Below are 669,403 nucleotides of genomic sequence, written 5' to 3' on the forward strand. Positions count from 1 at the left end.
AATAAAATTTGGCACCCCCCTACCTCTGTCTTCAAAATCCACAGCCTTATCAAAAGCAAGATCTATAACAGATTTAAGAGTCATAGATTCAGCATCAATTTCTCTTACCACTCCATTTGCCTCCGGTGAAATAAACTGTGTAAGAAAAACACGCTTTCCATCAGAAGTCACAGCAATTCCTCTCGGGCTTCTTCCTACCTCGGTAATTTGAATAATATTACGTTCTATTGCATCAAGTTTTACAAGTTGCCCTGAACTCTGTAATGTTACATAGCAATAGTTCTTCATAGGGTCAAAACAAATTCCATATGGGCGTGAAGCATATGGAAGTTCAATTGTTTGAAGCTTTTGTCCGGAAGCTGAAATTACAGAAATTGTAGCGTCATCTTCATTGGCTACCCAAACGTTGCCAAGACGATCCAAAGCAAGAGTTCTTGGATTTTTGCCTGATGGAACTTCATTAATCAGTTGGTAATCGGAAGCATCGATGCATGACACTGAATGGTTGTCGGCATTGACAGCCCATACTATATCACGCGTCGTATCAATGCAGATAGTGGATGAATGAGAGGGAGCATCTTTGGGTAAGACCTTGTACACCGTTTGTGTAACATAAAGAGGAATGTCTGTCCCTTGTATACGAGCAAACACCTGATACACTCCTGGCTCCATAAACTTAAAGGTTGTTGTGAGCCCCCGTTTATATCTGCCTAAACCATTTCCGTCTCCAAAATCCCATGCAACAAAAGGGTCTGATCCTTCAGGAGCAGAAATAGTGAATGTAACACTAGTACCAACTTCAATTGGTTTGTTTTGGATAAGAGAATATTGCTCAGTTTCAGGTACAACACCTATCCGGCTAATGATTATAAATAGTATAACAGAGATTATATATCGCATAGCAATCAGTTCTTATAAAGATTAAGCTTATGAAACAGGAGATTTAGTCCAGCATCACTTTTATACAAAAGGAAATTATAAACAGATACAAGTTATTCCTTTACAATCTTTCTGATGACTACTCCATTTCTGTTTTCCACAGTGAGAATATAAATTCCTGGCTTAAGTTCTTTTCCAATAGCATGGCTTTGGCTTCCATTACCGCTTTCCAGTTCAAAACCCCTTATATCTGCAATGCGATAAAAGAAGCCTCCTTCTGTCAAGACCATCGTACCATTGTCCATAAAAGGATTTGGATAAATGACTATATCGCTGTTATTATTCTCAGTCACCCCCGTAATTACACCATTAAACTGCAGATAATTAAGATTCATATAGCTGGCATCAAAGGCAAGCCTCATGACATGTTTTCCCTCATTGAGACTAATACCATTTAATGTAATCGTTTCCCAGCTCTGCCAGCCTCCTGTATTAGGTATGGCTATCGGACCTGTAACATCCTTTCCATCAAATTCAATGTGAAACACCTTGCCATCTCCGTCTGCAGCGATTCTAAGGTCCAGATTATACACACCTGTCGATACCACATTCACAGTATATTCCAGCCATTCACCCTGAAGGATATAGCTTATGTTATACTCTCCTTCTGTGCCTCCTGCAGTTTCAATATCAACCTCGTCAATTCTTAAGCTTGCTCCCCCTTCATTTCCATTAGCATTCGCTTCATGATAAGCAATTCCTTCGCCGCCAAAATCATACTCTTCTGCTTCAATGCGACCAGGTATCATATGTGCTGATTGATTAAAAGGGGTTTGATTCGGCCTAAGTCTTGCCCCACCCCAGGAAGCGTGATCCATACCATTATCCCCATCTGGGGCAACCTGTAGCGTAAGAAGATTTCCACCAACGACACTTACATCAATATTTTTAGTAGCGGAAGAACCATTCATTAATCCACTGGTGTATATTTGTTTTCCGTCAAGTAGCACTGTAAATATTACCGATCCAGAGTTCCCTACTTCATCATCCAAGCCTATATCAGATAAGAACCGCTCATACTTTCCATCTAGTTTGTAAGTGATAGTACTTTGGGCATGCACTCCCAGGCCCCTTGAATATTCAATACCATTCAAGGCAATCGCATTACCATCATTAACACCGTCTTCTCCGTTGCTTTGATCCTTTTCAGCAGGCCCCCAGCCGTTCGACGAGGAAGTCCAATTCAGATTGGTTATATAGAAAGATGGCATTCCCTTGATTACAGAAGATGCTACACCCTCCCCGAAGTTATTTGTACCTGTAACAGTATAGTAGTATGCTTTATCATTTTCAACCTTAGTATCTGAATAGAAAAGTTGACTCGTTGTACCAATCGTTTGAAAAGGACCTGAAGGTGACGTACTTCTTTTTACTATATAGTTAGACGCATTAGGAGTGCGATTCCAATTCAGAGTAATTTTCTTTTCATCTTCAAAAATCCATGGTAATCCTGCACTTCCGGGAGGAAAATTACCTGTAGAACCTGTAGAGAAGTAAGAAGTAAATGTTTTGCTTACAGAATTTCCTGCATAGTCTTTAATACCCCCAGCAGGAATCACAACCTCATAGGTTGTATTCGGCAAAAGAGGTTGATCAGGTGAAAAATTTACCATAGAAAACTGATGACTATATTTTCCTGATAGTGCTGCACCACCCAAGGGCCTTACGATAAAAGTATTTTTGTTTACTGATTCCAGAATGATATTATCAGTAAAGGTTACACCGATTCGTGATGTCAGTGCCCGGTTTACATCATTGGATTTTGGAACTATCATATTAACTTCAGGAGCTTTTGTATCCGGTTCCCTTTGGTGAACCCAGAATCCGCTGCTGGAGCCGTGATCATTACCAACAAAAATAAGGTTACCAAAAGGTGTTACCTGACCATGATCTGAATCCCCATTGATACCTAAAGATCCTCTTCCCACAATTTTTAATTGTGCTGGATTTGATGCATCTATTTTTACAACTTCTGACTGGCAGCCCTGAAAGATAAATTGATCCTGAGCAGAATTATACAATTGTTCTCCGCTGTTGCCGATATTTAAAGTAGTTATTTTCTTAATATTCACCGGATCACTTATATCATAAGTTCCGAATATGGCATTGTTTGAATTTCCTCGAGCAGAAATTACAAGTCTGTTCCCATTTACCATTGAAGCATACATATTTTCAGTATTGCTATAGCTGTTCAACAATTTCGGATCCCGCGGATTACTTATATCATAAATGGTAAACCCTCGTCCAAAATCATGCGCTGATGTGTAAAGAAGATTTCCAATGGCAAATATAGGCCCTACCTGTCTTGGAGTATTAATATGCTTTACCAATACAGGATTATTTATATCCGTAGCATCAACTACATCAAAACCTTTGCTGCCATTAGCAATGAAAATATATGGAGCTTGCCAGAATAATTGCCAGCAAGAGCCATAATCATCATGAGCATAGCCGTCCATGATATGTCTTTTGATTTGCTTAGGATTTTTAGGATCACTAAAATCCCAAATTTGAAAACCGTACCCATCCTGAAAAAGCATGTATTTGTCGTGCTGGGGCATAGCATGTTGCTCACGAAAATTAACTGTACGGGAATCATAAGTACGAGAAACCAGAACCGGTTTTCTTGGATTCGATACATCCCAGACAAGAATTCCTCCGGGTGGTTTCCCACTATCCGGATGAAATGTGGTGATCATATATCCATTGTGCATTGTGGCCATTGTTGACCCCATATGATTTATCTCTGTATACTTCCAAATGCTTTTGTATAGTTCATCTGATGTATAGCTGAGATTTCCCAGTCCAGGCCCTACCTGTGCTGAAAGCAATCCGGGCAATAGTAACAGGATATTCAGCAACAAAACACTCCTATTTTTCATCTTAATAGAGTTTAAAAGTCGTTCTTGAATTATATTAAATACTTATTAAAGTCTCACTATCTTACCTATAAAACACTCTTGCTTATTCTTAGACAATTCAGATAAGCTCCAGTATTCATGCAGAATCCAAAGATTACATATCCTTTGATAACATTATTTAGATGAGATTAGTGAAGTGTACCTGGCCTTAAAAATTGGCCTGGTAAAATACCAGGCCAATAGTAAGAGACAGAAGGTTAGGTATTATGAACAAAATTTAATTTTACTGCTTCACAATTTTATGCACAGTGACTGCATTGTTGTTTTCAACCATAAGGAAGTAAATACCATCTTTTAAATTTTTTCCAACCTTATGGCCACGTCTTCCATTTCCTGATTCGACAATGATGCCGCTTATATCGGTAATTCTATATTGAAAATCTCCAGCATTATTGATCTGTATACCTGTATCTGCAAATGGATTTGGGAATACTGCAATAATTGAAGATTCATCCTCTATAATACCCGTAATAATATCTTTGAACTCTACATAGTTCAGATTCATATAATCTGTATCAAAGGCTATACGCATGATGTGTTCTCCTTGGATGAGGCTTATATCATTCAGAGTCACTGTCTGCCATGTTTGCCATCCTCCTGTATTGGGCAAATTTACAGGGCCGGTGACATCAACACCATCCATTTCAATATGGAAGGTTTTCCCCTCACCTTCGGCCGCTATCCTTACCTCCAGATCATATTTACCTGATGCAGCTACAACTACTGAATACTCCAGCCATTCTCCCTTTAAGGTATAACCTACATTAAAAGCCCCCTCATTATCCTGAGTTGTTTCAATATCCACTTCATCATTTCTGAATGTGGCTTTTCCTTCATTACCGTTTGTATTAGCTTCATGATATGCCAGCCCTTCTCCCCCGAGGTCATATTCTTCAGCTTCAATTCTGCCTGGAATCAGATGAGCTGCCTTGAATGGTTCTTGTTTCAGCTCTTTAGTTAAGGTAAAGGTCACATAGTTCATGTTTACGAAATCGGTAACCCCTATAGTAACCCTCATGATTTTTTTACCGGCTGTAAGATTGATACCTTTCACCTTTACAGTTTGCCAGGTTTGCCAGCCCGTTGTATTTGGTATAGCTATATTCCCGGCTATGTTCGTTCCATCCATAGCTACAGATACAGTACGTCCATCACCATTGGCTGCTACTCTTAAATCAAGATCATATGTTCCTGCAGTTTTAACATCCACGCTATATTCAAGCCATTCTCCGGATGTAGCCCAGCCTATATTATAACCTGCCCCGGCATCAGTGCAGCTTTCAATATCTACATCTTCATCTGTGCGGAAATTGACAATTGGAGTTACCTGGCTTCCGGGAGTGCTGTCGGCATAGGCAAAACCATTGCCGCCGACATCAAAATGCTCAAGTTGTATCGTTCCTGGAATAACATGCCATGAACCATTATATGGCCCCTGTGGTAGGTTTACTTTGATAGTTACTTTTGCTTCCACCACATTACCCTGATTATCTGTAGCAATTACTTTTATATCATGAGTCCCCACAGAAGCTCCAGTCCAGATGAAACTATAAGGAGCTGAATTATCGCTATTCAGCAAAACAGATCCATCATAAAATTTAACATCAGCAATAGTACCGTCTTCATCTACAGCAGTTGCAGATAGGGTTATCTGGTCAGCGGTAGTAAATATCTGCCCTTCTGTCGGTGAGGTTATTGCAAGACTTATTTTTCCGTTATTTGTGCAGCCCTCAGCAGGACACATAGGGTAACCTACTTTTGGTCGGCCATTCATATAACTTTTTAACCAGGTTCCAGCTGCTCTGTCTTGGCCGTTTTCTAAAGTGAATCCGGTACCTGTAACCCAAGTCCTGTTTAATACATGTCCCCACCAGGTAACCCCTTTAACTGCGGGGTGCTCCCAATACTCAGGAAAATGATTCTGGAAGCTTGATAGTTGCTGTTGCTCATTGTTATTGTTATCATTTCCTCCTGCCATATCAAGTTCAGTAACATACACAGGAATGCCTCCTCGGGCCATCCTGCTACAATCCTGAGTAATACGCCCATCTGGCTGAGGATCCACACTAAACCAATGTGCCTGAGTTCCAAATCCATCAATAATACCTCTATCTCTCAATGCAGCAACCAATTTCAACATTTCGTCAATAGAAGTATTGCTTCCTTCAAGACCATAATCATTCAAGACCAGTTTGGTATTTGGAAAAATTCTCCTCGCTTCAGTAAACAACCATATTTGCCAGCCAAAATCATCTATGGCTGTATTGGTTTTACCACTGAATTTATCTCGCATTTGCTGGTTAGGTTGCTGATGATTAAATAACTGCTCATTTAAAACATCAATCTGATCTATGTACTTGAAGCGCGCAGCTATCCCTTCCATATATTCTACCAACTCCGCTCTGGCATCTGTGGTACTTAGTGAAAATAACCAATTTGGATACTGTGCTCCCCACATGGCAGCATGCCAGCGAAACATAATCTTTCTGTCATTGGCAGCTTTATAGGCAGCATCTGCTCCACCCCAGTTCATAACATCCCTGGTACCTTCAACAGATCCCCACTTACATGCATTCTCAGCACTAACACCATTGAAGTATTGATTCCAACTGCCTAAAAGCTGATTCTGATGCAAGCCAGCCATGTATTTCCCTTTACAAGCAGCCAGCCCTTGAGACGGAAAATTTCCATTGCCAACAGTAATCAATACACCTGCTGAAGTGAAGGCTACACCTTTGTTATTCGTAGCCTTTGCCGTGATCCGATACTCGCCAGCCGGAACACACCCCCACACAAATCTGTATGTGTTATTTGTATGAGTACTTGTTTCTCCCAGTTTAGTATTTCCATTAAAAAATTCCACTTTCGAAACCGTCCCATTATTGGCGGTTTTTCCAATATCCGTAGCATATACATGTATTTCCACATCGGTGCCAGTTTTAAAATAGGCATTGCTGAATGGCATAGTAACTACTGCAGATGGCGGATAAGTCTGACCAAAGGAATTATATATAGTAAAAAGGAAAATAAAACCTATGAGTCGAAAAATCATTCTTGCTTTGTTCATAATAAGATTTTTTTTTAGCTCTTTCTTATTGTTTCAGTATCTTCATGACAGAAACAGTATTGACATTTACTCCTCCCTACAATCATCAAGAGATTTTAGTAAACAGATTTAAGAAAAAAATTATGGCAAAAAGAAATGAGTATTACTACGCTCAAAAAACGACCAAAACATATTGGCTCATTTATCTCACCGACTAAAGGCTTTCTAAATTTTTATTGTCTTACTATTTTATGAACAAACACGCCTTTATTATTCTCTATTATCAGAAAATACATTCCTGAATTCAGATCAGAACCAACGATCTTACTATCCGAGCCTTCACCAGATTCTACTTCAGATCCGCTTAGATCGGTTATTCTATAATTGAAATTATCAGCTTTATGAATTTGAAGGCCACTACTGCTAAATGGATTCGGAAAAACCTCTAAGTTTGCAACAGCATTTGTCTTAACTCCTGTGATCACATCTCGGAACTCAACATAGTTCAGATTCATATAGCTTGCATCAAAGGCTATCCTCATTATATGTTCACCTGCAGTCAGACTGATATCATTCACTGTAACTGTTTTCCATGTTTGCCAACCTGCTGTATTTGCCACATTGATTGGGCCGGTAACATCTTTGCCATCCATTTCAATATGAAACACTTTTCCATCTCCATCTGCAGCTACCCTTACATCAAGATCATATGAACCTGTTCCAGATACATTAACTGAATATTCCAGCCATTCGTCTTTAAGAATATAGCTTAAGTTGTAAGAGCCTTCCAAATCCTTTGTTGCTTCTATATCCACTTCATCGTTCCTTAAAGTCGCCCCGCCTTCATTACCATTTGTGTTGGCCTCATGATAAGCCAAACCTTCTCCTCCAAGATCATATTCTTCAGCCTCTATACGACCAGGGATTTGATGGGCAGTCTGATTGTAAGCAGATTGTACACCTTCAATAGTTATTGTTACAGGTGAGGAGGTAGTACTTAGTCCTTTATCATCTGTCGCTACAGCCGTTAGTGTATGAACTCCGGAAGTCATACCTGACCATGCATAATTATATGGTGCGCTATTGTCAGTGCTGAGCAATGTTGTTCCGTCATAAAATCTAACATTGGCAATGCTACCATCAGAGTCTGTGGCAGTGGCGGTTAATGTGATTGTTTGCAATGTAGTTCCGCTGGATGGACCTACAAGAGATACCACTGGAGCTTTATTTGTCTCCAATGCTGTAAATGTTAAATAGTTCAGGTTGATGTAATCCTGAGAACCTATCGTAATGCGCATTACATAGGTACCGGCTGTCAGACTGATATTATTTACTGACACTGTTTGCCAGGTTTGCCAGCCTCCTGTGTTTGGCATGGCTATATTATTAGCAATAGTAGTATTACCCATTGCAACTGTTACAGTACGATCATCGCCATCGCAGGCAGCTCTGAAATCAAGTTTATATAATCCTGTAGTTGTTACATTTACAGTATATTCCAGCCATTCACCTGCTGTGGCATAACCTAAATTATACCCTCCTCCTGCATCTGTGCAAACTTCTATATCCACATCTTCATCTGTTCTGAAATTTACTACAGGTGTTACAGCACTGCCTGGGCTATCATCTGAATAGGCAATACCATTGCCTCCCAAATCATATTCCTCCAATTGAATTGTCCCTGGTATAACCTGTGCTGTTCCTTTATAAGGACTTTGTACCCCTTGAATTAAAATCGTAATTGGTGAAGAAACTGTACTAATACCTGTATTGTCTGTAGCTTTTGCTGTAATTGTGTGTGTTCCGGCTTTTGCACCTGTCCAGGTAAAGTTGTATGGTGCACTGTTATCGGTTCCCAATAAAGCGGAACCATCGTAAAATTCAACACTGGAAACAGTTCCGTCTGCATCTGCTGCTGTTGCAGCGAGAGTAATGGTTTCCAACGTTGTAAAACTACTATTGCCAGCTGGAGAAGTAATGCTCACGGTGGGTGGTGTACCTACTATATTGAGAAATTTAATAGTATTTACAAAAAAAGAATTTGCTCCACCGACCCATCTCAAATATACATCATGTTGCCCTGATGCATTAAATGAGCCAGTCAAGTTTTTCCATGTATCAGTCCCTCCTGTACTAGAAATGGGAATTGTAGCAACTTTTTTTCCATCTCCGCCTATATTATCAAGCCATATTTCCAAACTGGCATTTCCGCTTGCTGAAGCTACATTTACCTCAATACCGCTGGCAGTGGTATTACCACCTCCCAAATCCACTCCAGCCATCATTAGCCAGTCGCCCGAAGTACTATTGGTAACTGTCCGACCCGGCGTTTTATTCGAATAAGTTACACCATACCAGTTGTTTCTTCCTTCTACTTTAATTGGAGTAAAGCCATATCTATAGCTGTACATGTCAAAATCTGCAGTAGTATTTGAGGCATATAATCCTACCGATGTACCTACCCATTCATTATAATTTTCTTGTGACTTGTCAAGACCAGACACATCTTTAGTGCCTATTTGTGACCAATTGATCCCATCCGCACTGTAATAGCCAGTAAGGATATGAGCCGCACGCTCAACCCTAAGCCATACTATATTACCGATTGTATTATTTACTTCGACAGTAGTAGTTCCGGTGAACTGCATTCCTATCTTCTTCCCTCCATTGTAGCCAGAATATAATGTGAAATAAACAGCATCCTTACCATTCATCAGCCTGAGGCCCGCTTGCTGTCCATTAGTTGTAGCATTAAGTTCAACCTTAGTTGTCAATGAATAATACTTTCCTTTGTCCTTCTGTAATATATGAGTGGTACCACTACCCGCTTTCAATCTCATATAACCAGGCTTTTCAGTTAGGCTGAACTTGCCGAAATTTGCCTTATTGAAAACATGCCAGTCCTGCTTAAGAGTGGTTGATTCAAAATAGTCAGCCTTTCCGAAATCGTAAATATAACCGGCTGAATTTGCCAGATTCGGACCTAAAACCGGGTTTGTGCTAACAGGCTCTCCTTTAGGAACTCCGTTTGCGTCCCAATTAACCCTGTGCAGATGACTTTGACGACCCTGACCTTCCCATCCCCCATTATCATAGGCATGAGAAAGACACCACCAGGAGCCGTCGGACAACATCACCGGATTGGTTACGTGGTTAGGCCCGGTGAAACCACCAGGGCTTGAAGCATTAGCCCAGAAGTTACCATGTCTCGTCCAATCTGATTCTACATTGGAAAGTTTTGCAGAACTCAATACATATTGCCCTCCTGTAACATTTCCGGCAACAAACATATAATAACGGCCGTTGCGTTTGCACATTACAGGGCCTTCTGCCCAACTATACTGATTGTTTGCATTAATCCAATTCATATTCCATGCTTGTCCAGAAGGCTGTCCATCCATTCCCAATTTTTGAAGGCCATTGTTGGCTTGTCCGTTTTTTAAAAGCATATATGGTGTTCCGTCACTATCTACAAATACGGAGTTGTCATATCCATACACACCAGTGTTGGTATTGACCTTCACTGGAGCTGACCAAGGGCCAGCGGGATTGGTAGCAGTACAGAAATATTGTCCACCTCCTGCATTGTTGGAGAAGTAGACCCAGAATTTGTTATTAAAAAAAACTATCGAACCCTGCCATGTCCCAGCCTGCGTAGCATCGTTATTGGGTATAGAGGAAGAGGTAGGTATAACCCTTGAGATTACCTTCCAATGAAGCAGGTCTGTAGAATGAAGTATAGGCAGATAAGGAGCAAAATGAAAATTGGAACCAGTTGTGTAAAAATCATTTCCTTGCTTCCAGATAGTCTGATCGGGATGATCACCTGGTAAGATAGGATTTACATATGATTGTATACCATTTGGTCCAGGAGCATTGGAAATCTGAGCTGATACTTCTATAAGAAAAAGAAGCATAGCTCCAAGACCAAAAAATATATTTCGCTTAATCTGATACATATTCATTTTAATTTTCGTATTGATTACTTAAAGAAAACGTTTAACTGATATTAAAAAGAAACACCTCACGTGCCACTTTATACACTGATGAAAAAACATAAATTGACTAACAACATGCTTATTTGATCCACTCCTTTAACTCATCTTGTTCTTTATTCATTTCAACGGCCACATCAATATTTTTAACGAGTTATAGCTCGCAAAATCTGACCGCTGGCGGCCGGCACCTGATCATGCATTAAATGAAATTATAATAGGTATTTATCTTTTAGTTATAAAACCGTTCGTTAAGAAATATATCATTTCAAAAGTATATTGACATACTTATGATTTGACTAGCTGACATACTATTACATCAGCCAAACTTAAAATTGCACACCTACAAAATGGGGATTCAAATAGTAAACACTTATAGTAAAAAATTATAAAAAATATAATTGGCAATTAATTAAAATTGATTTTAAGGTATAATGAGATCAGACTAGCGGCATGAAGAGCTAAAGAAAATAAATCGGAAAAATATTTGTTTATTTCCTCAGATGTAAAAGTGGGAAACAAAGCGCCCTCATAAGATGAATAGCAAATATATACCACAACAGTTGGCAAAATATTTCCAACCAATTGAATATCCTGGATAAAACAGCTTTTAAATTATGAAATAATAGCAGGAGAAAATCAGGATAATTAATTTAGGGATTAAAATTGACATAAAACATTTCAGGCTCAAAGCCTCCATGGATATCATGTCTGTATTTAAAAAATTTTATGTACCGAATGTAAGATACGAAATCTTAATATTTTTGTAGGATCTTGCCGTCTTCTCCTCATAACAAGATGTCTTCTTAAAAAGGACTTTAGCTTTTTTAACTTCATAATAATTTTTAGTCTTTTAAAAACTTCCGTATAAAAATTCTTTTATTTCCTAATTTAGTTTAATAATGAAAATCAGCTTGGAATGAATAATTTATCAACACAATTTGTTGAACATTATTTAATAAAGCTTTCGAAGAGTTATAAACCTAAGCAAAAGGCTTCATTAAATGATATGGATTAAAGACGATTAACTACAATGATAAAGTCAAAAAGTAAACATGTTTTGGGATTCACTCTTCAAAATTGCCCAAATAAGTTTCGGTGTAATATCAGTTGACTGCCTCAAAGCTTCTATTATTAGTTCTGTCAAAGCTCCAGCAAACATTACATTATAAGTCTAAGAATGGCTTACTGCATAATTTGTATAAATGAACCACCATACTGTTCGTTAAATAGCTTGAACCCTTCAGCACTTCGAGACATTATTATAACTCCATTAATTTTATCTTTATATAATTTGGGGGAGGATAAATAACATTCAGTTATTTTCCCTGCTATAGTATTAATAAAAAAGAAGCCCATGTTCGATATGTGTCATGCAACATAGTAGTCGCAGATCCATCTTTGCTATTGAAAAGTGTATTTATAAGCTGAATAATCATTCCATATTGGAAAGTTGTGAATATCCTGAGAGCACCGAACTTGAACAAAATAAAGCAATCTATCTTTCTCCCAATCCGGAATCAAAAAATATTAGGTTGCAATTCTCGTCCAAGAAGAGCATGCTCTTTTCTTCATTTAAACTTGCCTTATATTCCTAAATCCAGCTGCCTAAGGAATACAAGACTATACTTCTCTTTTAAACTCCAAACTGTCTCAGATGGTGATCACTATGTTTATATGCATGGTAACCTATTTGTTCTTTGGTCATCTTGCCGAAGAAAGGATGAATAAAACTATTGTCAGGAAAATTATATGATTCATACATTTGTATCAGAGAAATCCACCTGGACTTTTCTTTTGCAATATCACCAGACGTGTCCCTTACCATCAATTCTGGAATAGTAGGATTGTTAGGCCTCATGGGCTTACCTTTCATTTCATTTTTCAGAAAAAACCTACCTAGCAAAAGACCTGTAAAAGGTCGTTTATATCTCCTATTAAATAATACCATTTCTTCCCAAAGCGCACAATGTTTCAGCATCTGATAAACATTCATTTTACCCCACTTAGCTTTATTATTATGGCCTAGAGAATTGATCCTTTGAATCAATTCCTCTCTTGTTGCTTTTTCAAATACAGATTTCAAAGCTTTCAGTTTAGTTGAGAAAGTGAAAACCAATTGCCTGAATCATCAACAAACAAGGCTTCAAAGCCATAGAATTCCTTGGTGGGCGCCTTTTTAAAAACAACACCTTTAGATTTCAGCTCTTCATAGGTAGCAAGCAGATCTTTGCATGTAAAGACTCCGGCACCAAACGTACCTTTTTTCACAAGGTCAGTCATTATTTTAACTGTTTCCTTGTTAAATGTACTTCCTTCTACAACGGGGAATAGCGTAAGTTCAAGTTCAGGTTGTTCGGGAGGACAAACAGTAAGCCATCTCATACCTGGCCCCATGGGTACGTCTGTGTGCACTTTAAACCCAAGTTTATTTACATAAAAATCATATGCGCTATCCTGATCCAGGACATAAATGCAGACATGTGTCAATTTTGTAATCATAGAGTTTATATTTTTTAGAAACCGTATGTTACAAATATGAGCAATAGCTTACAAAGACTCTTCTTCAAAATTGCTTTTTTTTGACCAACCATGGGTCTCTGCAAAGCAGTTAGGGATAAAACATAGAGGGTTTGTTGAGATTTCCGAATTTCGAAGAATTTGTTGCTGTTTGAATGCAGCAGGGGTTACACCTACAATCTTTTTAAAAAGTCCGGTAAAGGTGCTCACACTGTCAAAGCCGACTATAGAGCAAGCCTCAGAGATCGATATTTCTTTTGCTAATAGCAGCCTGGCATTGTCTATCCTGACCTTTGTTAAATACTGATGAGGAGTTTTACCATAAATACTTTTAAACAGTCTTATAAAATGAAATTTTGAAAAATATGCTTCGTCCGATATGTCATTAAGGTCAATATTATTAGCATAATGATTAACTATATAGAGCTTCGCCTGAACGATCCTTTTGTATAAATACATTTTCGGATATTGATCTTTTTTCATTTCCTGTTATTTTCAAAATCTTCGCAAAGAATTATATCAATATAAATAATACATCCGATAATGCAAAGCTCTTGTTCAGGAACAAACGATTGACGCATTTTCACCTTGTTAGGATACTATGCGGATGCTAAGATCTGAAGGATAAATAAAAAACCCTCCATAACTTATAAGTCAGGAGGGCTGTAACTAATAAGGAAAATCTGACAACGTATTGTTCAGGTGTCTCCTATACTCCTTTTATTTGACCAACGTGGATACTGTAAGGTTATGAACGGCCAGAACATTTCCACCATATGCATAATCTTTTCCCTCAAGTTTTATATCATAAGCAGTATTTGGTTCCAGATCTGCGATTTTATATGTAATTGGATCATTAATAAGATTCTGATAGGGGCCAATCTCTCTAGCGCTTTCTCCTTTTTTTGTAATATAAATTGTATACCAGGAAACACCGCTTACTGGTTTCCAACTTAGAGTAATAGCCTCTGCTGTGGAGCTTGAGGTAACTTGTATGTCTTTAGCAATTATAGGATCAGGTGAATCATCCTTCACACAAGAAACCAATGAAAAAGTAAAAACAAGCGCTACAATAAAAAACTTTAATGAATTTAACATAAAAATTATATGGTTTAGTTTTTCCGGGCAAGCCGCAACTCCGGAGTTTTTTTTATAGAGAACCTCAGGCTTGAACTGAAAATAATCAGCAAAGTTCTCTTATATCCTTAAGAAAAATAAATACTAAGTTTAAATCAAATTATTGAAAACCCATTTTTCAATCAAGAGGTATTTTACTCTTGCTCAATACCAAATAACAGAGTCAAGCTCTTCGTAAATTGATTCAAACCTTTCCTTCTTTTATAATTAGGCGCAGTTAACATCTGTTTGTTACAATAAATTTCAAATTAAATTTAACTTACAAGCTATCTGAAAGACAGGAAGTAAAAGCTAGAAAGTAGCAAAAAAATAAAGGAAGGGTTATCTAAATAACTTTATCAAATAGAAATCTGACAATTCATTTATTTACACTATAGGAATACTTATTAATTTCTTGTTTTATTTCTAAGAGGCCATAGATATCCGCCCTCAAAAAACCTGAAGTTGGAGCATCCATATCTTTAATCAGAAACAGAATGGAGCATATAACTATACAAATTAAAAGTGCGAATCGAATATTTTTATCCGATGAAAATCCATGGCAATATCCTTGGGCGAAAATGGTACACATAGAAACAATAACCAGTAGAATTATAATTATTCTGGGAAGGTGATTTTGAAAAGATGATGATATATTTCCACTAACATCAATCATTTCATTCAGTGCAAGAATAGTAACATTTGTATTTAAAGATGGTGCCGACTTTCCGATAATAGCGGTTATAGACCAGATTTTCACCTGTAGCCTTCTTGATTCTGAATTTATTTTTATCCTGTCTTCGTCGGTATTTCCATCCTTATAAAATTTTAATCTTGCATCTATATATTCCAATAGCAGATTTCTAACATCATTCTTAATCGTATCAGGAAGCAGTCCTGCCCTGAAAAATGCAGTTCCAATACTCATAGATTCTTTTATAATCAATTGTCTTCTATATTCAAATCGTGTGGAAGAAAGGGAAAATGAGAACGCAAGCATGACACCCAATATACCAGTAAGTCCGACATGAATATTAGAAATAAGAGATAGATGCTTATCCCCTTTTTTCCCAATCATTTTGCCACCCAACCAAAATCCATAATAATATGAAACTAACAATAACGCTAATACAGCCAGAATGAGCAGCAATTCTTTTAAGTAGGTGTATTCGAATGTCATCATAACGCATTTACTATTTGCACTGCCGAAAAGGTTGGATATAAAAAACTTACTCAGGATAATTCAAATCAAGTAAAGACAAACATAATTAGAAACAAAAAGTTAATTCCTGACAGATTGTAGGAATGAGATCAATCTAAATCATAATTAAATGAAGATCAAGAATTTGAATATCCTGCAAATCATTTAAGATTGCCTTTATAAAAAACAAGGCCTTTGTTTTTAAAGAAATATTTTGATTCTGTTTCTAAAAATATTTTAACCTTGCCACATAGCACTATTTTCGTTATAGTCGCCGCATTCATGCTAGCTTTATGTCTTCCAGGAAAGCTTTTGTCATTTTCTGACGAACGTATTGTTACTGATTCCATCAGAAATGATACTTCTACTCAGGTTACACAAGCTGAGAATTGGGGCTCAATAGATCCTGGACAAGGGTTTCTATTAGGAAGAACTAAAATGGGCTCAATAAGTGTAAGCGCATATGTCCTGGCTCGTTATATAAATCAATTGCCAGCCAAGCAAAGTTTTACGGACCATCTGGGAGTAACCCGCCAAATAGACCCAAGACAAGATATCCAGTTGCACCGAATATTGTTAACTTTTATTGGCAATATTTATCTTCCTAAGTTCGGCTATAATGTCACAGTATGGACAGTAAATTCCACAACACAAGTGGCTGTTGTCGGAACTCTGAATTATTCCTTTCATAAGTCTTTTAACTTATTTGCTGGTATAGTCGGTAACTCAGGTACACGGTCTCTGTTAGGCTCACACCCTTATTGGCTTGCGCCAGACAGGGTCATGGCCGACGAATTTTTCCGACCAGGATTTACCAGTGGGATATGGGCTACTGGTGAGTTATTGCCTAAGTTTTACTATAAAGCAATGCTTGGAAATAATCTGAGCCAACTAGGTATCAATGCAGTACAACTGACACGTCATCTAGTACCCAGTGCAAGTATATGGTGGATGCCTACAACTGGTGAATTTGGCCCAAGAGGTGGATTTGGTGACTTTGAAAGGCATGAAAAGCTAGCGACGAGGTTTGGGTCTTGCTACACACACGCAAGAGAAAACAGGTTTAACGATATCAGTGAACGTTCTCCTGATAATACACAAATTCGAAATTCGGATGGTCTCTTGTTGTTTGAAAAAGGATCACTTGCAACTGATGTTACCGTAATTGATGCCACTTATAATTTATGGACAGTTGATGCCGGAATAAAATATAAAGGCTTGTTCATCCAATCTGAATATTACTTTAGAACCTTGCAGAATTTTAATGCAGACGGCCCATTACCACTTGACTTTACTTTTGATCATGGTTTTTATATACAAGCAGCTGCGTTTCCAATATCTAAGAAACTTGAAGTATATGGGGCAACATCGCAGATATTCGGGCAATTCAGAAATAGTCATGAGTTTCTTATCGGATCCAATTATTACCCTGCCAATACCAGGAATCTAAGAATCAACGGACAGTTGATAAAAGTTTACAGGAGCCCTACAGGAAGTACATTCGGATATTATTTGGCTGGTCAGACAGGCTATATTTTATCAATAGCCGCTTCTGTTTTATTTTAATCTAAAACCATGTAAATAATACAAGGCTGCCCTAAAGTAAACCTCACAGGACACCTAACAATCAAACTAGTAGCTTCAAAAAATATATAAAAATCGATTAAAAAAATATAATTGATTATATAATTACCTCTACACAAACTTCATCACCTGATTTTAATTGTAATTTCACCTCCATCCGGAACAGCATTAAACATCAGCTCCCCTGATGTTATTTTAAAATTCAGTCTTTTACCATTCTGATAAATACATAAAACATTGGTAATATTCGCCGGCATTTTCACCTTAGTTGTAAGTGGCTGAAAATACAGGCGGTCCGGAAGCTGGTCACTAAGGTTAAGCTTCCAGGTATTACCTTTAGTAAAAGGGGCAGAAGTTTCTATAAGCTTAGCTGTCTTCTTTTCTCGGTGGTATTGAATTGCCTGAGCAAAGGTACATATCCAAACATCGTTCTTTCTTGACAACAAAGTATCAAGCTGCTTTCCTAAGTCATTCTGATGTATCTTTGCATAAGAGTTGTCAGTAATTGTATTACTATAAATACTGTGATACAAATAAGTTAATAGCCCGCCTCCTTTTATGATATTTTCCAGTTGAGAATTGAACTGAGCAATAGAAATTGTATTATCCATCCCGTAGGTTAGAATCTTGTAATAATCATCTTCCACAAGAGCAAAATTATAAGTATAATTTCCGGATGATAGCTGCACTCCTCTGGATGCTATGTGACCACTATTACGGACCGAATCCAGTACTTCTTGATCATATCTTCCAAAAGGATAGGCAAAAGTTAATACCTTACCTCCTTTAAGTTTTTCCCCAAAATAGTTTTTGCTGTCTCTGATTTCATCCTTCTTCTGATCTTCTGACAATTTTGTAAGATCAGGATGGCTTTTAGTATGGTTGGCAATTTCATTCCCATCTTCATAGGCATTTCTGACTATGTTCCAATCAGGCGTACCCAAAACATTGGTAATAAAAAAAGTCCCATTGATTTTTCTTTTCTTCAATTCTGGAATCACAATAGCAGGATGGCCGGGAGACCAATCATCAAAAGTGAGGACAACAGCAGCTCTTTTATCATCAAACCAGTTAGATATGAAATATTCGAAGTTTGAATCATGGCCATTATAAAGAAAATACTCAAAAGCCGGAGCTTCTGAGTATTTATTATCAATCATCAAATTTCCTGCCATAGAAAGATTTGAATTGAGACTTTTCTGTGCTTCTACATTATAAAAAGATATTAACAAACAAATGAACAGCAGCCTTTCCAACAAACGTTCCATATGATTCTGAATAGGGTTATTATAGTTTAATCAATGGTTTTACTATAACCTGATCTCCTCCTGCAACCTTGATAAGATATGACCCGGAAGGTAATTCAGAAAGTTGGATTTCCTGTTGTCCGCTATCCATATAGAATGTCTTCATTACAGAACCTCTGATATCCATTACGGTTACCTGATATTTTCCTGGCTTCACATTGCTGATCCAGAAAGAACCGTTTGTAGGGTTCGGAAAGAGATCAATTGACGGAGCAATATTCCCAGTAGGACCATCAACACTTGTAACCTCTTTCAGATCCACAAATTTGGAAAGCAAGCGAATATAACTAATCTGATACCCATTGCTGTTCTCTGTCACAGCCCAGGAATTTAATGGCCAATTCGAATTGAAATCTTTATAAGACTTTTGCTTCGGCTGACCTTTCGGAGGTGTAACAGACTCTGAAGTACATATAGCGTTATTTTGTGAACTACCACAAGTACCAGTAGCGCAGCATCCATCCAAGTCATATCCAGGGTTTGGACCACCTGTCAAAAAGCCGGGAGCAGGACCATAAGTAGAAGTTCCTACTCTATCCCACTTCGCGCTTTTGTCTGTGAACCAAGTGTGATAAAATTCATTAACCCCCTTTTCAGCACCATAATTGTACATATTGGAAAGGTAAACCATACTGAGAGGATTAACTCCGTGAATATAATGTACATATCCTAAAGCAGCTTCTCTTGCACTTGTATTTTTAGTAGCGTCGACATTATAACTAATCACATTATGGAACATAGTTCCTTGCATAGATTTGATGTTGTTGCTACCCCAGGTATAATCTTTCAGGTGTGCTCGATAAGGATCGATTTTAGAGTTGAATGCTTTAAAGTTATCATCACTGTTTGTCATGCTACCTTTATAAGCATTGAGTATCTTTGTTTTGCTTGCGCTCGTTGCTCCCGGAAGAGAAGTATAATAAAGTAATACATCCTGTAATTCCGATTCAAAAGGATAGGCGAATGACCATTGTATAAGGTGTGCATTTTGATAATTTGCATCCACATATGTCTTATACTGCTCTTCACCAGTAGCAGCATATAAGAAAATGGCCGCTTTTAGCCTTCCCATAGGTAGATCGTAATCACTCCCTTGCTCCTGCTGTCCTGCACCAATACCGGAAGATCCGTTTGCTGCATCATTGTTTCTCCACATCACAGCTGGATTTGCAGCAGACCAGTTCCATGCCATTTTAGCTCTTTTAATCAAAGTATCAGCATAGTTGTTCATGTTAAGAGAACGATAAACTTTAGATGCAATAGCTAAGGCTCCTGCCACGCTTTGTGCAGAGGAAGTATTAATACCACCGTAATAAGTAGTACCTGTAGCACTAGAAGGAGGACTAGAATGCGAAAGTGAAGCAATGCTGATTACTGAACCATCTGCTTGTTGCATGCGAAGCAAATGATCAATACCCCACTTAGCTTCATCCAGTAGATCCGGAACGCCATTACCTGATTCCGGCAAATTGTAATTATCAGCCCAAGCATCCGGCTTTTCAAGGTAAGCCAGCATCATCTGTACTACATAGCTGGAAGTCCAGTTTGTATATTTATTGTAATCACCGGCATCATACCAACCACCAAATACATCTTTTGCTTTTGCAGCATTCGCCTTATCATTATATGCTCTTGCAGTTTTGTCTTGCATATGACTTGCCCCGTCTGCCCAACCTGCTCCTGCATATTTTGCTTCTTTCGCAAAACCCGCACGCTGATAGAAGAAGGTACGAACTGCATGTTTCAAGACATCATTATAAATGGCTGCACTAATCTGAAAAGGATACGAACGGACATTATTGGTAACATCCAGGATATAATATTCACCCGGGGTGTTTACATACGAAAAGTCGAACCACCAAGCTTTGTCTCCGGAAGAAGCATCTACAGTACCTGCAGACCATAATTGAAGAGGACCAGAATACACTTGCTCTCCTGCTGAATTGACAACAGCATACAAAGTTCCCGGAGTAAAAGATTCCGTGCCATCAAAACCTATCTCCGGATTCCTGATAACAGCTATTTTAACTTCATCGGGAAGATATCCGAACTGATCTGCCACAATATATTTAGATACAGATTGGGCAGAAGAATCCTGCCACCCGGATAAAAGAAATAAATAAAGAGATAGAAATAGTGTAGAATAAAATTTAACCATAGTTAATTTAGTTTTTTTGTTACTACTGTGAAAAGGATCAATAAGTAAGCACTTGCCCCTAAAAGAATCCAAAATTTCCTCAATAATGCACAATTCAATAAATATTCGTACGATGTGGGTGTAAATTGGGATGGTATTTTGAAGGATTTTATTCAGGAATAAAATTCAATATAACCATTACTATTCATCCCATTTATAAGCGCATATCGAACAGAACAATTTGGAAATATTGAATCAAAGGAAGAAACTAGAATTTAACTAAAAGGAAAGTTAACTATGAATTGCTTTGGAAGGGGTATTTTGAAGGATATTGGCAGTTCACTAACAAATAATAAAATCTGATTATCAATTAATTAAACTGACTTTTTGGTTATTTAGTTCTCAATTGAAATTTTTGCATTGGAATTAAACAGTATAAGAAAGTCATTTTGAATGAATGAATGAATATTCTTGAATTAAGGAAATCAATTTATTCTGAGCCACACCAAGCAACTTTTCGAAACGGAAAGTTACAGCAATAATAATAACAAATACCGTTTCCCAATATGGTTTATTCCTGATTTGGGCATGCTGCAAATCTATAAAATTAATTCCATTTTTGGCCTTCGTAACTTTTTAGTCAATACTATAAACGTTTAATAAAAAAGAGCGCTAAAGAGCGCTCTTTAAAATTCTCGTGACAAAACGAGCAAGGTAAGGTTACATTAAGGAATGAGACAGTTTCATTTAAATTAAATCAATATTTCACAAACTTGAATATCTTATTCTCGACTTTAGCAAAGTATATGCCCGGAATTAAATCACTTCCAAATTCAAGCTCTGATACGTTTTTGAATTTTTCTAATGTCTTGCCCTCTATATTAGTAATTTCAACATCGGCATTTTTATTCAATCGTATGTAAAAACTGCTGCTACTTGGATTAGGATAGATTGAAACGTATGTCGCTTCTTTAATGTCTTCAATGGCAGTGACCAGACATTCTCCTTTTCCTACTCCTGAACTCACATATCCTATCTGATCAATATTAGCTAAGCCATCCGCAGTGTTTGAAACTAATTCCACTATATTGTTGCCTGAGTTTAATTGCAGCGAAACGTCAATAGTTTTATAAGTTGTGAATGCACCTGTTGATGGGAAACTTTGAATGGCAACCTGAGAAACTCCATTTACCAAAACATTAGCTGTACGATCATTTGCCCCACCGCTCGCATATCTAAAAGAGAGCACCACGCTTGCGGAAGAGTTTGCATTAACGTTAAATACGATTCTTGAACCAATTGAATTCGGAACATTTATAAAGCCTGTGCCTTTGAAGCCAGCATTGTTATTGTCAACTGTTCCATCATACAAACATGCATCCGTTTCGGCTTCACCTGCATCTGAGCAAGGCATTCTCCCGGTTGTACCATTAACGCAGCGATCACAGTTATCTAATGTCGCTGCCCCATTTGCTACATTATTGCAATCAAGACAGGAGCTTTCTGTTTTACCACATCCACAATTTCCAGGATTGGTTTTATTGGAATCAGAAGCACATAAATCTGAATTATCAGCTACATAACCATTTGGTTGTGCACATGCTGTAAGCCTCGTATTTGGATCTCCTTTACCATCTTTGTCAATATCCGCATACCAATTGGTTGTTGCTGCAGAAACAGTGGTTACTACCGGAGTCGAAGTTGCTACGCATTTATTTGCATCTGTCACTGTAAGCGTATAAGAACCTGCTGTGCTTGCAAGATATGTAGAGGAAGTCCCAACGTTGGCTGAGCCATTTTTCCATTGGTAAGAAAGGCCATTACCCGCAATGGCATTTAGTGATACAGAAGAGCCCTGACAGAAAGACAATGAACCGGTATAAGAGATTGTAGCATCAGGCAAAGCATTCACAGTTACAACGATTGCAGAACGACTGCTTTCACAGCCACTTATTATTTGTGAAACATAATATGTCGTTTTTCCATTGTTGGAAGTATTCGGAGTCGGAGGCATAAAAGATGCTGTGCCTCCGGTGGCACTTGTTCCATACCAGACCAAATTACCATCTGTACTTGCCGCAGCAGTTAATACACTTGCAGGTGATCCCTGGCAATAACCCACGTTTGTTACAGCTGGAGCAGTAATACCTGAACATGCAGTAGCTATATTCGGCTTAGGAATACTTGTAACACCATCCCCCAAAAAGAAGCTTGGATGCGGAGGTTGATTATACCCTGTATTCTGCCATGCTATTGCAGTGCGGTATTGAGCGTCGTGCAATAGAGTTCTGAATTTATAGTTGGTAGGAATAACTGTAGTAAATAAATACAATGCAGTATTATCACTTGCTCTCATAAGAATCTCTTCGCGCCAATCACCAAGTATATCACCGCTCAAACAAGGATTTTTCTTTGATCCATTGTTGGAGGATACTGGCGCCAAGCTACCCAGAACTACTATTCTTCCCTGATCATAGTTGTCAATACGGGTATCATCAAGCATTTCTCTTAATAAATCTCCATTCCACCACACCAGGAAATTACAAGTGGCACCAGATCCGCCAGAAGTAGGCTGATTGCCTACAAAATTCCCTTTGACATCCATCAGCTGCCCTGATATACCTCCGCCAATCACCCATGCTTCGGAACCAGGCCATTTGGCTGAGATATCTGCACAAACTCCTCTACCGGGACCTTCATCGCTTCCTGCCACACTAGCCTTTTTCCATAGAATCTTTTTGTCCTTAGCGCTATACATGTATGCGCCGGCATCGCCAACAGGTTCCTGAATATTGAACACTTCAATGCCTGGAAGGGAGGGATCCAGATCACCTACATGTAAGGCATCACCATGACCTTTCTGAGTGGAATAATATCCCGTTCCATTGTCATCTATAATCGCAGCCCCTGATATCACTTCCTGTTTGCCATCACCATCCACATCTGCAATGCTCAAAGAATGGTCTCCCTGACTAAAATATTCATTGGATGAGTTGAAGCCTGAATCGAACTTCCAACGGTTTGTCAAATTCTTCCCATCCCAATCCCATGCTGCTACAGCCAAACGCGTATAATAGCCACGACAGAAAATACCACTCGGTTTTACTCCATCGAGATAGGCCACTCCCGCACGGAAACGATCTACACGATTGCCATATCCATCGCCCCAATCCGCGACGGTACCTCTGGCAGGCCAATAATTGGCGGTAGCCATAGCTGCTCCCGTTTCACCATTAAAAACAGTAAAGTATTCCGGGCCACTTAATACATATCCTCCTGAATTTCTATAATCAGTTGTTGTGCCAATACGAACTCCTTTTCCGTCTATAGTTCCATCGGCAGTACGTGTCATCATTTCCGCTTTTCCATCCCCGTCAAAATCAAAGACCATAAAGTCCATATAATGCGCTCCGGAACGAATATTTATTCCAAAATTAATACGCCACATGCGGGTTCCGTTCATCTTATAGGCATCGACATATGTATTACCTGTATACCCAGAATTAGAATTATCCTTTGAATTGGAAGGGTCCCATTTCAATATGATTTCATAATCACCATCCCCATCCAAATCAGCTACGCTGGCATCATTGGCAATATATGTATAAGCCACTCCGTCCGGTGTCGTGCCTCCAGCAGGTGCGGTGATAGGAATCTTAAGAAATTGAGCTCCCCAGACAGTGACTGTTGCAGAAGCTGCCTGTTCTATTCCATCCGCTATAGCTTTTATATAATATGTAGCGGAGGCAGCAGCACCATTATCTGTATAATTGCACACTGTCAAAGGTGTTGTATTCACTTTAGTACCATTTCTATAAAGGTTAAAGGTTACATTGTCCCCTTCAGTTCCAAGCCATCTCCAACTGATAAAGTTATTATTGCCACTTCTTGCGGCCACTAATCCCCTCGACAATTTTTCCATCTTGTATTGGCTAAAGGAATTTGTGTGAATTCCGATAAGGAATATCAACACTAGAATTTTTTGTAAAACGTTCTGATTCATAGTAGCAATCCAAAAGTTAAAATTTCACATTCAGATAGTTCATATCCTTTCCATTATAAAAAACCAAAGACTGATCCTCTTCTTTGATTTTTGAAATATTTACTATATTCTTTTGTTCAGCAGAAAAATCAAAGAGCAAAGTATTTCTGATACTCATTTCCGAAATTTGACCAACTTTAAACTGGCCGGTGACCAACCCTTCCATTATCACTATCGGCTCGTCAGCATTAGAAAAGTCAATCCGGACACCAGTACATTTCAATGCTGTCGGTGCTGAATTAATTTTTATACTTAAATTTTCAGATAGGTATCTAATCAATGCACTTTTTTGCTCCTGATTTAAAGTTTCTGTTTCAAGAGGGAATGCTTTTTTGACATGCAGACTCATTCCGGAGGAAAGATCGTTTGCAAACATCCTGACATTAAAGTGTAATTCTTCTCCTTGCTTTGAAATATTGGTCTTGGACATTTTCAAATTATGATTGACAAAGCCACTACAAAGCCATATTAGTAAACAGAGGGTTACACACTTTAATATATTCTTAGCAATCCATTTCATTATTAAAGACATTTAAACATTATAAAATTGAACCTCCATATTTCAGGTATATCCCCTACAATCGAACTTCAAAAAGGTATACAAAAAAGCGTGAGTATATTTTTTATATACTTACGCTTTGAATTTCACTTTACTTATTAACTCGTTATTAATCCTTTACAACCTTTAACCATTTAGTAAATCCATTAGAAGAAACCTTAAGGAGATACATACCTTTAGATAAATTTTCGCCAAACTCTACTTCATCACTAGCCTGTCCCTTTAAACACAATTTCCCTAGTTGATCCATTAGTTCATATTCAAAAAAGCCGTATAGTTGGAGTTTTATATTTGAAGCAAATGGATTTGGGAAGACATTTATAAAATTTATTTCTTTCTGGTCATTCAAGGAAGTAATCACGCATGAGCCTTCAGCAACTCCTTTGGAAAATTGCAGACGGTCGATATTTGCCAGTCCATCAGAAGTAACAGAAGAAATTATCAAATCATTGTGACCTAGTTTCAGATTCAGATTCACACTTACAATCCCCCATGATGTCCAGTCTTCAGTTGTTGACAAAAACAAAGTATCGATTCTGACCCCGTTTAAGGTAATGATACCATCTCTTGGAGCAATGCCCCCATTCGAATAGCGGAATGTAATAGTTGCTATCTGATTTTTATCGCTGTCAATAACATAAGACGCGGAAGCTCCGGCAGCGTTAGTGGTATTTACATATCCTTCACCTAAAAATCCTTCGTTTTTACTTTCGAATAAACCATCCACTGTGCAGGCACTTTCTCCTTCCATAAATTTATCGCAAGCTTTAAATGTGCTCTTCCCTCCAACACAAACACCGCAGTTGTCGAGATAAGCTGAACCATTGACATCACCATTACAGTCTTTCACACAGGCTACTTTTCCAGTATTGCCTCCTACGCATATACCGCAACCGTCAATATATGCTTGTCCCCCCACTGTGCCATTGCAATCTGAAGTACAAGAACCATCTTTTACAGTTGTTGTACTGAACACAAACTGGTCTATGTTAGGAGCTCCATCAGCAGTTGTGGAGCTTACCTCAAACTTGTTCACTCCTTGAACAAGAGTTACATTTACATTTTCAATTTTCCAGTTAGACCACGCTCCAGTTGGAGCACCGATAGCAGTCGTTTGCTTGACCTCATTTACCAGTACATCCACACTTCGGGCAGTGGTTCCTGCATTAGCATATCTGATACCAATCTTTGTTGTCTGAGCTTTTTCTGAATTGACATACCATGTACCTGTTGAACCTATTGCATTATCCAGATTCAGGTATCCATCCTCTTCAAAACCTGCATTCTTTGCTTCAAGTACTCCGGCAGCAGAACAAAACTTTTCTGCTTGCATTGCTCCTGAGCAAGCTGTCAAACTGGTATTACCTCCCACGCATACACCGCATGCATCCAGGTAAGCTGTGCCATTATTCACTCCGTTACAATCCAACTTGCATGCTTCTTTACCTGTAGTACCTCCCACACATATGCCACATTCATCCAGGTAAGCAGTGCCATTGGCAGTTCCGTTACAATCTTTTTGAACGGTATTATCTTTTTCCACCAATACGTTTACAGTGAAGGTAAAGGCCGTTCCATCAGAGCCAGTTACTGTGAATTTGAAAGAAGCCATTCCAAAAAATCCTGGCTGAGGAATAAAGCGGGCTGTTTTACCATCTGCTAAAACGCTTACAGTGCCGTTTACTTCACTACTTGTCAAGTAAGCAGGTGAAACTTTCTCAAACCCTGCAGTATATTTAGTCAAATCAAAATCCAAAGTTTTACCTTGTATCACATGCGCTTTGATATCTCCAAGCCAGTTGATATATTTTTCAATATTGGCATAACCGTCAGCACCTTTTGCCATCGCGTCATTACCAATTTGATTTAAGCCAAAAGTCTTTTCCCAGAAATCAGGCATTCCATCACCGTCAGTATCTGTGGGCTTAGTACCTGTAACAATAGTCCCGTAACCATTATTACCCAGACCTGTTTGAGTTTGCGAAGTATAAAAGCCACTATTAGGTCCTGCCGTACCTGCTCCCGTACCAGTGGTTCCTTTACCGAGGGTACGTATCTGAGACATCACCAAACGATCCATCTCATCATATGGAAAAGTCCCGGCAACGGAACTGGTATATCGAAAAGCTGTTGCTGCTGAGTAAGTAGGAATGTTTTTAGTCTCGGCAGACCATGCCGCAGTCAACACAGTACCAGTTCCTTGATACCAATAAGGAGTTGTAGTAGAGCCATTTAGTATCCCATCTTTATTACTATCCTTCAAGTTGCCGGAATAATAAATACTTTGATTTTTGTCAATTTGATACCAGGGAAAATTAGATCCGGAACCAGGACCTGAAACAAAATAATTATTTATAATATCGTGTTTAAATTTGGTGCTTGTATGAGTCGTATAACCCGCATCGCAGTTGTACAATACATTATTGATAAAAATATCATTGACCTTATCAAGAGGGTTTCTGTTGTGTGAGTTTGCAAAAATGTTGTAAGCCCAGGTCCAGTTGGCATTTGGTGATTCAATATGGGCACCAAATTGTTGATAGGTTGGGTTAGCAATCAAGCAGTTCTGAAATGTGACATTATTTACCGGAGTTACTGAAGAATTGGTACTTACTCCACCGATGTTGTTCCAGGGAGCAAACTCAATAGTACAATGGTCAATGATCACATCATGTGCATCTACCAGGTTTAAACCAACATCTTCATTTGAAGCAACCTCATTTCCAGGCCTTATACGCAAATGACGAATGATAATATTTGATTGTTTACCGAAAGATAATTTTCCTCCTCTCAAAGCTATCCCTTCTCCAGGAGCGGTTTGTCCGGCAATGGTAATATTACCTTTCGCGGAAACCGCAGATTTTAACTGAATGTATCCACTGACATCAAACACTACTATCCTATTGGGCGCACTGACAGCGTCCCGAAAGGATCCCGCCCCCGCATCGTTCAGATTCGTGACGTGATAAACTGTTCCTCCTCTGCCACCTGTTACATTTTTTCCGAAACCTACAGCCCCGGGAAATGCAAGTATCTGGGCTAAACCAGCTTGGCTTGACAAAAGCCAACAAAAGATAATTGAGAAAATTATTCGTGATTTTATCATATGCTTATTTGATAAATGATAATATCCCCAGGCATTAAAAATGACTTTGGGATTTATTTTCAAGAGAAATACACTGAGCAAAACCTAGAAGTAACATTTTTACAGAAAAAATTATGAGACAACTGATCACTCTGTTATAATAGTCAACCTTTTCATTGGCCCTTTCCTCAGGAATTGGCCATACTGTAGAGACGCCATGCCTGGCGTCTCAAAAACTTTGATAATGAGCTACAATGAAAATATTGCTGACAATTAGGTTTATCGATTGAATTTCTGTTAAAATAAAATGTAGAACTTGTGGATAGTGAGACGCCAGCATGGCGTCTCTACATGAAAAAAAATGAGACTGACTCAAAACTGAGCCAGCCTCTTATATAGAAAACAAAGGTTAATTGAGAACTCTTAATATTTCAAGAACTTATATACCTTATTCCGGATTTTAGCAAAGTATACACCTGGACTTAATTCTTCTCCGAACTCTACTTCTGACGCATCTTTGAAACTATCGAAGATTCTACCCTCCGCATTAGTAATTTCAATGTCTGCAGGTCTATTCAATCTGATATTTAACTTGCTAGCACTTGGATTTGGGAAAATTGACACAGAATAAACTTTAGTCTGATCATCTAATCCAGTAATAACGCAATCTCCCTTCCCCAGACCTTCACTCACATAACCAATTTGATCGATATTAGCTAATCCGTCTCCCGTTGTCGATGCTAATGTGACAATGTTAATACCTGCTTCAAGATTGAGACTTACGTCTAGTGTTTTGTAAGTTATAAACGCCCCTGTAGCGGGGAAACTAAGCTGACCGATTAAAGTAGTGCCATTCACATTAACCGTAGCTTTACGGTCCGAAGTACCACCACTTGCATATCTGAAACTTAAAGTCTTTAAACCTACTGATTCGGAATTTATATAGAAGGTTATTTGCGAGCCTATTGCATTAGGCACATTGATAAATCCGATACCTTTAAAGCCTGTATTATTGTTATCTACAGTACCATCAAAAGAACAGGCATCAATTTCTGCTTCACCTGCTGATGTACAAGCTGTTTTGCCAGTCTTTCCGCCAACGCAACGATCACAGTTATCTACGATCGCCGTTCCGTTCATTGTTTTATTGCAATCACATGAATTGATAGTTACAGATACTGTAGAAGCAGTAGAAGCAACCCCACCACTGCTTGTAGAGATGGCTTTCAAAGTTTTAGAACCTGTTGAAGTCGGCAACCATAATACCGAATATGGACTTTCAGCATCGGAAGCAATAAGGGTAGAGCCATCATAAAAGTCTACTTTTGATATAGTTCCGCTTGAAACTGACGCTGTAGCTGTAATTGTTACAGAATCTGACTGACAATAACTCTTACCAGATGCAGGTCCTGTTAAATCTATAGTAGGTGCAGGTGTTGAACAAGTGCCGTCAACATATACTCCAACCTTTCTGGTCATTGTACTTCCTGCATTATCTTTTACTGATAGGTTAAAAGAAGCAAAGCCACAAGTAGCAGGTTTAAAGGTAGCAGTTGATCCAGAAATAGTAACTGTACCATTTACAACAGACGAAACAGAGTATGCTGGGCTTGTCTTGGAATAGCCCATGAACATGTTTGTAAGATTAATAGGCTGAGTAGCTGTATTGGCAATTATATAATGATATTCTGCCATCCAGTTAAGATAGTCTTCCAGATTGGTAAAGCCATCTTTATCAGGATCCCCATTAGATTCGCTGAAATCGCCTTTAGTTGAATTCGGATTAAATCCTTTACCCTTCTCCCAGAAATCAGGCATACCATCACCATCAGTATCCCAGTTAGAAGCTCTTGTTGTTGTAGGATAGCTTTCATATCCTCCTACATCACTTTCCTTGTCAGGGAACCCTGGCTTTCCGGTTACACTACCTTTGTACTTATAAGTCCCGTTCAAAGTCTCATTAACAATTCTTATATCATGTTCATCAAATACAGGCTGAGTATGTCCTACATCTGACAACACACTTTTATAAGCATCAATAGCACTTTGAGTAGTTACATAAGATGAAAAAAAAGGAGCATTGACATATCCTTCATATTTTTTAGAATCATCATTTGAGTAGGTTTCTCTTCTTCCTTTAGATTGAGTTGATTCATCAAAATAGCCAGGCATCACATTTCCGGTAAAATATCCACGTTGTGTTCCTAGCCCAGTTCCTTCGTGGTCCATAGACATGGCTACAAAAATTTTACTTCCTGCCCCCGGTTTATAGTAGTTTCCAACGAAGTTTACTTCCATAGCCCCACCATCAGTGGTACGTCCACCCCAGTTGTAGACAACGTTATTCGTAATATCAAGCCTTCCTGCATAATAAGCATTTCCATCAAGCCCTCCTCCCATACTCCAGTTACGGCCATAGTTATGTGCCAATAGATTATGATGGAAGCTTCCTACATCTCCACCGATTGTACCAGCATATCCGTGCTCGGTACCTGGAGGATAATTCTGGTGGTTTGCTGCATTCAGAGCTTCAGAAATCAAGGTACGTTGTAACGTAATGTTTTTAGCACCGCGAGAACTGAATGATTCATCTATAGTCCAGCTTATTGAACAATGATCAAGGATACTATGATTAGCACCTGTTAAACCCATTCCGTCAAAGGTCGGACCAGCGCCAAGTCTTACCTTCATAAACCGGCCAATGACATCATTTCCTGTAAAACCAAAAGGAGCCTTTCTGATACAGATACCTTTGCCAGGTGCTGTTTGTCCTGCTACTGTAACATACGGATCGCTCAGCACAAGACGAGATTCCAGAACAATCATTCCACCTACATCAAACACAATAGTTCTTGGACCTGTTTCATTCTCTACTGCATATCTTAAACTTCCTGGATTGTTATCATCTTTCAGATTGGTAACATGCACTACTTTACCCCCTCTACCACCAATTGCAAAGCGTCCATACCCTTCCGCACCAGGGAACGCCAGCTGTCTTGGTCGAAATACCCAGACATTACCCTTGATAACAGTTCCTGAACTATTCACTTCGTCAACTCTCCAGTAATAAGTGTTCATACTATACAAACCTGTTACATTATAACTGGATCCAGTCTGCTGGCCTTTATAACAAGCCGAGCTGGTAGTTCCGGTTTCAACACAAGTTTTATCAGTGCCGAAATAAACACGATGAGCTGTTGCACTGGAACCTGCCGTCCATTTCAATGTTGCAGAACCTGTTCCAGCGTCAACGTGCCTTTCCCCATCTGCAGGAACAGGGCTCTTAGCCTGATCTTTTACATTAGGAGTATTCAGTTCAAAACCATTTATATAAACGTTTTTCATAGAAGCAGAAGAAGATGTTTCTGCTTTATATAGCAATACAACATTTTTTCCTGCGGTTGCATTAAAAGTAACATATGAACTTGCCACGGTATTTATTGACACAGCTCTGTTTGAAGGATTAAGATTGTTGATTGTCAATGTTCCGTTTACATAAACATCAATCGGGGCGAATGAATTTGATGCAGGATCAGCAAATGAATTATGATAAAGCAACATTGAATGTGTTCCTGTTGAAAGGCCGCTTATAGTAAGCTCAATCTCTGCTCCAGCATTTCCGCCATCCACAACTACACCATCACAAATAAGACGTGCATAGTTTGGCGTCTGTACACCTACTTTATACCAGTCAGCACGCAAAGCAGTACCGTTCATTCCTGTCTTTTTAAATGTAAATGTAACCCCGCTGATGGCTTTGGAAATACTTACAGCATTGTCAGGAACCCAGGCCACATAATTCGGGTCATTGACTTCTGCATCAGATCGACCACTCATGTTCAGGTCGACTTTGACAACCGGAGTTTGAGCCAACAGAAGGTGTACGCAACTGGAAGCCAGAATAATTAAGAATAAAAATTTTCTCATAATTAATGGATTAAAAGGATATTCTTATTTCTGCATTAATATTTAAATCCTTGTTTAAGCAGAATACCCAGTCCCAAAATCAGAAGTAACATTTTTTATAAAAAAAATCGCTGACCGAAAAAAATAGTCATTAATCTTCTCCATTCTATCAGTGTATCAAAGCATTTAAAATATTGAAAAGGAGGAAAGAAAACTTATTTAATATAAAAGACCTACTCAAAATGAGATAACCAAGTTTTATATTAAATCAATAAAATCCAATCTTTATATATAGGAAATTATTTACTCTTTTACATCAATTATTCTCCATGAGCTGAAATTCATTTCTTAACCATGACTTAACAAAAAGATAAATAACAAAGACCCACTGATCAAGGGTTTTATTAATATATAGCGTTAAGATATGAGGACATTTAGCAACCAAGAAAAAAGGATACTTAGAAAGATCATAAGCCTTAACAAAAGAGGAGCCAAAATAATCTCTCTTATTCCTTTTTCAGAAAACCTACTGAACCTACGTTCACAACTTTATGTCATAAAAGGAAAAGATACTTCTCATTTATCAAAAGAAGAATTTTATCCTTTCTGCAAAATTGAAATATACGGTAAGGCAGCCGATGTATACAAAGATTACTTTGCATTAACTCAAAGATTATTATACGTTACCGAGTTTATTGATTACCTTCTGAAAGAAAAATATTTAGTAGTAAGGGAGCCGAATATACTTTCAAGCTTTTACTTTAACAAAATTGAATACCTATCAAAAGAATTAAATGGCGAAGATTCAGGAGCAGTAAAAATAGATTTGAAGATTACATCAGAGATCAAAACATTTCTGGAAAAATGTAGCTATTACTATACCCCAACTAATGCTTTAATCCAACTGATTAAAAATAATTTCAGAACAGGAAATGGAAATAATCTATGGATCAGCAAAATCTCTCTTGGTTCCTTGTTTGACTATTTATTGTTCATATCTTCGGACTGGGGCAATTATACATATCAGCGGACAAGTCACAGGGCAGTAAATGTAAGACCTCACAAAAGCATTTATCATACCAATGAAAGTTCAATACATAATACAGATCTTGTTTATATGTCAATGCTTGAAGATTGAGTTGCATTGATCATTTACATTTTCAACAAATATTAAAGAAAAAAAATAACCCCGAAACACTTCAGGGTTATTTAAATTTACGAATTAAAATAAACAGGTGTATAATTATAATATGGCTGATTTATTTCTCTACAACCATATACTTGTTGGCCACAGAAAATTTACTGCTTTACAATTTTACGAATTGAATGACCTTCGTTGCTTTCAATATAGAGGAGATAAACTCCACGAGTAAGTAAAGATCCTACATCTTGTTTTTCCTGTCCGCTACCCTCTTCAACCAGGAATCCGCTTATATCAGTTATCCTATAAGAAAAAGAACCTTTCTGTTTAATATGTAAAACTTCATTAGCAAATGGATTAGGATACACTTCCAAAGCGCCTCCAGTGCTAGATTCCACACCAGTAATCACTGCTTGTTTAAATTCAACATAATTCAGATTTAAATAGCTGACATCAAAAGCAATTCTCATTACATGTTCACCAGCTGTAAGATTGACTCCCTGAACGCTTGCAGTCTGCCATATCTGCCAGCCACCTGTGCTCGGAACAGTAATTGGGCCGCTTATATTTCTTCCGTCCATTTCGATGTGAAAAGACTTACCGGCTCCATCTGCTGCTACACGCACATCAAGATTGTACACTCCGGTATACAGAACATTTACAGTATATTCCAACCATTCCCCTTGAAGAACATAACCTAAATTATAAGCTCCATCTGTATCCTTGGTTACCTCAATATCAACATCATCATTTCTCAATGCGGCTCCACCTTCATTGCCATTTGCGTTTGCTTCATGATAACTAACTCCTTCTCCACCATTATCATATTCTTCAGCCTCGATTTTGCCAGGTATTGGATGAGCAACTCCATTATATGGACTACGAGGTAAGTTGACTTTAACCAAGACCACAGCCGATGTTGTTTTATTCCCATTGTTGTCAGTCGCCACAGCAGTAATGGAATATGTACCTGCTACAACATTCGCCCAGGAATAAGCATATGGAAATGAAGCATCTTCTCCTAATTTGGTTGCTCCATTGTAAAACTCCACTTTTGAAATTGTCCCGTCAGGGTCAGAAGCATTAGCGGTTATACTTATAATAGCAGGAGACGTGAATGTTGTATTATTATTTGGCGTAGTAATGCTCACAATAGGAAATCCCGCCGGTGCTTTTCCTACAAAAGATGTCATACTTTGCGCGTCAAGAGTTATTTGAAAAGAACCATCCGGGTCATTGATATTCGCTTCTTTCTGAAGATTCTTTGAGCCAGAAGTTACATACTTTTCCCACGTTTGTACTTTGGTACCTGGAATTGAGAGGGTAATAGTTTTCGAAGAAGTACTTCTGTTTAAAGCCACAACTACAACATCATCCCCTTTTTTATAAGCAGATACATATACATCGGTGGTTGGATTTTTGGTAGCATCAACTCTGTAATAACCTGGACGTACAAACTTAGAGTAATGAGTCATCATATAACCCCGTTTACTAATATTGCCATCCTCCTTCATTGGACTATACTGTCTCCTGATATACCACCAAACGTATGCTTGGAATTCAGCATCAGCCATTGCGCTGTGAATATGAAAACCGGTTTCCAATGCCTCCGGCCAGCGGTCTGCAGATTGGGCTTCACTATTTGGATGATAAACCTCAGTCATCCAAAGTTCTTTGCCTGCACCTTTCTGTTTGAAAAGAGGATAAGTAAAATTACTGTATTGTGTCCCATAAAGGTGAGTTCCCAGGATGTCCATGTTTGCAAGCGCCTGTGGATCATTCAAAATAGGGTCAGACATATTTTTCAGATAAGAAAATGATTCAGGTGAAATCACTCTGCAGTTAATAGAGCCTGCATTTTCTTTCATAAAGCGAAGCATCTCCTGAGGAGTCCACCATGTCCAGTCGTGAGCATAATCAGGTTCATTCTGAACAGAAATTGCAAACAACTCAACACCATTATCCTTCATGTACTTTACAAAATCATTTAAGTGTTTTGCATATTCATCATACATATCATACTTCAGACGTTTGGCATCTGTCTGAGTTCCGCGAGTAAATGTTTCCACCATATTGCTTGGAGGATTCCAAGGTGAAGCAAAAACTATAGCTCCAAGTTCAATAGCTCTTTTGGCAGTGGGTAATTCTCTGGACCATTCGCTTGGTTTGTCTGATACCCAGATACGAAGAACACTCATTCCCATTTGTCCTGCTCCATTTCCAAATGCAGTTTCTCTTTGTGTGGCGGTTAAATCTCCTGCCCATACAGGATGGTTGATACCACCAAAGCCTCGAATGTACTGCTTTTGAGAAGTCAAGGTAACAGTTGCAGTCTGCGCAAACGCACTGAGACTAAGAAACAGAATTAAAACTGATGCTATTACTTTCTTTTTCATGATTACGAAATCCTCTATAATTCTTTACTGATAATAGATCGATAATATTCCAATTCACTTTTTATACTAGAAGGTTGGAGAAATATACCTTTTCTATATTATTAGCTTGCTTGGCTTTTAAATTTCTTTTCTACAAAAAAAGGTTTGTGATTGTAAACATCTTTTAAAAAGTATAATAAAAAAACTTTATGGTATAAGGTATTTGATTAACACATTAATAGCCTTGTACTCAAGCGGGCGCTTGAGCACTAATAGGTATATGCGAACTGTTGAATCAGCCGTGCAATTCTTATCTTGTTATTGTAACAGTCCCATCATCTACACTTCCATCAGAATATTCGATTGTAAAAAAATACAAGCCGACTCCCAGATCCTGTCCCATATTACTTTCTCCAGACCATTCTGAAGGTTGATAACTCTGAACCCTGGACTGATAAAATACTTTACCACTTTTCTCTATTAATACAAAACTCACAGGATCTTTATCTCTATCATAAGGAACAGACCATGCACGGTCATATTCAGGATTAAAAATATAAGCCTTTGAAGTCTTACATATCTGATCTGTAATCACTACATTCTGCGTACTTTCTACAATACAATTTCTGGCATCTTTTATCTTAAGTTTATATGTTCCGGACGAAAGGCGATCAAAATGAGATAATGATTGCTCCTCATTTAACATAAAAGTATAAGGCTGCTTTCCACCTTTAACAGTTTCAGGATATAGCCGAACTTCCCCAGTCTCCTTTCCTTTACAGTTGGGCGTTACAGTAAATTTAACATCACCTTTAAAATCCAGGCAAGGATCTACGGGAGTCAAAACAGGACTATTGTTTTTTTTCTGTTCTTCATTAACTACAGAATCTTTAAATGTCAGTCCAGTCTGTGGAATCATCTGTGGCCCATTATCTGTAATTGATTCAGAAGCAGGCAAGACTTGAGATATAATTAATTTTTCCTCGGAACGACCGCTTATTCTTTCTGCCTTTTTATCAGACTTTAATAAAGGAGCAGCTTCTGTCTCATCTGGCTGTTTATTATTTACAGATTGATCATGCTTGTAAGACTTATGCACAACAGGAGAACTACTATCTTTGGAGTTTAAATAATAATAATAACCAAATACACCACTACCAAGAGTAATTAACAATGCCAGTGCATAAATATTCCAATTAGGTTTGGACTTATATAAGTCCTTACGCATCTGTTCTTTTAATTTTAACGCTTCCTGTGCAACGACCAATTCCTCTGCAAGCACAGAAAGATTCAGAGCCTTTTGTAATTGCTCATTTGAAGCCAGTTCTTCCTCAAAAGAAGCTCTTTCCTCAACGCTCATTTTGCCTCTACTATAGAGTTCTACCTTTTCTAATATTTCACTACCTGAGCTCATTCTTCAAAAAATTAATCATTGTACCATCATTCTCTACAAGCTCCATGAGCTTCTGCTTACACCTGTAATGTGTACTCTTAGCCACTGTTTCACCAGCAAAACTCATTTTTTGAGCAACTTCTTTCATGCTCAGATTATCGTATATCACATATTTGAGTATCTGTTTGCATTTATCTCCAACTTTACTCATAAACTGCTCTATCAACTCTTCCTTTTCCTTTGTAATGATCACAGCCAGATGGCTTTCTTCCATAGGAGGCATCTGCATTTTTGAAATATCTAATTGCTTATTTCTCTTTTTAATTCTATTGATCCATAAGTTCCTGGAAACAAAATATAGAAAGCCATTTATATCTTTTCCCTGTTCAAATTTGCCTAATCTTACCGTAGTAAAAAGTGATACTACTGCATCCTGAAAAATATCTTTTGCTTCATCTTCATCTCCATTATTAAGACAGATATATTTCATTATCTGAGGCAAGGCTGATTGATATAAATGGTTAAGGACTCTTGTATTATGACCATTTAGAATGGCCTCAATAATTTCCTGATTTTTGTCCTTTTTTAACATATTCTTCCTACAAACAAAGAGTTCAAAAAGTAAACACAATTGTCAAATTGTAAAAAACCAACAATTATACATTCATTTTCAGGAAGATATCATTCCCTGGTGATATAGTAATGAAGGTTTAACTCATACTGGTTTGCAACAGGGTATACGTTGGATTGAGGTACGAGGTATGTCAGAGAGAAGTCAAAATAATTTTTGTAAAGCTTTATTTTATAAAGGTCAAGAATCAGACCTGAGCCGTTGTCAGTATAATGAAAAGCGCTGACACCTACAGTATTGGACAAAACAAAACCACCCTGAAGAATATAGGAGGATGAAATTCCAAGGATCCAGTTACATCGGGCAGCGCCACGAATCTGAGTTTTAGGTCCCAGGTCGAAAAACTTTTCTCCATACAGGTTTACATATCTGTTGATGAGAAAGCTATAACTAATTGGAGTAACAGTTGGGTTGTTAAAATCATTGAGAGAAGCACCCAAACGGAAAGTTGGAGAATACAATGTAGTGCTCATATGGGCTGCCCAGGTAAATGAAGATCCTGAAGCACCGGAAGAAGACGCATCAAAATTATAGTTGATCATATGCAATGCTACACCTCCGGCTAAGAATAAATTTTCTTTTAAAGGAATATGGACAGCATACCGCAATATCGCTCTTACCTTGTTAAAATATTCTCCTTCCCGATCATTATATATTCCCACTCCGAGTATATGCTTCTTATTTACAGCAACTTCTGTTTCATTCTGGTTCTTGCCCAAATTAACATTTGCATCAGCATAATATGTCCTTATCACTGAATATCTGCCAAAATAAGATCTGTAAACAAAATTTGACTGAAAGTCATTGTCTAGACAAACATGAGAAGGTGCATGTAATTGAATATTCATCGGAAAGTGCATAAAGGACTCTGAAAAATTGCTTTGTGCAAAAGCATTCAAAGAGCAGAAGCATATGGAAGCCAGCAAAAAAAGTCCCTTTGTGTACATTTTAAACACAGACCAAAGTCGTGATTTTAGTTTTATTTTTCCGAAATTTCAAAAATACATTTACTTTTTTATTTTTCGTTTGTAGAGTAAATAATTAAGGAAAATAAAATTTCCAAAAAAAAAATCTTCTTTACGAAGATTTTATATTTACATGTTTATGTCGCCAAAGGTTGTTAAACAACCAGAAAAGCAAGAAAAAATTATGGTTAGGCCCTTCATTTTAATAGTTATATTTTCGTGTCTTTGCTTGATTGCTCAGTCACAAACAGGCCCGGCGGGAGTAGGCATGAATGATGGCAGTTCATCACTAAAATTATGGCTGGATGGGGGGAATGGAACGTTTTCTGATACTTTAGCAAAAAAAAATTCCAAGCCTGGAGAAAAGGTTTTATTCTGGAAAGATCTCAGTGGCAGCAATAACCATGTGATGTCTGGAAGTGATTCAACCAATCCGAAATTATCAACCTCTAATCCACTTTTGAATAATCAGAGTGGCATTCGTTTTTTTAGAAATGATGGCAAAGGAAACAAAAGAAACTTCCTTGTATCTAAATCATTTTCCAAAACCAATGATATCACGATATACTGTATCTTTCATGCATTGACCAAAGCAGGGGGAAATAATATAAGCCCTGTCAAGGCCATAAACTATGATACTAGTATGTGGTATTTCGGAGCGGGCCTTGTTGATGGAGGAGCAAACGGATTTACAAACGACATAAGCCTTGCATTCTGCGACACAAGCATAGCAGCAGGTACTGGTGACTCTACTTCTTCTACTGATTATTGTGTTAAAGCACCGGCATCTCTAAACAAAACATATTTTGCAGTATTACAAAAAGAAGCATGGACTGGGAAACTAAGAATTGGACATAATACCAATACTGATTCTGTTTATCAGGCAGGCACACAACCGATAAATGTTCCATCAAGATATTATATAGGCTCAACCTCCAATGCAAAGGCAAATACTGAACCGTCATTCTTTGATGGCTACATTGCTTGTGTACTGGTGTATAATAAAATACTTAGCAGTGCCGAAAAAATAATACTAGAGAATTACCTCTCAGCAAAATATAACATTCCACTTAAAGATAATGACATTTACCAATTTGATGATCCTAATTCCGGCAACTTCGATTTTGAATTGATAGGAATAGGAAAAGCAAATGATGGTACGTCCCAACTTTCAGCAAGAGGTGATGGTATGGTAGAGCTGCTCAATATTTCAGAATTGAGCAAAGGTGAATTTATGTTTATTGCTCATAATGGAAAAACTTTAGCTTCGGCAAATGGCAATTTACCTACAGGTGTTCAATTCAGAATGGAGCGCGAATGGATATGTTCTAAAACAGGTAAATCATCAAAGGTTGACCTTATTATAGATCCTAAAAATATTTCATCAATCAACTTCAAAGATATAAGACTTATAATAGATACAGACAACGACGGTTCTTTTGCGATGGAAAAAATCGGAGAAGGTGTGATCGAAGTATCAGAGGTAACTCGTGACGGACGCTATGTCTTCAGAGGGGTTGAACTCAAGCATGGAAATCATTTCACATTGGGAAAAGTTAACACTGATTCAATAAGCAATAATGAAGATTACTTTTCTCCTAATGGTGACGGGGTCTCAGATATGTATTATATACCATATGCTGGTAAAGCCAACATCTACGATAGAAATGGGAAACACATCAAAACCCTGACAACACCCGCTTTCTGGGACGGAACCAATGACAGAGGTGAATTATTAACGCCAGGATTATATTTTTTAAATGTTAATGAAGATGTTCAAAAAACTGTGACATTGATCAGATGATACTATTAGCTTTAATTAAGATTTTATCCTGCTATGGTTATTGATAAACTTTACTATTCCATCCACTATTATTGATTTGCTGACGTTTATTGAGGATTCCCACACATGAGCATTGTTATTTAATTTTTTTTCCTAATCAATTTTTTGGTCCATAAAAAAAATGAGCTGTCCTATCAAGACAGCCTTTCTATTTATCTGATTAAAAACCTAAAGCTATTGCTTTTTATAACGGCATATTAAAACCTATTTCTTAATAATCTCAACATCCTGCACTTTCATTCCGGGCCCCGTATATTCCAGCTTATTCAATGTTTGATCATTCAACGGTTCTTGAAAATAAACATCAAGCGTCCTAAGGTCATAATGTAGCTTTGTCTTGATCGCCCCTTTTCCATCTACCTTAAAATATTTTTTATTAGCATACGGAGCGTAAGTGTTACCGCGGAAAGTGACTTGTAAATGCTTATCATCAATCTGCTTTACTTCCTGAATTTGTCCCTTCCCTTCAGAACTAGTTTCCTGCGTTTCAGTTGTCATTACAGGAGCTGCTTCCTTGGAGAGACTTAAGATGAGTTTACCATTTTTGAACTTTATATTATCACTGGTAAAATCTACTTTATTACCATCAAAGGTATGTGACGCGGCAGACCATCTTTCCGTATTCCAGAAATTGAAGTCGTCCGTCCACTTCAGTTTAAAGGTATTATCTTTCTTATACTCATAATATTTAACATAGTCGTATTGCACATCCCTTGGCAATATAGAATCATTCCACGGGCCCGTCCAGTCATAAAACTCGGAAATCCATAAATTCATCATTATTTTCTGAGGCTTATCCATCCTGGCAATATGCTCTCCAGTCTGTCTGTGCACTTCCTGACCATCTACGCTCCAAGCGATATATTCAGGAGTCCAGTCAAAAGTATAAGTGTGAAATTCTTCATGAGGGTTAAAGGCCAGTACCTGCCTGTGTTCATGCATTTTATGCCGGCCTTCTATCACATTAAACTGTGCTTCATTGTTGTATCGTCCAAGTATTTCTATATCTATTTCGTTCCAGTTGGTAACAAAATCAGGACTATCATAAAAAGTGAAAAGAGAACTGACTATACCACTTCCAGCTGCAGATTTCATGCTTACTTCGAAGCGACCATATAAATAGGATTCATTGGTCCTTAATTCTGCTCCTTTATAATCTTTTGCTTTTATTAAAATTGGAGTAAATAGTAAAAGAAGAAATACTGATAGAACTATTTTTTTCATCGATTACACGTTTGGATATTTTCCCTTACACTGATTAAGGAGAAATGGTTACCTATAAATGGGAATAGCCTGTAACATTTACAGGCTGTTTGCATAAATTTATGAATTTTATCTGAGAAAATCTTAAGCAGAAACAAACTCCTTGGCTTTTCTAAGGAAACCAGATCTTGTTTTTACTTTCTGTATAGATTTGGCGAAACTGTCGTAATTAACTACAAATTTAATCCAATTATAGAAATCATTTTTTTCTTTATTTACATGGTAGAGAAAGGTTTCCTCACTCATTTCTTTCAAGCCTCTATAAAGCTCTTCTATACTGGTGAATACCTTTCCATCATTGGAATAAAAGAATTTGTCAGGTGTCAGTTGTTGTAAAGACATTTCTATTAAAGAGTTATGATTCGTTAATACATATAAAATGATTTTAGCAACGACATAGTTCCCTTCACTTTAGGTCCTAGGGAGAAATAAAAAAATTGCCTTTGTTCTTACAGACAAAAACTATAGGCGTATTAATCCTTCTGAATAAATAGTTTCCCCAATCCGCCTTACGAAATCTCATGTGATTTAAAAGTTGAAATTGCTAAAAAGTGCCCTGGGAGATTTTATTTCAAAGTTTCCCAACAAAGGAACATAACTCTTCAGCAGCCAATACGATGTAACGAAATAAAAAAAGGGATCATCAGCAACGCTGAATGACCCCTAAAAAAAACAACAACTTAAAAAAACAACTATTTATTGAAGCTTCACAAGTTTTAAAACTTCAATACTTCCGGCAACATACTCAATTGTCATAAGATATGTACCGCCTTTCAGGTCAAACCCAACATTGCTTGTCTGATCCGCAGGTATCTCATTCAATACTTCTACTTCTGCACCATAAATATTTGTAATCCTTAACTGCTTTATGGCCATATTAGAAGTAATCTTAAACGACTCATTCGATGGATTCGGAACGATTCCAGTAAAGACTTTATAGCCTCCTGAGAACACACCTGTAGTAACACTCACACTCAGCTTTATAGGGCTTGAAGTTGTTACCCCACCATTGCTATCCGTCACTTTTATCAATACTTCATGATTACCCGGGCTGGCATTCTTATATTCAAATACGTATGGTGAAGATGATGATGAACCCACCAGTTTACCATCCAGATAATACTCTACCTTGGTAATCGTACCGTCAGGATCCTCTGCTTTTACATCGTAGGTGACGACATCGCCAATGATATTTTCATTAGACACAGGAGCGTTAATTGTGATTACAGAAGGTTGATTAGGGTTAACTGTAACAGCAGTAGGAGTAGAAGTCGCTTTGCATCCTGCGTCATTAGAGACTTCTACTGAATAACTTCCGGATGAAGTTGCAGTATAGGAAGCATTTGTTCCTACCTGAATATTATCTTTAAACCACTTATAACTTAAGCCTGTGCCTGAATTAGCGTTCAGCACTACACTATTTCCTTCCACGACTGTTGTTGACCCAACAGCTGATATTGATGCAAGAGGTAATGACTTTACCGTCACTGCAATAAGAGCTCTGGGGCTTTCACATCCATTTACAGTCTGAGACACATAATAATTTGTTGTTCCCGTTACACCGGTGACAGGAACAGGAGCAGTCCCAACTCCCGTTCCGTTTGAAGATCCGGCATACCACTTTAAAGCTGCGCCATTTGCTATAAGTGCTATTGCACTGGCGTTCTGGCAATATAATACTGGAGATGTTACACTTGGCAATGAAGGTGTTGCATTCACCTTAACTTCAATAGCATCTGAAGTAGCTGACTGACCGCTTGCAGTAATTGTTACTGTATAGCTTCCTGATTGTGTAGCTGTATATGAAGCAGATGTCGCTGTGTTAATTGCTTCACCATCTTTTTTCCAAAGATAAGTATAGTCTGTTCCAGTATTTGCATTCAACACCACAGAAGATCCTTCACAAACTGTGCTGCTTCCGGAAGCTGTAACTTCTGCCACTAATTGAAAATTACCTTCGCTTACTTCCACCTTATCGATTACAACACATGTAGAATTTTTACCTATATAAAATTTCAGTTTGGCAATGTCATCCGTTGTAGTGGCATTAAACTCGTATGAGTACAATTGAGATGTGGTTGTCAGATCAACAGTTTTACTGAAATATGTAGTATAAGGATCGGCGTCATGTTGTATACTTACAGTCATAGTCCTTGCAGCATCAGCTTTAGCTATAAAGCTCACTTTATAATTTTTCCCTTCAATTAAAGGAGTTGCTTGTCTCACCTGAACATGCCATTCTTCTGTACCAGGAGTAGCAGGACATATCTTCAATGAATTGGTTCCGGACATATTTCCATTCGTAATAACATTCATCGTACCACTAGCGCTGCTGTTATTCTGAATTTCCCAACCACTAGTACTCTGATCAAACTCTCCATTGGTAATTAGTTGAGTCCTAGGATTTCCAACAGTTATTGATATTTCAGCAGAAGTGACTTTATTTCCGGAATTATCAGTAGCTACGGCAGTGATTTTATAGTTACCCTCTGCAACACTGCTCCAGTCATAGGAATAAGGGCTTGTAGCATCCTCTCCCAACTTGGTGGAGCCGTTAAAAAACTCAACTTTGGTAATGTTTCCGTCTTTATCACTTGCTGTCGCCGTTAGTGCAATATTTGCTCCTACTTTAAAAGTAGCATTGTTGGCAGGACCTGTTAGTTCGACTTTGGGCAATTCACCGTTACTAGTACATGCTCCTGTTGCACAAGCCGGATAACCAACGCTTGTTTTACCGGAAACATAATTCTTAAGCCATGTAAAAGCAGGCTTTTCAGTTCCTGAGCTGCTCATGAGGCCTGTTCCCGTTTTCCAGGTTGCACCACTGATATATCCCCAAATGGTGATACCTGCGACCGCAGGGTGATCCCAGTATACAGGGAAGTGCGTTTTATAACTAGTTTCCTGTTGAGTATTATTACTTTCAGATTCAACACCACCATTTAAATCAAGCTCTGTTACAAAAACAGGCACACCACCGGTTGCCATCAAATCTACTGCTGACTTTAACTGAGTTGCACTTGTCTGATCTACATTAAAACAATGCGCCTGCGTTCCGAAACCATCTATCAGACCTCTGTCGCGAAGAGCTTTCGCCAACCCTAACATACTGTTAATTGCAGAGGTATTGTTTTCAAGGCCATAATCATTAAGAATCAGCTTTGTATTTGGGAATAAGGCACGTGCCTGAGTAAATACCCAAATCTGCCAGTCATAACCTGTGCTTCCTGTTCCTCCTAGTAAATTTGCAAAGATGGGGTTATCTGCCTGATGACCGGATAATTGTTCATTGATCACATCTACCTGATCTGATAGCGGGAATCTTTGAGCAACAGCAGTCATGTATTCAAGAGCTTCTTCTCTGGCTTCAGTAGTGGAAGTTATATTTTTAAACCATGCAGGATACTGGCTTGCCCACATCAATGCATGATAACGGAACATCATGTTATTATTCTTAGCATGGTTGTAACATACATCCGCTCCATTCCAGTTAAACTGATCGCGGGTTCCTTCTACAGGGCCCCATTTACAGTTGTTCTCAGCTGTTACACCATTCCAATAATTATTATAGTTAACTTGTGGAGCACCGGGTATAATATTAGCCAGGTACTTGCCTTTGCAGGCACTCATTCCCCTTTGTGTAACATTGGCAGTACCTACGGTAATTACCACACCTACTGAAGTAAATGTAACGCCTTTGCTATTTGTAGCTTTTGCTTTAATAGTATAAGTACCCGCGGGAACACATCCCCAGACATACTTATAAGTATAGTTGGTATGAGTAGTAGCTTCTCCTAAAAGTGTGGTACCATTATAAAATTCAACTTTTGTAACCGTTCCATTATTAGCAGATTTACCGATATCTGTAGAATAAACGTGGATCTCCACATCAGTACCTGCCTTAAAATAAGCATTGCTATGAGGCATTGTGATGGAACATGATGGAGGATAGTTTAGCGTTTGCCCCTGAAGAAACGTAAAGATCCCCTGCAGGAAGATAAGAATAAGTAAACCTTTTCCCTTCATATAAGATTTATTTCAAGTTGAGTATTGAACGAAGCATTTGTAATTCCATTTAAGACAATCAATTATTGCAATTACTCTATGCTGAAAGAAAAGACAAAAATTCTGAATGTATTTTATGGAACTGATACATCTACACTGCAATCAAAAAAAGGTAAACTGAAAAGGTTTTATCTTATCAAAAAATTATCCTATTCTTATTAGTAGTAGTCTGAAGTAAATACCTAATAATGAAAAGATGGTATAAAAAAAAGAGGTGTAGGTTTTAACGAACAACCGTTATATTGGTAAGTTTCTTATTGTCTATTGTTATAACATAATATCCGGTTGTTACCATCTCACCTCCGGAACCAGTGCCATCCCAAGTTGCAGGAGCAAGGAACTCTCGGATGACATTTCCATTCATATCGAGTATTCTCGCAACCCCTGGTTTATCGATAAAATATGAACTTTGTTGCCCTCCTTCAAGTGGAGATATTACCGGATCGCAATCAGATGCTCTGTAAATGGTAAGCTGGGTATCGAGTAATATCCTGCAACCCCTCTGATCTTTCAGACGGAGCATGTAATTACCAGCAGGAATATTTGTAAAAATACCAGAAGCACTCTGAATTGTATCGCTTGTCCCGGCAATATTCAAAGAGTATGTAATAGGTGGTTGTGAGCCTTCTGTTGATACTTCAACTTTAAAGCCCGTACCTTCTTTGCAGTCCTGACTTAAAATTTTATATCCATATGAATTTATGTCCATACAGGAATTGTCAACATTAATTCTCCATGTTCTGTGCTGAAGAGTTAATGATGGTAATGCTGGGTTGGTAATTTCTGCCCTATAGTTACCGGCATCTGAAGGTTTTGCTTTGCTGATATTAAATCCAGACAAAGTCTCAGAACCTATCAAATTATTATTCTTATACCATGCATATTGATTACCACTTATCCCTGCATCTTCTTGCACAGAAAAATTTATTGGCTCAAGAAGCCTAACTGTCCTTTCCACATTTTCACCAATAGAATCCTGAGGAGCATAATCAAAATTCGATAATCCTGTTAATTGAGTTAGTGGTAACAGATCTTCGAATGTCAATTTGTTATTAATAACAGATAGCTTTCTCAAAGATGTTTTATTAGAAAAGTTTGGAAGGGAGGTCAGCAAATTGTCCTCTGCATACAGTTCTTCAAGAGTAGTATTGTTGTTTAAATTGGAAAGATCTGTAATTTGATTTCCCCAGCAATAAATAATCTTCAAGCCTGGTAACTTTTCAACACCATTAAGATCCTTAAGTCTATTACGATCACAATGCAACTCATTCAATTTAGGATTCTTCGAAAAATCCGGAAGACTGTCAAACCTGTTCACTCCAAACTGAAGATTTTCAAGTGCTGTAAGATATTGAAGACCTGAAATCCACGAGAGCTGATTTCCTGACAGAAAAAGTTTCTGAAGTTTTGTAGCTCCCGGCATTTCCGGGAAAGATGTAAGATTGTTATAAAACAGCTGAATCTGTAATATGTTGGTATTATTTACTACAAAATTGGCATTGGTCAATTGATTGTAGTTCAGGAACAGATATTGCAGATTGGTGATCGCTGAAAGGTTTGGTACTGTCTTTATCTTATTCATGGAAGCATCAATCTTAAACACAGATTTAAAATTCTCTATGCCTGTAAGATCAGAGATGTTCGCATTGGTAATAATCAGATCAAAGAAGAAATTATTTGCAGCGGGAATATTCAGCTTGTCTCCTGTCATCACACCAGGATACCTAGACAACAATACATTCCGAAAATTAGTATCAGGCAGAGTAAAAGTCTGACAATAGGCTTTATTCTCTGAAAGTATCAGAGTCAAAGTTATGCCTATTAGCTTTAAAAGATTTTTAAAAATTCTGCTCATTACCTGATCACCGTTATCTGACCATTCTCCTTTTTACCATTGGTATATTCAACGACATAAACATAAAACCCAGTTTCTACCATTGAACCGGCATTACTAATACCAGACCATTCGTAGATTCCTGACAATAAGGAAGATTTAAATATTAATTGTCCGGCTTGGTTATATATGCTAAGATAATAACTATTCCTGTCATTCCCATTAAACGCCCATGTCTCTCCTTGAGTAGGCGAGAAAGAAACACCCGTAGGCTGACAATTTTTTTCTAACAGCTTAACGTTCCATTTACCCAGGCAACCATTAACGTCAGTAATCTTGAGCGTGTAATTACCTGAATATAAGTGATCCAGATCTGAAGGATCAACTTTCTGACTTCCGGAATAAAGATCTATTCTATAAGGTTCTTCTCCTCCCTGAATCAGGTTTTCATCAATTTCGATCTTTCCGTCATTTCTTGCCTGGCAAGCTTCTGATATAGTCCATCTTGCTTTAATCACTGCTTTTGCACAAGGATCAGCATTTAATTCAGACTTATCAGATATAGTTGAAACAGGCTCTTTAACTTCCTTGTTGGTCTCATTAATGGTGGTAGGTTGATAAGGTAATACGAAAGTATCCGCGGAAACTCTGCTTAATGACTCTGCATTATCTTGTATTTCAACACCATTATCATCATTGATATTTTTTGAAGATTTCTTTGGATTGGTAACTCTAGATGCCGATTGATCTTGTTCAAATGCAGTAGCATTGTTCTCCGCCTCAGTCAGTTTCAGAGAAGGGATATTGTCAGTATTAACCAATTCCTGATTATCATTTTTTGACAATCCAGAACTCTCTTTATCATTGTCTTTCAGCAGAAAATAACCTCCCGCAATAGATAACAAACCAGCAATCAATATTACACTAATGGTTCTATTAAAACCTTTACTGCTGCTACCTTTATCAATATTGGCAATATCTGAAGACATCTGATTCCGAAGCTCGTGGTATGCATTCACAGATATCAGTTCATTTACTTCACTCTGAAAAGCAACATCTTCGGCAAGACCCGGATCATCAGAGAGATTTTTGGTAAAATCTTCAAGCTCTTCCCCGGCAAGTTCCCCACGCAGATAGCGATCTATCAAATGATATTTTTCCTGTTCAGTGCTCAATTTCTAAGAAGATTTTCCAGTAACTTATTTCCTTTAATCAAATTTATAAGTGATTGCTTGCATCGATAATGGCTGGCCTTTGCCACTTGCTCATTATTATACCCCAGCTTTTCACTTATCTCTTTCATAGACAACCCTTCATGATTGTAATAATGAAGGAGCTCTCTGCATTTTTCATTTAACTGTCCGAACAACTTACTGACAGCCGCAGATCGCTCTTTTGTAATGAGATCAGAGAGAGAATCTTTCCCTGATTCTGCGACTTCAAAGACAGTCATATCTTCATAATTCGAAATCCGTTTCTCATCCCGCAACTTATTCAGCCAAAGGTTTTTTGCGACGGTATAAACAAATGCATCAATCGCATGTCTTTCATCAAACTTACCTTTTCTGACCTGATTAAACAAGATAATTACAGAATCCTGAAATATGTCACTTGCCTGATCCATGTTTCCTCCATGTGTAAGAATATAATGCCTTACTTTCCGTAAGGTAGTTTCATACAAATAGGATAACACCTGACTGTTTTTGCCAGACTTTATACTTGCTAATATTTCTGGGTCCTTGTTCAAGATTCGATTGGTATTACACTATCAAAAAAGAAAAGTAAACTTTACTTTGCCGCTTTTTTTCCAGACGACTAACCCTGATTTTAAGTTACACGTTATCAACGGAAAAATGGAAAAGTGTATTTCCTTGCAAAACTTAAAATTTTAGAAGAGGCAAAAAAAATTGATTTATTTTCCTTTATTTTAGGAGTTTTTCGGGACTAAATATTAAGTAAAATCTCCCTTCCTCTATAAATTAGATAAAAAATGCAAACTCCAAGACTCATTAGTCTGCTTCTGATTTTGCTTTCTTTATTACCCGGACAGGCTAAATCCCAGTCCGCGGGAGGATCTTTTCTGACATTTGATCAGTTCTTTCAAAACTACGCAATGTTTAATCCTGCAAGTGAAGACACTTCTGGAAAGTTTAATCTAAGAATAGGGAATAGTGCACTTTACGGTTTATTTGAGGGAGTTAACAGAAGATATCTTGATCTTGATTTTAAACCAGGAAACAGGAAGTCACTTTCGTACAGTAAAATCGGCGCCCTTGTTCAGACGAATAATGACGGTCCATTCATAAAGAGAAGCAGATACTACGGAAGATATTCGAGAACTATAGCGATTGGAAGAGAACATTATATTTCACTGGGACTTGCACTTGGTGCAGTATCTCTTACACTTAACGGATCTCAGTCTGTTGGAGGAGGTACTTCTACTGCTTTCGATGGATATGCTGGTATGTGGTATCATTGGAGAAAATTAAAACTGGGCGCTTCAGTAGAGCAATTCACTCAATCTGTCTTAACCCCCATACAACAGAACTTTAAGCTGGAACCTGTGCTAAACCTCAATGGTATATACAATTTTGATATCAGCCCACAAGTATCAATGTATAATCACCTCTATTTCCGCAAAGAATCCGGAAACCCCGGATCGTTGGAATATGCCCCTGTATTATTGATGGCAGAAGTAATTGAAGCAGGAGCCAATTTCAAATTCAAACGTGGTATTGCAATCTTACTTGGTATTAATGCTCATACTTTAGACTATGGCACCATTAGTTTTATGGGATCTTTTCTGATAGGCACCAGGCAACTTTCAACTTCAGCTGATAATAAATTTGAAATTACTGCAAGGTATTCCTTTTAATAGGTAATTACTCTTTTATAGAATTCTTGTACCCTATTTTTAGAATTAAGGTCCATTAATTCCTACCAAAAAGTGAAATCGAAAAAAAATTTTAAAAAAATGAAAAAAAATTTTGGCCTTAAAATTTCAGACAGTTTATAAATAAGCGCCTGCCCTATCAGGGTTTTCCCCTATTCAATTGTCGTTTTTTCAAAAATCACATTCGTTTTAGAACACCCCCCCTTAAAAATACAAGCAATCTGACAGCTCGTTTTGAATACTGGCTATAATGACAATTTTCAACATAAATAAATATCCCCTTAGGGTAAAATCAGAGCAAAAAACACCTACGTATGATCATTTCAGTGGGTCATTTTAGAAGAAAAGCACCTCCTTTTTGTAAAAAGCTCCTTTAATTTCAGCCAATTTAGAAGATTTTAAAACTTTTAAGCATTTTAAAATCAATAACTTATTGTTCAATTTTACGGTATTAGAACTGATTACTCTTATTAAAAAGAAAAAATCTGAATCTTATGAGAACGACTAACACAGATATAAAAAAGACAATTGGCACATACTTACAGTATTTCGCTCTTGTCGCGTTCACATTATTCTCTATTTATTTTTCCTTTTCATATTACCGCTTATACCATATGGATTCTCAGGAATTGAATGAGTTGACCGGTAAAGTAGAAGCTGTTCGCATGAAGGAAGCAAAAGGCAAACAAGGAAAGCCTGAAGTATGGATCACCATGGCAGAAACTGGACAATTCAGAGTAGCTTACGGAAACAACAAAACCATGAAGGAGGTAAGCAACCTGATTAAAAAAGATGATGCAATTACTATCTATCTGAAAAAAGCACAAAACGCCTTTATTGATTTAGGTAATGATAATGATGTGCTTCAACTTGTAAAAAACGGAGTTATTATCTATTCATTAGATATACCTCAGAAAAATTTTCAGAAATACTTCCTGTTTTCAGCCATTATGAGCATCCTGCTACCAATAGGCTGTTTGTTTTACTGGGCAAAATCAAGAAGCAACATGATGGCAACGCTTCATTCTCCTTCTATCCAATAATTGACATAAGTCTCGGGAACAGATACAAAACAAAAAATTAAGGTCCTTCAATTCATATGAGTTGAAGGACCTTAATTTTTTAAGACTACAATTTATATTAATTTACATAAATACTTATACCATTAAGACAATTACAAACGAGCAGTGATAAAATTAAGCGATTTTCAAAAAGGGACTTTGCATTAGGTATTCACCTAATGTAAACTTTAATGAAAAGGAAAAAACAACTTATAGATGCGTTTGGATTGACTGATTGTTGGGAACAGATTGACTTTCCTCCCAAAACTTCCAACATTCAAATATCCAGAATCATTTATGGGAAGAAGGAATGTTCTTTCTGCTTTCCTCATGGCTGGGAAACTTCAAATTCTACAATCAAGAACAGACAAAGAAATTGGAAAAAATTCAGACACTGTCAATGGAAAGAAAAATAAACAGTATAAAAGCAAAATCTTTCTTTTCAAGTCACAAAAGCTCCTGAGAAATCAGGAGCTTTTACTTTACTTGCAGTTAGAATCATTCACCAAGGTAAAAATCAATATAAATTATACAATCATTTATAACTGATTAAATAATTCCAACATATTTGAAACTGCATTTGCAGAATGTAATGAATCTGTTTGCTCAAGGGTAATCCTTGCTACATCTGCAAACCTTAAAAGCATTTGGCGTTCATAAGCAGCTATAGCACTTTGTACATCCGGAAATTCAGAACTTAATAAACAGTTACATAATTCCACTGCATCAAGCATTGCCATATTTACGCCCTCTCCTGCATAAGGTGGCATCAAATGAGCCGCATCACCAAGCATTGTGAGGTTAGAGAGCGAAGTCCAGCTTTGATCTAAAGGCATGCAATATTGCGGCCTTGGAATAAAATGAGATTCTGCTTTTTCAAATAACTCAAGCCATTTGGAATCCCATCCTTTAAACTCATTTGTAAACCATGCTTTAACCTGAGCTTTATTACTAAAATCAATTTTGCTAGCCTTATACCAACTTTCACTAGTCTTACAGCCTGTATAAAACGTTATGCTCCCATCACCTTTTGAACTAACTATTAAACTCTTTTCATCTCCAAAAGCAAACACCTTACCTCCATTGACAAGTTTAAAAATGTCCGGAGCTTCGGTTTCAGCATGATAAACTGCACCTTCTACAATGGTTACACCAGAATAAAATGGTTTTAGAGGAGTAATAAAAGGCCTGATCTTTGAATTCGCTCCATCTGCAGCAACAACGATATCAGCCATGGCAGACAAACCATTCTGGAATTCAAGTTTCCATGAACCCTCCACTTCAACCATAGTTTTAAAATGACTATCCCATACAACAGTATCTGTTTTCAAAGAATCCAACAAAATTTTTCTCAAAGGTCCTCGATCAATTTCTGGTCTGAAATATTCATCCCCAAAAGCTTCTATGTGTCCTTGTTCATCATGCTGATCATAAAGGATTGCTGCATGCTTATCAGTAATCCTTATTTTGTCAGCACCTGGCCTATAGTTAATTTTAAAATCCTCCATAAGTCCAGCTTCTCTGATAGCCTTCAAGCCTGACTCTTCGTGTAAATCAAGAGTTGCTCCCTGAACACGGGCATCTTTATTGAGATCACGTTCATAAACTTTAACGTCAGCACCATTCATTTGGAGAAGTCTTGCCAATGTCAATCCACCAGGCCCTCCGCCAACAATGGCAATTCTTTTGTTCTTAATTTTTTCCATGGGTTATTTATTTTTAGTAATTCAATGAAAATCAAACAGGCTTAAATTCTACTAATTCGATAGTCGTGTTTCATGAAGAAGAATTGTGAAATCATGACTTTTAACTTTAGCTTATAACTTAATACCTTTAATTACTGCATCACAGCACTCTAAAATCACTTTTTCAGTTATGATCTGCTTGGGCCTCTCTTTATATTCAAAATATTCATTGATAAGATCCAGAAGTGGGGAAAACAATAGAGCTCTATGAACTTCAATAGGAAAATTTTTAATTACGCCAGCTTTTGAATTTCTTTTCAAAAAGAGATGAACTGGTGCAAAGAATTGTCCTTCTTTAATATTTTTCTCTTTGAAAGCCTTATTGAGTAAAGGTGAAGATTTCCCATACTGCATTAACACATAAGATTGCCTGTTGCTTTTAAAATACTTAAATGTATTCAACCACATCTTTTTTACGCCAGTCTCAAAATCCATTGTTTCTTCAAACCCTTCCAACACAGCTTCTTCATAAGCCCCTAAAACTTCATCAATGAAGAGTTTAATTAACAGATCTTCTTTGTTTTCATATTTAATATAAATAGTCCGTGGAGAGATGTTCGCTTCTTTTGCTAATTTCTGCATACTCAAATTTTCCAAGCCCTCTTCTGCTATTATCTTCAAAGCTATAGTACGAATAGCCTCCTCTTTTTCAAGATCTTTTGGTCTCATTTTTTAAAATAGATTAACACAGAACCAATATAAGGATTTTTTAAGTAAGTAAACGTTTGTTTACTTAAAAAAGTTTTAACAGAAATAAATTGGGACAAAAAAAGGTTTGCCGAACAGCAAACCTTTTAACTAGAAATAATTACCTGGGAAGACTAAAACTATTCAATTACAATTCTCTGCCTAATAACAACTTTATCCATGGGAATAAGGATCGAATAAACACCTTGCTTATAACCAGATAAGTCAAGCATTTTCCCCCTTACACTCTCCTTTGTCTTTACTCCCATTGCTGATACAATTGTCACATCTGTCAATCCTTCAGGGTTTTCAATAAACATTAATCCGTTAGATGGATTTGGAAAAATATTAACTCCTGATCTCTTGTCCACATAATCCACACTTGTAGGTGAGCAAACCTCTTCATCAATAATTAAATCCTCTGACCAAAGTGAGCGATTAATACAGCCTTCATATCTAACATTTACTCTATAAAAACCTCCAGCAGCTATTGGTATCCGAGAATCCTTAGCAGAATAATTTCCAATTATATCTGCACCATTGATTAACTCTATTGAAATAATATTTGACTTTCCATTAAAATTTTTAGAAATATCCCCCACAGGAATTTCAAGTTCTATAAAATCTTCCGTACCTCTACATATAGCTGTTTTCTGAAACGACAATACCGGCTTTTCCAGAACAGGTAACATTTCAAATGATCTTTTTAACATACAATTTTCAGCAGTTAAAAAAGTCAATTGATACACCCCTACCTCATCCAGAGAGAACTGACTTCCACTTACTATTTCCTTAGCACCGCCAGGGTATTCCAGATATATCAGCCCACTTAGTAAATTATAAGGACCGACTTTATTAGAAATATGAAAAGTCCCGCTTAAATTTTCGCAAAAAGAAAAAGTATTCCCCTCATTAAAAGTTGCACGAACAGGAAGAAAGAAAATGCTATCCGGACAATTAACAGGTGGGACCGTCAAATCCTGATTACTGATGAACAAATATGAGATCTCTGCATTTGAAAGAGCTCCTTCATATATTGTCAGATGGTCAATTTCACCTTTAAACCCTTTTCCAATAATTACTTTATCCGAAGAAGGAAGCTGAGATGGAATATATTTACCGGACCCTCTTAGCTTATTACCTCTGTATATGAATATAGAATCGTTCCTTTTAACTACAACCAAATGATGCCAGTTGTAATATCCATATCCTTTATTAAATAACTTACCAGAAGAATTATAAGCATTTAACTTCCAATCCTCATCAACAACTCCGGAAACGGTAGGAGTATTATTTTCTTCAAGAGAAATCGACAGATCAAACTTGCTTAAGAGTAATTCCGAATCATTCAGCTTATCCGTTCCTCCTTGATACCAAATACTAATGCTGAACTCATCATCATTCTTAAGATGCTCGGGACTCCCATAACTCAAATTACTTATAACAGTACCAGTAAACCTTCCAGCCTGTTGGGTAATTGAGCTTCGAAATCTCCCATAACCTGTTAAAACATTACCAATTGTAGGTTCAAGATTGTATGAACTAAGATCATTATAGTTATCATTAAAATTCACATTGAACTTAACATTATTATCGACCTGGGACATTCCTGAAATACTCAGGAATAAAAAACCTGCGATGCAGGATATAATCTTTTTCATATGATGGTGGATTAAAAAATTAAAATGAATCTACACCAAAGAATCAAAACCTTAGAAGCAATATAATGGATAAGCATCCAAACCACATGAAAGTGGCGATCCACTTTACAAATGACTATTTGAATTAATGACATTTAAAACCACTTCTGTACTTAATTTCTCAAATAGTGAAGTTACTGAAACTTCCTATTTGACAGAAAGAATATCTTCCCTTAACAAAAAAACAACCATAATACAATCTAAAAATCACCAGATTCCTAATTTCATTTCTTAACATTACCTCAATTATAACCTGCAACAAACAATCAAACTTTATGAAAAAAACGCTTACGCTTTTCTACTGACTTAATTTCTTTAAATAAACCTTAAAGCTAGAACCTTTACCAAGTTTGCTTTCCACCTCTATTCTGCCACCTGCATTATCAACAATTCTCTTTACAATATAAAGGCCGATTCCAGTCCCTTCCACATGATCATGAAATCGTTTAAACATGGAAAACATTTTAGTTCTATTTTCTTCAGAAATACCCAAGCCATTGTCAGTAAATGTTATCAAAATAAAATCATCGTTTTCAGTTGTTGAGATCTCAATAATTGATTTTCGCTTTGGGTCTGCATATTTAATTCCATTGGAAATGAAATTATAAAAAATACTCCGCAGATTTTTTCTTGAGAATTTTATTTCTTCCACATCTAATGAACTCTTTATTTCTGCACCATTCTTCTCTATCTGATCTTTAATTCCAAGTTTAACTTCTTCAATAATCTCGGAAAATTTAATTATTTCCTGATCATCTGTGGAGCTTCCCTTCTGGACTTTAATGATTTCTGTCAGATCTCTTATAGTACTTTTAAATGTAGAAAAAGAAGCATCAATCATGGACTTTATCGCTATTAAATCATCACTTAACTCAATCTCACTTAAAAATGCGGTAAAAAGGCCTTCAAGGTTTATCACAGGAGCCTTTAAATCATGGGAAGCTGTATAAATAAAATTATCCAGATCGTTGTTTATTTTAATAAGCTCAATATTAGTTTCCGCAAGTGCAGATTCAGCCTTCTTCTGATTATCAATATCCGTATTAGTGCCAATCCATCTGATAATTTTACCATCATCATTTTTTACAGGATATACACGAGTTAAAAACCATCTATAATCGCCAGTCGAACTTCTTAAAGGATAAGTTAATTCCCAGGAGTCCCCTTTCTTTAAAGATTCATCAATAAACTGAATAACTCTGTTAATGTGGTCTGGGTGGTGAACCTTTTTCCATCCCCAACCTTCCATTTCTTCAAAAGTAGTTCCAGTATAATTATACCATCTTTCGTTATACCAGTATGTCCAGCCTGTAGGATCCGTCATCCAGGCAAGGTTTTGGATATTATTTGCAAAAGTACGGAAGTGTTCTTCACTCTGAAGAAGTATCCTTTCATGTCGTTTACGTTCTGTTACATCACTTGCAGCACCAAACCATTCGAGAATCTCTCCTTTATTATTAATAATAGGAATTGCGCGTGAAAAGGCCCATCCGACCGATCCATCAGCTCTTACTACGTGATGTTCCAATTGGAAAACTCTTTTCTCTTTCACCGCATTCTCTATTTCTTGCACTACAATTTTCTGATCCTCCAATGGAATATATTTTTCCATCCAGTCATGAATAGGAACTCCGGTATCCAGAAGAAAATTCCGGCCGTCCATATAAATCATCGTCTCCCACTTTGGGCTCATTCGGTAAATAACTTCCGACGAAGCCATCACTAAAGCTTTCAAGTGCTCTTCACTTTCTCTTAATGCTTCCTCTGCATTCTTCCTATCAGTAATATCAACCACGACACCAGTTAATCTCCAAGGTCTTCCCTCTTCATCAAACAAACATTCACCCCTCCCTATAACCCAATTAACTTTTCCATCCTTCAGTTTAATTCTGTACTCTAGGGAAAATTTTTCTCCGGTATCTAATGTTTTATATATATGTTTTTTAAGTTTTTCAATATCATCAGGATGAATACATTTCAAATATTCTTCCATAGGTCTTCCCTTTTCACTTTCATCAGAATTTACGGAGAATAAAGAATTAAATTTTTTATCCGCAAAAATCAGATTTGGTTGAATATGCCAGTCATATGTACCTACCAGTTCAGAAGCTCTCATGGCAAAACTAAGTCGTTCTTCGCTTTGCATCCTTTTTATTATATCCATATGCCATTCTGTAACAATACCGGCTGTACGAGAAAGAAGATCAACCATCTCCTTATCATTAATATCAGGGATATTTTTCTCTGAGTAATAAAGAACAAAGACGCCAAGCAAGCTACCCTTCGACGACCAGATAGGTGCAGACCAGCACGCTCTAAGGTTATTTGACATTGCAATATCTTTGAATTCATTCCATAAAGGATCTTTTTCAATATCGTAAACCATCACGTCCTTTCCAGAAATTGCTGTTGCTCCAAAAGGGTTGCCCGAGTTTATCTGAATCTTATCAATAGTCTCAATATAATTTTTCGAAAGACTTGGTGCAGCTGCATGCAGTAAGCGTTTGCCATCATTTTCAAGCAAGAGTATGGATGCGAAAAGTTTATTATTTGATTGCTCTTCTGCTGTTAATGCAATGGTTTCAAGAACTGCAGTATGGGATTCACCGTTCACAGCCTTTTCAAGCGCAAGCTTTTGGCCTTGCAGAATAGATTGAATTCTCTTTCTATCAGTAATATCTTCAATCACTGCAACAAAATTCAATGGATTGTCCTGTTGATCCTTTAAGATCGCAACACTGGTCAGTGCCCAGACTACTGTTTTATCCTTTCTGATATATCTTTTTTCAAACACATACGACGATAATTGTCCACCCTTCAGATTATTCATTAACTCATAACTCTTCTTTTTATCATCCTGGTGAGTTATATCAGCTACAGAAAGTGTTACCAATTCATCCTCTGTGTATCCAAACATCTTTGATGCTGATTTATTCGCCTTCAAAAAGAAACCATTCAGATCTGTAATTATTACAGCAACAGCAGCTCCTTCAAAAGTGGTCCTGAAAAGCTCTTCACTCTTAAAATAAATGTTTTTTACACGGTCTACTTCTTCCAATGTATTTAAACATTTTAGTTCAGCTTGTTGAGCTCTTATACTTGTAATAAGCAATTCAAGTTTGCCAGCAACCAACTCCAAGTAATTGCGGTAATTAATATCAAAATTCAGTCTGGGATTAATCCCTGAAATGAAAAATCCTGATAGGTATTCTTTTCCATATTTAAAAATAGGCATCACAACAACCTTTTCGATGAGCTGATCTGATCTGTTATAAATGGACCAGTAATTGTTGGCAAAATCATCTATAATTAAACTTTTATTATCCTTTAATATCTTATTAAGGGGCAATTGTTTATTCATGGAAGGATCTTCTAGCCGGATGATTAAAGGGGCAGCAGAGTGAGGAAGGTTTTTTGACTTACCCAGAAGACTAGCAAACTCTTCTTCCTCATCAATCAAGTAAATAAGTGCAAATGGAATATCTATTTCATTCTTCTCAATAATGCTAAAGATTTCTTTACTGACACTTTCTATAGTCATAGCCTGGGCATTAACCCCTGCAATATTTTTCAAAGTCAGAATACGCCTATCCTCCAGTACCCTTTTACTTCCTTCAAAACAAGTACAAAAAACGCCACTGATATTACCATCATTATCATGTGCAGGACTGCAGGAGAAAGTCCAATAGGTCTCTTCATATATTCCATCCCTTTTAAGAGGCAACATGAGATTTTCCGTATAAAAAGTCTTTCCTTCATTTAAAATTTCTTCGATAAAAGATTGTAGTTCAGCCCAGATTTCCCTCCAAATCGAAGTGACTGGAGCCCCTAAGGCCTCCGGATGTTTATCTCCTAATGCCTGGATAAAGGGATCATTGTATATCAGATAAAGATCCTTTGACCACCATAAAGACATCGGAAGTGCTGAATGTAAAAGAAGCTTTGTCAGGGTCTTTAAACTTTGAGGCCATTTGTCAGGATCACCTAATGGATGGGTGCTCCAACTAAATTCCCGCATTAACTCCCCCATTAATCCTCCCTCGCTAAGGAAGTCCTGCTGATTGACACTATTTTCTCTTCCCTTATTTCTCATTCCGGTTAATGTTGTAGCCTTACATATCTGGCCGAACCTCAAGCCACTCAGTTTCAATTAAAAGTACAGATCCTTAACCAGCTATTATATTATTTGTTAAAGGGCATTTATTATCCTGTTAAGAAAACAAAAATCTTTTGTTTCAAAAAAACTAAATTTAAACTTGCTCCTATTTAATCAACCAAAGTAAAATACCAAAGTCCTGAAGTAATTGAAGTAGACATAAAAACGGAACCTGTTTTAAAATTCTTTGATTCTATTAAATTTGAAAAAAAGAAATACCCTGAGATGCAAAAATCAGTTTTAGACTTGTCTCAAATTAAACGCGCACAGTTTAATGTACAGAAATATTCAGCTTCTGGTCAGAAAATATTACCTTATAGCCGCAGGGACTACTATAAAATATGGATTATACCAAGTGAAGGCCATCTCCATTATGCAAACAAAACTATCCATATCGACAGACCTGCAATAGTTTTTTCTAATCCTCTTGTTCCTTATTCATTTGAAAGTGCCGGCCCATGGGGAACAGGATATATGTGCATTTTCACTGATGAGTTTTTTAAAAACGGAGGCCGTCAGGATATCCTGCAATTACCTCCTTTTAAAGTGGGACAAAATACCGTCTTTTTTCCTACTGAGTCACAACTACCACATATCCATGAACTTTATGAAAAGATGCTGGAAGAAATCAATTCCGAATATCAGCATAAATATGATATACTCCGGAACTATGTGAGCTTATTGATTTATGAGGTACTTAAGATGCAGCCTGTTACCTCTAGTATAAAACAACATGACGCAACGACCCGAATCGCAGGATTATTTATGGATTTACTCGAAAGACAGTTTCCTATTGATTCCCCTGAGAGAATTCTTAAATTAAGAAAACCTGCAGACTATGCATTTCATTTATCTATTCATGTAAACCATCTTAATCATGCGATCAGCACGGTAACAGGCAAATCTACCACAACTCATATAACAGAACGTATCATTAATGAAGCAGAAGCTTTGTTGCTAAATACAGACTGGAGTGTGGCTGATATTTCCTATTGTCTTGGATTTGCTTACCCTACCTATTTTAATAATTTCTTTAAAAAAAACGCCGGAAGAACTCCCCTTTCGCTTAGAAAATAATTCTTTGATTTTTATAATTTTTACTTTGATTCTCGTTAGGCACACTTTGCAAATGCCTCTACATTTGTAATATAAATTTTAAACCTAGCTAAAATCATGAAGTACAATTTATTAGGCAATACAGGGCTTAAGGTATCTGAATTGTGCCTGGGCACTATGACATTTGGTGGTAAAGGATTCTGGACAGCTATCGGTTCTCTTGAACAAGATGCTGTTGACAAACTTATCGGAAGGTCTGTTGATGCAGGTATCAATTTTATTGACACTGCCAATGTATATTCTGAAGGCTTGTCAGAAACAATGACAGGAAAGGCGATTCGTAATCTTGGCCTTAATCGTGATGACCTTATTATTGCTACGAAAGTAAGAGGTAAAATGAGTGATAAACCTAATGGTGTCGGACTGAGCAGAAAGCACATCATCCAAGAAGCTGAAAATAGTCTGAAGCGTTTGAATATAGACTACATAGACCTTTATCAGATACATGGTTATGACCCCTTAACCCCTATTGAAGAAATCATAGACACATTAGATACACTGGTAAAAAGCGGAAAGGTACGCTACATTGGCTGTAGCAATCATGCAGCATGGCAAATAATGAAAGCTGCAGCCTATTCCAACTATCACAGGCTTGCAAAATTTATTTCTTTACAGGCATATTACACAATTGCCGGCAGAGATCTGGAACGTGAAATTATACCTGTATTGAAAGATCAGCATATGGGGCTTATGGTATGGAGCCCTTTAGCAGGAGGACTGCTCAGTGGCAAGTACACAAGGAATGGAGAAAATTCGGAAGGAGGAAGAAGAGTAAATTTTGACTTTCCACCGGTAAATAAAGACCGTGCATTTGATGTAGTAGATACATTAAGCACAATGGCCAAAGAAAAAGAAACATCTGTGGCTCGACTTGCATTAGCATGGTTACTTCATCAGCCTTCTGTAAGCACCGTAATCATTGGCGCAAATAAACCGGAACAACTGGATGACAATCTGAAAGCAATCGAAGTAAAATTCACTGAAGAAGAGCTTCAAAAGCTCGACGAAGTCAGCAAGCTTCCTCTTGAATATCCTGGATGGATGATTGAAAGACAAGGAATAGACAGAAAAAATTAATAAACGAACATTCAACCATAAGAAATAATACAAAAGCCAGAAGAGACTTCTGGCTTTATTTTTTAAAGACATAAGAGGAGTAAATGTTTTAGCTGAGATCTAACCTATACTAAAGGACAGGCTACATTTTATGATGATCAGCAGAGAATTTACAATTATAAAAAAACTAATAATCTAGCTTTTCACCTTTTCATTATCCTTCTGTAACATTTTATTTTTTTTGCGCCCTACCACTGAGTGAAGTATTATTTATAAAAAGCAACAAAAATTCGTCTCCACTTACTATCATTCTTAGCACATTTAAATCTATTCTATATGAAACACATCTATTCCAAAACAATGCTATTGCTTTGCATTGCATTTTCCACAAGTCTTAAGCTCTCTGCCCAGCAGCGAGGGAATACTGAACAACTTGGCAGGGCAAAAGATTTTATTGAAAAATTAAAACAAAATCAGACTGCTCAAAAGAATGTCAGAAGCGGAGACCAATCATTTCCATTGGGTAATGATGGAAAACTCAATGCCAACCTTAAAACCTTCCAAGATGATGATGAAGTAACAATTTATACCGGAGGGATAGTTGGAGTCAAATTATCTAATGTTGTGATAGAAATTAAGGAAGGAAAAGTTTCAGGGACAATCATTAACACTGAAAAAAAAACAGCATTCCGATATAGTACCAACCAAAATGACGAAGTAATTCTGAAGGAAGAAGACATTGACAAAGTAATATGTGTTGATTTTAAAAAAGCACGAGCGAACAAAAACAAAAGAGCATTGAGTGCTACATCCAGTGTCCCTGCAGATATCACCAAACTACATAGCAACATCAATGCTCCAACAACGGTCTATCTGGATTTTGATGGAGAATATGTTGTTTGTCCTGACTGGAATCAAGGAAATCCTATTGATGCAATGCCGTCAAACCTGAGCCCGGAGGACATCTATACGATATGGAGCATTGTTGCAGAAGATTTTTCCCCATTCAATGTAGACATAACAACAGACAGAGCCTATTACGACTCCAAACCTTTTGGGGTAAAACATATGAATATTTTTACTCCCACAACTACAGCCTCTCCGGAAGATGGTGGTGTTGCTCAATTAAACTCATTTACCAGAAATTACTTCTGCCCATCCTGGTCATTCAACCTTACTGTTAAAGCAGCGGGCGAAACAGCCTCTCACGAAATTGGTCATACTCTTGGCCTCGCACATGATGGACTTTTAAGTCCCAAATATGATTATTACTGGGGCCAGGGAATATGGGCACCAATTATGGGAGCCGCTTTTGATAAGGCAGTATCACAATGGTCGAGGGGACAATACACCAGTGCCAGTAACCTTCAGGATGATTTATCTATTATAGCCAGACCGCTGAATAAGATGGGATACAAAATGGATGATTTTGGTAATAACATTTATAATGCATATACCCTCAGATATATCTCAACTGCCGGAGGGAATATAGGGGTTATTGATCAAAAAGGAATCATCGCCCAAAATAATGATACCGACATGTTTAAATTTACAACCAATGGAGGGAGCATTTATTTAAATATTAAAGCCGCATCGCCCCAATATGGCATTCCTGTGGCAAACCTGGATATAAGTGTAGAACTTCTTAATTCCTCCGGAACTCTTATATCAGGAGCTAATCAGCCCACAGGCATGGATGCTCTGATTAATGGAACCTTACCCGCAGGGACGTATTATCTCAAAATTGAAGGAACAGGTAATGGAAATCCATATGCCGATGGTTATTCAGATTACGGATCTATAGGAACATACAATATTACAGGTACAATATATGGGGCAGTACTATACCAATTGCTTGCAGATATAAGATATCCCATAGAGGGAAGCGAATTGATAAGTCCTGCCTCAATAAATATAAAGCCGGATTTATCTTCACCCACTCCAGTGATAAAAGTAGAATATTTTGACAATGGAGTTAAAATAGGTGAAAGCGTCACAACAAGCAGCAGCCATAACCTAACCTTTGTCCCAGCCGAGGGAGCTCATAGCATATATGTAAAAGCATACAATTCAGGAGGGCAGGTAACAACTTCTCCAACTGTTAACTTTAAAGTTTATCCAAAACTAACACCAGTTGCTGACAATGGGAATAAACAGTCTGACCTTATCTATGAATATCACGAAGCCACATATACTGCTCTTCCAAACTTCAATACAATCATCCCTTTGTATAAAGGAACAAGTTATGGAATAGATCTTACAGATTTACCTACCAGGGCTGATAATTTTGCAATTCGTTTTACAGGATATATATATGTTTATTACGACATGTTATATAAGTTTTCCCTTACTTCAGATGATGGCTCAAAATTGTATCTGGGAAGCAAACTTCTGATTAACAATGATGGAAACCACGCGGCAAAAGAAGTAACAGCGAAAGTCGCACTTAGTCCGGGACTTTATCCTATAACCGTTGAATATTATGAGGCTACTGCCAGCCAAACCCTTACACTTAAAGCATTTAACGATTACGATGGCCAGGAAGCATATATGGAATTTTATCATGATGATATCATTCCGAAATTGGGTCCCCCTGTTGCAAATAAAATGGTTTCTGGAGTAAAATATGAATATAATGAAGGCTCATATAATCAGCTTCCGGATTTTAACCTGTTATCATTTAAAAGTACCGGACCAATACAAGATTTTAATCTCGGCATCCCGGGAAGAACTTTAGATAATTTTGCGGTAAGATATACTGCCATCATTAACCTGCCATACACAGGAGAATATAAATTCTTTACAAATTCTGACGACGGATCAAAATTATATATAGATGATATCCTCGTTGTTTCAAACGATGGCACTCATGCGCCAGTTGAAAGAAACGGAAGTATATGGCTATGGAGAGGTAAACATAAAATACGAGTTGAATATTTTGAAAAAACTTCCAGTGGTGAAACCCTTACCGTTTCATATTCAGGACCTGGGGTCTACAAACAGGTTATCCCGACAACAGTCCTAAGCAGAATGCCTGTTACAGGTGAACAAGTAGCCTATTTTAATGAATTACCAATTGTTCCCGGAGGAATCATTCTTGCAGAAAATTATGACCAGGGAGGAGAAGGTTACGCATATCACGATAGTACAGCCGGAAATCAATTTAACCTATTTAGAAATGATGGAGTAGACGTCAATATAAATCCATTGACGTCCAATGATTATCTCGTAAGCGGAATACAAGACAGGGAATGGATCGAATATACAGTTAATGCATATAAAAGCGGACCTGTAAATATCAATGTTATTTGCTCATCTGGAAATGGAACAAGTAAAATCCATTTTGAAAGAAATGGTGTTGCCATTACTCCAACAATAAATATTCCGGCTATAACCAACGGTCAGCCTTGGCAGACAGTTACTATACCTAATATTAACTTCAATGCAGGAGAACAGATAATCAGAATTTTCTTTGACAAAGGAGGTTTTAAGTTAGATTACATACAAACCCAGGATGCAACAGCTACCAGAGCTGATAACTCAGAGTCTACAGGGGAAACAAGAAACATCCAGGCGATTGCTTATCCAAACCCCTTTGATGATCAACTGAATATAGACCTGACAGGTTTTGAAAATGTGAAAGAATTAAAGATATTTTCTATCAATGGTACTGAGATCTGGAAAACTTCTAATGGAGAATTAAAGTCAAATCTCTATACTTTCAGAGAAGCACTTCCATCAGGAATGTATGTCTTAGAAATTATATCTGACAATAAAGTTTCTCATTCGACTATCATCAAAAAATAATTTTTAATATTAATTGAAAGAAGGCTGTTATTGAAGAGTCAGCCTTCTTTTCTTCTTGCCATCAATTGCTCCCTCTCTTCTTTACCATAATAATAAAACAAATGAAACAGCAATACATAAAATCAATTTTCTTTTTCCTCTCTTTGCTGACTGGAAGTCTTTCTCTGAAAGCACAAGACGTAGGAGCTGAAAATATCAATAATATCAATGACTTTCTCAAAAGCTTGAGAGCACATAGCAATCAATCAAAGCTAAGAAAGAGTCCAGAACCATTTAAACTTAACAATGAAGGTTCATTAACTTCCAATCTGAAAGCTTTTGGTAATAACGCAAACCTTGAAATTTATTCCGGAAAGGTTTTAGGAGAAGAACATTCAAATGTAGTATTGGAAGTAAATAACAACAAGGTAACCGGCACAATCATTTTATCAGATAAAAAAACAGCCTACAAATATAGAACTGATGATGCAGGCTCCGTCATTCTGGAAAAAACTCCTATTAATAAAATCATTTGTGTAAGTTCTTCAAAAGCTCCTGTTCACAAATCTAAGCGAGCAACAGCAGTATCAACTCCCAGTACTATTTTCCACAGTAATATCAACGCTCCCGCTACCATTTACCTGGATTTTGATGGAGAATATGTTGTAAGCCCATCCTGGAATGGAGGACAACCTATTAATGCCTTACCTTCCGGTCTCACTGCGGATGACATTAAAGTGGTCATGAATATTGTTGCAGAAGATTATGCTCCCTTCAATGTAGATGTTACGAATGACCGAGCCTATTATGACTCCAAACCTTTTGGAGCAAAACATATGAATATCATCACTCCTACAAGAGTTGATAACGATGGCTCCGGAGGCGTTGCCAGGATAGGATCATTTACTTGGAAATTTTTCTGTCCTTCATGGACATATCATCTCACTCCCAAAGGTGCTGCTGAAGCAGCCACCCACGAGGTAGGTCACACCTTGGGACTTGAACATGACGGTGGTTCAAACCCTATTAGCGGCGCATATGTAGAACACTTTCCCGGGCATAATAATTGGGGTCCGATAATGGGAGGTGCCCTGACCAAAGACATTGTCCAATTCTCAAAAGGGGAATACCTATCTGCTAATAACATCCAGGATGATCTAAAAACCATCAGTCATCCTGGAAACAATATGGGATATAAACCCGATGATTATGGAAATACTACAGTTACAGCCAATGCTTTAAGAGCAACCAGAGCACTGGGCCAATATACAGTTAATCAAAAAGGGATGATTACCAAAAGCACAGATGTTGATGTTCTAAAATTTACAACAGACGGGGGAATATTGTCTTTAACCATATCAACAACCGCCCCCCTTTCTGGATATCCGATTGCCAACCTTGACATAAAGGCAGACCTGCTCAATTCAGCAGGAACAGTCATAGCCACATCAAATCCGCCCGGTATGAATGCATCCCTAGATATAGAACTAACGCCCGGAACATATTATCTGAGAATAGATGGTGTAGGCTCAGGAAATCCGCTGACTGATGGCTACTCCGATTACGGATCAATAGGCAATTACCTGATAAGAGGCATTGTCCCTCCTATTAGCCAAAATCCGTTCATTGCAAATATTGCGTATCCTGAAAACGGAACAACGATTTTAGACAAGGATGTAGTAACAATAACAACAGACATATACTCTGCATCAGCTGTTTCATTAGTGGAATACTTTGAAAACAACATTAAGATCGGACAGTCAAATGGAAGTAATGGAAGTCATTCACTTTCTATTTCAACATTCTCTGATGGTCAGCATACCATTTACATAAGAGCAACTAATTTAAATGGACAAGTTGTTAATTCCGCATATACAACTTTTTACTATTACAAAAAGCTTATCGCGGAACAGGATACTCTAAACAAAAAAAAATATATTCTTTATGATTATTATGAAGGAAACTATACTGTGTTACCCAACTTTAATAATTTAACTCCTGTTTTCAGTGGCATTACTTATAGCGGCCCAGACCTGAGTATCATACCTTCCCGAGCGGATAATTTTGCAGTAAAATTTACCGGATATATAAAAATTAATGGTCCTTCTTTATATAAATTCACTCTTTTATCTGATGATGGGTCAAGATTATTTATAGGGAGTAAACTTGTCATAGACAATGACGGACATTCCGGTTTGAGATCGGTCTATGAGAAAGTTTCTCTTGAAAGCGGGTACTACCCTATTGTTGTCGAATATATTGAGGCAACAGGATCTCAAGGACTTAACCTCAAGATAACAGATGATTATAGCAATAATGAAATATATCCTGAATATTATCATAAGGATATAGTACTAGCTCCTGAGATATTCAAAGACAACAAACTTCTGTCAGGAGCTAAATATGAATATCATGAAGGAAGTTATGATATGCTCCCTGCAAATTTCAATAATCTTTCATATAAAAGCACAGGCATTATTTCTAACTTTGGTCTGGGAATATATAATAGAGCATCAGATAATTTTGCAGTAAGATTTTCTTCTTATATAGAATTTCCGCTTTCAGGACAATACAAATTCTTTACAAGTTCTGATGATGGAACTAAACTATACGTGGATGGAAATCTTGTTGTCATAAATGACGGAACACATGGAACAATTGAGAAAACAGGTAATATTTGGCTGGAAGACGGGAAACATTATATAACAGTAGAATATTTTGAAAAAACAGGTGGGGAAAGCCTCTCTGTCTCTTATTCAGGACCTGGAATTTATAAACAGGTGATCCCAACCAGCGAGCTACTCAGAGACCCAGTGAACGGAGAACAAGTATCCTGGTCACCTTATCCTGTTCTGATACCCAGTTATATAGAAGCAGAAGCTTATGACCAGGGTGGTGAAGGTCTTGCTTATCACGACCTAACGTCTGGAAATCAGTTCAATACATTTAGAAACGATGGCGTCGATGTGCAGGAAATATATACATATGAAAGATGGGTAGACGGAATTCAGGATAATGAATGGCTGAAATATTCTGTAACTTCTACTATCACAGGGTATGTAAACATTGAGCTTAAATGTTCTTCAAGTAATGGTAACGGGAAACTGCATTTCGAAAAGGGCAATACATCAATTACCCCTATAGTAAACATCCCAGTTATAGCAAGCACAGCAACCCAAATAGTAACCATTAATAATGTTTACTTGACACAAGGTGAACAAGTGCTTAAACTATACTTTGATAAAGGTGGATTCAGGATTGATAATATCTATTTCAAAGCAATCACACCTACCAGGGCAAACTTAACCCCTTCCACTCTGGCTGCAGCTTCAAAGTCAACTGTTTTAGCTTTTCCTAATCCGTTCGAGAGCGAAATAAACTTTGACCTGAGCAACTACAAAACGGTTCAGAAAATAACCATGACAAATTTGAACGGCGTTATTGTTTGGACAGCTTCTGAGGACGAATTGAACAAAAATCTATTTATTTTTAATAAGGAAGTACCTGCGGGAATTTATGTGGTAGAAATACTTGCAGACAATACAATTGACCATTTTACAATCCTAAAAAAATAAATTTTAAATTTTTCAAGAGCCCGTCAATTTGTGAAGGGCTCTTGAATATATATTAATAAGGTTCGTATACAACTGTAGTACCGTCATAATAAGGTTCATAACGAGTTCCATTGCAATCTGCTCCTGCTACACATCCTGGAGGAAGTGCTGCCACCGTTCCTGCATTGTATCTCCTATTCACCCTTCTTGAAGTTCTTCTTGATGTTCTCCTTGCGACACGTCTGCTTGTCCCGAACTGTGCATAGACTTCATCTGCTACTAATGAGGCAACAAAGAATAACATGATTGCCAGGCAATATTTTCTTATAAATGACATATGATTTACCGGATAGATTTAGCTTCTTCAGAAATATTATTTTTAATAAAATTTATTTTCTTAGCCCCTTTAGGAGCTTTAAAAGTAAATAAATCACTACTTAATTTGGGACTAGTATTCCATTCATTTATTTCGATGCTGTAATCCGGTGATTGCTCTATTTTTTTGGAAGTAATAACATACTTTCTCGGAAGAGGCGCTGGACTATCTTCAACCCAAATCTGCCAGTCTGTTTCATTTCCTTTAAAAGCAAGGTGATGACATTCTTTACCACCTGCCCAACCTTTGCCAACATATATTCCTGAAATCACATCCTCCATTAATCCTTTCTGAAGATTAGTATAGAACAAATCAGCACCGGGTGTTTCAATATTAAGGGCATCCCTACCAAAATCTATGGCTTTATCTATATTATCAGGAGCATCTGCCTGAGCATAGTATTTCAGCTTTTTACCAAATACAGTAATCTGCTTGCCATCATAAAAATACTCCATATCAGCTACATCTCCCTTGCGCTCTACTTTTATCTTATTCGGCCTTTTAACAAATGTCGAACTTGTATTATTCATTTGAATCTTCTGATCTGTAGAGTCGTCAATGTATTCAAAATAGCCATTAGACTTGCATGAAAATTCACTGAGGTTATTCATGTAATCGCTCATTGATTTTAAAATCCTTTCAGCATCCTTATTCACTACACCTTTTGAAGGAGATCTCTTTTCACTTTTATGCGCTACAGGACGATTAGGCTCTCGCACATAAGCCATTAATCCTCCGACACTGATTGCTGACAGGACCAAAAGAAGCAAAGTCCATCTCACCTTATTGGATACACTTTTTGGGTTAAAAGCCATAAAGATTTTTTTTAAAACTTCTCTAATTGATATGACCGACAAAAAGAAGATTACAAATTCAAGGAGTAGTCTCTTCTGTCATCAAATAAACAGAGCATAATAAGAATTTGTTTTTGAGGGAAAAATAGTAATTAAAAGGTCCCTTAGTGCGAATAATAACAAAGGGATAATAAAGTAGAAGGTGGTAAAAATTTTATTTCTGTTTAGGCTGTTGTAATAATAATTTTTTATCCCTAAGGGCAGGATTGATTTCTAAATTTTTCAAAATATTTACAGCTTTTCCATGTCCCATTTCTTTTGCCTGAATAATTAATTGTATAGCAAGTTCATACGAACTGTTCTCTGTAAGAAGCTTTACCCCATACTCAAATATACTTTCTCTTGTTACAGGATGATAAGTCACAAAACCTGTTCTTATATCCACAGCATAATAATCCTCCGCCACCTTTTTTCTTTTATAAGACTGAATGGGATTAATATGATAAACAAAGACAATATTAGTATCATGCCATTTAACTCTATCAAATGCTCTGAAATAATAGTTACCGATTAAAAAAGAATTTACATTTCCATTATTATCCGTCACGTCTAAAAAAACTTTTCTCTCATCATAATTTTCTGAAAGATAGCCACGCATTTGTCCTGTATGTTTTCTATCAGGACTTACCTTTTTACTTTCAAAATAATTATTAAAAATAATACCATCATTAATAATCTTTTCTTCAATCAGATTAAACTCATCAAAAGAATACTTGTAAATATCACAACAGTGATTTATTCCTTTTGAAAGGATCTTTAACAAAGTCAGTTTAGCTTCATAATTATTCTTTGCGCTTAGAAAGCTATCTTCAAGATAAATGTAATAATCTCTACATAGTCCGAGCTCTTCCGTTGTATTATCTAATGCTTTATCCGGAGTTAAATAAATTTTAAATCGCCAGATATTGCTACCAATTTCCATCTTAGATGGAAGATAAAAATTATAAATTTCCTCTATAAGCCAACAATATTTTGAAATAGCCTTTTCCTCATCAGATAGCTCATCTTTCCTATTGGATTTTTGTATTCCAAACATTACATCTTTTAAATACTTAGCCATGGCAAATGAGATTCTCCTTAAGAGCTTATCTTTCAACATTCAATATAATGAAAAATACTGAAGAGCTTAGCCATTTGATTCTATCTACAGCCATAAAAGCAAAAGCCTTCAATTATGAAGGCCTTTGTTAAATTTTTCATAACACATCTACTCTTTCTTTTCCTTCGGCTTATCAGATTTTGTCTGACTCTTAGCTTGCTTTTCACTATCACGCTGAGTAAAAGCTTTGGACTTTTTCTGATCGTCTTGTTCAACTGGCTTAGCCTCTTCGGTAAACCTTACCTCATTGGCAGCAGCCATTTTCTCCAATGCCTGATCTATCGTAAAGCTTGCAGCCTTCTGCCTTGGTGGAAATTCCTTAAACGTATTGGCAAATTCCAAAGCTATCGATTGCGCAGCATATATCAGATATGCATGGTGAATGAACCAGTCATAGTATGTATTCGAAGTTATATCTGCTCGCTCAAAAGGGTCTGTACGCAAATTATACAGCTTAGGCAACCTTAATGGTGTAAATGGCTCGCCCCAGATCCTTAACGTACCAGGAGCCCTTTGTTCCATGAATACCATTTTCCAGTTATCATAACGCAGAGCAACCAGATTTCCATCATCATCGAAATAGATAAATCCTTTACGCGGACTTCTTTCTTCCTCTCCTGTCAAATAAGGAAGTAGATTATATCCGTCTATGTGAACTTTAAATTTTTTATCTCCTGCAGTATGCCCCTTCTTCAACTTTTCAACAATATCAGGCTCTCCAGCCATAGCAAGGAAAGTAGGCAACCAGTCGTGATGCTGAACAATTTCGTTAGAAACGGCTCCGGCCTTTATTTTTCCAGGCCATCTAATAAGCTGAGGCACACGGAATGCACCTTCCCAGTTTGTATCTTTTTCACTTCTGAAAGGTGTCATGGCGCCATCTGGCCATGAATTCATGTGAGGTCCGTTATCTGTACTGTACACAACAACCGTATCCTCAGTAATACCTAACTCATCCAGATAATCCAGTAGCTGTCCCACATTTTTATCATGGTCAATCATTGTATCATGATATCTGGATTGCCATCTTCCGGCCTGACCAACACTTTCAGGCTTAGTATGAGTATAAAGGTGCATATGGGTTGTATTCATCCACACGAAAAACGGAGTATCTGCGTCAGTCTGCTTCTTTATAAACTTCTTCGCCGCATCTACGAATTCATCATCACAGGTTTCCATTCTCTTTGTATTAAGCGGACCTGTGTCTTCGATCTTTTGCTTTCCAACTCTACCCCATCTTGGTTGTTCTGTAGGGTCATCAACATCAGTAGCCCAAGAATGGATTACACCACGTGGACCAAACTGCTTCCTGAAATTTGGAAAATCTTCTTCCGGCGGGTAATCATCCATTTCTGGCTCTTCTTCAGCATTTAAGTGATAAAGGTTACCAAAGAATTCATCGAACCCATGAACAGTCGGAAGATACTTATTCAAGTCTCCCAGGTGGTTCTTACCAAATTGACCAGTTGCATATCCAAGAGGTTTAAGCAATTCTGCAATCGTCGGATCTTCTTTTTGAAGACCAATTGAAGAAGCTGGAATCCCAACCTTGGTTAAACCTGTACGGTATCCGCTTTGTCCTGTAATAAAGGACGCCCTGCCCGCTGTACAACTCTGCTCCCCATAAGAGTCTGTAAACTTCAGACCTTCATCTGCCAATCTATCTATATTTGGCGTACGGTATCCCATCAACCCGTCTGAATAACAGCTTAGGTTTGTAATACCGATATCATCTCCCCAGATGACTAATATATTGGGCTTTTTATTTGCCATAGTATCTCAATCTCTTTTATCAATCCTTCCAAACACTCACAACTATGAGCTTACTATAAGTTTAAACCCGGACAAATTTGGCATTGTTAAATTCCAAAGGGAACATTCCCTATTGCTTATTAGTCACTTTCCATCGTGCTCTTTAATCACTCAAAACACCATTCTTTAATTCTTTTAATTTCTTTAAATAATCAGTCTGATCAGAGATATCACTTTTTCAAAAATATTTTTTTTATCAAAAAAATAATTAAACCATGATTCAACAAACTGTTATAAGGAGAAAATTAGAAAATTAATATAACTAATTGTATATAAATAGAATGAATTCCAAAATGCCTTAAAACAACTATTGCATTATTTTTTACAGGCAATACAACTTATTTAAATATATTTTGGTATATAGCTGGCATTCAGAATTTTATTTAAATCATTTTTAAAACCTAAAACAAATCCTATGAAAAAGATTACCATTATCACTTTCCTATGGATAGGAATGTATTTAAATTTATTTTCTCAGCCAATTTTCCTGAAGGAACTTCCTGAATCCAGCAAGTCTTTCTTTGAAGGCAATGGGAACCTATATTTCTTTGCTGGAGATTCTTTATGGAAATCTGATGGAACGGCTGCCGGAACCGCCTTTGTGAAAAAAATTGGTGAGACACCAGTAAGTTATCCCAGAAACAGCAATGCTCTAACAATTAATGGTGCCAATATATTTTTCACTCAAGACTCTCCTTCCACAATAGGAGTCTGGAGAACCGGAGGCACCAATGCAACGACAGTAAAAATCCGGTCTTTCAATTCTATTTCACCCATTACTTCTTATCAGAACAACCTTTACTTTGCAGCAGATGATGGAATTATTGGAGGTGAGCTTTGGAAACTCAACTCCTCATTTAACTTTTCTTTAGTAAAGGATATCAATCCCGGCAGTGCAAATTCATTAAATGCCAGTCTAAGCTATAATGATAATATCAACATCCAACACTCTGTCATATCTGAAAATATACTCTATTTTACAGCCTCCAATGCAACTACAGGAGTGGATGTTTGGAAAACCAATGGTACTGCTGCTGGCACTACTATAGTTAAAGACTTCCCAAACCCTTCCTATTTATTGAATGAGTTAAATGGTACAGTCTACATTGCTACCAACTATGTTGAATCTTTAGAATGGGATTTTAATGTCTCAGAACTCTGGAAATCGAATGGGACTGCTGCAGGAACAACTCTGGTGAAAAAAATCAGTATAGATGGATATTCATTTGGTTTATCAGGAGGTTTCATCTTAAAAAATCAACTCGCTTTTTTCCATCCAACTGAATATAGCACAGATTTGTATATCACAGACGGGACTGAAGCAGGGACAAAATTTATAAAAGATTATTCACCCAACTGGCGAGGTGGAGTGCTTTATTCATTCGTGATAAATGACGCTTTACTCCTGACAGAAGGGTATGATTATTTCGTTTCCTGGATAAGCAGAACAGATGGAACGCCTGATGGGTCTACAAGACTTGTTAACTATAACAATGCGTTTAGTGATGGAAATGAAGAATTTATAAAGGTAAAAGAACGACTCCTTTATATAGATGCAAATGAGTCTTATCCAGATTCACGATCTGAAGAATTTAATCAATTATATGAGACCTCCGGATATCCTGGAGCAGGGTCTGTAAGAAGAACAAAGGATATTTATCCTAATGGAAATTCTTATCCTAACTCAAAAAATCTCACAGAAGTAAACGGAACATTATACTTTACAACGCAGGCTTCCGGATCTGAAACTCCATCAGGGAAATTCAAGTTATGGGTTTATAATCCTGATAAACCGAACGCTAATGTTCCTTACTTTACACTTGTAAATGCTGATACAGATAAGGATATCGGTCTCATCAGAGAAGGAGACACATTATTCAAACCTGCAGGTAGCAATATAAATATAAGATACAACCCAGCTTCAAGTATAGGCAGTGTAGTTCTAAAAGTGAATGACGTTCCAAGAAGAACAGAAAACTCAGCACCATATGCACTTGCCGGAGATAATAATGGAGACTATTCTGCATGGACTACAGCATCAGGTCAGTATAAAATAACGGGAGTTACTTATACTGGAAACGGTGGCAAAGGACCACAGGGGACTTCTACATCTGTGAATTTCCTCCTTAAAGAATTTATTCCTAATGTCGCACCTATAGTAGATGCGGGACCAGACCAGACATTCTCCTATCCTGCAGGAATTGTAAAAATAACCGGAACCTGGACAGATCCTAATGAAGGTGCACCACATAGATACTGGCAATTGCGTACTGACTCACCTTGCGATCCTATATATTGCCCTAATAGATTTAGAAGTAATAGAGACACACTGGTTTTAGAGAATTTCATACCAGGAGAATACATATTCCGATACATAGCAACCGACCAGTCAGACCTTTCTGATTATGATGAAGTTAAGATAACCATTACAGGACAAGCTGTAATAAACTTTTCACTTGTAAATGCCGACGATGACCAGGAGGTCGTATACGGACTGTATGATGGAAGAATTTTTGACCTCGCCTATTTACCTTATAATATTAATTTCAAGGCCAATGTAGCTCCCGCTTCTATTGGAAGTGTAAAGTTTGTTTATGACGGCATTGTGAGAAATGAAAACATTGCTCCGTATGCTTATTTTGGCGACAATAATGGCGATTACAATCCCGGAACTCTGACTTTAGGAAATCATACATTAAGCGCGTGGCCTTATACCGGCAGCAATGCTACCGGAACTCAAGGACATGGACTTACCTATAACTTCACAGTTATAAACTCAGCAGCAAGATTGGGAGAAACAGAAAGTGTGAAGCTAACAGCCTATCCTAACCCATCATCAGATAAAATCTATATTTCAATACCGGAATCCGACGATGAGACTCTTTCGGTTGCAATATATAACAGCCAGGGTTCTTTGGTTTCAAACCTCTTTGAAGGAACATATCAGAAGATAGAAATGGTATGGAATGTAGCAGATCTTCCTGATGGAATATATTTTTGCAAAATGAATACTTCCTCTGGAACCAAGGTGGAGAAGCTTGTTGTAAAAAGATAAATTTCATTTAATGTATAAAGTAATAGGTTGCTATATAGGGACCTATTACTTTAACTTTATCAACAGGTTTTCTGCGTGAGTTGCTTTTAAAGAAAAGTATCCGAACAGACAGCAATCACTTATATCATCTTAAGACAAAAAGAAGACTGGATTATAATAAAGGGGATTCTGAATTTTATACAATCTCTGCGTGATCCAAGATCTAAACATTAAATTCTTTGTCGAGAATCAACAGATCCCAGTTCATCACCTTACTCTTATTAACTTTTTTGAGTACCTGCATCCTGGCAAGTATCCTGCTTTTAAAATTCTGACAAGTGATACTCTGCAGTTCAAGCATCCGGGAAAGCTCGGCAGCTGGAATATCAGTACGTGTCTGAGACACAAGATAAAGCATATAGAAAGCCTTCTGAAGAGAGAACTTGGTTCTGTGAAATATTGTATTTGCTGTCAGGGATTCATTGTAATTACATTTAGCGCATCTGATATCAAACTTTGCTTTACCTTTGATCGGCCTTGTGTTACCGCACATTTTACAGCAAAATCCGCTTTTTTCTTTAAGATCCAACAGATAACGCATACAAGACAAATCATCAGGATATGCCTTTTTGAATGACTCAAAATCTACATGGGTGTTCATTACCACAGTTTGAGCAAATGCACTTAGATGTTTCTGAAGCTTATTATTAGCAAGGTCTAGAGCAATATTCATTTTTTGATTTTCTTCAGCCCGCCTTTCCAGCTCCACTTTTGCTTTATTTAATTCAACTGTCCTTTCCTTGACCCTTTCTTCAAGTTCCCTGTTTACCTTTTCCCTTAGTAGATCATTTTGTTCAAGTTGAAGGATGAGATTAGCCTGCACTGCATTCCTTTCTGCATAAAGCTGTCGAACCTTTTCTGCAATACAAATAGATAAAAACATAAGCTGAAAAATAACCCCGGCATTAATAGAATATACAGAAAAAATATTGGAAGGGATAAGTGTGATGCCCTCCAGCAAGCAGATTACACCGGTAAAATTCAATATGGAAAAGCCCACAACAAACCACTTTGCAGAATTATTTCCTGCCCTGTATATGTGAATTCCATAATAAAATACTATCTGATAGCAAATCAGGTCTACCAGAAACATATACTCCAAAGGCGGGAAAATCAGCTGAATTAAAAAACATAAAATGCGGAAATAAATAAGTATACGAAACAATCTATAGACGTTTGAGGCATTCTTTTTCAATTCAAAAAAATCTATAAAAAATTTCAGCATTGAAACTGTACATATGAAAAGGCTTACAAAAGGTAGATAAACATTGAAACCTGGGTGATTATACCAAATGTACTGAAAACCTATTCCACTTCTCGTTAGAAAAAATATAAGTACAGCAAGGGCATAACTTACATAATATAAATAATAAGCACTTCTGAGAATTATAAAATATAATATGTTGTAAAAAATCATGAGCATCAGCAAGCCATAAAAAATGCCAAACATGATGTACTCATTCAAACCATATTTTATAAATCTGGCGTAAGACTTAATTATCGGCTCCATTAGATTCAGGCTTTCCGATCTGAATCTCATAAATACGGTTACTGATGTATCACTTCTAAAGGTAATGGGAAAACTTACATTTTTATGCCCTATCTGCCTTGAAGAAAATACCGTATTGAAACCCGCTTTAACTTCCTTATAAACACCACTAGTATCAGGATAAAAAAATGATATTTCATCAATATCAAAGTCGAACATCTCAATGAGGAATCCTTTTTCATTGGATGTGCCGTTGATGATATTAAATTTCAGCCAATAGGCTGAGCTGGTCCTCATGTTTAATAAGTCCTGCGCTGTACTTGTTTTAAAGCTCTTTCCATCTTCAGCAATTTTTAAAACATCTGAAATGGTAAATTTTGCAGACTTATCCTCCCAATAATCAACATAAGATCTTGTTACAGACCACTCTTCTGTGTCATCAGTCAATAAAATAGGGGTGGATGCATAAATCCCCGTGATATGAAATATACACAGGAGAATTACTGAAGAAATCCTACCACAGTATGACTCAATAAATGTAACGGACTTTTCCGCGACTACTCTCGCAAAATTCAAATTAATATTGTGAACCACCTTTTATTAAAAAATCTCGTAAACCATACAGTCAAATCTGTTCTGCATGATGAGAAATCTGAAACAACAAATATTCTCAAAATTATTAGAAACTTTCTGATATGCCTTTGGCGGTTTCAAAAGCATCATATCAGCATCCTAATTTTAACTATTACTCAATTAAAAACAGCGAACTTACCGCCTCAAAAAAACTAATTTTTTCCCTTTCTAATTGTACAGCTAAATAAGCTCAAATCATCCAATATTCAAAATCGACGATAAAAATAATGCCTTAGTTTATAAAGATAATTGGGCTACAAGTTTTAACAAAGGGTCTTTCTTTCTTACTGATACCGGAATTGAAGCTCCATTTTCCATAATCAGATATCCTCCATCACTTTTAATGTACTTACTTATAAAGTTTATATTTATAAGGTAAGATTTATGAATCCTGTAAAACAGATCTTCAGAGAGCTTGTCAGCAAATACCTTTACGTTCTTGGAGACTACCAGCTTTTTACCATCCTGGAGATAAATATTTGAATATGCGCCGTCTGCCTCTATGTAACATATATTTTTAACCTTTAAAAATATACATTCCTGCTTATCCATAACGACAATTTTTTGTTCAGCAGGCTGGCTATTCTGATCAATGGTTGATTTGTCAAGAATCAGATCTGAATACATTAAATCATTGAAATCTACATTTTTCATAAAAAATCCCTCAGGTTTTAAAATAAGTACCACAAAGTAAAAGAGTGATCTTCTCTCAATGAAAAAATTAGCATTAAAACCCAGTAGTTTAACCCGAATTTGACATTAAAATTTCCTTAAAAAATTATAGTTAACAGACGCAAAAATTATCTAAAAACCACTAAAATCTGCACGATACTATGTTTAATAATTATTTAAAAGACGTGCAAAAAAAAAGCTTTTCAGAAATTAAAAAAACAAGCACATATACTTGAGTCAAATTAATCGGGGAAACCTATGAAAAAAAATACAAAACATTACAAATCAAGCAAATACGCCAAAAATGCTCTTTTTCTCTCAAAAACATTAATTTCATATCCACTTGACTCAACTTTATTTGATTGAGGAAAGGTACTTTACCGCCTTAATACCCGGCATAAAAAAATAAGCTCCCCCAATCACCTTTGTAAATGCAGGCACATCCTTAATTCTTTCTCTTACTGGTTCTGCCTGAATTGTAAAAGTACCTGTTTCCGATCTACACCTTCCCAACGGGTTTCCTGAAATGGGATCGGGGTCATTATAAAGTCCCTGAAATTTAGAGCTATTGATCCATGTATCCTGAATAAATTCAAATTGGCGGCTGATACTAGTATTAAAACAAATAAAATGCAGTCCTCTATCTTTTGCAAGTTCAGGATGAGCAGCAATTTCTGCGGGATCAAATGATTCTATAAATGTACCATAAGGCCTTCCTCTTCTTAGTATTTTATGCCTTTTATTAATAAGGTCTGATTCTTCGGGAGTTGGCCCTTTGGAATTTCTAGGATTTGACCTTCTCACATGCGAACCAAAAGGACATTTCAAACCATCTCTGTCAGAGTGATGGAATTCAAACGAATTGTCCCGACCTAAATCCGGATTGTCTCGCTCCGGACATTTTACCAAAGGTGCTCCGCTAGGCCAGCGTCCCATCATTTTGGAAGCAAGTCTGACTCTTTTCTCCTCTTCACTGCCATCAACATTAGTAGCATCATCCATAAATTTCCAAAATTTCAGAACATCCTGACTGATTTGTCTGAAAACCATATAACTTCCATTCTTTCCAAAATCATAATTATTGCTGCCATCCTGCAGAAGCGGCAATAATTCACATGGATTTTCATTGCCTGTTACCCATGGACTATCTGGCAATTTTAAATATTCATTTTGGTAGCCCAATATAAATTCTCCAGGTTCAACCATAAATTTGGGGTCGGCCTGCTTGTTAAAACCTTTGATCAAAGGCTGAGATATACCATCATGAAATCCAAAATGCTCCTTCCTTTTCTTAAGAGTGGACAAGTTGCTATCAAGTCTTTGAATTAGTTTAAGACCATCCATTTTTGAAATTTGAATTGCACAATCATCTTCAAGATTTTTTTCCAGAGAATAATAAAGCATAAGAAGTATGTGCACCTCTTCATTTGCCGGTCCACCCCATTGCCACTTTGTTGTATCACTTCCTCCCAGGTCTCCTAGCACCCTTTTGCGGTGATCGGCTGTCATCCCTTCTTTGAACTCTCTGGCAAACGAATTAAGAGAGGCCTCGTCCATACCAAGCTTTTTAATTCCGGCATAGGTAAAGGCTATATGCATAGCCCTTTCTGAGGGCTTTGATATGCCATCTGTAATATCCTCTGAAATGATACGAAGCCATTGCCTAGCCTTAACAGCATCTGAGATATTCAGAAGCAGAAAACAAGATGCGGGAAGCTCACTATGCCCCCTGACAATAAGTCCTTGTATATCTTTAAATTCTATATTGCTGGTCATATCTTTAAAAACGTTTAAGCCATTCTTTGATTTGTTTGTCAGACATCTTTTCTGTCAAGCCTTCTCTTATAGCACTATTATTATTTATATTCTGAACAGAAAGTAGCTTATAAGCACTATACCAAACCTGAGTGGGAATTTGATGTGCACGAGTCCATGTTTTAAATTTTTGCTCATCTGTTGCGCCTTCAAACATCAGGAACTTGGTTTTGGGAAAATCCATGGTATTACTCCAAACACCTGTAAGGCCAACTGCTGCTTTATCGACAAAGTCACCCAGATAATTTTCCCAGCTGCCATCAAAATTACTAAAGAACAATAGCCGACGACCGTTGTCAATAATAACCCAACGAGCAAAGTGAATGGAAGGAATACTTCCGAGCTCACCTTTATTAAATTTGTATATTGCCAGCAAGTTTATAGTGGACAAAACAAATTTCAAAGTGATCAGCCTGAACCAGCCTGGCTTAATGTCTACGAGGTGGGTAAGCTGATTCTGTACAATCTTGTCTTCTTCTTTTACAAGTTTAAGAATCTTCTCTTCTTCCAGTACATTCTTTTCGGACGAATCTCTTCTTTCTTTAATTCTGATGGGTATTATTGCAATTAATGCTGCCGCAATTGCCACTGGTGTTAAAGTTAGTATGCAAAGGATCTTCGAAATATGAAACCATACCGTCCATTTAAAAGTCGGATTTTCATTATTATTTAACCACGAATATTTTTTTTCACTCCTGATGTATTCGACAATTCTAGTCCTTAATGTATTTGCATTTATAGTTTTATCAGACTTAATTTCCCTATCAATATAATCCGCGATGTCTTCTCTTAGCTGTGCCTCTCTCAGAATTCGTGCTACAGAGCGGTAAGGAGTTCCTTTATAGAAAGCTGCACATGAAATCTTTCTTTTTTTAAAAAATGCAGTTAGATTCTCCCCTTTTTCAAAGCCCTCGCAATGTTGATAAATTTCCTCAAGTCCTGCTCCTGCTGTTTGTACTAACTCCTCTATGTGCTTGTTTAAAGGCTTATCATAATTGGTAGAAAGCACAAGTGCAGGGGCGATTGTCTCACCTTTCAGATCTTTTGCCTCCTCCAGAATAACAAACCGAGCGAAATGTATGGTTGAAATTTTCTTAAAGGGAACGATAGGATTCGTTTCTATATCATTTGGTGGTGTGTGGATTTCGTAGAGCTTTGACCTCAACTGCTCTATCATTCCAGGCTTAATTCTGGCATAAACCGTAAGTGCCCCGTGGGTAACCATTTTCAGTTTGTTAAATTAATTTCAGGAAGTTATTAAGAATTGTACTTGGAAGTCCTCTTGTTGCTCTGTATTAAGCATTTTCACAACAGGTTCTTTTTTCAGAGAATTGGCGCAATAAAGAAGTTTTTTCCTAAAAATCAAATACTAACATTATTCATTTTCAGAGATTTCGATAATTGCATGTATAAACTACCACATACAACATAGATTCAGCCATGTTTTCTAGAATGAGGATACACGAAAAAATGAGAGATTATAATTAAACTACTTTCCTTATGTGGTTCATTAAACATAGTCCTCAAAAGAAATCAGCTTACCGTTATTCAACATAATAAACAACGATAAGCTGATAGCTGTCATACAAACAGAATGATGATTATAACTTCTTCAACAAAATCCTCGACTTACTGAACTGTACTGCCGCATTTAAAAAACTAACCATGTATTGCCAGTCTGCAGCAGAACAATGATTTTTTGTATAATATTTAGAAGTTTTGATAACCAATTTATTTTGCTCTATCCTTGCAGAAGAGATGAATCCTCCATAAATATTGGAAACATTCATATTAAGATTATCTATTCCCTCGACACTGTATCCTTCAGGAATAACAATTGTAACTTCCGCATTAAATGTTCTGGCAAAGCCCATATGTATATCTCTATCCCTTTGAATTTGCTCATCTGAAAGTTCTGTTTGCTTTTCTATAAATTTCCCGACTTCAAGAATAAAATTCTTACCAGCCTTTTTGGTGCCATTGTCAATTACAAACTCGTCTGAGTACTTGGTATCTGGCTTGTCTTCCCACATTCCAACAGATGTGATTATAAGATTTTTATATCCTGAAATTTTTGTTTCCAACTCTGATTCTATATCGTCCTCTACCCTTCGTTCCCGTTCATAATTTTCCTGAACCGCCTGCTGTTCGGACTTTTCTCTGAGGTAAGAATATTCATTCACCAGATTCTTAATTTCAGAATAGCTGAAGTTCTGATATTGTGGTTTATCATATTCCTTCAGATAATCATGATTTGTAAAAATCAGATATTGGTGGTACGCTTTATTATTACCCTTTGCAGAAACTTCCCTTTTCACATTAATTTTAGAAAGGTCTGAGGAGTCAAAAGAAAGATTATAACGAGAATGTGTCAAATTACTTTCTTTGCCGGAAACAGGTATCTCCTCACTGAACCTCGCTGCAGCATTATTCTTTGGGTATCCTGAAAGCACTGCTTCCATGCCTTCAAACAAATATGGAAACTCACCTGGAATAGAAAATGGTGTGGGCCGAGAAAGATAGTATCCGGAGTCTTTTCCTATCTTAAGCAGCAAATCGCAACTGCTCATATTTACGAGATCACAGAAAGGTCCATAGTTCCGTGATGGCACAATCATGATATCATGCTCAATATTGTATTTTTTCAAATACTTATTGAGAAGGAAGAAAAACCTCTCTGACACATAATGATTATCCAGAGGGTTTCCCTGATCAATGTTAAAATATGCTTTCTGAAATATCGGACTCCTGAGCAGATAATATATCTCTTTCACGACCTCCTCCTTGCTTTTACCCTCTCCTACGTTTTGGTTCACATAATCTTCAATATACCGGATATCCTGATTATTGTAATCAAAGTTTTGTAAAGCTTCTCGAGCCACCAGGGCTTCGTCTATATGACCAATTGTTTTAGCTTTGCTGATCTTGTACCTGACTTCTGCTGAGGTCCTGTGTGGAAAATCCCACAAGACTTCAGGAGCCCTGCCGCGCATAGTGTCTGTAAGTGTATAAATATTGCTTTTACCTTGTTTTGTCTTTATAAATTCAGGAGCACCTCTGAAGGACTTACTGCTAAAATTTATCTGTCGTGGAACAACAAATTTGATTTGCTTATTTACAACAGGATATTTTTCCTCCAGGAGATCGCTTTCTGTAATATTAGGCACTTCTGACTCCTTTGATTGAATAGCTATGAAAAAATCAATAATATCTCCCTGATCCAGATCAGGAACAGCCATTTTGGAATCCTTTTCACTCCCGACATCTGTTTTCACGGCAGACGACAGGTCTATAATCTTTTCACTCCCGTCGGGCTTCACGATCTTAACCGCCACCAAGGAATAGGCATTGGTCTTACCAATAAGATTGGTTTTAATTCTATTCTGATTAAATGTAAGTTCTGAATATTCTCTTACCGATGCTTTATCCTGAAGTAGCACCCGGTAGTGTATAACTATATTTTCTGTAAAGCTTTTCTTCACTCCTGCAAAACTTCCGAGATAATCAATGCGTGTTGCGAGAATCACAGCGGATTCATTCTTCCATCGATCAGGGGCTTTCATCTGTCTGAACTCAGGACCTGCATTGTTCCAATATATTTGCTTTAGTTTAGTTTCAAGATCCTTTTGACCAAAAGACAATTGCAAAACTCCCATGCATACAAACAACAAAATCCCCCTTTTCATAATATTAGCGCTTCAAAATAATTTGACTATCATAGTGCTGAGTTAATTTCCTTATTGCTTCATTCCACTGAATAAAAGAATCTTTTGAGATGATCCCATTTTCAATGCTTATTCGCTTCTTATATAATATTCTGTTTTGGTCTTTGACATAAACAGCGTGAACAGAAAATTCTTTATGATCTATCTGCAATTTCTCAGGAAGAAATATTACAGAATCGCCATCTTTGAGCTCCAGCTCAACCTCAAGTACTTTATGAATCTTTTCACCAAAGTCAATATCAGATTGCCTCTCTTCATCTACAATCCAGCTTTTAAAGTCTTTGGATATGTCAATATCAACGTACAATTCATTATTAAAAGAACTAATCGCACCTCTGCACTCAAGGTCTGTATTGATCTCAAAGGGTCCTACCCTATGGTTCAGATCTGACAATCGAATATTATTGACTTTCATGTTTTTATTCTCGTCAATAAGGCAATGCTTAACCAACCTATCCTTGGTATCTCCTGAAGAGAAGTGATAGCCACATAAAAAATTTCTCTTTTTTTCTCCTTGCAAAATATACTTGTATGAGCCAACAAGCATGTCGCTTTTCATTGAAAGCTTTGCTTGTCTTAATTCCAGCTCGTTCTCTTTAGATACCTCCGGTATTTTTTCAAGAATATAATTATCACCGTCTTCTATAAGAATCTGGCGACCTTGTATTCTTTCGGCAATAAAGCCAAGAGGCAAATATTTTTCAGTTGCATCAAGAAAGTATTTTTTTCCATCCAATATTACCGTACAAATCATATGATTGTCCACAGCCAGCGAAGGAATTGAGTAATCGTACCTGATCCGTTTTGTCCCTATCCATGATAGCCTTGCATCATAGCCTGCATATCGAAGCATTTCCTTAGTCAGATTAGCCATTCCCTTACAATCGCCATACTTCTTTTGAAAGACCGAATGCGCATTATCTGGTTTAAAACCGGCAAGTCCATTTTCAAATGCTATATATCTGATGTTATCCTGAACCCAGTAAAATACAGTACTGATCTTTTCATCATCCGTGACCTTACCTTTAAGTATATTGTTCACCAGTGGAGCAAATGTTTCAGGTTGCACTGAGAGCTGACGTGTCAGGCTTCTATACCAGCCATATAGGTCATGCAAATTTGAAAGTATATTTACCCTTTCACCTTCACTTTGGAAAGATTTGACAAGTATAAGAAGATGAGGATAAATAAATTGCACACTTCTGCCCAGTCTCACATTCTCCATAGCAGATATATTACTGATAGAATATTCTACTATTCTGAATTTTCCTTGAAGCGTCTCATGCTTATCTACTGTAAATTTTTCAAAGTTGAATTCACGTATATCTACATCTATGTCAGAAGGAATTTTTAATACAATTTTTTTATTTACTATGGGATACTTATCGTGGAAATAAACAGAAGTCAGATATTTTGAATCATTATAGACCTTGTCAATATGCGTTTTCCAAACTTCACCGGCCTCCTGAAGCTTTAGTTTATGAGTACAAAATTTATTGTCATCAAAAAAATATTCCGAATTCGTGTAATTGCCGCATACTTTATCTGAATTAAAAGATTTTTGATTCAGACTACTTTCGCATGAGAATTCTTTTATATCTGAATTGCTGTCATAAAATTCTACTTCATTGATAAAGGTATTGTACCTGAGAGAGAGTAATTTTTGCTCCCTATCTTCTCTCACTATTACTTTATTTTCCGCTAGATCAAATTCAAATTTTGATTCGGAATTAATAATAACAGCTTCGCTTTCTTTATACTTATGCTGGTATAATGTGACCAGTTCATTTAATTGCTGACCGAATAAAACGGAAGGGAAGAGCCAAAGGAAAAAGAACAATTTCTTTTCAACAAATAGATGCAAACTCCAGCCTGTATACATAACCTTGATACCCAAATATACATAGATAACAAGTCTTTGGCGGTTAGGTTATTTTTAATTTCTATTCAGGAAAATATTGAGGGATCAAAATAAATATCCAATTATGATGACATTGTATGTCTGATAAAAGAACAAATCAGTGGGATTCCAGTGTACAAATTGAAACTAAAAATAAATAAGGTTACCTAATTGGGAATTTGCAAGTAACCTTAAAGTAAAATTTATCTCATTGAGATTGACAAATCATTTTTAGCAATAAGGTCATGAGCCTCAACAGTAAGTATGCTGTGTTGGTAATGCAATTGGTGCATCGCCTTCTTGATAATATCAATGCCTTCTTTTAAGTTACCCGTTTTATATTTTAAAAGCCCTGAAAGGCACATCATTGATGGATCATTTGGCTGAACTGAAGTTGCCTTGCTTAAATAGTAAGCTGCATCTTCGTATTCTCCCAATTTGTAAAAAATAAGCGAAAGAACTTTATTTAAATCAACGTTTTCAGGCCTTATGTTTTTGGCTCTCTCAGCATATATAAGAGCAAGGTCAAAATCTTCAAGGATTTCGCTATATAGGCGAGCTCTTTCAAGGTCATAATTACAACCAGCCTTTTCCCCCTCTTCTATTGAATTTACAATATCCTGAACCTCTTTTCTCGCATCATTTATTCTGCCAGTCTTTTTATAGATCAAAGCAATATCCTGTTTGAATACCATTAAAGAGTTCGATTTATATGCTGCTTCCAACATAGCCACAGCTCCCTCATAATCTTTATTTGCAGCTTTAATCCTGGCAATACCTGCTTTTGCAAAAGGATATCCGCCGCTTTCAGAGAGTATGTTGTTATATATTTCTTCTGCCTTTACAAAGTCCGATTCCTTTTCATACAAAGTGCCTAACTTATATTGAGCGCTCCAGATCAAATCCTTATTAGTATTTCCTGAATCCAAACCTTTCTTTAATTCATTTTTAGCTTTAGTCAGATCCCCTTTTATTTCATCCAAGATTGCAATACGTGTAAGCACTTTTAGGTTAAAACCGAAAGCATTCAGTTGATCAGCTATCTTTTGTGCATTTGCATAGTCTCCAATTCCGATAAAGGCATCAAAGCTTATTTCACTTAGCTGGAGGCTTTTATGGCCCTCCTCCGCAAGTTCATTACAGATCTCTATTGCCTGCTCAAATTGATTTAAAGACAATAAAAGAGATGCTTTATTTAATCGAGCTTCAATCCTTATAGCGTCACCTTCAGCTGCATTATCAATAATATAATTTAATAGATCCAGCACGGCTGAATAATAATAAAAATGCTTTCCTGAGATACTACCTTCATTTGCATAAATATTAGCCAGTACAAGTCTTGAATTATTGTCTTCTGAATTTTTTCTTATTCTTGAATGAAGCTCATCAACTTGCTTTTTAATTTGCTTCCATTCATTCACATCTGAATCTGCAACTGGACGGTCCAACAAGGAAGGTATCTTTTCAATTCTTAAGCTTTTATATGCCAAAGCTCCCACTGCACCAAATATTATAACAACAACCGGAATAATAATTTTTTTCATAACAATCAAAAGTCCGAACCGACTAAAATAAGGCTTACTTTTTTTACTTTAAATACTCAGAAATTACTTATTTCTTCTGAGGCATTCACTAACCCCTTATTTCTTCAATTTATATTACCTCTTCTTAATGCAATTTTATTTCGCGGCCCAAAATTAAATAAGTTATTGATACCATAAAGCTTAATTGCAATTTCCTTTTCAACCTCTGCTAAGCACTATTGTTATAATTATAAAAAAATTACCTTTTTTTCTTTAAGAAAGTCAAAAAAGCAATTTTTGTTGCTACTTATTTTAAATGAGCTCGAACTAAAGTGTGATGTAGAAGAGATAAATAAGTTAAAATAAAATCAAAACCTTAGGGAACAATTCTTTAAATTTATACCTTATTAATTTTCGATGAAGAATTTAAATGGTATACAGTCGCTGAGTGTTGTGGGAATAATTTTCAGCATATTTGTTCAGGTGACACTATTTTTTATAGATAAAAACATTCCTGATATCTGGGCGCTATACCCTTCATGGGCTTTAGTATTCTTTATAGGATATTTAGTAAAAAGATTCGGAAAAAATGAAGACCATGTTCACTAACATGGTCTTTCTGTATTATGCTCTGCCCCGTTTAAAAAGGCTTCAAGATTAGGATCTCCATAAACGCCAAAGGCATCTGTGATTGTTCCCATCTTTCCGTCATTTGTTTCTATAACATACAATATAGCCATGTCATCAGGGTTGGTAATTCCTTCAAAACGTGAAATATCAACAATCTTTACCTGCTGCTGATCATAAGGTTTATTATCCGCTAAATCCACCAATTGATCATCCACAAATTGAAAATCAACAGTATAACCTTTTTGACTCAACTTTTCCAGCTTCTCCACCATAGGAGTCCTGTAATTGGGCATTTCTGGGTCTTTTTCCTTAAATCTCCTACTCATATCTTCTTCCTTTATATAGGTCCCTTATATAGCAAACAGGAGTCCCTTCGGAAAAGTTGTGCTTAGAGTTTGGATATTCCTACTATCAAATGAACTTAAATTGAATAATTAAATTTATATGGATCTTCGAATAAAAACTGATAAGACAATTCACTAATAAGCTTATCTGGGTTAATGATCTTATAGGGGTTAAGTTCTAAAGGATCTGCAAAATGAGGCTTTTCATAATTGTATGCTTCCGACAGAAAAGTGTAAAAATCTTTTTTCAAGGGATGTTTCGGAGCGCAAGCATTTAATATAATATTCCATTTCTGCTGTCTTATTATTTCGAATATAATCTGTACAGCATCATCTCTGTGTATTAAATTTACTGGCTCATTACCAAATGGCAGATCTTTTTTCCCAGCAAAATATTTAATCAATATACGATCATATCCTGTGAGGCCTCCAAATCTTACGACTGTAGAAGGTCTTCCGGAATTCCGGAATATTTTCTCCGCTTTATATAACAATGGATAATCACTATCTTCAATTGTTCTCACTGCCTCTTCTCCAAGTTCTGTATTAAGACTTTTATATATGGAAGTGGAGGAAGTATAAATGAGCTTAGTTTCAGGAGATGTGTTACTTACAAGAAAATCAAGAGAATCAAGATATTTCTGCTCAGATTGCTTTTTCTGAGAAGGTGGCAATGTTACAACAAGGACATCTGCATCAAATATATCTTTATCGGCCCTGAAATCCTCAAAAAGATTAACAAGAAAAGCTTTGATTCCCAGCCTGGTAAGTTGATCCATTTTCAACTCAGACGTTGTTGTTCCCTTTACTGCAAAGCCCTTCTCAATAAATAACATTGCAAGAGGTAATCCAAGCCAACCGCAACCTACGATACTTACTTTATTCATTAAACCTAAATTTCCCTAAATATAATAGGATTAATTAGCTCAACTGCAAATGATAATATCTTCTTTGCACTCTACAGGAATGGTAGTGGTTTTGTAAGGAGAAGCTTTACGCTTCTTCTTCCCGATTTCAACAGCTGATTTTAAAGTATTCTTCAGTGGCTCAGGAGAGTGGAGAACCGATAAAGAAAGTGCAAAAACCAATAAAATAATAAATGGCAGAATCATATTGATTCTGCCTTTGTCAGGACCTTTCATTGCAATGATATTTATCAATTAATCTATAGAATAAGAACAATTGTAGATTTTTAAGGGTTTCATTTTTAGTAGTCCCTTTGCCGGCAAAACGATAAAGGACATTATTACACTGAGTATAGCTTTATGTATATAGATCTCATTTCAGCGATTGAGGATGCCCAGCCTGCATTTTTTTTTATTCCGGACATTTCGGGATTTACCAAATTTATTAAAAGCACCAAAATCGAAAAAAGTAAGGAATACATCCATCAACTGTTAGAAGTAATAATTGACTCCAACATATTAAATTTTAAAACAGCTGAAATTCTGGGTGATGCTGTAATGTTTTATAAAACAGGAGATCCTCCAGGTTTTGATATGCTTGAATCTCAAGTAAAGAAGACTTTTCTGGACTTTCACCTTGCAATACAGGACATAAGAGAGAAGAGCAATATAGAACCTAAGGAGCTTTCCAATCTTACTATTAAAATTATAGTGCACTATGGATGCATCACAACGACTGAGATTAAAGGTATGTTGAAACTTGTTGGTCCGGACGTGATACTTGCACACCGTATATTGAAGAACAATGTTAAAGAGAAGGAATATCTGTTAATGACGGACCAGTATCTGTTCACTCAAAATGAACACCTCATTAAAAACAATTTTACATGGTCTAAGCTTAGAAGTGGCTCCAAAAGCTATGACTATATAGGCAAAGTGCATTATAAATTTTTAAGTCTCAGCCCACTTAAAGAAGAAATTGATACTAAGAAAACTTTAAATGATATTGCTTTATAGGATGATTGCCTATTTTCAGGTATATCAATATACTTACGAAAACCAATACAGTCACAATCAGGCCAACCATAAAAAATGTATAACTATATCTTAAAAGCCTGTATTTCTTTTGCAACACTAGTCCCAGGTAATATAAATCATTGATCATATTTGAATACAAGAGTACATCTTCTTTCATCACTTCCATAATAGATACTTCAAACTCAGGGAGACTAAGGTGAGTGAAGTTCCCAAAGAAGAGCAGATTATGTTTATCATTCCTTGGATCACCTTTTTCAAACCTATTTGTTACCTTTGGTTTGGCTGACTGTATAGCAAATATCACACTTCCCAGACTTGTTGCGATAAGAGTAATTGCGGGAAAAATCAAAGCCGGATTTTCTTTAAGGCTGGTGCCAAAAAAGGAAAACTTAGCACCTACCACAGTAAGCATCAGGGAAATAATTATAGTATTGATACTAATCATCATATTGGCCTTATTATCTGCAATAGAGCTAAGGTTTATGTGATTCCTGTAAACACTTCTAAACATTGTCTCAATGCCACGCTTAGGCACATTGGGCTTTTTCTCTTTTACCTTTTTCTTTTCTTCCTTTTGCAGGTAAGCTTCTACCTTTTTCTTTTGCTCTACTATATTTAATAATCGTTGAGCTCCATAAAGCTCTTCTGCTTCTCTGGTATAGTAGGAAATAGAAGAAAGGAACTTAAGCTGGTTTTTATCCCACTCCAGATCAGAACAATTGCTCATTCCAAAATTTTCCCATTCCAACTTCAATAACTCTGCCTTATTAATAAACTGCTTATCCCCAGTATGAGAAAGATCTGCGTCACATAATAACTTTTCAAGCTTCTCTGTTGGAGCTTCTGATCTTGATGTAGCTTTTATACAACTGAGAACTTTAGCAATTTTATCCTTGTCAAAATCAGCCTTCAAAAGGAATTCTTCCGCAATACGCATACTTTCAGCCTCATGGTTTTTATACCCGTTTATAAAGCCTGTATCATGAAACCAGGCCGCCACTTCAAGAATCTCCAACTCATCTGAATTAAGATCTGCAAGCTTTCCAAGATCAATGCAGGATTTAACTATTTCACTTGTATGATGAAAGTTATGATACAAATATTGAGGAGATAGCTTATCCCTTAACAGATTAAAAACATAAGGGACAACTTCTCCTAATATTTTAGTAGTATGTGCCATCTAAAAAAACACTTAAAGTAAAATAGAGTTAATGAAATAACCGGATATTGCTGATAAGTGTTTACATATCCTTGCCAGATTAAAATCTTTAGTTCTTTCAGATAAAACTGACCAAAACTTTCCGTATTCAAACATGAAGTTTTTTTTAGCGATAAATGTTTTTATTCTTTCAATACTGAATGTTTCCTGTATAGATTTACCCTACTACAAAAAAGAAGTAAGAAACTGGAAAACAGTTCGTCCTGATAGTACGCAACCCGTATTTTCAGTTTATCTTATTGGTGATGCCGGAAGCCCGTCCCTTACTGTCCAGGAACCTACTTTAAAACTTCTCGAACAAAGAATTCACGGCGATACTAACAGCGCCGTTATTTTTTTAGGAGACAATATTTATTTTGACGGTATGCCAGATTCCTCAGCCAGCTCCCGAGAAAAACAGGAAGCCAAACTTATAGAACAACTTAAAATTTTTGAGGATTATAAAGGCCAGGTATATCTGGTTTCCGGCAACCATGATTGGGATTATATGAAGGCCGGAGGACTTAAGGCAATTAAAAGGCAGGAAGTTTTTGTAGAAAATTACTTAAAGAGAGGCAATTCATTTGTTCCCGACAATGCATGTCCAGGCCCTTTCACTGCAAAGATTCACCCTCAGATAGCTTTTGCAGCTGTAGATTCTCAATGGTGGCTTCATAAATATGTTAAACCATACGGAGTATGCGGTGATTGCGAAGCAGAAGATGAAGACGATATGATCCTGCAACTCAAGGACTTTCTTGACAATAATAAAAACAGACATAAACTTGTGGTAGCCCATCATCCACTATATAGTAATGGGAACCATGGTGGGTATTATACCTTTCTGGATTATATATTTCCCTTAAGAATCATAAGAAAAAATCTCTATGTTCCACTTCCAGGTATTGGAGCCATTTATCCTTTATCCAGAAAATTTGGTGGTGTTGACCAGGACATTTCACACTATAGATACCAATATTTCAAAACCCGAATTACTTCAGTAATCGGAGAGTATGATAACCTAGTGTACTCCGCAGGCCATGACCATAATCTTCAGCTTCATATAGAAGGAAAAATCAATCATGTAGTAAGCGGAGCAGGAAGCAGACTGAATCCTGTATCAGGAGGAGGCAGTGCCTTGTATACACAACGTGCCAAAGGATTTGCCAGAATCAACTACTATAATTCAGGACAAGCTTGGATTGAATACTGGATACCTGAAGGAGACGGATCAACTGGCATTATAAAATTCAGACATAAGCTGTATGAGAAAAAGACTGGTGCATTAGAGTTGTTTTGTTCTTTATCCGGAAAAAACTATAAAGACTCTTCCGTTACCATGGCAGCATCCAAACAATATAAGACTTCGAAATTTCACCAGTTTTTATTTGGAAACCACTATAGAAAAGATTGGACTCAGCCTATCACCATCCCCTATGTAAATCTCAGCACTGATGAAGGGGGCTTGATTCCATATGGTATAGGCGGTGGTAAACAATCCAAATCACTTAAATTAAAAAACCTTGATGGAAAGAAGTTTGTATTAAGGTCCATCAATAAAAACCCTTCAAAAGCAATTCCTGCAACATTCAAAAATACTATTGTACAAGATCTTGCACAGGATCAAATCTCTGCACAACACCCATATGGCTGCCTTGTGGCTGCAAAGATAGCTGAAGCTGTGGGTGTATATCATACCAACCCTAGGATAGTATACATTCCCAACGATAGCTGCCTTGGACCATACCGTGAAGAATTTAAAGGCACCTTGTCATTTCTGGAAGAAGATGCCAATGATGACCATTCCAATGTCGCAAGTCTGGGCTATGCAAAAAATATTGTCGGTACAGATAAGGTGTTTGAAGAAATTGAAGAAGACAATGACAACATAGTAGATCAAAGATTTTTTCTGAAAACAAGGCTTATTGATATGCTTATGGGAGACTGGGATAGACATGAGCGGCAGTTCCGGTGGACAGCTATTCCTACTGAAAAAGGAAAGATTTACAGAGTAATCCCTGAAGACCGTGATCAGGTGTTTTATAAATTTGACGGTGTGCTCCCCTCTATTATCAGCAGAAAATGGTTAATAAGAAATCTTCAAACTTTTGATTACAAATACGGAGACATTGTTGGCCTTAACCTTAGCGCCAAAAATATCGACAGAAGATTCTTAAGTACCCTAACTGAAAAAGACTGGATAGCGATTGCTGACAGCATCAGCGACGAGTTATCTGATAAAGAAATAGATGAAGCCGTTAAAGCACTTCCTGATTCTATATACCCAATACATGGTCCTGAAATTACAGCAAAGTTGAAAAGCAGAAGAAATCTGCTACGCGAAGCAGCTCTTAAATATTATCGAGAGCTGAACCAATATGTTGACGTCTTTGGGAGTGATAAAGATGAGCATTTCTCTGTAGAAAGAATAGATGATTCACAAACTAAGGTTACTATCAACAAAATCAATAAAGAAGGAGAAGTATCAAGGAAATTATATGAGCGTACTTTTAAATCAGATGTAACTAGAGAGATAAGATTATACGGACTTGGCGGGGAAGATAAATTCCTCCTCAACGGTGAGGTTGACAAGGGTATTAAAGTCAGAATAATAGGAGGTAAAGACCAAGATACAATCCTTGATTTATCAAAGGTTAATAGCTGTGGAAACCGCACCTTTATCTATGATACCAACTATGATACTTTTATACAAAAAGGAAAAAGTACGAGCATACAAACTTCATTCAAAGAAAGCGTGAACTTTCCGGGTCTTGATGAATTCAGGTACAAATATCTTGGACCACAGGCAACCCTGTATTACAATCCTGATGATGGATTTTATATAGGCGCAGGTGTACTATATCAGACATATAAATTTCGAAGCATACCATATGGAGCTAGTCACAAGCTGATGGTTAACGTTGCAACCACCACCCGCTCCAGGAAAATAGAATACACGGGTGAGATAAAAAACATTATAAAAAAATATGATTTGTACATTCATGCATTATCATATGCACCGGCATTTGTATTTAACTTCTTCGGATACGGCAATGAGACTCCAGGAAAAATTGCAGGAATTGATTTCTATAGAGTACGATTGCTGCATACCATGATCAACCCTGCTTTATCCAAAAACATTACAAGCTATTTTAAAATAAATCTTGGACCACTTTACGAATACTACAGAGTAGAAGACAACACTGGAACATTACTCTCTGAAACGCTTGGAGAAACGAATCCTGAGATATACAACGGACAGCAGTTCCTTGGACTAAGGACTTCATTTATACTAGGAACAAGAGATAATATTTACAATCCTACAAGAGGTATATTACTGACAACTGAAGCCAACATTAGCAGAAGGCTTACATTTAGCAAAGGATACTACAGGCATTTTAAAAGTGAATTTGTAGTATATATTACTCCTAACCTACCTAAACAACTAACGCTGGCAATGCGTATTGGCGGTGCTGCTACCGGAGGAGATTTTGAATTTTATCAGGGTAATAGTATTGGCCTGACTCAAAACGTAAGAGGTTACAGAAAAACAAGATTCATTGGAGATGATTCTTTCTATCAGAATGTGGAAATAAGGGGAGAGCTCTTCAACTTTAATGCATACATATTTCCTGCGAAATTCGGGTTAATGGCTTTATTGGATAATGGCCGAGTATATGTACGTGGAGAAAAATCAAGAGAATGGCATACATCCTATGGGCCGGGAGTGTGGATGTCAATTTATGACAGATTTGTGATGAATGCTACTTATGCTTTTTCAGAAGAAGATCAATTATTTAATTTCAGGCTGGGATTCTTTTATTAAAAAATATAATACAAAAAAATTATTCACTACAATAGGATTTCCAATCCTGCAAAACCTTTAATATCTTCTCCTCTGTAAGCGGTTTGGTAAGAAATTCACGAACCTTAAATTTTTCAATTTGCCTAATATCATTCTCATTAGAAGAAGTGGAAAGCATAATGATGTTGATGTTTTCCTTATTAGGCAGATTTAAGGTATTAAACTCTTTTAGAAACTCAATCCCATCCATCACTGGCATTTTAATATCCAGAAAAATCAAGTGGGAACAGTTTTTAAAGTTCTTGCAAAACTTATGGACATGCTCCAGCCCTTCATAGCCATTTGTGGCTGTGGTTATGTTACTGGCTACGTTTAATTTTTTCAGAAGACGTTGATTTATGAAGTTTGTGATATTATCATCGTCTATCAAAAGTACGTTTTCAATTTTATTATTCATGCATACTGGAAGTTTATGCTTTTAAACCCCAAAGACTGCTTAAAGTAATTTATTAACAAATAAATGCGAAAAATGTTTATAACTTTAACAAATAATATACCCTTTCAAAATATTGCTTTGATTTACAATTTATTTTGAGTTAATGCAAATCATTTCTTTACAATTTGTAAAACTCAAAATCACCACCTACTTTACAATGACAAGTCTTTCAGAAAAAGATTTACCTTCGCTTTCATATTTTAATAAATAGATTCCTGCTCGAATATCCCTAATTTGAACCCTGGTAGACTTATTATCAGGCTCTGCATTAATTTCTTTTACAACGTCTCCTTGCATAGTTAATATCGTAACAATGCCATTACCATTTATTGCAAAAGATTCTCACTGGGTAGCTAATGGTGTAATAGAAGTTTTCCAGATTCACTCATATTAATCTCCGCCGCCGCAAGAACTGTCACTGTCAGAGCTGCTGCAGGAACTTCCGCTATCAGAGCCACCATAGAAACTGCCCAAGCTTGACCAATCAATGATAATGCATTATCTCCGGTCCAGCCATTATCTTCGAAGGCATTTCTTTCATAAACAAACGCAGGACAGAGCAAGGCCGATCCAATCATAAAATACTTCCAGTCCCAATCCTCAGTATTTATGTGTGAAGAAGTCTTCTTCTCTATTTATTTTTTAAAAATCATTTTTACTATGTAAAATTTTATAAGATAATACTTGTATGATATTCAATTAGTTTACCTGCCCATTATTTCCCTTATCGACAAAATCGTCCCATTCGACTTACCTTATGTATCTTTTGATACAAAGATCCAAAATTCCTTCCCTTACCTTTCTAAAACCGCCGATCATAAAACAATCCCAAACTCAATTCATTATGAAAAAAATTCTACTGGCCTTTGTGCTAACAGGAACGGCCTATCTCTCTATGGCCCAAGCACCAGAAGATCCTGAAAAATTCAAAGTAAAGTTTAAATCAGGAGATTATATTCCTGAAAAACAAGTTAATCTCTCTCCTATGAAAAGAAAGAGCTCAACGAGAAGCCGTTATGTATTAATTCAATTCAATAGTTTGCCATCAAAGGCTGATCATGAAAGAATAAAAAATGCCGGCATAGAGTTATTGGAGTACATTCCCAACAATGCATTTTGGGCATATATCCCTTCAATGCTGCAAGAAAGTACACTCTTAACTCTGAATATAAGAGCTATCGAAGCAATAAAAGCTGAACATAAAATTGATCCCGTGTTAAATAACAAAGTCCCGGTTCATGCAGAAAAAATTGTTGGTAATGCAGACCTTATGATCACATATTTTAAGTCAGACTTATCGCTGTCTGTTAAAGCTGATCTTATAAAATCAGGGGCCAAAATTCTTTCTGAGTATCCTTTCCAAAACTTATTAGAAATTAGGATCGGAAAAAGCCAGATTCCTGTAATTGCACAGATTGAAGGTATTTCTTCCATTGCTCCAATTACCCCGGAACCCCAGCCGGACAACTTTACCGAAACAAATACCATACGCGCAAATGTATTAAGGTCTGGAGTTATATCATCCAGGAATCTGAAAGGTGAAGGTATCACTGTAGCAGTTGGAGATATTTTTACAGGAAGTATTCATGCCGATATGCAAAACAGAGTTGAACTAATAGGGACGCAAACAGGATCTCATGGAGATCATACTTCGGGCACTATTGCCGGCGCTGGAAATATTAATCCTTTATACACCGGTGTTGCGCCAAAGACAAATCTCATCCTTACAAACATGGAAGATGATGTATATAATGCTTCCACATACTACACTAATGACAATGTAAAAATCACAAGCAATTCATACGGCTATTATGAACACGGCGAATACAACTATGACAGTCGTACTGTTGATATTCAGCTCAGCAGCACAGGCTATTCAGATTTATTGCATGTTTTTTCCGCGGGTAATTTTGGCCCTTCTTTCAAAACAGCCAGAGGAGGATTCCAGGCTGCGAAAAACTCACTTGTTGTAGGAAATATAGATGGAAAATATAACCTCAATGCTACATCAAGTATAGGTCCAGTAGCAGACGGAAGAATAAAACCGGAAGTCGTAGCTGTTGGTACCAGTGTATATTCACTTTCCAAAGAAAATCAATATGCTTCAATGTCTGGCACGAGTATGTCTACTCCTGCAGTTTCAGGAGCCTCTGCCCTTTTATATGAACGTTATAAACAACTGAATGCTAATTCCAATCCGTCCTCATCTCTCATAAAAGCCTTACTTTGCAATTCTGCTGATGACCTTGGCAATCCAGGCCCGGATTATAAATTTGGATTTGGGGTCATCAATCTTAAAAGAGCAATTGAAGACCTTGAAGGCACTAAATACTTTCAGGCAACAGTGAATGCAGGTGATAGCACAACACATACATTAACCGTTCCTTCAGGTTCCTCAAAATTAAAAGTTTTATTATACTGGCAAGACCTGCCGGCATCTGTTAGCTCTTCTGTATCTCTGGTGAATAATCTTAATCTTAGAGTTAAAAACGGATCAAATGTTTTCCTGCCATGGATACTTAATTCCACAACAGGACAAGAAGATAACATTGCAACAAGGGGAATCGACAACTATAACAATATTGAGCAAGTAACAATTGATAACCCATCGGGGACATTTAATTTTACAGTAAACGGGAATTTGCTGGCTTCGGGAACACAAAGTTATGTGGTCGTTTATGAAATCATTCAGCCTGCATTAACTGTCACTTATCCATACTCGGGAGAATCATTTACCCCAGGAGAAGCTGTAACTTTAAGATGGGATGAATCAGCACCAGGCCCTTTTAATTTAGATTATTCCATCAATGGTGGTTCTACCTGGACCAATATTGCAGGCAATATACCCGGAGGACAAAGGTACTATGATTGGACCATTCCTAATGTAACATCAGCAGGATTTAAAGTACGTATTTCAAACGGAACAATCACCGGTACCAGCGAAGGCTCTTCTTATATTATTGGTGTTCCGAAAAACCTGATTGTCAACACTCCTTCACCAAACCAGAAACAAATTTCTTGGCAAGCTGTAACAGGTGCAACGTCATATGATGTATATCGGTTAAAACCTACAGACAATGAAATTCAGCTAATCGCAAATACTACAACAATCAATTATACTTTTCAGAATACAACTTCTGAAAATGAATGGTACAGCGTAAGAGCTAAAAATACTGACGGAGCTATAGGAAGGAGAGCGCCTGCAATGAAATCCTCCAAATACAGGATACCTGAGAATCCAGCAAATGCTGTTGCTGGGGTAAGTTATAAATATTATGAAGGAGTATGGACGAGTATCCCTGATTTCAGCACTCTTACACCTGTTAAAACAGGTACCTTTTCTTATCTTGATCACTATCAGATCAGGAACAGAGATGATAATTATGGCATCAGGTATAATGGTTACATTAATATTCCAGCAGATGGGATTTATACAGTCCACATTCAGGGAAGAACAACCGGAAAACTGTCAATAGGAAATGATATTACAATTCAGAATTCCTATAGTATTGATGGTGATAATTCAAGTAGTGCAAACATAGCTTTAAAAGCAGGAAAACATGCATTTACAGCAGACATGTTTGATCATGATGATTTAAATGAGTTCTTCATATTTCTGATAGCAGGTCCTGGCCTCCCACTCAGATCCATTACTCCTGAAGATTTGTATACTGTTTCAGGATCTGCACCAATAGTAAGTATCACTTCTCCGCTGAACAATAGCACCTCAAGTACTTCCTCTGTAACAATTAACGTTGCTGCAAGTGACAGTGATGGTTCGATTTCAAAGGTGGAATTTTATGAAGGTTCAGATAAAATCGGAGAAGATTTAAACTCTCCATTCAGCTTTGCTTTCACAAATCTCAACTCCGGCACCTATCAACTCAGAGCAAAAGCTTATGACAACACAGGCTTAACCTCTATCTCAACTCCTGTAACAATTACTGTAAACACCTCTAATACCCCACCGACAGTCAGTATAACATCTCCTTTAACAGGAGCTCATTTTACTGCACCAGCCTCAATTAATATTTTTACCAGTGTCACTGATCAGGAGGGACCTATATCAAAAGTTGAATTCTATCAAGGATCAGTTAAATTAGGAGAAGATGCATTCTACCCGGGATTTGACTGGAGCTGGACTAATGTTCCTGCAGGAACATATAAACTAACTGCAAAAGCTTTTGATAGTGGAGGATTAACAAAAGTTTCAGATACTATAACGGTTATTGTTGATCCGGCGTCTAACGCTGCACCTGTTGTAAGCTTAACTGCTCCTGCTAATAATGCAACATTTACAGCGCCTGCAAGCATAACAATAACTGCGAATGCTAGTGATTCAGATGGCAGTATTTCAAAAGTGGAATTCTACCAAGGCACGACTAAATTAGGTGAAGTTCTTACTGCTCCATATAGCTATTCCTGGTCGAATGTTGCTGCGGGAACTTACTCTATTACGGCAAAAGCATTTGATAATGCAAACGCAAGCACTACGTCATCAGCTGTCTCTATAACAGTTAATGCCGCACCTACAGCAGATCTTATTGGTCCCGATTGTTCAACATCCGGACAAACATTTGTGCTTGAAGTAAACCCTTCCTTACGTGCAGGAGCTATTACTTATAACTGGTGGTCCAATACTTCGGTGCAAAGCATTACTCCGGTATCCGGTCAGCCATATAAGGCGACAGTTTTATTGACATCATCCTTTACTGGAGGGCAGCTTTGTGCTGGTATAAATTACAACGGAGAACCATATTATCGACAGTTATGCAAAACCATCAGTGTTTGTTCTTCTCCAAGGATGGGAACGCATGAGTCTTCTTCTGCGACAGTAATTTCGCCCAATCCATCTGACTTTAGTTTTTCAATTAAAGCTGATAAAGTAATATCTTCTATGTCTCTATTTAACAATCTTGGACAAGAAGTTTATTCTCATAATAATATAGGTGAAATTGATGTGAAAGATTTTGGGAAAGACTTATTTCATGGTGTTTATATTCTATTTGTGAATTATGCGGATGGAAGTAAGGAAACAATTAAGCTGGTGAAAACAAAATAGTGAAATAAAAAAAGAAGCTCGTTTACCGGGCTTCTTTTTTATCTTATGATGATATTCGTTTCTTTATAAATGGGAAAATAATGAATGACAAACAAAGGAATGTCCCTTTAGCATAAAGGTTATTTCTCCGCAATGTTTTTCACAATTTCCAATGCTTTTGGAAAAGTCTTATTGAAATAATCCTGATACTGATTGGTTACATCAACTTCCACATTAAGTTCAGTTATACCATTATTCTCAGAAAGAAAATAACTTTCCTTTGCACCTTCCCAATCCTCACTTTCTTTAGTTTTAATCTCTTCCTTGCCCTTTAAAACAATACCCAGATGCCTGAAGGTCATTTGAGTGTTAGGTTTCTTTACTTCTATAACACTAAACATACCATCTCCTTCTTCAGTCAGAAATTTTATCTTACTCCCTTCTTTCCAGTCGCTTTCCGCATAAGAACCAGGACTAAAAGCGCTAGTCCATTGACGGTATGAAGCATCAGACCAAAGTGCATCCCACACTTTATCTTGCGATGCGTTAATCCGCACCGAAAATTTTAGTAATGTCAACGTAACCATAGGAATATGTCTTTATTTATAAAACAAATTTTGATTTCAAGCTGGTTTCATAACCTTCATATTATTTACTTTTATCGAAACTTACCATCCAATTAGTTCCGAATTTGTCCTCGCACATACCAAAATAAGATCCCCAAAATGTATCTGCTAAAGGCATTACTACCTTTCCTCCATCAGATAGCGAATTAAAAACTTTATCAGCAGCAGATTTTGAATCCGCACTGAAGCTCAAGGTAATATTACTTCCAAATATCACCTGTCCATATTCAGGATTTGAATCGCAGCCCATAAGTACATTGTCTTTATTAATCGGCAGAGATACATGCATAATTCGGTCCCCAAACTTTGCATCAATTTTAAATTCCTCAGAAGGAGGCATATCTTTATATTTTTGAACAGCGGTAAACTCTCCGCCAAATACGGATTTATAAAAGTTAAATGCTTCCAGGCAATTACCGTTGAAAGTTAAATAAGGGTTGATTTGTGACATTTTTGTTAGATGTTAAGAGTTATACACTTATACAAAATAATCGTTCATAAGTTAAAAACAGGAGGTAAAAAACGACAATATAGAAGGGCTTTTCAGGCATTTCCTTTCTCACCAACTCATTCAATTCATATTAAAACAAAGGGGGCTATTCTTATTCAGAATAGCCCCCCTTTGTTTTAATGTTTATGAAGATTACATATGCAACGCTCTGTTCTCTGTTGCTGCAAGACATGCCTCTTTAAATGCTTCCGTATAAGTAGGGTGCGCATGTGACATTCTTGATACATCTTCTGCAGACGCTCTGAACTCCATCGCCACCACAGCCTCTGCTATCATATCAGCAGCTCTCGGACCTATAATATGAACTCCAAGAATCTCATCAGTTCCTTTATCTGCAAGCACTTTTACAAACCCGTCCAGATCCATACTTGCTCTCGCTCTTCCTAAAGCTTTGAATGGAAATGATCCTGTTTTATATGCTCTTCCTTGTTCCTTTAATTGCTCTTCAGTAAAACCAACAGCTGCAACTTCAGGCCAGGTATAAACCACTCCTGGAATGAGATTGTAATTGATGTGTGGTTTTTGGCCAGCCATGTACTCAGCTACGAATACTCCTTCTTCTTCAGCCTTATGAGCAAGCATTGCCCCACGAACTACGTCACCTATTGCATAAATTCCAGGAACAGAAGTTTCCAAGTGATCATTTACAGCGATTCTTCCTCTTTCATCCAGCTTTACCCCAGCTTTCTCAAGGCCCAAACCTTCTGTATAAGGTCTTCTTCCCACAGATACAAGGCAATAATCCCCTTTGAATTCAACTGAATTTCCAAGCTTATCATCTGCCTTTACAGATACTTCTTTTCCTTTTACAGTTGCGCCTGTAACTTTATGATTGAAGTAAAATTCAAAGCCTAGTCCCTTCAATACCTTTTGCAACTCTCTTCCAAGAGCTTTATCCATTGTCGGAATAATTGAATCGAGGTATTCTATAACCGTAATCTTTGTACCAAGTCTGGCATATACAGAACCAAGCTCAAGACCGATTACACCTCCTCCTATCACAATCATATGTTTAGGAATTTCAGTAAGGTTAAGCGCCTCAGTAGAAGTGATAATTCTTTGCTTATCGATAGCTATTGAAGGCAATGAAGACGGTTTTGAACCTGTGGCAATGATTGTCTTCTTGGTTGTAATGGTTTTATTTCCATCAGCACCTGCTATCTGAATTGTATTTTTATCCAGGAAAGAACCAAGTCCGGTGAATACATCAATTTTATTTTTCTTCATCAAAAAGTTGATCCCATCTACCGTCTTGCTAACGACATCTCCTTTTCTCTGAATCATCTGCTTAATATTAGCCTTCAGATCTTTTAACTCAATACCATGTGACTTAAAAGCATGAGCAGCATTATGATAATGCTCCGAAGAATCAAGTAATGCTTTTGATGGTATACAACCCACGTTAAGACAAGTACCTCCTAACGAAGTATATTTCTCAACCAGAGCTGTTTTCATTCCTAACTGGGCACATCTGATGGCAGCAACATAACCGCCAGGACCCGAACCAATAACTACAACATCATATGTCATATGATCAGAAATTTAAAAAGTTAAAATTGTGAAATATTTATTCAAAATATCTGACAAACTGCCTCAAGCTCCTTCGCTCAATGTTGGCATTTTCGTCTTTTGCAAAACTTATAATTTCTCCGTCTCTGGCATCTATAACAACATGCAGGTAATAAATATTCCCCTCATATGCTTCCATTCCTCCTCCTGCAGTTCCTTCAAAGCTTTTACCCCTTCCCAGTACATCAGTGTAGGGTATAACAGCTGTATATGCTGCCGTACTGTCTGATGTCCTTATTTTTCCTGTAACGTCTGCAAAATCCGTCAAACGATACTTCTGAGTGTATTCTTCAGAAACATATGCAAATGTTTTGAAAAAACGTTTAAGCTGAAGAGTGTCAATGTTTAGTGTCCTATCCTTCAGAGTCTGCGCCTTTGATGCAATGGATCTGAAATACTCTTTATCAGAAAATCCTGGTTCCAGTTTTTTATAAGCAAACAGCTTAGAAATTTGCTGAACTGCGATTATAAAATCTCCTTCAATAGGCGCTGATACAGCTGTCCGGAATTTATAAAACGGCTTCTCAAAATTTTCTGATAATGCCAAATCAAAATAACCATGTTCTTTGGCATTCCATAATACAGATCTGGGATCTACGTCAGGACTGAGTTTTTCAAGAAGAGCGTTTTTCTGATTTCTAAGAGAAGAAAATTCGAGGGTAAAATATTCTGTATTTTTTGCAGCGTATAATTTTCTTACCTGGGACAGATCCATGAATTCTATTGATATCGAATCCCAGTATTCCGGGACAATGGACTTCAGCAAATCATTACTTCTTTTTCCCCAGGCAAAAGTAGTATCTGCAAGCACTACAATCAGTTTTCTTTCTTTGATTTTCTTAGCATCACTCAACTTGATGTCAAAGATCTGAGCATGGCTTTGTGATGATGCAAAAATCAGAGAAAGAAAAACTAAAAGCAGTCTGAAATAATACATATATACCTTATATACCTAATAATAATCTTGAAGGATCTTCAAGTAATTGTTTTACTCTTACAAGGAAACCTACAGATTCTCTTCCGTCAATAATTCTGTGATCGTAAGAAAGTGCTACATACATAATCGGACGAATAACAACTTGTCCACCCACAGCAACGGGCCTTTCAACTATATTGTGCATTCCAAGAATCGCAGACTGAGGAGCATTGATAATTGGAGTAGAAAGCATAGAACCAAAGATACCACCGTTTGTGATAGTGAAGGTACCACCTGTCATCTCATCAATAGTAAGTTTATTGTCTCTGGCACGAAGAGCAAGTCTTACAACTTCTTTCTCAACCTGATCAAAAGACATTGTCTCTGCATTACGAATCACAGGGACAACAAGTCCTTTAGGTGCTGAAACTGCAATTGACACATCACAGAAGTCGTTATAAACAATTTCTTCACCATCAATAAAAGCATTAACAGCAGGATATTCACGAAGAGCCAGGCAGCAAGCTTTCGTAAAGAAAGACATAAAGCCTAAGCCAACCTGATATTTATCTTTGAATTGATCTTTATACTTCGCTCTCAGATCCATGATCGGCTTCATATCTACTTCGTTGAAAGTAGTAAGCATCGCCGTTTCATTTTTAACAGAAACTAATCTTCTTGACACAGTCTTTCTCAGACTTGTCATTTTTTCTCTTCTCTGGCTTCTTGCACCACCTTGAACTGCTGGTTTTGCAACTTCTGCTGGTTTTGCAGCCGGAGTGCTTTCCTTTTTCACTGCTTCAGCATTTAAAGCATCTTCTTTAGTAATTCTTCCGTCTTTGCCAGTCCCTGCAACTGCTGTTGGCGTAATACCTTTTTCAGCAAGAATTTTACCAGCTGCTGGAGAAGTATGACCTTTAGCATAGTCAGTATTTCCTGTTACTGGAGCAGCAGCAGTTTTTGCTCCTGATTTGGCAACTGCTCCTGATATCTTACAGATAGCAGCACCGATTGGAAGAACAGCGCCTTCCTGAGCGATAATTTCCAATGTTCCGGAAGCTTCAGCCGTAAGCTCAAATGTAGCTTTGTCTGATTCTAATTCACAAAGAACTTCTTCAGCGGCAACTGCTTCACCGTTCTTTTTGAACCAACGCGCAAGTGTTACTTCTGAGATAGACTCCCCAACTGTTGGAACCTTCATTTCAATTACAGAGCTTCCTGAAGTTTGAGCTGGAGCTTCTTCTTTGGCTGCCTCTTTTGGTTTAGCTTCACTCTTGCCACTTGGCTCGATTTCGCAAAGAAGTCCACCGATTACAACAGTTTCTCCTTCTTTCGCTTTGATACGAAGGATACCAGCTGTTTCTGCATTTAATTCAAATGTTGCTTTGTCAGACTCAAGTTCACAAAGAAGTTCATCTGCATTAACAAAATCCCCGTCTTTCTTATTCCATCTTGCAACTGTTACTTCTGATATAGATTCCCCGACTACCGGGACTTTTATTTCTAAAGCCATTCTCTTTATTATTTAGTGAAAAAGGTTATTAATTCAATTATTATGCAAATGCTTGTTGTACAAGATCTTTTTGTGACTCATTATGAGCTTTCAGGTATCCTACCGCAGGAGAAGCAGCCTCATCTCTGGCAACTACATCAATATCAGCTTTCTTATAAAGATTTCTCAATATATACTCCCATGCTCCCATGTTTACAGGCTCTTCCTGAACCCAAACTACTTTAGCGCCTTTGTACTTGTTAAGGATAGTGTTCAACTGATCCTGAGCAAGAGGGTATAATTGTTCAAGTCTCACGATAGCAACATCACTTCTCTTATTGTTTACCTTCTCATCAAGTAGATCATAATATACTTTTCCAGAGCACAATAAAACTTTTTTCACTTTTTTAGGATCTGCCTCTTTGTCGTCAATGATCTCTCTGAATTTGCCACTCATGAACTCGTTCATTGGAGATACCACTGATGGATTTCTTAAAAGCGACTTAGGAGACATAACAATTAATGGCTTTCTGAAAGGCCAGGTCACTTGCCTTCTCAATGCGTGGAAGAAGTTTGAAGGCTCGGTGATGTTTGCAACAATAATGTTATAATCAGCACCTAACTCTATAAATCTTTCTAATCTTGCACTTGAGTGCTCCGGACCTTGTCCTTCATAACCATGAGGCAATAACATCACAACTCCGTTTTGTCTTTGCCACTTGGTCTCAGAACTTGAAATAAACTGGTCAATCATTACCTGTGCTCCGTTAGCAAAGTCACCGAATTGTGCTTCCCAGATTACAAGGGCATTAGGATTGGCCATTGCATAACCATATTCAAAACCAAGAACAGCGTTTTCAGACAACAATGAGTTGTATATCCTGAAGCTCTTCTGATTATCTGCTATATTATTAAGAGTGAAGTAAGGCTCGTTTGTTTCTGCGTCTTTTAACACAGCATGTCTGTGAGAGAATGTACCTCTTTGAACGTCCTGTCCGCTTATTCTTACTATTTTTCTATCAAGAAGAAGTGAGCCATAAGCAAGTAGCTCTGCACTTGCCCAGTTCAATACTTTTGTTTCAAAGAATTGCTCTTTTCTCTCTTTCAGAAGTTTTTCAATTTGCTTCAATGGCTTGAAACCATCAGGAATAGTTGAAAGCGCATTACCTACCTTATCGATAGTTTCTTGAGAGATGAAAGTATCCGGAGATTGTTCAAAATCAGCAGGAGTAGAACGTCTTAGTTCCTGCCATTCCTTTTCCATTTTCTGGAATGTATATGGAAGAGCTTTTTGCTTTACCTGGTTAAGGCGATCCTGAAGCATTTCTCTGAACTCCTTATCCATATTTTTTGCAAGCTGAGCATCAACATCACCTTTTTCAATAAGCTTCTTGTTGTATACTTCTCTTGGATTAGGATGTCTTGCAATAATATTATAGAGAGAGGGCTGCGTAAATTTAGGCTCATCACTTTCATTGTGGCCGTGTCTTCTGTAACACACCATATCAATAAAGATATCTCTCTGGAATTTTTGTCTGTACTCCGCAGCAACTTTCATACAGAATACAACAGCTTCCGGATCATCACCATTTACGTGTAAAACTGGAGCATCAATGATTTTCGCTACATCTGTACAATAGATACTAGAACGTGCATCATCAAAGTCAGTAGTAAAACCTACCTGGTTATTGATTACAAAATGTATAGTACCTCCAACATTATATCCTGGAAGTTTAGACATCTGAGCGATCTCATAAACGATTCCCTGACCTGCAACAGCAGCATCACCGTGAATCAATACAGGAAGGATTTTCCTATAATCATATTTGTATAATCTGTCTGCTTTTGCTCTTACATATCCAAGAACCACAGGATCTACAGCCTCAAGGTGGGAAGGATTGGGAGCCAGTTTCAGGTAAACTTTCTTATTGTTTACTGTAGTTACCTCACTGGAATATCCCATGTGATACTTCACATCACCATCTCCCATTGTAAGATCAGGAACTGCAGTACCTTCAAATTCATTGAAGATATGCTCATAGGTTTTGTTCATCACATTGGCAAGGACGTTTAGCCTTCCTCTGTGTGCCATACCAATCACAACTTCTTCTACTCCATGCTCAGCACCTTTACTGATCAGAACATCTAGTGCAGGAATTGTTGTTTCTCCTCCTTCAAGGGAGAATCTTTTCTGACCTATATATTTTGTATGAAGGAAGTTTTCAAATACTACTGCTTCATTCAGTTTATATAGGATTCTTTTTTTCTCATCAAGACTAAGCTGAAAGTTAAGAGACTCTTTTTCAACTTTATCTTTAATCCACTCTCTGATTTCAGGCTCTCTTATATAGGAATACTCAAATCCGATAGGACCTTCATAGATATACTTTAAAGTCTCTACAATTTTACGCAAAGTAGCTCCAGCCATACCCAACTGCTCACCTGCCTGAAAAGAGGTATCCAGATCAGCATCCGATAGACCAAAATCTTTAAGATCAAGCAAAGCACTTCTGTCTTTTCTCTCTCTAACAGGATTTGTTTTAGATTTTAAATGAGCTCTGCTTCTGTAAGAATGAATTAGCTGGCTAACCTTAATTTCTTTTAAAACTGAATCTGAAGAAACTGATGTTGCGCCTTTTGCCGCGTGGCCATTAGTTTTACCACCGTTTTCTCCATATTTCTGAGTTGAAAAATCAAAACCTTCGAAAAATTTCTGCCAGCTATAATCTACTGACTCTGGGTTTTCTTTGTAGCTTTTGTAAAGTTCATCCAGGTAATCTGTGTGAGCATTACTGATATATGAATATTTTTCCATTTAAATTATAATTATTAAAGCAAATATGCAATTTATATTTTAATCCACATAACCGTACATTCGAATATTCAAATGCACCTAAAAATCAAAATATTAACCTTTCACGTAGTCTTCTAAATATTCAAATTTTTCAGTAAGCTTGCCTGCCTTTGTTATAGTTGCCTTCTCAATTGTCCGATCTTTGTCTTCACCAAGAAGATTGGGCAATACATTCTCAATCAACTGTCTTCCAAAGTCTTTACTCGCATCCCTCGCAAGTTCCCCCGGGAGATTATCGATTGCCATCACAGTTAAATTGTCATGGTTTGAAAATGCTAATTCAAGCTCCCCCGTAAATGGATTGTAGTCATAAACAGGATCATTTATAGTCGATGGACGTTTGGTGCAAGGTATGGAACCATCTATATCACAGGTAATATCTGCAATAATTTTTATATTAAAATCATCCCTCAACATATCTTCTTTTGTAAATAGCGCAGGGGCTTTAGGGTTCCAATAGGCTCCCGCGACAAGAAGATCCGTAACTTTCTCATATTTATAAAAAGTGGAATAAAATCTTTCAGGATGGGTATAAAATTCTTCCCCAGACCATGGTTCGCCATTTCTTTTTTTATGATAGTCTGAAGATCTGAGCTGACAATAAACAGGATGAGGAAAATTTTTCGTCAGAAAATCGGACGAAGAAACTTTGGCAATTTTAAGCTCTTCCAAAATTTCAATCGCTCCGTTACTTACTCTCCCTCCACCTGTCAAAGCTATTTTAATTGGAGGCAAGTTTACTTTTTTGAGTTCTTGTTTTAACTCTGCATAATCATAACAGGCATAAGCTCTTTTCAAGTCATATAAACTGTACCTCTGACCATAGGTATAAAAAGCGTTATAAGTACCGACAATTCCTGCATACCTGCCAAAAGCAATTATTCTATTACCATTTTTATCAGTTAGTACCTCATAATCAATAAGCCTGATCCGCTTCTCAATGATCGTTTGTAATAATTTCTTATTATGAGGCTGTTTCTTTATAGTATGCGAGAAAAAGAAATATGTTTTATCGTGAAGCAAAAGTGGGATAGGCACTTCCTTCACCCCAAAAAGTATATGACAGCACGATAAATCTTCCTGAAGTGGAAACCCAAGAGCCTCATACTCGGAATCTTTTACACATCTTTCCGGGCTAGGCTGAATGAAAAATTTTACAAAAGGATATTTTTCACTTATTGCCCTGCATTGCTCTGGCAATAAGGGAACTCTTCTATCGGTTGGTATTCTGCCTTCTCTTAGAATTCCTATATTTATCGTTTTCATGCTTAAAATTTATATTTCCAAATCCTCATACGGACAAATTTTCCCTTGCTGTTTCCTAAACAGGTCTAAATATCTTAATTTGCAAGGAAATTAGAATCTGAATTCTCTCAATATTTTATGTACAACAACAAAAAAGTCGTGGTAGTGCTGCCGGCATATAATGCGGAACTTACATTAAAGAAAACTTTTGATGAGATACCTTTTGATATTGTGGATGAAGTTATTCTTGTAGATGACGCAAGTAAAGACCAGACTGCAAAAGTAGCCAGAGAAATAGGGATAAAACACGTGGTAGTTCATACTCAGAATAAGGGTTACGGTGGAAATCAAAAAACCTGCTACGATTCGGCCTTGAAACTTGGCGCTGACATTGTGATAATGCTACATCCTGACTATCAGTACACACCAAAGCTCATTCATGCTATGACAAGCATTATCGGTAACGATTTGTATCAGGTGGTCCTAGGCAGCAGAATTCTTGGGAAAGGTGCTCTTAAAGGAGGAATGCCAATGTATAAATATATTGCCAATAGATTCCTTACCTTGTCTCAGAATTTACTGATCAATCAGAAACTAAGTGAGTACCACACAGGATACAGAGCATTTTCGAAAACAGCACTCGAAGCTATTGCTTACCACAAAAACTCGGACGACTTTGTTTTTGACAATCAAATGCTTTCTCAAATTTTTATGGCAGGCTTTGAAATTGCAGAAGTAACCTGTCCAACAAAATACTTTGAGGAAGCGTCTTCAATCAATTTTAAAAGAAGCTCTATCTATGGATTAGGAGTATTGAAAGTTTCCCTGACTCACTTCTTCCATAAATTGGGAATTATAAAATCTCCCATATATTCAAAGTAAAGAACATTATTTGGGTAAACGGCGATAAAATAAAAAGCCGTTTTCCCCTCCTATTTTTTCTACTCCTGGAGTTTTTTCCAGATCTGCTTCACGTCCAACTTTAGTAATAAAATAAGCTGGCTTGTCTATATTGCCCGTTAATAAAGTATTCAAATCAACCGGTTTACCATTGTTATACCCTGGTTTTCTTTGGGAATAGAAATACTGAGCATAGCTCTTATATCCTACTACTTCGACATACACATCCTTTCCTTGCAGACTTTCAAAAAATTCAATAGCCGCTGCCTGAGAGTACTTTTCAACTTTAGGTACTATCAATGCCATGGCCAATTCTATCACAACCATGGTTGAACAACAGATCAGTATTGCGGCACTGGTAACTTTATTCCTTGTAATTAGTACAAGCGCCACAATTACTGCTATCAGATAAAAGACTCCGGCAAGAGATTCAAGTCCGGACCAATGAACAACAGCATCCATGTTAGCTCTGGCAAAGCGATCAGGAAATAATTTATCCAGAGGTAATTTATCCTTATACTTATAAAACAAGGGTAGCAGAATCAAAGCCAGGCTTACAGTAATACCAATGACACCAAAACTTATATTAAAATACTTTTTCAAGCGTAGCTTTTTAGTATCTATTTTATACAGCGCATAAGCAGCTAAGAAAGTAATAGGGAAATAACAAAAAGAAGAATAGTGTACTATTTTGGTCTTTACTATGGAAAACAAAATCAATACAACTAAAAGAGAAATGGTTATCCATAACTTCAAATCCTTTTGCCTGTGCGTATCAGTATAAACTTTACCAAATGACTTATAGACAAATAAAGACGCAGGGAAACAACCTAACAACAGTATTATAAAATGGTAGTAAAAAGGACCACCATGACCAGCATCCTGAGTTTTGAACAAACGAATCTGGTAGACTATAAACTCCTCGAGAAACCATAAACCATTTTTAGCTATTTCCAAACCAAACCAGAGGAAAGCAACCAGTCCAGCAGTGAAGAAAAACACAGCAATTTCCGTGAACTTGAAAACTCCAAGCTTTCTCCTCACTACCATAAAGGATATCGAAGCCAGAAGTGCTATCAGCATTGCTACCGGACCTTTGGTTAATACACCCAGTCCGATAAAAATTCCAGCTAATAAAATTTCCACACTCCTTTTTCTTGACTTCTGATAATCTTCGGAAGCTACTAAGCTGAGAAAGTAAATTCCCAGAAATATGCAGAGGTTAAATAATGGATCAATAATTCCTGACTTAAAATAAAAATGCGGCAAAAACGATCCTGCATAAAACATTACCCAGAATAAGCCAAATTTTAAATCGAACTCTTTTGATCCGATTTTGAAAATTGCCAGGAGTGTGATAATTCCAATGATGGCATTTGGAAAACGCGCTGCAAATTCATTGAACCCAAACAAATGCATACTTGCTGCCTGCAACCAGAAGAATAAGGGAGGTTTTTCCCAAAAGGGCTGGTAGTTAATCTGAACGCGAAAATAATCACCGCTCGTGATCATTTCCCTAGAAGACTCTGCAAAGTTTATTTCATCCCAATCAAATAAATGTACACTTCCAAGAAATGGTAAAAATAAAACTGCCCCTGCCAGAGCAATTATAAAGTAATAGGGCAGATAACGCAGATACATAGATCTAGGAGTTTAGCTTATAGATAGGTTTATTGGCAAAAGGCTTATTTTTAAGATTGCTGTGGTTTTCAAAATAATAAATAACTAAAGCAGAGATTAATACACCAATAGCAGCGCCAAAGTACGTATCAATAAAGAAATGCTGCATCATATAAATCCTTGAAAGCGTTACCATAAATGCCATGATAAAACAAAATACCTGGATGAATTTATTCTTAGCAAAATAAGCTAATACCATGAATAAGGTAAACGCTCCGGATGAGTGGCCGGAAGGAAAGCTATGCAGAGAATATATTTCTATATTTTCTATATAATATAAATCAGGAACATCCTTCAGATAAGCTTTTGGCCTTAATACATCACTGAAAATCGTACGCTTTAGGCTTTGAACGATAATAGTACTGACTATTAATGAAATACTAGCAACTATTCCAAAATAAATTTTCCTAAAGAAAAGAATTATAATAATGCAGACTGGAAGAATTCCCTCACCGAACATCGTTATTATCTGAAAGAATTCGTCAAGGAATGGGGTATGAAACTGATTTACGAAAATCTCGATAGGCCCTTTAAAAAAAAGAAATAAGAGAACAGCTCCTGTTATTAAATACAGTAGAAACAGGAAAAAGAAATATCCCGTATTTTTCAATACGTTTAACAAAGCGCTGCTCTCAAGATAAAAAGTAAACTAATTTATTCTATATAATGAATGATTACTCCTCATCACTTTCCTCTTCTTCTAAACCATCTTCCTCTGTAATAGGATGACCTTTCTTTAAATCTTCCCTTCCTCTGAGTTTTTTATCATCAACATTCTTATCAAGGAAGTCATTAACCTTATCCAGATCAAAACTGGAAACAATTTCTCCAAACGTATTTACTCTGATGTCAAAACCATCAAGTTCTTTATTCACTTTTGGTTTTTCCCTTTTAGCTGCTTTTCTTTTAGCCATAGCTTTAAGCTTTTACATGTTCGCTGAGAACCTGCAAAGCTGAATCTATACGACTAACTGTCTCTTTAGCTCCTAATACTTCTATAATCTGCATCAGGTCAGGACCGGAACCCGCTCCTGTAATAGCTAATCTTAGTGCCTGTAGCATTTTGCCAATCTTGACTCCGTTTTTCTCAAGTACCTGGTTGAGCAAATCTTTTGCACGATCAGCACTTACTTCAGACTCTTTTTTCAGTTCGTCCTTAAACTCAACAATGATGTTCACAGCCTCGTTGGTCCACTTAGAATTAACAACTGCCGTGTCATAATGTTCAGGCTTGCTGAAGAAGAAACGACCCTCTTCCCAGAAGTCTTTAGGGAAGGTTACACGCTCTTTTAACAACTCAATAATCTTAGAAATTTTGGAAGCGTCAAACTTTATTCCCTTTGCATTTAATTGTTCTGTAAGATAGCCAGACAATTCATCAGAAGTTTTTGCCTTAAGATATTGTTGATTGAACCATTTCGCTTTATTGATATCGAATTTGGTTCCAGACTTACCGATTCTTTCCGGGCTAAAAGCCTGTATCAATTCATCCATGGTAAACAACTCCTGTTGCGTACCAGGGTTCCAGCCTAATAAAGCAAGAAAATTAACTACTGCCTCTGGTAAATAACCTTCCTCTCTGAAACCTATAATTTTTTCAGTTTTCCCATCTTCAGGATTTGCAAACTCCCAGTTTAGAGGGAATATTGGAAAACCATGTTTTTCTGCATCTCTTTTGCTAAGCTTTCCATTACCATCTGGTTTTAACAAAAGTGGAAGGTGTGCAAACTGTGGCATAGTTGCCTCCCAGCCAAGGAACTTATATAAAAGCACGTGAATTGGGGCGCTTGGCAACCATTCTTCACCACGAATTACATGGGTAATACCCATTAAATGGTCGTCTACGATATTGGCCAAGTGGTAAGTAGGCATGCCATCCGACTTCATAAGAACCTTATCATCAAGAGAAGATGAGTGGACCATTACCCAGCCCCTGATCATGTCATTAAGACGAACTTCCTCTTTTCTGGGAACTTTTAAACGAATAACATAAGGATCTCCGGAAGCCAATCTCTTCTTCACCTCATCTTCAGGAAGAGTCAGCGAATTTTTCATTGTGGCTCTGGTAATGGCATTATACTGAGGAGAAGCAACTTTCGCTGCTTTCAACCTTTCACGCATAGCATCCAGCTCTTCCGACGTATCAAATGCGTAGTATGCATTGCCTTCTTCCACAAGCTTCAACGCATACTGCATGTACATAGCCTTTCTTTCCGACTGACGATATGGTCCATTAGGGCCTCCCTCTCTGATACCTTCATCAAGCTTGATTCCAATCCAATCCAATGCCTGCAGAATATACTCTTCTGCACCCGGCACAAAGCGATTTTGGTCAGTATCTTCTATTCTGAGCAACATTTTCCCATTATTCTTTTTAGCAAAAAGATAATTGTATAATGCTGTTCTGACACCACCAATATGCAGTGCTCCGGTTGGGCTTGGAGCAAATCTCACCCTGACTTCTCTTTCCATAATCCTATATCGTCTTCGGTACTATTTTAACAAGTAAATTAAATTTAAGATTTCTCTTACTATTCTGCTACAGCAATGCAGGAAATCTCAACATTAGCATCTTTTGGCAATCGGCTCACTTCAACAGTTTCTCTTGCCGGAGGCTCTGAAGTAAAATATTCTCCGTAAACCTGGTTAACAGCTACGAAATTATTCAAATCCTTTACGAAGATGGTGCTTTTAACAACGTTGGAGTAATTCAGTCCTGCAGCCTTTAAAATTTCACCAAGATTTTTCATTACTCTGTGAGTTTCTTCCTGAATAGACTTATTATCCATTGATCCTGTTTCAGGTATCAAAGCAATTTGTCCGGAAATGTACAAGGTGTTGCCGGCTTTAACTGCCTGGCTGTAAGGGCCTATCGGGGCAGGCGCTGATTGACTGTTGATTATTATTTTAGCCATAATTTCTGAATTAGGGCCTAAAAATAGCTTAAAAAAGTTTTTTATCCGAAATAATGAACCTTTTGATATAAAAAAAGGGAACTATTTATGTTCCCTTTTCTAAATATTTTTATTCTACAGTTACCGATTTCGCGAGGTTTCTTGGCTGATCCACATTACAACCTCTCATTACTGCAATATGATAGGATAAAAGTTGTAACGGAACTACAGATACGATAGGCATCAAAAACTCATGTGTTCCAGGAACTTCAATCACAAAATCTGCCATAGCCTCAATTTGCTTATCCCCTTCTGTTACAATAGCTATTACTTTACCTTTTCTCGCCCGAACCTCCTGAATATTGCTTACAATTTTTTCATAAGTCTGATCTTTTGTAGCAATAACCATCACAGGCATTTCTTCATCAATTAGCGCAATAGGGCCATGTTTCATTTCTGCAGCGGGATATCCTTCTGCATGAATATATGAAATTTCCTTCAGCTTAAGCGCCCCTTCCAATGCAACAGGGAAATTAGCCCCTCTTCCAAGATAAAGGAAGTTACTTGCATCTTTAAATATTGATGAGATGTATTTGATCTGATCGTTAGTCTTCAGTGCCTTTTCAACTTTTGCTGGAAGATTCTCCAAATCAACCAAAAGCTGACGAAACAGACTCTCTTTGATAGTACCTCTTCTATGGCCAACAATAATAGCCATCATTGTAAGCACTGTAACCTGAGCTGTAAATGCTTTTGTACTGGCAACACCGATTTCAGGACCAGCATGCAAATATGCTCCTTCATGAGAAGCTCTCGCAATTGAAGAACCCACCACATTACAAACTCCAAATATAATTGCACCTTTAGACTTGGCAAGTTCAATAGCTGCAAGAGTATCAGCAGTTTCTCCACTTTGAGAAATTGCAATTACAACATCCCCTTCTTTTATGATAGGATTGCGATATCTGAATTCGGATGCATATTCTACTTCTACAGGTATGCGTGCAAATTCTTCGAAAATATACTCAGCGACCAGTCCTGCATGCCATGAAGTTCCGCATCCAAGAATGATAATTCTGTCTGCATTAACTAGTTTATTGAGATACTGTCTTATTCCCCCCAAGGCTAAGTGACCTTGTTCAGAAATCACTCTACCTCTCAAACAGTCTTTGATAGACTTAGGCTGCTCGAATATTTCCTTAAGCATAAAATGCTCATAACCGCCTTTTTCAATCTGGTCCAGTTCAAGATCAAGTCTATGAATATAAGGAGTCGTCTGAACATCCTCAATAGTCTTTATGTTTAAACGACCATCTTTAATTACAGCAATTTCAAGATCATTAAGATAAACAACCTCATTAGTATATTCAATGATAGGAGATGCATCAGAAGCAATAAAGAATTCCCCTTGTCCGAGACCAATAACCAAAGGACTACCTTTTCTTGCTGCTATCAATTGATTCGGATCATCTTTTGAAATAATGACGATTGCATAGGCACCAACTACTTTGGTAAGAGCAAGCCTCACTGCCTCTTCAAGAGAACACTGATTATTATCTCTGATGTCTTCAATAAAATGGATAAAAACCTCTGAATCTGTTTCACTCAAAAACACATGGCCTCTTTGTTCAAGATCCTTTTTAAGTGATGCATAATTTTCAATGATGCCATTATGAATGATGGCAAGATCTTTTTTGGAAGAAAAGTGAGGGTGGGCGTTCACATCATTAGGAACCCCGTGAGTTGCCCAGCGAGTGTGTCCTATACCTATATTACTATCAATTATTTGGTCCTTAAGGTATTCTTCAAGCTCGCTTACTTTACCTTTTTTCTTATAAACATTTAAATCTCCGTTTAAAAGAGCAATACCTGCGCTATCATAGCCTCTATATTCAAGTCTTTTAAGACCCTTTATTAAAATCGGAGAAGCTTCTTTATTTCCAACGTAAGCAACAATTCCACACATCTTAATTCAATGGGGTTTAAATTAACAGATCGATTTTTACTCTAACTTAATTTTACTTTACGATCGTATAATATATGTTCAATTTTATTCTGTCGGCCTCTACTGAAGTATCGTTTTTCAAAACAGATCTATCAAGGCTATAAAAATTTAGTGGTCCATTTTCAACTGAGTAATCACTATATTTTAAAATAGTCTCTGTAGCACCTACCAAAAATGGCCTCAATACTATTTTCTTATCTGCTACAGCCTGCAAATATGATCCTATAGAAAACTTGTAAAGATTATTCGTATAATCATAATTTGCAGTACTAGGATTTTCTGTTCCAAACAGGTAATACCCATTTGCCTGAACGGCAGCAGAAGCATTGTTAATCTTTAACATCTTACCGTTTTCTCCTGTCTGGTATAAATTTATTCGATTAACCGGATAACCAAATTTATAATTCTGATCAGCCTTTATTACAATTTCTGCTTTATTAATAATAATTTGTTCTCCATCCTTCATTTCTTTCAGGAAATTTTCAAGTCCGGGGAAAGAAAGCTTTGTCATGACACCTGTACCAGCCTGGACATATGACAAGTTTCCCGTAATCTCTGTTCCATAACTTTGATTACCTAATCCTGCCAAAGGAGTTCCTGACCTGTCGGCTTCAATAGTATAAAATTTCGGATTATTATAGCTTAAATTTAATGTTACTGAAGAGTAGGTTTTATCATTATGATAATAAATCTTCATTCCACTACCTGAAAACAAATAAAATCTCCTGACTACAGCGTCTTTATTTTCCGCAACCAGGGCAACTCCTTTGCAGTACACTAACAAAGCAGAGTCTGAAGTAATTCCATTTGCTATTATTCCTTTAGCAAAATCTTCATTTGTAAGCTTAACAGAAATGGATGCAGGCACTGTTTGGTTAGCCGGGAAGTTAAATGTTGCTAGTTTTTTACTTACATCATATGGAATTTCAGGAGAAGTCGCTTTATATACTATACCAGTGTCTAAACTTCCGGTCAATTGGTAAACGGAAATAGACTGATCTACCTGATTGGCAGGAAGAGTATCTCCGTAATAGCCAGCGGGCAGCAAAGTAAATACAGCGCTATCTAAAACAGGATTGTCTCCAAAACTGAAACTTCCTTTAATATTATATTTCAGCTGTCCAAAAGTTTTGCTAGTAATCCTCCCAAAAACCGGATCTTTTGATTGTCCGACCAGACCATATACATTAGTCAATACAGAATTCGATAAAATATTCAAAGTAACTATTCTAGAAGTAACTATTGAATCATTGACTAAAACCGTGCTGGTCTGAGCCTTTAATGAATCAGTAAAACTTAAGTCTGTCTGTATATCAGGAGGCTGTAAGCTATTTCCTATCCTTGATGGTTCTTTTTTACAGGAAAAAATAACAAGGGCTGCCAGCAGAAACAGCAGCCCTGATTTTTTAGTTAATAAGTTCATTATAAAAATTATAGTAGCTTTCAAAATTGTCGTCTTCCTCCAAAACATTAATTTTCTTCTCTTTTTCGAAGCTGTCAAAAAGTTTATTCAGGCTTTCGCTATAAGACTCTTCAGCCTTTAAAACTGCGTCAGCATATTCGATTCCCATTTTTACAAAACCTTCGAAATCAGCAGATTTCAAATGGGAGAGCATTTTATCCTCAATATCGAGCATTTTAACTTTTTCCAGCAGATCTTTATCAAACTTATAATTGAACGAATTATTATAAATTGTAAATACAGATTTTGTAGCCTTAAATACCGGATCTTGTTTGTATCTTGTTTTGAGGTAAAGAGGAATTAAACTTGTCATCCAATCATTACAGTGGATGATGTCAGGAGACCAGCCAAGTTTTTTTACAGTTTCGAGAACGCCTTTACAAAAGAAAATAGCTCTTTCGTCATTATCAGGGTAGAATTTATTTTCTTTATCAACGAAGACATGTTTTCTTTGGAAATAATCTTCATTATCAATAAAATAAACTTGAAGTTTTGCATTAGGGATTGAGGCAACTTTGATGATTAGAGGCTTCTCCTCATCGCCGACTGCGATGTTGATTCCGGATAACCTTACAACCTCATGCAATCTGTTTTTACGTTCATTAATTACTCCAAATCTAGGAATTAAAATCCTAATTTCCATCCCCTTTTCCTGCATTGCTTGTGGCAGCTTCCTAACAAAATCCGCTACCTCAGTTACCTGTAAGAATGGATTTATTTCGGCTGCAACATAAAGAATTCGAAGTCTAGACATATTTTGCGAGAGATTTGGTTAAAATCAAACTAAATAGTTTACGGGCCCACGAAATTACAAAATTTTTTCTCAATTTTCAAGGAATTTATAGTATTAACTGCTTATTTTGCCCAATTTTATTTTGTTTATATCGAGATATGGAAATAATTAAGGAACCATCTGAACTAATTAAATACATTAAAAGAAGAAAACCGGAATTTAAAAGTATCGGTTTCGTCCCTACCATGGGCGCACTTCACCAAGGACATATTTCCCTTATAGAATGCTCCAAGAAAGAAAATGATTTTTCCATTTGCAGCATTTTTGTAAATCCAATCCAGTTTAATAACGCACAAGACTTCATTTTATATCCAAAAAATCAGGAAGAAGATTTTAAAATGTTAGAAAATGCAGGATGTGATCTTGTATTTATGCCTTCTGCCGAGACAATGTACACTGAAGAACCAAGGATAAAAATTGACTTCGGTTCTCTGGAACTGGTTATGGAAGGAAAATTCAGACCAGGGCACTTCAATGGAGTTGCCATAGTTGTGGCTAAATTATTTCATATTGTTCAGCCAGATGTCAGTTACTTCGGTCAGAAAGATTTGCAACAATATCTAATAATAAAGCAAATGGTAAAGGATCTCAGTTTCCCAATAGAGTTGAGATCTTGCCCGGTTATTAGGGAAAAAGACGGGTTGGCAATGTCTTCAAGAAATCAACGTCTTACTCCAAAAGGCAGGCCAATAGCAGCAAAGCTAAACGAGTCTCTTCTATTAGCCGCCAAATTACTGGAAAACTCTACTGTTGAAAACACCAAGGCCAAAATCCGAGATTTTTATAAAAATATAAAAGAGATAAAACTCGAATATTTCGAAATTACTGATAGTGAAACTTTAATGCCCATAAAGGATGTTAAAGAGCACAAAGGAATTGCGATATGTGTCGCTGCCTACCTTGACGGAGTTCGCCTTATTGACAACATCTTAATTTAAGTTTACAATCAAATTATCAATACCTTCTTTTTAGCGAAATGCAAATTCAAGTATTAAAATCAAAAATTCATAGAGTAAAGGTTACGCAGGCAGAACTACATTATGTAGGATCTATTACCATAGATGAAGATCTGATGAATGCCGCTAATATTATTGAAAATGAAAAAGTTCAGATTGTAAATATCAATAATGGTGAGCGCTTTGAAACATATGTAATAACGGGCCCGAGAGGAAGTGGAGTGATCTGTCTTAACGGTCCCGCAGCCAGAAGAGTGCAGGTCGGCGATATTATAATCGTAATTTCTTATGCCGGCATGGATTTCGAAGACGCTAAAATCTGGAAGCCTACCGTTATATTTCCGGACCAGAACAATAAACTTATTTAATTTTCATGTCTCCACTTGTTAAAAATATAATTAAGTACAGTTTTACACTGGCTATAGCTGTTGCACTTGTTTTCTATGTGCTTAGCACAGTCAATGTTGCTGAAATGATAGACAAAGTTAAACAAGCAAGGCTTTCCTGGGTAATTCTTGGTGTCTCCATTAATCTTCTTAGTCACCTTTCAAGAGCCAGAAGATGGAATCTTCTAATGGAACCAATGGGATATAAGCCAAAAACACATAGAACCTTTGTGGCTGTTATGGTTGGATATTTCGCCAACCTCTTTCTTCCAAGAATGGGGGAAATTTCCAGATGCGCGGTATTAAACAGAACGGATAATGTGCCTATTGACAAAGCGTTCGGCACGGTGGTAGCAGAGAGAGCTTTTGACTTCATTTGCCTTATCGTTCTTATCGGCCTATCTCTGATACTTGAATTTAACAGGTTAACTACATTTTTTTCGGAAAAGGTATTTAATAAAACAACCCCTACAGCTGAGGCAAGTCTTATCTCCAATCCTTTACTCTGGGGAAGCGCTATTTTGGGGCTTTGCGTCTTTATGTTTGTAATTTTTCGAGAAAAAATTAAAAATCTTAGTATTTATAAGAAAATACTGTCATTTATTAAAGGAGTACTGGAAGGTGTTTTCAGTGTAAGGAAGTTAAAAAGAAAAAATGAATTCATTTTTCATACAATCTTTATATGGGTATGCTATTATTTTATGACATACCTGGTATTCTTTTCCCTTGATGCCACCTCCTCTCTTAGTCCAGCTGCCGGTTTAGTATTATTAGTCGTAGGAGGACTAGGCATGTCAGCTCCTGTTCAGGGCGGTTTTGGAGCTTTCCATGAATTTGTAAGCTCCGCACTCGAGGGATTTTATCATTTAAGCAAATTAGACGGATTAGCATTCGCAGTTGTAATACACACCTCCCAGACTTTAGCTGTAATTATAGTAGGAGGAGCTGCCGTAATAATTACACTTTTCCTATCAAGAAAAACACAAATTGATGACCTCAGATAAAATTCAAACCTGGGATAGCATTATTCCGGAAGTAAAATCATGGAAAGAACGTGGGGAAAAAGTAGTTTTTACCAATGGCTGCTTTGACATCCTTCACCTTGGCCATGCCGATTATCTGGAAAAATCCAGGTCACTTGGAGACAGACTCATTGTTGGAGTAAATACAGATGCTTCCGTAAAAAAATTAAAAGGTCCGGAAAGGCCTGTAAATCCGGAATATGCCAGAGCTCGCATACTTGCTGCATTGCAATTTGTAGATGCTGTCATTTTGTTCGACGAAGACACTCCTTTTGAACTAATAAGTCATGTAATTCCTGACATTTTGGTCAAAGGAGATGATTATAAAATTGAGAATATTGTTGGTGCGGATATTGTTATGAAACACGGAGGTGAAGTAAAAACCATCAGTTTAGTTGATGGCTTTTCTACCACCGGTATTATTGGAAAGATCAAAACTCATAACAAGTAAAAAAATCCGTAATCTACGATGTTATATGTTATTGCTATTGTCACTATGCTGGCAAGTTGGCTGGTAAGTGCGCGTCTTAAAAGTAAATTCAATCAATATTCCCAAATACCCTTGCAGTCAGGCGTTAGCGGTCAGGAGGCTGCCCAGCAAATGCTTAGGGGAAATGGAATATATGATGTAAAAGTTATCTCTGTAGAAGGAGAATTAACTGACCATTATAACCCATCTGATAAAACTGTAAACCTTAGTCATGATGTATATTATGGGAGAAATGCCGCTGCTGTAGCAGTTGCCACCCATGAATGCGGACATGCTGTTCAGCACGCTACTGCTTACAGTATGCTGAAACTAAGATCAACTCTGGTTCCTGTTCAAAATGTAAGTGCAAGAATTCTGAACATTATCATGTTGGTTCTTGTGGTCGGCGGAGTCTTGGCTCAGGGGATAGGAGTACTTCCATATGTCTTGTTGATTATTATCGGATGTAACCTCGTTCTAACACTTTTTGCGCTAATAACTCTTCCTGTAGAATTTGATGCAAGTAGAAGAGCATTAGCCTGGACAGAAAAATCCGGAATAGTTACCACCAGAGAGCATGAAATGGCGAAAGACGCACTATGGTGGGCCGCCATGACTTATGTAGTTGCTGCTGCAGGGGCAATGGCACAGCTCCTGTATTTCCTTAGCATCTTTATGGGCGGCAGAAGAAACGATTAAACAGAAGGCAAATCAATAAAACTCTTAAAAGCGATTCATTAATGAATCGCTTTTATTTTTTATTCAAAGTTTAATCCAATTCATTTAAATTCCGTTATTTAACCGGGATGAATCGTTAAAAAATTACATCATTGTTAATCAATTCATTAGAATTTATTATTAAAATAGTTGATTACAATGATTAACAGATTTTTCAATGGATAATAATCATTTTGAGTTTATCGAAACTTACACCTTAACAAGATAAAGTATGGATTTTCAGTTGACCGAAGAGCAAAAAGCAGTACAGCAAGCAGCAAGGGATTTTGCCCAGACAGAACTTTTACCTGGCGTAATTGAACGAGACGAACATCAGAAATTTCCTGCGGAACAGATAAAAAAACTGGCGGAATTGGGCTTTATGGGTATGATGGTAGATCCAAAATACGGAGGAAGTGGGATGGATGCAATTTCTTATGTGCTGGCAATGGAAGAAATATCGAAAATCGATGCCTCTGTTTCAGTATGTATGTCAGTAAATAACTCATTGGTTTGCTGGGGATTGGAAAAATTCGGAACCGAAGCGCAAAAACAGAAGTACCTTGTTCCACTTGCCAAAGGAGAAATCATAGGAGCATTTTGTCTTTCAGAGCCCGAAGCAGGATCAGATGCTACATCTCAAAGGACCACAGCAGAAGATAAGGGTGATTATTATCTTTTGAACGGAACTAAAAACTGGATAACTAATGGGAGCTCTGCATCTGTTTACCTCGTCATAGCTCAGACAGACAGAGAAAAAGGTCACAAGGGAATCAACGCATTGATTGTAGAAAAAGGAATGCCGGGGTTTGAAGTTGGAAAAAAAGAAAACAAACTGGGAATCAGAGGATCAGACACACATTCCCTGATGTTTAATAACGTAAAAGTACCAAAAGAGAACAGGATAGGTGAAAATGGATTTGGCTTTAATTTCGCGATGAAAACCCTTAACGGAGGTAGAATTGGAATTGCATCTCAGGCATTGGGAATTGCATCAGGAGCATTGGAATTTTCCCTGAAATATTCACAGGAAAGAAAATCATTCGGAAAAGAAATATTTCAACACCAGGCAATTCAATTTAAACTTGCTGAAATGGCTACCAAGATAGATGCGGCAAGATTACTTTGCTTCAAAGCTGCTTATTTGAAAGATCAGGGCCAGGATTATACAAAGGCTGCAGCAATGGCCAAACTTTATGCATCCGAAGTTGCAATGTATACAACAGTAGAGGCCGTCCAGATTCATGGAGGATATGGTTTTGTAAAAGAATTTCATGTTGAACGACTTATGAGAGATGCAAAAATCACTCAGATATATGAGGGTACCTCAGAAATTCAGAAAATTGTAATATCCAGAGATTTATTAAAAAATTAATATTTTAACTATAATTTTTAATTTTTCAATATTGATAAAATATTATTCAACATTAATTATTGATAAAATTATTTGATATTCTTTTTTTTATATATTAGATTTGTACAAATTTGAAAAAATAAGGAATTATATTTTTTTCATATTTTTTTACAAATAAAAACAGGAATCAGGTAATGGAAGATTATAACAAAATCATCGAATCCCTGGGTGTTCGATTTATAAAATCGAAGAATATTAAAATTCTTCAATCTCTTACAGTAGAAAACTTCTATGATGTAGGCAATACTATTTACCTGCTTCATAAAGGAGAAATTTCTTTTGGAGAAGAGAAACAAAAAGTCAACGAGGGTGACCTTCTATTTATACCTGGAGGCCGACTAACTTCTGTAACCTACGGAAAGTTCAACCCGATGAAGTTGACTAATGAAGATTTGCTGAACAACAGGGATAAATTCTTCAGTTCATTAACTGACAAAAATATTATTGGACAAGATGAAGATTCTTTCAGCTATATTACTTTTGAAGCTAAGGTATTCGATTCTGTTAACTTTTTTGCCTCCCTTGATATTCCTGCATTTATCATCAGCAATCAACCGAAACTTGCTGAATATATCATTGAGACTATAAAAGAGGATCTTTCTAATAACCCAGGGAAAGAAAGAGTTATAAAGCTAAATACTGAACGTGTTGTAGTTGAAATTATCAGATACATCCTTGAGAAAAGATTGTTTGTTGAGCAGCTCGCAACCAATAGCACCTATTTCAAAGATCCTCGTCTTATCGATATTTTTGCATTCATTAAAAAACATCTTGGAGGAGACCTTTCTAATAAAGTTCTGGCTAACGTGGCTAACGTTTCCGAAGACTATGTAGGACAATACTTCAAAATGCTTACAGGGATCAATCCTCAGGATTATATAGAATATCAGAGAATGGAGATGGCAGTAAACCTGCTAAGAACTTCTAAAAAGAGCATTCGTGAAATAGGAAGAGAAGTAGGATACAAAGACACCGCTTATTTTTGCAGAAGGTTTAAAATGATGTTTGGAATTCCAGCAGGAAAAATGAGAAGGAGAGAGTCTCTCATGAACATATAAAAAATAAAAAAGTCGCTTGTTAACAAGCGACTTTTTTATTTTAACCCTATTGTTGTTCCAATGATTTTTTTGCCTGCAAGCTATTTATTTCTCTTTTCTTAGCAGCTATTTTACCCAACAATCCAGGATTCTTTTCGATTGCATTACCTACAACTATTACATCAGCTCCAGATTTCATTATATTAAAGGCAGTTTCAGCATCCCTAATACCTCCTCCCACAATGACAGGAAGACTAACATTTTGAACAACTTGTTCCACCATTTCTTCACTTATTGATCTCAGAGCTCCGCTGCCACCTTCAAGATAAATCAACTTTAAACCCAACATCTCCCCTGCGATCGCAGTACAAGAAGCTATTTCCGGTTTATCATAGGGGATTGGAGTTGTGTTACTGATATAAGAAACTGTCGTCGGCTTACCACAATCTATGAGCATATATCCTGCCGATATCACCTCCAAGCCAGACCTTTTAAGTAAAGGAGCCGCCACCACATGCTGACCAATAAGGTACTCAGGATTTCTTCCTGAAATAAGGCTTAACAACAAAATGGCATCCGCATTAGGGTAAATCTGAAGATTACTACCAGGGAATATTATAACAGGTATTGAACTTTGATTTTTTATAATACTAATGGTCCTCTCCATATCCCCATTAGTCATAAGACTTCCACCAATGAAAAAATAATCTACACCATCCTCCTCTGCTGATCTGACAATACTGAGACATTGCTCATCTCCGATCTTGTCTGGATCCAAAAGAACTGCAAACGATTTTAATCCCTTTTTTTTCTTTTCGATTAGGTCTTGATACAAAAAAGTCATTTTTTAATTTCTATACCTTTAAGATAAGCGTTTAGCTTCTCTTTTACGATGGACATGAGAAATAGAGTTATCTGATCTTTAATCATCCTTACAATATCAGATTCTCTTCTAGGCTCTCTGAGTACCACTTCGGTAACTCCATTTCCAGACTGCCTTACAACTTTTGGCTTCTTGGATGAAAAAATACCTCTGGTAACAAGATATGCGACAGCAAATGCGCCTCCAACCAGCAGAAGCCCCATACCGATTTTTTTTGCGTCTGTAGTCATAGAAGAAATTTTCTTGTCCATTTCTTCCTTATGAAAATCAGTTTCCTTAAGCAAAATCTCCCTTTGCCTATGGACATCCTCTAAAATATATTGTGGACTCTTCATGGATTATTTTTTGGTGAGAATATGTAACAATAAATCCCGGATTTTCCGGTGTAAAAAACCTTTAGTAATATTTGATGCCAGTATTATTACCACAAGAAAAAAGAATACAGTCATGACCACATAGCCCATGTAAGTGCTATCCAGCAAATGATTCAAATAACTTCCCAGTGCGAGACTAAAGAACAATAGCATCATTAAAAACATAAATGCAAGCAAAAAAAGAATTGATAGAGAAGCAACTATGTTAGATGCTTTTTCCATCATTTCCAGCTTAAAAAGCTGTATACGTTTATCAACGTATCCTTTTATATTATCAAATAATCCGTCCAACTTGAGAAACTTTAAAAAGGCATTTTCCATGAAATTGACAAAAATATCCGTTAGTAAGTTAATAACTTTTTATTAAACCTTATGTTAAAAAAAGGAATCAACAATTTATAACGGAAGCATACCAGGAAGCGCATTTAGTCTGTTCTTTCCATTTATTACAAAATTCAAACTTACACCGTACGTCGGAGTAACAAGATTTAGTCTGTCGTTTGGTCCAGCATTCATAGTAGGATAGTATTCCGTATCTCTTAATGCAAATAGTCCTACGTAAATACCTTTAAAAGCTTCAATGTAAGCATCTACCCTTAAAATAGTTTTATTGATAAACCTTTTTTTATAGATAGAATACTCATCCCCTCCTAACTCTTTAATTTTAAAAGCCCTGTAAGAGACCATAACTCCTAGTTGCCGGCTTTTTACTTTGAATCCCTTATGAAGTCCTCCAAACAAAGACAATATACCTAAATCATTTAAGTTGGTGCTCAAATGCTTCTTATATTCTAAAGATGCTTGTTTGAGAAAATCCAGACTTTTTATCTTACCCTGATGAACTAAATTAAATTCAGTATAAGACAGACCATTCACCTCTTTTTTGGCTAATTTTTGGCTTAAACCTCCTGACCACTTATCAGAAATCTGGAATTGAACTCCGAGGCGAGCATCTACATAATTTAAATTATTGAAGGGCGAAAAGTCTCTGATATAAAAACCGTCCTGATAGGCAAAATTACTTTCTAAATAAACAAAAGTACCTGATTCAAAATACCAATTCCCGGAAATTGTACTCTTGTATGTCTCTGGCGTATACAGCTTTAAAACCCCATCACTCTGCGCTGCTACTTTTGAGAAGATAAAAATGAAAAAAATAATTACTTGATATCGCATATTCAAAGATAAAACAAAAGACCCTCATTTTTATTGTGACAAAAATGAGGGTCTTAAAATTTATTTTGGAAAAATTAATTAGAGTCAGAGTCGCTGTCTGAATCTGAATCAGAAATCTTCAGAGATTTTCTCTTATGCCTTAACACTTTGGCCTTTACATAGAATATAATTTCCTCAGCAATATTCGTCACATAATCCCCAACTCTTTCCATTTTCCTGATTATTGTAAGAAAATAAATTGCCTGCAAAATCTTATCAGGATCTGTCTGATTTTTTAGATAATCAGTCATAATCTGATTTGCGCTCAGATTTATCTCATCCATGCGCTCATCTTTGGTAAATAAAGTTCTTGCAAGTTTGGTATTGTCTGTTTCAAAAGACTCACTTAGTATAGACAGCATTTCAAGTGCAGTATCTGTCATCTCTTTGAATCTGATCTTTTCTATAAGATCCGCATCATAAGAATTTTCGCACTTGATAACATATTGAGCAATTCCTTTGGCATTATCACCTATTCTCTCAAGATCCGAAACCATTTTAAGAGATGCCACGACAAATCTTAAATCTATTGCAACAGGATTAAACAGAGCCAGAATGTGTTCTCCTTTAGCATCTATTTTAAGCTCACTACCATTTACCCGCTTCTCGTTTTTGATTACTTCTTTGGCAAGATCTTTATCAAAACTATAAAAAGATGAAATAGCCTTGTCCAGCTGACCTCTCACAAGATAGGTCATATCTATAAGTTCGCTTTTTAATTCGCCGAGTTCGGTTTCTAATAGATTCATTGTTGCTCTTTTGGGTGTATATAACGTTAAAAATTAATTTTTGATTAACCGAAACGTCCAGTTATGTAATTCTGAGTTCTTTCTTTTTTAGGATTTGTAAACAGGGTTCTGGTATCATCATACTCTATAAGGTCGCCCATATAGAAGAACGCAGTTTTGTCACTGGTTCTCGATGCCTGTTGCATATTGTGAGTTACTATTAATATGGTATAGTTAGCCTTCAAACTGTAAATCAATTCCTCTATTTTTATTGAAGAAATCGGATCAAGTGCAGAAGCAGGTTCATCCATCAACAGCACTGAAGGTTCTACAGCAAGTGCTCTTGCAATACAAAGTCTCTGCTGCTGACCACCTGAAAGTGCCAAGGCAGATTTTTTTAGTTTATCTTTTACCTCATCCCAAAGTGCAGCGCCTCTTAATGAGGACTCAACTTTCTCATCAATAAGTGCTTGGTCCTTAACTCCATTAACTCTGAGGCCATAAGCAACATTTTCGAAAATAGACTTAGGGAATGGATTAGGCTTTTGAAACACCATACCTACGGTCTTTCTCAACTCATTCACATTGATTTTAGGGTGATAAATATCAACTCCTTCAATCATTATCTCCCCTTCTACACGGGCATTCTCAATCAGGTCGTTCATCCTGTTGAAACATCTGAGGAACGTGGACTTTCCGCATCCGGAAGGCCCGATCAACGCAGTCACGGTGTTCTTCTTGATAGAAAGAGTAACCCCTTTCAAAACATGGTCAGAACCGTAATAAACGTGGACGTTCTTGGCTTCAATTTTCATGATTTATATTCCAAAGAAATTCTTTCAAACAATAATTTTACCACTTTACTTTTTTCTGCCATTTATGTCTGATATAAACGGCAATTCCATTCATAATGAATGTTATACTTAATAAAATGATAATGGCTGCAGCTGCATTTTCAGAAAATTCTTTCTGTGGTCTGCTGACCCAGTTAAATATCTGTATTGGCAACACAGTAAATGAGTCCATGACACTTTCGGGAACGAAAGGTACAAAGGTCAACGCTCCAATTACAATTAGCGGAGCGGTTTCTCCAATTGCTCTTGAAAGAGAAAGGATCACACCAGTGAATATTCCTGAAACTGCTGCCGGTAATACCTGATACCAGATGGTTTGCCATTTTGAAGCTCCCAAAGCATAAGAACCTTCCCTGATTGAATAAGGAACTGCTTTTAATGCTTCTCTTGTTGACACAATTATAATTGGCAGAATCAACAAAGATAAAGTCAGTGCCCCAGTCAGAACGCTTTCTCCCAGCTTCAAGGCACGGGCAAAAAGCTCTAAACCAAGTAAACCATAGATAATAGATGGCACCCCGGCAAGGTTTGCTATATTGATTTCTATAATATTTGAAAGTCTGCTTCTCTTATTATACTCTTCCAGATACAGTCCTGCAGATATTCCAATAGGAAATGCTATCACCGCGGTAAGAACCATGATCCAAAGTGTACCTACCCAAGCCGTAAATATACCTGCTTTTGCAGCCCTTCTGCTGGGAAGCCCCATGATAAAATCCCAATCAAGGCGGCTAAGTCCTCTGTATAAAACATCACCTAACAATAACATTAGCACTACAACACCAAGGAGCGTGCAGCAAAGGCCAAAATACTTGAATACCTGATCCTGGTATTCATATACTCTTGTATTGCTGAAATACTTAAGCCTCTTCTTAATCTTACCTTTTCCCTTTTTGCCCATTGCCTATCTATGATGTTTCTGAAATTTTTTCTTAAGCCAAAAGCTGATATTATTTAAAATAAGTGTGACCACGAATAAGGTCATACCGACAGCAAAAATTGTCCTATATTCAACACTGTCATGTGGCACATCACCCAAACTAACCTGAACGATATAAGTAGTCATGGTCTCGATAGGAACTGTTGGATCCAAAGTAAGACGAGGTTGCTGACCTGCAGCAATAGCCACAATCATCGTTTCTCCGATTGCTCTGGAAACTGCTAATATAATGGATACCGAGATACCTGAAAATGCTGAAGGAACTATAACCTTCCAGGATGTTTGAAACTTAGTAGCTCCGAGCGCAAATGATCCTTCTCTTAGTGATTTTGGTACTGCAAATAGTGCATCTTCGCTCAATGAAGAAACCAGAGGCAAAATCATTATTCCCATCACAATACCGGGAGATAAAGCATTAAAACCTGCCAGTGAGGGAATTATCTTCTGAAACATTGGAGTTACAAATACCAGAGCAAAGTATCCATACACTACAGTAGGAACTGCGGCAAGAATCTCCAACATAGGTTTTACAAGATTCCTGACTGTTTTGTGGGAATATTCACTTAGATAAACAGCTATTGTTAGTCCCAGAGGAACTGCTACAATAGTCGCAATAAACGTGGTGAGCAAAGTGCCTGTCAATAGTGGCAAAATCCCGAACCTTTTATTGCTGAAAAGTGGAGTCCACTCTGTGTCTGTTAAAAACTCAATCAGACTAACTTCTTTGAAAAACCCAATGGTTTCAAAAATTAAAACTCCTATAATACCGACAGTCGTGAATATTGTCAGCAGACTGCAGGCCAACAGGAGTTTTTCAATAATTGTTTCTCTAAGTTTCATTATAATAATTAAGAAGTTCTGATTATTTCAGAACTTCTTCAAGTTTTACTCCAACTGTTGATTCCTTATTTAAGAATACGGAACCTGCCTTTTTCTCTTTGAATCTCTTCTTCACCAATTCATATACTGCTTTACTCAAAGGAATATATTTTGCATCCGGCACCAATACTTCGGCATTATCAATATAAAAGTTTACAAAGCTATCCAAAGATGGGTTTGCCTCTGCTGACTTTTTATTTACATATATAAATAAAGGTCTTGATAAAGGTTGATAAGTTCCGTTCTTTACGGTCTCATCAGACGCAAGCACAGGACCTTTTCCATTCTCATCTTTCTTATCATCAATAGAAATCAGCTTTAGCTTGTCTTTATTTTCTGTAAAATAAGCCAAACCGAAATATCCCAATGCAAATTTATCTGTTGAAATCCCCTGAACAAGAACATTGTCATCTTCACTAGCAGTATAATCTCCTCTGCTTGCCTTGGATTTCCCAACTATTGCTTCAGTGAAATAGTCAAATGTACCTGACTCGTGACCTGCTCCGAAAAGGTGAATTTCTTCATTCGGCCAGCTAGGTCTGATTTGATTCCATTTTACTATTTTGCCTTGTGCCTCAGGCTCCCAGATTTTCTTCAGCTCTTCAACTGTAAGATAATCTACCCAAGTATTCTGAGGATTAACCACTACTGCCAATCCATCATAAGCTATTGGTAATTCTATGTATTCAATTTTAGCTGCTGCACTGACACTGTCTTCAGATTTTTTAATTGGTCTTGAAGCTTCTGCAATATCAATTTCCGAACGTACAAATTTCTTAAAACCTCCACCGGTTCCTGATACTCCGATTGTTACTTTAACATCAGGATTTTCAACCCTGTATTCTTCTGCTGTAGCTTCCGTAATAGGATAAACTGTGCTTGATCCGTCGATCTCAACAGTACCGGAAAGCTTTGATTCCCCCTTTTCTTCAGGACCTTTTTTAGGACCACATCCAAAAAAAGATGTAGCAAATACCGAAAATATAACGGCCCCACTAAAAATGACTTTTTTCATAATTGATAGCAAATTAGACAATTTTAAATATTCGAATGTTAAGAAATTGTTAAGCTTTTTAAATCTCCAAGTACCAAAAAATTATTTCCTGACAATAAAGTCTTTAGAAATGAGATGTGGATAACTTGAGCGGTTTTGTTAGTAGTTAAACTGTAATTGAAGTCTCAAAAGGTTTCCTTTTTGATGATTGACCGGCTTTTTAGAATCTTCAAATCTGCGGTCAGACATCATATAAGCTGCCGTAAATTCCAAAGCTGAATTAATCTGGTATTCCAATCCGAACTCAAGTTCTTTAACTATATAACTTCTTGCATCCTGTTCAATTTTCTTTCCCCCGTTATAATATTGAGCTCTCACATACGGTATAAAAGTCATTTTCTTAACCTTTTGCAAGAACATCACCTGAGCATATCCTCCGTCAAGAGGTTTTCTTTGTACTGAAAAGACTCCATTATTATTTGTAAATCTTGGCCCCATTCCCCAGTTGTACTCCATTTGAAAACCTATAGGCTGTGGATAAACAACCAAAAATCCATCGATTCTCTGCTCCTGAATATTTGTTGGCGATAGTACATCGGCATTTTTAATTTCCTTTGTATTAAAATATCCGGTAAAACCACTTACACCTGCTTCAATATATTGACCAGACTTAAGCTGAAAAGGATAGGACGCCCTGGCTACTACATGCTGAGCATTACCATAATCCAATCTGTTTGTAGTTTGACCATTAAAGATTCCGAAACCTAATACTCCATAATCTCCTGATCCTTTTAAACCCGAAGAAACAAGATGTTTATATCTTTCTCTGATTTTTGGAGGGGTAAAGTATAATAATACTGCCATATCCCGCTCATTGTACATACCGCTGTTGATCGCATCTGAACGATCCAGCGCTATCCTGTTCTGGCTTGACTGGATATTATCAAACCCATATGGAATTTTACTCAGCCCAATTCTGGTTCTTAATGATTTGGAATCGTTAAGATATATGTCACCATAAAGATCTCTAAGCTGAACGAAACCCATTCCCGTTACAGAAGATGCTGGTCCGCTTATTAAGGCATTCGTTGCAAGGTCAGTCTGAATGTACATGTAAACTCTTGGATGGACGTCTCCAAATAAAGTAAGACGTGCTCTTCTAAAAAACAATCCTCCACCATCTCCTATAGATCTGTCACATTGATCACACTTTAGCTGACCGTTAGTCTCCAGCAATCTATTATAACGAATTTGAGTATATCCTCTTAATGAAAGTGTTTCATACCATTTCTTCTTGACTTCCTTTACTTCTACAGGCTTTTCCTGTTTGTATGCAGATGAATCAGATGCGTTCTGAGCAAATAAAACAAATGGGGCAAATAACAAAATAAAAAAAAGGGCACTTAACTTCTTGTTCATAATTTTATGGTGGCTAATTAAATCGAAACAAATTTTGAAATAAAAATTGACCTTAACCACCCTCTAAAACAGTGTTAACCCAAGCTTAACACTGGCATTACAATTACATAATACACATTTAACAATTTCTTAACATTGGATTTTTCCACATTGAATTTCAATCAATTACTATCTGACAAAAAATCTCTATACCAAAGGCCAGATTCCTTAATAGTCCGTTCTTGAGTATCAAAGTCGACATGCACTATTCCAAATCTGGGATAAAAACCTTCCGCCCACTCAAAATTATCTGTCAGTGTCCAGATAAAATAACCTTCGACGTTTACTCCTTCATTCTTTGCTCTCAGCACTTGTCTGATATTATCCTGTATAAATTGAAGTCGCTGAGAATCCAGAACCTTACCATCAAATACAACATCATTAAACGCAGCCCCATTTTCCGTCACCATTAGCTTTTTAATATTTGGATAAGCCTGAAATTTTTTAAGCACGTGATAAATAGCTTCAGGATAAACCTCCCATTTCATTAATGTATGTGGGACCTTTCTCTCTTTAGCTCCAACAATACTTGCCTGCAGATAAGGAGTCCACCAGGAGTATTTAACAATTTCCCGTGTATAATTCTGTATACCGATGAAATCAAAATCAAATGGCATATTACTTTCGTCATCAGCCTTTATATACTTTTCTACATTCAGCAAAGGCTTTCGCAGTTCCTGCGGATAGCCGAGGCCAAGAATTGGCTCTATATATAGACGATTCAATAAAGCATCTACACGGACTGCAGCTTTAACATCTTTATCCCTTTCAGACATTGGTTCTATATGAGAACATGAAAATGTTGTACCAATCTCTGCATCCTTAACAAACTCTCTCAATCTCCTTCCTCCTTCACCCATCGCCAGAGTAGCATGGTGCATAGCCGGAATAAAGTTTTTCATTCCCCTTTTGCCAGGAGCATGAATGCCAAGGAAATAACCAGCACCGGTAAATACCATTGGCTCATTCAATACCATCCACTTTTTAACTCTATCACCAAAATGCTTTGCACATAATTCAGCATAATCGCCAAACCAATACAAAATATCTCTGTTAGTCCATCCACCCATCAATTCCAGTTCATGAGGAAGATCCCAATGGTATAAAGTCACCCAAGGTTCTATTCCTTGAGTCAGGCAGCAGTCAATTAATCTATCATAGTAGTCAATTCCTTTTCTGTTCACATAAAAATGCCCTGAAGGAAGGATCCTTGGCCACGATAATGAAAATCTGAAATTGGGTATATTTAATAACTTCAACAGGTTTACATCCTGATTGTAGCGATTGTAAAAGTCACAGGCTGTGTTTCCTGTATGTTCATTAAGGACATTACCGCTTTTATTGGTAAAGATATCCCATATAGAATGGCCCTTTCCTTCTGCATCGTGAGCACCTTCTATCTGATATGCAGAAACAGCAACACCCCAACGGAATTCTTCCCCGAAATCTCTTCTTTCCAAACCTTATCCTGCAGTTCTATTTTAAACAAATGGCATTTTCCAATACCTTATCAATAATACTTTCTGTAATATCAGGATACTCGACCTTGATTCCACGCTGCTTGCCCACCCAATGACCAATAGTATCAAGGTGCTTTTTCTTTAAAGATTTTATAACCGGAATTCCCATAGACATGAGAGCAGCAGCATTGTAGTGCTGTTCATACTGATTTTTCATAGGAATGACCATCAGTTTCTTCCCAAGGTAAAGGGCTTCTGCAGGGGTTTCAAAGCCAGCTCCACAAAGCACTCCTTCTGATGAAGCCATACTTTTAATGAATGCCTCATTATTGATAGGCTTAATGTTCAGGTTTTTTTCTTTCCAAGGCTTTCTGGAATGCTTGGAAAAAACCTCCCATTTAACATCTTTTACCTTGGAAAGCACTTTGATCAAACGTTCTTCATTGTAAGCAGGAAGATATACTGTATAATGACCTTTACTACATGGTTCAATTTCTCTTACTTCTTTTCTTATAACAGGCGTAAATATATTTTCATCAAAAGCTTCAAAATGAAATCCATAATGATGAGTGGCAGGGGCATATCTTTTAAGAATAAAACTCCCCAGATGATCTGTATGGCTTGGTTTAGGCACCTTTGGCGAAAGGACCGCTGACTGATGACTTAAAGCGATACATGGCTTCCTCTTCAGATGACATGCCCAGGCGCTCACAGGTTCAAAGTCATTGATCACTACATCATATTTTTCGATTGGAATTTCTCTTAGTTCAGAGAAAAACTTTTTACTGTTATTTTTTAAATATGTATTGATAAGATCAACTCCGCCTGACTTTCCGAAAATAAAACTCAAGCCCTGAAACTTATATTTAACCGGATAAGGAAGAGATACATCAGCCTGAATACCGCTTACCAGTATGTCCAACTCACCTCTGCTTTGTAATATAGGAATAATGTCACGGGCGCGGCTCAAATGGCCGTTCCCGGTTCCTTGAATAGCATATAATATTCTCATACAGGTAATAAAAATCGCCTTTTCATTTTGCTGCCTTTCAGAGCAAAATAAAGGATAGTAACGCGGTACTGTAATACAACAGACTGAAGTCTCCTGTATAATTTAAATAGTGTTTTCATACGTTTAAATTTTAACCGGTTATTGTTCTTTTTCTGATTTCAATTTCTTCTTTCAAATGAATGATATCCATATCAAATAAGTCCGTTACTTCTTCCTCCTCGTCTTCTGGAATATCTTCAGCAGAGCTATAATCTGAATAATAAACTATGTTCCAGTTGCCATCAAAATCTTCTACCAGCGCACTTAGGCTTTCTACCCAGTCTCCTGAGTTCATATAGATCGTCCCGTTAATATTCTTAATAGCAGGCTGATGTATATGACCGCATATAATGCCATCACATTTCTTGATTTTAGCAAGGCAGATGATTTCATTTTCAAATTCTGATATATAAGAAACTGCTTTCTTTACCTTACTTTTAACCGCCTGAGATAAGGAGTAGTAAGGTAAGCCTCTTTTCATACGATAGTTGTTATAGCGCTGGTTGAGCCATAAAAGGAAGGTATAACCGATGTCGCCAAGCTTGGCAATCCATTTGAGATTAGTAGTTACCGAATCAAAAACATCACCGTGCACAACATAAAACTTTTTATCTCCGGAAGTAATGATGTAATCCTTTTGAACAGAGATGTTGCCAAACCGGAAAGGAATAATGGTGTCAAGAAAGTCGTCATGATTTCCCCTCAGGTATATGACTTTTGTATCATATTTTTCAATTACCCTTAGTATTCTTTTAAAGAATTTGGTGTGATGCTTCTTCCATGCTCCGAACTTTTTTAGTTGCCATCCATCAATAATATCACCATTGAGGATGAGTTCGTCACAGGAATTATGTTTTAGAAAAGAGGTTATCTCTTTTGCCTTGGAGCCCGAAGTACCAAGGTGTATATCCGAAATTACGATGGTTCTGTAATGCATAACCACTGTTGTTTATTTGAATAACAATAAGGACCCGGGAAAGCAGGTTAAGAAAAGGTTAACAAATCATTAAGTTTGCAGGCAAGTTATTCACTGCTTTCAAATTTATATCCGATTCCTTTGATTGTATTAATGTAGTTTTCTCCAATCTTCTCTCTTATCTTTCTAATATGAACATCTATAGTTCTGGAAACTACAAAGATGTCATCTCCCCAGATTTTCTTGAGCAGATCATCTCTGTTAAAAACTTTATTTGGATGAGAACACAAAAAGAAAAGTAGTTCAAACTCCTTTTTAGTTAGTGCAACCTTCTCATTGTTCTTCAAAACGGTATAACTTTCTTTATTGATTGTTATGTCTTTGAATGAAACAATATTCCCGCTTTTTTCTTCTATTAATCCTCTTCTGAAAATTGCTGATATCCTGCTTAATAAAGCTCTAGGCTTAATAGGCTTTGTAATAAAATCGTTACCACCGACCTCGAATGCTGCTACTTCTGAATACTCTTCCGAGCGGGCTGTTAAAAAAATAATATGCGTATTTTCTGTACCCTCCATGGCTCTGATTTGCCTGCACGTTTCAATGCCATCAATTGTTGGCATCATTATATCCAATAAGATCAGATCTGGAGCAAAAGATTTGATACAATTTATCGCATCTTTACCATCACAGGCAGACTTGGTCAGGTAACCTTCTTTCCTGAGGTTGTAATCCAATATTTCGACAATGGATGGTTCATCATCTACTATAAGTATCCTGTATTTTTTGCTTGCGTTCATGCCCGTTTCTGAATGGCATGTAAAAGTAAATACGGGATGTTCCCTTAATATTACTGAAGTATTAAGGAATTGTTAACTATCTCTTTTCTTCTAATTTTGAAACATTTAGTCCAATATTGTTTATCACCGCAACAACATAACCCTTGCAAAATATTTCTTATTGGAAGTCAAAACCTGAACATAATATTCTCCTGATGCAAGGCTTAATTCTTCAAGATTAAGCCTGATAGACTTTCCGCACAATAGAGCCATATTCTTTCGAAAAATGATCCTGTTTCTTTCATCATATATAGCTACAGTAACAATTCCATTCAAATATCCTTTAAATCTGATCTGAACTTTATCTGCAGTTGGATTTGGAATTGCAACCATATCAGCAGCAATGCTGCTTTCTTCAACGAATACAGGATCTTCTTCAATTTGAAATATTTCAATAGCATTTACCTGAGGATTTCCTTTTCTCCTAAAGAAATTAATGTTTAAAGTCTTGTCGTTCACGTCAACTACACAAGTCTTTTTTATAGCATTCATACCTGCTTCTGCATAAATGTCAAAATTTTCAAGGGCCATTAAATCCTCGACTTTTACATGAAAAATCTGCTGATCCGGACCAGTCACATCACCATTAACCTTTTGAGCAAAATACAGATTGACTTTATATTTCCCGTTTTGGGGAACCGGGAATTTCATGATTAAAGATTTATTCTCAAGCAGGTTTAGTCTATTGTCACCGAAAAGCAAATCAGGAGCTCCTGTGATGTTAGTTCCAGTCCACATATTACTTCCAGTAGTATAATTTGCACTGTTGGCATCAAGATATGGAGCAGGTGCATCCTGCATATCTGTAGCCCATTCCATAGGAAGATCTTTGACAACAGGACCTCCGGAATTAACCCTGTAAAGCATCTTATTCACAAGGATCGTAACAAATATCGTATCATTACCACCATAGCTATCTGAAGCAACAATATATACATTTTCGAATACCCCGGTTTCCATTAGTGGTGTGAGAGAAACTGATGCATTTCCTCCTCCATTGTAAGTAAGCTTAGCAAACGCAGGCAAATTGGTACCCACTATTGATACAGTCTCCTCATCACAGAATGTCATGGATGTATCCAATGTCCCTCCCTGATCGACCTTCAACAACATATACTTTTCACTTACAATTGGATTTTCGTTTAGGGATATCTCTCTGATTTCAGCCATTGAAGGATAGCCACCAAAAAAGCAGCCGATTATCAGGGCGAAAAATTTAGTTAAAAGATTTCTATCCATAGTATTCTATCCATAGTATTCAAGGACTATTAGAAGAACCTGAGGAAAATGAATTTTGTTAAAAATGACAGTTTAAACCTTAATGGCCAAGGTTTTTTGCAAGATAGACTTATCAAACACGAAGTTTGAGAAGTATAAATAATAGAAAGATGGAGTAAATTAATGATATCAATACATTCGCTACTACATTTACAAAACCTGTTTATATCTGAAACATCCCTCTAAATGATCATTTACTAACCCTGCTGCCTGCATGTATGCATAACAAATAGTAGACCCGACAAAAGTAAAACCTCTCTTCTTTAATGCTTTACTCATTGCATCGCTTTCTTTACTTGTAGCAGGGACTTCGCTGATATTCTTTCGATTATTGACTATTGTTTTATCACCGACAAAACTCCAGATATATTTATCAAAAGAGCCAAACTCCTTTTGTATATCAAGGAAGGCTTTGGCGTTTTTAACGGTTCCAAAAATTTTGAGCCGGTTACGAATAATGGATTGATCTAATAAAAGCTTTTCAAGTTGGGCATCAGTCATTTTTGCAACTTTCTTTACATCAAATCCAGCAAAAGCTTTTCGGAATGCTTCGCGTTTATAAAGGACTGTTTTCCAGCTCAACCCTGCCTGAAAAGCATCCAGAACCAAAAACTCAAAATGTTTCTGATCATCATGAACAGGCACTCCCCATTCTTCATCATGATATGCAATCATCAATGGATCATCTTTCGTCCATCCACAGCGGTTTTTCATTTTCCAATGTTTAATTAAACAAAATAAATATTTTTGAATTTGACTTACTTCAACGCCACACGACCAAGAAAGGAATATGGTAAACTTATAAAAATATTTTACCGGAAAAAAGTATAAGTCTATATCCTACAATTACAGATATACAGAAAACATTCCGAGAAGATTCTTAATTTCAATCACTTCATTAAAATAATATTTTTTTAATTTTACCTCAGCTCTTTGATCTGTTACATTTTATAAGTAATTTCAATAGATTTTTTTTGAATATTAATCTAATCAAAGGGGAGGAATATTTAATGAAATCAATCACAAAAAAAAGTCAAAAAAGGTATTATATCTTTCTTAAGAATCTGTTAAAATTACAATAACCGAAGAGGGAGAAATCCAGAAATTCAAATCTGAAAGGATTTATATCCTGCAAACAAAACCTTCTCAAACAGATATTAACAGAAACATTTTTTCAAATCCATTACGAGTAAAATTGAATGGATAATTTACAACAAAAGACTATACTATATAGAAGATTTTAAAAATCGGGTTTATGATGCATGCTTTGTACTATTTCTTACTTTTCGCGAGTAGCCTCATTACATTCTTTCTGCTATTTCCATTTCTTACAGTTCTATTTTCGCTGTTAGTGAGAGAAAAAAAATTTCAGAAAAGCTCTGACCAAAAGGATTTCGGTATCATCATAACTGCCTATAAAAACTTACTAATTACACGTCCTCTTATAGAATCAATACTTGAACAAGGATATGACAAATTCCATATTTATCTCATTGCGGATGACTGTTCTGCAGAGCAAGTATTAACGATTACTGAAAACCCTAAACTAAAAATCTGCAAGCCACATAAAAAGCTAGGATCTAAAGTTCGTTCCCTTATTTTTGGAATGAGCCAAACAGTGAGGAATCACGATGCCATGATAGTAATGGATGCCGACAATCTTATGCACCCTGACTTTCTTACAATTGCTAATAACTACATGGGCGCTGGTTATACTGCTATTCAGGGAAAGAGGGTTGCTAAAAACCTGGACTCTACCACTGCCTGCCTGGATGCAACAGGCGAACTTTATTTTAACTATACCCAAAAGCTTGTACCGTACATATTAAACTCTTCTGCAAATATTGCGGGATCCGGAATGGTAATTGAAACAGAGCTGTTTAAAAAATACCTATCCTCCCCAAGAATTAGTGAAAATAGCGAAGGTCTCATTATCGCAGAAGATAAAATTCTTCAAAACTTCCTGGTAGGAAATAACATTCAAATAGCTTTTGCTAAGGATGCTCTTGTTTATGATGAAAAAATCTCCAAGTCAGATCAATTGGTAAGACAAAGATCCAGATGGCTAAGATCTTATTTTGAAAACACTAAATATTCACTACAATTGGTTGCCTCAGGAATAGAAAGATTCTCTTTCAATAAATTCCTTTTTGGTACTATGACCTTATCCCCACCACTGTTTATTCTGGTATTCTCCTGTGCATTTTTATTTATCATAGATCTTTTATTGTTTCCTCAACTTTCGATCATGGTCTTTACGGGAGGCTTTATATTTGTTTTAAATTTCCTATGGGTTCTCTATCTCGGCAATGCACCTAAAGCTATATGGTCAAATCTGTATGGAATACCTTCGTTTATAATCTATCAGATCCTGGCACTTTTCACTATGAAAAAAGCAGGCAAGGATTTTCTTGTGACGGAACAGGTAAAAATGGTTTCAATAAAAGAGCTTGAGGTAGAAAGAGAAAAAAAAGCAGTACAGCAGGAATAAAAAGTTCATAGGATAGAATTTCCGGGAATTGTTAAATTCGTCCAGCTGGTATGTAAAGGGCGCTCACTAAGCGATTCCCGGTTGCAAAAGGACCTATTTTATGATTTTTGATTTTAGACTTAAAGTATTTTATACAGTTTCTCAAAAACTAAGCTTTACTAAAGCCGCTCAGGAGCTTTTCATTTCCCAGCCTGCCGTCACTAAACATATTAAAGAGCTGGAAGAACAAACCGGCCTGGCACTTTTTAAAAGGCATGGTAATAATATTACCCTAACACCAGCAGGGCAGGTTTTATTAAAACATGCCCAACAAATTTTCAAGGTTTATGCAGCACTTGAAAATGATCTAGCCCAGTTGCAAAATTCCGAAAGCGGAACAATCAGAATTGGGGCCAGTACAACTTTGGCACAATATGTTTTACCTAAAATATTAGCGCTCTTCAAGTCAGCTCATCCTTCTATTCAACTTCATTTTGCAAGTGGTAATAGTGAGTTTATAGAACAACAGATCATCTCAGAACAGATTGACGTTGCTATTGTTGAAGGCATATCTCATCACCCCCAAATCGCCTATGAAGCTTTTGTTAAAGACGAAATTGTTCTGGTAGCTCATGCAGAAAGCAAATTAGGACAGCGAGGAGAATTAAAGCCATCTCAATTAACAACGTTGCCTCTAATACTCAGAGAGCAAGGTTCAGGAACCCTAGACGTTATTTTAAAAGCTCTGGATAAAGACAAAATCACTTTGAAAGATCTTAAAATAGAACTTCAGCTTGAAAGTACAGAAGCGATTAAACATTACCTGTTATACTCTGAATCCGCAGCTTTTATTTCAATTCATGCTATCGGCAATGAGCTCAAAAACAAAGAGCTCGTTATTCTGGAAGTTAAAGGGCTGGACATTTACAGGACTTTTCAATTTATTCAACTCCATGGGAAAACTTCCAGACTTACAGACCTTTTTAAAAGATTTTGCAATAGTCATTATAACTTTTAGTTATCCAATATAAGTTTTTTTGATTAGCTAATTATTTAGAAATCCTTCAATTTTGTTTCATAAAACAAGGAGGAAAAATGGCAATTTTAATTACCGACGAATGTATCAACTGCGGAGCTTGCGAGCCCGAATGCCCTAATACCGCGATTTACGAGAATGGTGCGGAATGGAGCTATTCAAAAGGTACAAGCCTTACTGAAATTGAACTTGAAGATGGGTCTCATATCGACGCAAGTTTAATGAATGAACCTGTTTCAAATGACTTCTTCTATATAGTTCCTAATAAATGTACAGAATGTGCCGGATTTCATGAAGAGCCACAATGTGCGGCGGTTTGCCCTGTAGACTGCTGCGTTCCTGATCCTGATTTTCAGGAAACACAGGAAATTTTACTTGCTAAAAAATCCTGGCTTCACAACGAAAATTAAGCTGCTCCAATATAGTCCGTGGTTGCATCTGCAATTGCGGACTACTTTTTTAACTGGGATTGAGCATTAAAAAAAGTTTTTTGTCTTATGCTTAATTTGAATTTAATTCCATAGAAGTTGTGCCCTGGAAGACCAATATGCTTCGGGCTTTTCTTTGAGACTTTCCAAAATTGCCAAATCCCCCTCATCAAACAAAATTTGCAATGATTCAACATTAGATTTTAATTGTTCTTCTGTAGAAGCTCCACTAAGTGCTACATTAGCCCATTTCTGATTCAATACATAAGCCAATGATATAGCATCTACTCCACAATTATATTTAATGGCCAGCTCATTCAATATTTCCCTTTTACCTACAAAAGATAAATCCTTATTTCTACTTGTTAGTCTTCCATTAGCCAAAGCTTCCTTTACAATAATGCCGCAGCCATATGATGAAGCTTTCATTAAAACATCTGTTGCCGACTGCTCCAACAAGTTCCACGTTACCTGGACTGATTGAAAAAGTCTGTCTCCGCCATTCTGAATGTTCAGTGCTTTATCAAGGGTTTCACTTTGACCAATACCGCTGAGTGAAAGTCCGACTATTATCCCTGATTCCTTTAACTGCCACAATTTGTCAAGAACTTCCTTATTGTCAAGCACACCACTGTCCAATGTCGCTGAATGAATATGATAAATAGAGAGATAATCTCCCAAAAGCTTTGTAGATTCAGGATATTGGCGATTCAGAACATTGAAAGTATGTTCCTTTACTTCATGTTTAGCAGCATCAACTTTCCAATCGGCAGTATAGGTATACCCCCATTTGGAGCCAACTATAAAATCCTTTTTCTCATTATTTGCTTTTATCCAGTGTGATAAAAACTCCTCTCCTCTTCCATAACTTCTTGCTACATCGAAATACCTGATTCCAAGTTTATAAGCAAAGTTCAGCATTCTTAATGTCTGTGATTGCATCGCATTATGGTCATAGTCAAAATTAAGGTCTTTGCCGTGACCAAGATTTATATAACCAGGCCTTCCCAATGCAGCAAGGCCAAGACCTATGCGAGATACCTTTAAGCTAGTCGAGCCAAAATCTATTATGTCCATATTCACAAAAATAACTGAAGAAGTATTCTTATCTATATCCTCCCTTTCGTATCATAAAATAAGAAAGGCAAAAAACTTATAATAATAAGCAGCCACCCTATCTCACTGATCCCTAATTTACACTATGTGCTTACCATCAACTCAAACCCGAAGCATTTATCCAACCTAAAGAAGGCATAGTTTTTTATTCTGAAAATACGCAAATTAGAGCAGGCAAAAATAATTTTGCGTTCAAATGAGAGGTAATCCAAACAATAATGATTCACTTAAAAACTTCAGAAACTTTCTAAGTCTTGTTGCATCGGCACCTGAAGAAGAAACAGATTTTTTTTTAGAGCTTCTTAAACCCATCAGATTAAATAAAGGTGACTATTTCATATCACAAGGACAGATACCAAGAAAGTTTGCATTCGTGCATGAAGGACTTTTCAGATATCTTTATGTAGATAAAACAGGAAAAGAATTCACTAAGAACTTTATAACAGAAGGAAAATTCATTGTTTCCTATTCTGCTATGATTGCTCAAAAGCCCTCCATATTGTATATAGAAGCACTTGAAGACAGTACCATCCTTGAAATTGACTATGCACAATGGCTTGAGGTAAAAAAGAGGCACGAATGCTGGAGTGTCCTATTGATTGCAATGCTGGAACATGCTTTTGTCATTAAAGAAAAAAGAGAAAGAGATCTGCTTTTACTTGATGCCAAAGAAAGATATATGGACTTTTTGAATGAATTTCCATCGCTTGAGAACCGCGTCAGACAGCACATGATTGCTTCTTACCTGGGGATATCTCCAATATCCTTAAGTAGAATAAGAAAAAATGAAAATCATTAACTTAGGTTAATTTTTAATAAATTTTTTTTCTGGTTTTTGCATTCAAATCAAGTAATTGAAAAAAATGCAAAAAGGAGATATCGTATTAATTACTGGCGGTAGTTCCGGTGTGGGACTTCAACTGGCAAAAGAACTTACTCAGAAAGGATGCAAAGTTTTGATTTGCGGCCGTTCAATTGAAAAGCTTCTGAAGGCACAAAAGGAAATTCCGGAACTGGATATTTTTCAATGTGATCTTTCTAAAATAAAAGACTGCAATGAACTATGTAATCAGGTTATTGCAAAATATCCTGACCTTAATATCTTGATCAACAATGCAGCTATAGTGAATAAAATAGACTTTCGGACAGACGAATTTGCTTTACCCAAAGCTGTTGAGGAATTTAACATTAACATTATGGCGCCTATAAGACTGATCAAAGCGCTGCTTCCTGTAATCGAGAAAAATAAACGTCCTCGAATCATTAATATTTCTACAGGATTGATTTATGCTCCAAGAGAAATATATCCGTTTTACAATGCCACAAAGGCTGCCTTACACTCCTTCACCCAGGTTTTAAGAATGCAATTAAACAAATCTTCTCCTGTTAAGATTATAGAAGTTCTTTTGCCCGTGGTAGACACACCATGGCATAATGGAAATCCACCCAAAATGGCTATACCCGTTGACAAGGCAGTTTCTGAAATGTTATCTAAACTCGAAAAGGGACAAACCGAAATAAGAGTAGGTAAAGTAGAGCTGCTGCACTGGCTTTCCAGAATTGCTCCACAATTTGCAATCAGGATGCTTAACAATGCTACCAGACACAAACAATAATAGGCAGGAATAAAAGGGGCTATAAAAGCAAAAGGGGAAGATTGACATCTTCCCCTTTAAAATAATTTTATGAACCAAGCTCATTGACAGCAAGCCATGCCATCAGTCCTGATCCGGTTTCCAGAGCGGACTCTTCAATATCAAAAGTAGGAGTATGCACTCCGGAAATTATACCTTTAGCCTCATTCCTAACTCCTAGCCTGTAGAAACATGCATCTATCTGCTGAGTATAGTAGGCAAAATCTTCAGATGCCATCCATAAATCAAGGTCAACCACGTTCTCTTCGCCAAGAAAATCTGTAGCAAAGGATTTAAGTCTGCCTGTCAACTCTGGCTCGTTTCTTAAATAAGGATAGCCATTAAGCACGGTAAACTCACATTCTCCGCCCATTCCTTCTGCGATACATTCAGCCATTTTCTTCATTTTGGCATGAGCATCTTTTCTCCATTTCTCATCCAATGTTCTGAAAGTACCCTCGATCTTCACTTCATTAGGAACAACATTGGTTGCGCCATTTGCAATGAATTTTCCAAAGGAAAGAACACAAGGCAGCTTAGGATCACAATTTCTACTTACAATTTGCTGCAATGCAATGATTATGTGAGAAGCAATAAGGATGGGGTCGATGTTTTTATCCGGCATAGCAGCATGACCACCTTTACCTTTTACGGTAACATAAATTTCGTCTGCGCTTGCCATGTACATACCAGAACGGAAGCCAACTTTTCCTGCCGGAATAGCGGGCATTACGTGCTGACCAATAATATTCACAGGAGCAGGATTTTGCAATACTCCAGCTTTGATCATTAAAGAAGCTCCACCAGGTATTTTTTCTTCACCAGGTTGAAAAACCAATTTTATAGTGCCTTCAAATGAATCCCTAACTTCTTGTAATATCCTTGCAGAGCCAAGCAAAGAGGAAGTATGTACATCATGACCACAGGCATGCATCACACCTTCATTCTTTGATTTATAAGGAACATCGTTTGCCTCAATAATTGGAAGCGCATCCATATCAGCTCTCAGAGCGATAATTTTCTTATCTGGATTTCTTCCTTTTATAAGTCCGACAACTCCTGTATCTGCAACGCCTTCCTGAGTTTCAATTCCAAAACTTCTGAGCTTATCAGCTACATACCTGCATGTATTGAATTCCTCAAAAGACAATTCAGGGTTGGCATGCAAATATCTTCTGTCATTTACAGTATCCCCTGCAAACTTTGCAGCCAGCTCTTTTATTCTTGGAACAAGACTCATAAAAATTTACTCTTTGACAATAATGTTAATCTGATCAGGTACAATCTTAGCCTCAGGGAATTCCTCTTTCAGCTTTACATAAAGATTGTTTGCCTCTATTCTGTTAAAGCAATCACCTACCTTCACTCTAAACGTAGGTTGCTTGTACTGAGCATAAATATCTGCATCAGGAAGAATTTTATAAATACGCTCCCTCACTTTTCTTGACTCTTCGCTGCTGTTACCAGAATATACAAGCACTCTGTAACCCTGTGCACTTTTATTGACACTTTTGTTCCTGGCAGCTACGGAATCCACACGAGCATCCGCTGTTTGCCCTGCAGTAGGTGGTGCTCCAGTATTACTTCCATTTGCAGGAGGTGTACTTTTTGTCTCCTTGGAAGAAGTCTTTGCTGGCGCTGAGTCAGTGTCATACTTAGGCCTGTAGGCAGTCAGATCCTCTTTGAACATACCTTTGGTAGTATCCTGTTTCATTTGAGTCTGTCCTTTTGCACAGCTCATCAAAACGAATATAAGACTCAGTAAGCCAAGGCGGCTGATTAGTTTGTTAGTCTTCATCAATGATTACGCATTTATTGTTGTTGATATCATCTTCAACAGTTTTAAATTTCACGTCTTTCTTAATGCTACCGTCATTATATTGAACAGAGACCCTATCGTTACGGCCTGCTATTTTCTCTGATTTAACAGGCTGAACTTTAGGCTGGTCAGGTTCTGACAAAGCAGTAGGCTGACCATTTCCTGAAAGAACGCTTCTTGCTTCATCTTTATTTTCTTTCAGATGCTGAACAGGTCTCGGTTGTCTTGCTTCCTGAACCTCCTCTGCATCTCTCACTGGCAAATCAGCTCTGTAAAGGAATGAAACTGTATCTTCATTGACCTTACCAAGGAATGCCTTAAACATCTGGAACGCCTCAAATTTATATACAAGCAAAGGATCTTTCTGCTCAAATACTGCATTCTGTACAGACTGCTTTAGATCGTCCATATCTCTTAAGTGCTCCTTCCATGCCATATCTATAAAGGCTAGGGAAGCGTATTTCTCAACAGAAGTAACCAGCTCTCTTGAATTTGGTGCAACCAGCTTTTTAAGATCACCGGAAACATTGATACTTCTTCTTCCATCAGTGAAAGGAATCCCTACAGAAGTAACTTCTCTTCCTTTGGTAGCTTCAATTTCCTTAAATATCGGCAATGTTTTTCCTACCAGATTCTGAGCTTTATCAGCGTAGAATTTCAATGCCTCGTTATATAACCTATCTGTTAAAACGTCAGTTTTAAGTTTATTAAAGTCATCCTGAGAGATGCTTGAAGTGAAGCCGAATGTACTATGAATGCTAAGTTTAAAGTCATCATAATTTTCAACTGCTTTTCCATTTGTAACGATGTTCTCAGAAAGGTCATAAATCATCGTCAGGATGTCAAGTTCCAGACGCTCGCCAAATAGAGCATTTCTTCTTCTTGTGTAAATCACTTCTCTTTGAGAGTTCATTACGTTATCATACTCAAGAAGTCTTTTTCTGACGCCAAAGTTATTTTCTTCTACTTTTTTCTGAGCTCTTTCAATTGATTTGGTAATCATTGAATGCTGAATTACTTCACCTTCTTCAAGACCAAGACGGTCCATGAACTTAGCTATCCTATCAGAACCAAACAGACGCATCAGGTTATCCTCAAGACTTACAAAGAACTGAGAAGATCCCGGATCTCCCTGACGACCGGAACGACCGCGAAGCTGTCTGTCTACACGGCGGGATTCATGTCTCTCTGTACCAATAATAGCCAAACCTCCAGAATTTTTAGATTCAGCAGTAAGTTTAATATCCGTACCACGACCAGCCATGTTAGTAGCGATCGTTACTGTAGATGCTTTACCAGCTTCTGCCACAATTTCAGCTTCTTTCTGGTGGTACTTAGCATTTAATACCTGGTGTTTGATATTACGAAGTTTAAGCATTCTGCTCAACAACTCAGAAATCTCAACAGATGTAGTACCTACAAGTACGGGACGTCCCTGCTTTGTTAACTCACTGATTTCATCCGCAACAGCATTGAATTTTTCCCTTACTGTTTTATATACTTTATCTTCTCTGTCGTCTCTGACAATTCCTCTGTTTGTAGGGATAACAACAACATCTAGTTTATAAATCTCCCAGAACTCGCCTGCTTCAGTCTCTGCAGTACCAGTCATACCGGCAAGTTTATGATACATTCTGAAATAGTTCTGAAGTGTGATTGTAGCATAAGTTTGAGTTGCCTCCTCTACTTTCACATTCTCTTTTGCTTCAAGCGCCTGGTGAAGACCGTCAGAGTATCTTCTTCCTTCCATCACACGACCTGTCTGCTCATCAACGATCTTTACCTTATTCTCCACGATGATATAATCAACATCTTTTTCAAATAAAGCATAAGCTTTCAGCAATTGCTGAATTGTGTGAACACGCTGAGATTTGTCTGAATATTCTTTTAATAAAGCTTCTTTCTGAGTAATTCTTATCTCCTCTGGTAGAGCTTTATTGCTTTCAATTGCATCAAGACCTGTAGCGATATCTGGCAGGATAAACAAGTTTGGATCCTCACCTTCTCCCGTGATGAAATCAATACCTTTTTCAGTAAGCTCAATGTTGTTATGTTTTTCATCTATCGTGAAATACAACGGCTCATCTGCTTCAGGCATCATTTTGCCATTTTCCTGCAGGTAATAACTTTCTGTTTTCTGCAAGATGGCTTTGATACCTATTTCACTTAGGTATTTGATTAAAGGCTTAGCTTTCGGAAGACCTCTGTATGCTCTGAAAAGAGCTAATCCACCGGCTTTTTCATCACCATCAGCAATTTTTTTCTTTGCCTCAACAAGGTAATTGTTAACGATTTTCTTTTGTGCTTCTACTATCTTATAAACGCGAGGTTTTAGCTCATAAAACTCGTGCTCATCACCTCTTGGAACAGGGCCGGAAATGATCAAAGGAGTTCTTGCATCATCAATTAACACAGAGTCGACCTCATCGACCATGGCATAAAAATGTTCTCTCTGCACCAGATCATCAGTATCTCTGGCCATATTATCTCTCAGATAATCGAAACCAAACTCATTGTTTGTACCAAAAATAATATCTGCACGATAGGCTGCGGCACGCTCTTCTGAGTTTGCCTCATGCTTGTCAATACAATCTACTGTAAGCCCGTGGAATTCATAAAGAGGCCCCATCCACTCAGAGTCCCTTTTTGCAAGGTAATCGTTAACCGTAACTATATGCACACCCTTACCGGCAAGTGCATTAAGATAGGCAGGGAAAGTAGCAACAAGAGTTTTACCCTCACCAGTTGCCATTTCTGCAATTTTACCCTGGTGCAGCACAACGCCGCCAATGATCTGAACATCGTAGTGGAGCATTTCCCAGGTAATTTCAACACCTGCTGCAACCCATTTATTTTTCCAGTGTGCTTTATTGCCAATGATTTCAACACCTTTTCTTTTCACAGCAACAGCTTTATCAAATTCACCTGCTTCTACTACGATTTCGCCGTTTTCCTTCCATCTTCTTGCAGTTTCTTTAACTACAGCAAAAGCAGTAGGAAGAATTTTCATCAGAACAGCTTCAAGATCTTTGTTTCTCTGCTTCTCAAGCTTGTCTATTTCGCCAAAGGTTTTTTCCTTTTCATTAATATCCAGATCAGGATTGTCGGCAATTTTCTTGTGAAGAGAAGCAATCTGGTCATCCAGAGATTTAAGGTCACTTGCAATAATTCCTTTAAGCTCTGCGGTTTTAGCTCTTAACTGATCGTCCGAAATAGATTTCAATTTCGCATATTCGTCATTTACCAACTGCACATATGGTCCCAGCTCCTTCAAGTCCCTCTCTGATTTGGTACCGAAAATTTTTGTTATTCCTTTGGCTATTAATTCAAACATTGAGATAAATATTTAGAATGCTAAATTTAAGATTTTAATACAATAACTGATAGTTACTCTGTATTAGATTTTTATTGTCCCTTCAAAAACCTGTTTTGCAGGACCAATCAGGTAAATATCTTTATACCCTTTATCAGCTTTTTGAAAAGAGATACTCAGGTCTCCGCCAAGAGTAGTAACAGGAATAGGACTTTTCATCCCTTGCAAAGATGCAACCAATGCTGAAGCGGTAACACCCGTTCCGCAGGAATAAGTTTCGTCTTCCACTCCACGCTCATATGTTCTTACCCACAGCCTGTCACCATCTTTCTCTATAAAGTTTACATTCGTTCCTTCTTTTCTGAAACGTTCGTTATTTCTCACTTTAAATCCCTCGTCGTACACAGCAAATTCTTTGATTTTCTGCACATATTGTACATAATGAGGGCTTCCTGTGTTTAAAAAATAGAATCCATCCCCTGTTTCAACAGCCTCCACATCAATCATTTTGAGATGAACCAGTCCGTCTTTGATATAAGCATCATGCTCACCATCAATTGCAAGGAAAGAGGTTTCATTTCCTATGACTCCCATATCACTAGCAAACTGGACAATACACCTGCCCCCATTTCCACACATAGAACTTTGATTTCCATCAGAATTAAAATAAACCATCTGAAAATCATAATCAGGGTGCTCTTCAAGGAGAATAAAACCATCCGCACCTATACCGAATCTCCTGTCACACAAAAACTTAACAAGATCCGCATTTGCAGTATCAAAGAATTTCTTACGATTATCAATCATGATGAAATCGTTACCTGTTCCCTGATATTTAAAGAATTTTAAATTCATAAAAAATTAATAAACAAATCTACCTGCACAAATATAGGTATTAACAAGGTAGAATACTGTAAAGTTTAACAGGGATTAAGCATTAAAAAAATGTAAATGTTAGTAAACCCATCAGAAGTTTTTAATCAACGAGGGATTTTAATAATTAACGCTATTCTAAATAGTTTATATACATAATTTGAGCTTAAAGCAAAAAAGCCGGCTCTGAGAGACCGGCTTTTAATTTTATGCAGAAGAAAATTAAGCTTTTGCTTTAGCTTTCGCTTTTGGAGCAGCCTTAGCTGTTTTAGCAGGAGCAGAAGCGCCTTTAGCTTTATCTTCAAACTTCTTATCTTCTTTGATTCTTGCTGCTTTACCTTCTTTATCTCTCAGGTAGAACAATCTAGCTCTTCTTACAGAACCTTTTCTTACTAATTCTACCTTTTCAACTGAAGGAGAAAGTACTGGAAAAATTCTTTCTACAGCAACACCACTAGAAATTTTTCTTACAGTAAATGTTTCACCGTTAGTGTTAACATTTTTCCTTTGAATTACTGTACCTTGGAATAGCTGAATTCTTTCTTTATTTCCTTCGGTTATTTTAACGTGGACAGTGATAGTATCACCAGCGTTGAAAGCAGGAAGAGCAGTTCTCTTCTCTTTAGATTCAGCTTCCACAAATTTTATTAAATCGCTCATAATAATAGAGTCTAACGGTTTTTCAAAAACGGATTGCAAATATAATAGCTAATTATTGCAATTACAAATAATAAAAATATTTATTCACATTCACCTCAAAAAAAGTTTAACATTAACCTTCTTCTGAAAAATGTTTATTATAAAGATCTGGCCTTCTGGTCTTTGTTCTTTCGAGAGCTTGTTCAGTCCTCCACTTTTCGATTTCTGCTTCATGCCCACTGAGTAAAACATCAGGAACTTTCCAGCCTTTATATTCAGCTGGGCGCGTAAAAACAGGCGGAGCAAGCATATCGTCCTGAAAAGAGTCTGTCAGAGCAGAAGTTTCATCAGAAAGTACTCCGGGAATTAACCTGATGATGGCATCAGAAACTACTGCTGCAGCCAATTCACCCCCAGAAAGAACATAGTCTCCTATTGTCCATTCGTGGGTTACCAGGTGTTGCCTGATTCTTTCATCTACACCTTTATAGTGACCACACAGAAGAATAATATTATTGAGCAGGCTAAAAGAATTAGCTTTTTTCTGATCAAATTTTTCTCCGTCAGGGGTCATATAAACTACAGCATCATACTTTCTTTCGGCCTTAAGCTTCTGAATACACAAATCAATCGGTTCGGGCATTAAAACCATACCAGCACCACCTCCGAAGGCATAATCATCTACCTGTCTGTGCCTGAATGGAGAAAAATCCCTCAGATCATGCACATAAACCTCTACAAGTTGCTTATCCTGAGCCCTTTTTAAAATAGACTGAGCAAAAAAACTTTCAAGAAGTTTTGGCAGACAAGTAATTATATCAATCCTCATCGTCAGGCTCTCCTTCCTCGGTAAGATAAACATCCATTAATCCAGCAGGAAGGTCTACATAGACAACCTTCTTTTCCTGGTCCGCATTAAGAATAATATCGTCATGCAAAGGAATCAATACCTCCTGATTCTGATAATTCATTTCCAGGAGATCATGCCCGGGAAGCTCAAAAACGTTGGTGATCAAACCGAGTTTACCCAGATTTTTATCCTCCACCTGATATCCGATAATATCGTGATAATAAAACTGACCATCTTCCAGCTCAGGAAGGTTTTCAAGGGGCAGGTACAAGGAAGCATTGATTAGAGTTTCGGCAGTTTTAAGATCGACATCTTCAAACTGGATGATCGCCATATTGTCTTTGACAATTCGGATAGAATCAATAAAAAAAGGAATCAGTTTTTGGTTTTTCTCCAAAAAAACTGATTCCAATTCTTCGTATTCGTAAGGATCATCGACGTCGAATTTCATTGCGACTTCACCTTTGACCCCATGCAGTCTGGTAATCTTTCCTAAAATATAACAGGATTCCAGATCCATTGCTTAATAATTATTCAGCAGATTCAGCAGCAGGAGCTTCACCTTCTGCAGCGGCAGCTGGAGCAGCTTCAGGAACTACAGCTTTCGCTTTGATTGCAGCTTTTCTAGCCTCGTTTACTTTAGATTCTGCATCAAGTTTAGCTTTTTTGTCAGCAGCTTTTTTCTTCTCAAGCTCAGTTGCAGCACCGCTAACTTTTGCGTCTTTGCCTTTCAACCATTCATTGAATTTCTTATCTGCCTGATCCTGAGTAATTGCACCTTTGTTTACACCAACTTGCAAGTGCTTTTTAAGCATAATTCCTTTGTCTGAAAGCAAAGTTCTTGCAGTGTCAGTTGGTTGAGCACCTGTTAAAACCCAATAAAGAGCTCTCTCTTCATCAAATTTAACAATTGCAGGGTGTGTATTTGGGTTGTAAGTTCCCAATTTTTCAATGAAGCGCCCATCACGTGGTGCTTTTGAATCAGCTACTACTATATCATATAGAGCAAGCTTTTTGCGTCCGCGACGCGCTAATCTGATTTTTACTGACATAAAATAAATTATTAGTTGAACTGATGGAACACGTCCATCTTAAAACCGAACCGCAAATGTATACTTTTTTTCAGTATAGGGCAAATTTTTCAGTGCTGAAAGCACAAAGTCAAAAGCTAAAAGTAAAAATCGCAGGAAAGAACCCAGCCTAAATCCCAATATCGAAAAAACATTAACTCACTGATTTTAAAGAATATTAAGATAAACTTTGTTATTTAAAACTTTTCACCTTAAGCTTTTTGCCATCAGCTTTTAGCTTCCCAGGATATTTTTATAATTTCAAGAATATTATAAGGAATAAAAAAAAATATGGAACTCTGTTTCGCGACCAACAATAAGGGCAAACTTGCTGAAATAAAGCATTTATTATCTGATCAATATACAATTCTGAGCCTTCAGGATATTGGATGCCATGAAGAACTTGAAGAAACGCAGCCAACTATTGAAGGAAATTCTTTACAAAAGGCATCGTATGTATATGAAAAGTATAAAATCAATTGCTTTGCAGATGACACAGGATTGGAAGTAAATGCTTTAAATGGTGCTCCAGGTGTGATTTCAGCAAGATATGCAGGTCCAGACTGCTCTCCAGAGGACAATATGAATCTCCTTCTAAAAAATCTGGAAGGAAAAACAGACAGGACGGCAACCTTCAAAACAGTCATTACGCTTATTATCAATGGCCAATCATATGCTTTTACAGGTTTTGTTGATGGTATTATATTAAATGAGAAAAGAGGAGCAAAAGGTTTTGGATATGACCCCATTTTTCAGCCAAATGGATTTTCAAAGACTTTTGCGGAAATGTCAATGGACGAAAAGAATCCAATAAGCCACAGAGGCAGAGCTGTTGCTAAACTTACAGCCTTTTTGAAGGAGCAGGTTAATCCTGAATAAGCTATATGCATAAAATATGAATACACCTTATATAATAGGTATAACAGGAGGCAGTGCCTCAGGCAAAACTTTATTCATCAGAACACTCATGAAGCACTTTGGAGATCAGGAAGTTTGCCTCATTTCCCAGGATGAGTACTATAAAAAAATCGAATTTCAGCCATTGGATGCTAAAGGTATTGTCAATTTTGACACTCCATTTTCCATTGACAATGAGCAGCTAGCAAAAGATTTAAAGGATCTGAAAGAAAACAAAGTAATATATAAAGAGGAGTATACCTTTAATAACCCTGCCCTTACTCCAAAGATTCTGACGTTTAAACCAGCTCCTGTTATAATTATTGAAGGCGTTTTTGTTTTTTATCACCCGGAAATAGCTAATCAGCTGGATCTTAAAATTTTTGTTGATGCAAAAGAGTCAGTAAAACTTAAAAGAAGAATATCAAGAGACCAGACAGAAAGAGGACATTCCATAGAAGAAGTATTGTACAGATATGAGTATCACGTGTCTCCTACCTATGAAAAATATATTGAACCCTTCAGGCATGATGCTGATCTGGTGATTCCAAATAATAATGGATTTGAGAAAGGACTAGAGGTGGTATTGAGTTTTATAAAGCGGAAGGCGGAAAGTTGAAAGAAGAAAGTGAGCCTTAAAAAATAAAGCCCGGATTGAATATCCAGGCTTTAAATTACTTTATGCTTTGAGCTTTCTGCTTTTAGCTTATTTTACTTTTCCTGCAATTTCTTTTTGCTTCTTCTCTTCAATCAGATCAGCAAAAGTTACATTATAAAGCTCAATTGCCTCATTGATAATTTTGAAAGCTTCCTGCTTGTGAAGAAATCTTTTTACAATTACCTTTTTCTGCTCAAGATTTTTATAATCTTCAAAGAAACGCTTCATTTCCACAAGTGTATGAGGAGGAAGCTCTTCAATATCATTAATATAGTTAACAGACATATCATTTTTGGCAACTGCTATGATTTTGTCGTCTTTCTCGTCGTTATCAATCATCTGCATTACACCGATAACTTTCGCCTCTATCAAAGTAAGGGGATCTACAGCTACTGAACTGATAACCAAGATATCCAAAGGATCATGGTCATCACAATAAGTTTGTGGTATGAAACCGTAATTTGCAGGATAGTGAACTGCTGAAAACAACACTCTGTCCAACTTTATCAGACCGCTTTCTTTATCAAGCTCGTATTTTGCTTTTGAGTGTTTTGGAATTTCAATAATACTTTGTACTACTTCAGGACTTTTATCCCCGTAGCTTACGTCGTGCCAAGGATTAAACATAAAATCTAATAATTTAAAAGTTAATGACTAGGGCCATATTAAGATTCAAATATACCAATAAAGTTATACTTATCAGGACAAATAAACTTAAAATATGAAATACTGTTTTGGCGGATTAACAATTTCTACATACTTTTGCAGGCCTGAACTGTATGAAGTTTAAAATCAACATATTAAAGTTTTTACTTGGAATCGCTTTAGCCTTTCCTCTTTTGGCTTACAATTTTGCGGTTAAGCCAACAGGGGAAATACATAAAAAATCCAAAGTAAAAGATGTTGCGGCCTCAGATGATGATGCAGGGAAAACCATTATCACTTCTTTTGAGGCAGTTATACCATTTGTACAGATAAATTTACACCAGGATATTTTCTTTGATTTTTTATCGCCTATAATAATTCTTCAGAATCACTTTGAAGAAAAGGTTGACTTGCCTGATTATGTAAATAAATATTTCAGGGTTCTCTTACAGTTAATAATTACACCCCAAGCCCCGTAGTGGCTTAGAAATCCGTCATTTAGGATTTAACCTCTCAAGAGTCTTTGGATTCTTCAATTTCTTAATTTAAAACCATACAACAACTATATACCAAAAATGAAGAACAAGAATGTCATTGTCACATTGACAATCATAATTTCTCTTCTGTGTCTGTACTTTTTATCATTTACTTTCATAGCACAGAATAAACAGAACGAGGCAGTAAAATTCGCCACTGAAAAAGATGGCACTGTTAATCTTGAGAAGAAACAGGAATTCCTGGATTCCATTTATGATAAGCCGGTTTACAATCTGTTTGGCATAAAATATACTTACAAAGAAGTAAAAGAAAACGAGCTTGCTCTTGGTCTTGACCTTCAGGGTGGTATGCACGTAACGCTTGAAGTTTCACCTGTTGAAATACTTAAAGGGCTTGCTGGGACCAACGCTAAAGATCCTAAATTCCAGGAAGCACTTAAAATCGCAGGAGAAAGATACAGAGGCGGTAAAGATGATTATACAGCTCTTTTCTTCGATGCTTACAAAGAAGTGGCACCTGACCAAAACCTTAGTCACATATTTGCAAACACTGCAAACAGCGGAAGAATCACATCAAAAAGCTCCGATTCGGAAGTAAAAAAGGTAATTAACACAGAGGTTGATGATGCTATTGACCGTTCTTTCGAAATCCTGAGAAACAGGATTGATAAATTCGGTGTAATTCAGCCAAACATCCAGAGAATTCAAGGAACTGGCAGAATCCAGGTTGAGTTACCGGGTGTTGAAAACCCTCAAAGAGTAAGAAACCTTTTACAAGGTGCTGCTCAACTTGAGTTTTTAGAAGTATATCATATGCCTGAGGTAACTCCATATCTGAACCAGATCAACGAATACCTTCTTGCAAAAGAAAAAGATGCTAAAGCTCAGAAAGATGCAGAAAAAGCTCCTAGCTCTGAAGCCGCTAAAAATCTCCTTACAGACGACACCACAGCCACTGCTAAAACTGATACAGCAGCAGTAGCTGACACTACAGCTCAAACTAAAACAGACACTACTCAGAAAGCATCTGCTATCTATAACCTACTTAGATCAGGGTATTCTTTAAGATATGAAGTAAAAGATACCGCTAAGATCAACAGAATCTTCAGCGATCCAAAAGTACAAGCTATGATTCCTTCTAACATGCGCTTTATCTGGGAGCAAAAACCATATAAAGATGAGCAAGGTGGAACTACTCTTGAGCTTGTTCCGGTGAAGAAAAGCAGAACAGGAAAAGCTGGTCTGACAGGAGATGTAATTACTGACGCAAGAGCTGACGTTTCAAGCAACGCGAAGAGCTATGAAATCTCCATGAGCATGAACCCTGCCGGAGCAAAAAAATGGAAACAAATAACCAGAGAAGCTTCCAGCGACCCTAAAAATAAAAGAAGAGTAGCAATCGTACTTGATGATTATGTAATTTCTGCTCCTGTAGTACAAGTTGAGATTCCTAACGGACAATCTTCTATCACTGGTGACTTCACAATGGAAGAAGCAAGAGACCTTGCAAGCAAGCTTAAAGCAGGTAAACTTCCTGCTCCTGTAAGAATTGCGGAAGAAACTATCGTTGGACCAAGCCTTGGAAAAGAAGCTATCGATTCAGGTTTAAATTCAATGCTGGCTGGTATGATCATAGTAATCCTGTTTATGGTTCTTTACTATTCAAATGCTGGTCTTGTAGCAGACATTGCTCTTCTTTTCAACTTGTTATTTATCGTGGGTGTAATGGCCAATCTTGGTGCCGTTCTTACACTACCTGGTATTGCCGGTATCCTGCTTTCCATAGCAATTGCCGTGGATGCTAACGTACTTATCAATGAAAGAGTAAAAGAAGATCTTAATGAAGGCAAGAGCCTTGACACTGCTCTAAATAGTGGATATAGCAATGCATTCTCTGCGATCATCGATTCAAACGTAACTACTTTGATCAAAGGTTTCGTACTTCTATACTTCGGAACAAGCTTAATCCTTGGTTTCGCAGTAACACTTATCATAGGTATTTTCTGTTCATTCTTTACTTCTGTATTGATCACAAGAGTAATCTTCAATATGAGAAAGAAAGGAACATGGAGCTTCTCTAATAAATTCTCGAACAATCTGTTCAAAACAACTACATTCGACTTTATTGGAAAGAGAAAGCTTTTCTACACTATTTCAAGTCTCATCATAGTTGCCGGTATCATTTCTATTTCACTGAAAGGATTCAACTTAGGTGTTGACTTTAAAGGAGGAAGAACATTTATTGTGCAGTTTGAAAAACCGGTAAGTACTGAAGAAGTTAAGAAAAACCTTAATGATGTATTCGGTTCTTCACCAGAAGTAAAAACTTACGGATCTAACAACAAGCTAAAAATCACAACGCGTTACCTGGTTGATGATGAGTCTGATGAGGCTCCAATCAAGGCTGAGCAAACTCTTAATGACGGACTTTCTAAAATTTCCGACAACAAAGCTCAAGTACTAAGCGCTTCGAAAATAGGACCAACCATTGCGGACGACATTAAAACGTCAGCTATATTATCACTCGGTGTGGCAATTGTGTTAATGTTCTTATATATCCTTATCCGTTTCAAAAAATGGCAATTTGCATTCGGAACCATGGTAAGTTTATTCCACGTGGTGCTTGTTGTTCTTGCTCTGTTTTCGCTTCTTGACGGAATTGTACCGTTCTCTCTTGAGATTGATCAAACTTTCGTAGCGGCAATTCTTACAGTTATCGGTTATTCAATCAATGACTCTGTCGTTGTATTTGACCGTATCCGTGAGTTCCTTTCGATACACAGAGGAGACAAAACTCAGTCTCAGGTTATTAACAATGCCTTGAATGACACATTGAGCCGTACAATTATCACTGGTATGAGTACAATCTTTGTAATCATCATTCTCTTTATATTCGGTGGTGAGTCTATCAAAGGATTCTCATTTGCAATGTTGATTGGTGTACTTATCGGTACTTATTCTTCTCTTTGCATAGGTTCTCCAATCCTTGTAGACTTTGCGAGCTGGGAAGATAAAAAAGAGCCTGCTAAAGAAGCTTCACAAGTTTCTTAATTACGCTCATTATCATAACAACAAAAGGCAGTCTCTTTCGAGACTGCCTTTTGTATTTCTAAAGGTTCTTAAAAAGGCATTATGCCAGGGAGCTGCTTCAGAAAAAGACAGCTTCTTCATAGTCATATTTATTAATTGAGGATTCTAAAATAATTAAAATATAAACGTACCTCTGCTGTCCTCACCCCTTTGAAATACCTGATAGTTACAAAATAATTTATCCAGTAATCATAGCGCCACTTTCATTCCTTTTGCAGAGTTGTAATGCTTCACATATCCACCTAATAAAGATTTGATAAACTGAGGGTCATGTCTTAAAGAGTGAGGAGAAAGATGAGCTTCATGTGAGTTGAGAAAGGTCTTATTACCTAAGTAAAAATATAAACACTCTCTAAATAAAAAATCAATTCAATACAAGAATATTTATCTTATCCTTATCATTAATTACTATAATATAGAGGCCTATCGGTACAATTTCTCCCCTGGAATTAGTGCCATCCCAAATGCCTGGACCAGTAAATTCCTGAATAAGCTTAAGACTTTTATCATAGATCTTAATTTTTCCTGTCGCAAGTATCGAATAGTAATCTCCCATTCCATCTCCATTAGGAGTTATCACATTATCACAATCTTCAGCGTTTGGTATCAGGATATAATTTTTTAATTCAGTAAGACAACTATTTTTATCCTGTACAATCAGATCATACAATCCGGGCTTTAACTCATCTATCTGTGTTGTGGTGTGCCAGAGCGACTTCACTCCTTTTGAAACAAGCTGATATTTAAACGGCCCGCCTTGAGGAGATGAATTCATATTATCAATAGATATTGCAGCACCCTCTGCACAAGAATTCGAAACAATATTATAACTATAAGAAGTCGAAGCAGCGCCACAACCTGATACTTTAAGAGAAACCGCTTTAAAAATAAGTCTTAAGCCTTCAAGCCCAGGAGTATTATTGACAACTTCAACAATATAATTCCCTTCCTGATTCTTTTTGACAGACCTTAGAAGTATAGAATTAACAGTAGTAGTATCAATATAAATCGCCTCCTTTTTCCAGTAGTAACTATTGCTGCTAACCTGTGTGTCTCTTTGAGCAGATATCTCTACATCACTTCCTGAAGATACATTTACATTTTTAAAATTATTTATTGTATCCTGTGGATTAAAAATAAACACAGAAGCAAACGAAGGATGAGCTACTTGCGGAATAATATCAGAGAAACTGATCTGATTATGATCAAAAGCTGCAACTGTAAGTGTTGTTTTCGAAGAAAGATCAGGAATAGAAGTTAGTTTATTACCTGCCGCATTAATTAAAGTCAACTTATTTCCGGAAGGTAGCAATGGAAGCTTTGTCAAGCTGTTATTATAAAGATATAATCGCTCAAGATTATTCAGATTTTCTAAAGAAGGCAGCTCTGTAATAGAGTTCATTCCAAGATTAATCTCGACAAGGTTTATATTTTTGGAGAGATCCGGAATTGATTTCAGTTTATTAAAGGAACAGTCAAATATCTTTAGGTTTGGAGAATTCAATATAGAATAAATACTCCCTATATTATTTCTGTAACAGTAAAAACTTTCAAGATTTATAAGGCTTGACAGGTCCGGCATTACATTGATATTATTAATACTGCAATCGAAGTACTTTAAGGATGTTAATGCTGAAAGGTCCGGAAGAACTGATATATTGTTAAATTTAACATCTAATACCTGAAGCGTTTTTAGCTGACTGATTTCCGGACACTCTGTAAGTCCGCACTCTTCAGCCCAGAGATGAGTCAGGTTTTGCAGAGGATTCAATGATGGAAATTTTTCAACTGGGTTTTTGGAACAGTTTATCTGGAGAATACTAATAAAATGTTCTAAACCCGAAAGATCCTTTATGCCCATGTCCATGCAACTAAATGTACCAGTATAGGAATTAGCTGCGGCTACAATCAATTGCTTCTGGCTATTTAAAAGAAACGGATAATTTTTTTCCAAACAATCTCTGAAAGCAGGATCGGGAATAGTATAATATTGTTGAGCAATTGCCGGATTGCCCGACCAAAGCACAATTAAAAATAACAATATTTGTATAAGCCGCTTCAAACGATTAGTAAATTAAAATTTCCCCTCTTACTGAATTACCATTATTGTATTCCAATGAGTAAATATACAAACCAGGAGCGGAAATTCCTCCGGATGAACTTTGACCATCCCAGTTAAAATCCTCGCCCGAAAAGACACTTCCGCTGAAGACCACAATACCAGCTCTGTTGCGGATCGTTATAGTACCAGCGTTTTCAACTTTAATATTAACAGTCTCTCCGTATGTAGGATTAAAGCTATAAGCTTGTTGCTTTTTTTTGCATTCTTTGGTTCCTATTTCCACCAATTCTTTTACTTGCATCCGGCATCCATTAGCATCTTTAATACTAACAGCATACGTGCCGGAAGAAAGATTTGAAAAAATATTTGAAGACTGCCACATGGTATCTCCGGCACTACTTGATATTCCGTAAGCTAATGGATTCACATGATCAAGAATTTTCACCACCACTAATCTGCCATCTTCTTTATCTGTGCATGAGGGTTCGGATTTGACCTTAGCCTCTAAAACTTTTACAGCACAACGAACCTCAACTATTTGAGGCTTTGGTTCAGTTATATTCTGATGATCATTAACAATCAATGTAGGTTCATTTTCAGAATTACTCAGTGCGCCCACTGCATCAAGTCCATTTGAAGGTTCAGTCTCTGAAAGTTTTGCAACATCATTTGACTTCTTACTATTTCGTTCTACCTTTTTACTTTTTTCTGAAGACGAAATCGTCGGACCTATATTAAACGAATGGACATCCGGATTCTGATCCGCCTCCTTAGCCGCTAAGTCAAGAGCAACATTATTCTCTTTAACATTTTCCTTTCTGAACATTAAAAACACCATTAATGCTGAAGCAACTAAAGCCATTCCCCCCAACAGAAATAATCTTCCATTCTTCCATGAATTTTGATTGACCTTTACCTTGCCAGATGAAAAATCTTCATCCATCATTGACTTCAAAGAATAGAGCCTGTCCCCAAGAATCAATTCATTGGCAAATTTCTGATTTTCTACCAATGTCTTAAATTCAGCATCCTGAGCTAATCTCTGATTAAAGCTCTCCTTCTCAGATTCAGTAAGGTCACCCGAGAGGTAGCGATCAATAAGTTCTAATGTTTCCTCCCCGATATTCATGATTTTAAAAGGTCTTTAATTTCTTCATTAGCAGATATATATTCAAGAAGCTTCTGTTTGCATCTGTAGTTTTGAGTTTTGGCTACATTTTCATTCAAAAAGCCCATCTTCTCTGCGATCTCTTTCATATTCAACCTTTCATAAGAAGAATAAGAAAGCAATTCTCTACATTTCTCCCCCAGCTTCTCGAATAACGCTTTATATGCATACCACTTTTCATTCATAATGAGAGCAATAAGAGGATTGTTGCTTGTTTCTTCAAAATGTTCCAGAAGATCTGCATCTACTTCCCTGTTCAGCTTCCTGACTTTATTAATCCATACATTCCTGCTGATTCCCATTATAAAAGCACTTAAATCTACTATTCTGTCATATTTATTTTCTATAACATATTTATAGAATATGATAATAGATTCCTGAAAAACATCTTTACTGTCATCTACGCAACCACTATTGCCAGAAACATACTTTTCCACCTTAGGATAAATTTCCTTGTACATCCACTGCAATACTTCCCTGTCATCGCCCTTCCTGATGTTTTCTGCAATATGTTCGAGACTGTATTTCAAGACATTCTAATTTGAAAAGCTTTAATATAACTAGTACAGACAAGCCGTTATAAAGTAACACGCAAATGTTCGATTTTATAGGAATATTCGTTTAGATAACAGAGATCCAGACGCCTGTCAGTATCCGAAAATTCTCCTTTTAATCTGATACGTAATCTTTTGATTTAGTACACCTCTCAAATAATAAATAAAATATCTTTCATAGATAAAAACATAGCTCTTGGCTCTGAACCAGGTACTATCTGATTATAGCTACGTATAAAAGTCAGGAAAAAGAAGTACTTTAGCGAATTAGACAAATCCAAGAAATAATTTACCCTAAAAAACAATTCGGAAAAATCAGAACGATAAATTGCTATTAAATGTGAGGTTCTTTTTTGTCTACATATCGTTAATTTTTATCTGTTATTCATCTAATGCTCAGGAAGCATATATATATCCTTTAAACTTTTTACGTTTAAAAAATAATTACATTTTTGAAAATCCAGCTGCTTCAACTCTGACAGAAAAGGGAGAAATAAATCTCATACACAGTGCATTTTCAGGTCTTTTAAACAATGTTGGTATTAATTATCTGGAAGCTTCCTATAGTCCAGGAAAATCAAATGACACGCCAGTTCATACTTTCGGACTTACCCTTCATTCTGAATATGAAACTGAGATATTAAAAAGAAATCGTTTTTACCTGCGTTATTGCCGCAGCATACAACTTAGTTCATCTGTTAAATTGGCTGCTGCACTACAAGCTGGCGTTTTTAATTATCTGGTAAAAAGCACTCAAAACAGCTCAGGCAGCTCATCTACTATTCCAGATGCATCTGTTGGCCTTTGGCTTGCAAGCAAAAATTTTAATATCGGAATTTCAGGTGTTCAGTTACTTGCATCAGAAATAAAACCTGTTTACAGAACCTATGCATTGGGCAGCTACATAAACTTGTTTATGGATTACAGAAAAGCGATTTCGTCAAGTGCAGAGCTTATTCTTGGCATGAAACTTTATAAGGGGAAGGGTTATTATGAAGGCCTATGGTTATCCGCAACATTAGAGTTTATGAATAATTTCAGTGCTGGTGTTAATTATTTGTGGAAGCAAGGACCAGTAGTTTCATTAGGAATAGTAAAATTTAATTTCTTGAAAATCCATAGTGATTTATACTTTTCATATTTTCATCCTACAAGCACTGATCATCTTGCCAATACAGGCAGGTACGAAGTCAGTATCCATATATTCCCTTTTAACGTAGGAGAAAAAGATCAACCTGATGAGGATACAGAATAATCTCTGACCTTTAACAGATTGAGAATTGCATGTTTAAAAAAAAGAAGTAGTTTGCATTTTCAAAAAAGATATTTTAAAACTTAAATAAGATACTATGTTAGACCAACTCATTCAACTTGGTAAAGACCATCTTTCAGATTCATTGATCAACAAAGAAAACCTAGACAGCAATCAGGTAAATGATACATTTGATCTTGCCAAAGGCTCTTTCTTTGATACTTTAAAAGACCAGGCTTTATCAGGTAACCTTTCTCAAATAACAGACCTGTTTAATGGTAATACTTCTGCAGGAGGATCTATTTCCACTATGGCTTCCAACAAACTTGCAGAACAGCTTTCTTCCAGATTAAATATGTCTCAAGAGCAGGCGAATTCAATTGCTAATACTGTTGTTCCTGTACTGATTAATAAATTCAGCAGCAAAGAAACGGGGACAGCGGATAGCAGTGAAGATCTTATGAAGCTATTTGGAATAGATACCGGAAACATCCTTGGTAGCCTTGGCTCTAAGCTTGGTGGATTTTTCAGCTAAATAATTTACGGAGAGGAAAGATTTTCCTCTCCGTAAATACTATCAATCAATGAGCCTTGATTACTTTAACAAATTGAACTTGCCCACCTCTTACTATTTTCACCAAATACATCCCACTATAGAGATCAGGACTAAGCACAGCCAACTGGTTATTCTCAATTCCAAGCTTTTCAAAAACCAGCTTTCCTGCAAGATCAAACATATAACAGTCAGCGCTCTCTCCCATTCTGCCGGTAATTACGATACCGATGTCAGAAGAAAAGGGATTAGGATAAACAACAACTTTCATTTCTTCTGAATACAAAGAGTCAGGAACAGGTAAAGTATCAACCCTGTCATTAAAATGACATCTGTTATCACTTCTCTGAGGATCTGTAGTACTTTCAACAGCAAGAGACTCGCCGAGGTAACCCGCGTTATTACTTGCACTTTGATCTATGAGCGTTTGACCATTTATTTCTTTGAAACGCCAGTATCCAGCCAGATTTATTGTAATACTTGAAAACACCACGCCAAGATTATTCCTTATTTCATCTGCTGTTCTCGCAGTTTTCCAAAGCTTCACCTCAGTAATATATCCATTTGCGGGAATGCTTTGTGCTGCATCACAACCAATAAGTGCATTGCTTAAAGAGGTAATTGGACTCACGCCTGAAACAAACTTTGAAGTGCCTACAAGAAGTCCATCTAAGTAAAACCTGACAATATAGCTAGTACCCGATTGGGTAGCAGTGACAGCAACAGCATAACATCCTCCCGAATATAAATTTGCTGTAACATTATTTTTCTGTACCACATCACTAAGCACTGTCATGCCGCCAACAATCAATCCCAGATGATTTGCATCAGCTACATAAAAACGAACTCCGTTTGTTGTATCCTTTTCATAGATCACAGTTCTCAATCCTTTTGAGGGATTATTAAGATTGATATAAGCCTCAATAGAAAAGTTGGTTTGGAAATTGTAATTCACATTGTGAGGAATTGTGGCAACATCTAATTTCCCTGTAACAACTGGGTTAAAATCCAAACCACGAAAACTCTCTGCTTTATCGGAACCAAAAGTTCTGGAAGGATCATTGCTACCTATATCAGAATTCATACCCAACCAGCCATCATTACCATATGGACTATCATCCATAATAGCCTGAACTCCGCTACATTCATTAAAATTCCATAAACCCAACAATCCGTTGGAAGGATATGGAAAATCCATTTTCAGATTGTTGATCAAATCTATCTCTGCTTTTGCAACGTTCCAGAAGCGGAGATAATCTATACTTCCCGTAAAAGAAGACATACCCGCATTTCCAGGTTCATCATAACCTATGAACAAATAACTTGAAGCAACGCTTAGATCGACGTTATAAACCTGCACACCTACAGAATATCCATCCAGAAAGAAAGTAAATTTGTTTCCTCCACTTCTGCTAACACTCAGATGATGCCAAACTCCATCATTACGCATATCTGCAAGGCTAAGCGTATTACTTTGAATATTCACATTAACACCGAATTCATTAAAAAAATTAAATACTATTTTTCCGGTTGCATAGTTAAATCCAAACATATAACCTTGGGATGTATTCCCAATTGCCCTAGTTGACAAGATCTCCAGCACGTTATTATCTGACGCTGAAAAATCCATTTTCACCCTTGCCTCAATAGTGAAATCTCCTGTACCACGTGCAAAAAGAGAAGCATTAGAAACAGATGCCCTCTGGGGAGACCTAAACTGCAAGGCCTCCATACGAGACAATCCGATTGAACTTTCCGGACCTGCTCTGAAGAACCCTGAATTATTAGAGGCTTCAATCCTTACTCTGTAATTATTTCCCTGAGTTATATTATCAGGTAAAGCAGATTCTATTTGACCGGATAAAGAATCATTCGAACCAACAATAATTTTCTGAGGACCGAAATAACCGTCAGGCCCAGAAAGCACAGCCTTATATTTCACATCAGAAGGCCATCCAGTATTCGTACCACTATAGGTCAGCATGAATGTATCTCCAATACATTTACCCGCAAGTGATTGTGGATCTACTGTGAGTAAAAAATCTGAAACATATTCATAAGCACCGACATCAAAGCTTCCCCCCTGAGGAGCTCTTAAATTACCATTTATATCGGAGGTAAGTCCATAGGATGCGACAATATTAGTCCCCAGATCAATCACAATGTTACTGTTTTCAGTAAGATTAAAGTCATTGTTGTCAGGATCCTGAAAATTAAAGGCAGGAATTGTATTGTTAATATTTGCCAACTCTGAAGCGCTTATCTGCGAACCGCCTTTCTTCACCAGACTATAACCGGCAGGTATATTTGCACCAAGATTGTTATAAACGAATGCACTTATTTTATTTACTGAAGAACCCACCTCCTGAAGCCTTATCCCATCATGAGAAGGATTTACAATCGTATTATTAAATACATAAAATGGTTTTGCCTTTGACTCTGCGTTGTTGGAACCGACATAAATGCCATTGTCTTTTGCATTTGCCACTACATTGTTATAAATATAAACGTTACCTAGCCCCACACATACAAGTCCATTCTGAGTAAACTCATCCCCAGGGTAACCATAAATAAAATTATTATAACATCTGCCGGAGAAACCGGTGCCAAGCTGAAGTCCATTGTTCTGATACAAAGCAAAAGTCTGATATTTTCTGCCGAATCCATTGATATAATTGTTATATACATAAGAACGTCCCGCTGGACTAGCACCTATCTGAATCCCTTCTGCTCCTGCATCTCTGACAATATTATTATATACAAAAATACTATCCAGGTTATGCTGACTATTTCCAGGGGCCCAGTTAGTATTGCCTATATACATTCCTTCTGCATCGGTATTAAATATATAATTGTCATGGATATAAATATTCTTCATAACAAATCCTGCAGGATTATTATTCCCTCCTTGGACCTTTACCAGAGCATTGTCAGTCTTAGCCATCAAACCACAAAAGCCAGAATTTCTTATATCCACATGATCCACTTCCACCCTTGTGGTCGTATCTCCCAATACAAGAGTAATATTAGCTCCACTCAGCACAATCCCATATTGATCAGAAGAACCGGTACCAGAAAGTCTCACATTTTCGCTATTAAAAAATTTAAAAGCATAACCATTAGTTAAGGCAATATTAAAGACAACCTGTGCAGAACAATTTTTAAAAATATAAGGAGCATTAACACCTCCATCTGTAGACCCCTTGAAGTTCCTGACCATCAAAGGGGCTGTTCTGTTTCCGGACTGAAAACAAATAACACGTTTATTTTTAGGAAGTGTTGTAACTGAAAGCGTATTACGATCAATTATCGTTGATCCAGAAGGTATTGTATAATCACAACCACAGGACTGAGCGGAAAGATTTCCACTATAGCTTATAACAAATAAGAAAATCCAGATAAAACTCCACGAGGGGGCACAATGCATCAATTCAATATCTTTTACTTCTCTCTGACCTTTTTCATTATAAAAAAAAGTCCACTTTGTTCTCATAGCCTTATATATTTTACAATCAGACTAAAAAGGCAGAAGAATTAAAAATGTTTAAACCTGAAAAAACAAAACTCTCTAGCTATCAACGTCTAAACTTTTTATACATTTATCGCTTTTAGAATTTCCAATTCTCTATTTATATTTGTCAAGATGAACAAATTCATAGCCCTCTTTCTGGTATTGATCGTGTTGCTACAGAGCAATATGAAACTGATCCTTGTGGGTTATTATGAATTGAATAAAAGCTACATCGCTGCCAATTTGTGCGAAAACAAATTAAAACCAGCTCTAAAATGTGAGGGTAAATGCTTCCTTCAGAAAAAAATCAAGGCTCAGGAAAAACAGGAAAAGAAATATGCTTCTTTCCTGAAAACGATGGATGAAATTATATTTATCAAATCTCACTTTTCGTCTTTTACACATTCGCTTTCATTTTTCTATATAATAAAGAAAGAAGTTGTCTATATCGCTAAAGGCTATACCTCTCCTTTGAAGCTGATATTCCAGCCTCCTCAATAATACTACAATCACTACTCATTGTGCTTATATCTATATAAGCAGTCAAAAATCTCTTTCACATAAAAATATATACTAGAATGCAAATGCAATTCAGGCTTTGCCTGTTATTCATATTTGTCATTCATATAGCATACGGACAAAGCGACTCGCAAGAGGTTTGCAGTGCTCATTGCTGTTTTGATGACCCCACTCCTGCCGGAGTTATGATCAGCCACGCACATGAAAAAGGCGAATGGATGTTTTCGTACAGATTCATGGCTATGGACATGAAAAATGTCTTGGAAGGCTCTCATAAAGTTACCTCAGACCATGTCTTTAACAATTACCTTATGTACCCTGATCATATGCGCATGGATATGCATATGCTCATGGCCATGTACGGCCTTAGTGATAAGATAACCCTCATGGCCATGCTGAACTACAATTACAATCGCATGACCATGACCATGCATCCGGGTATGCAGCATAATCATGGAGGGACAAGTGAAGAAAGCTCCGCAATGAAGATGAAAACTTCAGGGCTTGGAGATATTAAACTTAGCCTGATCTATAATTTACTTAATAAAAATAATTCACAACTGCTTCTTAGTCCAGGCATAAGTATTCCTGTAGGAAGGATTAACATTACGGGTAATGCAGAAAACATGTATGATGGTATCAGACTTCCTTATGTTATGCAAATGGGTTCTGGAACCTGGGATTTTACACCTGTAATTAATTACTTCTATAATAAAACGAGATTTTCATTTAGTTCACAAGTTTCTTCTATTATAAGATTAAACACCAACAACCTCGGGTATAAACTTGGCAATGAACTTACCTTAAATAACTGGATAGCATATAAATGGTCTAAGCCATTTAGCAGTTCCGCAAGATTGGAGGCATGTTCTTTGCAACCTATAAAAGGTGAAGACAAAGATCTGCCGAAAGATTACGAGCCAGGAAGCAATCCCGCTAATTATGGAGGAGAGAAAGCCTTTCTGTACCTGGGCACTAATTATTATTTAAATACAAGCTTCTTAACCGGCAGTAAAATCGGTCTTGAATTTGGACTTCCTGTTTATCAAAATCTAAACGGACCACAAATGGCTCAACGCTTTACATTATTTGCCTCATATTCAATAACTCTTTAATGCATTTCAGAATGAAAAAAAAATTTAATTATCAGTCTTTAATTTTCACAACCATCATATGCATATTAATGATTGCAGGCTGTAAAGATAAAGACGATCCCACTCCATCCAATCCTACAGATACCACTGATACCGAGCAACCCTACAATGGCCCTACAGGCTTTCTTCGTTTGCACCTGCATAATTATATAGATCAGGAAGAGGTGCTTGGCCCTAATGAAATATACACAAATAATGCTGGAAGAAAGATTTCCTTCAGCAGAACGAATCTTTTTATATCAAAGATAGAGCTTATAAAGAAAGATGGTTCAGTATATAAAGTTCCGGGTAAAATCATCCTAAAAAATGTTGATGAGGACACATACGATATCGGTGACGTACCTCCGGGTTTTTATAAGTCCATTCGTTTTTATGTAGGGCTTGATGAAGAAACTAATAAGAAATCACCTTCCTCTGCTACCGATGTATTGAGCAATCAATCTATGTGGTATGGCTCATCTGCTCAACCTGAAGGATATGCATTTATTAATTTTGAAGGAAAGATAGACACCACTACCAATGGTGATGGGTCTGAAGGAAACATGCAGCCATTCAGCTATAAGCTCGGAACTTCAAAAAACTTCAAGCAGGTAGTTATGCCGGAATATGAATATGCAGTGATTGTGAACAAGACTCAATTTCTTCATCTTTATCTAGACTGGAATCAGTTCTTTAGGAATGTTCCTTTAAACAACAATGCTAACCTGAATGTATCCTCAATTGAAGTACCTGCAAAGGATATTGAAACAATAATTGGTAACAATATAGCTTCTATGTTCAAATATGAAGAATAAGAACATATTTGTTTTATTACTGACTATTATATCGCTTTATGGCTGTCAGTATGATACACAGAAACAAGATCCATGCAAACTTGCCCTTCAGGATAGTGTATCTTTTAAAGGTGATCTTCTTCCTATCTTTCAAAAAAATTGTGCTACAGGTTTCGAATGCCATGCTGGGCAAAGCCCTGCAGGAGGTCTTAACCTTGAACCAACCCAGGCATATAATAACCTGATAAGGCCTAAGAGTGGTTATGTAGACACAGTTAACCCATCCAGAAGTTTATTATATGCAGCTCTTATTTCTGTCACTCAACCTATGCCTCCAAATGGAAAGCTTGACGATTGTTCTATAGAGCAAATATTACAATGGATGGATCAAAATGCAAAGAACAACTAAAGCATGAAAAAATATCTTGCAATAGCGTTTTCATTTATCCTATTATTGAACTGTTTCATGAAACTGATCATTCTTGCAGAATTTCATGTAAACTGGCAATACATTGCAAGTCATTATTGTGTTAACAGGAATATTAAAGACTCAGACTGTAAAGGCCATTGTTATCTTAACAAAAATCTGAATCAGGAAAAAAAAGATTCCAAATCACCTTTGGCAAAAACCAAAATCACAGAAGAATCTTTTGAATGCATTTCCATCAACTTATTTAATTGTTTAAAAAAGATTTCTCAAAAGTCATTTTTAATCTGCCAGGAAGACATTCTCCAAAGCTTTCTGAATAAGATTTTCAAGCCGCCTACGCAATCATTGGTTTTGCAATTAATAATCTTTAATTTTTAATTAATAAAACAATGAAAAACATAAATACATATAAATACTTAAGAAACATTTTTCTGATTTCAGCTTGTCTGATTTCAACTGTAACAGTTGCCCATTGGAACTCAAAAGGACCTTTCGGAGGATCTGTTTCATGTATGCATACGGCTGACACAAATACATATGTAGGAACCAATGGCGGTGGAGTCTTCAGAACCACCAACAAGCAAGGTGTGAAATGGGTGGCTACTAATGCAGGATTAAAAAGCGGTAACATCACATCAATTACATCTATTGGGAGCTATGTACTTGCTGGCACTCCAGACGAAGGAATATTTCTTTCAAAAGATTTAGGTAAAAACTGGCTTCAGGTAAACTCCGGTTTAGGGTCCCCAAATATCACAGCACTTACATCCAGCGGAAAGTATATATATGCTGGAACTAAAGAAGACGGAGTTTTCATGAGCGCAGACAGTGGCTATACATGGAAAGCTGCTAACGAAGGAATTACCAATAAGAAAATCACATCTCTTACCACATTCAATCAAACTATCATTGCGGGAACAGATGGAGGAGGTATATTCATGGTTATGATTGATACTGAACTTTGGTCGGGAACACAAGGTGGCATTCAAGAGAGAAAAATAAATTCTGTTATAATCAATCCTTCATCTATGCTATTAGGAACAGATAAAGGAATATACATCAGTAGCACAAGCGGAACACCTTGGACTTTATTAAATGATGCTTTGTCCAATACATCTGTAAATCAACTTTACCAGAATGGAGATGTTATTTATGCATGCACAGATATCGGACTTTTCACATCTCCTCAAACAATAACCTGGACCAAGTCTTCTCTGGGATTAACTTCTGACACAATCACTTCTATAACTGCTTTACAATCGAAACTATTTGTTGGAACCAAAGCAGGTATATTCTCATCTCAGGCATCTCAATTAAGTTGGCAGAAAGCGAACGAAAGCTTTTTCGGATTAAACATAAAAGGTCTTGCCATTAACGGAACCGCAATAGTTGGAGCAACCAAATTAGGAGTTTATTACATCTCTGAAACAGGAGCTTCATATACTGCAAGAAACAATGGGCTTCTTGACAGCTTAAGTGTATCAGACCTAAACTTTTCAGGTACAAATCTGATCGCTACAACACTTGCAGGAAAAGTATACATAAGTGCTGATACGGGGAAAATATGGATATCTCTAAGTTCCGGATTAAACGGGGATCCACTCGTAAAAATAGCTGTAAGAGAAAATAAATTATTGGTAGCTACTTCAACTGGAAAAGTATTTTATTCAAACCCAACCAATATCAATTGGATAGAAATGAGTTCCGGATTGCCAACAGGATTAAAGATTACAGCTTTGATTGCAAATGGAGCAGACGCATACCTTGCCGCAGAAGATGAGGGCGTATTTAAACTATCTCCAGGTGCAGATTGGCAAAATTTCAGCTCAGGGTTGACCGATTTAAAGCTAACATCACTAGCAATAGTAGATGGGACAATTTTCGCTGGAACTGATGGAAGTGGTGTATTTTCAACTGCAACAACAGCAGACTCATGGAAAGAAATAAATAATGGTCTTCCTACTCTAAACATCACATCTCTCTGCGCAGCCAATCTTGTATATGATGGTGTTACTTATCCATATGTTTATGCGGGATATAAAGGCGGTGTATATTTTTCCTTTAACAAAGGTGAAGAATGGAGAAGTCCAGACATACTTGCAAACCTTCCGCTCTATGCTGACATAACGCAAATTGCTCTATCAAGCAACAGAATATTTGTAGGCACTCCGAACAATTCCATATACTCAAATGGAAAAGGTGAAACAAAGCCAGTTGTGGCTTCAATCTTTTCAAAAGGCTCTGATGAAAATACATTTATGATTTATCCTAACCCGGGTAAAGAAAGCTTTAAAATAAACTTTGCTTCTCAACAGGAGAAAATCAAAAACATATTCGTTTATGATTTCTCAGGTAAGGCAATTGATAACTTTATAGCTTCGGAAGATGGTTTAAAAATAAATGCTCCCCAAGGAATTTATTTTATACGCATTGAAACAATAGATGGCAAGAACTCTGTTGAAAAGTTAATAATTCAGTAAAAGTCTTGATAAATTATACGATAAAGGCTGCTTCCGAAAAAGAGGCAGCCTTTGTCATTTATACAGAATCTTCACGCCGAAAGATTGGCATCACAGAAATTAATTAAAAATAAAATCGCTTTACTTCCTTTTTGAAACATTCCAGACAGGTCTATTTTTCTGTACAGTTCAACAAAACTATTTCTGAAACAATCGAAATAATTTCAAAACGAATCCCATTTTTAAGTACTAAAGCTATAAGTACTAAGTAACTAACCAAAAACCTTCGACCAAAAATTCTGTTTAATGGGCTTATCAGAAATTTTTACTAAACCATTTAAAATTTCTCTAACTATGAAAACACCTTACAATTACACCAAATGGTCAGACTTTAAAGCCTTCTGGCTTTTGATCATGCTTATAACTATAGCGGGAAATGGTCATGCCCAGGTGCCATGTCTTTCAGCAACCACTCAGACTAATGCAGTAAATGGAGTTTGTTTCGGCTGCTCAATTACAAACCCTGAGAGGGCTGTCGACAATAGCACTTCATCTTTTTCAATTTTAACCAACATGTCACCACAATTCGGGAATACAGAGCAGAAGCTGAAACTTCCTGTAACCGGAGACGCAGCAGACAGTATTAAAATATTGTTATCATTCTCAGGCCAGATTTCACAAGTAGCTTTGATTTCAAATGTCTATGTAGCAACTTATATTGGTAATACATCTAATAATAACCAGGTATCAATTACTTCTTCGAATGTGAACTTAAAATTATTGGAGCCAAACCCTAATCTACCTAACTTACAATTTGCTAATATTACCATAAAGCCAGGCCAGGCATTTGACCGGGTACAAGTAATGATCAAACCAGCGAGCGGCCTTCAAGTTGAGCATGTAAATATACATAATGCATACATTGTAGTACCATCACCAACTGTTGCTGCAAAATCTATCACCCTCTGCGGATATGGCAATAATGCTACCTTAAAGGCAACCGGCCCTTCAGGTGTAACCTTTAAATGGTATCTGCAAGCAACGGGTGGAGTTAGTGCTCACACAGGGAGTTCATACTTTCTAAGTGATGTCAATCAATCCAAATCCTATTATGTAGAATCTTCAAAATATGGATGTGCTAACTCAAACAGAACACTGGTATCGGTGATTGTTGGCGACATCCCTGATATGCCGGTAGGTAAAGGAGATTATATATGCAGCGGAGAAAGTGCAACAATCTACGCTTCGTCTGCAGGCTCCGCAATCAGATGGTATTCTCAGCCTACAGGAGGATTAACCATAGGGAGCAGCAGTCCTTATACTACAGCCCCGTTAACCTACAACAAAATATACTACGCTGAAGCAATAACCAGAGCAGGATGCAAAAGCCGGGAAAGATGCCCGGTCCCGGTAACAATACTGAAAGAAGGACAACCCATCATCAAATGGTCTCATGGTCTTGCTAATAAAAATGCTATAAAACCGTTGATAACTAATGATGGCTACATCGTTGGAATAAATTATAACGGAAACATTGAACTGATAAAATACGATGCCGATGGAAACCAGCTTTGGTTAAGAATATACGGAGGATCTCAAGACGACAAAATTGCTTATCTGACACAGGCCATTGACGGAGGATATATTATAGCAGGTACTACGAAGTCAAGCGATGGTGATATTACGGACGGGAATAACGGAGAGTATGATATTTTTCTCCTAAAAGTAGACAACAATGGTGACCAGCAGTGGAATAAAACTTTTGGTGGAAGCAAAAATGAAGAACTGGTTGATTTTATCCTGACACCTGACAATAATTATCTAATCGGAAGCAACACACTATCAAACAATGGAGATATTACGGATGGAAATAACGGAGCATCTGATTACTGGCTTCTGAAAATAGATGCTTTGGGCAATAAGATCTGGAATAAAACATTTGGAGGATCAAATGATGATAGACTAGTCAAAGTATCCCCTGCTGCAAACGGAGGATATATTGTTGCCGGCAATTCGTTTTCAACTAACGGAGACATAACAGATCATAAAGGGGAAGAAGATTTCTGGATAGTAAAAACGAACAATTCCGGAACTAAACTATGGACCAAATCTCTCGGAGGAAGTGATGAAGAGGATTTAACCAATATGATTACTATGCCCGATGGTTCATCCATCTTTGGAGGATATACCCAATCAAGCAATGGAGATATTCTCAACTTTCACGGTGTTCAGGATTGCTTTGTAGCAAAGTTAGATCAGTCAGGAAATAAAATCTGGGCTAAAGCTTACGGAGGAAGTGACGTTGAATTCCCCTATTCAAAGAGTATATTATTACCGACAGCAAATGGAGGTTTCACAATGGCCGCTATTTCCAGCTCTGATGACGGGGATATAAACTTACCAAACAGTTTTGAAGGGCTTTGGATATTTAAAGCAAGCAGCCAGGGCATCATAACATCCTCGCGAATATATGCCTCGGCAGTGGTTACTGGAGACATATTGAACATTCCGGGAGGAGGACTTTTAGTTGCAGTCGCAACCAGAGAAAATGGAGGCGACGTCACAACCCCGCCTCATGGGCCCATTTTTCTTTTCTATGACCATTGGATTTTCAAAACAGATCAATATGGAAACATTATTTGGGATGGAACTTACGGCTCCTCCTATGAAGATTACGCATCTACAATACAAACAACTCCTGATGGAGGAATATTGATAACAGGTACCGGCGGTGCCTTTGATGGCGATATAGAGGGCCCTGCAGGTTTTAGTGGAGCCTGGATATACAAACTGAAAGATGATGCAAACTGTGGCAATTTGAGAACCGCAGGTCACTCAAGCGCTTATGAAGCATCTTCAACAAATGACATATCGAATATTGCATATCCTAACCCATTCTCAGATAAGCTAACTTTAAAAATGGACCTTGAAAAAGATGCATCAGTAGTCATACAGATATACAATGAACAAGGAGTTGAAATCAAAAAGATTTGCGGAGAATATCAAAAGGGTAACAATGAAATCAACATAAATACCTCTGAATTGCAAAGGGGAATATACCTATTTAAAGTTGCTCAAAATGAAAAAGTCTCCAGTCTTAAAGTTGTAAAATATTAATCATTATACAATGAATGAAGTATTGCGTCGACCCGCGATGTCAGCCCTTTCGACCTGACATCATATTAAAGTTGGTACATTAGTAAAATCATTTTAGATACTACAACACAGGCTGCTCTCAAAAGGGCAGCCTCTGTTGTTTATAGGTACATCAGAAGACTTTAATCATAAACAATTATTAAACTAAAAATCACTATCTTAATCTCTGATTTCATATAGAAGGCTGAAAATTATTGAAATGGACCAGAACCAAAGCATTCCCGGCAGTAATGAACTTATAAAATATATTTCTAAATACATTAACCTTACAGAGGATGAGACCAATGCTATTCTGAAAGATCTTGATATAAGATTTTACAAGAAAGGGGACATTCTGATAAAAGAAGGCGAGGTTCCGGAGCTTTGCTATTTCATTTTTAAAGGTTGCGTACGCCAATATTTCAATAAAGACGGAGAAGAAAGGACCACTGAATTTTATACAGAAGGCCAGCCTATTGCTGTTTTTCAGGGAACGAATGTGAACAAAAAATCATCGTTTTATCTTTCTTGTCTTGAGGACTGTGTGATGTCTGTAGGACCAATTGTAACTCAGGATACAGCTATTGATCCCAAATTTATAAACCTTTGCAAGACCGCAGCGGAAGATGAACTTTGCAGAACTCAGGAAACTTTAGCCATGTACCGCCTTACCAATCCGGAAGAAAGATACCTTGAATTGATTAAAACCAAACCAGAACTTATTGAACGTGTTCCCCAATATTTTCTCGCCAGCTATCTTGGAATAAAACCGGAATCTTTAAGCAGGATAAGAAAAAGATTAACTAAGAAGGCCTAATCATTTATAGTTTTTCCTAAATTCATTTCTTAACCAAAGTCAATGAGCTTAACTGAAGCATGATTTATTTTTGCATTAATTTTAAAAAGGTTTAAAATAAAACATGGACCAATACGACTACAGCTATAACCAGGGAAACACTTCTTACTTGTTTTCTCGAAGCCATTTTAGTTTAATGTCAATCTTTTTAATCTGAATAAATGAAAGCAGCTTATTATACACTATATGGAAGTCCCGACAATTTTTCAATAAAAGAAGTGGATATACCTTTTCCTGGTGAAAATGACTTGCTGGTAGAAGTGCATACAACTACAGTAAACAGGACTGATTGTGCTATACTTGAAGGCTCCTGGCTGATGCGCCTGTTCACAGGATTCTTCAAGCCTCAAAAGGCAATACCTGGAACAGACTTTGCCGGAAAGGTTATAAGAACTGGAAAGAATGTAACCCAATTTAAGCCTGGGGACAAAGTTTTTGGCTTCGATGATATGGGACTTCTTTCACATGCACAGTTTCTTGTTGTCAACTGCAATAAAGCAATCTCACATATCCCTGAAGGCTTATCTTATGAAGAAGCAGTGGCTTCACTTGAGACAGTCCACTACGCTGTTAACTTTATAAACAAAATCAAGACACATCCCAGACAAAAGGTTTTGATCAATGGAGCTGCGGGTGGAATAGGCTCTGTGCTTGTACAATTGTCGAAATATTATGAATTGGGTGTAACTGCAACTTGTCGCACAGAACACGTGGGTCTTGTGACGGAGTTAGGAGCCGATAAAGTAATTAACTATACCAAAGAAGATTTCCTTAACACTGATGAAAAGTTTGACTTTGTATTTGATGCTGTTGGCAAGAGTACTTTTGGTAAATGCAAAGCAATATTAAAGGATGGCGGGATATATATATCATCGGAACTTGGGCCTAATGCCGAGAATCCATTTCTGGCGCTTATCACGAAATTTACAGGCAGTAAAAAAGTAAAGTTTCCTATTCCCTTTGACACAAAGGCAAGCATTAAATTCATTCTTGGTCTGATTGCCAAAGGAAAATTCAAACCGGTGATAGATAGAACATATACTCTTGAAGAAGTTCAGGATGCATTCAGGTATGTAGCTTCAGGGCAAAAGGTGGGGAATGTTATACTGATGGTTTATAAGAATGGCAAAAGCCAGGTATGAAATAATTTGAAAGCCTAGCAAATTATGAAGAACTAGCTGGTCTAGCTGGCGTCCGTTTGAGGCGTGCCCAACTCCTCCACACTCTATCAAGGAGTTTAAATCAGTACCAATCGATTATTCAAAGAACTCTACAAACATTTTAGGAAGAGTAAATGAAATATTATTAAAAACAATTCAATTTCTTTTTGCCCTTAGGATATCAATTATTTGAGCTCTATTAGAAATTTGTAACTTTTTTTCTTCCCTCGATTCCAGGATGCAAAGAGGTTTATGCTCAAAACTCTTCCCAATAAATGGAACAATTCCCCTATTCAATTTCGTTATCAGTCATTCACAAACCTCCAGAATGTCTCAACACATAAAATTTTCAAAATCCAGTCCGGATTTCTTTGGAAGCTTAAACAAACGCGTTGGAGAATATTTCAAGATAAATGAAATTTCACGTCACGCAAATAGGCAGATGTATGTTAAAACCATCTTCATGTTTTGTTTATACCTTGTTCCTTATGCATTCATTTTAAGCGGTGCCGTTTCAAACCTATGGCTGTTAACACTGATGTGTGTCATAATGGGATTTGGCACTGCAGGAATTGGGCTTTCGGTAATGCACGACGCGAATCACGGAGCCTATTCAGCAAAACCCTGGATCAATAAATTGCTGGGCTACTCATTGAACCTAATAGGAGGAAACGCTTTGAACTGGAAAGTTCAACACAATGTATTGCATCATACTTATACCAATATTCATGAAGCAGATGAAGATATCAGTCCTCGCGGGATATTAAGAATGTGCCCCAATTCTAAATGGTTGTTCTTTCATAAATTTCAGCACATATATGCCTGGTTCTTTTACGGATTACTCACTCTCGTATGGATTGTATTTAAAGACTTCATGCGGATTATCCGTTACAGCAAAGACGGAATGCTGAAGAAACAAAAGGCAGATATACGTCAGGAGTGGACCATTCTTATTGCGACAAAGCTTATTTACATTTCATACATATTTATTCTTCCTGTTATTCTCTTAAGTATAGCATGGTGGAAGATTTTGATTGGAGTAGTGATATCACAGTATGTAGCGGGTTTCGTTTTAGCTATCATATTTCAGCCAGCGCATGTAATTGAAGGTTCTGACTTCCCATTGCCAGATGACAATGGCAATTTAGAGAATAACTGGGCTATTCATCAGCTTCGCACAACAACAAATTTTGCTCATAAAAGCACTTTCTTTTCCTGGTTTATAGGAGGGTTAAATTTTCAGATTGAACACCACCTATTCCCTAATATCTGTCATGTTCATTATAAGAAAATCTCTGAAATAGTCAGCCAGACTGCGGAGGAATTCGGTCTACCTTATAAGAACGTAACAACTTTTCGTGGTGCGATTTTAAGTCATGCCAGATTGCTAAGGGAACTAGGTAAGCGACCTGCAGTCGTTCCTGTTGTTAGCAATTAAATAAGTTTATAGAGAAGGAAACCATAAAAAAGGCACGGCTTAAAAACCGTGCTTTTTTTTATGGCAAGCAAATTAATTCGAAGATTAAGGAACTAATTCTACAAAAGCTGAAATCTTGATATCTTTTGCTAATGCCCACTTTGATTATAATTAAACTATTTTTTAATACTGTTTCCCTATAATCACTTCTTTTATACTACTTAGTTTCGCCCCGTATTACTCTTAAGTTATTTAATCCACACCCCATATGAAAATCATTTTCTCCTGTTAAGCAATATGTATTTGTATATCTGATACTTGCGCAATAAATAAAATCTTATTATACTCGCACCATTCAACCAGCAGGATCACTATCGGAACTTTTAATCAACCTTTCTTGCTGCTTTAGTCTTTGCTTTCAACAGAAAGAGTAAATAAATTTTTCAACCTAAAACACATTTTATAATGGAAAAAAATGTAAGTGCAGCAATCACTGCAGAAGAGCTACAGTCAGTGATTTCATTCATTCAACAAGCTGAAGCAATATTGCCGTTTCTCATTTCACTAAGCAATGAGGAAAGGCATCAGTTACCAAAGTTGGGCTCCAAGAGCGTTGACTTTGTGAACGACTCATCTGAAACTGTTAAGGCATTCCCCAACATCATGCCTCCTACTTTTGATAAGATGGAGTTCGTAAAAGACTCTGATCTTGTAAAAGCACTTATCACGATCAAGATGGTATTAGATTCTTTTCATCAAAAAGTAGATGATACCTTAATGGAAGTGGGTAGTGAAGCTTTCAGCAAAGCTCTGGAGGTATATGCACAGGTTCAGTTCCAGAAAGACAGTGTACCAGGATTGAGATCTGCCTACGACAAATTGAAAGTCCGATTTGCAAGAAGCAAATACAAACAGAAAGAGGATGATCAAATTGTCAATAATTAAAAACTGAAGGGAGGTAACACTCCCTTTTTTATTTTTAAAACTTAAAAAGACCTCATCCTAAATCCTTCTCCTGAAGGAGAAGGACTTTAATTCACCTAAAATTGACTCCATTTCATTCAACATTGGTTCTTTTTACTTAAAAATTCAGTCCTTTGCCTGAAACATTGATTCTCTTTGCCGGAATCTTGACTCCATTTCATTGGATTTTGAGTCTTCCTTGTGAAAATTTCAGTCTTTGAGCCTGAAATTTGAGTCTTTTACATTGGAAATTGACTCTTTCTGTCCGAAAATTCGAGCTAAATGACTGAAAATTGACTCCTTTAGAATCAATTTTCGAAACGAAAGAATGAAAATTCAGGGAAATAAAATCAATACTTTGACAGAGATAGGGAATTTTTGAGGAAAGAGATCAAATTGATCAGAAGAAAGTATAAAGAGCTCCCTAAATAACTATGACGGCTTTCTATTTTGTAGAAACCAGTAATTCCCGGACATTCACATCCAGCGCTTTTGCTATAGCAAATAAAGTCTCCACTGTAGGTTGCATATCATTAGTACACCACTTTGAAACTGTGCTTCTATTCATGTCAATTGCTTCTGCCAACCAAATATTTGTCTTGCCTTTTTCGGCCAATACAGCTTTTATTCTATTAAAAATTGGTTTTTCACTCATTTTAATTGTCTTACATGCAATTTTATTGGCAAAGTAAGCATATTTAGCAAATTGACTCAGCCTATAAAATATCTATATTATCAATTTAAATATATATTATATCATACTTAATTGCCTCTAAAGCAATTTCAAATTATATTAGCATTATAAATCAATCAGCTATGGAAAAACACAAAAACCTTATCATCAAGATCCTTGTCCAGGACATGAAACATGAACAACTTATCAATGGCCTCAAGGAACTAGGCCTGGATAGCGATATGCATGGTTTAGAATTAGTAAGTGTTGTGGCAGAATTAATGGGCTCTCCCGAATTGAAATCAAACTCAGACTGGTTCGATAGCTACATGAATTTTTTAAGCATGGCAGACCAATATGAAATAACAGGCAATGGCAGAAATCTAATACCGCTTGCTGAGACTTGTTATATGTATCTGAAGAAATGTATGGAGAAGGCGATGATGGAGTGAGCTATCCTTGCGAGGTTATGCAAGTTTCAATATATGCAATTTCTATATTTGAAATGTGTGATTTAATAGAAATGCATTCTGCACATAGGTTCTATTTATGGTTAATATCAAATGCTGCTCATTAGGAAAGGGAGACGCCAGCATGGCGTCCCTACGGGAGATTGGGAAGATAAACGAAATGGCCCGTTTTGTTTGCAATAAAGCTACCCACCCAGCTGGTCAGCCTTGTTGCAAACTTGACTACTCTTAATTTTCGCCCTTCTTACTTACATCTTCCTGCCAATTAGGATATGATTTTATCAGTAATATTGAATCTTCTTTATCAAGATAATCTAATTCTCCTTTTAATTCTATCAATTTTCCAGATCCCGAAAACTCAATTATTTTTTGGTTCAAAGGATCCCGATTATTTGTTATTCTTCGAAGTTTTCCATTAAAAAAATAACTTTTTGCGATATCATTAATATATGTGCTTTTTAAATTTCCTTCGGGAAAATATACTTTTTGAAATAATCTTTGACCATTATCATATTCCTCATGCAGCATCAACTCTCCAGTTTCATAATATGCCTTAACTTCACCATGAAACTTTCCATCAATGTATCTCCTGATTATTTGAGGTTTCCCACTTTCACTAAAAACCGTGTCATTCCCGTATGGAACGCCATCCTTAATGTGGTAAGCTCTTAATAACAACCCCTTCTCATCATATTCAATCACCCGACCATTGGGCACTCCATTGGATATTGGAGTAATTTTTTTAACTGTTCCATCTTCGTATTTTTCCGTTATCTGAGATCTCACTTCTTTTTTCTCATATGAGCAAGAAACCACAAAGACACCCCATGTCATTACTATTAAAATAAATTTGTCTCTCATATTATTCTTTAACTTCTCATATTGAGTCTAACTATTTAATAAATACAACTTATGAATTATGTTCATACCTTGGCTGGCGCGCGTTTTCAAAACACGCGCCAAACTACACTATACTCTACAACAAACCCGCATCATAACTTATATTATTTCAAAGTAAAAATAGGCAGATATAAAAAACTTACTACCCTAATCTTTTCGCAAACACTTGCATTACAAATGAGAATGCGCTTTATTCACTATTCATCTTTTCTTTCTATAAATCTTCCCCTATCACAAATTGCACGCTTTACAAAGAGCGCTAACTCCGAGAATAAATGCGGGCCAGGGGTTAGTTTTTTCGTGTCCAAAAGTCTATATTTTCTTTAAAAAGGTTATAAGCCTTTTTGGATAAGTATAAGGATGAATATTGAACATAGATTTGGCCTTTATCATAAAATCCAATTGAAATATCCGTTCCAAACATATCCAAAACAGCTGCATCACCATTCTCAACCATTAAATTTAGAAATCCAAAACACCTCTTCAGTAATTCTTCATTTGCGGAAACTTCATCTATAGTTTTTCTAATAAATGCACCAAAAAAACTTATTTGCAAATAAGGATTAGTATCGAAAAAGACATCTCTGTGATTTTTATGTTCAGGAATAATTTCATATAAAAGTTCTAAAATATTTTCACTGTTAATAATCTTTTCCATTAGAAATCTATAGTCTGTTGAGATAAAGTATTTATAGCTTGTTTTCTTGCCTAATTATATGGATACATACTTTCTTTGCTATCGAAATTACAGTAGATCAAATCACTCTGCTTGGATACAATTTATCTCTGACCTGCAAAAATCTTTTTTCAATGCTCAAAGTCATGAGCATACCTATACTGATACTCAGTATTGATGTGGTAAAGAAAATCAGATATTGATTATCCAATTTATAATATAAAAGAAGCTCTGAAATATGTGTATTTATAAAAGTATGAATGACGTATATAGAAAAAGAGCTGAAGCCGATTTTACATATGCCATCAACAACTGAAGCAGATAACAAACTGTTTAATTTGTGATTTATATCTTCTGTCAAAAGAAAATATACTAATATTATTGAGAAGGAAATATATAACAATGTAAAACCAATTGTTTTTGCAAAAAGCGAAGGGACTGCATTGACAAAGGGCGTCCAGCAAAGTCCTGCAAGAGCTATACTCAGAAGCCTATATTTATAACTGTTAAATATTTTGATCAGATAATCTAACTTAAAATAATAGAGATAAGAGACAAATACTCCTGCTAATAAAGAATCTAAGCGGAAGTGAGTTCGTGTAAATATCTGTACAGATTGATCCGGATGTTGGATGTTTGCATAGAGTCGAAGAGAGAAACATAATACTCCTATTAATATAAGTAGCATACCAAATGTTCCAATACCTGAATTGTTCTCTTGTTTTTTAAACTCCTGTGAATTAAGTTTTATGTAAGCCCAGAGGAAAAGAGAGAATCCTATATAAAAATGTTCTTCTACTGCCAGTGACCAGCTGGGTCCATACGCATATCCCCATTTCCAGAAATAATTTTGCACAAAGGTTAAATCAAACAACATTCCTGAAATGTTTAACCCTCCATTGAATAGGATAGGAATAAGATAAACGATATAAAATAAGTAATAGATTGGATAAATTTTAAAGCCTCGTCGTATAAGAAAGCGGGCAGGATTGACTGTTCCATGTTTTAAATACTCTTTAAACAAAAGTCCTGAAACAAGGAATCCACTCAGGACAAAGAATAAATCTACCCCTATCCATCCCATTTGACTTGTAAAAGAAAACAAAGGCTTATGCCGTGCAAGAACCAGTATAATTGCTATTCCACGTAAGAAATCCAGCTCTCTTAATCTATTCATTAATAAAATTATTATTCCAGCAAATATAAATGATTTAGTTTTCTCGCTTAGGGATAAATGAGAATAAGAAATACTATTGCTTCCTTCCGTAACGAAAAAGATATTAAGTTATTGAAAGATAGCTTTTGGGGAAATGCTTAGAAATTCTGACAGACGCAGTTTTTAAAATGCGCCCAACTAGACTATACTATAAAACAAACCCTCATTATATCATTACTCATATTATTTTAAAATAAAAATAGCCAGCTATAAAAACCTGGCTACCCCTGAATCTTTTCGCAAACACTCGTATTATAAATGCGAATGCGCTCTATCAATGTACATCTTTACTTTCTATATATCTCTCCCTATCACAAATTGGACACTTTACAAAGAGCACCAGCTTCTAGAATAAATGATGGCCAGCTGGGTGTCTTGCGGGGAAGCCACGGAACAAGCGCGCCAGCCTTCTGAAGATTTATCCGGCTGGACGGCTGGTTAATGAATTAGAATCCTCTCGTCTTAAAATATATTGGAGAAAATAAGAAAAAGAGAAACAGGATAAAAACAAACAAAAGACTTCCCCAATAATATTTTTTATAATTTATAGCTCTATAATTTCCTTTCTCAATACATTTTTTTTTTACATAAAACCAAAAAAGATAATCTGTTACTATTAAAATAATTGATATTAATATATATACATATCTCTCACGAAAAATACTTAGACCAAATTGAAAAACAATAACTAAGAAAAAAAGAAATGAAACTTGCAGTATATAGGTTAATGCAAGCAAAACAATAACTGCATGATCTTCAGCTCTTCCTCCCCATCTATTAAATTTATTAGAATAATAAACAAAAGAGTTAAATATGTTGTTCATAAAATTTTTCATTCTTTTCATTAAGAAACTTTATCACTGTTTTGGTTCTGAGAAGAACGATTTACCAGCACTTGACAGGAGCGCATTTTGAAAACCTGCGCCCAACTATACTATGCTCTAAACAAGACCCTCATTACCTTACTCATATTATTTCAAATTAAAAATAGCCCACTTAAAAAAACTGGCTATCCCCCAAATCTTTTCGCAAACACTCGTATTATAAATCCAAATACGCATAATATGCCTCTTTACTTTCTATACATAACCGTCTATCACAAGTTGCACGCTTTACATTTGATAACGCTAACGTTAACCCTGCAAACCCTTTTATGATAAATGAACTACAAAAGTTTTATACAACTATGCAAAAATAATAGAACAAAAATATAATAAATCAGAAAACCCACCTCTGACTTTTTATTTTAAGCAGCCGAAAATATAAAAATTTAACTGCTAAGCATTTACACAAAACCTAGTTTAAAACTTATCCGTATTGCTGCAAACATAGCCTACAAAAAACTTTACTTTAAACTATTAATGAAAAAAATTCTTTTACTATTCTCAACTAGTATCTGCATTTCACTCTCCACCTTTGCACAAACTGATACAGACTCTGCCATTTCTTCCGACACTCTAACAGGTAATTCTTTGCTTGATATGTCTATCGAGGAATTATTAGGAATTGATGTGGTAGATAAAAGGTTTAAGCTTTATGGATACATAGACACTTATGCAGAAAAGACATTTGGTGTTCCAACTATTGTCGACGACAATAAAACCGGATATACAGATGTTCCCTTTGAATGGAATCCTGTCAGGAATTTTCACCTATACGGATCCGGAAATTTAAGCAACAACATTGATGTATTAATAAATATCGCCCGTACAACCAGCGATGGCTTAGAGATCAGAAATGCGTGGGGTAATTTTAAAATTAAGAAATACCTACAGGTAAAGGTTGGTAAAATGTACAGACGATTTGGCTTGTACAATGAAAGACTAGATCAGATCCCTACCTTTATAGGAATTGAACCTCCTGAATTATTTGATGTTGACCATTTGTTCCTTACAAGGACAACAAACTTTATGGTTCATGGCGCCTTTAATTTTGGCAACAAAGAACTCCAATACGCTTTAAGCTCAGAGAACGGAGAAGGCGGAGCAGCTAAAAATGTTATTCCTGTAGGCTGGGATTTAAGATTAAAAACCCCAACCACCATTATAGGTACATCTGGCTTTACATCCAGCATTAATGCAGCAAACAGAACAACTTCTACAGTTGACTTTGGAAAAGGCTCACCCAGAGGTGGCGTACTTCCATGGATGCAAGGGGATCACTATGGTGTGTATGGAGCCTTTATAGAAAAAGGAATTGGTAATTTGATTATCCAGGCTGAATACTGGGCTTCTCCGCACAAAGCAATCCGCAATGCCGATAATGTTCTTACCATGGTGAAAGAGGCTGGCATCAACAAAAATCAAAGGGAACGTTTCCTTGGAGCAGCTGCTTCAAAAGCAGACGCTGACTTGACAAAAGAGGATGTGGTCACAAAGGTTTCATATGTATCGAGCACATGGTATGTAAGAGTAGGTTATAATATCAATACAAAAGTCGGACAGTTTGTTCCGTACATATTCGCCGATTGGATGACTAATCCGGAAGTCATTAACAATAAAACTTATGGAGGCGATGAAGAGTCTGGTTTCGCAGATAATGGAATTTTCTTTAAACCTTCTTTGGGGCTTGTATACAGACCTATCCCAAGCGTTGCTATAAAAGTAGATGGCAGTATACATTCACAGAAATTTAATGGAAGAAATGAACTTTATCCGGAGCTTAGAATGGACTTTTCATTTGCATTCAAACAGTGGCTTCAGTAAAATTTCTTTCAGAAGTATAGTATATCAACACTCTTTCTCAAACCATTCCTTCATTTGTTAAAGAAACGAAGGAATGGTTTTCTTTTTTAATTCCCTGCTCATTCTCTCCGAAAGGATAGCCATAGGATTCACTTCAATCGATTTTTGTACTCAGAACAGAGACAGGTAACTCAAAGCAAGGAGTAGATAAAATCACTTCTCAAAGAATCCTTTTATTGAGGAACATTCAAAATTTTCCACTCCATTCTTTGAAACAAATTCAGCAAAATTTGCATAAGATGCCTCACTCTTAAGAGACAATTCTGAAGAGAAATCTATTTCTCCATACACTTAACTTTTAAAAGTTATTTTATATAAATTTATCATATACTTTATCAACCAGGAGTTATTATTCCAAACGTTGAAGTATTTTTTATTTACCATACAATTACAACTATGGATACAATGATTCAAACCAGTGCCGAAAGAGTAAAAACTTTTACAGCCATTGAGGCCAAGAGGCAGAATAAAAAGCAAAAGTCTTTTGTACTTTCATTAATCAGATTCTATTTTAAGCATCTTACCTTATTTAATGAAGACTTTGCAATTAACTTTGCAACAAAACTTTTTAAGACCACGAGGAGAAGTAAATTAAAGCAAGCTGAAATTGATTTTCTTGCCAGTGCCCAAAAGTTTGATATAACTTATAAGAATGAAAAACTAAAAGGATACTCCTGGGGTACAGATGGACCGGTGATTTTGCTGATTCATGGCTGGGACTCAAAAGCAGCACATTTCAAGGACTTCGTACCAACCTTACTTGCAGCAGGATATAAAGTAGTTGCTTTTGATGGGCCGGCCCACGGAAACTCTCCGGGAAAGCAAACGGATATGATAGATTTTGGAAATGCTGTGGAAGCATTAATGAGGGAGACAAAAGATATCAAAGGCATTATCGCACATTCATTTGGCGCAACTTCTGTTATTCATAAGCTTGCACATAATAATAATTTTCCAATAGAAAAACTTATAGCAATAAGTTGCTCTTTCAAACCACCTGGTGTTCTCACACGTTTTGGCTCCTTTCTTTGCATGAATCAATCTCTTATATCAAAATTAATTAAGGACTTCGAGAGAAAATACCCTGAAGCATCGGAGAATTTTAAAAACAGATCATATGTAAGAGCAGTCAAGGTAAAGGACATTTTACTCATCCATGACAGGAATGATCAGGTGATCCCTTTTAATGACACCTACGAGCTAATTGCTGCATGGGAGAATGCCAATTTTTTACTTACAGAAAATCTGGGACACAAACAGATCATTAAAGATCCTACGATTATTAAACATGTGATAGAGTTTATACAAAAGTAGTCCAACAATTACCATAAATGATTATAAGTAAAATGGAATTGCCGGAATATCCTCTATACAGAAAATACCTACTACTATCAGTAATATTCTATTAAATCAGAAAAGGCTGTCCTCCTAGAGAACAGCCTTTCTTTACTTATAATTGCGTATGAAAAAAATCAGAAAGGATATTGGTTTGCTTCAATCAGATATGCTGCCAATCTTCTTCTTGCATCTTTGGTATTATAAGGAATTACTTTCGTAAATCTCTTCAGTCCCATTAGCATCATTCTTTGCATATCTCCTTCAGCCATTGCATTGATAGCATTTTTACCTGCTATGTTTACTTTATCTGCAGCATCATTCAAGTAGATCTTAGCGATCTCCAGGGCATGTTTCGCAGCTTCTTCACCTTTAATGTTCTTTAGCTTCTCTGCTCTTAACAATGTCGACTCAGCAACATAAGTAAGGATTGCTATATCCGCAAGATTCATTACAATCTCTTGCTCATAAGCTAGCTTATCCATGTACTTTTGTGCCGCAGCACCTGCGATCATCAATAAGGCTTTTTTGAAATTTTTAATAGCTTTTTTCTCAGCAGCAAGGAAACCATCATCATCGTTCCCAAACTCCGGAATACCTGTTAGTTCTTTCTGAACAGCCATTGCAGGACCCATCAGATCGATCTCGCCTTTCATAGCTTTCTTCATAAACATATCAAGCGTAAGCAATCTGTTGATCTCGTTGGTTCCTTCAAAGATCCTGTTAATTCTTGAATCTCTGTAAGCCCTGTCCATCGGATAATCAGCTGAAAAACCATAACCACCAAATATCTGAACGCCTTCATCTGATACATAATCCAACACCTCAGATCCTGCCACTTTCAATATTGCACACTCTATTGCAAACTCCTGAGCTGCTCCAAGCAGAGCTTCTTCTTGAGATTTACCTTCGCTCATCAACTTCTCCTCTGAAGCATTGATATCAGCTCCGGCTCTGTACATTGCAGACTCTACAGCGAATATCTGTACCGCCTGCTCTGCAAGTTTATGCTGGATAGCTCCAAAATTTGCAATCGGTTGTTTAAACTGAATTCTTTCTTTTGCATACTGGATAGACAATGTACTTGTTCTCTTGGATCCACCAAGGGCTGCTCCAGCAAGTTTAATACGTCCAATATTCAGAATGTTGAATGCGATCAGGTGACCTTTACCTATCTGTCCAAGAACATTTTCTGCAGGCACTTTACAGTCATTAAAAAATACCTGCCGTGTACTTGATCCCTTGATACCCATCTTGTGCTCTTCGTTACCAAGCGTCACTCCAGGACCTTTCTCAACAATAAAGCCAGTAAATTTATCGCCGTCGATCTGCGCAAACACAATGAATACATCCGCAAAACCCGCGTTGGTAATCCACATTTTCTGACCATTGATAATATAATGTTTTCCATCAGGAGTCAACTCAGCCTTTGTCTTTGCGGCAAGGGCATCTGATCCGGATCCTGGCTCTGTAAGACAGTAACTAGCCTTAAGCTCACCTGTAGCAAGCTTCGGAAGATATTTTTGTTTTTGAGCCTCTGTTCCGAAATATAAAATAGGCAAAGTACCGATACCAGTATGGGCTGCTAGCGCAACAGCAAATGAATGCCCTCCACCAACTACTTCAGTCATCAGAAGCGACGTATTAAAGTCTTTTCCGAAACCATTATATTTTTCAGGTATAGAAGTTCCAAGTAAGCCCAGCTCTCCGGCTTTCACCAGAAGAGATTCCATAAGTCCAGGTTCCTGAACGTCTATTCTATCAAGGTTAGGAAGCACTTCAGTTCTCAAAAAATCTTTTGCCATGTCGGCAATCATCTTTTGCTCCTCATTAAATTCTTCAGGGATGAATATGCTATCGGCTTCAGTTTCTTTAACAATGAACTCGCCTCCTTTGATTTTCTTAGTTAGTGTCGTCATTTTCTTAATAGTTAATATGTGTATTAAGTTCTTAGGTTAAAAATATTTAATAGGATTTCATCCTAAGTCCTTCTCCCGAAAGAAAAGGACTTTAATTTCTTACAGCATTTCAAATATGCCGGCGGCGCCTTGACCTGTACCAACACACATGGTAACCATGCCGTACTTTTTATTTCTTCTTTTCAACTCATTGAAAATCTGAACAGACAACTTAGCTCCTGTGCATCCCAGAGGGTGGCCTAATGCGATCGCTCCGCCGTTTACATTCACTTTATCAGGGTTAAGACCTGTTTCTCTGATCACAGCAAGAGACTGACTTGCAAATGCTTCGTTCAGTTCTACAAGGTCAATATCGTCAAGCTTCATACCAGCCATTTTCACAGCCTTTGGTATTGCATCGATCGGACCGATACCCATAATTCTTGGTTCTACCCCAGCAGTGGCATAAGATACCATTCTTGCAATCGGCGTTACATTAAGCTCCTTCACCATCTTTTCAGACATTAGCAATAAAAACGCTGCTCCATCTGATGTCTGAGAAGAGTTCCCTGCAGTAACGGATCCGTTTGCTGCAAATACGGGTTTTAGTTTATTAAGAGAAGCTATGTTTGTATCAGCTCTCGGACCTTCGTCATTTGCAACTACATATTCTCTGGTCTTTTTCTTTTCGTTCTCATCAAGATAAGTTTCCTTCACTGTGATAGGGACAATGTCATCTTTAAACAAACCGTTCTTGATGGCATTCAACGCTTTCATGTGCGATTGAAAAGCGAAATTATCCTGATCTTCTCTTGATACTTTATACTGATCTGCAACTGCTTCAGCTGTTAATCCCATTCCCCAGTAGTAGTCTGCGTGCTCTTTTGTCAGTTCGTAGTTCGGAACGATCTTCCAACCACCGAAAGGTATAGGACTCATACATTCCGCTCCACCGGCAATAATACAATCTGCCATCCCTGCACTGATTTTAGCATGAGCGATTGCAATTGTTTCAAGACCTGAAGCACAGTACCTGTTGACTGTCATGCCTGGAACTTTTACCGTATTTAATCCCATCAGAGAAATCATTCTACCAATATTCAATCCCTGCTCAGCCTCTGGTGTTGCATTACCCACTATCACATCATCTATTCTTTCTTTGTCAAGACTGGGAACAGAATTAACAAGATGTTTAATTACTTCTGTGGCAAGATCGTCGGGGCGAAAAAATCTGAATACTCCTCTTGGAGCTTTCCCCACTGCTGATCTGTAACCTGCTACTATATATGTATTCATAGTCGTTGGATTTAAAATTTTAGTAGTTTCAATAATTACCTCTTAGTTTCTAAGAGGTTTACCGCTTGTAAGAATGCTTTGAATTCTTTCAAGCGTTTTCTTTTGTCCTGTCAGAGAAAGGAATGCCTCTCTTTCGAGGTCAAGCAGGTATTGCTCAGATACAAGGGTTGGAGCAGAAAGATCTCCGCCGCACATTACATAAGCCAATTTCTCAGATATCAATTTGTCGTGCTCGCTGATATAGCGACCGGAAACCATTGAATTAGCTCCTGCAAGGAACATACCAAGACCATTTTTACCAAGCACTTTAATATCTCTTCTTTGCTTAGGTTGAGAATATCCTTCTTTTGCAAGTTCAAGTACTTTGTTTTTTGCATCTGTTATTACTCTGTTAGCATTTACAGAGATGCCGTCCTGTACTCTCAGATATCCCATTCTCTTTGCTTCGTGTGCTGAAGTTGCAACTTTCGCAGTAGCAATATTCATATAAGCATTTTTTAAAGAATTTAATTGAATATCGCCTTCTTCATAAGCATCAGACACTCGCAATGTCATTTCTTTTGTACCACCACCGGCAGGAATCAAACCTACGCCGAATTCAACGAGGCCGATATAAGTTTCCGCATGTGCCTGAATAGCGTCTGCATGAAGACTCATTTCACAACCACCTCCAAGTGTAAGTCCATGTGGACAAACAACTACAGGGATTGAGGAATACCGGGCTCTCATCATGGTGTTTTGGAAAGTACGGATCATGAAATCGATTTCATCGTATTCTTGTTCGATCGCATACATTAAAAGAAGTGCAAGGTTCGCTCCAGCAGAGAAGTTCGGAGCTTCATTAGCTATTACCAGACCTGCATAATCCTTTTCAGCAAGGTTGATGGCCTTGTTAATACCTTCTATTACCTCACCTCCAAGTGTATTCATTTTTGTATGGAACTCAAGGTTCAGAACGCCATCACCGATATCATACAATGAAGCGCCAGTATTTTTCCATACAACTTTATTTCCTTTAATATTTTCAAGGATTATAAAGTCTTCTGTTCCCGGAATCTCTTTGTAAGATTTTGAGGGGATATCATAATACTTTCTCTTTCCGTCTTCTACTTTATAGAATGATTTGTTTCCTCCAGCTATCAGATCATAAACCCACTGAGCTGGGTTTTTACCAAGCTCTTCCATTACTTTAAGACCTTTTTCAAGACCTACAGCATCCCATGTTTCGAAAGGACCAAGTTCCCATCCGAAGCCTGCTTTCATGGCATCATCTATTCTATATAACTCATCAGAAATTTCAGGTATTCTGTTTGTTACATATCTGAAAATTCCTGCAAAAGATTTTCTGTAAAACTCCCCTGCCTTATCCTGACCTGCAAGCAAAACTTTCATTCTGGTTTTAAGATCATCAATGGTTTTTGTTTGCTCGAGGGTTGGGAATTTTACTTTTTGCTGAGGAGCATAATCCATTGTCTTTAAGTCAAGAGAAAGGATCTCAGTTTTTCCTTCAGCACTTTTTGATTTCTTATAAAAACCTTGTCCTGATTTGTCTCCATACCATTTCTTCTCATCCATCACTTTCAGATAATCCTTAAGTTTAAAGGCATCTTTAGACTCATCATTTGGAAGACCTTCATAAAGGTTATTAGCTACCTTAATTAAAGTATCAAGACCAACAACATCAGCAGTTCTGAATGTTGCAGATTTGGGTCTTCCGATTACCGGGCCAGTAAGTTTATCTACTTCATCTATATTCAAACCTAGGTCACCCATTACATTCAGCACTTCCATGATGGAATAAATACCTACTCTGTTTGCTATGAAAGCAGGAGTATCCTTACACAGTACAGTGGTCTTTCCAAGGAAAAGATCTCCGTAATGCATCAGGAATTTTACAACTTCCGGATCAGTCTTTTGAGTAGGAATTATTTCAAGAAGTTTTAAATATCTAGGAGGGTTGAAGAAGTGCGCACCGCAGAAGTTTTTCTGGAAATCTACGCTTCTTCCTTCTGCCATTAAATGAATCGGAATACCGGAAGTATTAGAAGTCACAAGCGTTCCGGGCTTTCTGAATTTCTCTACACTTTCGAAAACAATCTTTTTAACATTCAGATTTTCTACAACAACTTCAATGATCCAGTCATAACTTCCAATCTCCTTCATATTATCATCGAAGTTCCCTGTGCTTATTCTCTTCTGAAAATCTGCATCATATAAAGGTGCAGGGTTTGATTTGATGGCTGTTTGCAAAGCATCGTTAACGATCCTGTTTTTTACCACCTTACTTTCTAAAGTTAAACCTTTAGCTTTTTCTGCGTCATTAAGTTCTTTAGGTGCGATATCCAGTAACAACACTTCCACTCCGATATTTGCGAAATGGCAGGCGATTCGTGAACCCATCACACCAGAGCCCAATACAGCAACTTTCTTGATTTTTCTGGTCATACTAAAAAGTGTTAGTGTTTTCGGTTTTATTATTATAAATTTCTTTATGATCGATAATACTATTTATTTTTTCCGCGACTTCAAAAAATACTTTTAATTTTTCTTCCGGAATCTCCTCACGCACAACCTGATTAAACCTTCTGACAACCTTCTTCGCCATCTCCTTTTTCTCTTTGCCTTTTTCGGTCAGAAATATCTTCACAAGCCTTTTATCTTTTTTGTCTTGTACTCTGCGGATCAATTCACTTTCTTCCAGACCTTTCAGCATTCGGGTAAGGCTTCTCGGCTCCATTCCGATCAATGGACCAATTTTCGTAGCCGGAGTTCCTTCTACATTATCTATATACAAAAGGACATAACCTATTGACGCTGTGTACCCAAATTTTGCAGCCTGCTCATTGTACATCCTGGAAATTGCATGCCAGGTAGTCTTAATATGGAAACAAACCGTTTGATAAGGCTTCATAACTCTGGTTTTTTTGGTAGAAACGCATAATCGGGAAAAATGTTATGCATGCATACCATTTTTAAATAAAACAAAATCATCCAACAAATCATTCTTTTCTCCCTTAAATGCGTTTAATTTTGCAAAAATATAGTTTCATGGAAAACACGATTTTGCTGATTGACTGTCCTGACGAGAAAGGACTGATTTTTAAGATAACAGGGTTATTATATAAAAACCATCTTAACATTATAGAGAACTCTGAATTTGTAGATAAAAACAGAGGTTGGTTTTTTATGAGAACGGAGTTCACAGGTTTCTTTCCTGAAAAACCTCTTTTAGAAGAATTAAGGGAAATTCTCCCCACAGGATCAACAATTAAGCTCACTCAAAAAGAACAGAAAAAAGTTGTACTAATGGTTACTAAGGAACACCACTGCCTGAGTGACTTGCTTGTGAGAAATTATTTTAAAGATTTGAACATGTCTGTTGAAGCAGTGATCAGCAACTACATGATTCTTGATAAGATAGCTTCAAAGTTTGATATTCCTTTTTATTATGTAAGTCACGAAAACAGATCAAGAGAAGACCATGAAAAATATATTCATCAGGTGCTTTCAGAGTTGGACTTCCAATATATAGTGCTTGCGAAGTACATGCGTATTCTCTCCCCGGAATTTATAGCAAAGTATCCTAACCAGATCATCAACATCCATCATTCATTCCTTCCTGCATTCATAGGTGCGAGTCCTTATGCTCAGGCTTTCGAACGAGGAGTAAAAATCATAGGTGCTACTGCACATTTCGTAAATGAAGATTTGGACCAGGGCCCCATCATTGCACAAAACATTCTTCCGGTTGCTCATTCCCATAGCGCTTCAGACATGGCCCTTGCAGGAAAAGATGTAGAAAAGAATGTTCTTGCAAAAGCACTGAAGCTTGTATTTGAAGAGAGAGTTTTTGTGAGCGGAAATAAGACTGTAATATTTGACTAACTTTAACTTTTAATTTGATAATTTTTTAAAGATATCATGACAGCTTTTAAAATTTATATAAAGTATTATCTACTTTATTTGCTTTTAATTATAACGCCCAAACTGGCATTCTCGCAGCAAACCGATCAACAGAAAACAGAGGCATTACAATTCTTAAAGGATCAGAAGCAAATAACAATAAAATTTGATTATTCAGACTTGAAAATAAGAGAATTTCCTGAAGCTGATTTTCTTGAAGAAAAGATGGAAGAAAAAGAATCCCGCAGTGAAGGTGCTGGAGAACGGTGGCTAATTTCTTGGAAGCAGGACAAGGAACAGAATTTCCCAAGGAAATTTATGATACTTTTCAATAAGTATCTTGCCAAAAAAGGTTTGAAAACAAGCGACAATGCTACACCCTATACATTAATAGTTAAAACCTTGAAAATAGATCCCGGGTGGATAAGCGGAACGATAGTAGCTCAACCAGCGGTTACAGATTTTGAATTTTACTTTGTAAAAACTGATTCACCTGAAGTTGTTCTTTGCAAATTCAGATTAAGCAATGTAGAGGGATCAGCTGATTATGACGCCGGGAAGAGAATGCAAGAGTGCTATGCAAAAGCAGGGAAACAACTTGCGAAGTATATAGCAGAATATGCATTTAAATAATAGTTACTATTAATGAATTCCAATACTAAAATCTACTATCACATTTCCTTACATTCTTGAAAGTTTAATCTATGCTTAATAAAATTTCCCTCTATACTCTATTATTAATCTGTATTTCCATCCCCTGCTTTTCACAGCAAATCTATCAGGAAAAACCTGGAGGACTTTATATTCTCAAAGGAGAAACCACTTTGAATCTGCGCTTCGATTATCGAGGAATGATGGTCGGCGATATGACAGAAGAAGACTACCTAGGACAAAAACGTGAAGAGAAAAATGCAAGGTCAGAAGGAAAGGGAGATTATTGGGTACAACAGTGGGAGCAAAATAAGTCAGAAGACTTCCCTAAAAGATTCGAGGTATTATTTAACAAATACATGCAAAAGAAAAATATCAAAGCTGAAAAAAGTGTTGATGCTACATACACTCTTATTGTCAGAACTGTAAAACTAGATCCGGGGTTCTATACAGGCACAATAGGGAGCCAGCCTGCTTTGGCTGATATTGATTTTTATTTTGTTAAATCAGATAATCCTGAGGTTGTACTCCTCAAGCTTAGAGTAAAAAATGTGGAAGGTGCCTCTGCATCTGGGTTCGGCTCTTTTGATGCTGGTGTAAGAATGGAGGAATGCTATGCCAAAGCAGGCAAAATGCTTGCTAAATATATTCTTGAAAATGGGAAATACTAAACTTATAAATATTGACTGTCTTTATATGCCATTACTTTTTAAACATATGATTATCTAAATTACTATGAAATAGTTATTCGACTTAAGGTAAAGTAAATTGCATATCTCTTTTGAATAAACTACTTCAGCCTAAAGAGCTTGCATAATGAAAAATTCGGGACTATTTTAGTCCCGAATTTTTTTCCTAATCATGAAGGCCCAAAAAACAACATCTCGGGAAAGTGCTTTAATCAATCAAAACTTCCCTTTTGCAGATTACTCTGACTCATATAAAACAGAATTCCACTCTGCCTATCAAATTACTGTCAATGACCTTGTCTATGCCTTCTTCGACTCTTCCCCCAAATGGATTGAAAAACTATTTGCCCTTAGGAATACTGTTGTTAAAATATTTGGCCTGAAAGTTTCTGAACTTAACGACAGAAAGGGTCAGAGAGAACTCTTCAAAGTTGAGAAGGGAAATGGCCTTGGACTGTTCAAGGTCTTTGATAAAAACGACAATGAGGTAATGCTCGGGGAAGACGATAAACATCTTGACTTCAGAGTTTTGTTTCACCTTATAAAAAACGGAAATGATCATTATGTATTCACACTTACGACTCCTGTAAGATTTCATAATGCCTTCGGAAGATTCTATTTCACTATTATAAAACCATTCCATCAATTCATAGTACCGTCTATGATGAGTAGTATTGTTAAGAAAGTAACTACCAATAAAAACTGAATTCACTGATTATCTGTCAGATTATTAAGGAATGAATTCCGAAAAAATCATCTTCCATCCTTCTCTCAGAAAAAAATCTTTTTTTATCCTGTATCTTTTTCTCCTATCTGTATTATGAGGTCGAAGATGAAAATTCTTCAGTCATGACTTAAAACGGCGCGCCATTATTATTTGTGGAAACTTAACACTATACTAATATGGCAGGATCTAAAGAAACACCAAGACAAAAGATGATAGGTATGATGTACCTCGTCTTAACCGCATTGCTTGCACTTCAGGTAAGTTCGGCATTGATATATAAATTCCAGTACCTCAACGATAGTCTTGAAAAGACTGTATCCGAAACAAAAGAAATCAGCAGTGAAAAACTTAAAAACATTGCATCTGCAGTAAAACAGAAAGGCAATAAAGCGGATGAAGTAAAACTAAAAGAAGAAGCTGAAGCTATCTCCCAGAGAACCCGTGACCTTGTTACATTCATAGATAATCTGAAAAAGGATATGATTACCAAGACCGGAGGCCTGGAAGAAGACGGAACTTTGAAAGGAGCTAAAGAAGAAACAGAGGTTGAAGTGATCATGATCGGTGCGGCAAAAAATGGTAAGGCTTATGAGCTTAAGAAAAAATTGAATGATTATGTAAGCTTCGTAAATGAACGTTCGGATAAAAAATTCGGTGCTATCGCTCTTGATGCATCTGAAGATCCCTTACTAAAAAATAATCCGGACCAAAGGAATAAAGATTTTGCAGAGTTGAACTTTGGACAAACACCATTAGTCGCGGCACTGGCAGCCTTAAGCGAAATGGAATCCAGAGTGGTAGGTATTGAAGCTGTTGTACTAGATGCCAAAAGTAAAAAGCTTGATGCAGATGAATATAAAGTTGATGAATTAATACCAATGGTCCGCACAGGAACTAAAATTATACCTGCAGGTATGAAGTATGAGGCCGATGTATTTTTGACCGCCATTACCAACTCAGACAAGCCTAAAATAAGTGTTGGAAATGCTGATCTTGTGGTAGATAATAATGGAGTAGGGAAATTTTCATTTACTGCAAGTGGTGGAAACTACATTGGAGGAGAGATTAAAAAAACATGGACTGGAAAAATAAAAATTAAAAAGCCCAACGGACAGGACACTATCTATACCATCACGGAAGAATATATAGTTACCGAGCCCGTGATTCAGGTCGAGTCTGCAACGCCACCTGTACTCTATAAAAACTGCGGCAACAAGTTGAATGTACAGGTTCCTGCTCTTGCTAACAATTATAATCCGGACTTCAAGGTAGAAGGAGCAAGTGTAACCAAGGGTTCTAAAAAAGGTGAAGTGATGGTCGTTCCGACAGGAAGCATTCCTATAGTCTCTCTAAAAGTAAATAGCAACGGCAATTATATTGGAGAACAAAAGTTTACAATAAAGCTTATTCCGCCCCCAACGGTTGAAGTAAGAGTGAATGGCAGGGTCATAGATCCTCGTGTGGGAGTGGAAGCAAAAACTGTCAGAAATATCAGCGTAAGGATGGTACCCAATCCCGATTTTCAAAGAATGCTTCCTCAAGAAGCTATCTATAACATTACTGAATGGTCTATGTCCGTGGGACGCGGAAGAAGAGGTAGTCCTTCAAAAACTTTCAAGTCGACTACCATTAGCGTTAACGATATTGGCACACAACTCAACCCAAACGACAATATAATCATTGACATAAAACAAGTTAAAAGAAAAAATTATAAAGGTGAACTTGAAGAAGTTAAGATGCCTGATAAACCTGAGGTGGTGACTCTCTACTAAGAGAGCTAAAAAGAAAGAGGACCGTTAGGGCGGTCCTCTCTGCTTTTTTTAGGGTTACTTTATTTGACAGTTATATCTTTGATTCGAATTTCGTGATAATAAATCAATTTACCTAATTCTTTTAAAAAAGGATACCCATTTTCTTTATATTCATATCCTTCTTCGCTTAAAATATCTTTGCTGTTTGTATATAAAACAGCGGATACAAAAAACTCAACATCCTTCTCTTTGTCTTGAATATAGGCGCAATCAGCGATGAAGCCAAAATCAAAACCTGCTTTGTTATAAATTCTTAATCCATGCGGAAGACTATCTTTCGATGCTCCTGCAAATAAAAATTTTTCCTGAGTATCATAAATCTTTTCATCATTCATCCATTCCAATATACCTGCTTCTTTCGGATAGTATCCTAATGCTGTCTTAAGAAACTCAAAATCCTCTGCACTAATATTGAATCTATTCTCCAGTGCTGTTTCTCCAGGATAAATTACAGAGATAAGCATTCTGTGGGCTTCACTCAGTGGAAAGTTGTTACTGTTATGAAAATCTTTCGCTACTCGTACAAACTTCTTTCCGTCGATGTAGCCAGTTCCGATTTTAGTTTCTTTAGTCGGATTAGTAAACTTTTTCCTGCAAGTCACTTTCCCACCTTTATATAAAGTCTTACCAAGGCTATCGGTAACGACATACGGACCAGTGGTTCTGTTTTCTTCTTCGCTACCAATATTAAACCTTTGAATTATACGGGTCTTCTTATAGCCCAGTTGTTCCAGCCTGCTATTGATATACTCCTGACCGAGAAATTCATAAAGACGATTGAAGGCATTCTTATCATTCAGAACCAACATCCTTATGATATTCTCCCGGATTGTCACAGGTTTTTCTTTCTTTGAAATATATGGCGCTAATACTTTCAGGTAGGAATCTTTGGAAAGTCCGTTTGTATGGAGGCTATTGATTTTTTCAAGAGCGAGAGCTGCAATTGGCAGTTTAACAAGAGTTGCAGGATAAAAATACTCATCATCATTAATTCTGAAATCAGAAGCAACAAATGCTAATTTACCTGCAGAATCTTTCCGCACCTGAGTGTAAACGACCTGAACCCTGAATTTATAGGGATGTTGAACCACCCTTCTGATAGCAGCAGTTGTATCTTTATGCAGAAGAAGTGTGATATTTTCATCCTGAGCAAAGGCTGTAACAGAAGAGAAAAGCAGCGATGATAAAATTCCTTTGAAGATCACTTTACTTTTCATTAGTTATAAACATTTTATTTATTCCTAAATCAGAATTTACTTACAAATGTTTAAACCTTACCATGTTTTCTTAGTACTGCAACCTATACTATGTTACATTTAGTCTTCTTAATATTAAAAGATGGTTAAAAAGTTCATTTAACTTCAAGGTATGCCTGCATAGGCTCATCTATTTTTAAAGTATCTTGTTTCTTCTGCTGTTCCAGGCTGTCTTTATCTGGCTTTTCTTTTTTGGTATCATTCGTGCAAGCATAGAATAACACTATAAAGGCTGACAGATAATAAAAGAACTTTTTTGCTTTCCACATAACTAATTAAAAATTGGTTTAACAACTTAGAAAATTTCTATAGCTTCTTTCTTCTGATGATTTTTTCTATTCACAATAAAGTAAAGTAAAACACCAATTGCAACAGTAATCACACCAGCTAATGATGCTCCACTCTTTTCCTTTCCCAGATAAAATAACATCCAGCACTGCTGTGCAATAAAAATAATAGGTACCAGAGGATACCCCCAAGTCTTATACTCCTTTTTATCTCCGATTTTATTTTTCGTTTTAAATCTGAAAATAAAAACCCCGGCAACTGTGAGTATTGAAAATAAATTGATAGTGAAACCTATATAGGTAATTGCAGACTCAAAAGTAGATGTATAAATAAGTATAAGCGCAATAAATGATTGAAGCAAAATAGCAAGCCATGGAGATTTAAATCTATTGCTAACTGAGATTTTCTGAAGAGCGGGATAATCTTCACCCATTGTCTGAGTTAACCTGGGACCGGTGATTATCAAAGCATTTACAGAAGCTATTAACCCAACTGAAATCAATAGGGCAACCAGTTTACCTCCTAATCTACCAAACACTCTAATGCCTGCGATGAAACCTATCTCTACTCTTCCTGCCAGTTCTTCTAAAGGTACATTATACAAGAAAACAAAATTCAACAGTACATATAACACCAGCACGATCAATGTGCCAAAGAATAACGCTCTGGGTAGATTCCTTGTTGGTTCTTTAACTTCACCTGCAATGTAAGCAGCGGAATTCCAACCGGAATAAGCAAAAGATGCATAAATTAAGGAGACAGCAAATGCGGGATCTATAATGGCATTAAAATCTTGCTGGTCAAAAGTAACTTCAAAATGCTTCGATTCTACAAAAAAACATCCAACATAGATAAATACGGCAACAAGAACTACATTAAAGATCGTAGCCAGATTATGGATCCTACTGCCAGTCTTTAATCCAAATAGGTTAAGAACAGTAAGGACAATTATAAGACCTGTGGCTAAGATCTCATTATCCATTTGATAAACTTTGGAAATATAAAAACCAAAAGCCATTGCTGAAACTGCGATAGGTGCTGCAAAACCAACAGTCAGAGAAATCCAGCCACTCATAAAACCAACAAGAGGGTGATAAATTTTTGACAGATAGTGATACTCCCCTCCTGATCTGGGCATATGTGTGGCAAGTTCGGCATATGTAAGTGCGCCACAAATAGTAACTACTCCACTAATAAGCCAAAGCAGGAGCAATGCAGAAACAGATTTCACTCCTGCTGCCTGGAATCCCAGACCTGTAAATACCCCTGTTCCAATCATGCTTGCGACAACCACGCAAATAGCACTGATAAGACCGATTTTATTTTTCTCTTTATTGGCGCCTTCTTCCATAGTTTCCTAAACTAAGAAATCTCAGATTAAAATACATATAACATTAACACGCATAAAATAGTCATGATTAGCGAGATGAGCAACTTGAGATTTATAAATGAGAGACTCTTTTTAGTTACTTAATATGGTAAAATCATTTTACAGAGGCAACAGAGAAGATACAGAGAAAAAATTATTAAGGTTGAGCAAAACAATTTGATAACTTCACCAGCTTTTGCTATCTCTTATCAATATCAAAGAAGCATTTTAATGGATTTTATAAAATAAAAGGACCATACACAGTACAGTCCTTTTAATTAAAGATCGATAAAAAGTTATTTGATCTGGAGATCTGTTTCTCCGATTTTATGTCCGTCAGAATATAGTTCAATAGTATAGTTACCTACTTTATAATTACTTCCTTTCAGATAATAAAAAGTCACTGTCTGATTTGTATTATCGAAATGAATAGTTTGATTTTCTGTAAAAGCCAGATCTTTGCCCTCTGCTTTAAAAAATCCACCACCGGTAGAAAGATCGAAAAGCACAGCTCCACTTGGTTCTATAAGGCGCATGGTCAAATTCTTTTTGTCTTTCCTGGCGACGATGTTATCAGCCAGAACGAAAGTGACTTTTAGTTTATCAATGTTTTTTGCTTTGTACTGATCCTTAAAAAACTCTTTGCCTTTCGCATTTATGACAGACACCTTTATATTTTCAGCTTTCAGGACAGAAGCTGCTGCCACTTTTTCTTCTAGTTCCTCCCTGGTAACATGCAGATAATTCAGAGAATCTTTCATCTGAAGTGTTCTCTTTGTTAAGGTCTTCACATTGATCTTTAGAGAATCACGTTCGCGTTTGAGTGCTGTTATCTGATTATCCTCTTTAGTGAGTTCCAACTTAAGCCTGGCAATCATGTCTTTCATGTGACTAATTGCTTTGCCATTGCCTTTTCGTACTTCCGCCATGAACAGATTCAAAGACTCAATTTTTTTATTAAGGGAATCCTTAACCAGTCCAAGTTCCTCGCGCTCCATCCTGATTCTCTCATAAGCAAGGGCAAGCTCATCAAGTTCCTGGGTCTTTAAAGAAAGGCTTGTACTATCAGCTTCCATTTGCTGACTTCTCATCTCTAGCTCATCACTCAGCTGCATATTTGAATAAATCAACAAGCAGATCACGCCAATTAAAGCTACAATGACTAAAACAAGTATAGTTTTCGAATTATCCTTTTTCGGGCGCTGTCCACCAGTATTGCCAGTATTTTCCATAACAGTTTTTACCTAAATAAAACAAACTTTTGTCGCCCCTATTAATAATTTTATGGAGAAAACTAATGAATATTTTATTAATAATAAAATTTAATACTCTCCTCAGATCATTAACTTTCCTCTGATTTATAAATAATTATGTTACTCATAAATTATAGATAGAAAGCCAGGATCTCAATCAGGGTATTTAATTACATTAAATAAAATTCTTAAAATGTAAATATGTTTGAATAACACGCAGAGGAAATAATCTTGAAAAAAATCCAAATAAAGTTTTAATCGTTAGAAGAAACAATTTAATTAGGACATGATTTTAAAGGTAAGGTTTCAGGCACATGTTGAGAGAAGTCCCCTTTGAAGAAAATATTTTTTATGAATCGATTTGATATTTGTGTGATTGGAGGCGGCCCTGCCGGATACGCTGCTGCCATGAGGGCTTTGGACCTCAACAAAAGAGTACTTTTGGTTGAAAAGAGCAAAATCGGGGGAGCGGGAGTTTACAACGGTGCACTATCCTCCAAAACATTCTGGGAACTTTCCAGAGATGTATCTCTTGCAAGAAAGAGACTTCAAAAATATGCTTGTACTGAAATAAAAGTAGATTTCAAGGAAATCCTTAATGATGTTAAAGAAGCTATCTTTTTGAGAAAGGTACAGCTTGAAACACACATCCTTTTACTTCAAAGAAAGAAAAAAGACCTCTTTAGCTATACCAAGGCTGAAGCGAGACTTGTGTCTGCCAATGATGTACTCCTCAAAAAAAGTAATGGTGATGAGGAAATTATATCTGCAGACAATATTGTGCTTGCAACCGGAAGCAGGCCAAGAAAACTTGCTCATATACCTATTGATGAAAAAATAATAGTGACCAGCGATGGTATCGAATGCTTTACCGACTTTCCTGAAAGCATGGTAATTCTTGGCGCCGGAGTGATAGGTTGCGAATGGGCCACTATATTTTCAAACTTCGGGAGAACAAAAGTAAACCTGATTGACAAGGCTGACCGAATTCTTCCCTTTGAGGATGAGGATATCTCTTTAACCACTCAAACCAATCTTGAAGACAATGGGGTAACTATCCATAAAAATTCTCAGCTAGTAAGGATGGAGATAAAAGACGGAAGGGTTGAGTATGAATTAAAATACAAAGACGGTCACTCTGAAATACATAATGTTGAAAAAGCACTTGTATCAGTCGGCAGGATTCCTAATACTGAAAACCTTGGAGCTAAAGAAGTAGGGGTAGTAATCAATGATAACTGTACTGTTGTAAATGAAGATACAAGAACTACCGTTGCTAATATATATGCAGTGGGAGATCTCACTTCAGACTTTGCGCTTGCCAATGTAGGTGAGTTGGAGGGCAGGCATGCAGTAGAAAAAATGTTTGGGTTAAACCCAAAACCTTTGACTTATAAAAACATTTCAACCATTATGTTCCTGAATCCAGAAACAGCTGGCGTAGGAATGAACGAACAGGATGCCAGAAGCAAAGGAATACCTTACAGAGTCGTCAGCATAGACTATAGTCTGATTCCAAGGGCCATAGCTATGAGAAACACAAACGGCTTCTTTAAAATACTTGTAACCAATGATGACGAGATGAAAATTCTCGGAATGCGAGCAGTAGGAGTTCATGCATCCAGCGCCATTCAGGCAGTGGCACTTTTAATATCCATGGACAAAGGGATTGAAGAACTCGCGGAACTTATACATCCTCATCCTTCCATTATAGAAGGTATACAAGAATGCGTGAGAATGCTTAAGGGTAAATCAGTACTTAAACCCGAGATCTTCAAAGATATGCTTAAGTGCAGAGGCTGTAATGAGCAAGGAGAATATTTCGAGCTGGTTCAGCAACGATAATATTAACAAAAAAATAATATCACATTAATAAAAAGAGAGGGCGGAATAAAGGTTATTGCCCTCTCTTTTCATTTAAACAATTAAGCTGAAACTCCTGACTTCAGTTTTGCATTCAAGACGAAAGTAACGCCTGTAAGTGCCTTGGAAACAGGGCAGCCTTTTTTAGTATCTTCCGCAAATTTCAAAAATTCACTTTCAGAAATTCCAGGAACTTCGGCTTCACAGTTGATCTCAATAGTTGTGATGCTAAAACCATCTCCAACCTTTTCAAGCTTCACCTTATCTTCCACACTCACCTTTACAGGTGTAAATCCTGCAGAAGCAAGACCATGGCTAAGTGCCATTGCAAAGCATGAAGCATGAGCAGCTCCTAGAAGCTCCTCAGGGTTGGTACCCTTTTCATTTTCAAAACGACGGGCAAAGTTGTATGTAGCGTCTTTAACCAGGCCACTTTCTGTATTGATGGAACCAGTTCCTGATTTCAAATCGCCTTTCCAGGCAGCATTGGCAGTACGTATCATAATTGGATTTTTTAGGTTAAAAATTTGTTTTAAAACTGATTGTGGAAATTATACAACTAAAATTCTAACCTGAATAATTTCATTTGGTTTGTCAGGTCAGAATTCTTTTATAAATTCATCGCAATTAACAAAAATAAATAAACCTATAAAATATATGTCATTACGTTTAGGAGACATCGCACCGGATTTTACAGCGGAAACAACTCAAGGAACCGTTAACTTTCATGAGTGGATAGGAAATAGCTGGACTATTTTATTTTCTCACCCGAAAGATTATACCCCTGTTTGTACTACTGAGCTTGGAGCCGTTGCTAAAATCAAAGGTGAATTCGATAAGAGAAATACAAAGGTAATTGCGGTAAGTGTAGACCCGCTTTCTGATCACAATGGCTGGATCAACGATATCAATGAAACCCAGAATACCAATGTTAATTTTCCATTAATTGCTGACCCTGACAGAAAGGTTGCAGTTCTTTATGATATGATCCACCCGAATGCCAGCGAAAATGTAACAGTTCGTTCTGTATTTATTATTGGACCAGACAAAAAAGTGAAACTAATCCTTACCTACCCAGCTAGTACAGGAAGGAATTTTGATGAGATCATTCGTGTTCTTGATTCACTTCAATTAACTGCAAACTATAGTGTAGCAACTCCTGCCAACTGGAGAGACGGACAAGATTGCATCATTGTTCCAGCTGTAAAAGATGAAGATATTCCTGCAAAATTCCCTAAAGGAGTTACAAGAATAAAGCCTTACCTGAGATATACTCCTCAGCCAAATAAATAAGGTTTGACCAATCATTCATAAAAAAAGCTTCTCAAAATTGAGAAGCTTTTTTTATGAATGACAAAAAGACCTCGTCCTAAATCTTCGTTTTGAGGAAAGTCAGGATGAGGCCTTTTGAATATACATTAAGCTTTCAGCTTTATTATTTCTTCTTATACTCTCTGTTCAAACCTTCAACAAGTTCTTTAGTAATATCCAGACTATCTGCACCAAAAACTACGCCTGGCAGACCTTTCTGATAAGTAAGGATATAGTCAAAGTTATTTTCCTTTGAAAGCTTGTTGAAATACCCATAAAGCTTATCCATTAATTGTTTGTTCAACTCCTGCTGCTGAATGGCAAATTGCTCTGATCTGTTTTCTTTAAGTGCCATTAACTCCTGTTGAGCAGTTGTTAATTCCCTTTCTTTTGCCTCTCTGTGCTGCTCTGTCATTGCTCCGGCATTTTTCTGATAGAACTCATAATCTTCCTGAAGCTTCTGTTCTTTTTTCATCAACTCATTTTCGATACCTCTGGCTCTTGCTTCCATATCTCTCTGAATCTTTTTAAAGAATTCGTATTTGGTAGTTAGAGAATCATAGTTAAAGAAAACTATCTTTCTGGCGTTGGGCACTTTCGGCATTTCTATATTTGCTATACTCACTGTATCTTCTGTTTTTCCCTCAGAAGTTGCAGCTACTGAACTTGGCTGCTTAAAATGAAAGTAAAAAAGTACAGCAACCGCCACAACCAATAATCCATTAAGTATAAGAGAAATTTTAACCAGGTTATTATTCATTATTTTATTCTTTAATTATTTCTAAATCTTTAAAAACTAATTCCACTTATACAATATTCGCTATTATTTTATTAATAAAAAAAGCTTCCCTCTAAATTGAAGGAAGCTTAGTTTATGCTGCATAACTTTCAATCCATTACCCTTCCTGGACTTGCCAGTTGTATTCTTTTCCGTCAAAGATGATTACAGCCGGACTCTTTTCCATAAAGTTTACTTCTATACCAGTCCTGATTCTATCATTCCTGCGAATAGTAACATCATTGATAATTTTCCAGGATTCCATTTTCACAAAATCGTTCCCACCATCTCCAAAGGAATTACCAGCACCCAAAATATATACATTCGGGTCATTCTGATGAAGAATAATAATACCTTTTTTTCCGGTTTGCTTTTCAACTACCAGGATTGCGATATCAGTACTCATATCGCCATTGAGATCGGATTCCAGAAAAGAAGGGCGCAGGTAGTCTGCAAGTTCAAATTTATCTTTCAAGCCTTTTCGTTCAAAATCTTTTCTGGCCCATTCAGGAATTTGAGATGCAAAACTTAACACACTCAAAAACAGGCAACATATAGTCATCAGAATTTTCATAATACTAGGAATTTGTAATACTTCTTTTACTATTTCCAGACTAAAGAGGTTTTAAATCGTTTATTTTTTTATTTAACATCACAAAAAAATCCTGCTGAAAGAGCAGGATTCACAATATTTTAAAGTAGCTATTCTTTATCTACACATATTTATCTTCCGAAATAAAATCGATATCATCAATCGGCACTTCTCTTGTCAGAGAGTTTGAAAGAATCGTAAGCACCTTTTTAGTCCCATTGTAAATAGATTCAAGTTTGCCACGGATTTGCTTTCCGTACATTCTGAAAGTAGGAGAATTTGTTCTGATACACAACAAAACATCCTTTTCAAATAGCTCCTCTGTTAATTTTTTAAAGTCTAACATAAGGCTGGTGGTTTTTTATAATTTAACCCAGATAAAAAATAATTTGTTTAATAACTCTTCGGCTTACAGGTATGTAAAATTGGAAAAAATCAATTCATAAACAATGAATTACACTTATTTAATTTAAAGAGGTTGCATATTTACTATAAAATAAACTTATACACATTATTTCCTCACTTCTCTCTCCTTTCTGATAGGAGGAGCCATAAATTCAGGTCCAACAGGATCCTTTACAGTTTCTTTGATTATACCATCGATCCTTTTAAAATCCTCACTGGTAATTTTCCATCCGGAGATGTTTTTATAAATGCTTAATTGGTCGGGAGTTCTCGCTCCAAGAAGAGCTATTGAAACACCATTCTGAAGTATCCATTTTATCGCCAGCTCCGCAGCGGTTTTCCCGTAACACTCTTCCGCAAACTGGTTTAATTTTGTTACTGCATCCAAATACTGGCGAAATCTAGGTTCTCTGAATTTTGGATCCGCCTTTCTAAGATCGTCGCCCTTAAATGCAGACTTGATATTTAGTTTTCCGGAAAGCAGACCTCTACAGATAGCTCCATAAGTCATAAGGAAAATATTGTTTTCAAGGCAATAAGGCAGCTCTTCTTTTTCTATATCCCTTTCAAAAATATTATAAGGGGGTTGTGAAAAATGAATCGGCGAATGACTGCCAAATTCCAGCATTTGGTCAGTGTTAAAATTACTTACTCCAACGGATAGAATCTTTCCGCTTTTAAAAAGATCATACATAGCCTCCCCTGTTTCTTCAAGTGACACCAGAGAATCTGGCCAATGAACATAATAAATGTCAATATAATCTGTCCGAAGTCGTTTCAATGAATCTCCAACTTCCTTGTTTATCCTTTCTCTGGATGCATTTCTGAAAACTTTTCCTTCTTTCCATTCCAGGCCGCACTTGGTAGAAATAACGATTTCACTTCTGTTATTTATTTTTTTAAGTGCCTTACCAACCACCTCTTCCGAAAAGCCAAACCCATATACTGGAGCAGTATCAATGAGGTTTACCCCTAAATCTACCGCCTTCACTATAGTATCTATAGATTCCTGTTCAATTGAGCCACCCCACATCCATCCTCCCATAGCCCAGGTTCCTAATCCAATGCGTGAAACAGCTTTATTAATAACAGGCAGGTAAGTGCTTTCCATATTTCTTGAATGTCTATTCACCTAAAAATCAAAAGTTCACAAAATTGTTTGAGGCAACCTTTTTGATAACATGAAAAAAAGACAAAATAGAGAAGACCTAGTTTATCCTTTATTTAACAAAGACTTCAAAGATTTTATTTGGCAAAAATGAATTTGTATTTACCTTTAACTGGGATTAATCGAAAAAATTTGTTGATCTAAATCAAAGCATTGGAGTTGATAGAAAACGATTGATTATAATGATAACAGGATTTTTCAACGGCAAATAATTAATTGAGTTAATTGAACAAATAAATTGAAAAAACTATGGACTTTCCTACTTTCAGGGACTTTGTAATAAGATTTACCGGGCAAAGCAGAATGATTGCGAGGAAATATTTTCGCACCCGCCTGGATGTTTTGAGCAAAGAGGACTTGTCTCCTGTTACAATCGCAGACAGGGAAATTGAAGAACTTTTCAGAAATGAAGTATTAAGAAAATTTCCAGGGCATGGGGTTTTCGGAGAAGAATTTGGTGAAATAAAAGGCACTTCTCCATATTATTGGGTAATCGATCCCATCGATGGTACAAAAAGCTTTATCCACGGAGCTCCTCTGTTTTGCACGTTAATCGCATTAATGAAAGATGATGAGCCTGTTTTCGGAGCCATTCACAATCCTATTCTGGACGATCTTGTATTAGGAGACGGAACCTCTGCCTATCATAATGGAACAAAAGTAACCCTGAGACCTTGCAGTTCACTGAGTGAAGCCACATTACTTACCACAGATCCTCTTGGACCTGAAAAATACAGGGAGCCCAAAGGGTTTGACAATTTAGCCAAAGCATGTAAGCTATACAGAACGTGGGGAGATGCTTATGGATATTTTCTTGTTGCTACAGGATTTGCTGATATTATGATAGACCCCAAAATGTCTAAGTGGGATATCATGGCATTGATTCCTGTAATCAAAGGAGCTGGAGGAACAATTACTGATTACTATGGTGGAGATCCTGTCAAAGGAGACAGCATTGTGGTCTCCAATCCTGCAATTCATAATGAGATTTTAAATTATTTAAAATCTTAACAGGTTCTAAAAATCAAATATGATCACCACTTTTGGAAAAACATTTTAAATTAGATATCCAAGCGTGGTGATCTATTTACTGTTTAATAACATTTATTGGAAGACCTTTCTGCCATTCGTTATCAATGTAAAGTTCAATAGCATACCTTCCTGCTTTTTTAAATTCCAGGTTCCCGAGATTTATGGCAAAGTTTATTGTTGAATAATTTGCTACGCTTTTAGATACATCAATATTCCCTTCAATAGACGGATATAATTCAATCCCATCATCATCGATCAGCTTTATTTTAAAGTCATGTACACCGGATTCTTTTTCACTAAACCTTAACCTTCCGGCCAGAGAGCAAGCAGCATGAGTAAACGGATATGTGGCAGAACTTATGCTATCAAAGGTTCCAACTATTACTAACTTACCATTAAAATCCTGTGCATGATCGCAGAGGGTAAAAATTTCTATTTCCATAATATTCTATTAAATAAACCCTTTAAGCCAATGACCCAAGTCTGCAATGACATCCTTATGATACCAAAGCTGGGCAAATGCTATAAACATAAAAAACATTGCCAGAGAATAACCAAGCAATAGTCCTGAAGTTCCTCCTCCACTTGCTTTCTTCGAACTCTTGATATAATTTTTGGATGCCGACTGGATATACTTATCCAGAAAATGAAATACGGGATAAAATACCGCTATTGCAAGAATCATTGAAAGAAGTACAGAAACATATTTACCATGGCCTTCTTTCCAATGGTCAATATAATTATGCGCAACTGCCTGAATCAGTTCTGCAAATAGTATAGCAAGTGAGAATACTGCAAAATTATTCAATTTCCTTTTAAACTGTGACATGCCCGTATTTTTTTGACAGGGCATTAAAATAGAAAAAAATTATTAAAGTCCAAAATTATCTAATTTAGATCCTAAAGCATAATACTAAAAAGTGTCAGGAGCTATGTTTCAACTCCTCTATCCGATTACGCAGAGGCTCTAAAACACTTGTAATTATTTCATTCAACTCTGCAAAATGAGACACTATGATCTGCATATTACCGGCATTGCGGCTATTTTCTTCGATAGCAGTTGTCAGCTCTTTAGCTCTTTCCATCTGAACAGGAATTATTATGTTCTTTAGCTTATGCGCATTAGTTTTGATTGCTGCATAATCTTTGGCCTGGATAGCATCTTTTAGACTCCTGAGCTTATCAGGCGCTTCTTCCAATATAAGATTTACCATTTTAATGATAAATTCTGTATCTCCTTCTGAAGTTTCCTCAAGAAAGCTTAAGCTGAATAAGTTTGAACTAGTATCCATAAACGCCTTAGAATTAGAATCAATATTATAAGAATCGATAAGTCTGTAAATAGTTTGCAATAAATTTTCTTTATCAAATGGTTTGGTAATATATGCATCCATCCCTTTCTTTCGGTACCGTTCCTCTTCAGACTTGGAAACAACAGCAGTAAGCGCTACAATCGGAATTTTGCTCTTAACCGGATCCTTCAATCTTCTTATTTCTTCAGTTGCCTGACATCCATCCATTAAGGGCATTTGGACATCCATCAATATGATATCGTACTTATTAAGCTTTACTTTCTCTACAGCTTCAATGCCATTATTGGCAATATCCACGGAATGTGCGGTTTTCTGGAAAACCTTCAATATTAAATTCTGATTCAGAACTGTATCTTCAGCAAGTAATATTTTCAAGGGCTTTATATCCTGAGATAAATTCTTCATTCCGCTTTCTGGAGCTGCGATACCAACTCCTTTGGAATCTATAGATTTTTTGAACTTCAATTTGAAAGAAAACACAGACCCTTTTCCAGGTTCGCTTTTTACCATAAGAGATCCCCCTTGCAGCTCTATCAGGTGACGGGAAATAGTTAGACCAAGCCCAGTTCCGCCATATCTTCTGGTTGTATCGGCTTCTGCCTGAGTGAAGCGTTCAAATATTCTGGCAAGCTTATCTTTTGGAATCCCAATTCCAGTATCCTCTACTTCAAACAGACAATTGAAATAATCTCCTTTCACATCAAGTAAATGCGTTATTACCTTTATCTCTCCCTTTTCAGTAAACTTTACTGCATTACCAATCAGGTTAAGTAAAATCTGACTTAAACGAGCTCCATCTCCTAGTAATCCAGTGGGAATGGTGGGGTCATGATAAAATATTATTTTAAGATTTTTCTCCTTTACTTTCTGTTCAAACAGTTCAATGACCGAGCGGATGATTGCAGCAACGTTGATTTCACTTTCAATAAATTCAACCTTACCTGCTTCTATTTTTGAAAGGTCAAGGATATCATTAATAATTACCAATAAGTTACGGCCAGCAAAATCAATAGAGGTAACAATTTCCTTTTGCTCATCACTAAGGTCAGTTTCCTTGAGCAATTGCTGAAAACCAATTATAGCATTTAAGGGCGTTCTGATTTCATGGCTCATACTGGCAAGAAAGACATCCTTAGCTGCATTTGATTGCTCAGCAGCATTTTTTGCGTGCGCCAATTCATCATTCAATTCATGCAGCTCTTTTTCTGCTTTTAGCCTTTCAAAGTTTTCTATTGCCAAAGCAACAATTCCGGCTATTGAAGAAGAAAAGACCTGAACTTCATAAGACCAATTTCTTTTATCTCCAATATGTTCAAAACATAACATTCCTGAGATCTTACCACCAAGTCTTATTGCTACATCGAGTGTAGAAGTAATGCCCAAAGGTTTAAAATAAATTTCTGCAAGTTCGGCAGTTCTAGGATCCGTGAGGGCGTCGTGAGCGTCTATGGTGTGAAAATTCTCTAACGCTTTAAAGTAAATGGAATTGGGAGACTTTTTAATTGGCTTGCCACTTACAGTATCATTCTCACTTTTACGATAAATAATCTTAGGATAAATCTCTTCTTTATCTTTAGTAAAAAACCATATACCGCACCTTTCAACATCAATAACTTCTGCGCATTTAACTAGGATAGCTTTAAGCTTTTCATCCAAAGGGAGGTCAATTTCCATGCTCGTAAGATTCAGAAGCGTCTCCTGAAACTTTATCATCTGAGTCACTCGCATTTTGTCTGCCTCTTCCATAGCCTTTCGGTCGGAGATCTCTGTTGCTATACCACAAAGTCCGTATATTTTCCCTTCATTATCTTTTAGTGGATATTTAATACTAATAAAAGTTTGAGGGTTTCCTCCTCTCAAAAGTTCTTCTTCAAAAGAAACATCTCGTCCAACTCTGAAGACTTCCTCGTCGTGCTCATGCAGGGGCAAAGCCTCTTCTCTCGAAAGAAAATCAAAATCTGTATTTCCTATTACCCTTTCCTTTTCAATTTTATATACCTGTTCAAAATTTTTATTGACGAATATATACCTGCCTTCTAAATCTTTTGCAAAAATACAAGCGGAAGAATAATCGATCATATCCTGCAACTGTTGTCTTGCTGTATCAAGGTCCAACTGTATCTGTTTACGTTGTGTAATATCTCTAACAACTGTAACCGCTCCAATTACTATATTATTCCTGTCCCTTAATGGTCTTGCCGTAATGCTTATATATGTAATTACATTTTCACCCGTCTTTAGCAGCAATTCCTGATTATTAAACTCTTCACCTTGCACTGCTTTATAAAAAGGTGAATTATAGTAACTAAGAGGTATAGTTTCTCCAGGCAAAAACATCTTATAGTTTGTGCCAAGAGCAACTTTGGGATGAGCAACAAGTAGTCCGCCATGTTTTTTTTCAAAGGCGGGATTCCATAGCATAAAGTTAAGGTCGTTGTCAACTACCAGCACTCCATCTCCCATGCTATTAAGAATTGAATTTAAAAGATAATTATTTTCCAACAGCTCTTTATCTCTTCTTTCTATCTGACTAAGCATTTCGTTAAATACCAGAGACAAAGTACCAATTTCATCTTTGCCTTCTACATGGGCATGGTTTCCATAGCTTCCTTCCTTGCTTACTTTATCCATTACTGAAACTAGTCTTAGAAGCGGAGATGATATATACTTTTGTAAAAACAAAGCTATAAGATATGCCAGCAACATTCCAATCCCCATTAAGATTGCAGCTATCTGAATTTTTCTTTTTACTACAGCATCGAGCTGAGCTAATTCAGCCCTGATACAAACCATTCCTATCCTCTCTCCATTGTCCCGTTGAATTTCATGATAGATATACAGATAACCTTCCACAAACTCAACTGAGGGATTACCATCAGGAGTAAAGTTTATTTCTTTGACACCTTTTTGGGAATACGAGGCAAACACCTTATTGTCTTTATCAAGAATCTGAGCGTTCAAAACATCATTAACAACTACAAGGTCTGACAGAATTGAATTGGCAGCTTCGTTATCAATAAACTCAAGGGCAGAAATACTACTTGAGGCTATTAACTGTGCCATTGAATTGAGGCTATTTACCTTATTTTCTTTATATTCTCTGACATCAGCAATTACAAATGCAGCACAGCATAGAGCAAGTACAATAAGACAAGTAAAAAACTGAAGAAAAATCAGTTTGTTTCTTATGGATAAATCTCTAATTTTTGGCAAATGAAAAGCCATATTTTCTTTCCTTTACTTACCTATCACAACAGCATGTTGCAATAATTGTGAACTCACTGCTAGTCCGGCCTTTTCCACAGCCTCCAGATTTACTTCAAACCTTATTTTACTTTCCGAAAGAAAAAAATTTATACATGAACCCCTTTCTCCGTAACCATCTCTTTCTGTAACAATAAGAGTTTCCTTGCCATTAAATTTGTGTAATATTGTTTGCAAAGGTACCGAGCTCTCCCTCGATACAAACAATATCTGACATCCATCAATTTCATTCAGGTTATCATATTCTTCCACATCAATCTTTCTATTGCCAACTTCCGCATTTTCAGCTATATCAATGAGATTAGCAGTAAGAGGAGTATCGCCCAGAATTGCGATTTTAAAATCTTCGTCCTTTGGCATTCCCTCCCACTCCACATACTCTGTAAAACGATATATGAATGCAGCCTTTAAAGAGTATTCTCCTTCTTGAACTATATCACTAACTTCATTGTAACTTTTCATCCATCTTTCATGGTGAACATTTATAATAAACCCGGAGCAACAGAACACCGCCAGCACCAACTGAATCATTAAAAATTTAGGAGTCCGTTTTTCATCTGTCGGCATTTCACAACTAAGCGATGACTGATCGTTTATCATTTAAAATTGATTCCCGGTTAAAACTTTCCGGCATGCTACATATTCTTAATTATACAAACTCACCAATCTGAACTTCAGGGTAAAACAGGGTTTCAATGTTAATGTTTTGTATTACTTTATCATTCTTTACATTATACTTAACTATCATTTCCCAAGGCATAACAAATTCATATTAACAAGGTTAAGTTCCATTATAATTTGACCTTCAATGGCAGCAAAGAACCTGTATTGTCTTATAAAATTTGTCTTAATACTATTCTTTATTCAGACATCAGATTTAATTGCTCAAAAACCTTCTTCAAAAGATACTTTACAGTCTTCGTCAGAAAAAAAATCTGCAGACAGAAAACAAAAATCAAAAAAACGAGAACCGGTATTTAATGATACCAGCACTACCAATAAGAATCTATGGAATCTTTCCCTGGATGAATTGATGGATACCAAGGTTGCATCAGGATCCTTTCTTGAACTTGACATGAGAAACTCAGCATTCAGTCTTTCCATAATATCCAGGGAGGAAATAGAACTTTCAGGAGCCCGACACCTTAGTGAGTTACTTGAAGTATATGTTCCGGGATTTCAGTATATGTATAGTAAATGGTATGGAATAATATGGGGAATGAGAGGTGTTGCAGCAGACAGAAATTCAAAGTTCATATTCCTTATAAACGGACGGAAGATGAATACAGAAGCACGGGATGGTGCCAACATGGAACTGGATCTTGGAATGCTCGGAGACATTGAGAGAGTGGAAGTGATCAGAGGCCCATCCGGACTTATTTATGGTTCAGGCGCAATATCGGGAATCATAAACATGGTAACCAGAAAATATAAGCGCGATGAATTCATAGCTTCCACAACTCAGGGAACCTGGAGCGGAGACACTTACTTTCACCAATATGAGGCATGGCTAGGCAAATCCTTATTAGGCAAAAAAGATGCATCCATAGTTATATCAGGTGGCTATAGAGTGAGTGATGGAATCGGGCAAGAAAGAGCACGACTATATGGAAGACCCAGTTTCCCCTATCCTCAGTTCCTTGACAATCCGCCTCCCGATGGGGTACCAGCCTCAGGAAGTCCATGGTCTACTCCTGGCAACGCCAGATTCAGTGTTGATTTTAACTACAAAAGATTTCGGTTCTACAGTCGATATACACATCAAGTTACGAACGCTTCCGGGTTCTTTATAGTTGATCCATGGCCTGATTTTATAGGAATAGACTCCCTTGCTCCGGATAGAATAGTTGATGGAAAGTTTGAGAATATAAATGGTTGGTATGGGAATATCGAACCAGGAAATGTAAACAGAAGACAATATGTAGTAAACAACGTAACCAATCAGCTCACATACACTATCCCAACCAAACATGACAATACTGTAACGCTTTATGGAGGCCTTGATCTAAATACAGATAGAATTCAACTGGAAGAACTCAAAGGCTATACATCATTGGCTCCTTCAGAAAGGCATGTTTCAATTCTGGAAACTTTTGGTGAAAGAAGGTATAGTCTCGGCGGTCTTTATCTTATGAAAAACGTTCCAAGGCTGCAATGGGCAACGGGATATGAATTTCGATTATTTGATATAGGAAAGGATATGTCTGGCAGAAACAGTCGTTATGAGATAAAAAGCCATCCGGTTGTGTCCAATGTTGTTTACATTAACAATGCAATTTTTTCAGAAGGCAAATATAATCTTACTGAAAAAGTCGATGTTCTTGCAGGTTTAAGGTATGACATCCACACGAGAACCGCTTTTATTGGAGGTGTATTAACACCCAAAGTTGCCCTAATTTTAAAACCTGATAAGCAAAATGTAATAAAGGTCATTTATCAGACTTCTGCCAATAATGGCAGTGCGGATAATTATGAGTTTAACCGAAACAGCTTCAATGATTATGGACAACCTTACACAACCTATCATTATGAAAGGCCCTTTATGCGTCCTACACCTGGCACACCAATCATTCCTCCTGTATCTATTGAAGAGCTGCATAAGCTAAAACCGGAACGTTCCGCGTCCTTTGAAATAACCTCTATGCATACATTAGGAGATGATAGAATCAACATTAAACCTTCGGTGTCTTACAATACTGTCCGGGATCTTCTTTTATGGAATCAGAAATTATTCAGAATTGTGAATGCAGGGTATTACCATTTTGTGAACCTTGAGCTGGACTTTGCATATAAAACAAATAAAGTTTCAATTGGAGCAAACCATGTATATTCCCGGGTTGTCAGAACCAATGTAATGGAGCAGTACAAATATTTTGATCTGGCAGTATTTGAGGGTTTTGACTCCGTCACTACTGACGGAAAGCTATATCAGTACGTTCCAAAACCAATAGAAAGCCAGGCCAATCCGGGAACTGACTCAGTGAAGCAAAACGCTATTAATGCTGTAAGAGACCAAATAACTGTAGACGGGAAAAATTTTCTCAATCTCAATACCAATATTACCAAGCTTTACCTGAATTACAAAGCTGCTTCATGGATAAGCATTCATACGGATTTCAGAATATTTTGGGGGCTTACAGGCAGGAAAGATGTTCATCAATTTGACACCACTAAGGTCAATAACCCCAACCTGAATGATTACTCTAAGGATTATGCATTCAATAATAAGTTTCCCTTTCTCGGGATTGAAGATCGATTGATGATTAAATGGGATGTCGGGATAAATATTCGACCTGGTAAAAATATACTTATAGCATTCTATGGTTATGATCTGCTTGCCTGGGTCAACAAACTACAAACTTTGCGCTGGCAACAAAGCGCAGACATCAAAGAACAGACAGATCTTTATAGTGTGGATTATTCATTCTTTTCATTCAGATTAGATTATAAGTTTGGTTTGTAAAACAGACGGATCAAAATCAGGCTTTTCCAATATATAAAATGAAAGTAACGATATATACATCTATCACAATCCTAGCGTTATTAAGCTTCTTCAGATATAGCAATTTAAAAACCACTAAACCTATACATGAAGCAAAAACAGATACAGCTACCTTTGCTGGAGGTTGCTTTTGGGCGACTGAAGCGGCATTTGAACAAATCAAAGGTGTGCAAAATGTGGTTTCAGGATATTGCGGAGGTAATAGGTCTGATGCCACTTATGAAAAAATCGAAACGGGAAAAACAGGGCATGCTGAATCGGTACAGGTCTATTATGATCCTTCAATAATATCTTACGACAAGTTGCTCGACATCTTCTTTACAGCCCATGATCCCACAGAGCTTAATCGCCAGGGACCTGACATAGGGCCCCAATACCGTTCTGAAATTTTTTATTCAAACCTCTCACAGAAAAAACAGGCAGAAGAGAAAATCAAATACCTTAATAAAACAAAGTATAATCAAAAAATTATCACACAAATTGCCCCATTAACTAAGTTTTATGAAGCTGAGCCTTACCATCAGAATTATGTGCAGCAACATCCCGATGAAGCCTATATAAAAAACGTTTCCTTGCCTAAAATCAATAAAGTAAAAAAAGACTTTAGCGAAGACTTGAAATAACCTTTGAGATTAGCAAAGCAACCGATAGATTTGTTAATATTTAACCATACAAATCTATGATAGATAATTTACATCTCTTACATGCTGATCTTTCTGACAGCGATCAATTTGAAGATTTCTGGCTGCTTTTGAATGAATATGCTAAAGATATAATGGGAGGAGGAGCAACATTACCGGTAGAAAGGAAAGAACAACTTAGAATGCAATTGCCAAATGTCAAAGATTCCTATGTTCTGATTGCTTATTTGGACGGTCAGCCTGTTGGTCTTGCAAACTGTTTTGTAAGCTTTTCAACTTTTAATGCTGCGCCACTTCTCAATATCCATGATTTTGTAGTTAGAGAGAACTTCAGAAATAAAGGTATTGCCAGTGCCATGCTTAATCAAATTGAAAAATATTCAAGAGAAAAAAAATATTGCAAGCTTACACTGGAAGTGCTTGAAGGCAATAACAAAGCCCGACGTCTATACAACGCTTTTGGCTTTGCCTCATATGAACTTGATCCGGTTATGGGAAAGGCTCTTTTTCTTGATAAGAAATTAAACTAATGGTTTATAGAGCTATCAGAATAAATTAATCACAAGCTTTTATTTGAGACAGTAAATAATTATCTTGTATTATCTTCAGATTTGCCGTTGCAAAAATATCTTAATTATATATCAGGATATTTTATTTCATTCATATACCTTCCTCAATCAGAATAACATAATGGGCGACTCATTGAATTAAACTGGTTGGAACCTGAGAGAATTGCGGACCGCCTCGCCATCCTGCCAGGACCTCCACCAGTTTATTAATCCTTTTCCGCTCCAGGTTTACTATCCATTTAAAAATTAAAGCCAGCCCTTAATTATCCTAACTTCATCGAAAAATCCAATAACCATATTATAATTCAGCCTAATTGAAGTAAATTCACGTATACACACAAATTATACAAGGACAGGGGACAGTCCAATATTTTTCCTAATTTTAGTAAATGTGTTTTCTCTGCGTTGACAGGCAGAGATCATTGGAATCGATAAGATTGATTCAATACTGGAAATATCTATATATATTTATATTAATACTTAATAAACCTATGAATAAAAGGGCACTAGGGCTTGTTATTGTATTCCTGCTATTTCTTTCCCAGGTAAGAGGGCAAATCTTTGACCAGGTCGGAGAAAACGATGCATTACAATGTTCACAAGAATTTAACTTCAATAAAGATGGCGATGGCAATTTTTACAAAATTGTAAAGCTGGATAAAGATTCTGAAATTATTGACAGTATTTATCTTTTAAAAATAAGACCTAGCGGGGACACCGCCTGGAAGGTAAGAACCACTGCACATAGCACTTGGCAACTAGCTGTGGGAAAGGACGGAAATTCATATATAGCAGCCACCGAGGATTTTTATCTCACTCCATTCTTTTCAAAATACAACAAAGACGGAATTCTTGTCTGGAAGAAATATGGGAAAGCCATGAATGACTATCCCGGTTTTATTTCTTTACTCCAGCTAAAGACAGATAGTATCGGTAATCTTTATGCAAGAGGAAGCCTTTCCGGAGGATTTACATTCGGTGAAACGCTTTCTATCAAAACCAAAACAGGGGAAATAGAACAGGAAAATGTATTCATATTAAAAATTGATTCTGACGGGAATTTCAAATGGGGCAAGATTCCACAAAGTGACTATAAAGGATACTCTGTACCTCTTGCTTCTTATCATATTGACAAATATCAGAATGTCTACTTTTATGCTGCATTTAGCACCCCAACCGATTTAGATGGACAGAAAATAATTCCAATAGCCAATGGCAAAGGCAGGTCATACTTTCTTGCAAAATATAATACTTCGGGTTTATTAAAATGGGTATCGATAGCAGGACCTGATTTTAACACTAATGAAATTGGTCAAATTTGCACCGATGACTCTAACAATGTTTTCATTAATGGGAAATTTGTAATGGAAGAAAACATCTCCGGAATATTCGGAGGAAATGTACTGGGGCCATTTAATACAGGAGGTGATGAGATATTAAGCTCCCATCCTTTCAGTGCAAGAATAAACCAATCAAGAAGCCCTGGGATTCTATACAGAATTAATTGCGGAGGACCAGAACTACAGGCATCACCAATCAATTGGCAGGAGGATACCCAAGACAAACCTTGTCAATACTTCTATTATACCACTGCCAACCACACAACAGGTACGTTTTATCAATGGAATAGGGAAAACAAAACGGATGCACCGAAAGATGTATTCGGTCCTCAAAGATATTTAATTGACTGGGGTACAAGACTTGAATATGATTTCCCTATAACTCCAGGATTGTACAGGATAAACTTATATTTTGCAGAAAAGCCAGAAGACCCAGGACATGCGATAGGTGCCAGAGTCTTTGATGTTCAGATAGGAGATCAGACGGTACTTGAAAACTTTGATATATATGCTACCAGCGGACTTAATGCCAACAAGCAAAGCGTGCTTCTGTATGTAGAATCTTCTATGCTTGAGGTAAAATTCAAGCGCAAAGTTGGGAATCCTCAAATTAATGGTATTGAGATTGCTACTCTTAATTTTGAAGGTTCAATCCTATCTTCGGTTGATAATCCCTCGAGCCAGATTAGTGAAGGTAAAGCAGGATATGTTTATACCATGAATGAATCCCTTTATATTAATACCAAAAACAATGATGAAGGATTTGTACCGGTAGAAATATGCGACTATACAGGGAGGACCTTTTATAGGCAAGAAGTTTTTGCGAAGAATGGTACCATTGAAATACCATACCAGTCGATGTATGCAAAACCTACCTGTGGATTATTCCTGGTTAAAGTTAATGGAAAGACATACAAATTTATAGGGCAATAAATTATTGATTTGTTTCAACAATTACTTCTGGAATAACAGGATTCAGGTAATTTGAAACCTCTATAAGGTTTCCATCCGGGTCTCTGAAATAAACGGATCTGATTCTTCCCAAAGCGCCAGTGCGTTCTACAACACCAGTTAAAACAGGGATATTCTTTTCCTGCAACTCTTCAACGACTTGTTCGATCGGTGTTGGGGAAATAAAACAAAAATCAGCAGACCCAGACAATGGCTTAAGAGCTTTAGGTTCAAACTCTTTTCCGGAAAGATGAAGATTAATTTTTTGGTTCCCGAATTTCAATGCAATCCTGCCTCCGGAAAAAGTAATTTTCTCCATTCCTAACACCTCACTGTAAAAATCAGATGAAATATCCAGATCTTTAACTGTTAAAACGAAATGATCAAGATGGCTTATTTTCATATTCCTGACATCAATTATTAAAATAACTCTTTAAGTACCGATTTGATTTTCAAATCTCAAACTATACTGACAATAAATTGTGTGAACGTCTGAAAAATATTCGGAATACACTACCTTCTCCTTCTTTTGTATCAACCTCAATTCTTCCTCCTGAATTATCAATAATTCTTTTTACCAGGTACAGACCAACACCTGTCCCTTCAACATGGTCATGTAGCCTTTTAAACATCTGGAAAATTTTAAATTTTAAATGCTCCTTCATACCAAGACCATTATCCTTAAACTCCAAAATACTATAATCTTTATCGGCCATACATTTTATAGTAATATGAGGCCTTCTTTCAGGACTTCTGTATTTAAGAGCATTTGTCAAAAGATTATATACGACACTTCTGAAATTTGATCTGGAAAAACTGATTTCAGGACAATCATGAATTTCTAAATCAATTTCAGCATTAGCTTCTTGTATTTTATTTTTTATGCTTAGTTCTGTCTCTTCAATAATTTCTTTAACATTAATATATGAAACATCTTCTACAAAATTTTTCTGAATTTTTCCAATTTCAGATAGATCTTTAATGGTCACTTGAAACCTTCCTACAGAATCTTTAATGAGTGAAACCACCAACTTTGTTTCATCACTAAGGCTACAACTGCTTTCCTCAAGCGTTTCAACCAAAGAGGATACGAGACCTTCAATATTAGTAACAGGAGCTTTTAAATCATGAGAAGCTGTATAAATAAAGTTATCCAGGTCATTATTTATTTTTGATAATTCTTTATTCTTTTTCTCCAGATCCCTTTCATATCTTATACTTTCCGTAATATCTACACCCATCGCCACAACTCCTCTCACTGTACCATATTCATCAATATCTGGGATGTAAGTCACCCTTATATTTTTATTGAAGATACCAACATCTTCTTTGTTGAGCACGTAGTCGAAAGTAACATTTCGCTGTTCTCTTACTGCCTTTTCAAATTGCTCATGGAAATATGCTGAATTCTCCAAGCCAACCACTTCAGAGATAGTTTTACCAATAATTACTTCTCCATCAGGGAAAATCCTCTTGTAGTAATTGTTTGCAAAAACATATTTCTTATCAGGTGAGATATATGAGATAAATGCGGGAACAGCATTGGTAATAAGACTTAATCGATACTGGCTCTCACTGAGCTTGCTTGCAAGTGTTATTAATTCATTTTCCTGTGCCTTCTTGTTAGTAACATCTTGACTTGTGCCTATAAATCTGAAAGGTTCTCCTTTCTTTCTAAAATAGGCCTTTCCCCTAATTCTAATCCATCTAACTTTCTTATCTTCATATCCTATTGTTCTGAATTCTACATCTAAATCATCTCTTCCATTCTCTCTCAAGACAGCATCAATAGCATTCTTCACATAACCTCTGTCATTAAAATGAATGGCATTAAAAAACACATCGTAATTAATTTTTGCGTTTTTGTTTAACCCAAAGAAACGTTTGCTTCTTTCATCCCAGACATACTCCCCAGCTAAATCAGTAATATCCCAAGTACCAAGATCAGCAGCTTTCACGGCCATTCTCAACCTGTCTTCACTTTCCAGAAGTTTTTTCTCAATAGTTACACGATCGGTAATGTCTATAGCAACATTTACTGCACCTGTAACTTTTCCCATATAATCCTTGAGAGGACTAAAATGAGCCTCAAAAGATTTATCTCCTATTTTAATTATTTTAGCAAACGCTTCCCCTTCCAATGCTCGCATTGCACTGGCTGATAGCTCAGGTAAATACTTCAATTCTTTAAGAGAAATTTTTCCATCACCATTTTCATTGTCTTTCAGTTCAGGCATTAATGTTTTGCCTTCCGCAAGGACGACATTGCCAGTCTTATCCAGAGACCAAATAATAATAGGAGCGTTATTTACTACATATCTTAATCGCTCTTCTGTATTCTTTTCATCAGTTATATCTCTCTGTGTTCCCCATGCTCTGACCAACATACCATTTTCAACAATTCCCTGAATATTATTCAGGATGTAAACAATGTGTCCCTCATTGTCAATTTCCAGGGACTCAGCATCAGTTAGATTGTAACCAGACTCTATAAACGAATTAAAATATCCGTAGGGAGAAAAGTTAGCAAAGGACATTATCTCCTGTAGCTTTTTATCCAAAACCGCAGAGACATCTTTATAACCATGCATTTTCGCCATACGCGCATTGCATTCAGCAAAATATCCGAAAGAATACAAAAGTTCAATTTGCTTACCAACAGGTAGATCAACAGGTATACCGTCGATGCCATTTAATTCTAGCCTCCAGATTCCCTCAGAGCTTTGGTTTATGAAAGCCTTATATCTTTCCTCACTTTCAATAATCTGTGCAGTCCTAGCTTTTACTATATCTTCAAGATTGTCATTACTTTCTTTCAGTAATTCTTCTGTACGTCTGAGTTCTTCATTGCTTTCCTTTAACTGCTCATAAGCGTGCGTCAATTCCTGATTTTTCTTAAGAATTTCCGCATTCTGAATATCAGAAAAGTATTCTATCCCCTTTACAGATTGGAATGAATAGAAACTTTCTATTTCATTAACAATCTCAAGTGCTTTCTTTAAATTTTTAGTGTACAAAGGAAGAAACTCCAGCAAAATACTTTTCCTACCCTTCTCTAGTAATGCCATATCCAAAGGACTAACTCCAGCTCTTGGCAAGACAAGTTTATCTTCTTTCCATTCATCAAGTGAATTTATGATACCCTCTACAGCAGTTCCGTTAATGAAGTTCTGAAGGTATTCTACAATGTATCTTTTAGTAATATTAAATTTTTCTTCCTGAGTATGATCCTTAAAAAACTTCAATAAAGGCAATTCATTTTCATTGGAAGCTTTCATTTCTGCTTCCGTAAAGGAATCCAAAAAATTCTCATATATAAACCGGGCATAATCCGCGAGGCAAGACAATTTTATTTTTTTAAATGCCATTCCACAATTTCCCTCTCTTGTTATATAAACCTCTATATTATTTACTTTCCTTACTGTAAAACATATATGAATCCCCAATATGTTCTTTTCATATTCAAAAAGTAAGGGTCCAAAAAGCTATTAAACAAAAAAGACTGCTCTGTTAGAGCAGTCAATTATTCTTTTAAATATAGTTGTAACAAAAAAACTGCAGGTTCTCTATTCTCCAAGAATAGACCAGGATTTGATCCTTTTACTCCTTTTCAGTCCAAATCCTTCAACAGCATATTTCTCCAGATGGGCAATTGCTTCATCAATAGAATCAGTGAAAAGAAAAAGCTTTAAATCCTCAGGATGAATTGTTCCGGCTTTGGCCATATATTCAAAGTGTGCTATCAGATGTTTATGATATTCTGTTCCAATAAGCACGACTGGGAACTTTTTTACTTTATGGGTTTGTATAAGTGTCAAAGCTTCAAAAAACTCATCCATTGTACCAAGACCACCAGGCATTACCACAAAGGCATATGAATACTTGGTAAGAAGCACTTTGCGCACAAAAAAGTAGTCAAAGTCTACCCATTTATCCAGGTAAGGATTAGGATGCTGCTCCATAGGAAGAATAATATTACACCCAATAGATTCTCCTCCAGCTTCCTTAGCACCGCGGTTAGCTGCTTCCATAATACCCGGACCTCCACCTGTCATCACTGTAAATCCCATTTTGGCCAAACAACCACCAACAGTTCTGGCTTGCTCATAAAATGGGTGATCTTCTTTAAATCTTGCTGATCCAAAAACCGTAACACAAGGCCCTACAAAATGTAGTGTACGAAACCCTTTGATAAACTCCATTAGAATCTTCAGAGTAAAAAAGAACTCCCATTTTCTTGAATGCGGACCTTCCAAAAATATTTTTTCTTCGTTTTGATCATTAAGCTTTTCCTTTTTTACAGGAATTACATCCTCATTATTTATTTTGTCGCTAATATCACTTTTCATCTCTTACAAATTAATATATTAAAATTGCCAATACCCGGAATGAATCAAACGGGTTTCAAACCTGGACAAAAATTATTCCTTAGTATTATAAAAACGATTAAAAATCATTTTTTATGCAGAAATACAGATATTGATTTCCTGATTCAAACAAAAATAAATTGAAAATCATTGCATTTGTAAACTTCCATTAATAGAAAAAATAAAGGCTGTCCATTGATAGACAGCCTTTTTATTAATTACCAGCCAGAATTTTCTTCTTTGTTTTCCTGGTTTTGCTCTTGATTCTGTTCCTGGTTTTCATCCGGGTTCTGTTGGTCAGGATTTTGTTCCTGATTTTCAGGAGGAAGCTCATAACTATCATTACTATTATTTGGCTTCTCTTCCGGTTTTTTATTCTTCCAGGTTTCGGTTCCTTTCGGCCCATCATATTGTTCAGGAGGTGGAAGCCCTTTCTTTGATTTATGCCTTCTCGGCATTGTCGGACTATATTGAAGCTTTATCATAGCCATTCCATATCCATCATTTTTAGCTATCATGAAGTCATCAATATAATCAGTGAAGGTTATTCTATAAACAAAATCAGTAATGATGGTTACACGAGGGCTAATTGTAAAAGATAATCCCAAACCTACCGGAAATACAACAGTATATTGAGGATAAACTCTTCTGATTCTAAATATAGTATCGGTATATGGACTAAGCTGTTCGGCATGAGACGTAAATCCAAGTCCTCCCATACCCGCGGAGACAAAGGCTTTGAACACTTTAGGCTTTCTGGTTCTGTCTCTTGCAACACGGATGATATCATCTATGAAATAAAGTCTTCCATAGACATCAAATTCATATCCAGTAAAATTGAATGACAAATTTCTATTTGGGTATATATTGTCCTCCCCTTTGATTTTAAGGTAAGTAAAATCAGCCCCAAACATAACTCTTGGCCAAAGTTTATAATTTGCTCCAACACTAAAGGCAGGAGCTATTTTACCACAATCAAATATCTTACACAGATCTCCATTGTATCCGGCAACTCCCGCACCTATACTAATATTCAAAGGACCACGGAAATAATAGGAATCAAAAAATCCCGAGTATTCAATAGTTCTTCTGCGCTGTGCTTCAGAAGAAAAAGAAATCAGTAGAAATGCTAACAGTGCAATAAAGGATCTTTTCAAGCCCATTTTTAAAATTTTATAAAACCAAATTTATAAAAATAATCATTCGGTATCAATTTAATAATAAAATTATGGATTTTGGGAAGACTTGGAGGAATATGAAAAATAAAAAAGGCTGTCCCAAAATTGCGGACAGCCTTTTTATTAAAAAGTCTAATATCTAATAAAGAAGGTTAATGTATCCTTCAACATATTTCTCTTCCTCTTTCCAAGTGATCACTTTCACTTTATAGACATAGAGATCACTATTCTGTTTCTGACCTTTAAATGTTCCATCCCAACCTTCATTAATGTCAGCTGTTGAGAAGATCTCTTGGCCCCATCTGTTAAACACCTTATACTCAACCAATCTCTTTATACCCCAACCTTTAACATAAACTTTATCATTTTTAGTGTCTCCATTAGGAGTAAAGGCCGATGGAAGTTTAACAAATGTCTCAGGCTTGACGGTAATTTCATATTTATATGGCTCAACGAAACAGTTGAATACATCTGTAACTTCAAGATTATAAACGATATCTTCTAAAGGCTGAGCTTTAGGGTAGAAGCAGTCAGTACAGCTTAAATATTTTTCCGGAGTCCATTTAAATTTGTAAATAGGTTCACCATATACAGGAAGTGTTGCAATATCTCCTATTACAATTAAAGTATCCCAATCATGCAATCCGATACTTTTTACTACAAGTCCAGTCACCTCAGTGAAGTCTGTACAACCAGTTGCAGTGTCTGTTTCAATAACTTTGAATAAAGTTGTCTCACTAGGATCAGCTGTAGGATTAGGAATATTTGCATTATCTAAACTGGCAGATGGTGACCATAAATATTTACTTGTAGAAACGGGATTTGCTACATTAAGGGCTATTTTCTTATCCGAACCAAAACACATAGTATCGCCTGATGCTATTACTTTAGGGTTAGGATGAACAACTGCTACTTTCGTCAAAGTATCAACGCAACCAAATTTGTAGTTTTTAACTGTCAGAGTGACATTGTATTGCCCAGGGGCAGCATATTTATGGACAGGAGCTTTCGTAACTGAATCCTGTGGTGAATTATCACCAAAATTCCATTTAAAGAAGTTACTGTTTGTAGACTTGTCTGATAGATGGAACGGACCATCGTTAAAACATATATTTGTATCCAATGGCTCAGACTCACGCCCAAAATCTGCAATGACAGGGTGAATATAAATCTCCTGATCATACAGCCTGAAACAACCACCTCTATGGCTTTCAAGTTTTAGCTTTGCAATAGCATTGTGACCTACAGGGTGAGCCACAAACTTATGGCTGACATTATCTTTATTCTCTATAAGAATACCCTCAAATGTCCATTCCCATCTTTTTACATCCGTTGTATCCACAAGATGAAAAGTAACTTCGTCATCAAGACAAACTGTATCTTTTGATTTGACAAAATTTCCATCCGCATTCCATGCATGGAATATACCTGTTGTATCAGAAGAACAACCATTCGCAGTCGTAACTGTTAGTTTAATGCTGTTTTCCCCTTTAGGAAATGACCAGTCTGGAACTCTGTTATAAGCAGGTTCCTGATCATATTTCTCTGTTTTTCCTTCCCACACAGTGCTTACAATTGGAGAATTCTGATCATCTGAAGCATATGAAAGGTTTACAATATCTGGATTAATATCTGCACAAATAACAGCATAGCTATTCATTTTCGGTGTCACGTATTTTGCTTTCGGATACCCCTGAACACTTAATTCGATACTATCCTTACCTTTACATAAAGAGATAGCTTCTTCATAATTTAACCTCACCCAAAACTTGCCTTCAGTATTATAAATGACATCATTCTCAGAACCTATACCTGTTGTATTATTTCCAAAATTCCAGTTATACTTTAAAGAAGCTACTCCGGTCGTAAAATCCGGAGCTGAGATTTTTACTGTTTCACCTACACAAAGAGTTTGATCTGCACTAATTTTAGTCACTGGCTGATATATTGGCAAAGCAGCCGAATATGTTTCCTCACAACCAAGAATATCTGTCACAGTAAGACTATACGTGTATGAACCTGTTCGCGTACTATCACGATAATCGTGACCTACAGAATCAGCAAAGACATCGTATTCCGTTTTAAGACCATCTCCAAAATTCCAGGCCCATTTTGTAATAGTTGTATCTGCCACGGATAAATCCGCAAATTTTATAGCTCCGGGTTGCGTTGGCAAACATATCTGTGCACGATTTGGCTTAGCATTTACAGACATATCATAAATTTTTATTCTTGTAGAATCCGTATGCTTGCAACCATTAATATCCTGAACTGTCAGCTTCAGCGTATGCTCTCCTTTAAACAAAGTCAGCATTTCTGTAACACTTGTGTTCACTGTAACTGGTCTTACCTCCTTCATTGTAGGAAACTCCCAGGTATAACCCGTCCGACAACCTGCATACACATCTTCAGAATTTACGGCGCTTAGATCAACCAAAGACATTATACACATTAAAGAATCTTCAAGAGTAATTTTTGCCTTAACCTTACGAGGATGTACTGTAACTTCATCGAATGTAGGCTGGCAACCATCTCCTGACTCAGCTGTCAATCTCACAATAAAATCCCCAGATTTTTTAAAATCATAACTCTGGGTTATCCCTGCACTTGTGCCAGTCTTATCACCAAAATCCCAGGATACCTTATTGGCATTGATGCTTTTTGATTCGAAATTATAGACATATGGATCATTGCAAAAAGCTGTATAATCAATTTTTGCAACAGCACCCTTTACATTGATCATTGCAGGTTTTGAAATTTCAGAAAAGCAACCATTGTAATCAACTGTCAGAGATACAGATTGAGGACCAACTACATTATTGTAACTCCAGGTAGCAGTCTTCAGATCAGAACAGTGGAACATCCTGTTATCCTCTGTACTAAAATGGAAGGCATCAACATAAGATGGTGCATTCTTAACATTAAAAGTAACGGATTCCCCTTGACAAACACTCGATTTATCTGATTCAAAATCTACCAGAGATTCTAAGTGTTCTCCTACCTCTATTCGCACTGCAAATGAAGTATCTACACAGCCACTTTGGGTAGTTACAAGTAATCTGGCATTGTACACTCCTGGCGTTGAATAAGTATGTGAAACATCATTTGAATCACTTCTCAGATTTGATGCACCATTATCATCAAACAACCATTTCCAACTTACAATAGGGTTCTTAATATATGTTTTACTTGAATCAGAAAATGTAACTGTGAGAGGAGCACATCCTTTAGTAACATTTGGCATAAACCTCGCATTTGGAAGCCACATTGTATCGGTCTTAACTGCTACTCCTTTACATCCGGATAAGTTGGAAGTTACAAGAAGACTAGCAACCTTAGGTTCATAACCATTTATTCCATAATAAATCGAGTCTGTACCACTTTTGTATTGATGATTTACAGTAGCTGTTTTATAAGTTTTAGTATCACCAGTAAAATTCCATTCGTAAGATAAATTGGGATTACTTATAACAGCTTTATATTGAATATTCATAGGGCTAGAACAGCCAAACGATGGTGCAGATTCAATTTTCGGCTTCAGTTCGTCCACATAAATTTTTATCGTTTTAGTATCACTGCATAATCCTGTAAGTGAATTAACAGTAAGCTTTATAGTATGTTCTCCCGGTGTATAAAAAGACATCGATATACTGTCCATACTCGTACGGCCATTATCAAAGTATGTTCCATTATCAAACTCCCAGGAATAATATCCAATTGCATCAGTTTTAACATAACTAAGATTTCCGATACAGATAGTATCTTTCCATGTTAAAATATTAGCATTGGGTTTTCCAACAGAAATACCTTTTCCAGTTGTAGCATTACATCCCGGCGCACCAGAATATTCAGTTTTAAGAGTAGCATGATATTGACCACTAGTATAGGTTTGTGCCGGAGCATTTAGATCAGAACTTTTCACTCCATTTCCTAGATCCCAGGTATATTTTAAGGCAGCATCACCTGTTGAATTATTTTTAAATGCTACATTTAAAGAAGTCTCACAAGAAACTGGTACCGGAGGAGTAGTTTCGAAGGCAGCAATAGGAGCACTTAAAATGTTAACCTGATCTGCAAATTGTAAAGTTTTATTACACGCAGGATAATCTGTTTTTAACTCAAGAAATATATTATAAGCTCCTACTTTATTATACGCATGCCTTGCGGAATCTGTAGGACCTTCAACACCAAAACCATCGCCAAACACCCATCTATACGCATTTACTTTGATAGCAGGATCAATAACTGATGTACTATTAAATTTTAAATCGACATTTGGGCAAGAAAAGGCTGGCTCGACTGTATAGCTTAATTTGGGCTGGTCGTAAACAGTAATTTTTATAGGATCACCTATAACGGGCCCATTTATAGACTCTTTAAACTTAACGTAATAAACCCCAGCTTTCCCATAGGAATTAGAAGGATTTTGCTCAATTGAGGGAACACCATCTCCAAAGTCCCAATAATAGGTGGTACTAGTTGAAGGCGCTTCGAATTCAACAGTAAAAGGTTGGCATCCTGTTGTCGGACTAATAGCTCTTTGACCTAATACATTCAGCGAAAGGACTGAAGCGAAGAGTAACAAAAATAAAACTCTCATTTTTAAAAAAGATAAAATAAAATACTTTTGTATTGAGATTGTAAAGTTAGTAAAAAAACAATTAACTTTGAGTCAAATTTTTTTATTATATTGTAAATAAATTTTCAAAACCAAAGTGAAAAAGTTAATTGTTCTACTGGCATTTTTAGTAGCCGGATTAAGTGAAGTGCTCATTAATCCATCCTTTTGTCAACCATTCAGAGGAGATGCGATCAAACCTCTGCCGCAAGTAAATAAAGAATTTCTTGTAGTTGCACACATTGTACTTTCCAAAAATGGCGCTGCAGGCCTTTCACAGCTTGAGATCTCATCTGTGCTTAATCAAGTTAATACTGCATTTGCGCCAATTGGAGTCTCTTTTAAACTATGCCAGGTCGATTATATAAATAACTTTCAGTATGACTCCCTTAACGGTGTTGGCCCTTCTGTTAACAACCTTTCGGTCGATTATATGAAAGAAGTGTTTGTTCAATATAATATTGAGCGAAGAATAAATATGTATTTTATGACTGAATTTATAAATGCATATAAGCCATACTGTGGCTTTGCCAGTGGTGGCGGCCTTACAAGCACAAGCAAAAGAAGGGGTATTGTCATAAAAAAAGGATGCAATGACCCTATAACTGTAGGTCATGAATTTGGACACTTTTTAAGCCTGGAACACACTTTTGAAGGCAATGGCGATGAGAATGTAGATGGCAGTAATTGTAGTACTTCAGGTGATCATGTTTGCGACACTCCTGCTGATCCATTTAGAGAAACTGCTCCGGAATTGTATTATAACAAAGATGCCTGCTACTTTACCTATAAAGGAAAAGATGCGAATGGACAGTACTACGACCCTGACCTTGGCAATATTATGAGTTATTATGGAGCCTGCGTCTGCCTTAAGTTCACCAATGGACAATTGAAAAAAATGGCAGATTACTATTTAGATTATATTAAAACAAACCCTAGCATTTCAATTGCCTGGTAAGCATATATTTTAAGAACTTTTCACTAATGAGATTTTTATCTTTATTAATTATCCTTATCGCAACTGCTTCGCTAAGCATAGCGCAGGATATTCACCTTACTCAGTATTACACAAACAATCAATTGTTAAATCCGGCATACACCGGAAATTATACTGGAGATTATAAAGCAATTATCAACTACCGTAGCCAATGGGCTCAGGTAAATTCTGCCATTAAAACCTCCGTGGTTTCAATTGAAAAAAACCTAACGAAGTTTAACAGAGGATTTGCTGCGGGATTAATCGTTAACAAAGACTATGTATCTTCATACCACCTTAACACAAATAGATTTTATCTATCCGGAAGCTATACAACCGAGATTAAACAGAATATTATAAGAGTAGGACTTCAGGCAGGTGGACTTTACAGAAGCATTAATTATAGTGACCAGACCTTTCCCGATCAGTGGGATTATAATTCCGGAAATTTTGACAAATCAATTGAATCAGGAGAACCAAACACCAACAACTCAAAGGCATTTGCTGATGTAAATGCTGGTGTTGCTTACATCAGAAAGTTCGGAAACAAAAAAATCAGCGCAGGTTATGGAGCTTTCCATATTAACCGACCAAAATATGGCTTTATCAATAACGACGAAAAACTTGCCATGCGCCATGTCGGAAATGCTGCATTAACTTTTTACATGAAAAATGGATACTCAGTAGTACCCAATTTTCTTTATATGAGATCTGCAAAAGCTACGGATTTCATTGTCGCAACCAATGCTTACAAAAAAATTAACAATGAGTTAATATTGATGTTAGGTGCCGGATACAGAGGTTCAACTAACAGTGATGCCTTCCTTGCAATTCTTGGCCTTCAATACAAAAGGTTTGAATTTGGTTTCAGCACAGACTTTAACGTTTCAGAACTGAGCAAAGAAACTAAAAACAAAAATGCGTTCGAATTTTCTCTGACTTATACAACGCCGTCAAGATTTGGAAGCAAAGCGACAATTCCTTGCGACAGATATTAATTATAAAAAACTAAGTTACCCTTCAATGGTTGCCTTTAATACTTTCAGACCCGGCATAAGCAAAATATTTTTATCATTTATGCTTTGCACATTTTTTCACCTTTCCATTTTCGCTCAGGTGGACAAAGACATTAGCCAGAAAAAGAAAAAAGATCGTGCAAAATATGCAATGGAAACCGGCAATGTCTATACAGCATTATTTTACTACGAAGACATAACTAAAAACGATCCTAAAGACACGGAATCAAGATTTCAATTGGCAGAAGCTTACCGCTTGGCAAGAAATTATAAAATGGCATCTGAGTCTTATGGTATCGTCTACGATAAAGCTCCGACTTCATATCCTACAGCTTTGTATTACAAAGGTCTTATGCTTAAGATGCAGGGAAAATATGAAGACGCTAAAAAATGCCTGGTCGAATTCAGAAAGGTTTTAAAAGACCTTAATGACAAAAATTTAAGTAAACTTATCACCAAAGAAATTGCAGGCTGCGATAGTGGGATGGTATACCGTGACTTTCCTGAAAATACAGATCTCCAAAATGCCGGTAAGTCTGTCAATCAGCCCCACACAGAATTTTCTCCATTCCTTCTCGACAGCATGAACATGCTATTCGGATCATTAAGAGAAGATTCTCTCAGATATTATGATGTTCAATCTGAGCATCCTGATAAGCAACCAATGCGCCAGATTCATAAAGCAGAAAAAGTCAACGGGCAGTGGAAAGACAAAGGGTTGTTTGATATTCTTAATGACCCTAATGTAGATATGGGAAATTTTGTGTACTCACCATACACTGACAAATATTATTTTTCAAAGTGCTTTAAAGACGAGAAAGGCAAAGTAACATGCAAGCTGTACCTTAAAGAAAGAGAAAAAGCTAAAGGCCCATGGAAAGATGCAGTAGAACTTCCTTCTCCTGTAAACATAAATGGATATACTTCTACACAGCCAACTGTCATGTATGACACTTTAACCAAAAGGGAATTACTATACTTTGTATCAGACAGAGCAGAAGGAAAAGGAGGATTGGATATCTGGTATACTTCCTATAATGCAAAGAAACAGGAGTGGGCTGATCCTAAAAATGGTGGCATTATGAATACTACAGAGACAGAATGTACTCCGTTTTATCATATCCCAACGCAAACATTTTACTTCAGTTCAGACGGGCATGGCTCTGCAGGTGGACTTGATGTTTACAAAACTTTCAGAGACAAAGAAGGTCGCTATGTAAAACCTCAAAACTTATCTTTCCCGATTAATTCGCCTCAGGACGACCTTCATTTCATGCTTGAGAAATCTGGAAAAAATGGTGTTGTAGTTTCTAACAGGCCAGGAGGAACACCTTTCTTCCATGAGACTTGCTGTGACGACATATTCACATTTCATATTAATGAAGCAAAACCATTTAATTGTACTCTTGAGCTGGCAATCGCAGATCCTGACACTGCCCGCAATAAATCAAGACTATTAAAAGTCACTTCTATTGATATGAAGACAAAACAAGAGAAGAAAGACACTATCAGACTTAAGGACAATAAATTTGTTCTTCCACTAACAAAGAATCATCTATATACATTCAGAATAGATCAGAATGGATATCAAAAAGACAGTCTTGTAGTTGAAACCAGAGATATGGCGTCTTCTGATGTTATCAAAAGAGAACTTGCACTAAGACCGGTCGAAGTTGAAATCATTGCAGAAAAGCCTGTTGAGGACAAGCCTTTTGTTTTAAAAGATGTGACCTACGGTTCTGATGAGTTCACTCTCAATGAAGATGCAAAAGCGGCTCTTGATTCAATGTTAATTCCATTCTTAAAACTTCATCCTAAAGATAGAATTACTATTGGCTCACATACAGATGATCAAGGAGCGCATAAGTATAACATTAACCTTTCTCAAAAAAGAGCGGATAATGTAGTTAAATATTTAATTTCAAAAGGTATCGAGGCTTCCAGAATTACGGCTAAAGGTTTTGGAGAAACCAAGCCAATTGCTCCTAACCAAAACAATGATGGCACAGACAATGCCATCGGTCGTGCTATAAATAGGAGAACTGAATTCCTTCTGGAAAAATCCAAGTAAGAAATTGTAATAATATCATATCTAAGAAGGCCTGGTTTTACAGGCCTTTATTTTTTTATTCCCAGATCTTTCAATCAAAATCCCCTTCAAAGAGCACTAATCACCACAAAGCTGTAAGTTTTAAAAGGAATTATTTTTAATCATTCTATTGAAGTTTAATTTATTGCATTGCAAAACTAACCTAAGAGTAAATATGCTAATCAGTTTTGCTTAGTAACGCATAACAAATAGGTTATTGGGGGGTTATGCCTCCTATACCTTTTATGATTATTATGAAACACTTCTTACTATTTTTGTTTTTCTTTCAGGCTATCATTTTAAAAGGACAGGATAATAATAAGAAGAACAAAACTCAATTTGGAGTCTCAGTATCTGCCAATTACTCATTTTCAGGAATAAGTGTTATCCCCACATTTGACCTGATACTCAACAAACATATAATTTATGTAGGGTCAAAATTTTTAACGAGTGTAAATTACCTACCAAATAAAGGCCCATGGGGGATAAATGTCGGTTACAAACATGAATTCAGAAATACAGAAGGGAAAAAACTTAGCTTTTTCTTTATTGCAGATTACCAGATGATTTCCTCCAAAAGTTTTTCAAGAATTAAAGACACTAAGAAAAGGAATTACTATCATGAGTTATTTCTTGGGTATGGAATGCAATTACGATTTTTTGATCACCTATATATAGGAAATGCAATGGGAGTAGGAGCCCATATGGAAATATTTAATAATGTAGACCTGTCACTCAAAGAAACCTTTCTGGGCTACAATAATCTTTTCAGAGTTTTCATCCACTACAGATTTTAAATATGAAAAGCTCTGTAAACTTATCTCTTCTTTTAATCTGTCTCATTTTTGACGGTTGCACAAAAATTGATCTTGACAATATCAACAACCTGAACAATGGCCAAATTGATGTTATAGGGCATGCAGGAACCGGATTTCAGTCTTTGATTAATCCTTACCCCAGCAACAGTTTTGAATCCGTAAAACACGCTGTAGATGGTCTCAATGCAGATGGTATCGAAATCGACATAGACTTAAGCAAAGACAGTACAATTGTTTTATATCATGATCAAACGCTTGAAAAATCTACCAACTGCTTTGGCTGTGTAAATCAACACAATGTATCAGAACTTGAAAATTGCGAATACAACAATCAATATGGAGCCCAGTTTTTGAGTGATGTGAGGATTATCAGATTTAGCAAAGTACTCGACCATTTTAAAAACAGAAATATAAAACCTCAAATATACCTCAATCTAAAAATCGCTTCTCCATGTATAAACGAAAGTGAAGAAAGAAAAAGCCAATGGATTAGTCAGATCAGTCAGACTATCCAAGCTTATCAGGCTTATGATTGGGTCTATGTTTATGATGGAGATACTTCTTTGCTTAAAAGATTTCGTGCAGAAGACCCCCAAATTAATATCATTTATAATGCACAGTCATATGGAGATGCAATTTCAGCTTGCACAGGTGCGAATATTAATGCATTTGTGATCTCGAATAATGGTATCAGCAAAGAACAGATCAAGGACTCCCATTCTAAAAATATCAAAGTGATTATCTGGGAGATTGTAAAAAGAAAAGATGCTGTAGACGCTATCAATAAAAGCCCTGATGCACTTATGACAGACAATATTCCATTAACTCAGCAATGTCTGCAGAAATAAGCAAAGCTATATTAATTATGAAGGTCAGATATTATCTGACCTTCATTTTTTCTATCATTAATAATTATCTAAACGGAATAAACTTTTACTCTATTACCAGTTTGCTATCAAGATCAATATTAGTACGCTTGTCAAAATGAAACTCAAGGTACTTTGCATCATCTGTTTTACCATCTACAGCAAGCTTTACTCTTCCCATCTCTTCTCCTTTAACATCAAAAGCCTTTGCCATAAGATCACCTTTATATTCCTTATTGAAAATCACATAAACTACCAGCAGATTATCAGTACCTACACTGTCGTTAGAAACTGTTTTCTTTCCAAACTTTAAGCCTTTCGCCTGAAGTGCTTCCGAAAGTTCTATATTAGGTTCAAAAGTTTTTACTACTCCCGAAGAAACCCCAGTGGTAAACTCTCCTATTGCCTGGCCAGTAACGTCTCCCGTTTTGTTTATACCTTTCTTAATTCCGTCCTTTACTTCAGTTGTAGAACATGAGGATAATGATACTCCAATTAAAAAAAATCCTAATAAGCAACAAAAATTTTTCATTCTTAACATGGTGATTAATTTACGATTCAATAAATAGTTTTTTTTAAAAGAACGCTTTTACTCTTCATCATTGTATTTTTCGGTAACTTTTAATACTTCATCGAGATTACTGGTCTTGAACTTCCTTAACATATTCAACCTGTGAGTTTCTATGGTACGAACACTCAAGCCAAAGGCTTCTGCAATCTCCTTATTCGTCTTTCCTATGCGGATCATATTCAGAATTTCAAGCTCCCTTTTTGAAAGACTAGGCAGACTGAAAGACTGATGGACATCAGGAATACCTTTTTCCTGTTTTAACTCTCTGTATTTTTTTACAACCACATCAGATACTTCGCCAGTAAAAAAGAAATGACCATTTGCAACTGCTCTTATTCCATTCAGGAATATTTTGTTGCTAGTATCCTTTAAGATGTAACCATGTGCACCCATCTCAAGAGCTGAAATAACATAATCTTCCCTATCGTACAGACTAAAGAAAATGATATTTACATTACTACCCGACTTAATTATGTTCTGACTTGTCTCAAGGCCATTTAGTCCAGGCATTCTGATATCCATAATGACTACATCCGGTTTCACTTCCTGTATCGCAGCAATCGCCTCTTCTCCATCAGAGGCAGTGCCTGTAACCTCCATATCCGACTCATTGGTAATGAGCTGTTTTACTCCATCACGAAAAATTTCATGATCATCAACCAGAAAAACTTTTATCTTTTTCCCCATTATTTTAAAATATTCAGGTTAAACCTGATTTAAAGTGGTATTTCCAACTGCACGATTGTTCCCCTTCCCGGCTCCGAAGTTACGTTAAAATTTCCACCCAACAATTCTGCTCTTTCTTTCATATTACGCAGCCCATTAGACTTAGTAACGAACTCTCTGCTTAAGATCCTTCTTTCATCAAAATAGAATCCTCTCCCATCATCCTGAACCATCAAATGAACACAATGAGCATCATTACTTACATGAACGAATATCTTTGATCCTGAAGAATGCTTAATTGCGTTATTCAAAGCTTCCTGCAAAATTCTGAATACTCCGATTTCCACTTCCCTCGGCAACTTACTTTTCTCTAACCGATCTTCAATCTCAAACTCCATATTGGAAGAACTTTCACAAAGCTTCTGAAGCTCCCTGACTGCAGCACTCAGACCGAAATCATCCAAAACACTTGGCAGTAAATCAGAGCAAATTTTCTTTGTTTCATTGATAATAGACTGTAGCAAATGATTGATCTGAGGAAGATCTTCTGATAGACCTTCATTCTTATGCTCAATCATCTCAAGTTTCATCCGCATACTCGTCATCATCTGACCTATGCCATCATGAATTTCAGCTGCAATGCGTTTCCTTTCCTTCTCCTGGCCATTTAGTATGGAATATGAAATGATCTTCTGTTCAACATCCTGCCTTCGTATTTTTTCTTCTGTAAGCAGGATCAGTTCTCGCTCAGTATTCTTGCGCTTGGTAATATCAGTGCAAATAACAAGATATTGATACAAGCTTCCTTTGTAATCCACAATAGGCATAAGTGTCACATCCAGCCAGAATCCTGTGCCATCGGAAGCATGATCAAAAATTTCCCCCTGCCACACTTCCTTTCTTCTAACCGGATTCCTCACATGCTCATATATGATACTTTCTTTTCCTCCCATATTATTATAAAACAATGGCTTTCCAAGCAACTCCCCCATTGTGTACTTTGTAACATGACAATACTTATCATTAGCATAAATAATACGTCCATCCTGATCTGTCTTTACCAGATAAGTAGCTTTCTCCAAAGCAAAATTTACTTCTCGCAACTCCTTATGAGATTGCTCGAGAGTATCATTAGTCTCCCTGATCTGACTTGCAAGATTTTTAGCATTTGTTTCCGAATCGACCAGGTCCCGGATATTCTGGCGTACACGCAAAGCAAGAGGATAAAAAATAAAAACAGCTTCCAGAACAAGGCTTAGTAAAACTATAAATAGTAGAATGTATTCAATTTCTTTCAGCTTATTGACACCATTTCGTGAAAATCTGTCATAGTCAAAAACAATAAGCTCCATACCGATAAGGTATATCTTTTCATTTTCAAAAATGGTTGTTATATATGGCTTTAAATTAAGGGAATCCAAAGGCTTAGCGCTGTAGAGCTCTTTAATCATTCCATTTGAAGCACTCAATATCTCTTCATAAGGTGCTTCGATGATCTTAAACATCTGCCCCAATTCCTCTCTGTCATTTGCAGGCAGGTTTAAAAAATCACTACCTGACTGCAGCGCTTCATGAGATCTTTGCCACTGCCTCAATGTATTTACAAAAGCTTTACGATTCGTTTCAATATCCCGGCCAGATTCAATGAGGAGAGCATTTTTGCTCAACGTCTGACTATAAGTCCTTTGTCGGGCCGCAATGTTAATAATATGAGAGTCATGCATTTGACTACTTAAGTATTGCTGAATCAAAACCTGGCTTAAGACAGAAATCACAGCTATTAAAGAAAGTGCAATCGCATACATTACAGCCGAATATTTAAACAGCCGTTGTTCCTGATCTAAAGTATTGATTTTATTGCTAAAAAGACTCATTGATAACTCTTAGAAGTGAGATAGAAATTTAATTTAAAATAATTAAAAGAATTCAAAACATGGCAACAATTCGTTTAATTTTTAGTATTATTACTTAAGTAATTTTAAGAAATTTTACGAAAGAGGTATGATTAAGGACATGACCAGATCGGGGATTGAAATATCCAACATAGACAATAAATCAATTTTAACAGGCTCAAAAATCTTTCGTCCTTTAAAAATTTTTTCACTTCAAAAAGGCAAATCCTGTCAGATAATATTCTCAAATTATGGAGGTGGATTTGTAGAAGGAGACCAGATATACCTGGATATTCATTGTAAAGCTGGCACCACATCAGCCTTTTCAACACAAGCCAATACAAGGATTTACCGCTCTGAGCACAACAAATCCAGTTTGCAGGAAATCAGTGGAAAAATAGGAAAGGATTCTCTGGCAGTATTTTTTGGTGATCCAATCGTGCCCCATCAGAATAGTATCTTTGAACAAAAGATACGATGGGAACTGGAGGAAGGCTCTATATTACTATTTCTCGATTGGTTTGAAGGAGGCAGAATCCTGAACGGAGAACGTTTTGCTTTCAAATCATTTTTTACTGACCTCAAAATCAATATATCGCACAACCCAGTTATCTGGGACCGATTCAAGATGGATCCTGAGCAAAACAACATGAATTCACCAGGAGCCTTTCTCAATCATTCCAGTTATCTCAATATATTTCTTGCCGGAAATGAAAACCTTGAAAAAGTAAAGCTTATTGAAAATCACTTACACTTTATTTCCAGAAAATATTTTTTTGATGAAAGAGGCCAAGAGGTCAGTAAATGCGAGATTATAGGCACTGCCTGCAAAGTAAATGAGAATGTTTTTATGATAAGATGTTCTGCAAAAAATAATCATGCATTACAACCACTTGTTAAAGAACTTGGCCTATTACTCTCGGACAAAGATCTGTTGGGCTTTAATCCAATGGAAGGAAGAGTATAGAATATTCATATATCTTATATATTATTAGTAAAAGTCTATTCCTTCAAGATATTTATACCTAGAGAATAGTCAAACTTCTATATCAACAAAAAGGCCTCACTTATAAAATTATATAAGTGAGGCCTTATTTGTTTGTGTTTACTATTATTGAAAATAATTAATTATTTAGTATTAATTTTTTAATAATTGATTTGGAGCCTGAAGTATATTTGCAGAAATAAACTCCACTTGAAAGCCCCTCCGCGTTCCAGTTAAATTCGATATTTTCACCTTCAACTGTTGCACCTTCGAAAACCTTAGAGACCATTGTTCCATCAACCCTGTAGATTTCAGCTGTCGCATTCCCATTTGCATTGCTAACTAAACTAAAATTAAATTGTTCATCTGAAGGGTTAGGGAATGCGTTAAACTCGACATTAAGGTTTTCAGTTAATGCAGTTCTGAGAGTTGCAGATGAAGGATTATATATATACAATTTCATAGGCTTCGCAGGACAGCCCAAACAAGGAAAATCATTATAAGTCGTAAAGAACAACTTCCCATTTACCTCAGTCAGGTTATTAGAACCAATATATGATGAACCGAAGATACTTTGCAATGTTGCAGTATTGCTTGGGAGCAGTCCACTTTGGAATATCTGAAAATAATTGACTGAATCCTGGGGCAGGCCACCATAAGTTTCTTCAGTGTGATCCACAAAGAAAAGCAGGTCACCTACAGGCACATACCTCCTTACTTCGTAAGTATTGAATTGATGCAAAAAGTACCTTCCTGATCCGCTTCCATCTGTAACTATTAATGCACCAGGCCAACCCTGACTTTCCCCTGTATAAACCAAACGATTATTTACCTCGAGAAAACCAGACATACTACCATCTATATTAAGTGTTTCAACAAAGACAGTTCCAGCAGCTGTTCCATTACTAACATATAAATTTTCAAATTTAACTCCCACATCCAAGAAAAATTTAAAATATAAGGTGCTATTAAAATAAGTAAGTTGTTCGATACCGATATTGAGGTCAAGTTCGCCAAACCTTTTAACCAGTGAAGTACCAGCTGTTGTTCCATTGGTTTTCCATAATTCAGCATAAGAGCTATCGGCCACCACATAGTTTCTCGCAAAATAAAGAGTGGACCCAACCGCTGTTAAGTCAATATAAGAACCGCTAAACGGAAGATCAACAGCCAAGGCAGTAGTTGAGGTTCCATTTGTTTTCCAGATATTTGATCCTGTTGCAGGCTGGAATCCTTTAAAGTAAAGTGCATTATTAAAAATCAAAATTTCTTCTCCAAGTCCGGATCCGGGCCCCGGATATACATCTTTAACCAGACTGAAAGCGTTAGCAGACGTAGCTCTCCATAGCTCATACCCATGAACACCGTCGTTTAGGCCTAAATACAAAGAACCGTTAAAAGTAATCAGTGGATTAATGACATTGGCAGATTTAATTTTGAATGTGTTATTGGCAAATCCATTACTCTTCCACAAAGCGATTTTTCCACTTGCCTCCAGAGTCGTAAAGTAAAAGAAGCTTCCTACAGTAAGATTGGTAAACTCAAGAATCGGCTCTCCGATGCTTTTAACAAAAGTGGTCCCCGAAGCTGTACCATCAGAACGATAAAGATCTGTTCCGGAAGTAAAATAAAGCTTCCCGTTCGCGCTGATAAAATTTTTGCTATTAGCAGGCACGTTTTCAATAAATACAGGTTGAGAATAACCTCTGATTGCAACGAGGACTAATAAAAAAAGTAGTCCAAACAAATTAAGTTTTTTCATGTGAAATAGCTTTAGGTTAAAACGTCACGCTAAAACCAAATCAGGAACAAAATGTTTTTTAAAAAAACAGAATTATTTCAATTAAATAAAATAACAGAAGCCTGTAGTTAAGAAAGTTATAGAAAGGGAATGGTCTTACTCCAATACTACGAAATACCCCCATCTTCAAAATGAGCCCAAGCTGACCACTTCTCAGTATTTTTATCATAATATTTATGTGTTAACACTCCATGCAAAGTTCTTGCAAATACAGTAAGTCGGTCTCCTGCCACAACAGCAGATGGTGCCGAGGAAACTTGTCCGTCAGCTAAAGAAAACCAATCAGACCATGCCTTAATATCCTCATGATAGAATTTATGCGTCAATGTTCCATTCATAGTCACAGCAAAAACAACGATTCTGTTATCAGCAACTACAGCTGATGGTTTAAATAGAAACTGATCGCTTCCAAGCACCTCCCATGGTGTCCAATTTGTCAGATCAGGATCAGTGCTTCTGCACATAATCCTATTTTTCCCATCTTTCGCAAATACAGTCACTATGTTATCCTTCATTACCACAGAAGGACCTGAAGACAAATACGTCTCATCTACAACTCTGGCTGAAGTTATCTCATCAGTCTCAAGAGTATAAAAGGCATGAGTCAAACACCCCTTTTCATTCCTTACAAATATTGACATTCTATTACCCGACATAACTACTGAAGGAGCAGAGGTAACATATCCAGCTCTCAACAAGATCCAATTTGACCAAATCTGCTGCTCATTGTCATAATATTTAAGTTTCATTTCTCCGTCAATTCCTCTGGCTATTACTGAAAGCGTATTTCCTGCCATAGGGGTTGCCGGGCCCGATGAGATGATATCATCTCCTAAATGCTTCCATCCAGTCCAGGATTTTGTTAAAGGATCATAGTATCTATGAGTCAAAACACCATTCTGAGATCGAGCAAATACAGTCAACCTGTCATTCGCCATTACAGCTGTTACACCATAAGACACTACTGGCTTGAGCCTGAGTGAAGGATCTCCGTAAAAAGTTTGTATTCCAAGAAAGATTCTTGGAGATCCCAAAATATTTTCACTATTCAATTGTTCATAGTAATAATCACGACAAGCTATCGCCCATATATCACCAAGAACATCTCTGGATTTTACCTGCCGTATCATACGAAAATATAGATCTACACTAAAGGTTCCAGGATGGCCAACGGTTGCTCCGAAAAAAGCAATTGCCCCACCGGTTTTACTATCGCACAGCCATGAATATGCAAAGGTCCTGCCTTCATAGTCATAGTCATAAGGATGAGGGACCGGGGTAATAACGGGATAAGGCAAATCCTCTTCCGAAATTTTATCCTCTGCCGTTCTTGAATCTGTGTTATACCAAATCCAATGGTGCACATCAGGATTTAATCCACGATATTCCTGAATTGGGGCATTTGGCATTAGCAAGCCAGAGGAACAGGCTGCTGACAATATTATAGGAAAAGAAAAGCATTCACACGGATAATATGATCGCCTTGTCATGTTCCTTTCTTTTACATATGAATTATCAATATAACCGTATAACGTATCTATTAACCAACCTTCACTTGTACCATGTCCACCATAGGTCACCCATTTAGAAGTAAATGTCTGTGTGTGGCCGCATTTTTCTAAATACTCCCAGCCCACAGGCATATTGTCCCCACTCGATGGGTTTCCATAAACCTTCAGAATATTACTATTGGGTATATCCTTGATTCCACTTCCACTTATAATATTCTCAAAATCATACATCAATTCGGGAAGATCGTTAACTCCTAAAAAAGTAAATGCCTCAATTGCACGCATTCTTACCCCCTCCTCATACTCTATAACTTTTTGTACATAATTAACTACATCTTGTGGCTTATGGGCCGGAATTCTTCCCACTGCAACGTGAGGGTATCCGTCAACTTTATCAGGATTATATGTTATAGGTGAATCCTCCCAAAGACTTTCATTAAATTTTCCATCATGATTGCCATCCCAATCAGAAATATCGCTGGAATTTTTCCAGTATAAGTTTGCATAATAATTATCACTGGGATTATATGTACCATCCAAACCGCTATTCTCACCCAAATCTTTCTGTCGAACAAAAGTATGTTTTACGGGAATTTTGCTACCATCTCCTACAAGCATTACATAATATACTCCATGTTCCTTGTGACCTTCAGCAATAACTTTCTTAATGGCCCAGGGATGTTGAGTTACGTCTGAGATAGCATTCACTATCTGTGACAATTTTATAAGGTGAGAAGGCATTCCTGTGCGGTTTTTATGCTCGATAAGCGGAGTAATATCTTGAACAAAATCATCCGCGGCTATTACAAGAAGCCTGCATGGTTTAGGGGCATTTGCAAACAAAATTGACATAGCTTTAATTTTTGCACCCTAAACCAAATCTGGTGGTAGTTGTTTAACCAATTTCGATAAACCATAATCTATTAGAGCAATGAACAGTAATTGCCAAACCCTTTCAATATTTTTACAAAATCTTGATTGAAGAAAGTTCGACGAATAGAAAAAATAAGACCTGCGCTGTGAGTAGCAGGTCTTAGACTAACAAAAATTTTTATAAATAAATATTATCTATTCGGAATTTATCCTAACCTAAGAGAGAATGTACTTGATTTCTCAAGAGCTGCATGCCTTGCTTTCAGGATATGATCAATAATAGTTTCCATACCAAAACAATCTTTTGCCCTTGCGAATACGAAAGGACCTTCTCTCCTCATCTTTTTTGCATCACGGTCCATTACTGACAAATCCGCATTTACCAATGGTGCAAGATCTATCTTATTAATGACAAGCAAATCAGATTGAGTAATTCCTGGACCACCTTTTCTTGGAATTTTATCACCACCTGATACATCAATTACATATATTGAAAAATCCACCAGCTCTTTGCTGAAATGCGCAGCAAGGTTATCTCCTCCACTTTCTACAAATAACAATTCAATATCCGGAAATCTCTTCATGAGCTCTTCAAGAGCATACATATTCTGTGAAACATCTTCACGAATCGCAGCATGTGGACAACCACCTGTTTCAACACCAATGATTCTGTCAGCTGTGAGCGCTTCATTTCTGGTAAGAAACTCGGCGTCTTCTTTAGTAAAAATATCATTAGTAACTACAGCGATATTCATCTTATCTCTTAATGCTTTGCAAAGCTGTAAAGTCCATGCCGTTTTACCTGTCCCTACAGGACCACCTATGCCCACTGTAAAAGCACGCTTTTTGTAATTCCTGCGCTCATTGGTAAGCTCGCGATGATGAAAATGGCCAGGGGAATCGTAATGCCCCATATGTCTGTGCATGTTTAAAATTTTCATAGCTAAAGTATTTATTAATTCTGAAATAATTTTGAATAAACTTTGTCATGTGAAAGCTGAGCTATCTCCAAGAGATATGCAGACTTATAAGCCTGTTCATGTGAAATAGGAATATAGGAACTGATCCTCTCTTCAAATGCATCCAGTATATATCTTAATTCTATATGAGCTCTTGATGGCCCTGCTAAGCCCAAGCGTATCAGAGCGCTGATCTGATCTCTTAAAGCCATATAAAAATAAAGGTATAATGCTCTGTGAAACGATACACTCAAAATTTTTATAGACATCCCATATACTATCGGAAAGTCATAAGAAAGTTTCTTATTATAAAATATTGAATCCAGCTCCTCCAATTTAATTGTATCTGAAAATTGCTTACTGATTCTGATCCAGTTTCGACCTATTACGCAACTTGATTTCTTTATCATGGGATTCATCAGCATGGCATCATAATCACCCAGAAGTTTCTTTAAAGAATAAAGAGAATCTTTATCAGGATCAAGGCCAAAAGCATCGGAAATGAAAGGAAAATCAAATGAAATTAATTGTTGAGAAAATGTAATAAGATACTTTCTCAGATCTTCTTCGCTTTTAATAAATCCTTGCTTGGCAGCAGACTCAAGGCCATAGGAATAGGCAAAACCACCTACAGGAAAGGCTGAGTCGGCAAGCTGAAATAAAAGCAAAAGGTCATGATCTGAGCTCATAGATTGTTTTTCGTTAATCTTTAATAAAGACCTCATCCTAAATCCTTCTCCTAAAATAGAAAGACTTTAATTCATCTTAAATATTTAAATATCTCCCTCACTCACTAACTACAGATCTAAAACAGATTGTACAACTGCGCCAAAGGAAGCTTGGTTGCCGGAAGGCAGGTTATCCATTCTCCATCAACTGTGACTTTGTATGTTTCTGCATCAACTTTAATATCTGGCAAATAATTATTGAGCTTCATATCTTTTTTCTTCACCGCCCTGCAACCTGTCACAGGTGTTATTGACTTATTAAGACCATAAGATTTAACGGTTGACAATGAAGCCTGAGAAACAAATGCTAGAGACGTTCTGCCAATGGCAGCTCCTCTTGCTCCGAACATAGGTCTTGAGAAATATGGCTGAGGTGTCGGAATAGAAGCATTCGGATCTCCCATCTGGGCCTGCACGATAACTCCACCCTTAACTATTACCTCTGGTCTGCTTCCGAAAAACTTAGGGTGCCACAAAACAAGATCAGCTAATTTCCCAACTTCCACTGAACCTATCACATGCCCGCAACCATGTGCAATAGCAGGATTGATGGTATACTTTGCAATGTATCGCTTTATCCGGAAGTTATCAGAACCAGAATCCAAGTCTTCCTTCAATGGCCCTCTTTGTTCGCGCATCTTATGAGCAGTCTGCCATGTCCTGCATATCACTTCTCCAACTCTTCCCATAGCCTGAGAATCGGAAGAAAGCATAGACAAAGCTCCCATATCATGAAGTATATCTTCCGCAGCAATAGTTTCACCCCTGATTCTGCTTTCAGCAAAAGCAATGTCTTCAGGAATATTTTTATCAAGATGATGACAAACCATCAGCATATCAAGATGCTCATCTATTGTGTTTATAGTAAAGGGCTTGGTAGGATTCGTTGAGGAAGGAAGAACATTAGGATCTCCGCAGAGAACTATAATATCAGGAGCATGGCCTCCTCCCGCACCTTCTGTATGGTAGGTATGAATGGTACGACCTTTGAAAGCCGCACGACTGGACTCCACAAAACCGCTTTCATTAAGTGTATCTGTATGTATACAAACCTGCACATCATAATTTTCTGCAACAGCAAGACAGTTATCTATAGTAGACGGCGTAGTACCCCAATCCTCATGAAGCTTCAGACCAATTGCTCCTGCCTTTATCTGTTCTTCAATTTCACCAGGATGAGAAGTATTTCCTTTTCCCAGAAAGCCAATATTCATAGGAAAATTGTCTGTAGCCTTTAACATCATCTCAAGATAAAATGCTCCGGGAGTACAGGTAGTGGCCTTAGTACCAGTGGCCGGACCAGTTCCTCCTCCTATGAAAGTCGTTACACCTGAGGCTAATGCTTCTTCCATCTGCTGCGGACATATATAATGTATATGGTTATCAATGCCACCAGCTGTTATGATCATGCCCTCTCCGGCTATTACTTCAGTAGTTGCACCAACAATCATATCAGGATCTACCCCTTCCATTATATGAGGATTACCTCCCTTTCCTATCGCTTTTATATATCCGTTTTTAATTCCGATATCAGCTTTATAAATTCCTGTATAATCAACAATCAAGGCATTTGTAATGATCAAATCAAGCACTTCTGAAGATTTATAACCGGAGGCTTGCCCCATACCATCACGTAGAACCTTACCACCGCCAAACTTACACTCTTCACCATATATAGTAAAGTCTTTCTCCACTTTAATGACAAGATTGGTATCTCCAAGTGTTAACTTATCTCCTGTGGTTATGCCAAACATATCAGCATAACTCTTTCTTGAAAATTTATAAGCCATAAAAATTTATGATATAAAACCTTTTTCCTTCATTCTTTCCTTTATAAGGCCAATAGTATCATTGCCAATATTTCCCTGAATAAGATTATTTCCGCCATAGACTAGTTTTTGTCCTGCAATTTCTACCAGAGGCACAGTCTTCTTTTCCCCTGGTTCAAAGCGGACAGCAGTACCTGCCGGAATATCAAGTCTATAGCCTAATGCTTTTATTCTGTCAAACTCCAGGGCGTTGTTTGTTTCGGAAAAAATATAATGCGACCCTACCTGAACGGGTCTATCTCCTTTGTTCACTACATCTATGTTAATAGTGCTTCTTCCTTTGTTTAGTTCAATATACCCCTCTGGCACATCCAATAAACCAGGCTTAGGATTTATGATATTGTCTATAATAAGCTTCTTTCCTGTCGCTACAAGCCCTGATCCATAAAGAGCAAGACCATTATTTAAGCCTTTATTACATATTGGATAATGAACAGTCACCAATTTTGTTCCATCAGGAAAAGTACCTTCTATCTGCACTTCATCGACCATCTCTGCCACACCTTCCATCACATCATCCACACCCAGAAGTTGCTTGCCTTTGTCCATAAGCTCTGCAACACTTTGCCCTTCTCTTATAAACTCCAGTAACTGAGCGGAGATAAGAGCAATTGCTTCTGGATAATTAAGAAGAATACCTCTGGCATAACGCTTTTGTGCAAGGAATCCGGCGTTATGCAACATAAGTTTTTCAATATCTTTTGGAGATAACTTCATAGTTTTATACAGATAAATGTTTTCTTATTTCCTGATGCTCTAGCTCTTCTTTTCCACCCTCCATCACCATTTTACCTCTATCCATAAAATAATAATAATCTGTAAGCTGTTTGGCAAAATCTATCTTCTGTTCAACCAACAACACTGAAATATCTTTTTCCTTTGCCAGACTTTTCAGTACCTGTGCAATTTCCATTGCTATGGATGGCTGAATACCTTCAGTCGGTTCATCAAGAAGTATCAGCGATGGATTACTAACCATAGCTCTGGCCAGTGCCAACTGCTGCTGCTGTCCACCGCTCAGGTTCCCACCCAACCTCTTTCTAAAATCTTTAAGAATCGGAAACAAAGCATAAATTTCTTCTTCAGGTAATTTGCCTTTCTTACTACCTAATGCTTCCATCCCAAGTTTGAGATTTTCATACACAGTTAATTTTGGAATAATCTCTCTGCCTTGTGGAACATAGCTAATACCCATTCTGGCTTTCTTATGCGGAGGCAGTTCTCCTATTTCTTCATTCTGGAATTTTATGCTTCCGTTTGAAACTTTCACCAGTCCCATGATACTCTTCAGTAGCGTTGTTTTCCCTACTCCATTCCTACCCATGATCGTTGTGATCTTACCTTTAACAGCTTTAAAATTAACTCCCCAGAGAATCGTGCTTTGCCCATACGCTGCCTGCAGGTTATTAGATTCGAGAATGATCTCCATAATGCTTCTATTTTGAATTATACACTGGTTATTCTAACTGAGTATTTGTTCTGCCAAGATAGCAATCTATCACGCGCTGATCATTCCTTACTTCAGCAAATGAACCTTCCATTAATAGTTTACCTCTCACTAGCACACTTACCAGTCGGTTTGCAATCTGTTCCACAAAACTCATATCATGCTCAATAACAATCACACAATGATGCTTAGCAAGGTCTGTAAGCAATTCGCCAGTTCTATAGGTTTCTTCATCAGACATACCGGCCGCCGGTTCGTCAATAAGCAAAAGCTTTGGATCCTGCAGCATTACAATAGCTATCTCAAGCCATTGCTTTTGTCCATGTGATAGGTTTCCTGCAAGCTTGCTCAAATGAATGTCAAGCCTTACCATTCTTGCCACCTGATAAATTCTGTCTTTAAGTTCTGATGACATTTTAAAGAACATAGATTTGAATATACCTTTAGGCATTCTGGCAGCAAGAAGCATATTATCATATACTGTCAGACTTCCAAATATTGAGGGCTTTTGAAATTTTCTTGCAATACCAAGATTGGCGATATCTACCTCTTTCTTTCCAAGAATATGATTTCCATCAAAGATAACTTCACCATCATCTGCTTGGGTCTTTCCGCATAGGATGTCCAGGAAAGTTGATTTACCTGCACCGTTAGGACCAATGATGACTCTGAGCTCATTCATGTCCACATTAAAATCATGAAGATCAAGAGCCTTCACACCGCCAAAGGCTACATTTAGATTTTTTACATTCAGCATATTCTCAGATGTTAGCTTTTAAACTTTCACTTCCTTTGGCAGGTGACCATCCGGTCAGCTTAGCCTCTAGCATTTCTATCAAACCCCAGAAACCTTTTTCAAAGAAAAGAACCGTAAGAATAAATAATACTCCAAGGATGTATAACCATGATTCCGGGAACAAGCTGGTACAAACACTGTAAAGATAATTTACCAGCAAAGCTCCGATGATTGCACCTTTTAATCTTCCTCTGCCACCAAGAGCAACCCACATTACCATTTCGACAGAAGCCTTCACATCCATCCTTCCAGGAGTAATGATACCTGTCTGCGGAGCGTACAGCACTCCGCCAATTGCTGCGAGGATTGCAGCAATGACGAATACTGCCACCTTATAATTCACAACATTATAAGCAGTAAAACTTAATCTGGATTCGCTATCCAGTATACCCACCAGCACTTTCCCAAACTTGGAATTCACAAGCCATCTACAGAATAAAAATGTACCGCAAAGCGTAAGAAAAGCTATGAGGTAAAGACCTAGTTTAGTTTTTGGACTTGACAATTCGAATCCTAATAAACTTTTAAAATCTGTCAGTCCGTTTGTTCCGCCTAGCATTGTTTCATTCCTCAGAAATATCAACCATACAGCCAATGCTAGGGCTTGAGTAATAATTGCAAAATAAACTCCTTTGATTCTGCTTCTGAATACAATGAACCCAAACAAGAAAGCGAAGAAGGCAGGCAAAGCCAATGCCAATAGCAATGAAAGACCGAACGAATGAAAAGGCTCCCAAAACAGTGGTAATGTTTCCACCTGATTCCAAACCATGAAATCAGGTATCGCAGCACTATAAATACCTTTGCCACTTGCGCTAAGTAACATGTGCATAGCAATTGAATAGCCTCCAAGACAGAAAAAGAATGCCTGGCACATTGATAAGACTCCCGTATAACCCCAGATCAGATCAATTCCGAGTGCTGCAATGGCAAAGCAGAAATAACGCCCCCAAAGGGAAATTGTGTTGTTAGAAACAAATCCCAGTATATTTCCCAAAGGGAGCACTATGAGAAATATTGTTATTAATATGATGTAGAATAATGCGTCTGATGTTAAGTATTTCTTCATACCGCTAAGTTTTTATATGACTAATCTTCACCTATTCTTCCTTTATCAGGAAACAAGCCTTTGGGTTTATACTGAAGGAATAATATAATCAGTGTCAATATCAGTACCTTCCCATATACCGCCTGAAAGAATGATTCCAGTATCTTAAAAAGAAATCCGATTCCGAAGCCAGAAACTATTGAACCGGCAATGTTGCCAACTCCTCCGGTTACTACAACAAGGAAAGAATCTACTATGTAAGTCTGACCCATATCAGGAACGACATTGCCTATTAATGTCATTGCTGCTCCTGCAAGCCCTGCAAGACCTGACCCCAGAAAGAAAGTCATAGCATCCAGTTTATTTGTTTCGATACCAAGACAAGAACTCATTTTTCTGTTTTGAGTAACTGCTCTAATCTGCAATCCTAATCTTGATCTGTACAAAACCAGATAAGTTGCAGTGATCATAAAGGCACTGAGAAAAATGATGAACAACCTGTTATAAGGAAGTACAAGGTGCTGCACAACCTCCCAACCGCCGGAAAGAACTGCAGGAGTTCTGACTGCAGTGAGATCTCCAAACAATGACCTTGCAATCTGAACAAGCACTAAGCCAACACCCCAGGTTGCTAACATACTTTCCAAAGGTCTGGAGTAAAGATGTCTTATAATTAATCTTTCTATTACAAATCCCCAGAAGCCAGCTACTATAAAAGCAAGAGGAAGTGATATCCAGAAAAAAAGATCTGATGCCGGACTCATTATACTTTGTATACAATATGTGGTATAGGCACCTATCATAAGAAACTCACCATGTGCCATATTGATCACACCAGCCAATCCATAAACTATAGAAAGTCCCAGTGCAATCATAATCAGAATGCTTCCAAGGCTCAGCCCACTGAATAAGTTCTGGAACATTCTCAGTCTTTCATGCTTCGATTGTAATTCACCAGCCTTTAATAATGCAAGGGCTTTCACGTCAGCATCTGTCTGAGTTGAAGCATACTGTTCAAGAATCGATTGAGTATTAGGTCCCCAGTTCAGTGCAAGACTGTCTATCCACATTTTCCGAGAAGCCTCTGAAGCTGAGTTTAATTGTATTGAAAATATTGTTTCCTTTCCAAGCCTCAGTATTTCCTTGTTTTTCTCCTGATCAATTGCAGAATATAGCTTTGGAAGAATTGCCTTATCTTTTAAACCCTGAAACTGAGAATAAGCAAGCTTTCTTTTTTCAACTTCAGGACTTAGTAAATTCAGATAGGGAATTATCGGAGCAAGCAACAATCTGTTACTTCTGCTAAACTCAACTTCTTTCAATTCTGACAAAGGAAGTAACAAAGTATTGCCATCTGCTGAAGACAACTCTTTGCATTCAGGGTAAACCTGTAATATTTTAAATTTTTCAGAACCATCTTCTGAAATCTGCTTTTCACCCAGCGTTGCCAGAATGTTATTATAAATAAACAGCTTCTTATCATTGATAGCAGATAACAATGGATACACTTCAGTTTTTTCAGATTCGACAAGTTTATTGATTGCAATAGCCTTCGAAGAATCAGATCCTGAAATGAGCGTATTCACTTGTAGCTGTGTGTCGTTTACAGCATAGCCTGCCAGCAAGCGCAATGGTAATGCAAGTACTAACAGAAAGTAGAATATATATTTCATCCGGTTAATTATTAAATCAAACACAACTAAAGATCAATCGTATTCGAAATTCAAGTTTAAAAACCGGCTGTACATGGCCTTTGAGATCCTCATACAGCCGGCAAATCTACCTTTACAAAGTCATCAGGGTTACTGATGACTATTTACAGAACTAACAATTAATTTTTAAAGGTATATGTACCACCGTGACTTACGTGATCGCAATCTTTGTCGGGGGAAGTTAGTTTAGACCATGGCTCAGGCTCAACAAGACCATCCGTTTTCCAAATGATATCAAACTGGCCATCGCTTCTTATTTCACCAATCATTACAGGCTTAGCCAGGTGATGGTTCTTCTCGCTCATTTTTACAAGTCCACCAGGAGATTTGAATTCCAAACCATACAGTGCAGGACGCATTTTTTCTATTTCAATGGAACCTGCTTTTTCTACGGCATTTTTCCAAAGGTAGATATCAGTGTAAGCCCAGCAGATAGGATCGTCAGTTACACGACCTTTACCTCCTGGCAAGCCTTTCTTCTCACAGAACTTCTTAAAGTTCTCAACAAAAAGTTTGTTCTCAGGAGATTCAACAGACTGGTAATAATTCCATGCAGCCAGGTGACCTACTAGAAACTCTGTATCCATAGAACGCAATTCATCCTCAGCAACAGAGAAGGCCATAATAGGACACATCGCTGCAGTTAATCCTTGATTTGCAAATTCTTTATAGAATGGCACGTTAGAGTCACCGTTTACAGTACTTAGTACACAAGCCTTGCCGCCGGCAGCAAACTTCTTCACCTTGGAAACAATAGTCTGATAGTCCTGATGATGAAAGGGAGTATACTCTTCGATGATGTTTTCTTTAGGAACACCTTTTGAAAGGAGAAATGCTTTAAGGATTTTATTAGCTGTTCTTGGGAAAACATAATCTGTTCCTAATAAATAGAACTTCTTATATCCACCACCTTTTTCACTCATAAGGTATTCTGCAGCTGGTATTAATTGTTGGTTTGGCGTAGCGCCAGAATAAATTACATTTGCTGAGCACTCTTCACCTTCATATTGTACAGGGTAAAATAAAAGGCTATTATGCTCCTCAAACACAGGCAACACAGACTTTCTGGAAACCGAAGTCCAACAGCCAAATACTGCGGCCACTTTTTTATCCAGTATAAGTTCTTTTGACTTCTCTGCAAACAGATCCCAATCAGATGCAGGATCCACAATAACGGGTTCTACTTTTTTACCAAGAACGCCTCCGGAAGCATTGATCTCTTCCACTGCCATTTCTATAACATCTTTCAGAGAAACTTCAGAGATAGCCATAGTACCACTTAAAGAGTGCAGTACCCCAATTTTGATTGTTTCTTCTGAACTTGCTTCAGCTGTTTTTTCTTGCTCCGATGCAGAATCTTTAGAACCTGAACATGAAGAAAACAAGAGACCTGCTGCCAGCGTGAGCGACAGTAACTTAAACAGAGTCTTTGATTTAAATGGTGTTTTCATACGAGTCGTTGTTAGAGTTAGTATTTTAGTAAAGTTGTTCGCTGATTATTTTGATCCCATAGATGAAAGAACACGCAGCAATAAGACATGAAAACCAAGTCAGATATTTTGGTTGTAAAAACCTCAATCTTGTCATAGCTGCAGTAATAACTCCCATACCTATTATAGTGCCTAGTCCGAATAGCAAAAGGAAGAGTATTTGTTCCTGCTGATCTTCAACACGGCCAGCGAGCATGGCAGCAATGGAGCCACTGCCAGCCAGGCCATGAACAACACCAACATTGAAGAACAAAGTCTTATTACCTGATGAATTCTTTTCTTCCTCACGTTTTGAAAGAATGAATAAGCGATAAATCCCAATCACTACCATCATCACTCCTACAAAGAGTTCAAAAGAAAATTTCCCGGGGAAGACTATAAAATTTTTAACAAATGATAAAGAAAGAGCACCGATCATAACAGAGCATGTATGACCTAATCCCCAGGTTGCACCTAATATTGCTTCTTCCCGGAAGCTTCGTCTGATGCGCACAAGATTACCTACAGCCACTACATGATCTGTTTCCATTGAATGGCTTAAGCCTATAAGTAAAGGTGTTATCATATGAAAGCTAATTGGATTACTTTATCTTAATTCATTCCCCTTGAGGGATATATTTAATATTAGGACTTCGAAATTTTAGAATATGAAGAACTGAAGCTGGCACCATAACTGGCCGTAAGTCTTGTTGGTAATCTCTCCTGTATCTTGTGGTACTCCTTTGGTGAATGTAGTATAAGACAGTCTCACGTTTGTACCGTATCCGTTGAAGAAGTAGTTGACACCACCTCCGAATACAGTTCCGCCTTGCAGTTTATTGAATGTTGAAATATTTCCTTCTGCCTGTTCTTTGGTAGCACTCACTGCTTTGTTTTCAAATCTGATCCAAGGCTGTACTTTAATGTCTTTAAAGTAGTAGCCAAGTTCAAGGAATGACACAGTTTGCTGTGGGATCATTCTAGCGAAGCTGTATTTGGTATCTGTTTTGGAACCGCCAGACATATAAGAAAATGCAGAGTTAAGAGTCACGGAACCTGCTTTAGAAACCGGCACATCAACAAACAAGTCTGCTCCCACATTGTAATATGTTGCCTGAGCATCGAAGCCTGCACCAAGGGCTACAGTCTTACCTGCACCAAGTTTAGTTCCTGCATAGTAATAGTCCTGTTCAGGATCGAGGAAGTTATAAACAACTCTACCAACTGTTCTGAATGGAGCTTTGTCGTCAAATCTTCTTCCAGAAAAAATACCGAAGCGATACTCAAGTTTTTTCTTCAGGAAAAAACCTCTTGCATTCAATCCTAGATCACGACCAAAGTTTCCTTGAAGCGGATCATTTGCAAAGAGATTGTATGGATACTGATAATAAGTAAAGTCATTTGCCATCAGAGAAGCTGCTCCCTGAAGCCCGTTTCTGTTGTGAGATACAAGCTGCATACCTGCTACAAGCATGATATACTGATTGAATGCATGCTCATACTGTGCATCAAGTATTATTGGAGATACTTTAACATTTTTGGTACTAGAGTCAAGCCTAACACCTATTGGAGAGGGAATATCTGTCTCAAGGAAAAATGATCCTTTCTTTGATAACTGTCCGCCGACAAGGACCCTGGCTCTGTATAAAGTAATTCCTTTATTCCAGTCACCTCCGGCTTCACCATAGTTGGTGTTCGATCCAAAGCCTGTCTGCTGGGAAGATGCAAACATGTGCACAATAGAGCCTACACTGATGGATGGTTTAAATGGTACAGAGTCTGCTTTTGTTTCTTTATCTGTCCCAAAATAATGAGAAGGCATTTCTCTCATTATAAAAGTATTGGCTGGTGCCTTTTGAAAGTTTTGTCCGGACTGACTTCCGTTCTTTTTCTTGAAAGGACCGGAAGCTGTAGCGTTTACATCCGTTCCTGATGAATTTTTTTCTTTTTCTTCAGAACCTTCTCCTTTTGAAAAAGCGCCGGAGTTTAATCCCAGCGACAGGGCAGCTACGCAAAAAGCTGTCGGTAAAAGTTTAATTGTTTTCATCATTTGTGTCCTTATTTAATTGTTCAATTGTAATACTTACGTATTTGAAACAATTATATTAAAGTACTTACGTATTTCAAAATGACTTTAAAAGATTCTATAATAATTTATATTTATACCTTTTTAAATAATATTGCCATCAAACTTGATAGACAAATAGATAAAAATTACAATTATTGAAACTTCATATGTTTAGATTGATAAAATATAGAATAAAAACAAATTAAACTACTTACGTTTATAAAAATAGGCAAAATTTAATGTAAAAAAATAAACAAAAACCTCATACTTAATAAAAACTCTTAATTTTTAGACTCTAAAATCAAAATATTAAGTTAAAAATGTCATTAATTGATGAAATTTGAAGGCAAATAAATAAAAGAAAAAATGATATTTCTAAAAATATCAACAAAAATATTCTTACACGCACAAAGGGGCAATAAATCACCTATAGGTTAATTCAAAAGTATTCTATTGAATTTAAGGTTTTATTCTTCCTTATTTAGGACAAGAAGAACATTGCTTTATTTGTCGGCTTAATGAATTGATAATAAATTAAGATAAGGGGAAAGCTTAAAATCAGGGAATCAAAAAAATTATTCAATAAGAGACCAAATATTATTTGAGGTTTCAAAAGCTACAATACCTTTACTTTTTTGCAGATAGATCCTTTTGACCTCTGCATTGGAAGAATCTTTTTTCCAAAAAGTAGTAACTTCTTTAAATTCCTTACCATTCAAAGTTATGGCTTCATAAAATCTGGAATTTTCACTTTTATCAAACTGATCAAATCTATCACACATCTCAAAATTACTCCCATAACAACAATGCGAATAGCTTTGGTAGATAATGGAGCAATGAGGGAGGGAACTCATGGGATCACTTAGATTAGATAATAGCACTGTCCAATTTGGACCACATCCTCCACTTCCTATTCCTGAGCTTTTTTTCCAGTCTTTCCTTTTACTGTTGGTACTGACCTGAAATTTTAAGGTATCAGGCTGATTCTTTGTTTTATAATAAACATATTCTTTAACTTTTAAATCAGGAATAAAAATATTTCCCGTGGCATTAGGATCATACCCCCTGCAATCCCCAGAATTCTTGCAACCATTAAAAACCAGCATGATAGAGAAACTCAACAGGAACACAACATTCTTCATATCCGAAATTTACTTTATATTTTTTTATATACACCAATTAAAGATCAATGCATCTTTCTACTTCAAAAAAAATCAGCACGATTACCTTTTAATTAAAAAATGGATTCAAATTCATATAAAAATACAAAAGACTTCAGTAGAACAATACAACACAGGAATGGAGACATCACGAAAAAATACAAGGATACCACTGATCAGTAGTATCCTTGCCTAACCAACTATAATATTAATTACTTAATTACTGCGCAGCGAGCTGTTCCTGTTCTTGTTTTTCCTATTATCTTAACAAGGTACTGACCCGTGGTAACATTGCTTAAATCCAGATTCAGTATGTTTTTGCCGGAAGTCAGATAAACAAAAGATGGCTGTACAACATTGCCATACATATTCACCAGCTCTATCTCAGCCATACCAGGAGTATCGTTTTCGATTTCAATGGTGAGCTGGTCTGTTGATGGTACCGGATAAGCCAACAGCTTTTGAAAAGGCGTTCCTGAAGCTTTAACACTTGATATAATATTTTCCAGAGGGACAACATCTCCATTAGGTAATGCTGCAAACAAACCGAATACCGGCCCATCATTATTCTGCGAAGGATTCAGAAAACCACTTGCAAATATCAAAATTGCCTGTCCTGCATAGCCGGTAAGATCTGCAGTAAAAGCACCCAGAGTGTCCTCTTCGTTAATGGCGCTGGTGAGATAGATATTATGAATGGCTGGAGTCAACACATCATAATTTGCAAAAAGATTATATCCGATATTTTTCACCAAAGTATCTTCTGTATCTGCCACTACATTCAATACGGGCGCATCGGTGACACCATGCCAGAAGTTAACTTCCACAGTGGAAGGATCACTGGAAATATCTTTTGCCGCATCAAAGGTTGTCAGTTTAAACGCAATATCTTCCCCATCTGGATTTGGGGCAAAACCGGTTCCTACCACACCTGTTGCCATGATGATATTTTTTGTACCGCCAGCCAGAGTAACAGTTGTGCTATAAATCGCATCAGCAGAACTTGTACTTGAAGCCGGAGCCACATCAATTTTGGTAGCTATACCTGCCGGAACAGCCTCAAATTCGCTTGCCTGTCTAAACTGGACATTGTCTGCCCAAAGTACATCATTAACATAAACATCGACAGTAAGCAGCTCAGGATCCGCAGCATTGTGAATTACCTGAACTAATGCAGTAGACAATTGAGCAAACACACTCCCTCCGAAAAACAGAAGGGCCGCAAATACAAAGATCACTTTTTTCAATGGAGTAAAATTCATTCTCATAGCTTAAATTAATAATGATTAAAATTTGATTAAGAAAAACTAACCGCTGAAGTTGGCTTATGTTTTGAGCGAAGAATTGAGGGAATACAAATGAAAAATCCCCAGGTTTCCCTGGGGATTTGTATTGAATCAATATTTTTAATGGAAAGCTATTTGGTTGCCACTAAGTCAAACTCAATGTCCACCTCATCATAAATAGCTTTATCACCAAGGTTTTCAAAAAATTTGCCTGAACCGTAACGAATATCCCATTTAGTTCTGTCAATTACAGTAGTTCCTTTTGCCTTTAACTCATTATCATGATGAGTAATTTTAACAGGCACACTGATTTCATCTGTCTTACCTTTTAAAGTAAGCTTTCCGGTAATGATTTCTTCTTTCTCTGCTTTACCAGCGTCTAATCTGACTATTTCAAAAGTAGCTGTAGGGTGCTTTTCTACATCAAAGAAATCTGGGGATTTCAAATGTCCGATAAGTTTCTGATTGCTTTCTTTATCGGTTAAATCTTCATTCACTATTGATTTCATATCGATTGTGATAGTTCCACCTGTCACAACATTATTCACAACCTTTAACTCACCGCTTTGAATCTTGATTGATCCATTATGTTTTCCGGTAACTTTTTTACCTGTCCATTTTATACTACTTTTTGCAGTATCAACTTTATATACAGATTCTGCTTCTGAAGGCGCTGCGTGTTCACCCGCTGCTGCAGCGGTATCTGAAGATCCGGCTTCTTGTTTCTTAGTTTCACAGGAAAAAAGCAATACAAGAGAAAAGATAAAAAGTAATTTTAAGTGGGCTTGTTTCATCATTTTGTGCCATTTTTTTGTTGAAACAACACAACTGACAAGCCCTGAAAATGTTTGAGAGAAATCGGAATCGTACCTAATTCCTTAAAATTAACATCCTTCCTATGGTACTGCCAATCCAGCAAAGATTAAAAGAAACCAACACCATAAAAAGTAAATATTGGGTAGTCAATGCTCCTCCCAGGACCAGCAGACAGATCAAAAATATTAGTGTTGTAAATGAAATTCCAATAGAAGAAAGTCTTGAAATGTCTCTTGAAAAACCATAAAGCCAGGTAGCCATTAATCCCGTCAATAATGGAACTAAACCAAAGACTGCAATTCCAAAAATGCGACCAAAATAAATTAATAGCACATATAATGCACAATTAACAAGCAATGTAGACGCAATAGATAGCCACCATCTTTTTGTATCGGACAACAGCGAAATTCTTTCCAGGATATTCATTTATTCTTATTGGTGGTACTTTTACTCAATATCATATTACCGAAGATACTATATAAATCTTTATATCAGGAACGGATGGGAGTAAAAGGCAGAAGATTTCTCGATTGCCTTTTCAAAGAATAGATAGTAAAATTTGAGTAACTGTTTATGTTAAATTGGGCATATCTCCATGATCAAAATTTTATAAAAAAGTTAACCTATTGATTCTGATCATGAAAATTAGTCTTTTATCTTCCCTCAAACGCCTTCTCAAGCAAACTTATATCATACTTCTTCATCTGCAGATAAGCTTTCATAACTCTTTCTCTTTTCTTTATATCAGGATCTGTAAGCATTTCCTCCAGAATTGTGGGGACAACTTGCCAGGAGAACCCAAACTTATCCTTTAGCCAACCACAAGGACCTTCCTCTCCTCCCTGTGTTAGTTTTGCCCAATAATAATCTATTTCAGTCTGGTTCTCACACATCACTTGTAATGAAACGGCTTCTGAAAATTTAAACAGAGGTCCGCCATTCAACGCATTATATTGTTGTCCTTCGATTTCAAAGGACACAACCATAACAGTACCGGCCTTTTTCTTGTGGAATTCAAAACCTTCTTCTCCATAATAGGATGTTTTAGTGATTTTAGAATTTTTAAAGATTGATGTATAAAACTTAGCTGCCTCTTCAGCCTGGTCATCAAACCACAAGCAAGGAATGATTCTATTAATTACACTCATTTCAATAATTATTTAGTTTGGAAAATATTGATTCATATACCTGAAAAATCTTATTTACCATAAAGAAGAAATCGGATTACTTGTTTTCATTTGCAATTTTCTTCCTGACAAATTATGATTTAAGGAGACCGAAATTAAATATCCTTACCCAACCTAAAGCTCTGAAAATGCGACTATTTTGGGGGTAGATTGCGACAATTGAATCATCTAATTTTATAGAATGAAAAAGATATCTATTCTGGTACCAATAGGCGCTGTGCTAGGCAGCATTGAAGGACCTCGTCAGGTGTTCTCTGAAGTAAATAAGCACCTAGTTCGCCTCGGAAAGGAGCCCATGTTTGAAATAAAACTTACTGGCCTTACTAAAGAAGTCTCTATCACAAATGATTTATACAAAATTCATCCTGACAAACTGATAAGCGATATAAACAAAACAGATCTCATCATTATTCCTGCAATTGATGGAGACATAAAATCAATAATTGAATTGAATAAAGATTACTATCAATGGGTAACAGACCATTATCATAAAGGCGCAGAAGTCGCGAGCCTTTGTGTCGGCGCATTTCTGCTGGCTTCGACAGGACTTTTAAAAGGTAAAAGCTGTGCCACACATTGGCTTTCAGCAAATGAATTCAAAAAGATGTTTCCTGATGTACGTCTTGTAGAAGATAAAATTATCACTGATGAAAACGGAATATATTCTAGCGGCGGAGCCTTCTCTTATTTAAACCTTATTCTTTATCTGGTTGAAAAATATGCTGGAAGAGATATTGCGCTATTTATGGCCAGGGCATTTCAGATAGATATTGAACGAAGGAGCCAATCACCATTCATGATATTTAATGGCCAAAAAGATCATGAAGATTTAATTGTTAAAAAAGCTCAGGAACTTATAGAAAGCAATCCGGGAGAGAAGTATTCTGTAGACCAGATCGCTTTAAAATTTGCTATAGGAAGAAGAAATCTTGAGCGCAGATTCAAAAAAGCCACCTCCAATACCATCATAGAATATGTGCAACGTGTAAGAATAGAGGCCGCCAAACAAAACCTCGAGACAACTGCTAACAATGTGAATGAAGTTATGTATGGCGTAGGTTATTCGGATCCTAAAGCATTCAGAATGACATTTAAAAAGTATACAGGCATGTCGCCAATACAGTATAGAGCTAAGTACAACAAAGAGTATTCTCTGAATCTTAATGAATTAAATTAATGGAGAACAACTATTTTCCGGACAATGGAAGATCCAAGACTTTCTAATTTCAAATAATAAAGGCCTTCCTCAAGGCTATTAACAGAAATCACTTCTTGATCAGTCTCGATTATTCCTTTAAAGACTACTGAGCCATAACAATTGATAAGCTCATAATCTGCACTTATAGCATTTTCTATATTAATAAACTCAGATGCTGGATTAGGTAATATCTCTATCTTAGAATCAATCATAGCATGTTTAGTATCAAGAATAATAGCTAACCATTCGTCACAATTTCCAAAAACTTTATCTCCCTTTTTATAACAGACAGTTGTCATTTTGTATTCATTCGGACCGCCCCCCCAATTTGCATCGTAATATGAAACAAGTCCAATGCCAGGGGAATATACATGGTAAAAACTGCTCTCAAAATTTACAATGGATTGCACTTTTAGTGAATCATGGTCAATATAAGTTATATAATTTTCGTAATGAACCTCATTAAGTCCATAATTATATTCATAAGTAAGGCGGTCGAAAATTCCTGAATTATAATCATATGTCTCCATCCTGTACCGCTCTAAAGACAGAGTGTCAATTGTTACGTCCCAATTATAGCTCTTTTTAATTCTTTGAATTTTGTAATCATAAGAAGTGGTCCCTTCAATTAACCATTTATTTAAAACTTTGTAATAAATTTTCTCTCTTGGTTCCATTATTGGCCTAGGCCATTCAGCAGCTTCTTCTAACTGCCCCCATTTATCTCCGACTTCGAAATTGTATATATTTTCAAGGGTGGCAAAATAATTACCCAGCTTAAGTTCCCTTATGGCATCTAGTTTGTAAGAAAAGAAATTTACGGTATTTACTCCTGATATCGGAGCTATATATTCAAAAGGAGATTCGGTACTGTAAAGACCATATGATTTTGAAATCTTGATTTCTTTTCCATTGCTTAACCTGATAGTAATTAGAGAATCCATAAGATCAAAAACTTTTTCATAGCTTTTAGAAAAAATTGTTGCTTCAAGGTTCCTTCTTTTTGAAAAAATCCATGATGTGTTTAGTGATTCATTGAGCTTCAATACTAAGGTATCCTTTGATAGTGTAATGAAGGAAAAAACTTTATCAGGGGACTTAATTATTTTTCTCCCCAAAATATTTGAAATACATTCATCGTTCACGCAGCCTATATACTTCTTATCCAACTCGAATATTGAATCTGATCCAACTGCATATGCAGAATCAATCCTGAGGGTGAATAGAGTATCTCGGTTGGTTGTTGCGTATTGATATGTTACCCCTTTACGTAAAGGGCTATAATCCTGAGCAACAAGACCTAATGAAAGGCAAAGGAAAAAGCAGAATATTGTAAAAAATTTCATATCACAATTAATAAAAAGTATTTTAACAAATATATAAAAAAGACAGAGCGTGACAAGCTTGGCCACTCTCTGTCTTTTAAATTTATCATTTCTACAATTACCTCATTATAGAGATCTTTTGAAAGCTATTGCCTATTACTACAAAGTAAATTCCGTTTTCAAAATTTCCTGTTTCAAAGAGATTTTTTCCTGCATTCAATTGACCATTCTTTTGAACAACACCCTGAAGATTAATTATAGAAAACTCTGTACCATCAGCTCCTTTAAAATCAACTGTAATAAAGTCAGAAGCGGGAATCGGATAAATAGTATTGACAATAGATGAATTTTTAATGGATGTTTCAATTGCATCTGGCAATTCAGAGACATATCCATCCATGAATTGAAGCCTTTCATCAATCCAGGATTTGATAAAAGTAGAATCATTTATTGAAAACTTATATTCCTTCCATACAATTTCTTCCCTTTCGTAAATGTTATTACTTTTCAACAAATTATAACTCTTATCAAGCCCTTCAGCTAATGAAGCATTACTGAATTTAGACATTCGAAGATCAGTCCACCTGGAAGTTAATTTTTCTACAAATTGATTTGGATTGAGTTCGAATAACCTTTGATATAATCCGTTTGTCAGTTCAAATGTTGCCGTATATTGCCTTGTGCCATCCCATAATGTGCCATAAGTACCATCAAGGTCCCATGGAGTATAAAAATACGGTTCACCTGCTTTATACTTACAGATAAAAATATTCTTTCCTGTATTATCAGACGCCCCTAATACATTCATAAAAATGAAATAGTCGATGGCATTATCAATGGCAAACCTATTGAAAATGTCTCTTTTAAACTCCTCATCGCTGCTGTTTACAACAAAGTCTACGAAGGCATGAATATTATTCCAGCTTATAAATTCATCAGGATATTTCATTTCAAAGCCATCCCATGTTAGAGAATCATTATCATAAGGATTAGCCTTAATGAAGCTAGCTGCATCTCCCCAGTCATCTCCTTTAATTAACTCTCCTTCCACATTTGCACCATTGGTTTTCTTCAGATCCAATTGCTTTCTATCAACCTGCTCGGACAACATATATATGCCCTGATAATAACCGTTTAAAAACACTTCCGAATATGAAACATCAGCTCCCGCTTTAGCCTTTGGCGCTTTGCCTGCATAATATAGCGTATGAATATCCAACCAAAGTTTATGTGCGGTATAACTATTAATTCTCAGAGGCTCATTATATAATGCATCAAGAACCCAATCATCATCACTTCTCAGATTTCCAAATTTTGCATCAATAGATTCTTCACCTGTTGCATCTGCCCAAAATTCAAGATCATAAGATTTTTTAGGTAAAGTCTGAGACCAATTACCTCTTAATTCAATTCCAATATCTGATGTCAGCAGAATCCCTGTAGAGTCAGAGTAAGTCAGATAACCACCAACTTTTGGATCATCGACTACTTCACCTTTCGTATGAATGGAGAAAACAGGCAGCTGAGTGAAGAACAATTTAAATTGATTTTGTTCATTATCTGCAACAACCAAATCATATGATTCAGAATAAGAGAAGAAATTTGGGGACCCTTTAATTTTATAATTCTTATCAAAAACTATATTAATTTCTTCTGCCTCATCTATGCCACCGAAAGATGAAATTTTTTCAGTACATAGGATAATCTTATTGAAACTATCAATAAAATATTTACCCTCCGGAACAATTATATTTTTTATTTGAGAGAAACTATTTAGGCTAGAAAGCAGGGTCAAAACTATTGAACCTAATAATGAAAAAAAGGTGCGGTAATTCATATTTAATGACTTTGAAATAGAAACAAAGAAATGAATTTACAAAAAAAACGCTGCTTAAAAAAATTTAACGTAATGAAAACCTGCGTCATTATTGACCTGTAGAAAATTTCCACAGTAAACATCTGACTAAGTAAAGCACCCAAAATGATGCAGACAATTGAATTTCTTTCAATTGCAAAAATAGCTCAACGAAACAAATCAGTAGAATTACTCAATTCAATAATGCCTTATCCTAGGAAATTTTAATTAAATTTTAATTACCCCTAACAGTTAAACTCCAATAAAAAGTAAGATAAGCCATATTATTCTGGACACTCATTAAAAAATAAAAGCCGACCCTTTTAATAAGTCGGCTTTACAAATTAAACACTCACAAACTTAAATTATTGACCTTTATAATTTAAAACTACATTTAAGTCCCCAACTATCAGATCAAAACCTCCTGGCTCAGTGCGCCATTTCATATCTGTACCCACAAAAGCAAGGTCTTCTCTTGAAATTTCAAATTCAACAGTCTTTAATTCCCCCGGTTGTAACTCAACCTTTTTAAATCCTCTCAGGCGTTTTACAGAAGGTGTAACAGAGGCAAAATGATCTCTGGAATATAACTCAACTGTCTCCTTACCAACCCGCTGACCTGTGTTCTTAATATCAACAGAAACTTTAATTTTAGAATCTCCTGTAAGTTGGTCACTACTTAACTTTAAATTGCTCAAAGTAAAGTTTGTATAACTCATTCCGAAACCAAAGGGATACTGTGGCTCAAATTCATAAAGATACTTGTACTCAGGTTCTACGATCTCTACTGCTTCATCCAGCCACTTATGGTCATAAGTCATAAGTTCTCCGGAGTAACGAGGATATGTAAAAGGCAGCTTTCCGCTTGGATTATAATCTCCATATAATATATCTGCAACTGCATTACCTCCTTGTGAACCTGGCCAATAAGCCATCAATACTCCCTTTGCAAAAGGTTCTATTTCTCTGATAAGTCTTGGCCTTCCTTCGGTGAGAACATAAATCAAAGGAATCCCAGGATACAATTTTACAATATTTCTAACGCCCTCAATATCTTCAGAAGCAAGCTCTAATGTTTTGGTATTTCCAGGGGTTTCAGCGTAAGCATCTTCACCCAATGCGACAATAATATAATCTGGTTTAGCTTCAGCAGAAGTAACATCTTTAAAGTCTTTCTTGTAAACTATATTGATATCTCCAGCCTTCTTTTTCAAGGCATCCAGAATGGTCAATTCTGTCTTTGGGAAATACTCAGCTTTACGCCCTTGCCAGGTATACGACCAGGCTCCGTTCAAAGCTGTAAGTGAATTTGCATTTGAACCAACGACAAGAACTCTTTTATCCCTCTTCAAAGGCAGAACCTGATCTGAATTTTTCAGCAGAGTAATGGACTCCCTTGCTGCAGCTAAAGCTGCTTGCGTATATTCTGGTAATCCGAAATTTTTGACAGCTTCTTTTTCTACATATGGTCTTTCAAAAATTCCAAGATCAAATTTAAGGTCAAGAATTCTCTTTACAGATTCATTAATACGCTCTTCCTTAATCCTACCTTCTTTCACTAAAGCTATCAAATCATTATAGAAGCTGAAGTCAAACGGTACAATGCACATATCAATACCTGCATTTACTGAAAGATAAACAGCCTCTTTGTGATTTTCTGCTACCTTATGGCGTTCTGTAAGTTTTTTGATATCCTCCCAATCGCTGATTACGATGCCTTTGTAGTTCAGTTCATTTCTCAGCACATCAGTAAGCAAAAATCTGCTGGCATGAACAGGAGTTCCATTCACTTCACCTGAATTTACCATAAGCGTATGAGCACCAGCATCAACAGCCGCTTTGAAAGGCGGAAGAAAATATTCTCTCAGATTAATTTCCGGAATATACGCTGCTGCCCTGTCTTTACCATTTGCGGGAACCGAATATCCAACGAAGTGCTTCATACAAGAAGCTACACTTGTAAAGTCATTCAGACTCTTGCCTTCATAGCCTTTGACAGAAGCTACACCCATTGTCTTTGTGAGGAGAACGTCTTCACCAAATGTCTCCGGAAAGCGAGGCCATAAAGGTTGTCTGCCTACATCAAGGACAGGAGAGAAGTTATACCGGATACCAGATGCTCTTACTTCCTTTGCAGTAATCTCAGCACAAAGCTTTACAAGCTCAGGATTTCTTGTAGCTGCAAGACCCAGATTGTGAGGAAACAAAGTTGAATTAAGGGTAAAGTTTGTCCCATGCACCGCATCAATACAATATAAAAACGGGATCTTAAGCCTTGTTTCCGTTAAGGACACTTTCTGAATTTCATTGATCAGCTTGTGCCACTCTTCGATGCTATAGGCATGCTTTACTACATTCTGAATAGAGCCGATATTGTGTTTTACAATTACCTCCCTGAGCTTTGCAGGATCAACCTTAAGAGGATCATCAGAAGGCTCGGTAATAGCAGAAAGTGTTAGATTTGTCATCTGCCCTACCTTTTCTTCCAATGTCATCCTTGCAATAAGCTCAGAAACAACTTTGGCTTTATCTCCCTTCTGACTAAAAGATGTAAAGGGGATAACTAAAGAAAAGAATAGGCAACATAGTTGCCTATTAAATTTTTTGCTTGAAAACATAAAAGTCTTTTATAAAAGGTTGCTTTAACTTATCAAAACATAAACTACTGAGACCATGAAGTTGGCACTCTGTCCCAGCGATGATGCTTAAGTTTTTCCAGAAGTTCTTTTGATAAGCCTTTTCCATCACTAGCTGCAAGATTACTTTTGGCATGGTGAAGCTTTCTCATACCAGGTATGGTAGTAGCAACATCTTTATTGCTAAGGATAAATCTGAGTGCCATCTCTGGCATACTCATATCAGAAGGCACTATTGGCTTTAACTTATCTGCATGTTCAACACTTGAAATAAGGTTTTCAGGGACAAAATAAGTTGCTCTCCAGTCTCCTTCAGGAAACTTCGTTTCCTTTGTAAGTAATCCTGTAAGTGTACCTTCATCAAACGGCACGCGGGCAATAACCCCAACATTGTGTTCCTTACATACTGGAAATAACTCGTCTTCAGGGTTCTGATCAAAAATATTATAAATTACCTGTATACCATCAATAAAGCCAGTCTTTATTGTGTTAATACAGTTTGCAGGTTCCCATCTGTTTACACTTATACCCATTGCTTCAATTTTCCCCTGAGCTTTCAATTGCTCCACAGCTTTTTGCCATTCCTCATGATGAGCCCATGAATCTTCCCATACGTGGAACTGCTGAAGGTCTATTCTTTCTACACCGAGGTTCTTCAAACTCATCTCTGTATATTTAATGATGTGCTCAGCAGGGAAACACTCTTCCAATTTGAAATGACTTTTAGAAGGCCATTTAAAATTCTTTGGTGGAATTTTTGTGGCTACATAAAGTTTCTTCGAAGAATTTTTCTTCAACAAATCTCCCAGAATTCTTTCACTTGCTCCTTCTCCGTAACCCCAGGCAGTATCAAAAAAATTGCAACCCGCTTCAACGGCATAGTCTAATGAGCTGAAAGTTTCTTTATCATCATTGCCAGTCCAACCGGCAAGGCCCCACATACCATACCCTATTTCACTGATCTTCCAGCCGGTACGTCCAAATGTTCTGTATTGCATCGTTATGCTTTTAATTGTTTACTATAATATTTATAAAAGATCTTTATTTATTCTGTAGCTTATAGCTTACAAAAGCAAACTTCTTGCTATCAGGAGACCAGGAAGGAACATTGATTGTACCTTGTCCCCCAAACAGTTCCGCCAGCACTTCAGGTTTTCCACCTGAAAGAGGCATCAATCTCAATCGAACGTTCTTGTTTGCAGGATGTCCATCCACATCCTTATCATAGGATACAAATACCATCCACTTGCCATCTGGTGAAGGGTGAGGGAACCAGTCATTATATTCATCAAATGTCATTTGAGTTTGCTCACTACCATCCGGCTTCATTCTCCATATTTTCATTTTACCGGTTCTCACTGAATTGAAATAGATATATTTCCCATCATAAGAATAATCCGGACCATCATCCAAACCAGCAGCATTGGTAAGACGTGTTTCTTTACCTCCATCCACAGGAATAGAATATATATCAAACTCTCCATTTCTTTCAGCGCAATATGCTAATGTTTTTCCATCCGGAGACCATCCATGCCAATAAGAAGGACCAACAGGAGTTTTGGCCACTGGAACACCACCGCTTATAGGACAAGTATAAATTATTGAATTACCTGTTTTACTTTCGTGATGACTTATAACCAATTGAGAATTGTCCGGGGAAATGCCATGGTCATTGTTACACTTAGTGGCAAAGTCTGTATTAATCAATTCTGGCTTTCCTCCGAAATTAAATTTGTATATTTTACCATTGCTGTTGTAAACTAAAAACTTCCCATCCCCAGACCAATTGGGGGCTTCAAAGTGTTCATCAGCTTTATAAACTACACTTCTCTGCTTCGTTTCAAGATCATAAATTTCAAGAGTGCTTTCCACCTTTTCTCCCTGAAACTTCAGAATAAATGCAGAGGTCATAAATAGGATACTACATCCAATAAGAAAAATATTCTTCTTCATAAAATTCATAATTTGATATACTTAAATACACCTCAACCCTAGCCAGACTCTTCTTTCCTTTAGTTGGTTAATACTTTTGAGCTTTGTGCTTTCACTTATGACTTAAAACTTACTACTTATTACATACAACTTATTTGGCGAAATCATCAAAGCTACGTTCGCTCACTTTAATAATACTTTTGCTGATAAATTCAGCCCCTTCTCTCGCACCGTCTATTTGATTTTTAAGACAACATTCCCACTCAAGAACTGCCCATCCTGGAAAATCATATTGAGCAAGTTTACTAAATATTGCTTTGAAATTCACTTGCCCGTCTCCCAGTGACCTGAACCGACCTGGTCTGTTTATCCATTCCTGATAACCTCCATACACTCCTGATCTACCGGTAGGATTAAACTCAGCGTCCTTCACATGAAACATTTTGATATGTTCATGATAAATATCTATGTAGTCAAGATAATTAATCTGCTGCAACAGCAAGTGGCTTGGATCATACAACATGTTTGCTCTTTTATGATTTCCGGTTGCTTTCAGAAACCTTTCAAAAGTAATACCATCGTGCAAATCTTCACCCGGATGAATTTCATAGCATAAGTCAATACCGGCATCTTCAAAGGCATTCAATATCGGAGTCCACCTCTGTGCAAGTTCTTTGAATGTATCTTCAACCTGACCAGGTTTTCTTTGAGGCCATGGATAAACATTATGCCAAATAAGAGCTCCAGAAAATGTAGCATGAGCATTTAATCCTAAATTCTGACTGGCCTTTGCTGCATATTTCAATTGCTGAATTGCCCATTCAGTTCTTGCCTGATAATTCCCTCTAAGCTCTTTCGGAGCAAAACCATCAAACTGATCACTAAGAGCTGGATTAACAGCAACAAGCTGGCCCTGCAGGTGGGAAGATAATTCTGTTACTTCTAAACCAGTAGCTTTAACTATGCCATTTAATTCATCTGCATAAGTTTTGCTTTCAGCGGCCAGCTTAAGATTTATACATCTTTCATCCCATGTTGGGATCTGTACACCTTTAAAACCCAATGATGCTGCCCATCTGCAACAATTCTCCAATGAATTGAATGGTGCATTGTCATCCATAAATTGAGCAAGAAAGATCCCGGGCCCTTTAATAGTTCTCATATTTATTCTATAATTTCACCCATTGGGCATTTTTATGACCTGATTCAATAACAGCTTCTATAAAGCGCATTCCTCTTACTCCATCTTCTATATCCGGAAAATCAAACTCCTCATACCCATCTTCCTGATTTACTTTAATAGCTCTGGCAAACTCCTTGTAGATGTTTGCAAGTGATTCAATGTAACCTTCAGGATGCCCTCCAGGCAATCGGGTTCCGCTTAATGCAGCCTTTGAAAGATATCCTTTATCAACACCCGTTCTATATATCTGAACAGGTTCTCCAGCCATTTTAACTAAAAGACTATTTGGTTCAGATTGAAGCCACTCTATACTTCCCTTCTCTCCATAAACCCTGATCTTTAATTCATTCTCTTCACCAATCGCAATCTGACTTGAAAATAAAACTCCTTTTGCACCATTATCAAATCTCAGTAAAACACTTGCATCGTCATCAAGCATTCTACCTTTCACAAAGGTCGATACGTCTGCACTCAATTCTGAAATCTTTAATCCGGTAATATACTCCGCAAGGTTTTCAGCGTGCGTGCCAATATCTCCGACACAGCAACTGATTCCAGCTTTATCTGGATCAGTTCTCCAGTCTGCTTGCTTCTGTCCGGATTCTTCAATTCTTGATGCAAGCCAGCCTTGGACATACTCTGCTATTACCTTTCTTATAGGCCCAAGTTTACCACTATTAACAATCGCTTTGGCTTCCTTTACCATTGGATAACCAGTATAATTATGCATCAATCCGAATAACAGACCTGATTGCTTAACTTTATCACGAAGCGTCAATGCTTCAGAAGAAGAAAGGGCCAGAGGTTTCTCGCACAAAACGTGGAAACCATTTTCAAGAGCCAACATCGCTTGCTTAACATGAAGAAAATTCGGCGTAACAATGGAAACGAAATCCATACGAACATCTTCCGGCAAAGACTTCTCCTTACTAATCATTTCTTCAAAAGAAGCATATGCTCGGTCAGGAGATAAATACAGTTCAGCACCGGAAGCCTTTGATTTAACTTCACTACTGCTGAATGCACCGCAAACCAATTCTATCTCACCATCAAGAACCGCTGCCATACGATGGACCGCTCCGATAAACGCATCCTGACCACCACCTACCATGCCCATTCTTATTTTTCTTTTCATCATGAAATGACTTTAAAACCTCATCCCTAACCCTTCTTCTAAAGAAGAAGGGAACAATTTGAGATAATTATATCTATGATTTCCTTTTACTTTATGCTTTAAGCTTTTAACTCACTTCAGTTCTGCTCTTACTTTTTCCAGCAACTTTTTAGTCGCCTTTATTCCAGCATATTCATCTAGCATTTCACCTTCGTATTCGATACCGATATAACCTTTATAGCCAGACGCCTTTACTAGTTCCAGCATCTTTTTAAAGTCGATATCCTGTTCATTGCCTTTAGAATCAAAATTGAAAGCTTTAGCGCTAACGCCTTTTGCATATGGCAACATTTCTTTTACGCCCTTGTATCTGTCATACCATTCAACACATGGCGATTCCCAAAGATCTCCCTTTTCTCTTCTCATACAAAAATTTCCAAAGTCAGGAAGAGTGCCGCAGAACGGATTATTTATCTGTTTAATTACTTCAGCCAACAAAGCTCCATTGGAAGAATGCTGTCCATGATTTTCAACAATGACATTCATCTTGTGATTTGCACCGTATTCAGCAAGTTTGCCCAGGCCCTCAATTGATGCGCTTTTCCATTCTTCATCAGAGCCTGCTCCATGTAAGTTTACGCGAATAGAATGGCATCCCAGGAACTTTGCAGCGTCAACCCATTTGTAATGATTCTCAACAGCCGTCTTTCTTTCAGAAGCAACTGTTGAAGACAAAGAACCTTCATTGTCAACCATAATGAGGAGGCTTTTTACACCATTGTCCTCAGCTCTTTGTTTTAAGTTCTTCAAATATTCCTGATCCTTGGCTTTATCTGCAAAAAACTGATTGACATATTCAACAGCGTCTAGTCCGAACTCCTTTTTGGCTATTAAAGCAAAATCCAGGGTAGTGAGTTTACCTGAAAACATTGCCTTGTGGAGGGACCACTGAGCCAGGGAAATTTTAAAATCAAATTTATCAGCTGCAAATAAACCTGAAGGAACGGAGGAAAGTAATGTAAGCCCTCCAGCTACAATACTTGCTTCTTTTATAAAAGTACGTCTGTCTTTTGTCATTTATAATTTTTTGTAAACCAATTATCCTTTTTTCTTAATCCTTTTGAATTAATGAATAAGACGATGTCTTCTTTTTCATGAACTGAAAGAGCCATCCAAAGGCAAAGATCAGGAAAAGTGGTAAAAGTGAAATGTATTTTAATGTTGTTGCTCCTGCTATAAGTCTTGCTTTAGTTAGCATAATGAATTCAGGAGTGCCCTTTGAAAATTCTTTCAGTTCGGAAAGGTTAGCTCCATCAGGAAGATTGGTTAGTGTCTGAACATCATAAAATCCTCCCATGTATGGCAGAATAAATGCTACTGATAACATACCTGCACCGCCCATGATAGAAAGACCAAGTTCACCAGTGCGAGGTAAATACTCCGAAACAAAACCCAGCATTGTCGGCCAGAAATAACATATACCTGCAGCAAAAACAATAGCTGATATAAACAGCATATATCCGGAAGATTGGCTTAACAAATATAATCCCGCTGAAGATAGTACTGCAGAGGATAGTAATATACCTGCCGGGGATAGAAGTTTTTCTACAGGTCCGGCAAATGCTCTGCCGAAAGCCATTAGTCCATTTATCAAAACCAAAAGTAGAATAGAAGGTATTCCTGCATTGCCCAATAGTTCTGCGACCCATTGATTTGTCCCCAATTCTGTAGCAGCGGTAAGAAACATACAAAAAACCATAAAAATAAACAGAGGGGTTGTACATTCTGTTACCATTCCCTTCATTGATACTCCTGATGATTTCCTTTCTGTTGATGGAAATTTCTGATTCATAAAGAGTATTCCATAGATGATTGTGGGGATTATAATAATAGCAAGTTGAATTTGCCAACCTAGCCCAAACTGTTCCAGGAAATAAGCCGCAAGCCCACCAAGAACTATTCCTCCTGGAAACCAAAGATGGAACTGATTGAGCTTTTTAGTTTTCTCTTCTTTATACAAAGTCGCAATCAATGGATTGCAGGCAGCTTCAACAAACCCATTGGCGATTCCTATTAGCAGGGTTGATAAAAATAAGGAGACGAAACCAGTAGATAATATTGTGAGGACAATACCTGAAATATGACCAACAAAAGCAAAATAAATTAACCTTCGCATTCCGAGGATATCGCAAAGCGGACCACCGATAAGTATAGATAATGTAAAACCCCAAAAAGCCGTTCCTACGACTATTCCCATATTCTCAGATGAAATGGCAAACTCTGCTCCCAGCTTGCCTATAAGATTTGCCCGTATGGCAAAAGTCATTGCAGTGGCAACCAAGGCTATTCTGCTCGCAGTAAATAATCTTAAGTGATTTGGCTGATTCATTTTTCCTCCATAAGCATTTGAAATTGGAAACTGAAATACATAATTATCAGTCACCTCTTCAAATTTGCTGATATATAAGTAAAATTGCAAGACAAAACACTATATATCAGATTGTTAAACAAGGCACCTTGGCGCATAAACCTCATGAAGCCAAAAATTGAAATCCCTGCAAAACAAAAAGATAGGCTAGATTATACCATTAGAAAAAAAACTACTGAGGCATAAAAGCCTAATTAAAAATCTTTGAGGAAAATCGTGTCATAAACCTAAATAAAAAATCCCAGCGCTACAGCCGGGATATTCATTACAGAAAATAAATTCCTAATACATACACCTTTTACCTTCACTTTTCAAAACATCTTTTATGATGACTATGAAAAGAAAGTATAGCTATATAAGACAGACGAAATACCAAGTTGTACCTTAAAAGGAAGGAATAAGCACCAGGCAGGAACAAGGAAGAGTGAAGGTCAAAACAACCGAATAAATGGTTATTTCTTTCATTTAAACAATATCTACAAAAGCCATATTGCCTTAATGAAGCTAAATCAATATTGTAGAATTTGTATATTAAACAAATTCAGACTTCATGCATTCATCTCCCACATTACTTTGTAGAAAGTACTTTCAGCATTTGATATAGGGAAAACACTGATGATATTGATTTGGGATTTATCTATTTTTCTTCCGTTGAAGAATTCATGCTTAGAAATAAAATTTTTCAAAGACAGCTCAAAATCAAACTGATTGATGCTGTTGCCCAGGTTAGTTATAAATGATGTCTTTATCATGACAGTAGATGTTTTTCTTATTAAACCTTATCAAAGAGCATAAGGTTTTTGCACCATTTAAACGCCTTTTCTTAAAACACCTAATTGAATAAACCTTTCAGTCAGACAAATCACTCTTCAAACCTCAGAAGCAAGATTAATATTTAGGCACCTCAATGACATTTATGGTACCAAATACTGATAATGAGCTATAAAGCTAAGTCAAGATGGACTTAAAAAATATTTTAAATGACACCTCTTGATTAAAACAATACAATATTAAAACTCCTCATACCCTCCAAGGTAAGTTGCAATAAAATATTTCAGATACTTTTTATCATTCTGCAAAACAAACATCTGCTGAATGAGAGCGTCATTCCTTTCACTCAGATCACTAGTCACTTTTCTCAAAAACTTTTCTTTATTAGAATTCTTCATACACATTCCTTTGTAAACAATCTCATTTTTTGACTTTAAAATATAGAGCCTGTTTTCAAGATCTTTCTTCTGTTCAGAGAGCACTTCGTTGTATATTTTTAGCTTATCATCCGCAATTTCCCTTATCCTGGTCTTATCAGAAATCAAAAGGCTTGTTTCAAATTCAAGCAAAGCAAGTAAATCATTTTTCTTATAGGCCTCCGTAATTTCCTTACTTATCTCCTCCTTCTCCACCTTTGCAGCTTCATCCATTTCTTTGTCCGGATGAAATATCTTAATTAAGCCTCTGTAAATCTCTTTAATAGAACGTTTGCGCACCTCATCTTTGGCCGCTTCCTTAGCCACTTTCTTTTTTTCCTTTGAAGTCTTACGCCCTTTTTCTTCACCAGAATCATTGCCTTCATCGCTTCCAAAATACCCATCAAAAAACTTGTTAAAGGCTTCATCAAAAGCAGCTTCCTCTTTGCGTAGGTCCTCATTTGATCCAGCATTTAGTTGCGTCTCAAACTCCTCGAGCCACTTCCGGACTTCTTCATCATCACTGTACACATTCAGACTTTGGCATTCAGCAATCATGACTTCAAGCAAATCTTTCTTCAATGCCTTTGATAACTTTTCATTCCAATAGTAATCTGCCAAAATACGGAGACGTTCTTTAGTGAGACCAAAGAAGTCATTCTGCAATGGAATTACCTTCTTCTGAAACTCTCTTTGAGCCACATCCAGCGCACGAGAAAGATCTTCCAGATCCTTCTTTAGACTTTTGATTTCTTTAACCTTCTTGTTAAAGACGTTTTGCTCTTTTGAGAAAGATTCTCCACCATCCAGATCCCCTTGTACTTTTAATATATCTCCCATACTTTATTTGCTTAAATAAAAATCTTTTGAGATCAACTCTTTGCCATTTATGACTAATGAAAGCTTATGCTCTCCTGCATAATGCTTCCTTGTGGTAAGGTCTCTAAACGATTGCTTTCGTCTGAAAGGGTACTTTACATCTGAAGCGTAAATATTTTCAGTGATCTTAAATATCTTTTTATTCTGTTTTCCATTTGCTTTCATATAATAAATAAAATACTCTATGCGAAGCTTAAGCGGTTCCTTTTCCTTATGAAATAAATCAAAGGAAAAGCATAAATCATCATTAAGAACAATGTCACAATTATCTACTTTAAAATTTTTTATTGTAACGCTTTTAGCAGTTGTCAGTCCGAAGAGTGATAAGGCATCCGGATTTGCCTTCTTCAACAAAGTGCGACAACCATGCTTGATAATCCAGTCTGTTTCATCACATTTTCCCTGCCATTTTAATGCTATCTCTAATACTTTTTCCGGATGGTCTTTAGCTATATCATTAAGGTTATTTGCAACACTTCTCCTGACAAATTCAGAAGAATCATTTTTCAGATTTTCAAGAACCGGGAAAATCGGTGCAGGATTTTTCTTCAACGATGGAATAGCCATTGCCCAAGGAAGTCTTGGTCTGCAGCCTTCACTTGCAAGTCGCCTCACATGATAACTTTCATGCTTTGACCATGCAAGCATCGTTTTCATCATCTCCTTAGGATACTTTATTATAAAAGGCCTGATTGCAAATTCACAGCTGATAATCTGAGTGATGAACTCCATCCCTTTAACAGAAACGTCCAAATGATCAATGCCATATTGCTCAATGATTTCAGGGAAGAACATCAGTTCTACGCTGGTTTGCTTTATATTCCTCTTCCTTAATTCAGCAATAAGTTTGCATGCAGCGGAGATACATTTATCATAATTTGCTGGCAGGAAATCTCTCAGTACAGAAGCTATGTGCTTCATCCTTTGCTTGAGCTCTCTTTGCTCCCACTGTTTGTCATAGATTTTCTTGAGAAAAACTTTTCTGTCAAAATCCTTAATTACAGTGCTTGTAATATCACAGAACTGGTCAAAGAATTCTTTATTATAAATATTTTTAAGTAAGTCAGCCATTAATAATGCATTAGGTAATTCTTGGAAATTTAATTATAAAAAAGGGGATAAGTATTTCTGCTTATCCCCTTTTCATTTTATAAATGAAACACTAATTAATTCTCAACGGGCTTATGACCTTTGAATCCGAAGAATGAAATGTACAAATAACAAACAATCGGTATGATCAATGCAAGTTTAAGGTTACCACCAGATATGTCTGCAACTTTTCCGAACAGAAGAGGAAGAATTGCTCCACCAACAATAGCTGTGCAAAGTAATCCTGAGGCTTGATCTGTATGCTTTCCAAGACCTTTGATTGCTAAGGTAAAGATTGTAGGGAACATTAATGAATTAAATAAACCTACTAAAATAAGAGTCCACATGGCAATTATTCCATGACTTGCTATCGATATTAATATTAACGATATAGCACCAATTGCGAATACACCCAAAACTTTTCCTGGCTTAAATTTAGATAGAATAAATGTACCTAAAAACCGTCCAACCATTGCACCTCCCCAATAATAGGACACATATGTTCCTGCCTCTTTTGCAGACATAGCCATTATATCTTTCATTCCGAGATAATTCACAATATGACTACCAATAGCAACCTCAGCCCCAACATAAGTAAAGATACCTACCATACCAAGTATCAAATGGCGATACTGCCAAACGCTGCTTTTCTCAACCATTCCTTCAGTATTTATCTCACTATCTCCATGGCCAATTGCTGGCAGCTTCATAAAGAATAAAGTACCACCAATTAATAACATAACTGCGGCAATGGATAAATAGGTACCTTGAAGGTATACAAGCTCTGTTTTGGCTAATATATCATTTAAAATAGCATTAAGGTTCGGAGAAAGATCTGCATATGATTCCAATTTATCCAAACCTGTTGGCATTTCAGGAAGCTTTGAAAGGATAAGATAACTACCAACATGTGGAGCCGCAAATGTACCAAAAGAATTTAAAGCTTGAGTTAAAGTAAGTCTTGCAGATGCCGTTGATGGGCTTCCCAGAACTGCTACATAGGGATTTCCTGCAACCTGAAGTAGAGTAATTCCAGTTGCGAGGATAAATAATGCTGCCAAGAAAAGACCATACACTCTTAATTCTGCAGCAGGATAAAACAAAACACATCCTATTGCAGCAATCACAAAACCTGTGATCATAATTGCCTTGTAACCATACTTCTGCACAAGCCTTCCTCCAGGAATAGACATCACGAAATATGCACTGAAAAAGCAAAAATTAATAAGGTTTACCTGTGTATAGTTCAGCTTAAATATCACCTTCAGATACGGTATCAAAATATCATTAAAACAAGTAATGAAACCCATCATGAAGAACAGAACCATGAGGGAGCTAAGGGCAGTACCATATTTCTGGTTACTGTCAAGATTGGCGGAAGATATCTTCCCCGACGGAGCGCTAATTGCCATTTGGTATATTGTGTTAGTTTTTCCTAAATAAAGACTTTAAATATAAGACTTTTTACTGTCTTATTATAATTTTCATATCCAAAAAAGCTTTCCAAACTATAGAGACAGAGGCTTGATAAACAAATATTTACTCAAATTTAGGTATTAAAATCCCATACACTTTTTGGCCAGGTAAATATGTCTTACAATATCTATATTTTAAAAAAAACAGGCTACTCCTTTCAGAGACAGCCTGTTCAGAAAAAGCAAAATCGATTTATTCCTCCCGTTAAGTGTACCACTAAAAAGCAAAAAAAAGTCTTTATTAAATTATAATTCCTGCTATTGATATAATTAACAATGTAAAGCTAAAGGTCCAATGTTAAGACATGGTTTAAGTAGTGTTAAGTTAAATTTAAGAACTTATGAGAAGATCGAAATGAGCTGGTATTCAGCGAGCTTATCACTTAAAAATTTTAATACTTATATCAATCTATTTTCTACCACGTAATCAGCTATCTCCCTTCCCCATACTTCATAGGATAACTTAGAAGGATGAACGCCGTCACAGAATAAGTCATTCATAGTAAGTCCCGGATCAATCCTGTGAGACCAGTTCTTATGGTTAATTTCTTTACTCATAAAATAAACCTGATTATTATTTCTGCACACTTCTTTCATCGTTTTGGAGTAAAGGAAAACCAGCCCACCGAATATGCTTTTAAACAAAATTGAAAAAGCCGGGCAATACCTAAGTGGTGGCATTGCTGCTATTACAATAGGACAGCTAATATTTCTATTTCTTACAGAGACAATTATATCCGTAATTCCTTTCTTCCATTGTAAAGGACTTTTAATTTCAAATGCATCATTCGCTCCAAGGCCAATAACAATAAGATCAATAGGTTTTTTGGGCAAGAGGGAAATCAGTTTTTCATTTACTACTTCTGCTGAATACCCTGTATTGGCAATCACATCCCAGTTAACTTTTTTACCACTATACTCATAGAGAGCCCTGGCAATATTACCAGTAAGACCTTGTTTATGATCATCTACTCCAACACCCGCTACTGTAGATTCACCTATAGCAACAAGGTTAAATGGATCACCATTGCCGATACATCCAGTTCTGTTTTTTTCAGCTTCAGGCAAAACAGGAATTTTTCTCTTTAAGATTTTTCCCTGAATAATTATTATCGGAAGCATTGGAATGCTCAATAAACATCCTATAAGATATATTACTTGATACATCTATATTTCTTTATTTACTATCAAACATTCTATTACACTAAAACTGAATAGTCACTATAAGGAGCATTTGCACCCATAAAATTTGAAAACTTAACAGCATAAGAAAACTTACTATCTGAAGCTATGATGATTCCAAGCGGAAAACCAGCATTGTCAATAACCACAGCACCTGAATCTCCATTTTCAGCAGGAGCAACCATGGCTCCATCTACTTTGTATTTTACAATTGAAAAAAGATCTTTCAGCAAGTAAGTATTACCATCTGCATACAATATAGATTTGCTCACTGTTTCATTATAAATAACAGCATTTTGCTTATTGGATTGCTTGCTTTTAAAGGTAACTTCTGTCTCATTCAATGCATCTGAAATAGTCAGCCTTCTCCAACCTCTTGTTATATTTTGTGATTTATTAAAGCCGGAATAACTCCCTTGAGAACTAAATTCACCTATTCCAATATCAAAATTATCTGTCAAAGCTCCATCGACCAAATAACCAATGATATTGTCATTTCCGTTTGCAATTAGGTCATTGTTTCCAGTATTCGTCCTCCAGGCTGTATCACCTTTTAATACATGCCAGCAGGAAAGAAAATAGGTTTTATCAGATTCATTCTTTCTTAAAAGACAACCCATGGCACCGAAACCATTGACTCTTGTCAGATTACCGACTTCTGCCCCACCTGTAAGATCATTTGTTACAGGTTCATTATTGATTATATAATTGACAGGTACAGATTTAAATTCCTTACCTAACTTCTTTTCTGCATTCTTTTGAACTGATATATCCTGCACATTTACTTCAATAGCCTTAAACTTTTCTGAGCCTGATTTTATATATCCAAATTCTACAGACCATACGCCTGTAGTTGTTTGCAACTCTTTCCTTGCTTCTTCAATGATTTCCGGATCTAATGGCTTATAAATTCTATTTAAAACTTCATTTGAAGGACGCAAAAACTCTGTTGATTTTTCCTCTACCTGGAAAACAGACTTCTTCTCAGGTTTTACTCCAGTTCCTCTTATTGAAACAAGCTTTCTTAGTAAATCAAACCAAAAAGGTGCTCCAAGTGAAAGGGCAATGGCAGTGATTACCAATCCCCAGAAGTTTGAAGTAAAGGGATTAAGAGCACGAAAAGGAAGCTTAGCGTTGAACATGTATTTACCGAACCCAATTTTACTGTCAGGTACATTATCCCACCCGATGCCCATAACCATATTTGCTCTATCAGCTTCAGCCAATAATGTTTTGTATTTTGCAGAAGTTTGTGAATCAGAAAAATTATCGTTTAAAATATATCCGGAAGATTGAGAAGAGGAATCACAGGAATGTACAGCCATTGATATCACTTTTTCTCTGGCAGCCTTATCAGCAGACAACTTTTGTGTAATTGCGATACTGTCCACATTAAATATAATGGCAATAACAAATCCGGAAAAGAATAGTATCCATTGGATCTTGCGCTTATACCAGCCACTTGCTCTGTCCATTGTATCATCAAACCAGCTTTCGAGCTTCTTCTGAAACAAAAGTTCATCACGCCCGGAGTCGTTGAATAGATTGGTCAACTGCTTCAAGGTTTCCGGCTGAATCTGAAAGGTATTAAATCTAAGACAATAATCGATCTGTTCTGAAACGGAGGTTCCTGCACCTCTCTCCTTCAACATGTTTACTATAGTGGTTGCAAAATTCTCAGCACTCAGATAAGAAGGGAGCTGGCTCTCTGTAAATTTATGTTTTACAGCTTCAAGTTTTGAAAGGTATTTTATTGAAGGGTACTCGTAAAATTTTTGAGCAAATGTGGCTGGTTTATACTCTTTCCTACTTAAAGCTTTTCTGACCAGTAATTTAATACTACTTCCTACCGAATCATTCTTAGCAAAGCTATCAGTCAACATTCTATTAATGGCTTCATAGAGAACCTTTGATCTCAAGCCGAGCCAGGTAGAAACTATTTCTCCAATTACTGTGACCAGCAGACTGTATAACAAATAAATGAATACCAGACCGATAACTACATCTAATGCAACTGAGTTAAACATTTTGGTTGAAATTTAAAAAAGTTAAAAATGACATTAAGGCTGTTAAAAATTATACCGAACATTACTACTCTAACACTCTCAATATCAAGCTAAAAATAAAGAAAAACTTTAAGTATTTACAAAAAATGATTTATAAAAAGATAATTACTTATTCTTCTCAAAAAATTTGACAGTTCTGAATCGCCAGGCTTAATTCAGCTTTGCAATAACTTTTCTTATGTAGAACATATTTGCCCAGAAAATTCCTAAAGCAAGTAAAAAGCCGCACACTGCCATTGTTGTAGAAGAACTCAACAGCAAGGATGTTATAGGAGAAATGAGCAACATATCCCCTATAAGAACTACGGGAATAAGAAAGAATATCCAATTGGACTTGTTCATACTATGATCTATATTAAAAACTATTCAGTGAAAACACTAGGATACCGTACAACTCCTGCAGCATCAGCCAAAGCATTTTCTTTTAATTCCAGGGCCATAAATACTTCATCAGGAACATCAAATGGAAATTGAACATTCCATTTTGAAGCTTTCATAAAACCAAACTTCTTATAATACTCCGGATGCCCCAAGACTATAACGGACTCAAATCCTAATTCTTTTGCTTTTGCCAGACCATATTTCATAAGCCTTGATCCTATGCCCTGACGCTGAACTTCCGGAAGCACTGATAGAGGAGCCAATGCAAGTGATTCTTTAGTTTTATTCGCCACAATATTCACTATAGTAAAGAGTATATGACCAACCAGTTGATTATCCAATTCTGCAACAAGAGACAATTTAGGAATAAAATTCTCTGTATGTCTAAGTTTCTGAACAAGTATATGTTCTTTATGATTAGAGTAATCAGCATTAAGGAAAGCTTCCTGAATAAGCTTTTCTGTAACATCATAATCACTTTGGTTTTCTTGCCTGATATTTATAATCACAATGATATTGGCTTTCAGCAAACAAGCTACAAAAAAAAGCACGAAAATTTCCTTGCTATCTTTTTAAAATCGGCAAATGTCCGCAGAAATTATTTCACTGCCTCAATGTACATTAAGTCATTTTGTGTATCACAAATTACTATAGCTTCCATACAACTGTTGGATATGATCTGATAGTAACCATCAGAGTGAAAAACATTATAATCTCTTCCAGAGCCAAATTCCATAGCTTTAGTACGTATATCTTCATTAAGACTTCGTTCAGGATTGAAAATTATAGGCCTTCCATCAAGAAACTTACTTTTCTCTATTTTAGTTAGTTGCTTTAATGACGATCTGCTGATTGGCAAACTATTCTGAAGCTTGTAGCCCCTATCGGGCATTTTTACAATAGCTATCATGTGACTGACTTTTTCAGTAGTCTTATATTCCTGATAGAATTGATAAACGACATCATACTTCTCATTAAAATTGAATGCCTGTAATATTTTGTTATCAGGCCTTTTTAACTTTGTGATGTTCTCATTTTTAAACGAGCATCCACAGAGAAGAAATAGTAATAAATAACACTCTGTAAAAATTAACCTCATATTAAAATACCATAACCAAATCCATACTAAAAATGGCCTGTGATTATCTCGTACACAATAACAATAGTTATTGTACAATACATAAGCCAGTTAATGCTGATCAAAATAGTAATCCTGCCTCGCAGAGCAAGTTTAAACGGCATACTGAAACCTAAGTTTCACTTATGTGCGCGAATACGGATTAAATCCATTACAACAATCTGACAATGAATACATTTAAGTCACCTTTAGCTTATTTTAATTTTAGGAGATTATTATAAAGCATATTGGCTAACTCATTCTGCCTGGAATAAAACTCAGAGATCTCCAGCTTGCAAAACCCTTCAACATATTGAACATACATATCTGCAACAGCTTCACGCTCTTTATCATCAAAGTTCATCAGTTCAAATATTGGGATATAAAGGTCAGTATAATAATATCCGGAGGTAAAGCCAGCCTCTTGCATACTCGCAAGTAATTTATTCGCTCTTAAATCTGCTTTTATTAAAAACAGAATAAGACTTCCTGAGTCAGAGATCAATTTTTCCATAGCCGTTGTAAAAATTATTAATACAAATCTAAAGATATATTTGAAACAAAAAATCTTATGGGGTAATTTTCAAGCAATTAATTTCTTTTATGTAACTATATCTTATAAAGAAGCAGCTAATGGAGAGAGCTTAGAAACGCTACAAAATTTTCTTTCTACAAATCGCAAAATTATTCTACAAACAAGAACCAAAAGCTACCTCAGTACAAGTATATTACCTTTAAGCACGATTAATACGCCAATGCCACTCTCTTAAATTGGAAAGCATCGCATTCATTTTTTTGTATATTAGCAAGAACAAAAATTAATAATCTATGAGATATATCTACACTTTACTTATTCTATTAGCATCAACTGGTCTATTTGCGCAGCAGCAATTCCAGAACAGTGATTTTGAGAATTGGACACATTATTCAGCAAATGCCCCGTTTACATCTTATGACCAGGCTGATCATTGGGCTTCAGGAAATGACCTACTTCAATTGGCAACAGGAGTGCAACCTCCAACTGAAAAAACAACAGATGCTCAAAACGGAACATATGCTGTTAAACTAACATCACGAAAAGCATTTAATCAACTGGCAGCTGGAAATTTATATCTTGGAACTTTCAAATTAAACATAATGAATCCCGCAAGCAGTGCTAAATTTGGTATACCATATACTGACAAACCGACTGGTTTTAATGTATACTACAAGTATAACCCTGTAAATGGCGACTCTTGTTCTATCGCTATTTATCTGTTTAAATGGAATTCAGTGAATAAAAGCAGGGATACTGTCGGAATTGGTTACTTCCAGACAAATCAGGAGGTTAGTAACTATACCTTGCTATCAGTACCGGTGACATACAAATCTCAAGTGACTCCGGATTCTGCAACAATGACCTTCTCCTCAAGTGCAGGAGGCAAAGAACTTAAAGGTCAGGTTGGAAGCACATTATTCATTGACAATCTTTCTCTTGATTTTACCCCGCTTTCAACAACGAGTCCTTTCGCAACTACGGGAGCATCTCTATTTCCAAACCCTACAAAAGATGAAGTAAAGATAAACAATGCTCCTTTTGCATCAGGAACAATGTACTTTTACAATAATCAGGGTGCATTAATTTCTACAAAGGTTTGGAATGGTGCCGTATCTCCATCAATCAGCGTGTCTGACCTGGCTCCAGGATATTATACATGCAAAATTGTAAGTGAAGAGCAAAAATCATTTTCAACAAAGCTTATAATCACTCAATAATTAAAAGTAATGAAGTTCATTGCCTCCTCACTCCTATTTCTCTTTATATGCACCTCAGGGTTTTCTCAGGAAAAATCATTTAACATTTATGCCAAAGCAGGAATTCAGGCAGGAGGACCAATATACCATAGTGAAACAATAGTGAGTAAGTCTGGAGCTCCTGGTTTTAACCCATTGGTTGGACTGGGAGTTTCCTATAATCTTTTAGACGAACTTTCAGTTTCTCTTGAAGCTTTTTATAGCAGAAGAAAGGTAACTTATAAGTCAACTGTTCAAAATCAATGGTACAGAGACAAGGTCACCGTATCCGTAAATAATCAGCCATATGTTTATGAAGTTGAAACAATTTTTACAGGAGAAACCAAAGGAAAATTTGACATTCAATACATAGAGATTCCGCTCAATCTGCATTATATAATAGACTCCAAATGGAGCTTACAAACCGGAGCATATTATGCAAGAGCTATATCCAGAAAAAATAAAGGTACAGCAACAGGAATTGTCGGCAGAACTGATATCCCTGAACCGAATACAGTGGACCACAAAGAATATGATTACAGCAACCATGTTAATACACATTTCTCGGGAGTATTGGTAGGCGCACAATATGCAGTTTCTCCAAGACTGAGTGCCGATTTAAGAGGCACATTTTCCTTTAGAAGTCTTTATAACGAGAGATGGGATGGACTTACTTACAGACTCAGAGATTTGTATTTGCAATTATCTGTAAACTATTATTTCCGCAGAAGATCTATATAAGCTTTTTCTTCTTTTTGACAGATTCTTATATAAACAAAGAACTCCGGCAAGCCGGAGTTCTTTGTTTATCACATATAATAGCACTAATAACTATTTCTTCAGATCTTCAGCTTTTACGCCGATATGCAACTCATTTAACTGAGCATCACTAATAGGAGAAGGAGAATCAATCATCACATCTCTTCCTGCATTATTTTTTGGGAATGCAATAAAGTCTCTGATAGAATCCACACCACCAAATAATGAACACAATCTGTCAAAACCAAATGCAATACCACCATGTGGAGGAGCACCATACTCAAATGCATCCATTAAGAACCCAAACTGAGCTTTTGCTTCTTCTGCAGAAAATCCAAGAATCTCAAACATCTTCGCCTGAAGATCTTTGTTGTAAATTCTTATAGAGCCACCTCCAACTTCAACTCCATTGATTACCATATCATAAGCATTAGCACGTACCTTGCCAAGATCTGATTCCAGTAATGTTATATCTTCAGGTTTTGGTGATGTAAAAGGATGGTGCATTGCAAACCATCTTTTCTCTTCTTCTCCAAACTCAAGCAAAGGAAAGTCTACAACCCAGTGGCAAGAATATGTATTTTTATCTCTCAGCCCAAGTCTCTTTCCCATTTCAAGTCTAAGCTCACTCAATGCAGATCTTGTTTGTTTTGCATCTCCTGATAATATCAAAATAAGATCACCCTTCTGAGCATTTAGTTTTTCAGCCCAAACCTTAAGATCTGCTTCCCCATAAAATTTATCTACAGAAGATTTTATAGTTCCGTCCTGGTTAAGTTTCACATAAACCAAACCCTTGGATCCGATTTGAGGCCTCTTTACAAATTCAGTAATCTCATCCAGTTCTTTTCTGGTATATTCCGAACACCCTTTTGCTGCAATTCCAACTACAAGCTCTGCCTGATCAAATACATTGAAGCCTTTGCCTTTCGCAACGTCTGTAAGCTCAACAAACTTCATTTCGAAACGGGTATCAGGCTTATCATTTCCATAGTATTTCATAGCATCAGCATATGTCATTCTTGGAAATGGAGGTAGATCAATACCTTTCACTGTCTTGAACAGATGTCTGATCATTCCTTCAAATGTGTTCAGAATATCTTCTTGTGTTATGAAAGACATTTCACAATCTATCTGAGTAAATTCAGGCTGACGGTCAGCTCTTAAATCTTCATCTCTGAAACATTTCACAATCTGATAATACCTGTCAAAGCCAGAAACCATCAGCAACTGCTTGAATGTTTGTGGAGACTGTGGCAACGCATAAAACTCACCTGCATGCACTCTTGAAGGTACGACGAAATCTCTTGCTCCCTCTGGAGTTGATTTGATAAGTACAGGGGTTTCAACTTCAAGGAAATTTAGGCTATCAAGATATTTTCTTGCTTCAATAGCAATCCTGTGTCTCAGTTCTAAATTTTTTCTGACGATATTTCTTCTAAGATCCAGATAGCGGTATTTCATTCTAAGGTCTTCGCCACCATCAGTTTCATCTTCGATAAGAAATGGAGGTAATTTGGCAGGGTTTAGGATTTTCAAATCAGAAACCTTTATCTCAATATCCCCAGTAGGAATTTTGTCATTTTTAGCAACACGCTCTACAATTGTTCCTTTGGCTTCCAGAACAAACTCACGACCTAAACCTCTTGCAGCTTCCACTACCCTCTTATCAGATTTACCTTCTTCAAGTATCAACTGAGTAATTCCATAACGATCCCTAAGATCAATCCAGATCATTCCACCCTTGTCTCTGATTTTTGCCACCCAACCGGTAAGGGTAACCTCTTTTCCCACATCTGATATTCTTAACTCTCCGCAAGTATGAGTTCTAAGCATAAGAAATTATATTTTTTATTAAGCTGCGAATTTAAAAATTAGTTTGTTCCTTTTTACAAGGAGTCGGTCATTATTTTCAGGAAAACAGTTAAAATAGACCTTCTTGTCATTTCGTAACTTATATTCAATTGCCACTTTTTCTCTTAAAATTATTTAATGCAAAAATCAATATCATTGAGAAAAATAAACTAATCAGGCAAAAATTACCGTTAATTTTTAACTTGCACCAAGTTTTGTATACCTATATGAAAATCTTCTCATTTCTATTACTTGCTCTATTTGCCGGATTAACCGGAAAGGAACCAAAATTAGTTCAGACCAAACTGGTTGATGGCATTTCCATTGGCCTGCCTAAAGATTTTTATGTTATGGCAGACGATGATATAGCCACAAAATATCCTTCAACCAAAAAACCGCTTGCAATGTACACAAACATAGACAGAATGGTAGATTTTGGTTTAAACGTAACCAAATCAAGGATTCCAGGGACTGATCTTTCTGTTATTAAGGATTTTTACAAAGCTACCATCCTTCAGACATACGATAAAGTGACTTTTATTCAGGATACAATACTTCCTGTCAATGGAAAACGATTAATAGCATTTGAAATCGTATCCACTTCCGAAGGGACAAAGAAATATTCTTTCATTCAATATGCACTGGTAAACGGATTTATCTATATATTCAACTATACCGCTCCTGAAAACCTTAAAGCACAATGGCAGCCGGTAGCAAGAGCATCTATGAACACTGTTCACATAGAGCCTAAAAAACTATATGATGTAGAGCCGGCCAATCCTAAAGAACCTGTTTTAAGAGGAAAGGATGCTAAAGAAGTGCTTAAGGATCAAAACGCAAGAAAGAAAAAAACAAAATAGTGGAGCTTTCAGTTTATAGTGACGCCCATTTTATGAAAGAAGCCTATAAGGAGGCTTTACTTGCTTTTGAAGATAATGAAGTGCCAGTGGGCGCAGTGGTAGTCTGCAAAAATAAAATCATTGCTCGAGCGCATAACCAGACCGAAAGACTTAGTGATGTTACCGCACATGCAGAAATGATTGCGATTACATCAGCTCAAAATTTTCTTGGAAGCAAATATTTGAATGAATGTGAGCTTTATGTAACTCTGGAACCTTGTGTAATGTGTGCAGGTGCACTTTATTGGAGCCAGATGAAAAAAGTTATTATAGGCGCATCAGACCCCAAACAAGGCTTTTTAAAAACCGGTGTGAATTTGCTACATCCCAAAACCGAGCTTATGAAAGGTATTATGGAAAAGGAATGTAGCGATCTGCTTATCGAATTTTTCAATAAGCTCAGAAATTAAATTAAATTTGAATTAACTAAACCAATTAAAATAACCTTAATAAATTAATTAATATGGCATTTGAACTTCCGGCTTTACCATATGCACCAGATGCATTGGAGCCACATATTGACAAAGCTACTATGGAAATTCACCATGGAAAGCATCATCAGGCTTATGTTACAAACCTTAATAAGGCTATTGAGGGTACTGAGCTGGCAACTAAATCTTTGGAAGAAATTCTGAAAAATATCAGCAAAGCAACTCCGGCTGTTAGAAACAACGGTGGAGGACACTACAATCACTCTTTGTTCTGGAAACTTCTTTCTCCTAAAAGCGCAGGAAAACCTTCTGGAGAACTAGCAACTGCAATTGACAAAAAATTCGGTTCTTTTGATAAATTCAAAGAAGAGTTCAACAATGCCGGAGCTACAAGGTTCGGTTCTGGCTGGGCTTGGCTTATAGTTACAGATGGTGGTGAGTTAAAAGTAACATCTACTCCAAATCAGGACAATCCTTTAATGGATGTTGCTGAAGTAAAAGGATTTCCTTTATTAGGACTTGACGTTTGGGAACATGCTTATTACTTAAAATATCAAAACAGAAGACCTGATTATATTAGCGCTTTCTGGAATCTTGTTAACTGGGATGAAGTTGCTAAAAGATTCAGCGAAGTTTCTAAGCAGGTAGCTGTGAAATAATTACTATAAAAAAACAGAGGCTTTGGGCCTCTGTTTTTTTTGATAAATAACTCTGATCATTTCATTTCTCTCACTCCAACTCCTTCATCTCAATTAATTCAGAATTATTTACCTCATCTAAATTGTCAAACTCCCCGTCATAATAAACTTTAGCCTCTCCGTCTTTTTTCTTCTTCACTTCCATGGCCTCAGTTTCCGTTTCGTAGAAATAATCAAACTTGCTGTTGTCTTTCTTTCGCTCGTAGTTATACCCCTCTAAATCATCAGCATATTTGACTTTTTTCTCATCGCTCCCTGACTCTTCAGACTTAAACCTTAGATTATCATCCTTATATTTAACCCTTCTGTTATCTTTATAAGTTTCAGACTCATATTCAAGCTTTCCACCATTCCATTTAACGGGACCATCTTCAGATTCTTTGAAGCTATACGCTTCTTCATCACTTAGATAATCCGGGTCCACTATTTGTGATGACTCATTTTGAAGATACTCTTTGTTTTGTAACGAATCTTCGAAAACACATTCATTAAGCGAAGAAACAACTGTAGTATCGCCACCATATACATAAGCATACGTCTCAGCATAGGGATCGACATCACTTTCTGTTCTTACCTGATCAATCGCTCTTGTATAAGCATGATCATCCTCGAGGTAGCCCGCTTCACCTTTTTGGCGAAATTTACCACCGGAATTTTCAATTCCTTCTATATCGGCCCTTTTTACCATTCCTTCGGGACATTCCTGAGCGTAAGAAATTGACAGAAATCCTAAGGAAACTGCACATACCAACAATCTTTTCATCGTTTCTATCTTTTGTCTCTATCTATTTAATGAAACTGATAGACTATAAATATGGTTCAATCTTGCACCTTATATTACATTCAAAATTTAGCTAAAACATTACAATTTAGGGCATTTTAAAACTTTTAAAGTAATTTTAAATACTTTGATTAAATGAATATTACATATAAAATCCCCGGATAGAAGTAAAGGAAACTAAGGAATTGGAACAAAATGAGTGGTCAAAGGTTCTAGATGCATCTGCTTTAATTCATTTATTTACAGTTTCAAATTTGCCGGGAAGTTTTAGGGATCTTCCCGGCTTTTGTTTTTTCTTTCAATGTTAAATTTTTGTTAAGAAATTCTGAAGAGTGTCAGTTTTTCAGCCTTTTTTAAATACTCTTGTGGATAATTTTCCTTGAAAAATATTACCAAAAGCAAAATGTGGACAAAAAAGTGGAAAAACCATCTCAAAAAAGCATGTAACAAGCAGTACGCACTTTTAATCTTTTACTAGATTAAAATCTTATATTTTTAAGAAAAATTATGCTGCTTTATGGAATTGAAAGCTACCCTTAAAGAATTGATGGATACTGCCGGAAGCAAGGCTTCGGTTGATGTGATCCTGAAGAACGGCAATATACTTCTACGAAACTTCCACATTGTGGAATTTGATGAAATCAAAAGTTTATTAAAAGGGATTACGATGCAGGAACAATATAGTTCGTTAAAAGAAAAACGAAATCCTGTCTATTGCTTTTTCCGAATTGACGAAATCAAAGAAATTGAAATCGCGGAATTAGTGCGAGTTTAGTATTTATTGAATCTTTCCAAAATTATATTGCCGTCACCATCCACTATCAAAAATTGATATGAACCCTTAGGCAGACCGGTAATATTCATTGAAATAGAATTATAACCTGCTTTCAATTCTTTCCAGAAAGAGGACCTGACTTCACCAATAATATTTACAATTCTAAAGTTTACCATGCGGACTTCAGAGACTTGTAATTCTATTTCAATTTGGTGATTCCTAAAATTTCTTTTACTCACTACCAACTCTGACCCTTTTACTTCCATAGTAAGATATTTTATGAAAGTAAATATGATCAGAATTCATTAACTCATAGTTAGTGTAATATTAAGATTGAATAATTTCTATTCAGAATAAAAAACACGCTTAACTCTCTGGCCCACACTGGTTAAAATTTCATAAGGAATCGTCCCTATCGCTTGAGAAAGATCCCTTAGAGATGGCTTCTTACCAAAAACTACAACTTCATCGCCTTCTCGTGCATTAGTTTCAGTAATATCTATCATACACATGTCCATACACACGTTTCCAATTACAGGACATAATTTATCTTGTATAAGCACCTTCCCCTTTCCATTGCTAAAGCGCCTGTCGTACCCATCTGCATAACCAATTGCTATTGTACCTATACGAAGATCTCTTTCGGCAATGCCCTTTCGTCCATAACCAACAGTTTCTCCTTTTTTTATTTCTTTAATTTGAGAAATGATGGTTTTCAAAGTCCCAACTGCCTGCACCTGATCCTGCAATAATCCTCCAGCTTCAATGCCATAAAGACCTATGCCCAATCTGACCATATCCATTTGTGCATCTGGAAAGCGTATAATACCAGCACTGTTCAGAGCATGTCTTAAAAAACTATAACCCAACTCGTTTTTTAAGTGCTCAGTAAAAATTTTAAATTTTTCGATCTGAGATTGTGTAAACTCATCATGAACTCCTTCATCTGCTCCCGCCAGATGAGTAAAAACACTTGCTACCCTTATGTTAGTCATACTTTTCAGTAATCCGACCAGATCCTTAAGGTCCTTTTCCTCAAACCCCAGCCTACGCATTCCGGTATCCAATTTCAAATGTATTTTGGATGCAATGTCATTGGCTTTGATAAATTCTAAATATTCCTTTAGGATCTTAAAGCTGTATATTTCAGGTTCAAGATTATATTGAAATAATTTGTCAAAAGTGCTAAGTGATGGATTCATTACCATTACTGGCAAACTTACCCCATGCTCCCTCAATGCTACTCCTTCATCTGCATAGGCGACTGCCAGGTAATCAACCCTGTGAAATTGCAACAGATTGGCTACTTCATAACTACCACTTCCATAAGCAAAGGCTTTAACCATCACCATAATCTTGGTACCATGCCCCAGTCTAGATCTATAGAAATTCAGATTGGAACTCAAACTATCCAGATTGACTTCAAAGACAGTACCGTGTACCTTTTGCTGAAGCTTTTTAACGATCTCTTCAAACCTGAAAATCCTTGCACCTTTTACGAGAACAATCTCTTCGTTGAAATCTGCAGTCTTCATGTCAGACAGGAACGATGCCGTATCTGGATAAAAGATAGATTTAACTTTTATGAGATCTGCATTTCTGGTGATTGTTGGGCCGACACCTATCAGCTTCTTAACTCCCTTACTTAATAACAAATCTCCAATTGCTGCATAGAGATGACTTTCATCCCGACCAGTTTCAAGCAAATCTGACAGTATTACAGTCTTTTCTTCTTTTTGCTTTTGCTGATCAAGAAAATTTAAAGCAATCGTCAATCCTGCAAGATCATTATTGTAAGTATCATCGATAACGTAACAGCCATTAATTCCCTCCTTGAGCTCTAAACGCATTTCGACTTTCTGAAGAGCATTCAGCCTTGATTGAATCTCATCTGGTTTCACATCCAGATAAAGTAACACAAGGATACAATGCATCAGATTTTCCAAAGAGGCTTCATCAGAAAATGGAAGAGCGAGATTCAAGAACAGTTTATTGTAAACAGCATGGATTCTGATCATATTACCTTCCAAGGCAACATCTTTTATAACAAGATCACCGCTTCGTTTAAAGGACCAGGTAATATTTTTAACATCTGGTAATTCTGATTTGATGAGGGTAGCAATTTCCTTATGATCGGCGCAGGAGAAAATTACTTTAGAGTGCTTAAAAAGAAGAAGCTTTTCCTTAATCTTCTCTTCTCTTGACGCGAATCCCTCGTCATGTGCAGGCCCAATGTTAGTGAAAATTCCTAACTTCGGTTTAATTATGGGTTCAAGACGCTCCATTTCCCCTGGCCGCGAGATCCCAGCCTCAAATATCCCAAACTGGTGCTGATCATTTATCTCCCACACTGACAATGGCACTCCGATCTGAGAATTATAACTTTTAGGACTTCTTACAACATTGTAATCCTTGCTTAAAAGTTGAGTAAGCCATTCTTTAACAATTGTTTTTCCATTGCTCCCCGTTATTCCTAAAACTGGCAAAGCAAACGCGTTTCTATGAAATTCTACAATTTGTTGCAATGCACAAACTGCATTATCCACCAGGATAATATTGCAATTTTGAAACAGGTTTAAGTCTTGTGGAACTTTTTCAAGGATAAAATTTCTGATCCCTTTATGGTATAATTCACCGATAAATCTGTGTCCATCGTGATGAACTCCTTGAATAGCAAAAAATAAAGAGGATGATGGAATACTTATCTTTCTGCTATCCAGAAGAAGGTATTCGATAATAGTATTTTCAGAGTGGCAAACCAGCGAGCCGGCCACAATATCTATAATTTGATTGATTTGGAGCATATCTTAATGAGACAAAGTCCCAACTTCGGAAATTCGTTCCGTCAATCGCAAAATTCTTTTATATAGGAAAATTAAAACGATGCCAGCGATTAAAGTAAACAAACCTAAAATCAAATAGGCGTAAACCACATTAGATCCTTCTGAGAAAAATGGGAATATGAATGCGATTATAAAAATCATTCTGAACACCGTGTTGATTACATTGAACATGCTGTTCACCCTTCCAGTCAATTCATTTGGAATCAAATTGAAAAGATAAGAGACCCTGAATATTCTGGAACCAGCATTTGTGAATCCGGTAATCATAGAAATACCCAGAAAGACAATTACATTTTGTGTAAAGGAACACACAAAAAAAGCAAAGGCTGTCAGAAAGGTCAAAATCACAATAGATCTTGGTATGGGCATTCTGCTCAATAGCGTATTAATAATAATACCGGAAACTAGAGAGCCTGAAGCATATAAAAGCTCCGAAAGACCGAGAATATCTCCTCCTTCCTGCAAATGATGGCTTATATAAAGTGGCCTCAAACTGAATATTTCAACCAGGGTAACTATAAATATCGAATAAGAACAAATACCAAATAGAGAAACCAACTTATTGTTAACTAAATAGTCATACCCAGATTTCAATTTCTCTTTCAAATCCCCCTCTTCCAGATGAGTAATGTCTCTTGATGGCTTATGAGTGATAAAGAGAATCATAATAAACGATATGATATAAGTAAGTCCATCCATAAGGAAAATTTCATGTAGCTCCCATTTTTCGATATGTATGGGAATTTCAAGATTAATGAATGGAATAGTCTGCACAGTATCTACACCCTCAAGTAACAAGGCACCCAAAGCGGCAGCTCCAATAGAGGTGGATTGTCCGACAATTTCAATATAAGAAGTAACCTTTGTATAATCTTTGGGATCAGTTATTTCCTGAGCAAATGCATATAAGTTAGGATAATGTATATGATATCCGAAAAAAGTAATGGTAAACACGAGCATAATCAAAGCTCCGGGCAGTATGCCTTCTTTAAAGCCCAATGAGGCAACAGAAAGAATAATTAATCCCTCAATAAAGTTGGTTCCCAGAAAAACGTCTTTTCTATTAAACCCGTCAACTAAAGCTCCGGCATATAATCCCCAAAATAATGACCCTAGTGTTACAGCACCAAAAAATGCAATAAACAAAGATGACTGATTTTGTTGTGTAAAATACCAGGGAATAGAGAGCATGGAAATACCCTGTGCGAACCCTGAGATTCCATTGGAAATAAAGAGTAGGGTTAAAGCTTTCTTATTTTTCAATTTTTTAACTTAATTCGTAAAATTAGAAAAATGGGTATCACAAAAAAAGAAAAAGAGTTCGGTCTTAAGGAAATATTTCAGAAAGTTTCTTCTTTTTGTGCTTACCGGGAAAGATCCAGACAGGAAGTTCTTGACAAATTATACGGGTTCGGGGTTTCTCCGGATATAGCAGACGTAATAATTTCGAGATTAATCGAAGAAAACTTCCTCAGTGAAGAAAGATTTGTTCGCAGTTACACAGGTGGAAAATTTCGATTAAAAAACTGGGGACGAAACAAAATAAAATTTACCCTTTCAGGTAAAGGTATTTCAGAAACAGAAATTCAAAAGGCTTTAGACGAACAAATTGATGAAGAAACTTACAGAAAAACTCTAAAAAACCTTCTTGAAAGAAAATTTGTGCAAACAAATGAGCCAGATTTATTTAAAAAACAACAAAAAGTAGCCCGATTTGGGGTTTCAAAAGGTTATGAAGGGGAATTGGTATGGGAAATTGTTCGGGAAATTTTCACTGAAAAATCAGATCAATTTATTCCTGAGCCTCCTGAATCAAAATTTTGAAAGCTCAGGAATAGACATTTAAAATCCCAGCATCTTGATCGCTGTTATAGCAGCTTCATCACCCTTATTTCCATGTTTCCCTCCTGCCCTGTCCAACGCCTGTTGCTGATTGTTGGTTGTAAGGACTCCAAATATTGCAGGCTTGTTGTATTTTAAACCTACTTCTGTTATACCATAAGCTACAGCATCACAGATAAAGTCAAAATGTCTTGTATCGCCTTGTATCACACAACCTAGCACAATTACAGCATCTATCTCATCATGCTGTGCCATCCATTGTGCTCCAAGACTAAGTTCGAAAGATCCTGGAACAATCTTTTTAATTATATTTTCCCTTTTTGCACCATGCTTCAGCAATGTATCCAAAGCACCAGCATAAAGCGACTCTGTAATTTCAGAATTCCATTCAGCTACTACTATCCCAAATTTTTTGCCTGAAATATCTATAATATTCTTTCCTGTATGACTGCTAAGATTTTTTAGTGATGTTGCCATTTTTTGATGATGTTTTTAAATTAAAAAGGGATAAGACGAATGCCCTATCCCTTTAATATTTTTATTAATGAATTAATTATTTTGCGCGTTCCTGATCTTGCTCAAGATATTTCTTTGCATCGCTTGCCTCAGAAGCCTTAGGGAAATCAGTAATAATTTTTTCATATTGCTTAGCTGCATCTTCAAAGTTTTTTGAAACTTCGTATGCAAGTGCCAATTTCATAAGGTAAGAAGGAGTGTATTGCTCGTTTGGCTTGTAATCTGCAGCTTTTTTGTAGTAAGTAATCGCATTTTCCACATCTTTTAGCTCCAGATAAGCATCACCAATTAGGCTATAAGCTCTTGCCTGAACTAATAAATCATTAGCATTGAATTCTTTAAGATGAGAGATCGCATCTTCAAACTTTCCTTTTTTCATAAAAGCTACCCCAACATAGAAATTCGCAAGATCTCCGGCATTGGTTCCGCTGAATTCATCTGCAACATCTATAAGACCCGGGGCATTGGGACCGGAACCTTTAAGCGCTCTATCCAGAGAATCTTCTTCAAAAGCTATAACAGATGCAAACATTGCATTCTGAGCTTCTTTGTTCTGATTACTCTTCTGATAATTGTAAAAGAAGTATGCGGCACCGGCAAGTACAGCTGCACCAACAATTCCGAATAAAACGTTTTTGTATTTATTTAGAAAATCTTCTGCCTGACCAAATTTATTTGATACCAATTCCGGATTTTCTGCTACCGGCTCACCTTTGCTTTCCTTTAACTTTGCCATTATTTATATATTAGGCTGCAAATTTACTGTAAAATATTTGTAATGAGGAAGTTTTTTGATCCTTTTCTTAAATTATTCAATAATAAATGGATAATTAGGCTCAACGTAAACGTCTTTAAACGCTTCGTCCTCAGCAGGGTACGGAGACTCTTCGGCGAATTTTACGCTTTCATCAACAATTCCTTTGATTTTTTTGTCTATTTCCTCAAGCTCTTGTTCTGTAGCGTACTTATTCTCAAGAATTGTAGCTCTTACAAGCTCAATCGGATCTTTTGCCTTATATTCTTCAAGCTCCTCTTTAGATCTGTATTTAGCAGGGTCTGACATAGAGTGGCCTTTGTAACGATAAGTTCTGAATTCAAGCAAAGTTGGACCTTCTCCATTTCTTGCTCTCTCCGCAGCTCTTTCCACAGCAAGGTGTACTTCTTCCACACTCATTGCATCAACCGGCTCAGATGGAATATCGTAAGACTCTCCTAGTTTATATAGTTCAGTTACGTTACTGGTTCTTTTTACTGAAGTACCCATTGCATAACCATTGTTTTCGATAACAAAGATTACAGGTATTTTCCAGGTCATTGCCATGTTTAGAGTTTCATGGAATGCTCCTTGTCTTACAGCACCATCTCCCATATAGCACATACAAAGGTTTTTTGTTCCTTTATACATTTCTGCAAATGCAAGACCTGCTCCAAGTGGAATCTGACCTCCTACAATACCGTGACCACCTGCAAAGTTTCTTTCTTTATCAAAAATATGCATAGAACCACCTTTTCCTTTAGAACAGCCCGTTGCTTTTCCATACAACTCTGCCATTACTGCATTTGGAGAAGTACCAAGCGCTAATGGAATACCGTGATCACGGTATGCTGTAATCCAGTGGTCATCTTTTGTAAGGGCAGTAACCGCGCCAAGGGCACAAGCTTCCTGACCGATATATAAGTGGCAAAATCCTTTTATCTTTTGCTGTCCATATAACTGACCTGATTTTTCTTCAAATTTTCTTAGAAGAACCATCTTCTCATACCAGAACAGGTACGTTTCCTTTGAAAATTTTGAAGAGGCGTTTACTTTTGCTTTTGACTGTTCTTTAACACTTGCCATAAATCGTTATAGTTCTAAACGTTCGGATATGCGAAATTAATAAAAACATTCAATTTTCAATAAATAAAATTTACTGTTGATTATCAAAATTCTACAATTGCAATTCACAAATAACAGTCTAAATACCAGTTTTTTTAACCCACATTCTTCGGACAAAAAAGGAATAACGAAAGTTTCATGAGGATTAAAAATTTAAACTTGCTGAATTTCAAGAATTACGAAGAGGAATCTTTGGAATTTACTGAAGGCGTAAACATTCTCACCGGAAACAATGGGTCAGGAAAAACTAATTTACTGGATGCTATTCATTTTCTTAGCATGAGTAAAAGTGCTTTTCATACCTCAGATAATCAGTCATTAAAAAGAGGCGAAAGTTTTTTTTCAATATCCGGAACTTTTAATAAAAACAACACAGACTACCTTATTTCAACCTTATTTCAGGCAGGAAAGAAAATATTTCAGGCAGATAAAAAAAGTTATGAGAAAATTACGGACCATATAGGCCGTTTTCCCTTAATACTTGTAACTCCTTATGACACAGACTTAATAAGGGAAGGTAGTGAAGAGCGGCGGAAATTCTTTGACAGCCTGTTCTCACAAATTGATAAAAGCTACCTTATTTCTTTAATCAGGTATAATCATTTTCTCAAGCAAAGAAACAGCCTGCTAAAGCAATTTGCAGAAAAAAGGTATACGGATTTTGACTTGCTGGAATCTTATGACGGGCCGCTCCTGGAAGAAGGATTTAAAATTTATGCGTGGAGAAAGAAATTCACTGAAGAGTTCCTTCCGATGTTCAATAATGCTTATGACCTCCTGGCACACCGAAAAGAAACGGTTTCGCTGACACATCAATCTGATGTAGCTGATCCTGAGTTTAAAGTGATATATAAAAATGCAGTTCAAAAAGATCTGATTCTTGAAAGAACGACAAAAGGTATTCATAAAGATGATTATCAGTTCCTCATTGAAGGACAATCAGTGAAAGCAAGCGGATCACAGGGACAACAGAAATCTTATGTATTAGCTTTAAAACTAGCCTCATTTCAACTTCTGGCAAAATACTCCCAAACCAAACCTATTCTTTTGCTCGACGACATTTTTGATAAACTGGACGAAGAAAGAATAATCAGTTTGCTCAAAATAATAGATCGGGATGATTTTGGTCAAATTTTAATCACAGAAGCAAAACTGGAAAGAAGTTTGGAATACTTTAAAAACATAAAGAAACAAATCCGTATATTTAACATCTCCAAAGGGAAAATTCTCTCTGTTCAGAATGTATAAGAAGCCTGAAAAAATAAAAACTCCTACATCAAGAAATTCGGATGTCGCCTCTTTAAAAGATTGCATCGATGATCTTATTAATGTATACAAGCTTCGTGGCAGACTAAGTGAAGCAGAGATTACCGGCAATTGGGAAAAAATCATGGGCAAAACCATTTCCAGCCGAACTGAAGAAATTTACTTTAAAGACAAAAAATTATTTATTAAAATCAACAGTGCCCCACTGAAAAACGAACTTTCCTTTTCTAAACATAAAATTATAGAAAAGATCAATGAGGCTGTGAAATCAGATGCTGTATCTGAAATAATATTTTTATAAATTATTAAATAGCTGCTACCACTTCCAGCAATTTTTCCTCAGTAAGTGGTTTGGTCAAAAAACCGCTAATTCCCAGTTCTTTCAACCTTGCTTCTTCTTTTGGATTAGCAGTAGCAGTAAGAACCACCACTTTCATCCGATCGTTCGTACTGATATTCATAGCCTTGAGAGATTCCAGAAATTCAATTCCGGTCATTTCAGGCATATTATTATCCAGCAATATTAGTTCCGGGAAATAGATGTCATCGAAAGTACAACAATGTTTGGCAAGGTAAAGAAGTGCTTCTTCCCCATTGGTTGATTTCTTGACTTTATTTGAAAATTCAAGCTTTTTAATCACCCTTTCAGACAAGTAGTTAGAGATTTCATCATCGTCCACCAATAAAACACAATTCACCTTTTCCATGTAAATTCCCCGATTTCTAATAAAATTAAATTTACTTCAGAACATACCCCATTTAAGATTGGTTTGCTCTCCTGCTATTTTCTACATCGGACGGAGAAAATGTTTACATAATCTTTTAAAAATCTGTTAATCAACAACATGCTTAAAATGGCTTTTAAAAATTAATTGAACTTATTGTTTTTACCCGCATTAGGATCAAAACGAACAAATAAATATAAATACAGCACCCGCGCATATCTGAAAACCAATGGCCATAGTAGAATCAAAATTAATGTATTGACCACAAGAAATGAGTATGCGGGAAGCTCTAGTATAAATTCTGTAAGTATAAAATTAAACCCGCAAACAGCCACACATAAACCATAACTCACATACATAGCCCCATAATAAAATCCTGGCTCCGGTTCTGCAGGCTGGCCACAAACTGAACATGTCTTATTCATTTCAGCCATCTTTTTTAATTTATAAGGGTTGGGATCGACAAAAAGATTTCCCTTATGACACTTGGGACATTTACACTTAATAATTGACAATAAAACTGACATATGCGCGAATTTTGTGCAATAATATAAAATGAAATGGCCCTTAAAAAGTCAAAGAAATAAATTGCACCAAAATGAAGGATTTACAACTAGTTTATAAATTAAAAAACTAATCCTGTCGGCTATTCCGACAAGATTAGTTTTTTTACCTGGCAATTAAATCTTTCTTGAGAATTTTGAGCAATTTCTCTTCTGTGAATGGCTTAATCATAATATCTTCAAAGCCCAGACGTGAAATTGAAGACTCCTGACCAGGACTAATGACGCTGGTGAGTAGCACTACTTTAATGTTCTTTTCCAGAACCATTTTCTTAAAATTCTTAAGAAAATCGATCCCATTCATTTCTGGCATATTTACATCCAGAATTATTAATTCCGGGCAGCGATTAATTTGTTCTGTCAAAAAAGTCAGAGCTTCTTCGCCATTCCTTACAGTTTTAATTTCCCTGGCGATGTTGGATCGTCTTAGAGTTCTTTCTGTTATAAAGTTGTTGACAAAATCATCATCAACAAGCAGAATTGTGTTAAAGTAGGGCATCTTAGTTCTAGGTCAATTTCTAAAAAATTAACCTAGTTTGTACTAAAAAGTTTTAACACGTTCATTAATTTTTCTTCGGTTAAAGGCTTGATGATAAAATCATTAAAACCTATATTTTTCAAAACTTCAAGGTCCTTAGGACTGAATGAAGATGTATAAATTATAATCCTTGTTTTCTTCTTATCGAGATTTAGTCTTTGGAATGTTTCAATAAATTCAAAGCCATCCATCACAGGCATATTAATATCAAGAAAAATGACTTCCGGGAAATCATCTCCTGCGGATTTCAGATATTTCAGGGCCTCATCTCCATTTCTGCAAAATGTAAGATTTTCACACAGGTCAAGCTTTGTAAGAAGATGGTCTGCAATAAAATTGCTTACATAATCATCATCTACCAATAAAACATTTTTGAATTTTACCATTGAATCAATTAATGAATCCATTTTACTTTCCCGAAAGGTCCTTTACTGTTGCTATATATTTTTGCTTTGCTTCGTCCATACTCATGCCCTTCAGATCGCTCCATGTATTGTACTTAGCAATGCCTGCCAAATCAAAAAAATTGGTTGGCTTTTCAACATTTACATCTCCTTCAGTAGCCTGCTTAAATAACCCATAAAGCTTTAACAGGTTTTCATTAGACTGAGCAGGCAGCAATCTTGATTGCTTAACTGCTTCTTCAAATTCTGCTTTTATATCCATGACTTAAAAAATTTCCAATTAATTACGCTTCAAAAATCATTCTCAAATTTCTGGCCCAATAATTCTGCATTAACTAATTTATCCCTTAATAGTTATGGTTTAAGAAAAAAAAATATCAAAATCTTTACAAATAATTTCTCCTATTAGTCCTCACAGATTTTTTCAAACAACATTCCTTATGTAAATTTCTTATTTAAAATTCCTCCAATTAAAATTATTCCCTCTATTTTTGAATAAAAATTTAAGTGAAAGGAACAGAAAATACCTTCCAACAGGAATCTACCATTCTTGTCACATGCCCTAAAAGAATAGGTAAATATCTGGCAGAGGAAATTACCACAGCAGGCTATATAATTGAAAATGAGATGCAAACTGGCATTTCAACAAGAGGTACTCTTATTGATTGCATTAGCTTAAACCTTGTGCTAAGAACTGCTCATAAAGTGCTGTTCCATTTAAAAACATTTCGTTGCACACATCCTGATCAGTTATATTCTTCTACAAAAGACTTTGCCTGGGAAAAGTATTTTTCTACAGATAGCTATTTTACCATAGTTGCAAATGTTGAGAACGAGACCATCACTGATTCCCGTTTCGGTTCTTATAAAGTAAAAGATGCTATTGCAGACAGATTTACTTCCTTGTTTAAAAAGCGTCCGGATTCAGGACCGGAAAAAAATAAAGTTGTAATATATCTCCATTGGAAAAATGAAGAGGCTTCTCTTTACATAGATACAAGTGGTGAAACAATTGCCAAGCATGGATATAGAAAAAAGCCATTTAAAGCCCCTGTGCAGGAAAGCCTTGCTTCTGCCCTGATATATGCCAGCAGATGGGATAGAAAGTCTACATTTATCAACCCAATGTGCGGAAGTGGTACGCTGGCAATCCAAGCCTGCCTTACTGCCTTAAACAGATATCCTGGTCTTTTCAGAAGCAACTATTGCTTTATGCATCTGAATGATTTTGAAATGTCTTATTATGACAAAGCGAAAGAAGAGATAAAATCTGCAATACTCAGAAAAATGCCTGCGCGTGTCATAGCCACAGATTTGGACCCACTTGCAATAGATGCTGCCAAAAACAATGCTGCTACTGCAGGAGTAGACCACCTTATTGAATTTCGTGTATGTGATTTCAGAGACACAGAAGTACCCGAAGGAGAAGGAGTAGTGATGATAAACCCGGAATATGGAGAAAGATTGGGGGTAGATAAAGACCTGGAAGAAATCTATACTGCCATAGGTGATTTTTTTAAGAAGAAATGTACAGGCTACCTTGGATATGTATTTACAGGCAACCTTGAACTTGCAAAAAGTATAGGCCTTAAAACTAAACGCCGGATAGAGTTTTACAATGGCACCATTGACGCCAGATTACTCGAATATGAACTCTATAGTGGCAGCAAAAGAATTGCCCCGGAACATTCAGACGCTCCTGTCAGTTAATTTTTTAATTCAGCACATGAAGAATTGATTTGATGAGGATAGCCGCTTTTTTCCTGATTTATTAATAAAGGCTGTCTCCTGTTACATCACCTCCCATTGCTGAAAAGGAGAAACTGCGTATGGAGCATAGCAACTTGCTGTTTGTGATTAACCCTCATGCTGGAGGTAAAAATAAGTTTGAAATAACTTCAGAAATAAAACAATGCTGTACTGGCAGATCTTTATTTCCACATGTGTATGAAACCACAGGACTTAATGATAAAGAAGAAATTCTGAAGCTAATGGATCAGCTAAAACCCGAAGCTCTTATTGCAGTAGGAGGAGATGGCACAGTAAATATGGTTGGAGATTTACTGCTGAATTCCGAGACTGCATTAGGTATTATTCCTGCTGGCTCGGCTAATGGATTGGCCAAAGATCTGAATATCCCGGTAAATTTTGAGGAAGCACTGGATATTGTTCAGAACTTTCACACAAAAAAAATTGACACTTTAAAAATCAATGGCAAAAATTGTTTTCACCTGAGCGATCTTGGATTTAATGCCAGAGTCGTACATAGGTTTGCGGAAAGCAGTTTCAGGGGGAAAATCAGTTATTTTTGGTATGCATTGAAAGAGTTTTTTTCATACAAGTTCTTTGCCTACAAAATCAGTTCTCCTGAGCTGAGAAAAAAAGGAAAAGCATTTATGATGGTGCTTTCAAATGCCAATAAATTCGGGACAAATATTACAATAAATCCCATTGGCGTTATTAATGATGGATACTTTGAAATCAGCATCATCAAACCCTTTCCTAAAATCTTTGCTCCCGTGATTTTATTTCAGCTGATTAGTAACAGAATATCTAAATCTAAATATTTCAAGATTTTAAGATTAAAGAAAGCAACGATCAGCAATTCCTGGAAAGAATTTTTCCATATAGACGGAGAACCTGTAGCAGAAAGAACCAAAAAACTGGAAGTGGAAATTCTACCTAGAAGTCTGAAAGTAATACTGCCCAAGCCTACTGGTTGATTAGTCATCAAAACATTTTTATTCTGAAGGCCAAAAGACCGTCTTCCTGTTTCTTATGAGGCTCAAAGACCTCTAGCCATGTTTCATCCTCATAAAATGAAAGTTTAAAAAATCCTTTGTGAGCATGCGTAAAAACAGCATTTGAGTCTTTTTGTACGTGCTTCAGCTTGCTTCCGGCACCACTCACTATAAAGTGCTGATTGTTCTTATAAATATACTGTAGATTATGATCATGTCCTGCAGCATAAATAAGGTTATTATATTTCTTGAAGATATCAACCAACCTTTTCCGTAATCTCTTATACAGAGGATGTGACATATCCTCTTTGGAACCAACATATCTTCGGTAAATAGGATATAATGATCCTGCAATGGGTAATGGCACGTATAATTTTTTGTTTGCATCTGTAAGTGGAAAAAGATGCTGTTTCATAGTGAAGCGGCCCCCATGAACTGCAAAGCTATAGAGTGGATGATGCCCCAATACAACAATCCTTTTCGAGCGGTTTTTAGTAAGAAGATCTTCCAGTAGAAGAAAAAATTCATGCTCATTATCAACAACACAACCTTCACTTTTCCCAAGAGGTTTATGCCCTCCATGAACCCACCATTGAGTGTTAAGAACAATAAAAGTTAGTTTTTCATTGATTGATATTTCATAAGGACCAGGGCAACCATTTCGTGGCAGATAAACTTCTTTACTGTTAAAAAAATTTTCAACATATTCCTGTTGCCTCATCATGGTTTGAAAACCTCCCTTTCTGCCTTTCTTCCAGTCATGATTTCCTGATAAAAATACTTTTAATCCTTTGTGATGCTCTGCAACAAGCAGTTGTGCCAGTAATCTTTTTTCTGCAAGAGAAAAGCCTTTATCACTGCTTTCTGGCAAACCAGTTGGGTATATATTATCTCCCAGAAAAAACAAACCTGAGGCATCCCCTGCTTCCTTCAACTTTCGTTTCAATAATGTTAAGGTTGGATCAGGATGTAAAACCGATGGAGCGCCTGCGTCACCAATCAGGAACAATGAATAAAAAGGAGGGCTTACACTTTCAGGAAAATTTTTCTTCCAGCCATGGTGCTTTAATTGGATAAATGCCCGCTTTCTATATTCTATTGTAAGTAAGTAAACAAAAACGGAGGAAAAAATCAAAAGGCTTATAATAACAATTATCCAGGTCATGTCGAATTATTAAAGCTTAAAATAAATATCAGGGAAAGGGATACAAGAGCTTTGCACCGATTCCCTGACTTACCCCACCACATTATTTTTTATTCTCAGAAATTGCTACAATTTCCTTTTTCTCCAAAGGATCAACTGCCGGACCATATACCACTGATCCATCAATGGAAAACCTGCTACCATGACAAGGACAATCCCAGGTTTGCTCGGCATTGTTATAATGGACATTGCATTTCAAATGAGTACATACAGGAGAGACGGCATGGACTTCACCATTGGCATCTTTAGCCACAGCAACTTTTTCCCCATTCAGATTCAGAATTTTACCTTGTCCAGGCTCAAGATTGTCGGGAGTCTCTTCAGATACATTTCCGAACTTATCAGCAACAAATGAACGGACGTTATCAATATTTTCTTTAAAGAAATCAGCCATAGAAGCAGCAATGGTGATTCTTGTAGAATCATAAGCATCATAATTCTTATTTGTTTTGCCCTGTATCAAATCATTTATTATAAGAGCTGCCAATGGGCCATAAACCAACCCATCTCCTGCAAATCCTGTAGCTACAAATAGATTTTTTGAAAATGGACTTTCTCCAATAAAGGGCAGTCCATCAGCTGATTCATAAAATTCAGCAGACCATTTGAAATCTACCGATTTAACATTAAACTTTTTCCGAGCATAAGATTCAAGCTCTTTAAATCTCTCCGATGTTTCCTCTTCATGACCCACCTTATGATCTGCCCCACCGACTATAAGATATTTCTTGCCATTGAATTCAGTACTTCTGATATAATGATATGGTTCGTCCATATCCCAGTATAAATTCTCAGGAGTATTGCCTTCTATCGTAGCGGCTATCACATAACTTATATAGGGGAAAGCAAGGGTTTGCAACACATTAAAGAATAATGGGATATGAGTAGCCATTACAACTTTTAAAGCTCTCACAGTTGTTCCATTGGCAGTCACAGTAAAGATTCCTCTGTCTTCTCTGATATCTGTAACTCTTGTATTTTCAAAGATTTGGCATTTACTGTTTACTAGGTTTTCAGCCAGACCATTAATAAATGCCTGAGCATTGAAAACTGCCTGGTTATCAAATTTCAGCGCTTTAATAACCGGAATAGGCAGATCTGTGTTATCTGTAAGCTCTACAGGAAGGTCGATATAACCCGCATATCTGTATTCTGCCTCCAGATCAGCAATTTGTTCGGGTTTATCTGCATACTGATACCCGGCCACCCTCTTGAAGTCACAATTGATACTTTTATTTTTTATAAGTTGTTCTATAAAATCTATCCCCTCTGCCCGACTCCTTGCAACCATTGCTGTAATTTCTTCCCCAAAATCTGAGTATACTTTGCTATACTGAGTATCGATTTGAGTAGTAAGATGACAACTGGACATCCCTGTAGTCCCATTACCGATATGACTTGCTTCAGCAAGTACTGAATGTATACCGGCATCATTAAGGAGCGTAGCAAGTGTAAGCCCGGTTATCCCCCCTCCAATGATCAGGACTTCTGTCTCTATATCCTTCTCAAGGGCTGCGAAAACAGGACATTTGCCGCTTTCTTCTTTCCAGATTGAGTCTGTATTCATATAATCCCTTCTTTCTATTCCAATATACTTTTAAACCAATCTTTAATACCAATTAGTTTATATTATGAATACCATATTGTCTATATGAAACTTAATCAGATAAAAGAGACCTGTCTTTATGTAAATGATCTGGAGAAATCAAAAGCATTTTATAATGGCTTGCTTGGGTTCCCGATAATTGGATATCAAGAAAAAAGGCACCTTTTTTTGAAAGTAGGGAGCTCCGTACTTCTTTGTTTTCTTCCTGAAGTTACCAAATTAGAAAAAGAGTTACCCCCACATTATGCTTATGGCAAAATACATGTAGCTTTTGAAGTCCCTGAGGGAGATTATGAATTATGGAAAAAGATGATGTATGAAAAAGGTATTAAGATCTTATATGAAAAAGAATGGAATCAACAACTAAAGTCCTTCTATTTTGAAGATCCTGATGGAAATGTGCTTGAAATTATACCACCAGGCCTATGGCATTAGAAATTCAATATTCTATCTGTTTTAAACAAAAAAAACACTTGCAGGTTGAAAATATTATACAAGTTTAATTATAAATAATGAAAGCAATCTGGAATGGAAAAATCATCGCCAAATCTGATGATGTAGAAGAACTGGATGGAACTTACTATTTCCCTATTGATTCGATCAAGGAATGCTATTTTATTGAAAGCGGCAAAAGAAGTGTTTGCCCTTATAAAGGCAAAGCGCATTACTTTCATATATATGTAGATGGTAAGACTAATGAAGACGCTGCATGGTTTTATCCGGAACCTAATGAGTTTTCTTATATGCTGAAAAATAAAATTGCATTCTGGAAAGGAGTTGAAATTAAAGAGTCTGACCGAAAGATAAGCCTGGAGCTTCTAAATGTACTTAACAGCTTTTTCTGATGTCACAACACTGAAAATCAGTGTAATTTAATGATGTTTTTGAAAGTTTTTTTCGATTAGACCACTTTTTAACTAACATAAAATTTTATTAATGGACTCTAATGGATAATTTAGCAACAGATTATCTTTATTCATTAGACATGAGAGTAATTGCAGAGATACCGCACCATGATTTCAGAATTACCATTTTCGGATGGAACAACAAATATCTCATTAAGTTTGAAAAGGGATCTTATGAACAAACCTACAAAGTAAGTGAAATGGATGTTGCCGGAGATGAAGAGATTAAAAAGCTTTTGAACGACAAGGAATTTGTGGATAGTGTTATTTCCCGATTTCTTGAAATGAATAAATCCCTTAATGCCGCGCTAAACAGGCTGGACGGACAGCATTAATCATCAAGTCTTGATTTTATTTTTTAGCTCAAAATGCTGTCTTGATAATGATAGTTATTTAAGAAACATAATTGATCCTCTTGTCTAAGAAGAAGTATCATCTGGTATTTTTAAAGATCTTTTTACATATTCTGGTTCATTAAATTTTATGACCAGTTGAAAGTATATCAAATGGATGACCAATTGAGACCTAAGAACTAAATTATCTATCTTTTATCTTTCACCTAAACAACCACAAAAAATCAATGAAAAATTATTTTTTTATAACTCTTATTCTGCTACTGAATGTGCTAGATGTACATGCACAAAAAATCAAATTAATTTCATCATATGAAAAGAATGTTGAAAACGGTACCAGATATGTCGTTGTACTTGATGACAATTCCATTTGGTGGTACAGCCCTGGTAAACCCTGGAACAAAAGCTCCTTGGAAGGGCTCCCGAAAGCAAGTATAAAATTCATTTCGACGTATGAAAAGAATGTTGATAATGGAACACGCTATGTAGTGGTACTTGAAGACAATTCAATTTGGTGGTTCTCTCCAAATAATCCCTGGAAAAAATCATCAACACAGGGCCTTCCTGCAGGATATAAAATCATCAACTTTCAAGCCTATGAAAAAAATGTTGAAAACGGAACGCGTTATGTGGCATTATTAAGTGATGGTTCAATATGGTGGTATACACCTGATGGTGAATGGAAACAATCATCTGTGGAGGGATTACCTAAATAAAAGATAACCTCGAAAGTCTTCTACTAAAACGTAGAAGATTTTCTCCTAAAAATATTATAGCTTGAAAACCTGTCCCTTTTCCGGAACTTCAACTTTGTATCCTTCGCTGCTAAGCCTTCTGTCAAAGGCCTCCATATTTCCCTGATCCCCATGGACGAGAAAGACCTTTTTCAACTGACCTTTTTGCTGATGCTTAACAAAGCTTATTAAATCATCTGCATCTGCATGTCCACTAAAGATATCTGTTCTTGCAATTTTAGCATGCACAGGAATTTCCTTCTTATTCATCCTGACACTTTTGGCTCCATTAATCAGCTTATGTCCAATGGTTCCTTCTGCACAGTATCCAATAAAGAGAATGGTACTATATGCATTTCTGAGATTGCTGCGCACATGGCTTTTAATTCTACCACCGGTGATCATTCCTGAAGAAGCAATGATTATGCAGGGTTCCATAAAATTTGCCAATGATTTACTTTCCTTTTCAGTTTCAATCTGTATTAGATTGTCAAAATCAAAAAGTGATTTATTAGCCTTATAAAATTCTTTGGCTTCTTCATTAAGCTGATCCAGAAAGTCATCATAAACCTTTGTGCTTCTCTTAGCCATTGGGCTATCAGCAAAAACTTTTAGTGTCGGGAGTTTTCCTTCTTTGCTTAGTTTATTTAACAAGTATAGAAAAGTCTGAGTCCTTCCAATACTGAAGGCCGGGACTATCAGTCTTCCACGCTTTTCCACACAACATTCATATATTATTTTCTCAAGAAGAGATTCAGGCATATCTTTCCCTTCGTGAACTCTGCCTCCGTAAGTGCTTTCGCAAACCAGATAATCAACCTGTGGTAAAGGTAGAGGATCATTTAAAAGAGGAGAGCTTTTTCTACCCAGATCTCCAGAAAAAGCAATGCGCTTTATGTTTCCCCCTTCCTTAATTTCAAAAACAGCAGATGCTGCACCAAGCAGATGCCCTGCAGGAATCAGAGTTACTGATAGATTTTCACTGATAATGAATTTTGAATTGAGACTTATAGAAATAAAGCGATCAAGGCTTTGCTCAACCTCGCCTCTTGAATAGCCATATTCAGATTGCCTCTCAGTCTTGTGTCTGAAGACTGATTTGCCAAAACTTTTCTTCTTTTGAGCTTTGATATCAAAAATACTTGCAGAGTCTTTTAAAACAAGTTCGGTGAGGGCAATAGTAGGTGCAGAGCATAAGATCTGTCCTTTATAGCCACTTTTAAATAAAAGCGGAATATTCCCGCAGTGATCATAATGGGCATGAGTCAATACAACCAGATCTAGGCTGGAAGGGTCAAAGTCAAATATCTCTTCTCCTGGACTTTCAAGATCTTTTCCGCAGTCGATCAAAACTTTATAATTGTCTTCCAACTCCAGAAGATACATGCTTCCGGTTACTTGTTTTGCCCCACCATAAAATGTAATAGACGCCATCCCGCTTATGAAATATCTTTTTAAATAGGTCTTTGTAAACCTTGCCCCTCTTTGGGCGGTTGAAATTGAATAAATAATTTTAAAAGAAAAAATTAAAATGAGTGAACATCGACTGTTCATCGCTCTGCCTTTGCCCGACCCGATAAAAGATCTGATAAGTGAATTTCAGGCAAATAAACAACCGGACATAAAATGGATTCCTAGGGATAATCTTCACATCACCCTTGCATTTATCGGTACAACACCTACTGAACGTATTTCCGGAATCAATAGTGTTTTACAAAAAATCAGTGAATCAACACCTATTTTCAGTTTAAAAACTCTAAGTATAAAAGTAGTTAAGGGGCCATCAGGGATGATATGGGTAACTTTTCAAGAAAATAATTCCTTTACCGATCTTGCGATAGCACTCAGGGAAAAACTGAATTTAAATGAAAAAAGAAAGCCACTTCCTCATATTAACCTGGCCAGATTGAAAAATGGTTACATTAAAAACCTGCATAGGGACACGAAATTTGAGATGCATACTATTTCTTTTGAAAAAATGGAACTTTGGGAGAGTGAACTAACGCATTCAGGTCCTAAGTACAAGGTAATTTCCTCATTTCCCCTTAATTAAAAGGAAAAATATTCCCTAAGGAACGCTCTTTTTCTCTGTGCTGTTTTAATGATAATAGAATGGAACCTAAAGGGAAGAAACGTATGAAAAAGGTATTTGTGTTAGTTCTGTTTGCTGTTTTTGGTACTTACGTTGTAAATGCACAGGATGACTCAGAACAGGAGATAAAAAAAGAGAAAACCGAAGTCAAATCTGACGGAACGGTCAAGGAAAAAGAGGAAGTGGTAACAGCAAAAAATGAAGAAGAAAAGGAACATAAATCTTATGAAGATCGGACTCGTGCTGGTCAGACAGTTGACAATGTAGGTCATGGAACTGTTCAAGGTATCAGGGGTGCAGGTAAAGGCGTGGGTAATGCCGCAAGCTGGACTTGGGACAAAACAAAACATAATAAAGTAACCAAGAAGATATTCGACCAACCTGAAAATGCTGAAGAAAGGCAATTAAAGGTTCAGAAAAAGGCCATGAAAAAAGAACAAAAAAAGGCTGAAAAAGAAGGGTTGAATGAAACTGCATCTTACCAGGACGATGACCATGTTGGAGAAGAAGCTAAGGAAGATGTAAAAGAAGGAGCTGAAGAAACAGGAAATGCTGTAGAAAAAGGAGCTGAAAAAACAGGAGACGCCGCAAGCACAGCCTGGGATAAAACTAAGCATAATAAAGCAACAAAAGAAGTTTTCGACCAGCCTGGGGATGTAGATCAAAAGGATAAAAGTAAAAAAGACAAAGATTCAAAATCCACTGAAAAAGAAGTAAAAACTAAAGATGGTAAAACAACCACTAAAGAAAAGAAAACAAAAGTGGATGATGATGGAAATACTTCTGTAAAGAAAGAAAAGAAAGAAACAAGTGATAACTAAAATGAGATACCATCAGAATTGGCTCAAAACAAAAACCCTGTAAATTTTTATACAGGGTTTTTGTTTTATTAAGCGAATCAGAATTGTATTATAAAAAGAGTCAAATTTTAAAATCCTGTGATAATCATACTTTTAAAAATTCCCGGGACAATGTGGATATATTCCTTAAAATAATTGTCTTTTTCATATAAAAAATGGTATATTTACCTCAAATCTAATTATATCCAGATTGTATATAAAGAGCTGACAAGCAACAAATTCAGCATTTACATTTTTTTAACATTTTCCTGTTAAAATTATTAATACAGTACCTTAGCCTAAAGCTTTAACTAAGGCTAATTACTTCAGCTTTAAATACCAAAAATACATTTTTACTACCACCTTAGTGAAAATCAAGTACTGCACAGGTTCCTGTCTTCGGATGGGAGCCTGCAGCAGTACCCATTTTAGAAAAATTTCCAAGGCAAATTTTTCGATGCCCCAAGGATTTAATTTTCTCATCAATAAGTAGCTGCATCACAATATCACGTCCTGTGTCCATGCCATAAGAGCAACATTCTCCTTGGTAAGTTAACTCACAACGTTTTCTTTCATGGCCCATCTTCCCTGATTTAGCTTGTTCCTTTGCAAGGCACAAAGCCTCTTTATACATGTCCTCATCAGCATACACAGGCGGCAAAGGGTCCATTTTCCTTAACTCTTTCAAAAGTGATTTCACATATGGAGAATTTTTCAGATAGTCACCGTACTTTGCTGGAGGGGTATAATGCTCTACTTCATAATCTGCAAATTTTGCAGGATATAATCTTGCCAAGTTCAGTGAAAGAAAAATATCCTTTTCGACCTGGGTTAAATAGGTCACGTCTTTCGCAGTATTAGCCATAGCCAATTCCTCATCTGTCCATCCGGAGTTTCTAAAGGAAAAAAGACTAAATACAATAAATAAAAACCAAACAGATAATCTTTTCATTTTCTTAGATAAATAGAGCCGCTATAACCAACTTTTTCAAGGTTAGATAATATTTCGCAATTTCCGGCTTTTGTCATTTCAGACTTGAAAATTGCAACTTTTTCAAGACCGCCCATTTTTATATAATATTCAGTAATTTCAGCATTCTTAGGCTTCATTACTTCAGCTGCAATGAGGTAATTATACTTAAAATCTAACCTATGTTTTCTTTCTCTTGACTCCAACGTATCATATTGATCAAAAAGTTGAAAGTCTGACCCATTTTTTTTAACTGAATAATAAAAAAGTGCATCTCCAACTACTTTGCTTCCCGGAGAAATATTTTCACTAACGAAGGTATCTGCTAATTTAGGATCTCTTACTTTTCGGCTTGTTAATACCTGATCTGCTTTAACAACAGAATAAGTCAGATTAAAAATTAAAACTAAAAACACAGGTAAGGAATAAAACGCTTTTATTCCTCTTGCTTCTGGGACCAGAGACCAACTATAAAATATGATTATATAATAAAATGGAATGATAAAAGAGGAATAAGGTCCCCAATCCAAAACTATTAGGTAAAAGGAGAGAATAGCAATATGACTTATTACAACAACTGGCTTAAAATAAGTCTTGCCTTGTTTTATCATACCATATGTCAATGCAATGAAAGCAACAAAAATAAGACAGTATTCATGAGATGGGATATAAAGATTAGGACCAATGTAGTCTCCATTGGCTGAATTTGTAACTCCGTTTATTGTCAGGTAATAATTGACAAAAGCTCCAAATCCTCCAAATCCGATATATACCCATAATGGATATATCAATAAAAATGGTGAAGCCCAAAGAAAAGCTTTTTTATATTGTTTTTCTTTAAAAATATCTATCAAGAGAAATGTAAACAAGGGCAAAAGCACAACAATGGCTCTTGGAGTTGTAAGCAAAGACAATACACCTGCAATACCGCTGACCAATATATTTTTATTCCCACCTTTTAGAAAATAAAATATAGCAGTTAGACAAAAGCATAATGCCGTGAGGTCCATCCTACCTTGATGAAAAGCAAGACTGAAAAAAGGATCTGTAAGAATAGAAATAATCAAAATCTTATATCTCCATGATTCAGCAGCAACCTGGCTTTTAACAATTGAATAGGTAAGCCTCACACAAAGCAAACCGGACAATAAAGCAACAATTCTGAATTGCCCTATACCTAAACCGAAGAACTTCATTGATAAACCTGTAAGAAAAAAGTAAACAGGTCCGTAAGTAAGTGCCGGACGTCCGTTTCTTGCATACGATGCTATTTCAGGAACTAGACTTCCATTGTTTATAAAATTATCAGCTATACTCGCGAAATAAACCTCATCAAACCACGGCAGCGGCTGTATTTCAAGAGTAAAAAGATGATAGGCTATTATCAGCAGTAAAAAGCCAAAGAAAAGGTAATTGCTCAGGCGGTTCATTTCTATAAAGAAATATCTTCACTGCTATCTTTGTACCAGCCTGCATACTTCACATAGTTATTTGCAATCCGATTAATTATACCTTCCACATGTTCGCTTCCGGCATCTTTCACCTTTTTGGCCGGAACGCCCGCATAGATACTACCAGATTCTATTCTTGTATTTTCCAGAACCACTGCACCTGCTGCTATAATAGAGTTCCTTTCAACATACGCATGATCCATAATAATTGCACCCATACCAACAAGCACATTATCCTCAAGCGTGCAGCCATGAACTATTGCATGATGGCCGATAGAAACATTATTTCCGATTGTTGTTGCAGCCTTCTGATAAGTACAATGAACACAGGCACCATCCTGAATATTCACTTTGTTTCCTATTCTGATTGCATTTACATCTCCGCGAATTACAGCGTTAAACCAGACAGTGCAATCATCTCCCATCTTTACATCTCCAATGATAGTAGCATTTTCAGCTACATAGATATTTTCCCCGAACTCAGGTTTCTGACCATTTAAAGCTTTTATTATTGGCATCTTGAATTTTTGATTTAGGATAAATATATAAAATATAGAGCATAAAAAAACCTTCGGTGTACGCCGAAGGTTTTTCATATAACAAGCTTTTTAGCTTTAATGCATTACAGACTGTTAACGTTAAGCATTGAGACATCTTTAGATTCAAGCTTGGATTCTCCCATAAGGAATGTGTCAACGTGTCTTGCAGCTTCTCTACCTTCAGAGATCGCCCAAACTACCAGCGATTGACCTCTTCTCATATCTCCTGCAGAGAATACTTTCGGCACAGATGTCTGATATTTCTCGTTGCACTTAACATTTCCTCTTTCGTCATACTCCACGCCAAGCTCATTCAGCATACCTGAATGTTGCGGATGAAGGAATCCGATTGCAAGAAGAGCTAATTCGCAAGGAATGACTTTTTCAGTACCAGGCACTTCCTGATACTTTGGCATTTTGCCATCTTCAGGAGTACTCCAGCCCATTTCAGCGATTTTGATACCAGTAAGCTTACCATCGCTATCACCAACGAATTCTTTGGTAAATATCGCCCAGTTTCTGTTACATCCTTCTTCGTGAGAAGTAGAGGTTCTCAGAATCATTGGCCAGTTTGGCCAAGGCATGGTAGCATCTCTTTCTGCAGGAGGCTTAGGCAATAATTCAACCTGAGTGATTGATTTTGCTTTATGTCTGTTAGAAGTCCCAACACAGTCAGATCCTGTATCTCCACCACCTATTACAACAACATTTTTACCTGTAGCCCAGATCTCTTCTTCCGGTTTGAAAGTTTTTCCGCTTACACGGCCATTTTGCTGAGTAAGGAACTCCATTGCAAAATGAACGCCCTTAAGGTTTCTTCCAGGAATAGGTACATCTCTTGGTATTGTTGACCCTCCGGTAAGAACGATTGCATCAAATTCTTTCAACACATCTTTTACCTTCACATTGTCGCCAACGTTAGAGTTTGTTTTGAAGACAACTCCTTCGTCTTCCATCAACTTCACTCTTCTTTCAACTACCCACTTCTCTAATTTAAAGTCAGGAATACCGTAACGAAGAAGACCACCAATCTGATCAGCTCTTTCAAAAACAGTAACAGAATGTCCTGCTTTGTTCAGCTGAGCAGCAGTTGCAAGGCCTGCAGGACCAGACCCGATCACAGCTACCTTTTTACCCGTTCTTTCTTTTGGAGCTTTAGCTTTGATATAACCTTTAGCGAAAGCAACCTCCACTATATTTTTTTCGATCTCTTCGATCGTCACAGGAGGTTTGTTGATACCTAATACACAGGCTGCTTCACAAGGAGCTGGGCAAATTCTTCCTGTAAACTCAGGGAAGTTATTTGTAGAAAGAAGGATTTCAGCCGCTTCCTCCCAGTTCTTTTCATAAACTGCATCATTGAATTCAGGTATGATGTTGCCAAGAGGACAACCGCTGTGGCAGAAAGGTACGCCACAATTCATACATCTGGAGGCCTGAGTTTCTACCTTCTCAGTTCCGAATTCCAAATACAATTCTTTGTAATCACCGATCCTGTCTTTAGGATCTCTTTTCTTTGGCAGTTCTCTGCCGAATTCCATGAATCCCGTTGGCTTACCCATGTTGTACCAAGACCTCCTTGTCTGTAGTTCCCTTATTTAATTGTTTTCTTTTTAGTAGGACAGCTTTGTAATCTGTAGGCATTACTTTTACAAAGTCAGCAAGTGCACTGTCCCAGTTATTTAATATATTTTCAGCTACATCACTTCCTGTGAAAGTGTGATGATTTTTGATCAGTTCTTTTAGAGATGCTGCATCTTCGTCAGATATCTTGTCAAACTCAACCATTTCCATGTTGCATCTCGCAGGGAATTTCTTTTGCGGATCGTAAACATAAGCGATACCACCGCTCATACCTGCTGCAAAGTTTCTTCCTGTTTCTCCAAGAATGACAGCAATACCACCAGTCATGTATTCACAACCATGATCTCCAACTCCTTCTACAACTGCTTTAGCTCCTGAGTTACGCACGCAGAAACGCTCACCTGCTTGTCCTCTGATATAAGCATCTCCAGAAGTAGCTCCATAGAAGCAAACGTTTCCAACGATGATGTTATCACTTGGATTGAACTTCGAAGATTTATCCGGGTAAAGAATTAAGCGTCCTCCTGATAGTCCTTTTCCGAAGTAGTCATTTGATTCCCCTTCAAGTTCGAACTTGATACCAGGTGCTCCAAATGCTCCGAAGCTTTGACCGGCAGAACCTTTAAATTTATAGTGAACAGTTCCTGCTGGTAATCCTTGTCCTTTGTATCTCGTAGAGATTTCGTAGGAAAGCATCGTTCCTGCAGAACGATCAATATTGGTAATATTGAATTCTCCTGTAACTGGTTTTTGAGCATCTAATGCAGGTTTAGCCTGCTTGATCATCTCAAGATCAAGTATTGCATCGATACCATGATCCTGCTCCATCTGTTTGTAGATACCTACTTCAGGACCTGCAGGTGCCTTGAACAGGATTGCAGAAAGATCGATGTTCTTATGCTTCCAGTGAGTAATGTTATCACGTACTTCGAGCTTATCTACCTGACCGATCATTTCGTTGATCGTTCTGAAGCCAAGCTCTGCCATGATTTCTCTTAGTTCAGTTGCCATGAAAGTGAAAAGATTCACTACATGCTCAGGTTTTCCTGTAAACAATGCTCTAAGTTCTTTATCCTGAGTTGCAACACCAACCGGGCAAGTATTCAGATGGCATTTACGCATGATGATACAACCTGTAGAAACAAGTGCCGCTGTTGCAACACCCCACTCTTCAGCACCAAGAAGTGCTGCGATTGCAAGGTCTCTTCCCGTTTTCATCTGGCCGTCTGCCTGAACAGTGATACGGCTTCTTAAATTATTTCTTACAAGAGTCTGGTGAGCTTCAGCAAGACCCAGCTCCCAAGGCAGACCAGCATGTTTGATAGAACTTATTGGAGAAGCTCCAGTTCCACCATCATGACCCGCGATAAGAACTACGTCTGAGTGTGCTTTTGCTACACCGGCAGCGATTGTTCCAACACCAGCTTCAGAAACAAGTTTCACGTTGATTCTTGCTTTCGGATTCGAATTTTTAAGGTCGAAGATCAGCTGAGCAAGGTCTTCAATAGAATAGATATCGTGGTGAGGAGGAGGAGAAATAAGACCTACTCCAGGAGTAGAGTGTCTTACACGACCTATCCAGTCATCCACTTTATGACCAGGAAGCTGACCACCTTCACCAGGTTTAGCACCCTGAGCCATTTTAATTTGTAATTCATCCGCATTAGCAAGATAGTAGCTGGTAACACCAAATCTTCCTGATGCAACTTGTTTTATAGCAGATCTTTCCCAGTCTCCGTTTGCCTTTTTCTCAAACCTGATTTCATCTTCTCCACCTTCTCCGCAATTGCTCTTTCCGCCGATTCTGTTCATGGCGATAGCAAGAGTTGAGTGGGCTTCGTGAGAAATAGATCCGAAAGACATAGCACCAGTAGCAAAGCGTTTGAAAATGCTTTCCATTGGCTCCACTTCACTTAAAGGAATCGGATCGTTGCTTGTTTTGAATTTTAGTAAGCTTCTTAATGTAGCAGCTTTATCACTTTGGTCATTGATCAGTTTTGCATATTTCTTGTAAACCTGATAATCACCTGTTTTTGTAGCCTGCTGTAATAAGTGAATTGTCTGAGGATTGAATAAGTGGAATTCACCTCTACGCTTCCACTGATAAATACCCCCTACTTCAAGTTTCGGATTGTAGACCGGAGTCTCAGGGAATGCAGTTTCGTGCTTTAATAAAGCCTCTTTTGCAATTCCGTCTAAAGTAAGACCCCCGATTCTAGAAACTGTATTAGTAAAGTATTTGTCGATTACTTCTTTATGAATACCAAGCGCTTCGAAGATCTGAGCACCTTGGTAGGACTGAAGTGTTGAAATACCCATTTTAGAGAACACTTTCAACAAGCCTTCATTAATTGCTTTGATATAGTTATAGAATAACTTCTCTTCAGGAAGATCAACTTTAAGAATGTTTTTATTCTTAAGGTCAATAATACTTTCAAATGCCAGATAAGGGTTAACAGCAGAAGCACCAAAGCTGATAAGAGTAGCAAAGTGATGAACTTCCCATGCATCTCCAGCTTCAACTACGATACCTACTTTTCCTCTAAGGCCTTTTCTCATCAAATGATGGTGAACTGCGGCTGTAGCAAGAAGAGAAGGAATTGCAGCATGGCTTGTATCAACACTTCTGTCAGAAAGAAGGATAATTGAGAATCCATCTTCTACAGCATCTGCAGCATATTGACAAATTCTGTTAAGCGCTTTTTCAAGCGTTCCAGGTTTATCTTCTGCTTTGAAGAAAATATTGATAGTTTTTGTCTGGAAGTATGCCTGATCCAGGTATCTTAATTTCTCAAGATCTTTGTTTGTAAGAATTGGCTGACTTAGCTCAACTTGTCTGCAGTGAAGAGGAGACTCCTCAAGAAGGTTAAGAGAACCACCAACATAAGACACCAATGACATAACCATCTTTTCACGGATAGGGTCAATTGGAGGGTTGGTCACCTGAGCAAACAATTGCTTGAAGTAGTGAGATAAGTGTTGGCTCTGATCAGAAAGGATAGCAAGAGGAGCATCGGTACCCATAGATCCGATAGGCTCTTTTCCTGTTGCAGCCATTTCTGCGATGATTGTTTTAAGATCTTCTTTGCTGTAACCAAAAGCCTGTTGTCTTTTTAACAAAGTGCTTTCGTCAGGCTGATGGAATGTCCCAAGAGGCTCCGGAAGGTCCTTAATCTTTATTTTATTTTTAAGCCACTCTTTATATGGCTTGCTTGTGCAGATTTCTTTCTTCAGATCCTCGTCGCTGATGATTTTACCTTGTTCAAGGTCAACAACGAACATTTTTCCAGGCTGAAGTCTACCTTTCTTCACGATTTTAGCCGGATCCACATCAACAACACCAGCCTCAGATGCCATTATTACAATATCATCCTCAGTTACACACCATCTGGATGGCCTTAAACCGTTTCTATCCAGTGTAGCACCAACAATTTTACCATCTGTGAAAGATATAGAAGCAGGACCATCCCATGGCTCCATAAGCGCTGCATGATACTCGTAGAAACCTTTCTTCTCTTCGCTCATGTCCTTATTGCCATCCCAAGCTTCAGGAACAAGCATCATCATAACATGAGGTAGAGATCTTCCGCTAAGAACAAGAAGTTCTATAGCATTATCAAGGTTAGCAGAGTCAGAAGCAGTAGAGTCACAGATAGGCAGGATCATGTCCAGCTCTTCTCTGGTAAAGTATTTAGATTCAAAACCAGCTTCCTGAGCTCTCATCCAGTTAACATTACCTTTTACAGTATTGATCTCACCATTGTGAGCGATGTATCTGAAAGGTTGTGCAAGTCTGAATGATGGGAAAGTATTGGTAGAGAACCTTGAGTGAACTACTGCAATTGCAGATATAACTCTTTTATTCTGAAGGTCAGGAAAAAAAGATCTTACCTGTGCGGTCATCAACTGACCTTTGTAAACGATTGTTTTGTAAGACAATGACACAATATGAAAGGCGTCATTGATATTAGGAAGCTGGAAAGTTTCCCTTACGATTCTGGTAGTGTAATTTCTCAGGATAAACAGCTTTCTCTCAAAATCGTCGCTGGTTTTGATGCTGTCAGGCTTTTGAACAAATACCTGTTCCATAGTCGGCTCCACTGCAATAGCGCTTGGACCGATCTCTGAATTGTTTGTAGGAAGTTTTCTGTAACCAAGCAAAGTCAATCCTAGTTTTTCAATATTTCTATTGAGGATCGCTCGGCAATCTTCACGAAGCTTCTCATCCTTAGGAAAGAAAACAGTTCCCACACCGTACTGTCCGAATGGCGGAAGCTTAATTCCGATCTTGACACACTCGTCTACGAAAAACTCGTGCGGAACCTGGATAAGAATACCCGCTCCATCACCCGTGTTGTTTTCGCAACCACACGCCCCTCTATGCTCCATTCTTGCAAGCATTTTGAGAGCATTATCAACGATCTCATGGGATTTTCTTCCCTTCACGTTGGCGACAAATCCGATACCGCATGAGTCACGCTCAAAGCTGGAATCGTACAATCCAGAAGTTTCTTGTTCTGCCATTAACCTGAAATTATTTTCCAACAATCTGTATTATGATATTTCTAAATTTTAGTGGGATCTTCTTAACGATAACGTGTTAATCTTTACCTGAATAATCTAAAATTGGTTCCAAATCCCATTTCAGGGGTTCTGAAAATGGGTCTTCTTATCAAAGTTACCTCAAATTATCCAAGAAAAGACTTACAAATCCCCCCGATTTCTTACATCTATCTTTTGATATCTTTTATCGACCTGATCAAACATTTTAAAGGCAGTTTTTTTCAAAGACGACTGATTAAATATAAAAAAAAAATGTTAAAAAAACCAGCAATTTTGGATTATTAAAGCCAGGAAATTTAATATTTCCGAAAAAACCAATATTATCTTGGATTATTTTTAGATTTTTTTTAATTATTGTGGCACTAAAATAGCAGCAATTAGTCTATTAATTTTATAGAATATATGCTCCAAAAAAGCGCTCATCAAGTGATAAATAAGATTGAACATCTACCAAACAATAGGTAAAAAATAGATAGAAATCTTAAAATTATTATAAATATTCTCTTACTACTTACAATTAAAAATAATGTAGGTTAAAAAATTACTTTATAAAAATCACATAGTTAACAATTTGTGAAAATGATTATAAGATTTTATGGTTTCCTCACATTGCATCAAATAGAATTCAAGCACGCCGGTAACAGGGCCTGATTTAACCTCCGAAACCTTATCAAATGAGATTTGATTATCATCATCAACAGATATGACGATAAGCTCAGAAGATGGCTTTAAATACACTTTTTGAGCAGTTTTGCCTGAAATCTTCCTTACAGTATTAAATTTCATATCCAGCAGATAAACATCATTGTCAGAAATTCTCTGAGATGGATTTGAAAATTTGAGAGTTGAGAGAAATACCTGCTCCTCTTCCTTTAGCCTTTTTCTTGCAATATTCCACGCACCGGTCTGATTAATAGACAGCTGATAGTTAATAGATGTTTCCTCTGATTTCGAAGCCTTGCTACTTCTACCTTTTTCAGCAACTATATATTCCTCGCGGCTTTGCAGCAGCTCTTCTCTAAAAGGAGTAATGAGAGTTTTAAAGCTTCTGCCTTCATTGTTAGATAAAACAAGCTGATATACCTTATTTTTTTTATCAATAAGTTTAAGTTGGGTTTTGGTCCATAAAACCTTAAATGCCCAGGAATTCTTTCTCGGATCTATTTTATCGTTGTTACCAATATACGCCCATTTTAAATCCTTAAATTCATTTAATTCAGGATAATCGTTCTGGTCAATTTCGAGGTCAAAAAGAAACAAATCCTCTTTACGTAATCTTACTTTAGATAGGTATTTTTGATTTCCCACCTCAAATGCCGGTAGTTTTTCTGCTGAATAAGCATCTGAATATTGCCAAACAAGATTAAGAGTATCAAAATGATAAACTCCATAATCCGAAGTCAAAGGTGTAGGAGCTGTATATTTCAAATCGATTTTACTTCCTGATGACAGAAATACTGGTTGATTTCTTACGAATGCTTTAATTTCAATAACCTCTGCAGTTTCAAGAAGCCTTTCACCTGTAGAATCATAATTCATTGGAAGGCCACTTAAAAAGATATCCGCAGCATTATCCAGCTGTCTGTATTTTATCAATACTCTCTCATTTATCACTTCACCGCTTTTGTCAATAAAAGCTTTTGCGGGAATGACAATTTTTGTTCCTCTTTGAGAAATGAATTCTCCACCTTCTTCTCCAAATATTTCGAACGTTTCATAGGGGACGTTCACTTTTTCAAATGGTGCTATTACCACCGGTGTTTCTTTCTTTACTAAGTAATAAAAAACCCCGGCCCAACCTAAAAAGGCCAGCAATAATAATAGATACCAATTTCTGACTACTTTTTTCATCTTTTAATCTGGTAGCAATACAAATAACCATCATAGCTGCTTATAAGCAGCTCTTTTTTATTATCTCCGTCAACATCGACAAACAGCGGAGAACACTCTGAACCGCGGGAAAAGGAAAATACTTTCTGAATACTTCCATCTATACCTAAAAAAGCAAGTTTACCAGATTCCATAGGAACTATTACCTGACTGGCACCCTTTTCAAGAGCATCTTCTACAATCGGGGTGGCAGTGATTTTACCCTCTATCGCTGAATATTTTATGTCCCCTGTATCAAAATTCAATACGCTTATTCCATTTTCATGACATACGATCAGTTTATTTTCCGGAAGCATCACCGGAAGCGCATCCGAAATCCAGTGTGAAAATGCAAACTCGAATTGCTTTTTGCCAGCCTTATCTAACAAAAGGATAGATTTTCCAGAAGTTATCCCAAAGTAATTCTTTCCTTTATATTTGATAGTGACGGGCGATTGGGTTGTGCCAAAGAAAAAAGTATTGTATTTCCAAAGCTCTTCACCATTTGATCCGTCTATAGCATAAACAATACCATCTTTAGACGTAACTAATATGTCTAAAACATCATCGTTATCAATATCATAAGTAAGTGGCTTGCACATAAAGCCCGATCCATTTTTAAAATGGGCTGCTATACGAAACACAAACCTGTTTTGAGTTTGCTCCCAGCCATTGAAGCCTTCCTGTTTGAAACTCCAGAGCTTTTTGCCGTTTACGCCATTATACGCTGCAATTTCTCCCGTTTCTGTTGCAAAAACAGGATCTTTGACATTATCACCATTAATATTGATCAAAGCAGGTGCTGATTCTATATCCCCTGATGCCGGCATACTCCACAGTAACTTTCCAGTTGTTGAATAGCAGAATATCTCATCATTATCATTCCCAAAAAATAGCCTGCCATTATGAATTCCAAGCCCATTAACATCTTCATCACCAAAACCTTCCTTTTCTATATGTTTTAAAACAGCTCCGGTTTTAGCATTTAAAAAATAAACACCATTATTCTTATCTGTTACAGAATAATCTGCATAATGCATTCCATTTGAACCCACTATGATATTGCTATTACAATATGAAATATTTGTCCGATAAGATGTCCCCCCGATGAATCTTTTCCATTTTAAGCCAAAAAAATCACTTAAATCCTCAAGTCGGTTAAAGGAAGTTTCATTACTGCTTATTTGAGTAAATACGAAAAATAATAAGACTGTAATAATGAGATTCTTTCTCATACGAGGATTTAAAAAGCCTAATATATTAATAATAAGATAATTACAAAAACTCCCTGTATTTTAACATATTCCTTTTACGCTAAAAAAATTTTCCGGTTTTGAAAACCCTCAGTAATTGCGCCAGCAGGAATATTTTCTCTTGAAAAAAGCCAATTCTTAATTTCGAATTTAAAGATAATAAATTGATGTCTAAACACATCATTCCGCCTCCCTCAACTTTTCAATAAATTATCCATAAGAAAACCACAATTCAATCTGAATACCTTCTAGAAGAAAAAAGTCACTGGCACTCCTAAAAGAAATCGGTCAAGATTTAAAAGAACTACCAGCAAAGGGTACTTACACAGACCTATCCAATATAATAACTCATAAATTAAAAAAATGTTTATTCATCAATTTCTGAATCCTGGATCTCAGTCCGGTAGTGATGCTTGACAAAATTGCACCAATAGCATTCCTCTTTATTACAACCTTGTGTAAATTCCAGATTCATAATTTTATCGTAAGTCGTTTTAATCTGTCCTTTAACTATTTCTACATCTTCAGGCAGTACAAAAACTTTCTCCTTGATAAACTCTTTTTTACTGTCTTTCTGAAGGAAATCTATTTCACCAGAAAGCATTTCATAATTTTTGGACTTATCACTATCAAGCAAAATTTTGTAAAAAACGATCTGCCTCCAATAATCACCTCCATTAGGATCCTTTTCAGAAGGCCTGTTTAATTTCTTTTTGCCATTTTCAGGATTTCCAGTCTTATAGTCAACTACATTAACCTTTTTGCCATCAAATTCAATCTTATCCAAAGCTCCGGTAATTGGTACACCTCCGACTTCTGCATTGTTAATCCTATGCTCTACAGTCACAATTTTATTCCACTGACCAACATATTTGGCATAGTAGTCATATAAGAGTTCCTTTCCAAATTCTAATCTCCGCTCATACTCCTTGTCCGTAAAATGAGACCTATGATTATACATACCAACAGAGAAAAAAGAATAAAACTCGTCTGCAGTTGGAAATTCGTTACTCTCGGATTTACTCATTCTTGAAAACAGCATATAAAGTGCGCTGTGCATCGCATTTCCAAACCCCATGCTCTCACTTCTCGCGGATGGCACTCTCAAGACATTCTCAAAATAAAAAGAAAGAGGGCATGACAAGAACTTATTCAAATGAGTAACACTCATTTTATAGTTCTTCAAAGAGTCTTTCATGAATTCAACATCGGTAAAACTGAGTGCTGCTGGTCTTTCGCTCGCGAGAAGAGAGAACTGGTAGTCCGATATCTCCTTTTCATTGAGCTCTGGGTGCTTCACCTTAATAACTTCGGATTCCAACACCTCTGCAACAAACCTGGACATTTCAAGTTCTTTACCTGCATTATCACGAGCTGCATATGAAATATGAAGATATTCCTTTGCTCTTGTCATTGCTACATAGAAAAGCCTTCTCTCTTCTTCTGTTTTATCCTCTGTATCCGCTTCTGTAAGCGTATCAGGGATTTTATATGTCTGAGATCTTGCTCTTTGCTTTTCCCAATTAGACGATGTACATGAAATAAGAAATACATGTCTGAACTCCAGCCCTTTTGAAGAGTGGGCAGTTACAAAGTTTATTCCTTTTTCAGCTTGTATTACTTTGTTGACTGTAAGTGAAATTCCGTTTTCCTTCATTTCTTTCAAAAGACTTAAAAAGGCTGGTAAGTCAAGAGAAGGATCCTTTGCCGTTTCGTCTTTGATGAAATCAAAAAATGTATTCACAACCTGCATCAACCATATCTTATCCGGACTGTTCATGATGTAACTCATGATACCTCCTTTTATAATAATCTTTTCAAAGAGTGTCTGTAAGGTAATATTCGGTATTTCCTTAATCCAATAAGATAAATTTTCTTCAAGAGCAGAAATATGTCTGGCAGACTCAAGGTTCAGAAGAAAAAGCTTTTCTCTGCTGCTGATCACCTCTCTCCATGACTCTTTGCTTTCATAGCATTTGCGAGCAATGCGGGCAATATCTCTTGTATTGATAGAGAAAAAGTTGTAGTGCATGATCTCATACAAAAGGAATTCCGCGGAATGCGGCCTGGTATATTCTTCTGACAAATATGTAAGAAGAGAAACAAGTGATTCTACAAACGGGAGATCCAGGATATCGGTCTGCTGCCTCACATTCAAAGGTATATTCCTTGTTTCAAGCATACGAACAAGGTTATCTACAATCTTGTGACTACGGTAAATTACTGCAACTTCACTAAGATCTTCACCATCCTCATACAGCTTTATCAATTGATTCAGAATAATGGCCTCTTCATGAATTATGTTGTAATATTCTAAAACATTAACTTCCACCTCCGACTCTGCAAATGAACCTTTGGCATAGAGATCCTTACTCAGCCCGTTAATCTTGCGGACAAGCCTTTCTTCATTGAAGTTGATAAGACCTGCAGAAGAGTTAAGAATATTCTGAGAAGATCTGTAGTTTTCAGTAAGAACAATCGTTTTAACATCTTCCTTGAAACGATCATAAAAATCTATGATATTCTTTACACTTGCTCCCTGAAATCTATATATAGACTGATCATCATCTCCTACAGCAAATATGTTTGGCTTGTCCCAATATCCGGTCAGGATATTAAGAATTTCATTTTGAGCACCGTTGGTATCCTGATATTCATCTACAAGAAAATAGAGATATTGCTCCTGATAACGACGAAGTATTTCTTCGTTGTTTCTGAAAGCTTCCAAAACCCAAAGAATCATATCATTATAGTCATACCGCCGCTTTTTACGCATCATGCTTTCAAATCTAGGAAACTCCTGACAAGCAGCTTTAAGTAGCTCTAGTTTTGCTTCTTCTTCACTGATCTTATCTTTCTTTATATCTCCTGCTTTGATCCCTTGCTTAGCATTAGCCCGTTTGTATATAAAATCTTCTCTGAATGGAAGGCTATCCAGATATTCTTTGATCTTCTCCTCAATAAGCTCAGGCGTCCAGTTTTCCTTCTTCATCAGGTTAAACAAAACCTGAAGTCTTCTCACTTCATAATAAACATCGCCTGTGTACCTCTTTAATGGATTTTTGGGCCCCAGATCATCTATCAGCTCCTTGAATAGCAGGATAGACTCAAGCTCGGTAATAGGTTGCAACTCCCTGAAACCAAAATAATCAAGGTTTTCCTGAATAACCTGGTTACAAAAAGAATGAAAAGTGTGAATGTGTACTTTATATGCCTCCGGACCAATGAATTTCAGAAGCCTTTTCCGCATAGCAATTGTGCCAGCGTCAGTATATGTAAGACAGAGAATATTATGAGGACGAGCCTGAGTATCAGCAGAACTGAGGATATAACCAATTCTTGCAGAAAGGATCTGGGTCTTTCCTGTGCCTGGTCCTGCAATAACCAAAACGGGGCCTTCAAGGTGCTCTACCGCACTTTTCTGAGCCTCATTTAATTTAGAAAGTTCGTCTTGAAAAGATTGATCGAATTGACTGGCCATATACAAATCTAAGCCATAACCATATTTAAACCGGGATTAAACCTTAAAAAATTTATCATTCCCCAATCAATTTTATTAAAATCTATAATACAGTAATTGAATAAAATGAATAACCTAATTTTCCAATGGTTAATGATTATTGATAAAAAAAAACAAAAAAGGAAAGGTTACAGCCTTTCCTTTTAGAGTTGATAAAAGAGTCTTTTGGAGGAGCTTTTAATATATTCCCCCTTCATCTGTAGACACATTAGTCTCTATATGAACATCTTCGGGGTTAATTTCCTCATCTGGGTTTCCAAATTTATAATCTCCCTCAGTGGTGGTTTCCATGTCTGGACAATAACATTGTGCCTCTTCAAAATTATAAGGTTCTCCGAAAGACTTACCATCTGATCTTTCTAACTGACCACAAGTTTCGGCATTAACTGTATTTTCACCGAATTCCTGATCTCCTATTTGTGAAATATCCTCATTGGATTTATCCTCATAATTCTCAGGCCTATTGTACGCTTCCGCCTCTTCTTTTTCATTAGCCTCACATTGAGGAGTACCTTCTAGTTCAAGAGGTTCTATCTGATAAGATTCCTCAGAAATTTCTTCTTCCTGATCCGGAGATTCAATCACGTTTTCCTCCATTGAATAGATATCTCCCTCAGGGGTAACGCCTTGTTGAAATGTTTCATCATAGGCCGGATCATAGTCAGAATAACAACTAATTGAATTTTCATCCACCTGATAACAGACGAAGGAATCCTCATCCTGTTCTTTATCCTGAGGTGTCTGAGCAAAGGAATTAAATCCCAAACTCAATGCAATAATCAATCCCAACAGATATTTCATCAGCATCACATTTAGTTATCTCAATCCTAACCAGCCAGGAATTTTATAAGTTCCTGGTTAGGATTCCAGCTCCGCTCGTTCCTTATCGTACATCAACTGGTCTTCTTTAGCAAGTTCTTTTATCTTACTTGTTTCGCCCAAATAAGGAAAATATCTAGCGCTATAACCAAATACACCAAGGAAAGCCGCAATTCCCGCCCCTTTCCAGACGCTTTTGCTGGAACCATATTTAGATATCAACGATTTATTACTGGATTTGCCTTTATTTTCCATAAAACTTAAATTTATCCCTACTTTAAAACAATATGCCAAGGTTATGAATTCCCTATGTGTAAGGGATGACATTAAATACTTAATTGAATTATTTTCAGGGAAACAATGTTTCCTCTGTTGCTTGTAAAGCATTACTTTTAATCCCTTAATACCGTTAAATTAAAATTATTTAAAGCAAAGAAATGAAAGACATAAAAGTGGAAATAAGTCTGTTTACACAAGCTTATGAAATGATTTTTAAGAAACTACTTGCTTGGTTTCACACCTTTGCACTGATGATTCCTAACTTTATCTCTGCAATACTGATATTCATGACCTTTAGCCTCCTGGCCAGGTTTGCAAAAAAGATGTCCCATAAAATTCTTTTAAAGACGAGTATTTCAGAAGACATCATTTTAATTCTTACAAGAATACTGTCGATAGTCATTATTCTTGTAGGAGTTTTTTTCTGTCTGGGGATTCTTCATCTTGAAAAAACAGTTACTTCACTTCTTGCCGGTGCCGGTATCATTGGTCTTGCACTCAGCTTTGCCTTTCAGGATCTTGCTACTAACCTTATTTCAGGCTTTATGCTTGCTGTTAAAAAACCATTTAAGGTAGGAGACCATGTGGAAACAAATAGCTTTGCCGGAATAGTGACAGAGATTGATATACGTGCGATACATATAAAAACATTTGAAGGACAGCAAGTCATCATACCTTCTAAAGAGGTGTTTCAGAAGCCTATTAAAAATTTTACGACATTCGGTGAAAGAAGGATTGAATTTGTTGTTGGAGTCTCTTATACCGATGACCTGGAAAAGGTTGCAAACCTTGCCAGAATTGCTCTTGAAAGTGTTCCTGGCAGAGATACAAGCAAAAATGTTGAAGTTTACTTTGACAATTTTGGTGAGACTTCTGTTAATCTTATACTTCGTCTTTGGGTAAACCTGACACTTACAAAGAATGTATCATTGGTAAAGCATAATGCTATTATAAATATTCAAAAGCTCTTCAGAGCAAATTCAATAGTAATTCCTTTTCCTGCGAGGCTTCAGGAAGATGCTTCATCTGAACCTCAACATCCTTCAATATTAAAACTTGAAGATTCCAACTTATAACACATTTTTAAATGAAACATAAATTTGATTTTGAAGGCCACAGAGGCTGCAGAGGACTTATGCCGGAGAATTCTATTCCTGGATTTTTAAAAGCGATAGAACTTGGTGTAACTACGTTGGAAATGGATGTTGTGATCAGCAAGGATAAGAAAGTTGTTGTGTCACATGATCCTTTTTTCTCCCACGAGTTTTGCCTTAAGCCTGATGGATCTGAAATCAAAGAAGAGGAAGAAAGAAATTATAAGCTATTCGAAATGACTTATGAGGAAATTAAAGCTTTTGACTGCGGAACAAAAGTGCATCCAAGATTTCCTAAACAGAAAAAAATGTCTGTTTACAAGCCGCTTCTGGAGGATGTTATTGATGTGGCAGAAGCTCATGCTTCAACATTGAATCTTCCCCAATTATTTTATAACATTGAGATCAAATCTACGATAGAAGGCGATAATATTTTTCATCCCCAATATGATAAGTTTACGGATCTTCTGATAGAAGTGCTTCAGAAGAAAGATATCCTGAACAGAACAATTGTGCAGTGCTTTGATTTACGACCTCTTCAATATCTTCACAAAACAAGACCTGATATAACCTTATCTTTTCTTGTTGAAAATACATTAAGCTTTCAAGAAAATCTTTCAATGCTTGGCTTTATTCCTGCTATTTATAGCCCTGAGTATATACTCGTTGATGCGGGATTGATGAAGTTTGCAAAGGATAATAATATGCGGGTTATTCCATGGACTGTTAATGAAGTTGCTGAGATGAAGAAGCTGATTGAGATTGGAGTGGATGGGTTGATTTCGGATTATGTGGATAGGTATGAAGGCATAAAATAAAAATCAAAGGGCTTCAATTGGAGCCCTTTGATTTTCGAATCATCTGATCAACTAGGATTAGTATTTAATCAACTTCTCCGTATACTCTTCAGCACCTTGCTTTACCTTTAAATAATAAAAACCTTTGGATAAAGCTGTCAGATCAAGCTGCAACAAACTTCCACTTTGATTCAATACAGTTCTTCCAAGGCCATCTGTAACCGATACTTCAGACGAGGCTTCTGAGGTGAAGTTATAAATTCCCTCTGAAGGGTTTGGATATACCTTATAAGTTTTATTTTGCTTATGATCAACACCCGCAACAACAAAGGCAATACCAGATGATTCAAATTTTCTTCCATCTATATCTTCTAATTCAACACTGTAATTTCCTGTTTGCACCGGAGTAAAAGTTCTCTGATCGGCTCCATCAATAACATGTCCGCTTCTTTTCCATTTGTACGATCTTGCTTCTGACGCTTTTAGTAAAGAACCTTGCTGTTCAACATAGGTGCCAAGCATAAAGTCTTTCAGATAAATCGTACCATTAAACAATTGAGTACTGAATACAGTACCTGCACCAGGGTTGGCTTGAAATATAATACTTTTCACTTTAGACCAGTCAAACTCAACTGGACATAGACAAGACCAATCAATAGCAACACCTCCTGTGAGATCAATATCGACTACCTTTTCAGTATTTGCCGGAATTAAAGCCTGTGCGTAAATGGTTTTCCACAGCTCCCAATCACCTTCAGGTTTCAATACATTAACTGTAACTCCGTTTATATCTGTAAGCTGTACCCAAAAATCGAGGTCCTGATCTGCAGTGTTTTCAACCACCAAATGAACATTTGCATTATTAGTAAGATCTAATGTTGAATCTGTACTCACATTTGCCCATTGAAGGCCAAAAGATTCCCAATTAGGAGCCCCATTAGCAACATCCACCTTAAGTTTCCCATCACCATTTCTTGTTAAATTATAAACAGGAGAAGCCCACCAGGCCATTGGTAAACCAGAAGCAACATTTGTATATGGTTCCACCGTTGCAAAATCATCGCTGACAAAAGTTTTATTCACTCCATTAAGCATAGATATAGCTTTAAAAATAGAGTTTGAAAAGTTTGGACATCCAGACTTTGAAATATTGACTTTGTATTCTCCAGAGCGTGTAATTGTATATGTCTTTGAATTTGCTCCACTGATAGGTTCGCTATATCTGTACCACTGATAATTAGCTCCACCTGTTGAAGTTAACTCATAGCCATTGATTTCAATTACAGGAGCATGGTTAACAGGACTAACTGATACCTTAAGCCTGTCAGATTCTGCTGTTCCACACGCATTCGTCATTTCTACATAAACATAACCAGATGCCGCTCCAAATTTCACATCGATACTATTGCCATTATTGGCAACTATTGAAGCCCCACCCGGAACATGCCAGAAATAAGAGGTAACTGAACTATTCGCATTAACTGAATAAGTTTTTTCCGATCTCCCACATGCACTATCTGAACCGGATACAATAAGCCCTGACAATGATTTGGTAAGAGCAACATTAATTTTTCTTGTTGCCCCAAAACATCCATTGTACGATGGAAGTACAGAAATACTGCCTCCATTGTTACCAAAATCAACTATAATTTCATTAGTACCCTGACCTGATACAATCTCAGCCCCTGCAGGCACTGACCAAAGATAGTTTGTGGCTCCCTCCACTAAAGGAACAGAATATACAACACCTTTCGCTGATTCGCATACGCTGGTAGTACCATTAATATTACCAGTCAATGGCATGCAAGGTTCCACCCCTAGCATAAAGTTTCTGAAGTATACATCTCCAGTGAACATTGGGACTGAAGTAATAAACTCAGCTCCTCCATTAAAATCAAAGATTGCTCCTATCACTTTATCCCAACGAAAATCATGACTAACCGTTGGACAAGTAGCTGGGCTAGTGCAGTTCCAATTTTCGACAGCATATATCTCACTTAAATCAATTTCAACTTGTTTAACAGAATTGGGATCAATTGTCACTGCAACTTTTCTCTTGAGATTCGCCCATGTACCATCTCCAGTATCCTTTTCAATACATGCAATTTTATTATTCATGTCGGTAAGGGCTATATTGATAGTGAGTGGTGTTCCACCTGTATTTTCAACATTGAATTTTAAAAGAGCATTTCCTCTTAAGTCAAGCGTGTCACTAAAAGTAATGCCAAAAGATTGGAACTGAGGAGCAGCATTTGTCGCATGGATCGTTAATTTGCCATCTCCATTCCTCTCAAATGCATAAACGTTTGGATCAGTGTTAAACCAGTATGAACCCTGATAAAAAGTGGGGGTATTAAAATCATCGTAAAAACTGTAAGGACTTAGTCCCGGTGATTGCGCATTTGCGAATATTACTTGCAGCAACAAGCTGACCGCAAAAAAAAATGTTTTTTTCATTTTAACATAAGTTTAGGTTTATAATAAAAAAGTTTGTAGGAATTATCTACATATAGTAGACTTCAAACAGAAAAATCGTTCCCGGAAAAATCTTTATAAATAACACATTATATACCATTAAGTAGATGTTATGTCTTAGCGAGGCATTGAACATTAACCTAAAACAAAAAAAATGCATCAGCCATTAACCAAGGCTGATGCAATGTTATAAATTGACTTAAAAAATAATCTAATACTTAATCAACTTCTCTGTAAATTCTTCATTACCCTGCTTTACCTTTAGATAATAAAATCCTTTGGATAAAGATGTCAGATCAAGCTGCAGTAAGCTTCCACGTTGAGTCAGAACAATTCTTCCAAGGCCATCTGTTACTGTAACATCTGAGGTTGCTTCAGAAGTAAAATTATAAACTCCGTCAGAAGGATTTGGATATACTTTATAAACCTTATCTTGCTTCTCATCAACACCGGTAATAACAAAAGAGATATTTGAAGATTCAAATTTTGTTCCATCAATATCTTCCAACTCTACACTGTAATTTCCGCTTTGCACAGGAGTATAGATTCTTTGATTTGCGCCTCCGATAGCTTGACCACTTCTTTTCCATTTGTATGACCTCGCTTCTGTTGCCTTAAGTGAAGAACCTTCTTGCTCAATATAAGTACCGAGCATAAAGTCTTTCAGATATAGAGTACCATTAAACAATTCAGTATTGAAAACACTACCCGCACCAGGGTTGGTCTGGAATATAACACTCTTTACTTTAGACCAGTCAAATGCAACAGGACAAAGACAGCTCCAATCAATAGCAATACCACCTGTAAGATCTATGTCGACAGCCTTTTCTGTATTTGCCGGAATTAAAGCCTGTGCATATATCGTTTTCCACAGTTCCCATTCTCCTTCAGGCTTCAATACATTAACAGTAATACCATTTATATCTGTAAGTTGAACCCAAAAATCGAAATCCTGATCTGTTGTATTTTCAACAACCAAATGAACATTAGCATTATTGGTAAGGTCTAATGTAGAATCAGTACTTTCGCTTGCCCATTGCAGTCCAAAAGAACTCCAATAAGGATCCCCATCTGTAACATCAACCTTTAATTTGCCATCACCATTTCTTGTCAACTGATATACAGAAGATCCCCACCAGGCCATAGGGAAACCGGAAGCAACATTTGTATAAGGTTCAACTGTCGCAAAGTCATCACGAACAAATGTTCTATTTACACCATTTAACATGGAAATTGCTGCAAACACAGAATTAGAGAAGTTTGCGCACCCAGATTCTGAAGTATTAACTTTATACTCTCCTGAATAGGTAATCGTATAGGTTTGATCGTTTGCGCCTTCAATTGGTTCACTATATCTGTACCACTGATAGTAAGAGGCTTCTGAAGACGACAGTTCATATCCGTCTTTTGCAACAACTGGAGCCTCTCCAACAGGAGTAACACTTACAGTTATTTTAGAAGATACATCTGTGCCGCAAACACTAGTTAAATCTGCATAAACATCTCCGGAGGAATTACCAAATTTCACGGTAACCGTACTTCCAGTTACATTGGACAAAATAGCGCCATCAGGAAGATGCCAGGTATAAGTGACTCCAGGAGACGGCAAAACATAATATTTAGCCTCTGAGTTACCACATGCACTGGTTGGTCCATTTAATAAAGTAGGATTTTCAAACGGTTTATATACAGTAACAGCCAATTCTCTTCTTGATCCCATACATTCTTCATTTGATGGAACCACAGAAATCTTTCCACTTTTTGATCCAAAAAGAACTGTAATTGCATTGGTACCCTCTCCTGTCAATATCTCTGCACCTTCTGGCAATGACCATAAATAGTTTGTAGCATCCTCAACTAGCGGCACAGAATATTCAACACCAGTTGAATTTTTGCATACAGTGGATAATCCTAAAATTGCCTTCGTCACTGCCATACAAGGTTCCACCCCGAGCTTAAAATCTCTGAAATAAACATCTCCTGAAAATAAAGGAAGAGGAGTTATACCAGCTGCACCTCCATTAAATTGGAAGATAACTCCAACCACCTTATCCCATCTGAAATCATTTTTAACTTTCGGGCAAGTTGCCGGACTGCTGCATTCCCAAGATTCAACAGGATAAATACCGCTAAGATCAATCTGAACCTGTTTGGAAGAATTCGGATTGATGGTATCTGCTACTTTTCTTTTAAGATTTGTCCATGTCCCATCGCCCGTGTCTTTTTCTATATAGGCTATATTGTTATTCATATCTACCAAGCTGAAATTAATCGTCAGTTTGGTAGCACTAGTATTTTCAACATTAAAATCTAAAAAAGCATTTGAACTCAAGTCCAATGTATCTCCTAAATAAAGACCAAAAGAATCATAATTGGGATCGGCTCCGGAGGAATGTATCACTAATTTTCCATCCCCATTTCTCTCGAGAGAATATAATGTACTATTACCATACCAAGTAGCACCGTTGTAAGGTGTTGAGGAGCTAAAATCATCATAAAAATTATAAGGATGAAGTCCGGGGGATTGTCCATTTGCTGCTATTGCCATAAGCAATAAGTTGAATGCAAAAAGTAATGTTTTTTTCATCTTGCCTTAGTTTAGGTTTATTACTTAAAAATCATTAAGAATAATTTATATTACTATTCCCTTAAACTATAGACTCCTGATTAAAGATTCGTTCCCGACTAGATTATAAAAAATGATACTTGTTTGGGGAAACAAAGTCATCACTCCCCTTTAAGCATTTGAAAAATAAGCAATTTAAAAGAGGAATATAAAATCAGGGCACAAAACAAAGGTCTGTTTTGTGCCCTGCAAATATTTTAATTGCCAACAAAAGTGTAGGCCACCAATTTATTCCCAAAAAAGGTTGGTACCAAAACCAATTTCTGCTGCGGAATATACCAGATGTCAGCCGAATTAATTTTTTGCTCTTTAGTATCAAGTAATTTGCTGACAGTTTTACCTTTAATATAATTGACCTCACCGTTCCAGTTTGAAATCAAGTAAACGCCGTTAGTAATTTCAACTATGCCATCGCCTGAAGGAACGTTTTCTGCAATAACTTCAGCATTCTTCTTATCATAAGAAACATTATAAAACTTACCACCCTTCATATCTATCACTCTTAAGCCATCTTTAAGGGCTAGCAAACCATTGGGCTTCTCAAATGAATTATTCTCCAGCCATAAGCTTGAATTACCATCTTTCAGTAAATAAATCTTTTTATTTGAAGAATCAGATATATAAACATTGCCAGATGCATCTGTAGTAATATCGTTCAGAAAAACTGCCCCTTCGATCTTATATGAATTTTCAATCTTACCAGATTGGATATCTATAACAACAACTTTATCTATATCTGTTACATATAATTTATTTCCAACGATACCCATACCCTTTGGGGCATCTAATCCTTTGACCCACTCAAATTCTGTGATTTTCCCGTCTGTACCAAGCTTCGTTATAAAGCCATTGCCATCATGAGCTGATCCGTCGCCATTGATATTCGCAACATACAATACATTTCTTTTTTCATCATAGATCACCGATTCGGGAGTTTTCAGAATGGCTTCTGTTTCCCATTTCTTTTCAAGAGTTGGCTCTCCGGATTTGGAATTTAATATAAATGATGCTGAAACAAACAGCACAAAAGGAAGGAATAATAGTCTAAGATTGAGCATATTGGTTTATGTTAAAACTTTTATGGCAATCTAAAATATATTTTATGACAAAGTATTAACTCATCTCAATCATCTTCATATATATTTTTTTCATACAGATAAAAAAATATTAAAAAAGTTAAATTCACAGCGTTTATAAAACCACCTTTGTAGCATAATCCCATAAAACAATCCCCATCGTAACTGAGACATTAAAGCTATGCTTGGTCCCAAACTGAGGAATTTCAAGGCAAATATCTGTCAAAGCAATTACATCTTCTTCTACTCCAAATACTTCGTTGCCAAATACAAAGGCATACTTTTTATTTTTATCAGGAGTAAAATCCTGAAGCATCTGACTGCCCTGTGCCTGTTCGATAGAGGCAATTACATATCCTTCTTCTTTCAGCCTTGTTACTGCATCAGAGGTTTTTGAATAATATTCCCATGCAACGGAATCTTCTGCTCCCAAAGCACTTTTATGAATCTCTCTGTGAGGAGGTCTGGCTGTAACACCACACAAATAGACCTTTTCAACTTTAAAAGCATCACCGGTTCTGAACGCAGCACCCACGTTGTGCATACTTCTGATATTGTCAAGCACCAGAACAACAGGATGTTTATCAGCACTTTTATATTCTTCAACGCTCAGGCGGTTCAACTCATCAAGTTTAAGTTTTTTCATATAGTTACTTTTAAGGCAACAAAAATAAACCGGGATTGAGCATTAAAAAAATTTACAGGCAATCAAATGATTAGGATTAAACGCATGTGATTGATTTTAGTGATTAACAGGAATTTCAGTGGCCATTTATTGATGAGGGATAAAAAGTTATTCACAATCAATGGATAAAAAAGGAGGTAAACAGCAAAAACCGTAAATTTAAGATTGGAACAGAAAGGCTTTTAACGCTTAATCCGTTCTCCAGCATCGTTTTAAAATAATTTATTATGAGTGAGACCAAATCGTTTTCAGAGACGCCTCTGATGAAGCAGTATAACGCTATAAAGGCAAAACACCCGGGAGCTTTATTACTTTTCAGGGTGGGTGACTTTTATGAAACATTTGGAGAGGATGCAATTAAGGCTAGTAAAATCCTCGAAATTACGCTGACTAAAAGAGGTAATGGAACGGCTTCTGAAGTTGCACTTGCCGGGTTTCCCCATCACTCCCTTGATACTTACCTTCCAAGATTAGTAAGAGCAGGACAACGTGTAGCGATCTGCGATCAGCTTGAAGACCCTAAAACAGTTAAAGGTATTGTGAAAAGAGGCGTAACAGAACTGGTAACACCGGGCGTGTCTTTCAACGACCACCTACTTGAAGTTAAAAGGAACAACTACCTGGCTTCTGTTCAGTTTGGAAAGGATTTTACAGGCATATCATTCCTAGATATTTCCACAGGAGAATTTCTTACAGCTCAAGGAGATACTTCTTATATAGAAAAACTTCTTATCAACTTTAATCCTTCGGAAATAATCTATTCCAAAGCTAAAAAACAATTATTCGAACAACATTTCGGAGACAAGTATAATACCTATTGTCTTGATGAGTGGGTTTATTCTTATGACTACGGCTATGACCTTCTGACAAAACACTTTGGCACTGCATCATTAAAGGGATTTGGTGTGGAGAATCTTCCCGAAGGTATAGTTGCTGCAGGAGCTGTATTTTATTATCTCGCAGAGACAGAACATAAAGAAGTAAAGCACATTGTTAACCTCTCCAGAATAGAAGAGGAAAAATACATGTGGCTTGATCGCTTTACAGCAAGGAACCTTGAACTTGTCTACCCTCAAAATACAGAAGCAATACCTTTAATTCAAATCCTTGATAAAACACTTACTCCTATGGGAGGAAGGATGCTTAAGAAGTGGATGCTTCTTCCTCTGAAAGAAAAGAAACCGATTGAAGAAAGATTAAATGTAGTTGATGCTATAGTCAAAGATGAAGATCTTTTAAAAGGCCTTACGCAGGAGCTAAGACATATCGGAGATCTAGAGAGACTTATTTCAAAAGTAGCTGTTCGCAGGGTTAATCCAAGAGAAATGCTGCAACTTAAAAGAGCACTGGAGCATATCAAACCGGTAAAAGCAATTCTTGAACAAAGCAGTATTGAGGCGCTGAAGAAGCTTGCAGAACAGTTGAACAACTGCGAATTACTTACTGAAAAAATAAACAAAGAGATTAAGAATGATCCTCCGGTTGTTACCAACCAGGGAAACATCATTCAGGATGGCATTAATCAAGAGCTTGATGAATTAAGAAAAATTGCCTTCAGTGGAAAAGATTACCTCATCCAGATTCAACAAAGAGAAGTTGAGCGCACAGGCATTAGTTCACTTAAGATCGCATACAACAAAGTATTTGGATATTACCTTGAAGTTACAAACGCTCATAAAGACAAGGTTCCAACTGACTGGATCAGAAAGCAGACGCTTGTGAATGCAGAGAGATATATCACAGAAGAACTTAAAAACTACGAAGAAAAAATCCTTAATGCAGAAGATAAGATTTTTCAGATTGAACAGCGCTTATTCAATGAAATGGTAATCTTTGCAGAAGATTATGTATTGCCAGTTCAGCAGAATGCAAGGGCTATTGCTGTGATTGACTGCCTTTCTTCATTCGCACAGACTGCTGTTTCAAACAATTATGTAAAGCCAACAATAAACGAAAGCAAGGGACTTGTAATCAAAGAAGGCCGCCATCCGGTAATTGAACAACAGTTGCCTCCCGGCGAATCATATGTTCCTAATGACATATTCCTTGATGATTCAAGTTGTCAGATCATCATCATTACAGGACCAAACATGGCCGGTAAGTCCGCATTGTTAAGACAGACTGCCTTAATTGTCCTGCTGGCACAGATAGGAAGTTTTGTTCCTGCATCTGCAGCAGACATAGGACTGGTTGATAAAATATTTACCCGTGTTGGTGCTTCCGATAACTTATCAAAAGGGGAATCTACATTTATGGTGGAGATGACGGAAACTGCAAGCATCCTCAACAATCTTAGCGAAAGAAGCCTTGTACTGATGGATGAAATCGGAAGAGGAACAAGCACCTATGACGGGATATCTATAGCCTGGTCTATTGTGGAATATCTTCACAGCCATCCTAAATATAAAGCCAAAACTTTATTTGCAACACACTATCACGAGCTTAACCAGCTTGCCAATGATTTTCCTAGAATTAAAAACTTCAATGTTTCTGTGAAAGAAGTGGGCAACAAAGTAGTGTTTATGCGAAAACTGAAAGAAGGAGGAAGCGAACATAGCTTTGGTATACACGTGGCCCAAATGGCTGGTATGCCAAACCCGGTAGTGTTAAGAGCAAATGAAATTATGCACCATCTGGAGAAAGAAAAGGTAAGTAACAATAGTGATGACAAAATTAAAGAAATACCTAAAAACAACTTTCAACTGCAACTATTCGAGCCTTCAGATCCAGGTTATGAGAAGGCAAGAGAACTACTTAAAAAATTAGATATTAATACTATTTCTCCAGTAGAGGCATTGTTAAAACTAAACGAGATCAAGTTGATGCTGACAGAGAAAGAGTCAAGTTTAAAGTAATTTAAAAATCCAACCAAAATTTTACAATCTTTCGAAACTTACGTAGAGACGCCATGCACGGCGTCTCTACGTAAGTTTCAGCTTAACGCTTTAAAAGTTTCTTCCAGGTTCCTTTAATAATATTATACTTCAATGTACTGGGTAACGCCATCCAGAAATATTTTGTTATATCAACTGCAAAAGAAGGTTGCATATAACAATTGATTGCACAACCTTCACACTGTTCATACCTTCCTTCCAACTTTACAAGTTTTTGTACTTTCTCTGATGTATAAAGGTCATATAGATTATCACCAATATCAAGAGCCTCCATTCCGAGATGATAGCATGGTAGCAAAAGTTTATTCTCAGGTGAAATCACAATGGTAGTGCTTGCAGCTTTGCAAACCGGATTATCAATATGATTTCCACCATGTCTTCTCAAAGCGATGAATGCCTGATTGAGATAAATTAATTTTTCTGATGCTATCTTTTCCAGTCGAGCTAAGGCAATATCCGAAAGGCCGCCATTAGTATTAACACCGTTATATTCAAATACAGGATTAAGGATAAGCAGAAGATCATTCGGCAAGGCGAACCTTTTATAAACCTCCTCTATCTGATCAATGTTCTTCTCAAATACTGTAAACAAGATATCAGGCCGCTCTCCGATTTCCTTTGCTATTTTTATTGATTCTACAAAGAAGTCATAACATGCCACACCTCTTGATTTATCATGTTCTGCTTTATGCACAGAGTCAAGTGAGAAATGTAGCATATCAACCTTGCCCTTTAATTTCTCTGCATATTTAGGATATAGTAGTGTATTAGTGGTAACAGTTGTAATAAATCCCATGTCTTTTGCAAGAGACAATAGTTGGTCAAGCTGTTGGTGCAATAATGGCTCACCTCCTGTGAAATCAATTACTTTTACTCCAAGTTTTTTAAGATCCCTGAAGTTAGCTTTTGCTTGCTCAAGAGTAACATATGGAGAAGGTTTTTCCCAAATATCACAAAAGGAGCAACTTGCATTGCATCTATAAGTGACATAATAATTACATAAGACAGGATGTGAAATGAGCCTCACTTAAACAAAACTTTTGTATAAATTCAGAAATAAAGGTCAAAAACACAAAAAAAGGTTATCTTTTATTCTTTCCTTTCTTCTTCACTATCGGTCCTACTGCAATGGTTACAGACCTGTTGAATGGCTCAGGATTATCAGTGTCAGGATGTTGGACATTCAGAAAATAGGTCGAGTAGTCTGAGGTAAAATAACCTCCGGTAGTTTCCGCACCTACAGGAGCTATCAAAAACCTCTTCAGATCATCTACTACAGGATTTTTAATGCTTAGATCAAGCCACCAGATTTCATTTACAACTTTGTCTCTTTTAAGAAATTCTTCGGGCACTCTGCCCCTTGTGTTTTTAATGATATCTTCATTTATAACCAGATATGTCTTACCTTTTAACTTAGCATAGGTAATCCCATCAGGATTAGAAAAGTGTTTGTCAGCATTTTTAAGCCCATTGCCTCCGGAGATCAAAGGTTTAATTGAGTTAGAGGAAGGATTGAATTCAAGAACAGCTCCAAACGGATAATCGTATTCCCCTTTTTCATTTTTAGTAGCTTGTATATGATTCGCCCATGTGGAGTTTATCATAGCCGATTTATCCAAATTGATTTCATCCTGGCCTGTTTCTGATATGTATATCTTGCCATCAACAAGCGTAAGCCATTCCATGCGTACAAAACTTGTTGCACCCCGCTGTAAGGCAATATTTCTTGATTCAATCAATGATTTCATATCTGAAGGAAGATGTATCCAGGTACCTCCGTTTCCATTAGCATTTTGCTGATATGCAAACAGCTTTCCTTTTGATAGGTCACCTGCCTTTTCAGCGATAAATTTATAAAACACTGAGGGTGTAAAATCATCTGTAAGATAAACCGTAACACTGTCCGGCATAAGTAAAATGCCTTCATGGGAGCATCTTCCCATTGCATACAATTTTCTTAAAGCAGATTTTGAAACAGGATCAATCTCTACCACCCAGCCCATATTCTGATATCTTTTCATCCCATTAAAATCACTTGTATCTCTGCAACCACTCCCATCATTGTACAGCTCTGCATTTGAAGCTGGCGGAAATTCTTCAGCGCTTAGGATAGTTCCCCAAGGAGTTAAAGCACCGCTGCAATTTTTAAAAGTACCACCAACCTTTGAAAAATCAACAGCATTAAAAGCACCTTTATTAATCCATCTTCCATCAATTTTATTTATTTCAAAAACGGTTGCCCCCCCTCCATCTCCCAATGCTGCGCTTGTGTCATTAGATTCGTGAGATACAAACAGAAAACCATCAATGCCATTTTTTCCCTTTGGAATAAAACAACTATAATCATGTTCTCCTTTTGAAGTTGTCTTAGCTCCTTTAACATTTACTACAATCTCTCCTTGCCTAAATAGTTGGTCATAGCGGACGCCCTTTGGCAGAATAATTCCGGAGCCATCATATTCTTTCGTAAGCTGAAAACGTTGCGCTAAAGCAGGAAAAGAAATTATGATAAAAAGCAAAAGGTTAATGCCTACTGATTTGTATGTTTTTAACATGTTAATGCTACACTTGGACTCATGAAAAGACAAATTATAAGGCAAATATTAACCTGGCGTTAACACCATGTTATTTATAACAATAAAAAATTGCCAATCTGTATAACAAGGCTTTCAGAGAAATGTTTGGGGAGTTTAAAAAAGAAAGTAAAAATTTAGCAGAACAACCCATTGAGGGTTATCACAAACAATCCTATCAAAGGAAAAAATAGATTTCTTAAAAATTCACAGAAAGCATCAACAGCTCAGAATCACCAGCATCATTATCTGTTACAGCAATGGCTATTGTCTCTTTGGAAGATTCCTCTTCAAATATTGAAATGGATTCGATCTTACCTTTATACATTTGTCCATTATCGTCGATCGGACCCATTTGAAACTCAGCCGGAAGAAGATTATTCATACCTCCTCTCAGATAGTCGAATTCTCCAAGCTCAAAAATACCTACATGACTTCCAGCCACAATACCATCAAGGTAAGCATTATCTGTATCTTCGGCACTTGCAGTGAAATAAAGCCTTTTCCCGAATACAGATGCTCCAGAAAAACCTGATGGTACTCCACCAATTTGTGGTAAATGATAGGTCTTAACAAAAGGGAAAGGCACTAATTGTGACCCTTCACACAAATAAGGAATAAACTCCTCCAGTTTGATCACCATCACCGAATTACTTCCTTTTCTGTTGGCCCTGTTAAACAAATACAAATGCTGATCATCCGACGCAGCAGCTTCCAGGTTTAGAGACTCGCCCCCAGTAATTTCATAATTACTTTGAAGTAGCTTATAAAATTCCGTGAGATCAAACTGTTGTACAAAGTGGTTTTTGTTATACCTGGTAGGCAGCTTAACTAGAAAGACTTTATTTCTTTTATCTGTAGAGCCTGAACCGAAGATGAGTAAATGCTTATAGCTGTTAATGGTAACAACAGTCATACACTCAAGATCCGGCTTTTCACTTTTGGGGATTTTATATTCAGCATCAGACTTAAACAATTCAATCTTTTCAAGAAGCTCAAGATTGTATTTCAGCTTGAACAGATACTTGCTATCATCTCCAATGATATAAATCATTCCATCTACCACCTCGACACCGGAAGCAGAAGGAATGTTTTCAAGAACAGCTTTTTTAATAACCTTAGTTTGCATGATCAAATTACTCTTTTGGGTGATCTGCCCTGAAGTTGGAGATAGCTTCATGAAGAAAATCAAGGAAATTAGTAACACTTGGATCATAGGCCGTAGGCTCAGCCAACAATTCCTCAGTAAACGGATCAATAAGTACATAGTAAGGCTGAGCATTGTTTTTGAATCTCATTATCTGCAATTCTGCATTTTTCTGACCTAAAGTTGTTTTCTTCTTGTCATCCAACTTAGAAACAAAGACATCTGAAGAGTCAAGTTTCGTTCTATCATCCACATACAAAGAAGCAATAATAAAGTCATTACTTAACAACTTCAAAACTTCTGCATCCGACCAGACATTTGCCTCCATCTCTCTACAACTGACACAACCATGGCCTGTAAAATCAATCATGAGCGGTAGATTTTTCTTCTTAGCACATTCTCTCGCCTGCTCATATGTATAATAGCCATTCAGACCATGTGGAAGCTTCTTATTTGAACTTGCATACTTGGGTTCATCACAAATGTAAGCTTCATGTGAATTGGTGTATTCCCGAACGATTCCAGGCAAATCAAAGTCATGAGTAGACATAGGAGGTAGATAACCTGATAATGCTTTTAATGGTGCACCAAATAATCCCGGCACTAAATACATTGCGAAAGAAAAAGCTATTATTGCCAATAAAAGTCTTGGGACACTTATCTTATGCAAAGCGCTGTCATGTGGAAGTTGATACTTACCTAAAAGGTATAATCCTAGTAAAACAGATAACACGATCCAAATAGCAATATAGACCTCTCTGTCTAAAATGCCCCAATGGTAAACTTGATCCGCAATGCTTAGGAATTTAAGGGCGAGTGCCAGTTCTATAAAACCTAGAATTACCTTTATAACATTCAACCATCCGCCTGATTTCGGAAGCTTGCTTAACCATGATGGAAATAAGGCAAACAATGAAAATGGCACAGCAAATGCAGTTGAATAGGCTAACATTCCTAAGGCTGGCCTTAGCACCTGCCCTTCTGACCAGGCCATTACTAATATATTTCCAACAATAGGGGCCGTACAAGAGAAGGAAACTAAAACGAGGGTTACCGCCATAAAGAAAACCCCATAATATCCTCCTTTATCTGCTTGCTCATCCGCCTTATTAACGATTGATGCTGGTAAAGTAATTTCAAACATTCCAAGAAAAGAAAGGGCGAAAACCACAAATACTGCCGAAAAAATAACATTAGGCAACCAATGGGTACTCAGCAAATTTGCAAGCGCAGGACCAAATAACAAGCCTATGATAAAATACAATAGGATAATGGACAATCCATAAATGATCGCCTTTTTAACCCCTTCAGATCTTTTTTGATGCCCTCCTGTAAAGAAGGTCACAGTCATAGGGATCATCGGAAAAACACATGGTGTGAACAATGCAATAAACCCAGCGCCAAATGAAATTATTATGTAAGCAAGCAATGATACCTGCCCCGGACCACTATTTCGTTTTTTAAACTTTCTCTCAAGCTTTTCAAGCGCCGTTGGTGCAGGTGATTTTTCAACTGTTCTTGTATATAGACTAGAATCCTTTTTGGCCGATCCGTCAAGTTGCGACTTCAGCTCCTGAATAATCAGATTATTCAAACTATCTCTCTCGATGAGCTTTTCAATATGCTCACTTGCTTTCTTTAATTCTTCTTTTGAAGGAGTACCTTGTGAAAAGGAAACTATAGGAAGAATAAACAGAAGAGAAAAAAATAATGACTTTATAAACTTTAATTTCCCCATTTTCTCGCAAATGTTTTCAATACTTCAATGGATTCGTCTTTACCATCAGGGGTACGTGTAATCAATTTTGATTTTTGTAATTCAAGCTCTGCTACTGATGAATTCCTATCCAGTGCACCTGTTGGTTTATTCGGTGTTTTAGGATTAGTCGGAGCAGGGGTCTCTTTTACTTGGCCCGCTGTAACTTTTATTCCATCAAAAGTAAACTCTCCGCTCACAGGCACGCACTTTCCGCTTACATCCGTGCAGGCCTGTGCATTCAATGATACTTTGATCACAGGATTATCTTTAAGGATTTTTACTTTTTGTTTGAATACTCCTGTGCCTTTAAAATATCTGTATTCTCCACCCCAAAGGGAATCATATTTCTTTTTGGAATCTACTGATATAAGTTTTCCAACTACTTCAAATGATGGATCTTTTTCGATTTCAATTTCCGTTACATTCGGACCAAGATTCGGATCAAAGTCACTTGAATACAAATACCATCCTGATTTGATCTGAGCTGTAAATATCAGTTCTACTATTTCACCCGCCTTTACTTCCTTTTTTGAAATAGTAGTACTCCATGTAACTGGCTTTTCTATCTGGGCCATCAGACTCGCAGAAATACCCAGCATTAAAAAGAAAATTAAAATCCTGATCTTCATAAAATAATTGGTGCAGTAATTAAATCTCTATTCTTATTTTCCTTTGTTGAGCGCACTAAAGTGCTTATAAAATAAAGTGATCGTTTCTATTCCTTTGAAGTAATGATCTACTTTATAACTTTCATTCGGCGAATGAATAGCATCTTCATCCAGTCCAAATCCCATCAATACTGTTTTCAGACCCAATACCTTTTCAAACAAACTTACAATTGGTATACTGCCTCCATCTCTTGTCGGCAAAGGCTTTTTACCCCATACCTCTTCTATTGCCAGACTTGCTGCTTCATAACCAGGAAAGTTCGTCGGTATCAAAGCCGGCTCTCCTCCATGATGCGGATGTACTTCCACCTTCACTGATTTAGGAGCTATAGCTTTGAAATGCTGGCTAAACTGCTTTGTAACTTTCTCAAAATTCTGTCCAGGCACCAATCGCATGGAAATTTTTGCAAAAGCCTTCGAAGGAAGAACGGTTTTAGCTCCTTCGCCAGTATAACCTCCCCAAATTCCGTTTACATCCAGGGTTGGTCTAATACCAGTTCTTTCAATTGTGGTATACCCCTTTTCTCCTTCAATATCTTCAATGTCAAGTTCTTTTTTGTAATCATTCAGATCGAATGGGATTTTATTCAATTCCTCTCGCTCTTTTGCAGATAGCTCTTTTACATCATCATAAAATCCCGGAATGGTGATATGATTGTTCTCATCTTTCAAAGAAGTAATCATTTTACACAAAGTATTGATCGGGTTTGCCACTGCTCCACCATAAATGCCTGAATGAAGGTCTCTTTTAGGACCGGTAACCTCAACTTCAAGATAACACAATCCTCTCAAGCCAACAGTTATAGAAGGACAATCTTCGGAAATAATCGATGTATCGGAAATTAAAACCACATCAGCTTTTAACTTTTCCTTATTCTCTTTTACGAAAGTATCCAGATTGTCTGAACCTATTTCTTCTTCACCCTCTATAAGGAACTTAATATTGCAGTTTAATTCGCTGTTTTTCAGGATGGTTTCAAGTGCCTTGATGTGCATGTACATCTGCCCCTTATCATCACAAGAACCTCGCGCATAAATCCTGCCATCTTTTATCACGGGCTCAAATGGGGGGCTATTCCAAAGATTCAGAGGATCGGGAGGCTGTACATCGTAATGACCATACACCAAAACTGTAGGAGCTTTAGGATCAATAAGTTTTTCTCCATAAACAATAGGATGCCCCTTCGTTGCACAAATTTCTGCTTTAGCTGCCCCGGCTGCTAATAACTTGTCTTTAATGAAATCTGCGGCCTTGAGCACATCCTGCTTGTATTTGCTATCAGCACTTACAGAGGGAATTCGCAACAGATCAAACAGCTCTGAAAGAAATCTGTCTTTGTTTTTTTCAATGTATGTATTCATAAAATGACACAGGCTCAAAGCCTTTGCTCAAAAAGAGTTTTGCCCAAAGATTGTTTTATACTGCAATTATAAAAATTAAACTGGGATTAAGCATTAAAAAAGTGTCAGTCTTAATCAATTCACTCGATGATATAACTAAGTTATTGATTATAATGATTAACAGATTTTTAATGACTTAAAATTAATTTTAAATTTAATAATCTGCCTTTTCTCGATCGATGATTTAATACAACTTTAAGCTCAGAAATTTCCAAGCCATTTAATATTTTCCCCCTAAGTATAGAATTACTCCTGTTATGAAAAAGTAACCCCTTTTTCCTCAAAACCTTTAAGGCCCTGAAGGCCGCCAGTGTGAATGGCTATAATTTCAGAATTCTCTGGAAAAAAATCTTTGCTTATCAGATCAAGGATTCCCCAAACCATTTTGCCTGTATAAATCGGTTCCAGTGGAACATTAAATTGCCTTTTAAATTCTTTAATGAAAGATGCCAGTTCAGCAGTACATTTGGCATAACCGCCAAAATGATATTGATCTATAATTTCCCAGTTTGTAAAAATTTCATCACCAAGGAGATTTTCAATATCATTTTTCAAAAATCTTCCCCCTTTTAGCGCAGAAAAGCCCAATATCTTCGGCCTTCCATTCATTCCTTTGATAATTCCTGCCAATGTCCCTCCTGTTCCTACTGGGCTGCATAAAAAATCAGGGGAGCATTTCAGATTTTCAATCATTTCGGCACATCCTTTTACTGCATACTCATTGCTTCCTCCTTCCGGAATTATGAAAGGACTTCCAAATTTTTCCGCCAACTCGCTTAAAAATGTTGGTTCTGTTTTTTTTCGGTATTGCTCCCTGGAAACCTGATAAATCTTCATTCCACATTCTGTAGCAAATTTTAAGGTTGGGCTTAATTCCCGACACTCATCTCCTCTGATTACCCCAACTGTTTCAAAACCAAACTCTTTACCTGCTGCCGCAAATGCATAGATATGATTGGAATGTGCTCCTCCAAAAGTCAGTAAAGATTTATTGCTCAATTCTTTAGCCCTTTCAAGGTTGTATTTCAGTTTCCAATATTTATTACCCGAAATGCATGGGTGATTTAAATCTTCCCTCCAAATAGAAAATCTGACATTTTTTTCCTGACAAAGTGGGTGATTTATTTCCTGAAGAAATGGCTTTGGATTCACTGTTAACCTAACTTTTAAACTGGTTTATTGCTAAATTGCGGCAATTTTAAGAATAAAAAAAGCGGCGAGGTTTTATGACTGAGGAAATTGAGAATGACCATGACGAACTTTCAGAAGATGCCGATCTGTATGAGCATTTTAGGATTGAAATAGATAAAAAACAAGCTCCGATCAGAATTGACAAATTTCTGATGGATCGTCTGCCCAATGTTACCAGAAACAAAATCCAGAATGGCATAGAGTCGGAAGCGATTAAAATCAATGACAAGGCTACAAAATGCAGTTACAAAATAAAGCCTCTGGATGTTGTTACGGTTTCTCTCCCTCATCCTCCCAGAGAGGACGTTGTAATACCTGAAAATATTCCGCTGAACATTGTCTTCGAAGATGATCAATTGCTGATCGTCAATAAGCCTCCGGGAATGGTAGTGCACCCGGCATATAACAACTGGACAGGAACGCTTGTAAATGCTTTGGCATATCATTTCCAGAATCTTCCAACATCCAGAAATGGAGAGATCAGACCGGGATTAGTTCACAGGATTGATAAAGACACTAGCGGTCTGCTTGTAATCGCCAAGACTGAATTTGCCATGTCCTATCTGGCCAAACAGTTTTTCGACCACACTATAGAGCGAACTTATATTGCCATGGTTTGGGGTGAACCAAAAGAAAATGCCGGAACAATCAGGAGCAATATGGGAAGAAGTCTGAAAGACCGTAAAGTTATGGCTGTATATCCGGAGGGCAGTGAAACAGGCAAGCATGCCATTACTCACTATAAGGTATTGAAAAATATCAGATATGTATCCTTAATTCAATGCAACCTTGAAACGGGAAGGACACACCAGATAAGGGTGCATATGAAGCATTTAGGGCACCCCATATTCAATGATGTGACTTATGGAGGTGATAAAATCTTAAGAGGGACAAGCTTTTCAAAGTATAAGCAGTTTGTTGAAAACTGCTTTAGCATTATTCCGCGACAGGCGCTTCATGCAAAAACATTAGGCTTTATTCATCCGACTACCAAAGAGTTTATGCAATTTGATTCAGAACTTCCTCAGGATTTTAAAGATGCGATTGAGAAGTGGGAGAATTATGTGGAATATGAATAAAGTTAAAAGTTGTAAGTAATAAGTTTTAAGAATAAATCAACTTGAGCACTTATTACTTACAATCTTATTAATTATAACTTATTATTCAATTACAAGCTTAGAAATCTGCCTTCTCTCACCTGCAATTATTTCAACATAATACATTCCTTTCTGCAGATTTGAAACATCTCCAAAGATCTGCTGATCTCCGGCTGTTTGTCTTCCTTCATACAGTGTCTTAACCAATTTGCCATCTATTGAATTTACATTCACTTTTAACTGAGTCGCTTCTTTCAGGCCATAAGTTAAATTTATCTGACTGTTTGAAGGATTTGGGAAAAGAGTTATTTGTTTAGACAATTCAAGCGATGCAATTCCTGTCGCAGGCTCTACTGCATTCTGAATAAATAAAACCTGAGATTGAGTTCCAAATCCAGGTATATTTGTTTCGGAAAAGATTATTGTCAGTACGGGAAATTTTGCAGTTTGAGTATACCAGGTAAACGAAGTAATGTTCGTTGTTGCAGTAACAGGAGTAGGCAATGGAAATATCGTTACTACATCTGTTATAGTTGCTACATTTTTGATCCTTAAAGCTTTTTCATAAGTGACTCCGTTATTTAGAACCAGAGAAGCTTCTTCATCTGCAATGGAGGTAACAGTTGCAGTTCTTGTTGAGCTACCGGAAAATCCCGAAAACGAAAGGGTCGCCGTACCGCTAAAATTATCTGTAAAAGTGCTGTTAAGGGAAAACGGATAAGTAAGATATTTATAACCATCTGTATTTACAGCATTTCCAATATCCGTATTTTTGTATCCCCAGTTAATCAAATCATTTGTAGTAGCTTCATAATACTGATATTCATCTTTTGTTGCTTTAACTGCTTTTAGTGCAAGATTCGCGTTAGGGTAAGTAGCAACATCACCTGAAGGAACAGCTACTACTTCATTAGTATAAGAGCTGTTTTCAGTCAAACCTGAAAAATCTCTGGAAGTAGCTGGAGTGTTTATTTCACCAACAGTGAGAGCGGACCCATCATACTCACGACTTGTAAATTTGTCACCGATCTCATAATTATTTGCTGAAGTAAGTGTAATCTGAGCATTTGCCAGATGTACAGTGAATACGATAAAACAAGCAGATAAAATTTTTTTCATACTAATTAAGGTTATAATTTAATGTTATTAAAAAAGCTATTTATGGGAAAACGAAACATGCTTATATCAACTATTCTGTTTTCACTTATGCATGTTTCTGTTAAATTCTTAAGCGGATTCAATGTATTTCAAATTGCATTTTTCAGAGCTCTGATCAGTCTGAGCATCTGCCTTTACCTTCTCAATAAATCCGGCTTAAGTCTGAAAGGTAACAGGCAAAGCATGCTTTGGTTTAGAGGCTTACTCGGAACAGCCTCAATTTTCAGCTTTTATTATACACTTCAGAATATCCCTTTGGCTACCGCTTTTACTATCAGTCAGCTTGCTCCATTAATTATCGGAATATTCGCTGCCATGATTTTAAAAGAGAAAATAAGCCGGTTCCAATGGTTGCTTTTACTTCTCGCATTTTCAGGGGTCCTGTTAATCAAAGGTTTTGACCTGAGAGTTACTACATTTGATATAGGCATCGCTATATTTTCTGCGCTCATGACTGCCGGTGCACATTTTACCATCAAAGTCATAAACCAGGATGATCCCCCTGTAAAAGTAATGACATATTTGCCTTTGGTTTCGCTGCCTCTGGTTACCCCTTTTGCCATTTTTTACTGGAAAACTCCTTCCGTATTAGAAATCTTTCTGCTTTCAGGTGTCGGTCTTTTAGCCCATTTCGCTCAATTATTCCTCACCAAGGCATATCAACAGGAAAAGGCATCCAACCTTATCCCATTTTATTTTCTTGGAGTGATGATGTCTATCCTTTGGGGTTATCTTGCCTTTGAAGAGACTTTTAACTTTCAGTCAATAACAGGAATGGCTTTTTTAATGATTGCCGGCAGTCCTGATATTTATAAAAGCATGATACTTCTGAAAAAACCTAAAGCTTCTTAGCAGCCTCCCAATATTTATCCATTTCGGCAAGAGTCATTTTCCCCAATTCCTTACCATCTTTTTTACTCTCCGATTCGAGGTAATTGAATCGCTTGATGAATTTTTTATTGGTTTTTTCTAACGCATCTTCGGCGTTTATATCTAAAAACCTTGCATAATTTATCAAAGAAAACATCAAATCTCCAAACTCATTTTCAGCCTTTTCCTTCTCAATCACTTTATTCTCAACAACGTTAAATTCCGCTTTAAACTCAGCCATCTCTTCTTCCACCTTTTCCCAAACCTGCTCCCTTTTCTCCCAGTCAAAACCTGCTCCACGCGCTTTTTCCTGAATCCTCATCGCCTTTACTAAGGCAGGGAGAGATTTGGGCACACCAGATAACACTGTCTTTTTGCCCTCAGATTCTTTAAGTTTGATCTGCTCCCAGTTTTTCTTCACTTCCTCTTCATTTTCAGCATTAACATCACCATAAATATGTGGATGTCTTCTTATCAACTTTTCACACAATGAATTGATGACATCTGCAATGTCGAAGTTATTTTGTTCAGAGCCTATCCTTGCGTAGAAGACAATATGCAAGAGAATGTCTCCAAGCTCTTTTTTTATTTCATCATTATCTTTCTCAACAATTGCGTCTGAAAGCTCGAATGTTTCCTCAATAGTCAGATATCTCAGAGAATCTATAGTCTGCTTTTTATCCCAGGGACACTTTTCTCTGAGTTCGTCCATTATGGTGAGTAATTTGTCAAAAGCAGAAAGCATTTCTTTCCGTCTTTCGCCTTTATTTAAGTCATTATAAATCATTTTTCGCTATTCCTAGTTCTATACAATAATAAGGTTTTGCCGTTAAAAATTTCATCCTGAAAAACCAGAAATTTTGACATAAAATTTATTTTTGGCACGTTATTTAAATAAACAAAAAATACCGGAAAACCTTTTACTTTTACGGCAGGAATAGCTTTTAAACAGAAAATAAATCAATAAAAAGTGACACTAATCAAATCAATTTCAGGCATTAGGGGTACGATAGGAGGCAAAAGCGGAGAAGGTCTTACTCCAATTGATATTGTGAAATTCACCACGGGATACGCACAATGGATCAAGTCCAGAGGTGAAGGGAGAACAGTTGTAATTGGAAGAGATGCAAGGCCTTCCGGACAATTGGTTTCAGGAATTGTTACTTCTACTCTAATATCTATGGGACTGGATGTAATAGACCTAGGTTTGTCTACTACTCCAACCGTGGAAATGGCGGTTACAATGGAAAAGGCAGCAGGAGGAATTATAATCACTGCAAGCCATAATCCAATCCAATGGAATGCCTTAAAAATGCTGAATGAAAAGGGAGAATTTGTATCTGAAGCAGATGGCAAACAAATTCTGGAATTTGCCGAGAATGAATCGACGGAATTTTCCGAAATCAAAAAGATCGGACAATATTCAACTGATGACAGCTACATTAAAAAGCATATTCAGGCGATCCTTAAACTTCCGCTTGTCAATAAGAAATTGATTGAACAAAGAAATTTTTCAATCGCCATAGATTGTGTCAATTCCACCGGAGGTATTGCCTTGCCAATGCTACTTGAAGCTTTGGGGGTTAAAAACGTAACTCAGTATTATTGCGAACCTAACGGACAATTTCCTCACAATCCTGAGCCACTACCAGAAAATCTGACTTATATTTCCAGAGAGATTTCCAAAGGAAAATTTGACCTTGGAATTGTTGTAGATCCTGATGTTGACAGACTTTGCTTTGTCTGCGAAGATGGCAGCATGTTTGGTGAAGAATATACATTGGTTGCAGTAGCTGACTATGTGCTTAAGAATAAGCCAGGTAACACTGTTTCTAACCTTTCATCTACAAGAGCTTTAAAAGATGTTACTGAGAAGGCAAAAGGCAACTACTTTGCTTCTGCTGTTGGTGAAGTGAATGTAGTAACTGCAATGAAAGAACATAATGCTGTTATTGGTGGTGAAGGTAACGGAGGAATTATATATCCGGAGTTACACTATGGGAGAGATGCTTTAGTTGGTATCGCATTGTTCCTGACACATCTTGCCAAATTCGGCAAATCGATTTCAATGTTGAGAATGCAGTATCCGCCTTATCACATATCAAAAAATAAAATCGAACTTACTCCGGATATCGATGTAGATTGCGTAATTGAAGAGATCAGAAAGAAGTACAACAAGCAGCCTATAAATAATATTGACGGAGTGAAGATTGAGTTTGACAAAGAGTGGGTTCATTTAAGAAAATCAAATACAGAACCAATTATCCGAATTTATTCTGAGTCCGAAACACAGGCAACTGCAGATCACCTCGCCAATAAAATTATTACGGACATAAAGGAGCTACTTTCAAGACATGCATGTCTACTTAGATAACGCCGCTACAACAATTCTTGACCCGATAGTACTGGATGCCATGATGCCCTTTTTTAAAGAGCATTTTGGCAATCCTTCTTCGATTCACACACATGGCAGAGAGGCAAAATCTGCTATCGAAAAAGCCAGAAAAACAGTTGCCTCTCTTCTCAATACTTCCCCTTCAGAAATATTCTTTACCTCAGGAGGAACAGAAGCTGACAATACTGCCATTACAAGCAGTATTAATGGTTTTAATATCAAACATGCAATCACTTCACCGATTGAGCATCATGCAGTGCTTCATACTCTTGAGCATCTGGAAAAAGAGGGAAAAATACAGTTGCATTATGTGAAGCTTAATGAGAAAGGTGAAGTAAACTATGATGACCTTGAACATCTGCTTCAGAACTACAGTCATTGCTTTGTTTCTTTAATGCATGGAAACAATGAAATCGGAAACCTCAGCGACATTTCAAGAATAGGTGAACTGTGCCGTAAACATGGCGCTATTTACCATACTGACACAGTACAAACTGCCGGACATTTTCAACATGATCTTCAGAAGCTGAAAGTAGATTTTATTGTTGGGTCGGCCCATAAATTCCACGGACCAAAAGGTGTTGGCTTCCTTTATGTAAACGGTGACCGTAAAATAGATCCGTTAATTTATGGTGGTGCACAGGAACGAAATATGCGAGGAGGCACTGAAAATATCTATGGCATAGTTGGTCTCGCGAAAGCGTTGGAGATGGCATATCAGAATTTGACGACTCACAAAGAACATATAAGCAAGCTGAAAACCTACATGATCAACTCTTTGAAAACTGAAATACCAGGAGTGGATTTTAATGGTGCCAGTGCTGATCCTGAAAACAGCTTATACACTGTTTTAAGTGTAAGTCTTCCCCCTTCAGATATGAATGAGATGCTGCTTTTTAATCTGGATATAAATAAAATATCTGCGTCTGCAGGAAGCGCATGTGCTAGCGGCACCGATGCAGGATCTCATGTATTGAATGCTATAAAAGCTGACCCCGAGAGAGGACATATCAGGTTCTCTTTTAGCAAATACAATACAATTGAAGAAATAGATTATACAGTTAAGAAGCTTTCTAATTTTTATAAATAAGTAGCTAAAAATGAATGTGGATGATATGGAAAAAACATATTTCTCCTTTAATTTATCCACATTTTTAATCCCTGTTTTCGCCTGTCACGTATATATAACCAGCACCAACGATTAAAAGTCATGGACAGGCGCACAACAATAAATCTCAAGCTTTTCATAAGAAGATTTAAGAGAAACTATGAGTACTACACCAATCTTTACAGTGGTAAAAATTGTCAAATGTATCTGGATCAGTTCGAAAGAGATAACCTGAAATTAGCACAGGTTCTTTTCGGCAGAGAGGGAGTCCGGATGATGAAAGAGAACATCAATTCGCTTCATTTATCAACTTAATTCTAAACTAAACTAAATGAAAAAACACGGATGGTTGCCGTGTTTTTTTATTTTAAGGCTAATCACGTTTTAACCAATTTATTGGAAGACCATTTTTTCCGGAAAATTTCAGATAATAATTCACTCCCGCTGCATGCTCGTCTAATTTCCTTCCTTTTTCAACCTTAACCACAACACCGCCAAATTCTCCGATCCCTCCATCTGTCTGATAAATTCCAGGCACTAATCTGACATACTCATAGCCAAACAGTTCAGGAACTCCTCTCATAAGATCTACTACAAATTCGTTTGAAAAATGAGGAATGTGTTCAGTAAACTCAATCAGCATTTCATTATCGTCTTTGCTCAAGACAAACTTCGCTCTATACTCCTCCTGCACCGTATCAATAACCAGAGTATCTGTTTTAGCAGTAACAACATCACATATTCCAAACCCTTCCTGGCAACCTCTTGCTCCTTTTCTGAACCTGCTTTTTACCTCTTCCACCATTATTATAGGTTCAATTGAAAGATTTTTGCTTATAGGGGCCGGATCCTCCGGAACCTGAGTTGTTTTTTTATTCTGCTCCTTTTGTTCACATGAAAGGGAAATTCCGAGAACCGCAATTGCCACAAACCCTATTCTTTTCATAGCCTTAAAAATCTATAACTCCTAAAAAATTAACCTCATTTAATATTTAATTGTTAAGAAGAGTGGCTTGAATACGAACTTATCCCCTATTTTTACCTTTCTAATTTTAAGTTTCAAAACGCTGATCGAATAATGAAAAAATTCTGGCTGCTGCTATTCTCCGCTTTAATACCATTCATATCTTTTTCACTCCCCAAACTTTCCCCATACGCCAAAGTGAGCCTCATCACAGTTGCTCCGGGACAAGAATTGTATTCAAGCTTTGGCCATAGTGCGATCTGGATAAAAGACGATTCCAACTATATAGACAAAATTTATAACTATGGGACATTCGATTTCGAAACACCCGGATTTTATTCAAAGTTTGTAAGAGGAAAGCTGCTGTATATGCTTTCGGTCTCAAGGTCTGATTACATGTTTTATGGAGCGGAGCAGGAACAAAGATCAGTAATTGAACAGCAACTTAACATGACTTTGTCACAAAAGCAGAAGCTTTATAATTTCCTAGAGACCAATTACCTTCCTGAAAACAGATTCTATAAATATGACTTCTTTTACGACAACTGTTCATCAAGATTGAGAGATGCCTTCAAAACAGCAATGGGAGATTCTCTTCAATTTAAAAACATAGTCTTCAAAGATCAAAGTTTCAGGCAACTGATAGATCCTTATCTTGTGAACAAGCAGTTTCAGGATCTCGGTATGGATCTTGGGCTGGGCGCACCGGCAGATAGAATTGCCACACCCTCACAATATATGTTTCTTCCTGATCACTTAATGAATGCCATAGGCAATGCAACTGTGCTTTCAGACTCGGGCAAAACAGCATTTGTGGCCAAAAACAACGTCCTTTTTAAAGCAAATCCACCAGAAGACCAAGGCGCACCAGTGACTCCTGCGATGGTATTTGCCGCCCTTTTATTGATTGGAGGCTTCTCTACTTTTATTACCTGGAAAAAAAGACCTGAAACATTTACCATGGATGGAATTCTGTTTTTGATTCTTGGCTTATTCGGTCTGTTACTGTTGTTTCTTTGGTTCGGCACAGACCATAAGGTAACAGTGCACAACTGGAACATCATTTGGGCATTTCCGACACACATCATTGCTGCAATTCTCCTCTTTAAAAAGAAAAGAAGTGTTACGACTGGTTATTATTTTCTTTTGAACGGTATAGTTGTCCTGATCTTTACAGCTTGCATTTCAGTACTTCCTCAGGAAATTAATATGGCAGTTATTCCATTTCTACTGCTTATTATCATAAGGTCATTTACCCTTTATTATAAAATCACCAAAAGAATAAATTACTACCCTCTATGAATCTGGAGCATCTTTGCCTTGAAGTAATCGCATTGACAAAAGAGGTGCGTAACTTCATCAAAAACGAACTTGAAAATTTTGATCTTTCAAAAATTGAACATAAAGGAAAGAACGACCTGGTATCTTATGTAGATAAACAATCTGAAACCTTGCTTGTAAAAGGCTTGAAAGACATCCTTCCTGAAGCAGGTTTTATTACAGAGGAAGCTACCATCAGTAGAGAAGAGAAAACCTATACATGGATAATTGATCCTTTGGATGGAACGACAAACTTTCTTCATAAGGTACCTTCTTTCTCCATCAGCGTAGGTTTGATGACAGAGGGAAGAATAATTTTGGGAGTGGTGCATGAGGTGAACCTTAATGAGTGTTTTTATGCTTGGGAAGGAGGAGGAGCTTACTTAAATGGAAATCGCATTTTTGTTAATAAAAATACCAAACTTGCCGAGTCTCTCATTGGAACCGGATTTCCTTATAGTTTGCTTGACAAAACCGATGTTTATTTCGAAATTATAAAAGATTTCGTAAAAAAGACCCATGGCGTCAGAAGATTGGGATCTGCAGCAGTAGACCTTGCTTATGTTGCCTGTGGAAGATTTGACGGATATTTTGAATTCAATCTTAAAATTTGGGATATAGCAGGTGGAATTCTGCTCGTTAAAGAAGCAGGTGGAACTGTAACTGATTTTAGGGGAGGAAATGATTTCCTGTCAGGGAAAGAAGTTTTAGCCTGCGGAAAAGCTTTTGAAGAAATCAGTTCCGTGATAAAACAACGCTGGAATTAAGTAACACATTGACTATTAAAGAATAATGCAAACCTTTTTAATCGCAGTTTTATTTCTATTATCCCTGGCCTACTTAATTCGACTGGCTTATAGAAACTTTAGCCAAAAAGGACAATGCAACAACGGTTGTTCTTGTAGTTCGGTTGACCTGAAAAAAATTGAAGAAGAACTTTCTCAAAAACAATTTTAGACAAACTCAATTACCTTCTACCAATACTTTTTATATAGTTTACTTCTAAAATTCTATCCGGAATATTTTGGAAAAGTTAAATCAATAGCCCATTAAATTGGCAACTCCTAAATTCATTAGTTTATACCTAAAAAAACAATTAAGAGTAAACAGACCTTTTACTAGTAGGAGATAAAACTACTAGCTATTATGAATCTGGAGCATGTTTGCCTTAAAGTCGCTGAAATAACAAAAGAGGTACTTAACTTTTTAAAGAAGGAACAAGAAGATTTTGATAACTCAAAAATTGAGCATAAAGGGAAAAATGATCTTGTATCTTATGTCGATAAGCAATCGGAAATGCTGCTTGTCAGAAGATTGAAAGACATTCTTCCTGAAGCAGGCTTTATCACAGAAGAAGCAACAATTTCACGGGAGGAAAAAAAATATACGTGGATTATAGATCCACTGGATGGGACTACAAATTATCTCCATAAAATGCCTCTTTTTTCCATAAGTGTAGGGCTAATGTCTGAGGGTCGCATAATATTAGGAGTGGTTCATGAAGTGAACCTTAACGAATGTTTCTATGCTTGGGAAGGTGGTGGTGCTTATTTAAACGGAAAGAGAATATTTGTAAATCCCAATACCTCTCTTGAATCTTCTCTTATAGCAACAGGATTTCGATATAAGCAGCAGGATAAAACGGATGCCTATTTCGAAATTATGTACGAGTTTTTTAAGACTACCAATGGTGTTAGAAAGCTAGGATCTACAGCGGTAGATCTCGCCTATGTAGCATGCGGAAGACTGGACGGTTGTTTTGAATATAACCTCAACAGTTGGGATATAGCTGCGGGTGTTCTGCTTGTTAAAGAAGCAGGAGGTATCGTAACAGATTTTAAGGGAGGCAATGATTTCCTTTCAGGAAAGGAAGTTTTAGCCTGTGGAAAAGCTTATCAAGAAATCAGCACTATAGTTAAACAACAATGGAATTAGTTACATCACGAGTCATTACTCAAACCTTTTGTTTCCATCCTGATTTAAATTTTGTCCCTCTCTTATTTAAATAAGCAAAGGATAGAAGCTTGAGCCAGAAAAGACAATTCAATAAAGACTTTTCTTGCAATTCAATTAAAAATTCTGAATCATTTTAATTTTTCCTTACCCAACAAATTGAATTTTTTTTAGTCCAATCATACAATCTACTAAGATTTTCTTCGTTCTAATACATTACCATATTGAAAAAACACAATACCAAACTACACATTTCATTGATTTTGTGAAATTTACCAATTTGCCCCCTAAAACAATTTAAAGTAAATTAAGCTTTTAATATTAGGAAGGCTAACGAAGAAAATATAAATATTATGGAAAACTCAGCAAATAATACAAATCGTAAGGAGGATTTCAAAAAACCACTTACAATTTTTGAAGCGATAAAAAATAATCCTTCTGAAGAAACCACTGAAAATTCGGAAGCTTCTTCCAAAGAAAATGAAAAGAAAAGTAAGGAAAGAAAATTTAAGGATTTTCTGTTCCCTACCTGGATGCTATTTTAAGTTATTCAATTCTCTTCAGGTCGAAATGCTCCATTGGTGCAATCACGAGAGGAACCTTCTCAACTGAGACTGAGCTAGTGTCCAGACCAAAGGCGCTCGTTTCCGACAAACTGATTTCTTTCAGTATAAAATAGCTGTTCATGATCAGCCTTTCATCTGCCGACAGGTCATTATCATGACTTAGGTGTTTCTCTAGCACAACAAACCTGAAATCTCCAATAACATTTCTTTTAGAAAGTGATGTATACCGGCTGGTAAAGTCCACTTCCTTATTTGCTACCAGATCTTCTACAACTTTTCTGAAAAAGAGATTTATTCTGTGTTCTACCCTGAAACCAAGTCTGAAATCTACCCGGATAACATCATTCGGCTCGAGAAATCTTACTTTATACTCCATGGTATAAGGTTCATCCAGAACATCGATGTGGAGAAACCAGTAAATATCTGCCCTTTTCGGTTGTTTCTGAAAAATTGAATAGATCACTTTTGATTCTATTTCTCTAAGACTGTTTGCACTGGTGAGGTATACCAGGTGAGTAGCATATTTAGGAATAGAAAGGTCATTGCTAAGTTCCTTAAGCAAAGGAATATAGTCGTCCAACTTAATGAATTCAGTAAGTCTGTTTTTGATTTTGCGTGCAGCATACCATGTGTACATTACATAAATCAGAATACCACTGATAACCAGCGTAACATAACCACCATGCATGAATTTGGTAAGGTTACCCACCAGGAATGTGAGCTCGATTGCCATGTATACCACAAAAACCAGAGCCACCCAGAAGAAAGTCACCTTTCTTACAAAATACAGGTAAAAACAAAGCAGCATGGTAGTTACGATCATGGTAATGTTGATCGCCAAACCGTAAGCAGCTTCCATTTGCGAAGACTCTTTAAAATACATTACTATACCAATACAGCCTGCAAGCATCAGCCAGTTAATACTCGGAACGTAAATCTGGCCTTTCATTATGGTAGGGAAACTAAGTTTCACTTTTGGCCACAAATTTAGTCTGATAGCTTCTGAAATAAGAGTAAAAGAACCGCTTATTAAAGCCTGAGAGGCTATGATGGCTGCCATTGTAGCTACACCGATACCAATCGGCAGGAACCATTGAGGCATTACTGCATAAAAAGGATTCCTTTCATTTAAAAAGCCTCCAGAGCTATGCAATATCCATGCTCCCTGGCCCATATAGTTCAGCAACAAACACGATTTTACAAAAATCCATGAAATTCTGATATTCGGTCTTCCACAGTGGCCAAGGTCAGAGTATAATGCTTCCGCCCCTGTAGTGCAAAGAAATACTGCGCCAAGAAGCCAAAGGCCTCCGGGATAATTCATCAAAAGATTGTATGCATAATAAGGATTGACAGAGCTCAATACGTGAGGGAATTGTATTACTTCTTTTATACCCATAACTGCCAGCATACAAAACCAGATAAACATGATCGGGCCAAATGCATTACCCATAAACTTAGTACCAAGCCCCTGGATGATAAAGAGCAGAACGAGAATACAGATTACAATAGGCATTGTATTTATCTCCGGATTAAAGATCCTTAAACCTTCAATGGCAGAGGAAACAGAAATAGGAGGAGTAATTATACCGTCAGCAAGCAACATACTGCCGCCAATCATTGCAGGAAATACCAGATAAGGGCTTCTTCTACGGATAAGCGCAAACAAAGAAAAAATTCCTCCTTCACCGTTGTTATCAGCTCTCAGTGTAAGGATCACATACTTGATAGTAGTCTGAAGTGTCAGAGTCCAGAATACGCATGACAAGCCTCCCAGCACCAAATCCTCATTTACTTTACTATCCCCTATTACCGCTTTCATTACGTACAGAGGCGAAGTCCCTATATCACCATAAATAATTCCAAGCGTAATTAATAAACCGGCAAAACTGACTTCGTCAACTGCGTACTTTGAGCTTTTCATAAGAAATTAATAATTGGGGCAAAATTAACATTTTGCATCGTTTGCGGAAAATAAAATATAAGGAATACTTTTCTTCACTAAAATTTAAAATTTATTTGCCACTTTGAAAATTAAGCATCAGATTATCAACTGATTTCAAGTTAGATAATTTTACATTTTCTGGCCATTGAAAATAATTAGACATATGATATACCACAGCTTCTTTATACTTCCTTACCTCACTTATATCAAAATAAAGTGCTCCGGTTCTGCGAACAAAAAAATCTTCTGCACCGGCTATCATTTCTTCTTCGAGGCAATACTGAAGTTGAATACTCCAATACAAAGAAATTCCGTCTAAAGCCCCTCTCTGAGCGTATTTCAAAACTCTTTCCGTATTTGATCCAAACCGGAAAAAGATCTTTTCTGTTTCCTTGGAAGAAAGCCCTATTTTTTCCCCTTCTTTTATACAGTTGGCAAGCACCCTTTCCAGACTCTCCGAAAACTTGCCTCCGGCAAGCTGTATTGCACCTGTTTGACACTGACCAATGTCTGTACTTTTATTGGCCTTAATTCTTTTCCTGATGATGTCTATCACTTTTTCTGCCATCTTTCTATAACCTGTTAATTTTCCACCGGCTATAGTAATAAGTCCGCTTTCATACTCAAACACTTCATCTTTCCTGCTGATAGCAGATGGGGACTTCCCTTCCTCTCTGACCAGTGGCCGAAGCCCTGCCCATCCCGATTCAATGTCACTCAGCTTTAAATTTGAATTCGGGAAAATCTGGTTGGTAGCATTAATCAAATACTCTTGATCTTCAAGTGATATCTCCGGGTTAATCATGTCTCCGGTATAAAATGTGTCAGTAGTACCAATATAAGTTTTACCTTCCCTTGGTATTGCAAAAACCATTCTTCCATCAGGCACATCGAAATATACAGACTGGCCTATAGGAAGTTTTTTATGATCAATGACGATGTGAACTCCTTTTGTATGAATAATTTTCGATTTCTTTGAAGACCGATCCAGAGCATCTGTCTCATCTACCCATGGCCCCGTGGCATTAATTACATAATCGGCATTAATGGAAAACAGATCCCCGGTGATCAGATCTTTAGCTTTCACACCAACTATCTTTCTTTCATTATTAAATAACATTTCCTCTGCCTTCAGATAGTTAAGTGCAAGCCCTTCCCTGAGCACAGCTTCCTTAATTATTTCAAAAGTAAGACGTGCATCATCTGTTCTGTATTCATAATACAAAGCACCACCAATAGTTTTCGTTTTATCCAGCAATGGTTCCCTTTTCAGAACTTCATCAGCTGAGAGCATTATCCGCCGTTCCCCTTTTTTTACTCCTGCAAGAAAATCATATAGCCAAAGTCCAATTCTGGCGCCGAGCTTGCCAATACTTCCCTTTTCAGTAAGAGGTAGCAACATCTTTTCTGCTATAGTCAGGTGAGGAGCATTTTTATGAACAATTGCCCTTTCTTTACCAACCTCAGCAACAAGGGCAAGCTCAAACTGTTTGAGATATCGTAATCCACCATGGATAAGTTTTGTAGAACGGCTGGAAGTCCCCTGTGCAAAATCCTGCATCTCTATTAGTGCAGCTTTCAATCCGCGTGTTTGAGCATCTAAAAGAATTCCTGCTCCTGTAACCCCACCACCAATAATCAGAAGATCAAACTTCTCATTCACCAAACGATCTTTAAACAGATTCCTGTTTTTATTACTGAAACTTATCATAAAAAACTTATTTTGCTGGATTTAATATAATTACTTAAAAACAAATTAGGCATTAGCAAGTGAAAAATCCCGCTGATCAATACATTTAACTATAATTACTCTGGCTTGATTAACAATCACATTTCTTTTAATGCATAATCCCTGGTTAAAAACTAATTTTTCAACGGGATTTGAACCATTAGGTTATTATATAGACTTCCAATTCCAAGGGAACGAATATATTCCTATGATGTTCTCAAATAAAGGGAGGTAATATGTCTATTCATTTTGATAAATTTGCTTCTGATGGGAACGCTTTTATAAAGGAACTGTGTATGCGGTTCAACTACCCCGACAGAAGAACGCAGGCAAGTATAATAATTAGAGCTGTTTTACATACATTGAGAGACAGCATTGCAATTCCAGAATCACTTAATGTACTTTCACAATTGCCAATGTTTTTAAAAGCTGTTTATGTAGAAAACTGGAAATACAGGGAAAAACCAAGAAGACATAAAAGCATTGAAGATTTTACCAGGGCAGTTGAGGAAGAACAAAGAGCTTATGGAGAAAGCAGGTTCGATTGGGATATTTCAACTGAAGAAATAGTTAGAACAGTACTAGATTGCCTTGGCAAATATGTTTCTGAAGGAGAATACGAAGATATAGCAGCTGAGCTACCAGAGCCGCTTAAGGATCTGGTGCAGGTTAAAATAAGAACATAATCTTTCGAGGAAAATATTTGGAAAGACTGACTGAAAAAAAATCTGCTCCCTCTCTCTCTGAATCTATAAGCTTTCAGTCAGTCTTCATTAAAAGAACTGTGAAAATTTATTTATTGTTTATTTCAGATTATTTTTCTCTACAACATAGAGTAATTTAGATTCTGCCAGATCAGACGGTGCGACGACCTGCTCTTCCAATGGTGGATTTTTACCATATCTCTGTTCCATTATTGCCCTTACTTCAGGTGAACTTAAATCAAAATCCTTCATCTTCTTCAGCGGACAAAGCTCCAAATCAAATGCCCTTTGATATATTTTCCATACCAGTTCCGAACAATATAGCTGATCATCCGACCAGCCAAAATAGATATCATAATGTTTTCCCACCATATCCTTACCAAGTTTCTTTGCTATAGAAACTTTGTCCGTAACAAAGTATTTATCACGTTCTTTTAACCTCATAACAGTATAAAAGCCGTTATTACCTCTTTCTATCCATTCCTCTAACTGAGTAATACATACAGGTTCAACAGCTTCCAAAACATAGGCTTTTCCTTTGTCCAAAGTAATGATCCCGACATGACTGAATTTAGAATGTGTTGCAAGTTTAACTGCCTTGCATTGATCAGAATCCATACTTTGAAAAATAATGTCTCCCTCTAAAAATTGTCCTTTTTGTATCTTCTTATTTATTCGGCTGTAAAGCTCCACTCTTGCATGTGAAACATAACTAAAAATGGTAAGAGCTATAAGGGCCGCCAAAAACAATAATGCTTTATTTCTCATACATTAACATCCATTATAAGCTTATCATTAAACAAAAAAACCGGAAATAATCCGGTTTTTACTGTATTGCAAACTACTTTATTTAGTTACTTTTTCTTTCACTGGGTGAACCGGATAATAAATCGTATCCGATAAACTTGTACCCGGAGCAACCATTGGAAGCACATTCTCTTCTTTCTTAACCTTAGCATGTATTAAGAATGGCTTATCCAGATTGTGTGCTTTATTAACTGCAGCTTTAAGCTGATCAACAGATTCAACACTTACTGATTCCAGTCCAAAAGCTTTTGCCAATAATACGAAGTCCGGATTCATGAGCTCAACACCTGAATAGTTCTTTGCATAGAACTGCTCCTGCCACTGACGCACCATTCCCAGATATGAATTATCAAGCAACAATATTTTTATAGGCCATTTCTCCTGTACACAAGTCATTAATTCCTGTATATTCATCTGGAAAGAACCATCGCCAGTGATACACCAAACATCTTTATCTGGCGCAGCAGCCTGAGCTCCCATTGCAGCTGGTAAACCAAAGCCCATAGAGCCTAAGCCACCTGAAGTAAGGAAGTGATTTGGCTGCATTCTCACAATATATTGAGCAGCCCACATCTGGTGCTGACCAACATCAGTTGTTACAATTGCATCAGAAGCCATCATCTCTTCAAGCACCTTTATTGCAGTTACTTCATTAAATTCAGTATAATCAGGTACGAGAATCGGGAATTCTTCACGCGACTCATTAAGGTTCATCAACCATTCTGCACGCGCTTTGCTGTTTCCTGAATCTCTTGTATCAGGCAATTGTGGTAAAACCAATTTCAAATCTCCATGAAGGAAAACATCGGTTTTAACATTTTTGCCGTGCTCGCTTTTATCAATATCGCAGTGAATAATTTTTGCTTTAGGAGCAAATGTTGCAAGCGTACCTGTAATCCTGTCATCAAAACGAATCCCCAATGCAATGATCAAATCTGATTCCTGAACAGCCAGGTTAGCATACTTCATTCCATGCATTCCCAACCATTGAAAAAACAATGGATCATTGTATTCCATTGCGCCAGTGCCAAGGATTGTAGAAATTACAGGAATATTTTCTCTATGAACGAACTCTCTTAGCTCATCCCATGCTTTTGCCAACAATACACCGTGTCCAGCAATTACAAGAGGTTTTTTTGCATTTTTGATTAATGTAGCAGCCTTATGAATGTCTTCATTTACAACTAAACACTTTCTCGGAGGCTGTGGTTTTTGAAAATGCTGTTCCCAGTCTTCATCAAGATCAATATAGTTACCTTGAACACTTCTTGGAATATCAATAAGTACAGGGCCCGGACGGCCTTCAATACATATTCTGTAAGCTTCCTGAAAAATAGAGGCAGCATCTTCCAGCTTAGTAATCAGGTAAGTCTTTTTGGTAATTGGAATACAAATACCTGTGATATCAGTTTCCTGGAATGCATCTGTCCCTACAAGATGAAGTGCTACCTGTCCGGTAATCGCAATCATCGGAACTGAATCAGCATAGGCATCAGCAATTCCAGTTACAAGATTTGTTGCTCCCGGGCCTGAAGTCGCCAGGCAAAATCCCGGCTTGCCTGCTACCCTTGCATAGCCATTCGCTGCGAAAGAAGCTCCCTGCTCGTGACGAACAAGAACACTGTTTAGCTTGCTGAATGCTAATGCATCATATATCGGAAGAATTGCTCCACCTGGATATGCAAACAAATCTTCTGCTCCTAAAAGCTCGATTAGTTTTACAATGTATTCGGCACCTCTTAATTTAATTCTGGTCTTCATAAATTGCGGGTTGACTGTCTCTATTTAATTTCATCTGTTACGCAACCCTCTGAAGCGGAAGAAACCGTTTTAAGGTATTTGTATAACAAACCTTTATTTGCTTTATATGCTGGTTTCACCCAAGCACCTTTTCTTTTTTGAAGTTCCTCTTCGGAAACTAAAACATCTATTGTATTGTTGACTGAATCAATAATAATTTTATCACCATCTCTTACAAGACCAATCGGACCACCTTCTTGAGCTTCTGGAGTGATGTGACCAACCACAAAACCGTGAGTACCCCCAGAGAATCTTCCATCAGTAATCAATGCCACTGAATTACCAAGGCCCTGCCCGATGATAAGAGATGTTCCCTTTAGCATTTCTGGCATTCCAGGAGCACCCTTAGGACCAACGTAACGAATTACAACAACATTACCTGCTTTTACTTCCCCTTTCTCAATTCCAAGGTTCATCTCTTCTTCAGAATCATAAACCTTAGCAGTTCCTTCGAAACGCTCTCCCTCTTTACCTGTGATTTTAGCCACAGATCCGTCCGGAGCAATGTTTCCATAAAGAACCTGAAGGTGACCTGTTGCTTTAATCGGATTGCTCAATGGATAGATGATAGTCTGATCTTTAGGAAGGTCAGGGAATGTTTCAAGATTTTCCTTTACAGTCTTTCCTGTAATTGTCAAACAATCACCATGAAGGAGACCTTCTTTTAACATCATTTTCATGACAGAAGGAAGACCACCTATGTTGTCCATATCTTCCATCATATATTTACCGCTTGGCTTAAAGTCAGCAAGCATTGGCGTTTTATCTGATAGATCCTGAAAGTCTTTCAGCTTAAACTTCACATCTGCTGCCTTTGCGATAGCAAGGAAGTGAAGGATAAGGTTTGTAGAACCTCCAAGTACCATTGCTACTCTTACCGCATTGGTAATTGATTCGTATGTAATGATATCTTTTGGCTTAATATCTTTGATAAGAAGGTTTTTAATTGCCTCACCCACATTAAAACACTCTTGCTTTTTCTTATCACTTAATGCAGGGGCAGAAGAACTGTATGGTAAAGACATACCCAATGCTTCAATTGCAGATGCCATTGTATTGGCAGTGTACATACCACCACAGGCACCGGCTCCTGGACAAGCGTTCTGAATAACTCCTTTGAAATCTTCTTCAGTAATTGTTCCAGCGAATTTTTTACCTAATGCTTCAAAAGCAGAAACGATATTTAATTTTTCACCTTTCCAGTTTCCGGCTTTGATTGTACCACCGTAAACCATCAATGAAGGTCTGTTCAGACGAGCCATTGCGATAAGGGCACCTGGCATGTTCTTATCACAACCCATGATAGTAACAAGTGAGTCATAGTAATGAGCCCCTGCAATTGCTTCAATGCTATCTGCAATCACATCTCTTGAAATAAGAGAATATCTCATTCCCGGAGTACCCATTGACATACCATCGCTCACCCCGATTGTATTAAACTGAAGCGGCTTCAAACCAGCTTTGGTAACACCTTCTTTAACCCATCCTGCTAGAGTATTCAGGTGCATATTGCAAGTATTACCTTCGTAGCCTGTGCTTGCAATGCCCACCTGAGCTTTACTCATATCTTCTTCTGTAAATCCCGCACCATACATCATCGCCTGAGAAGCAGGCTGCGTCACATCCTGAGTTAATCTGGAGCTAGTTTTATTTATTTTTTCCATTGAATAATTCCTGTAATGTAAATATTGTTTTCACGCTGCTTAAACTGCAAGCAATTCTTTCTTCTTTGTTTTGATTAGCTCAGCAACTTTGTCACCGATCTGAGTAGTTGTATACTTAGAGTCTTTCTGGATATCAGAAGTAACAATACCCTGATTTAAACACTCTTCAACTGCCTTTCTGATCAGAGAAGCTTCTTCGCTTAAGCCGAAAGATGTTTCCAATAGCATTGCAGCTGAAAGAATTGCACCGTTAGGATTAGCAATATTTTTACCAGCAGCTTCTGGGTAAGAACCGTGAATCGGCTCATAAAGGGCAGTTTTGCTCCCTACAGAAGCAGATGGCAACATACCAAGAGACCCTGTGATAACTGAAGCCTCATCTGTAAGGATATCACCGAACATGTTCTCAGTTAACACTACGTCAAAGAATTTAGGATTTTGAATGATCTTCATTGCTGCGTTGTCAACGAACATGAAATCAAGCGTTACATCAGGATAGTTTTTTGCAAACTCTTTCACAACTTCTCTCCAAAGTCTTGAAGTTGCAAGCACGTTAGCTTTGTCAACAAGCGTTACTCTTTTGTTTCTCTTCTGAGCAGCTTCAAAAGCCAGTTTGCTTATTCTTGTAATTTCTTCTTTTGAATAAGAGCAATTATCAAATGCTATGTTTCTGTCTTCGCTTCTTCCTTTCTGTCCGAAATAGATACCACCTGTAAGCTCTCTGAAAACAACAAAATCAACTCCATCAACCAGATCAGCTCTCAAAGGAGAAGAGTTTGCAAGAATTTTATAAGTGTTAATTGGTCTTATGTTAGCGAACAAACCAAGGCTTTTTCTCATAGCAAGAAGGCCTTGCTCTGGCCTTACAGGAGCGTTCGGATCATTGTCATACTTAGGATGACCGATTGCACCAAAAAGAATTGCATCAGAAGCCTGGCAAGTTTTGAATGTTTCTTCAGGAAATGGATTTCCTGTAACATCAATTGCAATAGCACCAATTAAAGCTTCAGTATAAGTAAATTCGTGGCCATACACTTCTTCAATGGCTTTAAGAGCTTTAAGAGCCTGATCCGTTACTTCCGGACCGATACCATCTCCTTTAAGGACTGCAATGTTCTTTTTCATTTAATTAATAAATAATTATTTTCTTATTAAAAATACCTTTATTCGTTTTTACAATAGCCGTCACTAGACCTTTAAAAGTGGTTTCTACTTTGTTGCCTCTGATTACTTCCTTTTGATTCAATGCATTTACCAGGGTAATCTCTTCGATTGTGGAATCATCTGAATTAAAAGTTAGTTCTCCTCCGACACTTGGATTCGGGAAAACGTTTATTGAATTTGTAATTTTATCATTTGGCTGCATCACAGAAGTTACAGTCCCAGCGAAACAATAAGCCGAATCATATACTAAAGAATCACTGCTGGTTGAAACAACTACTACTTTAATTTTTTTACTGAAATCATCATCAAAATCCAAAATTGAATTTTCAATTTCATTTTCTGAAAGACCATTCCAATAATTATTTTCAATTTCTAAAGGAAGGAAGAACGTTCCCTCAGGGAGGGTAATCCAACAATTAAAACCATCTCCAATTGCTAAATTAGCTTTTGTATAATTAAGAAAATTATTTCCTTTTATGCTTTTAGGGATAAATGTACACCCTAAACTGATATTAGGACCTTTATTGTCTTTAAATGTATTACAATTTATTGCAATGTTTCTGCTGTCACCCTTTATCGATGCATTATAATTGTCATGAAAGAAATTACCAATAAAATTATATGAAGAAGGTAAGTACTCATCATACTGTAAAATCCCTAATCCACTATGGTGAATTTCGTTATTTACAACATAAACATCTCCGACTGAAATATTAATACCAGCATCCCAAATTGCAAATATTTCATTTTCAACTATAGTAACGTTTCCTTCAACTGCAAGGCCTGTAAATCCCCCATAAATACGGTTATCAGAAATAGTTGAATTTATGGATAAAGCTTTAATTTTTATCCCATTACCACCACCTGCTATAGTATTATTTGAAATTTTAGGACTACAATCTACTATGTCAATAGCAGCTAAATCAGTAAAAAGCAACAACTCTCCAAGCTTAAATGAAGCAAATGAAATAATTGAGCCTTCTCCACTTTTGGGGTCATAACTTTCCGAAGTTCCAGAAAATTTTATACCATTCCAATTGGAGCCATTTTGTGCCAATTTAAAATAAATTGAATCCCCAATAGTACCAATGGCTCTTAATGTACCGTTTACCTGAATAAAAAGACCTGACTCAACCACTACTTCAACTCCAGGATCAATAGCAACCCTTACACCTGAAGGAATAAGAACATTTTTTGTGATATGGTATGGGCTATTCTCTTTTGTAAGGGTCATATTTCCCAATATTCCCCCAATATCAGTAGCGCCAGACTTAATAGCCGCACAAACAATCAGCGCAAAAAGTAAATACTTCTTCATTGCTTATTTTACTAAACTCAGGTATTTACTTCCCTTTTCGTAAGCCTCGATTTTGTCTTTAATGCTTAGAAGATAATCTATATCATCATAGCCGTTGATCAGACAAGTCTTTTTGTAGTCGTTGATCTCAAAAGACTCAGAAACATTGTGTCCAACGATTTCAATCTTTTGCTTCTCAAGATCTACATTAAGCTTTATGTTTTTATCAGCTTGTACTTTTTCAAAAACTGTATTTAAAAACTGCTGAGAAACCTGAACTGGCAAAAGACCATTATTCAAAGCATTGTTTTTAAAGATATCTGCAAAAAAGCTTGATACCACAACTTTGAACCCGGCATCTGTAATTGCCCAGGCAGCGTGCTCACGACTTGATCCGCAACCAAAGTTTTTGCCAGCTACCAGAATTCTTGATCCTGCATAATCAGAATTATTCAGAACAAAATCCTTCTTAGGATTATTCTGCTCATCATATCTCCAGTCTCTGAAAAGGTTGTCTCCAAATCCTTCTCTTGTAGTAGCCTTAAGAAATCTGGCCGGAATGATCTGATCTGTATCGATATCCTCAATAGCTAGAGGAGTTATATTTGAAGTAATAGTTACAAATTTTTCCATGGAATTAATTCAGATTAAAGTCACGAACATCAACAATTTTACCGCTTACCGCTACTGCTGCTGCAGTTAATGGGCTAGCCAGCAATGTACGTGCCCCCGGCCCCTGACGACCTTCAAAGTTTCTGTTTGAAGTAGACACACAGTATTCTCCTTTCGGTACTTTATCTTCATTCATTCCAAGACATGCAGAACATCCTGGTTCTCTTAACTCAAAACCTGCTTCTGCCAATACTTTATCTATACCTTCTGCTATAGCTTGTTTCTCAACCTGCTTAGAGCCTGGTATCACGTATGCATTAATATTTGCAGCTTTTTTCTTTCCTTTCACAAACTCCGCTACCATTCTCAAATCTTCGATTCTTGAATTAGTACAGCTTCCTATGAAAACATAATTAACCTGTTTTCCGATAAGACTTGCACCTGGTTGGAAATCCATGTATTCAAGAGATTTCTTAAATGAGAGTCTGCTTGCTGCATCGATTTCTGTTTCAGCAGGAATATGCCCACTTACTTTGATTCCCATCCCCGGATTTGTTCCATATGTAATCATTGGCTCAATATCTTCAGCCTTGTATGTTAGAACCTGATCGAATTTTGCATCTTCATCAGAGAACAAAGTCTTCCAATAAGCAACTGCTTCATCAAACTTCGCACCTTTAGGAGCAAACTCACGGCCTTTGATATATTCGAAAGTAGTCTCATCAGGAGCAATCATTCCACCTCTTGCACCCATTTCAATGCTCATGTTGCAGATGGTCATTCTTGCCTCCATAGAAAGAGATCTGATTGCAGATCCTGCAAATTCCACAAAGTAACCGGTACCACCAGCCGCACTGATTTTAGAGATGATATAAAGAATGATGTCTTTAGAAACAACACCTTTCCCTAATTTACCATTGATTTCAATTTTCATGGTTTTAGGCTTGCTTTGCATCAGGCATTGTGTTGCCATTACCTGCTCTACTTCGCTGGTTCCGATACCGAAAGCAATTGAACCAAAAGCACCATGTGTAGAAGTATGGCTATCTCCGCATACCATAGTCATTCCAGGAAGAGTTACTCCCAATTCAGGACCAATTACGTGAACGATACCTTGGTAAGGATGCCCTAAACCATAAAGTGTAACTCCGAATTTATCACAATTTTCAGACAGCTTTTCTACTTGCTGTCTTGATAAAGCTTCTTTTATAGGTAAGTGCTGATCTTTTGTAGGAACATTGTGGTCAGCAGTAGCAAGTGTATTTTGTAATCTGAAAAGAGAGATACCTCTTTTCTCAAGACCTGCAAAAGCCTGAGGACTTGTCACTTCGTGAACAAGATGTTTATCAATGTACAATACACTAGGGCCACCTTTTATTTCGGTTACCACGTGTGCATCCCAGACTTTGTCAAATAAAGTTTTAGCAGCCAAGGCAATTAGGGTTTTAAAATTTTATACTCTAAACTTTTTATTGATTTCTTTAACTAAAGATTCTTAGCAGTAAGGTGCCATTAATTCATTTAAATCAGCATCCTCAATCTGCTTTCTCTGATCAGCCATATCAAGGAATTTTTTGTAAACCTGATCCAGTTGTTCTTTTGAAAGCTGATAGCCAATAGTTGTAAGACGGTGACTCAATGCTGCTCTTCCGCTTCTTGCAGTAAGAACGATGGAGGATGCATCGGCTCCAACATCAGAAGGGTCGATGATTTCGTAGTTTTCTCTATGCTTAAGGAAACCATCCTGGTGAATACCTGATGAGTGAGCAAAAGCGTTTTTACCAACGATAGCTTTGTTTGCCTGAACCGGCATTCTCATTAAAGAAGAAACAAGGTCACTGGTTGGCACTAATTTTTTAGTATTGATACCCGTCTCAATTCCAAGAGAAGGATGGCTTTTGATAATCATCGCCACTTCTTCAAGAGAAGTATTTCCTGCTCTTTCTCCGATACCATTGATGGTACATTCTACCTGTCTGGCACCATTTGCAATAGCTGCGATAGCATTTGCTGTGGCCAGACCAAGATCATTATGGCAATGGGCAGATATGATAGCTTTATCTACATTTTTAACATTGTCCATAAGATACTTGATACGCTCACCGAATTGCCACGGTAAAGTATATCCGGTGGTATCAGGAATATTAACGACTGTAGCACCAGCAGCGATAACTGCTTCAACCATCTGGGCAAGGAAAACGACATCAGCACGTCCGGCATCTTCGCAGAAAAACTCAACATCGTCAACGAACTTGCGAGCATATTTAACAGCAGCGACACCCTGCTCGATAACTTTTTCTCTTGTTGTTCTCAGTTTATACTGAATGTGCATATCTGAGCTTCCGATACCTGTATGGATACGTTTTCTTTTGGCAAATCTAAGGGCTTCAGCTGCACTATCGATATCCATTTCTTTTGCTCTGGTGAGCGCACAGATAATCGGTTCTTTTACTGCCTTACTGATTTCAACAACGGAGTTAAAATCTCCAGGGCTTGAAATCGGAAACCCTGCCTCGATAACATCAACACCAAGTTCTTCCAATGCTTTGGCAACCCTGATTTTCTCTTCAGTATTCAACTGGCAGCCTGGCACCTGCTCTCCATCACGAAGTGTTGTGTCAAAAATATAAACTCTTTTAGCCATAACTTTTTGTTTTCTCTACAAACGTATATTTTTAATGAAAAAGCCATCCTCAGTTGTTGAGAATGGCCTTTTTTATTCGTTTAAATGCCTCACCCAACTGAAAATTTGACTTTCAGCAGAAGGAGGGTTTTAAATAATATATTGAATGACTTAAACATTTCTAATCTCGTAACATTTAATAGTTCGCCACAATTCCACTTTTTTATGCGATAATAATTACAAATTTACTAAATATCATCAGCTATATATCAATTTTTAATGTAAAAAATGCATATATATACGGTTTCAAATCAAAAGCGCGCTAAAACCAAAACAACAAACATGCTGAATTTAAACATTTTACATTAAATTCCCATTAAAAAAATTACAGTTTCAAAAAAGACCTCAAACATTAAAATCTCATGAGAATGGAGGAAGGAGCCTATTTGTGAGTAAATCTTAAATCTTTGAATTTGGGTAAAAATATTCTAAATTAATGGGCTCTCGAACATACAAACTTTTACTTTTCCACCCATGTTAAAAGGTTAACTAGAAAAACTCCAAATGAAGGGATTACGATTTTCAAAATTTACACCTCCGCCTAAGGGAGATTCAGGGTTTGACAACCTTTCAAAGGTTTTTTTCCAATTGCTGAATTATACCTCAGGGGATGTTTCCGAAGCACTTAACTGGATGAATGACCTTGACCGTCAACATGGATTGACAGATGACAGCTATGGAATGGGTGATTTTATCCGAGATTTGAACGACAAGGGCTTTATCAAAGAAGAAAGTTCTGAAAAAGGAACTTTTAAGCTTACAGGAAAATCAGAGCAAGTGATCAGAAGAAATGCCCTGGAAGAAATATTCGGAAAATTAAAAAAGAATCAGAAAGGGAATCATAATACTTCAAAAACCGGATTGGGCGATGAGCCAAGTGCAGACATCAGACCATACCAGTTTGGAGATGCTCTGGATTCGATTAACATTACCGATTCGCTTCACACTGCACAGATTAATCATGGTATTGATGAATTTAAGCTTACCCATGAAGATTTGCAGGTTCAGGAAAAGGAACATAAATCTCAGACCAGCACTGTCCTGATGATAGACATTTCCCATTCTATGATACTGTATGGAGAGGACAGAATTACTCCTGCGAAAAAAGTAGCCATGGCTTTGGCTGAGCTTGTGAAAGTAAAATATCCTAAGGATACGCTTGATATAATTGTATTTGGTAATGATGCCTGGCCGGTCGAAATCAAAGATCTTCCTTATCTTGAGGTCGGACCTTACCATACCAATACATACGCGGGATTAGAACTTGCCATGGACATCCTCAGAAGGAGAAAAACCAATAACAAACAGATCTTTATGATCACGGATGGTAAGCCAACGTGCTTAAAGGTAGGAACAAAATATTACAAAAACAGTTTCGGTCTGGACAGAAAGGTTGTAAATAAGACACTTGAAATGGCGGGCCAGTGCAGGAGATTAAACATCCCAATAACTACCTTTATGATTGCTAAAGACCCTTATCTTCAGCAGTTTGTTCAGGAATTTACCAAGACAAATAACGGACGGGCCTTTTACAGTTCACTTACCGGACTTGGGGAATATATCTTTGAAGATTTTATTAGAAACAGAAAAAAAACAGTGAGATAATCACCTCTTAAACCATGAATCCTAACAGTCAGATAAAAACACTCGGACAGCTGAAAGCTTCCGGGTATACTTCAAGAAGTGTAAAGGAAGAAATGCGGGAAAACCTGGTCCGGGCACTCAGGGAAAAGAAAAATCTGTTCGGAGAAATTAAAGGATATGAGGAAACTGTAATTCCTCAGTTACAAACTGCAATTCTCTCAAGACACAACATCATACTTCTTGGATTAAGAGGTCAGGCAAAAACTAAAATTGCCCGATTGATGACCAATCTCCTTGACGAATATATGCCAATTGTAGCGTTCAGCGAGGCAAATGACGACCCGTTGAACCCTTTAACTCGTTATGCAAAAGATGTTATCGATGAAAAAGGTGATGACACACCTATTTCCTGGGTACACCGTTCAGAGAGATATACTGAAAAACTTGCTACTCCTGATGTTTCTGTTTCCGATCTGATCGGAGATCTTGACCCAATTAAAGCTGCCTCATTAAAACTGACCTATGCTGATGAAAGGGTTATTCACTTCGGTCTTATCCCAAGATCACACAGGAGCATCTTTGTTATCAATGAGCTTCCAGACTTGCAAGCAAGAATTCAGGTTGCACTATTTAATATTCTACAGGAAGGTGATATTCAGATAAGAGGCTTTAAACTGCGTTTGCCTTTGGATATTCAATTTGTTTTCACCGCAAACCCTGAAGATTATACCAACAGGGGTTCCATTGTCACGCCTTTAAAAGACAGGATAGACAGCCAGATTTTGACACACTATCCTAAGTCTCCTGACATTTCTAAACAAATAACTTTGCAGGAAGCGAAATTAACTCAGTTTCAGAAAGAGTGTATAAAAATGCCTGAGCTTCTCAAGGACCTTTTAGAAAATGTGTCTTTTGAAGCCCGTGCGAGCGAATACATTGATCAGAAAAGCGGAGTATCTGCAAGACTTACTATATCTGCACTTGAAAACTTGTATAGCACAGCAGAAAGGCGCATGCTTATTAATGGAGAAAACAGTACTTCCGGTAGAATAAGTGACCTTTTCGGAACTATTCCTTCAATTACCGGAAAAGTTGAATTAGTTTATGAAGGAGAACTGGAAGGAATCTCGAATGTTGCCTACTTTCTTGTCGGAAAAACAGTTAGAAAGGCATTTGAAAAAATCTACCCTTCACCGGAAAAGATTAAAAAATCTAAAAAAGACAATCCTTATAAAAAGATCACAGACTGGTTTGGCGACGGCAACTATATAGACCTTGTTCAAAACATGTCTAATCTCGAATATCAAAAATCCTTGGAAGGCATTCCTGGATTAAAGGAGACTGTTTTACATTATCAACCCGGGCTTAGTAAAGATGATCTCACTTTACAGATGGAACTAGTTTTACACGGACTTGCTGAGACAAGTCAGATAAGTAAACAGAAACTGGATGAAGGGATACAGTTTAAAGATCTTATGAGTACCATGTTTAACCTTGGTAATGACCCTGATGCAGACGAGACTGACTATGGATTCGGAAGGAATTAAGTCCATATAAAAACCAGTAAGTCCTTCTTTAGATTTGCTAAAAATAATTGGCTCCTGACTATGACATCCATCAAAATCAGGGGCCAAACTTTATGCTTTGCACTTTTTACTTTCAGCTTCTACTGAACATCTATTGAATATTCGCATTTGAATGTTTTTCCTTTTACAAGAGATCTCATTGCTTCCTTGTCTTTAAATTGCCCTTCATACCCAACTTTGTCAGCAACTCCTAACCATGGCTCAAGACAAATAAAAGGTCCTGGCTTAGTCCAGATCCCAAGATACTGGAAGCCTAAAAAGTCCATCGTTATCTTATGTGACGATTTTTTACTCTTAAGACTTACAACACTGGATTTCAAATCTTTGAAGATGATTGCATCCTTTCCAGTGAAAAGATCTACTGATAGTGGCAGAATGTTTTCGTTATTCAAAACAGGCTCTGATTTACCATTAAGTAAACCATCTGTCAACAAATGTCTGTTAACTGTTTCATTCTTTTCAAACTCAAGATAGTAATCTGTAAACTCCTCTCCCTGTTCAATTGGACAACGCAATGCAGGGTGAGCTCCTATTGAGAAATAGATAGTTTTATCATCTGTGTTTTTTACCTCATAAGAAACAATCAGCTTGCTTTTTTGAAGCTTGTACTCAATGGTCAACTCAAATTTATACGGATAAAGCTTCAACGTTTCTTCTGAACTAGAAAGCTTATAAGTAAGAGATTGATCTTGCTGATCCACCAGGTCAAAATGCATATCTCTTGCAAATCCATGCTGAGGCAATTCATATACCTCATCGTCTGAATGGTATTTATTTCCTGCCAGCTTTCCAACGATTGGGAACAATACTGGCGCTCTTCTTCCCCAGAATGCAGGATCTCCCTGCCAAAGGAATTCTTTGTTTGCCATTGTTTTTTTCAGACTTATCAGTTCTGCCCCTGAGCTTTTCACGCTTACCTTAAGGCATTCATTAATGAGGATTGCTACCATTTCTTTTATTTTCGGATCCTGGAGGATCAGTTAGGGTTATTAATTCTTACCGAAATATACAAAATACAAGTTCCTGCAAAAAACCTTTTAGGGGTCACTTGCAGGAACTACAAACTTAAAATTATTTTAATAATTATCAGTGTTCTTTATGCAGCTTCTCTTCCTCTTCTTCCAGATCCGGATTATTTCTAAGTTTAACCGGCTTGGATTTTCTCTTCGCACGCATATTAAGCATTTCAACACCCAATGAGAATCCAATTGCGAAATAGATATAGCCTTTTGGCACATGATAGTGGAAGGCTTCCGCAACAAGTAAAATTCCTATAAGCAACAAGAAAGTAAGCGCAAGCATTTTAATTGTAGGGTGCGTATTGATGAAATGGCTAATGCTTTTTGCAAAAAGCAACATAACAATAATAGAAACAATTATAGCCGCAATCATAATTGGTAAATCCCTGTGAGGATTATTAACAAGTCCTATTGCAGTCAGAATGGAGTCAAACGAAAATACTATATCCAACAATACGATTTGGATAACAGCAGATACAAGTGATAGTTTCTTTGTTTTAGCCGGATCCTCTTCTTCACCTTCAAGTTTTTCATGTATTTCTGCAGTACTCTTATAAATAAGAAAAAGACCTCCGGAAAATAAGATAATATCTCTTAAGCTGATATCTATCCCGTAAAAGTCTTCAATCACCGGTTTTGTAAAGCCAACGATGATTGAAATAATCATCAGCAGAAAGATTCTTATAATGAGTGCAAGACTAAGACCAATTAGTCTTCCTTTTTTTTGATCTTCAGCAGGGAGTCTGTCAGAAAGAATGGAAATAAAGATAATGTTATCAATTCCCAATACGACCTCCATAATTGAGAGTGTAAGGAAACTGACAATGCCTTCGGCAGTCAGGAATGGTTCAAGCATTTCTTAAAAGAATTTAATATAATCCTTAACGCAAATAACCGTTAAAAAGTGATTATTGCAAATAAATCATAGTTTAAGCTCTTTTATCAAGCTATTCAAATCAGAGCATGCTTTAAAAAATGCGCTCTTATGTTTTATTACTATAACTTTCAGTTTTTCAGGAATTTCCTCAGTAGATGCCGCTTCATAAACTTCTATTGCAGACCTTTCCCGATCAATACAACCCTCGAATAAACCCTTCTTGTCAACCAGTGTATTTCCTGATGCCACGTCCATCCATCCTTTGTATCTGACATTCAGGATAGTGATTTCCTCCTCTTCCATTTCATCTCTACTTTCAGAAAATGGAAGTAACTCAAGAAAAAACTTGCCGCTTTCTGTTGCAAATTTATTTAATATATCTGCAAGGTAAGGATCTTTAATGCTGTCAGCAGCTTTCTTATAATCTGCTTCTCTGGCATTACAGGTCTCAATCAACTGATTGACTACTAATGCGGTGACATAATCTGTTTGCATGATTTCACTCCTCCCCTTTCTTAAGAAAACAAGCAAATAAAAGGTAAAGTTTAACAGGGATTATGCATTAAATAATTTGTCAATCTTAATCAAAACTCTGAGTTCTAGTAAAGCATTGATTAAAGGATAGACAGAATCTTAATGGTTAATTTGGGCTTACAGGAGATTCTTATATCCTGATTGTTCAAGCTTTTGAACTGACTCTTCTACTTTTTCTTTCAGAAAAGTTTTATACTTTTTAAGATTAGCAGCAATTTCCTGATTATGAGAACCAATAATCTGGGCAGCCAGAATACCGGCGTTTACAGCACCATCAAGAGCTACTGTTGCAACTGGGACACCTGCAGGCATTTGCAGAATCGATAAAACAGAATCCCAGCCATCTATAGAATTGGACGATTTTACGGGCACCCCGATAACAGGAAGTGTAGTGATGGAAGCAACCATTCCCGGAAGATGCGCAGCCCCACCGGCACCGGCAATAATTACTCTAATTCCTCTGTCTGCTGCATTTTCAGCATATGAAACCATTCTGTGAGGTGTTCTGTGCGCAGAAACTATTGTTACTTCATAAGGAACTTTTAATTCATCCAGAATTTCTGCAGCCTTAGACATCACTTTTAAGTCAGACTGACTTCCCATTATAATTCCAACCATGTTTTCTTTGTTTTTTACCTCATCCTAAATCTTTCTCCTGAAGGAGTATGAACTTGAGATGGTAGTTTTATGATTAATCTGTTATATCTTAGTTTCCCTAAAACTTAAATACTTTAAGCTTCTCAAGCTATCACTCTGAACTTTTCTTTAATAATATCAGCCTTTTGTTTTAACCCAGAAACTTCATCATCCAAAATTGTGATATGGCCCATTTTGCGGAATGGTTTGGTGATTTTCTTTCCATAAAGATGAATATGAACCCCCTCTAAACCAAGGATATCATTTAAACCCTCATACTTTGCGAGCCCGGAAAATCCATCTGCTCCCAATAAATTAACCATGGCAGCTGGCTTCAATTGTTTTGTAGATCCAAGTGGAAGTCCAAGAATTGCTCTCAAAAGTTGTTCATACTGAGAAGTGAAATTGGCTTCTATGGTTTGATGGCCTGAGTTATGTGGCCTCGGAGCAGCTTCATTTACCAGAATTTTTCCATCTTTAGTAAGAAACATCTCCACAGCGAGCAATCCGACCATACCCAAAGATTCTATTACTTTTTCTGCAATTTCAACAGCCTCTTTTTCCTGTGCTTCAGTAATCTGAGCCGGAGCCATAAGATATTCTACCAGATTATGTACAGGATGAAAAATCATTTCAGTAACCGGAAAATGTGCTTTTTCACCTTTGCTGTTTCTGGCAACGATTACAGAAATTTCTTTTTCAAAATCAACTTGCTTTTCTATAAGAGAAGGACCATCCATAGCTTTAGACAAGTCCGAAACAGAATTTAACTGTTGGACACCTCTTCCGTCATAACCTGATTTTCCTAATTTTTGAAATGCAGGAAACAGCTGAGGAAATTTTGAAAGCTCGTCTATGTCATTTATAAGCTCAAAATGAGCTGTTGGGATCGAATTATTTCTGTAGAACTGCTTCTGAAGTCGTTTATCTTGAATGATTTTAATGCATGAAGGCTGGGGAAAAACAGTCTTCCCTTCATTTACAAGAGCTTGAAGCGCATCAGCATTCACATTTTCTATCTCAATAGTTATGAGATTTTTATCTTTTCCGAAATTATAAACAGTGTCATAATCTGTAGGATCTCCAAGAACAAACTCATGCGCAATTTTTGCGCAAGGAGCCTCTTTATCAGGATCCAGAGTACAAACATAAAGGTTAAGGTCTACGGCTGATTGAATAAGCATTCTTCCCAGCTGACCCCCGCCAAGAATTCCTAATTTAAAATCCTGATAAAATTCCACTATTGAAATCTGTTTTTTCTCAAAATTACTAAAAATAAAAACCCCGGCCATACAGACGCGGGGCTTTTAACTAACCAGATGAAAAAAATAAACCTGAAAAATTTAACCTAACACATGATCATTTAAATTTTTAACATTTATTTCTTCTGAACTAATTAGAATTTAAAGATTGCAGCTAAGCCGAATGTTGTTTGGTTATTTACTGCTTCTCCGTTTTTATCTTCATAGATTTTGGTTGGAGAAGTATCCATTCTGAACTCAGGCTTCAGGATGAAAGCGCCTTCTGCAAGAGTGATCGGAGCAGTGATAGTCAAAGAGTTGTTTGTGCTTTTCAAATATCTCATTCCATATTTATCTTTAAAGTGCTCATATCTAACACCGACACTTAGGAAATCTGTAATATCATAATGAGCATATCCGGCAATACCTCCCCAGGTAAGTGTTGATTTGTCTTCACCATAAGGAGCTGAAAGCGCTTTGAATGCTTCTTCTGTATTATTGTCAGCGGCTTTGTAGAAACCATATGCTCCGTTCAAACCAACATAGAATTTCTCAGTAAGCTGGTATCCTGCAGTAAGGTCGAATAAGTGTCTGTTGTAGTTAACAGACCAAGGAGTAGCTCCACCTGTTGTGTCAAGAGAAGTATCATCATTGTAACCACCGATCCAGTTTACATAAACATTCATTCCTTCAATCGGGCTTACAAATAACTGAGCCACACCAGATTTTTGCTTGTTGTTGTCAAAAAGGTTATCCCAGTTGTTTACCAAACCTATCATTACACCCAGTTTGTCGCTGAAAGCATAATTTGCTTTTGCACCAACATGGTAGAATGGGCCATTATTGAATAGGTTTGATAAAGAGTAGTTATAGTTAACAGGGGCGTCAATTACTTCATAACCAATGTGCGTACCGAACTGACCAACAGTAAATGAAAGTTTCTCTGTTGCTTTATAGGTTCCATATGCCTGCTTAATAGAAACCGATGAACCATAAATGTTTGAAAATGCCGGATTTGTATAGAGGTTTGCGCTGCCTGTAGTATAGCCTTGTGCATTTACGTTACCAAAGTTTCCCAATTCCGCATTCGGACCGAAAGTAAGATCAGCTACGATATCAACTTTTTTGGATGAATACATGAATTTAGTCTGCACCAAGCCAAGCGCAATCTGATTTGTAGTTCTGTCAAATGCCCTTCCTGCAGCGGTGGACCCAAGTAAACTTCCAGATTTAGGTCTGTTGAAAGCCCAGTTATAATAAGAATCGATGTAACCTGTGATTGTTAATTTTCCCGGCTCAGCAGCTGTAGAATCTTGTGCTTTTGCTGTCAATACACTTAGTAAAAAAGTCAGCGATAGCAGTAAGTTAAATTTACGCATAGTACTTGTTTGTTTAGTTAGTAAATAATTTATAAAGGTCAATTAATAAAGGTTGTGTTTTTGGTCTTTCACATTGAAATAATCATAATATAGCCTATGTAAACTTAGATAATTTTTATTTCCCTGTCAATAGCCTTAATAGAAAAATCCAAAATAAATATTAAATAATCGGCATATACGAGGCAATAAGAACACATTAAATTGAAATTGTCCAATTTTAAAGCTTAAGAAAGATAAAATTTAAATTTGACAAATATAGAAATAATACAATTTAAGACCTGTTTCTAAAAATATGATGAAATCAAGAAAAGCCGCAAAAATCAAAGAAAACAGCGTTTTTTAAAACATTAGTATTAGTTTTTAATACATGCCATACCTAAAATGTTATATTTATTAAAAACCTAGTTAAAATTTTAACCTATATTTTAAAAAAAACCATATTTTATCTGATTTGATGTGTAATTTTTAGGCTAAAAAGAATTCAATTTGATCAAACAGACTTAAAAGTTGTTAAAAATGATCCTCAGTGACCGATTTTTATGAATTCATATTAACCATGAATAAAAAAATAACATCAAAATTAAAAAAAGAGGAACTTTCATAAATTCATGCTTAAAATTTTAAGTCTAAATCTGAAAACAGGCAATTTTTAGAATAAACCCCAAAATTGAGGAGAACAAGAGAAGAATTAAACCATTAAAAGAACCGAAAGAGCGAATCAGCAATACAAAAACAAGTAAAATTGGGCTTATAAGCAGTCAGGGGGGACTTTTAATAGACCTATATATGGCCACTTTTAAAAAGTATCAACAAATAAGCTAAAGGGAAATTCCACTGAAAAAAAATAGGGTTAAACTATTAAAGTTCAACCCTATATACTCCTGAGAGAAAATTATCTTGAAATTTACCCTAAAAGAGAAACGCCCGTCATTTCTTTTGGCTTTTCAACCCCAATCAGTTCCAGAACTGTAGGAGCCACATCACCGAGTTTTCCGTCTTTCAGCTTACCTTTATATGAGTTATCAACCACAACAAATGGAACCAGGTTAGTTGTATGAGCTGTATTCGGACTTCCATCTTCATTGATCATAACATCTGCATTTCCATGATCTGCAAGAATCAAAAGAGTGTATCCATCAGAAAGCGCTTGTTTTACAATCGCCTCAACACATTCGTTTACTGTTTCAACTGCTTTTACTGCTGCACTGAAAACACCTGTATGTCCAACCATATCCGGATTGGCAAAATTCAGACATACAAAGTCAACTTCCTTCTTTTTAATTTCAGCAATAATTTTGTCTTTAATTTCAAAAGCACTCATTTCAGGCTGTAGATCGTAAGTTGCGACTTTTGGAGACTGACACAAGATTCTGCTCTCACCGGTGAACTCCTTTTCTCTTCCACCTGAAAAGAAGAAAGTAACGTGAGGATATTTCTCAGTTTCAGCAATCCTGATTTGCTTTTTGCCTGCTGCAGACAATACTTCACCAAGAGTCTGATTAAGATTATCCTTGTCAAAAATAACTTTTACACCTTTAAAGCTATCGTCGTAATTTGTAAGTGTTACATAATACAAATCAAGCTTTTTCATGTTTTGCTCAGGAAAATCTTTCTGAGTTAGCGCAATGGTAATCTCTCTTCCTCTATCTGTTCTGAAGTTAAAGCAAAGCACCACATCACCTTCTTCAATAAGGGCAAGAGGCTGATCTTTGTCATTTACCACTACAAGCGGCTTGATAAATTCATCCGTCACGCCCTCTGCATATGAATCAAGAATTGACTTTTGAACATCTTTCGTTTTAGTACCAGTACCATTAACCAGAAGATCATAAGCAAGCTTAACGCGTTCCCACCTGTTATCTCTGTCCATAGAATAATATCTTCCGATAACCGAAGCAATCTTCCCAGCTGAAGCGTCAAGATGATTCTGTAGATCACGGATATAGCCTATACCACCTTTTGGATCTGTATCTCTTCCATCAGTAAATGCGTGTATAAACACATTTTCAAGACCTTTTTTCTTTGCAATAGTGCAAAGGCCTTTCAAGTGATTGATATGAGAATGAACACCACCATCAGAAACCAAGCCCATAAAATGGACTTTCTTGTTGTTCTTTTTAGCATAATCAAGTGCATCAACTAAAGCTTGCTCATGCTCCAATGTACACTCGTCTACTGCTTTGTTGATCTTGACAAGATCCTGATAAACAATCCTTCCGGCTCCAAGATTCATATGCCCAACTTCACTGTTACCCATTTGGCCTTCCGGAAGCCCAACCGCAAGTCCCGAAGCTTCTAGTTTGCTATTGGGATAATTTGCATATAAAGAATCAACAAATTGAGTGTTTGCTTTGGCAATTGCGGAAACCTCAGGATTTGATCCTAGGCCCCATCCATCCATAATGATTAGGATTACCTTCTTATTCATTTCAATAAATATTTTTAAAAACGATCACTAGTTACTTAAAATTTAAAAAACTTAAAAGTTAACCAGGATTAACAATTAAAAAAAATGTAATTGTTAATGAATAAATTATAAGATGCAAACAAGGCTGGAATTAAATGATTAACAGGATTTTTAATGGCTTATGCATAATTTGGTTAATTTCTTTTAACTTATTGGCATAATTTTAGCTTACATGAAAAATATTAAAATTCGAGTTAATTTATGAGAAATCGCTCTTTTTTAATTCTTACTATACTTCTGGTGATATTTAGTAAGAATGCCATAGGCCAGTCCGATGTACTTGAAGGTACAAAAAATGCCTTGAAGGCCGGCAGCTCAAAAGACCTTTCAAAATATTTTAACGATATGGTAGAAATTGGCCTGAACAAGGAGGATAAAAAAACCTACAGCAAAACACAGGCAGAATTCATATTAAGAGATTTTTTCAAACAGTACCCTCCGACAGATTTTCAATATGTGCACCAGGGATCTTCCAAAGAAGGGATGAAATACACAATTGGAAAATATATATATAGCGGAGGCACTTTCAGAGTAATAACAGTGGTAAAACAATTCCGCGGAAGTTACCTGATAGATTCAATCGTATTTGAAGAGTAAATAATAAATAACGCAAATTTCTCGAAGGCTCTGAAGATATTCAGAGCTTTTTTTATTTTTGTCCCGTGAATTTTCTTTCAGAACAAGCAATTTTTGAGTTTATAGACTCAGCCCTTGCGGAAGACGTCGGGAACGGCGATCATTCCACCTTGGCTTCTGTTCCTGCAGATGCTATCAATAAAGCTCAGCTTTTAGTAAAAGACGAAGGAGTGCTGGCCGGTGTAGCGCTTTCGGAAATGATATTTTCAAGAGTGGATCCGGACCTCAGAATGGAAATCCTTATTCCGGATGGAATCAGAGTAAAGCCAAAAGATGTGGCTTTTAAAGTGCATGGCCGGGCCAGGTCTATTTTAACAGGTGAAAGACTAGTGCTCAACTGTATGCAAAGAATGAGCGGAATTGCAACGCTGACAACAACATACAACGAACTTATCAGAGATACAGGCTGCAAACTTCTTGACACAAGAAAGACCACACCAAACTTTCGCTTACCGGAGAAATGGGCGGTTGCAATCGGAGGTGGAGTTAATCACAGATTCGGCTTATATGATATGATTATCCTTAAAGACAATCATATTGATTTTGCAGGAGGAATAAAACAGGCTATAGAATCTACAAAAAATTACCTTCAGAAGCATTCTTTATCACTAAAAATAGAAGTGGAAACAAGATCACTTAAAGAAGTGGAAGAAGTGCTTAATGTAGGAGGAATTGACAGAATAATGCTTGACAACATGAGCCCTCAGCTTATGAAAGAAGCAGTAGCACTAATAGCCAGGAAATTTGAGACCGAAGCTTCCGGTGGCATCAATGAATCAACTATCAGGTCTTATGCATTAACAGGCGTTGATTACATCTCCTGTGGTGCTTTGACCCACTCATTCAGAAGTCTGGACCTTAGTCTTAAAGCATTTTAAAAAATTTATATACAGAAGAATCAGGAATTATGATTATCAAAACCAAAAAGTACCAGTTACCTAAAAACACCTACGTAAAAATTGCTCTTACAAACCTTGTCAAAAAACAATGGTGGTATATTTTCGGACCAATACTGTTCGGATGTATTGCCATTTTTCTTCCGGATTACAAATGGTGGTTTATAGTGACTGCAATCATTGCAGTAGTTGGTTATATTCTATTCTGGGCAATACAGTTTACCGGAGTTACCCAACTGCCACAAAATCAAATTATGTTTGATAAACTTACTTATGAAATTGACAGCAGACAAGTACTCATCAAATTGAACCCAAAACAAGGAAGTCCGATACAATGGAATATGGTGGTAGCTGCTGAAAAAACTAAAGATGCTTATCTGTTAATTATCAATAAAGCTCAGATCATTCACCTTCCTTTTAAAATCTTCAATTCGGACAATGATATTCGTTTTATGGATAGCATTTTGAAAAGGAAAGAGTACATTAAATAAGTTGAAAGTTATAAGTACAAAGAGGGAAGACGATCTGTTAATGATTGTCTTCCCTCTTGCATTTTAATAATTTAAGGTGTGACATAAAACAGAGAAAGGCCATCTTATTCAGATAGCCTTCCATTATATTCAACTTTAAACTTTAAACTTATTACTTAATTCTTTACCATCTTCAAATGATACGTCTTCCCATTTACAACAACCTTTAGAAGATACATACCAGAGCTTAAGGAAGCTCCGATTTCAACTTTATCTTCAATACCAAGGTTCTCAATAGTTTCAACTATCATACCAGACAAGTCCACTACATATACAGAATAACTGCTGCTGTAAGGAGAAACAACAGATAGCTGAGATGATTTTTGAAATGGGTTTGGAACAAGGCTTAACCTCGTCTGATCTTCATTAGAAATATAAACAATTTTACTTAATTCATGAGAACCATCTATATCAACCTGTTTCAATCGATAATAAAACAAACCGTTTACAGGATAACTATCCTCGAATGTGTAATATATTACCGATGAACTTGTACCTGCTGCATGAACCTGGCCAATTGCGTTAAAGTCTGTTCCGTTAGTTGATCTCTGGATTTCAAAGTAACTGCTGTTTTCCTCCGATGCAGTAATCCAGCTTAAAGAAGTCATATTGTTTTCACGTATTCCTTTAAACTCCAACAATCTTACAGGAGTCGTCATACATCCAGCACCGGTAGTTGCAATGACTGGAAGCCTGCTGCAGTTGTTTCCTGTTGAAATTTTCCAGTCATAGAAATACATGTAATCGTCAGTATCATTATTCCCGCCTGCTGAACCAGTAATAGATACTATTCCTGATGGATTTGAAACATATGGGTAACCTGCCCCTGTTGAATTCCAGAGTATATCGGCATTGATTCCCAGTGAAGAAACTTTCATTCTTAGATTTGGCCCCCAAGCTGCTTTAATGTCAAACCCTGTAAAATTAAAAGTAATCAGGCTATTGGCCATAGCCATTGTAATGTTTACAGGGTCCGAAGTAAACGTTTTAGCAGGAGTAAATGAATTTCCTGAGTTATTCAAAATTTCCACAGTGATAGTCGCAGACTTATTTTCATTAATATTTCCAAGAGGCACCTTGAAAGAATGAAGAGTAAAGTCACTAGTAACAGTAAACAGCATCATATTGGTTGCACTTACTCCCCAGTTAGTTCCAGAACCCAGAGATGTAACCTGTCCTACACTTCCTGTAGTGCTGCTCATGTCCTGTACATAGTAAGTTCCGGCAGCTGGCGCATTATAGGTAGTTACGCCTGTAGCCAGAGGAGTGGTAGAAGTTGAAGTTGCATACCAGTTGTATGGTCCCCCCGTAGCACTTGCAATGGAAAGATTAATAGGAGCAGTAGATGCACAACCATCAACTGCAATCGGAAGGCTCGATGTAATAGTAATACTAGACTCAGTAAAAGCGCAACCGGATATACTTGCTGTAATTTTATACACTCCCGCTTTTCGTACATTAAGTAAAGTTTTCGCTTCTTCACCCGTAATACTATTACCATCCAGACTCCATTGCCAGGTAGTTGACGCGGGGAATGCTGCACCATTAGAAACTGTGAGATCAACAGAAGACGGATTACACAAATTAATCGGGCCAGTTGGTGATATTACAGGTAAAGGCAATGTGCTGCTGATTATAATAGTATCTGATTTGGTACAAGTCACTGCATTTGCAGCATCCAAAGAATCTCGTATGACAACATAAGTACCTGCTCCGTTTGCAGCTGTCACTGAATATTTATTATCAGCTGCATTACTACTATTATTAACCAGAACGGATGCTGCCGGACTAATTTTTTTCCATGTAAATCTAATAGAGCTACCTCCAGATGTATTTGAGTTCAGCTGAAAAGGAAATGAAGAGCCGCATGTGTTTATGTCAGCACCAAGTGAAGGGATAGAACAAGTTGGTGGATTGCCACAAAACTTATTTGTATCAATGGGAGCTACTCTTGAGTTAATAAAACCAAGTGCACCAACTAATCCAGCGTTGTAATCAATTCCAACCTCCGAATTAACATAATCGTCTCTATTGTCATTATATGTACCATCGCGTTTGCCGCCAACCAAGGCTCCCAATTGCTGATTTTTTATCGGTATCGTCAGACTATTATCAGTATTGGCTGGGTTGTCATCTCTCAGATAAGCATTCCGATGGTGAGGTTTTAATGGTGAAATATATCCCGTACCTCCAGGAACAAACCCTACTATATAAGATCTCTTATTAGCGTTCCCTCCCATTATATAATCAATGTCTGCATATAGCTTTGCCAAAACTGGTGCAGTATAATTGTTATTTAGTTTGCAGTATAAAGCTATCAGAAAAGAAGAATTAGCATTATAACGCAGCGCTCCCCAACCTCCTCCATATGCATTATAAACTCCCAGACCATTTCTGCTCCCATTAGCCAGAAAGTGGCCTGTTATCCGATTATTAAAAGTTGTCAACGAAGTCGCGTCTCCTAGTACTGCCAAGTTATATAAGGCAATTTCCCCGGTATTTGCATAATCAAAAGTATAGCCCATGTTTGGAGTAATTGGGCCCTGACTAATTGCTTCAGTTCTGTAAGCAACATTTCCTGTAGCCCAATACAATTCAGCACATAAAGTAGCAAAATCGTCCTTCCAGTTTGTTTTGGCACCATACTGGCCTCCTCCTGCAGAACCAACAGTACCAGGATTAGCCTTTGCATAATTATAGGCATAGACAGCATGCTGGAGGCAAGTTGCTGCAAAAGTTGCATCAAACTTTTTATACACTCTGGACATCAAAGCTAATGTGGCTCCACAAAAAGACGGCATAGAAGCATCTTGAGGATTTTTATATATTGGTCTTGGTTGCCCACCATTATTTACATCATTGGTCTGCATTTTAACAGCAGTCTCCCACCTGCAATGATCCCCGGGGCACCCTCCCTTCCCAATTTGGTAATAAAAAGTAGTTGAATTTGGAATACATTTTATAAGAAACTCTGCTTCATGCTTCATCTCATCCAATACATCCGGAATACAATTCGGATCATGTGCATTGTCTTCAAAGTTCCATTTATTTGCTGCCTTGTAGCCTTGGTAATCAAAAGAATATCTGTCGTCATAACCGGTTTTAAATTCTGCATAACCTTTGAGAAGCAAATAAGCGGAGTAATACTGAGTTTGCCCGAACTTTACATGATCTCCGCAATCATGCCAACCTCCAGAAAGATCATATGCTCCATCTGCATCGGCAATAAACGCTCTTCCTCTTAATGCTGCAGGAACGCCTGTAGGTAGATGATTGTATAAAAGCCAATTGTTCTCTCCTGACCTTTGTGCACCATAAAACCTCGTGGTCATCCATAATGCTTTTTGATAATCTGCATTTGTGAGAGTTTGGGAAAACACTGTCTGACTGAGAAGGGTGAGGATAAATAAAACTTGAGAAATCTTTTTCATTAGCTGACAACTCTATAATCTATGAATTTACTAATAAAAAATTGCACTCAAAACGGGCTTGAGCACCCATTCAAAATCAACCATGTAATAAATCTTTAATGTTTTTTAATTTTTCACCTCTAATAGTTTACTACTATGTACAGAAACGCAACACTAATATTATATCCAATTGAATCTCAAAAGAATAGTAAAATCAAATTTTGCCTTAGATAAATCATATCACCAGACATAAAAAGATAAATTTAGCTGCTTAAAAGCAAAAGTGCTTTCCCTCGTTCTTCGAGAAAAAGCACTTAAACTTGCGGCGAACCAAAAAAAATGAAAAAAATCTGTACTGTGAGCTACTTTAAAAAACAATAATTAACATCTCTGCCAGCAATGTTTGAAAAATTGGGCCTCTGATAGGCAAAATTCGGGAACAAACAATAACACGTTCCTTTAGGTTGAAAATACTTTACAGATACATGATCCAATGGCATATCCATTTTCTGAATTTTTTCAAGATAAGAATCATAGACACGTGAGTGTACTCCATAACAATGCAAGCAGTCTGCATTTGTAATCCTGAAAATTCTGAAATTTACCTTTTCGGGGATCTCTTTGTGACAACATCCCAGCTGGAAAAATTCCCAGTCATCTGGTATCGTTGATTTATAGTCATCAAAGATTTCATTTACCTGAGGATGAAACTCCACATCATCTTCTAATATTAATATCTTATCATAACCCTTTGCTTTAGCATCCAGAAGTATCAGTTCTGTTGTCTTCATCAACCCAGCGGCTCCAAGGTTCCAGGCAATAGGGTCGATATTTCCGGGATTATGATACACAATATTATCTTTCCTGCCATTGATGGCAGGAAAGATTTCAGGAGTAAGTCCAACTGCTTTGCATTCCAGCAAAGACAACTCTTTTCTATCAACCCTTTCAGGGAGATTGATCAGATAACAGTGATCGAAAAATTCAGCTAGCATCTGCAAGAATATTTATTCATGTACTATTGCTTAACTAAACCGCATACTCTTTCACAATGACAGCATTGATATAACCTGTTGTATTTCCACCAGTAGTGTCGGCAGCTACATTGATTACGATCTGCCCTGTTCCGTCAGGTACAACCTTGTCAAAACTTACAGTAGTATTGGTATTGCCATAGCATTCCAGATTTTTAGCCACGCCGCCTATCGTATAAATAGTTCCTTTAGGGGCAGTAGATCCTGAAGTAGCTCTGCTACCGTAGATGATAATATCATAGACCTTGGTTGGATCACCTTTAAAGGTCAAATTACGCGCATTCGGAGATGATACATAGAAATAGCTTTTCATAATATCCGTAGGAATACTATAGCCTGTTCCGGAATCCGGAGATGCTCCGGTTACCCCATTAATTGCGAATGATACAGGGAATACAACACATCCTGAGCTTGCGCCTGCTATATTGTTGAGTGCAAACGGACTACCGGAAGTATAGTTCGTTGTTACATAATTCCATGTAGTATCTGTGGTTGTAGCAGATGTTCCCAAGTCAATCTTGATCGTTTGAAGAAGCGTTGGACCGGTTGGTTCTGGTTCTTCTGGCTCTTCCACATACTCTGTTAATTTATGAAGTGTAACTACACCAGCGTTGTCTATAGTCTCATACCATAGAGAACCATCAGGAGAAACTTTGCTGACAGTAGCATTTGGATAGGTACCATCAAAGACTTTATCAATATCTCCTGAAACTTCAAAGCGGAGATCATTTTGAGGGTCGAGGAATTTTACGTTTGAAACACATACTCCAAAATGAATGCAGCTTGTGCCAAAGGCAAATTCATTGCCTGAACAGCCGGTGGACAGCACGATGTGATTTCCGCGAATAATATTATAAAGATTCTCTTTACCTACATAATTATAATTACATGTATTCTCAGGGAGATCTGTTTCAAATTTAATGTTATAGCATCCAGATGAAACTTCATTATGCGAAGCGCCATTGTCAAAGGTTATCATTGTACACCCAGTGCCAATCTTATTATAATTGTTGTTTTCAGGCATTGAAATATTAAAACAATTATATTCAATTATATTTCCATTGCCATTAATAGAGATATAACTCCCTCCACCAATATGATTATTTAAACCACTAATTACAGAGTTTGAAATTCCAGACAAATAATTATACGAACCATTTTCTATACCAGACATAGTCCCACTAAACTCATTAGAAGAACTATCTGTAAGAGATAATGCCGCTCCTTTTACTTTGTTATAACTCGAGCGTTCAAATGTAGAATTATTACACTCTTTCACGACATTCCTTGAACTCTGATCAAAAGAGACATTGGTACAATCTCCCTCCAAAGTATTATGTTGGGAATCTGCCAAAAATGAATTATCAGAACATTGCATTCCCAGGTTATTATAGGGAGATGTATGAAAATTATTATTGCTTGAGTTATCTCCAATCTCACAACTCTGTGAATTATGAACAACCGAATTATAGGAACAATTAGACCCAATTTTTACATTCTTTGAACTATAACCTATATTGTTCCCAAACGAATCAGATCCAATCTCAGAATTATCGGAGCTATACTCGATTTTATTACCATAGCTTCCTCCATGTAAGGTACAATTTGCTACCGAAGCTAATGTTGAATTATATGCACCACTCTCAATACAGTTACTTGTTGCAGAATAAACCAAAAATACATTGTTCACATTGCTTTTAATAGAATTATAACATGCACTATTACATACTACAACGTTATTGCAAGAGTCACCTATTATGTTAGAATAAGCAGAGTTAAACAATAAAATATCACTGCTTTTATTTCCAATTATATTTCCATAAGACCCATATGCAAATGTTATATTTTTGGAGTCTTCACCTATAGAATTACCATAACTGTGTAGTACAACAACATTATTATAACTTCCATCATTCATCCTACCTATAGAAATATCTTTTGAACTTGAATCGTTAAAAGTTAAATAATCCTCATATACGGAAAGATTAGCATTAATACTCACGCCCATCATGGATAAGGTAGTATTACAAGCCCATTTATTATTTGTATCGGTAACAAAAATAATTTGCCAATTATCGGAAGTGAAGGTAACACCAGAAGTATGCGATTTTACACATCTATAAAATAGCGAATTAAATAAAACTCCATCACCAACAGCATAGGCATGAGAAGCCTGCCATGCAAGAGAAGCATTGGAAGCTGTATCCACCTGCCATCTCCTAAACCTCACATTCCTAAAATCATACCATGTCTCCAGATTCCTATCGTAATCTTTTCTGTAAGTAATCTTACCTTCTCTAGAAGTAGTTCCATCTTCACATATCACATTACTCAAATCAAGAGCAATTACATCTTGAGGATAACTTTCCGAATAAACAAAGCGTGAAACTGTAGAGCTTGTCAATGCATATAACAATAAATACTCCGTTGCACCTGTATTGACCACTGTAGTGTTGGATATAACATGTTTGGTCTGAAAAGGGATTCTGTATAAAGCTCCCTTTTTAAGACTATTTGCCGCCATCATGTTCCTGATATCACTGGCGTATACATTCAGAGAAGGCTCGCGTGCTCCTGCTTCCGCTATTGCATCTATCAGGGCTGAAAAATCTGTTTCCAATGGATTGTCACCATTCTGGAAACGGGCTTTTAAATCATTAAAATTTGCCATAATTCAAAAAAGTTTATTAATACAGATTGTATTTATTATTGATATAGTTAAAAATGTCTTCTACTTCGTGATCATTCAACGCTCGGTTGTAGACAATGATCTCTGCAATGCTTCCTTTCATAAAGGCTCCTGAAGTAAACACTCCTGCGCTTCTGGAAGCGCCTATGTAGAACAGATCTCCTGAGGTATTAGGAACTGTTGTATCTGCAGATACTGAATTTTCAGTCAAGGAGGTATTATTCAGAAATGCCTGGTATTGGCCGTAATTAGCACCTTGAGCGTTTCTGAAAGAAACAGCATTGAATTCATCAAGAGCAGTTAATCCATTACTAAAAGTTCTGTATCCATTGTTGAAGCTTACTTTAAGGCTATCATTGGCTGCATAGATTCTTGTTTTGGCATTTGTTCCTGCTGCATCACCGATGTACAATACAGTCCTATCACCGGCTGCTGATGCTTCAGCTACAAAGAAAATTGTAGATGCTTTTGAACCTGTAATATCTATAGAATCACTTGAAACAAGATATTGACTTCCCGCGAACTCAACAGCTGGATATCCACTACCTGCATCTTCCCTGTAAACAGGATTATTCAACGGGTCTACTTCAACAGCATGATTTCTATTCAAAGATCTGTCCTGCCATTCGGCAACAGGATCACCGTCTTCCAGTCCTTCCAGCTTATCCGCAGAAAGCCACAGAGAGAGTCCTTCATACTGTGAAGGCAAAATCTCGTTCTGAATGGTGAGTGCCTTTTCTTCAGTATTTAAAAGTCCTGATGCGTTTTCAACATCCACTTTATACCTGTGATAGACATTGCTATCTTCATCATCAAGCTTTTCAAGTGTTCCCGCATTGAATGTAATTTCTGCATCATTCGTTTTGACTTCATGGATTTTATTCCAGTTACCTGAGTCGGTCATCTTATACAGATAATACTTCCCATTGTGCGTTGTCTTCGACCATTTTAGCGTAACATCGATTAGCTGTGTTTCCGTAATTTCAGCTGCTTCAAAAGAAAGCTCCGGAGCCGCTGGATTTACCACATCAATGACACTGGCAAGAATCAGACCGGAAGCTTCGGATGGCACCAATTCTTCTTCATCAGATTCATTGAGGATGTTTCGCAAAGCTACAATACGGTAATAGATGTTTTCACCGAATGGTGGGAAATCAAGATTTGTAAAGGTATCCTCCAACTGATCTGTTGCATTGATCTCTGCAGCAAGATCCATCGTTCTAACCGAAGTTGCTTTACCTCTGTCGGTTGTTCTGTAAATTCTGAATGCAGTTATATTCTCAGCTTCCAGATAAGGGTTTACTGTAAACCTCACTGCTGTTGATTCCCCGATAACAGGATTCTCTGGCCGACTAAACACTCCCGTTACAGCTGGTGCTGCAGGTGCATAAGCATCTATCAATCTTACAGGGCCCAGCATATCTGAACCACCTCCTTGTACAAGAGCATCCGTAATTTCTTTGACAAAGTAAAAATACCAAGACTCAGTTGCCGCACCGTCAATCTTATAATCTGTAAAGCGAACCTTATCTTCTCCCGGAAGTTTCACAACCATCGGATAGGGATCATATTCAGCATCTTCTTTCGAAAGACGTTCGTCATTGCTGTTTCTGATTTTTGGTGGACGTTGAGAAGTTTGTTTCCCTTCTTTAATATGTGAATACAATACTGGCTGTTCAGTCAAAGGAACGAAGACGGATTCTATGGCTCTTCGTATAATGTCCTTTGCTTCTTCAATGTCGTAACTTCCTGCAAATGGATAAACAGGTAAAGCATTTGGATCCTGAGAAGGAATTCTGTAAGCTGGGTTATCCGGCTTTTGAAAACCATAACCATTCACCACCTCAAATCCTTCGCCACTTTCATCACTATAAGTTTTTACATTTACCAGATTTCTCCACCTCTCTGCAGCAGTAGCCATAGTGTCATCGACTATTTCATTTAAGTCAATAAGAATTTGAGCAACTGTTTCACGCTTGTATAATACATCAAGAATCGATCTATGATTTCCTCTGTAAAAAACAAGAGCAAAAGGCTTTCTTCCATCCTCAACATTCATCGGAGTATCGAAGGTATAAGTTGATTTACCATAAAAATCAGGACGCGTTGCAAATGATGGTCCTTCTGGGTTCTCCGGTATTGCAGCTTTTATAATCCTTCTTCCTATAACAGGAACAGGGGAACTGATGTAAGACGTCTGACCATTTCTTGCATCTACTGCCCTCGCAGCAAATACAGTAGTTCTCAGACTTTCATCACTGCCTGATGAGGGAACAAGGTTACTATTAACGAAATCACTGTCCCTTTCTGCATTCAGATAAAGTCTGTAGCCTGGGTGAAAGTTTACGAATACAGTACCCGTCTTAATTGGCTCATAGCCATTAATAGGATTATAGGTAGTAGGATCAACTTTAAAGTCAGCATCATAAACAGTAATTACGAGGTCAGCTCCACTGTTATTAATATTTATTACCTGAAGCTCTTTCTTCTCAGCACTATCATTTTCCTTTTCTATTCTGACTACACCCTGATACCATTCAAAGTCAGGATCCGCATGTGCAGTTAGTGGATTGCCGTCAAAAGTAATTGTGAACACACCTGTTCTCGATTCTTCAATTTCCGCCTCCACATTTACCTTCAATGAATCGTTATAGACCCATCCTTTATCCTTCTTTTCTTCAATTAGTGCAGGTTCGGCAATACCACCCATCAGGTAGTTTGTCTGATTTCCATCACTGTCAGTGACAAGTTCGGTATGCTCAGAAAAATAATGAATAGCAACTTCCTTATTCAAAGTATAATTCCACGATTCCTTTTCAGCCATATTTCGAGGAACCAGGAACCTGTCTCCAACCTTAGGCAAGAAGCTCTTGATCGGAGAAATAATCGTATTATCATTATCTGGTTCCTCTATTGTTCTTTCTTCCTTTTTTGCAAGATAGAATACCGGTCCTTCACTTGAAAAATAAGGGGTTTCAACATCTTTGACGATAAAGTCAGCCTTATCGATCACCATTACACTTCCTTTGAAGAAAGGATAATCCTCAGGGGCTAAAACAGGATTTACCGATGCATCGTTGCCAGAGCTATAAAGTTTGTAACCTTCTGTAGTTACTTTTATTCTTCCGTCTTCCAATTGTAAAACACTTTTCACCTTGCCCCGCACAGACTCGGGTAGTGCCTTATGGAATAAGAACTGAACCTTAGTTGCTTTATTCGGAACACCATTGGTTTTGGTCATAGCCTGGTTCATATTATTAATATGATTCCAGTTAAATGTAACTCTCAACAATGTTGAATCTTCATTAAGTGCAGCCAAAGCAGTTTGTTCGGATGCAGTTGTAAACAGTAACGGAGTCCCTTCTTCCTGAACAAGATGTGCTGCAAGATTTAAAGGCGGAATAATAGTATTCCTAGATGGAAAATCAGTGTTGTTCGTTTGATTCGTAACTTGCGAAGCAGAGATTCTTGAAAACGTGTTGATTCCATATACCGCATACTGGTGAACTCCTTCTTCAATCTCTTTATGAACGTATAATGGATTTGATCCACCAAATAAAACAGGAACTGGTTCTGGATTTTCATTGGCATCCAGGAAGTCCTCATCATGGGAAATTTCTGGAACAACCCAGTCTGGTTGACCTTCGGGAGTAATTCTTTTATATTCAATACCAAAACCCACAGACTCGCTTTTATCATGAGTTGTGAATTCCGGACCTATAAAAAATGCTTCAGGCTCTTCGTATATAGCAGGATCGTCAATATTGATATTGATATAACGAATTGCTTCCTGCTGTGCATAACCTTCCTCATCAGTAAGGTTTATTTCCTGTCCTGTTCCCGTATCAAATTTCAACCCATATGTAATTGGAAGCACTTTAGGTACTTCAGGATATCTGAAATCAGCTTTTGAAGTGGGAAGGCACATAGCAGCATGATCCTTGGTTACGCTTGTTACGCCATCTTCAGCACTCATTAATGTGGTATAAACAGCCAGATAAATGTATTTCGTTGAAGTTCCGCTTGCAAGTCCAGTGTTGTCAATATGTCCGAAGCCCAGCATTCTGGCCACATGAAAGTCCACTGCAGCCATGCGAAGCATTGATTGCATGCTTACTTCAAACTGCTGACCGTCTGCCCTTCTCGCTCCGTTTCCGATGATCCAGCCTTCTTCATCAGGAGGATTTTGTGAAATCTTCAGATCAGGTAAAGCTTTGTCGCCCCCAAGCAACCTTGATACGCGAACATTGTCAGGATCCATACTACCCAAAAGGTATGCAGTTACACCATCTTTTAGATCTTCATCTCTGTATGGATCTAAAAGATTTTTCCCCGGACGCTCCCACTTGTCTTTATAATTATTGACTTTTACTTTAGCCCCTCCATTGTACTTTGGCCAGCGACCATCCACCAGCAATGTTGAACTATCTAACCTGTTATGAACTTCTGTATTATCCAGAGACAAAGAAAGATCTTTTACACTTGTCCAACCGCCAGATTCATGGTTTACACCGCTTATATAGTGAAAATAGGTTTCAAGTTTTACTATTACAGGATAACAATTATCAGTGGTAAAAGTAACAGTACGAATTCTCTCGGATACAATATCATGGAAAAATACAGCACTGGTAGCCTCCTGACTCTGGCTCTTCCTATATGTTACCGCGTCATTTTCTTCAGAAGCCTGATCAACTCCTGAAATTGCTTCCACCCTTAATAGAGCTGAAGCAGAAGTATTAATGGACTTCATCTCCAGTTCTGCGCGAAAGCATAAATGTCCGTCTGCAGTGATCTGGATAGCCCCTCTGTAACTCTTTAAAAAATTAACAGCATTGTTGACTGGATTAATTAGAGCACGAGCATCGTCATAAAGGAAAGTGTCCAGGAAACGGACTTTAACATAGCATTTTTCCAATGACTCCTGACTAACAGGTGTAGTGTTAAAGGTCCATTCTCTTATCTCACCACTTTCAACCAGTTGAGAACTGTTTGTGAGCATTGAGGAAAAGTCTACAGTTGCTGCATATCTGTTTGTATATGCACTTCTGTATATTTTTACAAAGTCATTACTTTTGTTAAAGCCAAAATCAGCGGGGAATCCTCCTGTAGGGCCTGCATAATTTCCTTTGGGAATATGCTGCTCTCCTAAATAACCATCAAACTCCCACCTAAGGTGTATACCTTCGGAAGTACCGTCTGAACCATCGGATCCAGCTGCCTGCAGATACAAGTACGGCGACGCTGTATACAGATTAGTTTTTGAAATGTTACTCATAAGTTAAAAATCTAAACTTGTTTTATTTTTATAAAAATATAGGTTGATAACAGCAGGTAAATGGCTTTACCTGCTAATCATGAAAATAAGTGTGTTTTATCCATTCAGCTCTTCTTTAAGAACTGTTTAAGACTTACTGAACCTGAACTTCAAAATTGGTCACTGAACTCTTCTGAACATATGCCTTTCCATTCCATGTCAGGTATTTGAAATCGAAGTACAGATAACCAGGCTGAATCACAGGACCGTTATCATTAAAAGTTATAAAGGCACTTGAACGATCTTTGGACAAGAAGATTTCACTCGCTTGATTGGTTCTTGTTATAGTTCCCCCCTGTGTGGCTGAGTATTTCATCTTAATACTTCCAAGCAATTCGCTTTCTGGTATCTTAGGATCATTAAACGGTTCAGGGCTTCTGACAATAACTCCAACTATGCGTTCATTTTCTGCAGTTATATTCTTGATGATGTTAATCTCCATACTATCTGCAGGTGCAATTGCAGGAAGCTTAAGGAAACCAGTTACGATACGGTCATATCCATTTGCATAAAGACCTTTTAACTGATCAAATGTCTCAGGTGCGCTTATCAGAGATGAAACTTTACTCAAGTCTGCACTTTCAAATTCCTTCTCTATGCTGAACAAGGACTTAGTTACTAATTCTTCAGTAGAATTTTCGCTTTCTTTATATTTAACAAAGAAACTGTTGATCTGATCTGCAAAGTCCTTATACCTGGATGTTCTGAAAACATAAGAATGCACTTCTGCGGTTTTTTCACGTCCATTAATACTTCCGTTGAATGCAGACTGGAACAGTGCTGTGTATAGCTTATCTGGCAGCAAAGTATCCGTAACGAAAGTACTCTTTATATTAAGAGGATTTTCCAATGGCGTGCTTGAACAGTTTCCAGGATTTTCTGGATTCAACAGATTCTGCAATGCCTTTACATCTCCTCTTATAATCGGCGCTACTTTATCCTCTTCACTTCCTGTCTTACTTGTCTCTTTCCATTCAGAATCTGTTGCTTGCTGCTGCCCGCTTGAATTTGAAGGATCAAGAATCAATGCCTGAAGTTTAGAAGTCACAGGAGTATTGCCTTTGTAGGTTCCGAAATCCTGGAACATCGTATATACAAAATTGTATTTGTAGAACAGGTTTAGTTCAGGATCTTCATAGAACAAAGGTTTGGCATCTGTAAGCTTTCCGTCTGCATTAGGATAACACTTGCTATAATCGATATAGTGGCCCAATGACCTTAGCTTATATTGTTGGGTTTTATCCTCTTTTTCCAGCCTTTTATATTCTTTGCTGAAATCATGGAAGTGACCGACAGGACCAGCAGTTCTGAACATAAAAGTATGCTGATGATCATAGTCTTTCGTTTCATTTCCAACCAAATGGTCTTTGGTAACAAGCTCAATTCCAAAGATAGAATCAGGTCTCCACACAGGCTGAACAGTTGTCTCCAATGCTTGCTTTAACAGATCGTTATCCGCATCAACAGCTGCCTGATTTGCAGGAAGCGTCTTATTGAACTGATAATCCGTTTTATCTTCCCAACGCATTTCGAATACAGAGGTAGTGCAGGAGTTTCCATCTTCCAGAAGCAGATTGCCCAGGTCTTCTTTTAACAAGTCAAATCCGTCTTCTACCAATAACCATGCAACCTCCGTGCAAGTCCCCAAACCTTTGATAACTATCTTATCAACACAATTGCTTAGATCACTATTTGCTTCAAATGAAATAGCAGCTGTAAGATCTTCAGCATCTACAATTGCAGAAGGTGCAGCTTCCTGCCATTGACTGCCCGGAATCAGTTTAACAAAGTGATCAGGAACTTTTACCTTTTTAAGATACTTTACTTCTACCTGTGATATAAGAGTCTTAAGCTTGAGATCTATCTTTGCCGCTGGTTGTTCAAACAAAAGCTCAACCTCAGACCCGTTAGGAAGGACTAATCCATTGGTAAAACCAAATGTATTGCTTTCACTGGTAACCCTTCCGTCTCCGTCCAGCATTCGTACAAGAATTGTATTTTTGTAAAAATTAAACTCATTACTATTTCTAAATATGGATACAGGTGAGTTTTCAAAGTTTACAGATTTAAATCTTCTTGGCTCAAGACAGCTCATGAAGTTATCTCTGAAGCCAAGTGTCTCCGTAGGAAGCGGATTGGCTTCCATGTAACTTAACGGGTTCTGGCAAAGAAGACGCAACCTGTTATAGTTATTAGGCTGATAAGCCTGCCATGATCCATATTTTAAGTCTGCAATATTTCCGCTAAAGTTCACCACTGTATTTGTGAGTGCAGGAGCCATTGCCTGATATGGTTCATAGTCTTCCCAACTTCTACTTGTTGGATTCCATATTTTTATATTGAGCTGCGAAAGGAGATAACTATGCTCTACCTGTTTTGACTTTCCTTTCTGCGGAGGATAAAGCTCCGTATAACTTGCTCCGTATGGAGGACGATAGAAATTGGAAACTGTAGGTGACGAAGGATCAAATCCCATTCCACGCAAGAACTCAATCTCCACAAAGCTATCCACCGGAATGACGTGGTTTTCAATCAGAACATCAGGAGGAGTTGCTGGTAAACCATTCGGACTATATAAAAGATCAAAAGTCTCGCCGCTCATAATGTTCAGCGCTTTAGCTTTACCAGGCTCAAGGATCTGAATCTCGTCCATGTTAAGCTCTCTGTCAAGCGTCCATGTGAAATCAATGGTTTCGTTGATCGTTTTTCCTCCACCTTTTTTCTTTCTGAAAATGCTTGGTTTAGGAACGCTGATACCTACAGCACCTGTAACCATCAATGGTTTAGGAGCTTCAGCAGCGAGGAAGGCAAATACCTTTAACCCCAGCTTTATAAAAAATACCTGTATTGCAGCTTCACCACCCAATGCTATTGAGCCGCCCAGCTGTGCAGGTCTGAAGCTTAATCTTCCTGCCATATCCATGTAGGCTGAAAGCTTAACTCTTAAAGGTCCTATGCCTTTGTCAAAACCAAAGCTTACACCTCCACCAGCTTTTATCCCGCTTCCTGATATCATCAGATAAGAGTACATGTTAAACAAGCTCAACACTCTTGCCTGCAATCTCTTATCATTCGGAGTTTCACGACCAAAGTTCATGTACCACGCACCGGCATCTTTAAAGAAGAAGCCCATTTCTATGAGACCTTTGCCGTCAAATACAGCACCTGATTCGGGAATGCGAAGATTAACACCGAACTCAGAGGTTACAGACTCTTTGGTAATGGCAAGGAACAGACTGAACGGAGGATCCGTAGTAGAATCTATACCGATTCTTTCTTTTAGCAATGCTGCCTGTCCCTGTATTGCGAACAATTCAGGAATAGAAAGCAACAAGAATACTTTGCTTGAGAATGTTCTACCGCTGTCTGTAGCTGTTGCAAAAGAAACCCCAGCCCCAATAGAGAAGCCATCTTCCAGTTCAAACTTGGAAACTTGTATACCTTCTTTAAAATCCGGTGCCTGTTTCTTTTTATAGTATTCATACCAGGAGCCGCTTTCAGGAACGCCTGCTGCATTTTTGGTGGCAACATAATGCTTACCTACCAGACCTCTGAAACCATAGATACCAAGACCTGTTGGACCAAGTGGAATAGGAGCAGGAAGTTCAAGACCCACATCTATCAAGAATGCAGGGACATCAGGGTTCAAGCGCATGGCAGCACTTCCGGAAAGACCGACTTTAGGAAGAGAGAAGGTAACACCACCAATGTATTCAGTTCCCGTGTATTTGCTTCCTTCAGCAGGATCCTTCATTGACAAGTAACCGCTCAACAATAAGGCAGCCTGTTCTGGGCTGGACCCGCCGGGAATAATGAGATCTATTGCGATACTCTGAATACGCAGGAAGAAATGTGGTTCTCTACCTTGTGATTTGTTATTATCGACAGTGAAATAAAACTTGATACCATCTCCTCTTGCATCTACACCACCTGGGTTAATGCTTACACCACCATCAAATCCGAAGTACCAGTATTTCCTCATCTGGTTATCATGCATCTGCTCATGAGTACCATAGTGGATGGCTGTAATGGTAAGCTTAACTGGACCTATCGTTAATGTTTTAGGACTCTTCAGTTTGGTTGTACCACCTGCAGCAATCTCCACCTGACCATCGCTCCAGATTCTGAAACGCTGAATATCGATCTTCTCGGGAAGGAACTCACCAATGGCTCCACCCATGTCCTGGAACTTCAGCCCACCTGTGATCTCAAAGTAGAACCTATCATCCTCTTTACCGATCTTTCCTGAGTTGATGTAAACATCAAGAAGACCAGGAAGAGTGATTTTCAAAGGTTCCGGAATTGCAGCAGATATCATGAACTCACCGTTTCCAAAGGAAACACTAACATCTAGTACTGCAGGCTCTTTATCATTACCATCTTTACTGAATTTCGGAATGGTCATGCGGCCATGGATATTGCTGCCGGTAATAACATTCTGTTTGAATGTCATCTCAAAGGTATCTAGAGCTAAAGAGAATCCTGATTCACCTCCGAACTTTGTCTCTAACAATACTGGATTTGGATCTTTAGGATCGATAGCCTCCATACCAATTGTACCACTGAAACCACCAGTTCCTACAATTAGATTCCGACCATATATTTCGACCTTGTCAGTACTGCTTTTAGTCCAAAAAGCGGGAAGACCTATAGTCGCTTTCTCAATGAAAACGCCAACAAAGTTATCTGGACGACCATCGGCTGCTGCCTCCGGAATATTTAGAGTTCTGCTTAAGTCTAACTTAGCTCCTTCGAAATCAATGGTTAATCCAGTATTCCCAATTAAAGATTTTTGGAAACTAAGGTTGTTCTCTCCTTTAAACTCCAAACCTTTATCTGTACTATACGAAAAAGATCCAACATTAAATGTAAGTAATGTCCTAGCTGAATCTGGCAAAGGCTTTCCATAGGTAGGTGAATTTTTATCATCATCTAGTGGGGTAAATATAGATCTTGGGAATTCCAATGCAAGATCTATGTTATCCAAGAATAGCGAAACTTTAGGAATGAAAAGCTCTTTGATGTTTTCTTGAGTAAAATTACCCATAAACTTTGAGAAGAGAGTTTCAATTCGTCCTGTTACATCTCCCAGCTCAGCAGGAATGCCCAGAAACATATCGAAAATTACAGTATAAATGTCAACTGAAATTGTATTGTTCACATATAAATCTGTAATCTGATCGATAAGATTTAAAATTACCAAAGTATCATCTTGGTTGGTACTTTTTGAGAGAGGATTTACCGGACGATATTTTGCGTTAAAATCATCTACAAACTTCTGAATGGGATCAGGATTATCTATTAAACTATTTATTGATTCTGTTAATAGATCTTCTACAGTTACTCCAGAAATCTCCAGTAAAATATCAAAAATAGATTTTGGCGACCAATCAAATGTTGCAAGTTCGAAGCTTTTGGAATACTTTAAAATAGGCCAGGTATAATCCAAAGATATGGGAATTTCTGTACTAGTCCCATCAAAATTAGGATTCAGAAGTAAGCCCAATCCACCAGTACCAGGAATTTCCAAAGCAAGCTTCTTGTAGGTTTTAATTTTAAGGCTGTAAAATGCACTATCGCAATCAACACTCCTTTCAATCTGGAGATTCTTATAATATAAATCAGAAAAGACAGAACCTATACCGTCTTTAAAGACACCAAAATTTTCCGGCATGTTTTCTACAGGAAACAATGTGGAAAGTGAAGGCAAAAAATCTGACATGTGATTAAAAATTTAAAAGTTGTTTATTATAAAAAATGCTTTTACTTATAATAAGTAAATTTTAGCATACTCACCTTTCGGTTTGGAAAAATCATCTCAATTGTATTGATAGTTCCATCGACATTGTATGTGTATTTTTTTATTGTTTTTGTGTGAGATATAAGGTTTATCATCTCTGATACTAGAAGTTTATTTAAGGAATTGTATGTATAAATATATCTGACATCCTTAGTTTTATATTCTATTAACCTTTTTTCTTGATCAAATACTTTTTCACTAGACACCTCAATCAATTTTCCATCAAAATTAAAATACCTTTCTATTACAGATGAACTGCTGTCAGTGTAACTATACAAATAATCAAAATAAGTATTTGAATGATTAGTACGCTCGTTTATTCTTATTAATCTATTAGAAGAATCGTAGATGTATTTACTAACTAAATAAAGCCTTGGAGTTATGACTTTCTTTTCCACTAACAGGCCATTTTTCCCATAGTTATATATAGAACTATCAAAATATAGCGGGTCGGACGCATCAGATTTTACGATGATTCTTGTACGCCCTGATTTTGATTTAATATATCTAGTGACATACCGTTTTTTGATATCCAAAGCATAAATTGTTGAAATTGTAAGAGTGTCATTAATGTATTTATATTCTTCTTCTTCTATATTCTGAAGATGCCTACTTACAAGTTTACCTGTAATCAGATCATATGTATAATCAGTAACTCCCAAAGCAGAGGAATCTTGGATCAATTCACAATTATCATTAAATAAATACTTATTCACCAAAATACTTTTTTCAATGGTCAAATTATCTCCAATTCTTTCTGATAAAATCTTTTTTATTCCAAGTTGACATACTAAAGCCGAGTCATAATGATTTTCAGCTACCTGCCCTTTTAGGATATAAGGGAGAAAAATAAAGACAAAAATGTAAATTCGATTTCTTTTCATTTTAGTTCCTAGAATTATACCAATTACGCATTACACCCCTAACATATCCATTGTTTAGTACACCTCCTTGTCCACCCAAATTTCTTAATCTTTCTTGAGAAGTCCCTCCACCATTATGCCTTCTGGCAGTGCATGCGGCAATTACCGCATCAGCATCTAATATGTTATTCAAATAGGTTGGGTTTTCGGATATATATTGATCTACTATTTGCTGAGTTTGTGCATTTGTATTATATTCTGTCCTTACACTATTAAAAGTTGACCTTACAACTAACTTACCAATTGCAAGACCGCTATTATCAGTCATGGCATTTCTGATATTTTGACCAATTGATGAACTTAGAATTGATTTCGTAACAAAACCATTTCTTATTTCACCTTGTTGACTTGGTGACTGGGAATAAAGATTCACGTCACTTCTTCTAAGGCCCAATAAATTAGTTATATAATTGAAATAACTACCTGGTGTATTGGCAGCACCACCTCGACCATATATTTGTGCAGCAGTGTTGATGGTAAGCATCTTTCGTAAGATGTTAACTTCAATCATATTACTGAGATAAACAATATCAAGACCTGTAACTAAGGAAAAAGCATTCCAATATGTTGTATCTTGAGAAATTCTTTCATTAGTTAGTCTAATTACAGCTCTATTATAAATAGGAGTACTAATTGCTTCACTAGTTAATATATTTACAACTCTGTCATAAAGAGTGGCATCAACAGCACCATCATCTTCGTCCAGTACAATATCTTCAATCCTAAAATAAATGGATTCCGTGTCTCTAGCGATTCCATTAACTAGAGATAATTCATCACTATCTAACCCATAATAATTCCTTAAAACCGTGTCGCTTATAATATGTGATAATGCAGTCGACCCAATAGTTTGTACTTTCCCAAAAGAAGTGGGGGTGTAAGATCCATTTCTTAAGCGAGCAGGAATTTCTCCATTACCATCAGATTCACTACGAATTATCGCTGTATATATTCTTTCCTGGTCTGGAGTTAAATCTCCTGTTGGAGCAGTTGCCATAGGATTAAGTGCATTGGGGTTGACATATGTGCCAGATCCGTATGTAGGATCGAAGAGAGCAAAAACCGTTCCTACTATTGTTTCCCAGATCGTTGTGTTATTCATCAATCTGTCATTACTATTAGGAGTATTAAGTTCAATAATACCAGTTGGCACATTCAAAGAAGCATTGGCCTGAAATTCCCTTAAGGCTTCTCGTGTTCTTGGGATACTAGATTGATTAATTGTGGCAGGAGTGCCAATACTAGAAACCTTTTCCCTCACATAATGCTCCGGCTTTAAGAACCCAAGTTCATGAAGTCTATCTTGGATAACTCTAACATCTGCCCTATTATTCTGAGGCACGGTCCCTCTTCTTGTGCTTCCTACAGAGTCTTGAATAAAGATCCCTTTGCTATTCGGTAATAAAGGATTTGACAAAATTCTAAGAGCACTGGACCTTGGCGCAATTATCCCTGCAGCCAAAGAGGTAAATCCTCTTATAATCTTAAATTCTTTAAGAGCTACAATCGTTTTAGGAATTTGAGATACATTAATAGTTGAAGTTCCTGTTACAGACACAAGTTCGTTATTAAAATCGGAAGTTGAAAGATAGCCCAACTCATTTAACCTTGTCTGAACTGCTGCTACATCTGTATTTTTATTTCCAGCAGGATTATTAGTAATTTCTCCAACTTCATTTTCAAGATTGATTAAACTTGGCCTGAATCGAGGTGGCTTATTAAGAACCTCTAACTCAGGACTATTCGGTCTGATTCTATTGAAACTCCCCATTACCATTTTAAAATTAAAATCTTTTATAGCATTGGTCAATGTATCCATGTTGTTTGGACTATCTAAAGGCAAGAAACCAAGGACTCTTAATCTATTTCTTACTAATTCAACGTCTGTCAGATTATTTGTAGCATTGGTGATATTCGGTATTACCCCACCGACATCTCCTGACAAAGCTATATGAGATATTTCGCCACGTCTCGGACGATTCATATTTAAAAATTTCAGCTCTGTTGATTTGGGACGAATTTGAACAAGGCGTATTCCTAATGCCATGCGGGTAAAATCAGAAATCGCACCAATTGTTTGCTCTAAACTTGTATCTGCTATTTGTGTAATTACTCCAGTGCCAGGATACTCTTGACCTAATTCGTTCTGGCTTAAAAAGCCCAGATTAATTAACCTATTTTGTAAGGCTCTTACATCATTAGCATTGTTAACACCATCGAGTCCAACAGTATTACTTAAGACGCAAGGACCATCGACAAGAACATTTTGGAAAACCTGAAGAGCCTCTGTTGTATTAAAGATTGCCATGTGAAAAAATTTTTATACCTGTAGAAAATTCATTTATTAAAATTTGCTGACTCTGTTCGATATAACCTCGTAAAGCAAGTTCAGCTACCGTGTAGCTTATGCCGTTATTATCCGTTTCATTAGCTTTATTAATTAGCCCTAGGTAAACTCTGTATTTAGGGATAAATCCAGTGACAATATTATTTAAAGAATTCCACTGAGAAGTCGTTAGTATAATAGAAAAATATTCTGAACTATCACAGCTTGAAAAATCCTCTGAGAAATCTGTCTCAAGAGTCAAATATCCAGCAGATAAAGTTTGATCCGCTAAATTTAAAGGTGTCTTAAATAATCTAACCCCCTTTATAGAATCTACAATACTTTCTAAAAACGCCTTAGACGTTTTATAAGCAATACTTTTTTGAGGAAACCTTTTATGCTCCTTTTCCTCAGTATTTCGCACATTGGAAGCAGAATAGAATAATTCAACAGCCTGGTCATATTTTGCAATACCTATACTGGCTGCGAAATCCTTTTTCAAATTTTGCCTAAAATCTATATAAACCTCATCATCATAAATCTTTGATTTCAGATTAGAATCACCTGCAAAAGGAATTACAAGACTAAATGGTGAAATAATATTATCAAGGTAATTTTGTGATCGTAATACGGTGCCTGAAGAAGCAGGATTATGACTTGGATCAAACCTCTTGTTATACTTCAATTTTATATAGCATGATACAGAAGTCGTTGCCCCCCCATCCCTATTAAGAGTTGTTAACGAAAATTCATTTGTGTGACCTGAAGTAACCGTCAGATCATAAAATCTACCTTTCCCCTTTGGCTCTTTAGGATATGTTTGGCTTGGATAACCACTGCATACATACATTAAGGGAAGGGTATTATCACCACCTCCATCTGGCATTTGAATTCTTATCAAATTTCTTTTTAAAGTATTGCCCACAGGGAAATCAGAATTTTCAAGAATCAATATTGGCCACCCATTTCTATAATAGTTGATAGACGAAGGAGTTGAAGATACATCGAAAGCAGCATTAATTGTTGTACCATAATTCTTAAAATAATTGAATGAATGATTAAATTCATTTCTTATATCAAGATAGATCCTATTCTTATTGTTAAACTTCGCAAGTATAGTATCATAAACTTCGTTTCCTCTTAATCTGTCACTATTATCAGAAGTGGACCTTTTCACTCTAATCTGAGAATGACTAAAACAACCAAAAAACGCACAAGGGTCAATGTAATTTAAAATCTCCTCTTTGTCATGCCAGTGCTCAAACATCTGAGCCTGCGTTGGACTAACTGGAAGTGTATTTACTTCGATGATATTTTTGTTTGCTCTCGCAACACTTAATTTCGGATCAAAACCAATAGACTCTGTTAAGATTTCAATACCAAAAGATGATGCATTAAATTTTCCAATTTTCCATCCGGACTTTACAACCGGGAATTGATTGGCAACATTGTCTCTATAGAAGATATCATCGATTGAACCACTGTCAGGGAAAGCTGGAGCTTTTAAATCTATTCCTAAAGCCTCTTTAGGAGGATTTTCGGAAGTCCCAGTGCTAGCATTTTTTGCTGTTTGAGATTCCCAGATGCTTTTGGTTAAATCATTGCTCGTTGAAACTGCAATTTCGTTTCCATTGAATAAACTATCTTTCTTAATACCTCTGTAAATGATAAATTTAATTTTAGAAAAAGCGAAAGGCGGTTGGCTTAGAGGCTTAAGAATAAGATTTACCAAGTTCGCATTTGAACCATCTTCCTGTACACAAACAACTCCATCAGAGATTGCATAAGCATTTGAATCTGAACTGGAGCTATGTATACTTGTTACCTGGTACTTATCTTTCCCTCCCGAAGACCCTGCAGGGCCAAATGCACCAATCTGTGCCTGGCTGCTTAAAAGATCTATATCAGTAAAAAAATAAAAATTAGCCATTTTAAAAATTATATTTAAATTATAAATATTGAATATTACTACCTCAAAAAACTATAATCTACTTTTCTCTCTGCAATATCAGAATAGGATGGACGCTGGTAGGCCATATTCGGAAAAAAGCAATAGGTCTTTCCTCTCGGCTGAATAATATCCATCGTTATGTGATCTATAGGCATGTCCATCTTTTCAAGCTGTTCGAGATAAAAATCATAACAAGTCTCTTTGATTGCATAGCAGTGAAGACAACTTGATTTTTGAACTCTATAAATATGAAAATTGATCTTCATAAGATGTTCAAGATGTGCTCCCCCCATTAGGATCATCTCCCAATCGGAAGGTATAGTATGGAAATTATCTGCGAGACGTTTTGATAAACCATTATTAAATTCAACATCATCTTCCAGTATCAGAATTGACTTATATCCCTTTAGCTTTGCATCTTGAATAATCTTAGCGGTTGTCATCGAAAGACCCATGCTACCAGAGTTCCATGCATACTCAGGTATACCATGTGGATTGATAAATTTATCCAAATGATCTTTACCATAAACTGCTGTTATAATTTCCGGCTCAAAATCAAAATTTTTGCACTCTGATAATGCTCTATCTAACCTATCCTTTCTGTGCTTTAGGTTGATGAGATAAGTATGATCGAAATAGTTTTGAAACATATTAATGTTAGATTTTAAGAGAAAGTCACTAAACTTGCCACGCCCGCAGAACTTATGGACCAATACTTTAGCTGACCGTCTGGTTGAATCAAATTAACTGTCCGACCTGAATAATTAGATGTTATTGTCATTGACGTAATAGTAGGTATCTCAAGTCTGAACGAAGTGAGGACAACAGCACTAAAGTCTTTATTCTTTACTCCAGGAGCTAGATAAATATCCTCGCTATTCGCTCTAAACTGATTTCCTTCACAGCCCACATCTAAAATTATTCTGTTCCCTCGGATTTTGTTAGATTTACACAGTGCACCTAAAGTGTTCGAGCTAAATGCTCCGTAAGAAGAATATCCTGATCCAGCATCCAAAAATTCATTATTCGCACAACCATTTCCCAAAGTATTATTATTTGCGCCTGAACCTATAACATTGTTAAAGCAGCTATTATGCAAAAAATTATAACCACTTCCATGAAACGAGTTCCATTTACATTCGTTCAACAACGTATTCGCAGTAGAACTAAACATAAAATTACCAGCGCAAGAGTTTCCAAAATTATTATTGTAAGAACCTCTTAAAACATTATACGAACATGATGTCCCGAAAGAATTTCCTAAAGAGGACTCCAGGTATAACGCCGAATTCCATGGACCAACGATATTATTATTAGAACCATTGAGTGAAATATCTGAACAGTTATCACCAATTACATTCGAATAAGATGTATCTATCCTAATGTTTTTACAACCATGCCCGATTTCAAAGTTATAGCAACTACCTGCAAACGTCATATCAGAAGAACCTTCACCTATAGTAATATTTTTAGAGCCCTCTTTAAACACAATATTATTGTATTTCCCATTCACATCTCTACCGATTGAAATATTTTCACAGCTCCCATTAAAGGTCTCAAAATAATTAACCAAAGTATCACCAACTGCATTGATCAATTTTCCAAAAACAAACAACAATCTTTCCGATGCAAAATCCAAAAAACTATTAAACATCAGTCTCGTCCAATAGATCTCGTTATTGATTGAAATCACCTGAGCTGCGTTGTGAGCTCTCCTACATAAATAAAATTGGTTACTATCCAAAACAATATCATTCAAGTTATAGTTTTTGGAAGAACTCCAGACTAAATCTGGGTTGACAGCTGCAGTAATACTTCTCCACCTTCTAAACCTTACATTTCTGAAATCATACCATGTTTCAAGATTACGTTTAGTATCTTTTCTATATGTAATTTTTCCATCTCTGTCTGTAGTGCCATCTTCGCATTTGGAGGCTTGGGCACTCAAAATGTCTATGTGAATTATATCCTCGGGAAAATATACAGAATATGCTGATGGTGACAACTTATTCTCTGATATAGCAATCACAATTAGTCTTTCCGGAGCTTCTGTTCTAATTTCTCCATAAGACACACCTTCTACTCCTGTGTTAGGGACAATATACTTCGTTTGAAAATCAAACGCATAAACAGTCCCCGGCTTTAACTGACTATTCGCAACCATAGTCCGAAGATCTGCCACCGTCGTATCAATCTTCCCTGCATACTGAGGCAGCTGATCAAGACGAACTTTTCTGGTGACCTTTGAATTAGTGCCCTGAACTATAGGAAGAACATCACTTCCATTTACTGAAGTAACCTGATCCAGAGCGGAAATTTTAGAATTTGCCATAATTAAAATTTTTTTAAAAGTTTTTATTAAAAATCGATATGAAAAAAGAAACTCATCTATGAACAATAGCATCTTGCATTGCCATCATCTTCTTCTGAAAAGAAAGTTTCTTATTGAATATAACTACTAAACACAGATCTCATTATCACGCTTGCTCTATTAATAATAACTCAAACATAGAAGCTATTGTCGCAATTCATTTGCGAAGCAAGAAACAAAGTGATAATTATAATATGATTTTAAACTATCCATCAATAATCAACTGATATACATCTTTCTTTAGATAGTATTAACTACAGGTATTGCAAGGCTTATCGTATGACTATCAAACTCGTAAACAAAAGCCCTCCAATAACAAAACCTCCAGCACCCCAAAGAATCTTTGAACCAATACTTTTCCACTTCTCAGCTTTGATCGTTTGTCTGGCTTCATTTAAATCTTTCTTCATTGACTCCATGTTCTTCAACAACTTATCATTGTCATTACTTAATACATCAAGCTTAACTTTTGTATCTCTTTCATAGCCTTTGATAAAAGTTGTTACTGACTTCATGTTTGTATACATAGAATCAACATTGCTCTGAATCACAGATAAGTCGAAAGACAAACCATTGAGAGAGCCTGATAGATTTTTTACTTTATTAAGGTCGTTTGCACATCTCACAAATTCTATAAGTCCCGTTTTATTTATAATATAAAGCGTATCATACTCGAACCTCAGCGTCTTATTCTTTATACCAATCAAGGTATCAACATCAACCAAACCATTATCGGACTTTTCTCTGATTATGATATCCTGTGATGGCTGCCCTAACAATACTGAATATATTCCGCAAAAAGTCAGTGTAAAAATTATTGCCTTCATAACTAGTGAATTTGAATTGACCTGATACCATCAACGGTTCTTCTTATTTCGTTAATTGTTTTATTTGCATTGTTAAAATTCGCGTCAAGATTTTTTTTAATAACAGTATTCATTGAGTCTACCTCGTTCACTTTCAACACCAATGCTTTACTTTCTTTTTTAAGATCTTCAATTGTCACTCTTTGTGCTTCAATAATGTCTCTTGAGGCTCTCACTTCATTTAATACATGAGTCAATATTTCTCTTGACTCTCTAAGATTGCTTGATTGCTTTAAAAGGAAAAAGCCCTGGATACATATCAATGCTACTGCAGCACATAAGACATATAGAATTATATTTCTATTCTCCATAATTATAAACTAATGAACGACTTTGTAAACACAACAACCAATGGCTTTGTCATCCTGAGTCCTGCGAAGGATCTGATATCAAAAGATAATTTGCAATTTCAATTGACAACTTAACAGATAGTCAAATTTCATTCTTTGGGAAAGCCCAGATGTTTCGCAAGCTCAACATGAACTGTGTTCATTTCAAAATTTCCCTTAATATTTTGCAGAATAATATTTTGTTGTTTTTCTATTAATCAAAATATTGTCAACCTTCCGCCCTGAATTAAAGGTTTACATTTTTTAAAGTAGCACACAGCGGTTGGAGCTTTTGTCAGAACAATTGAACAGATCACAACTTCTTTAAATCTTCACATCTATGTTAGTTGTTCAATTGTTCTGGCAAAAGTAGGTTTGTAATCATGCTGATATTCAATCCCACTTTTGGCTATTGCAAATGCTTGTTTTATAAGCTTATTTACTACTGCTATCATTGCTACTTTGAAAGGCTTCCCCTTCTCTCTGAGTCGTCCATATAATTCTCTACATGCCTTGTTACATCTAATTGCTGACCAACCAGCCATATACAATATTTTGCGGACTTGGGACATTCCTAATTTGCAAATACGTCCTCGACCTTTTACAGATGTCCCTGACTCAAATATTCTTGGTGCGACTCCATAATAAGAGATAACCTGTTTATAATTATCAAAATCACGAAACCCATTAGTCGTAATGATAAATAAACTTGCAGTTCTAGGACCTATTCCTGGGATAGATTGTAGATTGTGAACCAATTCTCTGTTTTCCTTATCCAGAAGATCTTTTATCTCTTTTTCCTTCCTGGCTATCTTCTCATCATAGTCTGCTATTTCTTCTTCAAGCTCTTTCTCCAATTCTTTGTTGAGTATTCCTGTATGTCTGAATGAATGAAGTTGATTAGTTACCATCGTTCTTCGCTTTTTTAATCCCTCAAGGTAGGTTTCTAATTGTTGTGTCATTAGAATTATCTCTGAAGTAGGTTCCCAAAGCTGGGGTGTTTCTGACTCCCCATAACGAGCTATCATCATTGCATCCTTCTTATCGGTTTTCGCCCTGACGAGCTTCATCTGACAATATCTTTTTATAACCAGAGGATTTACTACAGATACAGAAACTCCTCTTTCTTTAAGAAAATATGCCAAGGCATGTAATAAGGCCCAGAGGCTTCCATAACTACAAGACGGCTTGATTTTGCCAATTCATAAATTCTCATAAATCCAGTCGGATTATTTAAGAAACTTCCCAAAGATTTAGCCTTGCCTCCTTCAGATTTGCCAACGTCTAGTGTTGCTTTTGAACAATCGATTCCTATAACCATTTTATATCAAATTTTTTCAAGCACATCTTATGTTTAACTTATCTATCGTATAAACAGGTTCTAGACCTAGTGAACTGTCCAAGTTTTAATAAGAAGTGAAGGGGGCTTGCATGCTGAAGAGTCTTATTTGACTAATGACAAAACTTAGCCTTTATCCTTCACTTTTGCTTGTAGCTTGCAAAATAATATTTTGTTTATATTTCTTTTCGGATTCTTTTCTCAAACTTACGATGACAAAAAGAAAGATACTCTTGACGCTCTCCTCCCAGGGATGAGAGCCTTCCTCCGTCTTTAAGAGATTAGTACCTATGCATACTTAAAACAGATCTACCAATGACTTATATATCGCTTTATTCTTCGTTGCTTGAAATAAGACCAGAGCTGTTTAGTAACACTCTTCTCACATTAGATGGTTGCGCAATATAATCCGCTCTTCTCGCTGTATATAATCTGTTCTTTTCTATCCTGGTGATACATACTCTATCACTCTGATTACCTCCGAGAACATGGAAACATGAATTGTCTTCCCCAACATAAAGGCCAACGTGACCTGCAGATTTTCCATCCTTAGTTTTTCTTACAAAAACAAGCACATCACCTAACATAGGCACATCTGTTGCTTTCCCGAACGTTCCCCAATTCAAGGCCCACAATGGGTCCTTCACAACTTGTTTTGAACTTCTCTTCGCCACAACTGCCATAAACAGTCCACACCATGGTATCTCATCGGCCTTGTATACATCTGATACACCACCTCCTATTTCCTTTGCCCATTGAAGAATTACCGGATTATTTGCAGTCCCAGGTTTTTCCATTGTGCCGTAAAGCGCAAGTGCATTTTTTAACATCACTGGCCCCTGCTCTTCAGTAAGCCAACTGTATTTTGGTTCGATTGTCATAAGTATGCTAGTACTATAAAAACAAATGGATGAAAAAAGGAGATTTTTAGTCTCTCACCATTCTATGATAAAAATGAGTTATAATATATAAAATCAGGTTTCACAAAGTCCTATTAAGGCGTTCCATATTCATAGAGTACACCACAATTGGTATATGCCTGTCCACCTGCACCTGGGGTAACTGTTACAATAAACTGATCACTTCCATTCAATGCAATCCTTGTTGATTCAGTTGCTCCAAAGGTTACTGTCTGTGTTTTATTCTGAAAACATTCCAGACTATGTGTCTCACTTCCGATTGTCCAAATAGTTTCTCTTGGCGCTGTGGCAGATGAAGCATTTGACCGGGAGCCGAATAATACCAGTTTATATTTCTTCCCTGCCCTTCCGGTAACTGTTATACTCCTTGCTGCAGTATTATTAAGTGCTGTTCTCATTGCTTCAGATGGAAAGCTATATCCAGTCCCCATGTCTACTGTTTCACCATTAGAAACGGTTGAAAACGAAGGTGTTTTTATTTTTAAACCTGATGATGTTCCCAGACTATTTAATAATGATATGTCCGCTGAGGATATGCCGATATTATTGTATTGAGGTACTACTATTGTGCTTGCACCGAAGTTAAAATACACTGTTTGTAGCAACTGAATCCCCGGAACCATACTGGAAACTACTGTCGAATAATAAGAATCCAATCTGGGAGCTAAAGCCTTTGCTTTGATCCTATAGTAATAAGTAGTATTTGCAACTGCACTATTGTCCTGATAAATAGTCTGAAACGGTGTTAACGTAGTTAGCTCTGTGTAACCGCTAACAGCAGTCTGAGATCTTTCAATGACATATTCATCAACCCTTGCCGTCTCATTAATAACTGATGAAATCACTGCAAGCGCCTGCTCAAACATTATCTGATGTCCTGCGTCATTAAAGTGTGTATCATCATACCTCAGATTGGTGAGTGCAGTTAAATTGGTAGTTGTGTTTTCAGGAGTCCTCCAAACCAGATTATCGAAAAAGTTAATATATGTATCAAAATTGCTTTTAACATACTCTGATAATGTTTCCAGGTTTGTGCGCCTCACAATGTTAGTGCCAGTTCTAGGTTGTGTTGTAGTAGGAATAAACATTGCACCTGAAGCTTCAACAAGGGTTTTTATAGCCTGATAGTTAGGAACTATCTCAGTTGCTATATCATAACCACCTGTGACTATGTCATTACCTGCATTGGCGAATATTACAATGTCAGGATTAAATGACAATGCCTTTGTTACGTTACATTCAGGATCCGGAAGAGGATAACCTGCTGGTGGAACAAAGCCTGTTTCACGGAACTGGTAACTTCCGTAGCCACCATGAGCTATATTCTGAACATCGATGCTTGCGCTATACGCTGGTAGCGACGCTTTTAATAATTCAACCCATGAGTGCGCCAGATCAGAAGCTCCTTCGCCTTTAGCAGACGAGGATCCGATCACAACAATTGTTAATTTTCGTCTGAGTGTTTCATTTGTATCACCCAGGGTTAATTTAAGTCCGCTAGGCGCTTCACTAGGGTATGGAGATACAGTTAGTGTGGGAGTTGCAAGATTTTCCTGATCTTGAGTAAATCCCATCATTGAAAAAAGTCCAGCTAATAGCATGTTTTTAGATGTTTTATGAAATTATTAAAAAAGATCTCATAACCTCTTCTCTTAATTTCTTGGATTTAGTTTAATTACATTAATTATATTTTTTAATAATAGCCTATAAAGCTTATTACCATGTCATACTTTGCTCCCACACGTCAGGGTGTGGTTTGGAATGGAATGGTTTACCTTTGGCATAATATTCAGGACAAACATCAATATGTATAAAAGACTGATCTGCCTGCAGGTATTCTTCATAGCCTATTCTGATTTTTATTCCAAGCTTAGAAGAAACCTCTTTCAATTTCTTTACACGTTCCCTTGTCTGGATGATAGAATCGGTATCTATGTCAACAGCCATTTTTGCAACATGTGGCGAAAATTTAGCTGCCCGGTATCCTGCTCTTCTCAATTGTTCCTGCTTCGCATTGCTTCTATTGAAAGCATTGATCTTTAAAGGCACTCCCAAAGTTTCTCTCAAACCATCCATAACCCGGATTAACTGTTCATTCACAATAAGCTCACCGTATTCTTTAAGATCCTGCATAAATTTTGGTTCTTTAAGACTGAAATGCTTACCTATCTGATCTGACCCAGCTTTCAGATCATATTTTTCATGCCATTCTTTCAATGTGGTGAACTGGCCATTCTTTAATATTACAGTGATTGCATTCATAATATTGATAAAAAATTTTAAGCTTTCTGATGATCCATGTTATCGCACAGTATATAAATGTTCACAGTAAAAAAATAGAGCGTTATAAAGTATTACCTATTCTGGATTTTATTTTATCAATCCAATATGTTTTTCTTTTGCCTTGGATAATCGCGGCATTCTCAAGGATGCTTATGATGTGCTCTGCAACAATCTGAACAACAAAGAACAAGTGAAGCCATTCAAAAATTTCTGCCACTGTATCGCTTCCCCTCTCTCTGTAAGAGTTTGAGAAGACATAGGGAACTGCTATCAGAATAAGATAACAAGCGGACTTCACGGTAAATCTTGCAAACTTCTGACTGCTGAAATTTTGCCTTCTTATATGAGATGCATAGACTCCACTCAGGATTTCTATGATCATGGCAATTATCAAAGCTCCGAATGCCAATTCATCAAGTCCGAATATTTTGTTTATAACTGAAACCGGAATGCCCAGGATCATAAAAAAAGTGAGGAGATTGTACTTAATGGTAGGCAATAAGCTTTGTACAAATTCGAATGAGTTGTTAAATTCAAATCCTGCTAAAATGTTTGATAGGTAATTTTTCATAATTAAAACTGTTTTTATTTTAAGCCGTCCTCCGGCTTTTGTATGCTAAACAAATGCCGCAGCCTTACGGGGCGTATAGCATTATAAATGGATCGGAGAAGACATGAGCATTTTTTTCTGTTTAAACAATAAGCTAAAAATATGTCTCCGTTTCCCAGCTCGTAAATCTTCTGCCAATCCTAAAAATGTTCTTGTGACGTCGATTATGATACAAATGTGCACTATGATTTTTCAGATTACAAATTGCCTTTTGGCCTTACTAACACTGATGCAGAGCCAGATGTATCTATGTGCGGTATGATACTTTTTCAATTCTGATTTTCTTAATAAGTAAGCTCTGAAACTTAAAGACATGTAACTCACAAAATATTTTTTTGCAGGTCAACCAAAATATCTTTTGCAAAGCTGAAGTTTACATAAAAATTTAACTCAATCTGGAACGCTTATGAAACAAGTGAAGACGCATTCTTTCATTTTGAGATAAGAAGACTTATACAAAATCATTTTATCCTCAGGTTTCAAATGTTTAACAAGAAAATTCATTAATAAAAAAAAGCCCTGCTATTGAGGGCTTCATTGAAAATACGTTTAGAAACTTAGATAGAACTCTTATCTCACTCAAAGATGGTTGTTCTTAATAACTGTATTAGTAATTATTTATTTAAAAATTAATGTTTCGCTTACCAGTTTAAATGAGCATACTTTTTTACAAAAAATATTTTATTAGGCCTATCATCCTTAAGATGTTTTAGAATATGTATGTTATCCTGAATTATATCAGGTATCGTTGCAGTGCTTAAGAAGAATTCATTAGCCAGAGCCTCTATAATGGCCGTGTAGCGCATGTCTGAAAAGTTTCCGTAAAAATAGTAACGATGAATTAAGCACTCATTTCGTTTTGCATGAAGTTCAGAGCTGCGTCCTTTCTTTTTTGTCCCCGAGGTTGTAGAAGACTCTTCAAAGATATCTGTAAACAAGGTTAGTGATCCGCGCATAATTGTATACTAGTTTTTAATGTTGGCATGAAAGCGCCTGAAGTTTGAATAGGGATAGAAATAATTTTAAAAGGTTTTGGATTATAAGTCCGATAAAAGGTCGATTAATATTACAGCATGTTGTTCATCTCCATGCCTCTTGTCTGGCGAAAGGGCATACCACCTCAGAGCGCTGGCCAAAGCTGACTTTATGTACCTTCGTCTTTCTTCAGCATCCTTGGCGAAAATTGTAATTTTGTTTTCGAGGGCAGTAGTTAGGGGCTCTGTTCTTTTCATCATTTTACAAAAATTAAATAGTACTATAAAAATTTTATCAAGTTACTGGTAAACGGAAAATCATATCATTGTATTTTCCTTCAACTAAATAAAAACAATATTTATGCCTGTTTTAATTTAGTTGGTCTCACTAAACTATCAAATATGCTCGCAATTCATTTGCATTACTGAATAATTGTAAAGCAATATTTGCCATATCGACATACCATCCTTTAACTCAATCATATAGGATGATGGTGATATCAATCATTCTATATTGCCATTGCTTTATAGCACATGATGAGTTTCAGTCACTTTGATTTCACTGGCTTTGCTGTAATCTGATATTGAGCTGGTTCTTTCTGTCTCAATCAAAAATGCTATATATATATTTAAGTATCTATTTATAATTTGCTACAGCAATGCTGCTTATTCATTGTCATACAAGTCTTATATAGTTGTATCTCTACAACTCAATTCATAACAAATTAATATACAGCCTTCTCTAGCCACTGTATTCATTGATAGAATAACATCTGTCTTTGCTTTGAAAAATGTGTGGCATTGTCCCCAAGATTAATTTTAAGAAACAGGAATCTCAAAAAAAAAAATATCAAAGCTCTTCAAAGATTCAGTATCAAATGATTCCATTACATAGCCCTTTATAATCGTTTAAAAATCCTTTGTAACATATTGATTCATGCTGCCATGAGCCTTGATACTGTTGCTTTTCTATTAAGAAAATGTTGAAGGAATTAACAATTTAAATCTTATCTAAAAATCAATTACTTAATCAAACACCTTTATGATTACACCATTTGCATAGATATCTGCTTTACTATTTTTCCTGCAAGGATATTATGAAAAGGGTGTTCAAAATCAATTTCGTTGAACCATAAGAATAATGTACGGGCCTGTGATCGTGATAATTTTATAGTTGTATTATCTGAACAGGTTTGGAATTTTTTCTCTAAGCTTTTCTTTAATTCTTCCAATATCAGAATCTCCAATTCATGCTCATCATCAACAGGTTGAGCTGACAGACATATGAAAATCATAATTCCGATATCACTCAGATCGGACTTCTTAACTTTTATCAAATAACAATCTCTCGCTACTGCTGTAAATCTTGCATTCGATAAATCATTGGTGGGTGAAAATATACTAGTACGCATCTTTGAACTGCTTTATAAATTTGTTCAGATTTAATTTATTAGAATGTATGTTTTGTATCCTGACCATATTGGTAGTGTGAAAATGAATTATCTAAGAATCCTTTTTATATCTTTCCAACTCTTCATTGATTTCATTAAGCTTTCGCTGCGATTTAAGATACTCTTCATGTATCTCTTCTATCATCTCATTAATCTTTAATAGCGACTTAAAATGCTCTTCGTTGAGCTCTTGCATCTTATATTCTATCAATCTTTGTTCCTTTAACAGTCTCTGTATTTTTATAAGTCGTTGAGTTTCCCTGCAGAATGTATTTGCTTCCATTGATATAAATTTTTATATGTTCTTAGAATATGATCATTGAGGACCGTTTGTGTAAGTAGTGTTTTGATCAGGCAACCAAAACACTATATTTAAAATTATTGACTTAATCCCTTCTTTGTGTTGATATAAAAGGTCTCATCTTGATCAACAAATATTCCAATCTTATCAAACATCTGTTTAACTTCGGGATCATTGCGATCAGCCAATAATCTATCCTTTGCAGGTTCTTCAATCTTTCTGATATAATCTGGTAGAAATTCCTTTAAAAGATTAGTAACACTACTCCAAGTATAACCCTTTCTGGTCTTGAGTTTTGGAGCTCCTGTACGAAATCCTAAAACACCATCCTGGAACTTTATACTTTTTTTACCTTTAAACTCTTCTCTATGGCTCTCTGCATAAGAGTGAAGTGCCTCAAAAGCAATTTTCTGTTGTTCCTGCAATTGCTGGATTTCCTCTTTATACTTTTTCTCTATAAAAGAAATTTCTTCATTCTTCTTTGCTAAAAGCTGATTGTGCCTTGTGCTAGCCAGTGCGAAATCTGCAAAGATTTCCTCTGCGGCTGTCCTATTTACAGGGCCGCTAAGCGTTTTCTTAATTCTTGTCATTGTTGATTTATTTAAATGATGCTATAAAAATTCTGTATATAAAAAATAGACTTACACATGTTGATATGATATAAAAAATGAATACCAGCAACTTCCATCTATCAATTGTCTGCATAACACAGTTCCTTTTTTCTAACAACTTCCTTAATTAGCAGATGAATGGCTTCATTGATATAGTCATGCATCTGACAGTAGACAGGGTTTAAGGAAGACAATAAAAATTCAGGACTATTGCTTTCTATATATAGTTGCTCTGCTCCATGACGATCAGGATTTTTCTTTTCAAGGAAATTAGTGAAGTGGATGTCTCTATAGGACCATAATATATTCCAGCACTCCCAAAAGAATTTACTTTCTCTTAATTCCTTATGAAGATCCATTGGTGCATTTTGGAATTTTATATTCTCGATAAACAGACTTCCTTGTAAAAATTGATGTTGACAGTATCTCTCTTCTGTCCATCCCAGGTAGTTTGTAATTGCCAATTTTAAAGAGTCAATCTCTTGTTGAGACATATGGCTAATTAGTGAATTATAATTCATAAAAAATCAAATTACTTTTATACATATTTCCTTTTTTACCATTCAATATTGAGCGAAACATCATGCATTTCAGCGACTATCACAGAAGTATCATGTCTTTTTCCGGAGCTTTTTATTGTTTTTATGTCCATCCTCATTACTTTTGCTGTTGTTCCACTTAATGGTACAACAAAGAAATCCGAAAAAACCGACAAATGCAAATATTTTCGGAAAATATTTTATTTATATGATCTATTTTGGAGAAAATCTATATTTATTAAGAAAAGAAAAAGGCTTAAACCAAGCAGAACTATCTGAAATTATTGGTGTTGGGAGAAATACACTGTCTGACTACGAAAATGGAAAGAGTGAGCCGAATTTGTCGACATTAATAAAAATATCCGAGTTTTTCGGCATTAACATCCATACTTTACTTGTTGAGGCTTTAAATAATGTCCATTCAATTAAAGAAACAGAGAATGGCAAAAAAGTAGAAAAAAATCAACTTAATGATTCTCGTAATCAAGGAAATACCAATTCTGGGGGCTCAGAAAAAACTGAAGAAAGTAAATCTGGAAATGATGATTTGATTGCAGCCCTTCGTATGGTCATTGAAACTCAAAAAAATCTCATAGAAAGCTTAAATTCACATAATTCTATTCTTCAGGAGCGCCTCAGTGAAGTGGAACAAAGGAATAGTATAACTAACAAAAAATAGATAAGGATTAAATATTTATTCTGAGGTGTAAGTAATACCTACCTCTCAATAATAATAGAATGCTAATAAAAAGAGGGAGGCCAGACTTATAAGTCCGGCCTCCCTCTTTTCAATTTATACTTAATTTTATTGCTTAACAAGCTTACATCTGAAGTTGCCTCTATTTGTAATCAGTTCAACAATATAAAAACCTGCCGGATAATCTGCCCCAATAGTTACCTGAGCACTGGAGAATACTTCTTTCTGATCAATCAGAAGATTAGAATTCAAATCATAAACTTTTACCAATGCTTCTCCATTAAGCGTTGACAAATCCATTAAGAATTCATGATTAGAAGGATTTGGGTAAATTTTAATTGATTCAGCCTGGCCGTCATTGATTCCTGCCGGACGAACATCAACTAACTTGGCCGGAGAAGGTGTTGTTCCGCCTGAATTTGAAGCCACAACAGAAACGCTAGCATCGTTATTGCCAAACTTAATAACAACAGTATTGGTACCTTGACCGGATACTATCTGAGCATCGCCACTTACAGACCAGGTATATGTTACACCCTGAACCTGAGTAACTGTATAAGTACCATTTGCACCCTGTCCGATATTATCGGGACCTGATACCTGAGGCTGAGTCGGAGGTGTTGATGTACATGAAGCATTGATCGTTGCAACTACAGGCAACCTCGCACATCCATTTCCTACACTTACACTCCAGTTATAGTAGTAAAGATACCAGCCTTGTCCAACAATCCAATCAGGATCTGTACCCTTTATTGACACAACACCTGAAAGAGTATAAGGATAAGTTGCACCTCCTCCATTTATATTCAATTTAGCTCCTCCGGTAACCTGGCCGTCCATGTAGTAATCTGTACCTTGTGGTATAGAAAATCCCAGATCTAAAACCTGCGAACCTCCAGGGCCTGAAAGAGTAAATGATTTAGATGCAAGAACAGTAGTCTTGTCACTTTTTAGGACTCTTACCGTCAGAGTACCTGCTGCATTTGGGTATACGGTAACAGAATTAAGTGTAAACGCACTAAGTGCGTCAAATTTTAACTTATAGGCATAATCATTTCCATCCCAAATAGTTCCTATAGAATTATTTGCTGGTCCGACGTTGCCTTTTGTTCCTCCACCTGATGCATCCTGCACATAGTAAGTTGTGGTGGAAGAAATTGACGGAGTAGTGAATGTATTGCCTGTCGCAAGGGCACTACCGCCTGAAGTGCCGCTATACCAGCTATAAGGCGCCGTGCCACCAGTAACACTTAAGGTAACTGTTCCTGCAGAAGATCTGCATCCATTGACAGGAGTTGGCAGGCTGGATGTTAATTTAATCTCGTCAGACGTTGAAGCACATCCTGAGATGCTAGCTGTAAGTTTATACGTTGCAGCTTCATTAACATTGGCCAAAGTGCTGCTGGTTGCTCCATTAATGTTGGTTCCACCTTTCTGCCATTGCCAGGTCGTTCCGGAAGGAAAAGAAGAAAGGTTAGAAGGTGAAAGGCTGTAACTTGCCGGATTGCAAAGAACTTTATCTGCGCCTAACGCAGGAGTTTGTAGAGTTGCAGAAATAACAATTTCATCTGTTTCTGTGCAGACCACTTTACCAGAACCATCCACAGAATCACGAACGACAACATAAGTACCTGCGCCATTCGATGCTGTTACACTATAGTTTGCATCTGCAGCATTGCTTGAACTGGTTATAAAAGTAGCAGCAGAGGGACTGGTTCTCTTCCATGTAAATCTGATATTTCCGCCACCGTTTGTTTTTGACTGAAGGGTTACTGGAAAAGAGCTTCCACACATACTGATATCCGCTCCAAGATTTGGTTTTTTGCAGCTTGAAGGAGGAGTAACATTTCCACAAGGATACCACATGTTACCTGTTGCAAGCAATACATAGATAGTTCTTAAAGAATTCTGAAAATATGGAGCATCGTCCAATCTCGAGCCAACATTACCAGAAGTAACAGAATTCTGTGTCCACCAGTTGAAGAAAGAATTTGCATCATCCTGGCTGGATGCCATTGCTGCTAAAGCAAATGCACCTGTAAATGCTGAGTTTCTATAATCCACATTTTGAGAACCATCTCTTTTGTAACCAGCTTTGATACCACTGATTCCCGGACCACTTTTAACCCAACCTGTAAGCTTAGTTAGCCATGTCTTTGCACTAGGAGTTCCCCACCATAGATAGTCGATAGCAACTCTCCATGGTGCTCTTGCAGCATCAAACTGATAATCAGATCTTGTACCACCGCCGTTTTGTTGAATCTTATCACAGTCTCCTGATCCTCCAATTCCACCATCTGAATCACTCCATGCGGGAATCAATCCAGTTGTAGTGTGAGCAGATTTCAGTAATACAGTATAGCTGTCATCAGCAGCTTTTAACCAAAATGAAGATTGATCCGGAACAAACTGAGCGAACGCTCTATAATAACCAGGTGAAAAATAAGAAGGGTTTGTACAGTTACAACCTCCCAACCAGTCCCCAGCTTTTTGAACTGTTAAACCGCTACAAGTTGTAAACTCCCAGTTTTTGATATTAGTGATTAATGTTTTCGCGTCTGCAGCATAAGAACCGGAAGGCCACTGGCAACTAGCTATAACCAGACCCATTGCCGCATCCAGGTCCCCGTCTGTTGCACCATTATCTCCGCAAGAACCACCACCGCAACTAGTCCGACACCAGTTCATCAATCCATGGTTGTTCATGTTATTTTTATAATAGGCCCATAAACCATCAAAAAGCGTTTTGTCACCTCTATATACAGCCAAAAGCATTCCATAGCCTATACCTTCAGAATAAGTTTTACCATCTCCATCTTTTACTCTCGCTGAGCTTCCGCAGGTTTCCACCCATCTTGATTTCCAGTCATTATACCAGGAATCCGCAATAGCAGAAGCTTCTGTTTTGGATTTAACATTTTGCTGAAATCCAAAAGGATAACTCCTGTTTTGAGGATAAGCATAGGTTGGCGTTTGAGCCTGCAATACCTGTATCTGAAAAACAGAAACAAGACAAAGTAGCAATAGGGTAAATTTTCTCTCCATAATAATTAATTGAATGGTTTTCCAAAACCGGTTTATAAATTTATAGATACAAAATAGGATTTAACAATTATTGTTCAGCCAAGTTATAAATTTCATGTAATATAAATACAAAAAAATATGGTTTTTTTCCAATAAGATAGTTATAACAGTCATTTTCAAAATAGTATTTACCCGTCAGTATGAAATTTCAAACTACCCAAAACACAATTTTTTATATGAAAGATGTAATTATAAAGACTTACTAAAAGTGGGTTACGCAGCTTGGGAAAATAAACTTTTACTCAAATAATCTAAAAAATGCAGGTAATGCTTTTGAATAATTTCAAAAAAATTAAGCAATGTAGCGTTTTGAGGAAACTAACGTTAAAAATGGATTAAAAATGAAAAATCATTTAACAGAGATTTTTTGATTTTGGAAGGATCAAATCCTGCAATTTGTCATGCAGGATTAATAAAATGTCTATTCTAGCTAAATAAATGATAAGTAATAAAACTCAAGCCGTAAGCAAGGCCGGTCATATATATTAATTGTAACATTGGCCATGTCCAGCCTTTAGTTTCTCTGCGCACTATCGCGAGTGTACTCATGCATTGCATGGCAAACAAATAAAATATCAGCAATGAAAAAGCAAGAGCTGGAGTATACATTGGTCCTCCGGTTTTAGGATTGATCTCCTCTTTCATCCTTTGCTTAATTGTTGCTTCGTCATCACCGCTGTCTCCGACACTGTATATTGTAGACATAGTTCCGATAAAGACTTCTCTTGCTGCAAAAGAAGTGATGAGTGCCACTCCGATTTTCCAGTCAAACCCTAGTGGTCTGATAACTGGCTCTATAAAATGTCCGAACTGACCTGCATAGGACATTTCAAGTTTTTTACCCGCTACGGCATTGTCAAAATCGGGAGTTGATTCTACAAGCTCAGGTTGTTCCCGCCTAATCTCAGTCACAGCATTCGTTTCTATATCTCCTGGACCATAACTTGCAAGCACCCAAAGCACAATAGAAATCGCTACGATTACCTTCCCAGCTTCAAGAACAAAGGTTTTAACTTTTTCATAAATTGTTAAACCAACATTTTTCCATCTAGGAATTCTATATGAAGGAAGCTCCATTATGAAAAAGCTTCTCTGCTTATTTTTCAGAATTTTATTCATTACAAATCCTGACAGTATAGCAGATAGAAAACCGATAAGGTACAACCCCATCAAAACAATTCCTTGCAGATTAATAAATCCAAGCAAATCAACTTCAGGCACAACCAACGCAATAAGAATTGTGAAAACCGGAATCCTTGCAGAACAACTCATCAAAGGCGTTACAAAAATTGTAATGAGCCTTTCTTTCCAATTTTCGATGCTTCTTGTAGACATGATTGCTGGAACTGCACAGGCGACACCTGATATAAGAGGAACCACGCTACGCCCACTCATCCCGAATGGTCTCATGAGTTTGTCCATGAGAAACATCACTCTGGACATATATCCCGACTCTTCTAAGACAGCAATAAAGGCGAATAAAATAGCAATCTGAGGAATGAAAATAAGTACGCCGCCCAGCCCGGCAATAAGGCCATCTGTAAGAAGATCAGTAAACGGACCAGAAGGAAGATTCTGTTTCAAAGCTCCGTTTATCCATGCAATTCCGCCGTCTATCAAATCCATCGGAAAGGATGCCCACGCAAAAATAGACTGGAACAGCACCAGTAAAATAAAGAAGAATATAAGATAACCGAATACTTTATGAGTGAGTATCCTATCTATCTTAGTTGAAGTTAATTCTTTATCGTCTACGGATTTCTCTTCAACAGTCTCTTTCAGAATACGTGTAATTACATCATACCTGGCGATTGTTTCCTTTGATTGAAAACCTTTAGAATCAAAGCTCCATTTTTTGACAAGTCTTGCGAGCTCTTCTTTTTCCTTTTGGGGAAGCCCACGCATGTTGTCATACTGATGTGCCAGCAAAATTGCCTGATAATCATTTTCAAGAGAAAAGCTCTCTTTTACTTCAGATATAATTCCTGAAGCCAATGGTCCAGGTTTATAATAACTTTCAGGAGGTGTGTGTACCGGACAGGCAATGGCTGCCTTAAGCTCACGGATACCAGCACCAGTTCTCGCATTGATTGCGACTATCGGTACATTAAGTTCTTTTTCAAGTTTAAGGGGATCTATCTTTATCCCATGCTGCTCTGCAAGATCAAGCATATTCAGGACAAGAATGACGGGAAACCCAAGATCCCTGATCTGGGTGAATAAAAGCATGTTCCTCTTAAAAGTAGAGGCATCTATAACAACAAGAAGAAGGTCAGGAGAAGCGGGGTCCTTTTTGCTATGCAATAGATCAAGGACTATCTGTTCATCGAGTGATTTGGGATAAAGACTATAAGTGCCCGGAAGGTCAATTATTTCAGCATATAGATTGTCACTGATTTTACTCGTGCCAACTTTTTTATCTACAGTGACCCCGGGAAAATTTCCGATTTTTTGATTTAAACCGGTAAGGTGGTTAAAAAGAGAAGATTTACCGGCATTAGGATTACCCAGAAGGGCAACTTTTAACCTCGTTGTTTTTTCAATAGACATATCCCAACAGAGACCAGGAATTTAAAGCAGGATAACCGGAATATCCGGCACTCAAATTCAGAGGTTAATTTTACTTGAATGTTAACTAACTATCGCAGCATTACAGTTGCTGCTTCTTCTAATCGTAAAGAAAGATTATATCCGGAAACTTTTATACAAATAGGATCACCTAAAGGAGCTTTATTGCTCAACTCCACCATACAACCCGGCAAACAACCCATCTCAAGCAGCTTCAGAGACATTTCTTCGTCATTGAAACAACAGACGATTCCTTTTTCTCCGATTTTAAGATCTGCAATGCTTTTTTTGGGTTCGCCCATGCTTATTTAGACTGATTTCAAACAAATTTACTACCTAAACGTGAAGCAAACAACAATGATATTGCTTTTACAAAAATAAAAATTCTAATATAAGATTAACTAAAAGTAAGAAAAGTCAGGGGACTATTACAAAAAAAATAATTGGGACCTAATAAAGACTCCTTTAGCTAAAGTACTTTTCAAGATCCTTTAATTTAATCATACCTTCATAATACGCTTTGGCGAATATCACTCCATAAACCCCAAGATCCTGAAGCTTATCAATATCTTCTACAGATCTAACACCGCCGCTTGCCATTAATTTAATATCAGGAAATTTATTAAGTATCCTTTTATAAAGGTCAAATGGAGGACCAGCAAGGGAATCATCACAGGTAATATCCGTACATTTTACATACAAAATTCCCTGATTATGAAAATAATCCACTAAGTCGAGCACATCAACTTCAGTACTTTTGGACCAGCCTCTGGTAGCTATTTTGTCATTATTGACATCTGCTCCCAGGATTATTTTATTTCTACCATAGGAAATAATCCAGGAAGAAAATAAATCCTTGTTGTTCACTGCGATAGTAGAGGCATGGATAGCATTTGCCCCATGTTCAAAGGCCAGTCTGATATCATCGTCATCATTGATACCTCCACCGAAGTCAATAGCAAGATCCGTATAACCAGCTATCGTTTCAATGACCTCCTGATTCATTATCCTACCCTTTCTTGCCCCTTCAATATCAATCAGGTGAATTTTTTTAATGCCATGATCCTGAAATTTCAAAGCCATATCCAGAGGTCGCTCATCATAGATTTTAATGTTATCAAGGTTTCCGTTCTGAACCCTTGCTACTCTGAGCTTTACAACTGATATTGCCGGAATTATCTCGATCATGGCAGTATATAAAATTTAAAAACGTCTTATCTGATACCTTTTATAAAAACGTCGATATCCTTCTCCAGGTTTTTGCTTCCTGTAATCGCCTTTACAAATGCACTTCCTATAATTGCACCTTTAGCATAATTCGTTGCAAAGGCAAATGACTCTTTATCCCTCACATTGAATCCAATCATTAAAGGATTCTTCAGTTTGGATCCTTTTAATCTGGAAAAATATTCTTCCTGCTGCTTGATATCTTTTGTATTTCCAGTAGTACTGTCTGTAGAAACTGCGTAAATAAATCCAGTTGCATGATCATCAATGAGTTTTAAACGCTCTGGTGAGGTATGCGGAGTTACAAGGAAAATATTCGAAAGGTTGTTCTTTTGAAAGATCTCTTCGTAATCCTCCATATATTCTCTAACTGGTAAATCCGGGATAATTACTCCGTCAATACCCACAGCAGCAGCATCTTCACAGAACTTTTCAATACCATATCTCAAAACAGGATTGATATAACCCATTAGCAACACAGGTATATGAATCTCTTTACGCATGTCTTTGATCTGCTCGAAAAGTCCTTTAATGGTCATTCCGTTTTCGAGTGCAATTTCGCTGCTTCTCTGAATTACAGGACCATCAGCCAATGGATCAGAAAACGGCATTCCGATTTCCACCATATCCACGCATGCATTCTGTAAAGCCCTTAAAACAGGAAGAGTGTCATTCAAAGCAGGATAACCCGCTGTGAAATAAATATTAAGCAATGGCTTTTGATTCTCGCTGAAAGCCGCAGTCAATCGGTTTTTTACCTGAATTTTAGTATCCATTACCTTAGTCTTTTAAAAATTCTTCTTTTCTGGTTATATATGTCATCAGATCTTTATCACCTCTACCTGAAAGGTTCACTACAACAGTATCTGATGGTTTAAGATTTAATTTTGCCATAGATGCTATCGCATGTGAAGATTCAAGAGCAGGAATAATTCCTTCCAGCTTGCTCAATAAGACTGCAGCTTTAAATGCTTCTTTGTCAGTGATTGCTAAAAACTCAGCTCTTCCTGTTTCAAATAAATGACTGTGAATTGGTCCGATCCCAGGATAGTCAAGACCTGCAGATATTGAATGTGCTTCTACGATCTGACCATCTGCTGTCTGCATCAATAAAGTTTTGCTTCCATGCAACACTCCTGGTTTTCCAAGAAAAGTCGTTGCAGCTGAATAACCTGAATCTATGCCCATTCCTGCAGCTTCTACTGCCACAAGTTTAACATCCTTTTCATTCAGATAATGGAAAAATGCACCTGCAGCATTACTACCTCCACCAACACATGCAATTACATAATCTGGATTTTCTGAGCCAGTCTTTTCTTTCAACTGAGCTCGAACTTCTTTACTTATTATAGCCTGGAATCTTGCAACCATATCCGGGTACGGATGTGGTCCTACTACAGACCCAATGATATAATGTGTATCGGAAGGGTTATTGATCCAGTCCCTGATAGCCTCATTGGTAGCATCTTTTAATGTTTTGCTGCCGGAAGTAGCTGGCACAACTGTTGCGCCAAGCATTTTCATACGCTCTACATTGGGCTTCTGACGTTCCATATCGATTTCGCCCATGTAAACGATGCAGTCAAAACCCATTAAAGCACAAACCGTAGCTGTTGCAACACCATGCTGTCCGGCGCCGGTCTCTGCTATAATCCGTCTCTTCCCGAGTCTCTTAGCAAGAAGGATCTGGCCAAGCGTATTATTTATTTTATGTGCACCGGTATGACAAAGATCTTCTCTCTTAAGATATATATTTGCTTTAAAGTGTTCTGAAAGTCTCTTAGCAAAATATAAAGGTGTAGGTCTTCCCACGTAGTCCTTTAAGAGATTGTTATACTCTGTGATAAAGGATTCCTCATTCATAATTTTGAGGTATTTATCCTTTAGTTCTTCTACATTGGGGAAAAGCATTTCAGGAATGTATGCACCCCCGAAGCTTCCATAAAACCCGTTTTCGTCTACTGTAAAATTCATAATGCTTTTAGCTTTTGAGCAAATGATGTTATACTGTCTATATTTTTTAAGGCAGGTGTGATTTCAAACCTGCTGTTTACATCAATGGCGTGAATATTTAAACTTTTGCTTAGATCCGAAATTTCTCCCAGATGTTCTTCGCCAATTCCTCCGCTTAAAAAAAGCGGAATTTCATTATCATAATCTTTTAAAACAGACCAGTCAAATCTTTGGCCGCTGCCACCATAAGCTTCTGTTTTTGTATCCAGAAGAAAATAGTCCGATACTTTTTTAAACCTATCCAGTTCATTTGACGGCAATTGGTTGTTGACAGAAAAGACTTTAATAACCTTGAGTCCCAGACTCTTCAGCTCCTCAGCCTGATCAGGAGATTCATCTCCATGAAGCTGAATTAAATTAAGGTCCAGAGCTTTTGCGTGTTTGATAATTTCATTATTCTCTTCATTTACAAAAACTCCAACCTTTTGAATATTAAAAGGTTTAATGAAAGATATAGCTTCATCATCACCCACAAACCTTTTGGACTTTTTATAAAAGATAAATCCAATATAATCCGGTCCAACCTGAATTAATTGCTTAAGGTTTTTTTCCTCCCTCATCCCGCATACCTTGAGCTTAATCATTTCTTAAATAGGTTTTTTGGTTTGAAATTGCTTCAGCTGTAATTCTCTTAATTCATTTGTAAAAGCTCCAAATGCCTCTCCCGGATTAGAATTCTTCATAAAATTCTCACCGATTAGAAAGCCTTCAAAGCCATATTCCTTCAGCTGAAGAATGGTTTTAACATCATGAATGCCACTTTCAGAAACCTTGATAAATCTATCAGGAATCTCTTCCGAAAGCTTATAGGAAGTTTCCAGGCTCACTTCAAATGTCTTTAGGTTTCTGTTGTTGACACCAATAGCATCTATTTCATCCCAGTGATTAGCCTCCAGTTCTTCAAGATCATGTACTTCCATCAAGATTTCCATCCCCAGGCTTTTAGTAAAGGCAGCCAGCGCTTTAAGTCTTTGAGGCTCCAGTACTGCAGCAATCAGGAGAATTACATTTGCTCCCATTGATTTTGCTTCCAGTATCTGATATTCATCTATAATAAATTCCTTCCTTAAAATCGGACATTTGATTACATCTCTTGCATGAAGTAAATCTTCATCTGAACCGCCGAAGAAATCTATGTCTGTCAAGACAGAAACTGCGCTTGCTCCACAATTATCATATGCAGAAACAACTTCTTCAACAGTAACCCTGTCATTGATTACTCCTTTAGATGGTGACTTTCTTTTAAACTCAGCTATGATGCCTGTTCTTGACGGATCTGTAAGAAACTTTCTGAAAGAAATATTCGGCAACTCGAAGTAAGCCGACTTTTCAAGCACACTTGCAGGAGTGAGCCTTTTTCTCTGCTCTACTTCCTTTATTTTGCGCTCGATGATTTTATCAAGTATGTTCATATTATTAATTCAGAGATAGCAATGTTTTAAATGCGCTCAAAGCTTTGCCAGATGCAAGAGACTCTTTAGCAAGCCCGATAGAATCTTCCAGGCTAAGGTCTGGTCTTGCACACCAGATCGCCATCGCTGCATTTACAACGACCGCAGAGGTTTGCTCCTCCGTTGCCTCATTGCACAATACATTCGTAAATATTTTGGCCGATGATTCAAGAGATTTCCCTGATGACAAGGCTTCTGCCTTAAGCTTTTTGAAACCTAAATCTTCTGGCTGAAGAATGGTTTCCTTTTTATTACTGATCAGTTTGAATGCTCCTGTAAGAGAAATTTCATCATATCCATCCAGTGAATGCAGAATGGCAAAGTTTTTACCTGTCTTTTGGTAAAGATAACCATAAAGCCTTGCCAATTCAAGACTGAACACACCTACAAGCTGGTTCTGAGGAAAGGCAGGATTCGACATTGGTCCAAGCATATTGAAAAAAGTTTTCACTCCCAGATCTTTTCTGATAGGACCAACATTTTTCATTGATGGATGGAACAGAGGAGCGTGCAGAATACATATCCCTGCATTCTCAATCTGTTTTTTTAATGTACTTATATCATTGGTAAACTTATAACCGAAGTGTTCCATGATGTTAGAAGAACCAACGCCTGAAGAAACCCCATAATTTCCATGCTTAGCAACTCTGACGCCAGCGCCAGCCACTACAAAAGATGCTAGGGTAGAGACATTAAAGGTATCTTTACCATCACCTCCCGTACCGCAAAGATCTATAGGATTATATTCTGACAAATCCGTTGCAAGACAAAGCTCAAGCATAGCATCCCTGAAGCCTTCCAGCTCCTCAACAGTAATGCTGCGCATCATGTATACAGTCATGAAGCACGCCATCTGACTATGATTGACGCGCCCCATGGTAATATCAGTCAGAGCCTGTTTTGCTGTATCTTTGCTCAGACTCTTTTGTTCCAGTAGCTGAAGAATTATCTCTTTCATTATCAAATCGGATTAACCGTTTAACCAGTTTTTCATAATCAATTTGCCATTTTCAGTAAGGACAGATTCCGGATGAAACTGGACACCTCTTACCTTGTGCTTCTTATGTCTCAGGGCCATTATATTGCCTTTCTCATCTGCGGCAGTTACCTCAATCTGATCAAGATTACTCTTAGGATCCACAGCCCATGAATGATATCTTCCACACATAAACTCCTGAGGAAGGCCATTGAAAATATAGTCTGGTACAGAGACCTTCGTCTTGATCGACAGGCCATGATACACCTGGTCCAGATTGATAAGGCTAGCTCCATATACTTCACCTATTCCCTGATGACCGAGGCATACGCCGAAAATATCTTTCTCGGCTCCGTATTTCTTTACTATTTCATGCAAAATACCGGCTTCCGAAGGGACACCAGGTCCTGGGGAAAGGAGTATTTTATCAAAATTCTTAACCTCGTCAATGGAAATTTTATCATTACGATGAATTTCCATGTTTGCTCCAAAGCCTAACTCTTTTATAATATGAACTATGTTATATACAAAAGAATCGTAATTGTCTAAAACTAAAAGGCGCATTGTATTTATATTTCTTTAGCTAGTTTAATTGCAGTGCGCAGAGCAAGCAATTTATTATTTACTTCATTTAATTCGCTTTGCAATTCAGATTTTGCAACTACTCCTGCTCCTGCCTGATAATACAGATGATTATTTTTACTCAGGAAAGAACGGATCATGATAGCATGGTTGAAATCTCCATTGAAGGAAAGCAGACCAATACAACCACCGTAATATCCTCTGTTTCCATTCTCAAATTTGTTGATCAGCGTCATCGCCATATGCTTAGGCGCACCTGAAAGCGTCCCTGCCGGAAACGTATCGGCCACAAGGCTTAACGAAGACTTATCGCCTTCCAATACACCCGTTACTTTAGAAACAAGGTGAATAACGTGAGAATAATATTGTATTTCTTTAAACGTTTCTACTGCTACCTCTTTTCCACTCCGGCTCAAATCATTACGTGCCAGATCGACTAGCATCACGTGTTCTGAATTTTCCTTAGGATCGTCAAAAAGTTTTCTGGCCAGCTCTGCATCATTGTCATCGTTCCCGGTTCTTTTAAAAGTACCGGCAATCGGGTGAATACTTGCTTTTCCGTTTTTAATAACGATTTGTGCTTCAGGGCTGGAGCCGAAAATTTTAAAGCTTCCGTAATCGAAATAAAAGAGGTATGGTGAAGGATTTACAGATCTTAATGCCCTGTATACATTGAATTCATCGCCGGTATAACTTTGTGAAAACCTTCTCGAAAGTACTATCTGAAAAACATCGCCTCTGTAACAATGATCAATTCCTTTCTTCACAACATCCAGAAATTCCTTGTCTGTGAAATTTGATATTTCGTCCTCGCAGGGAAAAAATTTATATGAAGCAAAATTCTTGTTTTTCAGAAGAGACTCTACCTGATCAAGTCCTTTACATTCATCATTATAACAGTGCTCAAAAATAAACAGCTCATTTTTGAAGTGATTGATAACAATCACATACTGATACACATGGTATAGAATTTCCGGGATTTTTCTGTCTTCAGTCTCAAATGTCTTGATTTCCAAGTCTTCGAAATATCTGACAGAATCATAGGCTATATAACCGAATAACCCATTGTTGCTAAAATTAAACGGACTTTTTTCAGTTTCAAAAGAGCTTTTAAAAGTTTCTAATGCACTCAAAACCTGAGCTCTATCGGTAATTTTTACTGACTTCGATGTTTTGTTAGGGAATTCAGTAATGATGTTTCCCTCAGAAACTTCGAATTTTGCCAGAGGATTGCAGCAGATGTATGAAAAGCTATTCTCATTGCTATGATAATCTGAGCTTTCCAAGAGAATGCTGTTCGCAAATTTATCCCTGATTTTCAGATAAATACTGACTGGCGTAATGGTGTCCGCTAATAATTTTTTGTAAGATGTCGTAAGTTTATACTGTACCATAGTTTATCTTCTCCCCTTTTAAACTAAAAAAGCTTGCTGTTGTTGAACAGCAAGCTTCCCTTAATATTTTTATGCATATATAGCTCTTGTGTTCACACTTCTTAAGAAATGCTCCACCACCAGCTCATATGTACGTTTAACTTCATTTTTTTATCGACGAATACTCAAATTAATTGATAATTTTCCGAAAGTCCAAAAGTTATACAAAAAATATTGCATTAACTAATCCCAATGGAATTGTTATCTTTGTATTTCATAAATTTTACTATGTTGCTCAAAGAGGTCAATTATCAGATTCAGGGTGTAGAATTATCCGAAATCGCAAAAGAGTTCGGTTCGCCTGTTTATGTTTACGATGCGGAAAAAATCCTTTCGCAGTTTCAGAGGTTAAAAAATGCTTTTTCCGGTGTAAATCTAAAGATTAAGTACGCAGCAAAAGCATTGACCAATCAGGCCATCCTTAAACTTTTAAATAAAGCCGGATCAGGGATAGATGTAGTGAGCTTACAAGAGCTGGAGCTTGGCCTTCTGGCTGGTTTCACTGCAAAGGACATCATGTTTACTCCTAACTGTGTGGCTTATGAAGAAATTCAGGCTGGTGTAAAAAAAGGTGTAACCATCAATCTTGATAACCTTCCTTTCCTGGAAAAATTCGGTAAAGAATTTGGCTCATCAGTACCTTGCTGCATCAGAATCAATCCACATATAGATGCGGGAGGAAATGTTAAAATCATGACCGGCCATAAAGAATCTAAATTCGGTATTTCGATAGAACAGTTTCCTGAAATTCTTGAAGTAGTTTCAAAATACAACATTGATATAATCGGCCTTCACATTCACAGTGGTTCTGACTTTAAGAGTGCAGATGCATTTGTGAAAGCAGCTGATATTCTTTTTGATCTTGCTAAGAACTTTAAGAACCTTCGTTTCCTTGACTTCGGAAGCGGTTTCAAAGTGGCTTATAAAGAAGGAGATTATACAACAGATATTGCAGAGCTTGGAGAAAAAATGTCTTCTTCATTTCAGCAATTCTGCAAAAACTATGGCAGAGAACTGGAGCTATGGTTTGAGCCAGGTAAATTCCTTGTGAGTGAATCAGGTTATTTATTGGTTCAGACAAACGTTGTAAAAGAAACCCCAGACCTGACTTTTGTTGGAGTAAACTCTGGATTGAATCATCTGATCCGACCTATGATGTATGGTGCTTATCACAGCATTGTAAATATCTCTAATCCTTCAGGAGTTGAGAAGCCTTATAATGTAGTAGGATATATCTGCGAAACAGACACATTCGGAACAGGACTTGTGTTAAATGATGTTCGCGAAGGTGATATTCTTGCAATTAAAAATGCGGGCGCTTATGGTTTCAGCATGAGTTCAAATTATAACTCAAGGTTCAGACCTGCTGAAGTGCTTGTTTATAAGGGCAAAGCGCATCTGATAAGAAAAAGAGAAACAATGGAAGACCTGCTACGAAATCAGGTGAATATAGAGCTTTAAGAAATTAAAGGCTGTCTTTTAAGACAGCCTTTTTTATTCAACTCTTTTCGATAATGATCAGATTAAGGATTAAAATTATTTCGCAATCGTTTCCTCCATCTTTGAATCTCCAATTTCTACTCCTCCAGCTCCTTCACCCTTCCATTTTTTCTCTTCCTGCTTCTTTCGTTCATATTCTTCAGGATAGAATTTTTTTATGCATTCATTCAGACTCATTGCTTCATATAATGACAGGATATCACTTTTAAAATACCTTATTTCATCCTTTGTAAATTTGCTCTTCGGAGAATTTATCAGAAGCATTGTTTCATTCATATAAGCGTCCCCTTCCTTTCTGTCTCCAACCTGGTAAGCAGCTGTAATTGCTGACCCACGCACATGTAGACTTATTTCTGATCCTACTCCAGTAAAAAGTTTCATATAGGTTTTAATCAGCTGGGATGCATTTTCTTTCTTACCAGCACGGGAATAAAGAGAAGCAAGCCCAGTAATTTTGTAGGCATAATAATTATAGTATTCAGGCTCTATCTGTTGTAGGCTTTTAATGCTAAAAACAATTGAAGCAGGATCATTCAGAAATATGTCCTTATCTCCTACTAGGGAATCAAATGGTAAACCTAAATTCACAATAAATCCTTTCCGAGAACTGACGTCACCGAATATATAATTGCTTTCAAACATTAATGGATACTTGGGATTCTTTTCAGTAAAGGCCTGAAGAAAATCCATCTGTAGGATTTCAGATTTTACAATATATGAATAAGTCTTTTGTGGGAACCGATAAAATCTATCCTTACTGATATGCAAATCCAAATTAGAAAGATTGTATGGCAACTCGAGCTTGCCTGATAGAACTTGTTTCTCCTGAATCAATTCTAGAAAACTCTGGACCGAAATGTTTTTATATATACTGCTACCTGATGCTATTTGAAAACTGTTCATCTTATTATAAACCGAATCAGCGATGCTAAACTTCAGATCGTTCTCGTTCTTAATAAAGTCCCGATACCAGTCAGCCAGCAAATCATTTGCACCTATTACAATCACATCTTTTCTATAATTTTCAGTAAGCTGAATCCCATACAAAAGCAGCCAGTTTTGCGAAAACAGTAAAGCATTCTGCTCGCATTCACTCAAAACCCTCTTTCCGTGTGCTGAAAGAGTTGGGGTAAAATGGACTAGGGACAAAAATCGATTGTACTCTTTGATATTATTAAAATGTTTGGCACGAATAGCAATCAGCAGATAATTATATGCGAAAGAGTTCTCATTTAGGCCGATTTTTGAAACAAATGGTTGTTTAGAAAATTCTTTCAATGATTTGAAATAATACTGAGTAGCTGTAGTATCCTTCTTTTCCAGCGATTGAATGATCTGATCAACATATGCTTCGAATAAACTTGGTTGCAATGAATCCGGAACAGAAGCTTTTCCATGCAATAGTTTAATTACATCTTCTGACCAGCCATCATAGCCGGAAAAAAGTGTCTTAGGCTTGAAAAGGTTGGCATTCTTCTTATAATATTCATTAGCACCTTTTCCATAAGCAGAATATTTTAAACCGGGAGCAGTTACAAACTTCTGATCTTTAAAGCTCCAGAGCATGATTAATCCCCCTGGTGTTTCCGGAGTTGAAATAAACCAGCCTGATGGTTTCCTATGCAAATAAACCATTGTCTCAAAATTTGTAATGAGGTATTTAAAGACCTCTTCGAAAGAGATGAAATACCTCAGGTCTTGAAGCTTACCCGCAACTGATTCATTCGAATAGTTTTTCTCACCAATAAGTTTCCCAAATAAATCATACTCCTTCACAAGTCCTTGAGGCTGATCATTTATATAATTTACAATCTTCCTCTCTTGTCCAGTGTAATAAAATGTTTTGTCCGGACCATTCAGTTTACCACCTGTTCTCAATTCTTCAGATTTCAAAATTCCATTGGAGTAATATTCCCGGCCAATAAGGATGTTCCCTTCTCTTCGATATTCGTTTTTCAACTTCCCTAGAGGAGAATATTGCAATCTGAAAAGTACCTGATTTGAAGCAACCATTGTAGAGTCGAGAATATTTCCGTTTCTATAAAAATATGTTTTAGTTGATATTCCTGTCTGGTCATTTTCCGTGGTCGAATAAACTTTTTCTTTATTGGAATAATAAGTTTTAATAACACCCTTTTCCGATTTAACAACTACTGTGTCAGTAATTTTGGAGTCCCGAAAATTTTGACTTTTACTTACATCGGGCAATACTTGAGGAGAGCCAATCTGAGGTAAATAATTTTTCACTTCATCAGGGAAATAATCAAACTTTATCGAGCTGCCCATAAGCCTATAGCCCTTGTTTGTTAAGACAGTTCTGACAATACATACATAGTTGCCGGTATCATTTATATTGAATGTGACCAGCACAAACTTTTGTTCGTTATCCTTTTTAGAAGGGAGCTGATAGGCTTTTTTAAATTTGACAAACTTCCAGCCTATACCTCTTTCATAGATTTCACTATGTGCAGATAACACCTTCGAATAACCTCTCAAATACTCTCTTTCTAACGCTGTAGATTTTTCCGTTTCTTTTTTATTATCATATTCCTTTATCAATGGAACTGCATCTACCGAAACCATTACTTTCTTTAATTCCTCATACTTACATTCTTGCATGAGTTTAAAAACATGTTCTGCAAATTTTTTAGGACTATTAATCTGGGCTTTAACAAATGTACAATTGAGTACAAATAGTAGGGCAAAAGTATATTTCATAAGAACACTAAAAATTATAAATCTAAAGTTACGGAATTTTGAATTCTTTATCAGGGCATGACTAAAGATTCGCAGGTATAGTTTTGTGCATACTGCGTGATATTAGCAATACATACAGTTGCAGGAGAGGTGCAGCGTGAGCCATTACGTCTCGCGGCCATTTAGCTGATAATATGTTTTTATGTTGTGTTTAACTCTTACAGATTAAAGAATCATAAAGTGAATGTTATGGCATTACTTCCCACGGGGTTTAGGGTATTGAGTGGAAATTTGATTTTCATACCAACTTTCATTCTTATTTTTAAACGCTTGAGACTCCTTCCCCGATAACTTCATCGCAGCTATCTTTTCACCATGTTTTATGGCTAAACCAGCATCATCCCTTTTATCGGTATTATAAATATCCACTTTACCATCATCTTCAGATTTATCTTTATTTACATGGACATGCTCAATAAATCGATGTGGGTAATTCGTAATTGTATGATGCCCTGGTACCCAGCCTCTCTTCCAAGGTCCGTTTAGTAGGTCTGCTTTATTTTGATCATTTCCAACATCGGTAGGTGCTATTTTTTGGTAACTCTTGTCGAAATGGAAGGTGTGAATGTTTTTATCATTTCCTCCGGTCCCTTTTTGAGACTCCACATGAATACCAATACCACTATCCACTTGTGTTTTGAAGGGAAGCTTCGAAATGGATAATGAATTTTGTTTTAAAAATAGTGCTGCATCATTGGCATCTTTTATTTTTTCAATTTCAATTATCAAACGTGCCAATCTTTGATTGGCATCTTCGCTAGACTTTTTATCTTGCGGTGAAATTGTAGTATCTGCCTCTAGTTTTTTAGTAGAATCGCGTATAAATTTTTTAATTTTTTCTATTAACGGGTTTCTGGTAGCTCTTTTGGATAATTCATCTACCTTCTCTTTCATTGGAGCACCTTCAAACATATTACTCCCTGCGTCTTCATATATGTCATTGACTCCATTTTTATCAATATGCTTATTAATGTAATCTTTTGGGTCGGCAAATGCTTTCTTAGAAAACACTTCTTTCTTTTGGATTGTTGTTTCTTTCAATTGTCCTTTATCCCTCAATGCCGTCTGAGAGTTATAAGAAACAGCCTGTAATGCCTTTCCTCCCATCTCATCCGCCTCTTTCTCCAATCCCGCATCATCATTCGCATTCACTCCACCCTTCATTTGCATGGTCGGATTTACTCTCCCTTGTTTCTGCTGGACTATGTGCCAGGCTTCATGAGGCAGGTGTTTCTCCTGTCCGGGAGCTAAATGTATATCTGTCCCTTGTGCGTATGCATGAGCATTGAATTGAGCAGGTTTATCAGAATTACGATGGACATTCACATCATCCATAGAATACCCAGAAAGGTTTTCTATACCAGATTTTAAATTATCTGGCAAGCCTGTATTGTTTCCCTTTTTCTGAATAGGTGGCTGTCTGAGTGCGGTACTATTGTCAACCATAGTCTGCAGTTGAGCTGCTTGTTTCGCTTGCTGACTGTTATTTACCATGTCCTGAAGTTTTCTTTGAGCAACTGCTTCCGGCCGATTATCAACAAACTGAAAATTAGAATTGCTTCTACTTTGTCTTTGAGAAACGAAATTCGAAACTGATCGATTTTTGTTCTCTTGTCCTTTGTCGGCGTGAGTGCTCATTGTTCTTCTTTCAAATTAGACTTATTGACTAAAAACATCAGAATAAAGGGTATATGATTTATTCTCCCAGGAACCACCAATCTAACTAATTTCCCATAACGATTGAGCTCAACCCGCAACTTATTTTTTACACTCCATTTGAATCTTATAATTTAATTCAATAATTTGCCTTAAGCCATTAACCGTTCTCATTTCAACAAATGCCTAACCAGATCAATGACAAGAGTGTATTTTCATTGCTTGAAGTGACCAAGAGCATACAAAAGACTCTTTCTGAAAGGTATAAAAATGCTTTTTGGGTAATGGCAGAAATGAACAAGCTGAACCATTATAAACATTCAGGCCATTGTTATCCGGAGCTTGTTGAAAAGCAGGAGGGAAAAGTTATTGCTCAGTTAAAATCCATACTTTGGAAAACGGATTACTTAAACGCAAACGACAAGTTTCTTAAGATTCTTAAAGAGCCATTAAAAGATGGTATCAAGATTTTATTTCTTGCAAAAATATGTTTTGATCCGGGATATGGTTTAGCGCTTAACATACTTGAGATTGATCCTCACTATACTCTTGGAGATCTTGAGAGAGAAAAGAAAGAGACTATTCTTAAACTACAAAACGAAGGAATATACCATCAAAACAAAACATTAAAGCTTCCTCTGTTACCACAAAGGCTTGCCATCATATCGGTTGAAACGAGCAAGGGTTATGCAGATTTCATGAAAGTAATTGAGGAAAATTCATGGAATTATAAATTCTTTACCTTTCTCTTTCCCTCATTACTACAAGGTGAAAAGGCTGTTGAAGACATCATCAGACAATTGAGGAACATCAAAAAAGTCATAGAGCACTTCGACGCTGTTGCAATCATTAGGGGTGGAGGAGGTGACGTGGGATTGTCATGTTATAATAATTATTTGCTGTCAAAAGAAATTGCCTTATTCCCGATCCCTGTTTTGACTGGAATTGGCCATGCAACCAATGAAACGGTAGCAGAAATGATTTCCTTTTCAAATCAGATCACCCCAACGAAGCTTGCTGAATTTCTCTTACAGAAATTTCACAACTTTTCCATTCCCGTTCAAAAGGCTGAGGATAAAATCAAAGACAAAAGCCTTCGAATGATCACGGATGAAAAGGCCAGATTTCATAGCGCTTCCAGGTTATTCAGGTCTGTTTCAACTAATAGTATTAACAAATACAAAAATGATATTGTGAATGAGAGCAAATCATTATCGCATCATTCATTTTATATACTGAAGAAAGAGAACCTTTGTCTGAAAACGGTGACTGCAGATATGAGAAAAGATTTAAAGCTGCTCCACCGTCAATCTCTCCTGCTTTTGGCTCAGAACAAAAAAGAGATTGTTAAACGCTTACCAGGATTTATAGAATCAAAATCACAAGAATTAAAAAACATAGAAAAAAACATCAATAACATGAGCCCTGAAAGCGTGTTAAAAAGAGGCTATAGCATTACCTTGTATAATGGTAAGGCATTAAAAAGCGTTGACAAGCTAAAGAAGGGAGATTTAATTCAGACTAGAGTTATAGACGGTGTTATTGATAGTAATATTAAATCAATAGATCAATCAGACAAAGATGCGTGAAAAAATAAGCTATACAGAAGCATTTGAAGAACTTCAACTAATTGTTTCAGAAATAGAACAAGGAGAAATTTCCGTAGATGACCTGTCAGATAAAGTAAAAAGAGCTGCTCAACTTATAAAAATCTGCAAGACAAAACTAAGTACAACAGAAGAGGATGTGAGTAAAATTCTTAAAGAATTAGAAAATGAGGAATAGTTTCTTTTTGTCCGGAACAAAAACAAGAAAAGGCCATCTCTTAATGAGAGAGCCTTTTCCCTATACATTTAATTAATTGTCCTACTTCAGCCAACTCTTTATCTCTGCATATCCAAGATAAGGACAAACCTTTAGATTCCGCGTCATCTTGTTAAGAGGCTCAGAATTTCATTGTATCACTATTTCCCCTTATCCAACTTCTTTCTCAGAACATCAAAATTCGCGTGAACAAAATTATTTACTCCTTTTGCTCCTTGCCTCCAAAGTATAGTTCCATTCTTATCTAAAGAATAAATCATGATATATCCTACCTTAGCATTATCAACGTAATCAAAGTAAAGAACGTCTGACTTTTTCTCCTCTAGGGCTTTTGAAAATTCCTCTCCGCTTAAGACTTTTACCGGATATGGATATTTTGCTTTTATATCTTCCTCATCTCTTGAGCCTATATGTAATTTATTTACATAGATAGTCTTTTCTCTGATACTCTGTTTCGGGGCAATCAGATCATCCATCCCATTCAATAAGTAGCCTTGCAAATTATAGATATCTTTGATTATTCCTCCTTTTAAAGAAAACTCTTGCATGCTGGTTGGAACGAAAATGAAATTTGATTTTTTTACTTTTCCTTTAGCATTCACCTCTGGCCCAAGATAAGCATTCCTTTTAACCGTTTTACCAAAAGCCAATCCTCCACCAACGGTAGTTCCTACCTTTACAAATTCAAAACTTAGAAAAATATATTTTTCATTTTTCTGATAGTCACCAATTTTAGCTTCAAGCTCATGAGAAGAGACTACTTTATAAGGGGTTAATGTCCAATCCGTTTTTAATGCTTCATTCAATGGTCCTTTTATATCATTTGTATATTCCTCTGACTCGTCAAGAATTACAACAAGCGTTTTATCCTTATAAGAAATAGGCTTGCTTAGAGGGTTCAATCCTAAATACTGTCCCAAAACAGCACTTGAAAACAGGATAAAAAACAAGAAAAAAAGACTGCTAATTTTAATTCTATTCATTTTTGTAAAATTTAATCTTACGACAATAATACGTAAGACTAATCAGATTAAAAATCTCAGTTTCAAACAAACATTACTTCTAAAGCTAACTAAGAAGGGCCTTAACGGCCCCTTCTTTATGCTAAAATCCTAAATATATAATAACAAACGTCTAAACCAGTTGCCCTTCTTTCTTCTTCGCAATTGCCGGTCCTCCAAGATAATGGCAATCCTTAATATCCTGCATACTAGTAAAGTTCACCTTTACCTTATCGTATTTGTAAGAGTCTCTCAACTTTATTGTCATGTTGTTATCACCCATACTAAGATCCACATCTCTCATAGTCATCTGGCAAGGATGCTCATAACCGCATGCGTGTGTGATTTCAAGTAGTTCTTTTCTAAGTGTTTTAATATAATTATAACATCTTTCAGACTTCAAGGTCACATCTACCCCGGCAGCAAGCCATTTATTCTGAGTCGCAACACCTGCCGGACATCTGTTTGTATGGCATACCTGGGCTTGAATACAACCAATAGACATCATCGCTTCTCTTGCAACGTTAATGATATCCGCCCCCATAGCAAAGGCCGTCAACGCTTTAGCCGGGAATCCCAGTTTACCAGAAGCTATAAATACAATTCTGTCTGACAAACCTCTTTCAGCAAATACTTTATAGATTTTACTGAAGGCATAAGCAAAAGGTAATGAAACATGGTCAGCAAATGCGGGAGGTGCAGCTCCTGTTCCACCTTCTCCACCATCAATTGTAATAAAATCAGGACCAGTGCCTCTTTCTGCCATCAAATCAGCAAGTTCTTCCCACATCTCCAATTTACCAACTGCAGATTTTATTCCAACCGGCAAGCCTGTCCTGTCTGCTACCTTTTCTATAAAATCCATCATTTCAGGCACATTGCCAAAAGCTGAGTGACAAGCTGGAGATATTACATCTTTTCCCATTTGAACCTGACGAATCTCAGCAACCTCCGGAGTTATCTTGGCAGCAGGAAGTACCCCGCCCTTGCCAGGTTTAGCACCCTGGGAAAGTTTAAATTCAATTGCTTTCACAAACGTATTCTTCTTAACCAAAGCCTCCATTTTCTCCATTGAGAAATTTCCTAATTCATCTCTCACCCCAAAATATCCCGTACCTACCTGAAAGACAACATCTGCACCAAAAGAGTGATAAGGCGCTAAACCTCCTTCACCTGTATTATGATAACAACCTGCTTTCAAAGCGCCCTTATTCATAGATTCAACAGCTTTTGAAGAAAGTGAACCATAACTCATCGCAGAAATATTTACTATAGAATAAGGTCTGAACGGCTTTTTTCTTTTATTCGCAAGTCCGATGACCTTTGCACATGGCACAAATGCAGGGTCTTCAATATTTGGGTGGCCCGGCTTCAGACCGAAAGGAAACATTGCCGGGTTAATGAAAATATGCCCTGCCGCATTCTGGTCCTGGTCTGTACCAAATCCCTGGTAATTATTTTCTCTCTTTGAGCTTGCATAAATCCATGAACGCTGGCTACGGTTGAAAGGAAGTTCCTCTCTGTTATTAGCAACGATATACTGTCTCATTTCAGGTCCGATCTTCTCAAGCAAGTAGCGCAGGTGACCAACCACAGGAAAATTGTGCTTAATCGTATGTGCACGGTTGAAGAAAATGTCCTTAATGGCTATCGAAACTATCACTGCCAGCGGAACAATCCACCAGAAATGATTCATGAAGAAATGAAGGATAGAGTCCATAATTCTGTTTTGCTATTTTATAAACTAAGGTTATGTACGGGGTAATTTCGCTTTGGATTTCTTTAAAAACGAAGAACAATGCTTATTCAGGTGAGTTTTAGGTAAAAATAATGTAAAACTATGAAAAGACTAATTTTTTGCAGCTTGATATTTTCACTGATGTCTTGCAACAAATCACCTGAAGAACAGAAGGCAAGAATGCAAGAAGATAAACTTCAAAATGCAGCGGATTTGGAAAAGGCAAGAGCAGACTCTTTAGATCTGGCAGCAAGAAAGCTTAAGAAAGAAGCAGATTCTGTAAGAGATGTGGCAAAAGAACTGAAGGACTCGTCAAGAAATATTGGAAAATAAATGCCTGTAAGTTTTCAATATACAGACAAGCATTTACCTTTCATTCAATCATTTGATAAAATCATCTTTACATTTGGCAAAAACTTCTTAGCCTCTTCAAATTGAGCCGGTTTCCAATAGGCATGATCAGAAATGTTCACTGCCTGAAGATTAGGAAGCTGAGCCAAAACCGGAGGAAGCTTTGCCATGTAATTTGTACCGGTCAAATCGATATATCTTAATTTTTTCAAATTCGCCATTTCAGCAGGGAGCGTGGTAATTCTGTTAAAAGAAACATCCAGACATTCCAGGTTGGTTAATTTTCCGATTTCAGGAGGTATGGCAGTAAGCTTTAACATACTGATATCCAACTTTACCACCTTCTCCGGCTCAGCAAGTGCATCCTGGAGAGAAGTGTATTTTTTTGCGTCCGGACAATAATCCGGGAAAAGAGGTTTAGAAGTTACGCTCAGAAGAGAAAGGCCTAAAATGATAAAAAATGCGGCCGGAACGATTATTTTTTTCATACTTATAGAACTTTGAATTTAAAAATAGCGATTTTTATAATAAAAAAGCAGAATTGTCATATTCTGCCCATTTGTTATCCCGCAAATCGTTAAATTTGTAGTTTCCTAAGAATATAAGAAGTTAATGCTGGCGAAATTAGAAGAACTGAAGAATTCACTTGAAGGCGAGTTTTTTACAGACCTTACCATGCGTACTCTTTACGCAACCGACGCATCTGTTTACCGCGAACTGCCACTGGCTGTGGCAAGACCAAAATCGGAGTCGGATATTAAAAAACTAATAACATTCGCCAATCAACATAAAACATCGATCATTCCACGTACTGCAGGTACCTCACTTGCCGGACAGGTTGTGGGAAAAGGAATCGTGGTAGATGTTTCGTTCCACTGGACAAAAGTTCTGGAAATCAATAAAGCGGAGAAGTGGGTAAGAGTGCAGCCGGGTGTAAACCTTGACGAGCTCAACAAAATTCTTGAACCACAAGGACTTTTCTTTGCTCCGGAAACGTCCACCTCTACCAGATGTATGATTGGGGGAATGGTGGGAAACAACTCCTGTGGTTCTCACTCAGTCATTTACGGAACTACAAGAGATCACACTCTTGAACTGAAAACTATTCTGAGCGATGGTTCTGATGCTACCTTTAAATCTGTTACCCTTGATGAATTTGAAGCAAAAACCAAAGGCTCAACCCTCGAAAGTAACATATACAAGCATATTAAGAATATTCTTTCCGACTCTGCCAATGCTGAGGAAATCAGAAAAGAATTTCCTAAGCCTTCTATCAGAAGAAGAAATACCGGATATGCAATAGACGAGTTGCTCGAATCACAGCCATTCACTTCTGGTAAACCTGCATTTAACATGTGTAAGTTACTTGCCGGTTCTGAAGGTACGCTTGCATTTACCACTGAAATCAAACTTAACCTGGTGGATGTGCCGCCAAAGCATAAAGCTGTGGTAGCTGTTCACATGAATACCATCGACGAAAGTACAAGAGCTAACCTGATTGCGCTAAAGTATAATCCAGGAGCTGTCGAACTTATTGATGATATTATTCTTCAGTGCACCAAACATAATATCGAGCAGACCAAAAACCGCTTCTTTGTGCAAGGAGATCCGGGTGCATTATTGGTAGTTGAGTTTGCTAGAGACAGCAAAGAAGAAATTGAAAAGCTTGCCAGCGAAATGGAAGCTGAAATGAGAGCCAATGGATATGGATACTATTTTCCGGTACTTCATGGAGCTGATGTAAATAAAGTCTGGAGTCTTAGAAAAGCGGGCCTTGGTTTGCTGGCGAATGTTCCTGGCGATCCTAAAGCAGTAGCCTGTATTGAAGATACAGCAGTAGCTGTAGAAGATCAGCCAGAATTTATTAAAGAATTCCAACAAATACTTGAGAAGCATAATAAGTCATGTGTCTTTTACGCGCATATCGGTGACGGGGAAATTCACCTTCGCCCTATTCTTGATCTGAAAAAGGAAGAAGACAGACAAATGTTCTTCACTATCACTGATGAAGTAGCTGACCTTGTAAAAAAATTTCAAGGATCTCTCAGCGGAGAACATGGAGATGGAAGAGTAAGAGGGGAATTTGTTAAAAAGATGATAGGAGAAAAGAACTATAACATGATTGTAGATCTTAAACATGTATGGGATCCTAACAACATCTTTAATCCAGGGAAAATAGTTCATACTCCAAAAATGAATGAATTCTTGAGGTATGAATCCAATCAGGTTACCAATCAGTTTAATACTGTATTCGACTTCTCAGAAAGCCAGGGAATATTGAGACTTGCGGAGCAATGTAATGGTTCCGGAGATTGCCGTAAATCACATATCATAGGCGGGACCATGTGCCCTAGCTTTATGGCAACGAGAAGCGAAAAAGAAACTACAAGAGCAAGAGCCAACATCCTGAGAGAGTTTCTTACCAGATCTCCTAAAAAGAATAAATTTGCCCACGACGAAATTTACGAGGTAATGGATCTTTGCTTGTCTTGCAAAGGCTGCAAATCTGAATGTCCATCTAACGTCGATGTGGCAAAGATGAAAGCAGAATTCCTTCAGCAGTATTATGATGAAAAGGGAGTTCCTTTCAGAGCCATGATGATAGCTAATTTTGCTAAAGCCAACAGCATAGTTAGTAATTTCTCAGGCTTGTCAAATTTTGTCATGAAAAACAGTCTTACAGGAGGTATAATGAAAAAGGTACTGGGCATGTCAAACAAACGTCCATTACCACTTCTTTCACCGGTAACTCTTAGAAAATGGGCAGGCAAAAATAAAGAAGCGCTGCAGGCAAAGGGAAGTAAAAAAGGAAAGGTCTTCTTATTCTGTGACGAATACACCAACTATAACGAGGCTGATATCGGAATCAAAGCAATAGCCTTGCTTACCAAGCTTGGATATGAAGTCGAAATACCTGAGCACCTTGAAAGTGCGAGAACATACATGTCTAAAGGACTTATCCGTGAAGCTCAGAAAATAGCAAGAAAGAACATTGACATGCTAAAAGACAAAGTAAGCAAAGAACATCCAATGCTTGGAATAGAACCTTCTGCGATCCTGTCTTTCAGAGATGAATATCCTGCGCTAGCAACACCTGAACAAAAACAGTCCGCGGAAAACCTTGCTAAGAACAGCTTACTTATAGATGAATTCCTTGCAAAAGAAGCAGAAGCCGGAAGAATTGATGCCAATGCTTTCAAAAAAGAAGCAAAGCAGATAAAACTTCATGGTCACTGCCATCAGAAGGCACTTTCATCTGTATCATATACCCAGAAGATTCTTACCCTGCCTTCAAACTATAAAGTGGAGGTAATTCCATCAGGATGCTGTGGAATGGCAGGATCCTTCGGATATGAAGAGGAACACTATGATGTCTCCATGAAAGTTGGCGAACTTGTGCTCTTCCCTGCAGTCAGAAAAGCTTCTGAAGAGACAATCATTGCTGCGCCGGGAACAAGCTGCAGACATCAGATAAAAGATGGAACAGGCAGGTCTGCCAAACATCCGGTAGAAATTTTATTTGACGCATTGGCATAAACCTAAACAATTGGATAACAGATAAGTTAGGGGAATGCTCAACTTCTAATATCTCAGAAAACATTAAAAGAAAACAAATAGAACCATACCGCATTATGAAAAAAATAGTTTTTGCGATAATTTCTCTTCTTATCTACAAGGTATCCTTTGCACAAATGAGCCTTACCCCTAAGGAGAAGCAAGCAATGGACTGGCTTCAAACTAAGACCAAAGCTTTTAAAGCTTCAAAGAATGATAGTCTGTTTGTTGTCAATAACAGTGAAAAGCCATACTACATAGTTCGTTTCAGTCCTGGTGACCAAAAAGAAGACATAGATAAAGAAATATTTGCTGCTAAAGTCGGAGATATAGTAGGACCGTTCAGAGGAGATTCTTTTTGTTATTCATTTAAAGTAAAAAAATTCAGCGAGCCTCTCAATAGAGTCAAAGCAGATCTTATACAGTTTATACCAAAGTCTTTTAAAGATGAAGCTGAAATTAAAAAGTATATAGACAAGTATACAGCACTTGTGAAGAAAGACGATAAAGAGGTGTATAAGATTGCATTGAAAGATGAAGAGAAGCTTGCCCTGAAAAGAAAAGATCTGGGTTGGATCTGGGAAAATCAGACAGACAAAGAATATTACGAGCAAGTATATGCTGCAGAAAAAGGTGAACCTGTAGTGATAAGAAATGCAAAGGGTATTTTTATTCTGAATATTACAGCTGAGAAACAAGAAGCACCTTATAAGGTAGAGCTTGTTCCTCTGGTGAAAAAAATTGAATAACGGAACAAAACAGCAAATAGAAGATCAGGCAGCAATGTCTGATCTTTTTTTAGCCCTTAATTAGCCAACGGGAAAATATAATCTGAAACTAGTACCTACTCCTTCTTCACTTTCCACTTCTATCTTGCCAGAAGCATTTTCCATAATCCTTTTAACTATATACATGCCCACACCTGTTCCTTCAACATGGCTGTGAAGTCTCTTAAACATTCCGAAAACCTTGTCCTTTTTACTCATATCAAACCCCATCCCATTATCAGAAATGGTTATCAGGATATAATTACCAGATATGGATTCTGATCGTATTGAAATAATGGGAGCTCTTTCCGGAGAACGGAATTTAATTGCATTGCTAAGCATGTTATAAATAACACTACGAAAATTTTTCCTGGAAAACTTAATTGATGGTACAGAGAGGTCAGAAAAAATCTCAGCATGAGATGACTTAATTTGCTCTGAATACTCAACCTTAAAATCCCTGATGATCTCTTCTATTCCAATCCTCTCTTCATAATTTTCAGTTCCTTTCTGAATTTTACTGATTTCAGAAAGTTCTTCTATGGTCTTTTTAAGCTTTTCAACACTAAGCACAACAAAGTTCAGCATTTCATTGATATCGCCTTTGCATTGTTGATTTGCTTCTTCAAGTAGGCTTTTAAGCAGGCCTTCCATATTTACAATCGGACTTTTAAGATCATGAGAGGCGGTATATATAAAATTGTCAAGTTCAGAATTGATCTTAATAAGCTCGACATTCCTTTCCTCAAGAGATCTTTCATAATTATATCTGTCGGTAAGGTCTGTCCCCATGACTATGAAACCTTTCACCTCTCCCCTGTTATCTGTATCTGGTATATAATTTAGTTTAAAATAAACCTTTTCATTATTCTTACTCAGAAAATTATTTTCTAAAGTAAGTTCTTCGCCGGCCAGGACTCGCTTCAGCATAGGGAAAATAATTTTAAAACTTTCTTCTCCGATCAATTCAGAAATATACTTACCATTGATGCTTCCTTCTACATTAAAAACTTTATAGTAATGATCGTTGGCAAAAACGTATTTGAGATCCTTGTCGATATATGATATCAGTGCAGGCACTGCATTTGTAATTATCGTTAATTGTTTTTCTCTGTCCTTCAACTGCTCTTGGTTCTTTCGAAGCTCACCGGTCCGCTCCTCCACAATTTCTTCAAGGCTCGCATTGAGTCTTTTAATTTCCTCCTCGATTTTTTTCCTTTCCGTAATCTCGGTTGCCGCAGCTATTACTTTAGTCACCTTACCTTCAGAATCTCGTTCAAAAGCAGAATCCTTAGATAAGCCCCAATGCCAGTTACCCTGTTTGTCTCTGGCCCTGTATTCAATAGTCCTGGAGGTTTCAAAGCCACCTAACGCAAACTCTTCAAGATGCTTTAATATTTTAGGTTGATCATCCGGGTGAATCAGTATTTTAAATGCATCCATGCCCATTGCAAGAATCTCCTCCGAAGTATAACCCAGTATTTCTTCAACATACCTGTTGATATAAATCGGAGTTTGCGATTTCAGCTCGTGAATGATTATTACATTAGGATTGGCTTCCATAATCTTTGTTATAAAAGCCTTACTTTCTTCCAGCTGGTTTTCAGTTTTTTTAAGATCGGTAATATCTGTGGCAATTCCTATAACCTGGACTACTTGTCCAGTTTCATCCCTTTTAAATACACTATGTCTGAGGTGAAACCAACGCCAGCTTCCATCTGCATGTTTCAGTCTGCCTTCCACTGATTTTACCTCTCCATTCTTCAGTGTCTTAAGTTCTTCCCAATGTTTAACGTTTTCATCAAAGTCGTCAGGATGCAACAATGCAGGCATAAAATTATCTCCAAGACTTTTAAAATATTCAGTGGGATAACCTAAATCATCTCCTGGTGACCTTGCCGAAAATATATTGCTTCTCTTTTCCAAATCATATACATAAATAGAGTTAGGAGAAGTGTCAAGTATGCTTTGTACAAAATGCTGACTTTCCTGAAGGTGCAATTCAGCTTCTTTCCTTTCAGTTATGTCCATACTCGAAGCTATAATTTGAATGATATTTTCGGATGCATCTTTTTTGAAAGCAGACAAGGCTACATGTATCCATCTCCAGGAGCCATCAGCGTGCCTGAATCTAAACTCCTGCCTTAAGACTCCATCTCCCACATATTTAAGATCATCCTGGAATTTAGTTAACAAAGGCAGGTCGTCAGGATGAATAATTTCCCAGAAAACCTTTAGTGGATCTTCAAAATCTTCCTCTATATAGCCCAAATCTGCCAGAATTGACCTGTTTGAAAAGATGACCTCCTGTGATACGATATCCTGAACAAATATATAACTAGGTATGGTTTCTGTGATCTTATTTACAAAGTGGATATTCTCCCGCAAATACTCCTCTGCTTCTTTCTTCTCAGTAATATCTCTTGCAACGCCGATGATTTCTTTAACTCGTCCCTGTTCATCTCTACTGAATACAGAAATCTGATTGTTCAGCCATTTCACACTTCCATCGGAAGCAACTACCCTGAACTCAAAAGTATTCATAGCATTCTGGGTCAGCTCCTTTAAATCGGCATGATTCTTATTGAAAATTTCCAGATCCTTAGGATAAATAATCTTTTGTAAAAAACCTATACCCATCTCCTCCACTTCCTTTGCGCTATAGCCTAGGGTATTTATAACATTGTTATTAACAAAAATATTCTTCTCCTCCAATACATCGTAGACAAAGACATCGAAAGGGCTCGAATTCATCACTTTGTCAATAAAGTTAAGACTGCGCTTTAATTGCTTCTCTGTTTCTTTCTTTTCAGTAACATCAGTGATTGTGCCTGTGATTTGTTTTACTCCTCCTACTTCATTTCTATCAAAGACAGACTCTTTCAGGATAAACCATCTCCAGGTGCCATCTGCATGTTTGAGTTTGGTATTAGTGACTTTAACCTCTCCATCTTTTAATTCAAGAATTTCCTTAAAATGATCAGATTTAAGATGGACAAATTCCGGGTCCATTATCTTATAAAAAAACTCTTCTCCAAATGCTTCAATTTCTGATGGCTCATAACCCAGCGATTGCCTGGCATATTCATTTACATACACAAACCGCTTTTCTTCTATATCATAAATGTATATTGTGTTGGCAACAGTGCCCAGCACCTTCCGGATAAATGCAGATTTGTGTTCTCGGTCCAGTTGGTCATCTGCTAATCCCCTCTTTCTGGGCTTCCGGTTTTTCCTGCTTATATATCTCATAGGTTTAGATAATGAAATAGAGCATACAAACAGCAAATAAACCAAAACTGATAATATTCTTTGAATACAAAATAATCAATACGAATTCACCAACTGTACTAAACAGAAGGCTTAATTTATCTCCTACTTTTTCAATGATGACGTTCAACTCCGGAAAAAATTAAAGTAATAAACCTTTAAATTCAACCTGATAACAAGATTTATGTTTTCCCCTAACAATCAGTCTTCAATGAGCGATTCAATGATTTCGCTGGAGTTGTCTCGCAAAAAGAAACAGAATTTATTTTGCTCACAATGAACATCTTGAGCAAAATCGGTAAATTGCATATAAAAATATCTGAGATGCCAGTAATCCTCATCACCTGCAGCATTCTGCTTTTGCTTGTTTTAATGCTTTTCCTGAAATTCAATGCCTTTATATCCCTCACACTTGTATCATTATTTCTGGGCATCTCTTTCGGAATGCCTGCTGACAACTTGATTTCCTCCATACAGAAAGGTTTTGGAGACACTCTGGGAAGTCTTACTTTCATCGTTGTCTTCGGTGCAATGCTAGGAAAAATAGTGGGGGAAAGCGGTGCTGCCTTGCAGATCAGCAATAGTCTTAATCGTCTGTTTGGGCCCAAAAATGTTGTTTGGGCAGTTGTACTTACCGGATTTATTATAGGAATTCCTCTGTTTTATACTGCAGGTTTCGTTTTACTTATTCCATTGGTATTTACTATCGCAGCTGTCGGGAATTTCTCTCCAGTATACATAGGAATCCCTATGGCAGCAGCACTTTCCGTAACACATGGCTTCCTTCCACCGCATCCGGGTCCGGTAGCTCTTGCTTCTATTTTTAAAGCAGACCTTGGCCTCACACTAATCTATGGAAGTATTATTGCTGTTCCTGCAATCGTGCTTGCAGGACCTTTTTACGGGAGATTTGTAAAAGATATAAAAAGCTCAGGAAGTCCTGCTAAATCAAATGTCCAGCCCTTGGAATTACCTTCCTTCGGAATAAGCTTATTCACCGCCTTATTCCCTGTACTTTTGATTTCCATCGGAGCTTGCCTGATTCCTTTTTTAACGAAAGAAACTATTGTTTATAAGCTCCTAAGTTTTTGGGGGAATCCTTTTATTGCAATGCTTTTAGCAGTCATTGTAGCTACCTATAACCTAGGCATCTCAAGAGGTCAATCAGTAAAAGAAGTTATGGATTTGTACAATGTCGCCATATCGGAGGTCGCTTTAATCATACTGATTATAGGAGCAGGAGGTGCATTTAAACAAGTTTTGATCGACAGTAAATCCGCAGAATATCTTGCTGAAATTTTTCGTGGTTCCAGTCTATCTCCTCTTGTTTTAGCATGGACTATGGCCGCAATCATCAGACTAGCTCTTGGTTCTGCAACCGTTGCTGCACTTACTTCCGCAGGAATAATTCTACCTTTAATTCAAAGTTCACATGTTAGTCCCGAGCTTACTGTCCTTTCCATTGGCGCTGGAAGTCTTATGTTCTCACACGTAAATGATGCAGGCTTCTGGATTTTCAAAGAATATTTTAACCTTTCCATTGCTCAAACAATCAGGAGCTGGTCTATAATGGAAACTATTGTCTCTGTTACGGGACTTGCAGGGGTGCTGTTGTTAGATCTGATCCTGGTCAGTTAAGGAGGTAGCAACAGCAAATGGAGGCAGAAATTATTCTGTTGCTGGTGCTCAAACTGTTGCTAAGCTAAAGTTACCAATCATGATCTTCAGGAAAAAGATTTAAAACCTTAACAAATAAAAAAGGAGGCCATTATCACCAGCCTCCTTTTTCATTACTTTAAAACTTATTCTTATTTCATTACTGAATAAAGTTCTTCACGTTGCGCTTTTACTTTTTCACTCTTCACAAATTCCTCATACGTCATCAGTTTGTCAATTAAACCGTAAGGAGTAATTTCTATAACTCTGTTCGCAACAGTTTGCATAAACTCATAGTCATGGGTTGCAAATAAAATAATGCCCTTAAAATCCTTCAAACTATTGTTCAAAGATGTGATAGACTCAAGGTCAAGGTGATTGGTTGGTTCATCCAATACCAGAACGTTGGCAGACTCAAGCATCATTTTAGAAAGCATGCATCTTACCTTTTCTCCTCCTGATAATACTTTAGACTGCTTTAATGACTCTTCACCTGTAAAGAGCATTTTACCAAGGAATCCGCGTATAAAGCTCTCGTCCTTTTCTTTGGAAAATTGTCTTAACCAGTCAACAAGGTTTAAATCAGAAGAATTGAAATAACTGCTGTTGTCTTTAGGGAAATAGGATTGTGTTGTAGTAACTCCCCACTTTAACTCCCCCTTATCAGCCTGCTGAACTCCCATCAGAACATCAAAGAACATTGATATAGCAAGTGTATCTTTGCTTACAAATGCAACCTTGTCGTTTCTATTCAGACTGAAAGTAATATTGCTGAACATTGGCTTTCCGTCTTCGCCGATTTTGCAGAGGTTATCTACAGATAACACCTGATCTCCGACTTCCCTTTCAGGCTTCCAGATTACAGCAGGATATTTTCTGCTCGAAGGTTTAATATCATCAAGGGTTAGTTTATCAAGAAGTTTTTGTCTTGAAGTGGCTTGCTTGGATTTTGATGCATTCGCGCTGAATCTTGCAATGAACTCCTGCAACTCGGCTCTTTTTTCCTCAACCTTTTTATTCTGGTCAGCTCTTTGTTTAGTCGCTAACTGACTTGAGTGGTACCAGAAAGAATAGTTACCAGCATATAACTGTATTTTAGCATAATCGATATCTGCCACGTGAGTACAAACCTGATCCAGGAAGTGTCTGTCGTGACTTACAACTATTACTGTATTCTTAAAATCAGCAAGGAAATTTTCCAGCCACATTACTGATTCAATATCAAGGTGGTTCGTAGGCTCATCGAGAAGAAGGATATCAGGATTTCCAAATAACGCTTGAGCTAGCAACACCCTAACTTTATCCTTACCTTCCAGGTCTTTCATCAGACTGTAGTGAAGGTGCTCTTTTACTCCCAGGCCGCTAAGCATTTCTGCAGCTTCCGATTCCGCATTCCAGCCATTAAGATCTGCAAACTCTGCTTCAAGGTCAGAAGCCCTAACCCCATCAGCATCAGAAAAATCCGGCTTGGCATAAATAGCATCTTTTTCCTGAATGATATCAAATAGTTTTTTATGGCCCATCAATACTGTTTGCAGAACAGGAACTTCGTCAAATTCAAAGTGATTCTGTTTTAAAATTGCAAGGCGCTCTCCTGGAGTAATAGCTATAGATCCTGAAGTTGGATCTATTTCTCCGGACATTATTTTCAAAAAAGTGGATTTTCCGGCTCCGTTCGCTCCGATTAAACCATAGCAGTTTCCCGGAGTAAACTTGATGTTAACGTCTTCAAATAAGGTTCTTTTTCCATATCTGAGGGTAACGTTTGATGTACTGATCATATTTTTTCTGATTCCTGATATTATAGAAAGGCAAATTTACGAATAATTGGCGAGACTATCCCCTTAATATTTCTTAACTCTATTTCATTAGAAAATATCCCAAAGACTTATAAAAATTTTTATATTTCAGCATAATTATTTTGAAAGCCTTAAATAATTTCTCCTTGAAAAAGTCTTCCTTTTTAAAAAAAACATCTAAAATATTTCTGATCATTATCATCTGCCTCTTCTTTCTGGCTATTGCCCTGATAGACACAGTTGATAAAACGCCCTTAAAAGAAACAGCTTACTACCATCAAATGATGGAACAAGTCGATACACTTCATTACGAAGAAAATTCCTTGTCTATCACCGGAGGATGGGCCAAAACCAATATTACTCCTTTGCAGCCATTACAAATTGCCAGTTACGGCCTGAGAAGAGATTTTGATGGTGTACACGATTCTTTATTTGTAAGAAGCTTTGTCTTTAAATCGAAAGAAAAGAAATGTGCACTTATCACTATGGATCTGTTGATAGTTCCTCCATCTGTTGCTGCAAAGGCCTTGGCCCTACTTCAAAAGGAGGGCTTTGGGCGAGATGAAGTTTATTTTTCTGCCACCCATTCCCACAATGGAGCAGGTGGTTGGGCAAAAGGCCCAGGAGGCCGCTTTCTTGCAGGTTCCTTTGAAGAAGATTATGTTCAATTCATTGCAGATAAAATCGTTATCGCCGTTAAAAATGCTCAAAAAACTGCTGCTCCAATTGAAGTAGGCTTCGGCAAAATTGATGCCTCAAAACAAGTAGCAAACAGATTGATAGATGGTGGAAAAATCGATCCATATTTGAGGATCTTAAAACTTAAAAAGGACAATGGAGAAAATGCAATGATTTTGTCTTATTCAGCACATCCTACTTGCCTGGCAAAGAAAATTAATTATATCAGTTGTGACTATCCGGGTTTTCTGGTAGATTCCTTAGAGAGACGAAACGAAACAGATTTCGCAGCTTTCTTTGCGGGAGCTGTCGGAAGCATGAAGCCAGGAGAAACAGGAACAGCAGATTTTGAAAAGGCAACAACTATAGCCGATAGCCTTGAAGAAAAAGTATCGGCAATCAGTGACAGCATTCATTTAGAAAAACCTAAAGAACTTCTTTCTGACTTTATACCCTTGTATGCCAGAAGTGCTCACTTAAGGTTAAGCGAAGATTTTCGCATTCGTCCATGGGTATTTAATTGGTTGCTGGGTGAGCAATCACCAGGAATTTCAGTATTTAAAATTGCCAATAATGTAATGATAGGTACTCCATGTGACTTTTCGGGAGAACTAATGACTCCACTGGATAGCCTTGCTAAAACCAAAAATTTGAATCTTCAAATAACCAGCTTCAACGGAGCTTATCTGGGTTACATTACTCCTGATCAATATTACAACCTGGTGAAAAACGAAACACGTGAAATGAATTGGTTTGGACCATTCAATGGAGCTTATTTCAGCGAATTGATTGCAAAAATATTAAGGAAACTTGAATAGATTTTTATTAAAATCTATAGTCCATTAAAAAGCATAAAGGTTAAAGCAAAAGCTTTAACCTTTATGAATATAATTCCATTAAATCTTTATTGCTTAATCAGGCGAAGAGTTTCGCTTGCTTTATCATTGGTTACTTTCAACATATATACTCCTGATGGTTGAGAAGAAAGATCTACCCTTAAATCATTTCCTGAGAATTCCGCTTTAGGGTTGTCAATTTGCTTTCCATAGCTGTCAAATAATTGTAAATCTCTTACAGCAGAATTATCCAATTTTAATGTCACTACATCTTTACAAGGATTTGGAAATGCTGCAATAGTATTCTGAGTTCTCTTGCCAAAAACACTTTGAACTGTAGGTGTTACTTCAATTATTTCAATACCGTTAATCTTGGGCTGACCAACGTTCTTTGCAAATACTATATTAAGGGTATCATCATCACCAACTTCTGCAACAAAAGTTTTGGCAACTCCTGTAAATTTTCCGACTTCACTGAAAATGTCAAAGTTTGAAAGCACCTTTTCACCTTCTACCCAGATATCAAAAACTCTCACGCCTGGTTCATTAAAGTAAAGTTCAGCAAAATATAATCTCACTTCGACAAGCGAGGTAGCTTTCACAGGAAATTTCCATTCTAACTCAGTACCTCCTTTGAATTCAGAAAGACTTCTTTCACTCTTAAAAACTTTTACAGGTACAGATACGGGCACAGAAGCATCAAATAAAATAGTATCATATACTGTATATGTTCTGTTTCCGGCAATAGCCGTATCAACATATAAAGAGGGAGCATCCGGGTGATCATTTCCCCAGGCAACCTTTGATGTATCTATGCTCGATACAGTAGTACCTCCGGGATTAACTCTATAGAGTGTTGTACTATATACAGTTCCTGAAGGCTGAGCGGATGCATTTATTGCAAAAAGGAAAAAGAGAGCAAGCCCTCCTATGAATTGAAGTGTAAATATTTTTTTCATAATTATTAATTTGGCTAAATCATTTTCTCTTCACACAACCTGTATGGGTCCATCAGTGTTTAGCCTTTGTTTCAAATGAATTCAATTAGCCAATTTTATTTATTGAGATTGCTCTGATTTATATACATTTCTCCCTCATTCTAAAAACCGGAAGCTTAAAAAATTAATCTCTTTTTAATCCTGTCAGATAAGAATACCGAGTGATTATATAAAAACACCATATTATATAAAGTGATTTTAATGGCACAAAACTAGAGCTTATAAGATGCGCCTTTTAGTATTGTCAAAAAAAATATATAGCTGTCCCCAACACTTTCTTAACAATATTGAACTTGTCTGGTTATCATTTTTAGGAACTTAACTAAAAAAAGAAAATTATGACAACTAAAGAAAAAGGTGCTCCAAAACCTCAGCCAACTAAACCTGAGGCACCAAAAAAACCAGAACCAAAAAAGAAATAAGGAAAATTTCTTTTTACAAAGCATGAGCCAATAGATTCGTGCTTTTATTTTTAAACAAGAAGAGGAAGGTATAAACCTTCCTCTTCTTTTGTTATAGTTCTATTTACCTGGTTTTAATAGAAGTTGGTCCTCTTAGGGTATCTAGACCCTTTAAGACCAAAGTAAGCAATGAAAATATAACACAGGACAGGAAGAATAAATCCTGCTTTACCCTCAATCAATGCATGAGAAACAAATGGTACAACTGCTCCTCCGACAACTGCCATAATAAGCATTGCTGAACCTTCCTCCGAAAATTTTCCAAGACCGTCAATACCCATGGTAAAGATGCAAGGGAAAAGAACAGAGTTAAATAAACCTACAGCTACTATTGCGTAAATGGAAATTTGAGAATCTATTAACATAAAGCCCATTACCAGTAATGATGCGATAATAGAAAATATTCCGATACTCTTTCTTGGACTAATTTTAACAAGTAAGGCAGACCCGACAAACCTTCCAACCATTGCACCGCCCCAGTATAAAACAGCTAATTCACTTGCGGCAGAAGCAAGATAAGTTCCTATAGTAACTTCTGCACCGACATATGCAAAAATAGCAAGGGCACCAAGACCCGCGTGAGAAAACTGCCACACCTGAGTTCTCGGAGGGTTTGTTTCCAAAACAAGAGGCTCAATTTCTTTAGTATTAATTCTCGGCAGTCTTGAGAAAAACAGGAAAACACCAAGCAACAATAACACCACGCCAAGCAGCACAAATGGAAGCTGCACAAAATGAACTACAGAATTTCTGATTTCCTCAGGCGACATATCAAAATAACTTCTTTCATTAAGACCGGAAAGTTCCATCAGAAATCCTGACGCAAACAAAGTAGCAACAAATGCTCCCAGAGAATTAAAGGCTTGTACCAAGGTTAATTTACTTGCTCCCTTTCCTCTGGAACCAAGTAAAGCTACATATGGATTAGCCGCAACTTGAAGAATTGTGATACCTGTTGCCTGAATAAACAGCGCTGTCATAAAGAAGGAGTAAGATCGCATTCCAGTTGCAGGATAAGCCAGAAAGCAACCTGCAGCAGCAAGACTCAAACCCGTCATCATTCCTTTCCTGTAACCAATTTTGTCAATTAATTTTCCGGAGGGAACTGCCATTATGAAATATGTGGCAAAAAACAGAAAATTCATGGATATTGCTTCAACATAGCTCAACTGAAATACTGTTCGTAAATCGTTAGCAAGCATTATATTTGTTACCGTTATGAGTCCCCACATAAAAAACAATGTGGAAAGCACCGCGAACACAATCGTATAATTTGGCGATTCTTTTTCTGGGTTTAAAAAAGACATATTTAGAGTGATTTACAAGTTTATATTTTTCCTGGTTTCTATATAAATAAAAATTACGAATAAAACTTAAACTTGTTACCTAAATATGCTTTTATCAATAAAATTTATTATTAAAAAATGATAATCTACAATCTAACGCTTGTATCACTTCCAGAAATTCAAATGGAAGTCTTGACAGAAATAAAATCGAATTACATTCCTGGTTTGCAGAAAAGTAATTATGGAGCAAGCTATAAGGTCATGAAAATCCTATCAGGCGAGGGAAACGAAAGCACCTTTGCATTGCAGGTTTCCTTTGAAAATCAAGACAATTATATTTCATTTGCGGACAATTACGAATACATTCTTCTTGAAGAAATACAAAAAAAATTCCCCAATCAGGTTATGCCTTTTGCAACCCTTCTTGAGGAATTATAATATCGTTTAATTAAGTCTTTTGTAAGATTTATGGAATTTAACCTTTTTTATACAAAAGGTTAAATTCTGTCAAAACCTGTATAAGGAATCAGAACTTCCGGAATTTTGATACCATCTTTGTCCTGGTTATTCTCAAGTAATGCGGCAACAATCCTTGGAAGAGCTAGTGCACTACCATTTAAAGTGTGCAGAAGTCTAGTTTTTCCTTCGGATTTAAAGCGCAATTTAAGTCTGTTGGCCTGGAATGTTTCAAAGTTACTTACAGAACTCACTTCAAGCCATCTTTTCTGAGCCGCGGAATATACTTCAAAATCATAAGTCAGAGCAGAGTTAAAACTCATATCTCCACCACAAAGACGTAAAATACGGAACTGAAGACCAAGTTTGTATAACAATTCTCTCACATGATCAACCATCTTGTCCAGGGCTTCATAAGAAGAATCAGGATGAACGATCTGAACAATCTCCACCTTATCAAACTGATGCAACCTGTTTAAGCCCCTGACATCAGCCCCCCACGATCCCGCCTCTCTTCTGAAACAAGGAGTGTAACCAACATTCTTCACAGGAAGATCTTCCTCTTTAACAATAACATCTCTGTAAATATTAGTGATCGGAACCTCAGCAGTAGGAATGAGGTAAAAATTATCGGCAGATGCAAAATACATTTGCCCCTCTTTGTCAGGAAGCTGACCCGTAGCAAATCCTGAATCTGCATTTACTAAAATAGGAGGTTGCACCTCTCCATAACCGGCTTTCAGGGCTTCATCCAGAAAGAAGTTAATCAAAGCTCTCTGAAGTCTGGCACCTTTACCTTTATATACAGGAAAACCTGCACCCGTAAGTTTTACACCAAGATCAAAATCAATTATGTCAAATTTTTTAATAAGCTCCCAGTGAGGAAGTGCACCGTCATAAAGTGCCGGCGTGCTGCCATGTTCAAAAACATTGAGGTTTTCTTCGGGAGTACGTCCTTCTGGAACTGATGAATGTGGAAGATTGGGCAGCTTAACTAATGTATCATTTAATTCGCCTTCAAGACTTGCAAGTTTGTCCTCCTGTTCTTTACTCTTAGTCCTAAGATCAGCAGCTACAGCTTTAGCCTCCTCAGCAGCATCTTTTTGACCAGTTTTCATCAACTGCCCAATTTCTTTGGCCTTTGTGTTGCTTTGAGCAAGTATATCGTCAAGAAGTCTTTGTGTATCTCTTCTTTGTTGGTCAATCTCGATTACCTTATCAACGAACGTTTCAGCATCTTTAAAGTATTTTTTCTTCAGTCCGGCAATTACTTCCGTTTTATTCTCACGTATAAAAGCAATCTGTAACATATATTTTATTTGAAAAGAGCACAAATAAACCTAAAAAGACCACACGAGTCCAAACTTTTTAATTATTTTCCGCGTTAAAAATTTTAAATAAATAAAAATTACTTGACAATTATCTCCTGATAATTTAATATTGCAGAACCAAAACAGCATCTGAGCTTTTTCTTAAACAAGTTCATTTCTTTTTAGTTTAACTTAACATCTTAATAAATAACCAGTTTTCATCCTTAAATGGGATTCCCTTTTAAAACATAATCAGAATTGGTTAGTTGATCGTGTTTAATCTATCACAGCATTTCTATGTACAATATTGAAGAATTAGAGGACAGATTATTATCTGAATTGAAGGACATTGCCGAAAAGTTAGGTATTCAGAATTTTAAAAAGCTTCAGAAAAAAGAACTCATATATAAAATCCTCGACCAACAGGCGGTAATGCCAGAGCCGCAACTCACCGAAAACAAACAAATGATGACAATTGACAATACGGAAGACGGCTCAAGAGATGAAAAGGAGCCTAGAAAAAGGATCAGAAAGAGAGAAAATGTAAAGGAAACTGAGCCAGCTAATGAAGAGTTCCCTTCCTTTTCCAGTTCAAATGAATTTGTTTTCGAACCTTTCCAAAGAGAATCCGAGCCACTATTTGAAACAGCAGCCCCAGCAGTTTCCACTTTTGAAGAAATAAGAGAAGAAAAGCCTGTAGAAAGAATAAAATCAACAAGACCAACACCTCAAAACAGCGGTGGCGTTAGCATGCGAGAGTTTGATGGCATTATTCTTAACTCAGGTGTACTAGAAATAATGCAGGACGGATATGGTTTCTTAAGATCAGCAGACTATAACTATCTTGCGAGCCCTGACGATATATATGTATCTCCTTCACAGATAAAACTATTCGGATTAAAAACAGGTGACACTGTTAAAGGTCAGATCAGACCTCCGAAAGAAGGTGAAAAATATTTTGCCCTACTAAGAGTTGAAAGTGTAAACGGAAAGACCACGGAAGAAATCAGAGATCGTATTCCATTTGAATTCCTTACGCCTCTTTTCCCACAGGAAAGACTTAACCTTAGCACAACACACAATCAATTATCTACCAGAATTCTTGATCTTTTCGCACCAATCGGAAAAGGCCAAAGAGGTATGATTGTAGCTCAGCCTAAAACAGGTAAAACAGTTCTCCTAAAAGAAATTGCAAACGCTATTGCCACAAACCATCCAGAGGTATATCTGATGATCCTATTGATCGACGAGCGTCCTGAGGAGGTTACAGATATGGCAAGAAACGTGAAAGCTGAAGTAATCTCTTCTACTTTTGACGAACAGGCTGAAAGACACGTAAAGATTGCTTCTATTGTACTTGAGAAAGCTAAGAGAATGGTTGAATGCGGACACGATGTTGTTATCCTGCTTGACTCAATCACAAGGCTTGCAAGAGCATATAATACAGTTGTTCCGTCTTCAGGTAAAATACTTTCGGGTGGTGTGGATGCAAACGCTCTTCATAAACCTAAAAGATTCTTCGGTGCTGCAAGAAACGTAGAAAATGGTGGATCTCTTACTATCATTGCAACTGCTCTTATAGAGACTGGAAGTAAAATGGACGAGGTTATCTTTGAAGAATTCAAAGGTACCGGTAACATGGAACTTCAACTTGATAGAAAGCTTTCAAACAAAAGAATTTACCCTGCTATTGACGTTCCTGCTTCAGGAACAAGGCGTGAAGATCTTCTTATGGATAAAGACGAGCTTTCAAGAGTTTGGATTCTCAGAAAATACATGTCAGATATGACCTCTGTAGAAGCAATGGACTTCCTGATAGACAAAATGAAAAACACCAAGGACAACAACGAGTTCCTTGTTTCAATGAACGGATAGGTATTAAAATTACCAATTAATATAAAAGCGGCCAAGTGCCGCTTTTTTTCTATCTATCTAGCAACTTTTAATTGCGGATTTACAAACATTCACCCTTTTATTCTCTTGTAATTCCGGATAATACTATACGCTTGTTTATATTCACTTTTTAACTAATGCCATGAGAAGTGTAAGACCTCACAATACAAGAAAAGCAGGACTCTCACCCGGAACCCTTGCAGAAAGAGAAAATATCGGTACTGCATCATCAATAACCGTTATGAGCTATAATGAAGCATTCCTCGAAGAACGGTCTATTACAAACCTTGAAGAACTGGAACAATATAGAAATGCAGATAGGGTCTCCTGGATTAACATTGACGGAACTGAAGACAGCAAAAGCCTTAGCAAGATTGGTGAAATATTTAACCTGCATGCACTGTTGCTTGAAGACATTTCCATCGCAGGCCAGAGGCCAAAAGTAGACGACTTTGACGAACAGCTCTTTACTACATTAAATATGCTGAGCTATGATGATGAGAAAAATTGCATTTCAGTGGAACAAATCAGTATTGTTTTAGGTCGCAACTATGTATTATCTTTTCAGGAAGCCGGCGGGGATGTGTTCGATCCTAACAGATTTCGAATCAGGACTAACAAAGGGAAACTCAGAAAATCTCCGTCTGATTATCTTTTCTATACCCTCATAGATACAATTGTTGACAATTACTTTATCATACTTGAAAGAATCGGGGAAAAACTTGAAGACATAGAAGATGCACTTATTATAGAGCCTACAGAAGACATTCTCAATGAATTATACTCTATAAAACGCGAACTGATACTATTGAGAAAGTCCATCTGGCCCTTGCGCGAGGTACTAATGAAATTTGAAAGAGAAGAGTTTGAACAAATTTCCTCAACTACTCAAACCTATTTCAAGGATGTATATGACCATACTGTTCAGATCATAGATACTCTGGAATCTTTTAGAGATTTATCTGGAGGCATGCTTGATCTTTATATGTCAAGTATAAGCAATAAGATGAATGCAGTTATGAAGGTTCTTACTGTTATCTCTACCATATTTATACCATTGTCATTTTTGGCTGGAATATATGGGATGAATTTTGACTTTATACCTGAATTAAAGTGGAAATATGGCTATTTTGGATTTCTGGCTACATGCCTGACAATTTTAGTAGCAATGCTATTCTATTTCAAAAGAAAAAAATGGCTCTGAAAGAGCCATTACTTTACTTTTATCAAATGCATATCAAATATCAAAGTTGCATTAGGAGGTATTAAATAAGCTCCTGGGTGTTCATCATCTTTTACTCCTTTTTTACCATATCCAAGATTACCGGGAACTATCAAGACCCCTTCTTCGCCTTCTGACATCAAAAGAACACCTTCATCCCACCCAGGGATTACTTCTTTATTTCCAAGAACAAACTGAAAAGGCCCTCCGGAGTCATAGCTGCTGTCAAACTGTTTCCCATCAGTAAACTTTCCTCTGTAATGCACTTTTACTTTAGCCCCTTCATATGCTTTCTTTCCCGTACCTTTTTTCTTCACAACATACTTTAAGCCGGATTTTGTTGTAATGGTATCTCCTTCAGCAAAAGCTTTGCTAAGCGTAAGTAAAAAAAGAAAGCAAAAATATATTAAATGTTTCATAACCAAATTTTAGAAAGAAAAACGGAGATTAAAAAAATTGGTTTAAAGAAAAAGGGTTGCTCAACAAGAACAACCCTTTATCTATTACTTATTAAAGAATATTACTTTTTAACATCAAGCACTTCGATATCAAATACTAGAGGTGCATTTTTAGGGATCAGGAATTTATCTTTGTTTGCAGGATCAGGTACTCCAGTCTTTCCATAACCAAGAGGAGATGGAATAAAGATTGTAGCCTTATCACCTTTACCAAGCACCTGAAGAGCATCCTCCCAACCAGGGATAACTCTACCTAGCCCAACAACAACAGTAAACGGATCTTTACCTACTGATGAATCGAATGTAGTACCATCAAGCAACTTTCCAGTGTACTCAACAGTAACAGTATCGCCTGGAGCGATAAGTGGAGAATCTGCATCTTTAGTAATCAAATATGAAACACCATGCTTGGTTCTTTGAGCATTAATACCTTCTGATTTCAATTTTTTGTCAATGATAGCATGGTCTGTTGCTAGTTGGGCTTTTACAGAAGCAGAATCAAGCATTTTCGTGATATAATCTTCGACCATTGCCATTTGCTGCTTATTCATGTCCTGCTGCTGTTTCTTATACTTTTCTCTTTCAGCAGCTACCTCAGCTTTGGTATAAACTTTTACTACCTTCACATTGAATGTGGTGAAGCTACCTGGTTTAATTTCTTTTGGCATTTGAGTATTGAACCTCTTTTGGTAAAGAGAGTCACTGCTCACTAGAAAGATGGCGCTATCACCTTCGCTGAGCAGCACCAAACCTTCTTCAAGACTTCCTTTGAAAGGAGATTCAGAAACAAGAATATCTATAGGGTTTCCGTAATTTTGCTTTGCTGTGCTGAAAGTATCTTTTTCATTTTTATAGCTCATCTGTACAAGGGCTACGCTTCCAACCTCAATTTTCTTACCACCAGTTGAGTCCTTTACTATTTTGTATTTAAGACCATTCTCCGTTTTTTTGTATCCGTCGCATGAAGACAGGATACCGGAAGCGGCTAAAATACATAGGCCAACTGCCGCAACACTTTTCTTTAACATAATGATTTTTCTAGTTTATAGTTCTGATACAATTGTTCTTTATACGCGGGAAGCACTTCAATAAATTTCTTTATAGTATCTTCAAGGTTCAGATTTGATTTTCCTCCTGCTGCATTTAAATGGCCACCACCCTCAAAATGCCTTCTTGCAAATTCATTGACCGAAAAATCACCTTTAGACCTGAAAGATAGTTTTACAGAATCTGGCCTGTCTATGATAACTGCAGCAATGACAACACCATCAATAGACAGAGCATAGTTGACCAATCCCTCCGTATCACCCGTCTGAGAATCGAATCTTTTCAAATCTGCTTCAGAAATTGCAATATAGGCAGCGTACAGATCTCTATTTACCACAAGTTTCTCCATAAGTGCAAAACCTAAAAATCTAAGTTTAGCTTCAGAATTGTTGTCGTAAATCAATCTATGAATTCTCGACACATCGACAGCAAGATTCAGAAGTTCAGCAATAATCATATGCACTTCCTTATTGGTGCTTGGATGCCTGAATGATCCCGTGTCTGTCATGATTCCTGCATAGATGCATTCACCTATACAAGTATCAAGGTATTCTCTGTCACCCAAGCCGATAATAAGCTTATAAATAAGCACAGCCGTCGCGGCAGCTTTTATATCCCAGAAAACAAAGTCAGCAAAATACTCAGGTTCAAGATGGTGATCAATCAGAACTTTTGTGGCAGAGGCATTTTTTATGAGATCTCCCAGATCATTTATTCTGCTGAGAGCGGAAAAATCCAGACAAAAAATAACTTCTGCTTCCTTTACCAATTTTGTAGACAACTCCACATTCTCTTCATACACAATCACCTCATCATTACCATTCATCCAGTTAAGAAAAGTAGGATAATCGGTTGGGGTAATTACCTTTGGATCATGCCCTTTTTTCTTGAGATAAGCCCACATCGCAAGCGAAGATCCCAAGGCATCAGCATCAGGTTTTGCATGAGTTGTGATAACAATTTTTTTTGGAGTCCTTAGGATTTCCCTTAGAGATACAAGATCCTGCATTGATTTCTTGGACGAGTAGACCCGTAGAATTTAATTATGCTTAAACAAAATTCTCTAGCTTTTGATTATAAAAAATTAGAGAATCGGCGCAAAATGAGAATTTTTTAAAAAAAAACCAATATTTCAGGAATCTGTATAATTTTGCGCTCTGAAATTTGTAACCCTAACAACAAAAATATGGCTGGTAACAGAACTTTTTCAATGATTAAACCTGATGCAGTAGCAGCAGGTAATTCAGGCGCAATTCTAAAGATGATCGAAGAAGCGGGATTCAGAATTGTGGCATTAAAAAAATTTAAACTTTCTGAAGAGCGTGCAGGTCAATTTTATGAAGTGCACAAAGAAAGACCTTTCTACAATGATCTTAAGAAGTATATGTCAAGCGGATTTATCGTGCCAATGATTCTTGAGAAAGAAAATGCAGTAGCTGATTTCCGTAAATTGATCGGTGCTACAAACCCTGCAAATGCGGAAGATGGTACTATCCGTAAATTGTATGCTAAATCAATCGAAGCAAACGCAATCCACGGATCTGACTCTGATGAGAATGCAGCTATCGAAGGAAGCTTCTTCTTCTCAGGACTGGAGCAATTTTAATAAAGCGAAAAGCAAAAAGCTGAAAGCAGAAAATAAGTTGCTCTCTGTTTTCAGCTTTTCGCCTTACGCTTTCAGCTTTGTGCCTATAGCTCTGTTACTTCTTCCGTCTGTGCCTGCCTCTTCTCTACCCAGAAATTATTAAATCCTTCTCCTACATAAATCATAAGATAACCTTGTGTCAATAGTTCCAGAATTGCAAGGAAGTTGTAAACCATAGCTATTTTTGTCCTGTACTCTGAGATCACATCTTCAAAAGATAACCTTGCAACATCACTAAGCTTGGCTAAAATATATTCTTTCTGATTTTCAATAGTATAAGGATATTGCACCACTGTGTGAATAGGCTTATTCTTTTCTTCTTCGAATTTTCTAAGTACCCTTTCATAAACTTTGAGAAGCTTGTAAAGGTCAATGTCCTGAAGTTCTGATTCTACATCACTTACTTCTGAAAGTTGCTTTATCTCCTTTACAATGTTACCTCTCTTTTCGAGGTTCATTCGTTCCTCTTCAAGATTAGCGAGGTCATTAATAATACTCTTGTATTTTTTGTACTCCAAAAGATGAGCCACAAGTTCTTCCCTCGGATCGACCTCATTGCCTTGTTCGTCAATTTCTGGTCTTGGCAATAACATTTTGGCCTTCACTCTCATCAAGGTAGCCGCAACAAGGATAAATTCACTGGCAACCTCAATATTCATCTCTTCCAATCGATGGATGTACTCAAGGAAGTCATTGGTTATTTTTGAAATAGGAATATCATAAATATCCAGCTCATCTCTCTCGATGAAAAAGAGCAATAGGTCAAACGGACCGGTAAAGAGGGGTAATTTAATTTCGAAGCTCACTTAGTAAATTTAACAGTAGTCTTTCAAACGGCAAAATCAATCCTGATTTATAATCAAGACCATGATTACTATCGAAAAAATTTAAACCACTGATTTTTAACAAATGGCGTTACAAAATTAGTTTTCTCGATTATTAACACCCTTTTAAAAAAATCCTTTTATAAAAAAGTGAGTATAATATCTAAGTAACGCTGGCGTTATTTGCCGGAGGCACATTTTTTCTTTTTTTAATTTAAGAAAACATATATTCTTTTATCTTTGTTTTAGTTTGGACTTGCCATGTTAATAAAACCGGGAAAATTATTGGGTCAGATCAACTCTCCTGAAGATCTGAGAAAACTGGATGAAACGCAACTTTACCAGGTTTGTACTGAGCTTAGACAGTTCATTGTTGACAATGTTTCCGTTTATGGAGGGCATTTCGCTGCCGGGCTTGGCGTGGTCGAACTTACTGTTGCGCTTCATTATGTATTTAATACCCCTAAAGATCAGCTTGTCTGGGATGTGGGACACCAGGCCTATGGCCACAAAATTCTGACAGGCAGAAGGGACGTTTTTCATACAAACAGGCTTTACAAAGGAATTTCCGGTTTTCCGAAAAGAAGCGAAAGCCCTTATGATTCATTTGGTGTAGGACACTCTTCCACATCAATTTCTGCAGCACTCGGCATGGCTGTGGGATCTAAATACAAACAAGAGTCTGACAAACAGCATATAGCAGTAATCGGTGATGGCGCTTTAACGGCTGGGCTTGCTTTCGAAGCAATGAATCATGCCGGAGTTTCAAACAGCAATCTGTTAATCGTACTCAATGACAATTGCATGGCAATTGACCCAAATGTTGGGGCCCTTAAGGATTATCTTACAGACATTACCACATCACAGACTTATAATAAGCTCAGAGATGAGGCATGGCATATTTTGGGCAAAATAAGTAAATTCGGGCCTAACGCTCAGACTATTGCTTCCAAAATTGAGACTGCTTTAAAATCTTCTTTGTTAAAAAACAGCAATCTTTTTGAATCTCTAAAAATAAGATATTTTGGTCCGGTAGACGGTCATGACATTGACCACCTGGTAAATATCTTTAATGATCTTAAAAATATTCCAGGACCCAAAATCCTTCATTGCGTTACAACGAAAGGCAAAGGTTTCCCTCTTGCTGAAAAAGATCAGGTGAAGTGGCACGCTCCAGGAAAATTTGATAAGCTCACCGGAGAAATCAGTATCAAACATTATGATACACCTCAGGCGCCTAAATTTCAGGATGTTTTCGGCCATACGATAGTTGAGCTCGCAGAAAAGAATTCTAAAATTATGGGAATTACCCCAGCTATGCCATCAGGCTCTTCATTAAACATAATGATGGACAAAATGCCTGACAGGGCATTTGATGTTGGTATAGCAGAACAACATGCAGTGACTTTTTCTGCAGGGTTGGCCACGCAAGGACTTATTCCTTTTTGCAATATATATTCTTCTTTCATGCAGCGTGCTTACGATTCTGTCATTCACGATGTATGCCTTCAGAATTTACATGTGGTTTTCTGTCTTGACAGAGCCGGAATTGCAGGCGCCGATGGCCCTACGCATCACGGCGCATATGATATTGCATACATGAGATGCATCCCGAATATGGTTGTATCTTCTCCAATGAATGAAAGTGAACTGAGAAACCTCATGTACACAGCACAGCTGGATGGGAATGGGCCATTTACAATAAGATACCCAAGAGGTCAGGGAGTAATGCCTGAATGGCGACTTCCATTCGAAAAGATTGAGATTGGCAAAGGCCGTACAGTAAGGGAAGGAGAAGATATTGCAATACTAACATTCGGACCTATAGGCAATAATGCTGTAGACGCATGCAACATACTTGATCATGAAGAGCTGACGCCTGCTCACTACGACATGAGGTTTGCCAAGCCACTTGACGAAGAACTTCTACACAAAATCTTCAAGAAGTTTAAAAAGGTCATTACAGTTGAAGATGGTTGTCTGCAAGGTGGATTCGGAAGTGCTGTTCTTGAATTTATGGCAGACAACAACTACTCAGCCAAAATAGTGAGGTTGGGGATCCCGGATAAAATCATAGAACATGGAGAGCAGCCACAGCTATACAAGGAATGTGGTTACGGTACAGAAGCAATTGTAGATACGGTAAGATCTTTAACTAGCATTGTACATCAAGAATAGAGTACATAAAAAATTTAATGGCTATTTCATCTTTAAAATACAAATCAGCAGGCCGCGGGCCTGCTGTTGTTTTTATACATGGATTCTGTGAAGAAAAGTCTCTATGGAAAGACTTTTTAAACCATTTCCAAAGTGATTATCATGTTATCACTCCAGATTTACCAGGGTTTGGCGAAAGTCCCTTGAATACAATACCTGTGAGCATGGAATACTTTGCCGATGAAGTGAGAAATCTGCTAAAAGATCTTTCTGTAAAAGAATGTGTCATAATTGGACATTCTCTTGGAGGATATGTAGCCCTGGCTTTTGCTGAAAAGTATCCTGAAATGCTCAAAGGTTTTGGGTTGTTTCACTCCACTGCTTTTGAGGATAGCCTTGAGAAGAAGGAAAACAGAAACAGGACCATTCAATTTATTGAGAAAAATGGCGTTGACCCTTTTGCAGACAGCTTTGTAGAGCCCCTTTTTTTCATGAGGAACAGAAAAAATCTGAAAGAAGAAATTGAGATGATGATTGAAACGACTAAAAACACTTCGATCCAATCAATCATTGAAACAACCAAAGCAATGCGCGATCGGAAGGAAAGAATTGATGTGTTGAAAAAAACAGAAGTCCCGGTTCTATTCATTGTCGGCAAAGACGATGGACCAGTACCGTTAGAAAAAAGTTTAGAGCAATGTTACCTTCCCAAACACAGTGTGGTTCATTTTTTCTCTGAGTGCGGGCACATGGGCATGTTTGAGAAGAGAGAGGAGACATTGAAGGCTGTAGAAAAATATCTGGAGTTGTGCATTTAAAGAATTTTTCTTTATGAGCCCTTTCCTAAACGATAATGGGGTCATTTATTTTTTACAAACCTTCTATTTTAAAGGAATCCGGGTGTTATATCTCTCTTTACCCGGAAATGCGATGGCCAGAAATCTAATTTTGATTTTTAGATTTTATTAGCCAAGAACCACCTGATTAATAAAAAATTATAATGACCTTCGCTTAGTAAGTACATTGTGCATATGAAAATCAAAATTTATTTCCTGCTTGTTATTTTTTGTGTTAGCTGTCACAAAGACAAAGAGGAAATTTCATTTCCTGGATTTCAACGTTTTTTTGAGCTCCCCTTAAGCTGTCAGGGAGAAATAGCTGCCCTTCAACTGCCGGATGATTCTTATTTAATTGCCACAGACAATAAAGAGGGAAATGTATACCTATTAAAGATTTCTAAAGAAGGGAAACCACTAAGCGAAACATCTTTTGGAACACAACAGCCAGAGGAAGTTAAATCTATTTTCAAAAATGCCAATGGAAATTACATAGTTGCCGGCACCACTATAAACTCAACGAACAATTATATATTCATATGGGAATTTAATGACCAGCTTCAGTTAGTTAAAAATTATGGATATGGAGGAGTTTCTTATTTATCGAAGCTGATTTATATAACCGAAACAGCCAAAGCCGGGACATATCTTTTAGTTGGAGAAATGTCTGTTGAAAAAGGGAAAAAAGTAATTTCTGTAGAGACCGATTTAAAGAATAGCACAACTCCTAAAGAACTTATCATACAGGATTTCCGGGAAGGTATCCAATCTGTATTTCAAACACCAAATTCTGAATTACTATGGACAGGATATTTCACGGATGGCAATTTTACTAATATTTCACTCATAAAATCTGATTTACAATGCAACTTTGATTGGAACCTGAACTATACTTCATTTGACGACAGAAATCAGGTCGGGTATGGCACTATAGCAAATAAGTCCGGAGAATTATTTATTTGTGGCTCTAACCAATCAGATCAAACTGGAATCGACTTTTTTATTGCAAAAGCCACTGTTAATGGCAAAAAAATTAAAGAGTACACCTATGAACGGCCTACCAATCAATATCCTAAATCCATTATGCAAATGAATGGGGAAATTTTCATTGCAGGATCTACAGAAGAAAACGGGACCCGGGACATCCTGGTAGTTAAGGCCAATGCCGACCTCATCCCGACCGGGCAAAAAATAATCGGCAGCTCCAGCCATGATGAAGCAAAGTTAATATTGGCGACTGAAGATGGCTCTCTTCTGCTACTGGCTAAAGTCAGCATTGGGACTGAATGTAAACTTGCTGCTTACAAAATCAAACCAGAAGAAGTACATTTTTAATCATCTCAATTTTTTCTCATTAAAAAATGAAAAGTCTGTAACATTCAGAACCCTTTATTTGTCTCAGGTGCTGTTTATCCCAATTTTAGCTGCAATTAATTGAAAATAGAAAAATATAATGAAGCTGTAAAACTCTATTATAACAGACTGTTCTGGTATGTTGCAAAGAGTGCCGATGACAACGATCTAGCCAAAGACATTGTCCAGGATTGCTTTGCAAAACTGTGGATAGAGAGAAAAAATATAGATGAAAACAAAATAAAACCCTGGTTATTCTCTGTCGCACATAATTCGATGATTAATCATATAAACAGGCAAAAGAAGTCTGTCCCAATAGAACAGAGTGGATTACATGAACCACAGGTTCCATTTAATTCAGAATTTGAAACCAAAGAAATTATCGAAAAATGCCTGGAAGGACTTCCTTCAATTCAAAGATCTATTATAATTCTGAAAGACCTTGAAGGGTACGATTATAAAGAAATAGGCAAAATAACAGGGCTAAGTATGGAACAAGTAAAAGTATACCTATTCCGAGGAAGACAGAAATTAAAAAATTCCATTAAAGAAATAAAACTGTTGTTATGAATAGCACACAGATAACCCGAGATAATGTAGAAGAATGGCTTTTTGAATACTGCGAAGGGACTTTGACTAATGCGGAAAAATTGAAAGTCGAAACCTTTATAAGGCAAAATCCGGAATATCAGGAAGAGTTGGGTTTCTGGAAAGAATCTTATCTTCAGCAATTACCTGTGTCACCTTTGCCACAAGAAGCGCAGCAATTATTAAAAAATAAGTACTTTCATCCGAAGTCTTCAACGTTACTTAAATACATAGCTGTCCTTTCAGCTTTATCATTCATTCTAATTCTTTATTATAAATCACAAAAGGGTGAAAGCAAAACTCAACAAAAGGGTTCGGTTAAAACAGAGAAACAGATAAAACATTCTGAAAGCCCTGTATTTTCTGAAAAGACACAACTTGAAAAGATCATAATTGTGAAATCGGATAATCCAAAATCAGATATTTTAAACACAAAAATAGTTGAAAGACTTCAGGAGAATAGCTTAAAAGTATCCGACATTCAAATTACTCCCGATTCAGCCACTATTGAGCCCGGCGATTTATTGCCCGAATTGAACAATGAGATAACAGGAGAAAACACGAAGCTAGCACCAATGGCGAACCCACTCACAGCGGATCATGCAGAAAAGAAAGTACTTGAAAAAAACAACGTTACTAAAAACAAACTTTCTCCTGCTCAAAGACGAAAGGTTGCCAGGGAAATAAGAAAAGCACAGGACTTGAAAGAACAAGAGCAGCTTATGAATGGGAACAAACCCTATATAGTACCATCAGATCAGACAATGCAATAAACCAATGAAGTTATTCTTCATCTTAACTTTTGCATTTATATGCTGCTTTCAAAATTTGCAGGCACAAAGCCAGATTACAGCATTGCCGCTGGAATACAACCCAGCCAATGCAGGCTTCACTGGTGCTGGACGATTATCAATATATGCCGGAATAAAGCCTAAATCCAGGAATAGTAATGAATTCCGGATAGGGACAAAATCTTTGTATTCTACAGCTGTATCCTATGATCAGTTCATTGAAAAAATCTCCACGGGCATTGGTTTTCAGACAGCTTATATTCAGGAATCCATAACACCTGCTGAATATGAGTATGGATCCTATCTTAATATGGATTATGTTCCTGGACATTATAACTCATCCATGAATGGATACAATTTTCTTGCTGCCATCTCTCCGAAAATTTCCTTTCGTGGCAAATATACACTAGCTCCAGGTTTCAGTTTTGAATACTCTAAACAGACTGTAAATAGTGCGTTTAGTCAACTTTATCTATACCCTGAAGCAAATTACAGTATGGAGAAATACAAATACACTGTTGGCATTTTACTAAATACAAAAAATTACTACCTGGGCTACTCCTGCCAGGTTTATTATAAATTAAAAGGAAGGTTTAATGAAGTGCATTATCAGACACCCTACTCTTTATTTCAGGCAGGCTGTGTTCTAAAAAGAAGCAATAAATCCAAGTTCATCTTTACGCCTGCCTTACTTATGAGAGTTAGAAATTTCGATGTTAGAGGCTATAAAAAACTTTCCCTTCTAATCAATTTAAACTTTAAATACAAAAAAATTATATGGGGAGTAATGCCTGGAATCATGGCCGGTTATCAAGGTGATTCTTTTACTATTCAGCTTAACTATGCTCCTGCAAATTTTCAATATTTGTATGACCCTATGGAGCGTTTTAGCAAACAGTTTGAATTAAACATTAAATACAGATTATTCAAAAATCATGTCTTGACCTCACATTAATCATAAATCAGAATTACTTTCCGATCTTAAAGCATAAGGCAATACTATAAACTGAAATCATTAATTTTTTTTATAAATTTTTTGCATTCTCTGTAACATCTCACTGTATTCATTTGTCTCAGGAACTGCCAATCAAGATTATAAAAAATCAGACGGCAAAAATAATTTAAACATGTTCTGAACTTCAGCGGGCGCCATCTGAAATCGGGACCATTAGTAAGTTCAAAATTTAATCTGACAAAAAATGAAAAAAATATTAAAATCACTATATGTTGTTGCCATCCTAAGTGTTGGCTTAATTACAGAAACATTAGCCCAAAAGAACTGGCTTGATGAATCCTTTGGAAGAAAAGGAATTCTCAGATATGATGATTTAACCCTGACAAAAGACTTTGACGAAGCCGCAGCAGTCTATTTGGAAGACAAGCTTTTATTATTAGGGATTGACACTTCCAATAGGGCGAATGGTTTCACCCTGGTCAGACTGAAAAATGACGGAAGCCCTGACTATTCCTTTATACCAAGGAGAATCATCGAAACTGATTCAACAGATTATTTTTCTCAAATTCTAGTCACGCCAGACAAAAAAATTGTTCTTTTTGGAATGAAAAATAAGGCGTTACACGAATATGAACATACTATATTAAAGTTTAATCAAAATGGTTTAGCAGACCAGGGATTTGGCAACAAAGGTTTGGTTACTATTCCACGGGATAAGAATTACATTGAACAGCTCCAATCCGCCATTATACAGTCTGATGGAAAAATTGTCTTTGCCATAACCTCAATGGATTTGAGAACGACTTATGATGCAGAACTTAAACCAAATAAAATAACTTTCTTCAGACTGAATATTGACGGAAGTAATGATGGGAGCTTTGGCAATGGGGGTCCGGTTAGTTATGCAATCTCCTATATAAATCCAGAGTTGAGTATGAACCTTCAGCCGGATGGCAAAATACTGGTTGGAGGAGCCTATACAAAAAACTGGAGCACTAATTCTGCCGCTATCACTCAAATCCGTCTAAATGCAGATGGAAGCTTAGATAAGAGTTTCGCCAACAATGGGGCGATTGAAATTTCTTACCATGATTTGGGAATTGATACGACCTCATCAAAAGTTAGATTTGTTCAAAACCCGGTTTTTCTTGATGATAATCAAATGATATATACATTGACTGAATGTCCTAATATAGGTTCGTATTCAGATTGTGTTTCAAAAATATACAGACTTAAATCTGATGGCACTCCGGACTTCGATTTTCAAATAAATTATGATGAGGTAAGCACATTGCCATATGCAGATTATGGATATTCTAAAACTTCTGATAATAATCTTCTTTTGAAAGATGAATTTGGATTTCGTAAGATAAAGCTAGACCCATCTAAAATTTCGATAGTCGCTAATATACAGAATGAACAAAAGTTTTTATTCAGGCCATTTCCCAATCCGTCAAACGGAAACTTTGCTATAGAAAATGCAATGTCGGTTCAACAAGTGGTATTGACGAACAGTTTAGGTCAAATAGAAACCTTTGATGATGCTTCAAATATCCAGACTCAAATGAAAGGCTTACTCTTTGCAACTGTAAAAACTTCAAATGGCAGTTACAGTTTTAAAGTCGAAGTATTCTGATAATTGATTTAAATAAAAAAGCTGCAAGACAAGTCATGCAGCTTTTTTATGAGTATGAAATTTCAAAGGTTTTGAAATAAAATAAATTCCTAGATCAAAGCAAAAATTCACCTTATTTATTGCTTAACCAATTTCCCATGCGATATCCCACTGGAATGATGCATCAATATAATGTAACTTCCTTTAGGCAACATATGAATATCTACTTGAGTCCATGCACGTGATGTGATCACCACATTCCCTAACATATCACAGATATCAATTCTGTTTATATTCATATTCTCAGGATTGTGAATATTCAGATACTCACTTCCAGGATTTGGATAAAGTAATAAAGACGATTTATCCGCTTTCCCAGGTAAAAAAAGACCCGTGGTCGTACCAAAGAATTCTCTGAAAACTCTTTCAAGGGCGGTATTAATGGTGGTCGTATCCACAGGCCTATCCCATCCGTCATATAATCCGAATGAAGATTCCTTATAAGAATGGTAGGTGAAATGATATCCAAGACTATCAAAAATATGCAATGCGTCTGCAGCCCATCGGTCTCCACCTTTATCATTATTAAAGGTATTTCTGGCTGCGCCAAACTCTCCAAAATACACCGGATAACCTTTGTCCTCTATATATTTTGAGTATGCAGTAATTTTCTCCACCAGATATTGATAGTTTCTAGCCCCTAGTGGCGCGTTGGAAGGTGAATTATAAAATTCAGTTGTAATAGATGCGGTAGCACCTGCTGGGATATTATCACCTTTCATCCAGCCACTTATTACATATTTGTGGCCTTTTGTTACTCTAAAACCAAAATTGGGGCAAATGACAGATGCTGCCGCTTTATTTCCGGAGATTGCCACAGAATAATTGTCGTTATGACCAATTGATTTTTCTTCTGAATAAGCCCCTGAGCCATCTGCTGAATACCACCAGTATGTGCCGGAAGTAGGATTTACAGAAAAGACGGTTCTGATTTCATTACCATTCTCATCTAGTTCTTTCAGCACAAAATCATCAAAATAAACTTTACCTGCTCCTATTTTATTGGACACAAAAACAACCCTCCCCATTAAAATTTCATCGCTTGTTACTGTGAAGGGCTTTCCGGTATAATATTTCCAACCGCTGGTACCAGAGCTTATGGAAGGATTGGTGTAGTTTCCGGTAAAATATGTAGCATCAGATGGCGCAGTGATATTATCTTCGTCAGGATACTTTCCCCCATCCCCGGTATTAGCCCAGTCAAGATTCTGATGAGTAAATTCATAAGGATCATAAAGGTGGACGGTATACATAAGATTTTCTTCCGTAATCTGCGGGTAATTATTGTTCGCATCGGAATAGCTATAATCACAATTCAATGCTAGAGCTCTTTCTGTCACAATCAGGTGATTGACATCAACGCTCCTTATGCTATCGATAATTTGCTGAGCAAGGTTGCTCCAGTTTTGAATGCTCCCAGATGGTGTTGGTTCATTCAGAATATCATAAGCTCCGATCTGAGGTTCATCTTTATAACGATCAGCAATTGCTTTCCAAAGAGCTGAAAGTCGCTTTTGATTTTCAAGGTTTGTCCATAAAGCATCTCCTTTACAAGCTGACTGGTAACCTCCCTGCGGTACATGCATGTTAAGTATCAGAAAAATACCGTGATTTTTAGCCCATTGCACATTTTTATCTATCCAGTCCCACCCACTTTGTTTATAAGTATAAGGATTAGCATCATCTTCGAATGTTTTATAGTTTAAATAAAACCGGATGGCATTCATTCCAAGATTATGAACTCGTTGTAAATCAACTTCTGAATGGTGAAGTGAAGGAGACAGGTTATCAGAATAAACAACATTACCAAAAGCCATCCCTCTGAGATATATTTCCTCCCCCTTAAATTTGAGTTTTTTGCCTTCTCTTTTTACAAAATCCTGAGAATAGGAATTGATGACTACAAGAAATAAGCTTAATGCAAACAGTAATTTTCTTTTCATATAGTGGAGTATAGTTGAGTATTGTCATTACCATAATTAGGATGTACAATTATGGCATGTTTCCAATAATAACTATTCACAAAACCCGAAAAATGCTTCTCAAAAAATGCAATTTATTTCTACTCAGGCTTTTCCTGAAACTCAGATGGAGTCTTGCCTGTCATACTTTTGAATACTCTATTAAAACTTCCCGGACTGCTAAAACCAACAGAATAGGCAATTTCACTTATATTAAGGTCAGATTCTTTTAAAAGTCTTTTTGCTTCGTTTATCCTGATTTGGTTTACATAGGTTTTAAAATTAACCTGGAATTTGTCCGAAATCGTGTCTGAAATATATCTTTGGTTTACACCAGTGGCTTTAGATATTTGAGAAAGATCCAATTCCGAATTATTAAAATTCTCATTGATATAGTCTAAAAAACTAAAGCCCGTTTCAGGCTTTTCGTCTATTGTCACAGGTCTATACCGAATATTAACAGAATTTGAATTCTCGCCAGATTTTAAACCCTTTAAATAAAACCGAAGTAACAAACTCAAAACAACGAAAAATTCTCCAATTGCCATAGCTACCAGGACTTCTGTGTTGTCTCTGTAAAAACGCACCTTGTATAATTCTATAGCACTTTCCTTCCCGAGTATAGGGTTAAGGCCAGTTGCAAAAGAAAGCTGATTCAGGCTATTCCATTCCGGCTCGGAAAAATCACTTTTGGGCTGACCAATAGCTGTAAACCACCAGTCTGGAGTAGAAAAATTTTTAAATTTTAACCTCAAGGTCTGCCTTTTATCCGAGATTTCAACATTTGTTGAGGTATGCCGATCCCTCAACCTGTGATTTGTATCTTTGACATTTTTGTCCTTTGTAACTAAAAAGATAAGAAGATCTGAAACGTTTTTTGAGGAAACTCTAACTTCCAATCTGTTGTAATCCGAAACATCAAAAACCTGATATTCAGCTTTTGCGAGATTAATTCCTGAATAAGGCACCACAAATCCCTTTTTAAGCATGAAGTGAAAACCTATAACAGAATCATTCCGGTTTGAGCTTAATACTGTTGACATGCCATTGTCATTTTTGTCAGTATAAAAATTCACATTCAGCTTTTCGGCCGAAGGAAAAAGTACCAATTCTTCTTTATGAAAGAAGACAAAAAATATTACAATAAGTAAAGCAATGCTAATTGCAATTACCCGGATGCTAGCAGCATCCTGAATAAAATTTCGGAATAGATTTTTATTGAATGTCTTGGGAATGGGTCCCTTCATATAAGTAAAAAGAGCAAGGAAGATTTATTGCTGGACGAAAATAATACTCCTTAGTATACTTTTAGAAAAAAGAAGAGAATAAATTGACCAGATGTTTAACCGAATGCAAAGATTGAAATTAAAATAATATATCCCACCGGGAGGGATGTCATCAAAAACACTATTCCAATAGTCTTCAAATTTTGAAGGGTTTTAGATAAAATCAAGCATGTCTGATAATAGGCAATCAATATGCCGTGAACCACACATACAAATTATTTGACTCAAAAAACAATAAATATTGAGCCGAATAGGGTCCTCTATTCGACTCAATATTTTAAAACCGTATGTGGCTTTGAAATGAAAACTTCCGTCGAAAGCTTTACATTTATGGCATGTGACATTCGGGTGAGTTTAGGTTTGCTTAAGCGATGTCTTTAAATTTGTAAATGAAAAATGGCCAAAAAAAAGGCTGCCCAAATGGACAGCCTCTTTATCTTTAATAATCACTTAAGGAGGATTATTGCTGTACTTTTACATTGATTGTAATTGCTCCAGAAGTTGTAGCAGATCCAGTAATGCTCTTTACAAGCACTAGACCATTTTTTCCATCAACAGTTTTGAATGCGAATACCTGATTAGCAGCAAGATTTTTAACCTGAGAATCAGTAGCGCCAGAAGCAGCTAGTTCAATTTCAGAACCATAGGTTATTGCATTAAACGCAGCCTCATTTAAAGAAGTAGTTTTAAATACAGTTGCATTTTTTGTAGTCCAAGTTTGAAGACCGCTGGTAGCATTGTTATAGATTGCAGCTGCATCTCCGTTGCTTGGAGCAGCAATTGCAGCACCATTAGTTGCACCATGGTAATAAACAAAGTCAACAAGGCTTTGGTTAGTTTTAGCAGCAGCCTGTCCGTATACTGTATTTGTATTTACATCATAAAAACTTCCTGTAGTTGCATTGTTCTCGTTACCAAGCAATACTGCACTGTAAGTGTTGATTGCGCCTGACTGAGCAGTACCAATTGTCACTTTGATAGATTTGCTTGTTGAATTTCCGTCTTTGTCAGTAACTACAAATGTATACGTATCAGAAGTTCCTAGATCGGAAGAAACCACAGTAGAGATTTCGCCTTGATAAGTATTTTGATTAGATCCAGTTAGGTTGTAAGGATTTGAACCAGCACCATCCGGAGCATAATCAGCTAAATAAGCACCATCTTTTGTGATAGCGAAAGTCTTCATGTCTTTGTCACCTTTGTTAGCAACCCATTTTACTTTTAGAGTTGAACCTGGAGCTAAAGTAACATCACCTGTTGTATATCCTGTTCCTGCAACGAAGTCAAGGCTTGGTGCTGGTTTCGGATCATCATCATCAGAACAGCTTGATAAAAGTGCAACAGCCGCAAACGCCAGCATTGAAAAGAATTTTGAGATTTTTTTCATACTTTTTTAAATTGTTAAATTGTTTTAAGGTTAAATTAATTTAGGGTAAATATATAACTTTTTCTGTTACTCATGTTTTAGGAAAATGTTTCAAAAACGGTATAAAAATTACCTATTTTTAAACCGATTGCTTCTTATTTTGTTTAAATCACCACAAAGAAATAATAACTTATTAAAACTATGTTAAAAAGATTTTTTGTAATCAGTTTAATACTTTTCTCTCACTTATCTTATTCACAGTCAAAAAAACCAATCGGGATAGAAGATATCTGGCTCAAAGCCACATTCCGTCCGGAAATCCCCCAAGGGTTTTCCTGGATGAAGAATGACTCCTACTATACCGAACTGGTCAGCGATGAAACAACTCAGCGCCTCATCCAATTTGATGCCAAAAATGGACAAGAAGTAAAAACCATACTCTCTTCCTCAGAAATAACTATTCAGCCTCAGATAAATATAGAAGAATATTTTTTTAGTCCGGACGAAAGCATGCTCCTGATTGCCTCGGCAACTGAGCCTATTTACCGGAGATCTTCCAAAAGTATTTTTTATCTGATTAACCTTTCTACCAAAAAAACTACGCCGCTCTCCTCATCTGAAAAAATTGCTTACCCCACCTTTTCACCGGATGGGAAGAAAATAGCATATGTGAAAAACAATGATCTTTACTTTACCTCAGTTGCAGACGGAAAAGAAACCAGGATCACATTCTCCGGGATGATCAATAAAATCATTAATGGCAGTAGCGACTGGGTGTATGAAGAAGAATTTGAAATAACCAAAGCTTTTTCCTGGTCAGAGGACAGTAAAAAAATCGCTTTCCTGACTTTCGATGAGTCTGAAGTCAAAGAGTATAATATGCAACTATGGGATGGTTTATATCCGACAGATTATAGATTCAAGTATCCAAAAGCAGGCGAAAGAAATTCAGAAATTACAGTTTCCTGTTATTCAACGGAAGATAGCAAAACCAAAGAAATATTCTCAGGAAAAGGAAAGGACCTTTATATCCCAAGGCTTCAATGGACGAAAAATTCTTCTTTGCTGAGTTTTATAAGATTGAACAGACTGCAGAATCATATGGAGATTTTGCACGCTGATGTTTCCACGGGTAAAATTAACACTGCATATGAAGAAAAATCGGATACATATGTTGAAATTAATGACAATCTGTCCTACCTGGCCGATGGTAAGCACTTTATATTAACAAGTGAAAAATCAGGATTCAGACACATTTACTTATATAATCTTGAAGGAAAAGAAGTTCGACAAATTACCAGTGGCAACTGGGAAGTGGAGAAAATTTCCGGAATTGACGAAGCAACACAAAAGGTCTTTTATACTTCTACTGAAGCCTCCCCAATGGAAAGACAATTTTATAGTATTGATTTTGATGGCAAGAGCAAAAAACAACTAAGTGAAGGAAAAGGAACACACGATATAGAAATGAGCTCCAATAAAAATTTTTACCTGGGCATTTTTAGTACAATCAGCACTCCACCTATTGCTTCTATATTTAATAGATCAGGTAAAGAGGTTCGTTCGGTTACTGAAAATAAGGAATTACTTCGGAGGATGGCGGCCTTTTCAATCATTGAGCCAGAATTTTTTCAGTTTAAATCTGCAAATGGAGATTCTTTTGACGGCTGGATGATTAAGCCAAAAGAAATTGCTGCTGGTAAGAAGCTGCCTGTAATGTTTTATGTCTATGGTGGTCCGGGATTTCAGACAGTTAAAAATGAGTGGATGGGCCCCAACTATTATTGGTTTCAGGCTTTGGCAGCAAAAGGTTATATTATAGTTAGCGTAGATCCAAGAGGTTGCGGAGGAAGAGGAGCTTCAATAAAAAAAATCACACAAAAAAGCCTTGGGAAATTTGAAACCGAAGATCTCATCTCCTCGGCAAAATATATTGCCAGTCTCAACTATGTTGATGGCAGTCGCATCGGAATTTTCGGCTGGAGTTATGGAGGCTATCTTTCTTCACTTGCGATGACACTGGGAGCAGATTATTTTAAAACCGGCATTGCAGTAGCGCCTGTTACAAACTGGAGGTTTTATGACACCATTTATACAGAACGCTATCTTGGCCTTCCACAAGACAATGCTGAAGGCTATGATAAATTTTCGCCATTGACTCATACGGCGAAATTAAAAGGCAACTACCTTCTAGTTCACGGAACTGCTGATGACAATGTACATGTTCAAAATTCAATGATGATGACAGATGCTTTGGTGAACAGCAATAAGCAATTTGAGTTATTTTATTATACCAACAAGAATCATGGAATTTATGGAGGTTATACCCGGTTCCATCTATATAAGAAAATGAGTGACTTTATCGAAAAAAACCTGTAAGATAGCTGCTTCTGATTATATAATAATCTGATATAATGAACCTTAGTTAAAAATAGTTTCACAATCAGAACCAGAGCCATTCTTCATCGAAATGTAATGGCAGGAAAAAAGATTATAAAAAGATTTATTTTACAGAAGGCTTTATTTGTTTAAATTTAAAGAAAAGTACCTCATACCGACGCTTGTGTTTAGAGAAAATTTGAACAGACTTTTCAAAAAAATACAGACTGTCGGGAGCAGCTTCGGCTTCTGTTGGGATGGTTAAAGTTTAATTATCATTAACGGAAATGATTACAAAAGACACACCTTTAAAAGACATAATTGCTCAAAACAGGCTTTTGCAAAGTGTAGTGGAGAGATTCAATTTTAAGCTGCCATCCTGGAATGTGAGTGTGCAGCAAGCCTGTCTTTTAAATGGAGAGAATCCGGACTTCGTAATCGGTATTCTGAAAGCTTTTGATGAAAACACGGATTTTCCTACACAGGAGCTGATGTCATTCAGTCTCACGTCTATACTTAACTACCTGAAGAAGACACATGAGTATTACCTGAGCAAAAAACTACCTGAAATTGAGCTTTCTATAGAAAACCTTATAAGAGAATATGCTCCCGGTTATCCTTCACTTGTGCATTCCGGTTCACTTTTTCTATCTTATAAAGAAGACCTTATCAAGCACATCTGGGAAGAAGAACTTGAACTTTTTCCTTATATAGAATATCTACAATCCATTAAACTTCACGGATTTAAGTTTGATGTGCATAGCAAGCTGAGCAAATATTCCATTTCAACCTTTATTCACAGTCATGATGACCACGAAAAAGGTCTTGAAAGCATAAAGGAAATTATACTTGCAGCAGCAAATCAACGTGAGCCGGTAATGGCTTATAGAATATTTCTGATTCAGCTTGAAATTTTTTCAAAAGATCTACACAAACACTCCATGGTTGAAGATGAGATACTTATTCCGCTTGCACTGAAACTGGAGAAGGAGTTGAATAATATTTTAAGGAATTAAGACTTGGGAAATATTTTAGAAAGGTCTAACCAGGACATTTTTTAGTTGTTACCATTTACACCCCAATTCCCATTAAGGTATTAAAAATACACCTTTAAAGGTTGGTTCGGATCAATATAACCTCTGATTAGGTCATTTTTTTGTAATTTTCACTTTCTTATGAGGTCACTAAATGGAATTGACTAGAGAAAAAATACGAATTGGGTGTACTGTAATGTTTAATATGGCATAAAAAATGTCATTTCAAATCCAAAACAATTCATAAAGATAGCGTTTAGGGAATAAACTCTTTTTTCGTAAAGCACTATTATTAATTTTGCGTTCAATAAATACTGATTTATATTAACTATGCAAGTTAGAAACACATTACTTTTATTGTTCTCCCTGTTCGTAGTCAACGCGTTTGCAGGTGGAACACCTCCTGCTTATTCTATTAAGGTAAAAGTGAAGGGCATCAAAGATACTACTTGCCTCCTTGCTTACCATTTCGGGGACAAACAATACTTGAAAGACACGGCAAAAGTCGATTCAAAAGGAAACTTCACTTTTGAAGGTAAAACTCCCCTAGAAGGCGGTATTTATCTCGTTGTGCTTCCCGATAAAAGGTATTTTGAAGTGCTAATCAACGAACAGAAATTTGGTATGGAAACCGATACTGCTGATTATGTTAAAAACATGAAAGTAACCGGGTCCGCTGAAAATACCCTCTTTTACGATTATCTGAAATTTCTTAATCCTAAAGGAGAAGAGATGAATAAGCTTCAGAAAAGCCTTGCGGATGCCAAATCCAAAAAAGATTCTACAGATATAAAAGATAAAATGAAAGCTGTAAGCAAAGAGATAAATGATTACAGGCTGAATGTCATTAATAATAATCCGAAAACTTTTGTTGCAAAACTTTTCAAGGCGATGATGCCGGTGGAAGTTCCTCCTGCAGATGAAGCTGCGGCAAAAGCCAAGGGTGATTCTCTCTTTACCTACAGATTCTATAAAGACCATTATTTTGATAACATCGATTTCTCCGATGACAGAATCACAAGAACCCCGGTATACCATGAAAAACTGAAAGAATACTTTGAGAATCTGGTTTATCCAAATGTAGATTCAATCAATGCCGCAGCAGATAATCTTGTTAAAAAGTCTGAAGCCAACAAGGAGGTCTTTAAATATACAGTATGGTATATCACTACCAAACATGAAACTTCCCAACTAATGGGAGCCGATGCAGTATTTGTGCACATGGTAAAAAAATACTACAAAACGGGGAAAGCATACTGGGTAGACAAAGAGACACTGGCGAAGATTGTACAAAGAGCAGATATTCTTGAACCACTTTTATTAGGTAAAAAGGCTCCTGATCTGATGCTGAAAGATTCAACTGGTACTTACCACAGACTTCGTGATCAGAAATCCAAATACACCTTTGTTTACTTCTGGGATCCAAACTGCGGCCACTGTCAGAAAACCACTCCGAAACTTTATGAAGTTTATTTGAAATATAAGGATAAAGGATTGTCTGTATATGCAGTAGATATTGACAGAAAATACAAAGACTGGGTAAATTTCATTCAGAAAAATGATCTGACCTGGACCAACGTTTATGACCCTGATCATACAATAAGCTTTAGAGATAAATATGATATCTACGCAACGCCTGTTCTTTATATTCTTAACGACAAACAAGAGATTATTGCTAAAAGAGTTTCTTATGAGCAGGCAGAAGAGATTATTGCTAATTCAATAAAGCATGATCAGGAGAAAAAGAAATAGTTAAAAATAACTTAACCCGATTAATAAAAAAGGGCCGCGCTTGCGGCCCTTTTTTTATTCTTGAATTGCCCTAAATTTTTCAGGGAAACAACTTGTGCAGAGCATTTACCATGAACTGCACTGCTAGAGCTGCCTGAAGTATTGCAAAGATCCATCCTAATATTGAAAAAGCTGCTATACTAATCACCTTCATAATTTTCCGTACAAAAACCATTGAAAGAAGATTTAAAAGCACAATCAAAAGTACAGCAACTATTACTGTAAGATCTGCCTCAAATCCACTTTCTAATGCCAGACTAGCAGCGGCAATAATGGCTGCAACGCCTATTGGAGAAATAATTAAAGGAATGGCCAGAGGAGAAAGAGCTTTCATTGATAATTCCTTAGGTGAAAGACTTTGTGGTTTGATTTCACTTTCTGCAGCATGTTTAGCGCCAGCTCCAGGAGGTTTAAAGGCCAGAATCATCTTTAAAGAAGAAATGAATAAAAGGATACTTCCAGCGACAGTCACAGAAGGAATAGAAATTCTCCAGGCTTTAAGCATATGAGTAACAACAAGAGCTAGCAAAAGAATAATTATCAGCGAAAACCATGTCCCTTTTAACGCAAGTTTTTTAAGGCTTTTTTCATCCAGCTCTATTGTCATTCCATAGAATAAAGGAATGATTTTAAGAGGCCCAATAGTGATAAAAAAAATCGTGAATATGTAGGAAAACTGTTCCATTGAAATTTCTATTTCAGGCTAAAACAGGGTGTGAAAGAAAATGTTACTACATTAACCCATGCAATGGCTTAAACCGCTCAGAAATGCCGGAACAATTATTAACTAAACTGCTTTTCTTGATATAATTCAAATCTGATCGGATATATGAAAAACAGGACAGCAGAACAAAATATACGACCGCTTTTTAATAAAAGAACAACTAGAGAAGATGATCCTCTTCCGTCCTGGAATAATGGTCTACCCAAACAAGCAACAATGGAGTTTGTTGAAAAGGTAACAAATTCCGAACATTCTCAATATGTTCAGATGGAAGAAAGAGTTGCGGTTTTTGATAATGATGGTACTCTATGGACAGAGCAGCCCTATTATACCCAATTGGCCTTTTTGCTAGATCGTATAGATGACCTGGCTCCGCATCACCCTGAGTGGAGGGAAGAACAGCCATTTAAGGCTTTGCTTGAAAAAGACCTGAAAAGTGCTCTTTCCGGAGGATTAAAAGCCATTTCTGAAATGATTATGGCCACTCACGCCGGAATGACAACCACACAGTTCGATAAAATTGTGAAGACGTGGATTTCAAAAGCTGTACATCCCAGATTTGGAAAATTATATACAGAATGTACATTTCTCCCAATGCTTGAACTTTTAGATTTTTTAAAGTCTAATGGGTTTAAGAACTATATTGTTTCTGGCGGTGGAGTTGAATTTATGAGGCCATGGGCAGAATCCATTATGGAGTGCCTCCTTCACAGGTCATTGGCAGCAGCATCAAAACAAAATATGAAATCATAAACGGAAATCCCGAGCTGTTGAGATTGCCTGAAATAAATTTCATAGACGACAAAGAAGGTAAACCAGTTGGCATATTTTCAAACATAGGACAAAAACCAATCGCAGCATTCGGGAATTCTGATGGAGACTTCCAGATGCTTGAATGGGTGACCTCACAGGAACCTTTCTTAGGAATGATTATTAAACATGACGATGCACAAAGAGAATGGTCCTATACCAAAGACACATTACAGGGAAAATTGGATAAAGCTCTGACGATGGCTTCAGAAAAAAACTGGATCATCACCAGCATGAAAAATGACTGGAAAACAATATTCTCATTTATGAATAAAAGTTAAACAAAACTTTGTATTCCCTTCTATTCAATAATCGGGTACTTTAATAGGAGAAATTCTCAACCTATTCTACCTTTACTTCTTTTACAATTTTTTTAAGTTGGGCATCAACATGAGTTTCTAACTCTTCAAAAGTCATTTGCCCCATTTCGTGCAAGAGAATAGCATTCTCCAGGCTAAATGCACACGCTTCTATATATAGAATTTTTGTATGCAGCCTTCTTATAAAAAGCTCATTTGTTTGATTGCGTTTTAAATCCATAGCAAAAAGATTTAGAAAAAAGTTAAACAACAATTAAAAACACTGGACAACTTCCAGAAAATTATAATGTTAACGATAAATTAAGTTTATTTATTTATCAGGAAATGAAAAATAATTTTCCACACTTTTGATTATAAAAAATTCTTTTAAAAATTTGCGCCTGAGCTCGATTCCAACATACGCAGCCGCTCTTCCAGAACCCTGATCCGATCCTGGAGTATTATCATTTCGGCTGAAAGTGAATCTGCCAAAATCATTAAATTTTCCCCATGATCCAAGTGGTCCATCTGTACATAAATCTTCCCTTCAATTTTTACAATCTCTACATCTTTCCTCGTAATAGCCTCCCCGTTATCACAAGTTTTAATATTAATTTCCATAGCTGTAACCATTTTTTATAAAAATCTACTAGCCGCCCTTTTCCTTTTCTATTAATTTCTGATAAAAATCCAGTAATTCTTTAAGATCTTCGTTAGTAGAAACCGCCATTTCCAAGGACTTCTTATAAACATTGAGAGTAAGTTCCTGGTAACTGATCAGGGATTTCAGATTTTCGATTTCCATTTTCAGATACTCAGGTTTTTCTCTAATGTCAGAAACCGCATTATCATTTTTATACATTTCCCCTTCCTCAAACAATAACCAATAAAGATTAAGATCCGGCACCTCTCGTACGACACTTATAAACTTGTCAACTCCGTATTTCTTTCCCTTTATAATGTTATAAATTTGAGTCCCTGCCGTATCACTGGCTTTACCTAACTCATTAATTTTCATCCTTTTCGTATCTAGAAATTGCTTTAAGCGTTTCCCTACGAGAGATAAATCAATCATTTTTTACTGGCGGTTAAATTATGATTAAAATATTTATTTACAACATGTTAAATCTATAAAAATAAAAGATATGAATAAAGTTATATGCTAAAACTATTTTCTCCCTAAGAAAATATTAAAAAACTACAAAAAATATAATTTCAAATTGACTATCAAGGATTTATACTAGAAAAATCTAAAAAATCTAAGCTAAACCTTCTTTTTCAATGCTTCAATCAAGTCTTTTTGAAGGTTCATGATTTCTTTATCCTTTTCTTCAATAAGTTTTTTACAAATATTAGGGGTTGCTGAAGAGCTGGAACCATACAAAAGAACTTCAACTACATCCATCCCATAAAAAGCTGCAAGTTTTTCAAGCTTGGAAAGTGTTATATCTGTTAACCCCCTTTCCAATTTTGAATAGGTAGAAAGTGAAATCTCCATTTCAAAAGCTAGAGCGTCCTGGCTTATTCCCTTTGAGATTCTGAGTGATTTTAAAATGTTACCAAGATCTTTCATGATACAGGGTAAATCTAAAGGTAAAAATAACCACATGTAAAGTATATTTTAACAATACTTATGTATTATTATACTTTAAATGTGTAATATTATACCTATATTTAAACTTTTTAAACTCAAAATGCTATGGAGACAAACAAAGAAACAAACTACATCTATGTAAGAAGGCTACATACAAAAATCTTATATCTTGAGGCCTGCACTTTTAGCCTGGAAAATGCTATTTTATTATATGAAATGAATCAAATAGATTTCGATGAACTTAAAGAGATAACGACTAGCCAATTTGAAAAAATAAAAAGGGAAATTGCTGATTTATAAAAGATAGCTTTCAAAAATCCTTATTTATTATGGTTCAAAAAGTACTAAGTTAAACGCTAAGCAATTCGCAATTTTCCCTGAAATTTCTTATTTTTATATAGGTTCTTTTTTAACTGAGAATTAAAAATGGGAGAGTTTTCAACCAACACAGCATTATTATTTAGTGTTGTTATAATGTTTCTCACGGTATATTTCTCTTATCGTGGATTTAAAGACAAGGTCTTTTTTGAAAAATACCTGTTCAGGGTAGATAATATTTTAGTTTCCAAGGACTACAAAAGATTACTTACTTCCGGTCTTCTTCATGGGAACTGGTTTCATCTCATTTTTAACATGTACGCTTTCTTTTCTTTTTCAGAAGCATTGGAAAGTCAAATGGGATCAGGGCAATACTTGATGATTTACTTTTTCAGTCTTGTAGGCGGAAGTTTGTTTGCGCTTTATATTCATAGAAATCATGGTGATTATAGCGCGATTGGTGCTTCTGGAGCAATTTGCGGATTAATCTTTGCCTCTGTTGCCCTATTTCCAGGAATCTCAATTGGTTTAATATTAATTCCTGCACAAATCCCTGGTTGGTTATTTGCTTTGATATTTGTTGCAATTTCCATTTATGGGATAAAATCCAATGCCGGAAATATTGGCCATGATGCACATCTCGGAGGTGCTCTAGCAGGTATGCTGGTGGCAATAGCAATGAACCCTGAAATAATTTTCTACAATTATATCCCAATTCTTTGCCTTCTTACTCCTACTATTATATTCCTATATTTTATCCTGGCTATGCCTGAAATCCTTTTGATTAATACTTCTTTTAGTTCAAGGAATAGCTATATGAGTAAGGATGAAGAATATAATCTCAAGAAATTCAACAAACAGAAAGATATAGACAGGATACTTGACAAAATCAACGAAAAAGGCTTAGATAGTCTCACCAGCAGGGAAAAGGAATTACTTGATGAATTTTAAATCACACTTCCAATTGATCCATGCTTTTAACTTATTCCTTTATCCAATCTTCCCGAAACATCCAAATTGGTTCTTTTACCAAAAACAGGTATTTTTAAAGAATTAAACCATAATCCATGAAAAAAAATATTTCATATTTATCCATTTCAGCAATGGCATTTTTACTATGCTTTGCGTCTTGTAAGAAGGATAAAGATTCTGCTGTTACACCTGCTAACCCTTGCAAAGTAGCAGAGGTCAAAGGAGCTAATGATCAGGTATTGTCAACAAGTGAATATTCGTCTGATGGAAAAATCACTAAGGTAACTGACAATGCATCTGGTGAATATACTACATATGATTACGACAGCGCTTATGTCAGAACTTATACTAAAGGGATTGACGGAAAATTAAAAAGCACCTCTAAAATCGAAGTAAATAAGTACGGATTTGCAGCGAAAAGCTTTAACAAAACAATAGGGAATGATTCCATTACTTATGACTCTGTTTATTACCAATATAATGGAGATGGATATCTTACCAGAGAAATCATTTATACTTATATCTATAACACTTCAGGAGAAGTTCTTTCCAAAGATGCCTATGTAACTACTTATGAAGTTAAAGGAGGAAATGTAGTACAAAGCACAAACTCTAAAGTGGGAGACGAAATGATGCTTCTTATTACGAAATACGAATATGATACAAGTGTAGAAAACAAATCTGGCATCTCTCTTACAGGATCCAATACAGATCCTATCCCAACAGGTAAAAGCACTAAAAATCCCATTAGCAAAGTTACCTATCCGTTTGGCTTAACCACTGATGAAATAAGCTACAGCTATGATGATAAAGGAAACGTAACAGAAGTTAAGACAAAACATAATACAGTTTCCGGATCTACTGAAACTACTTCTAAAGTCTCATATATCTGTCAATAAATTCAACGATAATAATTAAAAAAGAAAAGGCTGTCTTATAAAGGACAGCCTTTTCTTTTGTCATATTTTTAATAGAGTTTATCTTTTTATAAATCTCTTAGTTAATAATCCTTCAGCTGAGCTTAGTTTTAACAAATACTGTCCACCACTTAGATTTTCAATATTAATTTCAATCACCTCCTGATTGGAATACTCGGTAAAAACAATTTGCCCCAGAACATCAACGATTTCCAGCCTTCTTGTTTCTGCAGCAGCATTTTCCAAATGAACAGTGATCTGATTATCGGCAGGTACAGGAAATACTTGTACCTGGGCTGAAGAAAGCCTGGAATTTATTCCTGTAATCAGAATATCTGCAAGCACTGACATTTCTCCTTCACAGCCTTCAATTACAGTTTTAACACCATAAAAACCTGTCTTGGCAGCCCATAAACTACTGCTCACTTCACCATCAATAGGTTGATTATTAAAATACCATTGGTTTCCTTCCTCATCACTCGAGGTTAACAATATTGTTCCGTCTTCAAAAGCTGCCTGGGTTATTTCAGGTTGGCCAGGTATTACACAAAATGAACGTATTACTGGTGTTGCAGGAGCAAATTCGTCATTCCCTTCCTGTTTGGCTTTAATTTTTGCCATTCCCGGACTAATGATCTGAACTTTATTTCCCTCTACTATAACATTAGAGGATACGGCTTCGAAAGTCACCGGCAATTGTGCATTTGAATTGGCTACTATTGTAAAATCATTACTAGTAATCGATTTGTCAGGTATAGGATCAAATGTGATGTATTGAATTTCCCTGTCTACATATACCTTAAAATCCTCCAGAGTATAGGCCCCTTCAGTATCTGTAGCTTTAATGAAAACATCTGCACTGCCGGAACCCAGACAGATTAAAGTTAAAATATTGCCATCAACAGACACATCAACAACACTTCTATCTGACGATGTTACTTCAACCAATAGATCTCCAAATGGATCAACATCATCTGTTAAAACAGTATCCAGACTAATTCTGTAAACAGTTCCGAATTTTCCGGAGAGAGCTTCAATAGCAGTAAAGCCAGGTTTCAGATTCGTTCTTTGAATTACAAAAAGTCCAAACGGGTTTGTCAAGCCATCACCAATTGTTATTGCCGACTTTGTTCCATCTGCTTTATATTGTAATAAACTTTGATTGCCTTGATTCACAACATAAAGCAATTCCTGCTTTTGCTGGAAATCTAATCCCGCCGGCCAATTAAGGTCTCCTGAACCAGAAACCAATTCTTTACTTCCATCAGTAAGGTTTAACTTATAAACTTCGTCAGCTCCTGAAGCAAGGCTGCCACCGTCTGCAACATAGATATTCTCCTGATCCTTCAATGCAATATCTAGTGGAAGTAAGACATCACTACCGCTGTTTATAGTTATAACAGAATTGTTGGGTGAAATTTTCAATATTGAACTTGGTGCTCCGAAAAACACACCTCCATTTCCTACAATCAAGTCTCCGTTTCTTAATTGCAATATTCCACTTGCAAATTGCAGATCGCCTCCTTGATAAACAGACTCAACAAATCCGGTTGCGGTATCTATTCTGACCACCCCATTCATACCATCAGCCATAACCAAATTACCTTCTCTGTTCATAATCATGGCAGGGGCCAGGGGGTCAGAAGGTAGCATGCTGAAACGAGTTACTTCAACCAGCAGTGTTTGTAATCCAGTTTCAGGATTTATTTTAACCAGACCTGATTCTGCATCCAATACAAATAAACTTGTTCCATTTTTATAATAAATGTTCCTTGCATCTTTAATGTATTCTCCTGAAGCTATAATGCTGTCTTGAGATGTAACAGGATCTATAATCCTTATTTTATCAACATCAGCTATCAGCAGATCTCCTTCGTCCAGAGAAGGCTTTATGTGGACATAATAAGCAGTCGCTGGCGACTCATTTCCTGCATCATCAATCGCTTTGAAGAAAAATACATCTGTTCCAAACATGCTGCTAACAGGCTTATAGATAAAAGCTCCATCTTCTGTGATCTCCACCTTACCTTTCAGACCATCTGCAACGAGGCTAAAAGTTATATCGCCATTTTCTGCATCAGAAGCTGAAAGATTACCAGATACATCAACATTTTCTTTGGTAGTAATATGCTCTGATTTAGCATAGGGTGCAGAATTGATAAGATTCACAATAACACTGGCAACATTACTAAATCCGGAACCATCATTAGCCCTGAAAGTGAAAAGATCTGTTCCTGAAAAAGCAGAATTGGAAGAATACACAAAGCTACCATCTTCCTTTACACTGACTGAGCCATGCGTAGGCTGATCAACGATCTCGAAAGTCAAGCTGTTTTTCTCCGGATCACTAGCCTTCAACTGGCCCGAGTAACTTCCTTTATAAGAAGCATTGATGGTATCAGATTTGGCTACAGGCAAATCATTTACCGAAACAATCTCAATTTTAAAAGTAAATAGTGAAGAACCTATTTCTGGCGAAATCGCATTTTTTCCATCCTTAACACTGAAAGAAAATTCATCTTCAAAAAAGTCATCTCCGCCATTATGAACAAAACTTAAATTGCCATTTTCCAGATCTTTGAATGTAAATGAATCTGACTTCTTCAGAGTATCACCTTTGAGCACCAAATATCCGGTTTCATTTTTAACTGGATTGTCAAGTGTCAGAGTAGGGTCAAAAGAAAAAATTATGAATTCAGAAGAACTTTCATCATAGATATTTAAAAGCTCTGAGTTGATGATTTCTTTGCCTCCTTCATTAACTGTGAGTCCAAGATTCGTTTCAACTGTTGGAGAAAGATTGTACCAATAGAAACCCTGCTTACCTATGAAATAAGCCGAAGTTGGGTCTGCAGGAATTGCTTTTGTTTCATAAAACTCCTGATATGGCATATAATCCGCATTCGAAGAGAATGAAGCTTCTACAAGAAGATTTGCTTCAAGCTTATCACTTTCAGAAGAAAATTTTATCAAACCACCAATTTGAGAGGGCAAACCCAAACTACCTGGACTCACCAGAGGAAACGCTGCACCACCACTTTTAGAAGTTCTTAAAGTAGCTCTTGTATAAACTATAGGAGCAGTTCCATCAATGGCGTCTATGAGTACCGACTTTCCTTTCCAAACCAGAATACCGTTGTCCAAACTGCTTTCATCCGCTGAAAATTTCATTACCTCATCATCAGATACAGCGAACCCGTCATAAGTAAGGCTTAGTGATAGCCGACCATCTGAATCTACGACCGGCCCCCAGTAGGTCCCTGTCTTTCCGGAAATTTTTACATTTTCAATATTAACCGAAAGGCCTCCTGAATAACCTGCATCACCGAAAGATTGTAGGTCCGCAGTGCCGGGCCATTGATTCTGTGAGGTATAAAGTAAATTACCTGGCCCAGCCAGATTAAGAATAAAAGTTTCATTATCGAGATCGTTAGAATTAATGAATATTCTGGCAGTACTCATATCTCCTGAAGATGGGAAATAAGAAATTGAAAACACTGAAGAATCTCCTGGTTTTATTATAGAAGCAGAAGGGTCCTCTGTGAGAAAGAAATCGATGACTTTATTCAATCTTACCAAAGGCTCTCCGGTTAATTGAAGATCAGAATCTCCCGCATTCTTGATTGTAAAACTCAGCGATGGGGTTATTTCGGCAGCAGCAGGAAAAGCAACTGTACTGTTGTGGATCTGTTTAACTGCGCCTTGCCAAACCTCTATTTTCTGAGCTTGAGCATTGCCGGAAAAGAAGAAAAACATAGTAGCTAAAAAAATTCCGGAAGAAACTTTTGAGAGCAATGAATTTAAAGGGTAGTTATAGTGCATACCTTTATGATTTAACTTTACAAACTAATGTTCAATTGATTTTCTACAGAAATGCGTAAAATGCAGAGTCCTGAATTGTCTGTGAAATTTGTACTATCCTTACATTTTACGAGACAAAACAGAGTATGGTTTTGATAAACAGGTTATAAGCGTATTTTCAACCTATTGATTAATTAGATTAATAAATTCTTACCTGCAAATTCATTTTTACAAAAAGGAATAAAATACCTTACGAACAGTCTAATTTAAGCGATTTTTCAAAATAACTTTAAATATTGTTCCAAATTTCCGAGAACTTTCGGCGATAATCTCTCCCTCGAGCTTCTCAACGATAAGTTTAAGTATATACAATCCAAGCCCGGTTCCTGATGCATCCGGATGGAATCTTTTAAAAGGTTTAAATAGGTCATCTCCATAACTTTCCAGATCCATTCCAGAGCCATTATCACGCACCTCCACAACAACATTACTACCCTGTCTGTAGGTCCTGACTGATATTTCCAGCTGGTGATCTGGTTTTCTGAATTGGATTGCATTTGTAACCAGTTCATTCAGCAGATAATAAATTTTCTCCTGAACGGAATATATTTCCGGTGCATCCTTAAAGTCTTCAGAAATCTTCACATTATAGTCTCTAATCCGAGGTCTCAAATGATTTATGACCTTTTCAAACTCTTCCCTAAAATACACAAGATCTCTGGCTTGGTAGCTTTCTTGCTGAATATCTGCAATGTTATTCAGATCATAAATAATATTATCCAGTGCAAGGACCGACTGCTCGAGCTTTTTGAGATACTCTCTTATGTCAGTTGGGGATCTTGTTATTTCAATCAGGTTTAGCAGACCAAGCACGCTTGCAACAGGACCTCGAATCTTATGAGAAAGTGTGTAGGAGTATTCTAATAATTCCTGATTGTATCTGAAAAGTTCTTCCGTAACCTTTGAAAGATCTTTATCCCTTTCGCTAATTAACTTTTCTAGAATAAAGTTTTTGCTTTCCAGATCCACTTTCTGAGCCTGTACGGTTTCTGTTTTTCTTTTTAATGAATGCACCAGAAGCAGATTCTTTTTTTCAAATGACTCTATATTTTTTTTGAAAAATCCAAAGCTCCCAATCAGGAAGGAATAGTAAAGAAAGAATACAACATTGGCAAAATAATACTTGTCATCCTGAAAACCCATCTGATAATAATCGACTCCGAATAAATAATGAAGGGGGTCAAACAATACAAGTGTCAATAACCCAAAAACCATACTGCTGAGTAATGCAACCTTTTCTTCCAACTGATAAACAGCAAGAGGGATAATACACAGCAGTAGCAGAGCGGTTCGGGGAAGGAAAAAATAAGCATCATGAATCGGTACACCTGACTTTTTATCAACAATGGTCATAATAAGCATACCGGAACAATTCGCCGCTGTAAGCAAAAATTTAGATGTCCGTATGTATCCATATTTTGACAAGAAAAGTGTAACCACATTTAGCAAAACTATTGAGACGAAAATTGCCACAACAATAGGGCTAGATTGATACATAAAATAATCAAGTATTATAAATATGCTTAAAAGTATGGCAATACATAAAGCAATATTATTGGCAATGATAATATTTCTGTTTTCCCAGGTCTTATAGCCAGGTGATGTTCCGTAAATACTTAACCTTTTAAAAAATTTAAACATAGTTATTATCTAGTTGCCCTTTTTCCATATAAAACTTATTTACAATTTATGGTCGTTCTTCAATTACTATGGTTCAACTGTCTCATATTTTGCCTTCCATCCGGCAAAGTGGTTTATATTATCAGTGACAAACCAGACTAGCATTTTATTTCCAGAAGAAGCCACTTCAGGAGGCACCAATAAACCACTAAAAATCCCTATAATTCTTGCCTGAGTGCCATCACCATCAAATATATAAACTTTATCTGTATGCGCTTCAGTATTAAATTCAGGAAAAGCTATTCTAATTCGTGAACCTTCTTTTACCGATATAAGCCATTTGCAATCCTGGCCACCACAATAATTTTGGTCTCCACTTCCATCAGAAAATATTCCGGAAGGAAAATTTAAGATCCTTTCTGAGGTGCAATATAATTTTGAAGAATCTACTGTCACAACGCTGTAATACAACACTAGCTCCTTATTTTCTTTAGCTGTTGGATATTCAAGCCTTACAGCACTTGCCGGAATGAACACAGAATCCGGAAAATCATTTACATTAAATTTCTTAGTGTATCTGTTTGATGTATCAGAAATTATTATTTCACAACTTTTATTATAAATGTGAGAAGAAACTCTTTTAACAACGATACCCTTATACTTTCCCTCTGGCTTAATCTCATAGAAGCCTGAGTTTTTCTTATTATATCTGCCATTTATGTATCCTTTGGCATTTGAAAATAATTTCTTTTCTTCTTTAGAACATATTCTTTGTATAGCCTGAATTACATCGGCCTTTCCTGCACCTAATTTTCCAGCATATGTTTTGTTAATACCTTCAAGAGGAGTGGCATGCATTTGAAGGTACATTAACAGCTCTTGATTTCTCAGATAAGGATAACAAGCCAGAAGGAAAGCTGCCTTTCCTGAAACTCGCGCAACAGATACGGATGTGCCGGAGATGACAGTATCTTTGTCGTCTCCATAAACGCTAGCTGCTAATTCATTTTCTCCAATATCTGCAAGATCAACAGTGCTTCCGTAATTAGAAACAGGAAGTTTAATATTGTCTCTGCTAAGTGCCGCAACTGAAACCACTGAAGGATAAGAAGCCGGGAACTGAGATAGCTCTGAATAAAAATTACCCGCTGAAGCAACTATCAAAATACCTCTCTTTTGTGCCTCGTCCATCAGGTCCTGCTCATACTGAGAAAATGTACCTCCTCCCCATGAACAATTAATAATATCTGCACCAGCTTTAATCGCATATTCAACACCTTTGTAACAATCTTTAAGATAGGTGCCGGAAGCCTCATCAGACAGACATTTAACCGGGAGGATTTCAATTCTGCATTGAGGTTTAGACTGAATTGCAGAATCTGTCAAACTATTAAATGAAGTAATTATGGAGGCAATATGAGTACCGTGATAAAAATCTTTCAGCCGACTCAACGGCGGGTATACATTGTTATCATGATCTGAAACATCCCAACCATGGATGTCATCCACATAGCCATTTCCATCATCATCAATTTTGTTTCCTTTTATTTCTTTCTCATTAGTATAAATGAAAGACTTAATTGCATCATGAGTTAATCTGAACCCATCATCTACTACTGCAACCTTTATAACTTTTCTGTTTCCTGCTTTGAATGATAAGTTTTTATTTGACTTCCGGGCATTTGGTTTGCGAATAGCTCCAAGGAAATTGTTGCCATTCAGCTCCGCACATTCGATAAGTTTATTAGAGTACAGATCTTTGCCAATTCTAGTTGCAATATCTGCATGCCCTATTTCCGCAATAAGCCATTTATTTATTTCACTATTCTTTTCCGGAAAACTATGACAGGTTTTGAACTCTACGTGGTATTGTTTACAAATTTTTTCAAACTCATTAGACCCACCTGTCAATAAAGACGCTTGGCATATCTTTACCTTAAGGTATTGTACTTCCGTGGCATGACAATAAAATCCTTTAAGGATAAGAATGAGTAAAATAATGTGTCTTTTGGAAATAGGCATATATACATTTAAATACAAATGCGGCAACTGGTTATCAATTGCCGCATTTATAGTAAATTCTAAATTAAACTTTAATCAAAAGAGTTTTAAAGCTATTATCTTACAATAGTTTCGGAACCTCCTGTCTGTCCTTCTGTATAGGTGCTAAGTCCGGGACCAGTTCCCGCAGAAATAGGTACTCTGCCTCTCAGATCAGGTAAAGCGAAAGTTGTTCTTCCATCACCACCATAATTTGTCCCCAATAGAGAAAAGAGTGCCTGATTCTGATTAATCGGAAGTAATCTTCCGTCGCAAATAGCAAAACCTTTGGGAGCAAAATTTCCTGCGAACAACATAATTTCTGCGACATAAGGCTGAGCACCATCACGAGAAGGGAAGATTCCCTGAAGAGCTATACAATAATTGATTACTGTATATGGCTGCATGTTATTGAGTGTTTTAGTTTCTGGTGCTTTTGAAACCCAGTTAACACCATCCCAGGTCATCAGATCTCCAGCTTGAGTACCAGCATTTAGGCCGATTACTTTATTAGAAAAATTTAAAGGAGATTTAGCTGAGATATTTGCGGTAGCAGCATTTGCGGCATACAAAGCATAAGGAACGCTAAGAAGCTGAGTCACTCCAAGAACTGCAAATTCTTTTGAATCAACATTCATTTCTATTTTAAGAAATCTGTCACCATCTCCCCATCCTATTTTGGTAAATACACCAGACAAAACAGTTCCTTTGCCTAAAGCCAGGTTAAATAAGCCATTTGGAGAAGTTGTAACAGAGTGCTGTTCAGAATACTCAGCGCTTTCTCCTCCTGCATCTTTGGTAATAGATGCTCTGATAACTATTGCCTTGCTAATTAAAGGCTGTCCATCTGCACTACGCGCAACTCCCTGATAGTTGATTGCTTCAGGCTGGGCAAAAGCAGCAAAGCATATGCAAAACATCAACGAGAAAAGTAAAAAACATTTAGGTTTCATATTGCTATTTAACGAGTTTAAAATAATCGATAGATTCATTATGATCTTTGTAGCATATCAAATAAAGACCATCGCTCAGTTGACGAAGGTTTATAAATGTGGCATTAGATGTACTGCAAACCTTATTTCCTTTGATGTCAAATACCTCAATTGAGCTCAATTCTTTTGGAGACATAATGTACAGCTCCGAATTTAATCTGTCAAAAATGTACTTTGGCCCAACAGCATCCAATTTAACCGGATTAGAGCTAACCACTGCGAACTCCGGCTGAAGGACACCTTCAGTTACAATGAAATTCCCTTTTCCAATTGTAGATACTGCAACCTCGCCTACAGAATACTCTAATGAGAAGCCTCCCCCTGTAATGATATTTCCAGCGGAGTTGATTACATACGGAGAAATTGATTGACCATATCCAATGTAAGATATCAATGAGAATACAAGTGCAGGTATAAATTTCATATTACAAATAAATCTTTCCCTAGTGCAAACTAAATTTCAATTAACTGATAGAAAAGCTTTTAAGCTGCAGGGTCAGGAAAATACAGCTTATTGTTAAAAAGAATTAAGTAACTGACAATGATTCAAATATAAAACTTCAAAATTTAAAAAGCAAAATAAAGGGGGCCGTTGTAGTTGCAGAATCAACATATAACAGCGACCAAGAACGAATATAGTTTGGGTATAATGAATGATTTAAGGCAAAAAAAGGGAGGTAATTTTTACAACAAAATTAAATACAATTATAATCCGCTCATTAACTTCTATTCTCAACAGAATAACTAAATTGGCGATCATCTAAATTAAAGCATCAGCGAATGAAAAACTTTTTGGCTATATCCGGAAGCTTAAAATCAACCTCAACAAACACCTCCATACTCAAGTTTATAATAAAGCTGGCAAGCCCAACTGCTAACATTGAATTGTATTCAGGATTAGACGATCTGCCTCATTTCAGTCCTGAAAGAGATTCAGAAAATGCTCCTGAGGCAGTGGAAAACCTTCGCAAAAAGATTAAATATGCAGACGGAGTTATTTTTTGTACTCCTGAATATGCATTCAATCTTCCCGGAGTTCTTAAAAATGCGCTGGATTGGTGTGTCTCTTCAGGTGAATTCAATGAAAAACCAGTATTGGTTTTAAGTGCTTCACCGCTAAATACCGGAGGTGAAAAAGCCCTGTCATCTCTTCAAATGACATTAACAGCATTGGGAACAAAGCAGGTCGCGGCATACAGCATTGCCAATGTAAATTCAAAATTAAACTCCAACAAGGAAATTATTGATTCAGAAACTATAGTCATCCTGGAAGGTTTATTATCAAAACTGGATGAATTTATTGAAAGTTATACCCCTGAATATTAAAATCATTTGAAGAAGATTTTGAAGGTTGTACCCTCTTCAAGCTTACTTTCAAGCTCTATTCTTCCTCCGGAATTGGTGACAATTCTTTTCACAATGTATAGCCCAACACCGGAACCTTCAACATGATCGTGAAGGCGCTTAAACATGGAAAAAACCTTTTCTTTATTGGCATCAGAAATCCCAAGCCCGTTATCTTTTACCGTTAATAGTATTCCACCATCCACTTGTTCCGTTTTAAGGTCAACAACAGGATTTCTTTCTGGATGCCGGTATTTCAGGGCATTACTAATGAGATTGTAAAAAATACTTCTCATGTTTTTTCCCGAAAATTTTATTGAAGAGACTGAAAAATCAAGGTTAAACCTTGCGTGAGTTGCACTTACAAGTTCATTTATAGAAGTTACTACATCTTCGAAAATATTTACAAATTCTACATGGCCTTCATCTTCTTCTGCGCTCTTCTGGGCCCTTGTTATTTCCGTAAGATCATGAATGGTCCTTTTGAATCTGAGAATAGACTTATCCATCATTTCAAAGAGCTGAGCAATCTCTTGCCCTTTACAGTATTTAGGATCAAGCGTATCATTGATAGTATACAACAAGCCTTCAATATTTGAGATAGGAGCTTTAAGATCGTGAGAAGCTGTGTATATGAAATTATCAAGGTCCAGATTTATCTTTAATAATTCTTCGTTTTTTACCCGTAGATTTTCCTCTATAAGCTTACGTTCATTGATATCCGTAAATGTCCCAAACCATTTCTTTATTTCTCCATCGTCTTTCAGAGGCAAAGCTCTGGCGAGGTACCATTCATAGTTGCCATCATGATTTCTGAGTCTGCATTCTATTTCGAACATTTCCCCAGACTTAACGCATTCATTCAGCTTCGAAATACAAGGTCCCTTATCTTTATCGAATACCGCCTTAATCCAGCTCCACTTTTCATCCCTATCGAATTGCAAGCCTGTGTAATTATACCAGTTCTGATTAAAATACTCCACGTAGCCCTCAGTATTAGCTGCCCAGAATAACTGAGGCACAGTCTCTGCAAGAAACCTATACTGTTCTTCACTCGCCCTCATCTCCTTTTCTGCTACTTTTGCAGCTGTTACATCAATCTGAGTAGACCATACTCTGACCAGCTTTCCTTTTTCAATGATTCCAAGCACATTACTTGAATAATATCTAATACTTTCATGTGGGCCCTTCCAGCGTGTCAAAAGGTTTTCAAGCTTATAACCAGAATCAACAAACTTTCTGAAGATCTTAATCACTCTCTCATCGTTTAGGTCAAACAGATCCTTAATATTACTTCCGATAAGCTCTGAAGAGGATGCATAGCCATACATATGGGCCATCCTATCATTGCACTCTGCAACATAGCCGTAATCAAAAATTTTTTGCACTTGTTCCCTCCCAGGGATTGAAATATCAATATCGTTAATAACATGAAGTTCATATCTCCATATACCTTCCTGACTCTGTGCAACAAATGCTTTGTACTTTTCTTCACTTTCAACCAGCTCTGCGGTTCTTTCTTTTACTCTATTTTCAAGTTCGCTATTGATATTCCTGAGTTTACCTTGAGCTTTTTCAAGTTTCTCATATGCAGTTGTCAGTTCTTCATTTTTTACTTTCAATGCCTGTTCTGCTTGCTTCATATTTGTTACATCCAGAACTGTCCCCACAACTCTTCCACTTTCACCATTAACATCTTTATAAATTTTTGCCCTGGAAATAAGATTTTTAAAGCCTTCATTGACATTAATTCTGAAGTCAACATCAATCAACTCATTATTGAGAATAGCTACTTCTATCAGTTTAAATATTTTTTCAGCATCATCAGGTTGTATGACAGCACGAACATCCTCAAGAGTAACGGTACCATCATTTTCCTTTAATCCGAATATTTTAAAAAACTCCTGCGTCCCATGAATGATATTTGTTTTCATATTCCAGTCAAAGCTTCCAACATGGCCTATCTTTTGGGCCTCTACCAGCTGTGCTTCACTATATTTCAACGCATCTTCAGCTTCAACCCTGTCAGTGATATCCTGAGTCACGCCTAAAATCTGATACGGCACTCCATGCTCATCCCTGGCAAAAACAGTATCCTGACTAATGAACCAGCTCCACTTCCCTCTGGAATCCTTCATTCTATAAACAAGCTTTCTTATCTCACCTTCCTTAGCATCAACAAAACCATTGAAGTGTTTGACGATTTTCGGCAGGTCGTCCGGATGCAGAAAAGTAGCCAGTAAATTGGAACCAAGTTCTTTCAACTCATCAGGAGAGTACCCCAATACATCTGCCACAGTTCTATTTGCATAGACATTCCTTTGTTCACGTATATCATAGATATAAAGTATATTTGGGGTCGTTTCAGCAATTTTTTGAATGAAGTTACTATTTTGCTTCAGCGTCTCTTCTGCACTCTTGAGGTCATTAATGTCTGAAGCTGTAAATAGAATCTGTGTAACTTCTCCCTTTTCATTCTTTTTAAATACTATAGATCTTGAATAGTACCACCGCCAGTTTCCCGCCTTATCCTTTATTCTAAATTCTAATATACTTTCTTCATTCTCTTTGAGAGAAGTATACTTTTTATTTCTATTAATAACTGCATTAAGATCATCGGGATGAACTATTTGTCTAATAAGTCCATAACCATTTTTCTTTAAGTCCTCTTCCTCTACAGCCACATTTTCAAAAATATTCTCATTGTAATAAATAAGATCATTCTGAGGCACAGCTATAACAAGAATAATAATAGGGGCGACTTTTGTTATCTGTGATACCAGTTCCTGACTTTGTCTTAGCAACCTTTCAACTTCCTTTATCTGGGTTATATCCTGCGTAATTCCTTTCAACGATTTTACTTTGCCATTTTCCTTTACCGGCACTCCATGCGTTCTGACAATTCTATGCTCTCCATCAGGCCTTGTGATTTCATACTCATGAGTATATGGAATTCCCAACTTAAGAGCGTTATGTATATTCTTTAAAACTCTTTCTGAAGTTTCTTTTGTCATCAAAACACTAATATCATCTGTGGTCATTGTATGCTTATATGGCAACCCAAATATCCTGTATAGCTCCTCTGACCAAACAGTTATCCCGGTCTGGCCATCCATTTCCCAGTTGCCAAGCTCCGCCATTCGTTGTGATTCTTTAAGCCGCTTTTCATTAACCAGGAGCTTTAATTCCGTTTCCTTTAGTGATTTTATAATTCTGTCCGCTTCCTCTTTTTGAATATCAGTATATGCCTCAATTGCTTTTTTTTCTCTTACAGTATAAAAGTCAACTATTTCATTAATAATTTTTAAAGCTAGATCAAGGTCATTTGTATAAGTGGGAAGAAATTTCAAAAGGGCTTTTTTTCTAGCGCCATACTCAATAGCAATATCTGTAGCATTTACTTGTAATCTGGAAAGTTCAAGAAGCTGATCCGACTTCCAATCGGAAATCCCTTTTTCTATGTCTTCATTTCCCTTACCGTCAATCATGTTTTTAAGGAAGACAACAAGGCGTGTTTCTATCACCTTCAGAAACTCTTCATCTGTCAAATGAGTCACCCATTTTAGTAATGGCTGTTCCAACTCTCTCTTACTGATCAATTCCTGCTTGGCAAGATCGGTGAGATGGTTCTGAAATAAAAAATGAGCGTAATCTTTAAGATAATGAATTTCTACACCTGCCTTGTTCATTAAATCAGTCCGGTTGAAAAGATTTATTCATTGAAAAACAGGTAATTTATGATTATGTTTAAAATAGATTAAACATCAAGCTAAGGGAAGATCTGTATAAAAGGCAAGTTTAAATGTGTTCGAATTGTAGTATTTACTTTAACAAATCCATCATTCCTCACTTGGAGGATTGCCTTGAAATTTTCATTTTTACTTCCAGATTTTATTCTTTTGATTAAAGCGACCACAACCAGAATAATTCAGGTAATATTTTCTGCGATAATATTATTTACCGTATGGATAATGTTCAAAATTACCATACCCTATTTTTCTTTCCGCTACGACATTGGTTTTCTACTGACCAAACAAGCTATTTTACACATGGATATCTGGCGGTGGTCATTTTATACACATATCGCTTCAAGTATTTTTGTTTTGCTGTTTGGAGTATTCCAATTTATAAAACCACTGCTTGAATCATTTCCTAAACTCCATAAGCTATTGGGTAAAGCTTATGTATTCATCATATTATTTCTGAGTGCTCCCAGTGGCCTTGTAATGGCATTCTATGCTAATGGAGGCATATATGCAAAAACCTCCTTTATTATTATTTCTTTATTGTGGTGGTTGTTTACTTTTGTCGCCTTTCTCAAAATAAGGAATAGAAAAATAAAAGGGCATATTGACTTCATGATTAGAAGTTATGCCCTTACATTATCTGCAATTACATTGCGTACTTATGTGTTAATTCTGCCTGCTTTTATTCATCTTCATGCAAAAGAAATGTATACACTTGTTGCATGGCTAAGCTGGGTCCCCAATCTTATTATTGCAGAAGTAATTATTTATTATAAAGTATTTAAATAGCCGAATCTGCCGCAACAGGAACTTGCTCAGCAACAGGAATAAGATTACTATCTCCTCCTACAGAATTTTCTATTTTACCATTTGGCCCAATCTTAAAATGGTTCTCTGAAATCATATCGGTTTTTATAACCTCGTTATCAAAATCTTGCTTATCATATGCTTTTCTCCAAGAGCGTTTATAATCCTTTATAGTGAACTTATCTTTTTCAAACTTAAGTGTCTTTAATATTTCACCAGATTGAACCGCTACAACTTTTGAATCAATGATACGTCTGTCTTTTCCATAAGTAGCAAGTCTGAAAGAGATATGTCTCATATCTTTAGGACAAGCAATTTCTGAGGTGTCGATAGAATATACTACTGCCCTTACAGAATCATTAATTCTAAATGTTTTAAGAAGATTGAAATCAAACCAGCTATCTGGCTGGTCGATTTTTTCTTTAAGAAACAATGAATAAAAAGATGATAAATGAACCCTTTCTTCAAAGTCACCATCTGAGCTGTAGGAAAATTTCCGGACTCCTTTCTCATCAATATCAAAGACATCTATAGTGTCTTTAATACTTTCTATGAAATCCTTAAATACTTCTTCGCTATTCTGAAAAGCTTCTATCTCATCATCATTCATAAAGGCCAGCATCATATCTTTGAACTCGTGTGAGTTTTGATCCAGACTGATCCTTGCTTCTTTAAGAAAACGATCTTTAATGTTATCTATATTAATACCATTTTCTCTTCCTTCATAGATAATATATTCATCCAGGTATTTTGTGTCTAAGTAACTTGAAATAAAATAAGAATAAAACACTTCCTCGTCAGGGGCTTCAAAAATGAAATCATTAATGAAGCCCGCAGGTGTTGACAGATATCTTTTCTGACTAATCATTCTCAGCACTTCAGAAGCTTCTTGATACTGCTCCCTCTCCAAAAGGTACATTCCCAATCTTCTATATGAATCAGCCGTCGGAAATAAGGAAATTGCCCTCATATAATAATGAATGGCTTTCTTTTCATTTACATCCCGCATGCTTTCTGCCTTTTCATAAAAGGAATTTGAGATCTCACTGTAATTATCCTTGTATTTATTAATATAACTGAAAACAGAATCTGCATTGAAAATTTCGCTGGCTCTTAGAGACGGAACTTCAATTGTTTCTGTTTCTACATCCTTACCACATGACATTAAAAAAACACTGAGTAAGGAAATTGTATAAATAAAATTTTTCATGATCGTTATTTGGCTTGGCTTGCAAGAATGGTTGAATCGTTATAATTGGCAGGTATCTCATCTACTACGATCTTGCCGTCTTCTGCTATCTTATATTTTGCTTCAGCAACAAGCTCAAAAGATTTAATTTTATTTTTATCAAATGATACTTCATCCACCGGGTATTGCCATTTCCTTTTGAAATCCTTCATTACGATCTTATTCCCTTCTACAGATGCCTCACGCACATTCTCTGTACTGCATTGACATGAAATGAGTTTGCGAGAGATAATCTCTCCCTCTTTATCGTATGTAGCTAAAACGGTATGGACAGGCTGCATGTCTTCTCCATAAAAGCTTTCGGATGTATAGATAAAAGCAGAATAGTTTTCATTTCCACCCATATTGGCAACATAATAAAAGTCATGAGAAACATCTCGACCAAATGATGCATTTTCCATTTCCGGAACAAACTGTACAAAATCATAACTTACAGATTCTTTATAATCTTTCATTTCAACTTCATTAGCTGAAATAAAAAATTTATCCGTTTCCGCAGGGAAAGCTTTTTTAAACAAATCAAAAGAAGAGGCCGCTGCTACAGTTGTGTTTGACAACCTCTGAATCATTTCTTTATATTCATTTGTAGAGGTGATAGAACCGATAAGTGGATCTTTCTTTATTGAATTTGTATCCATTAAGCCCTTTTCAATGACTTCTCTCAGATGAAAAACCACAGACGATACATAAGAATCCTCTGATGTCTGGAAATTGGATTGAAGAACATTATAAACACAAGCAATCTTATAATTTATCTTTGCCTTTGGTTGGAAATTAAGATCTTCCGCAAGGCGAAAGGCTTTGATTGACTCTTCCAACATTTCTTTATCTGCTCGGAAATCCAACAATGCGTTTCCAAGTTCATAATAAGTTTTAGCATCAGGCAATATCAGTATAGATGATTTGAATTGCTTTATAGCAGACGCTAACTCCTTTTTATTCTTATAAGAATCAACACCTTTTAAAAACAGGTCCCTGCTTTTGTCCTTCAATGAATCTAAACCCACTTCTTCAGCATCGAACAATACATCACGAACCACTGAGTAATCGTAAATTTCTGATTTTTTTAATGTAAGCGGTTTAATTTTAAGTTTATACTCTTTTTGTGGGGAGCATGATACCGCTAAAGCGAACAAACATGCTGCGGCAATATTTAACTTTTTCATTTATTTCTGTTAAAAAATATATAGATAAATATACAAAACTTTTTGCTCAAAAATGAATCAATCTAACTGCTGCCGCCCTCCAACATCTTACCAAACAATTGTAATTCAACATTTTCATTTCCACAATGGAAAAACTTGTTAATAACTCAGACATTTTCAATGAAATCCCTTTTCAAATTTTTAGTATCTTTAAAATCCTGAAATTTTAATCTAGCAAAGTTGAAAGTCTGCATAGCCGAAAAACCAAGTGTTGCAAGAGAAATTGCCGATCTTCTGGGAGCTAAAAACAGAAAAGACGGTTATTTTGAAGGTAATGGCTACCAGGTAACCTGGACCATTGGTCACCTTTGCACGCTAAAAGAGCCCCAAGACTATGATGCTCAGTTAAAATGGTGGAACATCCAACATCTTCCCATCCTTCCTCCTAAGTTCGGCATTAAGGGCATTAACAACCCCGGAATTGAGAAACAGCTCAAAACCATAACAAAACTGGTTAATGAAGCTACTGAAGTCATTAATTGCGGTGACGCCGGCCAAGAGGGAGAACTTATCCAGAGATGGGTACTTACAAAAGCCAACTGTACCAAGCCAGTTAAAAGACTCTGGATTTCATCCCTTACGGAAGAGGCTATGAAAGAAGGGTTCAGGAATCTGAAAGACAGTAAAGAATATGATCTGCTTTATGCAGCAGGTAGCTCAAGGGCTATCGGAGACTGGCTACTGGGCATTAATGCCACAAGACTTTATACACTGAAATACGCTCAGGGCAAACAATTGCTCTCTATTGGAAGGGTTCAGACGCCAACATTGGCGCTGATTGTCAACAGATACCTGGAAATAGAAAATTTTAAACCTCAGACTTACTGGGAGTTAAAAACTATATACCGAGATGTTGTTTTCTCCGCAAAAAACGGAAAGTTTAATGTAAAAGAAGACGCAGAGCAGATCCTGCAGGACATACAGAATGAGCTCTTTACCATCATTTCCTTTACCAGGAAAAAAGGTAAGGAAAGTGCTCCCAAACTTTTTGACCTTACATCTCTTCAGGTAGAATGCAATAAGAAATTCGGCTATTCTGCGGATCTTACGCTTAACACCGTTCAGAACCTTTACGAGAAAAAGCTTGTCACCTATCCAAGGGTGGATACAATGTACCTACCTGATGATATTTATCCGAAAATTAAAGGGATACTTTCATCTATGAGTGGGTACGCGGCACTTACTCAGCCTTTGCTGGGAAGTGCTATCAAAAAGTCAAAGAACGTGTTTGATGACAAAAAGGTAACGGACCACCACGCTATTATTCCTACCAACATAAAAGCAGGAAGTCTTGGAGGGTATGAAGGAAATGTCTATGACCTGATTGCAAGACGTTTCATCGCTGCTTTTTATCCTGACTGTCAGGTTTCCAAAACAGAAGTTATCGGTAAGGTTAAGGACACTGAGTTCAAAGCTACAGGAAAACAGATTCTTGAGGAAGGTTGGAGAGCAGTATACAAGGAAGAGAAAAAAGAAGAAGATACAGAGCAGGATGACGATCAGATACTGCCAGAATTTAAAGAAGGCGAGTCTGGCCCTCATAAACCTACGCTTGCAGAAAAGCAAACCAAGCCTCCAAAGCATTATACTGAAGCTACATTGCTAAGAGCAATGGAAACAGCAGGTAAACAGATTGCTGATGAAGAGCTCAGAGAAGCAATGAAGGAAAATGGTATTGGAAGGCCTTCTACAAGAGCCAATATCATTGAGACTTTATTCAAGAGAAACTATATTAAGAAAGAAAAGAAGAATCTTATTCCGACTATTACTGGTGTTCAGCTCATACAAACTATTGATTATGAATTGCTCAAATCTGCTGAACTGACAGGAAAGTGGGAAAAGAAACTTCGTGATATAGAAAAGGGTACTTTTGACGCGCGTGTATTTCTGAGTGAAATGAAGCACATGGTAATGCAGATAGTTCACCATGTGAAAAACTCTAATGCAAGAAAAATTGCAATAGAGGTAAAGTCAGCAGAACCAGAGCAAAAGAAAAAATCTGAAGATAAAGAGCCAAAACCCAAAAGTAAAAAAGCAGAGGCAGGTCAGGATGCAGATGTAAAATTGAGTTGTCCTAAATGCAAAAAGGGACAGATGATGAAAGGTAAAAAAGCGTTTGGTTGTTCTGAATACAAAAACGGCTGCAGCTTTCTTGTTCCATTCGAACTATTTGGCAAGACACTTTCTGATAAGCAACTCCAGTCACTTATCAAATCCGGTAAGACCCCCAATATCAAAGGCCTCAAAAAAGAAAGCGGAGAAGAAACGGAAGGGATTATAAAACTAGATGATCAGTTAAATCCTGTTATTGAGGAAAAACAGGCAGAAGCACTCATTTGTCCGAAATGCAAAAAAGGTGCTATCCTTGAAGGCAAAGCTGCATATGGGTGCGCAGAATGGAAATCAGGATGTAACTTCAGGATTCCACTCTTATTTATGCAGAAAGAGATCAATAAAAATCACCTGAAGGCTCTTATTTCCGGGAAAGAAACGTCTGTCATTAAAGGTTTGACAGATGAATCCGGAGCAAAAACAAACGCAAAACTTAAACTTGGAAGCTCTTTCTCAATTGAAATAAGCCATTCGTAAAGTTCCAGGATCTTTTAAACTTCTAATTCATATTTTTCAATCAAACAAATTTGCTCCAAATAGCGACTTTGATTTTTAATGAAGTTGCCCTAAAAACGGAAAACAATTTTTAAACAGGTCTTCTAAAAGAAGTGAATCTGATAGAATCTTCAGACGCTGCAATCACTGAATGAAGAGTTTTTGTTTTTACTTAATTTTTAACTGATTTATATGAAAAAGTAGCTATTAAACTTTGCACAAATTGAGAATGGTGGTTTTGAAAACTGGGAGACCAATTCTAACGGATATGAAGTACCGACAGCCTGGTCTAGTAATGGCATTTCCGTTACGTCAATTGGTCTTCCTGATAATCGGGCCACTTTGATAAAAGACCTAACATCATATTCAGGTTCATATGCTGTCACTTTAAAAAATTTTACAGAAGAAACGCAAGTTGGGGACTTTATCCAAAGAAATGGTAGCTCTGGGAATCTTTTTTTTTATGAAAATTTGATGAAAAAGAATTCAAACTGCCCGGAATAACAATAAATGAGACGCCTGCAGCTATTACAGGTTATTACAAATTTTCACAAGGCACCCCTCAAGATTCTGAGATTGCTGACACAGCAAGGTTTGAAGTTGTTTTATCGAAATGGAATCCTAAAACGGAAGTATTTGATATACTTGTTCAACGCACATTAACGATACTTAAAACCAAACCAGAATTTACTAAATTTACTATCAACCTTGATTATTCAGGCGAGATAATCCCCGAAAGCCTCTCAATTTTCATTTCAACAGCCAGAGCCTATATTGTTTCAAATGAAACCTCACTAACCATAGATGAACTTTTTTACACAACTGTAACAAGTTTAAGGGCTCCGATTTCCAATTTATTTTCTGGAAAAGCATATCCTAATCCGGCAACAACTGAAATTAACTTTAAAGGCCTTCCGGAAGAGTCTCGTTCAATAATAGTAAAAGACCTTTCAGGAAGAGTTGTAAAGACGCTTAACTTAACATCTGTTAATGCCAATTTAGGAACCTCAGATCTTAATTCAGGAATGTATTTATATACTGTCCTGGGCGGCGAAGAAAACGTCCTTAATATTGGCAAGTTTGATATAAAAAAATAAGCCGGTTAATTTCTTTCTATTCTTCGGCTTACTGAGAATCTTTTGATTCATGCAAGTCGGAGAATAGAAATATTATTTAAAAGTTCAAGCGATTCTTATAAATCGTAAACAATTCCTCCTCTTACAACAGGCATTTTATTAGGTGCGCTTTTATCCTGCAAAACATCATAAAGAACAGAAGCCTGGAACCTAGCCTTATCACTTATTCTGTATTCATAACCTGCACCTACAGGCAGACCTGCAGTCCATACTCTGTTGACGTTTCTAGAGCCATCTGCATTGGCAGAAGATGTCTGAGTATTAAGTGTCTGAAACTCTCCATGTAAAAATGCATTTTCAAGAAAATAGTATTGGGCAAATATTCTCCCACCTCCTGAAAGGATTGTTTCTGTTGAGTTTAAAGGTTTTTTATATGAAAAAATCGGGGAAAGCCCCAAGTTAAGTTTGAGATCTTCTATTTTATAACCTATGATTGGTGCTACATCAAGATATACACCATTATCATAACTCACACTTACATTTCCTCCTGTATTGAACTGTGCTGATGCATTTTTACTCAGAAACAAAGTTGCTGTCAAAGCAGCCATGAGGACAAATTTGTTAAATTTCATTCAAGTGTTTTTATCAAGTTTACAACATTTGAATATTTTTTCCAAAAGTCCGGATTATAGTGCTTATTGATTATATCATATAAAAAGAAAAGGGCCTTACGGCCCTTTAAAATTTTTTACCATTTTTACTTTGCGAGATCGACTCTAATAAGTACGTCCTGCTTCTTTTTCTTATATACCTCAACAACAAAACTATTATCATCTATAGGTAGAATGCGGCTTGTCTGAAATTGATATACTGGCAGTCCCAATACATCTCTTGTGCTTGTTATCGATACTTTGTCAACATTTCCACTTCCATCAGAAACTTTATACGCTGTCAGGAAACCCTCTGCACCATCATTGTAAACTGCAGGAAATCTATCCGGAGTCAGTTCAAGATTTCTTTCATTATCAAGAAAAAGGAAATAATGAGACCCATCAGCAGACATATGCTTATATGACATGCTTCCCCTTCCTGCCGTACCTGTTTGTCTTTTCGGAAGCTTTCTCATCCATTCCAACTGTCCGGATCCATTTATTTTTGTTACAAGCAGATCATTGTAGTGATAGGTATAATAGGTACGCATGGTACCATTGGAATAATAATAAGTATGTGTCTGAATGTAATGTTGCTCACCGATTAAAAGGATTCCGCCATTATCATCAACAAATAACTCCCTTAATTCAAGTTCTTCAAATTCAGCCTTGTCTTTCTCTTCTTTTTTCTCGTTTCTTCTCTGAGCCCTTTCGCTGACGTACATATTTAATACTTCCAATGGAATTTCATAGTTTCTTGAATCTATTAAGTCTCCTTCTTTAGTAAGCTTGAAAGTAAAGATACCATCGACAGCATTCCGGTTATCTACATTGTTATAAAAGCCCGCACAGATCATATAAGAATCTGATACTTCAAAGAGATTTACTTTATTGATAAATTTATTTCCCAGTGTTACAGGAGTAATTACAATTTTATTAGCCCTTCCGGACATTCTTAACAGTTCAATATGATAATTTGCATTATTCTCATTTCTCTTTTTATCATCTGTAGTTTCATCATTATAAACTGTCGTGAGTATATAAGCATTACCCTGGCTATCTACTGAATAGTCAAGATTATTCATTTTCTTTTCAGTATAAGGCATAGTAACTTCTTCATTCCAGACAGGCTCGAGATTTTTGCCAAATACATGCATTCCAATTATATCATAACTTTTATTGTCATTTTTGATCTGCGGTTTCAGCCTATAGTGAATAAGCATTCTGTCATCGTTTCTTGAAAACTGAAAATCAAACTTATTTACAACGCTGAAATTGTACCAACCTTTCGAAATTAAATCTCCCGAGACTTTTCCGTGAACCTGAACCAATATATTCTCTCCAGGTTTCAGAGTTCCTTTATCAAAATCTATTTCTCTGTAGCAGAGTTGTTCCATCTCTGCCTGCCTGTCCCAGAGAGAATAAAAGATAAAATATCTGTCATTGTACTCGATTACATGTTCAAGATTGAAGCCTTCAGGCAAATCTCTGGCTACACTTATTTTCTCAAAAGCAAGCTTTTCGGAATTAAGCTTTTGAATAATAACCTCTCTTTTTTTAATCTTAACAGTGAGTATCTCAGGCCCTTTGTTAAAATAATATTTGTATTGAGCATCAATTACGCCATAAGGCTGACCTACGGTAATCTTAACCTGCGCTTGTGCTATAAAAGACAGGATAAGAAAAAAAAGAATGAATCTGAATTGCATAGATTGAAAATCAATAATTATCTGTGAATGGATGAATAGAAATTGTGCCGAATGTGACTAATAATAAACGCATCAGGATTAAAATCATATGTAAAGGTAAAGCAGAAAAATTACCTTTAATTATTGATTTAAAAAATTCATAAAATAATGGCTCTTAAAAAAGCGGGTAAATACTTGTTACTCAAATTTTTTCAGGCTGAAGCTAAAAACACTTCCTTTGCCAATTATACTTTTAATCTCCAGGCGTCCTCCGTTTTTCTCAATAAAATCTTTACAAATAAGTAAGCCAAGACCTGTTCCTTCTTCCTTTGCAGTTCCTTTTGTAGAGGTTCGTGTTTCAATTCTTAGAATCTGATCTATCATTTCTCTGGACATTCCCACGCCTGTATCTTTTACACTTAACAAAACTTCTTTAGAGAAACTTTCAGAAGTAAGACTGATCACCCCACCTTCTCTTGTAAATTTAATTGAATTAGAAATCAGATTTCGGAAAATCGTCTCCAACATGTTCTTATCAGCAAACGCAATAGTGCCTTTTTCAATTTTATTATTAAGTATAATATTCTTTCGTTGCGCAGTATGTTCCATAATTTCGCATATGTTATTTGCAACTGATGAGATGTCGCAGTATTCTTTGTTTATAACAACTTTGTTCATCTGAGAAAGGGACCACTCCAGTAAGTTGGCTAATAGCTCACTCGCTCGGGAAGAGGCCAGGCTTAGCATATCTATTACTTCATCAGCTTCTTTCCACGACTTCTTATCTTTGGCTTCTGATAAAATCTGTGTAAGCCCTTTGATTGAATTAAGCGGAGAACGGAGGTCGTGACTGATAATTGAAAAAAATTTATTCTTATTTTCATTTAGCACTGTAAGATTTCTTTCAATCTTTCTTCTCCTTTGTATGTCCTTATTAATAGCAAAAATGCCGATAAAGCCCATCAATATGGAAATTACTCCTGCAACAATAATAATCCTGTCAGTGTCCTTTAAATTCTTGTAAGCGGTATTTTTTCTGGAATTTAGAATAACCTTTTCTTCATCCTTCATTTTCTTTTTTATAAACCTGATTGCCACAAACTTCTCATTGACGTTTTTCAGCAGTGTTTTGTGCAAGTCCAATTGTTCTGCTGATTGCTTATAGTTAATTATATTCTCCAGAAGTCGCTCTTTATCTTCCACCAAATCGCTAAATTCGTCAAACCTCCTTCTTTGCAGACCAATATCGGGAATAAGCAGATCCAGCTCCTCCAGTTCCTTTTCCACGAAGTCGCTGTTTTGTCGAAATTTTAATATGATAGTTGAATCTCCTTGAAAAAGGAATCCTTTCACATCATTTTCAGTTTCCCGGCATTTTATTTCAATAGCATCCAGATGTCCGATCACTTCATAAGTATGCTCAACTAAAGAAAAGTTATTCGTCAGATTTTTTGATGACCTGTAATACATTACAAGAATTACAATAATTAATCCTATTGAGAGTGCAAAACCCGTAAAAAGTCTGGGAGAATATTCTGATTTAAATGGAGAAACCATCTTCTAATTAATTTCCACTATCCAACTAATAATTCACAATTAAAACTAAAGTTCAAACAAAAAAATATAGCATTTAATCTTTACAAGCACAACATCATCTTTGATTCGTACAACAAAACATTTTTTTAAACATATTGTTAATCTGTGAGTTAAGGACAAAAATTATTGTCAGCCATGAAACACCGCACTATCATTTGTCTATTTAGCTTCACATTTTTAGCAACTATTGCTTGTAAAAAAAACAAAGAAGATGAAGCAAGTCCATCTACCACCTATGTATTCAACAGAGATGTTGTAGGCATCTATGAAGGTCAAACCCATGACCAGATTACCGATGCAGGACATAACTATGTCTACGCAGATTCTACCTATAATGACAAAATTGAAGTCTCTCTTATCAACCAGGATAGTCTTAAATTCATCTGCAGGGATCATCAATACAGATTCAAGCTGGATACAATCGACTTTTATATGAAGTGGCTCGGGAATAACACAGTCATTTCATTTAAATTTTTAGAGAATAAAGAATTGCGTTATTCCTTTGAAACGAAAAGCTGGATAGGAGATTCATTACATAGTCAGACAACCGCTTTTAAAGGATACAAAAAATAATAACCCATTTTGGTAAAAATATAAAGCCCTTTGCTCCGGTTGCAAAAGGGTTTTTTCGTTCTGAACTTCTCTTGCTTACCTTTGCTTGACTTTAAAAGAATATCAATAAGCACAGAAGTATATAATGTTGAGAAAACCATCACAAGGGAAAAACAACCCTACCCTTACAGAGCGGTATGGAGCACTGAAAAACCTTCTCCCTTTTTTTAAGATAATCTGGAAGGCAAGTCCTTTAATGGCTGTGTCAAATGGAGTTCTGAGAATCGTTAAAGGTATCATCCCGCTTCTGATGCTTTTAATAGCTCGTAAGATAATCGATGAGATTGTTATGATTTCAGGACATCAGGCGGAAGTCACCTCGAGGCTTTGGATTCTTGTAGGAAGTGAATTTGCATTGGCTATCCTCTCCGATTTACTTTCAAGAGCCATTGCGCTGCTGGACAGCCTTCTTGGTGACCTGGTTGCTAACAGTACTTCTCTCAAACTAATGGACCATGCCGCTCAGCTGGATATGAATCACTTTGAGGATTCAGAATTTTATGATAAGCTGGAGCGTGCAAGGAGACAAACTCTTGGTCGTACTGTGCTGATGTCTCAAGTGCTAAGTCAGATGCAGGATGCCATATCCTTAGCTGGTCTTTCTGCAGGTCTTATTCTTTTTAATCCCTGGCTTATACTTTTATTGCTAATCGCTGTCATTCCAGCATTTCTTGGGGAAGCACATTTTAATGAAAAGACTTACTCTCTGGTACACGGACAAACGCCTGAAAGGCGTGAATTGGATTATATCCGCTATATCGGAGCAAGCGATGAAACAGCTAAAGAAGTTAAAATCTTCAACTTATCAGACTTCCTGAAATCGAGGTTTGCTGAACTTTCTTCAAAATTCTATAAGGCCAATAAAGCTTTGGCTTCTAAAAGAGCAATGTGGGGAGGCGCATTGGCAGCCATAGGCAGTGCAGGATATTATGGGGCTTATGTATTTATCATCATCAGAACAGTAAATGGCAGCCTCTCTTTGGGAGACCTTACATTCCTCGCAGGTTCCTTCAATCAGTTGAGAACATTGCTTCAATCAATGCTTACAAGATTTTCAACAATTGCAGAAGGCTCCCTATACCTAAAAGACCTTTTTGATTTCTTTGAATTAAAACCGGAAATCATAAGCCCAGCAACTCCAAGGCCTTTTCCAAATCCAATACAGCAAGGCTTTCTCTTTGAAAATGTTGGATTTAAATATAAACATGCGGAAAAATGGGCTATCAGAAATTTAAACTTTACATTAAACGCAGGTGAAAAACTCGCATTGGTAGGTGAAAACGGGGCTGGTAAAACAACACTTGTAAAGCTCCTTGCCAGATTGTACGATCCTACAGAAGGAAGGATTTTACTTGACGGTCATGATATAAAAGAATATGACGTTTTGGAATTGCGTTCAGGGATAGGGGTTATATTTCAGGATTTTGTGAGGTTTCAGATGACTGCAGGGAATAATATTGCTGTGGGCAGAATAGAACAAAAAGAAAATGTATCCAGAATTGAACACGCGGCCTCTAAAAGCCTTGCTGATTCTGTTATTATCAAACTGCCTAAAGGCTATGAACAAATTATTGGACGTCGGTTTGCAGAAGGCGTAGATCTTTCTGGTGGAGAATGGCAGAAAATTGCACTTGGAAGAGCCTATATGAGAGACGCCCAGGTACTTATACTTGATGAACCAACGGCTGCTCTGGATGCAAGAGCTGAACATGAAGTTTTTGTGAGATTTTCCGAATTGACCAAAGGCAAAACTGCAGTATTGATAAGCCATCGATTCTCTACTGTCCGCATGGCAGACAGAATCCTGGTGATAGAAAATGGCCAACTTCTGGAAATCGGATCTCATGAAGAGTTGCTCAAAAAAGAAGGTCGATATGCCGAACTCTTTAATTTGCAGGCTCGGGGATATTTGTAGTAAAGTTGAAAGTTTAAAGCTTAAAGTTCAAAGTATATATTTACTAACGCTTAAAGCATATCTGAACAGAGCACACTTAATTTAAAACGTGAAAGATAAAATTATGTCGATAGATTATTATGATTGCATTATAGTGGGGGGAAGCTACTCTGGCCTTTCTGCAGCTATGGCATTGGGAAGGTCTTTAAGAAAAGTACTTGTAATAGATGATGGCAAACCATGTAATGCTACAACACCACATTCCCAAAATTTCATCACGCATGATGGTAAAAAACCTGCTGAGATAACTGCAATTGCAAAGCATCAGGTTGAGCAATATAAATCCGTAAGCTTTTATAAAGGCTTTGCCATAAAAGGTAGAAAACTGGATGAAGGATTTGAAATAGAAACAAAAGCCGGGGACAAATTCGGAAGTAAAAAACTGATTTTTGCGACAGGCATCAGAGACATAATGCCTGAGATTTCAGGATTTTCAGAATGTTGGGGCATATCGGTCATACATTGCCCATATTGTCATGGATTTGAATATCGAGAAAGCAAGACAGCAATCATGGCAAATGGTGACCTCGCTTTTCATTTCACTCCATTGATTTACAATCTTACAAAAGATCTGGTTTTGATAACCGGCGGAAAGTCCACTCTAACAATTGAACAAACAGAAAAAATAAAACAACATAATATTCCAATTATTGAGAAAGAGATAGTTCAGGTTATCCATAAGAAAGGCTATCTGGAAGAGGCAATCTTTAAAGACGGTTCTAAAATTCCTCTGGAAGCATTGTATGCCAGGCCGCTTTTTGAGCAGCATTCCGGTATACCTGTTTCCCTTGGATGCGAAATTACTGAGCAAGGCTATATTAAGATTGATAATATGCAAAAGACGACAGTTCCAGGAGTCTTTGCTTGTGGAGACAACAGCAGCTTTATGCGTTCCGTTGCTAATGCAGTTTCTTCCGGAAACATGGCTGGTGCTGCTACAAATAAGGAACTGTCTGAAATGGAATTTTAAAAAGTTGAAAGTATAAGTATAAAGTTGAAAGTATAGTTAGAAAATGAAAAATAGTAAAAACCAATCAGGGGAAGTATTCAGATAATGATAAAGTATAGAAAATTATCGCAACTCCAACTTTGAACTTTATACTTTTAACTTCAACAATAAAAAAGGCCCTCCTGGAGGGCCTTCTTATAAACACTTAGTGTATTACGAAAATATAAGGTGCTAAATGAATCTAAAGGATTAAAAGACCAGAAAGTCTGCGCATTCTGCTTTTAACTCTTCTTTTGTTTTTGGCAATTCTCCCTGGATACCTGTAGCAAGTTTTCTTACTAGTACACCTACAATCGCTTTTCTGAAACCTAGTTTTTCCGCAATCTCTATACATGCAGAAATTTCATTTTCATTATCGCTTCCTTCTACTATTGCCATTTCAACCAAATCATATACTCTGTCAAATCTATCAGAATCTGTTTTAGGAACTTTGAATTTGATAGCCTTATCTGATTTAATTATTGTTTTTAATTTATCATTACTTAATCCGTTTCTCTTTCCGATTTCGAAAATAAGTCTCTTTTCTGCCATCGAAAAATTACCGTCTGATTTAGCAATTGCCACAAGGTTGTTTATGTGACTTTTAACTCCCTTAGTCTTTTTGCTCTCAAAAATATCCAGTGTGAGTTCCATATTTTTTACAATTTTTATCTAAGACAAATGTAACAGCTTAGTAATGAAAAATGCAAAAACAAACTCAAAAAAATAAGACAAAATCTAGAAAATCGGCCTATATTCTTTCAATCTTAACACTTATATTGAGAAAAGTACAATTTTATATGTTTAACCAATAATTAGAAAAATACAAATTTGAAAAAGGAATTTGATAATTAAAAAAATAATAAAATCTATTACTGAATAAATACAATTGTATATTATTTCAGCAAAATAATTCATCTTTCAATCGTTAATTATTGATTCAATAAAATGACAATGAACTACCTTGCTATAATTGTTGCGGCCTTAAGCGCCTTTATGATCGGAGGGTTGTGGTATTCCCCGCTTCTGTTTTTAAAAATATGGAATAAAGCTTCTGCCAAAAATCCTGAAACAGGAGAAGGTCGTCACCCAATAAAAGTTTTCGGATTCAGCTTTCTTTTTTCATTGATTGCAGCCATAGCACTCTCCTATCTGCTAGGCCCTCAACCAATACTTGCCGAAGCAATCAAAACATCTCTCCTTGTTGGAACTTGTTGTATCGCAACCAGCTTCGGAATTAACTATCAGTTTTCAAACAAAAGTATGCTTCTATGGCTGATCGATGCAGGCTATCATTGCGTGCAGTTTCTGACTATGGGTTTGATTTTCGGATTATGGCATTAATCAAAACAGGTGAACTGCTAATTCATAAAAAAGGCCGGTCATAAATTATGGACCGGCCAATTTTCCCAAACTAAAAAAACAAAAAAAAATTACTTTAAAAATGTCGCCAGGCGGGAAGTATAAGAGTCATTGATTTTAATGATATACAAACCATTTTCAAGATTACTGATATCAATTCCTTCAGCTCCTTCACGTTTTCCGGTTGCAACGATACTTCCGGTAGAATTAATGATTTCATATGTGAATGGATCAGACATGTTTATGTTAACATAGTTTTCTGCAGGATTTGGATACAACACCAGCTTGTTACTTTCACTTGTTTGTAACCCTGCTATCACCGGAGGCGCACAGGAATTAATGTCCCATAGCGGATCGGTAAATTCAACATTTTCATTTGAGCCCAGAACGGCCATATTATTATTAATTGAATAATCTTTACAGAATTGACCCTGACCTTCATTAAGTTTCCAGTAAGCAGCAAGCCCTGTTTCATTGCCGGTTAGTTCTGTATTACGATATTTTTTAAGATCTGCAGAAGTCCTGGAAACATTCCAGATCCTCAGCTCTCTGATAAATCCTTCAAAACCGTGCTGATAACTATTTGCAGCATCATTGCCAATTACAACATTTACATTACTTTGGATATCTCCTTTATTATACATTTTCAAACTCTGAACAACGTAGTCATCAACATAAAAAAACAAGCTATCTCCTTGTCTTTTTAATGCAATGAAGTGACACTTATTATCCCGTATTTCAGGATTTGAAGCTGTTTCATAATTTGCACCTTCAATCTGGGCTAAAAGCCTTCCGTAAGATGTTAAACTCAGGAAAAATCCATTATTAATATTGGTTCTTGTAGAAACAATCATAGAATATCCAGTCGCTTTTTCATTGGTATTTACTGTCGCTTCTATTGTAAAATTTCCTGTTCCAAAATCCAGTTTATCATTCGCAGGTGCGATAGCTCTTGTTTTGTCGGTTTTTACAAACCTCAATCCATTGCCGGTTTCCAGCTCTTCCTCCTCATTAATTGAACAACCATCCGCAGAAAAAGTAGGGTCAAAATTTGCATCAGCAGATGAACTACCCAGATATGACGCGTGATCAGATTCAGACAAATCTTTTACTGACTGACCGGAAGTTTCATTTAATCTCCAGTATCCTACCAGACTTTCAGAACTTCTTTCTGTCTGGTCCAGTTGACGGTCCTTTCTATCCAGAAAGTATTTTCCGCTTAATGCTGTATTCCACACTCTCACCTCTTTAATTACACCATCAAACCCGTGTCTAAATGAATCCCCCTCATCATTGCCAATAAATGTAGAAGCTATATGAGTAACATTGTGCGTAGCATATAACTTAGCTTTATCTAACAAAATCCCGTCTACAAAAATAAAAACACTGTCCGCCGTTTTTCTCAATCCGATATGATGACATTGATTGTCTTTTAAATTCCTTGTTCCGCCAAAATAATTGGCTCCATCTAATTGTACCGTTGGAGAGCCAATATTATCAAGACTTAGAAAAAATCCATCTGAATTTGAGGTCCCTCTCTTTGACAAGATCATGTAATAACCGCCTCCAGGAACTGCTTTTACTAAGGCTTCAATTGAAAATGCTCCTGTACCAAAATTCATTTTTCCTGCTTCTTCAATTTTTATTCTTGATTCAGCTGTCCTTGAAAAGCTGATGCTTTGAGCATTTGATATCTGAATCATAAAGACCATGCAAAAGGCTGTTGCCAAACGAGTATAAAATTTTTTCATCCTTAATGTGTTAGTTTTAGAAAATACGGCGGCTATTTCTCCGCACTTTATAGTAGGGCGCAGGGAGGAAAAAATGTTACAGATTCCATTTAAAAAAAAGCTGAAAGAGAAATGTTATGATTTCTCTTTCAGCTTATTAAATTTTTCTATCGGCTATCTAGCGCCTGGCAATTTATTGATTATCCTTTGAATTCAGCTTAATCCCTGCCCAATAAGAAAGTGCTGTTACACCAAGAGCGATAAGTGGAGCAACAAATGGTGTCTGGGTTGCCACATGGACCCACACCGCACCAATAAGCACAAAACTAGTACCTGCATAAGCCCAGTCTTTAGCACGATTCCACACCGGCACAACAAATGCAATTGCTGCAAGCAATTTTGCAGTTCCCAATATCATAATGAAAGATTCCGGGAAACCGATCTTTTTGAAATTTTCCATTAGCTCAGCATTTTTAGTTAAATACATAAAACTGCTGAATGCAAACATTAATGCTAATAACACAGATGTCACCCTATAAATGATCTTCTCTTTTTTCATCGCAATTATTTTTTATGATTGAACTCAAATCTACTTCATATTGCTATATATTTGTAATCAGTTACCGATTGTATACCGGTTACAAAAAGTATATCGCATGGAAATAATCCACACAAAAGAATCCTGCGCAGGGAGCAGAAGAGCAATTCAGGACACCCTTGAAGTAATCAATGGCAAATGGAAGTTGTTGATTTTGGTGACTTTACTTGAAAAACCATTAAGATTTAAGGAATTGGTCCGAGAGATTGGGGTAACACCGAGAATGCTTTCAAAAGAGCTCCACGATATGGAAATGAATAAGCTGATCAGTAGAACTGTTTATCAAACCAAACCCATAGCGGTAGAATATGCTATTACGGAGCATGGCAAAACCTTAAACAGGGTTTTGGAAGAAATGAAAAGCTGGGGAGAGTTTCACAGGAAGAAGATAATGAAAGAGGAGTAAGGGAAATCAGCAACAGTTCGAGCAAGAGCAACACACTATATTCCGAATGCTTCTAGCCCTTGCTCAATTTGGACTATTGATCTCACTGCTTACCTCTCCTTTATCCAAACCTCCCTTTCTTCAAAGGAACTAGATTTTATTAATTCTTTTAATTCTTTTTTGGTTGGCTTCATTTGATAGCTGATAACTTTACCACTGTCATTCTTCATTATCGCTTTTTCTTCAACCGGCAGCAGCTGAAATAGACTGTCATCGGGCATAATCATACTTATGGATAATCTGTTTTTCTCCAAATCCAGCCTTTTAACCTTCCAGCTCGCCTCTCCACATTGATAATTCAAAAAATATGAGCCTTTTAAGGAACGACAAAGCTGGGTGGGGGATACATTAAAGATCGTGTCCCTTACAAGGTGATTAGCAGAAACACTGTCACCTGAAATCTTCAGAACTTTGAAGTTTAGATTTTCCAGATAGTTTTTAATATCCTCATCATTGTTACGATCCCCGTAAATGTGCTGTCTAAATCATTCCTATCAAAGAGAATATTGTAAGGAGTAATCTTAATGATTTTGTTTTCAAGAATTAATAGTTGAGCTCCGTCCTCACCATTGTAGATACCTCTGTATTTTCTATTAAATCCGCTTAGGTTTTTGGTTTCTCCAGGCTGAGGTTCTAAAAATTCAACCGCAACTTCCTCTTTCTTTTCGCTACAACCTAATACTATCAAAGCCAGGAATAAAAAAATCTTTTTCATATAATAAGAATAAAAGTTCGGACTAATAACGACTAGTCAACGGTTGTTTATTTCAAACCTATTAATTATTTATTTTTCACCGGAACAGCATCATAACAAGTATTTCCGGCTACCTTCTTAATGTTGACATCCACAGGATCATATGTTTTTACTTTCACCAGATTGACATCTATTGATGACGAAGCCGATTTAATATTTACATCAATCGTCCCATCAGCATTTGTCTTTACTAAACGGTAATTAGGATCATAAACCACATTTTCAGAATTTGCTGCGTGGGCATTTGGGATAATATCTATTTGCTTAACAACGATAATCATCAGGCAAACAGCAATAATGGTCAGGATAGTTTTTGTGTAAAGGTCGGTTTTCATAGGGTAAATTATTTCAATGTTTTAATTGTTGAATTTGCCAGTAAAGACTTCATTTGATTTACTGCAATTTTATTAAGTTCAATTAGTCGTTGACTTTGTGATACTGCCTGACTTATTAAAAGTGCATTAATACTTTCCAAATTTGACAGAATAACCAATTGTTTTATAGTAGCATAATCTCTGATATTTCCATCACTATTTGGATTTTCATGTCGCCATTCTTGAGCCGTCTTTCCAAATAAGGCCATATTTAAAACGTCGGCCTCACTTGCAAAAGTTAATTGAACGTCAGATTTACTCAACAAATTTGGAATGATGTTTTCTTTAATTGCATCTGTGTGGATTCTATAATTAACCTTTGAAAGGGTTCTCTGCAAATTCCATCCTGACTGAAATCTATTATTTTCCTCTTCCTTCAGCCTCTGGAACTCTTTAATTATATATAATTTAAACTCTATTGAAATCCAGGACGCAAATTCAAATGCTATATCTTTATGAGCAAAGGTTCCTCCGAATCGGCCTGATTAGATGCAATACCAATTGCATTAGTTGATTCTATCCATTTTTTGGGACTCATAGTGAAACTATTAAGTCCAGCCTGATTTTTAAACCCGTCGAATTCGACGGATTTAAAATTTGGATTATGCAGTTGCTCCCAAAAACCTAACAATTCAAGAGTATTTCTATTTCTTAACCAATTTTTTATAATATCATCTGTGTTGGAAAAGTCTTTGTATCTGGCAATATCCGTTAAAGATATGTAATCCTGGTCATTATAATTATGAATTATTATATCAATTCCCTGAACTTCTAATTTTGATTTCTTCATCATAGCCACTTGATTTAATATACTGTTGAAAAATTCTGATTTAGGTTTTAATTAAAAAATATAATTACAAACATAAAATTTTGAACCCAACTTAAAAAAGATGCTATCGAAAATACCCCTTCAATTCCACTTATAAATCTTCCTTGCTATCCAATAAAAAGCTACTCCCTCAAGCAGCAATATCAGTGATGGTAATGCAATCTCTTTTATTCCTGCACCTTCCACAAAAATGCTCCTGAACGCATCCGCCAGCATGGTTAGTGGCAATACTTTTATTATCGGAATCAACCATTCGGGAAAGTTCTGATAGCTGAAAAATATTCCGGATAAGATCATCATTGGTAAGGTTACAGCGTTGATAAGTCCATTTGCAACCTCAGTGTTAGCCGTCTTGCTCGAAACCAGAATAGCTAGTCCGGAGAAGGAAATAACACCACATAAAAAAACTATGATCAGAGCCAATATGCTCCCAGTGATCTGTACCTTAAAGAAAATAGCTGCAAACAGAAATAGAATAACCGCTTCTGCAATTGTAATGAAAATCCTTGCACTGAATTGTGCAAGAAAGAAATATGATTTTTTCATTGGCGTTGCAATCATTCTTCTCAATAACTTTTTGATTCTATAATTGATCAAAGTCCAGCTAATACCCCAGACACAAGAGTTAAGAATTCCAAGAGCTATAAGTCCAGGAATCAAGAAATCAATGTAGCGGACACCTTGAGAAGTAAGTGGTTGCACCACTATTTTCTTTGTTACTTTATTACCCCTGCGAAATTCTCTCTCCAATACCAGGTATGTGTTTTGAGCTTCAGTATTTGTAGGGTCCAGGAAAAATGTTATCCTATCTGAAGAAGGAAGAAAATATAATTGAATTTCTCCTCTTTTTATACCAAGCTCTGCTTGCCTTTTTGTTCCATAAATAAATGTGAAACGCGAAGGCATCCCGATATCTGCACCAAGTACCTTTTCAAAGGATGCACTATCTGTGCTTCCGAGGATCATTACCTTCCGTTTTATTTCTTTGTTACTAAATGCAATACCAAGCACACCTGCCATGATAATTGGAAAACCTATTGCCCAGAAAAGGATAGCTGGCTCTCTGTAAAAAGAGCGGAACTGCAAAAATACAAGCTGTAAAAATGAATTATTCATTAAGCGCCTTTCCGGTTAATGATATAAAAAGATCTTCAAGTGTAACCTTTCTGCTTTCAAGTTCAAGTAACTTGAGATTTTCTCTGGCGATCAGAGCAAGAAAGTGGGGCAATGTATTGGTAATATCGCTTACAACCAGCTTACCTTTTGTCCCTCTTTTTTCCCAGAATACTTTTCTGACAGAGGGCAATGATTTTAAGCTTTCCTTAAAAGGTCTGTTTACAGTAAACTGAATGATTTCTCCATCGCCATAACTTTTAATCAGTTGCGGCAATGTTCCTTCTGCCAGGAAACTTCCTTTATTCATGATAATGATTCTGTCGCAAAGATATTCAGCTTCCTCCATGTAATGAGTAGTGAGAATCATTGCCGTTTTAGAAGTTTGTTTCAGCTTTTCGAGCAAATTCCATATTTCCCGTCTCGCATTTGGGTCCAGGCCAGTAGTCGGTTCATCCAGAAGAAGCACCCTGGGATTATTCAATAATGCGATTCCTAAAGCCAACTTTTGTCTTTGCCCGCCAGAAAGATGATTGACATATGTTTTTCTTTTTGATTCTAATCCGACTATATCAAGGATCTCCTGCGAGCGGGACTGAGGAAGTCCGTAAAAACTTGAAAAGAGATTTAAGGTCTCTTCAACAGAATTCCGGTCTATAAAATGGGTTTCCTGCAATGAAATACCCATTACCCGGTGAAGCTTTTCTGCATTTCCATTCCAGGACTTACCCTGAATAAGGATTTCACCGCTATCCTGCTTTTGAATACCCTCGATCATTTCTATCAAGGTTGTTTTGCCCGCACCATTAGGTCCAAGTAAAGCAAGGTATTCTCCTGCGTTGACCTTAAAGGAAACGTCATTCACGGCGACCAGACTTTTAAAAGTCTTTTTCACCTTATTTACCTCTATTAATACTTCTTTATCCAATAGAAAAACTTAGTAGAAATTAATGCCATCCCCCTAAAATAAGGCCCATTAAAGTAAAGCCTGCCAGGTGATAGCCTATATCTATTAAAAATAATTGTCTTGATTTCCCTTCATAAAGGTATGTGGTACCCATTGCTGTTCCCACCAGACCTGCTCCGGCTATAATACCGAGGAAAATTCCTTTTCCCGGAGTGTTGGTTGCGCTCAATTCAACAATATAGTCCAGAAAGATTGCAGCAAACAATAGCAACACAAAAGTGCCAGCCGTCATTCGTGTATACTTTTTCTCACTTTCTTTGGGAATCCTTACGTTTTTGAACCAGGCTGCTTCAAAAAGCCCTGGTGAATACCAGACTGCACCAAGAATAAAATACATACCGGCGGCGGTGATAATCGCCCAATAGTTCATCTGAGAAAAAGCTGTTTCCATTTTGTCTGCTTTAGCAATCTTCGCAAGTAATTACCAGCTCGGCAATTGAGGACTGCATTAAGGCATTGCGGTTAAAAGATTTTCCAAAAATTTTTTTCAAATCTTTTTCCCTAGGCCTGGCTGCCACACCTTCCCTTGCAAAATAGATTAACTTATTTTCCCGCAAAATGATTAGAGAATCTGAAATCTCGGAAAATGGCTGACCCACATGGTAGCCATTTTTTGATTTAATATCCGGACTATTGGTTCTTAAAAGATTAATAATTCCCACACTGCCAGAAGTTTCGGCAATAATCCAATGACTGTCAGTAAGAGATATTTTAAGCGCAGGGGATTGATCCCAAAGCAAATAATTTTCTGAAAGAGCATAAAAAGAATGAACGCTGTCCAGCTTACTCCCTAGTATTATCTTACCTATACCAGCACTGGTAATCATAGAATCAGTAAGAGGAAGATCAGGAGTGCCGGAAGGTTTTTTCCAGGGAGTTTTAACAATTATGGAATCTCCGGCTGGTTTTTCAAGCTTTGTCTCCTGTACAGAGTTCTGGCAGGAGAATGTAATAACAGAAAGAAGAGCGCAAACAACAACGCTTTTGTTCATATTCTAAAATTTAAATTAAAGGGAAAATAATTTCCCGAGTTAAAATTAATGAAGCCTAAAGGATATTTAAGAAATAATCAGAATAAAATAACACAAAACAGGGTACTGGATAAAATCATTTCACCAATAACCTCTTAGAGCTTTATTTTTACAGATATAATTCCTCCCTGCCTTCTTTGTTGAAAAAATTCGGGAACAAATTTTATTGAAGAAGTCTACAAAATAGCGAGCAGCCTTTTTATTATCTGCTGGCATTTTAGTGATCAATCCTATTAGACCATTTTTAATTTTTTAAGATGAAAAAAAACAAATTATTAGCAATTCTTTTCTCAGCATTCATTGCGTTTGGATCCTGCAATCAAAAAGAACAAGTTCCCGGACCACAAGGACCTCCAGGAAAAGATGCCATTAATCCCTTTATTAAAAAAGAGGGTTTTGTAAAAGGCAAAATGTACGTCACAGATGAGCAAGGAGCAGATTCTCTGGTCGGTGATTTTAACTATGAATACACAACAGAGCCTTTTGTTCAATCTAAATATATAAAAGGCGAAAACGGAAGCTTCAATATTGTAAGAAGCGACAGTTCAATGATCAGGAACAATTTTAATCTGACAAGCTATAAATCACCTATTCTAGGCCCTTCTGAAATTGCTATAGTAAACTTTTCCTATGAAAAAGATCTTGGAAATGGAAAGTACCTGACATTTGGCAAAAACATCGGTGTATTTGGCACTCCAGAAATTAAATTCTCAAACTATACCTTCAATGAAAATAACGGCAGAATGAAATTTGATTTCATTATCCTTTATCCTGCTTTCATATCCAGCAATGGCAGAGAATCAAAAGTAGTGGGCTCTGCTGATGTAGTTCTTATCGAGGCTGTCTCTTTAAGAAAAGGAGAGCTAAGCAATTAAGATAAATGTATGTGTAAAGATGTACGCTGATCTGTTGAAAGACCTACATATAATACATATAAAACTTTTTACTCAATCAAAATTTTTAATCAAATACAATGAAAAAATATCAATTGTTTACAATACTATTTGCCTTAGCAATATCCATTTATTCGTGCGGAAAGAAAGATCCTATACCAGGTCCACAGGGGCCAGCAGGAAAAGATCTTAATATAAATTCCAATTTAAAAGATGGTTATGTCAAGGGTAAATTATATTCTACTGGTAAGGACGGCAAAGACACTTTGCTTGGTGAATTTAATTATCAATATCTACTAAGCACTGATGCTTCTTCATATAAAAGGGGAAATAGCCCATACATCTCCATTACAAGACAAGATAGCGCAGAAGTTGGCAGTAACTTCTATTTGTATAGTAACATAGACATTACTGCAGATACCATAAAACCTGAACAGACTTTTATAAACTTTGCTTATGTAAAGGATCTGGGAAATGGGAAATATTTAAAATTCGGAGAAGCTTTACGTTTCTTACCCATAGGAAGAACATCTGTAGGAACTCCATGGCAAGAATCTACTTTCTCTATAAGCAACTATAGCTTTAATCACTCAAACGGTAAGCTCAGTTTTGATTTTGAAATATTCTATGTTGCCGATGAAACGCTCTCCCGCAAGAAGGCCAAAGTAATTGGTTCTCTGGACGTCAACCTTAAAGAGATCATTTTTTTGAGAACAGGCAACTTAAACAATTAATCTATTTTTAAAACTTCAATTCAAATGAAAAAAACTCAATTATATATTCTTGCATTAGTTTCAATAATTACCTTTTCAAGTTGTAAGAAAGACATAGAACCTGGACCCGCTGGCCCTGCCGGGACTGATGGTAAACCTCTTGATGAGTATTTCAAAAAAAACGGATTTGTAAAAATGGATATATATACAAAATCTACCACTGATACAGATTCATTAATTCTTTCAACAGAATACAAATATACTGAAGACAGAACGGACGCTCGTTATTCTGAAGGGGAAAAACCTGAATATACCATTTTGAGAATAAACCCCAGGAATCTAACCTTTGTATCAATTTACTCCGGAAAATCTCCCACTGAACCCCTGGAAAATCAAAACATTCACTTTAACTTCAGCTTGAATGATACTTTGGGAAATGGTAAATTACTCTCTTTTTCAACAGGTTTTACAACCGCAGGAAAAGATCTGGAAATAACAGATTATGCTTTTGATAAAGCTACAGGAAAGATCAAGTTCAAATTTAAAGGTACTTATGATAATATGGATCCCAATAGGATGGACCTGATTGTAAAGGGATCAACCGAGATATTACTTAATGAAGAAATTTATCTCAGAAAAGGATCTGTTATTGATTAAGGAACTTTATCCATTTTCATAGCATAAAAAAAGCTTCTGCATAGCAGAAGCTTTTTTTATGCTATAATCTATTTATCGAATAAAACATCAGATTTCTATGATTTCTGTAACCTTATGCCTCAAAATCAGGTACAATTCAAGGTTTTTAAAAAATGTATACGATGAAAAAAATCAATTACCTATCAGTAGTTTTTGCAACACTTTTGATTATTAGTTCTGCCTGCAGCAAAAAAGATCCTGTTCCTGGTCCTGCCGGCCAAGATGCCTTGAGAAAAGAAGGGAGTATCTCTGGTAAAATTTATAAGCTTAACTCTGCCGGAACCGGCGATACTCTTTTGGGAACATTCACCTATGAACATTTTGAATCCCTTGATGATGCATCTTATACTCTGAACTCTGAGTCTAAAGGAATAAACCTAGTAAGACGTGGCGCAAAGGAGTCAAATGACTACTTCGAACTCTTTTCAAATTACATTACCACTCTTGAAGAGAAACCAGACTCGACAAGGCTAACTATCAATTTTTCCTATAACAAAGCCCTGGGCAATGGAAAATATCTGAAGTTCATGACTTTCGATAACAATTTTTTTAGAAATGATATTTACTTTGGATACTCTTCTTCTACTCTTTCTATAAGTAATTATTCATTTAATAAATCTACCGGTAGATTAAAGTTTGACTATGAAATGAACATAGCTTCTTATGAAAACTCCACCTATAGTCCTGCCAAAGTAATTGGTTCTGTAAACGTTACATTATTGGAAGCGGATTATGCAGATAATGGTCCTGTTATGGTTGACTAAATCATTCTAATTTAATCTTATAAAAAAGAAGGCTAATGGCCTTCTTTTTTGTTATAAGCGGAACTAAAAGCCTGCTTTCTTAAGCATACTTTTTTGATATTATCAATTAATACCCCATCTTTAAAATTCACATTTTCAAAGACATCATGCTGATGAACCAACTTAACGACAAAGAAAGAGAACTGATAAAGCTCACCAATCATTTCAGAAAAAAGGCTGAACTTATGATTGAAGAAGGCACTCTGTCTGATGAGTTTAAAAGCGTTGTAGAAGCTTGTGAACGCTTGTCAGGAATTATCTTCGAACATGCGGAAACCAGAAAAAGTGTATTGGAAAAAAGAGAAATTCTTAAAAACATCGTTAAGGATAACGCCGCCTGTCCACAATGCTCTAGCAACGAACATCTCAAGTATGTCTCTCTTGATGTGAATGAAAAAGGGTGGAAATTTAATAAGTATAAGTGCAGAAGATGTAATATTTCCTTCGTCTGGAACCGACCTAATAATCCGTGGGACATGTTATTATTCATTGACCAGCTGAAGGCAGATTTCATGCTTAAAGTAATGAACAATGAAGTAGAAGAAGATGAAAAAATGCTTTCACTAGAAATGATCAAACAATTGGATGAAAGCCTGGCTACACTAAAACCTGTCATCGATCAATCAGATCTTGAGGCAAGCGAAATGGAACGCAAAGACGAACAAGTCTCCACAATGATTGCGGAATTTACCAAATACCTGCAGATACAAAAGATATTAATATCGTAATTAAAGATTAAAGTGGCCTGCGGCTTCTGGCTGATAAATTATTTCTTCTATTAATATTTTCGTTGCTCCACCGGGAACAATCCACTCAACTTCATCACCAACCCTGTATCCAAGTAAGGCAGTTGCTACCGGTGAAAAGATAGATATTTTATTTTCCTTCAAATTTGCTTCGTCAGGATAAACAATTTTAAATTGAAGCACTTTTCCGGAATTACTGAACGAGATTCTGACCACTGAGTTCATTGTAACCACATCCACCGGTACTTTCTCAGGATCTACAATTTTCGCAGCATTTAACTCTCCGTTAAGCTTTTCAAGCTCTTCAGGACTAATTGCTCTTGATTGCTTTAAATCAATTATGCTCTTCTTTATACGCGCATAATCAAGTCTGTTCATTACCAAATTTCCCATAATCCATGATTATAATTTACAAGATTTACTTCTCCTATAAATTATACAAATGTCAATGGATTGTAGTTCGCAGTAGCCCTGCTAAAGGAAGGTTACAACTCCCTCTTAGCTCATTTATGAAATAACTTCTGTGTAATACTTTTCCGAAAAGGTTTCCTTTTAATAATTAAAATCTTTTATAATCAACTTTGAACCTTGCTGGCTTATAAGCCTGATCATTTGATTCCGGACATCTATTTCCCATCTCCAGCCATTTTCAATTTCAGTAAGTTTCTTTAGGTTGTTTCCATATTTATCACAAACCCAAATAGTTTCAACACCTGACACTTCAGCAACCAGAATAATGCTGTTTGAAAGAGGTCTGGATGGAATGTACCTGTTATTAGAATGACGAAAAAGACCCTTATCTTCATATCTGTCAAGTGAATACTCATTGTTAAATTCAATGCTACCGTATTCAGGAAAATACTTTGATTCAAAATAAAAACCTGATATTGTTCTTTTTACAGTGTCTTTAAAAATGTAATTCATTTGTTGTTTACTGATGTCATATACAACAACGTCTCTTGTTATTTCCTTTTTTCTGACCTTGTTTTTGTTCTCGATGATCTTGAGTGTGTCCTCTACTCCTATGTATTGCAGATTTAGATTAGTTTCATATGTATTGATATCCAATTTAGAGTAATAATCATCATCTCCTCCGCTATCAATACTGAATAGGGTTTTAGCCAACAGGCAAATCATAAGAATCGAATATTTCATTATCATAACTTTTTAAAAATGGTTAATTAAAAATTTATTATAGTATTAACAAGAAACAGAATATAACATCAAAGTCTCTTTTTTATTTTATTCATGACCGTTTTATCCAGACCTGAATATTCCTCAAGCACCAGCGAAGGCATGCTCTTTATCAATGTTATTGTACTGGCATCTCCCACTTTCCTCACAGCACAATAAGCAACGACAATATCTTCTTCACAGGCTTTTTTCTCTTTGCAAAAATTTAAAAAATGATGAATAAGACTCCGCAATAGAGCTTCATCTTGCGGTTTATAATTAATTTCATCATCAAATGAAATCATGAGATTAAGGGCTGCAAGACATTTTAAAGCTACCTTATAATCCTGAATATCTGAGAGGACACAACTTTCAAGAACTTTAATAATCCCGATAAATGCATCATAAGTTTTCAACTCCTCCAAAACAGAAATTGCAAAGCCTGAATACTCCATGCCATCTTTTGCCAGATAAACCATTCTGGAAATGCCATATTCAAAATAGGTTGCCACAATGAAAATCCACTTGTCAAAGGGAACTTCATCGGATCTCTTTTCTCCTTCACAAAGTATTAAATTTAACTCCTTTAAAATGTGGAGAGTTTCTTTATTTCCTGTTTTAACCAATTGAAGTATGTCTTCTACTTCAATGTCATTATTTCGTGCTTTTTGAATTATAGGCGTGTTGTTTTTTTTCATATCAGAAATAGTACTACCTATTCAGCTATTAAAGAAAAAATTAGTCTTAAAATATGTTCGTGAACCAAAATACTAGTATACAATTTATTAGGCACAATGCGACCAATGCTATTAATCTTCAGGCTAAAAATTACTTTCAATTTTTCTAAAATTTATAATAAATTAAAGAAAATATAGCCTTAAGCGCAGGTAACCTTCCTGTCTAAATAAAGGTATTTTCAAATCATCCTTCTTAATTATCCCAGTGTTCTATGAAAAAAAAACTACTCTCACTGGCCCTACTTGCCAATATTTACTTTGCTCAGGGACAAAACTTTATCAAAAGAAATGGAACGGAACTTGTTCTCTCTGAAAGCAGCGAAAAAATCATGCTAAGAGGACTTGCATTCGGAAACCGTGTATGGAGTAATGACCCTGTTCCCTCTGAACATCATACAGAAGCAGACATTGAGCGTGTTTCTAAAATCGGAATGAACTGCATTCGCTTTTATATGAATTATCAAACATTTGAAAGTGATGCGGCTCCATATACGTACAAAGATGCTGGCTGGAACTGGATAGACCAGAACATAGCCTGGGCTAAAAAACATAATTTATACCTGATTCTCAACATCCATGTACCACAGGGAGGCTTCCAGTCTCAGTGTAAAGGCGACGCCCTCTGGACTAATCAGGACAATCAGGACAGACTAGTGGCATTATGGAAAGCAATTGCTGAAAGGTACAAAAATGAACCTCAGATTGCCGGATATGATTTGCTGAATGAGCCGACACCTAGCGGCACAATACAAAACTGGGACAATCTTGCAACTCGCATAACTGCTGCAATCAGAGACGTTGACAATAACCACCTTATCATTCTCGCAAATGCCATAGCTCTGGGCTGTAATTATTCTTTCAATGATGGAAAAAATAATTTTCCATTAACAGAAGATGAGAATGTGATGTACACACTTCATTCTTATGACCCATATGAGTACACTCATCAGAATCAATCCTGGGCTGGAACTGGAGAAGGGGGGAAATATCCTGATCCGGAAGTTCTTATCCCTCCATCTGATTTGGAATGGGGAATCGGTCAGTATAACAATAAAAAATTACCGAATGGAAATTCTGATTGGACCTATTTCAAAGGGCAGCCTTTTAAAATAACTAATGAAAACTATATACTCGGAAGACCTGTACTTTACGGACAAATTCTTAACTCCGGTAAAGCATACTTCGATGATATAACTCTAAATGAAGTAGATGCCAATGGCAATGTAATAAGAGAAATTCTTAAAAGTGATTTTGATGATAAGACAAAATTCTCCTTCTGGATTCCTGAAAATGCAACAGGTTCTTCAGCTATATCCAATACAGGTCATACCGACTCTTATTCAATAAGCGTCACAGGCACCAATAATTACTCAACCACCACTTTATATACCCTTCAATTCAAACCTGAGCTAAATAAATATTATGCTATCAGCGGATGGATGAAAGGAGAAGGAATTCCTGCAGGCTCGACAACAGCTATTTCCATGGAGTTTTATACTTCCAAATCAGGGGCTCCCGTATTGATTCGAGATTACGAATATGTGAAAACGAATATCCTTCAGCTATCAAGTAAATTAAGAGAATGGGGCTACCCTGTTTACTATGGGGAATTTGGAGCAGTGAGAGAATGCTTTGGAGAAAAAGGTGGTCAGATTTGGGTAAGCGATGTATTGCATGTGCTGGATAGTCTTGGCTTCCACTTTACTTATCATGATTACAGAGAAGATGCTTTTGGCTTGTATAAAGGTGATAATGGTATTGTTGATGAAAGTACTGTCAATCAGCCTTTGTATGATGCCTTTACTACTTATTTTGAGGAAAAAGCAACATCGATAACACCGATAACAGAGTCTTCAATTGCCCAGCTTTATCCTAACCCAAGCAAAGAGAATTTTAATCTGACTTTTAAAGTTCCTGTTTCGGGAAACCTGCAATTGTATGATGAAACAGGTAGAAACATTTTATCTAAAAATATTATTGGTGAAACCTTTATCTCATTCGGAGAATCTTTACCTAACGGATTTTACCTCGGCCGTTTGGTAATCAATGATCAGCCTCTGGCTTTCAAAATTTCGAAACAATAATAATTTTAAGCAGAAATAATAAAACAGCCAGTCAAAAATCTTTGACTGGCTGTTTTTATTAGGACCTATATTGAACCTTATCTTGCAACAGTGAATTTCCTGACCTCTTTGAAGCTGTTTGTTTTAATGACGAACATGTAGAAGCCACTTGGAATATTTGAGATATCCAGCTCAATAGGATAGTCCGTATCATTTACAATAAACTCCTCGCTAAGCAACTGGGCGCCATTCATATCGAGAATTTCCAGTTGAACCTCTCCGGCCTCTGAGCCAGGGGCCCAGATATTTAATTTGTATTCAGCAGGGTTAGGATACACTACAATATTTTTTGCATCTAAAGGCAGATCAAATGATGCAATTTTACTATCTGTTTCGGCAGGTGTCAATCTTGCAGAAGGTATAATCTGTTTGGGCTGGCTGGGGCTGGACCAGGAAAGCGATATCACAGCAGAACCTACATTCTCAAAGTACTCCAGCACAACATCATACTTCTCACCTGCAAGCAGATTGATGACTCCACTATTTTCAGTTGCCGGATGATCTGTAAAGTTATTGATGATCTGTACTCCGTTCACCGATAAACGCACGCCGTCATTAGAGGTAGTATAAAATCTGTATTGCTCAGAATAAACTGCCTCTACCTGCCCCGTCCATCTGATAGAAAATTTATCTACCCCAATATTTGGAGCAGGACTATTTGTACCAAAATTAAAATTAACAACAGAATCTATTCTTGAATATCCATTCTGATCAAAATTCAAATCCCTGAAATAGGTACCTAACAGACCATGTTGTGTTGTTTGCTCCTGAGGCTTTCCAAACGGTGAAAGCCGGCTGCCTGGAATAGGTCGTTCCAATGTGGCATCAGGCAATTGCCAACCTACGGCAAGGTTATCATTACTTGCGCCTTGCTTGTGAAGTGCTTCTATATAATATGTTTTCCCTCCGACAAGCGCTATGGATGCTGATCTTTGAGAAGGATATTTTGTCCATTCTCTCACACCTGTATATCCGGTAACACTTGCAATTCTTACTTTGTTACTAGGCGTATCGTCTGTGCTTAGCCAAAGTTCACTATTGTCGTTGCTTGAAATCCAGAAAATATAATTTCCGGATAAAGGAGCGCAGATAGTCCCACGAATCCTTTGTCCATAGTTAATACCAAAATTTGTTGGCGCTTCAAAAAGCGTTAATGAGCTTGACTGGTTAGGAGAAGTGTTTACTGGAATATTTGAAACAACACTTCCTGGAATGGAGGTCCAAACCTCTCGGGTAATCGTACCCGAAGCGTTACACAAGCCCTGTACTTCGACTGCAGATTTGTTAATTGCATAAGCTCTTTCACTTATGATGCCCGAAGCTGTTTTTGCCCTCACACTCATCCAAACTTCATTTTCAGTGCCTAGTGGTCTGTTCTGGAACACATATGATGTTGCGGTTGTTGTAGCTTCAAATTCAATAACCTTATCCTGCGGTTCCAACAAATAAACATCATAAGAACTTGCTCCCGGAACGGGATTCCATTCAAACTTAATTGAACCGGTTGATGGATTAGACGCTACGAGGTTTGAAGGAACGCTCAGTACAGAAAAATTTCGTATGCTCTGACTGGAAAATGAGCCACTCCTCACACGCACTAGCATTGCTGCTGGACCAGAAGGTACAAACCAATCCGCATAATGCTGATTTGAGGGTATATCGGATGCGATGTTAATCCATGAGCTTCCATTGTTCGTTGAATATTCTGCCGTATAGTTTCCAGTACCAAAAGCATCCCATCGGATTTGTGTATATTCATTCGGAATGAGAGATTCATTTCCATAAGGAAATGTCAGTGCTATAAAAGGTCTTACAAATTCGTAAGCAACAACGTATCTCTGAGGCCCGAAGGGTATTGCTGTTCCTTTAATATTAACAGTATAACTTCCCGCATCGGGATTGTCAACTGTTACCTGTTCTATATTGTTAATATTATCCACACCTCTTACAGCTATACTCTCCGGATTTGCAGAAGAGAGAACCCATGGCAGGTAAGTGTTAGGAGACTTTGTAATCTGAATGTCAAGATTATTCACAAGATTCACTGAGCTGAACTCTGCACCTTCTTTATCTTTCCAGTACAATAATACCCTTAACTGACCGGTGCCACTTGGAACATTAATTGTATGTGTCAGATTCTGCCCCTGGCTTATGGTGTTTTCAAAATATAAATTTGCTTCCAGTGCTTCGACAGCTCTTTTGGAATTTATTCTTCCAAAGCCATAAGAATAATCCGGTCCGGCGTTTCCAAGATCATCCGCAGTATTACAAACCAGCGCTTTGATAATATCTGCATTGGGCCTAACACCTTTCAGTTGATTATACCTTTCATATAACAGGGTAACGCTACCTGTCACACCAGGACAAGCCATGCTTGTTCCGGAAAAGTAAGTATAGCTATTCCCAGGTAATGTTGAGTATACGCTTTCTCCAAGTCCAACTATCTCTGGTTTCAGTCTTCCATCATTGACAGGACCTTTTCCAGAAAACCCGGAAATAACATCATGTTCATTTACCGAACCCACAGACAAAACATTTTTTGCTGTAGCCCAGCCGGAGCTTACAGTATAAAATCCAGCTGCACCACCATTATGAGTAGCCACTACATGTAGCAAACCCGGACTTACCACATTATCTTGTGTCTTATCTGTATAATTACTTGAGTTATCATAAACTCCCCAATAAGAAAGATAACCATAGGAGTTATTTGTTACAGTCATTCCATAAGTATTGTAATAGGAAGGTCCATTATTGATTAAGCCTGGGAAACTTTGCGCAACCAGGTTGGCATTAAAAGCAGCCCCCCTGGCTCTTGGATCAATATTTCCAGATCCTCCTGTGGTGCCTGCTACGTGTGTAGCATGATTATTAATAGCCGGAGGAGAAAGATTGGTGATCCTCACAGGTTTAAGATCCTGGTGTATCCCTATTGCACCTTCATCATCGATACCCACGGTGAGTCCATTTCCTGATAAACCTCTTTGCCCCGCAAAATCAGATTGCAGCACATTGTTTCTATGCTGATTTACTGAAATAAAATTGCTATGCTCAGGCTTAGGAGGTGCAGGCATGATATATGATATCTGTGGAACAGATCCCAGAGCCTGAATTCTTCCTGATGAAATTCTAATTATCAAACTATTCTGGAATGGAGAACTTTTTATAATTACAGCGCCCAGATTAGCTAATGAATGCTTTAAACGTATTGTATCTGCGTCCTGGAAATAAGTTACTTCTAAGTCTGTAAACGTCCTTTTTTCCTTTTTAACTTCTCCATTCAGCTTTTCATCTATTTTATGTTCCGGTAAAATTTTTTCAATGCTTCTTATTTTAAATTTTTTTATTTCATCATCTGTAAGAGCTCTTTGAAATGAGGCCCAATACGCATAATTGGGAACGTACTTCAGAAGAGTTGTACCTGCGCTTTTTAATTGAGCCTGGGTCGTTTCATTTGGCAATTCAAAGAACTGTATAAGTATGTATTCCTGATGTTCACTTCTTAGATTCTTTATTTTTTGAGAAAGGTTATTGCCCTCTTCGGGGCAATATTGACCGGACTTGTAAACTATACAATATTTATTTTCAGTCTGGGAAAATGCATCAACAAAAACGGATTGAATAAATATCATGAACAAAGTCATGACCGATAACCGGTAAGAAATTATCATAGCTAGTGTTGTTGGATAAAAAATTAACGTACCAACTCAATTGATTGTTATACAGGCAAAAATTAATGATAAAAAGAAGCACAAATTCACTACTATATTCCCTTTATTGAATAGTTAAATATTGTATTTTATCAGATAAAAATTTTTCTGGCGAAAAAGATTTAAGTCTTCTTTTATTGAACAGACTTTGGCTTATTGAAAAAAATCTTAAACTCAGTTCCTTTATCAATTGCGCTTTCCACGGATATGTATCCGTTGTATCTCTCAACTGCTTTTTTTACAATGAACAAGCCAATGCCACTGCCTTCTACATGGCTATAGACCCTTTTAAAAATTGAAAACAACTTTTGCTGTTGATCTTCAGGAATCCCCAGGCCGTTATCCGAAACCTTTATAACATAGTGTTCATCCGTTTCATACATCTTTACCAGCACTTCCGGCGTTCGTTTTGGTGAACGGTATTTTATTGCATTTGACATCAGGTTATAGATTATACTTCTAAAGTCCGATTTGGTGAGTTTTAACTCATCACACCTCTGAATGTCTGTAATAATATTTGCTGCAGCCTCTTCAATAAGTTCTTTAATACTGAATTTAATTTCTTCAATGACGTCCTTACAATCAAAGTCATCCGGCTCTTCCAATCTTTCTTTTTGCACCTGTATTACTTTTAACAGATCCTGCACGGTCTCTTTTAACTGGGTTACAGAATGACCAAGCATGCTCAATACAGTCTCCACCTGGTCAGAACCATCTGCAATTTCTTCCTTTAATGTCTTTATCAACCCTTCCAGATTTGCGATTGGCAGTTTGAGATCATGCGAAGCAGTATAGACAAAGTTGTCAAGCTCTTTGTTTTTTTCTACCAGCATCTCGTTATAAATTCTCAAATGCTCTTCTGCATAAGCCCTGCGATCAACTTCATACTTTAGCTCCTTATTTGTTTTTAAAATTTCTGCTGTTCTGTCTTGTACCTTCTTTTCAAGTTCCGCATTGGCAGAAGCAAGTTTGTCTTCTGACTCCTTTCTTGCTGTTACATTTCTTCCTACCGCATACCACTTACCTTTGTTGAGCGTGAAAGACCAGCTTATCCAGCAATATCCTTCGGTTTTATTTATGTGTTGTTGTTCATAATTCTGTATGACCTGCCTGGCATCTTTAGGGTTTTTAAATAAATTCATTAACTCCTCATCAATTATAGTATTCTGATGGTGGTCTGAATTAAGATCTTCAAGACTTCTACCGGTAAATCTTTCAACAGCAGGATTAATATGGATAAAGGTTTCCTTCTGCGGTTCATAGATATACATCAGGTCAGAGGTAAGATTAACCAGTAAGCCCAAATGTTCCAGTTCATCGTTTTTATATTCGAGTTCTTTTTGCTGAATATAAATCTGTAGGAATGAAACAACCTTAGCTCTTGTTATCTGCGGATCCAGCGGTTTAAAGAGATAGTCAATTGCGCCAAACTCATATCCTTTTACGACATATGAAGTTTCATAATTAATAGCAGTGACAAAAATTACCGGAATGTTTCTGGTCTTACTGCTTTCTTTAAGAATTTTAGCGACCTCATAGCCATCCATGCCCGGCATCTGCACATCCAGCATGATGAGGGCAAGCTCCTCTTTGAGGGCGATCTTTAATGCGTCAGTTCCGGATTCTGCCTTAAAAAATTTAAGGTTAAGACGTTCATCCTCCAGCACCTTTTCAAGGCTGAACAGATTTTCCGGGTGGTCGTCCACTAAAAGAATATTCAGTTCTTGATTTGAATTTATTGCCATATAAATTCTTTCCCTGATGAAATTAATTCAGTGATAGAATGAACACTCCCAAGGAAATCAGGCTTTATCAATCTAAGCGCGGCCGAAGGCATAATTCCTGAAGCGGCGGTAGAAGGGTCCTGTACAATAGTAAAACCACCTTTTCCTGCAATAGTTTTCATTCCGTCTCCTCCATCTTTATTTGCTCCTGTCAGGAGAACCCCTGCCAGAAACTTCCCATAAACCTCAGCTGCACTTTCAAACAGGACATCTATTGAAGGCCTGAAATAATTTACAGGTGCGGAAACATCTAATGAGAAGATTTTATTTTTCTCAATAAGAAGATGATAATTAGACGGAGCCAGATAAACATGATTCAGCCTAATTTCCTCCTTATCATAAGGCTCAGAAAATGGTATTTTAGAATACTTCTTCAAAATACCTTCAAGTGAATTAACAACATTTTTCGGCCTATGCAGAGCTATAATCATAGTTGGTTTAAAATCAGAAGGAAGCTCAGATAGTATTTTTATCACCGCATCTATTCCTCCCCAGGAACCTCCTATTACTATTGCTTCTATCTTTTCAAGCATACCAATCAATTTATCCTTCTGTATATTTTCTGCGACCTGTCAACTTCTTCAAAGTGATCTCTGAACATTGAAAAAGAAAGTGTTTCTTTATTCCCCAATGCAAGAAATCCGAACACAGGCAGACTTTTAAGAAACAACTCAACAACCTTCTCCTGAAGCTGTCTGTTGAAATAAATAAGTACATTGCGGCATACAATGAGATTGAATTCATTGAAAGATTCGTCTACAGCAAGATTGTGTGCGGAAAACATTACATTTTTCTTTAACCTGCTGCTAAATATCGCATTGTCGTACATTGCTGTATAATATTCTGAAAATGATCGCTTACCTCCTGCGTGAATATAGTTTCCGGTATATTCCTTCATCATGTCTATAGGATAAATGCCATCTATCGCCTTGTCGAGAACACGCTGACTAATATCCGTTGCGTAGATTCTTGATTTTGTGTAAAGACCTTCTTCCTCAAGAAGAATAGCAAGAGAATATAACTCTTCCCCTGAAGAACACCCGGCATCCCAGATTTTTATAAAAGGATAAGTATTTAACAGAGGGAACACCTTTTTTCTAAGGCTTGCAAAAAATAATGGATCACGAAACATTTCCGTTACATTGACAGTGATCTCATCCAAAAAATATTTAAAAAAAGCGTCGTCTTCCAGCAAACGATCTCTAAGTATATTTACTGACCTCAATTCAGTAGTATCTAAAAACTTATTAACTCTGCGTTTTATTGACGCTTCTGCATAGCCTGTAAAATCATATCCGTATCTTCGTCGAATTGACAAGAACAGATGTTCTATTTGATCATCCTCTAATACTATCTTATCTTTTCCGTCTTTCATACAACCACACTCGCATAAGAGATAACAATCTTTCAACATCCATTGGTTTGCTCACATAATCAGACGCTCCTGCCTTTATGCATTTTTCCTTATCTCCCTTCATGGCTTTGGCGGTGAGTGCTATAATTGGAATGTCCTTATATTCCTCTATTTCTCTGATTCGCCTCATAGCTTCGTATCCATCCATTTCAGGCATCATGATATCCATAAGAACCAAATCAATGTCTTTATGTTCAGTCAATTGGTGAAGTGCGTCCTTGCCATCACCTGCTGAAATAACTTTAACCCCTTCAGACTCCAGAACATTATACAATGCATATACATTTCTAATATCATCATCAGCGATCAAGACTTTTTTGTTCTTCAATGCATCATCAGAATTAACAAATTTTCCCTTTAATGCATTTTCTTTTGATCTGAAACTTTTCACATGATATAAAAAAAGATTAACCTCATCGGCAAGCCTGTCTCCTGATTGAGGCGTCTTGATAATGATTGACTCTGTGAACTTTTTTATCTTCCTTTCATCTTCTTCTGAAAAGTTTTCTTCAGCATAAATAATAACAGGAGTGTTATAATTTTTTTCATCCTTTCTTACCATTTGTAATATTTGGAAATCATTATCCGAAAGATGAAATTCGAGAACTATACAATCGAATTTTTTTGATTGAATTAATCCATATGATTCCTCCAGACCCTTGGAACGCACTATTTTCACTCGATCATCATTCACAACTCTTGTAACCTTTTCTTCCAACTCATTTGCTGCTTCGACAATCAGAATTTGCTTTAATTCTTTGTTATTATGCCTTTCTATCTCAAAAAATGTCTTTTCCAGACCCTCTTTACCAACAGGCTTTTGCTCAAACCATACATTTGAAAAATTTTTAATATGAGCCTCATCTTTCTCCCCGGAAAGGATATGGACAGGGACGTCTTTCAGTATTTCATCTTTTCGGATCTTTTCAAGCACTTCCCATCCACTTATGTCTGGCAAACCAATGTCCAGTATTACAGCTCCGGGATTTTCCGTGAATGCTTTCTCTATAGCATCTTGACCGGTATGCGAGACAATGGTTCTGTATCCTTTTGATTGAGCAATTTCTGATATGACTTTAGAAAAATTGACATCATCTTCAACGATCAGCAAAACAGATTCATTTCGATGAACCTGATCGTTTTTGCGTTGCTCCTGGTTCGAGTCGTGGTTTTCTGAAACTTTTGAAACAGGTGGGTTTGACAGCCCATGCTCTTCCGACAACTCAGGCAAATAAAGTATGAAAGTGCTTCCTTTATCTTTTTTACTTTTAAGCTGAATTTCCCCGCCTAGTAATGTTGCCAGTTCTTTACTAATAGAAAGGCCCAAACCAGTACCTCCAAATTTTCTGGTTGTAGAGGAGTCCTCCTGCTGGAATGCATCAAAAATTAGTTTTTGCTTTTTATCAGAAATACCTATACCACTATCAATCACCGAAAAGGCTATTACCTTTTTTGAAGATTTTAAGCTATCACTTTGAAACAATGCCTGATCATCTGCATAATAAACAGATACAGAAACTTTCCCTCCGGAAGGCGTAAACTTGAATGCATTGGAAAGAAGGTTTTTTAAAATTTGCTGCACTCTGAATTTATCTGTATAAATTTTCTCAGGAAGATCGGGGCTTATGGTAGTTGTAAATTCAATGCTTCTTTCTTTTGCGATATGTATGAACTGGTCTTTCATAAGCAAATCATCCAAAGAGGTATTGAGTATTTCTGTGTTAATCTTTCCGGATTCAATTTTTGAAAGATCCAGTACATCATTAATAAGCTTTAAAAGATCTGAACCGGAATGATTTATAATTTTAACATACTCCTTGTGCTTATCGGTAATGCCATCTTTGCTGTCTAATAGTAGCTTTGAAAGAATCAATATACTATTTAAGGGCGTTCTTAGTTCATGAGACATATTTGCCAGGAACTCCGATTTATATCGGGATGTAACCTCAAGCTGGAGCAGGTTATTTTCAATTGATTTTCTAGCTTCCTCCAACTGGTGATTCTTTACTCTCAACTCTTCATACTGCTCTTCTAACTGACTTGCCTTTTCTTCGAGCTCAACATTTTTTTCCTGCAACTCTTCCTGACTGGATTTTAGCTCTTCCTCAGAGGCCTGCAGCTTATTTTTCTGTAAAAGCAATTCCTCATAAACTTCCTTCAGTGTTTCTTGCTGAGCAGATAATATTTCTGCCTGACTTTGTGAATCGGAAAGTAATTCGTTTGTGCGCTCTACTGCTCTCAGACCCAAAAGCACCATAGAAATCTTTCCGCATTCGGCCATAAAGAAATCGATGTTTTCCCTTGATATCACTTCAATAGACGCAAGTTCAATAACACCGATTTTAAACTCTTCAAACACCAGTGGCACCCAGACAATGTTGGATGGTATTCCATATATTAGCCCTGAATAAATCTTGAAATAAGATTCGGGTATCTCTTTTAACTTTACGACCCTTTCATACTTCAACGCCAGACCTGGCCTGGAATCTTCAAAAGAAAATTCTTTATCGTTTACTTTTTCGATATCTATACCCCAAGCGGCCTTTACATTGAGCACTTCTGAATCAGACAAAAGGTATATAAGACCAACTTGTATATCTAATTTTTCCGAAATAAAGTCTATTATTTTTTTGAGCAATAAATCAATGCTTCTCTCCCCTCGCATCAGGTCATTAAGCTCTCTGTCAAAGTCGAGCTCCCAGGTTCTCCTTTTTTCCCTTATAGAAAAATTACGAAGGTTATTGTTCATTTTTTTTAATGAGTTACCAAGGAGGTCGTGTTCACTCTTTACCTCAATGTTAACATCATAATTTCCCTTCCCGATTTCCGAAGCAACATTGGCTTGTCGCTTCATTGTTTCACTCATCAATGTAAAAGATTTGGCAAGGGCTCCGATCTCATCATTGGATTTTATCTTGAGCACAACATTGGTATCACCATTAGAAATCTGCTCTGAAGCATCTTTTAATTTTATAACAGACATGGAAATGTTTCTTATAAAATAAATCGCAAGAAATACAGAAATTAACACCAATAGGGAGACAGACCCTGTAAAAACCATCATTTTCCTGCGTCCATCTCTAAGAAGGTCATCCATCTCCTTTTTAAGGACGTTTATATCATACATGGCCACACTATTCAGTTCACCCATACAAATGGTTGTTTTTTCCAACCATGCTTCAGGAGTCTGGACAGCATTTTCAAGCGATGCACTTTCGTATATCAGAGCAATTGTACTCAGAACTTCTTTAAAGGCTTTGCCCTTAATAACTTGAGAATAATAATTATAAACATCAGTGGATGATTCCGTTAAAAAGTCCTGAATATCTCTTTCATAAGAAGCTTTTCGAATACAGAAAGCTCCGTAGTCTTTAATTGAAAAATTTTCTGTGGTGATTCCCCTCATCACAAGGGTCCGCAATTGACCTAAAGATTCTTTTGCATTGAGAAGGTAAAGGAATGTATAAACCTCGCTCTGAAGCGCCGGTTCTTTGATTACAAAAGCAGTATGTTCGATATCGTCAAGCAAATGATTTATAATATCACTAAACAGGATATTGCCGGATAGAGAATCTATTTTGAGCTGGTCTACTTCGTTTCTATACTCTCCGATCCGCTGAGTCAGATAAAAACCATGTGAAATCTCTTCATCAGATTCATTTAGGAAACGTTTAAAAATAATGATTTCTTTATCCGTTCCCTTTCTTGCAATTATAAGTTCCCTTTCAAATTGCTTTCCTTTATTACCCACGAATGCCTGACTAAGTATCCTTTCATTCTGAATGGCATTTATAAGGTTGGATGTAAGCTCTGTCTTTTTGATCTTATCAAAAATAGATACCAGTCTTTTTTGATCATTTAGTTGGTTTACAAGGTTGATTGTACTGAAGTAAAGAAGAGGGAAGAGCAGTACTCCTATCAGCAAAAGGAGCTTATTTCTTATACTCAAGCTTTTTAGTATATTCATAAAAAAATTCCCTGATTATTGCTAACCCGGGAAATTCATTCTTGTTTGATAAATAAAACAGCTCCATGGAAATTTAGTAAGACTTAAAAAAGACCTCCTTCTAAAGCCTGCCACGAAAGCCATCAACTAATCAAAAATTATAAGAAATACATATTATCATTTCAACGATTCAGTAGAGACGCCATGCATGGCATCTCTACATGCTACTTTGCTTTTTAATAATTGATGTTTGCTTCTTGTTTCATTTTCTCGGCAGCTTTAGCTTTTGCCATTTCCATAGGCTTCACACCAACTCCCTCCCTATAAACAAGTTTACTTCCCAATACTGCCTGATAAATAACTGAAACTCCTCCAATAGTAAGAAATACGACCCATGAAGAGTATTCTACCGTTTTCATCACTCTCTTTCTTAATACCAGCCATGAAGTAAGAAGAAGAAACAAGACAGTAATAATGTAAGAGTTTTTCTTATGTACGGCCATTAGCTCGTCTACAGGTAATGAACCTATGATTCTCTCTTCATCACTATAACCACTTAAAATTGCAAGAAAAAGGAAGAATAAAGAAACTACACATTGCCATAAAACAATCTCTTTAAATAAACCTCTTCTGTAAAATATACCAACCAACCCCATAAAGCTCGCTGTAATGAGCAATGCCAGTGGGAAATGAACTACAAATGGATGAACATGTTCCATACTTTATAAAAATCACACTTTAAATAATCTCGTCTGGAATTAATTGTTTGTAATATTGAAACTTGCTAATAATATTGCTCACATAATTAAATGTCTCAGAACCTCTGCAGTATCCGAACTTGACAACAGGATCTGAGTAGTACTCTACCTGGGCTTTTTGCAGCAAGAAGTACGCTACGTTATCATCCCAAACCAAAGGATCCTTTTCATATTTTATTGCCAGGCGCTGGGCGTCTGCAACATGTGCCTGACCGGCATTATAAGAAGCCAGAACAAACTTTAACCGCTCATCCTTATCAGGTACTTTTTCTTTCCAGTACTTATCCAGCCATTTAAGATATTTGATACCGGCTTTCATATTTTCATATGGATCTTCTGGATTTTCCAAACCGAAGAGCGCTGCTGTAGAAGGCATCAACTGCATCAGTCCGCAAGCTCCTGCCCAGGACTTTGCGAGTGGATTAAATTTGGACTCATGATACACAAGAGCTGCCAATAGCCTCCAGTCCCATCCGATTTCCTTTGCAGATTTTTTTATAAGGCAATCGTATTGTGATAAATTTTTTCCCTTGCTTCTACCGCATTGGACATGGCCATACTGCCCTGATCGGAAATATTTGTTGTATGTCTTCGTAAAAGTTTTTCCTTCTACATACTTAGTCATCCAACCATTAATTTCCATTAACAAATCTGGAGCGTTTTCTCCTACTGCCCAGGAAATTTTCTGAGGATAACTTATAGCCAGTTGAATATCAAGATTCGGGTAGTAAGCTCTAGCAAGGAGAGCAATATTTTCCTCCGCAACCGTATAATCAATTTTTCCCATTGCAACCTGCAATAACAAATCTTCCTCTTCGACAAGTTTAGTTCTTTCTTGAATATGAATGTCTTCGCCAATTTCTTCTTCAAGATGTTCCAATCTCGTTCTAAAAGGAGATCCTTTAGGGACGTGAATAGTTTTACCAGCCAGATCTGAAGGCGCCTTCAGGATAGAAGACGAACTTCTCTGCACAATCACTTGCCGCATGTGATTATAGGGAATGGTATAACTAACATCATCTTCCCTCTCCCTGCTAGGCACCAAATGATATGCAATAAGGTCAGCTTCTCCTCTTTTAAGCATATCATACATAGACTCCACACTTTCAGCAACTACAATTTCAAGTTTTATGTTAAGATGTTTTGCTAAAGCATGTAACATTTCATATTCGAATCCGCCAGGAGTACCGTTTTTATTTATATGGTAGCTAGTTCTGCCCAGCCCTGTTATAGCTTTCAGAACACCCCTTTGACGAATTTTATGAAGGTCAGTAGATGAATGGGAAGTATTGTTATTGACAAACTTTATAAGATGTTGAAATTGCTTTTCCGAACGATCTTCTTTCACTACTCCTATGTTTCCCTCACACGTTTCTTCTGACTCCCGCACTGCAAAACTGCAGGAAAGACACATAACCGAAATAATAAAATATAAAAAGACAAAGTCTTTTTGTTGTTGTAGGATTCTTCTCATAAGTAAAGGCTTTTAGATTCAAACTCTGAGAGAAGCTGTACTTGAAGAACTATAAAGAATTAAAAATTGTTAACCATGGCTAACATGACCTCTGAAATACAGGAGCTTATAAGTGCTTTTTTAACTGAAAAAATTCTGGTGTAAACTTTTGAAGAAAAATTATAATTAAACCACTGCCCTTACAGTGCTTCAATTTAGGGATTCTTCAGAGCAATGTGTAATATACTCATTAGAGATCCCACCCTAAATCCCTCTCCTTCAGGAAAGGGATTTGATGTAATCTAAGATAGAAATACATATTTTATTTTCGTAGACTGTTCCCTTCTCCTTCAGGAGGGTTGGGGATGAGGGCATTTGGGATATCCCAACTAAATACTAATCCTTTTTTTTAAACGGCCATACTCTTTTATAAAAAGGCTCTTTGTCTTCTTCCTTGTCAGATGGAGGTTCCCCAAGGATAAAACCGTAAGGCTTCAGTGGATCAATTGCATCAAAGATTACCTTAAGAATAGCTGTGAACGGGACAAAGAGTATCATTCCCAAAGGGCCCCAAATTGCGCCACCTATCAATAGTGCAAGTATGGAAGCAAATGGATTCAGACTGACTTTACCTCCGACTATATTCGGTGTAATAAAGTTTGACTCTAGTAATTGAACTATCCATAAAGCAGCACCTGCTCCAATACACTGAATCAATGAACCTCCCTTGAGTGCGGTGTATACTATAGGAAGAGTGGATCCTAAAAAAACTCCGATATATGGAATAATATTCAGCATGCCGGCAAATAGCCCGAAGAATATTGCATACTCAACTCCGACTATATAGAGGCCGATCACGTTGAGAATTGAAATTATTGAAATAACAATAAGTAATCCTGAAAGATATGACTGGGCTACCATTTCAATTTTCTCAATCGTCTTTATTACATCTTTATGGCTTTCTTCCTTAAATAACAGAAGTAAAAAATCCTTGAAAAACGATCGGTAATAAAGCATGAAAAATATAAATACAGGAACAAGACCAACTGCAGTGAATATGCCAGTAGTAACAGAAAGAGTCGTTGAAAATATTGCCGTACTTTGATGAAGTAAATTTATCAGCTCTTCTTTTAGATAAATTATGGTCTGCCCTCTTTTTACACCCAGATACTTTTCAAAGAAAGGATTCCCTTGCTCTACAAGTTTGGTAAGTCTTTGAGTAATATCAGGAAGGGATTCCATTAAATCTACCAATTGAGAATATACGAAGATGCCAACCAGGCCCAGGACAGTAATAATCAGGACAAGACCTATAAGAATTGCAGGAGTAGAAGACATTCTTCGCTCAAGTCTTCGGACCAGAGGAAGCAACAAAAGAGAAATAAGTCCGGCAAGAGCCAGTAATATTAAAATATTCTGTGCCTCTATAAAAACATAGACCAATAGGATAAGTCCCAGAAGAATAGTCGTAAGCTTGAAATATATAGGAAAACGAACTTCCATCGGAAATAGAAAAGTTTATAGTAAAACACCATAAAGCATTCTTGCTTAGAAAAGTTTTAGTTGTATCTCCACGGCATGTTACAACGATGGCTTTTCCCGTTTAAAAAGCTTTATTACATTTGCATAAAAATTTCTGTAGATTTATAACAGAATTTTTATTGATCTGCAAATTAACATCTTATTGACTAAAAAATCATCATGAAAACCACGCTTTTAAAAAGATTCGCAGCTCTGATCGTTCTTACCTTACTTGTAACGGCTTGTGCTAAAGAAAAAAAGGAAATGATTGCCAAAGACTGGAAGGCAACTGAACTGGTGCTTGGAGGAACAACAGTTTCACCGGATGCAATTGGAGGTGTTTATTATTCATTTACCAGCGATGGCAAATTTGAATATACTGAAGCTGGACAAACTCAGGATGGAACATGGGAGGTAAATGACAATACAATTACTTTACACTATAACGAAGGTGGCAAAACTGTTGAAAAACAAATCAAAGACATCAGTGAAGAAAAGCTCTCTTTTGAAGGTGAAGAGCATGGTATGCTGAGAGCTGTGACGCTTGTTCCTAAAAAGTAATAAGTTATAAGTATTAAGTTATAAGCTAAAAGCTGAAAGCACAAAGTTAAAAAGGCTGACCAATTTGATTTGGACAGCCTTTTTTATTAGATTAAAAAAAACGTACAATGGTGATTTATCTTTATTTTATATGCTCCTGGTTTTTCTGCATTTAATTAAATAAAACGGATAGTTCTCATTAATTTCCTTGATTTCAAATAGCCCTGCCTTGTTAAACTCCGAGGCAATCGTCTCTCTATCATAAAAATACATTTTAACCCCACCAAACATTTCATACCGATCCTTACTGATCAACCGGCCTTTTCCATAAGTAGATGCTTCTTTGGTAATAGCTGTAAATATCATGTAGCCTTTATCTGCCAGTTGGTTATAACAATCACTGATTAACTTCTCTCTTTCCTTGCTATCCAATAAATGAATGAGGCCATAACAAAAAATTCCATCATACAGACTGTTATCAAAAGGCATGTCGGTTACAGAGCCATGGTAGATTTTCATCTCACTACCGTAATGTTTCTCCGCCAATTCTATGGCAGTTTTTGATATTTCAATTCCAGTAACACTTATTCCGTTTTCTCTGAAAATTTGTGCATTTCTCCCATAGCCTATCCCAGGTATGAGGATGTTTTTCACTGAATTTTTTACAAAAAAATCCTTCGCCAAAATTGCTGCATTTGATGGCTCAAAGCCCCACATTTCCTGCTTTTCAATAAAATTGATTTCCCAGAATTCCGGCTCTTCATTTTCCATATCTTTATGAGTAGTTATTAGTAAACTAAAGCAAAGGGATCTTATTATATTCTTTGTCTTTTGTGGTATCGAAGGTGAACAGTTTGGAAAAGAAGTTCCTCCGGCGTTAGCACCTTAATGTGAAGTAGAGAGCAAAGCTGCCTTTCCATTTTAAAGTTTTTCCGATTTGTCAGAATGTTGTAACGTTCTGATTAGCCACTGCCTTTTCCGCGCAAAATAAAGAATTGATTAATTTATTATCTCTTTATCTCAAGTGATAAATCATTTATCAGAAGTTGCTAACCTGCAAGCAAGGTATAAATTTGACAAAATATTTTTTGGTTTACTCTTGTCTTATAATTTTGACAATGAAATATTTCAACTACACTCTCCGCCACCTTATATATTCTGAAATTCAGGAAAGACTAAGGCAGAGATTAACCAAGAGACAATGGGTAAATTGAAATCATATTTTCTCAATAATGGTATGCCTGAACCAGACTGTGATATTATTGTAAAATACTTTGAAAAACGACAGATCAAAAAAGGAGACTATTTTGTAAAAGAAGGCAAAATCTGTTCGGAGATTGGCTTTATTGAAAGTGGACTTTTTCAATACTTTTCAATTTCTGAAAAAGGTGAAGAACGGACAACTTATATTTCATTACCGAATACATTTGTTACTTCTTTGTTAACTTATCTCACGGAAACTCCTGCCAGAGAAAACATTAAAGCATTGGAAAATACAACACTATGGGTAATAGGAAAAAAGGATGTTGTTGAACTGCAAAATCTAATTCCACATTTCAAAGATTTTTATATTAAACTAATTGAGTGGCAAGTGTGCTGTATTGATAAATCAAAATTTGATCTGATAATGCTCTCTGCAGAACATCGATATGAAAAACTCCTGAAAGAAGAGCCTGAGCTTTTGCAACATGTACCGCTGCAATACATTGCTTCAATGCTGGGAATTACTCCCCGCCATCTTAGCCGATTAAGAGCAAAAAACTAACCATCATAGATTCTGGACATTTGTCCAGTAACATCCCTTTTGCATTGCTGAACTTTGCGTTATCAATTAATCAATGAAATGATAAAGCAAATTCTCTTCATACTTTTGATACTTACAGGAAACTTTACACTGGCCCAGGAAAGATTTCCCAAAAACCAGCTTAGCATCAATGCTTTTCGCAATCCCTCATTGGGATTAGAATATCATCATAGGCAATTATCCATTCACGTAGGTTATTACCTTACCAATTTTAAAAGAGCTGTAACAACCGAGTTTTTAAAAACCGGTATCAGTTATTGGCTTCTCCCCTGGGGTAAGCAGGCCATACCCTCATCGTTTTATATTGGCTTATCCTACCTGCGTGGATTAACGCGTGATTACAAGTATCAAAATGCGATAGCCTTTGAAGCCGGGGCAAGGTTTATGGTTTGGAAAGGGCTTAATTTCCGTTTGGGTGCAATTGCTCTCTCTGCTGAAGGAAAAAGCCTGAAAGTAAATCCCACACCAAGTATCAATTATACTATCAAATTATAATACTATGAAAACAGGAAAAACTATCGGAGCATTGTTGATAGCGGGAGCAATTGGTGTGCTTGTTCCCTACACTATTTTAACAATCATCTTTGACTATCCCGATATTTTAAGACAGGAAGCAGGAACAATTCTGACCAGATTTCACGCGGGTGGAAATGCTTTAATCTGGACCTGGTGGGCTTTTGCTTTTTTAGGATTACCTCTTCTTCCCGCCTTTGTTTTACTTGGTCAGGAGTTAGAACATAAATTAACATTTATCAGATGGACAACCGCAATAGGAATCTTTGGTTTACTAGCGCAAATGGTTGGTTTATTGCGTTGGACATTTGTCGTTCCTGTTCTTGCCAATAATTTTGTTACAGGTAATGAACTCATTAAAGAAGCTTCTAAGGTCTCTTTCCAGGCTATTCACCAATATGGCGGTGTAGTTTTGGGCGAACACCTGGGGCAAATCTTTACCATCATTTGGACAGTAATGATGACTATTGCATTTTCGAGATTACTTTTATTCCCCCGATGGATAAGCTGGCTAGGTTATACTTCTTCTTTCATTTATATAATAGCACAATCAGAACTTTTTGCCAGCATAATGCCAAATGTTCCAACTTTAGATTCCGCTGGTTTCATTGGCAGCACCTTATGGATTATCTGGCTCATTGTGATTGGAATAAAAATCAGAAGAATCAGTTTCGTTGAAGCGCAGGTAGAAAAACAGCCCCTTTAGATCGAGCGCCTTGATTCTGACATTTTCATATATGTAACCATAAATGCTGGCGGTGATTACGCGCCAGCATTTAATTTTTTCAAAACTGAATTTTGAAATTATTGTCCAATGCAAGCATGACTACAGTAAGAATGCATACTATCAATGAATTATAATAGTGCTGATATTCCTGATGTGCCATATGTGCTGTGAATGCCCCAACCGAAAACGGGACCAATAATAAAATTCCCATATTTCTAAACTGGGGTTTAATCAGTCCTGCCACAATTAAGATGACTCCTAACAATTCACCAATTCCAATGAGAATAGTCCAGGTTTTATTAAACCCAAGTGAAAGCATACTATCCATCATAGATTTTTTTTGAAATACCTTGAAAAGAGATGCATATCCAAATACATAGAGATAATAAGCATAACTTGCCCAGTAAAATACAGCTTTGATTGTTTCCATTTTTAGTCGTTTTTAAATCTTACTTTGCAAATATTTTGATTTATTTACAGTGAGGAAAGTACCTACTTAATTGTATGGTACTAACAAAAAAGTGTGTATGAATTCAAGAAAGGAACATTCTACCAATAGCATTAATGAGAAATACTGGAAAGAGCATTGTGGTATTACTCAGATTTTATCTTTAATCGGAGGGAGATGGAAAATTAACATCCTCGTTTATCTTCTGAATGAAAAAAAACTCCGCTACAATGAACTGAAAAAGAGACTGGTTGGCATATCTGAAAGAATGCTTATTGCAAAGTTAAAGGAACTGGAAAATGATGGATTGATCAATCGAATTGTTTACCAGGAGGTACCTCCTAAAGTAGAGTATGAGTTGACAGAACGTGGTAGGTCCCTTGAAGATATATTAAATAGAATGGAAAAATGGGGAGAGGCTAATCTTCCCCTAAAGTGATTTCAACTTACGCTCAATCCTTTTTACAGGGAAAGCTTTACTTATAAAGAGTTAACGTTTGCCAGATATATATTGCGCCATTCCACATACTTCAGAAGCATGTTACTGAAATTCCTTTTGTATAAGCCATTTTGAAGACTGATCCGTCTGCTTGTGAACCATCAACCTATTTATTGAATTTAAAACTGTACAGACATTTCCTTATAACTGGATGAAAAACTTTATTCCAATTACCTAATTCAAAATTATTTCTGTTGAATAAGATATAGCCATCTGAAAAAGTACCCTCTCCTTTCAATTTCTTAAAGAAATCTGGTATTACTTTATAATCATCAGGTCTATGATAAGTTGTGATCTGAATCAACTTTAAATTTTCAATTACCTGATTGCTTAATGAATTCAATAAATTCAATTCCTCACCTTCAATGTCAGCTTTTAAGTAATCAGGAAGAGGTATATTATACTGTTTAATTATTGAATCTAATGTATCAAATTGAGCAGGACCGGATTTAAAATTCAATTGCTTCGGACTATCAGAAACACCCAGGTTCAGCAATACAATTCTTCCTTCACTTACTTCCTTTTCAAAAGTCCTTTCCAGGGTTTTAAAAAATTCTTTATCAGGTTCAAAAATGATTATTTTCTTAACGTTCTTCGTCCAAAACTTTGACTGTAATCCTTCTGCTGCACCGATATCATATATTACCCAATCTTCATTGATATTCTCAATATACTTATGTGGCGACATAATTGTATTCACAGCAGTCTGCTCATTTAGTATGTTATTAAAATTTTCAATGATTAAATCATTATTCCAGGATTTGTCATAGGCCACTTTGTCACCTCTAAAACCGACCATTTTAAAATCAGCATCCTCAACAAGAGATAATTCAGGCTTATAGTTCACTTTAGGAAATGCTGGAAAGAATCGTCCATTAAGTAAGTACTTTATCAGGACATTCCAGGAAAAAAACGGTTCTCTTCGTCTGTTGATTATTACCTGAAATACGATCAACAGTCTAATAATAAATTTCTTCATTCAACGAAATAAATTCTATTAATGTAAGATTTTTAAAAAAAACACCAAATGAATCTTAAAGAATTCGGCTAACTTCACTACTAAGTTAAACCTTCAAAATTAATTAATTTAATGGCTTTCATCCGATTATTTATTTTTATTTTCTTTATTTCTACTTCCAATATTTCATTTGGACAGCTTGAAAATCATAATTGGTACTTTGGTACATCTCCTATAGGAGGTATACGTTTTGACAAAGCTAATAACCCTTCAATTATCCCTACTAAATATGCTTCATATGGAAGAGAAGGCGGTTCTGTAGCTACAAATCCATTAACAGGAAAGCTTATTTTCTACACTGATGGATTGGTAGCTGTCGATGCCCAAAATAATGTAATGCCAAATGGGTCCGGATTAATTAGCTCTACAATCACATATACAGCTCAGACAGGAACAATTGCACCCGTTCCTAATGCCTGTACTCAATATTATATTTTCACTACAAATGCAGATGGCCAAGCTGGAACGCTTTATTACAGCATAGTAGACATGTCTTTAAAAGGAAATGGAACATCCGCTGCTCCCCTTGGAGATGTTGTATCAACAAAAAAGAATATTACTTTATCAACCGGTGTATCTGAAGCTATGATTTCAATACCAGGGTCGGATAATAATACCTACTGGCTATTATCACCTATTTTCAATTCAACTAATATTCAAATTTTCAAAATTACCTCAACTGGTATTCAACTATTTAACACGTTCAATACAGGGGTTTTAATGCAGGATCAACGCAGTATAAGGTATTGTAAAACTAAAGGGAAGATTGCTCTTAGCTCATTTCACGGAGCAGATCCCCTCATCACTATGGATTTCAACAATAGCAATGGTGCCATTTCTAATATTACAAAAGTTCCGGGAACTCCACTAGAAGCTAATAGTAGCACTTTTTATGGTATTTTCGATCAAGTATTTTCTTCAGATGGCAGTAAACTATATATTTCGCTTTACAGAGGGTACAATCCTTCCTCGGGAGGAAAATTGTTTCAATATGATTTTAACAATTCAACAGCCGCTGCCCAAGAAATTTATAAAATCAACACAAATGATATTTATTATGCTTCTTTAGGACTTCAGTTAGGACCTGATAACAAAGTTTATTGGTTATACACGAATCAAGCTTTTGGAGATAAAAGAATTATAGGCAGAATTGAATATCCGGATTCTGCCGGCGTCAATTGCATAGTTAATCCAAATTGGACCGATCTTGGACAACCTTTTAACGGAGTTAAATTCCCAGAATTTTTACCTTATAATAATCATACACCCTTACTGCAAAATGACAATTACACATTGAATTGCGAAGTCAACAGTTTAATAATAGATCCGTTACTAAACGACTCCGATCTGGACAATGACAATCTAACTGCATCAATCCTTAAAGTTAAATTTGGTAACGCAACTTCTACTTTGAACAAATTTAATTACCAGCTTAATTCTAGAATTCCAGGTGAAGTATTTGACACTATAAATTATAAAGTATGCGATGTTACTTGTTTTAATAAATGCGACAGTGCTGTAATTGCAATAAAAATCCAAAATACATCTACTGTCGATATTGGAAAGGATACTTCAATTTGCGAAGGTTCAACAATGCAACTTAATGCAGGACTAAATTATAGCTCTTATAAATGGCAAGACGATTCCAATTTACCAACCTATATAGTTTCACAACCAGGAAAATATTGGGTGACATCAACAACCGCGTGTGGAATTGCAAGTGATACTATCATAATCTCTAAAAAGGCTTCAGGTTGTGAAATTACTAAAATCATTTCAGTCTCTAATGAGGATCAGACAAGGTTAAACCTAATTCCAAATCCTTTTCAGAAATCATCTCAACTCGCTATAGTTTCTCCATATAGCACCTACTCAGTAATTGTGTTAAACCTGTCGGGGATGGTTGTTGAATCTGCTGAGAATCTTAGAATAGAAGAGAACATTGAAGTGGGAGCCTCATTAGGCTCAGGTATGTATCTTCTAAAGGTTGTTGTCAATGGAAAGGCTTATCATTTGAAGATGATTAAGAATTAAGTAATAGTTGAAAGTATAAAGTTGGATATACAATGGAAGGCTATCTTATTCAGATAGCCTTTCTTTATTTCTCTAATCCCTCAGCTTTTACAGTGAAATCCCAGCAATATTAAATTTTGTGTTTACTTCCTTGAAAGAACCCTCGCTCCTAAAGAAGTCACGAATTTAGCTGCAAAAAAGAACCTAAGCTTTATAAATAATTTTATTCTATCTAAGTTGCTTAAACCATAGTAGTTATTTTTATTCATTAAGTCTTCAAACTTATACTTAAGTTGAGTAACCTCTGCAACACCAAAAGCTATTCCTCTTGCATATCTTTGATAAACCTGAACACTAATATCAAAGACTGTATCTTTTAAAAGATTATAGTTAATCAAACTATCATCCTTATATTTTTTAATTATATAAAAACAATCAGAAAATCTTATAAAAGAAAAGCGGGAATTACTTGTTACACTACCTTCCCATTTTGAAGGGTTTCTATCGCAGTTAACAATATCCGAATGAAATGCATTAAAGCCCAGCTTTGCAATCTTGAGATAAATATCCATTTCAGGTCCGTACTTCAGATTCTTGTCATACTCTAATGATTCCAATTTTATATATACTGCCTCAGTTGGTGCAGGAACGTTGACCATAGAAAAAATGTATCTAAAATAATCATTGGATTGAATCAATCCCATTATCGGTCTTCTTACTCTGCTTTGATTAAGAAATGCAATAACTCCCAAATTTTCATTCTCTGAGATAATTTGGTGAAGATCCACCAAAAAACTATCTCTCAGAGTATCATCGTGATGAGCAAAGGATATATACTTACCTCTTGCCAATTGAAGGCATTTATTCCAATTCCCAGTCATCCCTAAATTTGTCTCATTATAATAAACCCTTACTCTGGGCCTCCCTTCGTATTGCTTTATTACCTGAGCAGTATCATCTGTCGAAGCATCGTCCACAATTACAATTTCATAATCTTCAAACTTTTGATTTAAGGCAGAATCAATTGCTTGTTTACATAGACTTGATGAATTATAAACCGGAATGCAAATCGAGACGAATGGGTTATTCATAGTTTATGAGTTATATACCTGCAATCTTTTCATACCATTTAACATTCTCTACCTGCTCTTCAATTGTACAAAATCTTTCCAATTGATTAGATAAGAAGTTTTCAACTTGCCTGTATACTCCTGGCTTAAATTTTTTATCTATTTCATCCTCAATAACTACAGTATTTACCTGCACAGAATCTATATCCTGAATCTGTAAACTTTCCATTGGCTTAAAATATAGACGATGCTTATTAGTCAATACCTCTACTACCCATCTACCAGGGGCCGTCCAGTTAGCTTGATAAGAAAATAACGCTCCCCTTTTACTTATCCCTGCACCTGAAAATACTGCCTTATCGTGCCACTCTAAACTTCCGCCAGAATAAGCTGACATCTCTTTAGGCTTACCCCCAAGAAAAAATGCCAGATCTATTACATGTGTGGAATTAGCTAAAAGCCAGTTTTCTTTTACTCCTGGGGCTTTCTCGATATTCTTTATTTTATTACTCCACTCTGTAAATTCAAAATTAAAAGAAGTAACTCCGCCGTCTTCCTTTATTATATCAATTGCCTTTTCAACCGATGAATAGAACCTCCTGTTGTAGGCTATTAAAACCTTCGCAGCCTTCTCCTTTGCTTTTATCGCAACCTTCTGTATTTCTTCAGAATTTAATCCGGCAGGCTTTTCAACAAGTATGTTCTTTATCCCTGTTTCCAATAAAGCAAAAGTAGCATCTGCCAGTTTCTCAACCCCAACGGAAACAATGGCGAACTCAAAGTTTTGCTTATTGTTACTTAAGAATTTTTCAAGACCCCCGACATGGGCTTTTTTCTTAGTTGCCTCTTCAAACTTCTTCGAAGATTCCTCTCCCCGACCAATGACTTCAAAAGAACAACCCAAATGCATTAATACCTTTGCATATTCCACTGCCATGGGTCCGGCACCAACCAATAATATATCTTTATTTATGTAATGAGACATTCCGTCGTTTTTTTACCTTGAGTTCTTTCTATAAATGATAAAATATTATTCAGAAAAGAATGATGCAGATAGGCTGACTCCTCGTATGTAGTGAGCCCGCAAGTATCTGTAGCAACCAACTCTTCCACCACAAGATTTGTCAATTTACTTTGAAACCTTATTGCAAACTTCTTTTGCTCCCATGCCCAACCATTAGAAACTGAAGAGTAAAAGTAAGTACCAGAACCCTCTTCTATAATGATCCTGAAGTTTTCATTGAATATTGAAATAATCAGAGGACTATTCCCTGATGGGTAAGAAGTAATAAGAAACTTACTTCCATTGTTTGTCCCGGTAATTGTTCCGGAAAATTCAACATAGCCAGACCTTTTGCTTGGTATCACTTCTTCATCAATCCAATCATTATTTAACGTTAATTCCTTAGTTTCAGTAAAAAAGCAAAACAGATCAAGCAAATGTATTCCATTACAACCCAGGCCCCAATTAGATCCTGCTACATTAAAAATCAAATCCTTTTGATCCTTCAATAAATCTTTAATTTCAATATAATCTGGATATAACCTTCTCGGACAGTTTACAAATGCTTTTATCTGCCTCTCATTTATAAGGTTTTGAATCACCTCATAATCTCTGATATCCGAAAACAAGAATTTTTCCAATAGCAGATATTTAACTCTTCGGCCCTGGACCAGCTCTTCAATTGCCCTTCTTCTTACTTTTGAACTGGTAGCAACAATAGCTACATGAATATCATTAACAACCTTGTCAAAATTACTTAGAAATTCAATTGTGATATTCTTCTTATCCTTTGCTACTTCATAATACCGGTCTTTAGCAATCCGCAATGATTCTTCTGAAGGATCAAGAACCTGAATCCTTATATTTTCATCTTTAAGCAATGCCAGACCTTGCAAATGTCTGCTACCTATTTGCCCGGCACCAACTAATACTATATTCATAATGAAGTATATTTTTCACTAAAAAACCGCAAATTCTTAATCACTTGGTGTGTATATCCACTGATTTTATTGGCCTTAAATAATAGGGTCAACTAACAAAGATATAAAATGTCTCATAACTTACGACATATTAAGGGCATGTTATCTGGAGAATTGTTTTTTTAATGTTTTAACTCTATTATTGTTACAAAACACAGATATCCAATAAGTTATAGGATTTTATAAAAAATAAAGCTCTTCCTCATTATCTTTAAATAGAAAATAAAAGGACATCTTAAATTTTTTAGTGGCATCATCCTTCTGAAGAAATTTATTTGAAGTATCGTTTGTGAAAATCGTTTCTAACCCAACTTCTAATTCGCTAATTTTTGTTATTAAAAGTTTTTCTTAAACATTGCTATCGGTCTAATTGGCACCAAAAGCTCCGAACTTAAAGCTGCCTGCATCATTATGCTACTATAGCTTTGTGCCATAGTTCTTACTGTTTTTATTATTCACCTTCTATTGATCCAATGATTACCACAATCCAGATAATGGCCCCAATTACTATTAAAGCAACTTGCCTTCCATTGAACGAATCCTGCTCCTTAACCTGAAACTCATTCGAGTTTTGCTTTGCAAAATTAAATGCGGTAAAAGCAGGTATTAAGAATACAAAGCTTAAAATCGAAATCCACCAGAATGGATCCGGTAAACCTGAAAGTAAATTGAGCACTATAAAGCCAGTTGCAAGACCTGCTGAAGAATAATTTTCGCTGTATCCCTTTTCTTTAGCGAAGGAAAGTATTTTTCCCAATAAAGAATTAATAAAAAAAATACTAAAAATAGCTCTTGCTACTGGATTTATATCGGATTTATCCTTCTGCTGATAAAAACGCCAGGCTTTATACATCCACCAAATCTCATAAGCTCCCAAGCTTATAAATGACAAAAATAAGAACCTCCAAAGACTAATTATCTTTTGTTCTTCAATGTTGTTATCAATTATGGTCCCATCTTGATTTAAAATAGTCGTTGGATATTCCATTATTCTGGGTTAATTTTTTTTGTTTATACCGTTTAGTCGTTTTACGAAGCTTGAAAATCAAGATTATGGTCTATTTAACCTTTGTTCATATTAATACTGTGGAATCCGAAAGTTAAATAGCTCCATATTTTTATATTGCTAACCGCCATGAGACAAGCGGCTTCTAATTTTTAGAATATTACATTAAGCCAAAAATTCGATATAAGGAATTTATTATTCCGGTATGTATATACATCCTTTAGCTTTTTCCATTTGGCGTTTTCCAAAATTACTAATCCCATCGCATCATATAGCCTTTCTTCACTATTTATAGCGACAGGCATGTACAAATCATCATCATCATTATCACTAAAGCTAACCCAAATATCTAATCTAATTGACTCTTTATCCTTGGGTTTAAGTTTCTTAGAAATTGGGGTTACGAAGAAAGCATTCTTTGAATTAGGATCTTCTTTAATGCTTGCGTGGTTTCCCGCTTCTTTTAAAGAATATTGAATTTTACCTAAAGCTGAATCTTCCTCTAAAGCCCAGATCTTTACAAAAATTCCATTAGAACTATCTGCTCTCATAGTCGAAATAGAGTATCGTGAAGAAGGCCACCTCTGTATATTAAGAATTATTTTATTCTTAATCTTAATAGAATCCTGGGAATATGCAAGATGAGAAAGGGAAGCTAAAATAATAAGATAATGTTTTCATTCAAAATATATACTTGGAATTTTAAACCTGTGTTTGACTAGCCGGAGATATAATACATATACTTAAGTATCAATCATAATTTGATAGGTAAAGGGTTGCCGTTTACATGTAGTTTTAAAAAATGATTCACTGTAACTGCTTTTTACTTCTGCTTAAATAAGTCTTCCAAAAACTCATTTCTGACCATGATTTCGTTTTACAGACCATCCGTTCAATGCTTGCCCACTCGCTAAAGTAAACCATCCCTTGTAAATAAATATAAACAAAAAGAGCGGTGTTTAAAGTACAGCACTTAGAAATTTTCACATCATCATACAATAGTTGTCCCCTAATGTTTTAATGAGTAATTACTTGAAAATAAATTCCCAAGAGTCAACCCTATCTATATACCATTGATTTTTAATTTTTCACTTGGTAGACCAGTTTCGGAAAGAAATAAGGTTTCCAGGTTACAATTAGACTAAGTATCTGTAGATGATTACATAATAATCACATTCTATACGCAGGTAAAAAACACCCACTTGTCATGAAAAAAATTTTATTGTTTTTAGTATGTTCATTAACACTATTCTATCAAACTTTTGCTCAGGTTCAGATTCCTAATGGGGGATTCGAAAGCTGGGGCAATCACATACGGACTCTAACCCCTACTCATTATCTTTGCACCAACGATTTTTATGCCCAGTTCGATTTCATTGCAGGTGTAAGGCGTACAGAAGGAGTGACCAGATTCACACCATCAAATTCGGGAGATAATGCAGTAAAAATAGCCAACGTGGTCGGCAGACTGGCGGAAGACAATTCTGTTCTGGATACATTGCCCTCTTTTCTAGTGAGTTCAAGCAATCCATCTCTGGAAGGGCAAGATTCGGGTTTTCCGTGCAACCAGCGGCCAACCACCTTAAATGGCTACTTTCAGTTTAATCAGGGATCCGAATCTAACTTAAATAAAGATACAGCTGTCATCGCTGTTGCTTTTACAAAATGGAACGCCACAAAGCAGGCTCCGGATACAATTGGCACTGGTTTCTTGAAAATTCACCAGACACAGTCTGGCTATTCATTTTTTTCCGTACCTGTTAATTATTTATCTGAAACTACTCCTGATTCTGCAGCGATATTTATTACTTCTGCTATAAATTCCATTATTGCTTCACCATCTACATATCTGGTTGTTGACGACCTTTCTTTTGGTGGCCTAACTACCGGTGTTAAATCAACAGATTATATAAATGGGCTGGTTCCTGTATTATATCCCAACCCTGCAATAGCTGATGTCACTATCAATAATATTGTTCCAAACGCTTCAGCCATTGATATTATGGATATGACAGGCAAAGTTATCCAGACAATGCCAATAAACGGAGAAACTGCTACATTCAATCTTGGCGGATTAAAAGCTGGCATGTACCTATACCGCATGGTTGACCTCTCTCATAATGTTCTATACACAGATAGATTTGCGAAAACAGAATAATTTGAGAGAATCTGTTTTAAATACAAAAGGCACCGACTTAGAACCGGTGCCTTTCTTTTTTCATCTGAATCATGTTTTAACTCTCTAAAACATCTTTAAGTCGCTCAACCTTGTCGTGCTTTGAAAGAGAAAGTCGGACAATAGAATTCTCTTTCGCAGTTAGGTCGTGAGGGACGTTTCCATCCAATGCAATGATTTCGCCACTTCTCATATTATGAATTGTTCCATTAACACCTAGCATAATTTCCCCTTCTAAAATGTGGATTAGAATTGGAAATGGCGTTTTGTGTTCCTTCATAATTTGCCCTTTGCTTAAAAGGATTCGTATCTCTTTGGAAAAAGAAGTTTCTATAATAACTTTTGTCTTAACTCGACTTGCGTCAAATTCTAGCTCTGAATTAAATGATTCTATGCTCATAGCTTTGTTTATTTGCTGAAGGCTTTCTTATTTTTTATTTAACCTATCTCTCACTTCCATCAGCGCGAATCCTAAAAGATTCAAGCCATTCCACTCTTCCGGATTCTCTATTTTCACATTATCCTTTGCTAATCCTACACCCCAGATATTGTCAACAGGACTTGCCTCAACTAATACCCTGTCTTGTGTATTCAAAAGAAATTCTTTCAATTCCGGATATTGGGTAAACTTATGATAATTTCCTTCGACTACAATTTCAAATCGTGAGGCTTCCCACTTCTCCTGATTAAATCCTGATATCCTGCGTCCCAGGTCCTTTGCCTCTCCTGACGATTTAGAATTTATGATCTTCTCGTATATTTCTTTGTCCCCAAATAATTCTGCCTTCTTTGCCATCATCCAGTGCTCTGCAGTCTTATAGGTAATTCCATCTACTTTAAAATCCGCAATCCACCATTGACTGAAACATGAGTTGGTTATTGTCCCGTCCTTACTTGGCTGATGTCCCCAGAAATAAATGTACTTCAGCCTCTCGCCGTTGTTGATTCTATTTATTAGGTTTTGTATTGAGTAATTCATTTTGTTTTAATACCGATGTGTCAAGTAAGCAGACCATTCTAATATTTTATGTCGAAGTATCAGTTTCGTCCCAAAGTTCTCCAGTAACTTCACCCCCTTCTTCATAATACGTTCTCAGCCAATTTAAAACTTTGTGCCTTTCATAACTTACCGATCTATTTATTCTAGTTGTGTCCTTTTTTCCGTTAAACAGTAAATCCCTGAAATATGTGGTAGCTATTTCATTAAATAAGTTCTCTTCATAAACATCTTCCAAATTTCGATATTCTACCCGAGACAAGAACAGAATTAACGAATCTCCCAATTCTGGCAAATTTTGCTGGGACTCCTCAACTACATTATTTTCATCATTCAATCTCGGTAAAACTTCTACCTTTTTTAAACACCAAGCCAAGGTTATAGCACCTTCGATACACCAAGATAAATCCAAAAGCATTCTCTCTTCTGGAGATGGATTCATTAAAAACTCCATTTCCTTTGGTGATACTTTTTCCCAAATCTTTTCAGTCTTGAACCAATCAATAAAAGCGGGTCTCTCATCCAAGTTATGTACTAAATATGCAATTGCATAAAGAATTATCATTCTGCAACCGGCATCATACGCTGTTTGGAACTTTTCCTTCGAATGATCCAGATACTCCAAATGACTTACTCTGTAATTCTTTATCCCATAATCAATGAGTCTTGATTCAAGAGACTTCTTTTTTCGCCTTAATACAAGGTCTCCTGTGGTTTCAATTTTTTCAACCTCCTCTTTAGTTTTGTACCAATCTTTATGAGGCGTAGACTTCCCACAGCCCGGACACCATGTATTCTCCCATTGCCTTTTACAACTAGGACATTTCCCTTTCGTTTTAAAGGTATTCCACCTATGCCCGCAGCTACAGGCTCAATGTATTTCCCCATCTGGCCGCCACTCACATATAGAACATTGGATTATTAGATTTTCTTTTTTCCTATTCCAGAATAACATTGATTTAATATAACCTATTTATATTTTTAAACTTTCCCAAAAGGTATCCAATCCCAAATAAAGAGACCAGAAGAAAGACTTGAAATATAGTTATTAGATTTAAAATAAATGTGTACGAATCGCTATCATTTTCTGATGCTATCGCTTCAGGAAGAGCGCTTAGAGGGGGATATGTTGTAAAGTCACTACCGAACAATTCAAGTGGAGAAATATTCCTTGAAAATACCATAAGTAAAATAATTAACGAAAGATTGGAACATCCGAGAATAATATATCTGGTTGAAGTAGCCTTATTTATTAAAGATATCCCAGCATAAGTCAAGTAAACAATTAAGGTAAAGAATATTAAACATAACAGAATAGGGGATACAAAAATATGGCTATCATTAAATTGAATATCCAATCGCGTTTCAACTATAGATTTAATACCAAAAATTAATGAGAAGATTGTAAGTGTTATAATAAGTATTATTATGACAAGGTATAATTCTTTAAGTCTCATTTTTATTATTTAAAAACTGAGGGTTTAATATTATATATTGCTTATTCCAGCCTATGTGACACCACCTGGGAAGTTTTGTTTGCGCTAGGAGTCAATGCCTATTAGCTTTAATCCGCTCCATTATTCCAATGACTGTTGAGTTCAAGCCACTTTGATTACATACATAGTCTTTAATCTCGCCGTGCTTATCGTACTCAGAGACATTAAATCCTTCTTCAATGTCATTATAAAAGATAACGTTTCTACCGAAGACTGCAACGACCCAAAATCCGCCAGAGTCTTGCCCGTAATTCCTTTCTGTCCATTTCTCTGGCTCAATCTTAATAAGGTCCCAAAAATTTAATTGTTCATCATTTAATTCCAATTCCCCTTTTAGGATTTCGTTTCTTAATTGATCGATTTTAATTGGAGGCCACATAATTCCATTTATTAATTCTTACTTGATGCTTTGGTCACAAAGAGTTTACATAAACAGCAAGCGCATATCTGGTTAATCACATTTAATATAAGAACCTTAAAAACTTACCTCCCCAACCCCCTCTCCACCAACTCCTCAATCTTCTCCCAAACCTCCCTCTTCTCCGTCAAAGCCTCCACATCTTCAATCTTCATAATCTCTTCCATCAACCTGTCCTGCTTTTTTCCTTTATCCAAAGCCTCATGATACGGAAGATCACTAAAAGTGACCATGCTGTATAACGGAAGATAACCTGGAATTTTATGGTGAATCTTTGCTTCTATCTTTTTCCTCAGCAGAAACTTTTTATCGCCAACGAGGTCGCGCATCTCGATAAAGTTCTGAAGGGCCAATTGTCCTACTGCATCTCCTGCTGGTTTCCTCAGCCCCTGGTACTCCTGAAGACTTGCTTTCAAACTTCCATTTTTTGTAATCAGATCATACAATACTCTGCAGTCTTCAAAGCCAGCGTTCATGCCTTGTCCATAAAAAGGCACTATAGCATGTGCAGCATCACCTATCAGTGCTATGCGATTTTCATAAACCCATGGATAGCATTTCACAGTAACCAATGCTGAAGTCGGATGCTCAGCGAATTGCTTGTTCAGCTCTGGTATGAGGTCAGCGGCATCTGCAAAGTACTTCTTAAAAAATGCTTCAACTTGTGAATCAGTCTTTAATGATGCAAATGAATTTTCCCCTTCAAAAGGCAGAAAAAGCGTTGCTGTAAAAGTCCCATCAAGATTTGGCAATGCAATCAGCATGAACTTCTCTCTCGGCCAGATATGCAAGGCATTCTTTTCCATTCTGTGCACTCCACTATCTGATGGTATCGTTAATTCTTTATATCCATATTCAAGATATTCCTGAGAATAATTGAATCTACTCGTCGGCAACAGCGCACTTCGTACCTGAGAGAATGCCCCATCCGCTCCGAACAGAACAGAAAACTCTTTGTTCTTTATCGTTCCGTCCTGCTTATTTTCAAATTCAATATTGAATTCTTCAATGTTGACCTTAACACATCTTTCATTAAAGAACAGATTAACATTGTGCGCTTCTCTTGCTTTGTTCAGCAACGTCTTGTTAAGATCTGCTCTGGAGACAGCATAAATAACCTGACCCTCATCTCCATATGGTTGAAAAGAATTGGAACCGTCCTCATGATGAATGTATCTTCCTTTCATAGGAATGGCAATATTCATCATTTCCTGTTCCACTCCCGCCGCCTTTAATGCTCTGATTCCGCGGTGACTTAGTGCAAGATTGATGGATCTCCCTTTTTCAGGAGCAGTCATTAATGGGTCCGGCCTCTTCTCATAAACATCCACTTCGTAACCAGCCTTGCCCAACAACAAGGCCAGTAAACTCCCTACCAGTCCACCGCCGGCTAAAACAACTTTTTTATCCTCTATCATTTCTTAATTTATAAACTCGCAGAAATCAGCAAACTTCTCAACAAAGGTGTATACCTCTGTATATGAATTGTAAAGCGGTGTCGGTGAAACTCTAAGCACGTTAGGCGATCTCCAGTCAAGGATAATACCTTCTTTGGCAAATTGCTGCACCAGTTTTTTGCCATCACCTTTTTCAAAATAAATCGAAAGCTGAGCTCCTCTTCTGGACGGCTCTGTCGGAGTTATTATTCTGATTTTGTAAGGTTTCTCCTTTTGAGCCGGAGTACACTTAATTTTTATCAGAAACTCCAGATAGGCTGTCAGCTGCTCGCTCTTTTTGAAAATCTTTTTCAAGCCTGCTTTCTGAAAAATATCCAATGAGGCTTTTAAAACAGCCATCGGTAATATTGGCGCATTACTCAACTGCCAACCCTCCGCTCCAACAGATGGTTCATACTCCGGCTTCATCAGGAATCTTTCCTTTTCATCATTGCCCCACCATCCGGCAAATCTCGGCAAATGAAAATTTTCACTGTGCACAAACAGACCTGCCGTAGCGCCAGGACCGGCATTCAGGTATTTATAAGAACACCAGGTTGCAAAATCTACCTGCCACTCGTGAAGATTTAAAGGTATATTTCCAATAGCGTGCGCCAGATCAAAGCCAACATAGGCGCCCGCATTATGAGCAGCTTCTGTAATTGCTTCCATATCAAAAGCTTGGCCGGTATAGTAGTTCACACCACTCATCATCACCAAAGCAAGCTCATCTCCCAACTCCTCAATCTTCTTAATGATATCTTCATCACGAAGGGCAAACTCCCCTTCACGTGGTCCAACTTCTACCAGACATTCGGCAGGATCAAAACCTCTGATTTCAATCTGTGAAGTAAGAGCATATATGTCCGATGAGAAGCTCCCCGCCTCTGTAAGGATTTTTACCCTTTTCTCACGAGGCCAGTAAAAACTCACGAGCAAAAGATGAAGGTTCGCTGTAAGACTGTTCATGGCAACTACTTCTTCAGGTAAGGCTCCACAAAGTGCCGCCAGAGGTTTTCTGAAAAGTTTGTGATAATCTGCCCAAGGATTGGTTCCTTTGAAATGCGCTTCGACTGCCAGCTCGGCCCAGTCATTCAGTTCAGTTTCAACATATTTTTTAGCCGTCACAGGTTGTAATCCAAGTGAGTTACCACAAAAGTAAATCTGGCTGTTTTTACCTTTTCCCGGAGTTAAAAATTGTTTTTTGAAATCTTTTAGAGGATCTTTTACATCCAGACTTTTTGCATATTTTTTATCCGTGGAAAACTTCATATTTCTCATTGCCATTAAGCGGAAGGTGAAAATCTATTTTAGTTTATATTTCTGTGATATGATATGAGGTTCTTGTTAGATCTAAAGACCTCACCCTAAATCCCTCTCCTGAAGGAGAGGGACTTTATATGTGTATGTTATTAGCTTCTATTTGCTTTAAAAAAGCATTTGATTTTTTCTCTGAATTGTTCCCTTCTCCTTCAGGAGAAGGGTTAGGGATGAGGTCCATTCTACTTCGATGCACAAACTAAATATCTAATACTAATTTTTTGAATTATTACGCCTTTGGTTTAACCGGTGGTTCCATTACAGTGCCACAAGCCTTGCAGGTTCTAAGCTCCTTTGAAGAGTAAAACCTTTCCATGATGGGAGGAAGCTGTTTTACTATGTCTGAAATATATTCATACTCTTCGTAAAGCTTGTTGCCGCAGTTTTCACAAACCCAGATAAAGCCATCTTTCTCTCCTGGTTTTCTGTAACGCTCCATCACCAGACCGATAGTGTTGGCCGGCCTTTGCGGACAATGTGGTACTTTTCCCGGTAAAAGAAAAATCTCTCCTTCCTTAATCGGAATATCTACAGGCTTGCCATCTTCAAGAATCTTCAGATTGATGTCACCTTCCAACTGATAGAAAAACTCCTCCCCTTCATTATAGTGGTAATCCTTTCTAGAATTTGGTCCGCCGACTACCATTACTATAAAATCATCGTTGCCTTTGAATACCTGCTGATTTCCTACCGGTGGTTTCAGCAAATGCCTGTTTTCTTCTATCCACTTTTTAAAACTGAATGGTCTTTGAACTGCCATAATTTTTCTCCTTTAAATACTGAACAAGCTCCTTTTATTTAAGTGCACAATTTAGCAATCAATATGGTATTTTTTAATGATCAAAAACTATTTGCCTGAAGAACCTTGTCATACAGACTGTATATCAACTGGCTTGGATCTCAGAAGCAACCTTGAATAATATTTCCCTGTTAAAAAAATTAAAATACCACAGGTTTATATAACAATTTATTAACCAGTTCTTTAAACACTATTTAAGGTTCAAGGTTAATATAGCCAAGAATTAAATGACCTTCTATGGCTAAATATCTAGTGTCTGTTGTAGTTCCGCTTTTCAACGAGGAAGAAAATGTATTTGAGCTTGTTCACGAGCTTGTGTCTGTAATGAATGCTACCGAATACAGCTATCAGATTTTACTGGTAAATGACGGAAGCAGAGACCATACCTGGAGTAAAATACAGGCTCTTGCAAAAGAGTTTAAACAAATAGAAGCAATAAATCTGGCAGGAAATTATGGTCAGACGATGGCTTTGAGGGCCGGATTTGAACAGGCTTCAGGTGAAATCATTGTCGCCATGGATGGGGATCTGCAACATGACCCTCAATATATTCCTGTATTTATTGAGGAAATGCAAAAAGGCAACTACGACATGGTCGGTGGTGCTAAAATCAGGAGACCCGAGTCCGCTTTCAAAAACTTTCTTGCAGAAACAGGACATAAGATCATCAAAAGCATTTCAGGGGTAAATCTCAGATATTTTGGTGCCACCTTTAAAGCTTATAGAAGTTATCTCCTGCAGGGCAGTAATATGCTGGGCGATAGCCACAGATTTCTCGGGGCTATAGTGGCTCGCAAAGGGACGAGATATACTGAGCTTCCAATTGAAATCAGGGAAAGGAAAAGAGGAAAAAGCAATTATAAAATCAGCAAGGTCTTTTTAGTAATACTAGATCTATTGTTTTTAAAATTCTTTATCTCATACATCAATAAGCCTTTCAGAATATTTGGCCTTATCGGGCTGATCAATTTTCTGATCGGAATTGCTCTCACGACGGGCTTTACAGTGGGGTCATTGTTTTTCCAAATGAACATTAAAGAACATTATCTGGCAGAATTTCTGTTCAGTGTGTTTCTTATACTTATTGGAACCATGTTCCTTTCAATTGGAATAATTGCTGAAATCGGAGTTTACAATTATTTCCAGAAATCATTTGCACCTCCTTATAGAGTAAGAGAAGTTATTACCGACGAAAAAATTATCATCCCTTTAAAATTAGAGAATCAAGCCTCTGGTCAATTAATGAATGGATAAACGTCTCATTATAAATGCAGATGACTTTGGTTGGGACGCTTCCGCCACGGAGGGAATACTGGATCTGGCCAGGAAAAACGCTATTTCCAGCACTACCGTTCTGGCGACGCACGTTACAGCAAGCGACATAAAGGACCTGATTGCTCTGAGAAATATCTCTGTAGGTTTTCACCTAAACCTCATTGATGGCAATCCGGTATCCAGACATTCTCTCGTAAAGTCACTCACTGATAAAGAAGGAAGATTTCTTTCCGTTCAGAACATCTATAAAAAATTTCTGCTGAACACATTGAGCAAGGCAGAAATTAAAACTGAGATTTTAAACCAGATCCATAGGCTGAAAAAAATGGGCGTTGAAATCTCTCATGCAGACAGTCATAGACATATACATCAATACCCTGTTTTAGGAGATTTTATTCTGAAAGTTTTAAATGAAGCCGGAATAAAAAAAATAAGAAAACTCAATACAAACAGATTTTCCGATAAGAGGCGGATGATTTTGAAAGCCATGAGCCTTTATCCTCACAGGGAAACAAAAAAATTTATCAGTCCGCAGATTCTTCTTTCCGATTTTTCTGCTGATAAAAAAGCTGATATGGAGGTGTTTTCAAAGTCTTTAGCCACTGCTTTTGAAAAGTATCAAACAGCAGAAATGATGACACATCCCGGCATTATGGACAGGCCAGGTTCTTATCTGAAAAGAAAAGAAGAGTATGAATTTTTAAAATCCTGTGAATGGAAATCTTTCCTGGAAAAAAACTCGGTCAAGCTGATCTCTTTTAAAGAGTTATATTAAATAAAACTTGATGTTAGAAAAAACAGAAAGCAACAATTTCCTTGTTGCTCTTATTTGTATTCTGGCAGTTCCCGCACTGTTCATCAATCTGGACGTCATGCCAACACTCGGGGATGAAGCAACACGAGCTTTGGTGGCACTTGAATTTATGCTCCGCAAAAATTATATTTTTTCTACAATCAACGGAGAAGCATATTATAATAAGCCCCCTTTATACAACTGGCTTCTGGTTTTACTTTTCAATACATCAGGGCGAGCAGATGAATGGATCCTCAGATTGCCTGCAGTTGCTTCTCTCCTGGCTTTTTCTGTTACGATTTATTTTACCATGAAAAAGCATGTCGAATCTAAAATTGCATTGCTATCTGCTTTTGCCTTTTTAACATTCGGAAGAATGCTTTTCTACGATTCCATGCTAGGACATATAGATATTCTATTTTCATTGATTCTCTATCTTGCTATTTATTCCATATTCTATTTCATAGTAAAAGAGCGTTATTTTCTTCTGTTTCCTTCAGCCTATTTTCTCACTTCTTTGGCCTTTCTGATGAAAGGACTGCCGGCATTGGTATTTCTGGGACTATCGCTTTGTATTACTTTCTTTTTCTTTAAAAAACTGGAAGCTTTATTTCATCCTGCTCATTTTGCAGGTATAGCCATTTTCCTCTTGATCATCGGGAGCTATTTCCTGATTTATAATAAATACAACTCTTCTGACGATTTCCTTAAAACTCTGTGGAGTGAGTCTAGCAAAAGGACAGCATTCGAAAATAACTGGAAAACATCATTATCCTTTTTACTCATTTTTCCATTCGAATATCTCTTTCATCTGATGCCCTGGTCATTGCTGATTGTGACTTGCGTCCGGAAAGATTTTCTCACGATCGCTAAAAACAACCCCTTCATTTTCTTTTGTCTTATCATTATTGCCATAAACATTCCAATCTATTGGATTTCTCCGGAGACAAGGCCCAGGTATTTATTTCTGCTTTTCCCTTTCGTTTTTACAATATTGCTATACTTTTATTTTAAAGAAGGGGCAGAAAAGCAAAAGTTTATAACCTCAATTTTACTGTCAGTTGCATTTGTTGTATTTGTCGTGATGGCCAGCTTCCCGTTTTTCGCTGAGATCCATGCACAGATTTCTTTAAAAAACTTAAAGGCATCTTTACTGCTTATTGCTCTGACTGTTATTGCATATTTATTCTTCAAAAGCGGAAGAAAAAATCTGTTTTATCTGCCTCTTGCTCTGATCATAGCCAGGATAGGATTTGACCTTTTTGTATTGCCGGAAAGGGCTACTGTTTCTCCGGAAGTACGGTGGAAACAGGATGTAGTAGCTTCTGCAAAGATTTGTAAGGATCTTCCGTTATATATTTATAAGAACAGTTTCATCAAGCACAATCTGACCTATTACCTTACCACTCAAAATAAAAGAATTGTTCAGAGAGATCATGTCGGAGAAAAAAAGGATGTATACTATATCATGGAAAATTTTTACTTTCAGGAACACCCATTCAAGAAGCTGTTTGAGTTTCAATTTGATGGCAGGCATTATTTTATAGTCAAAAGTGAGTAAAGAAAACACAATTAAAATATTTAAGCTTCTCTTAAAAATCTCGGTTTCTTCGGTTGCTTTATTTTTTGTATTCAGGTCAGTAAATATTCAAGATGTTTTTAACCTCGTAAAAAACTCTGATTACTGGCTTCTTTTGCCAACTATACTGTTATACTTAATTTCCAAGTACATTACAGCTATAAGGTTTCAGCGTTTTCTGAAAGTTATAGATATCAATATTCCCGATGCCCTAAATTTCCGGCTTTACTTGCTGGGCATGTATTATAATCTCCTCTTGCCAGGAGGCGTGGGAGGCGATGGGTATAAGGTTTATTATTTGCATAAAATATTTAAAAGTCCTGTAAAAAGTCTACTGTCTCTGAGTATCATTGACAGAGTGAGTGGAATGGTTGCTATTATACTGCTAGGTGAAATCTGCGCAATATTTATATTCCGACATGAGCCTCTTTTATTTTACCTTTCTATTATTTCTTTGCCTCTAACTTTTGGAGCTTATTGGGGAGGCCTGAATTTATTCTATAAAAAATATCTGAATGTATTTCACAGGACAAACTTTCAAAGTATTGCGGGGCAGTTTATTCAGGTTGTATGCGTAATTCTGCTTCTCCTGTTAATTGGCGTTGATAAGCACTACTTGCTCTATATTTTTGTATTTCTGGTTTCTTCCATAGTAGCAGCTTTTCCTTTTACAATCGGAGGTGTCGGCGCAAGAGAACTGACTTTTTTATATGGAGCGGAATTTTTTGGTCTCGACATGAGTGTTTCTGTGACAATCAGTATGCTCTTTTATCTTATCACAGCGTTCTCTTCTTTGTGCGGGATTTACTTCGGAATTTTTCCTGAAAAGGTTTATGTGCAGGAGTCTTCTGAAAACAGTTAATGATTAATCCTTAAAGATTTCTGACTTAAGCGATGTGGGACTTTTACCTGTCTTTTTCTTCATTGCCCTGCTGAAACTCTGAGCACTTTCAAAACCAAGGATAAACGCCACTTCCTGAATCTGCACACCTGGCTTTGCCAATAGCTTAGTGGCACTCTCAATAAGATGTTCGTCCAGAATACTTTGATAAGTGTGCCCTTCTTCCTTCAGATTTCTTTGCAGTGTTCTTGTGCTGGTATTGAGCATTGCTGCCACCTCCTCAATTTTAAGATTGTAATAACTTTCTTTATTAAAAAGTATCCGCTTTACTTTTGAGTAATATCCGGCAGAACGCTGAATGCTGCTAAGCTTTTCCGAACAAAGCTTTAGCATAAATTCATATGTAAGCTGATTTCCGGAAACAGTTTTTGTCTCTGCCATCTCTTTCGAGAAATGCAGGCTGTTCTCATTTTCTCCGAAAGAAACGTTATCAAAAATATCCTGATAAAAACTCCTGTCAGATGGTTTTACCTCATAAGTGAAATTGGCTTTCAATGGTTTAATTTTCTGGCCAACCAGAAATCCTGAAATTGCAAGCGTCAGACTCATTGCATGCTCTGCTGCCATAGCAGCAGTAACCGGGCTTTTCTCAACCCATACCATTGCGGGGCTATAAATTATTTTAACAGAATTGTCTGGTAGAATGAGCATGTTATACTCAAACATATCTCCCATTAATGGAAAAAAATTTACAATGCTTTTCCATGCGGTAAGCAAATCCGAACTGCTTGACACCAATGGGGAAATCCAGCCGAGAACAGAAAAGGTGATTCTTTTTCCAAAGTTCAGACTAATCTGTCTGTAATCTGACCTTTGCAATATAGATTCCCAGACCTTTATACCAGCACTCCAATCCTGCATGCCCTCCGCCTCGCTTAAAGTACCGGCATTAAGTCCGGTGTCTTTATAAATCTCCATCTCGTCAATTCCAAAATGGGAAGCATTATTAATCAGCGTTTTTAAAATTTCATTGTGTACACGCATGGCGTATTTATGCTAATAAATTGGCGTAAAGAGCAACAAGCTTTCTTTGAAGATACGCTTATTTTGTCAGCAGGACAACAAACAACTATTATGAACAGATTTATAAATTATTCCGGAATATTCATCATCTGCCTGACAGCTTTAGGTATTCTGATGGTAAGTATAATGGCATTTTCCAATCCCCAGGCAGTGATGGACCTCGTACAGGTAAAACTTCACAATAATGATGCTTACAGCTCCATCCGGGGAGTTTATGGAGGAGCTGGAATGACAATTTTCATTACTTTAACTTATCTTCTTTTTAAAAACAGGCTTCAAGGCCTGGCATTTGTCGCATTGCTTTGCGGCTCTTATTCTCTATCAAGAATTATTACAATATTTTCTGAAGGAGCTCTTGGGAGCTTCGGAACAAACTGGATGTTTATCGAGGGGGTATTGTGTATAGCAGCTTTGGCTTTGTTATTTGCAAACAGAAAGGTTTCCAGAGTTTAATGTAATTTTTTAAGATTGTTCATTTTTAGAATAACCCCTGAAAGTTTCTGACTATTAAAAATTAGTCTAAAACCTTCAGGGGTTAGAGTTAAAAGCTTGAAATTTCGACCCCAGAACTCGAAGTTTGGAGTTAAAAGCTCGAATTTTTAGCCTCAGAGCTCGGAGATTGGGGCTAAAGCTCAAATTTTTGACCTCAAAGCTCCGGAATTGGAGTTAAAAGCTCGAATTTTTGACCTCAGAGCTCGGAGATTGGAGCTAAAAGCTCGAATTTTTGACCTCAGAGCTCGGAGATTGGAGCTAAAAGCTCAAATTTTTGACCTCAAAGCTCGGAGATTAGAGCTAAAAGCTCGAATTTTTGACCTCAAAGCTCGGAGATTAGAGCTAAAAGCTCAAATTTTTAAATCTCAGAACACAGAGATTTAAGGTAAGAGAGACTTAATCCAATTTTTAATCAACTTTATATTCAGTAAGAATTTTAGTTTTTGTCGAAGAAAATCCTGTCTAGCCCTTAATCCTATAAATCCCTGTTAAAAAAAAGCGTATCTTAGATATAAGAAATTTTAATCATGAGTTTTTTTAGCCGCAAAAACCCAGTCTTTGTATTCCTTGCAACAGTCATTGTATTGTATATAATCTGGGAAACTTTTTATGCTTCTTATCTTTGCGCGTCACCCTTTTCATACAAGATTTCATCATTTCTTGGATGGACGAGCAGTTATTTTTTTTCCCTGACTGGCTTGAAACTTAATTGGATTGAAGCAACTTATTGTATTTCTATCGATGGTCGCCCGGCTCTCTACATAGGAAATTCTTGTAATGGCTTGGCGTTTTTTGGTTTATTTACCTGTTTTGTTCTCGCTTTTCCAGCATCTTGGAAATCTAAGCTGTGGTTCTTGCCACTGGGAATTCTAGCCATTCATGTATTGAATATGATAAGAGTAATTCTTCTCATTCTCAATTTTTACTTCTACAATACAAGTTTTGATTTTAATCATAAATACACCTTTAACTTTGTTGTTTATGGTTTTATGCTTTTAGTCTGGCTTTATTGGGCAAAAAAACAACTACCTGATGCGGCACAAACTGCTTAGTAAAAGAATATTAGCCTGTCTTGCGCTATATCTTTATCAAAGTTTTTTAGACTTGAACAGGAATTCCATTCTGGATTTTTATCAAAGTTATTCTCCTATAATTGGTCCACAGGTAGCTAAATTTCCTGTTTTCTTTCTTCTGGCTTTCATTATACACAGAGCATTTATTCATGGTCTGATTGTAAAAATTTTTACCGGGGAGAAAAAAATCCTCTACTATTATATGTTAACAGACCTCCTCATATTTGGAGCTGCTGCATTGATTGTGATTTGCAGAAGGATATTTCCTCAGTTTAATGATATTACCGAGCCTCTCACATTTGCCTTCATAAATTTACTGGACACTCCGATTTTACTGCTTTTCTTCCTTCCTTCTTTCTATTTATATAAAAAAATGGAAATCACGACATCCCGTCATACCGAAATTTAAGTTATTGATTGGAAGTTTTTAAAGCTCCATCGAAGGACGCCTAAATATACCTACCGATGGGTATTGCGCCAAGTGCTCTAAATATAGAGTATTGTGTTGGGACTAATTTTCTCAAACAAAAATCACACATACTCTATGCAATTTTTAAAATTACGAAAACCATTGACTGCGTTACTGCTGTCAGCTGCAATTGGCAGCGCCTCTGCTCAAAATTTTGATCCGCCGGAAGATTTTAAGAACGATGTTCCGGAAAAGGAAACTAAGACCGGGCATATCTTGTATTTAAAAACTTATTATACTGGTTGTGTCATAAAAGACAGTGAAAACAAGGATGTCGTAAATCCAAACTGTGCGAAATTCAAGGATGTAAAATCATTAACGATTGATTATAAAAATCCGATGAATGACCTCAGCTGGGTTAAGTATTTCACAAAGCTGGAGAACCTTTCTGTCAGATGGAACTATGTTAAAATCCTTCCTGATACATTTCCTTCCACTTTAAAAAATATAGATTTATACAGCAATGCAATTTCTGTAAATGCAACTGCTGCTTTAAAACATTTGCCCGTTGGCTTAGAATCGCTGTCTCTTGGAAATCAATCGGAAGTTGCTGCGGTAACTGTTATTCCTCCATTACCAACGAACCTGAAATATCTGGAGCTAACCTCTAGCAATATTGCTGCTCTTCCGGATAGCCTGCCTTCTAAACTGGCAACATTGTGGTTGAGAGCAAACAAAATCCAATCTACAAATGCTGCTTTGGCAAATAGTCATGTAAAGACGCTGGATTTAAGTTACAATAAACTGACAGACATAACTTTACCGTCAGGCTTAACAAATTTGTATCTTAATAATAATACTCTGGAGAACATTCAAGTGAATACATCAATTGATAGCCTTAAAGAGTTTAATGTATCAAATAATAAGCTGACAAATCTACCGACGCTTCCCTCTTCTCTTAGTTACCTGAATGCAGAGAATAATTTAATCTCTAATTTGGGAACGCTGCCAGTAAATCTTGGATATTTATCCATATCAAAAAACAAACTGACTAGTTTACCAACTTTACCTGCTGGTCTTAAGGATTTATCAGTATCAAAAAATTTACTTACAAGTGTTCCATCATTACCTTCTAATCTGGAGTATCTGTATTTAGATTCAAATAAGATAACAGCTCTGCCAGCTGTGCCGGCAAATCTTTTGTATCTTGATGTCAGTTCTAATAGTCTCAGTGGATCTCTTCCTTCACTTCCTGCGACTCTTTATTACCTTAATTTTTCAAATACAAACATATCGTCTTTTGTAGCGCCAGCAGCATTACAGGTTTTAAACTTTTCGAAAACAAAAGTTACTTCGTATGCTACCGCATTACCAAATGTACTCACAGAACTCTACTGTGAAAACAATAACCTTTCAAGTATTCCAACTTTGCCTGAGTCTTTGTATAGAATCAAAGCGAAAGGAAATCTTTTCACTTGTTTGCCGAACTTCCCTGAAAATTTAGCTGATAGCGACATCCAACTGGTTTGCAACAAGAACTGCTGGAGAGTATTATATGGTGACTGGAATAGCAATTCAAGCTGGTCTCAGGGTGTAGTTCCTACACAAAATGATGATGTTTTAATTATAAATGGTTCTCCAAACATCAATGCTTCGAATCTTTCTGTTAAAAATCTTGATATAAGAAATTCTATAGTTTCCGGCCCATATTCGCTATCAGTAAAAGGTGACATAATAAATAGTGGATCATCTTTTAACTACCCTGTTATAATGGATGGAAGCACTGCTAGTCAGATCATAAAAGGAAAATCGACAACTGTCTATTTCCCTTCATTAAATGAGTATCAGGACAATAGAGATAACTTCAAACATCTAATCATAAAAAACCCGAATGGAGTAGTTTACAAAGGATCTGATTATAGCGTTGATACATTGTCAATTCTTAGTGGTTTTGTTGATGCTAACAATGACACTTTATGGGTACAAGCATTGGACAAGTGTACAACTCCGGTAGCTGATTTTGTCAGAAATGGACTAATTGGAAATGCTCAAAATGTAGTAAGTGGCTGGTCATTTGTTGGTAACCCGATGATTAATCAGACACTTGGAACACTTAATGCATCAATCCCTTTGGGCTTCGGAGGAAAAAATCAGAGCATCTATGCATATGACGGCACCAAGACAAGTTTAAATCACTGGGTGGCTCCAACCGGACTAACTAGTTCATATGCACCAGGAACCGGATTCAGAGTTTATAGCTTCCAATCAGACAGATTAATTTTTGCTGGTATTCCTTTCAAAGGAACAAAAGATTTGAATGTTACTTTCGATGCTGCCGGATATGACAATGGTGGCTGGAACCTAGTAGCCAACCCATACCTTTCTCCAATTGACTGGACAAATGCAGCAGGTTGGACAAAGACCAATATCACAAGCGGCATTTATATCTGGAATCCGGCAAAATCGGCATATGCATCATATGTGAGCGGAGCTTCGACAAATGATGGAGGCCCGACTATTGCAATTGGACAAGCATTCTTTATCAAGGCAAATGGTGCAAATCCTAAATTGATTATAAATGAAACTGCAAAATCAAAAGAGTATGCAAGTTTCTTAAGAATCGGTATTGCTCAGCCTTCTTTAAAAATTTCATTAAATGATAAAGTTGAAGAGCTCTCTGATGAGTTACTTATCCGTGTTGCAGATGGTTCAAGCAATAACTTTGATGAAAATTTCGACGCTTACAAACTTCCGGGAACCTTCATCAACATCTCAACAAAATCTTCAGATGGAGAAGATCTTTCTATCAGCTCTCTTCCGGAACTGACAGGTTCTTATCCTCTACAGGTTTCTGCAGCAAGAACAGGAAAATTCACTTTCTCATTTAAAAATGCAGAAACACTGGAAGGTTCAAGTGCTTACCTGATAGATAAATTACTTGGCAAAGAAGTGGAAATCACAAATGAGACCGAGTATGAATTTACAACCAATTCAACTGAAACATCTGACAGATTCAGGGTTTCCTTCACTTCTATTGTTACAGGCAATAATTCTTCAATTACTGAATCAGCTCCGCTAGTATACCCTAATCCTGCAAAGGATCAGGTAACACTTACACTTGGCAGAGCAAAAAATGCTGATGTTTTACTTATCAATCCTATGGGTTCAGAAATAGCTCAGTGGTCTAACGTTCAGGAAGGTTCTCTTCAAATGCCGCTTTCTGCAGGTAGTGGAGTCTACATACTGAAAGTGAAGAGTAATAAAGAAATATTTGTATACAAAATTGTAAAGTTATAATTGATATGAAGATTTATTATACAGTCGTATTGACAATATTATTTAGTTTAAATGCATTTGCACAAGCTCCATCTTTTGACACTGGCTCTCCTGAGCCAGTGCCAGCAGGCGGGGCTGCTGCTATCCCATTAGAAAATGGTTCATATCTTTTCCTTGCAGGAGGCTTAATTGCAGGTGGTATTCTGCTGCTTCAGTTGAGAAAGAAAAGAAAGACTATCTAGAAGATATTTTTTATTTTTTACCTGTGGACTTAGGGCTGCCCTCTCAATGAGGCAGCCCTGATTTTTTTTTACCTGTAGGATTATTACTTTTATTCTTTATAAACTGACATTCAATAGACTTAGCTCATATGAAAAACCTCATTGCTCTCTTTCTATTTACTCTCGCTTTAACTTTTTTTTCTACTGATGCATTGGCTCAATACTCCGGAGATGAAATAATAGGAATCTGGGAAACACCTGGAAATGACAATGCACGAATTGAAATATTTAAATCAGGTAATAAATATTATGGGAAAATAATATGGTTGAAAAGAAAAGGTGAGAATGGACAAGTGCTCACAGACAAGAATAATCCTGATAAGTCATTACAAAACCGACCTATTATAGGTACAGAAATCCTGAAGGGGTTTATATTTAATAATGAAGACTTGTGGGAAGATGGTGAAATATATGATCCTAAAAGTGGCAATACTTATAGCTGTCAAATTTCCCTGCAGGATAAAAACACAATGAAAGTCAGAGGATACATTGGCTTTTCACTTATCGGAAGAACAGAATATTGGAAAAGGGTAAAGTAAAATGTGTTGTTAGTTTTATAGTTTTTTAATTATAAAAAGCTATTTTGTCTATTAAATATCTTATAAATACCTTGATTTTTATGAAGCTCGAAAAGCTTTCCATTATCATTCCTGCCTATAACGAAGAGAAAACTTTACATAAAATTCTGGACAAGGTAAGAGAAGTGCCACTTATAAATGACATCCGGAAAGAAGTAATCATTATCAATGATGCTTCTACTGATAACACCGAAGATGCTATTCTAAATTACATGAAAAGTCATCCTGAATTTCCCATGATCTATCATAAACACGATGTTAATCAGGGTAAAGGAGCTGCAATACACACAGGCATCAAACAAGCAACAGGAGATTTTTTAATTATTCAGGATGCCGACCTCGAGTATGATCCCGAGGAATACAATGATATGCTAAGACCTGTGATCAAAGGTATGGCTGATGTAGTATTCGGCTCAAGATTTATGGGAAGTAAGCCCCACAGAATATTATTTTTTTGGCACACCATAGGAAATAAATTCCTGACCTTTCTGTCAAACATGTTTACAAATCTAAATTTGACTGATATGGAAACATGTTATAAGATGTTTAATACTAAGTTTGTCCAAAGCCTTGATCTAAAAGAAAAGCGATTTGGGTTTGAGCCGGAAGTAACTGCAAAAATTGCCCGTATACCAAATGTAAGGATCTATGAAGTTGGTATTTCTTACTATGGAAGAACCTATGCTGACGGAAAGAAGATAAACTGGAAAGATGGGGTTTGGGCTATTTATTGTATAGTTCGATATAATCTGTTCAGATAGAATTTTCTAAAGGGTTCAACGTGCATCGTTTCCTTTTCCAAACTTGGATACTTTTTTATTTAACTCTACCAATGCATTACCAGCTATCCATTTTGCCGATTTACTATCCATCTCTTTTATCCTTTTTGCTACTGCAATAGCTTCATTACACAGTTTTTCATTTCTTTTTCCTATCTGTCTCAAAGCCCAGTTCACAGCCTTTTTTACAAAGTTTCTTTCATCATTAGAATGCTTTTCTATTAAAGGAAATAATGGTGTAAACCTTTCATCGTCTGCTTTTTTATCATGTACAGCTAAAGTAGCAATCAATACAAAACCTGCTCTTCTTACAAATTCATCCTCTTCTTCTGTCCAGGCCATCGCCTTTTCAAAAGCAAAAGGGGTTTTCCTGAAAAGATTAAAACACACCTGATCACATAAATCCCAGGAATTAAAATCTTTTACCCATAGATCCATTTGTTTTTCATGAACCAGTGAAAAGTCATCAATCATAGAAGCCAGTATTCTCGCCTCATGTATATCTGTTTTCCAGAGTTCTATGGCAAGCAGGTGATCTTTCTTGTGGTCTTTAGCAATTTTTCTCAATACCGGTATTGATATACCCAGTGCTTTTTCTGTATTGATGCCAAATTTTGAAAGGGCAGGGAGATTTTCCGGTCGGGCTTGGGATTTTAGCTGTGAGAGTACCTTTTCCAATTCAGATTCAGCTTTTTCCATCAAATTTTAAAAAAATAAGGGAGATGTGTGACACATCTCCCTTTTATCAATTTATTTTTTAACAACTGATCTTACAATCTTTACCAGTTCGGAATTTCCTTCCTCTTTTGTTACACTGCTTGGTAAAGCTCTTAAGTACCATTTCACCTCCCAGGTTAGTTTTGCGCCTGGAGCAAGTGTCTTGTAGGCCCCCTGCTGTTCCATTTCAATAAAAGGGTTCTGAGTATCTGCAAAAACCTCTATCTCCCCCTCTCCTGGTGCGCGCTCAGCAGCCTTTGTATCCTCGAATTTTTTAATCAGTAAAAGACCTTCGTCTGTATTAGCTATCCAACCTTCACTTCCATCTGCATACAATTTAGCCATATTGCCATCAGTGACTCTGTCAGGCGAATAGGCAAACCATCTTATTCCGTCAATGTCTTTCATTTTAAGAACACTCATGACAGGGCTGCTTTGCTCAAATTCTTTTTCACCTCTGGGATAAAAAGTTATTGATGATTTCTTTGTCCTGGTATTTTCCCAAGGTGCTACCTTCAGTTCTTTTCCACTCTCGTTAGTGATTGTATAAGTTACTACAAAACTTGAATCTGAGGGATTTGCAGTAATATTCTTCTTTATTACTACTCCTAATTTCGAATCCTTTTCACTGGTGAATTCAACAGAGTTTTTTGTAGCTGTAACTTTGTATGGCTTGTCGTGATGCTCCGGAACCGGAGGCCAGCCCCATGGATCTTGCGGACTTGTCCAGAATGTTGAACCACCAGGTCCGATGATCTCTTTTCCTCCAAGAGTAAAGGAAGTTATTCTTGCTCCTTGTCCACCGTCAATCGCCATAACCGTGCTGCCCAATGATACTTTGTAAGTATGTTGACCAGCAGCAGGGCTTTCAATTTTCACAGTTTGGGTTGCTTGTTTTTTTTGTGCAAAAGTGGTGGCAGCAGCCATAAATGCTGCACTAAAAAAAATGGCTTTAATAAAATTTCTTCTCATGAAATATATTTTAGTCTTGTTAAGGTTCTGAATACATCCTTTCAATTACATCTTTAAAGTTTTCAAGAATTACTTTTCTTTTAAGCTTTAAAGTGGGTGTCAGTTCTCCGGACTCTATTGTCCATAAGTCTTTTACCAGGTGAAATTTCTTTATTTTTTCGAACTGAGCAAAATTTTCATTATAAGCCTCTACTTCTTTTTCAAACTTTTCAATTACAGCCGGGTCCTTTAAGAGAGAAGATTCATCCGAAAATTGGATTCCTTTTATGGAACACCAGGCTTTAAGACCTGTAAATGAAGGCACAATCAAAGCTGAAGCAAATTTTCTTCCATCTCCTACCACCATAATCTGCTCAATAATCCTTGACTCTTTGAATTTATTTTCAATTACCTGAGGTGCAATGTATTTACCTCCGGAAGTTTTGAACATTTCTTTTTTCCGATCTGTGATCTTGAGAAATCTTCCATCAATAAATTCACCAATGTCGCCGGTATGGAACCAGCCTTCGCTGTCTATTACATCTGCTGTAAGGTCAGGCTTATTGTAGTAGCCTTTCATTACATGTGGACCTTTTGTTAGAATTTCTCCATCAGGAGCAATTTTGGCTTCCACATTTTCCAATACCAGTCCCACAGTTCCTACCATACTATCCCCTTCTTCCGGTCTGTTAACCGCTATAACCGGCGAGGTTTCTGTGAGACCATATCCTTCCATCACTTTTACCTGAGCCGCCCAGAACACTTTTGCCAATCTGGGCTGTAATGCAGCTCCACCTGATATGATCACAATTATATTTCCACCGAGAGCTTCTCTCCATTTGTTAAATATAATCTTGTTAGCCAACCAAAGCTGAAAGTTATAAAAAATACCTTGATTTACATTATTTTCGAATTGGTGTCCCAAATCGAGGGCCCAATAAAATAGTTTCTTTTTTATTCCAGTCAGAGAGGTTCCTTTTTCTACAATCTTGTCATAAACCTTTTCCAAAAGTCGTGGAACTGTAACAAAAATGTGAGGCTGTACTTCCTTCAGATTCTCTGCAACTGTATTAATATTTTCTGCATAATAAATAGAAATTCCGCAACGAGTGTAGAGATAAATAAGCATCCTTTCATAAACATGGCTAAGCGGCAAGAAGCTCAGAGCCCTATGGTGATGATTGACTGGCAACAGAGGTGCACAAGCTTCTACGTTACTTAGAATATTTGCATGCGTCAGCATTACTCCTTTCGGATTTCCGGTTGTCCCGGAAGTATAAATCAATGTGACCAGGTCCTCAGATTTAATCGATGCCTTTATATTTTGCAGTTCAGTTACATTAATTTCTTCACCCAGCGATTTAATCTCTTGCCAGTTTTTTACCCCGGAAATGTTATCAAAAGAGTAAATTTCTTTGATCGATGTTACTCCTTTTGAAGCAACTTTTGATTTATCATATAGCTCCTGGTCAGCCGCAAAAATCAGTTTTATGTCTGCATCCTGAAAGATAAAATGGTAGTTGTCAACAGTATTCGTAGGATAAACAGGAACGCTAACTGCGCCTATCTGCTGCAGGGCTATATCTACAAAATTCCATTCCGGTCTGTTTGGGGAAACTATAGCAACTTTATCATCCTTTTTGATTCCCAGTTTGAGAAGGCCGCTGCTTAGTTTATCTGCTATGGCTGCGTATTCCTGTGAACTGTATTTTTTCCAGTTACCACTTACTTTACAGGCTAAAGCATCATCTTTTGGAAAATTTTTTACCTGAAAATCAAGTAAATCAAATAGTCTTTTAAATTCCATAGCTTTAAAGAATTTAGTGAAAATATTTATCTAGAAGAGAATAAACGCAGATATAATCCGCGTAGCGGGAAAATTTTTTAATGTCGAGCGAGTGGATTAAATTTTATCGCCGCGAAGCTTTCTGAATCGCTTTCTTGCTTCAACATTAAAGATGCTTCCAGGATATTTAATCATAAAGTCCTGATAAATCTGCATCGCTTTCTGATTATCCTTTTTGTTTTCCTCATATATGATTCCCGTCAAAAACAAAGCATCATCACCAAGGATATCAGTAGAGAAAGAAGTATTTATCTTCTCAAGTGCAAGAAGGCTTTTATCGAAGTCACCTAATTTTCTGTAAATCTTTGCTTCCAATAAAAGGACCTCATCCGCCAAAGAATGCTTTGGATATTTTTTTAAAATTTCCTCTGCTCTTTCAATAGCCTCAATATTTTTATTTCTGAAAAGAAGAAAATCAATCTTGGCATATTCCTTCATTGCTTCATTTGTTGTATCTGTATCCAGAATAGTATTGTCCTGGATCAGAAGGCTAAGATTCATCGCATCATTTGAAATTTCTCTGGAGGTAGCAATTTTAAGGATATCAAGATGTTCCTGTGCCAGGTCAAATTCACCTTTGTAATAATTTAATTTGGCATTTTTTAGCTTTGCTTCATGACCGATCGGATCCTCTTTCATGGCTTTTTCTGCTTGAGAATACAATAATGTTGCTTCCCAAGGTTCTTCTTTTAAGAGATAAATATCCCCAAGATCAATTTTGATTTTTGCTGTTAAACGGTTATCATTCCTGGAATAATTCAATGCGTCGTTTAATATAATTACAGCAGTATCCTTATTGTCCAGATAAAATGCTTCCAGTAAAGCCATGTTTTTCATAGCTTCAGTGGTATAAGGAGATTTACCCAGTTCTTTGATAAGATTTTTGTAATCAGTTATTAACAATCTGATCTGAGTTTCATTGACAGGAAATGTATTTTTAACCAGTTCTTCTCTGGAATTAATCAACATTCTTTTTGCCTGGCCATAATGAACTCCGTTCCTGTATTCATCCACAACATATTGGAAAAATTTTGACGCTGCTTCGTAGTCTTTGTTCTCCATTGCAATTCTGCCCACCTCAATCATTTTCATTCCCTGCATTTTGTATCTTTTATCCAGAGCCTTCGATTGCATAAACGCTTTGGTGAAATTTTTCTGCTGAATATTCATCCAAAGAAGCATTTCATTAAATGCAGCATCATTGGGGTCTTTTTGTATTTTTTCATACAAAGTGGTTTCCAGCAAATCAAAATCTTCTTTTTCTGTCAGAATATTCTGAAACTGGTTTTTCACATTTTCCAATTCGTTTGGATCATTTTTCAGATAATTCAGCATTTCTTCAATCATTAATGCATTATTATTCTGAATTTTATAGAGTTCAGCTAGTTTAAAACTGTATAAATTTCTGTCATTTAGTGACTTTCGAGAACTTATATACAATTCCGCAGCTTTATCCACATTTCCGGATTTCACCAGATAATCCGCAATTTTTTCTGTTAAAGAAGGATTTTCACGAACAGCTTCAGAAAGGTTTGAAAATTCCTTCTGCGCTTTGTCCTGTGAAGAGAATTTTTGTAAATGAAGGAAGAGGTCAGCTTTATAAAAAGATTCGTTAGGATTGCTCTTAATCATCTTTTTGATGAGCTTCTCTCCCTCAGTAATATTTTTTTCGTGGATTAAAGAATTATAGAAATTAGAATAGATCAGCGGAAGGTTTTCAGACTTTTTACTGATTTTTTCGTATTCAGAAAGAGCTTTACTGTATTCCTGGTTATTAAAGTATTCATTGGCAATTTTTATTTCAGGAGAGACTTGTGCATATAAAAAGTTTGTAGTTGCCAAAAACAAAAATGCAACAAGAGTGGTTAAGGAAATATAAAGCTTCTTCACATTCATATTTTTCAAACTGACTTATTAATCCCTTATTTTATTAATTAAATATTTAAATAATTATTATATATAATATATCCCTGTGAATAAGTTGAAAACTTTAATTATTCACGTCTTGATTTTTTGTGAAGTTTATAATTCTTGATTTATATCTTTTTTATCCACAGGTTATATAACGATTTAATGATTGATTATTAGATATTTTTGGTTTTTATTAACGATTGAAAATTTTTTAATGTGTATTTATCCTTAAACAATGTGGATTGAGGATTGTTATAAATAATCCACCATTTTTGACCATGTTATTTTTGCTGAATTTTGGTTCGTTGATAAAAGTTGCATCTCAGATTGTTTTCAGATTTTGAAAATAAATTTCTTAATGATTTAATCACATTGAATGTTGAAAATGTTGATTTGTTAAGTCTTTAATATCAGTATTTTATATTTTTATTAATAAAAGTTAAAATTCTATGTTGATATCTCTGACTTCCCAGTTAGCTCTTAGCCCAATTTTCTCCTTATAGTGGATAACAGGTTCTGCTTGGATCATCTTTTCAAGATCTGCATTGTCCCATTTACCATTGTTATTAACATCTACGAGAATTCGTATATAATACGTTCCTGGATTAAGAAAATTCAATTCGTATTTTTTAGGGTTCTTCAGCGTGAGAATCGGATTGTATTTATCATCTAATAATTCAAAAAAGTAGTTTTTAGCTTCTGTAGTGATAGTTCCCGAAAGGATTGCATAGTCTTCTTCCTTTTTCACAGTAAACTTCTCCTTTAAGCCCCTATTATAGTTATTTAAGAAATCCTTTATTGTACTGTCTGGTATAATTAGAAATAGGGAATCTTTATTCTCTGGATAATATATATCCACCTCTGCCTGTAATTTCTGTTTGTTAAGAGTAAAGTTTTTCTTTTCGAATGGTTTGACTAATGAGTCTTGCTTTATTTGAAATTGACTGAAATCTATTTCTGTGACTGGACTAGAGAAGTTTAATTTTATCTTGTTTCCTTTAGGATTTAGTTTTCCATTATCGGGGTTAACTGTTATAACTAATGGAGTTTTTGTTTCCGTCTTCTTCTTTGTTTTAGATTCATAGATAATTCTAATGTTCCCTCTTCCTATATTTCCAGATGAATCTTCTAACGCTAATCTTATAGGAATACTATCCTCCATTATTTTCCATGTATTGTATATTTTAATTGTATTGCCTTGATTTTCAATTAAATAGCTTACATTAAATAATGTATCTTTCTGATATTCAATACGTTGTGATTTTATTCCTTCTTTCAGTTTGATTGTAAACTCATTTTCGTTAATGATGGAAGTAGATATTATCTCAGGAGCTGTAGTATCAATTTTTGTTAGGTATATATCTGAATTAGTTATGTTACTATCTATTGTGATTTTAGTCTTGAAACCTATTTTTTCTTTAGAATCATATTTTAGATTATTACTTAAATCTTCTAATGCATATAGGTCATAAGCGCCTTTTTTAATATTGGTGATTTTGTATTGATCGTTTTCAGATTTAGCAAAGTATAGCGGTTTTGAATTGGATATGTTTAATGTATCATTACTTTTATATAGTGCTACAGATATATTGGATAATGGTTTATTGGTTAATAAATCTGTAACTTTTCCAGAGATAGTTAATGTATCCAGTATTGGTCCAGTACTAAATGCTATTGAAAAGTTTTTTGGTGCATTGTTTTCAGTTATATCTTGAATCGCATTCCTGAAGTTTAATGTATAGGTAGTATTTTCTTCAAATGGTTTGTTGAATGTTATTGAGAGTTTTTTACCTCTGATTTTGTAAGTATATTCAGACTTGATAGTTGGAGAGATTATTAATTGCTCCATGAAATTGTTCTCTTTGATCTCTTCATCAAATTCAAATGTCATCGTGTTTGATTTGAAATCTAAAGAATTTGGCTTTGGATATGATTTGACGACTTTAGGAGGTTTTGCATCTTTTGGACCTCCTTGTGGAGCCTGAATATTTGCACAGGCTTTCAAAAATATGATTATAAAAATTGCTGTTATTGCTGTAAAAATGTGTCTTATCATTTTTTTATTCTTGCGATGTATATGATACTAGAGTAGTTTCCTGATTCTTTTTTTGCTTTTAAATTCGATTTATATCCAGTAAAGAAAGCATTTAAAAGGTTATTTGTTCCTTTATATTTTTCACTTAACATGCTTACATAATAGCTGTCGAATTTCATTGGTTTTGTTTCGATCAGTTGAAATCCTGTTTGAGTTAGCAAATTGTTAAGAGCTGTCTTTGAGAAATGATAAAGATGTCTTGGAACATCATAAGCTGCCCAAGTTTCCTGGTAATATTTTGAGTCATTAGACTCCAAATTGGGAACCGCTATGATTAGTGTTCCATCTTCTTTTATTAGTTCCTTTATTTTTGTTATTGCTTTAACGGGATCATGTATATGCTCAAGGACGTGCCAAAGAGTGATTACATTATATTCTTTTATGGCTTTTATTTCATTTATGTTTCCATAAATTTCTTTTCCCGTAAGATCTTTGGCCTTTTGTCTGGCTCCATTATCAGGTTCTGTACCTGTTATTCTCCATCCATTTTCCTGACACTTCTTAAGAAAGTATCCTGTTCCACATCCTATATCAAGTAGGTTTCCTGGTTTGGAATATTTGTTTATTAACTCAAGTTTAGCATTAAGAGTTATTTTTCTTATTCGATGGTAGATTGCATTAATTATACCTTTCTTAGAATCTGTATGCGATACATATTTTTCGGATTGGTAGTATCTTCCTATGTTCTCTTCATCAGGTTGTGGTGAAGTGATGTTGAGTTTACACTTAGGGCATTCTAATAAGTTAAATTTCTCCTGTGTAATAGAGTAATCTTTAATGTTTAATTTAAGTCCTAATCCTGTAGAATGACAAACAGGGCATGAGGTAATCTCTTTCATTTTATTTTCCTAGATAAATCATTAGGACAGAAATGTCAGATGGAGTTATTCCACTTATTCGTGATGCTTGTCCTAGTGTTTTTGGTTTAATTCTTTTTAACTTTTCCCTTGCTTCTGCAGATAGAGCAACCAAACTATCGTAATTCATGGATTCATTTATTTGAAAGTTTTCCATGTTTGTCATTTTCTTAGCCAGTGCTTCTTCCTTCTGAATATAGCTTTCATATTTTACTTCTATAGAAGTTTGCTCAACTATGTCATCGCTATATTTAGAGATTAGATTATTTGTATCTTCATTGATATTTGCCAAGTCTTTTATATCAAGATCTGGTCGTTTTATCAGGTTAAGATATGTTGCCTTTTCTCTTATTTGGGCACTTCCTAGTTCTTCTAATCTGGAGTTGATTTGTTCTGGCTGGAATTTAAATGCTTTTAATTGTTCGGTTAGATCTGAAACGCCTTTTTTCTTTTCCTTCATTTTTTCAAATCTTTCTCTGCTTGCAAGTCCTAATGCATATCCTTTTGCAGTTAATCTTAGATCTGCATTATCTTGACGAAGTAGTATTCTATATTCTGCTCTTGAAGTAAACATTCTATATGGTTCTTCTGTGCCTTTATTTACCAGATCGTCAATTAAGACTCCTATATATGCTTCTGATCTTCCAAGAATAAACTCTTCCTTTTCATGGACTTTATTATGAGCGTTTATTCCTGCAATTAAACCTTGGCATGCTGCTTCTTCATATCCTGTTGTTCCATTGATTTGCCCGGCAAAGTATAGGTTTTCCAGGATCTTTGTTTCAAGAGTTAGCTTTAATTGGGTAGGTGGGAAATAATCGTATTCTATTGCATACCCAGGTCTGAACATTTTTACATTCTCAAATCCAGGGATTAGTTTTAAAGCGTTGTATTGTACATCTTCAGGTAATGAGGTAGAGAAACCATTGACATATATTTCTACAGTATTCCATCCTTCTGGTTCTACAAATATCTGGTGTCTCTCCTTATCCGCAAATCTGTTTATTTTATCCTCTACAGATGGACAATATCTAGGGCCTAATCCTTTTATCCTCCCAGTATACATTGGAGATTTATCAAATCCTGTCTTTAATACTTCATGTACATCTTTATTTGTATAGGTTATGTAGCAACTTCTCTGTGCTTTTGGCGCTGATGTTTCTTCTGAATAGGAGAATTTACCAGGATTTTCATCACCTTTTTGTTCTTCCATTCTTTGATAGTTGAGAGATCTACCATCTATTCTTGGTGGAGTTCCTGTTTTCATTCTTCCTGCTTCAAATCCTAATTCAACAAGTTGTTCTGTTATTCCTGTTGCGGCCTTTTCTGCGGTTCTTCCTCCTCCAAACCTTTTTTCTCCAATATGTATTATACCATTTAAGAATGTACCATTAGTTAGAACTACTGATTTGGCTTTTATTTCAATACCCATTCCTGTCCTAACTCCTACTACCCTGCCATCCTTTACAAGAAGTCCGCTAATCATTTCTTGCCAGAAGTCTACATTAGGTGTTCTTTCCAGAGTCAATCTCCATTCTTCAGCAAATTTCATTCTATCATTTTGACTTCTTGGGCTCCACATTGCAGGTCCTTTAGATCTATTTAGCATCCTGAATTGGATCATTGATTTATCGGATATAATACCCGACTGCCCACCTAAAGCATCTATTTCTCTTACAATTTGCCCTTTTGCCACTCCTCCCATTGCAGGATTACAAGACATTTGAGCTATTGTTTGCATGTTCATTGTTGCTAATAATACTGTTGATCCCATATTGGCAGCAGCAGCAGCAGCTTCACATCCGGCATGACCTGCACCTACAACAATTACATCGTATTCTTTAAACATTCTATGAAATTGATTTTATGTTCCACGTGGAACATAGTTTGATTATTTCGTTATTAACTCTATTAGCCAGAAATTAGTCCAAGTAGAGTTTTTAGTTTATTATATTTTATGTTCCACGTGAAACATCTGTTATCGAAATCTTTGTTAGATTTTATTGGTAGAGATGTTCCACGTGGAACTTTAATTAGTTTTGTTATTTTGTTCCACGTGGAACATTGTATTTTGTGTTTAGGAGGGTGACGTATTTGTTTTCTTTTTCCCTCATTAGATTTTTCTCTTCTTCCTTTTTGTCTTTGTATCCGCAGAGATGTAATACGCCGTGAATTAAAACTCTGTAAAGCTCCAATTGGAACGTTGTTTCGAATCTTGTTGCATTATCTCTTATTCTTTCAATACTAATGAATATATCCGATTCGATTAAAGTTCCATCAGAATTATCAAAAGTGATAATATCTGTTAGAGTTTTATGGTTAAGGTAATCCTTGTTGAGTTCTAAAAGATAATTATCAGAACAGAAAATATAGTTGATATATCCAATGGATTTCTTCTCCTTTTTTGCCACCTCTTTTATCCATTGGATAATTTGTTCTTTGTGTAAAAAGCGAAAGGATATATCTTCTTTATGGAAAAAAATTTCAGATGTATTTGACATTAATTAAAGTAAAATGAAAGTTCTACAGTTCTTCCTTCATTTTTGAATTCGACCTGGTCAGATAAATGCTTCATAAGGAATATTCCTCTCCCTCCTATTTTATCCAGATTTTCTGGTGCTGTTGGATCAGGTAATGAATCATAGTTAAAGCCTGGACCTTCGTCTTCAATAATAAATTTCAAGTGGTTATCCTGGCATTCTGCAGCTAGGACAACATTCTTTGTTCTGTCTCCTTTGTTTCCGTGTACAATAGCATTGTTTACTGACTCTGTAACAGCAACCATGATGTTTCCATAGATGTCATCATCAATCTGAAACTTGTCTTTTACATTGTCGATAAAGCTCTCAACAATTCTAATGTTTTCCGGTAAGGAAGGGATCTGTATCCTAAGCGAATTCATCATTCTTTAACTTTATAATACGGTTTTATCTTAATTGTCTATTTTCTGAAAATATTCATTTACCTCTTGCTTATAGTAAGGGGTTAAAGCAGGAGAAATGGATTTTAAAAGGTCTATTTGTCTTTCTTTTGCTTTTAGATATTTCTCAAAAGAAGGCGGTATATCTTGTTTTGGTTCTTTAGCAGATTCAGCTTCTCTTTTCTCATCGAGATCTCTTTCCCTAACTGCCTTTTCTGCTTCCAGTAATCTGGTTAATATCTCCTGTTGTCTCATGATCATTTCCTGAGTCAATTTTTTATTTACCAGATCATTTTCTGTTTCCTCCATTTTTTGAGAAAGTTGATTCAAATTATTTCCTGGAGCTTGACCTCCATTTTTATTCATCATTTTCTCCAACTCCTTCATTGCATTTCTGATTGTTTCTTGTTCAGCAGCAAGTTTTGCGAGTTCTTCAGAAAGCTCCTTTCCGGTTTTTCCCCCTTGCTTTAATTGCTGAATTTTCTGATTGAGCTGTTTCTGTAGTTCTCCTAGGCCTGGTTTAGGGTTTTTTCCAGGTTTCTTGCACATTGAAGAACCGCTTTTCATCGACTGTGCCATTTGCTCCTGCATCTGCTTCAAAACATCATTAAGCATTAAGGCAAGATTGTTTATGGATGTCATCGCAAATTGTTGTTTACCCGCTGCTATATCAGGTCTTCTTTCTTTAATTGCTTTAGCACTTTCATCCATAAAATCTTTCATTTGGCCAACTTCGCGAGTAACAAAAGATTCTATTTGGTAGACCCTTTTTGCTAAAGCTAAAAGACTATCTTCAATGATCTTACTGTCATCCTTTAGTTTTAACTGTTTTTGTGATAATGCAATGAATCTTGGATCTGTTTGATTTACTTTTTTGAATTCCTTCATTACATCTTCCTGATCAAAAGAGAGTCTTACAAGGTTTTCTAATATCATTCTAAGGTCTTCCATATTTTCTTCAGCTTGCTCCTGTTCATTGGATTTCTGCATAGAAGACAATTTATCAGCCATCTCTTTCATTTTTTCGGCTGCATTTTTCTGGGAATTACCTGCTTTTTTGTTTTGATTGTTCTTTAGTTGTTCAGAACTGTTTTGTTGCTCATTAGAAATTTCATTCTCCTTTGAATCTGTATTTTCAAGGTCATTTTTGTTTTCCAATGACTCGTTAATCTTCTCAAGGTCATTTAATTTCTCTTGTATATTTTTAAAGTCTTCATTTAGCTTTTCTTGTTGTTGCTGAAGAGATTTCTGATCCTCCTGTTTTTGATTTGTTTTTTCAGCAAGCTCTTCCTGCTCTTTTGCAGTTTCTTTAAGGTCATTAATGATTTCTTCTGACTTTTGGTCAAATTTAAGCTGCTTAAACATCTCTAAGGCTCTCTCTAGCTCCTTATCCATGTTGTTTTCCTTCTTCTGAATGGCATCCAATACTTTTTGAAGATCCTGCTTAGGGGCGTTTTTTTCCATGAGTTTTTGAAGCTCATCATAAAGTTTCTTGGTCTCTTCATCCAGTAATTCATTCATGAGCTTTTGTAATTGCTCCATTTTTTTCGCCATTTCTTCACTGGAAGGACTGAGTTTGTCCTGTTGCTGATTAAGCTTCTCATTTGCTTTTTTCAGCTCCTCTATTTCTTTACGAAGTTCTTCATGCTTATCAAGAAGTTCTTCTATGCTCTTTTTATCCTGCCAATTCAGATTATTCTTCCCTTTTAGCTTTTCTTCAATTTTATTCAGGTCTTTTTGGATCTGCTGAGATTTGCTCAAAGCTTTTTCCATCTTGTTTTCGGTCTGACTCGAATTTTTAGAAATAGCCTTCGATGCTTCTTCTTTTGAAGGAAGTTTTATTCCATATGTTTTGGATTTAGAGCTTTTTCTTCCATTTACACCATCATTGTCCCAAACCTGGAGATAGTAGTCAAGGCTTTCTCCTGGTTTTAAGTTAAGAGAATCAATATTCCAATTGAATATGAAATTCTGTGACAGGAATTTTTGATCTATTGGTACATTAATGGATTTGAATGGTGATTCCTTCTCTTTATTATCATCTAATGACCTTTTATAAAATAGTCTTAAGCCAGTTAATCCGTAATCATCATTGATGCTTCCTCCTAGGCTTATAAAATTAAATAGAGTTGAATCATGATATTCTTCACTAGAAATTTGAGGAAATTGATCCGGAATTACATTAATAGTATAACTAATCTTCTCTTTACTTTTTACCTGCTTGTTCTGCAGTTCAAGATCGTAGCTTTCTGTCTTGTTAAATGTTTTAGACAGCTTGTAAGCATCGTCTTCTATATTTTCGGTTATCTGTTTCCCTGTAGAAAACAAAATCTTAATTTGATCAGCTGATTTTGTATTGAACTCCCAGGTAACAGAAGTTCCTTCAGGAATGCTTAAATTCCCTATGTTTTTAACCTTTTCAGACTGTTTTTTTAGATAGGATGGGTAGTTTAAATATACATCAAATGATGTAAGCTCGGGTCTATTGATTAGATCAATGGAATATCCGTCGGAGATAAAACCTGCAGCTTCAAAATTGAAGTCTTCTTTTCTTTGTATATTTTTAAAGAGATATGAGAATTTTCCTCCTCCAAGGTTTTTCAGTTTAGACCTTTTATTGGCGGAAATAAGGTAAACAGATTCAGGAATAGAATTGCCTTTTATAGACAAATTGATCTCAAAATCCTCGTTTTTAAAGGCTTTTAATGATTTATTTTCAAGCATAAAGGCGAATGGTGCTTTATCTTTGAAATCTATATTATAGTTAATTATACGTGCAGTGCTTTCTACAAAAATGTGCGGAAGAAAGAATACTATTAAAGCAATTATTACTATTGGTCCGACCAGATAGCGCAAATATCTTTTGTTTTCCTTTATGTTAATAGCGTTGGAAAAAGGGACTATTGATAATGAATTTGTCTTTTGTTCTATACTTGCCCTTATGAGCTCGCTTTCCTTTTCACTCATTTTTTTGAGTTGAAGGGTATTCAAGAGTTTGTCCTTAATTTCTGGAAAATATAGACCTATCTGTCGTGAAGCTTCTTCATCTGACAGCTGTTTATTGATTGCAAAGTATTTTAAAAGAGGATCTAATATCCAGGTAAAAAATGCCAGCGATCCGGAAATTAAATATGTAAAGAAAAATATAACCCTAACTATCTGGCTAAATTTTCCATAGTATTCAAGTATTGAGAAAAATAGATAAGTTGAAGATAGAAGTGTTAAAAATAAAATTCCACCCTTAAGCATTTGGTTAAGGTAGTACTTTCTTTTGTAGGCCTTAAGGTTTACTAAGAGTTTATCGAAGTTTTCTGCTGGTTTCATCACTTCTTAACGAGGTCGTCCAGTTGATTATTTTTGTAGGCCTTTTAAATTAAGATGAGCAGGACCGAACTTCGATCCTGCTCAAAATGGTTATTAATAAGTTTTAATTCAACCAATTACATGTCCGCTTTCTTCGGATACTCAAAGTAGACGTTTGTGAAGTCCCTGTATTGCATTGCATTGTTCGGGAAGTTCTTAACAAAAGCCTGCATTAATCTGTATCCTTCATCGTACCATAATACCATGATTGGAGCATCCTGCATTACTATGTTTTCTGCTTCAAGGAAGTGTTTGAACGCTTCTTCCTGAGTTGTGGCTTTTAGGCCTGCCTCATAAAGTTTGTCAAACTTATCGCTCTTGTATCTCATCATATTTGGATATGGTGGTTTTTCTAGGCTCGCAGGAACAGTTTTTCCATAGAAGAACCACAGGAAGTTTTCAGGGTTTGGATAATCTGCAATCCAACCTCCTCTGAAAAAGTCACTCTTTCCATTGATCATGTTTTCAACTAACTGAGCGAATGGTACAATGTTCAATTCGATAGAAATGTTTAAGTGCTCTTTAAGCTGTTTCTGAATTTCTTCAGCTACTGCAGCATTTCTTTCTCCATCAGAGTTAAGCTCCAGGGTAATTTTAGGGAATCCTTTTCCATCCGGATATCCTGCTTTCTTCAGATAGTATTTTGCAGAATCAAGGTTAAGGTCATATCCATTGATTTTGCTAACGTCATAAACCGGATTCTTAAAGATATCTATAGGTGTAATTCCGTGCGTTGCAGGAGCATAACCTTCTCCGTTAAGCACGAATTCAAGTATTTTCTTTCTGTCTATGGCAAAAGAGAATGCCTTTCTTAAATCTTTATTATTAAAGATTTTACCTTGATTTAGGAATGAAAGGAAGTGAGTTGCCATTTCTGGAGTTCTTTGAAGGTCATATTGTCCGAATTGGCCTTTATTTCCTTTTACCTCTTCAAGGATTTCTATGATATGGTCAGTTGGAAGTCTGTACATCATATCAAGATTTCCTTTTTTGAATTCTAAAAGCTCAGTTTTCTTATCTTTTATAAACTTGATTTTTATAGCATCCAAGAATGGTAACTTGTTTCCGTGCTCATCAGAACCCCAGTAATTTTCATTTTTCTTAAGGATGATTGAGATATCATCTTCAATGCTGAAAATTTTAAACGGTCCTGTTCCTACTGCTTTAGTTCTCATTTCAAGACCATATTTCTCCAAAGCTTCTTTAGGGAAGATGTAAGTGAACGGTCTTGCAAGATTATAAAGGAAGATTGAATTTGGAGCAGTAAGGGTAAATTGAATGGTATTAGGATCGATTACTTTAATACCGTCCACTTCAAATGATGGTTTTTTTCCTCCCTCTGATGCTTTATAGTATTCGTCAGCGCCTTTCAAAATTCCCTGAAATACGCTAAATCCTTGATTGTTAATATTTTGAGTGCAAAGTTGGGTAAAACAGAATTTAACATCCTCTGCTGTTAACTCTCTGCCTTTTCCACCTGGAAAACATTCATTATCGTGAAAGAGTACTCCTTTTCTGATTTTAAATGTGTAAACAGTTTTACTTGGGTCTACGGAATAATCTTCAGCTATCCCTTTTATAAGGCTTAGATCCGCTTGATTAAATTTCATCAAACCTTCGTAAACCTGATTTGCAACGCGATAAGATATTGCGTCGGTTATATTATGAGGGAATAGGTTCTTAATGTAGTCGGACTCATTAACTTTAAACACTCCGCCATAATACCTTCCTCCCTTCGCAGCAGTTAGGCTGGAAGATTCTCCGCTGCCAGTTTCTTTTGTTGTATCACATGATGATAACAGCACCCCGGCGCACGCTAAGGTTAATAACAATTTCTTCATTTATTTTTTAAAAAATTGGTTGAACATTCAAAACCCAATTAAATTTTTAAAGAGGCCAATTTAATAACAAAATGTATTAAACGAAAATATTGATCTAAACAATTTCAATTAGTACCGGGCAATGGTCTGAATGTTTAGCTTCGTTTAATATAATTGCCCTTTTAAGGCGCTCCTTTAAATTTTCTGTTACGGCATGATAATCTATGCGCCAGCCAAGATTTTTACTTCTTGCATTCATTCTGTATGTCCACCATGTGTAATGATGAGGTTCAGAATTAAAGTGCCGGAATGCATCTACAAAACCGCTTCCAAAGAATTTAGACATCCATGCCCTTTCTTCTGGCAAAAATCCCGAAGAATTAGCGTTGGATTTTGGGTTGTGTATATCTATTGTTTGATGGCAAATATTATAATCGCCACAAACAATTAAACGGGGGAAATCTGTCCTAAGTGTGGAAACATAATTATAAAAATCATCTAACCAGCACATTTTAAAGGCTTGTCTCTCTTCACCGCTAGATCCTGAAGGCATATATACGTTGAGAATGGAAAAAGTTTCAAAATCTATTCTTAAAACTCTTCCCTCATAATCGTATTTTTCCATACCACAACCTACACAAACATTTACAGGTTTAATTTTTGAAAAAATCGCAACTCCACTATATCCTTTTTTAACTGCAGGATGCCAACTCAAATATTTAAATCCTAATTCTTCAATTTCTGTAGTATCAACTTGTTCTGGAGTTGATTTTATTTCCTGAAGGCAAATCACATCTGCCCCTGTTGCATCAAGCCACTTTACAAACCCTTTACTAATAGCTGATCTTAAGCCGTTTACGTTATATGTTAATATCTTCAATCAAAAAGGTATTATAGTGTTTTGAAATACTCCTTTATGTGCATTTTGAGCAGCTTTTCCTGTTCTCTAAGGTCAAATTGGGGCAAATTTTTAACTAACTTCCAATGCGGCCATCCATCCTGATCCTGTCCTTCTAGTTCATAATAACCTGATAAACTTAAAAGTTTGCATATTCCAATATGCATAAGATCCTGTTTTTCTTCTTTGGAATAGTTTCTTTTTCCTTGCCCAAGCTCTTGCACTCCTATTAGAAATAGAATAGCATCCATATTTGGCCTTTTGCCAATTACTGCTTTCAAACTATCAAGCAGTGCTATCCATTCCGGGTCAAAATCTTTATCGGCTGACATCTTTATTTAATTATAATATTGGTTCAAGTTATGAAATGATAATTAGTTTTACTTTATTTTGATTCACTTTTAACCAGCTATGAAGAACTTATTTTATTCATTTTTTGAATTAATATACCCACAATTGTGTGCAGGGTGTAATGATGGTTTGTTAGTCAACGAAGAAATTCTTTGTACTTCCTGCCTTGTAAACTTGCCCAAAGCCGAGATAGGTCTTTTGTCAAACAACGAATTGGAGAAGCGATTTTATGGTAAAGTGATGATTGACCAGGCTTTTGTTTACCTCAAATTCCAAAAAAAGAGCATTGTACAGAATATTTTATTTGATATAAAGTATGGAGGAAATAAAGCTGCTGGAAGGTATTTGGGAAAAAAATTTGGTTTGGAAATTCTTAAAAAGTCTCCTGATTTTATGCCAGACTTGATAGCTCCTGTGCCTTTACATTCGAAAAGATTTAGATCCAGAGGATATAATCAAAGTTTTGTAATTGGGGAAGGACTTGGGGAGAGCCTAGGTGTTTGCTGTAAAGAGATTGTAGGCAGGGTTGTTTCAACTTCTACTCAGACAAAAATTAACAGGATTTTGAGATGGAAAAATGTTGATGGAATTTTTAAAGTCAAAGACGTTTCTGAGATTTCAGGTAAACATATCCTGTTGATTGATGATGTCGTTACAACTGGCTCAACCATGGAAGCCTGCCTGCTTGCTTTACTTGATGCCGGTGCCTCAAAGGTCAGTATTGCATCAGTGGCTATTGCTACATAAAAAAGCCTTTGGGTATTACCCAAAGGCTTTTTAGATTTAATTATATCTATTAATAGTTTGTTCCAGCTTGGATCATCGCACAACGGAATCCGATAGTTGCAGTACAAGAATCTTCTGCAAGGTATCTTCTTGTTCCAGGAGACATCCAGTAAGCAACGTCTTTCCAGCTTCCACCTTTGTAAACTCTTACGTGGTCATCGATAAGAGACTGGAATCCAGCTTTATCGTATCCTTTTTCTTCGTCAAGGAAGCCGTTTCTTCTAAGTGGGTTCAGGTCATCAAAATCTTGGAAAGAAAGAGGACGGTAAACATCATATACCCACTCGTTTACGTTACCAGCCATGTTGTAAAGACCGAAGTCATTTGGAGGATATTCGTAGATGTAAGTAGTGATCATTGCACCATCATTCAATTTACCAGCTATACCGGCATAGTCACCTCTACCTCTTTTAAAGTTGGCAAGGAACATACCCATTTGTTTTCCATATGGATTTCTAAGAGCGTGACCATCCCAAGGATAAAGTCTTTTGTGTGTTTGGTTTTCATCCAACCACTGGTTTCCAATAAGTGCCTGAGCAGCATATTCCCACTCAGCCTCAGATGGAAGTCTGTAGTTCGGAAGAACCACACCAGACTCAAGAGGAATTCTTCCTCCGCCTTCAGGTACTTCAACACCTGCATCTTTAGCTAGCTCGTTGTTTACAACTCTTGTTCTCCAAGTACAGTAATCAACTGCCTGAATCCAGTTAACTCCTACTAATGGGAAATAACGGAAACCAGGATATCTTAAGTAGTGCTCAACATAAGGGTCATTGTAAGCAAGCTCACTTGCCCAAACGTTTGTATCAGGAAGAGCAGATTCATAGAATTCCTGAGAAGAGTCTCTCTGGATATAAAATAAATACTCTAACCAGTGAATGTTTGCAATTTCAGTTTCATCCATGTAAAAAGACGCTACCGTAACAGTTCTTTCTACGTTGTCTCCCGATTTAAGAATATCTTCCTCGAAAGAACCTAAAACAGTTCTACCGCCTTCGATGTACACAAGGTTTGGCCCTTCAGGCTGACCTTGGAAATCTTTAACTTCAAAACCGTTTTCTTCATTGTAAGCCAGACCGGTAACCGTGCTTTCTTTGCCCGGGTTGGTGCTGGTAGGATTTCCCTTTGAACAGGCAGAGATGATTACTGCTCCTGCTGCTATGAGGGATAGCCCTTTTAAAGTGGTGAAAATTTTATTCATAACCTGTTTCTTAAATTGTATACACTTCCAGAATAATTTGCTAATTTATGTACTTCCAATATAAAATACAATTAATTAGTTGAATTATATAATAAATTTTTTTGTTGAGGGAATTTCTCCTCAAACGAACTTTTTCCAAACTATATTACTAAATTATAATTTTATAGACAAATAATTAAATTTTTTGGAAATTTATTCAAGGCTAAGTATATACTTGCCAGGTATCCATAAGGTTTAGGTTTTAAAAAATTTTTCTTAAAAGTTTATTTAATTGATTAAAAGGCAAGTATTATACCTCCATTTACTCCAATAGAATATAGTCTTTCTTTTTCTGGCACATCTTTGCGTAATGGAGTGAAAAAGTAAGTAAACTGTGGCATAAGCATAAAGCCAATATTTTCAGATATAAATGCTTGCACTCCTGTACCTATATTTCCCCCCATTAAAAAATTATTCAAATTTGCATCATCTCGCGTTAATTCCGATGTTTCAGTTAAAGTGCCTGATGTGTAATAATCAGTTTTTTCCTTTGCTTTTATCAAATAATTGAAAGAAGGGCCAACTCTCACAAATAGAGAGATTTTCTCTTTTTTGATATAGCTGTAATTCACGAAAACCGGAAATTCAAATAGCTCCGCTTTAAAAGAACCTTTGGCCTGATCATTTCCATTTACAGGAGTGCTTAATGTTGTTAAGGGCGTTTTAAAACCTTTTCTGCTGTATCTGCCTCCAAGACCAAAAGCAAATCTATCATTAAGGTGTTTTTCAAAATTTAATCCGAGAGAATAACCATAAGTCCCCGTTTCTTTTTTGCGCGTCTCTTTAATGTTTGGTTGATCACTTGTAACACTTAAGATTCTGGAGGTATATTCTGGAGAATAATATATAGTTATTTTCCAGGGATCATGTATATCCTGTGCTATTGCTATGGTATTTCTAAAAGTTAATAAGCAAACTGCAAAGAGAAATATACCAGTAAATCTGTTTTTAAGAAGTGCTTTCATTAAGACTGGGATTATAAAAATTTAACCGTGCAGTAGTTATTTTGTTTTTGCCCAATTATCGTCTTTTTGATATGCAATCTGCATTTGACAGATGAATTAAATAATTTCCGTTTCAAGTTCGTTCTTTCATAAATTATCCGTTATGAAAGGCATCACTTTAATTTTATTTTTCCTCGGAGTTTCAAATTTAGCCTTAGGGCAAAATCTAAATGTCAGAGAACAAGATGTTCTTTTCAGAAAGCATCTTGTGAGAGCATTTACTTTACAAGATCCAAAGAATGTTGAATTGTTTGGGGAAAATGCAGTTATGTCAGAAATTTTGCTAAACGCTGTTGAAAAAGGCAATCTTTTAGCTTACAAAGACAGAATGTGTAAGGAGGAACTATCAAGAGAAGAAATATTATCTAAAGTCATACTATCTGATGAAGACACCATTGGTTTTATTTTTCCGCATTCATTAAAAGAAATAGAATTAGGCGAAGATATTATCTTTGATAAGCACAGGTCTGAGTTTGTTTTTGATCAAAAATATATTGCTTTGATAATTCCTCAATCAGAAAATTACAGGGGTATTACTGAACCACTTGCCTATTTTAGATATTTGGATTGCATTAAAGTCTTTAATCAGGATGAAAGGGCATTTAGCCTCAATTTTTCAGGAGTTAAAATTCCCTTTAATGATTTGTTTCTGACCCATTCTTACAAATCTTACATAGTAAAAATAGGGAATGGCAATTATTTTGACCAGGTCTATCCGGATCCTCTAAAAGCCTTCATTGCAGCAAGACACCAGGAAAACTTGCTTAATGATTACCTCTATAAATTTTTCAATCCATGATTAAATATTGAGATAATTAGTAATAACAGAATAAATAGGTACAGGCAATAAATGTGTGATCACAAATATTTTTCGGAAAAAAGCCATCGAACGATGAAAAGGTTTCGTAATTTTAGAGCATGGCAAATACTGCTAAAGAAAAAATTCAACAAGATCACATCCCCGAAGAAGCTCTTGTTGGCCTGTTGAAAGGCAAAGACCAGAATGCATTGGAATACCTTTATGACCATTACTCTCCTGCCGTATTTGGAATTGTGTTACGTATAGCAAATTCCGAAAAAGCTGCCGAAAAGATATTTAAAGAAGTATTTTGTGAAATATTAAAAAGGATATCAGAATTCAATCATAAAACAGAGAAGTTTTTTGATTGGCTTTTGAGAATTGCAAGAAGTACAGCTTTAGAATTGGTTAGCAAAAGAGGGTTTAAGCAAAATAATTTATCAGATATAGTGCAGATGAAGACACAAGAGGGAATTCTTGGAAATACGGAACCTGCAGTATCAAGGGATTTTCTCAACAATCTTAATCCTGAACAAAAGCATTATCTGGACTTGATTTATTTCCAGGGTTTGACTATTAATCAGATTGCTGAAAAGTTTAATCAACCGGCAAATGCAGTAAGAAATAAAGCTAAGGCGGCTTTGCACATGTTAAAAGCATTACACTCCTGATATGACTTCACAAGAATTAATTAATTCCGGAAAACTGGAGCTTTATGTTCTGGGAGAGTTATCAGAATCTGAGTCTCACGAAATTGAAATAGCGAGCGCAGGAAATCCGGATGTAAATGAGGAAATAAGAACACTTCAAAATGCATTAAGGAAATATGTAATGTGTTTTGAAAAGACTCCACCTTTGGGTTACAAGAGACAGGTGCTTGAGGATCTGGCAAAGCAGAATGAATTGCGTGAGTCTGATGAAACCTCAAAAAAAACAATCAATGAAAAGGTAGAGAAGTTTGAAATGTCAGAGGAGAAAAGCAAAGCTTCCAATATTTTACTTCCGATATTTATTGTTACGTCCGTCATTTCACTTGTAGCCGCTGCATTTTTTGCTTATCATATGAAAAATGCAAATATTGACCTGGTGAATTTGAATTCCGATAATTCTCTGGTTAAAGAGTCCTCATTAAAAGAGAAAGAAAATCTTTTGAATGAGATGGTAATAGTTAAAAGTGAATTACAATCTGCACTTTTAAGTGTTGAGGTTCTCAAAGATTCTAATTTTACGAAAATTGAAATGTCTAGTCCGGATGGTGCCGTTAAAGTCCCTTTATATTGGAACAAACTAAATGGAGAGCTTTTTGTGGACGGGGCAAATATACCAGTATTGTCTGAAGATAAAACCTATCAACTTTGGGCAATATATGAAGGTGTTCCTGGGAATTCAGGATTTGTAGTTGGTCAGGTAAAATCCTTACAGAAAATGACAGGCGTATCTAAAGCAGAGGCATTTTCTTTGACTGTCGAATCGAAGGGAAACAACACAGATCCTTCGTTTGAAAATATTTATGCTACGATTACTTTGGAATAAAACAGTGAAGTATGTCTTTATTAAAGCCGGACAATGAACTCATTGTCCGGCTTTATTTTTTACTAAAAGTTATTAATATGGATAGTAAATTAAATTCCTGTACTCTGGGTGTTCTACAAGAAAATCCTGGACACAAGAGCAGGAGGCCTTGATCCGTGCATTTTTCATTTTAGCAAAATTGAGTGCATATTCAACAATAGTTGACCGTAGCTCTTTTGCCTGTTTCAAGGTCTGAGGAATAAAAGCACTAATAAAATCCCAGACAAGATCATTCCATTTTATGTATTTCAAAGTACATTCAACCCCTTCAATTGTAGTGAAGAATTTTCTTTCTTCTTCGTTATGTCTGATCATTACTTTTGTCGTTCTCTCCATTGCTTTTTACTCTCCACTAAATCAACCCGGAAAGTTAAAGGATTGTTAAGAAGCTATATTTCAGAAGTTTTTAAATTTAAAAGTTTTAGGTCAAATGCATTTGATAATGAGTAGATAAGGTCGGAGTTTAGGTTATACCAGGCTGTCATTTTATCAAGCAATGGGCCATCGGTCGTTACAATAATCCCCTTCGAAAGAATTAGCTGTTTGTCTGCGTCGGGAACTAGTTCCACAGTTGTATCAGGGGAAATTTCTTTGAGAAGGGTTTTAACCCTCCCGCTGTTGGAAACCGGAGCATCAAAATACCAAGTCACCGATCTGGGTTTCAAGGCCCATAAGAAAGAACAAATCTGAGACAATGCCTCGGGCGTTTCCATAACTTTTTTATAAGAACCATGAATAGATGCCAGATCTCTTATACATCCGTCCATCCCTAAGAATAGGCAGGCTCCGGAATAAAATGACTCAATGGTTATTAAAGTATTAAACCCGTCAACAAATACATCTGAGTTTTCGAGTAATGCTGCATCTTTTTGAATGGACAACCTATGTTTCAGAGATTCATGTGTACAGCAGCTTCGCCGAATTGCCATTTGCTGACGGAGATTAAGACGATACCTGTCTCCGACTAGTTTAAGTGAAGAGGCTTCATTATAATTTTTTGAAAGCAACCACGAAAGATCTCTCACTGCTTTCCTTAAATCGGGCAATTTTGTTTCGTTAAAATTGCTTTCATCATCGGGATGAGCTCCTCTATGCTTTCTTTTGTCTGGCATTAGAGCTTATCTTTCAGGAATGAAGCAGTATAATTATTTTTCAGCTTAACCAGATCTTCAGGCACTCCTTCAAAGGTGACATTTCCTCCTCCGTCTCCCCCTTCAGGTCCCATGTCAATAATCCAGTCCGCGCATTTGATCATGTCCATATTATGTTCTATGACGATAACTGAATTTCCTTGCTCAACAAGGGCGTTAAGCGCAGTCAATAATTTTTTGATGTCATGGAAATGAAGTCCGGTTGTGGGCTCGTCAAAGATAAAGAGGATATGGTCTTTAGCCTCTGAATTTCCCTTACCTAGAAAACTAGCCAGTTTAACTCTTTGTGCTTCTCCTCCACTTAGGGAGTTGGATGACTGACCAAGTTTAATATAGCCAAGCCCAACATCAGCGAGGGGCTTAAGTTTCTCAAGAATTTTAGGCTTGTCTCCAAAGAAAGTAAGACTTTCGTCTATCGTCATATCCAGTACTTCAGTGATGTTTTTATCCTTATAAATAACATCCAGAATTTCCTGTTTGAATCTTTTGCCATTACAACCTTCACATTTGAGGTGAATGTCTGCCATGAACTGCATCTCAACTGTGACTACTCCTTCTCCCTGACAAATCTCACATCTTCCCCCTTCAATGTTAAAGGAGAAATTTCCAGGCTTATAGGCACGCGCTTTTGCTAAAGGTTGTTCGCTATAAAGATTTCTAATGGCATCGTAAGCTTTTACATAGGTCACAGGATTTGAACGGGAGCTTTTGCCAATCGGGTTTTGATCAACAAATTCTACCTGAGAAACTTTGCCAAGTAATCCTCCAACCCCATCGTAGCGACCGGTAAATTCTCCCATGTTTCCATGAAGTTTTTTAAGCGCAGGATAAAGGATTTTTTTAACAAGAGTGGATTTTCCGGATCCGCTCACACCGGTAATCATACAAAGTGTGTTCAGAGGAAATTTAACTGTAAGATTATTCAAGTTATTTTCCCTTGCTCCTTTTATCTCTACAAAATCATGCCATGAGCGTCTTCTTTTAGGAACTGAAATGCCCTCTGCTCCATGTAAATATCGAGATGTATGGGAGACATTTTCATCCTTCATTTCTTCAATGCTACCCTGAAAGATGAGTTGTCCTCCATGAGCACCTGCGTCAGGACCTATGTCAATAATTTGATCTGCGGCCCTCATCACTTCCTCCTCATGCTCTACTACAATGACCGTATTTCCAATATTTCTTAAATCTTCAAGAACAGAAACCAATTTCCTGGTGTCTCTCGGATGTAATCCTATGCTTGGCTCATCGAGAATATACATAGATCCCACAAGCGCACTACCAAGAGATGTAGCAAGTCTTATTCTCTGATACTCTCCTCCTGAAAGTGTCGAAGAGACTCGGTTTAATGTAAGATAGCCAAGCCCAACTCTATCCAGGTAGTTTAACCTGCTGGAGATTTCTTTTAAGATTCTGCCACCTACCTGCTTATCGTGACTGCTGAGTTTTATTTGACTAAAAAACTCAATGCCTTTGCTTATTGGCATCAGCACCAGATCTACAATCGACTTTCCATCTATTTTAACATAGGATGCATCTTTTCTTAATCGTGTTCCTCTGCAATCCGGACAAGTAGTTCTTCCTCTGTATCTGGACAGCATTACTCTATATTGAATTTTATGAGTTTTGCTTTCGAGATAATTGAAAAAGTCATTTAACCCATCAAAATATTTATTGCCTTCCCATAGTAATGCTTTTTCTTTTTCATCCAGATCCGAATAAGATCTGTGAATCGGGAAGTCGAATTTTATTCCATTTTTTAAAAGTGGTTCAGCCCATTTGTGCATTTTTTCGCTTCTCCATGGAGCGATTACACCTTCATACACTGATAATGATTTATCAGGAAATACGAGATCCTCATCAATACCAAGGACATGGCCAAATCCTTCGCAACGTTTGCAGGCACCGAAAGGATTGTTAAAGCTGAAAAGGTTGACGGATGGTTCTTCAAATGTAATTCCGTCAAGTTCGAATTTGTCGGAAAATGTCTCTCTCTTTTTTCCCGGGACTTCTATAATGCAGTACCCTTCCCCTTCTATAAATCCGGTTTGTATAGAATCAGCAAGTCTGAAGTTAAGGTCTTCGTCATTTTTATTTACCATTGCCCGATCTATCAATAGGTAAAAATCTTTTACCTTTTTAATAGAGCCGGCATTTTCCATTAATTCTTCAATTGCAAGGACTTCTTCATCTATCAGAATTCTGGAAAATCCCTTTTGCAAAAGCAGATTGAGAACATCTTCTTTTTTCTTTTTATCAGGAAACTTTTGCGGGGCCAGAATCTGTATTTTTTCTCCTTCTGGTAAGTTGTTGATATAGTTTAAAACGTCTTCTACAGAATGTTTTTTAACCTCATTTCCTGAGACAGGAGAAAAAGTTTTTCCGACCCTGGCAAAAAGAAGTTTTAAATAATCATAAATCTCCGTTGTTGTTCCTACTGTGGAGCGAGGATTTTTGCTGTTAATTTTCTGCTCAATGGCAATAGCAGGAGAAATCCCCTTGATATAATCTACTTCAGGTTTTTCCATCCTTACCAAAAATTGACGGGCATAAGCGTTTAAGCTTTCCACATACATTCTTTGTCCTTCCGCAAATAATGTATCAAATGCAAGAGAAGATTTCCCGGATCCGGATAATCCTGTTATCACTACCAGTTTATTTCTGGGAATCGCGACAGAAAGATTTTTCAGATTATTAACTCTGGCATTTTTAATAATGATGTATTTTTTGGGATCAAGCTGATCTAAAACATCTGATTTTTCCGCCGTAACTATTTTTCCCATAAATTATATTGACAACTGTTTATTTCGTAACAATTTTTCTTAAAATAAGTATATATTTCCGTTGTGTTTTTGGAATATCCAAAAATAATAATTAACTTTAAAATACATTAGTTCAATTATTTTATTCAGTTGAACAATTGTTTCACCCTAAACCCCTACAATATCGAGATAGACTACTACGTTAACTAAACGTGGAATTGAAAATGAAAAACGCTGCTATTATTAGTGATGCTAAATTGGTATCGCTTTACATCAGTGGTGACGAAAACTCTTTTGCTCAACTGCTTAAAAGGCATAAAACAAAAGTTTACACTACCATCTATCTCATTGTTAAAGATCAGTACATAGCCGAAGACCTGCTTCAGGAGACTTTTATCAAGGCTATTAAAAAACTTAAATCCGGAGATTATAACGAGGAAGGAAAGTTTCTACCCTGGATTGTGAGAATTGCTCATAACCTGGCGATAGACTATTTCCGTAGAGAAAAACGTTATCCTACTATAATAATGGAGGATGGGTCGAATATTTTCAATTCACTCGATTTTTCAGAAGATTCAACGGAATCGTTGCAAATAAAAGACGAAACCCATGCAATTCTGAGGAAATTGATTCAAACTCTCCCAGAACCTCAAAGAGAGGTTCTGTTAATGAGACATTATGGCGAAATGAGTTTTCAGGAAATCGCTGATGCAACCGGAGTTAGCATCAATACGGCCTTGGGAAGGATGCGCTACGCTCTCATTAATTTGAGGAAAAAGCTCGAAAAACAAAATGTAGCCTATGATAAAAATTTTTACCCAGAATGATGTAATCCGTTTAGTTTACAATGAAGTAAATGATGAAGAAAGGGACGAAATTTTGCATGCCCTCATTAAGGATAACGACCTGGCGCTCTTTTATGCTGAGCTGCTTGAACTGGAAAGTTCTATGCTAAGTCTTAAAGCTGAGCCTTCTCAAAAGTCTATCGATGAAATCATCAACTTTTCAAAAACTTACGTTCATCGCTAAAAACTAAAAAGGGTCTTGGTTTAGGACCCTTTTTTCTTTTAAAAAGCTTTTTCATAATCTGAAAATCCTCTATTTTTCTAAAATTGAACCGAGATTAAGAATAAAAAATACCATTGTTAACCAACCTGTTAGGTGTTTCAATCCAGTTATTGATTATAATGATCAAAAGGATTTTTCAATGGTAATGCTTAATTTGGGTTGAACATTCCAGATGCTCTGATGCTGAAGAAAGAACGCTTTGAAAAATTCCTGGATCATTTTAGCAAAAATTTTCCCGAACCTGAAACAGAATTAAATTATAACAATCCCTATGAATTACTTGTTGCCGTTATTCTGAGTGCGCAGTGTACTGATAAAAGGGTGAATATGGTAACTCCCAAATTATTTGAAAGATATCCTTCTGCAGAAATTATGGCAAATGCTCCTGCAGAAGAAATATTTGAACTTATCAGAAGTATTTCTTATCCCAATAATAAATCCAAACACCTGGCAGGAATGGCAAGAATGCTCATCAATGATTTCAATGGAGAGGTACCGGAGAAAGTAGAGGACCTTCAAAAATTGCCAGGAGTAGGAAGAAAAACAGCCAATGTTATAGCCTCTGTGATCTATAACCAGCCAACAATGGCGGTAGACACACATGTTTTCAGAGTATCCAAGCGGATCGGACTAGTTTCAGAAAAAGCAAAAACTCCTCTGGAAGTAGAGAAAGAACTAGTCAAACATATTCCTCAAGAACTTATTCATAAAAGTCACCATTGGCTGATCTTACACGGGAGGTATATATGCCTGGCAAGAAATCCTCAATGCCATCTCTGTCCTCTTACGTCTATCTGTAAATACTACCAAAAGTTACCTTCAGCTAAACAAGAAGAAATGAAGTTTTGACCTATGTGCGGAATAAATGTAATCGTGGATAAGACGCGTCTGCTTGATGACAGCTACATCAAAAAGATGAATGCCGCTACGGTTCATCGTGGACCGGATCATTCGGGTGTTTGCTTTTTCCGGAATTCTTCTTTCAATATATATTTAGGAAATAACAGGCTGAAAGTTACAGACCCACTTAGTCGCGCGGATCAGCCAATGGTGAGCGAGGATCAGAATTACGCTATTTCTTATAATGGAGAGGTTTATAATTTCAAGTCATTAAAAAGCACCATACTTAATGATTTTCCCTTCAAAACAGATGGAGATACCGAAACAGTTTTTTATAAAATCATAAAAAATGGAATTCAGGCTGCAAATGAATTTCACGGAATGTTTGCATTTGCCTTTTATGACCATGCCAAAGAAACACTAAGCCTTTGCAGAGACGAGAGAGGAATAAAGCCTATCTATTACTTTGAAGATGAAAAATACTTTATCGCATCTTCAGAAATAAAGGGCATTCTGGCAACAGGGCTTGTAAGCAAAGAACTGAATGATAAAGAAATTTATAACTATTTCCTTTTTAAGTATGCGCAGCGTCCAAATACATTTTTCAAAAATATTTTTGAGCTGGAGCCTGGCAAATTTATTCATTTGAATAATCATTTTCAGAAAGAATCTAAATCCTATAAATTGAATTCTTCCAATGGATATCCTTTTAAGAAGCAGCAATATTCAAAAGAAGAAATTTTAGAAAAATCTGAGGAATTAATTCAGCAAGCTATAAGGGAACAGACATATTCCACCGGAGCATCAGGAATTTTTCTCAGCGGAGGAGTTGACTCAACATTGCTTTTGGCTGTTTCAAAGGAGTTGTTTGGAAGCGGGGTAAAGACTTATAGTATTGTAAATAACAAAGATGAGGCATGGGCAGGCACGGAAGACTTTTCATATTCCAGACTTGCAGCAAAAAAATATCAGGCATCACACACGACGGTTCAGATTTCAGCTAAAGATCTTGACCGACTGGATGAAATAATCCGAAGGCTTGATCAGCCCATCGCAGATAGTGCAATATTGCTTACGTATCTTATTTCAGAAAAAGCGTTTGAAGATGTAAAAGTTGTTCTATCCGGAGCTGGTGCCGATGAGGTTTTTGCCGGATATAACAGGCATAAGGCTTTCAGCATTTATCTAAAATATTTCAGAAGTTCAGCAGCAATTCACACTGGCCATCTTTTAGGTGAATTTAATTCATACAAATCAAAATCTTTGAGGCTTATATCAAGGTTTTTGAATGATATTGACCATGATCCTCAAACAACTTTTTTTAATTTTTCCAATTTGAAATTCAGGGATTTTCTCCGTTTGCAAGAGTTTGGAGAAGTCTGGAGTAAAGACCAGTTGCTTGAGTCAGCGCTGAACTATGACAAAAACTATTATCTGGTAAATGACATATTGAGCCTTACTGATCAGATGACAATGGCCCACTGTCTTGAAGCTCGTGTTCCTTATCTCGATAAGAATATCGTAGCTTGGTCTGAATCTTTGGGAGCAAATACATTGCTTAAAAATGGCACCAAATGGATTCTGAAAGAGTTGCTTCAGAGAAAAAACGGGGCTGAATTTGTCAAGCGGAAAAAAGAAGGGTTTGGCTTGCCACTCAAGAGCTGGTTTGAAAAAGATATAGGAAAAAACTTACTACATCAGCTCAAAGAAAAAAATCAACTTTTGTATCGGTTTTTCCCATATTATAAAGTAGACCAAATGGTCGAACATCAGGAACGGAAAACAGCAGATTTTACAGCGGAGTTATGGGCACTCATTATCCTGAGCCGTTGGCTTAAATTCAATTTTGAATGAGAATATTTTACATTCATCAGTATTTTAAAACTCCACAGGAAGGGGGTGCTATAAGATCCTGGCATCTGACAAACGCTCTGGCGGATGATGGGCATGAAGTGCTGGTCATTACTTCTCACAATAAAGAATCAGGGATCCGGCATTTCGGAAAAGTGAAAGTTTGTTACATAAAGATAGCCTATGACAATTCCTTTGGTTTTAGTAAAAGAATAAAAGCCTTCCTTTCCTTTTTCTACAAAGCATTTAGAGTTATCATATCTGAAAAGAGACCAGATCTTTTATTCGCAACGTCTACCCCTCTTACTGTGGGAATCCTTGCTTTATTGATAAAGAAGTTGAAAGGCATTCCGTATTTCTTTGAAGTGAGGGACCTTTGGCCCTTGGTTCCGGACGAAATGGGAATAATTAAGAATAGCTTTATTCTTAAAGCAGCTTATTTTTTTGAGAAAACAATCTATAAAAACGCGGATAAAATAATTGCTCTTTCCCCTCCTATTCAAGCGTATATTTTTGAGAAGACTGATGATCAAAAGAAGGTAGTTTGTATTCCTAATTTTTCAGACTGTGAATATTTTGTAACAGAAAGGCATGATCGTTCAGAAAAGTATCCATTAGTGAAAGGAAAGTTTGTTATCGGATATTTTGGAGCTGCGGGGAAAGCAAATGATCTTTTACGAATAGCGGAAGCGGCTAATTATTTTAAAAATACCGGTGAAAGAAATGTAGTTTTTTGGATTATATCTTCAGGTGCTGAGCTAGCAAGAATTAAGAACTATACACATGCGCATGAGCTTGACAATATCATTTTTTCTGAATTTCAGAATAAAGAAAACATTCGGGAAGTACTAACATTGTGTGATGCTTCTTATGTCTCTTATGCAGGTTTTCCTTCCCTTTGGACTGGAAGCCCTAACAAATTTTTTGATGGCATCGCTGCAGGAAAGCTTATGATACTGAATTTTGAAGGTTGGTTAAAAGAGGAGGTTGAAGAATATGATTGTGGATTTTATTATAATCCGCTTAAGCCAGAGCAGTTATGGGTAAAACTTGAACCATATCTCAATAATGCAGACTTATTAGAAAGGGCACAAGTTAATTCCCGTCGACTTGCTCTTGAAAAATTTTCAAAGAAGGAATTGAGTTCCAAATTTCTTGCCCTTTTCAAATAGCCTGTCAGAGTTGGCTATCATTTATTTTTCAGTTGCCTTCTTTGGCTTGTATTTAGATTCATCAAAAATCTTTCTTGCATTTTTATCAGCCATAAGATCCTGAAGAGTAACATCCGGATGATCTTTCATATACTTTCTTACGATTTGCCATCCCAGCCAGCGACCAATGCGGCCAGGGCACTTCTCTCCTATTTCACTGATTTTTGGAGATTCGCCAATATATTTTTCAATGATCCTTGGCTTGGTTTCATAAAACAATTTCTTATCAATAAAATGACCCCAGATCAAATCCAGATTTTTTTCAATATCTTCTACTGTCTTTTCCGGATACATAATCAAAAGGCTGTCTTGTGTTTCCGGTAATACTCTCTCCATAAAATAAAGTGTTTTGCCATGATAGATCATATGAGCCAGCATAGTCTCGTCCTTCGAATCCACTTCATTGAATTTGTTTGAAAGCGCCATTGCGACCATTGGAGTGATGAAGGGCTTGTCATATCTGCTTAGGAAATAATCATATGTTACCGGTCTGAATTGAGCTTTAGGTCCGAGGAAATAATCGGAGCTTATTACAACAAGACTATCTGAAACAGAAATGTCTTTGTTGAATTTAAATCCAGTTATAATAGTGTTTACCTCGGGTGCATTATAATTTGGGTAATAAAATTTGATATTTTCAAAAAGATCGGTAAGCTGATCTTTCAAGTAAGGAGGTTGATTAATATATTTTTCAGACTCTTCGTAAAATGCTTTAAGCTGAGGGTTGCTATAAAGATTAAACATGAAATCAATCATTTTAGGATCAGCAGCAGCATTGGGCACCTCGAGGTATTCAGCACTAAAACGTGGGTGTTTTTCCAAAAAAACCTTAACATCTTCAGTGGTCTTCACGTTAAACAGACCTTGTGACAGATTTTCGTAGTGTATTTTGAGTTTTGGCTTTTCGTCTTGAGGAATAGTTATTCTTTCCTTTCCTTGATTGTCGTTTTTACAGGAGAACAGGACAAGGACTAAAAAGGCAAAAATGAAAAACCTGGGAAACATGTTATTAGAAATTAAGTATATATTTACACTGAACAAAATTACTTTTATCAAATCGTAAAACTATGAAAAAAGCATTTTTATTATGTTGTATTCTGCTTTTAAGCATTACATCATATTCGCAAGTGAAGTTGGGTCTTAAGTTTGCTCCGGGCTTCAGTTTTAACAGGGTTTCAGCGGACGACAAGGCTGGCGTTGATTTCAAAAAAAACGGCCTTGGAATAAGATTTATTGCAGGTCCGGAAGTTTACTTTTTGATTGGGGATAACGCTGCTTTTGTAACAGGAGTCTGGTTTTCTTCAAGAAGGGTAGGGATCAAATATGTAGGAGCTGGAACAACAACTAAAGAAACCTATAATCTTCAATATATTGCACTTCCTGCATATTTGAAGTTGTACACTAATGAGATTGCAACAGACATGAAGGTATATTTTAATGTTGGAGGCTCTTTTGATATTAAAATAAAGGACAACAATATTAAAACAGATTTGTCGGATCCTTATATCACCAAGTGGAGACCTATTGATGCAAGTATTCTTTTAGGAACAGGTATACAATTGCAAATGGGAGAAAGTACTTACCTTCTTGCTGGTATTAGCTATAACAGAGGATTGGTCAATGCTGCTTCAAAAAGGAGATTTGATCTTACTGATGTAAATGGAAATCCTATAGATCCCAAATTAAAAATTAACACTGATTTGATTTCTCTTGATCTTGGCTTGAGATTCTAAGAAATAGAAATAAAAAATCCTGAATGAACAGGGGGAAGAAATCAAACAATTTCGATTTCTTCTCCCTGTTCGTTTTTAAACTTAAATTCAGTAATTCCGAGAGAAGTATCTTTCTCCATTCTTATCCACCTCTGATATTTGAAGAACCATTTTACCCTACGGGACATAATTCCTTGGGTAAAATAAGCATGTAAATATGGGTGTAATGCAATACGAATATGTTTTTCGTTTTGCTTGTTAATGATGTATTCCAGATTGTTTTCCAGTTGGTCGGAAACGAGAATGCTGGCAGTAATTTTCCCGGTACCGTTACAAGTTGGGCAGGTTTCCAGGGTGCTTATGTTCATCTCAGGTCTTACTCTTTGACGAGTAATCTGCATAAGACCAAATTTAGATAGAGGAAGAATAACAAATTTAGCTCTGTCGTCCTTCATCTCTTCCCTCATTTTTTCATAGACAATTCTTCTGTTATCAGCTTTCTTCATGTCTATGAAATCTACCACAATGATACCACCCATATCTCTTAGTCTAAGCTGACGTCCGATTTCTTTGGCGGCTTCAAGGTTAACGGCAAGTGCAGTATTTTCCTGATCGCTTTCCGCATTGGATTTATTCCCGCTGTTCACGTCAATGACGTGGAGTGCTTCGGTATGTTCTATGATGAGGTATCCTCCGCCAGGCAAGCTGACCGATTTTCCGAATAGGCTTTTCAGTTGTTTTTCAATTCCTGCGGCTTCAAATAACTTAACTTTTCCCTGATGCAGTTTTACTATTTTCTCTTTATCCGGCGCGATAGTCTTGATAAAATTTCTGATTTCATCATAGCTTTCTTTGCTATCAATGGAAATAGTATCAAAGCTTTCATTCAGCATGTCCCTCAAAATAGAAGAAGCTCTGCTCAATTCGCCAATAACCAGATCTCTGGGTTTGGCAGTTTTCAGGGCTTTAAATCCATCTTCCCACTTTTTAACAAGCGTTCTAAGATCTCTGTCAAGTTCGGCAACATCTTTTCCTTCCGCAACAGTTCTAATAATAACGCCGAAGTTTTCGGGTTTAATAGAAGTTACAAGTCTGGTAAGTCGGAGTCTTTCGTCTTTTTCGGTGATTTTTTTAGAGACGCTGATTACATCAGAGAAGGGGACAAGCACAATGTATCTTCCAGCAAGAGAAATTTCACAAGACAATCTTGGCCCTTTGCTGGAAATCGGCTCTTTAACAACCTGCACAAGTATCTGCTGATTTTTAGTCAGCACCTGGCTTATTTTTCCATCTTTTGGAATATCTTTTTCCAGGTTGAATTTATTGAGCTTTGAAGTCGCTTTAGAGTTCGTCTGAACAAATTTTGAATATTTGGTCAGGGATTTAAATTGGGGGCCAAGATCTAGATAATGAAGAAAGGCGTCTTTCTCATATCCCAGATCTATAAAGGCAGCATTTAAACCAGGTACAAGTTTTTTAACAGTTCCCAGATAAATATCTCCCACGTTAAATTGATGTCCACTTGATTCAAAGTGGCATTCAATTAAACGTTTGTCTTTCAGAAGGGCAATACGATTCCCTTTCTGAGTAACATTAATTAGGAGTTCGTTACTCAAACCAGTTATTTTGTTTTAAAAAATAAACAAATAGAAATTACCAGTCCAAAAGAAACTATTGAACTGGCGGAAAAGTGGAAAACTGGAAACTGAAAAGGATTATTTTTTCTTGTGTCTGTTTTTTCTTAGACGTTTTTTCCTTTTGTGAGTAGCAATTTTATGTCTCTTTTTTTTTTTTCCGCAAGGCATAATCTGTAAATTTTATTTTGTAAACTTTATTTTAATTCCTTTAAATAACTATCGATGGTTGAAGCAAATACAGGATCTGTATTAAGCATCTTTGCTTTTTCAAAGTATTGTTTCGCTTCAGATCTTTTTCCCATTTCATACTGTGCAATCCCCATATATAAAAGACCAGCAGTATGGTTTGGGTTTAGTTTCAAAAGATCATTAAACCTCGAAATTGCCTTTTCATGTTGCTTGGATTGAAGGGAAAGAATTCCAAGATCAAAGATTGCAGCCTGGTTATTAGGCTCATCTTTCAGAACTTCTCTCAGCATCATAATGCCTTTCATCGGTTCAGGTCCTCCGACAAATGTCATGGCCATTTTGGCTTTAACATCATAAGATTTCGGATTGTTGTCCAGAATCTTCTCGTAAAAAGATCTGGACTTGGCACTGAAGTCCGCTTTTTCAGCATCTCCGGCAACAAGTGCAGCCTGATTGTAGGCGTCTCCTGCTTTTTCCCAGGTCTCCGGCTTTGGATCCAAAGCGGCAACTTCTCCTGAGAATTTAGCTGCACTATCAAAAACCATGGCTTTTAAATAGAGCCTAGAAATTGAGTCGGCAAATTTAAGCTTTTTTTCTTTATTAGAAAAGGAATAATAATTCTTTCTAAGAACCTCTATTTTTTCAAGGTCCTCCTTTTTAACAGATTTGGTATGCTCGTCTGGAGCAACAGGTGCGGAAACAGAGGCGTCTTGGGCTGTTTGGGTCGACGATTTTAATTGCTTGTCATTTTTTATAATGACCTTCGGCAATTGAAAAATCAAAACCACAAATATGGCCGAGGTTATTATCAGAGCTATTTGTGGTTTTGTCATTAGTTTATTTTTGTTCAAAACTACTAATTTCTTTCTTCTTTAACAGGACCTTCTTTAACAGAAGTTTTAATTTTTTCTACAAAAGTTTTAGAAGGCTTGAAGCTTGGAATAAAATGCTCATCAATTATGATAGCAGTATTTTTTGAAATGTTCCTTGCAACTTTCTTAGCTCTTTTCTTATTTACGAAGCTTCCAAAACCTCTTACATAAATGTTCTCGCCTTCAGACATTGTTGATTTAATAACATTGAAGAAAGCCTCTACCGTTGCAGAAACATCTGTTTTATCTACGCCGGTTTTTTCAGCAATTTCTGCGATTACTTCTGCTTTTGTCATAATTATAAATTATATTTAATTAATAGGGAAATTTTTAATACTGAATACTGAGCTGATTTACTTCGTAAGCAAATTTGGGAAATAAAAATTTGCACGGTGTTCCTAATTCTCTCTAAATCTTACTTTTGTAATATAATAACGTGGAAAACAAAGAATTCGTTTGTCAATTAATTACCTGGTACTCAAAAAACAAGCGTGATTTGCCTTGGAGAGAAACCCAAAATCCTTATATAATATGGCTTTCAGAGATACTTCTTCAACAGACTAGGGTAGATCAGGGCTTGCCCTATTTCTACAAATTCGTAGATAATTACCCTGATGTGAACAAGTTGGCAAATGCAGAAGAAAGGGAGGTTTTGAGATTGTGGGAGGGCCTGGGATATTATTCAAGGGCAAGAAACTTACATGCAACCGCAAAACTGATTGTGGAAAAATATAGTGGAATTTTTCCCCAAACATATAAAGAACTTCTGAAGCTTAAGGGAGTTGGTCCATATACAGCCGCAGCTATTGCCTCTTTTTCTTTTAATGAATCTGTAGCAGTTGTAGATGGAAATGTCTACAGGGTTCTTTCCCGAGTTTTCGGAATAGATGACGATATTAGGTCTCCTTCAGGGATTAAGAAATTTCGTGAGCTGGCAAATTTGCTGATCCCAAAAAAAGATCCTGCAACGTACAACCAGGCAATAATGGAATTTGGTGCCCTCCATTGTGTTCCGGCAAAACCAAAATGTGAAGATTGTCCGGTTTCCGCTCAATGCTATGCATTTTCAACAAATGCGCAATCTCTGCTTCCGGTAAAAAATAAAAAAATAGTAAAAAAGAACAGACACTTTAACTATTTGGCTTTTAGGTGGAAAGACAAGATTTTGATGAAAGAGAGGAAAAGTAAGGATATATGGCAAGGATTGTATGAATTTTATAATAATGAATCTTCTGAAATTCTTGATCCGGGGAAATTATTAAATAAGCTACCCTCAAAGGAGTTAACCGTGGTGAAATCCTCTGAAGTGATGAAACAGATTTTAACTCATCAAGTGCTTTTCTGCCAGGGCCATATTATTAATGTAAATTCCAAGACAGCATTTAACGCCATAAAAGGAGCATTAGAATTGAAGGAATTCTCTATTAATCAAATAAATGACCTTCCAAAACCTGTTTTGATCCAAAGATTTTTGAAGCAATGTGATTTTTAATTATCTTTAGCTCTATTATTATATTTAATTAATAAACCTTAAAACAATCAGCTATGAGCGGTGTAAACAAAGTAATTCTGGTAGGACGCCTTGGGAAGGATCCTGAAATCAGAGTAATGGAATCCGGAAGAAAGGTAGCAAGCTTTACCTTAGCCACTTCGGAAGTTTATAAAGACAAAAACGGAGAAAGAGTAGAACAAACAGAGTGGCATAATGTGTCATTTTGGGGGCCGATTGCAGATGTAATTGAAAAATATCTGAAAAAAGGCAATCAGCTTTATGTCGAAGGTAAGCTAAGAACGCGTTCTTATGAAGATAAGGAAGGCGTGAAGAAATATACCACTGAAATTATCGGACAAAATATGTCTATGCTAGGTGGTGGCGGAGCAAGACAGGCAGATGGAGGAGAAGCGAGAGCTTCATACAGCTCTGAGCCTGTAGCACAATCAGCTTCCGTAGACGATGATATGGATGATCTACCTTTTTAAATAATATTTTAAGTTTAACTTAACAAATAATAATATGGATTCGGATGAACCTGGCCCCGCCAATTTAAATAAGTTACCAGATTTTGTGCGTCTTAACTTTTTCACCGAATCATTAATTCCAAAAATATTTCATTATTGTAAGTTCCTGGTTATTTCTATCCAGACAGGCGTTTCTGTTTTGAATAAAAATAATTTCAGGAACTTATTCTTTTGCCAATACGGTTCACAATTAATGACAACTAATTATGGCTTATAATCCGTTTTCGTGGGTAATAAAGTCAATGTCGTTGCTTGAAAAGAGATTGGTAAAAACTAACCAATCGCCCTTAGATAAGATTAACGAAGAATTTGAGGCGGCAACCGGGGAAGAAACTACCGTTGAAGAAAAGGAAATGATCAAAGGTCTGGTCAAATTCGGAAAAACTTCGGTAAAGCAAATCATGAAAAGCCGCATTGATATTACCGCATTTAGTTCTGAGCAAACATTTAGGGAGGTATTGGAGAACATCAGCAAACATGGTTTTTCCAGAATACCTGTATACAAGGATGGTATTGACAATGTAGAGGGTATCCTTAATATAAAGGACTTGTTTCCTTATATCAATGAACAGGGCAATCCTGATTTTGACTGGCATAAACTCCTGCGTCCTGCTTATTTTATTCCCGAAACAAAAAAAATTGAAGACCTTCTGAAGGATTTCCAGCAAATGCGTCAGCATATGGCCATTGTTGTGAATGAATATGGAGGTGTTGCTGGTCTGGTTACACTCGAAGATATTATTGAGGAAATTGTAGGAGAAATTGCAGATGAGTTTGACGAGGAGGATCAAACTTATATTAAGGTAAATGATAACTCCTGGCTTTTCGAAGGTAAAATTTCTCTTAATGATTTCTGTAAAGTATTTGACCTGGATCCAGTAGTTTTCGAAGAGGTTAAAGGTGAGGCAGAATCTCTTGGAGGTTTGTTGCTTCAGCTGAACTCTGATCTTCCGGAGCTGGGAGATAAAATTATGTTTGAACGATTCCTTTTTACAGTAGAATCGGTGAATAACAAAACTATAAAAAAAGTAAAAGTATCAATTGTTGAGGCAAATGAGGTTAATGAAACAGGCAGCTAAACTTTTATCAGTTATTGTATCCGTAGCTGCATTATATTCCTGCACAGAACAAGAAGAATACACGCCAAAGCCAAAAGGCTATAACCGTATCGATCTTCCTAAAGCTGAATATGTAAAGTTAACAGAAGACCATCCTTACACTTTTGAAATTTCTAAATTTTCCGAGGTACTGAAAGACACTTCTCCTCTAGCTGAGCCTCACTGGATAGACGTTTATTATCCCGAATATAAATGCAATGTGCAGATTACTTATAAACCTTTGCATAACAATAAACAAACCCTTAACGAGCTCTTTTCTGATGCTCACAGATTAAAAGGTGGCCATCAGAAAAAAGCTACTTCTATAGATGAACTCGTTACCAAAACAGATAACGGCAAGTATGTTACTTATTTTGAATTGGAAGGTGAGGTCCCAAGTCAGTTCCAGTTTTATGTTACGGATTCTACAAAACATTTCCTGAGAGGAGCTTTATATTTCCGGACAGCAACTAAAAACGATTCTCTTTCTCCCGTCATTGAATATATGAAGAACGACATAGTTCATATGATGAACACCCTGGAGTGGAAAAACTAAAAAATTTAGTTTTCTTTTTATACCTTTATTCCTTTAAAGAATTCTAAAGGAATAATGGCTGGATTTTTCGAAACCAGAATCGAATTTTTAAAAGGAATTGGTCCGCAGAAGGCAGCTTCTTTAAATAAGGAGCTATCCATATTTACTTATGCAGACCTTATTCAGCATTATCCTTTCCGGTACGAAGATCGATCAAAAATCTATAAAATTTCCGAAGTCCATGAAGAGCTTCCCTATATTCAGATAAAGGGAAGAATTACAGGGATGTCTTCTGCCGGCGCTATAGCAAAGAAGAGGATCATGGCTGAGTTTTCCGATGGCACCGGCATTATTGAACTTGTCTGGTTTCAGGGGGCAAAATGGGTTGTAAGCTCATTAAAAACTGGAGTTGACTATTTGGTTTATGGTAAGCCAAATGTTTTTAACGGAAAAATTAATATAGTTCATCCTGAGATGGAGCTGTTTTTAGAGAAGTCTCCGGATAAAGGACTTCAGCCTGTATACAGTACTACAGAAAATCTAAAACGCAAACATCTAGATAGCAGAGCAATTTCCGGGCTTCAGGAAAAGCTTCTTGAGATTGCAGTGCCTGCAATTCAGGAGACTTTACCAATGGAGCTGATTATGCGCTATAAGCTTCTTTCAAAAAAAGAAGCAATGAAAAATATCCATTTCCCCGGTTCTCCAAGACTGCTTGATGAAGCAAAACGAAGACTCAAGTTTGAGGAATTATTTTTCATTCAGCTTCGGCTTTTCATGCAAAAGCAGATGCGTAAGGAAAATTTCAAAGGTCAGGTTTTCAGGAATATTCCCCTGCTGAATGAATTTTATAAAAACCACCTACCTTTTGATCTCACTGAAGCTCAGAAGAGGGTTGTAAGGGAAATTTACAAAGACCTGTGTTCTGGTAAACAAATGAACCGTCTTCTTCAAGGAGATGTGGGAAGTGGTAAAACCATTGTAGCTTTTGTATGCATGCTCATGGCCATCGACAATGGAGCCCAGGCAGCATTAATGGCCCCTACCGAGATTCTTGCAGATCAGCATTTCAAAGGGTTGAAAGAATTCGCCGACAAGCTGGGACTTTCAATGGCTTTACTTACCGGCTCAACAAAGCAAAAAGATAGAAAGGTTATTTTTAAGGACCTCGAGGAGGGAAAGTTAAATTTTATAGTAGGTACACATGCATTGATTGAAGACAATGTTAAGTTTCAAAATCTGGGCATTGTAATTATTGATGAACAACACCGCTTCGGTGTAGCACAAAGGGCGAAGCTGTGGAAGAAAAATGTTATTCCTCCTCACATTCTCGTGATGACGGCAACACCTATCCCTAGGACACTGGCCATGACGCTCTATGGAGACCTTGATATTTCTATCATAGATGAGTTGCCAAAAGGAAGGAAGCCAATTAAGACCATGCATCAGTTTGACAAGGATCGCATAAAACTTTTTGGTTTTATGAGAAATCAGATTGAAGAAGGACGGCAGGTATATGTGGTTTATCCATTAATAGAAGAAAGCGAAACGCTTGATCTCAAAGATCTGATGGATGGTTATGAAAGCATTAGCAGAGCCTTTCCGGATTATGCGCTTGGAATTCTTCACGGACGAATGACTCCTGACGCAAAGGATTATGAGATGAAACGCTTTGTAAAAGGGGAAACTAAAATTCTTGTTTCTACTACTGTTATTGAAGTTGGAGTGAATGTTCCTAATGCAAGTGTAATGGTTATTGAAAATGCTGAGCGATTTGGTCTTTCTCAATTGCACCAGCTCAGAGGACGTGTAGGAAGAGGATCAGATCAATCCTATTGTATTCTAATGTCTAATTATAAACTCAGCCGCGATAGTAAAGTTCGGCTAGAGACAATGGTTAAAACCAATAATGGATTTGAGATTGCAGATGTAGATTTAAAATTAAGAGGACCTGGAGACTTGGCAGGAACACAACAAAGCGGAGTCCCAAATCTTATGATCGCAGATCTGTCTCAAGATGCTGCAATAGTAAAGGAAGCAAGAAAGGCAGCAGAAGAAATTATCGACAAAGATCCTAATCTTGATAGTGACGAAAACAGGAATATTAAGCGGCAGATTAATTCTTTCTCCAAGAACGATTTAAACTGGAGCAGGATTAGTTGAGTTGGAAAAGGCGAAAAGCTGAAAGCACAAAGCTTAAAGTCGGTAGTTGTAGAGACGCCATGCTTGGCGTCTCACTGTCCATAAGGGGCGTAGGCGCCTAAGCGTGTTTTTGAGTTTAAGTGATAAAAATAAATTTTAATAATAATCTGTTCTGTCAGGAGCGTTCCCTTGTTAAATATATCTCATGAAAGTAAGTGCAGGCCTATTAATGTATGTTCTTCAGCCGGAGTTCCGATTGTTGCTTGCGCATCCGGGTGGCCCTTATTTTAAAAATAAAGATGAAGGCAGCTGGACTATTCCCAAAGGACAAGTAGAAGCGGAGGAGGAAATTATAGCAGCAGCTAAAAGAGAGTTTAATGAGGAAACCGGAATCCCGGTAAAAGATACCTTGATTGATCTTTCATTTGTTCGGCAGAAATCCGGAAAAAAAGTATATTGCTGGGCTTTTGAAGGGGAGGAGAAATCGGTGGAAAACTTTACCTCAAACTCTTTCGAAATAGAATGGCCACCAAGATCCGGAAAAATGGCTGTTTTTGTAGAAGTTGATAGAATAGAATTATTCACTCCGGCAGAAGCAAGAAAGAAAATAATGGAAGCTCAGATATCTTTTATTGATCGTCTGGAAGCCCATCTGAATAAGGAAGTATAAAAAGCTTAAACATCATTAAGAAACCGAAGTTATTTTTTTATCCACTGTATAACATGAAAAAAATAATCAATCTTTATCCTCTATTATTTGTTCTCCTGTTTGTTTGCTGCAAACCGTTCCAGGAAGTAAAAGTAACGCAAATAGAATCAGTTACATTGGCTGAAAGAACAAATACAATGGTGAAGGTAGATGTGGGAGTAAAAATCAATAACCCGAATGGTTATAGAATCAAAATTAAGAAAAGTGATCTTGAGGGTTTTCTTAATGGAAAATCTATCGGCAAGGTAAACATGGCCAATAGAGTCGTCCTTGACGCGAAGTCAGAAAAAAGCTATACAATGTCTTTTACAGCGGACATGACTCAGCTTATGAAATCATTGCCAGTGCTAATGATAACTAAATCTGCAGTAATTAATGTGAAAGGATATATTACTGCCAAGGTTTTTATTTTTCGAAAGAGAGTACCGGTTGATATGAAGGAACATTTCTCTCCGGATGATATTCAGTTTTAAAGAAGGCTTTTACAGACGCTTTTGATTTTGTTTAATCACTTAAGTATTAATTATAGTATACTTTTTATTTAACAGAATTTATTTGAGTTCGATCAACCAGGTCGCGCATTTTTATGCGCCTTTTTAATAATCTGAGTGATACCAACTTGGTGCCATTTGTTTCCGTATATTTTATTTTTATTAATATTCAAAACATAGTTAACAATCACCCACATTTAAAACCATGCGATACATTAAGTTCAGGAATCTATTTTTACTTGCCTTGACTACATTGGCAAGTGTTGCTCAATCATTTGCTCAGAATAAAACAGAAATACAGGTTTTGAGCGCTGTTGTTAAAGATAAAACGATTGAAGGGGCAACAATAATTTTCCAAAAGAATGGAGAAGCTTCCGTTACAGCTGTGACAGATCCTTCGGGAAAAATTAGTATACCTTCTCCTTTTGGAGGTGTTGACGATGCTTCTGTTACTCTTATTATTAAGAAAGAAGGTTATTCAACATTGGTTACCAAAGGTCCGGTTAAAGGTCTTACCTATGCTCTAAGTCCTACTATGACTGAGTTGGACGGATTGAGAGTTGTGCTTAACTGGGGTAACAGTCCTCAGGATCTTGATTCACATTTATCTTATCCTGGAAATCATATTTTCTTTCAAAAAAAGAAAGGGTCAAGAGCAAACCTTGATGTTGATGACACTAACGGATATGGGCCGGAAACTGTCACTATTGAAAAGAAAGCTCAAGGACAAAAGTATGTTTATGCAGTGCATAATTTTTCTGATGGAAGTGTAACGGGAAGCCATAGCCTTTCTTCAATCAGCAATGCAAAAGTATTTGTATACATAGGAAATACACTGGTACGTTCTTACGCTGTACCAAAAGGTAACAAATCAGGTAATTTGTGGACTGTTTTCATGATTGATGAAAATGGAGCATTTGTAGATATAAATAAATTTCAGGATGTTGCTTCTGATAATGTAGAAAGAGTTCTTGAAGCACAAAGAGGTCCGAATGCTGCTGGTGGAGAGCCGGTGATTTCACAGCAAGATGTTGATGCTTCTGCCAGAATTAACAGAAAAGGAGAAGAAGCTTACCATGCAGGGAACCTGGAGGCATCTGTTGAATTTTATCAAAACGCCATTGAGCTTGACCCTAACAATGGACAGGCTTATAGCAACCTTGGCCTTTCTTTCCAAAAGTTAAATAGAGTTGCTGAGGCAATTTGGGCAAACAGAAAAGCCATTGCTTTGGCACATGGTCCTCAAACCAATACCATTCAGGCGAGCTCTTATTACAACATTGCTAAAATTTACGAAAGTCAGGGACATTGGGAAGACGCCCTTCAGCACTATACCTGGGCAAAGGAAAGGAAGCAAAACACTGCGTATGATAACGGCATTCAGCGAATGAAAGATAAAACCGGTAAATAGTTTTTCATAGAATCTCCTCCATCGGGGGAGATTTTCTTTTTATATATTTTTGAATTTAATCTGATCAGTTCCATGAATTCTTTGTTGAAAAGAATCTTTATTATTTTTCTCCTGCAAGTTTCTTTTGCTTCCTCGCTGTTAGCGGGAGGTCCGAAAAAAATAGCCAAAATAAACAGAAGCTTATGGCCGTATCAGATTAACTCTGTTTACGAATTCGATTTTGCATCAAGGATGGAAATGCTTGTTTTGATCAATGTTCTGGACGATCAGGATAAATGCAATCATATTGATTCCCTCAAGAAATACCTCGGATTAGAGAAAGTTGCTATAGAGTCTGTTAATAAATGGAAAGAGCAGACAAAAGAAATTTTACAAACGAATTTCAAAAGTCTCACACCTGCGGGAAAACATGATTTTGTTGTAATTCCTACACCTATTTCCTGGATGGGATTAGTGAACTCATCCAAACAACAGGAGAAGGCCATGCCGGATAACCTTAAAGCTTGGTACACTGAAGCAAAGGAGTTTTATAATAGTTATGTATATGAGCAAATGCGACTTGCTGCACTTTTTCCCCGCACAACAAGTGAAATATTGAATCTGGATACAGATGAAATTAATGGGAATAATTTTGGAGACAAGCAGTTCTTACTCACATTTGATGACGGTCCCACTCACGTTAATGGTAATACTGATAAACTCATTTCTACTCTGAGACAAAATAATATCAATGGAGTATTTTTCGTATTAGGCGATATGTTTTATGCAAGAAGAAAGGTTACTTCTGATGATAGACTAAAAGCTTTATATGGAAAAAATATTGTCGGTTCACATGGTAAAGTTCATAAGTCTCACCAGAAGTATCCTGAATGGAAGTCTTCCATTTCATTTACTGCTAACATTATCGACAGTGTTATACCTGAAAGAAAGAAGAGCATGTACTTTCGGCCTCCTTATGGACAAAGAACACAGGAGGTGATAAATTTTCTTGAGCAGAATAATTCTAAGGTTATGTTATGGAATATAGACTCACAGGACTGGAATGCAAAGATCTCTTCCAGTGAGGTTGCAGATAGAATAATAACCCTTATGCTTGTTTGGAGAAAAGGCATTTTATTGTTTCACGACATACATCCGAAAGCAAATCAAGCATTGCCTTTGATCTGGAAGCAATTAAATAAAGCAGGTGTTACCTGGCTTGATCCCAATAGTCTTTAAGAATCATCTTTTATGTGAAAGATATCTCATTTCATCCACAAACTAAAAAATACCCGAGGCCCTCAGATTACTTCTAATTGGCCCCAAAATTCACAGTTTTTATTTAATTATTAGCCTTTGATAATCAGAAGGTTTTAAGGTGTCATATTAGTCGTTGACGATAAAATCTGAAATATGTGTCAAAGTTTTTCTAATTCCCTCCATAAATTGATACATTAGAGATCAGTTACTTATATTTTGAAATCGAAGCAGAGGGCTAATTTTTTGAAACATTGACATTTTTGGTATGGTTAACCTGTTTCTTGATTGCTCTCGCTTTTGTATAAATTTTTAATAGAAAAATTGCTCAGTTATGGGGGAATTTTTAAACAGAAGTCGTCAGAACTCCGATAGAAAACAAAATCTTCATCATACTCAGCAAGCCCAAACCAATGGCCACGAGCAAAAGCTTGTTCAAAAAGCAGAGGCAGGTCCGGAACAGGAGACATTATCAGAGTCTCCACTAGCAGAGGTGCTTCAGCGAAAATGGGATGGGGATGAGGGTGGAGAAGACAAGAATAAACCTCGTGGTCCTGTTCCACAAATGCGGGAGGAAGAAGAGGAGCCGGTTCAAAGGTATGGTCCTGTGCCATTACAACTTCAGACTGATTTAGAGGAGGAGCCTGTACAGCGCTATGGTCCAGTGCCCATACAGTTACAGGAATCAGAAGAAGAACCTGTTCAGCGTAAAGGTCCTGTTCCATCAATGAACCATTCGGAAGAGGCTTCTCAAAACGACTATACTTCATCATCTGACAAGATGCCAGCGTTAATACAAAAGAAAATGGAGTCATCTTTTGGAGAGGATTTTTCTGATGTAAACATTCACAAGAATTCATCACAATCAAAAGACCTTAACGCATATGCCTATACACAAGGCAATGATATACACTTTGCTCCCGGCAAGTATAATCCTGAATCACAGAAAGGTCAAGAGCTCCTTGGCCATGAACTAACTCATGTTGTTCAGCAGCGTGAAGGAAGGGTACAGCCAACCGTTCAGAAGAAAGGAGTAAATATCAATGATGATGAAGGACTGGAGAAAGAGGCTGATGAAATGGGAGAAAAAGCAGCAAAGGGGGAAAAGACAGCAAAAGTTGGAGCTGTGGCACCAGCCTCATCTTCTGAAGATAGTCCTGTACAAAGGTTTGAAGCACCCGGTCATGAGGCTGCTGAAAGAAGGGCTCTAACAGAAAAGAGGACAGACGGACAGGAGTTTAGCAATGAAGAGGTGTCCATGACTTATTTCGGAAACTGGATGAGAGATATGAATCAGGTTATGGTGCCGGCTTTTGCAGATGCCATTGGTAATGATGGAGCCTTTGCCCTTATCAAGATTCTGGCCCTTAAGAAGTTTGGAAGAGAGATTAATCCTGAACTATTTGGGTATTATATTCCATCAGAGCATATAGATAACCCTGCAGGTCAAGTACCAGGTGCTGATTATTTTACATCTGCTCCTGCAGTAAGCAGTAATCTTAATAATTCTGGAGAAAAAGACAGATTTGGAACAGAGAAGTATCCCGAAAGGCCAAGTGAATATGTCACTTCTCAGGAGAACACAGATCCACTTACAGGATCGGTTTTAGGTGCGAATATTTTCTCTGTGGATGACAGTGGGGTGATGGCTTATATCAGGAGAACCAATATGCACGTGGAAAAAAGACTTGAGCTTGCTGCATTAAAAGGCAGGTCATCTGAAGGACTTGTACATTTTGGAGCAGCTATGCATGCTGTAGAAGACTTGTTTGCTCATTCCAATTATATTGAGATTGCATTGAATAAAATTCTTCAGGAAAATCCTCCGATCAAAGATGATGGATCTCCCGGCGTGCTTCCGGAGCTTAAAGGAGAGGAGCGCCAGGTACAAACGCTTTCTTCTAAAACAGCAGATGGAAAACCAACATTGGTAACAGGTACTTTTACCAGTCTGGATACACTTGAGTCTGTTGGAAGTGAAGGTGTTAAAATGCTGAGAATGGGACTTGCTCCTGCCGGATCTGAAGGAGAAAGAAAGGCTCAGGAAGCACTAGTGAGCGCTTCTCTGAAAAAAATGGATGCACTAAAATCAAATCCTGCGTTAAGGGCTAAAATGGTAAAGGCTATTGAGGGAGCCCAAATCCCCATTATTTCAGGGCTTGGGAAAGATAATATCGACACGGTTGTTAAATCCGGCAATGTAAGTGACCTTTATGAACTCATCAGACAAATAAACAAGTATGTTCCGGTGCTTGATATTCTTGCTCCAGTACACAATGCAATTGTAGCAACAATAAATACTACGGTACTTAAGCCTACATCCGACAGAATAGAGAGTCAGATGCTTGGTGTAAAAGTTCAGGATACTCCACTGTACAAAGGACAAAAAGAGGTGAATGAAATTGTAAATGCTGGAGGAAATAAGTTTAGTCCAATGCAGGAAATGACAGCATCGATAACCGGAGAAGCTCCTGATCCAAAGAAGAATCTTGCAGATGCCCAGAAACGTCAAGCACTTCTGAATAACACACCATCAAAGGTACTAGCAAATGCATCACATTCACAGTTAGCAAAGGATCATACAAATAGTATATTCTTCGGACTGGCCTTTAAGCTGGCAGTAGAAGCGGATAAGAAACTGCGGGATAAAATGCTTGCAGTGTGGTCCGGGTCTCCGCAAGTAAAAGACCCACATGTAGAAGAAGCCAAGACCTTCAGAGAAGAAGAAGCAAAAAGAGCCAAAGACGATAGTTTCTTTAGTCCCGTGAAAAACTGGCTTGCTCCTGAAGCCAGTGATAATGTGAAGATGGCTGAAGCGAGATCTAAACAGGATTCTGTATCTTTAAAATATGGAAAAGAAGTTTATAATGAAGGTAAAAAACCTGGTCAGGAGTATAATCTTCAGGAAATGCGAGATGATTCTGCCAACAGGATTTTAGCGATATCTTCAACAATAAAAGGAATCGCAAATGCTCCGGGCAGTGCATCAAAATCCATTGGTGAGCTAAAGAAAGCTATGGGGAATAATAAGATTGATAACGCTGATGCAAATAAGTTTTTGGATAAGTCAATGTCAGAAACGGCAAGTGCTCAGAATACTGTTGATGCAAATTCACTCGTGAAAGAGTTAATAAAATCTTCTGACGATTTTGCAGGATGCGCACAATTAGTAAGGACTGCTGATACTTTGCAAAAGAGAGAAAATGCTTATAAAATGTTGGGGCAGGCTAAGGTTAAACTTATTCAGGTAATTAAGGTGATAGCAGCGAGTAAAGATAGAGATACTTTTGGGTTACCTGCCTTTGCATCCTTGTTAGTATTGATTGACAGAGAGATGGCTGTGGTTGCTCCCGCCTATACAACAGAGCAACTGCGGCTATTGAACGATCCAAATCCATCCAAAGCGTTACAGAATTCAATAATAACGCTTCCATCTCTTTCCAGAGTGGATTCATTACCAGTTAATGACAGCCAAAAACAAGCAATCAAAGATCTGTTGCAAACATCAAGAGAAATAATAGATCATCCTTTTGATTCTACCTGGTGGAAGCAACACGTCATCAGTTTTATAAGTCAGCATCATGACCAAATTTTGGAGGAAATTAAAGCAAGAAACGCTGGTTATGCTAACTTTGGGGGCGAGCATCATCATTAATAATTTGTAATAGAGTTCATGAGGAATTTTGTATTTCTGGTTTTTTTAATAGGTCAAGTATTGCATGTCATGGGACAGAAGTCAAACATTGATACTTTGACTCGTTTTAGGGTTAATAAGAAAGCTGGAGTAATTGACAACAAAGGGAATGTAATAGTAAAGCCAATATATGATCTTCTAGTTCTTTCCTGCAGAGACAGCTTGATTGCGGTTACAAAGAATGAAAGAGATGGTTTTATAGACAGAAATGGAAAAGTCGTGATACCACTTATCTATAAATTTGCTTTTTCATTTCATAATGGACTTTCATTGGTCCAGGACACCATTGGGAATTCAGGTTTTATAGACGAACGGGGAAAGGTTAGAATTCCATTAATTTACGGTGCATTTACTTTTGATTCTTTCAAAAGTATTTATTCTTCAGGGTTAATACGAAAGGCGACTGACATGATGTTTGGCTATGTGGATAGCTATGATAAAACAGTTATTCCTTATGAGTATGAAGAGGCAGAAGTATTTTTAGATAATAATGCCATTGTAGGTAAGAAGGATCAATGGTCGATAGTGCTGTATGGCACAATTAATAAAAATAACCAGGTTCAGATTCCTCTGGAGTACAACTATCTCGAATATCAGTACAACGGTCTTTATTTTGCCGGTAAGTTTTTCAACTTTGGTAAACCAGATTATCACTATGCGATGGGCTGTGTAAATAGCAGGAATGAAATAGTCGTACCATTTAAATATGACTCCATTCAGTTAAGACAAAAGCATTTGTATATCAAAGGCAATGAATGCCATGAGCTGGAGCTTGAAAACTATATAGCTTGTAACATAAGAGAGGAAGGCTGGCGTATTGTTGATATAAGAAATGGAAAAGAAACAGCATGCTGTTATAAAGACGTTGGCGAGGTCAAAGGCGGTTATCTTGAAGTTATGAATGATAAATGGGGTTTGGTTGATAGCCTTGGAAACATGAAGATCTCATTGATATATGACTTTGTTCAGATTTATGATGATGCAGTTGTTGCAGTAAGAAAGAATAATAAGTGGGCTTACTTTAAAACAGATGGAACGAAGACTGCTGACTTTGTCTATGATTATGTAACAGAGTTCAGATTAGGTTATGCACTTGTTAAACAAAATGGAAAGTTCCATCTGATAGACAGAACAGGAAAATTAAAGCTTGCTAATTATCCGATGGATGTAAAAGAAGGAGCGTACATTCATCATCCTGTTCAGGGCAACAATACTTTGTTGTTTTGTAAGAAAGGTAAATATGGTTTAATGAACATGGAAGGTAAGATTATCTTTCCTGCAAAATCAGAAGAGGCTATACTGTTTGTGCGCTGATTTTTTTGATGATTAAACGTTTTAAACTGAAAAACGTTTTTATAACGAATATCATCATTCATAATTGATACACATATACCAATGGTATATACCAGTTCGAGATATATAAAATTAATTTTACTTTGACAGTTGTTGGTATGTGTTAGTTTTCTGCAATAACAAATATTTGTTTTCAAATGAATTCCAGGATGTTGGATGTTGTATAAAAAATCAAGCAGGTATAATATCAGAAATTTGAAAAGATTAGTTTATATTTATTTTTAAGAGAAGAAAGTTTTTTCAATTAGTTTTTACCAGAGTTAGTTATGGGTGATTTTTTACATAAAAGTCTTCAGAACTCCGACAGAAATCAAAATCATCATCAGTCCAATCAGACCCAGACCAAGGGTTCTGAACAAAAACCCATTCAAAAAGCTGAGGCAGAAGCAGAGCATGAATCAATAACAGAATCACCTGTAGCAGAAGTGCTTCAAAGAAAATGGGATGGAGATGAAGGCGGAGAAGATAAGAATAAACCTCGTGGTCCAGTTCCACAAATGAGAGAGGAAGAGGAGGCACCAGTTCAAAGATATGGTCCGGTACCGATGCAGTTCAAGACGGATTTAGAGGAAGAACCTGTCCAACGTAAAGGTCCTGTTCCGCCAATGAGTTCAGATGTGGAGGAACCTGTACAGCGTTATGGTCCGGTGCCAACGCAGTTACAGGAATCGGAGGAAGAAGAACCAGTTCAGCGAAAGGGCCCGGTTCCGTCTATAAACCATGGAGAAGGGATTTCACAAAACAACTCTAGCTCAGCATCCGGCAAGATGCCATCTTTAATACAAAGAAAGATGGAGTCTTCTTTCGGACAAGATTTTTCTGATGTAAACATTCACAAAGATTCATCACAATCAAAAGAGCTTAATGCATATGCGCATACACAGGGCAATGATATCCACTTTGCTCCCGGTATGTATAACCCTGAATCGCAGAAAGGTCAGGAGTTGCTTGGTCATGAATTGACACATGTGGTTCAGCAGCGCGAAGGAAGAGTGCAGCCAACAGTTCAGAAGAAAGGCGTAAACATCAATGATGATGAAGGACTGGAGAAAGAGGCGGATGAAATGGGATCAAAAGCTGCGAAGGGGGTGGAGACCGGGACTGTTCAAAGGGCTACGGGAGACGGTGTGCAGCTCAAGGCTTTAGAAGCAGATAAGGTAGATGCCTATTTCAAAGACTATGAAAAGTTTGCTCAGGATCAGCTGGATCACTGGTATTCAAAAAAGACAATTGCAGATGATAAGAAGCTGACAGGTGCAATGTTTTCAAAGGCTGCGAAAAAAGTTTATGATGAGAAAAAAGATCTAAGCTTTGTGGTACCTGTTGAATACGCACTTGCACAGGCAAGACTTGAAGGGGGTTTGATGGGCAAGGAACGGACAGAAGGGAACATATTCAATGTCGGTGCATTTGACAGTGGAGTCACATCGACGGAGCAAGGCATCAATGATAAGGAAAAAGGATTTGATGCTTATTACAAGCTTATGTCAGATAGTTTCCTCAATAATAAAACAGCTGACACATTGCTTGAGAATGGCAATTTCACAACAAAGAGCGGAGGTGTATACGCGACTAACCCTTTCTACGAAATTGAAATTAAGGCAGAAATTGGTCTGATGCATTACAGAGATTCTGAGTATGCATTATCCGGAACTGTAGGAAAAGGAAAGAAGAATGAAGCTCATGATGTAGAAATTGTTGGGGGATTATTAGCACAGCTGGGCTACATAACAAAGGATAAGGTAAAAGATACCGATGCCGTTTGTGCTGCTATCCTTGAATTCCAGACAAAAGAGCTAGCCCCGGAAGACGAAGAATGGTTTAAAAAACGAATGGACCTTGTGACGAATGCGACGGACAAGGAAAATATGAATATTAAGCTGAAGAATAATAAAGATGGTATAGTTGGCAAAGAGGGAACCACAATAGGATTGCTATACTTCAAAACAATTCTTAGCAGTAAAATTCCGGATTTAAAGGGCAGTGAAGGTACAAAAGAAGAAAATACTGCTGTTGAAACCGTTGTGAATAATGCCTCCGTAGTAAGCACACCTTCTGCGGAAAGCAGCGCAACTCCGGCGACACCATCAGATGTGAAAGTCGGAGTGAAGGATGGGCAGCCTGTTGGTAGCAAATCAGATATCATTAAGATACAGAAATCATTAAAAGCTCTGGGCTATTACCATGGAACTGCTGATGGCTTTATTACAAGAAAAGATGGTTCAGAAAGCGATACCGTTAAGGCTATTAAAAAATTCCAGAAAGATCATCAACTTTCTGAAAGTGGTAATATTGATGCAGGCACGGATGCAGAAATTGTAAAAGCTGTTGCTGCATTGCCTGCTGCTCCTGCTGTTACAACTCCTAAGGTAAAGGCAGCAACTAAAACCACACCAGCTACAAAAACCAATACAAACAAGCCAGCGGTTAAACCAGAGGCAGTGCCAGCAAAAAGTGCAGAGCAGATCTATAAGTTACATGGAGGAGAGATGCTGGCAATAGGTAAAGAGATGCTTACGGTATCAAAATCAAATCCTGGACTTGTTATTAAGATGCTTGATTATCTCAGCTGGTATGAAAAAGATAATCTTGCATATAATCTTAGCTCTCATCTTTCAGAATCGGATCTTTCTTCTATAGATAAGAAACTTGTTCAAAGGCTTTATAATGAACTTGACTCGGGATATACAAGTGATGCAGAGCAGAAGCAGCTAGATAAGCTGAATAAGTTTTTACCAAAAGCTGAAGTAGCAAAAGAAGTAGTTAAGGAAACTAAAAAGGAGACTAAGCCTAAAGTTCAAAATTCCAGTCTTGAAATTAGTGGAAGTGTAGGTAAAGGAGGAGACAATAAAGCCAAGGATGTGCTTAAGATTCAAGGCTTTCTTGTGAACTTTAATTATCTGGCATCTTCATCTGAAGAAATTACAGCTGTAAAAACATCGAATACCCAAAACCCTGAAACGAGGATTGATGATAAGAATCTGAAAGATACAATCGAGGCGATTAAGCAGTATCAGAAGTATGGTGCAACCACCAGCGCGTCTGTTGCATCTCAGGACGGTAAGATTTCTAAGGATAAGTATACTCACACTTCAATGAAAGAGATGAACAGAATTTATAATCAGTATAATGATCAGAAATTCGAAGGAGTAATAGCTAATGTTCTTTCAGATAGTCAGTGGAGAACGCAGTTCAGATATGGGTATAATTACAGAAATGGAGAAGACAGCAAGGAAAAGGAATACATAGATTTTGTAAAAGAAACAACAGGCTATGATGATCCGGCAGATTTACATAAAGCTTCTAATGATAAAATTAACAAGGTGAAGAATGAATTTGAAGGAGCAACATGGTGGGATACTGAGGGCGTTAAAGATAGTTCAATCAGAACAAGTCAAAAAGCAAGAGAAGCAAAACCAAACTATGTCTGTTGCTGGGATACTGCAAAGCTGATGCTTGGTTTCAGCGGAGCAACAGAAAAAGGAGATAATCATAAGGTTCAAACTTTTGTGAAAGATTCTCAAAGCGGGAAGTTTACCAATCAGGCAGAGCTTGGAGTAAAGTACATCGACGCTCAGTTGAAGAGTGGCAAGGCTGTGTTTGTTGGAATCGAAAAAGGAGCTGACAAAACTATTAATGAAGGAACCACTGACCATTATATTATTATTGTTGGAAAAGGGAAAGATGGTGACAAATGGTACTATAATTATTTTGATCCAGGAACAGTAAATAAAGCAAATGGGTACAACAAAGATAAGAATAGGCTTTATATTGGAAGTGACAAGAAAACTGTTGAAAATGGGAAAACGAAACTATCGCAAATAAGAGTAAATAATGAATAAGAGAAAGAGCATAATGGCAGCATTACTTGCTAGCCTCGTATTTTGCACAGCATGCAAAAGCGTTCCTGAAAAAGAAAAAACAGAACAAGCAAAAGATTCAATACCGATGGCCACTCAAGGCAAGAGCGATAAAATCATTTCAATAAAAACCAAACAGGTTCAGTTTCCTGAGTTCTCTATACTGGGAGACTTTAAGGCAGAAGTTTCTTTTGACAAAGTAAAGATTGCAGAGGTTAAAGTTTTTTCATCTAATAACAACGTTTATACGGAGACAGGAAGAACAGTTTTAACATATACTGCAATTGGAAAATTGGAAAAAGAAATCCGCATTCATTATGGTACAGAACCGTCAAAGGCGGACACTTTTCTGTATGAGAAGAACGATGAAGGATCACAAAGATCGGTTAAAGGTCCATATGAAACAGAAGTTGAACAGGATGATAATGGGATGATAATGAAGCGGATTGACTTTTCTGGTGAATTTCGTGATCATGTTTTAAATTATTATTCAGTTAGCAGAGATCAAAAAGGAAATGAAGAAGGAGCTCTGTTGGTTGAGGTTATAGGAGAAGATGCTGAAGTAAAGAAAATTAAGTTTGAATATACAGAGTTTGATCAGAAGGGGAACTGGGTAAAAAGGAAACGATTGACGGAATCAGTTTTCTATAGTGACAAAGAATTTGATGATTTCTATTTCGGAAGAAAGGATATTACTCAATTGCACTTTCCGATAACTTTTGCCGAAACCCCATACGAAACGATTGAAGAACGGGAGATTATTTATGAATAAAAGATCATTAGGATTTAGACATATTGTTTTTGTATAAAGTGAAATTATAAATGAATACAAGAGTTCTTAGTTTATTATTACTCATTACACTTTTTGGTTGTAAGCCAAGCACAGAAGGAGATAGCAATAAAACCGGTTTGCCTGATACTATTGCAGCGGAGTCTTCAAATCAAATAATACAATCTGAGTCGGATACATCTTCTGCAGAAATTCAACAAACAAATGAAGCATCTTCACTTCAATACGAATCGTATTGCAATGACAGATGGAAGTTATGCATGCAATTGCCCAAGGATCTTTTCGTACACAAAGGAAATACATGCAGTACTGTTGTGTGTGATGAATTCTTATCTAAAAATTCCCTAATATCATTTACTATCCATGAAGATATAAGTGAGTTTGAAAATTATAAGGATAAAGAATATTCCATGGAGGAAATCCTGAACCTTTATAAAAGTGTAGCACTTGGTGAGCAAGCTAATGTTGATTCGAGTTATATTGGAGAAGAGTCACTTTATTTTTCCGGAAAGAAAGATAATGAGTATAAAGTGAGAAAGATGATTATGAAGGATAACTCTTGCATCAATTTCACTATGGAATTTCCAGCTGACAGCATAAATATTTATAAACCCATAGCCTATAAGATTTTTAATTCGATTAAATAGAATAGATTCTGACAAATGCAGGTTTTTCTGTAAAAATAATTTTATTAGGTTTCCAAATGAATCCTTTGTTTTGGGATGTCGTAATAAAAGGGTCAAATAGAGGTATGGTCAGATTTTAAGATGGATTAGCATACCTTTAATTCTAAAGGAGAAGTTTTTTCATATAGTTTTTATAGGAGTAAGTTAGCAATGGGAGAGTTTTTACAAAAGCGTCGTCAGGATACAAAAAACCAAAATACCCACCAGTCACAACAAGCAAAGCAAGCGACGAAGGATAATCAAATTCAAAAGAAGGAAGCAGAACCTGAGCAGGATATTTCTTCTGAATCTCCGGTATCAGAGGTGTTACAGAGGAAATGGGATAATTCGGATAGTAGTGAAGATAATAACATTCGAAGAGGCCCGGTTCCACCAATGTCAGGAGGGGCAGAAAATGCAGTTCAGCGCAAGGGTCCCATCCCATTGCAATTTTATGCCCCAGATGTAGAAGAAGAATCTGTTCAGAAGAAAGGACCTATCCCCTTGCAACTTCAGTCATCGGACGAGGATGAAGAACCGGTTCAGCGCAAAGGCCCTGTACAAGCGATGGAGTCAGAAGAGGAGGAGGAAGAGACTGTTCAAAAAAAGGGCCCTGTACCGACGATGGCAATGGAGCCAGAAGGGCAATATGATACGGGTCGAGAAACAGCTTCAGATAAGTTGCCATCTACTGTCCAGGCAAAAATGGAAACTTCATTCGGGGAGGATTTCTCTAACGTCAACATTCACAAAGCTTCATCACAATCTAAGGATCTTAATGCGCTTGCCTATACACAAGGCAATGACATACACTTTGCTCCTGGTCAATACAATACTGAATCACAGAAGGGGCAAGAACTTCTTGGCCATGAACTGACGCACGTGGTTCAGCAGCGAGAAGGCAGAGTGCAACCTACAGTTCAGAAGAAAGGTGTTGGTATCAATGATGACAAAGGATTGGAAAAGGAAGCAGATGAGATGGGAGAAAAGGCAGCAAAGGGAATAGCTCAGTCTTCCAGGTTAGCATCGCAGTCAGCAGAACCTTCAGGTTCAATAGTTCAAAAGCAAGCAGCTAATGATCCACTGAAAGTTGACAAGGGACAAATAACATTTGATGCTGAAGGAAACAATGATTCTCAAAGCAGATATTATTCAAGAAGAGCACATTGGCCTGGCGGACCGTCAGGTGTAACTATAGGCAGAGGATATGATCTGGCGCATAGAGGATCAAAGAAACTTATAAAAGATGAGTTTACTTCTATAGGAATTGATTATTCAAAGTTCTCAGGTGCAATTGGCTTGCAGGGAGAAAAAGCTCAGGAATGGCTTAATGACAATAAAGACAGCTTGCCGGAAATTTCACTTGAGCAGCAGGAGAAATTGTTTAACCTGAGTTATACCAGTATTGAGAATGATGTTAAAAGAATTTCAACTAAAGAAGATGTGGTTGAAAAATATGGAGAAGTTAATTTTGATAAACTTGATCCTACCATTCGTGACATCATTGTAGATCTCAGGTTCCGAGGAGATTATTATGGAGATACAAGAAAATATGTTCAGGAACCAATGGTGAAGAATGACCTTCAGGCACTATACAAAGTAATGAAGGATAAGTCAAAATGGAAAAATGTTCCTGAAGACAGATTTAATCGCCGCGTTAAAGCCATAGAAGCAGCATTGGGCGTTAATGGTAATGCTACCAAAACGACTCCGGCTGCCACAGCATCTGCTCCGGCTTCAACAGGTAATCAGGTAAGTGATGGTGAGTATGTGGTTAAAAGCGGAGAGTCTCTCGATATTATTGCTGCTAAGTTCAAGACAGATGAGGCAACAATAAAAAATCTTAACAAGGACAAATTAAAACAATGGCCAACAAAGTCAGGCAAAGTTGTCTATGGATTTGCTGCAGGTGATAAGATCAATGTTCCTAAGGTTCAGAAGCCTTCGGAGAATATTACCAAATCACCTTTAGCAGAAGAAAAAGGACTTGTGGAAAGTTCCTTCGATTTATTAAATGATGCGATTGAAACAACTAAAGATTATGTAGAAGATAGTTGGGACTCTTTTACAAAAAGCGTTGGAAGCCTGTTCAGTTCAAGCGCAAGCGTTGAGAAATCCACTACTCCTGCTAAGGCTCAGGAAACAAAGTCAGACCCGGCGGCAACAACAAAAACAGAGAACAAAACTACAGCCCCGGCACCTGCTGCCCAGGAAACCGAGAAGAAAGGTATATACTCAAGCCAGAGAGATAATAAATATAGCGGTACCGATATTTATGGTGCAGGAACCAAAGGAGGCAATGTATCTGCAGACAATATGTGTAATGTGACATCTCTGGCAATGACATTAAAGAGCCATGCAAGTGAGCATGATCTGAAGACAAATACAGTTAATCTGTTAATCAATGGAGGTGGATATGCTGAGACAAAGCGTGCAGAACTTATGGGGTTTGATCTGGAAGATCTCATTATAAGAAGGTTTGTACAATTGGGTTCAGATTACTTCAAGAAAAATGTAATGGGCAAAGATTTTGAATTTGATAAGAATCCTCCTCATCAATTTGGCGCTTGTCTGTCACACGTTGGTAAACAGATTATTTCCGGTGTTCAGAAAACACTGGATTATTATGATGTATTTGATAAAACAAAATATGAGAAGATAGCTCCTGAACTTGATAAGGGCAACACGGGCTTCGGAGGAACTTATCTCACAGGCGGCCACGTGGTAAACCTGGTAAAGGTTGTATCAGACGGGCTCATCATAAATGATCCATATGGATTGATATTGGGAGTTAAGGGAAGCTATTTAAAGAACGGTGCAAAAATCGCCGATAACAAACAAAAGATTACTGATAATTTAACCACAATAGAAAAGCGTTTAAAATATAACTCAGCACTGCTGGCTCAAACCAAAGCCTATCTAACATCCACAGAGAAGTTATTCTCGCATAATATGGGTGAAAATGTTTTCGTAGATTGGGATGATGTAAAGACATTCTCCATATTCAGATGGCTTGTAATTTTAAAAGTGAAATAAAAAGATGAAAAAATTTTCTCCATTAGTTATGGCTATGATTGTAGCCTGCTCAACTCCTTCAGAAAAAACAGAGATGAAAGACACAACTGCTTATTCAGCAAAAGATACAGCATCAGCACCTGCTAATACAGAAAATGATATTGTAAAAAATGATATGACCATCCTGGCATTCCATAAACAAGTTCAGTCAACACCGCTCCGACTCAACCATAATGAGTCATATACATTACCAGATATTAAAGAAGAGGAAGGAAGCATTAAAGTATATGATCCTGCTTATGAGGAGCCGGTTGATCAGGCATCAGTTTCTTCATCTGGTGATAGCATTGCATATACAGCAGGTGATTATTCAGTAAGAGCAGTTCAGTTAAAATCATGCGGAGGACATCAGTATGCAGCACTCCTGATATCAGAGCTTATGGGAAGCTTTGAATCATATACATTAAAAGTATTCAGACTGGATAATGAAAAGTGGAATGATGTTACTGGTGAAGTGCTGAACCCAAAAGATTTAAGTACCATTACCACTGCAGGTATCTCAAAGGATGATTTTCACTACCTGATTGATAAGAATTCAATCAATGTTAAACTGAATCCTTCAAAGCTTGGTCCATCGTTTAAAGAGTCCAATGCTGATGACCCCATATTTAAAACCACCGAAGATGAAAGAAATAAAAGGCTCAAGCTGGAGTGGTCGGCCGATGCATGCAAATTTATTGTGAAATAAAACCTTGTTTAAATTAAAATCTAATAACCTTAATAAAATGTCACGTATTTCAATCCTATTATTGCTATCAATAATGATTTATTCATGTTCCGGTGAAAAGAATACAGAGCAGCAAGAAGTGAATACAGATTCCTCGGCTGTTATAGAAAAAGCAGCAGAGCAAACTGTAGACACTTCCACTTCAACAGTAACACAACCAAGCAGTGAAGTTGGTTCTTTTCCTTCATTTCTATCAAAATTTAAAGACCTTACGACACCTGTTGAACTTGTTGCGAGAGATCTTGAAGAAGATGAGCTTACAGCTATTGACACAAACTATCAGAGTAAATTCATTAAGCCATTTACCACCAAAATATCTGAAAAAGATTATCCATATAATTTCAATTATCCTGATTTTAAAACCGACAATTATAAGGCAATAGGAAAAGTGACCTTAAGTGAAAACGTAACTTTAGCGATATTTTCCTTGTTTTATGAAAGCTATACTTTTATAGGAGTGATTGCTTATGATAAAGATGGAAAGATCCTTGATGGCAAAATGGCAGCGGAAGAAGAGGGTGGCTCAGCTGTGAGAATGATATTAAAGGGGTCACTTGACAAGTCAGAGAATACAGTGGTTCTTAAAACTGACTATGTTGAAGAGCATTATGACGCAAAAGGAAAGCTTACAGAAAAGAATCCTAAAAAGACAACATATAAATTTGATTTGAGCATAGGAAAGTTTGTAGCTGAAAAATAATCAAAGCTGAATATAAATATAAAAGAGAGGTATTTCAAAGACGAGATAACCTCTCTTTTATTTTTATATATGGTAGCTTCATTCAAGTTGGAAGTATACAATACATGGATTGGATCTCTAACTTGTAAATATGTTTGGTGCCAAAAATATTTTACAAGGAAGAGGAGGATAATTTAAGATTCATTTAAGTTTTAAAATTTTTTTACTAACTCCTTGACTTTTAAATAAAACTTTCTACTTTTGAAAATCATTTTCAGGTACAGATTTTTTTGTACAAAGTTTTCGAGTACAAGTTTGTAATTATACTACCAGCTGTTGGATAATCTACAAGCCCCAGAGTTTGCATAAAACTCTTTCTTTATTAAATCCGGTTGTTGAATAAATTTTTGATGTTGGTTCCGGAATAAGTTAACAGCTTTTTCATTTTACTTTTATTCAAATAGCTATGGTAGAGTTTTTACATAAGAACCGGCAAGGTTCGAATAAACATCAGAATTTTCACCAGTCTCAACAGACGCAGCTTAAGCCATTAGAGAATAAAACAGAGGCAAATCAAGAAGAGGAATTTTCCAATGAATCCTTTCCTGAAACAGTATTTCAAAGAAAGTGGGACAGCTTTGGAGGAGATGATGAAAGCAGGAGTGAGCGGAGAGGTCCTGTTCCCGGATTCAATATTTATCATCCATAAAAGTGGAATTCAAATGTAACCATAAAGATTGGTTTTATTACGTCTTAGAAATTCAATTTACACTATAGTTTTAACCTATTTATTATGAAACATGTATTTCTTAATTTTTTATTTATTGTCATGGCAGGCACACTTTTCCAATGTTCAAAGAAGAAGGACGATCCGACACCTATTAAACAAAACGTTCAAAACGATTTCTTAGAGTTGGCAGGTGGGTCTTTTTCTTTGACAGGACAATCATATATTCAAGGAGAAGGTGAATATGATGTCTATGCTTCACTTCCATCTATCCTTTCAAGCATCCATTTGAATTTTTATGGTGACATTCCGGCTGAAGGGGCTACAAAAGTTTACAATTTAGAGGAAGCATTTTCCGGCTCTGTTAATATCAATACTGGACCATCGTCAGTTTTTTTTGCGGATGAAGGTAATGTTAGTGTGACAAATGATAGTGGAAGACTAATTGTTAAATTTACCAATCTTACTATAACTAAATATAATGATGGATCTACTGTCACTTCCAGTCTTCTTTTAACGGCTCCTAAGTAAGGATTTGGTCTTGCAAAGTAAAAATCAAAATGTATTAGGAACGTGAGCTTATCAGTAATGTAAGTCTTTTTAAACTTCAGTTCATACTTGGGATTGGTATATTTAAATGTGAAATATTACACTGTGTATTTCTCAGAAGTGATAGATTGTTTTACAGATGATCGAAGGGCGAAGATGCTGGAATTTAGATTTATTGAAGATTAATAGAGTAAAATAGTATTCAATTCATTTTTATCTTTTGATAAATTGTTCAACTGTTCAACTGTATAAATAGCTATGAGTAAAAAACCACTTTGTAAAATATATTTTAACCACAAACTTTTAATAAAAATGAAAAACCAAATGTTTTCGTGTGCCTTAGCTTTGGCTATGGTGAGTATTCTTTTTGTGTCTCTCGAAATGATAAGAATTGTAAACAATAGTTAAACGGCTAATATCTTTAGGTCCGCATTTACTAATGAAATTGTTCTCATTAATATTTCTAACAACTAATATTATAGCTTATGAAAAATCTTTTACTTTCTATTTTTTTTCTTTCAAGTTTTCAATTTGCAATAGCAAATAAAGTCCTTGTGACTTCTAGCTCTGACGATGTGAGTAATCCAACGTTTGGTATGCTTCGTTACTTCATTTACAATTCATCAAATGGAGACACCATTATGTTTAATGTACCTAACGTGAATCTATTAACCAAAATAGATATTATTACTTCTGTTGTGATTGATGGAGGCAAGGAAATGGTGACTATTGATGGAGGTTATAATGATCAATTGTTTAATGTTATAGCTTATAATTCCTCAACTACAATTTCAATAAAGAATCTGAAATTGATTAATGGCAAAATAATATCGGATAATGCTTGGGGCGGGGCTATGAAAGTTATAACAGGAGATGTATCTGGTGGAAAAGCGATTGTGGAAAACTGTATTTTTTATAACAACGAGGCGTTTGCTTTCCATGATGGACAAGGAGGTGCTTTATATAGTAAGGGGCTTGCCGGAGTATTTATCAATTGTTCTTTTTTTAATAACAAGTTAAGTGGCACTGCCGATCTTCAGGAAGGAGGAGCCGTTATGGCTTGGGGGGGTACATTCATTAATTGTGTTTTCTCTGGCAATCAAGCTAAAAATGTTGGAGGGGTGTATGCTCACCCTGATGCACAGTTCTTTAACTGTACGTTCGCAGGTAACAGGGCTACAGCAAGCAATTCTGTCGGTGGAATTCAATCAGATAAGGCCTATTTTGAAAATTGTATTGCATTTAACAACTATGCAAATTCTACTAGTAAAAATATAAACGCCATAAATTTTTCTTCAATTAAAAACTGTGCAATAGAATCGACCAATGCTTTAGTCGGTTTAAATGGAAATATCGGACTTAACACTTCTCCATTTAGAGGAGGAAGTGATGATGATAGTTTATCTTTAGTCCAAGGTTCACCTTGTATTGATGCAGGAACAAGTGATTTACTAGCTTGGCCAACTGATATTTTAGGTAATAAAAGGATAGCCGGAGCAAAAATTGATATGGGAGCTTATGAATATGGCTCTGCTCCGATCGCTGCAGGTATATTTACTTCTGTTGTACAAAAGGAACCTGTTTTATATCCGAACCCATCCAAGGGAACAGTATATTTAAATCAAGAGATTCTTCAAAATGGAATTTTCAGTATTGAAGTATTTGATTTGTTGGGCAAACTTATTTTAGTTCAGAATGATATGGATGAATCATGTATGTTGCTTATTGAGGAACAAGGCATCTTTCAGGTAAAAATTAGATCAAACAATACTGTTTATTTTCAAAAAATAGTTATAGAATAACTTTGATGTGATGGTGATTATTAATTTTTATTTACGTCGATTTTATAAATTTTTTCAACCTATTAAATCAACTAAACTAATGAAAAAACAAATCGTTTCATTGACCATAGCTTTTGCTATGGCAAGTATTCTTTTTATGTCTTGTAAAAAGGATGAAGATAATAAACCGCAACAATCAGGAGAATCAACATTTGAAGATCCAAGAGATGGTAAGATTTATAAGACGATTAGGATTGGTAACCAGACATGGTTTGTGGAGAATTTGAGATTTACTGGACCAGTTGAGGTGGGTTACATCAATGATCCATATGGAAAGGTAGATTCAACAAAGAAATATGGTCCACTTTATACGTGGGAAGCAGCAAACTTGGCATGTCCTAATGGATGGCATTTACCTTCTGATGAAGAATGGAGACTACTTGAGCATAATCTTGAAATGTCAAATTCAGATACAGCTATGGTTGGTTACAGTCAGTTACGAGGAGTAGATCAAAAGTTAGGGACAAGAATGCAAGTTGGTGGAAATATAGGATTTAATTTTGTAATAATGAGTACAGAAAGAGAACAGGAAGTATGGACGTCCTCTAGATTTTCAGCAACTAAAAGCTATATAAGAAATTTTACCAGAAATGACTTTTCAATTTATAGAACCTCAACTGAGCCAGGAACGGCTTTATGTGTTAGGTGTTTGAAAGATTAAATGATTAAAAGGTCTTCTTAATCAAGTTAAGAAGATCTTTGATTTTTCTCAACATACTTTTTAAAATATAATACTAAGACATGTAGTCTTAATTCTTCCTTTGATTTTTTATTCAAAATAGAGCTTTGGCTGATCTAACTTTTGCAGCCTGCACACGACCTACCTTATTGACAATAAAAGTATAAGGATTCCGCATCAATCCATCTGATACAATATGTAAATTTTAAATTTTTCCTAGTGAAAACATCTAAGCGGGGCAAGCTTCCCACATGTGGAGATAATGTAATTGTATAGTTTAGACATTAAATCAGAAATCAAGACCGCCAATCTTGTCCATCGTTTAATCCATTTGCTTTCAATGAAATAATTCAGGAGAAAATTTCCTAGATTTTTTCATCCTGAGCATCCCGATACAGATATTTTTTCCTTTTAATTCCTTGATTTTTAGAAACAATTCTCTATTTTGGCATTCCCGAAAAATTTGGTGTAGTGTATTAATATTTTTGCTAGAAATGATTCTGGTATTTCGGGAAATTAACAGCTTTTTGATTTAACTTTTATCATATTTACATAGCTATGGGAGAATTTTTACATGGAAGCTGCAAGGCCTCAGATAGACAGAATTTACACCAGTCTCGGCAGACACAGCTTAAGCCTTTAGAGAATAAATCAGAATCAAATACTGAAGAAGAATTTTCCAATAAATCTCCTGAAACTATATTTCAAAGAAAGTGGGATAGCTTTGGTGGTGATGATGAAAACAGAAATCAGCCCAGAGGACCAGTTCCCTTAATGGCAGAGGGACAAGAATCGGAAGCTCCAATACAGCGTCGGGGTCCTTTGCCTTTGATAAACACAGAAGAAGAAGAGCCTATGCAACGGAAGGGCCCCGTTCCAATTATAAATACAGCAGAAGAAGAGACAGTTCAAAGATATGGCCCAGTCCCTTTACAATTTCATGCAGAAGAGGTAGAAGAGCCTGTTCAACGCAGAGGTCCTGTACCGTCAATGGATTTAGATACAGATGAGTTATCACAAAGGCCCACTTCTTCATCTGATAAGATGCCTTTACCGGTACAAAGAAAAATGGAATCATCATTTGGAGAAGATTTTTCTGATGTAAATATTCATACCAATTCTTCCCAATCAATAGATCTCAATGCACATGCTTTTGCAAAAGGCAGTGACATACACTTCGCTCCCGGCATGTTTAATCCAGAATCGCAAAAGGGGCAGGAACTTCTGGGTCATGAATTAACACATGTGCTACAGCAGCGTGAAGGCAGAGTGCAACCTACCGTGCAGAAGAAGGGCGTGAACATAAATGATGATGAGGGCTTGGAAAAGGAAGCGGATGAGATGGGAGAAAAAGCGGCGAAGGGGTACCTTGTGGGTTCAGCTGGAAGTTCGACAGAAGATAATTCAATTAGTGGAACAATTCAGAAGTCAGAAGATGATGATCCTATTAATGAAAAGATAAAGTCTTACAATGAAGAGATAACTGAGGCTAGCTTACTATATGGAATTCCTGAGGGTCAAATCCAATTGCTGATTGCTCAATGTTCTAAAGGGGAGAAAGATTTTGCAGATGGACAGTCGTTCGGTTTGTTGGGCCTTACAGAGACATTATGGAATGAAACCAAAGTTAAATTCCCGGAACTTGCAAACTATGAATTTGGAAGTTCTTGGAATGATGCACGAGCTAATATTTTACTTGGAGTAGCTGCCTATAAACTTCAGATTTCCAGTACGCAAGCCAATACCTCAGAAAAGCTAACAAGCGCTGAAAATACTTCACTAGCTGTAAATTCAATAGATATGCAGACTAATAATTCTGATGCAAATGTATCGACACCTGCTCAGGATATTATAAATGAACAGGCCCCAAACCCTGAACAAACAAGTATAGCACCTGCTGATTCTTCCAAAATTATAGTAGGTGTTATAGAAAATCTTCCTATAGGTAGCAAAGAGGAAATCATCAGGATACAAAGTGCTTTAAAAGCTCTTGGTTATTATTCAGGTATAGAAGATGGTATAATTACGCGAAAGGACAAAACCGAAAGTAGCACAATAAAGGCAATAAGGAATTATCAGAAAGACAACCATCTTGCAGAAAGCGGAAATGTTGATGTTTCTACAAATTCACTTTTAATAGCTGCAGTTTCAGCGCTTCCTACTCCTTCTGTGGAGACTCCTGTAGTTCATAAACCCAAAGCCCCTACAAAGCCTAAAAAGGTTGAGTCGGAAAAGATCCCACAAAGCACAAAAACAACTACAAAAACGGTTCCTGCTCCCACACAAACGTCAGAGCAGATTTATGCTAAGCACGGAGGTGAAATGCTCGCTATTGGAAAGGAATTATTGCCATATGCAAAATCACATCCGGATGCAATAATTAAAATGCTGGATTACCTGACATGGAGTGGAGACAATCTTGCTTATAATATAAGTTCACATCTATCAGAGGCGGATCTTTCCGGAGTGAGCAAGGATCTTATCAAGCGACTCTATGATGAGATGGATTCCGGCTACACATCGGATCTTGAGCAATTGCAGATGCAGAAGTTGAATAAGTTTCTGGCGGTTAATATTGAAACGCTTTTGGACTCAAAGCTCCCGACTAATCCCAAAGACATAGAATCATATTTTGTTCAGTATGAAAAGATGGCAAAGACAGAGCTTGACTTTTGGTATTCAAATTCTAATAAAGGAGTGCCAGAAGCTGCCAGAGTTAAGCCAGAGCTATTTGCAAAAGAGGCTCGCAGAATTTATGCAGAGAAGCATGACCTAAAATATGTTGTACCCGTACAATTTGCACTTGCACAATTAAAGGCAGAAGGCGGTTTGGTCGGGAGGCAGAGAACAGGCGGAAACGTTTTTAATGTTGGAGCTAAAGATAGTGGAATCACGGAATATGAAAAGAGCATTTCTACAATGGAAAAGGGGTTTAAAGCATATTACTCCATTATGGCAGATAAATATCTGGCGGGAAAAGGAGCAAATAATCTGCTTAAAACAGATGCATTTAAAAATCAAAGTGGAGGAGTTTATGCAACAAATCCGTTCTATGAGATGGAGATAAAGTCAGAGATAGGAATGATGCATTACAGAACCTCGCGATATGCCTTATCGGGCAGAGTGGGGAATGGCGGAGATAATAAGGCAAAGGACGTTGCAATTGTTGGTTCATTTCTAAACAAGGCTGGTTACCTTAAGAAGGAGGATATCAACGGAGTAGACGAAGTGACTGCGGCAATTAAAAACTTTCAACAAAAGGAAATGTCGCCTAAAGATGAAAAATGGTTTAAGGAGAGATTAAGTCATGTAGAAGACCCTGTAGATAGAGCAAACATGACGACTAAATCCAAATCGTTTGCAGATGGAAGTGTATGGCCAAATGGACAAACAATAGGGCTGTTGTATTATATGACAGTATTGAATGGTAAGATTCCTGGAGGGATGATTGTACCACCTTCAGAACAAAAGCCTTTGAATATTAAAAGTAGTTTAGGACCTCCTATAATAGACAAAGCGAGTTTGGATATCAATCAGTTTGTAGAGAAAATATTCAAAGCAATTGATGGCATTGGAACAGATGAGGAAGCAATATATGTTGCTTTAGCTTCAATGAATTATAATCAAGGAAAAATTGATGAATTAAAGAAAGCATATTTTGAAAAGTATAAAGTTTCTTTAATTGAAGATTTAAAAGGGGACTTATCGGGGCATGATCTTAAGACTGCTCTTGAACTTTTGAATGCGGGAGAGTCAAATATAAACCTAAAAAGCAATCCCCTAAAAGCTTCCAATATTTTGAGCAATAAAGTCAAATTTTCAGGTAATGCTGATGAAGCGAGTATTAAAGATAACATAAGAAATATTCTTGGGTGCTTAGCACAGGCCGCAGGTTTAGAAAATGTTATTGTTACAGGAACAGCTAGGACAGCCTTAAAACAAGCTCAAGTGATGTACGATTGTTTGACGGTTGGTGATGATATGAAGTATAAAGCACCAGGAGAGCGTGTTCAAAAAGTTTATTATAACTTGAAGAAGCAGGGAAAGGGCAAACAGGAGATTATCGATGCGATGCACCAAAAAGTAATTGAAGAGGGGCCAGAGAATGTTTCGGCACATTGTGCCGATTATTCTAAAAAAGTTACTGTCGATTTGGGGTATAGTTCAAATCCGATGACTGCAGATCAGGAAAAAAAATTTATAGCAAAGGTTAAAGAGTTAATGAAGAAAGGAATAATTTTGGACATACAATGGAAGGCAAATAATAAAAAGGAGCAAGCATATCACATTGTAATAGATGTTAACAAGAGCAAAGAAATATAAAAACCTTATTATGAAGCCAAATATTTTGAACTATAATTTTTGCTTATTAATTCTTTTATCAGTGCAAATCTCAGGCTGTAACAGTAGCTTATCAAAAAAGGAAATACAAAATGAATCTGCTGGTAGTATTAAGGAAAATGTATTAAACGGATCAAAAACATTTAGTTCGGAGGCAAATGGAGGCGATAGTTCTTTCATTTCTCGGAAAATTTTTAACGTTTCTACATTTGATAAAGATTTACAGTTTAAATCTTTCAAGGTGCTAGATTCAGCAGAAGGAGAACTATATTTTACAGGAGTAACTCAAAGGGACCATTTCATTAATGGAGAAATTTTTAATGATGAGGACTTACATACATTTCATGCGACAATTATAAGCAAAGACTCAAACAACCGGGAATTTGGGGAGAATGAGAAATCATATTATATGGATGAAATTTTATATTTAACAGAGATCTTTTTTAAAGATTCTATTCCATATAAATTGGTAAAATGCTCGGATGATAAAAAATTTGAGTCTGTTCAAGGTCGTGATGAGTTTATGGTTTTAGCTTACGGAGGAAACCTGAATGAAATATCAGCTAGAGTCATTGATTCAACAAGTAGAATTCATAAAATAGAATATGTTGTTCGTGACATAGGTGATTTGACACCATTTAAAATTTGTGATCGATAAAAAGAAGGTATAGCAGTTTTGCAAAAGTTTATAGCTCTTTTAGGAAAACCATCCTGTTCATTCATTAATCCATTTGATTTCAATGAAATACTTCGGGAGAAAATTTGCAGGGTCTTTATAAATTCCCATCCCGGCTCAAGCATTTTTCCTTTAATCTATTGATTTTTAGAAACTATTCCCTATTTTGGCATTCCCGAAAAATTTTAGAGTTGAAGATTACTATTTTTAGTAAAATTGGTACATTTGGGGAGTTCATTCAGTTGAATATCTTTTGAGTTTAAACATCTATTTTAATCGACCAATATATTTTTGAATTAAAAACTTCTTATAGAAAATGAAAAAACTAATGCTTTCTTGGACCCTGGTTTTAGCTGTTGCAGGTCTTACATTCATGTCTTGTGGAAAAGATAAAGATGATAATAACCCGGTAGATCCGAATGCGGGAACAGTTATAGATGAGAGAGATCAGATAGTTTATAAAACTATAAAGATAGGAGATCAGACTTGGTTTGCAGAGGATTTAAGATACGATGGTCCGTTGTCACAAGGTAATTCTTATAATCCATCTTCAGGCGGTAAGATATATGATTTGGATGGAGCAAAAGTTGCATGTCCAAATGGTTGGAGATTGCCATCAGATTTGGATTTTAGAACTCTTGAAAATTATTTGGGTATGTCAAATGCTGACACAGCTAAAATTGGATATGGGGCGGATAGAGGTGCTGATAAAGGCATTGGAATGAAACTACAGAATGGCGGAGCCACAGGATTTAATTTTGTTATTCCTTCAGGTCCTTCTAATAGACAACAGGTTTGGACATCAACTAAAATTTCAAATGGTAATCCAAATGGAGATATATTGGTGAGGACTTTTATAAGGAATGGTAATTCGATAGATCGTGAAAGAAGTACTGAAGTAAGCCAAATGTGTGTTCGTTGTCTAAAGAATTAATAAATCAATATAATGAACATCCTGCTATTCTGCAGGATGTTTTGCTTTTTAATTTACTTTTTAAATACTGGTTATAATGAAAAGAGATATATTTTTCCTTTATCAAAAAAAAATAAGGCTTTTATTTTTCATTTTATTTATTTTGATTTTTTCTTCTAGTTATGCCAAAGCTGGGGATACTACAGCGACATTCACAATTGCTGCGCAATGGGGAAACAATAACTGGGGAACCAATATCTGTCTTCAGTCTGGCGCAACTTCCACAACAGTAAAGATTAAAGTCCAAAATTTTAATATTACCCCTGGAAATGCTCCATATAAATTTTATGTATATTTAACTGGAAGTCCATCACCTCTTATAACAACTGCATTTGATATTGATGTTAATAATGTTAAAGACAATAGTGAAATAAAAGTTGTAGTAGCAAATCCAACTGATGTTACCAAAAAATATGGAGAACAAGCGTTAACATTTAATGTTACATCCATCCCCAACTATACCCTCTCTGCCCCTTCGACTAATGTTTGCCTTAACAATGAGGGTGACGGCCCTTATGATTTAGTTTTGAGTCCATATAAAGCAGGGTTAACTTATGAGTTCCGCAGAACAGGCGATAACAACAACACACTATTAACCTTTGTTGAAAAGGCTGGTGGAGTCTTTACAAGAACGCTAGACAATGCTATTGCAGGATCCAGTTCATATTATGTTAATGTAACAGAAAATGGTTGCAGGAGTGATAAAATAACCAGTCCAACAATAACATTTTCAAGGTCACCAAAACTTAATGAAAAGACCTCATACCTCAGATATCTTTCTCAGGGAGGAACAATAATTTTAAAGGATCTTTTTAATAATACAAATGGCACCTTTGATAATGATTATACTTTTGAAGATTTGTCGGGAAAAGGTTTGGTAGTAAAGCAAGGAAGCTCCTGGATCTTTAAAGGAGATGAAGCAGGTGAGGGGGTTTATAAAAATATTATAGCATATACACCTAACAATGCTACTTGTTCAAATGGAAAGACTACGATAGGTACGGAATTAAAGATCCTAAATGATAAGGAGAGCCTAGTTATATTTCTTAAAGCCACCAAAGAGCTACCTATATGTGCTAATCAGGAAAGGTATCCTCTGCAGGTTCTCATAAAAGATGGATGCCAACCTGCAAGTCAACAGATGCCTCAGATATCTGTTGGAGGTATCGCTGCATTAAATATCGCATATGTGGATATCGAAGAAAGCATTAACTGCCACATTTACAGCTTTGAAATAGAACCAATCAAGTATAATAAATCTGAGGTAGATATTAAGGTTGTCGGCCTTTCTTCCATTGGATGTGATTTGTCAGGAACAATAAAAATTGCAGCCCCCAATGATCCCACTATTTCAGGCCTTCCGGAAACAGTAAAGGTAAGTGGTGAAGACGTTGCATATATTTGCGGGTCGTCATCGGACACAATATCAATGAGAGCAAATCCTTCGGGAGGTTATTATACCATAGAAAAGGGAATTTTATCTGGAGGAACATATAAATTCAAAACCATTGGCAATGTGAAGTTTGGCGAAACTTCAATAGACGATCAATCTTTAGAGCAGTTTGTGCCTTCGGATGTTTTCAAAAGAATCATTTCTTCAGATTTTGATAGTCTAATTAAGGTAACATATACTTCCCCCAAACCATGTCCGGCAAATAAGTCTATTATACTTAAATTTCTTCCTTCAATTGGTGTGACATTCACCCATGCAGAAGATACAATTTGTTTTGGCGATACATTAGTGTTGAAAGTAAAAGATAGTAATGACCCTTTAAATAAATTCTCATGGAGTTTTGGAGACGGAGAACGATTATCATTGTCCTCTGATTCAATAGTAAATTATTTCTACAAGAATCCTGGAAGATACTTTATAAGATTTCAAAGCAATATAAATTTATTAGAAGACAATATGTGTAATAACGATGTTATTGACACTATTTATGTAGGAGCGAAACCAGTCCCCTCTTATTCAGTTTACAATAATTACGAAGAGGAAGATATTAAATTAATTAGTAGTTCTAAAATTAAAGTAGCAAATATTTCGGATCCCGCTGATAAGATCATTAAATGGGAGTGGAGATTCGGGAATACAATTCTGGATGAGAATGATACTGTGACTTATCTAAGTCCTGATTTCCAAAAGGACCCATATAAAGTATTACATATTGCGACAGCAAAATGGGGTTGTTCTGACACCGCCACTTTAAATGTGCCAATTTTCCCTATTGATACAGTTTTTGCAGATGAATTTGATAAGGAGATTTTTGATCCGGCGGCAAATAACGGCTGGTACCATACCGGTCAGTATTATAATGACAAAAGCAGATCCAGCTGGCAGAATATTCCTCCTGTCGGAAAGAATAAAAAAATTAAGCCGTTAACTCCTGGAAAT

General features: G+C 36.8%; 543 protein-coding genes and 2 pseudogenes (1 of these 545 running past the window's edge). 200 read left to right on the plus strand and 345 right to left on the minus strand.

The window, feature by feature from the left end:
• The 9 genes from K350_RS27190 to K350_RS0103235 form a co-directional block, all read right to left on the minus strand.
• Positions 1-900, minus strand: partial view of a T9SS type A sorting domain-containing protein gene (locus K350_RS27190; RefSeq protein WP_051312830.1) — the 5' end (the start) only. The gene continues 1,545 nt to the left of window position 1, outside the view; the window shows 900 of its 2,445 coding nt (coding positions 1-900); the start codon lies at positions 898-900; the stop codon falls past the left edge of the window.
• A 92-nt stretch (positions 901-992) separates the two neighbouring features.
• Positions 993-3,821 (minus strand): NPCBM/NEW2 domain-containing protein, encoded by a 2,829-nt coding sequence (locus K350_RS30725; RefSeq protein ID WP_028978670.1) that lies wholly within the window; start codon positions 3,819-3,821, stop codon positions 993-995.
• 262 nt (positions 3,822-4,083) lie between these two features.
• Complete coding sequence (locus tag K350_RS0103200; RefSeq protein WP_028978671.1) at positions 4,084-6,927, minus strand: endo-1,4-beta-xylanase; 2,844 nt, start codon at positions 6,925-6,927, stop codon at positions 4,084-4,086.
• Between the two features lie 212 nt (positions 6,928-7,139).
• Positions 7,140-10,865, minus strand: coding sequence for a carbohydrate-binding protein (locus K350_RS30730; RefSeq protein ID WP_051312831.1), 3,726 nt, complete (start codon positions 10,863-10,865; stop codon positions 7,140-7,142).
• Between the two features lie 1,672 nt (positions 10,866-12,537).
• Complete coding sequence (locus K350_RS0103215) at positions 12,538-12,987, minus strand: DUF1569 domain-containing protein (protein ID WP_028978672.1); 450 nt, start codon at positions 12,985-12,987, stop codon at positions 12,538-12,540.
• 5 nt (positions 12,988-12,992) lie between these two features.
• Positions 12,993-13,403 (minus strand): VOC family protein, encoded by a 411-nt coding sequence (locus tag K350_RS0103220; RefSeq protein WP_028978673.1) that lies wholly within the window; start codon positions 13,401-13,403, stop codon positions 12,993-12,995.
• A gap of 48 nt (positions 13,404-13,451) precedes the next feature.
• Complete coding sequence (locus K350_RS0103225; RefSeq protein ID WP_028978674.1) at positions 13,452-13,904, minus strand: helix-turn-helix transcriptional regulator; 453 nt, start codon at positions 13,902-13,904, stop codon at positions 13,452-13,454.
• Positions 13,905-14,141: 237 nt separating this feature from the next.
• Complete coding sequence (locus tag K350_RS0103230) at positions 14,142-14,519, minus strand: fibronectin type III domain-containing protein (RefSeq protein ID WP_028978675.1); 378 nt, start codon at positions 14,517-14,519, stop codon at positions 14,142-14,144.
• A 397-nt stretch (positions 14,520-14,916) separates the two neighbouring features.
• Positions 14,917-15,720, minus strand: coding sequence for a hypothetical protein (locus K350_RS0103235; RefSeq protein ID WP_028978676.1), 804 nt, complete (start codon positions 15,718-15,720; stop codon positions 14,917-14,919).
• 213 nt (positions 15,721-15,933) lie between these two features.
• On the opposite strand from K350_RS0103235, the gene K350_RS27205 reads away from it, so the two are divergent.
• A complete protein-coding gene (locus K350_RS27205) occupies positions 15,934-17,304 on the plus strand; it encodes a hypothetical protein (RefSeq protein WP_156026895.1) in 1,371 nt (456 codons plus the stop codon).
• A 143-nt stretch (positions 17,305-17,447) separates the two neighbouring features.
• On the opposite strand, the gene K350_RS0103250 is transcribed toward K350_RS27205, so the two are convergent.
• The 6 genes from K350_RS0103250 to K350_RS27220 form a co-directional block, all read right to left on the minus strand.
• A complete protein-coding gene (locus K350_RS0103250) occupies positions 17,448-18,590 on the minus strand; it encodes a polysaccharide deacetylase family protein (RefSeq protein WP_028978677.1) in 1,143 nt (380 codons plus the stop codon).
• A 19-nt stretch (positions 18,591-18,609) separates the two neighbouring features.
• On the minus strand, positions 18,610-20,787 hold the full coding sequence (locus tag K350_RS0103255) for a glycoside hydrolase family 9 protein (RefSeq protein ID WP_028978678.1): 2,178 nt from the start codon (positions 20,785-20,787) through the stop codon (positions 18,610-18,612).
• A gap of 736 nt (positions 20,788-21,523) precedes the next feature.
• On the minus strand, positions 21,524-24,688 hold the full coding sequence (locus K350_RS31895) for a rhamnogalacturonan lyase family protein (RefSeq protein ID WP_162144125.1): 3,165 nt from the start codon (positions 24,686-24,688) through the stop codon (positions 21,524-21,526).
• A gap of 97 nt (positions 24,689-24,785) precedes the next feature.
• Complete coding sequence (locus K350_RS0103270) at positions 24,786-25,340, minus strand: DUF6702 family protein (protein ID WP_342665028.1); 555 nt, start codon at positions 25,338-25,340, stop codon at positions 24,786-24,788.
• A 136-nt stretch (positions 25,341-25,476) separates the two neighbouring features.
• Positions 25,477-28,473 carry a carbohydrate-binding protein gene (locus K350_RS30735; RefSeq protein ID WP_156026897.1) on the minus strand — a complete coding sequence of 999 codons (2,997 nt, stop codon included), beginning with the start codon at positions 28,471-28,473 and terminating at the stop codon, positions 25,477-25,479.
• Positions 28,474-28,875: 402 nt separating this feature from the next.
• Positions 28,876-32,379 (minus strand): Ig-like domain-containing protein, encoded by a 3,504-nt coding sequence (locus K350_RS27220; RefSeq protein ID WP_081670874.1) that lies wholly within the window; start codon positions 32,377-32,379, stop codon positions 28,876-28,878.
• A 403-nt stretch (positions 32,380-32,782) separates the two neighbouring features.
• On the opposite strand from K350_RS27220, the gene K350_RS0103290 reads away from it, so the two are divergent.
• Positions 32,783-33,496: a hypothetical protein gene (locus K350_RS0103290; RefSeq protein ID WP_028978680.1), complete on the plus strand. Its 714-nt coding sequence runs from the start codon at positions 32,783-32,785 to the stop codon at positions 33,494-33,496.
• A 161-nt stretch (positions 33,497-33,657) separates the two neighbouring features.
• On the opposite strand, the gene xynC is transcribed toward K350_RS0103290, so the two are convergent.
• The 4 genes from xynC to K350_RS0103310 all read right to left on the minus strand — a co-directional run bounded on the left by xynC (position 33,658) and on the right by K350_RS0103310 (position 38,845).
• A complete protein-coding gene (gene xynC, locus K350_RS32970; protein ID WP_081670875.1) occupies positions 33,658-35,895 on the minus strand; it encodes a glucuronoarabinoxylan endo-1,4-beta-xylanase XynC in 2,238 nt (745 codons plus the stop codon).
• 289 nt (positions 35,896-36,184) lie between these two features.
• Positions 36,185-37,288, minus strand: a complete 1,104-nt coding sequence (locus K350_RS0103300; protein WP_028978681.1) for a hypothetical protein — start codon at positions 37,286-37,288, stop codon at positions 36,185-36,187.
• Positions 37,275-37,859, minus strand: a complete 585-nt coding sequence (locus K350_RS0103305) for an RNA polymerase sigma factor (protein ID WP_028978682.1) — start codon at positions 37,857-37,859, stop codon at positions 37,275-37,277. Before K350_RS0103305 ends, K350_RS0103300 begins: the two co-directional genes overlap by 14 nt.
• Positions 37,860-37,948: 89 nt before the next feature.
• Complete coding sequence (locus K350_RS0103310; RefSeq protein ID WP_028978683.1) at positions 37,949-38,845, minus strand: type IX secretion system membrane protein PorP/SprF; 897 nt, start codon at positions 38,843-38,845, stop codon at positions 37,949-37,951.
• A 202-nt stretch (positions 38,846-39,047) separates the two neighbouring features.
• Here K350_RS0103310 and K350_RS0103315 point away from each other — a divergent pair, with 202 nt between their 5' ends.
• Positions 39,048-40,667, plus strand: a complete 1,620-nt coding sequence (locus K350_RS0103315; protein WP_162144127.1) for a DUF8202 domain-containing protein — start codon at positions 39,048-39,050, stop codon at positions 40,665-40,667.
• Between the two features lie 243 nt (positions 40,668-40,910).
• On the opposite strand, the gene K350_RS27230 is transcribed toward K350_RS0103315, so the two are convergent.
• The 6 genes from K350_RS27230 to K350_RS0103350 form a co-directional block, all read right to left on the minus strand.
• The gene (locus K350_RS27230; protein ID WP_028978685.1) at positions 40,911-41,930 is read right to left on the minus strand and encodes a family 16 glycosylhydrolase; all 1,020 of its coding nucleotides are present in this window, start codon (positions 41,928-41,930) and stop codon (positions 40,911-40,913) included.
• A gap of 123 nt (positions 41,931-42,053) precedes the next feature.
• Positions 42,054-42,311 carry a hypothetical protein gene (locus K350_RS0103325; protein WP_028978686.1) on the minus strand — a complete coding sequence of 86 codons (258 nt, stop codon included), beginning with the start codon at positions 42,309-42,311 and terminating at the stop codon, positions 42,054-42,056.
• Positions 42,312-42,665: 354 nt separating this feature from the next.
• Entirely contained in the window at positions 42,666-45,995 is a 3,330-nt protein-coding gene (locus K350_RS30740) for an endo-1,4-beta-xylanase (RefSeq protein WP_051312834.1), read from the minus strand.
• Positions 45,996-46,257: 262 nt separating this feature from the next.
• Positions 46,258-47,889 (minus strand): leucine-rich repeat domain-containing protein, encoded by a 1,632-nt coding sequence (locus K350_RS0103340; RefSeq protein WP_081670876.1) that lies wholly within the window; start codon positions 47,887-47,889, stop codon positions 46,258-46,260.
• Entirely contained in the window at positions 47,889-49,043 is a 1,155-nt protein-coding gene (locus K350_RS0103345; protein ID WP_028978688.1) for a T9SS type B sorting domain-containing protein, read from the minus strand. The genes K350_RS0103340 and K350_RS0103345 overlap by 1 nt, the downstream gene beginning before the upstream one ends.
• A complete protein-coding gene (locus K350_RS0103350) occupies positions 49,040-49,615 on the minus strand; it encodes an RNA polymerase sigma factor (RefSeq protein WP_245598433.1) in 576 nt (191 codons plus the stop codon). Before K350_RS0103350 ends, K350_RS0103345 begins: the two co-directional genes overlap by 4 nt.
• A 243-nt stretch (positions 49,616-49,858) precedes the next feature.
• On the opposite strand from K350_RS0103350, the gene K350_RS0103355 reads away from it, so the two are divergent.
• The 3 genes from K350_RS0103355 (at position 49,859) to K350_RS31905 (ending at position 52,238) form a co-directional block, all read left to right on the plus strand.
• A complete protein-coding gene (locus tag K350_RS0103355; RefSeq protein WP_051312836.1) occupies positions 49,859-50,743 on the plus strand; it encodes a type IX secretion system membrane protein PorP/SprF in 885 nt (294 codons plus the stop codon).
• A gap of 512 nt (positions 50,744-51,255) precedes the next feature.
• Complete coding sequence (locus K350_RS0103360) at positions 51,256-51,804, plus strand: hypothetical protein (RefSeq protein WP_156026901.1); 549 nt, start codon at positions 51,256-51,258, stop codon at positions 51,802-51,804.
• Positions 51,805-52,013: 209 nt separating this feature from the next.
• Complete coding sequence (locus tag K350_RS31905) at positions 52,014-52,238, plus strand: hypothetical protein (RefSeq protein WP_081670877.1); 225 nt, start codon at positions 52,014-52,016, stop codon at positions 52,236-52,238.
• Between the two features lie 123 nt (positions 52,239-52,361).
• Here the strand turns inward: K350_RS31905 and K350_RS0103375 are convergent, their stop codons facing one another.
• The 4 genes from K350_RS0103375 to K350_RS0103395 form a co-directional block, all read right to left on the minus strand.
• A complete protein-coding gene (locus tag K350_RS0103375) occupies positions 52,362-53,528 on the minus strand; it encodes an FAD-dependent oxidoreductase (RefSeq protein ID WP_028978693.1) in 1,167 nt (388 codons plus the stop codon).
• 111 nt (positions 53,529-53,639) lie between these two features.
• Complete coding sequence (locus tag K350_RS0103380; RefSeq protein WP_028978694.1) at positions 53,640-54,236, minus strand: TetR/AcrR family transcriptional regulator; 597 nt, start codon at positions 54,234-54,236, stop codon at positions 53,640-53,642.
• Between the two features lie 158 nt (positions 54,237-54,394).
• The gene (locus tag K350_RS0103385) at positions 54,395-55,915 is read right to left on the minus strand and encodes a LamG-like jellyroll fold domain-containing protein (RefSeq protein ID WP_028978695.1); all 1,521 of its coding nucleotides are present in this window, start codon (positions 55,913-55,915) and stop codon (positions 54,395-54,397) included.
• Positions 55,916-56,252: 337 nt separating this feature from the next.
• Positions 56,253-60,047 (minus strand): PAS domain S-box protein, encoded by a 3,795-nt coding sequence (locus K350_RS0103395; RefSeq protein WP_156026903.1) that lies wholly within the window; start codon positions 60,045-60,047, stop codon positions 56,253-56,255.
• A gap of 288 nt (positions 60,048-60,335) precedes the next feature.
• Between K350_RS0103395 and K350_RS0103400 the strand changes: the two genes are divergently transcribed.
• The 4 genes from K350_RS0103400 to K350_RS0103415 all read left to right on the plus strand — a co-directional run bounded on the left by K350_RS0103400 (position 60,336) and on the right by K350_RS0103415 (position 69,643).
• Complete coding sequence (locus K350_RS0103400; RefSeq protein ID WP_051312837.1) at positions 60,336-61,187, plus strand: helix-turn-helix domain-containing protein; 852 nt, start codon at positions 60,336-60,338, stop codon at positions 61,185-61,187.
• Between the two features lie 96 nt (positions 61,188-61,283).
• Positions 61,284-62,303 (plus strand): aldo/keto reductase, encoded by a 1,020-nt coding sequence (locus K350_RS0103405; RefSeq protein WP_028978698.1) that lies wholly within the window; start codon positions 61,284-61,286, stop codon positions 62,301-62,303.
• A 315-nt stretch (positions 62,304-62,618) separates the two neighbouring features.
• Complete coding sequence (locus K350_RS0103410; RefSeq protein ID WP_028978699.1) at positions 62,619-66,089, plus strand: PA14 domain-containing protein; 3,471 nt, start codon at positions 62,619-62,621, stop codon at positions 66,087-66,089.
• Positions 66,090-66,190: 101 nt separating this feature from the next.
• Entirely contained in the window at positions 66,191-69,643 is a 3,453-nt protein-coding gene (locus tag K350_RS0103415) for a PA14 domain-containing protein (protein WP_028978700.1), read from the plus strand.
• 52 nt (positions 69,644-69,695) lie between these two features.
• Here the strand turns inward: K350_RS0103415 and K350_RS0103420 are convergent, their stop codons facing one another.
• From K350_RS0103420 to K350_RS27250, 4 genes are all read right to left on the minus strand, one after another.
• A complete protein-coding gene (locus K350_RS0103420) occupies positions 69,696-69,959 on the minus strand; it encodes a hypothetical protein (RefSeq protein ID WP_028978701.1) in 264 nt (87 codons plus the stop codon).
• A 5-nt stretch (positions 69,960-69,964) separates the two neighbouring features.
• The gene (locus tag K350_RS27245) at positions 69,965-70,813 is read right to left on the minus strand and encodes a DUF2092 domain-containing protein (RefSeq protein ID WP_051312838.1); all 849 of its coding nucleotides are present in this window, start codon (positions 70,811-70,813) and stop codon (positions 69,965-69,967) included.
• A gap of 193 nt (positions 70,814-71,006) precedes the next feature.
• A complete protein-coding gene (locus K350_RS0103430; RefSeq protein ID WP_156026905.1) occupies positions 71,007-71,912 on the minus strand; it encodes a hypothetical protein in 906 nt (301 codons plus the stop codon).
• 147 nt (positions 71,913-72,059) lie between these two features.
• Positions 72,060-73,724: an arylsulfatase gene (locus K350_RS27250; protein WP_081670878.1), complete on the minus strand. Its 1,665-nt coding sequence runs from the start codon at positions 73,722-73,724 to the stop codon at positions 72,060-72,062.
• A 454-nt stretch (positions 73,725-74,178) separates the two neighbouring features.
• Here K350_RS27250 and K350_RS0103445 point away from each other — a divergent pair, with 454 nt between their 5' ends.
• Entirely contained in the window at positions 74,179-76,818 is a 2,640-nt protein-coding gene (locus K350_RS0103445) for a T9SS type A sorting domain-containing protein (protein ID WP_028978703.1), read from the plus strand.
• Positions 76,819-77,020: 202 nt separating this feature from the next.
• Here K350_RS0103445 and K350_RS0103450 read toward each other — a convergent pair whose 3' ends face one another.
• The 7 genes from K350_RS0103450 to K350_RS0103480 all read right to left on the minus strand — a co-directional run bounded on the left by K350_RS0103450 (position 77,021) and on the right by K350_RS0103480 (position 88,635).
• On the minus strand, positions 77,021-78,922 hold the full coding sequence (locus tag K350_RS0103450; protein ID WP_211236710.1) for a 7TM diverse intracellular signaling domain-containing protein: 1,902 nt from the start codon (positions 78,920-78,922) through the stop codon (positions 77,021-77,023).
• A gap of 294 nt (positions 78,923-79,216) precedes the next feature.
• Positions 79,217-79,633, minus strand: a complete 417-nt coding sequence (locus K350_RS27255) for a LytR/AlgR family response regulator transcription factor (protein ID WP_156026907.1) — start codon at positions 79,631-79,633, stop codon at positions 79,217-79,219.
• A gap of 372 nt (positions 79,634-80,005) precedes the next feature.
• The gene (locus K350_RS0103460) at positions 80,006-81,427 is read right to left on the minus strand and encodes a Dyp-type peroxidase (protein WP_028978705.1); all 1,422 of its coding nucleotides are present in this window, start codon (positions 81,425-81,427) and stop codon (positions 80,006-80,008) included.
• Between the two features lie 4 nt (positions 81,428-81,431).
• Complete coding sequence (locus tag K350_RS0103465) at positions 81,432-82,691, minus strand: hypothetical protein (protein WP_028978706.1); 1,260 nt, start codon at positions 82,689-82,691, stop codon at positions 81,432-81,434.
• A 376-nt stretch (positions 82,692-83,067) separates the two neighbouring features.
• Positions 83,068-85,152, minus strand: coding sequence for a hypothetical protein (locus K350_RS0103470; protein ID WP_156026909.1), 2,085 nt, complete (start codon positions 85,150-85,152; stop codon positions 83,068-83,070).
• 4 nt (positions 85,153-85,156) lie between these two features.
• Positions 85,157-87,073 (minus strand): transglutaminase-like domain-containing protein, encoded by a 1,917-nt coding sequence (locus K350_RS0103475; RefSeq protein WP_028978708.1) that lies wholly within the window; start codon positions 87,071-87,073, stop codon positions 85,157-85,159.
• 221 nt (positions 87,074-87,294) lie between these two features.
• Positions 87,295-88,635 (minus strand): tetratricopeptide repeat protein, encoded by a 1,341-nt coding sequence (locus K350_RS0103480; RefSeq protein ID WP_028978709.1) that lies wholly within the window; start codon positions 88,633-88,635, stop codon positions 87,295-87,297.
• A 396-nt stretch (positions 88,636-89,031) separates the two neighbouring features.
• On the opposite strand from K350_RS0103480, the gene K350_RS0103485 reads away from it, so the two are divergent.
• On the plus strand, positions 89,032-89,223 hold the full coding sequence (locus tag K350_RS0103485) for a hypothetical protein (RefSeq protein ID WP_028978710.1): 192 nt from the start codon (positions 89,032-89,034) through the stop codon (positions 89,221-89,223).
• Here K350_RS0103485 and K350_RS0103490 read toward each other — a convergent pair.
• The 3 genes from K350_RS0103490 to K350_RS0103500 all read right to left on the minus strand — a co-directional run bounded on the left by K350_RS0103490 (position 89,220) and on the right by K350_RS0103500 (position 90,730).
• Positions 89,220-89,570, minus strand: coding sequence for a hypothetical protein (locus K350_RS0103490; protein ID WP_245598435.1), 351 nt, complete (start codon positions 89,568-89,570; stop codon positions 89,220-89,222). The two genes, K350_RS0103485 and K350_RS0103490, sit on opposite strands and share 4 nt — an antisense overlap.
• A gap of 95 nt (positions 89,571-89,665) precedes the next feature.
• Positions 89,666-90,475: a Rossmann-fold NAD(P)-binding domain-containing protein gene (locus K350_RS0103495; protein WP_028978712.1), complete on the minus strand. Its 810-nt coding sequence runs from the start codon at positions 90,473-90,475 to the stop codon at positions 89,666-89,668.
• A 39-nt stretch (positions 90,476-90,514) separates the two neighbouring features.
• Positions 90,515-90,730 (minus strand): hypothetical protein, encoded by a 216-nt coding sequence (locus K350_RS0103500; protein WP_028978713.1) that lies wholly within the window; start codon positions 90,728-90,730, stop codon positions 90,515-90,517.
• 123 nt (positions 90,731-90,853) lie between these two features.
• Between K350_RS0103500 and K350_RS27260 the strand changes: the two genes are divergently transcribed.
• On the plus strand, positions 90,854-91,510 hold the full coding sequence (locus K350_RS27260) for a DUF2652 domain-containing protein (protein WP_051312840.1): 657 nt from the start codon (positions 90,854-90,856) through the stop codon (positions 91,508-91,510).
• Here the strand turns inward: K350_RS27260 and K350_RS27265 are convergent.
• The gene (locus tag K350_RS27265; RefSeq protein WP_051312841.1) at positions 91,479-92,711 is read right to left on the minus strand and encodes a Pycsar system effector family protein; all 1,233 of its coding nucleotides are present in this window, start codon (positions 92,709-92,711) and stop codon (positions 91,479-91,481) included. The two genes, K350_RS27260 and K350_RS27265, sit on opposite strands and share 32 nt — an antisense overlap.
• Positions 92,712-92,844: 133 nt before the next feature.
• Between K350_RS27265 and K350_RS0103515 the strand changes: the two genes are divergently transcribed.
• Positions 92,845-96,555 carry a metallophosphoesterase gene (locus K350_RS0103515; protein WP_028978714.1) on the plus strand — a complete coding sequence of 1,237 codons (3,711 nt, stop codon included), beginning with the start codon at positions 92,845-92,847 and terminating at the stop codon, positions 96,553-96,555.
• 19 nt (positions 96,556-96,574) lie between these two features.
• Here K350_RS0103515 and K350_RS0103520 read toward each other — a convergent pair whose 3' ends face one another.
• From K350_RS0103520 to K350_RS0103530, 3 genes are all read right to left on the minus strand, one after another.
• Positions 96,575-96,991: a response regulator gene (locus K350_RS0103520; RefSeq protein ID WP_028978715.1), complete on the minus strand. Its 417-nt coding sequence runs from the start codon at positions 96,989-96,991 to the stop codon at positions 96,575-96,577.
• 186 nt (positions 96,992-97,177) lie between these two features.
• Positions 97,178-97,360 (minus strand): T9SS type A sorting domain-containing protein, encoded by a 183-nt coding sequence (locus K350_RS31910; protein WP_342665039.1) that lies wholly within the window; start codon positions 97,358-97,360, stop codon positions 97,178-97,180.
• A 23-nt stretch (positions 97,361-97,383) separates the two neighbouring features.
• Positions 97,384-97,608 carry a hypothetical protein gene (locus tag K350_RS0103530; protein ID WP_028978716.1) on the minus strand — a complete coding sequence of 75 codons (225 nt, stop codon included), beginning with the start codon at positions 97,606-97,608 and terminating at the stop codon, positions 97,384-97,386.
• A gap of 266 nt (positions 97,609-97,874) precedes the next feature.
• Between K350_RS0103530 and K350_RS0103535 the strand changes: the two genes are divergently transcribed.
• On the plus strand, positions 97,875-102,092 hold the full coding sequence (locus K350_RS0103535; protein ID WP_162144128.1) for an Ig-like domain-containing protein: 4,218 nt from the start codon (positions 97,875-97,877) through the stop codon (positions 102,090-102,092).
• Positions 102,093-102,211: 119 nt separating this feature from the next.
• Here the strand turns inward: K350_RS0103535 and K350_RS0103540 are convergent, their stop codons facing one another.
• The 7 genes from K350_RS0103540 to K350_RS0103570 all read right to left on the minus strand — a co-directional run bounded on the left by K350_RS0103540 (position 102,212) and on the right by K350_RS0103570 (position 111,305).
• Positions 102,212-102,658: an SRPBCC family protein gene (locus tag K350_RS0103540; RefSeq protein ID WP_037573886.1), complete on the minus strand. Its 447-nt coding sequence runs from the start codon at positions 102,656-102,658 to the stop codon at positions 102,212-102,214.
• Between the two features lie 61 nt (positions 102,659-102,719).
• Complete coding sequence (locus K350_RS0103545; protein WP_028978719.1) at positions 102,720-103,148, minus strand: VOC family protein; 429 nt, start codon at positions 103,146-103,148, stop codon at positions 102,720-102,722.
• A 192-nt stretch (positions 103,149-103,340) separates the two neighbouring features.
• Positions 103,341-104,738 carry a dihydrolipoyl dehydrogenase gene (lpdA, locus tag K350_RS0103550; protein ID WP_028978720.1) on the minus strand — a complete coding sequence of 466 codons (1,398 nt, stop codon included), beginning with the start codon at positions 104,736-104,738 and terminating at the stop codon, positions 103,341-103,343.
• Positions 104,739-104,775: 37 nt separating this feature from the next.
• Positions 104,776-105,714 (minus strand): hypothetical protein, encoded by a 939-nt coding sequence (locus K350_RS0103555; RefSeq protein ID WP_028978721.1) that lies wholly within the window; start codon positions 105,712-105,714, stop codon positions 104,776-104,778.
• A gap of 7 nt (positions 105,715-105,721) precedes the next feature.
• Positions 105,722-107,206 (minus strand): 2-oxoglutarate dehydrogenase complex dihydrolipoyllysine-residue succinyltransferase, encoded by a 1,485-nt coding sequence (odhB, locus tag K350_RS0103560; RefSeq protein ID WP_028978722.1) that lies wholly within the window; start codon positions 107,204-107,206, stop codon positions 105,722-105,724.
• Positions 107,207-107,246: 40 nt separating this feature from the next.
• Complete coding sequence (locus K350_RS0103565) at positions 107,247-110,000, minus strand: 2-oxoglutarate dehydrogenase E1 component (protein ID WP_028978723.1); 2,754 nt, start codon at positions 109,998-110,000, stop codon at positions 107,247-107,249.
• A gap of 93 nt (positions 110,001-110,093) precedes the next feature.
• Positions 110,094-111,305, minus strand: coding sequence for an NAD(P)-dependent oxidoreductase (locus K350_RS0103570; protein ID WP_028978724.1), 1,212 nt, complete (start codon positions 111,303-111,305; stop codon positions 110,094-110,096).
• Between the two features lie 117 nt (positions 111,306-111,422).
• On the opposite strand from K350_RS0103570, the gene K350_RS0103575 reads away from it, so the two are divergent.
• On the plus strand, positions 111,423-112,166 hold the full coding sequence (locus K350_RS0103575; protein WP_028978725.1) for a glycosyltransferase family 2 protein: 744 nt from the start codon (positions 111,423-111,425) through the stop codon (positions 112,164-112,166).
• Positions 112,167-112,172: 6 nt separating this feature from the next.
• On the opposite strand, the gene K350_RS0103580 is transcribed toward K350_RS0103575, so the two are convergent.
• The 8 genes from K350_RS0103580 to K350_RS0103615 all read right to left on the minus strand — a co-directional run bounded on the left by K350_RS0103580 (position 112,173) and on the right by K350_RS0103615 (position 120,979).
• Positions 112,173-113,825 carry an ArnT family glycosyltransferase gene (locus K350_RS0103580; protein ID WP_037573889.1) on the minus strand — a complete coding sequence of 551 codons (1,653 nt, stop codon included), beginning with the start codon at positions 113,823-113,825 and terminating at the stop codon, positions 112,173-112,175.
• Positions 113,826-113,829: 4 nt separating this feature from the next.
• Positions 113,830-114,474, minus strand: a complete 645-nt coding sequence (locus K350_RS0103585) for a phosphatase PAP2 family protein (RefSeq protein ID WP_028978727.1) — start codon at positions 114,472-114,474, stop codon at positions 113,830-113,832.
• Positions 114,475-114,538: 64 nt separating this feature from the next.
• On the minus strand, positions 114,539-114,778 hold the full coding sequence (locus tag K350_RS27270; protein WP_037573892.1) for a hypothetical protein: 240 nt from the start codon (positions 114,776-114,778) through the stop codon (positions 114,539-114,541).
• 4 nt (positions 114,779-114,782) lie between these two features.
• Positions 114,783-116,336, minus strand: a complete 1,554-nt coding sequence (gltX, locus tag K350_RS0103595; RefSeq protein WP_028978728.1) for a glutamate--tRNA ligase — start codon at positions 116,334-116,336, stop codon at positions 114,783-114,785.
• Positions 116,337-116,395: 59 nt separating this feature from the next.
• Positions 116,396-116,779 (minus strand): RidA family protein, encoded by a 384-nt coding sequence (locus K350_RS0103600; RefSeq protein ID WP_028978729.1) that lies wholly within the window; start codon positions 116,777-116,779, stop codon positions 116,396-116,398.
• Between the two features lie 109 nt (positions 116,780-116,888).
• A complete protein-coding gene (gene glmS / locus K350_RS0103605) occupies positions 116,889-118,724 on the minus strand; it encodes a glutamine--fructose-6-phosphate transaminase (isomerizing) (protein ID WP_028978730.1) in 1,836 nt (611 codons plus the stop codon).
• 52 nt (positions 118,725-118,776) lie between these two features.
• Positions 118,777-120,186, minus strand: coding sequence for a DUF4270 family protein (locus tag K350_RS0103610; RefSeq protein ID WP_028978731.1), 1,410 nt, complete (start codon positions 120,184-120,186; stop codon positions 118,777-118,779).
• Positions 120,170-120,979 carry a glycogen/starch synthase gene (locus K350_RS0103615; RefSeq protein ID WP_028978732.1) on the minus strand — a complete coding sequence of 270 codons (810 nt, stop codon included), beginning with the start codon at positions 120,977-120,979 and terminating at the stop codon, positions 120,170-120,172. The genes K350_RS0103610 and K350_RS0103615 overlap by 17 nt, the downstream gene beginning before the upstream one ends.
• A gap of 137 nt (positions 120,980-121,116) precedes the next feature.
• Here K350_RS0103615 and panC point away from each other — a divergent pair, with 137 nt between their 5' ends.
• From panC to K350_RS0103650, 7 genes are all read left to right on the plus strand, one after another.
• Positions 121,117-121,956: a pantoate--beta-alanine ligase gene (gene panC / locus K350_RS0103620; RefSeq protein WP_028978733.1), complete on the plus strand. Its 840-nt coding sequence runs from the start codon at positions 121,117-121,119 to the stop codon at positions 121,954-121,956.
• Positions 121,957-121,994: 38 nt separating this feature from the next.
• Positions 121,995-122,342: an aspartate 1-decarboxylase gene (panD, locus tag K350_RS0103625; protein WP_028978734.1), complete on the plus strand. Its 348-nt coding sequence runs from the start codon at positions 121,995-121,997 to the stop codon at positions 122,340-122,342.
• A gap of 5 nt (positions 122,343-122,347) precedes the next feature.
• On the plus strand, positions 122,348-123,364 hold the full coding sequence (locus K350_RS0103630; protein WP_028978735.1) for a lysylphosphatidylglycerol synthase transmembrane domain-containing protein: 1,017 nt from the start codon (positions 122,348-122,350) through the stop codon (positions 123,362-123,364).
• Complete coding sequence (gene rfaE2, locus K350_RS0103635) at positions 123,351-123,833, plus strand: D-glycero-beta-D-manno-heptose 1-phosphate adenylyltransferase (protein ID WP_051312843.1); 483 nt, start codon at positions 123,351-123,353, stop codon at positions 123,831-123,833. The genes K350_RS0103630 and rfaE2 overlap by 14 nt, the downstream gene beginning before the upstream one ends.
• An 18-nt stretch (positions 123,834-123,851) precedes the next feature.
• Positions 123,852-124,550, plus strand: a complete 699-nt coding sequence (locus K350_RS0103640; RefSeq protein ID WP_028978737.1) for a zinc metallopeptidase — start codon at positions 123,852-123,854, stop codon at positions 124,548-124,550.
• Positions 124,551-124,800: 250 nt separating this feature from the next.
• Entirely contained in the window at positions 124,801-125,943 is a 1,143-nt protein-coding gene (locus tag K350_RS0103645; RefSeq protein WP_028978738.1) for an acyl-CoA dehydrogenase, read from the plus strand.
• 173 nt (positions 125,944-126,116) lie between these two features.
• Positions 126,117-127,040 carry a helix-turn-helix domain-containing protein gene (locus K350_RS0103650; protein ID WP_028978739.1) on the plus strand — a complete coding sequence of 308 codons (924 nt, stop codon included), beginning with the start codon at positions 126,117-126,119 and terminating at the stop codon, positions 127,038-127,040.
• A 46-nt stretch (positions 127,041-127,086) separates the two neighbouring features.
• Here the strand turns inward: K350_RS0103650 and K350_RS0103655 are convergent, their stop codons facing one another.
• From K350_RS0103655 to K350_RS0103730, 16 genes are all read right to left on the minus strand, one after another.
• Positions 127,087-127,863, minus strand: a complete 777-nt coding sequence (locus tag K350_RS0103655; RefSeq protein ID WP_028978740.1) for a phosphoglycerol geranylgeranyltransferase — start codon at positions 127,861-127,863, stop codon at positions 127,087-127,089.
• Positions 127,860-128,237, minus strand: a complete 378-nt coding sequence (locus K350_RS0103660; protein ID WP_028978741.1) for a hypothetical protein — start codon at positions 128,235-128,237, stop codon at positions 127,860-127,862. Before K350_RS0103660 ends, K350_RS0103655 begins: the two co-directional genes overlap by 4 nt.
• 3 nt (positions 128,238-128,240) lie before the next feature.
• Positions 128,241-128,567 (minus strand): phage holin family protein, encoded by a 327-nt coding sequence (locus tag K350_RS0103665; RefSeq protein ID WP_162144130.1) that lies wholly within the window; start codon positions 128,565-128,567, stop codon positions 128,241-128,243.
• Positions 128,568-128,672: 105 nt separating this feature from the next.
• Positions 128,673-129,452 carry a hypothetical protein gene (locus K350_RS0103670; protein ID WP_028978743.1) on the minus strand — a complete coding sequence of 260 codons (780 nt, stop codon included), beginning with the start codon at positions 129,450-129,452 and terminating at the stop codon, positions 128,673-128,675.
• Between the two features lie 74 nt (positions 129,453-129,526).
• Complete coding sequence (phoU, locus tag K350_RS27275) at positions 129,527-130,240, minus strand: phosphate signaling complex protein PhoU (protein ID WP_051312844.1); 714 nt, start codon at positions 130,238-130,240, stop codon at positions 129,527-129,529.
• Positions 130,241-130,284: 44 nt separating this feature from the next.
• Positions 130,285-131,034: a phosphate ABC transporter ATP-binding protein PstB gene (gene pstB, locus K350_RS0103680; RefSeq protein ID WP_028978744.1), complete on the minus strand. Its 750-nt coding sequence runs from the start codon at positions 131,032-131,034 to the stop codon at positions 130,285-130,287.
• Positions 131,035-131,071: 37 nt separating this feature from the next.
• Positions 131,072-131,974 (minus strand): phosphate ABC transporter permease PstA, encoded by a 903-nt coding sequence (gene pstA, locus K350_RS0103685; RefSeq protein ID WP_081670881.1) that lies wholly within the window; start codon positions 131,972-131,974, stop codon positions 131,072-131,074.
• Between the two features lie 3 nt (positions 131,975-131,977).
• Positions 131,978-132,853, minus strand: coding sequence for a phosphate ABC transporter permease subunit PstC (gene pstC, locus K350_RS0103690; RefSeq protein ID WP_028978746.1), 876 nt, complete (start codon positions 132,851-132,853; stop codon positions 131,978-131,980).
• Positions 132,854-132,875: 22 nt separating this feature from the next.
• Entirely contained in the window at positions 132,876-133,907 is a 1,032-nt protein-coding gene (locus K350_RS0103695; RefSeq protein ID WP_028978747.1) for a PstS family phosphate ABC transporter substrate-binding protein, read from the minus strand.
• 138 nt (positions 133,908-134,045) lie between these two features.
• Complete coding sequence (locus K350_RS0103700; RefSeq protein ID WP_028978748.1) at positions 134,046-135,305, minus strand: porin; 1,260 nt, start codon at positions 135,303-135,305, stop codon at positions 134,046-134,048.
• 161 nt (positions 135,306-135,466) lie between these two features.
• Positions 135,467-136,804, minus strand: coding sequence for a GH1 family beta-glucosidase (locus K350_RS0103705; RefSeq protein WP_028978749.1), 1,338 nt, complete (start codon positions 136,802-136,804; stop codon positions 135,467-135,469).
• 16 nt (positions 136,805-136,820) lie between these two features.
• On the minus strand, positions 136,821-137,816 hold the full coding sequence (locus K350_RS0103710) for a glycosyltransferase family protein (RefSeq protein WP_028978750.1): 996 nt from the start codon (positions 137,814-137,816) through the stop codon (positions 136,821-136,823).
• Between the two features lie 130 nt (positions 137,817-137,946).
• Positions 137,947-138,792, minus strand: a complete 846-nt coding sequence (locus K350_RS27280; protein WP_051312845.1) for a UDP-2,3-diacylglucosamine diphosphatase — start codon at positions 138,790-138,792, stop codon at positions 137,947-137,949.
• 86 nt (positions 138,793-138,878) lie between these two features.
• Positions 138,879-139,571, minus strand: a complete 693-nt coding sequence (locus K350_RS0103720) for a response regulator transcription factor (protein WP_028978751.1) — start codon at positions 139,569-139,571, stop codon at positions 138,879-138,881.
• Between the two features lie 123 nt (positions 139,572-139,694).
• The gene (locus K350_RS0103725; protein WP_028978752.1) at positions 139,695-140,849 is read right to left on the minus strand and encodes a malectin domain-containing carbohydrate-binding protein; all 1,155 of its coding nucleotides are present in this window, start codon (positions 140,847-140,849) and stop codon (positions 139,695-139,697) included.
• 189 nt (positions 140,850-141,038) lie between these two features.
• On the minus strand, positions 141,039-141,602 hold the full coding sequence (locus tag K350_RS0103730) for a DNA-3-methyladenine glycosylase I (RefSeq protein ID WP_028978753.1): 564 nt from the start codon (positions 141,600-141,602) through the stop codon (positions 141,039-141,041).
• Between the two features lie 541 nt (positions 141,603-142,143).
• Between K350_RS0103730 and K350_RS0103735 the strand changes: the two genes are divergently transcribed.
• From K350_RS0103735 to K350_RS0103745, 3 genes are all read left to right on the plus strand, one after another.
• Positions 142,144-143,379, plus strand: a complete 1,236-nt coding sequence (locus K350_RS0103735) for a glycosyltransferase (RefSeq protein ID WP_081670882.1) — start codon at positions 142,144-142,146, stop codon at positions 143,377-143,379.
• Between the two features lie 100 nt (positions 143,380-143,479).
• Positions 143,480-144,376 carry a LysR family transcriptional regulator gene (locus tag K350_RS0103740; RefSeq protein WP_342665029.1) on the plus strand — a complete coding sequence of 299 codons (897 nt, stop codon included), beginning with the start codon at positions 143,480-143,482 and terminating at the stop codon, positions 144,374-144,376.
• 77 nt (positions 144,377-144,453) lie between these two features.
• Positions 144,454-144,804, plus strand: coding sequence for a 4Fe-4S dicluster domain-containing protein (locus K350_RS0103745; RefSeq protein ID WP_028978756.1), 351 nt, complete (start codon positions 144,454-144,456; stop codon positions 144,802-144,804).
• A 102-nt stretch (positions 144,805-144,906) separates the two neighbouring features.
• On the opposite strand, the gene K350_RS0103750 is transcribed toward K350_RS0103745, so the two are convergent.
• Positions 144,907-145,899 carry an aldo/keto reductase gene (locus K350_RS0103750; protein WP_037573898.1) on the minus strand — a complete coding sequence of 331 codons (993 nt, stop codon included), beginning with the start codon at positions 145,897-145,899 and terminating at the stop codon, positions 144,907-144,909.
• A 235-nt stretch (positions 145,900-146,134) separates the two neighbouring features.
• Here K350_RS0103750 and K350_RS0103755 point away from each other — a divergent pair, with 235 nt between their 5' ends.
• Complete coding sequence (locus K350_RS0103755) at positions 146,135-146,737, plus strand: Crp/Fnr family transcriptional regulator (RefSeq protein WP_028978758.1); 603 nt, start codon at positions 146,135-146,137, stop codon at positions 146,735-146,737.
• Positions 146,738-146,801: 64 nt separating this feature from the next.
• Entirely contained in the window at positions 146,802-147,554 is a 753-nt protein-coding gene (locus tag K350_RS0103760) for an SDR family oxidoreductase (protein ID WP_028978759.1), read from the plus strand.
• 67 nt (positions 147,555-147,621) lie between these two features.
• Here K350_RS0103760 and K350_RS0103765 read toward each other — a convergent pair whose 3' ends face one another.
• From K350_RS0103765 to K350_RS0103800, 8 genes and pseudogenes are all read right to left on the minus strand, one after another.
• Positions 147,622-148,812: a M20 metallopeptidase family protein gene (locus K350_RS0103765; RefSeq protein WP_028978760.1), complete on the minus strand. Its 1,191-nt coding sequence runs from the start codon at positions 148,810-148,812 to the stop codon at positions 147,622-147,624.
• A gap of 6 nt (positions 148,813-148,818) precedes the next feature.
• Positions 148,819-149,370: a hypothetical protein gene (locus K350_RS0103770; protein WP_037573903.1), complete on the minus strand. Its 552-nt coding sequence runs from the start codon at positions 149,368-149,370 to the stop codon at positions 148,819-148,821.
• On the minus strand, positions 149,360-152,725 hold the full coding sequence (secA, locus tag K350_RS0103775) for a preprotein translocase subunit SecA (RefSeq protein ID WP_028978762.1): 3,366 nt from the start codon (positions 152,723-152,725) through the stop codon (positions 149,360-149,362). Before secA ends, K350_RS0103770 begins: the two co-directional genes overlap by 11 nt.
• Before the next feature lie 63 nt (positions 152,726-152,788).
• Positions 152,789-153,559, minus strand: a complete 771-nt coding sequence (dapF, locus tag K350_RS0103780) for a diaminopimelate epimerase (protein WP_028978763.1) — start codon at positions 153,557-153,559, stop codon at positions 152,789-152,791.
• A 333-nt stretch (positions 153,560-153,892) separates the two neighbouring features.
• A pseudogene (gene rplS / locus K350_RS27285) lies at positions 153,893-154,237 on the minus strand (50S ribosomal protein L19); the annotation flags it as partial.
• Between the two features lie 112 nt (positions 154,238-154,349).
• The gene (gene trmD / locus K350_RS0103790; RefSeq protein ID WP_028978764.1) at positions 154,350-155,045 is read right to left on the minus strand and encodes a tRNA (guanosine(37)-N1)-methyltransferase TrmD; all 696 of its coding nucleotides are present in this window, start codon (positions 155,043-155,045) and stop codon (positions 154,350-154,352) included.
• Entirely contained in the window at positions 155,035-155,586 is a 552-nt protein-coding gene (gene rimM, locus K350_RS0103795) for a ribosome maturation factor RimM (protein ID WP_028978765.1), read from the minus strand. Before rimM ends, trmD begins: the two co-directional genes overlap by 11 nt.
• A 10-nt stretch (positions 155,587-155,596) precedes the next feature.
• Entirely contained in the window at positions 155,597-156,118 is a 522-nt protein-coding gene (locus K350_RS0103800; RefSeq protein ID WP_028978766.1) for a 30S ribosomal protein S16, read from the minus strand.
• A gap of 309 nt (positions 156,119-156,427) precedes the next feature.
• On the opposite strand from K350_RS0103800, the gene K350_RS0103810 reads away from it, so the two are divergent.
• Together K350_RS0103810 and udk are read left to right on the plus strand one after the other, a co-directional pair.
• Positions 156,428-157,015, plus strand: a complete 588-nt coding sequence (locus K350_RS0103810; protein ID WP_028978767.1) for a non-canonical purine NTP diphosphatase — start codon at positions 156,428-156,430, stop codon at positions 157,013-157,015.
• Between the two features lie 16 nt (positions 157,016-157,031).
• Entirely contained in the window at positions 157,032-157,652 is a 621-nt protein-coding gene (gene udk, locus K350_RS0103815; RefSeq protein WP_028978768.1) for a uridine kinase, read from the plus strand.
• Positions 157,653-157,739: 87 nt separating this feature from the next.
• Here udk and K350_RS27290 read toward each other — a convergent pair whose 3' ends face one another.
• Positions 157,740-158,318, minus strand: a complete 579-nt coding sequence (locus K350_RS27290) for an inorganic diphosphatase (protein WP_051312847.1) — start codon at positions 158,316-158,318, stop codon at positions 157,740-157,742.
• Positions 158,319-158,470: 152 nt separating this feature from the next.
• Here K350_RS27290 and K350_RS0103825 point away from each other — a divergent pair, with 152 nt between their 5' ends.
• Together K350_RS0103825 and secDF are read left to right on the plus strand one after the other, a co-directional pair.
• The gene (locus tag K350_RS0103825; protein ID WP_028978769.1) at positions 158,471-158,815 is read left to right on the plus strand and encodes a hypothetical protein; all 345 of its coding nucleotides are present in this window, start codon (positions 158,471-158,473) and stop codon (positions 158,813-158,815) included.
• Positions 158,816-158,911: 96 nt separating this feature from the next.
• Positions 158,912-161,884 (plus strand): protein translocase subunit SecDF, encoded by a 2,973-nt coding sequence (secDF, locus tag K350_RS27295; RefSeq protein WP_037573908.1) that lies wholly within the window; start codon positions 158,912-158,914, stop codon positions 161,882-161,884.
• Between the two features lie 403 nt (positions 161,885-162,287).
• Here secDF and K350_RS0103840 read toward each other — a convergent pair whose 3' ends face one another.
• From K350_RS0103840 to K350_RS0103850, 3 genes are read right to left on the minus strand one after another with little or no spacing between them, the layout of a single operon-like run.
• Entirely contained in the window at positions 162,288-163,964 is a 1,677-nt protein-coding gene (locus K350_RS0103840) for a leucine-rich repeat domain-containing protein (protein ID WP_156026913.1), read from the minus strand.
• 25 nt (positions 163,965-163,989) lie between these two features.
• A complete protein-coding gene (locus K350_RS0103845; RefSeq protein WP_028978771.1) occupies positions 163,990-165,114 on the minus strand; it encodes a flagellar hook assembly protein FlgD in 1,125 nt (374 codons plus the stop codon).
• Positions 165,111-165,683 carry an RNA polymerase sigma factor gene (locus K350_RS0103850; RefSeq protein ID WP_028978772.1) on the minus strand — a complete coding sequence of 191 codons (573 nt, stop codon included), beginning with the start codon at positions 165,681-165,683 and terminating at the stop codon, positions 165,111-165,113. The genes K350_RS0103845 and K350_RS0103850 overlap by 4 nt, the downstream gene beginning before the upstream one ends.
• A gap of 364 nt (positions 165,684-166,047) precedes the next feature.
• Here K350_RS0103850 and K350_RS0103855 point away from each other — a divergent pair, with 364 nt between their 5' ends.
• Both K350_RS0103855 and K350_RS0103860 read left to right on the plus strand, forming a co-directional pair.
• The gene (locus K350_RS0103855; RefSeq protein WP_028978773.1) at positions 166,048-166,962 is read left to right on the plus strand and encodes a type IX secretion system membrane protein PorP/SprF; all 915 of its coding nucleotides are present in this window, start codon (positions 166,048-166,050) and stop codon (positions 166,960-166,962) included.
• Positions 166,963-167,056: 94 nt separating this feature from the next.
• The gene (locus tag K350_RS0103860) at positions 167,057-167,494 is read left to right on the plus strand and encodes a hypothetical protein (protein WP_028978774.1); all 438 of its coding nucleotides are present in this window, start codon (positions 167,057-167,059) and stop codon (positions 167,492-167,494) included.
• Between the two features lie 46 nt (positions 167,495-167,540).
• Here K350_RS0103860 and K350_RS0103865 read toward each other — a convergent pair whose 3' ends face one another.
• On the minus strand, positions 167,541-171,005 hold the full coding sequence (locus tag K350_RS0103865; RefSeq protein WP_028978775.1) for a LamG-like jellyroll fold domain-containing protein: 3,465 nt from the start codon (positions 171,003-171,005) through the stop codon (positions 167,541-167,543).
• Between the two features lie 150 nt (positions 171,006-171,155).
• Between K350_RS0103865 and K350_RS27300 the strand changes: the two genes are divergently transcribed.
• From K350_RS27300 to K350_RS27315, 10 genes are all read left to right on the plus strand, one after another.
• Positions 171,156-171,524 (plus strand): hypothetical protein, encoded by a 369-nt coding sequence (locus K350_RS27300; RefSeq protein WP_051312848.1) that lies wholly within the window; start codon positions 171,156-171,158, stop codon positions 171,522-171,524.
• A 77-nt stretch (positions 171,525-171,601) separates the two neighbouring features.
• Entirely contained in the window at positions 171,602-172,657 is a 1,056-nt protein-coding gene (locus K350_RS0103875) for a transporter (protein ID WP_028978776.1), read from the plus strand.
• 11 nt (positions 172,658-172,668) lie between these two features.
• A complete protein-coding gene (locus tag K350_RS0103880) occupies positions 172,669-173,490 on the plus strand; it encodes an MbnP family protein (protein ID WP_156026915.1) in 822 nt (273 codons plus the stop codon).
• Positions 173,480-173,878, plus strand: coding sequence for a hypothetical protein (locus tag K350_RS27305; RefSeq protein WP_051312849.1), 399 nt, complete (start codon positions 173,480-173,482; stop codon positions 173,876-173,878). The genes K350_RS0103880 and K350_RS27305 overlap by 11 nt, the downstream gene beginning before the upstream one ends.
• A gap of 410 nt (positions 173,879-174,288) precedes the next feature.
• Complete coding sequence (locus K350_RS0103895; protein ID WP_028978778.1) at positions 174,289-176,379, plus strand: DUF6242 domain-containing protein; 2,091 nt, start codon at positions 174,289-174,291, stop codon at positions 176,377-176,379.
• A gap of 333 nt (positions 176,380-176,712) precedes the next feature.
• Positions 176,713-179,475 carry a T9SS type A sorting domain-containing protein gene (locus K350_RS0103900; protein WP_028978779.1) on the plus strand — a complete coding sequence of 921 codons (2,763 nt, stop codon included), beginning with the start codon at positions 176,713-176,715 and terminating at the stop codon, positions 179,473-179,475.
• Between the two features lie 238 nt (positions 179,476-179,713).
• Positions 179,714-180,310, plus strand: coding sequence for a Crp/Fnr family transcriptional regulator (locus tag K350_RS0103905; RefSeq protein WP_037573912.1), 597 nt, complete (start codon positions 179,714-179,716; stop codon positions 180,308-180,310).
• A 200-nt stretch (positions 180,311-180,510) separates the two neighbouring features.
• Positions 180,511-181,491, plus strand: a complete 981-nt coding sequence (locus K350_RS0103910) for an NAD(P)-dependent alcohol dehydrogenase (protein ID WP_028978781.1) — start codon at positions 180,511-180,513, stop codon at positions 181,489-181,491.
• A 346-nt stretch (positions 181,492-181,837) separates the two neighbouring features.
• Positions 181,838-182,947, plus strand: coding sequence for a fatty acid desaturase family protein (locus K350_RS0103915; RefSeq protein ID WP_037574158.1), 1,110 nt, complete (start codon positions 181,838-181,840; stop codon positions 182,945-182,947).
• Between the two features lie 444 nt (positions 182,948-183,391).
• Positions 183,392-183,871: a hypothetical protein gene (locus tag K350_RS27315; protein ID WP_051312851.1), complete on the plus strand. Its 480-nt coding sequence runs from the start codon at positions 183,392-183,394 to the stop codon at positions 183,869-183,871.
• Positions 183,872-184,334: 463 nt separating this feature from the next.
• Here K350_RS27315 and K350_RS0103925 read toward each other — a convergent pair whose 3' ends face one another.
• Positions 184,335-184,544 (minus strand): helix-turn-helix transcriptional regulator, encoded by a 210-nt coding sequence (locus tag K350_RS0103925; RefSeq protein ID WP_028978783.1) that lies wholly within the window; start codon positions 184,542-184,544, stop codon positions 184,335-184,337.
• A gap of 161 nt (positions 184,545-184,705) precedes the next feature.
• Between K350_RS0103925 and K350_RS0103930 the strand changes: the two genes are divergently transcribed.
• Positions 184,706-185,014: a hypothetical protein gene (locus K350_RS0103930; RefSeq protein WP_028978784.1), complete on the plus strand. Its 309-nt coding sequence runs from the start codon at positions 184,706-184,708 to the stop codon at positions 185,012-185,014.
• A gap of 246 nt (positions 185,015-185,260) precedes the next feature.
• Here K350_RS0103930 and K350_RS0103935 read toward each other — a convergent pair whose 3' ends face one another.
• From K350_RS0103935 to K350_RS0103945, 3 genes are all read right to left on the minus strand, one after another.
• Entirely contained in the window at positions 185,261-185,893 is a 633-nt protein-coding gene (locus K350_RS0103935; RefSeq protein WP_156026917.1) for a toxin-antitoxin system YwqK family antitoxin, read from the minus strand.
• A gap of 328 nt (positions 185,894-186,221) precedes the next feature.
• Positions 186,222-186,590, minus strand: coding sequence for a DUF7674 family protein (locus K350_RS0103940; RefSeq protein WP_028978786.1), 369 nt, complete (start codon positions 186,588-186,590; stop codon positions 186,222-186,224).
• A 97-nt stretch (positions 186,591-186,687) separates the two neighbouring features.
• Positions 186,688-187,785 (minus strand): acyltransferase family protein, encoded by a 1,098-nt coding sequence (locus K350_RS0103945; RefSeq protein ID WP_028978787.1) that lies wholly within the window; start codon positions 187,783-187,785, stop codon positions 186,688-186,690.
• A 1,400-nt stretch (positions 187,786-189,185) separates the two neighbouring features.
• Here K350_RS0103945 and K350_RS0103955 point away from each other — a divergent pair.
• Together K350_RS0103955 and K350_RS0103965 are read left to right on the plus strand one after the other, a co-directional pair.
• A complete protein-coding gene (locus tag K350_RS0103955; protein ID WP_028978789.1) occupies positions 189,186-190,529 on the plus strand; it encodes a hypothetical protein in 1,344 nt (447 codons plus the stop codon).
• A 435-nt stretch (positions 190,530-190,964) separates the two neighbouring features.
• Positions 190,965-191,882 (plus strand): alpha/beta hydrolase family protein, encoded by a 918-nt coding sequence (locus K350_RS0103965; protein WP_028978790.1) that lies wholly within the window; start codon positions 190,965-190,967, stop codon positions 191,880-191,882.
• Positions 191,883-192,040: 158 nt separating this feature from the next.
• On the opposite strand, the gene K350_RS0103970 is transcribed toward K350_RS0103965, so the two are convergent.
• The 4 genes from K350_RS0103970 to K350_RS0103985 all read right to left on the minus strand — a co-directional run bounded on the left by K350_RS0103970 (position 192,041) and on the right by K350_RS0103985 (position 198,008).
• The gene (locus tag K350_RS0103970; protein WP_028978791.1) at positions 192,041-193,822 is read right to left on the minus strand and encodes an acyl-CoA dehydrogenase family protein; all 1,782 of its coding nucleotides are present in this window, start codon (positions 193,820-193,822) and stop codon (positions 192,041-192,043) included.
• A gap of 99 nt (positions 193,823-193,921) precedes the next feature.
• Complete coding sequence (locus K350_RS0103975) at positions 193,922-195,097, minus strand: acetyl-CoA C-acyltransferase (RefSeq protein WP_028978792.1); 1,176 nt, start codon at positions 195,095-195,097, stop codon at positions 193,922-193,924.
• 42 nt (positions 195,098-195,139) lie between these two features.
• Entirely contained in the window at positions 195,140-197,542 is a 2,403-nt protein-coding gene (locus tag K350_RS0103980; protein WP_028978793.1) for a 3-hydroxyacyl-CoA dehydrogenase/enoyl-CoA hydratase family protein, read from the minus strand.
• Between the two features lies 1 nt (position 197,543).
• Positions 197,544-198,008, minus strand: coding sequence for a MarR family winged helix-turn-helix transcriptional regulator (locus K350_RS0103985; protein WP_028978794.1), 465 nt, complete (start codon positions 198,006-198,008; stop codon positions 197,544-197,546).
• Between the two features lie 137 nt (positions 198,009-198,145).
• Between K350_RS0103985 and purU the strand changes: the two genes are divergently transcribed.
• The 5 genes from purU to porM all read left to right on the plus strand — a co-directional run bounded on the left by purU (position 198,146) and on the right by porM (position 202,839).
• Complete coding sequence (gene purU, locus K350_RS0103990) at positions 198,146-198,982, plus strand: formyltetrahydrofolate deformylase (RefSeq protein ID WP_028978795.1); 837 nt, start codon at positions 198,146-198,148, stop codon at positions 198,980-198,982.
• 36 nt (positions 198,983-199,018) lie between these two features.
• Positions 199,019-199,633 (plus strand): hypothetical protein, encoded by a 615-nt coding sequence (locus K350_RS0103995; RefSeq protein ID WP_028978796.1) that lies wholly within the window; start codon positions 199,019-199,021, stop codon positions 199,631-199,633.
• A gap of 71 nt (positions 199,634-199,704) precedes the next feature.
• Positions 199,705-200,322, plus strand: coding sequence for a hypothetical protein (locus K350_RS0104000; protein ID WP_028978797.1), 618 nt, complete (start codon positions 199,705-199,707; stop codon positions 200,320-200,322).
• A 190-nt stretch (positions 200,323-200,512) separates the two neighbouring features.
• Positions 200,513-201,046: a DUF2867 domain-containing protein gene (locus K350_RS0104005; RefSeq protein WP_037573916.1), complete on the plus strand. Its 534-nt coding sequence runs from the start codon at positions 200,513-200,515 to the stop codon at positions 201,044-201,046.
• A 197-nt stretch (positions 201,047-201,243) separates the two neighbouring features.
• Complete coding sequence (gene porM, locus K350_RS0104010; protein WP_028978799.1) at positions 201,244-202,839, plus strand: type IX secretion system motor protein PorM/GldM; 1,596 nt, start codon at positions 201,244-201,246, stop codon at positions 202,837-202,839.
• Between the two features lie 59 nt (positions 202,840-202,898).
• Here the strand turns inward: porM and K350_RS0104015 are convergent, their stop codons facing one another.
• The 4 genes from K350_RS0104015 to K350_RS27320 all read right to left on the minus strand — a co-directional run bounded on the left by K350_RS0104015 (position 202,899) and on the right by K350_RS27320 (position 207,023).
• Positions 202,899-204,095, minus strand: a complete 1,197-nt coding sequence (locus tag K350_RS0104015; RefSeq protein ID WP_028978800.1) for a serine hydrolase — start codon at positions 204,093-204,095, stop codon at positions 202,899-202,901.
• A 134-nt stretch (positions 204,096-204,229) separates the two neighbouring features.
• Entirely contained in the window at positions 204,230-204,403 is a 174-nt protein-coding gene (locus K350_RS32250) for a hypothetical protein (RefSeq protein WP_156026919.1), read from the minus strand.
• A gap of 26 nt (positions 204,404-204,429) precedes the next feature.
• Positions 204,430-205,773: an APC family permease gene (locus K350_RS0104025; RefSeq protein ID WP_028978801.1), complete on the minus strand. Its 1,344-nt coding sequence runs from the start codon at positions 205,771-205,773 to the stop codon at positions 204,430-204,432.
• A 314-nt stretch (positions 205,774-206,087) separates the two neighbouring features.
• Positions 206,088-207,023, minus strand: a complete 936-nt coding sequence (locus K350_RS27320; protein ID WP_051312852.1) for a hypothetical protein — start codon at positions 207,021-207,023, stop codon at positions 206,088-206,090.
• A gap of 372 nt (positions 207,024-207,395) precedes the next feature.
• Between K350_RS27320 and K350_RS27325 the strand changes: the two genes are divergently transcribed.
• On the plus strand, positions 207,396-208,889 hold the full coding sequence (locus tag K350_RS27325) for a dihydrolipoyl dehydrogenase family protein (RefSeq protein ID WP_037573920.1): 1,494 nt from the start codon (positions 207,396-207,398) through the stop codon (positions 208,887-208,889).
• Between the two features lie 80 nt (positions 208,890-208,969).
• Here the strand turns inward: K350_RS27325 and K350_RS0104040 are convergent, their stop codons facing one another.
• Positions 208,970-209,410 carry an OsmC family protein gene (locus K350_RS0104040; protein ID WP_028978802.1) on the minus strand — a complete coding sequence of 147 codons (441 nt, stop codon included), beginning with the start codon at positions 209,408-209,410 and terminating at the stop codon, positions 208,970-208,972.
• Between the two features lie 154 nt (positions 209,411-209,564).
• On the opposite strand from K350_RS0104040, the gene K350_RS0104045 reads away from it, so the two are divergent.
• Entirely contained in the window at positions 209,565-210,200 is a 636-nt protein-coding gene (locus K350_RS0104045; RefSeq protein ID WP_028978803.1) for a peroxiredoxin, read from the plus strand.
• Between the two features lie 142 nt (positions 210,201-210,342).
• Here the strand turns inward: K350_RS0104045 and K350_RS0104050 are convergent, their stop codons facing one another.
• The 4 genes from K350_RS0104050 to K350_RS0104065 form a co-directional block, all read right to left on the minus strand.
• Positions 210,343-210,978: an OmpH/Skp family outer membrane protein gene (locus tag K350_RS0104050; RefSeq protein WP_028978804.1), complete on the minus strand. Its 636-nt coding sequence runs from the start codon at positions 210,976-210,978 to the stop codon at positions 210,343-210,345.
• A 136-nt stretch (positions 210,979-211,114) separates the two neighbouring features.
• Positions 211,115-211,570, minus strand: a complete 456-nt coding sequence (locus tag K350_RS0104055; protein ID WP_156026921.1) for a hypothetical protein — start codon at positions 211,568-211,570, stop codon at positions 211,115-211,117.
• 139 nt (positions 211,571-211,709) lie between these two features.
• Positions 211,710-211,934: a hypothetical protein gene (locus tag K350_RS0104060; protein WP_028978806.1), complete on the minus strand. Its 225-nt coding sequence runs from the start codon at positions 211,932-211,934 to the stop codon at positions 211,710-211,712.
• Between the two features lie 165 nt (positions 211,935-212,099).
• Entirely contained in the window at positions 212,100-213,104 is a 1,005-nt protein-coding gene (locus K350_RS0104065) for an aldo/keto reductase (protein ID WP_028978807.1), read from the minus strand.
• A 306-nt stretch (positions 213,105-213,410) separates the two neighbouring features.
• Between K350_RS0104065 and K350_RS0104070 the strand changes: the two genes are divergently transcribed.
• Entirely contained in the window at positions 213,411-214,172 is a 762-nt protein-coding gene (locus K350_RS0104070) for an inositol monophosphatase family protein (protein WP_037573923.1), read from the plus strand.
• A 76-nt stretch (positions 214,173-214,248) separates the two neighbouring features.
• Here K350_RS0104070 and K350_RS30750 read toward each other — a convergent pair whose 3' ends face one another.
• From K350_RS30750 to K350_RS0104090, 4 genes are all read right to left on the minus strand, one after another.
• Positions 214,249-214,635 (minus strand): DUF6941 family protein, encoded by a 387-nt coding sequence (locus tag K350_RS30750; RefSeq protein WP_051312853.1) that lies wholly within the window; start codon positions 214,633-214,635, stop codon positions 214,249-214,251.
• A 9-nt stretch (positions 214,636-214,644) separates the two neighbouring features.
• Complete coding sequence (locus K350_RS0104080) at positions 214,645-215,022, minus strand: hypothetical protein (protein WP_028978809.1); 378 nt, start codon at positions 215,020-215,022, stop codon at positions 214,645-214,647.
• Between the two features lie 94 nt (positions 215,023-215,116).
• A complete protein-coding gene (locus K350_RS30755) occupies positions 215,117-218,731 on the minus strand; it encodes a PAS domain-containing protein (RefSeq protein ID WP_051312854.1) in 3,615 nt (1,204 codons plus the stop codon).
• 12 nt (positions 218,732-218,743) lie between these two features.
• Positions 218,744-219,370 carry a TOL_0243 family YfiR-like periplasmic protein gene (locus tag K350_RS0104090; protein WP_081670886.1) on the minus strand — a complete coding sequence of 209 codons (627 nt, stop codon included), beginning with the start codon at positions 219,368-219,370 and terminating at the stop codon, positions 218,744-218,746.
• Positions 219,371-219,578: 208 nt separating this feature from the next.
• Here K350_RS0104090 and K350_RS0104100 point away from each other — a divergent pair, with 208 nt between their 5' ends.
• The 4 genes from K350_RS0104100 (at position 219,579) to K350_RS0104115 (ending at position 225,755) form a co-directional block, all read left to right on the plus strand.
• On the plus strand, positions 219,579-222,233 hold the full coding sequence (locus K350_RS0104100) for a TonB-dependent receptor plug domain-containing protein (protein ID WP_028978811.1): 2,655 nt from the start codon (positions 219,579-219,581) through the stop codon (positions 222,231-222,233).
• Between the two features lie 38 nt (positions 222,234-222,271).
• The gene (gene msrA / locus K350_RS0104105; RefSeq protein WP_028978812.1) at positions 222,272-222,895 is read left to right on the plus strand and encodes a peptide-methionine (S)-S-oxide reductase MsrA; all 624 of its coding nucleotides are present in this window, start codon (positions 222,272-222,274) and stop codon (positions 222,893-222,895) included.
• A gap of 56 nt (positions 222,896-222,951) precedes the next feature.
• Entirely contained in the window at positions 222,952-223,443 is a 492-nt protein-coding gene (locus K350_RS0104110; RefSeq protein WP_028978813.1) for a GNAT family N-acetyltransferase, read from the plus strand.
• 530 nt (positions 223,444-223,973) lie between these two features.
• Positions 223,974-225,755, plus strand: a complete 1,782-nt coding sequence (locus K350_RS0104115) for a malectin domain-containing carbohydrate-binding protein (RefSeq protein WP_028978814.1) — start codon at positions 223,974-223,976, stop codon at positions 225,753-225,755.
• 1 nt (position 225,756) lies between these two features.
• On the opposite strand, the gene K350_RS27340 is transcribed toward K350_RS0104115, so the two are convergent.
• From K350_RS27340 to K350_RS0104145, 5 genes are all read right to left on the minus strand, one after another.
• Complete coding sequence (locus K350_RS27340; RefSeq protein ID WP_051312855.1) at positions 225,757-226,176, minus strand: VOC family protein; 420 nt, start codon at positions 226,174-226,176, stop codon at positions 225,757-225,759.
• Positions 226,177-226,237: 61 nt separating this feature from the next.
• Positions 226,238-229,051 carry a PAS domain-containing sensor histidine kinase gene (locus tag K350_RS30760; RefSeq protein ID WP_211236711.1) on the minus strand — a complete coding sequence of 938 codons (2,814 nt, stop codon included), beginning with the start codon at positions 229,049-229,051 and terminating at the stop codon, positions 226,238-226,240.
• Between the two features lie 288 nt (positions 229,052-229,339).
• Positions 229,340-230,122, minus strand: a complete 783-nt coding sequence (locus K350_RS0104130; RefSeq protein ID WP_081670888.1) for an LOG family protein — start codon at positions 230,120-230,122, stop codon at positions 229,340-229,342.
• A gap of 236 nt (positions 230,123-230,358) precedes the next feature.
• Complete coding sequence (locus K350_RS27350; RefSeq protein WP_051312857.1) at positions 230,359-231,303, minus strand: hypothetical protein; 945 nt, start codon at positions 231,301-231,303, stop codon at positions 230,359-230,361.
• A 154-nt stretch (positions 231,304-231,457) separates the two neighbouring features.
• Positions 231,458-235,918, minus strand: a complete 4,461-nt coding sequence (locus K350_RS0104145) for a PKD domain-containing protein (protein WP_051312858.1) — start codon at positions 235,916-235,918, stop codon at positions 231,458-231,460.
• 115 nt (positions 235,919-236,033) lie between these two features.
• On the opposite strand from K350_RS0104145, the gene K350_RS0104150 reads away from it, so the two are divergent.
• The 5 genes from K350_RS0104150 to K350_RS0104170 all read left to right on the plus strand — a co-directional run bounded on the left by K350_RS0104150 (position 236,034) and on the right by K350_RS0104170 (position 241,683).
• A complete protein-coding gene (locus K350_RS0104150) occupies positions 236,034-236,894 on the plus strand; it encodes a M43 family zinc metalloprotease (protein ID WP_028978817.1) in 861 nt (286 codons plus the stop codon).
• Positions 236,895-236,920: 26 nt separating this feature from the next.
• Positions 236,921-237,910 (plus strand): PorP/SprF family type IX secretion system membrane protein, encoded by a 990-nt coding sequence (locus K350_RS0104155; protein ID WP_028978818.1) that lies wholly within the window; start codon positions 236,921-236,923, stop codon positions 237,908-237,910.
• On the plus strand, positions 237,873-239,999 hold the full coding sequence (locus K350_RS0104160) for an OmpA family protein (RefSeq protein ID WP_245598437.1): 2,127 nt from the start codon (positions 237,873-237,875) through the stop codon (positions 239,997-239,999). Before K350_RS0104155 ends, K350_RS0104160 begins: the two co-directional genes overlap by 38 nt.
• A 272-nt stretch (positions 240,000-240,271) precedes the next feature.
• Complete coding sequence (locus tag K350_RS0104165; protein WP_156026925.1) at positions 240,272-240,814, plus strand: hypothetical protein; 543 nt, start codon at positions 240,272-240,274, stop codon at positions 240,812-240,814.
• 2 nt (positions 240,815-240,816) lie between these two features.
• Complete coding sequence (locus K350_RS0104170) at positions 240,817-241,683, plus strand: glycerophosphodiester phosphodiesterase (protein WP_028978821.1); 867 nt, start codon at positions 240,817-240,819, stop codon at positions 241,681-241,683.
• Between the two features lie 85 nt (positions 241,684-241,768).
• On the opposite strand, the gene K350_RS0104175 is transcribed toward K350_RS0104170, so the two are convergent.
• Genes K350_RS0104175 through K350_RS0104185 form a run of 3 tightly spaced genes read right to left on the minus strand, consistent with a single transcriptional unit; the run spans position 241,769 to position 244,812 of the window.
• Positions 241,769-242,233 carry a hypothetical protein gene (locus K350_RS0104175; protein ID WP_051312859.1) on the minus strand — a complete coding sequence of 155 codons (465 nt, stop codon included), beginning with the start codon at positions 242,231-242,233 and terminating at the stop codon, positions 241,769-241,771.
• Positions 242,234-242,290: 57 nt separating this feature from the next.
• On the minus strand, positions 242,291-242,959 hold the full coding sequence (locus K350_RS0104180) for a response regulator transcription factor (protein ID WP_037573928.1): 669 nt from the start codon (positions 242,957-242,959) through the stop codon (positions 242,291-242,293).
• 29 nt (positions 242,960-242,988) lie between these two features.
• Positions 242,989-244,812, minus strand: a complete 1,824-nt coding sequence (locus K350_RS0104185; protein ID WP_028978824.1) for a sensor histidine kinase — start codon at positions 244,810-244,812, stop codon at positions 242,989-242,991.
• Positions 244,813-244,939: 127 nt separating this feature from the next.
• Between K350_RS0104185 and K350_RS0104190 the strand changes: the two genes are divergently transcribed.
• Entirely contained in the window at positions 244,940-245,797 is an 858-nt protein-coding gene (locus K350_RS0104190) for an urease accessory protein UreD (protein ID WP_028978825.1), read from the plus strand.
• Between the two features lie 157 nt (positions 245,798-245,954).
• Here the strand turns inward: K350_RS0104190 and K350_RS0104195 are convergent, their stop codons facing one another.
• From K350_RS0104195 to K350_RS0104275, 16 genes are all read right to left on the minus strand, one after another.
• Complete coding sequence (locus K350_RS0104195; protein ID WP_028978826.1) at positions 245,955-247,577, minus strand: T9SS type A sorting domain-containing protein; 1,623 nt, start codon at positions 247,575-247,577, stop codon at positions 245,955-245,957.
• A gap of 146 nt (positions 247,578-247,723) precedes the next feature.
• Positions 247,724-249,979 (minus strand): C25 family cysteine peptidase, encoded by a 2,256-nt coding sequence (locus K350_RS0104200; RefSeq protein WP_028978827.1) that lies wholly within the window; start codon positions 249,977-249,979, stop codon positions 247,724-247,726.
• 227 nt (positions 249,980-250,206) lie between these two features.
• On the minus strand, positions 250,207-250,941 hold the full coding sequence (ureG, locus tag K350_RS0104205) for an urease accessory protein UreG (protein ID WP_028978828.1): 735 nt from the start codon (positions 250,939-250,941) through the stop codon (positions 250,207-250,209).
• A 14-nt stretch (positions 250,942-250,955) separates the two neighbouring features.
• Positions 250,956-251,648, minus strand: coding sequence for an urease accessory protein UreF (locus K350_RS0104210; protein WP_028978829.1), 693 nt, complete (start codon positions 251,646-251,648; stop codon positions 250,956-250,958).
• 116 nt (positions 251,649-251,764) lie between these two features.
• A complete protein-coding gene (ureC, locus tag K350_RS0104215) occupies positions 251,765-253,477 on the minus strand; it encodes an urease subunit alpha (protein WP_028978830.1) in 1,713 nt (570 codons plus the stop codon).
• A gap of 6 nt (positions 253,478-253,483) precedes the next feature.
• Positions 253,484-254,233, minus strand: a complete 750-nt coding sequence (gene ureA, locus K350_RS32835) for an urease subunit gamma (RefSeq protein WP_028978831.1) — start codon at positions 254,231-254,233, stop codon at positions 253,484-253,486.
• Between the two features lie 4 nt (positions 254,234-254,237).
• Positions 254,238-254,945, minus strand: coding sequence for an urea ABC transporter ATP-binding subunit UrtE (urtE, locus tag K350_RS0104225; RefSeq protein ID WP_245598457.1), 708 nt, complete (start codon positions 254,943-254,945; stop codon positions 254,238-254,240).
• Between the two features lie 28 nt (positions 254,946-254,973).
• Positions 254,974-255,720, minus strand: a complete 747-nt coding sequence (gene urtD, locus K350_RS0104230) for an urea ABC transporter ATP-binding protein UrtD (RefSeq protein WP_028978833.1) — start codon at positions 255,718-255,720, stop codon at positions 254,974-254,976.
• A gap of 4 nt (positions 255,721-255,724) precedes the next feature.
• On the minus strand, positions 255,725-256,828 hold the full coding sequence (gene urtC / locus K350_RS27355) for an urea ABC transporter permease subunit UrtC (protein ID WP_051312860.1): 1,104 nt from the start codon (positions 256,826-256,828) through the stop codon (positions 255,725-255,727).
• A 20-nt stretch (positions 256,829-256,848) separates the two neighbouring features.
• A complete protein-coding gene (gene urtB / locus K350_RS32670) occupies positions 256,849-258,480 on the minus strand; it encodes an urea ABC transporter permease subunit UrtB (RefSeq protein WP_211236712.1) in 1,632 nt (543 codons plus the stop codon).
• Between the two features lie 158 nt (positions 258,481-258,638).
• Positions 258,639-259,970: an urea ABC transporter substrate-binding protein gene (gene urtA / locus K350_RS0104245; RefSeq protein WP_028978835.1), complete on the minus strand. Its 1,332-nt coding sequence runs from the start codon at positions 259,968-259,970 to the stop codon at positions 258,639-258,641.
• A 25-nt stretch (positions 259,971-259,995) separates the two neighbouring features.
• Entirely contained in the window at positions 259,996-260,574 is a 579-nt protein-coding gene (locus K350_RS0104250) for a HupE/UreJ family protein (RefSeq protein ID WP_081670891.1), read from the minus strand.
• Between the two features lie 75 nt (positions 260,575-260,649).
• Entirely contained in the window at positions 260,650-262,038 is a 1,389-nt protein-coding gene (locus K350_RS0104255) for a hypothetical protein (RefSeq protein ID WP_028978837.1), read from the minus strand.
• Positions 262,039-262,631: 593 nt separating this feature from the next.
• On the minus strand, positions 262,632-263,198 hold the full coding sequence (locus K350_RS0104260; RefSeq protein ID WP_028978838.1) for a hypothetical protein: 567 nt from the start codon (positions 263,196-263,198) through the stop codon (positions 262,632-262,634).
• Between the two features lie 230 nt (positions 263,199-263,428).
• Positions 263,429-264,484 carry a DUF4397 domain-containing protein gene (locus K350_RS30765; RefSeq protein WP_028978839.1) on the minus strand — a complete coding sequence of 352 codons (1,056 nt, stop codon included), beginning with the start codon at positions 264,482-264,484 and terminating at the stop codon, positions 263,429-263,431.
• 149 nt (positions 264,485-264,633) lie between these two features.
• Complete coding sequence (locus K350_RS0104275; RefSeq protein WP_028978840.1) at positions 264,634-265,299, minus strand: YceI family protein; 666 nt, start codon at positions 265,297-265,299, stop codon at positions 264,634-264,636.
• Positions 265,300-265,400: 101 nt separating this feature from the next.
• Between K350_RS0104275 and K350_RS32675 the strand changes: the two genes are divergently transcribed.
• Complete coding sequence (locus K350_RS32675) at positions 265,401-265,565, plus strand: hypothetical protein (protein WP_156026927.1); 165 nt, start codon at positions 265,401-265,403, stop codon at positions 265,563-265,565.
• A 406-nt stretch (positions 265,566-265,971) separates the two neighbouring features.
• Here the strand turns inward: K350_RS32675 and K350_RS0104285 are convergent, their stop codons facing one another.
• Entirely contained in the window at positions 265,972-266,466 is a 495-nt protein-coding gene (locus K350_RS0104285) for a VOC family protein (RefSeq protein WP_028978842.1), read from the minus strand.
• A 220-nt stretch (positions 266,467-266,686) separates the two neighbouring features.
• Between K350_RS0104285 and K350_RS0104290 the strand changes: the two genes are divergently transcribed.
• Positions 266,687-267,682: a GlxA family transcriptional regulator gene (locus tag K350_RS0104290; protein ID WP_028978843.1), complete on the plus strand. Its 996-nt coding sequence runs from the start codon at positions 266,687-266,689 to the stop codon at positions 267,680-267,682.
• Here the strand turns inward: K350_RS0104290 and K350_RS0104295 are convergent.
• From K350_RS0104295 to K350_RS0104385, 19 genes are all read right to left on the minus strand, one after another.
• Entirely contained in the window at positions 267,679-269,049 is a 1,371-nt protein-coding gene (locus tag K350_RS0104295; RefSeq protein WP_028978844.1) for a T9SS type A sorting domain-containing protein, read from the minus strand. The two genes, K350_RS0104290 and K350_RS0104295, sit on opposite strands and share 4 nt — an antisense overlap.
• 97 nt (positions 269,050-269,146) lie before the next feature.
• Positions 269,147-270,865, minus strand: coding sequence for a CotH kinase family protein (locus K350_RS0104300; protein WP_028978845.1), 1,719 nt, complete (start codon positions 270,863-270,865; stop codon positions 269,147-269,149).
• A 383-nt stretch (positions 270,866-271,248) separates the two neighbouring features.
• Positions 271,249-273,501 carry a glycoside hydrolase family 3 N-terminal domain-containing protein gene (locus K350_RS27365; protein ID WP_051312862.1) on the minus strand — a complete coding sequence of 751 codons (2,253 nt, stop codon included), beginning with the start codon at positions 273,499-273,501 and terminating at the stop codon, positions 271,249-271,251.
• A 44-nt stretch (positions 273,502-273,545) separates the two neighbouring features.
• Positions 273,546-274,517 carry an aldo/keto reductase gene (locus K350_RS0104310; protein WP_028978846.1) on the minus strand — a complete coding sequence of 324 codons (972 nt, stop codon included), beginning with the start codon at positions 274,515-274,517 and terminating at the stop codon, positions 273,546-273,548.
• Between the two features lie 43 nt (positions 274,518-274,560).
• Positions 274,561-275,472 carry a TolB family protein gene (locus tag K350_RS0104315; RefSeq protein ID WP_028978847.1) on the minus strand — a complete coding sequence of 304 codons (912 nt, stop codon included), beginning with the start codon at positions 275,470-275,472 and terminating at the stop codon, positions 274,561-274,563.
• Positions 275,473-275,602: 130 nt separating this feature from the next.
• Entirely contained in the window at positions 275,603-276,613 is a 1,011-nt protein-coding gene (locus K350_RS0104320) for a sugar phosphate isomerase/epimerase family protein (protein WP_028978848.1), read from the minus strand.
• Between the two features lie 7 nt (positions 276,614-276,620).
• On the minus strand, positions 276,621-277,769 hold the full coding sequence (locus K350_RS0104325) for a Gfo/Idh/MocA family protein (RefSeq protein ID WP_028978849.1): 1,149 nt from the start codon (positions 277,767-277,769) through the stop codon (positions 276,621-276,623).
• A 111-nt stretch (positions 277,770-277,880) separates the two neighbouring features.
• On the minus strand, positions 277,881-278,825 hold the full coding sequence (locus K350_RS0104330; RefSeq protein ID WP_028978850.1) for a sugar phosphate isomerase/epimerase family protein: 945 nt from the start codon (positions 278,823-278,825) through the stop codon (positions 277,881-277,883).
• Between the two features lie 34 nt (positions 278,826-278,859).
• A complete protein-coding gene (locus K350_RS0104335; protein ID WP_245598471.1) occupies positions 278,860-280,191 on the minus strand; it encodes an MFS transporter in 1,332 nt (443 codons plus the stop codon).
• A 533-nt stretch (positions 280,192-280,724) separates the two neighbouring features.
• Positions 280,725-280,928 carry a hypothetical protein gene (locus K350_RS0104340; RefSeq protein WP_028978852.1) on the minus strand — a complete coding sequence of 68 codons (204 nt, stop codon included), beginning with the start codon at positions 280,926-280,928 and terminating at the stop codon, positions 280,725-280,727.
• A 258-nt stretch (positions 280,929-281,186) separates the two neighbouring features.
• Complete coding sequence (locus K350_RS0104345; protein WP_028978853.1) at positions 281,187-282,203, minus strand: J domain-containing protein; 1,017 nt, start codon at positions 282,201-282,203, stop codon at positions 281,187-281,189.
• Between the two features lie 3 nt (positions 282,204-282,206).
• Positions 282,207-283,313 (minus strand): DNA alkylation repair protein, encoded by a 1,107-nt coding sequence (locus tag K350_RS0104350; RefSeq protein ID WP_028978854.1) that lies wholly within the window; start codon positions 283,311-283,313, stop codon positions 282,207-282,209.
• A 95-nt stretch (positions 283,314-283,408) separates the two neighbouring features.
• Positions 283,409-284,743, minus strand: a complete 1,335-nt coding sequence (locus K350_RS0104355; RefSeq protein WP_028978855.1) for a sugar MFS transporter — start codon at positions 284,741-284,743, stop codon at positions 283,409-283,411.
• A gap of 462 nt (positions 284,744-285,205) precedes the next feature.
• Positions 285,206-285,973 carry an SGNH/GDSL hydrolase family protein gene (locus tag K350_RS30770; protein ID WP_081670892.1) on the minus strand — a complete coding sequence of 256 codons (768 nt, stop codon included), beginning with the start codon at positions 285,971-285,973 and terminating at the stop codon, positions 285,206-285,208.
• A 32-nt stretch (positions 285,974-286,005) separates the two neighbouring features.
• Entirely contained in the window at positions 286,006-288,015 is a 2,010-nt protein-coding gene (locus K350_RS0104365) for a hypothetical protein (RefSeq protein ID WP_028978856.1), read from the minus strand.
• A gap of 189 nt (positions 288,016-288,204) precedes the next feature.
• Positions 288,205-288,396, minus strand: a complete 192-nt coding sequence (locus K350_RS0104370) for a hypothetical protein (RefSeq protein ID WP_028978857.1) — start codon at positions 288,394-288,396, stop codon at positions 288,205-288,207.
• Between the two features lie 20 nt (positions 288,397-288,416).
• Positions 288,417-288,986 (minus strand): GNAT family N-acetyltransferase, encoded by a 570-nt coding sequence (locus K350_RS0104375; protein ID WP_211236713.1) that lies wholly within the window; start codon positions 288,984-288,986, stop codon positions 288,417-288,419.
• Between the two features lie 47 nt (positions 288,987-289,033).
• Positions 289,034-289,534, minus strand: coding sequence for a hypothetical protein (locus K350_RS0104380; RefSeq protein WP_028978859.1), 501 nt, complete (start codon positions 289,532-289,534; stop codon positions 289,034-289,036).
• 232 nt (positions 289,535-289,766) lie between these two features.
• Positions 289,767-290,066 (minus strand): hypothetical protein, encoded by a 300-nt coding sequence (locus tag K350_RS0104385; RefSeq protein ID WP_028978860.1) that lies wholly within the window; start codon positions 290,064-290,066, stop codon positions 289,767-289,769.
• A gap of 314 nt (positions 290,067-290,380) precedes the next feature.
• On the opposite strand from K350_RS0104385, the gene K350_RS0104390 reads away from it, so the two are divergent.
• Positions 290,381-291,307, plus strand: a complete 927-nt coding sequence (locus K350_RS0104390; protein WP_028978861.1) for a PCMD domain-containing protein — start codon at positions 290,381-290,383, stop codon at positions 291,305-291,307.
• Between the two features lie 9 nt (positions 291,308-291,316).
• Entirely contained in the window at positions 291,317-292,066 is a 750-nt protein-coding gene (locus tag K350_RS0104395) for an outer membrane beta-barrel protein (RefSeq protein WP_028978862.1), read from the plus strand.
• Between the two features lie 90 nt (positions 292,067-292,156).
• Here the strand turns inward: K350_RS0104395 and aspS are convergent, their stop codons facing one another.
• Positions 292,157-293,920: an aspartate--tRNA ligase gene (aspS, locus tag K350_RS0104400; protein WP_028978863.1), complete on the minus strand. Its 1,764-nt coding sequence runs from the start codon at positions 293,918-293,920 to the stop codon at positions 292,157-292,159.
• A gap of 245 nt (positions 293,921-294,165) precedes the next feature.
• On the opposite strand from aspS, the gene K350_RS27375 reads away from it, so the two are divergent.
• From K350_RS27375 to K350_RS0104415, 3 genes are read left to right on the plus strand one after another with little or no spacing between them, the layout of a single operon-like run.
• Complete coding sequence (locus tag K350_RS27375) at positions 294,166-294,798, plus strand: hypothetical protein (RefSeq protein ID WP_051312864.1); 633 nt, start codon at positions 294,166-294,168, stop codon at positions 294,796-294,798.
• Complete coding sequence (locus K350_RS0104410; RefSeq protein WP_028978864.1) at positions 294,798-295,247, plus strand: deaminase; 450 nt, start codon at positions 294,798-294,800, stop codon at positions 295,245-295,247. Before K350_RS27375 ends, K350_RS0104410 begins: the two co-directional genes overlap by 1 nt.
• Positions 295,248-295,300: 53 nt before the next feature.
• On the plus strand, positions 295,301-295,927 hold the full coding sequence (locus K350_RS0104415; RefSeq protein ID WP_028978865.1) for a superoxide dismutase: 627 nt from the start codon (positions 295,301-295,303) through the stop codon (positions 295,925-295,927).
• Between the two features lie 70 nt (positions 295,928-295,997).
• On the opposite strand, the gene K350_RS0104420 is transcribed toward K350_RS0104415, so the two are convergent.
• A complete protein-coding gene (locus K350_RS0104420; RefSeq protein ID WP_028978866.1) occupies positions 295,998-296,729 on the minus strand; it encodes a hypothetical protein in 732 nt (243 codons plus the stop codon).
• Positions 296,730-297,264: 535 nt separating this feature from the next.
• Here K350_RS0104420 and K350_RS27380 point away from each other — a divergent pair.
• The gene (locus tag K350_RS27380; protein WP_037573941.1) at positions 297,265-297,522 is read left to right on the plus strand and encodes a hypothetical protein; all 258 of its coding nucleotides are present in this window, start codon (positions 297,265-297,267) and stop codon (positions 297,520-297,522) included.
• On the opposite strand, the gene K350_RS0104430 is transcribed toward K350_RS27380, so the two are convergent.
• The 3 genes from K350_RS0104430 to K350_RS0104440 all read right to left on the minus strand — a co-directional run bounded on the left by K350_RS0104430 (position 297,519) and on the right by K350_RS0104440 (position 301,628).
• Positions 297,519-297,788 carry a hypothetical protein gene (locus tag K350_RS0104430; protein ID WP_028978867.1) on the minus strand — a complete coding sequence of 90 codons (270 nt, stop codon included), beginning with the start codon at positions 297,786-297,788 and terminating at the stop codon, positions 297,519-297,521. The two genes, K350_RS27380 and K350_RS0104430, sit on opposite strands and share 4 nt — an antisense overlap.
• Before the next feature lie 78 nt (positions 297,789-297,866).
• Complete coding sequence (locus K350_RS0104435) at positions 297,867-300,326, minus strand: bifunctional UDP-N-acetylmuramoyl-tripeptide:D-alanyl-D-alanine ligase/alanine racemase (RefSeq protein WP_028978868.1); 2,460 nt, start codon at positions 300,324-300,326, stop codon at positions 297,867-297,869.
• 3 nt (positions 300,327-300,329) lie between these two features.
• Entirely contained in the window at positions 300,330-301,628 is a 1,299-nt protein-coding gene (locus K350_RS0104440; RefSeq protein WP_028978869.1) for an MFS transporter, read from the minus strand.
• Between the two features lie 30 nt (positions 301,629-301,658).
• On the opposite strand from K350_RS0104440, the gene K350_RS27385 reads away from it, so the two are divergent.
• A complete protein-coding gene (locus tag K350_RS27385; protein WP_051312865.1) occupies positions 301,659-302,189 on the plus strand; it encodes a regulatory protein RecX in 531 nt (176 codons plus the stop codon).
• Between the two features lie 18 nt (positions 302,190-302,207).
• Here K350_RS27385 and ribH read toward each other — a convergent pair whose 3' ends face one another.
• From ribH to pdhA, 3 genes are all read right to left on the minus strand, one after another.
• Positions 302,208-302,684: a 6,7-dimethyl-8-ribityllumazine synthase gene (gene ribH / locus K350_RS0104450; protein WP_028978870.1), complete on the minus strand. Its 477-nt coding sequence runs from the start codon at positions 302,682-302,684 to the stop codon at positions 302,208-302,210.
• A 76-nt stretch (positions 302,685-302,760) separates the two neighbouring features.
• A complete protein-coding gene (locus K350_RS0104455; RefSeq protein WP_028978871.1) occupies positions 302,761-303,459 on the minus strand; it encodes a tetratricopeptide repeat protein in 699 nt (232 codons plus the stop codon).
• 72 nt (positions 303,460-303,531) lie between these two features.
• Positions 303,532-304,563 carry a pyruvate dehydrogenase (acetyl-transferring) E1 component subunit alpha gene (pdhA, locus tag K350_RS0104460; protein WP_028978872.1) on the minus strand — a complete coding sequence of 344 codons (1,032 nt, stop codon included), beginning with the start codon at positions 304,561-304,563 and terminating at the stop codon, positions 303,532-303,534.
• A gap of 177 nt (positions 304,564-304,740) precedes the next feature.
• Here pdhA and recF point away from each other — a divergent pair, with 177 nt between their 5' ends.
• On the plus strand, positions 304,741-305,850 hold the full coding sequence (recF, locus tag K350_RS0104465; RefSeq protein WP_028978873.1) for a DNA replication/repair protein RecF: 1,110 nt from the start codon (positions 304,741-304,743) through the stop codon (positions 305,848-305,850).
• Complete coding sequence (locus tag K350_RS0104470) at positions 305,843-306,169, plus strand: DciA family protein (RefSeq protein WP_028978874.1); 327 nt, start codon at positions 305,843-305,845, stop codon at positions 306,167-306,169. The genes recF and K350_RS0104470 overlap by 8 nt, the downstream gene beginning before the upstream one ends.
• A 4-nt stretch (positions 306,170-306,173) precedes the next feature.
• On the opposite strand, the gene K350_RS0104475 is transcribed toward K350_RS0104470, so the two are convergent.
• The 5 genes from K350_RS0104475 to K350_RS0104495 form a co-directional block, all read right to left on the minus strand.
• The gene (locus K350_RS0104475; protein ID WP_028978875.1) at positions 306,174-306,575 is read right to left on the minus strand and encodes a response regulator; all 402 of its coding nucleotides are present in this window, start codon (positions 306,573-306,575) and stop codon (positions 306,174-306,176) included.
• A gap of 161 nt (positions 306,576-306,736) precedes the next feature.
• Positions 306,737-307,018 carry a DUF983 domain-containing protein gene (locus K350_RS0104480; RefSeq protein ID WP_162144131.1) on the minus strand — a complete coding sequence of 94 codons (282 nt, stop codon included), beginning with the start codon at positions 307,016-307,018 and terminating at the stop codon, positions 306,737-306,739.
• A 244-nt stretch (positions 307,019-307,262) separates the two neighbouring features.
• On the minus strand, positions 307,263-307,655 hold the full coding sequence (locus K350_RS0104485) for a response regulator (RefSeq protein ID WP_028978877.1): 393 nt from the start codon (positions 307,653-307,655) through the stop codon (positions 307,263-307,265).
• Between the two features lie 32 nt (positions 307,656-307,687).
• Positions 307,688-308,101 (minus strand): response regulator, encoded by a 414-nt coding sequence (locus tag K350_RS0104490; RefSeq protein ID WP_051312866.1) that lies wholly within the window; start codon positions 308,099-308,101, stop codon positions 307,688-307,690.
• Position 308,102: 1 nt separating this feature from the next.
• Entirely contained in the window at positions 308,103-308,360 is a 258-nt protein-coding gene (locus K350_RS0104495; protein ID WP_028978879.1) for an acyl-CoA-binding protein, read from the minus strand.
• Between the two features lie 245 nt (positions 308,361-308,605).
• Between K350_RS0104495 and K350_RS27390 the strand changes: the two genes are divergently transcribed.
• Complete coding sequence (locus K350_RS27390) at positions 308,606-309,808, plus strand: THUMP domain-containing class I SAM-dependent RNA methyltransferase (protein WP_037573948.1); 1,203 nt, start codon at positions 308,606-308,608, stop codon at positions 309,806-309,808.
• Between the two features lie 119 nt (positions 309,809-309,927).
• Complete coding sequence (locus K350_RS0104505; RefSeq protein ID WP_037573952.1) at positions 309,928-310,821, plus strand: diacylglycerol/lipid kinase family protein; 894 nt, start codon at positions 309,928-309,930, stop codon at positions 310,819-310,821.
• A gap of 7 nt (positions 310,822-310,828) precedes the next feature.
• On the opposite strand, the gene K350_RS27395 is transcribed toward K350_RS0104505, so the two are convergent.
• Together K350_RS27395 and K350_RS32840 are read right to left on the minus strand one after the other, a co-directional pair.
• Positions 310,829-312,004 carry a metallophosphoesterase family protein gene (locus tag K350_RS27395; RefSeq protein ID WP_037573955.1) on the minus strand — a complete coding sequence of 392 codons (1,176 nt, stop codon included), beginning with the start codon at positions 312,002-312,004 and terminating at the stop codon, positions 310,829-310,831.
• A gap of 82 nt (positions 312,005-312,086) precedes the next feature.
• Positions 312,087-313,610 (minus strand): FAD-dependent oxidoreductase, encoded by a 1,524-nt coding sequence (locus tag K350_RS32840; protein WP_037573958.1) that lies wholly within the window; start codon positions 313,608-313,610, stop codon positions 312,087-312,089.
• Between the two features lie 84 nt (positions 313,611-313,694).
• Between K350_RS32840 and K350_RS0104520 the strand changes: the two genes are divergently transcribed.
• The 4 genes from K350_RS0104520 to K350_RS0104535 all read left to right on the plus strand — a co-directional run bounded on the left by K350_RS0104520 (position 313,695) and on the right by K350_RS0104535 (position 315,623).
• On the plus strand, positions 313,695-314,084 hold the full coding sequence (locus K350_RS0104520) for a VOC family protein (RefSeq protein WP_028978882.1): 390 nt from the start codon (positions 313,695-313,697) through the stop codon (positions 314,082-314,084).
• A 77-nt stretch (positions 314,085-314,161) separates the two neighbouring features.
• Positions 314,162-314,494 carry a DUF427 domain-containing protein gene (locus K350_RS27400; RefSeq protein WP_051312867.1) on the plus strand — a complete coding sequence of 111 codons (333 nt, stop codon included), beginning with the start codon at positions 314,162-314,164 and terminating at the stop codon, positions 314,492-314,494.
• 101 nt (positions 314,495-314,595) lie between these two features.
• Positions 314,596-314,889 carry a hypothetical protein gene (locus K350_RS0104530; protein ID WP_245598473.1) on the plus strand — a complete coding sequence of 98 codons (294 nt, stop codon included), beginning with the start codon at positions 314,596-314,598 and terminating at the stop codon, positions 314,887-314,889.
• 245 nt (positions 314,890-315,134) lie between these two features.
• Positions 315,135-315,623, plus strand: a complete 489-nt coding sequence (locus tag K350_RS0104535) for a hypothetical protein (protein WP_051312868.1) — start codon at positions 315,135-315,137, stop codon at positions 315,621-315,623.
• A gap of 54 nt (positions 315,624-315,677) precedes the next feature.
• On the opposite strand, the gene K350_RS0104540 is transcribed toward K350_RS0104535, so the two are convergent.
• Positions 315,678-317,075 carry an MBL fold metallo-hydrolase RNA specificity domain-containing protein gene (locus tag K350_RS0104540; protein ID WP_037574222.1) on the minus strand — a complete coding sequence of 466 codons (1,398 nt, stop codon included), beginning with the start codon at positions 317,073-317,075 and terminating at the stop codon, positions 315,678-315,680.
• A 97-nt stretch (positions 317,076-317,172) separates the two neighbouring features.
• Between K350_RS0104540 and thpR the strand changes: the two genes are divergently transcribed.
• A complete protein-coding gene (gene thpR, locus K350_RS0104545; protein WP_028978886.1) occupies positions 317,173-317,694 on the plus strand; it encodes an RNA 2',3'-cyclic phosphodiesterase in 522 nt (173 codons plus the stop codon).
• A gap of 83 nt (positions 317,695-317,777) precedes the next feature.
• Complete coding sequence (locus K350_RS0104550; protein ID WP_156026928.1) at positions 317,778-318,554, plus strand: hypothetical protein; 777 nt, start codon at positions 317,778-317,780, stop codon at positions 318,552-318,554.
• A gap of 382 nt (positions 318,555-318,936) precedes the next feature.
• On the opposite strand, the gene K350_RS0104555 is transcribed toward K350_RS0104550, so the two are convergent.
• The 10 genes from K350_RS0104555 to K350_RS0104605 form a co-directional block, all read right to left on the minus strand.
• Complete coding sequence (locus tag K350_RS0104555; RefSeq protein ID WP_028978888.1) at positions 318,937-319,524, minus strand: CAP domain-containing protein; 588 nt, start codon at positions 319,522-319,524, stop codon at positions 318,937-318,939.
• Positions 319,521-320,972 (minus strand): ArnT family glycosyltransferase, encoded by a 1,452-nt coding sequence (locus tag K350_RS0104560; protein ID WP_028978889.1) that lies wholly within the window; start codon positions 320,970-320,972, stop codon positions 319,521-319,523. The genes K350_RS0104555 and K350_RS0104560 overlap by 4 nt, the downstream gene beginning before the upstream one ends.
• A gap of 2 nt (positions 320,973-320,974) precedes the next feature.
• Entirely contained in the window at positions 320,975-321,511 is a 537-nt protein-coding gene (locus K350_RS0104565; protein ID WP_028978890.1) for a gamma carbonic anhydrase family protein, read from the minus strand.
• A gap of 104 nt (positions 321,512-321,615) precedes the next feature.
• On the minus strand, positions 321,616-323,094 hold the full coding sequence (locus K350_RS0104570) for a glutamate synthase subunit beta (RefSeq protein ID WP_028978891.1): 1,479 nt from the start codon (positions 323,092-323,094) through the stop codon (positions 321,616-321,618).
• Positions 323,087-327,640 (minus strand): glutamate synthase large subunit, encoded by a 4,554-nt coding sequence (gene gltB / locus K350_RS0104575; protein ID WP_028978892.1) that lies wholly within the window; start codon positions 327,638-327,640, stop codon positions 323,087-323,089. The genes K350_RS0104570 and gltB overlap by 8 nt, the downstream gene beginning before the upstream one ends.
• Before the next feature lie 594 nt (positions 327,641-328,234).
• Positions 328,235-329,530, minus strand: a complete 1,296-nt coding sequence (locus tag K350_RS0104585) for a hypothetical protein (RefSeq protein WP_028978894.1) — start codon at positions 329,528-329,530, stop codon at positions 328,235-328,237.
• On the minus strand, positions 329,527-330,783 hold the full coding sequence (locus K350_RS0104590) for an outer membrane protein assembly factor BamB family protein (protein WP_028978895.1): 1,257 nt from the start codon (positions 330,781-330,783) through the stop codon (positions 329,527-329,529). The genes K350_RS0104585 and K350_RS0104590 overlap by 4 nt, the downstream gene beginning before the upstream one ends.
• A gap of 385 nt (positions 330,784-331,168) precedes the next feature.
• Entirely contained in the window at positions 331,169-334,282 is a 3,114-nt protein-coding gene (locus K350_RS0104595; protein WP_028978896.1) for an ATP-dependent helicase, read from the minus strand.
• Positions 334,283-334,498: 216 nt separating this feature from the next.
• Positions 334,499-335,122 (minus strand): hypothetical protein, encoded by a 624-nt coding sequence (locus K350_RS0104600; protein WP_156026929.1) that lies wholly within the window; start codon positions 335,120-335,122, stop codon positions 334,499-334,501.
• 57 nt (positions 335,123-335,179) lie between these two features.
• The gene (locus tag K350_RS0104605) at positions 335,180-335,395 is read right to left on the minus strand and encodes a hypothetical protein (protein WP_162144132.1); all 216 of its coding nucleotides are present in this window, start codon (positions 335,393-335,395) and stop codon (positions 335,180-335,182) included.
• 182 nt (positions 335,396-335,577) lie between these two features.
• On the opposite strand from K350_RS0104605, the gene K350_RS27405 reads away from it, so the two are divergent.
• The gene (locus tag K350_RS27405) at positions 335,578-336,495 is read left to right on the plus strand and encodes a mechanosensitive ion channel family protein (protein ID WP_051312869.1); all 918 of its coding nucleotides are present in this window, start codon (positions 335,578-335,580) and stop codon (positions 336,493-336,495) included.
• Between the two features lie 11 nt (positions 336,496-336,506).
• Complete coding sequence (locus K350_RS27410) at positions 336,507-337,331, plus strand: glycerophosphodiester phosphodiesterase family protein (RefSeq protein ID WP_037573965.1); 825 nt, start codon at positions 336,507-336,509, stop codon at positions 337,329-337,331.
• A gap of 57 nt (positions 337,332-337,388) precedes the next feature.
• On the opposite strand, the gene K350_RS0104620 is transcribed toward K350_RS27410, so the two are convergent.
• The 4 genes from K350_RS0104620 to K350_RS0104635 all read right to left on the minus strand — a co-directional run bounded on the left by K350_RS0104620 (position 337,389) and on the right by K350_RS0104635 (position 344,133).
• A complete protein-coding gene (locus tag K350_RS0104620) occupies positions 337,389-339,767 on the minus strand; it encodes a T9SS type A sorting domain-containing protein (RefSeq protein WP_028978899.1) in 2,379 nt (792 codons plus the stop codon).
• A gap of 229 nt (positions 339,768-339,996) precedes the next feature.
• The gene (locus K350_RS0104625; protein WP_028978900.1) at positions 339,997-342,372 is read right to left on the minus strand and encodes a T9SS type A sorting domain-containing protein; all 2,376 of its coding nucleotides are present in this window, start codon (positions 342,370-342,372) and stop codon (positions 339,997-339,999) included.
• Positions 342,373-342,608: 236 nt separating this feature from the next.
• On the minus strand, positions 342,609-343,469 hold the full coding sequence (locus K350_RS27415) for an SMP-30/gluconolactonase/LRE family protein (protein WP_051312870.1): 861 nt from the start codon (positions 343,467-343,469) through the stop codon (positions 342,609-342,611).
• A 133-nt stretch (positions 343,470-343,602) separates the two neighbouring features.
• A complete protein-coding gene (locus K350_RS0104635; protein WP_028978901.1) occupies positions 343,603-344,133 on the minus strand; it encodes an RNA methyltransferase in 531 nt (176 codons plus the stop codon).
• 266 nt (positions 344,134-344,399) lie between these two features.
• On the opposite strand from K350_RS0104635, the gene mutS reads away from it, so the two are divergent.
• On the plus strand, positions 344,400-347,027 hold the full coding sequence (mutS, locus tag K350_RS0104640) for a DNA mismatch repair protein MutS (RefSeq protein ID WP_028978902.1): 2,628 nt from the start codon (positions 344,400-344,402) through the stop codon (positions 347,025-347,027).
• Positions 347,028-347,109: 82 nt separating this feature from the next.
• Here mutS and K350_RS0104645 read toward each other — a convergent pair whose 3' ends face one another.
• The 7 genes from K350_RS0104645 to K350_RS0104675 all read right to left on the minus strand — a co-directional run bounded on the left by K350_RS0104645 (position 347,110) and on the right by K350_RS0104675 (position 355,766).
• Positions 347,110-348,093, minus strand: coding sequence for a radical SAM protein (locus tag K350_RS0104645; protein ID WP_028978903.1), 984 nt, complete (start codon positions 348,091-348,093; stop codon positions 347,110-347,112).
• Between the two features lie 55 nt (positions 348,094-348,148).
• A complete protein-coding gene (locus K350_RS0104650) occupies positions 348,149-349,621 on the minus strand; it encodes a PhoX family protein (RefSeq protein ID WP_028978904.1) in 1,473 nt (490 codons plus the stop codon).
• Between the two features lie 217 nt (positions 349,622-349,838).
• Entirely contained in the window at positions 349,839-350,768 is a 930-nt protein-coding gene (locus K350_RS0104655) for a DUF6929 family protein (RefSeq protein WP_028978905.1), read from the minus strand.
• Between the two features lie 7 nt (positions 350,769-350,775).
• Complete coding sequence (locus tag K350_RS27420; RefSeq protein ID WP_051312871.1) at positions 350,776-352,524, minus strand: protein-disulfide reductase DsbD family protein; 1,749 nt, start codon at positions 352,522-352,524, stop codon at positions 350,776-350,778.
• Positions 352,512-353,174: a protein-disulfide reductase DsbD domain-containing protein gene (locus K350_RS0104665; protein WP_081670893.1), complete on the minus strand. Its 663-nt coding sequence runs from the start codon at positions 353,172-353,174 to the stop codon at positions 352,512-352,514. Before K350_RS0104665 ends, K350_RS27420 begins: the two co-directional genes overlap by 13 nt.
• A 33-nt stretch (positions 353,175-353,207) precedes the next feature.
• The gene (locus tag K350_RS0104670) at positions 353,208-354,575 is read right to left on the minus strand and encodes a dipeptidase (protein ID WP_028978907.1); all 1,368 of its coding nucleotides are present in this window, start codon (positions 354,573-354,575) and stop codon (positions 353,208-353,210) included.
• A gap of 294 nt (positions 354,576-354,869) precedes the next feature.
• Positions 354,870-355,766, minus strand: coding sequence for a 1-aminocyclopropane-1-carboxylate deaminase/D-cysteine desulfhydrase (locus tag K350_RS0104675; protein WP_028978908.1), 897 nt, complete (start codon positions 355,764-355,766; stop codon positions 354,870-354,872).
• A gap of 74 nt (positions 355,767-355,840) precedes the next feature.
• On the opposite strand from K350_RS0104675, the gene K350_RS0104680 reads away from it, so the two are divergent.
• On the plus strand, positions 355,841-356,884 hold the full coding sequence (locus tag K350_RS0104680; RefSeq protein ID WP_028978909.1) for an RluA family pseudouridine synthase: 1,044 nt from the start codon (positions 355,841-355,843) through the stop codon (positions 356,882-356,884).
• An 81-nt stretch (positions 356,885-356,965) separates the two neighbouring features.
• On the opposite strand, the gene K350_RS0104685 is transcribed toward K350_RS0104680, so the two are convergent.
• Positions 356,966-358,021, minus strand: a complete 1,056-nt coding sequence (locus K350_RS0104685; protein WP_028978910.1) for a T9SS type A sorting domain-containing protein — start codon at positions 358,019-358,021, stop codon at positions 356,966-356,968.
• Between the two features lie 42 nt (positions 358,022-358,063).
• Between K350_RS0104685 and K350_RS0104690 the strand changes: the two genes are divergently transcribed.
• A complete protein-coding gene (locus tag K350_RS0104690; protein WP_162144133.1) occupies positions 358,064-358,912 on the plus strand; it encodes a DMT family transporter in 849 nt (282 codons plus the stop codon).
• On the opposite strand, the gene mazG is transcribed toward K350_RS0104690, so the two are convergent.
• On the minus strand, positions 358,899-359,717 hold the full coding sequence (gene mazG / locus K350_RS0104695) for a nucleoside triphosphate pyrophosphohydrolase (protein WP_028978912.1): 819 nt from the start codon (positions 359,715-359,717) through the stop codon (positions 358,899-358,901). The genes K350_RS0104690 and mazG overlap by 14 nt on opposite strands.
• A gap of 183 nt (positions 359,718-359,900) precedes the next feature.
• Between mazG and glmM the strand changes: the two genes are divergently transcribed.
• From glmM to K350_RS32260, 3 genes are all read left to right on the plus strand, one after another.
• Positions 359,901-361,304: a phosphoglucosamine mutase gene (gene glmM / locus K350_RS0104700; RefSeq protein WP_028978913.1), complete on the plus strand. Its 1,404-nt coding sequence runs from the start codon at positions 359,901-359,903 to the stop codon at positions 361,302-361,304.
• Positions 361,285-362,415, plus strand: coding sequence for a cysteine desulfurase family protein (locus K350_RS0104705; protein ID WP_028978914.1), 1,131 nt, complete (start codon positions 361,285-361,287; stop codon positions 362,413-362,415). Before glmM ends, K350_RS0104705 begins: the two co-directional genes overlap by 20 nt.
• 120 nt (positions 362,416-362,535) lie before the next feature.
• Positions 362,536-362,748 (plus strand): hypothetical protein, encoded by a 213-nt coding sequence (locus K350_RS32260; protein ID WP_156026931.1) that lies wholly within the window; start codon positions 362,536-362,538, stop codon positions 362,746-362,748.
• A 58-nt stretch (positions 362,749-362,806) separates the two neighbouring features.
• Here the strand turns inward: K350_RS32260 and K350_RS0104710 are convergent, their stop codons facing one another.
• A complete protein-coding gene (locus tag K350_RS0104710; RefSeq protein ID WP_028978915.1) occupies positions 362,807-363,379 on the minus strand; it encodes a hypothetical protein in 573 nt (190 codons plus the stop codon).
• 132 nt (positions 363,380-363,511) lie between these two features.
• On the opposite strand from K350_RS0104710, the gene K350_RS27425 reads away from it, so the two are divergent.
• The 5 genes from K350_RS27425 to K350_RS0104730 all read left to right on the plus strand — a co-directional run bounded on the left by K350_RS27425 (position 363,512) and on the right by K350_RS0104730 (position 367,215).
• Positions 363,512-364,699, plus strand: coding sequence for a lipoprotein N-acyltransferase Lnb domain-containing protein (locus K350_RS27425; protein WP_051312872.1), 1,188 nt, complete (start codon positions 363,512-363,514; stop codon positions 364,697-364,699).
• On the plus strand, positions 364,696-365,484 hold the full coding sequence (locus tag K350_RS0104720) for an inositol monophosphatase family protein (RefSeq protein WP_028978916.1): 789 nt from the start codon (positions 364,696-364,698) through the stop codon (positions 365,482-365,484). Before K350_RS27425 ends, K350_RS0104720 begins: the two co-directional genes overlap by 4 nt.
• Positions 365,485-365,509: 25 nt before the next feature.
• Entirely contained in the window at positions 365,510-365,674 is a 165-nt protein-coding gene (locus tag K350_RS33170; protein WP_156026932.1) for a FeoB-associated Cys-rich membrane protein, read from the plus strand.
• Between the two features lie 189 nt (positions 365,675-365,863).
• Positions 365,864-366,652, plus strand: a complete 789-nt coding sequence (locus K350_RS0104725) for an inositol monophosphatase family protein (RefSeq protein WP_037573970.1) — start codon at positions 365,864-365,866, stop codon at positions 366,650-366,652.
• A 371-nt stretch (positions 366,653-367,023) separates the two neighbouring features.
• On the plus strand, positions 367,024-367,215 hold the full coding sequence (locus K350_RS0104730) for a hypothetical protein (protein ID WP_028978918.1): 192 nt from the start codon (positions 367,024-367,026) through the stop codon (positions 367,213-367,215).
• A 1-nt stretch (position 367,216) separates the two neighbouring features.
• On the opposite strand, the gene K350_RS0104735 is transcribed toward K350_RS0104730, so the two are convergent.
• Together K350_RS0104735 and K350_RS0104740 are read right to left on the minus strand one after the other, a co-directional pair.
• A complete protein-coding gene (locus K350_RS0104735; RefSeq protein ID WP_028978919.1) occupies positions 367,217-369,160 on the minus strand; it encodes a KUP/HAK/KT family potassium transporter in 1,944 nt (647 codons plus the stop codon).
• A 91-nt stretch (positions 369,161-369,251) separates the two neighbouring features.
• Entirely contained in the window at positions 369,252-370,892 is a 1,641-nt protein-coding gene (locus K350_RS0104740) for a glycerol-3-phosphate dehydrogenase/oxidase (RefSeq protein WP_037573974.1), read from the minus strand.
• Between the two features lie 254 nt (positions 370,893-371,146).
• On the opposite strand from K350_RS0104740, the gene K350_RS0104745 reads away from it, so the two are divergent.
• Positions 371,147-371,596 (plus strand): DUF2267 domain-containing protein, encoded by a 450-nt coding sequence (locus K350_RS0104745; RefSeq protein WP_028978921.1) that lies wholly within the window; start codon positions 371,147-371,149, stop codon positions 371,594-371,596.
• A gap of 117 nt (positions 371,597-371,713) precedes the next feature.
• Here the strand turns inward: K350_RS0104745 and K350_RS0104750 are convergent, their stop codons facing one another.
• The 8 genes from K350_RS0104750 to K350_RS27430 all read right to left on the minus strand — a co-directional run bounded on the left by K350_RS0104750 (position 371,714) and on the right by K350_RS27430 (position 381,602).
• Positions 371,714-372,382, minus strand: a complete 669-nt coding sequence (locus tag K350_RS0104750) for a YiiX family permuted papain-like enzyme (protein ID WP_051312873.1) — start codon at positions 372,380-372,382, stop codon at positions 371,714-371,716.
• 78 nt (positions 372,383-372,460) lie between these two features.
• A complete protein-coding gene (gene ilvB, locus K350_RS0104755; protein WP_028978923.1) occupies positions 372,461-374,182 on the minus strand; it encodes a biosynthetic-type acetolactate synthase large subunit in 1,722 nt (573 codons plus the stop codon).
• 20 nt (positions 374,183-374,202) lie between these two features.
• Entirely contained in the window at positions 374,203-375,885 is a 1,683-nt protein-coding gene (gene ilvD, locus K350_RS0104760) for a dihydroxy-acid dehydratase (protein WP_028978924.1), read from the minus strand.
• 39 nt (positions 375,886-375,924) lie between these two features.
• Entirely contained in the window at positions 375,925-377,010 is a 1,086-nt protein-coding gene (gene leuB / locus K350_RS0104765; RefSeq protein ID WP_028978925.1) for a 3-isopropylmalate dehydrogenase, read from the minus strand.
• 4 nt (positions 377,011-377,014) lie between these two features.
• A complete protein-coding gene (locus tag K350_RS0104770) occupies positions 377,015-378,367 on the minus strand; it encodes a right-handed parallel beta-helix repeat-containing protein (RefSeq protein ID WP_028978926.1) in 1,353 nt (450 codons plus the stop codon).
• 3 nt (positions 378,368-378,370) lie between these two features.
• The gene (gene leuD / locus K350_RS0104775) at positions 378,371-378,979 is read right to left on the minus strand and encodes a 3-isopropylmalate dehydratase small subunit (RefSeq protein ID WP_028978927.1); all 609 of its coding nucleotides are present in this window, start codon (positions 378,977-378,979) and stop codon (positions 378,371-378,373) included.
• Between the two features lie 4 nt (positions 378,980-378,983).
• Positions 378,984-380,390: a 3-isopropylmalate dehydratase large subunit gene (gene leuC / locus K350_RS0104780; protein ID WP_028978928.1), complete on the minus strand. Its 1,407-nt coding sequence runs from the start codon at positions 380,388-380,390 to the stop codon at positions 378,984-378,986.
• A gap of 63 nt (positions 380,391-380,453) precedes the next feature.
• Positions 380,454-381,602: a 2-isopropylmalate synthase gene (locus K350_RS27430; RefSeq protein WP_081670894.1), complete on the minus strand. Its 1,149-nt coding sequence runs from the start codon at positions 381,600-381,602 to the stop codon at positions 380,454-380,456.
• 543 nt (positions 381,603-382,145) lie between these two features.
• Between K350_RS27430 and K350_RS0104790 the strand changes: the two genes are divergently transcribed.
• Both K350_RS0104790 and K350_RS0104795 read left to right on the plus strand, forming a co-directional pair.
• Positions 382,146-383,246, plus strand: coding sequence for a vWA domain-containing protein (locus K350_RS0104790; protein WP_028978929.1), 1,101 nt, complete (start codon positions 382,146-382,148; stop codon positions 383,244-383,246).
• A 14-nt stretch (positions 383,247-383,260) separates the two neighbouring features.
• The gene (locus K350_RS0104795; protein ID WP_028978930.1) at positions 383,261-384,772 is read left to right on the plus strand and encodes a P-loop NTPase family protein; all 1,512 of its coding nucleotides are present in this window, start codon (positions 383,261-383,263) and stop codon (positions 384,770-384,772) included.
• Positions 384,773-384,891: 119 nt separating this feature from the next.
• Here K350_RS0104795 and K350_RS0104800 read toward each other — a convergent pair whose 3' ends face one another.
• The 7 genes from K350_RS0104800 to gpmI form a co-directional block, all read right to left on the minus strand.
• Positions 384,892-385,761: an aldose 1-epimerase family protein gene (locus K350_RS0104800; protein WP_028978931.1), complete on the minus strand. Its 870-nt coding sequence runs from the start codon at positions 385,759-385,761 to the stop codon at positions 384,892-384,894.
• A 136-nt stretch (positions 385,762-385,897) separates the two neighbouring features.
• Positions 385,898-386,686 carry a TerC family protein gene (locus tag K350_RS0104805; RefSeq protein ID WP_028978932.1) on the minus strand — a complete coding sequence of 263 codons (789 nt, stop codon included), beginning with the start codon at positions 386,684-386,686 and terminating at the stop codon, positions 385,898-385,900.
• A 66-nt stretch (positions 386,687-386,752) separates the two neighbouring features.
• Entirely contained in the window at positions 386,753-387,202 is a 450-nt protein-coding gene (locus K350_RS0104810; RefSeq protein WP_028978933.1) for a DUF2383 domain-containing protein, read from the minus strand.
• A gap of 156 nt (positions 387,203-387,358) precedes the next feature.
• Positions 387,359-387,859, minus strand: coding sequence for a 5-(carboxyamino)imidazole ribonucleotide mutase (gene purE / locus K350_RS0104815; RefSeq protein WP_028978934.1), 501 nt, complete (start codon positions 387,857-387,859; stop codon positions 387,359-387,361).
• 122 nt (positions 387,860-387,981) lie between these two features.
• On the minus strand, positions 387,982-389,169 hold the full coding sequence (locus tag K350_RS0104820; protein ID WP_156026933.1) for a 5-(carboxyamino)imidazole ribonucleotide synthase: 1,188 nt from the start codon (positions 389,167-389,169) through the stop codon (positions 387,982-387,984).
• 104 nt (positions 389,170-389,273) lie between these two features.
• On the minus strand, positions 389,274-390,497 hold the full coding sequence (locus K350_RS0104825) for an outer membrane beta-barrel protein (RefSeq protein WP_028978936.1): 1,224 nt from the start codon (positions 390,495-390,497) through the stop codon (positions 389,274-389,276).
• 904 nt (positions 390,498-391,401) lie between these two features.
• Positions 391,402-392,925: a 2,3-bisphosphoglycerate-independent phosphoglycerate mutase gene (gpmI, locus tag K350_RS0104830; RefSeq protein WP_028978937.1), complete on the minus strand. Its 1,524-nt coding sequence runs from the start codon at positions 392,923-392,925 to the stop codon at positions 391,402-391,404.
• A 240-nt stretch (positions 392,926-393,165) separates the two neighbouring features.
• On the opposite strand from gpmI, the gene K350_RS27435 reads away from it, so the two are divergent.
• The 3 genes from K350_RS27435 to K350_RS0104845 all read left to right on the plus strand — a co-directional run bounded on the left by K350_RS27435 (position 393,166) and on the right by K350_RS0104845 (position 394,987).
• On the plus strand, positions 393,166-393,561 hold the full coding sequence (locus K350_RS27435) for a DUF4783 domain-containing protein (RefSeq protein WP_037573979.1): 396 nt from the start codon (positions 393,166-393,168) through the stop codon (positions 393,559-393,561).
• A 65-nt stretch (positions 393,562-393,626) separates the two neighbouring features.
• The gene (gene nadC / locus K350_RS0104840) at positions 393,627-394,478 is read left to right on the plus strand and encodes a carboxylating nicotinate-nucleotide diphosphorylase (protein ID WP_051312874.1); all 852 of its coding nucleotides are present in this window, start codon (positions 393,627-393,629) and stop codon (positions 394,476-394,478) included.
• Positions 394,479-394,507: 29 nt separating this feature from the next.
• Entirely contained in the window at positions 394,508-394,987 is a 480-nt protein-coding gene (locus K350_RS0104845) for a YcxB family protein (protein WP_028978939.1), read from the plus strand.
• A 155-nt stretch (positions 394,988-395,142) separates the two neighbouring features.
• Here K350_RS0104845 and K350_RS0104850 read toward each other — a convergent pair whose 3' ends face one another.
• The 24 genes from K350_RS0104850 to K350_RS0104960 all read right to left on the minus strand — a co-directional run bounded on the left by K350_RS0104850 (position 395,143) and on the right by K350_RS0104960 (position 431,022).
• A complete protein-coding gene (locus tag K350_RS0104850) occupies positions 395,143-398,457 on the minus strand; it encodes a glycoside hydrolase family 9 protein (protein ID WP_028978940.1) in 3,315 nt (1,104 codons plus the stop codon).
• A 341-nt stretch (positions 398,458-398,798) separates the two neighbouring features.
• Positions 398,799-399,431: a glycosyltransferase family 25 protein gene (locus K350_RS0104855; protein ID WP_028978941.1), complete on the minus strand. Its 633-nt coding sequence runs from the start codon at positions 399,429-399,431 to the stop codon at positions 398,799-398,801.
• 34 nt (positions 399,432-399,465) lie between these two features.
• Positions 399,466-402,141, minus strand: coding sequence for a hypothetical protein (locus tag K350_RS0104860; protein ID WP_028978942.1), 2,676 nt, complete (start codon positions 402,139-402,141; stop codon positions 399,466-399,468).
• Between the two features lie 16 nt (positions 402,142-402,157).
• The gene (locus K350_RS0104865) at positions 402,158-407,434 is read right to left on the minus strand and encodes a fibronectin type III domain-containing protein (RefSeq protein WP_028978943.1); all 5,277 of its coding nucleotides are present in this window, start codon (positions 407,432-407,434) and stop codon (positions 402,158-402,160) included.
• A 133-nt stretch (positions 407,435-407,567) separates the two neighbouring features.
• Entirely contained in the window at positions 407,568-413,195 is a 5,628-nt protein-coding gene (locus K350_RS0104870; RefSeq protein WP_028978944.1) for a hypothetical protein, read from the minus strand.
• 41 nt (positions 413,196-413,236) lie between these two features.
• Positions 413,237-413,989 (minus strand): hypothetical protein, encoded by a 753-nt coding sequence (locus K350_RS0104875; protein WP_156026934.1) that lies wholly within the window; start codon positions 413,987-413,989, stop codon positions 413,237-413,239.
• Positions 413,990-414,158: 169 nt separating this feature from the next.
• Positions 414,159-416,504 (minus strand): peptidoglycan-binding domain-containing protein, encoded by a 2,346-nt coding sequence (locus K350_RS0104880; RefSeq protein ID WP_028978946.1) that lies wholly within the window; start codon positions 416,502-416,504, stop codon positions 414,159-414,161.
• A complete protein-coding gene (locus K350_RS0104885; RefSeq protein ID WP_028978947.1) occupies positions 416,491-418,452 on the minus strand; it encodes a hypothetical protein in 1,962 nt (653 codons plus the stop codon). Before K350_RS0104885 ends, K350_RS0104880 begins: the two co-directional genes overlap by 14 nt.
• 38 nt (positions 418,453-418,490) lie before the next feature.
• Complete coding sequence (locus K350_RS0104890; RefSeq protein WP_028978948.1) at positions 418,491-419,123, minus strand: glycosyltransferase family 25 protein; 633 nt, start codon at positions 419,121-419,123, stop codon at positions 418,491-418,493.
• A 14-nt stretch (positions 419,124-419,137) separates the two neighbouring features.
• Complete coding sequence (locus K350_RS0104895) at positions 419,138-420,805, minus strand: hypothetical protein (RefSeq protein ID WP_028978949.1); 1,668 nt, start codon at positions 420,803-420,805, stop codon at positions 419,138-419,140.
• Between the two features lie 311 nt (positions 420,806-421,116).
• Positions 421,117-421,671, minus strand: coding sequence for a hypothetical protein (locus tag K350_RS0104900; RefSeq protein WP_028978950.1), 555 nt, complete (start codon positions 421,669-421,671; stop codon positions 421,117-421,119).
• A gap of 2 nt (positions 421,672-421,673) precedes the next feature.
• The gene (locus K350_RS0104905; RefSeq protein WP_028978951.1) at positions 421,674-422,021 is read right to left on the minus strand and encodes a hypothetical protein; all 348 of its coding nucleotides are present in this window, start codon (positions 422,019-422,021) and stop codon (positions 421,674-421,676) included.
• A gap of 356 nt (positions 422,022-422,377) precedes the next feature.
• The gene (locus tag K350_RS27440) at positions 422,378-423,184 is read right to left on the minus strand and encodes an IS110 family RNA-guided transposase (RefSeq protein WP_211236714.1); all 807 of its coding nucleotides are present in this window, start codon (positions 423,182-423,184) and stop codon (positions 422,378-422,380) included.
• Positions 423,142-423,360, minus strand: coding sequence for a hypothetical protein (locus tag K350_RS32690; protein ID WP_051312876.1), 219 nt, complete (start codon positions 423,358-423,360; stop codon positions 423,142-423,144). Before K350_RS32690 ends, K350_RS27440 begins: the two co-directional genes overlap by 43 nt.
• 350 nt (positions 423,361-423,710) lie before the next feature.
• Complete coding sequence (locus tag K350_RS0104915; RefSeq protein ID WP_028978952.1) at positions 423,711-424,259, minus strand: TIGR02594 family protein; 549 nt, start codon at positions 424,257-424,259, stop codon at positions 423,711-423,713.
• Between the two features lie 113 nt (positions 424,260-424,372).
• The gene (locus K350_RS0104920) at positions 424,373-425,899 is read right to left on the minus strand and encodes an SGNH/GDSL hydrolase family protein (RefSeq protein ID WP_028978953.1); all 1,527 of its coding nucleotides are present in this window, start codon (positions 425,897-425,899) and stop codon (positions 424,373-424,375) included.
• Positions 425,900-426,014: 115 nt separating this feature from the next.
• Entirely contained in the window at positions 426,015-426,560 is a 546-nt protein-coding gene (locus K350_RS0104925) for a DUF882 domain-containing protein (RefSeq protein ID WP_028978954.1), read from the minus strand.
• Positions 426,561-426,642: 82 nt separating this feature from the next.
• A complete protein-coding gene (locus tag K350_RS0104930) occupies positions 426,643-427,152 on the minus strand; it encodes a phage holin family protein (protein ID WP_028978955.1) in 510 nt (169 codons plus the stop codon).
• A 680-nt stretch (positions 427,153-427,832) separates the two neighbouring features.
• A complete protein-coding gene (locus K350_RS0104935) occupies positions 427,833-428,147 on the minus strand; it encodes a hypothetical protein (protein WP_028978956.1) in 315 nt (104 codons plus the stop codon).
• An 81-nt stretch (positions 428,148-428,228) separates the two neighbouring features.
• Positions 428,229-428,426, minus strand: coding sequence for a hypothetical protein (locus K350_RS0104940; protein WP_028978957.1), 198 nt, complete (start codon positions 428,424-428,426; stop codon positions 428,229-428,231).
• A 785-nt stretch (positions 428,427-429,211) separates the two neighbouring features.
• Positions 429,212-429,577 (minus strand): hypothetical protein, encoded by a 366-nt coding sequence (locus K350_RS0104945; RefSeq protein WP_028978958.1) that lies wholly within the window; start codon positions 429,575-429,577, stop codon positions 429,212-429,214.
• A 91-nt stretch (positions 429,578-429,668) separates the two neighbouring features.
• Complete coding sequence (locus K350_RS0104950; protein WP_028978959.1) at positions 429,669-429,899, minus strand: hypothetical protein; 231 nt, start codon at positions 429,897-429,899, stop codon at positions 429,669-429,671.
• Between the two features lie 95 nt (positions 429,900-429,994).
• On the minus strand, positions 429,995-430,507 hold the full coding sequence (locus K350_RS0104955; protein ID WP_028978960.1) for a host-nuclease inhibitor Gam family protein: 513 nt from the start codon (positions 430,505-430,507) through the stop codon (positions 429,995-429,997).
• Between the two features lie 101 nt (positions 430,508-430,608).
• Positions 430,609-431,022, minus strand: coding sequence for a hypothetical protein (locus tag K350_RS0104960; RefSeq protein ID WP_028978961.1), 414 nt, complete (start codon positions 431,020-431,022; stop codon positions 430,609-430,611).
• A 187-nt stretch (positions 431,023-431,209) separates the two neighbouring features.
• On the opposite strand from K350_RS0104960, the gene K350_RS30780 reads away from it, so the two are divergent.
• Positions 431,210-431,746, plus strand: coding sequence for a helix-turn-helix domain-containing protein (locus K350_RS30780; RefSeq protein WP_051312877.1), 537 nt, complete (start codon positions 431,210-431,212; stop codon positions 431,744-431,746).
• A gap of 126 nt (positions 431,747-431,872) precedes the next feature.
• Here K350_RS30780 and K350_RS30785 read toward each other — a convergent pair whose 3' ends face one another.
• The 11 genes from K350_RS30785 to K350_RS0105020 form a co-directional block, all read right to left on the minus strand.
• On the minus strand, positions 431,873-434,809 hold the full coding sequence (locus tag K350_RS30785) for a glycosyl hydrolase family 8 (protein ID WP_051312878.1): 2,937 nt from the start codon (positions 434,807-434,809) through the stop codon (positions 431,873-431,875).
• 465 nt (positions 434,810-435,274) lie between these two features.
• Positions 435,275-437,398: a ferrous iron transport protein B gene (feoB, locus tag K350_RS0104975; protein ID WP_037573984.1), complete on the minus strand. Its 2,124-nt coding sequence runs from the start codon at positions 437,396-437,398 to the stop codon at positions 435,275-435,277.
• A gap of 89 nt (positions 437,399-437,487) precedes the next feature.
• Positions 437,488-437,718 (minus strand): FeoA family protein, encoded by a 231-nt coding sequence (locus K350_RS0104980; RefSeq protein WP_028978963.1) that lies wholly within the window; start codon positions 437,716-437,718, stop codon positions 437,488-437,490.
• 163 nt (positions 437,719-437,881) lie between these two features.
• Positions 437,882-438,604: a 1-(5-phosphoribosyl)-5-[(5-phosphoribosylamino)methylideneamino]imidazole-4-carboxamide isomerase gene (locus K350_RS0104985; protein ID WP_028978964.1), complete on the minus strand. Its 723-nt coding sequence runs from the start codon at positions 438,602-438,604 to the stop codon at positions 437,882-437,884.
• A 26-nt stretch (positions 438,605-438,630) separates the two neighbouring features.
• Entirely contained in the window at positions 438,631-439,419 is a 789-nt protein-coding gene (trpA, locus tag K350_RS0104990) for a tryptophan synthase subunit alpha (protein WP_028978965.1), read from the minus strand.
• A gap of 4 nt (positions 439,420-439,423) precedes the next feature.
• Positions 439,424-440,617 (minus strand): tryptophan synthase subunit beta, encoded by a 1,194-nt coding sequence (trpB, locus tag K350_RS0104995; RefSeq protein ID WP_028978966.1) that lies wholly within the window; start codon positions 440,615-440,617, stop codon positions 439,424-439,426.
• Entirely contained in the window at positions 440,614-441,240 is a 627-nt protein-coding gene (locus K350_RS0105000; protein WP_028978967.1) for a phosphoribosylanthranilate isomerase, read from the minus strand. The genes trpB and K350_RS0105000 overlap by 4 nt, the downstream gene beginning before the upstream one ends.
• 3 nt (positions 441,241-441,243) lie before the next feature.
• Positions 441,244-442,068, minus strand: a complete 825-nt coding sequence (gene trpC, locus K350_RS0105005) for an indole-3-glycerol phosphate synthase TrpC (protein ID WP_028978968.1) — start codon at positions 442,066-442,068, stop codon at positions 441,244-441,246.
• Between the two features lie 4 nt (positions 442,069-442,072).
• Positions 442,073-443,065 carry an anthranilate phosphoribosyltransferase gene (gene trpD / locus K350_RS0105010; protein WP_028978969.1) on the minus strand — a complete coding sequence of 331 codons (993 nt, stop codon included), beginning with the start codon at positions 443,063-443,065 and terminating at the stop codon, positions 442,073-442,075.
• A 12-nt stretch (positions 443,066-443,077) separates the two neighbouring features.
• The gene (locus K350_RS0105015; protein ID WP_028978970.1) at positions 443,078-443,647 is read right to left on the minus strand and encodes an anthranilate synthase component II; all 570 of its coding nucleotides are present in this window, start codon (positions 443,645-443,647) and stop codon (positions 443,078-443,080) included.
• A 5-nt stretch (positions 443,648-443,652) separates the two neighbouring features.
• Positions 443,653-445,059 (minus strand): anthranilate synthase component I family protein, encoded by a 1,407-nt coding sequence (locus tag K350_RS0105020; RefSeq protein ID WP_028978971.1) that lies wholly within the window; start codon positions 445,057-445,059, stop codon positions 443,653-443,655.
• A gap of 267 nt (positions 445,060-445,326) precedes the next feature.
• On the opposite strand from K350_RS0105020, the gene lysA reads away from it, so the two are divergent.
• Complete coding sequence (lysA, locus tag K350_RS0105025; RefSeq protein ID WP_028978972.1) at positions 445,327-446,559, plus strand: diaminopimelate decarboxylase; 1,233 nt, start codon at positions 445,327-445,329, stop codon at positions 446,557-446,559.
• Positions 446,560-446,634: 75 nt separating this feature from the next.
• On the opposite strand, the gene K350_RS30790 is transcribed toward lysA, so the two are convergent.
• Positions 446,635-449,316, minus strand: a complete 2,682-nt coding sequence (locus K350_RS30790) for a toxin-antitoxin system YwqK family antitoxin (RefSeq protein WP_028978973.1) — start codon at positions 449,314-449,316, stop codon at positions 446,635-446,637.
• 234 nt (positions 449,317-449,550) lie between these two features.
• Complete coding sequence (locus K350_RS31915) at positions 449,551-450,993, minus strand: eCIS core domain-containing protein (protein ID WP_081670895.1); 1,443 nt, start codon at positions 450,991-450,993, stop codon at positions 449,551-449,553.
• Positions 450,994-451,193: 200 nt separating this feature from the next.
• Between K350_RS31915 and xseA the strand changes: the two genes are divergently transcribed.
• Together xseA and xseB are read left to right on the plus strand one after the other, a co-directional pair.
• A complete protein-coding gene (gene xseA / locus K350_RS0105040) occupies positions 451,194-452,600 on the plus strand; it encodes an exodeoxyribonuclease VII large subunit (RefSeq protein ID WP_028978974.1) in 1,407 nt (468 codons plus the stop codon).
• On the plus strand, positions 452,593-452,796 hold the full coding sequence (gene xseB, locus K350_RS0105045; RefSeq protein ID WP_028978975.1) for an exodeoxyribonuclease VII small subunit: 204 nt from the start codon (positions 452,593-452,595) through the stop codon (positions 452,794-452,796). Before xseA ends, xseB begins: the two co-directional genes overlap by 8 nt.
• Before the next feature lie 179 nt (positions 452,797-452,975).
• Here the strand turns inward: xseB and K350_RS0105050 are convergent, their stop codons facing one another.
• Positions 452,976-453,818 carry a hypothetical protein gene (locus tag K350_RS0105050; RefSeq protein ID WP_028978976.1) on the minus strand — a complete coding sequence of 281 codons (843 nt, stop codon included), beginning with the start codon at positions 453,816-453,818 and terminating at the stop codon, positions 452,976-452,978.
• Positions 453,819-453,969: 151 nt separating this feature from the next.
• A complete protein-coding gene (locus K350_RS27465; RefSeq protein WP_051312879.1) occupies positions 453,970-455,556 on the minus strand; it encodes an FMN-binding glutamate synthase family protein in 1,587 nt (528 codons plus the stop codon).
• A 120-nt stretch (positions 455,557-455,676) separates the two neighbouring features.
• On the opposite strand from K350_RS27465, the gene K350_RS0105060 reads away from it, so the two are divergent.
• Positions 455,677-455,907 carry a hypothetical protein gene (locus K350_RS0105060; protein WP_156026935.1) on the plus strand — a complete coding sequence of 77 codons (231 nt, stop codon included), beginning with the start codon at positions 455,677-455,679 and terminating at the stop codon, positions 455,905-455,907.
• Between the two features lie 44 nt (positions 455,908-455,951).
• Here K350_RS0105060 and K350_RS0105065 read toward each other — a convergent pair whose 3' ends face one another.
• Positions 455,952-456,413 carry a leucine-rich repeat domain-containing protein gene (locus K350_RS0105065; protein ID WP_028978978.1) on the minus strand — a complete coding sequence of 154 codons (462 nt, stop codon included), beginning with the start codon at positions 456,411-456,413 and terminating at the stop codon, positions 455,952-455,954.
• 124 nt (positions 456,414-456,537) lie between these two features.
• On the opposite strand from K350_RS0105065, the gene K350_RS0105070 reads away from it, so the two are divergent.
• Positions 456,538-459,462 carry an FAD-binding and (Fe-S)-binding domain-containing protein gene (locus tag K350_RS0105070; protein ID WP_028978979.1) on the plus strand — a complete coding sequence of 975 codons (2,925 nt, stop codon included), beginning with the start codon at positions 456,538-456,540 and terminating at the stop codon, positions 459,460-459,462.
• A 95-nt stretch (positions 459,463-459,557) separates the two neighbouring features.
• Positions 459,558-460,229 (plus strand): peptidylprolyl isomerase, encoded by a 672-nt coding sequence (locus K350_RS0105075; protein ID WP_028978980.1) that lies wholly within the window; start codon positions 459,558-459,560, stop codon positions 460,227-460,229.
• Positions 460,230-460,289: 60 nt separating this feature from the next.
• Here K350_RS0105075 and K350_RS30795 read toward each other — a convergent pair whose 3' ends face one another.
• Positions 460,290-463,499 carry a PAS domain-containing protein gene (locus tag K350_RS30795; protein ID WP_051312880.1) on the minus strand — a complete coding sequence of 1,070 codons (3,210 nt, stop codon included), beginning with the start codon at positions 463,497-463,499 and terminating at the stop codon, positions 460,290-460,292.
• 342 nt (positions 463,500-463,841) lie between these two features.
• On the opposite strand from K350_RS30795, the gene K350_RS0105085 reads away from it, so the two are divergent.
• A complete protein-coding gene (locus tag K350_RS0105085; protein ID WP_028978981.1) occupies positions 463,842-465,155 on the plus strand; it encodes a gluconate:H+ symporter in 1,314 nt (437 codons plus the stop codon).
• A 170-nt stretch (positions 465,156-465,325) separates the two neighbouring features.
• On the opposite strand, the gene K350_RS33065 is transcribed toward K350_RS0105085, so the two are convergent.
• The gene (locus tag K350_RS33065; protein WP_425423902.1) at positions 465,326-466,291 is read right to left on the minus strand and encodes an ABC-F family ATP-binding cassette domain-containing protein; all 966 of its coding nucleotides are present in this window, start codon (positions 466,289-466,291) and stop codon (positions 465,326-465,328) included.
• A 27-nt stretch (positions 466,292-466,318) separates the two neighbouring features.
• A pseudogene (locus tag K350_RS33070) lies at positions 466,319-466,954 on the minus strand (ABC-F family ATP-binding cassette domain-containing protein); the annotation flags it as partial.
• Between the two features lie 164 nt (positions 466,955-467,118).
• On the opposite strand from K350_RS33070, the gene K350_RS0105095 reads away from it, so the two are divergent.
• Positions 467,119-468,468, plus strand: coding sequence for a neutral/alkaline non-lysosomal ceramidase N-terminal domain-containing protein (locus K350_RS0105095; RefSeq protein WP_028978983.1), 1,350 nt, complete (start codon positions 467,119-467,121; stop codon positions 468,466-468,468).
• 86 nt (positions 468,469-468,554) lie between these two features.
• Here K350_RS0105095 and K350_RS0105100 read toward each other — a convergent pair whose 3' ends face one another.
• Positions 468,555-469,445 carry a malectin domain-containing carbohydrate-binding protein gene (locus K350_RS0105100; RefSeq protein WP_028978984.1) on the minus strand — a complete coding sequence of 297 codons (891 nt, stop codon included), beginning with the start codon at positions 469,443-469,445 and terminating at the stop codon, positions 468,555-468,557.
• A gap of 574 nt (positions 469,446-470,019) precedes the next feature.
• The gene (locus K350_RS0105110) at positions 470,020-471,252 is read right to left on the minus strand and encodes a sugar MFS transporter (protein ID WP_028978985.1); all 1,233 of its coding nucleotides are present in this window, start codon (positions 471,250-471,252) and stop codon (positions 470,020-470,022) included.
• 117 nt (positions 471,253-471,369) lie between these two features.
• Between K350_RS0105110 and K350_RS0105115 the strand changes: the two genes are divergently transcribed.
• The gene (locus tag K350_RS0105115; RefSeq protein ID WP_028978986.1) at positions 471,370-471,669 is read left to right on the plus strand and encodes a DUF4286 family protein; all 300 of its coding nucleotides are present in this window, start codon (positions 471,370-471,372) and stop codon (positions 471,667-471,669) included.
• Positions 471,670-471,728: 59 nt separating this feature from the next.
• On the opposite strand, the gene serS is transcribed toward K350_RS0105115, so the two are convergent.
• Positions 471,729-472,997 carry a serine--tRNA ligase gene (gene serS / locus K350_RS0105120; RefSeq protein ID WP_028978987.1) on the minus strand — a complete coding sequence of 423 codons (1,269 nt, stop codon included), beginning with the start codon at positions 472,995-472,997 and terminating at the stop codon, positions 471,729-471,731.
• A gap of 297 nt (positions 472,998-473,294) precedes the next feature.
• Here serS and rho point away from each other — a divergent pair, with 297 nt between their 5' ends.
• Positions 473,295-474,872, plus strand: coding sequence for a transcription termination factor Rho (gene rho / locus K350_RS0105125; protein ID WP_028978988.1), 1,578 nt, complete (start codon positions 473,295-473,297; stop codon positions 474,870-474,872).
• A 160-nt stretch (positions 474,873-475,032) separates the two neighbouring features.
• Positions 475,033-476,094: a magnesium/cobalt transporter CorA gene (gene corA, locus K350_RS0105130; protein ID WP_028978989.1), complete on the plus strand. Its 1,062-nt coding sequence runs from the start codon at positions 475,033-475,035 to the stop codon at positions 476,092-476,094.
• A gap of 8 nt (positions 476,095-476,102) precedes the next feature.
• Here corA and K350_RS0105135 read toward each other — a convergent pair whose 3' ends face one another.
• From K350_RS0105135 to K350_RS0105145, 3 genes are all read right to left on the minus strand, one after another.
• Complete coding sequence (locus K350_RS0105135) at positions 476,103-476,531, minus strand: FKBP-type peptidyl-prolyl cis-trans isomerase (RefSeq protein ID WP_037573987.1); 429 nt, start codon at positions 476,529-476,531, stop codon at positions 476,103-476,105.
• A 101-nt stretch (positions 476,532-476,632) separates the two neighbouring features.
• Positions 476,633-477,598 carry an FKBP-type peptidyl-prolyl cis-trans isomerase gene (locus tag K350_RS0105140; protein ID WP_028978991.1) on the minus strand — a complete coding sequence of 322 codons (966 nt, stop codon included), beginning with the start codon at positions 477,596-477,598 and terminating at the stop codon, positions 476,633-476,635.
• On the minus strand, positions 477,592-478,626 hold the full coding sequence (locus tag K350_RS0105145; protein WP_028978992.1) for a DHH family phosphoesterase: 1,035 nt from the start codon (positions 478,624-478,626) through the stop codon (positions 477,592-477,594). Before K350_RS0105145 ends, K350_RS0105140 begins: the two co-directional genes overlap by 7 nt.
• A gap of 177 nt (positions 478,627-478,803) precedes the next feature.
• On the opposite strand from K350_RS0105145, the gene K350_RS0105150 reads away from it, so the two are divergent.
• Entirely contained in the window at positions 478,804-479,223 is a 420-nt protein-coding gene (locus K350_RS0105150; RefSeq protein WP_028978993.1) for a nucleoside-diphosphate kinase, read from the plus strand.
• 83 nt (positions 479,224-479,306) lie between these two features.
• Here the strand turns inward: K350_RS0105150 and K350_RS0105155 are convergent, their stop codons facing one another.
• Positions 479,307-480,068, minus strand: a complete 762-nt coding sequence (locus K350_RS0105155; RefSeq protein ID WP_028978994.1) for a segregation and condensation protein A — start codon at positions 480,066-480,068, stop codon at positions 479,307-479,309.
• A gap of 279 nt (positions 480,069-480,347) precedes the next feature.
• Between K350_RS0105155 and dxs the strand changes: the two genes are divergently transcribed.
• From dxs to K350_RS0105190, 7 genes are all read left to right on the plus strand, one after another.
• Complete coding sequence (gene dxs / locus K350_RS0105160; RefSeq protein WP_028978995.1) at positions 480,348-482,264, plus strand: 1-deoxy-D-xylulose-5-phosphate synthase; 1,917 nt, start codon at positions 480,348-480,350, stop codon at positions 482,262-482,264.
• Between the two features lie 17 nt (positions 482,265-482,281).
• Positions 482,282-483,061: an alpha/beta fold hydrolase gene (locus K350_RS0105165; RefSeq protein WP_037573990.1), complete on the plus strand. Its 780-nt coding sequence runs from the start codon at positions 482,282-482,284 to the stop codon at positions 483,059-483,061.
• A gap of 213 nt (positions 483,062-483,274) precedes the next feature.
• On the plus strand, positions 483,275-484,414 hold the full coding sequence (locus K350_RS0105170) for a hypothetical protein (protein ID WP_028978997.1): 1,140 nt from the start codon (positions 483,275-483,277) through the stop codon (positions 484,412-484,414).
• Positions 484,415-484,513: 99 nt separating this feature from the next.
• Complete coding sequence (locus tag K350_RS0105175; RefSeq protein WP_028978998.1) at positions 484,514-485,002, plus strand: RNA polymerase sigma factor; 489 nt, start codon at positions 484,514-484,516, stop codon at positions 485,000-485,002.
• Positions 484,999-485,793 carry a hypothetical protein gene (locus K350_RS0105180; protein WP_028978999.1) on the plus strand — a complete coding sequence of 265 codons (795 nt, stop codon included), beginning with the start codon at positions 484,999-485,001 and terminating at the stop codon, positions 485,791-485,793. The genes K350_RS0105175 and K350_RS0105180 overlap by 4 nt, the downstream gene beginning before the upstream one ends.
• Before the next feature lie 4 nt (positions 485,794-485,797).
• Positions 485,798-486,766, plus strand: a complete 969-nt coding sequence (locus K350_RS0105185) for a PorP/SprF family type IX secretion system membrane protein (RefSeq protein ID WP_156026936.1) — start codon at positions 485,798-485,800, stop codon at positions 486,764-486,766.
• A gap of 244 nt (positions 486,767-487,010) precedes the next feature.
• Complete coding sequence (locus K350_RS0105190) at positions 487,011-488,402, plus strand: delta-60 repeat domain-containing protein (RefSeq protein WP_028979001.1); 1,392 nt, start codon at positions 487,011-487,013, stop codon at positions 488,400-488,402.
• Positions 488,403-488,518: 116 nt separating this feature from the next.
• On the opposite strand, the gene K350_RS30800 is transcribed toward K350_RS0105190, so the two are convergent.
• The 3 genes from K350_RS30800 to K350_RS0105205 form a co-directional block, all read right to left on the minus strand.
• Positions 488,519-490,384 carry a cellulase family glycosylhydrolase gene (locus tag K350_RS30800; RefSeq protein WP_051312882.1) on the minus strand — a complete coding sequence of 622 codons (1,866 nt, stop codon included), beginning with the start codon at positions 490,382-490,384 and terminating at the stop codon, positions 488,519-488,521.
• Between the two features lie 119 nt (positions 490,385-490,503).
• Positions 490,504-491,649 carry a helix-turn-helix domain-containing protein gene (locus K350_RS0105200; RefSeq protein WP_028979002.1) on the minus strand — a complete coding sequence of 382 codons (1,146 nt, stop codon included), beginning with the start codon at positions 491,647-491,649 and terminating at the stop codon, positions 490,504-490,506.
• 499 nt (positions 491,650-492,148) lie between these two features.
• On the minus strand, positions 492,149-493,075 hold the full coding sequence (locus tag K350_RS0105205) for a hypothetical protein (RefSeq protein WP_028979003.1): 927 nt from the start codon (positions 493,073-493,075) through the stop codon (positions 492,149-492,151).
• A 180-nt stretch (positions 493,076-493,255) separates the two neighbouring features.
• Between K350_RS0105205 and K350_RS0105210 the strand changes: the two genes are divergently transcribed.
• From K350_RS0105210 to K350_RS27480, 3 genes are all read left to right on the plus strand, one after another.
• A complete protein-coding gene (locus tag K350_RS0105210) occupies positions 493,256-495,433 on the plus strand; it encodes a S9 family peptidase (RefSeq protein ID WP_028979004.1) in 2,178 nt (725 codons plus the stop codon).
• A 287-nt stretch (positions 495,434-495,720) separates the two neighbouring features.
• Complete coding sequence (locus tag K350_RS0105215; protein WP_028979005.1) at positions 495,721-496,449, plus strand: hypothetical protein; 729 nt, start codon at positions 495,721-495,723, stop codon at positions 496,447-496,449.
• Positions 496,450-496,797: 348 nt separating this feature from the next.
• Complete coding sequence (locus K350_RS27480; RefSeq protein WP_037573992.1) at positions 496,798-498,219, plus strand: TlpA family protein disulfide reductase; 1,422 nt, start codon at positions 496,798-496,800, stop codon at positions 498,217-498,219.
• A gap of 79 nt (positions 498,220-498,298) precedes the next feature.
• Here K350_RS27480 and K350_RS0105225 read toward each other — a convergent pair whose 3' ends face one another.
• Complete coding sequence (locus K350_RS0105225; RefSeq protein WP_028979006.1) at positions 498,299-498,943, minus strand: MarC family protein; 645 nt, start codon at positions 498,941-498,943, stop codon at positions 498,299-498,301.
• A gap of 144 nt (positions 498,944-499,087) precedes the next feature.
• On the opposite strand from K350_RS0105225, the gene K350_RS32695 reads away from it, so the two are divergent.
• Complete coding sequence (locus tag K350_RS32695) at positions 499,088-499,735, plus strand: HAD family hydrolase (protein WP_211236715.1); 648 nt, start codon at positions 499,088-499,090, stop codon at positions 499,733-499,735.
• Entirely contained in the window at positions 499,660-500,073 is a 414-nt protein-coding gene (locus tag K350_RS32700) for an HAD family hydrolase (RefSeq protein ID WP_211236716.1), read from the plus strand. The genes K350_RS32695 and K350_RS32700 overlap by 76 nt, the downstream gene beginning before the upstream one ends.
• 61 nt (positions 500,074-500,134) lie before the next feature.
• On the opposite strand, the gene K350_RS0105235 is transcribed toward K350_RS32700, so the two are convergent.
• From K350_RS0105235 to K350_RS27490, 4 genes are all read right to left on the minus strand, one after another.
• A complete protein-coding gene (locus tag K350_RS0105235) occupies positions 500,135-500,332 on the minus strand; it encodes a hypothetical protein (RefSeq protein ID WP_028979007.1) in 198 nt (65 codons plus the stop codon).
• A 146-nt stretch (positions 500,333-500,478) separates the two neighbouring features.
• Complete coding sequence (locus K350_RS0105240; protein WP_156026937.1) at positions 500,479-500,712, minus strand: hypothetical protein; 234 nt, start codon at positions 500,710-500,712, stop codon at positions 500,479-500,481.
• Between the two features lie 28 nt (positions 500,713-500,740).
• Positions 500,741-501,166 (minus strand): hypothetical protein, encoded by a 426-nt coding sequence (locus K350_RS0105245; RefSeq protein WP_028979009.1) that lies wholly within the window; start codon positions 501,164-501,166, stop codon positions 500,741-500,743.
• A gap of 189 nt (positions 501,167-501,355) precedes the next feature.
• Positions 501,356-501,700 (minus strand): helix-turn-helix domain-containing protein, encoded by a 345-nt coding sequence (locus K350_RS27490; protein ID WP_081670896.1) that lies wholly within the window; start codon positions 501,698-501,700, stop codon positions 501,356-501,358.
• Between the two features lie 90 nt (positions 501,701-501,790).
• On the opposite strand from K350_RS27490, the gene K350_RS0105255 reads away from it, so the two are divergent.
• From K350_RS0105255 to K350_RS0105265, 3 genes are all read left to right on the plus strand, one after another.
• On the plus strand, positions 501,791-501,985 hold the full coding sequence (locus K350_RS0105255; RefSeq protein WP_028979010.1) for a hypothetical protein: 195 nt from the start codon (positions 501,791-501,793) through the stop codon (positions 501,983-501,985).
• A gap of 126 nt (positions 501,986-502,111) precedes the next feature.
• Positions 502,112-502,954 (plus strand): rhomboid family intramembrane serine protease, encoded by an 843-nt coding sequence (locus K350_RS0105260; RefSeq protein ID WP_028979011.1) that lies wholly within the window; start codon positions 502,112-502,114, stop codon positions 502,952-502,954.
• A 116-nt stretch (positions 502,955-503,070) separates the two neighbouring features.
• Entirely contained in the window at positions 503,071-503,874 is an 804-nt protein-coding gene (locus K350_RS0105265) for a hypothetical protein (RefSeq protein ID WP_028979012.1), read from the plus strand.
• Positions 503,875-503,952: 78 nt separating this feature from the next.
• On the opposite strand, the gene K350_RS0105270 is transcribed toward K350_RS0105265, so the two are convergent.
• From K350_RS0105270 to K350_RS0105290, 5 genes are all read right to left on the minus strand, one after another.
• Positions 503,953-507,714: an Ig-like domain-containing protein gene (locus K350_RS0105270; RefSeq protein ID WP_081670897.1), complete on the minus strand. Its 3,762-nt coding sequence runs from the start codon at positions 507,712-507,714 to the stop codon at positions 503,953-503,955.
• A gap of 240 nt (positions 507,715-507,954) precedes the next feature.
• Complete coding sequence (locus K350_RS0105275; RefSeq protein WP_028979014.1) at positions 507,955-509,394, minus strand: sensor histidine kinase; 1,440 nt, start codon at positions 509,392-509,394, stop codon at positions 507,955-507,957.
• 66 nt (positions 509,395-509,460) lie between these two features.
• On the minus strand, positions 509,461-511,395 hold the full coding sequence (locus tag K350_RS0105280) for a S8 family serine peptidase (protein ID WP_028979015.1): 1,935 nt from the start codon (positions 511,393-511,395) through the stop codon (positions 509,461-509,463).
• Between the two features lie 95 nt (positions 511,396-511,490).
• Complete coding sequence (locus K350_RS33030; RefSeq protein ID WP_342665035.1) at positions 511,491-512,366, minus strand: phage tail protein; 876 nt, start codon at positions 512,364-512,366, stop codon at positions 511,491-511,493.
• Positions 512,367-512,370: 4 nt separating this feature from the next.
• Positions 512,371-512,829 (minus strand): T9SS type A sorting domain-containing protein, encoded by a 459-nt coding sequence (locus K350_RS0105290; RefSeq protein ID WP_028979016.1) that lies wholly within the window; start codon positions 512,827-512,829, stop codon positions 512,371-512,373.
• Between the two features lie 356 nt (positions 512,830-513,185).
• On the opposite strand from K350_RS0105290, the gene K350_RS27500 reads away from it, so the two are divergent.
• Positions 513,186-513,731: an NADPH-dependent FMN reductase gene (locus K350_RS27500; protein WP_037573999.1), complete on the plus strand. Its 546-nt coding sequence runs from the start codon at positions 513,186-513,188 to the stop codon at positions 513,729-513,731.
• 2 nt (positions 513,732-513,733) lie between these two features.
• Here the strand turns inward: K350_RS27500 and K350_RS30805 are convergent, their stop codons facing one another.
• The gene (locus tag K350_RS30805; RefSeq protein WP_051312883.1) at positions 513,734-517,438 is read right to left on the minus strand and encodes a PAS domain-containing protein; all 3,705 of its coding nucleotides are present in this window, start codon (positions 517,436-517,438) and stop codon (positions 513,734-513,736) included.
• Positions 517,439-517,720: 282 nt separating this feature from the next.
• On the opposite strand from K350_RS30805, the gene K350_RS0105305 reads away from it, so the two are divergent.
• Positions 517,721-518,284: a DUF2306 domain-containing protein gene (locus K350_RS0105305; RefSeq protein ID WP_081670907.1), complete on the plus strand. Its 564-nt coding sequence runs from the start codon at positions 517,721-517,723 to the stop codon at positions 518,282-518,284.
• Here K350_RS0105305 and K350_RS0105310 read toward each other — a convergent pair.
• Positions 518,277-519,512, minus strand: a complete 1,236-nt coding sequence (locus tag K350_RS0105310; protein WP_156026938.1) for a tetratricopeptide repeat protein — start codon at positions 519,510-519,512, stop codon at positions 518,277-518,279. The two genes, K350_RS0105305 and K350_RS0105310, sit on opposite strands and share 8 nt — an antisense overlap.
• A gap of 5 nt (positions 519,513-519,517) precedes the next feature.
• Positions 519,518-520,717 (minus strand): hypothetical protein, encoded by a 1,200-nt coding sequence (locus K350_RS0105315; protein ID WP_028979019.1) that lies wholly within the window; start codon positions 520,715-520,717, stop codon positions 519,518-519,520.
• Positions 520,718-520,936: 219 nt separating this feature from the next.
• Between K350_RS0105315 and K350_RS0105325 the strand changes: the two genes are divergently transcribed.
• Entirely contained in the window at positions 520,937-523,345 is a 2,409-nt protein-coding gene (locus K350_RS0105325) for a type IA DNA topoisomerase (RefSeq protein WP_028979020.1), read from the plus strand.
• Between the two features lie 206 nt (positions 523,346-523,551).
• Here the strand turns inward: K350_RS0105325 and K350_RS32270 are convergent, their stop codons facing one another.
• Positions 523,552-523,749, minus strand: a complete 198-nt coding sequence (locus K350_RS32270) for a hypothetical protein (RefSeq protein WP_156026939.1) — start codon at positions 523,747-523,749, stop codon at positions 523,552-523,554.
• A 510-nt stretch (positions 523,750-524,259) separates the two neighbouring features.
• On the opposite strand from K350_RS32270, the gene K350_RS33075 reads away from it, so the two are divergent.
• Positions 524,260-524,460, plus strand: a complete 201-nt coding sequence (locus tag K350_RS33075) for a T9SS type A sorting domain-containing protein (RefSeq protein ID WP_425423903.1) — start codon at positions 524,260-524,262, stop codon at positions 524,458-524,460.
• 95 nt (positions 524,461-524,555) lie between these two features.
• Here the strand turns inward: K350_RS33075 and K350_RS0105340 are convergent, their stop codons facing one another.
• From K350_RS0105340 to K350_RS30810, 3 genes are all read right to left on the minus strand, one after another.
• Entirely contained in the window at positions 524,556-525,071 is a 516-nt protein-coding gene (locus K350_RS0105340) for a hypothetical protein (protein WP_156026940.1), read from the minus strand.
• A 125-nt stretch (positions 525,072-525,196) separates the two neighbouring features.
• Positions 525,197-526,798, minus strand: coding sequence for a hypothetical protein (locus tag K350_RS0105345; protein WP_028979023.1), 1,602 nt, complete (start codon positions 526,796-526,798; stop codon positions 525,197-525,199).
• Between the two features lie 177 nt (positions 526,799-526,975).
• Entirely contained in the window at positions 526,976-528,334 is a 1,359-nt protein-coding gene (locus K350_RS30810; protein WP_051312884.1) for a sensor histidine kinase, read from the minus strand.
• 174 nt (positions 528,335-528,508) lie between these two features.
• Between K350_RS30810 and K350_RS0105355 the strand changes: the two genes are divergently transcribed.
• The 3 genes from K350_RS0105355 to K350_RS0105365 all read left to right on the plus strand — a co-directional run bounded on the left by K350_RS0105355 (position 528,509) and on the right by K350_RS0105365 (position 531,909).
• Positions 528,509-528,946 carry a hypothetical protein gene (locus K350_RS0105355; protein ID WP_028979024.1) on the plus strand — a complete coding sequence of 146 codons (438 nt, stop codon included), beginning with the start codon at positions 528,509-528,511 and terminating at the stop codon, positions 528,944-528,946.
• 124 nt (positions 528,947-529,070) lie between these two features.
• Positions 529,071-530,900: an ABC transporter ATP-binding protein gene (locus K350_RS0105360; RefSeq protein ID WP_037574003.1), complete on the plus strand. Its 1,830-nt coding sequence runs from the start codon at positions 529,071-529,073 to the stop codon at positions 530,898-530,900.
• Positions 530,901-530,988: 88 nt separating this feature from the next.
• A complete protein-coding gene (locus tag K350_RS0105365) occupies positions 530,989-531,909 on the plus strand; it encodes an NAD(P)/FAD-dependent oxidoreductase (protein WP_342665037.1) in 921 nt (306 codons plus the stop codon).
• 228 nt (positions 531,910-532,137) lie between these two features.
• On the opposite strand, the gene K350_RS0105370 is transcribed toward K350_RS0105365, so the two are convergent.
• Complete coding sequence (locus K350_RS0105370; RefSeq protein ID WP_245598484.1) at positions 532,138-532,581, minus strand: tellurite resistance TerB family protein; 444 nt, start codon at positions 532,579-532,581, stop codon at positions 532,138-532,140.
• 294 nt (positions 532,582-532,875) lie between these two features.
• On the opposite strand from K350_RS0105370, the gene K350_RS0105375 reads away from it, so the two are divergent.
• Positions 532,876-533,271: a DUF1761 domain-containing protein gene (locus K350_RS0105375; RefSeq protein ID WP_028979028.1), complete on the plus strand. Its 396-nt coding sequence runs from the start codon at positions 532,876-532,878 to the stop codon at positions 533,269-533,271.
• Positions 533,272-533,360: 89 nt separating this feature from the next.
• Here K350_RS0105375 and K350_RS0105380 read toward each other — a convergent pair whose 3' ends face one another.
• Together K350_RS0105380 and K350_RS27515 are read right to left on the minus strand one after the other, a co-directional pair.
• On the minus strand, positions 533,361-535,040 hold the full coding sequence (locus K350_RS0105380; RefSeq protein WP_028979029.1) for a LamG-like jellyroll fold domain-containing protein: 1,680 nt from the start codon (positions 535,038-535,040) through the stop codon (positions 533,361-533,363).
• Between the two features lie 172 nt (positions 535,041-535,212).
• On the minus strand, positions 535,213-535,578 hold the full coding sequence (locus K350_RS27515) for a DoxX family protein (protein ID WP_028979031.1): 366 nt from the start codon (positions 535,576-535,578) through the stop codon (positions 535,213-535,215).
• Positions 535,579-535,675: 97 nt separating this feature from the next.
• Between K350_RS27515 and K350_RS0105395 the strand changes: the two genes are divergently transcribed.
• A complete protein-coding gene (locus K350_RS0105395; protein ID WP_028979032.1) occupies positions 535,676-536,023 on the plus strand; it encodes a winged helix-turn-helix transcriptional regulator in 348 nt (115 codons plus the stop codon).
• A gap of 89 nt (positions 536,024-536,112) precedes the next feature.
• Here K350_RS0105395 and K350_RS0105400 read toward each other — a convergent pair whose 3' ends face one another.
• The 9 genes from K350_RS0105400 to K350_RS0105435 form a co-directional block, all read right to left on the minus strand.
• Positions 536,113-536,316, minus strand: a complete 204-nt coding sequence (locus K350_RS0105400) for a hypothetical protein (protein WP_156026941.1) — start codon at positions 536,314-536,316, stop codon at positions 536,113-536,115.
• A 164-nt stretch (positions 536,317-536,480) separates the two neighbouring features.
• Positions 536,481-536,777, minus strand: coding sequence for a hypothetical protein (locus K350_RS0105405; RefSeq protein WP_028979034.1), 297 nt, complete (start codon positions 536,775-536,777; stop codon positions 536,481-536,483).
• Between the two features lie 65 nt (positions 536,778-536,842).
• On the minus strand, positions 536,843-537,151 hold the full coding sequence (locus tag K350_RS0105410) for a hypothetical protein (protein ID WP_028979035.1): 309 nt from the start codon (positions 537,149-537,151) through the stop codon (positions 536,843-536,845).
• An 8-nt stretch (positions 537,152-537,159) separates the two neighbouring features.
• Positions 537,160-537,399, minus strand: a complete 240-nt coding sequence (locus tag K350_RS33080) for a hypothetical protein (protein ID WP_425423900.1) — start codon at positions 537,397-537,399, stop codon at positions 537,160-537,162.
• A gap of 236 nt (positions 537,400-537,635) precedes the next feature.
• A complete protein-coding gene (locus tag K350_RS33085) occupies positions 537,636-537,983 on the minus strand; it encodes a KilA-N domain-containing protein (protein WP_425423901.1) in 348 nt (115 codons plus the stop codon).
• 117 nt (positions 537,984-538,100) lie between these two features.
• Positions 538,101-539,135 carry an ABC transporter permease gene (locus K350_RS0105420; protein ID WP_028979036.1) on the minus strand — a complete coding sequence of 345 codons (1,035 nt, stop codon included), beginning with the start codon at positions 539,133-539,135 and terminating at the stop codon, positions 538,101-538,103.
• Positions 539,128-540,027, minus strand: coding sequence for an ABC transporter ATP-binding protein (locus K350_RS0105425; protein WP_211236717.1), 900 nt, complete (start codon positions 540,025-540,027; stop codon positions 539,128-539,130). The genes K350_RS0105420 and K350_RS0105425 overlap by 8 nt, the downstream gene beginning before the upstream one ends.
• 52 nt (positions 540,028-540,079) lie before the next feature.
• Positions 540,080-540,490 (minus strand): DUF1761 domain-containing protein, encoded by a 411-nt coding sequence (locus K350_RS0105430; protein WP_028979038.1) that lies wholly within the window; start codon positions 540,488-540,490, stop codon positions 540,080-540,082.
• Positions 540,491-540,500: 10 nt separating this feature from the next.
• Positions 540,501-541,091 carry a hypothetical protein gene (locus tag K350_RS0105435; RefSeq protein WP_028979039.1) on the minus strand — a complete coding sequence of 197 codons (591 nt, stop codon included), beginning with the start codon at positions 541,089-541,091 and terminating at the stop codon, positions 540,501-540,503.
• Positions 541,092-541,387: 296 nt separating this feature from the next.
• Here K350_RS0105435 and K350_RS0105440 point away from each other — a divergent pair, with 296 nt between their 5' ends.
• The 5 genes from K350_RS0105440 (at position 541,388) to K350_RS27525 (ending at position 544,963) form a co-directional block, all read left to right on the plus strand.
• On the plus strand, positions 541,388-542,005 hold the full coding sequence (locus K350_RS0105440; protein WP_028979040.1) for a hypothetical protein: 618 nt from the start codon (positions 541,388-541,390) through the stop codon (positions 542,003-542,005).
• Positions 542,006-542,103: 98 nt separating this feature from the next.
• Positions 542,104-542,757, plus strand: coding sequence for a hypothetical protein (locus K350_RS0105445; protein WP_028979041.1), 654 nt, complete (start codon positions 542,104-542,106; stop codon positions 542,755-542,757).
• A 24-nt stretch (positions 542,758-542,781) separates the two neighbouring features.
• Positions 542,782-543,393, plus strand: a complete 612-nt coding sequence (locus K350_RS0105450) for a hypothetical protein (protein WP_028979042.1) — start codon at positions 542,782-542,784, stop codon at positions 543,391-543,393.
• Positions 543,394-543,554: 161 nt separating this feature from the next.
• Positions 543,555-544,196: a hypothetical protein gene (locus K350_RS0105455; RefSeq protein WP_028979043.1), complete on the plus strand. Its 642-nt coding sequence runs from the start codon at positions 543,555-543,557 to the stop codon at positions 544,194-544,196.
• A gap of 152 nt (positions 544,197-544,348) precedes the next feature.
• The gene (locus tag K350_RS27525; RefSeq protein WP_051312885.1) at positions 544,349-544,963 is read left to right on the plus strand and encodes a hypothetical protein; all 615 of its coding nucleotides are present in this window, start codon (positions 544,349-544,351) and stop codon (positions 544,961-544,963) included.
• Here the strand turns inward: K350_RS27525 and rnk are convergent, their stop codons facing one another.
• From rnk to K350_RS0105480, 3 genes are all read right to left on the minus strand, one after another.
• Positions 544,964-545,374, minus strand: a complete 411-nt coding sequence (rnk, locus tag K350_RS0105470) for a nucleoside diphosphate kinase regulator (protein WP_037574011.1) — start codon at positions 545,372-545,374, stop codon at positions 544,964-544,966. It lies immediately after the preceding gene.
• Between the two features lie 159 nt (positions 545,375-545,533).
• Positions 545,534-546,136 carry a hypothetical protein gene (locus K350_RS0105475; RefSeq protein WP_156026942.1) on the minus strand — a complete coding sequence of 201 codons (603 nt, stop codon included), beginning with the start codon at positions 546,134-546,136 and terminating at the stop codon, positions 545,534-545,536.
• A gap of 68 nt (positions 546,137-546,204) precedes the next feature.
• Positions 546,205-546,852, minus strand: a complete 648-nt coding sequence (locus tag K350_RS0105480) for a hypothetical protein (RefSeq protein ID WP_028979046.1) — start codon at positions 546,850-546,852, stop codon at positions 546,205-546,207.
• A gap of 251 nt (positions 546,853-547,103) precedes the next feature.
• On the opposite strand from K350_RS0105480, the gene K350_RS30815 reads away from it, so the two are divergent.
• Positions 547,104-548,975: a cellulase family glycosylhydrolase gene (locus K350_RS30815; protein WP_051312886.1), complete on the plus strand. Its 1,872-nt coding sequence runs from the start codon at positions 547,104-547,106 to the stop codon at positions 548,973-548,975.
• A 77-nt stretch (positions 548,976-549,052) separates the two neighbouring features.
• Here K350_RS30815 and K350_RS0105490 read toward each other — a convergent pair whose 3' ends face one another.
• The 8 genes from K350_RS0105490 to K350_RS27555 form a co-directional block, all read right to left on the minus strand.
• Entirely contained in the window at positions 549,053-552,682 is a 3,630-nt protein-coding gene (locus K350_RS0105490; RefSeq protein ID WP_081670898.1) for a PA14 domain-containing protein, read from the minus strand.
• A gap of 173 nt (positions 552,683-552,855) precedes the next feature.
• Entirely contained in the window at positions 552,856-554,466 is a 1,611-nt protein-coding gene (locus K350_RS30820; RefSeq protein ID WP_051312887.1) for a response regulator, read from the minus strand.
• Positions 554,457-555,038 carry a chemotaxis protein CheB gene (locus K350_RS0105500; protein ID WP_028979048.1) on the minus strand — a complete coding sequence of 194 codons (582 nt, stop codon included), beginning with the start codon at positions 555,036-555,038 and terminating at the stop codon, positions 554,457-554,459. The genes K350_RS30820 and K350_RS0105500 overlap by 10 nt, the downstream gene beginning before the upstream one ends.
• Before the next feature lie 5 nt (positions 555,039-555,043).
• A complete protein-coding gene (locus K350_RS0105505; RefSeq protein WP_028979049.1) occupies positions 555,044-555,880 on the minus strand; it encodes a CheR family methyltransferase in 837 nt (278 codons plus the stop codon).
• Complete coding sequence (locus K350_RS27545) at positions 555,861-559,886, minus strand: response regulator (protein ID WP_081670899.1); 4,026 nt, start codon at positions 559,884-559,886, stop codon at positions 555,861-555,863. The genes K350_RS0105505 and K350_RS27545 overlap by 20 nt, the downstream gene beginning before the upstream one ends.
• 215 nt (positions 559,887-560,101) lie before the next feature.
• Positions 560,102-560,584 (minus strand): DUF2231 domain-containing protein, encoded by a 483-nt coding sequence (locus K350_RS0105520; protein WP_028979050.1) that lies wholly within the window; start codon positions 560,582-560,584, stop codon positions 560,102-560,104.
• Positions 560,585-560,603: 19 nt separating this feature from the next.
• On the minus strand, positions 560,604-562,097 hold the full coding sequence (locus K350_RS27550) for an MltF family protein (RefSeq protein WP_037574014.1): 1,494 nt from the start codon (positions 562,095-562,097) through the stop codon (positions 560,604-560,606).
• A gap of 375 nt (positions 562,098-562,472) precedes the next feature.
• On the minus strand, positions 562,473-563,579 hold the full coding sequence (locus K350_RS27555; protein WP_051312890.1) for an AI-2E family transporter: 1,107 nt from the start codon (positions 563,577-563,579) through the stop codon (positions 562,473-562,475).
• A 198-nt stretch (positions 563,580-563,777) separates the two neighbouring features.
• On the opposite strand from K350_RS27555, the gene K350_RS0105535 reads away from it, so the two are divergent.
• A complete protein-coding gene (locus tag K350_RS0105535; RefSeq protein ID WP_028979051.1) occupies positions 563,778-564,158 on the plus strand; it encodes a lipocalin-like domain-containing protein in 381 nt (126 codons plus the stop codon).
• Positions 564,159-564,284: 126 nt separating this feature from the next.
• On the opposite strand, the gene K350_RS0105540 is transcribed toward K350_RS0105535, so the two are convergent.
• Complete coding sequence (locus tag K350_RS0105540; RefSeq protein ID WP_028979052.1) at positions 564,285-564,908, minus strand: class I SAM-dependent methyltransferase; 624 nt, start codon at positions 564,906-564,908, stop codon at positions 564,285-564,287.
• A 430-nt stretch (positions 564,909-565,338) separates the two neighbouring features.
• On the opposite strand from K350_RS0105540, the gene K350_RS0105545 reads away from it, so the two are divergent.
• The 3 genes from K350_RS0105545 to K350_RS0105555 all read left to right on the plus strand — a co-directional run bounded on the left by K350_RS0105545 (position 565,339) and on the right by K350_RS0105555 (position 567,160).
• Positions 565,339-565,902, plus strand: coding sequence for a Crp/Fnr family transcriptional regulator (locus tag K350_RS0105545; RefSeq protein WP_028979053.1), 564 nt, complete (start codon positions 565,339-565,341; stop codon positions 565,900-565,902).
• 78 nt (positions 565,903-565,980) lie between these two features.
• Entirely contained in the window at positions 565,981-566,436 is a 456-nt protein-coding gene (locus tag K350_RS0105550) for a hypothetical protein (protein ID WP_028979054.1), read from the plus strand.
• A gap of 4 nt (positions 566,437-566,440) precedes the next feature.
• The gene (locus K350_RS0105555) at positions 566,441-567,160 is read left to right on the plus strand and encodes a DUF4386 domain-containing protein (RefSeq protein ID WP_051312891.1); all 720 of its coding nucleotides are present in this window, start codon (positions 566,441-566,443) and stop codon (positions 567,158-567,160) included.
• A gap of 79 nt (positions 567,161-567,239) precedes the next feature.
• Here the strand turns inward: K350_RS0105555 and K350_RS0105560 are convergent, their stop codons facing one another.
• Positions 567,240-567,611: a DoxX family protein gene (locus tag K350_RS0105560; protein ID WP_028979056.1), complete on the minus strand. Its 372-nt coding sequence runs from the start codon at positions 567,609-567,611 to the stop codon at positions 567,240-567,242.
• A 97-nt stretch (positions 567,612-567,708) separates the two neighbouring features.
• On the opposite strand from K350_RS0105560, the gene K350_RS0105565 reads away from it, so the two are divergent.
• On the plus strand, positions 567,709-568,068 hold the full coding sequence (locus tag K350_RS0105565; RefSeq protein WP_028979057.1) for a winged helix-turn-helix transcriptional regulator: 360 nt from the start codon (positions 567,709-567,711) through the stop codon (positions 568,066-568,068).
• Positions 568,069-568,234: 166 nt separating this feature from the next.
• Here the strand turns inward: K350_RS0105565 and K350_RS0105570 are convergent, their stop codons facing one another.
• Complete coding sequence (locus tag K350_RS0105570) at positions 568,235-569,107, minus strand: FkbM family methyltransferase (RefSeq protein ID WP_028979058.1); 873 nt, start codon at positions 569,105-569,107, stop codon at positions 568,235-568,237.
• 111 nt (positions 569,108-569,218) lie between these two features.
• Here K350_RS0105570 and K350_RS0105575 point away from each other — a divergent pair, with 111 nt between their 5' ends.
• Positions 569,219-571,180 (plus strand): Ig-like domain-containing protein, encoded by a 1,962-nt coding sequence (locus tag K350_RS0105575; protein ID WP_028979059.1) that lies wholly within the window; start codon positions 569,219-569,221, stop codon positions 571,178-571,180.
• A 122-nt stretch (positions 571,181-571,302) separates the two neighbouring features.
• Here K350_RS0105575 and K350_RS30825 read toward each other — a convergent pair whose 3' ends face one another.
• The 5 genes from K350_RS30825 to K350_RS0105600 form a co-directional block, all read right to left on the minus strand.
• A complete protein-coding gene (locus K350_RS30825) occupies positions 571,303-572,250 on the minus strand; it encodes a glycosyltransferase family 2 protein (RefSeq protein WP_051312892.1) in 948 nt (315 codons plus the stop codon).
• A gap of 10 nt (positions 572,251-572,260) precedes the next feature.
• Positions 572,261-573,214 (minus strand): Gfo/Idh/MocA family oxidoreductase, encoded by a 954-nt coding sequence (locus tag K350_RS0105585; RefSeq protein WP_028979060.1) that lies wholly within the window; start codon positions 573,212-573,214, stop codon positions 572,261-572,263.
• Positions 573,199-574,173 carry a Gfo/Idh/MocA family oxidoreductase gene (locus K350_RS0105590; RefSeq protein ID WP_028979061.1) on the minus strand — a complete coding sequence of 325 codons (975 nt, stop codon included), beginning with the start codon at positions 574,171-574,173 and terminating at the stop codon, positions 573,199-573,201. The genes K350_RS0105585 and K350_RS0105590 overlap by 16 nt, the downstream gene beginning before the upstream one ends.
• A gap of 490 nt (positions 574,174-574,663) precedes the next feature.
• The gene (locus K350_RS0105595; RefSeq protein ID WP_156026943.1) at positions 574,664-575,200 is read right to left on the minus strand and encodes a hypothetical protein; all 537 of its coding nucleotides are present in this window, start codon (positions 575,198-575,200) and stop codon (positions 574,664-574,666) included.
• Between the two features lie 170 nt (positions 575,201-575,370).
• Positions 575,371-575,769, minus strand: coding sequence for a hypothetical protein (locus K350_RS0105600; protein ID WP_028979063.1), 399 nt, complete (start codon positions 575,767-575,769; stop codon positions 575,371-575,373).
• Positions 575,770-576,425: 656 nt separating this feature from the next.
• Here K350_RS0105600 and K350_RS0105605 point away from each other — a divergent pair.
• Positions 576,426-577,376 (plus strand): T9SS type A sorting domain-containing protein, encoded by a 951-nt coding sequence (locus tag K350_RS0105605; RefSeq protein WP_028979064.1) that lies wholly within the window; start codon positions 576,426-576,428, stop codon positions 577,374-577,376.
• A 76-nt stretch (positions 577,377-577,452) separates the two neighbouring features.
• Here K350_RS0105605 and K350_RS33035 read toward each other — a convergent pair whose 3' ends face one another.
• From K350_RS33035 to K350_RS0105620, 3 genes are read right to left on the minus strand one after another with little or no spacing between them, the layout of a single operon-like run.
• A complete protein-coding gene (locus K350_RS33035) occupies positions 577,453-577,794 on the minus strand; it encodes a cupin domain-containing protein (protein WP_028979065.1) in 342 nt (113 codons plus the stop codon).
• Positions 577,795-577,821: 27 nt separating this feature from the next.
• Positions 577,822-578,373 (minus strand): riboflavin biosynthesis intermediates N-glycosidase, encoded by a 552-nt coding sequence (locus K350_RS0105615; RefSeq protein WP_028979066.1) that lies wholly within the window; start codon positions 578,371-578,373, stop codon positions 577,822-577,824.
• A gap of 46 nt (positions 578,374-578,419) precedes the next feature.
• Positions 578,420-579,112, minus strand: coding sequence for a DUF4272 domain-containing protein (locus tag K350_RS0105620; RefSeq protein ID WP_081670900.1), 693 nt, complete (start codon positions 579,110-579,112; stop codon positions 578,420-578,422).
• Between the two features lie 344 nt (positions 579,113-579,456).
• Between K350_RS0105620 and K350_RS0105630 the strand changes: the two genes are divergently transcribed.
• Entirely contained in the window at positions 579,457-579,663 is a 207-nt protein-coding gene (locus tag K350_RS0105630) for a hypothetical protein (protein WP_028979069.1), read from the plus strand.
• A gap of 276 nt (positions 579,664-579,939) precedes the next feature.
• On the opposite strand, the gene K350_RS27565 is transcribed toward K350_RS0105630, so the two are convergent.
• From K350_RS27565 to K350_RS0105655, 4 genes are all read right to left on the minus strand, one after another.
• Complete coding sequence (locus K350_RS27565) at positions 579,940-580,266, minus strand: hypothetical protein (RefSeq protein WP_051312893.1); 327 nt, start codon at positions 580,264-580,266, stop codon at positions 579,940-579,942.
• A 104-nt stretch (positions 580,267-580,370) separates the two neighbouring features.
• A complete protein-coding gene (locus K350_RS0105640) occupies positions 580,371-581,723 on the minus strand; it encodes an FAD-dependent oxidoreductase (RefSeq protein ID WP_028979070.1) in 1,353 nt (450 codons plus the stop codon).
• 3 nt (positions 581,724-581,726) lie between these two features.
• Entirely contained in the window at positions 581,727-583,028 is a 1,302-nt protein-coding gene (kynU, locus tag K350_RS0105645; protein WP_342665038.1) for a kynureninase, read from the minus strand.
• 262 nt (positions 583,029-583,290) lie between these two features.
• Positions 583,291-583,821, minus strand: a complete 531-nt coding sequence (locus K350_RS0105655; protein ID WP_028979072.1) for a 3-hydroxyanthranilate 3,4-dioxygenase — start codon at positions 583,819-583,821, stop codon at positions 583,291-583,293.
• A gap of 276 nt (positions 583,822-584,097) precedes the next feature.
• Here K350_RS0105655 and K350_RS27570 point away from each other — a divergent pair, with 276 nt between their 5' ends.
• From K350_RS27570 to K350_RS0105675, 4 genes are read left to right on the plus strand one after another with little or no spacing between them, the layout of a single operon-like run.
• Positions 584,098-585,114, plus strand: coding sequence for a glycosyltransferase family 2 protein (locus K350_RS27570; RefSeq protein WP_081670901.1), 1,017 nt, complete (start codon positions 584,098-584,100; stop codon positions 585,112-585,114).
• On the plus strand, positions 585,107-585,910 hold the full coding sequence (locus K350_RS0105665) for a carbohydrate deacetylase (protein ID WP_028979073.1): 804 nt from the start codon (positions 585,107-585,109) through the stop codon (positions 585,908-585,910). The genes K350_RS27570 and K350_RS0105665 overlap by 8 nt, the downstream gene beginning before the upstream one ends.
• 10 nt (positions 585,911-585,920) lie before the next feature.
• Positions 585,921-587,489, plus strand: coding sequence for an ArnT family glycosyltransferase (locus K350_RS0105670; RefSeq protein WP_028979074.1), 1,569 nt, complete (start codon positions 585,921-585,923; stop codon positions 587,487-587,489).
• Entirely contained in the window at positions 587,482-588,369 is an 888-nt protein-coding gene (locus tag K350_RS0105675; protein ID WP_051312894.1) for a lysylphosphatidylglycerol synthase transmembrane domain-containing protein, read from the plus strand. The genes K350_RS0105670 and K350_RS0105675 overlap by 8 nt, the downstream gene beginning before the upstream one ends.
• Before the next feature lie 3 nt (positions 588,370-588,372).
• On the opposite strand, the gene K350_RS0105680 is transcribed toward K350_RS0105675, so the two are convergent.
• Positions 588,373-589,392, minus strand: coding sequence for an AraC family transcriptional regulator (locus tag K350_RS0105680; RefSeq protein WP_028979076.1), 1,020 nt, complete (start codon positions 589,390-589,392; stop codon positions 588,373-588,375).
• A gap of 9 nt (positions 589,393-589,401) precedes the next feature.
• Between K350_RS0105680 and K350_RS0105685 the strand changes: the two genes are divergently transcribed.
• From K350_RS0105685 to K350_RS0105720, 7 genes are all read left to right on the plus strand, one after another.
• Complete coding sequence (locus K350_RS0105685) at positions 589,402-589,884, plus strand: DUF4345 domain-containing protein (protein ID WP_245598509.1); 483 nt, start codon at positions 589,402-589,404, stop codon at positions 589,882-589,884.
• Positions 589,885-590,450: 566 nt separating this feature from the next.
• Entirely contained in the window at positions 590,451-590,975 is a 525-nt protein-coding gene (locus K350_RS30830; protein ID WP_051312895.1) for an archaeosortase/exosortase family protein, read from the plus strand.
• A complete protein-coding gene (locus K350_RS0105700; RefSeq protein ID WP_028979079.1) occupies positions 590,956-591,405 on the plus strand; it encodes a hypothetical protein in 450 nt (149 codons plus the stop codon). The genes K350_RS30830 and K350_RS0105700 overlap by 20 nt, the downstream gene beginning before the upstream one ends.
• A 135-nt stretch (positions 591,406-591,540) precedes the next feature.
• Positions 591,541-594,702: a T9SS type A sorting domain-containing protein gene (locus K350_RS0105705; protein ID WP_028979080.1), complete on the plus strand. Its 3,162-nt coding sequence runs from the start codon at positions 591,541-591,543 to the stop codon at positions 594,700-594,702.
• A 5-nt stretch (positions 594,703-594,707) separates the two neighbouring features.
• A complete protein-coding gene (locus K350_RS0105710; protein WP_028979081.1) occupies positions 594,708-594,923 on the plus strand; it encodes an LPXTG cell wall anchor domain-containing protein in 216 nt (71 codons plus the stop codon).
• A gap of 128 nt (positions 594,924-595,051) precedes the next feature.
• Positions 595,052-595,501 (plus strand): DUF2147 domain-containing protein, encoded by a 450-nt coding sequence (locus K350_RS0105715; RefSeq protein ID WP_028979082.1) that lies wholly within the window; start codon positions 595,052-595,054, stop codon positions 595,499-595,501.
• A gap of 80 nt (positions 595,502-595,581) precedes the next feature.
• Positions 595,582-596,301, plus strand: coding sequence for a glycosyltransferase family 2 protein (locus K350_RS0105720; RefSeq protein ID WP_028979083.1), 720 nt, complete (start codon positions 595,582-595,584; stop codon positions 596,299-596,301).
• A gap of 15 nt (positions 596,302-596,316) precedes the next feature.
• On the opposite strand, the gene K350_RS0105725 is transcribed toward K350_RS0105720, so the two are convergent.
• The 13 genes from K350_RS0105725 to K350_RS0105785 all read right to left on the minus strand — a co-directional run bounded on the left by K350_RS0105725 (position 596,317) and on the right by K350_RS0105785 (position 614,029).
• Positions 596,317-597,018, minus strand: coding sequence for a DNA alkylation repair protein (locus K350_RS0105725; RefSeq protein ID WP_037574020.1), 702 nt, complete (start codon positions 597,016-597,018; stop codon positions 596,317-596,319).
• Between the two features lie 51 nt (positions 597,019-597,069).
• The gene (locus K350_RS27580) at positions 597,070-598,008 is read right to left on the minus strand and encodes a DUF4380 domain-containing protein (protein ID WP_156026944.1); all 939 of its coding nucleotides are present in this window, start codon (positions 598,006-598,008) and stop codon (positions 597,070-597,072) included.
• A gap of 19 nt (positions 598,009-598,027) precedes the next feature.
• Positions 598,028-599,794, minus strand: coding sequence for an AMP-dependent synthetase/ligase (locus K350_RS0105735; protein ID WP_028979085.1), 1,767 nt, complete (start codon positions 599,792-599,794; stop codon positions 598,028-598,030).
• A 96-nt stretch (positions 599,795-599,890) separates the two neighbouring features.
• Complete coding sequence (locus tag K350_RS0105740) at positions 599,891-601,723, minus strand: tetratricopeptide repeat protein (RefSeq protein ID WP_162144135.1); 1,833 nt, start codon at positions 601,721-601,723, stop codon at positions 599,891-599,893.
• Between the two features lie 460 nt (positions 601,724-602,183).
• On the minus strand, positions 602,184-603,800 hold the full coding sequence (locus tag K350_RS0105745; protein WP_028979087.1) for an Ig-like domain-containing domain: 1,617 nt from the start codon (positions 603,798-603,800) through the stop codon (positions 602,184-602,186).
• A complete protein-coding gene (locus tag K350_RS0105750; RefSeq protein ID WP_028979088.1) occupies positions 603,797-604,678 on the minus strand; it encodes a class I SAM-dependent methyltransferase in 882 nt (293 codons plus the stop codon). Before K350_RS0105750 ends, K350_RS0105745 begins: the two co-directional genes overlap by 4 nt.
• A 1-nt stretch (position 604,679) precedes the next feature.
• On the minus strand, positions 604,680-606,545 hold the full coding sequence (gene mnmG, locus K350_RS0105755) for a tRNA uridine-5-carboxymethylaminomethyl(34) synthesis enzyme MnmG (RefSeq protein ID WP_028979089.1): 1,866 nt from the start codon (positions 606,543-606,545) through the stop codon (positions 604,680-604,682).
• A 193-nt stretch (positions 606,546-606,738) separates the two neighbouring features.
• Entirely contained in the window at positions 606,739-607,197 is a 459-nt protein-coding gene (gene ybeY / locus K350_RS0105760; RefSeq protein WP_037574028.1) for an rRNA maturation RNase YbeY, read from the minus strand.
• Positions 607,197-607,598, minus strand: coding sequence for an ATP-binding protein (locus K350_RS0105765; RefSeq protein ID WP_028979091.1), 402 nt, complete (start codon positions 607,596-607,598; stop codon positions 607,197-607,199). Before K350_RS0105765 ends, ybeY begins: the two co-directional genes overlap by 1 nt.
• Before the next feature lie 30 nt (positions 607,599-607,628).
• Positions 607,629-610,940: a DUF4175 family protein gene (locus K350_RS0105770; RefSeq protein ID WP_028979092.1), complete on the minus strand. Its 3,312-nt coding sequence runs from the start codon at positions 610,938-610,940 to the stop codon at positions 607,629-607,631.
• 116 nt (positions 610,941-611,056) lie between these two features.
• A complete protein-coding gene (locus tag K350_RS0105775) occupies positions 611,057-612,820 on the minus strand; it encodes an ABC transporter substrate-binding protein (RefSeq protein WP_028979093.1) in 1,764 nt (587 codons plus the stop codon).
• Positions 612,821-612,914: 94 nt separating this feature from the next.
• Complete coding sequence (locus K350_RS0105780; RefSeq protein WP_028979094.1) at positions 612,915-613,679, minus strand: exodeoxyribonuclease III; 765 nt, start codon at positions 613,677-613,679, stop codon at positions 612,915-612,917.
• Between the two features lie 11 nt (positions 613,680-613,690).
• On the minus strand, positions 613,691-614,029 hold the full coding sequence (locus K350_RS0105785) for a hypothetical protein (RefSeq protein WP_037574030.1): 339 nt from the start codon (positions 614,027-614,029) through the stop codon (positions 613,691-613,693).
• Positions 614,030-614,108: 79 nt separating this feature from the next.
• Between K350_RS0105785 and K350_RS0105790 the strand changes: the two genes are divergently transcribed.
• Positions 614,109-614,795, plus strand: coding sequence for a ComF family protein (locus tag K350_RS0105790; RefSeq protein WP_028979096.1), 687 nt, complete (start codon positions 614,109-614,111; stop codon positions 614,793-614,795).
• A 49-nt stretch (positions 614,796-614,844) separates the two neighbouring features.
• Here K350_RS0105790 and gldJ read toward each other — a convergent pair whose 3' ends face one another.
• A complete protein-coding gene (gene gldJ, locus K350_RS0105795) occupies positions 614,845-616,035 on the minus strand; it encodes a gliding motility lipoprotein GldJ (RefSeq protein WP_028979097.1) in 1,191 nt (396 codons plus the stop codon).
• 275 nt (positions 616,036-616,310) lie between these two features.
• Positions 616,311-617,039 carry a porin family protein gene (locus K350_RS0105800; protein ID WP_028979098.1) on the minus strand — a complete coding sequence of 243 codons (729 nt, stop codon included), beginning with the start codon at positions 617,037-617,039 and terminating at the stop codon, positions 616,311-616,313.
• 142 nt (positions 617,040-617,181) lie between these two features.
• Between K350_RS0105800 and K350_RS0105805 the strand changes: the two genes are divergently transcribed.
• The 3 genes from K350_RS0105805 (at position 617,182) to K350_RS0105815 (ending at position 619,410) form a co-directional block, all read left to right on the plus strand.
• Entirely contained in the window at positions 617,182-617,877 is a 696-nt protein-coding gene (locus tag K350_RS0105805; protein ID WP_028979099.1) for a hypothetical protein, read from the plus strand.
• Positions 617,878-617,996: 119 nt separating this feature from the next.
• The gene (locus K350_RS0105810) at positions 617,997-618,548 is read left to right on the plus strand and encodes an RNA polymerase sigma factor (RefSeq protein ID WP_028979100.1); all 552 of its coding nucleotides are present in this window, start codon (positions 617,997-617,999) and stop codon (positions 618,546-618,548) included.
• Between the two features lies 1 nt (position 618,549).
• Entirely contained in the window at positions 618,550-619,410 is an 861-nt protein-coding gene (locus K350_RS0105815) for an anti-sigma factor (protein ID WP_028979101.1), read from the plus strand.
• A 72-nt stretch (positions 619,411-619,482) separates the two neighbouring features.
• Here K350_RS0105815 and K350_RS27585 read toward each other — a convergent pair whose 3' ends face one another.
• The 3 genes from K350_RS27585 to uvrA are packed head-to-tail and all read right to left on the minus strand — an operon-like array spanning position 619,483 to position 623,383.
• Positions 619,483-619,785: a GNAT family N-acetyltransferase gene (locus K350_RS27585; RefSeq protein WP_037574032.1), complete on the minus strand. Its 303-nt coding sequence runs from the start codon at positions 619,783-619,785 to the stop codon at positions 619,483-619,485.
• Positions 619,786-619,838: 53 nt separating this feature from the next.
• On the minus strand, positions 619,839-620,561 hold the full coding sequence (locus tag K350_RS27590) for a DUF434 domain-containing protein (RefSeq protein ID WP_051312897.1): 723 nt from the start codon (positions 620,559-620,561) through the stop codon (positions 619,839-619,841).
• Positions 620,561-623,383 carry an excinuclease ABC subunit UvrA gene (uvrA, locus tag K350_RS0105830; protein ID WP_028979102.1) on the minus strand — a complete coding sequence of 941 codons (2,823 nt, stop codon included), beginning with the start codon at positions 623,381-623,383 and terminating at the stop codon, positions 620,561-620,563. The genes K350_RS27590 and uvrA overlap by 1 nt, the downstream gene beginning before the upstream one ends.
• Before the next feature lie 203 nt (positions 623,384-623,586).
• Between uvrA and K350_RS0105835 the strand changes: the two genes are divergently transcribed.
• The 5 genes from K350_RS0105835 (at position 623,587) to K350_RS27595 (ending at position 628,293) form a co-directional block, all read left to right on the plus strand.
• Positions 623,587-624,189: an RNA polymerase sigma factor gene (locus K350_RS0105835; protein WP_028979103.1), complete on the plus strand. Its 603-nt coding sequence runs from the start codon at positions 623,587-623,589 to the stop codon at positions 624,187-624,189.
• Positions 624,164-624,391 (plus strand): hypothetical protein, encoded by a 228-nt coding sequence (locus K350_RS0105840; RefSeq protein ID WP_028979104.1) that lies wholly within the window; start codon positions 624,164-624,166, stop codon positions 624,389-624,391. The genes K350_RS0105835 and K350_RS0105840 overlap by 26 nt, the downstream gene beginning before the upstream one ends.
• Positions 624,392-624,610: 219 nt before the next feature.
• Positions 624,611-625,279, plus strand: coding sequence for an endonuclease III (gene nth / locus K350_RS0105845; RefSeq protein ID WP_037574331.1), 669 nt, complete (start codon positions 624,611-624,613; stop codon positions 625,277-625,279).
• A 3-nt stretch (positions 625,280-625,282) separates the two neighbouring features.
• Positions 625,283-627,124 carry an asparagine synthase (glutamine-hydrolyzing) gene (asnB, locus tag K350_RS0105850; RefSeq protein WP_028979106.1) on the plus strand — a complete coding sequence of 614 codons (1,842 nt, stop codon included), beginning with the start codon at positions 625,283-625,285 and terminating at the stop codon, positions 627,122-627,124.
• Positions 627,121-628,293, plus strand: a complete 1,173-nt coding sequence (locus K350_RS27595) for a glycosyltransferase family 4 protein (protein ID WP_037574035.1) — start codon at positions 627,121-627,123, stop codon at positions 628,291-628,293. The genes asnB and K350_RS27595 overlap by 4 nt, the downstream gene beginning before the upstream one ends.
• Before the next feature lie 21 nt (positions 628,294-628,314).
• Here the strand turns inward: K350_RS27595 and gldB are convergent, their stop codons facing one another.
• A complete protein-coding gene (gldB, locus tag K350_RS0105860) occupies positions 628,315-629,337 on the minus strand; it encodes a gliding motility lipoprotein GldB (RefSeq protein WP_051312898.1) in 1,023 nt (340 codons plus the stop codon).
• A gap of 62 nt (positions 629,338-629,399) precedes the next feature.
• Between gldB and K350_RS0105865 the strand changes: the two genes are divergently transcribed.
• A complete protein-coding gene (locus K350_RS0105865; RefSeq protein ID WP_028979108.1) occupies positions 629,400-630,065 on the plus strand; it encodes a porin family protein in 666 nt (221 codons plus the stop codon).
• Positions 630,066-630,106: 41 nt separating this feature from the next.
• Here the strand turns inward: K350_RS0105865 and K350_RS0105870 are convergent, their stop codons facing one another.
• From K350_RS0105870 to K350_RS0105880, 3 genes are all read right to left on the minus strand, one after another.
• Positions 630,107-631,660 (minus strand): Rne/Rng family ribonuclease, encoded by a 1,554-nt coding sequence (locus K350_RS0105870; protein WP_028979109.1) that lies wholly within the window; start codon positions 631,658-631,660, stop codon positions 630,107-630,109.
• A 215-nt stretch (positions 631,661-631,875) separates the two neighbouring features.
• A complete protein-coding gene (locus K350_RS0105875) occupies positions 631,876-632,703 on the minus strand; it encodes a tetratricopeptide repeat protein (RefSeq protein WP_028979110.1) in 828 nt (275 codons plus the stop codon).
• Between the two features lie 23 nt (positions 632,704-632,726).
• Positions 632,727-633,038: an HU family DNA-binding protein gene (locus tag K350_RS0105880; protein ID WP_028979111.1), complete on the minus strand. Its 312-nt coding sequence runs from the start codon at positions 633,036-633,038 to the stop codon at positions 632,727-632,729.
• 140 nt (positions 633,039-633,178) lie between these two features.
• Here K350_RS0105880 and mutY point away from each other — a divergent pair, with 140 nt between their 5' ends.
• From mutY to K350_RS0106020, 25 genes are all read left to right on the plus strand, one after another.
• A complete protein-coding gene (mutY, locus tag K350_RS0105885; RefSeq protein WP_028979112.1) occupies positions 633,179-634,234 on the plus strand; it encodes an A/G-specific adenine glycosylase in 1,056 nt (351 codons plus the stop codon).
• Between the two features lie 53 nt (positions 634,235-634,287).
• Complete coding sequence (locus K350_RS0105890) at positions 634,288-634,722, plus strand: single-stranded DNA-binding protein (RefSeq protein ID WP_028979113.1); 435 nt, start codon at positions 634,288-634,290, stop codon at positions 634,720-634,722.
• 245 nt (positions 634,723-634,967) lie between these two features.
• Positions 634,968-635,840 carry a CBS domain-containing protein gene (locus K350_RS0105900; RefSeq protein WP_037574039.1) on the plus strand — a complete coding sequence of 291 codons (873 nt, stop codon included), beginning with the start codon at positions 634,968-634,970 and terminating at the stop codon, positions 635,838-635,840.
• A complete protein-coding gene (gene gldD, locus K350_RS0105905; protein WP_037574042.1) occupies positions 635,824-636,414 on the plus strand; it encodes a gliding motility lipoprotein GldD in 591 nt (196 codons plus the stop codon). The genes K350_RS0105900 and gldD overlap by 17 nt, the downstream gene beginning before the upstream one ends.
• A 54-nt stretch (positions 636,415-636,468) precedes the next feature.
• Positions 636,469-638,556 carry an ATP-dependent DNA helicase RecG gene (gene recG / locus K350_RS0105910; RefSeq protein ID WP_028979117.1) on the plus strand — a complete coding sequence of 696 codons (2,088 nt, stop codon included), beginning with the start codon at positions 636,469-636,471 and terminating at the stop codon, positions 638,554-638,556.
• Positions 638,557-638,740: 184 nt separating this feature from the next.
• On the plus strand, positions 638,741-639,205 hold the full coding sequence (locus K350_RS0105915) for an NUDIX hydrolase (RefSeq protein WP_028979118.1): 465 nt from the start codon (positions 638,741-638,743) through the stop codon (positions 639,203-639,205).
• Positions 639,206-639,258: 53 nt separating this feature from the next.
• Complete coding sequence (locus K350_RS0105920) at positions 639,259-639,717, plus strand: LEA/WHy family protein (RefSeq protein ID WP_028979119.1); 459 nt, start codon at positions 639,259-639,261, stop codon at positions 639,715-639,717.
• A 223-nt stretch (positions 639,718-639,940) separates the two neighbouring features.
• The gene (locus K350_RS0105930; RefSeq protein ID WP_028979120.1) at positions 639,941-641,146 is read left to right on the plus strand and encodes a tetratricopeptide repeat protein; all 1,206 of its coding nucleotides are present in this window, start codon (positions 639,941-639,943) and stop codon (positions 641,144-641,146) included.
• Between the two features lie 72 nt (positions 641,147-641,218).
• The gene (locus tag K350_RS0105935) at positions 641,219-642,364 is read left to right on the plus strand and encodes a polysaccharide deacetylase family protein (protein ID WP_028979121.1); all 1,146 of its coding nucleotides are present in this window, start codon (positions 641,219-641,221) and stop codon (positions 642,362-642,364) included.
• Between the two features lie 352 nt (positions 642,365-642,716).
• Positions 642,717-646,037, plus strand: coding sequence for an eCIS core domain-containing protein (locus K350_RS30835; protein ID WP_051312899.1), 3,321 nt, complete (start codon positions 642,717-642,719; stop codon positions 646,035-646,037).
• A 69-nt stretch (positions 646,038-646,106) separates the two neighbouring features.
• Complete coding sequence (locus K350_RS0105945; protein WP_162144136.1) at positions 646,107-647,390, plus strand: WG repeat-containing protein; 1,284 nt, start codon at positions 646,107-646,109, stop codon at positions 647,388-647,390.
• Between the two features lie 305 nt (positions 647,391-647,695).
• Positions 647,696-651,271, plus strand: a complete 3,576-nt coding sequence (locus K350_RS32520; protein ID WP_051312900.1) for an eCIS core domain-containing protein — start codon at positions 647,696-647,698, stop codon at positions 651,269-651,271.
• Positions 651,264-652,061: a hypothetical protein gene (locus K350_RS0105955; protein ID WP_028979123.1), complete on the plus strand. Its 798-nt coding sequence runs from the start codon at positions 651,264-651,266 to the stop codon at positions 652,059-652,061. The genes K350_RS32520 and K350_RS0105955 overlap by 8 nt, the downstream gene beginning before the upstream one ends.
• Before the next feature lie 50 nt (positions 652,062-652,111).
• Positions 652,112-652,726: a hypothetical protein gene (locus K350_RS0105960; RefSeq protein WP_028979124.1), complete on the plus strand. Its 615-nt coding sequence runs from the start codon at positions 652,112-652,114 to the stop codon at positions 652,724-652,726.
• 189 nt (positions 652,727-652,915) lie between these two features.
• Positions 652,916-655,780 (plus strand): eCIS core domain-containing protein, encoded by a 2,865-nt coding sequence (locus K350_RS30845; RefSeq protein ID WP_051312901.1) that lies wholly within the window; start codon positions 652,916-652,918, stop codon positions 655,778-655,780.
• 4 nt (positions 655,781-655,784) lie between these two features.
• Positions 655,785-656,507 carry a hypothetical protein gene (locus tag K350_RS0105975; RefSeq protein WP_028979125.1) on the plus strand — a complete coding sequence of 241 codons (723 nt, stop codon included), beginning with the start codon at positions 655,785-655,787 and terminating at the stop codon, positions 656,505-656,507.
• Positions 656,508-656,544: 37 nt separating this feature from the next.
• Entirely contained in the window at positions 656,545-657,246 is a 702-nt protein-coding gene (locus tag K350_RS0105980; RefSeq protein ID WP_156026945.1) for a hypothetical protein, read from the plus strand.
• Positions 657,247-657,691: 445 nt separating this feature from the next.
• Positions 657,692-657,934 carry a hypothetical protein gene (locus K350_RS0105985; RefSeq protein ID WP_028979127.1) on the plus strand — a complete coding sequence of 81 codons (243 nt, stop codon included), beginning with the start codon at positions 657,692-657,694 and terminating at the stop codon, positions 657,932-657,934.
• Between the two features lie 84 nt (positions 657,935-658,018).
• Positions 658,019-658,483, plus strand: a complete 465-nt coding sequence (locus tag K350_RS0105990; protein WP_028979128.1) for a hypothetical protein — start codon at positions 658,019-658,021, stop codon at positions 658,481-658,483.
• Positions 658,484-658,986: 503 nt separating this feature from the next.
• Complete coding sequence (locus K350_RS0105995) at positions 658,987-660,303, plus strand: choice-of-anchor Q domain-containing protein (protein WP_028979129.1); 1,317 nt, start codon at positions 658,987-658,989, stop codon at positions 660,301-660,303.
• 79 nt (positions 660,304-660,382) lie between these two features.
• Positions 660,383-661,003, plus strand: coding sequence for an FISUMP domain-containing protein (locus K350_RS30850; RefSeq protein WP_028979130.1), 621 nt, complete (start codon positions 660,383-660,385; stop codon positions 661,001-661,003).
• A gap of 576 nt (positions 661,004-661,579) precedes the next feature.
• Complete coding sequence (locus K350_RS30855) at positions 661,580-665,344, plus strand: eCIS core domain-containing protein (protein WP_051312902.1); 3,765 nt, start codon at positions 661,580-661,582, stop codon at positions 665,342-665,344.
• Positions 665,345-665,354: 10 nt separating this feature from the next.
• A complete protein-coding gene (locus K350_RS0106010) occupies positions 665,355-666,020 on the plus strand; it encodes a hypothetical protein (protein ID WP_156026946.1) in 666 nt (221 codons plus the stop codon).
• Positions 666,021-666,354: 334 nt separating this feature from the next.
• Entirely contained in the window at positions 666,355-666,972 is a 618-nt protein-coding gene (locus K350_RS30860; RefSeq protein ID WP_028979132.1) for an FISUMP domain-containing protein, read from the plus strand.
• Between the two features lie 76 nt (positions 666,973-667,048).
• The coding region (locus K350_RS0106020; protein ID WP_028979133.1) for a hypothetical protein at positions 667,049-669,403 on the plus strand (2,355 nt) is incomplete at its 3' end.

Origin of the sequence: Sporocytophaga myxococcoides DSM 11118 (genome assembly GCF_000426725.1) — a bacterium.
GTDB classification, from domain to species: domain Bacteria; phylum Bacteroidota; class Bacteroidia; order Cytophagales; family Cytophagaceae; genus Sporocytophaga; species Sporocytophaga myxococcoides.

What these genes read in the sequence shown, in the direction of transcription:
- K350_RS0105235 (WP_028979007.1), bottom strand. Translation starts at nt 500,332, where the DNA reads ATGGATTTAAAACGCAATCAAACAAATGAGCTTTTTATAAGAAGGCTG.
- K350_RS27565 (WP_051312893.1), bottom strand. Translation starts at nt 580,266, where the DNA reads ATGTGGCCTCCAATTAAAATCGATCAATTAAGAAACGAAATCCTAAAA.
- K350_RS0104535 (WP_051312868.1), top strand. Translation starts at nt 315,135, where the DNA reads ATGAAAAATTATTTTTTTATAACTCTTATTCTGCTACTGAATGTGCTA.
- K350_RS0104480 (WP_162144131.1), bottom strand. Translation starts at nt 307,018, where the DNA reads ATGAATAAGACATGTTCAGTTTGTGGCCAGCCTGCAGAACCGGAGCCA.
- K350_RS0104685 (WP_028978910.1), bottom strand. Translation starts at nt 358,021, where the DNA reads ATGAAAAAAATTTTATCTGCTTGTTTTATCGTATTCACTGTACATCTG.
- K350_RS0103865 (WP_028978775.1), bottom strand. Translation starts at nt 171,005, where the DNA reads ATGAGAACAAAGTGGACTTTTTTTTATAATGAAAAAGGTCAGAGAGAA.
- feoB (WP_037573984.1), bottom strand. Translation starts at nt 437,398, where the DNA reads ATGTCTATTGAAAAAACAACGAGGTTAAAAGTTGCCCTTCTGGGTAAT.
- K350_RS0104905 (WP_028978951.1), bottom strand. Translation starts at nt 422,021, where the DNA reads ATGGAGAATAGAAATATAATTCTATATGTCTTATGTGCTGCAGTAGCA.
- K350_RS30790 (WP_028978973.1), bottom strand. Translation starts at nt 449,316, where the DNA reads ATGAAATATACTTTTGCCCTACTATTTGTACTCAATTGTACATTTGTT.
- K350_RS27280 (WP_051312845.1), bottom strand. Translation starts at nt 138,792, where the DNA reads ATGCATTACAGAACCATCGTAATTTCGGATATACACCTTGGTACTTCG.
- K350_RS0104345 (WP_028978853.1), bottom strand. Translation starts at nt 282,203, where the DNA reads ATGGGAGATATATTAAAAGTACAAGGGGATCTGGATGGTGGAGAATCT.
- K350_RS0105955 (WP_028979123.1), top strand. Translation starts at nt 651,264, where the DNA reads ATGAATAAGAGAAAGAGCATAATGGCAGCATTACTTGCTAGCCTCGTA.
- K350_RS0103490 (WP_245598435.1), bottom strand. Translation starts at nt 89,570, where the DNA reads ATGAGTAGGAGATTTAAGGAAAAAGACCCAGAAATGCCCAATTACAGG.
- K350_RS32520 (WP_051312900.1), top strand. Translation starts at nt 647,696, where the DNA reads ATGGGTGATTTTTTACATAAAAGTCTTCAGAACTCCGACAGAAATCAA.
- K350_RS0104090 (WP_081670886.1), bottom strand. Translation starts at nt 219,370, where the DNA reads ATGATAAACGATCAGTCATCGCTTAGTTGTGAAATGCCGACAGATGAA.
- K350_RS0103400 (WP_051312837.1), top strand. Translation starts at nt 60,336, where the DNA reads ATGCAAAAATCAGTTTTAGACTTGTCTCAAATTAAACGCGCACAGTTT.
- K350_RS0104865 (WP_028978943.1), bottom strand. Translation starts at nt 407,434, where the DNA reads ATGAGTAACATTTCAAAAACTAATCTGTATACAGCGTCGCCGTACTTG.
- K350_RS27395 (WP_037573955.1), bottom strand. Translation starts at nt 312,004, where the DNA reads ATGACCTGGATAATTGTTATTATAAGCCTTTTGATTTTTTCCTCCGTT.
- K350_RS0105110 (WP_028978985.1), bottom strand. Translation starts at nt 471,252, where the DNA reads ATGTCTTTTTTAAACCCAGAAAAAGAATCGCCAAATTATACGATTGTG.
- K350_RS27325 (WP_037573920.1), top strand. Translation starts at nt 207,396, where the DNA reads ATGAATCGATTTGATATTTGTGTGATTGGAGGCGGCCCTGCCGGATAC.
- K350_RS27385 (WP_051312865.1), top strand. Translation starts at nt 301,659, where the DNA reads ATGGGTATCACAAAAAAAGAAAAAGAGTTCGGTCTTAAGGAAATATTT.
- K350_RS0105590 (WP_028979061.1), bottom strand. Translation starts at nt 574,173, where the DNA reads ATGAATATAGTATTAGTTGGTGCCGGGCAAATAGGTAGCAGACATTTG.
- K350_RS0104900 (WP_028978950.1), bottom strand. Translation starts at nt 421,671, where the DNA reads ATGAAGGCAATAATTTTTACACTGACTTTTTGCGGAATATATTCAGTA.
- K350_RS32675 (WP_156026927.1), top strand. Translation starts at nt 265,401, where the DNA reads ATGGTACTGCCAATCCAGCAAAGATTAAAAGAAACCAACACCATAAAA.
- K350_RS0104110 (WP_028978813.1), top strand. Translation starts at nt 222,952, where the DNA reads ATGATAGATAATTTACATCTCTTACATGCTGATCTTTCTGACAGCGAT.
- K350_RS0103900 (WP_028978779.1), top strand. Translation starts at nt 176,713, where the DNA reads ATGAAAACACCTTACAATTACACCAAATGGTCAGACTTTAAAGCCTTC.
- K350_RS0103380 (WP_028978694.1), bottom strand. Translation starts at nt 54,236, where the DNA reads ATGAGACCAAAAGATCTTGAAAAAGAGGAGGCTATTCGTACTATAGCT.
- K350_RS27305 (WP_051312849.1), top strand. Translation starts at nt 173,480, where the DNA reads ATGAAGAATAAGAACATATTTGTTTTATTACTGACTATTATATCGCTT.
- K350_RS0105380 (WP_028979029.1), bottom strand. Translation starts at nt 535,040, where the DNA reads ATGAAAAAATTTTATACTCGTTTGGCAACAGCCTTTTGCATGGTCTTT.
- K350_RS27290 (WP_051312847.1), bottom strand. Translation starts at nt 158,318, where the DNA reads ATGTTTAATCCTTGGCACGACGTAAGCTACGGGGATAAAAGTCCTGAA.
- K350_RS0105800 (WP_028979098.1), bottom strand. Translation starts at nt 617,039, where the DNA reads ATGAAAGCACTTCTTAAAAACAGATTTACTGGTATATTTCTCTTTGCA.
- pstA (WP_081670881.1), bottom strand. Translation starts at nt 131,974, where the DNA reads ATGGGCAAAAAGGGAAAAGGTAAGATTAAGAAGAGGCTTAAGTATTTC.
- K350_RS0104250 (WP_081670891.1), bottom strand. Translation starts at nt 260,574, where the DNA reads ATGATAACACCTTTACTTATAGGCTTAAGCCATTCAATGGAAACAGAT.
- urtE (WP_245598457.1), bottom strand. Translation starts at nt 254,945, where the DNA reads ATGGAGATCATTCTCGAATCTAATAACCTGCAGGCAGCGTATGGGCAA.
- K350_RS0105880 (WP_028979111.1), bottom strand. Translation starts at nt 633,038, where the DNA reads ATGACAAAAGCAGAAGTAATCGCAGAAATTGCTGAAAAAACCGGCGTA.
- K350_RS0105980 (WP_156026945.1), top strand. Translation starts at nt 656,545, where the DNA reads ATGTCACGTATTTCAATCCTATTATTGCTATCAATAATGATTTATTCA.
- K350_RS0104490 (WP_051312866.1), bottom strand. Translation starts at nt 308,101, where the DNA reads ATGGATTCATTAATTGATTCAATGGTAAAATTCAAAAATGTTTTATTG.
- K350_RS0104000 (WP_028978797.1), top strand. Translation starts at nt 199,705, where the DNA reads ATGCTTAATAAAATTTCCCTCTATACTCTATTATTAATCTGTATTTCC.
- K350_RS0105290 (WP_028979016.1), bottom strand. Translation starts at nt 512,829, where the DNA reads ATGAAATTTATACCTGCACTTGTATTCTCATTGATATCTTACATTGGA.
- K350_RS0104315 (WP_028978847.1), bottom strand. Translation starts at nt 275,472, where the DNA reads ATGAAGAAGAATATTTTTCTTATTGGATGTAGTATCCTATTTATGACC.
- K350_RS30815 (WP_051312886.1), top strand. Translation starts at nt 547,104, where the DNA reads ATGAAAAAAAAACTACTCTCACTGGCCCTACTTGCCAATATTTACTTT.
- panC (WP_028978733.1), top strand. Translation starts at nt 121,117, where the DNA reads ATGGAAATAATTAAGGAACCATCTGAACTAATTAAATACATTAAAAGA.
- K350_RS0104320 (WP_028978848.1), bottom strand. Translation starts at nt 276,613, where the DNA reads ATGAGAACTATTAAAGGGCCCGGGATCTTTCTTGCTCAATTTATGGAT.
- purE (WP_028978934.1), bottom strand. Translation starts at nt 387,859, where the DNA reads ATGGTTGGAATTATAATGGGAAGTCAGTCTGACTTAAAAGTGATGTCT.
- K350_RS0105585 (WP_028979060.1), bottom strand. Translation starts at nt 573,214, where the DNA reads ATGTCTCATTACATAAATAAAGATATATTATTGGTTGGTGCCGGACCC.
- K350_RS0103355 (WP_051312836.1), top strand. Translation starts at nt 49,859, where the DNA reads ATGCAAACTCCAAGACTCATTAGTCTGCTTCTGATTTTGCTTTCTTTA.
- K350_RS27340 (WP_051312855.1), bottom strand. Translation starts at nt 226,176, where the DNA reads ATGAAAATAAGCCATCTTGATCATTTCGTTTTAACAGTTAAAGATCTG.
- K350_RS30725 (WP_028978670.1), bottom strand. Translation starts at nt 3,821, where the DNA reads ATGAAAAATAGGAGTGTTTTGTTGCTGAATATCCTGTTACTATTGCCC.
- K350_RS0104045 (WP_028978803.1), top strand. Translation starts at nt 209,565, where the DNA reads ATGTCATTACGTTTAGGAGACATCGCACCGGATTTTACAGCGGAAACA.
- K350_RS0104325 (WP_028978849.1), bottom strand. Translation starts at nt 277,769, where the DNA reads ATGAAAAGAAAAATAAGAATGGGCATGGTAGGTGGTGGTCAGGATGCG.
- K350_RS0105490 (WP_081670898.1), bottom strand. Translation starts at nt 552,682, where the DNA reads ATGATAATTTCTTACCGGTTATCGGTCATGACTTTGTTCATGATATTT.
- K350_RS30800 (WP_051312882.1), bottom strand. Translation starts at nt 490,384, where the DNA reads ATGAAAAGAAAATTACTGTTTGCATTAAGCTTATTTCTTGTAGTCATC.
- K350_RS0105305 (WP_081670907.1), top strand. Translation starts at nt 517,721, where the DNA reads ATGTTCAAAATTACCATACCCTATTTTTCTTTCCGCTACGACATTGGT.
- K350_RS0104180 (WP_037573928.1), bottom strand. Translation starts at nt 242,959, where the DNA reads ATGGGGAAAAAGATAAAAGTTTTTCTGGTTGATGATCATGAAATTTTT.
- gltB (WP_028978892.1), bottom strand. Translation starts at nt 327,640, where the DNA reads ATGGCAGAACAAGAAACTTCTGGATTGTACGATTCCAGCTTTGAGCGT.
- K350_RS0105345 (WP_028979023.1), bottom strand. Translation starts at nt 526,798, where the DNA reads ATGCAATTCAGATTCATTCTTTTTTTTCTTATCCTGTCTTTTATAGCA.
- K350_RS0103965 (WP_028978790.1), top strand. Translation starts at nt 190,965, where the DNA reads ATGGATACAATGATTCAAACCAGTGCCGAAAGAGTAAAAACTTTTACA.
- K350_RS0103935 (WP_156026917.1), bottom strand. Translation starts at nt 185,893, where the DNA reads ATGAGAGACAAATTTATTTTAATAGTAATGACATGGGGTGTCTTTGTG.
- K350_RS0105360 (WP_037574003.1), top strand. Translation starts at nt 529,071, where the DNA reads ATGTTGAGAAAACCATCACAAGGGAAAAACAACCCTACCCTTACAGAG.
- K350_RS0103770 (WP_037573903.1), bottom strand. Translation starts at nt 149,370, where the DNA reads ATGAAGACTAACAAACTAATCAGCCGCCTTGGCTTACTGAGTCTTATA.
- K350_RS0104850 (WP_028978940.1), bottom strand. Translation starts at nt 398,457, where the DNA reads ATGAAAAAGATTTCTCAAGTTTTATTTATCCTCACCCTTCTCAGTCAG.
- K350_RS0104730 (WP_028978918.1), top strand. Translation starts at nt 367,024, where the DNA reads ATGGAAAACTCAGCAAATAATACAAATCGTAAGGAGGATTTCAAAAAA.
- K350_RS0104670 (WP_028978907.1), bottom strand. Translation starts at nt 354,575, where the DNA reads ATGAATACATACATTGAAAAAAACAAAGACAGATTTCTTTCAGAGCTG.
- K350_RS30860 (WP_028979132.1), top strand. Translation starts at nt 666,355, where the DNA reads ATGAAAAAACTAATGCTTTCTTGGACCCTGGTTTTAGCTGTTGCAGGT.
- K350_RS0103755 (WP_028978758.1), top strand. Translation starts at nt 146,135, where the DNA reads ATGAGAGGTAATCCAAACAATAATGATTCACTTAAAAACTTCAGAAAC.
- K350_RS0103610 (WP_028978731.1), bottom strand. Translation starts at nt 120,186, where the DNA reads ATGAACTTATTAACTAAAAAATCAGGGCTGCTGTTTCTGCTGGCAGCC.
- K350_RS31915 (WP_081670895.1), bottom strand. Translation starts at nt 450,993, where the DNA reads ATGAGCACTCACGCCGACAAAGGACAAGAGAACAAAAATCGATCAGTT.
- K350_RS0103695 (WP_028978747.1), bottom strand. Translation starts at nt 133,907, where the DNA reads ATGAAAAAAGTCATTTTTAGTGGGGCCGTTATATTTTCGGTATTTGCT.
- K350_RS0104770 (WP_028978926.1), bottom strand. Translation starts at nt 378,367, where the DNA reads ATGAAGAAGTATTTACTTTTTGCGCTGATTGTTTGTGCGGCTATTAAG.
- K350_RS0105785 (WP_037574030.1), bottom strand. Translation starts at nt 614,029, where the DNA reads ATGTCAGCCGATAAAGATTTTGACCCGGAATGGATAGCACTGCTTGAT.
- rfaE2 (WP_051312843.1), top strand. Translation starts at nt 123,351, where the DNA reads ATGACCTCAGATAAAATTCAAACCTGGGATAGCATTATTCCGGAAGTA.
- K350_RS30855 (WP_051312902.1), top strand. Translation starts at nt 661,580, where the DNA reads ATGGGAGAATTTTTACATGGAAGCTGCAAGGCCTCAGATAGACAGAAT.
- K350_RS30750 (WP_051312853.1), bottom strand. Translation starts at nt 214,635, where the DNA reads ATGGAAATAGAAATTTTTACCCTCTGCGATCATGCACAGGATTTTAAT.
- K350_RS0105775 (WP_028979093.1), bottom strand. Translation starts at nt 612,820, where the DNA reads ATGAAGAAATTGTTATTAACCTTAGCGTGCGCCGGGGTGCTGTTATCA.
- K350_RS0104185 (WP_028978824.1), bottom strand. Translation starts at nt 244,812, where the DNA reads ATGAGTCTTTTTAGCAATAAAATCAATACTTTAGATCAGGAACAACGG.
- K350_RS0103395 (WP_156026903.1), bottom strand. Translation starts at nt 60,047, where the DNA reads ATGAGAAATAAGGGAAGAGAAAATAGTGTCAATCAGCAGGACTTCCTT.
- rho (WP_028978988.1), top strand. Translation starts at nt 473,295, where the DNA reads ATGTACAATATTGAAGAATTAGAGGACAGATTATTATCTGAATTGAAG.
- K350_RS0105315 (WP_028979019.1), bottom strand. Translation starts at nt 520,717, where the DNA reads ATGAAAAAGTTAAATATTGCCGCAGCATGTTTGTTCGCTTTAGCGGTA.
- K350_RS27435 (WP_037573979.1), top strand. Translation starts at nt 393,166, where the DNA reads ATGAGAAATCGCTCTTTTTTAATTCTTACTATACTTCTGGTGATATTT.
- K350_RS0103945 (WP_028978787.1), bottom strand. Translation starts at nt 187,785, where the DNA reads ATGAATAGATTAAGAGAGCTGGATTTCTTACGTGGAATAGCAATTATA.
- K350_RS33080 (WP_425423900.1), bottom strand. Translation starts at nt 537,399, where the DNA reads ATGGCCTTATTTGGAAAGACGGCTCAAGAATGGCGACATGAAAATCCA.
- K350_RS33030 (WP_342665035.1), bottom strand. Translation starts at nt 512,366, where the DNA reads ATGAAACCTAAATGTTTTTTACTTTTCTCGTTGATGTTTTGCATATGC.
- K350_RS0105670 (WP_028979074.1), top strand. Translation starts at nt 585,921, where the DNA reads ATGTTAGAAAAAACAGAAAGCAACAATTTCCTTGTTGCTCTTATTTGT.
- K350_RS0105935 (WP_028979121.1), top strand. Translation starts at nt 641,219, where the DNA reads ATGAATTCTTTGTTGAAAAGAATCTTTATTATTTTTCTCCTGCAAGTT.
- K350_RS0104810 (WP_028978933.1), bottom strand. Translation starts at nt 387,202, where the DNA reads ATGCAAACAGATTATGTCACCGCATTAGTAGTCAATCAGTTGATTGAG.
- K350_RS0104340 (WP_028978852.1), bottom strand. Translation starts at nt 280,928, where the DNA reads ATGATAAAGACATCATTTATAACTAACCTGGGCAACAGCATCAATCAG.
- K350_RS30820 (WP_051312887.1), bottom strand. Translation starts at nt 554,466, where the DNA reads ATGGCAATAAATTCAAATCAAGAACTGAATATTCTTTTAGTGGACGAC.
- K350_RS0105475 (WP_156026942.1), bottom strand. Translation starts at nt 546,136, where the DNA reads ATGAAATATTCGATTCTTATGATTTGCCTGTTGGCTAAAACCCTATTC.
- leuB (WP_028978925.1), bottom strand. Translation starts at nt 377,010, where the DNA reads ATGAAAAAGAACATTGCAGTCCTTAAAGGAGATGGTATCGGTCCGGAA.
- K350_RS0104130 (WP_081670888.1), bottom strand. Translation starts at nt 230,122, where the DNA reads ATGAAAAGTGATATTAGCGACAAAATAAATAATGAGGATGTAATTCCT.
- K350_RS0105990 (WP_028979128.1), top strand. Translation starts at nt 658,019, where the DNA reads ATGAAACATGTATTTCTTAATTTTTTATTTATTGTCATGGCAGGCACA.
- ureG (WP_028978828.1), bottom strand. Translation starts at nt 250,941, where the DNA reads ATGAAAATTTTAAACATGCACAGACATATGGGGCATTACGATTCCCCT.
- K350_RS0103225 (WP_028978674.1), bottom strand. Translation starts at nt 13,904, where the DNA reads ATGAAAAAAGATCAATATCCGAAAATGTATTTATACAAAAGGATCGTT.
- K350_RS0105540 (WP_028979052.1), bottom strand. Translation starts at nt 564,908, where the DNA reads ATGGAAAATGAAGAGCCGGAATTCTGGGAAATCAATTTTATTGAAAAG.
- K350_RS0103385 (WP_028978695.1), bottom strand. Translation starts at nt 55,915, where the DNA reads ATGAAAAAGATTATATCCTGCATCGCAGGTTTTTTATTCCTGAGTATT.
- K350_RS0105340 (WP_156026940.1), bottom strand. Translation starts at nt 525,071, where the DNA reads ATGAAATTTAACAAATTTGTCCTCATGGCTGCTTTGACAGCAACTTTG.
- nth (WP_037574331.1), top strand. Translation starts at nt 624,611, where the DNA reads ATGCTGAAGAAAGAACGCTTTGAAAAATTCCTGGATCATTTTAGCAAA.
- K350_RS30765 (WP_028978839.1), bottom strand. Translation starts at nt 264,484, where the DNA reads ATGAGAATGAATTTTACTCCATTGAAAAAAGTGATCTTTGTATTTGCG.
- K350_RS0103420 (WP_028978701.1), bottom strand. Translation starts at nt 69,959, where the DNA reads ATGTCATTTATAAGAAAATATTGCCTGGCAATCATGTTATTCTTTGTT.
- K350_RS0104960 (WP_028978961.1), bottom strand. Translation starts at nt 431,022, where the DNA reads ATGTCTCAACAAGAGATTGACTCTTTAAAATTGGCAATTACAAACTAC.
- K350_RS0104475 (WP_028978875.1), bottom strand. Translation starts at nt 306,575, where the DNA reads ATGGAAAAGGTGAATTGTGTTTTATTGGTGGACGATGATGAAATCTCT.
- K350_RS0103545 (WP_028978719.1), bottom strand. Translation starts at nt 103,148, where the DNA reads ATGTCACAAATCAACCCTTATTTAACTTTCAACGGTAATTGCCTGGAA.
- ilvD (WP_028978924.1), bottom strand. Translation starts at nt 375,885, where the DNA reads ATGGAAAAAATAAATAAAACTAGCTCCAGATTAACTCAGGATGTGACG.
- K350_RS0104825 (WP_028978936.1), bottom strand. Translation starts at nt 390,497, where the DNA reads ATGCGTAAATTTAACTTACTGCTATCGCTGACTTTTTTACTAAGTGTA.
- K350_RS32695 (WP_211236715.1), top strand. Translation starts at nt 499,088, where the DNA reads ATGAAAAACAGGACAGCAGAACAAAATATACGACCGCTTTTTAATAAA.
- panD (WP_028978734.1), top strand. Translation starts at nt 121,995, where the DNA reads ATGCAAATTCAAGTATTAAAATCAAAAATTCATAGAGTAAAGGTTACG.
- K350_RS0105945 (WP_162144136.1), top strand. Translation starts at nt 646,107, where the DNA reads ATGGGACAGAAGTCAAACATTGATACTTTGACTCGTTTTAGGGTTAAT.
- K350_RS0105745 (WP_028979087.1), bottom strand. Translation starts at nt 603,800, where the DNA reads ATGATAAGACACATTTTTACAGCAATAACAGCAATTTTTATAATCATA.
- K350_RS0103495 (WP_028978712.1), bottom strand. Translation starts at nt 90,475, where the DNA reads ATGAATAAAGTAAGTATCGTAGGTTGCGGTTGGCTTGGATTACCTCTT.
- K350_RS0105450 (WP_028979042.1), top strand. Translation starts at nt 542,782, where the DNA reads ATGAAAAAAACTCAATTATATATTCTTGCATTAGTTTCAATAATTACC.
- K350_RS0104390 (WP_028978861.1), top strand. Translation starts at nt 290,381, where the DNA reads ATGAGATATATCTACACTTTACTTATTCTATTAGCATCAACTGGTCTA.
- K350_RS0105225 (WP_028979006.1), bottom strand. Translation starts at nt 498,943, where the DNA reads ATGGAACAGTTTTCCTACATATTCACGATTTTTTTTATCACTATTGGG.
- pstB (WP_028978744.1), bottom strand. Translation starts at nt 131,034, where the DNA reads ATGAAAATTGAAGCCAAGAACGTCCACGTTTATTACGGTTCTGACCAT.
- K350_RS0105535 (WP_028979051.1), top strand. Translation starts at nt 563,778, where the DNA reads ATGAAAACCACGCTTTTAAAAAGATTCGCAGCTCTGATCGTTCTTACC.
- K350_RS30735 (WP_156026897.1), bottom strand. Translation starts at nt 28,473, where the DNA reads ATGATAAAATCACGAATAATTTTCTCAATTATCTTTTGTTGGCTTTTG.
- K350_RS27230 (WP_028978685.1), bottom strand. Translation starts at nt 41,930, where the DNA reads ATGAAAAAAATAGTTCTATCAGTATTTCTTCTTTTACTATTTACTCCA.
- K350_RS0104985 (WP_028978964.1), bottom strand. Translation starts at nt 438,604, where the DNA reads ATGATCGAGATAATTCCGGCAATATCAGTTGTAAAGCTCAGAGTAGCA.
- gldB (WP_051312898.1), bottom strand. Translation starts at nt 629,337, where the DNA reads ATGTTTCCCAGGTTTTTCATTTTTGCCTTTTTAGTCCTTGTCCTGTTC.
- secA (WP_028978762.1), bottom strand. Translation starts at nt 152,725, where the DNA reads ATGTTTGAATTAATAGCCAAAGGAATAACAAAAATTTTCGGTACCAAA.
- K350_RS0104455 (WP_028978871.1), bottom strand. Translation starts at nt 303,459, where the DNA reads ATGGCAAAGTTAAAGGAAAGCAAAGGTGAGCCGGTAGCAGAAAATCCG.
- K350_RS27515 (WP_028979031.1), bottom strand. Translation starts at nt 535,578, where the DNA reads ATGAAAAAAGAGAAGATCATTTATAGGGTGACATCTGTGTTATTAGCA.
- ybeY (WP_037574028.1), bottom strand. Translation starts at nt 607,197, where the DNA reads ATGTCAAATACATCTGAAATTTTTTTCCATAAAGAAGATATATCCTTT.
- K350_RS27320 (WP_051312852.1), bottom strand. Translation starts at nt 207,023, where the DNA reads ATGGAAAATACTGGCAATACTGGTGGACAGCGCCCGAAAAAGGATAAT.
- mutS (WP_028978902.1), top strand. Translation starts at nt 344,400, where the DNA reads ATGAGTGAGACCAAATCGTTTTCAGAGACGCCTCTGATGAAGCAGTAT.
- K350_RS0103740 (WP_342665029.1), top strand. Translation starts at nt 143,480, where the DNA reads ATGATTTTTGATTTTAGACTTAAAGTATTTTATACAGTTTCTCAAAAA.
- K350_RS0103640 (WP_028978737.1), top strand. Translation starts at nt 123,852, where the DNA reads ATGTTATATGTTATTGCTATTGTCACTATGCTGGCAAGTTGGCTGGTA.
- K350_RS30740 (WP_051312834.1), bottom strand. Translation starts at nt 45,995, where the DNA reads ATGAAGGGAAAAGGTTTACTTATTCTTATCTTCCTGCAGGGGATCTTT.
- K350_RS0104355 (WP_028978855.1), bottom strand. Translation starts at nt 284,743, where the DNA reads ATGGCAATTAGCGCTCCGTCGGGGAAGATATCTTCCGCCAATCTTGAC.
- dapF (WP_028978763.1), bottom strand. Translation starts at nt 153,559, where the DNA reads ATGAATTTAAAATTCTTTAAATATCAGGGAACAGGTAACGATTTCATC.
- gpmI (WP_028978937.1), bottom strand. Translation starts at nt 392,925, where the DNA reads ATGAATAAGAAGGTAATCCTAATCATTATGGATGGATGGGGCCTAGGA.
- K350_RS0105445 (WP_028979041.1), top strand. Translation starts at nt 542,104, where the DNA reads ATGAAAAAATATCAATTGTTTACAATACTATTTGCCTTAGCAATATCC.
- K350_RS27270 (WP_037573892.1), bottom strand. Translation starts at nt 114,778, where the DNA reads ATGGCTAAAAGAAAAGCAGCTAAAAGGGAAAAACCAAAAGTGAATAAA.
- mnmG (WP_028979089.1), bottom strand. Translation starts at nt 606,545, where the DNA reads ATGTTTAAAGAATACGATGTAATTGTTGTAGGTGCAGGTCATGCCGGA.
- K350_RS27490 (WP_081670896.1), bottom strand. Translation starts at nt 501,700, where the DNA reads ATGTGGTTATTTTTACCTTTAGATTTACCCTGTATCATGAAAGATCTT.
- K350_RS27570 (WP_081670901.1), top strand. Translation starts at nt 584,098, where the DNA reads ATGGCTAAATATCTAGTGTCTGTTGTAGTTCCGCTTTTCAACGAGGAA.
- K350_RS0104380 (WP_028978859.1), bottom strand. Translation starts at nt 289,534, where the DNA reads ATGAGGTTAATTTTTACAGAGTGTTATTTATTACTATTTCTTCTCTGT.
- K350_RS0103535 (WP_162144128.1), top strand. Translation starts at nt 97,875, where the DNA reads ATGAAAAAAATTCTACTGGCCTTTGTGCTAACAGGAACGGCCTATCTC.
- K350_RS0104070 (WP_037573923.1), top strand. Translation starts at nt 213,411, where the DNA reads ATGGACTTTCCTACTTTCAGGGACTTTGTAATAAGATTTACCGGGCAA.
- K350_RS0104750 (WP_051312873.1), bottom strand. Translation starts at nt 372,382, where the DNA reads ATGAGAAATAAAGCATTATTGTTTTTGGCGGCCCTTATAGCTCTTACC.
- K350_RS27480 (WP_037573992.1), top strand. Translation starts at nt 496,798, where the DNA reads ATGCAAGTTAGAAACACATTACTTTTATTGTTCTCCCTGTTCGTAGTC.
- phoU (WP_051312844.1), bottom strand. Translation starts at nt 130,240, where the DNA reads ATGAATCTATTAGAAACCGAACTCGGCGAATTAAAAAGCGAACTTATA.
- K350_RS0103555 (WP_028978721.1), bottom strand. Translation starts at nt 105,714, where the DNA reads ATGTATTATTTCAGACTGCTTTTAGTTTTTCTTTCTCTGATTTTTGCA.
- K350_RS0105065 (WP_028978978.1), bottom strand. Translation starts at nt 456,413, where the DNA reads ATGAAAAAAATAATCGTTCCGGCCGCATTTTTTATCATTTTAGGCCTT.
- K350_RS0104710 (WP_028978915.1), bottom strand. Translation starts at nt 363,379, where the DNA reads ATGAAAAGAATAGGGTTTGTGGCAATTGCGGTTCTCGGAATTTCCCTT.
- K350_RS27410 (WP_037573965.1), top strand. Translation starts at nt 336,507, where the DNA reads ATGAAACATAAATTTGATTTTGAAGGCCACAGAGGCTGCAGAGGACTT.
- K350_RS27525 (WP_051312885.1), top strand. Translation starts at nt 544,349, where the DNA reads ATGAACCAACTTAACGACAAAGAAAGAGAACTGATAAAGCTCACCAAT.
- K350_RS0105115 (WP_028978986.1), top strand. Translation starts at nt 471,370, where the DNA reads ATGATAATCTACAATCTAACGCTTGTATCACTTCCAGAAATTCAAATG.
- K350_RS0103765 (WP_028978760.1), bottom strand. Translation starts at nt 148,812, where the DNA reads ATGAGTCTTGTTCCAAGAATAAAAGAGCTGGCTGCAAAGTTTGCAGGG.
- xseA (WP_028978974.1), top strand. Translation starts at nt 451,194, where the DNA reads ATGCCTAACCAGATCAATGACAAGAGTGTATTTTCATTGCTTGAAGTG.
- K350_RS0105440 (WP_028979040.1), top strand. Translation starts at nt 541,388, where the DNA reads ATGAAAAAAAACAAATTATTAGCAATTCTTTTCTCAGCATTCATTGCG.
- K350_RS0105410 (WP_028979035.1), bottom strand. Translation starts at nt 537,151, where the DNA reads ATGAAAACCGACCTTTACACAAAAACTATCCTGACCATTATTGCTGTT.
- K350_RS0105500 (WP_028979048.1), bottom strand. Translation starts at nt 555,038, where the DNA reads ATGCTTGAAAAGATAGAAGCAATAGTAATAGGAGGTTCCTGGGGAGGA.
- K350_RS0105550 (WP_028979054.1), top strand. Translation starts at nt 565,981, where the DNA reads ATGATAAAGCAAATTCTCTTCATACTTTTGATACTTACAGGAAACTTT.
- trpB (WP_028978966.1), bottom strand. Translation starts at nt 440,617, where the DNA reads ATGAATTTTACAGTAGACGAAAACGGGTTTTATGGAAGCTTCGGGGGT.
- ureC (WP_028978830.1), bottom strand. Translation starts at nt 253,477, where the DNA reads ATGGCTTATAAATTTTCAAGAAAGAGTTATGCTGATATGTTTGGCATA.
- recG (WP_028979117.1), top strand. Translation starts at nt 636,469, where the DNA reads ATGGCTGGATTTTTCGAAACCAGAATCGAATTTTTAAAAGGAATTGGT.
- K350_RS0103430 (WP_156026905.1), bottom strand. Translation starts at nt 71,912, where the DNA reads ATGGCTAAGTATTTAAAAGATGTAATGTTTGGAATACAAAAATCCAAT.
- K350_RS0105215 (WP_028979005.1), top strand. Translation starts at nt 495,721, where the DNA reads ATGATTACAAAAGACACACCTTTAAAAGACATAATTGCTCAAAACAGG.
- K350_RS27375 (WP_051312864.1), top strand. Translation starts at nt 294,166, where the DNA reads ATGAAAATCTTCTCATTTCTATTACTTGCTCTATTTGCCGGATTAACC.
- K350_RS0104955 (WP_028978960.1), bottom strand. Translation starts at nt 430,507, where the DNA reads ATGACAAGAATTAAGAAAACGCTTAGCGGCCCTGTAAATAGGACAGCC.
- K350_RS0104585 (WP_028978894.1), bottom strand. Translation starts at nt 329,530, where the DNA reads ATGAAAAAAGTAGTCAGAAATTGGTATCTATTATTATTGCTGGCCTTT.
- K350_RS0104295 (WP_028978844.1), bottom strand. Translation starts at nt 269,049, where the DNA reads ATGAAATTTTTTACAATATTCTGCTTTTTCCTTTGCCTTTCATTAGGT.
- K350_RS27430 (WP_081670894.1), bottom strand. Translation starts at nt 381,602, where the DNA reads ATGGCTAAAAGAGTTTATATTTTTGACACAACACTTCGTGATGGAGAG.
- K350_RS0105705 (WP_028979080.1), top strand. Translation starts at nt 591,541, where the DNA reads ATGCAATTTTTAAAATTACGAAAACCATTGACTGCGTTACTGCTGTCA.
- K350_RS0105790 (WP_028979096.1), top strand. Translation starts at nt 614,109, where the DNA reads ATGAAGAACTTATTTTATTCATTTTTTGAATTAATATACCCACAATTG.
- K350_RS0104680 (WP_028978909.1), top strand. Translation starts at nt 355,841, where the DNA reads ATGACTGAGGAAATTGAGAATGACCATGACGAACTTTCAGAAGATGCC.
- K350_RS0103500 (WP_028978713.1), bottom strand. Translation starts at nt 90,730, where the DNA reads ATGAAAGGTCCTGACAAAGGCAGAATCAATATGATTCTGCCATTTATT.
- K350_RS0104200 (WP_028978827.1), bottom strand. Translation starts at nt 249,979, where the DNA reads ATGTCAATTTTGTTTGCAAATGCCCCTAAACCATGCAGGCTTCTTGTA.
- K350_RS0103875 (WP_028978776.1), top strand. Translation starts at nt 171,602, where the DNA reads ATGCAAATGCAATTCAGGCTTTGCCTGTTATTCATATTTGTCATTCAT.
- K350_RS0103650 (WP_028978739.1), top strand. Translation starts at nt 126,117, where the DNA reads ATGGAAGATTATAACAAAATCATCGAATCCCTGGGTGTTCGATTTATA.
- trpD (WP_028978969.1), bottom strand. Translation starts at nt 443,065, where the DNA reads ATGAAAGAGATAATTCTTCAGCTACTGGAACAAAAGAGTCTGAGCAAA.
- K350_RS27405 (WP_051312869.1), top strand. Translation starts at nt 335,578, where the DNA reads ATGAAAGACATAAAAGTGGAAATAAGTCTGTTTACACAAGCTTATGAA.
- K350_RS0104805 (WP_028978932.1), bottom strand. Translation starts at nt 386,686, where the DNA reads ATGCTTGAACCATTCCTGACTGCCGAAGGCATTGTCAGTTTCCTTACA.
- K350_RS0105615 (WP_028979066.1), bottom strand. Translation starts at nt 578,373, where the DNA reads ATGAATTACTCAATACAAAACCTAATAAATAGAATCAACAACGGCGAG.
- K350_RS0105265 (WP_028979012.1), top strand. Translation starts at nt 503,071, where the DNA reads ATGAAAAAAAATATTTCATATTTATCCATTTCAGCAATGGCATTTTTA.
- K350_RS0103810 (WP_028978767.1), top strand. Translation starts at nt 156,428, where the DNA reads ATGGAACTCTGTTTCGCGACCAACAATAAGGGCAAACTTGCTGAAATA.
- xseB (WP_028978975.1), top strand. Translation starts at nt 452,593, where the DNA reads ATGCGTGAAAAAATAAGCTATACAGAAGCATTTGAAGAACTTCAACTA.
- K350_RS0104705 (WP_028978914.1), top strand. Translation starts at nt 361,285, where the DNA reads ATGCATGTCTACTTAGATAACGCCGCTACAACAATTCTTGACCCGATA.
- K350_RS0103310 (WP_028978683.1), bottom strand. Translation starts at nt 38,845, where the DNA reads ATGTACACAAAGGGACTTTTTTTGCTGGCTTCCATATGCTTCTGCTCT.
- K350_RS0104210 (WP_028978829.1), bottom strand. Translation starts at nt 251,648, where the DNA reads ATGAGCTCAGATCATGACCTTTTGCTTTTATTTCAGCTTGCCGACTCA.
- K350_RS0105665 (WP_028979073.1), top strand. Translation starts at nt 585,107, where the DNA reads ATGGATAAACGTCTCATTATAAATGCAGATGACTTTGGTTGGGACGCT.
- K350_RS0103655 (WP_028978740.1), bottom strand. Translation starts at nt 127,863, where the DNA reads ATGACTTTTTTGTATCAAGACCTAATCGAAAAGAAAAAAAAGGGATTA.
- K350_RS0105100 (WP_028978984.1), bottom strand. Translation starts at nt 469,445, where the DNA reads ATGAAAAAAATATTTACACTTCAATTCATAGGAGGGCTTGCTCTCTTT.
- K350_RS0103630 (WP_028978735.1), top strand. Translation starts at nt 122,348, where the DNA reads ATGTCTCCACTTGTTAAAAATATAATTAAGTACAGTTTTACACTGGCT.
- K350_RS0104655 (WP_028978905.1), bottom strand. Translation starts at nt 350,768, where the DNA reads ATGCAAACTAAGGTTATTAAAAAAGCTGTTCTTGAAAACATTCCTTCT.
- K350_RS0105060 (WP_156026935.1), top strand. Translation starts at nt 455,677, where the DNA reads ATGAAAAGACTAATTTTTTGCAGCTTGATATTTTCACTGATGTCTTGC.
- K350_RS0103905 (WP_037573912.1), top strand. Translation starts at nt 179,714, where the DNA reads ATGGACCAGAACCAAAGCATTCCCGGCAGTAATGAACTTATAAAATAT.
- K350_RS0105140 (WP_028978991.1), bottom strand. Translation starts at nt 477,598, where the DNA reads ATGTTAAAGAAAAGTGTTGCGGCAGTTGGCCTATGTATTTTAGCCGCT.
- K350_RS0104350 (WP_028978854.1), bottom strand. Translation starts at nt 283,313, where the DNA reads ATGGCTGACTTACTTAAAAATATTTATAATAAAGAATTCTTTGACCAG.
- K350_RS0103800 (WP_028978766.1), bottom strand. Translation starts at nt 156,118, where the DNA reads ATGTCAGTAAAAATCAGATTAGCGCGTCGCGGACGCAAAAAGCTTGCT.
- K350_RS0104055 (WP_156026921.1), bottom strand. Translation starts at nt 211,570, where the DNA reads ATGAAAATTCTGATGACTATATGTTGCCTGTTTTTGAGTGTGTTAAGT.
- K350_RS0105240 (WP_156026937.1), bottom strand. Translation starts at nt 500,712, where the DNA reads ATGGAAATTAATATTAAAACTTGTGATAACGGGGAGGCTATTACGAGG.
- K350_RS0104005 (WP_037573916.1), top strand. Translation starts at nt 200,513, where the DNA reads ATGAAGGCCCAAAAAACAACATCTCGGGAAAGTGCTTTAATCAATCAA.
- K350_RS0103325 (WP_028978686.1), bottom strand. Translation starts at nt 42,311, where the DNA reads ATGTCTTTACAACAACTGACACCTGACAAATTCTTTTATTCCAATGAT.
- K350_RS0103470 (WP_156026909.1), bottom strand. Translation starts at nt 85,152, where the DNA reads ATGAAAAGGGGGATTTTGTTGTTTGTATGCATGGGAGTTTTGCAATTG.
- K350_RS0103200 (WP_028978671.1), bottom strand. Translation starts at nt 6,927, where the DNA reads ATGAACAAAGCAAGAATGATTTTTCGACTCATAGGTTTTATTTTCCTT.
- K350_RS0105765 (WP_028979091.1), bottom strand. Translation starts at nt 607,598, where the DNA reads ATGAATTCGCTTAGGATACAGATCCCTTCCTTACCGGAAAACATTAGA.
- K350_RS0104495 (WP_028978879.1), bottom strand. Translation starts at nt 308,360, where the DNA reads ATGGATATAAAAGCAGAATTTGAAGAAGCAGTTAAGCAATCAAGATTG.
- K350_RS0104650 (WP_028978904.1), bottom strand. Translation starts at nt 349,621, where the DNA reads ATGTTAAAAACATACAAATCAGTAGGCATTAACCTTTTGCTTTTTATC.
- K350_RS0105985 (WP_028979127.1), top strand. Translation starts at nt 657,692, where the DNA reads ATGGTAGAGTTTTTACATAAGAACCGGCAAGGTTCGAATAAACATCAG.
- K350_RS27420 (WP_051312871.1), bottom strand. Translation starts at nt 352,524, where the DNA reads ATGGGGAAATTAAAGTTTATAAAGTCATTATTTTTTTCTCTTCTGTTT.
- K350_RS0105260 (WP_028979011.1), top strand. Translation starts at nt 502,112, where the DNA reads ATGGGAGAGTTTTCAACCAACACAGCATTATTATTTAGTGTTGTTATA.
- K350_RS0103410 (WP_028978699.1), top strand. Translation starts at nt 62,619, where the DNA reads ATGAAACACATCTATTCCAAAACAATGCTATTGCTTTGCATTGCATTT.
- K350_RS0104855 (WP_028978941.1), bottom strand. Translation starts at nt 399,431, where the DNA reads ATGCTAGCTGAATTTTTCGATCACTGTTATCTGATCAATCTCCCTGAA.
- gldD (WP_037574042.1), top strand. Translation starts at nt 635,824, where the DNA reads ATGAAACAGGCAGCTAAACTTTTATCAGTTATTGTATCCGTAGCTGCA.
- K350_RS0103475 (WP_028978708.1), bottom strand. Translation starts at nt 87,073, where the DNA reads ATGTATACAGGCTGGAGTTTGCATCTATTTGTTGAAAAGAAATTGTTC.
- K350_RS27300 (WP_051312848.1), top strand. Translation starts at nt 171,156, where the DNA reads ATGAACAAATTCATAGCCCTCTTTCTGGTATTGATCGTGTTGCTACAG.
- K350_RS0104565 (WP_028978890.1), bottom strand. Translation starts at nt 321,511, where the DNA reads ATGCCAATAATAAAAGCTTTAAATGGTCAGAAACCTGAGTTCGGGGAA.
- K350_RS0104285 (WP_028978842.1), bottom strand. Translation starts at nt 266,466, where the DNA reads ATGAGTGTAATTAATAGAATCATTCCTTGCTTGTGGTTTGATGACCAG.
- K350_RS0105835 (WP_028979103.1), top strand. Translation starts at nt 623,587, where the DNA reads ATGAAAAACGCTGCTATTATTAGTGATGCTAAATTGGTATCGCTTTAC.
- K350_RS0105865 (WP_028979108.1), top strand. Translation starts at nt 629,400, where the DNA reads ATGAAAAAAGCATTTTTATTATGTTGTATTCTGCTTTTAAGCATTACA.
- K350_RS0105700 (WP_028979079.1), top strand. Translation starts at nt 590,956, where the DNA reads ATGCGGCACAAACTGCTTAGTAAAAGAATATTAGCCTGTCTTGCGCTA.
- K350_RS27315 (WP_051312851.1), top strand. Translation starts at nt 183,392, where the DNA reads ATGGAAAAAAATGTAAGTGCAGCAATCACTGCAGAAGAGCTACAGTCA.
- K350_RS0105810 (WP_028979100.1), top strand. Translation starts at nt 617,997, where the DNA reads ATGGCAAATACTGCTAAAGAAAAAATTCAACAAGATCACATCCCCGAA.
- K350_RS0103360 (WP_156026901.1), top strand. Translation starts at nt 51,256, where the DNA reads ATGAGAACGACTAACACAGATATAAAAAAGACAATTGGCACATACTTA.
- K350_RS0103600 (WP_028978729.1), bottom strand. Translation starts at nt 116,779, where the DNA reads ATGGCTAAAATAATAATCAACAGTCAATCAGCGCCTGCCCCGATAGGC.
- K350_RS0103925 (WP_028978783.1), bottom strand. Translation starts at nt 184,544, where the DNA reads ATGAGTGAAAAACCAATTTTTAATAGAATAAAAGCTGTATTGGCCGAA.
- K350_RS0104560 (WP_028978889.1), bottom strand. Translation starts at nt 320,972, where the DNA reads ATGAACCGCCTGAGCAATTACCTTTTCTTTGGCTTTTTACTGCTGATA.
- K350_RS0105555 (WP_051312891.1), top strand. Translation starts at nt 566,441, where the DNA reads ATGAAAACAGGAAAAACTATCGGAGCATTGTTGATAGCGGGAGCAATT.
- K350_RS0104745 (WP_028978921.1), top strand. Translation starts at nt 371,147, where the DNA reads ATGTCTATTCATTTTGATAAATTTGCTTCTGATGGGAACGCTTTTATA.
- K350_RS0104740 (WP_037573974.1), bottom strand. Translation starts at nt 370,892, where the DNA reads ATGATAAGTTTCAGTAATAAAAACAGGAATCTGTTTAAAGATCGTTTG.
- K350_RS0104540 (WP_037574222.1), bottom strand. Translation starts at nt 317,075, where the DNA reads ATGGCGTCTATTACATTTTATGGTGGGGCAAAACAAGTAACCGGAAGC.
- K350_RS0103340 (WP_081670876.1), bottom strand. Translation starts at nt 47,889, where the DNA reads ATGAGCAGAATTTTTAAAAATCTTTTAAAGCTAATAGGCATAACTTTG.
- K350_RS0105185 (WP_156026936.1), top strand. Translation starts at nt 485,798, where the DNA reads ATGAAGTTATTCTTCATCTTAACTTTTGCATTTATATGCTGCTTTCAA.
- K350_RS0104800 (WP_028978931.1), bottom strand. Translation starts at nt 385,761, where the DNA reads ATGGTAGCAATCCTCATTAATGAATGCCTTAAGGTAAGCGTGAAAAGC.
- K350_RS32690 (WP_051312876.1), bottom strand. Translation starts at nt 423,360, where the DNA reads ATGGTTATAGGAATCGATTGTTCAAAAGCAACACTAGACGTTGGCAAA.
- K350_RS0104060 (WP_028978806.1), bottom strand. Translation starts at nt 211,934, where the DNA reads ATGTTAGACTTTAAAAAATTAACAGAGGAGCTATTTGAAAAGGATGTT.
- K350_RS27595 (WP_037574035.1), top strand. Translation starts at nt 627,121, where the DNA reads ATGAGAATATTTTACATTCATCAGTATTTTAAAACTCCACAGGAAGGG.
- K350_RS0104275 (WP_028978840.1), bottom strand. Translation starts at nt 265,299, where the DNA reads ATGATGAAACAAGCCCACTTAAAATTACTTTTTATCTTTTCTCTTGTA.
- lysA (WP_028978972.1), top strand. Translation starts at nt 445,327, where the DNA reads ATGTTGCTCAAAGAGGTCAATTATCAGATTCAGGGTGTAGAATTATCC.
- K350_RS0103575 (WP_028978725.1), top strand. Translation starts at nt 111,423, where the DNA reads ATGTACAACAACAAAAAAGTCGTGGTAGTGCTGCCGGCATATAATGCG.
- K350_RS27500 (WP_037573999.1), top strand. Translation starts at nt 513,186, where the DNA reads ATGAAAAACTTTTTGGCTATATCCGGAAGCTTAAAATCAACCTCAACA.
- K350_RS31895 (WP_162144125.1), bottom strand. Translation starts at nt 24,688, where the DNA reads ATGGAAAAATTGTCGAGGGGATTAGTGGCCGCAAGAAGTGGCAATAAT.
- asnB (WP_028979106.1), top strand. Translation starts at nt 625,283, where the DNA reads ATGTGCGGAATAAATGTAATCGTGGATAAGACGCGTCTGCTTGATGAC.
- K350_RS0103670 (WP_028978743.1), bottom strand. Translation starts at nt 129,452, where the DNA reads ATGCGATATCAAGTAATTATTTTTTTCATTTTTATCTTCTCAAAAGTA.
- urtA (WP_028978835.1), bottom strand. Translation starts at nt 259,970, where the DNA reads ATGAAAACACCATTTAAATCAAAGACTCTGTTTAAGTTACTGTCGCTC.
- K350_RS0105915 (WP_028979118.1), top strand. Translation starts at nt 638,741, where the DNA reads ATGAAAGTAAGTGCAGGCCTATTAATGTATGTTCTTCAGCCGGAGTTC.
- K350_RS0104930 (WP_028978955.1), bottom strand. Translation starts at nt 427,152, where the DNA reads ATGAAAAATTACCTATCAAACATTTTAGCAGGATTTGAATTTAACAAC.
- K350_RS0104590 (WP_028978895.1), bottom strand. Translation starts at nt 330,783, where the DNA reads ATGAGAAAGAATCTCATTATTACAGTCTTATTATTTTTCGTATTTACT.
- K350_RS0105595 (WP_156026943.1), bottom strand. Translation starts at nt 575,200, where the DNA reads ATGGAATATCCAACGACTATTTTAAATCAAGATGGGACCATAATTGAT.
- K350_RS0103995 (WP_028978796.1), top strand. Translation starts at nt 199,019, where the DNA reads ATGACAGCTTTTAAAATTTATATAAAGTATTATCTACTTTATTTGCTT.
- K350_RS0103845 (WP_028978771.1), bottom strand. Translation starts at nt 165,114, where the DNA reads ATGAATATCGGGGAGGAAACATTAGAACTTATTGATCGCTACCTCTCG.
- K350_RS0103235 (WP_028978676.1), bottom strand. Translation starts at nt 15,720, where the DNA reads ATGATGACATTCGAATACACCTACTTAAAAGAATTGCTGCTCATTCTG.
- K350_RS0103290 (WP_028978680.1), top strand. Translation starts at nt 32,783, where the DNA reads ATGAGGACATTTAGCAACCAAGAAAAAAGGATACTTAGAAAGATCATA.
- K350_RS0103735 (WP_081670882.1), top strand. Translation starts at nt 142,144, where the DNA reads ATGATGCATGCTTTGTACTATTTCTTACTTTTCGCGAGTAGCCTCATT.
- K350_RS30825 (WP_051312892.1), bottom strand. Translation starts at nt 572,250, where the DNA reads ATGAATAACCCATTCGTCTCGATTTGCATTCCGGTTTATAATTCATCA.
- K350_RS0104415 (WP_028978865.1), top strand. Translation starts at nt 295,301, where the DNA reads ATGGCATTTGAACTTCCGGCTTTACCATATGCACCAGATGCATTGGAG.
- K350_RS30780 (WP_051312877.1), top strand. Translation starts at nt 431,210, where the DNA reads ATGGTACAACAAAGAAATCCGAAAAAACCGACAAATGCAAATATTTTC.
- mazG (WP_028978912.1), bottom strand. Translation starts at nt 359,717, where the DNA reads ATGATTTATAATGACTTAAATAAAGGCGAAAGACGGAAAGAAATGCTT.
- K350_RS30785 (WP_051312878.1), bottom strand. Translation starts at nt 434,809, where the DNA reads ATGGAGAGAAAATTTACCCTATTGCTACTTTGTCTTGTTTCTGTTTTT.
- K350_RS0105395 (WP_028979032.1), top strand. Translation starts at nt 535,676, where the DNA reads ATGGAAATAATCCACACAAAAGAATCCTGCGCAGGGAGCAGAAGAGCA.
- K350_RS0105680 (WP_028979076.1), bottom strand. Translation starts at nt 589,392, where the DNA reads ATGCGTGTACACAATGAAATTTTAAAAACGCTGATTAATAATGCTTCC.
- K350_RS0104720 (WP_028978916.1), top strand. Translation starts at nt 364,696, where the DNA reads ATGAATCTGGAGCATCTTTGCCTTGAAGTAATCGCATTGACAAAAGAG.
- K350_RS0104795 (WP_028978930.1), top strand. Translation starts at nt 383,261, where the DNA reads ATGAATCCTAACAGTCAGATAAAAACACTCGGACAGCTGAAAGCTTCC.
- K350_RS0104175 (WP_051312859.1), bottom strand. Translation starts at nt 242,233, where the DNA reads ATGAAAAATTTTTGTTGCTTATTAGGATTTTTTTTAATTGGAGTATCA.
- K350_RS0105210 (WP_028979004.1), top strand. Translation starts at nt 493,256, where the DNA reads ATGTTAAAAAGATTTTTTGTAATCAGTTTAATACTTTTCTCTCACTTA.
- pstC (WP_028978746.1), bottom strand. Translation starts at nt 132,853, where the DNA reads ATGAAACTTAGAGAAACAATTATTGAAAAACTCCTGTTGGCCTGCAGT.
- K350_RS0105370 (WP_245598484.1), bottom strand. Translation starts at nt 532,581, where the DNA reads ATGGAACTCACACTGGATATTTTTGAGAGCAAAAAGACTAAGGGAGTT.
- K350_RS0104665 (WP_081670893.1), bottom strand. Translation starts at nt 353,174, where the DNA reads ATGAAGATCAGGATTTTAATTTTCTTTTTAATGCTGGGTATTTCTGCG.
- corA (WP_028978989.1), top strand. Translation starts at nt 475,033, where the DNA reads ATGAGAAGTGTAAGACCTCACAATACAAGAAAAGCAGGACTCTCACCC.
- K350_RS0103270 (WP_342665028.1), bottom strand. Translation starts at nt 25,340, where the DNA reads ATGTCTTTAATAATGAAATGGATTGCTAAGAATATATTAAAGTGTGTA.
- K350_RS27245 (WP_051312838.1), bottom strand. Translation starts at nt 70,813, where the DNA reads ATGGCTTTTAACCCAAAAAGTGTATCCAATAAGGTGAGATGGACTTTG.
- ureA (WP_028978831.1), bottom strand. Translation starts at nt 254,233, where the DNA reads ATGAAGTTATCTCCAAAAGATATTGAAAAACTTATGTTGCATAACGCC.
- K350_RS0103825 (WP_028978769.1), top strand. Translation starts at nt 158,471, where the DNA reads ATGAAGTTTAAAATCAACATATTAAAGTTTTTACTTGGAATCGCTTTA.
- K350_RS0104925 (WP_028978954.1), bottom strand. Translation starts at nt 426,560, where the DNA reads ATGAATGCAATCACTGTAATATTAAAGAATGGCCAGTTCACCACATTG.
- K350_RS0105150 (WP_028978993.1), top strand. Translation starts at nt 478,804, where the DNA reads ATGGCTGGTAACAGAACTTTTTCAATGATTAAACCTGATGCAGTAGCA.
- K350_RS0104845 (WP_028978939.1), top strand. Translation starts at nt 394,508, where the DNA reads ATGATTATCAAAACCAAAAAGTACCAGTTACCTAAAAACACCTACGTA.
- K350_RS33085 (WP_425423901.1), bottom strand. Translation starts at nt 537,983, where the DNA reads ATGATGAAGAAATCAAAATTAGAAGTTCAGGGAATTGATATAATAATT.
- K350_RS27260 (WP_051312840.1), top strand. Translation starts at nt 90,854, where the DNA reads ATGTATATAGATCTCATTTCAGCGATTGAGGATGCCCAGCCTGCATTT.
- K350_RS0104195 (WP_028978826.1), bottom strand. Translation starts at nt 247,577, where the DNA reads ATGAAAAAACTTAATTTGTTTGGACTACTTTTTTTATTAGTCCTCGTT.
- K350_RS0103895 (WP_028978778.1), top strand. Translation starts at nt 174,289, where the DNA reads ATGAAAAACATAAATACATATAAATACTTAAGAAACATTTTTCTGATT.
- K350_RS0105995 (WP_028979129.1), top strand. Translation starts at nt 658,987, where the DNA reads ATGAAAAATCTTTTACTTTCTATTTTTTTTCTTTCAAGTTTTCAATTT.
- K350_RS0103465 (WP_028978706.1), bottom strand. Translation starts at nt 82,691, where the DNA reads ATGGTTACCCACGGGGCACTTACGGTTTATGCCAGAATTAAGCCTGGA.
- rimM (WP_028978765.1), bottom strand. Translation starts at nt 155,586, where the DNA reads ATGGATCTGGAATCCTGTTATATTTTAGGAAAGATTACCAGACTGCAT.
- K350_RS0104065 (WP_028978807.1), bottom strand. Translation starts at nt 213,104, where the DNA reads ATGGAAAGCACTTACCTGCCTGTTATTAATAAAGCTGTTTCACGCATT.
- K350_RS0103480 (WP_028978709.1), bottom strand. Translation starts at nt 88,635, where the DNA reads ATGAAAAAAATTATTATTCCGGTTGTTGTTATAATATTTGGTGCAGTG.
- K350_RS0105725 (WP_037574020.1), bottom strand. Translation starts at nt 597,018, where the DNA reads ATGGAAAAAGCTGAATCTGAATTGGAAAAGGTACTCTCACAGCTAAAA.
- K350_RS0105200 (WP_028979002.1), bottom strand. Translation starts at nt 491,649, where the DNA reads ATGAAGGGACCCATTCCCAAGACATTCAATAAAAATCTATTCCGAAAT.
- urtD (WP_028978833.1), bottom strand. Translation starts at nt 255,720, where the DNA reads ATGCTGAATGTAAAAAATCTAAATGTAGCCTTTGGCGGTGTGAAGGCT.
- K350_RS0105600 (WP_028979063.1), bottom strand. Translation starts at nt 575,769, where the DNA reads ATGAGAGCAGATAGTTCTAATGGAATTTTTGTAAAGATCTGGGCTTTA.
- K350_RS0104885 (WP_028978947.1), bottom strand. Translation starts at nt 418,452, where the DNA reads ATGGCTAATTTTTATTTTTTTACTGATATAGATCTTTTAAGCAGCCAG.
- K350_RS30795 (WP_051312880.1), bottom strand. Translation starts at nt 463,499, where the DNA reads ATGAGATATATAAGCAGGAAAAACCGGAAGCCCAGAAAGAGGGGATTA.
- K350_RS0105640 (WP_028979070.1), bottom strand. Translation starts at nt 581,723, where the DNA reads ATGATAGAGGATAAAAAAGTTGTTTTAGCCGGCGGTGGACTGGTAGGG.
- K350_RS0103485 (WP_028978710.1), top strand. Translation starts at nt 89,032, where the DNA reads ATGAAGAATTTAAATGGTATACAGTCGCTGAGTGTTGTGGGAATAATT.
- leuD (WP_028978927.1), bottom strand. Translation starts at nt 378,979, where the DNA reads ATGGAAAAATTTGTAACTATTACTTCAAATATAACTCCTCTAGCTATT.
- K350_RS0104635 (WP_028978901.1), bottom strand. Translation starts at nt 344,133, where the DNA reads ATGAAAAAACTTAAACTTGATGAGTTGAACCGCCTGAGCGTTGAAGAA.
- K350_RS0104435 (WP_028978868.1), bottom strand. Translation starts at nt 300,326, where the DNA reads ATGCTCCAAATCAATCAAATTATAGATATTGTGGCCGGCTCGCTGGTT.
- K350_RS0104945 (WP_028978958.1), bottom strand. Translation starts at nt 429,577, where the DNA reads ATGCGTACTAGTATATTTTCACCCACCAATGATTTATCGAATGCAAGA.
- uvrA (WP_028979102.1), bottom strand. Translation starts at nt 623,383, where the DNA reads ATGGGAAAAATAGTTACGGCGGAAAAATCAGATGTTTTAGATCAGCTT.
- K350_RS0104255 (WP_028978837.1), bottom strand. Translation starts at nt 262,038, where the DNA reads ATGATGAAAACAATTAAACTTTTACCGACAGCTTTTTGCGTAGCTGCC.
- K350_RS0103860 (WP_028978774.1), top strand. Translation starts at nt 167,057, where the DNA reads ATGTTAGACCAACTCATTCAACTTGGTAAAGACCATCTTTCAGATTCA.
- K350_RS0105275 (WP_028979014.1), bottom strand. Translation starts at nt 509,394, where the DNA reads ATGTTTAAATTTTTTAAAAGGTTAAGTATTTACGGAACATCACCTGGC.
- K350_RS30830 (WP_051312895.1), top strand. Translation starts at nt 590,451, where the DNA reads ATGAGTTTTTTTAGCCGCAAAAACCCAGTCTTTGTATTCCTTGCAACA.
- K350_RS0103760 (WP_028978759.1), top strand. Translation starts at nt 146,802, where the DNA reads ATGCAAAAAGGAGATATCGTATTAATTACTGGCGGTAGTTCCGGTGTG.
- K350_RS0105420 (WP_028979036.1), bottom strand. Translation starts at nt 539,135, where the DNA reads ATGAATAATTCATTTTTACAGCTTGTATTTTTGCAGTTCCGCTCTTTT.
- purU (WP_028978795.1), top strand. Translation starts at nt 198,146, where the DNA reads ATGGAAAACACGATTTTGCTGATTGACTGTCCTGACGAGAAAGGACTG.
- K350_RS0104870 (WP_028978944.1), bottom strand. Translation starts at nt 413,195, where the DNA reads ATGTCAGATTTTTTGCCTTCACTTTCCACATTGTTTCCTGTAGAAAAC.
- K350_RS0104690 (WP_162144133.1), top strand. Translation starts at nt 358,064, where the DNA reads ATGGGAAAACGAAACATGCTTATATCAACTATTCTGTTTTCACTTATG.
- K350_RS27380 (WP_037573941.1), top strand. Translation starts at nt 297,265, where the DNA reads ATGGAATTGAAAGCTACCCTTAAAGAATTGATGGATACTGCCGGAAGC.
- K350_RS0105815 (WP_028979101.1), top strand. Translation starts at nt 618,550, where the DNA reads ATGACTTCACAAGAATTAATTAATTCCGGAAAACTGGAGCTTTATGTT.
- K350_RS0103460 (WP_028978705.1), bottom strand. Translation starts at nt 81,427, where the DNA reads ATGACCAGCAATATAGAATTTAAAGATATACAAGGACTTATTGTCAGG.
- K350_RS0105085 (WP_028978981.1), top strand. Translation starts at nt 463,842, where the DNA reads ATGCCAGTAATCCTCATCACCTGCAGCATTCTGCTTTTGCTTGTTTTA.
- K350_RS0103880 (WP_156026915.1), top strand. Translation starts at nt 172,669, where the DNA reads ATGAAAAAAAAATTTAATTATCAGTCTTTAATTTTCACAACCATCATA.
- K350_RS27425 (WP_051312872.1), top strand. Translation starts at nt 363,512, where the DNA reads ATGAAAAAATTCTGGCTGCTGCTATTCTCCGCTTTAATACCATTCATA.
- K350_RS27255 (WP_156026907.1), bottom strand. Translation starts at nt 79,633, where the DNA reads ATGAAAAATGTAGATTTCAATGATTTAATGTATTCAGATCTGATTCTT.
- K350_RS0103645 (WP_028978738.1), top strand. Translation starts at nt 124,801, where the DNA reads ATGGATTTTCAGTTGACCGAAGAGCAAAAAGCAGTACAGCAAGCAGCA.
- urtC (WP_051312860.1), bottom strand. Translation starts at nt 256,828, where the DNA reads ATGAAGAAATACTTAACATCAGACGCATTATTCTACATCATATTAATA.
- K350_RS0105015 (WP_028978970.1), bottom strand. Translation starts at nt 443,647, where the DNA reads ATGCGCCTTTTAGTTTTAGACAATTACGATTCTTTTGTATATAACATA.
- K350_RS0105900 (WP_037574039.1), top strand. Translation starts at nt 634,968, where the DNA reads ATGGCTTATAATCCGTTTTCGTGGGTAATAAAGTCAATGTCGTTGCTT.
- K350_RS0105975 (WP_028979125.1), top strand. Translation starts at nt 655,785, where the DNA reads ATGAAAAAATTTTCTCCATTAGTTATGGCTATGATTGTAGCCTGCTCA.
- K350_RS0104430 (WP_028978867.1), bottom strand. Translation starts at nt 297,788, where the DNA reads ATGGAAGTAAAAGGGTCAGAGTTGGTAGTGAGTAAAAGAAATTTTAGG.
- K350_RS27415 (WP_051312870.1), bottom strand. Translation starts at nt 343,469, where the DNA reads ATGCTCAATCTTAGACTATTATTCCTTCCTTTTGTGCTGTTTGTTTCA.
- K350_RS27350 (WP_051312857.1), bottom strand. Translation starts at nt 231,303, where the DNA reads ATGGGCTTGAAAAGATCCTTTATTGCACTGTTAGCATTTCTACTGATT.
- K350_RS0104485 (WP_028978877.1), bottom strand. Translation starts at nt 307,655, where the DNA reads ATGCCCTACTTTAACACAATTCTGCTTGTTGATGATGATTTTGTCAAC.
- rnk (WP_037574011.1), bottom strand. Translation starts at nt 545,374, where the DNA reads ATGGGAAATTTGGTAATGAACAGACTTGATTATGCGCGTATAAAGAAG.
- K350_RS0103750 (WP_037573898.1), bottom strand. Translation starts at nt 145,899, where the DNA reads ATGGACATAATAGATTTTGGCTCGACTAGCTTAAAGGTATCTCGCATA.
- K350_RS0105720 (WP_028979083.1), top strand. Translation starts at nt 595,582, where the DNA reads ATGAAGCTCGAAAAGCTTTCCATTATCATTCCTGCCTATAACGAAGAG.
- K350_RS0103970 (WP_028978791.1), bottom strand. Translation starts at nt 193,822, where the DNA reads ATGACGACACTAACTAAGAAAATCAAAGGAGGCGAGTTCATTGTTAAA.
- K350_RS27365 (WP_051312862.1), bottom strand. Translation starts at nt 273,501, where the DNA reads ATGTTTTCAAGCAAAAAATTTAATAGGCAACTATGTTGCCTATTCTTT.
- K350_RS0104820 (WP_156026933.1), bottom strand. Translation starts at nt 389,169, where the DNA reads ATGGCCGGGGTTTTTATTTTTAGTAATTTTGAGAAAAAACAGATTTCA.
- recF (WP_028978873.1), top strand. Translation starts at nt 304,741, where the DNA reads ATGAGGATTAAAAATTTAAACTTGCTGAATTTCAAGAATTACGAAGAG.
- K350_RS0104145 (WP_051312858.1), bottom strand. Translation starts at nt 235,918, where the DNA reads ATGAGAGTTTTATTTTTGTTACTCTTCGCTTCAGTCCTTTCGCTGAAT.
- K350_RS0104370 (WP_028978857.1), bottom strand. Translation starts at nt 288,396, where the DNA reads ATGAACAAGTCCAATTGGATATTCTTTCTTATTCCCGTAGTTCTTATA.
- trpC (WP_028978968.1), bottom strand. Translation starts at nt 442,068, where the DNA reads ATGAACATACTTGATAAAATCATCGAGCGCAAAATAAAGGAAGTAGAG.
- K350_RS0104025 (WP_028978801.1), bottom strand. Translation starts at nt 205,773, where the DNA reads ATGGAAGAAGGCGCCAATAAAGAGAAAAATAAAATCGGTCTTATCAGT.
- K350_RS0105520 (WP_028979050.1), bottom strand. Translation starts at nt 560,584, where the DNA reads ATGGAACATGTTCATCCATTTGTAGTTCATTTCCCACTGGCATTGCTC.
- serS (WP_028978987.1), bottom strand. Translation starts at nt 472,997, where the DNA reads ATGTTACAGATTGCTTTTATACGTGAGAATAAAACGGAAGTAATTGCC.
- K350_RS0104165 (WP_156026925.1), top strand. Translation starts at nt 240,272, where the DNA reads ATGAAACACTTCTTACTATTTTTGTTTTTCTTTCAGGCTATCATTTTA.
- K350_RS0105070 (WP_028978979.1), top strand. Translation starts at nt 456,538, where the DNA reads ATGCTGGCGAAATTAGAAGAACTGAAGAATTCACTTGAAGGCGAGTTT.
- K350_RS30805 (WP_051312883.1), bottom strand. Translation starts at nt 517,438, where the DNA reads ATGAACAAGGCAGGTGTAGAAATTCATTATCTTAAAGATTACGCTCAT.
- K350_RS0104115 (WP_028978814.1), top strand. Translation starts at nt 223,974, where the DNA reads ATGAATAAAAGGGCACTAGGGCTTGTTATTGTATTCCTGCTATTTCTT.
- K350_RS0103700 (WP_028978748.1), bottom strand. Translation starts at nt 135,305, where the DNA reads ATGAACAAGAAGTTAAGTGCCCTTTTTTTTATTTTGTTATTTGCCCCA.
- K350_RS0105405 (WP_028979034.1), bottom strand. Translation starts at nt 536,777, where the DNA reads ATGAAAAAGATTTTTTTATTCCTGGCTTTGATAGTATTAGGTTGTAGC.
- K350_RS0104735 (WP_028978919.1), bottom strand. Translation starts at nt 369,160, where the DNA reads ATGAAAAGCTCAAAGTACGCAGTTGACGAAGTCAGTTTTGCCGGTTTA.
- K350_RS30770 (WP_081670892.1), bottom strand. Translation starts at nt 285,973, where the DNA reads ATGTATCAAGTAATATATCTTATAGGATGTTTATTGAGCATTCCAATG.
- K350_RS0105145 (WP_028978992.1), bottom strand. Translation starts at nt 478,626, where the DNA reads ATGCAGGATCTTGTATCTCTAAGGGAAATCCTAAGGACTCCAAAAAAA.
- thpR (WP_028978886.1), top strand. Translation starts at nt 317,173, where the DNA reads ATGAGTGAACATCGACTGTTCATCGCTCTGCCTTTGCCCGACCCGATA.
- aspS (WP_028978863.1), bottom strand. Translation starts at nt 293,920, where the DNA reads ATGCTTAGAACTCATACTTGCGGAGAGTTAAGAATATCAGATGTGGGA.
- K350_RS0104310 (WP_028978846.1), bottom strand. Translation starts at nt 274,517, where the DNA reads ATGCAATACAGAACATTTGGACGTACCGGCTGGAAGATCAGTGAAATA.
- K350_RS0104600 (WP_156026929.1), bottom strand. Translation starts at nt 335,122, where the DNA reads ATGAAATATCTGTTGGGATTGATTATTGCATTGAGTTTGGGATTTAAT.
- K350_RS0106010 (WP_156026946.1), top strand. Translation starts at nt 665,355, where the DNA reads ATGAAGCCAAATATTTTGAACTATAATTTTTGCTTATTAATTCTTTTA.
- K350_RS0103975 (WP_028978792.1), bottom strand. Translation starts at nt 195,097, where the DNA reads ATGAATACATATATAGTAGCAGGTTACAGATCAGCAGTGGGGAAAGCT.
- porM (WP_028978799.1), top strand. Translation starts at nt 201,244, where the DNA reads ATGGCAGGATCTAAAGAAACACCAAGACAAAAGATGATAGGTATGATG.
- K350_RS0104940 (WP_028978957.1), bottom strand. Translation starts at nt 428,426, where the DNA reads ATGATGAAAAGAACAGAGCCCCTAACTACTGCCCTCGAAAACAAAATT.
- K350_RS0104860 (WP_028978942.1), bottom strand. Translation starts at nt 402,141, where the DNA reads ATGGCAAATTTTAATGATTTAAAAGCCCGTTTCCAGAATGGTGACAAT.
- K350_RS0103710 (WP_028978750.1), bottom strand. Translation starts at nt 137,816, where the DNA reads ATGAGAATATTATATGCTATTCAAGGAACCGGGAACGGCCATTTGAGC.
- K350_RS30835 (WP_051312899.1), top strand. Translation starts at nt 642,717, where the DNA reads ATGGGGGAATTTTTAAACAGAAGTCGTCAGAACTCCGATAGAAAACAA.
- K350_RS0104050 (WP_028978804.1), bottom strand. Translation starts at nt 210,978, where the DNA reads ATGAATAATAACCTGGTTAAAATTTCTCTTATACTTAATGGATTATTG.
- K350_RS32260 (WP_156026931.1), top strand. Translation starts at nt 362,536, where the DNA reads ATGGACAGGCGCACAACAATAAATCTCAAGCTTTTCATAAGAAGATTT.
- K350_RS0104015 (WP_028978800.1), bottom strand. Translation starts at nt 204,095, where the DNA reads ATGAAAAGTAAAGTGATCTTCAAAGGAATTTTATCATCGCTGCTTTTC.
- K350_RS27555 (WP_051312890.1), bottom strand. Translation starts at nt 563,579, where the DNA reads ATGGAAGTTCGTTTTCCTATATATTTCAAGCTTACGACTATTCTTCTG.
- K350_RS0104080 (WP_028978809.1), bottom strand. Translation starts at nt 215,022, where the DNA reads ATGTCACAGTTTAAAAGGAAATTGAATAATTTTGCAGTATTCTCACTT.
- K350_RS27585 (WP_037574032.1), bottom strand. Translation starts at nt 619,785, where the DNA reads ATGGAGAGAACGACAAAAGTAATGATCAGACATAACGAAGAAGAAAGA.
- K350_RS0105375 (WP_028979028.1), top strand. Translation starts at nt 532,876, where the DNA reads ATGACAATGAACTACCTTGCTATAATTGTTGCGGCCTTAAGCGCCTTT.
- K350_RS0104980 (WP_028978963.1), bottom strand. Translation starts at nt 437,718, where the DNA reads ATGGGCGAACCCAAAAAAAGCATTGCAGATCTTAAAATCGGAGAAAAA.
- K350_RS0105480 (WP_028979046.1), bottom strand. Translation starts at nt 546,852, where the DNA reads ATGAAAAAAAACAACACGCCTATAATTCAAAAAGCACGAAATAATGAC.
- K350_RS0104290 (WP_028978843.1), top strand. Translation starts at nt 266,687, where the DNA reads ATGAAAAAGATATCTATTCTGGTACCAATAGGCGCTGTGCTAGGCAGC.
- K350_RS0103565 (WP_028978723.1), bottom strand. Translation starts at nt 110,000, where the DNA reads ATGGAAAAATATTCATATATCAGTAATGCTCACACAGATTACCTGGAT.
- K350_RS0104420 (WP_028978866.1), bottom strand. Translation starts at nt 296,729, where the DNA reads ATGAAAAGATTGTTGGTATGTGCAGTTTCCTTAGGATTTCTGTCAATT.
- K350_RS0105840 (WP_028979104.1), top strand. Translation starts at nt 624,164, where the DNA reads ATGATAAAAATTTTTACCCAGAATGATGTAATCCGTTTAGTTTACAAT.
- K350_RS0103220 (WP_028978673.1), bottom strand. Translation starts at nt 13,403, where the DNA reads ATGATTACAAAATTGACACATGTCTGCATTTATGTCCTGGATCAGGAT.
- K350_RS0104605 (WP_162144132.1), bottom strand. Translation starts at nt 335,395, where the DNA reads ATGGAAAATAAAGGCAAATCCAGTAATAAATCGTTGATATCTAAATAT.
- K350_RS27580 (WP_156026944.1), bottom strand. Translation starts at nt 598,008, where the DNA reads ATGAGAAGAAATTTTATTAAAGCCATTTTTTTTAGTGCAGCATTTATG.
- K350_RS27550 (WP_037574014.1), bottom strand. Translation starts at nt 562,097, where the DNA reads ATGAGAAGAATCCTACAACAACAAAAAGACTTTGTCTTTTTATATTTT.
- dxs (WP_028978995.1), top strand. Translation starts at nt 480,348, where the DNA reads ATGTTAATAAAACCGGGAAAATTATTGGGTCAGATCAACTCTCCTGAA.
- K350_RS0105770 (WP_028979092.1), bottom strand. Translation starts at nt 610,940, where the DNA reads ATGAAACCAGCAGAAAACTTCGATAAACTCTTAGTAAACCTTAAGGCC.
- K350_RS0104170 (WP_028978821.1), top strand. Translation starts at nt 240,817, where the DNA reads ATGAAAAGCTCTGTAAACTTATCTCTTCTTTTAATCTGTCTCATTTTT.
- K350_RS0103530 (WP_028978716.1), bottom strand. Translation starts at nt 97,608, where the DNA reads ATGATTGGATCGGCCTTGCTCTGTCCTGCGTTTGTTTATGAAAGAAAT.
- K350_RS27220 (WP_081670874.1), bottom strand. Translation starts at nt 32,379, where the DNA reads ATGAGAAAATTTTTATTCTTAATTATTCTGGCTTCCAGTTGCGTACAC.
- K350_RS0103940 (WP_028978786.1), bottom strand. Translation starts at nt 186,590, where the DNA reads ATGGAAAAGATTATTAACAGTGAAAATATTTTAGAACTTTTATATGAA.
- lpdA (WP_028978720.1), bottom strand. Translation starts at nt 104,738, where the DNA reads ATGACATATGATGTTGTAGTTATTGGTTCGGGTCCTGGCGGTTATGTT.
- K350_RS0105255 (WP_028979010.1), top strand. Translation starts at nt 501,791, where the DNA reads ATGGAGACAAACAAAGAAACAAACTACATCTATGTAAGAAGGCTACAT.
- K350_RS33035 (WP_028979065.1), bottom strand. Translation starts at nt 577,794, where the DNA reads ATGAGCATAGAATCATTTAATTCAGAGCTAGAATTTGACGCAAGTCGA.
- K350_RS0103910 (WP_028978781.1), top strand. Translation starts at nt 180,511, where the DNA reads ATGAAAGCAGCTTATTATACACTATATGGAAGTCCCGACAATTTTTCA.
- K350_RS0104790 (WP_028978929.1), top strand. Translation starts at nt 382,146, where the DNA reads ATGAAGGGATTACGATTTTCAAAATTTACACCTCCGCCTAAGGGAGAT.
- K350_RS32840 (WP_037573958.1), bottom strand. Translation starts at nt 313,610, where the DNA reads ATGAATACAGACTCAATCTGGAAAGAAGAAAGCGGCAAATGTCCTGTT.
- K350_RS0105000 (WP_028978967.1), bottom strand. Translation starts at nt 441,240, where the DNA reads ATGATTAAGCTCAAGGTATGCGGGATGAGGGAGGAAAAAAACCTTAAG.
- K350_RS0104365 (WP_028978856.1), bottom strand. Translation starts at nt 288,015, where the DNA reads ATGTTTAACTCAGTTGCATTAGATGTAGTTATCGGTCTGGTATTCATT.
- glmS (WP_028978730.1), bottom strand. Translation starts at nt 118,724, where the DNA reads ATGTGTGGAATTGTTGCTTACGTTGGAAATAAAGAAGCTTCTCCGATT.
- K350_RS30730 (WP_051312831.1), bottom strand. Translation starts at nt 10,865, where the DNA reads ATGTATCAGATTAAGCGAAATATATTTTTTGGTCTTGGAGCTATGCTT.
- K350_RS0103520 (WP_028978715.1), bottom strand. Translation starts at nt 96,991, where the DNA reads ATGAATAATAAAATTGAAAACGTACTTTTGATAGACGATGATAATATC.
- K350_RS0104530 (WP_245598473.1), top strand. Translation starts at nt 314,596, where the DNA reads ATGGATAATTTAGCAACAGATTATCTTTATTCATTAGACATGAGAGTA.
- K350_RS27465 (WP_051312879.1), bottom strand. Translation starts at nt 455,556, where the DNA reads ATGGACTCTATCCTTCATTTCTTCATGAATCATTTCTGGTGGATTGTT.
- K350_RS0105805 (WP_028979099.1), top strand. Translation starts at nt 617,182, where the DNA reads ATGAAAGGCATCACTTTAATTTTATTTTTCCTCGGAGTTTCAAATTTA.
- K350_RS0105560 (WP_028979056.1), bottom strand. Translation starts at nt 567,611, where the DNA reads ATGGAAACAATCAAAGCTGTATTTTACTGGGCAAGTTATGCTTATTAT.
- K350_RS0105710 (WP_028979081.1), top strand. Translation starts at nt 594,708, where the DNA reads ATGAAGATTTATTATACAGTCGTATTGACAATATTATTTAGTTTAAAT.
- K350_RS0103745 (WP_028978756.1), top strand. Translation starts at nt 144,454, where the DNA reads ATGGCAATTTTAATTACCGACGAATGTATCAACTGCGGAGCTTGCGAG.
- K350_RS0105875 (WP_028979110.1), bottom strand. Translation starts at nt 632,703, where the DNA reads ATGACAAAACCACAAATAGCTCTGATAATAACCTCGGCCATATTTGTG.
- secDF (WP_037573908.1), top strand. Translation starts at nt 158,912, where the DNA reads ATGAAGAACAAGAATGTCATTGTCACATTGACAATCATAATTTCTCTT.
- K350_RS0104950 (WP_028978959.1), bottom strand. Translation starts at nt 429,899, where the DNA reads ATGGAAGCAAATACATTCTGCAGGGAAACTCAACGACTTATAAAAATA.
- K350_RS0105050 (WP_028978976.1), bottom strand. Translation starts at nt 453,818, where the DNA reads ATGAATAGAATTAAAATTAGCAGTCTTTTTTTCTTGTTTTTTATCCTG.
- K350_RS0105430 (WP_028979038.1), bottom strand. Translation starts at nt 540,490, where the DNA reads ATGGAAACAGCTTTTTCTCAGATGAACTATTGGGCGATTATCACCGCC.
- gltX (WP_028978728.1), bottom strand. Translation starts at nt 116,336, where the DNA reads ATGGAAAGAGAAGTCAGGGTGAGATTTGCTCCAAGCCCAACCGGAGCA.
- K350_RS0104570 (WP_028978891.1), bottom strand. Translation starts at nt 323,094, where the DNA reads ATGGGTAAGCCAACGGGATTCATGGAATTCGGCAGAGAACTGCCAAAG.
- K350_RS0104550 (WP_156026928.1), top strand. Translation starts at nt 317,778, where the DNA reads ATGAAAAAGGTATTTGTGTTAGTTCTGTTTGCTGTTTTTGGTACTTAC.
- K350_RS0104470 (WP_028978874.1), top strand. Translation starts at nt 305,843, where the DNA reads ATGTATAAGAAGCCTGAAAAAATAAAAACTCCTACATCAAGAAATTCG.
- xynC (WP_081670875.1), bottom strand. Translation starts at nt 35,895, where the DNA reads ATGAAAAAGAAAGTAATAGCATCAGTTTTAATTCTGTTTCTTAGTCTC.
- K350_RS0104620 (WP_028978899.1), bottom strand. Translation starts at nt 339,767, where the DNA reads ATGAAAAAAACATTTTTTTTTGCGGTCAGCTTGTTGCTGCAAGTAATA.
- K350_RS0105310 (WP_156026938.1), bottom strand. Translation starts at nt 519,512, where the DNA reads ATGAAAAATTTTATTTATACAATTTCCTTACTCAGTGTTTTTTTAATG.
- K350_RS0105565 (WP_028979057.1), top strand. Translation starts at nt 567,709, where the DNA reads ATGAATTCAAGAAAGGAACATTCTACCAATAGCATTAATGAGAAATAC.
- K350_RS0104595 (WP_028978896.1), bottom strand. Translation starts at nt 334,282, where the DNA reads ATGGCCAGTCAATTCGATCAATCTTTTCAAGACGAACTTTCTAAATTA.
- K350_RS0104520 (WP_028978882.1), top strand. Translation starts at nt 313,695, where the DNA reads ATGAAACTTAATCAGATAAAAGAGACCTGTCTTTATGTAAATGATCTG.
- K350_RS0105245 (WP_028979009.1), bottom strand. Translation starts at nt 501,166, where the DNA reads ATGATTGATTTATCTCTCGTAGGGAAACGCTTAAAGCAATTTCTAGAT.
- trmD (WP_028978764.1), bottom strand. Translation starts at nt 155,045, where the DNA reads ATGAGGATTGATATAATTACTTGTCTGCCAAAACTTCTTGAAAGTTTT.
- K350_RS0104915 (WP_028978952.1), bottom strand. Translation starts at nt 424,259, where the DNA reads ATGACAATCGAACCAAAATACAGTTGGCTTACTGAAGAGCAGGGGCCA.
- K350_RS27545 (WP_081670899.1), bottom strand. Translation starts at nt 559,886, where the DNA reads ATGAATATACTAAAAAGCTTGAGTATAAGAAATAAGCTCCTTTTGCTG.
- K350_RS0104625 (WP_028978900.1), bottom strand. Translation starts at nt 342,372, where the DNA reads ATGAAAAAAACATTACTTTTTGCATTCAACTTATTGCTTATGGCAATA.
- K350_RS0105270 (WP_081670897.1), bottom strand. Translation starts at nt 507,714, where the DNA reads ATGCACTATAACTACCCTTTAAATTCATTGCTCTCAAAAGTTTCTTCC.
- K350_RS0103540 (WP_037573886.1), bottom strand. Translation starts at nt 102,658, where the DNA reads ATGGTTACGTTGACATTACTAAAATTTTCGGTGCGGATTAACGCATCG.
- K350_RS0103955 (WP_028978789.1), top strand. Translation starts at nt 189,186, where the DNA reads ATGAAAAAAATTCTTTTACTATTCTCAACTAGTATCTGCATTTCACTC.
- K350_RS0103930 (WP_028978784.1), top strand. Translation starts at nt 184,706, where the DNA reads ATGGAAAAACACAAAAACCTTATCATCAAGATCCTTGTCCAGGACATG.
- K350_RS0103255 (WP_028978678.1), bottom strand. Translation starts at nt 20,787, where the DNA reads ATGGTTAAATTTTATTCTACACTATTTCTATCTCTTTATTTATTTCTT.
- K350_RS0104100 (WP_028978811.1), top strand. Translation starts at nt 219,579, where the DNA reads ATGGCAGCAAAGAACCTGTATTGTCTTATAAAATTTGTCTTAATACTA.
- K350_RS0103615 (WP_028978732.1), bottom strand. Translation starts at nt 120,979, where the DNA reads ATGTCTAGACTTCGAATTCTTTATGTTGCAGCCGAAATAAATCCATTC.
- K350_RS0105180 (WP_028978999.1), top strand. Translation starts at nt 484,999, where the DNA reads ATGAATAGCACACAGATAACCCGAGATAATGTAGAAGAATGGCTTTTT.
- K350_RS0104260 (WP_028978838.1), bottom strand. Translation starts at nt 263,198, where the DNA reads ATGAAGAATGTTGTGTTCCTGTTGAGTTTCTCTATCATGCTGGTTTTT.
- K350_RS31905 (WP_081670877.1), top strand. Translation starts at nt 52,014, where the DNA reads ATGAAAAGGAAAAAACAACTTATAGATGCGTTTGGATTGACTGATTGT.
- K350_RS0103305 (WP_028978682.1), bottom strand. Translation starts at nt 37,859, where the DNA reads ATGTTAAAAAAGGACAAAAATCAGGAAATTATTGAGGCCATTCTAAAT.
- K350_RS0103915 (WP_037574158.1), top strand. Translation starts at nt 181,838, where the DNA reads ATGTCTCAACACATAAAATTTTCAAAATCCAGTCCGGATTTCTTTGGA.
- K350_RS0105605 (WP_028979064.1), top strand. Translation starts at nt 576,426, where the DNA reads ATGAAAAAAATTTTATTGTTTTTAGTATGTTCATTAACACTATTCTAT.
- K350_RS0105190 (WP_028979001.1), top strand. Translation starts at nt 487,011, where the DNA reads ATGAAAAAAATATTAAAATCACTATATGTTGTTGCCATCCTAAGTGTT.
- K350_RS0105575 (WP_028979059.1), top strand. Translation starts at nt 569,219, where the DNA reads ATGGCTTTCATCCGATTATTTATTTTTATTTTCTTTATTTCTACTTCC.
- K350_RS0105075 (WP_028978980.1), top strand. Translation starts at nt 459,558, where the DNA reads ATGAAAAAAATAGTTTTTGCGATAATTTCTCTTCTTATCTACAAGGTA.
- K350_RS0105715 (WP_028979082.1), top strand. Translation starts at nt 595,052, where the DNA reads ATGAAAAACCTCATTGCTCTCTTTCTATTTACTCTCGCTTTAACTTTT.
- pdhA (WP_028978872.1), bottom strand. Translation starts at nt 304,563, where the DNA reads ATGGCAAGTGTTAAAGAACAGTCAAAAGCAAAAGTAAACGCCTCTTCA.
- K350_RS27400 (WP_051312867.1), top strand. Translation starts at nt 314,162, where the DNA reads ATGAAAGCAATCTGGAATGGAAAAATCATCGCCAAATCTGATGATGTA.
- K350_RS0105165 (WP_037573990.1), top strand. Translation starts at nt 482,282, where the DNA reads ATGGCTATTTCATCTTTAAAATACAAATCAGCAGGCCGCGGGCCTGCT.
- K350_RS33170 (WP_156026932.1), top strand. Translation starts at nt 365,510, where the DNA reads ATGCAAACCTTTTTAATCGCAGTTTTATTTCTATTATCCCTGGCCTAC.
- K350_RS0103515 (WP_028978714.1), top strand. Translation starts at nt 92,845, where the DNA reads ATGAAGTTTTTTTTAGCGATAAATGTTTTTATTCTTTCAATACTGAAT.
- K350_RS0103375 (WP_028978693.1), bottom strand. Translation starts at nt 53,528, where the DNA reads ATGGAAAAAATTAAGAACAAAAGAATTGCCATTGTTGGCGGAGGGCCT.
- gldJ (WP_028979097.1), bottom strand. Translation starts at nt 616,035, where the DNA reads ATGAATAAAATTTTCACCACTTTAAAAGGGCTATCCCTCATAGCAGCA.
- K350_RS27265 (WP_051312841.1), bottom strand. Translation starts at nt 92,711, where the DNA reads ATGGCACATACTACTAAAATATTAGGAGAAGTTGTCCCTTATGTTTTT.
- K350_RS0103445 (WP_028978703.1), top strand. Translation starts at nt 74,179, where the DNA reads ATGAAAAAGATTACCATTATCACTTTCCTATGGATAGGAATGTATTTA.
- K350_RS0105170 (WP_028978997.1), top strand. Translation starts at nt 483,275, where the DNA reads ATGAAAATCAAAATTTATTTCCTGCTTGTTATTTTTTGTGTTAGCTGT.
- K350_RS0103415 (WP_028978700.1), top strand. Translation starts at nt 66,191, where the DNA reads ATGAAACAGCAATACATAAAATCAATTTTCTTTTTCCTCTCTTTGCTG.
- K350_RS0105685 (WP_245598509.1), top strand. Translation starts at nt 589,402, where the DNA reads ATGCTAATAAATTGGCGTAAAGAGCAACAAGCTTTCTTTGAAGATACG.
- urtB (WP_211236712.1), bottom strand. Translation starts at nt 258,480, where the DNA reads ATGAAATATATATTCTACTTTCTGTTAGTACTTGCATTACCATTGCGC.
- K350_RS30755 (WP_051312854.1), bottom strand. Translation starts at nt 218,731, where the DNA reads ATGGCTTTTCATTTGCCAAAAATTAGAGATTTATCCATAAGAAACAAA.
- K350_RS0105455 (WP_028979043.1), top strand. Translation starts at nt 543,555, where the DNA reads ATGAAAAAAATCAATTACCTATCAGTAGTTTTTGCAACACTTTTGATT.
- K350_RS0104890 (WP_028978948.1), bottom strand. Translation starts at nt 419,123, where the DNA reads ATGTTTCAAAACTATTTCGATCATACTTATCTCATCAACCTAAAGCAC.
- K350_RS0104920 (WP_028978953.1), bottom strand. Translation starts at nt 425,899, where the DNA reads ATGCTATTAGCTGGACTTTTTTCAATGATGGGATTTACTCAAGATCAG.
- K350_RS0103660 (WP_028978741.1), bottom strand. Translation starts at nt 128,237, where the DNA reads ATGAAGAGTCCACAATATATTTTAGAGGATGTCCATAGGCAAAGGGAG.
- K350_RS30760 (WP_211236711.1), bottom strand. Translation starts at nt 229,051, where the DNA reads ATGAAAGCTTCCAATGAAAATGAATTGCCTTTATTGAAGTTTTTTAAG.
- K350_RS0103300 (WP_028978681.1), bottom strand. Translation starts at nt 37,288, where the DNA reads ATGAGCTCAGGTAGTGAAATATTAGAAAAGGTAGAACTCTATAGTAGA.
- K350_RS0103580 (WP_037573889.1), bottom strand. Translation starts at nt 113,825, where the DNA reads ATGTATCTGCGTTATCTGCCCTATTACTTTATAATTGCTCTGGCAGGG.
- K350_RS0105570 (WP_028979058.1), bottom strand. Translation starts at nt 569,107, where the DNA reads ATGAAGAAATTTATTATTAGACTGTTGATCGTATTTCAGGTAATAATC.
- K350_RS0105655 (WP_028979072.1), bottom strand. Translation starts at nt 583,821, where the DNA reads ATGGCAGTTCAAAGACCATTCAGTTTTAAAAAGTGGATAGAAGAAAAC.
- K350_RS0103980 (WP_028978793.1), bottom strand. Translation starts at nt 197,542, where the DNA reads ATGACCAGAAAAATCAAGAAAGTTGCTGTATTGGGCTCTGGTGTGATG.
- K350_RS0105280 (WP_028979015.1), bottom strand. Translation starts at nt 511,395, where the DNA reads ATGCCTATTTCCAAAAGACACATTATTTTACTCATTCTTATCCTTAAA.
- K350_RS0104190 (WP_028978825.1), top strand. Translation starts at nt 244,940, where the DNA reads ATGATTAAGGACATGACCAGATCGGGGATTGAAATATCCAACATAGAC.
- trpA (WP_028978965.1), bottom strand. Translation starts at nt 439,419, where the DNA reads ATGGATACTAAAATTCAGGTAAAAAACCGATTGACTGCGGCTTTCAGC.
- K350_RS32700 (WP_211236716.1), top strand. Translation starts at nt 499,660, where the DNA reads ATGGGCAGAATCCATTATGGAGTGCCTCCTTCACAGGTCATTGGCAGC.
- K350_RS0105355 (WP_028979024.1), top strand. Translation starts at nt 528,509, where the DNA reads ATGAAACACCGCACTATCATTTGTCTATTTAGCTTCACATTTTTAGCA.
- K350_RS0104385 (WP_028978860.1), bottom strand. Translation starts at nt 290,066, where the DNA reads ATGGAAAAATTGATCTCTGACTCAGGAAGTCTTATTCTGTTTTTAATA.
- K350_RS0105505 (WP_028979049.1), bottom strand. Translation starts at nt 555,880, where the DNA reads ATGAAAGACGGAAAAGATAAGATAGTATTAGAGGATGATCAAATAGAA.
- K350_RS0105545 (WP_028979053.1), top strand. Translation starts at nt 565,339, where the DNA reads ATGGGTAAATTGAAATCATATTTTCTCAATAATGGTATGCCTGAACCA.
- udk (WP_028978768.1), top strand. Translation starts at nt 157,032, where the DNA reads ATGAATACACCTTATATAATAGGTATAACAGGAGGCAGTGCCTCAGGC.
- K350_RS0103250 (WP_028978677.1), bottom strand. Translation starts at nt 18,590, where the DNA reads ATGGAACGTTTGTTGGAAAGGCTGCTGTTCATTTGTTTGTTAATATCT.
- K350_RS0103405 (WP_028978698.1), top strand. Translation starts at nt 61,284, where the DNA reads ATGAAGTACAATTTATTAGGCAATACAGGGCTTAAGGTATCTGAATTG.
- K350_RS0104040 (WP_028978802.1), bottom strand. Translation starts at nt 209,410, where the DNA reads ATGATACGTACTGCCAATGCTGCCTGGAAAGGCGATTTGAAATCAGGA.
- K350_RS30810 (WP_051312884.1), bottom strand. Translation starts at nt 528,334, where the DNA reads ATGGTTTCTCCATTTAAATCAGAATATTCTCCCAGACTTTTTACGGGT.
- K350_RS0103315 (WP_162144127.1), top strand. Translation starts at nt 39,048, where the DNA reads ATGGTTAGGCCCTTCATTTTAATAGTTATATTTTCGTGTCTTTGCTTG.
- K350_RS0105920 (WP_028979119.1), top strand. Translation starts at nt 639,259, where the DNA reads ATGAAAAAAATAATCAATCTTTATCCTCTATTATTTGTTCTCCTGTTT.
- ribH (WP_028978870.1), bottom strand. Translation starts at nt 302,684, where the DNA reads ATGGCAACATCACTAAAAAATCTTAGCAGTCATACAGGAAAGAATATT.
- K350_RS0103730 (WP_028978753.1), bottom strand. Translation starts at nt 141,602, where the DNA reads ATGAAAAACCGCTGTGGATGGACGAAAGATGATCCATTGATGATTGCA.
- K350_RS0103985 (WP_028978794.1), bottom strand. Translation starts at nt 198,008, where the DNA reads ATGAAGCCTTATCAAACGGTTTGTTTCCATATTAAGACTACCTGGCAT.
- K350_RS0105930 (WP_028979120.1), top strand. Translation starts at nt 639,941, where the DNA reads ATGCGATACATTAAGTTCAGGAATCTATTTTTACTTGCCTTGACTACA.
- K350_RS0105205 (WP_028979003.1), bottom strand. Translation starts at nt 493,075, where the DNA reads ATGAAAAAAATCTCAAAATTCTTTTCAATGCTGGCGTTTGCGGCTGTT.
- K350_RS0104300 (WP_028978845.1), bottom strand. Translation starts at nt 270,865, where the DNA reads ATGAATTACCGCACCTTTTTTTCATTATTAGGTTCAATAGTTTTGACC.
- K350_RS0104330 (WP_028978850.1), bottom strand. Translation starts at nt 278,825, where the DNA reads ATGACAAAAGACAGACGTACTTTTATAAAAGAAGCAAGTATTGTAGCT.
- K350_RS0105890 (WP_028979113.1), top strand. Translation starts at nt 634,288, where the DNA reads ATGAGCGGTGTAAACAAAGTAATTCTGGTAGGACGCCTTGGGAAGGAT.
- K350_RS0104505 (WP_037573952.1), top strand. Translation starts at nt 309,928, where the DNA reads ATGGAGCATAGCAACTTGCTGTTTGTGATTAACCCTCATGCTGGAGGT.
- ilvB (WP_028978923.1), bottom strand. Translation starts at nt 374,182, where the DNA reads ATGAAGACCAGAATTAAATTAAGAGGTGCCGAATACATTGTAAAACTA.
- K350_RS0104895 (WP_028978949.1), bottom strand. Translation starts at nt 420,805, where the DNA reads ATGGCAAATTCTAAAATTTCCGCTCTGGATCAGGTTACTTCAGTAAAT.
- K350_RS0104725 (WP_037573970.1), top strand. Translation starts at nt 365,864, where the DNA reads ATGAATCTGGAGCATGTTTGCCTTAAAGTCGCTGAAATAACAAAAGAG.
- msrA (WP_028978812.1), top strand. Translation starts at nt 222,272, where the DNA reads ATGAAAGTAACGATATATACATCTATCACAATCCTAGCGTTATTAAGC.
- K350_RS0105135 (WP_037573987.1), bottom strand. Translation starts at nt 476,531, where the DNA reads ATGAAACATTTAATATATTTTTGCTTTCTTTTTTTACTTACGCTTAGC.
- K350_RS0104880 (WP_028978946.1), bottom strand. Translation starts at nt 416,504, where the DNA reads ATGGCAATCTTTAATACAACAGAGGCTCTTCAGGTTTTCCAAAATGTT.
- K350_RS0104395 (WP_028978862.1), top strand. Translation starts at nt 291,317, where the DNA reads ATGAAGTTCATTGCCTCCTCACTCCTATTTCTCTTTATATGCACCTCA.
- K350_RS27250 (WP_081670878.1), bottom strand. Translation starts at nt 73,724, where the DNA reads ATGGCAAATAAAAAGCCCAATATATTAGTCATCTGGGGAGATGATATC.
- K350_RS30850 (WP_028979130.1), top strand. Translation starts at nt 660,383, where the DNA reads ATGAAAAAACAAATCGTTTCATTGACCATAGCTTTTGCTATGGCAAGT.
- K350_RS0103230 (WP_028978675.1), bottom strand. Translation starts at nt 14,519, where the DNA reads ATGTTAAATTCATTAAAGTTTTTTATTGTAGCGCTTGTTTTTACTTTT.
- K350_RS0104935 (WP_028978956.1), bottom strand. Translation starts at nt 428,147, where the DNA reads ATGCGCGGATCACTAACCTTGTTTACAGATATCTTTGAAGAGTCTTCT.
- K350_RS27590 (WP_051312897.1), bottom strand. Translation starts at nt 620,561, where the DNA reads ATGCCAGACAAAAGAAAGCATAGAGGAGCTCATCCCGATGATGAAAGC.
- K350_RS0103570 (WP_028978724.1), bottom strand. Translation starts at nt 111,305, where the DNA reads ATGAAAACGATAAATATAGGAATTCTAAGAGAAGGCAGAATACCAACC.
- K350_RS30845 (WP_051312901.1), top strand. Translation starts at nt 652,916, where the DNA reads ATGGGAGAGTTTTTACAAAAGCGTCGTCAGGATACAAAAAACCAAAAT.
- K350_RS0103720 (WP_028978751.1), bottom strand. Translation starts at nt 139,571, where the DNA reads ATGAACGCAAGCAAAAAATACAGGATACTTATAGTAGATGATGAACCA.
- K350_RS0105435 (WP_028979039.1), bottom strand. Translation starts at nt 541,091, where the DNA reads ATGAACAAAAGCGTTGTTGTTTGCGCTCTTCTTTCTGTTATTACATTC.
- K350_RS0105020 (WP_028978971.1), bottom strand. Translation starts at nt 445,059, where the DNA reads ATGGTACAGTATAAACTTACGACATCTTACAAAAAATTATTAGCGGAC.
- K350_RS0104155 (WP_028978818.1), top strand. Translation starts at nt 236,921, where the DNA reads ATGAGATTTTTATCTTTATTAATTATCCTTATCGCAACTGCTTCGCTA.
- K350_RS0104555 (WP_028978888.1), bottom strand. Translation starts at nt 319,524, where the DNA reads ATGAAAAGATTATCTGTTTGGTTTTTATTTATTGTATTTAGTCTTTTT.
- kynU (WP_342665038.1), bottom strand. Translation starts at nt 583,028, where the DNA reads ATGGCAATGAGAAATATGAAGTTTTCCACGGATAAAAAATATGCAAAA.
- K350_RS0105960 (WP_028979124.1), top strand. Translation starts at nt 652,112, where the DNA reads ATGAATACAAGAGTTCTTAGTTTATTATTACTCATTACACTTTTTGGT.
- K350_RS32250 (WP_156026919.1), bottom strand. Translation starts at nt 204,403, where the DNA reads ATGTGGAAAGCAAAAAAGTTCTTTTATTATCTGTCAGCCTTTATAGTG.
- K350_RS0105735 (WP_028979085.1), bottom strand. Translation starts at nt 599,794, where the DNA reads ATGGAATTTAAAAGACTATTTGATTTACTTGATTTTCAGGTAAAAAAT.
- K350_RS0103725 (WP_028978752.1), bottom strand. Translation starts at nt 140,849, where the DNA reads ATGGATAGAAATCTTTTAACTAAATTTTTCGCCCTGATAATCGGCTGC.
- K350_RS0105750 (WP_028979088.1), bottom strand. Translation starts at nt 604,678, where the DNA reads ATGAAAGAGATTACCTCATGCCCTGTTTGTCATTCTACAGGATTAGGA.
- odhB (WP_028978722.1), bottom strand. Translation starts at nt 107,206, where the DNA reads ATGGCTTTAGAAATAAAAGTCCCGGTAGTCGGGGAATCTATATCAGAA.